667 protein-coding genes, 3 tRNA genes, 6 rRNA genes and 5 pseudogenes (1 of these 681 only partly in view) are annotated in these 788,028 nt (G+C 44.0%); 278 read left to right on the forward strand and 403 right to left on the reverse strand.

Annotated elements, in window-relative coordinates:
* Together AVL57_RS16385 and AVL57_RS16390 are read right to left on the reverse strand one after the other, a co-directional pair.
* On the reverse strand, nucleotides 1-1,049 hold the 5' portion of the coding sequence (locus AVL57_RS16385) for a polysaccharide lyase 6 family protein (protein ID WP_057789522.1). It extends 1,273 nt beyond the left edge of the window; the window shows 1,049 of its 2,322 coding nt (coding positions 1-1,049); it begins with the start codon at nucleotides 1,047-1,049; its stop codon lies off the left edge, out of view.
* A 414-nt stretch (nucleotides 1,050-1,463) separates the two neighbouring features.
* On the reverse strand, nucleotides 1,464-2,210 hold the full coding sequence (locus AVL57_RS16390) for an SDR family NAD(P)-dependent oxidoreductase (RefSeq protein ID WP_057789520.1): 747 nt from the start codon (nucleotides 2,208-2,210) through the stop codon (nucleotides 1,464-1,466).
* Between the two features lie 771 nt (nucleotides 2,211-2,981).
* Between AVL57_RS16390 and AVL57_RS16395 the strand changes: the two genes are divergently transcribed.
* The 5 genes from AVL57_RS16395 to AVL57_RS16415 all read left to right on the forward strand — a co-directional run bounded on the left by AVL57_RS16395 (nucleotide 2,982) and on the right by AVL57_RS16415 (nucleotide 10,245).
* Nucleotides 2,982-3,860 carry an NAD(P)-dependent oxidoreductase gene (locus tag AVL57_RS16395; protein ID WP_057789518.1) on the forward strand — a complete coding sequence of 293 codons (879 nt, stop codon included), beginning with the start codon at nucleotides 2,982-2,984 and terminating at the stop codon, nucleotides 3,858-3,860.
* A 420-nt stretch (nucleotides 3,861-4,280) separates the two neighbouring features.
* The gene (locus tag AVL57_RS16400; protein ID WP_057789516.1) at nucleotides 4,281-4,625 is read left to right on the forward strand and encodes a cupin domain-containing protein; all 345 of its coding nucleotides are present in this window, start codon (nucleotides 4,281-4,283) and stop codon (nucleotides 4,623-4,625) included.
* A gap of 4 nt (nucleotides 4,626-4,629) precedes the next feature.
* Complete coding sequence (locus AVL57_RS16405) at nucleotides 4,630-5,937, forward strand: MFS transporter (protein ID WP_057789514.1); 1,308 nt, start codon at nucleotides 4,630-4,632, stop codon at nucleotides 5,935-5,937.
* Nucleotides 5,938-6,234: 297 nt separating this feature from the next.
* A complete protein-coding gene (locus AVL57_RS16410; RefSeq protein ID WP_057789513.1) occupies nucleotides 6,235-6,798 on the forward strand; it encodes a DUF2780 domain-containing protein in 564 nt (187 codons plus the stop codon).
* A gap of 90 nt (nucleotides 6,799-6,888) precedes the next feature.
* A complete protein-coding gene (locus AVL57_RS16415) occupies nucleotides 6,889-10,245 on the forward strand; it encodes a DUF748 domain-containing protein (RefSeq protein WP_057789511.1) in 3,357 nt (1,118 codons plus the stop codon).
* An 85-nt stretch (nucleotides 10,246-10,330) separates the two neighbouring features.
* Here the strand turns inward: AVL57_RS16415 and AVL57_RS16420 are convergent, their stop codons facing one another.
* The 9 genes from AVL57_RS16420 to AVL57_RS16460 form a co-directional block, all read right to left on the reverse strand.
* Nucleotides 10,331-11,296 carry a vWA domain-containing protein gene (locus AVL57_RS16420; RefSeq protein WP_057789509.1) on the reverse strand — a complete coding sequence of 322 codons (966 nt, stop codon included), beginning with the start codon at nucleotides 11,294-11,296 and terminating at the stop codon, nucleotides 10,331-10,333.
* Nucleotides 11,297-11,318: 22 nt separating this feature from the next.
* On the reverse strand, nucleotides 11,319-12,830 hold the full coding sequence (locus tag AVL57_RS16425; protein WP_138118247.1) for an FHA domain-containing protein: 1,512 nt from the start codon (nucleotides 12,828-12,830) through the stop codon (nucleotides 11,319-11,321).
* 36 nt (nucleotides 12,831-12,866) lie between these two features.
* Entirely contained in the window at nucleotides 12,867-13,685 is an 819-nt protein-coding gene (locus AVL57_RS16430; protein ID WP_057789504.1) for a PP2C family protein-serine/threonine phosphatase, read from the reverse strand.
* A gap of 2 nt (nucleotides 13,686-13,687) precedes the next feature.
* Nucleotides 13,688-14,494 carry an FHA domain-containing protein gene (locus tag AVL57_RS21355; protein ID WP_197427684.1) on the reverse strand — a complete coding sequence of 269 codons (807 nt, stop codon included), beginning with the start codon at nucleotides 14,492-14,494 and terminating at the stop codon, nucleotides 13,688-13,690.
* 9 nt (nucleotides 14,495-14,503) lie between these two features.
* Complete coding sequence (locus AVL57_RS16440; protein ID WP_057789502.1) at nucleotides 14,504-15,313, reverse strand: MotA/TolQ/ExbB proton channel family protein; 810 nt, start codon at nucleotides 15,311-15,313, stop codon at nucleotides 14,504-14,506.
* A 33-nt stretch (nucleotides 15,314-15,346) separates the two neighbouring features.
* Entirely contained in the window at nucleotides 15,347-15,715 is a 369-nt protein-coding gene (locus tag AVL57_RS16445; RefSeq protein WP_057789500.1) for an FHA domain-containing protein, read from the reverse strand.
* Nucleotide 15,716: 1 nt separating this feature from the next.
* On the reverse strand, nucleotides 15,717-16,244 hold the full coding sequence (locus tag AVL57_RS16450) for a hypothetical protein (RefSeq protein ID WP_057789498.1): 528 nt from the start codon (nucleotides 16,242-16,244) through the stop codon (nucleotides 15,717-15,719).
* An 11-nt stretch (nucleotides 16,245-16,255) separates the two neighbouring features.
* Nucleotides 16,256-17,062, reverse strand: coding sequence for a hypothetical protein (locus AVL57_RS16455; protein WP_057789496.1), 807 nt, complete (start codon nucleotides 17,060-17,062; stop codon nucleotides 16,256-16,258).
* A 69-nt stretch (nucleotides 17,063-17,131) separates the two neighbouring features.
* Nucleotides 17,132-18,898, reverse strand: a complete 1,767-nt coding sequence (locus AVL57_RS16460; RefSeq protein WP_057789494.1) for a serine/threonine protein kinase — start codon at nucleotides 18,896-18,898, stop codon at nucleotides 17,132-17,134.
* 535 nt (nucleotides 18,899-19,433) lie between these two features.
* On the opposite strand from AVL57_RS16460, the gene AVL57_RS16465 reads away from it, so the two are divergent.
* From AVL57_RS16465 to AVL57_RS16475, 3 genes are read left to right on the forward strand one after another with little or no spacing between them, the layout of a single operon-like run.
* Nucleotides 19,434-21,266 carry a PP2C family protein-serine/threonine phosphatase gene (locus AVL57_RS16465; protein WP_057789492.1) on the forward strand — a complete coding sequence of 611 codons (1,833 nt, stop codon included), beginning with the start codon at nucleotides 19,434-19,436 and terminating at the stop codon, nucleotides 21,264-21,266.
* Nucleotides 21,253-23,616, forward strand: coding sequence for a M4 family metallopeptidase (locus AVL57_RS16470; RefSeq protein ID WP_158443223.1), 2,364 nt, complete (start codon nucleotides 21,253-21,255; stop codon nucleotides 23,614-23,616). Before AVL57_RS16465 ends, AVL57_RS16470 begins: the two co-directional genes overlap by 14 nt.
* 41 nt (nucleotides 23,617-23,657) lie before the next feature.
* Nucleotides 23,658-26,162 carry an ATP-binding cassette domain-containing protein gene (locus tag AVL57_RS16475; RefSeq protein WP_138118244.1) on the forward strand — a complete coding sequence of 835 codons (2,505 nt, stop codon included), beginning with the start codon at nucleotides 23,658-23,660 and terminating at the stop codon, nucleotides 26,160-26,162.
* A 139-nt stretch (nucleotides 26,163-26,301) separates the two neighbouring features.
* Here AVL57_RS16475 and AVL57_RS16480 read toward each other — a convergent pair whose 3' ends face one another.
* The 3 genes from AVL57_RS16480 to AVL57_RS16490 form a co-directional block, all read right to left on the reverse strand.
* Nucleotides 26,302-27,693: a DEAD/DEAH box helicase gene (locus AVL57_RS16480; RefSeq protein WP_057789485.1), complete on the reverse strand. Its 1,392-nt coding sequence runs from the start codon at nucleotides 27,691-27,693 to the stop codon at nucleotides 26,302-26,304.
* 510 nt (nucleotides 27,694-28,203) lie between these two features.
* Entirely contained in the window at nucleotides 28,204-28,818 is a 615-nt protein-coding gene (gene eda, locus AVL57_RS16485) for a bifunctional 4-hydroxy-2-oxoglutarate aldolase/2-dehydro-3-deoxy-phosphogluconate aldolase (RefSeq protein WP_013782684.1), read from the reverse strand.
* Nucleotides 28,819-28,847: 29 nt separating this feature from the next.
* On the reverse strand, nucleotides 28,848-29,750 hold the full coding sequence (locus AVL57_RS16490) for a sugar kinase (protein ID WP_231701231.1): 903 nt from the start codon (nucleotides 29,748-29,750) through the stop codon (nucleotides 28,848-28,850).
* A 520-nt stretch (nucleotides 29,751-30,270) separates the two neighbouring features.
* Between AVL57_RS16490 and AVL57_RS16495 the strand changes: the two genes are divergently transcribed.
* Nucleotides 30,271-31,002, forward strand: a complete 732-nt coding sequence (locus tag AVL57_RS16495; protein ID WP_057789480.1) for a FadR/GntR family transcriptional regulator — start codon at nucleotides 30,271-30,273, stop codon at nucleotides 31,000-31,002.
* 446 nt (nucleotides 31,003-31,448) lie between these two features.
* A complete protein-coding gene (locus AVL57_RS16505) occupies nucleotides 31,449-32,774 on the forward strand; it encodes a mechanosensitive ion channel family protein (protein ID WP_057789476.1) in 1,326 nt (441 codons plus the stop codon).
* Here the strand turns inward: AVL57_RS16505 and AVL57_RS16510 are convergent.
* Together AVL57_RS16510 and katG (AVL57_RS16515) are read right to left on the reverse strand one after the other, a co-directional pair.
* On the reverse strand, nucleotides 32,771-33,256 hold the full coding sequence (locus AVL57_RS16510; protein ID WP_057789474.1) for a hypothetical protein: 486 nt from the start codon (nucleotides 33,254-33,256) through the stop codon (nucleotides 32,771-32,773). The two genes, AVL57_RS16505 and AVL57_RS16510, sit on opposite strands and share 4 nt — an antisense overlap.
* A 388-nt stretch (nucleotides 33,257-33,644) precedes the next feature.
* Entirely contained in the window at nucleotides 33,645-35,945 is a 2,301-nt protein-coding gene (gene katG, locus AVL57_RS16515) for a catalase/peroxidase HPI (protein ID WP_061093601.1), read from the reverse strand.
* Nucleotides 35,946-36,452: 507 nt separating this feature from the next.
* Here katG (AVL57_RS16515) and AVL57_RS16520 point away from each other — a divergent pair.
* The 5 genes from AVL57_RS16520 (at nucleotide 36,453) to AVL57_RS16540 (ending at nucleotide 43,563) form a co-directional block, all read left to right on the forward strand.
* Nucleotides 36,453-37,031 (forward strand): porin family protein, encoded by a 579-nt coding sequence (locus tag AVL57_RS16520; protein WP_057789472.1) that lies wholly within the window; start codon nucleotides 36,453-36,455, stop codon nucleotides 37,029-37,031.
* A 173-nt stretch (nucleotides 37,032-37,204) separates the two neighbouring features.
* Complete coding sequence (locus AVL57_RS16525; RefSeq protein WP_057789470.1) at nucleotides 37,205-39,055, forward strand: monovalent cation:proton antiporter-2 (CPA2) family protein; 1,851 nt, start codon at nucleotides 37,205-37,207, stop codon at nucleotides 39,053-39,055.
* 188 nt (nucleotides 39,056-39,243) lie between these two features.
* Nucleotides 39,244-40,404, forward strand: a complete 1,161-nt coding sequence (locus tag AVL57_RS16530) for a GGDEF domain-containing protein (protein ID WP_061093602.1) — start codon at nucleotides 39,244-39,246, stop codon at nucleotides 40,402-40,404.
* Nucleotides 40,405-40,645: 241 nt separating this feature from the next.
* Nucleotides 40,646-42,847 (forward strand): VTT domain-containing protein, encoded by a 2,202-nt coding sequence (locus AVL57_RS16535; protein ID WP_057789466.1) that lies wholly within the window; start codon nucleotides 40,646-40,648, stop codon nucleotides 42,845-42,847.
* Nucleotides 42,835-43,563, forward strand: coding sequence for an endonuclease/exonuclease/phosphatase family protein (locus tag AVL57_RS16540; protein ID WP_057789464.1), 729 nt, complete (start codon nucleotides 42,835-42,837; stop codon nucleotides 43,561-43,563). Before AVL57_RS16535 ends, AVL57_RS16540 begins: the two co-directional genes overlap by 13 nt.
* Here AVL57_RS16540 and AVL57_RS16545 read toward each other — a convergent pair.
* Entirely contained in the window at nucleotides 43,512-44,516 is a 1,005-nt protein-coding gene (locus AVL57_RS16545) for a LysR family transcriptional regulator (protein WP_057789462.1), read from the reverse strand. The two genes, AVL57_RS16540 and AVL57_RS16545, sit on opposite strands and share 52 nt — an antisense overlap.
* A 422-nt stretch (nucleotides 44,517-44,938) precedes the next feature.
* On the opposite strand from AVL57_RS16545, the gene AVL57_RS16550 reads away from it, so the two are divergent.
* From AVL57_RS16550 to AVL57_RS16575, 6 genes are all read left to right on the forward strand, one after another.
* On the forward strand, nucleotides 44,939-47,539 hold the full coding sequence (locus AVL57_RS16550) for a TonB-dependent receptor plug domain-containing protein (RefSeq protein ID WP_057789460.1): 2,601 nt from the start codon (nucleotides 44,939-44,941) through the stop codon (nucleotides 47,537-47,539).
* Between the two features lie 118 nt (nucleotides 47,540-47,657).
* Nucleotides 47,658-48,479: a sulfite exporter TauE/SafE family protein gene (locus AVL57_RS16555; RefSeq protein WP_057789454.1), complete on the forward strand. Its 822-nt coding sequence runs from the start codon at nucleotides 47,658-47,660 to the stop codon at nucleotides 48,477-48,479.
* 32 nt (nucleotides 48,480-48,511) lie between these two features.
* On the forward strand, nucleotides 48,512-49,681 hold the full coding sequence (locus AVL57_RS16560) for a pyridoxal phosphate-dependent aminotransferase (protein ID WP_057789450.1): 1,170 nt from the start codon (nucleotides 48,512-48,514) through the stop codon (nucleotides 49,679-49,681).
* A gap of 249 nt (nucleotides 49,682-49,930) precedes the next feature.
* Entirely contained in the window at nucleotides 49,931-50,299 is a 369-nt protein-coding gene (locus AVL57_RS16565; protein WP_057789445.1) for a response regulator, read from the forward strand.
* Nucleotides 50,296-50,880: a chemotaxis protein CheX gene (locus AVL57_RS16570; RefSeq protein ID WP_057789440.1), complete on the forward strand. Its 585-nt coding sequence runs from the start codon at nucleotides 50,296-50,298 to the stop codon at nucleotides 50,878-50,880. Before AVL57_RS16565 ends, AVL57_RS16570 begins: the two co-directional genes overlap by 4 nt.
* Nucleotides 50,880-52,163: a sensor histidine kinase gene (locus AVL57_RS16575; protein ID WP_057789439.1), complete on the forward strand. Its 1,284-nt coding sequence runs from the start codon at nucleotides 50,880-50,882 to the stop codon at nucleotides 52,161-52,163. Before AVL57_RS16570 ends, AVL57_RS16575 begins: the two co-directional genes overlap by 1 nt.
* Before the next feature lie 3 nt (nucleotides 52,164-52,166).
* Here AVL57_RS16575 and AVL57_RS16580 read toward each other — a convergent pair whose 3' ends face one another.
* Nucleotides 52,167-53,177, reverse strand: coding sequence for an MBL fold metallo-hydrolase (locus AVL57_RS16580; RefSeq protein ID WP_057789437.1), 1,011 nt, complete (start codon nucleotides 53,175-53,177; stop codon nucleotides 52,167-52,169).
* Nucleotides 53,178-53,408: 231 nt separating this feature from the next.
* Between AVL57_RS16580 and AVL57_RS16585 the strand changes: the two genes are divergently transcribed.
* A complete protein-coding gene (locus AVL57_RS16585) occupies nucleotides 53,409-55,778 on the forward strand; it encodes a DNA polymerase II (RefSeq protein WP_082604814.1) in 2,370 nt (789 codons plus the stop codon).
* A gap of 241 nt (nucleotides 55,779-56,019) precedes the next feature.
* Nucleotides 56,020-56,619: an EF-hand domain-containing protein gene (locus AVL57_RS16590; protein WP_057789435.1), complete on the forward strand. Its 600-nt coding sequence runs from the start codon at nucleotides 56,020-56,022 to the stop codon at nucleotides 56,617-56,619.
* Between the two features lie 590 nt (nucleotides 56,620-57,209).
* Here the strand turns inward: AVL57_RS16590 and rrf (AVL57_RS16595) are convergent.
* The 5 genes from rrf (AVL57_RS16595) to AVL57_RS16615 form a co-directional block, all read right to left on the reverse strand.
* Nucleotides 57,210-57,325, reverse strand: a 5S ribosomal RNA gene (gene rrf / locus AVL57_RS16595).
* 169 nt (nucleotides 57,326-57,494) lie between these two features.
* Nucleotides 57,495-60,488, reverse strand: a 23S ribosomal RNA gene (locus AVL57_RS16600).
* Nucleotides 60,489-61,081: 593 nt separating this feature from the next.
* Nucleotides 61,082-61,158, reverse strand: a tRNA-Ile gene (locus AVL57_RS16605).
* 4 nt (nucleotides 61,159-61,162) lie between these two features.
* Nucleotides 61,163-61,238: transfer RNA gene (locus AVL57_RS16610), tRNA-Ala, on the reverse strand.
* A 97-nt stretch (nucleotides 61,239-61,335) separates the two neighbouring features.
* Nucleotides 61,336-62,868: ribosomal RNA gene (locus tag AVL57_RS16615) — 16S ribosomal RNA — on the reverse strand.
* The 16S, 23S and 5S rRNA genes sit together here with 2 tRNA genes alongside, the layout of an rRNA operon.
* Before the next feature lie 251 nt (nucleotides 62,869-63,119).
* On the opposite strand from AVL57_RS16615, the gene AVL57_RS16620 reads away from it, so the two are divergent.
* The gene (locus AVL57_RS16620) at nucleotides 63,120-63,584 is read left to right on the forward strand and encodes an RNA recognition motif domain-containing protein (RefSeq protein WP_057789431.1); all 465 of its coding nucleotides are present in this window, start codon (nucleotides 63,120-63,122) and stop codon (nucleotides 63,582-63,584) included.
* A gap of 37 nt (nucleotides 63,585-63,621) precedes the next feature.
* Here AVL57_RS16620 and AVL57_RS16625 read toward each other — a convergent pair whose 3' ends face one another.
* The gene (locus AVL57_RS16625; protein WP_057795900.1) at nucleotides 63,622-64,899 is read right to left on the reverse strand and encodes a DUF5610 domain-containing protein; all 1,278 of its coding nucleotides are present in this window, start codon (nucleotides 64,897-64,899) and stop codon (nucleotides 63,622-63,624) included.
* A 157-nt stretch (nucleotides 64,900-65,056) separates the two neighbouring features.
* Here AVL57_RS16625 and trmA point away from each other — a divergent pair, with 157 nt between their 5' ends.
* A complete protein-coding gene (gene trmA, locus AVL57_RS16630) occupies nucleotides 65,057-66,151 on the forward strand; it encodes a tRNA (uridine(54)-C5)-methyltransferase TrmA (protein WP_057789430.1) in 1,095 nt (364 codons plus the stop codon).
* A gap of 64 nt (nucleotides 66,152-66,215) precedes the next feature.
* On the opposite strand, the gene fabR is transcribed toward trmA, so the two are convergent.
* Nucleotides 66,216-66,836 (reverse strand): HTH-type transcriptional repressor FabR, encoded by a 621-nt coding sequence (fabR, locus tag AVL57_RS16635; RefSeq protein ID WP_057789428.1) that lies wholly within the window; start codon nucleotides 66,834-66,836, stop codon nucleotides 66,216-66,218.
* Between the two features lie 283 nt (nucleotides 66,837-67,119).
* On the opposite strand from fabR, the gene AVL57_RS16640 reads away from it, so the two are divergent.
* The 4 genes from AVL57_RS16640 to sthA all read left to right on the forward strand — a co-directional run bounded on the left by AVL57_RS16640 (nucleotide 67,120) and on the right by sthA (nucleotide 71,748).
* Entirely contained in the window at nucleotides 67,120-68,445 is a 1,326-nt protein-coding gene (locus tag AVL57_RS16640) for a DsbA family protein (RefSeq protein WP_057789426.1), read from the forward strand.
* 48 nt (nucleotides 68,446-68,493) lie between these two features.
* A complete protein-coding gene (locus AVL57_RS21210) occupies nucleotides 68,494-68,667 on the forward strand; it encodes a hypothetical protein (protein WP_156454646.1) in 174 nt (57 codons plus the stop codon).
* 356 nt (nucleotides 68,668-69,023) lie between these two features.
* Complete coding sequence (locus AVL57_RS16645) at nucleotides 69,024-70,151, forward strand: acyl-CoA desaturase (protein WP_057789424.1); 1,128 nt, start codon at nucleotides 69,024-69,026, stop codon at nucleotides 70,149-70,151.
* 169 nt (nucleotides 70,152-70,320) lie between these two features.
* On the forward strand, nucleotides 70,321-71,748 hold the full coding sequence (gene sthA / locus AVL57_RS16650; protein WP_057789422.1) for a Si-specific NAD(P)(+) transhydrogenase: 1,428 nt from the start codon (nucleotides 70,321-70,323) through the stop codon (nucleotides 71,746-71,748).
* Between the two features lie 52 nt (nucleotides 71,749-71,800).
* On the opposite strand, the gene AVL57_RS16655 is transcribed toward sthA, so the two are convergent.
* Nucleotides 71,801-72,115 carry a hypothetical protein gene (locus AVL57_RS16655; protein ID WP_057789421.1) on the reverse strand — a complete coding sequence of 105 codons (315 nt, stop codon included), beginning with the start codon at nucleotides 72,113-72,115 and terminating at the stop codon, nucleotides 71,801-71,803.
* Between the two features lie 115 nt (nucleotides 72,116-72,230).
* Between AVL57_RS16655 and AVL57_RS16660 the strand changes: the two genes are divergently transcribed.
* A complete protein-coding gene (locus AVL57_RS16660) occupies nucleotides 72,231-72,809 on the forward strand; it encodes a uracil-DNA glycosylase family protein (protein WP_057789419.1) in 579 nt (192 codons plus the stop codon).
* Between the two features lie 4 nt (nucleotides 72,810-72,813).
* Here the strand turns inward: AVL57_RS16660 and AVL57_RS16665 are convergent, their stop codons facing one another.
* Entirely contained in the window at nucleotides 72,814-75,048 is a 2,235-nt protein-coding gene (locus AVL57_RS16665; RefSeq protein ID WP_057789417.1) for a bifunctional diguanylate cyclase/phosphodiesterase, read from the reverse strand.
* 134 nt (nucleotides 75,049-75,182) lie between these two features.
* Here AVL57_RS16665 and AVL57_RS16670 point away from each other — a divergent pair, with 134 nt between their 5' ends.
* Nucleotides 75,183-76,094 carry a TIGR03899 family protein gene (locus tag AVL57_RS16670; protein WP_063456780.1) on the forward strand — a complete coding sequence of 304 codons (912 nt, stop codon included), beginning with the start codon at nucleotides 75,183-75,185 and terminating at the stop codon, nucleotides 76,092-76,094.
* A gap of 109 nt (nucleotides 76,095-76,203) precedes the next feature.
* Here the strand turns inward: AVL57_RS16670 and AVL57_RS16675 are convergent, their stop codons facing one another.
* From AVL57_RS16675 to AVL57_RS16685, 3 genes are read right to left on the reverse strand one after another with little or no spacing between them, the layout of a single operon-like run.
* On the reverse strand, nucleotides 76,204-76,950 hold the full coding sequence (locus AVL57_RS16675) for a phosphoadenylyl-sulfate reductase (RefSeq protein WP_057789415.1): 747 nt from the start codon (nucleotides 76,948-76,950) through the stop codon (nucleotides 76,204-76,206).
* A complete protein-coding gene (cysI, locus tag AVL57_RS16680) occupies nucleotides 76,943-78,661 on the reverse strand; it encodes an assimilatory sulfite reductase (NADPH) hemoprotein subunit (protein ID WP_013782651.1) in 1,719 nt (572 codons plus the stop codon). Before cysI ends, AVL57_RS16675 begins: the two co-directional genes overlap by 8 nt.
* Complete coding sequence (locus tag AVL57_RS16685) at nucleotides 78,661-80,487, reverse strand: assimilatory sulfite reductase (NADPH) flavoprotein subunit (RefSeq protein ID WP_057789412.1); 1,827 nt, start codon at nucleotides 80,485-80,487, stop codon at nucleotides 78,661-78,663. The genes cysI and AVL57_RS16685 overlap by 1 nt, the downstream gene beginning before the upstream one ends.
* Nucleotides 80,488-80,859: 372 nt before the next feature.
* Between AVL57_RS16685 and AVL57_RS16690 the strand changes: the two genes are divergently transcribed.
* Nucleotides 80,860-82,917, forward strand: coding sequence for a TonB-dependent receptor plug domain-containing protein (locus tag AVL57_RS16690; RefSeq protein ID WP_057789410.1), 2,058 nt, complete (start codon nucleotides 80,860-80,862; stop codon nucleotides 82,915-82,917).
* 71 nt (nucleotides 82,918-82,988) lie between these two features.
* On the opposite strand, the gene AVL57_RS16695 is transcribed toward AVL57_RS16690, so the two are convergent.
* From AVL57_RS16695 to dusA, 7 genes are all read right to left on the reverse strand, one after another.
* Complete coding sequence (locus tag AVL57_RS16695) at nucleotides 82,989-83,744, reverse strand: TIGR04219 family outer membrane beta-barrel protein (protein ID WP_057789408.1); 756 nt, start codon at nucleotides 83,742-83,744, stop codon at nucleotides 82,989-82,991.
* 3 nt (nucleotides 83,745-83,747) lie between these two features.
* Complete coding sequence (locus tag AVL57_RS16700) at nucleotides 83,748-84,740, reverse strand: DUF2333 family protein (protein ID WP_057789406.1); 993 nt, start codon at nucleotides 84,738-84,740, stop codon at nucleotides 83,748-83,750.
* Nucleotides 84,741-84,897: 157 nt separating this feature from the next.
* A complete protein-coding gene (locus AVL57_RS16705) occupies nucleotides 84,898-85,242 on the reverse strand; it encodes a hypothetical protein (RefSeq protein ID WP_057789404.1) in 345 nt (114 codons plus the stop codon).
* Entirely contained in the window at nucleotides 85,242-85,442 is a 201-nt protein-coding gene (locus tag AVL57_RS16710) for a PspC domain-containing protein (RefSeq protein WP_013782645.1), read from the reverse strand. Before AVL57_RS16710 ends, AVL57_RS16705 begins: the two co-directional genes overlap by 1 nt.
* Nucleotides 85,443-85,530: 88 nt before the next feature.
* Nucleotides 85,531-86,202 (reverse strand): phage shock protein PspA, encoded by a 672-nt coding sequence (pspA, locus tag AVL57_RS16715; RefSeq protein WP_057789403.1) that lies wholly within the window; start codon nucleotides 86,200-86,202, stop codon nucleotides 85,531-85,533.
* Between the two features lie 354 nt (nucleotides 86,203-86,556).
* On the reverse strand, nucleotides 86,557-86,838 hold the full coding sequence (locus AVL57_RS16720) for a hypothetical protein (protein ID WP_057789401.1): 282 nt from the start codon (nucleotides 86,836-86,838) through the stop codon (nucleotides 86,557-86,559).
* A gap of 228 nt (nucleotides 86,839-87,066) precedes the next feature.
* The gene (gene dusA, locus AVL57_RS16725; RefSeq protein ID WP_082604812.1) at nucleotides 87,067-88,110 is read right to left on the reverse strand and encodes a tRNA dihydrouridine(20/20a) synthase DusA; all 1,044 of its coding nucleotides are present in this window, start codon (nucleotides 88,108-88,110) and stop codon (nucleotides 87,067-87,069) included.
* Nucleotides 88,111-88,440: 330 nt separating this feature from the next.
* On the opposite strand from dusA, the gene AVL57_RS16730 reads away from it, so the two are divergent.
* The 4 genes from AVL57_RS16730 to AVL57_RS16745 are packed head-to-tail and all read left to right on the forward strand — an operon-like array spanning nucleotide 88,441 to nucleotide 93,353.
* Nucleotides 88,441-88,977, forward strand: coding sequence for a hypothetical protein (locus AVL57_RS16730; protein WP_057789400.1), 537 nt, complete (start codon nucleotides 88,441-88,443; stop codon nucleotides 88,975-88,977).
* Between the two features lie 6 nt (nucleotides 88,978-88,983).
* Entirely contained in the window at nucleotides 88,984-90,756 is a 1,773-nt protein-coding gene (locus AVL57_RS16735; RefSeq protein WP_057789399.1) for an OmpA family protein, read from the forward strand.
* The gene (locus AVL57_RS16740; protein WP_057789398.1) at nucleotides 90,753-91,238 is read left to right on the forward strand and encodes a Rab family GTPase; all 486 of its coding nucleotides are present in this window, start codon (nucleotides 90,753-90,755) and stop codon (nucleotides 91,236-91,238) included. Before AVL57_RS16735 ends, AVL57_RS16740 begins: the two co-directional genes overlap by 4 nt.
* A 9-nt stretch (nucleotides 91,239-91,247) precedes the next feature.
* Nucleotides 91,248-93,353: a sensor domain-containing protein gene (locus AVL57_RS16745; protein WP_057789397.1), complete on the forward strand. Its 2,106-nt coding sequence runs from the start codon at nucleotides 91,248-91,250 to the stop codon at nucleotides 93,351-93,353.
* Nucleotides 93,354-93,428: 75 nt separating this feature from the next.
* On the opposite strand, the gene fghA is transcribed toward AVL57_RS16745, so the two are convergent.
* Entirely contained in the window at nucleotides 93,429-94,271 is an 843-nt protein-coding gene (gene fghA / locus AVL57_RS16750) for an S-formylglutathione hydrolase (RefSeq protein ID WP_057789386.1), read from the reverse strand.
* A gap of 124 nt (nucleotides 94,272-94,395) precedes the next feature.
* Between fghA and yihG (AVL57_RS16755) the strand changes: the two genes are divergently transcribed.
* The 3 genes from yihG (AVL57_RS16755) to AVL57_RS16765 are packed head-to-tail and all read left to right on the forward strand — an operon-like array spanning nucleotide 94,396 to nucleotide 97,489.
* The gene (yihG, locus tag AVL57_RS16755) at nucleotides 94,396-95,310 is read left to right on the forward strand and encodes a 1-acylglycerol-3-phosphate O-acyltransferase, YihG family (protein ID WP_057789382.1); all 915 of its coding nucleotides are present in this window, start codon (nucleotides 94,396-94,398) and stop codon (nucleotides 95,308-95,310) included.
* Nucleotides 95,307-96,200, forward strand: a complete 894-nt coding sequence (yihG, locus tag AVL57_RS16760; protein ID WP_057789377.1) for a 1-acylglycerol-3-phosphate O-acyltransferase, YihG family — start codon at nucleotides 95,307-95,309, stop codon at nucleotides 96,198-96,200. The genes yihG (AVL57_RS16755) and yihG (AVL57_RS16760) overlap by 4 nt, the downstream gene beginning before the upstream one ends.
* Before the next feature lie 2 nt (nucleotides 96,201-96,202).
* Complete coding sequence (locus AVL57_RS16765) at nucleotides 96,203-97,489, forward strand: mechanosensitive ion channel family protein (RefSeq protein WP_057789375.1); 1,287 nt, start codon at nucleotides 96,203-96,205, stop codon at nucleotides 97,487-97,489.
* Between the two features lie 81 nt (nucleotides 97,490-97,570).
* Here the strand turns inward: AVL57_RS16765 and AVL57_RS16770 are convergent, their stop codons facing one another.
* Entirely contained in the window at nucleotides 97,571-97,762 is a 192-nt protein-coding gene (locus tag AVL57_RS16770) for a hypothetical protein (RefSeq protein WP_013782633.1), read from the reverse strand.
* 345 nt (nucleotides 97,763-98,107) lie between these two features.
* On the opposite strand from AVL57_RS16770, the gene AVL57_RS16775 reads away from it, so the two are divergent.
* The gene (locus tag AVL57_RS16775; protein ID WP_057789373.1) at nucleotides 98,108-98,908 is read left to right on the forward strand and encodes a DUF2884 family protein; all 801 of its coding nucleotides are present in this window, start codon (nucleotides 98,108-98,110) and stop codon (nucleotides 98,906-98,908) included.
* Nucleotides 98,909-99,157: 249 nt separating this feature from the next.
* The gene (locus tag AVL57_RS16780; RefSeq protein ID WP_057789371.1) at nucleotides 99,158-100,018 is read left to right on the forward strand and encodes an NAD-dependent epimerase/dehydratase family protein; all 861 of its coding nucleotides are present in this window, start codon (nucleotides 99,158-99,160) and stop codon (nucleotides 100,016-100,018) included.
* 133 nt (nucleotides 100,019-100,151) lie between these two features.
* Here the strand turns inward: AVL57_RS16780 and AVL57_RS16785 are convergent, their stop codons facing one another.
* From AVL57_RS16785 to AVL57_RS16795, 3 genes and pseudogenes are all read right to left on the reverse strand, one after another.
* Nucleotides 100,152-101,573 (reverse strand): sodium-dependent transporter, encoded by a 1,422-nt coding sequence (locus AVL57_RS16785; RefSeq protein WP_057789369.1) that lies wholly within the window; start codon nucleotides 101,571-101,573, stop codon nucleotides 100,152-100,154.
* Between the two features lie 207 nt (nucleotides 101,574-101,780).
* Entirely contained in the window at nucleotides 101,781-102,590 is an 810-nt protein-coding gene (locus AVL57_RS16790; RefSeq protein WP_057789367.1) for an SDR family NAD(P)-dependent oxidoreductase, read from the reverse strand.
* Between the two features lie 94 nt (nucleotides 102,591-102,684).
* A pseudogene (locus AVL57_RS16795) lies at nucleotides 102,685-103,077 on the reverse strand (thiol-disulfide oxidoreductase DCC family protein); the annotation flags it as partial.
* Between the two features lie 183 nt (nucleotides 103,078-103,260).
* Here AVL57_RS16795 and msrA point away from each other — a divergent pair.
* On the forward strand, nucleotides 103,261-103,806 hold the full coding sequence (gene msrA / locus AVL57_RS16800) for a peptide-methionine (S)-S-oxide reductase MsrA (RefSeq protein WP_057789365.1): 546 nt from the start codon (nucleotides 103,261-103,263) through the stop codon (nucleotides 103,804-103,806).
* 188 nt (nucleotides 103,807-103,994) lie between these two features.
* Here msrA and AVL57_RS16805 read toward each other — a convergent pair whose 3' ends face one another.
* Nucleotides 103,995-105,140: a YjiK family protein gene (locus AVL57_RS16805; RefSeq protein ID WP_057795892.1), complete on the reverse strand. Its 1,146-nt coding sequence runs from the start codon at nucleotides 105,138-105,140 to the stop codon at nucleotides 103,995-103,997.
* Between the two features lie 255 nt (nucleotides 105,141-105,395).
* Between AVL57_RS16805 and AVL57_RS16810 the strand changes: the two genes are divergently transcribed.
* The 5 genes from AVL57_RS16810 (at nucleotide 105,396) to AVL57_RS16830 (ending at nucleotide 110,690) form a co-directional block, all read left to right on the forward strand.
* On the forward strand, nucleotides 105,396-107,270 hold the full coding sequence (locus tag AVL57_RS16810; protein WP_231751135.1) for a metallophosphoesterase family protein: 1,875 nt from the start codon (nucleotides 105,396-105,398) through the stop codon (nucleotides 107,268-107,270).
* A gap of 20 nt (nucleotides 107,271-107,290) precedes the next feature.
* Nucleotides 107,291-107,830 carry a flavodoxin FldB gene (gene fldB, locus AVL57_RS16815; protein WP_057789361.1) on the forward strand — a complete coding sequence of 180 codons (540 nt, stop codon included), beginning with the start codon at nucleotides 107,291-107,293 and terminating at the stop codon, nucleotides 107,828-107,830.
* Nucleotides 107,831-107,832: 2 nt separating this feature from the next.
* On the forward strand, nucleotides 107,833-108,618 hold the full coding sequence (locus AVL57_RS16820) for a CLCA_X family protein (protein ID WP_057789359.1): 786 nt from the start codon (nucleotides 107,833-107,835) through the stop codon (nucleotides 108,616-108,618).
* Between the two features lie 140 nt (nucleotides 108,619-108,758).
* Nucleotides 108,759-109,166 carry an ExbD/TolR family protein gene (locus AVL57_RS16825; RefSeq protein ID WP_057789357.1) on the forward strand — a complete coding sequence of 136 codons (408 nt, stop codon included), beginning with the start codon at nucleotides 108,759-108,761 and terminating at the stop codon, nucleotides 109,164-109,166.
* 171 nt (nucleotides 109,167-109,337) lie between these two features.
* Nucleotides 109,338-110,690 (forward strand): choice-of-anchor A family protein, encoded by a 1,353-nt coding sequence (locus AVL57_RS16830; RefSeq protein WP_057789355.1) that lies wholly within the window; start codon nucleotides 109,338-109,340, stop codon nucleotides 110,688-110,690.
* Here AVL57_RS16830 and AVL57_RS16835 read toward each other — a convergent pair.
* From AVL57_RS16835 to AVL57_RS16870, 8 genes are all read right to left on the reverse strand, one after another.
* Nucleotides 110,673-113,243, reverse strand: coding sequence for a cellulose synthase subunit BcsC-related outer membrane protein (locus tag AVL57_RS16835; protein ID WP_057789353.1), 2,571 nt, complete (start codon nucleotides 113,241-113,243; stop codon nucleotides 110,673-110,675). The genes AVL57_RS16830 and AVL57_RS16835 overlap by 18 nt on opposite strands.
* Entirely contained in the window at nucleotides 113,243-114,280 is a 1,038-nt protein-coding gene (locus tag AVL57_RS16840; protein ID WP_063457261.1) for a family 8 glycosyl hydrolase, read from the reverse strand. The genes AVL57_RS16835 and AVL57_RS16840 overlap by 1 nt, the downstream gene beginning before the upstream one ends.
* Before the next feature lie 14 nt (nucleotides 114,281-114,294).
* Complete coding sequence (locus tag AVL57_RS16845) at nucleotides 114,295-116,568, reverse strand: cellulose biosynthesis cyclic di-GMP-binding regulatory protein BcsB (protein ID WP_057789349.1); 2,274 nt, start codon at nucleotides 116,566-116,568, stop codon at nucleotides 114,295-114,297.
* 2 nt (nucleotides 116,569-116,570) lie between these two features.
* Nucleotides 116,571-118,787 carry a UDP-forming cellulose synthase catalytic subunit gene (bcsA, locus tag AVL57_RS16850; RefSeq protein ID WP_057789346.1) on the reverse strand — a complete coding sequence of 739 codons (2,217 nt, stop codon included), beginning with the start codon at nucleotides 118,785-118,787 and terminating at the stop codon, nucleotides 116,571-116,573.
* Nucleotides 118,768-119,271, reverse strand: coding sequence for a hypothetical protein (locus tag AVL57_RS16855; protein WP_057789344.1), 504 nt, complete (start codon nucleotides 119,269-119,271; stop codon nucleotides 118,768-118,770). Before AVL57_RS16855 ends, bcsA begins: the two co-directional genes overlap by 20 nt.
* Nucleotides 119,272-119,472: 201 nt before the next feature.
* Nucleotides 119,473-119,979, reverse strand: coding sequence for a YgjV family protein (locus tag AVL57_RS16860; RefSeq protein WP_057789342.1), 507 nt, complete (start codon nucleotides 119,977-119,979; stop codon nucleotides 119,473-119,475).
* A 15-nt stretch (nucleotides 119,980-119,994) separates the two neighbouring features.
* Nucleotides 119,995-120,729 (reverse strand): tRNA1(Val) (adenine(37)-N6)-methyltransferase, encoded by a 735-nt coding sequence (locus tag AVL57_RS16865; protein WP_057789341.1) that lies wholly within the window; start codon nucleotides 120,727-120,729, stop codon nucleotides 119,995-119,997.
* A 72-nt stretch (nucleotides 120,730-120,801) separates the two neighbouring features.
* Nucleotides 120,802-121,422: an NAD(P)H-binding protein gene (locus AVL57_RS16870; RefSeq protein WP_057789339.1), complete on the reverse strand. Its 621-nt coding sequence runs from the start codon at nucleotides 121,420-121,422 to the stop codon at nucleotides 120,802-120,804.
* Between the two features lie 72 nt (nucleotides 121,423-121,494).
* Here AVL57_RS16870 and AVL57_RS16875 point away from each other — a divergent pair, with 72 nt between their 5' ends.
* Nucleotides 121,495-123,702 (forward strand): S9 family peptidase, encoded by a 2,208-nt coding sequence (locus AVL57_RS16875; protein WP_057789333.1) that lies wholly within the window; start codon nucleotides 121,495-121,497, stop codon nucleotides 123,700-123,702.
* Between the two features lie 142 nt (nucleotides 123,703-123,844).
* Here AVL57_RS16875 and AVL57_RS16880 read toward each other — a convergent pair whose 3' ends face one another.
* Together AVL57_RS16880 and AVL57_RS16885 are read right to left on the reverse strand one after the other, a co-directional pair.
* Nucleotides 123,845-124,219, reverse strand: a complete 375-nt coding sequence (locus AVL57_RS16880; RefSeq protein ID WP_013782610.1) for a PH domain-containing protein — start codon at nucleotides 124,217-124,219, stop codon at nucleotides 123,845-123,847.
* A 9-nt stretch (nucleotides 124,220-124,228) separates the two neighbouring features.
* Nucleotides 124,229-127,201: a putative bifunctional diguanylate cyclase/phosphodiesterase gene (locus tag AVL57_RS16885; protein WP_057789328.1), complete on the reverse strand. Its 2,973-nt coding sequence runs from the start codon at nucleotides 127,199-127,201 to the stop codon at nucleotides 124,229-124,231.
* Nucleotides 127,202-127,358: 157 nt separating this feature from the next.
* Here AVL57_RS16885 and AVL57_RS16890 point away from each other — a divergent pair, with 157 nt between their 5' ends.
* The 3 genes from AVL57_RS16890 to AVL57_RS16900 are packed head-to-tail and all read left to right on the forward strand — an operon-like array spanning nucleotide 127,359 to nucleotide 130,783.
* Entirely contained in the window at nucleotides 127,359-128,372 is a 1,014-nt protein-coding gene (locus AVL57_RS16890; protein WP_057789326.1) for a serine/threonine dehydratase, read from the forward strand.
* Between the two features lie 2 nt (nucleotides 128,373-128,374).
* Nucleotides 128,375-130,120, forward strand: coding sequence for an amidohydrolase (locus tag AVL57_RS16895; protein WP_082604809.1), 1,746 nt, complete (start codon nucleotides 128,375-128,377; stop codon nucleotides 130,118-130,120).
* A gap of 21 nt (nucleotides 130,121-130,141) precedes the next feature.
* The gene (locus AVL57_RS16900) at nucleotides 130,142-130,783 is read left to right on the forward strand and encodes an MBL fold metallo-hydrolase (RefSeq protein ID WP_057789324.1); all 642 of its coding nucleotides are present in this window, start codon (nucleotides 130,142-130,144) and stop codon (nucleotides 130,781-130,783) included.
* A 117-nt stretch (nucleotides 130,784-130,900) separates the two neighbouring features.
* On the opposite strand, the gene AVL57_RS16905 is transcribed toward AVL57_RS16900, so the two are convergent.
* Nucleotides 130,901-131,416 (reverse strand): lactoylglutathione lyase family protein, encoded by a 516-nt coding sequence (locus tag AVL57_RS16905; RefSeq protein WP_057789322.1) that lies wholly within the window; start codon nucleotides 131,414-131,416, stop codon nucleotides 130,901-130,903.
* Between the two features lie 99 nt (nucleotides 131,417-131,515).
* Here AVL57_RS16905 and AVL57_RS16910 point away from each other — a divergent pair, with 99 nt between their 5' ends.
* Entirely contained in the window at nucleotides 131,516-132,409 is an 894-nt protein-coding gene (locus tag AVL57_RS16910) for a LysR family transcriptional regulator (RefSeq protein WP_057789320.1), read from the forward strand.
* Nucleotides 132,410-132,440: 31 nt separating this feature from the next.
* Here AVL57_RS16910 and AVL57_RS16915 read toward each other — a convergent pair whose 3' ends face one another.
* The 3 genes from AVL57_RS16915 to AVL57_RS16925 form a co-directional block, all read right to left on the reverse strand.
* Nucleotides 132,441-133,286, reverse strand: a complete 846-nt coding sequence (locus tag AVL57_RS16915; RefSeq protein ID WP_057789318.1) for a class II glutamine amidotransferase — start codon at nucleotides 133,284-133,286, stop codon at nucleotides 132,441-132,443.
* A 91-nt stretch (nucleotides 133,287-133,377) separates the two neighbouring features.
* Nucleotides 133,378-134,493: an S-methyl thiohydantoin desulfurase family protein gene (locus AVL57_RS16920; protein WP_057789317.1), complete on the reverse strand. Its 1,116-nt coding sequence runs from the start codon at nucleotides 134,491-134,493 to the stop codon at nucleotides 133,378-133,380.
* On the reverse strand, nucleotides 134,490-135,854 hold the full coding sequence (locus tag AVL57_RS16925) for a cytosine permease (RefSeq protein WP_057789316.1): 1,365 nt from the start codon (nucleotides 135,852-135,854) through the stop codon (nucleotides 134,490-134,492). Before AVL57_RS16925 ends, AVL57_RS16920 begins: the two co-directional genes overlap by 4 nt.
* Before the next feature lie 481 nt (nucleotides 135,855-136,335).
* Between AVL57_RS16925 and AVL57_RS16930 the strand changes: the two genes are divergently transcribed.
* The gene (locus tag AVL57_RS16930) at nucleotides 136,336-136,869 is read left to right on the forward strand and encodes an Lrp/AsnC family transcriptional regulator (RefSeq protein WP_057789314.1); all 534 of its coding nucleotides are present in this window, start codon (nucleotides 136,336-136,338) and stop codon (nucleotides 136,867-136,869) included.
* On the opposite strand, the gene AVL57_RS16935 is transcribed toward AVL57_RS16930, so the two are convergent.
* Nucleotides 136,858-137,574 carry a Crp/Fnr family transcriptional regulator gene (locus tag AVL57_RS16935; protein WP_057789313.1) on the reverse strand — a complete coding sequence of 239 codons (717 nt, stop codon included), beginning with the start codon at nucleotides 137,572-137,574 and terminating at the stop codon, nucleotides 136,858-136,860. The genes AVL57_RS16930 and AVL57_RS16935 overlap by 12 nt on opposite strands.
* 78 nt (nucleotides 137,575-137,652) lie before the next feature.
* On the opposite strand from AVL57_RS16935, the gene AVL57_RS16940 reads away from it, so the two are divergent.
* Nucleotides 137,653-138,642: a sterol desaturase family protein gene (locus AVL57_RS16940; protein WP_082604807.1), complete on the forward strand. Its 990-nt coding sequence runs from the start codon at nucleotides 137,653-137,655 to the stop codon at nucleotides 138,640-138,642.
* Nucleotides 138,643-138,692: 50 nt separating this feature from the next.
* Here AVL57_RS16940 and AVL57_RS16945 read toward each other — a convergent pair whose 3' ends face one another.
* The 13 genes from AVL57_RS16945 to bamJ form a co-directional block, all read right to left on the reverse strand.
* Entirely contained in the window at nucleotides 138,693-139,544 is an 852-nt protein-coding gene (locus tag AVL57_RS16945; protein ID WP_376738722.1) for an MBL fold metallo-hydrolase, read from the reverse strand.
* Nucleotides 139,545-139,633: 89 nt separating this feature from the next.
* Nucleotides 139,634-139,897 (reverse strand): DUF1653 domain-containing protein, encoded by a 264-nt coding sequence (locus AVL57_RS16950; protein WP_057789310.1) that lies wholly within the window; start codon nucleotides 139,895-139,897, stop codon nucleotides 139,634-139,636.
* A gap of 114 nt (nucleotides 139,898-140,011) precedes the next feature.
* Nucleotides 140,012-141,085: a DNA polymerase IV gene (gene dinB / locus AVL57_RS16955; protein WP_057789309.1), complete on the reverse strand. Its 1,074-nt coding sequence runs from the start codon at nucleotides 141,083-141,085 to the stop codon at nucleotides 140,012-140,014.
* Between the two features lie 256 nt (nucleotides 141,086-141,341).
* Nucleotides 141,342-141,575 (reverse strand): (Na+)-NQR maturation NqrM, encoded by a 234-nt coding sequence (gene nqrM, locus AVL57_RS16960; protein WP_013782597.1) that lies wholly within the window; start codon nucleotides 141,573-141,575, stop codon nucleotides 141,342-141,344.
* Nucleotides 141,576-141,585: 10 nt separating this feature from the next.
* Nucleotides 141,586-142,617, reverse strand: coding sequence for an FAD:protein FMN transferase (locus AVL57_RS16965; RefSeq protein ID WP_082604806.1), 1,032 nt, complete (start codon nucleotides 142,615-142,617; stop codon nucleotides 141,586-141,588).
* Between the two features lie 66 nt (nucleotides 142,618-142,683).
* Nucleotides 142,684-143,916, reverse strand: coding sequence for an NADH:ubiquinone reductase (Na(+)-transporting) subunit F (nqrF, locus tag AVL57_RS16970; protein ID WP_057789307.1), 1,233 nt, complete (start codon nucleotides 143,914-143,916; stop codon nucleotides 142,684-142,686).
* A gap of 20 nt (nucleotides 143,917-143,936) precedes the next feature.
* Complete coding sequence (gene nqrE / locus AVL57_RS16975) at nucleotides 143,937-144,545, reverse strand: NADH:ubiquinone reductase (Na(+)-transporting) subunit E (RefSeq protein WP_013782594.1); 609 nt, start codon at nucleotides 144,543-144,545, stop codon at nucleotides 143,937-143,939.
* Nucleotides 144,546-144,548: 3 nt separating this feature from the next.
* Nucleotides 144,549-145,181 carry an NADH:ubiquinone reductase (Na(+)-transporting) subunit D gene (locus tag AVL57_RS16980; protein ID WP_057789306.1) on the reverse strand — a complete coding sequence of 211 codons (633 nt, stop codon included), beginning with the start codon at nucleotides 145,179-145,181 and terminating at the stop codon, nucleotides 144,549-144,551.
* 10 nt (nucleotides 145,182-145,191) lie between these two features.
* A complete protein-coding gene (locus tag AVL57_RS16985; RefSeq protein ID WP_057789305.1) occupies nucleotides 145,192-145,956 on the reverse strand; it encodes a Na(+)-translocating NADH-quinone reductase subunit C in 765 nt (254 codons plus the stop codon).
* On the reverse strand, nucleotides 145,946-147,148 hold the full coding sequence (locus tag AVL57_RS16990; protein WP_013782591.1) for an NADH:ubiquinone reductase (Na(+)-transporting) subunit B: 1,203 nt from the start codon (nucleotides 147,146-147,148) through the stop codon (nucleotides 145,946-145,948). The genes AVL57_RS16985 and AVL57_RS16990 overlap by 11 nt, the downstream gene beginning before the upstream one ends.
* A gap of 2 nt (nucleotides 147,149-147,150) precedes the next feature.
* A complete protein-coding gene (locus AVL57_RS16995) occupies nucleotides 147,151-148,491 on the reverse strand; it encodes a Na(+)-translocating NADH-quinone reductase subunit A (RefSeq protein ID WP_057795884.1) in 1,341 nt (446 codons plus the stop codon).
* 476 nt (nucleotides 148,492-148,967) lie between these two features.
* The gene (fabV, locus tag AVL57_RS17000; RefSeq protein WP_057789304.1) at nucleotides 148,968-150,146 is read right to left on the reverse strand and encodes an enoyl-ACP reductase FabV; all 1,179 of its coding nucleotides are present in this window, start codon (nucleotides 150,144-150,146) and stop codon (nucleotides 148,968-148,970) included.
* Nucleotides 150,147-150,533: 387 nt separating this feature from the next.
* On the reverse strand, nucleotides 150,534-151,154 hold the full coding sequence (gene bamJ / locus AVL57_RS17005) for a BamJ family beta-barrel-assembly machinery protein (RefSeq protein WP_057789303.1): 621 nt from the start codon (nucleotides 151,152-151,154) through the stop codon (nucleotides 150,534-150,536).
* Nucleotides 151,155-151,387: 233 nt separating this feature from the next.
* Here bamJ and ppc point away from each other — a divergent pair, with 233 nt between their 5' ends.
* Nucleotides 151,388-154,009, forward strand: a complete 2,622-nt coding sequence (gene ppc / locus AVL57_RS17010; protein WP_057789301.1) for a phosphoenolpyruvate carboxylase — start codon at nucleotides 151,388-151,390, stop codon at nucleotides 154,007-154,009.
* A gap of 105 nt (nucleotides 154,010-154,114) precedes the next feature.
* On the opposite strand, the gene katG (AVL57_RS17015) is transcribed toward ppc, so the two are convergent.
* A complete protein-coding gene (katG, locus tag AVL57_RS17015) occupies nucleotides 154,115-156,304 on the reverse strand; it encodes a catalase/peroxidase HPI (protein ID WP_057789299.1) in 2,190 nt (729 codons plus the stop codon).
* A gap of 612 nt (nucleotides 156,305-156,916) precedes the next feature.
* Nucleotides 156,917-157,855 carry a malate dehydrogenase gene (gene mdh, locus AVL57_RS17020; protein ID WP_057789297.1) on the reverse strand — a complete coding sequence of 313 codons (939 nt, stop codon included), beginning with the start codon at nucleotides 157,853-157,855 and terminating at the stop codon, nucleotides 156,917-156,919.
* A gap of 232 nt (nucleotides 157,856-158,087) precedes the next feature.
* On the opposite strand from mdh, the gene argR reads away from it, so the two are divergent.
* Together argR and AVL57_RS17030 are read left to right on the forward strand one after the other, a co-directional pair.
* Nucleotides 158,088-158,552: a transcriptional regulator ArgR gene (gene argR, locus AVL57_RS17025; RefSeq protein ID WP_013782583.1), complete on the forward strand. Its 465-nt coding sequence runs from the start codon at nucleotides 158,088-158,090 to the stop codon at nucleotides 158,550-158,552.
* Nucleotides 158,553-159,319: 767 nt separating this feature from the next.
* A complete protein-coding gene (locus tag AVL57_RS17030) occupies nucleotides 159,320-161,920 on the forward strand; it encodes a TonB-dependent receptor plug domain-containing protein (RefSeq protein ID WP_057789295.1) in 2,601 nt (866 codons plus the stop codon).
* Nucleotides 161,921-162,097: 177 nt separating this feature from the next.
* On the opposite strand, the gene AVL57_RS17035 is transcribed toward AVL57_RS17030, so the two are convergent.
* Both AVL57_RS17035 and AVL57_RS17040 read right to left on the reverse strand, forming a co-directional pair.
* Nucleotides 162,098-162,781, reverse strand: coding sequence for a type 1 glutamine amidotransferase domain-containing protein (locus tag AVL57_RS17035; RefSeq protein ID WP_057789293.1), 684 nt, complete (start codon nucleotides 162,779-162,781; stop codon nucleotides 162,098-162,100).
* 181 nt (nucleotides 162,782-162,962) lie between these two features.
* Nucleotides 162,963-165,983, reverse strand: a complete 3,021-nt coding sequence (locus tag AVL57_RS17040; protein ID WP_057789290.1) for a TonB-dependent receptor — start codon at nucleotides 165,981-165,983, stop codon at nucleotides 162,963-162,965.
* Between the two features lie 434 nt (nucleotides 165,984-166,417).
* Here AVL57_RS17040 and AVL57_RS17045 point away from each other — a divergent pair, with 434 nt between their 5' ends.
* From AVL57_RS17045 to AVL57_RS17065, 5 genes are all read left to right on the forward strand, one after another.
* On the forward strand, nucleotides 166,418-167,278 hold the full coding sequence (locus AVL57_RS17045; protein WP_231517765.1) for a PhnD/SsuA/transferrin family substrate-binding protein: 861 nt from the start codon (nucleotides 166,418-166,420) through the stop codon (nucleotides 167,276-167,278).
* 1 nt (nucleotide 167,279) lies between these two features.
* Nucleotides 167,280-168,218, forward strand: a complete 939-nt coding sequence (locus AVL57_RS17050) for a hypothetical protein (RefSeq protein ID WP_231517764.1) — start codon at nucleotides 167,280-167,282, stop codon at nucleotides 168,216-168,218.
* Nucleotides 168,219-168,406: 188 nt separating this feature from the next.
* On the forward strand, nucleotides 168,407-169,030 hold the full coding sequence (gene udk, locus AVL57_RS17055; RefSeq protein WP_057789284.1) for a uridine kinase: 624 nt from the start codon (nucleotides 168,407-168,409) through the stop codon (nucleotides 169,028-169,030).
* A 12-nt stretch (nucleotides 169,031-169,042) separates the two neighbouring features.
* Nucleotides 169,043-170,254 carry a NupC/NupG family nucleoside CNT transporter gene (locus AVL57_RS17060; RefSeq protein ID WP_057789282.1) on the forward strand — a complete coding sequence of 404 codons (1,212 nt, stop codon included), beginning with the start codon at nucleotides 169,043-169,045 and terminating at the stop codon, nucleotides 170,252-170,254.
* Nucleotides 170,255-170,439: 185 nt separating this feature from the next.
* The gene (locus tag AVL57_RS17065) at nucleotides 170,440-171,279 is read left to right on the forward strand and encodes an isopenicillin N synthase family dioxygenase (protein ID WP_057789280.1); all 840 of its coding nucleotides are present in this window, start codon (nucleotides 170,440-170,442) and stop codon (nucleotides 171,277-171,279) included.
* Between the two features lie 138 nt (nucleotides 171,280-171,417).
* Here the strand turns inward: AVL57_RS17065 and AVL57_RS17070 are convergent, their stop codons facing one another.
* Nucleotides 171,418-172,587: a tetratricopeptide repeat protein gene (locus AVL57_RS17070; protein ID WP_057789279.1), complete on the reverse strand. Its 1,170-nt coding sequence runs from the start codon at nucleotides 172,585-172,587 to the stop codon at nucleotides 171,418-171,420.
* 187 nt (nucleotides 172,588-172,774) lie between these two features.
* Here AVL57_RS17070 and AVL57_RS17075 point away from each other — a divergent pair, with 187 nt between their 5' ends.
* The 3 genes from AVL57_RS17075 (at nucleotide 172,775) to AVL57_RS17085 (ending at nucleotide 174,925) form a co-directional block, all read left to right on the forward strand.
* Nucleotides 172,775-173,281, forward strand: coding sequence for a fasciclin domain-containing protein (locus tag AVL57_RS17075; RefSeq protein ID WP_138118251.1), 507 nt, complete (start codon nucleotides 172,775-172,777; stop codon nucleotides 173,279-173,281).
* Between the two features lie 147 nt (nucleotides 173,282-173,428).
* Complete coding sequence (locus AVL57_RS17080) at nucleotides 173,429-173,845, forward strand: MAPEG family protein (RefSeq protein WP_057789275.1); 417 nt, start codon at nucleotides 173,429-173,431, stop codon at nucleotides 173,843-173,845.
* 120 nt (nucleotides 173,846-173,965) lie between these two features.
* Nucleotides 173,966-174,925 carry a GGDEF domain-containing response regulator gene (locus AVL57_RS17085; protein WP_057789273.1) on the forward strand — a complete coding sequence of 320 codons (960 nt, stop codon included), beginning with the start codon at nucleotides 173,966-173,968 and terminating at the stop codon, nucleotides 174,923-174,925.
* A 33-nt stretch (nucleotides 174,926-174,958) separates the two neighbouring features.
* On the opposite strand, the gene AVL57_RS17090 is transcribed toward AVL57_RS17085, so the two are convergent.
* The 4 genes from AVL57_RS17090 to AVL57_RS17105 form a co-directional block, all read right to left on the reverse strand.
* Nucleotides 174,959-175,642 (reverse strand): 3'-5' exonuclease, encoded by a 684-nt coding sequence (locus AVL57_RS17090; RefSeq protein ID WP_057789271.1) that lies wholly within the window; start codon nucleotides 175,640-175,642, stop codon nucleotides 174,959-174,961.
* Nucleotides 175,643-175,644: 2 nt separating this feature from the next.
* On the reverse strand, nucleotides 175,645-177,474 hold the full coding sequence (locus AVL57_RS17095; RefSeq protein WP_057789268.1) for a DUF294 nucleotidyltransferase-like domain-containing protein: 1,830 nt from the start codon (nucleotides 177,472-177,474) through the stop codon (nucleotides 175,645-175,647).
* A 129-nt stretch (nucleotides 177,475-177,603) separates the two neighbouring features.
* Nucleotides 177,604-179,310 carry a sodium:solute symporter family protein gene (locus AVL57_RS17100; protein WP_061093603.1) on the reverse strand — a complete coding sequence of 569 codons (1,707 nt, stop codon included), beginning with the start codon at nucleotides 179,308-179,310 and terminating at the stop codon, nucleotides 177,604-177,606.
* Nucleotides 179,311-179,314: 4 nt separating this feature from the next.
* Nucleotides 179,315-179,581, reverse strand: a complete 267-nt coding sequence (locus AVL57_RS17105) for a DUF4212 domain-containing protein (RefSeq protein ID WP_057789264.1) — start codon at nucleotides 179,579-179,581, stop codon at nucleotides 179,315-179,317.
* A 257-nt stretch (nucleotides 179,582-179,838) separates the two neighbouring features.
* Between AVL57_RS17105 and AVL57_RS17110 the strand changes: the two genes are divergently transcribed.
* Nucleotides 179,839-183,291 carry a PAS domain-containing hybrid sensor histidine kinase/response regulator gene (locus AVL57_RS17110; RefSeq protein ID WP_057789262.1) on the forward strand — a complete coding sequence of 1,151 codons (3,453 nt, stop codon included), beginning with the start codon at nucleotides 179,839-179,841 and terminating at the stop codon, nucleotides 183,289-183,291.
* Here the strand turns inward: AVL57_RS17110 and AVL57_RS17115 are convergent.
* On the reverse strand, nucleotides 183,288-183,926 hold the full coding sequence (locus tag AVL57_RS17115) for a mechanosensitive ion channel family protein (protein ID WP_057789261.1): 639 nt from the start codon (nucleotides 183,924-183,926) through the stop codon (nucleotides 183,288-183,290). The genes AVL57_RS17110 and AVL57_RS17115 overlap by 4 nt on opposite strands.
* A gap of 236 nt (nucleotides 183,927-184,162) precedes the next feature.
* On the opposite strand from AVL57_RS17115, the gene rimK reads away from it, so the two are divergent.
* The 4 genes from rimK to AVL57_RS17135 are packed head-to-tail and all read left to right on the forward strand — an operon-like array spanning nucleotide 184,163 to nucleotide 187,541.
* Nucleotides 184,163-185,068, forward strand: a complete 906-nt coding sequence (gene rimK, locus AVL57_RS17120) for a 30S ribosomal protein S6--L-glutamate ligase (protein ID WP_057789259.1) — start codon at nucleotides 184,163-184,165, stop codon at nucleotides 185,066-185,068.
* Nucleotides 185,069-186,097, forward strand: coding sequence for a succinylglutamate desuccinylase/aspartoacylase family protein (locus tag AVL57_RS17125; RefSeq protein WP_057789256.1), 1,029 nt, complete (start codon nucleotides 185,069-185,071; stop codon nucleotides 186,095-186,097).
* 14 nt (nucleotides 186,098-186,111) lie between these two features.
* The gene (locus AVL57_RS17130; protein ID WP_057795882.1) at nucleotides 186,112-186,546 is read left to right on the forward strand and encodes an ATP-dependent zinc protease family protein; all 435 of its coding nucleotides are present in this window, start codon (nucleotides 186,112-186,114) and stop codon (nucleotides 186,544-186,546) included.
* A gap of 23 nt (nucleotides 186,547-186,569) precedes the next feature.
* Complete coding sequence (locus tag AVL57_RS17135; protein WP_231701235.1) at nucleotides 186,570-187,541, forward strand: transporter substrate-binding domain-containing protein; 972 nt, start codon at nucleotides 186,570-186,572, stop codon at nucleotides 187,539-187,541.
* On the opposite strand, the gene AVL57_RS17140 is transcribed toward AVL57_RS17135, so the two are convergent.
* Nucleotides 187,525-188,178, reverse strand: coding sequence for a response regulator transcription factor (locus tag AVL57_RS17140; RefSeq protein ID WP_057789251.1), 654 nt, complete (start codon nucleotides 188,176-188,178; stop codon nucleotides 187,525-187,527). The two genes, AVL57_RS17135 and AVL57_RS17140, sit on opposite strands and share 17 nt — an antisense overlap.
* 11 nt (nucleotides 188,179-188,189) lie before the next feature.
* Nucleotides 188,190-190,139 (reverse strand): acetate--CoA ligase, encoded by a 1,950-nt coding sequence (acs, locus tag AVL57_RS17145; protein WP_057789249.1) that lies wholly within the window; start codon nucleotides 190,137-190,139, stop codon nucleotides 188,190-188,192.
* Nucleotides 190,140-190,392: 253 nt separating this feature from the next.
* On the opposite strand from acs, the gene AVL57_RS17150 reads away from it, so the two are divergent.
* Nucleotides 190,393-191,559, forward strand: a complete 1,167-nt coding sequence (locus AVL57_RS17150) for a DcaP family trimeric outer membrane transporter (protein WP_057789246.1) — start codon at nucleotides 190,393-190,395, stop codon at nucleotides 191,557-191,559.
* A 156-nt stretch (nucleotides 191,560-191,715) separates the two neighbouring features.
* Nucleotides 191,716-193,716 carry an alpha-amylase gene (locus AVL57_RS17155; RefSeq protein ID WP_057789244.1) on the forward strand — a complete coding sequence of 667 codons (2,001 nt, stop codon included), beginning with the start codon at nucleotides 191,716-191,718 and terminating at the stop codon, nucleotides 193,714-193,716.
* A gap of 97 nt (nucleotides 193,717-193,813) precedes the next feature.
* On the opposite strand, the gene AVL57_RS17160 is transcribed toward AVL57_RS17155, so the two are convergent.
* The 10 genes and pseudogenes from AVL57_RS17160 to AVL57_RS17200 form a co-directional block, all read right to left on the reverse strand.
* Complete coding sequence (locus AVL57_RS17160; protein WP_057789242.1) at nucleotides 193,814-194,965, reverse strand: Na/Pi symporter; 1,152 nt, start codon at nucleotides 194,963-194,965, stop codon at nucleotides 193,814-193,816.
* A 211-nt stretch (nucleotides 194,966-195,176) separates the two neighbouring features.
* Nucleotides 195,177-196,229: an aldo/keto reductase gene (locus AVL57_RS17165; RefSeq protein ID WP_057789240.1), complete on the reverse strand. Its 1,053-nt coding sequence runs from the start codon at nucleotides 196,227-196,229 to the stop codon at nucleotides 195,177-195,179.
* Nucleotides 196,230-196,247: 18 nt separating this feature from the next.
* Complete coding sequence (locus tag AVL57_RS17170) at nucleotides 196,248-197,291, reverse strand: chemotaxis protein (protein WP_231517753.1); 1,044 nt, start codon at nucleotides 197,289-197,291, stop codon at nucleotides 196,248-196,250.
* A 262-nt stretch (nucleotides 197,292-197,553) separates the two neighbouring features.
* Complete coding sequence (locus AVL57_RS17175) at nucleotides 197,554-198,120, reverse strand: ankyrin repeat domain-containing protein (RefSeq protein WP_057789236.1); 567 nt, start codon at nucleotides 198,118-198,120, stop codon at nucleotides 197,554-197,556.
* Nucleotides 198,121-198,272: 152 nt separating this feature from the next.
* Entirely contained in the window at nucleotides 198,273-199,835 is a 1,563-nt protein-coding gene (locus AVL57_RS17180; protein ID WP_232363294.1) for a catalase, read from the reverse strand.
* A gap of 589 nt (nucleotides 199,836-200,424) precedes the next feature.
* Complete coding sequence (locus AVL57_RS17185) at nucleotides 200,425-201,807, reverse strand: alkaline phosphatase PhoX (protein WP_057789232.1); 1,383 nt, start codon at nucleotides 201,805-201,807, stop codon at nucleotides 200,425-200,427.
* A gap of 518 nt (nucleotides 201,808-202,325) precedes the next feature.
* Nucleotides 202,326-202,403: pseudogene (locus AVL57_RS21330) on the reverse strand (EF-Tu C-terminal domain-related protein); the annotation flags it as partial.
* Between the two features lie 409 nt (nucleotides 202,404-202,812).
* A 5S ribosomal RNA gene (gene rrf / locus AVL57_RS17190) occupies nucleotides 202,813-202,928 on the reverse strand.
* A gap of 165 nt (nucleotides 202,929-203,093) precedes the next feature.
* Nucleotides 203,094-206,080 (reverse strand): 23S ribosomal RNA (locus AVL57_RS17195).
* 560 nt (nucleotides 206,081-206,640) lie between these two features.
* Nucleotides 206,641-208,173: ribosomal RNA gene (locus AVL57_RS17200) — 16S ribosomal RNA — on the reverse strand.
* A 1,219-nt stretch (nucleotides 208,174-209,392) separates the two neighbouring features.
* On the opposite strand from AVL57_RS17200, the gene AVL57_RS17205 reads away from it, so the two are divergent.
* On the forward strand, nucleotides 209,393-210,118 hold the full coding sequence (locus tag AVL57_RS17205) for a hypothetical protein (RefSeq protein WP_376738723.1): 726 nt from the start codon (nucleotides 209,393-209,395) through the stop codon (nucleotides 210,116-210,118).
* A gap of 118 nt (nucleotides 210,119-210,236) precedes the next feature.
* Nucleotides 210,237-211,112: a sulfotransferase gene (locus AVL57_RS17210; protein WP_082605024.1), complete on the forward strand. Its 876-nt coding sequence runs from the start codon at nucleotides 210,237-210,239 to the stop codon at nucleotides 211,110-211,112.
* 79 nt (nucleotides 211,113-211,191) lie between these two features.
* On the opposite strand, the gene AVL57_RS17215 is transcribed toward AVL57_RS17210, so the two are convergent.
* Genes AVL57_RS17215 through AVL57_RS17225 form a run of 3 tightly spaced genes read right to left on the reverse strand, consistent with a single transcriptional unit; the run spans nucleotide 211,192 to nucleotide 215,349 of the window.
* Nucleotides 211,192-212,598: a TolC family protein gene (locus AVL57_RS17215; RefSeq protein WP_057795874.1), complete on the reverse strand. Its 1,407-nt coding sequence runs from the start codon at nucleotides 212,596-212,598 to the stop codon at nucleotides 211,192-211,194.
* A gap of 8 nt (nucleotides 212,599-212,606) precedes the next feature.
* Nucleotides 212,607-213,650 carry an efflux RND transporter periplasmic adaptor subunit gene (locus AVL57_RS17220; RefSeq protein WP_057795872.1) on the reverse strand — a complete coding sequence of 348 codons (1,044 nt, stop codon included), beginning with the start codon at nucleotides 213,648-213,650 and terminating at the stop codon, nucleotides 212,607-212,609.
* Nucleotides 213,643-215,349: an ABC transporter transmembrane domain-containing protein gene (locus tag AVL57_RS17225; RefSeq protein WP_057795870.1), complete on the reverse strand. Its 1,707-nt coding sequence runs from the start codon at nucleotides 215,347-215,349 to the stop codon at nucleotides 213,643-213,645. Before AVL57_RS17225 ends, AVL57_RS17220 begins: the two co-directional genes overlap by 8 nt.
* 109 nt (nucleotides 215,350-215,458) lie before the next feature.
* Here AVL57_RS17225 and AVL57_RS17230 point away from each other — a divergent pair, with 109 nt between their 5' ends.
* Complete coding sequence (locus AVL57_RS17230; protein WP_061093604.1) at nucleotides 215,459-216,373, forward strand: LysR family transcriptional regulator; 915 nt, start codon at nucleotides 215,459-215,461, stop codon at nucleotides 216,371-216,373.
* 83 nt (nucleotides 216,374-216,456) lie between these two features.
* On the opposite strand, the gene AVL57_RS17235 is transcribed toward AVL57_RS17230, so the two are convergent.
* From AVL57_RS17235 to rfbA, 6 genes are all read right to left on the reverse strand, one after another.
* The gene (locus AVL57_RS17235) at nucleotides 216,457-218,838 is read right to left on the reverse strand and encodes an Ig-like domain-containing protein (protein ID WP_057795866.1); all 2,382 of its coding nucleotides are present in this window, start codon (nucleotides 218,836-218,838) and stop codon (nucleotides 216,457-216,459) included.
* Nucleotides 218,839-219,056: 218 nt separating this feature from the next.
* Nucleotides 219,057-220,244, reverse strand: coding sequence for a nucleotide sugar dehydrogenase (locus AVL57_RS17240; protein WP_057795864.1), 1,188 nt, complete (start codon nucleotides 220,242-220,244; stop codon nucleotides 219,057-219,059).
* A gap of 300 nt (nucleotides 220,245-220,544) precedes the next feature.
* Nucleotides 220,545-221,624: a dTDP-glucose 4,6-dehydratase gene (rfbB, locus tag AVL57_RS17245; protein WP_057795862.1), complete on the reverse strand. Its 1,080-nt coding sequence runs from the start codon at nucleotides 221,622-221,624 to the stop codon at nucleotides 220,545-220,547.
* Between the two features lie 18 nt (nucleotides 221,625-221,642).
* A complete protein-coding gene (gene rfbD, locus AVL57_RS17250; protein ID WP_057795860.1) occupies nucleotides 221,643-222,503 on the reverse strand; it encodes a dTDP-4-dehydrorhamnose reductase in 861 nt (286 codons plus the stop codon).
* Nucleotides 222,504-222,512: 9 nt separating this feature from the next.
* Nucleotides 222,513-223,058 (reverse strand): dTDP-4-dehydrorhamnose 3,5-epimerase, encoded by a 546-nt coding sequence (gene rfbC / locus AVL57_RS17255; RefSeq protein ID WP_057795858.1) that lies wholly within the window; start codon nucleotides 223,056-223,058, stop codon nucleotides 222,513-222,515.
* Nucleotides 223,059-223,133: 75 nt separating this feature from the next.
* Entirely contained in the window at nucleotides 223,134-224,015 is an 882-nt protein-coding gene (gene rfbA / locus AVL57_RS17260) for a glucose-1-phosphate thymidylyltransferase RfbA (protein WP_057795856.1), read from the reverse strand.
* A 161-nt stretch (nucleotides 224,016-224,176) separates the two neighbouring features.
* Here rfbA and AVL57_RS17265 point away from each other — a divergent pair, with 161 nt between their 5' ends.
* From AVL57_RS17265 to AVL57_RS17320, 12 genes are all read left to right on the forward strand, one after another.
* Complete coding sequence (locus tag AVL57_RS17265; protein WP_057795855.1) at nucleotides 224,177-226,894, forward strand: glycosyltransferase; 2,718 nt, start codon at nucleotides 224,177-224,179, stop codon at nucleotides 226,892-226,894.
* Nucleotides 226,895-226,906: 12 nt separating this feature from the next.
* Nucleotides 226,907-227,650: a sulfotransferase family 2 domain-containing protein gene (locus tag AVL57_RS17270; protein ID WP_057795853.1), complete on the forward strand. Its 744-nt coding sequence runs from the start codon at nucleotides 226,907-226,909 to the stop codon at nucleotides 227,648-227,650.
* Nucleotides 227,643-228,542 (forward strand): WcbI family polysaccharide biosynthesis putative acetyltransferase, encoded by a 900-nt coding sequence (locus AVL57_RS17275; RefSeq protein ID WP_057795852.1) that lies wholly within the window; start codon nucleotides 227,643-227,645, stop codon nucleotides 228,540-228,542. Before AVL57_RS17270 ends, AVL57_RS17275 begins: the two co-directional genes overlap by 8 nt.
* A gap of 2 nt (nucleotides 228,543-228,544) precedes the next feature.
* Nucleotides 228,545-229,783, forward strand: a complete 1,239-nt coding sequence (locus tag AVL57_RS17280) for a glycosyltransferase family 61 protein (RefSeq protein WP_057795851.1) — start codon at nucleotides 228,545-228,547, stop codon at nucleotides 229,781-229,783.
* Nucleotides 229,784-230,067: 284 nt separating this feature from the next.
* The gene (locus tag AVL57_RS17285) at nucleotides 230,068-230,865 is read left to right on the forward strand and encodes a sulfotransferase family 2 domain-containing protein (RefSeq protein ID WP_057795850.1); all 798 of its coding nucleotides are present in this window, start codon (nucleotides 230,068-230,070) and stop codon (nucleotides 230,863-230,865) included.
* A 224-nt stretch (nucleotides 230,866-231,089) separates the two neighbouring features.
* Nucleotides 231,090-232,826, forward strand: a complete 1,737-nt coding sequence (locus tag AVL57_RS17290; protein WP_167542089.1) for a glycosyltransferase family 2 protein — start codon at nucleotides 231,090-231,092, stop codon at nucleotides 232,824-232,826.
* Between the two features lie 18 nt (nucleotides 232,827-232,844).
* Nucleotides 232,845-234,092 (forward strand): glycosyltransferase family 4 protein, encoded by a 1,248-nt coding sequence (locus AVL57_RS17295; protein WP_057795846.1) that lies wholly within the window; start codon nucleotides 232,845-232,847, stop codon nucleotides 234,090-234,092.
* A 32-nt stretch (nucleotides 234,093-234,124) separates the two neighbouring features.
* Nucleotides 234,125-235,303 carry a polysaccharide pyruvyl transferase family protein gene (locus AVL57_RS17300; RefSeq protein WP_057795845.1) on the forward strand — a complete coding sequence of 393 codons (1,179 nt, stop codon included), beginning with the start codon at nucleotides 234,125-234,127 and terminating at the stop codon, nucleotides 235,301-235,303.
* A 9-nt stretch (nucleotides 235,304-235,312) separates the two neighbouring features.
* Nucleotides 235,313-236,626, forward strand: coding sequence for a hypothetical protein (locus AVL57_RS17305; RefSeq protein ID WP_138118241.1), 1,314 nt, complete (start codon nucleotides 235,313-235,315; stop codon nucleotides 236,624-236,626).
* A 16-nt stretch (nucleotides 236,627-236,642) separates the two neighbouring features.
* Nucleotides 236,643-238,238 (forward strand): aldolase catalytic domain-containing protein, encoded by a 1,596-nt coding sequence (locus AVL57_RS17310; protein ID WP_145974497.1) that lies wholly within the window; start codon nucleotides 236,643-236,645, stop codon nucleotides 238,236-238,238.
* Between the two features lies 1 nt (nucleotide 238,239).
* Complete coding sequence (locus tag AVL57_RS17315; protein ID WP_057795838.1) at nucleotides 238,240-239,001, forward strand: 3-deoxy-manno-octulosonate cytidylyltransferase; 762 nt, start codon at nucleotides 238,240-238,242, stop codon at nucleotides 238,999-239,001.
* Nucleotides 238,988-239,638 (forward strand): HAD family hydrolase, encoded by a 651-nt coding sequence (locus AVL57_RS17320; RefSeq protein ID WP_057795836.1) that lies wholly within the window; start codon nucleotides 238,988-238,990, stop codon nucleotides 239,636-239,638. The genes AVL57_RS17315 and AVL57_RS17320 overlap by 14 nt, the downstream gene beginning before the upstream one ends.
* A gap of 422 nt (nucleotides 239,639-240,060) precedes the next feature.
* Here AVL57_RS17320 and AVL57_RS21215 read toward each other — a convergent pair whose 3' ends face one another.
* The 28 genes from AVL57_RS21215 to rnr form a co-directional block, all read right to left on the reverse strand.
* Nucleotides 240,061-241,032 (reverse strand): hypothetical protein, encoded by a 972-nt coding sequence (locus AVL57_RS21215; RefSeq protein ID WP_057795834.1) that lies wholly within the window; start codon nucleotides 241,030-241,032, stop codon nucleotides 240,061-240,063.
* A gap of 186 nt (nucleotides 241,033-241,218) precedes the next feature.
* Nucleotides 241,219-242,736 (reverse strand): sulfatase-like hydrolase/transferase, encoded by a 1,518-nt coding sequence (locus tag AVL57_RS17330; RefSeq protein ID WP_232363265.1) that lies wholly within the window; start codon nucleotides 242,734-242,736, stop codon nucleotides 241,219-241,221.
* 348 nt (nucleotides 242,737-243,084) lie between these two features.
* Nucleotides 243,085-244,155, reverse strand: coding sequence for a glycosyltransferase family 2 protein (locus AVL57_RS17335; RefSeq protein WP_057795831.1), 1,071 nt, complete (start codon nucleotides 244,153-244,155; stop codon nucleotides 243,085-243,087).
* A 1-nt stretch (nucleotide 244,156) separates the two neighbouring features.
* A complete protein-coding gene (locus AVL57_RS17340) occupies nucleotides 244,157-245,119 on the reverse strand; it encodes a hypothetical protein (protein ID WP_057795830.1) in 963 nt (320 codons plus the stop codon).
* A 22-nt stretch (nucleotides 245,120-245,141) separates the two neighbouring features.
* Nucleotides 245,142-247,424: a glycosyltransferase family 2 protein gene (locus AVL57_RS17345; protein WP_057795828.1), complete on the reverse strand. Its 2,283-nt coding sequence runs from the start codon at nucleotides 247,422-247,424 to the stop codon at nucleotides 245,142-245,144.
* A gap of 212 nt (nucleotides 247,425-247,636) precedes the next feature.
* Nucleotides 247,637-249,043, reverse strand: coding sequence for a mannose-1-phosphate guanylyltransferase/mannose-6-phosphate isomerase (locus AVL57_RS17350; protein WP_057795826.1), 1,407 nt, complete (start codon nucleotides 249,041-249,043; stop codon nucleotides 247,637-247,639).
* 210 nt (nucleotides 249,044-249,253) lie between these two features.
* Nucleotides 249,254-249,655 carry a 50S ribosomal protein L17 gene (gene rplQ, locus AVL57_RS17355; protein WP_013786212.1) on the reverse strand — a complete coding sequence of 134 codons (402 nt, stop codon included), beginning with the start codon at nucleotides 249,653-249,655 and terminating at the stop codon, nucleotides 249,254-249,256.
* A gap of 41 nt (nucleotides 249,656-249,696) precedes the next feature.
* The gene (locus tag AVL57_RS17360; protein ID WP_041452624.1) at nucleotides 249,697-250,686 is read right to left on the reverse strand and encodes a DNA-directed RNA polymerase subunit alpha; all 990 of its coding nucleotides are present in this window, start codon (nucleotides 250,684-250,686) and stop codon (nucleotides 249,697-249,699) included.
* A gap of 19 nt (nucleotides 250,687-250,705) precedes the next feature.
* Nucleotides 250,706-251,326, reverse strand: a complete 621-nt coding sequence (gene rpsD, locus AVL57_RS17365; RefSeq protein ID WP_013786214.1) for a 30S ribosomal protein S4 — start codon at nucleotides 251,324-251,326, stop codon at nucleotides 250,706-250,708.
* A gap of 24 nt (nucleotides 251,327-251,350) precedes the next feature.
* Complete coding sequence (gene rpsK, locus AVL57_RS17370) at nucleotides 251,351-251,743, reverse strand: 30S ribosomal protein S11 (protein ID WP_013786215.1); 393 nt, start codon at nucleotides 251,741-251,743, stop codon at nucleotides 251,351-251,353.
* Between the two features lie 14 nt (nucleotides 251,744-251,757).
* Nucleotides 251,758-252,114, reverse strand: coding sequence for a 30S ribosomal protein S13 (rpsM, locus tag AVL57_RS17375; RefSeq protein ID WP_013786216.1), 357 nt, complete (start codon nucleotides 252,112-252,114; stop codon nucleotides 251,758-251,760).
* A 174-nt stretch (nucleotides 252,115-252,288) separates the two neighbouring features.
* On the reverse strand, nucleotides 252,289-252,402 hold the full coding sequence (gene rpmJ, locus AVL57_RS21090; RefSeq protein WP_013786217.1) for a 50S ribosomal protein L36: 114 nt from the start codon (nucleotides 252,400-252,402) through the stop codon (nucleotides 252,289-252,291).
* A gap of 37 nt (nucleotides 252,403-252,439) precedes the next feature.
* On the reverse strand, nucleotides 252,440-253,759 hold the full coding sequence (gene secY / locus AVL57_RS17380; RefSeq protein WP_013786218.1) for a preprotein translocase subunit SecY: 1,320 nt from the start codon (nucleotides 253,757-253,759) through the stop codon (nucleotides 252,440-252,442).
* Between the two features lie 5 nt (nucleotides 253,760-253,764).
* Nucleotides 253,765-254,199 (reverse strand): 50S ribosomal protein L15, encoded by a 435-nt coding sequence (rplO, locus tag AVL57_RS17385; RefSeq protein WP_013786219.1) that lies wholly within the window; start codon nucleotides 254,197-254,199, stop codon nucleotides 253,765-253,767.
* 3 nt (nucleotides 254,200-254,202) lie between these two features.
* Complete coding sequence (rpmD, locus tag AVL57_RS17390; protein ID WP_013786220.1) at nucleotides 254,203-254,382, reverse strand: 50S ribosomal protein L30; 180 nt, start codon at nucleotides 254,380-254,382, stop codon at nucleotides 254,203-254,205.
* A 6-nt stretch (nucleotides 254,383-254,388) separates the two neighbouring features.
* Entirely contained in the window at nucleotides 254,389-254,889 is a 501-nt protein-coding gene (gene rpsE, locus AVL57_RS17395; protein ID WP_013786221.1) for a 30S ribosomal protein S5, read from the reverse strand.
* Between the two features lie 9 nt (nucleotides 254,890-254,898).
* Nucleotides 254,899-255,252, reverse strand: coding sequence for a 50S ribosomal protein L18 (rplR, locus tag AVL57_RS17400; protein ID WP_041453128.1), 354 nt, complete (start codon nucleotides 255,250-255,252; stop codon nucleotides 254,899-254,901).
* A 12-nt stretch (nucleotides 255,253-255,264) separates the two neighbouring features.
* Entirely contained in the window at nucleotides 255,265-255,798 is a 534-nt protein-coding gene (gene rplF, locus AVL57_RS17405) for a 50S ribosomal protein L6 (RefSeq protein ID WP_057795824.1), read from the reverse strand.
* A gap of 13 nt (nucleotides 255,799-255,811) precedes the next feature.
* Nucleotides 255,812-256,204, reverse strand: a complete 393-nt coding sequence (rpsH, locus tag AVL57_RS17410; protein WP_013786224.1) for a 30S ribosomal protein S8 — start codon at nucleotides 256,202-256,204, stop codon at nucleotides 255,812-255,814.
* Between the two features lie 13 nt (nucleotides 256,205-256,217).
* A complete protein-coding gene (gene rpsN, locus AVL57_RS17415; RefSeq protein ID WP_013786225.1) occupies nucleotides 256,218-256,523 on the reverse strand; it encodes a 30S ribosomal protein S14 in 306 nt (101 codons plus the stop codon).
* 11 nt (nucleotides 256,524-256,534) lie between these two features.
* Nucleotides 256,535-257,074 carry a 50S ribosomal protein L5 gene (gene rplE, locus AVL57_RS17420; protein WP_013786226.1) on the reverse strand — a complete coding sequence of 180 codons (540 nt, stop codon included), beginning with the start codon at nucleotides 257,072-257,074 and terminating at the stop codon, nucleotides 256,535-256,537.
* Between the two features lie 17 nt (nucleotides 257,075-257,091).
* Nucleotides 257,092-257,406 carry a 50S ribosomal protein L24 gene (rplX, locus tag AVL57_RS17425; protein WP_013786227.1) on the reverse strand — a complete coding sequence of 105 codons (315 nt, stop codon included), beginning with the start codon at nucleotides 257,404-257,406 and terminating at the stop codon, nucleotides 257,092-257,094.
* Between the two features lie 12 nt (nucleotides 257,407-257,418).
* The gene (gene rplN / locus AVL57_RS17430) at nucleotides 257,419-257,787 is read right to left on the reverse strand and encodes a 50S ribosomal protein L14 (protein WP_013786228.1); all 369 of its coding nucleotides are present in this window, start codon (nucleotides 257,785-257,787) and stop codon (nucleotides 257,419-257,421) included.
* A gap of 346 nt (nucleotides 257,788-258,133) precedes the next feature.
* A complete protein-coding gene (locus AVL57_RS17435; RefSeq protein WP_057795822.1) occupies nucleotides 258,134-260,221 on the reverse strand; it encodes a GAF domain-containing hybrid sensor histidine kinase/response regulator in 2,088 nt (695 codons plus the stop codon).
* A gap of 142 nt (nucleotides 260,222-260,363) precedes the next feature.
* The gene (locus AVL57_RS17440) at nucleotides 260,364-261,740 is read right to left on the reverse strand and encodes a DUF4397 domain-containing protein (RefSeq protein WP_057795820.1); all 1,377 of its coding nucleotides are present in this window, start codon (nucleotides 261,738-261,740) and stop codon (nucleotides 260,364-260,366) included.
* Between the two features lie 232 nt (nucleotides 261,741-261,972).
* Nucleotides 261,973-263,661, reverse strand: a complete 1,689-nt coding sequence (locus AVL57_RS17445) for a S8 family serine peptidase (protein ID WP_057795818.1) — start codon at nucleotides 263,659-263,661, stop codon at nucleotides 261,973-261,975.
* A 532-nt stretch (nucleotides 263,662-264,193) separates the two neighbouring features.
* Complete coding sequence (rlmB, locus tag AVL57_RS17450; protein ID WP_013786232.1) at nucleotides 264,194-264,931, reverse strand: 23S rRNA (guanosine(2251)-2'-O)-methyltransferase RlmB; 738 nt, start codon at nucleotides 264,929-264,931, stop codon at nucleotides 264,194-264,196.
* The gene (gene rnr / locus AVL57_RS17455; protein WP_057795816.1) at nucleotides 264,931-267,243 is read right to left on the reverse strand and encodes a ribonuclease R; all 2,313 of its coding nucleotides are present in this window, start codon (nucleotides 267,241-267,243) and stop codon (nucleotides 264,931-264,933) included. The genes rlmB and rnr overlap by 1 nt, the downstream gene beginning before the upstream one ends.
* 212 nt (nucleotides 267,244-267,455) lie before the next feature.
* Here rnr and AVL57_RS17460 point away from each other — a divergent pair, with 212 nt between their 5' ends.
* Nucleotides 267,456-269,144 carry an alkaline phosphatase D family protein gene (locus AVL57_RS17460; protein ID WP_057795809.1) on the forward strand — a complete coding sequence of 563 codons (1,689 nt, stop codon included), beginning with the start codon at nucleotides 267,456-267,458 and terminating at the stop codon, nucleotides 269,142-269,144.
* A gap of 91 nt (nucleotides 269,145-269,235) precedes the next feature.
* Here the strand turns inward: AVL57_RS17460 and AVL57_RS17465 are convergent, their stop codons facing one another.
* From AVL57_RS17465 to AVL57_RS17475, 3 genes are all read right to left on the reverse strand, one after another.
* Entirely contained in the window at nucleotides 269,236-271,569 is a 2,334-nt protein-coding gene (locus AVL57_RS17465; RefSeq protein WP_057795807.1) for a TonB-dependent receptor, read from the reverse strand.
* A gap of 464 nt (nucleotides 271,570-272,033) precedes the next feature.
* The gene (locus AVL57_RS17470) at nucleotides 272,034-272,678 is read right to left on the reverse strand and encodes a tetratricopeptide repeat protein (RefSeq protein WP_057795805.1); all 645 of its coding nucleotides are present in this window, start codon (nucleotides 272,676-272,678) and stop codon (nucleotides 272,034-272,036) included.
* Nucleotides 272,679-272,954: 276 nt separating this feature from the next.
* Nucleotides 272,955-273,206, reverse strand: a complete 252-nt coding sequence (locus tag AVL57_RS17475) for a TIGR02647 family protein (RefSeq protein ID WP_057795803.1) — start codon at nucleotides 273,204-273,206, stop codon at nucleotides 272,955-272,957.
* 247 nt (nucleotides 273,207-273,453) lie between these two features.
* Between AVL57_RS17475 and ubiD the strand changes: the two genes are divergently transcribed.
* The 4 genes from ubiD (at nucleotide 273,454) to AVL57_RS17495 (ending at nucleotide 278,283) form a co-directional block, all read left to right on the forward strand.
* The gene (gene ubiD / locus AVL57_RS17480; protein WP_057795801.1) at nucleotides 273,454-274,941 is read left to right on the forward strand and encodes a 4-hydroxy-3-polyprenylbenzoate decarboxylase; all 1,488 of its coding nucleotides are present in this window, start codon (nucleotides 273,454-273,456) and stop codon (nucleotides 274,939-274,941) included.
* Nucleotides 274,942-274,964: 23 nt separating this feature from the next.
* The gene (gene fre / locus AVL57_RS17485; RefSeq protein WP_057795799.1) at nucleotides 274,965-275,660 is read left to right on the forward strand and encodes an NAD(P)H-flavin reductase; all 696 of its coding nucleotides are present in this window, start codon (nucleotides 274,965-274,967) and stop codon (nucleotides 275,658-275,660) included.
* Nucleotides 275,661-275,858: 198 nt separating this feature from the next.
* On the forward strand, nucleotides 275,859-277,241 hold the full coding sequence (locus AVL57_RS17490) for a M28 family metallopeptidase (protein ID WP_057795797.1): 1,383 nt from the start codon (nucleotides 275,859-275,861) through the stop codon (nucleotides 277,239-277,241).
* Nucleotides 277,242-277,299: 58 nt separating this feature from the next.
* Nucleotides 277,300-278,283 (forward strand): substrate-binding periplasmic protein, encoded by a 984-nt coding sequence (locus AVL57_RS17495; RefSeq protein ID WP_231701238.1) that lies wholly within the window; start codon nucleotides 277,300-277,302, stop codon nucleotides 278,281-278,283.
* 131 nt (nucleotides 278,284-278,414) lie between these two features.
* Here AVL57_RS17495 and AVL57_RS17500 read toward each other — a convergent pair whose 3' ends face one another.
* The gene (locus AVL57_RS17500) at nucleotides 278,415-279,443 is read right to left on the reverse strand and encodes an energy transducer TonB (protein WP_138118239.1); all 1,029 of its coding nucleotides are present in this window, start codon (nucleotides 279,441-279,443) and stop codon (nucleotides 278,415-278,417) included.
* Between the two features lie 372 nt (nucleotides 279,444-279,815).
* Between AVL57_RS17500 and AVL57_RS17505 the strand changes: the two genes are divergently transcribed.
* The 4 genes from AVL57_RS17505 to AVL57_RS21335 all read left to right on the forward strand — a co-directional run bounded on the left by AVL57_RS17505 (nucleotide 279,816) and on the right by AVL57_RS21335 (nucleotide 283,216).
* Nucleotides 279,816-280,373: a GbsR/MarR family transcriptional regulator gene (locus AVL57_RS17505; RefSeq protein ID WP_013786244.1), complete on the forward strand. Its 558-nt coding sequence runs from the start codon at nucleotides 279,816-279,818 to the stop codon at nucleotides 280,371-280,373.
* A gap of 11 nt (nucleotides 280,374-280,384) precedes the next feature.
* The gene (locus tag AVL57_RS17510) at nucleotides 280,385-281,746 is read left to right on the forward strand and encodes a cytochrome ubiquinol oxidase subunit I (RefSeq protein WP_057795791.1); all 1,362 of its coding nucleotides are present in this window, start codon (nucleotides 280,385-280,387) and stop codon (nucleotides 281,744-281,746) included.
* A gap of 9 nt (nucleotides 281,747-281,755) precedes the next feature.
* Nucleotides 281,756-282,766, forward strand: a complete 1,011-nt coding sequence (locus tag AVL57_RS17515; RefSeq protein WP_057795788.1) for a cytochrome d ubiquinol oxidase subunit II — start codon at nucleotides 281,756-281,758, stop codon at nucleotides 282,764-282,766.
* Between the two features lie 285 nt (nucleotides 282,767-283,051).
* Entirely contained in the window at nucleotides 283,052-283,216 is a 165-nt protein-coding gene (locus AVL57_RS21335; RefSeq protein ID WP_167347530.1) for a hypothetical protein, read from the forward strand.
* Between the two features lie 33 nt (nucleotides 283,217-283,249).
* On the opposite strand, the gene AVL57_RS17520 is transcribed toward AVL57_RS21335, so the two are convergent.
* Together AVL57_RS17520 and AVL57_RS17525 are read right to left on the reverse strand one after the other, a co-directional pair.
* Nucleotides 283,250-284,845 (reverse strand): methyl-accepting chemotaxis protein, encoded by a 1,596-nt coding sequence (locus AVL57_RS17520; RefSeq protein WP_057795786.1) that lies wholly within the window; start codon nucleotides 284,843-284,845, stop codon nucleotides 283,250-283,252.
* Nucleotides 284,846-285,019: 174 nt separating this feature from the next.
* Entirely contained in the window at nucleotides 285,020-285,493 is a 474-nt protein-coding gene (locus AVL57_RS17525; RefSeq protein ID WP_197483389.1) for an Lrp/AsnC family transcriptional regulator, read from the reverse strand.
* Between the two features lie 120 nt (nucleotides 285,494-285,613).
* On the opposite strand from AVL57_RS17525, the gene cysK reads away from it, so the two are divergent.
* Nucleotides 285,614-286,570, forward strand: coding sequence for a cysteine synthase A (gene cysK, locus AVL57_RS17530; RefSeq protein WP_057795784.1), 957 nt, complete (start codon nucleotides 285,614-285,616; stop codon nucleotides 286,568-286,570).
* Nucleotides 286,571-286,632: 62 nt separating this feature from the next.
* Here the strand turns inward: cysK and AVL57_RS17535 are convergent, their stop codons facing one another.
* The 7 genes from AVL57_RS17535 to prlC form a co-directional block, all read right to left on the reverse strand.
* Nucleotides 286,633-287,400: a hypothetical protein gene (locus AVL57_RS17535; protein WP_061093605.1), complete on the reverse strand. Its 768-nt coding sequence runs from the start codon at nucleotides 287,398-287,400 to the stop codon at nucleotides 286,633-286,635.
* A 136-nt stretch (nucleotides 287,401-287,536) separates the two neighbouring features.
* Nucleotides 287,537-287,746, reverse strand: coding sequence for a transcription antiterminator/RNA stability regulator CspE (gene cspE, locus AVL57_RS17540; RefSeq protein WP_013786252.1), 210 nt, complete (start codon nucleotides 287,744-287,746; stop codon nucleotides 287,537-287,539).
* Between the two features lie 281 nt (nucleotides 287,747-288,027).
* Nucleotides 288,028-289,656, reverse strand: coding sequence for a ubiquinone biosynthesis regulatory protein kinase UbiB (gene ubiB, locus AVL57_RS17545; protein ID WP_057795780.1), 1,629 nt, complete (start codon nucleotides 289,654-289,656; stop codon nucleotides 288,028-288,030).
* Nucleotides 289,657-289,665: 9 nt separating this feature from the next.
* Complete coding sequence (locus AVL57_RS17550) at nucleotides 289,666-290,301, reverse strand: ubiquinone biosynthesis accessory factor UbiJ (protein ID WP_057795778.1); 636 nt, start codon at nucleotides 290,299-290,301, stop codon at nucleotides 289,666-289,668.
* The gene (gene ubiE, locus AVL57_RS17555; protein WP_013786255.1) at nucleotides 290,301-291,086 is read right to left on the reverse strand and encodes a bifunctional demethylmenaquinone methyltransferase/2-methoxy-6-polyprenyl-1,4-benzoquinol methylase UbiE; all 786 of its coding nucleotides are present in this window, start codon (nucleotides 291,084-291,086) and stop codon (nucleotides 290,301-290,303) included. The genes AVL57_RS17550 and ubiE overlap by 1 nt, the downstream gene beginning before the upstream one ends.
* Before the next feature lie 74 nt (nucleotides 291,087-291,160).
* Nucleotides 291,161-291,853: a DNA-3-methyladenine glycosylase I gene (locus AVL57_RS17560; protein WP_057795776.1), complete on the reverse strand. Its 693-nt coding sequence runs from the start codon at nucleotides 291,851-291,853 to the stop codon at nucleotides 291,161-291,163.
* Between the two features lie 32 nt (nucleotides 291,854-291,885).
* The gene (gene prlC, locus AVL57_RS17565) at nucleotides 291,886-293,922 is read right to left on the reverse strand and encodes an oligopeptidase A (RefSeq protein ID WP_057795774.1); all 2,037 of its coding nucleotides are present in this window, start codon (nucleotides 293,920-293,922) and stop codon (nucleotides 291,886-291,888) included.
* A 319-nt stretch (nucleotides 293,923-294,241) separates the two neighbouring features.
* Between prlC and AVL57_RS17570 the strand changes: the two genes are divergently transcribed.
* The 5 genes from AVL57_RS17570 (at nucleotide 294,242) to gorA (ending at nucleotide 300,322) form a co-directional block, all read left to right on the forward strand.
* Nucleotides 294,242-294,802, forward strand: coding sequence for a response regulator (locus AVL57_RS17570; protein WP_057795773.1), 561 nt, complete (start codon nucleotides 294,242-294,244; stop codon nucleotides 294,800-294,802).
* A 110-nt stretch (nucleotides 294,803-294,912) separates the two neighbouring features.
* The gene (locus AVL57_RS17575; protein ID WP_057796572.1) at nucleotides 294,913-295,737 is read left to right on the forward strand and encodes a phosphate/phosphite/phosphonate ABC transporter substrate-binding protein; all 825 of its coding nucleotides are present in this window, start codon (nucleotides 294,913-294,915) and stop codon (nucleotides 295,735-295,737) included.
* A complete protein-coding gene (locus tag AVL57_RS17580; protein ID WP_057795770.1) occupies nucleotides 295,734-297,434 on the forward strand; it encodes an ATP-binding protein in 1,701 nt (566 codons plus the stop codon). The genes AVL57_RS17575 and AVL57_RS17580 overlap by 4 nt, the downstream gene beginning before the upstream one ends.
* The gene (nosR, locus tag AVL57_RS17585; RefSeq protein ID WP_057795768.1) at nucleotides 297,431-298,759 is read left to right on the forward strand and encodes a response regulator c-di-GMP phosphodiesterase, NosR family; all 1,329 of its coding nucleotides are present in this window, start codon (nucleotides 297,431-297,433) and stop codon (nucleotides 298,757-298,759) included. The genes AVL57_RS17580 and nosR overlap by 4 nt, the downstream gene beginning before the upstream one ends.
* A gap of 213 nt (nucleotides 298,760-298,972) precedes the next feature.
* Entirely contained in the window at nucleotides 298,973-300,322 is a 1,350-nt protein-coding gene (gene gorA, locus AVL57_RS17590; protein WP_057795766.1) for a glutathione-disulfide reductase, read from the forward strand.
* A 111-nt stretch (nucleotides 300,323-300,433) separates the two neighbouring features.
* Here the strand turns inward: gorA and AVL57_RS17595 are convergent, their stop codons facing one another.
* Nucleotides 300,434-302,623, reverse strand: coding sequence for a molybdopterin oxidoreductase family protein (locus AVL57_RS17595; RefSeq protein ID WP_057795765.1), 2,190 nt, complete (start codon nucleotides 302,621-302,623; stop codon nucleotides 300,434-300,436).
* 272 nt (nucleotides 302,624-302,895) lie between these two features.
* On the opposite strand from AVL57_RS17595, the gene AVL57_RS17600 reads away from it, so the two are divergent.
* A complete protein-coding gene (locus tag AVL57_RS17600) occupies nucleotides 302,896-306,231 on the forward strand; it encodes an amidohydrolase family protein (RefSeq protein ID WP_057795763.1) in 3,336 nt (1,111 codons plus the stop codon).
* Between the two features lie 287 nt (nucleotides 306,232-306,518).
* Complete coding sequence (locus AVL57_RS21220; RefSeq protein WP_156454872.1) at nucleotides 306,519-306,671, forward strand: hypothetical protein; 153 nt, start codon at nucleotides 306,519-306,521, stop codon at nucleotides 306,669-306,671.
* 247 nt (nucleotides 306,672-306,918) lie between these two features.
* On the opposite strand, the gene AVL57_RS17605 is transcribed toward AVL57_RS21220, so the two are convergent.
* Nucleotides 306,919-308,463, reverse strand: a complete 1,545-nt coding sequence (locus AVL57_RS17605; RefSeq protein WP_057795761.1) for a hydroxymethylglutaryl-CoA reductase — start codon at nucleotides 308,461-308,463, stop codon at nucleotides 306,919-306,921.
* Nucleotides 308,464-308,845: 382 nt separating this feature from the next.
* On the opposite strand from AVL57_RS17605, the gene AVL57_RS17610 reads away from it, so the two are divergent.
* From AVL57_RS17610 to AVL57_RS17630, 5 genes are read left to right on the forward strand one after another with little or no spacing between them, the layout of a single operon-like run.
* On the forward strand, nucleotides 308,846-310,096 hold the full coding sequence (locus AVL57_RS17610; RefSeq protein ID WP_232363264.1) for an HlyD family secretion protein: 1,251 nt from the start codon (nucleotides 308,846-308,848) through the stop codon (nucleotides 310,094-310,096).
* A gap of 2 nt (nucleotides 310,097-310,098) precedes the next feature.
* Nucleotides 310,099-312,312 carry a peptidase domain-containing ABC transporter gene (locus tag AVL57_RS17615; RefSeq protein ID WP_138118235.1) on the forward strand — a complete coding sequence of 738 codons (2,214 nt, stop codon included), beginning with the start codon at nucleotides 310,099-310,101 and terminating at the stop codon, nucleotides 312,310-312,312.
* The gene (locus AVL57_RS17620) at nucleotides 312,312-312,623 is read left to right on the forward strand and encodes a helix-turn-helix domain-containing protein (protein ID WP_057795759.1); all 312 of its coding nucleotides are present in this window, start codon (nucleotides 312,312-312,314) and stop codon (nucleotides 312,621-312,623) included. The genes AVL57_RS17615 and AVL57_RS17620 overlap by 1 nt, the downstream gene beginning before the upstream one ends.
* Before the next feature lie 48 nt (nucleotides 312,624-312,671).
* Nucleotides 312,672-312,896, forward strand: coding sequence for a hypothetical protein (locus tag AVL57_RS17625; protein WP_057795757.1), 225 nt, complete (start codon nucleotides 312,672-312,674; stop codon nucleotides 312,894-312,896).
* A 53-nt stretch (nucleotides 312,897-312,949) separates the two neighbouring features.
* Nucleotides 312,950-313,867, forward strand: coding sequence for an ATP-grasp domain-containing protein (locus AVL57_RS17630; RefSeq protein ID WP_057795755.1), 918 nt, complete (start codon nucleotides 312,950-312,952; stop codon nucleotides 313,865-313,867).
* A 54-nt stretch (nucleotides 313,868-313,921) separates the two neighbouring features.
* Here AVL57_RS17630 and hslU read toward each other — a convergent pair whose 3' ends face one another.
* The 4 genes from hslU to priA form a co-directional block, all read right to left on the reverse strand.
* The gene (hslU, locus tag AVL57_RS17635; RefSeq protein ID WP_057795753.1) at nucleotides 313,922-315,250 is read right to left on the reverse strand and encodes an ATP-dependent protease ATPase subunit HslU; all 1,329 of its coding nucleotides are present in this window, start codon (nucleotides 315,248-315,250) and stop codon (nucleotides 313,922-313,924) included.
* A gap of 79 nt (nucleotides 315,251-315,329) precedes the next feature.
* Entirely contained in the window at nucleotides 315,330-315,854 is a 525-nt protein-coding gene (hslV, locus tag AVL57_RS17640) for an ATP-dependent protease subunit HslV (protein ID WP_013786271.1), read from the reverse strand.
* 254 nt (nucleotides 315,855-316,108) lie between these two features.
* Nucleotides 316,109-316,678 carry an SPOR domain-containing protein gene (locus tag AVL57_RS17645; RefSeq protein ID WP_057795751.1) on the reverse strand — a complete coding sequence of 190 codons (570 nt, stop codon included), beginning with the start codon at nucleotides 316,676-316,678 and terminating at the stop codon, nucleotides 316,109-316,111.
* Between the two features lie 129 nt (nucleotides 316,679-316,807).
* Entirely contained in the window at nucleotides 316,808-319,012 is a 2,205-nt protein-coding gene (priA, locus tag AVL57_RS17650; RefSeq protein WP_057795749.1) for a primosomal protein N', read from the reverse strand.
* Nucleotides 319,013-319,324: 312 nt separating this feature from the next.
* On the opposite strand from priA, the gene rpmE reads away from it, so the two are divergent.
* Nucleotides 319,325-319,537: a 50S ribosomal protein L31 gene (gene rpmE / locus AVL57_RS17655; protein ID WP_013786275.1), complete on the forward strand. Its 213-nt coding sequence runs from the start codon at nucleotides 319,325-319,327 to the stop codon at nucleotides 319,535-319,537.
* Nucleotides 319,538-319,651: 114 nt separating this feature from the next.
* Here the strand turns inward: rpmE and AVL57_RS17660 are convergent, their stop codons facing one another.
* Nucleotides 319,652-319,966: a hypothetical protein gene (locus AVL57_RS17660; protein WP_057795747.1), complete on the reverse strand. Its 315-nt coding sequence runs from the start codon at nucleotides 319,964-319,966 to the stop codon at nucleotides 319,652-319,654.
* Nucleotides 319,967-320,338: 372 nt separating this feature from the next.
* Here AVL57_RS17660 and AVL57_RS17665 point away from each other — a divergent pair, with 372 nt between their 5' ends.
* On the forward strand, nucleotides 320,339-321,580 hold the full coding sequence (locus AVL57_RS17665; RefSeq protein ID WP_057795745.1) for a malic enzyme-like NAD(P)-binding protein: 1,242 nt from the start codon (nucleotides 320,339-320,341) through the stop codon (nucleotides 321,578-321,580).
* Between the two features lie 78 nt (nucleotides 321,581-321,658).
* Here the strand turns inward: AVL57_RS17665 and metJ are convergent, their stop codons facing one another.
* Nucleotides 321,659-321,985 carry a met regulon transcriptional regulator MetJ gene (gene metJ / locus AVL57_RS17670; protein ID WP_013786278.1) on the reverse strand — a complete coding sequence of 109 codons (327 nt, stop codon included), beginning with the start codon at nucleotides 321,983-321,985 and terminating at the stop codon, nucleotides 321,659-321,661.
* 151 nt (nucleotides 321,986-322,136) lie between these two features.
* Between metJ and metF the strand changes: the two genes are divergently transcribed.
* Together metF and AVL57_RS17680 are read left to right on the forward strand one after the other, a co-directional pair.
* Complete coding sequence (gene metF / locus AVL57_RS17675) at nucleotides 322,137-323,021, forward strand: methylenetetrahydrofolate reductase (RefSeq protein WP_013786279.1); 885 nt, start codon at nucleotides 322,137-322,139, stop codon at nucleotides 323,019-323,021.
* Between the two features lie 159 nt (nucleotides 323,022-323,180).
* Entirely contained in the window at nucleotides 323,181-324,065 is an 885-nt protein-coding gene (locus AVL57_RS17680; RefSeq protein WP_057795743.1) for a virulence factor BrkB family protein, read from the forward strand.
* A gap of 109 nt (nucleotides 324,066-324,174) precedes the next feature.
* On the opposite strand, the gene AVL57_RS17685 is transcribed toward AVL57_RS17680, so the two are convergent.
* Entirely contained in the window at nucleotides 324,175-324,813 is a 639-nt protein-coding gene (locus AVL57_RS17685; protein WP_013786281.1) for a DUF2959 domain-containing protein, read from the reverse strand.
* The gene (locus AVL57_RS17690) at nucleotides 324,810-325,052 is read right to left on the reverse strand and encodes a hypothetical protein (RefSeq protein ID WP_013786282.1); all 243 of its coding nucleotides are present in this window, start codon (nucleotides 325,050-325,052) and stop codon (nucleotides 324,810-324,812) included. The genes AVL57_RS17685 and AVL57_RS17690 overlap by 4 nt, the downstream gene beginning before the upstream one ends.
* A 98-nt stretch (nucleotides 325,053-325,150) precedes the next feature.
* Between AVL57_RS17690 and pip the strand changes: the two genes are divergently transcribed.
* From pip to AVL57_RS17705, 3 genes are all read left to right on the forward strand, one after another.
* Entirely contained in the window at nucleotides 325,151-326,125 is a 975-nt protein-coding gene (gene pip / locus AVL57_RS17695) for a prolyl aminopeptidase (RefSeq protein ID WP_057795741.1), read from the forward strand.
* Nucleotides 326,125-326,562, forward strand: coding sequence for a D-aminoacyl-tRNA deacylase (gene dtd / locus AVL57_RS17700; protein WP_057795739.1), 438 nt, complete (start codon nucleotides 326,125-326,127; stop codon nucleotides 326,560-326,562). The genes pip and dtd overlap by 1 nt, the downstream gene beginning before the upstream one ends.
* 83 nt (nucleotides 326,563-326,645) lie before the next feature.
* Nucleotides 326,646-327,554: a bifunctional GNAT family N-acetyltransferase/hotdog fold thioesterase gene (locus tag AVL57_RS17705; protein ID WP_057795737.1), complete on the forward strand. Its 909-nt coding sequence runs from the start codon at nucleotides 326,646-326,648 to the stop codon at nucleotides 327,552-327,554.
* A 119-nt stretch (nucleotides 327,555-327,673) separates the two neighbouring features.
* On the opposite strand, the gene rpoH is transcribed toward AVL57_RS17705, so the two are convergent.
* Entirely contained in the window at nucleotides 327,674-328,528 is an 855-nt protein-coding gene (rpoH, locus tag AVL57_RS17710; RefSeq protein ID WP_013786286.1) for an RNA polymerase sigma factor RpoH, read from the reverse strand.
* 594 nt (nucleotides 328,529-329,122) lie between these two features.
* Between rpoH and AVL57_RS17715 the strand changes: the two genes are divergently transcribed.
* Together AVL57_RS17715 and AVL57_RS17720 are read left to right on the forward strand one after the other, a co-directional pair.
* Nucleotides 329,123-330,352 carry an EAL and HDOD domain-containing protein gene (locus AVL57_RS17715; protein ID WP_057795735.1) on the forward strand — a complete coding sequence of 410 codons (1,230 nt, stop codon included), beginning with the start codon at nucleotides 329,123-329,125 and terminating at the stop codon, nucleotides 330,350-330,352.
* Nucleotides 330,353-330,491: 139 nt separating this feature from the next.
* Nucleotides 330,492-331,733 (forward strand): EAL and HDOD domain-containing protein, encoded by a 1,242-nt coding sequence (locus AVL57_RS17720; protein ID WP_057795733.1) that lies wholly within the window; start codon nucleotides 330,492-330,494, stop codon nucleotides 331,731-331,733.
* A gap of 30 nt (nucleotides 331,734-331,763) precedes the next feature.
* Here AVL57_RS17720 and ftsX read toward each other — a convergent pair whose 3' ends face one another.
* Genes ftsX through ftsY form a run of 3 tightly spaced genes read right to left on the reverse strand, consistent with a single transcriptional unit; the run spans nucleotide 331,764 to nucleotide 335,069 of the window.
* Nucleotides 331,764-332,744, reverse strand: coding sequence for a permease-like cell division protein FtsX (gene ftsX, locus AVL57_RS17725; RefSeq protein WP_013786289.1), 981 nt, complete (start codon nucleotides 332,742-332,744; stop codon nucleotides 331,764-331,766).
* Complete coding sequence (gene ftsE, locus AVL57_RS17730) at nucleotides 332,741-333,430, reverse strand: cell division ATP-binding protein FtsE (protein ID WP_013786290.1); 690 nt, start codon at nucleotides 333,428-333,430, stop codon at nucleotides 332,741-332,743. Before ftsE ends, ftsX begins: the two co-directional genes overlap by 4 nt.
* Nucleotides 333,431-333,476: 46 nt before the next feature.
* Nucleotides 333,477-335,069: a signal recognition particle-docking protein FtsY gene (ftsY, locus tag AVL57_RS17735; protein ID WP_061093606.1), complete on the reverse strand. Its 1,593-nt coding sequence runs from the start codon at nucleotides 335,067-335,069 to the stop codon at nucleotides 333,477-333,479.
* A gap of 66 nt (nucleotides 335,070-335,135) precedes the next feature.
* Here ftsY and rsmD point away from each other — a divergent pair, with 66 nt between their 5' ends.
* A complete protein-coding gene (gene rsmD, locus AVL57_RS17740) occupies nucleotides 335,136-335,795 on the forward strand; it encodes a 16S rRNA (guanine(966)-N(2))-methyltransferase RsmD (protein ID WP_082605023.1) in 660 nt (219 codons plus the stop codon).
* Between the two features lie 48 nt (nucleotides 335,796-335,843).
* Here the strand turns inward: rsmD and AVL57_RS17745 are convergent, their stop codons facing one another.
* Together AVL57_RS17745 and AVL57_RS17750 are read right to left on the reverse strand one after the other, a co-directional pair.
* The gene (locus AVL57_RS17745; protein WP_057795727.1) at nucleotides 335,844-336,425 is read right to left on the reverse strand and encodes a YjaG family protein; all 582 of its coding nucleotides are present in this window, start codon (nucleotides 336,423-336,425) and stop codon (nucleotides 335,844-335,846) included.
* Nucleotides 336,425-337,027, reverse strand: a complete 603-nt coding sequence (locus AVL57_RS17750; protein ID WP_057795725.1) for a YhgN family NAAT transporter — start codon at nucleotides 337,025-337,027, stop codon at nucleotides 336,425-336,427. The genes AVL57_RS17745 and AVL57_RS17750 overlap by 1 nt, the downstream gene beginning before the upstream one ends.
* A 321-nt stretch (nucleotides 337,028-337,348) precedes the next feature.
* Between AVL57_RS17750 and AVL57_RS17755 the strand changes: the two genes are divergently transcribed.
* Entirely contained in the window at nucleotides 337,349-337,531 is a 183-nt protein-coding gene (locus AVL57_RS17755) for a MerR family transcriptional regulator (protein WP_013786295.1), read from the forward strand.
* Between the two features lie 80 nt (nucleotides 337,532-337,611).
* On the opposite strand, the gene pepB is transcribed toward AVL57_RS17755, so the two are convergent.
* Entirely contained in the window at nucleotides 337,612-338,913 is a 1,302-nt protein-coding gene (gene pepB, locus AVL57_RS17760) for an aminopeptidase PepB (RefSeq protein WP_057795723.1), read from the reverse strand.
* A 102-nt stretch (nucleotides 338,914-339,015) separates the two neighbouring features.
* Between pepB and sfsA the strand changes: the two genes are divergently transcribed.
* The 7 genes from sfsA (at nucleotide 339,016) to panC (ending at nucleotide 345,155) form a co-directional block, all read left to right on the forward strand.
* Nucleotides 339,016-339,717 (forward strand): DNA/RNA nuclease SfsA, encoded by a 702-nt coding sequence (gene sfsA, locus AVL57_RS17765; protein WP_057795721.1) that lies wholly within the window; start codon nucleotides 339,016-339,018, stop codon nucleotides 339,715-339,717.
* 217 nt (nucleotides 339,718-339,934) lie between these two features.
* Nucleotides 339,935-340,384: an RNA polymerase-binding protein DksA gene (gene dksA, locus AVL57_RS17770; protein ID WP_013786299.1), complete on the forward strand. Its 450-nt coding sequence runs from the start codon at nucleotides 339,935-339,937 to the stop codon at nucleotides 340,382-340,384.
* Between the two features lie 68 nt (nucleotides 340,385-340,452).
* Complete coding sequence (locus AVL57_RS17775; protein ID WP_057795719.1) at nucleotides 340,453-341,544, forward strand: glutamate--tRNA ligase family protein; 1,092 nt, start codon at nucleotides 340,453-340,455, stop codon at nucleotides 341,542-341,544.
* 98 nt (nucleotides 341,545-341,642) lie between these two features.
* Nucleotides 341,643-342,959: a polynucleotide adenylyltransferase PcnB gene (pcnB, locus tag AVL57_RS17780; protein ID WP_057795717.1), complete on the forward strand. Its 1,317-nt coding sequence runs from the start codon at nucleotides 341,643-341,645 to the stop codon at nucleotides 342,957-342,959.
* Nucleotides 342,952-343,449, forward strand: a complete 498-nt coding sequence (folK, locus tag AVL57_RS17785) for a 2-amino-4-hydroxy-6-hydroxymethyldihydropteridine diphosphokinase (RefSeq protein WP_057795714.1) — start codon at nucleotides 342,952-342,954, stop codon at nucleotides 343,447-343,449. The genes pcnB and folK overlap by 8 nt, the downstream gene beginning before the upstream one ends.
* Nucleotides 343,450-343,499: 50 nt before the next feature.
* Nucleotides 343,500-344,294: a 3-methyl-2-oxobutanoate hydroxymethyltransferase gene (gene panB / locus AVL57_RS17790; RefSeq protein WP_057795712.1), complete on the forward strand. Its 795-nt coding sequence runs from the start codon at nucleotides 343,500-343,502 to the stop codon at nucleotides 344,292-344,294.
* Nucleotides 344,295-344,306: 12 nt separating this feature from the next.
* Entirely contained in the window at nucleotides 344,307-345,155 is an 849-nt protein-coding gene (gene panC / locus AVL57_RS17795) for a pantoate--beta-alanine ligase (protein WP_057795710.1), read from the forward strand.
* A 165-nt stretch (nucleotides 345,156-345,320) separates the two neighbouring features.
* Here panC and panP read toward each other — a convergent pair whose 3' ends face one another.
* On the reverse strand, nucleotides 345,321-346,943 hold the full coding sequence (panP, locus tag AVL57_RS17800) for a pyridoxal-dependent aspartate 1-decarboxylase PanP (RefSeq protein WP_057795708.1): 1,623 nt from the start codon (nucleotides 346,941-346,943) through the stop codon (nucleotides 345,321-345,323).
* A 276-nt stretch (nucleotides 346,944-347,219) separates the two neighbouring features.
* Here panP and AVL57_RS17805 point away from each other — a divergent pair, with 276 nt between their 5' ends.
* A complete protein-coding gene (locus AVL57_RS17805; protein ID WP_057795706.1) occupies nucleotides 347,220-347,939 on the forward strand; it encodes an EAL domain-containing protein in 720 nt (239 codons plus the stop codon).
* Nucleotides 347,940-347,966: 27 nt separating this feature from the next.
* On the opposite strand, the gene trmB is transcribed toward AVL57_RS17805, so the two are convergent.
* Genes trmB through AVL57_RS17820 form a run of 3 tightly spaced genes read right to left on the reverse strand, consistent with a single transcriptional unit; the run spans nucleotide 347,967 to nucleotide 350,382 of the window.
* Nucleotides 347,967-348,647, reverse strand: coding sequence for a tRNA (guanine(46)-N(7))-methyltransferase TrmB (gene trmB, locus AVL57_RS17810; RefSeq protein ID WP_057795704.1), 681 nt, complete (start codon nucleotides 348,645-348,647; stop codon nucleotides 347,967-347,969).
* Complete coding sequence (locus AVL57_RS17815; protein ID WP_057795702.1) at nucleotides 348,647-349,459, reverse strand: ABC transporter permease; 813 nt, start codon at nucleotides 349,457-349,459, stop codon at nucleotides 348,647-348,649. The genes trmB and AVL57_RS17815 overlap by 1 nt, the downstream gene beginning before the upstream one ends.
* A 2-nt stretch (nucleotides 349,460-349,461) precedes the next feature.
* Entirely contained in the window at nucleotides 349,462-350,382 is a 921-nt protein-coding gene (locus tag AVL57_RS17820) for an ABC transporter ATP-binding protein (RefSeq protein WP_013786309.1), read from the reverse strand.
* Between the two features lie 815 nt (nucleotides 350,383-351,197).
* Here AVL57_RS17820 and pdsR point away from each other — a divergent pair.
* From pdsR to AVL57_RS17850, 6 genes are all read left to right on the forward strand, one after another.
* Nucleotides 351,198-351,887, forward strand: a complete 690-nt coding sequence (pdsR, locus tag AVL57_RS17825) for a proteobacterial dedicated sortase system response regulator (RefSeq protein ID WP_057795700.1) — start codon at nucleotides 351,198-351,200, stop codon at nucleotides 351,885-351,887.
* A 12-nt stretch (nucleotides 351,888-351,899) separates the two neighbouring features.
* Nucleotides 351,900-354,179, forward strand: a complete 2,280-nt coding sequence (pdsS, locus tag AVL57_RS17830) for a proteobacterial dedicated sortase system histidine kinase (protein WP_057795698.1) — start codon at nucleotides 351,900-351,902, stop codon at nucleotides 354,177-354,179.
* Nucleotides 354,180-354,369: 190 nt separating this feature from the next.
* The gene (locus AVL57_RS17835) at nucleotides 354,370-356,664 is read left to right on the forward strand and encodes a TonB-dependent receptor (protein ID WP_057795696.1); all 2,295 of its coding nucleotides are present in this window, start codon (nucleotides 354,370-354,372) and stop codon (nucleotides 356,662-356,664) included.
* Nucleotides 356,665-356,690: 26 nt separating this feature from the next.
* Nucleotides 356,691-357,371, forward strand: coding sequence for a Fe2+-dependent dioxygenase (locus AVL57_RS17840; RefSeq protein WP_057795694.1), 681 nt, complete (start codon nucleotides 356,691-356,693; stop codon nucleotides 357,369-357,371).
* Between the two features lie 284 nt (nucleotides 357,372-357,655).
* A complete protein-coding gene (locus tag AVL57_RS17845; protein ID WP_057795692.1) occupies nucleotides 357,656-358,408 on the forward strand; it encodes a methylamine utilization protein in 753 nt (250 codons plus the stop codon).
* Nucleotides 358,408-359,631 carry a hypothetical protein gene (locus tag AVL57_RS17850; RefSeq protein ID WP_057795690.1) on the forward strand — a complete coding sequence of 408 codons (1,224 nt, stop codon included), beginning with the start codon at nucleotides 358,408-358,410 and terminating at the stop codon, nucleotides 359,629-359,631. The genes AVL57_RS17845 and AVL57_RS17850 overlap by 1 nt, the downstream gene beginning before the upstream one ends.
* 6 nt (nucleotides 359,632-359,637) lie before the next feature.
* Here AVL57_RS17850 and AVL57_RS17855 read toward each other — a convergent pair whose 3' ends face one another.
* The 3 genes from AVL57_RS17855 to AVL57_RS17865 form a co-directional block, all read right to left on the reverse strand.
* On the reverse strand, nucleotides 359,638-360,729 hold the full coding sequence (locus AVL57_RS17855; RefSeq protein ID WP_057795688.1) for a CNNM domain-containing protein: 1,092 nt from the start codon (nucleotides 360,727-360,729) through the stop codon (nucleotides 359,638-359,640).
* 157 nt (nucleotides 360,730-360,886) lie between these two features.
* Nucleotides 360,887-362,128, reverse strand: coding sequence for an SO_0444 family Cu/Zn efflux transporter (locus tag AVL57_RS17860; protein WP_057795686.1), 1,242 nt, complete (start codon nucleotides 362,126-362,128; stop codon nucleotides 360,887-360,889).
* 284 nt (nucleotides 362,129-362,412) lie between these two features.
* Nucleotides 362,413-364,101: a carbon starvation CstA family protein gene (locus AVL57_RS17865; protein WP_057795684.1), complete on the reverse strand. Its 1,689-nt coding sequence runs from the start codon at nucleotides 364,099-364,101 to the stop codon at nucleotides 362,413-362,415.
* 337 nt (nucleotides 364,102-364,438) lie between these two features.
* Between AVL57_RS17865 and AVL57_RS17870 the strand changes: the two genes are divergently transcribed.
* Together AVL57_RS17870 and AVL57_RS17875 are read left to right on the forward strand one after the other, a co-directional pair.
* A complete protein-coding gene (locus AVL57_RS17870; protein WP_057795682.1) occupies nucleotides 364,439-364,957 on the forward strand; it encodes a hypothetical protein in 519 nt (172 codons plus the stop codon).
* Nucleotides 364,958-365,225: 268 nt separating this feature from the next.
* Nucleotides 365,226-366,803: a sodium:solute symporter family protein gene (locus AVL57_RS17875; protein ID WP_057795680.1), complete on the forward strand. Its 1,578-nt coding sequence runs from the start codon at nucleotides 365,226-365,228 to the stop codon at nucleotides 366,801-366,803.
* A gap of 48 nt (nucleotides 366,804-366,851) precedes the next feature.
* Here AVL57_RS17875 and AVL57_RS17880 read toward each other — a convergent pair whose 3' ends face one another.
* The 22 genes and pseudogenes from AVL57_RS17880 to AVL57_RS17985 all read right to left on the reverse strand — a co-directional run bounded on the left by AVL57_RS17880 (nucleotide 366,852) and on the right by AVL57_RS17985 (nucleotide 393,509).
* The gene (locus tag AVL57_RS17880; protein WP_231751138.1) at nucleotides 366,852-367,913 is read right to left on the reverse strand and encodes an alpha/beta hydrolase fold domain-containing protein; all 1,062 of its coding nucleotides are present in this window, start codon (nucleotides 367,911-367,913) and stop codon (nucleotides 366,852-366,854) included.
* A gap of 172 nt (nucleotides 367,914-368,085) precedes the next feature.
* Complete coding sequence (locus AVL57_RS17885; protein WP_057795678.1) at nucleotides 368,086-369,285, reverse strand: hydroxymethylglutaryl-CoA reductase; 1,200 nt, start codon at nucleotides 369,283-369,285, stop codon at nucleotides 368,086-368,088.
* A 291-nt stretch (nucleotides 369,286-369,576) separates the two neighbouring features.
* Nucleotides 369,577-371,031 (reverse strand): NADPH cytochrome P450 oxidoreductase family protein, encoded by a 1,455-nt coding sequence (locus AVL57_RS17890; RefSeq protein WP_057795676.1) that lies wholly within the window; start codon nucleotides 371,029-371,031, stop codon nucleotides 369,577-369,579.
* Between the two features lie 39 nt (nucleotides 371,032-371,070).
* Nucleotides 371,071-371,904, reverse strand: coding sequence for a DUF4198 domain-containing protein (locus AVL57_RS17895; protein ID WP_057795674.1), 834 nt, complete (start codon nucleotides 371,902-371,904; stop codon nucleotides 371,071-371,073).
* A 19-nt stretch (nucleotides 371,905-371,923) separates the two neighbouring features.
* A complete protein-coding gene (locus AVL57_RS17900; protein ID WP_057795672.1) occupies nucleotides 371,924-372,454 on the reverse strand; it encodes a DUF2271 domain-containing protein in 531 nt (176 codons plus the stop codon).
* A 36-nt stretch (nucleotides 372,455-372,490) separates the two neighbouring features.
* Complete coding sequence (locus AVL57_RS17905) at nucleotides 372,491-373,090, reverse strand: PepSY-associated TM helix domain-containing protein (protein ID WP_057795670.1); 600 nt, start codon at nucleotides 373,088-373,090, stop codon at nucleotides 372,491-372,493.
* A gap of 762 nt (nucleotides 373,091-373,852) precedes the next feature.
* On the reverse strand, nucleotides 373,853-373,906 hold the full coding sequence (locus tag AVL57_RS21525; RefSeq protein ID WP_231701315.1) for a hypothetical protein: 54 nt from the start codon (nucleotides 373,904-373,906) through the stop codon (nucleotides 373,853-373,855).
* Nucleotides 373,888-374,271, reverse strand: a pseudogene (locus tag AVL57_RS17915) (GTP-binding protein); the annotation flags it as partial. The pseudogene AVL57_RS17915 and the gene AVL57_RS21525, both read right to left, overlap by 19 nt.
* A 63-nt stretch (nucleotides 374,272-374,334) precedes the next feature.
* Complete coding sequence (gene fusA, locus AVL57_RS17920) at nucleotides 374,335-376,440, reverse strand: elongation factor G (RefSeq protein WP_057795666.1); 2,106 nt, start codon at nucleotides 376,438-376,440, stop codon at nucleotides 374,335-374,337.
* A gap of 27 nt (nucleotides 376,441-376,467) precedes the next feature.
* Nucleotides 376,468-376,938, reverse strand: coding sequence for a 30S ribosomal protein S7 (rpsG, locus tag AVL57_RS17925; protein WP_013786325.1), 471 nt, complete (start codon nucleotides 376,936-376,938; stop codon nucleotides 376,468-376,470).
* Nucleotides 376,939-377,012: 74 nt separating this feature from the next.
* Nucleotides 377,013-377,387 (reverse strand): 30S ribosomal protein S12, encoded by a 375-nt coding sequence (rpsL, locus tag AVL57_RS17930; protein ID WP_013786326.1) that lies wholly within the window; start codon nucleotides 377,385-377,387, stop codon nucleotides 377,013-377,015.
* Between the two features lie 307 nt (nucleotides 377,388-377,694).
* Nucleotides 377,695-381,861, reverse strand: coding sequence for a DNA-directed RNA polymerase subunit beta' (gene rpoC, locus AVL57_RS17935; protein ID WP_057795664.1), 4,167 nt, complete (start codon nucleotides 381,859-381,861; stop codon nucleotides 377,695-377,697).
* Nucleotides 381,862-381,942: 81 nt separating this feature from the next.
* Nucleotides 381,943-385,971, reverse strand: a complete 4,029-nt coding sequence (gene rpoB / locus AVL57_RS17940) for a DNA-directed RNA polymerase subunit beta (RefSeq protein WP_061093608.1) — start codon at nucleotides 385,969-385,971, stop codon at nucleotides 381,943-381,945.
* Nucleotides 385,972-386,293: 322 nt separating this feature from the next.
* On the reverse strand, nucleotides 386,294-386,668 hold the full coding sequence (rplL, locus tag AVL57_RS17945) for a 50S ribosomal protein L7/L12 (RefSeq protein WP_013786329.1): 375 nt from the start codon (nucleotides 386,666-386,668) through the stop codon (nucleotides 386,294-386,296).
* Nucleotides 386,669-386,727: 59 nt separating this feature from the next.
* Nucleotides 386,728-387,246: a 50S ribosomal protein L10 gene (gene rplJ, locus AVL57_RS17950; RefSeq protein WP_013786330.1), complete on the reverse strand. Its 519-nt coding sequence runs from the start codon at nucleotides 387,244-387,246 to the stop codon at nucleotides 386,728-386,730.
* Nucleotides 387,247-387,548: 302 nt separating this feature from the next.
* Nucleotides 387,549-388,244 (reverse strand): 50S ribosomal protein L1, encoded by a 696-nt coding sequence (gene rplA / locus AVL57_RS17955; protein WP_013786331.1) that lies wholly within the window; start codon nucleotides 388,242-388,244, stop codon nucleotides 387,549-387,551.
* A 4-nt stretch (nucleotides 388,245-388,248) separates the two neighbouring features.
* Nucleotides 388,249-388,677 (reverse strand): 50S ribosomal protein L11, encoded by a 429-nt coding sequence (gene rplK / locus AVL57_RS17960; protein ID WP_013786332.1) that lies wholly within the window; start codon nucleotides 388,675-388,677, stop codon nucleotides 388,249-388,251.
* Nucleotides 388,678-389,693: 1,016 nt separating this feature from the next.
* Nucleotides 389,694-390,239 carry a transcription termination/antitermination protein NusG gene (gene nusG, locus AVL57_RS17965; protein WP_057795662.1) on the reverse strand — a complete coding sequence of 182 codons (546 nt, stop codon included), beginning with the start codon at nucleotides 390,237-390,239 and terminating at the stop codon, nucleotides 389,694-389,696.
* Between the two features lie 3 nt (nucleotides 390,240-390,242).
* Entirely contained in the window at nucleotides 390,243-390,620 is a 378-nt protein-coding gene (gene secE, locus AVL57_RS17970; protein WP_057795659.1) for a preprotein translocase subunit SecE, read from the reverse strand.
* A 58-nt stretch (nucleotides 390,621-390,678) separates the two neighbouring features.
* Nucleotides 390,679-390,755 (reverse strand) — tRNA-Trp (locus tag AVL57_RS17975).
* 209 nt (nucleotides 390,756-390,964) lie between these two features.
* A complete protein-coding gene (locus tag AVL57_RS17980; protein WP_057795657.1) occupies nucleotides 390,965-392,806 on the reverse strand; it encodes an ABC transporter ATP-binding protein in 1,842 nt (613 codons plus the stop codon).
* Between the two features lie 88 nt (nucleotides 392,807-392,894).
* Entirely contained in the window at nucleotides 392,895-393,509 is a 615-nt protein-coding gene (locus AVL57_RS17985) for an RraA family protein (protein WP_057795655.1), read from the reverse strand.
* A 352-nt stretch (nucleotides 393,510-393,861) separates the two neighbouring features.
* Between AVL57_RS17985 and AVL57_RS17990 the strand changes: the two genes are divergently transcribed.
* Nucleotides 393,862-395,922: a M13 family metallopeptidase gene (locus AVL57_RS17990; protein WP_082605021.1), complete on the forward strand. Its 2,061-nt coding sequence runs from the start codon at nucleotides 393,862-393,864 to the stop codon at nucleotides 395,920-395,922.
* 194 nt (nucleotides 395,923-396,116) lie between these two features.
* Here AVL57_RS17990 and AVL57_RS17995 read toward each other — a convergent pair whose 3' ends face one another.
* The 5 genes from AVL57_RS17995 to AVL57_RS18015 all read right to left on the reverse strand — a co-directional run bounded on the left by AVL57_RS17995 (nucleotide 396,117) and on the right by AVL57_RS18015 (nucleotide 400,251).
* Nucleotides 396,117-396,518 (reverse strand): ACT domain-containing protein, encoded by a 402-nt coding sequence (locus AVL57_RS17995; protein ID WP_057796560.1) that lies wholly within the window; start codon nucleotides 396,516-396,518, stop codon nucleotides 396,117-396,119.
* A gap of 91 nt (nucleotides 396,519-396,609) precedes the next feature.
* The gene (dbpA, locus tag AVL57_RS18000) at nucleotides 396,610-397,992 is read right to left on the reverse strand and encodes an ATP-dependent RNA helicase DbpA (protein ID WP_057795653.1); all 1,383 of its coding nucleotides are present in this window, start codon (nucleotides 397,990-397,992) and stop codon (nucleotides 396,610-396,612) included.
* Nucleotides 397,993-398,025: 33 nt separating this feature from the next.
* Complete coding sequence (pyrC, locus tag AVL57_RS18005) at nucleotides 398,026-399,084, reverse strand: dihydroorotase (protein ID WP_057795649.1); 1,059 nt, start codon at nucleotides 399,082-399,084, stop codon at nucleotides 398,026-398,028.
* A gap of 28 nt (nucleotides 399,085-399,112) precedes the next feature.
* A complete protein-coding gene (locus tag AVL57_RS18010; RefSeq protein WP_057795648.1) occupies nucleotides 399,113-399,670 on the reverse strand; it encodes a PhnA domain-containing protein in 558 nt (185 codons plus the stop codon).
* 83 nt (nucleotides 399,671-399,753) lie between these two features.
* On the reverse strand, nucleotides 399,754-400,251 hold the full coding sequence (locus AVL57_RS18015; protein WP_057796558.1) for a lipocalin family protein: 498 nt from the start codon (nucleotides 400,249-400,251) through the stop codon (nucleotides 399,754-399,756).
* A gap of 179 nt (nucleotides 400,252-400,430) precedes the next feature.
* Between AVL57_RS18015 and AVL57_RS18020 the strand changes: the two genes are divergently transcribed.
* The 4 genes from AVL57_RS18020 (at nucleotide 400,431) to AVL57_RS18035 (ending at nucleotide 404,537) form a co-directional block, all read left to right on the forward strand.
* Nucleotides 400,431-401,381: an aldo/keto reductase gene (locus AVL57_RS18020; protein ID WP_057795646.1), complete on the forward strand. Its 951-nt coding sequence runs from the start codon at nucleotides 400,431-400,433 to the stop codon at nucleotides 401,379-401,381.
* Nucleotides 401,382-401,430: 49 nt separating this feature from the next.
* Nucleotides 401,431-401,814: an SMU1112c/YaeR family gloxylase I-like metalloprotein gene (gene gloA2 / locus AVL57_RS18025; protein WP_057795644.1), complete on the forward strand. Its 384-nt coding sequence runs from the start codon at nucleotides 401,431-401,433 to the stop codon at nucleotides 401,812-401,814.
* 313 nt (nucleotides 401,815-402,127) lie between these two features.
* A complete protein-coding gene (locus tag AVL57_RS18030) occupies nucleotides 402,128-404,077 on the forward strand; it encodes an alpha-amylase family glycosyl hydrolase (RefSeq protein ID WP_057796556.1) in 1,950 nt (649 codons plus the stop codon).
* Nucleotides 404,078-404,327: 250 nt separating this feature from the next.
* Complete coding sequence (locus tag AVL57_RS18035) at nucleotides 404,328-404,537, forward strand: hypothetical protein (RefSeq protein ID WP_057795642.1); 210 nt, start codon at nucleotides 404,328-404,330, stop codon at nucleotides 404,535-404,537.
* Nucleotides 404,538-404,598: 61 nt separating this feature from the next.
* On the opposite strand, the gene folE is transcribed toward AVL57_RS18035, so the two are convergent.
* The 4 genes from folE to AVL57_RS18055 all read right to left on the reverse strand — a co-directional run bounded on the left by folE (nucleotide 404,599) and on the right by AVL57_RS18055 (nucleotide 407,426).
* Nucleotides 404,599-405,282 (reverse strand): GTP cyclohydrolase I FolE, encoded by a 684-nt coding sequence (gene folE, locus AVL57_RS18040; RefSeq protein WP_057795639.1) that lies wholly within the window; start codon nucleotides 405,280-405,282, stop codon nucleotides 404,599-404,601.
* A 420-nt stretch (nucleotides 405,283-405,702) separates the two neighbouring features.
* Nucleotides 405,703-406,380, reverse strand: a complete 678-nt coding sequence (locus tag AVL57_RS18045) for a DUF799 domain-containing protein (protein WP_057795638.1) — start codon at nucleotides 406,378-406,380, stop codon at nucleotides 405,703-405,705.
* A gap of 4 nt (nucleotides 406,381-406,384) precedes the next feature.
* The gene (locus AVL57_RS18050) at nucleotides 406,385-406,735 is read right to left on the reverse strand and encodes a DUF4810 domain-containing protein (protein WP_057795636.1); all 351 of its coding nucleotides are present in this window, start codon (nucleotides 406,733-406,735) and stop codon (nucleotides 406,385-406,387) included.
* Between the two features lie 28 nt (nucleotides 406,736-406,763).
* Nucleotides 406,764-407,426, reverse strand: coding sequence for a CsgG/HfaB family protein (locus AVL57_RS18055; protein WP_057796554.1), 663 nt, complete (start codon nucleotides 407,424-407,426; stop codon nucleotides 406,764-406,766).
* A gap of 404 nt (nucleotides 407,427-407,830) precedes the next feature.
* On the opposite strand from AVL57_RS18055, the gene AVL57_RS18060 reads away from it, so the two are divergent.
* Together AVL57_RS18060 and AVL57_RS18065 are read left to right on the forward strand one after the other, a co-directional pair.
* Complete coding sequence (locus AVL57_RS18060; protein WP_057795634.1) at nucleotides 407,831-408,895, forward strand: agmatine deiminase family protein; 1,065 nt, start codon at nucleotides 407,831-407,833, stop codon at nucleotides 408,893-408,895.
* Entirely contained in the window at nucleotides 408,882-409,775 is an 894-nt protein-coding gene (locus AVL57_RS18065; protein ID WP_057795632.1) for a carbon-nitrogen hydrolase, read from the forward strand. Before AVL57_RS18060 ends, AVL57_RS18065 begins: the two co-directional genes overlap by 14 nt.
* A gap of 83 nt (nucleotides 409,776-409,858) precedes the next feature.
* Here AVL57_RS18065 and AVL57_RS18070 read toward each other — a convergent pair whose 3' ends face one another.
* The 3 genes from AVL57_RS18070 to AVL57_RS18080 form a co-directional block, all read right to left on the reverse strand.
* Nucleotides 409,859-410,650 (reverse strand): metallophosphoesterase family protein, encoded by a 792-nt coding sequence (locus tag AVL57_RS18070; protein ID WP_057795630.1) that lies wholly within the window; start codon nucleotides 410,648-410,650, stop codon nucleotides 409,859-409,861.
* A gap of 370 nt (nucleotides 410,651-411,020) precedes the next feature.
* A complete protein-coding gene (locus AVL57_RS18075; protein ID WP_057795628.1) occupies nucleotides 411,021-411,728 on the reverse strand; it encodes a beta/gamma crystallin-related protein in 708 nt (235 codons plus the stop codon).
* Nucleotides 411,729-412,152: 424 nt separating this feature from the next.
* A complete protein-coding gene (locus AVL57_RS18080; protein ID WP_057795626.1) occupies nucleotides 412,153-412,872 on the reverse strand; it encodes a glycosyltransferase family 25 protein in 720 nt (239 codons plus the stop codon).
* A gap of 695 nt (nucleotides 412,873-413,567) precedes the next feature.
* Between AVL57_RS18080 and AVL57_RS21100 the strand changes: the two are divergent.
* A pseudogene (locus AVL57_RS21100) lies at nucleotides 413,568-413,924 on the forward strand (IS110 family transposase); the annotation flags it as partial.
* Between the two features lie 7 nt (nucleotides 413,925-413,931).
* Here AVL57_RS21100 and AVL57_RS18085 read toward each other — a convergent pair.
* Nucleotides 413,932-416,415: a ligase-associated DNA damage response DEXH box helicase gene (locus tag AVL57_RS18085; protein WP_057795623.1), complete on the reverse strand. Its 2,484-nt coding sequence runs from the start codon at nucleotides 416,413-416,415 to the stop codon at nucleotides 413,932-413,934.
* A 215-nt stretch (nucleotides 416,416-416,630) separates the two neighbouring features.
* Here AVL57_RS18085 and AVL57_RS18090 point away from each other — a divergent pair, with 215 nt between their 5' ends.
* The 3 genes from AVL57_RS18090 to AVL57_RS18100 all read left to right on the forward strand — a co-directional run bounded on the left by AVL57_RS18090 (nucleotide 416,631) and on the right by AVL57_RS18100 (nucleotide 420,263).
* Nucleotides 416,631-417,695 carry a ligase-associated DNA damage response exonuclease gene (locus AVL57_RS18090; protein WP_057796552.1) on the forward strand — a complete coding sequence of 355 codons (1,065 nt, stop codon included), beginning with the start codon at nucleotides 416,631-416,633 and terminating at the stop codon, nucleotides 417,693-417,695.
* A 2-nt stretch (nucleotides 417,696-417,697) separates the two neighbouring features.
* Nucleotides 417,698-419,314 (forward strand): cisplatin damage response ATP-dependent DNA ligase, encoded by a 1,617-nt coding sequence (locus tag AVL57_RS18095; protein ID WP_057795621.1) that lies wholly within the window; start codon nucleotides 417,698-417,700, stop codon nucleotides 419,312-419,314.
* 154 nt (nucleotides 419,315-419,468) lie between these two features.
* Nucleotides 419,469-420,263, forward strand: coding sequence for a hypothetical protein (locus AVL57_RS18100; protein WP_057795619.1), 795 nt, complete (start codon nucleotides 419,469-419,471; stop codon nucleotides 420,261-420,263).
* A gap of 108 nt (nucleotides 420,264-420,371) precedes the next feature.
* Here AVL57_RS18100 and AVL57_RS18105 read toward each other — a convergent pair whose 3' ends face one another.
* Complete coding sequence (locus AVL57_RS18105) at nucleotides 420,372-421,337, reverse strand: carbohydrate kinase family protein (protein WP_057795617.1); 966 nt, start codon at nucleotides 421,335-421,337, stop codon at nucleotides 420,372-420,374.
* Between the two features lie 340 nt (nucleotides 421,338-421,677).
* Between AVL57_RS18105 and AVL57_RS18110 the strand changes: the two genes are divergently transcribed.
* A complete protein-coding gene (locus AVL57_RS18110) occupies nucleotides 421,678-422,889 on the forward strand; it encodes an ROK family transcriptional regulator (RefSeq protein ID WP_057795615.1) in 1,212 nt (403 codons plus the stop codon).
* A gap of 277 nt (nucleotides 422,890-423,166) precedes the next feature.
* Entirely contained in the window at nucleotides 423,167-424,108 is a 942-nt protein-coding gene (locus tag AVL57_RS18115; protein WP_057795613.1) for a homocysteine S-methyltransferase family protein, read from the forward strand.
* 19 nt (nucleotides 424,109-424,127) lie between these two features.
* Here AVL57_RS18115 and AVL57_RS18120 read toward each other — a convergent pair whose 3' ends face one another.
* From AVL57_RS18120 to ubiG, 5 genes are all read right to left on the reverse strand, one after another.
* Nucleotides 424,128-424,787 carry a glutathione S-transferase family protein gene (locus AVL57_RS18120; protein WP_057795611.1) on the reverse strand — a complete coding sequence of 220 codons (660 nt, stop codon included), beginning with the start codon at nucleotides 424,785-424,787 and terminating at the stop codon, nucleotides 424,128-424,130.
* Nucleotides 424,787-425,404 (reverse strand): glutathione S-transferase family protein, encoded by a 618-nt coding sequence (locus tag AVL57_RS18125; protein WP_057795609.1) that lies wholly within the window; start codon nucleotides 425,402-425,404, stop codon nucleotides 424,787-424,789. The genes AVL57_RS18120 and AVL57_RS18125 overlap by 1 nt, the downstream gene beginning before the upstream one ends.
* Before the next feature lie 113 nt (nucleotides 425,405-425,517).
* Entirely contained in the window at nucleotides 425,518-426,483 is a 966-nt protein-coding gene (locus tag AVL57_RS18130; protein ID WP_158443239.1) for a lipase secretion chaperone, read from the reverse strand.
* Between the two features lie 44 nt (nucleotides 426,484-426,527).
* Nucleotides 426,528-427,469, reverse strand: a complete 942-nt coding sequence (locus AVL57_RS18135) for an esterase/lipase family protein (RefSeq protein WP_057795605.1) — start codon at nucleotides 427,467-427,469, stop codon at nucleotides 426,528-426,530.
* Nucleotides 427,470-427,858: 389 nt separating this feature from the next.
* Nucleotides 427,859-428,671, reverse strand: a complete 813-nt coding sequence (gene ubiG / locus AVL57_RS18140) for a bifunctional 2-polyprenyl-6-hydroxyphenol methylase/3-demethylubiquinol 3-O-methyltransferase UbiG (protein WP_057795603.1) — start codon at nucleotides 428,669-428,671, stop codon at nucleotides 427,859-427,861.
* Between the two features lie 168 nt (nucleotides 428,672-428,839).
* On the opposite strand from ubiG, the gene AVL57_RS18145 reads away from it, so the two are divergent.
* Nucleotides 428,840-429,199 carry a DUF2237 family protein gene (locus AVL57_RS18145; RefSeq protein WP_057795601.1) on the forward strand — a complete coding sequence of 120 codons (360 nt, stop codon included), beginning with the start codon at nucleotides 428,840-428,842 and terminating at the stop codon, nucleotides 429,197-429,199.
* A 117-nt stretch (nucleotides 429,200-429,316) separates the two neighbouring features.
* Here AVL57_RS18145 and AVL57_RS18150 read toward each other — a convergent pair whose 3' ends face one another.
* The 14 genes from AVL57_RS18150 to AVL57_RS18215 form a co-directional block, all read right to left on the reverse strand.
* Nucleotides 429,317-430,747: an aldehyde dehydrogenase family protein gene (locus AVL57_RS18150; protein ID WP_057795599.1), complete on the reverse strand. Its 1,431-nt coding sequence runs from the start codon at nucleotides 430,745-430,747 to the stop codon at nucleotides 429,317-429,319.
* A gap of 9 nt (nucleotides 430,748-430,756) precedes the next feature.
* Nucleotides 430,757-432,397, reverse strand: coding sequence for an acetolactate synthase large subunit (locus tag AVL57_RS18155; RefSeq protein ID WP_057795598.1), 1,641 nt, complete (start codon nucleotides 432,395-432,397; stop codon nucleotides 430,757-430,759).
* Nucleotides 432,398-432,528: 131 nt separating this feature from the next.
* Nucleotides 432,529-432,942, reverse strand: coding sequence for a DUF4112 domain-containing protein (locus AVL57_RS18160; RefSeq protein ID WP_057795596.1), 414 nt, complete (start codon nucleotides 432,940-432,942; stop codon nucleotides 432,529-432,531).
* Nucleotides 432,943-432,977: 35 nt separating this feature from the next.
* Complete coding sequence (gene hemH, locus AVL57_RS18165; protein WP_057795593.1) at nucleotides 432,978-434,057, reverse strand: ferrochelatase; 1,080 nt, start codon at nucleotides 434,055-434,057, stop codon at nucleotides 432,978-432,980.
* Nucleotides 434,058-434,214: 157 nt separating this feature from the next.
* The gene (locus AVL57_RS18170; RefSeq protein WP_257721358.1) at nucleotides 434,215-435,816 is read right to left on the reverse strand and encodes an AbgT family transporter; all 1,602 of its coding nucleotides are present in this window, start codon (nucleotides 435,814-435,816) and stop codon (nucleotides 434,215-434,217) included.
* Nucleotides 435,817-436,101: 285 nt separating this feature from the next.
* On the reverse strand, nucleotides 436,102-436,983 hold the full coding sequence (gene hflC, locus AVL57_RS18175) for a protease modulator HflC (protein ID WP_057796548.1): 882 nt from the start codon (nucleotides 436,981-436,983) through the stop codon (nucleotides 436,102-436,104).
* Nucleotides 436,984-436,988: 5 nt separating this feature from the next.
* A complete protein-coding gene (gene hflK / locus AVL57_RS18180; protein WP_057795591.1) occupies nucleotides 436,989-438,140 on the reverse strand; it encodes an FtsH protease activity modulator HflK in 1,152 nt (383 codons plus the stop codon).
* Between the two features lie 71 nt (nucleotides 438,141-438,211).
* Nucleotides 438,212-439,501 carry a ribosome rescue GTPase HflX gene (hflX, locus tag AVL57_RS18185; RefSeq protein WP_057795589.1) on the reverse strand — a complete coding sequence of 430 codons (1,290 nt, stop codon included), beginning with the start codon at nucleotides 439,499-439,501 and terminating at the stop codon, nucleotides 438,212-438,214.
* Nucleotides 439,502-439,518: 17 nt separating this feature from the next.
* Nucleotides 439,519-439,770, reverse strand: a complete 252-nt coding sequence (hfq, locus tag AVL57_RS18190; RefSeq protein WP_013786373.1) for an RNA chaperone Hfq — start codon at nucleotides 439,768-439,770, stop codon at nucleotides 439,519-439,521.
* Nucleotides 439,771-439,847: 77 nt separating this feature from the next.
* Nucleotides 439,848-440,741 carry a tRNA (adenosine(37)-N6)-dimethylallyltransferase MiaA gene (miaA, locus tag AVL57_RS18195; RefSeq protein WP_057796546.1) on the reverse strand — a complete coding sequence of 298 codons (894 nt, stop codon included), beginning with the start codon at nucleotides 440,739-440,741 and terminating at the stop codon, nucleotides 439,848-439,850.
* A gap of 82 nt (nucleotides 440,742-440,823) precedes the next feature.
* On the reverse strand, nucleotides 440,824-442,584 hold the full coding sequence (gene mutL, locus AVL57_RS18200; RefSeq protein ID WP_057795587.1) for a DNA mismatch repair endonuclease MutL: 1,761 nt from the start codon (nucleotides 442,582-442,584) through the stop codon (nucleotides 440,824-440,826).
* Between the two features lie 35 nt (nucleotides 442,585-442,619).
* A complete protein-coding gene (locus tag AVL57_RS18205; RefSeq protein WP_057795585.1) occupies nucleotides 442,620-443,990 on the reverse strand; it encodes an N-acetylmuramoyl-L-alanine amidase in 1,371 nt (456 codons plus the stop codon).
* A 65-nt stretch (nucleotides 443,991-444,055) separates the two neighbouring features.
* Nucleotides 444,056-444,538: a tRNA (adenosine(37)-N6)-threonylcarbamoyltransferase complex ATPase subunit type 1 TsaE gene (gene tsaE, locus AVL57_RS18210; RefSeq protein ID WP_057795583.1), complete on the reverse strand. Its 483-nt coding sequence runs from the start codon at nucleotides 444,536-444,538 to the stop codon at nucleotides 444,056-444,058.
* Nucleotides 444,539-444,612: 74 nt separating this feature from the next.
* Nucleotides 444,613-446,112: a bifunctional ADP-dependent NAD(P)H-hydrate dehydratase/NAD(P)H-hydrate epimerase gene (locus AVL57_RS18215; RefSeq protein ID WP_057795581.1), complete on the reverse strand. Its 1,500-nt coding sequence runs from the start codon at nucleotides 446,110-446,112 to the stop codon at nucleotides 444,613-444,615.
* Between the two features lie 6 nt (nucleotides 446,113-446,118).
* Here AVL57_RS18215 and queG point away from each other — a divergent pair, with 6 nt between their 5' ends.
* Entirely contained in the window at nucleotides 446,119-447,270 is a 1,152-nt protein-coding gene (gene queG, locus AVL57_RS18220; protein WP_057795579.1) for a tRNA epoxyqueuosine(34) reductase QueG, read from the forward strand.
* Nucleotides 447,271-447,383: 113 nt separating this feature from the next.
* Here queG and AVL57_RS18225 read toward each other — a convergent pair whose 3' ends face one another.
* From AVL57_RS18225 to nudC, 3 genes are all read right to left on the reverse strand, one after another.
* Nucleotides 447,384-447,914 carry a hypothetical protein gene (locus AVL57_RS18225; RefSeq protein WP_057795577.1) on the reverse strand — a complete coding sequence of 177 codons (531 nt, stop codon included), beginning with the start codon at nucleotides 447,912-447,914 and terminating at the stop codon, nucleotides 447,384-447,386.
* Between the two features lie 56 nt (nucleotides 447,915-447,970).
* Nucleotides 447,971-449,062: a uroporphyrinogen decarboxylase gene (gene hemE / locus AVL57_RS18230; protein ID WP_013786381.1), complete on the reverse strand. Its 1,092-nt coding sequence runs from the start codon at nucleotides 449,060-449,062 to the stop codon at nucleotides 447,971-447,973.
* 242 nt (nucleotides 449,063-449,304) lie between these two features.
* A complete protein-coding gene (nudC, locus tag AVL57_RS18235) occupies nucleotides 449,305-450,138 on the reverse strand; it encodes an NAD(+) diphosphatase (protein ID WP_082605018.1) in 834 nt (277 codons plus the stop codon).
* A 171-nt stretch (nucleotides 450,139-450,309) separates the two neighbouring features.
* Between nudC and rsd the strand changes: the two genes are divergently transcribed.
* The 5 genes from rsd (at nucleotide 450,310) to AVL57_RS18260 (ending at nucleotide 453,466) form a co-directional block, all read left to right on the forward strand.
* Entirely contained in the window at nucleotides 450,310-450,756 is a 447-nt protein-coding gene (gene rsd, locus AVL57_RS18240; RefSeq protein ID WP_057795575.1) for a sigma D regulator, read from the forward strand.
* 74 nt (nucleotides 450,757-450,830) lie between these two features.
* Nucleotides 450,831-451,304, forward strand: a complete 474-nt coding sequence (locus AVL57_RS18245; RefSeq protein ID WP_057795573.1) for a transcriptional repressor — start codon at nucleotides 450,831-450,833, stop codon at nucleotides 451,302-451,304.
* On the forward strand, nucleotides 451,294-451,758 hold the full coding sequence (locus AVL57_RS18250) for a chemotaxis protein CheX (RefSeq protein WP_013786385.1): 465 nt from the start codon (nucleotides 451,294-451,296) through the stop codon (nucleotides 451,756-451,758). Before AVL57_RS18245 ends, AVL57_RS18250 begins: the two co-directional genes overlap by 11 nt.
* Nucleotides 451,748-452,194: a secondary thiamine-phosphate synthase enzyme YjbQ gene (locus tag AVL57_RS18255; RefSeq protein WP_057795571.1), complete on the forward strand. Its 447-nt coding sequence runs from the start codon at nucleotides 451,748-451,750 to the stop codon at nucleotides 452,192-452,194. The genes AVL57_RS18250 and AVL57_RS18255 overlap by 11 nt, the downstream gene beginning before the upstream one ends.
* 90 nt (nucleotides 452,195-452,284) lie before the next feature.
* Nucleotides 452,285-453,466 carry an OmpA family protein gene (locus tag AVL57_RS18260; protein ID WP_057795569.1) on the forward strand — a complete coding sequence of 394 codons (1,182 nt, stop codon included), beginning with the start codon at nucleotides 452,285-452,287 and terminating at the stop codon, nucleotides 453,464-453,466.
* 114 nt (nucleotides 453,467-453,580) lie between these two features.
* Here the strand turns inward: AVL57_RS18260 and dnaB are convergent, their stop codons facing one another.
* From dnaB to AVL57_RS18285, 5 genes are all read right to left on the reverse strand, one after another.
* Nucleotides 453,581-454,966 (reverse strand): replicative DNA helicase, encoded by a 1,386-nt coding sequence (gene dnaB / locus AVL57_RS18265; protein WP_013786388.1) that lies wholly within the window; start codon nucleotides 454,964-454,966, stop codon nucleotides 453,581-453,583.
* 189 nt (nucleotides 454,967-455,155) lie between these two features.
* Nucleotides 455,156-455,626 carry a hypothetical protein gene (locus tag AVL57_RS18270; RefSeq protein WP_057795567.1) on the reverse strand — a complete coding sequence of 157 codons (471 nt, stop codon included), beginning with the start codon at nucleotides 455,624-455,626 and terminating at the stop codon, nucleotides 455,156-455,158.
* A gap of 292 nt (nucleotides 455,627-455,918) precedes the next feature.
* Entirely contained in the window at nucleotides 455,919-456,899 is a 981-nt protein-coding gene (locus AVL57_RS18275) for a DUF4097 family beta strand repeat-containing protein (RefSeq protein WP_231751139.1), read from the reverse strand.
* An 11-nt stretch (nucleotides 456,900-456,910) separates the two neighbouring features.
* Entirely contained in the window at nucleotides 456,911-457,471 is a 561-nt protein-coding gene (locus AVL57_RS18280; protein ID WP_057795563.1) for a hypothetical protein, read from the reverse strand.
* Nucleotides 457,464-458,039, reverse strand: coding sequence for an RNA polymerase sigma factor (locus AVL57_RS18285; RefSeq protein WP_057796542.1), 576 nt, complete (start codon nucleotides 458,037-458,039; stop codon nucleotides 457,464-457,466). The genes AVL57_RS18280 and AVL57_RS18285 overlap by 8 nt, the downstream gene beginning before the upstream one ends.
* Nucleotides 458,040-458,169: 130 nt before the next feature.
* Here AVL57_RS18285 and AVL57_RS18290 point away from each other — a divergent pair, with 130 nt between their 5' ends.
* Nucleotides 458,170-458,811: an MOSC domain-containing protein gene (locus AVL57_RS18290; RefSeq protein ID WP_057795561.1), complete on the forward strand. Its 642-nt coding sequence runs from the start codon at nucleotides 458,170-458,172 to the stop codon at nucleotides 458,809-458,811.
* On the opposite strand, the gene AVL57_RS18295 is transcribed toward AVL57_RS18290, so the two are convergent.
* The 6 genes from AVL57_RS18295 to AVL57_RS18320 all read right to left on the reverse strand — a co-directional run bounded on the left by AVL57_RS18295 (nucleotide 458,808) and on the right by AVL57_RS18320 (nucleotide 465,991).
* Nucleotides 458,808-459,884 (reverse strand): efflux RND transporter periplasmic adaptor subunit, encoded by a 1,077-nt coding sequence (locus tag AVL57_RS18295; protein ID WP_057795558.1) that lies wholly within the window; start codon nucleotides 459,882-459,884, stop codon nucleotides 458,808-458,810. The two genes, AVL57_RS18290 and AVL57_RS18295, sit on opposite strands and share 4 nt — an antisense overlap.
* Before the next feature lie 14 nt (nucleotides 459,885-459,898).
* Nucleotides 459,899-463,039, reverse strand: a complete 3,141-nt coding sequence (locus tag AVL57_RS18300; RefSeq protein ID WP_057795556.1) for an efflux RND transporter permease subunit — start codon at nucleotides 463,037-463,039, stop codon at nucleotides 459,899-459,901.
* A gap of 419 nt (nucleotides 463,040-463,458) precedes the next feature.
* Nucleotides 463,459-463,911, reverse strand: a complete 453-nt coding sequence (rplI, locus tag AVL57_RS18305) for a 50S ribosomal protein L9 (protein WP_013786396.1) — start codon at nucleotides 463,909-463,911, stop codon at nucleotides 463,459-463,461.
* A gap of 26 nt (nucleotides 463,912-463,937) precedes the next feature.
* The gene (gene rpsR, locus AVL57_RS18310; RefSeq protein WP_013786397.1) at nucleotides 463,938-464,165 is read right to left on the reverse strand and encodes a 30S ribosomal protein S18; all 228 of its coding nucleotides are present in this window, start codon (nucleotides 464,163-464,165) and stop codon (nucleotides 463,938-463,940) included.
* A gap of 11 nt (nucleotides 464,166-464,176) precedes the next feature.
* Entirely contained in the window at nucleotides 464,177-464,575 is a 399-nt protein-coding gene (gene rpsF, locus AVL57_RS18315) for a 30S ribosomal protein S6 (protein WP_013786398.1), read from the reverse strand.
* A 243-nt stretch (nucleotides 464,576-464,818) separates the two neighbouring features.
* Nucleotides 464,819-465,991 (reverse strand): GAF domain-containing sensor histidine kinase, encoded by a 1,173-nt coding sequence (locus AVL57_RS18320; RefSeq protein ID WP_057795554.1) that lies wholly within the window; start codon nucleotides 465,989-465,991, stop codon nucleotides 464,819-464,821.
* 345 nt (nucleotides 465,992-466,336) lie between these two features.
* Between AVL57_RS18320 and AVL57_RS18325 the strand changes: the two genes are divergently transcribed.
* A complete protein-coding gene (locus AVL57_RS18325) occupies nucleotides 466,337-466,624 on the forward strand; it encodes a YebG family protein (protein WP_013786400.1) in 288 nt (95 codons plus the stop codon).
* An 88-nt stretch (nucleotides 466,625-466,712) separates the two neighbouring features.
* On the opposite strand, the pseudogene AVL57_RS18330 reads toward AVL57_RS18325, so the two are convergent.
* The 12 genes and pseudogenes from AVL57_RS18330 to AVL57_RS18385 all read right to left on the reverse strand — a co-directional run bounded on the left by AVL57_RS18330 (nucleotide 466,713) and on the right by AVL57_RS18385 (nucleotide 482,444).
* Nucleotides 466,713-468,293 (reverse strand): annotated as a pseudogene (locus tag AVL57_RS18330) (methyl-accepting chemotaxis protein).
* A 149-nt stretch (nucleotides 468,294-468,442) separates the two neighbouring features.
* Nucleotides 468,443-469,948, reverse strand: a complete 1,506-nt coding sequence (locus AVL57_RS18335; protein ID WP_057795552.1) for a sensor histidine kinase — start codon at nucleotides 469,946-469,948, stop codon at nucleotides 468,443-468,445.
* 58 nt (nucleotides 469,949-470,006) lie between these two features.
* A complete protein-coding gene (locus tag AVL57_RS18340) occupies nucleotides 470,007-471,089 on the reverse strand; it encodes a methyl-accepting chemotaxis protein (RefSeq protein WP_057795550.1) in 1,083 nt (360 codons plus the stop codon).
* Between the two features lie 80 nt (nucleotides 471,090-471,169).
* On the reverse strand, nucleotides 471,170-472,171 hold the full coding sequence (locus AVL57_RS18345) for a LacI family DNA-binding transcriptional regulator (protein WP_057795548.1): 1,002 nt from the start codon (nucleotides 472,169-472,171) through the stop codon (nucleotides 471,170-471,172).
* 56 nt (nucleotides 472,172-472,227) lie between these two features.
* Nucleotides 472,228-473,574 (reverse strand): glycoside-pentoside-hexuronide (GPH):cation symporter, encoded by a 1,347-nt coding sequence (locus tag AVL57_RS18350; RefSeq protein WP_057795546.1) that lies wholly within the window; start codon nucleotides 473,572-473,574, stop codon nucleotides 472,228-472,230.
* Nucleotides 473,575-473,626: 52 nt separating this feature from the next.
* Nucleotides 473,627-474,982 carry a GH1 family beta-glucosidase gene (locus AVL57_RS18355; protein ID WP_057795544.1) on the reverse strand — a complete coding sequence of 452 codons (1,356 nt, stop codon included), beginning with the start codon at nucleotides 474,980-474,982 and terminating at the stop codon, nucleotides 473,627-473,629.
* A gap of 384 nt (nucleotides 474,983-475,366) precedes the next feature.
* Nucleotides 475,367-476,095 carry a HugZ family pyridoxamine 5'-phosphate oxidase gene (locus tag AVL57_RS18360; protein WP_057795542.1) on the reverse strand — a complete coding sequence of 243 codons (729 nt, stop codon included), beginning with the start codon at nucleotides 476,093-476,095 and terminating at the stop codon, nucleotides 475,367-475,369.
* Between the two features lie 21 nt (nucleotides 476,096-476,116).
* A complete protein-coding gene (locus AVL57_RS18365) occupies nucleotides 476,117-476,935 on the reverse strand; it encodes an ATP-binding cassette domain-containing protein (protein ID WP_057795540.1) in 819 nt (272 codons plus the stop codon).
* The gene (locus tag AVL57_RS18370; protein WP_057795538.1) at nucleotides 476,922-478,121 is read right to left on the reverse strand and encodes a FecCD family ABC transporter permease; all 1,200 of its coding nucleotides are present in this window, start codon (nucleotides 478,119-478,121) and stop codon (nucleotides 476,922-476,924) included. The genes AVL57_RS18365 and AVL57_RS18370 overlap by 14 nt, the downstream gene beginning before the upstream one ends.
* The gene (locus AVL57_RS18375; protein ID WP_057795536.1) at nucleotides 478,118-479,197 is read right to left on the reverse strand and encodes a heme/hemin ABC transporter substrate-binding protein; all 1,080 of its coding nucleotides are present in this window, start codon (nucleotides 479,195-479,197) and stop codon (nucleotides 478,118-478,120) included. Before AVL57_RS18375 ends, AVL57_RS18370 begins: the two co-directional genes overlap by 4 nt.
* Nucleotides 479,198-479,200: 3 nt before the next feature.
* Nucleotides 479,201-480,355, reverse strand: a complete 1,155-nt coding sequence (locus tag AVL57_RS18380; protein ID WP_057795534.1) for an HmuY family protein — start codon at nucleotides 480,353-480,355, stop codon at nucleotides 479,201-479,203.
* Between the two features lie 145 nt (nucleotides 480,356-480,500).
* Nucleotides 480,501-482,444, reverse strand: a complete 1,944-nt coding sequence (locus AVL57_RS18385) for a TonB-dependent receptor plug domain-containing protein (protein ID WP_057795532.1) — start codon at nucleotides 482,442-482,444, stop codon at nucleotides 480,501-480,503.
* A 338-nt stretch (nucleotides 482,445-482,782) separates the two neighbouring features.
* On the opposite strand from AVL57_RS18385, the gene AVL57_RS18390 reads away from it, so the two are divergent.
* Together AVL57_RS18390 and AVL57_RS18395 are read left to right on the forward strand one after the other, a co-directional pair.
* Nucleotides 482,783-484,027 carry a sugar MFS transporter gene (locus tag AVL57_RS18390; RefSeq protein WP_057795530.1) on the forward strand — a complete coding sequence of 415 codons (1,245 nt, stop codon included), beginning with the start codon at nucleotides 482,783-482,785 and terminating at the stop codon, nucleotides 484,025-484,027.
* Nucleotides 484,028-484,041: 14 nt separating this feature from the next.
* Nucleotides 484,042-486,606 (forward strand): glycoside hydrolase family 3 protein, encoded by a 2,565-nt coding sequence (locus tag AVL57_RS18395; RefSeq protein WP_082605017.1) that lies wholly within the window; start codon nucleotides 484,042-484,044, stop codon nucleotides 486,604-486,606.
* Nucleotides 486,607-486,781: 175 nt separating this feature from the next.
* Here the strand turns inward: AVL57_RS18395 and AVL57_RS18400 are convergent, their stop codons facing one another.
* The 6 genes from AVL57_RS18400 to AVL57_RS18425 form a co-directional block, all read right to left on the reverse strand.
* Entirely contained in the window at nucleotides 486,782-487,135 is a 354-nt protein-coding gene (locus tag AVL57_RS18400) for a hypothetical protein (RefSeq protein ID WP_057795526.1), read from the reverse strand.
* Nucleotides 487,136-487,138: 3 nt separating this feature from the next.
* Nucleotides 487,139-488,488, reverse strand: a complete 1,350-nt coding sequence (locus AVL57_RS18405; protein WP_057796540.1) for a sulfite oxidase — start codon at nucleotides 488,486-488,488, stop codon at nucleotides 487,139-487,141.
* A gap of 137 nt (nucleotides 488,489-488,625) precedes the next feature.
* A complete protein-coding gene (locus tag AVL57_RS18410; protein ID WP_057795524.1) occupies nucleotides 488,626-489,627 on the reverse strand; it encodes a YeiH family protein in 1,002 nt (333 codons plus the stop codon).
* Nucleotides 489,628-489,632: 5 nt separating this feature from the next.
* Entirely contained in the window at nucleotides 489,633-490,625 is a 993-nt protein-coding gene (locus tag AVL57_RS18415; protein WP_057795522.1) for a TauD/TfdA family dioxygenase, read from the reverse strand.
* Nucleotides 490,626-490,634: 9 nt separating this feature from the next.
* Nucleotides 490,635-491,597: an aldo/keto reductase gene (locus AVL57_RS18420; protein ID WP_057795520.1), complete on the reverse strand. Its 963-nt coding sequence runs from the start codon at nucleotides 491,595-491,597 to the stop codon at nucleotides 490,635-490,637.
* A gap of 356 nt (nucleotides 491,598-491,953) precedes the next feature.
* Nucleotides 491,954-492,703, reverse strand: coding sequence for a GntR family transcriptional regulator (locus tag AVL57_RS18425; protein WP_057795518.1), 750 nt, complete (start codon nucleotides 492,701-492,703; stop codon nucleotides 491,954-491,956).
* A 101-nt stretch (nucleotides 492,704-492,804) separates the two neighbouring features.
* On the opposite strand from AVL57_RS18425, the gene AVL57_RS18430 reads away from it, so the two are divergent.
* The 3 genes from AVL57_RS18430 to AVL57_RS18440 all read left to right on the forward strand — a co-directional run bounded on the left by AVL57_RS18430 (nucleotide 492,805) and on the right by AVL57_RS18440 (nucleotide 497,631).
* Nucleotides 492,805-493,566: a sulfite exporter TauE/SafE family protein gene (locus AVL57_RS18430; protein ID WP_057795516.1), complete on the forward strand. Its 762-nt coding sequence runs from the start codon at nucleotides 492,805-492,807 to the stop codon at nucleotides 493,564-493,566.
* Between the two features lie 224 nt (nucleotides 493,567-493,790).
* The gene (locus tag AVL57_RS18435) at nucleotides 493,791-495,893 is read left to right on the forward strand and encodes a glycoside hydrolase family 31 protein (protein WP_057795514.1); all 2,103 of its coding nucleotides are present in this window, start codon (nucleotides 493,791-493,793) and stop codon (nucleotides 495,891-495,893) included.
* A 16-nt stretch (nucleotides 495,894-495,909) separates the two neighbouring features.
* Nucleotides 495,910-497,631 carry a solute:sodium symporter family transporter gene (locus AVL57_RS18440; RefSeq protein WP_057795512.1) on the forward strand — a complete coding sequence of 574 codons (1,722 nt, stop codon included), beginning with the start codon at nucleotides 495,910-495,912 and terminating at the stop codon, nucleotides 497,629-497,631.
* 28 nt (nucleotides 497,632-497,659) lie between these two features.
* Here AVL57_RS18440 and AVL57_RS18445 read toward each other — a convergent pair whose 3' ends face one another.
* A complete protein-coding gene (locus AVL57_RS18445; RefSeq protein WP_057795510.1) occupies nucleotides 497,660-498,622 on the reverse strand; it encodes a cation diffusion facilitator family transporter in 963 nt (320 codons plus the stop codon).
* Nucleotides 498,623-499,117: 495 nt separating this feature from the next.
* Between AVL57_RS18445 and AVL57_RS18450 the strand changes: the two genes are divergently transcribed.
* The 5 genes from AVL57_RS18450 to AVL57_RS18470 all read left to right on the forward strand — a co-directional run bounded on the left by AVL57_RS18450 (nucleotide 499,118) and on the right by AVL57_RS18470 (nucleotide 509,945).
* Complete coding sequence (locus tag AVL57_RS18450) at nucleotides 499,118-499,627, forward strand: hypothetical protein (RefSeq protein ID WP_057795508.1); 510 nt, start codon at nucleotides 499,118-499,120, stop codon at nucleotides 499,625-499,627.
* 62 nt (nucleotides 499,628-499,689) lie between these two features.
* A complete protein-coding gene (locus AVL57_RS18455) occupies nucleotides 499,690-500,466 on the forward strand; it encodes a fimbrial biogenesis chaperone (RefSeq protein ID WP_057795506.1) in 777 nt (258 codons plus the stop codon).
* A 53-nt stretch (nucleotides 500,467-500,519) separates the two neighbouring features.
* On the forward strand, nucleotides 500,520-503,714 hold the full coding sequence (locus AVL57_RS18460) for a hypothetical protein (protein ID WP_138118169.1): 3,195 nt from the start codon (nucleotides 500,520-500,522) through the stop codon (nucleotides 503,712-503,714).
* Between the two features lie 510 nt (nucleotides 503,715-504,224).
* Entirely contained in the window at nucleotides 504,225-506,897 is a 2,673-nt protein-coding gene (locus tag AVL57_RS18465) for a glycoside hydrolase family 16 protein (RefSeq protein ID WP_057795502.1), read from the forward strand.
* Between the two features lie 66 nt (nucleotides 506,898-506,963).
* Nucleotides 506,964-509,945, forward strand: a complete 2,982-nt coding sequence (locus AVL57_RS18470) for a TonB-dependent receptor (protein WP_057795501.1) — start codon at nucleotides 506,964-506,966, stop codon at nucleotides 509,943-509,945.
* A 178-nt stretch (nucleotides 509,946-510,123) separates the two neighbouring features.
* Here the strand turns inward: AVL57_RS18470 and AVL57_RS18475 are convergent, their stop codons facing one another.
* The gene (locus AVL57_RS18475) at nucleotides 510,124-511,443 is read right to left on the reverse strand and encodes an alpha/beta hydrolase family protein (RefSeq protein ID WP_057795499.1); all 1,320 of its coding nucleotides are present in this window, start codon (nucleotides 511,441-511,443) and stop codon (nucleotides 510,124-510,126) included.
* Nucleotides 511,444-511,980: 537 nt separating this feature from the next.
* Between AVL57_RS18475 and AVL57_RS18480 the strand changes: the two genes are divergently transcribed.
* A complete protein-coding gene (locus tag AVL57_RS18480; RefSeq protein ID WP_057795497.1) occupies nucleotides 511,981-514,365 on the forward strand; it encodes a TonB-dependent receptor in 2,385 nt (794 codons plus the stop codon).
* A 110-nt stretch (nucleotides 514,366-514,475) separates the two neighbouring features.
* Here AVL57_RS18480 and AVL57_RS18485 read toward each other — a convergent pair whose 3' ends face one another.
* The 6 genes from AVL57_RS18485 to AVL57_RS18510 form a co-directional block, all read right to left on the reverse strand.
* On the reverse strand, nucleotides 514,476-516,323 hold the full coding sequence (locus AVL57_RS18485; protein WP_057795495.1) for an ATP-binding cassette domain-containing protein: 1,848 nt from the start codon (nucleotides 516,321-516,323) through the stop codon (nucleotides 514,476-514,478).
* A complete protein-coding gene (locus AVL57_RS18490; RefSeq protein WP_057795492.1) occupies nucleotides 516,320-517,960 on the reverse strand; it encodes an ABC transporter ATP-binding protein/permease in 1,641 nt (546 codons plus the stop codon). The genes AVL57_RS18485 and AVL57_RS18490 overlap by 4 nt, the downstream gene beginning before the upstream one ends.
* A gap of 145 nt (nucleotides 517,961-518,105) precedes the next feature.
* Nucleotides 518,106-518,219, reverse strand: coding sequence for a cytochrome bd-I oxidase subunit CydX (cydX, locus tag AVL57_RS18495; RefSeq protein WP_057795490.1), 114 nt, complete (start codon nucleotides 518,217-518,219; stop codon nucleotides 518,106-518,108).
* A gap of 10 nt (nucleotides 518,220-518,229) precedes the next feature.
* Nucleotides 518,230-519,366: a cytochrome d ubiquinol oxidase subunit II gene (cydB, locus tag AVL57_RS18500; RefSeq protein WP_057795488.1), complete on the reverse strand. Its 1,137-nt coding sequence runs from the start codon at nucleotides 519,364-519,366 to the stop codon at nucleotides 518,230-518,232.
* Nucleotides 519,363-520,943, reverse strand: a complete 1,581-nt coding sequence (locus tag AVL57_RS18505; protein WP_057795486.1) for a cytochrome ubiquinol oxidase subunit I — start codon at nucleotides 520,941-520,943, stop codon at nucleotides 519,363-519,365. The genes cydB and AVL57_RS18505 overlap by 4 nt, the downstream gene beginning before the upstream one ends.
* A gap of 478 nt (nucleotides 520,944-521,421) precedes the next feature.
* Complete coding sequence (locus tag AVL57_RS18510; RefSeq protein ID WP_232363262.1) at nucleotides 521,422-522,060, reverse strand: Tll0287-like domain-containing protein; 639 nt, start codon at nucleotides 522,058-522,060, stop codon at nucleotides 521,422-521,424.
* Nucleotides 522,061-522,212: 152 nt separating this feature from the next.
* On the opposite strand from AVL57_RS18510, the gene AVL57_RS18515 reads away from it, so the two are divergent.
* From AVL57_RS18515 to AVL57_RS18525, 3 genes are all read left to right on the forward strand, one after another.
* Nucleotides 522,213-523,499 carry a sigma-54 interaction domain-containing protein gene (locus AVL57_RS18515; protein ID WP_232363261.1) on the forward strand — a complete coding sequence of 429 codons (1,287 nt, stop codon included), beginning with the start codon at nucleotides 522,213-522,215 and terminating at the stop codon, nucleotides 523,497-523,499.
* Between the two features lie 77 nt (nucleotides 523,500-523,576).
* Complete coding sequence (locus AVL57_RS18520; RefSeq protein ID WP_057795484.1) at nucleotides 523,577-524,005, forward strand: hypothetical protein; 429 nt, start codon at nucleotides 523,577-523,579, stop codon at nucleotides 524,003-524,005.
* A gap of 78 nt (nucleotides 524,006-524,083) precedes the next feature.
* Nucleotides 524,084-526,177 (forward strand): TonB-dependent receptor, encoded by a 2,094-nt coding sequence (locus AVL57_RS18525; protein WP_057795482.1) that lies wholly within the window; start codon nucleotides 524,084-524,086, stop codon nucleotides 526,175-526,177.
* Between the two features lie 140 nt (nucleotides 526,178-526,317).
* Here AVL57_RS18525 and AVL57_RS18530 read toward each other — a convergent pair whose 3' ends face one another.
* Nucleotides 526,318-527,088, reverse strand: coding sequence for a sulfite exporter TauE/SafE family protein (locus AVL57_RS18530; protein WP_057795480.1), 771 nt, complete (start codon nucleotides 527,086-527,088; stop codon nucleotides 526,318-526,320).
* 251 nt (nucleotides 527,089-527,339) lie between these two features.
* On the opposite strand from AVL57_RS18530, the gene AVL57_RS18535 reads away from it, so the two are divergent.
* Together AVL57_RS18535 and AVL57_RS18540 are read left to right on the forward strand one after the other, a co-directional pair.
* Entirely contained in the window at nucleotides 527,340-529,169 is a 1,830-nt protein-coding gene (locus AVL57_RS18535; RefSeq protein WP_057795478.1) for an Lnb N-terminal periplasmic domain-containing protein, read from the forward strand.
* Nucleotides 529,170-529,191: 22 nt separating this feature from the next.
* Nucleotides 529,192-529,638: a DUF3015 family protein gene (locus AVL57_RS18540; protein WP_057795477.1), complete on the forward strand. Its 447-nt coding sequence runs from the start codon at nucleotides 529,192-529,194 to the stop codon at nucleotides 529,636-529,638.
* A gap of 93 nt (nucleotides 529,639-529,731) precedes the next feature.
* Here AVL57_RS18540 and AVL57_RS18545 read toward each other — a convergent pair whose 3' ends face one another.
* From AVL57_RS18545 to AVL57_RS18570, 6 genes are all read right to left on the reverse strand, one after another.
* Nucleotides 529,732-530,832 (reverse strand): M14 family metallopeptidase, encoded by a 1,101-nt coding sequence (locus AVL57_RS18545; protein ID WP_057795475.1) that lies wholly within the window; start codon nucleotides 530,830-530,832, stop codon nucleotides 529,732-529,734.
* 378 nt (nucleotides 530,833-531,210) lie between these two features.
* Complete coding sequence (gene efpL / locus AVL57_RS18550; protein WP_013786447.1) at nucleotides 531,211-531,777, reverse strand: elongation factor P-like protein EfpL; 567 nt, start codon at nucleotides 531,775-531,777, stop codon at nucleotides 531,211-531,213.
* Between the two features lie 99 nt (nucleotides 531,778-531,876).
* On the reverse strand, nucleotides 531,877-532,272 hold the full coding sequence (locus AVL57_RS18555) for an MmcQ/YjbR family DNA-binding protein (RefSeq protein WP_057795473.1): 396 nt from the start codon (nucleotides 532,270-532,272) through the stop codon (nucleotides 531,877-531,879).
* Nucleotides 532,269-532,775 (reverse strand): AAA family ATPase, encoded by a 507-nt coding sequence (locus AVL57_RS18560; protein ID WP_057795471.1) that lies wholly within the window; start codon nucleotides 532,773-532,775, stop codon nucleotides 532,269-532,271. Before AVL57_RS18560 ends, AVL57_RS18555 begins: the two co-directional genes overlap by 4 nt.
* A 24-nt stretch (nucleotides 532,776-532,799) precedes the next feature.
* Nucleotides 532,800-533,210, reverse strand: a complete 411-nt coding sequence (locus AVL57_RS18565; protein ID WP_057795469.1) for an MAPEG family protein — start codon at nucleotides 533,208-533,210, stop codon at nucleotides 532,800-532,802.
* Between the two features lie 108 nt (nucleotides 533,211-533,318).
* On the reverse strand, nucleotides 533,319-533,534 hold the full coding sequence (locus tag AVL57_RS18570) for a hypothetical protein (RefSeq protein WP_057795467.1): 216 nt from the start codon (nucleotides 533,532-533,534) through the stop codon (nucleotides 533,319-533,321).
* Nucleotides 533,535-533,872: 338 nt separating this feature from the next.
* Between AVL57_RS18570 and AVL57_RS18575 the strand changes: the two genes are divergently transcribed.
* Nucleotides 533,873-534,262 (forward strand): YybH family protein, encoded by a 390-nt coding sequence (locus AVL57_RS18575; protein WP_057795465.1) that lies wholly within the window; start codon nucleotides 533,873-533,875, stop codon nucleotides 534,260-534,262.
* Between the two features lie 183 nt (nucleotides 534,263-534,445).
* Entirely contained in the window at nucleotides 534,446-535,273 is an 828-nt protein-coding gene (locus AVL57_RS18580; RefSeq protein WP_057795463.1) for an HAD family acid phosphatase, read from the forward strand.
* Between the two features lie 54 nt (nucleotides 535,274-535,327).
* Here the strand turns inward: AVL57_RS18580 and AVL57_RS18585 are convergent, their stop codons facing one another.
* From AVL57_RS18585 to AVL57_RS18595, 3 genes are all read right to left on the reverse strand, one after another.
* Nucleotides 535,328-536,806 (reverse strand): DUF1302 domain-containing protein, encoded by a 1,479-nt coding sequence (locus AVL57_RS18585; protein ID WP_057796534.1) that lies wholly within the window; start codon nucleotides 536,804-536,806, stop codon nucleotides 535,328-535,330.
* 5 nt (nucleotides 536,807-536,811) lie between these two features.
* Nucleotides 536,812-537,594: an outer membrane lipoprotein-sorting protein gene (locus AVL57_RS18590; RefSeq protein WP_232363292.1), complete on the reverse strand. Its 783-nt coding sequence runs from the start codon at nucleotides 537,592-537,594 to the stop codon at nucleotides 536,812-536,814.
* A 97-nt stretch (nucleotides 537,595-537,691) separates the two neighbouring features.
* Nucleotides 537,692-540,307 carry an efflux RND transporter permease subunit gene (locus AVL57_RS18595; RefSeq protein ID WP_057795461.1) on the reverse strand — a complete coding sequence of 872 codons (2,616 nt, stop codon included), beginning with the start codon at nucleotides 540,305-540,307 and terminating at the stop codon, nucleotides 537,692-537,694.
* Between the two features lie 375 nt (nucleotides 540,308-540,682).
* On the opposite strand from AVL57_RS18595, the gene AVL57_RS18600 reads away from it, so the two are divergent.
* Nucleotides 540,683-540,946 (forward strand): hypothetical protein, encoded by a 264-nt coding sequence (locus tag AVL57_RS18600; protein ID WP_057795459.1) that lies wholly within the window; start codon nucleotides 540,683-540,685, stop codon nucleotides 540,944-540,946.
* Between the two features lie 38 nt (nucleotides 540,947-540,984).
* Here the strand turns inward: AVL57_RS18600 and AVL57_RS18605 are convergent, their stop codons facing one another.
* Nucleotides 540,985-541,161, reverse strand: a complete 177-nt coding sequence (locus tag AVL57_RS18605; protein WP_156454654.1) for a hypothetical protein — start codon at nucleotides 541,159-541,161, stop codon at nucleotides 540,985-540,987.
* Between the two features lie 477 nt (nucleotides 541,162-541,638).
* On the opposite strand from AVL57_RS18605, the gene AVL57_RS18610 reads away from it, so the two are divergent.
* Together AVL57_RS18610 and AVL57_RS18615 are read left to right on the forward strand one after the other, a co-directional pair.
* Complete coding sequence (locus AVL57_RS18610; RefSeq protein ID WP_057795455.1) at nucleotides 541,639-542,418, forward strand: siderophore-interacting protein; 780 nt, start codon at nucleotides 541,639-541,641, stop codon at nucleotides 542,416-542,418.
* Nucleotides 542,419-542,635: 217 nt separating this feature from the next.
* The gene (locus AVL57_RS18615) at nucleotides 542,636-542,827 is read left to right on the forward strand and encodes a CsbD family protein (protein WP_057795453.1); all 192 of its coding nucleotides are present in this window, start codon (nucleotides 542,636-542,638) and stop codon (nucleotides 542,825-542,827) included.
* A gap of 114 nt (nucleotides 542,828-542,941) precedes the next feature.
* Here AVL57_RS18615 and AVL57_RS18620 read toward each other — a convergent pair whose 3' ends face one another.
* The 3 genes from AVL57_RS18620 to AVL57_RS18630 are packed head-to-tail and all read right to left on the reverse strand — an operon-like array spanning nucleotide 542,942 to nucleotide 544,786.
* Complete coding sequence (locus AVL57_RS18620; protein WP_057795451.1) at nucleotides 542,942-543,463, reverse strand: CC0125/CC1285 family lipoprotein; 522 nt, start codon at nucleotides 543,461-543,463, stop codon at nucleotides 542,942-542,944.
* Nucleotides 543,453-544,301: an anti-sigma factor family protein gene (locus AVL57_RS18625; protein WP_057795449.1), complete on the reverse strand. Its 849-nt coding sequence runs from the start codon at nucleotides 544,299-544,301 to the stop codon at nucleotides 543,453-543,455. The genes AVL57_RS18620 and AVL57_RS18625 overlap by 11 nt, the downstream gene beginning before the upstream one ends.
* A complete protein-coding gene (locus tag AVL57_RS18630; RefSeq protein WP_057795447.1) occupies nucleotides 544,298-544,786 on the reverse strand; it encodes an RNA polymerase sigma factor in 489 nt (162 codons plus the stop codon). Before AVL57_RS18630 ends, AVL57_RS18625 begins: the two co-directional genes overlap by 4 nt.
* Before the next feature lie 244 nt (nucleotides 544,787-545,030).
* On the opposite strand from AVL57_RS18630, the gene AVL57_RS18635 reads away from it, so the two are divergent.
* The gene (locus tag AVL57_RS18635) at nucleotides 545,031-546,425 is read left to right on the forward strand and encodes a S8 family serine peptidase (RefSeq protein ID WP_232363260.1); all 1,395 of its coding nucleotides are present in this window, start codon (nucleotides 545,031-545,033) and stop codon (nucleotides 546,423-546,425) included.
* A 29-nt stretch (nucleotides 546,426-546,454) separates the two neighbouring features.
* Here the strand turns inward: AVL57_RS18635 and AVL57_RS18640 are convergent, their stop codons facing one another.
* From AVL57_RS18640 to arfB, 4 genes are all read right to left on the reverse strand, one after another.
* Nucleotides 546,455-547,450, reverse strand: a complete 996-nt coding sequence (locus tag AVL57_RS18640) for a hypothetical protein (protein ID WP_057795443.1) — start codon at nucleotides 547,448-547,450, stop codon at nucleotides 546,455-546,457.
* Nucleotides 547,451-547,625: 175 nt separating this feature from the next.
* Nucleotides 547,626-548,285: a hypothetical protein gene (locus tag AVL57_RS18645; protein ID WP_057795441.1), complete on the reverse strand. Its 660-nt coding sequence runs from the start codon at nucleotides 548,283-548,285 to the stop codon at nucleotides 547,626-547,628.
* Between the two features lie 173 nt (nucleotides 548,286-548,458).
* A complete protein-coding gene (locus AVL57_RS18650; RefSeq protein ID WP_057795439.1) occupies nucleotides 548,459-549,136 on the reverse strand; it encodes a hypothetical protein in 678 nt (225 codons plus the stop codon).
* 150 nt (nucleotides 549,137-549,286) lie between these two features.
* A complete protein-coding gene (gene arfB, locus AVL57_RS18655) occupies nucleotides 549,287-549,700 on the reverse strand; it encodes an alternative ribosome rescue aminoacyl-tRNA hydrolase ArfB (RefSeq protein WP_057795437.1) in 414 nt (137 codons plus the stop codon).
* 138 nt (nucleotides 549,701-549,838) lie between these two features.
* On the opposite strand from arfB, the gene AVL57_RS18660 reads away from it, so the two are divergent.
* Nucleotides 549,839-550,795, forward strand: coding sequence for an alpha/beta fold hydrolase (locus AVL57_RS18660; RefSeq protein ID WP_082605014.1), 957 nt, complete (start codon nucleotides 549,839-549,841; stop codon nucleotides 550,793-550,795).
* A gap of 41 nt (nucleotides 550,796-550,836) precedes the next feature.
* On the opposite strand, the gene AVL57_RS18665 is transcribed toward AVL57_RS18660, so the two are convergent.
* From AVL57_RS18665 to AVL57_RS18680, 4 genes are all read right to left on the reverse strand, one after another.
* Nucleotides 550,837-551,262 (reverse strand): hypothetical protein, encoded by a 426-nt coding sequence (locus AVL57_RS18665; RefSeq protein ID WP_057795435.1) that lies wholly within the window; start codon nucleotides 551,260-551,262, stop codon nucleotides 550,837-550,839.
* A gap of 86 nt (nucleotides 551,263-551,348) precedes the next feature.
* Nucleotides 551,349-551,798, reverse strand: coding sequence for a hypothetical protein (locus tag AVL57_RS18670; RefSeq protein ID WP_057795433.1), 450 nt, complete (start codon nucleotides 551,796-551,798; stop codon nucleotides 551,349-551,351).
* Nucleotides 551,799-551,982: 184 nt separating this feature from the next.
* Nucleotides 551,983-552,546, reverse strand: a complete 564-nt coding sequence (locus AVL57_RS18675) for a CBS domain-containing protein (RefSeq protein ID WP_057795431.1) — start codon at nucleotides 552,544-552,546, stop codon at nucleotides 551,983-551,985.
* A 52-nt stretch (nucleotides 552,547-552,598) separates the two neighbouring features.
* Nucleotides 552,599-552,892: a hypothetical protein gene (locus AVL57_RS18680; RefSeq protein ID WP_138118170.1), complete on the reverse strand. Its 294-nt coding sequence runs from the start codon at nucleotides 552,890-552,892 to the stop codon at nucleotides 552,599-552,601.
* Nucleotides 552,893-553,155: 263 nt separating this feature from the next.
* Between AVL57_RS18680 and AVL57_RS18685 the strand changes: the two genes are divergently transcribed.
* Nucleotides 553,156-553,683: a cytochrome b gene (locus tag AVL57_RS18685; RefSeq protein WP_057795427.1), complete on the forward strand. Its 528-nt coding sequence runs from the start codon at nucleotides 553,156-553,158 to the stop codon at nucleotides 553,681-553,683.
* 22 nt (nucleotides 553,684-553,705) lie between these two features.
* A complete protein-coding gene (locus AVL57_RS18690) occupies nucleotides 553,706-554,284 on the forward strand; it encodes a YceI family protein (protein WP_057795425.1) in 579 nt (192 codons plus the stop codon).
* 96 nt (nucleotides 554,285-554,380) lie between these two features.
* Here the strand turns inward: AVL57_RS18690 and AVL57_RS18695 are convergent, their stop codons facing one another.
* Together AVL57_RS18695 and AVL57_RS18700 are read right to left on the reverse strand one after the other, a co-directional pair.
* The gene (locus AVL57_RS18695; protein ID WP_057795423.1) at nucleotides 554,381-555,673 is read right to left on the reverse strand and encodes an NAD(P)/FAD-dependent oxidoreductase; all 1,293 of its coding nucleotides are present in this window, start codon (nucleotides 555,671-555,673) and stop codon (nucleotides 554,381-554,383) included.
* Nucleotides 555,674-555,918: 245 nt separating this feature from the next.
* The gene (locus AVL57_RS18700; RefSeq protein WP_082605013.1) at nucleotides 555,919-558,024 is read right to left on the reverse strand and encodes a TonB-dependent receptor; all 2,106 of its coding nucleotides are present in this window, start codon (nucleotides 558,022-558,024) and stop codon (nucleotides 555,919-555,921) included.
* 325 nt (nucleotides 558,025-558,349) lie between these two features.
* Between AVL57_RS18700 and AVL57_RS18705 the strand changes: the two genes are divergently transcribed.
* Nucleotides 558,350-558,793 carry a DUF2721 domain-containing protein gene (locus AVL57_RS18705; RefSeq protein ID WP_013786482.1) on the forward strand — a complete coding sequence of 148 codons (444 nt, stop codon included), beginning with the start codon at nucleotides 558,350-558,352 and terminating at the stop codon, nucleotides 558,791-558,793.
* Between the two features lie 129 nt (nucleotides 558,794-558,922).
* On the opposite strand, the gene AVL57_RS18710 is transcribed toward AVL57_RS18705, so the two are convergent.
* Nucleotides 558,923-559,930 (reverse strand): 5'-methylthioadenosine/S-adenosylhomocysteine nucleosidase, encoded by a 1,008-nt coding sequence (locus AVL57_RS18710; RefSeq protein ID WP_057795422.1) that lies wholly within the window; start codon nucleotides 559,928-559,930, stop codon nucleotides 558,923-558,925.
* A gap of 360 nt (nucleotides 559,931-560,290) precedes the next feature.
* Here AVL57_RS18710 and AVL57_RS18715 point away from each other — a divergent pair, with 360 nt between their 5' ends.
* On the forward strand, nucleotides 560,291-561,175 hold the full coding sequence (locus tag AVL57_RS18715) for a LysR family transcriptional regulator (RefSeq protein ID WP_057795420.1): 885 nt from the start codon (nucleotides 560,291-560,293) through the stop codon (nucleotides 561,173-561,175).
* A gap of 75 nt (nucleotides 561,176-561,250) precedes the next feature.
* On the opposite strand, the gene AVL57_RS18720 is transcribed toward AVL57_RS18715, so the two are convergent.
* On the reverse strand, nucleotides 561,251-562,573 hold the full coding sequence (locus AVL57_RS18720) for a porin (RefSeq protein ID WP_057795418.1): 1,323 nt from the start codon (nucleotides 562,571-562,573) through the stop codon (nucleotides 561,251-561,253).
* A 335-nt stretch (nucleotides 562,574-562,908) separates the two neighbouring features.
* Here AVL57_RS18720 and AVL57_RS18725 point away from each other — a divergent pair, with 335 nt between their 5' ends.
* Nucleotides 562,909-563,907: an NADP-dependent oxidoreductase gene (locus AVL57_RS18725; protein WP_057795416.1), complete on the forward strand. Its 999-nt coding sequence runs from the start codon at nucleotides 562,909-562,911 to the stop codon at nucleotides 563,905-563,907.
* 42 nt (nucleotides 563,908-563,949) lie between these two features.
* Here AVL57_RS18725 and AVL57_RS18730 read toward each other — a convergent pair whose 3' ends face one another.
* From AVL57_RS18730 to AVL57_RS18740, 3 genes are read right to left on the reverse strand one after another with little or no spacing between them, the layout of a single operon-like run.
* Nucleotides 563,950-565,020, reverse strand: coding sequence for a GGDEF domain-containing protein (locus AVL57_RS18730; RefSeq protein WP_057795414.1), 1,071 nt, complete (start codon nucleotides 565,018-565,020; stop codon nucleotides 563,950-563,952).
* A gap of 47 nt (nucleotides 565,021-565,067) precedes the next feature.
* The gene (locus tag AVL57_RS18735; RefSeq protein ID WP_057795412.1) at nucleotides 565,068-566,969 is read right to left on the reverse strand and encodes an ATP-binding protein; all 1,902 of its coding nucleotides are present in this window, start codon (nucleotides 566,967-566,969) and stop codon (nucleotides 565,068-565,070) included.
* A 38-nt stretch (nucleotides 566,970-567,007) separates the two neighbouring features.
* Entirely contained in the window at nucleotides 567,008-568,030 is a 1,023-nt protein-coding gene (locus tag AVL57_RS18740) for an ABC transporter substrate-binding protein (protein WP_057795410.1), read from the reverse strand.
* Nucleotides 568,031-568,450: 420 nt separating this feature from the next.
* On the opposite strand from AVL57_RS18740, the gene AVL57_RS18745 reads away from it, so the two are divergent.
* A complete protein-coding gene (locus AVL57_RS18745; RefSeq protein ID WP_082605012.1) occupies nucleotides 568,451-568,981 on the forward strand; it encodes a cupin domain-containing protein in 531 nt (176 codons plus the stop codon).
* 80 nt (nucleotides 568,982-569,061) lie between these two features.
* On the opposite strand, the gene AVL57_RS18750 is transcribed toward AVL57_RS18745, so the two are convergent.
* The 3 genes from AVL57_RS18750 to AVL57_RS18760 all read right to left on the reverse strand — a co-directional run bounded on the left by AVL57_RS18750 (nucleotide 569,062) and on the right by AVL57_RS18760 (nucleotide 572,216).
* Nucleotides 569,062-570,054 (reverse strand): LLM class flavin-dependent oxidoreductase, encoded by a 993-nt coding sequence (locus AVL57_RS18750; protein WP_057795408.1) that lies wholly within the window; start codon nucleotides 570,052-570,054, stop codon nucleotides 569,062-569,064.
* Between the two features lie 153 nt (nucleotides 570,055-570,207).
* Nucleotides 570,208-571,443: an ABC transporter permease gene (locus AVL57_RS18755; RefSeq protein ID WP_057795406.1), complete on the reverse strand. Its 1,236-nt coding sequence runs from the start codon at nucleotides 571,441-571,443 to the stop codon at nucleotides 570,208-570,210.
* The gene (locus tag AVL57_RS18760) at nucleotides 571,443-572,216 is read right to left on the reverse strand and encodes an ABC transporter ATP-binding protein (protein WP_082605011.1); all 774 of its coding nucleotides are present in this window, start codon (nucleotides 572,214-572,216) and stop codon (nucleotides 571,443-571,445) included. The genes AVL57_RS18755 and AVL57_RS18760 overlap by 1 nt, the downstream gene beginning before the upstream one ends.
* A gap of 204 nt (nucleotides 572,217-572,420) precedes the next feature.
* Between AVL57_RS18760 and AVL57_RS18765 the strand changes: the two genes are divergently transcribed.
* From AVL57_RS18765 to AVL57_RS18775, 3 genes are read left to right on the forward strand one after another with little or no spacing between them, the layout of a single operon-like run.
* Nucleotides 572,421-573,008, forward strand: coding sequence for a DUF3299 domain-containing protein (locus AVL57_RS18765; RefSeq protein ID WP_138118171.1), 588 nt, complete (start codon nucleotides 572,421-572,423; stop codon nucleotides 573,006-573,008).
* Entirely contained in the window at nucleotides 573,009-573,467 is a 459-nt protein-coding gene (locus tag AVL57_RS18770; protein WP_063456708.1) for a hypothetical protein, read from the forward strand.
* A 15-nt stretch (nucleotides 573,468-573,482) separates the two neighbouring features.
* Nucleotides 573,483-574,238 (forward strand): DUF3299 domain-containing protein, encoded by a 756-nt coding sequence (locus AVL57_RS18775; protein ID WP_057796521.1) that lies wholly within the window; start codon nucleotides 573,483-573,485, stop codon nucleotides 574,236-574,238.
* A gap of 113 nt (nucleotides 574,239-574,351) precedes the next feature.
* On the opposite strand, the gene AVL57_RS18780 is transcribed toward AVL57_RS18775, so the two are convergent.
* The 3 genes from AVL57_RS18780 to AVL57_RS18790 are packed head-to-tail and all read right to left on the reverse strand — an operon-like array spanning nucleotide 574,352 to nucleotide 576,557.
* Complete coding sequence (locus tag AVL57_RS18780; RefSeq protein WP_057795402.1) at nucleotides 574,352-575,479, reverse strand: CobW family GTP-binding protein; 1,128 nt, start codon at nucleotides 575,477-575,479, stop codon at nucleotides 574,352-574,354.
* Between the two features lie 21 nt (nucleotides 575,480-575,500).
* Nucleotides 575,501-575,920 (reverse strand): MerC domain-containing protein, encoded by a 420-nt coding sequence (locus AVL57_RS18785; RefSeq protein WP_057795394.1) that lies wholly within the window; start codon nucleotides 575,918-575,920, stop codon nucleotides 575,501-575,503.
* 40 nt (nucleotides 575,921-575,960) lie between these two features.
* The gene (locus AVL57_RS18790; protein WP_057795392.1) at nucleotides 575,961-576,557 is read right to left on the reverse strand and encodes a ZrgA family zinc uptake protein; all 597 of its coding nucleotides are present in this window, start codon (nucleotides 576,555-576,557) and stop codon (nucleotides 575,961-575,963) included.
* Between the two features lie 230 nt (nucleotides 576,558-576,787).
* Here AVL57_RS18790 and AVL57_RS18795 point away from each other — a divergent pair, with 230 nt between their 5' ends.
* The 3 genes from AVL57_RS18795 to AVL57_RS18805 all read left to right on the forward strand — a co-directional run bounded on the left by AVL57_RS18795 (nucleotide 576,788) and on the right by AVL57_RS18805 (nucleotide 581,944).
* Nucleotides 576,788-579,262, forward strand: coding sequence for a TonB-dependent receptor (locus AVL57_RS18795; RefSeq protein WP_057795390.1), 2,475 nt, complete (start codon nucleotides 576,788-576,790; stop codon nucleotides 579,260-579,262).
* A 256-nt stretch (nucleotides 579,263-579,518) separates the two neighbouring features.
* Nucleotides 579,519-581,060 carry a S10 family peptidase gene (locus AVL57_RS18800; protein ID WP_057795388.1) on the forward strand — a complete coding sequence of 514 codons (1,542 nt, stop codon included), beginning with the start codon at nucleotides 579,519-579,521 and terminating at the stop codon, nucleotides 581,058-581,060.
* Nucleotides 581,061-581,263: 203 nt separating this feature from the next.
* Nucleotides 581,264-581,944, forward strand: a complete 681-nt coding sequence (locus AVL57_RS18805) for a spermidine synthase (protein WP_057795386.1) — start codon at nucleotides 581,264-581,266, stop codon at nucleotides 581,942-581,944.
* 22 nt (nucleotides 581,945-581,966) lie between these two features.
* Here the strand turns inward: AVL57_RS18805 and AVL57_RS18810 are convergent, their stop codons facing one another.
* The 4 genes from AVL57_RS18810 to glmU form a co-directional block, all read right to left on the reverse strand.
* The gene (locus AVL57_RS18810) at nucleotides 581,967-582,626 is read right to left on the reverse strand and encodes a hypothetical protein (RefSeq protein WP_057795384.1); all 660 of its coding nucleotides are present in this window, start codon (nucleotides 582,624-582,626) and stop codon (nucleotides 581,967-581,969) included.
* A gap of 29 nt (nucleotides 582,627-582,655) precedes the next feature.
* On the reverse strand, nucleotides 582,656-584,488 hold the full coding sequence (glmS, locus tag AVL57_RS18815) for a glutamine--fructose-6-phosphate transaminase (isomerizing) (protein ID WP_057795382.1): 1,833 nt from the start codon (nucleotides 584,486-584,488) through the stop codon (nucleotides 582,656-582,658).
* Nucleotides 584,489-584,490: 2 nt separating this feature from the next.
* Nucleotides 584,491-585,270 carry a DeoR/GlpR family DNA-binding transcription regulator gene (locus AVL57_RS18820; protein ID WP_057796518.1) on the reverse strand — a complete coding sequence of 260 codons (780 nt, stop codon included), beginning with the start codon at nucleotides 585,268-585,270 and terminating at the stop codon, nucleotides 584,491-584,493.
* A 260-nt stretch (nucleotides 585,271-585,530) separates the two neighbouring features.
* Complete coding sequence (gene glmU / locus AVL57_RS18825) at nucleotides 585,531-586,889, reverse strand: bifunctional UDP-N-acetylglucosamine diphosphorylase/glucosamine-1-phosphate N-acetyltransferase GlmU (protein WP_057795380.1); 1,359 nt, start codon at nucleotides 586,887-586,889, stop codon at nucleotides 585,531-585,533.
* Nucleotides 586,890-587,087: 198 nt separating this feature from the next.
* Here glmU and AVL57_RS18830 point away from each other — a divergent pair, with 198 nt between their 5' ends.
* A complete protein-coding gene (locus AVL57_RS18830; protein WP_057795378.1) occupies nucleotides 587,088-588,509 on the forward strand; it encodes a sensor domain-containing diguanylate cyclase in 1,422 nt (473 codons plus the stop codon).
* Between the two features lie 154 nt (nucleotides 588,510-588,663).
* Here AVL57_RS18830 and AVL57_RS18835 read toward each other — a convergent pair whose 3' ends face one another.
* Genes AVL57_RS18835 through AVL57_RS18845 form a run of 3 tightly spaced genes read right to left on the reverse strand, consistent with a single transcriptional unit; the run spans nucleotide 588,664 to nucleotide 591,481 of the window.
* Nucleotides 588,664-589,554, reverse strand: coding sequence for a DMT family transporter (locus AVL57_RS18835; RefSeq protein ID WP_057795376.1), 891 nt, complete (start codon nucleotides 589,552-589,554; stop codon nucleotides 588,664-588,666).
* Nucleotides 589,545-590,030, reverse strand: coding sequence for a methylated-DNA--[protein]-cysteine S-methyltransferase (locus AVL57_RS18840; RefSeq protein WP_057795374.1), 486 nt, complete (start codon nucleotides 590,028-590,030; stop codon nucleotides 589,545-589,547). The genes AVL57_RS18835 and AVL57_RS18840 overlap by 10 nt, the downstream gene beginning before the upstream one ends.
* 38 nt (nucleotides 590,031-590,068) lie before the next feature.
* Nucleotides 590,069-591,481: a DNA-3-methyladenine glycosylase 2 family protein gene (locus AVL57_RS18845; protein WP_057795372.1), complete on the reverse strand. Its 1,413-nt coding sequence runs from the start codon at nucleotides 591,479-591,481 to the stop codon at nucleotides 590,069-590,071.
* A gap of 206 nt (nucleotides 591,482-591,687) precedes the next feature.
* Here AVL57_RS18845 and AVL57_RS18850 point away from each other — a divergent pair, with 206 nt between their 5' ends.
* Entirely contained in the window at nucleotides 591,688-592,836 is a 1,149-nt protein-coding gene (locus AVL57_RS18850; RefSeq protein ID WP_057795370.1) for a serine hydrolase domain-containing protein, read from the forward strand.
* A 76-nt stretch (nucleotides 592,837-592,912) separates the two neighbouring features.
* Here AVL57_RS18850 and speA read toward each other — a convergent pair whose 3' ends face one another.
* The 5 genes from speA to AVL57_RS18875 form a co-directional block, all read right to left on the reverse strand.
* Nucleotides 592,913-594,823 (reverse strand): biosynthetic arginine decarboxylase, encoded by a 1,911-nt coding sequence (gene speA, locus AVL57_RS18855; RefSeq protein ID WP_057795368.1) that lies wholly within the window; start codon nucleotides 594,821-594,823, stop codon nucleotides 592,913-592,915.
* Nucleotides 594,824-594,938: 115 nt separating this feature from the next.
* Nucleotides 594,939-595,373 carry a hypothetical protein gene (locus tag AVL57_RS18860; RefSeq protein WP_057795366.1) on the reverse strand — a complete coding sequence of 145 codons (435 nt, stop codon included), beginning with the start codon at nucleotides 595,371-595,373 and terminating at the stop codon, nucleotides 594,939-594,941.
* A gap of 246 nt (nucleotides 595,374-595,619) precedes the next feature.
* Nucleotides 595,620-597,008 carry an NAD(P)(+) transhydrogenase (Re/Si-specific) subunit beta gene (locus tag AVL57_RS18865; protein ID WP_082605075.1) on the reverse strand — a complete coding sequence of 463 codons (1,389 nt, stop codon included), beginning with the start codon at nucleotides 597,006-597,008 and terminating at the stop codon, nucleotides 595,620-595,622.
* 11 nt (nucleotides 597,009-597,019) lie between these two features.
* Nucleotides 597,020-597,304: an NAD(P) transhydrogenase subunit alpha part 2 gene (locus tag AVL57_RS18870; protein ID WP_013786518.1), complete on the reverse strand. Its 285-nt coding sequence runs from the start codon at nucleotides 597,302-597,304 to the stop codon at nucleotides 597,020-597,022.
* Nucleotides 597,305-597,306: 2 nt separating this feature from the next.
* A complete protein-coding gene (locus tag AVL57_RS18875; RefSeq protein ID WP_057795363.1) occupies nucleotides 597,307-598,464 on the reverse strand; it encodes an NAD(P) transhydrogenase subunit alpha in 1,158 nt (385 codons plus the stop codon).
* Between the two features lie 443 nt (nucleotides 598,465-598,907).
* On the opposite strand from AVL57_RS18875, the gene AVL57_RS21225 reads away from it, so the two are divergent.
* Entirely contained in the window at nucleotides 598,908-599,084 is a 177-nt protein-coding gene (locus AVL57_RS21225; protein ID WP_138118173.1) for a DUF6435 family protein, read from the forward strand.
* Nucleotides 599,085-599,193: 109 nt separating this feature from the next.
* Nucleotides 599,194-599,892 carry a hypothetical protein gene (locus tag AVL57_RS18880; RefSeq protein ID WP_057795361.1) on the forward strand — a complete coding sequence of 233 codons (699 nt, stop codon included), beginning with the start codon at nucleotides 599,194-599,196 and terminating at the stop codon, nucleotides 599,890-599,892.
* A 52-nt stretch (nucleotides 599,893-599,944) separates the two neighbouring features.
* On the opposite strand, the gene ppiC is transcribed toward AVL57_RS18880, so the two are convergent.
* A complete protein-coding gene (gene ppiC / locus AVL57_RS18885) occupies nucleotides 599,945-600,223 on the reverse strand; it encodes a peptidylprolyl isomerase PpiC (protein ID WP_013786522.1) in 279 nt (92 codons plus the stop codon).
* A gap of 370 nt (nucleotides 600,224-600,593) precedes the next feature.
* Here ppiC and AVL57_RS21230 point away from each other — a divergent pair, with 370 nt between their 5' ends.
* Nucleotides 600,594-600,782: a hypothetical protein gene (locus AVL57_RS21230; RefSeq protein WP_138118175.1), complete on the forward strand. Its 189-nt coding sequence runs from the start codon at nucleotides 600,594-600,596 to the stop codon at nucleotides 600,780-600,782.
* Nucleotides 600,783-600,856: 74 nt separating this feature from the next.
* Here the strand turns inward: AVL57_RS21230 and AVL57_RS18895 are convergent, their stop codons facing one another.
* From AVL57_RS18895 to AVL57_RS18910, 4 genes are all read right to left on the reverse strand, one after another.
* Nucleotides 600,857-602,626, reverse strand: coding sequence for a putative bifunctional diguanylate cyclase/phosphodiesterase (locus tag AVL57_RS18895; RefSeq protein ID WP_158443237.1), 1,770 nt, complete (start codon nucleotides 602,624-602,626; stop codon nucleotides 600,857-600,859).
* A gap of 568 nt (nucleotides 602,627-603,194) precedes the next feature.
* Nucleotides 603,195-604,835 (reverse strand): chaperonin GroEL, encoded by a 1,641-nt coding sequence (gene groL / locus AVL57_RS18900; protein WP_057795355.1) that lies wholly within the window; start codon nucleotides 604,833-604,835, stop codon nucleotides 603,195-603,197.
* Nucleotides 604,836-604,875: 40 nt separating this feature from the next.
* On the reverse strand, nucleotides 604,876-605,166 hold the full coding sequence (locus AVL57_RS18905) for a co-chaperone GroES (protein WP_013786601.1): 291 nt from the start codon (nucleotides 605,164-605,166) through the stop codon (nucleotides 604,876-604,878).
* A gap of 219 nt (nucleotides 605,167-605,385) precedes the next feature.
* Entirely contained in the window at nucleotides 605,386-605,916 is a 531-nt protein-coding gene (locus AVL57_RS18910; RefSeq protein ID WP_057795352.1) for an FxsA family protein, read from the reverse strand.
* Nucleotides 605,917-606,118: 202 nt separating this feature from the next.
* On the opposite strand from AVL57_RS18910, the gene AVL57_RS18915 reads away from it, so the two are divergent.
* From AVL57_RS18915 to AVL57_RS18945, 7 genes are all read left to right on the forward strand, one after another.
* Complete coding sequence (locus AVL57_RS18915) at nucleotides 606,119-607,990, forward strand: protein-disulfide reductase DsbD (protein WP_057795345.1); 1,872 nt, start codon at nucleotides 606,119-606,121, stop codon at nucleotides 607,988-607,990.
* A gap of 49 nt (nucleotides 607,991-608,039) precedes the next feature.
* A complete protein-coding gene (locus AVL57_RS18920; RefSeq protein WP_082605010.1) occupies nucleotides 608,040-608,891 on the forward strand; it encodes a M23 family metallopeptidase in 852 nt (283 codons plus the stop codon).
* Between the two features lie 275 nt (nucleotides 608,892-609,166).
* The gene (gene aroQ, locus AVL57_RS18925) at nucleotides 609,167-609,607 is read left to right on the forward strand and encodes a type II 3-dehydroquinate dehydratase (protein ID WP_057795342.1); all 441 of its coding nucleotides are present in this window, start codon (nucleotides 609,167-609,169) and stop codon (nucleotides 609,605-609,607) included.
* Nucleotides 609,608-609,621: 14 nt separating this feature from the next.
* Nucleotides 609,622-610,083 (forward strand): acetyl-CoA carboxylase biotin carboxyl carrier protein, encoded by a 462-nt coding sequence (gene accB, locus AVL57_RS18930; RefSeq protein WP_057795340.1) that lies wholly within the window; start codon nucleotides 609,622-609,624, stop codon nucleotides 610,081-610,083.
* Nucleotides 610,084-610,097: 14 nt separating this feature from the next.
* The gene (gene accC, locus AVL57_RS18935; protein ID WP_057795338.1) at nucleotides 610,098-611,441 is read left to right on the forward strand and encodes an acetyl-CoA carboxylase biotin carboxylase subunit; all 1,344 of its coding nucleotides are present in this window, start codon (nucleotides 610,098-610,100) and stop codon (nucleotides 611,439-611,441) included.
* Nucleotides 611,442-611,897: 456 nt separating this feature from the next.
* Nucleotides 611,898-612,836 (forward strand): hypothetical protein, encoded by a 939-nt coding sequence (locus AVL57_RS18940; protein WP_057795337.1) that lies wholly within the window; start codon nucleotides 611,898-611,900, stop codon nucleotides 612,834-612,836.
* Between the two features lie 254 nt (nucleotides 612,837-613,090).
* Complete coding sequence (locus tag AVL57_RS18945) at nucleotides 613,091-613,534, forward strand: hypothetical protein (protein ID WP_057795336.1); 444 nt, start codon at nucleotides 613,091-613,093, stop codon at nucleotides 613,532-613,534.
* 4 nt (nucleotides 613,535-613,538) lie between these two features.
* Here the strand turns inward: AVL57_RS18945 and AVL57_RS21450 are convergent, their stop codons facing one another.
* On the reverse strand, nucleotides 613,539-613,829 hold the full coding sequence (locus tag AVL57_RS21450) for a TIGR03643 family protein (protein WP_372619658.1): 291 nt from the start codon (nucleotides 613,827-613,829) through the stop codon (nucleotides 613,539-613,541).
* 169 nt (nucleotides 613,830-613,998) lie between these two features.
* The gene (locus AVL57_RS18955) at nucleotides 613,999-616,131 is read right to left on the reverse strand and encodes an exonuclease domain-containing protein (RefSeq protein WP_057795334.1); all 2,133 of its coding nucleotides are present in this window, start codon (nucleotides 616,129-616,131) and stop codon (nucleotides 613,999-614,001) included.
* 202 nt (nucleotides 616,132-616,333) lie between these two features.
* Here AVL57_RS18955 and AVL57_RS18960 point away from each other — a divergent pair, with 202 nt between their 5' ends.
* The 3 genes from AVL57_RS18960 to AVL57_RS18970 all read left to right on the forward strand — a co-directional run bounded on the left by AVL57_RS18960 (nucleotide 616,334) and on the right by AVL57_RS18970 (nucleotide 617,766).
* Nucleotides 616,334-616,525 (forward strand): zinc ribbon domain-containing protein, encoded by a 192-nt coding sequence (locus AVL57_RS18960; protein ID WP_057795332.1) that lies wholly within the window; start codon nucleotides 616,334-616,336, stop codon nucleotides 616,523-616,525.
* Nucleotides 616,518-617,216, forward strand: coding sequence for a flavin reductase family protein (locus AVL57_RS18965; RefSeq protein ID WP_057795330.1), 699 nt, complete (start codon nucleotides 616,518-616,520; stop codon nucleotides 617,214-617,216). The genes AVL57_RS18960 and AVL57_RS18965 overlap by 8 nt, the downstream gene beginning before the upstream one ends.
* Before the next feature lie 256 nt (nucleotides 617,217-617,472).
* Entirely contained in the window at nucleotides 617,473-617,766 is a 294-nt protein-coding gene (locus AVL57_RS18970; protein WP_013786614.1) for a high-potential iron-sulfur protein, read from the forward strand.
* Nucleotides 617,767-617,858: 92 nt separating this feature from the next.
* Here the strand turns inward: AVL57_RS18970 and AVL57_RS18975 are convergent, their stop codons facing one another.
* Both AVL57_RS18975 and AVL57_RS18980 read right to left on the reverse strand, forming a co-directional pair.
* Nucleotides 617,859-619,520: an amidase gene (locus tag AVL57_RS18975; RefSeq protein ID WP_057795327.1), complete on the reverse strand. Its 1,662-nt coding sequence runs from the start codon at nucleotides 619,518-619,520 to the stop codon at nucleotides 617,859-617,861.
* 270 nt (nucleotides 619,521-619,790) lie between these two features.
* Complete coding sequence (locus tag AVL57_RS18980) at nucleotides 619,791-620,549, reverse strand: substrate-binding periplasmic protein (protein ID WP_057795326.1); 759 nt, start codon at nucleotides 620,547-620,549, stop codon at nucleotides 619,791-619,793.
* A 276-nt stretch (nucleotides 620,550-620,825) separates the two neighbouring features.
* Here AVL57_RS18980 and prmA point away from each other — a divergent pair, with 276 nt between their 5' ends.
* The 6 genes from prmA to purD all read left to right on the forward strand — a co-directional run bounded on the left by prmA (nucleotide 620,826) and on the right by purD (nucleotide 627,810).
* Nucleotides 620,826-621,707 (forward strand): 50S ribosomal protein L11 methyltransferase, encoded by an 882-nt coding sequence (gene prmA / locus AVL57_RS18985; RefSeq protein ID WP_057795324.1) that lies wholly within the window; start codon nucleotides 620,826-620,828, stop codon nucleotides 621,705-621,707.
* Between the two features lie 235 nt (nucleotides 621,708-621,942).
* Nucleotides 621,943-622,941 carry a tRNA dihydrouridine synthase DusB gene (dusB, locus tag AVL57_RS18990; RefSeq protein WP_057795322.1) on the forward strand — a complete coding sequence of 333 codons (999 nt, stop codon included), beginning with the start codon at nucleotides 621,943-621,945 and terminating at the stop codon, nucleotides 622,939-622,941.
* Between the two features lie 30 nt (nucleotides 622,942-622,971).
* Nucleotides 622,972-623,265, forward strand: coding sequence for a DNA-binding transcriptional regulator Fis (gene fis / locus AVL57_RS18995; protein ID WP_012520109.1), 294 nt, complete (start codon nucleotides 622,972-622,974; stop codon nucleotides 623,263-623,265).
* Between the two features lie 81 nt (nucleotides 623,266-623,346).
* On the forward strand, nucleotides 623,347-624,945 hold the full coding sequence (gene purH / locus AVL57_RS19000; RefSeq protein ID WP_057795320.1) for a bifunctional phosphoribosylaminoimidazolecarboxamide formyltransferase/IMP cyclohydrolase: 1,599 nt from the start codon (nucleotides 623,347-623,349) through the stop codon (nucleotides 624,943-624,945).
* Between the two features lie 729 nt (nucleotides 624,946-625,674).
* Nucleotides 625,675-626,490: a class I SAM-dependent methyltransferase gene (locus AVL57_RS19005; RefSeq protein ID WP_057795319.1), complete on the forward strand. Its 816-nt coding sequence runs from the start codon at nucleotides 625,675-625,677 to the stop codon at nucleotides 626,488-626,490.
* Between the two features lie 27 nt (nucleotides 626,491-626,517).
* Nucleotides 626,518-627,810, forward strand: a complete 1,293-nt coding sequence (purD, locus tag AVL57_RS19010; protein ID WP_057795306.1) for a phosphoribosylamine--glycine ligase — start codon at nucleotides 626,518-626,520, stop codon at nucleotides 627,808-627,810.
* A 125-nt stretch (nucleotides 627,811-627,935) separates the two neighbouring features.
* Here purD and AVL57_RS19015 read toward each other — a convergent pair whose 3' ends face one another.
* On the reverse strand, nucleotides 627,936-628,688 hold the full coding sequence (locus tag AVL57_RS19015; RefSeq protein ID WP_057795304.1) for a sugar-binding protein: 753 nt from the start codon (nucleotides 628,686-628,688) through the stop codon (nucleotides 627,936-627,938).
* Nucleotides 628,689-628,777: 89 nt separating this feature from the next.
* Here AVL57_RS19015 and AVL57_RS19020 point away from each other — a divergent pair, with 89 nt between their 5' ends.
* Nucleotides 628,778-629,749, forward strand: coding sequence for an ion transporter (locus AVL57_RS19020; protein ID WP_057795302.1), 972 nt, complete (start codon nucleotides 628,778-628,780; stop codon nucleotides 629,747-629,749).
* 13 nt (nucleotides 629,750-629,762) lie between these two features.
* Here the strand turns inward: AVL57_RS19020 and AVL57_RS19025 are convergent, their stop codons facing one another.
* Entirely contained in the window at nucleotides 629,763-632,423 is a 2,661-nt protein-coding gene (locus AVL57_RS19025) for a DUF2339 domain-containing protein (protein WP_057795300.1), read from the reverse strand.
* A gap of 150 nt (nucleotides 632,424-632,573) precedes the next feature.
* Here AVL57_RS19025 and AVL57_RS19030 point away from each other — a divergent pair, with 150 nt between their 5' ends.
* The 6 genes from AVL57_RS19030 (at nucleotide 632,574) to envZ (ending at nucleotide 641,556) form a co-directional block, all read left to right on the forward strand.
* On the forward strand, nucleotides 632,574-633,482 hold the full coding sequence (locus tag AVL57_RS19030) for a phosphoribulokinase (RefSeq protein WP_057795297.1): 909 nt from the start codon (nucleotides 632,574-632,576) through the stop codon (nucleotides 633,480-633,482).
* Nucleotides 633,483-633,886: 404 nt separating this feature from the next.
* The gene (locus AVL57_RS19035) at nucleotides 633,887-635,284 is read left to right on the forward strand and encodes a nucleobase:cation symporter-2 family protein (RefSeq protein WP_057795290.1); all 1,398 of its coding nucleotides are present in this window, start codon (nucleotides 633,887-633,889) and stop codon (nucleotides 635,282-635,284) included.
* A 155-nt stretch (nucleotides 635,285-635,439) separates the two neighbouring features.
* Complete coding sequence (locus AVL57_RS19040; RefSeq protein WP_057795285.1) at nucleotides 635,440-637,989, forward strand: TonB-dependent siderophore receptor; 2,550 nt, start codon at nucleotides 635,440-635,442, stop codon at nucleotides 637,987-637,989.
* A gap of 237 nt (nucleotides 637,990-638,226) precedes the next feature.
* A complete protein-coding gene (locus tag AVL57_RS19045; RefSeq protein ID WP_057795283.1) occupies nucleotides 638,227-639,324 on the forward strand; it encodes a DUF2855 family protein in 1,098 nt (365 codons plus the stop codon).
* Nucleotides 639,325-639,472: 148 nt separating this feature from the next.
* On the forward strand, nucleotides 639,473-640,195 hold the full coding sequence (gene ompR / locus AVL57_RS19050; RefSeq protein WP_057795281.1) for an osmolarity response regulator transcription factor OmpR: 723 nt from the start codon (nucleotides 639,473-639,475) through the stop codon (nucleotides 640,193-640,195).
* Between the two features lie 44 nt (nucleotides 640,196-640,239).
* Nucleotides 640,240-641,556 carry a two-component system sensor histidine kinase EnvZ gene (gene envZ / locus AVL57_RS19055; RefSeq protein WP_057795279.1) on the forward strand — a complete coding sequence of 439 codons (1,317 nt, stop codon included), beginning with the start codon at nucleotides 640,240-640,242 and terminating at the stop codon, nucleotides 641,554-641,556.
* Here the strand turns inward: envZ and AVL57_RS19060 are convergent.
* From AVL57_RS19060 to hslR, 4 genes are all read right to left on the reverse strand, one after another.
* On the reverse strand, nucleotides 641,547-642,722 hold the full coding sequence (locus tag AVL57_RS19060; RefSeq protein WP_057795277.1) for an MFS transporter: 1,176 nt from the start codon (nucleotides 642,720-642,722) through the stop codon (nucleotides 641,547-641,549). The two genes, envZ and AVL57_RS19060, sit on opposite strands and share 10 nt — an antisense overlap.
* Nucleotides 642,723-643,037: 315 nt before the next feature.
* Nucleotides 643,038-644,600, reverse strand: coding sequence for a phosphoenolpyruvate carboxykinase (locus AVL57_RS19065; RefSeq protein WP_057795274.1), 1,563 nt, complete (start codon nucleotides 644,598-644,600; stop codon nucleotides 643,038-643,040).
* A gap of 275 nt (nucleotides 644,601-644,875) precedes the next feature.
* Nucleotides 644,876-645,775 (reverse strand): Hsp33 family molecular chaperone HslO, encoded by a 900-nt coding sequence (gene hslO / locus AVL57_RS19070; protein ID WP_057795272.1) that lies wholly within the window; start codon nucleotides 645,773-645,775, stop codon nucleotides 644,876-644,878.
* 28 nt (nucleotides 645,776-645,803) lie between these two features.
* Entirely contained in the window at nucleotides 645,804-646,199 is a 396-nt protein-coding gene (hslR, locus tag AVL57_RS19075) for a ribosome-associated heat shock protein Hsp15 (protein ID WP_013786664.1), read from the reverse strand.
* Nucleotides 646,200-646,336: 137 nt separating this feature from the next.
* On the opposite strand from hslR, the gene gspC reads away from it, so the two are divergent.
* Genes gspC through AVL57_RS19135 form a run of 12 tightly spaced genes read left to right on the forward strand, consistent with a single transcriptional unit; the run spans nucleotide 646,337 to nucleotide 657,697 of the window.
* Nucleotides 646,337-647,275, forward strand: coding sequence for a type II secretion system protein GspC (gene gspC, locus AVL57_RS19080; protein WP_057795270.1), 939 nt, complete (start codon nucleotides 646,337-646,339; stop codon nucleotides 647,273-647,275).
* Nucleotides 647,276-647,293: 18 nt separating this feature from the next.
* Nucleotides 647,294-649,336: a type II secretion system secretin GspD gene (gspD, locus tag AVL57_RS19085; protein ID WP_057795268.1), complete on the forward strand. Its 2,043-nt coding sequence runs from the start codon at nucleotides 647,294-647,296 to the stop codon at nucleotides 649,334-649,336.
* 1 nt (nucleotide 649,337) lies between these two features.
* The gene (gene gspE, locus AVL57_RS19090; protein ID WP_057795266.1) at nucleotides 649,338-650,903 is read left to right on the forward strand and encodes a type II secretion system ATPase GspE; all 1,566 of its coding nucleotides are present in this window, start codon (nucleotides 649,338-649,340) and stop codon (nucleotides 650,901-650,903) included.
* A 1-nt stretch (nucleotide 650,904) separates the two neighbouring features.
* On the forward strand, nucleotides 650,905-652,131 hold the full coding sequence (gspF, locus tag AVL57_RS19095) for a type II secretion system inner membrane protein GspF (RefSeq protein WP_057795264.1): 1,227 nt from the start codon (nucleotides 650,905-650,907) through the stop codon (nucleotides 652,129-652,131).
* Nucleotides 652,131-652,568 (forward strand): type II secretion system major pseudopilin GspG, encoded by a 438-nt coding sequence (gene gspG / locus AVL57_RS19100; RefSeq protein WP_013786669.1) that lies wholly within the window; start codon nucleotides 652,131-652,133, stop codon nucleotides 652,566-652,568. The genes gspF and gspG overlap by 1 nt, the downstream gene beginning before the upstream one ends.
* Nucleotides 652,569-652,576: 8 nt before the next feature.
* Nucleotides 652,577-653,206 (forward strand): type II secretion system minor pseudopilin GspH, encoded by a 630-nt coding sequence (gspH, locus tag AVL57_RS19105; protein WP_057795262.1) that lies wholly within the window; start codon nucleotides 652,577-652,579, stop codon nucleotides 653,204-653,206.
* Nucleotides 653,203-653,607: a type II secretion system minor pseudopilin GspI gene (gene gspI / locus AVL57_RS19110; protein WP_057795261.1), complete on the forward strand. Its 405-nt coding sequence runs from the start codon at nucleotides 653,203-653,205 to the stop codon at nucleotides 653,605-653,607. The genes gspH and gspI overlap by 4 nt, the downstream gene beginning before the upstream one ends.
* On the forward strand, nucleotides 653,607-654,224 hold the full coding sequence (gene gspJ, locus AVL57_RS19115; RefSeq protein ID WP_057795259.1) for a type II secretion system minor pseudopilin GspJ: 618 nt from the start codon (nucleotides 653,607-653,609) through the stop codon (nucleotides 654,222-654,224). Before gspI ends, gspJ begins: the two co-directional genes overlap by 1 nt.
* A gap of 11 nt (nucleotides 654,225-654,235) precedes the next feature.
* Nucleotides 654,236-655,267: a type II secretion system minor pseudopilin GspK gene (gene gspK / locus AVL57_RS19120; protein ID WP_057796512.1), complete on the forward strand. Its 1,032-nt coding sequence runs from the start codon at nucleotides 654,236-654,238 to the stop codon at nucleotides 655,265-655,267.
* Nucleotides 655,267-656,466 carry a type II secretion system protein GspL gene (gene gspL, locus AVL57_RS19125; protein WP_057795257.1) on the forward strand — a complete coding sequence of 400 codons (1,200 nt, stop codon included), beginning with the start codon at nucleotides 655,267-655,269 and terminating at the stop codon, nucleotides 656,464-656,466. Before gspK ends, gspL begins: the two co-directional genes overlap by 1 nt.
* A complete protein-coding gene (locus AVL57_RS19130; protein ID WP_057795255.1) occupies nucleotides 656,463-656,942 on the forward strand; it encodes a type II secretion system protein M in 480 nt (159 codons plus the stop codon). The genes gspL and AVL57_RS19130 overlap by 4 nt, the downstream gene beginning before the upstream one ends.
* Nucleotides 656,939-657,697 (forward strand): type II secretion system protein N, encoded by a 759-nt coding sequence (locus AVL57_RS19135; RefSeq protein WP_057795253.1) that lies wholly within the window; start codon nucleotides 656,939-656,941, stop codon nucleotides 657,695-657,697. Before AVL57_RS19130 ends, AVL57_RS19135 begins: the two co-directional genes overlap by 4 nt.
* A 71-nt stretch (nucleotides 657,698-657,768) precedes the next feature.
* On the opposite strand, the gene AVL57_RS19140 is transcribed toward AVL57_RS19135, so the two are convergent.
* The 4 genes from AVL57_RS19140 to yrfG form a co-directional block, all read right to left on the reverse strand.
* Nucleotides 657,769-658,890 carry an MBL fold metallo-hydrolase gene (locus AVL57_RS19140; RefSeq protein ID WP_057795251.1) on the reverse strand — a complete coding sequence of 374 codons (1,122 nt, stop codon included), beginning with the start codon at nucleotides 658,888-658,890 and terminating at the stop codon, nucleotides 657,769-657,771.
* A 69-nt stretch (nucleotides 658,891-658,959) separates the two neighbouring features.
* Complete coding sequence (locus AVL57_RS19145; protein WP_057795249.1) at nucleotides 658,960-660,348, reverse strand: NAD-dependent succinate-semialdehyde dehydrogenase; 1,389 nt, start codon at nucleotides 660,346-660,348, stop codon at nucleotides 658,960-658,962.
* A 254-nt stretch (nucleotides 660,349-660,602) separates the two neighbouring features.
* Nucleotides 660,603-661,145 carry an inosine/xanthosine triphosphatase gene (gene yjjX / locus AVL57_RS19150; protein WP_057795247.1) on the reverse strand — a complete coding sequence of 181 codons (543 nt, stop codon included), beginning with the start codon at nucleotides 661,143-661,145 and terminating at the stop codon, nucleotides 660,603-660,605.
* Nucleotides 661,135-661,842: a GMP/IMP nucleotidase gene (yrfG, locus tag AVL57_RS19155; RefSeq protein ID WP_057795245.1), complete on the reverse strand. Its 708-nt coding sequence runs from the start codon at nucleotides 661,840-661,842 to the stop codon at nucleotides 661,135-661,137. Before yrfG ends, yjjX begins: the two co-directional genes overlap by 11 nt.
* A gap of 66 nt (nucleotides 661,843-661,908) precedes the next feature.
* On the opposite strand from yrfG, the gene nudE reads away from it, so the two are divergent.
* The 3 genes from nudE to AVL57_RS19170 all read left to right on the forward strand — a co-directional run bounded on the left by nudE (nucleotide 661,909) and on the right by AVL57_RS19170 (nucleotide 663,985).
* Nucleotides 661,909-662,472, forward strand: a complete 564-nt coding sequence (gene nudE / locus AVL57_RS19160; RefSeq protein ID WP_057795243.1) for an ADP compounds hydrolase NudE — start codon at nucleotides 661,909-661,911, stop codon at nucleotides 662,470-662,472.
* Between the two features lie 3 nt (nucleotides 662,473-662,475).
* Nucleotides 662,476-663,324, forward strand: a complete 849-nt coding sequence (gene cysQ / locus AVL57_RS19165; RefSeq protein WP_057795241.1) for a 3'(2'),5'-bisphosphate nucleotidase CysQ — start codon at nucleotides 662,476-662,478, stop codon at nucleotides 663,322-663,324.
* Between the two features lie 76 nt (nucleotides 663,325-663,400).
* Nucleotides 663,401-663,985, forward strand: coding sequence for a YceI family protein (locus tag AVL57_RS19170; RefSeq protein WP_057795239.1), 585 nt, complete (start codon nucleotides 663,401-663,403; stop codon nucleotides 663,983-663,985).
* A gap of 128 nt (nucleotides 663,986-664,113) precedes the next feature.
* Here AVL57_RS19170 and mdoH read toward each other — a convergent pair whose 3' ends face one another.
* Nucleotides 664,114-666,066: a glucans biosynthesis glucosyltransferase MdoH gene (gene mdoH / locus AVL57_RS19175; protein WP_057795238.1), complete on the reverse strand. Its 1,953-nt coding sequence runs from the start codon at nucleotides 666,064-666,066 to the stop codon at nucleotides 664,114-664,116.
* Complete coding sequence (locus AVL57_RS19180; RefSeq protein WP_138118176.1) at nucleotides 666,047-667,756, reverse strand: OpgD/OpgG family glucan biosynthesis protein; 1,710 nt, start codon at nucleotides 667,754-667,756, stop codon at nucleotides 666,047-666,049. Before AVL57_RS19180 ends, mdoH begins: the two co-directional genes overlap by 20 nt.
* A gap of 608 nt (nucleotides 667,757-668,364) precedes the next feature.
* Between AVL57_RS19180 and AVL57_RS19185 the strand changes: the two genes are divergently transcribed.
* Nucleotides 668,365-668,925 (forward strand): outer membrane beta-barrel protein, encoded by a 561-nt coding sequence (locus AVL57_RS19185; protein ID WP_057795236.1) that lies wholly within the window; start codon nucleotides 668,365-668,367, stop codon nucleotides 668,923-668,925.
* A 170-nt stretch (nucleotides 668,926-669,095) separates the two neighbouring features.
* On the opposite strand, the gene AVL57_RS19190 is transcribed toward AVL57_RS19185, so the two are convergent.
* The 4 genes from AVL57_RS19190 to AVL57_RS19205 form a co-directional block, all read right to left on the reverse strand.
* Complete coding sequence (locus AVL57_RS19190; RefSeq protein ID WP_057795233.1) at nucleotides 669,096-669,338, reverse strand: YheU family protein; 243 nt, start codon at nucleotides 669,336-669,338, stop codon at nucleotides 669,096-669,098.
* A gap of 82 nt (nucleotides 669,339-669,420) precedes the next feature.
* Nucleotides 669,421-670,449 carry a hydrolase gene (locus tag AVL57_RS19195; RefSeq protein WP_057795231.1) on the reverse strand — a complete coding sequence of 343 codons (1,029 nt, stop codon included), beginning with the start codon at nucleotides 670,447-670,449 and terminating at the stop codon, nucleotides 669,421-669,423.
* Nucleotides 670,450-670,469: 20 nt separating this feature from the next.
* On the reverse strand, nucleotides 670,470-670,997 hold the full coding sequence (locus tag AVL57_RS19200; protein ID WP_057795228.1) for a TIGR02444 family protein: 528 nt from the start codon (nucleotides 670,995-670,997) through the stop codon (nucleotides 670,470-670,472).
* Nucleotides 670,984-672,921, reverse strand: a complete 1,938-nt coding sequence (locus tag AVL57_RS19205) for an ATP-binding cassette domain-containing protein (RefSeq protein WP_057795226.1) — start codon at nucleotides 672,919-672,921, stop codon at nucleotides 670,984-670,986. Before AVL57_RS19205 ends, AVL57_RS19200 begins: the two co-directional genes overlap by 14 nt.
* 117 nt (nucleotides 672,922-673,038) lie before the next feature.
* Here AVL57_RS19205 and AVL57_RS19210 point away from each other — a divergent pair, with 117 nt between their 5' ends.
* Nucleotides 673,039-673,245, forward strand: coding sequence for a YheV family putative zinc ribbon protein (locus AVL57_RS19210; RefSeq protein WP_057795224.1), 207 nt, complete (start codon nucleotides 673,039-673,041; stop codon nucleotides 673,243-673,245).
* Between the two features lie 275 nt (nucleotides 673,246-673,520).
* Complete coding sequence (locus AVL57_RS19215) at nucleotides 673,521-674,666, forward strand: DUF748 domain-containing protein (protein WP_057795222.1); 1,146 nt, start codon at nucleotides 673,521-673,523, stop codon at nucleotides 674,664-674,666.
* Nucleotides 674,667-674,687: 21 nt separating this feature from the next.
* Here the strand turns inward: AVL57_RS19215 and AVL57_RS19220 are convergent, their stop codons facing one another.
* Nucleotides 674,688-674,948, reverse strand: coding sequence for a SlyX family protein (locus AVL57_RS19220; RefSeq protein WP_057795220.1), 261 nt, complete (start codon nucleotides 674,946-674,948; stop codon nucleotides 674,688-674,690).
* 8 nt (nucleotides 674,949-674,956) lie between these two features.
* Nucleotides 674,957-675,934 carry a WD40 repeat domain-containing protein gene (locus AVL57_RS19225; protein ID WP_057795218.1) on the reverse strand — a complete coding sequence of 326 codons (978 nt, stop codon included), beginning with the start codon at nucleotides 675,932-675,934 and terminating at the stop codon, nucleotides 674,957-674,959.
* A gap of 151 nt (nucleotides 675,935-676,085) precedes the next feature.
* Between AVL57_RS19225 and fkpA the strand changes: the two genes are divergently transcribed.
* A complete protein-coding gene (fkpA, locus tag AVL57_RS19230; protein ID WP_057795216.1) occupies nucleotides 676,086-676,862 on the forward strand; it encodes an FKBP-type peptidyl-prolyl cis-trans isomerase in 777 nt (258 codons plus the stop codon).
* Nucleotides 676,863-677,130: 268 nt separating this feature from the next.
* Here fkpA and AVL57_RS19235 read toward each other — a convergent pair whose 3' ends face one another.
* Nucleotides 677,131-677,418: a hypothetical protein gene (locus AVL57_RS19235; protein WP_057795213.1), complete on the reverse strand. Its 288-nt coding sequence runs from the start codon at nucleotides 677,416-677,418 to the stop codon at nucleotides 677,131-677,133.
* Nucleotides 677,419-677,593: 175 nt separating this feature from the next.
* Between AVL57_RS19235 and greB the strand changes: the two genes are divergently transcribed.
* Both greB and AVL57_RS19245 read left to right on the forward strand, forming a co-directional pair.
* Entirely contained in the window at nucleotides 677,594-678,079 is a 486-nt protein-coding gene (gene greB / locus AVL57_RS19240) for a transcription elongation factor GreB (RefSeq protein ID WP_057795210.1), read from the forward strand.
* Nucleotides 678,080-678,241: 162 nt separating this feature from the next.
* Entirely contained in the window at nucleotides 678,242-680,617 is a 2,376-nt protein-coding gene (locus AVL57_RS19245; protein ID WP_057795208.1) for a Tex family protein, read from the forward strand.
* Between the two features lie 190 nt (nucleotides 680,618-680,807).
* Here the strand turns inward: AVL57_RS19245 and AVL57_RS19250 are convergent, their stop codons facing one another.
* The 3 genes from AVL57_RS19250 to bioH form a co-directional block, all read right to left on the reverse strand.
* Nucleotides 680,808-681,854: a putative metalloprotease CJM1_0395 family protein gene (locus AVL57_RS19250; protein WP_057795206.1), complete on the reverse strand. Its 1,047-nt coding sequence runs from the start codon at nucleotides 681,852-681,854 to the stop codon at nucleotides 680,808-680,810.
* A 17-nt stretch (nucleotides 681,855-681,871) separates the two neighbouring features.
* Nucleotides 681,872-682,204, reverse strand: a complete 333-nt coding sequence (locus tag AVL57_RS19255) for a hypothetical protein (protein ID WP_057795204.1) — start codon at nucleotides 682,202-682,204, stop codon at nucleotides 681,872-681,874.
* Nucleotides 682,205-682,402: 198 nt separating this feature from the next.
* Nucleotides 682,403-683,221, reverse strand: a complete 819-nt coding sequence (bioH, locus tag AVL57_RS19260; protein ID WP_057795202.1) for a pimeloyl-ACP methyl ester esterase BioH — start codon at nucleotides 683,219-683,221, stop codon at nucleotides 682,403-682,405.
* A gap of 161 nt (nucleotides 683,222-683,382) precedes the next feature.
* On the opposite strand from bioH, the gene AVL57_RS19265 reads away from it, so the two are divergent.
* A complete protein-coding gene (locus tag AVL57_RS19265) occupies nucleotides 683,383-684,114 on the forward strand; it encodes a ComF family protein (RefSeq protein WP_057795200.1) in 732 nt (243 codons plus the stop codon).
* 73 nt (nucleotides 684,115-684,187) lie between these two features.
* On the opposite strand, the gene AVL57_RS19270 is transcribed toward AVL57_RS19265, so the two are convergent.
* Nucleotides 684,188-686,812, reverse strand: a complete 2,625-nt coding sequence (locus tag AVL57_RS19270) for a M14 family metallopeptidase (protein ID WP_057795198.1) — start codon at nucleotides 686,810-686,812, stop codon at nucleotides 684,188-684,190.
* A gap of 113 nt (nucleotides 686,813-686,925) precedes the next feature.
* Between AVL57_RS19270 and nfuA the strand changes: the two genes are divergently transcribed.
* The 6 genes from nfuA (at nucleotide 686,926) to AVL57_RS19300 (ending at nucleotide 690,901) form a co-directional block, all read left to right on the forward strand.
* Complete coding sequence (nfuA, locus tag AVL57_RS19275) at nucleotides 686,926-687,504, forward strand: Fe-S biogenesis protein NfuA (RefSeq protein ID WP_057795196.1); 579 nt, start codon at nucleotides 686,926-686,928, stop codon at nucleotides 687,502-687,504.
* A 17-nt stretch (nucleotides 687,505-687,521) separates the two neighbouring features.
* Nucleotides 687,522-687,755, forward strand: a complete 234-nt coding sequence (locus tag AVL57_RS19280) for a hypothetical protein (protein ID WP_057795194.1) — start codon at nucleotides 687,522-687,524, stop codon at nucleotides 687,753-687,755.
* Nucleotides 687,756-687,946: 191 nt separating this feature from the next.
* Nucleotides 687,947-688,639 carry an aspartate/glutamate racemase family protein gene (locus tag AVL57_RS19285; RefSeq protein WP_057795192.1) on the forward strand — a complete coding sequence of 231 codons (693 nt, stop codon included), beginning with the start codon at nucleotides 687,947-687,949 and terminating at the stop codon, nucleotides 688,637-688,639.
* A 38-nt stretch (nucleotides 688,640-688,677) separates the two neighbouring features.
* Nucleotides 688,678-689,061: a VOC family protein gene (locus tag AVL57_RS19290; protein ID WP_057795190.1), complete on the forward strand. Its 384-nt coding sequence runs from the start codon at nucleotides 688,678-688,680 to the stop codon at nucleotides 689,059-689,061.
* Between the two features lie 115 nt (nucleotides 689,062-689,176).
* The gene (locus AVL57_RS19295; RefSeq protein WP_057795188.1) at nucleotides 689,177-689,830 is read left to right on the forward strand and encodes a class I SAM-dependent methyltransferase; all 654 of its coding nucleotides are present in this window, start codon (nucleotides 689,177-689,179) and stop codon (nucleotides 689,828-689,830) included.
* Nucleotides 689,831-689,890: 60 nt separating this feature from the next.
* Complete coding sequence (locus AVL57_RS19300) at nucleotides 689,891-690,901, forward strand: AraC family transcriptional regulator (protein WP_057795186.1); 1,011 nt, start codon at nucleotides 689,891-689,893, stop codon at nucleotides 690,899-690,901.
* Nucleotides 690,902-690,939: 38 nt separating this feature from the next.
* On the opposite strand, the gene AVL57_RS19305 is transcribed toward AVL57_RS19300, so the two are convergent.
* Nucleotides 690,940-692,208, reverse strand: coding sequence for an MATE family efflux transporter (locus tag AVL57_RS19305; protein ID WP_231751199.1), 1,269 nt, complete (start codon nucleotides 692,206-692,208; stop codon nucleotides 690,940-690,942).
* Between the two features lie 179 nt (nucleotides 692,209-692,387).
* Here AVL57_RS19305 and AVL57_RS19310 point away from each other — a divergent pair, with 179 nt between their 5' ends.
* Nucleotides 692,388-693,599 (forward strand): polysaccharide deacetylase family protein, encoded by a 1,212-nt coding sequence (locus AVL57_RS19310; RefSeq protein ID WP_057795182.1) that lies wholly within the window; start codon nucleotides 692,388-692,390, stop codon nucleotides 693,597-693,599.
* Here the strand turns inward: AVL57_RS19310 and AVL57_RS19315 are convergent, their stop codons facing one another.
* Genes AVL57_RS19315 through AVL57_RS19340 form a run of 6 tightly spaced genes read right to left on the reverse strand, consistent with a single transcriptional unit; the run spans nucleotide 693,600 to nucleotide 698,138 of the window.
* Nucleotides 693,600-694,193: a GNAT family N-acetyltransferase gene (locus AVL57_RS19315; RefSeq protein ID WP_057796508.1), complete on the reverse strand. Its 594-nt coding sequence runs from the start codon at nucleotides 694,191-694,193 to the stop codon at nucleotides 693,600-693,602.
* A gap of 15 nt (nucleotides 694,194-694,208) precedes the next feature.
* Entirely contained in the window at nucleotides 694,209-694,877 is a 669-nt protein-coding gene (locus AVL57_RS19320) for an SCO family protein (protein WP_057795180.1), read from the reverse strand.
* Nucleotides 694,874-695,824, reverse strand: coding sequence for a heme o synthase (gene cyoE, locus AVL57_RS19325; RefSeq protein WP_167542091.1), 951 nt, complete (start codon nucleotides 695,822-695,824; stop codon nucleotides 694,874-694,876). The genes AVL57_RS19320 and cyoE overlap by 4 nt, the downstream gene beginning before the upstream one ends.
* Complete coding sequence (locus AVL57_RS19330) at nucleotides 695,817-696,884, reverse strand: COX15/CtaA family protein (RefSeq protein ID WP_057795178.1); 1,068 nt, start codon at nucleotides 696,882-696,884, stop codon at nucleotides 695,817-695,819. Before AVL57_RS19330 ends, cyoE begins: the two co-directional genes overlap by 8 nt.
* A gap of 8 nt (nucleotides 696,885-696,892) precedes the next feature.
* Nucleotides 696,893-697,438: a redox-active disulfide-containing membrane protein gene (locus tag AVL57_RS19335; protein WP_057795176.1), complete on the reverse strand. Its 546-nt coding sequence runs from the start codon at nucleotides 697,436-697,438 to the stop codon at nucleotides 696,893-696,895.
* Nucleotides 697,431-698,138: an SURF1 family protein gene (locus AVL57_RS19340; protein WP_057795174.1), complete on the reverse strand. Its 708-nt coding sequence runs from the start codon at nucleotides 698,136-698,138 to the stop codon at nucleotides 697,431-697,433. Before AVL57_RS19340 ends, AVL57_RS19335 begins: the two co-directional genes overlap by 8 nt.
* Nucleotides 698,139-698,171: 33 nt before the next feature.
* Between AVL57_RS19340 and AVL57_RS19345 the strand changes: the two genes are divergently transcribed.
* Nucleotides 698,172-698,381, forward strand: a complete 210-nt coding sequence (locus tag AVL57_RS19345; protein ID WP_057795172.1) for a DUF2909 domain-containing protein — start codon at nucleotides 698,172-698,174, stop codon at nucleotides 698,379-698,381.
* Nucleotides 698,382-698,408: 27 nt separating this feature from the next.
* On the opposite strand, the gene AVL57_RS19350 is transcribed toward AVL57_RS19345, so the two are convergent.
* From AVL57_RS19350 to AVL57_RS19375, 6 genes are all read right to left on the reverse strand, one after another.
* The gene (locus tag AVL57_RS19350; protein WP_057795171.1) at nucleotides 698,409-699,287 is read right to left on the reverse strand and encodes a cytochrome c oxidase subunit 3; all 879 of its coding nucleotides are present in this window, start codon (nucleotides 699,285-699,287) and stop codon (nucleotides 698,409-698,411) included.
* Nucleotides 699,288-699,312: 25 nt separating this feature from the next.
* A complete protein-coding gene (locus AVL57_RS19355; protein WP_057795168.1) occupies nucleotides 699,313-699,900 on the reverse strand; it encodes a cytochrome c oxidase assembly protein in 588 nt (195 codons plus the stop codon).
* 81 nt (nucleotides 699,901-699,981) lie between these two features.
* Complete coding sequence (gene ctaD / locus AVL57_RS19360; RefSeq protein WP_057795166.1) at nucleotides 699,982-701,595, reverse strand: cytochrome c oxidase subunit I; 1,614 nt, start codon at nucleotides 701,593-701,595, stop codon at nucleotides 699,982-699,984.
* 9 nt (nucleotides 701,596-701,604) lie between these two features.
* Complete coding sequence (coxB, locus tag AVL57_RS19365) at nucleotides 701,605-702,780, reverse strand: cytochrome c oxidase subunit II (RefSeq protein WP_434800252.1); 1,176 nt, start codon at nucleotides 702,778-702,780, stop codon at nucleotides 701,605-701,607.
* A gap of 583 nt (nucleotides 702,781-703,363) precedes the next feature.
* The gene (lexA, locus tag AVL57_RS19370; protein WP_057795164.1) at nucleotides 703,364-703,990 is read right to left on the reverse strand and encodes a transcriptional repressor LexA; all 627 of its coding nucleotides are present in this window, start codon (nucleotides 703,988-703,990) and stop codon (nucleotides 703,364-703,366) included.
* A gap of 157 nt (nucleotides 703,991-704,147) precedes the next feature.
* Nucleotides 704,148-706,262 (reverse strand): TonB-dependent receptor, encoded by a 2,115-nt coding sequence (locus AVL57_RS19375; protein ID WP_057795162.1) that lies wholly within the window; start codon nucleotides 706,260-706,262, stop codon nucleotides 704,148-704,150.
* Between the two features lie 358 nt (nucleotides 706,263-706,620).
* On the opposite strand from AVL57_RS19375, the gene AVL57_RS19380 reads away from it, so the two are divergent.
* Nucleotides 706,621-707,028 carry a GNAT family N-acetyltransferase gene (locus tag AVL57_RS19380; RefSeq protein ID WP_082605008.1) on the forward strand — a complete coding sequence of 136 codons (408 nt, stop codon included), beginning with the start codon at nucleotides 706,621-706,623 and terminating at the stop codon, nucleotides 707,026-707,028.
* Between the two features lie 145 nt (nucleotides 707,029-707,173).
* Nucleotides 707,174-709,621, forward strand: coding sequence for a glycerol-3-phosphate 1-O-acyltransferase PlsB (plsB, locus tag AVL57_RS19385; protein ID WP_057795158.1), 2,448 nt, complete (start codon nucleotides 707,174-707,176; stop codon nucleotides 709,619-709,621).
* A 200-nt stretch (nucleotides 709,622-709,821) separates the two neighbouring features.
* Here the strand turns inward: plsB and ilvA are convergent, their stop codons facing one another.
* The 3 genes from ilvA to AVL57_RS19400 are packed head-to-tail and all read right to left on the reverse strand — an operon-like array spanning nucleotide 709,822 to nucleotide 714,177.
* Nucleotides 709,822-711,363 carry a threonine ammonia-lyase, biosynthetic gene (ilvA, locus tag AVL57_RS19390; RefSeq protein WP_057795156.1) on the reverse strand — a complete coding sequence of 514 codons (1,542 nt, stop codon included), beginning with the start codon at nucleotides 711,361-711,363 and terminating at the stop codon, nucleotides 709,822-709,824.
* The gene (ilvD, locus tag AVL57_RS19395) at nucleotides 711,360-713,210 is read right to left on the reverse strand and encodes a dihydroxy-acid dehydratase (protein WP_057795154.1); all 1,851 of its coding nucleotides are present in this window, start codon (nucleotides 713,208-713,210) and stop codon (nucleotides 711,360-711,362) included. The genes ilvA and ilvD overlap by 4 nt, the downstream gene beginning before the upstream one ends.
* 34 nt (nucleotides 713,211-713,244) lie before the next feature.
* Complete coding sequence (locus tag AVL57_RS19400; RefSeq protein ID WP_057795152.1) at nucleotides 713,245-714,177, reverse strand: branched-chain amino acid transaminase; 933 nt, start codon at nucleotides 714,175-714,177, stop codon at nucleotides 713,245-713,247.
* Between the two features lie 446 nt (nucleotides 714,178-714,623).
* On the opposite strand from AVL57_RS19400, the gene AVL57_RS19405 reads away from it, so the two are divergent.
* Nucleotides 714,624-715,238 (forward strand): trimeric intracellular cation channel family protein, encoded by a 615-nt coding sequence (locus AVL57_RS19405; RefSeq protein ID WP_057795149.1) that lies wholly within the window; start codon nucleotides 714,624-714,626, stop codon nucleotides 715,236-715,238.
* Between the two features lie 90 nt (nucleotides 715,239-715,328).
* On the forward strand, nucleotides 715,329-716,843 hold the full coding sequence (locus AVL57_RS19410) for a YifB family Mg chelatase-like AAA ATPase (protein ID WP_057795147.1): 1,515 nt from the start codon (nucleotides 715,329-715,331) through the stop codon (nucleotides 716,841-716,843).
* Nucleotides 716,844-716,943: 100 nt separating this feature from the next.
* On the opposite strand, the gene ilvY is transcribed toward AVL57_RS19410, so the two are convergent.
* A complete protein-coding gene (gene ilvY / locus AVL57_RS19415) occupies nucleotides 716,944-717,810 on the reverse strand; it encodes an HTH-type transcriptional activator IlvY (protein ID WP_057795145.1) in 867 nt (288 codons plus the stop codon).
* Between the two features lie 154 nt (nucleotides 717,811-717,964).
* Here ilvY and ilvC point away from each other — a divergent pair, with 154 nt between their 5' ends.
* Nucleotides 717,965-719,443, forward strand: coding sequence for a ketol-acid reductoisomerase (gene ilvC, locus AVL57_RS19420; RefSeq protein WP_013786748.1), 1,479 nt, complete (start codon nucleotides 717,965-717,967; stop codon nucleotides 719,441-719,443).
* Between the two features lie 84 nt (nucleotides 719,444-719,527).
* Here ilvC and AVL57_RS19425 read toward each other — a convergent pair whose 3' ends face one another.
* Nucleotides 719,528-720,775: a multidrug effflux MFS transporter gene (locus AVL57_RS19425; protein WP_057795143.1), complete on the reverse strand. Its 1,248-nt coding sequence runs from the start codon at nucleotides 720,773-720,775 to the stop codon at nucleotides 719,528-719,530.
* 196 nt (nucleotides 720,776-720,971) lie between these two features.
* Nucleotides 720,972-722,957 carry an alpha/beta hydrolase family protein gene (locus tag AVL57_RS19430; RefSeq protein ID WP_057795141.1) on the reverse strand — a complete coding sequence of 662 codons (1,986 nt, stop codon included), beginning with the start codon at nucleotides 722,955-722,957 and terminating at the stop codon, nucleotides 720,972-720,974.
* Between the two features lie 333 nt (nucleotides 722,958-723,290).
* Here AVL57_RS19430 and AVL57_RS19435 point away from each other — a divergent pair, with 333 nt between their 5' ends.
* Both AVL57_RS19435 and AVL57_RS19440 read left to right on the forward strand, forming a co-directional pair.
* A complete protein-coding gene (locus tag AVL57_RS19435; protein WP_057795140.1) occupies nucleotides 723,291-725,105 on the forward strand; it encodes an autotransporter assembly complex protein TamA in 1,815 nt (604 codons plus the stop codon).
* Nucleotides 725,102-728,962: a translocation/assembly module TamB domain-containing protein gene (locus AVL57_RS19440; protein WP_057795138.1), complete on the forward strand. Its 3,861-nt coding sequence runs from the start codon at nucleotides 725,102-725,104 to the stop codon at nucleotides 728,960-728,962. The genes AVL57_RS19435 and AVL57_RS19440 overlap by 4 nt, the downstream gene beginning before the upstream one ends.
* Before the next feature lie 39 nt (nucleotides 728,963-729,001).
* Here AVL57_RS19440 and AVL57_RS19445 read toward each other — a convergent pair whose 3' ends face one another.
* Together AVL57_RS19445 and AVL57_RS19450 are read right to left on the reverse strand one after the other, a co-directional pair.
* Nucleotides 729,002-729,601: a hypothetical protein gene (locus AVL57_RS19445; RefSeq protein ID WP_057795136.1), complete on the reverse strand. Its 600-nt coding sequence runs from the start codon at nucleotides 729,599-729,601 to the stop codon at nucleotides 729,002-729,004.
* Nucleotides 729,594-730,091: an RNA polymerase sigma factor gene (locus tag AVL57_RS19450; protein WP_057795135.1), complete on the reverse strand. Its 498-nt coding sequence runs from the start codon at nucleotides 730,089-730,091 to the stop codon at nucleotides 729,594-729,596. Before AVL57_RS19450 ends, AVL57_RS19445 begins: the two co-directional genes overlap by 8 nt.
* A gap of 260 nt (nucleotides 730,092-730,351) precedes the next feature.
* On the opposite strand from AVL57_RS19450, the gene AVL57_RS19455 reads away from it, so the two are divergent.
* Nucleotides 730,352-730,627 carry a hypothetical protein gene (locus AVL57_RS19455; protein WP_057795133.1) on the forward strand — a complete coding sequence of 92 codons (276 nt, stop codon included), beginning with the start codon at nucleotides 730,352-730,354 and terminating at the stop codon, nucleotides 730,625-730,627.
* Nucleotides 730,628-730,658: 31 nt separating this feature from the next.
* Here AVL57_RS19455 and AVL57_RS19460 read toward each other — a convergent pair whose 3' ends face one another.
* From AVL57_RS19460 to proB, 4 genes are read right to left on the reverse strand one after another with little or no spacing between them, the layout of a single operon-like run.
* Complete coding sequence (locus tag AVL57_RS19460; protein WP_057795131.1) at nucleotides 730,659-731,561, reverse strand: DMT family transporter; 903 nt, start codon at nucleotides 731,559-731,561, stop codon at nucleotides 730,659-730,661.
* Nucleotides 731,558-732,598, reverse strand: a complete 1,041-nt coding sequence (locus AVL57_RS19465; protein WP_232363257.1) for a D-2-hydroxyacid dehydrogenase — start codon at nucleotides 732,596-732,598, stop codon at nucleotides 731,558-731,560. Before AVL57_RS19465 ends, AVL57_RS19460 begins: the two co-directional genes overlap by 4 nt.
* Nucleotides 732,588-733,061, reverse strand: a complete 474-nt coding sequence (locus tag AVL57_RS19470; protein WP_057795127.1) for an acyl-CoA thioesterase — start codon at nucleotides 733,059-733,061, stop codon at nucleotides 732,588-732,590. Before AVL57_RS19470 ends, AVL57_RS19465 begins: the two co-directional genes overlap by 11 nt.
* 36 nt (nucleotides 733,062-733,097) lie before the next feature.
* On the reverse strand, nucleotides 733,098-734,195 hold the full coding sequence (proB, locus tag AVL57_RS19475) for a glutamate 5-kinase (protein WP_057795124.1): 1,098 nt from the start codon (nucleotides 734,193-734,195) through the stop codon (nucleotides 733,098-733,100).
* A gap of 227 nt (nucleotides 734,196-734,422) precedes the next feature.
* Here proB and AVL57_RS19480 point away from each other — a divergent pair, with 227 nt between their 5' ends.
* The 4 genes from AVL57_RS19480 to AVL57_RS19495 all read left to right on the forward strand — a co-directional run bounded on the left by AVL57_RS19480 (nucleotide 734,423) and on the right by AVL57_RS19495 (nucleotide 739,536).
* Entirely contained in the window at nucleotides 734,423-736,843 is a 2,421-nt protein-coding gene (locus AVL57_RS19480; protein WP_138118180.1) for a M1 family metallopeptidase, read from the forward strand.
* Nucleotides 736,833-737,396: a DUF6702 family protein gene (locus AVL57_RS19485; protein WP_171008976.1), complete on the forward strand. Its 564-nt coding sequence runs from the start codon at nucleotides 736,833-736,835 to the stop codon at nucleotides 737,394-737,396. Before AVL57_RS19480 ends, AVL57_RS19485 begins: the two co-directional genes overlap by 11 nt.
* Before the next feature lie 251 nt (nucleotides 737,397-737,647).
* Entirely contained in the window at nucleotides 737,648-737,920 is a 273-nt protein-coding gene (locus tag AVL57_RS19490) for a hypothetical protein (RefSeq protein ID WP_057795120.1), read from the forward strand.
* Between the two features lie 269 nt (nucleotides 737,921-738,189).
* Nucleotides 738,190-739,536, forward strand: coding sequence for an ABC1 kinase family protein (locus AVL57_RS19495; protein ID WP_057795118.1), 1,347 nt, complete (start codon nucleotides 738,190-738,192; stop codon nucleotides 739,534-739,536).
* A gap of 110 nt (nucleotides 739,537-739,646) precedes the next feature.
* Here the strand turns inward: AVL57_RS19495 and AVL57_RS19500 are convergent, their stop codons facing one another.
* Both AVL57_RS19500 and AVL57_RS19505 read right to left on the reverse strand, forming a co-directional pair.
* Nucleotides 739,647-739,955, reverse strand: a complete 309-nt coding sequence (locus AVL57_RS19500) for a DUF6482 family protein (protein ID WP_057795116.1) — start codon at nucleotides 739,953-739,955, stop codon at nucleotides 739,647-739,649.
* Nucleotides 739,956-740,043: 88 nt separating this feature from the next.
* A complete protein-coding gene (locus AVL57_RS19505) occupies nucleotides 740,044-741,306 on the reverse strand; it encodes a sterol desaturase family protein (protein WP_057796500.1) in 1,263 nt (420 codons plus the stop codon).
* Nucleotides 741,307-741,626: 320 nt separating this feature from the next.
* Here AVL57_RS19505 and AVL57_RS19510 point away from each other — a divergent pair, with 320 nt between their 5' ends.
* From AVL57_RS19510 to AVL57_RS19540, 8 genes are all read left to right on the forward strand, one after another.
* On the forward strand, nucleotides 741,627-742,487 hold the full coding sequence (locus AVL57_RS19510) for a DUF3014 domain-containing protein (RefSeq protein WP_057795114.1): 861 nt from the start codon (nucleotides 741,627-741,629) through the stop codon (nucleotides 742,485-742,487).
* Complete coding sequence (locus AVL57_RS19515) at nucleotides 742,474-743,043, forward strand: DUF1285 domain-containing protein (protein ID WP_057795112.1); 570 nt, start codon at nucleotides 742,474-742,476, stop codon at nucleotides 743,041-743,043. Before AVL57_RS19510 ends, AVL57_RS19515 begins: the two co-directional genes overlap by 14 nt.
* A gap of 20 nt (nucleotides 743,044-743,063) precedes the next feature.
* Nucleotides 743,064-743,240, forward strand: a complete 177-nt coding sequence (locus AVL57_RS21235; RefSeq protein WP_156454874.1) for a hypothetical protein — start codon at nucleotides 743,064-743,066, stop codon at nucleotides 743,238-743,240.
* A gap of 76 nt (nucleotides 743,241-743,316) precedes the next feature.
* Nucleotides 743,317-744,624, forward strand: a complete 1,308-nt coding sequence (locus tag AVL57_RS19520; RefSeq protein ID WP_057795110.1) for a metal-dependent hydrolase family protein — start codon at nucleotides 743,317-743,319, stop codon at nucleotides 744,622-744,624.
* A gap of 56 nt (nucleotides 744,625-744,680) precedes the next feature.
* Nucleotides 744,681-745,271, forward strand: coding sequence for a YqaA family protein (locus tag AVL57_RS19525; protein WP_057795108.1), 591 nt, complete (start codon nucleotides 744,681-744,683; stop codon nucleotides 745,269-745,271).
* Between the two features lie 215 nt (nucleotides 745,272-745,486).
* A complete protein-coding gene (locus AVL57_RS19530; RefSeq protein ID WP_231885025.1) occupies nucleotides 745,487-745,867 on the forward strand; it encodes a hypothetical protein in 381 nt (126 codons plus the stop codon).
* Between the two features lie 53 nt (nucleotides 745,868-745,920).
* Nucleotides 745,921-746,103, forward strand: coding sequence for a hypothetical protein (locus AVL57_RS19535; RefSeq protein WP_057795104.1), 183 nt, complete (start codon nucleotides 745,921-745,923; stop codon nucleotides 746,101-746,103).
* Between the two features lie 200 nt (nucleotides 746,104-746,303).
* Nucleotides 746,304-747,113, forward strand: coding sequence for a DUF1206 domain-containing protein (locus AVL57_RS19540; RefSeq protein ID WP_057795102.1), 810 nt, complete (start codon nucleotides 746,304-746,306; stop codon nucleotides 747,111-747,113).
* A gap of 15 nt (nucleotides 747,114-747,128) precedes the next feature.
* Here the strand turns inward: AVL57_RS19540 and tusA are convergent, their stop codons facing one another.
* The 3 genes from tusA to rph are packed head-to-tail and all read right to left on the reverse strand — an operon-like array spanning nucleotide 747,129 to nucleotide 748,753.
* Complete coding sequence (tusA, locus tag AVL57_RS19545; RefSeq protein ID WP_057795100.1) at nucleotides 747,129-747,386, reverse strand: sulfurtransferase TusA; 258 nt, start codon at nucleotides 747,384-747,386, stop codon at nucleotides 747,129-747,131.
* A 2-nt stretch (nucleotides 747,387-747,388) separates the two neighbouring features.
* A complete protein-coding gene (gene pyrE / locus AVL57_RS19550; RefSeq protein ID WP_057795098.1) occupies nucleotides 747,389-748,030 on the reverse strand; it encodes an orotate phosphoribosyltransferase in 642 nt (213 codons plus the stop codon).
* A gap of 9 nt (nucleotides 748,031-748,039) precedes the next feature.
* Nucleotides 748,040-748,753 carry a ribonuclease PH gene (gene rph / locus AVL57_RS19555; RefSeq protein WP_013786776.1) on the reverse strand — a complete coding sequence of 238 codons (714 nt, stop codon included), beginning with the start codon at nucleotides 748,751-748,753 and terminating at the stop codon, nucleotides 748,040-748,042.
* A gap of 287 nt (nucleotides 748,754-749,040) precedes the next feature.
* Between rph and AVL57_RS19560 the strand changes: the two genes are divergently transcribed.
* Both AVL57_RS19560 and AVL57_RS19565 read left to right on the forward strand, forming a co-directional pair.
* Nucleotides 749,041-749,904, forward strand: a complete 864-nt coding sequence (locus tag AVL57_RS19560; RefSeq protein WP_057795096.1) for a YicC/YloC family endoribonuclease — start codon at nucleotides 749,041-749,043, stop codon at nucleotides 749,902-749,904.
* Between the two features lie 217 nt (nucleotides 749,905-750,121).
* Nucleotides 750,122-750,565, forward strand: a complete 444-nt coding sequence (locus tag AVL57_RS19565; RefSeq protein WP_057795094.1) for an SRPBCC family protein — start codon at nucleotides 750,122-750,124, stop codon at nucleotides 750,563-750,565.
* A gap of 82 nt (nucleotides 750,566-750,647) precedes the next feature.
* Here the strand turns inward: AVL57_RS19565 and AVL57_RS19570 are convergent, their stop codons facing one another.
* From AVL57_RS19570 to AVL57_RS19585, 4 genes are all read right to left on the reverse strand, one after another.
* On the reverse strand, nucleotides 750,648-750,941 hold the full coding sequence (locus tag AVL57_RS19570; RefSeq protein WP_057795092.1) for a DUF1330 domain-containing protein: 294 nt from the start codon (nucleotides 750,939-750,941) through the stop codon (nucleotides 750,648-750,650).
* 245 nt (nucleotides 750,942-751,186) lie between these two features.
* Nucleotides 751,187-752,701 carry a tryptophan halogenase family protein gene (locus AVL57_RS19575; protein WP_057795090.1) on the reverse strand — a complete coding sequence of 505 codons (1,515 nt, stop codon included), beginning with the start codon at nucleotides 752,699-752,701 and terminating at the stop codon, nucleotides 751,187-751,189.
* On the reverse strand, nucleotides 752,679-754,322 hold the full coding sequence (locus AVL57_RS19580) for a tryptophan halogenase family protein (protein ID WP_057795088.1): 1,644 nt from the start codon (nucleotides 754,320-754,322) through the stop codon (nucleotides 752,679-752,681). Before AVL57_RS19580 ends, AVL57_RS19575 begins: the two co-directional genes overlap by 23 nt.
* A gap of 162 nt (nucleotides 754,323-754,484) precedes the next feature.
* Complete coding sequence (locus AVL57_RS19585; protein WP_376738710.1) at nucleotides 754,485-757,421, reverse strand: TonB-dependent receptor; 2,937 nt, start codon at nucleotides 757,419-757,421, stop codon at nucleotides 754,485-754,487.
* A gap of 516 nt (nucleotides 757,422-757,937) precedes the next feature.
* On the opposite strand from AVL57_RS19585, the gene AVL57_RS19590 reads away from it, so the two are divergent.
* The 4 genes from AVL57_RS19590 (at nucleotide 757,938) to AVL57_RS19605 (ending at nucleotide 762,653) form a co-directional block, all read left to right on the forward strand.
* The gene (locus AVL57_RS19590) at nucleotides 757,938-759,275 is read left to right on the forward strand and encodes a GH1 family beta-glucosidase (protein WP_057796498.1); all 1,338 of its coding nucleotides are present in this window, start codon (nucleotides 757,938-757,940) and stop codon (nucleotides 759,273-759,275) included.
* 21 nt (nucleotides 759,276-759,296) lie between these two features.
* Complete coding sequence (locus tag AVL57_RS19595) at nucleotides 759,297-760,829, forward strand: MFS transporter (protein WP_057795083.1); 1,533 nt, start codon at nucleotides 759,297-759,299, stop codon at nucleotides 760,827-760,829.
* 74 nt (nucleotides 760,830-760,903) lie between these two features.
* On the forward strand, nucleotides 760,904-761,905 hold the full coding sequence (locus AVL57_RS19600) for a LacI family DNA-binding transcriptional regulator (RefSeq protein ID WP_057795082.1): 1,002 nt from the start codon (nucleotides 760,904-760,906) through the stop codon (nucleotides 761,903-761,905).
* A 184-nt stretch (nucleotides 761,906-762,089) separates the two neighbouring features.
* Complete coding sequence (locus AVL57_RS19605; RefSeq protein ID WP_057795079.1) at nucleotides 762,090-762,653, forward strand: nuclear transport factor 2 family protein; 564 nt, start codon at nucleotides 762,090-762,092, stop codon at nucleotides 762,651-762,653.
* A gap of 30 nt (nucleotides 762,654-762,683) precedes the next feature.
* Here the strand turns inward: AVL57_RS19605 and AVL57_RS19610 are convergent, their stop codons facing one another.
* The 3 genes from AVL57_RS19610 to AVL57_RS19620 all read right to left on the reverse strand — a co-directional run bounded on the left by AVL57_RS19610 (nucleotide 762,684) and on the right by AVL57_RS19620 (nucleotide 765,444).
* Nucleotides 762,684-763,319, reverse strand: a complete 636-nt coding sequence (locus AVL57_RS19610; protein WP_057795078.1) for a YiaD family glycine zipper/OmpA-like lipoprotein — start codon at nucleotides 763,317-763,319, stop codon at nucleotides 762,684-762,686.
* A 518-nt stretch (nucleotides 763,320-763,837) separates the two neighbouring features.
* Entirely contained in the window at nucleotides 763,838-765,031 is a 1,194-nt protein-coding gene (locus AVL57_RS19615) for a cyclic di-GMP phosphodiesterase (RefSeq protein WP_057795076.1), read from the reverse strand.
* Nucleotides 765,032-765,105: 74 nt separating this feature from the next.
* Nucleotides 765,106-765,444 carry an MGMT family protein gene (locus AVL57_RS19620; protein WP_057795074.1) on the reverse strand — a complete coding sequence of 113 codons (339 nt, stop codon included), beginning with the start codon at nucleotides 765,442-765,444 and terminating at the stop codon, nucleotides 765,106-765,108.
* 66 nt (nucleotides 765,445-765,510) lie between these two features.
* Here AVL57_RS19620 and AVL57_RS19625 point away from each other — a divergent pair, with 66 nt between their 5' ends.
* Nucleotides 765,511-766,092, forward strand: coding sequence for a DTW domain-containing protein (locus AVL57_RS19625; protein ID WP_057795073.1), 582 nt, complete (start codon nucleotides 765,511-765,513; stop codon nucleotides 766,090-766,092).
* A gap of 3 nt (nucleotides 766,093-766,095) precedes the next feature.
* Here AVL57_RS19625 and AVL57_RS19630 read toward each other — a convergent pair whose 3' ends face one another.
* From AVL57_RS19630 to rpmH, 25 genes are all read right to left on the reverse strand, one after another.
* Nucleotides 766,096-766,695 carry a glutathione S-transferase family protein gene (locus tag AVL57_RS19630; RefSeq protein WP_057795071.1) on the reverse strand — a complete coding sequence of 200 codons (600 nt, stop codon included), beginning with the start codon at nucleotides 766,693-766,695 and terminating at the stop codon, nucleotides 766,096-766,098.
* 35 nt (nucleotides 766,696-766,730) lie between these two features.
* On the reverse strand, nucleotides 766,731-767,693 hold the full coding sequence (locus AVL57_RS19635) for a hypothetical protein (protein WP_057795069.1): 963 nt from the start codon (nucleotides 767,691-767,693) through the stop codon (nucleotides 766,731-766,733).
* A 152-nt stretch (nucleotides 767,694-767,845) separates the two neighbouring features.
* Nucleotides 767,846-768,760: a hypothetical protein gene (locus tag AVL57_RS19640; RefSeq protein ID WP_057795067.1), complete on the reverse strand. Its 915-nt coding sequence runs from the start codon at nucleotides 768,758-768,760 to the stop codon at nucleotides 767,846-767,848.
* 198 nt (nucleotides 768,761-768,958) lie between these two features.
* Entirely contained in the window at nucleotides 768,959-769,375 is a 417-nt protein-coding gene (locus AVL57_RS19645; RefSeq protein WP_057795065.1) for a F0F1 ATP synthase subunit epsilon, read from the reverse strand.
* A 58-nt stretch (nucleotides 769,376-769,433) separates the two neighbouring features.
* Nucleotides 769,434-770,819 (reverse strand): F0F1 ATP synthase subunit beta, encoded by a 1,386-nt coding sequence (gene atpD, locus AVL57_RS19650; RefSeq protein WP_013786810.1) that lies wholly within the window; start codon nucleotides 770,817-770,819, stop codon nucleotides 769,434-769,436.
* A gap of 33 nt (nucleotides 770,820-770,852) precedes the next feature.
* Nucleotides 770,853-771,713, reverse strand: coding sequence for a F0F1 ATP synthase subunit gamma (atpG, locus tag AVL57_RS19655; RefSeq protein ID WP_057795063.1), 861 nt, complete (start codon nucleotides 771,711-771,713; stop codon nucleotides 770,853-770,855).
* A gap of 62 nt (nucleotides 771,714-771,775) precedes the next feature.
* Entirely contained in the window at nucleotides 771,776-773,317 is a 1,542-nt protein-coding gene (gene atpA, locus AVL57_RS19660) for a F0F1 ATP synthase subunit alpha (protein WP_057795061.1), read from the reverse strand.
* A gap of 13 nt (nucleotides 773,318-773,330) precedes the next feature.
* Complete coding sequence (gene atpH / locus AVL57_RS19665; protein WP_057795059.1) at nucleotides 773,331-773,864, reverse strand: F0F1 ATP synthase subunit delta; 534 nt, start codon at nucleotides 773,862-773,864, stop codon at nucleotides 773,331-773,333.
* Between the two features lie 14 nt (nucleotides 773,865-773,878).
* Nucleotides 773,879-774,349: a F0F1 ATP synthase subunit B gene (atpF, locus tag AVL57_RS19670; RefSeq protein ID WP_057795057.1), complete on the reverse strand. Its 471-nt coding sequence runs from the start codon at nucleotides 774,347-774,349 to the stop codon at nucleotides 773,879-773,881.
* Between the two features lie 45 nt (nucleotides 774,350-774,394).
* Nucleotides 774,395-774,616 (reverse strand): F0F1 ATP synthase subunit C, encoded by a 222-nt coding sequence (gene atpE, locus AVL57_RS19675; protein WP_012520222.1) that lies wholly within the window; start codon nucleotides 774,614-774,616, stop codon nucleotides 774,395-774,397.
* Between the two features lie 104 nt (nucleotides 774,617-774,720).
* The gene (atpB, locus tag AVL57_RS19680; protein WP_057795055.1) at nucleotides 774,721-775,554 is read right to left on the reverse strand and encodes a F0F1 ATP synthase subunit A; all 834 of its coding nucleotides are present in this window, start codon (nucleotides 775,552-775,554) and stop codon (nucleotides 774,721-774,723) included.
* 99 nt (nucleotides 775,555-775,653) lie between these two features.
* Nucleotides 775,654-776,037, reverse strand: coding sequence for an ATP synthase subunit I (locus AVL57_RS19685; RefSeq protein WP_057795053.1), 384 nt, complete (start codon nucleotides 776,035-776,037; stop codon nucleotides 775,654-775,656).
* Nucleotides 776,038-776,242: 205 nt separating this feature from the next.
* Nucleotides 776,243-777,121 (reverse strand): ParB/RepB/Spo0J family partition protein, encoded by an 879-nt coding sequence (locus AVL57_RS19690; RefSeq protein WP_057795052.1) that lies wholly within the window; start codon nucleotides 777,119-777,121, stop codon nucleotides 776,243-776,245.
* A 49-nt stretch (nucleotides 777,122-777,170) separates the two neighbouring features.
* Entirely contained in the window at nucleotides 777,171-777,965 is a 795-nt protein-coding gene (locus AVL57_RS19695; protein WP_013786818.1) for a ParA family protein, read from the reverse strand.
* Between the two features lie 12 nt (nucleotides 777,966-777,977).
* A complete protein-coding gene (gene rsmG, locus AVL57_RS19700; RefSeq protein WP_057795050.1) occupies nucleotides 777,978-778,622 on the reverse strand; it encodes a 16S rRNA (guanine(527)-N(7))-methyltransferase RsmG in 645 nt (214 codons plus the stop codon).
* Nucleotides 778,623-778,636: 14 nt separating this feature from the next.
* Complete coding sequence (mnmG, locus tag AVL57_RS19705) at nucleotides 778,637-780,538, reverse strand: tRNA uridine-5-carboxymethylaminomethyl(34) synthesis enzyme MnmG (protein WP_057795049.1); 1,902 nt, start codon at nucleotides 780,536-780,538, stop codon at nucleotides 778,637-778,639.
* A gap of 711 nt (nucleotides 780,539-781,249) precedes the next feature.
* Entirely contained in the window at nucleotides 781,250-782,071 is an 822-nt protein-coding gene (locus AVL57_RS19710) for an ATP-binding protein (protein WP_057795048.1), read from the reverse strand.
* Nucleotides 782,072-782,075: 4 nt separating this feature from the next.
* On the reverse strand, nucleotides 782,076-782,747 hold the full coding sequence (locus tag AVL57_RS19715; protein WP_057795047.1) for a DnaT-like ssDNA-binding domain-containing protein: 672 nt from the start codon (nucleotides 782,745-782,747) through the stop codon (nucleotides 782,076-782,078).
* Nucleotides 782,744-783,181 (reverse strand): FMN-binding protein MioC, encoded by a 438-nt coding sequence (mioC, locus tag AVL57_RS19720; RefSeq protein WP_057795046.1) that lies wholly within the window; start codon nucleotides 783,179-783,181, stop codon nucleotides 782,744-782,746. Before mioC ends, AVL57_RS19715 begins: the two co-directional genes overlap by 4 nt.
* Nucleotides 783,182-783,184: 3 nt before the next feature.
* Entirely contained in the window at nucleotides 783,185-784,573 is a 1,389-nt protein-coding gene (gene mnmE, locus AVL57_RS19725) for a tRNA uridine-5-carboxymethylaminomethyl(34) synthesis GTPase MnmE (protein ID WP_057795045.1), read from the reverse strand.
* Nucleotides 784,574-784,576: 3 nt separating this feature from the next.
* Entirely contained in the window at nucleotides 784,577-785,059 is a 483-nt protein-coding gene (locus AVL57_RS19730) for a YajQ family cyclic di-GMP-binding protein (RefSeq protein WP_057795044.1), read from the reverse strand.
* 71 nt (nucleotides 785,060-785,130) lie between these two features.
* Nucleotides 785,131-786,783: a membrane protein insertase YidC gene (gene yidC, locus AVL57_RS19735; RefSeq protein ID WP_057795043.1), complete on the reverse strand. Its 1,653-nt coding sequence runs from the start codon at nucleotides 786,781-786,783 to the stop codon at nucleotides 785,131-785,133.
* A gap of 10 nt (nucleotides 786,784-786,793) precedes the next feature.
* Entirely contained in the window at nucleotides 786,794-787,042 is a 249-nt protein-coding gene (gene yidD, locus AVL57_RS21110) for a membrane protein insertion efficiency factor YidD (protein ID WP_082605073.1), read from the reverse strand.
* Nucleotides 787,027-787,386: a ribonuclease P protein component gene (gene rnpA, locus AVL57_RS19740; protein ID WP_057795042.1), complete on the reverse strand. Its 360-nt coding sequence runs from the start codon at nucleotides 787,384-787,386 to the stop codon at nucleotides 787,027-787,029. The genes yidD and rnpA overlap by 16 nt, the downstream gene beginning before the upstream one ends.
* A 22-nt stretch (nucleotides 787,387-787,408) precedes the next feature.
* A complete protein-coding gene (gene rpmH, locus AVL57_RS19745; protein ID WP_049791785.1) occupies nucleotides 787,409-787,543 on the reverse strand; it encodes a 50S ribosomal protein L34 in 135 nt (44 codons plus the stop codon).
* Between the last annotated feature and the right edge of the window lie 485 nt (nucleotides 787,544-788,028).

Consider the following 788,028-nt stretch of genomic DNA (forward strand, 5'->3'; position numbering starts at 1 on the left):
CGGTTAATAGATGAATTCGGCACACCATTCATAACGGTAAAACCACCACCAAATCTTATGCCTGTTAACCCTTCCATGTAGTTATTGCGAACCGTTTGGTCGGCATTGATAATGCGGATACCACCGGTGTGGTGTTTGCCATTACCAAAGAACACATTCCCTTCCACTAGGTTTCCATTGCCGTGGCGAAGGGTAAGCGTACCTCTGCTTTCAAAAAATACGTTATTTAAAAATTGGTTCTTGCCCGATTTATTCGAAATAATTTCTACTTCGCCATTACATCTGTCGAAATAGTTATTTTCAACAATCGTAAATGAGTCACTTAATGAGTATTTACTGGTACCAATGCGAAGGGTTTCACCACCATTAGAGCCCAAAATTGGACGAGGGCCAAAGTAGTTGTGATCGATACGATGATGATTTTGTTGGCTATCTTTCGTATTCAAGCGTACCGCCATCGTCACGCCCGCGTTACTTTTCCCTTCTAAATGACTGTGGTCAAAGCGGTTGTGTTTACCATACATAACAACCCATTTATCAGAGTTGAATTTGTCTGGATTACTGAACCCATCAATAACCACTTGAGTAACTCGGGAATGGTATGCAAGGTTATTGTCGTTCTCCTTAAACGATACCACTTCACCGGTAGGACTATATCCGTCTTTAAATACTAAGCCTTCTACGACAAGATACTCGCCCGCTAGTCGAAGGTTAGATAACCCTGATAATACGACACCACCGTTAGTCTGCGCTTTTAATGTAATGGGCTTTTCTGGTGTACCGACACCTTTGAATAAAATTTCAAAATCTTCCCAAACGCCATCAGCAAGTACAATGGTATCACCCGCTTTTAACGACTCAGCTTGTTTGAAAAATTGTTTCTTATTGGCAACTAAAATGCCATCCGAATGAGCTGCTTGTATCGAAGGGTTGGTGACGTCAGTGCCGGCATCATTTGCGCCAGCTTGTGGAGAAGTTGTATTACAGCCAGCAACAAATAGTAAGCTACAAGTGACTAAAACAGGAACAGAAAACACACTAGCATTCATGCAAACAACCTAAGTTATCTGAAAGACGACAATCGCCTTTATATGATTAAAGAAGGGGCTCTTCAAACACTTAACACTTGCATGAAACATAGCAGCGATATCAAATAAAGAGGTGCTGATTAGCGTCATGCCAAAAGTCAAAAATGTTTCAACTTGAGCCGAAAGATATTAGGTATCAATGTAACCAACCCCACAACACAATGTCAACCAGTTGTTAACTTTCTATATTACCAATTAATATACCTATTGATATTACCAAAGCTAAAAATAAATCTAAGGACATGATTTAATGAAATTATCTTAACTTCACAGTTGTAAACCAAGCAAAAATAAAAGCCTCTCAGAGGAGGCTTTTATTTAACTATCGGTAATAATTTATCAACATCTGAGTTGATAAAGTTTACTTGTCAACTGCTAGGAGAAAAGTAAACCACCATTAATATCCACATTATTGCCGGTCATATAAGACGCATCATCACACGCCAAGAATGCCACCAGCTTAGCGACTTCTTCAGATGTACCTTCTCGCTTAATACAGGTGGCTCCTGCTACATTTGAACGTACATTGTCTGGAGTGAAGGTGTCATGAAATCCGGTGGATATCATACCTGGGCAAACTGAATTCACGCGGATATCTGGCCCTAGCTCTTTCGCTAAGCCTCTTGTGAAAGTAGAGACAGCACCTTTAGATGTTGCGTATGGGATAGCGCCACCGCCACCGCCATCTCTTGCGGCTTGTGACGAGAAGGTAACAATTGAACTACCCGGTTTCATGTGGGGGATAACCCCTTGCACCATAAGGAACAAGGACGTTAAGTTTACGTCGAGTACTTTATGCCAATGTGCTAAGTCCATTTCTACTATCTTTTTACGTTCTACCAACCCCCCCGATACGTGGACTAGGCAGTCTATTGCCCCATAAGTCGACAATGTGGTTTCAACCGTATTATAAACATCAGCTTTTTGAGTGAGGTCGGCATGAATAGCAATGGCATTTCCTCCCGCAGCGACTATCCGCTCAACAGTGTCTTTCGCCCTGTCGGCACTTGCCTGATACGTAATAACAATATTAGCACCACGAGCAGCAAGCTCTACTGCACAAGCAGCACCAATATCTCTGCCACCACCCGCTACAATTGCAACTTTACCTGTCATCGACATTGTCTTATCTCCCGAAATTCATGTTTCTAAGTAAGTAGATATTCACGCGATAGGCTCGTTGATAGTAAACCAGTGAACTGGATGACTCGAATCTGTGGCGAAAACTGCTAGAATGAATATCTGAATCTGGTTTAACCCTCAACCTGTTCAAAGACTAACCAACCCAACCATAGTCGTCAACCCTCTACCAAGCCACTAGTTACCAATTAAAATTACCAAATAGATCAAGATATTCACGGTTATTAAACATTTCAAAAGCGTTATTATCGATTAATAAAAACCCATATATTTCAACTGGATGAATCAATTAAACTTTGTAATATGCAATTTTACGGCAAAGAAAACCGTTAACAAAAAATTCAAATTAAAATTAAAAAACAAACCAAATTAGTACCATTTTTTAATTATTGGTTGACAATATGGCATGATACTAATAATGTTTTTGATATGCTGATTGGTTCAAGAAGCAAAATGGACTGTCATCATACTAGTCGATAAGAGACACGAATTAAGTTTGGCATTGGTTAATGGTGAATATTTAATTGGTAAGTGGTCTTTTGATAGGAAGAATGTATTGCCCCTTCAATTTTAGCGGGTACATCTATCATCAGTCACTCTGTTCAATACAGAGCCCAGTTATTTAGCGAGACGTTAATCTTAAGCTCAAATTACTTATTAAATTAATTAGAAGCAAGATAGCGCACTCGGCTATGAAGTGAAGTTCACATCACTCTCATCACAGCCTGTGCCATGATATTTTAGGAGTTATACATGTCAAAACCTGTCATCGGTTTCATCGGTCTAGGCCTTATGGGCGGCAATATGGTCGAAAATTTACAAAAGAAAGGCTACGAGCTTAATGTAATGGACCTTAACAAAGATGCGGTAGCAGCATGTGTTGCAAGAGGTGCTAGTGCAGTTTCTTCAGCTAAGGAACTAGCTGAAGCATCAGATATCGTTATGCTTTGTTTAACTACTTCAGCCATTGTCGAAAAAGTAATGTATGCAGAAGACGGCATTCTTGCAGGCATGAAAGAAGGCTCTGTATTGGTAGACTTTGGTACTTCAATTCCTGCATCTACTCGCAAGATTGGTGCTGACCTAGCAGAGAAAGGCGTTGGTATGATTGATGCACCTCTTGGTCGTACACCAGCTCACGCTAAAGATGGTTTACTTAATATTATGGCTGCGGGCGATATCGAAACCTTCAACAAGGTTAAGCCTGTACTAGAAGACCAAGGCGAGAACGTTTTCCACCTTGGCGCATTAGGCGCTGGTCATACAACTAAGTTAATCAATAACTTCATGGGTATGACAACAGTATGTGCAATGTCTCAAGCATTTGCTGTAGCTGACTTAGCTGGTGTAGATCGCCAACAACTTTTCGATATTATGTCGACCGGCCCATCTAGCTCACCATTCATGCAGTTCTGTAAGAACTATGCGGTTGATGATGTAAGTGATCTAGGTTTCTCAATCGCAAATGCGAATAAAGATCTTGGCTATTTCTTACAAATGGTAGAAGACTTAGGAACACAGTCTAAAATTGCAGAAGGTTCATCTTCTAACTTGCAGGCTGCGTTTGACGCTGGCATGGGTAACGGAAACGTACCAGAGATTTTTGATTACTTTCTAAAATTAAAAAAGTAGATCCTGTCTGAACTACTTGGGTGCTTGATGCCAACCAATCGCTTTATTAATATTGGTTAGTATTAAGCACCCCGTTACACCTCAATTTACAAAGCAAATAACTAGACTACTGTGATTTTTGGGGTTACTAGGCTATAACGAAAGCACACACCTGTAGTTAACGTGCTGTGAAGTTAACCGAACTCTTACTGTGTTAGTAACTGAACTGTTTCATTAACAATAAAAAGGTGAGGTAACACCCTATGTGCTTCTTATCCTACATCACACAAACAATACCCCTTCCTTCTACCGAATTTGCTTCGTTTACTAACAACACATCTCTGAATGACACTCGTTTCAAATTCACATAAGAATTCAAACCCTATTTGTTAAATGGTAGACCGCCATTTAAGAGCTATTTAATTATTAGGAGCAAGTAAAATGCAAAAGCAAAGCGCACTTTTTTTATCAGGCAACGAAACTGAAATAGAAGATATCGGCGGCGGGCTAAAACGCCAAATGCTTGGGTATAACGAAGAATTAATGATGGTTAAAGTCTTTTTTGACAAAGGCGCAGAAGGGTACGTGCACGCACACAGACACTCTCAAGTTACTTACGTTATCGAAGGTGAATTCCATTTTAGTATTAACGGCGAAGTAAAAGTAATGAAGCCGGGTGATAGTTGTCTTATTCCACCGCATGCAGACCATGGCGCAGTTTGTCCTACTGGCGGCATATTAATTGACACCTTTAGTCCTCCTCGCGAAGACTTTTTAGAGGAATAAAACTGTGAAATTAAATGGCTTACGTTGGTGGGTAATCGCATTAATTGCGCTTGCCACCGTGATTAACTATATCGACCGTCAGGCGCTTAGCGTGTTATGGCCTGATATTGTTGAAGAGTTATTTCCGGATGAATCAGCGTTAGAACGCAAGCAAATTTACGCTAATATTTCCATTGTGTTTGTATTTGCTTACGCGTTTGGGCAAGCCATTTTTGGTAAAATTTTCGACTGGGTTGGTACCCGTTTAGGCTTTGTATTGTCTATCGGCGTATGGTCGTTAGCCACCATTGCTCATGCATTTGCACAGGGTCTATTAACCTTTAGCATCTTTCGCGCCATATTAGGTGTTGCTGAAGCTGGCAACTGGCCAGGTGCAGCAAAAGGAAATGCAGAATGGTTTCCCACCAAGGAACGTGCGCTTGCACAGGGTATATTCAATTCCGGCGCTGCCATTGGCGGTATTATTGCCATCCCCTTAATAGCATTTTTAACCGTTTATTTTAGTTGGCAAATGTTGTTTGTTGTTGTGGGTGCAGTTGGATTACTGTGGTTAATTCCTTGGTTAATTCTGGTGAAAGCACCACCTGGTGCACACCCTTGGATTACTGACGAAGAGCGTGAGTATATCCTTACTGGCCAACGTCAAACTACTATGTCAGCAGACTTAGTTGAGACAGAAGTAGAAGAATACAACCCTTCCACTGGTGAGCTACTTAAGCGCAAGCAAAGCTGGGGCGTAATCATAGCCTCTGCCGCTATCGACCCTATTTGGTGGCTGTTTGTATTTTGGATCCCTATTTACCTAAATGAAGTTTATTCAATGGATGTTAAATCTATTGGTATTTACGGATGGGTACCTTATGTGGGCGCAATGTTCGGTGCTTGGTTTGGTGGGCTTCTTGCCCAAAATAGACTTAAAGCCGGATGGGATACAGATAAAACCCGAAAGCTAACCATCACCCTTGGTTGCTTAATTATGCTTCCTTCGCTGTTGGCTATGTCGCAGCCTGGTTCCCCTACTATGGCGGTGATTATTATGGCCGTTATCTTGTTTGGTTTTCAAACCGCTATTGGTAATGTACAAACACTACCTAGCGATTTGTTAGGCAAAAAAGCCGTAGGCACCTTAGCGGGCTTTTCAGGCATGGCTGCAAAGTTAGGCGCGGTTGGTTTAACTGCATTGGTCCCATACCTTACCGCCGATGGTAACTATGCTCCTGCATTTATCATTGGTGCGACACTTGCCATTGTGGCAATGGCAGCAGTATGGGTATTAATCCCTAAAATTGAACCACTGAAAAAGCTAGACTAGGCTTAGACTAAGATAAGCACTGACGATGGCTACAACACATAGGTTGTAGCCATTTACATGCCTTATGAAGTAACAACCTCAAGCAGTACTTCCCCCATGTAAATGTAAAGCTGCTTTACATTTTATTTCAGGCAATAGCACTAAATTTACGTTAGGATAGCGCTTCAGAATACCGCCTAAATTTCACCTATTTCACTATCTTTAACACTATCGAGCTAGACTAGCGCTAACCTTGCTTCTTAGTTTGCTGAGATACTTGCTACAGCCCGGTAGATTTTTACTTCAAAGGAAAATCTTATGAAAATTTTATCTTTATTCGTTATCGCTACATTATCATTTTCGGCACACGCTTCTGCCAACGACACGCTTAACAAACTAAAAGGTATGTTGGGTGATGCCAGTACATCCACTTCACAAACCACAGAAGCGGCTGTGGCTAGCTCGTTGGATGTGTCTAGTTTGGTAAGTATGGTGTCAGAAAATTTAGGCGTAAGTGAAACGCAATCTGAAGGTGGTTTAGCATCTATTTTTGATTATGCTAAAGGCAACCTCACTACTGCTGATTATTCAGAACTTGCCAGTGCCATCCCTGGGCTAGACTCTTTGTTAGAAAACGTACCCTCTGTTGCGGCAGATTCTACCAATGGCGGTTCAACCATATCAGGCTTACTAAGCAAAGCCTCTGAATACAGCAGCTCTCTAGGTTCTATAAACGAATTGAAGCAACAATTCGATGCACTGGGTTTAGATGCAGATATGATAAGCAGCTTTATCACACAAATTAACACTTACCTGAACAGCAATGAAGAAACACAGACTTTACTTCAGTCTGGTTTAGGTAATTTAGCCTCAATGCTTTAATATTTATTTTAGCGGCTGTATGAGTGATTGATCTATGCCATCACTTATTCGCCGCTTTTTCCTCTTCTTTTTAATACGTCTAGAATAATTATGCCCATAAAAAACTTAACCACTTCATTTAAGCAGCAACCTAAATGGCGGCGTATTGCTACCTACTTTCTGTTGGCATACTTATTCTACGCGTTAATACTGGGCCTAATTGCCCCCTTGGTTCTTGAATCTAAAGCGCCCAAAATATTAAGTGAAAAGTTAGGGCGAAATGTCAGTATCGACAGTATTCGCATTAACCCTTTCTTATTGCGCGCCAGGGTGTCTGGGTTTTCTATTGAAGAAGCGAGTAGCAACGAAGCATTTATTGCGTTTACACTGCTTGAACTTGATGTGGGCTTTTGGCAAACCCTATTCAGCTTTACCCCTACCCTAGAGCACTTTTATTTAAATACGCCTTATGCGCATATTGCTAGGGTATCGGACGTTGATACTTCACCTACAGCTGGTCAAGAATCTACAGTATTTAATTTTTCTGACATTATCGACACGCTCGCTAAAGCAAACGAAAACAGCCCAGAGCCTGAAGCGCAAGAGCAAAGCGAAATACCTCATATTCGTTTGGGGGAATTTCGCCTGAGCAATGGTCATATTTCAGTGGCCGATCATGTCACCGACACACAACTTGATTATCCAGAACTGTCATTCACATTAACCAACCTTGATACCCTCGCCACCGGCTTAAACGCAAATGCAGACAATAGTGCAGGCAATAGCTCTACTAGTGCCGCTGATAATAGCAGCGAAAAAAAGTCTGCTAATCACTATGCGTTCACCTTAGCGACCAACGAAGGCGGAAGCGTTCAATTTGATGGGCAGTTTCAGCTGTCTCCTATAGATATAGCGGGTAGTTTTGAGGTTAGCCAAATTGCGCTAGCGCCGCTGTGGCCATTGTCTGATGACGTGATTGATGCAAAAATAACAGACGGCGTCCTAAGCTTCTCACTCAATTATCACCTATCAGAAGACAACAACGATTTTCGCTTTCAAGCCAACGATGCGAAGTTATCCCTATCTCATTTAGTTATCTCTGACAAAGAAAGTCCTAGAATTAAGCTAGCTGAATTACGTGTTAGTGACATAAACCTAGACACAAAAACACAGCAGGTTGATGTGGACAATTTTAGCCTACAGCAACCTTGGATAAGTGCTCAAATCGACAAATCGGGGGTAGATTTAGTCTCAATATTTACCCCAAAAGGGCTTAATGAAAAAGCGCCGCAAGCGGCCTCGCGTTCTCTTTCTACAACAGCCCCGTCTACAACAGCCCCGTCTTCTACAGCAGCCGCAGAAGCTTCGCCTACGCCATCAGATTCTAGCGCCAGCGCAGCGTCAAACACAGGGAACTCAGCTTCTGTTGACCCCACACAAAGTGATAAAGCGGCTTGGCGCGTAATATTGCAAGAGTTCGCGTTGAACGATGGCGATATAATTGTACAAGAAAGTATGGTTTCTGACGGGGTTAACTGGCGAATATTTCCGCTAAACGTAAGCACAGGCGTGATTGATTCTACCCTGACTACGCCTATCGATTACGCTATTGATATGAAGCTCGGTGGCAGCCTAGTGCAGTCTTCACCTTCAAGCCTATCAGACACTTCATCGATAGCCCCACCCGCTTCATCAATAGGCAGTAAAGGCACTATTTTAGCCAATGAGCAAGCCGTCTCGGGTACTATTGATGTCAGCCAGTTCGGCCTTTCACAACTTCAGCCTTATGTAGGACAGTACTTAAATCTTGCTCTTAAAGAAGGTAGTGCAGCCCTTTCAGGGAGTTTCGAAGCGGATAGTGACAGTAAAATAGTATTTAATGGTCAGGCGGATATAGCGTCACTCACAATTATCGATGGCTTAAAGCAAGAGCCTTTATTGCAATGGGCAGACTTTCAAGCAAAGGGTATTGAGTATAGTTCTACTGACAGCACCTTTTCCTTAGAAAAAATTACGCTGGATAAACCTTACGCGAAGCTTTTAATCGCTGAAGATAAGCAAACTAACTTTAGTAATATTGTGGTGGAGCAAACAACCTCGACAACTAATACGCCCGAAGGTGTCCAATCTGAATCTAATCAGGAAGCTCAACCCGCCTCTACTGAAGAAGCCTCTGAACTTGTTATTCGCATTCAAGAAATAGTCTTTAATGATGGTAGCGCCTACTTTGCAGATAATTCTTTGCGCCCACGCTTTGCGTCCGGTATTGAAAGCCTAAACGGCAGTATTACTAAGCTTTCATCCAATGCCGACACCGCCGCGGATGTAGACATAAAAGGCAAAATAGATGGTTACGCGCCAGTCGCTTTATACGGTTCTATTAACCCGCTAATAGAAGATATCTTTTTAGACCTCACGTTCACCGTAGAGGGCGCTGAATTAACTTCAGTAAACCCTTATTCTGGCACTTACATGGGCCACTTTATCGACAAGGGTTTATTGTCACTTGATATACAGTATTTGCTAGAAAACAATCAATTAGCGGGTAATAACCACGTGGTCATCGACCAGCTAACCTTGGGTAGAAAAACAGACTCTGACCAAGCGCTTAGCTTACCCCTTGGGCTCGCCATTGCATTATTAGAAGACTCGAACGGTGTTATCGATCTTGGTCTTGAAGTGTCTGGCGATTTAGATAGCCCAACCTTTGGTTTTGGCTCTATCATATTAAAAGCAATTGGTAACTTGATCACGAAAGCTGTGACTGCCCCCTTTTCGTTATTAGCGAACTTAGTCGGCAGCGACGACGATGAGCTTAACGAAATTGACTTTACGCATGGCTCATCACAGTTAACTGACACCGCTTCAAGCAAACTCGCTACCCTTGCCGATGCACTATCAAAACGCCCAGGGCTTCGCGTAAACATTGAGGGTACAGTAGATGAAGTGCCAGATACCTATGAACTGGCAGAACAGAAACTGCAACAACAGCTGTTAGCACTTTCTGGCCAAGAGACATTACCAGTAGACTTGTCGCCAAGTACCATGCCGGTGAGCGGCCCTCTAGCTGACGCATTAAGTGAGTTATTCATTAACACCACCGGCAAAACTGTGGAAGAAGAACGTGTAGTGGTCATCGCTAAGTTGCAGCAAAACGCGGACGGTGAAGGTTCACTTGGTGATACACGTGAAGATACTGGGAATAGCGAAACAACACCTACTCAAGTAACACCTGATGCATCACTAGTTGAACAAGCACTCTATATCGCCATGTACAACCAAGTTAGAAGTGGTATTGATATACCGAAGCGAGAACTTGCACACTTGGCCGATGCACGCGCCAAAACCGTAAAGAACGTTTTGGCAAATGACCTTCAGATTGACGCGAATCGTCTGTTTTTGCTGAATAGCAGGCAACACTTACAACTTAAAAAGAGCGGTGTAGCACTCACCCTTGAAGCTAACTAGTTCTTCAGGCAGATTTTCATACTTTTCAATGTTAGATGTTACAGACTACTTAAAACATGCCACTTATCACAGCTTAGCCGCTTCATTAAGATGCGGCTAACACTGCAATAAGCAGCATAGAGAGCATTTCAGAAGGCTCTTCAGAATAGTGCCCATTATCCGCACCACCTTTCTTGGACACAGCTTTAAAGAACGGGATACTATGCGGTTTAGTTAGCGCAATAATATTGTACGAACTGTCACCCCGCCGAGTCGCGTTCCCTGTGTACATGGCCATCACGCTTCGCAGTTTGTTGCCTGAGATAAAACTGCTTACGCTGTTTAATATTTCAGCCTCATAATTTTTGCTCACTTGTACTCCTCTACCTGAGTTAATCAATATATTGGCCTGGGCTTCAGATATTGCATAAATATCAAAACTTCTAGAGCCAATCATTTCATAAGGACCTACATCACCGATAAGTACGTAAGCTTTGCGCACTTTGTCATTGGGGGGCGAGAACATCGCCATGGCATTCGATACCGCTTCTGGTACATCGGTTTCACCTGGTAAAAGCTCAAGCGCATCTATCTGCTGAATGAAGCCTGCCCGAGATGCCTTTGTAATAACAACACTTGGCACAGTGATAAACTTGCCATCGCCACCATAGGCCACCACACCAATCTTAAACTCCCGAGTAACCTTCGGCACTTCAATAGTGAGCCGTTTAATGGCATCTTTTAATCGTTGTAAAGGCACTGCCATCGAGCCACTGATATCAATGGTGATCACCAACTCTATCGGGTATTTATTTATGCCTTCTGCAAGTTCTTGCTTGGCTTCTTCTAAGCTTTTTTGCGCAGAAGCTAACTCTTTTTTAGTTTGAGTAGACTCTGCTTTAGCCGCATCAAGTTCTTTTTTAATTTCACTTATAGATTCGGGAGAAGAGCCCGTGTTGGGGAAAAAAGGCAGTGCAATAATGGCTAAAAACATGAATGCTCCCATCGCTGAGGCAAAGAGATCAAGTGCAGACATGCTAAATACGTTGACTTCCCTGTTACGTAGTTTCATTTGCTTTCACCTGTTCTTTCACCTAAGACGGCAAAAAATGAACCGAAAAAGTTACCGTACCAATTCGAAGGGTATCGCCATTTTCTAGTTCGGCCTTCGTATTTGGCGCTAAGTTTCTATTATTTATTGCAGTTCCATTTACGCTTCCTAAATCTTCAATCATTACCTTATTGTCTATCAAAATAACGTTTAAATGCTCTCGTGAAACACCCGGCACATTAATAACGTAGTTTACTTTTTGTGCCGACCGTCCTATTAGTATGCCGCCTTCGGTTCTAGCCAAAGTAGACCCAATAACTTTAATGCGATGCTCACCACCTGCTTCATCTTTGCCATCGAGAACAATGTCGTCAAAGTTTGCAGACGCTTTGCTAAGCGCTTCTTGAGCCGATACGACTTTGGCTTTCTCTGCCGACAGTTGCTGCTTGTTTTCTGAGGCCTCTTGCTCCACTTCAAGCAGTTTTTTCCTACGGCGGCTTAAAACAATAAGCACCACAACCAGCACTAGAATGATTGGAATGGCATAGTAAATCATTTTTTGTTGTTCACTTTTCTTTTCTTCTTCAAATTCCAGCTCTTTTTGCTTACTCTTCGCTTCGGTTTCTTTTACTTTTTCTTCTTGTTCTTTAATCGCTTTTTCAGCATCTTCTAGCTTTTTCTGTTGCTCAATAGTCTGTTGCCTAGCTTCTTCTAGTGCCTCTTCGGCCTTTTGACGTTCCGCATCTTGGCGGGTCGTATCAGCTTTAGCTTCTTCTAGCGCTTTTTTCTTTTCTTCTGCTTCCTTCTTTAACTTTTCAAGCTCTTCTTCCACCGCCTTGCGTTCAGCTTCTTGCTTCTCAAGTGTTGCTTGCTGCTTTTTCTTTTCTTTTTCTAACGCGGCCAATTGATCTGCTTCAGATAGACAACTATTTTCTGACTCTTTGAAATCTATGTTTTGCTTAGTAAGAAACGTTTTTAAGGTGGTTAGGCTGGTCGCTGCTGAAAATGATGAAGACAGTTTAAGGCGCTTATCGAAAACCCCTTTGATATCGCTAACACTCACCCCCAATAGCTCTTGGCAATTGTTCACCAGCGGTGCACCAAACTCTCCTTCACTCAGCAATGCCGTGTGCTGCCACCGCTGTTCAGGGTGGTTTTTATCTGCCGGAAGTATAGAGTGAAGTGTGCCTGCCGTTGACAGATCATTTAGCTTCAACAAGTAGATTTTACTTCCAATGGAAGTATCCTCCTTAGCCACTACCGCAGGATTACCCGTTAACCCGTTCACATGTAGAATGGCTAAATCTAAGCCTTCATCATTTGCTGATAGGTCAGCAATCAACCTCGCCTTGCTGGTAGGGTCGGTAACAACATACTGATTTCCTTGTGCCAGCAGTTTTTGGTTGATAATGACGGTTTCGTTTGCGACCAGCGTAGCGATACCTGTTTGCTCAACTTTTCCATCATCAAGCACCTCTATAGTAACCGTAGTAAAGGCATAGGATGGCAAAGTAAAAAGTACCCAAAGTGCAATAAACATCCCTACTCTATACACAAGCGTATTCCTTAAATTATCTGTCAGTTAATTTTGTTAGTGGGTAGATGGCTCTTCTAATATTTCACCCGCTTCCGGCTGCACCGTAGCGGGCTCATTTACCACAGGTTCTTTTACCTGCATGACAATAAGTGTCGCGTTATCTTGTTTAAGCCGTTCTTGTGCTTTAACTGCGTTTAACAGTGCCATTGTTAGCTCATCAGTATCATTTGAAGACTGGTGACATACCTCAATGATGGTTTCATCACTACAACTTTCCACCCCATCGCTAGCCAAAATAAGTAAATCGTTTGGTTTGAGTTCTCTGGAGTGGTCTGGCGCATCAACTCTCTCAATATTTTCGCCCATTACGGCCTCAAGTAATTGAGAGCGAATCGGTGATGTCCTTGCGTCTTCACTAGAGATTTCGCCTAACTCAACCTTTCTAGCCAAGACTTCCGACATAGAATGGTTTTCGTTGAGTCGCACCAGCGTCTTATCACGTAGCAACCACATTGGGCTGTCTCCCACGCTTAGCCATTGCAGATATAGGCCATCAAAAACCGCCGCGATTAACGTGGTTCCCATACCTGATAACTCAGGCTTTTCCTTTACCTGATGATAAATCGCAAGGTTAGCCGCATCTAACGCGTTAATTAAACGCTGCTTAATATCCTGCTCATCACTTTCAATAAAGTGCTGTTTGAATGTATCGATAACCAAGTGACTGGCGATATCTCCTCCTACATGCCCTCCCATTCCATCAGCTAACAGCAACAATCGGAAACCATTAGGCCAAGTTACTACTGAGGCGCTGTCTTGCTGACTTTTACGAGCACCTATTATTTGAGACCACGCCACCTGTACCGAATACATGATTAATCCTCTTCCATGCTTTCCCAAGTAAAGTTTTCGCCACACAAAGGAACAAACCTCAATGTAGTTTCGCCAATGGAAATGTGACTAAAAGCGGGTAATATCATAGGCTGCAGCACCGGTGCGGGCTGGTTATCTAAGTAAGTCATATTGGTACCTGAACCCGGCTGAATATAGAACTGATTACCCCGAGGATCGTAAGAGATTGTGGCATGATTAACCCTAGATACTTGGCCATCCCCGAAATCAACACAAACCCTTTCTGATGCACTTCGACCGATACTATTTTGCCCAAATCCCAATTTTAAAAAGTGCCCTTTACCTGGCCCTTTTACCACCACTAGCCACCCAGAGATGGGGTCTTGCATAGGATCAGGCATCGAATGTGGTGACTGCGCGGCGGTTTCAGTCGTACTGACTGGCGGCGCGCTAGGTCTTCTATTTCCCCCTATCACAGTGGGTAATGCATCAATGTCATCGTGTTCTGATATTCCAGCGTTTTCTCGAATATCAACGAACTCGTCAGGTGTTGTCGATGGATGCCGGTTGGCCGGTGTTGTTGGAGGCTCATCAAATATTAAACCCGAGGTTGCAGACCTTGATGGGCTGGTGCTGGAGGGCACAGTATTAACGGGGGTAGCGTTAGAGGGTGTGGTCACTGTTGGCCCGTCATTAGCGGTATTGCTACCCATACCACTCGCACGAGTTTCAGGTTCGGTTGGAGCTGTATCTTTAGAAGCTGTATCTCCAGAAACTATGACTGACGGCATATCAACTGGAACGCCATCAGGGCCTCGTTTAATCGCCATGGTGCACCTCTATTTGTTTTCGTAAAGTCTATTAATTAAATTATCCATACAATATTGACCGGCATTATTAAGTGCCATTTCTTCTCTGGCCTGCACGATATGCAGTAAGAAAACCAATACCGCTGACATGATCAGCGCCACTAACGTGGTATTGAACGCTAAGCCTAAATCTGTGGTAAGTAGCCCTAGCCATTCTCTAATCGCGTCGGTGTCTGATACATCGGGCATATCTGCCGCCGACGATAAGGCTAATGCAATACCCACCACCGTGCCGATAAACCCCAGCGTAGGTATTAACCACACAAGGTATCGCAACATATTAAATTTGAGCTCTATTTCATGCTGCATTAACTCAAGGCTGGAATTCATTAAAGAGTTGGCTTGGTCAGCTGAATTACTGCCCTGGAATTGCAGGATCACCCGTTTGGTGAGCCGTTGAACAAAGAAGTGTTGAGCAACTTTACGCTCGCATATACCGGTATAAATAGGTACGAGATCTTTCGCCCTCAGCATAACGTCATCTTCTTCAGGCAATATATAAAGCTTAAGCTGCTCTAACTCTTTGGCGGAACGATTGTGCCTAACCCACATTTCGCCTAGCCCTATAAAGAACATGAGCCACATTAGGTTTTGTAAGGTAGCGGGAAACATACCACTACTGCGATCGAACAATACATCGCCCACGTTTATTTGACCGGTTTTGGCTTCGCTGACAGGAAGAATTAATGCAAATACGCCAACCACAAATATGGTGATAAATATAGCGACTAAAGCCACAATGACTCGATATTTCTGCTCGTCTGATTCCAATAAATTCATAACGTTTATCAATCCATGTTTCATGTTAGCTATTTACGAGGACGATTCAATTTCACCCGTAGCAGAGTTGCGAATAGGCTTGAATGACATAGGCTCGACATCTTCATTCACGTCTTTTTGCTTTGAAAAGCTAGCCACTGCAGGGGAATTTATAATGCTACTGAACTTAATTTTTTTCGTTCCCAATACGAGGGAATCGGCTCCGTCTATGTAGCCTTGCTTAAGCGGCTTCCACTCGCCGTTTTTATTAAAAAAAGTGCCGTGGGAAGACCCATGATCGGCACAAAAATAACGCCCACCACTGGTAATAGTGATTTCCATGTGAATGCGAGAAATACTTGGGTCGTTTACGCAAATGTCAGCTTGACTCGACCTGCCTACGGTATAGGTTACAAACGCCATATTATTCTTCCAATGAGTAGCGGGTTCGCATGGCCACAATGTCTTTTATACCTGTAGATACAATACCCACCTGCTTTTCCACGCTGTCTACTTGTGAGTCTAATTGCTTTAAATCTTTAACCAGTTCATCTTGGCTACCTTTTTTCTCGCGAAGCTGCGCATTTTTATTTTCAATGAGCTGAGCACTGTCTTTGTTCTGTTGATCAAGTGCGAGGGTTTGCTGTTCAACTTGCGCTATTTCCTGTTTTAAATCGGCAAGCTGCTGCTCGGTGAGTTCGTAGGTAGATAACTCTTTTTTAACTAAAAAAAGCTGACTTTTATAATAATCTACTTCTTCATCTACCCCTTTCACTCGGCTGTTTAAGGTATCCAGTTTTTCCTGCATACTCGCAATGGTTTTTTCATCGAGCCCGCTAACACTTGCCCAAATTCGATCCGCCGTGCTTTGTTCTCTAGGATCAGCAGATACTGCACAGCCCACCACCATTACACTTAACATTACCGCAGCGACTTTATTAAAAGGGTTCATTTCTAAGCTCCTTAGCCTGCAATTAGGCTAGTAAGTGCGGTACTTTGCTCATCGAGTTGTGACGACTGAGTTTGAATAGAGGCCAGCTGCATTGAAAGTTGATTACGCTTAGCCAGTAGCTCTTCATGCGCCTGTTGAGTCTTTGCCTTATCTTCTGTTAGCGACGCAATTTCTTCTTCGCTGTCTTCAAGTGCACTGTCTAAATACACAAGCGTTTCTTCGTACCGAGTTTCAAGCATTTTATTTTTTTCTCGCAGTGCTTTAACTTCAGTTAGAAGTGCTGTTGCCTCAGCAATTTCAGCTTTAGTTAACGATGCTTTACTTTTAAGTAATTCAACCCTATCTTCCATGGTGGTAATATTTAATTTGGTTTGTGCTAACTCGTCTTCACGTGTTTTAATCGCGTTTTCAGACGCTTCAATTTCTGACTCTAAGAACTCGTAATTACTGGCATAATTCATTCGTCTTATGGCTATCGCTTCACCTATGTATTTTCCCAATTTATCGCCTGCTATCCCTCCGATCGTGGCACATCCCGCCATAAGCAGCGTGTTGCCGTTAAATTTCTTATAGCACGCGAATCCTCCAACAATAGCGCCAATAACTTGGCCAACAGTCCGAGCAGTACTGATGTCCTCTTTGCCTAATTCTTCAACTGGCGAACTCACTTCAAATGAGCTGAAGTCCATACCACCTTCACTACTTCCCTGATTACTCTCTGGCGTTAAAGCCCCCATCAAACTTTCTGCTGTATTTGCGCATCCTGTTAAGAGTAAGCATGCAATGCTAGCTGGTACTACTTTGTTTAACGTATTCATCGTTTAAATCCCTATTAAATTGATAGACGTCTTTCAAGTTTGTATTTCGTATGTATCTCGTACGTAGTCTTAACTGCAATCTGTCGGGGTCACCGTGATGCGCTTTTCGAGTAACGCGGTGATTTTAGATTTCTCACTTAACAACGATGCTTCTTGAATAAGTGCTTTTAGCGACGTGAGATAATCAGCTTTATCGTATTTCCCGCGCTGTTGATTTGTACTAATCATGTCGTCAAAGACACTGTCAATTCGGCTTGACGAAGATTGATGACGAGTCACCAAATCGAAAGCTCGCTCTCTGGCTTTGGCTAAATTCTTTTCAATGTTTAAAGTCCGATTTTCAATACCTGAGCGAAGCAATTCTATATTTCGCTCCCCGGCTTCATCCATATCATCGATGTCTTGCATCGCGCATAACATTCTCTTTTCAATAGTATTACTGTCGTTATCCATCTCTGCCTTAGTGACCAAAGAATAGATAATATCTATCTCTTCGTTCACTAATACTTGCGTAGATGCGGTACTACTGTCAGTCGACTGCAAGCCATAAAAGACACCAAGCAACACCACCACAGCCAAGCAAAGTGCGCCAACCCATACTTTGAAACTATTATTTTTAGATGCTGGAGCCCGATGGTGAGGTTGATTTTGATAAGACTGTGGCTCAGCACCATTAGTAGTCGGCCCTGTCTGGTAGCCGGTATTACTGCTCACGGGAATAGGGGCGGAACTAATAGGCCCAGCACTAGAACTTACATTCGAAGTCGGCGGTGAAGTAGCATGTGAGGTTTGAATATGCGCCACATGAGGCGGATAACTTGTCGATGAACCAGGTGTCGAATGAGCCGACGAATCAGGTGAATCTATTCGCGTGGTTTGTTGCTCATCCAACCCAACGCCCGTGCCCTCATAAACATCTGATGAAACCGGTACACCTTGCAGCGCTGCGATAACCTCGTTAGCCGTTTGGAATCGCTCACTTACCCTTATCGCGATCGATTTTTTAATCGTATTAATAAAATTTTCAGAATACTGGCCTTTAACTTCATCAATACGTGTTAATGCAGGGTCTGCTTGCCCTTGAAGCACCCGAGCAGTGCGATCCTCCACACGTGGTGGGTTAGCGTTAAGAACGATACGCCACATCATGGCACCCACAGCATGAATGTCAGTCCATGGCCCTAGTTCACCTTCAGAGCCGACTTGCTCTAAAGGTGCATATCCATAAGTTTGCATCTGATTTTCAGACTTTTGAGTATGACCGAAGTTTTGCTTCGCCGCGCCAAAATCTATCAGTAGCGGGCGCTCATCTATTGAACGAACAAAAATATTAGCAGGCTTAATATCTCTGTGTAAAACACCTTGTTCGTGTATGTATTGCAACCCTTCTAACACTGGAATCATCAACTTTGTAATTTGCGCTTCAGTGAGTGGACTGCCTTGTGCGGTATGGGCTTTGAGTATTTGAGCGAGCTCTTTCCCTCGCTCCAAATTCATCACTAAATACGCCGTTCCATTGTGCTTAAAGAAATCCTTGCAGCGAATAATATTAGGATGGTCATCAAACTGAACAAGCTGCTTTGCTTCATCGAGAAATTTTTGAATGCCTGTTTCAAACTCTATTTCATCAGACTGGCTGAGGGGGTAAACCGTTTGACCTTCGCGGGTAGCACAGTGCTGTGGCATGAACTCTTTGATCGCCACCAAAGATTCAAGGTGTGTATGGCGGGCTTGATAAACAATACCGAAGCCTCCAACCCCAAGGACTGACTCAATTTGATATTGTTGAAGTTGCGTGCCAGCTGGCAACGCCAGTTTGTGTACCTTACTGCTCATTCGTCCCTCTGCAGTGGTAAAATACTTACCTGTATACTCACAATTCTTGTTTTAAATTTTTATCGTAAAATTTTGTTAGATTGTGTGGCGCCTTATAGCGCTAATTTTGGAAACTTTACAAAATACGAAAGCCCTTATCGATCATTTTTTAAACAACCCTAAAAGGTATACACCAAAGAAAATGACGGTGCAATAACTTCCCCGCCCATAATATGTTTATTTTTTAAACGCTAGCCACGGTACGAAAAATGATCAATACTCGTAGTTAGTAGTGAAAAGAATTTGCCTCTTTTCGTCGTTCTACGCAGTTATGAAATATATAAAAAATATATATAAATGCGACATTGACGACACCAAGGACAGGTAAAAATATGAAAACTACATCTCCCCTCGCACTACTCACTACTGTGTCTATCTATCCGATTTACCGGCAACAACCAAACCTAATGTCCTTATCTGCCATCGTGTGATGGATGTTTAGCGATGCATTATTAATAACGCCATTAATCGCTGTGTTGCTTTATGGGAGGGGAATATGCAAAACCAATATCGCGTTTTCTCAGCTAGTCATATCGGCCAGCGAAATGAAAACCAAGATGCATTTGCCGTTTTAACACACTCTAAGTGTGATGAGTTACTGTGTGTGGTGGCCGATGGTATGGGTGGGCATGAAGGGGGCGCGTTTGCCGCTAAGAAAGTTGTTGAAACGTGCAAGGTTAAATGGGAGGAATCTGAAAGTGTTATCGACCCCGACACTTTCCTTAACGAATTAGCCTTCTGTGCTCATGAGGCAGTAATAGATTCTGGAAATGCAAAATTCGACCAAGCGCAATCTCTGGTGAGTGTGCTGTATATTCATTTAGAAAAAAGCATCTACGTCTCTATGCATGTGGGTGATTGTCGAACTATTCAGTTTGCCAATAAAAACTTCATTAAGCGGACCATCGACCAATCTCTCGCGCAACTCCACGCTTTGAAAGGCGACATTTCAGATGATGAAATTGCCTCTCATCCAGATCAAAATAAAATTTATTCGAGTATTGGCGGTAGTGAACCTCCTTCTCCCATTATTGAGCATTATAGCCCTGACGGAGACACTTTTTTGATTTGCTCCGATGGGTTTTGGGAGCTTTTTAATCAACATGCGTTAGGCGTTGCAATAGAAAAAATTGAGAGTGCGGAAGCGTTAGAAGAACTGATAGAACAGCAGGTGTCAGGTAAGACGCACCACGATAATACCACCGCAATTATTGTGAAATTACCTCCGAGTGAAGATAGTTCTTCCATGTTCGTTCCCCCATCCCTTGCCGCGGGGCACCAAGAAAGTGAAGTTGAGGGATCTTTACGTACTGAAGGCGCTTTGCCAGCTGAAAGCTCTTTATCCGCTGAAAGCTCTAAACCCGCTGAAGGCGCTTTATCCGCTGAAGGCTCTAAACCCGCTGAAGGCGCTTTATCCGCTGAAGGCTCTACGTCATCGAATGACAAGAATACATCAACCAAATTAACCACTTACCACTATAAATTTTTGCTAGGTTTGGGAAGCATCATTTTTGTTATCGCTCTGACGTATTACTTTCTAAGTAGTACTGATAGCACGCATGATTTACCTGAGCCCTTGCCCACATCGGGGAAGACTTCTCCCTCTAAGCAGTCATCAGAGCAACCATCAGGACAGGCGCCCGACCAAAAACCTGAACAGACAAGTGAACAAAATAAAACCACGCCTTCTGAACCCCAAGGAAAATCATCAAAAGAGGCTATAGGCACTCAAGCTTCTACGGGCGAATCAGGGAATATAGAAACCCGTAGACAGACGCCTAATATCCCTATATTGAATATCGATGATGCTATCGAAAAAACCGAAGACGTCATAAGGCAAAAAGGAGGTTTAGGTGAAAACGACACGCTTAAAGTCACTACCCGAGGTAATGTTATAGGTAATAGTCAGGTTATTAAATTTCAACAATTTTATAAAGACTTACCTGTATATGGTGCCCAAACCATCACCTTAGTTCGAGATGGCAAAATAGCCAACATAGACAGTAAGACACTCAATGATATCGACATAGATATTTCTCCTACATTATCTGCAAAAGAAGCGGTCATATTGGCTGAAGATGAAATTGGCACTCGCTTAAATGTACTTGAAGCCCCTCAGCTAATTATCTTTAAAAAAGAAGATAGCTATTTACTCATATGGCGAGCAGAAGTCGAAAAAGCAAGTGGCGAACGAGTCATGTTATTTCTAGACAGTACTAATGCCCTGATTGTCGAAGAAATTAGCCTGCATATCTCTGGGGGCCAAGAAGAGATAAGCTTTGAGGATATTGCCTCTGAAGATGAAGCTTCAGAAAATGAAAAAGACTAATTTTTCATTTAGCAAGCGCCGAATAGCGGGCATGTTATGGCTTGGGCTTCTTTTCTCCTTTCAGCTAGAACCCACGCTTGCAGCAGAGAAAATAGGTGTAAATCGTGCACCAAAGCCACTAGAGAACCAATCTATACTTTCTTCGGCAGCTGAAAGAAAAGCCTGGGTAAAAAATGCTTTATCTGCACAATTTAATTTAGATGAACACAACACCCTAGATACAAAAGACCAAGAACAGCTTTTAAATAGCTTTCGTGTAGTGTCTGTTTTCCAAAAATACAACAAGGTTCCTGTGGTGAATGGGGAGTCCCGTTTGCTTTTGAATGAGAAGAATCAGCCGGCTTATGTTCTGGGTAAGCACGGTAATATTTCTTCAACAAGCACAACAGTTCCAATGCTTAGCGAGGCAGATGCACTCTCAAGATTGCAAAGTGCCAAAGAGACTGATGTTGCGTCTAGGTTAGTGTATTGGCCATCGCCAGAAGGTCACCACGTTCTGGCTTATGAATTCGAAGGTGAGTTTACAACTAAATTGGGGTTTGCCCCTTCACAGCGTGTTTTTATTGATGCATCTACCGGTGAAGAGTTAGACCGAATACCTTTATTTCACACTGCAATGCACCGGCAGGTAAATAACTTTGTAGCAGCGTGCAACGAATTTAAAGTTAAATTCCCTCTTATCCCCCCCCTCACCGATCGCGTTGAAGCGCGAGCTATGAAAATGCATGCGCGAACCGAAGGCAGCACCCCAAGTAATGATGCCTCTGTTGAAACTGCATTTACACTATTAGGTGATGCCTATGAATTTATAGATGCCGTACTGGGTATGGATAGCATTGACGGGAATGGTTTACGATTGAACATGTTTATCAATGTGCATTTTTTAAAGGGCATGCCCACTATTCAGTGTTACGGCGATGTGTTCAATGCCATGTGGATGTCGCGGAAACAGTCTTTATATGTGCCAGAGGAAGGCCTTCATTTTATTGAGATTACTATGCATGAACTGGCTCATGGCATAGTTTCAAATGGCAGTAATCTTGAATATTCATTTCAGTCAGGGGCGTTAAATGAATCGATTGCTGACTCCATCGGCATTGCATTTCGAATTTGGCTAGAGCATGCAAATAAACAAACCAATTCAATCAAAATTCCCAGGGAGTACTGGATATTACGGATGCCTTCTGGTCCAGAAAGGGATTTAGCCGACCCAAGTTCTCTTGATTTTGGACAAGGCAGTTACCCCGATCACATGGATGATTTTTTCAGTTGGCCAATTAAAAAAGATCGGGGGGGCGTGCATATAAACTCTTCCATAATGAATATGGCGTTCTATTTAATGGCCAATGGTGGGCCGCATCCACGCCATTCTGGGACGGATAAGGTAGTGGCTATTGGGCTATCCTCGGCAGTGCACATAGTTGCACAAGCAGCATCTAAACTTCTGGTGCAAAGTTCCAATTTTGAAGACGCTCGCTTTGCCTACGCATTGGCCGCAGAGGCATTACATGGGAAAGGCTCAAAAGAATGGATATCGGTGCACCAAGCAATGGATGCCGTAGGCGTATCCGGTGCGTGGAGTATGCCTCAAGAAATTCCAGAAATAGAGCCTGAACCTGAAACTACTCCTATACCTAAACCAGAGCCAGAGCCAGCTCCCCAGCCAGAACCAGAGCAAAAACAAACCGAAACGGTGCCTGCTCCTCCTGCACCTGAAAAAAGGCCTGAACAAACACCCGCCCCTAGTGAAACACAACACGACAATCAACTCATCATTATATTGGTGTTAGGCGGTGTAGGCCTTTGTATTGCATTGCTCGCGCTATTTAAATTGAAGCCTGCTTATAGCAAAAACGAAGGGCCTGTAGGGTATGGCGCTTATATTTCGGCAACTAGAGCTTCATCGACCAGTACTTCAGTGCATGCAAGCCGAGCGTCAAGTCGAACAGCTAATGAAACCACTAGCGGAACTGCCAGTTCAGCTTCTAAGCAACCTGAAAGGCAATCCTCCCCTTCTCTAACGTCGGTGTCACTCGCGTCGCCTTGTTACTTACAATCGCTTGCGGGCAGCCAAAAACTTGATATTTCTGTTGCTACCGCGGCTAAGGGTGAAGGCTTTGTGATTGGCCGAGCTTTGGAGTTAGTGCATTTGCAGCTTAGAGATGAACGAATATCCAGACGGCATTTAAGAATTAAATTAAAAGGCAGCAGTTTCACGGTTGAAGATTTAAATTCAACACACGGTACTTTGCTGGACGGTGAGCGACTCCAGGCTTTTACACCAGCACCCATTAGGCACGGACAGCTTCTTCGTATTGCTGACTTTAGTTATGTTTTCAAAGTAAATTGAGCGAAGCACTGCAAGCGCCAACCTATGTTAAAGAGAACAAAATGGCAGAGTTACAAGCAGTAAGCGTTACCATAACTTCCTTGAGTGGGGTTGAGTCGGAATTTGTCCTGTCGCAAAACGGTGAGTTCGATATTGGTCGTTCTGACACTTGCTATTCAAGCATTAATGCTGAGTTATTATCGCGGCGGCATTTAACGTTGCGCTACACAGATGGGCAGATTTTTGTTACCGATAATAACAGCTCTAATGGCAGCGCTATTGGCGACGTGAGATTGATTGGGGGGCAAACCTATGCAGTACAACTGCCCAGTACTATTTTATTGGCCAATGGCAGCATTCACGTTCAGCTTTCATCTGTTGCAGAGCAACTAGCTTCAAATTCACCACCCAATACACTAAAACCGACTACGTCATCGCCTTCATCGACTTCACATTTAACCGGACAGGGCTTGAATTTGGCGTCTAATTTGGATGCTGCACCGCAAGGGCCTATAACCCACAGCGGATCAGGAAATGACGAGCTTCATCAACTGTTGTTAACCCACGGGCAAGTATTAATTGGTCGTTCTTACGACTGCAATTACGTAATTGATTCGCTACAAGCTTCACGCAAACATGCGTTGCTTACGCTTTCTAATAATCGCATTACCCTTAAAGATCTTGATACAACCAATGGCACCTTTGTAAACGGCGAAAGAATAGCTGGCTCAGTAAACATCACCGCCACTGACGAAATTACTATTGGTACTACAACGTTTGCGATTCAAACCGGAACTGTAGAACTCAAATATGCCATTGTGGCAGATAATATTGAAAAGGTTTATGCCAAGGGGATAGTTGGCCTGAACACCATGAGTTTGAAAATACCCAGTCAGCAATTTATTGCCCTAATGGGCCCTTCTGGATGCGGTAAATCAACCCTTTTGAAAGGCTTAAATGGCGCCAATCCTATTACGTCAGGTGCGATTACTGTTCAAGGCTTAAAGCTTAATAATAGTAACTACAATACCCTTAAGAAATACATTGGCTACGTGCCCCAAGACGATATTGTGCACGGTGAATTAAGTGTGGAAAAGACCCTTTTTTACGCGGCCAAATTACGCATTTCAGACGACGTAACAAAGCAGGAAATCAAAAATAAAATTAGTACGGTATTGGCAAGTTTAAACTTAGATACCGACGCTATCAGAAAGAGTAAAGTGAGTGATTTATCCGGCGGGCAAAGAAAACGAGTATCTATTGCTGTAGAACTACTTAACGATCCTAAAATACTGTTTCTTGACGAACCCACCTCCCCTTTAGATCCCGAAACTATTGAAGATTTTTTATCGTGTATTAGGCGACTAGTGAGTAAAGGCCAAACGGTTATTATGGTAACGCATAAACCCTCGGATTTAGACTATGTTGATCAGGTTATCTTTTTGTCGAAGGGGGGATATCAGACCTACTACGGCGATAAAAACCAGCTGCTTAACCACTTCGAAAAAGACAATATCATTGAAGTGTATTCTATGATGAAAAATCCTAATCAAGGCAAGCGTTGGTACGATCACTGGGTGAGTCAAAACCCGGCTTCTGAACTTAGCGTTAAGCAGGAAGTACTTGCGAATAAGTCGAATACCGCGCTTTTAGGGCAATATTTCTGGCTATGTGTTCGCTATTTTAATATCAAACTTAACGACCACGCCAATTTGCTTCTACTGCTTGCTCAGCCTCTTATTATTGGGGGGTTATTGGTCTTCATATTTAGCAAGTTACAGGTCAGCGTAATGTTTATGATGGCGGTTTCCGCCGTGTGGTTTGGCGTAAGCAACGCTGCCAAGGAAATAGTATCAGAACTGCCCATTTATGAACGAGAACGCATGTATAACCTAAACATCTTTAATTATATTGCATCTAAATTAACGGTACTGTCGATTATTGCCTGCATTCAAGTTGCCATATTCATCGGGATTACTCATTTAGCTTACAGCGGCGGTAATAGCGTTAATGGCATTAGTGAAGAGACACAATTATGGAGTATAAGTAGCACCGCGCTCTTTATGCTGCTGTTATCGGTTTCTGCCACCCTATTCGGATTGTTTCTATCAGCAGTTTTCACTACAACCGAAAAAGTCATGACCTTTGTACCTATCGCCCTTATGCCTCAGATTATGCTTGCTGGTATTATTGCGCCATTAGATAACAATATAAAAATTCTACTTAGCTATTTAACGTTAGGTCGCTGGGGAACGGAAGGGTTTGCCCACATTCAAGATGAAGCCGCTAGAGAGCTAGGTAAATGGACAAATGAAAAAGCCGATATTCCTGCTTCGGTTATGCAACGCGTGTTAACTCCACCCACAACGGGAAACGAAAATAATGCCGCAGAATTCACCACACAAGGCGCAATGCAGCAACTCAATTTATATGACGATAAGTCAGGGATGGTGAGCTTATTTCCTGAAAGTTTTACAGGAGTAATTATTGCCATCACATTGATAAATATATTGGCTTTCTGTGGATTGTTACTTGCACTTCGAAGCAAAGATAAACGCTTTATTTAGCCTTAACTGTTGCAGTGAATTAGTAGCAGAGGATTAGCCGCGAGAAATTTTTGATAGTAAAGTTTGCACAAGAAAATGGCAGCGAGTAGTTTGCGGTTAGCCATTAGCGGCAGTAGTCTTACCTGCCGCTATGATAATCTTAAGCTTTACTCGTTGGCGCTCTACGCGAGCTAGGTTTGCCAGCGTTTGAACGACCTGAACCACTAGGTTTTCCAGAGCCGCCTGGCTTGCCAGAACCGCCCGGTCTGCCCTGCCCACGAGGTCCATTTCGGCTACCTGAACGACGTGCGGGCCTGTCACCTTGGCTATTACCGTTACCATTGCCACCTTGAGATTGGCGCGGACGCTTAGGCTTGTTTGGCTTTTTAGGCGCTGACAATGTAGTTTCTGGTACTTTAGCTTGAGGCTCGAAACCTTCAATAACGTGGCGCGGAAGCAGTTGTTGAATAAGGGTTTCGATATCTTTAAGTTGATCTAGTTCATCAATACTAACGAAAGACCATGCTTGACCACTCGCCCCTGCTCTACCAGTTCTGCCAATTCGGTGAACGTAATCAGCTGGCGTGTTTGGCAAGTCGATATTAATAACAATCGGTAGCTCGTTGATATCGATACCTCGGGCAGCGATATCAGTTGCTACTAGCACATCAATGTCACCACTTTTAAACTCAGACAGCGCCTTAGTACGTGCACCTTGGCTTTTATTGCCATGGATTGCTGCACTGGGAATACGCGCTCGACTCAGTTTGTCTGCAATACGGTTAGCGCCATGCTTAGTTCTACTAAACACTAACACCTGCTTCCAACCATTTTTCTTAATTAGACTAATTAAGGCTGCTGTTTTTTTAGACTTGTCGATAGGCACTAAATGCTGCAGAACGGTTTCAACAGTAGTATTAGCAGGTGCCGTAGACACTTTTTCAGGGTTGTTCGTAATAGTTTGCGCCAGCGTGGTTATTTCAGACGAGAACGTGGCTGAGAACAATAGAGTTTGTCGCTTAGTTGGCAACAATTTAAGAATACGCTTTATGTCATGGATGAAGCCCATGTCTAGCATTCTATCCGCTTCATCTAACACCAAAGTTTCTAGTTGGCTGAATTTCACCGCGTTTTGTTGGTAAAGGTCAAGCAAGCGGCCTGGGGTGGCGATAAGTACATCAACACCTGAGCGTAGCGCTTTCATTTGCGGGTTAATACCCACACCACCAAACACCACGGCGGTTTTAAGTGGCAAAAATTCACTAAACGATTTTACGTTTTCTTCCACCTGAGCCGCGAGTTCACGGGTTGGCGTTAAAATAAGTGCGCGAACACAATTAGATGCAGCGGGTCTGCCATCCAATAAACGGTGTAGCAAAGGTAAAGAAAAGCCCGCGGTTTTACCTGTACCTGTTTGTGCTGCTGCCAGTATGTCTTTGCCTTCAAGAATAATGGGAATAGCTTGCTGCTGAATTGGCGAAGGCGTTGTATAGCCCTGTTTTTCAATAGCTTGTAGTAGCGGGGCAGCTAGGCCCAACTCAGAAAAAGACATGGATAACTCCTGGAAATAAAAATTAGGTTACGCAACGTAACCGGTCTGCGCTGAAGGGTTATCAGTCTGAAGCAGGTGTAAAACGGTAAAGTTCGTAATGTGAAACGCGAGAGGGACTTGCAATAGTAATTATAAAAGCAGAAACAATTATCAAATTAAAATAGTACCTACAAAATGCGGGCGCATATTACCACTGTTTAGCCTCACTCGCTAGGTTAATTTTTAACCTTGATCGTTAAGCTCGTATGCATAGATACAAGAAATGGTATAACGGTGATTCTATATTTCCGTTTTCAATACGTAATTATCGAATTCGCTTGAAAGCGCTTATTCAAAGTTGCGTGCAAAACAGCCTATTATTGACTATCTCATTAGTGAAAACGCAGTGGTTTACACCATTTTGCCAGTAAGTTAAGAGAAAAATCATTTGCAGTAAAAAAGACGGGCTACCAGAAGTAAGGGTAAGCCCCTTACTCTGGCAGCAACTTGTAGAATTGACGGTTTTCTTGACTATTTAACGTCTAGGCACGCATCAGTAATAGCTTGCCAGTTTTTCGCTTCAACCCACTCAGGCTTTGCTACCCACGTTCCACCCACAGCAAAGATATTGCTCATGGATAGGTAGTCTTGGTAGTTACTTTCCGATACACCGCCAGTTGGACAGAAACGTGTATCTTTAAATAGACCACCAACGGCTTTTAAGAATGCAGCACCACCTGAAAGTGACGCTGGGAACAACTTCATTTCACGAAAGCCATGTTCTCTTGCTAATACAATATCAGCAACGGTGGAAACGCCTGGTAATACAGGTAATCCACAAGCTGTTAATGCTGTGAGTAAGCGCTCGGTGACGGCTGGCGTCACTATGAAATCAGCGCCCGCGTCTTTAGCAATTTTCAATGAAGCTTCATCGATAATCGTTCCCGCGCTTACAATCATTTCAGGTAGAGCTGCTTTTATCGCTGTAATGGCTTCGGCAGACTTTTCTGAGCGAAGTACCACTTCTACCGTGCGCAAGTTCGCTTCATACATCGCTTTAGCGATATCTACACCATCGTCTGCGTTATTGACTTGGATAATAGGTAAAAGCTTCTGCTCTCCCATAATTGAAGATATAGAATTCATAGTTTTCTCTGTGTAATTTTGCGTAAGGATCAGGTTAAATTTTTACTAAAGAGGCTATAAGCGGTGGCATCCACAATGGCGCCTTTGTGCTGGATAACAAATCCCGCGCTTTTGGAGGCTTTCTCGACCGCTTCTTTTTGTGACGAATCTTCTAGTCTTGCCCCAAGATAAACGCCGTTGAAGGCATCTCCTGCAGATGTTGTATCGACCACATTCTCAACGGGCGTAAGCGGGACTTGAGATATATCGCCCTGCTGGTTGATAACGGTAACAGCGTCACTGCCATTTTTTATAATCACTTCGTCGAAGGTGTAATCACTTAAAAATTTCAGTGTTTCGTCAATAGTGTCTATGCCATATAAGAAGTTGAAGTCTTCAATACCAGGAAGAATAATATCTGCTAGCTCATAAGCTTTAGCATAGAGACGCTTGGCGTCGTCTTTACTTTTCCACAACGAGGGGCGGTGATTGATATCAAAGACTAACTTAACGCCAGCCGACTTTAATCGGGTTAATAAAGAAAAATACGTCGAAAGGTCTTCTTCGTTTATTATCGCTAAGCTAATGCCACTAAACAACACCATGTCGAAGGCGGTCATTGCGGCAATATCGTTGCTGTCGAGGGTTTGCATCATGCTTTTTGCAGCAGAATCCGAACGCCAATAAACAAACGAGCGTTCACCAGTATCGTCAGTATAGATACGGTAAAGACCTAGGTGCTTCTCTTCATGTCTGCCAATAAATCGTGGATTTATTCCTTCATTGACAGCATGCATGACCATTTCATCACTTAACGCATCCTTGCCAACGGCACTGATGTAATAAACATCATGTTGAGGAAATGTACGTTTCATATAAACGGCTGAATTATACGTGTCACCTGCGAAACCTTGAGAGAGTAAGCCGTTTTCGGCTTCTCTAAGCTCTGACATACATTCGCCAATAAAACCAACTCTCATGCTACACAGACTCCAATTTAATATGCACTGTCTACTTAACGTAGTAGCCGTTCAATCCGAAGGCCAGCGAAAGGTTGATTACAGATAGACTTCGCTTACCTAATCGCCACTTTTATGGGACTATCGTCGATATCGTTCACTGCTATCCAGTATAACTAGATATGACAGCTGTCTCGCCTAATCGCACTGAACCTATACTGATTTCACTTTTTGCTCGCCAACCATGGCCATATAAGCCATTTACGATGTTCATTTTGTGTAAAAGAAATGTCACACGAAAAACACAATCTAACCAATTGGACGACCAAATACAACCAATTTATTTTACCAGAGCAATGACCAGTTATTACCAAGCATGAATATCTAGAAATTTAATCATGCTTTTATTTGTGATTAGCATTGCGATATTTGTCGCACTTTGCGAATAGACACACTTTCAGGCTACAATCTGTGTAACAGCGACGTTACCAATATATGTAAATAAGGTTAAAACATGAAATCTCGCCGGCTTTTCTGGAGTATTGTAGAAAAACTCGAAGACTTAATCGATCAAGGTATATGCCCAGCTGGGAGTCGACTGCCAGCGGAACGAGAGCTAGCACAGACCTACAACGTGAGCCGCCCTACTATTCGTGAAGCAATAATCGCACTAGAGGTTCGCGAACGAGTGGAAGTGAAAACTGGATCAGGTGTTTATGTAATAGCGCAAAAAAATCCCCAGCACACAGTAAAACCTATTAGTGCTTTCGAGCTTACTCAAGCCAGAGCATTGATTGAAGGAGAAGCTGCTGCGTTGGCCGCATCTACGATAAGCGACGACGAGGTGACTGCGCTTAAAAAAGCCTTGTCAGATATGGCCTCCCCCGCTCTTGCTGATGAAGCGGACCAACGTTTCCACCATATTATTTCCCAAGCCACACATAACCATGCAGTGCAGCTTTCGGTTGAAAATTTATGGGAGCTTCGTCGTTCAACACCTGAAATAGTGGCGGCCTATAACGATGTCTGCTCTCAAGGTATTGACCAACGAATAAAAGAGCACACGGAAATTTTCAACGCAATTGCTAGCAACGACACGGCAGCGGCTCGCAAAGCCATGCACAGCCATTTTAACCGTTTAATAAATGCATTATTTGATGCTAGTGAAGCAAGAGAGTTAGAAGAGGTTAAACGCAAGACGGATAAGACGAGGGGCTTATATTCAATTTCTCATCTAAGTAAATAAATCACCTGTCTCGCTTAAATGGTGAAAATCCTTTTGCGTTTAGCACAAACAAAACAGGCTTCTTTCGAAGCCTGTTACTTAGTAGGGTACTCAGAGTATTTTTATTTTTCTTGATATGAGTTTGTATTTGAGTAAATCTGTTTTTACTAATACGGATGTCTAAAAAGTAGCGCGTCAGCATTAGTCGCGTTAACTTCAGCTCAAAATATATAAACATCACGCCACTTTGTCAACCACAAACAAGAAAAGATATTACCAATAAGCATTACCAATAAATAATGAGCGCCTATAACGTTAGGTTCATCAACCAGGATAGTTTTGTATAAATACGTATTCTGTGTACGAAATTGCTTTACGGCATGCAAAAATCAGTTTAAAAAGCGCGCTATTGTTTAGTCTATAATTTCGAGTATTCTGCTCGTCATGGTTTTGCGAATTATAATCAAATGATCCTAAATACGTTTTTCGACTTCATACAAGAAAAATGGACCCTGATACAAGCATCGGTGTATACCTCGACGTTTCTCATTCAAGTTTTGCTCATTGCGGTGATATACGCGCTTGCCTTTATTCTAGCAAGGCAAGTTAGAAAGCCTTTTAAGTTTACACGGGAAGCGCCAAAAAGCGGGGCACATACATTACACAACATGCTATTCAAACTTGGCGGTACACTATTCCCCGTCATTACCATCAGCATACTAAAATTGACTACGGTGCTAGGTGAGCAATTTCAGTTCGATGCTTGGGTGCTTGAAGTAGCAGTTGTTGTGGCAGTCATGTTATTTGTTGCTTCCATGATTAGCGGTTTTATAGACAACCCCGTTTTCGCTGGTTTCATGCGATGGATAGGCTTACCTATTTTATTTCTACACCTAGTCGGTGTATTACCGGTTGTTACCGGTGCGTTAGAATCGATGTCGTTATCCATTGGTAATGTCGATATTTCAGCCTATGGAATAACAAGGGTATTCCTCTTCGGCGGCTTGTTGTTTTGGTTAGGCCGAGCATCGAATACCCTCGGAAAAGACATTATTCGCAGCCACACCACGCTAGATGTGTCTACGAAGGAAGTGTTCGCTAAACTCTTTGAAGTTGCCTTATTTTGCATTGTATTCCTGCTACTACTCAACGTAATGGGAATAAACCTAACTGCCCTGGCGGTTTTCGGTGGTGCACTGGGTGTGGGCTTAGGCTTGGGACTGCAATCTATCGCTTCAAACTTTATATCAGGCATTATTATATTGCTTGATAGATCGCTTACGGTAGGTGATTTCGTAGAACTTGAAGATGGCCAAAAAGGTATAGTGCGGGAATTCAAAATGCGCTACGCGGTGCTGGAAACTTTCGACGGTAAAGACATACTCGTACCTAACGAAAAGTTTATTAGCTCATTACTTATAAACTGGACCCACAAAGATCCGAAACAGCGCTACCGCATCGATTTTTCAGTTGCTTATAAAACTGATATTCGAGCAATGGTAGAAATTATAAAAGATGCAGTGGCCCAACATCCTCAAGTTATTAGCGGCGAAGGCATACCCTTTGAAGAACTGCCTGATTGCGAAATTGACAGTTTTGGTGACTCAGGCGTTAATATGTTCGTTGAGTTTTGGATGGATGGCGTTGATGATGGAAAAAACCGCGTTGGCGGCGACCTTTTATTAACCGTGTTCGAAACACTGCGAGAGCACCAGATTGAAATCCCCTTCCCTCAACGTGAAGTGCGTGTGGTCAACGAAAATGGTATTGGTATTCGAAATACCACGCCCTAGTAGCGAGAAAGTAACACATCCCACTGCCATTGGGCATCACGCAGATTTAGCAGGTCGATAAAGTTTTGATAATCGGCCTGCCCCATAGCATGGGCCACCGTTTTTAGTTGAGCCTTGGCTCTTATGGCTTTTACTTGTAGCAACTCTAAGCGTTTGTCGGCATTTTCACCAAAGTTACTGTCTAATATTAGATTGGCTTTTTGATTTGCATCCCAAAAGGTGAGCACGTAACCAATGAGTTTTAGATGTACACCTATCATCTGCTTACTTTCCAGAACGTGGGCTAACGTAGATGTCGCCAGCCTTTTTTTAAAACCACTTTCCGTTTCTGGTTTGGCACTATCTGATAAGTGGTCAAGGGCTTCTTTGTATTCTTCAATGAGCCTAATATGCTGCTCGCCCCCATACTGTTCACTTGAAAGTGAAGCCAAATCTTCGGCTAGTATTTCGAGGTTCACAAGCTGTCGCTGTATAGTTGCCATGATTATTTATTAAATACTTAGGTATGCTAGGTGGTTTTATGGGTTATTAGCTGATGCATCAGTATCAATCACTACCTTCTCATCACGACTTTGCAGATATTTTCTGCCTTCAACATATCGCTTTCACTACCTGACTTCACTGCTCTGACTGTCATGCCTTCATAGTCACTTCTATGCAGTTGCTTCTCTGGCAACGCAAGGAGGTAAATTACAACATTGCTAGCGCGTATTGTTTTTTATCTTAGCTATTCAGTGTATAGAAAGTTTGCGGCAGGTGCAGCGTTAATCTTTGGTATCTTTCTTACTTCTTTCACGTAGTGTTTAATTTCTTAGCAATAAAAAAACGCGGGCATGCCCGCGTTCTTAATAAGTAAGTTAATCTTTAACTTTAGCGCTTCAAAGGACTGCTTAAGTCATGACGTAAATCGAAGCGGTCTAGTGTCATCACTTTTGTCCACGCATCTACAAAATCCTCGACGAATTTAGTTTTTGCATTGTCATAAGCGTAAACTTCTGACACGGCGCGCAATTCACTATTTGAACCAAACACTAAATCAACAGGTGTAGCTGAGTAGAGCACTTTACCGGTTTTACGGTTTATGCCTTCATAAACCGCAGCGTCGTCTGTTTTTCTCCACTTAACATTCATATCAAGCAATGTAGTAAAGAAATCGTTGTTCAGCGTACCCACATTACTTGTGAACACACCATGAGTACTATTGCCATTATTTGCACCTAAGGAACGCATACCACCAATTAACACCGTCATTTCTGGAACGGTTAAGTTCAGTTGGTCGGCTTTATCTACCAACATTTCTGCAGGTGAGCGATAGCTAGTCTCTGCATTGTAGTAGTTTCGAAATGCATCAGCTGTTGGCTCTAACAGTGAGAACGAGTTCACATCAGTTTGCGCTTGCGTAGCGTCACCACGCCCTGGAACAAACGGTACCGAAACTTCAACGCCTGCATCGGCAGCCGCTTTTTCAATAGCGGCTCCACCTGCCAATACAATGAGGTCAGCCAACGAAATTTTAGGGCTTGATGCTTTACCGCCATTAAAGTCTTTTTGTATCTCTTTTAACGTAGATATAACAGCTTTAACGGTTTCAGGTTCATTTACCGACCAATCCATTTGTGGTGCAAGTGCGATACGCGCACCGTTTGCGCCCCCTCGGTAGTCTGATGCTCTAAAGCTTGCTGCAGAGCCCCACGCTGTTTTAACCAACTGTTGTACGCTAAGGCCCGAATCTAAAATAGCCGCTTTTAACTTTTTAGCATCGCCATCACTTACCAACTTGTGATCAGTGTTAGTAACCGGGTCTTGCCATACAAAATTTTCTTCAGGAATATCGTTTCCAAGATAACGAGCTTTAGGGCCCATATCGCGGTGAGTTAACTTGAACCAAGCTTTCGCAAAGGCGGTTTGATATTCTTTTGGATCAGCAAGAAAGCGTTCCGCTATCTTGCGATATTCAGGGTCGTACTTAAGGGCGAGGTCTGCTGTTGTCATCACTGGCGCGTGTCGCTTCCCTTCTACATGAGCGTCTGGCACTGCGGTTTGCGCCGACTCATCAGTAGGTATCCATTGAATAGCGCCTGCAGGGCTACGAGTTTGTTTCCACTCAAAACCTAATAGATTTTGTAGATATAAACTGGTCCATCGCGTTGGAAGCTGCGTCCACGCCCCTTCTAAACCACTCGTAACTGTATCTTCAGAATGCCCCTTGCCGCAGTTGTTTTTCCAACCTAAGCCTTGTTCTTCAAGACCTGCACCACCAGGCTCTGCTTCTAAACAGTCGGCAGGCTTGTGAGCGCCGTGCATCTTACCAAAGGTATGTCCACCTGCGATTAGCGCCACTGTTTCCTCATCGTTCATGGCCATACGATTAAATGCGGTACGAATATTCTTCGCTGATCCCATAGGATCAGGTACACCTTTAGGCCCTTCTGGATTAACGTAAATTAAACCCATGTGAGTCGCGCCTAGTGGGCGTTGAAGCTCACCGCCTTTTTCTTCGCGATCACTCGCCAACATTTCTACTTCTGGCCCCCAATAAACCATATCAGGTTCCCAGTCATCTGTTCGACCACCGGCATAACCATAGGTATCAAAACCCATGTTTTCCATACCTACCGTGCCGGCAAGTATCATGAGATCTCCCCACGATAATGCTTTACCGTACTTTTGCTTTATTGGCCAAAGTAATCGGCGTGCTTTATCTAAGCTTGCATTATCAGGCCAGCTATTAAGCGGGTCGAAGCGCATTTGACCACCGTCGCCCCCGCCTCGACCATCTAACGTACGGTATGTACCTGCACTGTGCCATGAAAGTCGAATAAAGAAAGGGCCATAGTTTCCATAATCTGCTGGCCACCAATCTTGCGAAGTGGTCAGTAATTCATTCACATCAGCTTTAACTTGGTCTAAATCAAGTGAGGAGAATGCTTTTGCATAGTCAAAGTCGTCACCAAGTGGGTTTGAGCGGCTATCGTGGTCTCTAAGTTGAGATAAGTTTAATTGTTCTGGCCACCAAAAATTATTCGTTCTTGCTTGAAAAGGTTGAACCATGCCAGTCCCTTTTGCGCCGGCTGGCTTGCTAATTTCATTGTCAGCAAATGAATGCGAAGTACCTAGCGCCAACGAAATCAGACCTGCTAATGTAGCTTTGCGTACCCTGGTAATTTTCATGTTGTTGTCCCATTTTAGTGTGTTTACCCGCCGCACGTGAATAGGTACGAAAAGTCACCTACCCATAACACTTCGCGGTTAACAATTATTTCACATAACTAAGATAGTTAGAGGTTAGCTTAAAAGACAGTTAATAAATTGAATGAACCCGATAGGAAATACTGATTAAGATATTTTGTGCTTAGACATCGCATCCCCAAAAAGTATTTTGTTCACATTAGTCTTGAAGGAAGATATTGCGTATTTAAGGCGCTATGTACTCTTTTCATACTGTAAGAAAGTTATGCCGTACAACTTTTAATCGGCGGCTAAAACTTGTTCAATACCAATCAAACATTAAGTTAGATCGTGAAACTCTTTCCCACTATTTCCCTCATTTAAGACAATTTTACGCTGGCACGCCGATTGAATAGTCAGTGTTATCAAACGTGAAGCATTTCATCTTCACGTGGATCTTCCTTTACTGGAAGCTAATGGAACGTTGGAAATTAAAACGAGGATGTCATTATGAAAAACACACTTACAGCACTTGCAGGTATTGCAGCACTTACATCATTCGGTAGTTACGCTCAGTCGAATGACTACTCCGTCGACGAAAGTGGCTTTTATGTCGGTGGTAACTACGGATACCTTCGCGTAGAAGGTGAAGACGATTTTGATGACGACAAAGATGTATGGCAGGGATTACTAGGCTATAAATTTAACGAGTGGGTTGCGGTAGAAGGTAGTTTCATCGATTTCGGTGACTATGGCAACGATATCGCTGGCGGGGATACCGATGGGTACACGGCAGCAATTAAGGGTATCCTTCCGGTAACAGACCGTTTCTCTTTGTACGCGAAAGTAGGTCAATTATGGTCAGAAACTGAATACAATTTAGGTGGTATTTCTAGCGACTACGATGACGAAAGTCTTTTCGTTGGCGCAGGTTTAAGCTACGCCATTACTAAAAACTTTTTGGTTAACGCCGAATACACAGTGTACGACGCAGAGCTAGATGCGGACGAAGCAGTAGATGATATCGACGACACTAATTTCGAGACAGACCTGAAGCAGGCAAGCATCGGTGTTGAGTACCGATTCTAAATACCAAAGTTAATTGAGTTATACCTAAATGCGGCGCTGCAAAGCGCCGCATTTTTATTTGCATCCCTTGCTATAAACAGTTACCTCAAAAACAGATAAATGATTATCAAGCTAACCACATGTTTTTGAGATAGCATAAATAATTCATATAACCGAATAACGGCAGAGACTCCATGCTAACACTTGCTCTTATCTACCTTGGTGCTGCGCTAATTGCTGTACCTATTGCTAAACGATTGGGTTTGGGCTCAGTGCTAGGCTATCTCATTGCCGGCATTCTTATAGGACCATTTGTTTTATCGCTAGTAGGCGACCAAACCGAAGTCATGCATTTCGCCGAGTTTGGAGTAGTAATGATGCTGTTTCTTATTGGGCTGGAGTTGCAACCTTCCCGCTTATGGACGTTACGCCATTCCATAGTAGGCCTAGGTGGGCTGCAAGTGCTACTTTCTACTGGGGCTATCTTTGCCATTACCTATTACGGATTAGGGCTTGCTTGGCAAAGCGCATTAGCAATTGGCTTGATGTTAGCCCTCTCATCAACCGCTATTGTTATTCAATCATTGGAAGAGAAAGGCTGGTTAAAATTAGACGCAGGGCAAAATAGTTTCTCGGTACTGTTATTTCAAGATATCGCCGTTATCCCTATTTTGGCACTTATGCCGTTACTCTCATTTCTTCCCGCCAGTGCCGTTGATGGTTCGAGCCACTCTCTAGTATCGGATTGGTCAGCCATGGGTAAAGTGGGTATTTCTATTGCCGTGATTGTTACCATTATCCTAGCGGGCAAATACATTTCCACCCCTATATTCAGGTACATATCCCAAACCCACATGCGAGAAATATTCACGGTTTTCGCGCTATTCTTAGTGATTGCAATAGCACTACTCATGCAGACCGTGGGCCTTTCTCCGGCTCTAGGCACTTTCTTGGCGGGCGTGGTGCTTGCAGAAAGTGAGTTTAGGCATGAACTAGAAGCTGATATTGAACCCTTCAAAGGGCTGCTACTAGGGCTATTTTTCGTTACCGTTGGCGCATCCATTGATTTCGGATTATTAGCTGAGAACAGTTTACTTATTTTGCTGCTGGTTGTTGGCCTTGTCGCTATTAAAGGCTTAGTACTTTATGGCTTAGCCCATCTGTTTTCGATAAATTCTCGTCAACGATTGTTATTCACGTTAGCCCTAGCACAAGGCGGGGAATTTGCCTTCGTGTTGCTTTCGCTATCTCGAGAATTAAGTATTTTAAGTTCTGAGGAAGCTAATATTGTCACCTTAGTAGTGGCGCTTTCCATGGTTATTACCCCATTACTGTTAATGATTTACGACCGCGCACAGAAATTTCAAAAGTCATCAGCACCTGCATTTGATAAACCTGAGGAAATAGAAGCTTCTCGACACGTGATTATTGCGGGCTACGGTAGATTCGGACAAGTTATTGGACGACTGTTGAAAGCCCAAGGTTATGAAGTAAGTGTGCTTGATCATAGCCCTAGTCAAATCGACTTGTTGAGACGATTTGGCAACAAAGTTTTCTACGGCGACGCCGCCAGAAAAGAATTATTAGAAGCAGCAGGGGCGAACACCGCCGATCTGCTTGTTATCGCCATTGATGATCCACACAAAACAATTGAAATTATCGACATTGCCCGTAAGCACTATCCAAACTTGAAGCTAGCGGTTCGTGCTAGAGACCGGCGACATGCTTATGAGCTTATCCGTATGAAGGTCGGCACGTTTAACCGAGAGACTTTCGACTCAGCATTGGTACTTGCGGTTGAATCGTTAAAATTATTAGGGAACGATGATATCGACGCCGAACGTGCAGGAAGATTATTTAGAGAACATGATGTTGAGTCTATGAATTTACTTGCTGAGTTGTGGGGCGACGACCACTCTTATGGCGTAGCAATTAAACAGCGGATGGATGACCTCACCCAAGTATTAGCACAAGATACTGAAGCAAAAGATAAGTTTAATACCTGCGACAGTACCGTTAATCCCAACCAGGCTAAAGAAGAGTAAGGTTAAAAAGGATGAGGCTAAACAAGGGTGATACTGAATAAGGGCAAAACTTCAACGAAAGATTAGCCATAATAAAGTATAGGATTTAATAACTTTATCTAATTTACAATACCAGCCTTAGGATGAGTGCCCTATTGCACTTTTTATACTTTGGTATAATTCTGCCTCGAATCAATCTTAAGGGCTGTGTGTTGTATTTTTTTCTAGCCACCTGCATTCTTGTTTCTATCTCGGTATGTGCGGCACTTTGCGGCTACTTCACGATAAAAACGGTATATCAGAAAAAGACAATATTCCGCTACTGGTCAATTGCCAGTGGCTTGCTTTGCGGTAGCTTAGTTACTCGCCTTTGCGACACCCTATTTGCACTCCCCTCTTCTTTTTTTATTTTAGGGCTGATTGCTCTTTTAGTAGGCTTCTATCAGATATTTTTGGGGTTAGAGTCGCTTCAAAAGCACAAAGACTACAAACTTAACCGCCATGCACTTCCTGTACTCGGGGTGGGTGTAAGTGGAATTTGCGTGTTATGGACAATGCCTGCACTGGCCGAATCTGTGGCCATGTTTTTTTGTGCTGCGCTTGTGCTGTTGAGCGAGGGCGTACTGTATAACGATAATAGAGTAAAAGAGGAAAGGCGCGCCTTACTCCGCCGTTTGCTGCTTATCTCCTCTTTTTCGCTTTTCTTACATGGCACGGTATCGGTGGTAAATTCTATTACCGGCGGTATGGATGATTTATCGTTGCTGTACCAATTCACTTCTATGCAAATGGTGATAAGTGCAGCATTAATTGTTTTATCGTTGATGCGATGCAGCACAGAGCCAGCTTCTCAATCACGTTATGCTCGTTCGCTTAGTCGCTCTGGTGCAGTGGTACTAACCCGTGACGATTTTATTCAACAAGCCATAAAGAAACTTCAACACACTGATAAAGATGAAAACGTGCTCTTGCTAGTTGAAATAGATGGCTATCAGGAAGTTATCGATAACTACGGTGCAAGTGCCGGTGAAAGCGCCAGTTATCAAGTGGGCCAGTCTCTCATTCATTTTACCCGCTCCAATGATATAGCAGGGCAAATAAGTGAGAGTAAATTTGCGATTATGCTAAGCGGTGTCACCATTGATTCGGTTCATGTAGTCGCAGATAGATTAGTGAAACAAGTGTTCTCTAAAAATGTCCAAACACTGGAAAGCGCCCCCATGTTTACTGCCAGTATTGGTATTGCGCCTTCATCTGATATCGTATTTTCGTGGCAACAAGGAGAGCCCTTCGATGTAGCCAGCATTAAACGGCAAGATGGAACCAGTTTGGTTTACATGCTGCCATCGCTTTTAACGGCTACGCTGTAAATTATATGCTTTAACACCCCATCTTTAGCTCATCCGTTCATTACGCCTCAATTACTCTATTTCTGTGAAAAAGTTACACTTTAAAATTTTAGCCAATTGAAAAATTTTCACTGAAAAATCCTTAAAACCAATAATATTAATAAGTTAGCGTTCAAACTTACCACTACAGTGATCCGGAACGTTTCCTGCAACTTCTCACGTATATTTACTTTATTACACGGAAGCGATTTCGGGAGACGACATGGTTGATAACAATAATATATTCAAACCAGGTGAAAACTGTTGGGTTAGCAGCAAAGCTAATTTTGTTGCACCACTGATAGACTGTGGAAACTATTACAAAGCGCTACACAGCGCTATTGTAAAAGCCAAGCACAGTATTTTTATCATTGGGTGGGACATTGATAGTCGCATACGCCTTTTAAGAGGTGATGATGAAGCAAACAGTGAAGCCCCAAGTGTTGTCAGCGATTTACTTGCGTGGAAGGCAGAAAATAACCCCGACTTAAATATTTACCTACTACGCTGGGATTCTTCTCTCGCGTTTTTTTCTAAACGAGAAATGTGGGCAAAAGAAGTGTGGGAAGAGAAGACGCCAGATAACGTGCAAACCGAGCTTGATGACACCATTCCTATGGGCGGCAGTCAGCACCAAAAAATTATCGTTATAGACGATGAACTGGTTTTCTCTGGCGGCATGGATATTTCAACGAACCGTTGGGACACCCGTGACCACCCTGTTGAGTCAGAAGAGCGAGATGGCCCAGACGGTGAGTATGCACCACTACACGATGTGCAAATGGTCTCTTCAGGCCCCGTAGTGGCCGATTTTTCTAAATTAGTGCGCTGGAGATGGCTGAGGGTTGCCGAAAGTGAACCAGTAGAGATTCGCGAGCAAGCGGATACGTCTTTAGATGGCCCTATTCCCGACACGTGGCCGGAGGGTTTCCCGCCTATATTTGAAGAAGTCGATTGTGCGCTAGCCAGAACCATTCCGTTTATGGACGAAGTTGAGCCCGCGCAAGAAGTACGCACTATGCTGCTTGATTTGATTGGTCAAGCCGAGTCGCTTATCTACATCGAGAACCAATTCACTACTCGTCAGGAAATTGCTGAAGCGCTGAACAAACGTATGAAGGCGCGCCCTGATTTACACGTTATCATTGTGAGTTCTTACGAGCCTAAAGGTAAGTTCGAATGTGAAGCCTTCTGGGCAAGCCGTATTGAATTTAAATCTATTCTTGAAAAAGACATCGACCCGAAAAGAGTAAAATTGACTTACTCGTCGTGCGAAGACTTACAAGGCAGGAAAGCCTACAAACGCATTCATTCTAAAGTTATGACCGTTGACGACAAATACTTAGTGATAGGTTCGTCTAACCTAAGTAACCGTTCTATGACGCTTGATACCGAAATTGACGTTGTACTTAGCGGCAATAGCGACTTAAACCGAGCGGCCATTTTGAACGTTCGTAATGACTTGCTTGCTGAGCATACGGGTAGAGACATCTCAGATATGCCTGCATTGTTCGCTGAAGAATATCCTGTTGAAGCATTAATCCATGGGCAAATTGCTCACGGGTATGTATTAACAGAGGTTCGTGATGAAGTATTCACTACGCAGTCAGTGAACAACGTATTTCGTTCTTTGTCAGATCCAGAGGAGCCATTGATTTCTATGCCTTCATTCGATGGCGGGGCACTACCCGCGCGTAACCCAAGACGTCGAACTATCATGATCATGCTGGGGGTGGCCGTTATTGCTCTGCTCGGTGGCCTGATGTTTTGGGCTAGCCAATCCATTTCATGGTTAAGTGGTGAAAGCATTAATGCGTTTCTTGAAAAGAGTCGAGGAACTTATTTTGCGCTGCCTACGGTACTATTAGTTTACGTAGTGGGAGGCATACTCTTCTTCCCGGTTACTGTATTGTCGTTAGCGGTTGCCGCTATTTTTGGACCCATTTGGGGGCCAATATACGGCATCATGGGTGCACTGCTAAGCTCTGCAATTTTATTTGCTATCGGTAAACTTTCTGGTGACGCTGGTCTTCGAAAAGTAGGTGGACCCAAAGTAGAAGCCTTGGATGAGAAGCTTAAACAAAGCGGGATAGTGGGTGTTGCTGCCATCAGAATGCTGCCTATTGCGCCGTTCAGCCTAGTGAACTTAGTCGCCGGTATTTCGTCTATTGGTTTACTACAGTTTCTAATCGGTACCTTCTTTGGCATGTTCCCTCCAATGATTGCGAAAGGACTGGTAGGCGACTCTATCACTCAAATCTTCCGCAACCCGTCGGTTGAAACCATTAGCTATTTAGTGGGTGGTATCGTGCTGTGGGGATTAATGATTTGGGGTTCTCAAAAGTTCGCTCGCTATTATCAGGAAAACCGTCAAAAGCGTGCATCAGATAATGAAGCGTCGGAAAGTAAAGAATGTGCCGCATAATTAGTTACAACATTCACAGTGGGCTGGGCAGAGACAAGTTACAAAACTATCAGCGAATTGGGCAATTCCTAGCTGAATCGGGTGCCGATATTGTACTGTTACAGGAGATGGACACACGTCCTTCAGAGCGTGCAATTGAGCGAGATATTGAAGATATTTGTGCTAAAAATGTCTACAACTTGGTGTCTTCTCCAGCGCTAAACGAGCCAAGCGGATGGTATGGCAATGCCATACTTTCCCGTTTCAAGGTTCTTGAACAAGAAACCTTCGACGTAAGTCAGCATGGGCGACAGCCCAGAAATGTACAAGTAGTGGTATTACAAACTGACAAGGGGCCACTTACCGTAGTTAACACCCACAAAGGGCTGAAACGATTAGAGCGCCGCTCGCAATTTGCCTTATTGCATGATTATCTTGAACAAAGGCTGCAAGCTAATCCAATGCCATTGGTATTGGCCGGAGACTTCAATGAGTGGCAATTCTTTTCTCGGGCTTTCACCTCGTTAAATCAGCTTTTGAATCAAAAAAAGGTAGGACCGACTTTTCCTAGTCAATTTCCTATTTTTTCTTTAGATCGTGTGTGGGTAAGTGATGACATCACTGTTTCACAGTGCAAAAAGCTCACATCTAAAAAGGCAAGGGTCTTTTCTGATCATCTGCCAGTTCAACTAGACATCAAACTTCCAGAAGCTAATACCCCTTTCATTTCTGACTGATCAGTAAATGCCAAGGAACCTCGCCAGTGTTGCAGCGCTTGCTCACTGGCGACAACCTGCTTTATCACTTTAAGCATTTTTAACACGGCCTCATTCAACGGACTCGTTTTGTTTGTGGCAGCCAGCACCAGACGCTGCATTTCTGGCTCAACTATTTTTAAGGTTGAAACCAAGCCCGATTCTTCAAGATGAAAAATGGCCGACGTCGGTAATATCATCACCCCCTCACCTTGCATAACTTGTCGCAAACCTGTCATTAACTGCCCCGAATAGGCTAGATTATGCTGCAAACATACCCCTGTGGCATTTTCATAATGTTCGATGAGTTTACCTAAAGCATCTTTATTTCCAGGCGATAGCAAAGGGAATTGGCTCAATGCCCAAAACGGAATACTTTCTCTGCCCGCTAGGTGGCTGTATTCACTGGACGTTGCTTGATTGGCCATCACTAAATGCAAATTCTCACGAATAAGCGGTGAAACCGTCATAAACCTTGGGTCAACGTCTTGCTCATAGGTTAATGCAATATCGACTTGCCGCCCTTCTAGCCACCCCTTTACTGAATACGAAGGGCCGGTACTTATTTCCAATTTCAGTTTCGGATGGTTTTGTTTTACTTCAGCAATAAGCGGCATGGAAAGTACATTGCCAATAGAAGGAAGCATACCCACTTTTACCGTGCCTGCAGTCTTACCCACTAACTCTCGCAGTTCAGATTTAGCCGTATTGATATCATCCATGAGCCTAGTGGCATGGCCGAGAAACAAGTCGCCTGCTGGTGTTAACGTTACTCCAGAGAAAGTTCGACTTAGCAATTGCGCTCCCATCTCTCTTTCTAGGCTTGCCAATTGCTGACTTATGGCTGGTTGAGCGATATCAAGCTCACGTGCTGCACCTGCAATACTGCCTTTGTGAACTGTGGTCAAAAAATACTGAAGTTGTTTAGAGTTCAATGTCTAGTTTCCCGAATATGACAGTTTTGTAACACATCGTCATAAAGCACAGGTCGCTTTATTGAGATTAAAATCAGCAAGTTACATGCCACAGACCAGTAAAGCCCAACTGACACTTGTTAATATAAAGTTAAGCTTGAAGCGGCGTTTATTTTTTTATCGTCACACTGAAACAATTAAGACCAATTAAATCAGCTAGTTAAATAGAGCCTCAATACTTTTCTTATACCCCTCAATATTCTTTTTTCTTTCGCGATTTTAAAAGAATTTTTAGCCTGAGCACTAATACAGGTAACCACACAAAACATTTATAAGATGCTGGATGCATCAAGGTGGTGCTTGTTATGCCAAACGTGGGCGGCATTAATCCCTGCTCCAAGTGAAGAATAACAACTCATAACGGCTCGTTTTAGGGAACACACATGAGAAAAAACAAAATACATAATTCAATTGCACTAGCGTTCACTGGAATCACTTTATCTTTGGCAGCACCACTCGCGCTAGCGCAAGAAGCTGAAGAAACCGCAGTAGATACTCAAAATGTTGAAAAAATTGCTGTTGTTGGTGCACGTGGTGCACCTCGGTCGGTAACTAGCTCGCCTGTACCTGTTGATGTATTAAGTGCTGAAGATATTGAAGCAGTAGCCTTCACCGACATGAACAACGTACTAATGACTTTGGTCCCATCTTATTCAGTAGCTCGACAGCCCATTTCTGATGGTGGTACTTTCATTCGTCCTGCAACTTTACGTGGTATGCCCACAGATAAAACGTTGGTGCTAGTTAACTCTAAGCGCCGTCACAGAGCAGCGTTGGTATCTATTGGGGGTTCTGGTACACAAGGCCCTGATATTGCCACTATCCCTACCGCTGCGATTGGCAGTGTAGAAGTATTGCGCGATGGTGCGGCAGCCCAGTATGGTTCTGATGCCATTGCTGGTGTTATCAACTTCCAGTTAAAAGAAAATACCGAAGGTGGATCGTTTACCGCCGATTATGGAAGCTACTTTGAAGGTGATGGCGACCAAATTACCATTACCGGAAACAAAGGTTTCGCACTTGGTGATGATGGTTTCTTAAGTATTTCAGCGGAATACTCAGACAGCGAAGCCACATATCGCGGCGAGCAGTACTGTGAATCTTGGTTTTGTGTAGATGACCAGTCAGAACAATACATCGCAGATGCCACTGCAATGGCTAATACGGTGCACGGGTCGGACGTAGTTCAGCCTTGGGGACAGCCAAACACTAGCGGCGCTCGTATCTTCTTTAATGCTGGCTATGCATTAACTGCTGAGATGGAGCTTTATGCATTTGGTAACTATTCAGAAAGTGAAGGTGATGGCTCATTCTATTATCGTTACCCAGGTAACGGCACTATAGAAGATATTCGCTTAGAAGATGGTTCTATATGGAGCCCTACTGAATTTTTCCCTGGTGGCTTTACACCGCGCTTTTCTGGCGATGTTACCGACTACTCTTTTGTTGGTGGTATTAAAGGGATGTCTGGCGACTTAGGCTATGACATAAGTGGTCGTTACGGCTACAACGATATTTCATATACGCTTGCTAACACCATTAACCCGTCTATGGGTAATGAGTCACCTACATCATTTCAACCTGGTGACTTAACCAACGAAGAAACACAAATTCAAGCCGATTTCACCTACGACTTTGACGAATATATTCTAGCGTTCGGTGCAAGCTACCTTGATGAATCTTATGAAATATCAGAAGGCGAAGTTGATTCTTACTTTGCAGGGCCTTACGCAACATCTGATCCTTGGGGCTTCTGTGACGGAGATACGGCTAGTGCAGCGGGTTTAGCCGTCATTGCTAACGGTTCTACGCTAGATTGTGCTGACAGTGATGATGCGGTTTATACCGTAGTGGGTGTAGGCTCAAACGGTTTCCCTGGTTATTCACCTGACTACTCAGGTACGTATAGCCGGGATTCTTACGCGGTATATGCCGATGTTTCTGGTGATATTACTGACGAACTGTTTGCACAAGCAGCTATCCGTTATGAAGACTACTCAGACTTTGGTTCTGAAGTGGTTTATAAGGTTGCGGGTATTTATCAAATAAACGATGAAGTTGCGGTAAGAAGTTCATACGGCACAGGCTTCAGAGCACCGACGCCAGGTCAACAAGGTACTACAAACGTATCGACCCGTTTACCTGATGGTTTCCCAGTAGCAACGGGCTTGTTCCCTGCTGGTGGCGATGTGGCCCAAGCGTTAGGTGCAGAAGAGCTTCTTCCTGAAAAATCGACTAACTTTACACTTGGTTTAACTGCTAGCTTTGGTGATTTAACCCTTACTGCCGATTACTACAACATTAAACTAGAAGACAGACTGTACTCAGTATCTACACGCGACGTTTCTACTACAGTAGTTACCGACCCAGACGCTGATGGTTATGCTGCATACCAAAATTACTTAGCACTATCGGGTGCTGGTGTATCAGGTGCAGAATCAATTGGTGGTGTGTTCTTCTTCCAAAATGCGTTTGATACGGTTACTGAAGGTGTTGATCTCGTTGCCACTTATAAGATGGAAACGACCTACGGTTCAACTATGATTACAGGGTCTATTAACTATAACGATACTTCGTTCGACTCAGATCCTAGCGAATACCTAGACCCCGAAGACATGTTCGATTTTGAAAATGGAACGCCAGAAATGCGCGGTGTGTTCTCTGTGACACATAGTTATGATGTGTGGTCTGCGGTGGCACGATTGAGTTACTACGGTGAATACGAAAATGTAGGCAGCGATGATGGTACCGTAATCGATGCCGAAACAATTCAAACCTACGGCTCTGAATTTATGTTTGATATTGAAGGGTCATACCTCATCAATGAAAACCTAACCTTATCAGTAGGTGTACGTAACCTATTTGATAGCTATCCAGACCCTACAATAAATGGTGATGCTTGCTGTGGCCAAGTCTATGACTCAGGTTCAGTCGTCGACTGGCAGGGTGGTTACTACTACACCCGCTTAGCGGCAAGATTCTAAAAGCAACTAATAATAAACACCGGCAAATGCCGGTGTTTATGTTTTTACCCCTCGTTTTGTAAGCAAAATTTAAAGGTCTGTTCATGTTATTAGAAGTATTTGCTGGAGATGTTATTTTATGGAAATAGAGCTTCTCTGGTTCGTTGTTACTCTTTGTATTACAGGTGCTATTGCCGGTATTACTGCTGGTCTTTTTGGTAATGGAGGTGGATTTGTTGTTGTTCCCGCTCTATTAGCTGTATTTCCATTTTTTACGCCCCCATCACAAGAGTTAGTCAAGGTTGCAATAGGCACTTCTTTAGCTTCAATTGTGGTATCTAGTACCCGCTCAGTAATGGCTCACCATAAAAAAGGCGCTGTTGATTTTGATATTCTAAAATCATGGAGCATCTGGATCGTAATGGGCGTAATTGGCGGTATTTATATTGCCAGTAGCACAAGTAGCGATGGTTTAACGGTCGTTTTTGCGGCAGGTGTTTTACTTTATTCTATTTACTTCTTGTTCCCAGAATTTGTCATTCGCCCTGGTGTAGCGTTATCTATGCCTGAAGGTATTGCTAAATCTGCACTTGCTTTTGTACTTGGAGGCTTTTCGGCTCTTCTGGGTATTGGCGGCGGCACACCCATGGTAATTACTATGGTTATCTGTCAACGCACCATCCAGCAAGCGGTAGCCACAGCCGCTGGCGTTGGTTTCCTAATTGGTCTGCCTGGCGCTATCGGATTTCTCTTTATGAAGCATCCTGAAGCCGCCATTCTGCCAGTTGGAACAATAGGCTATATCAATATCCCCGCGTTAGTCGCTATTAGTATAGGGGCCATTATTACGGCACCTATGGGAGCAAAAATGGCGCATAACTTCAGCGAGAAAAAATTAAAACGAATGTTTGGTATTTACTTAGTAATTGTTTCTAGCGCCATGTTTTACAAGGCCCTGTAAACACTTACGATGTTTGAGATAAGGAATTAACAATGTCACATAACGTTTCAAGACGCCTATTTTTGGGTGGTAGTGCTGCCGCTACTGCCATTGGTGCCTCAGGCTTGATTACCTCTGCAGGCCTTCAAGCTGCCACGCCCACTATGTCCAAGGTACTGTATGGTCCAAAGCCAGGTATCGCTAAATTAAATGCGAATGAAAATCCATTTGGACCAAGCTCAGCAGCATTAAAAGCGATTGCTACTGCCTCTGCCGAGGGGGGCGCATACTATGCCTACCCCGCCGCAATGACTTTGCTAGATATGATTGCAGAGCGCCATGGAATTACCCCTAAGAATATTTCGTTAAGTGCAGGTTCTAGCCCAATCCTTTCTTACGCCGCCCTTGCTGCGAGCAAGAAAGGAAAGATTTTAGGCCCCGATCTTTTTTGGGATACCACCTCTAAAGCACCAGAGAAACAAGGTGCACCTGAGATTGTTCGGGTACCTAACACAAAAGACTTAGCAATCGATTTGGATGCCATGTATGCAGCCATTGATGACGGCGTTGGCATGGTGCATATCACCAATCCTAACAACCCAACAGGACGCCTTTTAGACCCTGCAAAGCTTCGAGAATTCTGTATCAAAGCTTCTAAAAAGACGTTAGTACTTGTTGATGAAGCTTATAATGAACTTACAGATGATCCGCCTGCAAACTCAATGATTCCGTTAGTGAAAGCCGGGCACAATATTATTGTTGCGCGAACCTTTTCCAAAATTTACGGCTTAGCGGGTATGCGAGTTGGTTACATGATTGCTTCTGAAGAAAATACAGAATGGATCAATCGCTATGGCATGGGGGGTTACACATTAAACCAAGCTGGTTTAGCCGCAGCCATTGCTTCATATAATGATGAAGCCTTCCTTACGTTTGTTAAAGATAAGGTTGTAGAAGCAAAAGGCTTAGTGATGGACGGCCTCAAGGCTAATGGCCTAACTGCCCTCCCTTCTAGTACTAACTTTGTTTTTGTGGATCTTGGTAAAGGAGATGCTGAATTATTTAGGGCCGCCATGGCGGAGAAAGATATTCACATCCGCGGTATTTATCGCACCTATACTAATTGGTCAAGAGTCAGCATGGGCAAAATCGCAGATGTGCAGCGCTATGTCGATGCTATTCCGCAAGCACTTGAAACAATGACTAAAAAACAGAATTCTTAATTGAGTTTACACATCTTTATTTTATGCGTGCAGCCACTCTAGGCTGTACGCTTCTCTCGTTTTCCCTCATCCACAAGTATTTACACGTAAAGTATAATGCTCATAAATGCCCTCCTTGTCATATACTCTTAAAGTACCTTGTGCAAATACACCTACCTAGGTTTTAGAATCTTAGAATGTCTACTAAGCTTCTTTCAGGCACTGAGAAATTGCACACACTGTTCTAACAGACGTAAAAGGAGGCTGTTGATGGCACTATCTGTTTTAGTTGCTGACGACTCTAAATTGTCACGCCGTAGCGTAAAAAAATCGCTACCGCCGGAATTAGACTACGATATTTCAGAGGCAACGAATGGCCAAGAAGCGATAGATTTGTTAGCTGAAAACACCTTCGACCTTGTGCTGCTTGATTTAACCATGCCAGAGGTTGATGGTGTGGATGTGCTGGAATACTTATCCAAGCGTGAAGATGCCTTCCCTAATGTCATCGTGATCAGCGCAGATTTTCAGCCAGAAAAACAGCGCATCGTACTGTCCTTAGGGGCACAACGATTCATTAGAAAACCATTAGACAAAGAAGAGCTGGCAATGACTATGTTCGAATTGGGGTATCTATGAGCGCTGTAATACCATTAGACGAGGAACAACGCGATGCGCTGCAAGAATTGCTCAATATTTCAATGGGCCAAGCAGCAAATTCACTCGCGCAACTCATTGAAACTAAAATTGATATTTCAATTCCTAAAATAACGTCAGTGACCCCTACTCAGCTTTACACCTTGCTGTTTGGCTCTGCAGATACATTTCATACCCGCCAGTCTTTTCTAGGTGATATTCAAGGTGAAGTGATGTCAGTACTTTCCCGCTCTGGTCTGAACGAGATGGCCAAACTGATGGAATACAGTGAACCGCTGAGTAAAGAAGATGTAGAAGAAATTATACTCGAGCTTTCTAATATTTTAGCCGGCGCTTGTTTGGCAGGCTTATCGAGCCAATTGGAACTGACCACCAATTTGAATATGCCCACGTTGTTTACTCCTAACAAAGAGAACTTCGACGAGCTAAAGTGGCAACATAGCTTAGTCATGGAAGTGCAATTCACCGTAGCCGTTTCATCCTTTTCTATGCGTGTTGTTTTCTGCCTAGATGACGATTCACTGACAAGAATGAAAGATACTTTAGATGAACTTCTAGAATAATGTTTGAGCAACTGGTTGAAAAACTTCCGGTTGGAATTGGCATCGTTGATGAAGATTTTCTGGTTGTTTATTTAAACGACTTTTTTAGAGATCGTCTTCCTCACGAGAATCGCGATTCGTACAAAGACACCCCTGTTACCGATATTTTTAGCGGCCAAGGAAAATTTCTAAAGCGAAGGTTAAAATCGGTTTTTGTTCTCCAGCATCCTAGTTTCAGCTACTGGGAACAGCGCCCCCATATATTTCCGTTTAAAAGCAGTAGACCGATAACTGGCGAAGAAACACAAATGTATCAAAACATGGAGATATTGCCGGTAAAGGACAAAAGCACAGGAAAAAAATACGCCTGCATTTTCTTGCAAGACGTTACCGCGCAAGCCAGCTACTTCCGTACCCAACAAAAGCTATCTGCCGCACTTAAAGAAGAACACGAAGCACAACGCAAACTTATTCGTAAACTTGATACCGCTCAGTCTCAACTCATTCAAGCGGAAAAAATGGCATCAACGGGCCAATTAGCTGCGGGGATTGCCCATGAAATAAATAACCCTATTGGCTTTATCAATGCAAACTTAGACACCCTGTCGCAATACGCTAATAATTTAATATCTATTTGCGATGGGGTAGAAAATCACGTTACCGATTTTAACGATGAAGTAAAAGAACAAATAAAAAACCTTTTCGAAGCACAGCACTATGATTTGATAAAAGATGACATTGAAGAGTTGCTCGAAGAATCGAAAGCGGGCTTAAATCGAGTTAAGGATATTGTCGATAATCTAAAACAGTTTTCCCTCGACAGCACACAAGGTAGTCAGATTGTAGAGTTAAACGACGTCGCCTCACAAACTATCAAGCTTGTATCTACCCAATATGCTTCTCATCACTATAAGGTTGAATCAGCCGACGAAAAGATAGAGATAATGGCCAACCCAGGGATGATAAAACAAGCCTTGATGAACATATTACTCAACGCTGCCCAAGCTATTCCAGACAAAGGCTACGTTAAGTTATCCTTATTAAAAAATAGCGAGAGCATTACGATTAAGGTGCTAGACAGCGGTGAAGGTATAGAGCAAAAAAATATGAAAAGAGTCTTCGAACCCTTTTTTACTACCCGCCCTGAAGGTCAAGGCCAAGGGTTGGGATTATCCACTGCCTATACCATTATAGAAAAGCACAAAGGCAAAATTTCAATCAATAGCAAAGTGAGCAAAGGTACGGTGGTTACAATAGAACTACCTATCACTTCAGAAGACAATTCAGCTACAGCCCCTCAGTAACATCTATTGTTGCGCCCCATATAAATAAATTCCGTCATCAGATAAATGTCGCGTTATTTTTCCATGAGACAAGAGGTAGTTTAAGTGGGACACACACTCAGCTACGGCAAACACGACATTTCTACCACTCAGTTCCCGTTTAAATAAAACGGGCAACAACTCGACCACCGTCTGAGGTTTACTGCAAGCCTCCACAAGCGCATTTAAATGACCATGGTGATGTTCAATAAGCTCATTCACTCGGTCTTTTACACCAACAAAAGGTTGTCGGTGTGCGGGTAACACCAAGGTTTTTTCCGGTAAATCAGTGAAAGGCAGTAGCGTAGACAAATAATCTTGAAGCGTATTGCCCTCAGGCTCCGTTGAATATACGCCTATATTGGGTGTTATCTGCGGCAGTATATGGTCGCCAGCTAACAGTATTCCAAGTTCTTTAGAATATAGGCATACGTGTTCTGGTGAATGCCCTCTGCCGATCATCACTTCCCATGAGTTACCCTTAAGCGTAAGCACATCACTTTGCTTTAACCGTCTATAGCTGATAGGAATTGGCGATACAACATTGCTGTAACCTTTGTTGCCTGACATGAGCGAAGTTACGTCATCTGGCTGTAAACCGACACGATGATAATATTGCTCATCCCGCCATGCTGAGGTGTCGCTTTTCCCCCCTGTGAATGCGCGCGCAGTAAAATACTCAACCTGCGACATGTATAGAGGCACTTTGAATTGGTCGGCTATCCAACCGGCTAAACCCACGTGGTCAGGATGCAAATGCGTAACTAAAACCGCTGAAATGGGTTTATCCAATGCGGCAAAAATCTCATTCCACAATGTCTTTGTTGTGCTCGTACCGAGCCCAGTATCAATAACCACCCAGCCATCATCATCTTCAACAAGGTAGAGATTTATATGGTCGAGTTCGAAAGGCAGTGGCATACGAAGCCAAAGTACACCTTTCACTATCTCTGTCCATTCACCTGGAGACGGTTGCTCAATTGCTGGGTAATGCATACATCTTCACCTTTTCGCTGGTATACTTAGTTCTATAACGATAGGTAGGCAAAAACAAACGTATCTGTTTGATAATCAACTATAGCGTTAAGTAATATCACCGCTTTTCCTAGCGATAGCGAGAGTTAGCGAGCAATAGTGAACAATTTACCTCTCTCATCTTAAGTAAAGAATATCGACTGCTCTGTACCATGCGTCCTTCATTATTTCACCAACGAAAATTGACTTGCCGTGATTAGAAAAGGTTACATTCTAAGTAAACACACTCATGTTAAACATGCGAACAGTAAGCATAAAGGTGCTTGTGTTGAAGTGTGGGTGTCTACCGATGATGGTCCAGTATGTCTTCAAAGCGCTATGCAGAAACCCTCATGTTTTGTGGCTACCGAAAACACGAAAAATATATTGGAAAAGGCAAAGCGAGAAGGTATTGAGGTTGAAGTCTCCTCAGACAGTTTCTTTACCCTTGAGCAAGTGGAAGTAGACACCCTTAAAACCACGTCTGACTCCTACATGCACCAATTAAGACAGCTTGCCAAAAGTTTACACATCACTTTGTATGAAGCTGATATAAGACTTGCCGATAGGTATTTGATGGAGCGGTTTATATACGGTTCGTTGGAGTTTGTTGCTCCTGACGAAAACGCAACATTAATACCTGATGCGCGAATTAGGCCCGCAATCTACACGCCAAATCTTTACTCGATTAGCATCGATATTGAGTGCGATGAAAATGAAAACCTATTCAGTATAGCGCTAGCTTCTAGCGACGTTAACGAAGTGATGTTGGTTTCTGCGTCCACTCACCCCAAGACGCTAGATGTTCCAGACACATTTTCACTGAGCCTGTTTTCTACTGAATCAGCGCTACTTACTGCATTTGCAAAGCGTATACGCGATATTGATCCAGACGTTATCTTAGGCTGGAACGTCAAACAATTTGATATGGCCGTGCTTGCAAGGAGAGCAAAAAAACAAGGCGTCAAATTTACAATAGGCAGAGAAAAACGAGAAGCCTTCGTAAGGGATTGGGATGGCCAAACTATCGTGGATATACCCGGTCGCAGTATTGTAGATGGCATTGAAGCGCTAAAGACTATGACCTATCAATTTGACTCTTTCTCTTTAGACAATGTTGCACAGCAATTACTGGGTGATAAAAAGCTCATACAGAGTGAAGACAAGCTTGCAGCAATTAAAGCCTTGTATTACGAAGACCCCTCTTCGCTCGCCAGCTATAACCACAAAGACTGTGTATTGGTAAATGAGATTGCTGCAAAAACCCGATTTATCGAATTTCTCATTTTGAGAGGCACCTTAACAGGGCTCGATTTAGGAAGGCCCGGAGGGTCAGTCGCTGCATTTCTAAATGTGTATTTACCAAAGTTACACCGACAAGGTTACATAAGTGGTGTACGCCCGGAACACGGCGGGTTGGCTAGCCCAGGTGGCTATGTAATGAATTCACAGCCTGGCCTGTACTCTGATGTACTCGTACTCGACTTTAAGAGCCTATACCCATCAATTATTCGCACGTTTAAGATTGACCCTATGGGGCTTGCCGAAGGCCTTAAAGATCCAAGCAGTGCCATCGAGGGGTTCAAAGGAGCTATGTTCAGTCGTGACAATCATTTTTTGCCCGATATTATAGACAACCTATGGCGCCAAAGAGACGAAGCAAAAAAACAAAACGATGCGCCACGATCTCAGGCTATAAAAATCTTAATGAACTCCTTTTACGGTGTATTAGGCAGTGGCGGATGCCCCTTTTATGACCCAAGGTTAGCAAGCTCTATTACTCTGCGTGGGCATGAAATAATGCAAACTACTGCAAAATGGATAGAAGAAGCAGGGTTCTCAGTTATCTATGGCGATACAGACTCTACCTTTGTACACGTGAATAACAACACATCGTTAGGCACGCCTAATGAAACGGGACAGTCCCTAGCAAACACTATTAATCATAAGTGGCAACGCAAGCTTCGAGAAGACTATGATATAGACTGCCATTTGGACATTGAATTTGAGACCCATTTTGAAACCTTTTTTATGCCCACAATTAGAGGCTCTGCATTAGGTAGCAAGAAGCGATATGCAGGTTTAAAGCAAACTGGCGACAAAAAAGAGCTGGTTTTTAAAGGGTTGGAAAACGTACGTTCAGACTGGACCGAATTAGCTAAATACTTTCAGTATGAATTGTATCGACGGGTTTTCGAAAAAGCCCCTGTATCTGATTTTATTAAACAAACTGTAGATAATATTCGCCACGGGAAAGAAGACGCCAGACTCGTATATGCAAAACGATTAAGGAAGCCATTAAGTGACTACATCAAATCTTTGCCTCCTCATGTAAAAGCCGCGCGCCTCGCAGATGATATTAATCGTAAAACGGGCCAACGATTACGTTACCAACACAATACAACCATACGCTATGTTATGACGGTACAAGGCCCTCAAACTACCGAGCACCAGATGGCACCGCTTGATTACGACCATTACATTGAAAAGCAAATCATGCCCATAGCGGACAGTATACTTCCTCTCATCAACCTATCTTTTTCTGAACTAACTAACGAACAATTATCGTTATTTCCTAACTAAGGTACTGACGCCTGAGCATTCACATCATGAATACCCTTTTTTATGTGATTTGCCTGAATATATTTCAAAGCTTTGTTGCAAATTAACAAGAATGAAAAACACCCGCCACTAATATTTATCAATTAAATATATATAATTCAATTACTTACTGCAGCGGCACAATCAATGAATGAGTTAATGTGAGTATTTTGTTCCTTGCTCTAACCGAGCAAAGTGTTAATCACTACAAAAGGAGAATGTGATGAAAAAGCTTACACTATCACTTGTTATAGGCGCAGTAATGTCAACGACCGCAGTTGCTGGAGACATCCAAGGTGGTCATAACTCAAATATTAGCGCAGATTTTTCTACTCTCGATAATGATGGAAATGGACACATCACCAAAACAGAATTGAAAGAAGCAAACTCTAGTAAATTCTTCAAAAAAATGGATGCAGATGGTAATGATAAAGTGTCCCGGTCAGAGTTTGATAAATACGTAAAAAATAACCCTAGTATGTTTTCTGGAGATACTGTGACAAAGGTTAAATCAAGTGGCACTACCGATGCAGTGCTAACCCGGAAAATGACTACATCAACATCTCAGTCCATGAATGAGCCTATGATAACTGGTACCGGTACGACTATGGAAAAAGGTAAAGAGGCGTTGGGTAAAGAGATGTCTAGTGAAATGAAGGCTGAAGTTACTGCTAAATTTAAAAAAGCAGACCGTAATAATGACGGTAAGCTCTCAATGATGGAAGTTGAGAAGGCTGGCATTAATGGCGATTTTAGTGAAATGGATAAAGACGATAACCAACTACTAACCAAAATGGAATTTCGTCAGCATTTAGCACACTAACTGATAATAGTCGCCTAGTTTAAGCCCCGCCCCTGCGGGGCTTTTTATTGCCTGTTCACTTTCTTACAAGCATAAAAAAAGGCTATCCGTTAGGATAGGCTTCGTTGTGAAGCAATCGTTGTGAAGCAATCGTTGTGAAGCAATCGTTGTGAAGCAATCGTTGTGAAGCAATCGTTGTGAAGCAATCGTTGTGAAGCAATTTCTTCGAATGGGATTGCTTCACAACGAACTATGGCAGTGTGGAGGGCCACCCCGTGCTAACTCTGGCAACCATTTCATGGCTTGCACGTTGTCCCATGGGGCTGGGCCACACTAGCTGGGCCACACTGGCTGGGCCGGTCACCGGAACCCCGCACTATCCCCACGCCAGTTACTGGCCGCCGAGTCTCGGCATGCGCTAATACGTTTCACTTCAGAGTTCGGTGGCTCATATACCACTGGGTGCAGAATCATGATGCTTTTTTGGAATGAGCGCGCAAGGAGGACCTGCAGTACGCTCAGTTTTTTACTACGGCGTAACTGCTAATATTATTTTCTATTAGACATAAAAAAAGCCCTTATCATACGATAAGGGCTTTCTTCGAATGGGAGCTTGGCAGTGTGCTACTCTCACATGGGGAAACCCCACACTACCATCGCCGCTAATACGTTTCACTTCTGAGTTCGGAATGGGATCAGGTGGTACCGTATCGCTATGGCTGCCAAGCAAAAACTTTTGCAAACGTTAGTTTGCGTAATACCGACTTATTTAGTCCATATTACTTTAATAATTAACAATTTAGGAATTCTGATATTCACGTAATCAATCTTTTGAGCACTGAGTACTACTACTCTCGTTGCTTTAATCAGCTTTGTCTTACAACACTCAAGATATAAAGCCTCTGCCTCTCGGGCAATTAGTACAGGTTAGCTTAACGCCTTACAACGCTTCCACATCCTGCCTATCAACGTCATCGTCTATAACAACCCTTCCGGACTTTAAAAGTCAGGGATGACTCATCTTTGGGCCGGCTTCCCGCTTAGATGCTTTCAGCGGTTATCCGTTCCGAACGTAGCTACCGGGCAATGCCATTGGCATGACAACCCGAACACCAGCGGTTCGTCCACTCCGGTCCTCTCGTACTAGGAGCAGCTCCCATCAATCATCCAACGCCCACACCAGATAGGGACCGAACTGTCTCACGACGTTCTAAACCCAGCTCGCGTACCACTTTAAATGGCGAACAGCCATACCCTTGGGACCGACTTCAGCCCCAGGATGTGATGAGCCGACATCGAGGTGCCAAACACCGCCGTCGATATGAACTCTTGGGCGGTATCAGCCTGTTATCCCCGGAGTACCTTTTATCCGTTGAGCGATGGCCCTTCCATACAGAACCACCGGATCACTATGACCTACTTTCGTACCTGCTCGACGTGTCTGTCTCGCAGTTAAGCTAGCTTATGCCATTGCACTAACCTCACGATGTCCGACCGTGATTAGCTAACCTTCGTGCTCCTCCGTTACTATTTGGGAGGAGACCGCCCCAGTCAAACTACCCACCAGACACTGTCCATAATCCCGATAAGGGACCAATGTTAGAACATCAAACATACAAGGGTGGTATTTCAAGGACGGCTCCACACAATCTAGCGACTGTGCTTCGAAGCCTCCCACCTATCCTACACATGTAGGTTCAATGTTCAGTGCCAAGCTGTAGTAAAGGTTCACGGGGTCTTTCCGTCTAGGTGCGGGTACACAGCATCTTCACTGCGATTTCAATTTCACTGAGTCTCGGGTGGAGACAGCGTGGCCATGGTTACACCATTCGTGCAGGTCGGAACTTACCCGACAAGGAATTTCGCTACCTTAGGACCGTTATAGTTACGGCCGCCGTTTACCGGGGCTTCGATCAAGAGCTTCTCCGAAGATAACCCCATCAATTAACCTTCCGGCACCGGGCAGGTGTCACACCCTATACGTCCTCTTGCGAGTTAGCAGAGTGCTGTGTTTTTAATAAACAGTCCCAGCCACCTGGTCACTGCGGCCCTCATCTGCTCAAGGAGCAAGTCCTATCACAAACAAGGGCGTACCTTCTCCCGAAGTTACGGTACAATTTTGCCGAGTTCCTTCACCCGAGTTCTCTCAAGCGCCTTAGTATTCTCTACCTGACCACCTGTGTCGGTTTGGGGTACGGTTTATATAATCATAAGTTTAGAAGCTTTTCCTGGAAGCAGGGCATCAACAACTTCACTACCGTAGTAGCTCGTCTCGCATCTCAGCTTTAAGCGTCCGGATTTACCTAAACACTCGGCCTACTTGCTTTCACTTGGACAACCAACGCCAAGCTTGCTTAGCCTTCTCCGTCCCTCCATCACTGATTATATAAGTACGGAAATATTAATCCGTTTCCCATCGACTACGCATTTCTGCCTCGCCTTAGGGGCCGACTTACCCTGCCCTGATTAGCATGGGACAGGAAACCTTGGTCTTCCGGCGTGGGAGTTTTTCACTCCCATTATCGTTACTCATGTCAGCATTCGCACTTGTGATATGTCCAGCAGACTTCTCAATCCACCTTCATCCACTTACACAACGCTCCCCTACCATACGTGTAAACACGTATCCGCAGCTTCGGTATATTGCTTAGCCCCGTTACATCTTCCGCGCAGGCCGACTCGACTAGTGAGCTATTACGCTTTCTTTAAAGGGTGGCTGCTTCTAAGCCAACCTCCTAGCTGTCTATGCCTTCCCACATCGTTTCCCACTTAGCAATATTTTGGGACCTTAGCTGGCGGTCTGGGTTGTTTCCCTCTTCACGACGGACGTTAGCACCCGCCGTGTGTCTCCCGGATAGTTCTCATTGGTATTCGGAGTTTGCAAAGGGTTGGTAAGTCGGGATGACCCCCTAGCCTTAACAGTGCTCTACCCCCAATGGAATTCGTCCGAGGCTCTACCTAAATAGATTTCGGGGAGAACCAGCTATCTCCCGGTTTGATTGGCCTTTCACCCCCAGCCACAAGTCATCCCCTAACTTTTCAACGTTAGTGGGTTCGGTCCTCCAGTTGATGTTACTCAACCTTCAACCTGCCCATGGCTAGATCACCGGGTTTCGGGTCTATACCTAGCAACTAAACGCGCAGTTAACACTCGCTTTCGCTACGGCTCCGCTATTCGCTTAACCTTGCTACTAAATATAAGTCGCTGACCCATTATACAAAAGGTACGCAGTCACCCCATCACTAAGCACCCTGCTTGATTTTTGGCGGTTTACCGTTGGCTGCTTCGCAGGTCAACGTTACGCGCTTATCAAACGGTTGCACTTTGTGAGTCACATCACTAAAGGCACTTAGTGATGGGGCTCCCACTGCTTGTACGTATACGGTTTCAGGTTCTATTTCACTCCCCTCACAGGGGTTCTTTTCGCCTTTCCCTCACGGTACTGGTTCACTATCGGTCAGTTAGGAGTATTTAGCCTTGGAGGATGGTCCCCCCATATTCAGTCAAGATAACACGTGTCCCGACCTACTCGATTTCACAAAAACAAACACTTCGTGTACAGGGCTATCACCTTGTATCGCGCCACTTCCCAGAGGCTTCCACTACGTTCATAATTGCTTAAGGGCTAATCCCCGTTCGCTCGCCGCTACTAGGGGAATCTCGGTTGATTTCTTTTCCTAAGGGTACTTAGATGTTTCAGTTCCCCTCGTTCGCCTCGTTACACTATATATTCATGTAACGATACCTATAAATAGGTGGGTTTCCCCATTCGGACATCTGTGGCTCAAATGCATTTTGTCGGCTCACCACAGCTTTTCGCAGACTTACACGTCCTTCATCGCCTCTAACTGCCAAGGCATCCACCGTATACGCTTAGTCCCCAAATGGCCTTCGTTAACACTTCCTATTCTTCCTAAATTTTCCTCGTTCGCTCAGTTACATACTAAAAGTATGTGCCTTCGCTTACGCGTCGATTTAGTCGACTAGAAACTGTTACCTCGCCCATTGCGCTAATACACACCGAAGTGATATTAAAACAATGATTGAGCGAAGAGCTCTCCCGCCTTTTGAAATCAGGACTGGATGAGATCTAACTCAGTTGTATGCATGACAAGCTAATCGTGAAATTGCCTTGCTATCAAATTAAGATTGATAACAAGCAATTCAAGTCAAGTAGAGTAGTAAGTACGTCTTTCGTTTGATTGATTTACTAATTAAATATCAGCTTTCCAAATTGTTAAAGAACGTTGGATATTTCATGCTAAAAGCATTACTTTCTTCCTTAGAGTAAAAAACCCTAATCAATGCTTACTCATTCGAGTAAAAATTCATTAGGATTCATGGTCCAACATGACACAAAAACAAGCTTTCTAAGTTGATTCATAACTACCGCTAACTTTAGCGAGTAGAAAAACCGTCAGGAAGCTCCGCTTCCGGTTAAGCGGATTTTTTACGACCACTTGCAAAGCAAGTGAAGGTAAATGGTAGGCTTGGGCAGACTTGAACTGCCGACCTCACCCTTATCAGGGGTGCGCTCTAACCAGCTGAGCTACAAGCCTGTAGTGGTGGAGCTAAGCAGGATCGAACTGCTGACCTCCTGCGTGCAAGGCAGGCGCTCTCCCAGCTGAGCTATAGCCCCATTTTCTGTATAACTACAAAAAACTTCGTGTCGTTCTTCATTTAATAACAAAACAATCTGTGTAGGCACTACACTAACAATGTCACCATCGACATGGTAAGGAGGTGATCCAACCCCAGGTTCCCCTAGGGTTACCTTGTTACGACTTCACCCCAGTCATGAAACACAAAGTGGTAATCGTTCTCCCGAAGGTTAAACTAACTACTTCTTTTGCATCCCACTCCCATGGTGTGACGGGCGGTGTGTACAAGGCCCGGGAACGTATTCACCGCAGTATTCTGACCTGCGATTACTAGCGATTCCGACTTCATGGAGTCGAGTTGCAGACTCCAATCCGGACTACGACATACTTTAAGGGGTCCGCTCCACATCACTGTCTCGCATCCCTCTGTATATGCCATTGTAGCACGTGTGTAGCCCTACACGTAAGGGCCATGATGACTTGACGTCGTCCCCACCTTCCTCCGGTTTGTCACCGGCAGTCTCCTTAGAGTGCCCAACTAAATGCTGGCAACTAAGGACAAGGGTTGCGCTCGTTGCGGGACTTAACCCAACATCTCACGACACGAGCTGACGACAGCCATGCAGCACCTGTGTTTGAGTTCCCGAAGGCACGAAACCATCTCTGGTAACTTCTCAACATGTCAAGTGTAGGTAAGGTTCTTCGCGTTGCATCGAATTAAACCACATGCTCCACCGCTTGTGCGGGCCCCCGTCAATTCATTTGAGTTTTAACCTTGCGGCCGTACTCCCCAGGCGGTCTACTTATCGCGTTAGCTTCGCTACTCACGACTTAAAGTCACAAACAGCTAGTAGACAGCGTTTACGGTGTGGACTACCAGGGTATCTAATCCTGTTCGCTACCCACACTTTCGCACATGAGCGTCAGTCTTTGGCCAGGGAGTCGCCTTCGCCACTGATGTTCCTCCAGATATCTACGCATTTCACCGCTACACCTGGAATTCCACTCCCCTCTCCAAGACTCTAGTCTGCCAGTTCTAAATGACCGTCCCAGGTTGAGCCCGGGGCTTTCACATCTAGCTTAACAAACCGCCTGCGTGCGCTTTACGCCCAGTAATTCCGATTAACGCTCGCACCCTCCGTATTACCGCGGCTGCTGGCACGGAGTTAGCCGGTGCTTCTTCTGTTGTTAACGTCACGGCTAGCAGGTATTAACTACTAACTTTTCCTCACAACTGAAAGTGCTTTACAACCCGAAGGCCTTCTTCACACACGCGGCATGGCTGCATCAGGGTTTCCCCCATTGTGCAATATTCCCCACTGCTGCCTCCCGTAGGAGTCTGGGCCGTGTCTCAGTCCCAGTGTGGCTGATCTTCCTCTCAGAACAGCTAGAGATCGTTGCCTTGGTGAGCCTTTACCTCACCAACTAGCTAATCTCACTTGGGCCTCTCTTTGCGCCGGAGCCGAAGCCCCGTTTGGTCCGAAGACATTATGCGGTATTAGCAGTCGTTTCCAACTGTTATCCCCCTCGCAAAGGCAAGTTCCCAAGCATTACTCACCCGTCCGCCACTCGACATCATCTAGCAAGCTAGACATGTTTCCGTTCGACTTGCATGTGTTAGGCCTGCCGCCAGCGTTCAATCTGAGCCATGATCAAACTCTTCAATTAAATAAATATATCGAATATGAATCGTCGTTGTGTGACACTCTTAATGAGTGCCCACACAGATTGTCTTGTTATAAATTGTTAAAGAACTATCGTGCAAAAATCATAATGCGAAGCATTCTGTTTTTGCGCAAGGAGGACTAACACTACATATAGTTGCTTAGACTTCCTCACCTCACCCGAACGGCCGTTGCCTTTTCGATGAGCGCTTCTCTTCGAAGCGGATGCGCATTCTACGCGTTTCGTTTTCGTATATGAAAGTAGGCTTTATTCAATGCACTGTTATTAGTGCTATCTTTGCAATCGCAGGATATCTGTTGTTTTCATCAGCTAGTATAGAAGCGCACGTTCCGTTAACGGTTTCAGCGTCTTTATTAATAAGCGGTATTTTAACGCCGTGGCTAGCTTCACTCCTTAACAATTCACCCTCTGAAACAGCTGCGCCCTCCACCAGCAGCACAACCACTGAAACACTCTATGTGGGTAATCTACCGTATCGTGCAAACGAATCTGCGGTTAAAGAGTATTTTGGTAGTTTTGTCGAAGTGCAATCTGTCCGACTCATGAAGGATAGAAAAACTGGCAAGCGAAAAGGTTATGGCTTTATTGAAGTGATAACGAGCGACCTTGACCCAGTAATAGCGAAGACTAACGACTCAGTGTTCCAAGAGCGAACATTAAAAGTTAGGCCAGCTAAAGATAAAGTAGAACAAGCATAAATTAAAAAACCTGGGCATGACCCAGGTTTTTTTTACTTTATTCTGAAGCCACTTGCTGTGGCATCGCGTTCAATAAGTTTTGGTTAAACGTATGGAAGCGATTTATAGCCGATACTAAATCTGGTATTTGTACATCTTTCATTTCACTAATAATACCTGCAAGCAATGTGTTGTAATCATCGCCAGAGCCTAATGTATTCTCAGCATTTCCAAATGTAGACATCATCTTTTCTAGATACTGTGCTATTGGGCTTACAACATTACCGTATTGGTTTTCCGCTTCACCTTCTTCACTATAATGCTTAACGTTCTCATAAGCCTTTACCATTTCGGTTTGTGTAGTACGGTTTAACTGCAACGCATACCCAACTAACTCTTTATCATCGAAACCTAAATTCAATGCTTGTTCGAACGCCTTATCCATATCGCCGCTATAGAAGGTATCAGCTAAATCTTGTGCTTCACCCACAAGGTTTGCAATAGCTGTCATTTCATCTTCGTCTATTTCACCCTTTAACGAAAAGCTAATGCCACTTCGTTCAAAGTATTCATATTGAGATGACTGCTGCGCCACAACTGAACCTGTATTCGAACTAGATTCTTCAGTATCGTCATTTGCGGGTATATACAGCGAAGCCTGACTCGCAGCGCTAAATTGTCTGATACTTTCAAAGCTAAGGTTTACTTCATCCCCATCTTTGGTTCGAATAAGCAAACTACCTGATTTAGCATCAGATGCAGATACCGCGTTAAGCTCGCTCACACTCACTGGATTAGGATTGAAGATATTCTGTTCCAGATCATTGATGCCGCCGTCTATCATTTCGCGACTACGCGTAACACCTTCTTCAATCTCATCATTCATAAAGCCAGCGAGATCCTTTTCAGCCATAGCGAATCCACGACTTACCCCTTCACGGGCCTGACCAAACAACCCTTTCAGGGTATCGTCATCCGCACCTCCATCAGCCGCACCTTGAATGACACCGGTCACGAACCCAAGTACATTACGTGCGACTTTCTCGAAATCGAATAAACTTTTATTTTCTTCGCCGTCACCTGACTGTTTGCTTTCATTCGGGCGCTTGCCATCAACAACCACATTCTGACTTAAGCTACCACTGAAGACCTTTAAGCCAATACTGGTTTGCGTGCTATTCACGGTGACCGTCGCTGAATGCTGCTTGGTAAACTCGGCAGCTTGTTGTAAGCCTTCCTGTTGAAGCTGCTTCTTTATAGCTTCATTCGGGTGAACCGATGCCTTTTCATCCACTTTCTGGTCGCCCATGAAAGCCTTAATTTGACTCACGTTCATAATTTGATCCTCACTATCCTCAATCAAGTTATCGGCACCAATCACGTATTGTTTAATTTTAATACTAAATTTTTGCTTCTGTGAGTTTTATCCGTTGCACATATAATATAAGGCACTACAATTCGCAGCCTTATTTAAATGATGTTCGGAGAACCACATGACAACCACCACTGCAAAAGACTATCAAGCTCAACTCGATGAGAAAGTGGATCGGTTAGGTACTCTCCTTGCGCCGTTTAACGCCCCTACCCTGTCGGTGTATCCGTCTAAACCTGAAAACTACCGCATGCGAGCTGAATTTCGCGTATGGCATGACGGTGACGATCTTTATCACATCATGTTCGATCAGGGTTCTAAAGAGAAATACCGCGTAGATACATTTCCACCAGCAAGTGAAACCATCAACAATGCAATGCAGCAGTTAATAGAATATTTAAAGCCAAATGAACTGCTGCGCAAAAAACTTTTCCAAATTGATTATTTAACTGGGCTATCCGGCGAACTGGTTATTAGCCTTCTTTATCACAAGCCACTTGATGATGAATGGGAAGCGCAAGCTGAACTACTTCGCACCTTTTTAGCTACGCAATTTACCGCGGTAAGTATTATTGGGCGGGCTAGAAAGCAAAAACGCATTGTGGGTAACGATTTTATTATAGAACGTCTACCTATTAATGGCCGTGAATTTGAATTCAAACATATCGAAAATAGCTTTACTCAACCTAATGCAGAAGTGAATTGCAGCATGATTGAGTGGTCACTTGAATGCTCTGCTCCCCTAACCGGCGATTTACTCGAAATGTATTGTGGTGCAGGGAACTTCTCAATGCCATTGGCAGTTCATTTTGACAACGTGATAGGAACCGAAATAGCAAAGCCCTCGGTACAAGCAGCGCAATATAATATTGCGGCAAACCACTTAGATAACGTGAAAATTGTGAGACTATCGGCTGAAGAGTTTACTGAAGCAATGAACGGGGAAAGAAGCTTCTCTCGTTTAGAAGGTATCAACTTAACTGAATACAATTTTACTACTGTATTGGTCGACCCTCCTCGGGCAGGGTTAGACGTAGATTCATTAAAGATGATTCAAGGGTACGATAATATTATCTATATTTCTTGTAACCCTGAAACCTTAGCTGAAAACTTAGGCCTGCTTTGTGAAACTCACGAAGTAGCAAATGCGGCGCTGTTCGATCAATTCCCTTTCACCCACCATATAGAAGCAGGTGTGTTACTCACCAAAAAGTAATGCTCTGTATATTGTGAATGTCGCATATTGTCAATAAATCGGCAGCACACTTAGGCTTTAAAGCTTAAGATGCGTCGGAAGATATCTCTGATGAAAGCTTCGACATTGCGCCCAATTGCACGAAACGTAATTGGGCTTTAACCCTTTCGCCAATTTCCATCTTCAACTTAGTATCAGCTTCTAGTGCTTCTGCCCCTGCACTAAATACCAACCTAACCATAGCATCCGCTTGGAGCTGCGCAATGTTGTACTCTACGCTTTGCTGCTCGATGATGTAATCGGTTAGCTCTTCAATAAAATGCTGAATTTCGCGAAAGACCGCCATTCGGTATGCAGCTGATGTGCCTGTATGTTCCCGCAACAATAATCGAAATACATTTTTGTTTGCAGAAATGAACTCCATGAAGGTTTCAACTGACGTGTGGATTACCCCGCCACCTGAAGCAATTCGACGGCGAGCTTGGCGCATTAATTGACGAAGGGCTAACCCAGCTTCATCCACCAGTGTTAATCCTAATTCATCCATGTCTTTAAAGTGTCGGTAGAAAGACGTTGGTGCAATGCCAGCTTCTCGTGCTACTTCACGTAAGCTAATAGCAGACAAACTGCGGTTTTCATCCAGTAATAGGAATGCCGCATGAATGATATTTTGGCGGGTTTTAAGCTTTTGTTCCTGACGAGTCACAATAATACCAGTTTGTTAGTCTTTACTAGTCTATCGCATGAGTGCCTATAGGGAGAAGCTTAAATTCATTCTGCCCTAGGCCGAAAAACTATTAGCGCTTACTCAATACTATCTCCGTAGCGTTTTTTAGTAACTGTTGTTACTGTACAGCCTTATTTTAACAAGTTGTTAACCATATAGCCATTATCCCCCTAGCTCCAATTACTGTCGGAATATAAGGCTATGGCACTAAGCGTCTACATGGAGTTAACGACCTATATGAACAAAAATAGCTGACCTAATAATGAAAAAAAGTATTCAGCCTTACGTGCTACAGTTAATTTCGAGTAACACGCTACGAAGTATTAAACGTGCCTATTATACTTGTGCACGCCTTTTTACTCGTGATGTACCTAAATTAGAGGTTTTCATTAAAGTAGATGACCCTTACTCACTTTTACTTGTTCAAGCTTTACCTAAACTAGAAGAAAAGTATCGCGTCACGATAACAGCTCGCGTCATTATCAATTCAGATCCAGTGATGTTCCCCGAATTAGCTATGTGGAACCAACACTCAGTTAACGATGCGATGCATTTAGCAAACGTCTACCGCCTTCAGTTTCCGTGCTCGGCTACTGGGGTTACTCACCAAGCTCGCTCAGTTTTTACTGCGTCCTGTGCCGTTCAGCAAAAAATAGATGAAGGCACTTCATGGACAGGTATTACTGAATTACTACTTGCCTATTGGAAAGGTGATCAGATTGATGCCTTCTTGAGCGTTGATGAGGCGGCATTAGAGAAACGTTTTAAAGCACACCAACATCAACTTTTCTTGAAAGGTCACTACCTGCCCGCCACGACTTATTACGATGGCGAATGGTATTGGGGTGTAGATAGGCTCGATCACCTAGAACGTCGACTTATCGATGAAGGCTATGCAAATCAACCCAACACTCAAATTGAATTTAATAAAACCTACGCACCGCTTTTTCAGCCTTTCAATTTTACTGACGTGAAGGAAAAGTACAGCGAGCCCTTAACGCTGTTTTGGTCTGCCCGTAGCCCCTATTCTTATATTGCGTTGCTACAGGCGGTAAAACTAACTATACACTACGGCATTCCCCTTGAAGTAAAGCCAGTACTGCCGATGATGATGCGTGGGTTGTATGTCCCCCCTAAAAAAGCCATTTATATTTTTCTAGACACAAAACGCGAAGCGCAAAAACTGGGGATTGATTATGGGTTTCTCGCCGACCCGTTAGGTGAAGGTGTAGAGCGATGCTATGCACTATTAGCTTATGCTCGGGAAAACAACAAGTATCTAGACTATTTGTTATCGTTCGCCAAGGCGGTAAATGCCCATGGTGTTAGAGCAGATACTGATAGTGGAATGAAGAAAATAGTAGAAGGCGCAGGTTTGTCTTGGCAGGAAGCGAAGTTGCATCTAAACAATACTGACTACAAAGAAGAGGTTACTGCAAACCAAGCGGATATATACCAAAAAGGCAGTTGGGGTGTGCCCGTTTTCAGATATAAAGATATTCAGGTATGGGGCCAAGATAGATTATTTGTTATGGAAGATGCCATTCGACAAAACCTTAACTCTCATAACAGTGCTTCTAGTAATTAAGCACTACATAACACTTATACAGCAGTAGGTAATTTAAATGGCTTATGCATGAGTAAGAAAAGTATCACGCGCAGCATGTGCGATGTATTTGGTGAGCGCACCCTACCTAGCGAACAAGATTTAGAAGACTTTTGGCAATTAATAAATGGTCGAGGAGGAAGGCGGGTTTTCCATAAGCTAATTCGCTATATGAACGAGCGAATTACACACAGAGAAAGATAAGTTGATGCTCTTAAACATAGCCCCTGCCCGATTCAAATTGTCAATGGGAGTGCGGATGCTATCTCCGGTGAACATATGGCTCAACGATATGAAGAAATTATCACGAGGCAGCATATTGTAAGACTGTCTAATATTGGACACTACCCTCAGCTCGAAGCGCCTATAGATGTAAGTAACTCAATAATTTCCTTTATAAACAACATTAAAACGCCCTTAGCATAAAGTGTAGTAGGCAATTTTTTGAAGCTTACTATAATTAAAGTTTACACACGTAAGCAGAACTTCTGTCCATTCTGCTTGCCTGATGAGCAAGAAAACGATAAATTGGCGCACAGTTGTAAGCTGAGTTGTAGAAAATGAATAAACCACCTCTTATCCTGACGAATGTCTTAGTGTTCTTAATTACCGGCGCCATCGCCTTTATCGGCGTACCTGTATGGGTTATCAATCATGGAATTGATTGGGCGGAAATAGGCACTGCGATTTTCTTATTTTATTTCACTGGTATGTCAATTACTGCCGGTTACCATCGTCTGTGGTCACATAAAACCTATGATGCGAATATTGTCGTGCGCGTAATACTTGCTATCGGCGGCGCAATGGCACTGCAAAATAGTATCTTGCACTGGAGTTCAGATCACAGAATTCACCACCGTCATGTAGATGACAACGAAAAAGACCCTTATTCAGCAAAACGCGGTTTGTGGTTTGCACACATTGGTTGGATGCTCCGCGAGTATCAAGAAAAGCGATATGACGACTATAGAAACTGTAAAGACTTGCAGAAAGATAAAGTTGTTATGTGGCAACACAACTACTACCTGCCAATCGTTCTTGCTGCTAACTTTGGCGTTACTGGCTTTTTGGGCTGGTTAAATGGCGACATCCTAGGCATGATTTTAGTCGCTGGCGTATTACGTTTGGTGCTTGTTCATCACGTCACTTTCTTTATTAATTCCTTGGCACATTTCTGGGGAAACCAGCCGTACACTGATTCAAACACGGCCAGAGACAACGGCGTGCTTGCGTTTTTCACCTTTGGCGAGGGTTATCACAATTACCATCATATTTTTGAATATGACTATCGCAACGGTATTCGTTGGTATCAGTTTGATCCAACAAAATGGTTAATCCGCGGGCTTTCTTACATGGGTCTAACGTATAACCTACGTCGTGTGCCTGAAGAGCGTATTGAAAAAGCAAGAGCAGCAATGCAATTGCAACGCGCTAGCGAACAAGTATCTGTATTACCTAATGCAGAAGAGCTTATGCAAACTATTGAGCAAGAGTACGAGCTACTTATGCAACGTATGTCTGATTACTATGCGGCGAAAAAGCGTTTGATGAAAGTAAAACAAAAATCACTCAAACGCACCATAGAAGGCTTAGAGCTTACCTACAAGTACAAAGAGCTTAAGCATGCATTAGCCGTTCAAAAAGAAAAATGGCTTCAATTGCAGAGTCTTTCGCTTCAAGTCGCGTAGATTTATTGGCTCTACGCCACTTTATTTAAAAACCCACATGCGCTTTGCACATGTGGGTTTTGTTTATTTGGCGATTAGCACTAGAGTTAGTGTTACAAACCCAGTAACGTAGAATATTAGTAGTAGTTATTTTACGACAAACGCGGCCACTGAAAAATAGGATGTAGTTATGGCGACAAAGCAAAAAGACAAACCAGTAACCCCTTCTTACCAATATGATGCAATTGTTATTGGCACAGGACCTGGGGGTGAAGGCGTAGCCATGCAATTAGCTAAAGCTGGCAAGAAAGTCGCTGTAGTAGAAAGATACGAAGCGGTGGGAGGTGGATGTACGCATTGGGGTACTATTCCGTCGAAAGCTTTAAGGCACTCCGTTAGCCGCTTAATTGAATATAATAACTCCCCCCTTTTTGCTGACAATCATTTAAGCCGAAGCCTCACTTTTGCAGAAATTATGCATCACGCCAGTGGTGTGGTAAAAAGTCAAACTCGTCTTAGATCGTCATTTTATGACAGAAACCGCGTTAACTTGTATCACGGTGAAGCTAGCTTCCTTGATGCTAATACCTTACAGATTGTCCGTGATGATGGTTCGAAAGATATTTTAACAGCGGCACAAATTGCTATTGCCACTGGCTCGCGCCCTTACACGCCACCCGATATCGATTTTGATCATCCCAGAATTTATAACTCAGACACTATTTTGTCTCTTGATCACGATCCCAAATCCATCATTATTTACGGTGCAGGTGTTATCGGGTCAGAATACGCCAGTATCTTTCGCGGCATGGGCGTAAAAGTAGACCTCGTGAATATGCGAGACAGACTCCTTTCTTTCCTTGATACCGAAATTTCAGATGCGCTAAGTTACCACCTATGGAACAACGGCGTACTTATTAGGCATAACGAAACCTATAAGTCGGTGGAAGGTAAAGAAGACAGCGTAGTATTAAACCTAGAGTCAGGTAAACGAATGAAAGCTGATTGCTTATTGTTTGCCAACGGCCGTACCGGTAATACTGACATGCTAGGTTTAGAGGCCATTGGTCTAAAAGCAGATAATCGCGGGCAACTCAGTGTAAATGAAAAATACCAAACTCAAGTAGATAACATCTTCGCCGTAGGCGACGTTATCGGATACCCAAGCTTGGCCTCTGCTGCCTACAATCAGGGCAGATTTGCCGCTGAAGCTATGTTAGGGGCCACGACACACACCGCATTGGTGGCAGATATTCCCACTGGCATTTATACCATTCCAGAGATTAGTTCGGTGGGTAAAACCGAACAAGAGCTTACCGCCGCAAAAATACCTTACGAAGTGGGTAGAGCCCAGTTTAAGCATTTGGCTCGCGCTCAGATTGCGTCAACACAGGTTGGTAGTTTAAAAATTCTATTTCATAGAGAAACTAAGAAAGTCTTAGGTATTCATTGTTTTGGAGAGCGTGCATCTGAAATTGTGCACATTGGACAAGCGATTATGCAGCAAAAGGGCGAAGGAAATACCATCGACTACTTTGTGAATACGACCTTTAATTACCCAACCATGGCCGAAGCTTATCGCGTAGCAGCAATTAATGGGCTAAATAGAATATTTTAAGGAAATTTGGGCACAAAAAAACCGGCACCTAGTGCCGGTTTTTTTAGTGCGATTAATCTCGGTTTGCAGCCAGAGTATTTAGCGCTGAAAGCGCATCTCGATGTGCTACGATATCGATCTGCATCTTTTCTTGGTCGAATGTCATTGTTGCAGTTGCGTAGTCTCCAAGACTTTCGCTGGCAACATTTACCAATTCAGTTTGTGCATCACGGAAATGAATGTTGTTGTTGATGTTTTCAGCTATACATTCATTATTCAATTCGAACGATTTTGCGTCCATACAATCGAAAAGCTGGTTTTCGCCAGAGCCCGCATGCGCAATACCAAAGACGGACATTAAGGTTAATCCTAGTACTACTTTACGCATGGTTTATCTCCTGTTCTGCAGTTCATTACTGCGATGATCAAATAATAATGTATATACGTTTTAATGTCAAATCGGATCATGGGAATATGACAGCAATATTACAAAGTGAAATAATATGACTAATTCGGCGATTATTTTTGATAATTTAGTAAAAGAGGCGAAACAGTGTTCGTTGTGTATTGAACACCTTCCCTATGGCGTAAACCCAATTTTCTCAATTGGGCCACAGGCAAAAGTTGTGCTAATTGGTCAAGCGCCCGGCCTGATCGCACATCAAAACACGAAAGCCTTCAGTGATAAAAGTGGTGAAAGGCTGAGGCAGTGGCTAAAAATTGATACTACAACGTTTTACGATGAAAGCAAATTAGCCATTATGCCTATGGGATTTTGCTTTCCTGGCTACAAAAATGGGGCTGATGCACCACCTAGAAAAGAATGTGCCCCCACTTGGCACAATAGGATGTTAGACGCCATACGACCAGAATTAATCCTGCTTGTCGGTAGATATGCCCAGCAATATTACTTACCCGAGTACCGAACGTTAACAGACGCTATAAAGAACAATCGTGATGAGAGGTTTGCTGTGCTGCCCCACCCGTCTGGTAGAAACAACCGCTGGCTTGCACAGCACCCTTGGTTTGAAACTGAGTATCTACCTCACGTGGTAGAGCGTTTAACGCCACGACTAAAGTGAATCGTTAGTTCGCGTCTTTTTGCGATACAAGGTAATCCATCAATTCACTAAATGGCATGGGTTTAGCGTAGAAGAAACCCTGCGCTTCGTTACAACCCAATTCAATCATATACTCAGCTTGCTCTTTGGTTTCAATCCCTTCAGCAATAGTGAGCAGCCCTAATTTGTTTCCTAAAGTCACAATAGTCTCGGCAAGCACTGCACTTTTACCCGGTTCAATGTCTCGGATAAACGAGCGATCTACTTTTAAACGATCTAATGGGAGTTGCTGCAAGTAACTCATAGAAGAAAACCCCGTTCCGAAGTCGTCTATTGCTATGGCTACACCATGCTCTTTTAACGTTCTAAGGGCATCTATCACAATTTGCGGTTCATCCATCACCACACTTTCTGTTATTTCTAACTCGAGTAGACTTGGATCGCATTCAGATGCGCTAATAGTGCCAAGCACTTTACTAACAAATGACCTATCTCTAAATTGAGGCATTGATATATTTACCGCAACCCGTAAGTCGCCGAAATTCGCCTCTTTTAAATCTTTCAATCGGCGGCATGCTTCTTCAAGTACCCACTCACCAATATCTACAATAAGACCTGAATACTCAGCCATAGGCACAAACACAGCCGGCGAAATATAGCCATTATTGCCATCAGGCCAACGTAGCAAACCTTCCATACCTACCACTTTTTCACTGACTAAGTCTACTTGTGGTTGAAACCATAACTCCAGCTTACGTGCCATAAAGTCGCTACGCAGGCGACGGATCATTTCAAGGCGCCACGTCGTTTTATCTTCAATATCTTTCGCAAAATATTCGAAGTTATCGCTGATGTTCTTTTTCGCGCGGTTTAACGCAATATTAATGCGTTTCAAAATTTCTAAGCCAATATTTCGTTTGTCATCGAGCTGACATAGCCCAATTGTCACGTTCACCGGTAAGGTGTGGTCGCTAACTTTAAACGACGATTGAAACAATGAATTGATATTGTCTGGGTTAACCACATTTGAAGGGCCGATAAGCCCAAACACATCCGCGCCAATGCGCCCAATTTTCACCGAGTCATCGAAGCAAGCTTGAAACCTATCACTGATAGCACGCAATAACTCGTTTCCAGCCTCTTGGCCTAAACCATCGTTAATGTCTGAAAAGTGGTTTACATCAATAAGCGCGACTGAACAGTTTTCACAGGCAAAAATATGCGGTTTATCGAGCATATTGATAAATTCATTACGATTAGGAAGTCGTGTGAGCCAATCCCTGAAAGCAGCATTTCTTAATTGATGGAACAAGTTTACGTTTTCGTAGCCTACTGAAATACTGGATAAAAACACTTCTAACAAGCTTTTATCTAGGTTAGTAATTTCACTTACCATGTTCACATAAACGGCCGCTTCAAACCCAGAACGGTTTATATACAACACAGATGAATCAGATTCGAAAATATGACGTTTTAAGCGAAGACAACGACCTACTTGCTCTGAAATTTCACTGTTATTAATATTATCGATGGATTCATTAATAAAAGAAGCATATTCCCCAGCTGCCCCTAAGATATACACACCGTTGTCGTCTTTATCTAAAACCGAACCAGCCCTAGCGCAAACAAGCCCTTCAGCATCTAATCCAATCAACGAACTAATTTGAGTGACAACCCCTTCGCAAAACCCTTTTACAGAATGCTCTTCAAAAAGATTGGCCGACGAGGTAATGATTTTTTCTAAACCAATGCGGTTTTGATTGATTGTCATTATTTGCTGATAGGAGCGCAGAGAAGAGATAACCGTGGTCATCAGTTTAGCGCGGGTAAGCTCAGTCTTTGTTTTGTAATCGTTAATATCATAAAGCTTAATCACTTCTTCTTCTGGCGCATAACCAGGTTGCCCTGTTCTTAAGACAATACGAGGCTCGGTTAGCCCCATAGATTCGCGAATGTAACGCACAACATCGAAACCGGCGTCGTCAGTTTCCATCACTACATCCAGAAGAATAATCGCAATAGACTTACCGTAATCGTGCAAGAGTGTTTTGGCTTCTTTAGCCGAATAGGCATGTAAGAAATTAAGCTTTCTATCATTTACAATAAGGTCGGAGAGCGCGAGACGCGTAACGGTATGAATTTCCTCGTCGTCATCAACGATGAGAATGTTCCATTCCTTATAAATCGTAGTGTCGATATCAGAACTTCCATCGTCATCTAAGAAGATAAGTTCATCATTATCGTAATCCGTTGCCGACATAACTGCTTAAACCCTCGTCACTGATTCACACATACTTTTTCCCATATGATGTTTATCAGAATTGCTAATTCGATACTGCAATGCAATAGTGGTAACCTATTGTTTATGCTTTTAATGGCAATCTACATATTAAAATGAAGATAACCCCTGATCCTTATACTAGTTCACTTCCTAAGACCAAGCGCCCTACTGAACCATCGCCGGCTAGCCGTAACGACAATCCAAACCAAAGTGCGACTCAAAACGTGCAACAAGATACACCGACGCACTTTGTACGACAAAAGATACTCTCTTGGTTCTCTCGTGTCGGCATTTCTCCTTCAATGGCGAAAGATCCGAAAAGCCAACGAAACACGTTAGAACGAAGAAAGCAGATAATTGAATTACAAAAAGCTGTAAACCTCCAAGCTGTCTTAAATATAGCACTAAATGTAACTATAACCGAATCAGAAAGTGATGGACTTGATCCAGATTGGTTTTTTGCTTTTAGCAATATGGCAGAAGAGATCCACAGTCCAGGAATGCAGGAGCTTTGGGGCAAGATTTTTGCCGTTGAGGTAAGTAAACCCGGCAGCTTTTCTCTTCGCAGCTTACAAATGCTAAAATTGCTTACTCACAGAGATGCGAAAGTCTTTGCGAAGGCGGTTAGTATAGCCAGTAGACGGCAACATGATACCATCCCTCGTATATTAGTCGGTTTCCATAGGAAAAAAGGCATACTATCGTTTTTCAAACGTGCAGTACCGGAACAGTTAAATTTAGCCTCTGTGGGTCTTTCCTATCCTGATTTACTTGCCCTTCAAGATATGAAGCTACTTTATGCCAGTGAGATTGAAAGCGGTGAGTATGCAGAAGGTCAACAAACAAGTTGGCGCTGTGGTGCCGAGCAATTCACACTAGAAAGTAAGCAGCCAGGTGTCGCCTTGGTGTATTTTAAGTTTACCGCAGTAGGTAGTGAGCTTTATAAGCTCGTACCAAGAAAACAAAACCCAGCTTACCTATCGGCACTTAAGGGCGTATTAAGCGAAGTCTTTAATATTCATTAACCCGCAGTTTGAGCCCCACCTATTTTAGCACCGCCTTTTTTAGACCGGCTACTCAGACATGGTTCGCCAGCCCCACTGTTTCGGTGAGCTAGGCGAACGGGGTGACAGATTAAATTCCGTCACCAAACTCGTGCAACCCACATTCACGCTTAAGTCCGAAGAAACGAGTATCTTGTTCACTCATGCCTTCTTGCAATGATTGCGTAGTATGCCAATCGCCAATAGATACATAGCCTTCATCCCACAAAGGATGGTACGACAAACCATGCTCTTTCAAATAGTAGTGCAGATCTTTGTTGCTCCAATCAATAATAGGATAGAGCTTAAACTGATTGCCTACCTTTTGAAGCACAGGTAATTTGCCGCGGGTATCAGATTGGCTGCGGCGTAAACCGGCAAACCATGTACCTGCGTTAAGTTCTTTCAAAGCACGCTGCATAGGTTCAACCTTGTTCATTCGGTTGTACTGCTCAATGCCTTCAACACCTTGTTCCCATAATCGACCAAAGCGAGCTTCTTGCCACGCAGATGAAATATCTGCGTTATACACGTGCAAGTTTAGATTCAATGCGTCTTTCAGCTCGTCAATAAACTTGTAGGTTTCAGGAAACAAATAGCCAGTATCCGTTAATACTACGGGAATATCTGGCTTAGCTTGGGTAAGCATGTGTAGCATAACCGCAGATTGGGCACCAAAGCTTGATGACACAATGTGACTGTCAGGTAAGTTTTCAAGCGCCCACGCAACGCGGGCTTGAGCACTCATCTCTTCCAGTTCAACATTGATATCGGCAAGGGCTTCCTTGCTGATATCAAATGCTAACGGACTGCTATTAATTAGCGTCGAATTACTCATAAAAGTCTCTAGCTGAATCGACAACGGGCGCGACAATTTCAGCGCGAATAACATAATCACCGAACGATTCGTTACCGTTACGCTCTTTCGCCCACTTGCCAATTAATGAATCAAGTTCGGCCATAATTTCTTCTTCACTGATGTTTTCACGATACATCTTAGGAATACGGGTTCCTTCACGATCGCCACCTAAGTGGAAGTTATATTTACCAGGGCCTTTACCCACTAAACCAACTTCGGCCAACATGGCACGACCACACCCATTCGGGCAGCCCGTTACACGGAAAATAATACTGTCGTCCGCTAAACCATGCTTCGCTAGCAAACCTTCAAGTTCCGTTACCGCATCAGGCAAATAGCGTTCTGCTTCTGCCATTGCTAATGGGCAGGTTGGCAAGGCAACACAAGCCATAGAATCAAGACGTTGATTTGAAGTCTCTGGCGCAATAAGTCCGTGCTCACGGGCCAAGGCTTCAATCTTTTCTTTATCTTCTGCTGGTACACCCGCAACAATCAGGTTCTGATTCGCAGTTAAGCGGAAGTCGCCGGTATGAATTTTTGCAATCTCAGCACACCCTGTTTTTAAGGTTTTACCCGGATAATCTAAAATTCGGCCGTTTTCGATAAATAACGTTAAATGGTATTTGCCGTCTATACCTTCAACCCAACCGAAACTATCGCCGCGAGTCGTGAATTCATAAGGACGGGTTTCGCCAAAGGTAACGCCTGCACGCTTCTCTACTTCAGCTTTAAAATTGTCTACACCCACACGTTCTAGTGTGTATTTGGTTTTGGCGTTTTTACGATTAACACGGTTACCCCAATCGCGCTGGGTAGTCACTACTGCTGCAGCAACGGCTAATGTGTCATCCAAACCAATAAAACCGAAGTCACTGGCTTTACGTGGGAAGGTGCTCTTATCGCCATGCGTCATGGCTAGGCCGCCGCCCACTAATACGTTAAAACCAATCAGCTTACCGTTTTCAGCAATAGCCACAAAGTTAAGATCGTTCGCGTGAACATCTACATCGTTTTGTGGTGGAATAACTACTGTAGTTTTAAACTTACGAGGTAAGTAATTGTCACCTAAAATTGGTTCTACTGGCTTTTCAGTGGTTTCAACTCTTTCGCCATCTAGCCAAATTTCAGCATAAGCACGGGTTTTAGGAAGTAAGTGCTCGCTTATCTTTTTAGCCCACGCATATGCTTCAACGTGTAAGGCAGACTCAACCGGGTTAGAGGTACAAAGTACGTTTCGGTTTACGTCACCTGCAGTAGCAATAGAGTCGATACCGGCTTTATTAAGCATTTGGTGCATCGACTTAATTTTCGGCTTTAATACACCATGAAACTGGAACGTTTGACGGGTAGTAAGACGAATACTGCCGTACATAGTGTGGTCGGCGGCAAACTTGTCGATAGCTAACCATTGGTCAGGGGTAATAACCCCACCTGGTAAACGGGCACGTAGCATTACATTATGCAACGGCTCTAGTTTTTGCTTAGCACGCTCGGCGCGAATATCGCGGTCATCTTGCTGATACATACCGTGGAAGCGAATAAGTTGGAAATTATCCGCTGTAAACCCACCGGTTAAATCGTCTTTTAAATCTGTTTCGATAGTGCCGCGCAAGTTATTACTTTCACGCTTTAAACGCTCGTTGTCAGCCAGTTTGCCCTCAACGATAAATGGTGATTTTTCATTGCTCATTAATAGACATCCTTCTGGTAACGTTTCGCTTTGCGTAATTCAACTAAGTACGCTTTAGCATCGGCTTCTGACTTTTCGCCGTACTGTTGCACAATACTGATAAGTGCGTTTTCTACATCTTTCGCCATGTACATTGCATCGCCACACACATAAAAATGTGCGCCTTGCTGAAGCCATTCGTACACTTCTTTTCCATGCTCAAGCAAACGGTGCTGCACATACACTTTCTCTTCTTGGTCGCGAGAGAATGCCAAAGTAATTTTATCTAGTAGGCCGTCTTTCACGTAGCCTTGCCATTCCACTTGATACAAGAAGTCTTGCGTGAAATGTGGGTTCCCGAAGAACAACCAGTTTTTGCCTTGTGCATCTTGTGCATCACGCTCTTGCATGAAAGCTCTGAATGGCGCAATACCGGTACCTGGGCCTACCATAATGACTGGTGTATTAGCATCATCAGGTAAGCGGAAGTGATCGTTGTTTTCAACAAACACGTCTACTTCACCGTTTTCTTCTAAATACTCGCATAAGAAACCAGACGCCCCGCCTTGGTGACGATGACCAAAGGCTTCATAGTCTACGTGAGCTACCGTTAGATGAACTTCATCTTCAACTTCGGTTTGGCTAGACGCAATAGAGTACAAGCGTGGTGTTAGCGGTCGAAACGCTTCAACAAGTTGTTGCGCAGTTAAGCTGCCCGGATGATCGCGCACAATATCAATCAATTGACGCTCTGCCATATAAGTGCGCAGTTTAGCTTTATCTTCCATCATCGCGGCTAAGCTTTCAGAGCCTGTCGCTGCTTGATAGGCTTTAATGAAGTTAGGGTAGCTAAGCGTAAGCTCAAGCTTGCTACTTAGCGCTTCACGCAACGTGAGCGTTGCGTCAGCAACCTTCACTTCTGCATCGCCATCAAGAGAAAGTGTATCTATGAACGCATCAACAAGACTTGGCGCATTTTTAAACCACACACCTAATGCATCGCCTGCTTTATAGGTGATACCAGAATCTTCTAGGCTAATCTCAATATGACGAATGTCTTTTACTGAATCTCGGCCGGTAATTTTTTGAGCATCAAGCAAGGTCGCGGTGAAAGGCGCTTTTTTGGTATACGCTTGTTCGGGTGCACCTTGAACCGCCGAGCCGGTTTGTACCGCTTGGGCAGTAGGCGCTGCTGCACTAAAGTCATTCTTAAGGGATGCAATTAAATCGTTCAGCCAGCTTTCAGCTTGTGCTTCATAATCAACATCGCAATCGGCACGCGCAACCAACTCGGTTCCACCAAGTTTGCCTAGGCGTTCATCGAAGTCTTTGCCAGTTTGACAGAAGAATTCGTAACTACTATCACCTAACCCTAATACCGCGTACTTGGTGTTAGTTAATTTAGGTGCTTTCTTGCCGCTAACAAATTCATGTAACTCGATTGCATCATCTGGCGCATCGCCTTCACCATGGGTGCTAACAAATAGCGCCACATGGGTTTCAGCTTTAAGCGAACGAGGCTTGTAATCTGCCATGCTAACTAACTTAGAGTTAAAGCCCGCTTCTTCCGCTTTAGCCTGACACTGCTGTGCCACGCCTTTCGCATTACCGGTTTGCGAGCCGAATAAAATCGTAAGCGTAGGGGCATCAGTCTGCGCGGGTGCTACTGCACCGGTAGCAGTTGGCGCAACGGCGCCGCCTTGTGCAGCGGCCATACCGGCAGCATAGCCACTGATCCAAGTCAGTTGATCACGGTTTAACCCAGAAATTGCTTGGGTAATTGCATTGAACTGTTGTTCATTTAATACGGCACCAGTAGCCGATGGATTGTTCGATTGTTGTGACATAATTCTTTAGCCTTAATTCGATGGGCATAAGGCTAACGACTTTCTACAAGAAGAGAAAAGAATAAATGAAACTTTTTTATTACTGAAAGTGATTAAGAGTGAGTATTGAATTATAAACAGGGCTATTTTCTGCAGGCTTCACAACAGATTGACAGTATTTATCTGCTTTCCTACCCATAAATTGACAGAATATAAACCAAAAAAGTATTAAAAAAAGGTGTTTTAAGCAAACGTAAAAACGAATAGCACATTTTATTAGGCAAACGAAAAAACATCTAAACAATTAATAATTAAAGAGGTTTCAGGATAAAACCATAAAGACTAATAAGGCAAAATATGCTGTAATTACCCAAACTTTTCAATCGTTGCATTATGTCTCAATTTTCACTTTTTAGATCAACCACCGCGTTAATCATTCTGTTCTTTCTTAGCGCAATTTCATCTAGTCATGCCGACACATTTAAGCACTCGGATGTGCAATTGAACCAAGAGGGGCACAAAGATGAGCATGGTGAACAAAAACATGACCAACGTGAAGCTCATGATGACCATCACGACGAGGTTGAAAAGATTCTTATTCAAGCGACCCGTTCTGGCCGTATAGCCGATGAGCAACCCATTCGCGTTGAACTGATTAACCGCGAAGAAATTGAAGAAAAAGCGGCAATGCGTCCGGGAAATATCTCTATGCTGGTAGCAGAAACCGGCGGCGTAAGAATGCAAACCACCTCGCCCGCTTTAGGCAGTGCCAATATTAGACTGCAAGGTTTATATGGTCGATATACCCAATTGCTTGCAGACGGTTTACCGTTATATGGCAACCAAGCAGCTTCTATCGGGCTACTTCAAATACCACCTACCGATTTGGGTCGCATCGAAATTATAAAAGGGTCTGCCTCTTCCCTTTACGGTGGCTCTGCCTTAGGCGGTGTTATTAACTTAGTGTCTCGCCAGCCCGGCGATGAGTTTAGTGGCGAAACCTTACTTAATGCCACCACGCGAGACGGCCAAGATCTCACTACCTATTTCGAAGCTCCCATTAACGATTCAATAAAAACGTCGATTACCGCAGGCGCGCACTACCAGAATGAACAAGATATTGATGGTGACGGCTGGATTGATTTAGCAGGTTATGAACGCTACACCGCTCGCCCTCGTCTTTTTTGGGAAGGGGAAGATGGCGAAAACCTTTATGTCACTACTGGCTTCATGACAGAACAACGTGAAGGTGGCACGCTAGAGGGTGCAACCGTTGCCAATTCAGAGGCATTCGCGCAAACACAAGATTCAAAGCGCATTGACGGTGGGTTTGTATTTAACAAACCGGTATTCGATACACTTACCTTTAATGCTCGCGCCTCAGCGATGCTTCAAGAGCATGAGCACGCGTACGGGAACGACTTTGACGATGATGAACACGAGAGCTATTTAGCCGAAACCAGTCTAGCTGGCTACACGGATAAAAGTGATTGGGTGGTAGGCATTGCTTACCAGTCAGAGGTTTTCACTTCCCACACATACCCAGAATTTGATTACGATTATCAGGTTCCTGGTATTTTCACTCAAGTCGACTACGAGCTTACTGACATCCTTACCACATCGCTTAGCGCCCGGGTCGACGAGCATAACGAGTTCGGCACCCAGTTCAGCCCTCGGGTATCGTTACTTTATCGTCCAGGCGATATTACGGTAAGAGGATCTTATGGTCAGGGCTACTTTGCTCCTACTCCCTTTGTTGAAGAAATAGAGGCAGCCGGACTATCTCGCTTAGCCAGTATTGAAGATTTAGAAGAAGAAGATGCAGAAACTGCCTCGCTTGATGTGACTTATACGTTAGGCAATATTGAAACGAGCTTAACTTTGTTTGGTTCAAACGTTGATAATGTTACCGAGTTAGAGGCATTTTCGAGTAATGGAACGAGTGAACTAGACCGAGTCAGGTTAGTGAATGCTGAAGGTGAAAGTAAAATTCGTGGTTCCGAGTTTTTGGTGCGCTATTACTGGCGTGATGTAAAGCTAACCGCGAGTTACCTGTACGTTGATGCAACTGAAGTATCAGAAACGAATGAAGGCAGACAAGAAATTGCACTTACACCCCGCCATTCAGCAGGTTTTGTGGCCATGTGGGAACAGCATGGCAGTTTCAGAACCGGTTTTGAAGCCTATTACACCGGCGTACAGCGCTTGAACGACAACCCTTATTTAAATGAGTCTAAACCTTACTGGCATTTAGGTTTAATGGGAGAAATCACTCTGGGCCGCATTAGTTACTTCATTAACTTAGAAAACCTATTGAATGTACGCCAAACCGACGAACACCCATTGCTTTTGCCTAACCGCGCCGCCAGCGGACAATGGACTACTGATATATGGTCCCGTAACGATGGCTTTATTGCCAATGCAGGAATAAGAATTAAATTTGGCCACTAGCGCAACCGCGCTGACACAAAAAAACCGACACATGTCGGTTTTTTTGTTTATCAGGTAGATGTTAGCAAAAATTAGAAGTGAACTTCTAACCCTGCAAACGCGCCATCAAATTCCATGTCTGCATAGATATCGTCAAGATCTTCAATATCCATTGTCACTTTGCGATAGCCAACCTGTAGAGTCATATCAACCGCAATACTTTCTATAAATGAGTAGGTCACTGCCACTTGGTAATCGCTGAGTTCGTGATCGTCAAACGACAAATAGCTACCTTCTGCATAAGCCGCTAAGCCCGTAAACGGCAAGCCAACTTGTACTTTCGAATACACCATGGGTATCACACCAGAAAAATCACCCGACCCCTGTGTGTCACTAGCGGTATCGTAAACTGAGAACGCGCCATCGATATACTTAGCATTCAAGCCCACATCGAAACTAATTAAGTCGTTATCGAACAGCTCGTAATACAAGATAATGTCTGTAGCATCTAACTCAACAATAGTATCTATCTGGCTCTCTGCGGTATACAAGTCACCGTCGAAAGTGAAGTTAGTATTTAGCGTAGTGGTGCCAGAGTTATCTAAGGTGGTATGCCCTATCTTAACGTTTGGCACAAATGGCAACGGGTGTTCGAACGCCACATAAAGCGCGGTGTTTGTTTCATCATCAAAATTAAAGTCGGCAGTAGATGAATTGTCGGCAAACCCACCACTGGTATCGGTTTGCCAAACTTGTGCACCTGCGTACACCCCTGCAATTGTGTCTGCATGTGAAGATGCGGAGAAAAGAGCACAACCTACTAAGGTTGCCAATAGACACTTTTTCATTTGTTATCCTTGACTGAGAAGTTCTGAAAGTTCAATTAAAGCAGCGTTTGCGCGAGAAATATAGTTCGCCATCACTAAAGAATGGTTAGCCAGCATGCCAAAGCCACTGCCATTTAGAATAACAGGACTGAACACAGACTGCTGAGTTGCTTCAAGCTCACGAATTATCTGCTGTAAGCTAACCAATGCGTTTTTATCTTCTAATACATCGTAGAATTCAACTTCTACCGCTTTAAGAAAATGCAGTAGCGCCCACGTCGCACCGCGCGCTTCATGAAAATTATTATCTAACTTGAACCAGCTGGTTTTAACGGTGCGCTGCTGCGCTACCGACGTAGACTGCTTCGCTTTAGAATCGCCGGCTAAATCTGTATTAATTCTTGCAGAACCAACACTGGCACTTAAACGCTGAGAATAGCTGCCTAAACGCTTTTCAACTTGTTTTAACCACTCACGTAAATTATCAGCACGGGTATAAAATTGACTGTCGGAATTTTGCGGGTTCGCAAGCTGATCGCGATAAAGCTTTAGAAGCGCTATGCCGTCTCGGTAGCTAGACTCAGACGACGGAAACATCCAGCTTTTATGATCCATGTTAAATTTAGGATGCGCTTTAGTAAGATAAGGGTTTTCTAACGATTGAGATTGCGAACGGCTAAAGTCTTTACGCATAGAAAGCGCAAGGTCACGAATCATTTCCAGTGCGCCAAATTCAAAAGAAGGCATATTGTCTAAGAAAACACCCGGCGGCATCACATCGTTCGACAGGTAGCCACCAGGCTTATCTAGTAAGGTTTCAGAGACATCAATCATGGTTGCAGTAAGCGTATAGCCGGCCACGTCTTCTGGATTAATATTTTGTGCTTGTTGCGCCACCCGCTTTTTAACGTCATAGGCGTCTGGTGCCATGCTCCAATACAGACCTATTAACCAAAAAATTAGAAACAACACTGCAATGACAAGGGCTACTCGTTTTGTGCTAATTGATTTTCTCATATCAATGCCAACCTTCCTTTCAAATGACACAAAGCCGGACTTAACCGGCAATGTATAACTAATTATAAATACGCGAGAATTACTAAACCTTTATGACGGTTGCAGTTATATCACCATTTATCGGCCTAATAACACAACTTAAATAAACTTATAATCATCATACAGGACGATTTAGGTGTTGATCACGCTTGGATTTGTCCTTAAATGCATAGATAAGTATAGCAAGAACAACGATTGGCCAAAACGCGCCAATGCCTGCAGCTAGTAACGCCAAAAATACCGCGCCGACAGCCAGCAATAGTGTGCCAAGAACACTCACTGCTACTACAAAACCCACTACCGCTAACAGAATACCTATGACAGATAGCGCAGCAAGGTTTTCCCAAGGACTAAGTAATTCGTCTGACATCACGATATGCATGCCAAACCAGTCGTCGATGACACTGCCTAAACAATTAACCAGGATCACAGCTAACACAATCGCGATAAGAAAGTTTTTCATTACACTGCCCTTGGTAATAGCATGACTGCTGCAAAATAAGAGACCACTGCGATAGCTGGCATAAAGATAAGGGCCGTTGCTGCGCCAACTCGAACCCAAATTGGATCTACCTCTAAGTGCCGTGCAACGCCTGCGCAAACACCTGAAATAACCGCGCTGTCTAAATCTCTATAAATACGTTTTTGTGATGGCATTTTCATTTTCATTTCCTCAAATTCATTTCAGATTGCTTAGGGTTGTACGGTAAGAGCGCGCAGGTAATGACCTACCCCACGCTCTACGCGATATTTACGCTACCTTTTTTTTCTTAAGCGCAGCGAGTTCATTCTCTATCGTTTCATCTGCTTCAAGGGCATCGAACTCAGCGGCTAAAGAGGTAGCACTGCCGCTATCCTTTGTTAGGTCGTAGGCATCAACCTGCGCTTCTAGTGTGTCAATGCGCTGCTCGTAATGCTCAAAACGCACCATGGCATCATCGATTTTGTTGCTGTTATCCACGCTTTTTACTTTTAGGCGCGTTTCTAACGTTTGTTTGCGGCTAACAAGCGACTTTTGCTTTTGCTTCGCTTCATTTAGCTTGCTATTTAAACGCCCAGTATCAACTTGAATCTTTTCGATAATTTCAGCCAGCTGTACCTGCTGCTGTTCTAACTGGCTTAGCTTGGCAACATACTTCTGCTTTTCAACCAACGCGGCCTTAGCCAAACCTTCTTTGTCGTTATTCATGGCAAGCTGCGCTTTATCCTGCCAACCGTTGATATCCTTTTCTGCTGACGCCATATGGCGAGCTAAGGTTTTCTGGTCGGCGAGGTAACGTGCTGCATCAGTGCGCACCTCAACCAAGGTCTCTTCCATTTCTTGAATAATGAGGCGAATGATTTTTTCTGGATCTTCAGCCTTATCTAGCATGGCGTTTAAGTTTGATTGCACGATGTCATTTATTCTTGAAAACATACCCATTGTTATTGCTCCGTTTCAGTGTGATTAATAACGTAGACTAAGGCAGTGGCCATGCTACGGTTGGCGATTAACTGTGCTGACGCCAATCTTGTCGCTTACATCTCTTTGCTTATTAAATACATTACAATTGGCGTGCCAAATCAGTAAAACACTGTTTTTATTAATTAAAACTCAAAAATGAAAATGACTGGTGCTTCGTCACTTTCCTATAAACCAACTATTTAGTAAATTTAACCACTCACTGTTCGTCAATTTAACCAGTAACAAAATCAGCGCTACGTTTCAAAAAATTAAGGCAAAAAAAAACGACCTTATCAGGTCGCTTTTCATAAATAGGGTAGAGCCGCTGATGGCTTACTCAGCACGTGGAGATACTTCTTCAGTATCCGCAGATGATGTTGCTGCTATATCGGTAACTTGTACTTTACCCATTGTAGCTTCACCTTCTAACTCAAAGTGATATGCCGTATTCGCCACAGTCTGGTACACATTTGCTTTTACTTCGTTGGTAGTGATACTCACGGCGTGCTCAACCATATTCGTCAATATTGACTGAAGGATTGATTCTTGCGCATTTGCGCCAGCGCTAAATAAAGTGATAGAAACGATTGATGCTGCTAAAAGTGAAGTTTTCATAATTTCCCTTGATGGTAATCACTGCAACAGCCCTTCGCTATTGCTTTGATTAATAGATAGCCAAACTCGTGCCACCTAGGAAAATTACATTTAAACAATTGAAATTAAAGAAAATAGCAGAAAATATTGCGCTCACAACATTTCGAGTAAATTTCGTACAACGCCAAGGTTTAGTCAAATTCATTAAGTGGTTTAGTGTATTTGACCACTTGGCGCCTTATTATTGATTTAAGAAATATTATTCGCCGCTTTTTGCGCGTTGTAGTCATTGATTTCTTGCTGTGCTGACTCCACTGCGTGCAGTGCATTCATTAACAAATCCGGATCTGGCGATTTTCCTGTACCATTTTGACTTAAATAGCGACGCCAAATTCGGCCGCCAGCTTGTCCTTGATACAAGCCAAGCATATGTCTAGCAACGTGCCAAGGCTTGAAATAAGGGTCATCTTGGCGCGCAATACACGCTTCTATGTATTGCTGCATTTTAAGTACTACATCACGGCGACTAATAGGTTGAACTGATTCGTCACCAAAAATCTCAGCATCTACATTGGCCAGAATATAAGGGTTGGCATACACTTCCCTGCCCATCATTACACCATCAACATATTTCAACTGCTCTTGAGTATCGGCCAGTGTTTTAACACCGCCATTAATACTAATAGAAAGTCGGGGGTGAGCCTCTTTTAGCATATGGACTCTAGGGTAATTCAGCGGCGGAATATCTCTGTTCTCTTTTGGGCTCAACCCTTGCAGCCAAGCTTTGCGCGCGTGAACAATAAAAGTATCGCAACCAGCGTCGGCAACAATATCTACAAACCGCGCGAAGTCTTCATATTCATCCATATCGTCAATACCAATTCGGCATTTCACCGTAACCGGAATGTCCACTACCGCTTGCATAGCCCTAACGTTATCAGCCACAATTTCTGGCTGCGCCATCAAGCAAGCACCAAAACTGCCATTTTTCACCCTATCAGATGGGCAACCCACGTTAATATTCACTTCATCGTAGCCGCGTTCTTGAGCAAGTACCGCACATTTCGCCATGTGGTCTGGGTTACTGCCACCTAGTTGCAAGGCTACAGGATGCTCTTCTTGATTAAACCCAAGGTAGTCGCCTTTCCCATAAATAATCGCACCTGTGGTGACCATTTCGGTATAAAGCAAAGAATGCTTAGAGAGCAGCCGAAGAAAATAACGGCAATGACGATCGGTCCAATCCAGCATTGGAGCGATGGAGAATTTGCGATTTAGCGGAGCGATAGACAAAAAAGTCACCTCAAAATTAAATAGATAAGTAGCGTTTCCTTGTTTTAAAGACTAATACTTAAGTCTATAAACACTTCGCTGAATGGCCTTATTTTACTACTGTAAGTGTAAAGGTTAAAGCTGTTCGCTCATATTAGCGACGCGCTTTGGTGTGAAAGTAAAAAACACATTTAGAACTAATGTGTTATTTCCAATCTCGCCTTTACGCGCTATGGTAGAAAAAAGAATAATAAACATCCTATTTTTCAATTTAATGGGTTTATCTGATACGCCCATTTCAGAGGTTTGATGTGAACGCAGTTATGTTTATGCCTAAGGGAGATTTTTTGCATGGCAAATAAACCGTCTAAAAACGTGGAAGCCAAACCCGATGTTACACAAGCGGGTGACGAGCTCACTCAGTTAAGAGAAATACTTTTTGGTCAAACTAATCGAGCATTCAAGGCAGATTTAGCCAGCTTGGAATCTCGCATAAATGACAACTTCGCCACATTAAATAATCAGTTAGAAGTTCAGTTCAACGACATTAGAAAACTCATCGATAACCAGGTTCAAGATTTATCACATCGACTTGAAGGGGCGAATAGCTCAAACAGCAATGTTCAAAATCAGCTTCAAGCCACGACAGATAAATTGCAATCAGAACTTGAAATAGCCGAAACCTCTGCCAAAAACGATAACGATGCCTTAGAAGCACACGTGGTTAAAGAACTAGATTCTTTGGAAAGTGTATTTAGTAAACGTCATCAAGAACTACTTGAGCGTCTGCAGCAGGTGACAAGTGAACTATCAGAAACAAAAACTGATAGAAAAACGCTGGCTAACCTGCTTTCCACTATGGCTTCGAACTTAGCAACTGACCAGTAGCCATAAATGGAAGACAAAGGGCTTTCTCCTGAGTCAAAAGATAATTCTCTGCATCAAATCAGAGCGTTAATACTTGGCCGAGACGACAAATATGTTCAAGAAATATTAAAACGCGATGCCAAAGAAGTGGTAGGCGGTATTATTTCTGAAGCATTGCATGACAGAGAAAACAAAGATGGCTCGGTTAATAAAGTGCTGGTGCCCTTGGTCGAGAAGTCGCTGCATCGCTCTATTGAAGCAAATAGCGATAAAATCGTAGGTACACTCTACCCTCTTGTTGGCACCTTGGTTCGTAAAGCAGTATCGTCATTTTTAGTCGATTTCGTTGAAAGAACCAACGCACTTATCGAAAACAGTCTTAGCCCTAAAAGCGTATCGTGGCGTTTTAAAGCGTGGCAATCTGGTATTAGGTATTCTGATTACGTTGCTTCTCAAGTCTATCAATACCAAGTTCAACAGCTTTTTGTCATTCACCGAGAAACCGGTACGCTGCTACATACTATTTCTTCTGATCCTGAACGCAGCAAAGATGCCGATCTTATTTCTTCAATGCTGGTTGCCATTAATGATTTTGTTGCTGATGCATTTCAGTCGCAAGAGAATGAGGCCGAAAACGAATTAGGTGAAATTAAAACCGGTGATTTCACTCTGCTTATAAAAATAGGTCCGCAGGCCATCTTGGTTGCCGCGGTTGTTGGCAGTGTTCCTCCGGAAATTAGAAGCCGACTACAACAAGCACTAGAAGAATTCCATCAGTTTTATCAGGTTCCATTACAAGAGTATCAGGGCGACAGCGCGCCTTTTGCGGGTTGCGAAACCTTGTTGAACGACTGTTTAATTAGCGCGAAGAAAGATGAAGCAAAGGGTAAGAAAAAAAGGCTGTTCGGTGGTGTTGTTATCGCCATCGTACTACTGCTTTTAGCTTATCTTGCATTTTTACGAATAGATTTATCGATATTACAAAGCACGATAAGGGATTTACCTCCTCCAGCTGGTATTGTGCTTACTGACACCGCCGTAAAAGATGGTAAGGTGCAAGTGCGCTTGCTGCGCGATCCTCATATGCAATCATCTATTACATGGTTAGAAAACCAAGACATTAACACCAACAAAGTGATTATTCTCGAAGAACCCTTTGTGTCGCTACAAAAAAATGTCGTTATCGATAAAGTTTTATCCTTAGTAGCAACAACGAACAACGAACTGACAGCCATTTATGATGAAAATGATGCATTGTTTCTGAGCGGCGAGATGACGATTGATGCATTACGCGCATTCACAAGGGAACTTCGTGCAATACCCGGTATTTCTCAGTTGAAACCTGACCTGTCTGGTATTGATATTGTCGATGGGGGGCGTGCTAATACAGAAGAACTTAACACTGTGGTTATAAACGACCTTGTCGCGAGAATTTCTTCAACACATTTAGCGTTTGCAATTGCACAAGAGAACCTAGATTCTGAGCAATTGGAAGTACTAGAACGATTGGGCCAAGAGTTGCAGCAGTTGCAGGTGCTTGCGAAGCAGCTTAATCTGTCAGTTGCAGTCTTTATTTTGGGCGCAAGTGATAATTCAGGTAGTTCTACACGCAATCTTGCCTTAAGCAAATTAAGAGCTAACAACGTGAAAGAAGCGCTGATACCCATGAAGGTTGACCCTAGCATTCTTTTTCCAATAGGGCTTGGCCAGTTATCTTTAAGTGAGGGTTCAATGGGACGAACTGTATTTATAAATGTTTTGCTATCTGACTCGAAAACATCAGAGGTAAATACACAGTGATTCAAAAAAAGGTGTGCATCTTAGGCCCTACCGGTGTTGGGAAGACGAGCCTGGTTAAACAGTTTGTCGAAAGTATTTTCTCTGAAAAATATAAAACGACAATCGGTGTGAAAATCGATAAAAAACAAGTTAACAAAGATGGTCGAGGCGTGCAGTTGCTGCTTTGGGATCTTGAAGGTATCGACAGATACTGCGGATTCAATCCACGGTATTTACGTGGCGCAAGTGCCTATATCATTGTGGTCGATCAAACCCGCTCTCAGTCGTTATTAGAAGGTATCGAAATTCTTGAAATGGCGAGGGAACATTACCCTGATATTCCGGCTTTTTTCGTGGTCAATAAAACCGACCTTCCTTCAAGCTGGCACTGGAGTGAAGAAGAACTTGATTCCTATGCAAAAAAGTTTGAATCACTAACAAAAACCAGTGCAAAGACCGGCGAGAATGTCGAAAACCTCTTTAGTACAATTGCGTTTTGGTAGGAGCTACGTATGGATATACACCTTCTTAATGCGCTAGGAATAACAGACTGCGCTATCTTTAAAAGCACAACGAGCCTTCAATGCCTCACGCCTGATGTTTCGTGGCTTCATAAGATTGCCATCCTAGATGATGATAACAAGGTTAATCCAGACAATTTCTCCTCCATGTTTCTAGACGACTTTATGACAGATGCCAATGACATATGGCAGAATGACAACGTCTTTACCCTATCTTCAGGCTTCTGGACTGAAGAAAACGAGAATGAGGCGCTTCACTTAGAAGCCCTTGCGATTAATAGTGGTAAAGGTCAGCACTTCTTAGTTATAAAGAATGTAGAAACACAATACGAAGAAAAACAAAAAACCCTACAAGCTGCCAGAGAGCTACTTTTAAGTCATCACGAAATTGTTGGTCAGCACGAATACATCCGCCAGCGTCTAGATAAAACACTGCTTAAAAACAAAAATTACGAAAAGCTGGTTCCTCCCATAAAACAAGCTATCCACCACTTAGAAACTGGGGTGGTTATTTTAGATAAAGACCGTGAAACGGTATTAGATAATAAGTCCGCTAGGCAACTCCTTTCTTGCAGCCGTTCCAATGACAGTGCCAATAGGCTTGAACACTTACTCCAAGATGTGAGTGTGCCAGACACTTTCCTCCCAACGCTCATCGAAAAGCGTTCAGCATGGCAAGGTGAGCTCTATTGGCAGCCCACGCAAAATTATGAGGTATGGTTACAGGTAACCATTCACCCTGTTATTCACGATAATGAACTTACCCATTGGGTGTATCTTCTTACCGATATCAGTCACATTCGAAATAAAGAAGAAAGCGTACTATCTGCTACGGGCATGGACTCTTTGACTAAAATTGCCAACCGTAATTTTTTCAATAGCTATGTTCAGAAGTTGGTTCAAGAAGACGTTAAATTTGCTCTGTTTGTTATAGATATACGAGAGTTTAAGAAGATTAACGAAAAACTTGGTTACCATTCAGGTGATGAAATACTCAAGTCTTTTGCATCAAGATTACAAGGTTTTGTTGGCAATAGTGGGTTTATCGCCAGAATGGGGAGCAACGAATTTTCCATTGTAAAGCGCACCGATACCTTCAGTGGTGTTAACCCATTGGACTATGCGCAGGATATGAAGAAGAAGCTGGTAAATACCTATACTTCACTTCATGGCGCTGAATCGAACCTTGGGATCAATATTGGCATCGCGAGTTATCCCCAACACGGAGATCAAGGGAATATATTATTGCGTCATGCGGATATCGCCCTCCAGATTGCGAAGTTTCAAGGTAAAAACGTTATTCTTGAATACAGTGAAATGCTGCAACGCCAGCATCAGAGTATGTCTGAGCTGGAAAGCAAACTTCGCACCGCCATTGAAAACAATCAATTAGCGCTTTTCTTACAGCCTATCGTTGATTTACAAACCGGTAAAATTGTTAAGTGCGAAGCATTAGCGCGCTGGAAACAAGAAGACGGAAGCTACATTCCACCGGATGTTTTTATTCCGATTGCTGAACGTACTGAGTTGATATTTCCATTTGGTGAATGGTTAGTAGAAGAGGCGTGTAATGCTATTGATAAGCTTACAGAAGCTAATTTAGACATTCGCTTAGCGATTAATATCTCTGGCCGACAAGTTACCGATCTTGTGCTGCTTCACCAAATACAATCATCCCTAAAGCGAAGAGCCATCGACCCTAGGCATTTATCGATAGAGCTCACCGAAAGTGTGTTTATTGATAGTTTAGATACTGTGTCTGTGTTGCTGAACGAACTTAGAGCTATGGGTATTACCATATCAATTGATGATTTTGGAACGGGTTTCAGCTCTTTGGTTTACCTTAAAAAGCTTCCTATTGATGAACTAAAGATAGACCGTTCTTTTGTGAGCGATTTAGAAGCGAATACCGACGATCAAGCTATTATCCAAGCTATTTTAGGCTTGGCCAAAAATTTAAATATTAGCATTATTGCCGAGGGTGTTGAGACGCAAGATCAGCAGAGGTTTTTGGTAGATAATGCCTGTAGTTATGCCCAAGGTTACTACTTTGACAAACCAATGTCGATTGGGGACTTTGTAGAAAAGCTGCGCTAGAAAACCGCATCAGAAAGCTGCGATATAACGCTTGGTCACGCAGCTAACTAACGCACTTATACGGGATGCTGGCACTTAAATTAGGCCTAGATGTCCAGCGTGAAATTCTAAATGATCTTCAATAAACGACGCTATAAAGAAGTAACTATGATCGTAGCCTTCATGCATGTTTAGCGTTAATTGCGTATCTGATTGCTGAGCCGCTTGCACGAGAGCCAGTGGCTTTAATTGCTCAGACAGAAATTCATCACTATTGCCCTGCTCAACCAGCAATGGAATGGCGTGGTTCTTACTTGCAATAATCTTTGCTGCATCGTATTCACGCCATGCTGATTTATCATCACCTAAATACTGACCCAGCGCTTTTTGGCCCCATGGGCAATCAGAAGGGTTCGCCACTGGGCTGAACGCAGAAACAGATACATAGCGATTCGGATTACGTAAACCAGCAACAAGCGCACCATGGCCGCCCATTGAATGGCCGCTAATGGCACGCTCTTTTGTTACGGGGAAGTGTTGCTCTACAACGCTAGGCAGCTCTTCTGTGACATAGCTATACATCTGATAGTGCTCTTTCCACGGTGCTTGTGTTGCATCAACATAAAAACCAGCACCTAGCCCAAAATCATAAGCGCCGTTTTCGTCATCAGGAACACCTTCACCCCGAGGGCTAGTGTCTGGTGCAACAATGGCCATGCCGAGCTCTGCAGCTAATTTCATCGCCCCTGCTTTTTGCATGAAATTTTGGTCATTACAGGTAAGCCCTGATAACCAATATAAAACTGGTACAGGTTTCTCAGCGGAGGCAAACGGTGGTAGATAAATTGCAAATGTCATACTGCAATTGGTGCTCTTTGCATCGTGACGGTAGCGCAAATGCCTACCGCCAAACGCACGATTTTCACTAATAAGCTCCATAATGACTCCTGTACAATAATAAATTCGGAAAAATAACCACTTTGCTGTAGCAAACAGTAAAGGGTCTATCGGATTTTAAATCAAGTTCGTTTACACTAAGTGCCTAATTTTTGAGGTAAGTACGATGATAAGAAGCCTAATGCATCATCTGGTTGGCACCATTTCAGTAATTTTTTATTTTTTAAATACAGTTTTATGGGCAACGCCCATCATTATTTTATCTTTTTTCAAACTTATTCCGCTTGCGCCATGGAGACGATTTATATCGTACATTTTGGACGCTTGCGCAACCGCATGGATTACGATTAACAATCTTAATCAACGAGTGAGTAGTAGAACGAAATGGGATGTTACAGGCCTTGACCAACTTACCCGCAATGACTGGTACTTAGTTATTGCTAATCATCAATCTTGGGTCGATATCTTGGTTTTACAACGCGTATTCAACCGAAAAATCCCGTTTTTAAAATTTTTCCTTAAAAAAGAGCTTATCTATGTACCTATTTTAGGACTAGCTTGGTGGGCCCTCGACTTTCCGTTCATGCGTCGATACTCAAAATCTTTCTTGGCCAAGAACCCGCATTTAAAAGGGAAAGATATGGAAACTACCCGCAAAGCATGCGAGAAGTTTCAAACCAAGCCGGTAAGTATCATGAACTTTGTGGAAGGAACCCGGTTTACCCAAGAAAAACATGATAGACAAAACTCACCGTTCAGCCACCTGCTGAAGCCTAAAGCGGGCGGCGTGGCCTTTGTACTTTCTGCCATGGGCTCACAGTTACACAAGCTAATTGATGTAACGATTGATTACCCTGGTGGCGTTCCCTCATTTTGGGATTTCGTCAGCGGCAAGGTACGTGACATTCGTGTGAGTATTAAAGTTACTCCCATTAAGGATATTACCGAAAATGGCTATTTTAATGATAATTACTTTGACGACCCGAAAGTTAGAAGCCAATTTCAGCGTTGGTTAAATAGCCGCTGGCAAGATAAAAACGACCAATTAGAATCGATTAACGCAACTCAGAAGCCACTATGATCCGTACCTTGTTTTCCCCTGTAATTTTCGTGATCCACACCGCGCTTCAAATAACTAACCTTGCGCTGTGGGGAGGGCTGATCATCTTGTTCGGCGTGGTTAAACTGATACTCCCATCGGGTAAAATTACCGAGGCGTGGAATAGTGTTATGCACGCTTGCTTGTTTAGTTTCGGCCGCGTTAGTGTAGTGCTTATTCGCCTCTTTAATAATGTCAATATTGAGTGTGCGGTTCATGGCGAATTGTCGAAAGATAGATGGTATTTAATTATCGCCAATCATCTTAGTTACCTTGATATTGTGTTACTAATTGAATTCGCCACTCATCGCATACCTGCCCCTAAATTTTTTCTTAAAAAGGAATTAATTTGGCTTCCTTTTGTAGGGTTAGGGGCTTGGGCGTTAGATATGCCGTTTATGCACAGATACACCAAGGCCTATTTAGATAAGTACCCTGAGAAAAAGGGTAAAGATCTAGAGACAACACGAGCATCTTGTGAAAAGTTTCGTACGGTGCCCACCACTGTTATTAACTTTGTTGAAGGCACGCGATTTACCACTCAAAAACATCATCAGAAGCGAAGCCCTTATGAAACCTTACTTCCGCCTAAAGCGGGAGGCGTGTCTTTCACATTGGCTGCTATGGGTGAGTTGTTCACTAATGTGCTCGATATTTCATTGTTGTACCCAGAGAATAAACGCCACCCAATGATGGCTATGCTAAGTGGCACCATGACCAAAATCATAATCGATGTTAATGTGATGCCAGTGCCTGCACTTCAGCAACACTCCACATTGAGTGAATCTGAGTTTCGCACCACTTTTCAAGATTGGCTTAATGCCATGTGGAAAAATAAAGATAGCCGTATTAAACGTCTTTTGGAGTCGTAATTGTGGAAGTAAGTTCGACTGTACGCGATAACTTCATGCATTTAGTGAAGGATTTTTTTCCATCACTTACCATGCACGACCCGCTATATAATGCGCTAGCGTTGGGCACCATCTTAACGATAGCAATTGTTATTTATATCTTTGCAAGATTGATTGTTCGCCCTGAAATAGCAAGGTGGGTATCAAAAACCACCAACATTTGGGATAACGCATTGCAGGAACACGGCTTCTTCCGCCGTCTTATGCATTTATTCCCTGCCCTGTTTATATTCCTTGCTACACCAGTGCTTATTGAAGAAGCCTCTGTATTGTATGGCTTATTAATAAAAAGTGCTTTGTTGTACATGCTGTACAGTGGTCTGCTGGGTATTTATGCCATTTTGAGTACGGTGGAAGATGTTTACAACGCGTCAGCGTTATCTAAACGTGCGCCTATCACTGGTTTTATTCAAGTCACTAAGCTTGGCTTTGCCATTCTTACCATACTGTTCAGCATCTCGTTAATTGTTGATAAAAGCCCGCTTCTGCTGGTATCAGGGCTAACCGCCATTGCCGCTGTACTGCTATTAATTTTCCGCGATACCATATTAGGCTTTGTGGCAGGTATTCAAATTGCTGCTAACCGCATGTTTAATACCGGTGATTGGATCACCATGCAGAAATACGAAGTAGACGGTGAAATTAAAGAGATAGGTTTAACCAACGTAAAAGTACAGAACTGGGATAAAACCATTTCAACGCTGCCAACCTATAATTTGACTACCGAGGCAGTTAAAAACTGGCGTGGCATGCAAGAATCTGGTGGCCGCAGAATAAAGCGCTCTGTGTATATCGATGTTCATTCTATTAAATTGTGTGACAACGAAATGTTAGAACGCTTCTCTAAAATTCGTTATATCAGCGAGTATATCGAGAAGAAAACTAATGAACTGCGTGCTTACCACAGAGACTATTCTATTGATGAGTCTGATTTATTGAATAGTCGAAAGTTAACCAATATTGGCACCTTCAGAGCGTATTTAGAGTCTTATTTGCGTAAACACCCAAGTGTGAACCAAGAAATGACATTAATGGTGCGTCAACTGCCCCCTAATGAGATTGGACTGCCACTAGAGCTATATTGTTTTAGCATTGAAAAAGATTGGGTGAAATACGAAAAGGTTCAAGCGGATATATTTGACCATGTCATGGCCATGCTGTCTTTGTTTGACTTAGTTGCTTACCAACGTGACGGCCATTTGGGTTACTTATCCAATGCTATGGAAATAAGCCAGAGCGAACAAGACTAGCGCTTGCTAGTGTAGCAACGAAATTTAAACGCTAGACATAAAAAAACCGGCCTAAGCCGGTTTTTTTATGGAAATCATTACTTAAGCTAACGCATAACCCATTAGCAAGCAAACCACTAGCCCAGACACACCAAAGAAACCATACTCGATTTTTTCTTGCATGCCTTTAGCGCCAGTTTCAGCTGTCATGAAACCCATTACGATGCTGCTAAGCCCCAGAGTGAAGGCAATTAGCGCAACACCAAATACAATTGCGTTAATCCAATCAGTCATTCTCTAAACCCTTTAATTTTTCTGGCGTTATTATGCATGAAATCAATCTAGATGAACATGCCTCAAAAAGCATTAAATACGAGTAATGCGCTCTTTTTCTTACCTCTTTGATCTTAGTCAAAAATGCCAAATAGTTAAGCTAATTACTAATTTTTGGTAAATAGTGAATGCCACAGCTTACCTATAAAACTGTAAGGCATTGAAATATTGTAATTTATTAAAATGGCACTGAGGTTGCAATACTGAGATTAGAACTGGAGTTTTTATAACAGGTTATAAAAACCGCGTGAGTTCATCACGCTAGACAGTATTCCAGACAGCATCATGGTTTATAGGATTTCAAAAATGAAAATTAAACAATTTCTTCCACTCGCCTTAGTAACTACATCTTTACTTAGCGTGCCAGCGTTTGCGTTTGAGACTAGCTGCGACATCGAATTGGATGGCCACCTTAAATACCACCAAGGCCTCATTACAGTCGACATGCAAAATGGTTCTACCATGTCGATTGATGACACTTACCATTTAGTCATTAACGGTGACAGTGTTGCGCTGAACAACGAGCAACAACAATGGGTAAATACCTATTACGACCGTATCGATACTGCCATCCCCATGACCCTTAATATCGCAAGTGAAGGGTTAGAGATTGCGAGTGTTGCCGTTTCTGAAGTATTCGGTGAACTGCTTGGCGGCGATAATGAGCTTACTGAAGATTTCGATACCATGTTCACTTCGCTTAACGAAAAGTTAGCAACGTCTTTTTACGACGACAACGGCAATATCAAAGTGGATACAACTGAGTTTGACGAACCAGGCTTTTTCGACGAAAGCTGGGAAGACGAATTTGAAGCGCAATTCGAGTCGCTAGTTAGTGAATCAATTGGCCGCATTCTGATTGCTGTTGGTACGCAAATGCTATGGAATGGTGGCGACATGGAAGCGTTCGAGGCAAAAATGGAACGCTTTGGTGAATCTATTGAACACCGTGTTGAAACTCAAGCCGCAGCACTTGAAGAAAAAGGCGATGCCCTGTGTGAAGTGTTACAAGAAGCTAATTATGCAGAAAACAAAATGCAAGCCAGCATTCCTGGGTTAGGTGGCTTAGACTTAATCGATATGCGCAGTGGCGAAATGAAAATGTAACTGTGTTTTTGTTTGTGTAGTGACTTCCCCTCCACTGCATTCAAACTACGTTTAATAACCTTACAACGCTAGCTTTCCAGCTAGCGTTTTTGTTTTTTAACTTATGTCATTGTAATAGCTTTTCACCCTTATCAATTATGGGCTCTCGTTTTGCACCCCGCACTTCCCCCCTGAATCAATCCGTTTTGCACGTTACCGCGTATTTTTGATACTTTACTTTCACGCCCCATTTTCATCTAAGAAGACGTTATGAATAATAAGCTAGTTATATGCGGTTACGGTTGGCTTGGCCGCTACCTAGGCGAGGCCATGTCAGCTACCCATTCCATTATTGCCACCACGCGAAGCGAAGAAAAGGCGCAGCAAATACACAATAAGCACCTTAAAGGCTTAGTATTTAGTTTGGGGAACGACACCACCGCGCTGTGTGATGAACTTGTTGGTGCAACACTGGTGCTAAACATTCCACCTGGCCGTCGAAATACTCAGTTAGATGATTTTACAAATAGCATGCTTGCCCTTATTGATAGCGCAGTGGCGGCCAATGTAGCCCGAATTATCTTTATAAGCACCACCTCGGTATACGGCGACACTAGGAACGATGAGCTGAATGAACACGTCAGCACTCAACCTGAAACCGCGTCGGCGAAAGCCCATGTCGCGATAGAACAGCACCTATTAGATTTGAAAACGAATGCCAAGGTGGACGTTAAGATAGTTCGCCTTGCGGGGTTAACAGGACCAGATCGTCACCCAGTAAATTCGTTAAGTGGCAGAAGCTTGAATGCGGGCAATAAGAGAATTAACTTAGTGCATATTCGTGATGTGGTTGCCGCTTTAAAGACTCTTATTTTAGCCGCCAGTAGCAAGGCTGATAGTAGCAACAGTGAAACTAGCAAGACTGACAGCACAGACTTATATCACTTATGTAGCTTACAGCACCCGAAAAGAGGCGAATACTACACCCAAGCCGCAAACAAAAAAGGGATACCTGCACCCACGTTTAGTGAGTCAGACTTACCGCCTACGGGCAAAGTGATTGATGCAAAAGCAAGTTGGGATTTACTAGGAATAGTGCCTGACTATGCTAACCCTGATGACATGATTTAGTGAGATAGAATGTTGTGACATGATGACGTTACACGCATAGGGTTATAAATAAGGCGCTCACATTTGAGCGCCTTGTTATTGATATACGTTTTACATCAACTAGCCTAGTGCAACTACCAATCGAGAACAACGACTAGCCAAACAGGCTAACGCCGAAGTATTTAACCGCCACGGTATTGATGAAAATAACCAATAAGATGGCTGGGATAAAGGTCTTAAGCGATACATCAACATACTTTTCAAACCATCCGCCGCGATAGCCTGAACTTCCCTCTTCAAGGGATGCATTGAAATTTGCACTCTTCCAACGATAGATAACGAAGATACAAATCAAGAAGCCGTTTAATGGCAAAATGGTCTCGTAAAATACGTCAATAATAACGTCGAAAAGCGACTTATCGACACCCGCGTAGCTGGCAAACTGCGTAAGTGCTTCCACTTTGCCAAAAGACAAAGTACACAGTATCGCTAGCACAAGCATTACGCTGCCAAGTGATGCTAACGCCCACTTTCTGCTTACGCCCCTCTCATCCATTAAAGCCGCTACTGGCACTTCAAAGATAGACACTAAAGACGTAATGGCGGCAAAGAACACTAATAAGAAGAATAGGCTTGCCACGATAGACGCCCCAACATAGCCAATAGAGCTTTGCAGCGCTAAAAATATGTTAGGTAAATAAGTGAAAATCATGCTCACCGATGACTCACTCAGTTCATCAGGATTAATATCAGGATTGAATGAGAATATCGCCGGTAGAATCATCAAGCCGGCCGTGAAGGCCACCGCGGTGTCTGTTATGGCTACTAACTTTGCCGACGTAGGTACATCCGCTCTTTTGTCGATATAACTGCCGTAGGTAATCAATATCCCCATACCTAGCGATAGCGAGAAAAAGGCTTGTGCAAGCGCACCATTCACCACAGCTGCTGTGAGTTTTGAGAAGTCTGGAATGATATAAAACTTCACACCTGCCATGGCATTTTCGCGAGTAAGTACAAATACTACAAGACCAATTAGCATGACAAAAAGGGCTGGCATTAGCAGCTTAGCTGCTTTTTCAATTCCCTCTTTAACACCGCCTTGTAGAATGAGGTAAACCACACCGACAACCACGGCCATATAAGCAAAAATAGACGATGAATTGATAAATAGCCCAAAGGTATCTGGGTTAGCTAAGGTGTCTAAATTACCGCTGACAGTTTCAAAAAGATAACCGAAAATCCACACCGTGATCACCATGTAGAACACGGCAATCATAAATGGCGTAGCAATGGCTAACCAGCCAGCGATTTTCCACTTTCCAGAATTACCACTGATTGCACTGTATGCGCCTAATGGATCCTTTTTGGCATGACGCCCCACTGACATTTCCGCTAACATCACAGGTAAGCAAATAGCGAATACAAAAATGGCGTACATTAATAAGAATGCACCACCGCCATTTTTTGCTGCGCCCACAGGAAAACCCACTAGGTTACCAATACCTACTGCCGATCCTGCCGCTGCTAGAATAAAACCTATGCGCGATCCGAACTGTTCTCTGGCCCCGCTCATATCCCTTCCTCTTGTTGAGTTTATTTTTATGTTTTCTGGGATGGCGATAACTTATGATTATTTCATCGTGCTAATGGCGTCGACTACGTCGTATTGCTCGCCTTTTTTAAGCGAGTCAAAACACTGCACCATTCCCTGAAATGCATGGTAACAGCAGTGCAATAAAAAGTCTTGATATTGGGCTTACAGAAAGCGGCAATTGGCGTATCACCAAGTTACCACTTTACCGTCCCAGTCAATGAAGTAGCAGCTTTCGTTGTCGTTTAGATGGCGAGATTCACTCAGTTTTGACAAATGAGTAAGCAGTTGATTAGCCGTAAATTCAGGCGTAAACAGCTTTTTTGCTTTCACGTTTTTCTGAAACGGCGCTGATAAACCAGTATCTACAGTACCCGGGTGATAACACATTAAAAGTGGCTCTTTTAAACGCCGTGTGTACTCTACCGCTGCTGTTTTTACCAACATATTAAGCGCGGCTTTTGAAGCTCGATATCCATACCAGCCCCCTAGTTTATTATCAGAAATACTGCCCACCCGAGCACTGATACAAACGATAGATGGGTTTTCTCTCACCATCACAGTCACCAAGTACTTCATCCACAGAGCGGGCATCGTACTATTGACTGCAAAGTAAGTTGCTAGCGCTTCTTCACTAATATCTTCAAGCCGTTTTTCTGGGCGAAACCCCTGCGATTCGTTATGAAGTACACCGGTAGCGACGATTGCTAACTTCACTCGTGTACCTTGGGCTTGAAGGTCTTTAACAAACGCCGCTATACTGGCTTCATTGTGTTCAGGCAAACTAATTGCCGTTACATTACTTGGCCACGTAGGGTCTTTATAACCACTGCGGCTAAGCGCTATAACCTTTTTAGGGTACTCACCTTCACGGACGTCAGCGCTTGCCAATAAATAAACCAATGCCTTCCCTATTCCCCCCGACGCCCCAATGACAAGAGACACGGTATTAGCGCTTCGCTCAGCAGTATTTTGCTCAGCTTTGGGATTATCAGTCATTGTTGCCACCTGTGCCTTTTGTGCTTTCGATACTCGCAGTATTTTTTGCCCCAGCTGTGATTTTATTATGCACAGCATTCGCATCACTGGGTGATTCCTGTTGAATGTCGCCAGGTACGCAGCGGTCACAGGTACGTTTTTTACCGGTCAGTAAATACGAAATGGTATAGCGGTGTTTGGCGAATTTGAGGTAACACCAATCGGCAACAATTCGAATAACAGGCCAGCGCAAAGGGGCGTATAGCCACCCCACACCCACGGCTTTCCAAGCTTGGTGGGTTACATCTAGCCCGGTAATAAGTGTGCCATCGGGTAATAACCCGTGAATTCTGGCATTCAGCGCATGCCAATCTAACTCAGGGTATTGAGCAGCAAACTCTGGTGTTTGAATATCTACAAGGGTTAATGCGCCGTGTTTATCCCGTTTTCGTAAATGGCGCATTTCTGTTTTACACAAGGGGCAGTAGCCATCGTAAAAAATTATCAATGTAGTCACCTCTGACATGGCGGTAGCTTTCTAAGTTTTTGTACTTTCTATGTTTTGGGTTGTATATGGGTTGGGCTTTTTATTTATTATGCTTTTATACGCTAAAAAAATGCACTTGGATGACTTGAGTTTAACCTCGCTCACACCCACACTGATGTCATAAGTTTTTTCTGAGGTATCACAATGGCAAATTTAAAAGTAGCCACCCTAGCAGGCGGGTGTTTTTGGTGTATAGAGTCAGCATTTAATACTGTTGAAGGTGTTGAAAAGGCAGTATCTGGGTATGCAGGCGGCGAAGATGCCTCACCAACCTATGAATCGGTTTGTGGTGGCGGTACTGGTCACGCTGAAGTGGTTCAGGTGACTTATGATGCAGATAACATCAGTTATCGAGAAATATTAGAGATATTCTTTGCATTGCACGATCCTACTCAGTTGAACCGACAAGGCAATGATGTGGGTACCCAATACCGCAGTGCTATTTTCTATCATGACGACGCGCAAAAAGACGCTGCTGAAACTATTATTGCAGAGATCACGTCAGAAGAGATTTGGCCTAATCCGGTTGTCACCGAAGTTGTGCCAATTGATAACTACCATCAGGCTGAAGACTACCACCAAGATTACTTTAAAAATAATCCGCAGAACCAATACTGTTCAATGGTGGTTGCGCCTAAACTAGCGAAGTTTAAAAAGACATTTGCTTCACGTTTACGCACGCAAGCATAAGCTGTCACAATAGAATTAGCTTGGCTTGCTCGCCTTGAACAGCCAAACAAAAATGCGGTTACAGATTAAAACCTGTAACCGCATTTTTTATTTCTATTGATAGCCCCTGCATTGAAGCCCAGCGCTATTGCAACTCAGTGTTTTTGGAGTTCATGGCTACTGAAGCTAAGTATTACTGACGCTTATCGCTACTGAAACCATGCGTCATTTAAAGGTACCGAGAACAACAAAGGTGCCATGGCTTCGTAACGTGGTGTCTCTGCTTCACATTTGATGTTCTTCAAGTAGTTTACTTTCCAAGGATCGTTAATTAGCCACAAGGTATCTTCTACTACTGCCAGTCCTTCAATTGAGGCGTTATCCATTACATATTCGCCACACTCATTGTCCGCACTTACATTAAACTGCATAGAGATACGTTTTGTTTCAACCTTACCAGCAACATCAATAACCCAGACCTCGTTATCATTTCGGGCCGCGGCCAGTAAGAAGTTATTACCGCCCTCTGCACTATAAAGTGCTAAGCCATTAATAGGGTGGCTACCCGCATCAAAAATAGGAACAGATAAATCAGGTTCATCTACCACAGCGAAGTCCGCACTTTGCCAAAAGTCATCTGTAATGTTTAACGAGAAAATACGGGGCTGCCCCGCTTTGTCTTTCTCAAGACCTAAGTATAAGGTGCCATCTTTTGACATGGCCATGCCCTCAATACCGTCGTTGGGAAAGTTACCCACTTCAAATTCGGTAGGAAACTGCAAAGGACGAACATGGGTCATGGTGACGCTATCATTTTCATCCCGCTCTAATCGAACCAACAAGGTGGGATAATCGGTTGAGCCCGTGTTTTGATATTTCTTTTCGCAGCGGGTAGAGAGAGTCCCCGTGCGGGTGGCATCTTCGGTTACGGTATAAATCACATTCGAGTTACTTGGGTCGCTTGCTAGCGCTTCTAAATCTGGTGCATTGGTTAAATAGTCACTAAAACAACTTCGGCGCACTCTTGTGGCAAGTTTAAACGCATTACTTGAGGCAGTCAGTGTTGCCGTATCTTTATCAAGAAAATGCAGTTTTCTTTGCTGCTCGAACGCGGCACTACCATCTGCAATGGTGACTAACTGTCCATTAATTTCGATTAGCCCTGAGGTTTGAGGGTCTTGCATTACATCGCTAGTATCAGTGGATATCCAACGCCCAACAGAGGTTAAGACCGAGCTAGTTGTGGCACTAGGTGCGTCTTCGCTAAATGCGGCATCTTTGCTCTCGCTACAGCCTGCCATAACACTACTTAACGCTACGACAACACACGCGGCAACCGGCCAATTTTTCAACATGATATTCACTTCCTTTAACATTAAGACGCCCATTTATCACACGCCTAGCATAAGCCGTAAGCGCTAACTTATTATCAACATACCGCCTGGAGTTTTAGCCGTTGGGCAAAGGCAAATTTATGGGCGCAAACCGTCACGAGTTAAGCCCATCAGGGTAAAAAATGTAAGCGAGTATATCTACCATACCGTTTAAAGCCAAAAAAGAGTAAGGTACATTTTTCTTCTTATTGCTTTTGGTAGGAGCATATTATTTCTATGCAGTATATTCCTGCGGTGATTGCAGGCCCAATTGTTAGGCGAGTCACACAAAGTGCGTGTCATATCTGGCTAGTAACCTCTGAGGCTACAGCCCCTACATTTACGCTTACCCAACATGAGTTGCAGCTCACCGCAGAGGTGACGAGCACTTGTGTGCAAGTAGGTGAGCATGCATTCATTCATTTATTGTCTGCCACTGTAGATGAAAGCTTTACTGCCAATATACCTATTTACTACCAACTCAACTTTGCAGCGACTGAGTACCAAGAAAAGTGGCAACAAGAGCAAGCAGACTTACTTTATGCCAATCAAACTTCTTTAAGCTTTTGCTGGACCAACAAGCCAGAAACCATACTGCATGGCTCATGTCGAAAGCCTCATTTTGATAGTGATGACGCCCTCGCCCAAGTCGATAATTTGCTCGATAGCGCCATTGCTTCAAACAGCCCTCGCCCTGATGTGCTTATGATGACAGGAGATCAGGTTTACACCGATGATGTCGCCGGCCCTACTCTGCAAGCCATTCACCAAACTATTGCCTTACTTGGGCTTTTCGAAGAGCCTCTTGATGGCGCGGTATTAGATAACTCAGCAGAGTTGCCTACTCACCCCCATGGTTTTTATGAACGAGAGCAGTTACTGCCTCAAACAGAAACAAACACCGCCCTTTCATCACTCTTCTTTGGTGCCAAAAGAAAACCCATATTCACTTCGGTAAATGCGCAAAATCACTTAATAAGCTGCGCAGAAGTGATGGCTATGTATTTCTTGGTGTGGTCCCCTGCCCTATGGCGAAACGTGACATTTCATGTCAATGATATAGCCGCGCAACACAAAGACACCTTTGAGAAAGAACAAAGTGCCATTGAAGGGTTTGTAAGTAAGTTGCCAAAAGTTCGAAGGGCATTGGCGCATATTCCCGTTTATATGATTTTTGACGATCATGATGTGACCGACGACTGGAATCTTACACGAGGTTGGGAACAAGAAGTTTATGGAAATCCTTTTTCTAAACGTATGATTGGTAACGCCCTTACCGGTTATCTACTTTGCCAAGGATGGGGCAATGCGCCGCAAAAGTGCGCGCCTTTAATAGCTAAAGCCGGTGAAACCTTTACCGAAAGTGGCATGGTGAAACAAGATGAACTCATCGACCAATTGCTAGACTTTGAACATTGGAATTACCGATTAGACACTACGCCACCTATTGAGGTGTTAGATACCCGAACCCGTCGCTGGCGCTCTGAATCAAGTATGAAAAAGCCGTCGGGCTTGATGGACTGGGAAGCCTTATGCGACTTTCAGCACAATATTATTGGAAAGGATGCCGTAATAGTGGTGTCGGCGGCCCCTATTTATGGGGTTAAATTTATTGAAGCTATTCAAAAGATTTTCACCTTTTTTGGCAAAGCACTTACTGTGGATGCCGAGAACTGGATGGCGCACAAAGGCACGGCGAATGTCATGTTGAACATTTTTCGACATTACAAAACGCCCCCTGAATTTATAATCTTGTCCGGTGATGTTCACTACTCGTTTGTATACGATGTACGATTGCGCTTTCGTCGCAATAGCCCTCACATTACCCAGTTTACTTGTAGCGGATTAAAGAACGCCTTTCCCGATGGCTTAATTCGCTGGTTAGATAGGCTCAACCGCGTTTTCTACGGGCCAAAATCTGTGCTTAACGTGTTTACACGCCGCAGAAATATGTCGGTCACCGCCAGAGAACCCTCATCAGGATACGGTGAGCTTTATAACGGCTGCGCCATCGGTATATTACAAATTTCACAAAATAGTACAGTTGTTGGCTGCAAAGCTTTGTTGAGCAACGGTAAAGAGGTAGAATTCCCGCCCTTAAAAGATGATTAGTTTGTACGAAAGAGGTTTTCATGAGTGATAATGCGCTGTCGATTGGCTTGTTCTACGGTTCAACAACCTGTTATACGGAAATGGCAGCGGAAAAAATTCAGGCACAATTGAACAGCTTATTCGACGAAGACATTGTAGATGTTCACAACATTAAAGATGTGAGTTTGGCTAGAACCGCCGACTACGACGTTATTATCTTTGGTATTTCTACCTGGGACTTTGGTGAACTGCAAGAAGACTGGGAATCTCACTGGGAAGAAGCCCACCAGCTTAATTTGGAAGGTAAAACCGTGGCTTTGTATGGCATGGGCGACCAACTTGGTTATGCTGATTGGTTTCAAGACGCCTTGGGCATGCTGCACGATGCTATCGCCCCATCCAACTGCACTATCATTGGTTATTGGCCCAATGAGGGCTATGAGTTCACAGCATCCAAAGCATTGACTGAAGACAAGTCACAGTTTTTAGGGCTCTCGCTGGATGACGAAAACCAGTACGACAAATCAGATGAACGTATTGCTGCATGGTGTGAACAACTGCTTATATCGTTAGCGGGTTAGCTGTGACCCAAGGGCGCATACATCAAGACTTCTATCGTAATGGTCCTAGCCATAGAGATGGTGCCGATGTCACTTTCCAAGATATTCGCAAACTGTTTAATTTTTCGAGTATCACCATTGGAAAATGGGTAACTGCTGATGAACAGCAAATAGCGGCGAATCTATTCTTCGACGCCTTGTATGATCTAGCCACCATTTTAAACGTTAACGAACAAGTGCTGTCTTTAAACGGCACATTGTCGTTAGCTTTTGGCAGTGGCGGTCAAAAAGGCGCGAGTGCCCATTATAATAGTGCACGAAGACAACTTGCATTAGCCAAGAATGCCGGTGCAGGGGCATTAGCCCATGAGTGGTTTCATGCGTTTGATCATTATATCGCGCCCAAAATGTTTGCCGATGTAGGAGCTGGCAGCTTTGCCTCGCAAGCTTGGTTAGATAATGCTCAGCTTAACCCCCACCCACTCAATGAAAAACTGAGTAAATGCTTCTCTTCGTTGTTTTTAGACAACAATAATCGGCCTAACGATTATTTTGTACGATCTGTAGAGGCGGATCGCGCATTAAAAATCTATTATTACGCAATGCCACAAGAAATGGCCGCCAGAGCCTTTGAGGCCTGCATTCAAGACCATTTGATCAAAAACGCATTCTTGGTTCAAGGCACAAAAAGATCAACAGAGGCTAGACTTGGCATTTATCCTCATGGTAATTTGCGTATAGCGCTCAATGAGTCGTTGATGTTGTATTTTTACCAATTAGGCGTCGCCATTTCCCACAAACAATCTTAAGTTTGTTGTTTTACGATGGAAACTGAGCAATTTTTCAGCAACAAGTGTTAACGAGCACGCTGTTTTGTACAAAACCCTGTTTATTTTTGTTACAGGCAGTATACTAATGCGCTCGAACGTAACAGAAAAAAGAAGACGAGATGAAAAGAAAAAAGCATACCTCGGCCGAAGACGAGGCTCAGATTGATATGACCCCCATGTTGGACATCGTGTTCATCATGTTGATTTTCTTCATCGTAACGACCTCGTTCGTGAAAGAAAAAGGGTTAGATACAAACCGCCCAGAAGACAATCAGTCTAAAAATGATCAGCCTTCAAAAGCCCTATCTATTCGTATAGCTGCCGATGGCACTATCATGATGGGTGGCCGTGAAGTTGATATCCGCCGTGTTGTAGCAAACACGCAAACTTATTTAGCGGAAAACAACACTGATTCAGCAGCTATCCAAGCTGATGAAGATACTGAACACGGTACAGTGGTAGAAGTAATGAACCAAGTTAAAGTAGCTGGTATCGCTAAAGTTTCGGTACTGGTTAAGAAAGGCTAGTTCTTTCGAAAGTTTAAAAAAGCCGCCTGAAGGGCGGCTTTTTCGTATCTATACCTATACGAAAGTATCTCTTGTGGTGATGCGCACATTTTGTTCTGATCGTACCATTCGGTGTGCCTGGAAATCCATGTTGAAAATTGATTCCAGTTGCTGATTTCACTGGAGCAAAATATGTCAACTATACGTAAACACACAATTTCAACGAAACTCGCCAGTTCCTTTGGCGCGCTAACCTTGGCGGTTAGTGCACAAGGTATTGGTCATGCCGCTCAAATTACCTTGAGCGAAGCATTCGACTACAATGCATTCATCTTCGAAGACTATACCGGTTACTACTCCGACGTAGAGGGTAGCCTTGCTGTTGGTGGTAGCCTAGTCGTGAACGATTTTGATGTAGGCCTACAACTTTCCCCAGATTTAACCACAAGCTCATTGTTTGTGGGTGGCGATATCGTCTATACAAACGGAAAAATTCGTAACGGCCAAACCACCGTTAGTGGCAATATTGTGGCTAACAATGTTGAGTTTGAAGGCGCCGTTAATGCAGCTGACAATGCCACTATTACCGAAAGTACGGTTTTAAGCGGCGATGTTAATGTGGGGGGTGTTTTTACCTCAGCTAATGCACAAATCAGTAACGGCGATATCAATGCAGGCAGTGTACAGCTAACTAATACTAGCGTAGAAAACGGTGATATCAGTGCAGTTAATAGTGTTGCTCTAGTAAGCTCTGAAGTTACCAATGGCAGCATTACTGCTGGTGGCGCGGTTGTCCTAGATATGAACTCTACAGCCAGTGACGGCGTCATTGCAGACACTGTCACATCTTCGGCGATAGATAATATCGACTTTGAAGCTATAGAGTCTGAAATCAAAGCACAGTCGTTAGAATTCGCTGATATGACAGCAAACGGCAGTACTACCTTTTATTGCCAAGGCGATACAAGCTGCGCAGATAGCAGTGACGTAGATGGTATCGTGTTTTCTGGTGACGACAGTATCAATATTTACGACATCGATGCCGATTGGTTATCTGTGGCGAACAAGAGTATTACTTACGACTTCTCAACCACTAGCTACAACATCATCAACGTAACGGGTGATGCGGTTGACTTATTTAATACCGGTTTTTTCAATACTGCGTTTGCTGGGCAGTATAAAGATAACGACCAAAATGCAGATTACCGCCACGACGGCACCTACACCAACAATATCCTATTTAACTTTGTGGATGCTACCAGCGTGACTATTCAGTCAATTGGGGTTAAGGGAAGTATATTAGCGCCTTATGCCGATATTGCTTTCTACAACGGCCATATTGATGGGAACCTTATTGCGAGTAGCGTGTTTACCCCAGAAGTTTACCTAACCAGTGATAATGGCGTTGAATATTTAGCGCCCACTGGGCAAGTCAATAATTATAGTTTCGGCGTAACGCAAGTATCTGCGCCGGGCTCAATACTTCTTATGCTTCCTGCATTCGCGGTAGTGTTTATTCGTAATAAGCTAAAGCGCAAAGCCTGATAACCGCGGTGACGAGCGCATTAGCTCGTCACTGGTTACGCCTTCGCCTTTTCCTGGTCGCCAACGTATTTGTATCCCCGCCTCAAAGGCCTGATACTCCACCGCAAAGGCTTTACCAACGTAACCTGCTACTATCCATTTGTCAGATATTCTATATTGGCCTTCAAACATCATATTACCGCTTAATCCCGTGCTACGACTATAAGGCAGGTTTAAGCTTGATAACGAATTGCTCGTATCATTAGCCGTTAATAGAGGAAACCTAGGATCGCTAGGCTCTGCTAATCTAGACAGTCCTAATGAGGTACTTAATTTAAATTGCCAGCGGTGCGCTTCCATCGTCAGCAGTTCGGAATAACCGCCAATACTTAACATATAATTTGGGCTGAAATACCCACCATGCCCGTAAGTAAAACCGCTTAGATTTTCATCGTAGCCTAAATAACTGAAAAAAGGCCCTACGCGCCAATAATCCAACGTAGTCGATATTTTTGGTGCAAGGTTAAAGTTTATATCCGTACGAAGAGATAAGTATTTATTATCGGCAACCCCATCGCCACTTAAACTTGCCCATGTTAATGTGCCCGCAACCGACCACTGTGGTTTGAAGCTGTGTGCAGCTAACACCGAAATGCCGTCTGCAATAACATAGCCCCACCGTTCGGTTTGTTCGCTATTAAAGGTACCGGCCTGACTTAATAGGCTATCGGTTTTAGGTAAATGAAATAGTGTTGTCGCCAACGTGACTTCAGGTAAAAACCACGTTGCAGAAAGTTGGCCTGTTAGCTCTGCGTCCACAGGCTGGTCAAGTAATTCATACTCTAGGTTAGCGTAAAAATTGAAAGCGGATTGTTGATACGTGACTTCTGCACGCAGTCCTTTATCTTCAAAACCAGCAATACCTGCAAAGTCATCTGAAGCTTGCCCATCAGCAAACCAACTATTCGTTGCAGGCTTACCGCTATACAACTGTTGATAATCGAGTGCTACCTGCCATTGCCAACTGTCTATCATACCGCCAACACCAATATAACTCGTGAACACATCAAAATTACCCAGTCCCTCATCACCACTTCGAGACCGCGTAGTTAAGCCTGCAACCACAGTATGAGCATCTTTAGTTTGCGATGTTATCGCTCTAGCATCTTCAAGATTATAAGATAAGATAAATTGTTTTCTTGGCCATGCACTCGCCGCGTCTTGTTGCTGCAGTATATGTGCAACCGAAGGGTATTTTTCAGCTAATGCAGCACGCCCCTCGGCACTTTCTAACCCTATAAGCGCATTGGCGATATCGATGTTACTCGCCTCACCTGCTGTTCGTTGTGATGCAAGAGCAGCAGAAAAAGCATCTCTGGCAATTTGAGCATTTTCATCGGTAAGGCTAATACTTGCTTGTGACGCACTCCAGCCCAACAGCGCCTGCTCATCAGGGCTTAAACGCCGAATATCTCGCAATGCTAATCCAGCATCTACACTGCGCTGGAATTGCCCGTTGTTGTAATATTCGGCCTGCTCGGAAGCTAAAAAATCAGCGCAGTGGTTGAGAAATTTTTGCGAGTTTGCTTTTTCACACGCATAAGCCCCCGCCTTTGCATTCTCCCCTTGCCCCCGCAGACTCAGCCACACGCCTTCATGATTATCTAACAGTACAAATAAATCATAAGCCGCGTGATAGCGCTCGGCGTCATAATGTTTCCAGGCTTCGCCCAGTAGCGTTTCACTCACCTGCTGGCCATTAGCACCCAACAACATCGACTTGAGTTGCGCTGCGCTTTCTCTGGTAATGCTGGCTTTGGTAATACTGTCTTTGGTAATGCTGTCTTTTATGTTTGCATTGCTAGCGCTGTTGCCCAGAGCAATTTGAATACGTGCATTCACAATGGCACGCATGCCATCAACTACGCCTTTTTTCTGCACTACAGTTTCATGTAAGGCTTCAGCACGCTCAAAATGATACTGAGCATCGCTTAGCAGGCTTTTGTCTAGGGCAGTCCACCCCAATAACATGTGATAATCGTAACGGGCTAAGTTGTCAGCTAACGTTGATAGCTGCGTAAACTCACCTACGCTAATGAGTACACGTTGCGCGGAGGTTTTTTGCGCAAATATTTGCAGTGGTGCGTCTTTCGCCACCCTGTTTTGCGGTGGCGTTTTTGATGACCCCGAATTCGAAGCAGCCTGATTTAAAGCTTTCTGATTTGAAACAGTCTGATTTGTAACAACATCAGAGGGCTTGGAAGGATTGTTCAATTGATACAATGCCGTTTCAATGTCGCTAGGTACTATCCATTGCGGAAACGCGCTTTTAAGCCGGCCTAATTCTTGGTTTGCTAGTTGTGTCTGTTTTTGATTAATGTGATACCACAACCCCGTTACATCAGGTTTGCCATATTGCGTTAATTGTCCTTGCTTATCTTGTTGCTCTTTATACGTAGTTGAGACTTGGGCACTGACTTGGGAGCCGCCTAACATCGTTCCCACCATACTGGCCGACAACATGGCTAAAAAAAGTTTTGATGGGCGCTTTTCGCAATAAAGTAGTGAAGGCATTAAGACTTGGCATCCATAACAGCAACCATAGAAAGCAAGGTCAAACTCGCTGAATAATAATCCATATTTCTGTCAATCAATGGAAGTGACAGTGGGCTATCGTCAATAATATGTTTTACCGCAGACTCAACCGCTTTCATCCCTGGTGTCATCGAATATTCAGCCATGTCGTTCGTGACTAAATTGACGGTAGCGGGTGTGTTTTCTATATCCCACCAGCGTTTAAAATCAGAATAAAATGCCGCATCATCAATATCTGCCCATGCTAGGTGAAGCGGTATACGGCAGGCATTAAAGCCATATTCCTGAGACACCGTATTGGTTAAAGACAACTCTCCGTCGTTCACTCTTAACCAGTCAGGCGGCAGTTTGTGTTCAGAAAAGCGCGCCTTGTAAATAAACGCAGTACCACTACTGTGTAATGCTTTCCAGCGAAGCGCCTTAGACGAAATCTCAGCAATCGCATCAATGGCAGGAAACACCCAATAAGACAAATTGACTTGTATGCCCTCATCACTATTCTCATCACTCTTAAAACCGAATTCTCCTGGCAACAGCACTAGGTACTCTTCGGTTTCAATAAACAGCTTTTCTTCTATTGCCGTTATGATGGCTTGAGCATCACGCCGATAGCTTTTGTCTCCCCACTTATTAGCTGCACGCAATAGTGCCCAAGCAATAAGTATGTCGCCATCTGAGGCGTTGTTAGGGTCGTCTATACATTGCTTATTTTTACTTTCACAAGGGCGGTAGCGCCAATGAAATAGCTTATCGTCTCGCTGAAGTACAGTGTGAGTCCACGTCCAGATACCATCAAACGCAGTCCTATCGTTTGCAGCAACGGCGAACAACAGACCATAACCTTGCCCCTCACTATGCGACACATCGCCATTACCCGTATCGATGACACGACCATTGTCGATAAACAAGGCTTTATAAGCTTGAAATGCTTCTTGTATTTCACGCTCTTTAGGATTGCTACACGATACCAAAATACTTAGCAGCCCAAACAGGCCGACGAGTCGAATGAACCGCATGCCCCTGCTACCCTCTACCATGAATCTTGTGCTCTTTTATTGCGGCGTCGTAGCAACAAGTAAATAAATAAGCTAACGAAAAATACTAGTACCATGAAGGTGACCAACCAATACCAAGGATTATTAGACAACCACAAGCGAAGGGTAAGTAAAACATCATCTGGCTCACCCACTTCATATTTATCGTTAACCTGCATAACCAGCAATGGTGATTCGTTGTCGTTCCAAACGAAGAAGTCGCCAGCCATTTGTCCCCACAAAGACAAGCTAATTAGGTCATCCACTCTGGCGGCCAATTTTTCAGGTGTTTGTGCAACCAATAAAAACAGGGTGTCGGAATTTGTGCCACTGGGGTGACGCTGTGCCACAAACACCGCATTATCACCCAAATCACTTTCCTGTACTGTAGTGCCTTCGGTAAGCATTTGGCGATATGATTTATCGTTGCTGAAATCCCTCACACGGTTGTACAACATATTTTGTGCACGGTAGGGCCAACGCTTGGTATTTCCAATGGAAGTAACAAAACTATCTTGCTCAAGGCTGTTTAGTGTTTCTGGGCTTCCTAATACAATTAACGACCCCTCACCTTCACTTGCATCTTTAGTAATTGAAAGGTTCAACAAGGGAATTTTTGCAACTTGAGCAAGCTTACCAGCAAGGGTTAGCGCACTGTTTAAATAGTCGTTAGACGGTATGAATATTTGGCTTTTAGGTGCTGAATTAAAGCGTGCTAACGGATACCCCGTATCACCAAACAAACCTAAATCGGGCTGCACAGCAACATGACCTGCTTGGGGAAGTTGTATGCTAGAGCTGTTGTTAAACTGGAACAACAGATGAGAGCCTTGCACTTCGTTACATGCGAGTCCAGAAACAGGAGGCCGCATAGTAACAATAAAGCTGACGTTGTTGGTTCCACCTTTAAAAAAACGTGCTGGGATCTTCAGTTGATAATCTCTAAAAGATTCACCATTCACGTCGCCAAGATACAAGCCATGAACGAGTTCGCCATTCACATTAACGTTCATTGAAGAACCAGGGCCAACGCCAGCCCCATAACCAAAATCGAGAAGAAACTCTACGCTGGCATTTTCAGGTACAAAGAAATCAGCGGGTAGCTTCATTGTGACATTTTTCTCAAAGCGCCCCTCATCAACAAATTGATCGCTTGATACCCCTAAATCGCTGAAGGTGTAACTTTCACCTGGTTGTAATGCAGCAGTTTGCTGTAACCTAGTTGCGTCCATTTGCGTCTGAGAACGCACGATAGTGCGAGCTCCAGGGTTTAATACATCGTCCATTACTGACAAGGCTTTTGCTGCGTCTAAAACCTCATCATTATTATTTCCGCTGACAATAAGTCGATATGCTGCTGGCACCCAGGTTTTATCAACAGCGACAAACGCTTCGGTGCGTTGCACTTTTAGGAAAGGGCCGTTAATTTCATTTACCACCGCGTCAGATAGCACTGGCGACAATGCTTGTTTATTCCCTACCAGAACATGAATCTCTCGCGTCTTGGCTTCATCTAAATACCACGCTGTTTTTTCATATGCATCTATTCTATTTTCACTCCAAAATCCCTCTTCTTCTTGAGTCACTTTAGGTAAAACATATCCTTGGGGAATGTGCGTATGCATGACACCAAGAGGTTGATATTGGTTTCTGAGTGCCAGCCCTTGCGCTATTAGGGGCAACGCTTTTTCGACAGTTTCGCTATCGGCATCTTCAGCACTGAGTAACTGAACACTACGCTGCCCGCCAATGCCTGCACTGAAGAATCCGGATAAATCTTTAATGCCAAAATCATCCACATCTATATCGGCGTCTACTGTGAGCGAAGAAGTGTAAAGGTTCACCTCGCTCCATAGTTCCGGCGCATTACCATTGACGCATTGCATCGCGTAGTGCTGGCTGACCGCCAACGTTAAATTGTTAAAGCCTTCGCGCCAAAGCTGAGAAGGAATATCAATTGTAGAGATAATATTGGGTTGATTTGGGACATAGGCTATCTGCCCGATGGTGGCATTGTTAAATCGCACATACATTTGTGAACGTTTCTCTATTAGCGCTTGTGAACTCACAATTTCTAATTTGAGCGAGGCTTTCGATATGTCACTAATAGCACTTAGCGGTATTGCAATATCCACGCTACTAGACTTCCCTTCTAAGCGCGCAATACTGTCACCAGCATAAAAATCACTAAGTCGAAATGTTTGTGTTTCAGCCATAATGCTTGCAGAGAAAAACAAGCTAAACATCAGTAAGAAGTAAGGTTTTATCATTATTATTCCTTCAATACCCCAGTACGCAATTTTAATCGTAGAAGAAGTTTCTTTAGTAAAAAAAACAGATGAGCAAATATAGGACCTAGCCCTACATTTAAAACATGTCGCATACCAAACCAGTATGATATTGGACGAGTTCGGCGTCGTTGAAATGATTGCCAACGCCTACTGTCACATAAACAATAGGCCACAACGTTATTTCGTTCCACGTCGCTTTGTGGATTAAACGTTGCACGTAAGGTCTTCTTATTACTATCGAATTCAACCACTTTAAGATGTAAATCCACATTAGCTTTTAATGCCTCTGCCCAGGACGTTAATACCACATTAGAAGGAATCATCGGTAAATCCCCTCTAATCTGTATTTTTACCCCACTAGAAGACATGTCGTTTAACTCCCCTACCCAGGCTTGTCCTTCGTGCGTACTAATCACAACGTTATCAGTGGCGGGTAGTCGCGATTGGCTTCGAAGTTGTTTACGCTCAAGCAATACGCTCATAGCGCTGAACAACAGCAATAAATTAAAACCATTCCACAGTAATACAACGAGTGTAAGCTCTCGGGTAAGCGGCTCATTAATGAATTTATAAATGCCGATAATCATGGCAAACGAAAGTAATGCGGTTACCCAGTAAAACACGCTAGAAAGTGGCGAAACAAAGTTTTTATCTAAACTCTCCCCTTTGGGAGTAACCACAAATGAGGGCGCGCGAGGCTTTAAAAATACTTTGATGAGCGCCATCAGTGTAAACGCACATTGCAGTATTTCGTACAACTCAGAGACCAGCGGCCAGCGGGTTCGCCCAAACAGCATAGTGGAAATCATGTAGGTTGCGATAACGTGTGGCATGGTAAACGCCAAAATTTCCATCATTGAGGCATGGTAAACCTGTAGCCCAAACACCAGATAACCCAGCGGCATTAGCAGAAAGATAACCCGTGCGAAGGGAAACAGCCAAAACATAATAGAGCTCATGTAACCAACCCGTTGATACCAAGACAAGCCTTTCGCGTTGTAGGGTTTTTTCAGCAATAAAATTTGGGTCATACCCTGTGCCCAGCGCATACGTTGCTGGATAAAGGCATCAAAGGTTTCCGGCGCTAATCCGCTTACCATTGGTCGGTCAACATACACTGATTCATAGCCCATTTTATGTAAATCTAGCGCTGTTTCTGCGTCTTCAGTGATAGATTCTCCCGAAATGCCCCCTACCAATTCTAAATGTGCTCGGCGCATTAGCGCAGCCGACCCACAAAAAAACGAACTAGACCAGTAATCTAAGCCTTTTTGGATAGTGCCGTAAAACATGTCATTTTCAGAGGGCATGCGGGTAAACGCCGAGAAATAGTTTCGTTCGACGGGGTCTGGGTTAGCCATAAAGTGAGGGGTTTGTACCAAGAACACTTTTTCTTTTTTAACCATCCAAGGCACGGTTCGGCTTAAAAAGTCGCTAGTGGGGACGTGGTCCGCATCTAAGATAACAATGAGCTCACCAAAGGTATTATTAATGGCGCTGTTTACGTTGCCCGCTTTCGCGTAAAGGTTCTGCGCACGAGTATGGTAGGTTACCCCCAACCTTTCACAAAGCGCCTTTAATTCTGCACGTCGCTCCACTGCTACTTGCGCTTTTTGTGGGTCTGCTTGGTTAATTTTTTGGTCAGTACCGCCGTCATCTAACAGGTGAATACTGACCTTGTCAGCTGGATAATCCATCACTTTGGCTGCCCGAATAGTTATTTCTAGAATGTCTTGTGATTCGTTGTACGTGGGGATCATGACATCTACAGTGGGCAACTGTGTTCTATCTATATCGTCAAGAGAAAGCTGAGGTCGACTAAGTGGGAATACATTTACAATACACCCCAGTATCGAGGTAATTCCAGCATAAATTTCAGCTAGAAATAGAAGCCATATCGCAATAAATGAAAACACGTCAGTGGCTGAAAGCGTGTACAAGCCCCGCCAGAATAAATAGCGCAAAGTAATAGCGACGCCGAGTACCAGCGCGAGTGTTCTAAAGAAATATTGAAATCGTTGTGCGAAATTTGCTTCACGGCTACATATTGAAATGATAACCAGAATAACAGAAGAAGAGATTAGTTGGCCTGCTGCGTCCATAGGGGCAAGAAGCAGTAATCCTAGGAGCGTTGAGACAATAAATAGGGCAATTAGAAGATAACGAGTGTGATGCTTATTAGTTAACGAATTGCCCAAGGTTACTATCCAAAATATTAACGTGAGTCACGTTAGCATAGCTCGCTCTATTAATTAACGTAACCTTACCGTCTGCAATTTCGAGTTCGTGGTTACTCTGGTAAAACATTCGAGAAATGCTATCGCGAGTTTTCTGGCTACTACGGCCCAATAAAAACCAAGCAGGATACGTTGCCACGCCCAGTGCCATTACCACCACCATACTGAAAAATACGAAAGGAGTAAGAATAGGGGCCATGTACAAAGAGAAAAATAATGCTCCCATACAAGCTAAGGTAACAACTCCTGTTACTTTACGCAGTCGTTTAATTTTTAACAACTTTTTTTCTGCATTAACATATAAGTTAAGACGTTTTTTCCAAAGTTGTTCGGTCTCTTCTTTAGATTGACCACCAATCAGCTTCGCACAGGGCTCGGCTGCTTCATCAATATGACTATCGGCAAGCGATGTCACTCGATGAGCGTGCAAGTTCACTACATTCATAAAATACACCACTTCTCAGACTACGGAAGAGTTTACAAATACTCTTGCAAGGTAAAAATCTGAGGCCTGATACCCTCAGATGATTCTTTATACCCATTGAAGTGGTGTGATTAAATTCAACTTTGGCTTATTAGCATAAAGTAGAAAGCATAAAGCAATGTTTTAAAAGGTTTTTTAAAAACCTCGCGCAGCCACTTTAGACTAATGGTTTACCTTCTTTTTATCACTAATCATCTTTGTCACGATGCTGAATAAGTTACTGATATTAAAAACAGTACCAAAAATACTGCCTACTGATAGGGCGTACATGAGCCCTAATGTTTCTGCGAGCAAGAAATAACGCCTTATTTTATCTGCCTCTCTTAACACAATTGAGCCTATCGTAAAGATAAGCGATGAGGCATAGGCAATAAATATGTTCCAGTCATGGTGCAGAATAAACCACTCATACAGCATGAAGAGGATATTGGCGGCCACGAAAATAAACAGTACCCATCGGCTACGATTTTTAATAGCAATAAAGTTACGTAACCCCGCTAAGCAAGTACCCACGCCGGCAGCCATGGCATCAAGCATAAAAAAGTGCACGCTTAAGCTCAGCAAAGCAAAGGCAGATATAAACAAATAGCGCTCTACACTATTTTGCCTATAACCAATAAAATTAAGTACGACGGCAATGGCACCGAACGCTTCAGCTACAATCAACATGCCAAACTACCTTTGTTAAAAGCGTAAATAAAATTCGCGGCAAAGCGCTTTGAAATCACATGAATAGTCTCCGGCTTCATCTCTAATCGCCAGGTGTTCTATGTCTCTGTGTTTATGGTTCTGGTTTTGGTTCTGTTGCTTGCTCATACAAAATACCGTTACATAAGGGCCGCGCTGGTCATCGTGCTGTACTCTCAATATACGATTCGTGAATAAACCTAATTCAGCAGCCATGTCTATAATTTCGTTCTCTCTGGCAAAAGGATAAAGGCAATAGAATTCACCAGTACGGGTAAGTGTTTCAGCAACAAATGAAAGAAGATTTACTGGAGTGAGTGAAACAGTTTGCCTAGCATGTTCTCTTATTTCGCTTTGTGATTGGTAGGCGTGGCTATCGCCTTTAACCTGTTCGAAATAGGGCGGATTAGACACGATAAGATCGAAAGCGTTATCTGCGGCTAAGTCGGACAACTTGGTATGCTGCACTGTTATTTTTGTTGGCCAAGGCGAAGCAGCAACGTTAGCGCTTGCTTGTAATGCAGCTCCTTTATCAATATCGATAGCGGTAATTTTAGCCGATGGGATAGACTGTTGCGCCATCATTAGCGCGAGAATACCCGTGCCAGTGCCGATATCAAGAATATGGACACCTTGATTGGGCTTAGCCCAACTGCCTAAAATAATACTGTCAGTATTTACCTTCATGGCACAATTGGTTTGATTAACAACGAATTGCTTACAGCGAAACATGGTGGTTCTCTTTATATTTCTGATTTTTGGTTTTGGTTTTGGTTTTGGCTGTTTAAGGCGCTGCGCTCTGCCCTACCACTTTTGCCTTGTCATCATGTTTCTTGCTACATCGACAGCATGTACTGGGCGATATTTCTTTAACGGTCCTTGCATCAACATTTTCCAAACTGGTGCAGTTTTTTGTGCCACATCTTCTAGAGTGCGAGATTCGCTTCGCGTGCCTAACAGAAGTGAAGGACGAACTGCCGCCGCATGAGGAAGCTGAGGCATACGCATTATCGCGTTTTCTAACTCACCTTTCACCCGCAAATAAAAATTACTGCTTTTTGCATCTGCCCCTACCGATGAGATCCACACAAAGCTACCGGTTCGCTGGGCACGGGTTAGTTGCGCGGCAATATGCACGTATTCGAAGTCAACGCGTCTGAACGCCGATTTAGAGCCGGCTTGTTTAAGTGTGGTACCTAAACAGCAATACACGTGATCAACACCAAAATACCCTTGGTAGTCCTGCAGGTTATCAAAATCGATAACCACGGGTTTTAACCTATTATATGGATCGGAAAATTGACTAGACTGCAGCGGTTTTCTAACCAAACAGGTCACTTCGCTGTAGCGACGGTCCTGTAAAAGTATATTTACCAACGTTCGTCCCACTAATCCGGTCGCTCCTAGCACCATTGCGGTTTTCATACTTAGTACCTTGTATCCTAAGACAGTTTCTCTACAATCAACCATTCGACAGTTAAAAATATGCAGATAAAAATGAAAAAAGCCCTTTTAATAGGAGCCGCTATGCTCTCTACAGCTGTACAGGCCGAACCGCTCGATATTGAGCGTATTTTCGCTTCTCCTTCCCTTGATGGCAATGCGCCTCGCGCACTTAAAGTTTCTCCAGATGGAGAAAGAGTTACGTTCTTAAAAGGAAAACAGACCGATTATGAACGTCTCGATTTATGGGAATACCATATAGACAGTGGCGAAACCCGCCTATTGTTCGATTCAAATGACCTTCAAAGTGGCGAAGAAGTGTTAAGTGACGAAGAAAAAGCCCGTCGCGAACGTATGCGTCTGTCGGGTAGTGGTATTGTAAGCTATCAATGGTCTGCAGACGGTAAGGCCCTCCTTTTCCCGCTAGGTGGTGATGTTTATTACCACAAACTCGGTGAAAAAGGGGCAAAGCAACTTCTTGATACTGACGTATTCGAAACTGATATTAAGCTTTCTCCTAAAGGAAATTACATTTCTTTCATTCGCGACCAAAACTTGTTTGTAAAACATATTGAGTCGGGCAAAGAAACCGCCATCACAAAAGAAGGCGGCGGTAACATTAAATTTGGAATGGCCGAATTCGTTGCCCAAGAAGAAATGGGCAGAATGACAGGTTACTGGTGGTCGCCAGATGAAAGCTTTATTGCATTTACCAAAGTAGATGAAAGCCCTGTAGATGTTATTTCTCGTTCTGAAATTTATGCCGACGACATTAAAACCATTGAACAAAAATACCCGAAAGCAGGCACCAACAATGTACTTGTTGAACTGGCTATTCAAAACATCAATAACGGTGCACGTAGATGGGTAGATTTAGGCGAAGACAAAGACATTTACCTTGCCCGCGGTAAGTGGATGCCTAACAGTGAAACCTTCACGTATCAGTGGCAGACTCGCGATCAACAAACGCTTGAGCTTAGAGCGTATAACGTTCCAACAGAAAAGCAGGACGTGTTGTTAAGCGAAACCAGTAATACGTGGGTTAACTTGCATAACGATTTGTACTTTTTGTCTGACTCAGACCAGTTTATCTGGGCTTCTGAGCGAGATGGCTTCAAGCACCTTTACCTTTACGAGAACAGCGGTAAGTTAGTACGTCAGCTAACTCAAGGCGACTGGGTGGTTGATAACATTGAGGCGGTTGATGCTAAGAGCAACCGAATTTACTTCGCAGGTCGTAAAGACACACCGCTTGAAAGTCACGCCTATTCAGTGTCATTAGACGGTGGTGATATTTCACGTATTACCAATGAAGGCGCTTATCACAGTGTATCGTTCAGTAAAGATGCTTCTATCTTTATCGACCGCTTCTCTACCATTAATTCACCTGCCCAAGTGAATTTAAATGATGCTTCTGGCAAGCGTATTACATGGCTTGAAGAAAACAAAGTTGAAGAAGGCCACCCGCTACATCCCTATATGGACACGTGGACTAAACCTGAATTTGGTGACATTACCACCAAAGATGGCGCAACCTTAAAGTACCGTATTTACAAACCTGAAAACCTTGAAAAGAAACACCCTGTTATTGTGTATCTTTACGGTGGTCCACACGCGCAAGTTGTGACGAATAGCTGGGCAGGTAACCGTGGGTTACTGATGCAGCATTGGGTAGATAAGGGCTATGTGGTGTTTACCCTTGATAACCGTGGCTCTAACTACCGTGGTAAAGCATTTGAAGATCCTATCTACAAGAAAATGGGCTTTATTGAAGTTGACGACCAAGTAGCAGGTGTTGAGTTTTTACGTACCCTACCGTACGTAGATGCTAAGCGTATTGGTGTTCATGGCCACAGTTATGGTGGTTATATGACGCTAATGACCATGTTTAAAGCCGGTGATTACTTCCAAGCAGGTGTGTCTGGCGCACCAGTTACCGACTGGCGCTTATACGACACCCATTACACCGAACGCTATATGGGTAACCCTAAAACCGATGACGATGCGTACACCGCCTCTTCCGTATTCCCATACGCAAAAGACTTAAAGGGTGACTTGCTTATTTATCACGGAATGGCTGACGACAACGTGTTGTTCACCCACTCTACCATGCTATACAAACATCTTCAGGATTTGGCAATTCCATTTGAAACCATGGATTACCCTGGTAAGAAGCACAGTATTCGTGGTAAGCAAACGGGGATCCATTTGTACAAAACAATTACTAACTTCTTCGATAGAAATTTAACGCCTGAGCAATAAGGTTTTATATTTTTAAGCTTTGAAAAAAGGTTTTAACAAAAAAACGGCGGTGCTTTTAAAAGCACCGCCGTTTTTATTTATACTTCGCTTATTCTTTTTTAACCCGCCGTTAAACCTAGGCTGGCAATAACAAAATATGGCGTTAGGCGAACATCTGATTAGCTAAGTTCTTCTGCACATCTTGCGCCGACGCTTTACTTAACTCAATTTCGATAGCATCACTTTTACCTGATAACCATATTTTTAGTTCTGCATCGGTATCGAAGTGGCCCGCAGTTTCTACCACAAACTGCGTGATCGACTTATAAGGAATAGAGTGGTAGTTCACCTTTCTGCCTGTTAATCCTTGCTTATCAATAAGGATCAAACGCTTATTGGTAAATACACTTAAATCTCTTACTAGTTTAAATGCCGCGGTGACGGTTTCATTTTCAGCCAGTATGGGTGAGAGTTCTTCATTTACCGCTTCAGCGCTGGTTTCACTAGCGTTACCTAGCAAGGTGTCAAATAAGCCCATTTTATTCTCCTAAACAGACACGAGTTTTGTAAGCCACTGTACGCGATGAGCAAGGGGTTGGGGCTTATCTAAGGCAAAACCTTGACCGTAGTCTACCTGTAATACCTTTAGTACATTTGCCGTTGCGGTATCTACCACAAACTCCGCCACCGTTTGCTTACCCATACTGTGAGCAATATTATTTATCGCGGTAACTGTAGCATGATCGATTGGATCGTGAACAATATTTCGAACAAAGGAACCGTCAATTTTGACGTAGTCGACATCCAAGTTTTTAAGGTAGGTGAAAGACGACATCCCCGCACCAAAATCGTCGAGGGCAAAGCTACAGCCTATTGCTCGAAGCGTGGAGATAAAATGCTTTGCCGCACTTAAGTTGGTGACCGCGGTGGTTTCGGTGATTTCAAAGCAAATCTTTTCTAAAGGTACTGGGGTGCCTTGAAGCCGCTGGGTAATTTTCAACAAGGTGATTTCATCACCAAGGGTAATCCCTGACAAGTTAATGGCCACTTTAGCCACATTGTCTACGTGCAGCGGATTGGCCTCTAACATCTTTAACGTATTATCTACTACCCAATAGTCCACTTTGTTCATTAAGCCATGACGCTCGGCAAGAGGAATAAATAAACCTGGGCTAATTAGGCTACCGTCGCTTCCCGTCAGGCGAAGCAATATTTCATAGTGCTCAAGGGCGGTGGCAGTGTCTTCGCCTATGCTATTTAGCGGCATAATGGCTTGGCTATATAATTCAAAACCATCGAACTGAAGTGCTTTATGCAGGGTGTGTAGTACGTCATTTTCGCTGCTATCCATGCCTAGCTGAGCATCTTGAGCGTGATAGACAAAGTATCTGTTTCTTCCTAAATGCTTGGCCTTATAACAGGCATTGTCAGCTGCCTTTATAAGCTCTGCCGCATTATGTTCTTGAGGGGTTATTTCAATGACACCAATGCTTGCACCAACGAAAAATAGCTTATCTCCATACATAAACCGATAAGTAGAGATAGCCTTTAACAGTTTATCGAGCTTTATTTTTACCTTATCGAGGGGCTGTTGATGATAAATAATACAAAACTCATCCCCGCCGATGCGGGCAAGTAAGTCTTTGTCACTGATATGCCGCTTAAAGATGGTAGACACTTCCTGAAGTAACTTATCGCCAGCTGGGTGCCCACAACTGTCGTTCACTAACTTAAATCTGTCCATATCGATAAAGCACATCACGCCGGGGTTAGTTGTATCACCCGACGTGGATGCTGGGAATATGGAAGTGACGTTATCTCTTACAATTTCGACATTTTTATCAACAGTATTGACGGCATTAGACTCTAAAATTTCTCGTAGTTGCTTATCAAAAGCATAGCGGTTGAGTAGACCCGTCAATTGATCATGATTTGCTTGATACGCTACTTCAGCTTGTAATTCTTGCTCTTTTGTCACATCCCTGGCTATGCCCTCCACCGCAATTAGCGCGCCAGATTCATCTAATATAGGGGTATCTGAAAACTCTAGTACCAACTCGGTACCATCATAACTGGTGTAGTGAACCAGATAAGGGGCGGGTTTTACTCCCAGACCCGATTTCGCTCGTATTTCGAAAGTCTCATCTGGTATTCTTCTGACAAGTCGAGATTGTTTTTCGATAAAATTATCTGGAGTAAAACCTAAGATAGTACTAATTCCTGCACTCACATAAATAAACTTATGTTCAGCGGTTTTGGTATAAACGAAGTGCCTGTGCATGCCATCTACCAACCTGCGATAGCGCTCTTCGCTATGTTTAAGAGCTTGCTGAGCCTTAAATCTCTCTGTGACATCCCTTGCGGTCAAGGCAATATTGTCCCCGGCTTTAACTACTTGTACCTTCAACCATTCAGGTGCAATTTTATTCCCTTTGATAGCAACATACTCTTCAAAGGGCTTGTTGTTTATTGCCACCGCAACAACACTATCAAAGAGGTCAGCTTTGCCTAGAAGCGTTAACTGAGCTTTCAGTGTTTTAGTGCTTAACTCTGAACATGCCCCACGAAATAGAAATCGACTGTAGCGGTTTGCTTCAACTAACTCATAATCATTGCCTGCAGGGCGATAAATGACTAACGCATCTAACGATGCCTCACTGGCCGTAAGGTAACGCTTTTGACTGGCCGATAGATTCACCGCACCTTTCATTTGCTTATGAAAAATCCAACTGGCCAACGCCGACATGAAAAGCCCTATCACCACGACTAATACACCAGATCTATAACGCCCCACTTCGGTCTGCATAGACAGCGAAAACTGACGACCAATAAACGGAAACGGCTCAGTCGCAATCACGGTTCCGTCATCAACTAACTCACCATTGCTAAATAGGGTGCGACCAGCGTCTTGAAGCGCAAAATTAAACTGAGGACCTTCTAGCTCGCCAAGCATAACGCCCAAAATCGTTTGTGCATCAAAGCCCGCCAGTAAGAACCCGTGATTGAGTTCTTGAGGGCTAATGGTACGGCCAACAATAATATGATAATGCCCCGTTACCGACGAATGAACCAATGTACTGGTCAACGACTCAGCAGGTGTGGGAATAGTGAGCCCTACCGATGCGAGTGGCTTGCCGATAAGTTCGTTTGATAGGCGAGTTTTCATTCCATGGCTAGGGGTAGCTATCCATTGGATGACACCATTTTGATCAGCAAAGGTTAGCGAACTATACCCGCGCTGCATTCCCATCAACGACATCGCTTGCGCATTAAACCAATCCACCTGATTGGGCGCAAAGGTTGGCCAGTTTCGCATTAAATTATGAACGGCTTGCATACGTTCTGTAGAGAATACTTCTAAGCTAATCTTTACCTGTTCGGCAACGGATTGGGCTTTCGAAATTCGAACTCGCTTGTCTTCATTGTCTAGATAGACACCAGCTGCGACAAAAAGCAGGGATAGAAACACGAACAGCACTAGGGGCAGCCCGTATATTCGCTGGGTAACTCTTGATTGCATTACGATTACCTCTCATCGAGAGGGTAGGAATATAAACCGCGAAGATGAATTTTTTATGAATTAGCCTTTTAGCATTTAAATGATAGGGTATAACTTTACTTAAATATAAACTGCGTTTAAATAAACGTATTTCTAATGCAGATACAAGGCGTTACTCATGCACTCTAGTGAAACGGAACTCTCCTACTCGGCCATAACTCAAGCGTATGACAGAATTAAAGACCACGTTAAGCGCACACCTATTATGGAGTCGAGCCTGTTAAATAAGTGGATGGGGCATCGTATTTTATTTAAAGCTGAATGCCTTCAAACCATAGGAGCATTTAAGCTGCGCGGCGCACTAAATTTCTTGGCGCACTTAGATGAACGGGGTGAACTACCTAAAAAGGTGGTGGCCAATAGTTCAGGTAATCATGCCCAGGCTGTGGCTTATGCTGCTGCAAAATATGGCATTCCCGCCACTATTTTCGCTAGCGAAACCATTTCTCCTATTAAAGCAGCGGCCACCGAAAGCTATGGAGCAAAGTTGAAACTCTTTGCTACCCGCCAAGAAGCCGATATTGCCGTGGCCAATGCCGCTGAGGAAGCAGGTACGGTATGGATACCGCCGTTTAACCATCCAGATATTGTAGCTGGCCAAGGTACTGCTGCCGTTGAAGCCCTAGAAGATGCAGGTAAAGTAGATGCTATATTCGCCCCTTGTGGCGGTGGTGGTTTGTTATCGGGCACTTTGCTTACTGCTCGGGCGTTACAACCCGATGCGTTAGTTATTGGGGCTGAACCACTTGCCGCCAACGATGCCTCTCAGTCATTGCAGCAAGGTGAGATAGTTGCCCTTGATGCACCGCCGGTGACCCTTGCCGACGGCGCTGCAACGCCCTCAGTGGGCAATGTGACCTTTCCTCTATTACAAGAACTTGATGATTTTTACGAAGTGGACGAATTGCAAATAGCCTACTGGACACAGTGGCTGCAGCACCTATTGAAACTTCACATAGAACCCACTTGCGCCATGAGTATGGCAGCGGTTGCGGCATGGGCTGCTAACACACCACCTGGCCAAACTGCGTTGGTTATGCTGTCTGGCGGCAATATTAGCCAAGCCTCTATGGCTGCAATTTGGGAACGAGACTTTTTGCTTCAACCCCCTATTATTAACACGGAAGAATAAGCATGCTAAAAATGCACGTTAATACGACAGAAATAGTACGTGAAATTACCCTTAGTCAAAGTAACAACCGCCTCATAAAGCGCTCCATTCTTAAATTAGGTGGCGCGTTTGCTATTGCCTCACTATCCAGTATCGCTTGTGCAGCAACACTTTTTACCAACGTAAAAGGTTACACGCTGAATGATGATGCTGAGTTAGTGACCTTCTCAAACATCCTTATTGATGACGGTAAGGTGGTATCGCTAAACGTCAGTGCAAAAGACACTAAAGCCGGCATGACTGATGATGTGTCGATAACAGAAACCATTGATGGTGAAGGTCTCGTTATGTTGCCTGGCCTTATTGATGCTCACGGGCACTTATTGGGCTTGGGGGCTAACCTACTTGAAGTGGATTTACGTGAAAGCACCAGTGCTGCCAATGCCGCAGAAAGCGTGGCGGAATATGCACTGGCAAATAGCACGCAACCTTGGATTACTGGCCGAGGTTGGAACCAAGAATTATGGTCTGATAGAGCCTTTCCAACCAGTTCTGATTTAGACAAAAAAGTGTCTGACCGCCCTGTTTGGCTCACTCGTGTAGACGGCCATGCTGGCTGGGCAAATACCAAGACCCTCACCTTAGCGGGTATCACTAAAGACACGCCTACACCGGTTGGCGGTGAGATTGTTAAAGATGCGAATGGCGAGCCAACAGGGGTATTAATTGATAATGCCATGGCGTTAGTCGAACCCTATTTGCCAACGCAAAGCAATGCGGTATACAAACGCCAACTAGATGCAGCAGGTAAGCACTTACTATCAAATGGCATTACGTCAATGCATGATGCAGGTGTCGGCCGTGGTGTGTACGACTTTTATATTAAACAAGCAGTTCAAGCTGAACTGCCCATTCGAATATACGCCATGATAAGCGCCACTGACCCCGACTTAAGTAAACTATTAGGAAAAGGGCCCATTCGCGACGCTAACGATTATTTATATATTCGTTCAGTAAAAGCCTATGGCGATGGTGCGCTTGGCAGCAGAGGCGCAGCCTTATTAGCCCCCTACTCTGACGCACCCCACCAGCATGGTTTATTACTCACTCAGCCTGAAGATATGACGCCGTTGTTTACGTCGGTCATAGGCGCTGGGTTTCAATTGAATTACCACGCTATTGGCGATAAAGCGAATCATGTTGCGCTGAATGAGTTTGAAAAAACATTTACGGCTATCGGCGGTAGTGAATTACGTAACCGAATAGAACATGCGCAAGTTATCGCGCCTGAAGATCTCGCTCGTTTTGCCGAGTTAGATGTATTGCCATCCATGCAGCCCACTCACGCTACCAGCGATAAAAACATGGCTGAAGATCGTATTGGCAAAGACAGAATGGAAGGCGCTTATGCGTGGCAAACTTTACTTGAATCAGGTATTCCTTTGCCTCTTGGCTCAGATTTCCCAGTGGAGTTGGCTAACCCATTCTATGGTTTACACGCTGCGGTAACCCGCCAAGACAGAGAAAACCAGCCAGTTAAAGGCTGGTATGCCCACGAGGCGCTTACTATTAAGCAAGCCTTTAAAGGTTTTACCTTAGATGCTGCTTACGCGGGACATATGGAAGACACCCTTGGCACTCTTACGCCTGGCAAGTGGGCGGATTTCATACTGGTTGATCAAGATATCTTTACCATAGATAAAAAAGATATTTGGAAAACCCAAGTGCATGCTACCTACATAGCAGGTAAAAAAGTGTTTTCGAAATAGCCTTTGTTGGGAGGAAGCACATTGGAAATTATTATTATACCGGTGACGCCATTTGCTCAAAACTGTTCGCTTATTTGGGACGCAGGTAGCAAGCAAGGGGCATTTGTTGACCCTGGCGGAGATATACAGAAGCTCATCTGCGCGGCGTCAGATAATCAGGTAACTATTGAAAAAATCATTCTTACCCACGGTCATTTAGACCATGTAGGCGGCACTGTCGAACTTGCTAAATACTACGATGTGCCGATAGTAGGACCACACCTAGGTGACAAATTCTGGCTAGATGCTCTAATGCAGCAAAGCCAAATGTTTGGCTTTCCACCTGCCACGCCCTTTGTGCCGAACCAATGGTTAAGCGACAACGATACCATTTCAGTTGGAGAGCTAACGCTTGAGGTATTGCACTGCCCGGGGCATACCCCTGGCCATGTGGTTCTCGTGGAGCGAATAAGTAACAAGGTTATTGTGGGTGATGTGATTTTTGCTGGTTCAATTGGGCGCACTGATTTCCCTCAAGGAGATCATCAACAGCTACTCGATTCAATAAACGCAAAAATTTTAACACTACCTGACGATATGGTGATTTATCCTGGTCATGGCCCTACCACCACGGTAGCAAAAGAAAAAGCCAGTAACCCTTACGTTGCATCACAATGGGGTTAAGTGCCAGTAGGAATAGCAATAGAAGCGCCAATAGAATAGTTTTTCTGCCCATTAAAAAAGGCGAGTGATCCACTCGCCCTTTACTTATTGCGCTTCTTTACCTATTGCCTTCTTTACTTACTGGTAGGCACCGCTAGCATAATGAAGTTCATAGCTGTGGCTATAAATTTCAAGGATGTTACCAAACGGGTCTTCCATGTAAATCATGCGGTAAGGCTTTTCGCCTGGGTAGTAATAACGTGGTGCTTTCATGCGTTTCTTACCACCGGCTTCTACAATCTTTTCTGCCAAGCCTTCAACATCAGGGTCTTGAACACAGAAATGGAACACACCCGTTTTCCAGTATTCGAAGTTGTTCTCAGGGTTTTCCTGATTTTTAAATTCAAATATTTCAACACCTACGCGGTCGCCCGTTGAAAGGTGAGCAATGCGGAATTTATCCCAACCTGCACCAAATACATCAGTACACATTTCACCAATTGCTGAGTCATCTTCAACAATTTCAGTTGGCTTCATGATTAAGTACCAGCCTAGTACTTCAGTGTAAAACTTAACGGCGGCATCAAGGTCTGGAACCGAAATACCAATATGTGAAAACGTACGTGGATAAGGGGTCTTAACTGCTTCAGTCATCTTTATCTCCTCGATGTAAAGTATGCACGTATATTAACTAGACAAACCCACTACTGGAAATTATGATTATTTCTTAAATCCATAACATAAATTTATAGCATGCTGAATCCTTTGTGGCTCGACACCTTTAAGATGTTAGTTGAAACGGGTAATTTCACCCGCACCGCAGAACAGCGGTTTATGACCCAGCCAGGCGTGAGCCAGCATATTAAGAAGCTTGAAGATGCCTGTGGCTGTGCGCTACTTATTCGTTTGGGTAAAGGGGTTGAACTGACCGAACAAGGCCAACGAGTTTACGACTATGCGCTAAGCTTGAGTAAGCATGAGCAAGCGCTGATAGAGAGTTTAAAGTTTGATGCACCCTATGAAGGTAAGTGCGTAATTGGGTGTTCTGGTGCGTTAGCACAGCGTTTGTACCCTGTGTTAGTTGAGCTACAAGTCACCCATCCTCGCTTGAGCATACATTTAGAAGTTGCCCCAAACCGCACCATATTAAACAACATTCAAGCATCTAGCCTTGAACTAGGCATAGTTACCCAGCAGCCTGACGAGGAATTGTTTTCATCTGAAAAGATAGGCCATGAATCACTGGGGCTTATTTTACCCAAGGATACGCCTTATGAGGCCATTGACGATACATTGCTCGCCCTTGGATTGATAAATCACCCAGATGCCATGCATTACTTAAAGCTTTATTTTAGTCACAGCGGCGAGCAAGCCTTGATGCAGTTAGATCCTAGCCGGTTGCCACAGCGTGGTTATATAAACCAACTGTCTCAAATTTTATTGCCGGTTAGTAAAGGGCTAGGCTTTACCGTACTGCCTATTAAGGTGCTTGATAGCTTTGCTGACGCGGCAAACAGCTTAACCATTTACCCCGCAAGGCACGATGTGACTGAACCGCTGTATTTTGTGAAAACACCTCACCGCTCACTGCCACTTCGCTATCAAAAAATTCAGTCGTTGATTGTGGAAGCGCTCGAAAGCAGCTAAGTTAATAAAATCAGTTAAAAGCGATGCGAGCTCAACTTGCTTGTTGAGCACTCAAATCGGGATCGGGGCTGGTCATAGCGGCTTCAGATTTATGTATGGGTACATCTACTTTGCCGCTGGCAATCACTTCGCCTTGCTGCCATAGCTTCCATTCACCACGCTCGTATATATCCCACTGTTCGTCATGAGTAAGCGGCGCGGTTGCAATAATGCTCACCACATCATTGGGTGTAGTTTCAGCGGCAAAATCAATTTCTACTTCCACGTCACTTAAGCAAGCTGGGCCAAACGGCGCGCGGCGGGTAATACTGGCCATTTTAGTGCTGCAAAATGAAAACAACCATTCGCCATTGCTGAGCAAGCAATTAAATACACCTTGCTCTGCGTAGCCTTTGGCGATATTTACCAGCGTATCGGCCAATTGTTGCGGCATAGCATCTCGAGGCAGGTTTTCCCGCACTTGATTCATTAAATCGCAGAACATGGCTTCGCTGTCGGTATCTCCTACCGCTTCATACATGCCTTCACGAGGCACAAAGTTAGGTAGCTGCCCATTATGTGCGAACACCCAATACTTACCCCACATTTCTCGGGTAAAGGGGTGGGTGTTGGCGAGGTTAATATTGCCGACATTGGCTTGGCGAATATGACAAATAGCCGTTTCGCTCTCAATCGGCAGATGAGAAACAAACTCTGCAATTTGAGAGGTAGCACAGGGTTCGGGGTCGTGAAAAAGGCGGATGCCCTTGCCTTCATAAAATGCCATACCCCAGCCATCCTTGTGCGGGCCTGTTTCGCCACCGCGTCGGGTGAGGCCGGTAAAGCTAAAACACAAATCAGTTGGCGTATTGGCACTCATGCCAAGCAGTTCACACACGATATACCCTTTTTAGAACGTAAATATTAGCAGGCATTGAGCATAAACAAGCTTGGCGCGCTAAGCAACGCGCAATACGGCTAATTTATACCTATTTATTATGCCTATTTTGCAAGCTAGCAGGGCGGTAAGGCGCATCCACACCCACATAGGCTGGGCCAAAGGTGGCTAAACCTTTCTGGGTTAAAAACGCTTCAGGGGCAGGTAAGATAATAACCGCCAACGATTGCCCAATTTCGTAATGTGGATTAGTCACTGGCTCCCCCGTATTATCATCTATCACGCAAATAAGGTCTGGTATAGTTACGTCCACTTCACCGTCGTAATAACTAACTAAGTTTTCGTTCTTAACCCCTAGCTGATAGGTATGGCCTTCATCATCGCCTGCGCCAGCTAAATCAACGGTTCCGACAGAAAAGCCACCTATGGTATCAAATTCAAAGGCGGTCACTTTGCCTCTAAAGGCAACAAAACCATTACCGACGTCTGCAATCACTTTGGCAGCATCACCACCTTGCAGCTTGGCAGCCGACACCGCTTTACCTAGCGCCCATGCCTTTGAAATCGTTCCGCCTATTAGGGCGTGGCGAATGTCTTTTACAGGCATAGCATGGTCGATAGCCGCAATGTCGTTGGCGCTCACTTGGCAAAGTGCACGCATAACATGCTCGGCTCTTTGATCGTCACGCAAGCCTTCACACACAAAGGTTTCGCAAAAGTTATTAGCGGCAATAACAGGCGCGGCATTAAGGCCATTTAGATAATAGGTTGAATGGGTAATTTCTGGTACTGCCCGCCCAGCAGGGTCAGCGTCAATCACCACACCGTTATTCAACGCCGCGGTATAAAATGCCACTGCCGTATTAGAACCGCCCATTTCACAGCACACGGTGCCATAAAACTTCCTATCAAAATAAGATTCTATGCGGCTATACGCGCTGCAAATTGCTGGCTCGGTATTTCTAGGTAGCGCTTTGTATTCGTCGGCCTCTTTGGCACTTAAATCTAGCGCACCAAGTAAATAAGGCGTACAAATCCATGCATCATCAGGAGCTTCATCAAGCCCTACTAGGCGTATTGGCAAGCCTTTTTCGATTACCTCATCAATGAGTGCTAGGCCTTCACTCATTTCGCCACCGCCCCCTGTACCTAGCACAGTGCAGCCTAGCAAAATGTCTTTCATATCTTGAAAGCTTAACTCTTTCATGGGTTTTCTCTCTTAGTACTGTTCTTGATAGGGTTGTCAGTTCTGCTATCTGTATTGCTATCGATGCTGCTCCTAGTACTTATGTTAGTTCTGAAAGCGCGAGTTATATAAGATAAAATGAGGTAGCTGACTAGCGACACAATTAAAGCGTCTATCGCTTCAATAGGCGTGATAAAAAGCCCTGTTTCAACGCTTGTAAAGGTAAACAAGATGCCAGTTATCCACGCAGCTATGGCGCTAATATTAAAAGAGGGAATAAAGTCATCCGTTCGGTACACAGCTTGCTTTCTTAAAATAAAAAAATCAGCGCAGTAGATAGCGGCCACAGGGGTAAACATGATGGACAACGAGAATAAAAACTCAGAAAAACTATCAAGTAAATTAAGGGATGACGCTACAGCTCCCATCACACCCATGGCTATGATCAATACCTTTTGTTTACCGCCGTTAATGACTGCCGCAGCCCCCAATGAGGCGCTATATAGATTCAACACATTGGTGAGCCAACTTGAACAAATAAGCAGTACAAAGGCTGCTAGCCCTAGTCCAACTTTTACCATTAGCGCAAGAATATCGTCGCTACCGAATACATTTGCGGCTAAAGAGGCAGCAATGTATACGAACGTACTTAGTAGAAAGAAGGGAATGAAAGACGCTGACCATGCATCTCGTTTTGTTCGACAAAAGCGCGCTAAATCAGGCAGTAAAACAATAGATACAATAAAGCTTCCTACCACTGCCGATACCGCCGTACCAAAACTCATTGTAGGCTCGACCGCCGCCAAGCCGCCTGAAGACTCCATTGCCATGGCGCTTTTTATTAATAGGAATAATGTGACCACTCCCATTATGGGCACCAGCCAAGTGGATAATTTTTCCATGCGCTGAAAGCCGTACAAGGTAGTGATTACAATCACCGCACTAACGCCCCACTCAATAGCACTGGAGTTAAAGGTAATGCTCAAGTAATCAACTAACAAACCGTTGGTGGCCAGCGCGAACAAGTCTAAGTTAACGCCGTACCAGCCGAGTAACGACAGCACAAAACAAAATGACACCAGCTTTGCGCCCCACACGCCAAACACATGCCGTATGGTGACATACGATGTTAGCCGGTTGGCACGCCCTACCAGCGCAGTCACCGTGCCAAAGAAAGCTAAAATTAAGCCCCCTACCAGAAAAGCAGCAAGACTTTCCCAAAAGCCCAGCGCTTCGCCTATTTCTATACCCGTAATTAGTCCAGGTACCGCAAAAGCTAATGCCCCGTTAATCATACCTACCGCCACACCGCTTGTTTGTGCACTTTCAGGCACAGGCTCTAGGGCATAGTCGTTAGTATCTGCTGTACTTTCAGACGTCATCTTTTTGTTATCCCTGTTAGGTTGCGGCTTTCGATAAAGCGCTGGGCAATATAGCTCAACCATTTCAGTATTTATCGTATTAATTTATTCGGTTGATGTCAGATTGGCGCACATAAGGTGCCAAGCTTAAATTGACGCATCAAAAACACTCTGGGTTGGTGAGACAAAAATCACTATGGTTGCTTTGTCTCACATACTGTATTTCACAATTCCTATATCGCATGTCCTGTTTTAATTACTGGAACTATTGTGCAAACTTATCGCAAAATAATATTTTGTTTGTTAGTTAATTTTGATAATTTGACTAGCGAACTTCACGTTCACAAAGAACTTTTTCCCACTCACGAAAATTTTATTTCACATGAGCCGGATATCTTTGCTGCGGGTAATCTGTGATTAGCGGCGCCAATAAAGGCTTTTGGTACGTAAGATACGTCGTATATGTAGCAAACCGTGCGTTTAAGACAAAAGAAGCCACCTTATGAAAAAGATTATTCATTTAGACAGCTACAATCAAAAGATATTGGCCATATTACATTTGCAAGCAGACCTCACCAACGTGGAGTTAGCGGGACGCGTTAACCTTTCACCTAGTGCCTGCTTCCAGCGGGTTAAGGCACTTAAAGAGGCCGGCTACTTTCGTACCTTTCATGCAGACGTGAATATTGAAGCTATGTGCGAACATGTTTTTGCGTATGTTGAATTTACCTTGCATGACAATAGCGCCCCTTTCAAACGGCGCTTCATTGCCGCTATTCAAGAAATACCTGAGTTCATGGATTGCATGCAGATAACGGGGAAAGTGGATTATGTGTCGTTCAGTTGTTTTGCGAATATCGCTAAACTCAATGACGCCTGTACATTGCTAAGTGACAGAGAGGAGCTTGGTATTAAGCGCATTGAAAATAGAATTATTTTATCCAGAGAAAAGTTTTTTTTAGGCTATCCCCTCGCGCAATTGAAATGGTTGGATAAAGCGGAGGTTTCAATGAGTGATCACGCCTCAGACAGGTAACAAAGATACATTGTCATTTAGCCACTTCGACATTGCTTGCATATCAACAATCTCCACTTTCCCATATTGCTTTCGAATTAGTGAAAGGGATACCAACTTATTTAGCGCTTTGTGGGCGGTTAACACAGTTACCCCTAAACGCTCAGCATAGTCGCTTTGCCTAAGCGCTACTGCAGTGCTAGTTTGACTTAAGCTAGCTTGAACGGATTTAGTTTCAACTGAGCTTGCTTGCGCAACGCTGGTTTGGTAAATCAATTTTGCCAATTGTACATGAGTCGGTAAGCGTAAAATGTCATCTAGCCGCTCTAAGGTAGCGTGAAGCTTTATGGCAAGATTGCGCGTTAAAAATACGCCAACTTCAGGGTGCGCAGCTTCGAGTTGCCGAAAGCGACTTTCATTAATTTGCAGCACGGTGCAGTCGGACATTGCTTGCGCATGATGGGTTCTGGCTAACGATGCATATAAAGTGAATTCACCAAAAGTGTCGCCCCGTTCTAGCACTGTGGTAAGTTGATAATTACCGTCCACGCCATAATTGCCCACCTTCACCTGCCCAGCCTCCACGATAGAAAGCCCAGGTTTTAAATCCCCTCGATTGTGGATCATAGCGCCCTTGTCGTACTCAGTTGGCGTACCAAATTGCGTGCACAGCTCAAGTAATGATTCAGGCATGATAATTTGATTGAGCGCTTTTATATAAGACACTTTTTCACCAAATCTATAGTTCTATATATTTACTATGTTAATGGGGTGTTAATTTTACTGCAATACGTGGAGAGAACTATGAACTATCAAATTGCGATTATCGGTATTTTTTTGATATTTGCGTTACTGGAAGCAAAGCAAGGTAAGCTTTTTAAGAAATGCGCAGAAGTGAGCGATGATGGAAAAGTCGAACTCATTGGCACCTTAGTGCTTTTTGTAATTACCCAGCCTTTCGTGCTTTTTAGTGCCGGTGCGTTAATGTTACTTGTTGTGCCCCAATACCAAGGAGCACTAGATCAAGAAGCATTAGGCGACTCATCTATTTTTCTGCATATTGCATTGCTGCTGATATTCGATGACATGATGCAATATTGGTGGCACCGCCTGTCTCACTCCACCCGTTTCCTGTACAACTTGCATCGTGCACACCACAACGGCAAGTACATGAGCGTGCGCATTATCTATCGTAATAACGTGTTCTATTACCTGTTGATGCCGTCGCTGTGGTTTTCAGGCGCGCTTATCTATTTAGGGTTAGGCTGGACTTATGCGTTCTATCTTGTGGTAAAGCTAAGTGTCATTACCGGTGCGCATGCCGAATGGAAATGGGACAGATTTTTATACCAAACGCCAATGCTTAACAAGCTAGCGTGGATTGTGGAAAGGACAATATCGACACCCTCTACCCATAGCGCACACCACGGTCTAAAGGCTGACGATGGCATTACCAACTATAAAGGTAATTACGGAAATCTATTGTTTTTCTGGGACGTGTTATTTGGAACTGCCAAAATCACGCGAAAATACCCAGCTCAATATGGTATTGAAGGAATGTTTTACGCTAACTGGGTAGAGCAACTCGTTTGGCCGCTATATAAAACACCACGCAAACCTAAAATGGTTGCTCACTCGCCCACCAACAAAGCTGCTAAAGCGGCGTCCAATACGATAAACGAAGCGGAAAAGAAAAGCGCAATCGAAACCGCGTCTAGTCCTAACAATAGTACACATACTGATGGGGTATTAAATCCGGAGTCTGTGGTGAATAAAACTGACGCAGCTATATAGTTACGAGTCGGAGTAGGAGCAATGTTGAGCCTGCTCCTAAACCGGCTTGATTAGGCCTCTTCGTAAAGGGTAGCAATCCACTTCTCTTCCGATATGAAGCTCCACGCCCACTTATCCCACTGACTGTCTAGTCCTGCTTCTGTAATCGCTTCAAGGCTTTTACCCTGTGCTTTCTGCGCTTTCACAAAAGCAAAGGTTTCTTCAATCATTGCAAGAAAGCTGGTGTACTCGGCTTTGTTACTAAGTGCACCATGGCCTGGAATCAGAACCGTATCGTCATCTATTTTCGCCATCACTTGCTTAACTGATTCAATGTAGCCTTTAACGCTACCGCCGGACTTTAAGTCGATGTACGGGAATAATCCGTTGAAGAACAAGTCGCCAGTGTGCATGACATCCGGCTGTTCAAACCATACGATGCTGTCGCCGTCGGTATGCCCTGATTCAAGATGCATAATGTGAATGGTTTCACCGTTAAAATGTAGCTTGATACCGTTTTCATAGGTAATAGCCGGTAGCGCATCAGGAGAGACTTTTTCATCGTTGGCCAATCGAACACGCACGTTGTCATGGGCTAAAATAGTCGCGCCTTTGTGACTGTGAAAAAACGCATTCGACCCTGTATGGTCGCCATGATAATGGGTGTTAATCACATACTTTGGCTTGTCGCTACCAAGCTCGCCTAGCGCGGCAGCTATTTTTTCTGCAAGCGGAGCAAACTGATCATCAATAATAAGAATGCCATCATCACCTGCAGAAACGCCGATATTGCCGCCCATCCCCGTTAACATATGCACGGAACCTTTAAGTGCTGTTGCTTCTATTTCAACCTTTTCAAAACGGTCTTGCGAAAAAGCAGCTGGAATGAAAGTTGTCGATACTAAACTTGCAGCTAGTAGCATACTTCGGGTACGTGATTGCGCCATTGGGGTTTCCTTAGGAAGTGCTTATTATTTATTAGGTCTACATACACTATGACCTAGCTTCCGGTTCAGATCATTTTTTCATCAGTTGGGATGTCACCAATATAAGCAAACCGCGGAACAGGCTTGCCTTCTACTACCACCTCTTCTAAAAACATACTTAATGGGCGAACCCACAAGGCTTTTTCACCATAACATGGGCGATACACCACTAAGGAAGACTCATCTTCTGAATGTGTCGCCACTTCGTAAACATCGTAATCACTGCCTTTATAGTGGCGGTAGCGACCTGGGGTTCTAAGTTCGGGAGTTTTAGTTTCTGTGGCACTCATGATGGCTCCTGCTTTTCATTATTTTTCATTTAAATACTGTTAATTAGGGCTAAGTTTATAAGACGTCTGATAAGGTTGACGCCGTTTCAATTACTCACCTTTTTACTCACTATTTTATTCACCCTCTAGGGGCAAAGGAAGTTGATGTATGGTTTGTGCCTCACCAAGGCCAATGTGCAGCCCAACTAATCGTATACCGCGGCCTTTGGCGCGCTCGTAAGCTTCTTGCAATAGGGTATCAAAGTAATGAGCATTTAACGAAGGGCATCGATGCTCAACGGTAGTAAGTTGGAAATCTTGAAATTTCAGTTTCACCCCTTGAGTGCGAATACGAACAGGCTTTCCTGTGCGCTTTTCATGGGCATCCATACGCTCCTGAAGCTTTTGTAGTAAGTGAGGCATAAAGTCTCGACAGTCTTTTAATGAGTGAATATCGTTGCTTAGGGTGCGTTCTACGCCTATAGACTTGCGTTCTCTTGAAACCGATAGTTCTCTGTCATCAATACCGTGAGCTCGTTCCCACAGTACCGCGCCAAACTTACCTAATTCCTTTTGAATACGCTCGAAAGGGTAAACACGCACGTCGCTGCACGTCGCTAACCCTAATCTCTGTAACTTTTGCATTGTCACTTTGCCTACCCCTGGAATCTTTTTAAGGGGCATAGCGCTAACAAAACTGTCTAATTTGTCCGGTGTAATAACACAAATCCCATTAGGCTTGTTTTCATCGCTGGCCACTTTTGCTACAAACTTACAGGGGGCAACGCCCGCCGACGCGGTTAGCCCCAATTCTGCTTCAATACGGCTTCTAATTTCTTCGGCAATTAGGGTGGCGCTCCCTCCGCAGTATTGGCTATTGGTGACATCAAGGTAAGCTTCATCTAACGAAAGTGGCTCGATTAAATCGGTATAGTCGGCGAAGATTTCGCGAATTCGTTGAGACTCTTTTACATAAGCATCCATGCGCCCTTTTACTAAGGTGAGATTCGGGCAAAGCTTAAACGCGTATGCGGTGGCCATGGCGGAACGCACCCCATATTTACGGGCAGGATAATTACAGGTAGAGATAACGCCACGGTGCTGTGAGCTTCCACCAATGGCAATAGGGATATTACGTAACGCAGGGTTGTCACGCATTTCAACCGCAGCATAAAAGCAGTCCATATCTACATGGATGATTTTTCGCATGCCGTATTGCCCCCTAAACTGCCAAACGAATTGAACCGCTCTATAAAAAAACTGTATAGAAAGACAGTATTCTAGAGCATATTAATTCGCCTTACCAGTGAACGAGATGAATAGTGAGCAACTACTTACTCCACAAGTAATAAATGAAGCATACAAAAAAGCGCGGTAAGCTTTTAACTTACCGCGCATCTATATTTATACATTGTAACTCTTTTGCGTATTGTTTTTGTCTAAGCAAAAGAGCGATAAGATCAGATTAAAGGATCTGATTCTGTTTCCATTCATTCAATTTCTTTTCTCTCGCTTCTTCTTTTTCCATGCGAGATTTCTTTCTGTCACAAGGCTCTGGGCAATCACATGCTTTAGCGATACCCAATGCGCCTAGTCCACCGCAGCTACCTGAAATGGTTTTGCGCTGCACTAAGTAGCCTACCGCCATGGCAAGTACCATAGTGAGGAAGAAACCGAATGCTAGAATAAACGTAGACATAGCCTACTCCTTAATTATTTACTTTTACCAGTTTATCAAATTCTGGCGTGGCATACTCTTCAAATCCATCGGCTGTGCGACGAATGAGAAATACAGCAAGTTGTTCCTGCTCTGCAAGGTCGATAGCACGTTGCCATCCCATTACGTTGAAGGCAGTGGCTAAGCCATCAGCAATCATTGAAGATGGGTTTACCACCGTAACCGACACCAAATCATGAGTTATCGGCGAGCCAGTATTTGGGTCAATCAAATGAGAGTAGCGTTTCCCATCTTCTTCGTAATAGTTACGATAATCACCCGATGTCGCTATGGCATTAGTGCCTATAGACACCACTTTTTGTACGGCGCGTTCTGTCGTTACCGGCTTTTCAATTGCAATTAGCCATTCACTGCCATCACCACGTTCGCCTTTAACCCGCATTTCACCGCCAATCTCTACAAGGTAATGCTGCAGGTCATGGGCATCTAAAATAGCTGCCACTTCATCCACGCCATAACCTTTCGCAATAGTTGATAAATCAACATACAACATGGGGTTTGCTTTCATAAGACCGGTTGGCGTAGTAGATAATTTCTCATAACCTACATAATCCCGTACGGCATCAATATCGGCTTGGGTTGGCACTTTCTCTGGGCGTTTGTTAGGTCCAAACCCCCACAAATTCACCAAGGGCCCGACCGTAACATCTAGCACACCATCACTCAAACGGGCCAAACGAAGGGCTTCATTCACCACGGTAAGCGTCTCTTGAGACACCGCAAAGTTATCTGAATATCGATATTGGTTAAAACGAGACAACTCAGACGTTGTGTCGTAGGTCGACATCATCTTATTGATGTTAACTAACTTAGCGTCAATTTCTTCCTGCAAACCTTCTACTGCAGTTTCACCTTCACCAAGAACGTACTTAATATTATAAGTCGTGCCCATAGTTTGGCCTTGCAAATGCTCAACCGAAAGTGGCTTTTCACTGCAACTGGCAATAAAAAGGATGCTCATAGCAATAACCGCTAATGCTATTCTGGCAAAGAATCGAATCACGTTTTGGGTCCTTTAACTAAACAAAAAGGGGGCTCACGCCCCCTTTACTCACTTGTAGATTTCGGATTAACCACCGAAGTCATCAAGCATAATGTTTTCGTCTTCAACACCTAGGTCTTTCAACATGTTGATAACGGCTGCGTTCATCATAGGTGGTCCACACATGTAGAACTCACAATCTTCAGGCGCAGGGTGGTCTTTCAGGTAGTTCTCAAGAAGAACTTGGTGAATGAACCCAGTGTAACCTTCCCAGTTGTCCTCAGGCTGAGGATCTGAAAGGGCAACATGCCACTTGAAGTTATCGTTTTCTGCAGCTAACTCATCGAAGTCTTCTGTATAGAACATTTCGCGAAGTGAACGAGCACCGTACCAGAAACTCATCTTACGATCGGTATTTAAGCGACGAAGTTGGTCGAAGATATGCGAACGCATTGGCGCCATACCCGCACCACCGCCAACAAATACCATTTCGTTTTCGGTTTCTTTTGCGAAGAATTCCCCAAATGGACCAGAGATCGTTGCTTTGTCACCTTCTTTAAGGCTCCAAATATACGATGACATTTTACCAGCAGGTAGGCTTAGGTTATTAGGTGGCGGCGTAGCAATACGCACGTTCAACATAATAATGCCTTCTTCTTCTGGGTAGTTAGCCATTGAGTAAGCACGAATGGTTTCTTCATCTACTTTAGATTCGATATCGAAGAAGCCAAAACGTTCCCAATCACCGCGATACTCATCAGGGATTTCAAACTCTTTGTACTTAACGTGGTGTGCAGGGGCTTCAATTTGAATGTAACCACCAGCACGGAAAGGTACGCTTTCACCGTTAGGAATTTGAAGCTTAAGTTCTTTGATGAAAGTAGCTTTGTTATCGTTAGAGATAACTTCACAATCCCACTTCTTAACACCAAATACCGACTCTTCAAGCTCGATTTCCATGTCTTGCTTAATCGCAACCTGACATGATAAACGGCAGCCTTCACGAGCTTCACCTTTAGTGATGTGATCAAGTTCAGTTGGAAGGATTTCACCACCACCTGAATGAACGTCTACACGACACTGACCACAAGAACCACCACCACCACATGCTGAAGATACGAAATATCCTGCATCTGCTAGTGCGCCAAGAAGCTTGCCGCCTGGCTCAGTTTTAATTGCTTTGTCTGGGTCACCGTTGATAGTGATGGTTACATCACCGCTTGGTACCAGCTTCGACTTGGCAAACATGATGATAAATACTAGCGCCAATACAATGGCAATAAACATGCCGACGCCTAGGAAAATTTCTACTTGATTCATTTATATGCTCCCGAGCTCGATTACAGCTGAATACCAGTGAATGACTGGAAGCCAAGTGCCATAAGACCCGCAATCATGAACACAGAGCCCAGACCACGAATACCATCAGGCATATCGGCATATTTAAGCTTTTCACGTACAGCGGCCAATAACACAATAGCTATTGCCCAGCCCATACCACTTCCTACGCCGTAAACGACACTTTCGGTCAAGTTATATTCACGTTGTACCGCGAATGCCACACCACCGAAGATAGCGCAGTTAACCGTAATTAGCGGAAGGAAGATACCAAGCGCGTTATAAAGCGCAGGGAAAAACTTGTCTAAGCTCATTTCCAAAATTTGAACCAATGCCGCGATAACGCCGATAAAGGTTAGGAAGTTTAGGAAGCTTAAATCTGCATCAGGGAAACCAGCCCACGCTAGTGCACCTGGCGCAAGGATGTTCACATAAATGATTTGGTTAACCGGTACAGAAATACCTAGCACTACGATTACCGCAACACCAAGACCCATAGCAGTTTTAACTTTCTTCGATACCGCCAAGAAGGTACACATACCTAAGAAAAGTGATAACGCCATGTTCTCAACAAAAATTGAGCGAACAAATAACGACAAATAATGTTCCATGACTTACTCCTTAGGCTCTACTTGCTCGGGACGAAGGGTACGGATAACCCAAATCATACCGCCGATTAAGAAGAATGAGCTAAATGGTAGGATCAACAAACCATTACCCTGATACCAACCACCGTTTTGAACTAGCGGTAGAATTTCGAAACCTAAAATAGTACCGAAACCGAATAGTTCTTTAATTGTACCAATAACAACCAATACGAATGAGTAACCCAAACCGTTACCAATACCATCTAAAAAGCTCATCAGAGGTGGGCTCTTCATTGCATAGGCTTCAGCACGACCCATTACGATACAGTTAGTAATAATCAAACCAACGAATACTGACAGCTGCTTCGAAATTTCGTACGAGTAAGCTTTCAATATTTGGTCAACTACGATTACCAATGACGCAATAATAGTCATTTGGATGATGATACGAACGCTCGATGGAATCTGGTTACGAATCATCGAAATAAACAAGTTCGAGAACGCAACAACCGTCGTAAGCGCCAAAGACATTACCAAGGCTGTTTCCAGCTTAGTAGTAATAGCCAGTGCTGAACAAATACCTAGTACCTGTAAGGCAATTGGGTTGTTGTCCATAATTGGCCCAAAGAGGGCCTTTTTCATTTCTTTAGTATCTGCCATGAGACTCCCCTTATGAACGCCATGCCTGATTCTTCAGGAACTGGCCGAAGCCTTGCTCGCCTACCCAATAACGAATTGTGTTTTCAACACCGTTACTGGTTAGCGTAGCACCTGAAAGCGCATCAATAGTGTGTGGATTACTTGGGTTTGCGTTTTTAACTACACGGATAGCGACTTCGCCATTCTCGAATAATTCTTTACCGTCCCATTTGTCCTGCCACGCTGGGTTTTGCACTTCGCCACCTAATCCAGGTGTTTCTTTTTGTTGATAGTAAATCAACTCACGAACTGTTTCGCCGTCGGCGTCAAGTGCAAGAAAACCGTACATAAGATCCCATAGACCACTACCGTGCACAGGCAAGATAATGCGAGATACATCGCCAGCTTCGTCACGAACCAAATAAACACTGGCAACATTAGGGCGACGTTGGAAGCCAACGTTACTGTTAGTTACTTTTGTGCTGTATTCAGTTTGCTTCGCTGCTTTATACATATCGTAATCTGGCTCAGGCGCTTCTACAAACTCACCGCTTTCCAAATCAACATAGCGAGATTCAATCTTTTCGCTGTATGTACTTTCGATTGCTTTACCCGTCATACCGGTTTCGTAAAGCCCTGCTGCATTCAAAATGTTGCTCTTTTTATCAAGCGACGCATTGGTTTGCTGTAACGAGCGCAAACCTACTGCTGCGCCAGAAACGACAATTGAACACACAAGACAAACGGCAACTACAACGCCAATCGTTTTTCCTAAAGATTCTTTCTTAGCCGACACGAGCTACCCTCCGCTTGATATTACTTTGTGCGACGAAATAGTCGAACAGTGGCGCCCAAAGGTTGGCAAAAAGAATGGCCAACATTACACCTTCTGGGAAGGCTGGGTTTAGCACACGTACAAGTACTGTCATAAAGCCGATGAAAATACCGTATGCCCACTTACCTTGGTTGGTAAACGATGCAGACACAGGGTCTGTCGCCATAAAGAACATACCAAAGGCAAGACCACCAATAACGAAGTGCCAATAGGCAGGCATTGCAAACATGTAGTTGGTATCGCTACCAATCATGTTCAGCAAGGTGGCAAACACGGCTACACCGATTGCTACGCCAGCTACAATTCGCCAGCTTGCAATACGCATGTACATGATGAACAAGCCACCAATTAGGATAGCCAATGCAGATACTTCACCCGCAGAACCTGCGATAGTACCGAAGAAGCTGTCAAACCAAAGGTCCATGTTAGCGTAATCAAGCGCGCCTGAAGCTGCTTGGCTTAATGACGTTGCACCCGAGTAACCATCAGCAGCAACCCAAACTTGGTCGCCAGAGATTTGTGCAGGGTATGCGAAGTATAAGAACGCACGACCAGACAATGCGGGGTTAAGGAAGTTACGGCCAGTTCCACCGAAGACTTCTTTAGCGATAACCACACCAAAGGTAATACCTAATGCAACCTGCCAAAGCGGAATAGTTGCCGGTAGGGTTAATGCGAAAAGTACCGAGGTAACGAAGAAACCTTCGTTAACTTCGTGCTTACGTACCGAAGCAAATAATACTTCCCAGAAGCCACCAACAATAAAGGTAACTGCATAGATAGGTAACCAGAAGCAGGCACCGTAGAAGAACATGCCTAGTAAACCAGAATTCGCTAAGTCTCCACCTAAGGCGGTGAATAACCCTGCTTGCCATGTATCAGGAAGTGTACCGGCACCAGCAGCAATAGCTTCTTGCGCTTGGAAACCAATGTTGTACATACCGAAGAACATGGCTGGGAATGTTGCTAACCACACCAAAATCATGATGCGTTTAAGGTCAATGCTGTCACGCACGTGCGTGTTAGCTTTGTTTACTTTACCAGGAGTATAGAAAATAGTTGCCGCTGCTTCATACAGTGCATACCATTTTTCGTGCTTTCCACCTGGCTCAAAGTTCGGTTCAATCTTTTCTAAATACGCTTTTAAACCCATGACTAACCCTCTTTCTCAATCGTGGTCAAACAGTCGCGTAAAATCGGGCCGTAGTTGTATTTGCCTGGGCATACATAAGTACACAAAGACAAATCTTCTTCGTCCAACTCTAAACAACCCAATGTCTGAGCACTGTCACAATCACCAGAAATCAAGTCTCTAAGCAAAAGCGTAGGAATGATATCTAGGGGCATAACGCGTTCGTAATTACCAATTGGCACCATAGAGCGCTCAGAGCCATTGGTTGTTGTTGTCATATCAAACTTCTTGCTGCCACCTAAGTGACCAAGATAAGCGCGCGTGACGGAATGCTTGTCTGAACCAGGTGTGATCCAGCCAAGGAATTTCTTCTCGCGACCTTCTTTAAGCAGTGATACTTGGGTGTGAAAACGACCTAGGAAGCCGTGAACACCTTGTGCAGTTACGCCGTTTAACACGGAACCTGAAACGACACGTACGTCACCGTCTTGTTGTTCGTTTGCTAGCAACTCTTCTAAATCAGCACCGATAGAGGTACGAACAAGACGAGGATTTTTAGCAGATGGACCACCGATAGCAATAACACGGCGTGTGTCTAGCTCACCAGTAGTTAGCAATGCGCCAAAGGCCATTACGTCTTGGTAGCTAATGTGCCAAACCGTTTTGTTCAAACCTGCAGAATCCAAGTAATGGATATGTGTACCTGCTAAGCCTGCTGGGTGTGGTCCACCGAATTCTTCTACGTCTACTGCCGCATCGCCAGTTGCTACTGATGAGCCCGCTGCTTTACAAACGTAAACCTTGCCGCCACTTAACTGCGTTAACGCTTTTAAGCCGTTCACGAAGTCGTCGTTGCGCTCAGCAATAATCACCGCTGGATCCGCGGCTAGCGGATTGGTGTCCATTGCTGTAACAAAGATTGAATTTGGTACCGAGTCAAGGGCTGGAGATTTGCTAAATGGACGCGTACGTAACGCTGTCCACATTCCTGACTCAACAAGGATTGATTGGAGTTGCTCCCGCTCAGTACTCGCGATTTTGTCTGCAGCAATTTTATCAAAGCTAACTGCATCGCTGCCGCTAACTTTAACTACTACTGATTGCAAAACACGCTTTGCACCACGGTTTACCTCTACCACTTCACCCGCAGCTGGAGCAGTGAACTTAACGCCAGGATTCTTTTTGTCTTCAAAAAGCATCTGGCCTTTTTTCACTACATCGCCAACTTGGACGTGCATGGTAGGACGCATACCCACATATTCTTCTCCCAGAATGGCAACGCGTGAAACAGCAGACCCTTCAGCGATCTCCTGCTTCGGCGCTCCCTCTATTGGGAGGTCGAGACCTTTCTTGATTTTTATCATATGTAATCGCACTACTCTAATAGAAATACTCTTTTGCATGACCGCAGAAAATCCTGCTTATCAGCATGCAAAAGCGTACTATTTTTAAGGTGTAGAACACCTTTAATATTTAGATTGACGGAATTTACTTACTGTTACGGTCAGCCTGTTATGAAGCCGTAACTTACATTCCAAATGTACAAGCGACGTTATACGCCTTTTCTTTTATAGACCAACAGTGAAAATTCACACTTATTTTTGTTGTTGTATTACTGCAATAAACGCTGTTGTTGAGTAGGAGTAGAATAGACCCCTACTTAATTTCGGGATTTTAGCATTAACCGAGCGGTTTGTGCCACGCAAATCATAGATAAAGAGCAACTTTTCTATAATTTAATGTAAACCCCATTTACGTTTAAGTAGTAAGTAAACAACGAAAAAGCCGTCTGATTCGACGGCTCTACTCAATATTAGGCTTATTTAAGTATAGTAAACCTTTACCATTTCACGAGTGGGTCAATATCCTGTTCGTAATCAACACCTTCAATATCAAAACCAAACAGTTTTAAAAATTCGTGATGATAACCAGCATAATCGCTTAGCTCATGAAAGTTTTCTTGCGTCACTTTGTCCCATAAGGCTTGAATTTTAGCTTGCGTAACGTCATTGGTTTCAATGCCGTCCATGCGATAACGGTTTGCCTCATCTAATGTGGGTGTATCACCAAATAGGCAGGTAGTGAACAAACCATGTATTTGTTCAATACAGCCCTCATGGGTACCGTCACGCTTCATCACTTCTTGCATTAACGAGATATAAAGCGGCATAACAGGAATAGCAGAGCTGGCCTGCGTGACCAAGGCTTTCAACGAACTTACATTCGCTTCAACCAATAATTCGGTATTTTTGCCAATAATAGCAGCAGCGGCTCTGTCTAAGTCTTCTTTCGCTTTTCCAATGGTCGCCTGACCGTAAATAGGCCAAGTTAGGGCTTTACCAATATAAGTGTACGCGGTGGTTTTACAACCTTCGGCAAGTACACCCGCGTCGGCAAGCTTATCCATCCAACGCTCCCAATCTTCTCCGCCCATCACTTTAATGGTGTTTAAGATTTCGTCATCGTTTGCTGCCTCTAACGTGACATCATGTACTTTATCTTTGTCGGTATCGTAAGTTTTGGTGGTGTACTCACGCCCTACTGGTTTAAGGGTAGATTTGTATACCACGCCCGTATCTGGGTCTGTTCTGCGCGGTGACGCTAAACTATAAATAACAAGGTCGACCTTGCCCATATTAGCTTTAATCTTATCTATCGTTTGCACTTTAATTTCATCAGAAAACGCATCACCATTGATGGTGTCAGCATAAAGCCCTTTTTTAGACGCCTGCTGATGGAACGCAGCTGTATTGTACCAGCCCGCTGTACCTGTTTTGCGTTCTGTTGGCGCTTTTTCGAAGCAAACACCAAGGGTTTTTGCACCATAACCAAATGCAGAAGTAATACGCGATGCCAACCCATAACCGGTTGAGCTGCCAATGACTAGCACGTTTTTAGGGCCATCACCTAAGCTGCCTTTTTCTTCAATATAGGCAATTTGTTGTTCTACCGACGTTGCACAACCCACAGGATGTGCGTTTGTGCAGATAAAGCCTCTCACTTTAGGCTTGATAACCATAATCATTTTCCTTTTTTATGCGTGCGCCTATTGTAAACGTGCAAAGGCTTATAACAACTCGGAGCAGATGACATCAATATAAGCACCGAACACCTTATTCATCAAAAAGATACACATGTACAAACGGGTAGCGCAGTTCGAAAGCGTTTTTAAAGTCTATATCGAAAGAATATCTTGGAACGCTATGTAATGTATACGAAAACAAAAATGATTAGCGGCTATTGCGCTAGAAGCAAATGAATAAGCGAGGGGTGAAGCTATAATATGAACTGAAAAGTAAGTAAGGCAGGGACAGAAAAGTTAAGTGTGAAATATGGCGTTGAATGAATCATAACTAAACATGAATAAAAAGGTGAGCCCCCACAAGAGCTCACCTTTTTGTATGAATTAACCTAAGATATCAAGCAATTCAACATCAAAAATTAACGTGCTGTAAGGTGCGATTGCTGCACCAGCACCTTGCTCTCCGTACGCAAGGTCGTGTGGTACATATAAACGCAGTTTAGCACCAACTTTCATAAGCTGTAGTGCTTCAGTCCAGCCTCTGATCACGCCGCCAACTGGGAATTCAGCCGGTTGACCACGATCGTAAGAGCTGTCAAAAACGTCACCTGAGGTTAGTGTACCGTGGTAGTGAACGCGAACGGTGCTATCTGCAGTTGGCGTTTCGCCATCGCCTTCAGCCAATACTTCGTATTGTAGGCCAGACTCAGTCACCTGAACTTCTTCACGCTTTGCGTTTTCTTCAAGGAACTTAACGCCTTCTTCAATAACCGCTTTGCTGGCTTCTTCTTTCTCAGCTTGCATACGCTTATGGATTTCGCCGAATGCATCACGTAGTGCGTCGTTGTCAACCTGCGGAGCTTGACCCGCGAAAGCATCTTTTAAACCTGTCACTACTGCGTCAATCGCTAAACCTTCAAAAGGATTAGATTGCAATTGTTGACCCATTTGAAAACCAATGCCGTAACTTGCTTGGGTTTCTACTGTGTTGAATGTATCAGTCACAAGAACTCCTGAAATTAAATTACAAATGCAGTACAAATTTCAAACAAACCGCGTTTCACGAATATGTTTCTGCATTTTCCGGTGCAAGAGTGTAGCACACCAGAATTTATCTTGCCTTGAGCATTAAATAGATGGGTGCAAATGGAACAAAATATTGTAAATTATAACGCAAAGTGGTTTTACAACTTGTTAAGTACTTAGTATGGTGAAGGCCATATAATTGGGAGGATAGCATGCACACTCATTACGATGCTGAACTAAAAGATACAGTTAGATACCTTGGCAAAACGCTAGGTGAAACCATCAAAAACCAATTAGGCCAAGAGTGGCTTGATCGCATTGAGAAGATTCGAAAAGACGGCCGAGCGTCTTATCAGGGAGACACGAGTTGTAGTGACGAACTGAAAGAAACTTTCAAAACGATGACTGACAGCGATTTGTTGACGGTAGGTCGTGCTTTCGCACAGTTTCTAAATCTAGGTAATATTGCTGAGCAAGAATATAACAGTGCAATGAACGTTGACGCGTCTATTGATGCATTGTTTAAACATCTAGATAAGGCCGAACTCACGGCTGATAAAGTGCAAGAGGCAGTAGGCAAGTTAAATATCGACTTAGTGTTAACTGCACACCCTACCGAAGTAACACGTCGCACCCTTATTCATAAACACAAAGAGCTAGCAGACTGCTTACAAGAGGTTCATCAAGAATCACTCACTGGCGCAGACAGAAGCAAAGTTGAAACCCGTGTTGCTGATTTAATTAGTCAGGCTTGGCATACCGAAGAAATTCGCTCTGTGCGCCCTACCCCTGTAGATGAAGCTCGCTGGGGATTTTCAGTTATTGAAAATTCACTGTGGGAAGCCGTTCCTGATTTCTTGCGCGAGCTAGATGGCCGTTTGCATGAAGACTATAACGTGTCGCTTCCGCTAGATGCTTCACCAGTACAATTTAGTTCTTGGATGGGCGGTGACCGCGATGGCAACCCGTTCGTTACCTCTAAAGTTACCGAGCAAGTATTATTGTTGGCCCGTAAACGTGCCGCGAAACTTTTCGCTTTAGACTTAGACCGCTTGCAAGTTGAGTTGTCTATGTACGACTGTAATGACGCACTGCGTGAAAAAGTCGGCGATGCAAACGAACCTTATCGCGCCTTACTTCGCCCATTACTAGACCGCTTTATAGCTACCCGCGATGGTATTGCTAACTATTTGGCCGGTAATAACCCTGATACGTCGAACTGGATCGAAAGTAACGACGAGCTATTAGAAGCGCTACTACTTTGCCACCAGTCACTTATCGATTGCGGTATGGGTGTGGTAGCGAAAGGCTTATTGCTAGATACCATTCGCCGTGCTCATGTGTTCGGTATTCACTTACTTCGCTTAGATGTTCGTCAAGATTCAGAACGTCATGCTGATGTATTTAGCGAACTGACGCGTTACCTTGGACTTGGTGATTACTCACAATGGAGCGAAGAAGATAAACAAGCCTTCTTGCTACGTGAGCTTGGCTCGAAACGCCCGCTATTCCCAGCTCAATGGGGCGCATCAGAGGATGTGAAAGAAGTACTAGATACTTGTAAAGTAGTGGCTAAACACAGTAAGCACGGTTTTGGTATCTACATTATCTCGATGGCTAGTGAGCCATCAGACGTACTTGCAGTTCAATTACTATTAAAAGAAAGCGGTGTTGATTGGCCAATGCCAGTAGCGCCTTTGTTCGAAACGCTTGATGACTTAAATAACTCGCCAAGTGTTATGCGCAAATTGCTTTCTATTGACTGGTACCGTGGTTATGTGAAAGGCCGTCAGTTCGTGATGATTGGTTATTCAGATTCAGCCAAAGATGCTGGCGCACTAGCGGCAGGTTGGGCTCAGTATCAATCGCAAGAAGCGCTTGTAGCTATTGCTGAAGAGTTTAACTGCTCACTTACCTTATTCCACGGTCGTGGCGGTACAATTGGTCGTGGCGGTTTACCTGCACACGCGGCTATTTACTCGCAGCCTCCAGGTTCATTAGAAGGTGGATTCCGCGTTACTGAACAAGGCGAAACCATTCGTTATAAATTCGGTATGCCCAAACTGGCCAAACGAAGCTTAGGCATTTATGCCAGCGCGATAATTGAAGCCATGTTGTTCCCACCCCCAGCGCCAAAAGAAGAGTGGCGTGAACTTATTACCACTATGGCGGGACAAGGTCGTGATAACTATCGCGGCACAGTTCGCCATGATAAGGATTTTGTGCCTTATTTCCGCGTGGCTACGCCAGAGCAAGAACTAGGTAAGCTACCACTAGGCAGCCGACCTTCAAAGCGTAAACCACAAGGTGGTATCGAAAGTCTTCGTGCTATCCCTTGGATATTTGCATGGGCACAAACGCGCCTTGTATTACCGTCATGGTTGGGCGTAATGCGCGCTATCGATAGCGTGAAAAATGCCGAGAATGAAAAAGTCGTGAATGAAATGTTTGCCGAATGGCCATTCTATCGTTCACGCCTTTCAATGCTGGACATGGTATTCCATAAAGCGGATCCACGTATTAGTGAAGCCTACGATGAGCGTCTGGTTCCAGAAGAGCTTAAGCATTTTGGAGCAGCCCTTCGAGAGGAACTAAAAGAGAGTATCGCTTCATTGCTTGAACTCACTGGCGAAAACGACATCATGAAGGCTGACCCGCTGGGCAAAGAATCGATGGAAATTCGCGCCGCTTATTTGCAGCCACTTCATTATTTACAAATCGAGTTGCTAGATCGAATTCGTAAAGCAGGAGATGATGCACATAATCCTGATTTGGAGCGTGCCATGATGGTGACTATTACAGGTATCGCAACTGGTATGCGCAATACAGGTTAACACCTAAATTAATAGGTACATAGCCATGCTATTTAAACAAATAGTACAAATAAAAAAGCCCGCTTAAAGCGGGCTTTTTAGTGAGATTACATTACAAACTGAATGTTAAGCCTGTAATTCAAAGCGATCAGCATTCATCACTTTAGTCCAAGCACTAACAAAGTCTTTAACGAACTTCTCTTTGTTATCATCTTGCGCATAAACCTCAGCGTAAGAACGTAATATAGAGTTTGAACCGAAGACTAAGTCAACACGAGTAGCTGAATAAACTTGCTCACCAGACACTCTATCTACAATACCGTACGTGCTTTTACTTGTGGGCTTCCACGTGTATTGCATATCGGTAATAGTAGTGAAAAAGTCATTCGTTAGTGAGCCAGCACTTGCGGTAAACACGCCGTGTGCAGTGCCTTGGTAGTTCGTGCCCATTGCACGCATACCACCTACTAACACCGTCATTTCTGCAGCGGTTAACCCAAGCAATTGTGCTTTGTCTAACAACAGTTCTTCTGGTTTAACCACATAATCTTTTGGTAAGTAGTTTCTGAAACCGTCGGCTTGCGGCTCTAGAGGTGCAAAAGAATCAGCATCCGTCATATCATCAGTAGCATCACCACGACCTGCAGCGAAAGGAACATCAACACTGAACCCTGCCGCCTCGATTGCTTTCTCTACGCCTACGTTACCGGCCAACACTATGGTATCAGCTAGACTTGCACCGGCTGCCTCAGCAAGTGGTTTTAACACCGACAATACTTTAGCTAGTTTTTCCGGTTCGTTCGCTTCCCAGTCTTTTTGAGGTGCTAACTGAATGCGGGCACCATTAGCCCCACCACGTAAGTCTGAACCGCGGAAAGTTCTAGCACTGTCCCACGCCGTAGAGACCATTTCACTAATCGTTAAGCCCGAATCCGCAATGCTCGCTTTTAATGCATTCACATCATAAGACGTGCTGCCTGCGGGGACAGGATCTTGCCAAATAAGCGTTTCTTGTGGTACTTCAGGACCGATATAACGTACTTTTGGCCCTAAATCGCGGTGAGTCAGCTTAAACCAAGCGCGAGCAAATACTTCGCTGAAGTAGTCTGGGTTATTATAGAACTTCTCAGAAATTTCACGATAAATAGGGTCCATCTTCATCGCCATATCCGCATCGGTCATGATGGGGTTATAACGTTTTGAAGGGTCTTCAACATCAACAGGCTTGTCTTCCTCTTTAATGTCGATAGGCTCCCATTGCTCTGCACCCGCTGGTGATTTTTTCAATTCCCAATCGTAGTTAAGTAGCAATTCAAAGTAACCGTTATCCCACTGTGTTGGATTCGTCGTCCATGCACCTTCAATACCACTTGATACCGTATCGCGACCGATACTACGGGTCTCATGGTTCATCCAACCAAGGCCCTGCTCTGCAATATCAGCACCTTCTGGATCTGGTCCTAAACGGTCTGCACTTCCGTTACCATGACATTTACCCACCGTATGACCACCGGCTGTAAGTGCCACGGTTTCTTCATCGTTCATCGCCATACGGGCGAAAGTTTCACGAACGTGTAATGCGGTTTTAAGTGGATCAGGTTTACCGTTCACCCCTTCAGGGTTAACGTAAATTAGTCCCATTTGCACAGCCGCTAATGGATTTTCCATTGTTTCTGGGGTTTCAACATCGTCGTAACGCTCATCACTTGGCGCTAGCCATTCCTTCTCAGCGCCCCAGTAGGTGTCTTTTTCTGGGTGCCAAATATCGGCGCGACCGAATGCAAAACCATAAGTTTTAAGCCCCATGCTTTCATAAGCTACAGTACCAGCAAACACTAAAAGGTCGGCCCAGCTAAGCTTGTTGCCGTATTTCTTTTTAATTGGCCATAATAAACGGCGCGCTTTATCAAGGTTAACATTATCCGGCCAAGAGTTTAGCGGCGCAAAACGTTGGTTACCCGTAGACGCACCACCACGACCATCAGCAATACGATACGAACCGGCGGCGTGCCAAGACATTCTGATCATAAGGCCACCGTAGTGTCCCCAATCTGCTGGCCACCATGACTGAGAATCTGTCATTAGCGCAATCATGTCTTTTTTCAATTCATTAAAATCGAGAGATTTAACAGCTTCTCGATAATCGAAGTCATCACCCATTGGGTTTGTCTTCGTATCGTGCTGATGCAAAATGTCTAAGTTAAGCGCTTCTGGCCACCAATCCATATTCGTGCTGCCAGTAGCCGTAAGACCACCGTGCATGACGGGGCACTTTCTATCTGAATTATTAACATCGCCTAGCTTCGCGTTACTCATATTTGTTACCTCTTGCTGTCCGATAAGGGAAACCATCAATTCAATCTATCGATTGCTATAGTTTAATTCTAGTTTTTAGATTGTTTTTGTTACAGTGAGTTTTTTCGATGCTGATGAATAGGTTTAACGATTAGAACGAACTAAACCTAGTCACATTTAACCAATAAGCTTCAGCCGCTATTTGCAATGCTTACCATCTCAACCACTTAGAAATAGCGTAGACAATATCCACAAATTTTCTGTAACTTTTTTCTCATTTTTTATAGCGCTTTAAAAATAGCTTGATGCATTAGACAAAAAACTGGATTAGTAAGGTCGTAACAAACTGTCAGCAGCATGGATGCTGTCTTACAAAAAGGAAGTTTACTGAGTGGGGGAAATATGTAGCCACTCCCTTGCCAAGGGTGCGGCGGCGGAGCCTACATGGACGTATTTACGGCATGACGATTATGCAGATGCCACAAATAAAAAGGCAGGATTAGTAAGGTCGTAACAAACTGTCAGCAGCAAGGATGCTGCTGCCAAGCCTCCATGGATGGATACTCGGCGTGTTTGTGTAGAGCTTACTAATCCTGCCTTATACATGGGAGCAGCGCTCCCATATTCCTAGCCTTAGCCAGTTACGAAATCTACGCCTAGCTTGATATCGCCACGAAGGCCTTCAAGCATGTCGTTTTTCGCTTTTTCTTCAAATGCGCTTAGCTCGCCGTATGGCAAGATTTCTTCAACACCGTTTGCACCAAGGCGAACAGGGTGAGCGAAGAATGCTGCATCGTCGCTGTCGTCAGTTTGAACGTAAGTGTATTCAACTACGTTCTCACCTTGCATTGCTGCAACCAATGATAAGCAGAAACGTGCAGCTGCTTGACCCATAGATAGGGTTGCAGAACCGCCGCCAGCTTTAGCTTCAACAACTTCAGTACCCGCATTTTGGATACGAGTAGTTAGGCTTGAAACTTCATCATCAGAGAACTCAACACCTTCAACTTGCGAAAGCAAAGGAAGAATAGTTGTACCTGAGTGACCACCGATTACCGGTACGTGTACAGAAGCAACGTCTACGCCTTTAAGCTCAGCAACGAAAGTCTCTGCGCGAATTACGTCAAGGGTAGTAACACCGAACAATTTGTTCTTGTTATATACACCTTTTGCTTTAAGCGTTTCAGCAGCAATTGCCACTGTTGTGTTAACTGGGTTAGTAATAATACCAACACAAGCATCTGGACAGTTGTCAGCAACACCTTCAATAAGGTTCTTAACAATACCAGCGTTGATGTTGAACAAGTCTGAACGATCCATGCCCGGCTTACGCGGAACACCAGCAGGAATAAGAACAACGTCTGTACCTGTTAATGCACCAGCTAGGTCATCTTTACCGTGACCGGTTACTTTTACTGCAGTTGGGATGTGGCTCAAATCAACAGCTACACCAGGAACAACTGGCGCTACATCATAAAGCGCTAGTTCAGAACCAGCTGGCAATTGTGTTTTTAACAACAAAGACAGCGCTTGGCCAATACCACCGGCAGCACCTAACACGGCTACTTTCATACCATTTCTCCTATGGGATTACTCACGTATTTAAACGGAACGTCACACTAATGCAACGCGGGGGAAAACTCAATCATCTGATGGTCTTAATACGGCCATTTAAGGCATTTTTACGTCGATATTCACTATCATGCATGATTATGCAATTAAATTGCGCAAAGGTCACCTGTAAGGCACAATATAACATATATGATTATTTAACTTATTACCGCTAACTGATGTGCAGGATGCTATGGCCAACGCAAAACAAGAGCAACTGATTAAAGCCTTTAAAGAAATTTTGAAAGCGGAAAGCTATGGATCTCAAGGTGAAATAGTGGATGCCCTTAAAACTCAAGGTCATGACAATATTAGCCAGTCTAAAATTTCCCGCATGCTAAGTAAGTTTGGTGCGGTACGTACCCGCAATGCCCGTGGTGATATGGTGTACTGCCTTCCGCCTGAACTAGGCATGCCTACGGCTAAAAGCCCATTAAAGCAGCTGGTTCTCGATATTGTGCATAATAATGTGATGGTGATTATTCGCACCAGCCCAGGTGCAGCACAGCTTATTGCTCGTTTACTTGATTCATTAAGCAAAAAAGATGGTGTGCTTGGTACCATTGCGGGCGACGATACCATTTTTATCGCCCCAGCCGACGTGACACTTATTGAAGAGTTACGCCAACGGGTAGAAGACTTATTCGAGAACGTTTGAGGCTCTGCCTTGAGTTTTGAGCAAAAAAAACCGCCATCACAAGATGGCGGTAAAGAATTTGTACCAGGGAGATACAAAACAACTTGGTAGCTGTGCATTTAAATTATCACAGACTTAGAAAAGAGTAAGGAAAGAAAAGTAAAGAATTCGAAAAATAGAAATTAATTATAAATTTATAAAATCCAGCCTTTGATAAAAACAGGAAAATGTAAACTTAACTTTTAAAATTAAATAATATCACCATAATTAAAAAAACCTCAAGCATACCAACTTATGAATTCTAAAATCCACAACAATACCATTGTCATTAATTGTAATTACAGAAAATTCCTCTGACTTTTTCATCTGTACTGAAACGCCCCACCCACTTTTACTTAAACCAGACTTAACTACGCAGAATTTGCGCAAAGCCTACGTCAATCATGCACTAAACCTACACTATTCGCACACAAAAACTGCACACCACACACAGCCTCGCATTATTTTTGATTTCTCTTTTAACGAATATCCAGTGTTATCTTTAAATAAATATTAAGAGAGTAAAAGCAATAATTATTTTACCAATGTATAGAACCGTAAAGGTTTCATCACTCTGCGTATAATTAAAGTAAATTAGGTCTAAATAGAACAAATTATACACTTTGTAAATTGCCAAACAGCACGACGAAGTGCTTAATTCTCCCGACAGAAAACATCTGTTCAAAATAAAAACTAATAAACGTCTTTGTAATTACAACGTGTAATCACCTTCGACAAGGGGAATTAAAATGTTTAACACCAATAAACTCAGCAGTGCTGTTAGGCGAGGAATTTTACTGGCGAGTTCCGCTAGCATGTTTGCCGCGCCAATGGCCCTCGCACAATCAGATGACGAAAATTCAGCTGAACCTGTAGAAAAAATTCAAGTGACTGGCTCTCGAATTAAACGCGTGGATTTAGAGTCAGTTTCTCCGGTCACTGTTATTACAGCTGAATCTATCGCGTTATCTGGCGATACATCGGTAGCGCAAGTTTTACGTAACTCTTCAATTAACACCTTTGGTTCGTTTCGTGGCCAATCTGGTTACGGTAGCGGTGCTTCAGCTTCAAGCGAAGTAAACTTGCGTGGTCTGGGTGCGGGCGCAACACTCGTTCTTATGGACGGCCGTCGCCTTCCAGGTTTAGGGTACGATGGTGGTTCATCTTCTGATATGTCGATGATCCCGATGTCGATTGTTGAGCGCATTGAAATTCTTCGCGATGGCGCATCGGCCATATACGGTTCAGATGCTGTTGCAGGTGTAATTAACATTATTACCAAGAAACAGTTCGACGGCGTAAATGTAGGTTATAGCTTTGAAGATCCAGGTGCTGACGGTGGTAATTCCAGTAAGTACAATTTTTCTGCTGGTGTTACAAGCGACAAAGGCAGCATTGTATTCATTGCCGAGCATGAAAACACACAAGAAGTTAGCGATGTCGCGGTATCAGGTGACTATGCACTAAATAGCTATTCAACCTATAGCCCAGTGGCAAACTTCTACGATTCAGATGCAGGTGCATATCTTTATAACGAAGATTTGTGTGGCGATGTAGCAGACACATCTATTGAGTCAGACCGTTGTGGTTACTATTATGGCAATACCACGTGGCTTTACGGTGCGACTGAGAAAAACTCACTGATGACAAAAGTGGAATATGAGTTGGCAGAAAACTTACAACTCATCACTCGCTTCTCTGCAATGCAGACGTCTACAGATACTCGTTATGCTGCTACCCCAGTATCTACATCCTCGCTAACTATCGACGCCGATAATGCAATGAACCCATATGGCCAAGACGGTTCAGTCTATTTCCGTACCTCTAGCTTGGGTACGCGCGATACTAAAACTGAAAAAACCACCTTTGAAATGGTTTCAGGCCTTGAAGGCTATACCGAAATTGCTGGAAACGAGTGGGACTGGCAGGTTTATTACCAGCGCACATCAGCAAAAGAAGAAGTATTTGGCTACAACTTGGTTAATGATATCGTCGTACAAGATCTAATTGATACCGAGCAACTTGACTTATTCAACGTACAAGGCCTTAGCACCGATGATTGGTATGCTTATAACGCTGATCTTTTAACAAACGCTGATCATACTGGCACCTATCAAACTACCCAAATGCGCGACATTATCGATGGCAGTATTTCCGGTCAGCTTTTTTCAAATAACTTCATGACGGTTAGTGCTGTATTTGGTGCTGAGTACTCGTATCTTGATTTTGAACAGGTATCTGACCCTGAATCAGGTTTAGGCATTATCTCGGGCGGTTCGGGCGGTGACGACGTTTACGCAAGCCGTGAACGACAGTCATACTACACAGAGCTTGCCATTGAATTACCACATGAAGTAGAGGTCTCAGCCGCGCTTCGTTACGACGGCTATGAGCTTGAAGGTGATACGGGTGCTAGCATCTCAACCTCAGAGTTTTCAGATACGGTGCCCAAGCTCGGTATTAGCTGGCGCCCGACTGAATCACTTTTACTTCGCGCCAGCTGGGGAGAAGCTTTCCGTACCCCAACAATGAGTGAAATGTTCGCGACCATTTCTTACGGTTTCCCTGATGCCTACGACTCCTACTACTGCGATACCTTAGGAAACCCAGGTAGCGATGACAGTTACTGTTCATCGGGTCAACAGCATCTAACCTACTACGGTGGTAATCCAGACCTTAGTCCTGAAAACTCTGAGTCGCTTACTCTTGGTGTGGTTTATGATGTAACGGATGATTTGTCACTTGAAGTCTCTTATTACCAGTATGACTATGAGAACAAAATTGAAGATATCGATGTTGAAGACTTAATTGCCGCAGACTTAGATGGGACTTCTAGCAGTATCGTACGTGACAGCGATGGTAAGATTACATCTATTACATCGGGCTATACTAACTACTCAGAAGTAACAACAAACGGTTTTGATATTACTGCCAACTACGACTTAGCAACTGAGATTGGGAATTTTGGGGTTAACCTCGAATATTCGCATGTGTTTAGTTACGAAGAAGAAGGTACTGAGTGGGCTGGCGAATTATTCTATCCTGATAATCGCGCTAACCTAACGGTAGATTGGACAGACGGTGATAAATGGACAGCCTCGTGGAGGACACTATTCATTGGTGCCAACGGGGAAACCTTTTACTCTTCTTACGATTATGCTGATAATTACTTCAAGCATAATGTCACCGTTTCGTATCATGTGAACGATAACGTTAAGGTATCTGCAGGCATAGCTAACCTTACCGATGAACTTGAAGAATACTTGCCCGGCGAATGGCGCGGTTTCGACGATACACTTTACGATCCTTTAGGTCGCACCGTGAGCTTCAACGTTCAAGCTAGCTTCTAACGTTTAACTCACACAAAAACGCCGCTTGTACAATGGCCTATCTCTCGTACATTTGAGATAGGCCATGGTCAGCGGCGTTTTATTATTTCTGCCAGTATTAACGTTTTATAAAACTGGCACACCGGGTATCAGTGAGTCGGTGTAGACTTAGTAATGAGTTTAAGTGCGTGCAGTACGCTACGAAAGTACCTTAATAAGCGCTTGTGCTGCTGGCCCTGACGACGCAGGATTTTGACCCGTCACCAAAAGACCATCAACACACACTTTAACGCCAAAGTCCTCTGTACTCTCGTACTTACCGCCCTTACTAATAAGTGCGTCTTCCACTAAATAGGGCACAACCTCGGTCAATTTCATTGCCTCTTCTTCACTATTTGAAAAGCCAGTTACCGTTTTGCCATTAATGAAAAACTCGCCATCGGCACGTTTTACTTCTTTAAGCACGATAGGAGCATGGCATACAGCGCCTACAGGCTTCTGTGCTTTGATCATATCTTCAATTAGCATTGTGGAGTGGGTATTGTCAGATAAGTCCCACAGCGGGCCGTGGCCGCCTGGGTAGAACACAGCATCAAACTCATCAGCTCTTACATCTTCTAACACAATCGTTGAAGACATTGCGCTTCGTGCTACCTCATCTTTTGTATAACGGATAGCATCGTCGGTCATAGCATCATCTGCCAAGCTGTTTGGGTCAATTGGCACTTGGCCGCCCATAGGTGAAGCTAATGTGATGGTATACCCTTCATCCTTGAACGCATAATAGGGCGATGCGAACTCTTCCAGCCACATCCCTGTTTTATTGCCTGTATCACCTAACAATTCATGTGAGGTCATTACCATCAATATATGTTTCGACATAAGTTCTCCATGTGAACAATTCATTTAGTTATTCGTTCGTATGGCGACAATGGTTAGATCAGAAAAAGAAAGGGAATGCGATGAGAAACATAAAGAGAAGTTGATTTACAAGATAAAAAAAATGCCACTTCCAAAATTGGAAAGTGGCATTTAACACTACAACTGTTTTTTAAACTGTTGCTTAGAAGCGGTAGTCAATACCTACACGCATTTCCCAAAGTGATGCATCACCCTGACGACTTTCAGGAGATGATGTACCTAGCGCAGCAGTATTGAAGTTAACTTCTTCCAAAATACCCCATTCATCGTTGATGAAGTTGGTGAAGTTATTCATAACGAAATAAACCTGAGCAGAGTGATCTTCACGGAACGCAGGAATATTTTGTCTAACTGCGATATCCATTTTGAACCACCAAGGGCTAGTTTGGTCGTTACGCTCTGCACCAATCGGTAACACGTTGTTACCTTCAAGGTATGGTGTGTAGCCATATACAGAGTTACCACTGATGGTGTAACTAAACGGACGACCAGACTGCGCTACTGCATAAGCAGAGAAGATAGTGCTGTAACCGTCGATAAGTTCAGTAGTGTAACGAAGGTCAGCAGTAAAGCGGTGCTCGATATTCCAATCAGACAGTGAAGATACTTCTTCGTTAATGTCAGTAAATGCTCTGTACTGGAAGTTAGAGAACGCTACTGAACTCGTCATTGGTTGTACATCTTCAGCGTGGCTGTAGTTATAACCACCGGTGAAAGTAATACCGTTGTCCCAAGACTTGTTCATGGTCGCTGTTAGTGAGTAAGACACTGAATCTTCATCAGAGTTAGTCAGTTCAAGTGAACCGTAACCTACTGAGTCATAATCAGGGTAACCTTCGTCAGTTGTGCCTACACGCTCAAGACCCACATATTTAATCATGGCTTGTTTCTGCGTCACACTTAGAAGGAAATCTAAGTTGAATACGTAATCTTCGTCATTGATGTGAGTCATACCCGCAGAGATTTTCCATTCGCGAGGCATTACGAAGCCTGGATCTAGGTTGTTACTTTCAAAGTTACTACCTGCACCAGAAGACATCTCTTCGTCTAAATCAGAAGGTACTGAGTAGCCAGGTCCAGCAGTTACGCCGTCTTCTGTATTAACCCATACAACGCTTCCGTCGAATAAGTTAGCGTATTCACCTTCAACTTCACCACCAATAACGTTCGTGTTTTGATAGTTGTTTGTCATCCATACGTTCGGGTTACCGCCTGAGAACAAGCCAACACCACCACGTAGTTCAGTTGAATCACTCAACGTATAGTTAAGGCCAACACGTGGTTGTAGCAAGCTAAGTCCATCTAGGTTAGCCGTGTTGTCATAACCGTTCCCAGCTACGAAATCAGCATTTCCAACAGGCTCGTCTGATGTTGTAATCCAGTCATAACGTAAACCAGCAACTACTTTTAAATCGTCAGTAAGATAGAACTCATCTTGTGCGTAAGTAGAGTGTGACGTGTAACCCCACTCAGCAGCACGGTCTAATAGGTTGCCAGAATATGCATAACCGTATTCGATTTCTGCATTTGTTCCGTTAGTGAAATCTTCTAAGCTTTCAAAAGTAATAGAGGTTTCAGAGTGCTGAACGAAAAGGTTGTAGATATCTAGTTTGTCGCTCTCGTAACCGAAAGTTAACGCGTGGCCGTTGTCGAAGTAATAGTTACCACGGAACATTAGGCTTAACGCTTCCCAGTCTAAGTCGTTAGCTTGACGGCTGTCATCAGAACCTAAGAAAACCGTAAGGTCGTCTTCAGAAGTATCTGTATCATTACCTAGCTCAATTTTAATTTCGCCAAAGTCGTTACCGCCTGGAGTGCCGTCACCATACATAGAACGCTGTAGGTTATCTAGCTCTGTGCGAGAAACGCGGATTTCAGTCGAGAATTTGTCTGTCCAATCTGAGTAAAGTACACCAACAAATGATTGTAGCTCTGCGCCACGCTCGTAGATGTGGCTAGATAGTTCAAACTCATCTGCGTCGCCGTCAGATTCTGCGAAGTTGTTACCGTCGTTATAGTTATAGGTAAACGCAAAACGGTGGTTTTCGTTAATGTTCCAGTCTAACTTAACAAGAAGCTTTTCATCTTCGTTAGGCATGCTAAGTGGCGTTGTACCAGCATCAAAGTTATATAATGACTGAGATACAGACTGAATTTGTTCAAGTTGTGCTTGTGTAAGCGCAACTTCATTAATTGCGCCAGAACCGATAGCACCACGGTCAAATGTGTTTGCGCCTTCTAGTTTTTCGTAAGCAGCAAAAACAAATAGCTTATCTTTAATCAGCGGTGCACCCACTGTGAAGCCGTAACGTTTTTCAGTGTAACTACCAAGGTTGATATCATCACCTTCAAGTGAGTCACCACGTAGGCTGTCGCTACCATAGTCGTAGAACGCAGAACCATGAACTTCGTTAGTACCTGTTTTACTTACTGCACTGATGTTACACGCAGAGAAGCCGCCGTAAATTACATCAAAAGGAGCAATTTCTACTGACACACCTTCGATAGCGTCAAAAGAGAAAGGCATTCTTTCTGTAGGGTAACCGTTCGAGTTAAGACCGAAAAGGTCATTCATGCGAACGCCATCAACCGTCAAGCTGTTAAAACGAGGGCTTTTACCCACACACTGGATACCACCGCTACCGCCTTCATCTACATAGATACGAGGGTCAATACGAACGATATCAGTGATATCACGGTTGATCGCTGGCGCTTGTTGAAGTGTTGCCAAGTCAAAGTTTGCTGAAGGGCCAGTTTGACCGAAAGCCAAACTACCTACTTGAGAAGCGGTTACTACGATGTTTTCGTAGTTAGCTGCAGATTCAAGTGTTCTTTGGATAGTTGCCGCTTCACCAAGCTCTAGGTAAATATCGCTGATAGTTTGATCTGCGAATTCATCCGAGTCGATTTCAACAGTGTAAGGACCACCTACACGTAAACCACGAAGGTTAAATGTACCAGCACTGTTTACTGTCACTGTTTTAACCGCACCAGTTGGTACGTGAGTTACTTTAACTACGGTTCCAACAGCAGGGTTGCCGTTTGGACCGACTATCTGGCCATTCATATCTGAAGACGTTACTTGAGCCATTGCAGTCGTGGTTAGACCCACTGTTAGTGCAACTGCTGCAGCAACGCGGCTGAGCTTAGCTGATGAGTACATGTGTGTTTCCCTTTTTGTTTAAAATTCTTTTTTTTAGCGTAGAGGGAATTTATTCCCCTCTACGACCTCTGATATTGACTAAAAGACTTCTTTGAGTGGATGAAATTGTTATAGACCTTCGTGTCATATTTATTACAGTTTTGTATATTTCGTCAATTCCGTGACGTGATTTCATCGCGTTTTTCGCACCACACACCTGACCATTTGGTCAAGTTATTTTACTTATCAAAACCAAGGTCGTCTGACTTGTTCTTGTGGTTTCTATTGATGACATATCATGGACTAATAAACAGCGTTTAACAAAATTCAGTCTGATTTGTAAAAAACACTTACTTTTCATGATTATAACCAATTAAAATAAATTTACCTATTGCAATAAATAACCTTAGCTGATGAAATCAGCACATAAATCACTAACTCATTTGGTTATTTTTTTGCCAAAAGTCAGAATTATTGCTACCGGAAGGTGGATCATACTCCTTATTGCCGCACTTGTTTGCGGTAGTGCTGGCTATTTTTCACAAAAAATAGAATTTATTCCGGTACCCCCCCAAACTGGTCGAACTTTAACCTGCCAAACCGAGTTACAAAACAACCTAGATATCTTTTCAGTGTATGTCACAGATGGCTCTATCGCGAATATGGCCCTAGAACGTTTATGCGATAACAAAATCATCAAAAGGCAATTTGGCCAAGTCAGGGTCATCGTCGGGCAAAGCGACTACGATACCTTTCGATATATAAACCATGGCGTGGTCGATTTAGCCTTAATTAAACGTAATGTAGTAGATGCCTTCGGTGCAGATCAAATTTATGGTTTAACTTTGATAGCGTCGCACCCTAATTACAGCGCTTTCTTTATATCTCAACGTGAGAAGCCCCTGCTTGAAAAAGAGTACTTGCTTGGCAAACGAATTGGGCTGCTCGATTACCCTTCCAGCCGCTCAGGTCACATTGTTCCAAAAACCATACTTCAAGATCTTGGGTTAACTGAGAACAATGTAGACATTGTGTACTTCAATTCCCACAAAGATTTGCGTAGAGCATTGCTTGCGGGAGAAGTCGATATTATCTCATCGTATTGGGCCGAAGAAGATGAGCAAATTTTATCTAAGAACTATGCAACCCCTCTGTTAAAGAACGTTAGCGGCATGCAATGGTTTTTGAAAATGCAAATGCAAAACACTGATTTACTTTGCGCCATGCAGTCTGTAGTGAAAGACATCGCCGATTCTCACTCACGCCCCTATTACAAAACCCTAGTTCTCGTGAATGGATGTAGTAAAGATGAGTAGTATGATGTCAACTGTTCGCCCATTTACCCTAATCTGTGTGCTGATACTCTTTGCGGTACTTCAAATCATCAGTACGTTTGGTCAGATTATTGGTATTCAGTCTGCTCGCCACAATGCGAAAGACAACGTAGAAAGAAGAATCATATTAGACAGTGCGTTTCTTGATGTTGGGAATGCAACGCTAAATACCCCCGTCAATACGTATGCAGTGGGTCGCTATATTGAAACTATTAACGAAGATTTAGCCGCTGACAATTATCCAATTAGAGTCTCCTCAATTCAGGGGGTAAATGCTGATGTAACGTATACTGAATACAGCTTATCCCATACATTTGTATTCGAAAACGCAGAGCAAAAAATTACACTAACTATGCAATCGCTTCCTATGTATCAAAACCTGACGATTAGTTGGTGGGCGTTGATAGTATCGGTGCTGCTTGCACCAGCGTTTGCTATTCCTAGGCAGCGAAAAGCCAAGCATATTGTCAATGAAGAATTAATTGTCCCACCTACGCCCAAGCTTGCTATTAATTTGCGAGATAAAACGTTAGGCAACAGCGTAAATGACACTGTTGTTATATTGCAAAACAAGCCACTTTGCTTTTATACGGCACTCGTTAAATATTGCACAGAGAACCCAGAGCACCCACTTCCTCCGCATAAAGATGTGCCTATCGAGCTTATTGCACTGGCTAATAAAGCCTTTTCACGATTGATTGAACTAGGACATACAAAACGTAAAAGGCCAGACTTTAACGCCAACTTAGATAAAACCTTAAGCGAGATTCGCGCCTCATTAGATGAAGTGTTTGCCTTATACCCAGAGGAAAAAGAACGCTATTACCCACCAAGAGCTCAGGGGGAAGGCTCTCGTTCAAAACAACACTCTTATGCGCTTACCAGTTTATCCCCTGACGATGTAGAAATTATCGGAAACTAGCTATTTTTTAATCAATTATGACAGTGGTATGAAAATAAATTTAGGAATGAAAACGCGCTCAAAATAAGCGAATGTTATTGATTCATCTAGCAAATAGCGATCCATTTGACCAATTGGTATGAATATAACATTGATTCATAGAGGCTAAACGCGTATCTTTGCTCCAATAAAATCAGCTTTCTAGAATTATGCAATCGCCTTTAATTATTGCCATTTCTGGAGCTTCAGGCTCTGGAAAGTCACTGTTTACCGAAAATTTGTTTAACGGCTTCTCTGCTCAAGGAAGGCCTGTGCAAGTGCTTCGCGAAGATCATTACTATCGCGCTCAAGACCACTTGCTCATGGAAGCACGAGAAAAAAACAACTACGATCACCCCAATGCATTTGAGCATGAATTGCTGAAAGCGCATTTGCAGGCACTTAGAGATGGTCAACCTATTGATTATCCTCATTACTGTTTTAAAACACACACTCGACTGCCTGACACTGAACGTTTGAACCCAGCACCAGTTATAATTCTTGAAGGAATTATGCTGCTTGCCCGTGCAGATCTTCTGCCACTTTATGACGTGAAAATCTTTGTCGATACTCCACTGGATATCTGCCTTATGCGCCGCATGATACGAGATATCAAAGAACGTGGACGTACTATCGAGTCAGTTGCCAAACAGTACGAAGAAACTGTAAAACCGATGTATCACCAATTTATCGAGCCAAGCCGGTTCACTGCTGATGTAGTAGTTACACAAGGTGGTAAAAACCAAATTGCTCTAGATGTGATCAAATCTCACATTCAGCAAGCGCTTCTATAAAGGATTGATATTATGGTGAGTTTACTGGGCATTGCAGTCCTTTTAGGTATTGCATTCGCGCTCTCGTCGGCGAAACGCAGCATTAGTTTGCGTACTGTTGGTGGCGCCTTCGCTATGCAAGCTTTAATCGGTGCATTTGTTCTGTATTCTGAGCCTGGCAAAGAAGTTCTGTTAGCAGCAACAGGGTTTGTTGCTAACATCATTGCCTACAGTCAAGACGGTATCAACTTCCTATTTGGCCCTATCGGCGACAAATCTATTGCTTTTATTTTTGCTTTCAATGTTTTACCCGTTATCGTTTTCTTCTCATCACTTATTGCAGTGTTATATCACTTAAAAGTGATGGGCTTAATTATTAAAGTGATTGGTGGTTTCCTTCAAAAGGTATTGAGAACTAGCCGCCCTGAATCCATGTCAGCGGCAGCAAATATATTTGTAGGGCAGACAGAAGCCCCATTGGTAGTTCGCCCTTTCATACCTCATATGACGCGTTCTGAGCTATTTGCCGTGATGGTAGGTGGCCTTGCCTCTATTGCAGGTTCAGTAATGGCAGGTTATGCGGGTATGGGCGTTGATTTAAAATACTTACTCGCAGCGAGCTTTATGGCAGCCCCTGGCGGTATGTTAATGGCAAAGATTATTCTGCCAGAAACTGAAAAAACCAAAGACGGCTTAAGCGAAATAGATTCGGAAGACACAGGCTACGCCAACGTCTTCGATGCAGCAGCAAGCGGTGCTGCATCAGGGATGACACTCGCATTGAACGTGGGTGCTATGCTACTTGCATTCATCGCCCTCATTGCCATGTTCAACGGCCTAGTGGGTTGGACAGGTGGTTTATTAGGGTATGAAAATGTCACCTTTGAAGGGATCATGGGTTACATACTTCAACCGTTAGCATGGGCAATTGGCGTTCCATGGGAAGAAGCCCAGATTGCAGGAAGCTTTATAGGACAGAAAATGGTAGTGAACGAATTTGTGGCTTACCTTAACTACCTCGAGCACCAACCTAACCTGTCTGAATCAACACAAGCTATTGTCACTTTTGCACTTTGTGGTTTTGCAAACTTATCCTCTATCGCTATTTTGATGGGTGGTATTGGTGCTATGGCACCTACTCGCCGAAAAGAAATTGCTCAGTTGGGCCTAAAAGCAGTTATCGCTGCAACGCTATCAAATTTGATGAGCGCAGCGCTTGCAGGCTTCTACTTAACACTTGGCTAAACTGTCAGATTGAAGTACTAGATTAAGTTTTAGGCTAAGTTTTCGCCCAAATGTAGACTAAATGGTCTACATTGATTACATTAGGCATCTTAGATGACGTTGATTGATTTAAGTCAACTACCAAAGCTTTTTTGGCGGCCCGTCTACCCTTATAATGCCGCAATCAAATTAAACGGGATAAAGTTATGCAATTAGTTGCTGTTGATTACACGGCGGAAAACGCCCAAGAAGAATTCGTTAAGTCGCTACGAGAGACGGGCTTTGGGGTATTGAAAAACCACCCAATTCAACAGTCACTCGTGCAAGGCATTTATGATAGCTGGCAAGGCTTTTTCGATAGTGAAGAAAAAAATGACTACCTTTACAATAAGGGTAAGCAAGATGGATTCTTCCCTCAAAGCGTTTCTGAGGTAGCCAAAGGCTTCACGAAAAAAGATATTAAAGAGTACTTCCATTATTACCCTTGGGGTCAATGTCCTGACGAACTTCGTCCTTTGCTGTCACAGTACTATTCAGAAGCCAACACGCTTGCTTCTGAGCTTTTAGGCTGGATTGAGAAACACTCTCCAGAGGAAGTTAGCGACAAGTACAGCCAACCATTAGGCGACATGATCAAAGATTCAGATCAGACTCTATTACGTGTACTTCACTACCCACCACTAAGTGGTGAAGAAGAAGTAGATGCTATTCGTGCAGCGGCTCACGAAGATATTAATCTTATTACTATTCTTCCAGCTTCTAACGAACCAGGATTACAAGTAAAAGCGCAAGATGGCAGTTGGTTAGACGTACCTTGCGATTTTGGTAGCTTGATTGTGAATATCGGCGATATGCTTCAAGAAGCATCAGGTCACTACTTCCCATCTACGACTCACCGTGTTGTGAATCCAGATGGTGCAGACATGACCAAGTCACGTATTTCATTGCCACTGTTCTTGCACCCTCGTCCGGATGTGGAGCTTTCAGAACGCCATACTGCAGGCACATATCTGCAGGAACGTTTGAAAGAGCTAGGTGTTATCTAAAAGAGCGCTATTCTCTATAAAAAAAAGCCACGTTAAAACGTGGCTTTTTTGTTGGCCCGATTTATTGGTACGTTTGCTGCAAGATTCGCTGCAAGTAGGTACTCACTGCTTGTTTTGCAAGTCGTTAGTCGTTATTAATTAGTAGTTCAGAGCAATAGTAGAAAGCTTACTCATGTACCGGTTCTCATCTTGTGAATTGGGCGCAAGTTGAATAGCGCGTTTAATGTAACGCTCAGCGTTATTGATATCTCCTATCTCGTAATACACTTTAGCCAATCCAAAAAACACTTCGTGTCTTGTATTATCTAAGCGAAGCGCGCGCTGGAAATGTTCTAATGCGTCTGCAAACTCCCCATCATCCAGAGCTTGTTCCCCAAGAATGAAATGGTAAAAAGGGTTTTCTTTACGTTGCGCTTCAACTCTAGCTTTAATCTGCGCTGATTTATCAAATAAGCCTTGGTGGTAATACAAAATAGACAAGTTGTCCCACGCAGTTAGATTATTTTCATCCAAATTTAACGCAAACTGATAACTTTGCTCTGCTGCTTCAAATGCGTCAACCATACGGTACAGCACGCCTAAATTAACCCAGCTTTGCTGTAACTCTGGTGATAACACTGCAGCAGCCCTAAAGTAACTGTATGCTCGCGTATAACTGTTCGCAATTAGCGCGTCTGCACCTTTATTGTTGTAGAACATAGACAACACAAGGCGCTTGGTAACAGGCACCCGTGGAAAGTGCGTTCTAATCATTTGCGGATCAAAATCAACATCTGCGCTACTTGGTCCTATGTTAGTCACTAGCGGATCTTTAGGTACATTTATGGTTAAGTTAACGTGACCATTTAGAAAACTGAAGCCGTCACGCCTTGTCCAATACTCAGGTATGTCTACTTCATAGAATGTGGCATCGTAGCCTGCGTGCTGCGCCATGGCGTAAGTCATGATTGACAAAGAAAGGCAGTTTGCAGAACGATTATTAAACGTCTCATTGGCAACCGAATTCGCATTACTGCGGTATAACAACCCCATTTCAGAATGATCAAAGATTGAGGAAATTAGCCCTTTTACGTTGGTTGTCTTTCCTCCTGACTCATAAACAGCCTCATCCACAAATAACTGTGCATCTTCTTCTAGTGCAAAGACTTGCTCTTGTGTCTCAATCGGAAAAGACGCATAACTAGGAAACAAATGATCGTGTAATGCAGGATAAGGATTCTTGGCAACAACAGGCGCAGTGCTAGCACAACCTAGCATAGCTGAACTGAATAAAACGAGTAGTGCGGTAATAAGATGTCGAAGTAACATAATGCAGCCCTCCCCTATTAACACCTTGACGAAGTATAGCGCAATTCGCTAAATTTAACATTATATTTACATCCCATCTAATGCACTGCTTTCTATTACGTAAACTTAATCATCAATTTTGTTAGGAGAAACGTAACCATTCTCGCTACATCAATTTATGTTCTCCCAAAATTTAAGGAAGGTATTTATGGTTAAGTTAATCCCGTTGGTAATGATGAGCTTGATAAGTATATCGGCTTTTGCCGGACATCATATGGAATCAGAGAAGGCAGATATCGTTGATACTGCAGCAAGTAAAGAGATGTTTTCTACCTTAGTCGCGGCGGTTGAAGCTGCGGATTTAGTTGATACCCTAAAAGGTAAGGGCCCTTTCACAGTATTCGCCCCAACCAATAAGGCTTTCTCTAAACTGCCAGAAGGTACGGTAGAGATGCTGCTTAAGCCTGAAAATAAGGCATTACTATCACAGGTGCTTACTTATCATGTAGTATCGGGTAGCGTGATGGCTGAAGATGTGATGTCGCTAACCAGTGCCACTACCGTAGAAGGTACTGATATCACTGTGGTTACCGCCATGGGGAAAGTAATGATTAACGATGCCACCGTGATTAAAGCCGATGTAAAAACATCTAATGGTGTCATTCATGTTATTGATACCGTATTACTTCCCGCTGAAGTCAAAAAAGCGTTATAGCCCATTATTAGTAAGTAGCGGGTTTCCGCTACTTACTCCCCCCTTTTATACAAAACTACGTTTCAAAACCAATAACCCCGATGCTTTTTTAATCCATAACCTTCTTGTAATCCGTATACCAATTAATTAGCTTACAAGGATGAAGTCATGTTCACTGTTTACACCTACGCTATCGCAGGGCTTGCGGTAATCATTTTTACAGTATTAATTCAGAACATTGTTGCCGCTGTGGCGCACCGCAAACAATCATCTTATGTACCAGGCAAAGTTGCCGAACACCTAAGTCACGACAGCTTCGTATTTAGAAGCCATAGAACGTTTCACAATTCACTTGAGAACGTAAACCAATTTATTATTCCGGCGATACTTTGCATGTTTGTTGGCGTTACCCCTCTCTATCTGGCTATATTAGCTTGGGTGTATGGCTTATGTAGAATTGTTCATATGGCACTATATTATGCGATGGCGACTGAGCGTAATCCAAGCCCGAGGACCTATTTTTATATGATAGGGCTGGTAACTAACCTAATACTGTACGTGCTTCTTTTTATGTCGTTAATTTAAATACAAAAAAATGTTAAATATTAAACTTTTGTTTAATGCATTTTTTACACTTGCCGCGTTACTCTGGGTTTAACGTTTACAAATAGTTGGAAACGGTTGCGTTGTAGGTAAAGGACTAACATGTTTATTGAGCAAGTAAATAAACGAGCATTATCAGACTGCCATTTATTAATTGTAGATGACCAAGCAAGCTCTCGAATGATTTTAGAAGGGCTTCTTGAAGAGATGGTGAGTTGTACCTCTGTTTCCTCTGGAGAAGCTGCGCTTGCTTACTGTGAAAAAAACACACCCGACTTGATTCTGATGGATGTGAACATGCCTATCATGGATGGACACCAAGTTGCACAAGCCTTACGTGAAAATCCGAGTAAATCTGATATCCCCATTATTTTTGTTACCGCAACAACGACAGACGAAGCACAATCAAAATGCTGGGATTCTGGCTGTGTGGACTTTGTGACCAAACCTATTAATGCATGTACGTTACAAAATCGCGTGAAAGCGCACCTTAACCATAAGCTCAAAAACGACCTGTTAGAAAACCTTATTTATATTGATAGGCTGACGGGCGCTTACAATAGGCACTATTTAGAAGACTACCTTCCCCGCTTTATGAAAGATGGTAAGCGGAGTCATAACCCCCTTTCTCTTGTGCTATTCGATGTTGATTATTTCAAGCGCTACAACGACCGATATGGGCATATGGAAGGCGATAGCTGCTTATGGAAGCTTAGTAAAGCGATTAACGATAGCTTATTGCGCCCTATGGACAAATTGGTTCGCGTGGGCGGTGAAGAGTTTTTAGTTATTCTACCCAACACCAATGAGGAAGGCGCAAAATTAGTCGCAAATCGACTTTTAAGTACCGTGTTCAATTTAAATATTGCCCACGCTGATTCAAACCTTGCAAGGGTGACGATTAGCGCTGGTGTAGCAACGAAACACCCAGACGATAATAAAACTATCGACTTCACTATGCTTCAAGCTGATAAAAGCTTATATGCTGCAAAAGGGCTAGGTAGAAATTGTGTCGTGAGTAGCGTGGAAACGGCTCACAATGTAATGGAGTCAGAAGCTTAAAAGATATATTAAAGCCTAGTTTAGGGTAGTTTATTAAGTTTTAACCACGCCAAGTGTTTTCCTACCAAGGGCTTTAGTATGTGATAAGTCCGCCAAGCAACTTTGTTCCGTAAGCCCTAATGACGCTAGCTGTGCATAGCACAAGAGTAAAGCGGCCATGGCATCTTCTAATGCATTGTGTTGAGGCACCTCTGGTAAACCGGCTCTCAGTAAACAAGCGCCTAAAGATGCGCTATTTGATGGAACGACTTCATGCTCTTTTTTCAATTCATACAAAGCGAGTTGTAAGGTGTCGATGTAATAAACCTCTTGTGCCGGCAAGTTTAAGCGCCTAAATACCGCATCAAGTACTGCCAAATCTAAGTTGGCATTATGGATAACCAGAATCTTTGAAGGCAACTGTGCGATAAATCTCGTTAGCACATCTTCTACTTTTTCGCCCTTTGAAATATTGTCTTGAATGAGCCCATGGATAACTGGGCTTTGCCCTAAAGGCGCTTTGGTTTTAACAACACTATAAGTGCAGGTTTCTAAAGCAATGCTACTGTTGCGCCCACACACCCAGCCAAAAGATGTAATTTCCGACTCATTGGCGTTTAAGGATGTCAGCTCTAAATCAATAGACATCAAAGTAGTGTCTTGTAAAGTCGCGCTTTTAAACCTATCGAATGATGATGGTCCGCGCCCGAATAACCAGTCACTTAGCCATTGCAACATGATTACGCCATACCGCCTGAAAAATTCATGACAATTGCTTTTTGGGCTCTTTCGATAGCTTGAAAAGATGCCTTTAGCTGATGCCTTTCTATGGAAGATAAAGACGACACTGACACACTATTATCCGCCACATTATGCTGAAGCTGATGACGCCATCGTAATCGATTCAAAAATATCCAAATATCTCGTAAGTTCGCCGCATCCTTGGTTGAAAGCTCTGAATTTTCGGGCAATAAAGATAGCCTTGCAAGGGTGCCAGGTACAGATATTCCCCCTGCAAGGGCATAAATGCGCACAATATTATTAATTAGTGCCACCGCGCGTACTTTCAAATCAATCGTATCTTTAAGTTTTCCGCCTTTTTCATAAGTAAACTTCTGAAACATAGAAAGAGGCACAGAGACTTCATTTGTATGACGAGATAATGCCGCAAGAAATAAACTTTGTTTGAGCAAAGGCATTCGTTTGCGCTGTAGCGTTTTAAACAGCCCCACATCACCCGCAGCGCAGCGTGCATCAAGAAAAATGTTTAAGTGCATAATGGCATCTTTGGTGGGTGCATTTACCCACTGCCGCGCTTGCTCAACCGCTTGGTCTAGCGATAACCGAAGCTCGGGGTTACTTGCCATAATATTGCCACTGCATAGTTTAATACCGCACTTTCCTAACCCCTTGCAGACATACTCCGCCATGGCGGCAAAGTAGTCGGCTTGTACTTGCGTGGGCGATTCAGCTAACAGCAGCGCATTGTCTTGATCTGATCCCATTGTCTGATCTTCTCTGGCTTGGGAGCCATATACTAGCCACGAAAACATCATGCCGGCTTTACCGTGTTCTTGCTGAAAGAACCCAATGAGCTTTCGCGTCATAATATCAGTTGCTTGAGAAAGCACTTTACCCGCAATATCATAATCACCTGCGTGTTTAGCATGTGCAGAAAAGTAATGCGGAAGCTGCCACGCTAAACGTGTTAATTCGTACAAATTGCTCGCTTTCGACAGTTCTCCAATGATAAATAGTACGCTACCTCGTTGATGGCGAACAATATCACTGGCCGTCACCATACCTACGGGGCTATGACTGTCTTTATCTAATATAGGTAAATGATGAATGTTTTTTTCGGTCATTAACGCCATGGCGTCAAATAACGTTAGGTTACTGGCAACATTCGCCGGCGACGGGGTCATAACACTGCTAACAGGGGTCGTCAGATCAACCCCAGCGGCAACCACTCTAGAACGTAAATCTCTGTCGGTAACGATACCAACCAGCTGCCCTGCTTCAGTAATTAAAAGGGATGACACCCGGTTATCCGTCATCAATTGAGCGGCTTGTTGAATAGGCGTACTTACATCGGTGCCAATGGGTGCATTTTCAGTTAAATCATAAAGTGGCTTGTACAACCACATAGATTTTGATTCTGTAATGGCTTGATTTTGCAGCGCATCATGTCGCAGGCCATTGAAAAAAGTATTAATACTATCGTATTGAAGAAGGGCTTTGAATGGTGCTTCTTCAAAGCTATACACTAATCCAGGGCTCTCTACCATCACCGCCATGGCATAGTCGCTACCGTCCAAAACACGCTGAAAACCAAAATAGTCTCCTTCGCTAACATAACGGGGGGGTTCTTGCCCTGCACTTACAGAAAACTGACCACTTTGGATGAGATAAATTCGGCGAGATTGTCCCATCAAGGTTTTTAGGTTTTCTTTTGTTACGTAAAGCAATTCTGCCGAGGTAAGTAAATCAGTTAATGCATCCACATCAAGCGTATCGAAGGGCGCAGAAGCAGCAACAAAATCTGCGACTTGCTGGGCAATAGCGGTCATACGTAATGCTCCTGAAACGATAAAAACCAACCCGCCTTTTAGAGTTTCCTCCTTGAGCGAGTTGGTTTAACAAAGGCTCGGCCAATTACCGAGCGTCAGTGTCTTGTTTTGACAATTAGCTTCTAATCGTTAGTGCGCAGATGCCTCGCCCGCTCCTTTCGGATAACGAATGCTCTCTACTAACTCTTGGATTTCTTCCGGGGCTTCGTCGGTAGACTTAAAGACAACGAAAGCAACAAGGAAGTTAACCATCATACCCAAGGTACCTATGCCTTCTGGGGAAATACCAAACCACCAGTTTTCCGGTACATTTGCAGCAGGGTTCACAAACTTAAAGTAAATAATATAGGCGGCGGTGAACGCAATACCTGCAATCATGCCCGCAATCGCGCCTTTATCATTCATTCGTTTACTAAAGATACCCATAATAATGGCAGGGAAGAAACTGGATGCCGCCAGACCGAACGCGAAGGCGACCACCTGTGCTACAAAGCCCGGTGGATTTATCCCAAAGTAGCCTGCAATGACAATGGCTACCCCTGCCGCAAGCCGTGCATAAAACAGCTCGGACTTATCGGTGATATTGGGCATAAAGTTTCGTTTTAACAAATCATGGGAAACTGATGTTGAAATAACTAACAGCAAGCCAGCTGATGTAGACAATGCTGCGGCTACCCCACCAGCAGCCACCAATGCGATAACCCATGCAGGTAAGTTCGCAATTTCTGGGTTAGCCAATACCATGATGTCACGGTCAACTTTCATTTCGTTGCGTTCATCACCCGAGTAAAACATCACCCCATCACCGTTCTTATCGTTGAATTCAATAAGCCCAGTTTGCTCCCAGTTTTTGATCCACGACGGCGCTTCAGCGTAACTTGTTCCAGTTAGCTCAGGACCGTTAATGGTTTCAATCATATTCACTCGAGCAAATGCAGCAAGCGACGGCGCAGTGGTATACAAAATAGCGATAAACGCAAGTGCATAACCAGCCGACTTACGTGCATCATGCACTTTAGGTACGGTGAAGAAACGAACGATAACGTGAGGTAATCCAGCCGTACCCACCATCAATGCAAACGTAATAAAGAACACATCGATGGTACTTTTCGACCCGGAGGTATACTCGTGAAACCCGAGTTCCACCGATAGGCTGTCGAGTTTCTGTAATATATGCATCCCCGACCCATCTGCGAGCGTAGCGCCGAACCCCGTTTGCGGAAGTATATGGCCCGTCACCATGATAGAGATAAACACTGCTGGAACAATATACGCAAAAATCATTACGCAAAACTGCGCAACTTGGGTATAGGTAATCCCTTTCATGCCGCCTAATACCGTGTAGAAAAACACGATAACCATGCCAATCACCACACCAGTTACGATATCGACTTCTAAGAAACGACTAAATACTACGCCCACGCCTCGCATTTGCCCTGCCACATAGGTAAAGCAAACAAAGATGGCGCAGAAAACAGCAACGGTTCTTGCGGTTTGGGAATAGTAGCGGTCGCCAATAAAATCCGGTACAGTAAATTTACCGAATTTACGTAGGTAGGGTGCAAGACACAAGGCAAGTAATACATAGCCTCCAGTCCATCCCATTAGGTAAACTGCGCCGTCGTACCCCATAAAGGAAATAAGACCGGCCATTGAAATAAATGAAGCTGCCGACATCCAGTCTGCGGCGGTAGCCATACCGTTTAGCACCGGAGGTACACCGCCACCAGCAACGTAGAAGTCGTTAGTAGAACCCGCTCTAGCCCATACAGCTATGGCGATATATAGCGCAAATGTTGCGCCTACAATAATAAATGTTAGTAGTTGAACGTCCATGGTATTACTCCTCGTTTACGCCATAACGTTTATCCATCGCCTTCATCTTTGACATATAAACAAAAATTAGAGCGACGAACACATAAATGGAACCTTGTTGCGCAAACCAGAAGCCCAATTTAAATCCAAAAAAGTGGATGTTGTTTAGCACGTCGACAAACAAAATGCCGGCGCCAAACGACACCGCAAACCAAACGACCAAAAGCTTGGCAAGGAGAGACAAATTCTCCTTCCAATATGCTTTTTTGTCGTCATCATTTCTAAATGCCATTGTTCCGTCCTCATGTCAGGTTAATCAATTGTTTTATTTTTACATTTTCCTAACGCCCGGCTTTGCTAACATTATTGCCAAGCTTTTTTGTTTAGGCCGAACAGGCCTTAGAGTGGCAAAAGTCAAGCATTTAGGAGCACGACGTATACTCTAGACCTCACCATTCAAATTCCAAATGAGACCATGGTCGTAGGTAGACCATGGTCGAAATGATTATAATGCACACAGACTTGTTAACTTTAAGTTAAAGGAAATTCATGACGTTCGGTTGGGTTACGCTTGCGGTACTGTATCTATTTTTACTTTTTTCCTTGGCGAGTTGGGGCGATAAGAACTCGCCTCGAGCACGAGCGTTAACTTCGCACCCAGCCATCTACTCACTGGCACTCGCCATATATTGCACGGCGTGGACATTTTTTGGCATGGTAGGGCAAGCCAGCCGTGACACATGGATTTACCTGCCCATTATGTTAGGGCCAATTTTGGTATATGTGCTTGGGTATCGATTTATTTATAAGCTAACTCTAGTTAGCAAAAAGCAACATATCACCACAATTTCTGATTTTATTGCGTCTCGTTATGGCAAGCGCCAAACCGTCGCATTGTTAGTGACCGTTATCGCGCTGCTGGCTACCATTCCGTATATTGCGTTGCAATTAAAAGCGATTGGCTCCACTTTTCAGTTGTTAACTCAACAGCCTAATAGCAATTTCATCGTGATTGCCGCCACCACATTTATTGCCATATTTGCGATTTATTTTGGTACTAAGCATGCCGATGTAACCGAGTACCGCAGAGGATTAATGCTCGCTATCGCCTTTGAATCCACTATTAAGTTATTGGCGTTGGTGTTGGTTGCATTTGTGGGCTACAGCGCGTGGCGACAAACCGAAACAGGCCCTTTTCTAGAGACCTTTGTAAACACTGCCGCACTGTCTCAATTTAGCTCGTTCAACTTCATTGCTCAGACCATCATGGCCGCGGCTGCTATTGTGTGCCTGCCTCGCCAATTCCATGTGGCAGTCATTGATAACCTGAGCCTTTCACACTTAAAAACAGCCCGATGGTTGTTCCCGCTTTATCTCGCGATTATTTCTGCGGTTATTCCCATTATTGCTATTGCGGGTAAAGCCATTTTTGCTGGTGCCAGTGTTGAGCCCGACTCCTACGTACTATCCCTGGCTATGTTCTCTGGTTCAGCCTTGCTACAAGTTATTGTATTTGTTGGGGGGTTATCAGCTGCAACTGCAATGATTATTGTGGCAACCCTAACCCTAAGCACCATGTTAACCAATGACGTTATTTTACCTCGCTACTTAGCGTTTCGCGGCAATCACTCTGAAAAAAGAGATTTCTCTGCGCAAATACGCCTTATAAGACGCATTGTTATTGGCTTCATATTACTAATGGCATTTTTGTACCATCAACAGATGACCAGTAGCCGCTCGCTACATTCAATTGGGCTTATTGCGTTTTCACTAGTGATTCAATTAATGCCAGCGATCCTCGGTGGATTATATTGGAAGCGCGCACATGCCCATGGGGTTTACGCGGGCTTGTTGGTGGGAATAATACTTTGGGTATTGTGGTTAGTATTTCCGCTGGTAGGAAAGCAAACATCACAATTTGCCAATAACGAACTTATCAGCCAAGGCGCGATGATAAGCCTTGGTGCGAATGCCGTAATGTACATTATTTTCTCGTGGTTTGCCCCGCACCGGCTTATCGACAGAATTCAAGCCGAGGCTTTTGTGTCTCCTGCTGTGGTTAAAAACAGTGTCATTAAAGGGCCAAATAGCAATGTTACGGTATCTGACCTCATTACGTTACTATCGACTTTCATGGGTACAGGTCGATGCGAACAGCTTATTGAGCAATATCAACATCACAACAGCTGCACGTTGAACCACCAAGCTTCTCCCGATGAAGACTTTCTTACGTTTTGTGAGCGCGCGCTGGGCGGTGTTATAGGTGCATCCAGCGCCAAAGTATTGTTAGACAGCGCACTGCGTGGCAAGAAAATGGACTTCACGGAAGTCATTAACTTTTTCGACGACACCACACAAGCCATGCAATTTAATATGACCGCGCTTTTGACCTCGTTAGAAAACATGGATCAAGGCATTAGCGTAGTCGATAAACACTTAAATTTAGTGGCTTGGAATAAGCGATACGCAGCACTTTATACCTACCCTGAAGATTTTCTTGCAGTGGGCATACCCATAGAGAAACTTATCCGTTTCAACGCATCACAAGGGGAATTTGGCAAACTGGATGTAGAAGCGGAAGTAGAAAAGCGCTTAGAACATTTGCGCTCTGGTACCCCCCACCGATTCAAACGTCAGCGAAAAGATGGCCGTGTAATTGAAATGGTAGGCAACCCCCTACCAGGAGGCGGCTTTGTGACCAGTTTTAATGACATCACCGACCACATTGAGATTCAACAAGCCCTTGAAGAATCAAATATCGACTTAGAAGCTAGAATAAAAAGGCGTACCGAAGAGGTGCATACCATCAACGCCGAACTACGGCTTGAAATAGAGCGGCGCTCTGGAGCAGAAACTGAACTGATACGGGCTAGAAAGGCCGCCGAAGATGCGAATGCCAGTAAAACTCGCTTCCTAGCACTGGCCAGCCATGATGTACTTCAGCCTTTGAACGCCGCCAAGTTGTATATTTCGGCGTTAGAAGAACAAGAGCTATCGAATGGTGTACATGAAATCATTCAAAAGCTGCACCACTCGGTAACCTCAAGTGAGGCACTTATCGGTACGCTTTTAGATATATCACGCCTTGATCAGGGTGAAATGAAGCCAGACATTGAGCCCGTAGATGTACAAGCTCTGCTCAGCCCGCTTATTGACGATATAAGAATGCGAGCACAGGAAAAAGGTCTTTCGTTGCGGGTATGGGTGAAACCACTTTGGGTAATGGCCGACAAAACCTACTTGTATAGAATTATGCAGAATTTACTGTCAAATGCTGTGAAGTACACACAAAAAGGCAAAGTTCTACTTGTTATAAAGTCCACCAAATCATCAGTTTCTTTTCGTGTTTATGACACAGGAATTGGCATTTCGGAAGATAAAAAAGATAACATTTTTAGTGATTTCTATCGCATTAATCAAAGTGCAGAACATGGTATTGGCTTGGGGCTAGGTGTGGTACGTAGGTTAAGTCAGCAGTTGGGTAGCGATATAACCGTATCGTCCTCACTGCAAAAAGGCAGTTGCTTTACTTTTAGCCTGCCAAAAGCCCAGCCCGGTTCTTCAATAAGTACAACAACCAAGCCTAAAAACACAACTTTCACTGGATTACAGGTACTTTGTGTAGACGACCAACGGGAGAACTTAGATGCAATGCAAACGTTGCTTGCTCGCTGGGGCGTTAAGGTGATGTTAGCCGGGTCGTGGGATGAAGCCCTTGCCCTGATTGAGCAAACATCGCCTCAGATATTATTGATGGACTATCAATTAAGCCATGATGAAACGCAAAACGGCTTAGCCTTAATAGATAAGATTAGGTTCCAACTTGATGCCATACTACCCGCCGCGCTTATCACAGCTACGCCAGATGAAGATTTAGTGGCTAAATGTAAGGAGCAAGGGGTTAACTATCTATCTAAGCCGTTAAAGCCAGCAAAACTAAGAGCGCTACTTCAAAGTATGACTCGCCACATTCACGAGTCACATTATAGCGATAGCGATTAAACTAGGGGGTCGCTTTTCACCCTGCTCTTTTTCGTCGGCTTATCAGTTTTTTCTTCCATTTTACCCGCCGTCGTTGTTGGGGTTACTTTACCCATGGTGCCCCAAGCTGATTTGGGGTTAATAAGCACAGGACGAGTTAAAATGAGGTTGTTGGGGTACATAAGAGTTTCGCGTTCAGAAGTCACCAAGCGCGTGCTAAATGGCCCCAAGTCGGCAATATAACCCTCTATAAAATTATCACCATCAAGAATACGAATAAAATTCCCTCGGCGATATGCAACGTTCGTCAACAGTATGAAGTAAGCGGTAATATTGCTTATTAATGACCAACTGGCGAAAAGCGCTACCCCAGTTACCGTGATAATGGAGGTTGATAATACCAATAGGCCAGAAAAGTCTATTCCCCACGCAAGAAGCAATAAAGCTAACGATACCGTGGCAACTATAACCCTAGCGGCAAATAACCCCTTAATTGCACTGGTAGACTTTAATTTGGTTTTCTCGATATTGGTTTCAAGTTTGGGTAGGATTTTTCTTGAAGCTGCCAAATAAAACAGTAAAACCAACCCACTCCAAATAAGATTTGATTGGTAGGCCGTTAGCCATACCAATACCTCTTGCCACCACTGCATCATAGTAAAAAACTCATTATATCCTCATGTTACCCCATGCTATCGCGTTACGTTTTTGAGTTCATCCAGATATTACTGTCGCCACCACAATAATAATTCGTAAGACCATTAATAAAAGGTGCTTTATCATGCGCGCCAATTTGCTGCCATCCGACTAATCTGGCTATGTACCTAAAAAGGTGCTAATGATTAAGCAGCATTCATTTTTAAATACACTTTATAACCACAGGCAATTTACGATGCGCATAGCGATTTTATCCCGGAACCCTCGTCTCTATTCAACTTCTCGCTTAGTAGAGGCTGGACGTGCTCGCGGGCACGAAGTAGATGTTATCGATACCATGCATTGCTATATGGATATCACCAGTTCTCGTCCATCGGTGCGTTACAAAGGTAAGAGACTTCCTTATTACGATGCGGTTATTCCACGCATTGGGGCTTCTGTTACCTTTTACGGCACCTCGGTTGTACGACAATTCGAAATGATGGGCACCTACAGCGTTAATGAATCTGTAGCCATTAGCCGATCTAGGGATAAGCTGCGCTCTTTACAGTTGCTATCACGCAAGGGCATTGGCATGCCACGTACTGGCTTTGCCCACCACCCAGACAAAATAGAAGACGTGATAAAAACCGTGGGCGGTGCGCCTGTGGTCATTAAATTGCTTGAAGGCACACAAGGCATTGGCGTGGTATTAGCCGATACTCATAAAGCGGCAGAATCAATTATCGAAGCCTTTATGGGTTTAAATGCCAGCATCTTGGTACAAGAATTTATTAAAGAGGCTGGAGGCTGCGACATCCGCTGCTTTGTTGTAGGCGGTAAAGTTGTTGCTGCAATGAAACGTCAAGCTGCACCAGGGGAGTTTCGATCTAACCTTCATAGAGGCGGTCAAGCGAGCTTGGTAAGGTTGAGCCCTGCTGAACGCAAAACTGCTGTAGATGCAGCCAAGACTATGGGCTTAAATTGCTGTGGTGTAGATATTTTACGGTCAAACAACGGGCCTGTGGTTATGGAAGTAAATTCATCACCTGGTTTGGAAGGTATTGAAAAAGCCACCAATAAAGATGTTGCCGGTATGATCATTGAATTTATTGAAAAAAGTGCAGAGCCGCACAAAACAAAGACGCGAGGTAAAGGCTAAGTGGCAGTAGAAAATTTAGTCATTGGGGGGCAGAGTATTGCACCAGGCGAATCGGTTAAAATTGAGCTGGAGATGCCCCCTTTATACACCGCGACAAACATGAGCATTCCCGTTTATGTTACCCGAGGTAAACGCCCTGGCCCTACTATGTTTGTGAGTGCCGCTATTCACGGTGATGAGCTTAATGGCATTGAGATTGTCGGCAGGCTCATTCGCTCTCGGGCCATTCAACGGCTTAGAGGTACGCTTATCGCGGTGCCAATGGTGAACGTATATGGGGTGTTGAACCAGTCTCGCTATTTGCCCGACCGGCGCGATCTCAACCGCAGTTTTCCCGGTAGCAAGAAAGGCTCACTTGCAGGTCGATTGGCCAACCTGTTTTTGAAGGAAATTGTGCAAAAGTGTGATGTAGGAATAGATCTTCATACCGGTGCAATCCATCGTAGTAATTTGCCGCAAATTCGCGCTGACTTAGACGATCCCGAAGTCCTTGAGATGGCCAAAGCATTTGGTGTACCTGTGTTGCTAAATGCTGAGCTACGTGAAGGTTCATTACGTGAAACCGCCAGTGAAAGTGGTGTTAAAATTTTGCTTTACGAAGCAGGTCAGGCCTTAAGGTACGATGAATTCTCCATTCGCGCAGGGCTTCGCGGTATCATTAATACTATGCGCCATTTGGGCATGTTGAATAAGAGTCGTAGTAAGGGGCACAGTATTGAGCGATTTATTGCCCGTCAGAGTGGCTGGATACGCGCTACAGAAAGTGGCTTTGTTACCCATTTAGCCCAGTTGGGCGATCACGTGAACAAAGGGGATAAACTGGCGACCATTGCTGATCCGTTCGGTGGATATTTGGCCAGTATTGAAAGCCCAGCTGAGGGGGTAGTGGTAGGTAAACAAAACATACCTCTGACGCAAGAAGGAGAAGCGGTCTATCACATTGCCTATTTCTCACAACCCGATACAGTGGCAGAGCATGTAGAGTTATTGCAAGACAACCTGCTACCAGGTGAAACGGATAATACTTGATTGAAGGCGAACACATGAAAAATAAAAAAATAGTGGGTGCGGTGGAATTATGTGACCTTCCCGCATTTACCATCACTGATTTAAATGTTCGGGTTGATACCGGCGCAGCAACCTCTTCATTGCATGTAGATAATATTGAAGAGTTTGAGGTAGACGATGAATTATGGATTCGCTTCGACATTCATCCTGATATTCATAATGTTGATAGAGTGGTTAGAAGAGAAGTAAAAGTTGAAGCAAAAAAGCGTGTCAAAAGCTCAACGGCCACAAGAGAGAAGCGTTATGTGATAGTAACGCCTATAATAATGGATAGTGTGCAATGGGATATTCAATTGACCTTAACCGACCGCTCTGAAATGACGTATCTTATGTTGCTTGGCAGAGAGGCCATGAGCGGCCATTTTTTGGTTGATCCTGAGCACGACTTTTTACTTACAGGGAAGGATTGATAGTCGATACAATGATAGGACATATGACCAGTCGAATATTACTCTCGTCAGCTTATATACTACTAAGTGGCTTATTCACTCCACTGTGCTTTGCAGGCGAGAGCACTGACTCGCCTGCTCTAGAAAAGGACACTAAAGCGGCTTTGCCCCATCGTCGCCTTCGCCTTCCCAATATTCATCCTGGTAGAGATCCTGTTTACGCCTACGCCAAAACATTACTGTCCAAAGCATTGGCAGTAACTGAAGATAAATATGGCAGCTTTGAATTACAGGTTAGCGAACAGGAAGTCGCGCAAGAGCGCCAATTAAGAAGCTTAGAGCACGATATGTTAGACATAACGTGGAGCGTGTCTTCTATCGACAGAGAAAAGCAACATCGCGCAATACGCATTCCTATCATGGGTGGTTTTTTTGGTAAGCGCATTATGCTTATCCGCGCCAAGGATAATCGCTTCGATGCCCCGTTAACGCTTGAGAGCCTAAAATCTATGCGCGCGGTACAGGGCTACGACTGGCCTGACACCCGTATATTTCGTCACAATAACATTCCCGTACTTGAAACCACCTATCAAGCATCATTTCGGATCGTGGCTGAAGGCTTTGCTGATATGTTTCCGCGCAGCGTCATGGAAATACAATATGAATTGGACAAGCAACCTGACAGCACATTGAAAATTGAGCCACACCTGTTGGTGTCTTACGACAGTCCTTTGTTTTACTTTGTGGCATCAGATCAGGAAGCCTTAGCTAACCGAATTAGTGAAGGTCTGACTATTTTGCTTGCTTCTGGTGAATTTCAAAAGACCCTAAAGGCTCAGCCGGTTTATCAAGAGAGTATGGCACTCATGCGAGGCCGAAGTGTAATTGAAATCGAGAATCCTCTGCTAAGTGAACAGAGTAAGGCTGCGCTGGATCATTATCTTTCTTACTTTCAAATCAAGGCGTATAACGAGCAAACTAAGGCTCCACTAGAAAAGACTAGTGATCACTTGTAGCGGGCGGCTCTAACTCTAGTTGAGATGCGATCAATACCGCTTGTGTGCGGTTATTAATGCCAAGCTTCTTAAAAATAGCAGTAACGTGGGCTTTCACCGTGGCTTCAGCAATATCCAAATTATAACCAATCTGCTTGTTGAGCAATCCATCTCGCATAAAGCACAGTACTTTGTACTGTGAAGGTGTGAGGGAAGCCACATGATCCACAAGTTCTGAAAACGCTTCATCAATCTCATCAACACTGTCGCTTAAGTTAGGTGGTAGCCATACGTCACCATCCAAAATGGCTTGCACCGCATTAGCAATATCACCCGAGCTAGCAGTTTTAGGGATGAACCCCAATGCACCAGCACTCATGATTTTTGATATAAGTTGGGTATCTTCCGTTCCAGATACCACCGCTACGGGTACATCAGGAAACAATTTGCGAATATGAATTAATCCGAAAAGGTCATTGCTACCAGGCATGTGTAAATCAAGCAGCAACAAGTCGATATCCTCTCGATTGAGAATATCGACTGTCGATGTTAAATCACCAGCTTCTGATAACGTCAGCGCTGGTAAAGACAATGACAAAGCGCCTCTTAAGGCATCCCGATACAACGGATGATCATCGGCAATTAACAGGGTTGTCATTGCATTATCCTTTATGATTTGTTTAATCGCTCCTTAATGAGTGTATCAACAACTGACGGATCCGCCAACGTAGATATATCACCAAGTTGCTCATGTTCGTTCGCAGCAATTTTACGCAAAATGCGACGCATAATTTTACCAGAACGGGTTTTAGGTAGACCAGCCGACCACTGTATTTTATCTGGTGTCGCAATGGGGCTAAGCTCTTGTCTAACCCAGTTTTTAAGCTCTGTGGTTAGCGCATCATCAACGGCAACGCCGTCGATTGGGGTAACATAAACGTAAATACCCTGCCCTTTAATATCATGAGGGAAGCCTACCACGGCAGCTTCAGCAACTTTGGGATGCGCCACTAATGCGCTCTCAATTTCAGCAGTACCTAAACGGTGACCAGATACATTTAACACGTCATCAACACGCCCTGTAATCCAGTAGTAACCATCTTCATCACGTCTTGCACCATCACCGGTGAAGTATACACCTTTGTAAGCGCTAAAGTAGGTACTGATAAAGCGTTGATGATCGCCATACACGGTTCTAGCTTGGCTTGGCCAACTATCTTTAATTACCAGGTTACCTTCCGCTGCGCCCTCTAGTTCGTTGCCTTCAGCATCAAACAGTGCTGGCTGAATACCAAAGAATGGCCGCGTAGCAGACCCTGGCTTAAGTGCCGTCGCCCCTGGTAATGGCGTTATCATATGACCACCGGTTTCGGTCTGCCACCATGTATCCATAATAGGGCAACGGCTTTGGCCGATTACGCGGTGATACCATTCCCACGCTTCAGGATTAATGGGTTCACCTACTGTACCAAGTAATCGAAGCGATGATAGGTCACAGCCCTCGGCAGGTTTGTCCCCGTGAGCCATTAAGGCACGAATGGCGGTTGGTGCGGTATAAAGGCTATTTACTTTGTATTTTTCTACTACCTGCGCGATACGACGCACATCAGGATAGGTAGGAACACCTTCGAAAAACACTTGAGATGCACCGGTAATCATAGGTCCATACACCATATAACTGTGCCCAGTGATCCAACCTACATCGGCAGTACACCAGTAAATATCATTTTCTTGGTAATCAAAGGCGTATTTAAATGTCATGGCGGTATAAAGCAAATAACCGCCCGTAGTATGCACTACCCCCTTGGGTGTGCCCGTTGAGCCTGATGTATACAAGATAAAGAGTGGGTCTTCCGCGTTCATCACTTCAGGCTCACATTCAGTAGAGCAATCTGCAACAAGCTCATCCCACCATACATCGTGACTTTCGTTCCAAGCCACATCTTCGCCAGTGACTTTCTTTACAATAACGTGAGTAATTGATGGGCAGGCACCTTTCGCCAATGCCTTATCTACATTGGCTTTTAAAGGTACAGAACGACCCGCTCGGCGGCCTTCATCTGCGGTAATAATCACCTTAGCATCGCTATCGTTAATACGATCGGCAATCGCGTTCGGCGAAAAGCCACCAAAAATAACAGAGTGGATAGCACCAATGCGGGCGCACGCCAGCATAGCGTAAGCAGCGTCGGGGACCATTGGCATATAAATAGCGACCCTGTCACCTTTAGTCACACCAAGAGATTTAAGTGCGTTAGCTAATTTACAGACTTCATCATGCACTTCTTGAAACGTAATATCTTGGCTTTGGTCAGGAGAGTCACCTTCCCAGTGAATGGCCACTTTACCAGCGTTGTCTGCTAGGTGGCGGTCAATACAGTTGTAACTGGCATTTAACTCGCCGTCTTCAAACCATTTTATCGAAACATCATTGTCACCAAAATGGGTGTTCTTCACTTTGGTCGGCTTTTTAAACCATTCAAGTAAGTTTGCATGTTCAGCCCAAAATGCTTCAGGGTGTGCTACAGAATTAGCATACATCTCAGCGTACTGAGCATCCGTTAAATGGGTCGTACTTTTAATCGCGTCAGGAACAGAAAAAATCTTACTGGCAGTCATAAAAAATTGCCTCCAATATCAATAATGTGAAATGCTTTTATATACTAAACACTGTAATGATTAGACTATAAAGTAAAAATGCGACTTTGGTCTTACGGTTTATGGACTTTAGTCCTAGGAATTCGACTACTCACCAATTACGACTATAGTCGTATGCGACCATTAGCTTATTTCAATTTTTATCAAGGTCGGCAAATCTATAGAAGTTAACTTTGAATTTACATTTATTTAACCACACTTTAGGGCAAATATAATGAAAGCCATAATAAAAAACTCAGTGCTAGCCACATCGTTGGCACTTGCAGCGTCTAACGCCACTCTCGTTAGCGCCGCTGACTTAGGCGATACCAGCGTTAAATTTACCGGCTACATAAAAGCTGACGCTATGGTGAGCAACTACTCTGAGGGCACACTAGGTTCCGGTAGTATTGGTCGAGATTTTTACATACCCTCGCTGACTCCGGTTTCAGGCGGCGATGAAGGCACCCAGTTCGATGCACATATTCGTCAGTCCCGTTTTAGATTTAGCACCAACACACCAACAGCAGAAGGTGACGAAATCAAAGGCGTATTAGAATTAGACTTTATCGTCACTAGCGGTGGTGATGAACGTATTAGTAACTCTTACACACCCCGTGTTCGCCACGCTTACATTCAGTATAAAGAATGGTTAGTAGGTCAAACATGGACCACATTTATGGACGTGGGTTCCCTACCGGAATCTCTTGATTTCATTGGTACGACAGATGGTATTACATTCGGTAGGCAAGTCATGGTGCGATACACCAACGGCGGTTTACAATTAGCGTTAGAAAACCCTGAAACTACGGTTACACCTAACGGTGGTGGCGGGCGTATTGTGGCAGATGATAACGCCGTTCCAGATTTCGTTGCCGCTTACACCGCCAAGCAAGATTGGGGCTACGTAAAAATAGCAGGTTTAGTGCGTCAACTTTCATACGATGACGGCAGTGGTATTGACGCCGATGAAACTAGTTACGGCGTTGCCCTGTCAGGAAAATACAAACTGTCGAGCGGCGATGATATTCGCTTTATGGTGAATACAGGCCAAGGAATGGGTAGATACACCGCATTGAATGCCGCAAATGGCGCAGTCATTACAGCCGATGGCGATTTGGAAGCTATAGACTCAACGGGTTATGCTATCGCCTATCGTCACCTTTGGAACGACAAAATGCGAAGCAGCTTCATGTTTTCAGCATTGGATATTGATAACGACACTGCTCTCACCGGCCTTAGTGTGACCCAAAGCAGTTACAGCGCACGGGCTAACCTTCTTTACTCACCCACAAAAGCCCTAACTTTTGGCGCTGAGTATGCGTTTGCACATCGCGAAATTGAAGAAGGGTTAGAAGGTGACATGAACCGTCTACAGGTTTCTGCGAAATACGCTTTTTAATCTGATACTTAGCAGTAATGACTACGGGCGCCTTTTTCGGCGCCCTTTTTATTCTTATCTACCTGCATACGTATTCACATTGTTTACATTTAATTTACATCCTAGTGTCTAATAAGTTTTCTTCATGCCGTTAAATAACACCACTAGGACACTATAATGATTAAACGTAAATTGTTGGCTTCCAGTGCAGTCGCCACCCTACTAGGCTGTGGTATAGCCTCCCCCATTGCGCATTCGCAGCCCTCCACATTTGTGCACTTATTCGAATGGGATTGGCAGGATATAGCAACCGAATGTGAAACCTATTTAAGCCAAAATGGTTTTGCCGCCGTGCAGGTTTCTCCGCCGAATGAGCATATTACTGTTCCTCAGTGGTGGGCACGCTACCAGCCTGTTAGCTACGATTTAGAAAGTCGCGGTGGAACTCGCGCAGACTTTACCAATATGGTGCAGCGTTGCAACGCTGTGGGTGTAGATATCTACGTAGATGCAGTAATTAACCATATGGCCGCTGGGTCAGGCACGGGTACAAACGGCAATACTTTTGGGAATAAAAATTATCCAATATATTCGCCGCAAGATTTCCATGACACTTGCTCGGTTGATGATTATGGTGACCGATGGCAAGTTCAAAACTGTGAACTAGTCGGTTTAGCCGATTTGAAAACCGAGTCTAGTTACGTACAAAGTACCCTGGCAAACTACCTTAATGATCTGGTAAATATTGGGGTAGCAGGTTTTAGACTAGATGCCTCCAAACATATGCCAGCGGTAGATATATCCAGCATAATCAATCAGGTCAACGGCTCCCCACTTGTGTTTCAAGAAGTTATAGATCAGGGCGGTGAGGCCATTGGCGCTGATGAATATTTCTCAAATGGCCTAGTCACAGAATTTAAATACTCGGTGGAAATTGGCAACGTATTTCGTAATGGCTCACTTGCTTGGCTAAGTAACTTCGGTGAAGCGTGGGGCTTTATGCCAAGCTATAAAGCCGTGGTTTTCGTCGATAATCATGATAATCAACGAGGCCATGGTGGAGGCGGCAATGTAATCACCTTTGAAGATGGACGTTTGTACGACCTAGCGAATGTCTTCATGCTGGCATGGCCATATGGTTACCCCAAAGTTATGTCAAGTTACGACTTCCACGGCGACACCGATGCAGGCGCCCCTTCAGTGTCCGTGCACAACAACGGAACACTTGAATGTTTTGGTGATAACTGGAAATGTGAACATCGTTGGTCGTATATTTCAGGCGGCGTTGATTTTAGAGACCACACTTCAGATAATTTCGCTGTAACCGACTGGTGGAGCAATGGCGGCAACCAAATCGCCTTCGGTCGAGCTAACAGTGGGTTTGTAGCAATCAATAAAGAAAGCTATGTCATGAATACCACGCTAACCACCTCCATGGCACCAGGCCAATATTGCAATGTATTAACAGGTAACATTAATGCCGCCAAAACCCAATGTAGCGGAGATGTAGTTTCTATTGAGGCCAATGGATCTGTTGCCGTAAACATTGCTTCATGGGAAGCCATTGCCATTCATCAAGGGGCAATGCTAACTACATATGAAACCGATGCAGATTGGCAGCGCACTATTATTTTCGTCCAAGCCAGCACCGAAAGTGGGCAAGACATGTTTATTCGAGGCGGAATAGATCACGCTTATGCGGCATCTAATTTAGGACGCTCTTGTACAACGAGTAACTACGCGTGTGCCATTCCCATCATCCACAATAATATGCGCAATACCACAACGGCACCGTGGAAAGCCAACGACAATTACCTTGATTGGTACGGCGCTGAAGCCAGCCAGAGTAGTGAAGCACAAGGCAGCGCACTTGATTGGACTACAAATAATTGGCCCGCAACGTGGGGCGACTTGAAAACCGTGGCTAATGATGGCTTTGGAGAGACCCCGTTGAACGTGTGGGGAGACCATTATTGGATGCTAGATGTTCAAATGGATTGCAGTAAAACCGTAAACGGTTGGTTCGAACTAAAAGCGTATATTAAAAATGGACAAGGATGGGAAAGTGACGTAACACAGTCCGGTACGCCTTATGCCTCTAGCAACCATATGGCGCAATGTGGGAAGCGCAATATGTTTGTATTTGGGCAAAGTAGCGCCGACATAACAACGTTCTAGCACTCCACATTTTAAGGCTATAAACTTTAAAACGACATAAGGCAGGTGCAAAGTAAGTACCTGCCTTAGCTTACTGCTGTAACAGCGGTGGAAATACCTACACTGATATAAAAATAATACCTAGCGGCATACAGAAAAATAACCCGCCAATATAAGCGACCCCGTAAAACTTTTTCTCGGCCACAATGACCGACAGCTTGTAAGACAAATCTAACGGAATGTCGCGTAACATAGGCGTACCGTAAATTAGCGCCACACTAAAAACGTTATACAGTAGGTGTACCATGGCAATTTGTAACGCAACCCCTGCATTCACCCCCACCACACCAAGTGCTGCGATTAGCGCAGTAATACAAGTGCCAATATTCGCGCCAAGGGTAAACGGATAGATATCTTTTGCCTTTAAAATTCCACTACCTACTAAAGGAACCACCAGCGAGGTGGTGGTAGAGGAAGACTGCACTAACACTGTCATTAGCGCACCTGATGAAATTCCCGAAATAGGCCCCTTCCCGATACTTTTGTGCAAAATATCTTTTGCCTTACCCACCATGAGAGATTTCATAATTTTCCCCATGTAAGTAATTGAAGTAACAATAAGCCCAATACCAAGGATGATTTTGGCGATACCCGGATATACCGAAGGTAAACCGCTTACCATGCCTGTTACGACATTAAGCGCAGGTTGGGTTAGCGCCTTAATAGGGTTAAAACCATCAACCCCCATCGTGCCACCTGCATTTAGCATAGACACTACAAAGGCGCTGGTATGCTCTAGAATGCCAAACGCCATTTCAAGAGGCAGGAATATAAACACTGACATCACGTTAAAGAAATCGTGAATAGTGGCGGCGTTAAATGCTCGTTGAAATTCATCTTTTCTGGCGACATGCCCAAGGCTAACTAGTGTATTCGTGATACTGGTGCCAATGTTAGCTCCCATCATCATGGGCACGGCAATGGTGATAGGTAAACCACCCGCTACCATACCAACAATAATGGAAGTCACCGTACTTGAAGATTGAATGAGCGCGGTAGCTACCATGCCAATAATTAACCCCATAATGGGGTTACTAGCAAAAGTGAACAGCGTTTTAGCTTGATCGCCTGCGGCAAGTTTGAAGCCGCTTCCTATCATGCTAACGGCCAATAACATTAAATACACTAGGCCGATAAGCAGTAGCCAACGGCGCCAGTTACCATGCTGGGTTTCGGTTTCACAAACAAGAGGCGAATCTGATAGAGACATAGAAAATGACAGTCAATAAATAACAGTGAATTCATACTATGACGAAGTTGTGACAGATAAATGACCAAAGTCTAGAGTATAAAATCACCGCAATTTAAAACCTTACTGCAATTCTCGGGCAAGACAGTCTGTGTTTAAGGTTGGCACCAAGTCGTTATGACTTGACCCTCAACATCAAAAACTCTTGCTCTAACGTTTGCACCTTTTATAGCTAATATCCTAACGGGTGACGGCGAACCACCTCGCCTATTTGCTTCAGTGTGCTTTCATCAAGGTTAAGTGAAAACGCAGATAAGTTTTCAGCCAACTGATTGGTGGTAGTAGCGCCAATAATGGTAGAAGTAACACCTGGCACTTGTTTACACCATGCTAAAGCCAATTGCGACGGAGTAATCTTTGCTCGCTTGGCAATTTCAACATAACGAGCAGTGGCTTCACGAGCGGGCTCTTTGTCTCTGAATAACCCTTGGCGCTGAACCAGTGTCCATCTAGAACCTTTGGGTCTATCTCCGTTCATGTACTTACCACTTAGCATACCTGTAGCTAGCGGCGACCACGGTAGATAGGCAATGTTCTCAAGCGCGCACATTTCAATAAGGTACGGCCAATCTTTTAAATGCAGCAAACTGAATTCGTTTTGAATGGAGACCGGTAAAGGAATATTCATTTCTTTGCACAGCGTTAAAAACGTGTGGATACCCCAAGGGGTGTCATCAGATAGCCCCCAATGGCGAATTTTTCCAGTATCAAGTGCTTGTTTGATACCGGTTAAAATATCTCGCATGCCATCGATTTCTTGCTGTTTATCGATTTTTGTAGGGTTTGTGCGATCAGGCCAATGCTTTCCAAAATGCGGGGTAACGCGGTTTGGCCAATGTAACTGGTAGACATCAACGTAGTCGGTATTTAAACGGCTAAGCGAATCATTCAGTGCCGTCTCAACGGCGCTGGCGGTAATAGGCCCGCCTTCTCTTATATAACTCAAGCCACTTCCGGCAACTTTTGTCATTATAACAAGCGAGTCACGTGATGATTGATTTCTCGCTAGCCAGTTACCTAAAATCCGTTCGGTATCGCCATAAGTTTTATCGTTCGGCGGTACAGGGTACATTTCGGCGGTATCGATGAAGTTCACACCATGCTCAATTGCCATGGCGAGTTGCTCATCGGCGTCTTGCTGAGTATTTTGAATGCCCCATGTCATGGTGCCAAGGCAAATATCCGATACCGATAAGTCGCTACCGCCTAATTTGTTAAATTGCATATCTACGTTCACCTACCTTCAACTTGTCTCTGGTTTTCTCTGCTTTTGTGCTAATTCTGCTTCCACAACAGCGAGTCGTTCTTCAATTGCTTGACGAGACTCTACCATTTCATTGGCAAGTTCAGCCAACGATTTGAACTCAGCAAAACCGAGTTTCCTCGGATCCATTCGCTGATATTGGCGCTTACAGCGATAGAAGAACATAACGAAATTAGAAAAAGCGCGGTGAAATGTGGCGAAGCTCTTCACTAGAATTAAAATTAAAAGCACCGAGGTAAGCACCGCAATACTAATACTGTAAATTTTTACTTTTTGCTCTTGGTTTTCAATAATAGGCTGTAGAGCTTGGTCGATTAACATGAGCTGCTGCTCGACACTGTGTGCTTGACGCCGAAAGCGCCCTACCAAACCTTCATTATGAGTAAGGCCTAATGTTTGATGCGCAATAGCAAGTGCCCCAACAGCTTCTTTATATACATTAAGCAGTTCATCTACCTGTTCAGACTTAACCGTACTCCGCGCCTGTGCCAGCCGCTCTATATTTTGAACGGCAAGGGTTGCGTAATAATTATTATGGGTTAGCTGAAAATCGCGAATGGCCAACCTTGCGCCATCAAGTTGAATGAGCGCACTTGACCCAACATCAAAATACGACTGACTGAGCAATGCTCCCTCAGTCTCAATCATCCGTTCTAACAAACCAGACGCTGGCGTCAGCCCTATTTCGGTTTGTAACGTAACCACTTGTTGGAAAAGTTGTTGGTATTTATGTACTCCTTCGGCTAAGTTTCCTAATTGCGACGTAGGCATATCGTAATCGCTAATTAAGGGTGTAAGCAGATTAAGCCGAGTGCTAAAGCTCTCAGAGCGCTCAATAAATAGCTGAAAGTACTCGTGCTGATGGCGCATCAGAAAGTCTTTTTCGTGGCGTCGCATTTGCAGTAAATCTTGTCCCATGCGAAGCAACAAATTCCTTTGCTGATTCAATTCAATGAGCCGCTGCGTAAAATAATGCTGACTGACCACCAGCATTCCCATTCCAACAACACAAATTAGTGTCATTAAAACTAGCCTAGATTTTATAGAGTCAAACTTCATTCATGAGATCCCCTTAGGTATTTCATTTACACTGCGCGCTGGGAACTAGACATACTACTTGAAGATAGACCAATTCACTCTATCTAGCTCAATAGGCATAAGAGTAATTAAATAAAATGACAATCTATAGTGGAGACTCAATATTTTAGCTAAACGTTTTTGAGGTGTTAATGGAAAAAGGGGCAAGCGCCCCATTTCTATCATTGATAATGTAAACCGAGAGGTATCACCGATTAACGTTTGACTCGTTCAGCATTTTCGCCAAATTGTAATTGCCTTGCGACAATGCAATGTCGGCTACTGAGTTGCCTGCTAGGTCTTTATGTTGCGGGTTAGCGCCTTTTTCAATTAGCTCACTCACTAAAGACTGTCTGTCGAACAAGCTAGCAAACATTAGTGCGGTTTGCCCCTGAGAGTTAGTTTCATCAATATTGCACTCGGCAAACATGAGCTTTCTAGCTACACCTAAATGCCCTTTGAAGATAGCGCCCATTAACGCAGTATTACCCTTATTATCTTCTTGGCAGGCATTAATATTTTCTTTGCCAAGTAAATAAGAAACCGCATCATTATGACCATGATAAGCCGCTAAAATAAGGGCGGTATAACCTTTATCATCAGCTACGTTCCCATCAAGACCCGCCTGATAAAAGGCTTGAAGCAATGCAACATTTCCCTCGCGGGCTGCATCGAAATAGCGTGCTTTAAGGTCATCAACACTGGTTTGTGCATGGCATAGGCTCACACTCAGCAGTAAAGTAAAAACCAATAGTGTGCGTTTAACGATGTGCATTGTGGGTCTCCTATTGTTGGCGTTGGTAATGATAGATACGAGTAGTTGATATGAAAAAAGGCTACTAGGTAAATTGGGTTATTCAGATGAAGTCTTTAATAACTATAACTGCCCTACCTAAATAGGTAGGGCGAGTTGATAGTGGGTATTACTTATTGCATAAGGGCAGTTAAGCTTTCCGCTACTTTCTTAGCTTTAGCAGCACGGCCTGCTTGCTCGTCCATTAAAGCTTTTGCTTCTGCACGTACTTGCGAAATAGAAACCTTGGCTAGCTTAGCAACGCCAGTACCATATTCTTTATCTGCGTTGTACATGAAAGCACTGATGATAACGCGGATCTCTTCTTCAGGTACCGATGCTAATGCACCACCCATGTTGTTGATTAAGTTCTTACGACCTTGCTTATCAAGGTTGCGGTAGAACTCACCGGCTTGTTTAAAGTTCTGTTCCTTGTAGAAAGGAATTTGCTGTGTCATACCTGCAAGCGGCTTGCTTGAGTAACGGTATGCTGGATCTTCATTCAAGTCTAAGCGACGGCTAGGCTGGTAGTTAACATCACGGTTAGTTGATGTAGTACGAAGCTGGCCATGTTGCTCGTGGTTGTTAATCTCAACATTTTTAGGTGCATTTACCGGAATACGGTAAGCGTTAACACCTAAACGGTAGCGCTGTGTATCAGCATAAGAGAACAAACGACCTTGTAGCATTCTGTCTTCTGAAGGCTCGATACCAGGAATTAGGTTACTTGGAGCAAATGCAGCTTGTTCAGTTTCTTCAAAGAAGTTGTCAGGTACACGGTTTAACACCAAACGACCAATTTTACGTGAAGACACTAACTTCTCAGGCCAGATCTTAGTAGTATCTAACGGGTTGAAGTCAAAGTCGTCTAATTGCTCAGGCTCAAGTTCTTGCAAGTACAAATCCCATGAAGCTGTTTCGCCTTTCTCACCAATGCGAGTGTAAACGTCAGTGGTGTGTGGCTGGAAATCCATACCTTGTTGTTTCATTGCTTCTTCAGCAGTGAAGTTCTTGATAGGTTGGTTCGCTTTCCACGTAAATTTCACGTACTTCACATTGCCTTCATCATCAACAAATTTGAAAGCGTGAACACCTGAACCATCCATATTTAAGTAGCTTGCAGGCGTACCATAGTCAGAGAACAACATAGTTAGCGTGTGAGTAGATTCTGGAACATGCGAGAAGAAGTCGAATACACGCTTAGCATCTTGCTTGTTCGTTACCGGAGATGGTTTAAAAGCGTGAACCATATCTGGGAATTTAATTGCGTCACGGATAAAGAATACAGGGAAGTTGTTACCGACTAAATCCCAGTTGCCTTGTTCAGTGTAAAATTTAACGGCGAAACCACGAGGATCACGAAGCGTTTCAGGCGAAAGGTGGCCGTGTACTACTGATGAAAAGCGCACGAATACTTCAGTTTTTTTACCTTCACCTTGGAAAGGTGCAGCTACCGTATCGTCAGATAAATCTTCGTAGTTTTCATAGTAACCATGAACACCAACACCACGGGCGTGAACCACACGCTCTGGAATACGCTCACGGTCAAACGCCGCTAGCTTTTCAATTAGGTGAGAGTCTTGTAAAAGCACAGGGCCCCATGGGCCAGCAGTTTGAGAGTTTTGGTTGTCTCCAACTGGTGCGCCATTTTGACGAGTAAGGGTATCCGCTTGAGCACTTAAGCTCATGCTTAACATGCCTACGGTTACACAACTTATAATACTACGGGTAAACGATCGTTTCATTTATGCTGCTCCTGAAATACGAGTTTTAGTGGTCGGGTTTTTCTGAGCGACACAAACTTGGTCGCCATAATAGTTATTTGCATAGTTGCAAACCGATTGCGCTGGTTTAGCAACGAATTTGTGCGGTGTAAGTTTTCTTAGAATTGTGCTCACAACAGCTCTCCTTGTTAGATGCGAGGATTATTACTGTTCTGCGAAAACTATTAAAACGACATAAACTGATTAAGTTAATTGAATTTATAGATGTGACTAAAGATTAGAAAAATGATTGGGATTTTCGATTGATATTTTAGCCTGGCTGAACTGGGGAGAATTGGCGATTTATTTGGTCGCTAAACTAACAGGTAACTTTTAGCTTTATACTAGGAAGTTAGTATCTTTGAACCCAATTTAGAGTGAGCACCTTGGCAGGCAAGAAAAGGATAGAAAGGGACAGATAGGGAAAAGGAAAGGAAATAGAGTGTAAAAAGCAGAAGGGCAATGTACTTCACATAAGTATGAAGCACATTACCCATGATGACTTACTTAAACATTGTGCGAGTTAAAGCGCCATCCAAGGGCCTGTTATGGCCAAGGTTTTACTGGGGGAATACATATTTACGAACAACACACTACCGTCGTTAGTAAAACAAGCGCCTGCAAGTTCAGTTTGCGCATGAAGTTTAGCAACGTTATAAATATCCCCTTCTGGCGTCACGCCTCTTAGGTGATTATCTACCACCTCGGTGTACTGATCTTCACATACAATTAAATGACCGTTGGGGCTTACTGTTAGGTTATCGCCAAAGTTAAACAAGCTAGCGTCATCACTTTCAACAAATAATTGCAATCTGCCACCTGAAGTTTCAGATTTTGAAGTAGCGTCAGCTGTAGCGCCTTGTTGCTGAGAGCTTTGTGGCTGATAACGCATTATCTGACCTAATTGCTTAGCCCCGCCATTGGTACAGCAAAAATAAAGCTCATTGTTGCCCCAGTGCAGCCCTTCACCACGAGCAAATAGTGTAGCCCCTGCCTTATAACCTTGAACACGCAGGTCATCATTAGGGCTTTCTGGTGTATGTAAATCAACCCAATCCACATTTAACCATTCCCCAAGGTTCATACGCGCCTTGTCCCAGTTACGAGAATCGAACTGAGGCACATCTTGTATACGCAAAGCCTGTAACTTACCGCCTTTAGCCAGTTGGCCTTTCACATTGGGTATAAAGCGATAAAACAGACTGTCACCTCTGTCTTCCGTTAAATAAACAATACCGGTTTCAGGATCAACGCAAGCGGCTTCATGGTTAAACCGCCCCATTTCTTTTAGCGGTTTTGCCGCTACTAATTCGTCGGCATTAGCGGGCACTTCAAAGATATAACCATGCTCTTTAGCAATAACACCGTTAGGTTTATCAACAGATTCTTCGCAAGTTAACCACGTCCCCCAAGGCGTGGTGCCGCCAGCACAGTTTCGAATCGTGCCAACTAAGCTAACAAACTCTTTTTCAACAACCTTGGTATCAAGATTATAAACCAGCGTGGTGGTGCCCCCTGGTAGCGCAACACCATTTTCAAATTTATCGTAAGCTAAATCAGTAGAATGAGCTTGAATAGATTCCGGCTGAATAGATAAGTGAACGGCTTGTAATTCGTGATTACGTACTAAGGCAACTTTATTATCACCTAACGCGAAACATCCCATACCATCAGCACGATCGGGCACATGTAATCCATCACTCATGGCATCACCCAGTTCAGAGATAACCTGGTAACTAAACCCCTGAGGTAAATCGAGAAGTTTCTTAGGATCAGGCACAAGAGGCCCATAACCTTTGGTTGTTGGCGTCAACACACCCGCATTCGCCTTACCCAGCGCACTTGATGCCAACCCAGCAAATGCCAAGGTACCCGCCCCTTTAAAAAACTGCCTTCTATTAATCATTATTATCACTCATTTGTACTGTTACTTAAGCACTTGATTTACGTGTACCCGATTAAACCAAATACTGTCTACATCTATCATCACACACTATTGTTACATTATAACATTTGTAGATTTTTCTCTATGACAAATACCTTTGTTTTTATGTAAGCCACCGCCCCCTGCTAAATCGACGCAGTTAAACCAGAGCACTTGCTACGGTCTATGTAACTTGAAATAAATCACAGTAAACAAAAACTAAGCAGTAGACTTAGTAACAATAGATGGGTTCAGAATGATATGAGACAAAGCACCAATCCCTCATGAGTTCACCTTAAACTTGGTATTAGACTTATGATTATTGAATAGAGCTGTGTGCGCACCGGAAGCTTTCTACAGCATGGATGCTGTGGCAGAGGCCCCATGGATGGGTTCACGCCGTGTTTCTGATGGGGGCGACTCCCTCTCAAAACATAAACGCAAGACACAAAAAAGGCGCTCTAATGAGCGCCTTTCTTTAATGCTTTGGTTTGCTTAGATTAAAGAATCTTAGCTACAACACCAGCACCTACAGTACGGCCACCTTCACGGATAGCGAAGCGTAAACCTTCGTCCAGATGCTTCTGGTTTAGTGGGCTTTATGCCCACATATACTTTCATGTTCATATTTCACTTGGTGGGGCTTATGGGATTAACTAAATTACTTAAATTGAAAGCTTATGTTTTAAAGCAGACAGATAAGCTATGGCATGAAATATGTAGCTTAACCTACTAGCCTCACATGATTTTATTATTTTTTCTGTGTAACTTACTATAGGTACGTAATTAAGCGACTCACTTTAACCATAGTTTTCAGTAGTGGCGTATTAATATATTATTTTGAAGATCTGGATACGGCTGGAGTCAGTCGATCAGCATAAGTAAGCTACATGGTAACTTCTACCAACGGGCTTCGCGCTAACTCACACTTTTCTACAAGCATAAAAAAAGGGCTATCCGTTAGGATAGCCCTTTCTTCGAATGGGAGCTTGGCAGTGTGCTACTCTCACATGGGGAAACCCCACACTACCATCGCCGCTAATACGTTTCACTTCTGAGTTCGGAATGGGATCAGGTGGTACCGTATCGCTATGGCTGCCAAGCAAAAACTTTTGCAAACGTTAGTTTGCGTAATACCGACTTATTTAGTCCATATTACTTTAATAATTAACAATTTAGGAATTCTGATATTCACGTAATCAATCTTTGAGCACTGAGTACTACTACTCTAGTTGCTATTAGCTTTGTCTTACAACACTCAAGATATAAAGCCTCTGCCTCTCGGGCAATTAGTACAGGTTAGCTTAACGCCTTACAACGCTTCCACATCCTGCCTATCAACGTCATCGTCTATAACAACCCTTCCGGACTTTAAAAGTCAGGGATGACTCATCTTTGGGCCGGCTTCCCGCTTAGATGCTTTCAGCGGTTATCCGTTCCGAACGTAGCTACCGGGCAATGCCATTGGCATGACAACCCGAACACCAGCGGTTCGTCCACTCCGGTCCTCTCGTACTAGGAGCAGCTCCCATCAATCATCCAACGCCCACACCAGATAGGGACCGAACTGTCTCACGACGTTCTAAACCCAGCTCGCGTACCACTTTAAATGGCGAACAGCCATACCCTTGGGACCGACTTCAGCCCCAGGATGTGATGAGCCGACATCGAGGTGCCAAACACCGCCGTCGATATGAACTCTTGGGCGGTATCAGCCTGTTATCCCCGGAGTACCTTTTATCCGTTGAGCGATGGCCCTTCCATACAGAACCACCGGATCACTATGACCTACTTTCGTACCTGCTCGACGTGTCTGTCTCGCAGTTAAGCTAGCTTATGCCATTGCACTAACCTCACGATGTCCGACCGTGATTAGCTAACCTTCGTGCTCCTCCGTTACTATTTGGGAGGAGACCGCCCCAGTCAAACTACCCACCAGACACTGTCCATAATCCCGATAAGGGACCAATGTTAGAACATCAAACATACAAGGGTGGTATTTCAAGGACGGCTCCACACAATCTAGCGACTGTGCTTCGAAGCCTCCCACCTATCCTACACATGTAGGTTCAATGTTCAGTGCCAAGCTGTAGTAAAGGTTCACGGGGTCTTTCCGTCTAGGTGCGGGTACACAGCATCTTCACTGCGATTTCAATTTCACTGAGTCTCGGGTGGAGACAGCGTGGCCATGGTTACACCATTCGTGCAGGTCGGAACTTACCCGACAAGGAATTTCGCTACCTTAGGACCGTTATAGTTACGGCCGCCGTTTACCGGGGCTTCGATCAAGAGCTTCTCCGAAGATAACCCCATCAATTAACCTTCCGGCACCGGGCAGGTGTCACACCCTATACGTCCTCTTGCGAGTTAGCAGAGTGCTGTGTTTTTAATAAACAGTCCCAGCCACCTGGTCACTGCGGCCCTCATCTGCTCAAGGAGCAAGTCCTATCACAAACAAGGGCGTACCTTCTCCCGAAGTTACGGTACAATTTTGCCGAGTTCCTTCACCCGAGTTCTCTCAAGCGCCTTAGTATTCTCTACCTGACCACCTGTGTCGGTTTGGGGTACGGTTTATATAATCATAAGTTTAGAAGCTTTTCCTGGAAGCAGGGCATCAACAACTTCACTACCGTAGTAGCTCGTCTCGCATCTCAGCTTTAAGCGTCCGGATTTACCTAAACACTCGGCCTACTTGCTTTCACTTGGACAACCAACGCCAAGCTTGCTTAGCCTTCTCCGTCCCTCCATCACTGATTATATAAGTACGGAAATATTAATCCGTTTCCCATCGACTACGCATTTCTGCCTCGCCTTAGGGGCCGACTTACCCTGCCCTGATTAGCATGGGACAGGAAACCTTGGTCTTCCGGCGTGGGAGTTTTTCACTCCCATTATCGTTACTCATGTCAGCATTCGCACTTGTGATATGTCCAGCAGACTTCTCAATCCACCTTCATCCACTTACACAACGCTCCCCTACCATACGTGTAAACACGTATCCGCAGCTTCGGTATATTGCTTAGCCCCGTTACATCTTCCGCGCAGGCCGACTCGACTAGTGAGCTATTACGCTTTCTTTAAAGGGTGGCTGCTTCTAAGCCAACCTCCTAGCTGTCTATGCCTTCCCACATCGTTTCCCACTTAGCAATATTTTGGGACCTTAGCTGGCGGTCTGGGTTGTTTCCCTCTTCACGACGGACGTTAGCACCCGCCGTGTGTCTCCCGGATAGTTCTCATTGGTATTCGGAGTTTGCAAAGGGTTGGTAAGTCGGGATGACCCCCTAGCCTTAACAGTGCTCTACCCCCAATGGAATTCGTCCGAGGCTCTACCTAAATAGATTTCGGGGAGAACCAGCTATCTCCCGGTTTGATTGGCCTTTCACCCCCAGCCACAAGTCATCCCCTAACTTTTCAACGTTAGTGGGTTCGGTCCTCCAGTTGATGTTACTCAACCTTCAACCTGCCCATGGCTAGATCACCGGGTTTCGGGTCTATACCTAGCAACTAAACGCGCAGTTAACACTCGCTTTCGCTACGGCTCCGCTATTCGCTTAACCTTGCTACTAAATATAAGTCGCTGACCCATTATACAAAAGGTACGCAGTCACCCCATCACTAAGCACCCTGCTTGATTTTTGGCGGTTTACCGTTGGCTGCTTCGCAGGTCAACGTTACGCGCTTATCAAACGGTTGCACTTTGTGAGTCACATCACTAAAGGCACTTAGTGATGGGGCTCCCACTGCTTGTACGTATACGGTTTCAGGTTCTATTTCACTCCCCTCACAGGGGTTCTTTTCGCCTTTCCCTCACGGTACTGGTTCACTATCGGTCAGTTAGGAGTATTTAGCCTTGGAGGATGGTCCCCCCATATTCAGTCAAGATAACACGTGTCCCGACCTACTCGATTTCACAAAAACAAACACTTCGTGTACAGGGCTATCACCTTGTATCGCGCCACTTCCCAGAGGCTTCCACTACGTTCATAATTGCTTAAGGGCTAATCCCCGTTCGCTCGCCGCTACTAGGGGAATCTCGGTTGATTTCTTTTCCTAAGGGTACTTAGATGTTTCAGTTCCCCTCGTTCGCCTCGTTACACTATATATTCATGTAACGATACCTATAAATAGGTGGGTTTCCCCATTCGGACATCTGTGGCTCAAATGCATTTTGTCGGCTCACCACAGCTTTTCGCAGACTTACACGTCCTTCATCGCCTCTAACTGCCAAGGCATCCACCGTATACGCTTAGTCAACCCCAAATGGCCTTCGTTAACACTTCCTATTCTTCCTAAATTTTCCTCGTTCGCTCAGTTACATACTAAAAGTATGTGTCTTCGCTTACTCGTCGATTTAGTCGACTAGAAACTGTTACCTCGACCATTGCACTAATAATCTTATAAATAAGAATATTAAAACAATGATTGAGCGAAGCGCTCTCCCGCCTTTTGAAATCAGGACTGGATGAGATCTAACTCAGTTGTATGCATGACAAGCTAATCGTGAAATTGCCTTGCTATCTTCTTGCTAATCGGACTTGCCGATTGGCACGCTTTTCAACGCTTTTTCGATAACAAGCAATTCAAGTCAAGTAGAGTAGTAAGTACGTCTTTCGACTTCTCAATTACTCAAATTTTGATTGATTTACTAATTAAATATCAGCTTTCCAAATTGTTAAAGAACATAATGCTTTCAAAGAAAGCACTTAAGTTTGATTTCACAATCAAACTTAAGCGCTCTAAGGCACATCTTTAAACTATTAAACAAAACAATCTGTGTAGGCACTACACTAACAATGTCACCATCGACATTTTTGGTAAGGAGGTGATCCAACCCCAGGTTCCCCTAGGGTTACCTTGTTACGACTTCACCCCAGTCATGAAACACAAAGTGGTAATCGTTCTCCCGAAGGTTAAACTAACTACTTCTTTTGCATCCCACTCCCATGGTGTGACGGGCGGTGTGTACAAGGCCCGGGAACGTATTCACCGCAGTATTCTGACCTGCGATTACTAGCGATTCCGACTTCATGGAGTCGAGTTGCAGACTCCAATCCGGACTACGACATACTTTAAGGGGTCCGCTCCACATCACTGTCTCGCATCCCTCTGTATATGCCATTGTAGCACGTGTGTAGCCCTACACGTAAGGGCCATGATGACTTGACGTCGTCCCCACCTTCCTCCGGTTTGTCACCGGCAGTCTCCTTAGAGTGCCCAACTAAATGCTGGCAACTAAGGACAAGGGTTGCGCTCGTTGCGGGACTTAACCCAACATCTCACGACACGAGCTGACGACAGCCATGCAGCACCTGTGTTTGAGTTCCCGAAGGCACGAAACCATCTCTGGTAACTTCTCAACATGTCAAGTGTAGGTAAGGTTCTTCGCGTTGCATCGAATTAAACCACATGCTCCACCGCTTGTGCGGGCCCCCGTCAATTCATTTGAGTTTTAACCTTGCGGCCGTACTCCCCAGGCGGTCTACTTATCGCGTTAGCTTCGCTACTCACGACTTAAAGTCACAAACAGCTAGTAGACAGCGTTTACGGTGTGGACTACCAGGGTATCTAATCCTGTTCGCTACCCACACTTTCGCACATGAGCGTCAGTCTTTGGCCAGGGAGTCGCCTTCGCCACTGATGTTCCTCCAGATATCTACGCATTTCACCGCTACACCTGGAATTCCACTCCCCTCTCCAAGACTCTAGTCTGCCAGTTCTAAATGACCGTCCCAGGTTGAGCCCGGGGCTTTCACATCTAGCTTAACAAACCGCCTGCGTGCGCTTTACGCCCAGTAATTCCGATTAACGCTCGCACCCTCCGTATTACCGCGGCTGCTGGCACGGAGTTAGCCGGTGCTTCTTCTGTTGTTAACGTCACGGCTAGCAGGTATTAACTACTAACTTTTCCTCACAACTGAAAGTGCTTTACAACCCGAAGGCCTTCTTCACACACGCGGCATGGCTGCATCAGGGTTTCCCCCATTGTGCAATATTCCCCACTGCTGCCTCCCGTAGGAGTCTGGGCCGTGTCTCAGTCCCAGTGTGGCTGATCTTCCTCTCAGAACAGCTAGAGATCGTTGCCTTGGTGAGCCTTTACCTCACCAACTAGCTAATCTCACTTGGGCCTCTCTTTGCGCCGGAGCCGAAGCCCCGTTTGGTCCGAAGACATTATGCGGTATTAGCAGTCGTTTCCAACTGTTATCCCCCTCGCAAAGGCAAGTTCCCAAGCATTACTCACCCGTCCGCCACTCGACATCATCTAGCAAGCTAGACATGTTTCCGTTCGACTTGCATGTGTTAGGCCTGCCGCCAGCGTTCAATCTGAGCCATGATCAAACTCTTCAATTAAATAAATATATCGAATATGAATCGTCGTTGTGTGACACTCTTAATGAGTGCCCACACAGATTGTCTTGTTATAAATTGTTAAAGAACATAGTGCAGAATCTCGACGCTTTTTTGTCGTGACTTCTGCGCAAGAAGGACCAACATTACTCTCAGTTGATTCATTTTCCTTGCTAGCGGACAACCTTGGTTGTCGCAATTCACTATAAGCCTTGGCTTGTTAGTGACTCACCCTGTTCGAGTGAGGTGCGCATTATACGCTTGAAGCTTTCAGTGTCAACACTTTTTGAAAATTTATTTTCTGAAGCGTTTTCTTTAAAACCCCGTCACACTTGGCCTTAAAGGTAAGTAGTGACTTGCTTTGTCAGTGTAAGTTATTTCACTTTCCTGTCGAAGCGGATGCGCATTCTAGAGATTTCTGAGCCTGCGTCAACCCTTGTTTTAAGAAAAGTGTAATAAACTGAACCATTCGGTTAATTTTCACTCAGATGAGATAATAAGTAGACAATATGGACTAATTACTAATAGGATGGGACTATAATTCCTATAAAGTAGTAGTCCGTTAGTGGTAATAGACTACGCAATAAATATAATCTTAATGAGTGCCCACACAGATTGTCTTGTTATAAATTGTTAAAGAACATAGTGCAGAATCGCGACGCTGTTTGTCGTGACTTCTGCGCAAGGAGGACCAACATTACTCTCAGTTGATTCGTTTCCCTTGCTAGCGAACAACCTTGGTCGTCGCAATTCACTAAAAGCTATTGCTTCTTCGTGACTCACCCTGTTCGAGTGAGGTGCGCATTATACGCTTGAAGTTTTCAGTGTCAACACTTTTTGAATTTTTATTTTCTGAAGTGTTTTCTTTAAAACCCCGTCACACTTGACCTTGAAGGTAAGTAGTGGCTTGCTTTGTCAGTGTAAGTTATTTCACTTTCCTGTCGAAGCGGATGCGCATTCTAGAGATTTCTGAGCCTGCGTCAACCCCTGTTTCAAGAAAAGTGTAATATAGTGAACCATTCGGTTAATTTTCACTCAGATGAGATAATAAGTAGACAATATGGACTAATTACTAATAGGATGGGTTAATAATTCCTATAAAGTAGTAGTCCGTTAGTGGTAATAGACTACGCAATAAATATAAGGTGGATATATGTTTCGTATTACTTCATTGCTTTCATCGGCAGTGCTGGTACTCGCAGTAAGTACACCAGCGATAGGTATGAGTGCAAAGGATGGAACAGTTTCACCGGAAGAAGCTACCTCTAATCAATCTAATCACTTCCAAACCTCGTTCCTAAAACGTCAGGTTGATCAAAACATGTCTGTTGGACGTGCTATTAGTTCTATAGCAGGTCATTACCCTCAGGATGTGGTTTCAATTGTTGATATTGCATTGGACACTTACCCTGATCAGTATCGTGAGATTATCTTTGCTGCTATTTCATCTCAGCCTTCATCTACAGAAGAAATAGTACAGTTGGCTATAGAGAAAGAAGTAAGCTCATGCCCTAATATCGTTCAGTTAGCGATAATGGCAGAACCCACTTATGTAGATTTCGTAGTTCAAGCGGCTGCTGTTGCAACTCCTGAAGAACTAAACGAGATTGTTCGTGTTGCCGTGCTTACGCAGCCTGATGCAGCAGACAGTATTGTTCAGACTTTGTCTCAGGAACATCCAAACAAGATTGTCGATATCATGACAAGCGCACTTAATGCAGTGCCTTTTGTTGGTGAATACGTAGTAGATGCATTGTTAGCTGTATTCCCGAACGATGCAAAAACGGTTGTAGAAACTGCGGTAAGAGAATCTTCTCAGCAACGTGAGCAAGTTATTCGTATATTAGCCACTGCACAACATGCAGGTGTTAAAGACGACAAGTTAAAAGAATATGCGCTAGCCGCAGGGTTATCTGAAGAAGACTTTGATTCAGCAATCAACAACTAATTCAGCAACGCTAAATAAACCTTCAAGCTTACGTAAATAATACGTAAAGATAAGACCCTTCGTCACTTTTGTAAGTCAGAGTAGGTAATCCTTTATTTACTCTGACTATCGATAAGCTATGATGCCGAACAATGACGACCTCTCCCCTTTTAAACAACCTATTATTTGTTTAACCAGCCTATCTCATTCTGGGTCAACGGTGTTCTCTATGGCATTAGCGTGCCACGAAAACCTTATCTCGCTTGGAGAGATATACCAGGTCTTAAGAATGGGCCCGACTTATTGGCTAAATAAACAAGAACATCGTTGTAGTTGTGGCGCACCTGCCGAACAGTGTGATTTCTGGCGTCCCGTATTAACAACAATGCGCAGTTTAGACATTATAAACCCTACTTTACCAAGCTATTACCTAGATGCTTACGCTACTGTGCTCGCTCAGTTTTCTAAATTGTACGGTAAAGACTACCAACCAATAGATACCTCAAAGGGAATAAAACATCTAAAGTTACTGGCGGCCTCTGAGACTATTGATGCCAAAGCGCTATTTTTGATTAGAGATGTTCGCTCTTACGCGAGCTCTCAAGCTAGGTTAGCTCGTTCACAACCTCGCAAAGGGTTAAAGAAGGTAAAAGGCCACTATTGGTACCAGATGATGCGCTGGCTAAGTGACAATAAGAAAAGGGAATCTTTATTAACCGATCTTGCTTTACCCTTCGAAACAGTAGGTTATGAACCCTTTTGTTTCAACCCCACCCAAACTCTCGACAGCGTTTACAACTTTTTAGCGTTACCGAAAACACTAAGTAACGAGAGCTTAGGGAAATCGACGCATCATGTACTGTTCGGCAACCCCATGCGAAATTGTGAGACACGTAAAACTGAGATTCGTTATGACGACAGGTGGTTTAGTGAAACCAACTACATGCTAGCGGCCGCACTTATACCCACCTTAATGCAATATAATCAAGCGCGAGTCTATGCTTCCGGTCAATAAAAGCCCTCTGCTAATTGAAAGCAAACTTTGAAGCCGAAGTAGAAGTGTCTAATTGAACACGCAGTGGTTACCTACTGAACTAGGGATTAACCGTGTGCAGTTTAGCAACGACACGATATAGCATAAGCTCAGCATTCAACAAATCGACATTTGTTTCTATCGCTTTCATTTGCGCCTTGATTTCATTGGATGCTCTAGCGTTCAACGTAAACATATCACTGTCACCTGCATCAAAACGTTGAAGCTCCATACTTGATAGTAGCTTGGCGAGCTCTGCATTTTGCTGCTGTAAACTGGCAATTTCTTTTGCTTTCACCCAGTATTCGTAGGCTTTTTCGAATGCTTGCTCGATGGATTGCTTACTAGATAGATACTTATGCTCAAGCTCTCGTCCCTTCGATACTAGTTTAACTTGCTCGGCTTTTGCCTTTCTGTTGCCTAGTGGATAGGAAAAGGCCAAGGCCACTTTGCTTTCTGTGCCGTCTAGTGAATTGGGTCCGCTACCAATATCTCGAGCTAAAGAGGCTTTCAGGTCTAGTTTAGGTAGCAGCGCATTCTTAGCTAAGACTTGCTTGTTCTGAACCACCGTTTTACTCATGCGCAATAAAGCTAACTGAGGGTGCTGAGTTATTTGTTTACGTAGCTGAGATATTTGCGTAGTGCTGATACTAAAAGGCCAATGAATATCTGGCGATAACATAGTTTCTGTTATCGGTATCATTTCACCTTGTGTATCGCGCCAGTAGTACGACAAGGTTCGAGCATGCGCATTACGTTTTTGCTTTAGCTTAGCTACTAATAATCTCTGTTCTAAAATATTCGCTTTGAACTCGGTAAGGGTAGCTCGCGCTAAATCGCCTTTTTCAACCCGAGTAGATAAGGCACGTTCACGCTCAGCGGCACGGCTTAATAAAGATTCAACCGATACCACCTGCAACGCGCTTTCATACCATAGTAAATACTCGGTTAACCCTTTATATAGAAAGCTATTCAGTAAATCTTGTGCTTCAGCCTCCCATTGCTGGGCTGCCAACCTCGCATTTCTAACCCCTACTCTGCGTTTATCTACATCACGGTTTTTCAATAATGATAGGGCTATTCCTACACTGGCTTCCCCGCCAGAGAGGGTTTCGTATTCTTGCTCGTAAACAGGAAAGTCGCCATCAGACACACGGTACTCTGTATAAACTGACGCGTTCAACGACTGAAGTGGCTTTATTGCCCGTTGTTGTAGTGCCAAGCCATCGTAATAACCGCTTACTCTGCTAGATGTTTGTTGTTCTATAAAGGGGTCGAACTCACTAAGCGCAATGTCGATATCTGCGCCACTTTGAATTTCACCCTCAGCAATAGCTTGAGTATAAGGATGGTGATACCGCATTGACTCAATCAGCTCGGTTGCCGTAGGTAAAGACGACGCAAATGTAGACCCCGTCATAGAAACACTAAATACCAAGGCAAGTGTAACAACATGTAGTTTTCTCATGTTAACCCTCACCAACTCGACGTTTTAGTTTCAGATGGTTCCGGCTCAGCAGTTTGCTGGGGAGGGAAGTTATTCAGTTGCCGCCACAATTCATAGCCCAACTTCACTTCTTCTAACAATACCCAGGCTTTAACGCGGCTTCCTAAGCGCGTAGCACTTTCCTTAGGCCACGGCACATCATTCACGTCAGGCACTATCCACACCTGAAACGTACCAGCGGTACTTGCTACCGGTTCAACGTAAACCACCTCACCACCAAATGTACCTATGGAACTGCCCGGCCACCCGCTAAATTGAAACACAGGCCAGCCTTCAAACTGTAAACGCGCCTTGGCGCCTTTTTTAACTAGCGGCGCATCTAGCCCAGTTACCGTTATACGTATGCTACGTTTAGCGTTCAAAGGAATGAACTGACCTAGTACGGCCCCTGCTTTTACAAACGTTGAAACCCCGCCAGAGTAAAGCCTAATAATAGTGCCATCTACAGGTGCCACTTTTGTTTGAATCGACTGGCGAGATAAGCTCATGCTTACATCGTTAATGGCAGACAGAGAACTTGCCGCTTTCGCCTTTAACTCCTGCACCTTTATTTGCGCGGCTTCTACATCTTTGCGAGACACTAACCCCTGTTCTTGCAACCCGATTTGTCGTGCTAGGTTATTTTCAGCGTTAGCCACAGCTGTTTCGTTAGCTTGATGCCCGGCTTTTGCCGCCGTTAGCTGAGATTGAAGCTTATCTAAACGACCAGCGTCGGTATCTATTAAAGTAACGATGGGGTCGCCTGCTTTTACTTGCATACCTTCGCGTACATGCCATTGCTTTATTTGCCCGTCGACTAAGGCACTAATCGCTTGCGTTCTGTCGACCGGATCTAAAGAGTCTACCATTCCCGTGCCGTAGGCCGTTTGCATCCAAGGTGTAAACCACAAAATCAGCGATGCACACACCACCATCGCTAACACTAATCCACACACCACTTTGTGAAGTTTAGGAATATGTAGTGACGATAAAGAACTGACATTATCTAAAAATCGCTTTTCTGCACTATTCATCACTTGCTCCTTCCTGCGCCACTTCTTGGTCAATAATGCTATCTTTTGCAGGTTTAGCAGCCACTACCTTGGCACTGTCTTTTAGATAAATAACACCGTCCAAGCAGTGAGGTTCGGGTGTATTAGTAAAATAGAGCACCGTACAATTAAGTTCAGATAAGCGATTTAATAAACGTAATCGCAATGCTAGCGGAATGGCGTCGAAATGTTGATTTATGATAAGTACTTTAGGCTCTTCAATGATAACTGCTGCTAGTTTTAAAAGTAAGAATTCTAGCGGTTGCAATGGTGCTCCTAGCACCGATACCTTAGAGTCAACTCCTTTAGGCAACGCGTCGATAACCGTATCTAATTCAACTACGGCCAAGGCTGCTCTAATTTCAGCAAAGCTCGCTCGAGGGTTTGCTAACCGTAAGTACTCTTCAATAGAGCATTCAACAATAAGAGAGCGGTCTAGCGTATTAATGGCTTGGCGTAATTCATAGGTGTCGAAGTCGTATAGGCTTAAATCGCCAAGCAGTAACTCTCCTTTTTGCGGCTTTTCATAGCGCTTCATTAACCCTATGAGTTGTTTTTGAACCCAGCTCTTGTTGGTAGTAATAAAGTACTTACCACCCGCTTCAATTTGCAAATCAATTAAGCAGGTATCGCTGCCATGGGTAAGGTGTAACTTATTAAAAATGAGCTGTGAAGAGGTTGGCACCCGATCGGCTTTCTCATTAACGTCTTCTTGCGGAATAACCAGTGCAGAACCAATCTTTTCAGCCGCACCATACAATTCATAATAAAGCTTTAAATATTGGGTAAAGCGTGACAACCCAAAGAATACTGCAGACATTATTAATTCTGCCGCAACCAACTGGCCAATGGATAACTGGCCTTGTACCACCAGCACACCACCAATACCTAATAGTGCCGCACTAGCAAATGCATAAAGCAGTAAGAACATAACGACTTGCGCGAAGGTATAATGGAAGTGATTTTTATGTTTAGTTAGGTAGTTGTTGATAAAGGTATCGGTGCTTCTACCTGCATATTCAACATGGTCAGCCGACTTGAAAAACTCATGAGCCGCTGCAATGTCGTTTAGCCATTTCGCCGAATCGTACTTCGCATGTGATAGCTCAATAGCAGAGCGTTTAGCCCCCGTACCCCAAATTTTCCATATGGTGTACATGACTAAAACCAGCACAAGATTAAACGCAAATAACATGGGATGGTAAAAAGAGACCAAAGTAAAACCCACTAACATTTGCAGTACTAAGGCAAAACCATCAACCATTAGCGAAGGCACATTCTTCTGCAGGGTCATAATGTCGAAGTAACGTTGGGTAATATTGGTGTTTTGCCGGCCTTCAAAAAAACGGTGCTCCGCCATAATGGTTTTTAAACTGATCATAGCGGTTAGGCGCGCATAAATTTTTCGTTCGTAATATTCCATAATGCGCATTCGAAGCGCACTGAAAATACCCGATACGAAAAGCGTTGAAAACAATACAATGGCAAGAATGATAACCGACCGTGTAGAACCAATATTCGCAATGCTGTTAATCAAGGTTTGCACCGCAATAGGCACCGCTAGTGTCATTAAACTAATAGCAACGCCATAGGCAATAGCAACCCAGAAAAAACCTGACTCTGGTTTCAAAATGGCAAACAAGGTTTTCCTTGTTGCGTGTAAATTAATGACTTTTCCCATAATTCCTTCGATAGCGCCGAGTGATACTTCGCATTTTATCTAGTGTAATTCAAATAAAAGAATACTAAACCTGTTATATTCTTATTAGTTCATCGTAAAAATCTTACTTATGCATCACCTCAACTATCATCATCTTTATTACTTCTATTTAGTGGCTCGCGAAGGCAGTATTGCGCAAGCCGCTAAGTTACTTCACGTTACTCCTCAAACTGTCAGTGGGCAACTAAGTACCTTTGAAAATCAGATTGGCTATCCTCTTTTCGATAGAGTGAATAAGCGCCTATATTTGAATGACAAAGGAAAGGTTAGCTTTCAATATGCCAGTGAGATATTTCATAAAGGCCATCAGCTAGCAGAAATACTAAACGCAGGTGATGAAATAAATACTAAGGAATTTGTGATTGGTATTACTAATGGCATTCCTAAAGTACTTTTTTATGACTTTGTTCATGACACTATGCGCAACTTCGCTAACGTCAAATATGTTATTAAAGAAGATAGCTTCGATGGATTACTCAAAGAACTAGCAATTAATGCGATAGACTTCATTGTGGCCGATAGGGGTATTGCGCCAGGTTCTCAAGTGAGTGCCAATAGCCATTTTCTTGGGGAAAGTGCTTTAAGCTTTTTTGCCAAAGCCCCCCTTTCAAGTAACCAGACTTTTCCTGATTGCTTAAATAATATGCCTTTGCTAATTCAGGGAAATACGTCAGGCATACATCACGCGTTAATAAGTTGGCTAGAAACAGAGCAGCTCTACCCAAAGATAGTAGCAGAATTTGATGATACCGCACTGCTTAAACTTTTTGGTAGTGAGGACTTTGGAGTATTTTGCGCACCAGCGGCCATATCAGATCATGTTGAAGTACAATATGGTGTTTGCTGTATTGGGCAGGCTCATTCACTGAATGAAAGGTATTATGCTATTACGGGAAAAAGTCGCGTAGATTTTACTATTACTGAATCTATTATTGGGGCTGCGCGCATTATTTTAGGTTACTCACAAAAGCCTATAGGTGCTTAGTTGGAGTGGACCTCAAGGTTTTGAAAACAAAAAAAGCCGAGCATGTGCTCGGCTTAAGTCATAGTCCAAATACCAACACAGTTCTATTGATCAAGCTTAAGTGATGAAACTGAACTGTTGCTTTGTGAGTCTGAGGTGTTCAGTCCATTAATTTCCGTATTTGCCCAAATCTCTGGATAAGCTTCCTCTAGGTTCAATGGCATGTAGAAGTTAAGCCTTGGAACCGTACCAAATGGTTCGTCGCTAAACCCATCGCTATAGTTAATGGTACCTACTTGATATTCAATGGTAGCCATTAAGCCCGAGTCTGTCACACCCAGTAAGTCCCACTTAAAACGGCGCTGAAAGACAAACGAACTATTTTCTCTAAGACCATCTAGCGTTAAAAGGTCACCCTCTTTCTGCCACTGAAAGTTATAGAGCGCACGGTCATCCACAAAACGAGATACAGGTAAGTCTGGATCAAAATAATCTATCTCGGCAAAAACCCTACCGGCAGTACCATCGCTATCAAAGTAGTAACTCCACAAATCTTCCGCTAGTGGTAAATCATCAACAAAAAGCGAAGCGCTCAAAGTAGAAGCCCAAACCATTGGTGGCGTAGACGTTACATCAAAATTTTCAGGTAAGCTGAAGTCGATACTATGCATATCAGCCGCATACTTTATTACGTTTCCGGCCTCTTCATATTCGTACACAGCAATTAAGTAGTCATTCTGCTTTTTAAACGGCGTCACTTTAAATGACTTTCCATTTACAGATAAACTAATTGTACCGCTGTCGAAAGACCAACTGCCCTGAGTACCAAACAAACGAGAATTGACAGTGTTGTCATCGTTAAAAGTAAGGTAATCGCTTATCATTCCCTCCAGAGAAACCGGATTGCCTTCTTGGTCGTTTAAGCTGTATTCAAACTCACTGTTATAAGCGACTACCCAAGGAGATGCCAACACGTCTTCACGAGAAAGCGAAATGGCTTCAGAAGTGTCACTGTAAATGGAGGTATAAGTTTGAGGATATTCTGTGACAAACTCTGGCGCTCCATAACTCTCATCAACTGCTGGCGTTATCGTTAGTTCTATAACTTGTGACACGTGGGCAATCGCATTACCGCCATTTTCGTACACTAATTCGAAACTCTCAGAAACTGGTTTTTTTTCTATTCTCCATTGCGCAGAGTAACCTTCTTCATCTGTAGCAAGAATTTGCAACACTGTTTCTTCATCAAAATATTCAAGATAGTTCGAAGGACTTGGAGGAAATTCAAGGCTTGGGGTGGCATCGGTATTCGCCACGACAAGCACACCATCATCTACCGACCAACTAACACTATCTGAAAAAGTATTGTAGTAATTTTCGGCTGACGACTTGCTTCCTGTTCCATCGTCATTAAATGTATAAACAGCCGAACCCTTAGTCGCTAGGTAGGCTCCAGCGCTATAAGTTGCAAAGGTTTTGCCGGCTATCGATGATTCACTGTAGCTTTGTTGAAGCGTGTCATCTTCTAATGTTTGTACACGGGCTGTGTTAAGCGCATCAACGAAGGTATCAGCATAGGTCCCGTCTTCATTTATCAGGCCTAGATCATTCAAATAGGCTCGAATAGTAGTGAGAATATTTTCATCACTGTTGGCAAAGAATGAAACCGTATCTGTACCATCAGGTAACGAAAAGTCATCATTATCAGCAACTACTTTTATAAAGCTTGCAAGGCCTAACACTTTCTCAAAATCGGCTTCAGCGACGTATACGTTAAAGCTTGCTTCCCCACCGTCGTTTACATACTCAGTGTACATAATAGAAAGCGCGGTGCTTACATGGGTAATTTTACTTTCTAAGAGCAGTGCATCCGAAAGCTCAGTCGTATCGTTTTCACTTGCAAGCGCTCTCAAATCTAAGAAATCACCCACCCGCGATAGTAAACTTACATGTGCCTGATCGTCCACCCCGTTTGCGTTAAGCACCAAGTAGCCGGGGTCTTCACTTACCAGAATTGGGAGAGAGTATGTACCGTTGCTATCAGTAGTTGCACTCGCTACAACATCACCATTATCGTTAGTAGCAGTAATCTCACCGTTATTTATAGGAGCATCAGTGGCAATACCAGTAATCGTGACAGACTGTTGGTTTGTGATGGTAACCGTTGAACTTGTTGATAATTCACCATCGGTTACTTCATATGAAAAACTTACATCGCCCATGGCTTGAGCTGATGGCGTGTAAACCAATGTGTTGTTCGTTATAACGACGTCACCAATATCAGGCGTACCGACAGCAGAAATGGTAAGCGCATCACCATCTGGGTCACTATCATTTGCTAATACATCAACAGTAATCACTGAGTCGTTCAGTGTGGTTGCAGCATCAGCAGTGAGAATGGGCGCTTGGTTTTTTTCGTCAGAACCTCCGCAGGCAGAAAGAAGTGCTGCACTTACAACAAGCGCAATAAGACTCTTTTTCATCATCTAATGTCCTTATCAATTTTTATAGTTTTTTAACAATACCATTTAATTTCCAAAGCATAATAGCCTAAGAAAATTCGAAATGCATTGCTAAAAGTATCGTGCTTAAAAACCGTAACGACAGATAAAAGAATGGTAAGAGTAAGATAATGCGAATATTGAAAACAAAAATACCAGCATTAACGCTGGCTTTTTTGAACTATCAATTTTTCATAAAGGTATTAGTCAGCGCCAAATAAATCACGGCTGTATACTTTCTCTAATACGTCTTCAATGTCATCAGTTACTCGGTTTGCCACAATAACGTCAGAAATAGATTTAAATTCTTCTAAATCTTTAATTACCCGTGAGTGGAAGAAGCTATCTTCGGTAATTACAGGCTCGTACACCACAACCTCGATACCTTTCGCTTTAATACGCTTCATGATGCCTTGAATTGCACTTGCTCTGAAGTTATCAGACCCAGACTTCATAATTAAGCGGAAGATACCCACAACCTTAGGCTGACGACTCACAATAGAATCGGCGATAAAGTCTTTACGAGTGCGGTTAGCATCTACAATAGCCTGAATCATGTTGTTAGGCACTTCACTGTAGTTAGCTAGCAACTGTTTGGTGTCTTTCGGCAAGCAGTAACCACCATAACCAAAGCTTGGGTTGTTGTAGTGATCGCCAATGCGCGGGTCTAATCCAACACCTTCAATGATTTGTTTAGAATTCAAACCGCTACGCTCTGCATAGCTGTCTAGTTCGTTGAAGTAAGCGACACGCATTGCTAGGTAAGTATTAGCGAAAAGCTTAATGGCTTCAGCTTCGGTACTGTGAGTGAAAAGAATATTAATATCTTCTTTAATAGCACCCTGTTCTAGCAAACCAGCAAACACCTTCGCACGGTCACTTTGCTCGCCAACAATAATACGGCTTGGGTACAAGTTGTCGTAAAGGGCTTTACCTTCACGTAAGAACTCTGGCGAGAAGATGATATTTTCAGTGCCGTGGCGCTCTTTTGCTTCAACAGTGAAACCTACTGGCACGGTAGACTTAACCACCATTACCGCATTAGGGTTAACGCGCATAACTTCTTTTATTACCGCATCCACTGAGCTGGTATTGAAGTAATTGGTTTGCGCATCGTAATCGGTAGGCGTGGCAATAATAACAAACTCGGCGTCTTTATAAGCAAGTTCAGTATCTAACGTGGCTTTAAGATTAAGCTGCTTGTTCGTTAAGTATTCTGTAATTTCTTTATCTTCAATAGGAGACTTTTTGTCGTTTAGAAGATCCACTTTCGCAGGAACTACATCTACCGCAATCACTTCATTGTGCTGTGCGAGTAATACTGCATTAGATAAACCTACATAGCCTGTGCCTGCAACGGCTATCTTTAAACTTTTCGACGTATTATCCATTTACTTTATCTCCAATTCTTTTAGGTATAACAATACAAATAAGATTCAATCTGAACATTGTGCATGAGTTTTTTGAAATAATCATGAAATTGCATCATAAAGGTGCCTAATGACCTCGAATGCCAAATTTCTGCAGAGCTTAAGCACGCATTTTTCAAAAAAATCGTAATTTAGCGTTAACAAAGCAATATACGCGCCTAATATTAAATTTGTATTTTTTAGTGCTTAATAACCACAAAACCCTACTATCATTTCATAGCAGGGTTCCTAAAGCACTTTCATTAAGGGGAGTACTAACCTTTAATCGCCAGCACCTAGGCGTTCGCCTTGATAGCTACCATCTAGTACCGCTTTCCACCAACCTTCGTTGTTTAAGTACCATTCAACGGTTTTGCGAATACCGCTTTCAAAGGTTTCTTGTGGTGACCAACCTAACTCGCGTTCAATTTTAGATGCATCAATCGCATAACGCATATCGTGACCAGGGCGGTCTGCCACATAAGTGATTTGCTCTGAATACTTGCTGCCTTTTGGCTGAACATCATCCAAGATGTCGCAAATTGTATTCACTACTTCAATATTTTGCTTTTCGTTATGGCCGCCAATGTTATAGGTTTCGCCAATTTTTCCTTCAAGAGCAACTAGCACCAATGCACGGGCATGGTCTTCCACATACAACCAATCGCGAATTTGATTACCCTTACCGTATACAGGCAATGGCTTACCGGCCAAGGCGTTCAAAATAACTAATGGGATTAGCTTTTCTGGAAAGTGATACGGGCCATAATTATTCGAACAGTTGGTTACCAAAGTAGGTAGCTTATATGTACGTAACCATGAGCGTACTAATTGATCTGACGACGCTTTGCTTGCTGAATATGGAGAGCTTGGCGCATAAGGGGTAGTTTCAGTGAATAGAGGTAATTCTGTACCCTCTTCTACTTCATCTGGATGTGGAAGGTCGCCATATACTTCATCAGTTGAAATATGGTGGAACTTAAAGCCTTCCTTTTTCCCATCATCAAGCGTTGACCAATAAACACGAGCTTGCTCAAGCAAGGTGTAAGTACCTACTACGTTTGTTTGAATGAACTCACCTGGGCCGTCAATTGAACGGTCTACGTGAGATTCAGCCGCTAGGTGCATAATGATGTCGGGTTGGTGGGCATTAAGAACGGCTTTTACGCCGTCGGCATCACAAATATCCACTTGTTCAAACGCATAACGCTCGTTATCTGCCACAGATAAAAGCGACTCTAAGTTACCCGCGTAAGTAAGCTTATCTAAGTTTACGACTTTGTGTTCTGTATCATTAATAAGATGGCGAACAACTGCCGAGCCAATAAACCCTGCGCCACCTGTTACTAAAATTGTTTTCATACGTGTATTACTCAATAATTATGCTTTCAATTCATCCATCATGGCAGACAATTGAGTACGCCAATGTGTAAGATTAAGTGATGAAAAAGTATCTCGTGTGCTGGTTTTATCTAGCACGCTATAGTGCGGACGTGAAGCCGGTGTAGGGTACTGAGAAGAAGGAATAGGCAATACTGGAATAGCCGAAGACAACAAACCTTTTTCAATGCCAAGTTCTTGAATGGCTAGCGCAAAATCGTACCAACTAGCAACGCCTTCATCGGTCCAGTGATATACACCTTGGGTTTTATTCTGCGCAGCACTTACGCACACTTCCGCCAACCCTTTAGCCCACGTAGGCGTGCCAATTTGATCGTCAATCACCGACAATTGAGGCTTATCTGCCATTAAACGAAGCATGGTTTTAACAAAGTTATTGCCGTGAGACGAATACACCCACGCGGTACGAATTAAGCAACTTGAGTTAGGCAGTAATTCCAGCAGGACTTTTTCACCATCAGCCTTAGTTTTACCGTAAACCCCTTGAGGCTCGATAGTATCGTCAGTGAGATAAGGCGAACCTTTATGACCGTTAAACACGTAATCGGTAGACACATGCACTAAAAATGCACCCGACTGCTTACAATATTTTGCTAAGTTTTCAACGGCTGTCGCGTTTATGGCGTGGCATAAATCGAAATCTTCTTCTGCTTTATCTACCGCAGTATACGCCGCTGCGTTAATAATAACGCTTGGCGCTAGTTTGCTTAGCGTTTCAGATAGCACAGATTCGTTGGTAATATCAGTATCTTCAGGGCCTAAGCAAATAGTGTCTTCACCTAGAATACGCACTAATTCAAACGACAATTGGCCAGCATTGCCAATAACTACAATACTCATGTTTAATCCTTAAAACGTAGGGGCATCAACGAAAGCGACGCCATTTTCATCTTTTCCAGATAAAGACGGCTTTTCACCATTAACTAATGGCCAATCGATGTTTAAAGTAGAGTCGTCAAATTTAACCGACACTTCTGATTCTGGGTGATAGTAGTCGGTACACTTATACACGAATTCAGCAGATTCACTGGTTACATAAAAACCGTGAGCAAAACCGGCGGGTACCCATAATTGACGCTTATTTTCAGCCGACAGTAAAACCCCTACCCACTTTCCATAAGTCGATGAGCTTTTACGCATGTCTACTGCAACATCATATACTTCGCCGCTGACTACGCGAACCAATTTCCCTTGGGTCTGCTCTAACTGGTAATGCAGACCACGAAGAATTCCTTGGCTAGATTTTGAATGGTTGTCTTGCACAAATTCAACATCGGCACATTCTTTTTTGAACCAGTCGGTGCGGAAGGTTTCTAGAAAGAAACCGCGTTCGTCGCCAAATACTTTTGGCTCGATAATTTTAACGTCTGGGATGTCTGTTTTGATTACTTGCATATACTTTCCGTACAAACTGGCAAATTAAATTAAGAAGAAAGGTGGCATTGCCACCTTTGAAAAGTTGAAGTGATGTTAAATTTTAACTCTGTCGTTGATGACTTTAAGCAGATAATCGCCGTAACCACTTTTCTTAAGTGGAGCTGCTAGCTTTTCGAGTTGTTCAGCGTTTATATAGCCCATTCTAAAAGCGACTTCTTCAGGGCAACAAACCTTTAAGCCCTGGCGCTTTTCAATAGCGGCAACAAAGTTTGCTGCATCAAGTAATGAATCCAACGTTCCCGTATCAAGCCAAGCAGAACCTCGGCCCATCAGCTCAACCTTTAAGCTGCCATCTTGCAGATAAAGATTATTAAGGTCGGTTATCTCTAGTTCACCACGATGTGAGGGCTTAACCTCTTTTGCGAAATCGACAACGCGATTATCATAATAATATAGGCCAGTAACCGCATAGTTAGATTTAGCAACAGCAGGCTTTTCTTCAATTGAAAGCGCGTTCCAGTTATCGTCAAATTCCACTACACCGTAACGCTCAGGGTCGTTTACGTGGTAGCCAAATACGGTAGCGCCATGCTCTTGCTTATATGCATTTTGAAGCGAAAGTTTTAAATCGTGACCGTAATAAATGTTGTCACCAAGAACAAGTGAGCAACTATCATTACCAATGAACTCTTCGCCTATAAGGAATGCTTGTGCTAAACCGTCTGGCGAAGGCTGAACCGCGTATTGGATATTCATGCCTAGAGCTGAACCATCACCAATAAGCTCGATAAAACGTTGCTGCTCTTCAGGCGTGGTGATAATGAGTACATCACGAATACCCGACATCATTAACGTAGTTAACGGATAAAAAATCATAGGCTTGTCGTAAACAGGCATAAGCTGCTTACTAACAACCTTAGTTAACGGATGTAAACGTGTGCCAGATCCGCCAGCTAGTATTATTCCTTTTCTCATTGATAGTGCTCCTAACAAACTATACAAACAATAGTAGCGTTTTATTCTACTTATTTAAATAAGCAAAATCGCCCTGAGGTTCTTGACCATGGTACGTCAAACTTACACAATGGCTGATAATAAGAATTACAAACTCCATTTTTTCAAAGGAATAATGCTTAATGGATGCAAGTAGCACGAAGTTAGTAGGCGGCATAGACGCCTTAAGTGGTGGAATCCTAAGTGGATGGGCTGCCGATCTCAACTCCGAAAAAAGCATTTCAATTGCTATTTATTGCAACAACAAGCTTGTTGGCTCAGGAGTTGCTGAAACATTAAGGCCAGATTTAAAACAAGCGAATATTAATGCAGGTCTACACGGTTTCAAATTAGAAATAGACACTACAGCGCTTGAAGACAATTCTACTTTGGAACTTAGGGAGTTAGAGAGTGATATCCCGCTAGAAACCAATGAATTTGAAGTTGGAATTTTAGCACCTTCATTTTGGGCAGAAGCACAGAGTGTTAATGGCAATCAATTCCTTTTCTCTGTCTCATCTAACGCTCCGATCCAAGAGAAAACGCTTGAAATATCTTGCGATGGAGAAGTTGTATGTGAGCACACCATAAACTCACAAAACAAAAGTGTGCAAGACCATGTTTGGCTACCCGCAAAAGTGTTAGATAATCAAAATCACTTACTGGAAATTTCTATTAAAGGAGTAGCTCGAAAACTTGGTGGGGCGTACTTTACGCTCAAGCCAGTGTTGACTCCATGGATGTATTTGAAAGACAGTCACAAAAAACCTGGTTTTATGAGTTTGCCCAAGCAAGCTGACAGACGCTATGAGGCACTGCACTATCAGTTGGAAAGTAGCGTGAAAGGCAACTCACCAATTGACATGAAGTCAATAGTGACCGCTCATGGAATATTAGTTGAAGGCTATGAGGACAGAAAGAAATTCCCAGCCTTTTCGTTACCTAAATTCGACAAGCCTAAAGTGTCTATTATTGTACCGGCTTACAACAAGTTTGAGCTTACCTACCACTGCATCGCCTCTGTTTTGCTCGCTTATAATAAAACAAGTTACGAAGTGATTTTGGCTGACGATTGCTCTACAGATGAAACAAGTGAAGCTGAGTCGATAATAGAAAACCTAGTTGTCTCAAGAAATCCAGAAAACTTACGTTTTTTGAGAAGTTGTAACCGAGCAACTGAACTAGCCACGGGCGACTATATTATCTTCTTAAACAACGACACTGAAGTGTCTTCGTTTTGGATTGACGAGCTTATTGAAAAGCACAAAGAAGACGAAACGATTGGACTAACAGGGTCTAAACTTCTTAACCTAGACGGCTCTATGCAAGAAGCTGGCGGTATTGTATGGGGCAATGGGCAACCTTGGAACGTAGGGCGTGACGCGAACCCCCTACAGCCAGAATTTAATTATGCCCGTGAAGTAGACTATGTTTCTGGCGCCGCTATGTGTATTTCCAAATCAGTATGGGAAGAAGTTGGCCATTTTAGTGAAGAACTTGTGCCGTGCTACTACGAAGATACAGATTTAGCATTTAAAGTGCGAGATGCCGGCTATAAAACCGTATATGTACCAACCTCTGAAGTCGTTCATTTTGAGGGCCAGAGTCATGGCACAGACGTTACTAAAGGCTTAAAACGTTACCAAGTTGTGAACGAGAAGACGTTCCGAAATAAATGGTTCAAAGCATTTAAACACAATGGCAAAGCAAGCCTAGAAAACTTAAAAATAGAAAAAGACCGAAATATCGATCAGCGAATTCTTGTAATTGATTATGCAAGCCCACAGCCAAACAAAGATGCTGGGAGCTATGCTGCTATTCAAGAAATCAAACTGATGCTGTCGCTAGGTTTTAAAGTAACCTTCGTACCAGAAAATTTAGCACACTTCGGTAAGTACACTACAGCACTTCAAAAAATGGGCGTTGAAGTACTTTATGCACCATTCTACACCTCTATGGATGATGTATTAGCGCGCCGTTTAGATGAAATGGATGCTGTGTACATTACACGGTATTACGTTGCAGAAGCTTACCTTCAAACTATTAAAGCTAAGGGTAAAAAGGTTATCTTTAACAACGCGGATCTTCATTTCTTGCGTGAAGTACGCGCAGCCCTTCAGAACGGTAAAGATAACGGAAAACTCACCGACGCGCTTGAAACGCGTGTAAGGGAATTACGCGTTTGCAACAGTGTAGATGCCATTCTTACCTATAATGCTACTGAACACGCCGTTATAACTAGCCACATTTTGGATGCAGAAAAACTTCATATTACACCCTGGGTATTAGAAGAGAAGCAACCGGGCCCTTCATTTGATGAGCGCGAAGGTATTGTTTTCTTAGGCGGATTCAACCATACGCCTAACGTAGAATGCGTAGAGTTTTTGGCAAAAGATATAATGCCGCTACTTGCCAAACAACGTCCAGATATAACACTTTACGTTTACGGCAGTAACATGCCAGATGGAATGAAAGAGTTTGAATGTGACAATATCAAAATGGTTGGTTTTGCCGAACATTTGGATGATGTTTTCCATAATCACAGAGTATTTGTCGCGCCTTTGCTTTCTGGTGCAGGCATTAAGGGTAAAGTACTAGAATCCATGGCTTATGGGTTACCCACCGTGCTGACCGATGTTGCAGCGGAAGGAACAGGTCTTACTCATGGGATAAGCACATTAATTGCCGAGAAAGCAGATAGTTGGGTAGACGCTATTATTCAACTTTATGATGATCAGAAACTTTGGCAAAAATTTTCTGAAAACCAAAAAACAATGGTTGAATCTAACTTCTCATTTGAAGGTGGAAAAGCCGAGTTTAAAGAAATCTTTGCCTCTGTTGGTCTATTCACTACTCGCTAAAAGGAACATATTTTGAGAAAAGTTATACTACATTACCACTTGTTTAAGAACGCTGGAACATCCCTGGACGCGGCATTCAAAGAAAATTTCAGTGAAGAAAAAGGTGAGTGGGTTACTAGAGAGTTCCCAGCTCAACCAGCTAAGAACCGCGAACAAGTTAAGCAATGGATTCTGGATAATCCCAATGCGAAATGTTTCTCTAGTCACACTGCAATTTTCCCAGTACCAACATTTGATGATATTGAAGTTATACCTGTAATATTCTTCCGCCACCCATTGGATAGAATTGCTTCAGCATACTCTTTCGAAAAAAAGCAAGGGGGGGAAAGTTTTGGAGCAGTCCTAGCAAGAAATACAACATTAGCAGGCTATATTGAGACCCGCTTATCTCTTAATTACGACAGACAATGTCGAGACTTCCACAGTAGTCGATTTTCAACCATGTTTACTCCAGAAAAAGGCTGTGAATCTCAAAGATCGATATTAGCCTGTAAAGAACTGCCGTTTATTGGCCTAGTTGAGGAATATGATACTTCTTTAAAGCTTCTCAACGAATATTTAAGCACACGAACTACGTATGAAATAAATTTAGAAGTTAAGAAGATTAACGTATCAAATAGAGAGCCTTTGTGTCTAACCGAAAAATTAATTAAAATAAACTCGAACATAGGTAATGAATTATATCAAAAACTTATTGAAGCAAATGATATTGATATCATGCTGTATAGCTTAATTAAGGAACGATTTGATGTCTAAATTAAACGTTTTAGTGATAGGAAATTGCCAAGCTAGACCCATCGGGCATTGCTTATCCCAATTGAATTCAAATATCACAATATTGGAGCCTTTAATTGTCCATCTTCTCCAACAATGTGATATCGAGGTTATTCAGCAAAAATTAGCTCTTGCTGATGTAGTAATATCACAACAGTTAAACGATTCTTACCACATTGAAATTTTAAAAACAAAAAATCTACGACAACAAATGGGTAGCAAACTCGTAGTAATTCCAAACATATTTTTAACTAAATTCTGCCCAGATCTCGTCTATATATCTAGCCCAGAAATTGGCCGAATCACTTCAATGTTAGACATTTATCATAGTAGAACAGTATTCAATTCTTGGACATCTAAAGAGAGTATTGAGAATGTTGTTAATAAATTAAATGACAAGTATTTTTGGCTAGAGCAGTACGAGAACGAAGTCATTAAGTCTGTAGACGAACTACAAAAAAGAGATACTAATTCTGACTTGACAGTTTACGATGTAATTGAACAGGTCGCAGAAAAAAGTAAGCCTTTTTATACTTTCAATCATCCAAGCAATGAAGTGTTGAGTCTATTATCGAAAAAAATCTTAAGTTATATTAATGAATCTTGCACTGGCCGAATAAAGTTAATCAAGGAGCCATTGGCAGTTATTGTAGCTCCTACATTTACAGGGGCAGCGAGCGCCTTCGATTACAGATATGAGGCAACAAATTATTGTGTCGGATTCCAGCCTAAAGTAAGTGATGGTAAGATAATATCCAAGGGTATTAGAAAGGTTTTATCTAATTTAGAATTTGTCAAATATAGTTTTGAGCTTTACGATAAAACCCTTTCTGGTAGTACTCTACTCAACCTACGATTTACACCAAGTTACTAATCATGTCTGTTTACAAAAACTATATACGTTATCCAAGAAATGAAAATAAGCCTAAGCCAGATTCGAGTGACTTTACTTGGGGGCCCTTAACGCTAACTAATATCGAAAAATCACCTCGCACCGGAAGTGTTCTGCTTAATAGTGTTGAGTCTTATAAGATTGATAATCTTTACGATATGGGACGTGTACCTCCTTTACAAGGATGCAGATCTTTTATGGATAATCATTTATCTATAGAACACTTCGTATTTAGCACAAAGAATGTTAAAGCAATTATGCCGTCAGGGGTCCTCATTCAAGAAAGTAACGATGAGTCTCCCGATGCTGTATTAGAAGCATCTTGTTATATGTCGTTAGGTTTTTTCCACCCAGATTTAATGAATGATAGAACAACTAAATGGCAGTGGCTCTTAAGAGAGGGAACAGATTTTGAACAATCCCCCGGAAGAATCGCGTGGTGTTATCACCGATTTTACAATCAATACTTTCATTGGTTCATAGATTGCCTCCCTCGAATATGGTTGCTAAAAAAGTTTGATTTTGATTATGATAAAGTATTCGTTGGAGACATCGCTAACATTGATTTTGCTCTAAAGTCTCTAGACGCTTTTGGTATCGATGAAACATCGATTGTGTACTTCGATGAGGGAAAAAACTTATTTTTTGATGACTTAATTCTTCCAGTCACGAAAGTTACTGAACAAAGAAAAATAAGACCATCTTTGGGTGATGGAATACATTTTAAAGGTGGCTGGTCAAAGTCATATATAGTTGAACTAAATAACAGAATAGTCCAAAAATTTGCAAAAAACGATGCTAAACACCTCGGTTTTGACAAGATCTTTGTAGGACGGAATGATGCGTCTCACAGAAGGGTTGAGAATATTGATGAAGTAGAAACACTTTTAGCTAAATACGGATTTGTTTTTATTGATCCAGGAACATTATCATTCGAAGATCAAGTAACTATATTCCATTGCGCCAGAAAAATTGTCGGTATACATGGTGCTGGCATGACCAACATACTTTGGACTAATATAGATTCTACTGTAGATATAATCGAAATTGCTGTCGATGGATTGGACGATCCAGGATATCGAATGATCTCGGAAGCACTTTCCTTAAACTATCGAGCTATTGCAGGTTCACCAGTTGGAAACCATAGAGCGGGAATGGCATTTGATGATCTTCGTGTAAATATTATTGAATTAGAAGCAGAATTAAAAAATATAAACAGTTAATGGAAAATTAGCTGTTTTCTCAAAAGTTTTCGAACAACTGTCTGACTAATTAACCACATTGTTCGAAAACGATTTTATTTTCATTCTGTTAGCAAGTGTTCAAAATACGATAAAGCTTAATGCAATTTGTAGCAAAAAATTTTATATATTAAGGCAGGTTTTCACTTCTTTCAATCAATAAAAAACAGTTTAATATCGTTTTATCATTGAATATCAGAAGCTTACGCAATAATTACTATGCACATCATGAAACTTTAATCTTCTTAAAGCCTAGGCGAATTTAATTGAATCAGTTTAACTTTAGCTCCCAAACTAATATTAACTTAAATAAAAATCCTTCACATTGTTTTGCAATGAACCACAGTATGATGATTTATAAAGTCGATACTCTTTATACCTTCATTCCTAAAAACGCATGTTCTACGATGAGGCTGACTGTTGCGCACGAAAATGGCTGCATAAGTGGCATTGAAAACGGCCATTGGATCCATGGCAACAATCAAACTTTTGTGCCATCGATCAGTGAAGCTATTAAAGCCAAGTATAGCTTCGTTGTACTGCGATGTCCTTTCAGGAGACTTGCATCGGTTTATTTGGACAAATTTGTATCTAAGGAACCGGAGGCTTGGCAGTATAGAAATGCCACGAATAGGAATTTGAGCCTTGACAACCTGAGTTTTAAGCAATTTGTTTTATCTCTTGATAAACCTTTCAAAATTAATATGGATATACACTGGCGACCTCAGTCGTCATTTCTTCTTTTCAAAAACTATAATAATTACTTTTCTCTTGAGGACTTTGCGGATTGTACACGCACTTTGAAGGAAAAGATAAATTTAGATGTTCTGGATGCTAGACCTTTAACTAATCACGGAACAAGTGGCTATGACTTAATATCAGATGATAATTTCTCTAATATGCCAGCTTTTGATATTGCTGTTATGAAAAGAGAAGGAAAATGTCCATCTCACGCAGCACTCTATGACAGTAGCCTAATCAAATGGGTTCGCGAAATTTATTCGTCCGATATAGCGTTATATTCCAACAAAGTTGGAAGTAAGAATTTACTGTTTGAATCGTGAAGTTTTTCAAATTTTCAAGGAAGTGTGATTCCCCCATTGACGAGCAACTACAATCGGCTTTTCTAATTTAAAGCTATATGGAGAAAGTAGTTAACTAGACCCAAATATCTACACTTTCCCAGATATTTTGTTAAAGTTACTCAAAGATAATATGTAGTTCCAACATGGAGAGCTAAGTGCTAAACGTTTTCAAGAAAAACAAAGGGGAGATCACCCCTGCCCTAATGAAAAATACAATAGAAAGCGAATTTAACGCTGAATTCTACGCTGAAAAATATACTTTTCTAGAGACCAACGACCACCTTTCCCATTTCGTGACAGAAGGTTGGAAAGAAGGACTCGACCCTTGTGAGTGGTTCTCTACTAGTAAATATATACAGGCATATCCTGATGTAGCGGCGTCTGGCATTAATCCATTTTTTCATTATCTGTACTACGGAAAAGCAGAAGGAAGAAACGAGGGGTTAGTTGGCATCAGTGGCGATGCTAGTTTACGATCGCTAGTTAAAACATCAAATCAAGCCGACGAAGACTACCATAGCTCTAAGTACTTTAAAGAAGCTAGCAACATCCTTGGAACTGAACTCGAATTTACCACTGAACAGTTTGAACGCTTTGCCAATTGGACTAAAGTTGTTCCAAAGGCAACTGGCCCTCACCCTAACGTTAAAGCATTTTTAGATTCTGCATCAGCTACAGGAAGTGGTTGTGAAGCGATAACATCAGGATGGATTATCCGAAAAAAAGACTCCTTTGTTTGGTTTGAAACTAATCAAGGCCAAATACTTCCAATGCGTTCAGCGTTCTTTCAATATCGCCAAGATGTTTACGATGCATTTGAAGACGAGATGACTGAAGCTCTCCCGCTTACAGGGTTTGTTCAAGCATTAACAGCTTGTAATCCTGGAACCCTATTAAGAATTTACGCACTTTCCTCTGAGGGTGCCCACGAGGTCGCGCAGTGTAACGTCGAACGTATTGATTCCGCCCCTAAAAAACTCGCAGAATTTTTAGCCTCTATTAATACTCCGTTATCCGAACTCCCAAAACGTATAACCAAAATAGATGAGCCTTTAATTACTAGTGCCATTGCTCAGAAAAACAAAGCAATAGCCGCTATGCCCCACGAGGTTTATAGTTTTGGTGAAACTACTGCCCCTGGAGCAAGCATAATAATACCTTTGTATGGCCGAGTAGACTTTGTTGAAGCGCAGATGCAGTGTTTCTCACAAGACATTTTCGTACAAAATCATTGTGAATTAATCTACGTAATCGACGACCCTTCATTAGTTGAGCCTTTCAAGAAACTATCTAGCGATATTTATGCCCTTTATGGAATTCCATTCAAAGTTGTTTGGGGTGGCTTAAACAGAGGCTTTTCCGGCGCCAATAATTTAGGCGTGGAATACGCGACAGCTCACTACCTACTTTTCCTAAATAGTGATGCATTCCCAACAAACCCTGGCTGGGTTGAACAACTCACTGATGTGTTAAATAGCAATTCAGATTACGGTGTGGTTTCGCCAAGGCTCTTATTTGCTGATGGTTCCATTCAACATGCAGGTATGGAATTCGTGTATCGGAATGAACTGTCGATATGGGTTAACCATCACCCTAATATGGGCATTGACCCAACTTTAGACCCGCATTCTGAACCAACCATTGTTCCGGCGGTAACTGGCGCATGTATGTTAATGACGCGTTCGCTTTTCGATTCTATTGGAGGGTGGGATAACGGATATTTGATTGGTGATTTCGAAGATTCTGATCTGTGCTTTAAAATCAGAGAAAAAGGCAAACACTGCATATATGTTCCGACCGTTGACCTGACTCATTTGGAACGCCAATCATTCAACTTAACCGGCGCTCCCGATTTTAGAACCAAAGTGGTAATATATAACGCTACCCGTCATCAGAACAAATGGTCTTCATTACTTAAGCAAAGCGTTAGTAACGGTTAAAAGGAAGCAACTAAGCACATGAAACAAAGAATTTTAGTCGTATCTCATGGTCATCCCGATTTTAGTTTGGGTGGTGCTGAAATTGCAGCTTATAACTTGTTTGAAGCATTTAAGAAAAATGAAAATGTGGAAGACACATGGTTTTTGGCTCGCGCTGATCGCGGTCGCGGCATTACTGGGCAAATTCACAAACGTCGTGACAATGAGTATTTGTGGGAACAAGGCGTTGCTGACTGGCATTTAATGAAATCTGCGCATCAAGAGTCGGTAACTACATGGTTTGTGGATTTGCTTAAGTCACTTAAACCCACTGTCGTACACATTCACCATTATGCGCACATTGGCCTTGAGTTCATTCGGGCTATTAAAAAGTATGATAGCAGCATTAAAGTTTATCTAACCCTTCACGAATACATGGCTATTTGTAAACACAATGGTCAAATGGTGAAAACGGGTAAAGAAATGAAATTGTGCAGTAGCGAAAGTTACGATGAATGCAGAGGCTGCTTTCCAGAAAATACAGCTGAAGACTTTTGGCTTCGTAAGCACCATTTTAAGTCTGCGTTTGATCTTGCAGATGGCTTTATTTCCCCTTCTGAGTTCTTGCGCCAACGATACTTAAATTGGGGTATTAAGCAGGACGATATAGTGGTCATCGAAAATGGTCAAAGTGACTTGCCACCGATAGCCCCTCGCCCAATCGCAGAGAACGAAACTAGAAATAGATTTGGCTACTTCGGGCAAGTTAATCCGTATAAAGGGATAGATATTCTTTTAGAAGCGCTTCGGAGCATGACAAAAGAAGAAAGAAAACTAGTTCTTGTCGAAATACACGGTTCAAATTTAGAAACTCAATCTGGTGATTTTCAAATTAAAATTAAGAAGTTAGCTAAAAAATTAATTGCTGAAGGGTGCCTACGTTGGGTTGGTCCATACAGACCGGATGAGCAGCGAACAAGGTTGAAAGAAATAGACTGGGTGATAGTACCATCGATATGGTGGGAAAACTCCCCAATGGTTATTCAAGAAGCTTTTACTGCCGGTAGGCCTTTGATTGTCTCGAACATCGGAGGTATGGCAGAAAAAGTACAAGACGGAGTTGACGGTCTACATTTTAGTGCCAGAAACCCTTTAGAGTTGGCAAACAAGTTAAAATACGCGGTATCTAACATAACACTGTGGAATGATTTACATCAAAACATAGCCTCTCCCCTTAGTTACACCGAATGTGCTGAAGAGCACATGGCTTTTTTTGAGACGCGATAAAATTTTAACTTTACAAACAAAGCGGAACACGTATGAAAATTGGAATAATCACAAACCTAATTCACATCGACAGGTTTGTGAAATCGGAAATGGCATTTGCTGACTCTAAACGATGGATGTCAGCTACAGGCGGAAATACAGGCAATACGGCTTTTGTTGAAGGCGTAAAAAAAATAATTAAAGCGGACGTTGTTAGAGAAGTTCATTGGGGAGATAACCCTGAACAGGTGAAAAATGCTTATGACATGCTGGTCATTTGTTGCGCAAATCAAATAGGTGCACATGTCGATCTGGGAACTTGGGCAGATAGACTTAAAGCTTTCGATTTGCCTACCATGTTTATTGGTTTGGGCGCACAAAGTAACAATGTAGGAACCCATCCTGAAATACCTGAGGGCACTAAACGCCTTTTAGCATTAACAAAAGAGCTTAGGGTCGACAGTTCGGTATCAAATATTATCACTAGAGGCTCTTTCACATCTGAGGTAATTGAAACTTGTGGTGTAGATTCAAATCCTTTTGGTTGTCCATCTCAATTCATTTCAACAGAACTGAATGTAGGTCAAAAGTGCCTAGAACACCAAGCATCTACTAAACACTTTAGAGTACTGACGGCTGCAGGTAATCCTTGGCACCCGTCCTATGTACTTGAAAAAACGCTAGTTGAACTTGTGAATCAGTATCAGGGCGACTATGTGATACAACACCCTGAAAGCCTCATCAAACTCTGTTTAAACGAAGGCTCTACTATTGATAGTAAGCAGCAAGAGAGACTAAAAACTGTATACAACTCTTTAGGAGACTGGGAAACAATTACAAGTTGGTTTAAAAGCCATGGTGTACTTTTCGCGGATGCTCAAAATTGGATGCACTACTCTAAACGGTTCAGTTTGGCTGTAGGTCCTCGTTACCATGGTGTAGCCCTTCCAATTCAAGCTGGCGTTCCAGGTAAAGTGATTGCTATTGACTCTCGTACTGAAGAGCTTTCAAGTACAACAGGTATCCCATTTGTACGTTATAAGGATGTAGAAAACTCTACTTCTGAAGAGTTAATCAACTGGTGTAAATGGACTAGCGAAGATGCTGAGTATTACGATAGTGTCCGGGCTAGAAACGCGGGTCACTACGTTCAATTCTTATCTAAAAACAAATTAGAATATGCATCGTCACTTGATGCATTGGCTACCCAATCTTCAATTACACCTGAGTAGTCCGACGCAATGTTTTACGCAGATATACAAAGCTATTCATCTATAAAAGGAGCTCCCCAAAGCTCTTCATTGATAGCCATATTGTCACAGGCGGTATTCCAGAAAAATGTAGACACTGCTATTTTCGTCATAGAATCAATATTTAGGGACGAGCATGTCAAATTTGAACACCCCTCATTACTAGGGGTATCCACTTACCCACGAGGTCAGATAACACAAGGAATGTGGAATGCGATAATTTTTTCAGATGAAAATTTTGAAAGCGCCTGGGCTATGATTCAATCTACGAGTTTCGTAGACTTTATTATAACTGGCTCGAATATCTACTATATTGGAAAAAATAAAACTGACTATGTTGATAGTCAGCTAACAAAGCTAATTGCTACTATCAATGAAGGGCTATTGTGGAAAGATAGTGCTAAGAAGATTGCTTTTGAAATTGGGCAAACTACTCCATACCATTTTTTCTACGATCAATTTAAGTATTTACGATACCTCTGTACTTCGAAAATAGTGTACACGAATAGTAAACCTATTTTCTATGACCCTAAAGTATTCGACATAAAACTTTCTTATAGTAAGCCCGATGACACCGTTACTTTTTTTCCTGCTGTTGTAACTCAAAACTCGTGTAATGCATTGGGTTATGGTGGTGGGGATAGGACTCAGAAAGTACGAGTGCCATCAAAGCTGTCCAATAATGAAGTAACCGCAGCGCGTGTTAGAGAGTGCATGGAATCAATGGAACTTGCACTTCTAAATGATGGAAAAAAAGGAAGCACTCTTTCCGACCCATCAAAAAAACTCACTTTAGAATTGTGGATTGGTATTACATCAGCTAAGCGCGCCTGGTTAGAACAGCTAGAAGGTTATACCAACATACTAGAAAACTTGGCCAAAACATTCAACACAGTTAATGTCTACGTTGATGGAATGACATCAGCAATCAATTCATCGAATCCGACATCAAAAGATATCGAAATTTACAATCTATTAGTTTCGAATCTGATGTCAGTTGAAAATATTAAATTGATTTCATTAATAGGGTTTGATTACAAATCAAAAATCCAAAAATGTTTGAATATTGACGCGTTTATTACCAATGGAGGCACAAGTTCATTTGTACCGTTGAGGGTTTTGAAAAAACCAGGAGTTATTCATACAAACTCTAAACTGATGACTTTTCCTGACACTTACACAGATGTTACGTTAATCACCGGTAAAGATGAAAATTCTACTAGCAATGAAGATCAAGCTGGCACTTTGTCATACAGTTTGAATTGGCAAGAAATATTAAAGGCTCTAAAGAGTCATTTGAAATAGAAAGGAAATTAATATAGTGATAGTTCTTGATTGCACACTACGTGATGGCGGTTATTATAATAGTTGGAATTTCCCTCAGCACGTGGTGGAACAATATCTACAGGCAATGGAAGCAGCTAACGTTAATATTGTCGAACTTGGTATGCGCTCTTTAAAAAACGAAGGTTTCAAAGGCGCTGCTGGCTTTACTACCGAGGATTATCTAGATACGTTGCCCATACCAACCTCACTAAAAGTTGGCGTGATGGTTAATGCATCTGAATTAGCTAGCGCACCCTCTCTAGAAGAAGCACTTGACTCACTTTTCCCTAAAGATGCTGACAAATCAAAAGTCGATTTAGTAAGAATTGCTTGTCATGTCCATGAATTTGAGCAAGCTTTGCCAGCGTGCGTGTGGCTAAAAGAAAGAGGGTTCTTAGTCGGGTTTAATTTAATGCAGGTTGCTGAACGCTCTCAAACTGAGGTTGAAGCGCTAGCATTGGCAGCTTCGAAATATGATATCGACGCTTTATACTTTGCCGATTCAATGGGGAGCATGGGACCTGAACAATGCAAAACTATCATCACATGGTTTAAAAAGCATTGGAATGGCGCTATTGGTATTCATACGCACGACAATATGGGTAAAGCACTACAAAACACCCTTACGGCTATTGAAGAAGGCGTGACTTGGCTAGATGCTACAGTTACGGGCATGGGACGCGGGCCTGGTAACGCAAGAACAGAAGAGCTTGTTATTGAGGTAGCTGCTTTACAGGGAAAAAATGTTAACTTAGTCCCGTTAATGGCTATTATTCGTTCATATTTCCAACCACTCAAAAACAAATGTGGCTGGGGCTCGAACCCATTTTATTTCCTCTCTGGAAAATATGGTATTCATCCGACTTTTATTCAAGAAATGCTTAGCGATCCTCGGTACAGTGAAGAAGATATATTGGCCGCTATTGAGCATCTTAGGGTTGAGGGCGGCTCAAAGTTTAGTTTCAATACACTCGATGCCACTAGAAACTTCTTTAAAGAAAAAGGTAAAGGTGCGTGGTCTCCCAAAAGCCAAATCCTTGGAAAATCAGTTCTAATTCTTGGAGCGGGTCCAGGATTAAAGCAGCACACGTCGGCAATTCAATCATTTATTGAAAAGCACTCCCCTGTTGTTATTGCTATGAATGCTCAAAGCACGCTACCAGAAGAGTTGGTCGATTTGAGAATCGCTAGCCACCCAGTTCGCTTACTTGCTGATTGTCAGCATCACTTAGTGTTACCACAACCACTGATAACGCCTGCTTCGGCTTTACCTGATGATGTTACCGACTCACTCCAAGACAAAACTCTTTATGATTTTGCTTTGGAAGTTAGCGAAAACACTTTCACTATAGGTGAAACTTCAGCATCAATACCAAACTCTCTAGCTATAAGCTATGCACTAGCTGTTGCTGCTGCAGGATCTGCTAAACATGTTTATTTAGCTGGGTTTGATGGTTTCGGCTCAGGCGATAACAGAACGCAAGAAATGCAAAAAGTGTTAAATGCATTTATTGAACAGGTAAAGTTACCCATAACTTCAATTACCTATACCGAATACGATATTCCATCGATCTCAGTTTATGGTGTCTAATATGTCGCAGAGTGAAAGAGCTGTTGTGGTAATACCTGCTAGATTCGCTTCTAGCAGGTATCCTGGAAAGCCACTCGTGAAGCTTCTAGGCAAGCCAATGATATTGTGGGTCGCGGAACTCGCAGAAAAAGCTATTGGTCAAGAAAATGTGTACATCGCAACTGATGACGAGCGCATTAAGAATGTTGTCGAAGATGCGGGGTTTAATATAGTAATGACTGGTCCAGCGCTAACTGGAACAGATAGATTAGCCCAAGCTGCCGAACAAATTGACGCAGACATTTTTATTAATGTTCAAGGCGATGAGCCTCTAGCTGATCCTTCTGATATTATAAAAGTGTTAGACCAAAAACAAAGTTACCCTGAATTTGTTATCAATGGCTTTAGCTATCTAAACGATGATGAAGACCCTTCTAATATTAACATCCCCAAAGTTATTACTACTGAAGACGATAGATTAGTGTATATGTCTCGCGCGCCCATACCAGGTTTTAAAGACCAAGAAAACGCGCCTAAGAGGTATAAAAAGCAGGTTTGTATCTACGCTTTTAGTAAACACGAGTTAAGTGCTTTTGGGAGTTTTAGTAGGAAAAGTCTTTTAGAACAATCAGAAGATATAGAGATACTGAGGTTTCTTGAGTTCGGTAAAACCATAAAAATGATTGAGACCAAACCAGGAAGTTATGCAGTTGACGCACCTTCTGACGTTGAAATTGTTGAAGAAGCTATGAAATCTAGAGGGTTTAAAAATGAAACTCTCTGATTATTCAACTATCGCGTTTGATTGCGATGGTGTGATATTGAACTCAAATAAGGTAAAAACAAATGCTTTTTATGACGCTGCATTACCTTATGGTGAGAATAATGCTGAAAAGCTAAAAAAATATCATACACAAAATGGCGGAATCTCTCGATTTAAAAAATTTCGTTGGTTTGTAGACTTTTTTTTAGAGAGGTCTATTCGAAATGAAGCCTACGAGCAACTATTGACGCGTTATGCCGACATCGTTGAGAAAGGACTACTAAACTGCGAATTTAATGAAGACCTTTACGAATTAAAGAAACAGACACAAAACGCAAATTGGTTGATAGTGTCTGGAGGCTCCCAGTCTGAATTGCGAGCATTATTCAAAAAACGTAATTTAGCTGATCTTTTTGAGGGTGGAATATACGGAAGCCCTGATTCAAAAGAAGAAATTTTTGATAGAGAACTAGAGAAAAATAACATCAGCGTTCCTGCTTTATTTATAGGCGATAGTAAGTATGACTACTTTTCTTCAAGTAAATACGGACTAGACTTTGTCTTTCTTAGTCAATGGACAGAAGTGGATGACTGGAAATCATTTTGTGAAGAGAACGGCATAAGCTATGTTGATTCTCTAAAATCGTTTAACCAGTAGATATCTAATTAGAACAAGCCTCATTTTAAGGTGCTATACATTCAATATGGAATGATTAAAAACTTAGGAGTAAAACGAGGCGTAGTAGTGTGACTGCCAAGGGATAAGGGATACTGACGGTAGAAGTGTTTCCGTCCGGTAATGCCCAAATTCAATTTGGAAGTTAGCTGCGGCATGGGGTTCTCTTTTTGCTAAGGAGAACAACCATGCAGCAACATTAACGAAGAGAAATGCAAGACTGGCTTAATTTATTTGAGCAACAAAGACAAAGCGGACTCACCGCTGTTGAATTTTGTCCAGCAGTAAATTAATGTTCATACGTATTGCACGACGCGACATCAGGCTTCACGAACAAATAGCTAGCTTTTCCAGTGAAGCGCGAAGTGATGAAAGTTGAGTCGTACACTGAGGTAATTGAAGTACTAGCGCTTAACAACGTCACCAAACAAAACTTCCCCCGTCCCTTTAACTACGAAATCTACTTGAGTACCATCTTTAAGCTTTTTAGGGTAGACAAAACTAAACCCGATAAAGCCACTTCGATGGATATTTCTCTCGTTCGCGGTGCTTCTGTACTCACTTGCTAGAAGGTCAGCGATTTTCTTCTTACCTACACGTGCTTCTAACGCTACCGCAGACTGACTATCGTAATTGGCAGCCCAACCTTTCATCATTTTCCCTTCATCACTTTTAGCCATGTTTGTTTTGCCGTAACGGATGAAAGAGCTATCAGACTCTACGGCTAATTTTTGACGTTCAAAACGAGTAAGTGCAAACTCATAGAGTTTAAAATCGTGCTCGTTATGCTTTTTAACTAAAGCGACTTCTTCTTCTGACAACTCATATCGAGATGACTTTTTTTCAGTATTCTTATTGATATCAAGCCCCTGAATATCAATAGAGTACATTTTATTAATGAGTGCCAATGATTCACTGTAACGTTCGGTTAGACCTATAAAGCCAATAGCATCAGGCCAAGTACCCTGAAAAGCCTTGTATTGAACATTTTTAAATCGTGGTTCATTTACAAATTCACTAAATGACTTCTTATAACGGTGATGCCGCGTAAAGTGCTCGTAATGAGAACGGACTTGCTGGAGAGGGTCTCGAACGAAGGTAACAGCATTTTTTGCAGGAATAAATGGAGCATACTTGGGATGATTCACATGCCCTGTAACAAACTTTGCTTTCTCCACTATGTTCATTCCAGACGCATACCTGTCACGCTTATCATACTCTAACGCTCTGATTTCTGGATTAGTTTCCTTCGCCTTGGGCCCATAATCATAAAAGACATGCTCTTTGCCAAAATACTGTTCGGCTGCAACGCGAAAACTAGAACCAGCTGTCTTGGATATATGAATAAAGAATAATGGGTAATTAATTGCTTCCATTTTGTCCTATCTAATAGAAAAATTTCATGGGAAATTGAGGGTTAGCATTATACGCTGGGTTTCAGCGTTAACACGCGACTTCAATTCTTATTCATGAATTAACTTTGCACTAAATTTTTACGCTTAAAATTCGTGAATGCTATCAAGCATCAAGAAGCTATCTGACTCAACAGCGCATGTAAAGTATCAAGGTGTTAAATAAAAAGACAACCAGTCACGTTCTTGAGAATTTAGACTATCTTGTTGGGGTTGCCGTAGCATTTCTGCGTTCCATTTTTCATATAAACCTCTGAGTTCTTGTGCTTTCTCAGGCATATCTGAAATTAAGTTGTTCGTACTTGACTCTTCAGAAGATAGCTCGAATAAAAACTCATAATCTGAGCCCATTCTAAGATATTTATAATTCCCGAGCCGAACAGCGGACTGATTCCAAAATCTCCAGAAAAGAGGTCTCTCTGAAAGATAGTTTTTATTAAAGCCTTCTGTAGGGAAGATATCGACACCATCTAATTCAGATAATATATCTTCAGTCGCCCCCGCAACTTTTATTGCTGAGTAAAGAACATCCAAACTAATAACTGGCTCTTCAATAACAGTATTGTTTTGCAATTTGTCTGGCCAATGTACGATAAAGGGTACTTTTATACCGCCGTCTGTCAGCATGCCTTTTTCGCCTAACAAAGGGGTATTAAGCGACCCATTCCACGCCTCTTTTTTCTCACTGATAGGTGCATCGGTAAAATCAAGTCCGATTGGCGCGCCGTTATCACTAATAAATGCGATAATCGTATTATCTAAAATTCCGTGTTCTTCAAGCTTTGAGACTATTTTGCCTACACCCGAGTCTACAGCGTACATCATTGCTAACGCATACCTGCGTCTATTCGATGTTTGCTGAGGGAATAAGGATAAGTAATCTTCTGTTGCCTCTAAAGGCACATGAGGGGCGTAGTGAGCTACGTGAAGATAAAACGGCTCATTGTGGTTAATGTCAATAAATTGGGATGCCGCATCTGAAATAACATCCAGCCTGTAGTCTGAATTGTTCACCCACCCTAGCTCTGTTGTATTTCCATGCAAATCGTAATTGGCCCAATAGCGATTTGCATAACCGAAATAGTTATATCTATAGCCCAAAGATGAAGGGTAATATTGCTCTTTCAATGAAGAGGGTAATTTTCCTGGATTAAAATCTTCAATAGGAGTATCTGGAAAATTCTCCCTAAACCAAGGTTTTGAATTTTGGTCGATCTCAAGGTGCCATTTTCCGACTAACCCAGTGGTATAACCCAAATCTGAAAATCGATCACCCATTGTCACCACGTCTTTAGGTATTGGCGTGTACCTATTGTCATCTACCCCAAATCTTTGCTGATACATGCCAGTAATCATTCCCGCGCGTGAGGGAGTGCACTGCGGAGCGGTAATATAGCCATTTGAAAATAGTACGCCGTTAGCAGCTAGCTTATCTATATTCGGAGTTTCTATATCGTTAACTATATTATGAGCCCCTACGTCGGCATACCCCTGATCATCGGTGAAGATAACAATGAAATTTGGTTTAGATGGAATAATTAAAGACTGCGCACTGACACTAAATTTACTGCCAGATTCGTCCACTAGTCTTGCTGTAATTGTAAAAGGAGTGCGTTTGCGTACTTGTGGAGCAATAAAACTAAATGTCTTGTCGCTTGTCTTTGACACATCTAGGGGAGCCCCAAGTGACGAACTCCACGATTCAAGTGTCACACTCTGATCGCTGCTCGTTTGGGAGGAGTTTAATGTTACAAATACTTTTACATCAGATGTAAATTCTTTGGGCAAGGCTATTGAATAAATGTTGCCTGTTTGATTTTTTCCCGAGGATGCACTCTGCGAAGACGAATGTGAATCGCCTCCACAGGAACATACACATAATAATGCTAAGAAAGACAAGCCCCACAGTTTTATCGCATCCATACTTTTATTCCAGATAAGGCTTAATCGCTATAAAGAAAAGTTAGACCATTATTGAACTGGCTCGAAACCATTGTCAATAAGGTAAAAAGTTTGCTACTTAGCTCTTACACCTCTATTAACAAGCGCTTTTTGAATTTCTGACAGCGTCACTCTTTGAGTAACTCTTTTAATTAGCTCAAGATCTTCAGATGACGCATTTTCTATTATTTGCAAAACGAGCTCGAAGTTACTAGACACATAGTGCCTTCCTTTTTCGATAGCCCGCCGTAGAGCAGGTCGCTCTAGATTTTTATTCATGTAACTTTCGTATTTCTTAAGTGAAGAGCTCGAAAAATTTACACTTTGAAGGTGCGGAAATGGGCCATATCCATTTCGGTTACTTTTCAAAGAAGAAACTCCGTCACTTTTATGTATGATGTTTGGCCTTCCTCTAGCAAGTAGTGCTACATACTCTCGTTGGCTGCGGAACATCCGATGCATCACAAACCAAGAATCTATAGGCCTATTAAGAAAATCATGCGACAAGAGCGCCCCAGTTTTTCCGTCTGATATAAATTTGTCTCCATTAGGCAAGACTCTTCTATACTTATCATCTCGAGGACCATGGGGAGTCAGGAATGGCTTATTGACAGAAGTTGATATGAGGCTCTTAACATGGCGGGAGCGCGATACGTCAATCTGTTGATCTATCGCCCGAGTAAATGTTTCAGCCGATTCACATTTATTTCCCCATTGGAAACTGATGACTTCTGGCCCATCTAGTGACTGAACCAAGCTTTTAATTTTCATACCTAAATCAGTTGGCACTAAAAATTCGTCTATGTCCAAAAATAAACAATGTGTGAATCCCTGACCTCTACTAGTCGCTAAAGCGTCTTGGTAAACTTTAGTTTGCGGGTTACCTTTGTAATTTTCAAATAGATCATCTGCATTGACGAAATTAACTCGACTGTCTTTTTCAAATATTTTGATATAGTCGGGCGTATTGTCGCTACAGCGATTAAAGTGTATTTCGATCGCATCGACACCCAAATATAAGTGATGAAAAATCCATTCAGCTAAATATGCGGCTTCGTTTTTTGCTATTGCAACCAGCTTGATTTTTGAATCAGGAGAGCGTTTTAAAAGCGCATCTTTAATGTTATGTAATAGGTTAAAAAGCATATCAGCTAACTACATCTTTAAACATTATTAACTGTGTTTGCTTTTCTCTGACTTTTACTACTTGTCCTTTTTCAAAGGTCGCTGGGTATTTATAAACTTTACCCACAAAGCCACTACGGTGAATATTCCGTTCCGCTCCCTGAGCTCTGTAATCTGATAATTTCAGCTCGTCTACGACTTCGTCGTCTAACAAGATATCTGCTTCTAGAGCCTCTTCTTGCTCATAGCAACAGCCCCACATATTAAGCTGCTTTCCTTTATCTTTAAGTGCCAAGTTCATTTCACCGAACCTAACCAATGGAAGGCCTTTGCTTAAAAGATCTTTATGCAAGTCAAATCGCTTCAATGCATAGTCATAAAGTGCAAAATCTTGAGGGTTCATTTTACGAATCAATGAAATTTCATCTTCACTGAACATATAGGCACCAGAGGGTTTTGCGGTGTTTTTATTTATATCTAATACTTTAATGTCAGTACTATAGTATTGATTAAACAGCGTAATTGATTCACTGTACCTTTCAGTTATACCAATAAACCCTATCGCATCGTTCCACACTCCATTAAGTGCTTTGGATTGCATATTAGCAAATCGGTTTTCTTTAATGAAATCTTTGAAACTGCCTTTATACCCGTGAAGTCTAGAGAAATGCTCAAAATGAGAGCGTATTTGTTGGGCAGGTTCTCGAACAAAAGTTACTACGCTCTTCGGCTGAAAAAATGGCGCATACTTGGGGTATATGACATGTCCAGACAAAAACTTAGCATTGTTCTTAATACACTTTGCAGCTAGATATCTATCCTTCAACTCATATTCATATTTTAATATATCGGGATGCGTTTCTTTTGACCCTTGTCCGTAGTCAAAATAAGTGGCGTCAGAGCCAAAATATTGCTCAGCTGCAACTCGAAAGCTAGAACCGGCGGTTTTAGGGATGTGTATAAAAAATAGGGGGAAATTGTTCATAATACTTCTAATTGTTCAGTGCCTAACGCAGTGAAAAGTTCTCATGGGTATTGGACAAATTAGGGTTATAAGCGGTGTCATTGGACAACAGCTTTTTCCACTTTTCCTTCATGTACTCACTTTCTTTATTAAATCTGGCTATTTTTTCTGGCGTATCTTCTTCACCGCGACTTATCGACTCATGGTGGTAAAGCTCGGCCCACGGTGTAAACAGGTTACGATAGCCCGCAGTGTGCACTTTTAAACAAAAATCTACATCGTTGAAAGCGATGGTTAGATCTTCTTCATTTAGCCCGCCTACTTCTTCAAAAACGGACTTTCGCACTAGTAAACAGGCTGCAGTTACAGCAGACATATTCTGAACAAGGTGCAATCGCGTGAAATAACCGGGTTCACTCTTGTGGAAGTACTTATGTGAGTGTCCAGCAACGCCTCCTATTCCTAATACAACACCGGCATGCTGAATAGTATCATTCGGATAGTAGAGCTTGGCTCCTACACAGCCTATTTCAGGTCTTAACGCATGGGAGACCATTTCTGTTAACCAGTGCTCGCTGATAACCTCGATATCGTTATTTATTAAGCCAACGACTTCTCCGCTTGCTTGTGACACCGCAAAGTTATTAATTGCCGAATAGTTAAAAGGCTTATCCCACTTCAACACACTGAAGTTCATTTTCGCTTCAGAATATTCATTAAAGAGGCCTAATGTTTTCTCACACGTCGTTTGATTATCTACAACAATAATTTCAAAGTTATCGTATGTTGTTTTGTCATAAATAGACTCTAAGCACTGCTTTAAAATATCGTAGCCATCTCTTGTCGGTATAACCAAGCTGACTAAGGGCTGCTCAGTTGGCAACGACCAATTGACCTTATACGTATTAGGGTATTTGCCTTTTTCAACAGATGCACTTTGCTTTGACTGAGAAAGATAATGTTTTATAGACTCAATTCCTGCATCGGTTGTATATGATTTAGCTGATGCATTCGATGCTGTCGAGTTCTCAATAACTCGCCAATGGTAAAGAATGAAGGGTAAATGCACCACTTCTTCACGACTAAGATTAGCTGTAGCTCTTAATAGCAAATCGTGATCTTGTGAACCTTCAACACCAACTCTAAAGCCACCAATTTTTTTAAGTAAGCTGGCTTTATAAACTACCGGATGACAAATGTAATTTTGACTTAGCAGCAAGTCTGGATTCCAGTCCGGTTTGAAATGGGGTTGATGCCGATTTCCTTGCTCGTCTATTTTATCTTCGTCGGCATAGAGAACTTGCGCTGATGCATTCTCGGTAATGGCCTTTGCGAAGAAGGATAACGTATGTGCTGGTAAAGTATCATCGTGATCAAGTAAGAGTACGTAATCATTAGCCACTAAGCCTAATGCTTCGTTGCTTGCTTTAGAAATATGTCCATTTTCATTAAGCAACTTAACGTTTATATTAGAATACTGCTGTTCATATGCCTTCAATACTTCGATGGTTTGGGAGTCAGTTGAAGCATCATCTGCAATACAGAGTTCCCAGTTTTTATGAGTTTGTTGTACCACAGAGTCGATACATGCTTTTAAGTAAACAGGGTCGGTATTGTACGTCGGCAATATGATAGAAAACTTCACTTGAGACTGATTTGCAGTGAAAGCTTGTTTCATCCTCTCTATGGCGCGCGGCTCGTCAAACTCTACCCAAAACGGATAGCTTTTCTCCATTGCACCATGAGTAAACGTATTATTGTATTCTTTGTAAACTGTATCTATTAACCGTCCACCATTGAGTTTGCAGTTGGCGGCCAGGTATTCTTCAATGTTATCGACATGATTAAGTAACTTGTACAAGCGCTGTTTCATGTGCCTCATTGCAATGAAGGATGGCACTTTTGAAATCATGAAAGTATTTATTGTGAACTCTGTTTCTGCTTCACAAGGGTCAAACCTGAGCATAGCGTTTGCACTTTCAAGGTAAAAAAGTCTATTCACGAACTTAGTGCTATGCCAAGGAACATCAATAGACACCAATTCACCTTGTTGAAGATTAGAATAGAGCTTGCCTACGTGCGACTGATGATTTGCCTCGTTAATCTTTATACGTAGCAAATACCACCCTTTACTAAAGCTACGAGTAGGGACGCGACGTGCAGGATGGATAATGAATTGCGGGTCTTCACCACTAGATAACCAACTAGAACCGCGATTGCCTTCCGGGACAGGCTCTAACTCATGATGGGGGACGATAATTAACTTTTTGGCTAGCCGATACGCTAATCGCTTTAAAGCTACAGGCTTGAGAATTTTAGATAACAAAACGAGTGAACACCTTTTCCTATATAAAGCTTAGAATGCTTTCCTTAAACTTCACGTGTTACGTAGAAGGTTTACTACATACTTTTACGGCGCTAATCATACCGCATTTAATAAAATGGAAACACACGAGAATGATGATATTGGGTGAAGATATAAATCCAAAAAAAGAAAAAGGCACCAAAGGTGCCTTTCTAATTAATTAACTGCCTAATTTACTTAGCTACACGTCCATATCTATCAGAAAAGCGCACTATGTCATCTTCGCCTAAATAGGCGCCTGACTGCACTTCAATAAGCTCCAGTTGGATCTTACCCGGATTTTCTAGGGCATGAACAGCCCCTATAGGAATGTAAACCGATTGGTTCTCGGTGACTAATGTAGTTTTATCATCTATGGTTACATTGGCACTGCCCGATACCACGATCCAGTGTTCAGCGCGGTGATGGTGCATTTGAACCGACAGTTTTTCGCCAGGCTTAACAGTAATTCTCTTAACTTGGAAACGAGCCCCATTATCAATTGAATCGTAACTGCCCCAAGGGCGAAATACTTCACGATGGAACTGAAATTCAGGGCGTTTTTCAGCTTTAAGTTTGTTTACCACGTTCTTGATGCTCTGTGCATCGTCTTTATGAGCGACCATCACCGCATCTTTAGTTTCTACGACTATAACGTCTTCCAAACCAATGACAGATACAAGGCGTTGCTCTGCGTTCACATAGCTATTTTTAGTATTTTCTAAAATAGTATCACCAACAGAAACATTGCCATTTTCGTCTTTTTCCGCTGTTTCCCATAACGAAGTCCAGCTACCTACATCACTCCACTGGGCATCAAGTGGAACCATGGCAGCACTATCAGTTTTTTCCATTACAGCATAATCGATAGAGTCATCTGGGCAGGTAGCAAAAATATCGTGATCGACGCGAATAAAATCTAGGTCTGGGGTTTCAGTGTCGATAGCGCGTTTACAGACATCTAGCATTTCAGGGCTGTATTTCTCAAGCTCTTCTAAGTATCTGCTAGCTTTAAACATAAACATGCCACTATTCCAATAATAGTCACCAGAATCGACATACCCTTTTGCAGTTTCAAGCGCAGGTTTCTCAACAAACTCAGCAACTTCAAATCCGTCTGCTAATCCACTCCCTGCTTTAATGTAGCCATAGCCTGTGTGTGGTTGATCTGGCACTATACCAAATGTCACCAATTTACCCTGCTCTGCTAATTTTTCTGCTTTTTCAATTGCAGCATGAAATGCGGGTTCGTCTTTAATTAAATGGTCGGCTGCTAGTACGAGCAAAACAGGGTCTTCACCATTCATCGTTGCATGCAACGCTGCTAGTGCAATAGCCGGTGCAGTATTTCGGCCAACAGGCTCAAGTAAAATACCGCCATGGTGAATGTCTTTTTGACGTAGTTGCTCTGCAACTAGAAATCGGTGTGCATCATTACATATAAAAATGGGGCTTTGGGCTTTAGTACCATTCAACCGAACAATAGTGTCTTGCAACATGGTGTTATCGGATGTGAGTGACAAAAACTGTTTAGGTAACGCCGCTCTTGATTTTGGCCATAAGCGGCTTCCAGTGCCGCCTGCAAGTACTACTGGTTTCATATTAACTTCCCTAATGAGTGAGAGAACTCTCACTTCCTGATTCTTTATTATGCTTTAAGTATACAAATATTTGTTTGGGGATGAAACGACACTTCCAGTAATTAATTATATTAATTCTTAGTTAATACGAATATCGAATTTCAAAAACAAAAAACCCGGCCTAAGCCGGGTTTTTTAATAATTCTGATAACTCAGAATTGAGAGTATTTATTACTCTTCAGTTGCTTCTACTGCTTCTTCTTCAGCTTCAACAACTGGACGGTCTACTAGTTCAACGTATGCCATAGGGGCATTGTCGCCAGCACGGAGTCCGCATTTAAGAATGCGAGTGTATCCGCCTGGGCGAGCTTCGTAACGAGGACCAAGCTCGTTGAATAGTTTACCAACAACTTCTTTATCACCAGTGCGGGCGAAAGCTAAACGGCGGTTTGCAACGCTGTCTTGCTTAGCCATAGTGATAAGAGGCTCAATAACGCGACGTAATTCTTTCGCTTTTGGTAACGTCGTTTTGATCACTTCGTGCTTGACCAAAGAGCCGGCCATGTTCTTGAACATAGCTTGACGATGGCTGCTGTTGCGATTCAACTGACGACCACTCTTACGATGGCGCATAGTTTTATCCTTCTCTACAAATCAGTTTATTAAAAACCTGATTAATCTTTTTCAGCGATGCTCTCAGGCGGCCAGTTTTCTAGGCGCATACCTAGAGAAAGTCCACGAGATGCTAGAACATCTTTGATTTCAGTTAGCGATTTTTTACCAAGGTTAGGCGTTTTAAGTAGCTCAACCTCAGTACGCTGAACCAGGTCACCAATGTACTGGATAGCTTCTGCTTTTAAACAGTTAGCAGAACGTACAGTTAGCTCTAGGTCATCAACTGGGCGAAGTAGAATCGGATCAAATTCCGGCTTCTCTTCTTTCGCTTCTGGCTCAGACACATCACGTAAATCTACGAATGCATCAAGCTGTTCAGCTAGGATAGTCGCAGAACGGCGGATCGCTTCTTCAGGATCTAAAGTACCGTTCGTTTCCATATCGATAATCAATTTGTCTAGGTCTGTGCGTTGTTCAACACGGGCAGACTCTACACTGTAAGCTATACGCTCTACTGGGCTGTATGAAGCATCAACTAACAAACGACCAATTGGACGATCATCTTCTTCAGAGGAGCGACGGGTAGAAGCTGGTACATAACCACGACCCATTTCTACTTTAATACGCATGCTGATTTCAGCTTCGCCAGTTAAAGTACAAACTAAGTGGTCAGGGTTAACAATTTCTACGTCGCCATCATGCTGAATGTCACCAGCAACAACAGGGCCAGCGCCAGATTTCACTAGAGTTAGGGTTGCCTCAGTTTTACCTTCAAGGCGAACCGCTAAACCTTTAAGATTTAGCAAGATTTCAATTACGTCTTCTTGCACACCTTCTTTGGTGCTGTACTCGTGAAGAACGCCATCAATTTCTACTTCAGTAACTGCGCATCCTGGCATGGATGACAACAAGATACGACGTAGGGCGTTACCTAGAGTGTGGCCAAAGCCGCGCTCTAGTGGTTCCAAAGTTACTTTGGCACGAGTAGGAGAAACGTTTTCGATCTCAACTAGTCTCGGTTTAAGGAATTCAGTCACAGAACCCACAATGCTTCCTCTTTAGTTAGCTTTACTTAGAGTAAAGTTCAACGATCAACTGTTCGTTAATTTCCGCAGACAAATCAGTTCTTTCTGGTAGGCGCTTAAAAGTACCTTCCATTTTCGTGCTGTCTACTTCAATCCAAGTTGGCTTCTCGCGTTGGTCAGCCAGTTCCAAAGCAGCTACGATACGAGCTTGCTTCTTAGCTTTTTCACGAACAGAAACCACGTCTTCGGCAGAAACGTTGAATGATGGAATGTTCACAACTTGACCATTTACCATGATCGCCTTGTGGCTAACTAGCTGACGCGCTTCAGCACGTGTGCTAGCAAATCCCATACGGTAAACTACGTTATCAAGACGCTTTTCTAAAAGTTGTAACAAGTTTTCACCTGTGTTCCCTTTTAGACGTGCAGCTTCTTTATAGTAGTTGCGGAATTGCTTTTCAAGAACGCCATACATACGACGAACTTTTTGTTTTTCACGCAGCTGAACACCGTAGTCAGACAAACGGCCACGACGGGCTCCATGCTGACCAGGCGCTGTATCGATTTTACATTTAGAATCGATTGCGCGAACGCCGCTTTTAAGGAACAAATCAGTTCCTTCGCGACGGCTAAGTTTGAGTTTTGGACCCAAATATCTTGCCATGATCTTTCTCCAACTGTCCGTCGATTAAACGCGACGTTTTTTCGGTGGACGACAACCGTTGTGAGGAATTGGTGTCACATCGGTAATATTTGTGATCTTATAACCAGTAGCGTTAAGAGCACGGATCGCAGACTCACGGCCTGGACCTGGACCTTTTACAAACACTTCTAGGTTTTTAAGACCGTATTCTTGTGCAGCAACACCTGCACGCTCTGCAGCAACCTGTGCAGCAAATGGGGTAGATTTACGTGAACCACGGAAACCTGAACCACCAGATGTCGCCCATGCTAATGCATTGCCTTGACGGTCTGTAATAGTCACAATTGTGTTGTTGAAAGACGCATGGATATGAGCCATACCGTCTGCAACCTGACGTTTAGCGCGCTTACGCGTACTACGAGCTGGTGCTTTAGCCATAACTTATTCCCCGTTTACTTCTTAATTGGCTTACGAGGACCTTTACGGGTACGCGCATTAGTTTTAGTGCGCTGACCACGTAGAGGCAAGCTACGACGGTGGCGAATACCACGGAAGCAACCCAGGTCCATCAAACGTTTGATGCTCATAGAGACTTCACGGCGTAAATCACCTTCAACGGTAAATTTAGCCACTTCGTCACGAAGCTTATCAATAGTCGCTTCGTCTAGCTCTTTGATCTTTGTATCTTCTGCAACACCAGCACCTACACAAATGCTTTTAGCACGTGTAGGACCAACGCCATAGATCGCTTGGATAGCGATTACAGCATGCTTGTGCTCAGGAATGTTAATGCCAGCGATACGGGCCATTAACAGCACTCCTCTAATTTATTGTTGACGACCTAAAAAGCCCGATAGGATACTTACCCGTCAACTAAATTGCAAATATTTAGGTTCTAAATACTTTAAACAAAACCAGCAGAACCTGATAAGTATAAGTCAGGCCCTGCTTATTGGCTTTGCGAGTATTCAGTACCGCGTAGATTAACCTTGCCTTTGCTTATGCTTCGGCTCTGTACAAATTACGCGCACAACACCGTTGCGTTTGATAACTTTACAGTTACGGCAAATCTTTTTAACTGATGCACGAACTTTCATTACATCACTCCCCTATCTTATATATTAAGGGGCTAACTTAACGGCCGTAGCCTTTAAGATTAGCTTTCTTCAGAACAGACTCATATTGACTACTCATCAAATGCGTCTGCACCTGTGCCATAAAGTCCATGATAACCACCACGATAATTAGAAGCGACGTACCACCGAAGTAGAACGGCACATTCCAGGCAATCAGCATGAATTCAGGCACCAAACAAATAAAGGTTATGTACAGTGCGCCTGCCAGAGTCAGACGAGTCATTACCTTATCGATATAACGCGATGTTTGTTCACCAGGACGAATACCTGGTACAAACGCACCAGACTTCTTCAAGTTATCCGCTGTTTCACGCGGGTTGAAAACCAACGCCGTGTAGAAGAAGCAGAAGAAGATTATCGCTGTTGCATATAACATCACATACAGAGGCTGACCTGGAGATAGCATAAGTGCTACGTCCTGCAACCACGCTGTAGATTCATTCTGTCCGAACCATCCTGCGATAGTACCCGGAAACAAAATGATGCTGGAAGCAAAGATGGGTGGAATAACACCAGCCATGTTGACTTTCAGTGGTAAATGCGTGCTTTGCGCGGCAAAAACCTGACGGCCTTGCTGACGCTTTGCATAGTTTACCACAATTCTGCGCTGTCCGCGCTCTACAAATACCACAAGGTATGTAAGCGCAATAACAATCACAGCCATCAACAACAAGAACAACAAGTTAATGTCGCCTTGTCTTGCTTGTTCTGCCGTCTGACCTATCGCTGTTGGTAGACCGGCAACAATACCAGCAAATATCAATATAGAAATACCGTTACCGATACCTCGTTCAGTAATTTGCTCACCTAACCACATTAGGAACATAGTTCCTGTGACCAAGCTCACTACTGCCGTAAAGTAGAATCCGAAGCCAGGGTTCAATACCAGTCCATTAATTAGGTTAGGCAGACCCGTCGAAATTCCAATAGATTGGAAGATAGCCAACACCAACGTTAAATAACGTGTGTACTGGCTAATTTTACGACGACCTGCTTCACCTTCTTTTTTAAGCTCTATCATCGGTGGATGAACCACCGAGAGCAACTGCATAATAATTGATGCAGTAATGTATGGCATGATGCCCAAAGCCAGAACGGATGCACGCTCAAGCGCACCACCGGAGAACATGTTAAACATTTCTACAATGGTACCTTTCTGTTGCTCGAACAAGTCAGCAAGTACAGCTGGATCGATGCCCGGAATAGGAACGTATGAACCTAATCTGAATACAACAATCGCACCGAGTACGAACAACAATCTTGCTTTAAGCTCACTCAAGCCGCTTTTCGCGCCTGAATCCAATCCTGGTTTAGCCATCTAGCTTATTCCTCTACTTTACCGCCAGCAGCTTCAATCGCTTCTTTAGCGCCTTTAGTAACCTTTAAACCGCTTACTGTAACAGCGCGAGATACTTCACCGCTCTTGATAACTTTAACGAACTGAATCTCTTTTTTCACAAGACCAGCTGCTTTTAAAGTTTCTAGAGATGCTGTATCACCATCAACCTTTGCGATTTCTGCAAGCGTTACTTCATCAGTAACGAAGCTCTTGCGTGAAGTGAAACCGAATTTAGGAAGACGACGCTGAAGTGGCATCTGACCACCTTCAAATCCTGGCTTAACACGGCCACCTGAACGGCTTTTTTGACCTTTGTGACCTGCGCCACCTGTTTTACCTAGACCTGAACCGATACCACGACCAGTACGCTTACCAGAATGTTTAGCTCCTGGAGCAGGAGCAATAGTATTTAAACGCATAACTTACTCCTCGACTATTTCGACCATGTAATTAACACGGTGAATCATGCCGCGTACACTTGGCGTATCTTCCAGTTCACGAACATGGTTGATTTTACGAAGGCCTAAACCTTTAAGCGTAGCTCTGTGCTTTGGCAAACGGCCAATCGCACTTTTAGTTTGCTTTACTTTAATCGTTGCCATGTCTGATTACCCCAAAATTTCTGATACAGACAATCCACGCTTCGCAGCAACTTTCGCTGGAGAATTCATCTCTGTCAGCGCGTTGATTGTTGCACGAACAACGTTGATTGGGTTCGTAGAACCGTAACATTTTGAAAGTACGTTCTGTACACCAGCTACTTCAAGTACTGCACGCATTGCACCGCCGGCAATAATACCGGTACCTTCTGATGCAGGCTGCATGTAGACTTTAGAGCCAGAGTGACGACCTTTAATTGGGTGCTGTAACGTGTGGCCATTAAGGTCAACGTCAACCATGTTGCGACGTGCCTTTTCCATAGCTTTCTGGATTGCAGCAGGCACTTCACGTGCTTTACCGTAACCGAAACCTACGCGACCATTACCGTCACCCACTACTGTCAATGCAGTGAAACTAAAGATACGACCACCTTTAACCACTTTAGATACGCGGTTTACAGCAATCAATTTCTCTAATAGTTCACCGTTCTGAACTTCTTGTTTAGCCATTATAAACTCCTAGAACTGAAGGCCAGCTTCGCGAGCTGCATCAGCTAATGCCTTAACGCGACCGTGGTATTTAAAACCACTACGATCGAAAGCCACTTTCTCAATGCCTTTCTCTTTAGCGCGTTCTGCAATTGCTTTACCGACTATCGCCGCTGCTTCAGCGTTACCTGTTGACTTAAGATCTTTTGCAAGTTCTTTATCTACAGTAGAAGCCGCTGCTAATACTTCAGAACCGCTAGGAGCGATTAACTGAGCATAGATGTGGCGAGGTGTACGGTTAATTACCAAGCGATGCGCGGCCAGTTCACGAATTTTTGCTCGTGCGCGTGTAGCGCGACGAATGCGAGCTGTTTTCTTATCCATCGTATCACCCACCTACTTTTTCTTAGCTTCTTTACGACGTACATGTTCGTCAGCGTAACGTACACCTTTACCTTTATAAGGCTCTGGTGGACGGTAAGCGCGAATGTTCGCCGCAACCTGTCCTACAACCTGCTTATCGGCGCCTTTCACGACGATTTCAGTTTGCGTAGGCGTTTCAACGGTAATGCCTTCAGGCATCTCGTATACTACTGGGTGAGAGAAACCAAGCGTCAGGTTTAGTTTGCTACCTTGTGCTTGCGCACGGTAACCAACACCATTTAACTGAAGCTTTTTCTCAAAACCTTGTGAAACACCTTGAACCATTGCGTTAAGAAGAGAGCGAGCAGTACCTGCTTGCGCCCAGCTGTCAGCGAAACCTTCACGAGGAAGTGCTTTCAGTTGGTTTTCTTCTTGTACAACTTCTACAGCGTCGTTAAAAACGCGGGTCAAAGTGCCTTTACTACCTTTTGCGGTAATTTCTTGGCCAGCGATAGAAATATCTACACCTGAAACCAAGTCTACTGGGGCTTTTGCTACTCGTGACATTTCAACTCCTCCGTTATGCTACATAACCGATGATCTCACCGCCCATGCCAGCGTTACGCGCTGCACGGTCAGTCATCACACCTTTAGAAGTCGACACGATCGCGACACCCAATCCACCCATTACTTTAGGAAGCTCATCTTTTTTCTTATAGATGCGCAGACCTGGGCGGCTTACACGCTCAATAGTGTCAATTACTTGCTTGCCTTCGAAGTACTTAAGCGTAACTTCTAAAACAGGCTTAACGTCACCAGATGCAGCGAAGTCAGTAATATAACCTTCAGACTTTAATACTTCACAAATTGCTACGCGAAGTTTAGAAGAAGGCATAACTACAGAAACTTTCTCTGCCATTTGGCCGTTACGGATGCGGGTAAACATATCCGCGATAGGATCTTGCATGCTCATTATCAGCTACTCCTTACCAGCTGGCTTTTTTAAGGCCAGGGACTTCGCCGCGCATCGCTGCTTCACGCAGTTTGATACGGCTAAGACCGAATTTGCGAAGGTAACCATGTGGACGACCAGTTACGCGGCAGCGGTTACGCTGACGTGAAGAACTTGAGTCACGTGGCAGTTGTTGTAGCTTAAGAACAGCGTCCCAACGCTCTTCTTCAGATACGTTAACATCGCTGATAGTCGCTTTAAGTGCGGCACGTTTTTCTGCGTACTTAGCTACTAGCTTAGCGCGCTTTACTTCACGGGCCTTCATTGATTCTTTTGCCATAACCCTACACCCTACTTTTTAAATGGGAAGTTGAACGCGTCCAGCAGAGCACGTGCTTCTTCATTTGAGTCCGCACTGGTAGTGATAGTAATATCCATACCACGAACTTTATCCACTTTATCGAAATCGATTTCAGGGAAAATGATTTGCTCACGCACGCCCATGCTGTAGTTACCACGACCGTCGAATGACTTAGGGTTCAAACCACGGAAGTCGCGAACTCGTGGGATAGCGATTGAAATCAAACGCTCAAGGAATTCCCACATACGCTCGCCGCGTAAGGTTACTTTACAGCCAATCGGATAACCTTCACGGATTTTAAAGCCCGCTACTGATCTTCTAGCAACTGTAACAATCGGCTTCTGACCGGCGATAGCCGCCATGTCAGCTTGAGCATTCTCAAGCACCTTCTTGTCAGCAATTGCTTCACCTAAACCCATGTTTAGAGTGATTTTTTCAATCCGAGGGACTTGCATGACGCTTTTGTACCCGAACTGCTTAGCAAGTTCAGCTACTACTGTTTCTTTATAGAAATCATGCAGTTTCGCCATCGTACTCTCCAATATAATTAAACAAGTTCGCCGTTAGATTTGAAGAAACGAACTTTCTTCTCATCTTCGAAACGGAAACCAACGCGATCTGCTTTGCCCGTTGCCGGGTTAACAATCGCAACATTAGAAACGTGAATAGAAGCTTCTTTCTCAACAATCCCACCAGCTACACCCAATTGAGGGTTTGGCTTAGTGTGCTTCTTGATAAGATTAACACCTTCTATAATTACACGGTTATCAGCAATAAGCACTTTAAGGACTTTGCCTTGTTTGCCTTTGTCTTTACCCGCTAATACGACTACTTCATCATCACGACGAATTTTATTAGCCATTATCGTGACTCCTTATAGTACCTCTGGGGCCAATGAGATGATTTTCATGAAGTTTTCACTTCTCAACTCACGGGTTACCGGTCCAAAGATACGCGTACCAATTGGTTGCTTGTTTGCGTTAAGCAAAACAGCTGCGTTGCCGTCAAAACGAATGGATGAACCATCTGCACGACGAACGCCTTTTCTAGTACGCACCACCACTGCATTCAGTACGTCACCTTTTTTAACTTTACCGCGAGGAATTGCTTCCTTCACAGTAACTTTGATGATGTCACCGATACCTGCATAACGGCGATGCGAGCCACCAAGAACCTTAATACACTGAACCCTGCGAGCGCCGCTGTTGTCTGCAACGTCCAGGTTAGTTTGCATTTGGATCATGTTAGTGCTCCGCTCTATTATGAGACTCTGCCGAGTCGTTATTGCTGCTAAACCCAACAAACATTGTTGAATTTATATACATACCCCCATAAAAAGGGCGCGAAACTATAACAGAAATTTTGGGATAGAGATAGCGTTAAATTGGATTATTTTTAATCGATGGGGAAATTAAGTAAATCGCTTCTGAAATGCGGGGGGGTCGCATGACACATGACATGAATAGTGCCAGAAACTGATGTTAATCATACGCAAGATTTTACCATTTGTCTTGTGATTTAATGTACATGCATAACACAACAATAAAAAAGCCCCAGCATAGCCGGGGCAGATAACCAAATGTTGGTTATCAAGCAGGATCTTTAAACCTCTCCTGTTTATAAGACAAGTGATAGTTAATACAGTCACCTAACCGCGAAACGCCTACAGGTTTTGATATAAAGTCATCCATTCCTGCTCGTAAACACTTTTCCTTTTCTCCACTCAGCGCGTTTGCAGTGAGTGCAATGATAGGTATTTTTTCGCCTAGCGCCCTAATTTCTTTTGTGGCCGTTAACCCATCCATCACCGGCATGTGGCAATCCATGAAGATGAGATCGTATGGCTTTTTCCTTGCAATAGCACTTTTCACCTTGGCTAGGCCTAAAGCACCATTGTTGGCTAATTCTACCGACACGCCAATTTCTTTTAGTTGCTCTTTAATGACTATCTGATTTATTTCGTTATCTTCAACCACCAACACCCGTGATTCAGACAACACTCTTTTGCAAAGTGGCGCAGTGTTGTTATCCGCGATAATTTTTTCTTTCAAAGTTCCGGCATTTGCACAATCTAATGTCATGGTAACAATAAATCGCGCGCCTTCTCCAACCGCGCTTGATACCTCTACATTACCATCATAATGCTCAACAATATTACTCACTATGGCCAAGCCCAAACCAGTGCCCCCAAATCGGCGCTGAGTAGACTCCTCGGCCTGAAGAAATGGTGAAAAGATAACTTTTTGCTGCTCTTCACTAATCCCAATACCTGTATCCGTTATTATTAACTTAACCCTATAGCGACCCGCACCATATTTTGTACATCGCGTACTAATTTTAATGGAACCTTCTTCGGTGAACTTCACCGCGTTATTGATAAGGTTCATTAGAATCTGGCTTAGCCTTAACGAATCAGCAAGGAACAACGTATCTGAAACGGCCGCCGTTTCGGTGATAAATTCAATTCCCTTTTTATCGGCCAAACGTCTAAACATTGGCACTTGTTGCTCAATCAACTCTTTCAAATTTACCGGCTCAACATCATAGGTCATATGCCCTGAATCGATTTTTGAGAAATCTAAAATATCATTCACTATGTTGAGCAACGATTCTGAGCTGCGCATAGCAACATGGGTATACTCTTTCTGCTTTTCGTTAAGCGATGTACTGCAAAGGGTTTCGAGCATGCCTTGTACACCATGAATGGGAGTTCGTATTTCATGGCTCATGTTCGCAAGAAACTCACTACGCGCTTTTAGGGCTTGCTCTGCAATAGCGGTTTTTTGTTTCAATGATTGGGTCGTGTTGAATCTCTCGGTTATATCCCGTGTTGCACCGATGATTTTTTGGCAAGTTCCATTTTTCATAATGGGGTGTGCACGACTTTCTAACCACCGTTTTTCTCCCCCATCGGTAATTACCTCGAACTCATAAGCCCAATCATTACCGGTTGTGGTAATTTCTTCCAATTTAGATTCGTATACATTTCGCACTTTCTTATTAGCCATAAACTGAAGTGCACGGGATGGGGTGATCTCTTGCTTTTCGTTTATCTGTAGCATGCGCTTTAAAGATGCAGACCACTTTAGCGAGTTCATCTCTAAATCGAGCTCCCACGTGCCGACGCCGGCCAATTCAGTAATCTGGTTTAACAGTGCGTTTTGTTCTTCTAAAGCATTTTTCTGAGAAATGATCTCATTCATCGCTTGTTCACGCGCCACTTCAGCACCTATCCAATCGGCTAACAGCAACAAATAATCATAATCTAACGCAGAGAAGTCTTCGTATTTCGAGCTAGTGGAAGAAAAATTTAAGGTGCCATATAGCGATGCATTAACGTAAATAGGTGTAGCGAGATAGCTCTTCAGCGTGTATCGGGCGTAGCAAGGGTGCGAGTTCCCAGGCATTACATCCACGTTGTTGTAGGCGACAATGCCCTTAGCGTGAAGAGTATCGGCACAATAAGTATCGGATAACGGAAATTCAGCACCAACTTCAATTTCATTTAGCGGTGAAACCACCTGTACGACGGTATAATTCTCATTATGGACATAACTGACAATTCCCGTTTCAAGGCCTAGTACTTTGGTGCCAATTTCTAACAATCGATCTATCTTTTCACTGAAGGACAACGCGCCATCGGTGGTAATTTGGTGAAGATCTTTAATTATACTCATGAGGATTTAAGCCCTCCCTTTAATAGCCATAAAGGCAAAAAAGACCATTACAGGAAAGTAATAGTCTTTTTAAAGGTAACTCAAACTGCCGGTATATAAAGCTTTCCAGCATTAACAATTAGTATAGTTTCAACGTAAGTGTTTAATACAAAATGTTAATTTCATAACCAGTAGCAGTATCTGCTGGTTCTACCGTGACAATATAGTTTTCTTCTTCGGTAAATCCGAACAAAGCGGTGCGATCTAACAGAATTTGTTCTTCGTTATCATCTTCGTAAACGGCAATGATTTCGTAGTAATCAGACGGTAATACTTCACTATCTGTCTCGCCAAATTCAAGGTTTTGAAGATCGTATTCTGCGGTATCGATAGTTTCATCGTTACGCACAAGATAGAAATCCACATCATCAAAGTCTTCAACCAAGTTAATGAAGTTCACTGTTTTATCGTACGCTTGAGGCAGCCCACTTTCTACAAATGTCACTGCGCCAAGAGCGCCCGCTTTTTCGTAGATTAGAATGGCTTTACTTTCACCTTGGTTTAAGGTGATAAGCTTATTGCTAAGCGTAGTAGCTTCACCAGATGTATCGGTTACAGTTACGCGGTAATCACCATATCCAATTTCAGTGAATTCAGATAACTCACCCGCATCCAAAGAAAAAGCAACATCTTCTTCATCTGTATTACCACCAAAAGTCACATCAAGTGCCGTAGTAATATTGGTCGAGTTATAGATACGGTACTGAGAGTCTGCTTCAACGTCAGTTAACGCTGTAACTGATGATGAATTCAAAATAGTATCTACAACTAAGCCAGATTGGATTGCACCACTTACATCACGCATGGTTAGTAGGTATTCAGTTTCGTATGCAAAGTCTATAGTTTGCGATTCAAAAATCACCTCTGTGCTTCCAGGCTCTGTAAGGTAGATTGTATACTCATCTTCGTCAAAGTAGTCGCTGTCGTCATCTGGATCCCAGTAATCAAACTCAATCATTTCAGACGCAGTTACTGTGCCTAAAAAGTTTGCAGCTTCAAATGGGTCGCCTGATTCAGCTAAATAGAAGTCGTAAGAACCTTCATCAATAGTTACCGACAATGCGAATAACCTGAAATGGTCTTCTAGCGTTTCACGTGTATAGCTGTAATCGCTAATAATAGGTGATGCAAAATCGCCACTCATTACGATAAGACGCTTGTCACCATTTTTTAGATTAACGGTGTAAGTATCGATAAGCACTTCTTGGTCATCGGAGTCGGTACGAATGAACTCGAGTTCAATTTCGCCGTTGTCCATTGAGTACATCGCGGTAGTATCACCGAATTGCGCAGAGCCAAAGCTATCTCCATCGACTTCTCGCATTTCTACATTCGCACCGTTTGGTGAAGCATTATAGAATTGTATATAAGCATACGAGTAATCGGAGCTGCTGTCAGAGCCGCCACAAGCAGCTAACCCTGATATTGCCACCAGACCGATAGCTACGTTTCGTAACCAAGCCGGAAATTGAAATTGCATATACTGAACGTCCTTACTAAATTCGTGATTGTTTGAAGGGAGTTACACTGCCCAGAAAGGCGTGAACTATACTGCCGTATGGCACTACAAAGCTTGTTATAGTTCACACCTTTACGCTGCCTTTACAAAGCTGACAATTCACTACAAAAGTATTTTATCTTTCTATACAAAAAAGCCCCTATTCCTGCTCATCAGGTAATAGGGGCGAGCATTATATTTGTGGGCTAACTATCTATTCATACGAATACGATAACGTTACGCCACTGTAAGTCGTGTAAGCACGAATTCCGATATGCCACGTGCCCGCAGCAGGTGCTTGGAACGTACACACTTCATTGTTACCATTCTCGTAAGGACGGCAGTCAAAGTCATTGGTTTCTGGCTGAGAACCAAACTTCATGTACAAATCTGCATCACCGCTGCCGCCAGATGTTTGCACTGTCATGGTAGTCACGCCTTCAGGAATGGTCCATGTATAGCGATTCCAATTACTTTGTGATGCAGATAACCCAGTCAACTGACCAGAGACAGGCTCAACGGTTGGGTCGGTGCCTGGATCTGAACCGCCACTTCCGTCGCATCCATTAGTATTGAGGTAACTGTAGGCATCCTCAAGTTGCATAAGACCAAAACCGTACAAGTTATCGCGTCCACTTGCTCCTTTATCTTCAGCCGCTGATGTTAGGGCATTACGTATCTGGGTGTTTGAACATTGAGGGAAGTAACTCCACACTAAGGCCGCGCCACCCGCAACATGTGGCGTAGCCATCGACGTTCCGCTTAAAGACGCATACGTGTCTGTAGGATATGTTGAATATACCGCACTACCAGGTGCAGCTATTTCAACTTGGTCGTTGTACTGACTGTAGCTTGCTCTATTTTCATTTGAATCCACAGCGGCAACCGACATTACTGCGTCGTAGGAAGCAGGATATGACTTCGCGCTAGTACCGGCGTTACCTGCCGCAGCAACTAGTAACAAGCCATCGTCAGTGAAGCTTTGCATTGCGTTTTGTTCTGTTGTAGAAGCGCTGCCGCCACCTAAGCTCATGTTTACCACATTGGCTCCGGCACTTTGACATTGCGAAATAGCATCAATAAGATCAGAGGCATAGGTCCAATCGCCATTGTCATTGAATATTTTAACAATATGCAGATTCACGCCTGGGTAAACACCAACAACCCCTTCACTATTGTCATAGGCGGCAATAGTTCCAGCTACATGGGTACCATGGCCGTTGCCATCGTTATACCAATTCCCCACGGCACTATTATTCGCCTGACCGGTAACACCATCATTGGTGCCAGGTAAATCCGGATGCCCTAGGTTATATCCTGTGTCGATAACACATACACGTCGAGCGGTAGTATCTGCTTGCGAAAGCTGATTGGCTTGTACCATGGTGTAACCGTAAGGGGTCGTTTGCGCCATAGGTGTACGTTTCACATCTACTTCAATACTTTCTACATTTTCATTGTTACGCAATTTATTAAGAGCACTTCGGCTTAAAGACGCCGCCATCATGCGATGTTTTCCAAGCTCTTTACGAACATCTCCTCCTACCTTCTGTATTTCACTGCGGGCAGATTGCACTTCAAAAGGTCGCTTTACGCGAGATTTAGTAGCTTGGACTAGCTCTGAGGAGTCAGACTTACTGCTACTGGCATTGCTAATAACATCTGTAGTTAATGTTTCTTTGAATTTAATAATATAGCGCTGTTCTTCTTGTGCAGACTCGTCCTTCAGAACAAGTCGCTTACCGAGTAAAGATTGAAGCGACGCTTTTTTCTCTTCAACTTTGACTGGTGCATTGGTTGTGTTTGTCGCTGTCGTATTTTTCGTTATTGCTGCCGTTGCAGCATGACTTACCAAACCTACAGATACTGCAAGGGCGATGGCTGATATACTTGTGTGTTTCATATTCACTTTTATTTCCTGTTATCTGTCTTGTCGTGTTTCAACGCTTTACAGCGTTTTTGAAACTTCGTTGTTATTAATAGACATTCAGGGCAAACGCTACTTCTTGCGACAGCACTCCATGCTTAAACTCGCAAACGGCCCACATGCCTTTTCTTGTGGCATTCAGTAAATCATCAAATGCGCACCGTTTAACTATTAAGCATAGAATCAACGAGTTAAGTATTAATAAATGTTCCTCGCGTTCAAAATATATACGTAAGTTGTAAATGGGATTGTGCTTAAGTAGTGTTGGAGTTTTGGCAAATGCAGGCGTGGCGTGTAGTTTGACTGTAAAGCTTCAATTTGTAAGAAAATATTAATTGAGAAATTAAAAACGCTTAAATATTAATTGATTAAATTTACTCTCTGCTTAGCGTTTTTTAGAAACGAAAAAGCCGCTAACGAATACGTTAACGGCTTCAGTGTTTTGCGAATAAGTCTGTAGCTAATAATTGTATAGCAACTAACTGCATAACAACTAAATAAAAGCTAGTTAGCCACGTTGTCGCACTATCTCGTACAAGCAAACACCAGTGGCTACCGATACATTAAGGCTACTTACACTACCTGCCATAGGTAGCTTCACTAACTCATCGCAGGTTTCTTTAGTTAACCTGCGCATGCCTTTACCTTCAGCGCCCATTACTAATGCGGTTGGGCCATCTAGTTTTATATCGTAAAGGGTTTTGTCGGTTTCGCCCGCCGTGCCCACAATCCATAAACCTTTGTCTTGCAGATGCTTTAATGTACGCGCCAAGTTAGTCACTTGAATAAGTGGAATCACTTCCGCTGCGCCGCACGCTACTTTGCGCACAGTGCCATTAAGGCTTGCCGATTTATCTTTAGGTACAACAACCGCATGCACACCTGCACCATCAGCTGTACGCAAACAAGCGCCTAGGTTATGCGGGTCGGTTATACCGTCAAGTACTAACAATAAAGGCTTACTTTCTTTATCTAGAATTCTATCTAGGTCAGCTTCATCCATAACACGAGCGGGTTTCGCTCTGGCTACTACACCTTGGTGCTGTTCACCGTTAACTTTATCATCTAGTGCTTTGCGCTGACAAAACTGTACTGATATACCGAATCGACGTGCTTGATTAACAATGTTAGTCAAACGCTCATCATTACGGCCTTTTAATACCATTACTTCCATTACACGCTCTGGTTCTTGCTCTAGAACCGACTGCATTGCATGTAAACCATATAACCATTCTTGCTGAGCCATTAACGTTTACCCCCTTTCTTCGAACGCGATGGTGCCCCCTTGCCTTTGGGCGCAGCTTTTTTAGGGCCTCGCTTGGCATTTCTAGGCGGCTTCTTCGCACTGGCTACTTTAACCTTCTTGCCGCCGGGGCCGCGCAGCATAGACTTATCCAGCAATAAATCAATCTTTCTTTCATCTAGGTTAACCGCAGCCACTTTCACTTCTACGGTATCGCCTAATCTAAACTGACGATGTCCCGACTCACCCGCCAGTATTTGTTTAACTTGATCGTAGTGATAGAAATCGTCATCGAGCGAGGTAATGTGTACTAGGCCGTCAATGTGATATTCGGTTAAGCGAACAAACAAGCCAAAGTTTGTCACTGAACTGACTACGCCTTCAAAAGTGTCACCTACATGGTCAAGCATGAATTCACACTTAAGCCAGTCTGCAACATCACGGGTAGCATCGTCGGCACGACGCTCAGTCATCGAGCACTGTTCGCCTAGCTGTTCAATTTCTTCAACGGTGTAATTCTTTGCACCTGAAACCGTATTTTTGCCCTTTTGCTTGGCAATAATCCCTTTCAGTGCACGGTGAACTACCAAATCAGGGTATCGACGAATAGGCGACGTAAAGTGCGCATAAGCTTCAAGGGCTAAGCCGAAGTGGCCTAGATTGTCACCATCATAAATAGCCTGCTTCATTGAACGAAGCAACATGGTTTGAATAAGCTCTTCGTCAGGGCGACCACGGGTTTTTAATACCACGTCGGTGAAATCTGCCGGTAAGGCTTCATCGGTAATCTTATGCGGTACACCTATTTCAGCTAAGTAGCTGGTGAAGGCCGTCAGCCTATCGGCGTCTGGTTTGTCGTGTACTCGATAAAGCGTAGGTGCTTCATTTTCCGATAGTGTAAGTGCAGCACTGACGTTCGCTAAAATCATGCACTCTTCAATAAGCTTATGAGCATCGTTACGGATAAGCGGCACGATGTTTTCAATTTTACGCTGTGCGTTAAATACAAACTTACTTTCTTGGGTTTCAAACTCAATAGCACCGCGGTGCTGACGGGCTTTTTTCAACGAACGATACAAATCGTGAAGATGACGCAAATGCGGCACTTGTGCTTCATAACGTTGATGCAAGTCTTTGTCGCCTTGCAATATTTGCCATACTTTGGTGTAAGTTAGGCGAGCATGTGAATTCATCACGGCTTCATAGAATTGGTAGGTCTCTAACTTACCTTGCGCAGTAATGGTCATCTCGCACACCATACACAAGCGATCAACTTCAGGGTTCAGTGAACACAATCCGTTGGAAAGCACTTCCGGTAGCATAGGAATAACTTGCTCGGGGAAATACACCGAGTTGCCTCGCTGCTGAGCTTCATCATCTAGTGCTGTGCCATTTCGTACGTAGTAACTGACATCGGCAATGGCTACCCAAAGCTGCCAGCCACCATCGTCTAGCGGTTCACAATATACGGCATCATCAAAATCCCGCGCATCTTCACCATCAATGGTAACAAGGGGAAGCTGACGTAAATCGATTCGCCCTTCTTTTGCTTCATCGGGCACTTGTTCGGTAAGGCTTTTAACTTGCTTGGTAACGCCTTTTGGCCACTGATGCGGAATATCAAAGGTGCGAAGCGCCATTTCTATTTCCATACCAGGTGCCATATGTTCACCTAGTACTTCGACAATTTTACCCACTGGGCTCATTTTACGGCGAGGACGCTGCGTTAGCTCAACCACCACAATTTGCCCCATGCGGGCGCCATGTACATGTTCAGGCGGAATAACAATTTCATACTGCAAACGACTGTCGTCTGGCACAACCATGCCAAACCCTTGCTCTACAAAGTAGCGGCCAACAATCGGCTCTGAACGAGGCTCTACCACCTGTGTAATAAAGGCTTCTTTGCGGCCACGGCGGTCAGTACCGCTTACTCGCGCTTCTACAATATCGTCATGCAAAAACAGTTTCATTTGGCCTGCGCTAATGAACAGGTCACCGCTTTTATCTTCGGGGCGTAAAAAGCCGAAGCCATCTCGGTGGCCAATGACTTTACCGCGGAACAACTCATCTTGATCTTGAAGAATGTACTTCTTTTGACGGGTGAACTGCACTTGCCCCTCTCGCTCCATGGCGCGAAGGCGGCGCTGAATGCCAATGCGGGCATCTTCTTCTTCGGCATTTACTGCCGTACATATTTCAAGAAAAGACAGTGGTTTGTCTTCTTCTTTCAATAGACTCATCAAAAACTCCCGGCTTGCTACCGGGTTTTCGTACTTTTCTTTCTCGCGCTGATAATGCGGATCATCACTCATAGAGTTGTTCTGTCGCCTCGTTAGTTTATTCATTTTTCAAACACTATTGCCCATGTTCTACGCATAGCAATTTTAAAGCGTTCGATTTACGCACAGTATAACAGCAATCTACACAAAACATTACGTTATAAAACTGCCATGCCACTGTCATACATTTTCGATATATCTTTAGTTCTCAATCACTAAAAAAATATCTCTTACGGACATGCTTTATGGACAGACGTTCTTTTATTAAATTAGGTTCAATCGCTGGTGCCAGTGTTGCCATTACAAAAGGTTTAGCTGGCTGTGTTTCCACCAAAAAACCGCAAGATAATGCTAGCTTTACTCATGGTGTTGCCAGCGGAGATCCACTTCATAATAGCGTAATTCTTTGGACCCGTGCTTTGCCCGAAACAAGTACCCCAAGTGCTTATATTTTGTGGGAAGTATCCACCTCAAAAGATTTTAATACCCTTGTTGCCAGTGATATTGCCGAGGCTAAGCAATCCCGAGACTTTACGGTTAAAATCGATGTTACCGGTTTAGCCCCTGCCACCCGCTATTATTATCGCTTTAAAAGTGCAAACAACGTAAGCCAAGTTGGTACAACATTAACCTTGCCAAAAGAGAACGTAAGCCAGGTCACGTTTGGGGTGTTTTCTTGCTCAAATTACCCTGCAGGCTTTTTTACGCCTTATGCTGATGCCGCAACGCAACAAGATATCGATTTTGTACTGCACTTAGGCGACTACATTTACGAATACAACGGTGAAGGCTATGCCACCGAGCATGCCAAAGAATTAGGCCGCACTTTTGCTGACGATAACGACACTGAGCTTTATACCTTAGAAGATTACCGAAAACGCTATGCGCTTTATCGCACCGACCAAGGCTTATTAGATTTACACCAAGCTAAGCCCTTTATTGTGGTGTGGGACGATCATGAAATCACTAACGACACCTACAAAGATGGCGCTGAAAACCATCAAGAGGATGAAGGGGATTTTTACGCCCGTAGAGCCGCGGCGGTGCAAGCTTATTATGAATGGCTACCCATTAGACCTACCTTCGGTGAAAGCAGATTAGAAATATATCGCCAGTTTACGTTCGGCAATTTAGTCGACCTATACATGCTAGATACACGTGTACTAGCGCGAGATAAGCAATTAGCCTATAGCGACTTTCGCGACCCAGATGCTACTAATTCCAAGGCTTTTGATTTAGCCGGTTTCACCAAAGCGATTAGTGCGCCAGAACGAGGTTTACTGGGGCATGCTCAACGAACATGGCTTAATACGGCCATGAACGATAGCAAAGCGAAATGGCAAGTGTTAGGGCAGCAGCTTTTAGTTGGCCGCATGATGTTTCCTGCATCTATCTTCAATGGTCTGCCTTTCGAGCAAATTCCTGCGCATGTACACGTGCTTGCCAATAGCAAACGCAGAAAGCTGGCGGGAGAAAAAATCTCGGCAGAAGAAGAACAATTGCTAGCCGCTGCTATGCCCTACAATCTTGATGCATGGGATGGCTACCCTGTTGAACGGGAACAATTGCTGACCGCAATACAACAACTAAATAAACCCGTGATCGCGCTGGCGGGTGACACCCACAATGCGTGGCATAACACGCTAACCTTGCAAGATGGCACAGCGGTGGCAACAGAACTTGCTACATCCAGCGTGTCTTCACCTGGTATGGAACACTATTTAAAAATGGATGCTGCCACTGCAAAAGTCATGGCTGAGGATCTTTCTGTTCTTATCGACGATTTAGAATACTGCAACTTACATCAGCGGGGCTATTTAACCGTCTCATTTACTGAAAAGCAGGCAGTTGCCACGTGGCGCTATGTCGATACGATTAAATCCACATCGGCCAGCACAGTGACCAGCCACGAGTTTGTCGTTAACGGCGCATAAAGAACTGATAGAGAGTCAGCGCCTAGCATTAAAACAAAAAATCCCGTTATCGCTCAAAAACGAAACGGGATTTTTTTAGCACTAAAAGATATTAGTAGCTGTAATAGAAGCGAACGCCTGCAATGCGCGGCATACCACGAACATAAGTAGGAATACCTAAACCACCACCAGTATTCCCTGCATCAATCACATACTCTTTATCGAAGGCATTTTCTAAATACACTTCATACGCAAAGCTGCTCGCTTCTTGTGAGAACTGTACAGAGATATCTGTTAACGAATGAGTATCTTGCGATAAACCCGGGTAGTTACTGCTTTCAAAGAATACTTCAGACTGGAAGCTGGTTAACCAATTCACATTTACTAACCAATTCTGAACTTCAAATTCCTTGTTGATGTTTATCGCACCGCTCACTTCTGGGGCTAAGCGGAATTTATTGCCAGCATATTGAAATGGGCTACCATCGGCCGTTTCATCAGCAAATTCTGCGTCTAAGAAACCAATGCTACCGGTAATCGATAAGGTATCGCTGTAATGGTAGGTTCCCATGCCTTCAATACCCGACATAGTTGAATCGCCAACGGTTACGGTAATAGATTGCAGTGTTTCAGGATCAGTATAAGACTGTTGATAATCGCTATATTCATACGTAAAAATCGCGCCTGAGAAGGTGAAATTGTTACTTTGGTATTTAACGCCCAAATCATAGCTATCGACAATTTCCGCTTTGGTTGTCGATACACCAGAGAAATCAGCATTAACCACAGGTGAGCGACGGCCGCGCGCGTAGTTGGCGTAAAAATTCCAACTATCGTTCATGTCGTAGCTAACGGCAAAACGAGGTAGCGTATCGTCAAAGTCACCCTCTGCTTCAAACGCAAAGGTACCTGAATCTAACGTGTAGGTATTTTTGGTATAGCGAGTTTCATCAATGTAGCGCACGCCGGCGGTCACATTCACTTTATCAGTCACAAAGTAAGAAACTTCTGCCACATAAGAAGTAATGTCTAACTCAGCTTCAAAGATGTACGGGCCTTGAATTATAGTAGAGGGGAAGTCTGCACTTGAAATTGGCGTGCCATCGGCATTGAACAATGAAGACACCAGCATGGCTCGCAGCGCTTCAATTTCTTCAAGCGATGCGTCTGTAGCAATATTTTGATTTAATGGAATATTTGAAGAGGCTTCTAACTGCTCTTTTACTGCGTCGAACGTACCACGAACAAACGGGTCTACCATCACATAATAAGGCAATATTGAATCATCTTGGCTTACTGATGCGCCCACAAAGGCGACCAGTTTATCACCTGAATCGTATACTAAACGCATAGAGCCACCGCTTAGCGTTGCATCATTGTCAAAGTAAGCATCTTGAATTCTGAGGGCTGATCCATCGGCATCAAACCCTTCACTCACTTCTACATCTTTGTAATACGCATCACCGTGGAACATTAGGCTGTTGCTGATATCGTAATCTAGTGAAATATCGTAGGCCTGCAGTGTACGCTCAATCCCAAGTTCGCTACCCATACTGAATTCAGCAGCCGTAAACGGGCTAGTGTCGCCGCCATTAGGAGCAATTGAACCTGATTTAAACGCAATACCTGGTTGGTCGTTATATTCCATTGAAGCACGGGCTATTACTTCGAAGTTGTCGTAGCTGGCTTTCCATGTACCACGCAGTGCTTGCACGGAAATGCCTTGTAAGTCTTCGCTGTTACAGGGCACGGTATTGCCTAAATGATCAATCATGTCGGCGTTGCCATAGTAGCTGTCTTCAGAGCAGGCATTGTTTTCTACAATACCGTCCATCTGACGATATAAGCCGGCAATACGCACGCTATGATTATCATTAAGAGGCGTATTGAACATGAACTCGGCTTCTTTGCCCGACTCAGTGTCGTAACCTAGCTGAACCCTTGCTTCTTTTTCATTGGTAGGCAAGTGAGAGTGAATACTGATTGCACCGTTTGCTGCTGCAACACCAAATAGGGTGGGCTGCGGGCCTTTTAATACTTCAACGCGGGCAATGTCGTAAAGCGCTACACTTGATACGGTTTTCTTACTAATGTCGAAGCCATCTTGATATACAGAGATACGTGGGGTAGCTGAAACAGACGAGCCGTCGTCTGTCACGCCACGAATATTAAACGAAGGCAGACTTACCGCTTGTTCTTGAATTTGAACGTTTGGCAAAACGCGAGAAAGCTCATCAAGTTCCATAATGTTAGTGCGCTCTAAGAAGTCGCCTGAAATAACATCCATGGTTACCGGAACATCCATTATCGATTGCTCACGCATTTGTGCAGTAACGGTAATTTCTTCAATGTAGTCTTTCTCATCTGCTGGTGAATCTGTGTTAGCAAATGTTGGAGCGGCCAATGCGCTAAAAATAGCGGTGGCTAATAGGGTTTTTGAAAACATTTGTCTGTCCCTTAGCGGATATCTCGTTAGTGTGTTGTGCGCTTAATTGTGTGTTTTTTTCATAGTTTATTGCAGTAGTGGTCAGAGCTCTGCAAAGCAGATGAATCTAGTCTTGTTATAAGACGAAATGATGAAGCGAAGGTGACAGATAAGAGGCAGTTTTATGACAACATGTTTCAAAACCCAATAATTATCATAGACGTATATGAATACACAATTAACGTGTTGGGCTGGAGGAAGGTGCTAATTATCGCTGCTTGGTGCTTTTTTGCAGTCGTTATCTATGCCAGTCATTGTTTACTGAGGCGTTAGTATACTGAGGTGCTAGTTTATTGCGGTCGTAGTTGAATACAATCTAGCTTTGTTGCGGTGGGAGAAATTTTTGCAAGCGCGCCCTATAAGATTGAGCGAACGAAGTAACGGTAATAGCTAACCTATGGAACTAGCCTGTCTTATGCATGAAACTAGCTGTCTAATGGGCGTTTCGCTGCGCGTACTGCTTTAGGGTGCATTAGCTTTTCAAGCTTGGTTAAGTAACTGGCTATTTTTTGATGTTGCGCTTTGTCGTTAGTGACTGAGTTATGTAGCCAATGATATGCATCTTGATAGTCGTAGGGGCTACCGTACCCATCGAGAAATAGCTCAACTAACTGCAATTGCGCCTTTAAACTTTTAAGCGCTGCGGCTTCTCGTAAATACACCACCGCCCTTTCTTTGTTCTCTTGCACTAATGTACCGTTCGCATAATAACGGCCCAACTGTTCCAACGCGGCGGGAAAACCTTGGTTCGCGGCATCTTCAATATGGGTCATACCCCTAGCCGGTTCAGCATCTACGCATACCCCCCAAGCTAACATATCACCCCATAAAAACTGATAAGCGGGCACTTTCAATATATCGGCACGAGCTTCTATGTCTTGTACTAGCTGACATCGGTCGGCGACAACTTTATCTAAATGGGTATTGGCGTTAATCATATCGATAAGCGCGTTTTGATCGTACAACTGTACCGCACGAATTTCATCAATGGTTTCCCCTTCAGCCAACACCGCGGTGTTGAAAAGTGTAGAAAGCAATAAACAAATTGTGGGCAGTGAATACAGTTTCATATCAATGGCTTCTTTACTTAGACGTTAATGTCTGGAGGTTATGCTTTAAGCTAATATCTAAAGTTAATGCCTAAAAATCGTGCTTCTAAAGCGTTTAGGCATAAAGGCAGGGAAACAAATAACGGTATATATATGACTATATTTGCCTCTAAGCCTTATTGGCTATGTTTAATTATCGGCCATTATCACGAATACTTAATGGGATTTTAGCGGGGCTTATTTAACGAAGTTTATTCAACTAGGTTCAATAGTAGCCCCGCTGCAGGCGCGTATTCGTTAGTGACTGCTTTTCCGATTACACAGCGCTGATTGTAGATGACGGGAATGATCGGCCAAATCTATTCCTAAATCGGTAAGGTAACCGCCATCGGGCTGAGTAATGAGGCCCTTTTTGTAAAGTCTTGATGCGGCATTCACCATTGATTGGCTAGCATCGTGATGAATCTTTAGGCCTTGTAATAAACTGTCTGTAGGAAACTTAACTAATAAGTTAAGTTCATCGAGCATGTCCTGGTCAAATATTGTCATACACTCACCTTAGGCAAAAAAGGGTATTATTGTTATTCACTCTTTTGTATAGACAGTTCAACTACTTGAAGTTCAACCGCACTAACGCTATCAGACTACCATTTACGTAGGGTGTCCAGATTATTTTATCAACATACGCCGCTAAAACCTGATAAGCCACCCTTTTAGCCCACTGAACTGATCGGACTTTGTGTCGAAATAGTATATTCTTGTTCCTAACTTTAGTCTGCGGATACCCCCTGTTCAAATGAAGTACAAAGATTTACGTGACTTTATTCACCAGTTGGAAGCCAAAGGTGAATTGGTTCGCATTAGCCAGCCAATCGATACCGATTTAGAAATGACAGAAATAGCCGACCGTACACTTCGTGCCGGTGGCCCTGCGCTATTATTTGAAAACCCTAAAAACCATAGCATGCCGGTATTGGCCAACTTATTTGGCACACCAGAACGTGTGGCAATGGGAATGGGGCAAACCTCAGTAGCGGCACTTCGTGAAGTGGGCGAATTGCTGGCCTATTTAAAAGAACCCGAACCACCTAAAGGGCTAAAGGATTTATGGCAAAAATTGCCTGTTTTTAAACAGGTACTGAATATGCCAGCCAAGGTGGTTAAAAAAGCGCCATGCCAAGAAGTCGTGCTAACCGGTGATGATGTCGATTTAGGTAAACTGCCTATTCAGCGCTGCTGGCCGGGCGATGCTGCACCACTTATTACTTGGGGTTTAAGTGTTACTAAGGGGCCGCATAAAAACCGTCAAAATCTAGGTATTTATCGCCAGCAGGTTATCGGCAAAAATAAACTTATCATGCGTTGGTTGTCTCACCGCGGTGGCGCCCTCGATTTTCGTGAGTGGTGCCAAACTCACCCAGGTAAACCGTACCCGGTAAGCGTTGCTCTAGGTGCCGACCCGGCAACCATTTTAGGTGCCGTTACGCCTGTTCCAGATACCCTTTCCGAATATGCCTTTGCAGGGTTGTTACGAGGCGATAAAACCGAAGTGGTTAAATCGATAAGTAACGATCTACAAGTGCCCGCGAGTGCTGAAATTGTACTGGAAGGCTATATTGCGCAAGACGAAGTTGCACCTGAAGGGCCTTATGGCGACCATACCGGTTACTACAATGAAGTAGATGACTTCCCCGTGTTTACGGTAACGCATATTACTCACCGTAAAGACCCCATCTACCATTCTACCTATACCGGTCGCCCACCTGACGAGCCGGCTATTTTAGGAGTAGCATTAAACGAAGTTTTCGTGCCTATTTTGCAGAAACAGTTTCCAGAAATTGTAGACTTTTATCTACCGCCAGAAGGGTGTTCTTACCGCATGGCTGTAGTTACGATGAAAAAGCAATATCCCGGTCATGCTAAGCGCGTAATGATGGGTGTATGGTCGTTTTTACGACAGTTCATGTACACCAAGTTTGTGATAGTGTGCGATGACGACGTAAACGCCCGCGACTGGAACGACGTGATTTGGGCTATTACCACACGTATGGATCCAGCCCGCGATACGGTTATGATTGAAAATACCCCTATCGACTATTTGGATTTTGCTTCGCCAGTATCTGGCCTAGGATCGAAAATGGGGATGGATGCCACCAATAAAATGCCCGGCGAAACCGACCGTGAATGGGGCGAGCCCATTGTGATGGACGAAGACGTGAAAAAACGGGTGGATGATATCTGGGATGAACTTGGTATCATGGATTTACCAACGGCGAAACGCTAACAACAAACGTAAGAAGAGATTACATGTCAGAAATTAAATGTAAGGTTGCCAGCATCACGCCGTTAACCGACGTAGTATACAAAATTGAATTAACGCCTCCCGCGCCAGTTACCTTCCAAGCAGGTCAGTATGCGCTTATCGATATGGGCGAAAAAGACAAGCGCCCCTTTTCTATCGCCAATGCCGCTTTTGATAGTTCACGCATTGAACTTCACATTGGCGCAGAGCCTGGCAACACCTTTGCCGGTGAAGTGTTGAGTCGTATGAAAGAAGAAGGCGAAATTAGCCTTAGCGTAAATAACGGTCAAGCCTTTTTGCAATCAAATGGCTTGCCGATGGTATTAATCGCTGGAGGCACAGGCTTTTCCTACACCTATTCTATATTACAGCAGCACCTGCACAGTGGCGATAAAACGCCTATTACCCTTTATTGGGGAGGCCGTCATGCCGGTGATTTATATCTATCAGAAGCGTTAAATGCACTCGCGGCCAAGCACGATAACTTTACGTTTGTTCCTGTGGTTGAATTTGCCGAAGACGACTGGAAAGGTAGAACAGGATGGGTTCACCATGCTGTATTGGCCGACCATACGGATTTCGAACACATGCAAGTGTATGTCGCTGGACGTTTTGAAATGGCCAAGACTGTGCGTGAAGACTTTACCGTTCGCGGCCTAAAAGTAGAAAACCTATTTGGCGATGCTTTCGCGTTTATTTAGGTAAGTTATGTGCTTATTTCATAGTTAGCATAAACAGCACCTAGTTTTGATACACTCGATACATACAAAAAGGGCACGCTATCAAGCATGCCCTTTCTATTATAGGCTGTTATCGACCATTAACCTCTCCATACGTTAACCCCATTTGTTGCTTTCTCTCGTATCCAGTATGGTGGTAAAAAAGAAATGGAGAAAACAATGATAAAAAGCATTCCTACATTCGTAAAAATTTCAGCGTTAGTTGCACTACCCTTTACTTTTGCATTTACCGCGCAGGCGCAAAGTGCGCAGCAGCAATCCTTGTATAAAATTGCCGAAGACATTTCCCCAAAGCGTATTGAAAACGATATCACCACACTTGTGAATTTTGGTACGCGACATACCTTATCTGAAACCGAATCAGACACCCGCGGCATTGGGGCAGCAAGGCGCTGGATTAAGGCTGAGTTTGAAAAAATATCAGCTGAATGTGGCGGTTGCTTAGAAGTGTACTTTCAGTCTGAAACCATTAGCGGTGAAAAGCGCATTCCTGACCCTGTCGACGTTGTAAGCGTTATTGCTATTCAACGCGGCAGTACCGATCCAGAACGTTACGTCATGATGTCGGGTGATATAGATTCTCGCGTATCTGATGTGATGGATTTCACATCAGACTCACCTGGCGCAAACGACAATGCGTCTGGTGTAGCTGGCACACTGGAAGCCGCACGCATATTATCGAAACATACATTTAACGGCAGCATTGTGTACGCCGCACTGGCAGGTGAAGAACAAGGCTTGTTTGGTGGGCGTATTATGGCTAACCAAGCACAAAAAGACGGCTGGCGGTTAAAAGCGGTATTGAACAACGACATGATAGGCAACATTGAAGGCGTTAACGGGGTTATCAACAACACCACTGCTCGTATATTTGCTGAAGGCACCCGAGTAACCGAAACTACAGGTGAAGCTCGCACCCGCCGCTTCACCGGTGGCGAAGTAGATTCACCAAGCAGAAACTTAGCAAGATACATCGATAACATTGCCGACCAATACATTGAGAATCTAGACACCATGGTCATTTATCGACTAGATCGCTTTGGTCGTGGTGGACATCATCGCCCTTTCAACGATTTAGGTTTTCCCGGTATTCGTATTATGGAAACCAATGAAAATTACACTCGCCAGCATCAAGACCTTAGAGAAGAAGACGGTATCAAATATGGCGATACCTTAGATGGTGTGAATTTTGACTACGCAGCCAAGCTTACTGGCTTAAACGCAGTATCGCTAGCGGCTATGGCTTGGGCACCGAATCCGCCTGCCAAAGTCACCATTAAAGGCGCCGTTCAGCCCTCTACCACATTAATGTGGGAAGCGGCAGATACAGCACAAAACCCTCAGCTGTCGGGCTACAAAGTTTACTGGCGTCATACCGATGCACCGCAATGGGAATTCAGTAAGTTTGTTGGTAAGGTGAACGAAGCTACACTAGAAAACGTAGTGATTGATAACTACTTTTTCGGGGTTGCCAGCGTGAACAACGATGGTATTGAAAGCCCAGTTGTATTCCCAGGCGCTGCAGGCAGTTTTGGCCAGTAACAGCTATACTTGTTAAAAAGTAATAGCGCCAATAGATAATAATAACGTTGTTTAGGAGATGTCGCCCGTGTTGGTGAGAGTCATCGCTTTATTAAGTTTTATCATAGTTGTGGCGCCGTTAAAGGCAAATAGTGTCACACTTGCCGCAGCACCATTTGAAACTTACGTAAGCGATGAGGGCGAACCTTCAAGACTAACGTCTATTGTTGAAGCGGCGTTCTCGCGAATGCAAACCAATCTAGAGCTTCAGGTTATGCGCGATGCCTTCTTGGGTAGTGCGGTGCGCTCCGGTAAAGTAGATGGCGAGTTCGCCTATATAGATTTAGGTGAAAGAAAAGACGCCGTTACCCTTTCAGCCCCCTACTTACCCATCTATTTATATGCTACCGCTAAAAAATACGATGTTGAAGAAGTCATGCTGGTACCGCATTTAAAAAACAGTCGTGTGGCAATAGAAAACCGTTTTGCTAATACGCCGAAGTTTCGTTTGCTCAAAGAGGTAAAGTGGTCGCGTAATCCCAGCACGTACGACGCCTTTAAGCAGTTAGCTGATGACAGAGCCCCGTACCTTATTACTACCCGATTACTTATTGAAGAATTTAACTTGCTGCTTGAAAAAGACGGCGAAGAACTTTTACACGTGTCTTCAGCAGCATTAATGAACGCAGGTTTTTCATTGGCGCTTGGTGACAATACACCGAATGCTAAGGCCACTATTGACGCGTTTGAACAAACGATTCAAGTTATGCAGCAGGATGGCAGTTACAATAAAATTCTAGGGCTACCGTGGCTTTCCAAAGATATAAATAACGATGGTATCGCTGACTATATTGGTGAAACTAGCGTGAGCCTTGTGGCATTGGATACACCTATCGCCTACCCATTAGATAAAGCATTACCTGGCGATAACAGTGTTTACGTCATTGATGGCATCACGTATGAGTCTAAAGCTGAAGCAATGGCTATGCTTGATGGCGTAAAAAGCCAGCGAGAAAGCCTACTCGACCCTGATGTTTATAAAACCATGATTAGACGTTGGTAGCTCTTTCGCTGCTCTATTTAGCTGCTCTTTTTAGCCGCTCTCATTGGCCGCTTTGACAGCGCCTTGTACTCGCACTTGAGAAGAGCGGCATTGTAATCAATGTGCTTATCAGCGCTCGCTTTCGAGATTATTCAACTCGTAATTTCAAGAATATCAAATGTTGAACCCGCGTCCCCTCTGATTAACAAAATACAATCAGAAGTTTGCGCCGGAAAATCTATTTGGTTCTCCCAACCTTCTACATATTTTTGTTGATAGTCATTACATCTAAGTTCCACTGAATCAACACTCCCTTGAGACACGTCAACTTTGAATGTTGAAAATTCATATGCTTGAGACCACGCGCCTAAACTACTGAGCTGACCTTTAGTAACATTTGATGATTCAGTCGCCTTAGAAGCCTTAAGCGCGTCGGCAAATTGTTGATGGGTTTGTTGAGATAAATTGAGGCCATCAACGCTTCCCATACGCGCAAGGGTTTCAGAGGCACCTTTGAAATTACCGTAGTAAAGCTGTGACTGAAAAAGATTAACCGTAGACTTAGCCAATATCGCTATAGGTAGGTATTCGTATAAATCTACCGTAATTTGAGATTGGCGCATATATTCTAAAAAATCTTCATTTTTATAATAATAGATAGATTTTAACCATGCCGCTAAAGCATGTTCGTTTAAATTTTTAGTATGATCTTCTACCAATTCGTCTATGGATATTTTTATGCTAGGCATATTAGCGGAAGGGCTAGTAAGTGCGTCTATTATAGCTTGGTATTCTTTTGCAAAGGCAGGTGTGACGCTGCCTTCACTATGACCAGCCTCTGAGTATGTGTGTTTAACAAACAAAATTTGAGCACTTGTTACTGGTTTATCGTTAATTAATGCAGGGGAATATTGTAGGTTTTTAACTAGTTTAGTGGCTTTTGTTACATACCTGTCTTTACCTGAATAATCAAAAACAACGATATCTTTCGTTGTTCCGTCTTTATCTATTATATATGAAACTCTTGTCCAACCTTCCATGCCACCGCGAGAAGTGAAGGCATCTTCCACTTTATTAGCATTTTTTATTATCTTGGCGGCTTTAACTTCTTTGCTGTTGCCAAAAGAGGAAGCGCTTAACATTATCAATGACACGCATAATAACGCAGAAAATATCTTCAAAATTAATCCCTAATTTTTAGCGTGTAAAAGCAATAGGCCTCAACATCGCGTTTTCTATTCCATTTAAGGTTTTTTATAGCATCTATTTATTAAATTTAACAACATATCGAAGCATAAATTTAAGACTTAATTCTTGCTGAATTTTACGCTTATTAAGATAGTGTCGCCACGCTCTCTTGCGTTGCACTTTTTGCCGTAAGCAATTAACCCGATAAAAAACCACTGAGCTCTCATATCACATATATAAGATTCGACTGCTCATTTAAATGTTTTCGTACTCCTCCTAACATAATTTTCATCTGATATTTGTTGATCTCAATCAAACTTCAGCATAAACTTTCAGTAATTTCTGAAAGTTCAGCAGGTATAGATATGAAAATGACACCACTTATTACTTCTGCGGTTATGCACTTCGGTGAAATGGGCAGTCGTTGGGGCTTTAATCGCACTGTGGGCCAAATTTTGGCACTTATTGTACTTGCTGATGAGCCCATCTCAGCGCAAGAAATTGCCGACGCGCTAAATATATCTCGCGGTAACACCAGCATGGGGTTGAAGGAGTTACAGTCGTGGCGCTTGGTAAAACAGCATCTTGTTCCTGGTGAACGAAAAGAGTTCTTTATTGCAGGCGGAGACATTTGGACCCTTGCAAACCGCGTATTCGAAGAGCGCCGCAAGCGCGAAATAGACCCCACCATGAGTTTATTGCGGGATTTATTACTAGATACTCCCGCCAACAAAACTGAAGCCAATGCGCAAGATAAGCTGAATGAAATTCACGATTTATTAGAGTCGGTAACCGCGTGGTCACAAGAGCTTCAAAACCTAGGGCCAGATAAACTTAACACCTTGATGAAACTCGGCTCGGGTGTTGGCCGTATGTTAGAACTGAAAGACAAAATTCTACCGGGAAAAAATTCCGTTAATTAAGGAGACTATCTGTGGATGCGTTTTTGCTGTCTCGTTTACAATTTGCATTAAATATTAGTTTTCATATTCTGTTTCCGACTATCACCATGGCAATGGGATGGTTTCTTTTCTACTTCAAGTTTCGCTCAAATGTAACCGGTCACCCAGTATGGATGCGGATGTACCGCTTCTGGGTGCGCGTATTCGCACTTAGCTTTGCACTTGGTGTGGTAAGTGGCGTGACCATGTCTTTCCAATTTGGTACTAACTGGCCCGGCTTTATGGAGCGGGTGGGTAATGTGGCGGGCCCACTACTAGGTTACGAAGTTCTTACTGCGTTTTTCTTAGAAGCCACGTTCCTAGGTATTATGTTGTTTGGTATTCGTCGGGTACCTAATTGGTTGCACACCCTTTCAACATTGATTGTGGCGGTGGGCACTACCATGTCAGCCTTTTGGATTCTGGCGCTTAACAGCTGGATGCAAACGCCGCAAGGGCATGAAATTATCGACGGCGTTGTGTATGCCGTAGATTGGAGCGAAATTATATTTAATCCTTCGTTTCCTTATCGCTTTGTGCACATGATGTTAGCCTCGGGACTGACGGCCAGCTTTTTAATAGCCGGCTTATCGGCCTACCGTATGCTGAAAGGCGATGACAAGCTTGCGCCAAAGCTTGCCCTTAAAACCGCCACCTATACCGCTGCAGTGCTTATTCCTTTGCAGATTTTTGCAGGCGATATGCATGGGTTAAATACCCTCGAGCATCAACCGCAGAAAGTTGCCGCAATGGAAGGCCTTTGGGATACCACTGAAGGCGCGCCCTTACTGCTGTTTGCCATTCCGGATGAAGAAAGCAGAGAAAATCACTTTGAAATACCAGTACCCAACGGCGCCAGTCTAATTTTAACCCATAAAATGGATGGCAAAATTCAAGGCCTGAACGACTTTAAAGGCGAACATCCCCCAGTAGCACCTGTGTTCTTCGGGTTTCGGGTGATGGTAGGCATGGGCTTTTTAATGTTGGCGGTTTCATGGCTAGGTAGTAGCTACTTGCTTAGAGGGAAGTCTTTCCCGCTTTGGCTTAAGCGTGTATTCGCTGGCATGGCATTCAGCGGCTGGATTGCAACCTTAGCCGGCTGGTATGTGACTGAAATTGGAAGGCAACCTTATCTGGTTAGTGGTGTTTTACGTACACAAGAAGCGGTAACAACACTGCCTCCTGCGAATATCGCTTTCTCGTTCACTATGTACGCCACGATTTATACTATTTTGCTGTTCGCTTATATGGGAACGCTAATGCTGATGTGTCGCCGCGCTGTTGAAATTGAAGAAATTTCTACAGAAGAGCGTGAAATGGCCAAAGCCAGCAAAATGTCGCCGGCGAACACTTAAGGAGCCGCTATGTTATTTGAAAATGTATCAGCAGAAACCTTGGGGAATATCTATGTTGGCCTGCTTGGGCTGGCAGTATTACTCTACGCCATATTAGATGGCTACGACTTAGGGGTGGGTGTTTTAATACCGCCCCGCGAGGAAAAGTTTCGTGATGATATGATTGCCTCCATTGGGCCCTACTGGGATGCCAATGAAACCTGGTTAGTATTGGCCGTGGGACTATTACTTATTGCCTTTCCAGAAGCACACAGTGAAGTACTTCAAAGCCTATATATCCCTGCAACTATCATGTTATTGGGGCTTATTTTACGTGGCGTTTCCTTTGATTTTCGGGCTAAAGTAGTACAAGTTCATAAACGTAAGTGGGATCTTACCTTTAAGTACGGTTCATTACTTACCACGCTGGCACAAGGTTATATGCTAGGCATCTATGTTACCGGCCTACGTACCGACTTGTGGGCACAAGGGTTTGCCTTACTGTCGGCTATCGGGGTAACGGCTGCTTATGCTTTTATTGGCTCGTGCTGGCTAATATTAAAAGCTGAGAACGACTTACAAGCCAAAGCCTATTATTGGGCACGCAGAGGGTTGTTTGCCCTTTCAATAGGCATAGTGGCGGTAAGCCTCGCAAACTTAACCTTGCATGATGATGTGCGTGACTTATGGTTATCATCCACGATTGGTTATGTGTTAATGGCTATTCCAGTTGCCTGCTTTTTATTACTTAGCTTGTGTGGCGTGTTATTGAAAAAGCTGCCTGATGCAGGTGGGAAAGGTGAATGGATGCCCTTTGCTATAGCATTAACCGTATTTGTACTTTGCTTTACGGCCTTCGGGGTAAGTTACTATCCGTTTGTCATCCCAGGGCACCTTACGGTACAAGATGCACTAAGCGACGCCAACTCATTGCGCTTCTTATTAGTGGGTGTGGTTATTGTAGTGCCTTGCATTCTTGCTTACACCGCGATGGTATACAAAATATTCTCAGGTAAGTCGGAAAAGCTTAGCTACTATTAGCTTCGTTATTGGCACCTATGCGCCAGTTAGCTAGAGAGAAAGATAATGGGCTCCTAACCACTTGGTTACGGGGCCTTTTTATCGCCCCGCTCAAATTCACTTCATATCAACTTCATAACTTATTCACTAGATCACTTACTTTCTAAATGAGATCATGCAAAAACGTAAACAAATAATTACAGACAAAATCATACTAATTTCTTATAAGTTTCTTTTGTGACAGTGTTGACATAATTATTAAATATACGTATGCTTATTTTGGGCAGAATTAAAAGGAGTGCCATTATGAATAATGTAGTTAAATCATTTTCAAGGTTCTTCAGGCGTGCTCACCCCTATACAGTGGCTTACTATATAGGTCGGAAAAATGCTCAAAATATTTTAGGATGTAAGATCCAAAAGAAATCCAAGATTTTTGCTAGCAAGCAAACTGAAGAACAACAGCATTAGTAACGAAGGGCCCCTAACAGGGCCCTTCTTGCATTAGCCTATTTTAAATTGGTTCACATTAGCACTTAATCCATTCGCAAGTGCAGACAAATCTTCAGCGGCATCGTTAACTTGCCTGTTGTTCTGAGACAACCTATCTCCCAAGCTTTTGAATTGATTAACGCCATTTTTTGCTTCGTTGGCCTGCGACTGTGAATGTTTCGCCAATACGGCCGCCTCTTCACTAACGCTTACTAACGCCAAAATACTTTGCGTTCCTGCTTCAAGCGTTGATACCAAATCATTAGCTAAGCCAACAGAGTCATGTGCTTTATTTTGATTTGAACTCATGGTGGATACCGCAGAGGTAATAGAAACCACAATCTTTTCAAGCATAGTATTTATTTCAACCGTAGACTGGTGGGTTCTTACCGCCAATGTTCTCACTTCATCAGCGACTACGGCGAAACCTCTACCAGAATCTCCTGCCCTTGCCGCTTCAATAGCAGCATTTAATGCCAGTAAGTTTGTCTGATCTGCAATCTCTGCAATGGTTTTAACTACGCTTGAAACATTATTCCCTTCGGCTTGAAGGGTTTCTAACATACTCGCAGTTTGCTCAATATCATTGGCCAAGTCAGAAATCGCCTCAGCGGTCTCTTTCACTTGAACACGACCTGCATCTACCTGCTTGGCACTATCTTGCGCAGCATTTGCGGCAGTTTGTGAACGCTGAAGGCTTTCAACCATATCAGACTCTAACGAGTCCATAATATTCACAAGCCCAGTAATATCGGTAAGTAAACTATCAACCGACGAGCTCGACTGCTCTGTAGTCATAGATAAAGAATTCACCGCTCCTTCTATACCAGAAACGGCTCCTTTCACTTCTTTCATGCCCACCTGAAACACAGATACCAAACCATGAATACTGTTGGTCATTCTGCAAAGCTCATGGGTGCTTTGTTCTGGAAGGCGCGCCACTAAATTTCTGCTTTTCGCTAAACTATCTAGCTTCTCAGCCATGCCTTCTATAGGCTGCGCAATTTGTTTTTTAGCGCTATAGAAGCCTGCCATGGCAACAGCAGCTAGAATGAGTACTAGAAGGTAAATAGTGAATTGGCTGGTTTGTAACTGGCTTCCTATTGCCTGAGAACGCTCACCCGCTTTACTTGCCACCTGGTTTCTTACTTCTATTAACGCATTATCAAAAACAGAGGCTAATTCATTCAATAACTGCAAATCATCACGGGCACGATCCCAATCTACTCGCGAGGCAGACATCGTTGCCTGAAGTGAATCCATACTTGAAACCAGCGAATTGAACTGGGATTTAAGGGTATCACCAGCCATGTAACCTAGTGCGTTGAATCCAGCATCAATGTTTTGCACTAATACTTGTTTTTGTTCTTCAAAGGCATTACTCGATAACGTTGTGCCATAAAGTGAATAACCAATTAGCACAAGTTGCTTACTATTACTTTGCACACTATCAAGGGTACTTAAGGCAGGTAAGGTTTCACTCACGAAGGTATCGACCTGGTGCGTCACCTGCTTGTTGTTCAATGTTAATACCACGGCAGCAATCAAGGTTGCGAGTAATATTCCCGCATAACCCGTTAAAATCCGTACTTTTATAGTGTTTAACATTGCTTACTGCCTTAGGGAAAAAAATTAACGTAAAGTATTACTGTAGACACTTTGAAGCATAAGCCAATAAAATACTTATAATAGTGTCTTTAGTAACCCATAAATAGTCTAGACCCGAGTTCTGCCTTTTTACTTTCGCACGCCTTAGATAATTAGCGAACTATTTGTTTTTTACTAAAGGTGAGTAAGTGGTAGCGCCGTTGTGTATTTGAGTTGTTCCATGGCAAAACTAGAGGTGACATCGTTGAGATCAATTCCATTAACGAGTCTTTTATAGAAATGATCGAAAGCAGCCATATCAGTTACCACAACTTTAAGCAGGTAATCATATTCTCCAGACATACGATAAAATTCAACCACTTCTTCAAACGATGACGCATGCTTAGCAAAGTCTGTTAACCACTTCCCATCGTGACGAGCGGCTTTGATTTGCACAAACACCGTCATTGCCAAGCCTAATTTATGTGCCTGCAATAATGCTACGCGACGGGAAATGACGCCTTGCGCTTCTAGTCGCTGTATACGTCGCCAACACGGCGTAGCCGTAAGGCCCACTTTCTCCGCTATATCAGCAACCGGCACATTGGCATCTTGCTGAAGAAGCAACAATATAGCCTTATCCACACCATCCAGAGCAATATTTTTCATATTAAACCGCATAAATAGAATTTTTAACTACACCTAACCTATCAAATAGGGCGTAATGAGTAAATTTCTCTTTTTCTAGCTGTCACTATTGAGTAAGACTGACTTGTAGAGATTTTTGAAATGCTTGATTACGCGATAAATACCCTGCCTGGGGTCGTTGACGATATAACGCAAACCATAGGAAACACACCACTAATACGCTTGACTAAATTTGCGGCAAGCCATCACGTGGAGGCGACCCTGTTAGCCAAGGTGGAATTTTTCAATCCTGCAGGTTCAATAAAAGACAGACCGGCAATGGCCATGCTTAGCGCGCTAATGGCGAGCTCTGCTTTTAATGAGAAAACTGAAATAATTGAAGCGTCGTCAGGAAACAACGGTGTGGCCTGTGCTTGGCTCTGCGCTATTTATGGCATTAAACTGACAGTATGCATACCAGAACATATGTCAATAGAGCGCCAAAAGCTGATACGCCACTATGGCGCGCAGGTAGTCACTACGTCGAAAGAGCTTGGAACGAAAGGGGCAATCGAGCGGGCAGCAGCACTTATCGAGCAAAATCCAAATGCTGTGGGTCTATCCCAATTTTCAAACCAAGCTAACCCTAATGCGCATGCCCAATCTACCGCCCAAGAAATACTGCGTGATACTAATGGTAATGTCGATATCGTGGTTGCAGGTGTGGGCACTGGCGGCACGCTAACGGGCTTAGCCACAAGCATGCGAGCTCACATTCCCCTTTTAGAAATAGTGGCTGTAGAGCCAGCACGTTGTCCAGTGTTAAGCAAAGGGCATGGTGGCGTGCACAATATTCAGGGGTTGAGTTCAGGCCACATTCCTGACGTGCTTGATGTCAGCCAAATAAATCAGATAATTACGGTAGAAGACAACGAAGCCATAGCTTACGCCCAGCAGATTGCGAGAGTAGAAGGTTTAGCGGTAGGAATTTCTTCAGGAGCCGCACTGTTTGCTGCCGCTCAATTAGCCCAACAACCTTCTAATAAGGGCAAAAACATCGTTGTCATTCTTGCCGACGGCGCCGAGCGTTATTTTTCTACTCCACTATTTGCAGACTAACGTCAAATAGCGGCCAATAACCACGTGGCTATTGGCAACCTACAAAGGTTGCCAATTATGCATTAACGCCACCAAGGTTGGTTAAAGTTCACGTCCTCGGGCGCTATTACAAATTCATATGGTGGTTCGAAAGCCTCCCAAAAGCGTTCAGCTAACGCTTCATCTAACACTTTGAACTTACCTTTGTTCGCGTATTCTTTCATCAGAGCTAAGTATGCTTCTACCGGCATTGAAGGGTTAGACTGCTCGAAAATCACTGCCCCGCCATAGGTTTTATACAGGTGTTTTTCTATTTGCCAACGCTCTACTTGCGTTAATGCAATCTCGTCAATACTAGTAATGTCTTCAGCGCTAACGCTTTCCTTTAATTCATTATTCTCTTGCTGAGCATCTTTCTTAGCAGCTACTTTCTGGTTGTTCTTTTCATATTCTGACCCAAATTTTTGCTTAAAAGCTTCCACTAAGTCCGAGTCTACCTCGATATTGTGTGTACTCGCATAGTCGCTAAGCACGCCTTCTATAATCTGGTTCGCCAGATTAATAGCTCGCATCTGAGTAACAAGCTGCGTGACGTTATCGGGCGCTTGCTTTCGAATTTTCGACATTGTGTCTTGATCGGGAGTAATGTCAGCTAGGGTAATTGGTTCACCGAAAAGCATGGCAATAGCATTATTTTGATTACTACCCGTTTGTTTGCTAACGGCGCTGCTGGCATTTTGGGTGTCTTGGGAGGTATTTTGTATTTTACTGGATGATTGCGCGAACGATGAAGAAAATATAAAAGTGGAAAGTAGAACAAAAGCGAAAAAAACACTATTCATCCTTAACATTAGCAAATCCTTTCATTAAGTTTAATACTAAAATAGTAAAGCACTTAATAGCGGGAAAACCAACTATATTAACGAATGTAGTGTTTATAAAAGAAAGAAAAACGGCGGTCTTTACAGACCGCCGTTTTTGAATTTCTTAGATGGCGTGCACGTTAGCAGCTTGAAGACCTTTTTGACCTTCTTCTACTTCAAATTCCACGCGCTGACCTTCTGGAAGAGTTTTGTAACCGTCAGAAACGATAGCACGGAAATGAACGAATACGTCCTTACCGCCGTTATCTTGAGTTAGAAAACCATAACCTTTATCAGCGTTAAACCACTTAACGGTGCCTGTAACTTTAGACATGTCGTATAGACCTCAAATATCATATTAAATTGCGCAATAAGCGCGTATAGCGAGTGTCTTTAATAGGCGGAGTTGGTCTTACTTACGAATGGGCAACAACTTACTACAAATCACAAGGTAACTTGAGCGGTTTTACATATAGCAAATAATTTCATATCTCGTCTATTCAAAGACATTTGGCTTAAAGCCAAAGCAACTATAACACTCTTCGAACTGATTAATATACAATTTATTCACTAATTAATGCATTTCATAAAAATTTCACCCCAGCGTAACAGTACCTATCGGTTCTTACGCCATGCCAATACCCAACAGAGGGATCCTGCACCAGCAGAAAGCGCTGGTAAGCACCAATTTAAATCGTACATCGGTAAAATAGCAGACAATAAGATAAAGGTAGCACCCGTTACACCCCATTGAATGGATTGCGCGCTCTTTTTCTGCTGTTCAAGTAAAGCAACCTGTGCGCGTTGTTGTTGCAAAGGAAGCCGCTTAACTTGCTGTAAGCTGTCATAAAGTAAATCCGGCATTTCAGGAAGCTTTTCAGACCAAAACGGCAAGTTTGCTTTTACTTTGCCCAGCATGGCTTTCACGCCAATTTGCTCGCGCATCCAATTTTCTAAAAAGGGTTTCGCGGTTTTCCACAAATCTAATTGCGGGTAAAGCTGACGGCCTAGCCCTTCTACATAAAGTAGCGTTTTTTGTAGCAGAACTAACTGGGGTTGCACCACCATATTAAACCGACGAGCAGTATTAAATAATTGCAGTAGCACGTTGCCGAACGATATTTCAGCGAGGGGCTTTTGAAAGATGGGTTCGCATACGGTGCGTATCGCCATTTCGAACTCATCAATATTGGTGTCGTTTGGCACCCAACCAGAGTCGGCGTGCAGCTGCGCTACCTTGCGATAATCGCGGTTAAAAAACGCAATAAAGTTTTCCGCCAAATAACGCTTATCTTCTCTGTTCAACGTGCCCACTATGCCAAAATCGATAGCGATATATTTGGGGTTTTCTGGGTGCTCGGTAGAAACAAAGATATTGCCTGGGTGCATATCAGCATGAAAGAAGCTGTCGCGGAACACTTGAGTAAAGAAAACCTCAACGCCTCGCTCTGCCAGCTTTTTCATATTGGTATTTTGTGCAAGCAAAGCATCAATATTTGAAATAGGCAGCCCGTATATGCGCTCCATTACCATCACATTACTGTGACAATAATCGCTGTATATTTTAGGTATGTATAGTGAATCTGAACCTTCAAAGTTTCGACCCAACTGAATACCACTTGCCGATTCACGCAGAAGATCGAGTTCATCTACAATAGTTTTGCGGTATTCCACTACCACTTCAACAGGGCGAAGACGCTTGCCATCTGGCAGCCATTTTTGCAGAACTGAGGCCAAACTAAATAGCAGCTCCATGTCAGCCACAATAGTTTCACGAATATCTGGCCGCAGCACTTTAACTACCACATCTTCGTTATTCGCTTTTAGTTTTGCAGCATGCACTTGCGCAATAGACGCAGATGCCAAAGGCGCTTCGTCAAACTCGCTAAACAATTCTGATAAATGCGTTAAACCAAGGGAAGTTTTAATAATCTGTTGTGCCGCCTCTGACGAAAACGGAGGCACTTTGTCTTGCAAACGGGCAAGTTCATTAGCAATCGCAGGGTGAAGCAAGTCTCGGCGTGTCGAGAGCATTTGGCCGAACTTGATAAAAACCGGGCCAAGGCTTTGCAGAGCAAGCGTAATACGCTCACCGGCAAGTTTGTCTTTGTGTTTGTTTCGAATCCAAAAGATGCTGTGGCGCATAAGGCGTGCGTACCATGGTAGCCATTTCGCAGGGATAAGATCGTCTAACCCATGCTCTAACAACACCTTATTTATCTTATACAACCTAACAATGCGCATGCTTGTCTCTTAAATTAATTTTTGTTCTAGCTGAAGTAAGCGGGCATCTAATCGCGCTACGTCATCACGTAGTGCGTTCACTTCATCACTAAAATGTAATACCGCTAATTTGGGCGCTGCTATTTGCTTTTCTTCTATCAAAGCATTGCTAGCCACTTTATTAAACTCCGACAGGGCGCCTGTGGCTTTGCGCTTAAAAGTACTAAGCCAGCTCATTGTTTGGTGGGCAACCACATCGTTGGTTTTCGCTGCCAGTAGTTCTTCTACATCAATATCTAACTGCTGAAATAAACCGCTAACTTGCTGAGCCACAGCGAGTTCGCCTTCAACCTGTAATTTGTTTTGTTGAATGAGGCGGGTTAGCTGATTGGTATGCTTTAATTCAGGCAGGGTATCTAGCGATGTTTTAATACAGCAGTCTTTAGCGTTAAGCGTTGCTACTGTGTCTTGAAACGGCTCATGTAGGGTTAGCACATCTACCTGATCAGAAAATACAAGCACAATGGCAAAGGGCAAAGGGTCTACATAAGCAATAAGCCGCGCGCCTTTCAGCGAAGCCATTCTGGCACCGCTGTCTGGATCTAACGCTAAAATTTTATTCGCTGCCGTTTCAATAACGGCGCTTACCAATGCTGACGTTGGCATTAAAACTTATAGCCTCGGTGCAGTGCCACAATTCCACCGGTTAAATTTTGGTAGTCACACTGGTCAAACCCAGCGGTTTCGAACATACCTTTTAAAGTTTCTTGATCAGGATGCATACGAATACTTTCTGCCAAGTATTGATAACTCTCGGCATCGTTGGCCACTAGCTGCCCCATTTTTGGCAATATATGGAACGAATACGTATCGTAAAGTTTGCTTAATTGCTCTGACGTCGGCTTCGAGAATTCCAACACCAAAAGGCGACCGCCTGGTTTTAGTACACGGTAAATTGAATTAAGTGCGTTTTGCTTTTCGGTTACGTTTCTAAGGCCAAAAGCCATGGTAACTACGTCGAAGTGGTTATCAGGGAAAGGTAACGCCTCAGCATCTGCTTGAACGTAATCGATGTTGCTGACTAATCCGCGATCTCTTAGTTTATCGCGGCCAACTTTTAGCATCGACAGGTTAATGTCGGCCAACGTTACGTTCCCCGTGGGGCCAACAAGACGAGAGAATTTTGCGGTTAAATCGCCAGTACCACCAGCGATATCAAGCACTTTTTGCCCTGCACGTACCCCCGAACAATCAATGGCAAAGCGCTTCCATAAACGGTGCACACCCATCGACATTAAATCGTTCATGACATCGTATTTAGCGGCAACAGAATCGAATACATTGGCTACTAACGACGCTTTTTGGTTTTTCTCTACCTGCTTAAAGCCAAAATGAGTAGTAGGTGCATCCGATGCCTCAGTGGGCGATGTGTTGTTATGGTTGTCGCTCATGGCATTCCTGCATTAGTGATTCATAGTAAAGGCTGAAGTGTATCGGATTGTCGCGCCCAGCAACAGTATTTACCTTACGCAAAATACTGGTTTGTGCCCCAACTGAACGCAATAATAACGCTTATTTCTTGCAACGTGCGGCCACTTTCTTGATGCCACTGGGTAAACGCCGCATTTGCAGCCGTTAAGCTTTTCTTACTAGTGAGGCCGCCATCGATAATATCGTTCTTTCTCAGGTAGTCCTCAACATCTCGTGAAAACAAGAAGGTATCTACGCCTAACGCCCGCAGCATGTAAGGACCTGTGTTACCCCCAAGACGAGCGCCACGTTTTTTCATCGTAGTCCATAAATCGGTAATATTACTGGCGTCGAATTTAGCCACAAACTGGCCAAAGCTGCCGTGCTCACGGGCAATATCTTTAATGAACATGGCATTGTCGCGAACGGTCATTACTTTTTTGTAATTACGCACAATGCGCTTATCAGACGCTTTTTGCTCTAGCATTTCATCCGGCATAAGCAGCACTTTTTCGATATTAAAACCAAAAAACACGGTTTCGAACTCAGGCCATTTTTTTTCGATAACGCGCCAAACAAAGCCAGACTGAAATACTTGTTTCGTCATGGCTGCCAAAAACCGATCATCAGTTATTTTAGCGACTTGCTCAGAGGAAAGTGGCGCCGAAAGCATGCTTTCAAGCGCCTTTTCACCACCTTTTCGCTTACATGCCCGCTGATAAATGGTGGAGAAAGATTCTATTCCCATGGTTATCTACCCTAATATTACCCTAATACTAATTAGCCACGAATGCCGCTATGGCGAAGTAAGGCATCTACGTTTGGCTCCCTGCCTCTAAAGGCAACGAATAAATCCATGGGCGCGCGGCTTCCACCCATCTCAAGTATATTTTCCAAAAACGCTTTACCGGTCTCTTGATTAAAAATACCGTCTTCTTCAAATTTGCTGTAAGCATCAGCAGATAACACTTCTGCCCATTTATAACTGTAATATCCTGCTGCATAACCACCAGCAAAGATATGCCCAAAGCTATGCTGAAAACGGTTAAATGCGGGAGGCGTATTAACCGCTACTTCAGCGCGCACACTGTTAAGAATAGCTTGTACATCAACATTGTCTCCAGACTCACTATGCAGTAAGAAATCAAACAAACTGAATTCCAACTGACGCACCATTTGCATAGCAGCTTGGTAATCTCTGGCAGCTAACATTCTATCAAGTAAATCTGCCGGCAAGGGCTCATCCGTCTCAAAGTGACCCGAAATAAAGTTAAGCGCGTCTTCTTCCCAGCACCAGTTTTCTAAAAACTGACTTGGCAGTTCTACGGCATCCCATGGCACACCATTAATTCCAGATACACCCGCCACCGACATTTTGGTTAGCATGTGGTGTATACCGTGTCCGAATTCATGGAAAAGGGTAACCACTTCATCGTGCGTGAATAAGGCAGGCTTATCCCCTACTGGGGCATTAAAGTTACAAGTTAGATACGCGACAGGTAGCTGCAATTCACCGTCTAATTTTTCGCGGCGAACACGGCACTCATCCATCCACGCGCCACCTCGTTTTTTAGCGCGGGCGTACAAGTCTAAGTAAAAGCTGCCACGCAGGGCATCTGCACTATCAGTAATAGTGAAATAGCGCACATCTTTGTGCCATGTATCAATACCTGGCTGCTCGATAATTTTAAGACCGTATAATCTATGCACTACTTCGAACAAGCCCGACAATACTTTGTCTTCTGGAAAGTACGGGCGCAGCATTTCATCTGAAATGGTGTACTTTTCTTGTTTCAGCTTTTCGCTGTAATAAGGTAGGTCCCACGCATTAAGCTCAGTTACCCCGTGGGTATCTTTCGCATACGCACGTACTTCTTCTAACTCTCTTTCAGCCTGAGGCTTCGATTTAGCGGCTAAGTCACGTAAAAATCCGGTAACTTGATCTGTCGATTCTGCCATCTTGGTAGCGAGAGAGCGCTCAGAATAACTACCAAAACCGAGCAACTGCGCAATTTCACTGCGAAGGGCCAGTGTTTGTTGGATAATATCGGTATTATCCCACTTACCCGCATTAGGGCCTTGATCTGACGCCTTAGTCGCATAAGCGCGATACATTTCTTCACGTAACTCTGCATTGTCTGCATAAAGCATAACGGGTAGGTAAGAAGGAATATCTAATGTGAACAACCAGCCTTGTAAGTCTTTTTGATGCGCGGCTTGTGCTGCTGCATCGCGGGCTGATTCAGGCATACCAGATAAGGTAGCTTCGTCAGTGACATGCTTGCTCCACCCCATGGTGGCGTCCATTACATTATTTGAAAATGTGGATGACAGTTCGCTTAACTTCGCTTGAATATCTGCATAGCGTTTCTTTTCCTCGCTAGGCAGTGCCACCCCACTTAAGGTGAAATCGCGAATAGCATTATCAATCACTTTTTGACGCTGTTCATCAAGGTCAGCGTATTCGTTTGAGTCTTTTATCGCCACGTAAGCATTATACAATCCTTCGTGCTGACCTACCCAGGTGCCATATTCTGATAGTAAAGGTAGGCAGGCATCATGGGCTTCTCGCAACTCGTCACTACTCACCACTGAATTCATGTGAGAAACCGGTGACCACATCTTACTTAAATTGTCGTCTACTTCTTCTAAGCGCAATACTAAGTTCGCATAAGAGTAATCTTTAGATGCAACCACTTCATCAATTTCAAGCTTACATTTTGCTATCGCTTTCTCGATGGCTGGCTTTATCTGCGCGGGCTTAATAGATGAAAATAAAGGCAAACCATCTACCAATTCAATTGCTGGGGTCGTCATAATCCGTCTACTCTTTTCAGTTCGTATAGCAAGTTATGTTGGGGTTGTTTGCAATAAAAACAAGCGCTGTAATTGCGCAAGGCAACAGTGATATTTTTGGGTTCTATACTAGGATTACTGTAAACGGTAAGCGTGCAGATCAAATTTTGAATAATTCTTTCTTTTTAAGCGCTTCGTTAATAGTTAAGTAACTCACTCATTCAGCAGCTAAAAACCCTAAAGAAGAGTGTCACAAATGTCACATTCACTACTTTTGTCTAAATTGTGAACAACCCTATTCAGTGCTATAACGTTATAAGTTGGCATTAGGAATTGAGCAATGAAGACATTAACATCAGGTGAAATCGCAACTTACTGCGATGTAAACCTTCGTACCGTGATCCGGTGGATAGAAAGCGGCAAACTCAAAGGGTTTAAGCTGCCAGGTCGTGGCAATAATCGCGTGTTAGTCTCGGACTTTGTTTCCTTTCTTGAACATCACAACATCCCTATTCCCGACGACCTCCAAAGTGAGATATCACCTTCAATTCTTATCGTTGATGATGAGATGCCGGTGGCGAAATCAATTCAACGAGTGGCACGCCGTGGTGGTTATGAAAGTTATATTGCTACGGGTGGGTTTCAAGCCGGCATTATGTTGAGCCAGTATAACTCCAAGTTAATGACCCTAGATTTAAGTATGCCTGGCATGGATGGTTACAGCGTTATCCAGTTTGTTAGAGAACAGCCTAAGTATAAAAATTTAAAAATTTTAGTCATTTCCGCACTTGACGATATCAGTCTTGACCGAGCTATCGAACTCGGCGCAAATGCAGCACTTTCAAAACCATTTGCCAATGGCGAACTTATCGAAACCATCGAGAAGTTCATGCTTGAGTAAGTTCATAGTAAGTAAACTTGGCCAGTTTTTGCTATGGCCTTTTTAATTGGGTCGTTTGAAATGCGTCTTTTAAATGAGTGAGTTTGGGGTGAATCATGGTCAAAAAATCAATGTTTCAAGCTGCACATCGTATTTTTGCTTTTTTAGCACTCACGTTGTTCGCCACTTATGGTGCATGCAATACGTTGACGCTTGGGATAGTGCCACAACAGTCAGCGAAAAAGCTTGCCGAAACTTGGCAACCGCTTATCAACTATATTTCGGAACATGCCAACATTGATGTTGTATTTAAAACGGCGAAAGATATTCCTACCTTCGAACAACGACTGGCCGAGGGAGAATACGACATTGCCTACATGAACCCCTACCACTTTGTGGTATTTCATGACTCAGTTGGCTATCGCGCACTGGCTCGCCAAATAGACAAGCGAATTAAAGGTATTATTGTTGTGGATGCGAACAGCGATATTGTGTCGCTTGACGATCTTAATGGCAAAGAAATCGCCTTTCCTTCTCCTGCCGCATTTGCTGCCACTATTATCCCCAGTGCATATTTGAAACAGCAGGGCATTCTTTTTACGCCACGCTATGTGCATTCTCATGATTCGGTGTACCTGAATGTACAACGAGGTTTTTTTAACGCTGGCGGCGGCATAATAAGAACCTTCAATGGTGTTGATGACAATATACGAAGTGCCCTTCGTATTTTATGGGAAAGTGATGGGTATACCCCCCATGCAATAGCTACCCACCCTCGGATTACCGACACGCAAAGAGATGCACTATTGACTGCGTTGCTTACTCTGTCAGAGGACGAAGACAACAAACAATTATTAAAAAACGTTGGCTTTAAAGGTTTTATATCATCAGTAGATGAAGATTGGGACGACGTACGAGCCCTAGGCATCACCTCATTAGCAAGGCCGCAATTGTGAAAAGAGACGCGTCGCTCACACTATCGCTAAGAACCAAGACTATTGTTGGGGTAGCACTTATTGCTGCCATTCTGTTTTTAATTCTTATCACCACCGTATTTAAATTATTAAATGACTTAGTTGACACCAGTGTTGAAACCTCTGCCCAAACCACCACAACCTTGTTTGTCTCTACCGCGAAAAATGCCTTTTTAAGCTACGACCTCGCTTCGCTAGAGGCAGATGCATCAGAAATGCTTTCAAACCCCAATATCAGCTATGTTCGGGTTCTCGATAACAACAACAATGTGTATGTCGAAAAAGGTGAACATAGCGTACTTAACCGTCCTTTTAAGCAAGATAGAGATGTAATGAGTGCGGTAGACGGTATATACGATACCTCCGCTGACATTAAGGTTGGCGAGACACTCTATGGGCGTGTAGAGATAGGGCTGGAAGTTGATTCTATTAACAAGTCAGTAAAGCGAGTTCGAACATGGACACTCACTCTTGCATCCATAGAGCTCGCCCTTATCGCATTGTGTTCATTCTTGCTTGGGTCATACTTAATGTCGCAGTTAAAGCAACTAAGAGCGGGCGCTAGGCATTTAGGCGCGGCGGTTAAAGATAAAAACTATCAGGATATCTCTGTCAAAGTGCGTGGCAAAGATGAACTCAGTGAGTTGGCTGATGCGTTTAACCAATTAGTTGAACTTTTGAAAGACGAGAATATTCATCGTGAGCGTGTTGAAGATGAACTCAAAGAGCTCAACAGCTTATTGGAAGTGAAAGTAAGAGAACGCACCTCGTTGCTAAATCAGAAAAACTTTCAGCTTGAAGAAGCAAATAAAGATTTAAAAGAAGCACAGGTTCAATTGTTACAAGCAGAGAAAATGGCATCAGTTGGCCAATTGGCCGCGGGGGTAGCGCACGAAATCAATAACCCGATTGGATTTGTGAATAGCAATATGCATACTCTCAGCGAATACGTATCGACCTACCAAATGATATTCCAACAGCTGAACGATGTGCTTTCAAAAGATACCGCCACCCAACAAGATGAAGCGATAAAACAGTTGCGTAACATTATACAGCAGCAAGATATGGAATTTATCAACAGCGATATCTCTGAACTCATCACCGATTCGAAAGACGGCCTGATTCGGGTTGCCGAAATAGTCAAAGGGCTAAAGCTTTTCTCTCGTGTAGACAGTGATGAAATGCAGTCTTACAACTTAAATGACTGTGTTCGCACCACCCTAGCGATGGTGAACAACCAGCTAAAGTACATATGTAGCGTAGAAACGCATTTAGGGTCGATTCCCCATATCATGATGAACATGGGGAAAATTTCACAAGTTGTAACTAACCTTCTTATTAATGCAGGGCAAGCCATCGAAAGTACTGGTATACATGGCACCATTACCATTACAACGCGGGAAATAGATGGCAACATTGAACTTACGGTGCAAGACACTGGCTGCGGTATTAAATCGAGTCACCTAGATAAATTATTTAACCCCTTCTTCACTACCAAACCAGAAGGGCAAGGTACCGGACTTGGGCTTTCTATTTCTTTTGGCATTGCTCAAGAACACGGCGGCACCCTTCATGCTTCAAGTAACGATGGGGAAGGAAGCTGTTTTACGCTAAGCCTACCAATACATAATCCGTTAGACGACAACGCCGAAGATTCTTTTCAGGACGATTCACTATGAATGATACCACTGACCAAAACGCAGACGTGTACACTGTTTTATTTGTCGACGATGAACCTAATATTCTTCGTGCCATTAAGCGCGCGCTCTTTTCTTTAAAAGTTAATTTATTGCTGGCTGACAGTGGCGCAAAAGCGTTAGAGATCATGAAGGAAAATGAAGTTCACGTGATCATTTCCGATATGAAAATGCCACAAATGTCTGGTGCTGAATTACTTCAACAAGTCGCAGAATTGTACCCTGAAAGTTATCGGCTAGTGCTAACCGGTTATGCCGATATAGAATCGACTATCAAAGCGGTTAACGAAGGAAAGATTCATCGTTATTTGCAAAAACCGTGGGACAACAAAGAGCTTATATCTGCCATTGAAGATGGGCTAGAACGAGTAAAGTTAAAAAACGAAAATGCCCGCCTGCAGAAATTAACTCGACTACAAAATCGCAAGTTAAAAGAAGTGAATACGTCACTTGAACAAATGGTGCATAAGCGTACTCGCCAAATTAAAGCCGCGTTGAACAAGATTGAAAAGCATAATCTTGCAATGGAACAAGTACTGTTTAACGTTATTAGTATTAACCCCAATATAGACGGCAAGTTTGCCATTGAAGTGAGCGAGCTTGCCACTAAGTTAGCAAAATACCTTCAACTGAGCCCTGAAGACGTTAAACGGGTGCGCTATGCCGGGCTTATTTGTGAACTTGGTTTACTAGGGCTAAATACAGACGATTTTCTAGCCCCGTTTTCGAAACTAAAGTACCAGCAGCAACAGAACTACTTAGATCAAACCAAACAAGCAGCGCTTATGCTGGCACCTGCAACAGAGCTACAGCCAGTATCAGACATGATTGAATTCCAATTCGAGCATTACAATGGTGCGGGACCACGTAATGTGGTGGCAAAAGAAATTCCAATTGGTGCTCGCATCGTGTCAATCGCAAGAGATTACTGGCGTTTAGTCACCGGCCGAATGAGCGGTGAAGAGATGACTCCCCGTGATGCAAAAGCAGAAATGAAAAAGCATACCAACACACGGTATGACGGTGAAATTCTGTCATTCTTGTTGGAAGATGATGATGTGAGCACGTCAAAATACATTTACAACACTATGAAAGCCTCTCAGCTAAAAGCGGGCATGGTGTTAGCCAAAAATTTATACAACGACAGCCATATTCTTATTCTGCCTGAAGGGCATATTTTCACCGACGCGACTATTCAAAAGCTAAGACAATTTGAGGAAGAACGTCGCCGTGAATTCAGTATTTTGATTGAGCCCGATACGCCGTTAGATGACCCCGAAGAAGGTGCTGCGGCTCAAGACGCGTGATCTTAAGCGTATCTGTAGTAGTACCCATAAAACTGGAATAGAGAAGCACTAAGGTAATTAGTGCTTCTTTGTTTTTTTGTAACTGATGCCTACGATAATGAAATCTTCTACCTTGAGCCTCGGTCTCTTAAACGCGTATACAGTGTGTATTCCTTCAATTTCGTGTCACAATAAATGACAATTTTAGGCCTAACGGATAATAAGGCGGTTAACATGAAACATTTTGATTATATCTGCATAGGCGGCGGTAGTGGCGGCATTGCGTCTGCAAACCGTGCCGCCAAGCATGGTAAAAAAGCAGCCATTATTGAAGCAAAAGATATTGGCGGCACATGCGTTAACGTAGGCTGTGTGCCTAAAAAAGCCATGTGGTACGGCGCACAAGTTGCCGAAGCTATCCATCGCTATGCACCAGAATACGGTTTTGATGTGTCGGTGAACCATTTCAGTTGGGATAGTTTAGTGGCTAGCCGTCAAGCTTATATCGAACGTATTCATGCTTCATACGACCGCTCGTTAACCGCTAACGACGTAACCCTTATTCGTGGCTTCGCGAAATTTGTCGATAACAACACTATTGAAGTCGATGGCGAAACCTATACCGCTGACCATATTACTATTGCCACTGGTGGCCGCCCTGTTATTCCTGATATTCCAGGAGCACAGCACGGTATTAACTCTGATGGCTTCTTTGCACTTAAAGAACAACCTAAAAAAGCTGTTGTAGTAGGTGCAGGTTACATTGGCGTTGAGCTTGCTGGCGTATTGCATAGCTTAGGTACAGAAACTCACTTGGTTGTTCGTAAACAAGCACCGCTTCGCCACTTCGACCCGATTATTCATGAAACCTTGGTTGATATGATTCATGCTGAAGGCTGCACATTGCACAACCACACCAGCGTTGAAAAAGTAGAACGCGGTGAAGGTAATGTGCTGTCTATTCACCTTACCAACGGTGAAGTACTTGAAGCAGACTGCCTCATTTGGGCTATTGGCCGCGAACCATCAACTGATGTGATAGCGATTGAAAATACCGATGTTGAGCTTGCCGAAAATGGCACGGTGAAGGTGGATAAATATCAAAATACTACCGCCAAGAACATCTATGCTGTAGGTGATATTACGGGTGAAGCCGAATTGACGCCTGTAGCAGTAAAAGCAGGTCGCTTGCTTAGCGAACGCTTATTCAACGGCCAAGAAGACGCGCACATGGATTACACCATGATCCCTACTGTGGTGTTTAGCCACCCGCCTATTGGCACAATTGGCTTAACCGAACCAGAAGCGGTTGAACAATACGGCGAAGACAATATTAAAGTGTACTCGTCGAGCTTTGCTTCTATGTACACAGCAGTAACCCGTCACCGCCAAATGACCAAAATGAAATTGGTGTGTGCAGGTGAAGATGAAAAAGTAGTTGGCCTTCACGGTATAGGCCACGGTATGGATGAAATTCTACAAGGCTTTGCTGTAGCCATTAAAATGGGCGCGACCAAAGCCGATTTCGATGCATGTGTAGCTATCCACCCTACTAGTGCAGAAGAATACGTTACTATGACCTAGGTGGTTTTACATAGCTTAGTTTAGAATAAATTAGCTTTGCTAAGATTAGTAAAACCCTAGTGTACTTATAAAATGTAAGGCGATAATCATTTGTTGATTATCGCCTTTCTTTTACATCCTCTCTAATGAAACGGGCACACCGTTTAATACACCATTTCCCGACAAGGTATCCACCTGCATTTCGTCTGTCAGAATATTGGTATTAACGCCAGGGTATTGGCTAGCGACACCCAGTTTTATCCCCTTTTTATTATGACCCCAGCCATGCGGAATAGAGACTACGCCTGGCATAATAGAATCGGTAATTTCAGCTTCCACTTGAACATGACCCACTCTTGAAGTGACTTTAACCCTATCACCCTCTTGAACTTGATATTTAGCAGCATCCACAGGGTGTAATTGCAAGGTACAGCGATTGTTTCCCTTCACCATTCTAGGGCTATTGTGTAACCACGAGTTGTTCGTTTTAATATGACGCCTGCCAATTAATACCATTTGATTTTCGTTACGCATTCGGTCGAAGAAGTGCGTCTTTACTCGAGCTATATCTGGCATAAAGTAATCGAAATCTAAATCGATTTTTTTATTCTCGTGAAAAATAGCGTTAGGTAATGCACTCTGCAACGGCCCAAGATCAATGCCATGCGGATGCGCTTTAAGCTTGTCTAGCGACAAGTTATAGCCTTCCTTGCCACTGCTAGCATGCGCCCCATATTGGCCACTTTTTAATAACTCGTCTATCAGACCTTGTGGCTGCTTTTGCCATAGTGCTTGATAGTGTGCGGTGCTTTTTCCATTTAATTTATCTAGGCGCTCTGCCAATGATAAGTATATCTGCCAATCGGTTAATTGGTTGTCATCTATGTTTACCACTGCCTCAGAATAGGTGGCGTAGTTTCTTACAGCAAAGTTGTGAAAAACCACATCATAGTGGTCACGCTCTAACGGGGTAACGGGCGGTAATATAATATCTGCATGGCGAGAGGTTTCTGAAATGTAGAAGTCCACAGACACGACAAAATCAAGTTGCGAAAAGGCACGTTCCAGCTGCTCGGTATTCGGCGTTGTTACCACCGGATTACCAGCACCGATGACCATGGCCTTAATTTGGCCTTCACCCGGTGTTAATATTTCTTCTGCTAAACATGCTACTGGGTATTCACCTGCAAAAGCCGGTAAACCTCTCACCCTTGAACTATAGCCTCCTATGCTGCCCCTGCTTGATACGGGAAGAATATCGGCGGCAGGTTGGGTAAACATCATTCCCCCTTGCCTATCTAAGTTTCCAGTCAGCATGTTAAACAGCATGATGAGATATTGCGTGAGTGTGCCAAATGCTTGCACACTCGCGCCCATACGCCCGTAGCAAACTGCGGATTCAGCTTCGCAAAAGTCGGTGACCAATTTGGTTATTTGTGAAGCTTTAATACCTGTTAGTTCGCTAACGGTTTCGGGCGGAAAGTCTTTTACATAGCCTTCAACATCAAGTAAATCTTCGGCGTAAGGTAAAAGCGCTTCTGCACTATGCAATTGCTTTTCAAATACTGCATGTAACATAGCAAGTAATAGCAATACGTCGCTGCCGGGGCGAATAAAATGATGCTCGCAGCTTAAATCAGCAGTGTCTGTCCGTTTAGGGTCGATAACCACTACTTTACCGCCGCGTTTTTGCACGCCTTTTAAGCGTTTTTTAACGTTGGGCACTGTCATGATGCTGCCGTTTGAAGCCAGTGGGTTTCCACCGATAATCACAAAGTGTTGGGTACGATCGATATCTGGAATAGGAATTTGCGACATATGCCCAAACAGTCTGCGACTCACGATATGATGAGGGAGTTGATCGACTGAGGTGGCAGAGTATCTATTGTGTGACTCAAGGGCGCGATAAAAATAAGGGCCGAACAAGATAGCCCCCATGTTGTGGGCATTCGGATTACCTAAATACACGCCAACCGCATCTTTCCCATGTGTAGACTGGATATGGTGAAGTTTTTCAGCAACGTAGTCAAAGGCCTCACTCCACGGTATTTCTTGCCACTCATCGCCCACCTTTTTTATCGGCCGTTTTAGTCTATCAGGATCGTCATACAAATCTTTCAACGCACTGGCTTTTGGGCATACGTGTCCTTCACTAAAAGGATTATCTTTGTCTCCCTTAATGGAGAGTATGCGGTTGCCCTGTGTTGCCACTTCAATGCCGCACATGGCTTCGCACAGCGTACAGGTTGAGTAATGGAGCTTTTGTTCTGGGCTGACCCCGCTCTGCTCTGAATTGCCCACGTTTTGCTCTGAATTGACCATGTACAGCACCTACATCAAATTTTGTTAACAGCTTGTTGCAAATTAGCGCTTATCAATCTAATAGACAAGCATCATCGTGAGTGATGGATAAATAGGCGGGTGGGTGGTAAAACTGTAGTTTGGTCGTTAGATTTATACGTGAAATCTCATAAGTAAGGTGGCGTCCCACCGTTTCAGGTTAAAGTTAACGATAAATTTACAATTAGATGAGACGCTCAGAGGCATACTCATCACTAGACAGAAAACGCACTTCAAGTAATTGGAAATAGATTATGATAAAAACAACAAAAAGCTTATTAGCCGTCGCACTTGTGAGCGCGCTAGGCTTAAGTACGGCGTACTCCGCGTATGCCGCTGACGACATAAAAAAAGAAACATCCATCAATGAAGAAAAATGGGATGTAAGTAACCCGCCATTTGCGCTTAACGAAGTCACTATCAATACTACCGAAACCACTTGGTCTAGCTTAGATATCGCACCTAACGGCAAGTACATGGTATTTGATATGTTAGGCGATATTTATAAAGTGAATATTGATGGCGGCGATGCCACACCCATCACGCAAGATTTCGCATGGAACATACACCCAAGCATTTCACCGGATGGCTCAAAGATTGCGTTTATTTCTGACCGAGATGGTATTAACAATCTTTGGATAATGGATAGTAATGGCGAAAACCTACGCCAAGTAACCAAAGAAAAAAACAACCTTATCCACTCTCCTAAATGGAGCCCCGATGGGGAATACCTGTTGGTATCGAAAGGTATTATGTCTAGCCGCAGTATTCCAGCGGGTGAAATTTGGATGTACCACAATACCGGCGGTGACGGCTTGCAAATTAAAGCTCGTAATCATGGTAAGAAAGACCAACAAAATATAGCTGACCCTGTTTTTTCCCACGACGGTAAATATATTTATTTCACAGAGAACACCGTGCCCGGAAGTCGTTTCGACTATAACCGTGATCCTTTAGGTGGCATATTCGCTATTACCCGATTCGACCGTGAAAATGGTGATGAAAGCCGTTACATCAGTGGCACTGGCGGTGCGGTGGTACCCACTCCTTCACCCGATGGTAAATACGTCGCGTTTGTTCGCCGCGTAAAAGAAAAAACAGCGCTGTTTCTAAAAGACATTAAAACCGGTGTTGAAACACCGCTTACCACAGAACTTGAACGTGATATGCAAGAAGGTTTTGGTTCTGAAGGTTACTTCGCTTATTTTGATTGGATGCCCGATTCCTCGGCCATTGTGTATTGGACGGGCGGTACTTTTCATAGCATCAATATTAACGATAAAACTATTTCAGATATTAACATTAGTGTAGAAGCTACCCTTCACTATGCTGATGCGCTGCGTTTTGATGTAGATGTTGCACCGGATGAATTTGATGTAAACATGATTCGCTGGTCGCAAATGTCGCCTGATGGCAAAACCCTCTTGTTTCAAGCATTGGGCAAACTTTACGTAAAAGACATTAAATCTGGCAAGATGAAACGCCTGACAAAGCAAAATGAACATGGTGAATATTACCCGCGTTTTTCTAACGACGGCAAAGCTATTGTTTACACCACATGGAATGATGATGAGCTAGGCTCAGTACGCATTGTTTCTGCCCGTGGCGGTAAAGGTAAAATCATCACTCAGCAACCTGGGCATTATATAGAACCATCGTTCTCAAGTGATCGAGAAAAAGTAGTGTACCGCAAGTTTACCGGCGGCTATTTGCTAGACCCTAAATACTCGGTGGACCCTGGTATTTATGTAGCAGACCTTGATAGAAAAACCGAAAAGAAAGTATCTGATGGGGGCATTAACCCACACTTTGCTGGTGACAATTCACGTGTATTTTTCACCGAATCTGTAGGCGGCACGCCGTATCGAGAGACACAACTTTCAAGCGTCAACCTACAAGGAAACGATAAGCGAACGCACTTATATGGCGCTGATGATGTAAGTGAGTACAAACTTTCGCATGATAAAAAATGGGTAGCATTCGTTTATCAGTTTAAAACCTTCGTGACCCCATTTGTTGAAAACGGCAAGAAAGTAACCATTGGCCCTAAAATGACATCACTGCCAGTTACTCAGCTTTCATCTAAAGCCGGAGAGTACTTAACATGGTCGCCGGATAACACGACGGTAAGCTGGTTTAATGGCCCAACCTTCTACAGTCGCTCGCTTAAAGAAGCCTTTGCGTTTGTAGATGGTTCGCCAGAAACATTGCCTGACCCTGTGGCTGACGGTATTAATTTATCGTTCACTACAGAAGCAGATAAACCTCGTGGTTATAAAGCCTTAATAGGCGGAAAAATCGTGACTATGCGCGATGCCGACAACACCCAAGAAGTCATTGAAGATGGCGTTATTATTATTAAAGATAACCGCATTGAAGCTGTGGGTAAGCGCGGTGATATTGCTATTCCTGAAGGTGCTATGCAAATAGACGCCAGTGGCAAAACCATTATTCCAGGATTAGTTGATACCCATGCTCATGGCGCGCAAGGCAGAAACGAGATTATTCCAGATAAAAACTGGAGCCAATACTCGAATGTTGCCTTTGGAGTGACCACCATTCACGACCCATCAAATGATACCACTGAGATTTTTGCGGCCTCTGAGCTTCAACGTAAAGGCGACATAGTTGCACCACGTATATACTCTACCGGTACTATTTTGTACGGCGCAGAAGGCCTAGGCTATAAAGCCATTATCAATAATTACGAAGATGCGTACTTTCACGTAGAGCGCTTGAAAGAAAGTGGCGCGATTTCGGTTAAAAGCTACAACCAGCCACGTCGTGACCAACGCCAACAAGTGTTATGGGCGTCGAAAAATCAAGACATGATGGTAGTGCCAGAAGGCGGCGGTAAGCTTCAACAAAACCTGACCATGTTAGTAGATGGCCATACCGGGTTAGAACACAGCTTACCTATTGAGCGCGGTTATAGCGATGTCACCCAGCTATGGAAAGCCACCGAGTTCGGTTACACACCTACATTTGTAGTTTCTTACGGCGGTATGATGGGTGAAGAGTATTGGTACGACCGTACTGAAGTATGGAAAAACCCACGCTTACTCCGCTACACACCAGCCACTATGTTACATGGCCGCTCGATAAGACGCCCGACCGCGCCCGATAACCAGTACAACCACCAAAACGTTGCCAGCTACGCCAAAGAGCTTCGAGATAATGGGGTCAGTGTACATATTGGTGCTCATGGCCAACGTGAAGGCTTAGCCGCGCACTGGGAGCTGTGGATAATGCAACAAGGCGGTTTCACCGCGTGGGAAGCATTACGCGGCGGGACTATCGATGGCGCAAAACACCTAGGTATGGGTAAAGACATCGGCAGTATTGAAAAAGGTAAACTGGCCGACTTAGTCGTTATTGACGGCGACGTATTAGCAGACCTACGCCGCAGCGAATATGTGGAATTCACCGTACTTAACGGCCGCGTATACGAAGCCGCCACCATGAACGAAGTGGGCAGTAAAACCAAGCGCTCCCCTTTCTTCTTCGAAGAAAACAACGCCACCTTTATGCCAAGAGCCACCGCTGAAGCGATTGACGCTAAAGCCCATCACTTCCACTGGAAACACTAATTACCGAATAAAGTATTAGCATTTATCAAGCCGGCGTAAATCGCCGGCTTTTTTATGCCTAACGATTTCCCCGACTTCCCACATAAATTAGCTTTCGGAACTACCTCCCTCACGCCAACTCACTCCAACTACCAATTTAGTTCAGAGGGTGGAAAGCACCATGACAGACCTTCCACCGCATGGATGCGGTGGCAGAGCCCCCATGGATGGGTTTATTGGGAGCTAGGGTTGCATTAGAAGTGTGGGGCACACAATAAGTAAGCCCTCCCCCTTCTAAAAAGTCTCCGATGACCGATGATGAGTATGGCTGGTGGGGCGATAGACTTACTCTCCCCAAAGTCAGCCACGGATTTAGCTCAGAGGGTAGGAAGCACCATGATAGACCTTCCACCGCATGGATGCGGTGGCAGAACGCCATGGCAGGGCTTATTGGGAGCTAGGGTTGCATTAAAAGTGCGGGGCACACAATAAGCAGGCCCTCCACCTTCTAAAAAGTCTCCGATGGCCGATGATGAGTATGGCTGGTGGGGCGATAGACTTACTCTCCCCAAGCCAGCCATGGATTTAGCTCAGAGGGTAGGAAGCACCATGATAGACCTTCCACCGCATGGATGCGGTGGCAGAGCCCCCATGGATGGATTTACGGCGTGCCTGTGCTTGTGTGCCCCAAACTTCGTATTGTCTCCGTCAACGGTTACGTCCATATTGTTCGTGAGACGACACCCAATCAGATGAGCTAATGGCTGACGCTAACGAGATTTCCCCCGCTAAGGCCACCGCTGCAACAATTTCGGCAAATTTATACACCTTGTTTTTGCCATAGCAATCGATGAGCTCTAAACACTCGCGCTGAGTGCCCATTCCGGTGCCACCACCATAGGTGGCTACGATTAACGAAGGAATGGTAATAGACACATACAAGTCGCCATCATCGGTAAGCTCTGAATACATAATAGCTGCCGATGATTCCGCTACGTTTGCCACATCTTGCCCCGTGGCAATGAACATGGCAGTAATGCCATTCGGCGAATGTAAACCCGTATTGTTCACACCTGATAGGAATGACCCAACACCCGCTACCCTGCCGTGATAATCAATTTGCTTAGGCTCTACACGCATAATTTGCAGTAAATGCTCACGCTTTATCGTGGCCTCCGCGGTTACTCGTTTACCACGCGTACGCATAATATTTATTTGTGAGGCTTTCTTATCGGTGGCAAAGTTAGATTCTAAGTAGAAGTTCTCTATCCCTTCATAATTATCTAAAATCCACCCGCACGCAGCGAAAGTAGCTCGCCCCACCATGTTCTGCCCAGCCGCATCGCCGGTTAAATAATTAAAACGTAAAAAGGCAAATTTGTTTGATAGAAAGTGGTCGATATAAGTGAGTTTGGCAATGCTGGAAGTTGATTCAGCCTCTTCTCGAATTTTGCTGATGTTTTGGTTTACCCAAGTCACAAAATCCCTTGCGCCACGGGCATCGCTAAATATAAAAACAGGGGCACGCTGCATAGCATCATCAACAACGGTGGCCTTTACTCCACCGCTCATATTGAGTAGCTTCATACCACGATTATATGACGCCACTAAGGTGCCTTCTGTTGTAGCCAGTGGCACAACAAATTCACCTTTCGCATGTTCACCATCAATTACCAATGGCCCTGCAATACCAATGGGCACTTGAGCTACCCCAATGAAATGCTCAATATTGCCTTTTAATTTATCTGGGTCTATCGAGTATTTACCCACGTGATTGAGTTTGCCATCAGTGAAACTTTCAAAATACGACTGGCGCTTTTTGATAATGTCATCGCCATAATCGTCGTGGTCGTCACGGGGTATATGCAACTTGCGATTCGCTGGTGAGGTCACATTATCTTCTACTTCGAACTTAAGCTTTCCAAAAGGCGACGCTGAAAAACAGATGCCTATTTTGCGCTTTTCAGGACTTACTTCTTCATTGAGTTCTAGGTGTACCGTGATGACTTGCCGTAATGAAAACGGCATACCACCGGTGTCATTCAGTGCATCGACACTAATGTCACTGTCGTTGCTGCTTTGAATAGAGATTTTATGGCTTGGAACTTTCTCACCATCAAATGAAATCCATTTAAGCTCTTTTAATGTGGCATCTTTTAAACGGTTTTTAAGTGCGAAGGAAACGCCGTTGTCAGTTTTGGTTAGGCTTCCGTGAGTGTATAGCTGCTTGAGTAAAATACTTGGTACAAACATGTGAGTTCCTATTCCGTTTTGGTTAAGCCACTGCGTGAATTAAGTACACTACTTTTTATAGTACAACCTTTGTACAGTATCACTAACCTTTTGCATTTCCATCAATTTTTAACCACATTTAAATTTGAGCCATTTCATTAAAAATTCATCAAGTTTTGCGCCAACACCCTATGAATAAAGGGCGGCGAATGCCCTGACTTCTTTTTATTCGATATTCCGAGCCCGCCTCTTCTAACGTTAACAGCGTCAAGGCTTTTCCCAAGACCACTTGTCGGTATTCAGGTTTTCGCTGCTTAAAAAGTGTCGATTACTGATTAAGCGCTATGTCCACAGGGAAATGGCAACTGAATACCATTTTTTTAATTTCATGGGATGAACTGTTATGAGAAAAGGACTATTCCGTCATCAGGCAATGCAGCCTACTTCGTCATTTCAAGGTGAATTGCTGATGACGCCTCGACCGTCCCATATGGGAATAACCGCGATACTACTTTTATGGATAGTGTGTTTGGGGGTATACCTCACTACGGGTAGTTATGCCCGAAAAGCCACAGTTGAAGGTTGGTTAGAGCCCTCTCATGGCGTACTAAGGTTGTACGCCGACTCCCGTAAAGGCCGCATTTCCCAAGTGTATGTCAGCGAGGGGCAAAAAGTTTTGAAAGGCGAACCATTACTATCGATTGAATACGGGGTTCAGCAGCCACAAGGTGAAACCGTAGAGCTAAAACTGCAACAAGAGCTTCTAGCTAAAAAGCAGCGAATAACCGACTCTTTGACGCGTACCATTACTATTCATAAAAACAGCCACGTGCAGCTAGTAAAGCAACTTGAGCACGCACAAACAGACGCCGATTCAATACGCCATATTTTAGCGATTTCTCATCAACAGTGGCAGTTAGCGCACAATCATTTTACCTCACTTGAAGTGCTGCGCGATGCCGGCCATGTAAGTAACGCAGATTTCGATAGTTATAAATTGGAGCTTTTGAGTAGCCAGCAACAATGGAAACAAGCTGAGCGGAACAACCTAAAAAGCGAAGCTGAAGTAAGCCGACTGACATATGAAATTGCCGGCTTACCCGAGATACAAGCCAATGAGCGCACTGCACACGAAAACCAACTGAGTGATATCAACCAACAGTTACTAACGTTAAATCGCGATCGGCAGCGCATTCTATATGCAACGCAAAATGGTGTGGTTTCAAGTCTGCAAGCAAGTACTGGATTAATGGTCGATCAGAACAGGCCGCTACTTAGCTTACTTCCAGAGAATTCACCAATAGAAGCACGATTGTTGGTGCCCGTGCGCGCCGCCGGATTTATTGCTAGCGGGCAACAACTCGCGATTCGTTACGATGCCTTTCCCTATCAGAAATTTGGTTTGCAAGAGGGGCAGATAACGAGCATTTCTGAAACTATTTTACTGCCTGGTGAATGGGCGAACGCGCCTTTAACCGTAAGCGAACCCGCCTATTTGGTTACCGCTAGAGTAAGCAGCGACGCCATTATTGCCTATGGAAATCCGGTAATGCTTAAGGCTGGAATGACATTTTCAGCAGACGTTGCGCTTAGCCAGCGTAGCTTACTGGAATGGATCTTAGAGCCGCTTCTAAGCGTCACTAAAAGGTTGTGATTATGAATATTACTCACGGTTTTGCTTCACCTGTACTCAGCGCTTTATCACCTAAAAACAAAGTACCAGTTGTGCTTCAAACTGAAGCCGCTGAATGTGGCTTAGCCTGTGTCAGCATGGTGGCACAATATTATGGTGACAAACGGGATATGACCCACCTTCGCCAGCGCATTAGCGTTTCACTTCGTGGTATTACACTTAAAGATATTATGGATATCGCGCAGCAAATGGCATTTCAATGTCGTGCGCTAAAAATTGAGCCACAGGATTTATCTCAACTAACCCTGCCAGCAATACTACATTGGGACATGCGTCATTTCGTTGTTTTGACTAACGTAGGGCGTGAACGATTTACCATACACGATCCGAGTATTGGCAAACGCACCTTCACCTTCGACGAGGCAAGTAAACATCTAACAGGAATAGCGTTAGAAATTACGCCTAAAGACAATTTTTCGCCGCCTCCGGTAAAGCCTTTACTAAAACTAAGAGACTTTTTTACCCGCACCATAGGGTTCAAACGTAACTTAGCGACCTTGCTTGCGCTGTCTGCCTTGCTGCAACTTTTTGCATTGGCATCTCCCTATTACGTACAAACCGTTGTTGATGATGTGTTGTTGCAAGGAAACCAAGCGCTGCTAACCGCACTTGCCATTGGGTTTACTTTCTTACTACTGATAAGCATCTTCACCAGAGTGTTGCGACGCTTTCTGATCCTTGCTGTATCAAGCCGACTTCAACTTCAAATGTCCGCCTCGGTCTTTCAACATTTGCTTTCGCTACCGCTGGATTTTTTTGCTAAAAGGCACGTGGGCGATGTGGTGTCTCGTTTTGGCTCCCTCGCGCATATTCGTGAGTTTCTCACCACTGGACTTGTCACAGCCTTGCTCGACGGTGTCATGGCTATTATTACCCTTGTCGTGATGGCACTTTACTCTGTAAAACTCACGCTATGTGTGGTGCTAGTAGTGGCGATATATCTACTTTTCCGCATTGCATTAATACCTATCACTAAGCGGCTCACAACAGAAAAAATTGCGTTAGGCGCCACCGAGCAAAGCCACTTTATGGAAAGCGTTCGAGGCATGTTGCCTATTCGTGTATACCGCCAAGAATCGCAGCGCCATAGCCAGTGGCAAAACAAGTTAGTCGCCACTTTAAATAAAGATATTAGTTTAGGAAAACTCAATATTGGCAGCGACGCGGTAAACCAAGTGTTATTTGGTCTTGAGAACATCGCTGTAATCTTTATAGCGGCCTCTTTGGTGATGGATAATATGCTGACCGTAGGAATGATGCTTGCCTTCATTGCTTACAAAACCAAATTTACTGCTGCGGTAGACGGGCTAGTGTCTAAATTTATCGAATTACGAATGCTGGCCGTTCACTTTTCTCGCCTGAGCGATATTGTACTAACAGAGCCTGCTGAAACCACCTTGTTGTCACAACAACCTAGCGCTTATTCAAACGCAACCCCAGTACCTGCAGCCGCCACTTCTAATGCTATTGCCTCTAGTACTCCTGCTATTCATTTAAAAGCTCACAATCTTAGTTATCGGTATGGGGAGGGGTGTAACTGTATTTTTGAAAACCTTAATTTATCGGTTAAAGCAGGGGAAATCATTGCCATCGTTGGAGCAAGCGGAAGTGGAAAAAGCACCTTACTTAAATGTCTGATGGGGCTATATGCTCCCTCTGAGGGAACGGTTAGTCACAATATGATTTCATCATCAAATCACGCGCCAACCATCGCTTCTGTGCTGCAAGAAGACATGTGCTTATCCGGCTCTATGGCTGAAAACATCAGTTGTTTTGATGAAATACCTAATCAAGAAAAGATCGTCCGGGCCGCCCAGTTAGCCTGTATCCATGACGAAATTTGTGCCATGCCTATGCAATATCACTCGTTAGTCGGTGATATGGGAAGCAGCTTAAGTGGTGGTCAGAAGCAACGGCTTTTATTAGCTAGAGCACTCTACCGCTCTCCCGATATTCTTTTTCTTGATGAAGCAAGCAGCCATTTAGATATTCAAAATGAGCACATCATCAATACTCATCTAAAGGCACTGAATATTACCCGCATTATGGTTGCCCATCGGCCTCAAACAATTGCCCTTGCGGATACTGTCTATCAGTTAGTAGACGGCACTCTGCAGCGATACCCAGCTTCTGAAATAGTAGAAGAAAATGATAATACCCCACTAGGAGATTCATAATGATAACCCCCGAAGTTAGAGAATCTACACCCTTACTCACCGATATTGAGCGTCAACAAATCGTTGAGCATGTAGAGAACTTAAATAGTACTGCCCTTCCTATCGACACCTTGTCTAAACGCGAGCTTCAGGTTGCGCGAAAGATCATGGAAGGGCTATCGAATAAAGCGATAGCGACAGAGCTATTTATTAGCGAGCGAACGGTTAAGTTCCACTGTGCCAATATTTACAAAAAATTAAAAATAAGCAGCCGCACCGCGCTTATCGCGAGTTGCTTTCGATCGATTTACCACCCCTTAAGGTTGGCTTAACCGCTAGCTTTTTAAATCACACTAAAACGCTTTTATAAGGAGCGAAAAATGCAACATAACACGCAAAACCATACACACAAAAATACACAAAAACATGTACAAACTGCTACTGAATTTCACCTTGCAACCCAAGAACTACTGCAAGTGACTGGCGGCAAGTCTGGCGTATCAACAGGTGCAGATAAAGCGCCAATCCGTCTTATTAAACCACCTGTCTATATCACCCTAGCGATTGGTGAGGACGGCGGACAATTACCCGATTTATTGTCATAGCAGATTAAGGAGGTTAAGCAGTCCTCCTTTTACCATTTAGAAAGGATATTTCAATGCAGATTGCATTAATAGGGAGCGAGAATGACCCACAAATTCTTCATGTGGCTGAAGCCTTAATAGCCGATAAAAACGAGCCCTGTATTATCAACACCAACTACTTTGGTAAGCACTGGCAGCTCAGTTACGATCCGGATTATAATGATGGTCTTTTGCATTTTAACCAGCCTACGCGCAACGGGCTTTTTCGAATTCCGCTATCAGACATCACATCTGCCTATTGGCACCAATATATTCCTCCCTCGGTGAGCGCCTCTGACAATGTGTCTTCGCAATGGTTAGATCAAGAATATGCCAGCACCTTGTTATGTTGGTTTTTATTCAGTGAAACTAAGTGGGTTAATGGTATTGACGCCATTCGCGCTCATCACTGCAAACCCATTCAGCTGCGAATGGCAAAAAAGCTAGGGGCTAAGGTGCCATATACCTATATAGGCAACGCTAGTGATGTTGCTCTACAGTTTTGTGCGAATATAGACGAGGTGGTTTACAAGCCCGTGAAAGGCGGCGAAACAGCGAAATTCATGCAACAGGGCTATGATACTCGCGGTTTAGTACAGGCTTTGTTAAAAGAGCGCCCTGTGACGTTTCAAGCATTTATTGAAGGGACAAACATTCGCAGTTACGTACTGGGTGATGAAGTCGTCAGTGTACAAATAGACTCTCACGATCTCGATTTCAGGGACGATATAAACGCACGCCCTTTGCTGACCCCCCTTCCTAAACCAATGCAGGATTTATCACGAAAGATATGTTCCGGCTTAGGAATGCATTGGTGTGCTATTGATTGGCGTAAAAATACCAAGGGTGAATATTACTTTTTGGAAGCTAACCCTTGCCCTTTCTTCTTGTTTGTTGAAAACGAGACTGGCGTTGATATTACTGGGCGTTTAGTGAAATTATTAACCACATAAAAAAAGAGCGCATTTAAATAAATGCGCTCTTTTGTGTATTACTCGTCCAGGGCTTTATAGAATAAAGCGAGACAGATCTTCGTTTTCTACTAGCGACTCTAAGTGGCTGTTTACGTAGTCTTCGTCAATCACAAAAGACTCACCGCTTTTTTCAGACGCATCAAATGAAATATCTTCCATTAAACGCTCAAGCACTGTGTGTAAACGGCGCGCGCCGATATTCTCAGTACGCTCATTCACTCGCCATGCTGCTTCAGCAATACGCTGAATGCCCGATTCCACGAAATCGATGTTCACACCCTCAGTAAGCATTAGCGCTTTGTACTGTGCGGTAAGCGATGCGTTAGGCTCGGTAAGAATACGCTTGAAATCACCCACTTCTAATGCTGACAACTCAACGCGAATTGGCAAACGGCCTTGAAGCTCAGGAATAAGGTCTGACGGCTTACTCATTTGGAAAGCACCAGAGGCGATAAACAAAATATGGTCTGTTTTTACCATACCGTGTTTAGTCGATACCGTTGAACCTTCTACCAAGGGTAGCAAGTCACGCTGCACACCTTCACGCGATACATCGCCTGACGTATTGCCTTCACGCTTACAGATTTTGTCAATTTCATCCACGAACACAATGCCGTGTTGCTCAACCGACTCAATCGCTTTTTCTTTTAAGTCTTCTTGATTCACCAAACGTGCGGCTTCTTCTTCCACCAGCATTTTCAGTGCATCTTTAATTTTTAGCTTCTTCTTTTTCTTTTGCGAACCTGACAAGTTTTGAAACATGCCTTGAAGCTGATTAGTCATTTCTTCCATTCCAGGAGGCGCCATAATTTCTACGCCTACTTGTGGAAGTGCCACATCAATTTCAATTTCTTTGTCGTCTAAATCGCCTTGGCGAAGCTTTTTACGGAACGCTTGGCGTGTGCCTCTATCTTCAACGTCTTCTTTCTTACCCCATGCATCTTCAGGAGGCGGAATAAGTACGTCAAGAATGCGCTCTTCCGCCGCTTCTTCAGCGCGGAATTTCACCTTTTTCATTTCAGTTTCTTTGGTCATCTTCACGGCAATGTCAGCAAGGTCGCGAATGATGGTTTCTACTTCTTTACCCACATAGCCCACTTCGGTGAACTTAGTGGCTTCAACTTTAATGAACGGCGCATGCGCTAATTTTGCCAAGCGGCGCGCAATTTCGGTTTTACCCACACCTGTTGGGCCAATCATAAGAATATTTTTAGGCGTTACTTCTTGACGCAACTCTGGTTCAAGCTGCATACGGCGCCAGCGGTTTCGAAGTGCAATCGATACCGCACGTTTAGCATCTTGCTGACCAATAATGTGTCGGTCTAGCTCATGAACAATTTCTCTAGGTGTCATTTCAGACATGCATAAACCCTTTTCTGTTTTGGTGCTACTGCATCGATAGCAGGCACAAGTCGCTGTTTATTTTTAGTTAAACAGCCACTTAGTAATCGAGTACGTCTACCGTTTGACTATGGTTAGTGAATACGCAGATATCACCGGCTATGGTCAAACTTTTCTCCGCAATTTCTTTTGCAGTCAGTTCGGTGTTTTCCAGCAAAGCAATAGCAGAAGCTTGGGCATAGTTGCCGCCTGAACCAATAGCAATCAGGTCATTTTCTGGCTGAACTACGTCGCCGTTACCGGTAATGATGAAAGACGCGGTTTCATCGGCTACGGCTAATAAGGCTTCTAGCTTGCGCAGCATGCGATCGGTTCGCCAATCTTTGGCAAGTTCGACCGCCGCCTTGGTCAAATGACCTTGGTGGGCTTCAAGTTTTGCTTCAAAGCGTTCAAAAAGGGTGAAGGCATCGGCGGTGCCGCCTGCAAAGCCAGCTAATACTTTATCGTGGTACAAGCGGCGCACTTTACGTGCATTACCTTTCATTACGGTATTGCCGAGTGACACCTGACCATCGCCAGCCATCACAACTTGATTTCCACGTCTTACAGATACAATCGTTGTCACGTTTAATCCCCGTTTAAGGTGGGCGCTATCGCAGACTCGGGCGATAACTGAAAAAAGACTTTGTTATGAAATGGGGGAAGGGTTTTCGTTTTCAAGGGGGGAGAGATTAAAGGGTATATCGATTAGCGCGTTAATTGCCGTAGGTTAACTTCCACCACAAATAATGGTGGAAGTGTTATTGGCTAAGTGACACTGAAGATTTAAAGCGTACCTTTACTCGTCGTAGGCTTGCTACCTTGATAATCTTGTACGATTTATAAGTTCCAGTACCAGATTTGGCAGGTCGCGATATTCACTTTACGAAGGCTGTGCTTGGCTTTCTCGGCATCACGTTTCGATTCAAATGGCCCTAGAATAACCCTGAACCACTCGCCGTTGCTGCCAGAGCTTTGGCGAATAAGGGCTTCTAAACCTTGGAAGGCGATTTTGGCTTTCATCTCTTCTGCTTGGGCACGGGTTCTGAACGACGCACACTGCATAAGGTATCGTTTGTCAGACTTTTCCTGTTCAGCCACGTCTACTTCTACTTCATACCCAGGCAGAGTACGAATATATTCCCACTCTTCTTTCGGTAATTCGGGCAAGGCTTCTTGTATAGGCGCCACAGGGCGTACAACTTCGGTATCTACCTCAGAACTCGCGTTGTCTTTAATAGACCATAAGAAAACCGCAAAGCCGATTAGTAATATCACCACGATGGCCAAACGAACAATAGGGAATGCGGCCGTGGGCGCACCTTTCACCTGAGATTTACCGCGCTTTTTATTATCCGGCTTCTTTTTTTGTGGTGCTTTACCACGAGATACATAATCGCGTTGAGCCATATTCGGCAGTTTTCCTACTACTTATCGTTATTTTAAACGGGGGATGCCATTGTACGAAGACATAGTGCACAACCCTGAAACACTTGTATACATCAGTGTTGAGATTTTACCGTAATCAGAACCCGTGTGCTAACTGAAATCGGTAGGATCGATATCTACCGACCACCGTACCTTTGCTGCCTGAGGTAGCCCTTGTAAATAAGGTAGTGCTAAGCGTAAAGCGTTATGTAACGGCGCACGTTTTTCATGGCTGCACACCAGCATAAAGCGAAAACGCCCCTGGCGCTTTTCAATCAAGCAAGGAAACGGCCCCGTCATTTGCGGTACTAAGCCGCTCAGACTTGTGTTTGCAGCATTTGAGTTTAACAGCACACCTCTAGCCTGTTGCAGGAAAGCATAGGCCGATGAGCTCTCTGTTGCCTCAGCTCTGATCACAAATTGGCTAATATAAGGAGGCAATGCAGACGCTTTTCGCTCCATCAAGGCATGGCGAGCAAAATGGGCGTAGCCGTTGTTCACCAAATCTTGTAGCAAAGGATGGTGAGGGTTGTGGGTTTGCAGCCACATTTCTCCTGGTTTACTGGCACGCCCTGCTCGCCCAGCAAGCTGTGTGACTAGCTGCGCTAGCTTTTCTGGCGCCCGAAAATCAGCACTAAATAGCGCGCCATCACAATCTAAAACCACCACGAGTGTAACGTGGGGAAAGTGATGCCCTTTTGATAAAATTTGCGTGCCCACCAGTATTTGGTGCTCTTGACGGTTAATCGCATCAAGGGTTTGATGTAGTTTGTCTTTGCCTCTTACTGTATCGCTGTCTATACGCACGTGTTTGGCATCAGGGAAGAGCTTCATTAACCCTTCCTCTACCTGCTCGGTGCCCGTCCCTGCCGTCACCATTTCATGGCTGTGGCAAGCTTCACACTCTTTGGGCATAGATCGGGTTGCACCACAGTGGTGGCATTGCAGTCTGTTTTGCCCTTTATGCACGGTATAAGGTCTGTCACACCGCTTACACATCGCCGTGGTGCCACAGTGATGACATAAAAGAGCTGGGGCATAGCCCCGTCTATTTACAAAAACCAGAATCTGATTTCCAGCATTCACATGCTGGCGCATAATCGTCAGCAAGCCTTCTGAAATACCGTAATGAATAGGCTGGTCTCGGGCATCTAGCAAGTACTGCTTAGTACTTTGTGCCCCTGCGGCGCGGCGAGTTAGCTGTAAATGCGCAAAGCGACCAGTCAATGCGTTGTTTAATGTCTCAAGCGCAGGTGTCGCACTGCCGAGTAGTAAAGGGATGCTGTGCTCCTTAGCACGCATGGCCGCTAAGTCTCGCGCATTATACCTAAGCCCGTCTTGTTGCTTGAACGACTCATCATGCTCTTCATCTACGATAATCATGCCAGGGTTTTTAAGCGGCGTAAAAATAGCTGAGCGCGTACCAATAATAATACCTAACTCACCTGCTCTAGCTCGCTGCCAAACAGACAATCGCGCTGCATCCGTCAATTGAGAATGCAATACGCCTACAGGAATATTAAAACGCTTTTCGAACCGTGAAACAGTCTGCGGCGTTAAACCAATTTCAGGCACTAAAATAAGCACTTGTTTACCGGCTTTAAGCAAAGGTTCGATTGATTGCAGATACACTTCAGTTTTACCGCTACCTGTCACCCCTTCAAGCAAGCTTATGGCAAAGGTACCATGCTGCTGGTTTAGTGCCGCAATCGCTACCCCTTGCTCTTTATCAGGCACCGGCTTTTCGCCAATGTCGAAGGTATCTAACCAGGCTTGCGCCGTGAGTTCAGGCGTAATGTCCACCCGCTCAATAAGAGCTTTATCTATTAACGCTTTCACTACTGCGGGTGAAAAGGTTTTGCGCGCTTCACTTGCAATTAGCGGCGAAGCGACGACAGCCTCTAAACAGGCCATTTGTTTTGGCGCACGGCTTAGACTATCACTATCGGTAGTTCGACCTTCTGGGGTCACTTGAATGTATTGTGCGGGTGATGGCGTGGCTGGCTCGCCTTTTCGTAAAGGCACAGGAAGCATAGCATGTATCACTTCCCCCGGCGCATGGTGGTAATACTGCCATAACCAATGCGCCATTTTTCTTAGCGATTCATCAATAACCGGCACGCTATCTATAACCTCATTAATGGCTTTTATTTTACTGGTGTCATCTATGTCTATACCGGATTCAATCACAATGCCGACCAATTGACGTGGGCCGAATGACACTTTCACCCGCACGCCTGATTGTAAGGTGTCGGTATGAGAATAGGTAAATAGCTGGCGAAGCGGCACAGGTACAGCCACCTGAATGAATACCATTAAATCTGATGCCCCAAAAATTGATAAACGTAAAGTGAGTAGACGTAAATTCAGAACCGCTAATGATCTGGCATTTAAACATAATGTCAAATAAGGGAAGGGAATTTATTCTCGCCAGTGAGTATAGTTAACGCCGCCTCTGTTTACTTCGCATACAAAAAATGCTTGATCACTTACGATGCTTCCTTTATTATGCGCCGCTCTTTTGCGGCTGACTGCAATTTCTGCGGTCGGTCATTGAATTTAAAGTTGCGTATGGTGTTTGGCTTCGGGCCAGATAGCGATACGGCCTCATATTGAAGGTAATCCAAAATGAAAGATGGTATCCACCCAGAATACGCTGAAATGACAGCAACATGTTCTTGCGGCAACGTAATGAAAATCCGTTCTACTCTAGGTAAAGATATTAACCTAGACGTATGTTCTGCATGTCACCCATTCTACACTGGTAAGCAACGTAACGTTGATACCGGTGGTCGTGTTGACCGCTTCAAGAAACGTTTCGGTGCTTTGGGCGCTAAATAAGCTCAGTACTCAGAAACACTATGTTTCTTTAAAAAAAGCGCCTATCGGCGCTTTTTTTGTGTCTGCGCTCCATAGTAAGCTCTACCAATACAGTGCTCGGCGAGTGGAGTGCTCTTAGTGAAAAGCTCGGCGTTTTAAGTGCCGCTCCCAATTGCCGTTACTTTGCGAAGTGCACGCTTGCTCGCTGTCGTAGCGAACACTTTTAATCTGTACCTTCAACGTATCACACACATAAACGAGTTCATCTTCAAATGCTTGGTTCCAATTCGCTGTTAGCGCTTCGCTTTTCTGCTTTTCGGTTTCAAACACCGCAATAATTTCTGGTCTGCGCCAATGCCCCATATGCGTAAGCCATTCAAAGCCAACCGACTCAGATTTTGCCCACTCACACGCCGCCGTTAACGCTTCAATCAGTTTCTTTTCCGACATATTAAGTTACGCTTTCCTTCATCATGTTTTCATTATACCTATTACGTGAATCAGCACCTAAAACGGCCGGTTTAATGCCTATTTTTACAACGCTATCCGATTATCAGTTATGCCTTCATTAATATTCACTTCTATAAAATAGAAATAATGTATTAATTATTAAAGTGTCATTAATATGATGAATGGCAGATATTCGACGATGTCACTGGTCATACAAGCAAGTCTGTCCTAGATTAGAAGGTATAAAAGGCAGATCAGATATGTACTCAAATGACCCTGTGATAGAGTCGAAGACATTCTACTGCGGCAACGCAGATTGCCCTTACGGTAACGAAGATTGCCTAACCCCTACATCGAAGGATATGTTTACTAATGTCAGATTTCAGACAACGTGCACTAGATTATCATGCCAAACCCACGCCAGGTAAAATCAGCGTGGAGCTATCAAAACCAGCCGATAGTGTGGATGATCTTGCTCTGGCTTACAGTCCAGGGGTAGCTGAACCAGTACGAGAAATTGCTGAAGATCCTGATAATGCTTACAAATATACTGCGAAAGGCAACATGGTAGCGGTCATCAGTAATGGTACTGCTATTCTAGGCTTGGGTAATTTGGGGCCGTTAGCTTCTAAGCCGGTGATGGAAGGTAAAGCACTGCTGTTTAAACGCTTTGCTGGGCTTGATGCTATCGATATTGAAGTAAAGCACCGCACCACAGAAGAATTCATTAATACCGTCGCCAATATTGCAGATACGTTTGGTGGTATTAACCTAGAAGATATTAAAGCCCCAGAGTGCTTTGAAATAGAACAAGAACTCATTAAGCGCTGCAATATTCCGGTATTCCATGACGATCAACATGGTACTGCCATTGTAACGGCTGCCGGCATGTTGAACGCCATTGAAATTCAGGGCAAAAATATCGAAAGCGCCAAAATAGTTTGTATGGGTGCGGGTGCAGCAGCGGTAGCCTGTATGGAATTGCTCATTAAATGTGGCGCGCAACGAGAGCGCATTTACATGTTAGATAGAAAAGGGGTTATTCATACGCGCCGTGAAGACCTTACGGAACACAAACGCTTGTTTGCCAACAATACCGATAAACGCACACTTGAAGATGTGATGGAAGGCGCTGATATTTTTGTAGGCGTATCTGGCCCTGATGTATTACCTCCAGAAACGTTGGCGTTAATGGGGCCTAACCCGATTGTTTTTGCCTGCTCTAACCCCGATCCTGAAATTAAGCCTGAATTGGCGCATGAAGTTCGAAATGATTTAATTATGGCTACGGGGCGTTCTGATTACCCTAATCAGGTAAACAATGTGCTGTGTTTCCCGTTCATTTTCCGTGGTGCGCTGGATGTACGCGCAACGGCCATTAACGACGAAATGAAAGTGGCCGCGGTAGAAGCACTTCGTGCTATTACCAAAGAGCCCGTACCAGAATCTGTGTTAGCGGCTAGCAACAGCAAAAGCTTAACCTTTGGCAAAGAATACATTATTCCTAAACCAATGGACCCCCGCCTCTGTGAACGCATAGCCTCTGCAGTGTCAAAAGCGGCGATTGAATCTGGCGTTGCACGACTTCCAGAAGTGCCTAACCGCGCCGAATGAAGGCAATATAAGCGCATATACTGGCGTGTAATTCAGTGTAAAGATTATAAAAAAACGGCAATTTTCATTGCCGTTTTTTTAATCTTCTTGTTCGTTCTCAATAGAAACGTCTATACCCATATCTTCCATTATGCGCCTTGCCTCAGCAGGTACACGATTAGGGTTATCTTTTCTCAAATCTTCGTCATCCGGTAACGGCTGACCTGTAAATGCATGAAGAAACGCTTCACATAACAATTCTGAATTCGTCGCATGACGTAAATTGTTTATCTGCCTACGCGTACGTTCATCGGTTAATGCTTTTAGCACATTAATAGGAATAGAAACGGTGACTTTCTTTACCTGTTCACTCTTTTTACCGTGCTCTGCGTAGGGATGAATATACTTACCGTTCCACTCTGCCATGATGCTAACTCTGTCTGATCTTATTTATGTTATGAAGAGAAATTCTAAACAAGTTGACGAAAAGGTCAATTGAGCAGTGTAAACCTCTTGACGTCTAGACGTAAATTCTTTAATTTAGACGTCTAAACGTCTATAAAAGAGTAATTTTACCATGGTTTCTTACGCACAAGGTGTCGATGCACTCAATCAGTCCCTTTCGGAACTGCGTGATATTGATGTGTCATTCGAGTTTTTTCCACCAAAATCAGAGAAAATGGAACAAACCTTGTGGAAGTCAGTTGAGCGCTTAGCACCGCTAAAACCGAGCTATATGTCGGTAACTTATGGCGCGAATAGTGGTGAGCGCGACCGTACTCATGACGTGGTAAAACGCATTCAGCAGCAAACTGGCGTTGCAGCCGTGCCTCACCTTACTTGTGTTGATGCGAGCAGAGACGAGCTTAGACAGATTGCCCAAGACTACTGGGATTCTGGCATTCGTCGTATTGTTGCTCTTCGTGGTGATTTACCGCCAGGTGTGAAAGATACCGAAATGTATGCCTCTGATTTAGTGGCGCTACTAAAAGATGTAGCCGATTTCGATATCTCAGTGGCCGCTTACCCTGAAAAACACCCTGAAGCGCCTAATGCCCAATTCGACTTACTGAACCTTAAACGCAAAGCAGAAGCCGGTGCGAGCGAAGCAATTTCACAGTTTTTCTTTGACACCAGTGTATTTTTACGTTTTCGTGACCGAGCAGCAGCTGCAGGTATCGACCTAGACTTGGTGCCAGGCATACTGCCGGTAACCAATTATCAGACCTTGGTAAAGTTCGCCGGTTTCACCAACGTACATGTACCTGGGTTCTTACACAAAATGTTTGATGGGCTTGACGATGACGATCAAGCTACTCGGAACCTCATTGGTGCTAACATCGCGATGGATCAGGTTAAGGTACTTGCCAAAGAAGGCGTGAAGCATTTTCATTTTTACACCCTTAACCGTAGTGAGTTGAGCTACGCTATTTGCCACATGCTAGGTGTGCGAGCAGGTTAATTTCGATTAAACCTTTGCTCCTATAGGGCAGACCAGTATACCATTTGCCTATTATCAGGTATTTGAACGACTCGTTTGCCTTGCTGTCACTTTCCTTCGCTGTAAAAAGGTCAAGGTAAGCGGCGAATGGCCAAGGCGAGTAATAACTAGGAGTAAAGTGTGAATTGGGATCGGGTAAAAGCCATCTATCATAAGCTCGCACCACAAGTTGTCGATCTTTTCACTATCTTCATCAAGCGTTGCCGTGAAGACAATATTACCATTTCCGCAGGCCACCTAGCCTACGTTACGCTACTTTCTCTTGTTCCTTTCATCATGGTGACTTTCACCATCATGTCGGCGTTTCCTGCGTTTGCTTCCGTAAGAGGTAAATTAGAATACTTTATCTTTAATAATTTTGTACCTACCGCTAGCGATACAGTTCATGAGTATATGTCTGACTTTGTTGGCAACGCTTCAGAAATGGGCGCTATTGGTATTCTATCGCTACTTGTTGTGGCGCTAATGCTGATATCCAACGTTGATAAAACCCTTAACCGTATTTGGCGTACACAAAGCGATCGTCCTATCGTGTATACCTTTGCCATTTACTGGATGGTGATTACCTTAGGGCCCTTGCTTATCGGCTCTAGCGTGATAATTAGTTCTTATTTAGCAGGTCTAGCTGCTTTCGCCGAAGAATATACCCCTGGGTTAGGCACGTTTTTACTTACTCTTGTACCTAGCTTTGCTGCCATGCTGGCTTTCTTTATTTTGTACATGATAGTACCTAACCGACGTGTTTTTGCCCGTCACGCTATTTCAGGTGCCATATTGGCGACGGTTGCGTTCGAATTAACGAAGTCTGGCTTTGCCCTTTATATTACTAATTTCCCCTCCTATGAGTTGATATACGGTGCGCTAGCCGTAGTACCTATCTTATTTTTGTGGGTCTATATCTCATGGATTTTAGTGCTATTAGGCGCTGAGTTTACGTGTAGCCTGGGCCAAGCGTTTGAAAATAGAAAAGCCGAAGACGAGCCAAGGCAAATTCCAGAGGAATAAAAAAAGGCGTTGTAGGAAACTACAACGCCTTTTTAGTATCGTATTAGCTTGTTAATAGTAGAAACAAGCTAACGACTGATAAGCGACACACTTATTAGTTAGGCACTCATTAATTAGACATGGCAGCAATGAAGGCATCAGATTCAGCTATAGCTGAATTCATTTGCTCAATGAGTTGATCAACATCATTTTGAATAGTTGAAAGCTCACCTTGCAACGCGCCAATCGCGCTAGCGTTCAAGTTATGCTTTAAATATAAAACATTGTCTTGAAATGCACTTAATACAGGTGCCATTCTGCTTTCTGCTTTACGCATGGTTTTAATCAGTGCGCTGTATCTGCGCTCTGTATCACGCAATTTCGCAGTACTTTCTCGTTTTAATGATGCATTTTGATACTTTTCTAACTCGTCTTCCCATTCATCAAATAACGCTTCAGCTACGCTTTCTACTTTATCGATACGATCAGTTACATCATTGGCCGCAGAAAGGCTGTTTTCATACTCGCTGTTAAGCTTGTTATAAACATCTTCTAGCTCGCCACCTTCAAAAGCAACCACGGCACTAAAAGCTTCCAGCGCAGAGCTAAACTCTTCCTGTGCGTCTTCTTGCGACTCTTTTGCGTTTTCAACACGGTCTACAAGAATATCGCGCTTTTCAACGCCTACTTTCTCCCACGCTGCGTAATACGCAGACTGACAGCCAGTTAATACCAACATAGCAATAATAGCGGTTGCTATTAGCCTCATAACATCTCTCTCCCTCGATAGCGGGCCGCGCTAATAATACAAATAATGTGCAAAATAACGCCAAGTGGCCAAAATACAATTGCTAGTACTACGGTTGCGGCAAGCGCATAGCTCACTCCAACCACAATAAAATAAAACAGTGCGCCAAGTATTCGCCCTTGTACTAAATGCCCTAACCCTGGAATAAAAAAGTTACAGATTGCAGCAATCACATTGCCGCCAGATCCTTGCCCTGACATATAAACTTCCTCGCAATTGTTATCAGAATATGATTATGTAGTATTTCATAAGAATAAACTAAACTAAAACAGGCACCCGCACAACGCGCGGAAATAAAATGAAACGACTTTACCCAGATGTTACCTGCTATCAAAATGGATTTATCGAGGTGGGATGTGGGCACTCTCTATATTACGAGCAGAGCGGCAACCCTGAGGGTATTCCAGTACTTTTTATACATGGTGGTCCAGGTGCTGGCTTACCGCCGAATTATAAATGTTTCTTCGACAGTAACCGGTACCGTATTATCGGATTCGAGCAAAGAGGATGTGGACGTTCAACGCCATTAGCCAGCATCAAAGACAACGATACATGGCTAAATGTAGAAGATATTGAAATGCTCAGGCGACAGCTCAACGTATCGAGTTGGTTAGTGTTTGGAGGCTCATGGGGGTCAACCTTAGCGCTCCTTTATGCCTTTAGGTATGCTGATCATGTTAGCGGCCTTATTCTTCGTGGCGTATTTTTAGCGCGCCAGCAAGACAGAGACTGGTTTTTGTCACCACAAGGTGGTGCCGCTCAACTTTTTCCAGAATATTATCGCCAGTTTGTTAAAGGAATAAACGCCCCGCTAAGTACTTCGGCTATTTGTGCACATTATCTCAATATATTGAAAACCGATAACGAAATACAACGACATGCGGCATTGAAGCGCTGGTATCAGTGGGAAGAGCGACTTTCTCGCGTATCTTTACCTCCTGGTACTGGCGATTCCACCAGCCAATATCCCCTATCGCTTGTCACCAGCTTAGCCACTCTTGAATGTCATTTTTTAACTAACAAATGCTTTATTGATGAGGGCTATATACTTGATAATATAAATAAAATAAGCGATATTCCTGGCACTATCATTCATGGTCGATATGACATGATATGTAAAACTGAAGCGGCAGAATCATTACATAAGTCGTGGCCGGGAAGCCAACTTCAAATCATTCCTGATGCTGGCCATAGCACGTCTGAACCGGGCATTGCTTATGCGTTGTGCCGCGCAACCAGAGATATGGCAAGATTTTTAAAGGAGCAAAAGTAATGATTGGGTTGGTTCAACGAGTGTCTGAAGCTAGCGTGTCAGTGAACAATGAAATCATCGGTGAAATTGAACAAGGTATGCTAGTGCTGCTTGGCGTTGAAAAAGACGATGGCCCAGAACAAATCGAAAAGCTTGCTAACAAATTATGCCGCTACCGTATTTTTTCCGACAACGATGGAAAAATGAACCTAAATGTTGAGCAAATCGGGGGGAAAGTATTAGTGGTGTCCCAATTCACTCTTGTGGCCGACACGCAAAAAGGTAATCGTCCTGGCTTTTCTAGAGGGGCAACACCTGAACATGGCAATGCTATTTATCTGCAATTTATAGAATCCCTTAGACAAAAGGGCATTGTGGTGGAAACTGGGCAATTCGGTGCTGAAATGAAAGTCGCTTTAGTAAATGACGGACCCGCCACATTCCAGTTTCAGGTATAATGAACATGCTAGAATTAATCTTGTGCAGTTGAAAAGCGTAAGGTTAAATAGATTTTCATTCTTTCATACGAGGCCTCTCTATTGTGTATAAGGTTGTAACCCCTAAAAGCGATACTGAATTCGAAGCCTATTTTCATTTTCGCTGGGCTCACCTTCGCCAGCCATGGAACTTTCCTCCTGGTTCAGAGAAAGATGAATATGAACAAGTGGCAGAGCACCGCACCATAGTGAACGGTAAAGGCGAAATTGTTGCCTGTGGACGAGTACATTTAAATACCGCTGAAGAAGCACAAATTCGACATATTGCCGTACACCCTGATCATCTGCGCAAAGGGCTTGGGCAGATGATAATGGACGCTTTAGAGAACGTGGCCAAAGAATTGGGTGCTATACGCGCGGTGACCAACAGCCGAGAAGTTTCTATCGACTTTTTTAGTTCATGCGGCTTCGTTGTTGAACGTGAAGCGCCTAACGAATTAGGCATGCTAAGACGCCAGCAAATGGTAAAAAAGCTAACTGAAAATAACACCTTAGTGCTGCATCCCAAATGGTGTAAATCATTACAGCAAACCTGGACTGATACCATTCCCATTACAGAACATATGGGTATTAAATTATACCAATACACAGGCAGAACATTAGAAACCCGAGCGTCACTTAATAAAAATATTAATGTTCATGGCACTATGTTTGCCGGCAGTATTTTTTCGTTAGCCACATTAACTGGTTGGGGAATGATTTACTTACAACTAAAAGAGCGCGGGCTAACAGGCGATATTGTATTGGGCGACGGCGATATTCACTATCATAAGCCCATTACTATGAAGCCTCGTGCAATCTGTAATATAGAAACCTTATCGGGCAAATTTAAGCCTTTAGAAAAAGGTGAGAAAGCACGATTTGCTTTGAACGTAGATATCTTGGATGGCGATAATGCCGTGGCAGAGTTTGAAGGGGTGTTTTGGGTGCTTCCAGAGCAAACCGAGGCCTAACGAGCAAAGGTATATTATTCGCTGTTTTTTACTTTCGTAAATGACACATACAAAAAAAGCGCCAGTGGGCGCTTTTTTCAATTATATTTGTTTAGCTTAGAAGCTTGGGCGGCGCTTGCTTACGCAACCATGGCAGCTTGAAGCTTTTTCATCGCGTTCTTTTCAATTTGACGAACACGTTCAGCAGATACTTCGTACTTATCAGCAAGATCTTGAAGTGTAATTTTGCTGTCGGCCAACCAACGAGTCTCGATAATATCTTGGCTTCTGTCATCTAGCGTCTTAATGGCTGAGTACAAACGCTTGCTCGCATTAGTATCCCAATCGTTGTTAATAACGTCCATCTCAACATCAGTTGATTTATCTTCAAGAAATTGAACCGGTGCAAAGTTGCCCGTTTCGTCCTCGTCAGCAGAAAGATCGAATGCTTGATCTTGGCTGCTCATTCGCGCTTCCATTTGAAGCACTTCTTTCGTACTCACACCCAGCTCGCTGGCTACCGTTTGCACTTCTTCGTGGGTAAACCAACCAAGACGTTTTTTCGCTTTGCGTAAGTTGAAGAACAATTTACGTTGCGCTTTTGTGGTAGCAACTTTAACAATTCGCCAGTTCTTGAGTACGAACTCATGAATTTCAGCTTTGATCCAATGTACAGCAAAAGAAACCAAACGAACGCCCACTGTTGGGTCGAAACGCTTAACTGCCTTCATTAGACCAATATTACCTTCTTGGATAAGGTCAGCTTGTGGCAAACCATATCCTGAATAAGATTTTGCAATATGCACAACAAAGCGTAGATGAGACATAACCAGCTTGCGTGCTGCTTCTAAATCTTCATCTTCACGAAGACGCACCGCTAATGCGCGCTCTTCTTCTGCAGTTAGCATATCAATACGACTCACAGCTTGTACGTAGCCTTCAATGCTACCGCTGTGAGGAACTGATAGTGCTAGGGATTGCAATTTATTGCTCATTATTCACCTCATTCTTTGCAACTTGATATTAGCAAAGTAACATCAGCCGCGCGAGACTTAATTGCGATGAGAAACTAAACCAGTTATTGGTATGTAGTACCCATCTTCTAAAGATCAAGACCACAATTGCAAAAAACAGTTCAATTAGTGTCTATCTCTTTCCAAATTTCTCAAACATTGCAAAACGAATTTATCATTACGCTACAACGCTCAATAAATATCACCGGAAGCTTCAAAGAAAAATAAGTGCTAACCCAGAGGAAACAGCTTATCGAAGCAGATATTCACGGTATATGCCCATTATACATTCAAAATGTATATAAAACATGCCATTCATCTTTCAAAAAGTTATATCAAACTTAAATTCGGTCGTATTTTTGTTATATATCAACAAAACTATTTTACCCGCTCTTGAATACGCAGACTATTACAATTTTTCGATTGCTAGCATCGCTTTTTTACTTACAATGAGATATAAAATTTATGCCTTAAAAGCGCTCGGCACTATAATAAATAACAAAATAATAATAAAAACTTTCATTTTTTTACCGACTTCAATCGCGTTTTTACGCGGCGAGAGCAAAGAGGCACTCGATGTTCGCATACGTAGCAAGACAACCCATATTCGACGTAAATAGGAACGTTTACGCTTACGAATTACTTTTCCGAATAGGGGAAGACAATTGCTTTCCAGATATTCCGCCCGATGAGGCGACCTCAAAAATTTTAACGTCTACGCATTTAAGCTTAGGTATTGAAGAAATAACAGGTGATAAAAAAGCATTCATTAATTTCCATCGCGATACCTTGATGTACCGATTTCCTACCTCATTAGACGCAAGTAAAGTGGTTATTGAGATTGTTGAAACCGTTGAGGTAGATGACGCGCTTATTGCCGCATGCAAGCACATACGAGGGTTAGGTTACCCCATTGCACTTGATGACTATGATATGGAAGATAAGTGGGACGCTTTCGTTCCTTTTACCAGTATTGTTAAAATAGACATTACTGAAATTGCTCACGAAACTATTCCCTCATTAGTTAAACGCTTCAAATCGCACAACATCGAACTTGTGGCCGAAAAAATCGAAACCTACGAAGAATTTCACAAGTTCAAGGAAATGGGTTTCGACTATTTTCAAGGTTACTTCCTAGCTAAACCAGAAATTGTACGTCATCGCAAATTAGGCCCTAGCGCGCTTACCATGATGGAACTACTCACGTTAAGTAGCCAACCCAAGCTAAATTTTGATGAAGTAAATCGAATTATTGAGCGCGATCCTTCCCTCACCTATTTGCTATTACGCTTCATCAATAATCCACTTATTAATAAGCGAAATAAAATTACATCCCTCAAGCATGCGCTTAACTTTATGGGCGAAGTTGAAGTTAAGAAGTTTATCGCGTTACTTGCATTGGCTAACTTAAATGACGGTCAGCCTCAAGAATTGATGCAGATGGCCCTTGTACGGGCAAAATTTTGTGAGCTTGTGTTTATCTCTTTTAAAGAAAGCGAAAATCCACTTACCGGCTTTTTAACCGGTCTTTTATCTATGCTTGATGCCATGATGGAACAACACATCGACGAATTGGTTAGTAAGGTACCTATTAGCGATAATGTAAAAGACGCGCTTTGTGGTGAGCCTGGCGTGTTGAAAGACTGTCTTACCTTGGCGAAGTATTTTGAAAGGGCGAACTGGGCAGGTATTAAGAAGTTTTCTGGTAAATACAAAATTCAGCAAACTCTGCTTCATGGATACTATAATGAAGCGATGAAATGGGCTCACCACGTACATGTTTCAGCGCAGGTAGAGAAAAAGTAATTCAGGAATGTACGTTCACTAATATGAGTTGCATAATGTAATGCGCAAATTAACGCGATTTTCGTAAATGCATGTTATGGTGGTGCAAATTACAGTAATATTCGTTGATAATTGTTCAACGTGCCAGTAGGGAACTTGTATGTTCGCATTTATCGCTCGCCAACCGATTTTGGATAAAACAAAGGATGTATTTGCTTACGAACTTTTGTTTCGAGATGGCAAGGCTGGCGCGTACCCCGAGCACTCTCCTGAAAAAGCGCAATATATTTCTGAACACTTTCATCCATTAGGGCTAGATGACATTAGCGGTGAAAAGACCTCTTTTATTAACTTTTCCTCTGAAACCATTATTTCTCGCTTCCCTACCACACTGAACCCAGAATCGGTTGTGGTTGAATTGGCTGACAACCCTTTTGCTCAAACGGGCTTGTTAGAAGCTTGTCAGCACATAAAGCGCCTTGGCTTTCGTATTGCTATTGACGACCCTATGATGCTTAGTGCTAAGCATGAAATTCTACCCCTTGTTGATATCGTAAAAGTAGATCTCTCGCAAATTCGTTTCGAAAACATAGAGAAAAATATTCCAAGATTCCTAGATGCCAACGTTAAACTCATAGCTGAACAAGTAGATACGCAAGACCAATTTGCGACCAGCATGGATCTTGGGTTTGATTTCTTCCAAGGCTATTTCTTTGCCCAGCCAGAAGCACGCATATTGCGCCAATTACCTGCGTCAAAAATGAATATTGTCGACCTTATTGGCGAGTGTTCAAACGATAGTTTTGATATTGATAGAGTTAGCCAAATTGTTGAACGCGACGCCGCGCTAAGCTATCTGCTACTTAAATTTATCAATAACCCACTGATTAATAAGCGCCATAAGATAACGTCACTCAAGCATGCCCTAAATTATATGGGTGAAGTAGAGGTAAAGAAGTTTATCGCGCTGCTCAGCCTAACTAATTTAGGTGATGATAAGCCATTAGAGATTATTCATATGTCTTTGGTTAGGGCCAAGTTTTTCGATTTGCTAGCGGCAAAACGAGGCTTAAAAGCGAACCCGCCTATCGGCTTTTTAGTGGGGTTATTTTCATTGTTGGATGCGTTATTAGACCAGTCTATAGATGATGTGCTTAAACAACTCCCGCTATCAGAAGAAATAAATGACGCCATCTTAGGAAAGACAGCAGAATTCAATAGCTACATGGGCCTAGTACGCGCTTTTGAAGGAGCGCTGTGGATGAATGTGATTAAACAAGCAAAAGTACTGGATATCGATCAAAAGCAACTTCATATCCTTTACAATCAAGCCATTGTGTGGGGTAACGGTGTGAGAAGCGCTATTTCTACGCACTTCCCTCGCGCCCCTGTTCAAAGCTAAGCCTATCAAAGCTAAACAGTAAGATAACGCTTATTTGGGTTCTATTTGTCGTACATGACGCTGTACTGAAATAAGCGACCCAAGCAACCCTAATGTAATAGATAGCCCCAACATCGTTAATAACGCCGTTCCCGTTAGGCCCGTAATATTAAAGTCTTTTTGATACATAGCAGCAAAGGTTTGAATACTGCTATCCATCCACCATAGAATTATTATAACGGCAAACCAAGCCATAAGCCCACCTAGTAAGCCGTACCAAAAACCGGTATATAGAAATGGACGATGAATAAAGGCATCGGTTGCCCCTACTAGCTTCATCACTACTATTTCATCATGCTTATTAAGAATGTTCAGTCGAATAGTGTTACCTATAATCAGCACCACAGCGAAGAACAATAAAATGCCAATAAAGGTGACAAGGTCGCTGGCAATATCAATAACCGCATACAAGCGCTCCAACCATTCTATATCTAACTTACCTATATCAACCTCACGCTGCTGCTTTAGCTTATCGAGCAGTGTTTTAGCGGCATTCGGTGTGGCATGCTTATCAATGGGAGTCACTAAGACAACATCGGGTAGCGGGTTACTTTGCAAATACGCAATAGCATCGCCTAACCCTGATAAATGCTGAAACTCTTTTAACGCATCATCTGCAGGTATAAACACCACAGAATCAATTTCTTCCCAAGTATTTAACCTGGCAACCAATTGCTGTGAACTGGCGGCTGATATATCAGGTTTCAAAAATAAAGAAATCTCTGAGGCTTGTTCCCACCCGGCGGTAATTTTCTCGGTATTTTTAACCATAATATAAAGCGTGCTAGGAAGGGTAATACTTAAGCCCAACACACCAATAGTCATCAGTGAAGCCGCGGGCTGACGCCATAATTCGCCTAAGCTTGAAAGGGCTTGCCTTATATGGCTTACGAAGAACATCACAATAGATTGTACAAACCCTATTTTCCTAGACGACGCGCCTTGGCTTCTACCTTTAAATAGAATACTCATTGCCAGTTCCCATTTAAGTCATCAGTTAGCCCGTCGGTAATCATTTGGCCGTCTTTTAAAGTGAGTGTGCGATATTTCATTCGGGCAATTAGCCCTAAATCATGGGTAGCGATGAACACAGATACACCGGCTTGGTTGAAATCTTCAAACAAGCGAATAATTTCCATAGAAAGTTTCGGGTCAAGGTTTCCGGTAGGCTCGTCGGCAAGAAGTAAGGGAGGCTTGTTAACAACAGCGCGTGCTATACCAACCCGTTGTTGTTCGCCGCCTGATAACATAATGGGTAAGTTGCGGCTTTTATCTCGTAACCCTACCATTTCTAGTGCGGCATCGACACGCTTACCAATTTCCTTGTGGGTGTACCCTTCTATCACAAGTGGAAGCGCCACATTGTCGAAAACCGACTTGTCCATCAACAATTGATGGCTCTGGAAAATCATGCCTATATCGCGACGAATGTAGGCAATATCTCTTCGGCTAATAGCATTGAGGTCATGACCGTTTATCAGTACACGACCTACTGTAGGGCGTTCCATAATACTGATAAGTTTAAGCAGCGTGCTTTTCCCTGCGCCAGAGTGGCCGGTAAGAAAAGCCATTTCTCCAGGGGCGATGTGAAAATCGACTTTACTCAACGCCCGTTGTCCACCGGGGTAGGTTTTGCTTACTTGCTCAAACTTTATCATGCATGTTCCCTACTACCCTATTCCCGTAATTAGCTATTAATGCTGTCTACTCGCCGCTATCAATTTCACTAAATAGCGCATCAATAAATTCTTGACCGTCGAACTGGCGTAAGTCATCAATACCTTCACCAACCCCTATATATCTGATAGGTATACCAAATTTATCCGCAATTGAGAAGATAACACCACCTTTTGCGGTACCGTCTAGTTTGGTAAGGGTAATACCAGTTAAGCCAACCGCTTGATTGAATAACTTCGCTTGGCTAATAGCATTTTGCCCTGTACCCGCATCAAGGGTAAGCATGACTTCGTGAGGGGCATTAGGGTTCAGCTTTTTCATTACGCGAACCACTTTCTTAAGCTCTTCCATCAAGTTGTCTTTGTTCTGCAAGCGACCTGCGGTATCGGCGATAAGAATATCTGTTTTGCGGGATTTTGCAGCTTCTAGCGCATCGTAAAGTACTGACGCACTATCTGCGCCCGTATGCTGTGCAATAACTGGAATACTGTTTCGCTCACCCCATACCTGCAATTGCTCTACAGCAGCAGCCCTAAAGGTATCACCCGCTGCCAGCATTACTTTTTTGCCCTGCTGCTGGAACTGCTTAGCTAATTTACCGATGGTGGTAGTTTTACCTACCCCATTTACACCAACCATGAGAATAACGAAGGGGCCTTCATCGCTATTGTGGGCGTTAATGGCATCGCTCAGCGGTTCGTTAACCTTCGAGAGCATGCCCGCCATTTGCTGTTTCAGGATATCAAGCAAGGCTTCTGCGTCTTTAAGATCTTTACGGCTTGCACTATCCGTTAAGTGGGTAATGATTTTTTGCGTGGTATCCATTCCCACATCAGCAACCAATAATTGGGTTTCTAAATCTTCGTATAATTCATCATCAATTGCCTTGCCTTTGAAAAGGCTAACTAGGCCGCTACCTAAGTTTGCTTTAGTGCGAGACAAGCTTTCTTTAAGGCGCGAGAATAGTGATTTTTTCTCTTTTGGAGCTGGTGCTGCCTCAACTACAGGTGCAGTTTCCACAACGGGCTCGTTAGCAATGTCGGCTGCTTCTGCTTCTGCTTCTGCTTCTGCTTCTGCTTCTGCTTCTGCTTCTGCTTCTGCTTCTGCTTCTGCTTCTGCTTCTGCTTCTGCTTCTAAAACGCTAGCTGTTTGAATTGGAAATTCAACAGCAGGCGCTTCACTTTCTTGCTTTGATTCAAGTTCTTGAAATGGCGTTTCAAGCGATTTCTCGGCATTTTCACCATCATTTACTGACGCTGGCGAACTAGCTTCATCGGCTATTTCAACTGCATCTAACTTGTCAGGTACCACGCCCACTGGCGCAGCGTCTTCTTTCTCGACAGGTACTGACACCGGCTCATTTGCTACTGGTGCTGCGCTTTCAGCTAAATCGCTCTGGGCAGGGTCTATTGAAGCGCTATTGGCATCTTCCGATAGGTCACTACCGGCAGTGTCTTTGACCACTGGCGCGGCAGTGCTAGGTGGCTGCTCGGCGTCTGAAGTTTGTGATTCATCAGGTAAAACTGCGCTTTGATCAACTGACTTTTGATCTTGGTTTTCCTGTGCTTTTTGCTTATTTGCTTTTTTGTTCTTACCGAACCAGCCAAAAAGTTTCGACATTGTTAAGACAAATCCTTATAAATACTGGGCAATTTCGGCTACACTTGCCGAATATTGAATAACCCCATGATACCATTGTCAGCGACTATGAAGCGAGTTTCTCGCCCACTCAGGGCATCTTCAACTGCAAAAAAATCCTATTCTACCCACGCAAAAGCGAAAGGCGGACATATTCGCATTATCAGCGGTCAATGGCGGGGAAGAAAGCTACCGGTTCTCGACGCAGAAGGTTTACGCCCCACCACCGACCGAAATAAAGAAACCTTATTCAATTGGCTTATGCCTTATTTGAATGAAGCAAAGTGCTTAGATGTATTTGCAGGCTCGGGGGGCTTGGGATTAGAAGCGCTGTCACGCTATGCCCTTTCTTGTGATTTTATTGAATTAGATAAATCGGCAAGTGCACAGTTAAAAAAGAATTTGGCGTTATTGACGGCTAATAATGCACAAACTGCTAGCGTCCATCAGGGCGATGCCTTAGCAATACTCCCTACCTTTTCAGGTAAAAGCTTCGATATAATGTTTGTCGATCCGCCTTTTCACAAAGGGTTGGTAGCACCAACGTTATCGGCTATTGCCACTAATAACTTATTGTCAAACGACGGTGTGTTATACGTAGAGCACGAAGCGAACCTTGCGCCTATTTCCCTGCCGGACCACTGGCAAATTATAAAAGAAAAGCGCACATCGGCGCTTTGCTATTATTTGATAAAGGCTGTGTGGTAAAACTGCATTGTCTCACGATAAACGCGTTAAGCCCTTACTACGAGAACATTAAGCCAAATCGAGACCGATATTCGAAATACCTTCTTCTAACGCAATCGCTTTTAGCGCATCAGCCGTGCTAGCAGGTGACTTTCCAGCTTCAACACAGTCAAGCAATGCTTCTTGCACTTCTACTTCAAACACCATAAGTGGGTGCTCTTTTACGGTTTCATCATCGGCTTCGCCGCTTTCTAACAAGTAAGCTTCTACGCTACCTTGAGAAAGCTTACTAACAACTACCGCACCTTGTGGGTCGTCGCCGGCAATAAGATTAAGCACAGCGGCCAACCCAATTGCGGCATCAATCGCGGGATACACACCATAGGTATCAAAATCGCTAGTATCGGGCGTCGCCACTTCCACTTTTTCAAGCTGTACTGCAAGATTGAACTTACTTTTAGGTGCTTTTACCGACTCCCATACAAGATTGAGACAGTTACGAATACCTTCTTTATCACCAAATTCGGTGACATCACAGAATAGCTCGTAGTTAGGAATCATTCGCTCAAGCAAAGCTGCACTAAAGGCAACCGCTCTGAATCCTTCGAGCGCGCGCACACGCCCAAATGTATTAAGTTTTTGCTTTGCCATTAATCAGCTCCGGTGGCATGCATAAAGTATTGAGTAGCACCATCAAGAAGCATTTGAATGGCTATCATGACGAGGATCATCCCCATTAGTCGTTCCATTGCAATAAGACCACGTTCGCCTAATAGCTTATGAAACACATTTGAAAACATCAAAATTACTGCACTTATTAACCATGAGGCGCCAAGCGCAAGTGCCCAGTCAGACATACGATCTGGGTTTTGGTTTGCCAGAAGAATGAGCGCCGCTAATGTTGAGGGCCCCGCAATCATTGGTATAGCCAGCGGCACCAAGAATGGCTCTTCGCCAACAGCGAGCCCACTAGGGTTACCTGCTGACGGAAAAATCATTTTAAGCGCAATCAAAAATAAGATAATACCCCCAGCAATGCTGACTGTTTCTTGTTCAACATTGAGGAAATTTAACACCGACTGACCGCTAAATAGGAATAAAAACAAAATTCCTAATGCAAACAGTAATTCTCTGATGAGAATCATTTGCCGTCTTCGAGGTTCTATCGACTTTAAAACCGACATGAACACAGGCAAATTGCCAAGAGGATCCATGATCAAGAATAACATGACGGCTGCTGACCAAGTATCCATTTTTTCTTATTCTCCAATAGCTTGCTAGTTATAACTGACAGCAAGAATATTTTTTATAATACCATTTTCTGCATTGTACAAAAAAGCATTCGTAATTTGTCAATTTTAGGCTTAAATATTAACTATAACGCTTTGAAACCGTTACGGACAAAAATACATCTAGTGCAAAGCTGTAAAATTAAGCTATTCTCATATTTCTGTATTGAGTCATTTTATTAATAATATGTACTTCAATAATTGAGCGCACCGAGGTATTGCAGCGGTAGCTGCGCTTACAACGATAGTAAATTTAAAAACAAAATAACGTTGGGAACCAGCAGAATGAGTTTGATGACTGTAAAAGAAGTAGCGGCCTATTTGGGTGTTCAGGAAGTTAGAGTAGAACGCTTGGAAAGAGAAAGCCTCTTGGTGGCAAAAGAAAAAGACACTGACGGCAATGCCTTGTTTGATAGCGCAGATGTAGAGCGTTACAAAGTGCTTGCTGAGCGCTTAGGCGGTATTTAATTACCCGCAAACATTTATCTGTAAAGATAGACTGAATTAAGTGATGTCGCCACCTTAGAGTGGCGACATCCGTTTATGACTTATTTAAAGTCTTGAAGCATTCTTGCAATGCTTCGAATTCCCTTGGCTGTTGCACCTACTGGCATTTCTGCCGTTGCGCCGCCATGATAAGCCGCCGCTAAATCTAAGTGCACCCATCCTTTTCCTTCAGGGTTTACAAAGCGTGATAAGAAGCCTGCCGCATTAGATGCACCGCCACCACCACCGCCTTTCATAGGTCGGCTGTTAGCGGTATCTGCAAAGGCAGACGGGCAACGTTCTGCATGAAAAGGTTCAATAGGCAATGGCCAAAAACGCTCATTTTCAGCGCTTGCTGCCGCAAGCATTTGTGAACGAGCATTGTCATCCATTGAAAATACGGCGTGATAGTCAGAACCTAGCGCTACCACTGCTGCCCCCGTCAAAGTGGCCGCATCGATAATGAGTGGAGCGCCAGTTTCTGTTGCCGCCATTAGGCCATCAGCCAATACTAAGCGACCTTCCGCATCGGTATTGACGACTTCAACGGTCACGCCGTTTTTATAAGTAAGTACATCACCCAATTTATAAGCATGGCCACTAATTAAGTTTTCTGCACAGCATAAAATGAGCTTTAAACGCTTACTAATACCTTGGCTAATGGCAAGGCCTAGTGCGCCGGTTACGGTAGCTGCTCCGCCCATATCACATTTCATATCAAGCATACCTTCACTTGATTTAATGCTGTAACCACCACTGTCGAAAGTTATTCCTTTCCCTACTAGAACCGCTTCAACGGGCGCATCAGGATCACCTGTCGGGTTGTAATCAAGCTCTAACATCACAGGGGGGCGTTCACTGCCTCTGCCCACGTTGTAAATACCTGTCCAACCCGCGTCTTTTAATTCTTCACCCACTGTCATGGTATAAGACACATGCTCTTTACCTAATTCAGACAACCAAACTGCTGCACGCTGCGCTAAGGTTTCAGGGCTTAAATCTTCTGGTGTGTCGTTCACTAACTGACGGGTAAATAGTAAAGCTGCGTAGTTCTGCTCTAGCCACTGTTTATCGTCGTTATCGGCCCACTTGATAGTTGAAGGGTTGCGAGCTCGGGTAAAACTTAACGCGAAAGCCCATTGTTGTTCTTTGGTCCACTTGCCCGTTAAGGCCACTTCGGGAATGTTTAATCCATCAAGTTTTCGCGCGACTTGTTGAATTGTGCGCTCAAGCGCGCCACTGTCGCTATTATCGCCAATTGGCAAGTGGATTACTGCGCCATTTTCACTAAAAGAGAGCTTGGTATTTTCTCCCCACGCACTATTGGCTTTATCTGAGGATAAGCTTACGGTAAATTCTGCCATTACGTTTTAATCCTTATATATTTTTGCGTTTCATTGCTGGGGTAGATGTTTAGTTCTAGCAACGCAATGCATGTAAATTTATGTCGTTATAGGCCAATTGTTATGTTTTTTTCGCCATCACTACTACGTGGCACCTTAATTAAACGCTATAAACGGTTTCTTGCCGACGTAAAACTTGAAGACGGCTCAATAGTCACTGCGCATTGCCCTAATACGGGGGCGATGACAGGGTGCGCCGAACCTGGCTACACCGTCTATTTGAGCGAATCTGACAATCCTAAGCGAAAGTTAAAATATACCTGGGAGCTTGCCCAAACCTTTGACGGCGATTTCATTGGCATTAACACTCACAATGCTAATAAATTGGTGGCAGAGGCACTAAATAACAAGGTCTTGTCTGCATTTTCTGATATTAATCATTGGAAAGCTGAAGTAACACCGCCTGGCGGTAATAGTCGTTTCGACTTTGCCTGCGGTCAAGGTGACACCCTTGAGTATATTGAGGTGAAATCTGTCACACTGGCGCGGGGAAACCAAGGATTCTTTCCTGATGCAGTAACCGCTAGAGGTGCAAAACATTGTTTAGAACTTGCAGAACTCTCTCAACAAGGTATAAGTACCTGCTTATTATTTTGTGTTCAGCATACGGGCGTGCATTCTGTACAAGTAGCGCGAGATATTGATCCTGTTTACGCCGACGCCGTACACACCGCGGTCACATCAGGAGTCAAGTTCCTCGCAGCAAGCTGTTCAATTGATGAACAAAAAATAGTTATAAATCAAACACTACCAGTAAACGTGTGAAAAATAGGTTGATTTTTTTCATTTCGCCTTCATATTTGCGCCTTGTTTTACTGGAAGTACGTGAAATACGTAAACTAGTAGCAGTGCTGACTTATAATCAATATCCTCAGCATAATAATTACATAGACACGAGCAATTGCTTGTAATGAACGACTTTGATTTAGTTAATCGATTCATTCAGGACAAGATGGATGTCGTAGTGTAGGAGATGTGGCAGATGCCAACAGGAAAAGAAACAAAATCCCTAGGGCTATTAGCACTAGCAGGATTGCAGCCGTACCAGGCTACCGCTGACGAAGAGTACATGGGCGAGCCGCAAATGGAGCACTTCCGTTTACTGCTTAAAGCATGGCGCAACCAACTTCGTGAAGAAGTTGACCGCACCGTTACGCACATGAAAGACGAAGCAGCAAACTTTCCAGACCCGGTAGACCGCGCTGCGCAAGAAGAAGAGTTCAGCCTTGAATTACGTACTCGCGACCGCGAACGTAAATTGATCAAGAAGATTGAGAAGACTCTTAAGCGTATTGAAGAAGATGACTTTGGTTTTTGTGACCAATGTGGCATTGAAATCGGTATTCGTCGCTTAGAGGCTCGTCCTACGGCCGATCTGTGTATCGACTGTAAGACCATGGCAGAAATCAAAGAAAAGCAACTACAAGGTTAATAAACCTTCGTAGTAAGTTACACGCCTCATAGTATTTACTATAGAGGTGTGTAACAGTATTTCTATTAATGCCATCTAAAATCGACTCCTCACCTCAATATGTCGGCCGCTTCGCGCCTTCGCCGTCCGGGCAACTTCATTTCGGCTCTTTAGTTACCGCGCTCGCTAGCTACCTAGATGCACGCCATCACAATGGGCAATGGTTAGTTCGAATGGAAGACATTGACGCACCGCGATGTTTACCTGGTGTCGACAGCGACATTTTGCTTACCCTTGAATGCCATGGCCTTCACTGGGATGGTAGCGTTTTATATCAACAACAGCAGCATACACGGTATCAGGCAAAACTTGATAGCCTACTAGCAGACAAATCAGCCTATTTTTGTGCCTGTACTCGCAAGCAAATAAAAGCAAACGGCGGGCACGACAACCACTATTGTCGAGACCTAGGCCTAACCGCTCAGTCAGAAACCGAATCAGCATCTGATACCCGTAGCTTAGCAATACGATTAAAACTTGATTGCCAATTAGATGCCTTCGATGACGGTATTATGGGCGGTGTTGATAAAACAGGGGCACTATCAGTAGTGAATTCTGTAGCCCATTCAACATCATCTGGTTTAGTCGAAGCGGAACGCCACACAGTCAAACGCAGTAACAATAGTAATAGCAACGATGACTCAATAAGCGCAAGCAGAGTAACACCGTTAAGCACAGCACCAGAAGATGTAGTGATTAAGCGCAGCGATGGCCTTTTCGCCTACAATTTTGTTGTAGCGTTAGACGATGAATATCAGGGTGTAACAGACATTATTCGAGGCAGCGACCTCTTAAATATCACCCCGCTTCAACGCGCTATTTATCGTTCATTGGGCTGCTATGTGCCAAAATATGGGCATATTCCAGTTGCTGCAGTGTCACCAGGGCGAAAGCTGAGTAAACAAAACCATGCAGCGCCTATTAACAACAAAAATGTGCTGGAAAATATCGTTAATGGCCTGTCTTTTTTAGGCCAAGGTGACTACCACGCTAACGAATTTGAAGACGCCACACAACTGCTTACTATGGCAATATCGCGCTGGGATAGGAAATTAGTACCTAAAATAGCCGAAATTATTGTGGGCAAGCACGAATCCACTTATTATAGCCATCCTTTATAACCTTCGGAGACTTCACCATCATTCATCGTGTTTTCAATTCTGTTAAGCGAGCCTTTACTAAGGAACATACCGCTGACAATGTACTAGAGCCTCGTGTTATGACTCGTGGGGAGCACGGCATCTCTCGCGAAGACGTGAGCCCTAATGCGTTGAAGGTCATGTATCGCCTTAACGGAGCAGGCTTCGAGTCTTATTTGGTCGGAGGTTGTGTTCGCGATATTTTGATGGGGCATGAGCCCAAGGACTTTGATGTGGCCACCAATGCCACACCGGAACAAATTAAAGGGCTGTTTAGAAACTGCCGTTTGATTGGCCGTCGTTTCAGACTAGCCCACGTTGTTTTTGGTCGTGAAGTGATAGAAGTAGCAACCTTCCGTGGCCATCACACCGAAGAGCCTGAAGCGAAAGAAGTACCGAAGAACAAAGCAGTGTCAAAGCGAGATGCCCACGGGCAACTGGTTAGAGATAATGTTTTTGGTAGCATTGAAGAAGATGCCGAACGCCGAGATTTCACATTCAATGCCATGTACTACAGTGTGGCAGACTTCACCGTAAAAGATTTTGCAAATGGTCTAGAAGCGATTGAAAAACGTGAAGTACGTTTAATAGGCGACCCAGAAGTTCGTTATCGTGAAGATCCTGTTCGCATGCTTCGTGCTGTGCGTTTCGCAACCAAGCTTTCAATGCGTATAAGCAATGACACCGCCGCTCCTATCAAGCAGCTAGCGAGCTTGCTAAACAATATCCCGGCCGCTCGATTGTTCGAAGAAACCTTAAAGCTGTTCTTATCTGGTCAAGGTGAGAAAACCTTTATGATGCTTCGTGAGTACGGCTTGATTGCACCGTTATTTCCACAACTTGCACCGTTTATCGAAGACGAAAATAGTCGTGAAATGCAGTTTGTACGAAAAGTGCTGCAAAATACCGATGAAAGAATTAATAATGATCAACGAGTTACACCTGCATTCTTATATGCTGCATTGCTCTGGTATCCGCTAGAAGAGCGCGCACAAATAATGCAGGCAGAGTCTGGGTTAAGCGCGCATGATGCATTCAACCTTGCGTCAACTGAAGTGATTGCGAAACAGACTCAACGCATTATGATCCCCAAGCGCTTTTCCACGGTTATTCGCGACATTTGGATTTTACAGCAACGCCTTCCTAAGCGTTTTGGCCGTCGTGCCTTTCAGCTGTTAACTCATCCTAAATTTCGTGCCGGTTATGATTTTCTACTCGTTCGCGGGCAAGTTGAGGGCGGAGCCCTATTGGAACTTGCCCAGTGGTGGACGCATTTTCAGCACGGCGAACCTGGCAAGCAAAAGAAAATGTTAAACGACTTGCGTCGCCAAGAGGGTGATGGCCCCAAACCAAGGAAGCGTAAACGCCGCCCAGCATCGAGAAATACCGATGCATAAAGAGCACGTTTATATTGGTATTGGCAGCAACCTTGGCGACCCCGTTCAACACGTTGAAGACGCCTTTATTGCGCTGGGCTTGCTTGAAGGAACTCGGGTGCTTACGTGCTCATCGTTGTATTCTAGTAAGCCTATGGGTCCGCAAGACCAACCGGATTACATTAACGCGGTATCCCTGATTGAAACGACCTTAGAGCCGCATAAACTACTCGGTGAGTTACAGCGTACTGAGCACGACTTTGGCCGAGAACGTAAAGGGCAACGCTGGGGCGCAAGAACTCTCGATTTGGACATATTACTTTACGGTAGCCAAACTATTTCTACGCCTGAACTTACCGTGCCACATATTGGCATGTCTGAACGGGAATTTGTGTTAGTTCCTCTGTTTGAAATAGCCCAATCTATGGTTATGCCCGACGGAAAACCTATTTCACACTGGGTTGCTAAGTGCTCGCTTGATGGTCTTAAACGCCTGCGCGCTTCCATTTAGCTTCAAAATCCGTATAGTTCGCCCCATTATTCTTTCCCTGGAAGGTTGCTATGAAGAAAATTACCGTTTCTGGCTTGCTTAAAATGAAGCAAGCTGGCGAAAAAATTACCTCACTAACAGCTTACGATGCCAGCTTTGCAAAAATGTTTGATGAGCAAGGTATTGATGCACTGCTGATTGGCGATTCGCTAGGCATGGTACTTCAGGGAGAAAGCGACACCTTACCGGTTACCATTGAAGATATCGAATATCACACTCGTAGCGTAAGACGAGGCACCGAACGAGCCTTCGTATTAGCTGATATGCCGTTTATGTCCTACGCCACCCCAGAACAAACTTATGCGAACGCAGGCAAGCTAATGGCTGCTGGTGCAAGCATGATTAAAATGGAAGGTGGAAGCTGGTTATGCGAAACCATTCAGGGTTTGAATTTGCGCGGCGTGCCTGTATGTGGTCATTTAGGGCTCACGCCACAGTCGGTTCACGTTTTTGGTGGATTTAAAATACAGGGCCGTGAAGCAGACAAAGCAGAAAAATTGCTAGCAGAAGCTAAAGCACTTGAAGCGGCAGGTATTCAACTACTAGTGCTAGAGTGCGTACCGTCCTCACTAGGTAAGGCCGTCAGCGAAGCGCTAACCATACCGGTAATTGGTATTGGTGCCGGAAATGATACTGATGGGCAGATATTGGTGATGCATGACATGTTTGGTATTAGCGCCAACTACATGCCGAAGTTTTCTAAAAACTACCTTGCCGAGACGGGCGATATGCGCAAGGCAGTTCAGCAGTATATTGCAGAAGTACAAAGTGGTGCATTCCCGTCCCCCGAGCACAGCTTTGAGTAACGAGGTTTAAATATGAAGGTTGTTGACGACATTGCGTCATTACGAAAACTAACTACTGAATGGAAATTCAGTGGCAGCACCGTTGGGTTTGTTCCTACAATGGGAAACCTGCACAATGGGCACTTAAAACTCGTTAAACGCGCCAAGGCGAACAATTCCCGTGTAGTGGTAAGTATTTTTGTTAACCCTATGCAATTTGGTGCTAATGAAGATTTAGATGCATACCCGCGTACGATCAAAGAAGATAAAGCCAAGCTCATTGAAGCAGGTGTTGATGCCGTATTTTTACCCAGCGTTAGCGATATGTATCCCGGCGGTGTTGAGCACCAAACGGTAGTAGAAGTACCCGACATTTCGGATATTCTATGTGGTGCAAGTCGTCCAGGGCATTTTCGCGGTGTAGCGACGGTAGTGAGTAAACTGTTTAATATGGTTCACCCTCACGATGCTTTTTTCGGTGAAAAAGACTTTCAGCAATTACAGGTTATTCGCACCATGGTGCGCGACCTCTCTATGGGCGTGACCATTCATGGCATTCCTACTGAGCGTGATGTATCTGGTTTAGCTTTAAGTTCTCGTAATGGTTATTTGACTGACGAGCAGCGTCATACTGCGGCTACCATTTACAGTGAAATGACATCACTAAAAGCACGCATAGAGGCGGGTGAGCGAAATTATGTAGCGTTAGCGGCGGACCTTGCAGATATCCTAACCGATTCAGGCTTTAATAATGACTATGTGCATATAGTTAATGCCGAAAGCCTAAAACCTGCGAAACAAACCGATAAGCACTTGGTTATTTTGGTGGCCGCTTTTCTGGGTAATACCCGTCTTATCGATAACCTCCAAATACAATTGTAGCGTCAGCTATAGCTAACAAGCTCTAACGCATACCCAATAAAAAAGCCCTCGCATTCATGCGGGGGCTCTTAATGTAAAGCGTTCAAAATAAAGATTTCTATCTTCTGTTTTTCATATTCTGACGATATCATCATCGCAAGTATAATTTACGCCAATGGTATTGACTCAATCATATTCACCAACCACCTTTACCAACTCTTTGTACAGCTTAGTTCCGGTAGCTATTTTATGCTGCTCATCAAGAATGTTACGCAAGTCTTGGGTGCTAGTAAGAGGATTCGCTAACACCACCCTAAACACAGTAATACAGTTGGTAGGGTATTCTGGCGCCTCTAAGCGTGTACGAGAGACAAAAGACTTCCCAGCCTCCCGTTGCTGCTTCTGTACAATTACAGTCAGCCTATCAAGCTTCTCGTTAATCTTATCTTTAGTGGCTTCATCTGCATGTTTAAGCTTTTCTTGCAGGCCAGCTGGGCAAACGCGGTAAGTCAGCAATGATAGTGTAGGCGAAGTGGTCAGTTCAAAGTCTGGGTGATTTGCAATCATATCGGCAAAAGTGCCCGCTTTTTCGATGCTTCTATCGATTAACAGCTCATAGCCCCTACGCCCAAATATATGCATGGCAGAATACACCATCATGGCCATGCCGTTACGCGAGCCTTCAAGGGTAGTCGCCCCTAAATCTTTAGAGCCCGCACGTAATATGTATTGTGCGTGATGGCGCACTGCATTGGCATCTTCAGGGTTTTTAAATAACGCCATACCTGCGCCCATTGGCACATACATTTGTTTATGGGCATCAATTGTGACCGAGTCGGCACGCTCAATACCTTTTAAGCGATGTTTATATTGCGATGAGAACAAAGTTGCCCCGCCCCATGCAGCATCCACATGGAACCAGCAACCTAGCTCTTTAGCTACGTCAGCCAATTCATGAAGCGGATCGACATGCCCAGTTTCAGTAGTACCACCAACGCCAACAATAGCCAGTAATTTGTTGCCTTCTTCCTGATAGCGTTTACCAGCGGCCAGCGCTTTTTCAGGGTCAAGGGTTTGATTCGGAGCAGGTAATGATAATAATTGATCGCGGCCTAAGCCTAAGGCATCAACCGCTTTTGATAAGGAGTAATGCCCACGTTTGCTACACATCACACCAAGATGATTGATATCGTGGAAGCGATAAGCCGCAGCCAGCCCTGCTTTTGCTACACCAGCAAACCCCTCTTGCGGGCCCAAAATTTTATTTCTCGCTACCCACAAGGCGGTAATATTGGCAATAGTACCACCGGAACAGAAGGCACCTAAAGAACGCTTTGCACTGTGTAAGTGACTATCGTAGAAGTCTTTCGATTCGTCATAAACAAGGTTATGCATCATGCCTAGCACTTGACGCTCAAGAGGCGTGAAGGCCTTAGAGGTTTCAATTTTCACCAGGTTCTGATTAAGCCCCACCATCAATTTAGACAGAGGCAAATGAAAATAGGGTAGTGCAGAGGTCATATGACCGATAAACGTAGGCGAATAGGTATTTACCGAATGGGCAACTAGTTTATCTAGCAAGCTTTCAGCATGGGTTGACACAAACTCTGGTGATTCAGGTACTTTAGAATCAGAGAAGTCTTTCTCAATTTCTTCTAGCGAGGTTTTTTTGGTAACAACGTGCTGCGACAAAAAATCTAAGATATTGTCAGATAAATGCTGTTCAATTTGAGCCATCTTTGAGTCTTTGTGTTCAGGCTTGGTAAAGACCCTAAACAAGTGCTCTAGACTAACTTGCGCTTCACCCACTCAACCGACCTCACTTTAAAATGACTCTTTTTCAAGAAAACACAACCCAACTTCGTTGCCTACGCTGAAAGCGATCATAATACTTTCAGGGTCACGAACTTTACCTCAGATTGCCCACTACGCCAAGCGTATCCCGATGATTTGACCGTGTATCAACACAAGATATCCTGTAGTGATAATTCGCTATCAATACTGTGAAGTCGGCTAAACTTCTCAAATGATGATGGGTAGTGCTATATTTTGCTTATACATAAGAATAAAAATAAAGGCTGCAATGTGCCAATAAGAGCCGTAAGTGAAACCGTTTCTATCAATAATATCGTTCCCTACTTTCAACCCATAATGGATTTAAGGTCGAACCGTGTGTGGCGTTACGAGTGCCTGGCTCGTTTAATAACTGCCGAAGACAAAACCTTTTTGCCTAGCGAGTTTCTCTACCTGATTGAACGGGAACAACACGTTAAAGCACTTACCGAAGCGATGTTCTCCCAAAGTGCCCGTTACTTTCGCCATGTACAAGTGCCGTGGAGCATTAATATTAGTGCGCGAGATTTACTCAACGAAAACCTGACCACCACGCTTCTTTCCCATTTAATAGACTACCCAAACCCAAAAAGAGTCAGCATTGAGATAAGTGCCGCCAGTGCATTAACCCACCCAGAACTAATGCAAGCGTTTGTTGAGAGATGCGCAGAAGCAGGGCTTGGGGTTTTCTTAGATAACGTGGGTGAAAACCCAGGCAATATTAATGCAATATTGAATATGCAGATTAAGGGCATCAAATTAGCCGGTGGTTTGATAAGCCACTATGAACAAGATGACGCAGTGCAAGATTACGTCGACAATTTGCTCGCACTTTGCAAAGCGCGAGCGATTAGTGTGGTAGCAGAACATATTGAAACAGATTTACTGCTTGAAAGCGTGAACAAACTGCCCATTCAGTATGCACAAGGCTATGTCTTTAGCCCTCCACAACCGACTACCCCCCATCACTAGGCGTCGGTAGCTGTGCTCGCCCTTATTCTACGTGCCGCCTTCGGCCTCTTCTGAATTGCACTTGAGCGACCAGCAGTGTTGCCCGCTAGCGCGATATTTGCGTTCAAAAGGGGTCATGGCGTCATCAGACGTAATTTCAGTCAAATCAGATACCAAACCGTATTGAGAAGCAGCTTTAGCAAATTCCATTAAATAAACCAACCAATTACTACGCACTTCAATATTGGGGGTAATGGCCATTAAGTCTGTCATTGCTGCACTACCGTGCCAGCGTTTTTGCACCTGGGTTTTCTTCGGATACGGGTTCGGATAGAACAAGCAATGCTGGCTCACCTTCCAATTGGCCCTGTGAACCAATCGCCAAAAGTCATTCACATCGGCGCGGATAACCCGATAGTTATCTTGCCCAGCGGAATAATGCTGATGCTTATCCACCCGCTGCGCCGATTTGTCTAAACCAATAACACGGCACTCAGGGTTCGCCTTAGCAATATTTGATGTGCTTTCACCCACGCCGCAGCAAGAGTCCAAAATAATATCGCCGGTAAACCCATCAAGCCATTCGGTTGCTTCATCGAAGGCGAGTTGCGTATGCTCGCCAATAGGGCGCTGGTTTTCTGATGACTTATACCGCTTTACCAAGTCATCGAGTTTTTCGTGCACACCTTCTTGATTCGTAGTGATGCTTCTAGAATTTCCACTTGCCATTAACTACGTATTCCTTTGCCCGTTTTAAGCAGGTAATAAGCAACAGCAAACAGCACAACATTGAAGCCCACCAATAATACTAACGATAAAGTAACGTCAACATCTGAAACACCTAAGAACCCGTAGCGGAAACCATTCACCATATACACAACAGGGTTGGCCTTACTGACCCACTGCCAAAACTCTGGTAGTAAGCTGAGAGAATAGAATACGCCGCCAAGGTAGGTTAACGGTGTTAGTACGAAGGTGGGTACCACACTAATATCATCGAACGTTTTAGCAAAAATGGCGTTGATTAACCCTGCCGTTGAAAACAGTGATGAGGTAAGTAGCACCGTAAGAATAATGATACCAATGTGGTGTATTTGCACATCAACGAAGAACAGCGATACCAAGGTAACAATAATACCAATTAGCACTGCCCTTGCTACACCGCCCCCTACAAAGCCTAGAATGATCACCGACGTGGGCACAGGAGAAACCAGTAACTCTTCAATATTTCGCTGAAATTTCGCACTGAAAAAAGACGACGAAACATTTGCGTATGAGTTGGTGATAACCGACATCATGATCAAACCTGGAACAATAAACTCCATGTAAGAAAAGCCGCCCATTTCGCCTATTCGGTTACCGATAAGGCTACCGAAAATAACGAAATACAAGCTCATGGTAATAGCGGGTGGCACTAAGGTTTGGATCCAAATGCGTAAAAAGCGAGTGCACTCTTTTATCCAAATGGTGGTTAGTGCCACATAGTTTTGTTTGAACCAGCCAATCTTTTCGTCAGACTGTGTGTTTGCCTGTGAATTCATGTTTAACCCTCTGCCTTTGCCGTTTCAACCAAACGTACAAACAGCTCTTCTAATCGGTTTGATTTATTACGCATACTCAGAACTTGAATACCTTGCTCGGTTAATTGAGCAAAAACAGGGTTTAACCCTTCTGCCTTTTCTACATCAACTTCCAAGGTATGGTCGTCAAGTAAACGACTTTCGTAACCTGTAAGAAGCGGCTTTTGCTGACCAAGATTGATATCCAACACAAACGTTTCTGTATTTAATTTCGACAACAAGGCCTTCATACTGGTGTTTTCCACAATGGTGCCTTTGTTGATAATGGCAATATTGCGGCACAGCATTTCTGCTTCTTCCAGATAATGCGTCGTTAAGATAATGGTAATACCTTGGCGGTTAATCTCTTCTAAGAAGCCCCACATTGAACGGCGGATTTCTATATCTACGCCAGCGGTAGGCTCATCAAGTATTAATAAACGAGGCTCGTGCATAAGAGCACGGGCAATCATTAGCCTGCGTTTCATTCCGCCTGATAACTCTCGGGCTCTGGCATCACGTTTTTCCCATAAATCGAGCTGGGCTAAATACTTCTGTGCGCGCTCTTTCGCTATGCTTCTGGGAACCCCGTAATAACCCGCTTGGTTGAGCACTATTTGCATCACGGTTTCAAACTGATTGAAGTTGAATTCCTGTGGCACTAGGCCAATACACGCTTTGGCTTGCTCTTTTTGGGTATGAAGGTCGTAACCAAAAATCGATACCTTTCCATCGGTTTGATTAACCAAAGAGCTAATAATACCGATGGTGGTAGATTTACCCGCACCATTGGGTCCAAGTAGGGCGAAAAAATCCCCTTTGTCGACAGTGAGATCGACGCCTTTAAGCGCCTGTACGCCACCTTTATAGGTTTTGGTTAAGCCTGATATATCCAACGCTTTCATGTGCTGCCCGTAAGTTGCTCGTAAGTTGCTCGTCATTTAAGGCCTCCATAAATGAAGTCCCTGTTAATCGAAAAGCTCTATAGATCGAGAGCTATGTAAATCAAGTGTGCTTTAAATTCGGTTGAGGTGATTACCAGTTAGTCATGATACACCGACAACAGTGATAACGTGACGGCATACCCACCGCCAGAATGTTTAAAGCACAGTGCTGGTAAATGCGATTAATTCAACCTTTGCCGCGACAGAGGTATTTAATGCCTATTCCGCCAATGCTATCACCAATTTAAAGACGTCATAAAAAAGGGGGTAATTATGTCACATTTATTGTCCTTTCGGTCTGCCACTCCCCTGTACTTGCCGATTATTTTGCTGTTCTTATCGATTTGTTTATCGAAGTCTTAACATAGGGCTTTTTATATACTGCGGGCACAGCGCGTTTTGTGCCTGATAGTTAGCTGACAACAGACTAATTAGCGCAAGAGGAGCGTGACCAGAACGAGAGCGTGCTGACCGAGATAAAAGTGGCTTAACTAGAGATAGATGTATAAAAAAGCACTGCACCTAATTGGGGGCTAGGCACAGTGCAAGGGGTTGGCGTACCAAAGTGAGTCATACTTGAGTCAATCTGTCTTCCCAAGCACAGATATAGTTAACCAAGCAGACAAGGCAATATCAGGGCACAATAATGGAAAAGCTATTTTGTTTAATGGCAAATATGGCGAAAAGCGGGCGACTTTATGGAATTTGCGCCGAACTCAGGCACGGGCGCTTTTGCCAAGGTATAGTAGAGACAAGAATGATTGAGAGAAGAATTCATGCCTAAAACCATTGCACTAGTAGAAGATGATGCTGCTATAAGAGAAAACTACCTTGTTGCCTTGAGATCACAAGGGTACAAAGTTAATGCATTTGAAGATCGCCCCTCGGCAACTCAGGCGTTTAACGAGGCACTGCCAGATTTAGCTATTATTGATATTGGTTTAAAAGAAGAAATGGAGGGTGGCTTCTTGTTATGCCAGCAATTGCGAGGTTTGTCGCCCACCTTGCCTATAATCTTCTTTACCGCCAGAGATAATGATGTAGATACCATTAGTGGGCTTCGCATGGGTGCTGACGACTACTTAACTAAAGATATCAGCATGGCACACTTACTAGCCCGTATCGCCGCGCTTTTCAGACGAAGCGATTTAATGTCAGCCCCTGTTGAACAAAAAGACGAGCTTCGTATAGGTGAATTAAAAGTAGATGCCTCACGCATGACGGTAAGTTGGGGCACTGAGCCCGTCGCCTTAACCGTAACCGAGTTTTGGATGTTGCACGCATTGATTAAACACCCAGGCCACGTAAAAAGCAGACAACAGTTAATGGATGAGTCTCGCATGGTGGTAGACGACACCACCATTACTTCTCATATAAAACGAATGCGCAAAAAATTCATTCAGTTAGACCCCCAATTCGACCACATAGATACCGTTTACGGTATGGGGTATCGATGGCAGTTGTAAGGTATTGCTAACATGCGATTAAGGTTCTCCATACGCTTACAGTTACTCGTGTTGTCACTGTTCTTTTTTGCCATTCCTTACCTTGGCTATAATTACGTATGGGAGCTAGAGCAATACCTTCGCACCGGTCAAGAGCAAACCATGATAGGTACAGCACGGGCTGTTGCAACCGCCTTACATGAGCGTCCTGCGTTATTCGACAGCGAATCGGCTTATTTAAAAGACGTTCGTCCAGGCACTGATTTATACGCGCCACCTATTCCCTATCCTATTCAACTTGATGGTGAACTAAATGATTGGCAACAAGTTGACGACTTGCTTACCCACTATGGCGCTAACGAAATTGTTGAACGCTTTACTAGCGTGCAAACTAACGACGGAACCAAAAGCGCCGCTAGCGAAAATAAGGACGCCGCTAGCGAGGGCAAACAAACAAGCCTTTCATTCGAACATATGGTGGGCCGATATGATCAGTTCCTGTATGCCATGTTCAACGTTACCGACGATACCTTGTTGTGGCGACAGGAAAATAGTTTAAGTGTTGAACGAGGCGACCATTTACTCATTGGTATGCAAACCCCAGCAGGTGATTTAGCACGATATGTGGTTGCCCCCTATGAGAGTGGCTGGGTAAATGCGTTTAAATTAGCAGAGTCTGGCGCGACTAATCGTGCGGTGGAAAATGCGTTAAGTATTCAAGGGCGCTGGCAAGAAACCGCTGCTGGCTACAACATTGAACTTCGCTTTCCCCTCTCCATGACCTCGGGTGCACTCGCCTTTGCCATTGTTGACGTAGACGACCCGGTAACAAGGCAGAAGCGCTATGCTATTGGTACCGCCAACACGAATAACATTGATGAACTAGGCACGGTAGTAACACCGTCACCAGAAATTGAGCGCATATTAGCAGGACTAAAATATGCCGACTCCCGCGTATGGGTAATAGACAATCATAAGCGGGTATTGGCGCGAGCAGGTGATATACAAACGGCTTCAGGGCTAAATACTGCCAAGCGAGAAGCAAGCGAAAACCTGATATGGCGCTGGGTAGAAACCCATTGGTTACTGCCCTTGTATTACCATATTCTCACTAAGCCACCCGCTGATTTTGTAGATGAACTAGAGGATGCCTATGCATTGGCGGGCCGAGACATTGGTTTAGCCCTTAACGGTCAACCAGATTCATTATGGCGCTTAACGCCAGATAACAAAGCCGTGGTTGTGTCTGCCGCTTACCCTATTTTTATTGAGGGTGCGGTAATGGGTGCAGTGGTTGTAGAGCAAACCACTAACGGTATACGCACATTAAGAAACCGCGCTTTAGAGCAGCTTTTTCATGTTATTTTGGCGGTAATGATACTAGGTACCCTAGGCTTATTGCTTTTCGCCAGCAGAATATCCAACCGTATCAGGCGACTTCGAGATAACACCGAAGCCATTATTGATGCCAATGGGAAGATTGTCGGTAAATTACCTGTTGCCAAAGAGGGTGATGAAATTGGCGATTTGTCGCGGGCGTTTTCCGATGTTTTATTGCGATTGCAGCAATACAACTCCTATTTAGAAAACATGGCTTCTCGGCTTTCTCATGAACTTAGAACCCCTATCGCCGTGGTAAAGTCATCACTTGACGCCTTGTCTCAAGTGAGTGCTCAAGCCCATACCAGCGCTAGTCTAGAAGAGCAAGCAAACACGGTGGCGCAAAACAGTGCTCAGCAAGAAGTTTTCGTTCAACGTGCCCAGTCTGGTATCAGCCGTCTAAGTTCCATTTTAAATGCCATGAGTGAAGCCACCCGCTTAGAGCAAGCCATTGCGCAGGAAGATGTGACCACCTTCAACATGATTGACGTGATTAAAGGCTGTGTGGGTGGGTATCAGCATGCTTATACCGACAGACAGTTTGCACTATCTTATTCACCAGACGTAGCGATGCTAAAGGGCGCCCCCGATCTTATTGCGCAAATGTTCGATAAAATCATTTCTAACGCAGTAGATTTTAGTCAACCCGACAACATCATAGATGTAGCCGTTTATGCCAAAGATAAAAGAATCATTCTCACCGTAAGCAACCCCGGCCCCCTATTGCCCGAAGGAATGAAACAACAACTCGTACAATCGATGGTATCAGTTCGCCCTGAGTCTGAGACGGCGCAATCAGCAGGCTCACCTCATCTAGGTTTGGGACTTTATATCGCTGACATCATTGTCGCCTTTCATCAAGGTACGCTCACCTTGGCCAATCGAGATGACAAATCCGGAGTGATTGTTTCCGTTAACCTGCCAAAAATCTGATGTGCTAAGTTTTTTGAGGTGGCTTACAAACCGCCTTCTCCTTGCATTGATACCCCTCTAACGCAGACCTTTAAGTTTTCCTAAAAAATCCCTACAAAATTCGTGCATGAGAATTATTCTCATTAGTATTTACATTCATTTGCTGTTTCAATACACTTCGTCGCTTACACACACAGGAAAAACACACACTATGAAAAATAAAACGTTAACAATAGGCGCACAAACTATTGCTGCGGCATTAGCTTTCGGACACGGCGGCGCACTTGCACAAACCCAAGAAACTGAAATCTGCAAGGATAAAACAGAAGCTGAATGTAAAGCGCAACAAGACGAAATTGAACTGATCCGTATCCACGGTGTTCAACAGTCTATCTATCGCTATGACAAATCTGGCGATCCTCGTCGTTTAGCTGACCTTGTTGATACACCACAAACCATTAGTGTTCTTACACAAGACCAAATTCAAGAAAGTGGTAAAACTGACCTTAAAGATATTCTTGCTGCTCAAGCCGGTGTAACTCTTGGTACAGGTGAGAATGGTAATGCTTTTGGTGACCGCTATGTAATACGTGGCCACGAAGCACGCAGCGACGTGTTTGTTGATGGTTTGCGTGACCCAGGTATGACTACCCGTGAAAGTTTTGCCACTGAGCGCGTTGAAATTACTAAAGGCCCTAGTTCAACATTTGCAGGCCGTGGTTCTTCAGGTGGTGCGGTAAACAGCATTACGAAAAAAGCCTCTACTAGCTATAACTTTGGTCGTGTTGATGCTGCCATTGGTACCGACGAGCACACCCGCTTAACTGTAGATTTGAATAAAACGCTAACGGAAAACAGTGCAATTCGTGTTAACGCACTAACGTCTCAAGAAGACAAGCCGGGTCGTGAAGGCATTGAACGTGGCCGTGATGGTGTTCAACTTTCTTACGTACTAAACCCAAACGACAGACTGTCTTTCATTGGTGATGTTTATTACCTTAATGCAGAAGATAAGCCTGATTTAGGTAGCTACTACGACCGTGATGCGGGTTATCCGTTAGAAGATATTCCTGTTTATGCACAAGATGATGACTTCCAAAACTCAGAAGTCACTACCTTTACCTTCCGTACCGAATACGAAATTAGCGACAATGTTCGTTTCTACAACGCGACTCGTGCAGGTAACACTGAAAACGAATACGTAACAACCGGTATGAGTGCGACAACCCGTGATGATTCTGATGAAACAGCACCAGGTGCAGATACGCTTCGACTTAGCACGCACCAAGGCTGGCAAGAAGTAGATTACTTCACGACTCAATTTAACCTTTTCTGGGACACTTCATTTGCAGGCTTAGATCACCGTTTAGTATTTGGTTTTGAGTACAGCGATGAGTCGGTTGATAACGGTGTTTTCAATATTGAAAACCTAAATACCAACTGTGCAATTGGTGGTCGTCGTGGCGTATCACAAAGCTACTGTATTGTTGATGGTGATGGAAACCTTATCGATAACATCGGTTCACTGATGGACAGAACCATTGAACGTGGTGATGAAGATGCCCTTTTCGATATTGAAACCTATGCAATTTACGCCATGGATACCTTTGCGTTAACTGATAAGTTAGACGTGTTCTTCGGCCTACGTATGGACAGCTACGATTACAGCAACCAAACAAGTAACGACCTTTATGAGTTCTCTGATGAGTTGTTTAACGGTCATTTAGGTTTAGTATATGACATTACTGAACACGGTAATGTATACGCGTCTTACAGCACAGCTACGAACATCAATGGCGGCGAGTCTGACCTTGGTGCAAACTGTGGTTACGGTGGCCTATGTGGCACACCTGAACAAGCTGCACAAGCCGATCCAGAGCATGTTGAAAACATCGAAATTGGTACAAAATGGATGCTATTTGATGAGAATTTGATGGCAAATGCGTCAATTTTCCGTATTACGAAAAGCGATGTTCATGAAAGTATCGGTGAAGATGACTACTCAACTATTGGTACATTGAACACGGGTGAAAACCGTGTTGAAGGTGTTGAATTTGGTGTTAGCGGTGATATTACTGAGAAGTTCAGTGTTCAAGCATCTGCCGCCTTCATGGACTCAGAAGTACTAGACTCTTTCACCGAATCTAACATTGGCCTTGCGTTAAGTAACTTTGCAGACGAAAGCTTCTACCTACAACTGCGTTATCAACCAAATGAGAAGTTCGCTTTCGGTGGTGACTACACGTATAAGTCTGAAATGTTTGGTGGTCAGCCTGACACAGCAGCGGGTTACGATGCTGATACTGGCGAATACTCAATAGTTGTTCCTGATTATCAAGTATTCAACTTGTTTGCTAACTACTATGCATCTGAAAAACTAACGTTCCGTGTTAACATCGGTAACTTGTTTGATGAAGAATACTGGACTGCAGCTTATCGCTCTGGTGCCTTCATGTACATCGGTGACGGCCGTAATGTGACCGGTACGGTAAACTACGAGTTCTAAGTTAGTTTTAAGAGAAACGCTAAAAAATGATCATTATTGATAACCTACTAGACGCCGACCAAGTGAAGCAATATCGGGCTGCATTAGCCGATGTACCATTTAACGATGGAAAAGCGACCGCAATGGGCATGGCAGCAGGGGTTAAAAATAATGGTCAAGCTGATGCGCAGCACGCTACGGTTCAAGCGCTTGCCAACAACTTGTTGGCAAGCCTAGGTAACCATCCACAAGTAGTTTCTGCTGCGCTACCTCAGCGTATTTTCCCCCCTTGCTTCAACCGTTACAGTGAATCGCAGACATACGGCTATCATGTAGATGCCGCCATTATGCGTATTCCGAATACCCCTGATGTTTTGCGTAGTGATATGTCGATGACGGTGTTTCTGTCTAGTCCAAGCGATTATGAAGGCGGAGAGCTAGTTATTCAGACTGGTTTCGGCGAGCAAAAAGTCAAAGGTAACTTAGGTAGCGCGGTACTCTACCCTTCTTCAAGTTTACATAAGGTTACACCGGTAACTCGCGGCGAAAGAGTTGCGGCTATTACATGGATGCAGAGCATGATTAGCGATCAAGCTATTCGTGAAAGCTTGTATGAGCTAGACCAAAGTATTCAGTCTTTGGCACAAGGCGGCAAAGCCGACCGGGACGAGTTAGATAAACTTCATCACGTATACCACAACCTTATTAGAAAATTCTCCATCGTTTAAACTGGACAAAACCTTACCTGTCACGCAAGGTTATTCTGGTAGGTATGTTTTGGCTGTGTTGCTTTTACCCACTATATCTTGTTAGTCGCTTTCGTAATTTTGTTGTGGGTGACGATTGAGGGTTAGTCTGACATCGCCTTTTTGAGCTCGGCAGTTTAAAGGAAGGTCTTGATTCAATGCTTTTGTATAAACGCTTTAATAAAAAGTGAAATATACCTGCATTACCAACGGTCTCTATATAACTGAAAAAAAAGCTTTTAGAGAAAGAATAAGGTTTCTGTTAGATGAACAAACTGATGTGTGGATCATACTTTTTTATACCTAGCATTTGCTGGTTTAACCGCGTAACGCAAAACGCCAATAAGCTTGCTGTGCTAGTCGTTCTAGCCTCTCTAGGTTTCGTTGCAATGCTGGCTCCAATTAATGCCCGTGCTGATACTGTTACCGCCTCCATCACGTTACTAGATGCCGAACAATCTCCGGTTAAAGACGGCGTGGTTATCTTCACTCCCTTGTTTGATTTATCAAGCACAGAATCCAAAAATTCAGAAGCAGAATCAACACCTAAAACTGCGATTATGAATCAAATCAATAAGCAGTTTGCGCCCCATGTACTGGTGGTACAAAAGAACACAGAAGTCACCTTCCCTAATGCAGATAACGTGTTCCATCATGTTTATTCATTTTCACCCACCAAGCAGTTTGAGCTAAAGCTCTATAAAGAATTTACTGCAGAGCCACTGTTCTTTGAGCAAGCTGGCATTGTGGATATTGGCTGTAATATTCACGATTGGATGCTAGGTTACATCGTTATTGCCGATAGCCCTTATTTTGTAAAAACCGCAGATGACGGTAATGCTGGCATCTCACTACCCGCGGGTAAATATAGTGTTGAGTTTTGGCATCCGAACGCGCCAAACGAACAACCTTTTATAGAAACTGAAGTTGAATTAACCCGCGATAAAAACTTCACGCTAACCTTATCGAAAGTGATAGCAAGCGATGATGATTTTGATGACGGTTTTGGTGATTATTAATGCTGAGCCGTTGTATTTTCATTGTCTCTTTTTGCTGCATCAGTTTTCACGCTTTTTCAGATACAAGGTTGTTGCTTAGAGGTAGTGTTATTTCTGCAGATAACGCTGACACATTTCAAACGAATGGCGTTTCCCACCAGCGCTTTGAAAATAATGCAGTTGCCTTATCTCAAGCGGTACTAGCGTACGATAAAGTACTCAGCGATGATTGGCAGTTTCATGTTGTCGCCAACGGGTATAGTGATGGAGAACAAAAGCTCGGGGTCAGCCAACTCTATACTCAATACCGCCCCCTTACTGCATCCACCATTAAACCAGAAATTAAACTTGGCTTTTTTTACCCAGCAATTTCTGCCGAAAACACCGACATGGGCTGGCTGTCACCTCACTTTTTATCTAACTCAGCCATTAACAGTTGGATTGGGGAAGAGCTTCGAACCTTTGGTGTAGAGGCAAGCTTAAGACAAAACGGTAGGCAAGTTAGACGTGACTGGTCATGGAAAGTGGTAGGAAGTTTATTTAAGGGGAACGACACCACTGGCACCTTGCTATCTTGGCGTGGTTTTGCACTACATGACAGGCAATCGCTGAATGATGATAGAGTGAAATTCACTCCCATTCCTGGCGTGGTTTCTGAAGAAGGAATAGGCGCCCCAGCATATTCCGAGCCCTTTCGTGAAATTGATACGAAAACAGGTTATTACGGGGGGCTTCATTTAGCTCATAAGCGCCGTTCAGAGCTACGTTACTATTATTACGACAACCGTGCCAACCCACTCATTTTCGACCCTGACAGAATATACGCATGGCGCACGCGATTTCACGCGTTAACCCTTCGCCATATGCGTAACCGCAATGTAACCCTGTTCGGGCAAGCGCTGATAGGTGATACATTGATGGGGGAAAATATTGTAAATAACGACTTTTACGCGGCCTATATTGCTGCATCGTATACTCATGAAGCACATCAATTCTCGACCCGTTTAGACTGGTATCAAGTGATAGATAACGACAACACCACAGACGATCCGAATAACAGCAGAGGGGAAGCCATTACCGTTAATTACACCTATGCAATGAGCTCGCAAATAGCATTATCTGCAGAATGGCAAGTGAATCGAGGCCGCCAAGAAAATCTACGATTTTTAAATGCGTCATCGGTATCTAGTGAAAATTTTCACGAAAACTTATTTCAGCTAGCGATTACCTATCGAATCGACTGAACAAAACTAATCAGCTTTACCATTAGATTTAGACTTATCGAGTGACACATCAGGTACATTTTTGACCATCATTCTCTCTTTGCGGCGCGTCATCATTTTTGCCAACCTACGCATACTTACCGTTGTGTCTTTCTCATCAATAATATCTACGCCTAGCAAGCGCTCCAGCAAATCTTCAAGGGTAATTACCCCTTCCAATCCGCCATACTCATCTACCACTAAAAGCATATGAACATGTTTATCGATAAAATGATCGAAGGTTATCGACAGTGGCATAGAGCCTAGTATGGTCACCATATTTTTTGCATACTCAGATAGCGGTTTATCGGTATTCCCACGAGCTTGTGCTACCAATAAATCTGAACGCATGACATAACCGGTGATGTTTTCAGAGTCTTTGTCTTCATAAACAGGAATTCGGGAATACTCAATATGCGCGTGCTTATGGAAAAACACTTCTACGGTCATCGATTCTGCCACTGAAAACAACACCGTTCGGTGGGTTATGGCATCTTTTACCTTCAATTCGTGCAAGCTCAGCAAGCTTTGTAAGAATACTGCTTCGTGGTTAGCTAGCTGCCCTTCTTGCCCTGATAGTTCGGCCATGGCGTGCAGCTCACCGCGACTTAAACCACGAAGTGGGCTGTCATCTTTAAACCCTCGCGTGAGTAATTCAGACATCACCACAAAGGGTTTAAGAATAGTAATCAGATACTTAAGGAAATAGGCTGTCACTGGCGCCAATCCACGCCAATAGGTTGCACCTACGGTTTTAGGAATAATTTCAGAAAAAACCAAGATAAGAAGCGTTAATACCGCTGAAATCACGCCCAAGTATGCTTCGCCAAATACACTAGCAGCCTGCGCACCCGCACCTGCAGCTCCCATTGTGTGAGCAATAGTATTTAATGTTAAAATTGCCGATAGCGGCGTGTTGATATTATCGGTCTGCTTTCTTAACAAGATACCGCTAGGCCGGTTCTCTTTTTCTAAAACAGAAATGTAGGCTGAGGACACACTTAATATGACTGCCTCAGCAATTGAGCATAAAAAAGAGAAGCCCAAGGCAATCAATACATAAACGATGAGTAAAAACATGAGTCCTTTCCGATAATCGGAGTATGAAGCAAACGACCATTATGCAAGCCTTAACCGGACTTACAAGAGCGCAGATGAATTAAATACGAATACCGCGTAATTTACTCATAAAAATAGGAATACATATACTGTATTCCTATTAATTTTTACCTTTGTGTTAACCACAACAGTCTTGGTGGTTTTCTTCACGCTGTGCCAACCTAGCATTGACTTTTTTAACGCCCAATCGAGCCATTAGTGCAGCAAGAAGAATAGCGCACGCTGCATAGAGCGCTTGAATGTTAGCACCATGACTGTGTAGTTGGCTTTCCATATGAATTAAGCCTTCTAATGATAATGCTGACACCGCGTAATTAAGCAAATAGCCAAACCCAATACTGGCCGTAATTACACTAAACAAATACAAACACAGGGTTCTAAAACCCATTTCTTGTTTGATCATGCCCATGGTAGAGACATTAGTAGCCGGCCCTGCCATGAGAAATACCAGCACCGCGCCAGGTGATAACCCAGCAGCTAAAAAACCCACTGCAAGCGGCGTAGATGCCGTGGCGCAAATATACATAGGAATGCCAATGATGGCCATGACCAACATAGCGATAACCCCATCACCCCATTGAGTGAGAAAGTCTGTTGGTACCCAAGTTTTGATGGCTGCGGCTAAGGCTAGACCAATAAGTAGCCATACCACAATATCTTCCAGCAACTTACCTGAGGCATAACGAAACACTTGGGTCAATTTGTTACTTTGTTTTGCCAGCTCCGCCGAAGTAGCTGGCGTGTCGTCGCAACAACTTGTGGTTGGCTGCTTGCTGGCGCAACAACTGGTTTGCTCTTGATTCAGCGAGGTAGCTTCCACTTGCTTTGAAGCTGCAGAGGCCTCACTTGAACAGCAAGATGCTTTGTCAGAGTGATTGTCAGAGTGCTTATGAGCATTAGCATGTGAATGGTTATTAGCGTGCTCGTGTTCTGCTTTGTGAGGCTTGTCACCATCAAACCATCTCACCATTAGACCGGCATAAATTGCGCTAACGATAGCGGCGATTGGTCTTACAATGGCGTACAGAGGGCCCAATAATGCGTAGGAAACAGAGACACTGTCTACGCCTGTTTCAGGAGTAGAAACTAAAAATGAAATCGTCGATGGTTTAGATGCACCGCTTCTACGCAGCCCTATGGCCGCTGGAATAACCCCGCAAGAACATAAAGGCAATGGAGCGCCTATTACCGCCGCCTTTGTGATAGAGGCTATTGAGCTGCTTCCCATATGGCGCTCTAAAAAGCTAACCGGCACCAGCTCGTGCATGATACCCGCCACCAGCAGGCCCAGTAACAGCCACGGAGCAGACTCCATAAATAGGCTGATAAAATTTTGCACTAAGAGCATTAGGTCAGTCATACCACTCCAAACGAACCGCGTTGAATACTTTATTTTTTACTTACTGATTTACTGCGCCAACTTACTAAGATTGTTTAATGTACAGCAAACCTACCAAATTCGGTGAAAACGTATAATAGCAAATTTACGCTCCTACCGTGAATGAACTAGAAGTAATCCACCTCATCGAATAACCCGATTGCCTACAAAAAAGCCGACGCCTAGAATAACTCTCTGCGTCGGCTTTGTATAAAACTAGCGCTCACCCAACTAAAGATAGCGGCTCGCTATCTTTAGTGCTGTGGCTATTCCTTCTCGCCCACTTCGTCTTGATGTCCGCTGCGAAGTTTAGCCACAACAGACCAAGCTTCAAGCATCACTAACACAGACACCACCAGCACCACAGCATCTAAGAAAACTAATAAGTAGTTTTCAGCAAGATAGTACTCTTTAAGCTTTATTAGCCCAGCAAAGAAAGCCATTACCAAAACGAATACCATGGGTATTAATGTGTAACGGGCTGGTCGTCCCATCTTGATTAGCATGACGGAAATAACTAACAAGGTAAGACTCGCCAGTATTTGGTTGGTAGAACCAAACAACGGCCAAATGATCATACCGCCACCGCCTGAAGAACCACCTGCACCAAAGGCTAGTAGTAAGCAACAAGCAACCGCTAAGAAGGTCGCAACTACCCCATTTTTAAGTGCTGACAATTTATAAATATCGCCCCACTCTTGAATAATGTACCGCTGAAGACGAACACCGGAGTCCATGGTTGTGCCTGCGAACAGCACTACCATTACCGCTAATATCGTCGATGAGAAAGCTTCGGGTAGCCCCCACCCTTGGTGAATAAGCGCCGCTCCGCCGCTAATAAACGCACCCACGCTACCTGCACCTAAGTGACTGTAGACTTCATGCCACTCTTCTGGAGAGGCCGCAAACGCCACACCACTAACCGCAACAATAGTAATCAGCGCTAAGGAACCTTCACCAATCGCCCCTAAATAACCCACAAAGCGTACATCAGTTTCCTTATCTAACTGTTTAGAGCTGGTGCCTGAGGCCACAATACCGTGGAAACCAGACACTGCACCGCAAGCAATAGTCACGAACAACAATGGAATTAAGCTAGGAGAGTCCATGGCCGTCTGTGTATTGAAGGCTGGCGCGGTAATATCTGGCATAGCAAAGAAGACCGCACCATACAGTAGGAATAGGCCAACCAATAACTGCATACCGTTAATAAAATCGCGGGGCTGAAGTAACATCCACACCGGCAACAACGAAGCAATAGCAGCGTAAATAAATAAGATAATAATCCAGTTCGCTTTGTCAGCTAAACCAAACATGGTTTCAGGCAAACTAATAGGAATGTAGCTACCTGCATAAACCGAAGCATAAAGCACAACAATACCAACAAGACAAAGAGGGATTAAACCAAAGTTACGTTTTAATAACTGTCCAATAACCAATGCAACGGCAATGGCTGTCCAAGCAGGGAATACCGCATTTGGCTGAGAGACAAAGGAGTTTGCTATCACCACACCAAAAACGGCATTAACCATTAACAGTACTAGAAAGATAACAATCATAAACAATGAACGAGAACGCTTGCCTATTACGCTTTCAGACAATGCCCCCATAGATTTACCTTTGTGACGTGCACTGGCCCACAAGGCGCCCATGTCGTGCACACCAGCAAACAATATGGTACCGAAAATCACCCAAAGTACGGCAGGCACCCAGCCCCAGTATACGGCGATCGCAGGCCCTACAATTGGCGCCGCCCCCGCTACTGAAGTAAAGTGATGCCCCCAGAGCACGACTTTATTGGTAGGTACAAAGTCTTTACCGTCCTGCAGCTCGTGAGCTGGCGTGGTGAAGTTGTCGTCTAATTTAAATATTCTCGTGGCAATAAATTTCGAATAAACGAACCACCCGAGGAGCATGCCCACGATCCCGAGTAATACTATGGCTATTGACTGCATATTATTGTCCTGTGTCGATGTTGCACCGCATCATTCAATTTTGTTCTTGAACACATATACAACGCTTTTCTGTCGTTAAAAAACGCTTATTTAAGCATTAAAACATTATTTACTTTTTCACGTCGCCATATTAGACCAAAGTCTATTGTGGTAGCAGCTTTTTTACACTGCTCGTACCATGCGAGCTTCATAATTTTTACCCATCATTTACAACAAAAATAGCAGGCAAAACGAAAATAGCAGGTAAATATAGTTTTAATCTTACCTTCACCCTTCAAATACCCCTCAGTCTCGTTTATAAAGGCTCATCTATAAATAAATCTATTAGTAAGTAGTTATGGCATCACCAAAATTTCACATGGCCGTCCGTAAATATCACCGATGGTTAGGCTTTTTCTTAGCAGGCATAATGGCAATTTATGCTGTCAGTGGCGTGTTACTCATTTTTCGCCCCACCGATTTCCTGAAATTCGATCAAACTGAGGTCCGTCAGTTGTCTCAAGACTTGAACGGCAAACAGGTAGCATCGAAAATTAAGGTGAAAGGTTTGAAGGTGGTTGAAGAGAATGACAACCAAGTTGTGTTAAATATGGGAACATATGACAAGGCAGATGGTGTCGCCACCATTACCCGTAAAGACTACCCTCTTGTTCTGGCAAAAATGGTGAAGCTTCACAAAGCGACTAATAACAGCCCCTTATTTTGGTTGAACATTAGCTTTGGCGTTGCCCTTTTGTTTTTTGTCATATCTGCATTTTTGATGTTTATGCCGAAACTGCCTATGTATAAAAATGGGCTTAAAATAGCGGGATTAGGTGCCGTAGTGGCTGTACTTGTTGTGATGTTCGGATCATAATTTCACATGTTCGAATCACCTTGGTGTGGTTCGAACACTTTTTAGCACATGCTTGAACCCTGTGGTAACGTATCTGAATAGTAACGAATTCGTACGCTCACTATCAGGGAAGATTCATGCCGCGCCACTACAGACCGCACCATTTATTCACTATAAGCACGCTCGCTATAAGCCTTCGCGCCAACCACACGTTGGTTTTAAACACGCTTACGACACTCACACTTAATACCCCCTTAAACGCAGCAACACATATGCACAGTGAGCGACTATGAATTTTGTCGATTTCACGGTAGTGGCTATATACCTTGTGGGTTTGTTAGTCATGGGTTTTGTGTTTCGAAAACAAGTGAGTAAGAAAGATTACTTTCTTGCTAATCGACAGCTGGGCTGGAAGCCACTTTCCCTCTCCATTATGGCCACGCAGTTATCTGCAGTAAGCTTTATCTCGGCTCCTGCTTTTGTTGGGCTAAGAGAAGGTGGTGGCCTTATTTGGTTATCATACGAGCTCGCCCTCCCTCTTGCCATGCTGGCCTTGCTCTATTTTATTTTACCCACCTTGTACCGCTCTGGCGTCGTCAGTGTTTATGACTTTTTAGAGCAACGTTTTGGCCGCTCATCACGAGTATTGATTAGCGTGGTGTTTCAAATAAGCCGTTCTTTTGCCACCGCCATTATGATTTACGCCATTTCTATTATATTGCAAAGCACGATGGGCTTAGCGTTCTGGCAAAGCGTGTTGTTGATTGGTGTTATTACCCTTATTTACTCTTTGCAAGGTGGCATGAAAGCCGTTGTGTATGGTGATGCTGTGCAAATGATATTGATAGTTGCAGGCGCCTTGGTGTGTTTAGGTTTCGGGCTATATCATATAGGCGGGTGGACAAGCTTTCTTGAGCAAGTACAGCCTGAACGACTCTCTACACTAAACACATCATCTTATGGATTTGATGGCGAAGGTTTCGGCCTGCTGCCCATGGTTTTTGGTGGCATCGTGCTATACGCTTCATATTATGGCTGCGACCAATCCGAAGCCCAGCGTTCGCTGTCGGCAAGGAGCCTAGGCGATTTAAAGAAAATCATTATGACTGCCAGCTTCTTACGTTTCCCTATAACCCTTATTTACTGCTTCGCAGGGTTAATCATCGGGACATTAGCACTGACCACCCCAGAATTCCTTGCTCAAATTCCTGACGATCAACCCGATTGGCTGATGCCTATCTTTATAGTCAACTACCTTCCGAACGGTATTTTAGGTTTGTTATTAGTGGCCATTTTAGCCGCGGCCATGTCATCTTTAAGTTCTGCGATTAATAGCTTGGCTGCGGTATCAGTTGAAGATTATTGTCGGGTAGTGGGTAAAACACTGTCGCCAGAAAGTACCCTTCAAGTGGCTAAGTACACTGGCATGTTCTGGGGCTTGCTCACATTGGGTTTGTCATTTGTGGTAGATGATATTGCGCCCACCATTATTGAGGCCATTAACAAGATTGGCTCGGTTTGCTTTGGTCCTATTTTGGCTACATTTTTCTTAGGCGTGTGCACAAAACACCTTTCGGCAAAGCAGGTTAATACTGGGCTTATCGCTGGTGTATTGGTCAATATATATTTGTGGCTAAACCAGCCGGATGTATTTTGGTTTTGGTGGAACGTGACTGGCTTTTTAACCGCACTTAGTGTTTCACTCGGAGTGTATTGGCTAAGCCCAGGCCTGAATCAACAAAAGGTTAAACAGCCCTTTATCAACATCCGCCAAGATGTACTCACTAAAGCCAATATGGCGGCCCTAATTACTTGGTGTGTTGTGCTTATAGGTATTTGTATCGCCTTACCTATGATGCTTATTTAATAACCGGCTATGTCGTACATTTGGGATGCTAACCGTCATTATCGACGGTTAGTCGAAACTATTAGTACTAACACTTAGCAGAAACTGCTTGAGCTCTTGGTATACAGAAAGAGACTCTGGGGTTTCATAAGCTACAACGTAGTCGGCATGGGATAACCCTTCGAAAACTTCTAATTGCGTACGCACGTTCGCATTACGCAACTTACGATTCACTCGTACCGTATCACTTAAAAACATATCCCGCGTGCCCGATACGAGCAACGTAGGCGGAAAGCCATCAAAATTGCCATAAAGAGAGGAAATAGACGGGTGGGTTAAGCTCTCACTCCCTGCATACAACTTAGCTGAAGCGGCTAGAAAACCTTGGTATGTCAACAATATGCGATCAATACCTTCATTGGTATAAAGGGTATCGCCGGTTTTCGTCAAATCAGCCCAAGGGGTGCCAGCATACACCGCCAACGGCAACGATTGTTTTGTTTCAATAAGCGTTTGCACGGCAGAAAGTACCAATCCTGCTCCTGCAGATGTGCCACCTATAAAAAGGTTATGTGCGCCATGCTCTGCAGCCAAGCTGCTATAAACCGACACTACATCGTTAAGCGCAGCGGGAAATGGCGCATGAGGTGGCATTCTATAGTCGATACTAATCACTGTAATACCGACTCTATGGGCGATTAATAAGCTTTCTTCTATACTGGGAAGCCCAGCAAAAAACACGTAGGCTCCCCCGTGTACATCAATAAACACCTTGTTTTTAAATTCAGGTGCAATTGTCTTAGGCGTAAGTCGCCTGACCGTTACGCCATTAATTTTTTCCAAAGACACATCAACATCAAACTGCTTTCGCATTTTTTTGATTTTCTTTTTCTGATCGCCGTTTCTTTTTTGAATCAATTCACGCCACTGCTCTACAGATTGAGGCGTGTTGTTAATGACTTCATCAACTGACGGCATGGGGTATTCAGAGATAGCGCTTTTAAGTTCATCGCTCGCAGCGCGAGGTAGCGGTACCATTTTAGTCGGCACTGTTAACAAAGATTCAGTAGTCGATTTGGCTGTATCAGTGTTGTGGGCAGAAGCTTCAGATGTAGAAGACGAAAATGTCATTGATACCACCAAAATGAAAAAGGAGAAGATGAAGGACAAGGTAAGTAGATTCATGCGCAAAACGCTTTTATATTTTTGAGGTTGTTATAACCCATAGACTCACCCGTATCCTGTTACTTTTCAACAGTAATCGCCATTCAATTCAGCTGCGCTCATTACTTTCATATAAAACTTAGGGGCGATTACGACCAAACTGGTCATGACTCGAAACCCATTCATCTGCCACCACTGCCGCGCCCAAAGATAACTCGCCGCACAACACGGTTGCAGCAATAATTTCGGCTAACTTATTCACGCCGCCTTTACCATAACACCCTAGCGTTTCTAAACACTCTCGCTGGGTTGCTAACCCAGTACCACCACCATAGGATGCCACTACAAGTGAAGGAATAGTAATAGAGAAATAGTAATCGCCATTCGGAGTGATTTCGCTGTAGGTATACCCTGCTGATGATTCGGCTACATTCGCAACATCTTGGCCGCAAGCGATAAATAAAGCGGTAATACCATTGGCAAAGTGGGCTCCATTGCTGACGCTACCCGCAATGAATGCCCCCATGTTAGACAACTGGCGTTGCTTGAATAATGCTTCCGGCGAGCAATGCATTAATGACTTCATTAAATCTGCAGGAATAGTAGCTTCGGCCACCACCCGCTTGCCTCTGGTGTGCAGCGAATTTAAAAAAGAGTGTTTTTTGTCGGTATCTAAATTACCCGATAGGGCAAAGTGTTCAAGCCCAGCTATATGCTGCGACTGCATCCATTGACAAGCATGCCGGGTGGCCTTGCTAACCATGTTCTGCCCTGCCGCATCGCCGCAGGTAAAGTTAAAGCGTAACCACCGCATTTTAGATACGGCATACTGCTCAATATCACGCAACTTGCCAACCGAAGTCGTTTCTTCTGCTTTAGCTTTAATTAATTCGAAGTTGTCAGTTACCCACTTCCCGAATGCTAGTGCCGCGCGAGCGTCTTCAAACACAAATACTGGTGCCCGCTGCATAGCATCATCAATAACGGTAGTTTTAACCCCTCCCGACTCTGCGGTTAAGCGCATGCCGCGGTTATAGCTTGCAACTAACGTCCCTTCCGTGGTTGCCATTGGTACATAGAATTCGCCTTTTGCGGCTACTCCGTCTATAACAAGCGGCCCGGCCAATCCGATAGGTACTTGAGCAACACCGGTAAAGTGCTCAATGTTACCTGGCAAGGTATCTGGCTCAATTGAAAACGTACCGACATGTTTCATTTCAGCGCCGGTTTTATTCTTCACAAACTGACGCCGTGTTTCCGCCATTTCTGCGCTGTAGTCGTTGGAGGCACTATCTTTTGAGCTTTTGCCATTGGAGCTGCCGCGTGGGATCTTAGCCATAACACTTACTTGTTAATTTAATGTTAACCCATTATGTTATGCCTAGTGCTCCTGCGCAAATCAACCCTATGTATTACTAGTCATAGTTAGCTGCAATAGTTCGTAGCGCTAGTTCGTGGCAATAGCTCGTAGCACTAGCTCTTAGCGCGAGTTCTTAACCTTAGTCTGTAACACATAGGCACGGGGACTGATATGGGTATTATTGATAGATCACTTTAGTTGCGGGCGCTTATGAAAAGGCAGGCGTATAAATAGTGGTGAAGAGTAAAAGGTGTAAATAGCATTAAGCGTTTAATAGAGATCTCTATGATACCGACGTTTTTCGATAAGCGTGGAGTACTGCTCTTCACCCAACACATCTCGTAGGGCAGCATCGACGCCTTTACCCATTCCTTCAAAATTACCACAAACATAAATCTGCCCATCACGGTCAGTGTATGGACTAGCATCGCTGCTAATGCATTTACCGGAGTTAGAGGCTTTACCAGAACTAGCACCTAGGAACGCTTTTAAAGCGTCGGCCTGTTCTACTATCATATGCTGAACATACTTTTTAGACGCAGTGGTAGAATCTAAAGAAGACTTCGAAAAAATAATAGAGGTTTTATGAATGCACCGTGCATTGTGAAAGGGTGATAGCGCCTTACTTAAAACGTTATCAAGTTCTGAGTCTCGTTCACCATAAAAAATCCATACTGGACCACTTTCTTTAAGTATGGCTCGTTTAGCAAGTTGAGCCCTAACACCAGCAATTCCACTTCCAGCAGCTATAAGCACTAAGGGGCATTGGGTATCGGTGATCACCGCATTAGTATTTTTGCGTATTTGTGCATAGGCAGCTTGGTTCTGAAGTAATTTGTGCGTTAAAAAGCCCGAACCATAGCCAAGTTCTCCTTTCGCATTTCTTACCTCTCTCACTACCAGTTTTAAGTCATCTTCTTGGGGTGCTGAGGCTATGGTATATGAACGTCCGACTAGCTTTCTTAAGGGCTTTGTCAAGGACTCGCTTGAGGGGCGCTTCTTATGCGCTATATCAGGGTAGATATCTATAATATCTCCCGCTTCCCAAGTTGTTGGTGCTGTGCCCGTCTCATCCGCTGATGGAGGCGGCTTTAAGGTGATTGCATACAAGCCACGGGTATTGTCTTGGTTCAGCTGTTTGCGGTGTTCTAATACCCAAGGTTGAATTTGTTCAGATGAATCATTCGCTAAGGAATTAAGATGTACTAGATGTTCACCCTTTCCACTATCTAATGTAGTAAGCGAGTTTAATGGCGTGGCACCTAGTAAGCTCATGTTCTCATAAAGAGAGACTGCAAAGCGGCAAAACTGTTTGTATTCCCGACTTCCCAACCCGATAACTTCGAATGACAAGTTTGATAAAGGTGTAGCTCCACTCTTTTTTGCTCGCTGTAAAGTGTGATAAAAGCGAGTGCCTGCATCTGGTGGCTCTCCCTCACCGTAAGTGCTAACGACAAACAATGCCTTTGATACATTGCCAAGCATTGCAAGATTTAAAGAAGCCATGGAAACCAAGGAAATCGCTTCGTTTTCGGCCAATTCTGCTGCTTTAGCCCGTGCAATTTTTTCGGCGGTGCCGGTTTGGCTAGCATAAACAATCAAGGTTTGATTTTTACTATCACTACTATCAACGTTAGTCTTACTTTTAAAAAAAATCACCGCTACCCACAACACATAAAGCGTGACGCTAGATAGTGCAATGAGTAAACGGTGAGTTTCAGTCATGGTACTTTTAAAATATCTTAGTAAATGCTTAAGTTGAGCTTACAGTGGTAGCACTTCAAAGGTACCTGAGTAACTTCCGGTTCTTACCGTTGCTGGCAGTTCAGCTTTATCATCTTTGTAACTAATTTCGACAAAGTACATACCTGCTTGTGGCCAGGTAATGTTAATTTGTCCTTCGTTATTTGATGTTACCGAAATCATTTCTTGGGTGTTTCTATAACGCATACCGCCACGCACCACTTCAACTTCTGCACCTACTGCTGGCTTACCATCAATAAGTAAAGTAAAGGTAGCGGTTTCGGTAGCAAACAAATCATTAGGGTGGGTTACTGGAATAAGTTCTAAGCCCTCGTTGCTTGGGGTAAATACTTTTTCTGAAGGCGCACCAAGAGTAACAAAGGTTTCAACACGGCGTGAACCTTGAGTCACACTTAAATCGGTCGCTTTTTTAGGTACTGATGTAGCAAACTCTTCTGCTACATAAGGCTTACCGCGACCAGGCCACATTTTACGGTTACCCTCTTCATCTTTCCAAAAAGCGCGTATACCAGAGCTGAAAGACGTGATCTTAAACGTCCCTTCCTCTTCCAATTTTACATCGAAAGTAGTGCGATACTTTCCACGTGCGCTATTTTCAGTTTCTATTGTTTCACCACTAGGCGCAGTCACCACTAAATCATCAGTATTCATTGCAAAATGATCAGGGTGAAAAATAGTGTTTGAGATAGCGGCATCAAACGTTACGTAAGCTTCTTCACCCGACAGAACTGTTGAGCTTGGCAATAGCCATGCTCTGTGAGCGCTGGCAGAAAATGAGACTGCTAATGTTGCGGCTAACGCGACCAGTGATGTAGTTACCGATAATTTTTTCATAATGTCCTCTGAGAGTTTATTAATCTTCCAGACGCAATGAAACGCGTCCAATTTCTGATTTACCTTCCAAAGTAACTGGAAGTGATTCTGCCGAGATTGGGAGACTAAATGGAATTGATAGTACTTCTCTGCCCCCTACTTCACGAGACGCTTCTACACGAAGGGTATAATCGCCGTCACTTAACTTCGAAAGCGCGCTATTAAGTTGAGTATCGATAACGTGCGCCCCCGGGCCTTTCGTTGCACTGGTTAAACCGTCGTAAGGTAAATCTAAACTTCTACCACCACGACGCCACCACTGCCTAAGATCCTTAAGCCATTCTTTACCTTCGTGTTCACGCATATCAACGTCATACCACACCGCGACCTGAGTAGATTTACGCTTGCTGTTTTCTATCCACACAGCCACATACGGTTTGTGATACTCAGCAACATCTAGCTGAGGCAAAGCTATATCAAGCGTTACTGACTGCGCAGCCATAGAGACTGATGAGGCTAACATAAGCCCTAGCGCTCCAGACGCTATCGCAAGTCTATTTCGCACTTTCATTGTTTCACTCCTTTTCAAGTTCACATCCCCAAACCGCTAATGCACAAATAACAGCAAAATGACAAATGGGATTAATACGCCCAGAACAGTTACAGGCCAGGTGGATGCTCTACTTGGTGCATGACGCATAAGTAACTGCAAACCTGTGACACTAAAAATAATGCAGGCAACAGCAAACACATCAATAAACCACGGCCACACTGTTCCGGTATTTCTACCTTTGTGGAGATCGTTGAAATACGAAATCCATCCTCTATCCACGCTTTCATAGGTAACCATTTCAAGTTCGCTATCCACAGCAACCCAACTGTCAGTACCCGGCCCAGGCCAGGCAGCATAAAATTCAATACCGTCCCATTCCCCCACCACCGAAGCGGGGATAGCAACATCATATTTATCAGATACGAAATCCACCAAGACATCAGGAATAACAGCTTCCCCTTCTGGCAAAGCCACAAATTCATCTATTACTGATGCAGGCAACGAGGCATCTATTTCAGTTATTTTTTTGTTGGCAGGAATATCAGCAGCGTGATTAAGCGTTATACCCGTTAGGGAAAACAGTAAGATGCCAACAAGACACCACGCCCCGCTTATCCAATGCCATTGCCTAATGCTGCCTAATGAGAAGCGCATAGATATTTTGCTATTCCTTATTCAAGGCTATTTCATCGTTCGAGGTGATAGATAATACAGATTTTGTGCCTCGACTCAATGCAAATGAGATTTATTCTCGCATTTATAGTTACTTCGCGATTATAGTCATTTAACAAAGGTATAAAGGTATAGATGCTGTAGCAAAGGCCCCATGGATGGGTTTACGCCCCACTACCTCAATGTACTGGTCTGCGTTTATATGTGAGGGAGTCGCGCCCATCAGAAACCTTCCACAGCATGGATGCTGTGGCAGAGGCCCCATGGATGGATTCACACCGTGTTTATATCGGTGACTATCTTGAGCTTCATCAGCGACCTTCTGAAGTTACAAGAGAGGTAGTAGTGCCCCATCAGGAACCTTCCACAGCATGGATGCTGTGGCAGAGGCCCCATGGATGGGTTCACGCCGTTCCTTCTACTCTACCGATAAACAGTCTGGGTTGTTGAAAGAGGCGGTAGTAGAAGCCCATGTGAGACCCTCAGCAGCATGGATGCTGTGGCAGAGGCCCCATGGATGGATTCACGCCGCTCCTTCTACTCTACCGATAAACAGTCTGGGTAGTTGAAAGAGGCGGCAGTAGAAGCCCATGTGAAACCCTCAGCAGCATGGATGCTGCTGCGGAGGCTCCATGGATGGATTCACGCCGCGTTTCACATGGGCTTCTACTGCCGACTAAACCTACAGACACAAAAAAGGCGCTCCAATGAGCGCCTTTTTCTTAATGCTTTGGTTTGCTTAGATTAAAGAATCTTAGCTACAACACCAGCACCTACAGTACGGCCACCTTCACGGATAGCGAAGCGTAAACCTTCGTCCAAGGCATAGGGCCATCAGTCGCAGCTACTACTAGGATCGCGCCGTCCATCTGAGCAGCACCGGTGATCATGTTTTTAACGTAATCAGCGTGTCCTGGGCAATCTACGTGAGCGTAGTGACGAGTAGGAGTGTCATACTCTACGTGTGAAGTAGAGATGGTGATACCACGAGCTTTTTCTTCAGGCGCGTTATCGATTTGATCGAAAGCCTGAGCTGAACCACCGTATGTCTTTGAAAGAACAGTAGTGATAGCTGCAGTAAGGGTAGTTTTTCCGTGGTCAACGTGGCCGATTGTACCCACGTTTACATGGGGTTTCGTACGTTCAAACTTTTCTTTTGCCATTTTTCTCGTTTCCTAAGTTAAAAGTCCGACCCAATACGGGACCGGACCGAACCTTCATTTAGATTAAATTCTAGATTCAATAATAGCCTGCGCCACATTTTTCGGCGCCTCAGAATAATTGAAGAACTCCATAGAGTATGATGCGCGACCCTGCGTTTGTGAACGCAAGTCAGTAGCATACCCGAACATTTCTGAAAGCGGCACCTTAGCACGTACTATTTTAATACCTGCTACGCCTTCTTCCATACCTTCGATCATGCCGCGACGACGATTTAGGTCACCAACCACATCACCCATCCAGTCTTCTGGAGTAGTTACTTCAACTTTCATCATGGGTTCAAGCAACACCGGATTTGCTTCTGCGGCGCCTTTTTTGAAACCCATAGAGCCGGCGATCTTAAACGCCATTTCAGAAGAGTCAACATCGTGGTACGAACCGTCGAACAAAGTTACCTTTACATCTAGTACCGGATACCCTGCTACAACACCACTTTGCAACTGCTCCTGAATTCCTTTATCAACCGCTGGTATGAACTCTTTTGGTACCACACCACCGGTGATGTCATTAACAAATTCGTAGCCTGCGCCTTCTTCAGCTTGTGGCTCAATACGAAGCCATACATGACCAAATTGGCCACGGCCGCCAGACTGACGTACGAATTTACCTTCAACTTCTACTTTCTTACGAATAGTTTCACGATAAGCAACCTGAGGTTTACCTACGTTACATTCAACCTTAAATTCGCGTTTCATACGATCAACAATGATATCAAGGTGAAGCTCACCCATACCAGAGATAATCGTCTGGCCAGACTCTTCATCAGTCTTAACCTTAAATGACGGGTCTTCAGCGGCTAGCTTACCTAACGCGAGTCCCATCTTTTCTTGGTCAGCTTGAGAGCGAGGCTCAACAGCGATAGAAATTACCGGATCAGGAAATTCCATACGCTCTAGCGTAATGACATTATTCGGATCGCAAAGCGTATCACCTGTGGTCACATCTTTAAGACCAATGGCTGCGGCGATATCGCCTGCACGAACTTCTTTAATTTCTTCACGGTCTTTAGCGTGCATTTGAACTATACGCCCAAAACGCTCGCGTTTACCTTTCACTGGGTTGTATACCGTATCACCAGTATTAACAACGCCAGAGTAACAACGGAAGAAAGTCAGCGTTCCTACGAATGGGTCAGTAGCGATTTTAAATGCAAGGGCCGAGAATGGCTCGCTGTCGTCTGCATGACGCTCAGCTTCAGTTTCATCTTTATCGTCTAAAACACCCGTAATAGCTTTCACTTCACTTGGTGATGGTAAGTATTCTACTACCGCGTCTAGTACTGCCTGAACACCTTTGTTTTTGAAGGCACTGCCACAGGTGGCAAGAACAATTTCGTTGTTCAGTGTACGGGTACGTAAACCAAGTCGGATTTCAGCTTCAGTTAGCTCTTCGCCTTCTAAATACTTATCCATTAGTTCGTCAGAGGCTTCAGCTGCTGCTTCAATCATCTCTGTGCGATACTTTTGTGCGTTGTCTAAATATTGCGCTGGAATATCTTCATAGGTAAAAGTCATACCCATGTCTTCGGCATTCCAGTTTATGGCTTTCATCTTAATAAGATCGATAACGCCATGGAATTCTTCTTCAGCGCCCATGTTCAATTGAATCGGAACACAGTTTGCGCCTAAGCGTTTACGGATTTGACCCACAACACGCTCAAAATCGGCGCCAGCTCGGTCCATCTTATTGATGAACACGAGACGTGGCACCTCATATTTGTCAGCCTGTCGCCAGACTGTCTCTGATTGAGGTTCAACCCCAGAAGACCCGCAAAAAACCACTACAGCCCCATCCAGAACTCGTAATGAACGTTCTACCTCAATGGTAAAGTCCACGTGTCCTGGCGTGTCTATAATGTTTATACGATGCTGATCGAACTGCTTTTCCATGCCTGACCAGAAACAAGTCGTTGCAGCAGACGTGATAGTGATACCACGCTCCTGCTCTTGTTCCATCCAGTCCATGGTTGCAGCACCATCATGCACTTCACCGATTTTATGAGACAACCCTGTATAAAACAGGACTCTCTCTGTGGTCGTGGTTTTACCCGCGTCCACATGAGCCACAATACCAATATTGCGGTAACGCTCAATCGAGGTCTTACGAGGCATACATCTCTCTCAGTTATATTACGTTTATTACCAACGGTAATGAGCAAACGCTTTGTTTGCTTCGGCCATACGGTGAACGTCTTCACGTTTCTTAACCGCAGAACCTTTGTTTTCTGATGCATCAATCATTTCAGCAGCTAGGCGTTGAGCCATAGACTTTTCGCCACGTTTACGAGCAGCATCTACCAACCAACGCATACCTAGGGCATTACGACGAACTGGACGAACTTCTACTGGTACTTGATAAGTTGAACCACCTACACGACGAGATTTAACCTCTACAGTAGGACGGATGTTATCAAGTGCTTCTTCGAATACATCTAGGTGAGCTTTGCTGGTTTTTTCAGCAACAATATCGAGCGCACCGTAAACGATTTTTTCAGCGACTGACTTCTTGCCGTCAAGCATTACGACATTCATGAATTTTGCAAGCAGTTGTGAGCTAAATTTTGGCTCTGGTAGGATTTTACGTTGACCTACGACTCTTCTTCTTGGCATTTCTATTCTCCGTATGAATTCAGGAATTACCCAAAACTCTTAAACTTCAGTTTGGCCTTACTAACGGAGAACCGTTAAGACTTAGGCTTCTTCGCACCGTACTTAGAACGGGCTTGCTTACGATCGTTTACACCTGCGCAGTCTAATGTACCGCGAACTGTGTGATAACGAACACCTGGTAGATCTTTAACACGACCACCACGGATAAGTACTACACTGTGCTCTTGTAGGTTGTGACCTTCACCACCGATGTATGAAGAAACTTCAAAACCGTTAGTTAGACGTACACGACATACTTTACGTAGTGCAGAGTTTGGTTTCTTAGGCGTAGTAGTATATACACGAGTACATACACCGCGTCTTTGAGGACAAGCTTGCAATGCAGCTACGTTGCTTTTTTCAACGGGCTTTTTGCGCGGCTTGCGGACTAACTGGTTAACTGTTGCCATTAACTAGCTCCTGATTAAAAACTACAAAAACCCAATCACTCTGATTGGGTCCATTAAAGCGACTTTTCTAGCGTCGCTCATTCAATGTTAATACTGTGCTTGTCAGCATTAACTGAGCTCTGATACAAAAAACCGCGCCCATTTTCTTCTGCCTTTTAGAGGTCATCCAAAATCGGGTCGCGGAATATTAATGATCATAGCTCGGCGTGTCAAGCTGTACAAAGGTTAAGCAGCCATTTAACTGCAATCTGTCAGCTTAACATGCCAATTTGTTAGGAGTACGTTAACGTACTCCTACGATCATGCCTTATTCGGCTGAGTCGTCACCGGCGTTAAGCGCTTCGGTTAGTGCCTGTTCTGCATCAGCAGCAGAAACTGACATTTCTTCGATTTCTTCTTTACGACGTTGTGCACGACGTTCATGGTAAGCGAAACCTGTACCCGCTGGAATCAATCGACCCACGATTACGTTTTCTTTCAGACCGCGAAGGTCATCTTCTTTACCTTGAACTGCAGCTTCGGTAAGAACACGTGTTGTTTCTTGGAACGATGCAGCTGAGATGAATGACTCAGTAGATAGCGACGCCTTAGTGATACCAAGCAGTTGTGTTTCATACTGCGCTGGGATCTTACCGTGTTTTTCAACTTCACGGTTGGTCACTTTCACGTTAGACACTTCAACTTGTTCGCCTTCAAGGAACTGAGTATCACCTGAATGGGTAATAACGCACTTACGCAACATCTGACGAATAACAACTTCGATGTGCTTATCGTTAATTTTTACACCCTGTAGACGGTAAACTTCCTGAACTTCGTTCACGATGTAGTTTGCTACAGCAGAAATACCACGTAGACGCAAGATGTCATGCGGTGACTCAGGGCCATCTGCAATAACTTCACCACGTTCTACTTTCTCACCTTCAAACACGTTAAGTTGACGCCATTTTGGAATCATCTCTTCGTATGCATCACCCTCTGGCGGCGTGATAACCAAACGTTTCTTACCTTTGGTTTCTTTACCGAAACCAATAGTACCTGAAACTTCAGCAAGGATAGCTGGCTCTTTAGGCTTACGTGCTTCAAACAAGTCGGCTACGCGAGGTAGACCACCCGTGATATCACGTGTCTTCGAGCTTTCTTGAGGTATACGTGCTAACACGTCACCTTCATTAGCAACCTTACCTTCTTTCGCTTCGATAGTAGTAAAGCTTGGTAAGCGAATCTCTTGAAGACCGAACTCATCACTTTCTAGGATAAGTTTAGGTTCTTTAGAGTTACTCTTCGCAAGATCTTTAACTACGATACGCGTAAGACCAGTTAGTTCGTCTTGTTGCATCTCAGTGTTAGAGTCGTCGATGTCGGCGAAGCTAATCTTAGCTGCACGTTCAGTAACGATTGGGTGACTATGCGGATCCCAGTTAGCAACAACGTCGCCTGCTGCAATAGTTGCACCGTCATCCACGCTAAGTACAGCACCGTAAGGTACTTTATAGCGCTCTTTCTCACGACCTTGTTCATCGATAACAGTAAGTTCTGTTGAACGAGAAACAATAACCACTTTGCCGTCTGAGTTACGTACTGATTTTTCATTGTGTAGCTTAAGGCTACCCGCAGTTTTAACCTGAACGCTGTTCTCAGCAGAAGCTCGTGATGCCGCACCACCGATGTGGAACGTACGCATGGTAAGCTGTGTACCTGGTTCACCGATTGACTGTGCGGCAATAACACCCACAGACTCACCGCTTCCAACCATATGTCCGCGAGCAAGGTCACGACCATAACAGTTTGCACACACACCGAAGTCGTTATCACAAGTGATAACTGAGCGCACTTGAATTTGGTCAACAGAGTTAGTTTCAAGCATGTCTACTAGCGCTTCGTCTAGTAACACATTACGCTCAACCAATACTTCTGTAGTACCTGGTTTAACTACATCTTCTGCAACTACACGACCTAGTACACGCTCGCGAAGTGGTTCTACAACGTCACCACCTTCAATTAGCGGTGTCATCGTAACACCACCGAAGGTGCCACAGTCGTCGTTAGTAATAACCAAATCTTGTGCAACATCTACTAGACGACGAGTTAGGTAACCCGAGTTCGCTGTCTTAAGTGCTGTATCGGCTAGACCTTTACGCGCACCGTGAGTAGAGATGAAGTACTGAAGTACGTTAAGACCTTCACGGAAGTTAGCGGTAATTGGCGTTTCGATGATTGAGCCATCTGGCTTAGCCATCAGACCACGCATACCAGCTAGCTGACGAATCTGAGCGGCACTACCACGAGCACCAGAGTCGGCCATCATATAAACAGAGTTAAATGAGGTTTGCTCTTCTTCTTCGCCATCGCGGTTAATTACGATGTCAGTCTTAAGGTTATCCATCATGGCCTTAGCAACTTTTTCGTTGGCATTTGACCAGATATCGATAACTTTGTTGTAGCGCTCACCGGCTGTTACAAGACCGTTTTGGAACTGTTCCTGGATCTCGATAACTTCCGCTTCTGCAGCGTCGATAATATCTTTCTTCGCAGCTGGGATTACCATGTCATCAATACCAACAGATGCACCCGCAATCATTGCGTAGTGGAAACCGGTATACATGATTTGGTCAGCAGCGATTACTGTGTCTTTAAGACCCAGTGTACGATAACAAGCGTTTAGCAAACGTGAAATCTGCTTTTTGCCCATTGCCTGGTTGATAATTTCAAACGGCAAACCTTTAGGAAGCATCAATGAGAAAATTGCACGACCAACAGTAGTATCTGTTAGCGTTACTTTCTCAGTCTTCACGCCATCTTCGTCAATATCGTATTCAGTGATACGTACTTTAACGCGAGAGTGAAGTTCTGCATTACCTGTACGGTATGCTTTTTCTGCTTCATTCGGGCTGGTAAATACCATTGCCTCGCCTAAGCCGTTCACTTTGTCACGGGTTAGGTAATAAAGACCCAATACAACGTCCTGTGAAGGAACGATGATAGGCTCACCATTTGCAGGTGACAGAATGTTGTTGGTCGACATCATCAACGCACGTGCTTCAAGCTGAGCTTCGATAGTCAGCGGCACGTGTACAGCCATTTGGTCACCATCGAAATCGGCGTTGTACGCCGCACATACTAGTGGGTGAAGCTGAATCGCTTTACCTTCGATAAGGGTTGGTTCAAATGCCTGGATACCCAAACGGTGAAGTGTTGGTGCACGGTTAAGCATAACAGGGTGTTCACGGATAACGTCGTCTAATACGTCCCATACCTCTGGTGCTTCACGTTCAACAAGCTTCTTCGCTGCTTTGATAGTTGTCGCTAAACCACGGCCTTCAAGTTTTCCATAGATAAACGGCTTGAATAACTCAAGTGCCATTTTCTTAGGAAGACCACATTGGTGAAGACGTAATGTAGGACCAACGGTAATTACAGAACGACCAGAGTAGTCAACACGCTTACCAAGTAAGTTCTGACGGAAACGACCTTGCTTACCTTTAATCATATCGGCAAGTGATTTAAGAGGACGTTTGTTAGAACCTGTGATAGCGCGGCCACGACGACCGTTATCTAGTAGTGCATCTACCGCTTCCTGAAGCATACGTTTTTCGTTACGTACAATAATGTCAGGCGCCGCAAGGTCTAAAAGACGCTTAAGACGGTTGTTACGGTTGATAACACGACGGTATAAATCGTTCAGGTCAGACGTTGCAAATCGACCACCGTCCAGTGGTACCAACGGACGAAGATCCGGCGGAAGTACTGGAAGTACAGTCAAGATCATCCACTCTGGCTTGTTGCCAGACTGTTGGAATGATTCAAGCAACTTAAGACGCTTGGTGATTTTCTTACGCTTAGTTTCAGAGTTGATTGAAGGCAACTCTTCACGCATAGCAGCTACATCAGCATCTACATCTAACACTTTTAAAAGGTCAAATACGGCTTCAGCACCCATTTTAGCGTCAAATTCGTCACCGTGCTCTTCAAGTGCATCCAAGTAATCTTCTTCGTTAAGAAGTTGGCTACGCTCAAGGGTAGTCATACCCGGCTCGGTTACTACGTAAGATTCAAAATATAGTACACGTTCAATATCACGAAGTGTCATATCAAGCATTAAGCCGATACGAGACGGAAGTGATTTAAGGAACCAAATGTGTGCAACTGGGCTTGCCAGTTCAATGTGACCCATACGCTCACGACGTACTTTAGTTAGGGTTACTTCAACACCACATTTTTCACAGATAACACCACGGTGCTTCAGACGCTTATACTTACCACAAAGACATTCGTAGTCTTTAACTGGTCCGAAAATACGCGCACAAAACAAGCCGTCACGTTCTGGTTTGAACGTACGGTAGTTAATTGTTTCTGGCTTCTTAACTTCACCAAAAGACCATGAACGAATCATGTCAGGTGAAGCAAGACCGATTCGAATATTATCGAATTCTTCGGTCTTGTTTTGTTGCTTTAGAAACTTTAATAAGTCTTTCACATTACTCTCCCAGCGGAGTCAGTCTCTAGAACCCGGCGCAAGCGCCGGGCCATCTCTTGTCATAACGTGGCGATTGCCGTGTTACTTCTCTTCCAACTCGATGTTAATACCCAACGAGCGGATTTCTTTAAGTAATACGTTGAATGATTCTGGCATGCCAGGTTCCATTCTGTGGTCACCATCGACGATGTTCTTGTACATCTTAGTACGGCCGTTAACATCATCCGACTTAACAGTAAGCATTTCCTGAAGGGTATATGCTGCACCGTAAGCTTCAAGGGCCCACACTTCCATCTCTCCGAAGCGCTGACCACCGAACTGAGCTTTACCACCCAGCGGTTGTTGTGTAACAAGGCTGTACGAACCAGTTGAACGAGCGTGCATTTTGTCGTCAACCAAGTGGTTCAGTTTCAGCATGTACATGTAACCAACCGTTACCGGACGCTCAAACTCGCGACCAGTACGACCGTCGAACAACGAAATCTGACCGCTTTCAGGAATGTCAGCTAACTTCAACATTTCCTTAATTTCAGATTCACGTGCACCGTCGAATACAGGTGTTGCAATTGGAACACCCTTACGTAGGTTGTTTGCAAGACGTGTAATTTCGTGGTCGGTGAAGTTATCGATGTCCACTTCTTGGTGATTTTCGCCAAGCTCATAAATTTCTTTTAAGAAGTTACGAAGCTTCTGCATCTCTTCATGCTCTTTAAGCATGCGATCGATTTTCACACCAAGACCGTGAGCAGCCATACCCATATGTGTTTCTAGGATCTGACCGATGTTCATCCGCGATGGTACACCTAGTGGGTTCAATACGATGTCTACCGGCGTACCGTTAGCATCATATGGCATATCTTCCACAGGCTGAATCGTTGAAATTACACCTTTGTTACCGTGACGACCGGCCATCTTATCACCAGGCTGGATATGACGTTTAACAGCTAGGTAAACCTTAACAATTTTAAGGACACCTGGTGCTAGGTCATCGCCTTGTGTGATCTTGCGACGCTTAGTTTCAAACTTCTTATCGAAGTCTTCTTTGATTTCTGCGTGCTGATCAGCAATTTGGTCGATCTCAAGCTGTACGTCTTCGTCGTTTAATGCAATTTCAAACCACTTCTCACGCGGCAGGCTGTCAAGCTTAGCTTGTTCAACACCAGAGCGTAGTAATGCGTTTTGTGCACGAGCAAAGATGCCGTCTGCAAGAATTTCAAATTCGTCAGTAAGGTCTTTCTTAACCTGACGAAGTTGCATGTCTTCAATTTCAAGCGCACGTTTGTCTTTCTCTACGCCGTCACGGGTAAAGACTTGAACGTCGATAACCGTACCGTGAACAGAGTTAGGCACACGTAGTGACGTATCTTTTACGTCAGACGCTTTTTCACCGAAGATTGCTCTTAATAGTTTTTCTTCTGGCGTAAGCTGAGTTTCACCTTTAGGTGTTACTTTACCTACCAGAATGTCGCCGCCTTTCACTTCCGCACCAATGTAAACAACACCTGATTCATCAAGTTTGCTTAGTGCAGATTCGCCAACATTCGGAATATCAGAAGAAATTTCTTCTGGCCCAAGCTTAGTATCACGAGCAATACAGCTTAGTTCTTGAATGTGGATAGTGGTGAAACGGTCTTCCTGAGCTACACGCTCAGAGATAAGGATTGAATCCTCGAAGTTATAACCGTTCCAAGGCATGAACGCGATACGCATGTTCTGACCAAGAGCAAGGTCGCCCAAGTCAGTAGATGGACCGTCAGCCAATACATCGCCAGCAACAATCGGGTCGCCTACACTACAAGTAGGACGCTGATTGATACAGGTGTTCTGGTTAGAACGTGTGTATTTAGTCAGGTTGTAGATGTCGATACCTGCTTCACCAGGAAGCATTTCATCTTCTTCTACTTTAATAACGATACGGCTAGCGTCAACATAGTCAACTCTACCACCACGCTTAGCAACTACAGTAACACCTGAGTCAACAGCAATGGTTCTTTCCATACCGGTACCAACAAGCGGCTTATCAGCACGTAATGTAGGTACAGCCTGACGTTGCATGTTCGCACCCATCAATGCGCGGTTAGCATCATCGTGTTCTAGGAACGGAATGATACTCGCAGCGATTGAAACGATTTGCTGTGGAGAAACGTCCATGTACTTGATGTCTTCTTTCGGCATCAAGGTGGTTTCACCACGGTGACGACATGGAATAAGGTCGTCTACTAGCTCACCGTTTGCGGTTAAAACAATGTTTGCCTGTGCAATTGCGAATTGACCTTCTTCAATTGCAGACAAGTAATCGATTTCTTCACTTACCACGCCATCAACAATGCGACGGAACGGCGTTTCAAGGAAACCAAAATCATTGGTGCGTGCGAAACTCGCCAATGAGTTGATCAAACCGATGTTTGGACCTTCAGGAGTCTCGATAGGACACAGACGACCGTAGTGCGTAGGGTGTACGTCACGCACTTCGAAGCCTGCACGCTCACGCGTAAGACCACCCGGGCCTAATGCAGAAATACGACGCTTATGCGTTACTTCTGATAACGGGTTGTTTTGGTCCATGAACTGAGAAAGCTGTGATGAACCGAAGAACTCTTTAACCGCAGCCGAGATAGGCTTAGCGTTAATTAGGTCTTGCGGCATAATGCTATCAAGGTCGCCTAAGCTTAGACGTTCTTTAACAGCACGCTCAACACGTACTAAACCAACACGGAATTGGTTTTCAGCCATTTCACCCACAGAACGAATACGGCGGTTACCCAAGTGGTCGATATCGTCCACTTCGTCTTTGCCGTCACGAATCTCGATAAGTTGCTTCATTACTGAAACAATATCGTCTTTATCTAGGGTGCCTGAACCAATCAATTCTTCACGGCCTAAACGGCGGTTGAACTTCATACGACCTACAGAAGATAGATCATAACGCTCATCAGAGAAGAAAAGGTTTTGGAATAAGGTTTCTGCTGCGTCTTTTGTTGGTGGCTCACCAGGACGCATCATGCGGTAAATTTCAACAAGCGCTTCTAGGCGGTTTGTTGAAGAGTCGATACGCAATGTGTCAGAAATGTATGAACCGTGGTCCAATTCATTAATGTACAGCGTTTCGAACTCTTTAATACCAGCTTGGCTAAGTGCCGCTAAGTTCTCAAGCGTTAACTCTTCGTTAGCGCTAACGATAACTTCGCCAGTATCTTCATTTACGTACGTTGCCGCGAATACGCGACCGATTAGGTAATCTGCTGGAACTTCAAGTTCAGTTAAACCCGCTTTTTCAAGCGCACGGGTATGACGTGCAGATACACGACGACCGGTTTCAACAACAACATTACCTTCACCGTCAATGATATCAAATGCCGCTGTTTCGCCACGAAGACGATCTGGCACCACTTCCATCATTAACTTGTCTTTATCGATACGTACACTGACTTTCTCGAAGAACGTATCCAAGATTTCTTCTGATGTCATTTCAAGCGCGCGTAAGATGATTGTTGCTGGCAACTTACGACGACGGTCAATACGAACAAACAGGTTATCTTTTGGATCGAACTCGAAATCAAGCCAAGAACCACGGTAAGGAATTACACGTGCATTATAAAGCACTTTTCCTGACGAGTGAGTTTTGCCTTTATCGTGATCGAAGAACACACCAGGTGAACGGTGTAGTTGTGACACGATAACACGCTCTGTACCATTGATAACGAACGTACCGTTCTGAGTCATCAATGGGATTTCGCCCATGTACACTTCTTGTTCTTTAATGTCTTTTACGGTACCTGGCGCAGCGTCTTTATCAAACAATACTAACCGTAGTTTTACTCTTAATGGAGCAGAGAATGTGACGCCACGAATTTGACATTCTTTAACGTCGAATACTGGCTCTCCCAAACGGTAGCTAACATATTGAAGCTCCGAGTTACCTGAGTAGCTTTTTATCGGAAAAACGGAACGAAATGCTGCTTCCAAGCCGTATTGAGCATCGGCGTCGATCTCAATAAACTTTTTGAAAGAATCAAGCTGAATTGAAAGAAGGTATGGAATTTCCAATACCTGTGGGCGTTTGCCAAAATCCTTACGGATACGTTTCTTTTCGCTATAAGAGTAAACCATGGGTTCCTCAGCCTGCTGATTTATGACCCAACCTGCTGCATTATGCATCGCTACGAGTGCTTCAAGCTATGAGCTTCGTGTTGAATTGCGCATAAGCAACAAACTTCCACAACCCTTTTTCGGGGCAATTCCACAGCATACAACAAAATTTAACCAATTATTAGTTAACTTGTTGGTTTTATGCTTTTATGTGAAATTTCCGAAGTGCGCATTTAGTAGTGTAGTCAAGGGTTAGAATCTACACACTGTACAGCGCAAAAAGGCTGGTGGTTTAAAAAACCACCAGCCTTGCCGTCTCAGGCAAATAATCTAAACAAATAGATTACTTAACTTCAACTTCAGCACCAGCTTCAGTTAGCTGTGCTTTAAGTTCTTCAGCTTCTTCTTTGCTTACGCCTTCTTTGATAGCTTTAGGAGCAGATTCAACTACTTCTTTAGCTTCTTTAAGACCTAGGCCAGTCGCTGCGCGAACTGCTTTGATTACTGCAACTTTGTTTGCGCCGAATGAAGTCATTACAACGTCAAACTCAGTCTTTTCTTCAACTGCTGCTGCTTCGCCCGCTGCTGGACCAGCTACAGCTACTGCTGCAGATGCGTCAACACCGAATTTTTCTTCAGCTGCTTCGATTAGCTCAACCAATTCCATAACTGGCATTTCAGCAATCGCGTTTAAGATATCTTCTTTAGTTAGAGCCATGTGGTCTAAACTCCTGGGTTTTTAAAATGTTAAAAAAATCAATATGCCAAAAACGGGAATTACTTCTCGTCTTTGATCGCCGCCAATACGCGCACAAACTTGGTAGGTACTTCGTTGATAGTACGAACGAATTTCCCAACCGGTGCTTTGAAGGTTGCAAGAAGTTTTGCAAGCGCTTCGTCGCGAGTAGGAAGTGAAGCAACTGCGTCCAATTTATCTGGACCAAGAAGACCACTACCAATAGATAGAGCTGTTACGTTCAACTTATCGTTTTGCTTCGCAAAGTCTTTAAAAAGACGTGCTGCACCACCAGGTGCCTCAACTGAGAAGCCGTAGATAAGAGGACCAGTAAGGGCGCTATCTAAGTCTGCAAATTTACTGTCTGCCAATGCACGCTTAGCTAGAGTGTTACGTATAACCTTAAGGTATACGCCTTGCTCACGAGCTTTTACGCGAAGGTCAGTCAGTTCTGCAACTTCCATCCCACGGTATTCAGCGACGGCAACGGATAGAGCGCGAGACGCAACTTCAGAAACTTCTGCTACGATCTCTTTTTTTGCTGCTAAACCTAGTGCCACTGAGTTCACCTCTTTGTATCTGACTTTGTATACAGTCACCTGTTTACGCCATCAGGGTTCACAGATTGATATCAACATAATTGATGATACCGCTCTACGGTGTTTGTTACCCCAGAGAGTCTGAGTCAAACCACCGTCTGCGCAGGTTGTTGTATTAAGCGATATGTTTAATGTGATAGTTCTCTTACCTCTATCACCACATCGCACCTGCGGTCTTGGACGGGAGTTGCCAATCAGCACTGCTGTTTTGACGACTCCAACCCATTACCTTTACAGAGAAACCGAGTTGCCCCGGCAGGCTATTAAAGACCTACTGAAGCTTTATCTAGAGATACGCCAGCGCCCATAGTGGTGCTTAGGCTGATCTTCTGGATATAAGTACCTTTAGCAGAAGAAGGCTTAGCTTTCTTCAATGCTTCTAGTAATGCTTCAAGGTTCTCTTGAATTTGGTTTGTTTCGAACGCAATCTTACCAATGCTAGCATGGATGATACCGTTCTTATCGTTACGGTAGCGAACCTGACCAGCTTTAGCGTTCTTAACAGCAGTAGCAACGTCTGGCGTTACTGTACCCGTTTTAGGGTTAGGCATTAGGCCACGTGGACCTAAGATTTGACCTAGTTGACCAACAACACGCATAGCGTCTGGGCTGGCAACAACAACGTCAAAGTTCATTTCGCCTTTCTTCACTTGCTCAGCAAGGTCTTCCATACCAACGATGTCAGCACCAGCTTCTTTAGCTGCTTCAGCGTTAGCACCTTGAGTAAATACTGCAACGCGAACGTCTTTACCAGTACCGTTAGGTAGTACAGTTGCACCACGAACGTTTTGGTCAGATTTCTTAGCGTCAATACCAAGGTTTACTGCAACATCAACGCTTTCAGCGAATTTAGCTGTCGCTAATTCTTTAAGCAAAGCAACTGCTTCGTTGATTTCGTATTCTTTAGTCGCGTCTGTTTTTTCGCGGATAATGCGAGCGCGTTTAGATAATTTAGCCATTCGATTAGTCCTCTACGTTCAAGCCCATTGAGCGAGCAGAACCCGCGATAGTGCGAACCGCTGCATCTAGGTCAGCTGCAGTTAAGTCTGGTTCTTTAGTTTTGGCAATTTCTTCCAACTGAGCGCGAGTAACAGTACCCACTTTTTCAGTGTTAGGACGGCCAGAACCGCTCTTGATGCCCGCTGCTTTCTTAAGCAGGTAAGACGCAGGAGGAGTCTTAGTTTCGAATGTGAAAGAACGATCTTCATAAACCGTAATTTCTACAGGTACCGGAGCACCTTTCTCAAGGCTATCTGTTTTTGCGTTGAACGCTTTACAGAATTCCATGATGTTCACACCGTGTTGACCTAGTGCAGGACCAACTGGTGGACTTGGGTTAGCAGCGCCTGCTGCAACCTGAAGCTTAATAATACCGCTTACTTTTTTAGCCATTTTAAATGCTCTCTTGTTTGGGTATAGCGCCTTGCAAGTACAGAGATTACCTGCTCAATCGGCTTCCCGTTTCCGTTTAAAAGGGCGCGCATTATATAAGGTGTGCAAATGGTATGCAAGTATAAATGTGACTAAAAAACGATCTCATGGCCAGTATTTTTTCTTTTTCGAATAGCGGAATATTTTTAACGCGCTGTTGCGTAATTTTAAATTAACTATTTGGAGAACGTTATATGGAGTTACTTACACAAGAAGACATCAACTGCGTATCAGGTGGGGATGGATGGGATGTCGCCTCAGGCGCACTTACAGGGGGGAGGTATAGGAGCTGCTGATGCAATATCAGACTATGACGATACAATGGATGAATAAGTGAATTTATCACCTATTCTAAGGCTTTATTTGGCTTGTACCATATTGAGCCTCTTCTCATTGAGTGCGTTTATTGCAAATAATAGTTTTATACTACTATTTAATCATTTGGGCGTAGCTGTAATTCTGTGGGTTCGATTAATTCGCCTCAATTGCCTATGAGCAAACTCGAATATTTTAACGTTGGCCGCATACTCGTACCAACGAGCTTATTTATCACAACGCTATCTTTTGGGTTATTGTTTCTCTATGAATATAAATGGTGTCTGATAGCGGCCGCAACGGGTACGTTTATTATAAACTACCGATTCCCTTTTTATCTAAAAACCAAACGGTAAGAATGTTCATTACAGACCTTACGATTCCAAAGTATGAATTGAACATCTAGATTGAAATTTAAAGCTCAAATTTTGGCAAGCCATTCGTGATGCGGCAAACATTAAGCCTTGGGTAGCAGATCTTATACTGTTTATTTTCATATTCCTGGCAACCTTCTCAGGCCATTTCATCTTATAGCCTCAAAATGCCTATGCCTACATCTTCATCCACTGTTGAAACAAGGGCCCGAGCGAGTCTTTCACTCTTGAATTTCAGACATAAAAAAAGACGGTAACCCGTCTTTTTTCTATGGTAAGTAGCTAGGATTAACCCTTTTCTACCTGACCAAATTCTAAATCTACCGGTGTAGAACGACCGAAGATAAGTACCGACACTTTTACGCGGCTCTTTTCGTAGTCTACTTCTTCTACCACACCGTTGAAGTCGGCAAATGGACCGTCTGTAACGCGAACCACTTCGCCTGGCTCGAACAATGTCTTCGGCTTAGGCTTATCAACTGACTCTTCAAGACGGTTAAGAATTGCGTCTGCTTCTTTTTGGGTAATTGGCATTGGGCGATCAGAAGTACCACCGATGAAACCAAGTACACGAGGAACGCTTTTCACTAAGTGCCAAGATTCTTCGTTCATTGCCATTTCTACCAAAACGTAACCTGGGTAAAACTTACGCTCAGATTTGCGCTTTTGGCCAGCGCGCATTTCTACAACTTCTTCAGTCGGAACTAGAATCTGACCAAAGTGCTCTTCCATGCCATGCATCTTAATATATTCAAGTAGCGTTTTTTGAACGCGACCTTCGTACTGAGAATATGCTTGTACTACGTACCATCTTTTTTTAATTTCTTCAGACATACGTTATGCTCCTATTCCAGTAATGTATCCAACAACACGAACGATAATGCCGTCTAATCCCCAAAGGATTAATGCCATTACCAACGTTGCCGCAAGTACGATGATAGTAGTTTGGTTTGCTTCTTGACGGGTCGGCCATACTACTTTGCGAACTTCAGTGCGCGACTCTTTAGCAAAGCTAAGGAAAGTGCTGCCTTTAACCGTTGATGCTGCAATAAAACCAGCAATAACCACTACCACTACTGCGGTAACTGCACGGTATAATACTGAAATTTCACCGAACACTGTGTTGGCCGTAACCAATCCAGCAAGTAGGGCAAATACCACTACCCATTTAAACATGTCCAATGCATTGGACTGATTTTCCGTCTTTTCGCTCATGTCACGATCCTAGCACTACAGCGTCGTTTTGCTCGCGCTAACACGCGAACTTGTAATTTGGCAGGGGTGGAGGGACTCGAACCCCCAACCATCGGTTTTGGAGACCGCTGTTCTACCAATTCGAACTACACCCCTGTGGTGTTTAACTCACAAATTTTACTTACACTACCCTTGGGAATTCAGCGTCATTTCAATGGAAAGTGCGGTATCGCAAGGGAGGGACGCGTATTATACTCAAGATAACAAGCGGCACAAGGTTTTTGTTAACCATGTTAGTGGTAATACCCCAGTGCAAGTTGTCCTGCAACTTACTGTGCCGTTTAACTCGTTATCTCAATGAAAGGCTATTCCACGCCAATAAAGCCGCCTGTTTGATGCGTCCATAACTTGGCGTAAATACCATTGCGTGCAATTAATTCGGCATGTGTCCCCTGCTCTACTATCTGTCCTTTTTCTAACACTAATAATCGGTCCATTTGCGCAATCGTTGAGAGCCTGTGTGCAATAGCTAATACGGTTTTTCCTTCCATAACTTTATCTAGGCTTGCTTGAATAGCAGCTTCAGCTTCTGAGTCTAACGCAGAAGTGGCTTCATCTAAGATTAATACAGGTGCGTCTTTCAATAGCACGCGGGCGATGGCAATACGTTGACGTTGACCGCCGGATAGCTTCACACCACGTTCGCCCACATGGGCGTCGTAGCCTGTTCTTCCTTGGCTATCTGTAAGGGTAAGAATAAACTCATGAGCTTCTGCTAACGTGGCTGCGTTTATCATTTCTTCTTCACTGGCGTTGGTACGCCCATAAAGAATGTTGTCACGCACCGATCTATGCATTAGCGAGGTATCTTGGGTAACCATGCTAATTTTAGCCCGTAAGGTTTCTTGGCCAACTTGCGTTATATCTTGCCCATCAATAACAATACGCCCCGATTGGGTATCGTAAAATCGCATCAGCAAATTAACCAATGTCGATTTACCCGAACCTGAACGCCCTACCAAGCCCACTTTTTCACCAGGATGAATGGCGAGCTCTAAATTAGAAAATACATCAATGGGTTGGTTATCGGCACCTGCGTAGGCAAAGTCTACGTTATCAAACTTAATGCCACCGCCCTGCACGCTAAGCGCTGTCGCTTTAGGCTTATCTTTCACTGCGATAGGTTGGGCTAAGGTATTCATGCCGTCTTGCACCGTTCCTAGATTTTCAAACAGTCCGGATACTTCCCACATGATCCAATGCGACATACCGTTTAGACGAAGAGACAAACTAATCGCAATGGCAATATCGCCAGGTGTGGCTAAGTTTTCCATCCATAAATACACAGACAGTGCGCCAATCGTAAAGACCAATATGGCATTCGACATTTCTACACAAAATTCTAATATCGTCACTAAACGCATTTGTGGGTATACGGTTTTTAAAAAGCCATCCATGCTTTCTCTGGCGTAGTCAGCTTCGCGGCGACTATGGGAAAATAATTTGACGGTTGTGATGTTGGTGTAGCTGTCGACTATTCGCCCCGTCATCATAGAGCGGGCATCGGCTTGCTTTTGAGACACTTCTTTAAGCTTGGGTACCAGCATGCGCAAGATGAACATATACACAAAGAACCACACTACAAGTGGAACCGCTAAGCGCCAATCGGTACTGAACACCAGTACCACCATAGAGATAAAGTAAACGCTGATGTACACCAGTAAATCGAGCACTTTTGTTACAGTTTCACGCACCGATAGCGCTGTTTGCATTACTTTAGTGGCTACGCGCCCTGCAAACTCATCGTGAAAAAAGGTTAAGCTTTGGCCTAATAAATAACGGTGGGCTTGCCAGCGAATACGCATAGGGAAATTCCCCATCAGCGATTGGCGTGAAAATAACGAACGCAACAATATAAAGCCTGGAATAAGCACCAGCACAGTGACTGCCATGCCGATTAAGGTCCATTTTTGCTCGGCGAGAAAGGTTTCTCGATTCTGTTCTGAAAACCAATCTACCAATTGGCCCAAAAAACCGAACAGCGCGACTTCAAGCACTGCAACAATAGCACTTAAGATAGAGACGGTCGCGATAACGCCCCACATACCTTGCGTGTAGTACTTACAAAAGGCAACAATACCTGTTGGAGGTTGCCCTGGCTGGGCTTTAGGGAAAGGCTGTGTTAATCGTTCAAAAAATGAAAACATGCAACAAAACTCGTGTCGTTCTACATCAACTGCGTTTAATTACGTCATTCTACACGATATGTTCAATACTCGGGTTTAAAACATCGGCTTACTCATCTCTGTAGCCTAAGTTTGTCAAAATGCGCTCTACCTTTTCGCTATGCTGCGCTTGCCACTGCTGAAGATTCATCGCTGCATCTTTCTCGCCTCGGGCAAGGGCTATATCGAAGGCTTCTTGGGCCTGCGCTTGCGGTATTACCGCAATACCTTCTTCGTCAGCCACAATAATGTCACCCGCATTCACCGTCACCCCGCCACATTGAATGGGCTGATTAAGGGGCGATATACACTTTTTAGCGCCTGGCTTAGGCACTACCCCACGGGCAAAGACCGGAAACTGATTTTCTCTCGTTTCTGCCAAGTCTCTAATGACACCGTCGATAACAAACCCTTTGATACCTCTAGACTGTGCAATTGCACACACGTTACCACCGGCCACTGCGAATTTATCATCGGCCTCAACCACGATGATATCGCCCGCTTTTGCGCGATAAATAGCTGCGTGAAGCATAAGGTGATCGCCCGCCTCGCATTTCACTGTAAAGGCTGGCCCAGCAATACGTGGAACAGGTTGCCACAACGGCTTAATGGTATAATCCATAAACTGCTCACGTGGCAATGCGTCGGCGTACTCGCAAGGTGACACAGTATCGAATTGAATCATGTTAATTCCTTCAGCGTTAAATGAAGTGCAAAGGTGATTTTGTCTGCCCAATGTGGTCAATATATCGAAATTACACACAGAAGTTGTTACAAGCTATGTATTTTCACTATAAGTGCTTTTTCTAATGGAAGGGGCGTGATAAATATTACGGTAAGAGAATACTGTCTTTCTTGCCTTATTTTTTTAAAGGCTTTGTTTTAGAGAGCATACACTCGCCTGCGCGAGCTAGTGCATCACCAAAAGGCGATAGAGGCAACAAGTCAGTATTCGGCCAACGAGATATGAACTTAACGACATAAATTAATAACGACTTGGTTCACAAACAAGCTTATAAAAATAGGAATAATAATCCATGTTGAAAAGCGTAGCTAGCTTAAGCGTTGCATTAGCACTTAGTGCATGTAGTCCGCAAAATACACAACCAGAAAACCAAGCGCCAACCGCTGTATCGCAACAGCAAGAGTTAAAGTCGGGCGTGAATAAAGAAAACATGGATTTGACTGTCGATCCAGGTAACGACTTTTTTCAATATGTAAATGGTACATGGGTTGATAACCTTGAGATCCCAGCCGACAAATCAAGTTACGGCGCTTTCACGATTTTGCGTGACGAATCTCAAGACCATGTAATGAAAATTATCAAAAGCTCTGCCGAAGGCGACTTTGCAGATGGTACCGATGAGCAAAAAGTGGGCGACTTCTACCGTGCTTACATGGATACCGACAAGCTTAATGAATTGGGTATAAGCCCCATTAATGCCGACATTGAAAAAATTCAAGCTATCACTAATTACGATGAATTAGCTGCATACTTTGCCTATGCCATCCGTTACGGCTATGCGAGTCCCTTCAATGTTGGTCAAAATGCAGATTTTAAATCGCCTGAATCTTATATGATTTATACATGGCAGTCTGGCCTTGGTCTGCCCGAGCGCGACTACTATTTTAAAGACGACACCAAATCACAAGAAATTCGCGATGCTTATGTTAAACATATTGAAACCATGTTTACGCTCGCGGAATTTGACGCGCCGTCAGATAACGCTCAACTGTTGTTTGATATGGAAAGCCGTATTGCAGAACTTCATATGAAGAAAGAAGAAGTGCGCAATTGGGCGGCTAACTATAACAAAGTGCCGGTATCAGAACTAAGCACTCATATGCCTAACTTCCCGTGGGAATTATTCCTTAAAGAAATGGAATTAGACGATTTAGATAGCATTGTATTCCTGCAAACTGATTTCATGAAGCAAATGGATACGTTCATTACTGAAACCTCTCTAGAAGATTGGAAGGTATTTTTAAAATGGGGCTTACTTAATGCCTCAGCCAGTCGTTTAAGTGAAGATTTCGACACCGCTAATTTCAACTTTTACAGCAAAACATTGCGTGGTGTTGAAGAGCCTGAGCCGCGCTGGCGTAGAGCTGTTAGCCTTTCTAATGCTCATGTAGGCGAAGTTATCGGTAAAGTATACGTGAAACAATACTTCCCACCTGAAGCGAAAGAGCGCATGACCGAAATGGTGAGCAATCTTTTATTAGCCTACAAAGACAGTATTGAAAAGCTTGATTGGATGACAGATGAAACACGTGAGCAGGCGTTAGATAAGCTCTCTAAATTTACTGTTAAAATTGGCTACCCCGATACTTGGAAAGACTATTCTCAGCTGGTAGTGAAAGGCAGCGATTTATTTGGCAACTTAAAGCGTTCGTCCGATGTTGCCTACGAAGAAATGCTTAAGAAACAAGGCGGCCCAGTATGGAAGCATGAGTGGGGTATGACGCCTCAAACCGTTAATGCCTACTACAACCCAACGGCGAACGAAATTGTTTTCCCCGCAGCTATTCTACAGCCCCCATTTTTCGATATGAATGCGGAAGACGCGGTTAACTATGGTGGTATTGGTGCGGTTATAGGGCATGAAATTGGTCACGGATTTGATGATGCAGGTTCAACGTTTGATGGCGATGGCGCCTTACGAAACTGGTGGACTGATACAGACCGTCAGGAATTTGAAGCGAGAACGGCGAAGCTTGTCGAGCAATTCAACGAATTTGAAGCCCTGCCAGAGCTATTCGTTAACGGTGAATACACCCTTGGGGAAAACATCGGCGACTTGGGCGGCATTAGTATTGCGCTTAAAGCCTATCACTTAACCTTAGAGGGTGAAGAAGCCCCTGTTATTGATGGTTACACTGGCGATCAGCGCGTATTTATTGGTTACGGCCAAGTATGGGCAAGCAAGTACCGTGATGAAGCCCTACGCAGCCAAATTCAAACCGACACTCACTCACCAACAAAATTCCGTACTAACGGCGCATTGCGCAACGTGCCTGAATTTTACGAGGCGTTTGATGTGACCGAGGAAAATGATTTGTATTTACCGCCAGAAGAGCGCGTAAAAATTTGGTAATAGGCATTAATTAATATCATTAACGAGGCGGCAATTCATTGTCGCCTTTTTTTATATCTGCACTAAAAGTGTGAATTGTGGCTAAATTGTACGAAATCTATAGCCTTAATTCGCTAGCCACGTAACCCTGATATGTTCCCTAGGAGCAATGCGCGAGGCCTATGGCTTATGGCTTATGGCTTATGGCTTATGGCTTATGAAGGGTTGGCCAATTCAAGCAATACTGCAATGGCTTCGTCTGCTCGGCTAGCAGGAACGAAAATGTGGTCATGATAAAAGCCCGCTACCACATTAGCGCTAATGTTAGCCCGAGTAAGCCCAGCCGACATCGCAGCGGTCATACCCACCGCATCTAAACTTGAATGGACATTACACGTTATGCGCTTATAGGTACTATCTACTGCAAAGCCTTCATTACGTGCAAAGGATGATTCAAGAATAAGGGTTATCCCTTCATCTTCTTTATACACCATTAACGCATTAGCCAAATGAGTTGGCGAAACAGCATAGGGAACACTTACAAATACAAACGATTCAGGGCTTAGAGCCGGCTGAAGTGTTTTTAGCAATGTATTTAAATCTGTTTCGCCTGACATAAAACCGCCTTTGCTCTGCGTATCCAACACGTTAAATATATTTGCCCAAGCCGTGTGTTCCATACACTTGTGATGTTCGATGCTAAATCACCTACAGCTTACGCGCTCTTATGCGCTTGCCTTTAATCTTACCTTCGCGGAAATGATTCATAGCGCGCTTTACGCTTCGCAATTTAACCGCAATAAAGCTTTGGCTATTTTGCACCGCAATTTTGCCTACATCATCGCCTGGTATGCCTGCATCTTTAGTAAGCGCACCCACTAAGTCACCAGGACGAAGCTTTTGCTTTTTACCGGCACTTAACGAAATGCAGCTAAACTCAGGTTGTATGATACGGTTTTTATGAAAACGTAAGCCTTGTGCGCCTTTTAGCGGAATATCGGTGCCTTGCAACACTTCAATTTTACGCAAGAAATGCTCTTCTTCATCGCTCACTAGTGTTATTGCTGTACCCTCAGCACCCGCACGAGCGGTACGTCCAATACGGTGAATATGTGTTTCCGGCTCTTCACTCACGGTGTAGTTAATGACACAAGGAATATCATCAATATCGAGCCCACGTGCCGCCACATCAGTAGCAACCAGCACTTGTAGTGCGTCGCTAGCGAATTGGTTGAGTACTGCAGTACGCTCGTACTGCTCCATTTCGCCTTGCAAACCTGCTGCGCTAAAGCCATCTTCAAGTAATGATGCGACCACTTCGGTTACTTGTACTCTGCGGTTACAAAACACGATAGCAGTTTTAGGCTGAGAATCGGTCAGAATGGCTTTGAGCGTTTGTATTCGAGTGTGTGGAAGTACGTTGTAGCCAATTTGAGTAATCGACGGCTTGCTCGACTCATCACTTTCAACCTTACAAATTACTGGCTCGGTTAAATACTGATCGGCAATACGCTCAATTTCTTCCGTATAAGTCGCAGAAAACAGTAAAGTTTGCACACCTTTCTTCATTGGCGAAAAAATGACTTTTAAGTCATCTTCAAAGCCCATATCTAGCATGCGGTCGGCTTCATCAAGCACGCGTAAACGCACATTTTTTAGCATAAGCCTGCGTTTCTCTACATGTTCCATCACACGTCCGGGTGTACCCACTACAACATGAGCGCCGTGTTTGAGCGATTGAATTTGAGGGCCCATAGGTTGGCCGCCACAGATGGTCATGACTTTAATATTGCCAATTTGCTTTGCGGCATTTCTATACTGCACGGCAACTTGATCTGCCAACTCTCGCGTTGGGCACAGAACCAATACTTGAGTAGCAAATAATGTCGGGTCAATCTTTTCAAGCGCCGGTATTACAAAGCAAAGTGTTTTACCACTGCCTGTTTGCGCTTGTCCAATAATGTCGCTACCTGCTAATGCATGAGGTAAAGACTGTGCTTGAATGGGCGATAAGGCAAAAATACCCTGTGCATCTAACGCTTTTGTGATAGCTGGATTTATTTCCAACTGCTTTACAGTTTCAATTGTCATTTCTGTTTTTTCCAAAGATGCATATACGTAGCGTTAGTCTGCCGAGCGTGTTTGGAAAGTATCTTGAAGTTTCCATTGAAGCGTCTGCCCTGCATAGAAAGGGACCATATCGGTACCATCAGCTAACGTAACCTGTTCAGGTACTGTCCACGCTTCTTTCACTAACGTCATTGTTGTGTTGTTTTTAGGTAATCCGTAGAAGTCGGCACCATAGTTACTGGCGAACCCTTCTAGCTTATCTAATGCGCCCAACTGCTCGAACACTTCAGCATAAAGCTCAATCGCAGACCATGCGCTGTAGCAACCTGCACAACCACACGCATTTTCTTTTTTATGTTTTGCATGAGGCGCTGAATCGGTACCTAAGAAGAATTTGCTATTACCGCTAGCTACCACATCTTGCAGTGCTTTTTGATGTGTATTTCGCTTTAAAACGGGCAAGCAGTAGTTGTGTGGGCGCACTCCACCAACCAACAAGTCATTACGATTTAACAATAAATGCTGCGGTGTGATTGTCGCGCCCACGTTGGCGCTAGCATCAACCACAAAGGCTGCAGCGTCTGCGGTAGTAATATGCTCAAACACTACTTTTAAGTTCGGAAAAGCCGCCACAATTGGTGCTAAATGCGTATCGATGAATACTTTTTCACGGTCGAAAATATCTATGTGTGCTTCGGTGACTTCACCATGGATAAGTAGCAATAACCCGTGAGCCTCCATAGCTTCAAACACTGGGTATAAAGCTTCAATGCCTTTTACCGCAGCATCTGAATTGGTGGTGGCGCCAGCGGGGTATAATTTACACGCTGTTACGCCAGCTGCCTTCGCATCAGCAATATCTTGTACTGATGTGGTGTTTGTCAAAAAGAGAGTCATTAGTGGTTCAAAGTTGCTGCCTGTAGGGCGAGCCGCTTCGATACGCTGCTTGTAAGCAACCGCCATACTTGCATTTACCACAGGTGGAACCAAGTTAGGCATAACAATGGCACGCTGGAAACAACGGGCTGTAGCTGGGACAGTTTCTGCCAACATGTCGTTGTCACGAAAATGTAAGTGCCAATCATCGGGGGTTCTAATCGTTAGCGTTTGCATAACCGAAAGCTCTCTTCTTTAAGACCAATTAAGATTTTTTTGTATAAGCCGCAATAATGACAATGCGGGTACCATTCACTTTACCTTCAATATGCAAAGGATTATCGCTTAGGCTGATGCCTCTTACCGGCGTACCGCGTTTAGCCGTAAAGTTAGCTCCCTTAACGGTAAGGTCTTTAACAAGGTGTACATTATCGCCAGCTTGCAGAGCAGTACCGTTACAATCAAGCGTCGCTTCTCGCTCGATAAGCCCCGCTTCAGCCCATTGTTTTACATCGTCTTCTAAATAAGCCATGTCTAACAAATCTTGTGCCCAGCTTTCGCCGCTTATTTTGTTAAGCATACGGTAAGCAACCACTTGAACTGCGGGTGTAGGTGACCACATGGCGTCATTAAGACAACGCCAGTGGTTGGTGTCTATATCGGCTTCACTGTTAAGTTGCATGCGGCAGGTTTGGCAGGTAAGTACCGCGCAGCCAGCAGTTTCATCTGGCGACTCGGGTACCATATAAACGTCTAAATTTTCGGTGTTCTTACACAACTCGCAAGCGTTATCCGCTCGATTGAAAACAGCTTCTTGAAGCACAGCAAATGTCCCTACAATATTTTGCCGCAAAGTATACCACAATTCGGCTCAATAGGGGCTGGCAAAACGCCTGCTAATCACTGTCAAGGCGTGTCGTGAGAGACCCAAATCAATTTACTGGTATCGTAGCCGCTCTGTGTCGCTTGGGCTAAAAGGGCGTCAATAGTGTCTTGAGGTAACGTTTTTTCTCTGGCTAGAATCCACAGGTACTCTCTATCAGGCCCTGTTATCATGGCATATTGATAATCTTCTTTATCTAATGCCATCACGACATAACTGGCATAAAAAGGGCCAAAAAATGATACTTTTAAGTGCGCGGTATCGTCACTCGATACAAAATAGGCTTTCCCTTCGGCTTCATCCCACTTTGCCTCTTCTTGAGAATAACCTCGGTTGATAACCTTTACGCCCCCATCGTCGCGCATAGAGTAAGTGGCCGTAACATTAGATAACCCCTCTTCAAAACTGTGATCGTAGCGCGCTACTTCGTACCACTGACCTAAATAGCGGTCTAGCTCAAACCCTTCCACCGGCGTAACGCCATCTGGCACTGATGTACATCCAACTAAGGTAAATAACATGGTTGCACAAAACCATTTTTTACTATGCTGGCTAAACAATCGGTGGAAAATACCTTCATACGTATTCAATGTGTTAAACATCGACTAATCCCCTAGCTTCATCTATATATGGCTTACTTTAACAAAATAGCACGTTATTGTGGCTGCCAACGCAGTTGCATATTTATTTGGAGTATAAGATGCAAAACTATTTCCCAGACGCAAGCAGACTTGTTTATGGCTGCATGGGCCTTGGTGGTGGCTGGAACAACGAACCAGCAGCAAAAGAACATGTGTTACAAGCACACCAGTTAATAGAACAAGCATTGGCTCTTGATATTAATGTGTTCGATCATGCAGACATCTATACCTTTGGCAAAGCTGAAACCGTATTTGGCAAGGTTTTAAAAGAAAACCCTTCTTTAAAAGAACGTATGATTCTGCAGTCTAAATGTGCGATACGGTTCGAAGATGATTTAGGACCAAAGCGCTACGATTTCTCAGCAAAATGGATTGAATCTTCGGTAGAAGGGATCTTGCAGCGTTTGAACATAGAGCAACTTGATATTTTACTGCTTCATCGCCCCGATCCATTAATGGAACTGGATGAAGTTGCTACCACGCTCTCTTCCTTACAACAACAAGGGAAGATAAAGCACGTTGGCGTATCAAACATGCATGGGCATCAAATGGCGTACCTACAATCGGCGCTTTCAAGCCCAATTGTAGCGAACCAATTGGAAATGAGCTTAGCGTTTCGAGACTGGCTAGAAGACGGCGTTACCACTAATAGCCCAGCAAACCGTAACTCTGGCTATGCACCAGGCACCCTTGAATATTGCATGATGAACAAGGTGCAACTGCAGGCTTGGGCTAGCTTGGCACAAGGTAAATATACTGGCGCCAGTACCCACAACGAAGCGGATGCCGCCACTGCGGCGCTAGTGAATTCTCTGGCCGCTGAATACGAGACTAGCCCTGAAGCTATCGTATTAGCGTGGTTAATGCGCCATCCTGCCAATATTCAGCCGGTACTAGGTACAACCAATATCGAGCGTATAAAAGCTTGCCATAAATCGATGGATGTCCAACTGACTCGCGAACATTGGTACTTATTATTAGAAACTGCTCGTGGCCAGGAAATGCCATAAGGCAGGGTGTGTGTCACACTCTGGTTTCATGTTTTAACGGAGCTTATTTATGCTAAAAGGAATTCATCACGTTGCATTAATTTGTAGCGACTACCCTGTTTCTAAACGCTTTTATACTGAGATTCTTGGCCTTAGCGTTATTGCAGAAAATTACCGCGAAGCAAGAGAGTCATACAAGTGTGATTTAGCATTACCTGATGGCGGACAACTCGAACTATTTTCGTTTCCGGGTGCGCCAGCTAGGCCTTCAAGGCCAGAGGCTCAAGGCTTGCGCCACTTGGCGTTTAGAGTAGATGATATTAATGAGGTGATTGCACATTTAACCATAAATAAAGTGGAGTGCGAGCCCATTCGTGTAGATGAATACACGGGCAAACGGTTTACCTTTTTCGCCGACCCTGACGGGTTGCCGCTTGAACTCTATGAAATGTAACCTTGAATAAACCGCTTGTATGAGCAGTCTTGATAAAAAGTACTTGTTGACTCTTCTGATAAACAAGCAGGCTTGGCCTGCTTTTTTTCCAACTATATGCAGCTAATATCTAAGGGGTTTCAGTGCGCCCCAAACCATAAACGCAGAACGACTAAATAGATAAGTAGATTCCTTAACAAACCTAAACTACAATACAACTTAATCGATTAAGTTTGCCGTGATAAATTTCGCTTAAGCCACCGAAAACCATATTGAGTTTACGTTGCCACGCTTTTTTTTCAGGTAGTTTAAAGGTAATAAAATGGAACAAGCTATGAACTATGCCGCTGATAGTAACGTTTGCCTAGACCGAATTATGGCAAACACTGATTTATCCATGCTAACTAAAAAAGATGCCGCCCTATTTACTCGCCGAGTTAACGCGCATTTTGGCGACTTATTCGATAAATACACCACTATTTATGGCCACCAGTTCGACTGTTACTTTCATCTTCAACAGCTTATCAATGTGCTGCGCGATGGCGTTAAAAACCGTAAACCTGCGCTGAAAAAATTAGATAATCTTCGACTTAAATCTCCTAACTGGTACAAAGATGAAAACCAAGTAGGTATGGCGCTGTACGTAGACCTCGCTGGCCCAACCCTCAAAGATTTGCACACGCGTATTCCTTATTACAAAGCGCTGGGGATAACTTATCTACACCTAATGCCACTTTATGATTCACCTAAAGGAGACAGCGACGGCGGTTATGCTGTATCTGATTATCGCAAAGTAAACCCCAGCTTAGGCACCATGTCAGAGCTTGAATCGTTAGCGACCGCACTACAAAAAGAGGGCATAAACCTCGTTCTCGATTTTGTGTTTAACCATACATCAGACGAGCATCACTGGGCGAAAGAAGCATTAGCGGGAAACAAACAATTTCAAAACTACTATTACTTGTTCAACGATCGCACGGTGCCAGATCAGTTCGAGCATACGCTTCGAGAAATATTTCCTCAGGTAAGGCGCGGAAGCTTTACTTTTAATGAACACATGCAGAAGTGGGTATGGACAACATTCAATAGCTTTCAGTGGGATTTAAATTACAGCAACCCCGAGGTATTCAATGCCATTACCGGTGAAATGCTGTTTCTCGCCAATATTGGTTGTGCAGCACTGCGACTGGATGCCCTAGCCTTCATCTGGAAAGAAATGGGAACCGACTGTGAGAACCAAGAGAAAGCCCATCTACTTATTCAAGCCTTTAATACCTGCTTACAGATTGTTGCGCCAGCGGTGGTTTTTAAGTCTGAGGCGATTGTTCACCCTGACGAGGTGATTAAGTACATTGGTAAAAACGAATGCCAGCTTTCCTATAACCCGCTATTAATGGCCTTATTGTGGAACAGCTTGGCTACCCGTAAAACACGTCTGTTAACGCGCTCAATGCAAAAAAGTTTTTCGATTAGCGATGAGTGCACTTGGGTTAACTATGTGCGTTGTCATGATGATATTGGATGGACGTTTGACGATAATATTGCCAACGAGCTTGGGATTAATCCCCAAGATCACCGTTTTTTCTTAAATCAATTTTTTACGGGCAGATTTGAAGGCAGCTTTGCTAATGGTGTGCCATTCGCTGAAAACCCATCGAACGGCGATTGCCGTGTATGTGGCTCACTGGCTTCACTTTGCGGCTTAGAAGGTGCGCTTGATACCAATGACCAGCAAGGCATTGAAGATGCTATTAACCGCATGCTGCTTATGTACGGTATTACCTTTAGTATCGGCGGCATTCCTTTGCTGTATTCAAGTGATGAACTCGCTAAATTAAATGACTATGATTATTTGAATGACCCATCGAAGCGCCACGATGACAGATGGGTTAATAGGATTGCTGTTACCCAAGAAGATACTGAACTTGCGCTTTCTGAGCCAAGCAGTCAGCTAACGGCTGAACAAGATGCTAGCTTGCAAGTATTTCGAGGCTTGCAAAACATGTTAGCGATAAGACGCAATAACCCTATATTTGGGGCATCACGTACCACCATTTTAGACACCGACAATCAACATTGCTTCGCTTATGTAAGAGAAAACGATTCGGGTGAAAAGCTGTTGGCGATTTGTAATTTCAGCGAAGAAACCCAGCAAATTAACGGTAACTTACTCGGCGCGCTTGGACACACCCCCTCTATCGACTTACTTACCGGTAACACACTGAACGACAACAACACAGCAATCTTGCTTGCTCCCTTTCAGCAGTATTGGCTGAAGCAATAACATTGCTTTTATCCCCTATTCTTTTCGGCGGTAAGTTATAGGGCGATTATTTTTTGTTACTCCGCCGCAACTTAGCGGGATTTTAGCGTATTCCACAGGTAATCCATCAATTTGCGACTATACTTCAGTCAGATTAATCGATTTGCCAAAACTCATCGTATTAATTCGTGATGAGACTCAGTCTTTCACCACCGAAGCTTAAAATACGCAGTCACCATATGGATATGGGTGAAGCTTAAAAGGACAATACATGAAGACCGAAACAACCTTAGAATACATGTGCCCATACTGCGGCGCTTTCAACGAATTTTCTGAACACACCATTCGCGATATGTATCAAGAGCAGGTTGAAACTTGCGGATGTTGCAAAAAGAATTTAAGCCTTACCGCAGCTAATGGTGTCGAAGGTCGTATCAACCTCATCATCAGCGAATTAGAAACCGAATTCCATTCAAAATAAAAAAACCGCTTCAAAAGCGGTTTTTAGTGTTTGCCACAGTCGTTAGCATTTTTAGACACAACTAACTAAAAAATGCTCTTCGTAATTCTACATCGGACAAAAATTTGCCCCCTAAGGCAGACGTTTTGGTGTACGAGTTGGTATCCCGTATTCCCCTGGCTTTCACACAATAATGGGTAGCATTAATGCTTACTGCAACGTCATCAGTAGAGGCTAGTGTCTGGATGGCGACAAGCACTTGCTGCGTTAATCGCTCTTGTACTTGAGGGCGCTGTGCAAAGAAACTAACCAATCGATTTAATTTCGATAAACCGATAATAGTATCTTTGGGAATGTAAGACACGGTAGCGAGTCCGTCGATAGTCACAAAGTGATGCTCGCATGTGCTCGTTAAACTAATATCGGACACTTGAACAGGCTGATCAAGACGCATCTTATTTTCAATTTGGGTTATTTTGGGGAAGTTTCGGTAATCTAAACCACCAAACACTTCGTTCACGTACATCTTTGCAATACGGGTAGGCGTGTCGTGCAAACTATCATCGGTAAGATCGAGCCCAAGCGTATTCATCACATCACGCATTGCGATTTCAATCTTCTGACGCTTTTGTTCATCAGACAAACCATTCGCCACCATCGGTGTCTCCAGCCCTTTTTCTTCAAGCGCTGCTCTAACACGTTGTGCCGATTCAGAAATTGATGGCTCTAGTGCATCACGCACAATTACCGCTTCTTTTGCTAACATTAACCCTATCCGTAAATACTTCTTTACCCTTAAACGCAATCAACACGACTAAGGCTAACTTGATACCAAGATGCAAATGACAATACCGCCTGAAAGCCAACGCAAGACTATTGAATAGCATGATTACGGCCAAGGCATACAACCACGCTTTGGCAAAGGTTTGGCGACGTCTAACGGTCACATTTTAGCATTCTAGCGGCTATTGATCGAGCAAATGCTGAGATTAGCCTAATCTGAAAATGCTATTAAAGGCGTGTTTTATTGTTATTGAGATAAAACGGCGTTTAAACGGGAATGAGATCAAAAAACAAACGACTAAAATTAGCCACTAGCAATGGTAGCGCAGCTCAAGTCACTCAAATAGCGCTTCGCTTAGTAAAAACAAAGCGCTATGAAAAGCAAATTACGTATTAGTAAATATTAGTTGGCGCTTTCACTTGGGGTAGGTTGCCCATACTTCGGCGAGCGAGGACCGTACAATAACCCGTTATGACTTTCTGCCGACAACAAGCGGTTTGATGTTAAAGCTGCGATATCAAAACCTCTATCCGTTACTGTTTCGAATATTTGACTAACCGCGGCTTGCACTAACATCCCAACTAGCCCTCCAGCATTGCTGTTCTGGGTTTCTGCCGATGAAGCAGTTGCCATACCTTCCCACAGCACAGTATTGCCTTTCAAATCCACTAACGACGCAGAGACTGTCACTCTTGTTTCGCTCGAAATAACAACATAGCTAGTACCATAGTCTGTGATCGTGACATAAAGTGCGGTATCAGCACCAAATATTTCATGCAATTTAGTGGTAGGAACTGCGTGAATATCCTCTGCTACCGTAAGCCCATTATTTTTAAATGTCTGATCTACTACAGCCACAGGGAAAACATAAAAGCCAGACTCTGCGATTGGTCGACCGAGTTGAGACATTACGCTGTAAGGTGCAATAATTTCTGGTGTATTGTTAATGGGAGGTAATACCACCACTGACGCTGGGGACGCATTCTTAAATGCCGTGTAATCGTATGCGGGTGGGGCGCTGACACAGGCTGATAATAAACCTATCGCCATCAATGAAGCCGCTAATTTAAATATATTCATCTTACTAGGCTCCTTTAGCGTTAGCGGCATTTAACAAAAAGTCGATATATTGCGCCGACTCTGGAAATAACGCCTTTTCTTGTTCAAAATGCAGTGTTCCTCTATCCCCATTACCGCTTTCAAAATACAACATCCCCAAATGTGCATGAATACCTGGAGCAATGGCTTTATCTTGCGCAGCCGCCTGCTCAATAGCTTGTTGTAGCACCGTAATCTGCGCTTCTAACGAAACATCTTCAGATTTAAAGTAACTATAAACTGCGCTGTTATATTCGCCATAATAATAAAGCGGTTCGGTGGTTTTACAGCCGACTATCCCTAGAACAAGTAAGGTTGTTAGTATTATTTTTTTCATTATTTTTACTCACGACTTTTCGATTGTTTTAAATTGCCCAAGCACCAGACTCTAAGCCTTCAACTAAATTGTTCACTACTTCACGAATGGCTAAATCAAGCACCTTTCCATTAAGTGTTGCATCGTAGCTAGCGGTACTACCAAACCCAATAACTTCACGCTCAGACAAGCTATATTCGCCAGCTCCTGCTACTGAATAAACCACTTCAGATGTAGTGACATCTACTACATTAAGAGTGACTTTTGCATAAGCAATTTGAGATTTCCCTTTACCTAGAAGACCAAATAATTGCTTATCACCGATGGCTTTACGTCCAAATTCGGTAACATCACCTGTTACGACGAATCGTGCGCCAGCTATCGATTGCGTAGTACCTGAGCGAGATGCTTCTGTCGCGAGCAAATCCATATTGTCGCGATCGAGTACACTAAACCGATTTGTTTGCTGCAAATGGCCCATTAGGGTGGTTTTTGCTTGATTACCTAGGCGATCTTGACCGTTTGAAAAAATGCCATTCTGAAAGCTAGAGCGGTTTACAAATTGCCCCACAACCAGCTTACTTTTTGTGCCCGTATACTGAGAGTTGAAGCTTTCCACTTTTGGGGTTTCAACCACTTTTGAAGAAGTACTAGCGCAACCAGAAACTGCGGTAATAGCGACAACGGCTAAGGTAAGAGACTTAATACTCATTAATTTTTGAAATTGCATATCACATCCTTTTTTATTAATTTCACATTGGTGGAATTCACATTTCCTGAAAGCCAAACACACCCAACGCGTTATCGCGCATTTATAGCAGCCTCTGATAAAAGTGCCAATTAAAATAGGAGGCCTAATTCGTCACCGATTAAAGTCACAAACCTAATTGTCGAATTAGAGGCTAGAGTTACTAGGAAGCTCGCCTTTTAAAGTGAGCAAATCTAGGCTTCCAATAGGCAGCAAAAGAATTGTCACAAAATGTGTCCGTAGAACAAGTCGCTCTTCTAATTGTGACACTGGTCGTGACAAGAAAAGAATTTCATCAAGTTTGCTATTGGTAGGCATGAGTAGGATAGTTATAATCGTCGCTTTATTTATTTCTATCGAGAATATACATGCAAGGTAGTCGTAAGCTGGTTCCTGAATGGGAAACCGTTGATGCTGTGATGCTGGCGTGGCCGCATGCAGAAACCGACTGGTCGCCATGGCTAGAAGAAGCCCGTGAAACGTACTTGAACGTCATTGCTGCGGTCAACCGTTATCACGCGGGTGTGATATTGCTGTGCGCCCCTGACGATGTTGATGATGTGATATCACGCTTAGGCGATCACGCACGTGTGCTTATCATGCCTGCGTCATATAACGACACTTGGGTGCGTGACTACGGGTTTTTAACCTGTCGAGATACCGAAGGCTCTGGCGCGCCAGTAGAGTTTCGTTTCAATGGTTGGGGCGAAAAGTTTGACGCCAGTGAAGACAATATGGCTAACCAACGCTACCTTGCCTCGTTATGTAAATTACCCCTTCGAAGTAGCCCAGTCGTTGCTGAAGGCGGCGCGTTAGAAATTGACGACTTTGGCCACTTGCTTAGCACCTCTCAATGTTTGTTAAACCCTAAGCGCAACGGTGATATGACCATCGAAGATTACGCTGAAACCTTTAATGACATGTTAGGCTGTAATACGTTTACGGTGTTAGAACATGGTCATCTTGAAGGTGACGACACTGACGGACATATTGATACGCTTGTGCGTTTCACGCCCAATAAAGGCCTAGTCATTCAAGCGGCTGATAATCGAAAAGACGACAGTCATTATGCAGGGCTAAGTGCGCTGTGTGAAGAGTGCGCCACGGCAATGCCTGAGCATGAACAATATCGATTGCCACTGCCACACATTGTTAACAACGAGGGCGAGTGTTTACCCGCATCTTATGCCAATTTTTTGATCTGTAACCGTGCGGTGCTCTTACCTATTTATGGGCAACCTGAAGATGAAGCGGCAATTACCCAAATGCAGCAAGCTTACCCCGACCATATTATCGAACCTATTGATTGCTCGGTGTTGGTAAAGCAATTTGGCAGTTTGCATTGTATTTCAATGCAGGTACCCACAAATACGTTGAAAGAATCTGTTATTTCCACCTTTTCAAAAGGAGTGTCTGTACATGCAACGAACTAAGCTAAAGATAGGCTTGGTACAACAGTCTGTTGCTGATAACGACAAAGCGACTAACTGGAACAAAAGTGCTGAGCAAGTTGCAAAACTCGCAGCAGAAGGCTGTGAGTGTATTTTGCTACAAGAACTTCATAGCACCCTCTACTTTTGCCAGCAGGAAGATACCGACGCCTTTGATTTAGCAGAACCTATTCCAGGTGCTGCAACAGATTTCTTTGGTGCACTTGCTGAAAAACACAATATTGTATTAGTGACATCCTTATTTGAAAAGCGCGGTTCAGGCCTTTATCACAATACCGCTGTGGTATTTGATAGAAGCAAAGAGATTGCCGGCAAATACCGTAAAATGCATATTCCTGACGACCCAGGATTTTACGAGAAGTTTTACTTCACGCCGGGTGACATGGGCTTTACGCCAATTGAAACCAGCGTGGGTAAATTGGGTGTACTGGTATGTTGGGATCAATGGTATCCAGAAGCCGCACGCTTAATGGCAATGGCTGGCGCTGATTTATTGTTTTACCCAACGGCAATTGGCTGGGATACTACCGATACCGAAGAAGAGCAGAGCCGCCAGCATGGCGCATGGGAAACCATTCAGCGTTCACATGCAGTGGCAAACTCTGTGCCGGTTATCGTAGCAAACCGCACAGGGTTTGAAGCATCGCCAGTGGCGGGCGACCCAGGTATTCAGTTTTGGGGGCAAAGCTTTATAACAGGCCCGCAGGGTGAAATTTTAGCGAAAGCAGAAGCGGATGGCGAAACCACACTATCGGTAGAGCTAGATTTAACCCGCACGGAAAAAGTAAAACGCATTTGGCCTTATTTCCGTGACCGTCGCATAGATGCTTACGAAGACCTAACTAAGCGCTGGCGCGATTAGGCTAGTTTGATAGTAGATTCATAAAAAACGGGCAACTTTGTTGCCCGTTTTTTATTGCGCTCAGCATTATGATAATTTGACGATTAAGCTTTAAAAATCGTACCGTCATACAACATATAACACGCGCGTTTATTTTTAGATGCTAACGCTAGCATAACCTTTTCATCCACATCTAAGCCCCCCGTAAATTGCCCGAAAGCTGGCATGATAAACAAGTCTTCAGTCACCACGAAGCACTTACCGGAAAATCGTCGACGGGAAATGGTTTTGCGTATTTTAGGATGGTAGTGACCAATAACTTGATGCTTAGCTTGGGGTTTAGTTTTACCTACACCCTTCGTACTTGGCTCTTGTTCATGTGACTCTTTTTCATGCGGCTCTGGTTCACGTGATTCTGGCTCACAGATTTCTGGCTCATGGCGAAATACCACATTACTATGCACTATTTCATGGCAAGGGTTGCCAGGAATACCCTTAGGTAAGTCGGGGTCATGATTTCCTTCTACCCAATCCCAATTGGGAACGCTATTTATGATATCGCATAAGAGGCTTCTGTCTTCAGCAGTCATACGAGACATACTGTGTTTATCGTGGAAACTGTCACCTAAGCTAATCACCCGAGCAGGGTTGTAATCGCGAATAATCTGCTGCAAACGTTTAAGCGTGGCAACGGAATCTACACTTGGCAGCGGATTACCATAACTACGTAAATAACTGCCTTTTTCAAGGTGTAAATCGGATACCACCAGCCAATCAAGCGCAGGCAAATACGCCACACCTCTGGCATCTAACAACCAAAGCATCTCTGCAAATTTCACAATACTAATACTACGCAACGCCACCTGTACCGATAGCCACTGCTCACTGATTGCCACTTACTGACCTCTTTGAAAATGCTTTACTCAGTGCATTATACGCATTCCCACCCGATTATCCTTAAGCGGGTGAGTGGGGTTAATTCTTAAACATTGTGCAACCATGAATTGCAGTTGCTGACATGTGGCCTGCTATTTTACGTCGCTGGATTTCGACCTACTGGGGAAACTGTTATAGACCTTGAGTTTAAAGGGTGATAGTTAAAGAATATGAAATATTAAGTCAAAGCCTCTATGTTGGACTTGGTTTAATATGGTGAAAGACTATTTTAAAATAATGGACTCTAACAGTTAGAGTCCATTTATTAAACTTTGTGCGCAGTACATTTTTACAACATCTAATAGCAATAACGTAGAGCGTTAATCCATTTTAAAATTGATTAAGCATATTGCCACCTGAACCACCTGAACCACCTGAACCACCTGAACTACTATCTGAGGGGGCTGTAGGATCGCAAAGTCCCGCACTAGTAACCATAAATGTAGATGCTTCATCATTGAAGTCATAATCACTAAGCGTGCTCACATCATCATCAAATTCTACTTTAGTTCCACCAAAGTTTGCATGTTTTGTTAAAACCGCACACAAGCCAGAAGGTACTTTTATACTTGTTATTTCGTCGTTTAAACGATGAATCCCATCAGAAGTATCTGCTGGAGCAGCTAAATGACTACCTCCGAAATTACTATCTCTATAAAAATAAACTAAATCTGAAGAGTTGCAGGAGTTTGTTCTAGATAGTCCCTGAATCGGGTATACCCATAGTGATGAAATTGTATCATTGAAATTGTAGGCTCCAAGGCTCGAATACTCACCTTCGGAAAAAAATATATGATCACCTCTGTAGTCTGAATCTTTAAATACTACTAAACATGTCCCTGTGCTTACAATAACAGATGAAAATGAATCATTATCCACACCGACAACTCTGTACGAGTTATCGTATGACGACGCAAACAACGAACCGGCATTAATATTAAAGTTAGTGTCTTTATATAAGATGGCATAATTTGCCCAAGAAGTTGCGGAAGCTATCATTAATACAAATATAGCAACAAATTTAAAATACTTTTTCATATTAGTTCCTTTAACTATGTTAGTAGATATTTAACGGCATGCCAAAATAAATTAGGCATACAAAAAATAAACTAATTTCATTATGGATTTATGTAAAATAATTTACAGTTTTAGGGACTTATTATTACACTATTTTTTAATAAAGAGCTCTGTAGCAAGGGTCTAATAAATAACACCATTTAGAAAACAGACCTAAGAAAATCAACAGACGAGCAGATTTCTCAAGCGCAACTTTCTCTGAAATTAAGAACAAGGAAGTGCATTGATTACAAATAACCTGAAGTCGTCTATAGTGAATACGCGGAGCGGCCTAATTTAGTGAGTAGCGCTGTTCATTTCGGACTTTAATTCGCGACAATGTATTAATAACTGATTAATTTTTGAGGAATAATAACATGGGTTAGATATAGCCTATCTATTATTTTTAGCTTCTTGTAATTTCATTTATTAAAAGGTGAAACTTAAATTTCAGTAGATTTAAAAACTTTATAAGAGGATTTCCACGAACAGCACCTCTCTTACCAAGCCGGTCAATTTCGCTTTGTACCTTTCTTGTTTTAAACGGGTAAGGCTTTATACCAAAAGCCTTTATTTTATCTACTGACAACCATTGAAGTTCAACATCAACAGGTCTAGAAAAAGACTCTGTATATTTTAGTAATTTTACTGCACCGTTATAGGAGACTAATTGTGCAGAAGCGCCAATAGGTAATTTTTTATATTTTACTACCTCCCCCCCCTTAGCCGTGAACATAGTTTTCGTGGCCCGCTTCTCATGCACCTCATTAAGCTTAATATAATCCCAAGACTCGTTAAATTTATCTATCACTTCACCTAAATGGCGAAAGCTAGCCTCAAACATCACATCGTCTTCTAACACAATGGCGAATGGTAATCTCTGCTCGACAATAATAGACCAGGCTTTTCTGTGACTAAGAAAGCAGCCAATCTCCCCCTTAGTTAATTTTTTGTAGTAATCGAACTTGTTAGCGCGCTCTGAATACTCTTGACACATTGCTCTATCGGACAAGCTAATATTGATTCCGGTTGTTATCGAATAATCAGCTGAATAGCGCTTAGCACTTTCCGAAAAAAGTTTGAGTCTATCGACAGATTCAGGCAAATTAATTAGCAGAATTTTCATGCACTTACTACATTAAATTAATTTTCATTTATCTTACTAGTCCTCTATTACAAAAATATTTCAGCTTAGATTTTTAAGTACACATGTATTCATCATTACAGACACGTATTACTAACCTATTGGGTATGTTGATGCCTAGATACATAAAAACACAATGATTGCAATAATATTTCACTGAGGTCAAAGTTTAAAGAGGAATGGAGCTAGGGACGATATCGACAGGTAAATCAGCGTGCTGTTTTTACTATTTCTAAAAATGACACTGAGTTATGGACTAGCTAACAATTTCACGCATGATAATTACACTCATCATGCGTGAAAACATAATTTTCTTGAAAAATATTATTAATTAGAATTTGATATTAATTTATAATGTAGAATTTTACCTTTTAATTACTAGGCTTGTATTAAATATTGCAAACAGTATTAGTTACGTTAATAGTCAGCTAGAGACAAGGTATAGTCACTCGCATCCTATAAACGATAATTTAGGTTTTAGGATATGTGCTCGGTTCATACGCATCTCAGACAACAACATTTGATGTTTAGCGCTTTTGTTTCGATGTTTTGAGTACGCTTACTCTAAAACGAACACTCAGGGATTGCTTCTAGAATAGCCGCTATATTTTCTTCGAAAGACTGAACTGACATATCCAACACGATAACTATTGGGAGAGTAACTATTTCTAGAACAAATGATTTTAGCGTTCTTATTAGATTGGGCTTCATCCAAGCATGATGTCTGCATCCATTATGCTGATGGTACAAGGGAGTTAGCCGTTGTAAAACTTTCAGCTGAAGCTATCGAACAGTGGATTACAAAGCTACATCAACTGCACCCAGGGCAAATTGCTATTGCGCTTGAGCTGTCAAAAGGGCCAATCGTCTATGCCTTGCAAAAGTATCCTTTTGTCACCTTATTCCCAATTAAACCGACGATGCTGTGCCTATATCGTAGAGCGTTATCACCGAGTGGGGCCAAAGATGATCCAACCGACGCGTCAATCGCACTTGAGCTATTAGTTCGCTATCCAGATAAAATCACGCCGCTTTTAGCTTTTAGGACAACAAAGCTCGTACTTCGTCTAGCATATTTTCTGCTTCGGCATATAAATCGGCTTGCTCGATGATCGCCTGAGCACCTGCCCCTTTTATTTGCTCACTGCGCATATTCAGCACAATCGGTATGGCCATGGGCGATACTTTTTCTAAGTTTACTAACGTGGTTTTATCTACAAAGCGAATAAGCAAATTCGCTAAGCGCTGTAAATCTAACAACTCCCGTTCAGCATCGGCCCGCGCGACCGCTAAAAGAATGTGATCAGGGTCGTGCTCACGCAGCGTGTCGTAAATTAAGTCAGTTGAAAACGTTACCTGCTTCATGGTTTTCTGGCTGGCATGATAACGCTGTTCGGTTAAGCCGCTTACTACTGCCACCTGCCTAAAAGAGCGTTTTAACATGGGCGCCTGTAACATCCAGTCTTCTAGCTCATCGCCTAATATATCTGGCTGAAACAGTTGCTGTAGTTGAGTGTCGGTAATCTGCTTCACTGCACTTATCGACAACCCATAATCAGTCACACTAAAGCTAAGCGGCTTAATCTCCATTTTTTCCATTCTACGGGTAACCAGCATGCCCAAGGTTTGGTTCGCTTTCCTACCTTCGAATGTGTAATACAGCGTATGGTTCACGTTGCGAAAAGGAAACTGCTCCACCAACACCTTTTCAGGTTCAGGAAGCTGTGAAAACTGCTGTTGTAACTTTAACCACTCTTGCACTTGTGCAGGTAAATTGCGCCAACTTTTTGGGTTAGCGAGTATGGCTCTAACCCCATCAGCCAAGTATGTCGACAGTGGCATTTGGCCACCGGAATAACTGGGGATTTTAGGCTCTTTGGCTTTAGCAGGGCGTGCATGTAATTGCATATCCCGAATGGCTTCGTACTTAAGCACTTCACCAGCAAAGTAAAACGTATCGCCTGGGGTAAGTTGCTGGGCAAAGTACTCTTCTACCTCACCAATAATTTTGCCCTGATTACCACGGCGAATCCGTTTTACTTTTAATCTACCCGCCTCAACAATTGTGCCTATGTTCTGACGATGACGTTGAATCACCCGCCTATTGGCCGGTGAAAAAGTGCCATCCTCGTTTTGCATTAGGCGCTGATATCGCTCGTATGCGTTAAGCGCACTCCCGCCATCTAACGCAAACTGCCATAATTTTTCAAAATCTTGTTTATCTAGCCCTTGATAGGGCGAGGCCATGAGTATTTGCTCGTAAAGGGTGCCTGGGCTGTCAGCATTGCTGCATAGGCAATTCACAATAAACTGGGGGATGATATCCAATGCCCCCGGCTGCGGGGCATCGCCATCTAGCTCGCCCTTATTAATTGCATCAATAGCCGCTTGGCATTCCAGCGCTTCAAATCGGTTAGCTGGTACAAGCAACGCTTCACTGGGTTCATCTAACCGATGGTTTGCTCGGCCAATACGTTGCAGCAACCGGCTAACACCTTTGGGCGCACCTACCTGAATGACCTTATCTACATCGCCCCAATCAATACCTAGCTCAAGCGCCGAAGTACATACTACTGCCCGTAACAAGCCGCTAGACATCATGGCTTCTGTTTTGCGCCGCTGCTCTTTACTCAAGCTTCCGTGGTATAAGGCTATAGGTAAGGCAGCGGTATTGTGTTCCCACAGCATTTGAAAAATCAGTTCAGATTGCGCCCGAGTATTAACGAACACCAAGGTCGTTTTTGCGTCTTCAATGGCCTTGTAGATATCGGTGATGGCATAACGCGCCATAAAACCACCGAAGGGCATGCGGTTTTCAGATTGCAGCATCTCTACTTTGGGTTTTTCACCCGCTTTCACGCTGATGATATTAGCAACGCCTTCTGTGCCAGCAAGCCATGCACCTAGCGTTTCTGGGTAAGCTACCGTGGCCGACAAGCCTACCCGTTTCATTTTAGGTGACAATACTGAAAGCCGCGCTAGCGCTAAAGACAGGAAGTCTCCCCGTTTGTTTGCCACCAAGCTATGGGTTTCATCAATAATGACTCGCTTAAGTTTGCCAAATAGTTTGTCAGCATCGGCATAGCTCAGCATCAACATTAAAGATTCTGGGGTGGTAAGTAGCAGATTGGGCGGTTTTTTTCGTTGGCGCTGTCGTTTATACGACGGTGTATCGCCAGTGCGGGTTTCTGCCGTTATCGGCAATTCCATCTCTTCAATAGGTTGTAATAAGTTACGATGAATATCTTGAGTTAACGCTTTAAGCGGGGAAATGTATAAGGTGTGCAAGCCTGGCTGTGGCGATTGAGCTAACTCGACTAAGCTAGGTAGAAAGCCTGATAAGGTTTTTCCAGCTCCGGTTGGGGCAATGAGCAAAGTAGTGTTATGGGAGTCTTGCTCTAGCATTTGCCTTTGATAATCTCGAAGCGCCCAGCCTTTATTTTTAAACCACTGGCTAAACGCCGGTGGCAAAATGTCACTACCGGTTTTAATTGCTTTGTTAAGTGGTGCTTTGGTCTTAGACATAAAAACTTCGCACGACTTTATGCCCTTGCCCGAACTTCTCCTGCGCCATGATTTTTCGTTACTCTGCTGTTCTATGATAAGCAATAGTAGATATACGTTAATTCACCAGAAGGGTTTAATTTTCCTCTACGCTCAACCAATTGCGTAAAACCACCGTAGTCATATGAAACGCTAACCAAGAGCATATGGGTTTTAATATGACGGCCAAAAATACAATGCACCCTTCAAAGTGGATGAAAACGGACGACGCTGGTTTGTATTGTGTGCCGGGCGATTTTCATATCGACCCTATGCAGCCTGTAGCAACCGCACTGGTTACCCACGGTCATGCCGACCATGCTAGAGCCGGCCACAAGCGAGTATTTGCCCACCCGCAAACCATGGCAATTATGACCACCCGTTATGGCGACGATATGGCTGAAGTACAAATACCAGTGCCCTATCGCGAGAGCGTAGAGTTTGATGAGGTAATCACTACTGATAGTAACAGTGCCTCAACTGAACAGGAGCAACGCAAGATAAAAGTCACTTTTTACCCTGCTGGCCATATACTAGGTTCGTCACAATTGCTTATTGAGTATGCGGGTTATCGGCTAGTGATATCTGGCGATTACAAACGTAGGCACGATCCCACTTGCCCGCCGTTTGAGGTAGTACCCTGCGATGTGCTCATTACCGAAGCCACCTTCGGTTTACCGGTATTTGCCCACCCACCAATTGAACAAGAAATCCAAAAGCTTCTTCACTCCCTTAATGTATTTCCGACACGTTGTCATTTAGTAGGAACCTACGCATTAGGCAAATGCCAGCGGGTTATTTTAGCGCTTCGAGAAGCTGGCTATACCAAACCTATCTATTTACACGGTGCACTACTAAAACTGTGTGATTTGTACGAACGAGAAGGCATAGCTTTAGGCGATATTATTCCAGTTAGCGAGGTAGAAGATAAAGCATTATTAGCCGGTGAAATCGTGTTGGCTCCCCCCTCTGCATTAGCCGACAGGTGGTCGAGAAGCTTGCCACATGTTCGCGCTGTGTTGGCGTCTGGTTGGATGCAAATTCGCGCGCGAGCTAAGCAGCGCAACGCTGAGCTACCACTTATTATTTCAGATCACTGCGATTGGCCAGAGTTATTGCAAACCCTTACTGAAGTGAACCCTAGCGAGGTATGGGTGACCCATGGCCGTGAAGATGCCCTTATGTATCAAGCACAAAAGATGGGGTTTAAAGCGCGAGCATTATCGCTGGTAGGTTACGATGAAGCGGCGCAGGAGGAATAGCAATGCAGGCATTTAGTGACTTACTTGAACAGCTTTACTATACCGCTGGTACTAAAGCCAAATCTCAGCTCATTCTGCATTACCTTGCTACTACGCCAGACCCCGATCGCGGCTGGGCTATTGCCGCGATGGCAGGTACTCTTCGATTTGATTTCTTCAAACGCAATACCGTTAAAAAGCTGATAACTGAACGGGTAGACCCAGAACTGTTTGCAATGAGCTACGACTATGTAGGCGAAGTCAGCGAAACGGTAGCCCACTTATGGCCCGAATTTACACTAGGTGAAGCACTGCCCAGTTTGTCTGAAGTGGTTGATACATTTGCGAATGTGAGTAAACAAAAAGTCGCTTCAACGTTGGCGAATTATCTCACCATAATGACCCCATCACAGCGCTGGGCTCTATTAAAGCTTGGTACACGGGGGTTGAGAATTGGCGTATCGGCTCGCTCTATCAAACAAATTTTGGCGGAATACGGTAACCAAGACATCACTGAAGTAGAAAAGCTGTGGCATGGGGTTACACCGCCTTATACCGACCTTCTCGCATGGCTTGAAGGTAACGGCCCTAAACCGGATATTAGCAATGCTGTCACCTTTCATCCTGTTATGTTATCCCACCCCATTGCGCAAGATGATATTGATGACTTTAGCCCCGAGCAGTGGCAAATAGAACACAAGTTTGACGGCATTCGAGTACAGCTGGTGTGTAATACCACCAAAGAAGAGCCAGAAAAGGCGCTGTTTTCCCGCACCGGTGATGACATCAGTCATGCTTTCCCCGACCTACTCGATAGCGTTGATGGCAATATGGTGATAGATAATATGGTGCTAGACGGCGAACTGTTGGTGATGCATAACGACGAAGTCGATACGTTTAATGCCCTGCAACAACGACTCAATAAGAAAAAGCCTACTGCTGCGTTAATGAAAACCAACCCCGCAGGGCTTATTGTTTATGATGCACTGATGTTAGACGGCAAACACTTAACCGAATCCCCTCTTACTACCCGACGTAGAGCGCTAGAAGCGTGGTTTGACAAAAATGGTATTCAGGGACACGACAATAAATCACGACTGCACTTATCTGAGTGCTTATCTGCCGATTCACCAACAGATCTTCGAGCATTACATAAAAAGGTATGTGAAAATCGCGCGGTAGAAGGGTTAATGATAAAGCGTTCAATCAGCCACTATGTACCAGGCAGACCTAAAGGCCAATGGTACAAGTGGAAACGCGACCCGCTGGTGGTAGATGCGGTGATGATGTATGCCCAGCGTGGTCACGGCAAGCGTTCTAGCTTTTATTCCGATTACACCTTTGGCGCATGGCAAGATGAGCAATTGCTGCCTATTGGAAAAGCTTACTCGGGCTTTACTGATGAAGAGCTTAAGAAGCTGGATAACTGGGTAAGACGAAACGCCATAGGCCGTTTCGGGCCGGTGCGAGAAGTTAAAAAAGAGCTAGTACTAGAAGTGGCTTTCGATGCGGTTCACCCGTCTAAACGGCATAAATCAGGCGTAGCGCTACGATTTCCTCGTATACACCGTATCCGCTGGGATAAGCCAGCTAACGAGGCAGATACACTTATCAACGTGAAGGCACTTATCGAATCATAATCTTAATGAAACATTTTTTTTACAAACCCTGTTTTTAGCTTACACTTAAAGTATATTAGCTTTTTCTTTTCCATCTAACCTACTGTTAGAAAAGAAATTACAGAAAAATTTTTATGTGCGCCTGCATGAGTTAATGCTGCGCCAAGGACAAAAAATGTTGTTTTCGCGATCGTTCAAACATTGCCTTATTGGTTTCCTTCTCCTTTTTTCCACAGCGAGCAACGCTGGGCTAATTACTAATATTGCGACTGAAACGGTCAGATATAGTATTTTATCTCAAAATCCTTGGGGTAACTTCCGGTGGACAGCTAGTTACGATATTGGCTTTGTTAATCAAGATTTACTTATTGATGTCGATGTTTATTTAGACGGTTATGAACCCGGCAGTGCACTTCGAGACATTTGGGAAGATGGTATTGAATCCATATGGAGTAATGCCTTTGACTTATCTGACGGCACCTATTTTTACGACACTGTGTTTAATGTAGATTGGCTGAGCACGGATGTGGGCGCTGACCATACTGTTATTGTCTATGAAGGTGACGGGAATGTGAACTTAGTACAATGGTATACGGGTAAACCATCTGGTTACGCATATTCTCGACAGGGAGTGGTAGCTGCTCATGAATTTGGCCACATGATTGGCTTATTTGATGAATACAATGGCGGTGCACTCAATCCAGACGGGCTTATTAGAAATAACAGCATAATGGGCAGGAATCTATCCTCACCTCGCACCGATCACTTCGATGCTTTTTTAGAGTGGGCGCAAGTTAATTCGGGCGTCGCTTCTCTAGCGCTAGTTGCCGACAGTGGTGTAGATAACTACTTTGTTTCCGAGCCTAGTTCGTTAGTCATTTTGCTACTTTCGATCTGTATAGTTCTTTTCATCAAAACTGAGTCTAGACGAAACCATATAGAGGTAAGTGGACGTAGTCTCTTCGCATAAATCGTATCGCTATTTTTCGCGACAATAAAAAAGCAAGGCATACTCGCCTTGCTTTTTGAATTATGTATCTAGACTCATATCAATACACTATGTGCACCAATACACTACCTATTTCGCGATATTTTCCATAGTTGGCAGCGCACTGAAGGCACCATATTGCGTTACCGTATATGCACCGCAGCGAATAGCAAACTCGGTGGCTTCGCTTACGTTTTCAAAGCTACTTGCCCACTTATCGAATTCTGCGCTATTAGCCACTTTGGTAGATAAGAAATACAGGAAACCACCAATGAATGAGTCGCCAGCGGCAGTCGTATCTTTCACGTCCATTTTTGGCGAGGCCAAAGTGCCACTAAATTCTTTTGTAATGTACTGAATAGGTTCGCCGCCATCGGTCACTAATACCACTTTAACGCCGCTATCTAGCCACTGCTGTACGTGAGTCTGCGCATTTTCTTCACCGTAAAGCTCAGCCAGCTCTTCGCGACTTGCTTTTAAAATGCTTACTTTTTTAGCTACTTCATCAATTCGGCCTGGCGCATTAGCCGTGTCGTCCCAAAACGCTGGGCGATAGTTAATATCTAAACATACCAGCATATTTTCTTGCTTAGCTTTGTTTAGAATATAGTCGGTGCCGGGAAGCAATTCGGGGCCTGAAATTGAGCCAGAACAAAAGTGCAGCACGCTAGTATCGTCGCATGCAACCGTGGCCAAGTCGTCTTCACCAATGTGCTTATGTGCAGCATTATCAACATAGAAATCGAAAGAACGTTCACCGTCTTTATCTAAGTTAACAAAAGCCAATGCTGTATTCGCTTCTTTCGTACTCCAAACATAATCAGTGTTTACGTTGTGGTAGCTAAGCATGTCTTGAAGAAAACGACCAAAAGTATCGTCACCTACTTTAGACACCATAGCGCCTTGACCACCAAGTTTAGCAACAGCAACCGCGACGTTAGCAGGCGCACCACCAGCATAAGGCTGGAATGAATTCATTGCTGGCATTTCGCTTTGGTCCGCTGCACCCGCACTTAACATATCGATAAGCACTTCGCCTAAACATAAAATTTTCATAAACACCTCTGGCTGAAGCTTACAGCGATAACATTAGTCTTTAAACCGCTGCAGTCATGGATAATAAGCGTAGCCGAGGGACTTTCCGACGGGCACGTTAAATTATAGTTAATTAATTGGGGCATAGTATTAACTAGCTTCAAATATAAATCAACCTTGTTGATTTATTATTTTATCACTTTGACATTCCCGATGATGAATGCGTAATCTATCGGCTTGATTGGTAGAGAAAAACTCGCCTCGGTGAATTGTGTTAAAGATATTGAATTAGTATCTATCCATGACTTATTGATGCTGTTTGTTATAACATTCATTTCATAATGACTCAGGTACACTGTAAATGACAAAACCCCACGAGCACACAGATTCATCAGAAAGATATACAAACCATTCTGCATCTGGGCGACTAGACAACCGCACACAAAATGAACGGGATATACTCACCCTTATTCGTCACGATGGCGCTATTCCAAAAGCAGACATCGCTCAACGTACGGGCTTATCGGCACAGTCTGCAACGGTCATTATCAAAAAACTAGAATCTGACGAGCTCGTTAAGCGACTACCGCCGGTTCGCGGTGGTGTTGGGCAACCTAAAGTGCCTTTTGGATTAAATGCAGATGGCGCCTTTGGATTGGGTTTGAAAATTGGTCGGCGCAGTTTTGATATGACCTTGCTAGATTTGGCTGGTAATGTAAAAGCTTCGCTTCACGAAAAAGTCGCCTACCCCACCGTCGATCATTTACTTTCATTTACCCAGCGCGGTGTGTCGGTATTAACGCAACAACTCAGTAACGAACAACGAACGCGTATTCGCGGACTAGGCATTGCTATGCCATTTGAAATTTGGAGTTGGGCAGAAGAAGCGGGCGCACCTGCTGATGCGTTAGAGGCATGGAAAAGCCTTGATATTCAGGCTGCGTTATTTGAACTTCTAGACTTACCCATCTATGTGAGTAACGATGCGACGGCGGCTTGCAGCGCAGAAATGGCCTTTGGTAATCCACATCGATTTAACCACTTCCTCTATGTTTTTGTTGGCACTTTTCTTGGCGGTGGCTTGGTCATTAACAATCAGCTATTTACAGGAAAATCGGGGAATGCTGGCGCAATTGGCTCCTTACCTTTTTTATCTAACGCCCAAAGCCAACAGCAACAACTCATCACCCAATCATCGCTATACTTATTAGAAAAGCAGCTAAATGAAGCGGGACTTGATGGTAATAAATTGTATGAGGCACCGGAACACTGGTCTGGTTTAAAAACCAATCCAGAATTTATGCGCATCGTTCAAGTGTGGATGGAACAAGCCGCCCAAGGGATTGCCTTTGCCACACACTGTGCATTTAGCATGCTCGACCTCGATGGCATTATCATCGATGGAGCCATGCCACAGAATATAAAACAAGAATTGGTTACCTGCGTGAAAAGTGCGTTAAAAGACGCTGATCTTCGGGGCGTATATCAAGGTAGTATTAGTGCAGGTAACGTAGGGAGTAAAGCGCAGTCTATCGGTAGCGCAAACTTGTCGCTTATCGCGAACTACTATTAGCTTATACCAGTCCGCATAGATAATTACCCTCTCAGCGAGACTTAAAATGTTCGTAATCGCGGCGTGTTACCACAGGTATACACAACAAAGAGTACGGACATTTTAAACTCGCCCTTCGGGAAGGTCTGGCAAGCTTCCTAGCTTCATTCTGGAAATTTGAAAGGGAACAGCCATTCCTGCATTCCCACGCTTTGCTAGGAAACTTGCCAGCGCCTTCTGAGTGGGCGATTATCTATGCGGATTGGTATTACATATATTAAACAAAAGCAGGGGTAACGTGGTTACAACTTTACGCACAGCAAAGATCACAGACACTTCGTCAACAAATCCATCGTCAAACGTTTTAATTCTTGATGGGGGATTAGGCCGCGAATTAGAAAGAGTTGGGGCTCCCTTTAGGCAACCCGAATGGTCTGCTCTTTCTTTAATGAAAGCCCCTGATTTAGTAGCCCAAGTACATCAAAACTTTGTGGATGCGGGTGCAAAAATCATTACCACCAACACTTACGCGTTAGTGCCTTTTCATATAGGACAAAAACAGTTTGATGAGCAAGCATTCTTGCTTGCCGAGCGCGCGGCCGGTATTGCCAGAACTGTTGCTGAAAAGTGTGATGTGTTAGTTGCAGGTTGCATTCCTCCTGCGTTTGGCTCTTATAAACCTGAACTATTTTGTGCAGAGCAACTCTCTTCAATTTTACTACCATTGATTGAAGCACAAGCGTCCTACATCGACTTTTGGCTTGTAGAAACCGTATCTTCGGTAGAAGAAGCCATCGCGGTAACGTCTTTATTAAAACAGCACTCATCTAAACCAATTTGGCTTTCCTACTCGCTCAGTAATCGTCATGACTTTGCAACCCCTGTGACCTTGCGTTCTAGTGAGCCACTGAATGCAATACTGCCCACTCTAGATAACCTGGATGCCGTGTTGTTTAACTGCTCGCAGCCTGAAGAGATGGAAGCTGCCATTGCGTTTACACACTCGCACAATGCCCATATTCCTATTGGCGTTTATGCTAATAGTTTTTCAGAGCATGTTAGAAAGCATGATGCTAATGAAATGCTCTCTACGTTGCGTGAAGATGTCACCCCTGAAAAATACTTAACGTACGCACAAACTTGGGTGAACGCTGGCGCTTCAATTGTAGGCGGGTGTTGCGGTATAGGTCCTGCGCACATACAAGCATTGGCGCAGGGATTAGTTAACGCATTAGAGTAACGTGTTATCGGGTGACGTATTATCGAGTAACCACGTTTTTAGCGCCTTTTATTAACGCTTCTTTATCGATTTTATTCGGTACTTCAACACCACGGCGCGCCGCAGGGCGTGCCTCGATACTGTTTTTCCAGCGAGTTAAGTTATCTAGCCCTTCAATACTTACGCCCGACCATTCATAGGTACGCACCCAGCACCAGTTCGCCATGTCGGCAATGCTGTAATCACCGGCTAAATATTCGTTGTCTTCTAATCGCCCATCTAGCACCGTAAACAATCGGCGTACTTCATTTTGATAACGGTCGATAGCAATGGGGATCTTTTCTTCTAAATAGCGATGGAACACATTCGCCTGCCCCATCATTGGCCCAATACCCCCCATTTGAAACATAACCCATTGCATCACTTGGCTTCTGCCTTTGGCGTCTGCGGGTAAAAACTTACCTGTCTTTTCAGCTAAATAAAGCATGATGGCGCCAGATTCGAAAACCACATGGTCGCCTTCGCTTTTGTCCACAATAACGGGAATTCTGCCATTTGGGTTCATGGCGAGGAACTCAGTAGTTTTTTGCTCGCCTTTCATTAAGTTTACTGCGTGCACGGTATAGTCGAGTTCCATTTCTTCTAATGCTACTGACGCTTTCCAACCATTGGGTGTTGCTGCGCTGTATAAATCTATCATTAGGCTTTTGCACTCGCTCTGCTACTAACGTTGTCATACCAACGCTGAAGGTTGGTTTGTTCGTCTTTAATTCGAATATCCACCACCCGTGCAAAATCAATGGCACACAGCGCAGTAATATCCGCAATAGAGAAGGTATCTCCCGCTATAAACTCGTGTAATTCGAGTCGGCGTTCGAGGATATTAAAATACTTTGATGCATTGATACCGGCTTCTTTACCGTATTCCGGCACAGGTACCATTCTGTCTTTAAAGTACCCTGTGGTGTGTTGAAAACACATGCCTACTTGTAACATTAGCGCCATTTCTACTTGCCGCTGCCACATAGCGATGGTGGCTTTTTCAATAGGCGTAGAGCCTAATAACGAAGGCTCAGGATGAATGGCTTCAAAATACGTGCAAATGGCGTCAGTTTCAGCAATACAGGTACCGTCATCCAATTCTAAAATAGGAATCTTACCTAGTGGGTTTTTAGCGCGCATTTCTGCGCTTAAATTTTCACCCTTTTGAATATCTACTTGTACATACTCTATTTGTGATTTATCAATCCCTTTCTCAGCAAGGAACATGCGAACACGGCGAGGATTAGGCGCAGTTTTGGTCTCGTAAATTTTCATAGCCAATATCGTATCGTTAGAATGTTAACAGTCAGACTAGTGCTGCTTGCCCATGGGTTCAAATCATATTCGGTTGGGGTATAACTATTAAAAGGTTGAATGGTTATACCTGTTCACAGATTTACATCTACAATCACTCTCAGGCGCTTTTGTTCGGTATTCGAAAAGTGGGTTTGTTTGTAAGTTGCTAAGGCGTCTTGCTGTGCTTGCGCTTTCATTGCACTAGCGCTCACGTATTCTTGATAGTCTCGGTAGGCATCAACTCGTTGTTGCCATAGTGCTTGCGTCTCCCATAATGCAGAGAATCGCTCAGCTACCTGATGGCCAAATTCAGCGGCAATAGCGTGGTAACGAGACTCTGAATCTGCATGTTTTTGCTTAATTTGGTTAATTTTTTCCATGTCTAAGGTAGGTTCAAACGCCGCTTTTTCCTGCCCACCTAGTGCATTTAATTGATCAAATATCTCATTGCGTTTTTGCTCCCTTGAGAGGTCGCGATCTTGAGCAATAGCAAGACGAGCAAGTGCTCTTGCGTCAATCGCCGCATCAAGTGAAAACAAGTATTCATACTCTTGTTGGGAAAAGTAACTAAGACGCAACGTGTCTCTCATTGCTAGTTTTTGTTCAACTTCACTTAACGAAATACCTGCATACGTGACATCGGTAACGGTGTTCTCGATTGGTACTGTGAGCACTTTCTCGATTTCGGTATCAGTATCTGCCAATGCCACTTTATATACTACGTATCGAGTGAATACATCAGCAGCGTACGTAGCCGATCTTGGCTCATACATATTAGTAGCATTCACAGTAAACAGAGCCTTAACCTCATCTTCTGAAGCGCCTTCATTGGCAAAAATAAAGCGATCGAAACTGTCTTTTACGCCAAAATATAAGGTAAATACTGGTAGAGCTGACGCGTGGGAATTTACCTTTTTTACTGGCTGAATTGCCTTTTTAATTTCAGTTGCAGTCGCATCTTTGCTGGTTATTGCCGCTGCGGTAGCTTGAGGTTTTCCAAGGTGCTCACCATCAGAAGTATCACTATTTCCGCTTATTGAGATGCTAATTACGAGCACAAGAAAGAGGGCAGCGCCCCCTCCTATGAACAACCACCGGTGCATTATAAGCCCAGATTTTTCAAACGGTTTGCTTGGTCAACAAACACATCTACCGGATTGGTTTCAAACCAATGGGTAATACCAAAGCTTTGATTAACTTCATCGAGGTGATTCATCTTGTAGTTATCTTTAAGTACTTTACCTAAATGCGAACTACACGAAGACACTAACCCATCATTGGTTTCACCAAATGCCAAGCCTGTAATGGCAAGAAAAGGGTCGACCACGTCCAGCGCATTTGTGTAAGTTCTACCACCGCTCCAGGAGTAGTAGTACACGCCATTCTCGCCTAATTTTTTACCGTCATTTCGACAGTAGGCCGAGGGCATGCCTTCGGGGTAGCGAGCGTTAAACGCAATTGAACCAGCGGTTGATAGCGAGGTTAACGCAGCTACAGAATCTGTGGGTTTATCTCGGGGATCTGAGCCCGATGCTAGTTCGATAAGATTAGCAAAAGCGTCGGTGATCAAACCCACTGTACCTTCTTGCACAGACCCTTCAGTAAGACCACTTTTTAATACATCTGCCACAGCGCTCCCCCAGTTAACTCCGGCTACGGAGGTAACCGAAGCCACTTTACTGGGCGCTACACTTGCGGCATACCTTGCCGTAGGTCCGCCATGGCTATGGCCAATAAGGTTAACTTTTTCGGCACCAGAAAGTGCTAGTACCTCATCAATATAGTTAAGTAACTGCTCTCCCCTCACTTCGGTAGAATTAGAAGGAGACACTTCTGCGATATAAACCACCGCGCCGTTTCGAGATAGTTTTTGAGGCACTTTGTAAAAGTAATCTACAAACAAAATGTCATCAAAACCGAAGAGACCGTGAACCAGTACAATTGGGTATTGTGTTTTAGCGTAATTACCCGCCCAAGATTGAGAAGGTAATACTGCGGCAAGCAAAAACAGCATGAGTGTTGTTATTTTCGTTCTTAGTTTCATTGCATGTTCCTTGAGTGATAGACATTAGTGGTCTGAGGCCAGACCTGTGTTATTTTTATGTTAATTTAATGTGAATAACAAGGAGGAGAGCAGAAGTTTGTTGATAGACTTACGGTAAGGTTCCAGTAGTTAGAACGGTTTTCGCGAAAAATAAAATGTAAAACACTTTAGATTCAGCCGACTAGGTTGTTCTGAGAGTATACTCAACCATACCATTCAGAGTGGAAATAAAGAGAATATCGAACACTTATAATATCGATTATTGTCCACTGTCGTTCAGGAACATGAGTAAGCGGGAATGAACGGGAATGTGAGTTTAACAAAAGCGAACCGTCAGTATCGGCAACACTTAAAATAATCCTGAAAGGGGGACGTGCCTACCAACAGCTTTATAGTGAACGATGGTAAACCTGAAGATAATTCACACTCGGATTGGGTGTAAGCTTCCATACTTTGGTGAATGGATTTAATGCCATTCCGGTCTCGTGCTTAAGCGTAAACCCTTCACCTACCCATTGATTTAGCTCAGTGGGTTTAACGAACTTTTTCCAATCGTGAGTACCAACGGGTAAATACCGCATTACATATTCAGCGCCGACAATCGCGATGATAAAACTTTTGATGGTTCTATTTAATGTCGCAAGCACCAATAAGCCGCCTGGCTTCACTAAGCTTGCACACTCCTTTATTAACTGCACTTGATCAGGTACGTGCTCAACAACTTCTGCATTAATGACTATGTCAAATTGGCGGCCTTGGCTTACTAGGTCAGATGAAAGGCCGTGTATGTAGTCAACCTCCACATTGCTTTTCTTGGCATGCCGCTTCGCCACTTCGATACTCATGGCGCTTGCATCTATGCCAGTCACATCTGCCCCCTTTAACGCAAGCGGCTCACTAATAAGCCCACCACCACAACCAATATCTACAATTGAGAGCCCCGTAAAAGGCTTGGTTTTATGAGTGGCATTCGTCAGGGAATTTGCCGTAGGCGCATTTTGAGGAGAGCTCTGGGCTTGCTCACTTTTCAAAAAGTGACTGATTATTTGAGACTCAATCACAGATAACCGTGCACGATTAAAATCTAACGCGGTTTTATAATTACCATTGGGATCCCACCAGCTTTCTGCTAGCGCATCAAAGCGGTCAATTTCCTGCTGAGAAAAATTAATGGGCGCTGACTTTTGGCTTTTATCTAACATGCACTAACACCAGTTTAGAAAATGGGTAATTCATTCAAATCTATCTACGCTAGGTTCCCGTAATTAAAACACCTAGGATATTGTGCAGCCAACGGCTAGCAGATGCCTGAGTTTTATGAGAAATAGGTATACAATCAATGCTTATACGCGCAAAAAGAGGTATTCGTTTTGGCCAATGCTAAAAATGTCTATGGAAGACCATTACAACTGTGTTGTGGTAACACAGGTTTCACGAGAGAAGGCTTTTGCTATGTGCCCGATGCAGATGTGGGCAACCACAGTGTTTGTGCAGTAGTCTCCGATGAGTTTCTACAATTCTCCTTACGCCAAGGTAATGACTTAATCACGCCCTGGCCCAGTATGGATTTTGCAGGCTTACTTGCCGGCGATAGATGGTGCTTGTGCGCCGCCAGATGGTTACAGGCTTACGAAGCGGGTGTTGCACCCAAAGTGCGATTAGAAGCAACCCACGAACGAGCCCTTGATATTATTCCCTTGGCTACCCTTGAAGCTTTTGCGGCAGATTAAAAAAAGCGGGTGACTTCTGTTAGAAGCACCCGCTTTATTGTGGTTGATTATGTCTTGTTTGGCTTTTAAGGTTTTATTATCGTTGCCACCTTATAAGCGTGTCAGCTGCTCTAATTCCTAAGGCGTTCGAATAACCATAAGCCGTGTTTCTGTCATGTCTTCTATGGCATAACGAATACCTTCACGGCCAAGCCCTGAGTCTTTTACACCGCCATAAGGCATATTATCTACACGCCAGCTAGGTACATCACCTATGACTACTCCGCCCACTTCAAGCACATTCCATGCTTTATGTGCTTTGTAGATATCACGGGTAAAAATGCCCGCCTGTAGCCCATAACGACTGTTGTTTACTTCATCTAAGGCACTATCGTAATCATCGAACGGCTGCAAAACAGATAGCGGCCCAAAGGCCTCTTCAGCACTTGCGTCGCAGTCTTTTGGTACGTTTTCCATCACAGTAGCCTGCAACATGGCACCATCTCTTTCACCGCCGCATAGCACGCTAGCGCCAGCTTCTTTAGCGTCTTTAATCCAGCCTTCTAACCGCTTAGCCTCGCCCTCAGAAATCATGGGGCCAATGAAAGTATCTTCATCACTTGGGTCGCCAGACACCAAAGCCTTGACCCGTTCTACATAGCGAGATTTAAAATCATCGTAAATGGAAGAATGCACTAATAAGCGTTGCACTGAAATACAGCTTTGGCCCGACTGATAATATGCGCCAACAATAATACGGTCGATGGCATCACTAATATCTGCATCTTCATCCACCACACAAGCAGCATTGCCGCCAAGCTCTAATACCACAGGCTTTTTGCCCGCTTTAGCTTTTAGCGCCCAGCCCACATCAGGTGAACCGGTAAAGCTAAGCAGCTTTAATCGCTCGTCGGTAGTAAATAAATCAGCGCCGTCTCGGCTACAAGGAAGAATGGAAAATGCGCCTTTGGGCATTAATTCGCATTCCGCTAACACTTCGCCAATAATCAACGCACCAATAGGCGTGCGAGAAGCAGGTTTAAGCACAAACGTGCAACCAGCGGCGATGGCTGGAGCTACTTTGTGCGCAGCTAGGTTTAACGGAAAGTTAAACGGAGAGATAAACGAACAAGGGCCAATAGGCACTTTTTTCGTCATGCCCTGATAGCCTTTGGCACGGGCAGAAATTTCTAAGTTAACCACTTCACCATTAATTCTTACCGATTCTTCAGCCGCAATTTTAAATGTATCGATTAACCGGGCTACTTCGCCTTTGGCATCTTTAATGGGCTTACCCGCTTCAATACAAAGGGCTTTACCTAGCTCTTCCTCGCGTTCAGTAAAGCGCTTAACGCAATACTCTAGAATCGCTTGGCGCTCGTAAGGTGCCAGCGCTGTCATTGCAGGCTGTGCTTTCTCGGCAGCGGCTATGGCTTTATCAATAACTCCAGCGTCGGCTAGCGCCACTTTTGTAGCCACTTCGCCTGTGTATTTATTGGTTACGTCTAAATCGGTATTAGCAAAACAAGGTTCGCTTGCAAGGTAATAGGGATAGCTGTCTTTTAACATGATCACTCCTTATAATTTCGCGCTTAATTCGGCAATCGTATGGTTCAGCGTTTTGTCATTCATGCTGTAGTCAACCGGGCAATCAATCACATGCACACCCGGTGTGTTTAAACAGCTTTCCACCATAGGAATTAGCAACTCGGTACTGTCTACGCGCCAGCCGTGGGCACCGTAGCTTTTTGCGTATTTCACAAAATCCGGATTACCGTAGTCCAAGCCGAACTCATCAAACTGCATATTGGCTTGTTTCCACTTAATCATTCCGTACGCATCATCCCGCAGTATGATCACAATAAGGTCGAGTTTAAGACGAACCGCTGTTTCTATTTCTTGGCTGTTCATCATGAAGCCGCCATCGCCACACACGCTCATAACAGGCACATCAGGCTTCACTAACTTTGCGGCTATCGCCGAAGGTAATCCTGCGCCCATTGATGCTAACGCATTGTCTAACAACAAGGTGTTGGGGTGATAGGCGGGGTAATTACGAGCAAACCAAATTTTGTATACCCCATTATCTAAGGTCACTATGCCATCATCTGGCATGACCTTCCTGATGTCACGCACAAAGCGCTCAGGCAGAATGGGGAATCGATTATCGTTTTCTGCTTCCGCCCTATGTTTTTCATAGGCATCGTGTACATCCTTATAAAAATCAAGCTTCCAGTCAGTTTGAGGCGTAATCCCCTCTTTTATTTGCCAAACACTATTCGCAATATCCCCTACCACCTCAAGCTGTGGAAAATACACTGGGTCGACAGCGGCTGACTCAAAGTTCATATGAATGACTTTTTTACCATTGTCATGCATGAAGAAAGGCGGCTTCTCTACGACATCGTGCCCAACATTAATTATAAGGTCGGCCCTTTCTATCGCTCTATGGACAAAGTCGTTATCTGATAATGCAGTATTGCCTGCAAACCTAGGATCGCTTTCGTTTAGCACCCCTTTACCCATCTGTGTAGTCACAAAGGGGATACAGGTTTTATCAACGAACTCACGCAGCATTTTTGCGGTCAGCTTCCTGTTTGCCCCCGCTCCGATTAATAACAAGGGTGATGTAGCTTCTTCAATCATTGAAATGGCTGATGAAATGGCTTTGTATTCAGCAATAGGTCGCCTTGACGTACTAGGCGTTAATAAGGGGACTGAGGTGTGCTCATCGGCAATATCTTCAGGAAGTTCTATATGGACGGCACCGGGCCGTTCTTCAGAGGCTAATCTAAATGCTTCGCGCACTACAGAGGGAATACGGTCGCCGCTCACCACTTGCGTGGTAAATTTAGTAATGGGACGCATCATATCGACAATATCGATAACCTGAAACCGGCCCTGTTTACTGGTTTTAATGGGCTTTTGCCCTGTGACCATTAACATGGGCATCGCGCCAAGCTGTGCATACGCGGCAGGAGTAACAAGGTTGGTCGCACCTGGACCAAGGGTAGATAAGCACACCCCCACTTTACCGGTTAATCTACCGTAAGTTGCAGCCATAAAGCCCGCGCCTTGTTCATGGCGGGTAAGTACGAGTTTAATTGAGGAGGTTCTTAACGACTCAAGCAAGTCGAGGTTTTCTTCGCCAGGTATGCCAAAGATGTATTCTACACCTTCAGCTTCCAACGCTTTTACGAAAAGGTCAGACGCTTTCATTAATCCTACGCTCCATTTTACGTTGGTATTTACGCGGCAAACGCGTATTAGTAAAGGTTGCTACGCAAAGAGTATAGATTACGATTAATGTGGTTTTGTGAAACTACCAAACAACACCTAAATGTGAACGCTTACTGGCGCTCTAGTTTCTCTTCCCATTCCGTTAGCTTTTTCTGAGTTTGGGCATCTACATCGGCTTTATTTTCGCTGATCCACCACTTTTCCATTAAGCGCACGTTCTTTAGATTCGCTTTATAGAATACATCAACGATGTCGCCAATGAAGGGAACAAAGCCTAAGCCAAAATCGATAGCGGAGTTCTTTACCATTTGAGCTACCAATGCACTGGGCATTCCCAATGATTTCCCCAACCACACGATACGTAGAGAAACGAGCAGCATTAGCGCATCACCCGCACCTGGAATAAGGCCAACAATTGAGTCGAGGCCTATCCGAATAGGAATAATCGGTAACTTCACAGCAGTATCAAGTAAATTTGCTAACTTTTGCGCCTTTAACAGAGCCTTTGGGGCTTTACTATCCATGTTTAGCTACCTTATTAACGTAATAACATTACTGGCTATTTGTCAGCGCCTAACGCGCGCGCTAAGCCAGCTCGTAGTGCAGTATCTTTGCTTACTGTCCAGCCGTGTAAATTCTCTTTAACCAAACCAAACAACATATCAATGTGTTCTTCGTCGCTGTTTAATGCGGGAATGTATTCGTACTTTTCACCACCGGCTTCCATGAAGTATTCACGATTCTCTTCGCCAATCTCTTCGATAGTTTCTAGGCAATCGGCAGAAAAACCGGGGCACATAACTTGTATTGATTTCACCCCTTGCCCCGGCAACGACTTCATTGTTGCGTCAGTGTAAGGTTTTAACCACTCTGCTTTACCAAAACGAGACTGGAAGGTGGTCATGTACTCTTCGTGAGTTAGCCCAAGTTCTTCGGCCAACAAACGCGATGTTTTATGACATTCACAGTGATAAGGGTCGCCATTTAATAAGTAGCGCTTTGGAATACCATGGTAAGAAAGGATAAGCTTATCGGCTTTACCGTGTTCTTCCCAGTATGCCCGTACTTTATTTGCCAACGCCTTAATGTAGTCAGGCCTGTCGTTATAATGATTCACGAAGCGAAGTTCTGGTAACCAGCGGCGTTTAGTAAAGTCTTTCGCAATAGCATCAAAAGTAGACGCCGTAGTAGAGGCGCTATATTGAGGGTACAAAGGCAAGACCACTAACTTTCTTACGCCTTGCGATAACATACGTTCAATAGCGTCGCTAATAGCAGGGTTACCGTAACGCATAGCAAAATCAACCACGACATCGTCGCCATATTCTGCTTTGCAACGCGCCTCTATTGACGTTGCTTGGGCTTTGGTAATAGTAAGCAACGGTGATCCTTCATCCGTCCAAACGGTTTTATATGCTTCAGCCGAACGCTTAGGGCGAGTATTTAATATAATGAGGTTTAAAATGAACCACCAAAGCGCACGAGGTATTTCTACTACCCGCGGGTCTGAAAGAAACTCTTTTAGATAAGGGCGCAGGGCCGCCGCAGTTGGGCTTTCTGGTGTACCTAAATTGGTAACTAACACGCCTATTTTGTCTGACTGACTGTGAGTAAAACCCTGATTGCTTTTGAACTTCATCAAATATTCCGCACTGAACAAACAATATAACTAGTATACTGAATTTACGGCGATTTTGGGTGAATAGACCACAAATTTACCACGATTGATGCAATTAAATTTAGCGATTAAAAAAGGCGGCCTTAGCCACCTTTTTAGTCTTAATATTTTCAATCAGTTAAGGCTGATAGTAGGTTGCTGCACCTGGACCTACAGGCATGCCTAATACAAAGACCCATAGATAAAACAGTATGGTCCAACCCACGATAAATACCATGGAGTATGGCAACATCATCGCAATTAGGGTGCCCATTCCTAGGTCTTTCTTATACCGTGCAGCCATAGCCAAAATAAGACCGAAGTAGCTCATCATAGGCGCAATAACATTCGTTACTGAATCACCAATACGGTACGCCGCCTGAATAACCTCTGGTGAATAACCAATCAGCATTAGCATGGGCACAAAAATAGGCGCGGTTACCGCCCACTGCGCTGAGGCACTGCCTAACGATAAGTTAACCACACCACACATTAAGATGAATAAGATAAACACCGATGGGCCATCTAGGCCAGCCGCTTGTAGAAGCGCAGCGCCTTTAACGGCTAATACTGTGCCTAAATTCGTCCATTTAAAGAAAGCCACAAACTGTGCAGCAAAGAAGACCAATGTAATATAAAGCCCCATTGCGCCCATGCTTTTTGCCATAGCATCAATCACATCACGGTCATTTTTCATCGACCCTGTAACACGGCCATAAACAAAACCAGGCACAGCAAAAGAAACAAAGATAAAGGCAACAATACCTTTTAAGAAAGGCGAACCAGCTACCGCACCGGTCTCTGGGTGACGCAAAATACCGTTTTCAGGCACAATGGTGAGCGCTAAAATACCGCATACTACAACAAAAGCGATGCCTGCCCAACGAAGCCCTTTCTTTTCGATTTCCGAAGGCGTGTCCATTGATTGCTTACTTAAATCTACAGAAGCTTCTGATTCATCGAACTTGCCTAATCGTGGCTCTACCACCTTTTCAGTCACCAGAGCACCCATAGTGGCTACTACAAAGGTACTGATAAACATGAAATACCAGTTAACTTCTGGGCCTACCACATAATCAGGGTCAATCATGTGAGCGGCGGCCTCGGTAATACCCGAAAGCAAGGGGTCCACCGTACCAAGCAACAAATTTGCACTGTAGCCTGCTGATACACCGGCAAAGGCGGCTGCGAGACCAGCGAGAGGGTGGCGACCTAACGAATGAAATATCATAGCGGCTAGTGGTATTAACACTACATAGCCAAGCTCTGAGGCGGTATTTGAGATAATACCCGCAAACACTACGGCAAAAGTAACCGTACGCTTTGAAGCATTCATCACTAATGAGCGCATAGTGGCCGACAACAAGCCTGAATGCTCAGCAACTGATACACCAAGCAATGCAACTAATACGGTACCAAGAGGAGCAAAGCCGGTAAAGTTAGTCACCAGACCAGTAACAATACGTTGTAAGCCTTCTGCGCTCATTAGCGAAATGACTTCTATCATGCCATCAGCTTCGCGACCTTTTGCACCTTCTGGGCGAGGGTCGACTACTGCTAAATCGAAATAGCCAAGAATACCGCTTAACACCACAATAAAGCAGGCCAGCATGGCGAATAAAGTAACGGGGTGTGGCAATAAGTCCCCAAGAAATTCCACAGTAGCGAGAAATCGGGAGAATAAACCACCTTGTCCGCCCTGATTTTGGGCAGATTTATTTTTTGTATTTTCCGGAATCAAAACATTCCCTCTGTCGTTTTATTACCCAGTCACTACCAACTAAGCAGCAGGGATATCTGCCGTGCAGTTTAATAATGCTGCGTTTTATAATAATAAATGCTCGTCTATTTTAACGTATTTTGAGCAATTTTGGCAGTAGGTGGGCAAATTGGACAATTTAAAGTGTTCGTAAAGCGCGGCAAATATTCAGTAAAGCTTTTCACTTTCAGCTAATTACACAGTTTACAGCAGGCACAAAAAAGCCAGTCTAAAGACTGGCTTTTTAACAAAAAACGATGTTAGGTATTAATTACCTTTAGATGCGTTCATGTAGCGGAAAAAGTCGCTATCTGGTGCAATCACCATCACATCTTGCTTATTATTAAAGCTGGCTTTATATGCATCCATACTTCTTAAAAAGCTGTAAAAATCAGCATTTTTAGAATAAACATCTGCATAGATTTCAGCTGCTAACGCATCCCCTTCACCACGAAGTTGACGGGTGTTACGTTCAGCATCAGCAAGCATTACCGTTACTTTGGCGTCTATATCAGCGCGGATAACTTCAGCTTGCTCTTGGCCTTCTGAACGGTGCTCTCTCGCTACACCCGCTCGCTCTGCACGCATGCGTTGAAAGATTGAATTACTGACTTCCGTAGGTAAGTTAATCTGCTTAACACGTACATCAACAATTTCGATACCAAGCTCATCAGAAGAGGTTGAAGCCTGTTCCATAGCTTGGTTCATTAGTGCTGAACGCTCACCAGATACAATCTGGGCAATGGTACGAGTACCAAATTCAGAACGTAAACCGTTATTCACTTTTTGTTTCAATAGCGCTTCGGCTTGCAGCTTGTTACCACCTGTTGAGAGGTAATAGCGAGCGAAGTCATCTATGCGCCATTTTACATATGAATCAACGATCAAATCTTTCTTTTCACTAGTAACGAAACGGTCAGGTGTATCATCCAACGTTTGTACACGTGCGTCTAAGTGACGAACAGAGTCAATGAATGGCAATTTGAAGTGAAGACCAGGTTCGAATACTTTCGTATCGCCAGTGGCATCATCTCGTTGGATCTTACCAAATTGAATAACAATGGCACGTTCACCTTCAGTCACTACAAATAGAGAGCCTGAAGCAAGAACCGCAAGAAGTACTAATACTGCAATCGCTAAATTCTTCATCATAATTATCTCCCCTCTCTGTAGCTGTCACCACGTACACCAGAGGTGGACGATGAATTACGGCTATTTTGACCTTCGTCAGTCACCGGCATTTGTAACCCTTCTAAGGTACTGCGTGAGCGCGGTGTTGAACTGCCTTGTTGGCGTTCCATGATTTTATCTAAAGGAAGATACATCATGTTGTTTCCACCTTTACTGTCCACAAGGATTTTACTGGTATTGCTCAATACCTCTTCCATTGTTTCTATGTAAATACGTTCACGTGTCACTTCAGGTGCTCTCTCGTATTGAGGTAGCAACTCTTCAAAGCGAGCAACTTCACCTTGCGCTTCAAGTGTTACACGCTCTTTATAAGCCTGAGCTTCTTCGTTCATACGGTTAACTTGACCACGTGCACGAGGTTCAATTTCACGTGCGTAAGCTTCAGCTTCGCGAATGAAACGCTGTTCATCTTCCTGGGCTGAAATGGCATCATCAAATGCATCTTTCACTTGCTCAGGTGGGCGTGCATCACGGAAGTTCATGTCGATAATCGACACTCCCATGTTGTACGGTTCAATAATAGCTTGAAGCTCTTCCCAAACGCGTTGGCGAGCCACTTCACGACCATCAGTAAGAACATCATCCATGGTTGAATGACCTACTACGTAGCGGATTGCACTGTCTAAAGACTGGCTTAAGCTCGTTTCTGGGCTTTCAACAGCAAACGTCCAGCGGTATGGGTCTACAACGCGGAATTGCATTTCCATCTGTACGCTAACCACGTTCTCGTCTTCCGTTAGCATAGAGCCTGACGAAGATTGGTCGCGTATAGATTGCACATCCACAGGAATAACTCTGTCGATAAATGTTGGTGCCCAACGTAATCCAGGTTCAACTTGCTTAGCATACTCACCGAAACGTAATACTACGCCTCGCTCAGCTTCACGAATGGTGTAAAAACCGCTTACAGCCCAAATGATCACAACTAAGCCAATTAAAATACCAGCACCGATACCGCCCAAACTCTTACCTGAGCCACCGCTACCGCCGCCAGACTTTCCGAACTTACCGAATAAGTTCTTGAATACATCATCTAAATCGGGGGGACCTTGATCACGTCCGCCGCGATTTTTCCACGGGTCGTTATTATTGCCACCCGGCTCATTCCAAGCCATGCTGATACTCCATAGATTACAGTTTTATTTTTGAAATTCGCATGCATTGCCGTGCTAAAAATTAGCAGCGGTTAATGTCGCACAACATACTCTGATATTCCGTTCTCTAAACGCTTTTCAAGTCTGTTCCAATCTGCCATTGGCATTCGAACATCTACCACCCAATCACCTTGATTGTCGTATTCTTCACTGGATATACAATTCAATTCAAATAGTACACCACGAAGACTACTTTGCGCTGGGGGTATTTTAAGCGTGTAGTTAACCATACTTTTGCTTAAACACTCAGTTAATGCTTGCCCAAGCAACTCGGTGCCTTCACCGGTTTGAGCTGAAAGCCAAACTCGGGTTGGAACACCTTCCTCGTTTCTTTCAATACGAGGGTTTATGTCATCTAGTTTATCAATCTTATTACATATTAGTAATTGTTGAATCTCACTGGCGTCTATTTCTTCCAACACAGCGTTCACTTCATCAATGGTTTCACGATATTTCGCATCCGCAATATCCACCACATGAAGCAAGAGATCAGCTTCTTGGGTTTCTTGAAGCGTGGCTTTAAATGCCGCCACTAGGTCGTGTGGAAGATGCCTTATAAAGCCTACCGTATCGGCTAAAATGGCAGGCCCTACGTCTTTCAAATCTATTTTTCTAAGCGTAGGGTCTAACGTAGCAAACAATTGGTCTGCCGCATACACGTGCGCGTCGGTAATAGTATTGAAAAGGGTAGACTTACCAGCATTGGTATAGCCCACTAAGGATACTGTGGGAATTTCAGCACGCTTTCTAGACCTGCGTCCTTGCTCGCGCTGCTTTTGTACTTTCTCTAAACGGCGAAGAATAGCTTTTATGCGCCCACGGAGTAATCGACGGTCAGTTTCAAGCTGGGTTTCACCCGGCCCACGCAAACCTATACCACCTTTTTGGCGCTCTAAGTGAGTCCAACCTCGAATAAGACGCGTAGAGATGTGACGCAATTGAGCGAGTTCAACCTGAAGCTTACCTTCATGCGTTCTTGCTCTTTGCGCAAATATATCGAGGATAAGCCCGGTTCTATCTAGCACTCTACATTGACAAACCGCTTCTAAGTTTCGCTCTTGAGAGGGCGACAAACTATGGTTAAAGATAACGACATTAGCGTCGTGCGCTTTAACTGCTGCTGCGATTTCTTCCGCTTTACCCGAACCCACAAAGAATTTAGCTTGGGGTGCACTTCGCGAAGTTGTGATAACTTCTACCGCGTTTACACCCGCAGAAGACACAAGCAATTCGAGCTCGGCTAAATCTTCTTTGCTGTTTTCATCAGTAAAATTAACATGAACTAGTACAGCCTGTTCACCGGCTTCATAACGGTCAAACAAGCGCGTTACCTTTTAATTTATTCAGCTTTAGTATTTTCAGATTCTCCTGTAGCACTCGGCATAGTGATAGCGCGAGCTGGAACAACGGTGGAAATAGCGTGCTTATACACCATTTGGCTGACTGTATTTTTAAGTAGAATCACGAACTGATCAAATGATTCAACTTGTCCCTGTAATTTAATGCCGTTTACCAGATAAATAGATACTGGAATACGCTCCTTGCGTAATGCATTTAAGAATGGGTCTTGTAAAGATTGCCCTTTAGCCATTTGATATCCTTAGTTTTTATTATTCGTAGCCCTTACTCTCGGCCACTGCACGTCTAATGTATACCACACTCAACTTATTAGAGTGTGACTTTCGCTGTAATTTTAGTCAAATTATCTTTACAAAATGTGTCTAGCCAAGTGAGGTTTTCCCACCCCCTAAGCCACGTAAGCTGTCGCTTAGCGAGTTGCCTAGTTGCGATAATGCCCCTTTCGCGCATTTGCTCGTAGGACAATTGGCCTTCTAAGTATTGCCACATTTGTCTATAGCCAACCGAACGGATTGACGGTAAATCTTCGTGAAGATCGCCCCGTTCAAACAGTCGCTTAACTTCTTGTTCAAATCCATCATCTAGCATCATGTCGAATCGCTGGGCAATTCGCTCATGTAAGACGCTTCTCTCTTTTGGAGCAATAGCAAATTGGCTAATATCGTAGGGGCAAGGACTGCCTTTCTCGTTTTGCCAGTCTGTTAGCGTTTTGCCCGTTCCACGAAATACTTCTAATGCTCTGGTCAATCTTTGAGGGTCGTTAGGGTGAATTCTGTCACCGCTAATAGGATCCACTCGGCAAAGCTCGTCGTGCAATTTTTGCCAACCGTAAGCTTCTGCTTCACTGGCTATTTCACTGCGTATCTTTTCATCTGACTTAGGTAGTGGCGAAATTCCATTTATCAAGGCATTAAAGTACATCATTGTACCCCCAGCCAATATTGGTACCCTATTTCGACTATGAATTTCTTCTATAAGCCTAATAGCATCGTTACAAAACTGTGAAACAGAGTAACTTTCTGCTGGGTCAATAATATCAATAAGATGATGAGGAACTAACGATTTCTCGGCAGCCGTAGGTTTCGCCGTACCTATATCCATATTAGTGTAGACCAAAGCTGAATCAACGCTGATAATTTCACAGTCCATTGTTTCAGCTAGCGACAGTGACAAACCTGTCTTACCTGACGCCGTTGGGCCCATAATGGAAATAACAGGTAATTGAGACTGATACTTGTCCGATGTATTCGATATATTCGATATATTCGATGCAGATTTTATGCCATCAACCATGGTTATTTCCCCATATTGAAAGCAGGCCATCTAACGAGCGCACTTTACCAAATCGCTCTATACATTCCCATTGTTTCACGTCGTTTTTCTCATCCAACCAGTGCCACAATTGTTCGCATAATATTTCATCTAAATCTTGGTCGTCAGTTAACACTAATTGATAGCGCTTATCATCATTTGCAACGTCGCTCTCTAACAGCCTTTCAAACCAACGTATCCAAGGGAAGTGCCTTGTGCCTGCGGGTACTTGCTGCAATCTATACTTGCCCGCCACTTGGTTAATTTCAAAGTTAAGCGCATTAAGTGCTGCAATTTTATCAGGCTCAACATGGGCAACTTCAAGCGCCACTGGCATCAACAAAGGTTGTGAATGTTCAGCCGCCTCAAATACCTGTTGTAAGTACACATTTGCGAAAGATTTTACATCCAACAGGTAAACATTTTCACTGTGTACGTAAATTCTACAATATGAGTTTAGTGCAACGTGCTGACTTTGCTCACGCTCTGATGATGGCGGCGTGTCGCTATTTGGCGTCATTAAACGATTAAAATTAGATTGATAAGCCGCGGTTGGCGCTTTCGATTGTCTATGCCCAGATAAAGAAGCGCCACCTGAGCCGCCTAAACCTGATTGAGATGACGAGGCCGGAGAATGGCTTAAAGGTCGTATATAGTCATGACTTTGCTGCGGTGGATTAAAACTCACTGGTTCATCAAAGCTCTCAGCTTCGCCATGTTGTTGAGTTTCACTCTCATTGGTAATTGAGTGCAGTGCATCACACACTGTCTTACAAATGAAATCATGTACTAAACGCCCTTGCTGAAAACGAACTTCATGCTTTGCCGGGTGTACGTTCACATCCACATCTTTAGGGTCTAACGTAAGATATACAACAAAAGAGGGCTGTTCTAATACACCCCACACACTTTCGTATGCTTGCCTAATAGCATGCATGATTAACTTATCGCGCATGCCGCGCCCGTTTACAAAACTAAACTGGCAATCGTTACTGCTACGCAGCATTACTTCGCTACCTAGCCATGCATTCATGGTAATTCCTTCGTATTCCACATTGATGTGTACAGCGTTATCAATGAACTTTTGCCCTACTACAGCGGCAATACGAGAGGCAAGTGAGCCATGTTTATCGGCAATATAGCGCTTAGTCGTCTTGCCGTTATGTTTCAGAATAAAACTAGCATGAGGGTAACTAAGGGCAATCCGTTTCACCACATCTTCAATGTGTTGAAACTCTGTTTTTTCGGCGCGCAGAAACTTGCGCCTTGCTGGCGTGTTGTAAAAAAGGTCCGCCACATCAATGGTGGTCCCTTTGGGGTGAGCGGCTGGCTGAATATTAACTGCCATTTCCCGGCCTTCGCAGTAGGCCTGCCAGGCTTCACTTTGTGATTCGGTTTTAGAGGTTAACGTTAAACGGCTAACCGAACTTATACTCGCCAAGGCTTCGCCACGAAAGCCTAACGATAAGATTCGCTCTAAATCATCTAATGTTGAAATTTTACTGGTAGCGTGGCGACTCAGCGCAAGCTGTAATTCATCTTTAGCAATGCCTGCGCCGTTATCTTTTAAACGAATACGTTTATGGCCGCCTTTCTCAATATCTATTTCTATTCTATCGGCGCCTGCATCTAGGCTATTTTCTAGTAACTCTTTAACCACAGACGCAGGGCGTTCAACCACTTCCCCTGCGGCAATCTGGTTGGCCAATTGTGGCGATAATAATTGTATAGACAAAAGAAACTCGTAGGTAGAAATTGATTAACGTGATGTTAGGTTCTTGGAATAGTAAGTACTTGCCCTATTCTCACCACATCACTATTTAAATTATTGGCAGCTTTTAAGCGGCTAACGTTCACATTGTAGCGCTGGGCAAGAAGCGAAAGCGACTCTCCACTTCTTACAGTATGGGTTCGACTATCTGCACGTTCAAGTGCCCATAATGTACCATCTGGGGGGACTTGCTTAAAATAGCGTTTTGCTGCGGTAAACATGGCTTTCGCCAGTTTTTCTCTATGTTTACCCCAGTTGAGATTTTTCTCTTCTTGCGGGTTAGAAATAAACCCTACTTCAACCAAAATGGATGGAATATCCGGCGCAGTGAGTACAGCAAAGCTGGCTGCTTGAGGCGCGCGCTTGTGCAAGGAAGTCACCTGCTTCATTTCCTCAATCACTTTGTTACCCAAGTCATGACTGGTGGCCATACTATGATCCATCGATAAACCAAGGATGGTTTCCGCTAAATAACGCTCACTCGATTTATCGCTGATAACTTCTGCCGCACCACCAAGTAATTCAGAGTGTCGTTCTGATTTTTCTAGCCAGCGACCTAGTTCTGTATCGGCACGGCGCATCGACAGTACCCACACAGATCCCCCTTTGGGCTGTGGTTGGCTAAACGCGTCAGCGTGAATCGATATTAATAAGTCCGCTTTTTGCTTGCGTGCCAGTTCTGGCCGTTTGTTTGGCGATACATAGTAATCACCACTGCGCGTCATAATGGCCCGCATACCACGTTCACCATTAATCATGGCTTCTAGTTTTTTGGCAATGCTTAATGTAATGTGCTTTTCATACGTACCGGCTGGCCCAATGGAACCTGGGTCTTCGCCACCGTGACCTGCATCAATAGCAACAATAATATCTCGGTTTCTGTGGCTGCTCGAGCCATCCATGACAACCGAAGACGATGAAGCATTTGACGGTGGAGTACTTGATGCTGAATTATTACTACCAGCAGCTGGGGCTGCGCTATCTTTTAAATCAACTACTAACCGATGCCCATAGGGTTTAGTCGGCGTCATTGCAAATAAAGAAGGTGAAGCTGCACGGTTTAACTCAATAACCACTCGGGCTGATTGTTTATTTTTAGGTGTGGAATAGCGTACCTTTCGCACTAAATCGCCAGACTCAGATTGAAGAGATAATATCTTACTATCACTCGTATTCGATAAATCGATAACCAAGCGATGTGGATTTTTAAGGGGGAAGTAGGTGAATTCCGGCGCAGATGACATATCGAAAACTATTCGAGTATTATCTGGCGAGGGCCAAATCCTTAGTCCATCAATTTGATTTTGTGCAGCATGGACAGTTTGCACTACAACCCAAATGCACATAACCGATAAAATTTTACGTACCATGCTTCGCCTTTATTTTGCTTGTTGCCACAAGCTTATAGTCGTTATTGTTTATCAAAGCTTACTATTTATAGCGTTTTACAACCTTGCAATATCTTTGCGCCTTTCACGCTTGTCGCTTCAACACTGAACTGACGACCAGTTGGCACAATATTTATACTAATCACAATGTCTGGTGATGCCAAGTATTCAGCCCCATTTTCTGACCATTCTATAAGGGCAATGTTTCCTGTGCCGAAATAATCTCGAATACCCATGAACTCAAGTTCTTCTGGGTCGGCTAAACGATACAAGTCGAAATGATAAATTGAGACATTTTCTAGCTCGTAAGGTTCCACCAAGGTATAGGTCGGGCTTTTTACATTCCCATCATGCCCTAATGCTTGAATGAAATACCGGCTGAACGTGGTCTTTCCTGCGCCTAAGTCACCGTTTAAAAATATCACGGCATCTATTGGCTGCTGGGCCGCTACGGCATTCGCCAAATCCTTTGCCATTGCTGACGTATCTTCAGGTGTTGCAGCAAAAAATGAAGAGTGCGGGTAAGACATCTTTTTAAGGTTCCACATGACTAAACTAAAAGGCTGATATTGGCATTAAGCCTACACAGCCCATGCCAATAGATTTACTGATTAATTAACGCACGTACGGCATAAAATAGATCACTGGCTATCATACCACGTTGTCCGTACAGCTGGGCAATATCATCGCCCGCTTTAGCATGTAGCACCACGCCGTACTTAGCGGCAATATCAACACTAAGGCCTTGTGCCATAAGCGCGCCTAATATACCGCTTAGTACATCACCGCTACCTGCGGTTGCCATACCAGGGTTACCATGGCGACAAACCCACGTTTTCTTTTCATTGTCGATAAGCGTGCCGGCCCCTTTTAAAACACATACCGCATGGTAGCGCTGCGAACATTGTCTGGCGTAATTGAATCGGTCGCTTTCTACATCGTCAACAGACACACCTAGGAGTCGCCCCGCCTCTCCCGCATGAGGAGTCAGCACGCAGTGTTCCAGTGTATATGCGGTTGACTGTTTGCATAAAAGATTGAGTGCGTCAGCATCGATGACGATAGGTTTATTTTCACTTTGACAGTGTTTGAGTACGCTAGCGAACACACTTTGTGACCATTCATCTTGACCAAGTCCTGGACCAATGACTACGCATGACGCCCATGCTAAGGCATCATCTAAGTGGCTTGATGTCACCATCAACTCAGGTCGACCTGCGCTAACTTGAATAGTAGACGCCTCGTGGGTGTAGACCCGCACCATACCAGCACCACTTCGAAGAGCCGCTTCCCCAGCTAGCCTAATAGCACCGGCCGTTCCGCGATTTCCGCCCACACACAGCAACCTGCCATAGGTTCCTTTATGGCTGTGAACATCCCGAGGCCCCATGCCTTTGAAGTGCTCGATATTTAATAAGGTTGCGCTGGCTTTTGCTAAGGTCTGAAACGCTTTACCTATTTCTAAATCAGCGTACACCAACTTTCCACAAGATTGCTTACCTGCCCCTGTGACCAAACCAGGTTTGATACCTACAAAGGTAACAGTGACATCGGCTTGAACGCAGCGCCCTAAACTTTGGCCTGTGTTCGCATCTAATCCTGAAGGTACGTCGATACTGACCACGGGGGTTGTTGAATCGTTGATAGCGTCGATAACGTCGGCGAATTCATTGCGAATGTAGCTGTTAATTCCCGTACCTAATAGTGCATCGATGACTACGTCTGCTTTTTCAATCAGGGCAACATCGAAAGGTTTAATACTGCCGCCAGCATCTAGCCATTGCTTTTGTGCAGTGCCTGCATCACCGTCTAACACGCGGTCAGGTTCAATTGCGCAAACATACACTTTTTTACCCGCTTTTTTCGCATTTAATGCTGTAATATAACCATCGCCAGCATTGTTACCTTGGCCTAGTAAAATTAAATACACATCAGAATTAGCGAACAAACTTTGGCACTGTTCAAATACAGCACCACCGGCGCGTTGCATTAACGTGAACATATCACAGCCAGACTGAGCAGCCGCTTCGGCTTCATTTTCTCTGACCTGATCGGCCCGAAACAGTTTGTATGATAAACTTGAGGTGAGTTGAGTATCTAGCATAAGTACATGTCCACTATTAATTCTATCGACCTAATTCAATTGACCCAAGATATCAAGGCTTGGGGCCGCACGCTAGGCTTTCAGCAAGTTGGTATTAGCGACATTGATTTACATCAGCATGAAGCTCATTTAACTAAATGGTTAGAGAACGGCTATCACGGCGACATGGCCTTTATGGCTAACCATGGGATGAAGCGGGCCCGGCCCGACGAACTTGTGCCAGGCACACTGCGGGTTATTAGTGTGCGGATGAACTACCTTCCACCCGATGCCTCGTTCGCAAAACATTTAAGCCAACCAGATACAGGTTATATAAGCCGATATGCCCTTGGTAGGGATTATCACAAGGTATTGCGCAAGCGTTTGAAGCAACTGGGTGAGAAAATTACCACCGCGCTGAGTGACACCCAGTACCGCCCGTTTGTAGATTCAGCGCCGGTATTGGAACACGCCATTGCAGAAAAAGCGGGAATAGGTTGGACAGGAAAACACAGCTTAACCATTAATAAAGAAGCTGGTTCTTGGTTCTTTTTAGGTGAACTTTTTATTAATGTTCCCTTGCCCATCGATGCCCCCATCGAAGAAGGCTGTGGTACATGTACAGCATGCCTAACTATCTGCCCTACTAACGCAATAGTAGCGCCTTATAAAGTAGACGCTAGGCGTTGTATTTCCTATCTTACTATTGAATCAGATAAAGATATTCCCGAGGAACTTCGCCCGTTAATGGGTAATCGAATTTATGGTTGTGACGATTGTCAGCTTATTTGCCCATGGAATCGTTATGCCGATATTACTGAAGAAGAAGACTTTCACCCCAGAAAGGTATTGCATGGGCAAAGCTTAACAACCCTTTTTTCATGGGACGAAGCTACCTTTTTGACCAATACAGAAGGGTCGCCTATTCGCCGGATTGGGTTTGAAAAATGGCAACGTAATATTGCCGTCGCATTGGGAAATGCCAACTATAGCGAACTAACTGTGAACGCCCTTCAGGTAAACCTTGGAAAGGTGAGCGATAAAGTGGATCGACACATTACGTGGGCATTAGCACAACAAGAAAATAAAAAAGCGGGTTTAGCGTTAGAAGAGAAGGCAAATAGACAACAAAAAAGATTAACTAGAGCGGTAGAGAAAGGGTTACCCAGAGACGCGTAACAAGACAAAAGTACTCGTTAAATAAAGTAGGTTGGCTAGGGGCTGAGTAAATGGGGGGCTGGATAAATTAGCGCCTAGATTAAACTAACGCTTGGGCTAAATCAGCGCTTGTACTAAGTAGTTGCATCACTGATAAGCACGGGTCTAGATGAAAACTTAACACCAATTTGTGTGTTTCCCTCTTCAATATTGCTCACTTCAAGCATTTCACCAAATTGCCACCACGACTGAGCTTTCAAATCGTTAAGCATTCGCTCGAACCCCGCATGACTGCCAGAGTATTCCCCTGTAAATTCACATTCTGATTGCGTGCATTGAAACGTATTTAAGGTGAGTTTTTGCCCACTGGGATGAAACGCTAAAAATTCCGTTATTTCGTTTTGGACCTGAAATTCAGAGAGGTCTTCATTGGTAGCGAGTGTGTGCGCGCTTTTCGGGGTCTGGGCGTATGCTTCGCCAGACATTTGAGGGGTAGCTTTAATCACCCTAAGATTGCTACTTGCTGTGGTGCGCGAACGCTCCAGCACAGTATTCAAACGCTCTTTTTCCACGTTGGAATTAGCCAACTTACCGTGGTAAAAGCCGAACTGATAACCTGTCACGGCAATAAAGAGAATGAGTACAATAACAACCCAGGGTTTCATGATTTCCTTACCAGCTTGTTGGCGAATCGTAGCTAAACATTTAGCTACGAATATAACTACTTATGATAAGGCGCACTGAGTTCGTGAACTGAATTCACAAACACACCTGCATTTTCTGGTGGCACATCTAAGTGAATACCGTGACCTAAATTGAATACATGGCCAGAACCTTCGCCATAACCCGATAGGATAGTGCCAACTTCTTCACGAATTCTTTCTGGCGAAGCATAAAGCATGGAAGGGTCCATATTACCTTGTAATGCTACCTTGTCACCAATACGTGCACGGGCTTCAGCAATATCAATAGTCCAATCAAGACCTACTGCATCACATCCAGTCGCAGCAATTGACTCTAACCACATGCCGCCGTTTTTGGTAAACAAAGTCACCGGTACTTTTCTTCCATCGGCTTCACGGGTAAGTCCATCAACAATACGCGCCATATATTGCAATGAAAAGTCTTTATAATCACGTGGTGACAACACACCGCCCCACGTATCGAATATCATGACTGATTGTGCACCTGCTGCTATTTGAGCATTGAGGTATTCCGTTACGGAATCGGCCAGCTTCTCTAGCAAGGCATGCAAAATAGCCGGTTCAGCAAACGCCATTTTTTTGATTTTAGTGAAAGCCTTACTTGAGCCACCTTCCACCATATAAGTAGCAAGCGTCCAAGGGCTACCGGAAAAACCAATTAAAGGCACGTCGCCATTTAGTTCACGGCGGATGGTGCGCACTGCATTCATTACATACTGCAGTTCACCTTCTGGGTCTGGCAAACCAATTTTATCGACGTCGGCTTTACAGGTAATTGGCTTTTTAAAACGCGGGCCTTCGCCAGTTTCAAAGTAAAGCTCTAAGCCCATCGCATCAGGAATCGTTAGAATGTCTGAGAATAAAATAGCGGCATCTAATGGAAAACGACGAAGTGGCTGTAAAGTCACCTCACAGGCAAGCTCCGCATTTTTGCACAACGACATAAAGTCACCAGCGACTGCTCGCGTTGCTTTGTATTCAGGTAAATAGCGGCCAGCTTGTCGCATCATCCATACAGGCGTGACATCGACAGGTTGCTTTGATAACGCCCGTAGGTAACGATCATTCTTTAAAGCGGGTTTAGCAGCACTGGTAGCTTTTTGCGACATATATTCACCTGAAATTAGAAAAATAAAACGGCGAAATTATACCAGCATTCATTTCATTTTGTGCTAAAAAGCTGTCTTAATTTGGCAACTTGCGATACTTACCCTTTATAATGCGACGAACAATACTTGAAAAGGGGCTTGCACTACTAGTAAGTGTTTGCTACTAATATATACAGCAACGACAAAGAAGCCCGCAAAGGGACCGTGCTAAACTCATTGAAACCCTGCTTCGGCAGGGTTTTTTATTTGTCTTCTAATTGCGACAGTGTTTTGGCAATGAGTTGGCCTGCAATCGAGAATGGCGGTGGAATGGTTGGTAATGCATCAATACTAAACCACTGTGCATCATCAATTTCATTTTCCTGACACCGAATTTCACCACTTTCATACTCAGCAATAAATCCAACCATTATAGAATGCGGGAATGGCCATGGCTGGCTTTCGATGTAACGTAAGTTCTTAACTTTTACCCCCACCTCTTCGAATACTTCCCTGTGAACGGCTTCTTCTAAACTTTCGCCGCTTTCTACAAAACCAGCAAGGGTTGAATACATATTCGCTTCTTTGTGCCTAACGCCTTTTGCTAATAGCAATTTTTCATTATTGTGTATTGAAACAATGATGCATGGTGATACACGGGGGTAACTTCTGTGATGGCAGCGATGGCAATGCACGGCCATTTCCCAATTCACTCTTTCGGTATGTGAACCACATTGACCACAAAACTGATGAGTTCTTAAAAAATGGACATACTGCCACGCCCGACCTATGACTGAAAAACCGATTTCTTGTTGCTCAAACAACAATTGGCGTAATGACACCGACTCCCATTGTTCGTCTTCTATGGTTTCAGCACCAAGGTCAACAACAAAGACAGGTTCATTTTTCTGAGCTGACTCATGTAATGGAGGGAGTTGATGAATCTCTTCGCGATAATTTTCGAGAAAGGTAAATTCATTGATATGCGCTAAAGGAACGTTTATTTCGCCTTTACGAATGACAATGCGACCCTTGGAAAAAATGATCCATTGCCCAATCTCAGTCTCGATTTCACTATCGCTGCGCTTTATCATCATAAAACTGTCATCCAACCATTAAAGATATACAAGGTAAGATAACATATATTTAATTACGACAACGAAGTGGGTTCAATTTGTGTCGTATAGGCTGAGTGTTATACTAGGTTAAAATGCTGGTAAATAGCAGGTGCTGAATTAATAAAAAGCGCTGATTGAAAGGATCATGAAATGTTACAGCAGTTAGAGAAGGTAAAAGTAAAATGGGGCGGCAAAAGTGACACTGTCGATAATTGGCTGTTAGCCAGACAGTCACTGCTTGTGTCCTATTGCCATTTAGCCGGTTTAGACCAGCAAGGCGAGTCACTGCCTGAAGCAAATGACATCGCTAATTTTTGTGAAAACCTAATGGATTACCTTTCCGCTGGGCACTTTGAGGTCTTTGATATGTTGGTTGACGATGAAGCAGAAGGAAAAGCGTTAAAACAGCGTCTTTACCCAAAACTTACGCAAACCACTGACTCAGCCCTACAATTTAATGATAAATTCGCAGAGGCACTTACTATTGAACAAGCGGCTGTTTTTGACAGTGAGCTTGCGAATATTGGTGAAACTCTTGAAGAGCGCTTTGCTTTAGAGGACCAATTAATTGCACATATGTACGCCAGCGTAGAGTAAATAAAGCGGGTAAACATCTGTCATTAATGACGTCATTACCAATATAATTAGTAAAATAGCCACGGTAGCAATAAATGAATAAAGCCACGCTTATCCACAAGGCTCGCGCATACTGCGAGCAAAGAGGTGCGAGATTTACCCCTCTTAGAGAGAAAGTGTACGAAATATTAGTCGCAAAGCACGGTCCAATGGGGGCCTACGATTTGCTAGATGCGCTAAAAGAGACTGAGTCCGGTGCAAAACCTGCCACCGTTTACCGAGCCCTCGATTTTTTACTCGATTTCGGTTTTATTCATCGTCTCGAGTCGACCAATGCATTCGTAGCCTGTTATCATTTTGGTTGTAACCACCCTGTTCAGTTTCTTATTTGCGACAGTTGTGGTGACGTTGCAGAGATACAGTCTGAAGGTTTGAAAGAAACATTAGATAGTCAGGCAGAGGCCAACGGCTTCAAAGTGTCTAAACAAACAATAGAAGCGCATGGTCTTTGTGCTGATTGTCAACAAACGGAAAATACCGTTGCAAAGGAGCACTCCCATGAATGCTGAATTCGTTAATCCGTTTATCTCTGGTTTACTTAATGTATTAGAAACCATGGCGCAAACTAAACTTACTCCGGGTAAACCTAAACGTAAGCAAGGCGATGTAGCTAAAGGCGATGTATCTGGGTTAATTGGTATGGTAGGCCCTAGTGTGCGTGGCTCAATGTCTATTACCTTTGAAGAATCTCTTGCCCTTACCATTATGGAACGCATGGTTGGAGAACGCCCTGAAAAACTTGATGCAGAAGTTGGGGATATGGTTGGCGAAGTCACTAATATGATATGTGGAGCGGCAAAACGCGACCTTGCAGATCGTGGGTTTGAATTTGGAATGGCGACACCTATTGTTGTGTCTGGTAAGCAGCACACCATCAGCCATCAGGTCAGCGGCGCGAAAATCATTCTTCCGTTTATGTGTGATGAAGGATTGGCGCACTTAGAGATCTGCTTTGACAAATAATTCCTGGTACTCTGAAAAAATTACACTACCTGAATTTCCTCGTGGCTTTCATCTAGTAACAGAGTATATAATTAGCGCTTTACCCATGCTGCAAAATATTGAGGTAGGTCTTCTTCATTTATGGCTTAAACACACCAGTGCCAGCCTTACAATAAATGAAAATGCAGATCCGACGGTTAGGTCGGATATGGAGGCCTTCTTTAACTATAGTGTAAAAGAAAACTTGCCCTTTTTCCGGCATACTTACGAAGGTAGTGATGATATGCCGGCTCACTTGAAATCAAGTCTGCTGGGGTGTCAGGTTTCAATACCGGTGGAGAAAGGGAGGCTACAACTTGGTACTTGGCAGGGCATCATGCTAGGCGAGCACCGAGATATTGGCGGCCAACGAACGATTATTGCCACATTACAAGGGCTAGCGACATCGCCTATATAACAAAATGGCATATTAATTGCTTAGAACAACTAAGCACAAGCTAGAATTATCATAAATCGATAATCACTCAACGTTTAACAGGATGTGACTATGAAAAAACACTTTAAATTAGCGGCACTTTCGCTTGCCGTACTTTCATCAACTGCCTTTGCACAAGATTCTTCTGAGCCAGAGTATAAAAACTGGTTTGGTATTTCTGGTCTTTATTATAACACTGACGTTGAACGTCCTACTTCTGAAGTACTAGATGACGGCCAAGGCGTATCATTCGAGTACGGATTCCGCTTTACTCAAAGCTGGGCAGCACGTGTTGAATTTACTGCTCTAGAACTAGACTACGTTGGTGGTTCTAGTGATGACGGCGAAATGGTAGGTGTTGATGCACTTTACTTCATGCCTAACGATGCATGGTACTTATTCGGTGGTGTTAAACGTCAATCAGTTGGCGAATCAACTACTTTAGGTAACATTGGTATTGGTAAACACTGGGATATCTCTGAAGCTGTTAAAATTGTTACAGAGATTGCTACTTATCACGACTTTGGTGAAGATTATAACGACTACAGTGTGAAAGTTGGTTTAGCGATTCCTTTCGGTAAATCTACACCTTCTGCGCCTAAAGATGCTGATAACGATGGCGTAATCGACAGTCGCGACCAGTGCCCTATGACACCAGCTGGTGTTCGTGTTGATGCAACTGGTTGTAACGTTGATAACGACAACGATGGCGTGCTTAATAGTGTAGACCAGTGCCCTAACACACCAGCAGGTACTGCTGTTGACGCAATGGGTTGTGCACTAAAAGATGCTGACAACGACGGCGTTGTAGATGCGAAAGACATGTGCCCAGACACAGCTGCTGGCGTTAAAGTTGATGCTAAAGGTTGTACCGTATTTGACGAAGAAACAGTAGAAATTACACTACGCGTTCTTTTCGACAATGAAAGCTCTGTTGTTAAAGCACCTCGTGATCCAGAAATATCTGAATTTGCTGAATTCATGAAGCAATACACTAACACTACTGCGGTAATTGAAGGTCACACTTCTGCACCAGGTTCTGAAGCATACAACATGGATCTTTCAGAAGACCGTGCTGCATCTTTCAAAGAAGTAATGGTAGACATGTACGGTATCGACGCTAGCCGTTTAGAAACTGTTGGTTACGGTGAGACTCGTTTACTAGATACAGCTAAAAATGCCGAAGCACATCGTGTTAACCGTCGCATCTCAGTGACTGTTAAAGATACTGTTAAGGTTCCTGAAGAGAAGTAAGCTTCCCTCAGACACAAAAAAGGCGCCTAATTGGCGCCTTTTTTATTGCTCATTTGTGTTCATTCCAATAATTAACCTTATTGCCATGCATCGGTAGTAAACGTCTCTACTTGGTTAATATTCGTCAGGCATTGCTGGACCAGCATAATTGTCAAAACGAGAGAACTGGCCTTGGAAGGTAAGACGGCTGGTTCCAATAGGACCATTACGCTGCTTACCTATAATAATCTCTGCTACGCCCTTCTCTTCACTGTTCTCATGATAAACCTCATCACGATAGATGAACATAATAAGGTCGGCATCCTGCTCGATAGAGCCTGATTCACGCAAGTCTGAGTTTACTGGGCGTTTATCGGCCCGTTGCTCTAGGCTTCGGTTGAGTTGCGATAGGGCAACCACTGGTACTTCCAGCTCTTTTGCTAATGCTTTAAGTGAGCGGGAAATTTCAGCAATTTCTAAGGTTCTGTTATCACTGAGTGAGGGCACACGCATAAGTTGGAGGTAATCAATCATGATCAAGCTTATCCCCCCACGTTCACGAGCAAGTTTACGCGCTCGGCTTCTCACATCCATGGGGGTAAGGCCAGATGAATCATCAACAAATAATCTGTCTTTATCTTTCAACATCGCCATGGTGTTAGAAATGCGTGCCCAATCTTCGTCATCCAACTGAGCGGTACGAATTTTGGTTTGATCCACTCGGCTGAGTGATGCCAACATACGCATCATGATTTGTTCAGAAGGCATCTCTAAACTGAAGACTAATACCGGCTTTTCCTCGGACATCATGGCATTTTCAACCAAGTTCATCGCAAAGGTGGTTTTACCCATTGAAGGACGTGCAGCAACAATAATTAAGTCTGAAGGCTGTAGACCACTGGTCTTTTTATCTAAATCGGTGAAGCCGGTAGTGACACCCGTCACTTCTTTGTTGGTTTTAACCAAAACTTCAAGACGGTCGATGGTTTTACCCAGTACCGCTTCTACATCGCGGGGACCTTCATTTTCACCGGTGCGGCGCTCTGCAATTTCAAACACTTTGCTTTCGGCTAAGTCGAGAATGTCAGCGCTGTCACGACCTTCGGGATTATATCCGACTTCCGCGATTTCATGGGCCACACCAATAAGCTCACGTGTAATTGCACGTTCACTGATAATTTGCGCATATGACACCACGTTCGCAGAACTTGGTGTATTTTTAGCTAGTTCACCAAGATAGGCAAAGCCACCTGCATTTTCAAGTTCATCGTGCTTTTCAAGCTCTTCCGATACAGTGATAAGGTCGACCGGTGCGCTTCTATTTAACAAACGAGTAATGGCGCTATAAATGGTTTGATGCGAGCGGTTATAAAAGTCGGTATCAGTAACGAGCTCCGCTACTTTATCCCAACTTTCTGGATCTATAAGCATACTGCCAAGAACAGACTGTTCGGCCTCAATACTATGAGGAGGAACTTTCAACTTCTCTACATTATTATCGCCTTTTGGAGGGGATACCACTTACACTACCTACTCTGTTTACTTGAAGCACGGCTGACTATTATGCGCTTTTGCGCTTCGTTGAACAATGGAGTAAGAGATCATAAATGAAGGTTAACAAAAATTATTAACGGCTAATATGCCCCTACCATTTGTGAAGCGCTTGTCTAACAAGGGCTCTTCAAATAACACAACCCAAAGAACCTTTGCTTAGAGCGTTTTTTCAATGCGGAAAAAAGTGCCATCAAAAACGGTATAAGCAACATTGTGCTCTTGAAACAACAGCACTGAACCTAACGCCTGCGGGCCATTAGCACAAGAAAGCTCGACCTGCGTAATTTTACCATCATCGAAACCTAACGCGTTGCCCTCTATTTTGAAGCTAGCGGCTATTTGGTCGGAATCAATTTTTTCCTCGGCATACGTAGGAGACTCACATGCCTGCTGATTCAATTGTGCGCCGTCTGCATGGTAAACTAACGAACTACCTAACACATCGTTAGCTTCTGTAGCGCTGTGTGCTGAGATACCTGGCTGGTAAGCTTGGGTTACCACCCATGTGCCTTCAAAAAAAGCAGGATCTTGTACTGCGCATCCTAATGTTAATACGCTGATGCTTATCGCGCCGGCTATAAGGCCGTGAAAACGCCAAAAGCGTTTTAAATGGCTAAGAATATTCAAAGCTCTCTTCCTAATTATTGATTATTTAGCGCTATTTGCGGATATCAACTTTGCTATTTTGACGTGGGGAGAAACGTTACGTTCACTAGCGTGGGGTAAATAGACACAAAACTGCGGCGGACAGATTAATTGCGCGTGAATTATGCGAAATATGGTGTAGCACCGTGTAGCAATCGAGCGCTAACCAAATAGCAACCTGATAGCAATCTGCCCTAACTTAATCAATATGTGGGGGCGTTAGTGCTTTTTTCAAGCAGAAACGCCCATGTTTTAACTACCTCAACCCTTGTCGCTACTGCGTATCCAAGGTGATACGCCCATTCACCGTTGAAATATCAACATTTGCAGAACCGCCATTGTTGATAAACCGTAGCCAACTGCTAGGGCCATATTTTGGCTTTTTAACTGCGTCACTACTTACGTTATTAATAATCTTGCCACCTGCATGCGTCTCAATATCAAATTGTGCCGATACTTCAGGTTGAAGGTTAAAACGTAATTCTCCACCTACGGAACTGGCTTTCAGTCGTCCGTTTTCGTTTAAGTGCAAGCGCGCATTCGTGGCGCCATTCACAGTGGTCACACTAAGAGAATCTATTTTCTCTAAGGTTAAATCAATGCCCCCATTGACGGTTTCCACAGCTACGTCAGGGCTGGTGGTACTTAACCTTAGGTCACCATTAACGGCAACAAACGTCACATTTTCCTTGCCTGAATGAACGGCTTCTACATCGCCATTCACAGTTTCAATATCAAGTTTACCTTTAACATTGTTCAACGCAATGTCACCGTTTACCGACTCTACTTTAACGCGGTTTCCAATGTCGGTTAGTTCAACATCTCCGTTCACCACTTCAACATTAACACTATGAATTATATCGTTTATTTTCACATCAGCATTAACCGCGGTGTAGTTAACGTCGCTGGATTTAGGCACAAAAATAACGAGGTCATCACCTTCATCTTTGTTTTTCCACCAGTGCTTGCCGCTACGCTCCACTTCAACATGAATCACGATAACATTGCCACGTTGCTCGAAGATAAATTCATCAGTGTTGTCTCCCAGTTCACCGGTTACGTGTACTTGCGGTTTATCCCAACCTCTAATTTCAGCGTCACCGTTAACGTGCTCTATATCAATTTTTACATTATTGGGGGCATCAAGTACGCGGTCTATTTTCTCACCTGCATGCGCAGTCAACGTCAACATTGTGCTACTTAAAAGCGCACCCTGAAAAAGTACACTAGCTAAGGTTTTGCGAATGATAGTCATAATAAAACTCCTTAAATTTGTTGCCATTTGGGCGCGTGCACTCGCTCAATTAATGTGATTTGCTGTTGATATACATGCTTCAACATCTTTAATAGTGCTCGATTGTTTGGATCATCTTTCAATGCTGCTTTTATCACGCCAGCAGCATCGTCTAATTCTTTTAATTGCGCCTGCCAGTTTTCACTTAATTCTGGCGCACTGTCGTAACTTGCTAGCAAAGTGCTCATCTGATCATCTTGCTGCTCACTTAGTGCATCAACTAACGCATAACCTGAAAGCTTAGGTTGCTCATCGCTCGTTTCACCGGTAGTAAAAGCAGGTGAGAAAAACCAAATAACACTGACCAGCATGGCACTTGCCGCCATAGCTAACCATGGTTTGGTAGATAAGCGGGCAACACGGCTAGGCTTATGATGGCTTAGGGGCGCATTATGTGGCCCATTATTATCGGCACCGCCGCTTACTTGGCTGTGTAGTGACAATTCAATACCACGCCATAAGTCTCTTTCAGGCTCACGGGTTTTAGGTAGGCGTTGAATCTCAGCATCTAAGGCTTTATCAAACTTATTCATCTTCACACCCCATCCAGGTTTTTAGCAGCTGTTTAGCGCGATGAAACTGCGCTTTGCTGGTTCCAACTGCCATATCTAACATTTGTGCAATATCTTCATGCCGATAGCCTTCAATGGCGTGCAGTACGAAAACCATTCGTGCTCTTTGTGGCAATCTAACCACTAATGCCTCTAAATCGACTTGACTACTGTCTGCCTCTGCTGGCATCTCCATCGCTGGACTGGTTTCAATATTAAACATACGTTGCACCCAATTGCGCTGCTTACGTAAATACGACACGGTCACATTGGCTGATACACTATGTAGCCAAGTTGAAAACTGGCTTTGTCCATCGAATCTGTCTAACTTTGACCATAACTGAATAAACACTTCCTGCGTGGCGTCTTCGGCGAGACCACGGTCGCCTGTTAAACGGAAACACAGTGCGTACACTCGCCCGACATGATTATGGTACAAGGTTTTATAGGCCACTTTATCACCCTGTTTAGCCGCGAGAATAACCGCGGCTTCGCGCTGGCTTTCATCGTCACTAGTCAGGTTGGTAACCTTTGCTAAAGTGCGCTCCATGACAATCTCATTTTTTTTCGTAAACCGATTTTTTCGACATTTTTGGCTTACCATCTTGTTATTCTTAAAAGGTTAGTCGTACCCTATGCGATAAAGGTTTAAATTAGCAAAACTTATTTTTGGAGTTTATATGTCCTCATCCGTGAAAGTAGATGCTTTATTCGCCGGTCAGCCCCAACCCCTTGGCCCGCGAGGTGCCCCAAGCAGTATTGTAAAAAGTGCGGTGTCACAGCTAACCGTCCACCTTGATTGTACCGACGAAGATCAACAATCAAACAAGAAGCTTCATGGCGGACCTGAAAAGGTTTTGCATCAATTTAGCCCCCTTCATTACTTCACGTTACGTAAGCATTTTCCAGACGGTAAGTTCGAGCCTGGTAGTATTGGGGAAAACATCAGCGTGGATGGTATGGACGATGCCACGGTTTATATCGGCGACGTATGGAAGTTCGGTGAGGTTGTACTGCAAGTCAGTGCACCGAGAGCACCATGCAGTAAAATATCCCAGCGTTTCAATATTCAAAACCTAGATAGATTTGTTGGCGAGCGAGGGATAACGGGCTGGTACTATCGCGTGCTAGAGACCGGTGTCATTAACGTAGGCGACTCGGTAACCTTGGTTAGCAGAGAGGACGACACCGTTAATGTGCAAACACTTATGCGCTGTGCACACACTAAAACCGATGTCGAATTAGCAACCAAACTGGCAAACTTAGCCATTATTGATGATGAATGGCGGAATAAGTGCGCGCGTATAAGCCGAAAAGGCTAGTTGCGCGCTGTCAGGCTATCGCCTTCCCACTCATGACGCACCTTTTGACCTTGTTTTAAACGCTCGGCCCCACGAATAACAACCAGTTGCGTGGGGTCTACTTCACCAAATACTTCAATTCTACTCCCCATACCTACCCCCGTTTCTACTTTAACTTGCTGGGCCTCATTATCTTGATTGAGTTGATAAATATACGTACCGGATTTTCTTAAAACCAGCGCATCTCTAGGAATGGTTACACCACCATGCTCTTCACTGCTAGGCACAGCCACCCTTACTGCACTTCCAATGGGGAAGTCTCCAGGTTTAAGGGCAATACGCATTTCCATCATGCGAGAGTTTTCATTACCCACAGGAACAATAGCCCGCACCGACTCCATTACCCTGTGGGTTTTACTTAGCACATTAACCTGCATTCCACTCTCGATGAAAGGCAATACGGAAAGCGGCGCCTTTACCTGTACCTCTATATTGTTAGGGTTAACTACTCTAATCAGGGTTTGGCCAATACTGGTGTATTCTCCAGGGGCTTGTATGCGGTCGACCACCAAGGCGGTAAAGGGGGCTTTTACACTACTTTGGCGAATGTGATATTCGGTTAAATTTTTTGCCAACGTGGCTTGCTCTAGCTCCTGACGCGCGTTCTCTAAATCAGCCACTACGGTTTCCAGCTCGCCCCGCGACGTATTTCTACTAGCTTCCAAGTTTTCATAACGTGCTAAGCGCTTTTCAAATAAAGTCACCTGAGCATGCCACCGTGCAATGTTGGATTGATTTTGACTCAGCGTAATTTGCAATCGGGTATCATCAATTTTGGCTAAAACCTCGCCCGCCGCAACACTGTCACCTACATTCGCCATCCACGTGATTCGGCCATCAACTTCAGAGGCGACATCCGAATCAGTTTGACTCATTACGGTACCGGGCACCCAAGTCAATGCTGTTATCGCCTCTTCTCTGGCTTCATCAACTTGAACCAAGATGGGAGGAGGCGTTTTATCCGATTCTTGTGCAACAAGATTCAGCGACAAACAACACACGCTTATGCCTACTAGGCCTATTTTTATATTCATGGTGGTTGCATCCTTTAATTTAAGTCTGAAAATTTGCTCAGCTTTACGGTTTTTGTTGGCATGCCACCTGGCGTACCAACTACAGGGACTTTCGCTTTATCTTTGAAACCAAAATCGGCTCTTGTCATTCTAAGCAAAGTGGGAAGTAACACTAAGGTGAACACTGTGCTGATGCACATCCCTCCCACAATTACCGCTGCCAAACCGCGATAGATTACGCTGCCAGCGCCAGGAAGTAATAAAAGAGGGAGCATGCCGAAAATAGAGGTGAGCGTGCTCATAAAGATAGGGCGAAGACGCAATTGAATGGCTTGCTCTACGGCATCGTTACGATTAAGCCCATGAGCTTGCCCCAATCGGGTTTGGTGCACTAACAAAATAGCATTGTTCACCACAAGCCCAAGCAAGATAATGAAACCAATCATGGTCAGTAAATCCATCGGTTGGAAGGTAAAGCTATTCATGATTTTAATGGCCGCCACCCCGCCCACTGTAGCCAGCGGAATAGACAGCACCACTAAGACGCTGTCTTTAAGCGATTTAAATAGCCCCGCCATCAACAGAAGAAGCAACAACATGGCAAACAAGAAGTTATCTGCCATTGAGGCAATTGCCCCTTTTAAGCTATCCGCACTGCCGCCATAGTGAATTGCGCCGTCAGTTGGCATCATTGCCATAATAGCCGGTTCAACATCGGCTTTTATCACCGTCATGGCATCTTCTAAACTCATACCGTCAGGCGGGTTAAAATTGAGTGTAAGGGTGCGTTTACCATCAATACGCTGAATGCGACTAGGCCCTACCGCTCGTTTCATCTCGACAAGTTCACCTAGTTGCACCACTTCCCCCATAGGAGTCATTATGGGCGTAGTACTTAACTCTTCTGGGGTTGACCATGGTTCTGAGCGAAAAATAATATTCATCCGCTTTGTACCATTAAAGTACTCGCCCACATACATTCCATCGCCCATTGCGCGCACTAGGCCCGCCATACTCCCGCGACTTAACCCTACTTCGACTAATCGGCTGTCGTTGGGATAAAATTGCAGTTCAGGCTCAGACTGTTCTAACGGAGGATTTGCCCGCGCATTGGCGGTGGGGAAAATATCTCTTAATTTATCAATGCCCGCTTGCGCCGCTACGCTCAGCATGGCTTGGTTAGTACCCTGTAAATGAATATCAATAGAGCGTCCGTTACCAAAGCCACCAAACAAGTTACCTTGTTGCGCGAAGGCTTGAGTATCGGGTAAATCTTTAAGTACCTCATCGCGAACAATAGCTTCTAATGCTTTTACTTGAGACTGATCTTTCGCCCTTACCCCTAAGGTGCCGCCGTTGGGCCATGTGATGATGTAGTAGTTTTTAAGCGCAGGGAATTTTTCGCCCTCCATGTAGGGTTTTAATCGCTTAACAATAACTGGCAATACCTCTTCAGCGACAAAATTTTCACTCGCACCTGCGGGTAGCATTAAGAAAGCATCTACCGCATCTCGTTTAACAGGTGGTAAATAATCCATAGATGGCATAAGCAAATAACTGCCTGTGATGGGCACACCCATCAAAGCCACCATCACTATAATTCGACGCATACCTGTTGATGATAAGGTCATAATTTTATCTGTGATGGCTTTCCACACTGGCAATAATTTGTCTTCGGGTACATCTTCTGTAAGCCAACGGCTAGCCACAACAGGTAAAACCGTTACCGCCACCACTAATGACATACATACAGCAATAGCGATGGTTAAGGCTAAATCTGCAAAAAGCTGCCCTTCAACATCATTTAAAAACATCACAGGAATAAAAATAGCAACCGTGGTGGCTGTCGATGCCATTAAGGCCCCGAAGACTTCTTTAGTAGCTATATAAGCACTTTCCTGCCTACACATAGCCTTTTTGTTCAAGCGAACGATATTCTCTAGCACCACAATGGCGGCATCCAATACCATTCCTACAGCAAAGGCTAAGCCCGCAAGAGAAATAATGTTCAGCGAACGCCCCGTGATTTGAAGTACAACAAACGTGCTAAGTAAAGAAATAGGAATAGCAAGGGCCACAATGAGCGTGGCTTTAAGTTGGCGCATAAACAACCACAAGATGCCGATAGCTAGCATAACCCCGATGAACAGATTACTGGTCACCAATTGCACCGCGCGCTTAATGAATATAGAAGCATCAAAGGACTGAACCATTATCAGTTGCTCTGCTTCAAGGTGGGTTTTGTTTATCTCGGCGACTTTTTTCTTTACCGCATCTAAGGTGGCGAGAACATTGGCGTCGTTACGTCTATCAACGCGAATAGAAATAGCAGGGTTGCCGTTTTGCACGCTAAAATTAGCCCCATCTGCGCGGGTAATTGTAATCTCTGCAATATCACTTAGGGTAATGGGGCTGCCATCTCGCCACTCTAAAATCATTTCGCCCATTTTTTGCGGCTCGTAACGCCCCTCAAAACGCAGCGTATATCGGCGGCGCCCCACATCCACAAACCCGCCAGAAACATCGTTAGCTTGCCCCAATGCGGTAGTGATTGCAGTTAAATCAATACCAAGTTGAGCGGCCTTAAAAGGGTCGAAAACAATTTGGAATTCCTCTTCGCCACCTACTCCACTTTCCATCCTTGCTCGGGCGACGCCGGGGATAGACTCAAGCTGAGGTTTTATTACATCTGAGAAGTAAGTAACGTAGGTGTTTATTTCGTTGGGATTGCCAGGCAGACGCTGCATGAAAAAGTAAGTTAGCGCAGGGGCATCACCCCCACTGCCTGCCAGCATAATATTGGGCGACAGTGCATCCCTAGGTAATGGCGGCACTCTGTTCATGCGGCTTATCACTTCAATAAGGGTTTTCTGCATGTCTGTACCCAAACTAAATTCGAGATTTATCCATGCATTCCCTTGATTCGACCACGCATTCATCGAGACCAACCCAGGTATTCCCTGAAGCACTTCTTCTTGTGGCTCTATTATTTCCGACTCAATTTCTTGTGGAGACGCTGCTCGCCAAGAGGTTTGAATATTGATATTAGGGCGCTCGATGTCTGGGAAAAGCTGAACTGGCAAATTAAATAAGCTATATAGCCCAAGAAAAACCAATATTGCGATGCCAATTCCTACCCCTGACGCATTTTTTATTGCTGCACGTGTAATGTCCATAATGAAGCACTATGCTTTTTGTAGTTTGGATTACTATAGGTCGCAAGGATGACAGGAAAAGTTTAAAGCTATATTAAGAACAATTTATGGGTTAACCGACATTTTCGCTGAATGCTGAAAAAAACAGCAGCTTGTCGACGACCAACGGTCGTGATTTATCATTAATTTAACGAAATAATTAATAAATCGTTACATGTTGGCAGCGGATTGAGTGAAGATCATATTGGTGTAAGAGATAAAATGTAGAAGACGTATCAAACCTTGAAAACGACAAATACGGCAAATACGGCAAATAAGAAATGTAAGGTGATTTTTATAAAGGAAGCAGCGAAGTGTATAGCGTTGAGGTGCATGCAGATATAAAGCGTGCAGACATAAAAAAACCGCTCATAAGAGCGGTTTTTCGTATACGTCAGCGCTTATGCTTCAGCAATGATGATCACTTTAATAGAAGTGGTTACATCAGAATGAAGTTGTAAGTCGATGTCATATTCGCCAGTATCGCGAAGTGTGCCAGTAGGAAGTTTAACTTCCGCTTTAGCTACTTCAACACCAGCTGCAGTGATTGCATCAGCAATGTCACGCGTACCGATAGAACCGAAAAGTTTACCTTCGTCGCCAGCTGGCGCCGCAAGAGTTACTTCAGCTAGTTCATTTAGTTTTTCAGCACGTGCATTAGCAGCATCAAGCTGCTCAGCGATTTTCGCTTCAAGTTCAGCACGACGTGCTTCGAACTTTTCAACGTTCGCTTTAGTTGCAGGAACTGCTTTACCCTGTGGAAACAGGAAATTACGAGCGTAACCAGCTTTAACAGCTACTTGGTCGCCCAGACCGCCAAGATTGGCGACTTTATCTAGTAGGATGATGTTCATCTTAACTACCCCTTAATTACGCCAAATTACTTGTGTGAATCAGTGTACGGAAGCAACGCAAGAAAACGTGCGCGCTTAATCGCAGAAGACAGCTGACGCTGATATTTTGCGCTTGTACCAGTGATACGGCTAGGGACAATCTTACCGCTCTCTGTGATATAATTCTTAAGAGTAGCGATATCTTTATAATCGATTTCAGTCACACCATCTGCAGTGAAACGGCAGAATTTACGACGTCTGAAAAAACGAGCCATGGGTGATCTCCTTAAGCGTTATCTTCAGTGGATTCAGGTCTTCTTTCTGCGCGCTCTGTACGAGGTGCAGAATCGTCACGACGCTCACGACGCTCTTCTTTAGTCATAGGAGAAGGCTCGGTTACAGCGTTTTTAGTGCGCATTACCATGTTACGTAAGATAACGTCGTTGTAGCGGAAAGCATTTTCCAGCTCGTCAACAGCTTCAGCAGTCGCTTCAGCATTGATCAATACATAGTGGGCTTTGTGCAGCTTTTCAATTGGGTATGCCAATTGACGACGGCCCCAATCTTCTAAACGATGAATCTGACCATCGTTTTGCTTAAGAATAGTGGTATAACGTTCGATCATACCAGGTACTTGTTCACTCTGATCAGGGTGAACCATAAATACGATTTCGTAATGACGCATTATTGCTCCTTACGGTTGTAGCCTCGACAGTACAGCCAGACTGTATAGAGACAAGGAACCTAGTTAGGGTGGCTGTAAGGGCGCGGATTATACGCACATACCCGCTTTTGTACAAGCATTAATCACCAGCAAATTTTACATTTGTACGTGTTTTGATGAAATTTAGCTAGATACGCTAAATGATGGGGGGTAGCGGGGTTCGTAGACGTTAAAAAGGCTAAGCGCGAGGCTTAACCTTAATGCTTACAATGCTGCCTTAAATGAAAACACGGTTTCATTTTCATCTGAATGCACCATCAGACTCCCCTTATGGGCTTCCGCAATTTGCGAGGCGATAAACAATCCTAGACCTAATCCACCGGTTTGTTTATTGTTTTCATTTCGCCAAAATGGGTGAAATAGCTTATCTATGACATCCGCACTTATTGGAGTGCCTCCGTTAGATACGCTTAATGTCAGTGTTTCTTCTTCGATATTCGCCATGACTTTGATAGGTTGCGCTGCATCGCCATGCACTATCGCATTAATCAGCAAGTTAGACAGCAACTGGCTGATACGCTCTGGGTCACATGAAAATGTGCCGTCTATGATAATATCCGCAAGTATCTCTCGGTCTGGATGCAGGCCCGAAAGTTCACTTACGGTGTGTACTAGTACACTTTTTAAATCACTTGCTGGCTTAACGTTTAATTGAATACCTTTGCCCATTTGACCATGCGTAAAGTCCATCACGTCACTAATGAGCCGCGTCATACGTTTAGCGCTATTATCCATTCGGGCCAGTACTTTTTGGGAAGTCGCATCGCTGGCGTGCTCAACAAGAAAGTCGACCCCCATTTTAAGTGCCGACAAAGGTGTTCTTAAATCGTGGCCTAGAATGGCGATATATTGCTCTCGCAATTTAGCGGCAGCTTGCTCGCTGATGAGATCGGTTTCAACCGCAGCTAAACGATCGTCAACTTCCATTTGCCTCGATATTAACTCAGCAAACGACTTAATTTGACTTTCAATCCTATCTGTTTTTAAAACTGCAGGACGTGGATCTAAGCCGCATAATGTTCCAAAAAAATCGCCGTTTTTGTTGTAAATGGGAAATGAAAAGTAACTTTCAAAGCCATACATCTTAGGAATTTCACTTTGGCGATAAACATCATCTTTCTTTGCGTGTTCAATGACGATGGCTTTTGTAGATTTTCTGACTTGGCTACAAAACGTTGTTTTGATATCGAGTTGATCGCCCGGAATTAAATTGAAGTTCACTTGGTCATATACTGCGCACATTGTCCAGTTATCTTCTGTCACTCTGGCTACGCAAATAAAGCGAAGACCAGTGACATCTGATAACATTTTCATTATATGTGGTACAGCTTCTATCGATTGAATAGTGCGAATATCACGCTCAATTGAAGAACTCATTACTTCCTCTTTGTATCTAAGTCACCCATATCACGCCGACTGTCGGCACTCGATTTCACGCTCTAGCAAGAAAGACTCTTGTGCCTAGTGATAAATTTACTGTTCTTCGTGGTTGTATAACAAGCTAAAGGCTGTAACCAATGTGAATGAAACCGGTATATTTTTGAATATAGACATGACGATGTGAAAGCTGTTTTCCAACGTACGTTTTAAAATACATCCAAGCGTACTTGGTCACTATACTTAAGTTGTAAAAAAAATAATATCAAAAAACTTTAAATACTGTTTATTTATCCAGTTAAATATTGTACAGTTTTATTGTCTATTCATTTAAGGGGACCTACCATGGCCATTACCACACAGTATGTTGTCACGCACAAAGGGGTAGAAAAATTGGTAACTACCGATAAAAAAGAAGCAGATCAGTACGATAAGATGCTCGACGCTGCCGACAACCTTGCTGAATACATTCAAGCAAAGGGCTTAGGCATTGACGATAGCATTGTTGAAGAACTCACAATTATGTTGTCTAAAAATAAAGACAAGGTGAGCAAGATTTTTAAAGGCGCGACAGCACAGAGTGTACTAGAAGATGAGAGTGCCGACGTAGTAAAGCTTAAAGCCAACGGATAGGCATAGCAAAAAAGCTCGGCGTGCTTTTAAGTGGAACGAACGTAAATAGAAAATGGTTAAAAGCACGCCAAAAAATAAACAGCACAGATTACCCTGTGCGCTTATCCGTGTTAAAACGAGCAATTAACCCGTTAACTTGATTTACGGTGTCACGAAGATCTCGACCCACTTTGAGCGAGGCTTCTGAAGACTTCTGCGTTTCTTCTGCACTATCAGCAACATCGACCAGCTGCTGATTAATATGCTCAGCCACGGTACTTTGTTCTTCTACAGCAGAAGACATTTCTACGGTAGCTGAGGCAATACCACTTACCGCGTTATTGATTTCTTGTAGCGCGCCTCGGGTTTCTTCAACAATGGCACTACCGTGTTCAGCAGATACCAACCCTTCTGAAGATACCTTTACGGCCCGTTCTGTTCTATCAACAAGCTCTTGAATGATATTGTGAATTTTATCGGTGGACACCCGGGTTTTAGAGGCCAAGGTACGAACTTCATCGGCAACAACAGCAAAACCGCGTCCCTGCTCGCCAGCGCGGGCGGCTTCTATAGCGGCATTAAGTGCTAGCAGGTTTGTTTGATCAGCGATGCTAGAAATGATGCTAGCGGCTTAGCCTATATCACTGGTGGATTGGGCAAGCTCGGTAACCGTATCGGAAATCGACTCCACCGCACCTTTTAATGACAGTATAGCCTGCATCGCTTCTTCAGCTTTGTGGTTACCCATTTGTACGTTAGTTGCGGCAGTTTTGGCACTAACAGCATTGCTCTCTACTCGCTCAGCCACTTCTTGAATAGCCTGACTCATTTGAGTTACCGCTGTGGCAATTTGCTGGGTGGCAAGATTTTGCTGAATAATCGTTTTGCTGGTTAGCTCGGCTTGGCTGTGAGTTGAAACCGCAATATCTTCCAACCCCACAGATGCATCTTTGATGCGGGTCAACGCCGTGCGCGTACGCGCGAGTTCACAGCCTAACGCCAACTTAGCCTGAGCAATATAATCAACATCGGCATAATACGTTTGTGCCACGAGTTCATTACTATAACTAGCAGGGCTTAACGAAAGAAATTCCCGCCAATAGCTCCGACTTTTTGCCGATTGCCACGCCATCATAATCAGTAGCGCAATGAAAGTAACACCTAGGGGTACCAGACCCGCGGTAAAACCAATTGCTACCAATAATAATAAACTTACCACTATCATGGGTAACATAGGTGAGAGTGTCTGACCCAATTTTGCAGCAAAGGGAATTGGCGATTTTCCTGCCGATAACCTGGCATAAATGGCGGATGCTCGTGTTATTTCTTCATCGGCGGCATGAACCCTAACTGACTCATAACCCACCGCTTGCCCGTTTTCGTATACGGGAGTTACGAATGCTGACACCCAATAGTGGTCACCGTTTTCTCTTCTATTTTTAACGAGTCCAGCCCAACTTTGACCCGACTCTAAAGTTCGCCACATTTCTTTAAACACACTTGAGGGCATATCCGGATGACGGATAATGTTGTGGTTTTTTCCTATCAGGTCTTCTCGATTGTACCCACTTGCCTCTACAAATTCGTCATTGCAGTGTTGTATGACACCCCGTTTGTCAGTGGAAGAGATAAGGCGGTAGTGAGAAGGGAATTTGTATTCGCGTTGGGTAACAGACTGATTTTTCTTCACTAATAAAATCCATTGCTATAGTGGTATCAAAGTAAATAGGAGAGCCCTATTCCTCGGTAATTGATTAAAAGGGTAGACGATGATGGAGACAATTAATACTAAAGTAGAAAAAGAATTCGGTAATAATGAAGATTATACGAATAAAAAGATTACGCCAGTGGCAGGCGTACCTTAATTGTGGTGCCCTTATCGATTTCACTGGTCACTTCAAACTGACCGCCGTGTTCTTCAATAATAGTCAGTGAAATAGACATACCAAGGCCGGTGCCATCACCAGGTGGTTTAGTGGTGAAAAAGGGGGTAAACATTTTGCCAATGACTTCCTCTGACATACCTTTGCCTTCGTCTTGCAACGTAATGACCGCCTCGCCTTCTAGGGATTCAACATCAAACTTAATGCATTTTCCTTCATCTGTGGCATAGATGGCGTTAGTAAGTAAGTTGACGAGTACTTGCTGTATTTGCCCAGCGTTGCCTAGTACTTCGATATCGGTTTCAGGAGGCGTGAATATGACCTTATTTTTATACTTGTGCAGGTTATTCGTGATTCGTAAGGCTGAGCTTATCGCTTCGGCAACATTAATGGCTACGCGCTTACCACCGCTAGGATAGGAAAACCCTCTTAGCGCTTTTACGATATCGATAATTCTTTCAATACCTTCTGAGGACTCTTCAAACATTTCAGAGATAGCCTCGGCACTATCTTTTAATGAATACGTGTTTTCAAGCGCTAAATAGCGGGCTTCTATTTCTCCCCCCGCATCCTCACAAAGTACCTTTATTTCAGACAAAGCACTCTGGTAATCTTTAAAGATATCGCCAGCCACCGAGGTGTTGCTACGTACATAACCAATCGGATTATTAATTTCGTGGGCAATACCGGCCGCCAACTGACCTAACATGGCCATTTTATCTGCGGTTATTAGCTTTTCTTGCAGATAGCGTTGGTCTTTTTCCATCGAGGATAGGGCGGCTTTGTGATGCTTAATTTCGTGTTTAGAACTTCGGTAGCCTATGCCAAATTGTAAATAGTGCTTATTTGCATCAAGCACATACAACATTTCTTCGTCTAGTTCGCTGTTTTGGGTCAATAGTGCTAGCCATGCCTGCTCGCCATTGCCCAAGTTCTGCATGAAATGTAATACGTAAGCCTCTTCACGATTATCTGGCCTTTCAACGATATTTACACACCATTGGCTATAATCTTCGGTTACAGACAGTGGCAGCTCATCTAACATAACCTTGGCAAAATCGCTGGCTTCAACCCAACCATTTTCTACTTGCCAAATTTTGTTGTCATCTCCTTGAACCACTTTCCCGGCTTTGGTAATGAAGGCTAAACCACAAAAGGCATCGCTGAACTCTACTGCTGACTCAATGGCGGAGAAAATGAAACTCGCCCCGCTATCGGAAGTTTTAAGGTGGGAAGCAGAGCGATTCAAAAAGATTAATTCTCGCTCTCTTTTTTTTGATTCATGCAATGCTTTACGCAAGGCTTGCGTTGCCGAATAGGCATCGCTTGAGTAGCTTTCTAAAAACCACTCAGCATTTGCCCGCGCTATCTTTTGGCGCTTAAGCTGTCGCTCAAGTAATTTTACTTGAGCTTTTAAGTCAGCAACCTCATTGGGGCTAGGGGGTATTGAAGCATCGCTCAATATATAAGCCTTTTAGTCTATACCTCTTCAAACGCATTTAGGTATATGAGAAAACAAGTTAGCTCACTATCTTGTCTAATAGCAGCATTACTTTCTCGCTAGAGCGTTCCATTTCAATCACTTTAGCTTCTAGTGTTGAAGTATCACCCTCTGCTTTTGCATTAATAGCAGCTACACCAGCACGGTGAACCGCTGCATGAGGTGTTTCTAAATCTCTGAATGGTGACGACTTGCCAATAGCCGCACCCTGATTTTCGCTATACCACTTTCCTAAACGACAACTCGCGTGGTCAGCAAGATCACTTGATTTTTTATCGCTGTAACCAAATAAAACCGCATATACATCTGACTTCCATACTACGTGGTCTAGCTTAACCGTTTGTATAAAGGAGCTTAACGTCCCCTCATTAATGGTCGTTTTCATGCTATCGCAATGAGAAACCATGGTTTCATAACTGCTATTAAGGGTACTAATCCCTTCTTCTAGCTCTTCGTTATTGCCTCTTAATTCGTTAACACCTGAAACTGCTTTTGCCGTAGATTGAATAATATCATTTACTAGTTCAGACACTTCTGTCGCTGATTTATTGGTTTCAGTAGCTAGTGCACGCACCTCATCGGCGACAACACTGAATCCACGACCAGCATCACCCGCACGGGCGGCTTCAATAGCAGCATTCAATGCCAGTAGGTTGGTTTGATCCGATATACTGGTAATAGTAGATACAAACTTGTTGATGTTATCCGCTGTACTTGATAACCCAGAAATGCGCTCGCTCATACTCACCATTTGGGTATTCAAACCACTCATGTCTTTAACAATTTTGGTAAGTACTTGAGAGGACTGCTCAAACAATTCATTAATGTCTGATATTGATTGATTTTCGGTGTTTATTTTTTGATAAGACCCTAATACGGTTTCTCGAATACCTTCAACTTGGTTAAAAGAGTTAACCAAACACCGTGTTACCACATCGTATTTACTTTTCTTTGAAGCATCGCTTAACTCGGTAACTTGCCGATGAAGTTCTGTATTTTCAGACTCTAAGGCTGATATTTTATCTAGGGCAACTTGATAGCGATTTTCAAGTTGCGTGGCCTGAGACTCTTTTTCTAAGTATTTGCTTCGAGAAACGAACATAGGGTGACCAAATTTTAATATGTGTGAAAATTCAGCATAACAGAAAAAAGCGTAACTTCACCATTCGTCGTTGGTTGAAGTTACTCGAATTTTCTGGTGGTTCCTCTAATAATCAATTTGGGCGACAAAATATGTTCCATTGTCAGTTTTCCATCGCCATAAGCCTGATTTAAAATCCAGCGAGATGCCATAGCACCAATTTCGCGCACTGGGTAGTTCACGGTAGTCAGTTTAGGGGTTAGGTAACTAGCAAAGTCAACGTTATCAAATCCGATGACAGAGATATCTTCCGGTACGCGTTTACCATGTTTTCTGAGTGAGTTAATAGCGCCTGATGCCATTTCATCATTTGCACAGGCGATGGCACTAAAACTTACGTTGCGACTAAACAGTTCATCCACACATTTTTCACCCGAGAAGGCTTGGAAATTACCTTCAGCCACGGACTCTTCATCAAAATAAAAATTGGCTTCTTCTAATGCTTTTTTGTGCCCAAGTAAACGATTAAAACCATCCGCTTTAAACAATGCGCCTGCGGCGTATGCAATTTGAGTATGGCCCAAATCGATAAGGTGCTTGGTGGCTAGATATGCGCCAAGCACATTGTCTAGACTAATACACTTTTCACCAATAGCTTCTATGTAGCGGTTAACCACAACTATAGGAACATCTTGGCTAGCAAGGTCGATTAGGTACTCATCGCTGACCGCCTCAACATGCAAAATAAGCGCATCGCAGCGGCGACTCAGCAAGGCTTCTATTTCTTTTTTCTCTAAGGCTTCGTCACTGTGCCCTGTTACCACAAACATATGTTTGTTGGCTTGCCTAAGTACTTTTTCAGAACCGGCCATCATGGCGCCAAAGAATGAGCCGTGTAATTCGGGAACCACATACCCAACGGTATGGGTTTTATTTGAGGCAAGGGAAGCCGCAATTACATTGTGTCGATAGCCAAGCTTCTCCATCGCATCAAGCACTTGCTGACGCGTTTTCTCTTTAACGGTATCTGTGTTGTTGATAACCCGAGATACTGTAGCTGACGACACGCCGGCTAATTCACTTACTTGTTTAATCGTTACCATATAGCATTAACAGTGCATACGTGCGCTGTGTATATCCTTGCTTTGCGTAATTATTGTTACGATGCGCGATGCGCATCGTCTGTGGTCAATCCAAGGCGCTGCTGAATTGCCATCATTTTTTGGTTATCTAATGTATACCAGCGCATAATAATCGCAACACCTATCGATGCAATTGCCGGCCCGATACAAAATAACGCCACAATTCCTTTTGCCACATCAGGTGAAAATGCGTCCGGTTGATAGTTAACTGATGCGAGTAACCACCCCGCAAGTGCGCCGCCCAAAGCTAGTCCAACCTTAATAAAAAAGACTACGGTTGAGTAAGTTAACCCTGTCATACGAAGCCCCGTTTTATCTTCGCCATAGTCCACCACATCAGCAATTTTTGCCCACAGTAGTGGCGTAGCCATTTGCAATATAAGGCCCCAAAGGAAATGCAGTGCAATGGCCGTAAACCACGCCTGATAAGGCACAAAATAATTTACGATACACACTGCTGCACTGGCTAACTGAAGCCAAGTGTAGACTTTGATTTTGCAAAATCGTTTAGCAATTGGGTTCGCCAACGCACAGCCTATAATGCTTCCTACCATACCTGCGGTAACAAACAATGTGGCCGATTCAGGCCGCTGCAACACGTACTTCACATAGTAAAGCGCTAGCGTGTTTCGCATCACCATGCCGGTAAGTAACACAATCGCAACCATACAAAGAACACGACACTGGTCATTTTGCCAAATGGCCGCTAGCTGAGTTTTATAGGGTGCAGGCGTTTCATTGGCAGGTTTTACCCGCTCTTTAGTACCAGCAAAGCAAAGTAAAAAAAGTACCATCCCCACTATACTCATCACTATCATAGCGCGCTGATACCCAAGCGCTTCGTTGCCGTTCCCTAAGTAATCAACCAATGGCAACATAAATGATGTCACCAACAGCCCACCACCCATGGCAAATACAAAGCGATAAGATTGGATAGATACGCGTTCTGAGGCATCGGCACTTAACACGCCGCCCAATGCAGAATAAGGAATATTAATGGCCGTATACATTATCATTAGCAGAGCGTAGGTGATAAATGCGTAGTACAACTTACCTTCTTCAGTAAGCCATTCAGGCGAGGTAAACGCCAGCACGCTACATAGCGCAAAAGGCAAAGCCAACCATAATAGATAGGGCCGGTATGCGCCCCACCGCGTTCTTGTTCTATCTGCTAAAGAGCCCATTAAAGGGTCGGTAACGGCATCAAATACGCGAACGAGTAAGAACATGCTCCCTACTGCTGCAGCCGGTATGCCGACAACGTCGGTATAATAAAATGTCAAAAACAGCATGACGGTTTGAAAAATGAAATTACTTGCCGTATCGCCTAACCCGTAGGCAATTTTTTCCTTTGCACTTACCATTGGCTTCACCGTTATCTTTATTATTTTATGCTTTTAATAAATTTCGCATCTATCAGGCTGCGTTTAACGCTTTTCGTCTTTCTTCTAGCAGTTGTTGTAGTCTTATTGCACTGGCTTTTAACGTTCGTTTTTGGGTGTCGTAATCAACGTAAATAATACCGAAGCGTTTCTCATAACCCAGCGCCCATTCAAAATTATCTAACAAGCTCCAAACAAAATAGCCTGTTATATTGACCCCTGCTTCAATTGCATCGGCTACCGCCTGCAAATGGGTGGTTAGATATCGAATACGCTGCTCATCGTTCACGTCACCATCCATTGTTAACGTATCATCACTGGCCAAGCCATTTTCAGTGATAATAAGCGGTGGCAGTTGGTAATCATTATGCAACTGTAGCAGCAAATCAGTTAACCCTTGCGGGTAAACTTCCCAGCCCATTGCGGTAGTTTCACTTCCCTCTGGGGCTGGCAACTGACAAGGGTCTTCAGAGCCATCATCTGTGACTTTAGCGCGAGTGTAATAATTCACACCTAAGTAATCTATTTTCTCAGCAATAATATCCATATCGCCATCGTGAATATCTGGTCGGTGAGCTGCTGGAATCTTATCGATAAGGGCAGGATAACAACCATGTATTAATGGTTTAATGTACCAATCGTTATGATGATCGTGCGCTAATTGTGTGGCACGAATATCTTTTTCATCATTGGTGTTTGGGTAAAACGGCGTAAAATTAAGTACCACGCCGGCCTCAATATTAGGTGCATTTTTGCGTAATACGCGCATGCCTAAACCATGAGCCAGCAACAAATGGTGTATGGCCTTTTTACCAAACTCTTTGCCCACTTTACCCGGAGCATGAATGCCCACTTCATAACCTAAATAAGCACTACAAAAGGGTTCGTTTAATGTGGCATAAGAGAAAACCTTATCACCAAATGCTTTACTCACCACATCTACATACTCAGCAAACGCATAGGCCGTTTTTCTATTTAACCAGCCTCCATCATCTTCTAGATACTGAGGTAAATCCCAGTGATATAGCGTGACATAAGGCTTTATGTTGTTTTGCTTTAGCTTGGCTAGCAAGGCAAGGTAGAAATCGAGCCCTTGCTGATTAATCGAACCATCTTTTTTAATAATTCGTGGCCAGCTAATGGAAAATCGATAAGCGTCTACATTTAACGAATCGATAATACTTAGGTCTTCTTCCAAACGGTTCACATGGTCGCACGCCACCAGCCCATGACTTCCATCGGCAATTTTTCCAGGTGTATTGCAAAACGTATCCCAAATACTTGGCTCCCTGTTTTTTGCATCGCCCTCAATTTGAAATGACGATGTCGCAACCCCCATAGTGAAATTTGAATGCATAAAGGGAGAGCCAGCTTGGGCTAAAATTTCCATGTGTACAAAACCTTATTAGAATATATGTATCAGCGCCTGTAGATAACAGGCGATAAAAAAGTAAATACCACAGGCACTAACAATATTTAGATTGTGTAAAGCCAAGGTTTATTAGCACTTTATATAAGGTGCGCTATCGGCAACTTACGGACAGAGCCAAATATATGAGGCTGCTCTATTAGGCACCTATATGAGACAAAGTGTAGCATTATATGTAAGCGCTTTCATACAATAGCAAACATAGTACAAGCATTGCCAAGAAAAACTTTTACATTTTATTCACAGAAGACAACCCAGCGACGTATTTCACTGGGTTGATATAAAGGTAGGGTGTCTAGTACTCGCCACTATCATGGAAGACAAGGTTCCAATAGTGCTAGCCTCTTAGCTCGCTTTGGGTATGTTCAATGCCGTGCGTGCATCATTAGTCAGTTTAACGAGTGCTTTTCGAACATCGGTGGAGGTTGCACAAAGGGTTTCAAAAGGAATAAACCATGTCGCTTTTTCGCTACCACAATGCATGCCTTCGGGGAATGCGCTATGCATAACAGGGTGCTCTATATTCACGCCTACTTTATGTTGTAAAATTAGCTGCATGGCATCAACATGATCTTCATTCATGTGAGTAATCATGCCTTCTGGTGAACCATGCCACTCTTGCTCTTCAACCTGCCAGTACGCTTTATCTATCCAATGGATTTTCCCAAACCCGCCAATAAAGCGTACCCGCTCGGCGCGGATAACATAAAAGTTAAAGTCGTGAGTTTTTTCATACCCTTTGGCTTGTGGGAACAGCCGTAAATATTGCGCTTTAACATCCTCTTTATTAGCAAGTTCTGCATTACCCATAATAGTCACTCGACCATTTGCTTGAGAGTCATCTTCAGCAGCATCGAATATGGTTAAACTGACTTTATCGTTCGCTTTAATATTACGAGTATGCAGCGCAATATCACTAATATAGATAATGGCATCACCGGCGGGGGTAAGATAAAAAGGAACGACTGAACCAAAGGGATAACCCGGCATTGAGGTGGAATGAGTGCCTAACACACCACTGTGGTGAGTTCGGCTTAGTTGTTTTGCTGAAAATGCAATATCTTGCATGCTCATAAGAAACTCCGTTTTTTCAAATTAATGCGTAACAAAAACATCGTTATCTAAGTTACGAATAAGGTTTAATTGAGTGTGATAGCAGCGTGCCAATGTATCTATAGTTAATGCATTTTCCGGCTTATCATCGGCTATACACCCCTGCTCTGCCAGTAAAATCATCCTGCTACAATAAGGCGAAATTAAGTTAAGGTCGTGACTCACACAAACAATACAGAGCCCTTGTTGGCTCAGGCTGACCAACTGCTGCATCACCAACTTTTGATGGCGTAAGTCTAGCGCAGAGGTTGGCTCGTCAAGCAGCAACAGCTTTCCTTCTAGGCTGTCGTGTGAGCTTATCGGGAGTAATTGCAATATTGCTTTGCTTAAAAATACCCTTTGCCGCTCTCCCCCTGACAAAGTTTGAATATTTCGCGATAACAAATGCGTTATATCAAACTGCTCGGCAATCTCGCCGATAATATGATGTCGATTGGCAGGCGACTCTACAATATGGTGGCGAGCCAACTGTAATATTTCATCGACCAAAAAGCCAAAAGGGGTAGAAGCGCTTTGCGCCATAACTGCCCGATAATCTGCAAGCCTTTGCAGACTAATCTCACTTAACGGCTGACCATTAAATGAAAGCGTGCCTTTCTCTAGCGGTGCTAAGCCGCCTAATACAGTAAGAAGCGATGATTTCCCGCAACCGTTTTCACCCGCAAGGGCGATAAACTCACCTGCGTTAAATGCAAGGTTAAGATTACACAATAGCTGTCGCTTCCCTCTAGTGATGTCTACGTCCACGAGGTCGAGCAGTGGTTCTAGTGGCTGGGCTTGAGCAGGGTTAAAGTGAGCCATTGAATACCCCTTTTTGCTTCCACAATAAATACAAGAAAAAAGGAGCACCTATTGCGGATGTTACGATACCAATGGGGATTTCCATGGGAGTGAATAATGTGCGAGCCAGCGTATCGGCAACGGTTAACAACAATGCCCCCATTAACGCACAGGCAGGAATAAGCACATTGTGATTAACGCCAAATAGCGTGCGGCACATATGCGGCACGACTAACCCCACAAATCCGATAATGCCACACAAAGCCGTGGCCAAAGCGACAGCAAAGGCGACCAGCCATAATATGGCTTGTTTATAGCGCGCAACATTCAAGCCCATATAAGCAGCTTCACTTTCGCCCAAAGCAAGCAAATTAAGCGCATTGCGAGATACCATTAAGCCTGAAATAGCGATAATGCCCGCCGCTGCCACCAGCGCACATAACGTCCAGCTAGCACCCGCTAAACTGCCCATTGTCCAATAGGTAATTTGGCGAAGTGCATCGTCACTTGCTACATAGCTAATGGCACCAATAATAGTTCCGGTGAAGGCATTTATTGCCACCCCGGCGAGTATCAAGGTAGCCACCGATACACCCTGCGCACTATTGGCAAAGCGTAATACTGTCCACACGGCCAATAACGCGCCGCCAAACGCCCAAAGTGCTACCCAAACAGAGGCTAGTGCAGGTACGAGTGGCGGCACAATAGCCATGCTAACGGCTGCTGCTGCGGCGGCACCACCGGCAATACCGATTAAACCAGGGTCGGCCAATGGGTTTCTCACCAAGCCCTGCATGGCACAACCTGACACCGCCAGTAGCGCGCCAATAAATAAGGTCATGATAACCCGTGGTAAACGCAGCTCAGTAAGTACGTACCAGTGCGTGCTATTAAATGTACCCTCTCGATTAGCCCCGCCTTCCTCAATTAACGCGCCTTGAGAAAAAAGTGGCCTTGTTAATTGCGACAGTTCATGCCACAACAACTCGCTCACGTTAATAGATAAGCTGCCACTCACAACCCCCACGTAGGCGCTTACCAGCAATAAAGCCCCAAGTAAGGCTAAACCATAACGCTTACGCTTTGCTCTCGTTGCAACTAGATTTACCATCAATGCTGATGCGTTGTTGCCCGAGACATCTTTTCTAAGCACCTTATTGTTCGGCGTATGACTCGGGGCGTCGGGGCTCGAGGAAAACGCTGTCACTCGAACCTTCCCATATCATGACTATTATTGTCTGTATTTGTGTTTTTATCTAAACCTGTTCTCTGTGCAATATGCACTTGGCTAGCTGACTCTTGCATTACCGTGTTGGCGGCTTTAAGGGATAAAGCACGCAGCCCATGTTCAGCAACGGCTTTTAGCGCAATCGCAAAACGGGGGGACAAGCCCAGCCCAATACTGCTATCCATCGCCTTTACTAAACAATGTTGGCCTGCAAATGTTGCTGCAATCGCATGGTGGGAACACAGTGAATTAAGCGCATTTTCGCCATGCAACATGTGCCCTGCGGCAAACACGACATCAGGGTTTCGGGCGAGCACTGACTCGGCATCCATTAACTTGTAACCGACAAGATCGCCTGCAATATTGGTCATGCCTAAGGTATCAAACAATGCTTGCGGTACAGTATCATTCCCAGCCACAGTAAGGCCTCTGTCGTTATTCGCAACCACAAAAAGCGCATTTACGGTGTTGGGATATTCAGTACTCTCGAAAGTTGCTAATGCTTCCGAATATTCTTTTTGCTGTGCTTCAACTTGGCGTTGTAAGTCGGTAACAAGCTCTTTGGCGTTGTCCTCAGCCGATACTCTATGACCAATATCAAGAATCATCTCACTCAAGCCATGTATATCTCTTGAGACATGATAAACGTGAACATCAACTCCTGCATTTGCTACCTGCTCTAACATCGGGGCAGGCCCTGTTGCACTTGCCCCCAATAACATTGAGGGCTGCTGAGCAAGCACACCTTCTGTACTAAGTTGGCGGAAATAACCTAGTTTTGTCACCTCAGTCGCCGCGGCGGGAAACATACTGGTGCTGTCAGTCGCCACCACCCAATCACCCCGACCTAGCGCGTAAATTATTTCGGTAACACTGCCACCCGCGGCAATAATTCGGGGCGTTTCAGATTGCTTTTGGTTGTGAGCTGTGGGTGTTATAGGCGTAGCGGCAGCATATACGCCGCCACTACATAAACACCAAAGTACACTCATTAGACTTAGCACTTGTAGCAAAGTTCTCGCGCTGGCTAAGCGTGGTAATTTGGTTTTCGCCATTAATTACTCCTCGGTAACGGGGTCGGCGCGGAAGCTATAAGCGCCTGACGTTCCGTCTTCATCGTAGTAGCTAGTAATTTGGAATTTAAATACGCTATCACCCGCTGAAATAAGGTATACCCCGAACTGTGAGTACAACAAGTGACTTGTGCTGTCATAGTAGTACCAGTTGTTGGCTGTAAACGCATAGTCACTAACAGTTTCAGCACTGAAACCATAAAATGCAGCGGCTTCGGTATCTATGCCTGCATAGGTGTCAGCATCAGTGCGAAGTACGGTTGCATCATCGGCAATAGATAGAACAAACTCGCCAGCTTCATCCGCACAAGGTATTGTGATGTCCCATGCATCGGTTTCTGTTACTTCTTGTTGCAAATCGAAATCGATGTAGATTGACGACGTACACCCTACTGCGTTAACACTTAGCGATACTTCTTCTGCAAACGTGGTTTGCCCATCAAGTACACTTTGATGCATAACACCCAACGTGATTTCCCCAATACCACGCCCTTCAGTCACAATGTCAGTCACATGAAATTTGGTGTAGTTTTCATCTGATGAAACCACGTAGTAAGTATCGCTAGCTGCGGTAACGACATGAGTTGTGGTGTCATAATTATAAAAAGTATCGCCAATAACAGCAGACTCGGTATCGGTAGAAAATGCCTCTGTATCTGGCACATCGCTCGTGGTTACCGCGAGATAATCATCAAGTTCGCTATCTGCAGTCGCATTTAGAAATAAATCTGCCACAGCTGCGCCATTATCGTCGTAGAAATCACTGTTGTTGGCAGTGAAGTACACACTTACTGGCGTCTCTTGTGCTGTATTTAAGAATACCGAAGTGCGTTTAAAGCCGATATCCCATGTGGTGTCGCTTGCTGCTTCTTCTTCGGTTAGAGTAACTTGCGTTTGTGTATCTAAATCAAAATAAACGGCAACGGGTTCCGACGTACTCCCTGTGCCATACGGTCCATAAATGGTAGCCACTTCGTTGCTGTTTCCGCCTTCATCACCCGCACTATCATCTGATCCATCGCCGCTGTCTTCACCGCTTTGGTCAGGCGTTTCAACGATTGGATCACTGCTATCAGAGCCACCGCATGCAACAAGCCCCAAAGTCATCGCAAGTAGTAATGCTAAGTATGTTTTATTCATATGTATGTTCCTTTTTGAGTTGTGTGTTTAGCCGTTGTTATCAATAGATAAAACGGCGCCTATGCTTACTTCTCTTATTTGCTTTTTTGTTAGATTTTTCTGTCTTTAGGTAGTTGTTCTTAATTGCTCGGTTTCTGCAGACGAATTAGTACTGGTAACTCACGCCTAGATAAACTCGTCGAGCTGAAATAGGGCGAGCATCAAAAGCCCCCGCCGAAAGTGAATCGGGTGAGCGATGTTCATCGGTAAGGTTTTCAACCCCCAAGCGGGTTTGCCAATGGCTAGAAAAGTCATGCTGCACCACGGCATTTAAGGTGGTGTAGCTGTCTTTCGCGGTAACGGTGTAACCAGAGGTGGGAGAAACGTCGTTTTCATGCACGCCATACAGTTGAACGCTGGTATCCGTTTTATCAAATTGGTAGGTCACTGAGGCTTTCACTAAATGCGTGGGTCGTTCGGGCAAGCGCTCAGAATCACCATCTTCTGTATGTAAGTAGCTATAGTTAAGTTGCCACTGCCAGTTATCGTTTTGCGCGCTCACGCTCAAATCCGCACCATACAGCGTGGCTTCATCGAGGTTTTCGTACACAGAGATATCAAGTCCGGCTTCTTGCGAAGCTTCTACATCTACCGCGGTGGTTATAAAATCTTCTGCTTCGGTGTAGTGGAAATCGATATCGGCCTGATACCACCATCGACTTTGTTTCGGGGCTAGTCGCGCGTTCAACCCAATATTGGCACTTAGCGCCGTTTCTGGCACAAGGTCTTCATTTCCCAATACCATGTAACCTAAGTTACTGTGATCGAACACGTAGTAACGTTCTTTTAAATTAGGGACTCGATAACTAGATCCACCGCCACCACGTACTTGTAGTGTGGTCTCATCAAGTTTCCAGCTTTGACTACCACTGAGCTTGGCCGCCGTATGCCAACCAAAATCTGAATCATTTTGTACTCGAAGGCCAAGCAGGGCTTGGGTGTCATTTTGCTGCCAATTGGCTTGCACATACGCTTCGGTGCTTTCTCGGCTAACATCGTCAACTTCTACCGTACCCGTTGCCACATTTTGCTGATCTAAGTTATCGGCATGGGCAACCAATCCCCCTACCCACTCAACATCGCCCAAGGATAAAATTTTCTGCGCTTCAATTTCCGCTAATTGAATATCGGTTTGGCGAAGGCCATTGGTATTCCCGCTTTGTTCATCATGAGACAAATAGCGCCCATTTATATGCCAGCTCTGTTGTTGAGCAAGTTTTACATCATGCTGCCATTGGGTAACGCTAGACACGTAACTGATAATGCTAGATTGCCCTGGAATAGAAGATTGAGGCTTGTCTTTCTGTTCATCCAGCCACTGGCCTTTATAACTAAAATCCAACCCGCTTAAGCGGGTAGATAGTGAAAACTGAACAAAGGATTTATCCACTGCCCCACCATCTTGAGAAACAGTGTCAGTGTCGTAGTCGAAACCCGGGTTAGTAATGTGCTGTGCGGTTAACCCTAGTTGCCAATCTTTTACTGCTTTTGCTGCGCTAACCTTGGCAGTATGTCCTAAGGTATCGCCGTCCAACCCATCATCACTGTAATGCGAAAGCTCATAATCGGCCGATAACTGAGAACCTTCCGGCACATCGGTTATTATATTGATAACCCCACCCATAGCAGAGCTGCCATAAAGAACCGATGCGGCACCGCGTACAATTTCAATCTGCCGAATATTGGCAACGCTAATTTGATCTAAATCGACTGAAGAGCCTGTTGGAGAAATAACTGGCTGACCGTTAATTAACACCAATACATGGTCGCCATTAAAGCCATTTAACTGTACGTTATACCCGTCTTTTTGACTGCGCCTAACCACAACCCCAGGCATAACTTCCAGCACTTGCCGAAGCGTTCCCTTGCTGAGCCTTGAAATTTCCGCTTTATCTATCACATCGACTTTGACCGGAGATGCACCTAGAAGCTTGGGTGTACGTGTTCCCGTTACCACTACGCGTTCAACTGGCGCCTCGGCTTCGGCTAATACATATGCTGGCAGTAGCGCGCTCGCTAATAGCAAAGTAACAGAGTAAGGATGAGTCATTTAATTTACTTTCTAATCAATAATACAAATGATAACAATTTGCATTTGATCTTATTTATTTAAGGAGAAAAAGCAAGCGCTATTGGAAAATAATATTAACCTAGCGACGTCAAACTATTAAAAACGCGAGAGAACACAGCAGGTATTTGTAATATTTCAATAAAAATGTAAACGCATACAATCAAACAATGTAAGCGCTTGCATTTTCATTTTCGCACCCTATACTGACCAACAAAGTGTTAACAAATACCGAACCAATTCGTTAACGCAAAGTAACCAACAAGCTAAATGCGAACACGACATTTCGTTTACTAACAAGTGAATTCAGGGCGTTACCTATGAATCAAACTATAAAAACCACGGCTGGCTCTACAACCACCAGTCAACTTGCACTCGCTACGCTAACGTCGTTATTTTTCATGTGGGGCTTCATTACCGCACTTAACGACATTCTCATCCCCCATTTGAAAGCCTTATTCTCGCTTTCTTATACCCAAGCCATGCTGGTGCAATCGTGCTTCTTTGGCGCCTATTTTCTTATATCTATTCCAGCCGGAAAATTAGTGAGTGCCACTGGGTATCAAAAAGGTATTGGTGTGGGATTAATCACGGCTGCAGTGGGCTGCGTGTTGTTTATTCCCTCGGCGCTATTCACTCAGTACTGGATGTTCTTAGGTGCGTTGTTTGTATTGGCTTCAGGCATCACTATTTTGCAAGTTGCCGCAAACCCTTTGGTGACCATTATGGGGAATCCAGATACCGCTTCTAGCCGGCTTACCATGACCCAAGGGTTTAACTCATTGGGTACAACTGTTGCGCCCATCATTGGCGGTATAGTCTTATTCGGCGCACATGAAGGCATGGAAAACGCAGCAGTAGATGCAAATGCGGTAGTACTTCCCTATTTAACATTAGCCGCTGTACTGGTGGCAATGGCGGTGGTTATGGTGAAAGTAAAACTGCCCTCACCCACGCACAGTGAAATGGATGTTGCCACTACGACAGATACAGGTTTATTAAAACATCGCCACCTATCATTAGGCGCACTAGGTTTATTTTTGTACGTAGGTGCTGAAGTCGCCATTGGCAGCTTCTTGGTAAACTATTTTGGGCTTGAAAGCATTAAAGGCATGAGTGAAAGCCAAGCGTCAAAATACATCGCCTATTACTGGGGTGGCGCTATGGTAGGGCGTTTCATTGGCGCTGCGGTCATGCAAAAAGTGGCCGCGGGTAAACTACTCGCCGTTAATTCATTTGCCTCATGTACACTCATTATTGTTTCGGTATGCAGCAGCGGCAATATCGCTATGTGGACAATTTTAGCAGTAGGACTTTGTAACTCTATCATGTTCCCAACCATTTTCAGTCTTGCACTTAAAGGGCTAGGCCAAAAAACAGCACAAGCCTCTGGCATGTTGTGTTTAGCCATAGTGGGCGGTGCTATTGTGCCACTACTACAGGGTGTTATTGCTGACAACGCGGGTGTACAACTTTCTTTCCTATTGCCGGTTATTTGCTACTTATATATTGCTTATTACGGGCTTCGTGGTGCCACCGTTAACTTGGCTGCTAGCCACAAATAAACAAGGAATTTACTATGAAACTAAGTTCATATTCATTAATTGCCGCAGCATTAGTTATGGCAGGTTGTCAGCCAGCGAAAGACGAGGCTAGCACGCCGAAAACTGCGCAGACTGAGCAAGCAGCACAAAAATCAGTACCCGATTTTTGGCCTGAAATTACTTTTAGCACTGCCAATAGCGAAGCGGTAGAAGAAAAAGTAGACGCTATTTTAGCCACCATGACCCTTGAGCAAAAAGTAGCGCAAACAATTCAGCCAGAAATTCGCGATGTTACCCTTGAAGACATGCGTACTTACGGATTTGGCTCATACTTAAATGGCGGCGGTGCTTTCCCAAATAACGATAAACACGCCACTCCACAAGATTGGATTGCCATTGCTGACGCCATGTATCAAGCATCAATAGACGATTCTGTCGATGGCAGCACCATCCCTACCATGTGGGGAACCGATGCAGTACATGGTCACAACAACGTAATTGGCGCTACCTTATTTCCGCATAATATTGGTTTGGGTGCTATGAACGACCCTGCCATTATTACTCAAATTGCCGAAGCGACTGCCAAGGAAGTGCGTGCGACTGGCATTGATTGGATATTCGCGCCAACGGTTGCGGTAGCCCGTGATGATCGCTGGGGTAGAACTTATGAAAGCTATTCAGAAGACCCGGCCATTGTAGGCGCTTATGCCAAAGCCATTGTATCTGGTATGCAAGGCGATATTGCCAGTGGCAGCATTGATGATAGCCATGTTATCTCAACGGTAAAACACTTTATTGGTGATGGCGGTACACAAGGCGGGGACGACCAAGGCAATAACATTGCCGACGAAGAAAGCTTGTTTCGCATTCACGCACAAGGCTACGTTGAGGGCTTAAATGCTGGCTCACAGTCTGTAATGGCGTCATTCAACAGCTGGCATGGTAAGAAAATTCACGGCAGCAAATACCTACTTACTGATGTGCTAAAAGATAAAATGGGATTCGACGGTTTTATCGTAGGTGACTGGAACGGTCATGGCCAAATTGAAGGCTGTACTAACGAAAGCTGTCCTCAAGCTATGAATGCGGGTCTTGATGTTTTTATGGTGCCTACCAGTGCTTGGAAACCTTTGTATGAGAACACCATTGCACAGGTTAAATCTGGGATTATTCCTCAGTCTCGTCTAGACGATGCGGTACGCCGGGTATTGCGGGTTAAAGTACGTATGGGTTTGTTTGAGCAACCTTCTCCGGCTAACCGCGCGTTATCGGGCAATAGCGAGATTATTGGTGCGCAAGCCCATCGCGATATTGCCCGCGCTGCGGTTCGCAAATCTTTAGTAATGCTTAAGAACCAAGATGCATTACTACCACTAGCACCAAATATGAACGTGGTGGTAGCGGGTGATGCTGCCCATAATATTGGCAAGCAATCAGGAGGCTGGACTATTACGTGGCAAGGAACAGGCAACCAAAATAGCGACTTCCCAGGCGCAACCTCTATTTTTGAAGGTATTCAGCAAACCGTTAGTGAAGCTGGCGGAACGGCTACTTTATTTGAAGGAATGACATTTGATGCACAAGGTTCAACAGACAATAAACCTGATGTAGCCATTATCGTGTTTGGTGAAAACCCTTACGCTGAAGGCAATGGCGATATTTCAAATGTTGAATATCAACGTGGCGACAAGACAGATCTTGCCTTGTTGAAATCTTTCCAAGCCAAAGGTATTCCTGTGGTGTCTGTTTTCATTACCGGCCGCCCGTTGTGGGTAAACCCAGAAATTAACGCCAGTGATGCCTTTGTAGTAGCCTGGTTACCTGGCTCTGAAGGCCAAGGTGTTGCCGATGTTTTATTCACCAAAAAAGACGGTGAAATTAACTATCCAATGCACGGAAAACTTTCGTTCTCGTGGCCAGCTACCCCTACGCAAATCGTGAACAAAGATGACGGTAACACCGCACAATTTGCTTACGGTTATGGGTTAACATTTGGTGATACCGATCCTATCGAAGCGCCGCTGTCTGAGTCGACTGGCGTTGATGCTAACGCGCCGTTACCTGCCCATGATGTTTACGTACTTTCTACACAAAAACCATGGCAGCTAATAATTAAAGACGCTTCGGGTGATACGACTGTAACAAGCAATACAGTGGAATCTGAAGGCGCTAGCGTGCGTACCACCGACCGCATGGTGCAAGAAGATAGCTTGTCACTCACATTTACCGACCAAGCTACTGTCGGCTTCTATTCACCTTTCCCTGAAGATATGCGTGATTACAGCGACGATGAGTCGGCACTTGTGCTAGATGTAAAATTGGCACAAGGCCTAGATAACCTTAGTGTGTCTATTGGTTGTAGTAGCAGTGATTGCGGTGTGTCGTTACCGTTGAATTCCTTCGCAGCTAATTCAACCGAGTGGCAAACGGTTGTTATTCCTTCACGCTGTTTCGTAGAAGCAGGCGCATCATTTGCTGAGCTTTTCTCACCATTTGCGCTTAACGCTAACGCGTCGGCATCGTTATTGGTATCTAATGTACGCTTTGAAGCAAATGCCTCTAGTGATGATGGAGCAATGTCAGACATTGCGTGCCCATAGCGAGTGATTGCTGGGCTAGCGAGTTAATGTTTAGTTTAGCTGGGCTTAACTTCGCCTATCTGGGCTTAAGTTAACCTTACCTAGCATCTAGATTACAAACATCAAAAACGGGAGCTTACGCTCCCGTTTTTTTATATTTATAAACTAGATGTTTTAGTTTTTAGCCGCGATAAAACTAGTCTGATCCTTGTGGCATTAGATGAGTTGGAATAGGTGCACGTCGACTTTGGATTTTGGGCCCATACCACGTCGTAAGGTAATCTAAGATGACAGGTTCAGCCTCACCTAAGGGCCAAAGCTTTTGCGTGCTCTGCATCCAGCGAATAGTTTCAAGCCAACGTTCGCGGCTCATTTGATTTTGCGAAATAAGCTTAGCGGAATGACAGGCAGTACAGTGTGCAGCCACCATATTATGCCCCGTAGCATCAACAAGCCCTGTCGCGGGGTTGAGCTTATGTTCGTTAGCTAGCGTTACTAGTGATGTAGCACATAACACCGATAGCATTAGCGCGCTTGTCAGCCTGCTCATTGGCTACACTACCTTTACTGCAATGCGATGACACGCATTGTTTAAGTAACCTTTAGGGTTCCAACCAGGTAGCACCATTGGCTGAGAACGACCATTTGCATCTTCAGCTCGCGCCCAAATTTCATAGTAGCCAGCCTGCTTGAAGTTAATTTCTGAATTAAAGTGCTGCCAAGCATGCCTATTAACGGGCTTCGACAAGGTACTTTGTTGCCAAGTTTGCCCAAAATCAATTGAGGTAAACACCTTGGCTATTGAAGCTTCGCCGCTCCATGCATGCCCGCGTACTGCCAACGCTTTGCCCTTGTTGTGATCGGCACCGGACTTGGGGTGGGTAATCAAGGATTTCACCGGCATGGCTTCAATAATACACATTTCGTCTTCTGGCACACTCGTGCCTGGTGCGACTGGTTTGCACGGCACACGATAGGCATTGCCGCCCATTTTCGCGCCATCGTGTACCCGATCGCGAATAACAATTTTCGACAACCACTTGCCCGAGGTAGAAGCTGGCCAGCCGCCAAACATTAACCGCATGGGGAAACCGTTCATTAGCGGTAGCGGTTCGCCATTCATTTCAAAGGCAATTAACGATTCATCTTCTAATGCTTTACCTATAGGCACGCCACGGGAAATAGCCGCTTTACCTGGCGTGCGGCTTAAATGTAAATCTTCACCGTAATAACCTATGTAGACTGCATCGTCTTTAATACCGACGGCGTTCAGTACGTCTTTTAAACGAACGCCTGTCCATGACGGGCAGCCTACCGCGCCGGTAGTCCATTGATTACCGCTGGCCGCAGGGGAAAATTCAGCACGACCATTACCACCACACTCAAGGGTGAGTTGGTAGGTGTAATGTTTAAAGTTCGCTTTAAGCTCGCTTAAGGTGAAGGTGCGAGATGCAGCTGCCGACTCACCTTCAATAGTGAGTGTCCACGCGTTTTCATCAAAATCAGTGGGGGTTATTTCAGGCACAATACCGTTGTTACGCACAAATAATTTAGACGCTGGCGTAACCTTATCGTCAAGTAAATGCGCGGGTGTCTCGGCGTTAATAGGCCTGTCGTTTAGTACCACTAACCCATCTTTACCTTCAATACTAAAAGGCGTTTCAGTTTGCGCTAATGCAGCCGGAATAAGCCCTGCTGGCATAAACCGGCCATAAACTATTTCTGCACCTAATAACAAAGAGAGGGTTTTGAATCCCGATAGAAAACCACGTCGTGTTAGCCCATCGGTTTTACGCCCGAATACTTGCTCGTCTGCGGCAATAGGGTTTTCGGCGTACAAGGCATGAATACCGGTTTCGTTCGCCAAAGTCTGCTGCTTTGATGATTCAGAATGCGTGCTCACACCCTGTTTAGATTTATTTGAGATAGGCACGCATTGCCTCCTTTACGAGTGCATTTCTGTCGACAACTAATTCAAGAAAAACTGATTTAACAAAGTTAGCTTAAAATGACTTACTCAAGTTGACTAGCTTAAGTAGACTAACTTAAAAACAAGTACCCCAATATGAGCAGGGCTATCCAAAGAGTTTCCGTCACAATAAGCACAATAGGTAACATGCCTACTTCAGCCAGCTTACCTAAGTTTGATTTCATACCAATGGCGGTGATTGATACTACAAGAAAAAATCGAGATATCTGTGAGCCTGATTCGATAACCACTTCAGGTAAGGTAACAAAACTATTTAATAGCATTAGCGCCACAAAACCCACAAGAAACAGTGGTAGCTTGGGCATTTCGCTATCCACATCCTGCGTGCTGCTATGTGCACGTTTTATAACAACCATCATGATCATGACCACAGGCAATAGCATGGCAACCCGAACCAGTTTGGTTAGCGTAGCCATATCGCCCGCGTCTTCAGACACTGAATAACCAGCACCTACTACTTGCGCCACATCGTGAATGGTACCACCTAGAAAAATGCCCGCCTCGGTATCGTTCATACCCAATTGCCCAGCAATAATAGGGTAAACAATCATGGCAATGGTAGACATAGCAGTTACGCCAATTACCGTTAGCAGCGTATCCCGCTCATGGTTTTTGCCAGCAGGTAAAATAGTAGAAATTGCTAATGCCGCAGAAGCCCCGCAAATAGCTACCGAGCCACCGGTTAATGCGCCAAAACGTTTTTGCATACCCACGCTTTTTGCCATCACTACACCCAACACTATGGTTGAGAAAATGGCAAAAGCCAGCATGGCTGCGGTTTGCCAACCAAGAACAACTAAGTCTCCCAAGGCAATACGCAACCCCAGTAATACAACACCAGCACGTAATAGCGTACTGGCGGTAAAATCAATACCGCATTTGCACACCCCATCGGCCTGATACAAAAATGAAATTGCCATACCCAGTAACAGCGCGAACAACATGGCTGGTGCGCCATAATGTTCACTTAAAAACAGCGCTGCCATACCGGTTATTGTGGCAATACCAAACCCAGGCCAAATCGATTTACACTTTGCGGCAAACTCGGTCATAACAATTAACGCTCAGCAGCGACAAGAGCGACTAATACTTGGCGTTTTCTTTCACCAGAATATGGGCGACGGCCATGCATAGCACGATAGTTATCAACTAACGCCACATCACCATCTTGCCATTCAAGGTCGAAAGTAAATTGTTGCGATAGCTCAGCAATACGCTCTAAACCCTCTTTAGGAATGGCAGAACCGTCACCAAACGTAATGGCTGAAGAGGGGTTTTCACGCACCCCTTTCCATCCCATATAAGCAGCAATAAGCTGGTTATAGAAAGACTGTGATCCATCACCTAATTCAATTACTGCCGGTAATACTGGTGTAATAGCGCGTAAGCTGCCATCGTCCATCCACTCCCAACTGTAGCCAAGCTCTTTTAGCTTTGCCTCGCCTTCGGCGGTGCTTTCTACGCTTAAGGTGCTTTTCCAACTTCGGCCTTGCCCAGAATTAGCATCATCTGCTGCGGGCATAGTGGTAGTGTACTTCAAGCCTTTTTCAGCAAACTCGTTAGCTAACGCTGGATTTTCCGCTTTTAGTGCTTCAAATAATTTATCTGAGCGACATAGTGGCGTAGCACCCCCATTATCAGCCGCTGACTGGCAGTAAAAGAACAACTTACTGGGTGAAATTGGCGTTTGTGCCATTTCGTGATGCAAGAAAATCTCTACATCTTTAGGGGCTTCGTTAGCGGTAAATACTCGCTCGGTAAAGTTAATGCGTACCGCGTTAGACAGCGATTCTTTGTAGGTAAAGTTTGCATACCCGAAACCGGCCGAAAAGATATCAAAGGTTTCCGCTGAATTTAAGGGAAAGCCTCTAAACAGCAACGCCCCCGAAATGGCGAGTTGCGCTTCTAACTCAGCCTGGTTCTGTTGAATAAACGTCACTGTTTCTTCTACGGTTTTACAGCCATCGTTATTTACCACAATTTGCGGAAAAACTTGACCGTTGTAGCTGTGTTGAGTTGGCACATTGGCATATTCGATTGCGTTGCTCATAGTACTCTCCTAGTCGTAAATAGGGTGAAAACGATTAAAGGCAGCTTCACAGAAATGACCTGGATCGTTAAAGCGTCGGTTCATGTTAAGCGCTGAAATAGCCTGCATTTCTTCATCAGTAAGTTCAAAATCGAACAACGCTAAGTTTTCGCGCATTCTTTCAGGCTTCGACGTTTTAGGAATAATCGCATTACCACGTTGTACACCCCAGCGAAGCACTACTTGTGCAGGTGTTCTACCATGGGCAGCGGCGGCTTTTTTCACTACGTCTTGCTCAAGTACCGATTCCGTTTTATCCGCCATTTCTAGCTCTAGATAAGACAGAGCACCTAATGGTGAGAACGCGGTAACTTTCATGTCGTAGTCTTTCGCTAAACGAATCAAACGCTCTTGTGTAAGGTAAGGGTGAGATTCAATCTGCAACATGGCAGGCTTGATACGGGCGTAGCTCATTAGATCGTGCAGTAGCCCAGTGTTGTAGTTACACACACCAATACGACTAACCTTCTTGCTATCTACCAAACCTTCCATGGCTTCCCATGTTTTATAAAGTGGCACAGGCGCAAGTTCCATAGTGGGGTTCTCTTGCGTAGTGTCGTAAAACCACTCAGGCGGATAACGGGTTTCTATCGGCACAAATTTTTGCGCTATAGGGAAATGAATTAAATACAAATCGAGATAATCGAGTTGTAAATCACTTAATGTTTTTTCAAGTGCTAGCGGCACATGCTCTGGTGCGTGAAAGGTATTCCACAATTTGGACGTGATCCAAAGCTCTTCACGGGTACAAAGGCCATCTTTGATAGCACGCTGAATGCCTTCGCCAACCTCTTTCTCATTGCCATAATCAGAAGCGCAGTCTAAATGGCGATAGCCCGCTTTAATCGCTTCGTATGCAGTATCAGCACAGATAGCCGTATCTACTTTCCAGAAACCAAACCCAACTTCAGGGATATTTTCCAACGCGTTCATATCTTTAATCCTGTTTAATAAAAAAGACTTTAGTCTTGTATAAGACATAAGTTATTATAGGAGGAATGCCATGTCAACAAAGTGTTAACAAAATTAATTTGGCCCCCACTTTTTGATACTCGCGAAGTTGTTTTTGTGTTTATTTCGAAGTGACATTGTTGAATGACGGTGTACCGAACCCCTTATTTCAGAGGCCAAGTGTTAAATGGCATAGTCTTAGAGGGAGCTGTTCCAAAGGATATAGCTTTAAAGAGTAGCGCCTTGATGGAGCAGCGTTAAAAAGAAGCGATACGAACAAAGCATAGCGATATTAAACGGCCATGCACTAAGCTAGCAGAGGGATTGCTAGCGCTAATTTAATCAAGCTCTACTTGGTAATGATAGTGATCGCTTCTACATTTGCTTTCACGATATTCAATCAGTTTTCCGTCAATAGATTCTGTCACGCGTGTTACCAGCAACAGCGGCTCGCCGGCTTTTATTTGTAAAAGCTTGGCATCGTTATCTGAGGCTAGTACCGCTTTAATACCGTCTCGGGTTTTAAATACAGTTTGATTAAAGTCGGTTTGATAAAAATGGTACAAGGTATGGGGAATATCTTTGCGTTCATGTATGCCAGCAAAGTATTTAGCCGGCAGAAAAATCGTTTCCAGCATACAAAACTCGTTGTCTAAAATACGGCGACGCTCGAGTTTTGTCACTCGCTCTTTGCCGGATAGATTTAACGCGGCTTGTACGTTTTTATCGGGGGATATGAGTTCTATGCCAAGTAACTCGGCTTTGGGTAGGTCTGCCCCCTTGCCGTCGGCTTGAAGCGGGAAGAAGCGAAACAGGGCATCTTGTGCAGTATGCTCGGAAACGAAGGTACCTACACCTTGGCGGCGTGTTACAATTTTAGTGTCGGTAAGCAAGGTTAACGCTTTACGAACCGTGCCTTGGCTAACATTAAATTCATCAGCCAGTTTGAACTCGCTTGGCAACATTTCACCAGGCTGCCACCGACGTTCCACAATGAGCTGCTTTATATATTCGGCAACTTGCTGATAGAGCGGTTGGAACGCAAGACTGGGACCACTTAATTTGTGGTCGAACTGAGATGAAGACATGAAACCCTAACCTAATGCTTAATTTTTGTTGTTATATCATACACAAGAGTTATAGCGCATTTTTGAAGTAAATCACATACAACTACAGGTGTAGATGCAAAATGTTACTTGAAACCCTAGTACCTATGTTCATTCTATTGGGCTTTGCTACTGTACTACAAACCTTGAGCGGGTTTGGCTTTGGGTTAATGGTGGTATCTAGTTTTACCTTGTTTAATTTACTTCCTCTTACCGCCACCACTTTTTTAATTAGCGTTTTAGGACTAGTGAATTCAACCAGTATTGTGTTGAAAAATGTTCACCTGATACACCGCAAAGCCTTCACGCTTGTGTTGATTGGCGGTATCCCTTTTATTGCCGTGGGCTACGCCTTGCTTGAATATCTGTCCGCGGGACTGTCGGTTTGGTTAAATATTTTGCTTGGATTGGCAATATTAACCTGCTGTTTGCTACTCATTGTGAAAAGAAGCCAATCTGCTGCCTCTGGCAAAGGCTGGGGCTTTATAGTATCAGGCGCATTGGGTGGCGTACTAGGCGGGTTATTTTCTACTTTCGGGCCACCCGTGGTATTTCAGTGTTATCGTCAGAATTGGTCTGTGCACGAAGTGCGATATACTCTGCTGGCTATCTTTAGTGTTACCGCGCTTATTCGTTTAGCCATGGTGCCTTTTGGCACGTTACCCGATCATACTACGGTTATATCTACCCTCTTTGCTATCCCCCTGATCTTAATATTTACGCGTATTGGTAGGCTGCTAGCTGCGCGGATTGAACCAAGCGTGGTAAGATTATTGGCCATTAGTACATTAGCGCTTAGTGGGATAACGTTAATTCTTCAAAATGTGCCCCACTTGTTAAACTAAGCACTGTATTGACTAATCACTACGTTAACTAACTGCTGCGTTTACTAAGGCAGCATGTAGATAGCCGCAACTGTCAGTCGCTACCAATAGTATAAACGCCATTCCCCATTTGTAATACAATGCGCACTTGTAATAATTTGCACTGAAAACTGTAATTGCTCGTTGACAGCCAAGTTACATTTCATTAACTTATGTCTTATATAAGACACGAAGAGTGAAGTGATATGAGTAATGCATTTTCGGTAACCGAGCCAGACTGGAACAGCATAAAGGCGGCGGACATTACCGCGAGCCCTTATCTAGTAGACGATCACCACCTAGCGGTGCCTACTCAATACGGCAGCTTACTATTTTCTATCAGCCAATTCGGCTTACGTATTCAGTCGAGCGGTGATAGTGCGACCCTAGTTGATGGTTTTGACTATGGCATGCTGGTTACCACACCGAATGCTGAGCAACTCGTGTTTTCTGGAGACGATAAGCACTGCACCATTAATGCCGGTGAATACCGTTTAGAACTGTTTTCTGCCCCGCTTCATTTCAAGCTTTATCGAAACGATATTTTGGTACAAGAATCGGCTACCGATGGGCACTTTGTGCGTCAACATCGCCTTCCTCCATTCGCCAAAACTGATGCCGGTTGGGTAATTTGTTTAGAACTTGGTGACGATGAATCAATCTACGGCTTAGGTGAAAAATGGGGCAAGCTTGATAAACGCGGTCAGTTGGTTCGTTCATATAATCACGATGCACTTGGCGTAAACACTGAAAAGTCTTATAAAAACACCCCTTACGCGTGGAGCCCTGAAGGCTGGAACCTTTTTGTCCACACGCCAACGCCAGTGACTCATGGTGTAGGCTATGCACCTTGGTCGCAACGCGCGTACATTTGCGTGGTAGAAGACTACTTATTAGATATGTTTTTGTATCACTGCGATAGTCCAGCGCAAAGTATTCATACTTACAGCCGCCTTACAGGATTCGCGCCTGTTCCACCTAAATGGAGCCTAGGTGTTATTCTTTCTAAGGCCTACTACAAAGATTCCCAAGAGCTATTAGCCGTGGCCCGAGAAGTGCGTGAAAAGAACATGCCTTGCGATGTCATCACGCTAGATGGCCGCGCATGGCAAGATACCGATACTCGCTTTGCCTTTGAATGGGACCCTACTCGCTACGCCGATCCTAAGCCGATTCTTGATGAACTAAAAGCCATGGACTTTAAAATTTGCGTATGGGAATACCCCATGATTTCAGTGAAAAACCCGCTGTACGCAAAGGCAGCTGAAAAAGGCTGGTTAATTAAGGACAAGCGCACTGGTGAAGCTTATCGTTATGAGTGGGATTTAAGCCCGTTCGGTGAAGTGCTTACTCCACTACCCGATTCAGGTATTTTAGATTTCACCCACCCAGACGCTTACGAATTTTGGAAAGAATCACACAAGCCCTTGTTCGAATTGGGTGTTGATATGATTAAAGCCGACTTTGGTGAGCAGTTAGAAGATGACAATATGCTCTCATACAGCGGCGATTCTGGCGACCGCCTGCATAACGTATACAGCATGCTGTATAACCGCTGCGTATACGAAGCGGCTGAGAAATATTGTAAAACGGGGCCATTTCTGTTCAGCCGTTCAGCATGGACAGGTAGCCAACGCTTTCCAGCCCAGTGGGGTGGAGACCCTCAAGCAGACTGGCATGGTCTAGCTGCTAGTATTCGCGGTAGCCTTTCTTGGGGCATGTCGGGCGGTCCATTTTTTGCCACCGACATCGGCGGCTTCTATAAAGATACTCGTGACGCAGAATTATACGTTCGCTGGGCACAAGCATCAGTATTTTCTGCTCATATGCGTCTGCATGGCATTGGCCCTCGCGAACCTTGGTCATACGGCGAGGCAGCATCTGATGCCGTATTCGATGCGCTAAAACTGCGATATCGTTTACTGCCCTATTTAGAAAGAGCCACACAACAAGCCAGCGAAACCGGCTTACCTGTGCAGCGCTCTATGGCCCTCGCGTTCCCTAACGACCCACTAGCCCGTCAGTTTGAACAACAATTTATGTGCGGTGAAAGTTTGTTGGTGGTGCCTTGCATTGTGCCTGGCGGAAAAGTGAAATTCTATTTACCAGAAGGTGATTGGGTTCGTTTTAATGCCGATAGCGCTTCACCGACAAACGATGACACTTACCAAGGCGGTAAGTACTACGAGCAAATTTTAAGTTTAAATGAGCTGGCGGTATTTGTTCGCAAAGGTGAGCAAGTGGTTTTAGGGCCTGAGGTACAACATACCGAAATGGATATGTCTGCTACCACTATGTGGCCGCAATAGCCGCCGGAGTATTAGCATGAATGTGACGCTTACCTTACTGACCTGTATGGCCTTTATGGCCGTGGTCGCCATTATTTCGTACATGAAAACGAAAGGCGAAGTAAATACACAAGACGGCTATTTCTTAGCAGGTCGGGGGTTAACCGGCACCTTCATTGCAGGCTCTATGATCCTGACTAACCTCTCTGCAGAGCAGCTCATTGGCCTTAACGGCTCTGCCTTTGGGTACAATTTAAGTGCGATGGCATGGGAAGTTACCGCGGGTATTTCCACCATTATCATGGCGCTGATATTTTTGCCCCGCTACTTAGCGGGTGCTTTCTCTACCCTACCCGAGTTTTTACGTGACCGTTTCGATGACAACGTAAGAAGAATGACGGTAGTACTATTTATGGTCGGTTACACATTAATTACTATTCCTTCAGTGCTCTATTCAGGCTCTATTGCGGTACTTCGGTTATTCGATGTGCCCGGGTTATTGAATTTAAGTTATGAAGCCAGCCTTATTGTTACCATTATAATGGTAGGCAGTATAGGTGCCTTGTACGCCATATTTGGCGGTTTAAAAGCGGTAGCAGTTTCAGATACCATCAACGGTGTAGGCCTTCTTATTGTTGGGTTACTAGTACCTATCTTAGGCTTAATCGCATTAGGTGATGGCAGCTTCGCGGCCGGTCTAACTACTATTGCCACAACCGAAACTGAAAAGCTTAACGCCATAGGTGGCGCTGATGATCCCGTGCCCTTTGGGACTATTTTCACCGGTATGATATTGGCCAACCTGTTTTATTGGGGTACCAACCAATACGTTATTCAACGTACATTAGGTGCTAAGAACTTAATTGAAGGGCAAAAGGGTGTGTTGTTTTCGGGGTACTTTAAAGTACTCGTGCCCTTTATGATGATGTTACCAGGAGTGATTGCGTATCACCTTTATCAAAATGAAAACCTGCAAACTATCGACTTAGCCTATCCACACTTAGTGAAAGAGGTATTACCGCAATACTTGTCTGGTTTCTTCTTAGCGGTGTTGTTAGGTGCGGTATTTAGCTCGTTCAACTCGTTATTAAATAGTGCAGCCACACTGTTTTGTTTAGATGTGTACAAACCTTTTAAGAAAGATAAAGTGAGTGATTCTCAGCTAATTCGCGTAGCCAAAATTACCAGTTTAGTTATTGCGGTGGTGTCTTTCATTACTGCGCCGTTATTAATGCTGGCACCGGAAGGGCTGTGGCAGATTATTCGTATCTTTACCGGTTTTTATAACATTCCTGTTATTACCATTGTATTGGTCGGTTTATTTACTAAAAACGTGCCTGCCCTTGCTGCAAAGGTCGCCATTATCTTTCACGTCATAGCGTATGCCTTGCTGAAGTTTGTATGGCAAGTAGAGATTAACTTTATCCATATCTACGCCATTTTGTTTGCCATTGAACTTGGCATTATGCTGGCTATTGGTCACTTTTACCCTATGGCACAGCCATGGCGCTTTGTACCTAAAGCAGAGGTGGATATGACTCCATGGCGTTATGCCATTCCTTGCGCGATTGTACTGGTTGGTTTAATTGTGACTCTGTACTTAATGTTCTCACCGGTGGGTTTCGTGGGCGGTATCAGTAACGCCTTTATCCCTTCTTTAGTTGGCCTGTGGAGCACCTGCTTTGTCGCCATCGGCATAAGCCTTAAATGGTGGCGTGCCAGATACGAATTAGGGTTAAAGCGCCTAGCGCATCAATAATACTAACAGGCGGCCTTGGCCGCCTTTTTTATTTAATATGAACATGTTCATGGTGATGCGGGTGAACATGCAAGTTGTCACTGTCATCTCGACAAGGCTCACCAGGCAATTCAAATTCAATGGTAGTGTGGGCCAAATTAAACGGCGCTAGTCGGTCTGATACATCTTGCTTTAACGTTCTAAGTTTAGTGTTATCAATACTGCAATTAATTACCACGTGCGCTGTTAACACATGCTGTTCGCCATCAAGAGACCAAAAGTGAACATGATGCAGTTCTTCAACGTGTTCCATACTTAATAAAACATCAGAAATAGCCTGCTTTTGGGTATCATCTGGCGAGCCTTGTAAAAACAACTTCATGGTTTGCACTACGTATCGCAAAACGTTAAACAAGATAAATAGCGTAAACAGAATAGATAAGATTGGATCGAGAATAGGCCAATGTACAAAATGTAAAACAATAGCCACAATAAGTACCGCTACCCAGCCCATGGTGTCTTCAATGAGGTGCCAGTTAAGCACCTTTTCATTCATTGAATGGCCGCCACTTAGCTTATAAGCCGCAAAGCCGTTTACGATAATGCCCATTACTGCCAAGCCCATCATGCCCTCTGTCATCGGCATTTCAGGGTTTGCCAACCGAGGGATCGCCTCAGATAATATCCAAGCCGAACCAGCAACAAGAATAAGCCCATTGATCATAGCGCCCAAGAGACTTAATCGCTTAAAGCCATAAGAATATTTATCGGTAGCCGATTTCTGACCAAGCTTACTTAAGTACCACGCAAGGCCAATTGATAGGGTATCGCCCAAATCGTGAACCGCATCAGCCATAATAGCGACACTGTTAGTTAGCACCCCCCCGATAAATTCAATAATGGTGAAGCAGAAGTTTAACCAGAATGCCCAACCTATGCGGCTACTGTCGGTTTCTGCATGGCTATGTTCGTGCCCATGACCATGAGAATGCCCGTGAGAATGGTGGTGCATGATGTGTCACTCCTTTAATTGCATGTCCACTGCATACTGAAATTATAAACCGCTTCCATGAAAACACGATGTTAGTAAAAACACTTGGTTTAAAGTCAACTTAGTGGCGCGATAATAGATTTTTATAAACATTCAAGACAGTAATAAAATGCAAAAAAACGCCTATCTACCCCACCCAAGCAATATTTTTTTAAAAAAAATTGAAAATTATAAAATTTATGCTTGTATACAAAAGTATAACTTTAAAAAGTGACTTAAAAAAAACTTAAATATAATCAACACGTTGAAAATATAATTTTTTTCCTCTCTATAATAGTTATTAAATTCAATAAGTAAGCATAAGGTTTAACGCCTTTTAAAAGGGTAAAGACTGTGGTTATATATTTTCGCTGTCAATTGAGTACTGATAAAAGCTTCCCAGCAACTCACTGATTTTAGAACAATTGTAAAATAATTCGTTAGGCAGCCCCGACTAAAGGTATGAGAGGAAACAAAATGAAAAAAAGAATAATGACAATAGCGCTACTTTCTACTATCTCTGCGTCAACACTTGCAGCAAGTGAAACATTTCAAGCGAATGTAGACGCGATGTCCGATGCTACTATTGCAGAGACAGCAACACTTCACTTCGGTGCAATGCAGCCAACAGTAGGCTCTGTGTGTACCATGGATAATGCGGGCGCGGTAACGGGCGATTGCGATGTTTCTAATGCAAACATTGCTATTGGTCTAATTACGGTTTCAGGCTTAGCTTCAAATGTTCCTGTGAATGTCACAGTGACAGGTGCATCTGGTACTAATGTTACTTTTGAAGCGAACTACGACATCAATGCAGCTGTGGCAACACACGACAATATCGCAGACGGCACATTGACTGCGGTTACTACAGACGCATCAGGTACAGATCTTACTATCGATGTATATGGTGACATGACGGTTGATTCGGCGTTAACGCCAGGCGACTCTTATACCGCTAACTATGTGGTTGACGTTACGTTCCAGTAATCGTTTGAGGCGAGCGAACTGCGTTCGCCTATTCTTTTCTATACTCGAAATCAAAAGTAAATATGATACTGATACGGCTGTTAACACCTATTCGTCTTTCTGTTTTTCTTGTTATCTCTGCTGCGCTATTTTTTTCCAATGTTGCCAATGCAGATGTTTCGTTATCTAAATTTCGCATTTATTTTGATTCTAAATCCCGCTCAGACTCTATCCAAATACGTAACACAAGCTCAACGCCAATGTCTTATCAGGCAGAGTTATCCATTAATGCGATGACTGAAGAGGGGTTAGTGTACGCGGTAACAGAAGACCCGCTCACGGCATCGACTTTTATTAGATATTCACCGAAACGTGGCAATATTCTACCCGGAGAGCGTCAAGCGCTACGCTTCGCATTAAGAAAGCCTGCTGGACTTGTTGACGGTGAGTATCGAGCTAACCTTCGTTTAGTCACAGAAATAGCGCCTAGTACGAACGGGAATGTAAACCTTGCCAGCAAACTTGCATACAATATTCCGATTATAGTGCGTCATGGACGCATTACTGCTGAAGCTTCAATGGTGAATCCATCCACCATCATTTACAACGGAAAGCCACACTTACAAATTTGGTTAAAACGTTCAGGCAATCGTTCATTATTTGGAAACTTCATCATTGAAGATGCTGAAGGGGAAGAAGTTGGTGTACTGAATAACGTAGCAGTCTATCGCCCTCTGGAACGTCGAAAAGTACTGATCCCACTGCAAAACGCCAAAAAAGGGCCTGTTGTTATTCGGTTTACTGAAATTGATAAATTTGGTGGCGACATAGCGCTATCTATTGACCACGTTATAAAATAGCAACCCGCTAACGTGTCATGAGGATACTATCCTTAATCTTCTTGTGTCTTACTGTGTTCGTCTCATGGGCTGAGCCCTGTCCTCCCCTTTCCTCAACGGCGCGGGTGGCGTTAGATGAAGATCAGTTATTGATTAGTGTGTTACGAGTTAACGGCCGCCCCCTATGGGACGGATTTGACGTTTACCCTGTTGGTGAACGATACCTCGTCCCTGCGTCTTTGTTTGCCGATGCACTCTCCCTAGATTGGGAAATATCAATGGCTAAAGGGACTATACAATCACAAGGTAGTATTGATTTCTGCAGCTTCAATTATGCATTTAATCAAACCTTGCCCATGCTGGATAATACACCACCTGATGCGTTTCTTTGGGCAGCCGATGAATTCGATATTTATATCGATACACGCATGATTGCGACCTTATTGCAGATTAAACAACAATTTAACTATACGTTGCTTCAGCTTAACCTCACTGGCCAGCTTCCCTTAAATTCATCTTCAAACACAAGCGCTGATAATCCGCCTCTTCATTTTAAGCCTAACGTAGTGCCTGTAAGTAAAGTTGTTGAAGATCAATATCAATTTTTCACATCGCCACTGGTGACTTACCGTTTATCACAACAAGATAGCGCCACCAGCGATAGTCGCTTTTCCGCTAATATAAATGCAGGGTTCGATTTCTTATATCATTCAGCAAACCTTCGCGTGAGTAGAGTTGATGACACGAGTATCCATTACCTGCGGTTTGGCAAAACCTTAAACGAAATCGACCAAGACACTAACAACCCCTTAAACAGTTTTGCCTATGAATTTGGCGATATACAGCTGCAAAGAGATGAACTTGTTACACGCTCTGGGCAGTCACTCGGCTTGATTGTACATAATGGGGATACGAGGCAGCGGCGCAGTTTTTCAAGCACTAGCATTGAAGAATTCGTATTACCTGGCTGGCGAGTGCAGCTCTTCAGAAATGGGCAATTTATCGATGAGCAATTTAGTAACGAGGAGAACAAGGTACTTTTCGAAGATATAGAAACCTTCTATGGGGCAAACTTATTTGAGTTGAAATTATATGGGCCTGAAGGTCAGCAAGAGGTTAGAACTAAAACCGTCAATGTGGGTAATAATCAGCTAAGACAGGGCAAGTTCGATTTTTTATTTGGGCTTACCGATAATCAATTTCGCTTACTTGATGGTCAAGTATCTACAACGGGGATTGGAAAAGCCACTGTCGCTAGGCTCGGCTACGGTCTTACCGATAGCGCTACCTTATCTGCTAGCGTTCAACGCCTTTGGCTGGAAGATGAAATTGCCTCGTATGTCACTGCCGGTATCAATACCCAACTTTTCGGCTCGGCGCTCAAATTTGAGGTATCAGATCAGGATACTGGCGGTTATGGTATGTTTTTAGGCTGGAACGGTCGGTTCAGCAATAACCTCAATATGAACTTTGCTACCCGTTACTTCAACAACTTTTATAGTGATGCATACTCACAAGATGATGATATTAAGCACATTTCCTCGTTACGTTTGAACGGAAAAACTGAATGGCTGGGCCGCTTCGGCTGGAACGCCAGTATGACCCACAGAGCCTATGAATTCGATGACCCCCAAAGTGCGCTAAGCGTAAATGTAAATGACAACTTTCTGGGTGGGACGTTTGCTTCAGGGTTCAGCGTCTCTAACAACAGTAATGCTGCGGTCACTGGCCGATTGTATTACGCCAAAGACGTTAATGGGTGGAACCTTTCTAGTGCGTGGAACTTTATTCCTTCAGACCGCTTTTCAACTGATAATTTCTATGTGTCGATGCGATGGCCGCAATCGCTTTCCCAACATCGCGAAACTCGCTTACGTTATAGAAACGACACTGACAATGCCTTAGAAATTAGACACCAACACAACTGGCGCTTTGAGTCCTTGAATATTGGATTGGCAGCTAGCGTCATGGAGGGGGGGGACTGGTCAGTAAACCTTTCTTTAACCGGCAATACCAATGTTAACCCTTATACACAGAGTTTGAATTTTGAACGTTCGGCGGGTGCCACTGCTGGGCGTATAGATGCTTTTGCCTTCCTTGACGATAATCGAAATTTACGCAAAGACCCTAACGAAATGCCTATCGAAGGCGTCACGTTTACTGGAAGCTCACTATGGCGTGATAAAAGTACCGACACAAATGGAATGGTCAGGCTCAATACGGGAGCCAGAACACAAAACCTCACCTTAAAACCTGATTCGCTTCCTGACCCCTATATGTTGCCAGCCTCTGGCAAAGTACAAGTACTGACCCACGCAGGCGGGGTTAATGAAACTCAATTCCCAGTACATACCTTTAATGATGTTGAAGGAACCATTTATCTAGTAGGTGATTCGTCTAGCCGCGGCGCGGGTTATGTCGACATAGCGCTTATCGACAATACTGAACAAATAGTGGTTAAAACGCGAACAGAGAGTGATGGCTATTTCTATGTTAATGCTGTTCCTCCAGGGGAGTACCGCATTGAAATAGATGAGGACTACCTCATTCAGCAAGGCTTAACTATTCAATCCAGCACCCTTGCTTTTACAGCCCCAGCACAAGGCGATTCCGTTTTTATAGATGATATTTTGCTTGCGCGAGAAACCTCTTCTTCCAACGGAAACCTTGCGGCCAACGCTGCAACCATTGAGCCTTTATCAAGCCCCGACTCCGCCCACAAATATGAAATACAAATTGGTATATTCAGGCATTCTCGCTCCATTTTTGAAGTGATGAAGCATTTACCCATCGCCCCTGAGTCAATTCAATTTCATCGCAATCATAGCGCCGCATTAACTTATGTAACAGTAGGAAGATTTGACCTATTTAGTGAAGCAAAAATGATATTACAAAAACTCAATCAACACCCCGCCTTTAGTCACGCATTCATAAGTCCATCAGCGCGATATACAGGCGCGCATTGGCGTTTAGAATCAATACTAGAGGATATACAAGAACTCATCAGGCACTCACTTCATCAAGTAGAATCAAGTTCCGCCGAACGCCTTTGTCAGCTTGCCGCCTATCAAGCACTTAGCTCAATTAATCCAACCATTTTTATTAAGCATCCTGAACTAATGCTTTTGCCTAATAACAACGAGTCTCCTTCGTTCTACCGCCTTATTGCTCCCGCTGCTACTTCAGTTTGTGATGATGATTATTACGATGCTAAATACCGTAGCGGCCCGTTTTCTGTCACCCGTGAAAGCTTACTAACAAAACAATAGAGGTTATTATTAAAGCAGCTGCCTTGCACGCATTCCACCTTCTATTAGAAAGACGAAAACGCATTTCAACACCTAATGCTTCTTAAAGTATCAAAGGCGCGTTAAGCACTGGCATGGACTACCTTCGCATTATGGTTTCATGGCGCAATATAGGTAATAAATTTCTGCCATTAACCTTCCGACTAATCAATTAACATTTTATTTTTATTCGCCAGAATACAAGGTTAATTTTTTGTACTAATTACAGCAATTTTGCTTTTATAAAAATAAAAACTATATTTTACAGTTAGTTGAAATAACACGTTGCATAGCCACACCCGCACCAAGTAAATCAAATGTTAAAAATATCAAAGAGTGTTGTTGATCTTTCAATTAACGTGCATTAATCTTATGTAAGCGCTTTCAAATAGAAAAATAACAAGCTCAAATGGAAGCGCTTACAAAACATAACTCGACGTGGCCAACGCGGCGTTTTAGATAACCATTTACTTAGCATTAGGGCTGAAGATAATGACTAAAAATGTAACTCAACTTTCTCGGATTGCTGCCGCGTTAACGGTCACAACTTTGGTTGGCTGTGGCGGTGGAGCAACCACTTCTACAGATATAGACGCCGTTGACACTAGCGCCCCTACCACAGGATGGGAACTAGTATGGAGCGACGAATTCGAAGACGCGACCATTAACGATAATAACTGGACTCACGAGGTTAACTGCGATGGCGGTGGCAACAACGAGGCTCAGTGCTATACCGATAGCGACGAAAACGCATTCATTAGTGATGGTGCATTAAGCATTGTTGCATTGCCCGCTGAAGAGGGTGCACAAAAGCCTTATACCTCAGCCCGCTTAATTACTCGTTACAAAGCAGACTTTAAATATGGCCGCATTGAAATGCGCGCTAAAATGCCTTCGGGTCAAGGCAGTTGGCCAGCATTTTGGATGATGCCTACCGACGAAGTGTATGGTGGCTGGCCCCGTTCTGGTGAAATTGATATTTTTGAAGCGGTTAACCTTAAAGCTGCCGATGCAGATGGCAATCCTGAAGCGCATATCTACGGCACCTTGCATTATGGTCAGGAATGGCCAAACAACGATAGCTCAGGCCAAGCCTATTCGCTGCCTGATGGCGCTAACCCCGCAGATGACTTTCATACCTACGCGATAGAATGGCAAGAAGGTGAAATTCGTTGGTATATGGACGATTACTTGTATGCCACTCAGCGTCGCTCTGAAGTACGTTATAACAGTAATGGCGAAGCTACAGGCTTGTCACATCGTGGTTGGTACACCGAGTACTTCGAACAAGGTACTGGTGAGCTAGTTACCCACTGGGATAACGCACCATACGATCAAGAGTTCTACCTCATTCTAAACCTAGCAGTAGGTGGAAACTGGCCTGAAGCGGTAAACGAAACGGGCATTGATGCCAGTGCATTTGAAAATGGCCAAAGCTTTGATATCGACTATGTTCGGGTTTACGAATGTGCCTCAAACCCAGATACAGGCGCAGGATGTGAAACCGTTCGCCCGGGCTACGACTCGCTAGACGATGCATTGGTAGAAGGAGCTGCCCCTATTCCTTCGCCGCCTTCAACAGGCATTGCAGAAAATCTTACTATTTTTGACGGCACCACTAACCCTAATTGGCCGGCATGGGATTGCTGCGGTGGTTCAACTCCTGCACTAGTGGAAGATAGTGCTGAAGGTCAGGTATATGAATTCAGCTTTGGTGCAGAACCTACTGTGATGGGCTTTATTAGCCGCGAGCTATTTATTACCGACCCCGCAGGTCAAGCATCCCCTTTCGATGCCTCACCTATGGAAGAAAACGGTAGCGTAAAATTCGACCTGAAGATGATGTCAGCGCCTAACGATACAGCCGCGAATTGGTCGTTTAAAATAGAAAGTAGCGAAGGCACTACTGCAGCTACATTGCCGCTAGCGGATGGCTATGTAGGTCCTAATGACACGGCTGGCGATACCCCTGAGCAAGGTGTATGGGAGTCATATGAGTTTCCATTAAGTGCACTAGCAGATGCGGGACTAGATACCAGCGCTATTGACGTAATTATGGTATTCCCCGATTGGGGTGCAGGCGATGGCGCCGTTTATCGTTTAGCAAATGTTGAAATTTCGCAAGAGTCTGCCTATCCAGAATTGGTGATATTCGAAGATGAAATGAACCCTGATTGGCCAATGTGGGATTGCTGTGGCGGTTCAACTCCTACCGAAGAAATCGACAATGAAGAACATGGTTTAACCGCCGAGTTCCGTATTGGCGCAGAACCTACTGTTATGGGCTTTATTACCCGTTCAGCTTCAGGCGGTGGCGACACGCCATTTGACGCATCTGCTTTAGCAGATGGCGGATTGCTACAATTCGATATGCGCGTTGTTAGCATGCCGAACAATGCAAGTGCCGATTGGTTATTTAAGATTGAGTCTAGCGACGGTGCCACTGCGGTTGAGTTACCTATCTCTGACAGCGTTGAAGGACAAGTGCCCGCTGCCGGTGAATGGCAAACTTACACCTTCCCTATTGCTGATTTACAAGCTGCTGGCCTAGACCTAAGCGCCATTGATGTAATTATGGTGTTCCCTGCGTGGGGCACAGGTGAAGGTGCAGTTTATCGCCTAGATAACGTGAAATTTTACCACCCAGATGGCGACACACCTGCGGCAACCGAGCTAACTCTGTTTGCCGATACAGCGGCTGATCAATGGTCTATTTGGGATTGCTGTGGCGGCTCTACGCCCACCGAAGAAGTCGATGATGCCGACCACGGCACAGTGGCTGAATTCCGTATTGGCGCAACACCTACTGTCATGGGCTTCCTTGCCGACGACGATGTTTACTTTGATGCCTCTTCGTTACTTTCAACAGGCGTAGTGCGCTTTGAAATGAAAGTAAGCTCGGCGCCTAACGATGCTTCCGCCCCTTGGTTATTTAAAATTGAGTCTGGCGATACATCAAGTGCTGTGGAGCTTCCAATTTCAGATAGCCTTGAAGGTACTGATCCAGTCACTGGCGAATGGCAAACCTATACCTTCCCACTTCAAACATTGTATGACGCTGGCTTAGACATCAGCGCTATCGATGTTGTGATGGTATTCCCAGCATGGGGTGTTGGTGAAGGTGCGGTATATCGTATAGATAATGCTGAAATTGCAGCGCAATAGCAAAGCTTCTGCCGCTTGCACACTCAAGCGGCAGCAATAAATTGATAAAGATTTAGTAGGTCAATTATGAAAAATACAACATTTAAAAAGACCCAGCTCGCCACATCAATGGCTTTGTTGTTGGGTTCAACTTTGGCATTTTCCACTTCTGCACAAGAAGTAGAAAGACCAGAAACTCAAACGTCAGAAACGGCTGCCGCAGACAACAGTGTACCGAGTGAAGTTGAAGTTATTCAAGTTAGCGGTATTCGTGGCAGTATGATTCGTTCAATGGACTTAAAGCGCAGTTCAAGCGGTGTTGTTGATGCTATATCGGCAGAGGAGCTAGGGAAATTTCCTGACACCAACTTAGCAGAGTCGTTACAGCGTATTACCGGTGTGACTATCAGCCGTTCTAACGGTGAAGGTAGCCAAATTACCGTACGTGGTTTTGGCCCAGAATTTAACTTGGTGACACTTAACGGTCGTCAAATGCCAGGTACAGGTTTCACCCGCTCATTTAACTTAGAGAACTTGTCTTCTGAAGGGGTTAGTACCCTCGAGCTACACAAAACAGCCCGTGCTGAAAACCCAAGTGGTGGGTTAGGTGCGACGGTAAATATCATTACCATGAAGCCGCTTTCTCGTCCTGGTCAACAAGCCTCGTTTTCAGCGAAGGGCATTTACGATACCTCTAATGTTGAAGGCGATGATGTAACACCAGAAATTGCTGGTGTTTACAGCAATACCTTCGTTGACGATATGTTTGGTTTTGGGGTGTCTTTCTCTCATCAAGAACGCGATTTCCAGCAACAAGCCGCCAGCGTACAAGGTTGGGTTTTGCAAGAAAACGCAGACCTACCAGATTTAGATGCTGCTAACGTTGTAGATAACCGAACCAATATCACTGATGCTGCATTCTTTGCAAAAGACATGAATTACAGTATTAACGATGTACAGCGCGAACGCTCAAATGGTCAAGTTACTTTTCAATTCCGCCCTGTCGATAATTTCACTGCAACCGTTGATTACACCGCTACCCGTGCCACTACTGGTACAAATACGGTTGGCTGGGGTATTTGGAATAACTTTGGCTCTAACATAAATGCCTATGAGTTAGATGCTAATGGTACCGCGATTTATGCTGATATTAGCGGCGACGATGCATCCTTTACTGCAAGCAGAAATACAACACGGGTTGATGCTCGCTCTTTGGGTATAAATTTAGATTGGGAATTAAATGACGACTGGTTTTTCACCCTTGATTACCACGACTCGTACAACGAAACAGACAATGGTTATGATGAAGGGCTAGGTAGTGCAGGCCAAGTTATTTTGGGTTCTGATCAGCTTATTTCTAAGGTATATGATTACCGTGAGGGCGAAATTCCACAGGTTTACGTTAACTGGAATAACGGCACCAACGAAATTAACCCAGGTGAAATTGATTCTAACTTCAGCCAGTTCATCTATTCTCCAGGCCGCTCTGACATTGAGCAGCTTCAATTAGATGGAACATGGTTCAACTCAGCCTTTGATATTCCATTGGTAAAAATTGATTTCGGTATTGCACGTACCGAGCAAACCCTAACAGGGTTTACGGCATGGAGTGGCTTGCGTGGCGGACCGGGCTTTAACCCTTCTTTCACCGAAATTTTTCCAGACGACATGTTTGTTAGAAACGATACTAGTGGCTTCCTAGATGCTTTCTCTGGTGGCGGCGCTAGCATGAACCCTGGCTATTATTACACCTTCGACCTTGATGAAGCTATTGCTCGTCAGCTCGCTTACCTTACCGCTGACGTGGTAGGTGAAAGCAATACTTACTCGATTGACCCTTATTTTAGTGGCGACCCGTCAGTGAGTAATGTTGAAGAGACTACCGACTCTATTTATGTACAATCAGAGTGGGAATTCGAAGTTAGCGATTATTATGTTCAAGTGAACGCTGGCCTGCGCTATGAAGAAACGGAAGTACCTAGTGCTGCCGAAGTTCGCGTGCCAACACAGGTCAATTGGGTAGCGGCATCTGAGTGGATAACCCAATTTGAGGCTGACTTACAGCTTCAAGACTTCACGGGTGAGTACGATGTACTGTTACCGATGTTAGATATTAAAGTAGACGTGACCGACGACGTAGTCGCCCGTTTCTCTTGGGGTAAATCGATTACCCGTGCACCTATCGGTCTACTACAAGGCGGCCGTTCGTTCAGTGGAAGTCCTAAAATAGGTTCTCGTACGGCAACAGAAGGCAATACAAGCTTGAAGCCTTACGAATCAACTAACTTAGACCTTTCGTTTGAATGGTATTACGACGAAGCGAGTTACGCGTCTCTTGGTTTATTCAGAAAGTCAGTTAAGAACTATATTTCGTACTCAGCGTCGGAAGAAACCTTTGAAGGCTTGAATGATATTTACCAAGGCCCTCGTTGGAACGAAGCTGTATCGGCACTTGAAGCGGCAGGCGTGCAAGCCACTGACAGTGCTATCTATGGATACTTTGTAGATAACGGCTATGCTGATGCTGATGGGGTAGTTACTCCTAACGCCGATGACCCTTTAATTACTTGGCGTGTAACCAAACCTCGTAACCTAAGCGATACGCGCACAGTTGAAGGTATTGAGTTGGCAGTTCAACATACCTTCGGTGATACTGGCTTTGGTGTAGGTGCCAACGCGACGTTTGTAGATGGCGATGTGAAGTATGACCCTTACGATTTAAGCTCTGAGCAAAACCCGCTTGTGGGTATTAGTGATTCGGCTAACTTCCAAGTCTTTTATGAAAAAGAAGGCTTATCTGTGAAGGTGACTTATGCATGGCGTTCTGACTACGTAGTGGGAATTGGTCAAGCGCAAGGGTCTGCAGATAACCCAGCCACCCAGTTCGATACTTATGGGCAGGTTGATGCCAGCGTGAACTACGATGTGAACGAAAACCTCACCGTGTTCCTTGAAGGCGTGAACATTAACGATGAAACTGAACAAGGTTACGGACGTTTTGAAGAACAGTTCTTATTTGCTCGTCAATATGGTCCTCGCTACACCTTTGGTGCGCGCTACACCTTCTAATGTTGTAGGCCCTAAAACAGTAGTTAAGAGCCGACGTTAAAAGCTGTACTTAGAAGCTAAAATTAAAACACTAGCTAGAAAAAATAAAAGCGGCGTAGAATTAACCTCTACGCCGCTTTTTTGTAACTGCTTTTTCACGCTAGCGACTTCAGAGCCGACGTATAAAACCTCTAAAGTGCTATTGCGCTGCTGGCAGTTGCTCTAACCTCAATCCTTTGGCAGTACGATGTGGGAAACCTTCCCAATACGTATGTTCTACCTTCGGTTTTCCGTCGTCACCCATAGCCCACACGCCGTCATTTGATACCGCTACTAGGTCTAAATAAGCTTGCATATCACTATCATTTTTAAGGTATTTACCTAACCATGCGGTAACAAAGTGCTGTGCAATGTTATTCATACGAGCGTTATCCCACACCGCGTCGATATAGTGTGAGCTGACATCAAAACCTAGTGCTTCATCAAATACGAAAGACTCTTCAGGCGCTGGCATAACTGCACCTGCATTGTGGTTTGCGTTGTCGTAGGTTAGCAAGGTGCGATCTACGTTTTTTGCACCTTCCCAAATAGCGCGCACGCCGTTTTTATACCCTGACACATCATCTTGTGAGCCTGCAACAAGCATCATAGGAATAGCCACGCTGTCTAAATTAAACATGCGATAGTTCATGCCCCAAGGCGCAAAGCCAATGATGGTTTTAACACGAGAGTCGACCTTGTCTCTAATGCCAGTTTGATGGCGAGCTAAAGTACCAAATGGCGCACTCAGTTTACTATTTACCGCTTGTTCGGTAATGCCGGCTCCCGCGTTGATTACCGCACCGTAGCCACCCATAGAATAACCAATAATACCTGTGTTACTCGCATCGGCTAATTGATACAAAAATGAACCTTCATCTTTCGCCATGGTTTCAATTTGTGATAGCACGAAAAGCTGATCGACAGAGCGGTTCACTAACGTAGATGCAAAGGCCGCTTGTGTACGATAGGTAGAGTCGGTGTGGTCAATCGATACCACTACATAGCCTTTAGAAGCGATATTTTCCGCTAAATGCGCTAATAAAAAACGGTTACCGGGATATCCATGAGATACCAATACTAATGGAAAGGCTTTTTTCGTTTCTAAAGGCGCAGCATCTCTTACCGCTTTACCATGCAATTCAACCTGCTGTTTGCCATCGCGAATAAATGCGTTTAACACTGTATTGCCAGTACTACCCTGCTCTGCCGGATACCAAACCTCTAGAGTTAGTGGGCGGTCATAAGTAGGAAGTGGGTTTGGCTTAGCCTTAGTAGCATCAAGAGCAAGAATATCAATCTGCTTAGGGTTGACCACCTCAAGCTTGCGAACCCCAATAGCATACTCGCCATAGGCTGAAAGTGCTGGTGCATCAGAGCGTTGAGTATCAATTCTATTCTCTGCATAACTGCCTGTCGCACTACCTATGCATAACACAATACATAGGCCTTTAAACAAAATACTTTTACTAACACCCATACCTAACTTCCTTCCATACATTTTGATATTCCTAGTTAAATCAATAATTATGCTCACATAACTGTGACACTTTAGGGATAGCATTAAAAGCACATTAACCAAATTACCTATTAAATTTGGCCCACCCTACTTTCATGCCTCTACAACCCCTAAATTTACCGGTCTAATGCAAGACAAACCAGCAGCCTTATTGTTATAAACTTGTATAAATAAAACATATAACGACTATTCACGAACTAACAAAATCCACCACCAACAAACTTAAACCCATAAATAACATACACTTAACCAAAAAAAATTAAATTCAAACTGACTTTGCAGCCACTAAAGACTTAATTAACAAAAAGATTGCAATTGATTTACTTTTTGGTTAAATTTTGACTATCTTCTGTCTTATATAAGACAAATGAGCAAGACAAAAAGATAAACAGGCATTACGCGTTAACTACAACGTAAGCGAAATTGAAGAGAAGACCGTCGGACACACGGCAAATATAACTGGACTAAACCCATAAAAAAGAATTCGTGGAGAACACCATGTTACTAAGACCTAGCACACTACATTCAAGTATTACTCGGGCATTAGCCATTGGTACTTGTATGACCATTGGCTTTGCTGCCAGCGCACAAGAAGCAGAACCTGCTGAGCCTAAAGGGCTCGAAAAAATAACCGTTACCTCACAAAAGCGTGTAGAAAGCTTAAATGAAGTGCCGGTTGCGGTTTCTGTTTTACGCGAAGACCAAATTAACGCTGCATTTTCTAACAACATTGAAGGTCTACAAGCATTAGTACCATCGGTCAGTTTCCGAAAAGGTAACACCACTCGGAACTCCGCCATTACCGTTCGTGGTATTGGGACTATTTCATTTAGTGTGGCTGCTGAGCCGAGTGTCTCTACAGTAGTAGACGGCGTTGTGTTAGGTCGTTCAGGCCAAGCATTCGTAGATTTATACGACCTTGAACGCATTGAAGTATTACGTGGCCCGCAGGGTACCTTGTTTGGTAAAAATGCGTCTGCCGGTGTGGTTAACATTACTACTAAACGCCCTTCTGATGAATTTGAAGGCACTGCGGAAGTATCCTTGTTTCAAGACAATGAATACCGTTTAAAAACCAGTGTATCTGGTGCGTTAAACGATAATGTAAACGGTAGCCTAACCGTACTTAAATCACAGTTCGACGGCTATATTAAAAACGTTTATAACAATGAAATGACCAACGGCTACGATAAAGAAGGCGTTCGTGCCATGCTTGATATCGAAGCGGGTAACGACACTGATGTTCTTTTCATCTTTGAAAACGTGAAATCTGATGACAGCTGTTGTGCCGATTTAGAACTTACACCAAGTAACCGTCACCCTGATTCTGAAGCACTACCTAACAGTACTGGTAATGGTGACTTAGATTTAGAACAGCGCCTTATTGATCATGACTTTGAAACTCGCACATTAGATGAAACCACAGGTTTCTCTGTTCAAGTTGACACCATGTTTGGTGACCATCAGTTCACTTCAATTACGGCTTACCGCGATTGGGACAATACAGAATTCCGTGAAGGTGACTTCACATCAACAGCAGGCACACGTCCTTTCCCTGTGTTTGGCGAACCGTTCCAGTTACATGATATTGGCGCACAAAACTGGAAACAAACCTCACAAGAATTCCGCATTGCATCGCCTGTGGGTGAGGCATTCGATTATCAAGTGGGGGCTTTCTGGTGGACCCAAAAATCTGAGCGTAACTTTACCCGTGATGCAAGTTGTCAAAATAACGATACCCAATTCCCTAAGGCTATCAGCGCATACTTAACCGACACCTTCGGCATTGCAGACCCAACTGACGATCAAGTGAATCAGTACATTGCTGATGAAGGCCTAAGCTGTAACTCAAACGATATTGTAAGCGCAACGGCTTACATGGAAACGCAGTTTGATAACTGGGCGTTATTCGCTGATGGTAAATACCATATTAATGACGATTTACGTCTACTATTCGGTATTCGTTATACTGATGACGAAGTAAGCTACTCACATAACCGCAGCAGTAATGACCAATACAGTCGTACTGGTGTAGGTGTACGTAGCTTCGATACAGACTACAGCGGTAAGACTGATGAAACAAATGTATCGGGCAAGTTGGGCGCGCAGTATGACTTAACCGACAACAGCATGACGTATTTTACCTTCTCACAAGGTTATAAAGGCCCTGCGTTTAACGTGTTCTACAACATGTCAGACAAAGATACCTTACCTATTGGTGAAGAAACATCAGATGCCTATGAGTTGGGGTATAAATACGCAGGCCGTAGCGTAATCTTTAACGCCGCTATCTTTAGGACTGATATTGACGGTTTCCAAGCAAATAACTCAGAGTTACTTGACTCAGTTACTATCACTCGCTTAACCAACGCAGGGTCGGTAACCACCCAAGGTTTCGAGTTTGACTTCATGTGGCAAGCAACAGATAACCTATCGTTAACTGGTGGTTTATCGAAAGTAGATGCTGAAGTAGATGAGTTCTTATGCCCAGTAACCGATACCGATACCGAGTGTACTGGTAGTTCAGGCGCTGATTTACCTTTCTCTCCAGACCTAAAATACTCTGTAACCGGTGAGTACATTTGGGAAATGGACAACATGGACATCATTTTAAACGGCTCGTACGTTTACACTGATGAAATGTTCGTGGGTGCACCTGGTGCATTTGCCGAAGAAAACGACCCGGCAGTATTACCTGACTACGCTATTGTGAATGCAAGCTTAGCGTTTTCGTTCCAAGATGATGACTACCGCATCAGCCTTATCGGTAAGAACTTAACTGACGAAAGCTATGTAACCACCTACAGCGGCGATAACTTCCGTTATCAAATCCCTCGTGATGCAGACCGTTACTTCGGTGTGCAGCTACGCGCTAAGTTCTAAAAACAAGTTATACATGTGTGTTTAAGGCGCCTATACGGCGCCTTTTTTTTGTTCGCTTTTCACCCTTTGGGCCCAGTTATTAAGAGTGTGCATACCTTTCAACTGGGGTCTTATTTCCTTCGCGGCTTAAAACCAAAAGCCGTGTTGCGCTCGTGGTGTTGCAGCTCTGCCAAAGCCTGTTGCTGCTGTTCACTAGGCGTTAGCGTTGTGCAATTCGGCGACGTTACCTGCCATCCACCTTCGCCAACCGTGTTTTGGTGGGCATGATCTATTTGGTTAAGGCTTAGTTGGTTGTGTCTTGGTTGGCTATAACTTAGCTGGGTGCCATTTGGTTGAGTATGAAGACTGGGGTGAGATTTATTCTGATAACCTTTTTCATCAAGCGAGAAGGTTGTATTAGGTTGAAGGGCCGCAGGAACAACATGGGTAGCAACAATGACTAACCGCGAATGCGCACTTTCATTAATGACCTCGGCGACGCGCTGCTGTGCTTCGTAGTCTAGCCCTTCAAAAGGTTCATCAATTAACAACACATCGGGCATCGCTAATAAGGCTCTGGCCAATGCTAAACGCTTACCTTCACCGCCAGATAACGCCCTTCCTCCTTTACCAACCCATTCAGCCAAGGTAGTAAGGTGCTGCAAACCAACCCGGGCTAAAACATTGTGCATAGCATCTTCGCTTATTCCAGACGCTGCCGGATCTAAATTGAGTTTAATAGTACCGGCCAAAATGATGGGGTGCTGTTCAACATAAAGCCATTTTTCTAGCATGCCTTGCGGGGTGGCAACATTGTCTATAGAGCGTCGACCGTCAAAAGGAAGGAGCCCGCATATTGCTTGTAGTACGCTCGACTTACCGCACCCCGAATAGCCTTTAATCACATTCAGCCCTAATGCCTCAAACTGCATATTGACCGCTGGTAGGTTTCTTTCTTTAGCGATAAAACCCGTTAAAGAAAGTGACATGCTGGGTTTATGGGCATTTAGTAAGGGCAAAGACTGGGTGTGCATTGCGTGTAGCTCTGCCTTGCTATGTCGCCACTTAGCGAACTTCACGACACTGCTGAAAGTGGCGCTCGCCCAGTCCGGTGCAGCCAATAGCACCATTGGCGTAATGAGTGCTAGCGGAACAAAATAGGCTGCCGTATTGGCAGTAAAAACAACCAGCGCCACTAAAGTGAACACGCCACCTTGGAACAGCCACATAGCTTTAGACACTAGTGCCTGCTCTTTTAGTTGTGCATCTTGTACGCGATGAGTAGAGGGTGCATTAAACAAGCCCTTTACCGTTTTTGACTTAAGGTGCCATAAACTACTTGCTTGAAAAAACGTCGCGCTTTGTTGCCGAAATTCAAGCTCTGCCTCAGCCGAACCAGCCACGGCTTTCAGTCCGTAAACCGCAGTAACAACACTAATTACCAACCACACTATGGCTAGGGCTATGAAAAAACCATAACCTGGCATATTCATGAAATACCCCGTGAGCAACAAGCCTGTCATTAGCAGCATAACCGAGGCTAATGGAGAAACCCACGCAATAAAAGCTGAGGCAAGTTGCTCAGTGTGGTTCGCGAGCGCTTCAACTGTCCATGCTTTGCTTTCAAGGCGTTTTGCCGCTAATTGCTCAAACACAGCTAACCGTGCTTTGGCAATTCGGGTTAATAAATCCTTGTGTCCTAGCCACATGGTGGTGTAACCAGAAGCGATACGAAGTAGTGCGAGCCCACGAATCACCACCGCAGGGATCACGTAGTTAAACCCTAAAGGGGCTATTGCGCTAATGGCAATAAACCAAGATGAAATGATAAGAATACTCAAACCCGCTATACCATGAAGCAAGGCTAAGCCCAGCGCGCCATACGCTGCTATTGACGTCTGCTCGGTGAGTGACGAAGACGCTTTTGATGCAGCTATACCTTGCGCAGATACAGCAGGCTGTAACGGTTTGGATTTCATTTCACTGTTACCTCGCCTTCTGCAATATGCCAATGCGCATCAAACCAGTGCGCTGGCAGCAACTTATGCGACGCCCAAACAACCGTTTTGCCTTGTGTAACGCGCGCAATAAGTTGTGAAAGACGATGGTGTTGTTCATCGGGAATATGCGCGGTGGGCTCATCTAGCAACCAAATATCAGGGTCTCTTAGTAGACCGCGCGCCAACGCAAGCCGCTGCGCTTCGCCACCGGAGAGGCTAGGGTACTCGGTCATCAAGGTATCTAGACCATCAGGCAGTGACGAAAGCCAATCGGCTAGCTCAACTGAACTTAGCACCTCGCACAACGCACTATCGCTATAGTGGGCATCAAGTAAAAGGTTGTCTCTCACGCTGCCAGGTAAAACAACTGGAGTTTGACTCACCCATACGCAGTTTCCGTCAAAGCTGTGAGAAGCGTTGCGATGACCCGCTAAGGCCTCTAGCAATACTGTTTTACCACTACCAGAAACGCCGTTTAAGCGAATGTGGTCTCCTGCTGCAATTTTAAGGTGGTTGGCACTAAGCAGGTTAGAGACACGAAAATCTTGCGCATCAAACCCCGAAAACGGTTTGTTCTTCACTCCCCTCTTTTTTACTTCCCCTTTCTTTGCCGTCTCATCGTCATTCAATGTATTAAACAACGAAAATAAACACTCGCTGGCCGCCTCAGCTTCGGCTTTTTGGTGATAAACCTGCCCAAGCTTTTTCATTTCGCTTAAAATTAACGGTACCGTTAATAACACCCACAGCCCTTGCTGCAAGGAAATATCCGGGCCCAAGCTAAGTTCGCCTAATAATGAAAACCCGATGAATACCGCGACTAAGGCTACCGATAAGGTGGCAAAAAAATCCAATACTGACGATGACAAAAAGGCGACACCCACCACCCGCATGGTGCGTTGATTGAGTTGTTCGCTGGCATTATTAAGTAGCCGCATCTGAGTATTATGCGCACGATAGCTCGCCATTAAAGGCAGTGCGTTGAGCCTATCGGTAAAAAGCCCGCCTAGTCGCTCAAGCGCTACGAAGTGCTTACGATGTAAGCTGGCGGCTCCTTTCCCCACAACGATCATAAATAAAGGAACAACAGGGAGTGCGATAGCTAACCCCACACCTATTACGGGGTTAACGTAAAAAATAACCACTAACGCCATCAAAGGGACAAGTACAGCAACATATTGCTGTACGCGATAATCGAAAGCCCAATTGGCGATAGAGCGAATGTGCTTCACCCAAAGTGTTTGCCAGTAAAAAAGCGAATGCTGACGAATGAGGGCATGCTGTTGCTCGGCGAAAATAAGTTGTAACTTTTGCTCCATAGCCTGCACCAACTGGCTCTTACATGACAATGTAAGCGTATTTACCAACCCTTGCGCTAACCAACTTATAAACAGCGCAACGGATAAACCTATAATATGGAATTGGCTTGCTTTATGGGTATCTACTACCCATTCATGAATAGCATGAGCGAAAAAATAGAACGCGAAAATAAGAGAAAAAAGAGACACACACTTCACTAAAGTGATTATCAAAACCTGTCTTCGCACGCCAAGCTTATGCGTGTTATCAAGGTGATTAAACCCAGCTTGCAATGTCTGTCTGTTTAACTTTTTCATTTACTCTATCGCACTGTCTTTCGGTCACAAATACGGTTCAAAAAAATCGGTTTAAATGGCGGGTCAAATCAGGCAACGAGCATTAAAAGCGTTAGCTCGTTGCCATTTGCGTTTTAACTACGCCATAAATATTGCTATTACTTAGCTATTCGGCGTCTTCAGGGCGGTCCATGTCTTCGGTAGACTCAAGCCACATAGCGTTTAAAATACCCAAAGAACACGCCAGCAATACGCCGAGGATCCAAGTGAAATACCACATATGCTACTCCTTAATAAATAGTGTGAGACTGGTCTAAATCGCTATTTTTAACTCGCCCACGCATCACATAGTAGCCATACGCGGTATAGCACAAGATGATAGGCACAAAGATGCAAGCCACAATGAACATGATATTTAGGGTTAAGTGACTAGAAGTGGCATCCCATACCGTTAGGCTAGCTTCTGGCATAGTGATACTGGGCATTAAGAACGGAAACATTGAAAAGCCCGCGGTTAGAATAACGCCAGTAATCAGTAGTGCACTTGAAACAAATGCCATTCCTGCATTCCCTTTACGGGAAAACATCGCACATGCAAGCCCTGCTACTACGCCTAAAACAGGCGCAAAAACCATCCAAGGATATCGCGAGTAATTAGACATCCATGCACCGGCTTCAATAGCGACTTCTTTTTTCATTGGGTTCGAGGTGGCTAAGGTATCTACGGTAGAGGTAATGACGAAACCGTCTAATCCAAATGCTACCCACGCACCGGCAATGAGAAACAAGGCTACTGCCACTAAACTCAATATGAAAGATGTGACACGAGCTCTGGCTTCAATGAAGCCATCTGTTTTCATTTGTAACCAGGTAGCTCCGTGGTTAAGCAAGATAGCCACTGACAACAACCCAGAAACAAGTGCGAACGGTGTAAGCAGACCAAAGAAAGAGCCTGTGTAAGTTGATTTAAGCGTGTTGTCGAATTCAAACGGTACACCTAGTAACAAATTACCAAACGCCACGCCAAAAATAAGCGCAGGAATGAAACCACCAGCAAACAAAGCCCAATCCCATGCTTTTCGCCACTGCGAATTCGGCAACTTACTGCGATAATCAAACCCAATTGGGCGCATCCACAGTGCAATTAGCGTTAGCGCTAGGGCTAAATAGAAGCCAGAGAAGGCGGTAGCATAGATCATCGGCCACGCGGCAAAAATGGCACCACCTGCCGTGATGAACCACACTTGGTTTCCATCCCAATGCGGCCCAATAGTATTAATCATTACGCGACGTTCTTTGTCTGTTTTACCAATTATGGTCAGTAGTGAACCTACGCCTAAATCGAACCCATCCGTTACCGCGAAACCAATGAGCAGAACACCGATAAGGCACCACCAGGCTACGCGAAGAAATTCATAATCAATCATGCGTTTGCTCCTTTAGCATCAAAGTCGATAAGGTCATCGTCTTCATTCGTCGTGTGATCTTCAGGAGGCACTGGCCCTTTTTTGGCGAATTTTTTCATTAAGTAAAAGGCCACAATGAACATCACTGTGTAAAACGCTGAATACGCAACTAACGTGGTGACAATGTCTGAGATAGACAGATTAGATGTTGATGCATGCACTGGCAGAATCTCTGCAATAGACCAAGGCTGGCGACCAAATTCAGCCACAAACCAACCGGCTTCACACGCAACCCAAGGTAGCGGCAAGCTATACAATGACGCTTTCAACAACCAGCGAGGCTGGGTTATTTTATGTCTAGTACTGTAATAGAAGGCAGCTAAGAACACGGCTAACATAATAAAGCCTGATGCCACCATTAAGCGGAAACTCCAAAATAAAGGGGCAACTTTAGGAATACTGTAATCTACCGCTTTTTGTAAGGCCGCTTCCGAAGGCTGTGTAACATCATCCGTAAATGGCTCTAACAGCATGGCATAGCCCATATTATCTTTGTGTGCTTCAAACAGCGCGCGTTCGTCTGATGAAGCGGTTCCATCTCGAACACTATCTAGCAACGCGTACGCTTTGATACCATCAAGGATACGTAAACGATTCTCAGCTTTGATATCTTTTAAGCCTTTAACTTCCTCGGTAAGTGAACGAGTAGCAATAATGCCCATCGCCCAAGGAATTTGAAGTGCGTATTCGGTTTCTTCTTTTTCATCGTTGGGAATACCGAATACGGTAAAAGGCGCAGGTGCTGGATGAGTGTCATACTCCGCTTCAACAGCAGCCAATTTTACTTTTTGCACTTCACCTAATTCGTAACCACTTTCATCACCAAGCACAATAACTGACAAGGTAGCGGCTAGGCCGAAGCTAGCAGCAATAGCGAAAGACCGACGGGCAAATGCGATATGCTTGTGGTTAAGTAGGTAATAACTAGAAATAGCCAATACAAACATAGCACCGGTTACATAGCCGGCTGAAACGGTATGCACAAACTTAACTTGCGCTACAGGGTTAAATATAACCTCAGCAAAGCTTGTCATTTCCATGCGCATGGCTTCAAAGTTAAATTCTGCGCCTACGGGATATTGCATCCAACCATTCGCAATGAGTATCCATAGTGCTGAGAAATTAGAACCAATAGCCACTAACCATGTGGTCATTAAATGTCTTCCCTTCGACATTTTGTCCCAGCCAAAGAAAAATAACCCAACGAAGGTTGATTCTAGGAAGAACGCCATCAAACCTTCAATAGCCAGCGGCGCCCCAAAAATGTCCCCAACATAGTGAGAATAGTACGACCAATTCATCCCGAACTGGAACTCCATAGTGAGGCCGGTAGCCACACCAATGGCGAAATTAATACCAAACAACTTTCCCCAAAACTGAGTCATCTGTTTGTAAATTTCTTTGCCTGTCATCACATAAACGGATTCCATAATGGCAAGCATGAAACTCAACCCTAAGGTTAAGGGCACAAATATAAAGTGGAACATTGCAGTTAGCGCAAATTGCCACCGCGATAGTTCGACTAACGTATCGCTCATGGGTTTTCTCCCTAGTTAAAAACAGTACGGCAAGCCGCTAAAAATTCTATTTAAATCAACAACCTTAATTAAAAGTCCGCACCGTAAGACTTATACTTCTGTATGAGGTTTAGCAAGCTTTGCGCCACCTAAGGCACCACTACACCTAACCTCTGATTTTCCCTACTGTGCGGCGCAATTATTCCATTAAGTCGAATCAGCCGCGTTGATCCATCTCAAACAAGATGAGAGGAAAATATGCCAAAAATGACAATTAGCGCCATTTTTGACATAAAAGTTAAATTAAATGATAGGTGGAGAACAGAGCGTGGGCCTTTGTAAAAAACACTGCTAAAAAACAAGAGAGGAAAGACAATAGAAGAAAGTGAAAATGATAGGAGTTAGGGAATAAGCGGTAGGAAATAGGGGATAGGGAACAGGAGATAAAAAGATACAACGGATGGCGATAGAGACCCGTTGCACCTTCTTAAAATAAAAGCTATTCGGCTGAATAGGTAAGCGTGAAAGCACCTCTTAAACTGCCAGGAGTAAAGCCCGTTGCGGTATCTTCTGGGTATTTTTCTTTAATGATATCAATGACAGCAGGTGCCACATTGTTACCATGGCACGCCGTACACACTTGCCCTGTAACAATCGCTGACATATAGCGAAATTCGCCCGTTTCCTCATTCCACTGCGATGCTTCTAGCGGCATAGACAATTGCTTAGATAAGGCGTTTGCAAACTCATGCAATTGGGTTTCCTCCCACGCATCAGGTTTGTTGCCTTGATTACGTACACGAAGTGCTGTGCGCCCTACCGTCCAACCATCCTTCTTGAGCGCTTCTGCAATAGGCCCAGCAGCCACATAGCACTCCTCTACCCCGGCTTCTAAACCACCTTTTGAAATGGCTTGTTTAAGCCTAGCTTTTAGCGCACCACCTAATGCTTTGGCGTTACTACGTGCTTGGTTTAGCTTATCTTCGGGGCCTGCCAGGGTGGTTTCAGTTGCGTGTTGTGTCGCTATGCTGTCTTGCGGCTGCGGCATTTCAGCCGCTAGCGCGGTTGATAGTACGATTAATAGTGAAGCCGATAAAAAGAATCCACTTATTACAACAGCCGTTAATCTCATTTTCATATTCTTTTCCTCAATGGGGAGCATTACCTACCAACATACGTACAAGGCGCGTGCCAATGTGATACCTTAAACCTAGATTAGTTATCTTTCGGGTATAGACTATGCGCATACGTTATTCATACCCAACCCGTATCGCTAGGTGAAGCTGTTACATGAATATCTCGATTGTTCAGGCAATGATAGATGCCATCGATAAACCCGCTATTTTCATTAATCATCAATATGTAATAGAAGCGGTTAATCAGCCTTATCGTAATACCTATCCTGTGGACATTTTTCCGGGGAAAAGCCAGTGCTTTAAAGTGTCCCACGGGAATACCAAACCTTGTGATCAATGCGGCGAGAGTTGCCCTATACAGCAATGCAAAGACACCGGCCGAGCAGCAAGCGTAGTACATATTCATACCACCAATAGCGGCCAAAGCTACTGTGATATTCTCATGCGCCCGGTGCACGATGCTAACGGCGACCTGCTTGGCTACTTAGAAATATTGGATAAACTCGCGTTTGCCTCTAATTACCCTACCAAGGGAAAAATGATAGGTGAATCTGCCGCCTTCAAAGCCATGCTGAATAAAATTAACCGAGCTGCAAAATCCGATATAGCCGTGTTACTTCAAGGAGAAACAGGTACAGGTAAAGAGCTGGTTTCTCATGCCCTACACACCAGCAGCCACCGCGCCGAAAAGCCTTTTGTTGTAATAGAGTGTACGGGGTTAGCTGATTCACTTTTTGAGTCTGAATTATTCGGCTATGAGAAAGGCGCTTTTACCGGCGCGCAGTCAAACAAGAAAGGGTTGGTTGATGCCGCCCAAGGCGGAACGCTATTTTTTGACGAAATTGGCGACGTGCCCCTTACCATGCAGGTTAAGTTACTGCGGCTGCTTGAAACTCAAACCTACCGCCCAGTAGGAAGCGTTCAAGTTAAAAAGGCCGATTTTCGTTTAGTGTGCGCGACGCATAAAGACTTAAAGTCCTTAGTGGAAAAAGGCGAATTTAGACAAGATCTCTACTACCGAATTGCGGGCTTCCCTATACATCTTCCGCCGCTTCGCGAGCGCCAAAGCGATATTGCTATGCTGTGCAGCCATATGTTGCACGAACTGCCCTCGAAAAAGCGCTTACACAAATCCACTATTGAAGTGCTAAGCCATTACACCTACCCAGGTAACATTCGGGAGCTTAAAAATATTGTAGAGCAAGCGTATTTGTTGGCAGATGAAAATGTTATTTATCCAACCGACTTACCCGAGTTAATCAGCGAGCCCACGACTCATAGTAACGCGAGCATTGTTACTCTGGAAGCTGCTGAAGCTAAGTACCTTGAAGAGGTGGTAGCAAAGCACGAAGGCAGTATAGATTCCCTTGCAGTAGCTCTGGGTGTCAGCCAACGGACCTTATACCGTAAACTTCAAGCGCTAGGGTTAAAGGTTAAATAGCTCGCAGCAAAAAGCCCTTTCAACATCCTATATTTAACGTATTATTAAATAAGTTCCGGTAGAAAAAGAATACTGCTTTGCCATTGAAGTCATTATTTACACTGCTAGTATGCTTAACCCTGCTATTGCAAAACGCAATGGCTTTGGGGCTTGCGGCCGTTTCAATGGAAAAGGCGCAGCGATTTACTACCGAGTTTAATGACAGCAGCAACGATATAGAACTGATTTGTACCGGCAATACCATGCGCTGGATATCATTAAGCGCGACTGAACATGCTGGTGAGTTTGTTTATGTTAGTGTAGATATCAGCAAGATACCGGTAGTACACATCGACTGTACCAATAGCCTGCTTTCTGACTTACCCAACGCCGTCACGGCGCCTGATTTTTCACTTCCTTTAATCACCCTTGTTCGTTTTAACAACCTTGCTACTGCAATTGCACAGCGCCCCTACACGGCATACGCCTACGCAACTGGGCTCTCCCGCGCTCCACCTCTTTCATAGTTTCACCATTACACTTTATTTATAACGCGCTTTTATCAGCTTTATCGCTGACGTTGTTTAATTAAAAATGGACTAATTATGAAAAAAACAGCCATTGCACTAGCAGTATGTACTGCTGGTTTTTCCCCTTTTTTGTATGCTCAAGACACCGCTTCAACCGAAGTTATTACCGTTATTGGCGAGCCACTAACCCTTACCAATAATGCACGAGTTTCTGCCTCTACCAATACCGAAGCTGACTATGGCGACCAACTTGCTACGCTACCCGGCGTGACTATTTCTCGAAATGGTCCGGTGACAGGGTTAATACAATATCGCGGCCTATACGGTGACAGAGTAGGCGTGACTATTGATGGGGTTGATATCGCGGGCGCTGGCCCTAATGCCATGGATTCCCCGCTTTCGCATGTATTACCTGAACCTGGCCTTCAGGCCGTATTGTATCGCGGAATAGTGCCGATAAGCGCAGGAGTTGAAACCTTAGGCGGTAAACTAGACATTCGTGCTGACGCTCAGCACTTATTTTCTCAAGCCAATGGCCTGCAGTTTAATGCTAGCGCCAGTGCGTATTCTCCCGGCAATGCACAACAGTACCAAGCCAATGCTTTTTACGGCGCGGCCAATGGTTTTATCAGCGGCGCATTCACCCACCAACAGCGTGACGAGCGCGAGGCTGGTTCTAACGATGCAGGCTCAAGCATTGCCATCCCTAATTCTCAGTATCAAAGAAACGGCGGAAAGCTTCGCGCGGGTTATAGTTGGGGCAAGCATAGCCTAGATGTCAGCTATCAAGCGCTGAATACTAACGACAGTGGCACTGCGGCGCTTGCGATGGATATCGCCTTCATAGATGCTGCCTGGTATCGCTTAGGTTATCGATATCAAGCCGATGACGAGCGCATGTTGAAGGTAAGTGTGTTTGGGAATAGTAATCAGCACGCCATGGATAATTTTTCACAGCGCGCGGTTTCAATGGCTAGTATGGCCAGGCAAAACGACGCCGACTCTGTCGGTCAGGGTGTAGAGGCGACCTATGTTACCCCTGCCCTTGATGGTGAGCTTGAAGTAGGTTTTAGCCATTTACACAGCCGAAATAATTCGGTTATTACCAACCCAAATAACAGCGCTTTTTACATTAACAACTACACCGATATTACCCGCGATACCTTCAGTGGCTTTACCGAGTGGCATCGTGTGACCAATAGCGCTGACTATTTAATTGGCCTTCGCTATACCCAAATTGACATGGATGCCGATGCGATAGGCTCTAACATGGTTATGATGAACGATGCGGTAGCCACGCTCGCGTCAAACTTCAACAATGCCGAACGTAGTGAAACCTACAATATGCTAGATGCAACGGCCACCATCCAAATACCCGTTAGCGACACGGTGACGGTATTTACGGGTGTATCGCAAAAGAACCGTGCGCCCAACTATTACGAACGTTACACCTGGTTACCATTAGGCATTACAGGTGGCATGGCTGACGGGTTCAATTATATTGGTAATCTGGAACTTGATAATGAAACCGCTCGCCAGATTGAATTTGGTATCAGCTACAGCGAAAATGATTGGACCGTTTCACCCCGGCTTTATTACCAAGACATAGAAAACTACATTGCTGGCACACCGAGCAGTAATGCGGCTGCTATTATGTTCTCGACTATGATGGGATCAGATACGCCGTTTCAATGGATCAATACAGACGCTGTTATTAAAGGACTAGACGTGACGATTAACGGTAAGCTAGCTGACAACCTGCTTCTAACGTCTACAGCAAGTTTGAGCCATGGTAATAGAGACGACATAGACGATGCGCTATTTCGTATTGCACCTGAGCAATTGACGACGCGTATAGAGTGGCAAAGCGAGTTTATGCAATCCCCACTTATGTTGTCGGTCACCTCGCATTTAGTGGGCGCACAAAATCATACCTCTGCCTTACAAAACGAAAGTAGTACAGCAGGTTACGGGCTTATACATTTGGGGGCACGCTGGCAGTTTACTCAAACCTTTAGCGTGTCGGCACAGCTTCAAAATGCGCTTGATAAGTACTACACCGCTCATACAGCGGGGGTTAACCGCGTATCAGGTGCCGATATTGCGGTAGGGGATAAATTACCGGGTACAGGTAGGGAATGGCAGGTATCAGCGAGCTACCGCTTTTAAATTCCGCTACGCGCTAGCCCTCACAATTAGCGGGTTAGCGTGAAAAATAGAATAACAAGCATAAAGAGAAAAAGGCGCGAGCATGTGCCTTTTTCTCTCACCCGGCGAATTCATACAGAAAAACTAACGAATAAGTTGGCCTACACTAAATCAGACATTGCCTGCACAATTAAGCGGATTGCTAATAAGGTAACGATAACTTTAAACAGCACGAGAAATTTATCGGCTGGAATTTTCTTGAGTACTTTTAGCCCCACGTAAGTCCCCACGGCACCACTTATAATCATGGCAAAAATTAATCCTAACCATTGAAAAAAGGAGAACCCTACAAAGGTAAACACAAACGCTTTTAAACCATGTTGAAAGGTAAGGCACGAGGCCATGGTGGCGGTTATCTGCATTTTATTGTAATTGTTCCGATGCACAAATGCGGCAACTAGCGGCCCAGTAGCGCCAACAAACATGGAGATTAACGTGGTAACTAACCCTGCTAAACTTCGCCCTACAGGTTGCATTTCTTGCGCCTTCGGTTTGCTGCCCCACACCAAAAATAAGATAAAACCCGCCACAGCAAATTGAATAACCACTAAAGGCAATTGCACCACAATAAACGTCGCCACCACAGCCCCTAACAGCGCCCCAAATGAAAAGAACTTCACCATGGACCAGTCAATATACCGAAAGGTCATTAACGCTCGGTTGCCGTTAGAACCTAGCTGTACTAAGCCATGCACAGGAATAAGTGCAGAAACTGGCAAGCTTCCCGCCATTACCGCAATAAGCAAAACACCGCCGCCAATCCCAAAGGTGGCAGTTATTAAGGACGTGATGGTAGAGGTGGTAATCAACACGGCTGCGGTAGTTAATGAAATAGCACCATCAGCGGTTAGCCAATAAGTAATGAGATCCAAGCACAGCCCCTTTTCGGTTTATTCATTTGTATTGGCCCCAGCGTAAACAAGTTGAAGACAGCGTATTACAGCTTGTCTTTTCTGAAGACAAATTTAAGGCACCTAGTAGCAATTCGTAACAAATTATCTGTTATTTGAACTTGTATATGCACTTTAGCGCAGGCATATTCTGCAATCTTCACTGCGCAACGAAACGGTATGTCTCTACATCGTTGATGCGAATTTACATGGATTTAGTTTAGGAAGTGACGTTGTATTCCTTTTTCACCCGTTGTTGCATTATATTTTTTTGTACCGTAACGCTAGCTTACGCTAACAATGCGCCTCAAAATATAAATAACCTTGCATCGCACAGCGTGTGGAAACAGTTATTACATACTGAACAAACAGCGGTAACACTTAACCACAATAACAGTAACTTCTATTTAGCCGAAAATGGCTTTGAAGATCCACTTTCAGAACTTGAAGCAACTATTCGCGCCTTTTCGCAAACCCCAAAACGCCAATGCCAATTTCCCGCACGTAAGCGTTTTATCGAAAAACATATACCCTCAATTAGCTTCCCTGACGTGGCATGCCCAAAGTATCAAGAATACTTAAATACGTTCTCTACTCACAGCGCCAGCCTAATTTTTGCTTCCGGTTACTTAGGTAACCCAGCGTCGATGTTTGGCCATGTATTTTTAAAGTTTAATGGTGAGTCGGCAGATGGATTACTCGATAACACCTTCTCTTACGGGGCCAAAGTGCCCGATAATGAAAACAAGTTGGTTTACATTACCAAAGGCATCTTAGGCGGCTATCAAGGCAAGTTCTCTAACCAGCAATACCATCATCATCATTTAACCTACAGCGAAACCGAGCTTCGCGATATGTGGGAATATAAACTTGCCCTATCGCAACACGATATTCAATTTCTGCTCGCCCATTTATGGGAGCTAGAAAATGCCACCATGACCTATTACTTCTTTGAGCAGAACTGTGCCTATCAATTGGCAAAGTTACTCAGCTTAGTTTTTGATGAACCCCTGATTGCCCCTAACAAGGTATGGGTAATGCCGTTTGATTTAGTGGTAATGATGCAGCGTCATCAGAGCAGCCGGCCCATGTTTAATGAAGTCATCTACCATGGTTCGCGTCAGCAAACACTTTACGATCGCTGGCAGCAACTCACGGACAAAGAACAGCAAACTTTATTGCAAATATTAAAAAGTGAACCTGAAGACACACAAGCTAAGCTTACTGCTTTAGGTGGCGCATCGGCAATACGGGTTATTGATACCCTCTACGACTATTTTGCTTTTATAGAACAAAAAGAAGACGACCTCACCACTATACAACAAGCACAAAAGCGGCAAGCCATGATAAAACGGTTTGCTATGGCACCCGTTAAACCAAACTGGAAAAGCGTAGATAGACGCCCTCCTCATGAAGCACAAGATACCACGCGTATTGGTCTTGGTTTATACGACACACCATCAGGCGACGTGGCGGGAGAGTTGAACTTTAGGGCCAATTATTACGATCTGCTCACGCTGAATGCGGGGCGAATTCCTTACTCTGAGCTAACCACCTTTAATCTTCGTCTTCGTTACCTAGAGGGTGAAGGGTTGGCAGTAAAAGAGTTTACGCCGGTACGAATTATTAACCTTAATGCGTCTGAATCTGGATTGCCACTTGATAGCAATTGGGCTTGGAAACTGGCCTTTGGCTACAGAGAACAGGCTAACAACTGTACCCACTGCGGCGCAGGTTATATCGATAGTTTTATTGGGAAGTCTTGGGCCTTTCATCACAACCTTGTAGGTTATGCCGCGCTCAGCACTTCTATTACCAGCTCTAATCTGAATGGCGGCTTTATCGCTGTGGGTTCAGAAGTGGGAGGCGTAGCACATGTTACGTCTGAAATAGCAATGTCATTGGCAGTAGGACAACAATGGTTTGTGAACCAGCCATCGAAGGATCAACATTACCTCTCTATTACCGCGCGATATTCAATTAATCAGCGCTGGGATGTGAGAGCCAATATTGATAACAAGCATGGTACTGACTTCGGCTTGCTCATTTCACATTATTACTAATAACAATCAGAGGAATATAACAATGTTTAAAAAACTAACGCTTGCTGCACTTCTTACGACTACTGCCATTGCTGGAAACGTATCGGCTGACGACAACATCAACCCGTGGAAACACTGTGGTATTGGCGCGGCTATTTTTGATGACAATGGCACAGCTGCTGCCATTTCAAACATCATTTGGGATTTAGGTACGACTGCGGTTTCTTCAAAAGTATCATCTGCTGATTCTTGTGAAGGTAAAATGGCTACTGCGGCGGTATTCATTCAAAATAACTTTAACAACGTTATTGAAGAAACTAGCCAAGGTTCTGGCGCGCATCTAACGGCAATGCTTGATATTTTAGACGTAAACGAAGCGGCACGTGCTGATGTTGTTACTGCTGTTCGTGCTGAAATGGCGCTATCAGTTGCAGCAAATGAAGCAACTAGCCCAGAAGCTTTCTACAACGCAGTTGTAGCAAACATCTAATTGAATGGGCAGTGGCTAAATTGCCGCTTGCGGGAATTCCACTGCCTTATGTCGTTGTACTATTTCATTAAGCTAAGCACAGATCTAAGCTTCTTATTTTACTTCTTTAGCAATGGTCATAATACTTTGCCCTTGTTTGACTGAAGGCCCTGATAACCCATATAGCGCAAAGCCGCTTTCAGGTGCAATCACGGTTTCAACCGTATTGCCGAAATAGTCTTTTACTACCCCTAACGTATCGCCCTTTTTCAGAAATTGCCCAGTGGTAATTTCAGGAAACCATAAACCCGAAAAGTTAACCGGCACCGAAAAAGTCCCTTCAAAGTAGCGACTGACAGACGCGCTCTGCGAGGTAAGCGCAGCTTTACTGTTGTTAATAGTTGAAGGTGAAGTAATTCCCAAAATACGAGTGGCTTCTTCAAGCCCTTTTACCATCGCATTTACGTGTTCTTCTTTTTTCGAACCGTTTTCACCAATTTCGACCAAAATGGTTGGGGCACCATGAGCTACCGCTTGGCGATTTAGCGAACGGCGGGTATCTACTTGTTTTTGTGTATTCATTTTGTAAGTCACGATATTTGGGAAGTTAAACCCTTCTGCTACTAACATGGCTTGGTTGTAATTACTTGAAAGCGGCCCACCATACACCCCCACAAAACCAGCCAGCCATTCAGCTCCATCACCACTATGAAGGTCGATAACAAAGTCGGCTTTTGCAATAACGTGGTTCGATAGATTCCATGCTATTTGCTCAGTCTGCGTTCCATCTTCCTTGCCAGGAAAACTTCTATTAAGGTTTTTCCTATCATGAGGGTTTACGTAAATACTTTTTTCTTCAAACGCAGGAATGTGCGCCACACGCACCGCAATAATAGTGCCGGTTAATGTACTAGGGTCGATATTCGCCAGCCATTTTTCAGTGGCTAAAATTGAATTATATTCATAGCCATGAACGCCAGCGATGGTCGCAAGTACAGGTCCTGATTTAACCCCATTAATAACGGTTACAGGAATAAAGGTTTCTAGTTCTGCGCTGTTATTTCCACCAGCACCCACAGGAATGATTATGTCTTCTCGGCTACCTTCGGCTACTAAAGTGCCTGCAACGTCTATGTCTTTTGCGCTTGCCCCGTGACCAGCTAATAAAATGCAAATGGAGACAATACTGACCCAAGGATACGTTTTAAAATTCATATTTTTACCTAGCTTTTAATATAAAACGGATTGTTTTTGTAACGCTATAACATTGCTATTTAATCAATTATACACTGCCCTGTGCTGGCTTAAATGACTAATTTACTAAGGGGTAATTGCGTAAGTGAAAACAACTTATGGGATGAATGTGTTTTTGTATTTTGCGTTCTGACAGCGCGTAGCTTTGACTTGCGTTGCTTTGGTTTACGGAGCTTTGGTCTATGGAGCGATGGCTTCTATTGAGAGGGAATAACTTGAAAGGCAATAAAGTATAGTTTTGGTACGCGTTTGATTTTTAAGCTAAAGCGAGGAGCTCACAAAAGTACGAGATAGTTGCGCCTTAATATTCTCAACAAGGCGCAACTAATAATCGTGAACTTACGCGCGACTTTGGAATTTACGCTCTTCGGTATTTACCTTTATCCACTCACCAGTACTGATGTACTCAGGCACTTGAACCACTAGGCCAGTCGATAAAGTAGCAGGCTTGGTACGCGAAGTTGCAGAGGCACCTTTAATTGAAGGATCGGTTTCAGTCACTTCAAGCTCTACACTCATCGGTAAATCTAGCGCCACTGGCACGTCGCTTACAATTAACACCTGAATAGACTCGGTCTTTTCATTAATAAACAAAGCTTCATCAGCAATGCTTTCTTTGTTTAAATGGTACGGCGTGTAATCTTCGTTATCGAGGAATACATACTCGTCGCCATCAATGTAAGAAAACATCACAGGGCGACGAACCAAATCAGCCATTTCTAGCATGTCTGAATCTTTAAATGTTTCATCAAACTTAGCGCCGCTAACCACGTCGTACATACGCATGCGATAAATACTACCACCCGCACGGCCCTGAGGTACTGAACGTTCGATATCTCTAACAATACATGTTTTTCCACCATAAACGATGGTGTGATTCTTTTTAATTTCACTTGCCTTTGGCATGGTCTTACCCTGTTATTAATGGCCTTTAACGATTGGCAGGCCATGTTAAATTATCGCCCTATCTTCCGGTAATTGAGTGTTATAGTCAAAGCTATAAGCTTAGCTCAACCCTAGTTCTTTCTGTTTTTTCTTAGTTAGGCCTAGCGATACTATTTTGTAAGACTCGTGTAAGTAGTAGCTAAGCTCTTCGTCGAGATCTTCTGTACTTTGTTTACCGGCCATTTTAGTTTGCGCTTCAGCGCCACCAAATTGCTGGATCCATTTCATGCCCCGAGACGCAAAATAAGGCGCGGGGCGATACCCGGGTTTCTCACTCAAAAAGTGGTAGTTAAGATCTGAGGTTTTAAAGATATACGCGGGCTCACCAGTCTTACTCAAGCCACCTATGGCAAATACTTTACCCCCCACCTTCCACACATGGGAGTTATTCCATTGCATTACATAAGTTGTAGCCTTTAAGCCACCACAAAAATGATTAAACACATCGTAGGTCATGGTGCTTCGCTGTGGTTGTTTGAGGTGTACATGGTTTTGGCTCCCCCAAAACTATCGTACAGGGCTTGATGACTTTGCTTGGAAAAGGTATCCGTTCTATTTTCATATTCCTTTATCCAGTCTATCAACATGTCTAAATTCGCATCTTGCGCTTGCTTAGATTCATATTTATGAGGCTCCCAAGGGCGCGCCTTAGCGTTTTCAACACAAAGCTTCATGGGTAGATTTAAGAATATAAGTTCATCGGCACGAGGCAGTACTTCAGCGAGTAAATCGGAATAACACCCTTCAATAACCCACGATGTATTGTCAGTTAAAAAACGTTCAATAAGCACTGTCGATTCGCTGATAGGCATACGACTAGGTGGGCTTGTGATCGAATTTGAGGGCGCCCAGGCCACCGAGTCTAAATCTAAATGCGCGATGTGGTGAACCTTTACCAAGTTCTTGGCCAAGGTCGACTTTCCTGAACCTGAATTACCGAACACGACTATTTTTGTCATAAGAATCCTTGTTGTGACTTTACGCTAGCTTTGTGCAACCACAGTTTCAGCAACGAACAAGCCCCACATTGCCAAAACAGCCAAGAAATTAAGCATGAAAACAATGCCTCGTAATTTTATGTTCGACGTCATTATTTGCACCATGCTATGTACTATTCGCCCTACAACAAAGACCCAAGCAAGAGCTATATAAATAGGCTGTAACTCAAGCCCTTTAACTATTAATACAACGCAAATGACATGAAAAAATAGCGACCACTCGAATTGGTTACTTAAATTAGCGCTGGTTTTAGATTGAATAGCATCGAATGGATTGGAGCCATCGTCATTGCGGCCTATCCCCCACACCTTCGGCGCTCTCACGAAAGTTAAAAGCATATACAGAAAGGTACACAATAAAACGTGGGCAAACATAGGTACTACTAGGTTATCCATTAGCTAATACTCTCGTTATTTTTTTCGCTCTTTTCGCCACGCCATGAAAATACGCAGGGCCACCAGGCATTGATGGTTATCTTGAAGTTGCGCTGAATAATTCTACATCTACAACTCAATAACACTAACATACACAGCAGCCCGTTTGCTGTCACCATCCCCAATGACAAAATCACTTTTACCATCTTGTTTTATACCACCCATGGCGTTTTGTTTAGCACCAGCTAAAGGTATACGTTGATACACACTGTCCCAGCGTGTGACGCTTTGACGGTTCACACCGCAAAGTAAAGTTTCCGAGTGAGAGTGAAGAATATGCTTCATGACCCTCTGCCGCAGGGATGCGGCAGCGGAGCATGCGCTTAAACAAAATTCCTGAGGGCGGGTGAAGAGCCTGCTTCATGACCCTCACTAACCAGTGTAGTAAAACAAAGTCGTTGACTTTTTATTCGGCAAATTAAATACTGCGGGTATGACATTACGCACATTGCAGTTTTTTGCACCGCGCCAAGGTTTGGCGTTAAACACTATTATTCTCCTCGCTATTATTATTAATAATTGGCGGGAAAGTTAGTGCGTACGTAAAACATCACTAAAACCCGCCGCCAAGGCGGGTTTTTCTTAAGTCTGTCTTCGCGGTAAAAACAAACGAGACGACAGCCATGAACAACATCACACAGTTATTAGCCCGTTTGCACAACGCGGTAAACGATAACGATCCTGATTCGGTTAGCGCATGCTATGGCGATAACGCCAAGGTAATATCAACACCATTAAAGGGCACAGCCCAGCACGATTGTGTTAGCGCACTACAAACCTTCCAACACAAATATATGCCAGAGCATATCGTTACCACCGGCGATGAAATTGTGATTGAAGCGGGCGATGTGGCGTTAGTCATCGCTAAGCTTTACTTAGTGCCAAAAGCCGCTCCTCATGCATTACCTTGTGACGGAAAGCGAGCCGTCTATGTGATGCAGCGAAACGACAGCGGTGAATGGCGATGCATTATCGATAACTTCTTTGGTACAGACTTACTCGACTTTGCCTAAGGTGTTTAGCGCTTAGCCTCATATACCATGTTGTAAAATATGGCGAATTTTGTCAGCAATACGACAAAACGATGCTCGGGCAGGTTACCTTTATTTTGAAGCCGGAAGGTTTTGTGTCAAAGTAACGCATCAAAATTTTCATTGGCGAATACAGACTGTTAACGCTAAGCAAGGACTATAAACATGTTTACCACTGCTTCTACTTCTCTTAAGACCGCACTGCGACCTATTGCCGTGTCTTGTTTGGCGCTAAGTGCGCTATCGGCATGTGTCACCACAAAACAGGCTGATACCGCCGCGGCCGCCGCACCAGAAGCGTCGTTTTCTCTATCAAACTCAGTGAAATACCAACGTCAGAGCAAAGAGTATCCTCTTCTTAGCGCCTATGTTTATAAACAGGCTACTGCCGCACTGCCTGCGACCTTTGAAAATCAGCAAACGCCGGCCGTAATTGTGCTAGATGTAGATGAAACCGTGCTTGATAACAGCCTTTATCAAGAAGAGCGTGAGTCAAAAGGCTTGGGTTATTCAAGCGAAAGCTGGAATGCATGGATAAAAAGAGAAGAAGCCACTTTGGTTCCCGGTGTAGATAAGTTTCTAGCAACGGTGATTGAAAGAGGTGGAAAGATTGCACTTATTACTAACCGCGATAAAACCTTAGACAGCCACACGTGGAACAACCTATTGGCTGTAGGCTTACCGCTTACACCGAGCAACACCTGTATTATGGGCAGACTACCTGCAGACAAAGATGCCGTTGATCATAAGTACATTGTGAACGATAAAGACCGTCGTCGTAATGCCGTAAAACAAGGCTCGCCAGCTTGCTCAATAACTAATGACACTGCAATTAAAGGCTGGAACAAACCACATAATATTATTATGCAAATTGGCGATAACATTGAAGATTTTCAAGGCGTAACGCAAGAAGATGCTTATCTTCCAGCAATACTGCCTGAAGTCGGTACTAGCTTGTTTATTTTACCTAACCCTATGTATGGTTCTTGGTAACTCGCGTTTTGTCACTGCTACCGCATTCCGGCTGTAGCAGTGCTTTTCCACTCCTTAATAAAAATACCTAAACGCAAAATAGACGTTACTGGCGTCTTCGAATTGCGCAAAGAAAGTATGCGGTTCATCACCACTAAATAGGTTTACTCCGCCTCGAACCTGCCACTTATCAGTAGGTGAATAACTTGCGCTAGCTTTCAAGTAACCATCGCTGTCGGTGGGGGAGTAAAACAAAAAGCTATTAAGGGTAAGGGTTTGTCGCCACGCCTGCCATGTAAGGCGAGTAGTTACCCAATGGCGATACGCTTCTTGCTCAAATTCTGGGTAGGCTGAATGGGTCAATAACGCATCATGATGTTGAATGGCTTCGGTATACCACTGCACACCGCCGGTTACGTTCACCATCACTTCTTGGCTGTACCCAAGTAAGAAGCGGCTCTGCGAATTACTCACTGATGGTGACGTACCTTCGCTGTCTTCCACACTCCGGTAATATGCATACTCTGCATTTGCAATCCCTTTGCCCAAGGGCATAACTACGCTGGCGCCAATGGCATTTAAGCGGCTATAGCGCGGCGCACCCAATTCATCAACGGCCGTGGGTTGCTTGGTATAGCCTCGATAGCCATATAACGCAGCCTCAACACTCCCAAACGAACTGCTAAACGTGCGATGCGCCCGCAACGCCACTTCACTACCGCTTGGCGTATTAGCATGAGTTACTGAATACGCTGGCGCTACATTTCCATTTACTTCGGGGCTAAAAAAAGAAAACACCTCTCCTGTAATACCAATATCGGGTTCAAAGTCAGGCGTCACCACAACATCTATATTTAAGGCCTCCCAATAACCCGATAACTTAATAGAGGCACTGGGCGCTTTTAAATACTCATCATCACGGCCTGAGAAAAATGACTGATAATCTTTTGGGAAAAGGTCGTTAAGAAACACATAGTCGCCTGTTCCCCAAGTAAGTACTTGCTGCCCGACTTTTAAGTCAAAAGCATTGCCCCATTGGCCCAAAGCAGCTAGGTTGCCTTGCCATGCTAGCTCACGTATCTGAAATTCTCGTTGATGTTTAACACCGTCATACCACGCATCGCCACGAAAACTGAGTTTCGATGCTGCTAGCGTATAATCGGCGCGCAGTTGCACTCTTGCATCTCGTAAGGTGCTGCTAGAAGCAATGGTAGTATCATTCGCCACTCGGTTTCCTGCCGCTAGCTCGACAAATCCACTAAAGGTATAAGCGGTGGCGTTATTGTCCTGCTCGCCCCAGTCTTCGTTGTCCCAATTATCGTCACTCCAGCTGTCATCGTCCCAGCCTTCATTTTCCAAATTATCGTCGCTCCAACCTTCGTCTTCCCAATCGTCCTCGCTAATAGCCTCTGGGTTATCAACTTGTTCAGTTTTGACGGGTACGTCTTTCGCAATTTCATTCTTGAGTTCTTGTGAATACACTGGAAGTGAAACACTTGTTTCCAACAACGCTGCTGCCAGTAGCGCTAGTCCACGTAATTTCTTTCCCCGCATCACAATTACTCCACAAACTCTCGTGGTGGCACGCGTAAACTACGCTCACTAAATACGCTGTCTGGCAACGCAATATCGTATTGAATACCGCGAAATTCCAGTAGGGTATAGCCGCCTGATGCTAAATCAGACACCTTGCTTCGCACTACCGTCGGGTAGCCTTGAACTGTTTCTACTGACACGGCTTCGACTCGGCGGTAATTATCATCCCCTTTGAAAAAGTTGATCAGCGTGGGCAAATAGGTTTGCTTATCTATCTCTACTATATAATGGGAAAACTCTACGCTACCTACATTTTTAGGCGTTGCGCGCAACACATAGTGAGTGTCGGTAGTGTTTTGCATTGTGAAGTTGTCTTCTGACACTGCCCGACCCGACACATCTTCATAGAAAAAATGAGAGCCGACAAACGAGGTGCGTTTATCACCCGCGGCTATTCGCTTCACCAAATCAAGGGCGGGTAAATACAACCAACGATCGTCATCAGTATTAATGTTGGTGCGCTTTTCAACTCTAAACACCGTACCTTTTACTTCGGTTGGACGGCTGAAAAACACCAGCATTTTTTGATCGCCCGTTTCAGTGCCTTCATTGTCTAGCACGTCTTTGCGCAGAATCGTGAATTGGCGCATTTGCTTGCGGCCCTGGCTGTCTACGATAATCATTCGAGCCATCGATTTACCGTCACCACCAGCGTAATAGGCGGCCTTTTCTGACTTTGCAATAATACTGGCGATATCCTCTTCAACGGCAGATGCACTAGCACTTCCAAAAATACCTAACACCATCATAGTAGCGGCGAGTATACGAACTGCCGTCTTGCTCGCCGTTATGTGAGAAGAAACATAACTAACTTTAGCGATTTGAAGCATTGAATTACGCATATTAAGCTCCTTTGAAAACCCAACGTTTTAGAAATACCATGGCCGAGGGTAAGACCAACAAAGTCACCAAGGCAGATACCGCCATGATGCTCGCTAAGAAAACACCCACCGTTATGTAAGGCACTAACGGCGCTAGCAATAAAGGCGTGAAGCCCAGTGCTATTACCAACGCATTGCGCGTTATCGCACTAGCTGGCTCATCGAACATAGCGTCTAATGTGTCTGACACACTGCCCGTTTCTTTATAAATTTCCCGCGCCCTAGCAAGGAAGTGAATAGCAAAATCGACAGATAAGCCTAAGGTGAGCGCCGATAGCACGGCAATAGGCATGTCGTAGTCCTTGCCTACAATGCCAATAAGGCCATAAATAAAGGTAATAGTGATGGTAAGGGGGAGCATCGCAAGCACACCAAAAACAAAAGAACGAAACAGCAGTACCATCATCACAAACACAATGACAAAAGCGCTAAGCAAACTTTCCAACATGCCTGTTACCATGCTTTCCTGCCACACCACATTTAAGTAAGCTTTACCTGCCCAGTCGTAGCTTAGCCCTTGTGGTAATGGATTCTTCGCAAAGTAATCTTCTACAAGCGAAATTACATTCGTCATATCTTGATTATCACCACTGGTTAGCTGCAACCAAATCAGCGTTTGGCGATAATCCGGCGTAACAAAATGCCACAAGTCTTGCGGACGATGGGAAGACTGATATTGCATTAAGGTTTGTGCCACGCCTCGGTTGTTGGCGGGTAATGCATAGTCTGTTTCGTTGCCTGAGCGTAACTCACGGTTCACCACTTTGACGACATCAACCAAAGACTGGGTTTTACCAATTAAAGGTTGGGTAGCCAAGTACGACTGCAACCCTTCAATATGCTTAAGCACCTTGGGCTGTTGGAAGGTATTGGCATGCCCATTTGCGGTATCAACGACCTGCAATAAACTTTCTAACGCCGTTTGTTCATCATCGTTGAGGTTGCTAAACAGCGCATCATCAATACGCATGGCAAGTTCCGACATTTTGTTAGCATCGTCGCTCTGATTTATCGTGGCTTGGGTTTGCTCAACCCACTCATCTAAACTAGCAGGTAATTTTGCCTCGTTTAAGATCTTGCTTGCATCAGTGCTTTCATTGGTGTCTGTAATCACCAAATAGGCGTTATATGTGCCCGCAAACTCTGCATTTAAGGCCCTGTCTGCCACTCTTATTTCATGGTCTTGCTTAAACCAACGCACAGGGTTGTCGTTGATATTAATTTGCGTAATACCCCACGCTGATACAAGGGTGATAGCACCAAATACAGCAATAATTAGCGCTCGGTGGTTCAGCGCAATATAGCGCAGTTTATTCACGGTACGCTTTAGTAAAGTACTACTACCCTCACTATTGCCTACTTCTTCACTTTGATGCAGCGCTACTTGAAGCTTGTTTAATGCTGCGGGCGACATTCGAGATATATAAGCAGGAATAAAAGTAAGGGTAATCAAAAATGCCAGCAAAATACCAAACCCAATATAAGCGCCAAAGATTTGCACAGGAGGAATGGGCGTTAGCATTAAGGAGAAGAAACCTGCTGACGAGGTGAGCGACGTAAACAGCATGGGCTTAAATAAGTGCTCAACTACTTGAGTGATCACTTTGCCCGCGTTTTCACCAGGTTTATAACGGTCGGAAAATTCAGACAATATGTGTACTGAGTCGACTACCGCGATAGGCATTAGAAAAATGGCGATCATGGAAGACATGATGTGCACGGTGAACCCCATACCAATGAGAGCCCCCATGGTAATGATAACCGTGCCCATCGCCACTATCATGGGTGCCGTAACAAGAGACCAATTTCTAAAAAATAGGAACAGAAGAATAAAAATCATAGCACCAGCTGCAGGCGCAGCAATGGCCATTTGCACAAACATTTCCACCCCAAATTGATCTTCAGCCACAGGTAACCCTGTGATGTGCCATTGGCCAGCCGTGTCAACATTCGCTAAATAAGCGCGAATATCTTGGGCAATGCGATAACTTTCATTTTTATCGGCAATGGGAATATAGATAGCAGCAGCGTTGCCTGAAGAGGCAGCAAGTGTATCGTACAATAAAGGCAGCTTTTCGATAGAATCTCGTAGTTGTGCACTTGCACTTGCGGTTTCAGGTGGGCTGGCCATTAGCCATGAGAATTCCAGGCTACCGTCACTACCTTGCTTAATATTGTCTACCGTTGAAAACGCCATGACGTCTTGGCTAATAACACCCTCTAAGGCGAGCACATGGTTGGTCACTTGGTGAATGGCCGCCAAGTTTTCTGGCGTGTATATGCCATCTTTGACCTGATCGTCTTTAGCCTCGTCGTCTTTGGCCCCGTCGCCTTTTGCAAGATCATCCGCTACCACCAGACCAACCACTATCGCATCGTGCATGGCGAAGGTTTGTTTTACCTCATTGTGAAAGGTGCGAGCACTATGAGATTCGGCCAACATGTTTTCGGGGTCGGTATCAATCTGAATCAGGCGCATTTGAAAAGCGGCAAATGCCGTTAAAACGGCGAGAAAAAAATAAACCCATCGCCCTTTGTGCGTGCTTACATGCAAAAGCACATCAATTGCTAATTTCATATCAAAGACCTCAATATATTAGATTTTTATTATATTAATGGTTTGTTCAGTAAACAAGCACATATTTAGGCAAAGTAACCTTAGGTGTAATTTTGCGTGTACATGTCGGTAAGAAACGACATAGCGGTAGGAAAAATTTTCCCACCCATTTTCTTAAACATACGCTTATAAAGTGCCAACATGTAGAAATAAAGCAAAAAATAAATATATATCAATTATTTACAAATTAATTGAATTGCTTTTGATGATTGGCACGAGTTTAGCATTAATTAGACTAACGGATAACAACAGATGTAAACATGATGCTAGGAAGGCATACCGTTACCACGAAGGTAACCATGGCATTACAGACTTTATCTGCGCAGGCTGACAACATTGGACGTAAAAGGAAATTCGTCGGCCAAGGATGCAAGGATTGATAGCAAGGTTAAAGTCGCTCTGTTGTTTATCGGAAAGTTAAATACGTTTAACACCAACACGGATGTTGAAAAAGGATACGTCTCAATGACGCGCAAGGTTGACATTGATGTCGACAAAGCAATCACCACGGAGTGGGTTGATTCGCTTAAGGAAGTTGTTGACGTGAATGACCGATTATCTGTTTTTGCGCCAGTTGAGTGTGATGGTGACTTGGATTAAGTCACAAAGGCCTGCAGGATGCAGAGTTGCAAACGCTATTATCGCGATTGCTGCTGGATACCCACATCACTGGCACAGACATTGATGTCCATGTGCAACAAAGGATTGTAACCTATTTGGCTCTGTTGACCCGGCATTATGCCTTCAGCAATGGCCATATTGAGGAACACTAGTAATGTCATCGATATTATTAGTGTGCTGTCACCCGACAGCATGCCTCTCCCCTCTAAGGCCCTTCCCGGCCTTTTATATACCTCTGATTTTGGCCCGCCTTTGGCGGGCATTTTTTTGCGTGTAGCTTTATTTACTTACTTATTTTTTATTCCTTGCCCTTCTTTTGAAAACAATGAGATATAAGGTTAAAGAAGCCCTAAAAATCATTGTTTCAAAGTTTTTTTATTTATTTTTCTATTTTGCTGAACTTTTCTTTAATTCCCCGCTCTTACTAATACATGGAGTCATTTAGTGTGTTGGCTTTGTGAAGTGTAAATGTGTTTTCCAAGTTATGTTGTGTTTTTCTTAAGGGGCTCTTTAGCCCCTTTCTTTTTGCCTGTAATAAAATCCTCTCTTGCGTATTACTGCCTACTTTTCTAAAAACCAGAATTATTAGCTAGGTTTCATCCCAATCTTAGAAATGGAAATGAGAACTATTATCAAATAGAATCTTGCCACTGTCCTATTTGGAGAAAATCATGTCTAAACCCGCACCTCGAGTTGTTGAAGTTATCGATTCCTTCCGCGTAACACCCAACATGCAACGTATTGTCCTTGGCGGCCCTACATTAGAAGACTTTCCAGAAACTCGTCCTGGCGCCTACGTTAAATTACTTTTTGATTTAAATGGCAACCCTATAGTAAAGCCTGCGAAAGATAGCCCCGTTGCGATGCGAACCTACACAATAAATAGCTTCGATAGACAAAAAGCTCAAATGACCATCGATATGGTAGTGCATGTTAAAGATGGGGTGACTGGCCCCGCGGCAGCATGGGCGCTAAGTGCAAAAGAAGGCGATAAGCTAACGATTGCAGGCCCCGGCAGCAGTAAAGCGTTAGCTGAAGACTACGAGTGGGTGCTCTTCGCAGGCGATATGACTGCACTGCCTAGTATTCGCAACTATTTACAAGCGCTTCCCAGCCATACTAAAGGCATTGCCGTTATTGCTATTGAACATGAATTGGATGCCACGGTGCTAGAAAAACCTGAAGGCGTATCGATTCAGTGGGTATCTAAAGAAGAAGCAACCTTGTCTGACGCCTTGCAGCGCACTAACTGGCCACAGGGAACGCCCGCGGTATGGGTTGCGTGTGAATTTTCACAGATGAGAAAAATTCGTTCGTGGCTAAAAGACGAAAAACAGGTACCTCACAGCCAAGTTTATATCAGTAGTTATTGGCGTGAAGGCCGCAGTGAAGATCAACATAAGATAGATAAACGCCAAGATGTTGAAGCCTTTGCGAAACAGCTTGCCTAATTAGCATTAAAGCAACGATTTTGCTGTGCCGCGTAAGCATAAAACCCTGTACGACTTTCAGCGCCCTGTAAATAATGCAGGGCGCTGGCAATAGCTCCTTTATAGAAATCAACGAAAGTCCATATTGATCAAGACGTTAATCTTTGGAACGAGGATTGCTACTTATTAAGTGCAGTTCACAATAACCACTCGGTTATTCTTTTTAAAGGAGCAACATATGAACAATGATCGTATCGAAGGCAACTGGAAAGAAATGAAAGGTAAGGTACAACAGCAATGGGGTAAACTTACCGATGATGACCTAGACGTAATTGACGGTCGTCGTGAAGAGCTAGTAGGCAAGATTCAACAAGCGTACGGCAAAAGCCGTGAAGAAGCCGAAAAAGAAGTGGACAGCCATTTCAATTAGGCACTTCACCTAAGCCCCAATGGCTTGTAATACAAGAAAAGCCCCATTTGGGGCTTTTCTTATGTATAAAAGAACCTAGCCTTCAGGGTTAAAATCCTTTGTCAGGACTTAGCATCAAGATTCCGTATCAGGCTTTAAGTTGTTGCTGATTTCTCTCGCATCAAAGCTGGTAGCCGAGGTGGGTCGAGTACCCTTTCCCATCTCAATATTCAAAATACTTTCGATTTCGCTTTTTTGTGAGCCGCCCACAAAGATACCAGATTCAAACAGGGTTGTAGGATGGTAAGACGTTCTACAAGTAATAACGCCACACTCAGTTACCCTTGCATAACGTTGGCTAAAGCCAACCTGAGGTGATGTTTGAACACGCTCTTTATCTACCATGGTTTCCCGGTCGGTTACTACAAACCAATCGTAACCTTTTAGTAAGGTCAATTCCGCCGAGCGGTACATGGCATAATCCATGGCTTTACTCTTATCCGACCCTCTGCCTTTGAAGTGAACACGGTATTGGGTTTCGCTTAATTTGCTTTCGGTATACCCAAAACCGCCGTTAGACGCCTGTCGGTAATCGGGTTGGCTCGCACACCCTGTCATTACTATCACTGCTAGAAACGCTATAAATTTAGTTTTCATTAACTACTCCTTCGGCAGCCTTAGACTGCCATCCATGATTAATAGCTTGCTTCTCTTGCTCTCTATTTAATGGTGTGGACACCATTAACAAATCTATCTCTTCATCAAGTACTTTGTTGGCACTTGCTGTTTGATACTCACCTTTATCACGACCCGCTGTTATCAGCTTACTGGCGTGAAGTTGCCAAATGCCCTGACCATTTTTACATGCAATCATGATATTCAGTTCATCTTCACCTTGTATCTGCGCCTGCCTACACAACTGAGATTGATTATTCATAAACGACAATTGTGGCACTATTTCCATACCCGCATCGGTCACCATCATCTCGCCCGTTAAATTATTATCGAGGGCTTTAGATACATTCGCCCAATGGCTATTCGTTGACGAAGTGCTTGCTGGGTCAAGGGGGGCTGTCTGCTCCGATTGCATCAAGGTTAGTCCTGCCACTAACGCCACACCTGCCGCTAACGATAAAGGTACTTTCCACTTCCCACTACGTCTAGATTCTTTGGGCTTGCGATTAAGCGAGGTTACGTTGCGTGGTATGCGCTCACCTGCATGACTTGAACTTACATGATCTGAGTCGAAGTCCGCTTGCTCAAGATAGGCTTCTGAAGAAACATCGTCTGCAAGCATAGCCACTACGCTATTAGGCAAAGGTTTTTGCGTTGCCGCATCAGCTGCCGCTTTCACCATCATGTCTACCTGTGCCAAAGACGCTAAACGGTCTGACAAAGCAAGATCACTGGCAATCGACGCTCTCACGTATTCCATGTCCTCATCGCTAAGTTCTGCATCTAAAAATGCTGAAAGCATTTCGTCAGATATAATCATAGCACCACCTCCTGTTGTGGATTTAGCACATTACTGAGTTTGCTTCGTGCCCTAGCAAGCCTGCTCATAATCGTCCCCGCCGGTACCTCAAGGACCTCTGAAGCATCTGAGTAGCTCATGCCTTGAATCGCAATAAGTGACAAGGTCTCTCTTTGCTCTGGGGGTAATTCCCCCATAGCTTTACTCACTTGCTTTAACGTAATGCCGCCTGAAAGCGCTTCATCCAAGTGCGCCTCATCCTGCGCCTGCAATTCAGGGTTAACCGCCGCACTTGCTCTTACTTTTTGCGCTCGATATTCATCTATCCATAAATTGCGGCAAACTCGAAATGCCCATGCCATTAACGTGGCATCTTGTGGCAGAGGTTTAGTCAGTAGTTTCTCAATTGTATTTTGCAGTAAATCGTCAGCATCATGTATATTGCCCGTAAGTGAAAACGCAAACTTTCTTAATGATGGAACGAGTTCAGACACTTCTTCTTTCATACATTTTCCTATGAAATTACGCTTTATACATGGTTAACGTTTGGCGCCGTGATTTATTCCCAACGGTAGGGAATTTTTTTTACCAACAAACGTTAACTAAGTACTAGAAAAGGGTTATCCATCGATAAGGGCACGTTTTATGCCAGCTTTATTTATCGATTATGTGAGTCACGCGTGGTGAGCAATACGCATGCAAGGCTGTGAGTTGCCTGTATAGACTCAGCCGCAAAGCAAGTGAGGTAAAATGATGATGTGCAGATCGCTTTGTCAGTTAATAGTAAGTGGCTTAATACTTTCATTAAGTAGCATGGTAAGCTCGGATGCCTGCGCCCAGTTAACTATTGGTCGTCAAATAATCGAGCCTGTTAATCCTATTATTGACAAAGTACCCGTTGATGTTGGCACCGTGCGAGATGTGCTTGAAAACCAGGTAGAACAAGGTGTTGGCAATACTTTTGAAACCTTAGCCAACATACCTGCCCCGCAATTTACTGTTCCATCTCCCCTTAGTCTTACTTCGCCTGCGGGCAATCTTGTACTAAAAGAAGTAAAAGCCCCTGACGGATTTTTAGCGGTAAAAAGCGAGTGGTTGGTTGTGGGTAGCGAGGCTGACAAAACTCACTTTTCTCACCCCGACATCACGATTGAATCATCTCACTATCTAACCGCCATAGACCAGTGGGTTTACCGTTTAAAGGTTAGTACTAACCTTGATGAACTGTCTCAAATAAGAAACAGCTTACCAACATCACTAAAAGAACAAGTAGGCCGAAATCACATCTATTTAGCGCAAAACATGGGCGAACTACAGAGCCCAGAGACTTACGAAATCCATGAAAATCCTGCTCCCCTTGAAAACCAGAAAAACAGCCAAGACAAGCAAACTAGTATTGCAACTACTGGTAAGCCAAAAGTTTGCCAAGTACCTGTTCGAATTGGAATGATAGATACCAACATTGCGCACAACCACCAGGCACTAAAACACCTTGTTATTGAACAGCAGTCTTTTCTTCCACAAGCGTTGCCGACTACCCAGTTACACGGTACATCAGTGGCCAGCTTATTAGCAGATAACATGCTCACAGGTAGTCATCTTTATAACGCCAGCGTTTTTTATACGCGTAACAGTATTAGTCAGGGCGCGACCTTATTATCATTAATTGATGGTCTTAATTATTTAGTCGCCAAGCATGTTGATACTATTAATATGAGCTTAGCGGGGCCAGAAAACCCTGTACTTGCTAACGTTATAAAAAAAATTAGCGAACAAGGGATACAAATTATTGCAGCCGTTGGAAACGAAGGACCAGCCTCACCACCTTTGTTTCCGGCAGCATACCCGTCAACTATTGCGGTAACAGCGGTAGACAGTAAACAGGCTATCTATCGATGGGCCAATCAAGGTAACTATGTTGATTTTGCGGCCAGCGGCGTTTCCGTCGAAGTCGCACATCCAGATGGTACGATTAGCCGTGAGACCGGCACATCGATGGCAACGCCTTTCGTTTCAGCCCGCTATGCCTGCCTATTTCGTGCGAGCTCAAATCAGGCCCAAGCGTTGGCCACATTACGCGACCAAGCCATAGATGCTGGAGCACCGGGACGGGACCCGGTGTTTGGAGTAGGTATTCTCCAGTAATGAAACCAAAAGTGAGTGCCAATGCGCGATTAGAAGTGAAACCTAACACCAAGTTCAGCTAGTGTTTCTTGATAGTCTGCTGACACTAGGGTTGATCCATAGTCTTTGTATTGCGTGCTTACGATAAAATCTACGTTTTCCATAGCCGCATATTCTATGCTCGCTTTGAAGACATGCCTATTGTCCTCTCGTCGCCCATCTTCTTGTTGTTCAAACTCACTAAAAGGTGCGCCTGAAGCGGCAGGTTCACTGCTCTGGCTACCTTTACTATAATGCCTACTCTCCATTTCATAGCCGAGCTTGATGTCGAGCGCTTTACCCCACAAATTGGCCGGGTAGGTATAGCTGGCGTCAATACCATGGCTGGTATAGTCGAACGCTTGAGCCAACGCATCTTCATGTTGATATTTCGCGCCTACTTGGATAAAGCTTTGGTTTTTAAAAAACCAAAAACCATCAAAGCGGCTAGATAGCGCCTCAGCGTCGCGCTCTGGCACCGATTCAAACGACTTATCAATGGTATCTACACTTAGACGCCAATAACCTTGGATATACGCACTGTTGGCCAATGAAATACCGCTTTGTTGATAAGTAAGAAAGGCATTGTTATTAAGTTCGGCGTTTGCATAATAGTGATGAACACCAATTTTAGCCCAGGGCGATTGATAGCTCGCCTCACCCGACAAGGTCGTAATAGCTAGGTCAAAATCCGGCAGCTCGTTGTAGCGAGTTTCACTATGCTGTGCAGACGCAGTGATTTGCCATTTATCGGTAGGCGTTATGGCTACCTTCAGCTTCGCATTTCCTTTTATTGCTGAGTCTGATGTGTCGGTATTCGTATCAAGTTCACTAACGTTAACGTTTGAGTCGTGATGAGCACCAATATAGGCTTCTCCATTCACTATTATCATCTTGTGCTCGACAGTTTCTGTGCTGTTTTCTGACTGACTCGCCATGGCAATTTTGCCAATCAAGCTCAAGGCAATAGATACACTTAATAATGGTATGGGGGTTTTAAGGCTCATGCAGGTTTCCTACTAAATCGAATAATCGCGGAATTAACGCACGGAATTAACGCATGGAATTAAAGGTGGGGCTGGGAATAGCGCCACCCTCCTACTTTTATAACCTTCATAGTGGTAGGAATAACGAGGATGGCGGCTGTTCACGGTGCGTCGAACACGTTAATCTGCGTGATTGTTACTGGTTTAGAATGCCAGCAATGTTTCCGCTTACTGTGTTTTCAACAGTGGTTGAAACCGTATTTTCGATTTGCCCACTTACTTGACCAGATACTTGGTTAGCCACACTATCTTCAACCTGTGATTGCGCTACCGCTTCAACCGACTGGGTTAATATTGAAGACACCATGCCATTGACATCAGCCGCTTGCGATACACTGCTATCAACTACCCCTGATACCACGTCAGTGGCGGCAGAAGTAGCGACATTTAAGGCTCCTGAAGCATTTGTAGCAATGCTCTGTGTTGCCGCAACACTACCTTCAAGAGCACTTTGCGTACTGGTGAGCTGAGTGAGGATTTCACCGCTTGTTTCATCAGATGCTTCTGATGTGTCGTTAGTAGTGGCAATAGCATCAGCTTGGTCTGCGTTTTGCGTTTCGTTGCCAGTTTCAGGGCTAGCCTTAGTGTCGGTAACCGCATTTGACTGTGCGTCTACATTTGCCAAAGCGGAAGTTTGTGAAGACATTGACTGGGTAAAACTTGCTTGCTCACCAGACCCATTGGTTGAAGCTCCGGTGCTATTAGACACTGAAACAGATGCAGCTACAGTCTGAGCCAACGCCACGTTTGAAGTAACACCTAATGCAACAATTAAAGCAGTATGTAGTTTGTTCATTCGTTTATTTCCTGTTTTCATCAAAGACACTTAAATAACGAATGAACCTCATCGTTTATTCCAAAAAACAATTAAAAAATTTTTCACAAACAAAAACACCCCGCTTTAAGCGGGGTGTTTTATTCAATTCATTATATTTTAATCATTATATAAAACGACGCTATAAGGGGTTTTTAGTCACCAGAAGCATTTAATCCAGCTTCCCACCAAGGCGATGAATAATCGATATTTTCTTGTGGCAGCACATTAGAGTAACGCATTCTTACCGACTCCCAAAAAGCCGCTTTGAATACAGGATCGTAAATAACAAACTCGCCTTGTGAGCGATATTGCTCAAACAAATCCTTATAAGCACCAACGGGGGTAAGCGGGTTACTTTGCTGGAATACAACATCTCCACCAAAGGTTTCATACAGTGACTTAGACACTTTCCAACTTTTAGCCATGCCTTCTGCCATGGCTAGACGGTAACGTTCAACTTCTTCATCTGAGTATTCAGCATTGTGGCTTAAATCGACTGTCCAAGTTTTAATAACCGCATAAGCGGATTCAACTTCGCTTTCTGAAGGCTCAATGTTGTTTTCGTCGGCAAAGTCAGCAATAACAGATTCACTAATTTTTGTGCCTAACGCACGCTGAGCTAAAAGTTTTCGGATCTCAACTTCAGATTTGTCACTAAGAATAGACTGGAAGCGATCTACATCACTTTGGCTAGGTTGTAGTTCGCTATTTGAAATAGATTTACCGAAGAGTTTCGCTATTATTTCGTTAGCCGCTTGTGGCGTATTTATCCCAAGCGAGACAACGATGGCAGCGAAAAGTACCATAGGTATAATGTCAGACCGTGTCATTGAAGAAATTCCCTTATATCCATAACAGCTTGAGCGTAAAACGTATTCTTTAATCGTATATTTTTCGTATTTAACTCATTAATACGTAGAATGTTCCATTCATTTTACGAAACGACGTCGCTGAAGACCTATACTTTAGGCTAAAGTAGGTTAAATATCCACTTTTTTCCGCATAGATTTTCTCACGCTTTGTTGCTTTTTGGCCTCGCCACGCCTCGCTTTTACTGCTCGACTCATGCGGGTTGCCTTCCTTGGTTTTTGTTTTTTAGTGGCACTGACTATCCATGCTTTTAGACGCACAATGGCATCTTCCCGATTCTGTTCTTGAGTTCGAGAATTTTGCGCTTTCAGAACAAACACACCCTCGTTAGAGATGCGGCTGTCTTTTGTATTAAGCAGCGTATCTTTTACCTCTTGAGGCAAAGACGAGGCAGGTATATCAAGGCGCAGATGGATAGCACTGCTCACTTTATTTACATTTTGCCCGCCAGCACCTTGTGCTCTGATGGCTTGCATTTCAATGTCGCTATCTTCTAGCGTGATAGTAGGGGTAATCGTAATCATAACTTAACGGTTATATTCTTCACTTGTGAGTTATTTGACAGTTTATAAATTGTACTTAGCGCCATAGAAAAAGGCTTACATTGACTGTCTATTCATTTCTTATTAGTTTACTAATAACGCTAATAAAGGGAACACATTGTGGTGGTCATTTACATTGTTGTCGCACTTATCTTCTGCCTTTTGGTGGCGTCGTGGTTTTTCACTCAGCATATCGATAAGAAAATCGAAAAAAACTTCCGTCCACCAGGCCAATTTTCAAACGTACAGCAAGAAAAAATTCATTACACAAAACAAGGACAAGGCCCCGCCCTTATTCTTATTCATGGACTTGCGGGTAATGCACTTAACTTTACTGCTTTAGCGAATCAGTTAGCCAAGCACTATACTGTGTACAGTATTGACCGCCCTGGAAGCGGCTTTTCTACGCGTCATCGTAACACATCGGCAGATTTTAGCGTTCAAAGCGCCACCATTTTAGCCTGGATGTCACAGTTAAATTTAGGCGAAGCATTTGTTGCAGGGCACTCTATGGGGGGCGCAATTGCTTTGCGCATGGCACTAGATGCACCAGATAAAATAAAGTCTGTCTCGCTGCTTTGCCCGTTAACGGTTCCCTTAACAAAAGGGCCTGGTCCTTTATCTGTACTGTACATTCCCTATCAAAGGTTGCGCAGTTTAATCAGTAAAACGTTGGCCGCGCCGCTGCGTATAGTTTTTGGTAAGAAACAGGTTGCTCAAGTCTTTTTTCCAGAACGTGTACCCTCAAATTTTGGAAGTGAGAGCGGTGGTGCACTTGCGCTGCATTCAGAGAGCTTTTATCAAGCTAGCTGTGACATGGTAGCTTCAACAGAAAGTTTGTATAAACAGTTTGAGCACTACAAGACTATTTCGTGCCCGGTAGGTATTTTATATGGTGAACAAGACGCCATCTTATCACCCGATGCGCATATGTCTTATATTGCTACGTCGCTTCCTAGTAGCATGGCTGAAATTATTCCTAACGCTGGCCATATGATTATAAATACTCAGCCTGAAGCTTGTTTTAACTTCATAAACAAAGTGAACAAAGTAGGCGTTCAGCTAGGGCTCGCTTAACAATGTTATGCATTTTGTCTATTTATGCACCGAGTCATTCCTTAATGCGTAACCACTCTGGTAGCAGAGCTTGCCTTAGTATTTCGTAAATGCGATAGACTTGGTCTTAGTTCAACAGTTTGCTTTAGTTCTCGTAAGTAATCAGTGACCTTTTCAATACCATCTGAAGTAAAACACAGGTTTTTAGGCGAGGTTTTTATTTCACTTTGATATTGCTGAAACCATGTTTGCATGGCCTCACTGTCCCCTTCTGACAACGCAATGAGTAAATGATACATACGTATGAAAGAAAGCTGTCTACGGTACTCGGTCGTGCCATGCTCGAACCCAAGTAGGGTGGTTTGCGATAGGGATGTTTCAGAAACGCCAAGTAAATCAGCAGCCTCTGCTTGATTCAAGCCAACTTCTTGGTAGGCCCAAGTGAAAGCTTTTATAACAACACTGGGTGGATAGGTGCTATGGATCATAGTTTGGCCTCGATTTCAGTTGTTTAAAACATCTTACTTATCGAGAATATTGCGAGAATCATTCCAACTTGCTGAGCTTCACGCAACTACTGGCAATGTTGTTTAGTTTTCACAAAATGGGCGCGCTCTGCGTCTTCATCAAGAACATAACCAAGGTGAGTTAACCACGCCCTTGCTTCTTCGTAGGTATCAAAGAAAGAAAAGTCTACACCGGTTTGACGATATACCGCTTCAAGTTGATTTTGGGTGGTTGATTTTACTAATGACGATTCAAGTACTAACGCTAAATGACTTAACCCAAGATGACGAACTGCAGATATACGCTCAGTCAGAAGACTCTCAGCATCGGGAATAAGCAGGGACTCCCCTTCAAGAACCACAATATCACCCCAGTTACTGCCATGCATATCGATAGACTTATCCCGATAATCAAGCACTAAACCATCAACACACTCACAATTCCAGGGGCCGTAAGCTTGGGTAAGCATAACGTTACCGCACCGAGTAACTACAAATGAGCCATGTACTGGTTTCATAAATCTCTGTTCTTCAATACTCCATAATCAAACTATAGACAATGATTTCGAAATTCGAAATGTAGTAGGCCATCGCGCCCTCAATGCTGTTGAGGGCGCGATGGTAACGCGGAGCTATTTCAAGTGTGATACTGGCAAAGTTAACCCCCTCTACCGTGGCATTGGCAGCGGTAAATAGAGTAAGCTATGCAGCTAACACCCGAATTAATTGTGAAAACGTAGGTTTATCTTGAACATCAAGAGGGGCTCTTAATTCACGAGCAATATCACTCACGCTAATAACACCGCGTACCTCGTGGGAATCTCTGTCGAGCACCAAGCAATGATGCTGCCCATAATCTTTCAGGGTTTCTACCACATCCCCTACCGACGATTTTGTCAATTCAGTGAAATCAAATGACATTAATGATGTTTTCGCCTGCATGAAGTCACGTACCACTAACCCATCTCTAGGCACTTTTAATTCAGCAATTCTTTGTACAATATGCTGTTCACTCACGTCTTGTGACGTAATTATGCCGGTGAATGCATTATTGGCATCTACCACCAACATCATACGAACATGAGATTGGCGCATAATTTTTTCGACTCGTGTCGCTGGTGCATTTTCGTCAATTACATGTGGCATGTATTGTTTGAAGTCTGTAAATACCGCCATCGCTGACGATGTGACAGACACTTTATTTTCAACAACAGGCCAAGCTAGACGATCGGCGGCATCGGTTTTATGAAGTTGTAAGGTATGCATTACCTTCCCCTTAAATTAGTTAACAAATTAAATAGATAAATGAATATTTTGTTTAACTAAGGTGGGGTGGAGCGCGAATGGGATGTGCTGCATTGTCTGCATCGCTGGGCAGGGTGTAAGTAAAAAAGCGAGTATTGGGAACAATGCTACTCGCGAAGAAAGCACTTAAAAAGTAGGCGCCATCATCAAGCTCGTCTTTATCACTGGCTTGCTCTAGATTTGATGAGGCTAAATATTGAATGCTAATGTCATTCGATACTTGTGAAATCTCTTTGCTCAATACATTACCAGCACCATTTTCAGGTACTAGGAATGACATTGTGAGTAGCAACAGCAAAAGATTCAAAAGAAGAACTCCAGCGACATTTAAAAAACGGGTTAACTCACCCTTACTTAATACTATATGGCTTTTTTATTCACTATCACTTAAACCCGCCTCAATTTTTAGACGATTTATCGCTTATTTTCTAATTACTAAATTTAAGTACCGTTTCAACTTGCATATTCATTCTAATAAATAGAACGCACTGTAATAAGCTTTGAAATATTCACTTTTTAATTGTTCCAGTAGACTCGTTTTAAAATTTGGTTCTATTGCTTAGTTCACTTATGAAAAAACGCTGGCCTCTTTGGCTGATCTTAATCCACTGGCTCACCTTACTGGTAGTAATAGGTATGTTTGCCTCTGGGCTATGGATGGTAGATTTGACCTACTATAGCGATTGGTACAAAACCGCACCCCACTGGCATAAAAGTGTAGGGCTACTGTTGTTCGCAGTGACTTTACTTAGGCTGATTTCGCGCGCATTTACCCAGAGACCACCGACTTTTGGCAGCAAATTTGAGAAGTTAGCGAGTAAGTTAGGACACAGTGCTATTTATCTTGTCCTTTTAGCGCTTTTTACCTCAGGCTACCTTATTTCAACCGCCGATGGCAGAGCCATAGAGGTATTCAATTGGTTTGCTGTTCCTGGGTTAGGTGAGTTTATTGAAAACCAGGAAGACCTGGCCGGCGAGGTGCACTTTTACCTAGCTTGGACACTAATCGTGCTGACTTCTTTACACGGGTTGGCGGCATTGAAACACCATTTTATTGATAAAGACGACACACTGAAGCAGATGTTAAGGCTTCGCTAAATACTTATATTAAGGAGATTTTATGAAGAAGTTAACTCTTGCAATCGTGACGGCTATAGCACTAAATTCTGCGCTAAGTTCAGCTCACGCGGCTGATTATATTATTGACTCAAAAGGTGCTCATGCATCAGTTAATTTCAAAATTCAGCATTTAGGTTACTCATGGCTGACAGGGCGCTTTAACGACTTCAAAGGTACCTTTAGCTACGATGAAAATAACCCTGCTGCTGCGTCTGTTTCGGTGACTATCGAAACCGATAGCGTAGATTCAAACCATTCAGAACGCGATAAGCATTTAAGAGGCGACGACTTTTTGAATGCAGATGATTTTCCAGAAGCCAAATTCGTTAGCACTAACGTGGCTGACAAAGGCAACGGCTTGTTAGACATTATGGGCAACCTTACGCTGCATGGTGTGACTAAACCCGTGACTATTGAAGCTAAAAAGATTGGTGAAGGTAGCGACCCGTGGGGCGGTTACCGTGCTGGCTTTTCAGGCACCACCACTATTGCATTAAAAGACTATGGTATCGACTACGACCTAGGCCCAGCATCACAAACTGTTGAGCTTTCGCTTCATGTTGAAGGCGTTAAACAGTAACCCTGTAAGCTTAATAAATAACAAAGCCCGCTGATGCGGGCTTTTTACGTTAATAGGTTGAATATACTTACCTAAGCATGACTCATACCTTATAAATTAATGTAGCTTTAACTTAGGGCTAATGGCATAACTCAGCTTCTTGAGTAGCAGCTTTAGTGCGCCCCTTAGTTTTCCGTGCACAGCAAATTGGTGCATGTTGTACAAGGAGATATAAACTATCTTCGCTAAACGCCCTTCAATAAACATGCTTGAATTGGATAACGAGCCCATCAAGCTGCCCACCGTGCTGTAGTTACTTAAATGCACGAGTGAACCATAATCTTTATAGACATAGCCTTTTAATTCTTTACCCCGACGCAATGCAATAATATTGTCTGCCGCCGTGTTTGCCATTTGATGCGCAGACTGCGCTCTTGGTGGTACCCACTTACCATTTTCTTGCTTGAATCCACAGCAATCGCCAATGACCCAAATGCTACCGTCGCCAGTGCTTTGCAAGTGTTCATTAACAAGAATTTGGTTTGCGCGATTCGTCTCAAAAATGCCCATTTCGGTGACAAAATCCGGCGCTTTAACACCTGCCGCCCACACCATCAAATCAGCATCTACGCGGCTGCCGTCTTTGGTAATAAGGCCATTTTCGTCAGCCTCAGCTACCATGGTGCGTTCTTTAATATCTACTCCAAGCTTATGCAGCGCCTTACGGGCTGAGTTGGCGATACGCTCTGGCAATGCGGGCAGTATTCGCTCACCGGCTTCTACAATAGTGATTTTTAAACGAGACGCTGACATGCCTGGCATGCCGTAGGTTTTCGATAAGTTAGCAACATGATGAAGCTGAGCGGCTAATTCAGTGCCCGTTGCACCCGCGCCCACAATAGCAACTCTAATAAAGCTATTCTCATCTTCTTGCTGATTAATACGAATAAGCTGATTTAACAAACCACGATGAAATCGCTCGGCTTGCACCAGTGAATCTAGAAAATAGCAATGCTGTGCAACACCTGGCGTACCAAAGTCGTTACTGACACTACCAATTGCCAATATCAGTTGATCGTAGGGTATTTTACGTTCGGGTAATATCGCCACGCCCTCATCATCGAATAATGGCGCGAGAGTGATAGTTTTGGCCTCTGCGTCAATGGCACACATGCTCCCTAACTGAAAGCGATAGTGATGTGCAGCTGCGTGAATAGCGTAATCAACGCCATCTGAGTGCTTGTCTATAACGCCTGCAGCCACTTCATGAAGCAGGGGCTTCCAAATGTGAGTGCGACTTCTATCAACTAGGGTTATTTCTGCTTCGTTCTTTCTCCCGAGGGTGCGGCTTAAGCGGCTTACAAGTTCAAGACCTCCAGCGCCACCACCGACAACAACTATTTTTTGCATGGGTTTACCTATAATTTAATCATTCCACGTATCTCATCTTTCATAATCCACGATTATTGAAATGATATACCTGGCGCGACTAAAGGTATTCGCTGCATATATGGGGTTAACAGTACGCCTGAACGCATTTTCTCGCAAGCCTGACAGGTTGGTTCTAGCAGGGCATACGATAAAAAAGGCAAAAAAAACGGTAACCGTGAAATACACGCTACCGCTTTTTGTACCAGAGTAGATAATGCTTTTAACTAATACTGATAATCAACGCTAAACATTACGTTTCTTGGCCGCCCTGGAAAGTACCTATCTGCGGTAAAGGTTGTGTAATCGGCCCGTTCAGCATAGGCGGTATCGAGCAAGTTATTCACTCTTGCGTACACTGATACTTCTGGCGAAATTGCCCAAGAGGCTCGTAGATTCAATAAATCATGACCTTCGTACTCGTTAAGGTTTTCAGCATCGGTATAGTATTCATCAACATGCTGCCACTCAATTTCAGCCTGGGTGTTTTGCGTAAAGCTGTATCCTAGGCGAGCGTTGAAGGTGAGGTTTGGCGCAGTATCAATATCGTTACCCTTAATATCGACTTCACCCAAAAGCTCACTGTGCTCATACGTATGTTTGGCATAGCTGCCTGCAAACGCAAAATTCAGACCTTGGCTGATTTGATAGTTAAAGGTTAGCTCTACCCCTCTGTGCCAAGTTTCTCCATTGCTTACATTGAAAAAATCACTATCACGATAAATCACATTGTCTTTAGTTAAGCTATAAGCAGATACCACATAGCTAAAGACTTTGTGCTGCCCTTTAACACCTACTTCTACGTTGGTGGCGGTGACAGAGTCTAAGTCGGCAATTTGTTGACTGCGCTGAAGTCTGTAAAGCTCAGTTGCTTGCGGGGCACGATAGCCTCGAGATAAGCCCGCATACCATAACGTTGTTTCACTGCATTGAAAACTCACCGAGAGTTTAGGGCTAAAATTACTGTAGTCGTTAGTACCACTTTCAGGTCTTGCGTATCGACAGCCACCAAAGCCACATTCAGTGCCATCATCACGAGTACGACCCGATATCATGTTGTTGGTGTAATCGTAATCCATAAACTCATACCGCCCACCCAGTGAAACCGCCCACGCTGCTTGTTGCCAATTAAGCGCAATAAATGGCGCATAAAGGGTAGCGTCTACTTGGTAGTCGTAATGAAGCCCTACAGGCACGGTTTCCACTAGGAAAGCAGAGCCCACAGTTTCGCTATCTTGGGATTGTACCAAGCTTCCTCGGGTATACTCAGCATCTAACCCAGCATCAATACTTAACGTATTGTTCACCACATGATGATATTGGGAAAGTACACCAAAGCCTTCTTGGTCGTTTTGTTCAAGAGGTGTACCGGGTAAAAAATGCATGCGAAATTCCATGCTTTGGTCGCGGAAGTATGGCGTAACTGACAGTGCATTGGCGCCGCTTAATGCTACATCTACTTTACTCCACACTCGCAAACTTTTCGCTTTTCGAAAGGCTTCAGGGTTGTCGTTACCTTGGGCGATATCTTCATCTTTATAGCTTTCAAACCCAGTAATGTAACCAGCGGTTTCTTGATCTAAGTGGGTGTACGTCAGCCCACTGGTTACCTTCAGGTTATCAACTTCGTAGCGGTGGCGAAGGTTAACCTTTTCTTGATCCACACTTTCTTCGTCTCGATACCCGCCGTCGCGGGTAATGCTCGCGTTTATACCTACACCCGAATTACCAAAGTCTTTACCTTGCCTTAGCTTCAGTCTGCTATAGCCGTAAGAACCATAATCAATTCCGTATAAAGCGGTGTCTTGGGTAACATCGGGGGTAATAACATTTATCACGCCGTGAATAGCGTTAGAGCCATAAAGGGGTGAAGCAGGGCCTTTTAAGACCTCGATGCGTTCAGCCATTTCGCCATGGGCTTCGAACAACTCGTTAATATTACAAAAACCGGCTGCGCGTAAAGGAATGTTATCTTCAGCAGCCAGTATACCGCCACAAGCCCCAGCGCCTGTAAGCACTGGCGAGCGTAGTGCAGGCAAATATTCCTGCCCATTTCCTCGCTGAACACCCGCGCCTGCAATAAAGTTTAACACTTCTTGTATATGGCTTGGTGATACAAAGCTTATGTCATCGCTTGAAACACTAGATACCACATATCCTGAATTTGAGGTGGAATTAGCAATTCGGCTTCCTGTTGTCACTACACGTTCTATTGATTCTATGCTTTTGGCAGTGTTTGCGCCTTCTGGGATTTGCGCGGCAGCATGAGAAGAAAACGACACGACAGTCACGGTGCTAAGGCTATGTAAAAATAACCTGAATGTGGAGCTCATTGCTTGTCCTTTCTATAGATTTGGCGAGATTAACATACGTATAATATGTGTCATTTGACCACAATATTAGTGCTTGCTATAACGCCAATTGTATCGCTAACTATTTAGCGATTAATAGTGAAAATAATAACTTACCCAGCAAAAGCGTGCATTGCTTAAGTATGGATACGGGTTAGAAGCCTTAACTCACCGCCGGCACTTATACACGACACTTATAACCAATACTTATAAACAACACCCGCGTTACGCAAGTGGGCTAAGCTGTATATAAATTACGTATAAGCTTCGTAAAGGCGATAGCACAGCAGTAATACCGGAGGAATTTTTGGATACCTTAATACCTAGCCTATCTCAACTTATTGAATTTGCGGTGGCCCCTGTTTTTTTACTTACGGGTATAGCAGGTTTTTTGAATGTTATGTCGTCTCGGCTTGGCAGAATATCAGACAGAGTAAGGGTAGCAGAAAGGCAAATTCATACCCTCTCAGACCCTCATATTGTTGACCGTTCAAAACGAGAAATAAAAGTACTTTGGCGCAGAGTGAAGGTCATCAACTGGGCCATTGGCTTGTGCGTGGCCTCGGGACTAATGGTGTGTACCGTCATTGTGGCTTTATTTGCGGGCTCTCTGTGGTTTGTTGATTTAAAAACACCCGTTATTTCACTGTTTATATTGGCAATGATGTTTCTAATTTGTGCCCTTGTTGTCTTTTTAGTGGAAGTAAAACTGGCTACTACCACCATCAATATGGTGCGTACTATTCGCTAAAAAGGTATTGAGAAAAAAGCGAGGCAAACGCTACAACTTAATAGATTTGCCTCATTTTTTGTAGGTTGGGCGATGTTATTCATCCGCAGCTACCAACCTGTGTAGCCTTCTGATTAGATCAGAACCTATCTATTCAGCCAACTCATCAAGCACAGCAAATAATACGTTAGCGCCTACTCGCGAGACTTCTTTATCGTACATGTTTTCTGTATTCACACCCTCCTGGCCACCCGCTAAATCACTGATAGCACGAATGATTACCCAGTCTACATCGTTAATCGTGCATACTTGGCCAATCGCCGTAGATTCCATTTCGGTGACTTCAGCCGTGAAAACATCCCGTACCCATTTTCTGTATTCTCGGTTATCCATAAACACCGAACCGGTAACACCATTTCCGCCAACATGCAGCTTGGCATTACGTTCATTCAAAATACGTTGGGCAGGCATTTCTGCCATTGCTGTTTTTGCCGCATTCAACAACCTGGGTGATGCGGTGAAATAAGGCGTATCTTCTGGTTTATCCATACCATCTTTTACAATAAGCACTTCATCTGGGTGGATAAACTGGAACGGCTTATATTTAGGATAATGTGGGTCTTCTGCTATTCGCGCTGGCTGCTCTTCCATAAACTTAGCGTAGTACTCAGGTAGCACGTACTCACCTGGGTTTTCAGCGTCTTCATTGGTATAAACACTTTCATCATGGTAGTACCAACGCTCTGGCACTATAACATCACCTGGTTGCCACTTGGGATTTACCGCGCCAGCAATGCCCATATAAACCACCTGTTTAACAGGGAAATAATCTAGCGCCATTTGTGTCGACATGGCCGCATTGGCAATACTCATACCGGTAGCGAAAACAAGAATAGGTTCATCGTGATAGGTCCCAATACGATAAGTAATACCTTTGATTGTGGTGGTGGTGTGTATTTGTGCATCAGGATCAGAATCGATTTTGCCCAAAATACCTTCCATTTCTGGAGCGTAAGCAACCATCACAGCGGTAAATTTATCGCCAGTAAAAGACGCCGGACCATATTGAGGCTGAGTGACAGGTGAAGTGTTGGCACACCCCGTTATCACCACAACAAATGACATGCACAACAGAAACGAGATAACACGAAGTTTCATAATCACCATTCTTATTCAGTTTTTATTGGGAGGAGCAGAGGCAAAAGCCTGTGCGCTCTGCGTTGTTTAATTCTTAACGTACCAGCTTTCGGAATGAAAGAAAGTGTTATATCGGCATTTTACAAATATTAAAAACACTGGATACACCCCCCTAACAAATGACATTCAGCGAAGGTTATCTTATTTTGCTTTTTAAACTAATTCTTTCTCCTCTATAGAATAAAACGCGCTTAGTTGCAGTTTCATAAGCTGAACACGGATGTGCGGCTACCCTTATTGGATTACATTTATAGGAGATAAAAGCGCTTAAAAAAGCAACGCGAGACCAACTGACTCGTATCGATGAGGATACAATTACCAATGAACATGAAACTACTTCGCTCTCTGCAAATTTTTGTTGAGGTCGCTGAAAGCGGTAGCATGAGTATTGCAGCCCGAAACCTGCATATGACCGTTTCGGCAATTAGCCAACAACTAAGAAAACTTGAACAAGACATTGGGCTGAGTTTATTTAACCGTAATACCCGAAACTTGAGCCTTACCGAGGCTGGAAGGATCTATTACGACACCAGCAAGAAGATGTTAGACACCGCTGTTGAAGCACAGGAACGTATTGAAACGCTTCAAGACGCGCCTTCAGGTAAAGTAAATATTATTGCTCCAGAAGGTTTTGGTGGTGGCTTATTGAGTCAGCCCTTGCAGAAGTTATGTGAGGATTTCCCGAAAATAAATGTATCGCTGACGCTAACCGACCAACCTACAGACATTATTGTTTCAGGTGCCGACTTACTGCTTGGCTTTACTCCAGTGTCTGATACTAATTTCAGCAGTTTAGAGTTGGCCACATGGCGACGAATTCTGTGTGTATCGGCTGAGCATCCTTTGGCAAAATCGCCTCTAGAGTCGCCCGACATTCTTCAAGAGTATTCCTATATTTCTCACCGCCATATAGAAGAATACGTCATGAAGCACGACAAGCTTGATAAAGTCCCGCTGACGTCTAGCCGTATTGAGCTTGATTCAATGCAAACCTTAATCCAGCTTACGCGTGATGGACTTGGGTATGCAGTGCTGCCTGAACCAGAGGTGCGCCACTTACTTAGTGAAGGCTCAATGAAGCAGCTATTCACTGACTGGTCGTTACCTGATTACACCGTATATGCGGTTACCCCTAAACGTGAATTGGTGCCTGCTAAAATCAGTGCGGCTATTACATGTTTGCAAGACTGGTTCTCTGAAATCTAAGTTATCCGAATTAGTCGCTTTTTGAAGCATAAAAAAAGGGCATCATGATGATGCCCTTTTTCTTGTCAAACTTGCTTAGAAGCTTGTATTAACCTGCAAACTAAATACGTTCGCTTTAGCATGCTCAGTAGCCGTAAGGTCACTTACGATAGTACCAATAGAGCGCTGCTGGCTAACTGCCGCTTCACGACCTTTAATATAGGCATAAGCCATATCAATGCTGGTGCTTTCAGTTAATGCGTATGTTGCACCTACCGTGTACCAATGACGATCGGTATCTGGAATACTCAATGAACGGTGCTCGTAGCTCACTGCGCCATCGTCGTACGCATAGCCAGCACGAAGCGTAATCTTGTCGCTATAAAGGTAAGTTCCACCCACGCTTAAGCGTAATGAATCTTCAAAATCTTCTTCTTTAAGTAGTAAATCATCACCACTATCAAGCTCTGCATTCAACTTATCAAATGCGCTCCATTCAGTGAATACAACACTGGCTTGCACTGACCATTCATCGTTAAGCTGTTGGTTAATCGCCACTTCAGTGATTGCAGCTAAATCTAAATCTAGTGAACCGCCTTGGTTGTATAGCTCTGCCACTGCAGGAATGATAGCGCCTAGGTCTGATTCAATTTCACCTTCAAGATTTAGCTCTGTTTCTGCACGGTAGCTAAACGCCAACTTAGTGGTCTCTGTGGCTTGCCATAACGCGCCAACATTCCAACCAAAGGCAACATCGTCACCAGACATTTTAACAATAGTTGCATTACCTAGTGCATCGCTACCAAGTAGCGCACCAAATGCTTGAGGAATAGCAGTACCAATTTCGGCTTCTGCGTAAGTCACGTTAAGACCAAAACCTAAGCTTAATGTATCGTTTACTTTGTAAGCCACAACAGGGTTTAGCGTAAATGAGGTTACTTCGGCGTCATCAGCAAAGTGCAAACCGTTATAGCTATCGCTGTAGTCGGTAGCAAGGCCGTAGTTAGAGAATGCGCCAATACCCCAAGATACTTTGTCATTCACAGGTGCAGTGTAGAAAAAAGAAGGCACAGCTGCCGAGGTAGCAATATCTTCTTCACTGGCGTCATATGTATTTGCAAACAGCACTTCACCGCTTTCGTTGTACACAGCAACATCCATATCACCACGAATATCAACCTGTGGATTGATGTAGCTTACCTGCGCACTGAACTGAGCCGTTTTAAACTCAGTAATTGCAGCAGGGTTAGTAGCAAGAATTGATGCATTTTCAGGCGTTGCCGCTTGGCCCGCCATCGCGCGACCAAAACCATTTGCGCTATGCTCGTTTACTTGGAAACCAGCAGCTAGCACAGAAGAAGATGCCATCGAGGCTAGTGCTAAGCATACAGAGGCACGTAAAGAAAAATATTGCTTCATAAAAATACTCTTATAGAACAGGAAATATGCAGTGGCGCATTCTACGGATACGGTAAGTTTTGTTCAATGCAAGTTAACGCCATTTACGCTGATTTATCGCATTTTTTACAACTTTAGCGGCATAATTAAAGAAGATGTAAACATTTTGCAAATAATAGATTGCAAATATTGGCGCTATTTGTAAATTCTGACATTTGCCATTCACCATAAATAAATGAGGAAGGCTTGATAAAACACGCTATTTTTGACCTTTCTAGTGATTATGCTTGTATAAGCAGTTTCTAGCCCCACAACTGTAGTACAAGATAATTTCAACAGCCTAAGGAGAGATTCACATGTCTAGCAATAAAGAAATTCTATTGGTCAATCGCCCAAACGATAGAAAAATAGGCTCCCATTTGTTTGAAACTCGTGAGCAATCCATTCCTTCTCCGGGTGAAGGTGAAATACTGATTAAACAAACTTACATGTCACTCGACCCTGCAATGCTAGGGTGGATGAGTGAAGATCGTGAAAGTTATATTCCGCCTGTCGAGCTTGGTGAAGTCATGCGCTCAAGCGGTGTAGGTGAAGTAATAGAGTCGAACAACCCTGATTTCTCTGTTGGCGACAAAGTCATGGGGATGACTGGCTGGCGAGAATACTTGGTAAGTAATGGTGAAGGCTTCAATAAGCTGCAGCCAGGTGTTACCGAAGAAATGGCGCTTTGCGTATTCGCCCTGCCCGGTTTAACTGCAACCACAGGCTTATATAACTTTGGTGAGCCTAAAGAAGGTGAAACCTTGGTTGTCACTGGCGCTGCTGGTTCAGTAGGCTCAATCGTAGGTCAGCTCGCAAAAGCAGACGGCCTTCGCGTTATTGGCGTAGTGGGCAGTGACGAAAAAGCAGATTGGATTGTTAACGAGCTCGGCTTTGACGGTGCAGTAAACTATAAAACTGACGATTTAGAAGCGAAATTAACGGAGCTCACCCCTGACAAAATTGACGTGTTCTTCGAAAACACCGGCGGCCCAATTCAACAGCATATCTTCAATCGTATGAATACACATGGACGTATTGTGGTTTGCGGTATGATTGCCGACTATCAATCAGAAAACCCGGCTCCTGGCCCAAATTGGATACCGTTAATTAAAAAGCGCATTAATGTTCGTGGGTTTGCAATGCCTGATCATTGGGGAGAAGTACCTCAGCTTATTGCAAAGCTGTCGCCCTACGTACAACAAGGTAAGATTCAATATCGTTCTCACATGGTTGAGGGTATAGAGTCAGCGGTAGAGGGTTTACAGATGTTATTTTCTGGCGACAATAAAGGGAAAATGATCGTTAAACTTTAAGCCTAAGGCTTATATTTTTTTACGCTAACTATCGACGCTGATTTAACTTAGCGTCGATAGTAAATAAGTGCCCTTCCCCGCAGCCTTTGCTTGATAAAGTTCATTATCAGCTTGGTTAATTAAGCCTTCTAATGTTTGCCCTTTAATATTGGTTACTACCACGGCACCAATAGAGCAGGAGACGGTTTTTGCTGATGCATTTGATGCATGAGGTAAGGCTTTTTTATCCCAAATATCGAGTATTTGCTGGCAACTTTGTTCTACTTGCCTTGCTGAAACCCCACTGACAATAACCATAAACTCTTCGCCACCATAACGACCCAGAATATCGGTTTGTCGTTGAAACACGGCGCGCATCACATCAGCCTGCGCCACAATGGCATCATCCCCTTGTTGGTGACCAAAGGCATCGTTGTATTTCTTAAAGTCATCTAAATCGAGCATAAATACTGCGAAAGATAGGTTCTGCCTTTTGCTGAGCGACAGTAATCTCTCGCCTTCTTTCATCAGTGCACGTCTATTAAGGAGATTGGTTAGCGGGTCTTCCCGACTTAAGGTGTTTAGCTTTTTGTTCGTTGATTTTAAGAGGATCACTATTCTGTCTAAACGGTATTTTGCATAAGCGCATATAAATAACGACCCCACCACAAATGACGTTGAAATCATGACGCGATCGCCATACACAGGCGCGATTACCATCAAACCAATAAAACCAGCAATGCTTATTATCGATGCCACCAACGCCAGCTTATAGGTAACACCTAACGCAAATACACAATAGAATGCATATAAAATGGTACCCTCGTAAGGAAAGGCAAATTCGTATAGCACCCAACTTTGGTAAATGAGCACAAAATTGGCAAAGGTTAACATCACCATAAGCCCTGCAAAAATCCAGCTTCTGGCAGCATAAAAGAATCGAGAAAACGAAAGGGCGATAACCAAAAAGATAACTGGAATTTGGTATATAAGGCGGTTTTGAAGATAAAACTCGTACAAGGGGGAAGGTAACAACGCCATATCTGCCAAGATGAAAGAGGCGAGCAACAAAGCACCGATAAGAAGAGCAACACGAAGTCTTAAAATCTCTCTATGCTTTCCTACCACTTCCACCTTCTTCTCCCGACATGGGTAACATCTTTCAGTAAGTATAGACGCTTCTATAAGGCTAGCTTAAGTAGACTACCTTTTAATGCTTCAATGGTGATAGGTTTGGTGACCACGTCGTTCATACCGTCCTGTTTAAAGGCATCATGGCGCTCTTTAAAGGCTTCTGCTGTAAGCCCAATAATAGGAATTTGGCTTACGTCACTTGGTAAATTTCGAATACGCTTAGTGGCTTCAACACCATCCATCACTGGCATATGAATATCCATAAAGATAACGTCGAACGCCTCTTCTTCAACTTTAACAGCCGCTTTTAAACCGTTGTCGACATGAGTAACAGTACACCCAAGCTGCTCTAATAGTGCCTGAGCAACCACGGCATTTATCGCATTATCTTCTGCCAGTAATACGCTAATACCCGGTTTGAGGATTGTATTTTTATTTAGGTTACTTTGCGCTTCTTGCAGTGACGCACTGTCGATAACACGGGCGCTTACAATGGCAGACATCGTAAAACACGACCCTTCACCCACTCGGCTCGTGACTTTGACATCACCACCTAATATCTGCGAAAGCTCTTTGGCAATGGATAAACCTAAACCTGTACCACCATAACGACGTGAAATTGAAGAATCAGATTGCGTAAACTTATCAAAAATATGTTCAAGCCTATCCGGCTCTATACCAATTCCAGTATCTTTCACAGAAATGACCAAGCGATTTTCTTCTACCAACTTCCCAGCGACTTTTTTCAGACTCGCAGTAACCGTCACCGTGCCTTTGTGTGTGAACTTGATGGCATTACTGGCAAGGTTAATCACTATTTGGCGCAATTTAGTTACGTCACTGGTGACCAATACCGAGTCTAAATTCTTACTTTTATATTCTAACCGGGTATGGTTTGCACTCGCATTGATACCTAGCAAGGTAATAAGATCGTTCAGCATGTTATCTAAATTAAATTCAGTAACATCAACTTCTGACATACCAGATTCAATCTTAGATAAATCGAGTACATCATTGATTACATTGGCAAGAATAGTAGCTGAAGAACGTAAATCTGACGCATATTGCTTTTGCTTGTCGTCTAACGGCGTATCTAGCAGTAAAGTAGCAAGGCCTTGAATACCATTTAACGGCGTGCGAATTTCATGGCTCATAACGGCAAGAAAGTCCGTTTTGGCTTTATTAGCAGCTTGTGCCCGTTCCACATAATTTTCGATGTCTGCAGACATGGCTTCTACATCTTGGGCTAAGTCACTTAGTTCATCTTTCCCGCTAACATCGATGCTTACCCGTTTATGATTACCGGCGATACTGCTCGTTGCATCTTTAATTTTTCCAATAGGGGATATCACAAAATACTGAGTGATTTTCCCTATGAATAAACTCACTAAAATGACCGTAAACAGGGTAATAGCAATGGTTAGCCACGCTATTTTTGATAATGACGATTCTAGTTCATCGGTAGATTGGCTAACTGTAAGTTTCCAGTTCCATGGGTCGAACTTGCTACAGGCAAAGAGGACATATTGATCTCTCCACTCAGATTCACCAAATGCAATATCGGTAGCATTAATGGTGGTGATAGTGGCGTTGGCGGTATTGATGGGCGCCCACGCTTCATAGGTGCTAAATAGCTCAGCGCCAGTAGACTTATCACTTACCGCAAAATGCTTACCGGTGGACTCATGAAGCTCTGCTAGCTCGTCAAATACCTCTTTTTGATAGGCATCTCGAAATACCGGCACATTCTCTAAACCCGAATCCACCAGCAGTTCGTGCCGCTCTCGCACAAACTCAATAAAAGTGAGTGACAAGGTTTGGGTAAGTAACTGATACTCTCGCTCTCTCACTGAGTCATAAGCCGTCAAATAGGCCCAATAGCCCGTTAGCGCCATCCCTGTAAACAGAATGGGGATATATATAGCTAAAAGCTTCGACTTAATTCGCATAGATATCTGGTACTACTCTTTGTTGGTAAATTAGGTCTTTATTGATAAACGTGATTTTTCGATAACTTTAAATACGATGACGGAATAGGAATATGCATCTTTATGGCGGTAGATACATTCACCCCTATGGTGTATTTATCCATTCTAGTGACAGGCATGCTATTGGCCTTCTCGCCACTTAAAATTCTTTTGGCCCGTAAGGCACCTGATTTCCCAATACTTTTTTCATCTGCTACAACGCCAAGTAACGCACCTTGCTGCACTGACTCTATACTTTCGGCAAAAACCGGCAATAGTTTAGTTTCTTTGTAAATAACATTGATGAGATCGTTGGCTTGAAGCAAGGGGCCAGTGGAAAGCCAATAGGTATCAACGCCGGATGTTTCTACTTTTTCTTTGAGCGCTTCCACAACACCATCACGCATAGTGTCTAACCCTGAGGTACCTTCAACGTAGGCGGTCCTTACAGCCACGAACTTCACGTTATCATACTGGCTCTCGAGTGCTAATAGGCTTTCTACAGAACTTTTTGAAGACGGGTAGTCAGAATGCACTAACCCAATAGTAATCGGCTCTTCCAGTGCCGAGGCTTTTAGTAAGCCATCAAGCATATCCAACTTTACTTTGGCATCTAATACGTGAGACTCACCGGTTATGTTTGATACGCTACGTTCGCCAAACGCAGTGACTATGCCCTCTTTAACTGGGTCTGCCACTGTCATGAATAAAGTAGGGAGCTCAGAAGCCGCTGAAAAGTTGTAAACCGCTCTTGTGGCAAGCGTTGCGATTGGCACTAGCAGGTCCGGCGCACCGTTTTCCGTAACAGTTTGCACTATGGTTCTCGCTTGCTCTTCTAATCCCTGAGCGTTATATATTTCTATGTCTATTTCATGTTCAGGCATAATCAATGTAAGTTCATCGATAAATGCATCTCTTGTATTTGTCACTATGGGCAAGGGGCTTGTTTCAATGATCGCCACCCGTAATGGTTGAGCTTCTACTTGAGCGTGAAACATAAAACAAAGGAGTATACTCGTGATGAGTAGTGACATTTTTTTCATCTTTAATTAGCCCAACTGTTAAGCTAGTGAGTAGGTGATTAGTTTGAAATATCATAGTGTTAATCGACTCCGCTGCATAGCCGAAGTTCGTATAATATAGGCTTAAAATACCCATAAGTTTGTTTTAGATAGTTTATGCTAGGTAAGCGTTAAAAATTGCCCTCGCTGACTAAGCTTTCTATGATTCAGACTCACTATGATTAAAGGGCCATGCAACATGGCTAATCCGTTACGGCCAAGTCTATTAAGGATAATAACCATATTATGAGGCGAATAAAATCTCTTATGCCTAGTACTATACAAAATACATGCAGTAGCAATAAAATGACAACGTTAGGTCTATGTTTAAGCCTGTATCTGGCAAGCTTTTCGCCTTTAGCTAGCAACGAAATTATGAACGAAACATTAAAGGACGGGAGAATGACAGACCAGACAGTGACGAACAAAAAAATGAAGACCTTAACGAAAGAACAAGTCATTGAACAGCTCAACCTCTCTCATCACTTTGAAGGTGGTTATTTTCGCCAAAGCTTTAAAGCAGATCACAGAGACAAAGTAACAACGTCGCGTGGTGAACGCACCACCATGACCGCTATTTATTACATGCTTACCAACGACAACAGTATTGACCACTTTCATACTAAGTATTCCGATGGTATTGAGTTTTACCACATGGGCGCGCCCATTACTTACCATATGATTTACCCAGATGGTCATTACGAAAAAGTGGTAGTAGGGCCTGATATTGCCAACGGCCAGCAGTTGCAGCTTGCTGTACCTGGAGGCACTTTTAAAGCGGCCGAGTTAACTGATGGCGACTATGGGTTGGTGAGCGAAGCTGTATCCCCTGGGTGGGAGCCTGAAGATATGATTGAAGTTTTTCAGCATGAATTGTTAGAAAAATTTCCGCAGCACAAGGTGCTTATCGAACGCCTTGCGAATAAGAAATAGAAACGCCAATTCAAATAAATAAGCCTGTTAGAAACAGGCTTATTTATTGTTACTCAGGTTTGCTTTAATCCCTATTTCAGCTAGATGTTTATTTCAGCCAAAAGTGCCACGCTTTTCAGCCTAGCTTCTAGGTTATGAATTGGCATTGAAACAATCACCTCATCCACTTCAGTTGCCTCTACAAATTTAGCTAACTGTGCGGCAACCGTGGCTTTTGAACCCACCAATGCATAACGCAATACATGAGACAACATGGCGTAATCTGCTTCGCTGCAAATTGCCGATAAATCGTCTACGGGTTTAGCAAACGGCTTGTTAAGCCCTCGGCGCATATTCATAAACTGCTGTTGTACCGAGGTGAAAAGATACTGTGCCTCTTCATCGGTATCGGCCACTACCGCCATTACCCCTGCCATCACATAGGGTGATTCTTGGGTATCTGATGGTGTAAACATAGAACGATACACATGCAAGGCATCGAACAGCTGGTCTGGCGCAAAGTGTGACGCAAAAGAATAAGGCAAGCTTACCGATGCAGCCAATTGCGCACTGTATAAACTTGAACCTAACAACCATAACGGAATATGTGTGTTAGCACCCGGCACGGCGATAATTTTCTGCCCAGGCTCTGGCGTACCTAAATAGTGTTGAAGCTCTTTTATGTCATCGGGGTAAGTGTCGACATGGGCGTTACCATTAAGATTGCGCCGTAATGCTTTTGCGGTAGCCATGTCGGTACCTGGCGCTCGGCCAAGCCCTAAATCAATACGCCCAGGATATAAAGTTTCAAGCGTACCGAATTGCTCGGCAATCACTAAAGGCGCATGATTAGGCAACATGACACCACCTGCACCTACACGAATATGATTGGTAGCGCCGGCAATATTGCCTAACATAATGGCGGTAGCAGAACTTGCCACGCCATGCATGCCGTGATGTTCAGCCAACCACACACGATGATACCCACTACGCTCAGCTTGCTTCGCTAACTCCCTAGAGTTACTTAATGCATTGCTAATGCTCTGCCCTTCACAAATAGGGGCAAGATCGAGTAGTGATAGGGGTAATGACATGGCTAACCTCATAAACGTTTTTTGCAGTGTATCGCAAACTCAATATACGCCGAAGTGCTTTGCCATGGTTCACCCCAGATTCGCGATATCAGGCATTACTTAGCAAATTTTCAGACCCAGTACTTTGCACACCCAGTTACTTTGCCAACCCAATTACCTTGCTGAAAGTGAACTGTGAAGTGCATTTTTATACGCTTCAAATGCCGGTATCGCCGAGGTAACAATAGCTGCTAAGGTGATCACACTTACCACTTTCAGCGTTTCTACCGTCAGCAAATTAGCACTTAAAAATAGACCATATTGCGACGCCAGCCAATCGCTCGATAAGGTTAACGTTACGCTAAGTAAAACTATTGCTGCCACAATAGCTAACAACACTAAAATGAGCGCTTCTACTAATACCAAGGTAAAGATAACCCTAGGGCCTGCACCTAATACACGCAAAACAGCAATCTCGTTTTTCCGTTGCTGCATAGACGCTAGCAACATGGTCGATAAGCCAAACAATGAAGATATGAGCACCAAGATACTGATAACGCGCAGTAGGTTTTCTACCGTGCCCATCATTTGCCAAAGCTCGGTCAGTGCCACACCAGGAAGAATAGCCATAAGCCTGTCGGTTTTATAGTTGTTGATATCGCGCTGAAGTTTAAACGTAGCAAATTTTGAGGTGAGCCCAAGCATGACCGCCGTTACACTGTCTGGCGTGGTATTTACCGAGGCTGCATCGTTGAGTAATTGGTTTTGCTTTGATGCCGACAAATGAATAGCTTCAATTGCGTTTAAGCTTACGTGCACGGTTTTATCCACCGGTGTGCCAGTGGCTGCAAGTATGCCGGTAATAGTGAAAGGGGTGTTATCATGATTGGTAAAACTGGTGTTACCAATACCATGAGATATCACCACACTATCTCCCACTTTATAACCCAGCACTTTGGCCACATCGGCGCCTATCACAGCTTCAAATAAGCTCGCGAAGGCCTGACCGTTTTGAAAACTGAGCGCTTGCTTGTTACCAAACTTAAAATGCTGAAAATAGTTATCGTTTGTTCCCATTACCCGAAAGCCGCGATGAGAATCCCCTAACGAGATAGGAATTGCCCAGTCCACTAATTGACCTTCTTGCAGTGCTTCATAGCTTTCATATTTGATGTTACTGGTGGGACTTCCCATCCTGAACACTGAATACAATAAAAGATTTAGCTGACCGCTTGGGGCGCCAACGATAAGGTCAACATCTGAAATAGTTCGGTTAAAGCTCTCTTTTGCCTGCTGGCGAATGTGCTCAACGCTTAGCAATACGCTAATACTAATGAGCAGCGAAAGAAACGTTAATACCACTGATTTTCTGCGACTACCTAAGCTACTCCACGCTAACGACACTAACATTACTTGGTCTCCGCTGGCTGTATTAGTGAAGACTGTTTTAGCGAAGACCCTTTTAGCGAAGACATCTCTACACTAGTTTCAAAAAACTTTTTCAAATACATATCGTGACTTACAAATATTAGTGTTGTGTTGTGCTGCTTACACATGTCGATGAGAATGGTCATAAAGGCGTCTCGTGCGGCAGCATCCAAAGCAGATGTAGGTTCATCAACAAGCAATATTTCGGGCTTGTTGATTAACGCTCGGGCAATGGCTACACGCTGCTGTTGACCTACACTCAACGCATTAGCAGGCTGCTGCAAAATAGTAGCGGGCAAATTAAGCCCGGTCAGTAGCGCTTCGGCTGCATCGGTTATATTGGTTTTGCCCGCTTTTGCAAAGTAAGTGGCCAATTCAATATTTTTAAGCACGCTTAGGTAAGGAATTAGATTGAATTGCTGAAATACCACGCCAATATGCTGCGCGCGAAACTTATCTCTTTGCCTAGCTGATAAAGCTGAAAAGGGCTTGCCAAGTAATGATAATTCGCCGCTTTGTGGCGTTAGCACCCCCGCTAGCAAGTTAAGCAAGGTAGTTTTGCCAGAGCCTGAATGACCATGTAAGAAAACACGATCACCGTAATTCACCTTCCACGTGGGTATATGCAACCCACTGCTGTTTGCATCTGCATAATGATAATTAACGTCATTTAGCGCAATAGCATTGCCTTGGTTAGGCGCTGCTTTATTGGAGTCTGCTTCATTTTTCAAAGGTTGCTCTGGTGCTGCTGACAATGTGAATCATCTCCTTTTTGCATTACGCCATGTTTGCGTAAAAGTGGATATAGCGGCCTCTCATTCTATTAGGCCGCCATTTAAGCCGAAACTAAGCCTAACTTGGCGTAAGAGTATGCTTAGCTAGACTTCAAATGTACAATCTAAAACCGTTATGTTATAACGTTTTACACTAACTGTTATAATAATTCTTGGCTAAATAAAATGATGAAGTTCTTCTTAAGCGCCCGCATTGGTATTTTTGTCGCGATAGCAGGCATGCTTTTTTATCCTACAACATATGCAGAAGATATCGAAGCGCCTGACTATCAAGAGGTAGAATGGACACAGCTAATGCCTGAGGAAGATTTGGCAGCACTGCTCAATCCGCCAGATTATTTAGCCGGTATTGAAGATGGTTCTCAAGAAGATTCAGTGGAAGCCTTTGGTAACCAGGAATTTGACAACGAAACCACTAACCGTTTTCAACAGGCACTGACATCTACGCAAGTTGTTAAAACCTTTGAGAATAAGCCTATCCGTATTCCTGGTTTTATTGTTCCGCTTGAAAGTAGCGAGTCGAAAATGGTCACAGAGTTTTTTATCGTACCTTACTTCGGTGCGTGCATTCATATGCCGCCACCACCGCCCAATCAAATTATTTACGTAAGTGTTGAGGAAGGTGTTGAGCTAGAAAGCTTATACGATCCATTCTGGTTTGAAGGTACCTTGGCTATCGACACTACTGAAAATGCAATGGGCACCGCAGCGTACCGTTTAGAGCACGTTAATGTGCAACCTTACGAGGGATAAATGATGACACGATTTAATAAACTATTATCTACCCTGCTTGCCTCTTTAACGGTTGTTTCTGCCGCGCATGCGTGCGACCTGCATGGTGGTGGTAATATGGGTTTTGGCTTTAACCGATTACACCCCCTTGCTCAGCAACATTATCAGGCGTCAGCTTTCAAAACCCTGTCGGTTAAACACGCTAAACAGGTGGATGTTGTTGTTGATGAAGCCGCCACAGCCAAAATATCTTACGTAATACCGCTACGCTATCGTGATGTAAATGTGAGTTTTATAGGTAGCGATGACGTAGAAATAGTGGGCGAAAGCGCGGTATTGCTGGAACAAGATTCTGGCGTTTACAACTTAACATTTACGGTAAAGCGCCCAGGCTCGTCGCACATTTCAATTCAAATAAATGGATTGAGTGACGGTAAGCCTTTTTCACTAAATCAGAAAATTGAACTGCGCTCAGCATAAAAAGTGGATAAAGGTGTGAGTAAAGTCACGGCTAAAGATAAGAGGCAAGCTGCAATTAACGCTAAGCGCAAGCCACTTAAGACCGTACTACTCCTTTTACTTTTCTTAGTGGCTGGCAGTGTGTTCGCTAGGCTAGTTCAACTTTATTGGCCCAGCATAAAACACCAATTTACCACAAGCGAAGCGCTGTACCAGACCAGCACCCCTAAGTTACAGGCCTTATTCAGCCAAGAAGTTGAACAAAAAAGTGTGCTACGTTTAGGTTGGCAAGACTTACTGCCTGAACAAGAAGAAGCTACGTTACGTCAATATCAATCGGGTAATGCTGCAAGTGAATTATCGCCGGCTCAAATCGGCACCGTTCAGTCTATAACGAATCAGCTGCTGTTATCTATTCAAGCCAGTAGTGATGAAAATTACAAATCAGCCCTTCACTCAACCAACATAGTACAAACCGTTTTAGGCAAAGTAATTTCTATTTCTGGCTTTATTGTTCCGATAGAAGTGAATGAAGATCGCACATTGCAGAGCTTTTTCGTAGTGCCTTACTACGGCGCCTGTATTCATTTTCCACCTCCCCCACCCAATCAAATTATTTTTGTACAACTGCCCGATGGATTTGCTCATCACAATTTGGCCGATGCATTTACCTTAACGGGTATTTTAGAACAAGGCATGTTTGAAGACCCTCTTGGAACCTCAGCTTATACCCTAAACGTATACGACATAAAGGCTTACCACGGTCAGCCCGATGACTTTCGTGCTCACTAGGCTTATTCAGAGAATAGGCGTTATTTTTCCAAAAACGCTGATAAATATTTGTTAGCTATGTTCATGGGTGTTTATAGCGTCTAAAGGGCATTTAGTAGGTGTTTTGCGAGCTTCTAGTTTTCATCTAGCTGGCAAGCAACTAATTGTTGCTCCCACATACCACTAATGTCATCAGCGCCCGCCTTAGAAGCAACCTGTTCATTAATAATCACTTCTATACGGCTTTCTAAACAATCATCCAATTCTTTTTCTGATATTGCATCATCTACAATGTTGTAGCTGAAAATACCTTCATTAGTGATCATAATTGCTTTAAGCCTTTCCACTTTTAGTTTGTCTAGACGGAGCTTGTCTAACCAACCATGCAGCGCGCTTCGGTTAAATACAATGTAAGGCGAAAAACGCCACCCCATACTTTGAAAGCCTTCTCCGCTATTTTCAATTTTAACAAAGCCGCTTTGTGGTAGGGGCATATCGTTAATATTGCGCGCTTGATTGTGCTTATGGTGGTGATGATCATGATGCTCGCTATCAGTGTTTTCATGAGTATGATGTTCGTCATCATAAGAATGGTGAGGTATAGGTTGCTTCATTGCTTTAACCACATCAGAAGCACCGTCTAGCAACGATGGCGCTAACTTTCCATGTTGTGCAAAAACAATATCAGGCATGGGATTGCGGCGGTTAGCAACATAATCAATGAGCAGCTGCTTAGATTCCTCTTGGTACAAATCTTCTTTATTACCTACGACAATATCCGCAACATCAATTTGCTGATTAAACGTCTCATGCAGGGTGTAGCGTATATCTGTAAGCTTTCTGGCATCAACCAAAGTGATATTCTTTTGAATATTGAGCACCTCTTGATAATGCTCGGCAGATAACACTTCTAATACTTCTCTTGGGTGCCCTAGCCCCGTAGGCTCTATTAATAAACGATGGGGTCGAGATCGCGCAAGCAACTGATTAAGCGCAATTTGCATAGACAATCCTGATGCACAGCACATACAACCGCCGGGTACTTCACGCACAAACACACCGCTTTGTTCGGTATGAGCGCCCTCAAAAAAGCCGCCATCTATACCAATTTCGCCAAACTCATTGACTAAAACAGCCCACCGCTCATTCTTTGGCTTAGCTTCTAGTAAGGATAAAATGGCGCTTGTTTTTCCTACACCCAAAAAACCACTAATAATATTAGTTGGAATAGCACTTAATTTTTCAGGCTTACCTGTTGTCATACACACCCTTCCTGTACGCCGTTATTTATGTGTAATGATGTGCGGATAATCGGTTTCATTATCTGTTTGGCTGCGTAGCCTAAGATTTCGAATATGACTAAATGCGATGAAGCTAGAGCCTATTACCGTTAACACCACTTCGCCGTATTCGCCTAACACGTCATGTCCTAATACGACGGCTAGAATAAGCAAAGAGAGTCCCATACCACCGATTAACAGCATGGTATGATTTCGGTGATAAAAGTACCCCATCATGAGTGCAATGACACTAATGGGCACAACAAAGAATAACAACGTTTTATGAAATAACTCATCATCAAAAGCTAAAGCCCCTGCTAACGGGGGAAGCAGAATTAATAAAACAGGCAACAATAAGCAATGCACCACGCATAACATAGACAGGGCTATGGCAGCTTTATCGCTTATTTTTTGAAAATTCATTCAGTATGGTTCCTTATCTTTAACCTACCCGATTTTTAGCTTACCAGCTTAACGTTGGCTTACCGGCAGATAACTCTGAAAGACCTTGTCCACGCTCGGTGATCCACTGAGCTTGAATAGCGCTTAGCGATGGCATGGATTCAAATAGGGCAACAGTAATGCCCGACACCGCATCATCACAATGAAATTGATATTCAACTTCTATATTTTGATGATTTTCTTCTTCGTGTTCTTCATGATCTTCGTGCTCGTCATGTTCTTTATGCGAAACGTGTTCTTTATGCGAAGCATGTTCGCCCTCGTGAGCTTCGTCGTGGCCGCTTTCATGATCATCATCATGCGTTTCTAATGTGTGCTCAACATTCACTAATTCGCATTTACCCTCTACATCAATCACATTGGTATTTAATGTGAAACGTTCGGCAAGCAAATTTTGACTATTAAGTTGTTCAGTGGTTTCAGGCTCGTGCTCAAAACCAAGGGCGTCTGCTGCAGGTAATACAAGCTGAAGGTGAAGCATGTTTCCCTCTTGAGAAACCAAAAGCTCGCCTTGTCCGTGTACATGCTGCTGCGCATTTACTGTAAATCCTAAACTAGAAAATAAGAGTAAAGAGACCGCTATATGGGGCTTTTTCATGAATCTACCTTCTTATATATTTTTCAATGATGAGCGACGACTTTTGACCGAAGTAGTATGTATACACGCTAGTCCAGTATTGTGAATCCCTGCATAGAATAAGTCAGTTAACATACGTGAAATTTTCACGCTTCTTGAACTATTTCTGAATTATCTATTGATTTCATTTTGATACATTATAACATAACACAAAATAAGATTGAAATTATAACTTAGTATCGGGGTTAGGAATGATTAGGGTCACCAAGGTAGCAGCATTAGTAAGCGCGTTGTTATCAACAAGCGCGTTAGCACAAATTATAGAAGGCACTGTGCTCAATAAAAATGGCAATGCCGTAGCAGGAGCAAAGGTTGAAGTAGAAGGAACTAATCAAAGCACGGTAACCAACAGTGATGGAAAATTCTCGCTACGTGATGTGAGTAACGGCAAAGCCGAGTTGCATATTTCGGCACCCAACTTTGCACACCTTCATCAAGATATTACGCTGGTAGAAGGCGAGCCGCTGCAACTTTCATTTACGCTAAATCGTTCTCCAATTGAAGTGGTGGACGTACTTGCTACGCCCATTCATTTGTCAGTGATGGAATCTGCATCACCGGTTAGTGTGTTGGCAGGCGATACGCTTCGCCGCCAACAAACATCTACCCTAGGCGATAGTTTAGAAAAAGTGGCCGGTGTACATACTAGCTTTCACGCAAAGGTAGCCAGTACACCTGTTATTCGTGGGTTAAGTGGCCCAAGAGTACTTATTGCGCAAAATGGTTTAGATGTGAGCGATGTTTCACGAGTAGGCCCTGATCATTCGGTGGCATCAGAGGCATCAACGGCCCAGCAAATTGAAGTTCTTCGTGGCCCAGCAACCTTGTTCTACGGTAGTGGCGCAGTTGGCGGTGTTGTGAATGTAGTAGATGGTCGCATACCTACCGATAGCACAACGCGAGGCGAATGGTTACTTGAAACCAACTCGGTTGATGACCAGCAGCTTGGCTCTTTCAATGTAACCACGGGGAATGAGTCTTTCGCCTTTTATGCCGATGGGTATTGGCGCGAATCTAATGACTACGATGTTCCTGTTTCACCTGAAGCAGAGCACGACGATCATGACGAAGAAGAGCATGATGAAGATCAGGCGAGAGTAGTAGAGAACAGCAACGAAGCGTCGAGTGGCTTCACCGTTGGCACCAGTTACTTGTTTGATAAAGGCTATGTAGGGCTTTCAGTTGAGCAATTTAATCGTGAATACGGTATTCCTGGTCACACCCATGGCGAAGAAGAACATGATGACGACCATGAAGAAGGCTTAGAAGAAGAGCACCATGAAGAAGAATCCGTTTTTGCAGACCTAGAGCAAACCCGAGTTCAACTTCAAGGTGAGTACAATGTTGAAGGCAGTTGGGTAAAACAAATTCAGTTACGGGGTGGGTTTACCGACTATGAACACGCTGAAATTGAGCACGGTGAAACGGGCACCTTGTTTGAAAATGAGACCCATGAATTAAAACTCGATGTTTTACACGCGCCAATGAATGACTGGAACGGCGCGGTAAGCTTTCATTACAAAAACAGCGATGCATCAGCCCAAGGTGAAGAAGCCTTTACTCCCCCTTCGGTTACTGAAACCTTTGCGATGGCCATCATGGAAGAAAAGCGCTTTGATGATGTACTTGTTCAACTCGGTGCCCGTATAGAACATGTATCGCTAGAAGCTGATAACGTTTTATTGCCTTCTTTGGATACACATGATCATGACGAAGAGCATGATGATGATGGCCACAATGAAGATGCCCACGACGACGAGAATGACGACGAGCATGAAGACACTCTAGTATTTCCTATCGATGAATCCTTTACTGCATTAAGCATCTCGGCGGGTTTGGTATGGGACTTTGCACCAGGCTACAACGTGGGTATCTCAGTATCTCTTTCAGAGCGTGCGCCATCAGCCTCTGAGCTACTGTCATTTGGCCCACATATTGGCACCAGTACTTATGAAGTCGGGGCTTTATTCGCCTTTCATGAAGAAGAAGGCGAAGCGCATATAGAGCTTGGTGAAGGCAGTATTGAACTTGAAACTGCTAATAATATCGACCTTACCTTACGTAAAACCGAAGGTAACTTAGGGTTTGTATTAAATGCGTTTTATAACCAAATCGACAACTATTACTACCAAACCAATACAGGCCTTTTCGCTGAAAGCGGACATGACCATGATGAAGAAGAAGGTGGTGATGATCACGACGAACACACTGATGAACTGCCAGTTTATATTTTCAAAACTGACGATGTAATATTGCATGGTTTTGAAGCACAAGTTGCATGGCAAACCACAGATGAATTCAAAACCACGGTATTTGCCGACTACGTGAGAGCACGTTTACAAGATGGCGGCGATTTGCCTCGCACTCCACCGCTTCGGGTTGGTACGCAGTTTAGCTACCAAACTGAACGATTAAGTGCCCACCTCGATATTACACGTTACGAAGAGCAAGACCGTATTGGTGAAGGTGAAACAGCTACCGATGGCTACACCCTAGTAGATGCCAGTGTGTCTTACGACTTAGATGTACTTAATCAAGATATTTCAGTGTATTTGAAAGGCACAAACCTGACCGATACCGAAGCCAGAGTACATACTTCATTCTTAAAAGATATTGCGCCACGACCTGGCCGCAGCTTTGCACTTGGTGTGAGGGGGTATTTCTAAAAGTCGTTTTTAAAAGCAGCTGTTAAAATTTGACGTGTAGAATGGCAGTATAAACACTGCCATTCTTGTTTTTGCTAACGTGTTTAATCGCTTTTTCTTCTAAACGCTAGTTACCTTTGCTCTCGTTGAAAATGTAATACAGACATAAGTCGGAAATATTGGCTATTCTGTCGTGCAAGCTAAACTATACCTACACGGCAAGGTATAGTGATTAACGTGGTATTTATTCAATTAATAACAATGAAAAGAAAACGCGATGAACTCAATAAATTCAACAATTAAAAGCAAGGCATTGTGGTTTGTTTTAGTGACATTGTTCGCTATTACCGCGAATGCAGCAGAAGACACACATGAACGTACTATCGATATCGATAGCCATGTAGTGACCGAACATGAAACCAAAATATTAGGTAAGCGCGTGAAATACAGTGCCACAACAGGCACACAACCGGTGTGGAATAACAAAGATGACGCAGTCGCTACATTGTTTTACACCTATTACCAGCGCACCGATATAAAAGACAATGGGTCTCGCCCACTTGTTATTTCTTTTAACGGCGGCCCTGGTTCAGCATCAGTATGGATGCACGTAGCGTATACGGGCCCTCGAATTTTAAATATTGATGATGAAGGCTACCCCGTACAGCCTTATGGCGTGCAAACCAACCCGTATTCAATACTAGATGTGGCAGACATCGTATTTGTTAACCCCGTCAATACTGGGTACAGCCGCATACTGGAGAATGAAGATGGTGAAATGCCGTCAAAAGAAGCACAGAAGAGCATGTTTTTTGGCGTCAACGCTGACATCAGCTACCTTGCAGATTGGGTCAATACCTTTGTGACTCGCCATAACCGCTGGCGTTCACCGAAATACCTTATTGGTGAAAGCTATGGTACTACTCGGGTATCGGGCTTAGCCCTTGAATTACAAAACCGCCAGTGGATGTATTTAAATGGTGTAATATTAGTATCGCCTACCGATATTGGTATTGAACGCAATGGGCCAGTAAAAGCCGCAAATCGACTACCGTATTTTGCCGCCACCGCGTGGTATCACAACAAGTTAGCCCCTGAACTTCAAAACAAAGACTTAACCGAACTGCTTCCTGAAGTAGAAGATTTCACCATCAACACGCTTATTCCAGCGCTGGCGAAAGGTGGCTTTATTGGTACTGAGGAAAAACGTAGCGTGCTTGCAAAAATGGCGCGTTATTCAGGGTTATCGGAAGACGCAATTTCACAAAACAATCTTGATGTAAGCACCGCCTATTTCTGGAAATCGTTACTTCGTGATGAAGGTAAAACTTTAGGCCGATTAGATAGCCGCTATTTGGGTATCGATGCTAAGCAAGCGGGTGATAGACCCGATTACTGGGCCGAACTAACGTCGTGGCTACACTCGTTTACCCCCGCGATTAACTACTACTTGCGAGAAGAGTTAAATTACAAAACTGACACCAAATATAATATGTTTGGCGATGTTCACCCATGGGACAGAAGTGGCAATAAATCTGGTGAAAATTTGCGCCTTGCCATGGCACAAAACCCCTATTTAAATGTGATGATTCAAGCAGGTTACTACGATGGCGCCACCAACTATTTTGATGCCAAATATACCATGTGGCAGCTTGATCAAAGCGGCATTATGCAAGACCGCCTAAGCTTTAAAGGCTATAGAAGCGGGCATATGATGTACTTGCGACGAGACGACCTAAAGCAGTCTAACCAAGACTTACGCGATTTCATCAAAAACAGTACACCTGAAAAGGGTGAACCCGCGATGTATCGCCGTTAAAAGGCGATAAAAAAATGGGGTCAGTGTACTTTTAGCCTTAATTAACACTGCCCCTATTTACACTCTTCTCCTATTAACATCTTGGCCTATTCACATTTGGCCCCTATTAAGTCGCTAACCCCATCAATGCTCGGCAAATGTGCTATTCTGCGCGCCTAGAATCAGTTCAAGCAAAATATTCTGTTAAAAGGACAAACCTTCCGATGGTTCCATGGGTTAAATTGGGCACAGCTCAAATTCCAAATAATGGTGGTGAACTAACGTTCTCTCAACGAGACGAAGAGTTCAGTATTCGACTTTCCGGTATTCGTGGCGAGTTGATGAATAGCCGTGTGTACAACTCAGAAAAAGAGCTGTCACAAATGGGCTGCGAACACCTTAAATCCACACCTAACGCACACGTTTTAGTGGGCGGTTTAGGGATGGGATACACCCTTGCAGCAGCGCTAAAAGCAGTGACGCCTAGCTCACAAGTCACCGTGGCAGAGTTAATTCCTGAGGTTGTGGAATGGAACAAAGGCCCACTGGGTAACTGCGCTAAGAACCCACTTCAAGACCCTAGAACGAATGTTAAAGTAGGTGATGTAAAACATCTTCTGAATACTAAAACGCCAACCTACGACGCCATATTATTGGATGTAGACAATGGCCCTGAAGGCTTAACCCATTCTGACAATAATTGGATCTATTCAATCGAAGGTTTAGAAGATATCTACGAGGTGCTTAAGCCCAATGGCATGTTAGCCATTTGGTCTGCGGGGCCTGATTACTTGTTTTCCGTTCGCCTAAAAAATGCAGGCTACGTAGTAAGTACTCGTATTGCCAGAGCACGGAAGGGTAAAGGAAGTAAGCACACCATTTTCTTGGCTAGAAAACCCGGTTAACTCACACATTTAATTAGCCCCTTTAACTCACACTGGCCCCATAATTTTTGATTTTATTCATTTGAATCAGCAAGCCTCCACGGGTAATTACGCTGGCCCCATTAAGTAAAATAAGGGGCCAAGCTACTGCAAACGGCATGGTAAACGCGAACGCGAGTGTTGTGACATCTTTAATTAGAATACTGCGGAATAAGGCTGGCGATAGCGCGCCTATAATCCGACTGCGCCTTAGCAACATTATTTGATGTAACGTACCTTGCACTAATAGCACGGTTACTGCCAACATTAAGCTGTTTGCTCCAATCTTGGCAAGATTAGGGTAAGGCCGAAAGCCTATAGAGCATAGTCCTATTACCAAAGCACCAGCACACAAGCTAACTACAAAACTCGTTGATATTGACCGCCTGTCTCGCCAAATTTGATAAAGGATGGCCAATATCAGAAGAAGCGCACCGAAACGAGTCCACACTAAATAATGACTAAGCGGCTCTATCGCAATACCGAAAATAAAATTGGCATAAAACGCAAAAAAGCTTGAGGCAAACTGGTTTACCGACAAGCTTTGAGTTGCGCTCTGATGACTTTTGCGAAGCGCCTCTATATTAGAAATTTGCTTCGCAAGTCCATACCAGGTCAGCAAAAAAGCGACTGCGCTCACGGTACCTAAAATATGGTACAACACCACAATTCCTCAGCCGCTTTATCTAAACCCTACTCTACCGTAACCGACTTCGCCAAGTTACGAGGCTGATCCACATCGGTACCTTTAATTAACGCTACATAGTAAGACAGTAGCTGTAACGGCAAGGTATAAATGATAGGGGCAATAGGTGCTTCGCAGTGCGGTACATTGATTACGCGCATGGTGTCGTCACCTTTGAACGCGGCGTCTTTATCGGCGAACACATACATAATGCCACCACGAGCGCGTACTTCTTCTACATTCGATTTAAGCTTTTCTAGCAATTCATTATTAGGCGCAACTACGATTACCGGCATTTCATCATCGATAAGTGCCAGTGGGCCATGCTTTAATTCGCCTGAAGCATAGGCTTCTGCGTGAATATAAGAAATCTCTTTTAGCTTAAGCGCCCCTTCCATAGCAATAGGATATTGGTCACCACGGCCTAAAAACAGGCTGTGCTGTTTATCGGCAAATTCTTCGGCTAAATCTTCAATACCTTGGGTAATGGTAAGGGTTTCTTCTAATTTCGCTGGCAAGCTTTGAAGAGCACTGATGATATCTTGCTTGTCACTCTCAGCCATACCGTTTTTCTCGCCCAATGCTAGGGTTAGCATTAAGAATGCAGCTAGCTGCGTTGTAAATGCTTTGGTAGATGCCACGCCTATTTCAGCGCCAGCCCGTGTCATAAAGGCTAAATCTGATTCGCGCACTAGCGATGAGCCCGGTACGTTACAAATAGCTAAACTTGCGCTATACCCAATTTCTTTTGCTAAGCGTAATGCCGCTAAAGTATCGGCTGTTTCGCCCGACTGTGAAATGGTAATAAGTAGGCTATTTGGGTGCACTACCGACTTGCGGTAACGGAACTCAGAGGCAATTTCGATATTGCACGACACATTGGCGTATTGCTCTAACCAATAGCGGGCGGTCATACCTGAATGATAACTGGTACCACAGGCTACAATTTGAACGTGTTTAATTTTACTGAAAATATCATCGGCACCGTTTCCAAAAACATCTGCCGCTAATCCATTTTCGGTTAGTCTGTCTTTTAGTGTGTTACGCACTACTACCGGCTGCTCGTGAATTTCTTTCAGCATATAGTGGCGATAAGCGCCTTTGTCGCCGGCGTCGTGTTCAACGTTCGACTCTATAATTTCACGTTCAACGGCATTACCGTCTTTGTCATAAATAGCAATGGTGCGGCGAGTAATGTCGGCAACATCGCCCTCTTCCAAAAAGATAAAGCGGCGTGTTACAGGCAATAACGCCATTTGGTCTGATGCAACAAAGTTTTCACCCAACCCTAAACCGATGACTAACGGGCTGCCAGAGCGCGCTACAACCATACGGCCCACATCTTCTTTGTCGATAACAACAGTACCGTACGCGCCATGGAAGGTTTTTACTGACGCTTGAACCGCTTCTAACAAGTCTTTACCAGCATCTAAAGCTTCATGCACGGTGTGGGCAATGGTTTCGGTATCGGTGTCGCTACTGAACACGTAGCCTTTTGCTGAAAGCTGTTCACGTAGGGCTTGGTAGTTTTCAATAATGCCGTTGTGCACAACAGCAACACGATCGCTAGAAAAATGTGGGTGAGCATTGGCTACCGTTACGCCACCATGAGTGGCCCAGCGCGTATGCGCAATACCGGTAGTCCCTAGCGCTTCGTCGTTGGCAATAATATCTACCAGCTCTTGTACCTTTCCGGTACTTCTTATGCGATTTAGTGTGCCATCTTGTTGCAACAGAGCTACACCTGAAGAGTCGTAACCACGGTATTCAAGCCGCTTTAGCCCTTCTAATAAAATTTCGACAACATTACGTTCACCAACAGCACCGACAATTCCACACATAATTACTCTCCGTTTTGCGCAGCGACCAGCACCGTTACGCCTTGTTGTTCAATTAGATATTTATCCTCGTCACTGATGCCATTATCAGTCACAAGAGTAGAGATATTTTCCCAGCCCAACTCTAAATTGGGCATTTTGTTCGACAGCTTATTCGACGTTGCCATTACAACAACTTCATGAGCAGCTCGTGCCATGGCGCGAGTAAGCCCTGTTAATTCATTAAAGGTCGTAGTTCCGCGATTCACATCAATACCCGCTGCACCAATAAACGCCATATCAAAACTATATGCCGATACCAATTGTTCGGCCATTGCACCTTGGAATGAACGAGATGCGGGATCCCAGGTGCCACCTGTCATCAAAATAGTGGGTTCGTTATTGCTTTTGGTCAGCTGACTCGCTGCATCTAAGGCATTGGTCATTACTACCAAGTTGGGTATATCACGAAGGCAGGGTAAAAGCGCAGCGATGGTACTGCCGCAATCCAACACTATTTTTGAGCCTTGTTGAATGCGACTAGCAGCAAGCTTACCTATATTCTGTTTTATTGATGAAGGTAAGTTCACTACATTGGTTTCGCCTTGAGAAGCAGATAGGGGTGCGGCACCGCCAAATTGGCGAATAAGCTTTTTTTGGTCTGCCAAGGCGGCTAGATCTTTTCGAATAGTCACTTCAGATGTGCTGAACTGGGCCGCGAGCAATTCAACTTGCGCGTAGCCGTGAGTATTTACCCATTTAATAATGCCAGCGCGGCGCTGATCTACAGAACGACTCGTTTTCAAACTCAATTCAACCCCAGCATGACGGAAACTACAGTGCTTCCTCTAAATCATTTCTACACTATTCCTAAATCATAACTTTCAAAACGAAAGTTATGATTTACAAAGTGAAAGAAATGTAAGCTATTCGCGGCTATTTCGCAAGTTTTTCGTACAATTTTTACTAGTAAGCTATCAACGTATAAACCGGTAGGCACAAAAAAGGACAACCTTGGTTGTCCTTTCATTTAGCACTAAACCGCGCTAAAGCTATTACATGCTAGTTATTTTTTTGTCGGGCGAGGCCAGTTCGCAATATTGCGCTGCTTCCCTCGTGCTACTGCTAATGCGGCGCTTTCTACTTCGGTGGTAATGACCGAGCCAGCACCTACCGTAGCATTGTCACCAATGATCACAGGGGCCACTAATGAAGAATTCGAACCTACGAAGGCATTCTGACCTATTACGGTTTTAGATTTATTCACGCCGTCATAGTTACAAGTAATGGTGCCAGCACCAATATTAGCATTAGCGCCCACTTCAGCATCACCGAGGTAAGTAAGGTGATTAACCTTAGCGCCTTCGCCTAGCACGGTTTTCTTCATTTCCACGAAGTTACCCACTTTAGATTTTGCGTGCATAACCGCGCCAGGGCGCAAGCGACCAAATGGCCCTACAGTGCAGCTTTCACCCACTATGGCTTCTTCGATAATAGAATTTGCTTCAATAACCGCGTTATCGGCAATTTCACAATTTTTCAAAACGCAGTTTGGCCCAATAGTCACGTTATTACCTAAAATAACGTTACCTTCTACCACCGCGTTAATATCAATGGTGACGTCTTGCCCCGTGGTTAATGTGCCTCTAAGGTCAAAACGTTGAGGGTCGGCCAGTGCCACACCATTGGTCATTAGTTCGTTTGCTTGGCGAAGCTGCAGTGCGCGCTCAAGATGTGCTAATTGAATGCGGTTATTTACCCCTTCAACCTCAACCACCTCTTGTGGTTGTGCCGATTGAATACGCTTGCCTTCTTTAGCAGCCATTTCAATCACATCAGTAAGATAATACTCACCTTGTGCATTGCTATTACTTAACGCACCCAACCAACGCTTTAAATCGCTTCCGGACATCATCATCATGCCGGTATTGATTTCACAAATTTGCTTTTGTGCATCGGTAGCATCTTTGTGCTCAACAATGGCGGTGATGTTGTCGTCTTTACGAATAATTCGGCCCATTCCTGTAGGGTCGTCTAATTCAACGGTAAGCAAGGCTAAATCACACTCGGCTTTTACTGCTTTTAGTTTCGCCAAGGTTTCTTCGCGAATAAGGGGGGCATCGCCAACTAATACAAGTACATCTTCATCATCGTTAATGTGCGGCGCGGCTTGCTGCACCGCATGACCCGTGCCTAATTGTTCTTCTTGCAAACACCAATTTAAGTTTTCGCCAGTTATTGTGGCCTTTAGCTTGTCGCCTCCATGACCATAAACTAAATGAATACTATCAGCCTCTAAGGCTTGAACGGTGTTGATAATACGCTGCACCATGGGCACTCCGCCCACTTTGTGAAGTACTTTTGGTAACGAAGACTTCATGCGCGTGCCTTTACCTGCGGCTAAAACTACCACTGAAAATGCCATGCTATTCCTTTACGAAAATCGATAATACGAACTTTTGCCTAGTGTATCTAAGGCGTGGTTATATGTCAGCGATTGATTTTTGAGGGCTCATTCTTAAGTCTATATCTGAGTTAAACAGCCTAGTAGTTCATTAAATCAACGGGTATACTTTGTTTTCAACTGAATTGGATTGGAGCAGCAAAGGAGCTTGCGTAGTCAGTGAATACTTTTCGAACACTTCACCGAAGTATATTGGTGCTGTTTGCCGTCGTGGTTTTGGCTATTGTTACCCTGGTACATTTTAGTATTTCTAAAATTGTAGCGGAGCAAAGCAGAGCACAGCAACAGTCATTGTCGCCAGCGGTGTCTCTTATTGTCGAGCAGTTATTAAAGCCTCTTCACACATCTGAAGCGTTAGGCCATTCCACTGAATTAGTTACCTTGATGGAAGGCGACGAGGTTGACGAAGCCGCAATATTTAACACCCTAAACCGACTTGAAAGAGAATTCGGTTTATCTTTTTTTATTGCCAGCGAAAATGCCAAACGCCAATTTAATTCTGATGGTACTACCATCGATTTAATTGAAGGCGAAGTCAGTTGGTATTTTAAATACCGTGACGGACCACAAGATGCGGTGGCAGATATTGGTAAATGGGAAGACACTCATTTTTATATCGACCTGAAGGTTTTTGATGACGATGGCCGATTTTTAGGTTTCTTCGGCGTAGGAAAAAGCTTACGCAGCTTCATTAATGTCTTCGATTCTTATAAAGAGCAGTACGGCTACGATTTTCTTTTTGTCGATGAAAAGGGAGACATCATGCTGTCTTCCGATCCTTCTCTTGTGGCGTCGTATTCTGATTTTACCAATCTTTCAGAGCTACCTTGGTATGCCAGCCTCCCGATTACGGTACAAGACGAGCAAGCCCTTAATAACAAGTTGGTGACTATCGATCAAAAAGACTTTTTGATTGCGGAAGTTAAATTAAACCAGTTTGGATGGACGGTGTTTTTGCTAAGTCCTTTAGAAGACCGGCAAACCGAAATATCGCAAGCCTTTATCTTCAGTGTAGTAACTTTATTGGTAGTGGTTTTCTCGCTCTTTTTGCTTATTTACAACTTACTTTACTATTTCAGACGAGACATGCAGCCCGACTTAATTGTGCGTCATGCTAATCGTTTGCCCGACCGCACTAACCTAGAACTTATCTATCAATCGTTATTAAAAGAACAGCGTTCTATTAGCGTTATTTTAATCAGCGTAGACGACTTTGGGCATATTATTGATGCCCATGGCCGAAATGCAGGCGATGACGTGTTAGATAAAGTGGTGGCGTACCTTTCTGATCACTTACGTGAGCAAGATGTGCTTGGTCGCTGGAGCAGTGAAGAGTTTATTATATTGCTGCCTCAAACAGGGCCGCACGAGGCCTTCGATACTGCACAAAACTTGCGTCATGGTATTGCCACATTAACGCCCTTAAGTGAGTCGCCGCAGCTTCAATTGACTGCCTCTTTTGGGGTATCATTTACTGCTACCACTCGTAGCATGAACGAAGTTACCGCCCATGCAGAAGATGCGCTATATCAGGCGAAAAGAGATGGGCATAATTTAGTGCGTATGCAGCTTATTGAATAATAAGCTGCTGAGCTTTTATTTTTCTATTTGAAATTTAACGGACAGATTTCTATATAACGCTTAGCATCACCACTGTATCAGTCGCTCTTAGCTATTTTTAGCTAAACGGTGGGCGGTGATGCTAACGTCCTTTCGAACCGAGCAAACAAACTTCTTACGCCGTTTTGGCTGCCCGGCTACGTTTTATCATACCTATCACACCGGTAGTGAGTGCCACACCTGTTAATATCATTACCCCACCAATAATGGTTTGTAACGACAAGTGTTCTTGCAAAAACAATACGCCCCAAATAATGCCAAATAATGGCACCATGTAGGCCACTGATATCGCTTTTGCTGGGCCCACATTCGCTATTAGTTTGAAATACAAAATGTAAGCAATAGCAGTACCTAAAATGGCTAGCGCCACGGCATTTAACCATGCGTTAGTACTTGGCATAGTGGCTGGTAATGTACTTAGCGCGAAAGGCGCTAACATAATAGATGCCATTGCTTGGCTTCCAGTAGCCACCACTAAAGGCCGCACGCCTTGCAGCCACCGTTTCATCATGCTGGCCGCAATGCCATAGCAGGTAGTGGCAAGTAAAGCGGTTAGAATAGGCACAAAGCTAATATCACCTTCCCCTAACTTTTGCTGGCTTATAACCGTTACCCCTAAAAACCCAAGCGCTAATCCGGCGATAGCAGTGGGAGTAAGCTTGTCACCCAGCCATAGCCACGCCACTAACGCGCCGAACATTGGTGCAGTCGCGTTTAAAATGGCATTAACCCCAGCTTCTAAATGCAAACTGCTGTAGTTAAATAATACGAAGGGCACAGCAGTATTCGCTAGCCCTACTAATGCAATGGGGAACCAATACCTAAAAATTTGGTTCACGCCACCGGTCAGCATTAAAATAGGTAATAGCACACAGGTAGCAAGCACGGTACGAATGGCTACCAGTACATAAATACCAAACTCTGGTGCCGCCACCCGCATAAAAATAAATGAGCCGCCCCAAATAGACGCTAATAATAATAGTGCAGCAATATCTCTTAAGCCCATAGTACGCCTTGCGCCCCTTCTAATTTCAATAAATATTGCTTACGTTCAAGCCCACCTGCGTATCCCGTTAGGGTTTTATTGCTTCCAATAACTCGGTGACATGGTACCACTATCGCAATAGGGTTGCGCCCATTGGCCATACCCACGGCACGGACCGCTTTAGGATTATTTAGCTTATTGGCAATATCGGCATAACTGGCGGTTTCGCCATAAGGGATATCGCATAAAGCCTTCCATACCGCCTGCTGAAATGCAGTGCCTTTGGTATCAAAAGGTAAGTCGAATTGGGTGAGGCTACCATTAAAATAAGCCGCTAACTGTGCTTTCGCTGTTTCAGTAAGGTCATTACTGTGAACGCCGCCATCAACGTCAGCATTAACGCTATCAACAAAAGTAATGGCACTAATTCCTTTGCTAGTAGCTGCTATTTCAATAAGCCCTTGTGGTGACTCAAGGTAGCTTTTGCATACTGTCATGACTTATTCCTACTGATAAATGTATACCCAAAAACACGTTAACTATTACTCAACTGCCACAATTGTAGTGTTAAGTAGCTTTGCCATGGCGCCGCCTCTTGCGGCAACACCGGATACTTCTCGGCCATTTTTCTTATAATAAGATCGCCAGCCAAATACACATCAGGATCACGTTCACCTCGCATCTTAAGGTAATCTAGTGTCCATTGACCAACGCCTTTGATTGACAATATTTCATCATAAGTAGGCTGGTTACCGTTACAAAATAGCACCGCAAAATTACGAAGTGCATGCCTACGAGCATTTGGCATGCGCAAAAAAGCTAAATCACTGTTTGCCACCGCTTCGGGTTCAGGAAAGCAATAATGTTGGTTTGGCTCAACAGGCTCCTCAGTGACTACCGCCCCTAAATGCTGTGCAAGCAGCCCCGCTTGATTGATTGCCGCTTTTACACTGACTTGTTGCCCTACAATAGCTCTGCATCCACTTTCAAATACGGTCCAGGTACCAGGAAGGCGCAGCCCTTTAGTCAATAGATTTTCAGGCAAGCCCGCTGCTAATAGCGATTTTTCAATTAACTCTGGGGCGGCATGTAAATCGAGCAGCTGCTTTATTTGTTCAACCGTTTTGTACACGTAAGCTAAATTTGGCAAACGCATTTTTACATCGAAGCCATTTGCGCGCTCGTTGAAAGTCGCACTGATAAATCCCGATTCGCCTTTAACACTGATATATCGGCTATAGGTATTTTCGAACACCATTTCTACGCCCCGAATAGCCCGCAGGGCAAGAAAATCTCTGACTTGCGGCCAATGGTAAGGGGGCCTGAAGTGTAACCTAAGGGATATTTCAGGTAGTGCAGAATGGCGTTTACTTCGTAATTCGGTAGGCGTTTTTTTACAATAAGTTTGCACTGCCCGCTGAAGCTGCCTTGTAGAGGCGTACCCCGCGCTAAAAGCAATATCAGTAAGCGTCATGGTGGACTGCTGGAGCAGCTGCTTTGCAAATAACACCCGTTGCAAATCTTGATATTGTTTAGGAGACAACCCCGTATGCGACACCATGAGTTTATTTAAGTAACGCTCACTTATACCCAATCGGCTTGAAATGGTGGATATAGACTGCACGGGTATATCACTTAATAGCGTTAGCGCTCTTGTCACTGTTGTGCCTACACCTAACCATGCAAAAGAAGACGGGGCGCTATCTGGCCTGCATCGTAAACAGGGACGAAAGCCATCACTCATGGCTTTAGCAGCATGGTTATAGTAGGCCACGTTCTTTTCATCAGGCAATTTGGCAGGGCAAATTGGCCGGCAAAATATACCCGTGGTTTTCACCGCCACAAAAAAGCGGCCATCAAAACGGGCATCTCTACTTACCCTAGCTTTAGCGTAAGTATCGCGGTGCTCATTGTCTACATGCGCTGAATCTTTTATGTCCATGTTCATACTATCGCTCGGGTTGATGTGCGGGTTTAAACCGTCACTGCGCTATTACGATTCAATTGTATCCTGTTCCCCTGGTAAGGGTGCGACAAAATCGGAACTGACAGTAAAATATCAGTAGAGTTGATAATCGCCACTAGCAACCGCATAATGGCTTAAAAATAATAGTGCCTGCCACCTTTGGGGTGCGCCCTTACTGAGCCCAATTCATGTTGCAAACCACGCGCAATTTAGTACCGCGCCTGATTAGAATTAGCCTATTCTTTTTCACGCTTATCGTGACATTTCCCGCATTAAGCGCCGATTGGCTTTCTGATTACGCCAACTATGTGCAGCGCGAAGCCGCAAAATATAATGTGCCCGGCTATACCTTTGTTTATTACGAGCAAGGCAAGACACCACAAGTATATGTTTATGGCAGAACTCACAAAGGTGGAAAGCGCATTACTGAAGACACGGTCTTTCGCCTAGCCTCGGTATCAAAAACTTTCACCGCCCTACTTTCTGCCAAACTGGTTGAGCAACAGCGCTTACATTGGGATACCCCCATTTCTACCCTATTACCTGACATACCTTTCAATGTAGAAGGTATGGAAACATTGCAGCTTCAGCATATTGTGGGGCAATCTAGCGGCTTTATGCCCAATGCCTACGACAACTTAATTGAAGCTGATTATTCATTGCAGCGGGTGTTAACCTCATTGAGTGAGCTCGACCCATTATGCATACCTGGCGAGTGCTACACCTACCAAAATGCGCTGTTTGGGGCGCTCGAGTATTATCTAACGAACAACTACTCATCTTATTCTCGGGAAGTACAAACACAGCTCTTTACTCCGCTGGGCATGAATACAGCAAGCGTAGGAAAAGGCGGATTGCTTGCGTCTGCTTCATGGGCGCGCCCACATATTGCTATTGCCAGAGACAGATGGCGTGAAGGCGCAGTTGAAAGCAACTACTACCGTTTTTCACCCGCTGCGGGTGTAAACGCCAGCATAACTGATATGACTATTTACTTGCAGGCTTTGCTCGGCGAATTCCCTACGGTGATCTCACCTGACATGATTGATGAAGTCACTACACCACGAGTTAAAACCCAGCGGGAAACGAGACGCAGGGGTTGGCGTGGCATGCTAAAAGACGCCCATTATGGACTAGGCTGGCGAGTTTATAATTTTGACGGCAAGCGTATTAACTATCATGGTGGTTGGGTAAAAGGGTATCGTGCCGATGTGGCATTTGCGCCGGATTATAAAACCGGATATGTGATGCTAATGAATGCCGAGTCGAACATGATTAATTCCACTACGGCTGAGTTTTGGAAGCGGTATTTTAAGCAGGCTGAAGCTAAAGATTAGAATGACGCTTAAAACCCATTTTCTATTACGGGTTAAAAGCGCCATCATGCGTAAGGTTTACGTTAAAGCGCCTAAGTTACGGCTTTAAATAGGTATAGCCGCTTAAACAATTTTCGTAAAAATCAGTCCAGCGCACACCTTCTTTCGGGTTAATTTTTCCACCTGACACTTGTCTGTCGATAAGACGTTTCACATCAGATGCCATCGCACGTGGGTTGTATTGCATAATATTTAGCACGTCTTCCACTGAAGAACCTTTTACCACTTCTTCAATGTAAAAGTCTTCTGGATCGTCATCGTAACTAAAGATATGAACTTCATTCAAACGACCAAACAAGTTGTGCATGTCGCCCATTACATCCTGATACGCGCCAGTTAAAAACAAACCGATGTAATAAGGCTCATCTTTCTTAAGTGGGTGCATCGGCAATACATCGGTAATTTCACGGCCAATCGAAAACTGGTCAATCTTACCGTCACTGTCACAAGTAATATCTACCAATGAGCAGTTTACCGTAGGCTTTTCGTTCATTCGCGTAAGTGGCACTACTGGAAGTAATTGGTCGATAGCCCATGTATCAGCGGCAGACTGAAATACCGAGAAGTTACACAAGTATTGCGACGACAAGCTGTAATCTAATTCTTGCAGTTCTTCCGGTACATATTCTTCTTTGCGATACCATACTTGCAAACGCGCCATGATATCCCAGTAAAGGGTTTCAATTTTTGCCAATTCTTCCAATGACAATACGCGCAACTTAAAAGCACCGAGCGCCTGTTCTTTATATTGCGATGCATCGTTATACACTTCGTGCATATTGGTTTGATTTTCGAAATCGTCTGACAACTCACGCATATTTTTTAGAAATACATGTTCGTTTTCATTTTCAGATGTATCGATTTGTGCCGCATTCGACTTAATTTCGCCTACAATTTCTGTCACTACACAACTGTGGTGTGCGGTAATAGCTCGGCCACTTTCACTCACTAAATTAGGATGCGGAACGCCTTCTAGGTCGCACATCTCTTTCATGCCGTAAACCACGTCGGCGACGTATTCTTGCATGCTGTAGTTGCGTGAAGACTCGTTAGTAGAATTGCTACCATCGTAATCAATACCTAAGCCGCCACCTACATCAACATAATCTAGCGGGAAGCCCATTTTATGTAAATCGGCATAAATACGCGCGCCTTCGGTCATCGCTTCTTTTACCGCACGAATATCGGTTAGCTGACTACCAATGTGGAAATGCAGTAGCTTAAGGCAATGAGACATGCCTTGTTCTTCAAGATAACGGGCAGTTTTAATAATTTCCGTAATGGTGAGCCCAAATTTGGCTCGTTCGCCACCAGAGCTTTCCCATTTACCACGGCCTTTTACCGTCATTTTAGCGCGCACGCCGATAATAGGGTCTATTTTCAGTTCTTTAGACACTTTTACCAACAGCAGTAGCTCACTGTACTTTTCAACCACCACTACTATTTTGCGACCAAGCTTTCGACCTAATAATGCTAGGCGCATAAACTCGTCGTCTTTATAACCGTTTAGGATGGTCAGAGAATCTTCGTTGGTGTTCATGGCCAGTACGGTAAGCAGTTCAGCTTTTGAGCCCGCTTCTAAACCATAGTTAAAAGGTGCACCTGCCTCTACAATTTCTTCTACCACTTCACGCATCTGGTTTACTTTTACCGGATACACACCTTGGTAAAGGCCTTTGTATTCAGCTTCTTCAATAGAGCTGCGAAATGCTTTGTTCAAACTAGCGACTTGAGAGCGCAGAATATCGTGAAAACGAACCACTACAGGGAATTGAACCCCTTCTTTTCGAATCTCTTCGACAACCGATTTAAAATCGATACGAATACTGGGATCATCAGGAACTGGAGTCACATGCACGTTACCATTTTCACCAACTTGAAAATAGCCGCCACCCCATTGAGACACGCCATAGACGCGCTCTGCTTCTTCAATGCTCCAATCTGACAATGTAGTCACCTTTTTAAAACTATGCTGAACGCTGTGGTTCAGAAATTAATGCGAAATAGGGCGGTATTATAGACAACGTATAGTGTGGCGCTACGTAAAATATCGATTGTCTCGACTAATTTTGTTTATCGACAGCACTCGCCGCAACCCAATCCTGAACATAGGCCTTAGTTTCAATATCAAACACCAAGTCTACCCGTGACATAAACGAATCATGGTCTTTGGTACGGTGCAATGTGAAGTTTTGCTCATTAAAGAATTTTGCGGCTATGTGGTCGGCTACCGTTTCGCCATCTTCAAGCCATGTTTCACTAAGTTGATTGCGCCTATCTAATTGTATGGGTGCTTTCATTTTCGCAAAAGACACTGAATTAGGCACTTCCCACGTACGCATATCTACGATGATATGAAAGGCTTTTCCTCGCCTCGCTTTAAGTGTGTCACCAAAAGCTGCTAGATATTGAATGTTGGTATTCATATCCCAACGCCCGCGCAGTGTTACCAAAATAAGATCTTGAAACACTTCAATGTGATAATGCTGTTTTGACATCTGACTAACTGCAATCCCTTTCAATAGCTCGACTAAAGTAGCATGTGCAATGGTAAAGGTGATTATTGTCGTTGTACAAGAAATGTCTCATCTTTTTCGCTGAAAAAAATGGTGCTTACTGGCAGGTAAATTTAGTGGAAAAAAATAAACTAAATAAAAAAGAAACAAAAGCTTATATGTAGCATCTATCACTGAGAGCATAAACAGTAGCAGGCATTTTCATACCTGCCACTGATATTTTATACCTTAATCGTCACCAAACTCTCTCACGATGCTGTTAATGGTTTCTTTTGCATCGCCCAATACCATACGGGTATTATCTTTAAAGAAGAGCGGGTTATCTACACCAGCAAAACCAGCATTTGCAGAACGCTTAAGCACAAACACGGTTTTAGCCCGATACGCTTCAATAACCGGCATACCGTAAATGGGGCTACCTTTCATTTCTTTCGCGGCAGGGTTAACCACATCGTTAGCCCCAATAACAATAACCACGTCGTAGTTTTCCATACGCGGATTAACGTCATCCATTTCGTACAATTGGTCATACGGAACATCGGCTTCGGCGAGTAGAACATTCATGTGGCCCGGCATACGCCCTGCTACCGCGTGAATGGCGTAATCTACCGTGCATCCGTTCTCTTCCAATAATGACTGCATTTCACGAACTGCATGCTGTGCTTGCGCTACCGCCATACCGTAACCTGGAACAACCAATACTGACTGTGCCGCTTCTAATACATAAAATGCATCTTGGGCAGACAAAATCTTAATTTCGCCTTCAATTTTTTCACCCGCTTCTACAGGCTTCGAAAACCCAGATAACAACACGTTCATTAACGAGCGGTTCATCGCCTTACACATTATGTTAGTGAGAATAAGGCCTGATGCGCCCACCAATAGACCAGTAACAATCAAAATCGTGTTGCCGGTTGCTAAGCCTGCCGCCGTAGCTGCTACCCCTGAATAACTATTCAATAAGGCAATAACCACTGGCATGTCAGCGCCACCAATAGAGATAGTTGCCCACAGGCCGAAGCTTAGCGCCAGCGCAATAGCGCAATACAGCCACAGGGTATTTTGAGGTTCTGTGGTAAAAAAGTACCCTACAACCAGCATAGCAATAAGATGCAGTACGCTAAGCTCGCGAAGACCGGTGAAAATAACGGCTTTAGATGACATTTTGCCTGACAACTTACCCCACGCTACCACGGAGCCAGAGAAAGTAACGCCCCCCACTAAAATAGTGAAGAACAAGGTAATGTACGTAAAAGCAGTAGCGGTTTGAAGTGCAACCATGCTCATGCCAGACAACGTAGCCCAACCAAGCAATAATGAGGCTGCACCACCAAATCCGTTAAACAACGAGACCATTTCTGGCATGGCTGTCATTTCAACCGACTTGGCCTTCCAAGCACCAAAGGCACCACCAATCACAACGCCTAATATAATCCATTGGTAAGTGATAATTTGCTGGTCGAGCAATGTCACTACCACGGCAATCAACATACCTACAGCAGAAACAAAGTTACCTCGTTTTGCTGTATCTGGATGGCTAAGTAATTTTAGACCTAAAATAAATAACGCTGCGGCTACAACGTACGCAAGATTGATTATGGTTTGGATATCATTCACTTGCATACTCCTTATTTTTTATCTTTCTTTTTGAACATGCTAAGCATGCGATCGGTTACCAAGTAACCACCTACAACGTTTATGCTGGCAAGCGCCACAGCTGCGGTGCCTAATACTGTGGTCAACACATTGTTGTCGCCACCAGACGCGGCCAATGCGCCCACTAACGTAATACCTGAAATAGCATTAGAGCCCGACATTAATGGCGTGTGTAAAGTCGCTGGTACTTTGCGAATTAACTCAAACCCTAGAAAACCAGCAAGCAGCACAATAAACAGTAAATAGATAATCTCCATGATTACGCTCCTTTGTAGGCGTTGGTTAACATTTCGTTGGTAATTGCGCCGTCATGAGCAATAACACAGCCTTTTAAAATATCGTCTTCTAAATTCAAACCAAAAGTGTTGCTTTCGGTGTTGTAAAATTCATCTACTAAGTTATAAATATTGTTCGCGTACATATCGGTGGCTGCGCGGGCAACCGCTTGGCTCCAGTTACCTGTGCCTATCACTGTTACGCCATTCACTTTTGCTACTTCACCCGCCACCGAACCTTCAACGTTACCGCCAGATTGGGCCGCCATATCAACTACCACACTACCTGGCTTCATTAGTGCCAAGGTATCTTTGCTAATTAACACCGGTGGTTTACGACCAAATAGCTGTGCCGTGGTAATAACAATATCTGAATCAGCAATAGCATCACGCTGCGCGTCTTGCTGCTTGGCTTTTTGTTCATCGGTGAGTTCTTTGGCGTAGCCGTCTTTAGTTTGACCGGTTTCACCAATATCAATTTTAAGAAACTTGCCGCCCAAAGATTCCACTTGTTCTGCTACCACTGGGCGAGTGTCGTAAGCCAACACATTTGCGCCTAAGCGTTTTGCAGTCGCTATGGCTTGCAAGCCAGCCACACCGGCACCAATAATAAACACCTTAGCGGGCTTTATTGTGCCCGACGGCGTCATCATCATAGGTAATATAGAAGGTAGGTAGTTCGCCGCTTGCATCACCATCACATAACCAGCAAGGCTCGCTTGTGAACTTAGCGCGTCCATTTTTTGGGCTCGAGATGAGCGAGGGATCATTTCAACTGAAATAGCCGTTAAGCCTTTGTTTGCTATTGACTCAACCAGCGGTTGCTCAAAGAAAGGGTCAAGATGGCCAACCACAATGGCCCCTTTTTTCATCACCGACAGTTGGGATCCAGCCGGCTTGTTTACGCTTACAAGCATATCGGCTGTTGATAATGCACTATTCACATCATCAATAATAATTCCACCTACATCCACATATTCTTTATCGGCATATCCCGATAATAAACCCGCCCCACTTTCTATGTGAAGCTCAGCCCCTTTTTTAACCAAGCGTTGCACGCTTGATGGGGTTACTGCACAGCGCTTCTCCACATTTGATAGTGGCATCGGTATTTTCGATTCGTTTAATACTATGATTTTCACACGCTTCTCCTCACGTCCAGGCTCCACGAGAATGACATCCTTTATAGATGAACAAGCCATTTTATTCACTTATGCTTAACATGCCTTTTGGAAATCAAAACTATTTTCATCCCTCATTTACGCTAAAACATTATTCTAAAAAGCCATAAATGTTGCATCAATCGATGGCCACTTTTATGACTCAGCAAAGGAACTTACGGCATTTGCACATACTCAACTAGTATTATTTAGCTACGAGTCATAACTAGAATTTATATAGGATTGGCATAGCGGGAATTAATACAGTTTGGCTAGAGTATTAATTTTATGAATTAACAAGTATTGAATTTAGTATTAGTAGGCAGTGGAGCTAGATTTTCATTACAAATATTTAAAACATGCCACGTGATCGCGCTACACTCAGCTAATGTAACAACCCTATTCGTTTATAAAGAGAAGCTCCTATGTTCGGCATGTTTAAATCGAGTCCAACTAAGAAGATGCGAAAGCAGTACGATACTTTACTAGAAAAAGCCATGCTGGCACAACGCAACGGTGATATGAAAAGCTACGCTAAAATAACCGAAGAGTCGGAAACCTTATGGAGTGAAATACAAGCTATAGAGAAAGGCGCCAAATAAAAATAGGTTCGCTATCGACCGTGCTCTCTTACAGGTTACAATAGCCACATTATTTTACGGTATTGCATAGTGCGATTTGTGTGATGCCTAGCTGTTGCGGATTTGTGTTATGAGTAAGTGTTTTCTTTTTTGTTTAGCAACTATGGTTAGCCTAGCAATGTTCCAGCCTTCTGCGCATGCAATGAATGCTGGACGTTACTACTATTTCATTTCTGATAGTTGCATACCTAAAGGCCCACAAACCCCGGAAGAGCGCGGTGTTGCTACCCCTGATGTAATGCTTTTTGAGGTGCTACCCGCCGGCATCAGCGATTACATGATAAACATGAATACCGCAGCCTTGATTAACTACAATGAAGAAGGCCAAGACTACCTGACAGGGCTAGAAGAAGAGCAGGTATACACCGCAGGCCAAGTAGCGCAAAACACAAAGTATACTCAACACGATTTTATGTTGCAGCGCGAAGCCATTGGACTAAAAACGCTAATTAACATTCTTAATGCGTTTTCTCAGCATCAAGCTGACAAAGGCTATTTTTATAAAAAACTGCTCTCAATTACCGACCCCAGTACTCGATTTAAAGCCGTTACCCGAGTGCGCCTTACCGACGTAGCTCAAAATAATAAGATGCAATTAACAGAGTATGCCTCACGCTACTACGTATTAGATAACCAAGGTACAGCGTCTAGCACTCCATTTATTGAAGTAGACCACGGCAAAGCGTTACGTGAAGATATTCATAGCACTAACAGCCCTTACCGTATATATACCAAACATGGCGTTTGCGGCGAGCGCTGGGTGCCGTAACGTAGGATGTGAGTAGTTGGGTTTAGTTGCGATACTCCTGATTGCTATAAGCCTAGTTTCGATAAAGGGTTTTTATTAAATGGTAGCCAAAGCGGGTTTTAACTGGCCCGTGTACCTTTAACACTTCTTTTTTAAACACCACATCATCGAATGCTTTTACCATTTGGCCACGGCGGAACTCACCTAAATCGCCGCCTTTCTTCCCCGAAGGACAAGTAGAATGGCGCTTTGCTAAGGTACTAAAATCTTTACCTTTTTTAAGCTGCTCTAATATCGCAAAAGCTTCTTTTTCAGTTTTAACCAGAATATGTAACGCGGATGCAGATGCCATGAAGATGCCTATTATTTAATTGCTATACGGCGCAAGTATACCGCATTCGCTACCTTGCGTTTGCACGAGCTAAAAAGATACTTCTATAGATTAATAATCGCGCTTCACGCTGCCATGTAACCTCATTGGGCAAGCAAACTGCCAATACCACGCTAAAATTGTATTAAGGGTATTACTTACGTTAAGGCAAGAGAGGCATTGTGGGCCAACAAATTGTATTGCGATATACCTGTATATGCGCCTAATTGTTTTCCTATTATTTTTCGCTTTGTTTTTTGCGCCTTTAATCGTGCAAGCTGACAAGTGCGGCGCAACAAGCTGCTTAATCACACGCCCCAACCCCAACGGCATTGAAATAAGAATACGCCCCGTGAACCCAGGTTCACATGCCTGTTTCATTCGCTGGGAAAACTACCAATATATCGAGACCATTAACCTAGAATCTAAGCCTTACCTTTTAAAAGATAAATATGATTTAAGCGGCGTGAGATGGCGCTGCGACGATGCCAACACCTGCCCAAATTGGATGAAATACGCCGGTTTGTGTCTTAGTAAATAAGCAGCCTCTTGTTCAGCGATGCTTAGACGATAACTTTTTAGCTAAACCAACTAACTAAAAACACTTAATTCGCGTTATTCAACTGCTTCAGGATCGCTGCATTTATAATGCTTGTAGATATCAAACTCACTAGCAGGCACTGGCTTTTGGAACAAATATCCCTGCCCATATTGGCAGTTTAGCTTCTGTAGCATTGCGTAACATATATCAGTTTCGATACCTTCGGCTACCACCTCCATATCAAGCTCATGTCCCATTGCAATAATGGTGGTGGCAATCGTGTTATTCGCGGGCATAAAGCTTTTGTCTATTTTTAACACATCAAAAGGTAAATTTTTAAGATAGCTTAAGCACGAGTAGCCCGTACCAAAATCATCGAGTAGTAGCTGAACACCAAGCTCAGATAGCCTGTACAGCGATGTTACGCAGGCTTGCTCTTCCATAATGGCGATATTCTCGGTTACCTCTACATGTATACACTCTGCTGGCAACGATAAGCGGGCCAGAATATCTTCGAGTCTTTGCGCGAAATGCTGATCTTTAAGCTGATGTGAAGACACATTTATTGCCATGGCATGATGCGTAGCACCTGCTTCGTGCCACGCTTTGCATTGTTCACAGGCTTGTTGTAATACCCAATTCCCAATATCGATAATTTGCCCAGAATGCTCGGCAATAGGAATAAACTCATCGGGACCAATGGCTTCATTATCTGGGTTTGTCCATCTTAATAGCGCTTCACTCCCTACAGTAACCCCGTCGACAAGCCTAACAATGGGCTGGTAAACCAAGCTGAACTCATTGTTGGCAATGGCATGATGCAGCTGATTAACCAGTTTTAGTTTGCGGTTTTGCTTAATGGCCGATAATTTATCAAATGCTTGATATTGGTTTTTGCCCGCATTTTTAGCTTGGTACATTGCAGTGTCAGCATGTTTTAGCAGCAATGAAGAATTAGAACCGTTTTGAGGGTAACAGGCTACACCTATACTGGCAGTGATATAGCAGTCGTTATTCGCAAGCTTCACCGGCTTACTGATAGCATCTAATATTCTATGAGCAATGAAATCAATGGTTTCAATTGATTCAAAACAATCAGTAACTGCCACAAATTCATCACCGCCGAACCGAACTACCACATCGGTAGCGCGAATTGCATCAGAAATTCGCTGCGCCATAGTGACTAGAAGCTTGTCGCCTAACGCGTGACCTAAGCTATCGTTTATATCTTTAAAGCGGTCGAGATCGATAAACATAACTGCGAAGGGCAAGTTACTACGCTCCGACATATTAATGGCTTTATCGATGGTGTGTTCAAGTAAGTTTCTATTCGGCAACCCCGTTAAGGTATCGGTATGCGCCAACGCTTTATTACGCTTTTCGCTTTGCGCCAGAGCATCCATTGCCTCTTCCCGGCTGGTTAAACCTGCAGATACAGCGCGGGAAATAAATGCAGCGAATAACAACACCACTATTGATGATAAAATAATAATTGAAAGGGTAATGTTGGCTACAAAATTTACGGTTTTTTCGACAGGCATCTCAAAATCAGAAGAGTTTGTTCTAAACTCCCTAAGCGATTTTACTATCTGATCTTGTAATGTTTTTCGACTAATATCACCCGCTTCATAACCAGCCAACGCAGCCAATGAGTTGTTAGCACTTTGAACGTCGCGAGTACAAATATCAATAACCGACTCAGTACCGATGATATTCATGATAAAACGTTCGGTATTTCCAATCATCGACAAGCAATTTAAAGGTTGCTGACGAATGTTGAGAATGGTTTGACGAATATTATCTAACTCAACAGAGTCTGGCTCTGAGAAGAGTTCTGCGGGCACAGAAATTTGATCACTTAATTCAGACGTATATTTGAAATGCCGAACATTTAATTGATGAAAGAAATTGCTGTGATTGAGTGTAAAAAAACACCAGACGAGTATTAGCGCAAAAACAAAAAACGTAAACGTCAATACAGGTAACGCCTTCCTTATGCCACTGTTTTTCACATCCATTGTTCAAACTGCTCTTTTTATACGTGCTCGCTGCAAGCAAGTCACTGTTCCATATATGTACGCTAACGGCGAACGATTATTTTTCAGAGTTATACTACCGAATTTATAGCAGGTAATCGTGCTTAAGCAAACGTACAGTAAGTTTTAAGATTTTTGTTATAAAGCATATATTAAATATTAGATACGCAGTGCATGTAAACAAAGACCAGTATCAGCTATGGAAGTTATGATAGAGAGCAGCAAGAAGAGACGTAGTAGAGTTATCGATAGAGTGAGTGGGTAAGTAATTAACTCGCTTTTTTTACGTATAAACAAGAAACCCTCCGAAATGGAGGGTTTCTTTTATATCTAGGTGCTTAAACAAACACCCTTCAAGCGATTAAGCTTGGGACGATTACATCATGCCGCCCATGCCGCCCATTCCGCCCATATCAGGCATTGCAGGTGCTGCTTCATCTTGAGGTACATCTGCAATCATGGCTTCAGTCGTGATCATAAGTGAAGCGATTGATGCTGCGAACTGTAGTGCAGAGCGCGTTACTTTAGTTGGGTCAAGAATACCCATCTCTAGCATGTCGCCATACGTGTCGTTACCCGCATTGTAACCGTAGTTACCGTCGCCATTTTTCACTTCGTTAACCACAACAGATGCTTCTGCACCGGCGTTGCTAGCGATTTGACGTAGAGGCGCTTCCATTGCACGTAGTGCAAGCTTAATACCTACTGTTTGGTCTTCGTTTTCGCCAGTTAGGCTAGCAAGCTTAGCTGCTGCTCGAACTAGCGCAACACCACCACCAGGTACTACGCCTTCTTCAACCGCGGCGCGAGTTGCATGAAGTGCATCTTCAACACGGTCTTTCTTCTCTTTCATTTCTACTTCGGTAGCTGCACCAACTTTAATTACTGCAACACCACCAGAAAGCTTAGCTAAACGCTCTTGAAGTTTTTCTTTGTCGTAGTCTGAAGAAGAGTCTTCAATCTGACCTTTAATTTGAGCACAACGGCCTTCAATTGCTTCTTCGTCGCCGTTACCATCAACAATAGTGGTATTGTCTTTGTTGATAACTACGCGCTTAGCAGTACCAAGGTCTTCTAGCTCTACTTTTTCTAGGTCTAGACCAATTTCTTCAGAGATAACCGTACCACCCGTTAGGATAGCGATGTCTTGAAGCATTGCTTTACGACGGTCGCCAAAGCCTGGTGCTTTAACAGCAGCTACTTTAACAATACCGCGCATGTTGTTTACTACTAATGTAGCTAGGGCTTCGCCTTCAACATCTTCAGCAATAATCATCAGTGGCTTACCTGCTTTCGCTACGCCTTCAAGGGTAGGAAGCAACTCACGGATGTTAGAAATTTTCTTATCAACCAATAGGATGAAAGGGCTGTCTAGTTCAACAGTACCGTTCTCTTGGTTGTTAATGAAGTAAGGAGATAGGTAACCGCGGTCAAACTGCATACCTTCAACAACGTCTAGTTCGTTTTGAAGTGCTTGACCTTCTTCAACGGTAATGACGCCTTCTTTACCTACTTTTTCCATTGCTTGAGCAATGATGTCGCCAACTTCTGAATCAGAGTTAGCAGAGATAGTACCAACCTGAGCAATTGACTTGCTGTCAGCACAATCAGTAGAAAGCGCTTTAAGTTCTTCAACCGCTGCAATAACAGCTTTGTCGATACCGCGCTTAAGATCCATTGGGTTCATGCCTGCTGCTACAGACTTGTGACCTTCTGTGATAATAGCTTGTGCTAAAACAGTTGCAGTAGTTGTACCGTCACCCGCTTCATCGTTCGCTTTAGACGCCACTTCTTTAACCATCTGCGCGCCCATGTTCTCAAACTTGTCTTCAAGTTCGATTTCTTTAGCTACAGATACACCATCTTTAGTGATGGTAGGAGCGCCGAAAGACTTATCTAGTACTACGTTACGGCCTTTAGGACCTAGTGTAACTTTCACTGCGTTTGCGAGCGTGTTTACGCCTTTAAGCATTTTTGTACGAGCGTCGTTACCAAAACGTACTTCTTTAGCTGCCATGATTAAATTCCTCTCTTAATTCGTTTAACGTTAGTTGTAATTACTCAACAATCGCAAGAATGTCGCTTTCGCTTAGGATCAGAACTTCTTCACCATCCAGCTTTTCAGTTTTAACGCCGTAGCCTTCGCTAAAAATAACGGTGTCGCCAACTTTAACGTCTAGCGCTTTAACATCGCCATTTTCTAGGATGCGGCCGTTACCTACAGCGATGATCTCGCCACGTGTAGATTTTTCTGCTGCTGAACCAGTCAGAACGATACCGCCTGCAGATTTGCTTTCTTGCTCTGCGCGTTTAAGGATTACGCGGTCGTGTAAAGGACGAATTGCCATTTTCAAGTCTCCTGAAAATTTCACTATTCAAGTTAATGATTGTCGACACACAATGATTTGTATGTCGTATGCTTGGGTTGCTCGTTACCGAGCAGTTAAAATCGTGTCTGCGAGGATAAATGGGGGAGTAGCCATGCAAGTTCAAGGGTTTTTGAGCAAAAAAATGTAAAAAAATTGATTTTAATGCTCAAAGCTTGCACTCAAGGCCAAAAGCACACATTACTTAAGGCGTTTATCTGCATCATTTTGGGTTTTGTCTGAGAATTCACCTTCAAACACATCGCCATTGTCTGAACTACCTGGTTGACCAGACTGTTGCTGATTAAATGGGTTTTCGAACGGGTTGTACTGTGCGCCGCCAGCCTGTTGATTAAAGCCGCCAGCTTGGGTAACCACACGCAGTTTCATATGCTTACTCAGCTGCGAAGCAATAAGGTGGCGTGAACCTGGCAAGGCAAACATAAATCCAAGAACATCAGTGATTAGGCCTGGGGTAACCAATAAAATACCCGCCACTACCAGCATTAGGCCTTCTACCATCTCTTTGCCTGGCAATTCGTTACGCTGCATTTTGGCCTGTGCGGTTTGTAACGTTGCTATACCTTCGCGCTTAACAAAGTAAGCACCAATGAATGCCGTTAATATCACTAGCCCAATGGTATTCCAGCCACCAATTATCCCGCCCACTTGAACTAATAGGGCAATTTCTACTATGGGTAATATGGCAAACAATAAAAATAAAAACCGCACAACATTTCCTCTTTCATCTAGTCATAGAATAGTATTGGGGTAAAGACCACAATAACAAGCGAAGGTGCAACGCTTTGGGTTAAGTCGCAAACTCAAGCGACCGACGGTAGCTGTGTTAAACTGGGTTTGTGAAAGAATAGCGTATACATCTCGGTCTTGTTTTTTTACCGGCCAACAGCTTTAGGATAAAGAAAGTCGTTATATGAAGTACATCACCCGTTTGTTCTCTTTTGTCGCATGTTGCCTACTTTTAGCCTCGCTTGCGCTGCCTAGCTATGCGCAAACTACAGCACAGTCGTCACCTCAGACTTCAACTCAACCTTCAAGTCAGAACTTGGGTGGGTTTGATGATGTGTTCAGTAACCAAGAAGAATTTTTAAACGTAGACCAAGCCTTTGCCTTCGACTTTAATCAAGCTGACGACACTCTAAGCCTTACCTTTACCATTGCCGAGGGCTATTACCTTTATAAAAAGCAATTCAAGTTAGTGGCTAAGCAAGCCGCCATCGGCGAACCGCATTATCCAGAAGGTGTTATCATTGAAGATGAATACTTTGGTGAGTCGGAAGTATTTTATGATGAAGTCACGTTAACCGTTCCTATTACTCAGGCCACCGACGACGGTATTGTAAAAATACGCTATCAAGGCTGCGCCGATGCGGGGCTTTGTTATGCTCCGAATATTAAAACGGTGTATTTAACCGCCATTGCAGATGCTTCTATCGGCAGCACTAACTCAACCACGTTGGATATTGAAAGCCGCTCTCAGGACGTACAGAACACTCCACAAGCCTCTCAATATTCGCTAGCCGATAAGCTTATTAACAAAGAAAACCTAGCCCTTACCTTAGTACTATTTTTTGTATTAGGTATTGGCCTTGCCTTTACGCCCTGCGTATTTCCGATGTACCCCATCGTGTCTGGTATTGTGATTGGCCAGGGTAAAAAAGCCAAAACCAGTAACGCATTTTGGCTTACGTTTATTTATGTTCAAGGTATGGCCATTACCTATTCTATATTAGGCTTAGTTGTGGCGTCGGCGGGTATGCAGTTTCAGGCAGCTCTTCAACATCCGCTTATTTTGGGTATTTTTATTGGCATTTTTGTTCTGCTGGCGTTAGCCATGTTTGGCCGATACGAGCTTCAACTTCCTGCAAAATGGCAAACCCGCTTAACTAATTTAAGTAACAACCAAACGCCTGGCAGCATGGCGGGTGTATTCGCTATGGGTGCGTTATCGGGGCTAATTGCCTCGCCATGCACTACGGCGCCATTAACCGGCATTTTATTGTTTATTGCACAAAGCGGCGACTTAACTCTTGGCTTCATATCGCTTTATGTGTTGAGTATTGGCATGGGTGTTCCTCTTGTTATATTTGGGATCACCGGTTCTAAATTACTACCAAGAGCGGGTCAATGGATGAACGTGGTAAAAGTATCATTTGGATTTATGATGCTGTCGGTGGCCATCGTATTTGTAGAGCGTTTGTGGCCCAAAGCATGGTCTAGCGAATACATTAACTTGCTGTGGGCAGCCCTAGGTTTAGGGGCATTTGGTTATTATTTTGTGGTAAACGAAGCGAGCCAAAAAGGCATTTTGAAGTACGTGCGAACGTTGGTTATTGCGGCAGGTTTGTTCGCCAGTGCGCTGCTAGCCTATAACACCCTTACTTCATCTGAAGACACTGCCACGCAGCACAGCCAGCAGGCTCATCCAACATTTATTGTCGTTGAGAATTTAGATGATTTACGCCAACAAATTGCGACAGCCAATTCACAAGGCAAAACGGTGATGGTGGACTTGTACGCCGATTGGTGTGCGGCCTGTAAAGAGTTTGAAAAATACACATTCCCTGATCCTAATGTTATTAATGCGCTTAATAATACCGTGTGGATGCAGATAGATTTAACCGATACCTCTGCCAATAATACGGCCTTTCAGGAAGAATTTTCTATTCTTGGGCTGCCAACTATTTTATTTTTCGATGAAAGCGGTAATGAGCTAACGCAGTCTCGGGTAACCGGATTTATGAAAGCGCCAGCCTTTGCTGAACATGTTGAAAATACGTTTTAACATTATGATTGGTGAGTGATTACACTTCGCCGTAATTCAAGGGTGAGCTATGCCCCAAATGCCTCAGTTTTCACTCGCGCTTTTGTTCATTCTTACCTTGTGCGTGCCATCTAAAACGCTATTGGCGCAAGAGACCGTGAAGCAAAACCTGACAACCCAGGCGCTTGGTTGCTACGATGCTAATCGATTTTGTATTAGTATTTCGCCGCCCACAAATGGCAACTATGAAGTTTATGCCCAGCGAAAGATACCGCTGCCTCTTGTGCTTACGTTATCAGCCAGTGGGCTTGCGTCTACTTTACCAACCAGTGAGCTTACGCCCGGGTCGACATCCAGCGTATTTTTAAACGACGATGACCCTATTTTAATGGGGGTAGTAAAAAGCCCGCGACGGTTTTGGCACTCAATGAAAGTAAGCTGGACTTCAGGAGTGCTGAATGCTGTGCACAATGATGAAGTGATTTATTTGCCGCCGCTGCGCCCAGCTAGTAATTACCCCGTAGTACAAGGTTTTGGTGGGGGCTATAGCCATACAGGCGCTTCTCGCTATGCATTAGATTTTGCGGCGCCGGTTGGCACTCCCGTGTTCGCCGCTCGTAATGGTGTAGTCATAGATACAAAAGATGATGGTCAATTGGGTGGCGCTTCCAAGCGGTTTGCTAAGCACGCAAATTTTGTTGCCATACTGCACAGCGATGGCACCACAGGCGAATATTATCATTTGAAATATAAAGGTGTGGTGGTAACAAGAGAGCAAAAGGTGAAAGCTGGAGAGCTCATTGGTTATTCTGGTAATACGGGGTTTTCATCACTGCCCCATTTGCACTTCGCCGTGTATAAGGCGAAGTACGAAGGAAGGTATATGTCGGTGCCTTTTACGTTAAAAAATGAACTCGAATGAGCTCCACTATTCATATTAGCATCACATAAAATTTACATACGCACTTTCTTATACACCGCCTCACACCTGTGATCACGCATATATTGGAAAGAGAACTTTGCGTCGAAAACACCTGATTAGACCAGTATTTTGCTGCGAAATCTTTCACTATCTCTATAATCAACGTCTAAATGAATAAACGACCGGATTAATTGTCTTTTTTTCGTGCAACTGTCATAAAATTTTGTTGAAATGGCAAATACACTGACTTTTTCCCGAAGATAGCAGCAACTTTAATGAATATTTTGTTACTGAACGGCCCTAACCTAAATATGTTAGGACAACGTGAACCCGATAAGTATGGCACACAAACGTTACAGAACATCGTTGATGATCTGAGCGCGCAGGCAAAATCGTCTGATGCCACCCTTACCCATTTTCAGTCGAACGCAGAACATGCGCTTATCGACCGTATTCATCAGTCTATGGGTAATATCGACGCAATTATTATTAACCCCGCTGCTTTCACTCATACCAGCGTTGCGCTTCGCGACGCGTTGTTAAGTGTCAATATCCCGTTTATTGAAGTACACCTGTCGAATGTTCATGCCCGTGAATCATTTCGACATCACTCATATTTCTCAGATGTTGCGGCAGGCGTCATTGTTGGCCTTGGTGCCATTGGCTATTCACTAGCCCTGACCGCCGCCATCAATTTACCGCAATCAAAAAATTAACGTAGAGACTGAACATGGATATTAGAAAAATCAAAAAACTCATCGAATTAGTGGAAGAGTCTGGCATCGCCGAACTTGAGATCACTGAAGGCGAAGAGTCTGTTCGAATTCATCGCGGCCCAACTGGCGTTCAAGCGCCAATGAACTATAGCTTTGCTGCACCAGCTCATGCGGCGCCAGCTCCTGCTCCAGCACCTGTTGCGGCGGCTGAACCTGCTCAAGCAGCACCTGCAGCGCCAGAAGGCCATGTGGTTAAGTCGCCAATGGTAGGAACTTTCTATCGCGCATCTTCACCTACAGCAAAACCGTTTGCTGAAGTGGGTCAAACAGTTAATGCTGGCGACACGCTTTGTATTATTGAAGCAATGAAGATGATGAACCAAATTGAATCAGACAAATCTGGTGTGGTTAAAGCAATACTGGTAGATAACCAAGACCCAGTAGAGTTTGATCAACCCATGTTCATCATTGAATAAGCAGGCTTCGTACTATGCTAGATAAAGTACTCATTGCAAACCGTGGTGAAATTGCCCTTCGTATTTTGCGTGCCTGTAAAGAGCTTGGCATCAAAACCGTTGCGGTACACTCCACGGCAGACAAAAACTTAAAGCACGTGTTGCTGGCAGACGAGTCGATTTGTATCGGTAAAGCCTCAGCAACCGAAAGCTATTTGAATATCCCTCGCATTATTGCGGCAGCTGAAGTCACAAATTCTATTGCTATTCACCCAGGGTACGGCTTTTTAGCAGAAAACGCCGACTTTGCTGAGGCAGTTGAAAAAAGTGGCTTTATCTTCATTGGTCCAACAGCAGACACCATCAACCTAATGGGTGATAAAGTGTCGGCAATTAGTGCCATGAAGAAAGCTGGCGTACCCTGTGTACCTGGCTCAGACGGCCCGCTTACTGGCGATAATGATAAAAATAAAACGATTGCTAAACGCATCGGTTACCCAATTATTGTTAAAGCAGCTGGCGGCGGCGGTGGTCGTGGTATGCGTGTGGTTCGCAGTGAAGCGGAACTTATTAGTGCCATTGAAACCACGCAAGCTGAAGCGGGCGCGGCATTTGGTAACGCTACCGTGTACATGGAAAAATTCTTAGAAAATCCACGTCATGTGGAAATTCAGATTTTAGCCGATGGCCAAGGCAATGCGATTCACTTAGGTGAACGTGACTGTTCTATGCAGCGTCGCCACCAAAAAGTGGTAGAAGAAGCACCAGCACCTGGTATTTCTGAGCAAATGCGTAATAAGATTGGCGATCGTTGTCGTCGTGCTTGTGTAGAAATTGGTTATCGCGGTGCAGGTACGTTTGAATTCTTGTATGAAAACGGCGAGTTCTATTTCATTGAAATGAACACCCGTATTCAGGTTGAGCACCCAGTATCAGAAATGATTACCGGCGTTGACTTAATTAAAGAACAACTGCGTATTGCAGCTGGTCAACCTCTGTCTATCGACCAATCGCAAATTCAAATTCGTGGCCACGCTATTGAATGTCGAATTAATGCTGAAGATCCTAAAACCTTTATCCCAAGCCCAGGCACTATTGATATTTTCCACTCGCCAGGCGGTTTAGGTATTCGTTGGGAATCTCATATTTATGCTGGCTACACGGTGCCGCCTTTCTACGACTCCATGATTGGTAAGTTGATTACCTTTGGTGAAAGTCGCGACGAAGCGATTGCCAGAATGCGTCACGCATTAGATGAGCTAGTCATTGAAGGGATAAAAACCAACATTCCTTTACAACGCTCGATTATGGCTGACGAAAACTTCTTTGCTGGTGGAACAAATATTCACTACCTTGAAAAGAAACTAGGCATAGCCTAACAGCATCAAAAATCAGTGCCGTGCTTTGCATAGCACTGATTTTATCTCCCCCCATTCACTTCTGCTCCTCACTTTTTCTACAATATATTCCCAAGCTACTTAAAGTATTCGCTAGTAGCTGTACAGTTTTGCCGTGCGGTTTACTGCCTTCGCTTAAGCTATCAAATTTCACATAGTTCATTCTGTTTTTACGATTAGAACAATCAAGTTTTAAGGTTTTTCAAATGAGGAGTGCGGGCATATACTGAACTCAGTTTCCTAGCCCTCCCTGCTATTGAAACTTTAGTTGTGTTTTATGTGTTTACCCTCATTGGAGTCCACCTCCAGTCTTTAGCCGGCGCCTTTCGCCGGCTTTTTTTTCAGTTTTTTCATCACAAATAGTTACCCTAGTTCCCCTTTATTTCGTATAAGCTGCTTAGGATTAATTTACATATAGATGAATTGGACGCTACTGAAATGAAATGGGTTGATAACGCGGCGGTACTTGTTGTTCTCTTATTTTCCATATCCACCAATGCCTTTGGGGAACGCTTAAGCTTTTCACAAAAGCTTGATATGCAAGTTCGTTTTGACGAGCGCTCAGACCGAGATCATAGAAGCCAGTATAGAATGCGTTATTACCCTTCTCTTTCCCTCTCCTCCGACGATGCGTGGTCGTTAAACAGCTTTGTAGTCACTGGGCAGTCTTTTGCGTCAAGCCACAATACCTTTGGCAGCGACACGTCAGACTACCTTTACGCTAGGCGTTTATATTTACGCTATGAATTTTCCGATGGAAAAATGGAGGCAGGAATAATACCCACTTATAAAGGCCGCGTTTCTTCGTCAGGGCTGTCTAAAGACGGCTGGATCAAAGGCATGCGCAGTGTTTATGCCCTGCAAAAGGACAGCGAAATAGAACTGGTTATTGGCGAGCTTGATAATACCAATGCAAATAGTGCGTTTGATAGCTTCCACCAGCTCAACTATGTTGAATTAGAATACTCAGCAAAAATGGGGCAGACCCACAGCTACGAACTAAGTGTAGAGCGTATGACTGACAGCAACTTCATTCGAGGTGAATATCGCTGGCAATACACGCCATCTCACACCTTGTTCGTTGAGTCTGTGCAACAGCTGTCATCTTCAAGTTCAAAGTTTGTTATTGGTTTAAGCGGAAAAACCAGCATGGGTAACTATCCTTTATCCTACTTTTCTCACTACTCTTATGTGAGTGAAGGATTTGGTCCTAGGGCTGAGTTAACTGAAGATTTTTTAGGAACGGGGCATGGCGCTTCAGCTGAAATAAGCGGTGACATTACGCTTATTGATGACACAGAGTGGTTTATTCGTGCAGATGTGGTAGACAGCGTTAGTAGGCTACTTGCGGGCATAAAGGTGTCATTTGAGCAATAAAAAGGGCCCATCAAAATGATGGGCCAAACAGCAAGAACGCGTACGCACTTTGACAGTGCACTATTTAATACGTTTGTGCCACACACTTAAGTTCAGCAACATCGCATTACGTTTTTTTAATTCGCATAACCGCTTGTTAGCGCGGTCATTTACTGTAGCAGCTTACTGAAGTATGGTAGTGTTTACTAACAGTAAGCGCTATCGATTACCGCTCATTTTTCAATATTTACCACTTAGGTAAAAAGGTTAACAAGGTGCCCAAACGCTACGAAGAACTAAAATCCCAACTTCCTGTTTCACGCCTGTCTATCGACGTATTGCTTGCTTTGCGTGTGCTTTACGACAAGCCCGAAAACGAAGTGAAGTTACAACAAGAAATGGCAGAGCTTTCCCACGACCCTAGCAAGCTAGAACGAGAATACCGAGCTGAATGGGAAGCCTATGTTCTGCGTGAACTGGTATTAGATTTAAAGCAGAACACCCAACGTAGTCCTGCTACTTTTATCGACTCGGTGTTAAGTCGTATTGAAAGCCTTAAAGAAAGCTGCCCTTACTATAAAGCCTATAAACGGCAAATTTCAGAAGCTAAGTCTGCGGAAGACGGCTCTACGGCGTTGTTCCCCGTTCCTTGGCGTCAGCAACTCATGATGCTGCTACTGCCAGTCACAGCCGTGAAGCCGTTGAAGCCAGCGGAATAGTAGGTTACTTATTCGCACTCTTAGGTTTGTATTGAGAAGGGCAATACCCTCTTTCTACGCCAGCTGGACGTAAAATTTTGTGTTTGGTTTTGCGTCCAGACACCCTTGCTCGCCAATTTTTAAATGTCTTATGCTTTAAATTCTGGCGCATCAGTTTGATAACCTCTTTTTCAGACAAGCCATATAAGGTTTCGATTGCCTCAAAAGGGGTTCTATCTTCCCACGCCATTTCAATAACGCGAGATTGCTCAACCTCGGTAAGCCGCCCTTTTGTCTGACGTTCTAAGGGATAAATCTCTGTTGGATGCTCTTTTGACGGGCGCTCTTTTGGAGCACGCTCTTCTGTATGTTGCTCTTCGATATATCGCATGCTGCTGGCTCTTGTTATTTAACACTACTTCTACGCTAATATAGAAAAAATGTTCACCTTCCTTAGCCTTACTTAGCCTTACTTAACCTTACATTTATTTAATCTTCCCAGCAGACATCGTCAGAATGATATCAAGTAAAGCAGCGGCCGCTTTTGCGTCAGAAAGCGCGCGGTGATGCTGCTCCATTTTAATATCGAAATGCCGCGTAAGGTTTGCCAATGAATATGAAGGTAGCCCTGGGTTTACCTTTCGCATTTCTCTTACCGTACACAGCTTAGGCCGTTTGAAAGGAAGCTCTAACCGTGCAAATTCCTGTTTAATGAAGCCATAATCAAAATTAACGTTGTGCGCCACAAATACCGCCTCGTCGGTAAAGCTAGCAATACTTTCAGCGACTTCTACAAATAATGGGGCATCAGCCACCATATCATCAGAAATACCGGTAAGACGTGTGATGGTAGCCGGAATTCTTCGCTGCGGGTTAATCAAGGTTTGATAAGTATCTACCACTTCGCCCGCAACAATTTTCACCATGCCAATTTCAGTAATTCGATTGTAGCTGTTGTTGCCGCCTGTGGTTTCAATATCAACCACCACATAGGGCTGGTTAGGATCGCGATGCCAATTTACTGTAGTAACCGCAACCTCAAACCCAGCACGTTGCAACCCCTGAATAGACACCAATTGATTGCGTCTTAACTGATCACCCGGCGCTTTCACTTCTTCAAAGCGCAGCTTTTCATCAAACACCATAATGTCAGGGAAGCCGTCGCTTAAAGAGGCAAAATCTTCACTCATCATTCGAAGCAGGTTAACGATGGCGCTAAGCTCGCCGTGCTTGATAAGAGCATCGATAGGTTCAAGCAAGTGGCTGCTCCACATGAATAAGCTATTCACTTTGCCATAGTGGGCTGTCGCCATTTTGTGAACGTGATGACGAAATTTCTCTTTGCCATCTAACCGTTCAAATAAAGCTTCTATACTGCTACCAAAACGCGCATAAAAGTTGTTTTGTTTAAGCGACAGTGGCCGCCTGTCAAACTCAGTGACTAACGTATCTTCTTCATATAACTGTGCCCAAAAGGTTAGCCCAAACAAGCTGCGCCATAATCGGTTTTCTGTACGCCACCCCGCAATTCCCAAGCGTTTATAGTGAGCTAAAACGCCGCGCTCTACCTGTTGATTCTGACTAACATCAATATCAATAGTACGGCTGGCATTTCTAAGCATATCGGTCACCGCACTGGTGCGCTTTTTATGGTACTTTCTAGCGTAAAAATCTTCAGCGAACGCAAGCAATGTATCTGATGGCGGTGAGTCGATAATAAGTTCTAGCGCTTCTTTAACGCTGTCCACATTGCCATCTTTATAGCTCTCTCTAATCCATTTTTCTTTCGCTTTGTCGCTATCGGCGCTAGACAATAAAAGAAGGGCCTGCTCTCGATACTCTCCTAATAGCTTCAACGCTAACGCATAGAGAAATTGATCGCGATAGAACATGGCCGATACGCCATCGCTGTTGGGGAAGGTTTCTTGGGCTAATGCACTTGCTTGCGAATTAGAAAGGAAGGGAAGCTTTTCCAAATGATTAGCAAAGAACCACGCCGCTTCAGCATCGGCTTTGCTGTCAAAACGGGTAATGTCTGACACCGAATCGCCCCGCGTACGCATGACGCCTAAGTCGCGCATAGAGAATTGATTTAGCCTACCTTTGGTATTGCCAAAATAAAGGAATAATAAAAATTTTAGCGGTGCATCAAACAAACACACTAAGTAGGTATGCTCATTTAGCCCTTCAGGCCAGCCATGCTGATTGATGCAGGCTTCTAAGCGCGATACAAGTACAGGTTTGGTTAATGAAGCCAAACCTTGGGTAGCGCCATATTCACTTAGCAGTTTTAGAATAGCTTCTTTGGTGAGAACCCCTGCAATATCTTGCAATGAAGCATGCTGCAAGTCGCCAAACCAGTTAGCATCCATCAACTCATCAATTTGATACTGAGGGTTGGCTATTTCGACGTAGCTAAATTGCGACCTATCAATAACCGCATACTTGCGATTGGCCGCACGCACGATGATGCATTGCTTATCAGCATCTAACTGGTTAAAGCTTTCTATAAAATCACGCGCATTATCGCTTAACAACGCAGCATTCGCCCCTTTAAAGAACGCTAAGAATTCAAAAAAGTGGGCTAAGTAATATCGTGGTGGCAAATCTTTTCGCATTATAAAACCAAACTATTGCATACTTAATTAGTGTATATTTATACAGCCCTATTGTTCAACCTTTTCCCTTTTTATTTCATGCGTGGGGGCACGGGCTTTTGCGTAGTGGCTTGGTAAGTCACAATGCTTAAGTTGGCAGTCAATCCAGTTTTCTACTTTACTCGTAATAACTATCACAACTTAATTCACCTACGAGGAAATCATGAGCTTAACGAGATCGATGGAATTCTCTTGCCCATATTGCATGGCAGCCAATGATGTAGAAATTGACGAGGTTAATGACGTTGATCAGGTGCAGGTACTTGATTGCCAAGTATGTTGCCAACCTATTGAACTTGGCGTCTATCAACAAGGCGAATACTTAAATATTATTGCGGAGCAGGAAAATGCCTGATAGCGGTACCCACTTTTCGTTGCAAGACATCAATGCACTGCCACAACGATATCGCGCCAACTTTATAAATAGCTTATCAGGTTTTAAATCTTCCTCTTTGCTTGGTACTACCGATGGCCGAGTCAACAACTTAGCGATTATTAGCTCAGTGGTCCATGTGGGAGCTAACCCACCATTGCTGGGCATTATTATGCGTCCGCACACTGTACAAAGAGATTCTCTGTCTAATATTAAGCAGCAAGGTATGTTCACGTTGAATCATGTCCACACGAGCTGGACTGACAAAGCACATCAAACCTCTGCGCGGTACGATAATGGTGTGAGTGAGTTTGAAGAGGTTGGACTAACGCCCTGGTTTAGTGACACATTCAGCGCGCCTTACGTTAAAGAAAGCGCAGTAAAAATGGGGTTGAAAGTAGAACAGCATTTTACACTGTGTAATCAAACCGAAATGATTATAGGTGAAATTCAAGAGGTCTTTATTACTGACCGAAGCAATGCCCCGAGTGCTGACTCTGAAAATACCAATCCAAAAAATGCTATCGCCGAAGATGGTTATGTTGATATTGAATCATTGCAAACCTCGTGCATTTCGGGGCTAGACACTTATCATAGTACGCATAAGATAGCCCAATATGCTTATGCTAAACCCAACGAGCCTTTAACAAAGGCGAGCATAACTAAAAAATAATTCATGTTTAGCAACTGGCGCATAGATTAACAGTACGTATATGCCATATAACATTGATTTTGTTAGCTGTTCAGGCGTTGTTCAGGTGGCAACAGTTAATCTATATCAACAAATCTTTATTGCTTTGTGTTAGATCCAAACGCCACGGGTTATAGTATAATTAGAATATTCAAAACCTGCCTTGCGGCAGGTTTTTGCGTTTTAGGCGCTGAGTAAAAAAGAATCATTATCGTTATTATCTCAATTGGAGAGAATTATGAAGTCTGTAAACCGTCGTGACTTTCTGAAATTGTCAGGTACATCTTTGATAGGCCTAACGTTAGGAAGCGTTGCGTTACGTGCTAATGCGCAAGAACAATTACAAGCAGATGATCCAAGCGCAAAAGCATTAAACTACACTGCGGCGTCTACTGTGGACGGTGCTAAATGTAATAACTGCATGTACATTCAAGGTGCCGACGGCGAACAACACCGCCCTTGTGCCATATTCCCTAACAAATTGGTCAACGCCAATGGTTGGTGTAGTGCGTGGGTTAAACGCCCAGGCTAATAACGTGAATTATTGAAAAAGCCCCGGTATCGCTCATGTGTGAAGCGACACCGGGGCTTTTTTTTGCCATTAAATTAAGCTATTTAAACTAACTACAACCCTTTCACAGCCTCTAACAACTCGGGGTTATGTAAGCGGCTTGGTAATAAACCAGGCTTTATATATGCCCCATGCTTCGCTTGAAATATACTGCCAATGCGTAATACTTTTTCGTCGTCCCATTGCTTGCCAATAAAGCTGATCCCCACCGGAAGATTTTTAACCTCACCCGCTGGCACAGTAAGATGCGGATAACCTGCAATAGCCGCCAAATACCCAATACCAATGAAGCCCATTGGGGAGTGATCGCCATACACGCCATCAATCAGAAAAGCGGGGCTATTTGAAGGTGCCACGAGCACATCAACCTTATGCTCTGCCATTAAGGCATCAATACCATTCTGTCTGGCGGTTTTCCTCACTAGCGCTAGGGCTGAGGCGTATTTTTGGCTTTTGGTATCGTCGGTGTTCACGGCTTTTTCGAATATATCTTGATTAAATAGCGCGAGCTCTCGAGTGATTGCTTGATTGTAAGTGATAAGCTCCGACAAGCTGCGAACGGGAATATCAGCGGGGCTACTTTCAAGGTATTCGTTTAACGTGTAATGAAACTCGCTGAGTAACACTTGATAAGAGTCTGCCCAAAAGCTTTCAGGTTGTTTGAAATCGCTAATTTCCACCAGTTCAGCACCTGCGGCGGTTAAGCTACTTAAGGCTTTTTCATAAGTAGAAAGCACATGAGGGTTATCACCTTGACGATATCGCACAACGCCAACGCGCACGCCTTTCAAATCGGTTGCTAACATACTTTGCTGCGGCGCACTAAGCATATGCGTGGTTGCGTCTTTCGTTGCGCTGTCTTTGGGATCTACACCTGCCATCACTGAAGCCATTAACCATGCATCGTTAACGTTTGCGGTCATGGGCCCTGCGGTATCTTGGGTATACGAGATGGGTACAATGTGCGTACGCGACAATAGCCCAACGGTGGGTTTAAAACCTACAATACCGTTCATTGAAGAAGGGCAAATAATAGAACCGTTGGTTTCAGTGCCCACCGCTAAAGATGCTAAACGCAATGCCATAGCAGCACCAGAGCCAGAAGAAGACCCGCACGCACTACGAGATAACATATGCGGGTTTCGGGTTAGCCCGCCTACGGCGCTCCAACCACTAATAGAAGATTCAGACCGAAAATTAGCCCATTCAGATAGATTAGTTTTGCCTAACACAATGGCGCCCGCAGCTTTTAGGCGAGCCACAATAGGGGCATCTCGCTTTGTATCATTATTAACAAGCGCCATCGCGCCTGCGGTAGTGGGTAGCTCGCTGGTTTCAATATTGTCTTTCAGTAAGACAGGCAGACCAAACAGCGGCCCTTTTCGCATTCTATTTTTACGTGCCAAATCAGCCGCTTTTGCCTCTTCAATAGCATTGGGGTTAAGTGCCAAAATACTATTCACATCACCATCAAGCTTTTCGATGCGAGCAAGATAGCCCCGCACTAGTGCCTCAGACGACAACTCACCTTCTGCGATAGCTTGTGCCTGCTCTAACGCAGATTTATCTAACCAAGACGCAATAGATGCAGAAACAGCACCTTTGTCTGAATTTTCAACTGAACTATCAACAGACACATCTTTTGTGGTCGGCTGCGATGGTGCACATGCTGTGCAAAGTAATATAGCGGCGGCGTAAAAAAGCGTAACCCTCATGTGGTTCATCCCCAGGTTCTTAAGATATCTGCATTTTGGTTTTGAATATCTTAGTAGTGCATAGAAACGATTACTACGCAATACGTTGCTAACTAGGTTCAACCCTTCATTTTATTCGTCAAACGCGACATATGAAGACATAACAGATAGAAATACGAGCCTTGGGGCTGTGATTTATGGGCATGGGTTATGGGTTATGGGATTATTTATGAGGCGGGGAGCTTGAAGGTGTTGAGTAGAAAACCGCGAGGAACAAGTATTCAATGTAGCTTAATTCAGATTTTTAGCCGGCTGTTCTTCAATAAAATTAAATAGACCAAATTCATCAAGTAAAGATTGGTAGCGCCCGTCTTTTATAAATTGAGCCAATACGCTATTAAACTCGTTTCTTAATTGCTCGTCAGGAATGGCCGCACTGTAGGAGGAAACAGGAAATAATTCATGTATTTTTGTGTCGTGTTGCTTTTCGAAAGGCAACTGATGCTTAGCGTATTGAAAAATATTTCTATCAAGCACCGCAACATCCACACTGCCAAGCAATAGCAAATTAACCTGCCTTTCTTGTTGAGCAAGCTCCATATAGTTTTTTTGATGGGCTAACGTATTTTTAAACTCTTCACCTAATACCGATATTGCCGTTTGAAAAGCAATCACGCTATGGCCGAGTAAGTCTTCTATTTCGTTAATTTCCAAGTTTCTGTCAGTACGGCTTACCGCAACATTTTGATAATACACGTAGGCATCAGTCAGTATAGCTGGGTCAATATCGTGGCCAGAGTTTAAGGTTAGCCCTATATCCACCCCGCCTTTTTTCACTAGGCTGGCGGTACGGCCAAAGGGAACGTAAATAGGCGACATTTCATGCCCCATTTCTAGCAATATTGCCCGCACTAGTTCTAACTCAAAGCCTGAATCTTGTTCTGAGATAACATAGGGAGGTTTTGTCCAACCCACGACCACATCAATTTGCTTTGCAAATGCGGCGTGTGAAGAGAACAAAATAATTAAAAGTACAACAATATAATGCATAAGGCGAAATGGTAATGGAACACGTATTAACTATAAACACTTGCCAATAAATAACCATTCGCCAAAAGACTTAATGATTTTAAAAACCCATTAAAAACAATAACTAACAAACATGCGATTTATACTTAAGTTTGATGAAAAAAGACGCTTTCACGTAGAAATATTGAATAAAACGTTAAAACGAACGGCTAATTCAAGCGTTACTACCAGCATTATGATTTCGCTTTAATTAGCCAAGCGGTACAATACAGTCAAACTCTTTGAACATGTGTGAATATGGCCTGGCTACAGTTACGAATAAATACCTCCTCAGAATATGCTGAATCGATTGGCGATATGCTTAGTGCTAACGGTTCGCAAGCTGTAACCTACGTAGATGCGAAAGACACACCTATGTACGAGCCAAAGCCCGGCGAAATTATGCTGTGGCCAGACACGCAAGTCGTCGGTCTATTTGAGGCCACTGATGACATGAAAGCCATCATCAAACGATTAGGCAAAGCGCGCATTCTAGGTTCAGATTTTAAATACAAACTAGAACCCCTTGAAGACAAAGACTGGGAGCGTGAGTGGATGGATAACTTCCACCCCATGCAATTTGGCACTCGTTTATGGATTTGCCCGAGCTGGCGTGATGTGCCAGACCCTAATGCTGTTAACGTTATGCTAGACCCGGGTCTTGCCTTTGGAACGGGTACTCACCCTACTACTGCCCTTTGCTTGCGTTGGTTAGACGGTATAGACGTTGCCGATAAAGTGGTTGTGGATTTTGGTTGTGGTTCAGGCATTTTAGCTCTAGCGGCACTTAAATTAGGTGCTAAACGGGTAGTTGCTATTGATATCGACCCACAAGCCCTTCAAGCCACACAAGAAAATGCACGCCGTAACGGTGTTGAAGATAGACTGGATGTATTCTTGCCCGCTGATCAGCCCACACTAGAGGCCGATGTAGTGATGGCGAATATATTGTCTGGGCCACTTCTAGAACTTCAAGATGTTATTTCATCTTACTGCAAACCGTCGGGGTTACTCGTCCTTTCGGGCATTCTTGCTGAACAAGTAACCAAAATTGAAGCGGCCTACTCCCGCGATTTCACTCTTGACGAGAGTGCGATTGATGGAGAATGGGCACGAGTGTCTGGCAAAAAGCCCGCTTAAATGTAAATTTTTTGTCTTTCAATGCCTTTCAATTCGCGGCCTTTAAGAGAATTGCACAAAATTCACTCTGCAAAACAGTGATAGATAGCTAATGTTACAGTTTTTTTTCACTGTCAAGCCCATAGAGTGAAATTTTGTGTGATTTTTAGCCTTTTCAAGTATTGCGAAAACACGTACACTTAGCGCCCCGTTTTAGCCGGGTGTATAAATTCTGTGCAGTTCTAGATGGCGAAATATGCGAATTGGTCCCTACACGTTAGACAACAATTTGATGCTAGCACCAATGGCTGGCGTGACTGACCGTCCATTTCGTCAACTATGTAAACGTATGGGTGCGGGGCTTGTGGTATCGGAAATGCTTTCTAGCAATCCAAAGGTATGGAATACCGCAAAATCACAAGCACGAATGAATCATGAGGGCGAAGAAGGTATTCGTTCTGTACAGATTGCAGGCGCTGATCCAGAGCTTATGGCCCAAGCGGCACAATTTAATGTTGAGAATGGTGCGCAAATCATCGACATCAACATGGGTTGTCCAGCCAAAAAGGTGAATAAGAAACTGGCAGGTTCCGCGTTGCTTCAGTACCCGAGTACGGTGGAATCAATCATTAAAGCGGTAGTTAACGCTGTTGATGTTCCTGTAACACTTAAAATTCGTACCGGCTGGAATACCGATAACCGCAATGGGGTTGAGATAGCCCGCATTGCTGAGCAAAACGGCATACAGTCACTGGCTGTTCATGGTAGAACGCGAGCTTGTATGTACAAAGGAGAGGCGGAGTACGACACTATTCGTCGTATCAAGGCGGCAATTTCAATACCCGTAATTGCCAACGGAGACATTACCTCTCCTGAAAAAGCACAACAGGTACTGAATTGTACCGGTGCAGATGGTGTGATGATAGGTCGCGGTGCTCAAGGAAATCCTTGGATCTTCAAAGAGATCCTGCATTACCTAGAAACTGGCGAGAACCTAACGCCACCACCATTGTCTGAACAGTATGAGATTTTGCACGAGCACGTCGCTAATGTACAAAGCTTCTACGGTGAAGTCGCCGGTGTAAGAATTGCTCGCAAACATGTGGGCTGGTATCTCTCGGAACACGATACGGATCGTCAATTTCGTAAATCGTTCAACGCTATCGAGGATGCGTCAGCGCAACTTGAAGCACTAAACGCTTATTTTGAAGCGCTGCAGAATCGAGAAACCCGACAGATTTCTCCTGCAGCATAGTAATGACTAACTTAAGAGCAAGACAGTATTATGTTCGATCAAAACGTGACTTCACCTTTTACTACTACAGTAACTACGCCTTCTCAGACGCAAGCACAAAAGCCACTTCGTGACTCAGTAAAGCAAGCGGTTAATAAATACTTGAAGCAACTGGACAACGCCAACATCGATAATTTATACGAAATGGTACTGGCCGAAGTTGAGGCCCCGCTGCTGGAAGAAGTTATGACTTACACCCGCGGCAACCAAACCCGCGCTGCCATTATGATGGGAATCAACCGTGGCACGCTTCGCAAAAAGCTGAAGCAGTACGGCATGAACTAAAATCACCGGGCCTAGCCCACCGAAGAGCACCTACAGGTGCTCTTTTTGTTTCACCACTCTTAACTTTGAAGCTTATATTTTATGCAAACACCAAAACCCATTAAACGTGCTCTATTAAGTGTCTCTGATAAAACCGGTATCCTCGATTTCGCCACCGCGCTGCATAACGCTGGGGTAGAACTTCTGTCGACGGGCGGTACTGCTAAACTCATCGCTGAAGCTGGCTTACCAGTAACAGAGGTGTCTGATCACACAGGCCACCCAGAAATTATGGCTGGCCGCGTTAAAACCCTTCACCCTAAAATTCATGGCGGCATTTTGGCTCGTCGTGGTATTGATGAAGCGGTAATGGACGAAAACAACATTGCTCCAATCGATTTGGTGGTAGTGAACCTTTACCCATTTGCTGCAACAGTGGCTAACGACGATTGCACGTTAGAAGACGCTATTGAAAATATCGATATTGGCGGCCCTACCATGGTTCGCGCTGCGGCTAAAAACCATAAAGATGTAACCATTGTTGTTAAAGCTGCCGACTACGGCCGCGTTCTTGCTGAAATGGAAGCAAACGAAGGTTCATTGACTTACAAAACCCGTTTCGACCTAGCCATTAAAGCGTTTGAGCATACTGCTGAATACGACGGCATGATTGCTAACTACTTTGGCGCGCGTATCGATACTGCTGATTGCGAAGATGACTGTGGCCATGAGCACAGCGAATTCCCGCGCACGTTCAACGTTCAAGTTAGCAAAAAACAAGATTTACGTTACGGTGAAAACAGCCACCAAAGTGCCGCTTTCTACGTTGAAAACAACATTCAAGAAGCATCAGTGTCTACTGCTACTCAGCTTCAAGGTAAAGAATTGTCGTTCAATAACATTGCCGACACCGACTCTGCCCTAGAATGTGTTAAAGAATTTGAAGAGCCAGCTTGCGTTATTGTTAAGCACGCTAACCCCTGTGGTGTCGCTATTGGCGAAGACATTTTGTCTGCCTACGACCGCGCGTTTAAAACCGACCCAACCTCTGCGTTTGGCGGCATTATTGCGTTTAACCGCGAGTTAGATGCGAAAACGGCACAAGCGATTGTGGATCGTCAGTTTGTAGAAGTGATTATTGCACCTACCGTTAGCGACGAAGCAAAAGACATTGTCAGCACAAAGAAAAACGTACGCTTATTAGCGTGTGGTGATTGGGCTGGTCAACTAACAGACGGTTACGACTTCAAACGTGTTAACGGCGGGCTGCTAGTGCAAGAGCGCGACTTTGGCATGGTTGAAATGGAAGACCTTCAGGTAGTCACCAAACTTAAGCCTTCAGATGACGAACTTCGCGATTTGATGTTCTGCTGGAAAGTCGCGAAATACGTGAAATCAAACGCCATTGTTTACTGTAAAGACGGTATGACAGTGGGTGTGGGCGCAGGTCAAATGAGCCGCGTATATTCTGCAAAAATTGCAGGTATTAAAGCCGCTGATGAAAACCTAGAAGTAGCAGGCTCTGTAATGGCATCCGACGCTTTCTTCCCATTCCGCGATGGCATTGATGCTGCCGCAGAAGCTGGTATTAAAGCAGTCATTCAGCCTGGTGGCTCAATGCGCGACCAAGAAGTGATTGATGCAGCCGATGAACACGGTATCGCCATGGTGTTCACCGGAATGCGCCACTTCCGCCATTAAGAAAATATGATGTATTAGCTGCGTAAGAAGCTAAATGATGCAGTAAGCGAGTACGAGTTTGGAGCACGCCGTAAACCCGTCCATGGGGGCTCCGCCACGGCATCCTTGCCGTGGAGGGCTCCACCCTCGTACTCACTACTACACCTTGCTAGCTTATTGCGTGCTGTGCTTTGGAAACAGATAGCTGGTTAGAGATAGGTGAAGGCCTCCGCTGTGGTATCCATGCCATCGAGGGTTTAGTACTGGCATTCACTTCCCCCTCTTTTAATAGCTAGGCTCTACAGTTGCAGTTGAATAAAAGTGCGGTAAACGCTAAAAACTCATACTATAGAAGGCATTCGAAACCCTCCACAGCATGAATGCTGTAACAAAGTGCCAAAGTCGTGGTGTACTGCGCTTGCAAATAATTTTGATCTCGAATTTAAAAAGCATGACGCCGGTTGATAGGAGTGAGAGCAGAAGGCATTCGAAACCTTCCACAGCATGGATGCTGTGGCAGAGCGTCCATGGATGGGTTTACCGCGTGTTTTGAATGCCTTCTGCTCTCGCTCTTAGCTTAGAGCTCTTAACTCTGAGCAATAAAAAGCAAAACGGCAGAGTACAGATTTAGCATGTTGGGTGTCGGGTAGGTGTCATAGTTTGTTGTTAAGCTTAATCTGAAACTGGTGTTTATCAGTATTAGCAGTTAACGTAATCGCCGTTACCCTCGATGATAATAAGGAAATAACAATGAAGAAGTTAGCCAATTTAGTACTCGCAGCCACCCTTGGCATGTCAGCAACCTATGCTAGCGCCGATGCTATATCAGATGCAGCCATGAGCGAACACCGCTCAGCACAAGCCAAAGTACGTGATGAATTCCGTAATCCTCAGCAAACATTACGATTCTTTGGCGTTAAGCCAGATATGACAGTAGTTGAAATTTCACCAGGTGGCGGCTGGTATGCCGACATTATTGCGCCTTTGGTTCAAAAAGAAGGTCAGTACATTGCTGCTCACTTCTTCGTTGACGAATCAACTAACGATTATTACCGTAAGTCGCTAGAAAAATTCAATCAAAAAGTAAAAGACAGCGCCCCATACCAAGGCGTGAAAGTTACCGCTTTCCACCCAACCAAAGCGCTTGATATTGCAGAAGCTGGCAGCGCCGATGTGGTACTTACCTTCCGTAATATTCATAACTGGTACATGAGTCAAGGAAACGAAGGTATCGACAATGCATTTGGTGCTTTCTTTAAGGCGCTTAAGCCTGGTGGTGTGCTAGGTGTGGTTGAACATGAACTGCCAGAATCTGCTGACGATTCAGCAATGGAAAAAAGTGGCTACATGAAGCGTTCTTTCGTTGTTGCTGCCGCTGAAAAAGCAGGCTTTGAGCTTGAAGAAGCAAGCGATATTAATGCGAACGCTAAAGATACTGCCGACCATCCGCGCGGTGTATGGACGCTTCCTCCTAGCCTAAGATTAAAAGATCAAGATCGCGAGAAGTACCTTGCCATTGGCGAGAGTAATCGTATGACGCTTAAGTTTAAAAAGCCCAGTTTGTAAAAACAAAACCTTAAAACGGAATAGTTAATGAACGTACTTGTAATTGGCGGCGGTGGCCGCGAGCATGCGCTAGCTTATAAAGCGGCGCAATCTTCTGATGTTTCAACTGTGTTTGTTGCCCCTGGTAATGCAGGAACGGCAATAGAGCCTAAACTAGAAAACGTAGCAATTGATGTAAACGATATTCTTGGTTTACTGTCTTTTGCTAAAGGTAACGATGTTGAATTAACCATTGTTGGCCCAGAAGCGCCGTTGGTTGCAGGTGTGGTAGATGCGTTTACTAACGAAGGCTTAATGATCTTTGGCCCTACTCAAGCTGCAGCGCAGCTTGAAGGGTCTAAAGCCTTTACTAAAGATTTTCTTGCTCGCCATAATATTCCTACCGCTGAATATCAGAACTTTACTGAGATTGACCCTGCCATCGCCTATGTGCGTGAAAAAGGCGCGCCTATTGTGATTAAGGCAGACGGCTTAGCAGCAGGTAAAGGCGTGATTGTAGCCATGACGCTACAAGAAGCAGAAGACGCTATTCGCGACATGCTAGCAGGTAATGCTTTTGGTGAAGCCGGCAGCCGTGTAGTAGTAGAAGAATTCCTAGATGGTGAAGAAGCCTCGTTTATCGTTATGGTAGACGGAAAAAGCGTACTTCCTTTTGCCACCAGTCAAGACCATAAACGCGCAGCTAATGGCGACAAAGGTCCTAATACAGGCGGCATGGGTGCATACTCTCCTGCCCCAGTAGTAACACAAGAAATTCACGACCGCGTGATGAAAGAAGTGATTATGCCAACGGTTGAAGGCATGGCGTCAGAAGGTAACCCTTACATGGGTTTCTTGTACGCGGGGCTTATGATCATGGCTGATGGAACGCCCAAAGTGATTGAATATAACTGCCGCTTTGGCGACCCAGAAACCCAGCCTATTATGCTGCGTTTACAATCAGACATCGTCGCTTTGTGCCAAGCGGCCTGTAAAGGCGAGCTTGATAGCCAAACTATTGAGTTTGATACACGTGCCGCCATTGGTGTTGTTCTAGCAGCAGGTGGTTACCCTGGTAGCTACGACAAGGGTGATGAAATTACCGGCTTTGAAAGCGCCGCCGAATTAGACGGCAAAGTTTTTCATGCTGGTACGTCACTAGAAGACGGCAAAGTGGTGACTAACGGTGGCCGTGTTCTGTGCGCCACTGCCATGGGCAATAACGTAACTGAAGCTCAACAGAAAGCGTATGAATTGGTAAATACAATTCAGTTCAAAGACGCGTATTTTCGTACCGACATTGGCTACCGTGCCATTGCTCGTGAGTCTAGTGCCGACTAGGCGCTTACAGATTTCTTATTTAGCCCCTTATTTCATTTTTTGTGAGAAAAACGCTGAGTAAAAGCACTTTTAAATGCCGCCCAAGCTAACACTTAGGCGGCGTTTTTGTTTGTATCAACCCGTGTTTACTTTAGCTCAAGCACATCAAATACAGATGCATCTTTGTATCCTTGGTTTTTATCCCCGTCAATTGGGGTTATCGGGTGCGACCCCATAAAATGCTCTCTATCGCCTCCGTCGGCATCACAATAAGCCAGCATAAAACCTAGCTTCATGCCCTTTTTAAGCGTTACAGGCGTGTTGGATTCACCATGAACATAATCATCAGCATACACTTTTATTGCGGTTTCCCAGTGCACCACAAACGGGGCGTCTGACTGGCGCTGCCACGCACTATCAACATGGTCGTTATAAAGCTGAGGCACAGCTTCACCCTTATTTTCCGCTGCCATGCTAGGGCCGATATCCGCCACTTGGTTGTCTAACGCTAAATGGTATGCAAAGGCGTTGTAGTTGTTAAAGTGATCGCCACCGGAGCCATCAGCATCAATGAAAATCTCTAAACAGTCATCATCCCAATAGCGCTCTAATGGCGAAGCGTAAGTGTCAGATAAATGATCGTCTCGAATTTCGGCCAATAAGTACAAGGCACCTTCGTTCCAGCGAAGCTTATACTTGCCTGTAAAATCACTGGCATCGGGTGTATCACCAATGATCACTTCATTCATAGGATACCAATCATTCCCTTCCCAAAGTGCCTCGTTCGCTACCCCATCAATCGTGGGTGCAGCTTTAATATGCAGTGCTTCATCTGCATTAGCACCTGTTGTAGCTGCGGCTGTACACATAATTGCCGCCAGCCAATGACTTGCCTTCATAGTTAATCCTTATTTTATTGCGGTGTATTTTTGCTTACCTGCCGATTCTTGGTAGAGTATTAAACTGCACCGGTAACTCAAAGGCATTTATGTCACTTCAGACCACTTGCTACAATATTTTAGCTTCTTATAAAGATGCCCAATCACATCACAAAGCAAGTAAGTACTTTGATGTGATACTTGTGACTGTCATTGTGATTAATATCGCCACCATGATGCTATCGACCGTACCGGGTACCTCTTCACAATACATTACAGAGTTACACATTATCGAAGTGGTTTCTGTTGCGCTTTTTAGCCTTGAGTACGTACTTCGCATTTGGAGCAGTGGCGTCGCACCGTCTTCAGCATTAACGTCATCAAAAGACATTCAATTCCATACTCCTTGGCAAAAGCGCTGGTACTATCTAAAAAGCCCCATGGCATTGATTGATTTGCTTGCCATATTACCTTTCTACCTAAGCATGTTTGTTACCCTAGATTTACGGATATTACGAGTATTCAGAGTGCTGAGAATTTTAAAGCTTGGCCGTTACTCACGCTCAATGCAAACGCTAATCACGGTCATTAGAAACGAGTCTCATTCACTCGTTGCCGCACTCAGCGTGTTGATGTTGTTCACCGTTATTGCAGCCACCTGCATCTATTACATTGAACATACCGCGCAGCCCGACGCTTTTAGTAGTATACCCGCTTCACTGTGGTGGGCACTGGTGACACTCACAACGGTAGGCTATGGTGACATTGTTCCCATCACGGCAGGGGGAAAGGTGTTTGGTGGGATAATCACCATTTTGGGCATATGCTTTTACGCCCTGCCAGCAGGTATATTGTCATCGAGTTTTACTGCCCAAATGCAACTTAAACGAGACCGGTTTAAGGAAACAGTACGCACAGTATTAGAAGACGGAAAATTTAGCGAACACGATAAGGGGCACATTGAACGTGTTCGCGATTTGTTAGACCTAGATGAAGAAGAAGCTCAGCTCATAGTGCGGCTTCTTCAGCACCACCATAGCACGTCTCAAAAACCTAGCGTCGACAAGAAGCCACATACATAGAAGCCATTCTCAACTACATCTCTGGGCTTGCTTGATCACGAGGCCTGTCGGATTCCATGTTAAATTTCTGAAATAGCCACCCTATTCCCACCAAGCTTAACCCTAAGCCAATGAAGGATAGGGCACGATATAAACCGTCAAGGCTAGACATGTCGATAATAAAGGCTTTCAGCAGTACAACCGTTAACAGGCCAAAGCCAAACTTCACCGCTATGTCTTTATGCATGTATTGACCAAGGAAAATCGTTAAGGTTGCCAAAACAAGCCATACCACCGAGTAGGTGTATTGCTCAGCTTGACCGAACCCTAAACGAAACTCAACGTGTCCATGATGGAAAAGACTACGAATGATGCTATTGATGTAAAACACCAAAAATAGACCGATAATCACCACTATACCTTTTAAGCATGCCCCTGAAATTAGCGCCTTTATCTGTGAAGCGCTGCTCGGCAATACTCTAAACCAAGGTGGCAACCACAAGGTACTAAGCAGTAACGCTGGGACTAACCATTGTAAAGCCATATAATTTAGCACTGCATTGCCCCCAGTGTTTTGTGGGAACACGAAGGGGTTATTCACCACTGATATATCTAAGTGAAGCCAAAAAGCCCCTACCATTAAGATAAAGCCCGCCACACGATAGAGTTTAGCCAACCGTTGAGCAACACAAGCACGGTGCCAATAGGTTACTGCGAGAGCGACCCACCCCAAGGCTAAAAAGACTTTTTCCGTGTATGAAGCAAGGAATAGCTCTGGGTAGGCCCCCGTTAACCAATAACTAGGCTCGGTAGTAATAAACAGCGCAACAACATGTAATAACGCGCCTTCCAACCACACCTTTAACGTTGGCGAAGGGTTGTATTTCCTTGCTAACCATAAGCTTAAAAACACCGCAGGATAGACAACAGCCGTCCAATGCATGCTGAAAATATGTTCGTCAGAGTAATCCGCTAACCATGGCGCGCCAGTGAGTCTTACCAACACGGCTATCAATAAGGCTTTAAATAACCAGTCGGGTAGCGCTACGCGATACTTTGCACTTTGTATACTTACCATAGCCACTTGAATAGCCAACGCCAGTGATAGTATTGCTGCGTCGAGTACCATGGTGAAACATAGTGTTAAACACGCATTGGCAAGCACGGAAAAAGAGAGCTTTTCTATTTGAGGGTTAACTTTCAATGTGACTAAAGCACTCATTAGTGCAATTAACGCAAGTTCAAGCGCCCAAATACCATAGAGTACGTCGGTGACCTTGCTAGGTGCTAGCGCATAACTAACCCCATACAACGCCACTGGGCTTACCACCATATAGAGCCAAAACGCCGGTCTCGCAGTGTCTTGCGTATTGTGTTTTCTCGCTAAAATCCCCCCGTACACGCAAAGCCCTACCGCGAGCAGCTGAGAAAATAGATACTTCCCACTAAGAATAAAACTAAGATCTATTGGGCCTTCAGCTGGCCTTAACATAGTAAAATGCGTCAAACCAGTAACCAACATAAGTGCCGGCCACATATCAAAGGCACTGTGTCGACTAGGCGCTACAAGCAGTAAAGCGGACAATGTGAAGGCGCTAATCCATATTTTTTCATTGCTGCCGTATTGAATCAGAAACCCATGAATGACAATTAAAACCAGTGAAATCGCCGCGAGTTGTTGTCGTTGAGAAAATAAGTTTCTCAGCGACATCCCCTGATCTTGCGTAGCCATTAATGACCACCCCAAAGTACGAACCAACGCAAACAAGTATGTTGAAAATACGCTAAAACATAACCAAGCAACGAAGTGGCTCGCCTCTGTACTTAATAGCCCCACTAGCGCCCATAAAAAATGCCCTAAAAAGCTCACTCGCCACAACCAAACCGCGGCGACCTTTTGTGCCACCCACACGCCAGATAAAGAAACAAGACTAATAAACGCCAAAAGCAAAGGAATATTATTCGACCCCGTGTTAACAAGCGCTGGAATGACAAATGCCCCCAATATCCCAATAAACGCTAGCAGCGGGCCAAATCGGAGCGACAGCGAAACAGATCCTAAAGCAATAATCGCTAGTGTTGCAAAAGCAACGAAAGGCGATAAAAAGCCATAATAATTAAAGGCCACCAGCGTAATAGCGTAGCACGTGACTACACCGCCTGAGGCAAGTGCCGCACATACCGCCGGTGAATAAATAGAAAAGCGAATGCGATGACGTGCTAAAAATTCTGAGGCCACCACCAGAGAAACACCAAACACGCCACCGAGTATCACGCGAAGTTCGGCTGAAACGAAACCCGCCTCAATGGCATAGTTTGCGAGAAATATGCCCCCCACTGCTAAAACTAAGCCGCCAAGCCATAATAACCCGTTACCCTTAATGGCGTTAACTAGCCCCTGTTGGTGCTTTTCTAAATAGGAAATAAGCGTAGGAGGGCTTGACGGGTTGCTCGATGCTCGGGGTTTAGAGACGCCCCCTAAATCGTTAGCCGAGGTTTCGCGTTTAGGAGCGGTTATGCTTTCAACGCGAGGAGAGGGCTTTGAAGACGCAGATTTTTGCTCAAATGCCCTTAAGCGCCTTTCCAATTGCTCAATATGGGTTTGCATGCGTGATAGCTTGCCCACATGTTGAAAAGATAGCACGGCACCAGCTACGGTTACTAAAACCAGTATACCCAGTAGAAAAGATTCCATCGCCACTTCCTCATTGTGCTTTTTGTTATTTATTTTCGCCACGTTAGCGCTAATTCGTGCTTGCAGTCAATTCATCAGTAAGAGAGTAGTCTTGATTCTTAACCCACATCAGCTTATAACTAGTACCCGTCATTTCTCAAACGAATTTCTATGTCTGTAAAACATCCAATTATTGCCATTACTGGTTCGTCAGGGGCAGGAACAACCACGACAACCAATGCTATACGCCACATTTTCAGGAACCTGAATTTGAACGCAGCTGTGGTTGGCGGTGACAGCTTTCATCGTTTTACGCGCCCAGAAATGGAAGTGGAAATCCGTAAAGCCCAAGAACAGGGCCGACATATTAGTTACTTTGGGCCAAAGGCCAACGATTTCGAACTCCTCGAAACCCTATTTAGAGAGTACGGAAGCTCGGGTTCAGGTCAGTTTCGTCAGTACCTTCATACTTTTGATGAAGCCGTGCCTTTCAACCAAATGCCGGGCACCTTTACGCCATGGCAAGATTTACCACAAAATACCGACTTATTATTTTATGAAGGCTTACATGGCGGCGTAAAAACCGAAGAGAATGATGTCGCCAAACATGTCGACTTATTGGTTGGCATGGTACCTATTGTAAACCTAGAGTGGATTCAAAAAATTGTGCGCGATACCACCGACCGAGGCCATTCCCGTGAAGCGGTAATGAGTAGCATCGTGCGTGGGCTAGATGATTATTTCCAGTACATCACGCCTCAGTTTTCCCAAACCCATGTTAACTTTCAGCGTGTGCCTACGGTAGATACCTCAAACCCTTTCAGTGCTCGTGAAATACCTACGCAAGATGAAAGCTTTGTTGTGGTTCGCTTTAGGCGCGAAATGAAGCATGTTGACTACCCTTATCTACTGCAAATGATTGATGGCGCGTTTATGTCGCGTATTAATACACTCGTAGTTCCGGGCGGTAAAATGGGGTTAGCGATGGAGCTTATTCTTACTCCACTTCTTGAAGATATTTTGAATCGAAAGCGTCGTGCTGGCCATCAAATGGATTGGCTTAACACCCAAGACGAGTAATATTTCTAGTACGATATAATCTTTGCTGAATTTAAAAAAAGGGCTTTCATAACAAGCCCTTTTTTAATGTTTGGGCCAACCAAAAAACTAGACTAAAGTATAAAATTTTCAATTTGTCTTGCTCAAATTTAATTCTTCGAATGCACTAAAATGATCACTAATCTCGCCCTTAACTAATGTTAAGTTACCTCTTAAATACCGTTTAACACTCTGCATTATCCTTATTACTTAAAAAAATAAAGTAATAAAAAACTTAATTTTCATACCCTTGATAGCATTTCAATAAAAATAACCTTTCTGAATGAGTTAAAAATCATAAAAGGTTGATTTCTTGCATAGCAATATTGTGCATGTAAATCCGTAATCAAAACCTTGAAGCGATAATTGGTTTATAAAGGGACTTAATGAAACCAAATACCGATGTCTTATTTGCATTAAATGATATTCCAACAGTAAACCAATCTATTACTGCCGCACTACAACATATATTGGCGTGCTTCGTAGGTATTATTACCCCGTCGCTGATTATTGGTACTGCTCTAGGGCTTGAACCAGAAATACCTTATCTTATTAGTATGTCGCTTTTTGTTTCAGGCGTGGCGACTTTTATTCAAGCAAAAACCTTCGGACCGGTCGGCTGCGGCTTAATTGCGGTACAAGGCACCAGCTTTGCGTTCATTAGCGCGTTATTAATAGCCGGGCTGTCTATTAAAGCTAACGGAGGCAGCAAAGAAGAAATACTATCTACCCTGCTGGGAGTTTGTTTTATCGGTGCTTTCATCGAAATTATCGTCAGTTTATTTATCAATAAAATTAAGCGGGTAATAACGCCATTAACCACGGGTATCGTCATTACTACTATTGGCATTAGCCTTATAAAGGTAGGCATCACTGATTTAGCTGGCGGGTTTGGCAGCGCCAACTTTGGCAGTATTGAGAACCTTACTCTTGGGCTATTTGTACTCGTCACTATTATTGCGCTTAACGTATCTAGTAACCCTTGGGTAAGGCTTTCCGGCATCATGATAGGCATGATTTTAGGCACTATCGTTGCCTCAGACTTAGGCTGGGTCTCATTTGCAAGCTTGGCTGAACAACCTATTGTCAGTATTCCCGTTCCTTTTAAGTATGGAATTAATTTTGACCTCGATATATTCATTCCCATCGCGCTTATTTATTTTCTTACCGCACTAGAAACCTCCGGCGACCTTACTGCTAATAGCTTGTTTTGTGGCTTACCGATAAAGGGCCCTAAATATCTAAAAAGAATTAAAGGCGGTATTTTGGCCGACGGCGTTAATTCGGCCATTGCAGCCATATTTAATACCTTTCCGAATACCACATTCGGGCAGAACAATGCCGTCATTCAATTAACCGGTGTAGCAAGCAGGCATGTGGGCTTTTACGTGGCGGCCATGTTAGTCATTTTAGGCTTGTTTCCCATTATCGGCGGCGCACTTCAATTAATGCCTAAACCCGTACTTGGCGGTGCAACACTGGTTATGTTCGCCACCATTGCCGTAGGCGGTATTAAGATATTGGCTAGCGAGCCTATCGATCGTCGAAAGTCACTTATTATCGCGACCTCGCTAGGTACCGGATTAGGTGTGCTGATGGTACCCGATGCTATACAAGGCTTACCTGTAGCCTTTAAAAACGTGCTGTCCTCCTCGGTCACATCTGCGGGCTTTACCGCCATTATTATGAGTATTTTAATTCCAGAGAATAAAGTTACGAAACAAGAAAACACTGATGCTTCGCTGTCACCGTCAGTAGAAAAAATCAAACAACAGTCGAAATAAAAGTTCGACTAACACAACTAGAAAAATTGCCTTGTTGAGCCGTGTATTACAACAACCAAACTGTCTACGCCTACCATTTAAAGCAATAAAGGCGTGAACACTTAAATACAACACTAAAAAAGCGCGTTGCGCGACAACACACACTAGGCTGCTCAATGAAAACATTTACGCATAAAACCCTCTATTTAACGATGCTTTCGCTCTTTGCTTCATACTCTGGTGCTACCTTGGCACAAGAACCACCGAGTGATGAAGACATGGAAACCATTTCAATTACCGGTGTAAAAGACCTCAACTCTCTCATTCCAATAGAATCAAAAAGTGCGTTTGGCTTAGACAAGTCTTTGGTAGAAACACCCCGATCTGTTACTGATATCAGTTCTGACTTAATAGAAGCGTACGGATTGCGCTCTGTAGATGATCTTGTACGAATAACACCTGGAGCCTTTACTAGTTCGTTTTTTGGTATTCAAGGTGCCATGGATATTCGTGGTGAATCGGCCGATAACTACTTTCGTGGCTTTAGGCGAATTGCCAACCCAGGTGCGTTTAAAACTAATATTCGTGGGGCAAAAGGGTTGGAAGTGATGCGCGGGCCGGTTAGCCCTTTATATGGAAATGGTAGTGTAGGCGGGCAGTTAAATTACTCTCCAAAATCGGCCAAATCAGATGCCACTAAATACTTTGATGAAGCCACCGGCGAAATTCATTTAACCTTGGGCACATACGATCAAAAAATTCTAGCTGTAGAGGGCGGTACGCCTTTCATGCTTGGCGATAAACAAGCAGGCGTGTACATTTTTGCTGAAGCAGAAGATTCTGGCTCTTATTACGATAACTACGAACCAACGAATGAAATTGTACAGGTGGCGCTAGATGTCGATTTAACCGACAAAACATTGATGGAATTTGGGTTTCAATACCAAACCTCTGACGCCATTCAAGTGCCAGGCTGGAACCGGGTAACCCAAGACTTAATTGACAATGGCACCTACATTACCGGCGCACCGGTGGCGAAGAATTCAGATGACCCTATTGGCGCAGATAGGCTACTGCCTCAAGAATCGGGTTTTATCTCGCCATTTGCGCCTTACTTTATTAACTCGTCGTTTTCAGGCGTAGGCACCTTTTGTAGCCCAGGCACGGCAGATAACAGTAACTACACCTACAACGCTATGCTGCTTTCTTGCCCGGGAGTGGCTGACGGTATCGAAAATGCTTATGCGCTCAGTAACCCTGGCACCGCTCAAATCGATCATAAAACAACCTTTATAGACGACATTGATTTTGCCGACTCAACAGCATTCACTGCGTACTTAGACTTTACGACCTATTTGTCTGACGACATGACGTGGAAAAACCAGTTTTATTACGATTACATGGATCACACCAAGTTCCAGAGCTGGGGCTTTACTGCTGATTATCCTGGGGCCGAAGCCATGGAGTTCAGATCTAGCCTAAACTTCGAAACTTTCCACGATAATGCCACTATTCAGCATATTACCGGCATTAGTATTCGTAACGAAGACCTTGACTACAACCATGCGTACTACGACGAAACTTTCGATTTTCGAGATATTATCGTAGGGCCAACCCCTGACGATAGAATTGATTGGGCGGTAGATGACCCCTATGAAGATGCCACCATTATTTACGATGAAGACGGTAACCCTACCGGCATTGATGGCACAGTAAGAAGAAACTATAACGAAGAGCAAGTTTCTACCATGCTTAACGCGGGCTTGTTTTATATTGCCGATATTACGCTAGAGTCTTGGAGTATATTGCTTGGTGCCCGGTACGACTATTTCGATGTTGAATCGGAAGACCAAGCCATATCTTTGCTTGGCATACCCTTTGGCGATGGTGAAGTGCATACCGATACCGAATCAGCGTTTAGTTACAACGTGAGCGTGTCGTACAAGATGGAATCAGGTTTTGTGCCTTACGCCACTTACGCCGAATCTAGTTCGCTAAGCACTAATCAACTTGGCGGAATTATTCCAAGCAGTGTTGATAATGGTGAGTATTTGGCCGAATCAACCTTAGCCGAGCTAGGAATTAAATACAGCAGCGACGATGAATCACTCTATGCCGCCCTCGCCGTATTTGATCAAGAAAAAACCGATCGAATTGGTCAAACTTCTGCGTTAGTAGCCGTATACAGTGAAGGGGTTGAATTTGAAGCCCGCGCTATCTTAAATGAAAGTTTCTCGCTTACTGCTACCGCCACCCACATTGAAACCACCGAGGTAAGTGATGGAGCGTTAGCGGTGATCAACGGCGCTGACTTTGCGGCCCAAAATGGCCTTGAAGCATATCAAGTGTACGGAGGCCGAATTGCAGGTAACCGTTCTACCTTTGTGGGTGAAGGTGTAGAGCTTGACCGAGGTGGTTTACCTGACAACACCATGAGCTTATTTTTGAATTACAACAAGCCATTAGAGAGAGGCAGAGTAACGGCTAGTCTTGGCTTTGGGTGGGCCGATGAAACCTACACCGATGTACTGGAAACCATATTACTGCCTAGTTACATGGTATGGACCGGCTCAGTGGGCTATGTTGCCGAGAATTACCGCATACTACTTAGCGTAAATAACTTGTTCGAAGAGGAATATTACACGTCTGCCGACCTGTTCGACTCGGTCGTGGTTAAACCTTCTGAAGGCCGAACGGGTTCAGTCATGTTTAGTTATTCTTTCTAGCGCAAACATCGACCACCACCTTACATAAAAAGTGGTGGTCGTTTTTACCTACCTGCGTTCACTTTGAATTCTAATCAAAAGCAGAAAATTAGTACTACTGCCGCAGCTTTATGAAGAAAATATGCCAGCGATTTAGTGTATTCGTCACTCCTATAACAATCTATTTACAACCTAAAGTCGAAAACCCATTGAAAGTGCGTCATCTTAGTCTATTGAAATCAGATTTAAGGTGACGCCATGACAACCGTAACCAGTACGCAGATATGGGTGAAAAAAGACAAAATTGATGACACCCAAGTGGTAGACAAAACATTGTCTATCGATGATTTAGCTCAAGATGAAGTTTTACTTGAAACCGATAGCTTTGGTTTTTCAGCTAACAACATTACTTATGCCGCGCTGGGGTTTAGTATGGGCTACTGGGGATTTTTCCCTGCCGATGGAGGTTACGGCATTGTGCCTGTATGGGGCTTTGCTACGGTTGTCGCCTCCAATCATGCTGATGTTAAAGCAGGCGAAAAAGTGTTTGGTTACTTGCCCATGGCAAGTCACTGGGTAATTAAGGCAGGAAAAGTAGCACCCCACGGATTTTCTGATATACACGAAAACCGCAAAAGTATTAGCCCAGTGTACGACCAATACCTACGCTGTGCCGTCGACCCTGGTTATGATGCAAGCCGCGAAGCTTGGCAGTTAAATTTCCGGCCGTTATACATGACCTCGTTTGTGTTGGATGACTTTGTGGATGAATTTAGCCATGGTGAGTCGTTATTGCTCTCTAGTGCTTCTAGCAAAACCGCATTGGGCACCGCTCAACTGCTTAAAGATCAAAAAAGTCACAGACATGCTAATTATCAAGTTATAGGGTTAACCTCTGCATCAAATATAGACATGGTAAAAGCATCGGGATGCTACGATCATGTATTGAGCTATGACGATGTAGAAACTTTATCTAAAGATCATCAATACTGGCTACTCGATTTTGCCGCCAACGGTGCTCTGATCACGTCACTCGGCGATGCCCTTGGTGATAAGCTTTCAAAAGTAACGCTAATTGGTGCGACTGATTGGAAAGCTGAGCAAAAGCCGAACAAGAAAGCGTTAGACGCTGAGATATTCTTTGCCCCTGCGCGAGTAAAACAACGCCAGCAAGAGTGGGGCCACGATGGCTTTTTAGCCAAGTATGCAAAGGCCTGGCAGGGTTTTACTGGTAAAGTTCAAGATACCTTTTTCGAGCAAGAACACACGGGTTCTCAGCAAATTATTGCCTTGTATTTAGATACCCTAAATGGCACTGCCGATACCAAAGCACTTAACGTGGTTCGCTTTGACTAGTTAGCGTTGTTTGCCTGACTCGTTTGTACCTATCTAGGCTTCACCTGACACTATTTGTAACAAAGAGAGGAAGCCTTTCATGCATTCCTCTCTTTTGTATTTGGTGACGAGTCGTTATAGTGAGGAAAACTATTACTAAAGGCATATCATGGGTCAGGAAACGTCTAAAATTCTCGTTGTCGATGATGACATGCGCCTTCGTAGCCTACTTGAACGCTATTTAGTGGAGCAAGGCTACCAAGTGCGAAGCGCTGGAAATGCAGAGCAAATGGACAGGTTGCTTGAACGCGAGAACTTCCACCTTATGGTGTTAGACCTAATGCTTCCTGGCGAAGATGGCTTGTCTATTTGTCGTCGCTTACGTCAAGCCGGTAGCGAACTTCCTATTATCATGCTTACCGCAAAAGGCGATGAAGTAGACAGAATTATTGGCCTTGAAATGGGTGCCGATGACTACTTGCCTAAGCCATTCAATCCTCGAGAGTTACTTGCACGGGCGAAGGCGGTATTACGTCGTCGCAGTAGTGAAGCCCCTGGTGCCCCATCTAAAGACGTGCAAGTTATTGAATTTGGTGAGTACAAACTGAATTTGGCTACCCGAGAAATGACGGCAGGCACTACCCCCCTTACCCTCACCAGCGGCGAGTTTGCGGTATTGAAGTCTTTAGTTACGCATCCTAGAGAGCCGCTGTCACGCGATAAGCTTATGAACCTTGCTCGCGGGCGAGACTACAGTGCGCTTGAGCGTAGTATTGATGTTCAGGTATCTCGACTGCGTAGAATGCTAGAGAAAGACCCCGCTAACCCAAGGTATATTCAGACCGTTTGGGGTTTAGGCTATGTATTCGTACCCGATGGTGAGCAGGCATAAATAACCATGGGAAAAATGGGTTGTTTAGATAGGCTGGTGAAGTAGTGCGTCTGGTTCCTCAAAGTGCATTTGGCCAAACCGTAATGCTAATTGGCGTACTTTTGCTTATTAACCAAGTCGTTTCTTATCTGTCTGTTACGTACTATTTTATTCAACCTAGTTACCAGCAAATCAACAGCTTACTTGCCACGCAAGTAAAATCGGTATTAGCGGAAGACTTATTAGTCAGTAATGACGACAGCAGAGCCCGCTATTACGACAAAACCGACATTCAAATACTCGACGCCAGCAAAGCAAGAACCAAAGGTTTAGAAAGCGCGGTTTATTATGGGTTTATGTCGTCCCAGGTAAGCAAACAAATTGAGCAACTTGCCGATGTACGCATTAGCACCGTTTCGCAGAAAACCGACGCCAGCGCACCCTATACGGTATGGATCTCCTTGTCTCGCTACCCCGACACCTGGATTGCTATTCCCATAACCGGCTTAAACGAAGCGAATATTTCACCGTTAACTATGTATTTGATGGTTATAGGCATATTGAGTGTGGCAGGTGGTTGGCTATTTGTACGGCGCATGACCATGCCACTTTCTTCTTTGCAAAAAGCTGCATTAGCGGTAGGTAAAGGCGAACACCCCGCGCCGCTTAAAGAACAAGGCAGCACGGAAATGATTCAAGTTACCCGCGCCTTCAACCGAATGAATCAAGGCATAAAGCAGCTAGAGCATGACAGAACCTTGATGACGGCAGGTATATCCCATGATTTACGCACCCCGCTGACACGCATTCGCCTTGCATCTGAGATGCTGCCTGAGTCCCAAAACTGGATAAAAGATGGCATTGTTAACGATATTGAAGATATGAATGCCATTATCGATCAATTCATCGACTATGCGCGCTACGATACTGAAGAGATAAAAGAAAACACCGACCTAAACAGCCTTATTATTGAACTGGCTCAAGCGCGGCATATTGAAGAGAAGCATCACATCGCGCTGAAGCTTAACGATATTCCCTTACTTGATTTACGTCGCGTGGCCATGAAGCGAGTTATTGATAATATTATCGAGAACGCCTTCCGTTACGGCTCTGACAATATTGTTATCTCCACTTTTTATAACCGGAACGAAAAGCGGGTTTACTGTAAAATTCGCGACTTTGGCCCTGGCATTCCCGCAGCAGAATTAGAGCATGTATTTATGCCCTTTGCGCAAGGCGACAAAGCCCGAAGTACATCGGGCTCTGGTTTAGGTTTATCAATTATAAGGCGTATTGTGGAAGCCCATGGTGGCGGTGTGGAGCTGCGCAATCACCCGCAGAAAGGCTTGATTGCAGAGTTCTATTTACCCCTTCATGCGTAACCGTGCTGTTTTACCATTCGACTATACGCCCATGCCGCAGCCCACAATATACAACCGCCCATAGGTATTACCCAAAACGCGGTAGTAAGGGGCACATAGTTGGCCCACAACCCTGTTGAAAATGAGGCTACTTGTACGCCAGTAGAGTTTCCGATAATACAAATACCCGATAATACCGGGCCGTTGTCACTATCAATATTCATGGCTGCCGATAACATAAGTGGAAATAACCCACCTAAGCCAAGCCCTAACAGTAAATTACCTGCCCCCATACTGTACAGGTCAGTCATAAGCTTGATGGAAAATACACCGCACAACGACGCTGTCGCCAAAATAACGATAAGACGATGTACCGACATAAACCGCAATAAAAAAGGAAAAACCAAACGGCTTATTACCATCCCCGCCGTAAAACACGCCAGTAGGTTTCGAGATTGTTCACCGGTAAAGCCGATACCGTTTTGGGCATAGCTTACAAACCAATTAGCGTTGCCAAACTCTACCGCGCCGTAGCCAAAACTAAGCAGCGCCATAAAAATAAAGATAGGTTGTCTAATTACCGCACCAAAATTAAGGGTTTTACGCTGCGCTTTTGGTTGCCCTCGAAGTAATTTAGCTTGAGAGTGCGCTGCCATAAAGGTATACGCCGACAGGGCTAGCATAAATAATGCGAGTACCTGAATAGGCCTACGCCAATTTTCTTCCTGAAGATAAAGCAAGGTAACAAAAAACGAAGCGGCAAAAGTGCCTAGGCTGAACATAAAGTCCATCAGCCCCATCATGGTAAAGCGCTTTTCTTCGTACAGGCGTGCAATTAGGGTATGCCCAATAGTAAAAATTGAGGAGCTGACTATGCCTATCACTACGGCCACCACCAATACCCATTGCCACCCTTGCAGTGACGATATGATCAGCAGTAAAACAGCGTTTATACCTAGCAGCGATGCTAACAATGGCATGTAATCAAAGCGACTTACGTACTTTCCGCCTACTACGGCGCCCACCATCATACCCAATGAGAAAAGCGAGAAGAACAAACCACTTACCAACTCTGACATACGTAGGTCGGCAGCAATATCTGGAAGTAAAATACCCCACAATATAAACAACATACCCAGTAAGAAAAAACCGGAAAATATAACAACAGTAATAGGACGACGGCTCATCCATGCTCCTTTACAAACAGGGTTCTAAACGAAATAGCGCAATATTTTGGTGTAGCAGGGCATGATTTGTAGTTAAGAGACTTACTACAACGTTTTTTGATTTTTTTGTTTGGAGCACATTTTTAACGTGGAAACGTTATCGACTACCAAGGACGCTACAGTACGCCTTTAGTATAAGTCGTGCAAGATAGGAGGCGAAAAAAGCCCGCGGCTAAGCGCGGGCAAAACATCAATCACGTTGAGTGTGATGAAGGTTGGGAAGGGAAGGGTTGCCTTCCCTAACATCTAACTGCGCCCCTAAAAACGCAGCGAGAATTAGTTGCCAGGACCCGCCTTAACAATGGCGTCACTAACATCGTATTTTTCAAAATTCTGCTTGAAGCTATCTACTAGGTTCTGCGCATATTCTTCGTATTTTTCTGCATCATCCCACGTTTGCTTAGGCACCAATAAGTTATCGTCAACGCCCGATACTACAACAGGTACATCAAGGTTTAGGCCTTCAATATGTTGGGTTTCAACATCGGCTAAATCACCAGATACAATGGCATCGATAATGGCGCGGGTAGTAGGAATATCAAAACGCTGACCTGTACCATAAGGCCCACCAGTCCACCCGGTATTCACCAAGTACACTTTGGCATTAAACGCTTTCACACGTTTAATTAATAACTCAGCATACACGCCAGCTGGGCGTGGGAAGAAGGGTGCGCCAAAGCAAGTAGAGAAGGTCGATTCAATGTCAGAGGTTGAACCAATCTCTGTAGAGCCTACCTTCGCGGTGTAACCACTTAAGAAATGATAGGCCGCAGCTTCTTCACTTAGCACTGACACTGGCGGTAACACACCACTTACGTCACAGGTTAAAAACACGACAGAGCGTGGCTCGCCGCCACGGTTTGCTTCAACGCGTTTTTCGATATGGCTTAACGGATAAGCAGCTCTTGAATTTTGTGTTAGCGAAGTATCTTTGTAATCTGGGGTGCGGCTATCATCTAACACAACGTTTTCTAAAATAGTGCCAAACTTAATGGCGTCCCAAATAACCGGCTCGTTCTTTTGCGAAAGGTCGATACATTTTGCGTAGCAACCGCCCTCAATATTAAACACACTACCTTCTCCCCAACCGTGTTCATCATCACCAATTAAAAAGCGCTTAGGATCGGCAGATAACGTGGTTTTACCTGTACCCGACAAACCAAAGAACAAGGTAACATCGCCTTGCTCGCCTACATTGGCAGAGCAGTGCATGGGTAATATGTCTTTCGCGGGAAGTAAGAAATTCTGAACCGAGAACATGGCTTTTTTCATTTCACCGGCGTATCTCATGCCAGCAATGAGCACACGTTTTTTTGCAAAATTAATGACTACAACACCATCACTGTTGGTGCCGTCACGCTCTGGCTCACAAACGAAGCCAGGCACGTTGAGTACCTGCCATGGCGTTTCGTTATTGGCATTCCAGTTTTCAGGTACGATGAAAAGATTACGAGCAAATACGTGCTGCCATGCGGTTTGCGTTCTTACTTCTAAGGGAAGTGCGTGCGCAGGATCTGAACCTACTTGAAGGTGTGATAAAAAGTGCTCTTGAGTAGTTAGGTAGGCCTCTACTTTGTTCCACAAGGCATCGAATTTATTGGCATCAAATGGCTTATTAACCTTGCCCCAATCAATTTCATTTTCAGTAGAAGACTCTTTAACGATAAACCTATCATTTGGTGAGCGACCAGTTCTTTCGCCGGTTTCAACCACCAAAGCCCCGTTAGTGTCTAACACACCCTCGCCCCGCTTAATCGCGCGTTCGATTAATTCGGCGCTAGGCAAATCAACCAATGGAGAGATTTTTAAATCCGTTTTCAAAGACGCTGCTGCACTCATAACCGTAACCCTCAATGTAATCTTTCAATAGCACTTTCAAAAAGTATCATTTAACTGAGTCTAAAGTAAATAAAGGCATAGCGTTATTTCTATAAAGAATACTGATTATTAATCTGGATCAACTTTCTAAAAAAACGTAATAAAATTACATTTTTATTTGGAGGAGGGACACAATGTTAGATTAGTGGTGTTTAGATCAACTCCCCCTTACAACAAGTGCTGTAAAGGGAAGTGAATTAAGAGGTTTTCTTTTTTAAGAGTCGGGGCGCCCGCCCTTATTGATTAGTATCAGGTGAGGGTGCATTACCACTGTGAATCGCCTCAATATCGATACTATCGAAACGATATTCTGCATGGCAATACTGACAATTCATCTTAATGTCGCCATCTTCTTTTACTATGGATAAAAGCTCAGCTTTATCGATGTTACGAAGCGCTTCTGCACTGCGTTCCTTAGAGCAAGTACACGCAAAGCTAACCACTTTCGCTGGGTACACTTCCACTTCTTCTTGGTGATACAAACGATAAAGAATGTCTTCTACCGACAACGAGAACATTTCTTTTTCTGTTAAGGTTTCGGTTAACGTAGCAATATGATCAAACCCTGTTGCTTGGGTTATGTCAGTCGCGCTAGCGTCTGTTGGCAATACTTGCAGAAGCATACCCGCCGCTCTGGCGTTGTTCTCATCTTGCAAATCAGTCATTAGATGCACGCGGGTGGCTAACTGTTCAGACTGGGCGAAGTATTCTTCTAAACACTCTGCTAATGTTGGTTTGTCTAGTGCCACAATACCTTGATAACGCTCGCCTTCATCAGGGGTAATGGTCATCACCAATACCGCTTCTGTAAGTAACTCATCAAACGCTTCTGGAAGCGTTTCAAGGCTTTCATCCCAGCGGGCAACACCACGAAACGTTTGTTCATGAGTGGCATTTATTACCGCGTAACTCACTGGCCCTTTACTTTGAATTTGCAGGGCAATTTCGCCTTTAAACTTAAGGGTAGCCGTCAGTAAAGATGTGGCCGCTGCCAACTGCCCCAACAATCGCTGAATTTGTACGGGGTATTCATAGCTATGAACAATGTGCTTTAAGCTTTCATCTAAGCGAACCAATTCGCCACGAACATTTGCTTGGGTAAATAAAAATCGATGTAATTTGTCGAAATCACTCATAAACTTGTCCTGTTAGGCAGCGTACTTTTTACTGCTGCTTAAATTTAATAATTTGTCTGCGCTGTTTTTTATCTGGCCGATGTTCCGGCTTAGGACTATGAAAAGCGTTCAATTTTCGTGCAACTTGGTTTTCTTCACGTTTTGTTACACTTGTCTCAGTTTCTTCATATAAGTCTTGAGCAAGTGCTGCACTAAGTCGTTTATCACTGAGTCCTCGAACAATAACGTCACGGTTATCCCAACCTGAGGGAACTTTTATCACTGCACCAAGCTCTACATTCTTGCCGGGCTTAGTGCGCTGTCCGTTGTAGTGAACTTTTCCTGACTGAACCATGTCTCTGGCAATGGCGCGGGTTTTGAAAAACCTTGCTGCCCATAGCCACTTGTCTAGCCTCACATTTTGTGATGTATTGTTCGTTTCCATAAGACCTTTGTAATAATTTCGTAACGGTGCGGCTTTAGTGTTGTGAGCCCCACCTCGACTAGGCTATGATGGGTCGGACAAAGCGCGGTTAACCAAATTTTCACTTTTTATAATAAGCAGTACCATCAAGTGGCGACATGACATTCGATAAACTCAATCCACAGTCTCTGGTTGTTTTTGTAAACCAGAACCAAAAACAACTTCACACGTTAATTGTGGTGCTGCTGAGCCTATATTTAATAGCCTTTGCCGCCAAGCTAATATGGCGAATTATACCTGAACCTCAATTATCTGCGACTCCCGCAGTGAGTTTTGCGCCTATACCTTCTACGGCTTCAGGGCAAAGTGGGGTCAACATACGCAAAATACAACAATTAAATTTATTTGGTAATGCAGCAGCGGTGCCTGCAAAGGTAGAAGAAGCCCCCGTTACTGATGCGCCTGAAACGCGTCTTAACCTTACCCTTACCGGTGTGGTGGCAAGTTCGGATGAAGATTCTAGCACTGCGGTTATCGAAAATCGCAATAGCCAAGCGGTGTATGGTTTGGGTGAAAAGATTGAAGGCACTAACGCCACCCTGAAGCAAGTTTTCCGAGACCGAGTTATTATTAAAAATGGGGTTAGAAACGAAACCTTGATGTTAGATGGCATTGATTACGACGAAGCGAACAAACGTCGCCAACAACAAGCTAAACGTCGTCCACAGCCAGTTCCAGATGAGCGAGACGAGCCCGATTCAAGACAGTTAAGTGAAGAAGCCATTGAAGCAACCGCTTCACTGCGAGAACGCCCAGCAAGCTTTACCGACTTCATCTCTATTTCGCCAAAAACGGAAGAAGGACAGCTAATCGGCTATCAAGTTAGCCCAGGTAAAGAACCCGCATTATTTAAATCAGCAGGGCTTCAAGCCGGCGATGTTATTGCACAAATTAACGGATTGGATCTGACAGACATGCAGCAATCCCAAGAAGCACTATCTGAACTTCGCAATGCTCAGAATATTGAACTTACAATCATTCGTGATGGCAGTTTTACTACGCTCTATCTCGATTTACCTGAGCCATCAGCAGAATAAGAATTAAAGGAAGACAGAATGAAAAGGCGCACTAGCCAAAAATTGTTATCTCGCCTGAGCACAGCCCTGTGCACGGCCCTTCTTTGTTTCTCGGTAACCGCCGCTGAATATATGCCTAATTTTAAAGACACTGATATTAGTGAGTTCATTAATATTGTGGGCAAAAACTTAGAGCGCACCATTATTGTCGACCCCAATGTTCGCGGTAAAATCAGTGTTCGAAGCTACGATATGCTGACTGAAGATCAGTATTATCAGTTCTTTTTAAATGTGCTTCAGGTTTACGACTTTGCTGTGGTTGAAATGCCGAGCGGTATTTTAAAAGTAGTACGCTCTAAAGATGCTAAAACATCAAACATTCCTGTAGTAGAAGGTTCAGCGAAAGACGGTGATGAAATGATCACCCGCGTCGTGCCTGTTTATAACGTACCGGTAAGAGAATTAGCGCCTATTCTGCGTCAACTTAACGACCAAGCAGGCGGTGGTAATGTAGTAAGCCACGACCCTTCAAACGTAATGATGATTACTGGCCGCGCAGCTGTGGTAAACCGCTTAGTTGAAATTATTGAGCGTGTTGACCGTGCAGGTGATGAAGAAGTTGAGATTGTGAAGCTACGTTTCGCCTCAGCCTCTGAAATGGTGCGTATTATCGACAGCATTAATAAATCACAAGGTAAAGCTAATACCGGTGCTAAGTCAGACCCGCGCGTAGTAGCCGACGACCGTACTAACTCTGTGATTGTAAGCGGCGACATTAAAGCCCGCCAACGTTTAATTAATCTTATTGAGCGTATGGATCAGGAGTTAGAAACCAGCGGTAATACTCGCGTAATGTTTCTTAACTATGCCAAAGCCGACGATCTAGTAAAAGTACTACAAGGGGTTTCTGCCAGTATTCAAGCAGAAGAGAAAAGTGGCAGCACCAACAGCCGTGGCTCATCTAACCGTGACGTCAGCATTGATGCCCATGAAGATTCTAATGCGTTAGTAATCACTGCGGAACCTGACATGATGCGCTCACTAGAAGAAGTGGTCCGTCAGCTTGATATTCGCCGCGCACAGGTACAGGTTGAAGCCATTATTGTAGAAGTATTCGAAGGTGACGGCACTACCTTAGGTGTACAGTGGGTGTCTGAAAGTGGCGGTGGTACTCAGTTTAGCAATGGTGTCATCCCAGTAGGATCGTTGGCGGTAGCGGTTAAAGAAGCGGAAGACGATACCGATACAGAAGCCTATGTGACCGATGAGGGTGCTGTAGTTGAGGTCACCACTACTGATGAAGGTGATTATACTTCTCTTGCCAGCTTATTGGGCAGCGCGAATGGCTTAATAGCCGGTATTATTGATAATGGCTGGGGCGCAGTAGTACAAGCTGTAAGTACCGATACTAATTCAAACGTATTGGCCACGCCGCACCTTACTACCATGGATAACGAAGAAGCCTACTTCATTGTAGGTCAAGAAATTCCTATTATTACGGGTACTACTACTGGGTCGAACAACTCTAATCCTTTCCAAACCGTAGATCGCCAAGAAGTGGGTATTAAACTTAAAGTGACACCGCAAATTAACGAAGGTGACGCAGTTCAGTTATTAATCGAACAAGAAGTATCAAGCGTTAGTGGTGCTACTTCGGTAGATATCTCTATCAACAAACGTGAAATTAAAACTACGGTTATCGTAGATGATGGAGGCACGATTGTATTGGGCGGCTTGATAGATGAAGACGTTCAAGAAAGCGTATCTAAAGTGCCTTTATTAGGCGACATTCCTATTCTAGGTAACTTGTTTAAGTCAACATCTACCAGCAAACGTAAGCGTAACCTGATGGTATTTTTGAAGCCGACTATCGTACGTGACGGCGCTACCATGAATTCTATCAGTCATCGTAAGTACAACTACATTCGTGCGCTACAACTTAAGCGCCAGCAAGAAGGTATTTCGTTAATGCCTAATGCTGAAACGCCAAGCATGCCGAATTGGGATGATGAACTTTCATTACCGCCTTCATTTGAAGAGTACCTGACTGAAAAAGACAACCTTGAAGAAGGTAACGACTAAGATGGCAGGTCAAGACGAGCAACTCACCCTTGCGGTAGAGGCACAGGAAGAAGCGCTCGAAGCAATGGCAGACGAAGACGGCTTACCAGACGCCGTGGCTGGCCCTCGCCAGCTTTCGTTCAGCTTTGCAAAGCGTAATCAGGTTTTGCTTGAAACCAATGTCACTCCTGCTGTGCTGTATTTCACGGAAAACACGCCTTTTGAAGTGTTTGCCGAAGTCCGCCGCTTTTATGGCGAGCCTTTTGTACCTAAAACCATTGCTGCTGATGAGTTCGAAAGCTTTCTAACTACAGCATTCCAGCGTGATAGTTCTGCGGCAAAGCAGTTAATGGAAGATTTAGGTAACGAAAGCGATTTGTTTGCCCTTGCTGAAGAGTTACCTGATACCGAAGATTTATTAGATAACGAAGACGATGCCCCTATCATCAAGCTGATTAATGCCATGCTAGGTGAAGCGATTAAAGAAGGCGCGTCAGATATTCATATTGAAACCTTTGAAAACCAATTAGTGGTTCGGTTTCGTGTAGACGGTGTATTGCGAGAGATTTTACGCCCAAATCGTAAACTCTCTTCCATGCTGGTTTCTCGTATTAAGGTAATGGCAAAACTTGATATTGCTGAAAAACGAGTACCGCAGGATGGCCGTATTACCCTTCGTATTGCAGGCCGTGCGGTAGATGTTCGTGTGTCTACTATGCCATCGAGTCACGGCGAACGCGTAGTTCTTCGTTTATTAGATAAAAACAACGCGCGGTTAAACCTAAAAGACTTAGGCATGACCCAGCAAAACCGTGACCATTTCTCTTCGTTAATTAGAAAGCCCCACGGTATTATTTTGGTTACCGGCCCAACAGGTTCTGGTAAAAGTACCACCTTGTATGCAGGCCTAAGCGAGATAAACTCTCGCGACCGCAACATTTTAACCGTAGAAGATCCTATTGAATTCGACTTACCCGGTATTGGTCAAACACAGGTAAACCCCCGTGTAGATATGACTTTCGCCCGCGGCCTTCGAGCGATTTTGCGTCAAGATCCCGATGTGGTGATGGTAGGGGAAATTCGAGATGTTGAGACCGCACAAATTGCGGTTCAAGCCAGTTTAACCGGTCACTTAGTATTATCGACCCTTCACACCAATACCGCTGCTGGCGCTATTACCCGTTTAGAAGATATGGGTATTGAGCCCTTTTTGCTTTCATCAAGCTTACTGGCAGTATTATCGCAGCGCTTAGTGCGTACACTGTGTAAAGAGTGTAAGACCCCTCACACGCCCGATCCTCAAGAGTGTGAAGCCCTTAATATTGATGCCGATAGCAACTTTACCATTTACCAACCTAACGGCTGCGCTGCCTGTAACCAAACCGGTTACAGAGGACGTACGGGTATTCACGAGTTATTACTGGTGAATGAGAAAGTGCGCGAAATGATGCATGAAGGCGTGGGTGAACAGGCCATTGAAAAATATATCAGGCACACAACCCCCAGTATTCGGGATGATGGGTGTCGTAAGGTACTTGCAGGTGTTACCTCTTTAGAAGAAGTCCTGCGTGTAACCAAGGAGGATTAGTATGGCCGCCTTCGCTTATAAAGCGGTAAACAACCGTGGCCGTAACGCAAATGGTGTACTGGAAGGTGATAACGCTCGCCAAGTGCGCCAGCAACTGCGTGAAAAAGGCCTTATTCCTTTAGAAGTAGAACAAGTTACCGAGCGCGGAAAAAGTGACGGTAAAAGTGGAGGTTTCTCGTTTTTTAAACCGAGAATTTCAGCCTCAGATCTCGCCCTGTTAACGCGCCAAATGGCCACCTTGGTAGAATCTGCCTTACCGGTAGAAGAAGCCTTACTGGCGGTTGCCGAGCAGTGTGAAAAGCCTCGTCAAAAGAACATGATGATGGCCGTTCGAAGCAAAGTGGTTGAAGGTCATGGTTTAGCCGATGCGCTGTCTGAATTCCCCAGTGTGTTTGACGACTTATACCGCGCCATGGTGGCGGCAGGTGAAAAATCCGGTCACTTAGATACAGTGCTTAATCGCCTTGCCGATTACACAGAACGACGCCAGCAAACTCGTAGTCAAATTACCCAAGCACTTATCTACCCATCACTTATGCTGTTTTTCGCCTTCGGCATTGTGATGCTACTGCTTACGGTGGTTGTGCCCAAAATTGTGGGTCAGTTTGATCACATGGGTCAAGACCTTCCGGGTATTACCCAAGTACTTATTTCGGTGAGTACCTGGTTACAGAACTACGGTCTAATTTTACTGGTTGTCGTGGCTATATTGGCGGTAATTGTTCAACGCGTACTTCAACAAAAAAAGATGAAGTTAAGATTTCACAAAGTGATTTTGAAACTTCCGCTTATTGGTAAAGTGTCCCGCGGGCTTAATACCGCCCGGTTTGCACGTACTTTAAGTATATTAAGTGCCAGTGCCGTGCCGTTGCTTGAATCTATGCGCATTTCAGGCGATGTACTTGAGAACCAGCATATCAAGAATCAGGTGGCCGATGCTGCTGTTAATGTAAAAGAAGGGAGCAGCTTGCGCGCTGCCCTCGATAACACAAAAATTTTCCCGCCAATGATGATGCACATGATTGCATCCGGTGAAAAATCTGGCGAATTACAGCAAATGCTTGGCCGTGCCGCCGATAACCAAGATAGGGAATTTGAAGCCCTTATTGGTGTCTCACTAAAAGTATTTGAACCTCTACTTATCGTGTCGATGGCTGGCATAGTGCTGTTTATCGTAATGGCAATTTTGCAGCCTATTTTGGCCTTAAACAATATGGTGAATATCTGATGAAAACCTTAAAACGTAGTTCTGGATTTAGTTTGATTGAAGTAATGGTGGTGCTGCTTATCATCGGTATTATGGCATCAATGGTAGCGCCGCAAATCTTGGGTAACCAAGAAGTGGCTCAACTTAAAAAAGCCGCTGTTGATATTCAACAAATGGAAAGCGCACTTGAGATGTATAAGCTTCGCAACAACAAGTTCCCAACTACCGAACAGGGGCTAGAAGCTTTAGTCACGGCGCCAACCCTTGATCCTATTCCAAGAAACTACCCCGAAGGTGGTTTCATTAAGCGCTTACCTGAAGATCCTTGGGGCAACCCTTATGCGCTAATTAGCCCAGGAGAATTAGGCGTAGTAGACATTTTTTCAAATGGCCCAGACGGTGAACCAGGTACCGATGACGATATTGGTAACTGGAACATTAACGAATACTTAAACTAAGTCATTTTATGCTTGGCCGCTTTCACCCTCACAATAAGCAAACTGGCTTCACGCTGTTAGAAGTGATGCTGGTACTGTTGCTTATGGGCTTGGCGGCCGGCTACGTAATGTTTAATGCCTTTGGCGCCAGTAAAGCAGATTTGTTAAAAAGCCAAGCACAAAGGCTACAAGTATTGGTCGATATGGCAAGCGACTATGCTGTGCTAAATCAGCAGCAACTTGGTATTCGTGTTGAGCAAAAAGACAACGAATACTACTTTGTTTTTTTAGATGAGAATGATGAGTGGCAACGTATTGAGGGCGAGAAGTATTACGAAGCCCACACACTACCTGAAGATTTCTCATTTACGCTGAATTTAGACGACTTACCCTGGACCAAAGAAGACCAACTTTTCGATAGAGGCATATTCGACGAAACCTTAAGCGTGTCTGAAGATGGTGTTGAGATAGGTAGCGAAGAAGAAAAGAAACTGCCACCTCCGCAAATATTAATAATGTCTAGCGGCGATATTACCCCCTTCAGCCTTACTTTTGCGTATGAAGGCGACTTTAACGACGAGCCCGTTTATTTTGCGCTTAACAATGAAGAATTCCCGCCACTCGAATTGGCTGGCCCTTTTGAGAGCCCCGAGCAATGAAACGCCCGTCTTCGCATTCACCCAACAGTCAAAAAGGCATGACACTGCTTGAAGTCATGGTGGCGCTGCTTATTTTTGCCTTAACCGGCACGGCTATTTTAAAAGCTGCGGGCGATCACTTAAATAACGTAGGGCAAATTGAAGCGGTAACCTTTGCCAGTTATGTTGCCAGCAACCGGCTAAATCAATTACAACTTGATGATACTTGGCCACCTAAGAACAATTTGAAAGGCAGCATGGAAATGGCTGACCGTACTTGGTACTGGCAGCAAACCGTCACTAAAACCAATGACGATGATCTGCGCTCAGTAAGTATCAGCGTAGGTCTAGATTCTGACTATTCTGGCAGCGTCACTTCGGTAACGACCTTTGTGGCTAAGCCCACCGGCGCAGGCATTTAATGAAGCAGCGCGGATTTACTCTCATTGAAATATTGATTGCCATGGCTATTTTTACACTCATTGGTTTGGCATCTACGGGCCTGCTAACCACGGTAATTGATAGCAACGATTTATCTAGCGAGCGCTTTGAGAAGTTACAGCAACTGCAGCGTGCCATGGTGATTATAGAACGTGATATCCAGCAAGCGGTGCCTCGTCCAGTTCGCGCTGAAGGGGAAACCCAAAAAGTGGTGATGGCTGGCGGCGAGGTAGATGATAGCGACGGCGATGGTATTGGATTTGTGCGCGGGGGATGGCATAACCCTCAGCTCATGTTGCCCAGAAGCACCCTACAATACGTGGCCTATCGCCTTGATGAAGACCGACTAGAACGCGTTTATAGCAACTACGTAGATAATGTAATTGGCTATGAACCTAAGACACGTACCCTACTTGAAAATATAGAAAGCTTTACCGTTGAATTCATTAGCGCTGAAAGTAGTAGCGATGACGACGATTTAAGCTGGAGTGAAAGTTACCAAGGTGAAGTGTTACCCATGGCTGTGGCCATTGAATTTGTGAGTAAAGATTTCGGTTTAATACGCCGCGAGTTTGCCTTAACAGCAGGTTCTGCGTAATGGGCATTCTTATGAAAACGTCTATCAAAGCTCCTATTAAAACACCTAGCGCACTGCCTTCTCGCCAACGAGGCGTGGCGTTAATGATAGTGCTGATGATAGTGGCGCTGGTATCTGTATTGGCCACTGAAATGGGTACCCGCTTGCAGTTGCAAGTACAGCGCACCATGAATATTAAAGACAGCAACCAAGCATACTGGTATGCCTTGGGCGCCGAGGCTTTTGCTCGAAAATCAATTCAAACCTTGATGGAAGAAACCGGCGACAAAATCTCGCTAGACCAGCCTTGGGCACAGGAGTTTATGTACCCATTAGAGAATGGCGGTTTACAAGCGAACCTGACCGACCTTCAAGCATGCTTTAACTTAAACGCTATTCTACAAGGCAGCGCTAGCGCAAACGTGAATAGTGGTGATGGTGCTACCGAAGCGATGGATGCCTTTCATACTATGCTTTTGGCTCTTGAAATTGATGATATCAACAGTTTTACCGCTGATACCGTGCGAGACAGTTTAGCCGATTGGGTAGATGAAGATGACAATATGCGCCCCTATGGCGCAGAAGATAGCGAGTATGAGTCGAGAGAGTTTCCTTACTTAGGAGCAAACGGACTACTGGCATCGACAAGTGAATTGCGTATTATAAATGGTGTCTCTGAGGTTTGGTTGAATGACATTCTCCCTTTGGTTTGCGTCATTCCCGACAACGACACCCTAGCCATTAATGTGAATACCATTGATGAAGAACATGCTGCTCTATTGGCCGGTTTAACAGGGCTAGATTTACAACAAGCCACTAGCTTGCTGGGTAACCGCCCACAAGATGGCTGGGGAGACGTAAGCGAATTTCTGGCTGAACCGAGTGTTGAAGCACTAAGTTTATCTGACAGCCGAAAAGAATGGTTTACGGTAACGACTGAGTATTTTATTTTGCACACTAAGACCCGTTACAATAAAGCAACGTTTCAACTTTCTACCGTATTTAACGCAAGTAGTGACGCGGGCGTAAAAATAATAAAGCGCGAGTTTGGAGGCGTAAAATAATGGAACAACTCCTGATTAGGTTAGGTGCCACCGAGGCCGACCCAATTAGCTGGCTGGTATGGTCTACCGCGGAAGAAGAGATTATTGCTTCTGGTGAGCTAGCCAATGCCGACGCCCTTTCTACCTTAGCCGAACGCGCTGGCCACCGTGCGGTAATCGCATTAGCACCTAGCAGCGAAATATTGCTTAAATGGGTAGCTTTACCACCAAGAGCCGGGAGAAAGGTACTTTCTGCTTTGCCTTTCATGCTTGAAGACGAATTAGCCACTGATATTGGCGAACAGTTTTTTGCTATAGGCCCTAAAGTGGGCGATAGCCAAGCAGTCGCCGTGGTAAGTCATGCAAAACTTCAAATGTGGCAACAATGGTTAGCTGATGCAGGCTTGTTCTGTAACCATCTAATTCCTGATGTACTCGCCGTACCGGTAACTGAAAACGGTTGGTCTGTACTTACCTTAGGCGAACAAATGTTAGTTCGCCAAGATACCTTTAAAGGTATACAAGGTGAGCAAGCGTGGTTGTTACCCACTCTAGGTCACTTCACCAGCCAACAAGAAGCCCCTGTTGTAATCACCAACTACGCGGGTATTGATTTAAGCGCTATGCCGAACATTACGGTTAGTGACGCCCCTCTTGAGCTGCCTATGCATGTGCTAGCCAAAGAGGCGATGTCGAGCAGCTTTAACTTGCTTCAGGGCGAGTACAAAGTAAAACGCACTCGTAATAATGCATGGACACAATGGCGTGTTGCGGCAGTATTAGCCGTACTGGTGTTATGTACCAGCCTTGTTGATAAAACCGTTACCCTGTACCATTTAAAGTCTGAGAATGCGGCTCTCACTAGTGAAATTGATCAAGCGGTAAAATCTGGGTTCCCCAATATTGGCGTTTATCGTAACGTGAAGCTTAAGTTGCAATATGAGCTTAATAAATTATCAAAAAGTGGCGGCGATGCCTCTATGTTAGTAATGTTAGATCAGCTCTCAGAAGCCTTTGCCAGCACACAAGTAAAACCACAAACCTTACGATTTGACGCCACCCGCACTGAAATACGCATTCAAGCGCAAGGTAAAAGCTTTGAGGCGTTAGAGCAATTTCGCCGTCAAGCGGAAGGCGCAGGATTTACCGTGGAGCAAGGTGCTATCAATAACCGTGATGATAATGTGATTGGCACGGTATCAATTAGGAGTGTGTTGTGAACGCACTAATCAGCAAATTTAAAGCGCTTACCGAGCGCGAGCAAATACTGGTTATGATCTCTGCTGTGGTAGTGGTCATTGGCTTATTTTATTTTTTGATTTGGTCGCCCCTTAATGCGTCTTTGCATCAGCAAAAGCAATTGTTAGATAACCAACAAAGCTTGCTCGTGTGGGTGAAAGACAGTGCCGTTCGCGCCCAACAGCTTAGAAAAAGCAGTAACCGCTCTGCACCATTTAAAGGTTCACTACCTCAAGCTGTCAACCGTACTACATCACGTCACAGCATCGCTATTTCGCGCATGCAGCCGCAAGATGATGAGTTACAAGTTTGGATCGACCAAGCACCGTTTAATGACGTACTTGAGTGGTTAAAAACCTTAGAAGGTATGGGTATTGTTATTATTCAGGCCGATATTGCCGAAGCAGATGATCCAGGTTACATCAAAGTTCGCCGTTTACAGTTAGGAAAAGCATGAAGTCTAAGTTTGGTTGGCTAGTGGGTGGCATTGTTGCCTTTCTAATTTTTGCAATTCCTTACATGCCTGCTATTCAGGTAATTGGCAGAGTAGACTTGCCAAAAAATGTATCGATTAGCGGTGTTAGTGGCACGTTATGGACGGGTAAGGCGCAAACCATCGTGGTGAATGGACTACCTATTAATAACGTTAATTGGGAGCTTAGCCCCCTTGCGTTGCTGATTGGAAATGTCAGTGCGCATGTAAAAGCAGGCAATATTCGCGATGTAAACGACATTGCGTTTGAAGGGCCATTTAAAACTAGTTTGTTTAATACAAACAAAGTAGAAACCACCAATTTCTCGGTTTATTTACCCGTAGACCGCGTACTTGCGCAAGTGAACTTGCCCCTGCCCGTTAATGCCAGTGGCCGGTTTAAAGTGAAGCTCGACGAACTTGCTTTTGGCCCACAGTGCGAAGCACTACGAGGCACCGGTGATTGGTTAAATGCAGCAGTTGCAGGTACTCAAGGTCCTATCGACTTTGGTACGTATTCTGCCAAACTTCGCTGCGAGGGTGATGACATTGGTATTGTGGTTAGCGAGCCAAACCTACTTGGTCTGTCTATTGATGCTGTGGTCAGCCCAGACATGAAAAAAGTGAAGGTAGACGGGAAATTTAAGCCAGATGATAGCCTTCCTCAAGAGGTACATCAGGCGTCTAAATTCTTCGGACAGCCTGATGCGAATGGCTATATCGCGATTAAATTACAATAGTCGCCAGCAAGTCACATAACCCGTCTGGCGCATAACCAATAAGTTACCATAAGACATTATACACTTTTAGGTTAGCGGCCTTCTTCACTTGAGAGGTCGCTCACCAATGGAATATTCATTAAATCCTGCGCTGCGAATACACGTCCGGGGGCAATAACCGCAATAGCCTCAGTAAGTCCGTCTAGGCCAGCTTCGCTACGCTTCATTATATGAGAAAGCACGATACGCTTTGCTTCAGACTCTTTAGCAATTTCAATAATCTGCTTAGGCGTCATATGTAAGTTGGTGGCTGCGCTACCCGCCCCTTTCTCAATATCTTCAATCGCATTATGCAACACGAGCACATCAGCATGTTTAGCAAAGCTTGCTAATGTTCCGTCGGCATTGTTGGTATCGCCTGAGAACACGGCAACACATTCATCAATAGTGACTTTCCATGCCAGCGCAGGTATAGGTCCGTGGTGTACCGATATCGCATCAATATCGATATCATCATTAATGGAAGTTGAGAACGCTTTATCTGCAACCGTGTGTGCAGACACTGTGTAATCATCTTCACCTTCTTGGGTGTAAGAAGACAAATATTTAAAAGCCCCTTCTTTACCTATCAGCGCATCAAGATACGCTTGGGTAGTTGGCATCAGGTCGTTACCCGCAGGGCCATATACGGATAAATCTGTATCTCGACGGGTAAAGTAGCTTCCCTTAATAAAACTGGGTAGATCGGCGGCATGATCGGTATGTAAATGAGATAATAAAATGGTGTCTATGTCGGTAAAATCAGCACCCGACGCGCCAAATTGAACACTACTGCCGCTTCCAGCGTCGATTAGCACTTTGGCCTTTTCATCTTTCCAGAGAAGATAAGAGGTTGAAGCACGGCCATCATCAAGTTCTGGGCCGCCAGAGCCAAGCACCTGCAATGAAATTCCTTCGCACACCGTAGTGGCGCTACTATCCATTGATGCATGCTGCGCAGACGTTTGATAAACGGAATTACCAGCCGTTGCCCGAGGGGTAGAGGCGGGCTCAGCACAAACTAAAAAGGCCGAGGTAAGTAACCCCAGCCCAATACTTAATTTACTACTCAGTCCAAGTTTAAACGCTTCGCCTGAGCCGAAAATTGAACCTGCTTTTGAACCGTGCGGCTTCGCAACGCGGGCTGAACTAGATTTCATGGATGTGACTAACATACTACTTACTCCTATTCAGCGCTTTGTTGCGGGTTAGCCCAGCACTATGGGCTAGCCGCATTGGTACGCTTAGCTGTTTTGTTGCTCTGCAATCATGATGGTTTTGATATTAACGAATTCACGCATACCGTAGCCACCATGTTCACGACCGTATCCACTGTCTTTAACACCGCCAAATGGTAAGTTAGGTTGAGCTAACGAATAACCGTTGATATTCACCATGCCCGTATCAAACTCGTTTTTAGCAAGGGCAATTGCGTTGTCGGTATCGGTACTAAAGATACCACCACCGAGCCCGTAGCGTGAATCATTTGCCACTGTCATGGCTTCCTTGTCGTCACGAACACGAATTAGCGAAGCCACGGGGCCAAACAATTCATCATCGTATGCTGGCATACCAGGAGTAACGTTTTCTAGCACTGTAATAGGATAGAAATAACCACTGTTATCTGGTACTTCACCGCCGAGTGATAAAGTTGCCCCTGCGTCCAATGACGTTTTCACTTGCTCGTGTAATTCATCGCGTAAATCTTCACGGGCCATAGGGCCTAAGTCGGTATTTTCATCCGCTGGGTCGCCTACTTTAAGTTTCTTACACTGGGCAACAAACTTATCTCTGAACTCATCATAAATACTATCGACGATAACAAAGCGCTTGGCTGCTACACAGGTTTCACCATTGTTGATAACACGACCTTTAATACAGGTTTCAACCGCTTGGTCGATGTCAGCATCTGCTAGCACGATGAACGCATCGTTACTGCCTAGCTCCATCACTGTCTTTTTCGACAAACTTGCTGCTTCTTTAGCAACCTGCTTGCCCACTTCGTCACTACCTGTGAAGGTTACGCCGCGAACATGCTTATGTTTAATTAAGTCACTCGCTGTACCGCCATCAATCAATAGCGACTGATAAACGTTTTTAGGGAAACCAGCATCTTCATACATTTGTTGGATAGCCACGGCCATACCAAATACATTTTTAGCATGTTTTAGTACCGTAGTATTGCCCGCCATAATGTTTGATACGCTGTAGCGTATAACCTGATAAAGGGGGAAGTTCCAAGGTTGTATACCTAAGATCACGCCGATAGGCTGGTAACTAATAATGGCTCGACCGCCTTCAAAAATGCGATGTTCATCTTCTAAAATTTCGGCACCATGTTCTGCGGTATATCGGCAGATATTCGCACATAGCTGCACTTCTTGCTTACCTTGCTCGGTTACTTTACCCATTTCTCGGGTCATCAGGCTGGATAAATCGTCAATACGCTTTTCCATTAAATCAGCAAGGTTATTAAATAATTGGGCACGGGCTTCGAAAGACGTTCTACGCCAGTTTAAGTAGGCTTCTTGCGAGCGGGTTACCGCTTGCTCTGCATCATCCGCTGACATCAAATGATAATGATCTAGCTTCTCACCCGTTGCAGGGTTATACGTGTTGATTGTCTCGCTCATTGTCACACTCCTTAATCCGTATGTGATGGTAAGTAGTGCAACTACAACGCCAGATCAGCCAGCCTTGTATTTCCAGCCAGATATCAACAACATAGACTAAAGTATAAACATTATGAGCGAAACTCAATAGAAGCCCGATAAGAAATTATTACGGAAATCCGCTGTCATTTCGGTAGGGCTTACAGAGTATTTTGAAGCCAAACACTGCTATTTATGTTGTCATGTTAAGGCAAGTAGCAGTGGTGTTTTGTCTATTAATCGGTATATAAGTCGGGAAAATGAAACTTTGCCATGGCAAGTGTGAGCGCCACCTCATAAACACTTTGTCTAGAAGCATGGTTAAGGGTGAGCAAGCCAATCGCTCCCCCTTTTTGCTTCACATTAGTGGTATTGAATAGTTTATCCATAACAGGCCCCAGCTCTTCGCCTCGCTGTAATGCTTGATATACACTAACGGGTAACGGTAAGTTGGCACTTCGGCCTATCGACATACGCCCACCATTATAAATCGCAACATAAGCAAAGGTAGCAGGGCCGTCTTCGAAAACATCGACACCACCTTCAATAGCCACATACCATGAATCATTTGTGTCGTCTTTGTGCATATCAATAAGTGCTTTTACGCGGTTTACCGCGCCTAGCCGCGTTTCTTCTTCACTCATTGGCTGCTCAGATACCCCACTGGGCACGCCAACTTCGTATACATCGAAATCCTGCTCTAAGGTAATAGATAAAGTGATGTGCGCCGCATTCACCTTTACGGGGTTTTTCGATCCTACAAATAGTTTACTTAGCATGTTTACCTCCTTCGTCGCTAGAGACAGGGTTTGCCAAAATATCATCTAACATTAGGCGATAGTCGGTAACAGCAGGAAATTCGGTAATGTTACGGTGAGGTAACGTATGGTCTGGGTTATCAACTGCAAGAAGATGCTGTATGCCGAATTCCTTGGCTGCCTCTAAAATTCGGATTGTATCGTCTACAAATAAGGTTCGCGCTGGATTAAAGTTTAAGCGTGCATGCAGCTTTTGCCACAGCAACTGCGACTCCTTAGTGACACCAAACTCATGGGTTGAGATTAAGTTATCGATATGCGCGTCTAACTGAGTACGCTCTATTTTTAACGATAAGCTACCTGGGTGCGCATTAGTAACTAACACTACCTCGCGACCAGACTGATGCAGCGCCTCTAAAAAAGGGACGGTGTCGGGGCGAATTTCAATAAGGTGCGCCAACTCACGCTTTATCGGCATAATATCGATATCCAGTGTTTCTGCCCAATAGTCGAGGCAATACCACTGAATTTGACCGTGCACTTTTTCATAATGCGAGGCCATCATGTCACGACATTCTTGTTCCGGAATACCTTTGATTTCAGCCAAACGCGTTGGCAAATGGTCTAGCCAAAACCGGTTGTCGTAGTGCAAATCCAGTAGGGTGCCGTCCATATCCAGCAACACCGTATCAATTTCATTCCAGGGCAGAAAGGGCAAGCGATTTTCCTTATAATGAAGTAAGCTAGTTACAGTAGGTATGATAACAAAGTTGTAGCAAGAGACATGCGAAAAATTGACCCGAACAAGCCGTTACCGCAAATTCACAATCGGGAAATTGTTGCCCAAAGTAAGCTTTTTCGCGTAGAGCGCCTAGACTTAGAGTTTTCTAATGGTGCAACGCGAGAGTTTGAACGGATGGCAGGAGGCAATCGTGGCGCCGTCATGATTGTTCCCATGATTGATAAAGATACCATGGTATTGATTCGTGAATATGCCGCAGGTACTCACTCCTATCAACTTGGCTTTCCAAAAGGCCTTATCGATCCTGGCGAGTCCGCCCTTGAAGCCGCCGATAGAGAATTGAAAGAAGAAGCAGGTTTTGGTGCGAATGACCTGATTGAATTACACAAAGTTAGCATGGCACCTACCTTTTTTAATGCCAACATGACCATTGTAATAGCAAGAGATTTATACCCTGAGCAACTAGAGGGTGATGAACCAGAGCCATTAGAAGTCATTCACTGGCCCCTTGCTGAGGCAGACGCGTTACTGGCGCGTGAAGATTTTATAGAAGCCCGCTGTATCGCTGCGCTGTTACTTGCTCAAAAATGGTTGAAGGACCAATAGATTATGCCCGATGAACACCCCCACAGCGAACTATTAGAGCTCGCAAAAACCGTTGCCGTTGAAGCCGGCGAAGCTGTGCTTAAAGTGTATGATAAAGGCGATTTTGACGCTTACCAAAAAGAAGACGATTCTCCAGTTACTAGCGCCGACTACCTTGCCAACGATATTATTGTTAAACGCTTAAGCGACGCCACCCCCGACATTCCTATTCTGTCTGAAGAAAATAAGCATGCTAGCTTAGAAGAGCGAAAGGACTGGCCACGTTATTGGCTTATTGACCCTATCGACGGTACGCAAGAATTCATTGCCCGAAGCGGTGACTTTGCGGTGAACATCGCGCTTATTGAAAACAATCAGCCCAAAATTGGGGTTATCTTTTGGCCCCCAGGCCAATCGCTGTACTTTGCTGAAAAAGGTAAAGGGGCATTTAAATCGTCACCCGACGGTGAAGAGAAGATTGCCGTACGTAAGCTCGACGACCCTAAAAACAGCGTGGTTATGATTGCCATTAGTCGTAGGCAAAGCCGTGAAAAAGTATTAGGCCGTATGTGTGCAAAGCGGGTTTATCAAACCCTTCCATTAGGCAGCTGTTCACTGAAAGCCTGCTTTATTGCAGAAGGTAAGGCCGATGTATTTATGCGAATTGGCGTAACCGGCGAGTGGGATACCGGCGCGTCGCAGTGCATCGTATCTGAAGCCGGAGGCAGTATTGCTGCCGCGAACTTCGAACCGCTTACGTATAATCAACGTCATTCGTTAGAGAACCCAGATTTTGTAGTAATGGGCGATCAAAGAGTGCCATGGAAAGATGTTGTCCAGTATAATGATTTTGTAAACCCTCATCGTAATTAACACGTTAGGTTATTTGGTCTATGCCATCTTCGAGTAGTCTCGAGTGGACATTATTATTATTTAAAGGAGTAATATTATGGTGACGACACGTATTCGTAGGGTAACAACTGCCTTGCTTGCATGCGGTCTTGCGTTTCCTGCACTTGCTGACTGGAACCTAGATGGCGACACCAGTGTTTTGCATTTCCTTTCTACCAAGAATTCACAAATTACCGAAGTACATAAATTCGATAGTTTTGAAGGCAGTTTATCTAATGCTGGAAAATTGCGTGTTACGGTTAATTTGGCGTCGGTAAATACGTCAATTGATATTCGTAATACTCGTATGCAAGACATGCTATTCAATGTGGCTGAATTTGCAGAAGCTACTTTCGATGCAACCTTACCTGAGTCAATGCTAAATTTAGCCGATGGCGAAGTGGCCAGCGGCAAAGTTGATGGCATTTTAACGCTGCATGGTATGGCGGTTCCTACTAGCTTTTCAGTAATGGCGAGCAAGGTAGACGCCGACACGTTAACGGTTTCAACTACCGCGCCTACGCTAATTAAAGCGGAGTCTTTCGGATTAACAGCAGGTATTGAAGCATTGCAAAAAATTGCAGGGCTTAAAAGTATTACTACCACGGTGCCGGTTTCTTTCTCCGTCACTTTCACGCAGTAAGCACACCTTTTTCAAAAGAGCCGGGGCTTTACCTTTAAAGTAAAGCAGCCCGGCTTTTTTGTGCCTACCTATTTATGTTCCGCGCTTTTAGCTGTTAGTCCTAGCTACGCGCTTACGCACATAAGATACTAGGCGTTATTAACCAATGCTGGACGCATAGGAAGTGGCTTTTCGCTTAACACTTGCTCAGGCATGGTTACCCATAAGCTTTCAGGGAGCGCAGGCTCTTGCGCCTTGTACTGAGACAACGCGAAGTAATTCATAGCGACACGTAAACGTTTAAGGGCGATGCATTCATCCACTTCTTGGTCGATAACAAACACGCCCCATTTGCGCATTTGTATACCTAAATTGTCACTGCTCGTAATACGAATAACCGGCGCAGCCAGTACCATTCCAATTAACACAGGTAGCAACCACATAAATAGCGACGGCGTGAAGTAGAAGGTTGTTACGCCCCACATCACTGCTAGGCAACTCATAAGCTGCGTATGTTTGAAGGCAACACTCCAGGGTACTTTTTTACCTTCACGCTCTTGTGCTTCCCATTTAACCGAGTGCCCAACAAACACGCTTATTACGAAGAAGCTATGATAAAACATCATGAGCGGCGCAATAAGAATGGCCATGGTAATTTCTGCCACTGCGCTTTTCAGCAACGACATAGCACCACCAAACTCTTCTCTACGTTTAATTAAGGCAAGCACGATACCTAACACCTTCGGTAAGAAGAGTAGTGCTGCAGTACCCCACATAGTCACCATCATCATATCTTGACGAGCTACCTGCCAACTTGGGAATAACTGATATTCAGATACAAAGAAGTCAGGTACTGACGTGGCACGAATAAGAGCATCGGCTGTACCTAGCGCAAGCATGCAAAATAATACCAGCGATGAAATATAAGCAAACGCACCAAACAAAAAGTGAAGACGGTTAGCCGCTTTTAGGCCTTTCACATTTAGCAATCCTAAATGCTGGATATTACCTTGCACCCAACGACGGTCACGAATAGCGTAATCCACAATGTTGCTAGGTACCTCTTCATAGCTGCCCGTAGTATCGGTCAGTAAATAGGCCTGCCAACCTGCACGGCGAAGCAGCGCGGCTTCAACAAAGTCATGACTTAGAATTTCACCACCAAACGGGGCACTGCCTTCTAATTTCGGTAAGCCACAATGCTGCATAAAGGGCGCAATTCGAATAATCGCGTTATGACCCCAATAGTTGGCGCTGTCTGTTTGCCAAAATGACAAACCTGTTGCCAACATTGGGCTGTAGAGGTGCGCAGCAAACTGCACAAAACGGCCAAAGAAGGTATTTTGACGTACTGGCATAGGGATAGTTTGAACTAATGCAGTATCTGGGTTTTGTTCAATACGGCGGGCTAAATCTAACATTCGCTCACCAGTCATTATGCTATCGGCATCCAGCACAATCATAGATTCGTAATTCGCGCCCCAGCGTTCGCAAAATTCTTTTAAGTTACCCACTTTGCGATGAAGATTCTTTTCCCGGCGACGATAAAATACCTGCGATGCGTAGTTACCTAAACGCTTGGTCATACGTTGCCATGCGCGAAGCTCGGCATCCGCTTTGTTTTGGTCGCGGGTGTCACTTAACATGTAAAAGTCGAAATGATCAGCCTGTGGCGTATTCATTAACTCACGTACACAAGCTTCGAAGCCCACCATAATTCGGCGCGTATCTTCATTGTATACTGGCATTACCACCGCATGGCGCTGGCTTAATTGTGCGGCTTCATCAGGCTTGCTTTGCTTTTTACGCAAGCTTAAAGGGTCAATATTAAACAGTTGAAGAACAAACCCGATAATACCGGTCCAAAAGGCCATACAAAGCCACGAGAACAGCATTAAGCCTAAACCAAGTTGAGCCATTTCAAGTTTAGTTAACCCATTAGGAAGAAAAATTTCATAAAGGCTCCAACCGGCCAAAGCCGTACTCGGAAGCACTAAAATTGCCATTATAAATAAGCGCATGTGCACTCCTGTCGTGATGAATCGATCACGCTTTGTTGAGGATTTAGGGGAAATGGAAGCATTACTTGGGTTGATAGACATAATTCCAAACCTCACTGATACGTTTGCCATCTAGCTCGATATAAGCACGCATATCTACCGTGCTCTTGTCTTTAGGCTTAAGAAGAAAAGTGGCGCGCCACTCTTTACCTTCATTAACGGGGTAAAGGCGCTGCTGAGAAATTGCACCATTGCTACCTTGCACAATAAGCTTGGTAGTGTCTGGGTCGAAGCTTGTAACCGTGTTTTCATTGGCTGACGTGTCTGGTGTTGTCAGTTCAGGTGCTGCCAGTTCAGGTGAAGAGAAGTCGGGAGAAGAAAAATCAACAATAAAGCGGCGCTGAGTCTGCTTCGCTTCATCTTTTACTTTCTCGCCAGGTAACGACGGCTGGCCTTGGCGTGTGCGAATAACGGTTGCCAACTCGCTAACAAATGCGTTTCGCTCTACCGTTTTTAACGTATAAGCAAAATAACGAGATTCACCACTAAGTAACGGCGCTTCAGGCACCCAATACGCGACAATATTATCGTGCGTTTCAGAGTTAGTCGGTATTTCTACCACCTCTAATCGGCCTTTCTCAAATCCCTCGGTTGGGGTTACCCAAAGGCCTGGGCGAATATGGTAGTTTGCTTCAGCATCCAAATAATTGCCCCATTCACCGTCGCGCTGCAACATACCAAAACCTTTCGGCGCACTGTCACTTAACGAGGTGATTTGTAGCCTTGCAGGGTTAGTTAGTGGGCGCCAAATCTCTTCATCGGCATGGGTTACCATCAACACACCGTCACTGTCATGTACTTCAGGGCGGTAGTCGTCGGGGCGTTTTTCACTGTTTTCGCCATAAAGAAACATGCTGGTAAACGGGGCGACTCCTAGCTTTTCTACGTCTTCACGGGCAAACAACCAGCTTTGCACATCAACTTCAGTATCAATGCCTGGCTCAATAACAAACTTGTACGCACCGGCCACTGACGGACTTTCTAAACGCGCATAAATTGTAATAGGCTGCCCTTCTTTAGGCTCAATTAGCCAAAATTCGGTAAAGTGAGGAAACTCTTCCCCTTTCGTTAAGGCAGTATCAATGGCAAGCCCGCGAGCAGAAATACCATATACTTGGTTCTTACCCACTAAACGAAAATAAGAGGCCCCTAAAAATACGGCAAACTCATCTTTATATGTTTCGTTCTTCAACGGGTAATGCACGCGAAAGCCTGCAAACCCTGTTTTATCGTTAGTTAGCCCGGCTAGCGACGCTGCTTTGTCATCATAGCGAAACATGTCGCTTGTAAAGGGAATACGCTGCGCGCTATTAGATTCATCGATAGTATGAACTGTTACAGGCAACTCATAGAGAAATCCGGGGTGGAAAAACTGTACTTCGTAGTCATTCTCGCCATTCCACAAGCTTTTATCAGGATTAAAGCGGATAGCTCGATAAGTTTGATAATCAATTGATTTTAACCCGTCATCGAGACCATGATCGTTTTGCTCATAGCCTTGCTCGGCAGACGCTTTTGCGGCATTGATAACAGATTGAAGAATAGGGGATGCATCATGAGGTTCATTGCTATCACTTACTCCTTCAGCATTGATCACAGGTGCAACTAATAATGACAGCACACTGGCAATCACAACCGCAACGCGAGAGAAAAGTGACATAGGGCCTCGCTTAGTATCTTTACTGACGCTCGTCACGCCATCAAAGCGGTCTTGTTTAAACTCTTGGTGCATGTCGTTATCTCCATGAATTAGGGCTATGCCAAAACACGTTCAAAAAAGCCACCAGCTAACTCCGTAGATGAATGCCCAAAGGTACTTTTTTGATAGGAACCTCGCTGACCCGTAAAGGAAGAAGAACTGGGTAGCGAATTAACCGCGCTTGAACTCACTAGAGCAATTGCAAAGAATGATCCAACTTATCCAAAAGGGGTTAAATAACCATCAATCGCCATCTTTTCAAACATTTACAAACGGTATTATTGAAATGAAGGGCGCTCTTATACTGTGTAAAAAAGGACTAAACATTAGACGAAAGGATATAGTGTTGTTTTTTAGATACACATTTCCCGCATTTTATTGTTCAGATAATCAGCGCTATTTCATAAATCTAGTTCGGTGATAAAAAGCGGTCGTAGGTAAAAATCACTATCTTTCTGTTAGTTAAAGAAAAATCGTATATTTAAACATCAGGCAATAACGTAATTGGCAAACCCTTTGCAAAACTAACTTCAGATTTAACAATGGAATTCGCGATACTTGTTTGCACAGCACGATGCACAGGTACGCAAAATTTGAAGCGCAGGTATTTTTTCTTTCTGCGATAAATAGGAGTTTTTTCAATGCGTAAAGCAATCACTTTACTTACAGCACTTACCGCTACCGCAGCCTCTGTTGCTTCTTTTGCAACGTTAGCTGAGTCTCCAGACTGGCGTTATGTAGAAGGTGGCTATAGCAAGATGGATTTTGACGATAACGAATCATTCGAACCAGATGGTTTCGTACTAAGCAGCAAATATCTACTAAACAGCAATATTTATTTAAACGGTGAATACAGCAACTTTGAAGAAGGCAATTTCGATTTCGATATGCTAACGCTAGGTGCTGGTTACAGAATGCCGCTTAACGCGACTACCGACGCATACTTCGGTGCCAACTTTGAGCGTATCGATGGCGATTTCGATGATGAGACAGGCTACAGCGTAAATGCGGGCGTTCGTTCTATGGTGACTGAGCAGGTAGAGCTTCTGGGCGAAGTAGGTTACTACGACGTTGAAGATGGCGATGCGACGTTTAAAGTAGGTGCAAACTATTACGTCACTCCTCAGTGGGCCGTAGGTGCCAGCTACAAGCTAATGGATGACTTAGACATCATGCAGGTAACTGCACGCTACAGTTTCTAAACCTTTCTCGTTTTTGGGATGCTCTCCTAAAGAAAGGTAGCCGGGTCACTCGCCCGGCTTTTTTTGGTCTTCAATTTGAGCTTATGCGATTTTAGGCACTTTTTTATTGAACAATTTCTTATTAAAATTGGTTAGTGAGCAGTTTGTTATTGAAATAACCTAAGGCACTTCTACTCTTCTTGAGCAGACTCACTTTCGGATGTCACATCGCCTTTTGGCCTGATATCCACACTCTCGTGAAGCTCTGAATACACTAGCACCGCCTCGTTGCTCTTAAGCGCATCTAACACCTGTGTCACTTTGGTTTCCATACTGACGTCTTCAGCGCCGTACTCTGTGCCTTCTCGCAGCACAAATGCTTCCACTAAACTGTGTAAGGTCTCAGTATCAACCGCATCGATTGGAATTATCATCTTTGCCTCCAGAAAAAAATGAGTTCACGCTAACTATTATGCGTGAATTAAAGCCAGCTAACGTGCTAATAAATTAGAAAACTTACACGTAGGGCGTGTTGGGGTTAATGGGTAATACATCGCTAACGTATCTTTTTACCCTTTCATGCAGCCACACTTTGGGGCTAAACACTGAACCCTGCATAAAACCAACATGGCCACCACGCTCACTAAGTTCAAGGGTAACATTGCGCGCTAATTCTTCTTCTTTAGGCACCACTAAATGGTTCATAAAGGGGTCGTCAATACTGTGCAACACAAGCGTAGGGCAGTGAATAGCACTTAAGAAATGGTACGCACTGCATTTCTCGTAATAGTCATTTGCATCTTCGAAACCATGCAAGGGCGCAGTGACTTTTTCGTCAAATTGCGCAAAGCTGGTAATGCTATCAACATCATCACCCGTTAATTGGATAAGTTTACGATAGTCGATAAACGACATTTTTTTGCGCAGTGTGGTTTTTATGCTGTTTAAAAGGTATTTCTGATATACCCGCGAGAAACCGTGGTTAATTGATTTAGCACATTCCGACAGCTTCAACGGTGATGATATAGCAATAGCCGCATTCAACCATTTTTGTGCTGGGTTCTCGCCAAGCAGCTTTAACAGCATGTTCCCGCCAAGAGAAAAACCCACAGCGACTTTAGGGATCTGGGGGAATTTTTGGTTTAGCCAATCAAGAAAAAAGCTTGGATCGCCGGTCTCGCCAGAATGGTAACCTCTTGGCTTTAAATTCGGTACACCGCTACAGCCACGATAATGCATCATCACTACTTGCCAGCCATTCACCGATAAATTGGCCATCATATCGTTGGCATAATGTGAGCGAATGCTGCCTTCAAGGCCATGGAACATCACAATAATGCCTGAGGGCTCTTCGGGCTTTGGCCCCCACGCAACGTCGACAAAATCGTCATCAGGCAGTGTTAAGCGTTCCATGCTGTATTTTAGCGGTAAACGTTTTTGAATGAAGCGCGGCCATATAGTTTGAACATGACGGTTCTTTGCCCAGCTTGGCACCCGAAAACTGCTTTTTATAATCTTTCCATGCGATAACGCGATTTTGCTCATGATGTTTTCTTATTGTTATTTTACGACAACTGCTTCAGTAGCTGGCTGATTAACTCGCGGGCTTCCTGTTTTTCTCGTAGCCCATACGCATTAATGAGTGCAGCGATAGAGGCATTAAACACACCTGACATACTAGAGGCGCCTGAAGGTAAAGATGCCAAACCAAGGCTATTTACCGTTTCTACGATAATAGCTTGTTGCGCTTTTTCTAAAACTAACTCGTCATCTTTTAGCTGATTGTATTTCGCCAAGGCCTGCGGGTAGTTTGCATCTTGCTTGTCTTCTGGCTTCGCTTGCTTTCGCTCAAGCCGATGCTGCTTAAGGGTGTGTTCTGATGCTTCAACGGCGTTTATCACCGCGTTTAACTGAGGTAAATTGATAATGTAACCGTGCTCAATACACCAGCATATCAACAAAAGTATATTTACGTTAACACCATGGCGGTCTTGCAACAAAATGGCCAGTGGCGCTACATCGCCTTTGCCGTAGCGACTGCCCGCGTACTGCCAAAAGTCCTCTGCATTTACAATAGCATTATTGTGCTTCATAGCTTGCGCGCTGCGCCTCCATTTGCTCTTGTGCATCAAGCCATTGCATCTCTTCTTCTTCAAGCTGCTGAGTAAGCTTTGCTTGCTTATCTAGCAACTGCATTAGCTCGGCTTTCTTATCATCGTTATACAAGCTTGTGTCTGACAACGATGTTTCAAGGGTTTTCAGCTCGCTTGAACATTTGTCCATGGCCTTTTCATGTTTCTCTAAGGCTTTTTTCAGCGGAGCAACTTGCTTCCTAAACTCTGCTTCTCGGCGCTTTTCTTCTTTGCGATCGATTTTACGCTCGCTTACAGCGCTTGCACCTTCATTTAACGCTTTCGCATCGCTATTGGCTTTGGCTTTTTCTGCGGCTTGTTGCTTTAAAATCCAGTCGCGATAATCGTCTAAGTCGCCTGTGAAAGCCGCTACTTCGCCGCTATCTACTAAGTAAAAGTCTTCGCATACCGATGAGAGTAAGAACCTATCGTGCGATACCAACACCATGGCACCTTCAAAGCCTTGCAACGCAATGTTCAACGCATGACGCATTTCTAAATCAAGGTGGTTGGTAGGCTCATCAAGTAGTAACAAGTTTGGCTTTTGATACACAATAAGTGCTAACACTAACCGGGCTTTTTCGCCACCAGACATAGGCGCTACGGCTGAAAGCGCTTCATCACCGTTGAAGCCAAAACCACCTAAATAATCTCGCAATTGTTGTTCGGTAGCTTTTTCGTCTATACGCTGTAAGTGCAAAATAGGCGTAGCGTTAGGATCGAGAGTTTCTAGTTGATGCTGAGCAAAGTAACCAATTTTAAGGCCCTTGGCAGTATCAAACACACCTTGTTTGGGGGCATGTACACCGGCTAATAACTTGATAAGAGTAGATTTACCTTGCCCGTTTCGTCCTAGCAAACCAATACGACTTCCTGGCACCAAGTTCAGCTTCACTTGCTGCAAAACAATATGATCATCATAACCTAACTGTACATGTTCCATTTGTACAAGAGGGTTAGGCAGTGCAGCAGGTGGAACGAACTCAAAACTAAATGGGCTAGCCGCATGCGCAGGTAACAAGGTTTCCATTTTTTCGAGTTGTTTAATACGACTTTGTGCTTGCTTTGCTTTACTCGCTTTAGCTTTAAATCGAGTAATAAAAGAGGTTAAATGCGCCACTTTTTGCTGCTGCTTTTCAAACTCTATATTCTGCAAACGAAGTCGCTCGGCGCGCTGCCTTTCAAAGGCAGAATAGTTACCGGTATAGGTAATCAGCTGTTGCTGCTCAACACTGATAATTTGCGCGACTGTGTTATCAATAAACGCCTTATCGTGAGAAATAAGTAACAAGGTACCTTCGTAGCGCTGTAACCACTTTTCTAGCCAAATGACGGCATCTAAATCTAAGTGGTTCGTGGGCTCATCAAGCAATAATAAATCAGAAGGACATAGCAATGCTTGCGCCAAGTTAAGGCGCATACGCCAACCACCAGAGAAATCGGTAACCGGTGCGGTAAGCTGAACATTAGTAAAGCCAAGCCCTGATAGAATAGTCGCGGCTCTTGCTTCAACATCGTAAGCGCCGGCTTGCTCTAGTTGACCATGAATTTTACCAATCAGTACGCCGTCTTCGTCTTGCTCAGCTTGCTGAAGCTGCGCTTGTAAACGGCGAAGATTTTTATCACCATCAATAACGTATTCTATTGCACGCCTATCGGTAGCAGGGGTTTCTTGTGCAACACTCACTATACGCCAATCAGCAGGTACTACACAGTCGCCTGCATCTACTGACATTTCATTGCGCAGTAGGGCAAACAAGGTCGATTTACCGCAGCCATTGCTCCCTATAAGGGCGACTTTATGGCCTGGAAATACCTGCGCTGATGCACTTTCTAGCAGTATTTTTCTGCCACGCATTAGCGATACGTTGGTAAGCTTTATCATTCATAACCTTCGCGGGAACAATTTAGGTCGCGTATAATAGCAAATTCCTATCAAAATCTGATCAGGAAATGGCTTTTCACGGTATAATACTGAGTAAATTACGTTAAGAGAGCTGCAATGCAAAAATCGATTAAACGCCGCTTTGTTGCAGGCGCTACCTGTCCCAAATGCCAAGAGTTAGATACTATCTCGCTATATTACGAAAATAACGTAGAAAAGCTAGAGTGCGTAGCCTGTGGTTACAATGAAGCGCAAACCGAAGAACAAGTGAGTGCGGCTACCCGAGAAAACGAAAACGTTATTGGCATTTTCAAACCTCACTAACGTTACCGCAATAGCGCTCATTTCTATTTTTGCGCTAGGTACTACATGATAGCCACTAGCTTCTCACTCACGGTATTCGCTAGCAGTAACTATTACGCATAATGTGAAGATACCGCCCATGTTAGCCTTATCTTTACATTATCTGAAACAGTAAATTTTATGCTTAAAACCTCACCAACCTACTGATTTTAATGCACCTGCCGTATCAAACAACTCGCATCTTCTATTTATATTCGACGGCATAAATCTTGAAATACTTCTCTAAAGGAGTATTTATGAAAACCGCAAATCGTTACCTATTTATTTCACTCGCCACCATACTTGGGCTACTCATTATTATTCGTATGAGCATGCCTTATGCAGCGCAGTGGTATATCAATAAAACACTCAGTCAGCCGGGGGAATACAGCGGCCGAGTAGGTGACGTAGATTTAATGTTATGGCGCGGTGCTTATAGTTTAGAACACGTATTGTTGTACAAGTCGAACGGACAAGTAGACAAGCCATTGTTTCGCGCCGAAAAGGTTGAGTTCACATTAAACTGGAGCCAGCTGATTAAAGGTGCGGCAAGCGGAACGGTGAATCTTACTCGCCCTGAAATTAACTTTGTCGATGGTGCCACCAGCGACAACAGCCAAGCGGGTAAAAACGAAGATTGGCTTAACATTGCAAATCAACTGTTTCCATTAAGTATTGATAAACTTAGTGTGACTGACGGAAAAATTGGGTTTTATAACCCAGATACTTCGCCTGTGATTGATATCTCGCTGCACGATATTCAAGGTGAAGTAACAAATTTGGTAAACAGCGATGCGCTATCTGACAATCGGGTGGCTAACGCTTTAGTGACTGCGCAAACCGCTCAGCAAGGTACATTGAAGCTTGAAGCTAAGCTCAACCCTGCCACACAAAAACCCACTTTCGATCTCAATCTACAAGCCGATAACGTGGCACTCGTTAACTTTAAAAACCTGCTGGATACCTACGCGCCATTTGACCTAGAGGCTGGTTCACTTACGCTGGCTGCCGAAGTAGCTGCCGACGATGGTAAAGTAAAGGGTTACATAAAACCAATACTGCACCATGTAGAAGTATTTTCATGGAAGGGCGATATTGAGCAAGATGGTGATGGCCTACTTGAAGGTACCGTAGAGTTACTGTCAGCGTTTGTCACTGAGATATTTGAAAACCAGAGTGAAGATCAAGTAGCTACTCGTATTCCTATAGAAGGGGATTTGAGTAGCCCAGACACTGATGTGTTTAGTGCGCTAAGCGCCATTATTAAAAACGCCTTTATTCAAGCTATTAACGGCGACATTGAAGAGTCGGTAGAGCTACAGACTTTGTCTGAACCCGCACTGCCGGATTCAACAAAAACCGCAGACTCAAATAGCCAAAGCGCTAAACCCGATACTCGCTAGCTTTGTATGTTCTCGGGTGTATCAATAATGAGGAGGTGGTGTTTCTTCCGAGTCTTTGGCCATATTTGAAGGCTCAATTGACTTAACCTTGTCGATAACGTGACGTAACTTATAGGTAAGCTCATCGAGTTGCTGCTGCTGCGAAGACAACGCTTCGTTTAACGCCTCAATAGTGTGCTCTTGAAACGCTATTTTCGTTTGGAGCTCTTCAATACTATTGTTCGTACTATCGAGTTCTACTCGAAATGCGACGCTGTCAGTACTGCTGTTTTTATCTGTCATAATTTACTCTATTTACTGCGTTGCCATACTTCGGCAAGACCACTGCTGCTTTCTGTCACAATATTACCATCGGACATAAAGCCAACGCCATAAACAACTGCAGTTGGGGGTGAAACAGTATCTCGTGATGCAACCTGCCAAGCATCCACTTCTTTTCCACTCTTTAAATCCCATAAATACACTTGACGTGATGGTGAACCTGTTAGTAAATACTTACCATCATCAGAAAATACAGCATCAGTGAAGATTTTCTGCCTCGCAATAAAACTCAGCCCGCTAATTGCCTCGCCTGTTTGTACGTTCCACACTTGTGACTTATCTTGGCTATCGGCAGTAAAGGCAAAGCGGCCTTTGTCATCTAGCGCCACTTTGGTTACCCGAGAAGGATGCGTAAAGGTGTGAATTATTTGCCCTGTATCGGTGCTCCATAAATACGCGATATAGTCGTTTCCACCGGTGAGGGCAAACTTGCCATTTGGAGAAATATCGATAGAGTTCACTTTTTCTTGATGGCCCAAAAACTCTAACCTGCGCTGGGTTTTAGGCTCGAAAAACATGACTTTACCGTTAGAGCGAGCCACCAAGATACCATTGCCATTATTCGAAATGGCCACATCCCGAATAGATGCTTCGTCAATACGCCAAAAGCCAATAGGGTCGCCAGTTTCAATACTCCAAAGCGCAAACGCTTCTCTATCAGCAGTAACCACATGGGTATTGTCGGCGGATATATGTAACGAAATGACTAAATTATTACCTTCACCTTGATGACTCCATTGATACAGGGGCGTTTCCTCGCCTATACGCCATACGTTGATACCATTGTTAATGCCTGATACAACAGAAATAGTGCCATCAGCCGATATGTCAGCTGCATAGGCTCCCTCTTCAACGTGCCGCCATTGCTTAATTGGCGTGGTCTCAGGGAAGCTACATCCTATAGATCCACTTATTAATAAGGTGAGTAACAATAATCTGGGGAACATTTGAGCCCTAAACATAATCAAATAGGTTTCGCTTTGTGAATGCTAGGTTTAACATAGCATGGATCACGCATCTTTCACTATCGTGCAGACTGCCTTGGATGCAGCAGTTTAAACATAGACGCATGATGATAAAAATTTATGGAGACGTTTTATGCAGAAGTCGCTTGTTGCCTTATCTACTATTGCTGCCCTAGGCCTTTTTGCCTGTCAGCCAAATACCTCTGATGAGGCCGCTACTACCGGCACTGACATCGCTGAAACCGCCGATGTTTCAACTGAATCAATGACAGACGTGCAAAAACAAGCATACGCTATGGGTGCGAGCATGGGCTTGTTCGTGAGCAACCGCGCACAACAGCAAGAGCAACTGGGCTTTCCGCTAGATGAAGCTGCGTTAAAAGAAGGCTTTGAAGATGGCCTTAACGACACATTGAAATTTACCCCGCAAGAAATTCAGCAAATTGCTCAGCAAGGTGAAGAAGTACTTCGTGCTAAGCAACAAGAAATGGCGCAAAAAGCCGCACAAGATAATATTGAAGCCGGCGCGGCGTATCTAGAAGAGAACGCGAAGAAAGATGGCGTAACCACCACAGAGTCTGGCCTTCAGTATGAAGTGTTAGAAGAAGGTGAAGGCGCAAGCCCAGCAGCTGAAGACATCGTTAAAGTTCACTACCGTGGTACATTGCTAGACGGTACTGAGTTCGATTCTTCTTACAAGCGTGATGAGCCAGCTCAATTCCCACTTAACCAAGTTATTCCTGGTTGGACTGAAGGCGTTCAGCTTATGAAAGAAGGCGCGAAGTACCGCTTCCATATCCCTTCTGATTTAGCTTATGGCGAACGTGCTACCGGTTCAATTACGCCTAATTCAACGCTAATTTTTGACGTTGAATTGCTAGAAATCATTAAAGAAGAAGCTGCTGAGTAATATCACGCAGCGCTTCAATCCCGCGTAGCGGCTACGTTTTGCGTTCGCCACTGCTAATAAAAGCCGATACTTTTTAAAGTGTCGGCTTTTTTAATGCGTTAACTGATGGTAGTACTTAAATGAGTGGATGCGCTGCACCATAGCCATTGCTACAAATACAGCAAATGCACACCTTGCGTGGAAGGTGTATTAGACGGTTAGCCATTCGATAACTCGCTATTTATGCAAAAAATCGTGCAAAGTATCGTGCAATATACTGACCACCAATTTAAGTATGACGTGGTGGTGCACGTCGCCGTTCACGCTGTACTTTAAATACCGCAAAGTGATTTAATAGATATTGTCCAATCTTATACATCAACAAGCCTATCACGAGATATCCCGCTGTTATCAGGCTGTCCATCCGAACGACAATATCAAGCAAGCCATACAGCACCATTAACGCGCCCGTTAAAAACAGCATGAAGCCAGCAATAGTACCGCCCATTGAACTGTTAGTTGCAGCTTGGCGCCTGTCTACAGGCTTTTTTTCCACCTTTCGTGCATCATCTTCCATTCGAGTTTCCCGCTCATTAGCCGGTTGTTATATATACTGCGACAACAACCTAAAGGTTTATGTTCAATATTTGCACAAAGTGGTTTAAATGGGAGATTTCGACGCATTTGTTTATTGCGTTCTATTAATTCACCCACATACACTAGCCATAAGATTTCAATTTAGCTAAATAATTGTGAAAACACCACTGATAACACGAAAAGGATATTTGAAGCTAAAACAGGAGCTTGACCATTTGTGGCGGGAAGAAAGGCCCGAAATCACACGAAAGGTCACGTGGGCTGCTAGCTTAGGCGATCGTAGTGAAAACGCAGATTACCAATATAATAAGAAAAAACTACGTGAAATCGATAGGCGAGTACGTTACTTACGTAAGTGTTTGGAAAACCTAAAAGTCGTGGATTATAGCTCCCAGCAGGAGAATAAAGTTTATTTTGGTGCTTGGGTAGAAATTGAAAATGAACAAGGGCAAGTGCTAGAACTTCGCCTTGTAGGTTACGATGAAATCTTTGGCCGTCGAGATTACATTTCTATCGACTCTCCTATGGCCCGCGCTTTAGTGGGGAAAGAAGAAGATGATGACGTTACGGTAAAAACTGAAACTGACGTAAAAGAATGGTGGATAAACCGTATTTGGTACGATCCAACCGATAAACTGTAATAAAGTTAAAACGTTTTCCATGAATACTGACCATACAATCAGGCTGCTCCTGACCCGTCGCGGTGGTATAATTGCCGCCAGTTATTCCAACTAGAATGAAAGCGGTGTAAAAAGGCTAATGCTAGCCACTACATCCTTATTTGCTATTGCCTAGAGCGTATTATGATTATTAACAAAATTGCCGAAGAACTTGCCGTACAAACTTCTCAAGTCAGTGCTGCGGTGAAGCTTCTTGATGAAGGTTCAACGGTGCCGTTTATTGCACGTTACCGTAAAGAAGTAACACAAGGGCTAGACGACACTCAGTTACGTACGCTTCAGCAACGTCTTACTTACCTTCGTGAACTAGAAGACAGACGCCAAGTCATCTTAAAATCTATTGATGAACAAGGAAAACTGTCTGATGAGTTAAAGCGCAATATTACCGGCGCCGACAGTAAGACCACCTTGGAAGACTTATACTTACCCTTCAAGCCTCGTAGACGCACCAAAGGTCAGATAGCCATTGAAGCAGGCCTTGAAGGCTTGGCAGATACCTTATTTTCCAACCCTGACCAATCTATCGACGAATTAGCCGCTGAATATGTTAATGCCGAAAAAGGGGTTGCAGATACCAAAGCAGCTCTGGAAGGCGCTCGCTTTATTTTAATGGAACGGTTTGCTGAAGATGCAGCACTGTTAGGTAAAATTCGTAGCTACCTTGTTGAAAACGCGCATATTAAAAGCACAGTAGCAAACGGTAAAGCGCAAGAAGCCGTTAAGTATAAAGACTATTTTGAACACAGTGAAAAGTACAAAAATGCACCTTCACATCGCGCCCTTGCTATGTTTCGTGGCCGTAACGAAGGCATGTTGAACATTCAACTTGATGCCGACCCACAGCAAGATGATGCCAGTGCGCCTTCTCACTGTGAACACCTTATTGCTAGCCACTATAATATTATGCACCGCAACCGTCCTGCAGATGATTTCTTAGCCCAAGTAGTGCAGTGGACGTGGAAGATTAAAATCGCCTTACACATGGAAACTGAGCTATTCAGTGGTCTTCGTGAGCGCGCTGAAGAAGAAGCGATTGAGGTGTTTGCTAAGAACCTTAATGACTTACTAATGGCCGCTCCTGCTGGCGCTAAGACCACCATGGGCCTTGATCCTGGCCTTCGTACGGGTGTGAAAGTAGCCATCGTAGATAAAACCGGCAAAGTTGTCGCTAAAAATACCATTTTCCCCCATGCGCCTCAGAATCAGTGGGATAAGTCACTGCGTACGCTTACCACCGTGTGCAAGCAATATAAAGTTGAGCTTATCAGTATAGGTAATGGTACAGGTTCTCGTGAAACCGATAAGCTTGTAGGGGAAATGCTTAAAGCTAACCCAGAGCTAGGTGCACAAAAAATCATGGTAAGCGAAGCCGGTGCATCGGTTTATTCTGCGTCTGAATTAGCGTCAAACGAACTACCTGATTTAGATGTGTCTATACGTGGGGCAGTTTCCATTGCTCGTCGTCTACAAGACCCGCTAGCCGAGCTTGTAAAAATTGAACCTAAAGCTATTGGTGTAGGCCAATATCAGCATGACGTGAGCCAAAGCCAGTTAGGTAAATCTCTCGATCGCGTTATTGAAGACTGTGTGAACGCGGTAGGTGTAGATTTAAATACGGCTTCACCCGCGCTACTTAGCTATGTATCTGGGTTAAACAAGACCCTTGCAAATAACATTGTGCAATTTAGAGATACCAATGGTGCTTTCGGCGATAGAAAAGCGCTAATGAAAGTGGAGCGTTTGGGGCCAAAAGCCTTTGAACAAGCCGCTGGGTTCTTACGTATCGTAAATGGCAGTAACCCGCTAGATGCATCTGCGGTTCACCCCGAAGCTTATCCAGTGGTAGATAAAATTGTGAATACGGCCGCGGTTGCCGTAAACGACCTTATCGGTAACACAGAGCTACTGAAAACCTTATCACCTGATACCTTTACCAGTGACGCTTTCGGTTTACCCACGGTAAAAGATATTTTGAGCGAGCTAGATAAGCCAGGACGAGATCCTCGACCTGAGTTTAAAACAGCGACCTTTAAAGAAGGGGTGGAGACTATCAAAGATCTTACCCCAGGTATGATTTTAGAAGGCGTTGTGAGCAACGTTGCGAACTTTGGTGCTTTTGTTGATGTAGGTGTCCATCAAGATGGTTTAGTGCATATTTCAGCGCTAACCAACAAGTTCATTTCAGACCCGCGGGATGTAGTAAAAGCAGGGGACATTGTTAAGGTTAAGGTGCTTGAGGTAGACGTAGCACGTAAGCGTATATCCTTTACTATGCGACTAGAAGATACACCGACCTCATCAAACCAATCAGGTAAAAGCAATAACAGCAATGGCGCAGCTAACGCAAAGTCTAGTGGGTACCCTCGTGCTAATAATGGGTCTCAGCGTGGGAACCCTCGCGCAGATAAGTCAAACAAGCGTGGAGGCGGACAAAACCAGCAGCAAAACAGTGCTATGGGTAACGCCTTTGCCGATGCGTTCGCTAAAGCAAAGAAATAACGTCTAACGTTATTGTTTACACCCGCGATCGTCGTTTTAAAGTCAGCGTTTTAAAGCCAGCATGCATGCTGGCTTTTTTGCATTTGCACAGTGGAGGTTAGTATTTCTGAAAATAGTAGTGTTGAGAACGGGTTATTGGCAGTGAGCAGTAATCGAGATTAGATAAGCATTGAACGTTTATCATTAAGCGCTATGCGCTAGCGGAAAAACCTTCACGTACTGGTGTATAGGCTTGGGTGTAGAAGTTTTGAATGCGGCCAATACGGGCTGAGTTAGCTTGATTTTCCTGAACTTCATTACCAAAGGCTAATGAGCGCGTATCAAAACCACCACCAATCTCATTTGAAGCTTCACTGGTAGGGCTTTGTATTCCTTGGCTTACGGCGCTTTGCTCAACCGTTTGCGCTTGTAAAACGGCTTCATCTAATGCCCGAGTAGGGCGTTCGACACCCGCATTATCGGTAATTTCATCAATATCAGGTGGCGTAATCTCTGATGCGCTTGGCGCTACCGATGTAGCAGCGTTGTCTTCAGCAATTTCGCTGCGAGCTTCAAAAGATTTTTGCGTCGCTTCTGCAGCCACTTTTAAATCTTGCGCCGAAGGCTCAGCAGGGGCGAGTGCCGCGGCACGTACTTGCTGCATTTTGCGAAGGGTTTCTTCAGGGCTATTTAGCTCAGAAATATCAATAGACACTTCACCATCGGTAACATAACGTTTGTTATCTGGCCCCGTGGTATATTCATATTGCGGCGTCCCAGCGTATTGCCCACCCGCAGCGGCGTGCGCCTGCTCGTGGGTACGGACTTCTTGATCACGCGCCTCTAAGTTGCTTATCTCTTGCTGTTCTTCTTCTGTCTGCTGTTCAGGCTGTAAAGCTTGCTCACCAGAAGCTTGCTGATTTGATTCCTGTTGGCCTGATTCCTGTTGATCATGGGCATTTTGTTTGCCGGCGCTTTCATCAGAGCCATTGTCTTTTTGTTCGCCAAACACGCTTTCAAACGCGCTTTGCAGTTCAGTTTGGATTTGGGGGCGATCGTAGGTAACAGGCGCAGGCGTTTGTCCCGGATTACGAGCTTTGTCAGTGTCCGAACCTAGGCCTTTTTGCGATGCCCCTTTCTCTGCATCCCCCGACTGAGGAATGGTTTCACGTAATGCGTTGTCTCGTCTTGCAGACTCAGTATTAACGTTTGCAGTAGGGTACGCTATGGCCGTAAGGATAGGGGTAACAATGTTCACATTACACTCCTACACGACTACGCTAACGTATCAATAATGGTGCCTATGGTGTCATTAGCCACATCAAGTACCTTGGCGGAAGCCTGAGCATTAATACTGTTGATTTTCAATGACAACAGGTTTGTGGTGACATCATCCTGTGGAGTGGGAAGTATGTTGCGTATATTCTGTAAACTCTGGGTGGCAGAATTGGCTAAAACAGCCTGCGGATCACGCTCTGCGCTTGTGGTTTGCTGGGCAATATTAGACGCAGCCTGCGTTATACCATTACTGGCATTCTGCAAGCCGAATTGCCCCGACAAAATTGCCGAATTTATATTGTTGCTATTTACACCCGATATACCAGACATACACTACCTCTACACTCTCATGTGCAATTATTAACCAAATTGTACAAAATGAAAAGGTCTGTACCGCTCATTCACCTTAACTGGCTGTGAAAACGAGCAATATTTATTTCCCCGCGTCTAGTTTTTGGCTAGCAAGAAACTAAGGCGTATCCACTGACGTTCGCTACCCATCACATAACGCAGCTTAAAAGCACCGGGTCACGATGCTTTTTGTTGGTAAACGCTTGATGCAAAACTAAACAAAATATCGGCGCTTTGTTGGGGGTGAGAAATAAAGGGCGCATGCGCTGCATGGGGCAACACCACGGTATCGGCTTGAGGGTGCAACTCGCAGATACGATCTATACCACTGGTAGGCACTAAACTGTCTAAACGGCCATAAAGTCGAAGGGTTGGCACCGTTATGCGGCCAATGTCTTGACGTAAATCTTCTGTGGAAAGAATTCTTAAACCTTGTTTCAGCGCATGCTGGTCAGGTTCTGGGTATTCACTGATATGCCCACGAATGGCTTTGATATCTTGGCGGGCCGTATCACTTCCCATCGCTTGAATGGCTAAAAAGCGCTCTAGCGTTCTATTGTAGTTACTCTCTAACTGACTTTCGAACATAGCCAGTAAATCACCTGCAATGCCAGGCCAGCAGTGGCCAGCGATGAATCGAGGTGTAGAGGCTATTGTCACTAAACCTTTAAGAGCTAACCCTTTATTGCCGCTAAGTAAGGCTAGTCGTTGCGCCACCAAACCACCTAAAGACCATCCTACAACAATGCTTTCTGGTGGAATATAAGGCGCTATCATTTGTGCTAAAGACTCAGCGTTATAAGGGGAAGGCACATGCTGAGCGTTTTCGCCGAAACCGGGGAGATCAATAGTGGTAACTCGAAAGCTATTAGTTAAATAGGGAATAAACGAGGTAAAAGCGCCGCTATTCATACCCCAACCGTGAAGGAAAACCAGATCGTTTCCTGTACCTTGAGTTCGGGTGACAAGCGGTGTGTTTGTATGCAAATCTTTCACTGTATACATCCTTTGGCTGTTGCATGAAGAAGCAAACCTAATAGGCTGCCATGTATGCATGATTACCCATTATCTCAAAAAATGCTTAAAGACACGTTATCGTACTGAAGCTGCATGCGAGAAAAAGCGACTTAACATAAGAATTCAAAAATCCACGTATTATGAATCTTTCATGCTTACTATGTTATCAGGCAAGTCCTGCGCCAGTATGTCATTGGTGTGAACATGATATATTTTTTTTCTCGGCCAAAGAACACGGTCATAACTTACTGTCCTTTGGGCCAGTGGGTCGGCACGTCAAGCATAGTAGCTACAACGGGCTATCTGTACTGGCTTTACATACTTACCCAATAACCACCTTAATTCATGGCTTTAAGTTTCAACACTCACTGACTTCAGGGAAGGTATTAGCCAAGTGGTTTGTCGGTAAACAGCAACACTTAGCGCATCATACACCGCAGGTATCACACAACGCTGCGCAACTTCTCTTACCAGTGCCGTTAAGCTCCTGGCGGCTAGCAACGCGTCATTATAATCAGGCCGCAGTGCTCGCTAAATCCATTGGCGGTGCACTGAATATTCCCATTTGCACCAATTGGGCGATTCGACAAGGTATGTCTGCCCAGCATCATTTAGGAAAAGCACAACGGCTACAACATGCTAAGCAGGTGTTTTCATTAACGCCGCAGTGTATTGATAAATTAGTCGCTTCTAACCCTGCTCTTAAATGCATCGCCATTGTGGATGATGTTATCACTACCGGTGTCACAGTAAACGCCTTGGCAAGCCTATTAAAAGCGCGCTACCCGCAACTTAGCATTATAGTGTGGGCAATGACCTTTACACCGCCCCCAAAAAGCTCACTGTTGACGGCAAGAATGGCGGCAAGGTAGCCGAAACCAATACCGTTACCTTTTATTGTCTAATCAAAGTTAGCTATTTAAGCATTAGCTAAATAAAAATTAGCTACTTAAGAAAGCCAGACTGATAAATAGCATTACTCAACATTTTGTTCGTGCCATACCAATACCCTCGAAATTGCGTATTGTCGGTAAACCCAATCACCACACCTTTACCTTGCTTTGTGGTTATCACAGCAGGGGTTTCGGCAATAAGTTTCACCAATTTTTCATCACTGAAACCAGCCAGTAATGGCGCTGAGGTATAACGCGCTGGCGTAGTGAATGGCGTGTAGTAATTGTTCACCACCATATTGCTGGTTTTGAACATTGGCAATGTGGTGTCGGTATAACCGTAAAAAAGTGGATGGGTAATATCAATCTCAGCTTCATAAACCGCGCCTGCCACTAACTTTCTTGCATATAACGCCGATTTATCGCCAAATGTCAGTTTATCTTCATCAAACTCACTGTCTATTTCTTCTTGTTTTAAAATATCGGCGTTTAACCATTCGTTGGCGGCAAAATAACGAAGCGCAGATTTTTGTCCAATTAACACACCGCCATTTTCAACCCAAGTAGACAGTGCATCTCTCGTATCATTCGACAGCGAATAGCGGCCGCTGGCAAACACAATATGGGTATAGCCTGACTGTAGCGCATTACCTAGCTTTTGTTGCTCCACAATACTAACCGGCAGCCCCACTCGGGTATCAAAATAGTGCCACATTTCACCCACTTCATACTGGCTTGTGCCCTCGCCTCCCACTAACAGTACTTTAGGGGCTGAAATAGGCTGTATTGAACGGCTTCCAATGTCACTGCCCGTTGGCGTTAACCCACTGGCCAGTGCGTAAACCGGAATATTTAATGCACTCGCGTGTTCCGTCAACAAGCTAAGTAAGTTATCAGGCTGTGCTAATCCCGTAGGAATAACAATGCTTCCGGAGGTAAATGTATGACGCTGATTATTAACAAGCTTAGCTTCAAACGCATTTTCGCTACTTCTTACACTTACCCCTGCTTCTAATAACGATTGAAGCAAGGCTGGCGCGTAGTAGTCTTCCCATGAAAAAGCGTACGCATAGGCATTAGCAGGTAACGAATCGCTAAGCACTGGCATTGCTAATTGTGCATTGGCAGCCGTTTTAACGCTTCGCGCATCACGCTTTTCAACTGCTTCAAACGGCAAATTAAATGCCATCGCCATGTTCCACGATGACACATCGTAGAAGGTGTTATTTTCAAACGAGGTTTGGGTTGAGAATATGGACGTAATAAGTCGATACTGCGCTTGGGCGGCAGGAATATAGATAGCACGATTGGCGCTAAAGGTTTGTTTGCCTATTTCGGAATCTTTGCTGACAACTTCGAACTTAATGTTGTGTTGATTAAGCAGCGACAACATAGCGTTAAATCTACCGCTATCATTCGATTCTCCCACAATGTAACCGCTTATATCACCGTCTTGTGCTAGTGCTTGCGTGTCTTTAACAAAAGCAGACTGATAATCTAAAATAGCTGGCTTATTGGCAAGGGCACCTTCAAAGGTACTCAACGACGTTGTAATTTGATTCGATATGGTAGTAGAAAATGCCAATGGGCCATTGATAGATTCTTGCAAGTGTCCGCGAGAACTCGCTTGTTCGAATAAGATACCTATGCTGCCATGTAAATCAGGGTAGGTACTGCCCTTACCGGCATAAAAGTCGTCGAATGCCTCTTCCGAGAAATACAGCTTCCCTTGTTTATCAAATGCTTTGGCATGATAAGCCGCTAACGCTTCCGTTAAAGTTACGTTTTCATCCGGCGTGATCGGGTTTTTACGCGAGCGTACACCTGGTTGAAAAAAGTAGGTGCTATCGGTGCCCATTTCATGAAAGTCGGTAAGAATATGCGGGCGCCAGCGGTGAAATTGCTTTATACGCGCTTGCGACTCAGGGTGAGCCAACAACAACCAGTCACGATTTAAGTCAAACCAATAGTGGTTCGTGCGCCCTGATGGCCATCCTTCATCATGTTCACGGTTATTACTGTCTGTAACAAGTTGCTTTCCTTTGTGCATATTGGCCCACTGTGCGAAACGAGATAACCCATCGGGGTTGAAAGATGGGTCTAACAGCACAATATTGTTGTTCAGTAACGCATCGATGGGTGCACCTTGCCCAGCGGCTAAGTAGTAAGCTAGGGCTAACGCAGCATTAGAGCCTGAAGGCTCATTACCGTGAATGCTGTAGCCCATATAGAAAATAAGTGGGGCATCGGCTGTTACTTTAATGCCTGAATTCATGGCATTAATATGCGCAGTTCGCATGCTTTCTATGTTAGGGCGATTCGATGGCGCAGTAATGGTAAGTAGCAACAACTCACGATTTTCATGGGTTCTTCCGGTGACTTCTAATGAAATGCGGTCGGAATGGTCAGCCAGTACACGCATGTAGTGCGTGAGTTGATCATGACGCACATGCCATTGACCAATGTTCGCACCCAGTACTGATTCTGGCGTAGGAATATCTGGATTATAGGTCACATCGGTTGGTAAATAGGCCTGAACCGGTTTTCCGCCCTTATCGAGGGCGACCATATTGGCATTTACCGAATCTGATACGCACAAGGCGGTTAACACTACAAATGGCGCAAGCCATTTTGGGAAATTCGAGATTGTGGCGGTGCGAACCAAAGTTGCGAGCATAGTGATTTCCGTCTTGTCGTTATGCGGTTACATCGAAACTAGTCAATACTTGACTGTTTTAGTCAGGTAAATTTGTTATCATAAACCAAATTTTTAATTAATAGGACTTACTGATGATTACTATATCAGAAGAAGCCCAGGCTCACTTCGTAAAACTGTTGGATAAACAAGAGACTGGCACAAATATTCGTGTATTCGTCGTAAATCCGGGCACATCGAGCGCCGAGTGTGGCGTGTCCTATTGTCCGCCAGATGCTGTTGAAGAAACGGATACTCGCCTAGAGTTCAATGGCTTCAATGCAGTGGTAGATGAAGAAAGTGTTCCATTTTTACATGAAGCAGAAATTGATTATGTTACTGATCAAATGGGTTCACAGCTTACGCTTAAGGCACCAAATGCTAAAGCACGCAAAGTCGCTGATGACGCGCCATTGGTTGAACGCATAAAATACATGATTGAAGCTGAAATCAATCCTCAACTTGCTAGCCATGGCGGCCAGGTAATGTTGGCTGAACTTACCGAAGATGGCTTTGCTATTCTTCAGTTTGGCGGCGGCTGTAACGGTTGCTCAATGGTTGATGTTACGTTGAAAGACGGCATTGAAAAGCAAATGCTTGAACAGTTTGCTGGAGAACTAAACGGTGTTCGTGATGCCACTGAACATGAAGCCGGTGAGCATTCTTACTACTAAGATGTTGTATCTCACTTATGTTTGATGTGCACAAAAGCTGGCGACGATTTAAATTAGGCCTTGCCTTGTTCGTTGCTGGCGTTGTGCAGCTTTTCGCGATAAGTCATCTTAGTACATTCCTTTACTATTATTCTCTTACCACTTTGCTTGTAGGCTTCGTTATTGCCATGTCTGGTTATGTAGGCATCTTCATGCAGCGTTTCGCTTTTCTAAAAGACAAAAAAATCCCCCCTAGTTTTAAAGACGATTAGTCGTATATCTCTCGCTTTTTGCACTCACCTTTTACCTTACACGCATTTGTTAACACTCTCGTCCAATGACCTTGTATTAGGTTGCTGATTACACGTAATCTAGTATTTAAAATCTGATATTGCTTATTTTTAACGATATGTTTATGACGGTTTTTGATCCGTGTTTGCCGTGCTTTTTATAGGGGCTTAAAATGAAAACCATTGGGCTAATTGGTGGTATGAGTTGGGAGTCGACAGTGAGCTATTATCAAGCCATTAATCGGCTGGTAAATAGCCAACTCGGTGGGCTACACAGTGCAAAAATATGCCTGTACTCGGTTGATTTTGCCGAGATAGAAGCTTTTCAGCGCAGCGGCGAGTGGGATAAAGCCGCCGATGCGCTAAAGCACGCCGCACAGTCATTAGAAGATGCTGGGGCCGATTTTCTGCTCATATGTACTAACACCATGCACAAGGTTGCTGCGCAGGTAGCAAGCGCAGTCGCCATTCCTTTACTGCATATTGCCGATGCCACCGGCGTGGCTCTGTGTGAAAACAAGGTTAAAAAGGTGGGCTTGTTAGGCACTCAATTCACCATGGAGCAAGCTTTTTATAGCGAACGATTAGCGCAACAGTTTGATTTAGATGTAGTCGTACCAAGCAGTGAAGACAGATTAGTTGTGCATAAGATTATTTATGAGGAATTATGCAAAGGGGTTATTTGTGAAAAATCCCGTGACGCGTATATTGATATTATCAACAAATTAAAAGCACAAGGTGCGCAAGCCGTTATTTTAGGGTGCACCGAAATTGCCTTGTTGGTGAAGCAGTCAGACACTGATATGCCTCTTTACGATACAACAGCACTTCACGCTGCTGAGGCTGTGAAAATGGCGCTAGAATAATCAGATAACAATATTTTGCCTATGAAAAAGGAAATGCTATGTTTAGTCATATAATGATTGGCGCGAACGACATTGAAGCGTCGAAGAAATTTTACGATGCCTCTCTTGCGGTATTTGGATACGATGAAGGCGTTTACGATGAACACGGTCGTGTTTTCTACTTCACCCCAAAAGGTGTATTAGCCCTTACCAAACCAATTAATGGCGAAGCCGCTACCCACGGTAACGGCTCTACGATTGGTCTTGCTGCTGCAAACCCTGGGCTTGTTGATGAATGGCATAAAGTGGGCGCAGCCAATGGCGGCGTTCCGGTTGAAGATCCTCCCGGCATTCGCGGTACCGAAGAGCGCCAGTTGTACTTAGCGTACTTACGTGACCCTTCCGGCAACAAACTATGTGCGACGCACTTTGTCAAAAAATAGCCGAGAGTTTGTATACAGCCTTGAGCGTATAGACAGCCTTGAGCTGTTATAAACATCTACGATAAGCTCGTCAGTACACCACTGGCGGGCGACTACTCAGAATAGGTAAGCAACCATGACACCTACAGAAACTGGCCTTGCTTACGATCAAATTACCCAGCGCTGGACTCGCCCAGAGTTTAATCGTAACAATGGCATTGCTCAGCATAAAACTGCCCTATCATTTCTAGACGTTTTTGCATCAAAAACTGACGCGCCCCCGGCAACGTCGAGTCTTTCGTCCTTAGCCCTTGATGTGGGGTGTGGATGCACAGGTAGATTTATTGATTTGCTGCATGACAACAAGCTTGTGGTAGAAGGCATTGATATTTCGAAGAAAATGCTGGCATTAGCCAGAGAAAAGCACCCCAACAACACGTTTTATTTTGGTGATATTTGTACCTTCGATTTGCCCCATCAGTACCGTTTCATTAGCGCATGGGACTGCCTGTGGCATGTACCACTGCAAAGCCAAGCTGCATTAATTACTAAACTGTGTAATGCGCTGCAGCCAGGTGGCGTATTTATATTTAGCTGCGGCGGTGTGGACGAACCGGGCGAACACACCAATACCACAATGGGGCCTGAAATCTATTACGCTTCACTCGGTATCAACGGCTATGTGCGCCATATTATCGAAGCCGACTGCTTTATCCGGCACATTGAATACGAGCAGCTACCCGAGTTTCATACCTATTTTGTAGTGCAAAAGGCAATACCGCAAAAATAGTCGGGTATTTTTTGATTCAAATTTGTATTGTTTGCTTAATCTAGATAACGCTAGTAACGAATGAACCCTTTATATCTACGTCTTGATAAGGTTGCCGAGGCCATATTAAAAGCGCCCGAGCTTGCCAGTGATCTTAGTCGACTTGCCTCCCTTGCGTGTACCTCTGAGTACCATCTTCATCGCGCATTTAACGCCAAGTTCGGTATTAACATTGGCGCCTACGCTAGGCAGCTTCGACTGCACGAAAGTGCCTATAAATTAGCGTTTCGGCCTCAAAAACGCATACTGGATATTGCAATAGAAGCAGGGTTTGGTTCACATGAAAGCTATGCCAAAGCCTTTAAAAAGCATTACAACCAGTCGCCTTCAAGCTTTAGAAAAACACCCAAGGTTGAAGCACTACATCAAAGCCCGCAAATTACCTCGCTAGTAATATCTAGCGAAAAAGGATCTTCGGTACTTATGAACACCTCACATGACAACGTAAATAGCGCGCCTGAAAGTGGCGCCTCTGAAAATCATCAACTTGATGTATCAGTCATTCAATTTCCGGCTGTAGACATTGCGCTGATGATGCATGTTGGGCCGCCAAGCCAAGTTATGAGCACGGTAAGTGAATTCATTACATGGAGAAGAGAAAACAAGCTACCACCTTCTACCAGCCGCACTTTCAACGTGCTGTACGATGACCCTGACAACACGCCGCCTGAATCGTACCGGTTTGGTGTGGCGTGCCAAATTCTTATGCCAAGTAGCACGCTAATTGTTACGCCAAGTAGTACGCCCGTGAAAACAAGCGACGCTATAGAAACATGTCCGTCTACAGATACAAATCATTCTAGCGTTACCACCACTACCATACCTGAAGGATACTGCGCTAAAGTCCGCCATATTGGCACCGATGCAGAATTAGGGGCGGTAGTACACGCCTTATATCACCAGTGGTTGCCAGATACGCAATTTGAACTTAGAGACTTTCCCATTTTTTTAGAGCGTATTCGCTTTTTTCCCAACGTAGCTGCCCATGAAGCTATCACCGATGTATTTCTGCCTATCGAGGCTGCTAAGTAATGTAGCTGCTTAGCTTAGTCGGGGTTGCATGGCTTAGGTTAGCTGTCACACAATGCATTGTGCTTACTTAACCGTTCAAAGCTCCATCCAAGCGTAATACCACGGGCAAGTAGGAACGCGAGCAATGCGTACCACAAGCTGACATTACCGAGGGACTGGGTAAAAAACCACACGGGGAAATATACCGCAATAGCACTAATAATCATGGTATCGCGCATAGAAGATGACTTCGTAAGGCCAACAAATACTCCGTCGTACAAAAAACACCAATGTGCTAGTAGCGGCAAAATAACCATTAATGGAAGGTAGGTTACCGCTGCACTCACAATATTTTGATGCTCAGTGAGCAGACTTATTATGCCGTGCCCGCCAAAAAAGAAGATAGCACTATAGCCTATTGCAAACAGCGATGACCAAAACAAACCTTGGTATGTTCTGCGCTTTATTTCTGCGGCATTGTTTGCTCCTTTCGCTTCGCCCACCAGCGCTTCTACTGCATAGGCGACCCCGTCTAATCCTAGCGCTATTAATACGAAAAACTGCAGTAGAATTGCATTCACCGCCGCTGGCATTTCGCCAAACCGTACACCTTGTATAGTCAAAAACGCTAAGCAGGCTTGTAATGCTAAGTTACGCAGCAGCATGTCAGTATTGAGTTTCATTAATATTTTTCGTGCTGCTCGATTAAACCAGCTCGCTTCTGGGGTAATACCCCGCACCTGTTTTAGTGCAACATACAAAGCCATAAATGCCATGGCGTACTCAGCAATAATACTGGCTAAGGCAACGCCTGCCACCGACATCGACAGCCCGAAAACAAAGGTGATATCTAGCCCAGCATTTACGAGATTACCCACTATCTGGATGACCATCACCGTTCTCGTTTTTTGCTGGCCCACCAAATAGCCGATAAGGGCTAAGTTCAGCATAGCCGCTGGCGCGCCCCACACCCTAACCTGGTAGTACTCAGTTAAATGCACCGCCACTGCATCTGATGGGCTAGCCAATGCTAGCCCAGCTGTGAGTACAGGCTCTTGTAATACGAGTAAACACAGCCCTAAAATTGAGGCGACAGCAAGGGTTTGCCAAAGCACTTTGGCAGAGGAAAGTGTGGCATCTTTATGCCCTCTTGCCTGTGCGCTTAAACCCGTTGAAGACATACGCAGAAAACCACACACCCAGTAAATTTGGGTAAGAATAAGCGCACCAACTGCCGCACCGGCTAACATAGCAGGTGCAGACATATGCCCCAAAACAGCCGTATCCACCAAACCTAACAAAGGGGTGGTAATATTGGCCAAAATCATGGGCAGCGCTAGTGTGAGTAAGCGTGTATGATCGCGCCAGAACGACTCAGGTTGGCGTAGAGATTGCTTGTCTGTTTGCACTCGCTTTTGCATTAATTATAGTCTCTGCATTATTAGAACGCCGTGCTGACGCGCAGTAAAAAGCACCGCTATTAAATCAACTTCAACTCGGAGAAAACATGAAGTTTATCATGCCTTTCAATATCATTTCGTGGATTAAATGTGACGCTGCTTTGGCGCAAATGAAAGGCAACCGACAACGCTGGTTAGCACTCTGCTCTCTTATTTGCTTTTCTGGCTATAGTCTGGCTGCTACTGATACCACTACGCAGCCTACCCGTGAAATTCTTACTCAAAACGGTGTTATTTTGCTTTACCATCATGTGTCTGACAACACGCCGAAAAGCACCAGTATATCGCCTGATATGTTCAAGCAACACATGACGTATTTAAAACAACACCACACTGTTTTACCTTTAGCAAAAGTGGTTAACGCTATTTTAGATAGCACACCGCTGCCTTCCAATACCGTGGTCGTTACCTTCGACGATGGCTATGAAAATATTCTCAAAAATGCCCACCCCATCATGGTTGATATGGGATTCCCTTACACAATATTTATTAACCCAGGGGAAATTGGCAGCAATAGAAGCCAGCTTACTTGGGAACAAGTTAAGGCGATGCATAACGATGGTGTAACCTTTGCTAACCATACACTTGATCACTTGCATATGCTTGATGGAAGAACGTCTAACAATGGTGCTGATAGCGAAACTAGCGATGAAGCTTGGCTTGAAAGGGTATGGCAGAATGTTGCTGACGCAGAAGCCATTATTGATAGCAAAATTGGGGAGTCGCTTAAATATTTGGCCTATCCTTTTGGTGAGTTCAACCAAAAGCTAGCAGATAAGCTTGCCCAAGAAGGCTACATTGCGTTCGGGCAACACTCAGGCGCTATAGGCCCTCACAGTCACTTTCAAGCTTTACCTCGCTTTCCCGCAGCAGGTCCTTATGCCAACTTAAAAACACTAAAAACCAAACTAAACAGTATTGCTATGCCGGTATTATCGACCAGCTTTGAAGGTGAGCATATTCCCGAGGTAAATCGAGATAGGGTGCAAGGTTCTAGTGACGACTCGATACTCCCTTCTATAACGCTAACTATTAAGGGCGATGATGTACGCTTAAGCCAAGTAAATTGTTTCTTTTCAGGCTCACCCGTTGAAACGAGCGTTGAAGGCAACGCTATTACCTTCAGTATTACTCAAGTACTTCCTGTAGGCCGTTCGCGAGTAAATTGTACCGCGCCCTCAAATTCTCAATCAGGCAGGTACTATTGGTATTCTCAGCCATTTTTTGTTGCAGATAAGAACGGAAATTACCCAGATTAGTTAACCTGAAAGTGCATGAACAAAACGCACAAAAGTGCCGTTCACTGACTGCTCTTTAAAATTAACGTTTTGATAAAACCGAATGGCAGCAATATTACTAATTTGCACGTCTAGCACCAATGCCTGCTTGTTAAGTTCTATGGCATAATCACGCATGTGGTCAATCATAGCCCTGCCGATTCCGCCGCGCCGAGCAATGCTATCTACCGCTACGTGACCTAGCATAAGCTCTGTCGCACTTGGAGGGGTTAAGCCTACAGCAACAGCTTGATTGCGCATTAGTACTGCCATCGCATCATCTAGGCTGTAGAAGGTGGTAATGCTATCTAACGAAGCACGGTCAAATACTGGCCCCAACTTGGTATGCCACGCCGTAATGACACCTACAACAGCGTCATCGACTACCGCAACCCAGTGATTATTGCAGCCATATTGCCCATACTTACCTTTCCATGCATGGGTTAAAAAATCGAGAGTATGCCTTGTATCACCATTGCCAAAAACGGAAACCAATAGATCTTCAGCGGCACTTAATAACAAGGGCACCGCTTGGCTAGCATCAGACACAAGACCTTGTCGGATTTTTATATCCATGCCTCCCATACCCACCTATAGTGCCGAGTTTAAATTAAATGATGATGTAATCCCTGGCATATCATTGAGAATTTGCTGTGCGTCACTAATCGACAACTTTCCAGGTTCACGTTTTGGTTTAAAACGCCCTATCACCTGTGCTTTAGGATTAATAAGTATTACAGATGCACTATGATCGACAAGATAATTAGGGTTGTCTGTACTTTCAGCAATGGCGTACATCATGCCCAAGTTTCTAGCGAAGGGAAATAAGGCTTTATGTTCTCCAGTCGCGGCAATGAAATTAGGGTTAAAGTAGCTAATGTACTCGTCTAGTCGTGCTATTGAGTCACGGTTAGGATCGATAGAAATAAACACCACTTTAATTGGAAATTCAGACTCAATAGCCTGCATTTGTGGGTAGATGCTGTTCAGTTCGGCCATCGTAGTCGGGCAGATATCGGGGCAAAACGTGTAGCCAAGAAATAACAAACTCCACTGATTCTCTAGCGAAGCTTGGTTAAATTCATTCCCTTTACTGTCTGTCAGCGAGAAAGGAGCAATGGCGCGAGGCTCAGGATAAGCCTGAAAATATTCGGGAGAGCTGCCATTAGACTGCCCCGTTGGCGACAAATAAATTGCCCCAAACACCCCAGTCAATAATGCTAATAATGCAACAACGCCTACAAAAATCCGTCGGTTCATAAACTCAGTGGTACGTAGTGATCAAGCAACAATACTACAAACAATACCATGAGATGAACAATTGAGAACTTAAAAGTTTTCATCGCCGTTTGACTAGTGGCGGCAAATTTTAGTTTTACCGCATAATACATAAACCCAATATTTAAAAGCGAAGAGCCAATAAGGTAAATTAAATCACTCATGCCCACCAAGTAAGGCAATAGGCATACCAAGCTAAGTAACACGGTATAAAGTAGCACCGAGGTTTTAGTAAATTCTACCCCATGGGTAACCGGTAGCATGGGCACTTTCGCTTTCGCATAATCTTTTTCACGATGAATAGCTAATGCCCAAAAATGTGGTGGGGTCCACGTAAACACAATGAGTACTAACAACAACGCATGCGCATGAATTTCACCGGTGACAGCGGTCCAGCCAAGAAGCGGCGGTGCGGCACCTGCAATACCACCAATCACAATGTTTTGCGGCGTGGCCCGTTTTAGAAACATGGTATACACCACGGCATAGCCCACTAAGCTAGCAAGGGTAAGCCAAGCGGTAAGCATGTTCACCCATAAACTCAATACAACAAAGCCCATTACGCCAAGGCCCGCAGCAAACCATGATGCTTTAGCGATACTCACTTTGCCTTTCGCCACAGGACGATTAAAAGTACGTGCCATTTGGCTATCGATTTTGTGGTCGACCACATGATTAATCACTGCGGCTGACGCCGACAACATACCAATACCGAGTAATCCACACACCAACGCTGTGACATCTACCCAGCCCGGCGAGGCTAGGCACATCCCCACTAACGCCGTGAGTAAAAGTAGCATCACCACATTGGGCTTTGTCATTTCGTAATAGTCACGCCAGGTGATTTTTGCGTGCGAGTTGCTCTTTGTTTGCGAGATTGGCGAGTGCTTAGCTGCAACAGCGTTATTTAAAGGGATAGATTTAGCCATGATGACCTCCAGTAGAGTAGGAGAAAGAAGAGGTTGAAGGAGCAACTGACCACGTCAGCCATATCAATGTGAGTAATAGCATGGCGGCAACTGCATTGTGCGACACTGCGATAAACAAAGGTAAACTAAACAAAACGTTACTTAGACCAAGCGCGACCTGCACACATAGCACCCCAATCATAAGTACACATCCCCTCTTTACAGAAGGTGGCAACCTGCTGCTTCGTAGCCACATGAAAGCCAATACCGTAAGGTAAATAAAGGTAATGGCAGCGCCGAACCGATGCACGATATGCATGGTGGCTCGCTCACCATAATTGTGTGCGCCAAACTCATAGTTTTGTGCTTCAGGCACACTGTATGCGCCTTGGAAATCCAACCGCTGCTGCCAGCCAGGCTCACAAATTGGCATATCGGTACAGGCGAGGGCTGCATAGTTGGCCGATGTCCAGCCACCTAACGCTATTTGACCGACTAAAATGACCATACCTATAAATGCCGTTGTAGTCAGCGTGTTACTTTGACGAGGATAATAGCCGTCATCACTTACCGATTGAGCAGCATGGCTTTTATGTAGTTGCAAGCTAACTGCGCTGTGCTTTCTAAGGCGTAAGTAAAGTACAAATAAGCAACTAAGTACGGTAAAGCCACCTAATAAATGCCCCATTACCACCACTGGCAATAAATTAAGGGTGACTGTCCACATCCCTAATGCCGCTTGAAAAATCACAAGCCCAAGCAACAATAAAGGAAGTTTAACGGGCGTGCCCTTGTGGCGCTGCCTTATCGCGATAATAGCAATGGCCAAAATACATAGCCCTAATGCCCCTGCAAAATAGCGGTGAATCATTTCGTTCCATGCTTTGTGCGCCTCCACAGGGCGCTCTGGAAACGCCGTATTGGCCGCAGCAACTTTCGCATCGCTTAATGGCACGGTAAGGTTACCGTAGCATCCCGGCCAATCAGGGCAGCCTAAGCCAGCGTCGGTAAGGCGAGTATAGGCCCCTAAAATGATGACTACTGCGGCAAGAAAAAGACTAAACAACACCAGCTTTTTCATGGCATCTCCTACCCAATCCGGGACAGTTTCAGAAGCTTTTTAATGTCAGCCAGCATGCTTCGGCTTTCCATTACAGCAGTGCTTCTGTCACTGTCTATTTGGTAATACAACATGGCATTATTTAAGGTATCGACGATGTACACGCTTTGCTGTTTAAGGTTGGTGATAGGCGCATCGCTGACGCTCAAGGTATGCACGTTGGCGTACTCAGATAGTTGCTCTAGTGCTGTTACATCACTTTTTCCAGTGAACAAAACTAAAGCTTGTGCCCTGTCAGACTCTTTGCCTAACGCCAGCCATACTTGGTTAATGCTAAACAATGCATTTTCACAAATCGCATCACAGTTTTCTGGCAATACATACAACAAGCGCCATTTCGGCTCAGTGCCTTCTAAATGCGATGAAACATCAATGGTAGGCTGCAGCAACGCTCCTTTATTTGTAGCACCTTGGTTGAACCAGTCATTTTCTAACGCAAGCTTAGCTAGAATCACTGGTAGCACGAACACGGCGACCATGATAATTAAGGTTTTCTTCGAGGCCGGATTACTCATATTGACGTCCTTTTTTCATAATTGCGAAACCGCCAATCAAGGCGGCTGCGATAGCAAGACCAAACCATTGAATGGCATAACCCAAATGCTTTTCAGGCGGCATGACAACACTGTTATAACGCCTAACAAAAAGGTCATTCTTTGAAGTAAGTACTACTACATAAGGTAATAAGTTAAGTGATAGCAATTCACTGGCGGTACTGATTGAAATTTGCTGAATACGTGCCGGAAAGCGTGATGCTGATGTAAGCGTTTCTTTTACTAACGGGTTATGACTGGGCTGACTCACCACCCCTTCAAATTGTTGTGAGTGGTGACTAATTTTGACAGCCGGTAGCGAGCGCGATAAATCTGGTGCAGGCAACCAACCATAGTTAACCAAAACCCACCCTGCGTTGGTCTGCACTGGCGCCAATACATCGTAACCTACCCGTTGTTCATGTATTTGGTTATCGAGCAATAACACCTTGTCGCCGTTTGGCGTACCTTCAAAAGAAACGATTCGATCTTCGGGCGCTTTCATTGAAAGGGCATCGATGAGCGACAAGCTTTCTTTCCCCTGTTTTTCGGTTATGCTAGCTATGCGTTGTTGCTTTTGTGCCATTCGGTCTAGTTGCCAGAACCCCAAGCTACACATCGCCATTACACATAAACTGGTAATGACGATAGCGATTAATTTGGATGCTCTCACCTGATTCATTTGGCCAACCTGCACACTACTATTGAGGTTTATATGTTGATAAAAATAATCTTGGTTGCGTTGGTACTTTTCATGATCGTTAACCTTTTTATGGCCATGCGAGTCATGATGAAAAACGATCCCAAAGACGGTCCAATGAGTAAATACATCGGTCGCAGGGTGCTCACTTCTGCCATCATTGTGATTTTAATTTTAGTGGCAATCGGCACCGGTTTAATTACGCCAAACCCTCGACCTTACTAGGGTTTGACGGCATTTTTTAATCGGCATTTATAAAACGTAAACAAAGATATAAAGCATCACCCACACCACATCAACAAAGTGCCAATACCAACTTCCGGCTTGAAAGGCAAAGTGGTTATGCGGAGTAAAATGCCCTTTTAGCACTCTAAAAAACATAACAATCAGAATGATGGTGCCAAGCGTCACGTGCATACCGTGAAAGCCCGTCAGCATGAAAAAGGTATTACCGTAAATGCCTGACTGTAGCGTTAGCCCTAGGTCGCGGTAGGCGTGAACGTACTCTTCAACTTGTAAAAATAAAAATCCAATTCCCAACAAGATAGTAACGCCTAACATGACGGTGAGTTGCTTGCGTTTGTTCTGCTCTAAACCAACATGAGCAAAGTGCAATGTGACCGATGATATAAGTAAAATAACTGTATTAATCGTGGGTAAACCAACAGCACTCATTTCTTGCGTAGTGATGCCCCCAGGGGTAGAGACTAGTGGCCACATGGCTTCAAACGTGGGCCATAACACCTCGTTAGTCATTGCGTTATTTGATGCACCGCCTAACCAAGGCACTGAAATGAATCGGGCGTAATAGAGTGCGCCAAAGAAGGCGGCAAAAAACATAACTTCAGAGAAGATAAACCAACTCATTCCCTGTCGGTATGAGCGCCCTAATTGGTCGCTATAAAGCCCAGACATAGACTCATCAATTTGGTTTTTAAACCAGCCAACCAACATCACCATTAATACGACAAACCCAGCGAGAAGTGTATAACCTCCATAGCCTGATTCACCTTTAGTGGCTTCAATTACAAAGTTGCCCGCGCCAACGGCAATTAAAAATAGCGCCACCGCACCTACAATTGGCCATGGGCTTTGGGCTGGTACATAGTATTTCTGATATTCTTGCTGCATTACTCTCTCCTTATCCCAATACCTGTTATTTACCACTTTCAGGTTGAGGGACCATGTAGGGATTCGGTTTTGTTTTCATATCACTCGCGCGCGCGGTCACATCAAACAAGGTGTATTGCACAGTAAAATAACTAATTTCTTCAGGAAGCTGTGGGTCGACATAAAACTGCATGGGCATATACGCCTCAGCCCCCGCACTTAAAGGTTGCTGATTAAAGCAAAAGCATTCCGTTTTATTTAAATATAGCGCTGCCATACCTGGTGAAACAGACGGAATAGCTTGCGCCATCATGTTGTTAGATGCAGGGTTTCTAACGTAAAACGACACCGTATTAAGCTCTCCTGGATGCACTTTCATACGGGTAGTTTGTGCGCGAAACTCCCAAGGCATACCGGTATTCGTGCGGGTGATAAACTCCACCGTCACCTCACGGCTTTCATCTATTTCAATAAACTCATATACCGCTGCAGTATTTTCGGTTTTGCCGTTTATCCCGGTTACATCGCAAAACACATCGTATAGTGGCACTAGGGCGAAACCAAAACCAAACATGCCAAACACAATAACGACGAGTCTTATCACCATTTTGTTGTTTGCATTTATTTGTGTCATGGTTATCTCCCGTGCCTACTTTTTGTGCTGATACATCACCACAATTTAGCGACTATTTTGCCTGTATTGCTTATCTCACTTTCACTTAACAACAGGCGGCGTTTCAAAGGTGTGATAGGGTGCAGGAGAAGGAATTTCCCACTCTAGTCCCTCAGCACCTTCCCACACTTGAGCAGATACTGGCTCACCTTGCTTCTTACAGGCCTTAATCAACAACGCTAAGAAGATAAGCTGCGACAACCCAAAGGCAAATCCACCTAGGCTTATCCATTTGTTAAAATCAGCAAATTGCAAGGCGTAGTCAGGAATACGACGTGGCATTCCTGCCAGACCCACAAAGTGCATAGGGAAGAACAGCACATTCACCGACACTAGTGAGCACCAGAAATGCCATTTTGCTAGCCCCGTGTGGTACATTTTTCCTGTCCACTTGGGTAACCAGTAATACACCGCAGCCATGATCGAGAAGATGGCACCGGTTACCAGCACGTAATGGAAGTGTGCGACCACGAAATAGGTGTCGTGGTATTGGAAATCGACGGGTACGATAGCCAGCATTAACCCTGACAGGCCCCCAATGGTAAACAATACGATAAACGCAATGGCAAACATCATGGGCATTTCAAAGGTAAGGGAGCCCCGCCACATAGTCGCCACCCAGTTGAAGACCTTCACGCCCGTTGGCACCGAAATAAGCATGGTGGCAAACATGAAGAACATTTCCATATACACCGGCATACCGGTAGTAAACATATGGTGAGCCCACACCACAAAAGACAGCAGCGCAATAGAGCCTGTGGCGTATACCATAGAGGCATAGCCAAACAGTTTCTTGCGGGAAAACGTAGGGACAATTTGAGAGATAATGCCAAAGGCTGGCAATATCATTATGTATACCTCGGGATGCCCAAAGAACCAGAATATATGCTGGAACATAACGGGGTCGCCGCCACCTGCTGCATCAAAAAAGCTGGTGCCAAAAAACTTATCCGTCAGCACCATGGTGACCGCCCCCGCCAACACCGGCATTACTGCAATAAGTAAGAAAGCAGTAATAAGCCAAGTCCAGACGAATAAAGGCATTTTCATCCATGTCATGCCAGGGGCACGCATGTTGAAAATGGTCACTATTACGTTAATCGCCCCCATGATGGATGAAATACCCATGATATGTACCGAGAACACAAACAAAGCCGTAGAGTCGCCACTGTAAGTGGTGGAAAGCGGTGCATAGAAGGTCCACCCAAATGCTGGGCCGCCGCCCTCTAAAAAGAGCGAACTAAGTAGGATCAGGAAGGCTCCGGGTAATATCCAGAAACTCCAGTTATTCATTCGCGGCAGGGCCATATCTGGTGCCCCTATCATCATTGGAATCAGCCAATTTGCTAGCCCTGTGAAGGCTGGCATTACTGCACCAAACACCATGATAAGACCATGTACAGTCGTCATTTGATTAAAGAAATTTGGCTCAACAATTTGTAATCCAGGCTGAAAAAGCTCAGCACGGATCACCATTGCCATGGCGCCGCCAATTAAAAACATGATAAAGGCGAACCATAAATACAAGGTGCCTATATCTTTATGGTTAGTGGTAAACAACCATCGAGTTATTCCTTTTGGAATATGGCTATGATGGTCATGATCTTCGTGATGCGCCGCGGTATCCGGCGCAATGACATCAGTTGCTTTACTCATTACGCACTCCTAGTTTCCATTTACGACAGCATTAACATCTTTGGCCTGCACCATATCGCCCGTATTATTGCCCCACGCATTTCGTTCGTAGGTCACCACAGCCGCAATGTCTTTTAGGCTTAACATTTTTCCGAACGCCTGCATCGCCGTGCCGGTTTTACCGTTCAACACAATATCGATATGTGCAGTTTGGTCTTCAAGTACCATTTCACTGCCCTTAAGCGCAGGAAATACACCGGGCAACCCTTCCCCATTAGGCATATGGCAAGCTGCACAGGTGGCGTTATAAACTCGCTTACCTTCCTTCATTAGTTCATCCATCGACATATTCATCGACAGTAAACGTTGCTCTTCTTCTTTCGCTTGGCGAGCGGCTTCTTCTTGCTCGTTCATCCACGCATCAAATTCGGCAGGTTCTTTTGCGATAACCACTACCGGCATAAAGCCATGATCTTTTCCGCAAAGCTCGGCGCACTGCCCGCGATAAATACCAGGCTCGTTCACCTTTGCCCAAGATTCATTAATAAACCCTGGATTAGCATCTTTTTTCACCGCAAAATCTGGAACCCACCAAGAGTGAATAACGTCATCTGAAGTAATAAGAAAGCGCACTTTTTGCCCTGTGGGGATCACCAGTGGACGGTCGACCTCAAGCAAATAATTCGTGCCTTTCTCGAATTTGTTTTCAATTTGTTCTCGCTGAGTCGCCATTAACGAATAGAACTCAACATCTCTGTCCATGTATCGGTAATGCCACTTCCACTGAGAACCTGTAACGACAACAGTAAGATCGGGCTCACTGGTATCTTCCATCGCAATAAGGGTTTTAGCGGCGGGAATAGCCATAAGAATAAGAATGATGAAAGGTACTACTGTCCACGCAATTTCAACTTTTACATTTTCATGGAAGTGAGCAGGCTTCGCTCCTCTGGATTTACGGTGTAAGTACATTGAGGTAAACATAACCCCAAAAACCACAACGGCAATGGCGATACAGATAAAGAACATCAACATATGAAGGTCGTACACTTGACCACTTATGTCGGTTGCGCCTCGACGTAAATTCATGGATGAGCCTTCACCTGTTGCTACATCCGCAAACAGCAGTGGTGAGGTAAGCAAAAGTGGCAGCCCGTAAAGCCACTTTGTCGCTTGTGTCGCCGCTTGTGTCGTTACTCGTTTCACTCAACACCTCCGTTATAACAGAAGCATTACCGCAATAAATGCGCTGCGCTTCTGGCAACTGATACCCGAAATCCAACTTTTAACTTAATTGCCCAGCTTTAGTTGTAAAGCAAAGTTGCAGCTATTGTTATTATTTTGTTAAATACAGTATAAGAATTGCTCAATAAAACGCACAAGTCTAGTCTTTTCTAAGAAAAAACAATTCCAGCGTTTAATTTTTAATCAAAAGTTGTAAGTAAGAGGAATGAATCACGCCACAGCGTATGGGCGTTATAAGGATAATTAATGTGGCCGTTTGAAACGCTCATTTTGAACGAAATCGACGAATATAAAGTGTAATAAGTTTCTTATAATCAAAAGGTAGTTACGTAATATTGAATGCTTTTCAAACAGAATAGATAACAGACATAGCGGTAGTTAGTACTATAAAAGATGACATAAATAGAAGATAAAATGTGGGAACCGGATCAACTGGCCTCTAAGGTATTTCTGAGGCTTAAACAAGATTATTGTGCAAGCAAGGTATGGTAAACATACAAAAAAGCGGCCTATAAGCCGCTTTCTTTACTAAATAGCTAAAAAGTTACATCCAATCGGCATTTCGAATAACACCAACGGCAATACCTTCAATAGAAAAAGGCTCTGAAGCTAAGTCGACCTTAATAGGAGAAAATTCATCATTTTCAGCATGAAGTAGCACTTCACGGCCACGCTTTTCAAGGCGTTTAACGGTAACGTCTTCATCGACACGTGCCACTACCACCTGCCCATTATGGACATCCGTAGTGCGGTGCACGGCTAACAAGTCACCATCAAGTATACCTATGTCTTTCATACTCATACCGCTTACACGAAGCAAGAAGTCGGCGTGAGGCTGAAATAGGGCAGGGTCGACCTTATAATGAGATTCTATATGCTCTTGCGCTAGAATAGGTTCGCCCGCAGCCACTCGGCCAATAAGAGGTAGCCCTTCTTCTTCAGGAGCTTCATCTTCAAGTGGGATATTCAATTTAATACCACGGGAAGTACCTGGAAGAATCTCGATGACACCTTTTCGGGCCAACGCTTTTAAATGTTCTTCAGCGGCATTCGCAGAGCGAAAACCTAAATGACGGGCAATTTCTGCACGGGTAGGCGGCATGCCAGTTTCGAGCATGGTTGTTTTTATCAGCTCGAGAACTTCTGTTTGTCTTGCTGTGAGTGGGCGCATAAAAGACCTGTCTGTCTATACAGTTCCTGTAAGTATATACACCTAAAAGGAAATGACAAGCACAAAGCTTTGCAAAGCATGTTTTTTATACTGACCTAACCACAACGCAAAAAGCGGCCATGAAGGCCGCTTTGTATATCACTACTATTTAGCGTGACTAAAACTTATATTGCAAACTCAAACGCGCATTAAGCGGCTCGCCGGTGGCAATATTGTTGTCGTTATGTGCTGACGGAAAATAATCTTCGTCGAATAGGTTTTCAACGTTTAGCTGAATTTTAACGTCTTCGCTATAGTCGTAATAAAGTGCAGCGTCTACGCGAACAAAGTCAGGTAGCTCAACCGTATTATTTAATGAAGCATACTGCTCAGATTGATAAATCACGCCTAATGCAACACGCCATTCATCATTTACTTCATACTGATTCCATAACGTCAGCATATGTTCTGGTAGCTGCGCTAAGTCGCGGTTCGCCAATGTGCCATCTACAATTCGACCCATTTCTTCGCCATCAAGGTTGCTGTAACCAGCATTGATTACCCAACGTTCTGAAAGTTTACCCACCACCTGCACTTCAAAACCTTTGGTTTCGGTACCGGTTAAAATAGACGCTTCCGGGTTGTTAGGATCTTGCGCTGTGCCGTTTTCACGTTCAACTTCAAATGCCGCTGCTGTCACGCTAAGCGAGTCAGATAAATTCCACTTCACGCCAATTTCTTTATTTTCAAACTCTTCAGCTTCTAGCGCTTGGCTTGTCAGCGACAGTGAAAGGAATTGATCACCTGAACGAGGTAAAAACGATTTGCTGTAACTTGCGTAAATCGATACTGATTCCGCTGGCTTGTAAATTAAGCCTGCACGCGGAGACACTTGTGAATCAGAACTTGATAGAAAACCGTTGTTGCCATCATCTGCACCGTCAGCCACTTCAATACTATCTACGACATCGATATCGAAGTTGTCGTAGCGAAGACCCGCTACCACGATCCAATTATCGTTAAGTTTAATTTCATCTTGAACAAACGCTGAGGTAAAGGTGACATCAGATGCACGATCTCTTACTGGGTCGGTCAGCGTCATTGAAGGAATTACTAGTGGGTCACTAAACACGAAGGATACTTGATCGTCTTGACTGTCTGCAAAAAACGCATCACGGCGAGCATTTTCTGTATCTTGGCTACCGTATTCCATTCCCGTCAACAAGGTATGGTTAATATCACCCGTGGCAAACTGCCCAATAAGGTTCAATTGAACCAACGTGTTCTCACGGGTTGTAGTATCACGATATCCGTCTAACGTGACTGTGCCTGCATCAGCATCAAAATTAACGGGGTACAAGTTTTGATAAGCTTTGTCATAGTCAGCAAACTGAACCGTACCGTTCAAGTTCCAATTTTGCGATAGTGAATGATCAACACGAATGCGGGCAATATGTGCTTCAAGGGTAGTATTGTTGAAGTCTGGATCACCAAAGTAGGTATCGTCATAGCCTTCCAGCGGCGCACCATCTAATGAAGGAATCCCCCTATCGACTAAACGGTCATCGTTTACGTATTCGTAAGATGCCACCACCGTAGTGTCGTCGTTAGCCATCCATGTATAGGTAGGGTTTAATGCGTAACGTTCACCATCTTTAAAATCACGGTGGTTATCAATGCTGTCGAACACACCATTAAAACGAAACGCATTGTTGGCATCTATGGCTTTATTGGTATCTACGCTAATAGAGCCAGCGCCAAAGGTATCAATACCTGCTGACAATGTGGTGAAGTCTTCCGCAGTACTGGCTACTTTAGTCACACGGTTAACCACGCCACCGCCGCCACCGCGTCCAAATAAAAGTGCGTTCGCACCACGTAATATTTCAACGCGTTCTAAATTATATAATGGGCGGAAGTACTGAACGTCGTCGCGAAGCCCATCAACAAAGAAATCGGCAGTAGTGTTCTGTCCACGAATAGTCACCTGATCGCGATGATCTTCACCCAGCCCAATGCTCACACCTGGCGTGTATTGCATAACATCGGCAATACTAAACAGTGCTTGTTCTGAAATTTGCTGTGCACTTACTACCGATACAGATTGTGGCACGTTAACCAATAGTGTTGGGGTTTTTACCGCTGTGGCGACTTGTTGACCAAAGAATGCGCCGCGTACTGTAATACGTTCAACGCTTTCATCTGATTCAGCTACAGTGTCTTGAGCCAAAACAGATGTGCCATAAAGTGCCAATAGAACAGCAGTAGAAATAGTTGCTTTACCAAGTTTCAAGCAAGTCTCCTCGAGTGATAATTCAAACAGTATTGAAAATGATAGATATTCTTATTTAGAGCGGATTCTAGTCATAATTGTTAATAATTAAAAGGTGTATTAATAAAAATTAAACTTTTGTTATAAATGAAAGCGTCAGTTTAACTAGACAGCCTGTTTAGACAGGAAATAGTGAATAGGCGCCTTACCTTTAATTGGGTTTACGCCGAGGTGACAAGTTTGGCATTAAGGCATAAAGTAACCTTTCTTTTATCTATCTTTAATCAGTGTATTTAATTCCGTCATGTTGCATTACCTCGACTATACCCCCGAGCTAGCCCCCCACTTTGACCGCATAAATAGAGAGTGGATCACCAAGATGTTTCGTTTAGAGAGCGTTGATGAGGCCGTTATTGGCAACCCTCAGCGTAATATTATCGATAAGGGTGGATACATTTGGTTTGCTGAACATCCCGATTTTGGCATTGTAGGCACATGCGCATTAATGAAAAAAGGGGAAGGGGTATTCGAACTTACTAAGATGGGTGTGGTCAGTGAAGCAAGAGGATTAAAAGTAGGCGAAGGCTTGTTGCAATATGTATTGAATAACGCCCCTGCCATTGCTTTTAATACATTATTTCTTTTAACGAATAAGAAGTGTGAGGCCGCTATTCATCTTTATAAGAAAAATGGCTTTGTTCATTGTGAAGAAATCATGCAAAAATTTGGTTGTTCTTATGAACGCTGTGACGTGGCTATGCATTACAAAGGCAATGCCACTAATTGATATGTAGGTAAAAACACGCTCAATCAATATGCTATGGCGACAATTTATACTAATGACTCTTTCAAACAGCCCCACGGCCTCTGCATGACATTGCACGAGATGTGGTACACTTCTCCCGTTTTAATTTCATAGGATTACAGAATTCATGTCGTGGATGCGAAAAGCCCTTTTGTCGCTATTTCATTATCCTGTTAAGTTGCTGGTTAAAGCCCACAGCATTCCCGTAAACGTAGAGACTGAGCTTGGCATTGATAAGTCGAAGCCCATCGTTTACTTGCTTCCAGCAAACTCGGTAACCGATCAATTAGCACTTAGAATGTCAACAGAAGCACTAGGTCTACCGAGCCCGACTGATACGCTTACGTTAGCGGGCAGAGAATACCCATCTACGCTGTTTCTGCGTAAAACCCAACCGATTTTTCGTTCACAAGCTGACGATACCGGTATTGAAGATGTATTTACTGACTTGTTTCATTTGCACAGAGACCATCATCAATTAGATCTTCAAGTGGTTCCGGTATTTGTAACTTGGGGCCGAGCGCCTGGGCGAGGTACGCCTGGATTAGCTGACCTTATTGCCGATAATGCCGCGCCAAGTTGGCTGAGAAAACTCTTTATCGTGATGTTTTTAGGCCGCGATAATTTTATCAATTACTCAAAAGCCGTTTCGGCTCGTGCCATGTCAAACCAACATGGTAGTGATAAAAGCATTGCGCACAAACTGGTGCGTGTAGCAAGCACTCACTTCCAGCGTAAGCGCCAGAGCATGACTGGCCCTACATTGTTAGAGCGCCAAGAGTTGAACAACAGTGTACTCGGTTCTGATGCCGTGCGCCGTGCTATGGCAGAAGAGTCTCGCAGTAAAAAAATTACCCATGAAGCGTCAAAAGACAGAGCACAATCGTACGTTACCGAAATAGCAGCTGATTATCGCGAAGGGTTAATTCGTTTTGGCGATCGACTGCTTACCCGTATTTGGAACAAAATTTACAATGGTATTAGTGTTGGCCACTCTGAACGTATTCGCGAATTAGCCGCTAACGGCCATGAGATTGTTTACGTGCCTTGTCATCGCAGTCACATGGATTACCTGTTGCTCACTTACGTGATTTATCATGAAGGCATGGTAACTCCCCATATTGCCGCGGGTATTAACTTAAATTTCTGGCCGGTTGGTAAAATTTTTCGTCGCGGCGGAGCCTTCTTCTTACGCCGTAGCTTTGCCGGGAACAAGTTGTATACCGCGGTATTCCGCGAGTACTTAGAGCTACTTTTCAACAAAGGCTATTCGGTAAAGTATTACCCTGAAGGTGGCCGTAGTCGCACTGGTCGACTTATCCCACCGAAAACAGGCATGCTTGCCATGACCATTCAAGCCATGCTGAAAGGTGTGAATAGACCCGTTAGCCTAGTACCAGTCTATATTGGTTACGAAAACGTGATGGAAGTGAAAAGCTACCTGAACGAGTTAAAGGGGACTAAGAAGCAAAAAGAATCTAACTGGCAAGTGTTCTCGGCCATCCGCAAGCTTAAAAACTACGGTCATGGCTATGTGAATTTTGGTGAGCCTATTCAGCTGAACCAATTTTTAGAAACCCATGTGCCAAACTGGCGCGACTGCCGTGATGCTGAGCCAGAGAAAAAGCCTGCATGGCTAACGCCGGCCGTAAACGAGTTGGCCAACAATGTCATGACACGTATTAATCGCGCAGCAGCGGTTAATGGCATGGCGTTAACATCGCTGTGTTTACTGTCGTCAAAAACACAAACTATGAGTGAGTCTGAGCTTAAACAAGCGATGGGCGACTTTATCAGTTTGTTCAAAAACGTGCCATTCAGTGCCGATGCCACCATTCCGGATGCCAGCGCGAAGGAATTGTTCGACGATACCTTAAAGCTTGGCAAGTTTGTGGTTGAGGAAGACGATTATGGTCGGTTAATCAGCCCCAAACCTAAGTCGGCGGTTTATCTCACCTACTATCGCAACAATATCTTGCACTTATTCGCATTGCCGGGATTAATTATGGCCTGTGTATTTGCTCATAAAGGCACAAGTAAAGCCACAGTATTCCAGTTAATTGCTGCGTTATACCCACTGCTTCAGCGCGAACTATTTTTACACTTATCTCAAGATGAAGCCCTTACACATACGGATGCGCTTATTGATGCATTAGTAGACCAAGGCCTTCTACGTATTAAAGATGGCGATTTACTTCCTCCTGATGCTCAGCAAAAACAGTTTCATTCAGCATGGTTGTTAAGCCGTTGTATGCAAGAAACCTTGCAGCGTTATGCGGTAGTACTGACTATTTTAGACAAAGAGAAAGTGATTAGTCGCGGTGCACTTGAACGCACCAGCCGCCAAGTGGCAGAACGCTTATCTACCCTTTATGGGCTAAGCTCACCTGAGTTTTACGATAAGAACGTGCTGTCTAGCTTTATTAGTGCGTTAAAAGATAACCATTGGTTAGACTCTACAGAAGATGGCAGTCTGAAATACTCTGAAGAGTGTGAAGCACTTCGGGAAGACGTGATGGCGCTAGTATGGCCTGAAATGACCCAGCATCTAGAGAACGTGGTATTGCATAACTAGCCTATACTTCGTCAGTGTGTTTGCAACTAGTTAGTAGTTACAGTGCTGCACACTGAAGAGACGGTTATCGATGCCACAAAAAAGCCGAAACGTTGAAATACAACGCTTCGGCTTTTTTATTAATTTGGAATACGCCTTACCTCGCCCCAAGGTAAGCCATGCTTAACTTGAAGCGAGGTAAAGCGAAAACGGTTTGCTCTTTACTTAGATGGTTGTGATAAAAAGAACTTATAGGCAGGATCTTGTGTTACTTCATCTACTTTGTAGCCAAGTTCAATAACATGCTCATTGAAAGCTTCTCTGCTTTCTGGCGCAATATCAAACCCAACCAACACTAAGCCTTCTGCCGCACCGTGGTTGCGGTAATGAAACAAGGTAATGTTCCAAGATTCACCCAAGGTATTTAAGAAGGTTAGCAATGCGCCAGGGCGCTCTGGGAATTCAAAACTGAACACTTGCTCGTTTAGAATGGCCGGTGGCCTTCCCCCTACCATGTGACGAACGTGCAGTTTGGCTAATTCGTTATTGGTTAAATTAAAGCACTGATAGCCTTTATCTTCTAAGTCGCTTTGCAGGCTTAAGAATTCTTGCTGACCGCCTTTTAATTTAACCCCTACAAAAATATGGGCTTCGTCGTCATTAGCATAACGATAGTTAAATTCAGTAATCGCCTTTGCGCCAACACATTCACAGAACTGCTTAAATGCCCCTTTGCGCTCAGGAATTTTCACCGCGAATACGGCTTCTTTTTGCTCGCCCAGTTCACAGCGTTCAGACACATAACGCAAAGTATGAAAGTTAATATTCGCGCCGCATAAAATGCCGCCTAGCTTCTTGCCGGTAAGGTCGTGCTGCTTGGCATACTTTCGAATGGCCGCCACAGACAAGGCCCCAGCAGGTTCAGCAATAACACGAGTGTCATCAAAAATATCTTTAATGGCACCGCATATTTCATCGTTGGTTACCGTCATGGTTTCATCAATTAGGCGATTACACAGCCTAAAGGTTTCCTGACCCATGACCTTAACGGCAACGCCATCGGCAAAAATGCCTACGTTATCAAGTGCAGCAGGTGCACCTTCTTTTTGCGCCAAGGCAAAACAGGCAGACTCTTCTGATTCAACGGCAACAATTTTAATCTCAGGCTTTAATTGCTTTAAGTAGACCGCAATACCAGCCGCTAAACCGCCACCGCCTACCGCAACAAATAAAATATCCAAGTTAGGGTTTTGTTCTAATAATTCACGCGCAACTGTACCTTGACCCGCAATAACGTCAGGATCATCAAACGGTGGCACAAAGGTATATCCATGCTCTTCGCACAGTGCTTTAGCGTGACCACTGGCTTGATCGAAGCTGGTGCCATGAAGAACAACGTTTACATGGTCGCCGCCAAAGCGGCGTACTGCATCCACTTTGATGTCAGGGGTGGTTTCAGGCATAACAATAGTTGCCTGAATACCCTTGCGCCTAGCACTGTACGCTAAACCTTGTGCGTGATTACCAGCTGAAGCACCGATAACGCCTGCTTTAAGCTGTGCTTCGCTTAACGAACTTATACGGTTGTAAGCGCCGCGTAACTTAAATGACTTAACGGGTTGCTGGTCTTCACGCTTTAAGAATATTTCATTGCCTAATTCGGCAGACAACAACGACATGTAAGAAAGCTCACTGCTTACGGCTACGTCGTAAACAGGGGCTAATAGAATTTTCTTTAAATAGTCGTGATCGCTAACGGTCATAGATTTTCCAGTTTCGATACATCACGTACTGCGCCTTTATCCGCACTGGTGGCCAATGCAGCAAAGGTTTTCAATGATGTTGATACTTCACGAACGCGATCTTTCGGGCGCCAAGGCTTTTCGCTGGCTTCCATTTTCGCGCGGCGCTCTGCTAGCTCTTCATCGCTAATAGCGATGTTGATGCTACGATTTGGAATATCAATTTCAATCTTATCGCCGTGCTCAACTAAACCAATACCACCGCCACTGGCAGCTTCTGGCGAGCAGTGACCAATCGACAGGCCACTAGTACCACCAGAGAAACGGCCATCAGTAACGAGCGCACAAGATTTACCTAAGCCTTTCGACTTCAAGTATGAAGTGGGGTATAGCATTTCTTGCATACCCGGTCCGCCGCGTGGGCCTTCGTAACGAATAAATACCACATCGCCTGCTTTAACATCGTCAGCCAAAATACCGGCTACGGCATCATCTTGGCTTTCGTAAATACGTGCAGTACCGGTGAACTTCAAAATCGAGTCGTCAACACCAGCGGTTTTAACAATACAGCCATCTTCTGCCACATTACCGTATAACACGGCTAGGCCACCTTCTTGGCTAAAGGCGTTTTCAACCGAGCGAATACAACCGTTTTCACGATCTGCATCTGCTTCATCCCAACGACAGCTTTGGCTGAACGCTTGGGTAGTACGAATACCAGCAGGGCCAGCGCGGAAAAATTTAATCGCATCGGTATTGTCTGGGTTAGTGATATCCCAATCGGCAATCACTTCTGTAAGCGACTTACCTAACACATGGTTTGCATCACCATGCAGTAAGCCACCTTTATTTAATTCATTCAAAATACCTAATACCCCACCAGCTCGGTGTACATCTTCCATATGGTATTTCGGGGTAGACGGTGCCACTTTACATAAGTGCGGAACCTTACGTGACAGTCTATCTATGTCGTTCATAGTGAAAGGTATTTCACCTTCCATTGCTGCTGCTAACAAATGCAAAATCGTGTTAGTTGAACCGCCCATGGCAATATCTAAGCTCATGGCATTTTCAAAGGCATTAAAGTTAGCAATGTTACGTGGCAATACGCTTTCATCATCGTCGCCATAGTAACGTTTACACAGCTCTACAATTTGTGAACCTGCTTTTTTGAACAAGTTTTCACGGTCTGCGTGTGTCGCTAGCATTGAACCATTACCCGGAAGCGATAAACCTAGCGCTTCGGTTAAGCAGTTCATTGAGTTTGCAGTAAACATACCTGAGCATGAACCACAGGTAGGGCATGCAGAACGTTCAATTTCGTCGGTATCAGAATCACTTACTTTATCGTCAGCAGCGGCCACCATGGCATCTACTAAGTCGAGTTTGATGATTTGATCAGAAAGCTTGGTTTTACCCGCCTCCATCGGACCGCCTGATACAAACACAACAGGTACATTTAAGCGCAATGACGCCATTAACATTCCTGGGGTGATTTTGTCGCAGTTTGAAATACATACAATGGCGTCGGCGCAGTGCGCGTTCACCATGTATTCTACTGCATCAGCAATAATTTCACGGGAAGGTAAGCTATAAAGCATGCCGCTGTGGCCCATAGCAATACCATCATCTACTGCGATAGTATTAAATTCTTTTGCTACACCACCCGCGGCTTCAACGCTTCGTGCGACTAATTGACCCATGTCTTTTAGATGCACATGCCCCGGCACAAACTGCGTGAAAGAGTTAGCAATAGCAATAATAGGTTTACCGAAATCAGAATCCTTCATTCCCGTAGCACGCCATAAAGCGCGTGCGCCGGCCATATTTCTACCTTGCGTAGTCGTTGCAGATCGTAACTTGGGCATAAAATCCTTCCCGTTTAATAAATAGCTAAATTAATTACTTGTAAACCGGTGTTAACCAGTTCCATTTGTCTTCAGTAGTACCGTTGAAAAGACCGAAGAACATATCTTGTACTTCTTTGGTGATTGGGCCACGGCCGCCCGCACCTACTTCAATGCCATCTACACTGCGTACTGGCGTTACTTCTGCCGCTGTACCACACATGAAGACTTCATCTGCTAAGTACATAGCTTCACGAGGAATATTTTCTTCGCGAACTTCGTAACCTTTATCTCTAAGTAGCGTCATACACGTATCACGAGTGATACCAGGAAGAATGGCTGCAGTTTTAGGCGTGGTAATCACAATGCCGTCACGAATAACAAAAATGTTTTCGCCCGCACCTTCGCTGATATAACCGTTAGTATCAAGGGCAATACCTTCTCCGTAGCCATGACGACGCGCTTCCATCGAAATAAGTTGTGAAGATAAGTAGTTACCACCGGCTTTAGCGCCAGTAGGCATAGTGTTAGCGGCTAAGCGGTTCCAAGAAGAAATACCAGCATCTACACCATTTTTAAGGGCTTCTTCACCTAAGTAAGCGCCCCATTCAAATGCAGCAATGGCAACTTCAGCTTCCGTACCAAAAGGCACTTGAAGTCCCATACCAATATCACCGTAAAACGCGATAGGGCGAATGTACGCTGATTTCAATTTGTTCTCACGAATGATATCAAGGGTAGCTTGGTTTATTTGATCTAACGTGTATGGAATGGTCATACGATAAATTTTCGCTGAATCGAACAAGCGACGGTTGTGATCGTTTAAACGAAAAACACAAGTACCTTGATCCGGCGTGTCGTATGCACGCACACCTTCAAATACAGACGAACCATAATGAATAGCATGCGTCATTACGTGAACAGTAGCGTCTTTCCAATGTTTCAATTCGCCATTAAACCAAATATGTTCGGCAGGTTGCTTAGCCATGAGTAATCCTTCAAAAATTGAGCGTAAAGCCCGAACCGCGTTTTGCGGAAATATTAATACCGAGACGAATGATACATGACAGTGCGCGAGCGCCCAATACGCTGGATGCAATACGCGACGCGCGGACACATAAATTTACGCATCTGTGCTTTATCACTGACATTGAAACACTGTCGTTTGTCGTGAAAACAAAGGACATCAGATAAAAACAATAAGCTTATGCTATTGAATTTACAGATTTAATTGACGAGCAACACCCAGTTCCTTGGATGAATGCTAAAATGAATGGTTGTACGATAGGGCTATGGCTTTTTCACCCCAATTAAACGTGAATTGGCCGTTACACGATTAATATGCGCAAAGAAATAGCATGAAACCGCCGCCGAAATCAAGTATTTTGCGGTTCAAACGCTATTTTCGTCAGATAAAAAGGGTATCGCAATACAATGGTAGACTGGTTTCACTGGTTAAATTTAGCAGGGGTAGCCGTGTGTGCTATTTCTGGCACCCTGATGGCGTACCAAAAACGGATGGACGGGTTTGGCGTTATTGTATTGGCAAGTGCCACTGCTATAGGAGGTGGAACACTGCGCGACATGATGCTGGATGTCCCTGTATTCTGGATTGCCGACAACGATTATCTTTACACTACCTTGATTGCTGCCTTCATTCCTATTATCTGGTTACGATTGAGCCCACGCTTTCCTTATCATTATCTTCTTATTGCTGACGCCTTTGGATTAGCACTGTTTAATGTAGTAGGTATTGAAAAAGCCTTAGCCAATGACACAGGTATTGCAGTAGCCATTGCCATGGGCACCATTACAGGGGTTTTTGGTGGTCTATTACGTGATGTTATATGTAGAGAAGTGCCGTTGGTATTAGGCGGGGAACTCTACGCGACGACCTGCATTGTTGGCGGGATGGCCTATGGCTTAGCCATGTACTTAGGCTTTGAGGCTCAGTGGTGCGGTGCAGTTGCACTTGTATCCACGGTATTACTGCGCCTAGGAGCCTTACGCTGGCACTGGGAAATGCCGGTCTTTTATAACGAAAATTAGTCCTTCTTCTTGTCCTAAGTACAGTTTCAGCTATTACCATGCTCACTTAAAGTATTCATCCCAAAGTACTTTCTTCTAGAGCGACATTATATGAGCATGGCAGTAGTTAAAACCTTTGCGGGGCAGGGCGTAGCAGCCCCCGAGGTGTCGGTAGAAATTCACTTGGCTAATGGCCTGCCGGCGTTTCAGCTGGTTGGTATGGCGGAAACCAGTGTAAAAGAAGCTCGAGAGCGGGTGCGTAGTGCACTCATTAATAGTGGTTTCGATTTTCCGGCAAAGCGTATTACCGTTAATTTGGCCCCTGCTGATATTCCTAAATACGGCGGCCGCTTCGATTTGCCCATTGCGGTAGGTATTTTGGTAGCGTCAGGCTACCTTCCCGACACCAGCGTCCTCAACATTGCCTTTGTGGGCGAACTTGGCTTAAACGGTGAAATTAAGCCAGTAAGCGGGCTTGTTCCTGTTTTAATTGCAGCTGCTGACGATGACACACCACTTGTTTTTCCGGGTGTTAACGATGTTGAGGCCTCGTTAGTCTCTTATGCTACGCGCTACCCAGCGTTTGATCTTCTGTCTGTTTACGAGCATTTGGCGAATAATAAAAAACTCAATAAAGGCCAACCCTTTACCCCTTGTGCCTCCTCATCTAGCAGTATGGGCTGGGATGATATTATTGGCCAAACCCAAGCTAAACGTGCACTAACCATTGCCGCAGCAGGTAGCCATAACCTGCTAATGGTAGGCCCACAAGGTACAGGCAAAAGCTTACTGGCCAGTAGGTTACTTGCACTATTACCCCCCATGACTGAACAGGAGGCGCTGGAAGTTGCCTCCATCCATTCTGTAAAAGGGGAAAATTTAAATGTGGAGCGATTTTTAAAGCGCCATATGCGCAGCCCACACCATACTAGCTCTGCTGTAGCGCTTACCGGCGGTGGCTCGCAACCCGTACCTGGCGAAATATCGTTAGCTCACAATGGCGTATTATTTTTAGACGAATTACCCGAGTTTGGCCGCCGCGCATTAGATGTACTTAGAGAGCCTTTAGAAACGGGAGATGTACATATATCACGCGCAATGGCGAGCGCTACCTACCCTGCTAATTTTCAATTAATAGCGGCTATGAACCCCAGTCCAACTGGTGATATAGACGACAACCGCTTAACCCCACAACAGCAGTTAAGTTACCTAAATCGGTTGTCGGGCCCCCTACTAGACAGAATAGACATACAAGTAGAGGTGCCAAGGCTAGCCAGTTACGACTTATCGCCACCGGTAAACTCTGCGTCTGATTCCATGTTAGAGGCTAGGGATAGGGTATTACGGGCAAGGGAAGTTCAGCTTCTTCGACAGGGTAAGCCAAATTCACAGTTAAATGCAGGTGAGCTTGCTGATTTATGCCAATTAACCGATACAGATTTACACTTTTTACAAGCGGCCGCTAAGCAATTGAATTTATCGATGCGGGTGTTCCACCGCACCCTTAAAGTTGCAAGAACGTTAGCAGATTTATCTGAAGCGCCTACGGTTACTCGCGCTCATTTAGCCGAAGCCCTAGGATATCGCGCATTGGATACCTTAATTAAGCAACTTAGTAGTCAGTAATGTCATGAGTGATAATCGGTTAACAACAAGCCTGAAAGCTTAAGCCACAATGCTTGGCATGATTGCAGTCTAAATGGCTTTAGGCCTTATCATTAATAGGTTAGGGCGCCATTTCTAACTGTAAAAATGCGTTTATAAGTGGCTCGTTTTGCTTATCCTGCAAACAGCATAAGCCCAATCCATAGGGCTCAATGTCATCTACCGGAATTTGGGTAACCAAACTTGCCATACTGGAATGATCGAGCACCACTTTGGGCACAAAGCCAACACCACACTCTAACGCTACCATGCTAACGATAGCTTCATTTCCTCCTACCGATGCATACACGTTCGGCCGAATACCATGCTCTGCAAACCAGTGGTAGGCAATGCGTCTGGTGGGACCATGCTCTGGCATGATCACATGATGTTTAGTCCAATCTACCTGCGTCAATTGGGTCAATCGCCAGTCTCGTGGTGCAATCAGTACCAATGGCACGTTGTCTAATGGAGAGAAGTGCAAATCCGTAGGTAAATCAGGTGTATAAATCGCTATCGATAAGTCGCATTCTTTCTGCTTTACTTTATCTATGGCTAATGCGGGATCGCCAGTAATTAAACGAATATCCACGCCTGGGTGCTGGGCCCTAAACTGACGTAATATGGCGGGTAAATGGCTTTGACTTGCCGTTACAGAGCAAAACAAACTTATCTCGCCTTGCAAAGAATTACTGTCTTCTCGTAAGTCTACCTTCAATTGTTGCCAGTCTTTTAAGGCTTGAGTAGAGAAAGACAACAATTTATGCCCGCTATGGGTGAGTGCCACTTTCCGATTATCGCGCTTAAACAAAGTACAACCCAATTCATCCTCTAGCCTTTGTATAACGCGGCTTAGGGTAGAAGGCGATACGTACATAGCTTGCGCAGTATCACCAAAATGTAGGCTTGTGGCGAGATGCGTAAACAGTTGAAGGCTACGAAAATCCATAGTGTTTCACTTATTGCAATATTATCTTGCAAATATATCATTTTCCAAAACAAAAGAAATCCCTTAATCTGCGTAGCAAGTCGTCATAGACGAGGTCGTCAACGCCACGGTTGGTTGTTGATAATGACGAAAATGAATGTTGTTCGGAATTTTTATGGCTAATTATTTCAATACCCTATCGCTACGCCAGCAGCTAGATCAGCTTGGCCGCTGCCGCTTCATGGCACGCGAAGAATTCGCTGACGGTTGTCAGTTCTTAAAAGGCAAAAAGATTGTCATTGTAGGCTGCGGTGCTCAAGGTCTTAACCAAGGCTTGAACATGCGTGACTCTGGGTTAGATGTTTCTTATGCGCTGCGTCAAGCAGCCATTGAAGAGCAACGTGACTCTTACAAACGTGCTACTAGCAATGGTTTTACCGTTGGCACATATCAGGAACTAATTCCTAGTGCTGACTTGGTGTACAACCTAACACCTGACAAGCAGCATGCAAGCGTTGTAGAAGCGGTTATGCCGTTAATGCAAAAAGGCGCAACACTTGGATACTCACATGGTTTCAACATTGTTGAAGAAGGCCAGCAAATCCGTAGCGATATTACGGTAGTGATGTGTGCACCTAAGTGCCCAGGTACAGAAGTACGTGAAGAATATAAGCGTGGTTTCGGTGTACCAACATTGATTGCTGTTCACCCTGAGAACGACCCTGAAAACAAGGGTTGGGATACCGCTAAAGCATTAGCGAGTGCAACAGGTGGCGATCGTGCCGGTGTACTTGAGTCTTCGTTTGTAGCTGAAGTTAAATCTGACCTTATGGGCGAGCAAACCATTTTATGTGGTATGCAACAAGTTGCTGCAGTACTTGCCTTTGAGAAAATGACCGCTGACGGCATTGACGCAGCGTATGCTGGTGCACTTATTCAGTTTGGCTTAGAAGCAGTCACTGAAGCACTTAAAATTGGTGGCGTAACCAACATGATGGACCGCCTATCAAACCCAGCTAAAGTGAAAGCGTACGATTTGTCAGAGCAACTAACTGACCTGCTTCGCCCACTGTTTGAAAAGCATCAAGACGACATCATTAGCGGTGAGTTCTCTCGCACTATGATGGAAGATTGGGCAAACGGCGATGCGAACCTACTTAGATGGCGCGAAGAAACTGGTGAAACTGGTTTTGAAAACGCACCTGTCTATGAAGGTGAAATCAGCGAGCAAGAATTCTTTGACCACGGCATCCTTTTAGTTGCCATGATCAAGTGCGGTGTAGAAGTGGCCTTCGACGTAATGGTTGAAGCGGGTATCTTGCCTGAGTCGGCTTACTACGAATCACTGCATGAAACACCACTTATCTCGAATACCATCGCTCGTAAGCGTTTGTATGAAATGAATGTGGTAATTTCAGACACAGCAGAATATGGAAACTACTTGTTTGCGAATGCAGCAATTCCAATTTTGCGTGAGAAATTTATGCCTACTATCGATACTTCAGTTATTGGTAAGGGATTGTCAGAAACCTCTAATCAGGTTGAAAACAAGCGCCTTGTTGATATTAACGAAGCTATCCGCACTCACGGTGTTGAGCAAGTAGGTAAAACCCTGCGTGGCTACATGACTGACATGAAAGCCATCATCGGTTAGGACAGTTTCTGTCGTTAGGTGCTTTATATAAGCCCTCTTGCCCGACCAATTTGGTCGGGCTTTTTTATGCCTACTCGTTTTTACCTATTCCCCACATTCGCGAACCCGCTCTGCATATCTCACCGCAAAGTAAGCCAACACAAAGAAGACAAAAAAGCCCACGCCTATGGGGTATAAATTGCCATCTAAAAAGCTATCTACGAACAGCGCAATAGGCACAGAAAATAGGCTGGAAAGGGAGCCAATAATCGCGGCTCCAAGCCCTGCCATGTCGCCTAATGGCTGCATAGCAAGTGCGTTCAAATTACCAAATAAAATTCCCACAAAAAAGAAACCGACGAACATGGTAATAACGGTAAGCACAAGTGGCGGCAACCCATCGTAAGCGAACAATAAAGCAAGATAGACAACAGCAAATCCGTTAACGCCTTTAAGCGCAAAGCGACATAAACGGCGCATGCCGAATTTCATCACCATGGTGCCATTGAAGTAAGACGCTAAACCAATAGAGAAAGCCAAAACAGCAAATATGTAAGGAAACAAATCGCCCACACCGTAGTACACCTGGAAAATGGTTTGTGAAGCACTTAAATACGCGAGAAACGAACCAAAAATTCCGGCCATTGCAAAGGTGTATCCCATCACTGTTGCATGAGTGAGGATGAATTTTGATGACAAGTAAAACTGCTTAAATGAAAACGGCCTGCGTTTATGCCTAGGTAAGGTTTCCCCTTGCCTGCTGAAAAACCATGTACCCGCTAATGTTGCCACAATTAAAAATAGGGTGAATATATGAAACCACCCGAAAAAGGTCATTACAGCCTGTCCCACCATGGGCGCTATCATCGGCACAAGGATGAACACCATCATGATAAATGACATCACTCGAGCCATCGCATCACCCACGTAAAGGTCACGAATAATCGCCATAGCAGCAATGCGAGGCCCCGACACCCCAAAAGCTTGTATCACACGCCCAACCAACATAGTTTCTAAATTAGTGGCCGACATGCATACAAACGTACCAATCGCGAATACAAACAAGCCAATTAAAATAGTGAGCCGTCTTCCACGACTATCCGCAAATGGACCAAAAAACATCTGCCCGAAGGCCATTCCCATAAAGAATACGGTCACAATAAGATGAGTGTGATGGGGTTCGTCAACGTTCAACGTATCGCCTATTTGCAACAGTGCAGGCAGCATAGCGTCAATGCTTAACGCCACCAACGATGTCATGGTAGCCATCAGTGCGACAAATTCAATTAACCCTAAAGGGGGCTTTCCTTGAGGCTGGCCAGCATTAGGCGCGGTCTCGCTTGAATGGGACATAATTTCTCTATTTAACGAAGAAGGGGATAGTACTTGTGTTGCTCAGTGTGATGATTGACGCGTTAGTGCATCAAAATTGCACGCTGAATGGGCAGAAGTGTAACGTAAAGATGAACAAAAAGCCGCCAGTTTCACGCTATTTGGTCGTGGAACTTGGCGGCTCTGGCTGTTTTTGAAAAACCGCAAAAAGCCCGGCTTACTCTGTTTTCAAATACTTATTTAAAAATGCATCCATTTCAGCAAAGAAGCGATGACGGTTACCTTGGATTGACAAGTAGTGATCACCCGACTCTAACTCAACATATTTAAAGGTCTTATCTAAATCTTCAAGTTCATCAGCCATGTAGCGACTTTGTAACGGTCTAACTATGCGATCTTCTTCACCATGCACCAGTAGAATCGGCGTTTTTATCCCTTCTGCATTGTAATAAGGAGAACGCGATTCTAAGTCATCGAAGTCGTCACCAATTTGATCTTTTACCAAGTCTGAATTTACGAAGCGTCTGGCGTGGATAACGATATGCTTTAATGAACTCACACCGGCAAAGCTTATTGCACATTGAAACAAATCAGGCGTTTTCACCGCCGCCATTAACGCAGCGTAGCCGCCGTAACTCGCGCCAACAATACACATATTGTCTTTGGTGGCATAACCTTGCTCAACCATCCAGTTTGCTGCATCTGTGATGTCATCTTGCATCGACAGCCCCCAGCTTTTCATCTGGCTTTGCGCGAAGTCGAAACCATAACCTTCCGAGCCTCTAAAGTTGGGGCGAAGCACCGCGTAGCCCTTATTGGTAAAGTACGAGGTCCAGTAATCGAAACCACTAAAATCTCGCGCACCGGGCCCACCATGAGGGTGAATAATCGTAGGGAACGGCCCTTCTCCTTTCGGCAAGGTTAAGTAAGCTTCAATTTCAATATCATCACGGGCAGTGTAAGTGATTAGGTTATGCTCAGTCAGCATGCCTTCTTCAATTTTAGGATACTGCTGAAACAAGAAATCTAATGAACCTTTTTCACGGTCACCAATGAAATAGGCGCCAGGCATAGTGTCTGACTCAGAATAAACAATATATTTTTTCTCATCACGGCTAAAGCTAACGAGTGTATTGGAATAGTCGACCAACGCTTCGTCTAAGCCATTTTGAAGTGCGACATAACGCTCGTCCCAGTAATGTCTACCAAGGTGACGAATACCAATAGCATCGTTGGTAACAGGAGAGTAGATCAAACTGCCATTTACGTCATAACCTTCATCAGAGAAAATTTCTGTATGCTCGTTGGTCTCAAGGTTTAACGTAAACAAGGCTTTGTAGTCTCCCTTATAACCTTGATAGTAGAGAATGTTGGGATCGAGACCGAACCCTAGAGGCATTTGTCCTTTTTCAGTCATGGCATTGTAACTAAACAGGGTTCGCCAACTGTCACCTTCTTTAAGTAATACGTGACGCTCACCGCTGTCATAGTCAAGTGTGATACCTACTCGAACATTGTGCTGTCTATCAACGACCCAATCTCTAATACTACGCTTCCCACGCTCTAACCTCGAAGTGCTGCCAGTATAGACATTCACTTTAAATACAGAAGGAAGGGCAAAAACTTCCACATCGATGGCCATTAAGATGTGTTCAGGATCGTCCGGTAGCCAATCAATCACATTATCTTGAAATTGGGGAACACGATTAGGGTCAGCGGCTCTTCGCTTAAGTCTTCGCCAATCTAGAAGGTGTTTAGGCTTTTCACCTTGCGCATCAAAATTCATAGCAAGTAGACGGGTGTCATAGACCCGCGTATTGCCGCGACGGCTTTCATAACGAGCGCTAACCACTATTCGCTCATCGTTAACCCACCGGTACCAATTAATTTTAACCTTCTCGTTGTCTGAGTGAAGAAGGTAATGAATTTTACCTGTAGTCAGGTCAAACGTGGCCAAAACCGATAGTTCATCTGGCTCGTTAACGTTCTTCACAAACGCTATTTTATCGCCTTTAGGCGATAAGGCGGGCATTCGATAAGCCGGTAGGGCACTAAATACGGTATAAGGCAGGGGCGCTGAGACATTTTCTACAGGCTCTGCGGTATTTTCGTCACTTAGCGCACAAACGCTTACTAAGCTGAAGAAAAATAGGACAACTAAAGAAGTAACTGAATGGATACACGAGAAAAAACGACAGCGCATATATTTTCCTTTGCTTATTAACAACCCTTATTGAACTATTCATCCTGTGATTAGCTCGAAGTTTGTACCACTATACAACGATTTATAATTCAAAAAGAAAGTTTAATTGTAATAATTAGTTACATTTAGACCAAACACTACACTAAAACGAATTTAAGATTAACCTGTACTTTAGTTGTGCTTTTTTACTAAATACACAGTATATAAAGGGGTATGGTATTATCAGCATCGTCGATGCAGTGTTACTTATTTCGTATCATATTAGCGCCCCTTTTTTGTAAAGGCTGAAACCGCGCCGTCTCTTTTTTTTGCTACAAGGAATCGCATTTTTCAATGCCACCGTGCTTTCTCTCTTCTCTAAAAGCGCCGTTAGCGTGTATTAAAACCCGGCGCCACCAAGGTTACGCTCTTCGGTTTTTATCGCTGTGCCTATTTGTCATTTTTATCTCCTCTGCTCACGCAGTTACCTACAAAATCAATGGGGTAAAGCAAGATAAGCTTAAAGATAATGTTCGGCTGCACTTGAACAATTTAGATGTAGAAACTGAGCTATTAAATGACCCATTCTGGCAGGACGAAGTTATCGCTACGGTAGCCACCGCCGTGCAGCCCTTTGGCTATTACAATAGTGATGCAACAGTGGAAGTCACTGAGGACGATGAGGTCGTTGTGACAGTTTCACTTAACGACCCACTTCTTGTATCAAAGGTCACCCGAGAAATTATTGGTGTAGGCCGAGAAGATAACGACTTTAGAAGCCGCTTTAATGGGTTTTCACTCAAAGAGGGGGATGTGCTTAATCAACCCGTTTATGAGTCTTTTAAGTCATCGATGTTCAATTATGCCTTATCTCACGGCTACTTTGATTTTTATTGGCAAGCCACGCGGTTAGATTTGGTTAGAGAAGAAAAAGAAGCCAACATTTTGCTTATTGCCCAAAGCGGCTCTCGTTATAACTTTGGTAAATTGAAATTTATTGGGGAAGACAAAGCAAAAGCGATTATTGAACGACTCACTCCGTTTGAAGAAGGTGAACCTTATTCCTCAGCAAAATTGTCTGACTTCAACCGTTCGTTAAATCAATCAGGGTACTTCAACCGCGTTATTGCAAGGCCTGTAGTAAGTGACGCTGAAGGGCTAAATGTACCTATCGAGGTTTCGCTAGCACATCGCCCTCGTGATGCTTTTGATGTTTCTATCGGTGCTGCTACCGACACTGGCCCACGTGTAACATTAGGCTGGGAGCGCCCTTGGGTAAATGATCGCGGTCATTCAATATCGTCCGATATTTTTATCTCTCAACCCGAGCAATCGGTTACGGCTGACTATCGCATTCCGATGCAGAATATCACCAAAGATTACGTTAGCTTTGAAGCAGGTTATCAGTTCATTGAGTACAGCAATACTTCGATTGAAAGTGAAACCTTATCACTTGCTGCCCACCGCTACTTTCAAGAAGATAATTCTCCTTGGCAACACGATGGCTCTATCACCTATTTACGAGAAACCTACGATCAAGGCGACACTGACAACACCACAACGTCGCTAATACTGCCAGGCTACTCGATAACTTACATTACCAAAGATAACGACCTTAATATTAACAATGGCAATTACTTTCAGTTCTTAGCCCAAGCAGGGCGAGATAATCTTGGCTCTGACATCAATATTGTGAAATCCGTATTGGAAGGCATGGTCATTCGTACCTTTTCTGATGTGCATCGAGTTTCTATTCGAGGCGAGCTCGGCGCTATTAAAACCAATGACTTTTCACAAGTGCCTACATCACTGCGGTTTTATGCCGGTGGCGATCAAAGTGTTCGTGGGTTCGATTATCGAGAAATTTCCCCTACGGACGATGTTATCGACCCTGAAACCGGTGACACTGTTACCGATGCCATTGGTGGAAAATACTTGGCAACTGCCAGCGTGGAATATGCTTACCGCATTGCACAAAATTGGCGTATTGCCGCCTTTACCGATGCGGGCACGGCAACCAATGATTTAGATACTACATTAACTTACAGCGTGGGTTCGGGCTTTCATTGGCTATCTCCTATAGGCCCAGTTCGCGTTTACGTAGCTCGGGGCTTTGCACCAGATGAAAAGACATGGCAGCTGCATCTAATGCTGGGGCCAGAGTTATGAGAAAGCGCACAATTTCAACCATTCTATTAACGCCTGTGCTTATCGTGGTGTTTGTTTACGGATTATTAATTAGCCCTTTGGGTGGACCAACTATTCGCCTTATTGCCAATAATCTAGTGAGCGGGCTAAGTATTGAAAGCATTGAGGGCGGCCTGGCTGACAACCTTACTATTTCAAACGTTAAGTGGGAAAATGCGCAGTGGCGGGTACACGCTGAGTATGCGTACCTTGATGTTACGTGGCGCTGTATCTTTGAGCCTAGAGTCTGCGTTAACGAAATAAATGCCAACGATATACTTGTGGAGCAATTAAGCGCGGCCCCAGAAACAGAATCCACTGAAGAAACAGGCAGTTTTGCGCTGCCTTTACCTATAGAAGTAAGCCAAGCCAAGGTTGAGCGTTTTACCCTTAACATGCCGAGCCAGACGGTTGAACTAGGGAAGTTAAACTTAGATGAGTTCTTGGGCAATGATAAGCTGACGATATCATCGGTGTCGCTTGAAGATTTAGCCGTTACCCTTCATCAAGTTGAAGCATCCACTCAAACAACAGCCTCTTCGGCTAACGCGAACAAGGATGATGCTCCCTCTGAAAGTAGTGCTGACAATAGTGCCACGAACAAATCACTACCAAAATCTTATTCGCTTTCATACACCGCCCCAGAACTGCCCACGGTTTCATCGCCTATTCCAATAAGAATCGGGGAGTTTTCACTGACCAATGGCACCTTAAACCAAGAAGAATCTGCCCAAACCTTATCAGCATTTACCTTTGAGGATTTTGAATTCGCTAATGCCAGTGTGTCCTTGGCCAATTTAAATATGGTACACCCTCAAGGAACACTTAATGGAGACATTGCCATCACCTTAGATGGTGCTTATCCGTTGTCAGTCTCACTAAACGGTAGCGGCCTTATAAGTGACAACCAGCAGCAAGTAGACTTTCAAGCATCAGGGTCGCTAGCAGCACTTGAAGCTGATCTTAAAACTGAAGGGGCGATGAATGCTAAAGTGAATTTGTCAGCCGACGTACTTAGCGACAACTTGCCCATTTCATTTAGCGCAACGTGGAAGGAACAACCCTTACCCACTTTGGAGTCTGGCACTTTACACGATGGCGCGTTAACCCTTAATGGCACCATGGGCGACTACCTATTAGATGGCGGGGCAGCCGCCACCTTGCCAGATGTAGGCAAGGTGCCTGTAGCGCTAAATGTGGTGCTAAAAGAACACAACATCTTCGTGAACGAAGCCAAAATTGAAGCGTTGGAAGGCAGTATTAGCAATACCGGTACCTTGTACTTAGATGAGGCGATTTCTTGGGAAGGAAACACCACCTTTACCAATGTCTCTGGGGTTCAGTTTTCTGAGTACGCGCCTGAGCAGTTAGAAGGTGGCTTTACCAGCGTGATGCAATATACGGAAAAAGGCCCGCAAGTCAGTATTCGAGATTTAGACTTAAAAGGCGTTTTGCAAAACAAACCCTTTTCGGTAGCGGGCGCTTTCGTTTATTCCGGCCCCAGCGACTTACTGGTTGCCTCGCTCGCTGTAGAGCAAGCCGAAAATAAAATTGATGTGGTAGGGCAACTGTTAAACAAACGCTATATCAACGCTGATATTGATCTTAATGTAGCGGCAATTGCCGACCTTTACCCTGAAGTAGCTGGGGCGATATCTGGCAACATAAAAGCCACAGGCCCATGGACTAACCCCGTTGCCAAAGGCGCACTTAATTTTTCAAATATTGCGGTGTCGCCTGGGCTTTCAAACGCGGCAGCCCAACAAGGCGAAATCAATGGCAAGCTTGTCATTGATGGCTCATACACAAACCATAAGGTCGACCTTGATGTAACCCTACCGGAACATAGTGTTGCATTAAGCCTTGCGGGCAAATGGCAAGACAACACATGGGCAGGACAAATTGAGCAGAGTAAATTAAAACTCGCTAATATGCAGTGGGCGTTGTCATCACCATTTTCTCTAAATGTCGGCACGGCCCCTTTTAGCGCCAATGTGGGCGAACACTGCTGGCACTCGAGGGAAGAGGGAGAGCTTTGCATCACCAGCTTGAACTACCAAGAAAATAAAGCGAAGTGGAATGTATGGGCTAAGGCATTGCCTGTTGGCTTGTGGGCGCACGAGCTTGCGCCGGATATAATAGCGGCAGCAGCACCGGCAACCTTATCGGTGAAAACCCAAGGCCAATATTCCCAAGCCGATCCTATCGATGCGACTTTTACGGCGTCTTTATCACCTGCCACATGGCAGTTGGGAAAAGAACGACCACTCGCTATAACCGTTAATTCTGTGGAAACCACCGGTACTTTTAAGCAGGGAGAGCTTAAAGCTAAGTCGCTTATTGCCAGTGAAGATTTAGGCAATGCCACACTCAATGTGAATACGTCTCCCTTTGAAACGCGCAAACCCATAAGCGGTAATTTGGAACTACTTAACATTGATGTCGCGCCACTGAAGCCTTTATCCCCAGCTATTCGCACCCTTACGGGTGTGATGAATGGCACAATCACGCTGGCGGGATTTGTCGACTCACCGGACCTCACAGGTGAACTACGAATAGAAAACGGCGCCATTGATATTCAAGACACGCCCGTGTCACTAGAAAACTGGACTCAATCAATTACGTTAAACGGCCAACAAGCCAACTTCGACGGCACGTTTTTGCTGGGCGGTGGTAAAGGGTCGCTAAACGGCGATCTCAGTTGGTCTGATGTACCAAGCGCGAACATTAATTTGAAAGGCGATAAATTTGAGGTACGCCAACCAAACATGCGTTTGCGGGTATCGCCAGATTTGAAAGTAGCGGCTACCGCCGACAAGGTTGATGTATCAGGCAGTGTCAACATACCTTGGGCGCGTATTGAAGTTGAATCATTGCCTGAAAGCGCGGTGTCACCGTCCAAAGATGTTCACCTTCGCGGCGAACCGCCTAAAGAAGAACCCCTTGATATTGTGCATGCGTCTGTGATGGTCAATATCGATAAAGCCAAAACAGGTGAAGTGAAGCTGGAAGCATTTGGTTTAACCGCAAGTTTGCACGGCGGCGTAAAAGTGAATAACCAACCTGCTTTGGTGGGCTTTGGTGATTTACAAATACTCAACGGTCGCTACAACGCCTACGGCCAGCAACTTGTTATACAAACGGGCGAAGTGCAGTTTAATGGCCCTATCGATCAACCCATGCTGCTGATTGAAGCCATTCGCGACCCAGACAAAACTGACGATGATGTAATTGCTGGCATTAGAATAGACGGCGCCGCCGATTCCCCAAGCATTAACTTATTCTCCGAGCCTGCAATGGATCAGCAAAATGTACTCTCGTACTTGCTAACAGGGTCTGGCCCAGACGCTGAAAGCGAAGATCCTAACTACACTGCATTGTTACTGGGCTTTGGCCTTTCAAATACCAAAACGTTAACCGGCCAAGTAGGTAATGCATTAGGCATTGATGATTTCAGCTTAAGCACTAATGAGAACAAACTGTCAGTAACCGGTCAGATTAATGACAGGTTAACGGCTGAATATAACGTAGATGTGGGGTTGAGTAACAATGATTCAAGCAGCACACTTCGGCGTAGGCAAGACCCGCCCGATTTAGCATTGCGATACCGCTTGTTGCCTCGTTTATTTTTAGAAGCGGTACAAACCACCATTGAAGATCAGTCTGAATTCGCCTTAGATTTATACTATGAATTCTTCTTAGGAGAAGAAAAAGACGATGATGATAGTGAAGGTCGTGTTGAAGATGGTGATGGTGATGGTGATGGAAAAAATCATGAAAGCAGCGATACCAGTAACGGTGAAGCTGCTATCCCAAAGGCCGAAAAAGCGACAAATTAGTTAACTAACTTTGACGGGGCGGCAGGTCTTCACAAATGGCTAGCCGCCGTCACTCATATTATTTAATGCCGTTAATTTTTTTTCAAATTGCTTTTGCCTGCGATGCGCCCAAACATACCACACTGCCATAATGCCAGCGGTGATTGCTGTTACCATCAGCACCAGCCCATACTCCCTTTCCTCTGCTGCCTTAGCCAAGGTAAAGATGGTATTAAATGCAATAACAATAGGCACGGCTATCCAGGCAGAATGTTTATTAATAAAGGCAATACGTGCATTGTTTTTAAACTGCTTTTTCAATTGTTGTACATGATTATTAGTTTGCGCATTACTGCCAAACGCAGCCACTCTTCTAAGCCAAAGCTGATAACCAAGCAAAGGGATAACGAAAAACATTAGGCCAAAATATAAGACGCGAGCAGTAACCGGAAGCTCGCCCCAGTAATGTATAAAAATCCAAACTCCTGGTACTAACGACAAGCAATCGATTAGAAAATAAAGACGCTGCTTTCTTGTTTGGCTTTTAAACGTTTTTTTCACCTCTTCCAAATCTACATTCGACACGGGTTGGGCTTGCCATAACGCGCTGAGGTCGTTGTCGATGCCATTATCATCAGCGCTTTTATTAAAATCATTCATCGGCGTCTCCTTCTAATACACTTGCTTTAGCCCGCTTTAAAATAACCCCTACATGAGATTTGGTTAGGCCGCATATATCAGCAATTTCATCATAAGATAAGCCTTCTAAGGAAAGGGTAAGTACTTGTCGCGGCTGTACTGCTAGTGCACGTACTTTAACGAGTAATCGTGTTAGTGATTGTTGTTGGCTGGTGGCCGTTTCAGGGGAAACTTGTGACATTTGCTCAATAACCACGTCATCATTGTACTCATCGGTATCGATGCGCTTCACCTGATTTGCCACGTGAGTAACAGCGCGGTTATGGGCAATTTTTAGAATATAAGTTTTTACACTGCTATCGCCTTTAAAGCGCACTAACCCCTGCCACACAGCAATAGCTATTTCTTGTAGCAATTCCTGCTGTAACGCGTGGTTAGCCTCGTAACTGTTCGCCACACGACTTAATAGACTACCGTACTGTGCAAACACATCTTCAAATCCTTGCCCCAATCTCTCGTCCTCAGTATTTCTTATTATTCACTGCGCTGCATTGTCGACTATTACGGCAAAAGCCACCCATTTACTGTGCTTACTTGCATGTGATGACAGAAATCATCAGTGCTTATTTTGTGTAGTCTAGGGTTAGCGAAAAAAATTACATCTCTTTGTAATTTTTTTTGAAACCTAAAGACTAGTAAGCATGAAGGGTGTTATCGAGACACCACTATTGGGTACAAAATCGGGCACAAACTTTTACCTTGGAGCACACTATGTCTACCTTAAGCATTTTTTTACTTATTGGCTTTATCACCGTCATCGCTCTAGGCGCAAGTTACTTAGATGCTAAGTTTCAATGGCGTCTTAACGACTGGATGAGTGGCACGTGTAGCAATCCATTCATTGCTAGCAAAGCCACACAGCAACAACAGCTTATTGAGAAAAAAGATAAGCAAATTGCCGCCTTAGTTGAACGAGTCGAAACACTGGAAGCCATAGTGACTCAGCCGGCTTATGAACTGAATCAAAAAATTAATGCACTTAGGTAATGCGCTTAAATCATGCCTAGCTAGTTCATACTTAGCCACTTAAGGGTGGGCGTCGCATAAACATGGGCACTTTTCCCATAGCAATGGCGTTGCCCACCAGTACCACGACTACGCCAAGTACAGACAGCCAACTCCACGTATAACCTTCAAAAAAGGTGGAGATAACCAGCGCTACAATGGGGTAAACCAGTACCACATAAGCAGCTTTGTCGGCGCCTATTTGCTTTAGCAACTTCATATAAGAACCAAACGCCAACACCGAGCCGAAAAGCGCCAGATAAAGCAGCGAAATATAAAACTCGGGCGCCGTTGGAACAACCAAAGTTTCGTTTGTGACCCACGCGGTAATATAAAGCATCACCATGGCATAGCTCATGGCGTAAAAATTCATTTGAATAACTGGCGTACCTGAAGTGAGGATCCGCTCTGAAATAACGTTACCAATTGATGCACTGAAAAAAGAAACAAACGCGATAGAAACGCCCGCAGCCAATGCTGCATCCATGGATACTTTAGAGAACTCAGGTACAAACATACACACGATGCCAGCCAGCCCCAAAGTAGCCCCCACCACAACTTCTAAGCGAATAGGCTGCTTTAACCACCACCTGCGAAGCACCACATTAAAATAAATAATACTCGAGCTCATAAGAGCGAGTAACGCACTAATAATATGTGCTTGCGCCATGTAGAGCAGAGTATAGTTAAGGCAATATAGGAAGAAGCCAACTCCTGCCATTTTAATGTGAATGTGTAACGGTAGCTTAAACGGCAAACCACGTACCGCGCAAAATAGCCCTAAACACAGCGCCGCTAAAGTATATCGCCACGCAACGGCTAAGGTCTCAGCGGTATGCCCTATTTGATAAGTAATCGCTATCCACGTTGACCCCCAAATAAGCGTACAAATGGCAAAGAGCACACCATTATTCATGTCTGATCATCTATAAACTGCATTAAATGGTTTATTGCCTTATTGAATAAGCGCTGACGAGACTCATTCGCCATCCACGCCGTATGAGGGGTAACAATAAGATTGGGGACAGAGCCCGTTAGCAAAGGATGATCGGTGGGAGGAGGCTCTTGAGATATAACATCAACCGCCGCGCCGCCTATTTGCCCGCTTTTAAGCGCAGCCACCAGCGCATCTTCATCAACTAACCCACCTCTGGCAGTATTAATAAGAAAGCTGGTACGTTTCATCAACGACAACCGAGCTTCGTTGAAAAGGTGATAATTATCATCAGTGAGTGGGCAATGCAGGCTGACTACATCGGCGCTAGGTAACAATGATTCCAGTGAAGGTCGTGGGTCGCGCTTATTATCGACCCGTTCCTCTGAGGAAAGCCCGCCAGGCCGCGCCGCGATACTCACCTTCATACCCATTGCGATAAATAGCGCTTCAACTCGCTTGCCCAACTCTCCATAACCAACGATAACCGCATGTTTGCCGGCAAGCTCCACAATAGGGTGTTCGGTTAAGCAAAAGTGCGGCGATGTGGCCCATTTACCTTGTTCAACATCGTTATGATACTGAGGAAATGCGGTGGCTAAATTAAGCAGCAACATTAAGGTATGTTGGGCAACGCTGTCGGTGCCATAACCTTCCACATTCTGCACGTAAATATTGTGAGACTGGCAGTAACCCTTATCTACGTTATTAGTACCTGTGGCCATGACGCCCACATACTTTAACGCTTTGGCGTGTTCTAGCGCCTCGCTATTTAATACTACTTTGTTGGTCAACACGATATCGGCATTCGCTATTCTGCCAACCACCTCTTCTGGAAGGGTGTTGTCATAGCAAGTTAATTCAACATTTAGGCTACTGAGCAATGACGTATCTATTGTGTCTGAATTTAGTAAATCTGCACTAAAGGTTTCAGCATCAAGAAAAACCCCTTTTAGCTTTTTCTGTGGATGTTTCTGAATGCTTTTTTCGCCCGCTTGAGTGGATTGACTATTGACCACCGGCATTTCCTTGATTGTCTGCCTCGCCTATAGACTCACAAATAGACTCAAGTGCCGTTTTAATATTTGAAGGAATAGGTACGGCTTTGTCAGAGAGCCTGTCCACAAATACATGCACAAATTGGCCGTGCGCCACCCGGCGTTTAGCCTCACCGGTATAAACTGATAAACCGTAAGTAACCGAACTTCGGCCTAACTTTATCACCCGTAACCCAACGTAAATTGTTTCTGGATAAGCTGCTGGCGTAATATATTGGCACTGGCTACTGACAACGTAAGCCACGGCGCTACTTTCTTGAATATTAAGGCCGCCCTCGTCAATTAAAAAGCGATTTACGGCGGTATCAAAAAAGCTGTAATACATCACATTATTAATGTGACCGTAGGCGTCGTTATCTTGCCAGCGAGTGGCAATTTCAAGGTGATAAGGGTAATCGTTGAGCGATGGTGTAATGTCTGTCATGCGTGGCGTTATCCCAAAAAGTTAAAAGTGTGGAAACTATAGCAATACCAAGTCGTCGCGATGTACAACTACGTCGGTCGTTTCATAACCTAACACATCCGCAATATGCTGCGACTTTTTCCCTTTTATCAGCATTAAGTCTCGCGCGTTATAAAGGGCCAAGCCTTTTGCAACAACTTGGTTTTCATAGCAAATTTCTACCGCTTCCCCTTGGTTAAAATTACCTTCTATGTTCGTCATGCCTGAAGGTAACAAAGACGCACCGCGATCCACCAAGGCGACTTTTGCACCTTCATCTACATGAATACGACCACAGGTTTTAAGCGTATGCGTCAGCCATAGTCGGCGGGCTTTTTTAGGCGAGTTACTAGCGTGAAACAAGGTGCCTGGAATAGAACCATTCAACATGGCATCGAAAGACGCCCCTTTCCGGCCATTAACAATAATAGTTTGAATACCGCTACTGGTGCACTTATCCGCCGCTTCAATTTTCGTTCGCATCCCGCCTGTACCCACCGAGGTACCCGCACCACCTGCTAGTTTGTAAATCGATTCATCGATATTGTGCACTTCACTGATTAATGAGGCGTCTGGATCTTTACGCGGGTCGGCAGTGTACAACCCATCAATATCGGAACAAATAATAAGAGTATCGGCTTGAGCCACCAGCGCGGTATACGCGCCAAGATTGTCGTTATCGCCCACTTTTAGCTCGTTCACTGCCACGGTATCGTTTTCGTTAACGATGGGAAGCGCATCATGATTCAGCAATTCTCTTAAGGTATTTTTGATATTCACATAACGAGTACGATCGCGAAGATCGTCAGCGGTAAGCAAAACCTGCGCACAAGGAAAGTCGAAAAACCGTTGCCAATTTGCCATCATTTGGGTTTGACCAATGGCGGCCATCGCCTGTTTTTCAGCAATAGAGGCATTGTGTCGAATTTTCACTTTGCTTCGACCCGCAGCCACGCTGCCCGAGGAAACCAAAATAATTTCTTTGCCAGATTCGCGGCTTATCGTGATAAAGCGCGCCAGTGCTAATAGAAATCGGGCGCTACACGCATCGCCATTTGGCGCAATAAGGGCGCTACCTACTTTAATTACGGCACGCTGCCAATTGAGACGGTTCATAAGAAGATGATGCAAGAAAACAGGGGTTTAAGAATACGACACTTCGCTTTTTAAACAAACGTTATGTTACAGTTTTTTGCGTTAAAACAGGGTGAGTTTACGGTCAAAAACTGGGATAAAAGCAAAATGGCTTATATACTAGTTCGCTTATTTTATTATAAAAATAACCGGGAAACTCCATGAATAAGCACCAACGACATCTTTTCTGGCTTGCGCCAGTGTTGTCTATGCTGATTTATCTTCCATTCGCCAACGCAGCAATAAATCAAACAAAAGGCGATTTTGAAGATAAGTTCCGTCAGCTAGATGAATCTCTTCCTACCCCAAATGTATATCGAAATGCAGCGGGTGAGCCAGGTCATCAATACTGGCAGCAGCAAGTAGACTACAAAATTGACGTTAAACTGATTGAAGATACACGCCGTATTGAAGCCAGTGAAACCATTACCTATCACAACAATGCACCAGATACGTTGAAGTATTTATGGATCCAATTGGATCAGAATAAATTCCGCGACGATTCTATGTCTGCCCTTACCACTACGTTTGGTGGCATTGGTAATCGTGGGCCAGCAACACAATCTGCAAGTGGTGGTAAACCTGCACAGTTGAGCATGGCAGCACTTCGCCGCCAACAGTTTGTTGACGATAACGAATTGGGTTACACCATTTCACGGGTGCAAGACAGTGCAGGTAACGATTTACACCACGTTATCGTTGGTACGCTAATGCGTGTAGATTTAGCGCAACCGCTTCAACCTAAAAATAACGTCACCTTCGATATCGATTTTGCATTTAATATTGTTGAAGAAGACGCGGTTTCTGCTCGTGCGGGTTACGAACATTTCCCAGATGATGAACGTGAAGGCGGTAACGATATTTTCTTGCTGGCCCAATGGTTCCCTCGTCTAGCGGCTTACACCGATTACGAAGCATGGACAAACAAAGAATTTATTGGCCGTGGTGAGTTCACTTTAGAATTCGGTAACTACGAAGTGGATATTACGGTTCCGGCCGACCATATCGTTTCTTCTACCGGTGAGTTACAAAACGCTGATGACGTACTAACGAAAACCCAGCGTAACCGTTTGAAAGAAGCGGAAGATGCTGACCGTATTGTATTCGTTGTTACCGCTGAAGAAGCGCTAGAGAACGAAAAAGCAGGCACCAACAAGCAAAAAACATGGCGTTTTAAAGCTGACAACGTGCGTGATTTCGCATGGGCTTCGTCACGTAAATTCATGTGGGATGCCCGTGGTTACCATCAAGGCGGCGACGTTCAGCCGTTAGTCATGGCGATGTCTTTCTACCCGAAAGAAGGTGGCGAGCTTTGGGAGAAGTACTCTACTGAATCTATCATCCACACTATGGATGTTTATAGCCGCTTTAGCTTTGATTATCCGTACCCTGTTGCCCAGTCAGTCAATGGCCCTGTTGGCGGTATGGAATACCCAATGATCACCTTTAACGGTCCACGCACCGAGCTACGTGACGATGGTTCTCGTACTTACTCTTTATCTGAAAAACGCTTCCTTATTGGCGTGGTTATTCATGAAGTGGGTCATATTTACTTCCCTATGACCGTAAACTCTGATGAGCGTCAGTGGACATGGATGGATGAAGGCTTAAACAGCTTCTTAGACGGTGTTGCTGGACGTGAATGGGATCCTACTATTCCATGGGGCGTTGAACCACGTGACATTGTTAGCTACATGAAGTCTGAAACCCAAGTACCTATTATGACCCAGTCTGATTCGGTACTTAAACTAGGCCCTAATGCTTACACTAAGCCAGCCGTAGCGCTGAACATTCTTCGTGAAACCATTCTTGGCCGTGATTTGTTCGACTTCGCCTTTAAAGAATATGCACAGCGTTGGATGTTTAAACGTCCTACACCTTCTGATTTTTTCCGCACCATGGAAGAAGCCTCTGGTGTTGATTTAGATTGGTTCTGGCGCGGTTGGTTTTACACTACTGACCACGTTGATATCAGCCTAGATAGCGTTTACAAACTTCGTTTGAACACTGAAGATCCTGATATTGATTTCGCCCGTGAGCGTGAAGCCGAACTTGATAAGCCTAAATCACTTACCGACATTCGTAACAAAGAAGAAGGGAAAGAACTTTGGGTAGACCGCTTCGATGACATTAAAGACTTTTACGACGAAAACGACCGTTACACAGTAACCAACAAAGAACGCAACAAGTACCGTAGTTTCTTGAAGAAACTTGAGCCTTGGGAACGTAAAGCGTTTGAACGTGCAGTTCGTGAAGACAAAAACTACTATGTACTCGACTTTAGCAACAAGGGCGGCTTAGTTATGCCGATTATTCTTGAGCTAGCATTTGAAGACGGCACAACTGAAGAAATGCGTATTCCTGCTGAAATTTGGCGCCGTACACCGAAAGCGGTAAGCAAGCTTATTGTCACTGAAAAGGGCAAAGAGCTAGTAAGCGTAACGGTTGACCCACATTGGGAAACGGCTGACGTAGATGTTGAAAACAACCACTATCCGCGTCAAATTATTCCTTCACGTATTGAAGCGTACAAGTCTAAGCCTCGTAACACTTACGAGTATCGCGATCTAATGAACGATGTAAAAACCGAGCTAAAGACCGACGATGACGAAGACGAAGATGACAATTAAGGTTATGCCTTTTCAGTTGTCTGCTAAAAACCACAAGCAGGGCCTAACGGCGCTGCTTGTGGCCGTTTTTTTATGTACCGGCTTATTCAGTACTTGGGCTAACGCGCACCAAGTTAAAGCTGCTATCACTACGGTGTTGTTCAACCCTCGAACGCAAAACATTGAAGTAATGCATCGCTTTAACCTGCACGATGCTGAGCACGCCGTAAAAGTACTGTTTGATAAGCACGCCGACATTATGGAAGAAGAGAAAACCCAGCAAGCGTTCGCTGATTACGTAAGCAACCATTTTGCGCTGTTAAACGGTGAGGAAAAATCATTAGATTTAGGTTTGGTAGGTTTTGAGTTAGATGGTAATCACTTTTGGGTGTACCAAGAAACCGCTCAACCGCCAGCGTTAGATGGTTTGATGATTCGTCACGATGCTTTACGTGATTTGTGGCCAACACAAGTTAACACGTTAAATGTAGAAGGGAATGGGCCTTTAAAGACCCTTACTTTCACCGACAACGTGACCTTGCTGGAAGTGGAGTTTAGCGGTGACCATCATTAATGCACTAACCGCATGATGAACGTGTTACTTAATCTTTATTCAACTTTCTGTTACTGATTTAAAGCACTGCCACTTCGCAGTGCTTTTTTGTATCCCCCTGAAGTCTTATTCCCATTTGCGTAAATCTCGCCTAAGTTAACCTAGTACCGTGCTTTTATATCAATCGGTTTGTATCAATCAATGAATTGTCGATTTTTATAAAAAGGGCACGAATATGGGCATGCTTTTAACTTACACCATGGGGACTTTCCATGAGCGACAATACCACCACCAATGCGTTTTCCAACAACAAGAATATTATGTGGGTGCTGCTTAGCGGCGCCATGGCGCTTACCTTCATTGTGATGATGTTTTTACCTAACAGCGGCACAGGTGAGGGCATGATAGCGGTTTACTCTGCCATGCTATGGTGTGGCATCTTTGGCGCGGCGTTATTTCGTTATATGACAAAAAATGGCTGGGTAGGGTTTGCAATAGGCAGCGTAGTTGGCCTTATACTACAAATGGTAGCTCAGATAGTCTAAACGCCTATATTGAGCACAGGTAGTTTTATCCCCTGTCGAGTAGCTAGCGCTTCGTAACACCTTACTGCGGCGCCATATAACTAAGCAATTTACAAAAATTTAAGAAGTAATCGACCAGCGACTCTTTGGCGTATAAATAGTATTAACAGTCAGGTCTCACAGGTTGAGCCTCACAGGTTGGTCCTCAAAGACTGAACTTCAAACGTTGGGCTTCATTGAATGAAGCTGCCTGCGTTTCAAAAAAGATTAAAGGCTTCCAAGGTTACTTCATGGCAAAAAATACCAATGAACGCAAAGCGCGAGCAGTACCATCTTCACGTATTGGGAGAGTAGGGCGCTTAGGTGCCTTGGCAGGCAAAATTGCGGGAAATGTTGTTACCAATGGTGCCAGCCAATGGATAAAAGGCGAACGCCCCGCGCTTAGCGCATTGCTGTTGACCCCTAAAAACATTACCAATATTGCCAACCAACTCGCCACCATGCGTGGTGCAGCCATGAAGCTAGGCCAGCTTATCTCTATGGACACTGGCGACTTTTTACCGCCAGAACTCGCTACTATATTAGCCCGGCTGAGGGAAGATGCCGATCCTATGCCAAAAGCACAATTAAATGCCACGCTAAACGCCCAATGGGGCGAAAGTTGGCATGATGATTTACTGTATTTTTCTTATGCGCCCGTTGCCGCAGCGTCTATTGGTCAGGTACACAAAGTGATTACAATGGACGGGAAAATGCTGGCAGCGAAGGTGCAGTATCCTGGTGTACGTAAAAGTATCAGTAGCGATGTTGATAACGTAGCAACACTCATTAAACTCACAGGTTTAGTACCGAAATCGTTAGATATTGGCCCGCTGTTAGAAGAAGCAAAAATTCAACTTCATCAAGAGGCCGACTATCACCGTGAAGCCAGCATGCTAACGCGGTATAAAGACGCGGTAGCGCAGCATAATGATACTGAGCTCTCCCACCAATTTGTTATTCCCAGTGTTCATCCACAGTTAACAACCGATTCTGTGCTGGCAATGGACTTCATCGAAGCGAGCCCCCTTGACGCGGCGATGAACGCCCCCCAAGAAACTCGCAACCGGTTAATGACATCTTTATTCAAATTATTTTTTAATGAGATATTTGGCTTTAGGCTGCTTCAAAGCGACCCGAACTTAGCCAACTATCGATATAAAGAAGATACTCAGCAATGGGTATTGCTGGATTTCGGGGCAACGCGAGAAGTACCCGATGATATTGCGCTGGGCTACCAAGCACTGCTTCAAAGTGCGGCCAGCGGCAGTCAACAAGACATGCAACACGCAGCCCTACAGATTGGCTTAATAAATCAAGAGCATAGTGATGCACAGCGAGACCTTGTTATAGCATTAGGAATGGAAGCGTGTGAAGCCATTAGAGAAGACGGCCCCTACGATTTTGGCAATAGTGACTTGTTACCAAGGCTACACGACAAAGGTGTGGCGTTAACCATGCAGCATGATTTTTGGCATACACCACCGGTTGATGCCTTGTTTATTCATCGCAAGTTAGGGGGGCTTTACATGTTGGCTAAGCGATTAGACACACAGGTTAATATGCGCGCTGCCGCAAAGCCATGGCTAACGCCTTGATATTACAGCCCTGAGGTTAAGCCATTGAGATTAGGCAACTGAGATTAAGAGCCTCGCCTTTGCAGCCGCCCAAGTATTACGGGGCAGCTATAACGCTAGCAACATAAAGATTAATAAGGTAACGCCATGCTAAATGGCAGCGCCATTTGCTCTGCACTTTTGGGTGGGTTACCAATCATTTCGTCGTAAGGGGAGTCATGTTTCATAACGGCTTGCTGCACGCTGCAGTGGGAAAACACTTCTCGTATCTGGCCGGTACTGAAAAAACGCATAGGTCGGTCCTGCTTGTCGTATACCATGCCGCTTTTGTCTCCCACGGTTAGGTACACTAAATAAACGTTCATTTCATACGACTGAACTTCAAGATAATCGATGCTTAAAGACTTACCTTCAATCTGGGTAAAAAGAAACTTGTGCATAAATGCCCCTCAGCGCACGTAAATTAGCCGGTAATTTTTTTGATAATTTATACGCTAACTTTTACGTTACTGGGGACAAACAGGTTCATTACGATGATATTGATACTTGGGTATCGGTATTCTCTGAAGATACGCTTTCAGCCATATTGCTGAGTGTTACGCTAGAGCGCACAGCTCTAACGAGCATGATCATACTGACCAAACACGCGCCACCGAATATGGCCGCAGGAATAATAAGCCCACTTCCTAGCCACATCAGTGGAAATATCAGTAGTCGAGGCCCCTCTAGCGCTAATGCTAACTTTGAGCCGGCTAAGATAAACCCATTTTGGATGCTCATTGCGACTATTGTCGCCACCAATATTAATTGGTGGGCTCCACTTAATGCTTGAATAAATAGTAATAAATAAACGGTGATACACAGCAAAATAACGTGTTGTGCCACACTGTAATAAGTAACCGGGGCAGCCAATTTAGGGTGAAATTTTTTAAAGGAGGCTAGTGGCGCTTTTTCGAAAGGAAAGCGTTCGGCCACATCGGAAGGTCGCCACCCTGTGCGGCCAAACCATACACGAAATTTATCTTGCCAACGTGAGGTGTAAAAACTGTCTTTGGCTAATTGACTATATAGCTGTGCATTTGCCCAAAAAGGATTAAAACTTTTCAATGCACCGCGAATGCCGAATATCGGTTTGTCACTTTCTAGCTCTGGAATAAAGGTATTAAATAAACGATCCCAGATGATGAAAACGCCACCATAGTTTTTATCGATATAAACGCGGTTTTGGGCGTGATGAACACGATGATTCGAAGGCGTAACAAACCATTTTTCCATCCAACCTAATTTATCAATATGCTGTGTATGAACCCAAAATTGATATACTAAGTTAAGCGCACCAATCGTAATTATCATCTCTGGGGGAAAACCTATAAGCGCTAAAGGCAAATAGAAAACCCAGCTGAAAATAGCACCGCTCGTTTGCCGCAATGCGGTAGTAAGATTATAGTCTTCACTGGAGTGATGCACCACATGGGCGGCCCATAAAATGCTCATTTCATGGCCCATACGGTGATTCCAATAATAGAAAAAATCGTACAATATGAATGCGGCTATCCATACCCAAGGTGAATAACTCAGCTCGGTAAACGCAAAAGCGTTAAACACCAATACGTAAAAAGTAAGCGGTATAAGTTGATGCCCAATTGCCATTATTCGCGATAATACGCCCATGCTTAAACTGGTAATCGCATCGTTGGCACGATAGTGACCTGTTTTTTTCCGTTTATCGACAAGTATCTCAATGGCGATAAGAAGAATGAATAAAGGAATAGCAAAAAGGATAACAGTCATAATATCTACGCTTTTTAAATTCACTCAAATTGTTAATAAAATGTATAAAATAAGCAAGTTATTTTACATTTCACAGCAAAATTAAAGAATATATTGAACAATGACACCAAAGTTTTCCTTTTCTAGCGTTTCATAGCACGTGATGCTCTCGCTAAGAAATTGCTACAAATTGCGATCGAATTGCGAACCAATTACGTTAAAAAGTGTTCTAAATAAGGAAATTACCTTCATCAGAGAACAATTCTCTTGCGTGATATCCAAATATTGGGTGTTATCTCTGATAGTATTATTATTAGATCAGTTATTGCAGCGGAGATATTATGAGCGAATCGTCAGAAAAGCGTACGTTAGGTCCCCATTTTCTTATTATCGGGGTAATAATTGTAGTCATCTTGGCTCTCGTGTTTTGGCCTTCGAAAGAAGATGAGCCCGTCGCCCCCGAACCTGAGGTTGTTCAACCAGACGTAGAAGCGCCTGTTGAAGAAGTACCCGACGTTTTTGAAACTAAGCCAGCTCCGCCACCATTAGAACTTGAAGAGCCTGATGAAGTCCCGCCAATGCCGGAGCCGGTCGAGCCAGACCCTGAGCCGTTAGATGTGAGCGACCCAGCCATAAAATCATCGCTAGTGGATATTTCTACCGCCACTGACGACAGCGTTAACCGCATGATTGTGAATGAAGGTTTATTGCAGCGTTTCGTGGTCTCGGTCACCAACTTAGCGAATGATGAAATGGCGCCCAATCATCAGTTGCTAGCGCCGCCTGAACAAACCTTCCGTGTTTACTCTCAGGCTGGTAAGCAATGGATTGATGCCGCTAGTTATAAGCGCTATACGCCTTATGTAAACATGCTCGAGTCTTTTGAAAGCGAAGCTTTGCTTGGTATGTACGATATTTACAAAGGCGATATTCAAGATAAATACGCTGAAATTGGCGAGTCGAATAAAAACTTCAATGAAGTTGTACTCGATGCTATCGATCAATTACTCGATACACCTGAAGTGCCAGTACCGGTTGAAGTTTACACCGATTCAGTTACCTATAAATACACTGACCCTCGCTTAGAAAATCTAAACGAGCCACAAAAGCAGTTGCTTCGTACAGGCCCAGATAATATGCGCCGTATAAAAGCGAAGTTGCGTGAAATTAAACTATTGCTTGAAGAAAATGGATCTAACTAGATTTCAACAGCAATTGAAGGGCACGTCTGACAAGGCGCGCCCCCTTCCGCCAGTGGAAAAGTGGAACCCTCCTTTTTGCGGCGATATCAATTTAACTATCGCGCTAGATGGCCGTTGGTTTTATGAAGGTAGCCCTATCGGCCGAGCAAGTTTAGTGAAGCTATTTGCTTCCGTGCTTAAAAAAGAAGAGGACAGTTACTTTTTGGTTACCCCTGTTGAGAAGGTGGGAATTACCGTAGAAGACGTGCCTTTTTTGGTTACCGAGTGGCGTTTTGATAACGATAACTTGGAGCTCACCACGCAAACGGGCGACATCGTTACACTGACCTCGGCGGAACAACTTAGCTTGCGAAAGCCCCCCGCCGACTTGCAAGATACTGACGCAACACCCATTCCCTATGTTTTAGTTAGACGCAACTTGTGGGCGCGTTTACATCAGAACGTTTATTACCAACTGCTTGAGCACGCTACCGAACAACAAACTGATCAAGAAATGCAATTCGTGGTTACCTCGAATACGATTCCTTTCGTTATTGGCGCTTTGCCCACCAAGTAGTAGTCAAAGGCTTCGGAGTTATGCTTCATAGTCAGGATTTAGAGTCAGGCTTCGCTGAAAATCTTTGGTTAAAAGTCTCTGGTCAAATGCCGAGGCAGAATCCCATGCTGGCGAAGGGATGCCGCTCAGTTGTACTGAGCATTTATAAAAGCTCGGTAAGTAAAATGGCTTCCGATAAAATAGCATTGGTAAAATAACGCAAAGTTTTGCGTTAGCCTTACTGGTGTTCTACATTGGTTCTTCGTCTATTCACACATCATAAGAAGAACCACCATGAAAAAGACACTGACTTCATTAGCTATTTCCTTAGGATTAGCAACGCTAGGCACAGTAGCCCTTTCAGCGCCTGCACTTTGTGCCACCTTAGTGCATGCGGGTAAAGCATTCACCGGTACGTCAGATAAACTCAAAAGCGAAGTGACCATTGTTATCGACGGCAATAAAATTACATCGGTAGAGTCTGGCTATAAAGCGCCTTCAGAATCAGACACGGTTATCGATTTAAAGCACGCCACAGTAATGCCTGGTTTAATGGATATGCATGTTCATCTATCTTCACAGCATGGCGGCCCTCAAACCTATTTAGAGCGCTTTTCATTGAATGAAGCTGACTATGCGCTTAAAGCTGCTAACTATGCTGAAATTACGCTAGATGCCGGATTTACGACGGTGCGAAATTTAGGGGACGGCTATCATGAAACCGTATCTCTTCGAAATGCGATAAGTAAAGGTTATGCCACTGGCCCGCGTATATTCACGGTAGGAAAATCAATAGCTACCACTGGCGGGCATGCCGACCCTAGCAACGGATTATCTCACTTACTGCGTCCAGACGTTGGCCCTGAACAAGGCGTGGTTAACGGCGAAGTAGAAGCTCGGGAAGCCGTTCGGTCTCGTTATCAAGACGGTGCAGATTTAATTAAAATCACTGCCACCGGCGGGGTATTAAGCGTAGCGAAAAGCGGCCAGAACCCTCAGTTTATGACCGATGAACTAGAAGCTATTGTTCAAACCGCAAAAGATTACGGTATGACGGTAGCGGTTCATGCTCACGGCAAAGAAGGCATGAAACGCGCCATTATCGCGGGTGTAGATTCTATTGAACACGGCACCTATATGGATGACGAAGTGCGTGATCTAATGAAACAAAAAGGGACTTACTATGTGCCAACGATTTTGGCAGGTAAATTTGTTGCCGATAAAGCCAAGATAGACGGCTACTTTCCTGAGCTAGTGCGCCCTAAAGCGGCGGCAATTGGCCCGCTTATTCAAAATACCTTTGAAAAAGCCCATAAAGCAGGCGTAAAAATTGCTTTTGGTACAGACAGCGGGGTTTCTGCACATGGCGACAACGCGCAAGAATTCGCCTTAATGGTTGAGGCTGGCATGTCTGAAGCAGACGCAATTTTAAGCGCCACCGCTAACAGCGCAGCATTACTGGGTGTTAGCGATACCTTAGGCACCCTAGAGGCGGGAAAACTGGCTGACTTAGTGGCCGTAGTAGGTAACCCGTTAGAAAACATATCGCTATTAGAAAGTGTGTCGTTTGTGATGAAAGACGGCAAGATTTACAAACAATAATGGAAAGGCCTTGAGTATCAGGGCCACATTAATTTCAGGGTAGTACAAAACAAAAGATGGCACTGAGTAAAAAGGTAAAGAAAAAGACGAAGCAACTCGTAGACTCCAAACACATGCTCACCGGCATTACGTTAGCGTCTTTTTTAGAGTCGACCATTGTGCCAGTGCCACTTGAAGCGGTTATGGTGCCATTGATGCAAGCGCGCCGCGATAAGCTATGGTTAATAGCCTTTATGGCAACCTTAGGCTGTGTGGTAGGCGCATTATTCGGCTATGCGATGGGATACTATTTATTCGACTTAGTGGGCCAGTGGGCAATAGATACCTTTTTCAGCCAACAACAATTCGACAATGTTAAACAACAAATGCAAAACCAAGGGTTTTGGTTTGTTATGACATTAGGTATTGCTCCCATTCCCTTTCAAGTGGCAATGCTGGCAGCAGGAGCCACCAAATTCTCCCTCGGCCTTTTTCTGTTAGCTACTGTAATTGCGCGAGCCATCCGGTATTTTGGCTTGGCTGCCGTGGTGTATTTTGCCGGAAACAAAGCCGAACAGATTATTAAGAAATATAAATTTGCCGCCATCGCAGTACTCACCGTATTGGTCATTGGCACATGGTTTACGGTTAATATGTTGAAAGGCTAGTTGTTTTTCTGGCGCGACTTAACGCGTATTTGAATCGCTAATCTGCTTTGTACATTACACAGATAAATTTTTTCAATTTTACATTTGATAATAATTCTCATTTGCACTAATGTAGTTTTTAGGAGGTGCAAATTATGAATTTACAACGGTTATGCCCGGTCTACAGGAAATGGTTGCAGCTAAACCCTTCACATGCCCGCGAGCACAGAATAGCTATGCAGGTACAAACGCAACAAGCTCATCAAGCAGGCAAGTATAACGAGGCGAGGAGCCTTGGTTATCAAACCTTCGAAGCCGCTAAAGTTGTCCTTACCGCATTGCAGCCGGTAAACGATACAATAGATAAATCTATTCACGAAGATGTCTTGGCCTTTGGCACTATGGCCATGTATCTATCCTCGTTGTTACACAAAGAAGATAAAAAGCTCGAAGCGCATCAAATTTTGCAAGAGTGCCACCAGCAACTTATCGCCATACTTCCTTTGCATGCCAGTAAGCCCTCGGTATGTAAGCTTATTTACGCTATACAGGTTGCGCTTGAACAAGGTAGTGGCGCTATGCCAGCCGAACATCAGCAGGCGCTCATGTTGCATTAGCGATATAAGCTATCAACGGTAAAACAAACTCCATGAATGCGAGGGACATCAGCATGACAGTAGAAAACTTTCACGACAATAATGATTTTATTTCACTTAACGTTAAAGCATCGGTGCTTCGAAAAATGTTAAGCGGCCAAAACTTGCATGTGTCTGATATTCATTGCAACTGCTCTCGCAGCAAACAGCAATTGCAGCAACTACTGTTACAAGCCGTAAGTGGTAACGACGAATAGGTACTTGCAGCTAGATGCATGTAGTATTCATGTAGATGACAGCAAGCATGGCGCGCTGTTGTCCCCATACTGATTTACTTCTTACGGTTGATTTTTCACGGTTGGATTCTCTACGCTTAGTCTCTTCACGCTTTTATTAATGGTTCGATTCTTGAAAGTCTCACAAGACAATTTTCAATTATACGAACGAGGAGCGCACCGTGCGCGATACATCAAACTGGCTTTCAGCCGTTGCTAGCGCAGGTTACAGCGCAAAGACCATCATGTACTCCATGCTGGGGCTCTTTATTCTTTCCTCGGTAATTACTGCCGCTGACCGTGAAAAAGCGACACAAGAACAAGTATTTGTCACGCTCAAGTCACAGCCATTTGGGCAAGTGCTTCTAGGCATTTTAATTGCGGGATTAGTCAGCTACGCACTGTGGCGGTGGCTTCAGAGTATTTTGAACACTGAATCGTTAGATATGACAAAAGCCAAAGACATCATTATGCGGGTATTTTTGTTCGTATCTGGCTTATTTTATATTGGTGCCGCGTTCTTGGGTGCAAAAGTACTTATTGGTGGTCACACGGGTGGCAGTTCTAGTGGTGGCGATTCAAAAGGCGAGCAGGTAAGCCAGCAGCTTATGCAATATCAGTGGGGTATCTACTTAGTCGCGGCTATTGGCGTTGGCATTTTAGTATTTGCTTTTATGCAGTTTAAGCACGCTTACAAAGCCGATTTTTTGAAGAAGTTTGAACAAGATAAGCTCACCGGCCAGAAGAGAAAAACTACCACTGTTGTGGGCAGAATAGGTTATTTCGCCAGAGGAATAGTGTATTTATTAGTAGGTAGCTTTTTTGTGGTATCAGCGATACAAAGCGACCCGTCTGAAGCGGGTGGATTACAGCAAGCGCTACAAACCCTGACTCAGCAAACATTCGGACTCTACATGCTAGCTGCCGTGGGAGTTGGGTTTATTATGTTCGGTATCTATTGTGGGTTTGAAGCTAGGTATCGACGAACCTAGCCGAGGCCTGTAAGCCTACAAACCCTTTTTGATCACATACTGATAAGGCATGGCATCGGTTTGTGATGCCACCAAGGTGTGCTCCATAAATCGACAAAAGCTGGGCACATCACGTGCCGTTGAAGGGTCATCTGCCGTTACCGACAAGGTTTGACCGTCTTCCAGCTTACGTATTTGTAAACGCACCATCATTACAGGTTCTGGACAACGAAGCCCCAACGCGTCTAAATGCGTTGTGGCTTCATCAAAGGCTTGTTGAAATTCAGACGCCATACTTAAATACCGTAGGTTTCACGGTAAGTATTTATCGCCTTAATTTCATCCGCCATGTTGTCTTGCTCGGTTAAGTAAGTCACAACGTCGGCTAACGTGACAATAGCAATCACGGTAGTACCAAAATCGCGCTCTACTTCTTGAATAGCAGACAGTTTGCCTTTACCGCGCTCTTGCCTATCTAGGGCAATAAGCACACCTGATAAGCTCGCTTTGTGCTGCTCTATCAATGTCATAGATTCACGAATAGCCGTACCAGCAGTAATCACGTCATCAACTAACATAATGCGACCTTCCAGCGGGCTACCTACTAAGTTGCCGCCTTCACCGTGGGTTTTCGCCTCTTTGCGATTAAAGCAGTAAGGCACATCACGATGGTGGCTGTCGGCTAAGGCTACCGCAGTCGTTGTAGCAATAGGAATGCCTTTGTAGGCAGGGCCGAAAAGTACGTCGAATTCAACCCCAGCATCCACTAATGCATCGGCATAAAAGCGCCCCAACTTTGCTAAGTCGCCGCCAGAGTTAAATAACCCCGCGTTAAAAAAGTATGGGCTTACACGGCCAGACTTTAAGGTGAACTCACCAAATTTAAGTACACCACGTTCAATGGCAAATTCAATAAAACTGCGCTGAAACGCTTTCATGATAACTCCTTACGCCAGTGCTGCTTTTTGAATGTCGAACAATTCACGCAAGCCGTGCTTAGCAATAGTTAGCATTTCATCAAGCTCTTCAAACGCAAACGGTTCGCCTTCTGCAGTACCTTGTACTTCAATAAGCTTACCTGTTTCTGTCATGACGATATTCATGTCAGTTTCAGCAACTGAATCTTCGGTATACTCAAGGTCAGCGATAGGCGTACCTTTGTAAATACCTACCGACAATGCCGCAATCATGTGCTTCAGTGGATTCGCTTTCAAAATACCTTTACTGCGCATATACGTTAACGCATCAACCAAGGCCACACATGCACCTGTAATAGAGGCAGTACGTGTTCCGCCGTCAGCTTGAATAACATCACAATCAAGCGTAATGGTGTTCTCGCCCAATAGTTTTAAATCTACTGCGGCACGAAGCGAGCGAGCAATAAGACGTTGAATTTCTAGCGTACGGCCACCTTGCTTACCACGTGCAGCTTCACGACCACTACGAGTATGAGTAGCGCGAGGTAGCATGCTGTATTCCGCCGTGATCCAGCCTTTACCTTGGCCCTTCATGAAACGAGGCACACCTTCTTCAACCGTAGCGTTACACAACACCTTAGTGTTGCCGAACTCCACCAGCACTGAGCCTTCAGCGTGACAAGTGTACTGACGAGTAATAGTAACTGGGCGAATTTGATTGGCGGTTCTGCCGCTTGGACGCATAGAGTTCTCCACGAGATGAATGCTTATAAAAGAAATAGTTTCAGCAAGTAGCGCACTTAATATTGGGTAAGTGTGCAGACAAGCCTGAGTTTGGGGCGTAAGTATAACGCACTAATACCAGCTGTTAAAAACGAACTTTCGCCCTTTTAACATATCGAACTCTTATCAATGTAGGCTACTATAGTGAATACAAGAAAACCTGCCTTAAGATTATGATGACACAATGCGCGAAAGCGGGTTGTTTTTGCAGGCTTTCATTTGCAAAAAATGCAATAAAAGGACCATTTATGATTTACAGCATGACCGCATTTGCGCGGGTAGAAACTAAAAAAGACTGGGGATCGGCCGTATGGGAAATACGCTCAGTTAACCAACGTTTCCTAGAAACCTACTTCCGCTTACCCGAGCAATTCCGCTCTTTAGAGCCGGTGCTTCGTGAACGTTTCAGAAAGAAACTAGCGCGCGGTAAAGTAGAGTGCGCTTTACGTTTCACCGCCAACGATGCTGCTGTAACCAAACTTAGCCTTAACGAAGCACTAGCTAAACAAGTGCTTCACGCCGCCGACTGGGTGCAAGCCCACGGGCAATCAACCGGAGTTAACCCGCTAGACGTACTGCGCTGGCCTGGCGTTATTGCTGCCGAAGAAGCCGACATGGACACCATTCATGGCGACGTAATGGCCGCGTTCGACCAAGCACTTACCGACTTTATAAGCGCCCGTGCCACCGAAGGCGAAGCGTTAAAAGGCATGATCACTCAGCGCTTAGACGCCATTGAAGTAGAAGCCGAGAAAGTGACCGCCCGTATGCCTGAAATTATGGTGTGGCAGCGAGAAAAAGTACAAGCACGCTTCGAAGAAGCCAAAATTGAGCTAGATGCCGGCCGCTTCGAACAAGAAATGATTATGCTAGCGCAAAAGGTCGATGTTGCCGAAGAGCTAGACCGCTTAAACGCTCACGTAGTAGAAACACGCAACATTCTTAAAAAGGGCGGGGCAGTCGGCCGTCGTTTAGATTTTATGATGCAGGAATTTAACCGTGAGTCGAACACACTAGGGTCAAAATCAATTAATACCGACATTACCCAATCAGCCGTTGAACTTAAGGTATTGATTGAGCAAATGCGCGAGCAGATCCAGAATATTGAATAGAGCTCACTAACGCTTAGTGAATCGAACAATAAACGTAGAAACCTCGCTATACCGCGAGGTTTTTTGCTTTAGCCATAAGTGCATATTTAGACTTCCTCCAACCTATAGTTACAAATCAAAAGTGATTATTTGAGCTATATGTCCGTTGCTTTATATTTAACTAACAAGTGAGTAAATCAGTCGTACTCAATAGCAGTAATTTCAATAGGGGCAGTGGATGTTTTCAATTTGTGTAGAGCGCGTTATCGACAAACCGATAGACTTTGTTTTTGCCAAGTTAAGTGATCATGCAAACTATGCGCAATTTAAGGGCGTGGAAGCATCTAACCTTATTTTTAAAGGTAAGCTGGAACAAAATGGTCTTGGTGCTGTGCGTGAGATTATTGCGGGTGGGGCCAACTTGCATGAAGAAATAGTTGCTTACGATCCTCCCTATAAGCTCGGTTATAAAGTGGTGAAATCGAAGCCGCTTCCTTACGACCACCAGTTAGGCGAGATTACGTTAAAAGAAATAGATGGCAAAACCCATGCTACATGGCGCTCGGTAGGCCACATCACCATTTTTGTGTTAGGTAGTTTATATTTCGATAAACAAATTCAAAAAAATGGGGGCAAAGCCTTCGGCAGTATTCTTAAGCAGATTGGGAATATGCCTAGCTAAACGATAACCCTCGCATTCGCACTATGGGCGAGCTTAAGCAGAAAGTACTTTCACAAACTTCGCCCCTAGCGCTAATTCAATATCAGGCTTTGCCTTCAATCAAAAAGTGATTACTGATTGTACCGGCCTGGCGTCCTTTTAAATGTGGAAGATAAGCTGGGTCTGACATAAACGCTTTACCAGCATCGACAGATGGCCATTCAATAATAACCCGTGCAGCTTCTTGATTACCGCTACCTTCTAGAAATTCGTAGTTGGTGCTATTGGCTAAATATACCCCACCATGTTTCGACACTATGTCACCTACGCTTTCCATATATGCAGGAACCCAACTGTCATCTTTAACGATTACATCCAATACTGAATAAGCTTTCATCTGGCTACTTTCCTATATAAAAAATACTTGTGCACCACGCTAGGGGGCAAACTATGCAAACGCTGTTAATAAAGGCTACTGGTAAAAAATGATTAGCAGTATCTTCTACTCATTTAGGCGCTAGTGCGTAATGTTGGCTGTAGCATAGCAGTTCACCAAAAATTGATAATTAGCCTAATCATTGAATGAGTTTATGGTGAAACAGGATAATCATGGCCATTTTTTGATTACAGATAGCTTCTTGATTACAAATACTTCTCAAGAAAATCGTGATGAGAAGGCAGCGCCGATACTTGATTATCTACCTGCTGCTTCAAGCCTGCTAGAAAACGCTCAAGTTCGGTTTCAGACATTTCATCGGCTACCCGATGATACTGCTGTGGCAACAAGCCTTGCCCCATCATAACTTGTGTCCATGAATCGACACGGAAGATATCCCCATCATCTAGAAACACTCTTCCGGTTTGTTTAAATAGGTTTATTTTGTGGGTGAGAGAAGGGGGGATTTCCATGCTTTTGCAGTGATCCCAGAACGGACTGTCTTCTCGGTTAGTCACCTTATAGTGCATCACAATAAAATCGAGAATGGCTGCCATTTCACTGTCGTACTTATTGTTGTATTCATCTACCGTCGATTGGGTTATTCCATCAAATGGAAACAAGCGCATTAGGCGAACAATACCCGTCATGATCAAGTGAATGCTGGTTGACTCCAATGGTTCGATAAAACCGCTGGCTAACCCTAATGCTACACAGTTTTTATTCCACCCCAATCGACGCTTACCTGGCGTGAACCTTATGATTCTTGGTTCGTTTAGGGTATCGCCTTCTATAGCATCTAATAAGGTGTTTTTGGCTTCGTCATCGCTCATATAATTGCTGCAATAAACCAATCCATTACCCACCCGATTTTGAAGCGGAATTTTCCAGCGCCAACCCGCAGTATGTGCCACACTTTTTGTGTAGGGGATGGGTGCACCCGTCGACGCGGTTTGCACTGCTAAAGCGCTGTCGCAGGGAAGCCAATGGCTCCAGTTTTCATACCCCGTATGAAGCGCCTTTTCTATCAATAGTCCCTTAAATCCCGTGCAATCGATAAATAAGTCGCCAGCAATTTCTTTATCATCCGATAACTTTATACTTGTTATACACCCCGTTTGTGAGCATTTACTTACATGCTGAATATCACCTTCAATATGGGTCACTCCCGCCTCTACTGCCAGCCCTTTTAAAAAGCGACCGTAGGCCACGGCGTCAAAGTGATAGGCGAAGTTCATTGGCATGCGTTCGCCGTAGGCAAACTTCCCCTCTTTCGCGGCTTTTAATTCGGTGCAGTAATCACCGAAGTCACCACCAAAACCCAGGTTTTTTGCTCGTAACCAAAAGTGATGAAATTCGCCTGCCCAGCACTCTCGACCTGTTACCCCAAATGAATGGATGTAACTGTGATTTTGCTCTCGCCAGTTTTCGAATTCTATGCCCAATTTGAAGGTGGCATTGGTGGCACGCATGAAGGCTTTTTCGTCTATACCGAGGAGCTTGTGGAACGTACGAATAGGGGGGATGGTCGCCTCGCCAACACCAACAATGCCGATATCTTTTGATTCTACCAGCGTAATGGAAAGGGATTTGCCGAGTAATTTTGAAAGCGCTGTCGCCGCCATCCAGCCAGCGGTGCCACCACCTGCAATCACGACACGCTTTACTGGGCTAGTTTTCGCTCCCGAAGTGTTTGAATTATCGGAATCCGATGACATCATGGCGAGGTCCTTCTTTCTTGTCGTTATCATTTGTTGTGGTTTCTTTCTCTGCATGATGAGAAATGGCGGTGAGTAAATCGCGGTTAGTTGGCAATCCAGCAAGCAATTGGCGTTTGCCTTGTTGTAAGCTCTGTTTTACCGCGAAGGCTTTATTCACCATGTCGCTGTTTTTATCAAGCTGCCTGCCATTGGTGTGAAAACCCATTCCATACAAAATGTACTGATAGCTTGCTGAGGGAAAGATCTCTTCGTTTTCAATAAGGTCGTAACGAGAGGGGGCTTGGTACTGCCATAAATCGAGTAAGGCGTTTAGCGAGTCTGGAATGCTGTTTTCGCTTCGCTGCGCCTTCCAATATGGCTCTGTTCTCTCGCTTAATACATAGTGTAGTTTTAAAAAGTCGATAACTCTTTCCCAGCGATAGGTAAAACGCTGATTGTAACGCGTGGCCACGTGGCTCATGTGTTTTCGGTTCTGCGGAAACTGATCGCACAGCATGCGAATACCCAATTCAACCATCGCAATTGCCGAGGCCTCTAACGGCTCGATAAAGCCTGATGACATACCCATACCAATACAGTTATTTACCCAAAACTGCTTTCGGTAGCCTGGGTCGAACTGTAAATGTCTATAGTTGAGGTTCTCTATCTCAGTTTTAGGCAACTGCTTCGCTAAGTGTTCGCGCAGTATAGATTCTGCATCTTCCTCACTCGCATACTCACTGGCATAAACTAGCCCCACACCACGGCGGTGTTGCAAGCCAATATCCCACGTCCATCCGCAGGTTTGGGCTGTGGCGATTGTCGTTGAGGATATGCTGTCGGCTGAGCCCTCTATATCGCTGCTGCCATAAGGTACTTGTGCGGCCACAGCGCGGTTATTTAGCAGCACCGATGACACTGAGTGCCAAGGTACATGGTAATGTTTATCGATTAACAGCCCTTGTTGACCACTACAATCAATAAACAAGTCACCCTTAATTGTATCGCCGCGTTCAGTCACCAGCGCCTCAATATCGCCATTATCTTGTGTAACCACGTTCGCAATATGCGCTTGCGTGTGCTTTACACCTAAGCTGGTTTTACAATGGTTTGTAAGCAGGGTCGCTAATGCGGAGGCGTCAAAATGATAGCCGTAATTCAGTACGTAAGCATATTCAGGCGTGGAGTTTTGCTTTGGTGCTAGTCCAGCATGACAAATATCGGGTTGTAAGCAAAAGCTTTGCTCAAACGATTCGTTACTGAAAAACTGTTGCCAGCAACGGTGAATATCAAGTTCAGTATAGCCTGTGGGTGTAGTGAAAGGGTGTTGATAATTATCATTTTGTTGACCGTTTCGCCAGCCAGCAAAGGTAGAACCTTGTTTGAAGGATGCATTACAGCAAGTAAGAAATTCTGCTTCCTTGATACCTATTTCTTGAAGTGTATCGCGTAATGAAGGCCAAGAACCTTCCCCCACGCCAATACTTGGCACATTAGGCGACTCCACCAGCGTTATATTAATTGCGCTTTCGTCACTGTTGCCGCTGCGATTACCCAGCCTAGCGGCTAATACTCCAGCGCACAGCCAACCAGCGGTTCCACCGCCCACAATGACTACATGCTTAATAGGTTGGTTCGACACTGTTTATCCCTTTTTCATTAAGTGTAGAGGGCTTGTTTCTTTATTGCTAAGCGTTGTGTTTACTTTACTGTTTTATTCAGTCTCCACTATGACAAAAAAGCCCATTGAGGTGCAACGCATTCCACCCCAATAGGCCATATATCATCTAAGCGTACGCTTTATTTAAAAGGTGTAACGCGCACCCAATGCATAACGCGCTCCTAATTCATCTAGTTGCCACAGCATAGCGCTGGTTCTTCCGTGTCGACGAATATTTTCATCGGTAATGTTTATTCCTTCAAACGATACGGTCAATGCTTCAGACACTTCATACGACATACTAAAATCAATTTGCGAGTATGCTTCTGTATAGCCTGGCTCATTCACATATTGAGACGTGGTATCTAAGAACTTATCACGCCAGTTATAGGCAATACGTGCTTGAAGTGCATCCATTTCATACATGAATATCAAGTTGGCGGTATCACTCAAGCCGACTAACGCAAACTGGGTAATACTTGGGTTTGCATTATTATCAAACCCGATGTCACCGGTAACCGTTGTATAGTTCGCTTGAATACCAAAACCGGTATCGCCGAAGAAGTGTTGTGCAGCCAGCTCAAATCCGTAAATATTGGCATTTTTGTTATTTACAGGCTTCGAATTGATGAAAGTCATCAATGGATCGTCACCATTTGGAATAATGTCGTATTCTGCTTCGAACTGTTCATCGGTCATAGAGTCGTAATCGACGCCATTTTCCATTGCAGCAACCATGTTAAATAACGAGGTATCGCTGATAGGAATACCGCGCGCTTCAAGCTCGTCCATAGCAGCTTGTGCACGAGGGCCTGCGGTAGCATCAGTTAGGCCAAAAATATTCTCTTCAACCTGCTCGTTACCAATAAAGTTTTTAACGCGTTTATCGTAAAAACCTACCGATACGTAACTGGTTTCATCAAAGTAGTATTCCAGTGACAAGTCTACGTTGTCAGATTCAAGAGGTATAAGGGCCGGGTTACCAGAACTTGCCGTTGCCGTTGGGCCATCGCTAAGAAGGGTGGGGCTACTTGGCGTACCAACGGTAGAAGCTGCACTTAAGTTGTTATAAGTCGGTCTGGCGATGGTTTTGCTATATGAGAAACGTGCAATCACATTTTCCATTACTTCAATATCGAAATCTAACGCAGGAAGGAAGTGATCATAACTTGAATCAACTTCCACATCTTCCATGTCGCTACCGAAACGAACGTTAAAGTCGTTGTTACCTTCCCATGCAATCCCGCTAGGCAAACTGATATTCGCAATAGAAGTAACATCTGTATTTTCGTAACGAATACCGGTCAATAGGTTGTATTCCATACCATTGAGCTCACCGGATAAATCGAGCTCGAAATAAACCGACGTAATATCTTCTTCAATGGTACGGTTAGTTGCAAATGGGTTATTGGCAAGTAAATCGAAACCATACTCGTCAGCGGCGAAAGCACCAATTTCAGCCACGCTTCCGGTGAAACCTTGTGAAAACATACCTGTGGTGTTGAAATCGCTAAACTCACTGGCTAAATCGAGCGGCGTTAGTGAACCTGCTGGTAATTCGCCTGGATTTTCAATACCCCAATTGCCCATGGTATGACGAGTAAGTGATTGTAGTGAAGTACTTTCCATGGCGCGAGATTCAATACCGAAGTTAATACTTCCGGTATCCATAGCGTAACTACCGTCAATGCGAGCTTGAGTAATTTCGGTTTCTTGTGAAGCAAAGTTCATATCAAGAATTGATGTTCCCACATCGTCTTGATCCAGTACGCCATTTCCGTTTAAATTTGTACGAGAAACATCGTCGAAATCGACAATCATGATGGGAAAATCACCGGAGAAATCGACACCTTGTCCGCGGACAACATTCGCACCAAGACCAAGGTTTGTCCATGTACCATAAGGCGAGTCTGGTCGACCTTCTGCTGTAGAGTTATGCAAGTCGAAATGCAGCGTTAAATCATCAGTAGCAAAATATTTGACGTTAAAACCTACCGATTTATTTTCGTTAACCTGATTAAGCTCTTGTAACGCTAGGCCTAAATCTCGAGGCAATAAATCTCTGCGCTCTTGGGTGATAAGTACGGGGGTTTTAACCGTATTGTCATCGAAAGTTAAGTTTGTAAAGTAACGGTCGTCCATCCAAATTGACTGTTCCGCACGAGCTTCATATAAGTCTTGCTTTGAATACGTATAGTCTAAGGTAGCCACTAGGTCATCACTAGGCGCATACTGAAAAGTAAGCTGGGCGTTGGTACGCTCTCGCTCTCTATCTGCCATGTAATAACGTAAATCTGAAGGGATACCAAATAGCTGCCCCATAGCTGGGGCATTATTTAAAACGATAGGGTCGCCACTATCGGGATTTGCTGGATCGGGTGATTGTGGCACAGTGCCGTCAAATGGGTTTACGCGCCATTCGTTTACGAATGCGCCCTGAGCTGCACTGTCACGCTGTTGATAAGAGCCAGTAAAGGTCACGCCGAATTTTCTATCGTCGTCTAAGTAATTAATAAAACCAGACAACTCTGGAGTGACATCGTCACCTACGCGGTTTGTGGTGTCATGCAATGCTTTTGCGCCGACACTGGCCATGATGCCAGTTTCAGAGGCATCAAATGGTCTTGCGGTACGAATATTTACCGAGGCACCAATACCACCAGTCGCTATACTTGCACGCCCAGTTTTATAAACCTCAACAGCGCGGACACTTTCAGAGGCTAAATCAGAAAAGTTAAATGCACGGGAATTACCAACGCTACCACCATTAGGTAATGCTGCGCCTGGCATCGTTCTGCCATTTAGCGTCACCATGTTGAAATCTGGCCCGAAACCACGTGCTGTAATTTGGCTACCTTCACCATTATTTCGGCTTATCGATATACCGGTAATACGTTGAAGGGATTCTGCCAAGTTTGTATCAGGAAACTTGCCAATGTCTTCAGCGGAAATAGCATCAACAACACCCGCTGAATCACGCTTAATGCCCATCGATTCTTGAACACTGCTTCGAATTCCAGATACTTGAATGACTTCTATATTGTCATTTTCGCTAGCTTCCTGTGCTTGTACTGGGAACATCAGGCCTGTTCCCAATATTAAAGACAGACTAGTAGCGATTTTAGATTTGTATAGCTTGTTATGTGTCACTGTCTTTCTCTCTTATGTTGTGCTGAGTGATGAGCGCTTCCCAAGAAAGGGCTTTCTCAGGTTTATCAACGAAACACCCGCAAGAGAAAGCGCTTTCTCAAAGCTAAGTCATCCTAGACTAAAGATCAACATTTTTTTCACACAAAGTTCACAACGAAAAGCCAGCTTTAAATCGAACACCTAGTTACATTAATATTTATTATTTAAAATCATAATCTTGAGTTATCCCCTAGAATATTATTAATTGACTAATCTAGGCCAAATGTAAACGGGCACTTTCTAACGTAAAGATAAAATATAACAACTTTACAAAGAAAGCGCTTTCTCAAAATGTTGAGTTCATGCTATAAACAAAATAGGTGAAGTCATCCATCGCGCTTATTTCTCACGCTTTCCAACCTTCACCTCGCTACATTATTGAGAATTGTAATAGGATCCTAAGAAATGATGAAAGACATAGAGCTACCCAAAACAAGCCCCATGCTAGATAAACAATTTACGTTTGGAACAGCGACTTCTTCTTTTCAAATAGAGGGGGATGCTGAAAACCGAATGGAGAGTATTTGGGATGTTTTTTGTCGTACCCCTGGGGCAGTAGCCGATAATTCTGATGGCGTGGTAGCGTGTGAACACATCCTTAGATGGCGTGATGATGTCGAAATGCTTAAACAGCTTGGCGTAGATGCGTATCGCTTTTCTATATCTTGGCCACGAGTAATGAATCAGGATGGAGAACTGAACAGAAAGGGCGTTTCTTTTTATATTCAATTACTTGATGTGTTAATTGAAGCGAACATAAAGCCTTTTGTTACCCTTTATCATTGGGACTTACCACAGTATTTAGAAGATAAAGGCGGGTGGCTATATCGTCAAACCGCGTACGATTTTGCAAACTATGCAGACAAAATTACCGCTGCCTTTGGTGAGCGAGTTTATTCCTATGCCACCTTTAATGAACCCTTTTGCTCTGCATATTTAGGCTACGAAATTGGTGTTCATGCCCCTGGACGAAAAGGAAGAAAGCGGGGTAGAGCGGCCGCACATCACATTTTACTTGCCCACGGATTAGGCATGCAAGTTCTAAGAAAGAATGCTCCTCATGCTTTGAACGGCATCGTTTTAAATTTTACACCATGCTACAGCGCATCAGATTCAGAGGCCGACAAACTTGCTACAGAAATGGCAGATCAATATATTAATCAATGGTATATGCAACCTGTAATGGAAGGTAGTTACCCCTATGTTATTGATGCATTAGCAGATAATGATAAACCTCCTATTGAATCAGGCGATATGGAAATTATCTGTCAGCCTTTAGATTTTCTTGGTATTAATTTCTACACCCGACTTCACTACTCTGCCCCCATTAAAGCTGAAAACCTATTCCACGAGCACGCCCATCAAGCACCCATGACAGATATCGGTTGGGAAATTTACCCTGAAGCCTTACGCGAACTACTCGTTTCTTTGAATAAGCGCTATAAACTACCTCCTGTGTACATTACTGAAAACGGGGCTGCCATGGCAGATGTCGTTGAAGATGGTATGGTAGATGATGAGGGTAGAATCGACTATTACACGGGTCACTTAAACGCGGTTAACGAGGCAATGGAATCTGGCGTCGAAGTGAGTGGTTACTTCGCGTGGAGCCTCATGGATAACTTCGAATGGGCTGAGGGCTATGAAAAACGATTCGGGCTTGTATATGTTGATTTTGATACACAAGAACGTACTTTTAAGAATAGCGCGAAGGCTTACCAACGTTTATTAGCTAGTCGTAAATAACAAAAATAAAAGGAATACGCTGTGGATCATTCGTTAAGTGTAAGGGAAAAGATTGGTTATGGGTTGGGTGATGCAGCGGCTAATCTAGTTTGGCGTGGTGCCCTTGCATACTTAGCGGTGTTCTACACCGATACCTTTGGGTTAACGGCGGCTGCGGCCGCTATGCTTTTTTTGGTGGTACGCCTTACTGATGGTGTCACCGACATTATCATGGGAATGATTGCTGATAGAACACAAACTAAACTGGGTAAATTTCGGCCTTGGATATTAGGTTCTACCCCATTTCTAGGCTTATTTATGGTGCTGTGTTTCACCACCCCTGATTTTTCTTACTCAAATAAGCTTATCTATGCCTACCTAACCTATATAGGCCTAACGCTAGCTTACACGGTGAATAACGTACCTTATTCCGCATTAATGGGCGTGATGACAAGTGATGATAGGGAACGCACCAGTTTATCTGGCTTTCGATTTGCTGGGGCGTTTATGGGCGGCCTGCTAGTTATGGGTTGTTTACCGATGCTGGTTGAATTTTTCGGAGAAGGCAATACCGCAAAGGGGTATCAATATGCCATGTATCTTTTTGCTACTCTGTTGGTCGCACTCATGTTCACAACGGTAGCGACCACTAAAGAAAGGGTGCCAGTCGTGCAAAACGACGGAGCAAGCTTACTTCAAGAGCTAAAGGATTTGTCTCGTCAATTACCACTCATTCTATTTCCACTGTCAGCCATAACGGCCTTTTTCTATTATCGAAATTGGCCAAGTGGTATCGCTTTCGTTGTCGTTATTTCTGTAACCTCTTTCTTCATTAAGCGCCTTGTTAACCGACCTGAAACGCAAAATAGCCGTTCACAACAAGACATCATTGATTTGCTTACCAATAAGCCATGGGTCATTTTGTTAGGTATGGGCTTCCTTACTATGATGTTTAACGGCATTAAGTACGGTGTCATTGCCTATTACTTCAAGTATTACGTTGGAGATGAATTGCTCACTGGATACTATTTTATCGCCTTATTGGTGGTCTCGATATTGGGCGCATTGGCGACGCCATCGCTGTCGCGTTATATGGGCCGGAAAAAGCTATTTGTTATCTCGTTATTGGCCAGCAGCGCTCTGACATGTGCGATTTACTTTGTGCCACAAGGATCTGTGACGGGCATATTTGTATTAGGCTGTGGTGCGGAATTTTTCGCTGCGATAATGCCAACCTTATTCTTTTCCATGTTGGGCGACTCTGCAGACTATAACGAATGGCGCACAGGCCGACGAGCAACAGGCTTAATATACTCGGCAGGGTCTTTCGTACAGAAAACTGGTGGGGGCTTTGCGGGCGCATTAGTACTGTTAGTGCTAGGCAGTTATGGCTATGACGGCATGCAAGTTGACTCTATTACGCAAACCCTTCCAGGTATGCAAGCATTGATGAGCTGGATACCTGCCTGTTTCGGTATAGCCGGCGCACTCCTTATTATGTTTTATCCGCTTACCGATGCGCGCCAGCAAGAAGTGACAGAGACTTTACTCAAGCGTCGTAGCGCAACTGCCTGAATAACGGCATAATGCTTTATGTAATGCGAACACTGCATTAATGAGCATCAAAACTAAGTTGGGGGAAGTGATACGTGGCAACAATCTATGAAGTAGCTGATAAGGCAGGGGTCTCGTTGTCGACGGTATCTCGGGTATTGAACGGTAAAACTACTGTAAATCCCACCTTAAAAGCCAAGGTAGAAGAAGCCATGCTAGCGCTAAACTACCGCCCCAACTCTATCGCCCGTTCACTGGCCACCAGCCGCTCAGATAGTGTTGGCATTCTAGTTTCAGAACTAAACTCGCCATTTTTTGGTGACTTGATGCAAGCTGTAGAGCTAACGCTAAGGGCCGCTGATAAGCACGTTATTATTACGGTAGGACACAATAATTTAGAAACCGAACAAGATGCCGTCGAGTTTTTAATTGGCCGTAATTGCGATGCTATCATCATGCACGCTGAAGCCATGAGTGATGAGTATTTAAAAACACTTAATGCTTCTCGCCTCCCAATTTCTTTAGTTAACCGCCAAGTTAATGGCGTGGGTGAAGGGTGTATTGTGTTAGACAATGAAAAAGGCGGCTATTTAGCTACTCAACACCTAATTAGCCTAGGCCATAAAAGTATTGCCTATATATCGGGGCCTTCTGATAAATGCGACGCCAATCAACGATTAGCCGGTCATAAACGCGCGCTCAAAGAAGCAGGTATAGCCTTTACACCGAACTTAGTGTTTGAAGGGGATTACACTGAAGAAGATGGTAAAGCTGGTCTATTGGAGCTGCTGTCAGGAGATTCGCCTTTTTCAGCGCTGGTATGTGCTAATGATTGGATGGCTTCAGGTGCAATGAGCTGCGCTAGAGATTTAGGAATGAACCTGCCACAAGATTTGTCTATTGTAGGTTTTGATGATGCTGTTTTTGCTCACCATGTATTCCCACGCCTCACCACGGTTAGCAACCCTATCTCCGACATGGCTGCAATGTCAGCACGTCATATTTTAAATGTGGTTTATGGCTACAAAGATGAAGTGCAAACATTGTTTCAACCTTCGTTGATTGTACGAGAGTCAACTATGGCGTATGAGGCCTAGGTTTTTCTTCTAAGCTCTCTCTATTATGAGATCCCTATAAAGGGCTCGGAATAGGTGTCTTTTTAAGCGCGCATAAGCACACATGAACAAAGCGAAACTGCGCTATTGCACTGTTTCTATTTACGATAAACTGCTTTGCACATGTTTCATGTGAAACCTCTAGTGTTCTTTCGGAGCGACTTATATGCGTTTAACTATTACCCTTTATTTCTTTCTAAGTTGTTTAAATGCTGTTGCTGCTGAGGCATTAACCTCAACGGTACAACCGCATATCTTTGTCAAAGCTCAGAGTAACAAATCTCATAATAGCAAAGCTCAGCCCTTGCTAGAAGCTGAAGAAAAGGTAAATAGGGTGCTTGATTCACTACACCAATTTGCTTCCGATGCAAACTTCGATGATTATTTTTCACTGTATAGCGACAATGCCGTTTTCATTGGAACAGATGCGAATGAGATATGGACCATTAATGCCTTTAAAGCATACGCACAACCTCATTTTTCAAAAGGGCGGGGTTGGACATATACACCCCATTCAAGGCATATATATTTTTCTAATAATCGCGACGTAGCGTGGTTCGATGAACTTCTAGACAATGATAGTTTAGGGGTAACACGTGGAACTGGAGTATTGGTACTTGTGAACAACGAGTGGAAAGTAAGCCAATACCACTTAACCATTCCCATTCCGAATGCGCTAGCCGATAGCGTCGCAGAGCAAATTAAATCACACAGAAAAAAGGGCCAATAAAGGCCCTTTTTTTTTGGTTAACAGCTAACGCTATGACTGAGTTAGCGGCTGAATCTCGAGTTCTACGCGGCGGTTCATCGACCTATTAGCAGCAGTATCGTTTGGCACTTTAGGTTGATACTCACCCATACCTACTGTAGTGATACGTGTAGAGTTAACGCTGTAGTTCAATAGTACGTTTCTAACCGCACCTGCACGGCGCTCAGACAACCCTTGGTTATATTGTTCCGAGCCTGTGTCATCAGTGTGACCTTTTATCATCAGCACTGTTTTTTCGTAGTTGTTTACTACTTTCGCAACATCTTGAAGGACTGGATTAAAGTTGGGGCTGATAGAAGAACTGTCTGTAGCAAAAGTTATATCGCCAGGCATGATCAAACGTAAGTTATCACCTTCTCGAACCACTTGAACGCCGGTATCAGATAATTCACTTCGAAGCGCTTCTTCTTGCTTGTCCATGTAACCGCCAATCGCGCCACCTGCAATTGCACCTACTGCCGCACCCCAAGCGTAACGACTTTTGTCATTATCTCCCGTTGCCTTACCTAACAATGCGCCTACAACAGCTCCAATGGCTGCGCCTTTTTGAGAGTTTGAAGGATCATTAGCACAGCCGGCAACGGCTAAAGATGCCGCAATTAAAGTAATTCCTATTTTCTTTTTCATAACATCCTCGGTACGTCGTTATTAATTATTACGGTGAAGGCGAGCTTACGCTTACTTTTAAGCTTTCCACTTGCACACTCGCGTCACTTCTATCTTTACTGCTATTAAATTATCGCCTCATTACATTATGCAATAATTGTTGAGCAATATTTATTAAACACTGTTAAGCAGGAAGTGCAGCAATATGTATTCCACATTCATCAATTGGCTTGAGTGTAACCAATAAACAAAAAACGTTAAGGGCATTATAGAGGAAGTAAACTGAACGTAAGCTAAACGGCTGCCTGTAGTGCTAGCCGTGGGATGCCTTACTTCGACAAGTAATATTTTGATAAACGCGTAAATACGAGCTGTCTGCGCCCGCCGTTTAATTAATGTTGAGATATATAACGCGAAAATCTTTGTAAAGGGTACAGACCAACGCAACGTTCTTACTTAGTCGCATTTCTACGACGGTGTGTGCCTATCCCAATGCTGAACTTATACCGAATATATACACTGTATTGTATTTAACGCGCTTACCCAATAGACACCGAGCGTTCGAAAAAGGCGTTCACATCAATTTTATAATCAGAAGCAATAGCCGCTTTTGAAACCTTAACGGTTTTTTCCGACGCTAAGTCGATATCTTTTGGTTCCAAGAAATGTGCATTTCTTACAGAATAAAATACCTTAACTTTAGGCGCTAATGGGGAATCTGTTTGCTCTAAAACCATGGCAAGTCGTTCGTTCGACAGGAGTACTAGGCTTCCTACCGGATAGATCCCCATACATTTAATAAATTGTTGAACCAATGGTAAATCTAATCGAGACGGCGCATCACTGAGTAAAATAGAAAACGCTTTTTGGCTCGACATGCCAGATTTGTAAACTCTATCTGCAGTTAGGGCATCGTACATATCCGCAATAGCCAACATGCGGCCTTCACGGCTTATATTTTCACCTTTAGTGCCCATAGGGTACCCTAAACCATCTAAGCGCTCATGATGCTCGCTGATAGTTCTAATTAAGGCCTTGTCTAAGTCGGTTTCATTCAAATAATCGACACCATGTTTAACATGCCCTTTCATAATGTCCATTTCATCATCGGTTAAACGGCCAGGTTTGTGCAGAATCTCATCTGGTATTTGAATTTTACCCAGATCATGAAGAAAGCCTGAATAGGAGAGATCTTGAACTTCACTTTCAGACATCCCTAAATGACGCCCAAAGTTAGCCAGTAAAATGGCCACATTCAAAGAGTGTTCGAGTAGGTAATCGTCCTTTTCACGAATTTTCGTCAGGCACAATAACGCATCGGGGTTGCGGTCTACTGAAGAAACCAACTTTGCTGAAAATTCTTTCGGAATACTGCTATCAAAAGGCTGTGCTTTTTTAACACTGTTAAGCAGCTGCTTTTGGATGCGCTTACCTTGCACGTGCAACTTAGTTGCGCGGGTCAATTCGTTTTCAAGGCTTACCTTAGGCACTTTCTCTTCTATTTTTTTGCTTACCGGCGCTTCTTTTTTAGGTGCAGGTTCACCTGAAGATACACTAAATGCTTTATCAGTATCGACAACAAGGGTTAGCACGCCTTTCTTTTTAAGAGCATCAGCAATAGCCTGCGAGGTAACTCGTCCTTGGCTTTTAACTGAAAGTTGACCCTTTTGCTCCAGGATCTGATGAACAAACATCCCTGGCTTCAAGTCCTTTATTGTAATTTTTTTGAGCATTATGAGTGAAATACCACTTTAAAAAACGCCACACCTACTGTGTGATAATTTATGCCAAACATAAGTTCATATAATTACTTCTCTAGCTCTGCCAATAAAGTATATAAACTTGGTTTCCAACCATAAACTTTCATGTTCACTCTATGGTTTTTAACTACAATCCCTTCCGATACAAGCAATGATCGCTGCTCTTCTGCTAGCTCAGATCCTGCCGGAAACGCTATTTTTCCATCGGACCTTATAACTCGATGCCATCGAGTAGTCGCATCAGAGTCTTTTAAGCACTTTCCTACAAGTCTAGCCTTACCGGGCAAGCCTGCAAGGTCAGCTAACTGCCCATAGCTGACTACGTAACCACTTGGTACAATTGAAAGCGTTTTTAGTATTTTGGATTGTATCGCTACATTAACCATAATGCATATTATCCATTCTAACTATTTTTAACGGTTTAAAAACAGGGATTTTTTCGAAATACGACTATGAGAGCTAAATGTAAACAGTGCAATTACCCTATAAACACCTGTATTTGTGATGCGGTATCTTTGGTTATAATACCAATCAAGATTATTGTAATTCAACACGTTAAAGAGTCTGCCAATGCTAAAAATACGGCGAGACTAATAAAGCTTTGCGCTAATGATGTGGAAATAATTACCACCGATAGTATTAGCGAAATGGAATTATTAGCTTCAAGATGCAGTGTTCAATCGAAAGCACTTTTATACCCTAGTGAACGCAGTATTGCACTTGAGTCACAACGAGAGCACATTGCTTCAGCGCTTCAAACTCTATTAGTCATAGACGGTAGCTGGAAGCAAGCTTATGCTGTGTTACAACAATTTCCATGGTTATCGTCTATACCGAGCTTTCATTTCGAGCACGCCCCCTCTACACAATATAGAATAAGGCATACTCGAATTCGTGAAGGGTTATCAACTCTTGAAGCAACGGCCTATTCATTAAACACACTATATAATATTGATACTCAGCCTTTCATAAAGTTACAAGAGGCCATGCAAGATAATTGGAGAGGGCCAAAATCCCACCAGCGAGAGACCTAACCCCTAGGCATCCATTGGAATAAACCCTTTTTGGTCCTTAATCAGTGTTATCCAGTTTCTTATCGCGGGGTAAGCAGCAAGATCGAAGCCTCCCTCGTGTGCAACATGGGTATAGGCAAATAGTGAGATATCTGCCAGCGAAACATGATTACCTAGCAAAAACGGGGTTTGGCTAAGTTGTTTGTCCATTACTTCAAGCGCTCTGTAGCCGCCAGCTTGCTTCGCCTCATATTCTGCTTTTTTATCTTCAGGTAATCCAAGGTAAAGGTTGATATAGCGCGCGACCGCAATATAGGGTTCGTGACTGTATTGCTCGAAGAATTGCCATTGTAATAAAGTGGCAAAAGTAAAGGGTGAGGTGGGGATGAACGTAGAGCCCGATGCTAAATAATGCATTATGGCGTTAGACTCAGACAACACACGTCCATCATCTAGCTCTAGAATAGGAATTTTACCGTTAGGGGACTTAGCTAGGAAGGCATCTGTTCGGCACTCTCCTTTAAGAATATCGACATCAATCCACTCACATGCCTTCCCAAGTAATGCCAGCAAAAGCTGCAATTTATAGCAATTACCAGATCGCTTATCACCGTAAATTAGCATGTCACTCTCCTTTTGAAATTTACTTACCCTATAAGCTACCCGTAGTAGAAGTATTCTACAAATAGAAAGACAAACCAAGAAGTTGGTAAAGGCATCATGCACATAAGCAATCTAAGCTTTTGGGATTTGCTCAAAATTTTACGTAACGTTTCTTTATTGGTTTCTATCGACTCTATTTTCTTACTTAGCGTTGACGTTTCGCCGCTATTTGCCTGCTGACGAATTAACTGAGTAATTTCGCTTTCATGCTCTGTCATCATGATGTTTGACACGGTACGCATTCGTTTAGCCACTATTATCATGGGTAAAAACAAATACGCTGAAATTAAACCGGCGTAAACGGTGAGAATCACAATGTCGAAGAAAGGGACAGGTTTGTTGATCCAAAAAATCGGTGTTAACGCAAATCCACTAACCGCAATTAAGGTATTCGACAGGGCCATGTTGAATATTTCACGCAGCGAATTCAGCTCTTTTATAGAATCAGAATGTTCTGTTGATGCCAGCTTCTGCAAATAATGAGTGTTGCTAAATACCTGTAAAATAAAGAGCGTTAACAATAACCAAAAAGGGATGGATGTGAGTGCGATAACAAGCACTTCTGGCTCATCTATCCGTGTCACAAGCCCTTCTGATAATAAATAAGCCACGGGCATGATCACCCCAACCGAGGTTGACCACATGAGGTGTTTAGCGAACTGCCTACTTAACACACCGCGATGATGATTATACTGACTTAATTTTTCTAAGCTTACTAACGCTGCAATTAACGTACTTGCCGCATTCTTATGCACATTTCTAATCGTAAGCCAAAAAAATCCAGAAAGCAGCGTAGTGCCTAGCGCCGTATTAAAATCTCGTTGATGGTCATCATCGAGAACAGGCCATGTTAATGCACCGGTCCAATTATGTATAAGTAGCAAAATTAATACTAAGAAGAGTGGGTACGCCCATACACTTACTACATTGCGGTTACTCTCGTAAGCACTGAACTTCATCGTATTTTTAATCGCTAATTTTAATCAATAGGAAAGGGGACGTTTGCGTTTACTGAACGCTGAACTTTGAATTATACGGGTATAGGAAGAGCAAACCAAATTTAAAAAGTACTTAAATATCGTCATCTAAGACTGGCTGTAAAGCTGACGAACTAAATCAACGTTTCAACCATTGACACCAGTCCCCACGACACGGGAACTAATACCACCGCAGCTATTGTTTTTAGTTTATCACTGCTGTTGCATACTTCACTGGGTGCACGAACCACTTTTGGCTGCCTATCATCGCGGTTGTGATTGTTCGTAACACTTTGACCTTGGTTTAAGGTACGAGTTTTCTGCTGCTTTAAAATCAATTTTAATTTCAACAAGGGCGTGAATGTATATGCCACAATTAACAGTGACATACTTACCACCGCTATCACTTCCAAAGGTGACACTACAACGTTAAACCAAAATATTGGCAGAACGGTTAATAGGCCTAAGGCAAATAGGGCATTAGTCAGAGAAAGCTTGGTAATTACGCTAAAAGACGCCCAATAGTCAGAGGACTTATTGGTTCCTGGAAGTACCTGTCTTAGCAGGTAGGTCACATTCGATCTTACTTGAAACAAAAATAAGGAAGTGAGAAGGCTAAAAGTAACAAATGATGCAATGTATGAAATGCCTTTGATGTTATAGCTTTCATTACTAACATCGCCTAGAAATGCTAATACAGCCATGAACATAGATGAAATTATCAATGAGTTTACAATTTGGTGATGAAACGCTTTCGTTAGCTTTTGCCTGTGTACTGAAAACTGACCGAGCTGATTTTTTTTTACCAATAAAGAAATTAAACTGCTGGCTACGTTTTGATGAATGTAACGAAAGCTAAACCAAAAATACCCAATAAATAACGAAATACTTACCGCAGAATTAAAGCTTCGCTGTGCAACCATATCGCCTGAATCCGGCCAGTAAAAGGCACCCGAGTACATATTCAATAGCGGTATCGCTAATAAAACTAATAAAGGAAATAATCCAATAAACTGTTGCGGTTTACTAGTTGGGGGAGCTATTTTCATAAAACCATCGTATCTACTAACGAAAGGATACGGACAGACTGCTTTTATATTACTACTAATTAGTCACAATCTGCGTAGACAATCATTATATTCAGCAATCCTTATGTTAATCGATTGGCGTTTTTATTTACACTGTTTATCCATCTATTTAAATAAAAAAACCCGCCAAAAGGCGGGTTTTTATGAACAGCTATTAGATTACTTGCGTAACTTCTGAATAAGGCGAAGTTGTGCGATAGCTTCAGACAGCTCTTGAGCTGCTTCTGCGTAATCAAAGTCTGCGCCTGGGTTGGCGATGTGCTCTTCAGCACGTCGTTTGGCTTCTTCTGCTGCTTGCTCGTCAAGATCTTCTGCACGAACCGCAGTATCAGCCAGTACGGTGACATTACCAGGCTGTACTTCTAGTACACCACCAGCAACGTAAATAATTTCTTCTTCACCGAACTGCTTAACCAAACGCACCATACCAGGTTTAATAGCAGAGATAAGTGGCGCGTGACCTGGGTGTATACCTAGTTCACCTTCGCTACCTGTCACTTGGATCGTTTCGACAAGACCAGAAAAAATTTCTTTTTCTGCGCTTACTACGTCCAAATGTACTGTCATTGCTGCCATAGAACCTCCTGATTAGGTACGTTAGCACATTAATAGGCTGACAGAGTCAGCCACATAATTATGCTTTATTGGCTTTCTCTTGCGCTTCTTCGATAGAACCAACCATGTAGAAGGCTTGTTCTGGTAGAGAGTCATATTCACCTTCCAGGATACCTTTAAAGCCACTGATAGTGTCTTTAAGCGATACATATTTACCTGGAGAGCCAGTGAATACTTCTGCTACGAAGAAAGGCTGAGAAAGGAAGCGCTGAATTTTACGAGCACGTGATACCACTTGCTTGTCTTCTTCAGACAACTCGTCCATACCTAGGATGGCAATGATGTCTTTCAACTCTTTGTAACGCTGAAGTACAGTTTGTACGCCACGTGCTACGTCGTAGTGCTCTTGACCGATAACTAATGGGTCAAGCTGACGTGAAGTTGAATCTAGTGGGTCTACCGCAGGGTAGATACCAAGAGACGCGATATCACGAGAAAGTACAACTGTTGCGTCTAAGTGAGCAAAGGTGGTTGCCGGAGATGGATCCGTCAAGTCATCCGCAGGTACGTATACCGCTTGGATTGACGTGATTGAACCTGTCTTCGTTGACGTAATACGTTCTTGAAGTACACCCATCTCTTCTGCAAGTGTAGGCTGGTAACCTACCGCAGACGGCATACGACCTAGAAGAGCAGATACTTCTGTTCCAGCTAGGGTATAACGGTAGATGTTATCTACGAAGAAAAGTACGTCACGACCTTCGTCACGGAACTTCTCAGCCATAGTAAGACCTGTCAAAGCAACACGTAAACGGTTACCAGGAGGCTCATTCATTTGGCCGTAAACCAACGATACTTTATCAAGTACGTTAGAGTCGTTCATTTCATGGTAGAAATCGTTACCTTCACGAGTACGCTCACCAACACCAGCGAATACAGAGAAACCACTGTGTTCGATTGCGATGTTACGGATAAGCTCCATCATGTTTACAGTTTTACCTACACCAGCACCACCGAATAGACCAACTTTACCACCCTTAGCGAATGGGCAAACCAAGTCGATTACTTTGATACCAGTTTCTAGTAATTCTACTGAGCTAGACTGATCTTCGTAGCTAGGCGCTGCACGGTGAATAGACATACGGTCTTCTTCGCCAATTGGGCCTGCTTCGTCGATTGGGTTACCCAATACGTCCATGATACGGCCAAGTGTAGCTGTACCCACTGGAACCATAATAGGGTTTTCAGTGTTCTCTACAGCCAAACCGCGCTGTAAGCCATCAGTAGAACCTAGGGCGATAGAGCGAACTACACCGCCACCTAATTGTTGTTGCACTTCTAGGGTTAACCCAGACAAGCCACCTTCGGTAACTCGTAGTGCGTCATAAACTCTTGGTACCGCAGTTTGTGGAAACTCAATGTCCACAACGGCGCCAATGATTTGGACGACCTTACCTTGACTCATAATTTGTCCTCGTTATCTTTTAGAAACCTTTGCCTACACCGCTGCGGCACCGCTCACAATCTCACTAATTTCTTGTGTGATTGCAGCTTGACGCGCTTTGTTATATATCAGTTGTAACTCATCAATTAAGTCACCAGCATTGTCGGTTGCTGCCTTCATGGCAACCATTCGCGCAGCTTGTTCTGACGCCGCGTTTTCTACAACACCCTGATAAACCTGAGACTCAATGTAACGCACCATTAATGCTTCCAAAATTTCTTTTGGATCTGGTTCGTATATGTAGTCCCAACGATGCTTATATTCTTCGTCTTCAGACTTTGGCAAAGGCAATAACTGATTGATCACAGGCTTCTGTGTCATGGTGTTTACGAAGTCATTAAATACCAAGAAAACTCGGTCTAATTTGCCTTCGTCGTAAGCTTTAAGCATTACGCGTACAACACCTACTACATCGCTCACAGACGGCTTATCACCCAATCCAGATTCAGCGGCAAGCAAAGTGCCACCAAAACGGTTGAAGAATGAGCACGCTTTAGAACCTAATGCAGCGAAGTCCACTTCTACACCTTGGTCACGCCATTTTTTGACGTCCTGAGTGACAAGCTTAAATTCATTACTGTTTAAGCCACCACACAAGCCTCGGTCAGTAGAAATCACAATGTAGCCGACGCGCTTAACTTCACGCTCTTCCAAATAAGGATGGCGGAACTCAAGGTTACCGTTAGCAATGTGACCAATCACTTTTAGCATGTTTTGCGCATATGGACGGCCAGAGGCCATACGTTCTTGCGCCCGTTTCATTTTGGACGCAGCAACCATTTCCATTGCACTGGTAATCTTTTGAGTATTTTTAATACTCCCAATCTTACCTTTTATTTCTTTACCGCTGGCCATGACTATCTCTCCGATTACTCAACGTGAAGCCGATGGTGTTTACACATCATCGGCTGCATTGATTACCAAGTTTGTGTCGCTTTAAATTGTGTTAAAGCGTCAGCTAACTTAGCGGCGATTTCGTCGTTGAAGTTACCAGTTTCGTTGATAGTCTTCATAAGGTCAGCGTTTTCGCTGTTCATGTAAGAATGAAGAGCCGCTTCAAAATCTAAGATTTTGCCAAGCTCAACGTCCTTAAGGAAACCTTTTTCAACCGCGAACAATGATACGCCCATATCTGCAATAGACAGTGGTGCATATTGTTTCTGTTTCATTAGCTCTGTTACGCGCTCACCGTGCTCAAGTTGCTCACGGGTTGCATCATCAAGGTCAGATGCGAACTGCGAGAATGCCGCCAATTCACGATACTGAGCAAGTGCAAGACGAATACCACCGCCCAGCTTCTTGATGATTTTAGTTTGCGCAGCACCACCAACACGAGATACTGATACACCAGCGTTAACCGCTGGACGGATACCTGCGTTAAACAAGTCAGTTTCTAAGAAGATCTGACCATCTGTAATCGAGATTACGTTGGTAGGTACGAAAGCAGATACGTCACCAGCTTGCGTTTCGATAATTGGAAGCGCAGTTAATGAACCGGTTTTGCCTTTTACTTCACCGTTTGTGTAACGCTCAACGTATTGTTCGTTTACACGAGCAGCACGTTCTAGCAAACGAGAGTGAAGATAGAAAACGTCACCAGGGTAAGCTTCACGACCAGGAGGACGCTTAAGTAGCAATGAAATTTGACGGTAAGCAACAGCTTGCTTAGACAAATCATCATATACGATTAGCGCATCTTCACCGCGGTCACGGAAGTATTCACCCATAGTACAACCAGAGTATGGTGCAAGGTATTGCAATGCAGCAGACTCAGACGCAGAAGCAGCAACGATAATGGTGTGACCCAATGCGTCGTGCTCTTCAAGCTTACGTACCACGTTAGCGATAGTAGAAGCTTTTTGACCAACCGCCACGTACACACATTTAATGCCTGTACCTTTTTGGTTGATGATAGCGTCGATTGCCATTGCGGTTTTACCACACTGACGGTCGCCGATGATAAGTTCACGTTGACCACGACCAACTGGGATCATGGCATCAACTGACTTATAACCAGTTTGGATTGGCTGATCTACCGATTGACGCTCGATTACACCAGGTGCAATCTTTTCTACTGGCTCAAAGCCAGCTGCATCAATGGCGCCTTTACCGTCGATAGGCTCACCAAGTGTGTTTACAACACGACCTAGTAGGGCATTACCAACAGGTACTTCAAGAATACGGCCAGTAGATTGTACTTTTACGCCTTCCTGTAAGTCCGCATATGGACCCATTACAACCGCACCTACAGAGTCTCGCTCAAGGTTTAGTGCAATAGCGTAGCGGCTTCCAGGAAGCTCAATCATTTCACCTTGCATTACATCGGCAAGGCCATGAATGCGGATAATACCGTCAGTTACTGCGACGATAGTACCTTCATTGCGTGCTTCACTGCTTACATTGAACTGTTCAATTCTTTTCTTGATCAGTTCAGCAATTTCAGTGGAATTAAGTTGCATGCTCTTATCCCCGTTATGCTTGCAACGCGTCTGCTAGACGGTTCAATTTCGATTTTACGGAACCATCTATTACTGTATCGCCGGCTTTAATAACCATGCCAGCGATCAGGTCAGGATTCACGTTACAATTAAGCTTCACTTTACGTGCCAAACGTTTTTCCAACGATGCAACCAAATCGGTTTTTTGTGCATCGTTCAGCGCAGAGGCTGAAGTTACGTCTACTTCAATTTCTTTGTCGTAATCAGCTTTAAACGCATCAAACACATTTGAAATTTCAGGCAACGCGGCTAAACGTTTATTTTCAGCCAAAATCTTTACTAGATTTTGACCATGATCATCGAGTTGCTCACCACAAACATTGATGAAAATGCCAGCCAGCGTATCTGCAGCTACTGCTCCAGATAACAACTGATGCATATCATCGTTTTGTGCTACTGCACCTGCAAAGGTCAGCATTTCTTGCCACTTCGCAATGGCATTCTTCTCGACGGCGAAATCGAAAGCTGCTTTAGCGTAAGGACGAGCAACGGTTGTCAATTCAGACATGGCTCATCTCCCTCTTAAAGCTCAGCGACAAGTTTTTCAACAATGTCGTTTTGTGCGTTAGCATCAATTTCACGTTGTAAGATTTGCTGTGCGCCAGCTACTGCTAATGCAGACACTTGCTTGCGCAAATCTTCTTTGGCACGATTGCGTTCAGCTTCAATTTCGGTGTAGCCAGAAGCAATAATCTTCTCGCGTTCTGCATGGCCCTTCTGCGTTTCTTCGTCAACCAATTGGTTGGCGCGCTTTTTGGCTTGCTCGATAATGTCGGCTGCTTGCGCTTTCGCATCTTTCATTTGCTCAGTGGCTTTCGCTTGAGCAAGTTCTAAGTCTTTCTCTGCCCGTTCAGAAGCTTCAAGCCCATCGGCTATCTTCTTTTGACGTTCTTCAATCGCTGCCATCAGCGGTGGCCACACATATTTCATGCAGAACACCACGAACACAGCGAAGGCGATTAATTGACCAATAAAAGTGGCGTTAAAATTCACAATCGCCCCTCCTCTAAAAGTTCGCTAAAAAAGTGTGTAGTAAAATTAAGCACCAACAGCGAACAATAGGTATAGAGCGATACCAACACCGATCATCGCGATAGCGTCGATAAGACCTGCTACGATGAACATCTTCACTTGAAGTTGAGGTGCTAGTTCAGGTTGGCGAGCAGCAGATTCTAGGAATTTACCACCCAGCAGACCGAAACCAATAGCGGTACCAAGGGCACCAAGACCGATCAGTAGTGCAACTGCGATGTATAACATGTACGTCTCCGATTTAAGTTAAATTTAAAGTTAATGTTAAAAGTAGAACTCGGTTATTAACCGCGCCGGTCAATCCAGGTATTACCAACGCGGGTCAATGCTTACTAGTGGTCTTCACACGCCAAGCTTAAGTACACGATGGTGAGCATCATGAAAATAAACGCTTGTAGAGGGAGAACCAAAATATGGAATACGGCCCACATAAAGTGCAAAGGTAACTGGAAGTAACCAATAGTGGCTATCAAGATAAAGATTAGCTCACTGGCGTATAAGTTACCGAATAAACGCAGAGCTAATGAAAGCGGGCGTGCAAGTAAGGTAACTGATTCCAGAATAAAGTTTACTGGGATGAATACAGGGTGACCGAACGGTTGCATAGTAAGTTCTTTTGCAAAACCGCTGATGCCCTTCATTTTAATAGAGTAGAAAAGAATTAGGATGAACACACCAGACGCTAAAGCAAACGTCAGGTTAAGGTCGGTAGTAGGGACAGCCTTCATATAAACATCATGAGGGTCCATACCGAACGCGTGCTGACCAACAAGGCCTGCAACCCAAGGAATAAGGTCAACTGGCACTAAATCCATCAGGTTCATCAATAAAACCCAAACAAAAATAGTTAGTGCAAGTGGTGCAATTAGCGCACTTCTTCCATGGAAGGTACTTTTTACGTTGTCGTCAACGAACTCAATAACCAATTCCACAAACGCCTGCATTTTACCAGGAACGCCTGTAGTGGCTTTTGAAGCTACGCTTCTAAAAACAACAAGAAATAGTATGCCAAGGCCAATTGACCAGGCTAGTGTGTCGACATGCCACGCCCAAAAACCTGCATCAGAGCATGCTTTGTTAAAAGCAATTCCGTTGTCGGTTGAGCACATGGTGGCATTGGTCAAGTGGTGCTTGATATATTCTGAGGTAGTGTATTCAGATGCCATTGTTTAACCTAAGTTGTAAAGTGTAAAAATTGGTGACTGGTTCCAGTACATATTCGTAAGCAAGTATTCAGTAGCTATTTATTAATCGTTATTGTTTGACTACTTCGTACCATAACGGAACATGGCCAGTGCGTGACTGGCGGTTGTAACGACATAAGCCACAAAAACTTCTAGTGGCGAGGCATTTAGGCCTGCAAATGTCACTACAAATAAAATGATTGTCAGTGCCAGTTTCAATTTTGAACCTTGGCTAAAACTTTGGGCAACAAGTTCGTTTTTACTCGCACCAGCATATTTAAATGCAAACCCCGAAAAAATGGCTGTTGGCAGTATACTTATTACTGCGCCAGCGGCGGTTGATATTGCAGAATGTTGACCTGCGATAATACCCGCCAAAAGGGTTATTATTAGTGCCGTGACTAACTGAAACAGAATGCCTTTTTTGGCAATAAATAATCCGTGTTCAGCTAACTTGTTTTTCACGTTGCCCTACTGCTTGTTCATGTCTAACGAAAAGCGTCAGAAGTATACTGTTTTACCGACATTTTTCAACAGTACATCGCATTTTGAAAGCTATTCTGAAAATATTCTAACGCTATAACCGGAAAGGAGGCTGTCCACAGCCCAAGTATTAGGAATGAATGGCCTCACTATTAATGCCTACTACCTTTCAGCATATAAATATAACTTATTGAATTTTAGTTATTATTCCGTCTAATTGTTGTAAATCGTCAAAGCTAATGACTAATTTACCTTTCCCTTTTGCATTATGGTCTATTGTTACCGGTGCCCCTAAATTTTCTGAAAGTCGGGTCATAAGGTTTTGCACATCAGGATCAATTTGCTTCTCTAGCTTCGGTTTTTCTGGTTCAAGCAGCTTTTTGACCAGCTTTTCTGTATCACGAACCGTTAAACCTTTACCTGAAACAACATTTGCCGCTTCTGATTGCTTATCACCATCAAGGGCAAGCAATGCGCGAGCATGGCCCATTTCAATATCACCATGCTCCACTAACAATTTAACGTCATCATTAAGATTGTTAAGGCGAAGCAAGTTCGTCACGGTTGTGCGAGATTTACCTACGGCTTCAGCGACTTCTTGATGAGTTAGGGAGAATTCGTTCATTAGACGGTCTAATGCTTGTGCTTCTTCCATCGCGTTTAAATCTTCACGCTGAATATTTTCGATTAGCGCAATGGCAACGGCAGCCTCATCAGGTACATCTTTAACAAGACAAGGAACTTCATCAAGTTGTGCAAGTTGCGATGCGCGCCAACGGCGTTCACCCGCAATAATTTCGTACTTGTTGTCTTCAACCTTACGAACAACAATGGGTTGAATAACACCTTGAGCACGAATAGAGGAAGCAAGGTCTTCAAGGGCATCAGGTGACATGTCTTTGCGAGGCTGATATTTGCCAGGCACAAGAAATTCTATCGGTAATTTACTAAGTTCGCTTTGTGTAGCTTCTGTCGCCGCAGCATCTGTTTCTCTTTGCGACGTCGATTGACTGGTTGCTAATAGCGCATCCAAACCGCGACCTAGCCCTCTTTTTCTTGCTGACATATTACCCTCAATGGCCTATTTGCTGATATGCATTACGCTTTATTTATATTTAACTGGCTTTCGCCTGACTTGGCGCAGATTTATCACGGCGACGAAGAATTTCACCCGCCAATGCTAAATATGCTTTAGCCCCTGTAGAAGACTTATCGTAGTACATCGCCGGGGTACCGAAACTTGGCGCTTCAGCTAGGCGCACGTTGCGCGGGATCACAGTACGATATACTTGCTCACCAAAATGACGCTTAAGCTGTTCCGAAACGTCGTTTGCAAGGCGGTTACGAGGGTCGTACATAGTACGCAATACCCCTTCAATCTTCAATTCAGGATTTACTACTGACGCGAGTTTTTGAATGGTATCCATTAACGCCGTTAACCCTTCAAGCGCGTAATATTCACATTGCATTGGCACCATGACTGAATCAGCCGCGGCTAATGCATTCACCGTAAGTTGGTTTAGTGAAGGAGGGCAGTCAATAAAGATAAAATCGTAGTAATCAAGAACAGGTTTTAGCGCATTTCTAAGGCGTACTTCACGGGCAAACATTTCCATTAACTTAATTTCAGCTGCTGTCACGTCGCCATTGGCAGCCACTAAATCAAATTTACCCGCCGTATTTTTAACAATAACGTCGTTGATAGGTTGTTCTTCGATAAGCAACTCAAACGCGGTAGCGTGAACATCGTATTTGTCGACGCCGCTTCCCATGGTTGCATTACCTTGTGGATCAAGATCAATCAGTAGCACTTTACGTTTTGTGGCAGCCATTGATGCTGCAACATTCACTGCAGTAGTGGTTTTACCCACACCACCTTTTTGATTCGCGATCGCGATTACCTTTGCCACAAATAAGTCCTGTTATGCCTTTTTAATCCAAACGAGGTGTCGTTCGCCCACCAGATTCGGTACAGTGAGACTTTCCGTTTTGATCACCTGATAGTGATCACTCACTTCTTTTAGTTCGTCTTCTGGAAACTGCCCTTTGAGTGCAAGGAACTGCCCGTTTGAATTTACCAGATGTTGGCACCAGTGCAACATATCTTTTAATGAAGCGAACGCTCGGCTAAGTACTATATCATACGGTTGCGCTGGGGTATGTGCTTCAACACGACTTTGAACAGGTGTCACATTCGATAGTTTAAGGGCGTGGACACTTTGGGTCATAAAACGAACGCGCTTACCTAAACTATCTAGCAAGGTAAACGCCGTGTCAGGAAACGCTATTGCAAGGGGCATACCTGGCAATCCAGGCCCAGTGCCTACGTCAATGATATGTTTGGCTTCATGTTTAGCTAAATATGGGTATATCGCTAATGAGTCCAAAATATGTTTTACCATCATCTGCTTCGGATCGCGCACCGATGTTAGGTTGTAGGCTTTGTTCCATTTATCAATCAATAATACAAAGCCCACGAGCTTTGCTTGCTGATCATCACTTAATTGAAGTGATTGTGCCGCAAGGCCCGAGGCCAGTATTTCGTGTAATTCTTGCTCTAAACTCATAAATTGAAATCTGCTTAAGCGCTTAATTTATCGTGTTTTCTTAACATGCCGTGCTTTTTCAAATACACTAAAAGCAACGAAATAGCAGCCGGCGTAATTCCGGAAATACGCGACGCTTTACCAATAGTTTCAGGTCTCGCTTCGGTAAGTTTCGCTACCACTTCGTTTGATAAACCTGAGATTTTAGTAAAATCGAGATCAACCGGTAACAGTGAATTCTCGTGACGCTGTGTTTTGGCTATTTCGTCCATCTGGCGCGCAATATAACCTGCGTACTTAATTTGGATCTCAACTTGTTCTGCCGCAATAGGATCGGCTAAACCAGGTCCAATACTTTCAATCTCCATCAATTGACGATAGGTCATTTCAGGTCGACGAATAAGTTCTTCTAGTGAATGCTCTTTGCTTACGGGTGTTTTAAGCAGGGTATTCAACGCTGGCGTAGCACTATGATCTTTGTGGACCCAGTTTCCACGCATGCGTTGCAACTCTCCTTCAACCGCTTCTTGCTTCGTATTGAACGCGGCCCAGCGAGCATCATCCACTAAGCCTATTTCACGACCTAACGCAGTTAAGCGACTATCGGCGTTATCTTCACGCAGCAATAATCGATATTCAGCACGGCTGGTGAACATACGATAGGGTTCTTTCGTTCCCATGGTAGCCAGATCGTCAATCAGTACGCCCATGTAGGCTTGATCGCGTCGTAAAATAAGGGGATCTTTTTCTTGTGCTTGCAGCGACGCATTTGCGCCAGCAATGAGGCCTTGTGCACCTGCTTCTTCATAACCGGTTGTGCCGTTAATTTGGCCAGCAAAGAACAAACCTTTGATAAATTTGTTTTCGAGTGTTTGTTTCAGATCTCTCGGATCGAAGAAATCATATTCAATGGCATAGCCAGGGCGCACAATATGCGCGTTCTCGAACCCTTTAATTGAGCGAACAAGATTCATCTGAACATCAAAAGGCAAACTTGTTGAAATACCATTTGGATAAACTTCAATGCTGTTTAAGCCTTCTGGCTCCACAAAAATTTGATGGGAATCTTTGTCTGCAAAACGGGTGATCTTATCTTCAATGCTTGGGCAGTAACGGGGGCCAATGCCTTCAATGACGCCAGTGAACATAGGAGAGCGATCAAGTCCACCTCGAATAATATCGTGTGTTTTTTCGTTAGTGTGCGTGATGTAGCATGGGATCTGTTGTGGATGCATTTCACGATTGCCCATGAATGAAAATACCGGTGTTGGATTATCACCTGGTTGTGCTTGCATCACACTAAAATCTAACGAACGGGCATCTAAACGTGCAGGCGTTCCGGTTTTTAAGCGGTCTACACGAAACGGTAAGGCACGTAAACGATCAGCGAGGGCTATCGAAGGGGGATCGCCTGCGCGTCCACCACGATAGTTCTCAAGGCCTATGTGAATAGTGCCGCCTAAGAATGTTCCTACTGTGAGTACCACGGTTTTGGCTTTAAATTTAAGCCCCATTTGAGTAACCACACCAGTTACCTGATCGTTTTCAACCACAAGATCGTCAACACTTTGTTGAAACAACGTGAGGTTTTCTTGGCTTTCTACAATTTTACGAATGGCTTGGCGGTAAAGGGTTCTATCAGCCTGAGCACGCGTTGCACGAACAGCTGGTCCCTTGCTTGAATTTAGAGTTCTAAACTGAATACCACCGTGATCGGCAGCCAATCCCATAGCACCACCAAGTGCATCAATTTCTTTTACCAAATGACCTTTGCCGATCCCACCGATCGCTGGGTTACAAGACATCTGTCCAATGGTTTCAATGTTATGGGTTAACAGTAAGGTGTTTGAACCCATGCGAGCAGCAGCTAGCGCAGCTTCTGTTCCAGCATGACCACCACCGACTACGATGACATCAAATGCTTGGGTGTAATACATATCGAACCTCACTATTAACGTAAATGGAGTAACTTTTTTCTTTTCTGAACAAGCTGAAAAAAGGGCGCGTATTTTAGCTGACTTATTGCATAAAGAAAACGGTTAAATTTTCTTCAATGCTGTTGTTCATTTCTTTTCGCTTTGGCTTTATTGATCTTAAGATCTCTTATAGATCTGTTTATTTTTATTATTATTAGGATCAGCAAGATCTGTTAGTAACCCTTTAAAGCAGTTTCAGATCATGAAGTTACACGATCTAAAAGGTTGTGCAATACAGATCGATAACCCCCTCATGATCTTGTGTATAAACCCCTTAGTTATCCACATGGGCAATTGTGAATAAAGTTACTCATTCTTCAGTAAGAGCTTATACACAGTGGTTTGTAGGATCCTATCCACAGCACTGATCAAGATGTGATCGCATTGGGGATAAAATGTTGGTTATTACTGTTGTTAGATCACTAACTAAGCATAGGATATGGCTTTCAGAGCGATCTTGTTGTGGATGAGATCTTTCCACAATTTTTAAATGGATCGTGTGATCACTCATTATCTTTTATTTTGTGATCGGAAAAATAATTAAAAAATTATGGAGGAATCAAAAAAATTAGCGCCGCAGAGGAGCAACGATCATTATTAATGACACCCTTTTAAAGAAATACGAGGGTTATTTTACTGAACGTTGAGCGTGCTTTCTCTGCGGTTTTTAGTCTAGCGAACCTGGTTAGGTTGATATCTCGGCGTGATATTTTGTGCTTCGGCTTCATCTTGGGTTAAGCCTTCACGTCTACTTGGGCCTTGAAAGCGTACTTTATAAGTATCGTACTCTTTGACTGACTCAAAGCAATAACGGCCCATAGCGTGCTCTAGCTCGCCTAAACTATGGTTGGTAATTAAGATGCAGTTCTTTTTATTTACCAAACGTTGGCGCAATAAATTGCCTAACCAGCTTTGGGTATTCTTTTTAAGCACGGTTTCATTCACACATACTTCATCAAGAATGAGCAAATCGACTTCAAGTAGTTCTTGGTTTGCTTCTCTGAACTTCTGACCTACGTTGTCTGTGGCGCTAAAATCATAAGAGAAATAACGCATTTCCAATAGGGTTGAAAGCTGCCTGTATAAAACTGAGATCTCGTATTGTTCTATAAGTTGATGGGCGATCGCGCCAGCAATATGAGACTTACCTCTGCCATAATCACCGTAGAATAACATCATATGAGAACCACTTTGACGCCAAGCGGGATCGTCATGAGCAGCAATAAATGACTGTGCAATAGATACCGCTTCAATAACATCATCGCTGTCTTCTACCAAGTTAGCGAACGTCCACTTGGGGTTTAGATCAGAACGCCCATGAATGGCTTCTACACGCGCTTTTTTAGAGCGTTGTTGTAGTTGACCAATTTCTTGATTTGCTTGGTTTTCGTATTGCTTTCTAAGTGTTGCGTAATCGATGTATTCATCGTTAGGCTCGGAAGGCTTGTTAAGGGCCTTTGCAAGATTCGCAATTTTGTCTGTAATTCGATCCATAGCGTTAGTTCTTCTTTGTCGATGTGGCGTATTTTTCCACCAGCTTTCTTGCATTATCATCCGCTTCGATACCGGCTGCAACTTTCACTTGCTGATTTCCCACTTTTCTTACAGGAGAATAACCCGCGGCTACGCGCTTATGTTTAATATTGTGAGCGAATTTTTGTGTCCATTGGAATTCACTCAGTATTGTGCCTGGCCTACCTAGCCAGTAAGAGATGAATTCGCCCACTTCATTATCATCATACTCAGTATCAATAATACCGAGCAGAGAGGCCATCTCTAAGAATAACGCTTTGTTTGGCTTCCAAGAGGCTGAAATAGCAAAATGAGACTTATGCAGCGCATCAAAGTTTGATTGTGCGTTGTTTATCAAAGGAAGAAGTAGGGCTTTGCCGTTAATAGAATGCTCTAAATCCAACGTTTCTGGAAAAACCACCAGCCCCACAAGTTCAAGCTGTTTTAATAGGCTATTGATTTGCCGGCCACGTTGATAGGGGGTGTCTTTTTGTTCGCCGTTTAATAGCGACAGTAAGAACTTATAATCGATAGCAGCACTTGCCGTAGAAGCTGTGTTGGCTGTTGGGCGTAAGCCAAGCAAGTAAAGTACGCGGCAATCGTTTGATATTGGCGATTGTAGTACCGCGAGTTCAGCTTGCGTTAGCGTTGTACTCATGCAGTTTCCAAGGAGCGTTGGAACAGTGCTACCGCTTCATCTTCTGGAATAGGATGTTCTAACACATCAATATGTATGGGTTCGGCAAGAAGGGTAGCACCAGTATTTTTCATAGCGGTTTCTATATCTTTTGCGCCATGGCAGAAGGTATCGTAACTCGTGTCACCCAAACCAATTACATAGAAATTCACACCCGTTAAATCAGTGTCTTTTAATGATTTCGCAAAAGGTTGGATATTATCAGGTAGTTCACCCGCACCATGGGTTGATGTACACACTATCCATGTCGAGTCTTTATTAATGCCACTTAGTGTTGGTTCAAGATGAATAGTGAATGTATTGCCTAGCTGCTCAAGTGTTTTGGCAATAGCTTCGGCCACATATTCTGAAGCTCCAAGCATGGTACCCACAATTATTTCATAGTGCGTTGTCATTAATTATTTACCAATACAGAAAGATGAAAATATCTTACCAAGTAAGTCGTCTGAGGTGAATTCACCAGTGATTTCACACAATGACTGATGGGCTAACCGCAGTTCTTCTGCAAGTAGTTCACCGGCCATAGCATCGTGAAGTTGTTGTTCGCCTATCACCACAAATTGATATGCCTTTTCCAACGCATCAAGGTGGCGTCTTCGGGCGATGAATTGCCCTTCAGTGGTAGTGTCGAACCCCATGGTGTTGGCCAAATGATCTCGCAGGGTATCGATACCGTCGCTTTCTTTTGCTGAAATATTAATAACCGGCATATCGCCATGTTCGGTTTTTACGTTATTCAGGCCTACTTCTAACTCGCTTAGATCCGCTTTATTTTTGATTACCGTGGTTGGGATACCCTCTGGTAAGCGCGCCATAAATTCAGGCCAAATTTTATAAGGATCTGCCACATCAGTAGTGGTTGAATCAGTAACAAAAAGTACGTGATCCGCTTCGCTAATGGCTTGCCACGCTCGCTCAATCCCAATTTGTTCTACTTTGTCCGGGCTATCACGAAGACCTGCGGTATCAATGATGTGTACCGGCATGCCGTTAATATTAATATGCTCTTTTAATACATCACGAGTAGTGCCTGCAATCTCGGTGACTATGGCGCTATCTCGGCCTGCTAATGCATTTAGTAAACTTGATTTACCCGCATTAGGGCGCCCGGCGATAACCACCTGCATGCCTTCTCTGAGTAGACTTCCTTGCTTAGCTTGCTCTCGTACAACTTGAAGGTGCGCAAGTATGGCGGCTAGATCGCCAGACACTTTGCCGTCAGATAAGAAATCAATTTCTTCTTCAGGAAAGTCGATAGCGGCTTCAACGTACATACGTAAATGAACAATTTGATCAGACAACGTTTGTATTTGGGTTGAAAACTCGCCCTGTAACGAACGTAGCGCGCTTCTTGCCGCTTGTTTAGAGCTAGCATCTATTAAATCAGCGATAGCCTCAGCTTGCGCTAAATCGAGCTTGTCGTTGATAAAGGCTTGTTCACTAAACTCACCTGGGTTGGCTAATCGCGCTTTGCCAGTCGATAACACAGCGTCAATAAGCATATCCATCACAACCTGACCGCCATGACCTTGCAGCTCTAATACATCTTCGCCCGTAAATGAATTAGGCCCTTTGAAGAATAGCGCGATACCTTGGTCGATAACATTTTGTTGGCTATCGACAAACGGGGTATAGGTGGCCAATCTAGGTGTTAGGGCTGTGGGTACCAGAGTGGCTGCTATAGTTTTAGCATGTGGGCCTGATACTCGTACAATTCCTACTCCACCGCGCCCAGGGGCAGTAGCTTGGGCGGTAATGGTATCGGTTGTGATGATATGTGAATCCATATTTTAGTCGCGAAAGTTCTTAAATTGAAAAGGCTGACCTAAGTCTGATGATTTCACCAAGGCCATGGCTTGTTGTAAATCATCACGCTTTTTACCGGTTACTCGCAGTTCTTCACCTTGAATAGCCGTTTGTACTTTGATTTTTGCGTCTTTAATAATTTTTACAATTTTCTTCGCAATAGGCTGTTCTATGCCTTCTTTGAAAGCAATCGTTTGACGATAGGTTTTGCCGTTAGCATCAAAGGGCTTCATATCAATAAACGAAGTATCTAGGTTTCGCTTAGAGCATGCAGTTCTAAACATACTTTCCATTTGTTGTAATTGGAATTCGGCTTCCGCTTTCATTACCACGGTTTTCTCTTTGTATTCAAAGCTCGCTTCAATGCCGCGAAAATCGAAACGTGTGGCAAGTTCTCGGTGTGCGTTCTCAGTGGCGTTGCGCACTTCTTCCATGTTGATTTCTGACACAATATCAAATGATGGCATAGTTAATTTATCCTCGTAGACAAAACAGCCCGCAATTGGCGGGCTGTTTATTATAAAAGAAATAGACGTTGCTATTTAATTCCCCGCTTCTCCATAGAAGCATATATCATTTTGGCTTGTACTAATGTAATGATGTTACTTACTAACCAGTATAATACTAGACCTGCAGGGAACCATAAGAAGAACACACTCATTGCCACAGGCATGAACTGCATTATCTTCTGCTGCATAGGATCAGTAATCGTTGTAGGTTGTAGTTTCTGCAATAAGTACATACTTGCGCCCGTTAATATAGGCAATACAAAGTACGGGTCTTTCACTGACAAGTCAGTGATCCACAATGCGAAATCTGCATGGCGTAATTCAACACTTTCCATCAACACCCAATAGAGCGCTAAGAAGATAGGCATTTGAAGTACTAGTGGTAAACAACCACCCATAGGGTTAACTTTTTCTTTCTTATAAAGCTCCATCATCGACTGAGACATTTTTTGTCTGTCATCGCCAAAACGGTCTTTAAGTTGCTGCATTTTAGGTGCTAAGTTACGCATGCGAGCCATTGACTCGTATTGTTTCTTAGTCAGCCAGTACATAGCTCCTTTCACTACGATAGTAATCAAGATGATGGCTACACCCCAGTTATTCACTAAGCTATGTAAGAACGTAAGTAGTGAAAACAGTGGTTGAGATATCCACCATAAAATGCCGTAATCAACGGTTAAATCTAGGCCACGAGCAATTTGAACAAGCTTTTCTTGATCTTTAGGACCCATATAAAGGGTGCTAGATAATGTTTTTGTTTCACCACTGTTTATTGCCGCCGCAGGCATTAGTACACCAATAACCGCATATTGATTTGAAATATTGCGCGAGTAAATGGTGTTAACTTGATCCTGTGGTGGTACCCAAGCAGAGACAAAGTAATGCTCAAGCATACCTGCCCAACCCGCTTTAGTGGTTTCACGCAACTTGTCATCTTCAATATCGTCGAAGGTATATTTCTGATAACGATCATCTTCGGTCGAATATGCTGCGCCGCGATAGGTAGGCATAAACATGTTGCCGTCATCTTCCGCGTCAATAACTTGTTTCAGTTGTGCATATTGCTGCACATTAGCCACTGCGCCAGAGTTATTCTGAACCGTGTAATTTACCGCAACTTCATAATGGTCTTTCTTGAAGATGAACGTTTTGGTAACAGTAAGTCCTTGGTCGTTTTTCCATACTAACGGCACTTCTAGGGTATCTCCGGTCATCTCGTAGAAATTGCTTTCAGTACGATAAACAGGGCGACCACTGCTGCTAGCATCTGGGCCATTAGCACCAATAAGACCACTTTGTGCTACATATAAGCCATTACCTGAACGTAATAGACTGTAAGGTTCTTCTGAACCTTGAGTTACTGGAAACTTTAATAAGTCTGCAGTAATGACATCGCCACCCAATAAGTCGATGCGAAGGTCTAAGCCATCAGTTTTAACTTCGATAATGCGATTAGCATTTGATGCGCTAGCCATCGGTTTAGCAGCTGGCATGCTATCACCGGTAGGTACATCTTCAGATTGCGCATCATCAAATGATGGCACACCTTGTGATACCTGTTCGGCTTGCTCTGTTTGTACTTGCTGTACAGGTTGAGGTCCGTATTCTTTTTGCCATTGTTGCCAAAGCAAAAAGCTGACCAGCGCCAGGCCAATTATCAGAAAACTACGTTGCGATTCCATATAGGTCTCTTTATTTTGAGTGTTTATCTTGTTGTTTTTCCGGTACTGGGTCGTAACCACCGGCATGCAAAGGATGGCATCTTAATATGCGTTTGATTGATAGCCAACCGCCTTTTACTAATCCATGTGTTTTTAGTGCTTCAATAGCATACCAAGAACATGATGGATGAAAACGACAGCGTTGTCCTAAAATAGGAGATATAAACCATTGATACAGTTTTATGAGTACCAGTGGTATCGCGATTAAGACGCGTTGCAACGTTTGGCTAATTTTTTCCATAGCTTATCCATCGTTGCGAAAATCTCTTGATTGCTAAGTTTATCAGCACCAGATTTACCAATTACGATAATATCCACATTTGGGAGATCATGTTGCTTATGGCGAAAACTTTCACGAATTAAGCGTTTTAAACGATTTCGGTCGTGAGCTTTACGAATGCGCTTTTTGGCAAGTGTAATGCCTAAACGTGGGGATGGTAGAGTATTGATTCTTGCTAGGATGGTAAACGAGGGAGATACAGCTGGAATTGCATTATCAAACACATAGGTAAAGTGGGTGGGAGTTAACAGACGTAACTCCCGTGAAAAATGATTTTCGCCCACTTTAGGTGCTTTCTACTTAAGCTTAAGCAGAAAGACGAGCGCGGCCTTTTGCACGGCGAGCTGCTAGTATTTTACGACCATTTTTAGTCGCCATACGAGCACGAAAACCGTGAGAACGCTTACGCTTCAAATTGCTCGGTTGAAATGTTCTTTTCATGACCAAAGTCTCACTTATATTTAATTAAACATAGGCGTTTTTGGTAAACACTTTATTCTGTTACCAGAGTAAGTTGTGCTTATCACCAGAAAAGCCCATCGAAAAAGGACGCTGAATTCTAGAGATCTCGGGGCCCGCTGTCAATCAATAATCCACTATTTCGGTAGAAAATGTGAACAAAGTTTACTGTAAAGGCTTAAATGCTAATCAGCCGCTATAATTTTAACTGTGAATAAGCTGGTTATAATCGTCATTTTATCCACAGATTTTCAAATTTCAAACCGCTGTGTATGGCATTTAGACGGTGATCTCATCCGATTATCAGTATTTTAATTCTTAATTTAGCTAAATTAAGCACATTTTCGAATAAGAACTCTTTGTTTAATTATCAATGGTTTACAGTTTTGATCCTGATGATCTCCAAAGATCGTCATTTACTTTTTGTTGATAAAGTAAGATAATCCACAGCTATTAAAATGATAAAA

The organism is Alteromonas stellipolaris (genome assembly GCF_001562115.1).
Taxonomy (GTDB): domain Bacteria; phylum Pseudomonadota; class Gammaproteobacteria; order Enterobacterales; family Alteromonadaceae; genus Alteromonas; species Alteromonas stellipolaris.

What these genes read in the sequence shown, in the direction of transcription:
- priA (WP_057795749.1), bottom strand. Translation starts at nt 319,012, where the DNA reads ATGGTATTCATTCAGGTGGCTGTACCTGTGCCGCTTCGCCAGCTATTT.
- AVL57_RS21355 (WP_197427684.1), bottom strand. Translation starts at nt 14,494, where the DNA reads ATGGCGATTAAACGAGGCCCTGATGGCGTTCCAGTTGATATGCCGTCA.
- AVL57_RS19710 (WP_057795048.1), bottom strand. Translation starts at nt 782,071, where the DNA reads ATGGATCGAATTACAGACAAAATTGCGAATCTTGCAAAGGCCCTTAAC.
- fis (WP_012520109.1), top strand. Translation starts at nt 622,972, where the DNA reads ATGTTCGATCAAAACGTGACTTCACCTTTTACTACTACAGTAACTACG.
- gspG (WP_013786669.1), top strand. Translation starts at nt 652,131, where the DNA reads ATGAAAACCTTAAAACGTAGTTCTGGATTTAGTTTGATTGAAGTAATG.
- AVL57_RS16640 (WP_057789426.1), top strand. Translation starts at nt 67,120, where the DNA reads ATGAAAAAAAGTATTCAGCCTTACGTGCTACAGTTAATTTCGAGTAAC.
- AVL57_RS19505 (WP_057796500.1), bottom strand. Translation starts at nt 741,306, where the DNA reads ATGACTGTTATCCTTTTTGCTATTCCTTTATTCATTCTTCTTATCGCC.
- AVL57_RS16865 (WP_057789341.1), bottom strand. Translation starts at nt 120,729, where the DNA reads ATGTTTCGCTGTAAGCAATTCGTTGTTAATCAAACCAATTGTGCCATG.
- AVL57_RS18955 (WP_057795334.1), bottom strand. Translation starts at nt 616,131, where the DNA reads ATGCGAAAAGATTTGCCACCACGATATTACTTAGCCCACTTTTTTGAA.
- rfbC (WP_057795858.1), bottom strand. Translation starts at nt 223,058, where the DNA reads ATGCAAGTAATCAAAACAGACATCCCAGACGTTAAAATTATCGAGCCA.
- AVL57_RS18260 (WP_057795569.1), top strand. Translation starts at nt 452,285, where the DNA reads ATGAAAAAACACTTTAAATTAGCGGCACTTTCGCTTGCCGTACTTTCA.
- cysI (WP_013782651.1), bottom strand. Translation starts at nt 78,661, where the DNA reads ATGAGCAATGAAAAATCACCATTTATCGTTGAGGGCAAACTGGCTGAC.
- AVL57_RS18850 (WP_057795370.1), top strand. Translation starts at nt 591,688, where the DNA reads ATGTTGCAAACCACGCGCAATTTAGTACCGCGCCTGATTAGAATTAGC.
- AVL57_RS19495 (WP_057795118.1), top strand. Translation starts at nt 738,190, where the DNA reads ATGGCAAAAAATACCAATGAACGCAAAGCGCGAGCAGTACCATCTTCA.
- AVL57_RS18160 (WP_057795596.1), bottom strand. Translation starts at nt 432,942, where the DNA reads ATGGATAGTAAAGCCCCAAAGGCTCTGTTAAAGGCGCAAAAGTTAGCA.
- AVL57_RS18225 (WP_057795577.1), bottom strand. Translation starts at nt 447,914, where the DNA reads ATGAAACCCTGGGTTGTTATTGTACTCATTCTCTTTATTGCCGTGACA.
- AVL57_RS16875 (WP_057789333.1), top strand. Translation starts at nt 121,495, where the DNA reads ATGAAAAAAGCCCTTTTAATAGGAGCCGCTATGCTCTCTACAGCTGTA.
- nqrE (WP_013782594.1), bottom strand. Translation starts at nt 144,545, where the DNA reads ATGGAACATTATTTGTCGTTATTTGTTCGCTCAATTTTTGTTGAGAAC.
- AVL57_RS17090 (WP_057789271.1), bottom strand. Translation starts at nt 175,642, where the DNA reads ATGTTGCAATGGCTAAGTGACTGGTTATTCGGGCGCGGACCATCATCA.
- AVL57_RS18090 (WP_057796552.1), top strand. Translation starts at nt 416,631, where the DNA reads ATGCACCCTTCAAAGTGGATGAAAACGGACGACGCTGGTTTGTATTGT.
- AVL57_RS18110 (WP_057795615.1), top strand. Translation starts at nt 421,678, where the DNA reads ATGACAAAACCCCACGAGCACACAGATTCATCAGAAAGATATACAAAC.
- AVL57_RS16885 (WP_057789328.1), bottom strand. Translation starts at nt 127,201, where the DNA reads ATGCAATCAAGAGTTACCCAGCGAATATACGGGCTGCCCCTAGTGCTG.
- AVL57_RS19200 (WP_057795228.1), bottom strand. Translation starts at nt 670,997, where the DNA reads ATGAAGCACAATAATGCTATTGTAAATGCAGAGGACTTTTGGCAGTAC.
- AVL57_RS17075 (WP_138118251.1), top strand. Translation starts at nt 172,775, where the DNA reads ATGGTTAAGTTAATCCCGTTGGTAATGATGAGCTTGATAAGTATATCG.
- AVL57_RS19640 (WP_057795067.1), bottom strand. Translation starts at nt 768,760, where the DNA reads ATGAAAATAGCTCCCCCAACTAGTAAACCGCAACAGTTTATTGGATTA.
- AVL57_RS17050 (WP_231517764.1), top strand. Translation starts at nt 167,280, where the DNA reads ATGATGTCAACTGTTCGCCCATTTACCCTAATCTGTGTGCTGATACTC.
- AVL57_RS18710 (WP_057795422.1), bottom strand. Translation starts at nt 559,930, where the DNA reads ATGAAACTTCGTGTTATCTCGTTTCTGTTGTGCATGTCATTTGTTGTG.
- AVL57_RS16575 (WP_057789439.1), top strand. Translation starts at nt 50,880, where the DNA reads ATGTTTGAGCAACTGGTTGAAAAACTTCCGGTTGGAATTGGCATCGTT.
- glmS (WP_057795382.1), bottom strand. Translation starts at nt 584,488, where the DNA reads ATGTGTGGAATTGTCGGTGCTGTTGGTGAACGTAATGTTGTCGAAATT.
- AVL57_RS18045 (WP_057795638.1), bottom strand. Translation starts at nt 406,380, where the DNA reads ATGAATATATTTAAATTAGCGGCTTCATTGATGGCGATAGGTTTATTA.
- AVL57_RS17515 (WP_057795788.1), top strand. Translation starts at nt 281,756, where the DNA reads ATGTTATTTGAAAATGTATCAGCAGAAACCTTGGGGAATATCTATGTT.
- AVL57_RS18290 (WP_057795561.1), top strand. Translation starts at nt 458,170, where the DNA reads ATGTCCTCATCCGTGAAAGTAGATGCTTTATTCGCCGGTCAGCCCCAA.
- AVL57_RS17435 (WP_057795822.1), bottom strand. Translation starts at nt 260,221, where the DNA reads ATGAGTATAATTAAAGATCTTCACCAAATTACCACCGATGGCGCGTTG.
- metF (WP_013786279.1), top strand. Translation starts at nt 322,137, where the DNA reads ATGGTTTCTTACGCACAAGGTGTCGATGCACTCAATCAGTCCCTTTCG.
- cydB (WP_057795488.1), bottom strand. Translation starts at nt 519,366, where the DNA reads ATGATTGATTATGAATTTCTTCGCGTAGCCTGGTGGTGCCTTATCGGT.
- AVL57_RS18470 (WP_057795501.1), top strand. Translation starts at nt 506,964, where the DNA reads ATGAAAAATACAACATTTAAAAAGACCCAGCTCGCCACATCAATGGCT.
- AVL57_RS17880 (WP_231751138.1), bottom strand. Translation starts at nt 367,913, where the DNA reads ATGACATTTTCGTCTTCTACATCTGAAGCTTCTGCCCACAACACTGAT.
- AVL57_RS17505 (WP_013786244.1), top strand. Translation starts at nt 279,816, where the DNA reads ATGAAAATGACACCACTTATTACTTCTGCGGTTATGCACTTCGGTGAA.
- AVL57_RS19030 (WP_057795297.1), top strand. Translation starts at nt 632,574, where the DNA reads ATGTCTGTAAAACATCCAATTATTGCCATTACTGGTTCGTCAGGGGCA.
- gspK (WP_057796512.1), top strand. Translation starts at nt 654,236, where the DNA reads ATGAAAACGTCTATCAAAGCTCCTATTAAAACACCTAGCGCACTGCCT.
- AVL57_RS16840 (WP_063457261.1), bottom strand. Translation starts at nt 114,280, where the DNA reads ATGCGGTTCATTCGACTCGTCGGCCTGTTTGGGCTGCTAAGTATTTTG.
- AVL57_RS19510 (WP_057795114.1), top strand. Translation starts at nt 741,627, where the DNA reads ATGAGCGAATCGTCAGAAAAGCGTACGTTAGGTCCCCATTTTCTTATT.
- accB (WP_057795340.1), top strand. Translation starts at nt 609,622, where the DNA reads ATGGATATTAGAAAAATCAAAAAACTCATCGAATTAGTGGAAGAGTCT.
- AVL57_RS16470 (WP_158443223.1), top strand. Translation starts at nt 21,253, where the DNA reads ATGAAAAAGACTAATTTTTCATTTAGCAAGCGCCGAATAGCGGGCATG.
- prlC (WP_057795774.1), bottom strand. Translation starts at nt 293,922, where the DNA reads ATGACGACCCCAGCAATTGAATTGGTAGATGGTTTGCCTTTATTTTCA.
- AVL57_RS18615 (WP_057795453.1), top strand. Translation starts at nt 542,636, where the DNA reads ATGAACAATGATCGTATCGAAGGCAACTGGAAAGAAATGAAAGGTAAG.
- rplE (WP_013786226.1), bottom strand. Translation starts at nt 257,074, where the DNA reads ATGGCGAAACTGCATGATTTCTATAAAGAAACAGTAGTAGCTGAACTT.
- AVL57_RS19690 (WP_057795052.1), bottom strand. Translation starts at nt 777,121, where the DNA reads ATGTCAGCAAGAAAAAGAGGGCTAGGTCGCGGTTTGGATGCGCTATTA.
- AVL57_RS18020 (WP_057795646.1), top strand. Translation starts at nt 400,431, where the DNA reads ATGCAAAACTATTTCCCAGACGCAAGCAGACTTGTTTATGGCTGCATG.
- AVL57_RS18360 (WP_057795542.1), bottom strand. Translation starts at nt 476,095, where the DNA reads ATGAGCATGCAAGATATTGCATTTTCAGCAAAACAACTAAGCCGAACT.
- AVL57_RS19295 (WP_057795188.1), top strand. Translation starts at nt 689,177, where the DNA reads ATGACACCTACAGAAACTGGCCTTGCTTACGATCAAATTACCCAGCGC.
- AVL57_RS19455 (WP_057795133.1), top strand. Translation starts at nt 730,352, where the DNA reads ATGTCTACCTTAAGCATTTTTTTACTTATTGGCTTTATCACCGTCATC.
- mdoH (WP_057795238.1), bottom strand. Translation starts at nt 666,066, where the DNA reads ATGTCTATCAACCCAAGTAATGCTTCCATTTCCCCTAAATCCTCAACA.
- AVL57_RS16675 (WP_057789415.1), bottom strand. Translation starts at nt 76,950, where the DNA reads ATGAGTAATTCGACGCTAATTAATAGCAGTCCGTTAGCATTTGATATC.
- AVL57_RS18365 (WP_057795540.1), bottom strand. Translation starts at nt 476,935, where the DNA reads ATGGCTCACTTTAACCCTGCTCAAGCCCAGCCACTAGAACCACTGCTC.
- AVL57_RS19025 (WP_057795300.1), bottom strand. Translation starts at nt 632,423, where the DNA reads ATGGAATCTTTTCTACTGGGTATACTGGTTTTAGTAACCGTAGCTGGT.
- AVL57_RS18800 (WP_057795388.1), top strand. Translation starts at nt 579,519, where the DNA reads ATGAACTCAATAAATTCAACAATTAAAAGCAAGGCATTGTGGTTTGTT.
- AVL57_RS18355 (WP_057795544.1), bottom strand. Translation starts at nt 474,982, where the DNA reads ATGGAAATTTTAGCCCAAGCTGGCTCTCCCTTTATGCATTCAAATTTC.
- trmB (WP_057795704.1), bottom strand. Translation starts at nt 348,647, where the DNA reads ATGGCAAGTGGAAATTCTAGAAGCATCACTACGAATCAAGAAGGTGTG.
- rsmD (WP_082605023.1), top strand. Translation starts at nt 335,136, where the DNA reads ATGATACCATTGTCAGCGACTATGAAGCGAGTTTCTCGCCCACTCAGG.
- AVL57_RS19405 (WP_057795149.1), top strand. Translation starts at nt 714,624, where the DNA reads ATGGTAGACTGGTTTCACTGGTTAAATTTAGCAGGGGTAGCCGTGTGT.
- AVL57_RS17335 (WP_057795831.1), bottom strand. Translation starts at nt 244,155, where the DNA reads ATGCTTTTTAACCTATTACATAACATTAAAGATGCGCTTTTAAAACGC.
- AVL57_RS19185 (WP_057795236.1), top strand. Translation starts at nt 668,365, where the DNA reads ATGCGTAAAGCAATCACTTTACTTACAGCACTTACCGCTACCGCAGCC.
- secE (WP_057795659.1), bottom strand. Translation starts at nt 390,620, where the DNA reads ATGAGCGAAAAGACGGAAAATCAGTCCAATGCATTGGACATGTTTAAA.
- AVL57_RS18410 (WP_057795524.1), bottom strand. Translation starts at nt 489,627, where the DNA reads ATGACCGAGTTTGCCGCAAAGTGTAAATCGATTTGGCCTGGGTTTGGT.
- yjjX (WP_057795247.1), bottom strand. Translation starts at nt 661,145, where the DNA reads ATGCTAAGTAAACTATTTGTAGGATCGAAAAACCCCGTAAAGGTGAAT.
- AVL57_RS19525 (WP_057795108.1), top strand. Translation starts at nt 744,681, where the DNA reads ATGGCACTGAGTAAAAAGGTAAAGAAAAAGACGAAGCAACTCGTAGAC.
- fkpA (WP_057795216.1), top strand. Translation starts at nt 676,086, where the DNA reads ATGCAGAAGTCGCTTGTTGCCTTATCTACTATTGCTGCCCTAGGCCTT.
- AVL57_RS17295 (WP_057795846.1), top strand. Translation starts at nt 232,845, where the DNA reads ATGAAACAAAGAATTTTAGTCGTATCTCATGGTCATCCCGATTTTAGT.
- AVL57_RS16790 (WP_057789367.1), bottom strand. Translation starts at nt 102,590, where the DNA reads ATGACTGATAATCCCAAAGCTGAGCAAAATACTGCTGAGCGAAGCGCT.
- AVL57_RS16440 (WP_057789502.1), bottom strand. Translation starts at nt 15,313, where the DNA reads ATGAATTTATTGGAATCAGACGAGCAGAAATATCGAGTCATTGTGGCT.
- atpH (WP_057795059.1), bottom strand. Translation starts at nt 773,864, where the DNA reads ATGTCTGAATTGACAACCGTTGCTCGTCCTTACGCTAAAGCAGCTTTC.
- AVL57_RS18515 (WP_232363261.1), top strand. Translation starts at nt 522,213, where the DNA reads ATGAATATCTCGATTGTTCAGGCAATGATAGATGCCATCGATAAACCC.
- rpsH (WP_013786224.1), bottom strand. Translation starts at nt 256,204, where the DNA reads ATGAGCATGCAAGATCCTATCGCGGATATGTTTACCCGCATCCGTAAC.
- AVL57_RS17300 (WP_057795845.1), top strand. Translation starts at nt 234,125, where the DNA reads ATGAAAATTGGAATAATCACAAACCTAATTCACATCGACAGGTTTGTG.
- AVL57_RS19015 (WP_057795304.1), bottom strand. Translation starts at nt 628,688, where the DNA reads ATGAAGGCAAGTCATTGGCTGGCGGCAATTATGTGTACAGCCGCAGCT.
- AVL57_RS19255 (WP_057795204.1), bottom strand. Translation starts at nt 682,204, where the DNA reads ATGTCTGGTATATCGGGTGTAAATAGCAACAATATAAATTCGGCAATT.
- AVL57_RS16660 (WP_057789419.1), top strand. Translation starts at nt 72,231, where the DNA reads ATGACTAATTCGGCGATTATTTTTGATAATTTAGTAAAAGAGGCGAAA.
- AVL57_RS18765 (WP_138118171.1), top strand. Translation starts at nt 572,421, where the DNA reads ATGATGAAGTTCTTCTTAAGCGCCCGCATTGGTATTTTTGTCGCGATA.
- AVL57_RS17985 (WP_057795655.1), bottom strand. Translation starts at nt 393,509, where the DNA reads ATGATTCAATTCGATACTGTGTCACCTTGCGAGTACGCCGACGCATTG.
- AVL57_RS18785 (WP_057795394.1), bottom strand. Translation starts at nt 575,920, where the DNA reads ATGAATTTTCAAAAAATAAGCGATAAAGCTGCCATAGCCCTGTCTATG.
- AVL57_RS18435 (WP_057795514.1), top strand. Translation starts at nt 493,791, where the DNA reads ATGAGTAATGCATTTTCGGTAACCGAGCCAGACTGGAACAGCATAAAG.
- groL (WP_057795355.1), bottom strand. Translation starts at nt 604,835, where the DNA reads ATGGCAGCTAAAGAAGTACGTTTTGGTAACGACGCTCGTACAAAAATG.
- AVL57_RS17470 (WP_057795805.1), bottom strand. Translation starts at nt 272,678, where the DNA reads ATGAAACTGTATTCACTGCCCACAATTTGTTTATTGCTTTCTACACTT.
- AVL57_RS17440 (WP_057795820.1), bottom strand. Translation starts at nt 261,740, where the DNA reads ATGCAATTTCAATTTCCGGCTTGGTTACGAAACGTAGCTATCGGTCTG.
- AVL57_RS18280 (WP_057795563.1), bottom strand. Translation starts at nt 457,471, where the DNA reads ATGAATAAGTTTGATAAAGCCTTAGATGCTGAGATTCAACGCCTACCT.
- metJ (WP_013786278.1), bottom strand. Translation starts at nt 321,985, where the DNA reads ATGGCAGAGTGGAACGGTAAGTATATTCATCCCTACGCAGAGCACGGT.
- atpE (WP_012520222.1), bottom strand. Translation starts at nt 774,616, where the DNA reads ATGTTATACATCGCAGTTGCACTACTGATCGGTCTTGGTGCCCTTGGT.
- miaA (WP_057796546.1), bottom strand. Translation starts at nt 440,741, where the DNA reads ATGGGCCCAACGGCGTCAGGTAAGACAGGTTTGTCACTGTCGCTAGCT.
- atpA (WP_057795061.1), bottom strand. Translation starts at nt 773,317, where the DNA reads ATGCAACTTAATTCCACTGAAATTGCTGAACTGATCAAGAAAAGAATT.
- AVL57_RS16480 (WP_057789485.1), bottom strand. Translation starts at nt 27,693, where the DNA reads ATGTCTTTTTCTGAGTTGGGCCTAGCTGCCCCGCTACTACAAGCTATT.
- udk (WP_057789284.1), top strand. Translation starts at nt 168,407, where the DNA reads ATGCAATCGCCTTTAATTATTGCCATTTCTGGAGCTTCAGGCTCTGGA.
- AVL57_RS16460 (WP_057789494.1), bottom strand. Translation starts at nt 18,898, where the DNA reads ATGAGCAGTAAGGTACACAAACTGGCGTTGCCAGCTGGCACGCAACTT.
- AVL57_RS19645 (WP_057795065.1), bottom strand. Translation starts at nt 769,375, where the DNA reads ATGGCAGCAATGACAGTACATTTGGACGTAGTAAGCGCAGAAAAAGAA.
- pdsR (WP_057795700.1), top strand. Translation starts at nt 351,198, where the DNA reads ATGCCTAAAACCATTGCACTAGTAGAAGATGATGCTGCTATAAGAGAA.
- AVL57_RS16430 (WP_057789504.1), bottom strand. Translation starts at nt 13,685, where the DNA reads ATGTATTCGGTACAGGTGGCGTGGTCTCAAATAATAGGTGCTCGTAAA.
- AVL57_RS19045 (WP_057795283.1), top strand. Translation starts at nt 638,227, where the DNA reads ATGACAACCGTAACCAGTACGCAGATATGGGTGAAAAAAGACAAAATT.
- ilvC (WP_013786748.1), top strand. Translation starts at nt 717,965, where the DNA reads ATGGCTAATTATTTCAATACCCTATCGCTACGCCAGCAGCTAGATCAG.
- AVL57_RS19470 (WP_057795127.1), bottom strand. Translation starts at nt 733,061, where the DNA reads ATGACAGACATTACACCATCGCTCAACGATTACCCTTATCACCTTGAA.
- AVL57_RS16655 (WP_057789421.1), bottom strand. Translation starts at nt 72,115, where the DNA reads ATGCGTAAAGTAGTACTAGGATTAACCTTAATGTCCGTCTTTGGTATT.
- cyoE (WP_167542091.1), bottom strand. Translation starts at nt 695,824, where the DNA reads ATGGCTAAATCTATCCCTTTAAATAACGCTGTTGCAGCTAAGCACTCG.
- rpoH (WP_013786286.1), bottom strand. Translation starts at nt 328,528, where the DNA reads ATGAGCAATAAATTGCAATCCCTAGCACTATCAGTTCCTCACAGCGGT.
- AVL57_RS17170 (WP_231517753.1), bottom strand. Translation starts at nt 197,291, where the DNA reads ATGACACTAATTTGTGTTGTTGGAATGGGAATGCTGGTGGTCAGTCAG.
- AVL57_RS19565 (WP_057795094.1), top strand. Translation starts at nt 750,122, where the DNA reads ATGTTTTCAATTTGTGTAGAGCGCGTTATCGACAAACCGATAGACTTT.
- AVL57_RS16420 (WP_057789509.1), bottom strand. Translation starts at nt 11,296, where the DNA reads ATGAAACTACGTAACAGGGAAGTCAACGTATTTAGCATGTCTGCACTT.
- AVL57_RS18250 (WP_013786385.1), top strand. Translation starts at nt 451,294, where the DNA reads ATGAATGCTGAATTCGTTAATCCGTTTATCTCTGGTTTACTTAATGTA.
- AVL57_RS19170 (WP_057795239.1), top strand. Translation starts at nt 663,401, where the DNA reads ATGGTGACGACACGTATTCGTAGGGTAACAACTGCCTTGCTTGCATGC.
- AVL57_RS16620 (WP_057789431.1), top strand. Translation starts at nt 63,120, where the DNA reads ATGAAAGTAGGCTTTATTCAATGCACTGTTATTAGTGCTATCTTTGCA.
- AVL57_RS19460 (WP_057795131.1), bottom strand. Translation starts at nt 731,561, where the DNA reads ATGAATAATGGTGTGCTCTTTGCCATTTGTACGCTTATTTGGGGGTCA.
- rpmD (WP_013786220.1), bottom strand. Translation starts at nt 254,382, where the DNA reads ATGGCAACGATTAAAGTAAAGCAAACTAAAAGTGCGATTGGCCGTTTG.
- AVL57_RS21235 (WP_156454874.1), top strand. Translation starts at nt 743,064, where the DNA reads ATGCTTCATAGTCAGGATTTAGAGTCAGGCTTCGCTGAAAATCTTTGG.
- AVL57_RS18725 (WP_057795416.1), top strand. Translation starts at nt 562,909, where the DNA reads ATGTCTAGCAATAAAGAAATTCTATTGGTCAATCGCCCAAACGATAGA.
- fabV (WP_057789304.1), bottom strand. Translation starts at nt 150,146, where the DNA reads ATGGTTATCAAGCCTAAAGTGAGAGGCTTTATCTGCACAAACGCACAT.
- AVL57_RS17895 (WP_057795674.1), bottom strand. Translation starts at nt 371,904, where the DNA reads ATGAAAAAATTATCGGTAACTACATCACTGGTCGCGTTAGCCGCAACA.
- AVL57_RS18665 (WP_057795435.1), bottom strand. Translation starts at nt 551,262, where the DNA reads ATGATCCATAGCACCTATCCACCCAGTGTTGTTATAAAAGCTTTCACT.
- mioC (WP_057795046.1), bottom strand. Translation starts at nt 783,181, where the DNA reads ATGACAACGCACTATGAAATAATTGTGGGTACCATGCTTGGAGCTTCA.
- AVL57_RS17240 (WP_057795864.1), bottom strand. Translation starts at nt 220,244, where the DNA reads ATGGATAATACGTCGAAAAGTTTAAAGATAGCCGTTGCAGGCACAGGC.
- cysK (WP_057795784.1), top strand. Translation starts at nt 285,614, where the DNA reads ATGCTTGATTACGCGATAAATACCCTGCCTGGGGTCGTTGACGATATA.
- AVL57_RS16745 (WP_057789397.1), top strand. Translation starts at nt 91,248, where the DNA reads ATGGATATACACCTTCTTAATGCGCTAGGAATAACAGACTGCGCTATC.
- AVL57_RS17280 (WP_057795851.1), top strand. Translation starts at nt 228,545, where the DNA reads ATGTCTGTTTACAAAAACTATATACGTTATCCAAGAAATGAAAATAAG.
- AVL57_RS17110 (WP_057789262.1), top strand. Translation starts at nt 179,839, where the DNA reads ATGACGTTCGGTTGGGTTACGCTTGCGGTACTGTATCTATTTTTACTT.
- trmA (WP_057789430.1), top strand. Translation starts at nt 65,057, where the DNA reads ATGACAACCACCACTGCAAAAGACTATCAAGCTCAACTCGATGAGAAA.
- AVL57_RS17465 (WP_057795807.1), bottom strand. Translation starts at nt 271,569, where the DNA reads ATGTTTTCAAAAACCCTATTAGCCACCGCTATTTTTAGCGCATTGGCC.
- AVL57_RS18455 (WP_057795506.1), top strand. Translation starts at nt 499,690, where the DNA reads ATGATACTGATACGGCTGTTAACACCTATTCGTCTTTCTGTTTTTCTT.
- AVL57_RS17855 (WP_057795688.1), bottom strand. Translation starts at nt 360,729, where the DNA reads ATGTTTTTACTCATCGTTTATGTATTGATTGCCTTGGGCTTCTCTTTT.
- AVL57_RS17340 (WP_057795830.1), bottom strand. Translation starts at nt 245,119, where the DNA reads ATGAACAATTTCCCCCTATTTTTTATACACATCCCTAAAACCGCCGGT.
- AVL57_RS18095 (WP_057795621.1), top strand. Translation starts at nt 417,698, where the DNA reads ATGCAGGCATTTAGTGACTTACTTGAACAGCTTTACTATACCGCTGGT.
- AVL57_RS18285 (WP_057796542.1), bottom strand. Translation starts at nt 458,039, where the DNA reads ATGGAGCGCACTTTAGCAAAGGTTACCAACCTGACTAGTGACGATGAA.
- AVL57_RS19300 (WP_057795186.1), top strand. Translation starts at nt 689,891, where the DNA reads ATGAACCCTTTATATCTACGTCTTGATAAGGTTGCCGAGGCCATATTA.
- AVL57_RS17645 (WP_057795751.1), bottom strand. Translation starts at nt 316,678, where the DNA reads ATGGCTCAACGCGATTATGTATCTCGTGGTAAAGCACCACAAAAAAAG.
- AVL57_RS19035 (WP_057795290.1), top strand. Translation starts at nt 633,887, where the DNA reads ATGAAACCAAATACCGATGTCTTATTTGCATTAAATGATATTCCAACA.
- AVL57_RS17150 (WP_057789246.1), top strand. Translation starts at nt 190,393, where the DNA reads ATGAAAGCCATAATAAAAAACTCAGTGCTAGCCACATCGTTGGCACTT.
- nfuA (WP_057795196.1), top strand. Translation starts at nt 686,926, where the DNA reads ATGATTACTATATCAGAAGAAGCCCAGGCTCACTTCGTAAAACTGTTG.
- AVL57_RS19210 (WP_057795224.1), top strand. Translation starts at nt 673,039, where the DNA reads ATGCAAAAATCGATTAAACGCCGCTTTGTTGCAGGCGCTACCTGTCCC.
- AVL57_RS17490 (WP_057795797.1), top strand. Translation starts at nt 275,859, where the DNA reads ATGATAAAAAGCATTCCTACATTCGTAAAAATTTCAGCGTTAGTTGCA.
- yidC (WP_057795043.1), bottom strand. Translation starts at nt 786,783, where the DNA reads ATGGAATCGCAACGTAGTTTTCTGATAATTGGCCTGGCGCTGGTCAGC.
- AVL57_RS16520 (WP_057789472.1), top strand. Translation starts at nt 36,453, where the DNA reads ATGAAAAACACACTTACAGCACTTGCAGGTATTGCAGCACTTACATCA.
- AVL57_RS17460 (WP_057795809.1), top strand. Translation starts at nt 267,456, where the DNA reads ATGGACAGACGTTCTTTTATTAAATTAGGTTCAATCGCTGGTGCCAGT.
- AVL57_RS19180 (WP_138118176.1), bottom strand. Translation starts at nt 667,756, where the DNA reads ATGCACCAAGAGTTTAAACAAGACCGCTTTGATGGCGTGACGAGCGTC.
- fusA (WP_057795666.1), bottom strand. Translation starts at nt 376,440, where the DNA reads ATGCCTCGTAAGACCTCGATTGAGCGTTACCGCAATATTGGTATTGTG.
- AVL57_RS17100 (WP_061093603.1), bottom strand. Translation starts at nt 179,310, where the DNA reads ATGGACGTTCAACTACTAACATTTATTATTGTAGGCGCAACATTTGCG.
- AVL57_RS18640 (WP_057795443.1), bottom strand. Translation starts at nt 547,450, where the DNA reads ATGAGCCTTAAAACCCCCATACCATTATTAAGTGTATCTATTGCCTTG.
- AVL57_RS18485 (WP_057795495.1), bottom strand. Translation starts at nt 516,323, where the DNA reads ATGAAATCCAAACCGTTACAGCCTGCTGTATCTGCGCAAGGTATAGCT.
- rpsG (WP_013786325.1), bottom strand. Translation starts at nt 376,938, where the DNA reads ATGCCAAGAAGAAGAGTCGTAGGTCAACGTAAAATCCTACCAGAGCCA.
- AVL57_RS18375 (WP_057795536.1), bottom strand. Translation starts at nt 479,197, where the DNA reads ATGGCGAAAACCAAATTACCACGCTTAGCCAGCGCGAGAACTTTGCTA.
- AVL57_RS16450 (WP_057789498.1), bottom strand. Translation starts at nt 16,244, where the DNA reads ATGAACCCTTTTAATAAAGTCGCTGCGGTAATGTTAAGTGTAATGGTG.
- AVL57_RS16860 (WP_057789342.1), bottom strand. Translation starts at nt 119,979, where the DNA reads ATGTTGATTGTAGCTGAAGCGTTCGGTGCCATTGCCGTCGTACTTAAT.
- AVL57_RS17560 (WP_057795776.1), bottom strand. Translation starts at nt 291,853, where the DNA reads ATGGGAATAGAATCTTTCTCCACCATTTATCAGCGGGCATGTAAGCGA.
- AVL57_RS17160 (WP_057789242.1), bottom strand. Translation starts at nt 194,965, where the DNA reads ATGTCTCTATCAGATTCGCCTCTTGTTTGTGAAACCGAAACCCAGCAT.
- AVL57_RS16880 (WP_013782610.1), bottom strand. Translation starts at nt 124,219, where the DNA reads ATGGGCTTATTTGACACCTTGCTAGGTAACGCTAGTGAAACCAGCGCT.
- rfbB (WP_057795862.1), bottom strand. Translation starts at nt 221,624, where the DNA reads ATGAAAACAATTTTAGTAACAGGTGGCGCAGGGTTTATTGGCTCGGCA.
- AVL57_RS17040 (WP_057789290.1), bottom strand. Translation starts at nt 165,983, where the DNA reads ATGTACTCATCAGCTAAGCTCAGCCGCGTTGCTGCAGCAGTTGCACTA.
- AVL57_RS18965 (WP_057795330.1), top strand. Translation starts at nt 616,518, where the DNA reads ATGCCTGATAGCGGTACCCACTTTTCGTTGCAAGACATCAATGCACTG.
- rsmG (WP_057795050.1), bottom strand. Translation starts at nt 778,622, where the DNA reads ATGAGTTTAGAGCAAGAATTACACGAAATACTGGCCTCGGGCCTTGCG.
- AVL57_RS17865 (WP_057795684.1), bottom strand. Translation starts at nt 364,101, where the DNA reads ATGCAGTCAATAGCCATAGTATTACTCGGGATCGTGGGCATGCTCCTC.
- katG (WP_057789299.1), bottom strand. Translation starts at nt 156,304, where the DNA reads ATGAGTAACGCGAAGCTAGGCGATGTTAATAATTCAGATAGAAAGTGC.
- tsaE (WP_057795583.1), bottom strand. Translation starts at nt 444,538, where the DNA reads ATGTCTTACCCGCACTCTTCATTTTTTGCTGCAACACCTGAAGATACG.
- rpmE (WP_013786275.1), top strand. Translation starts at nt 319,325, where the DNA reads ATGAAAGATGGTATCCACCCAGAATACGCTGAAATGACAGCAACATGT.
- rpsL (WP_013786326.1), bottom strand. Translation starts at nt 377,387, where the DNA reads ATGGCAACAGTTAACCAGTTAGTCCGCAAGCCGCGCAAAAAGCCCGTT.
- AVL57_RS18050 (WP_057795636.1), bottom strand. Translation starts at nt 406,735, where the DNA reads ATGAAAAAAATAATACTAACAACCTTACTTGTTCTAGGGATAGTCGGC.
- AVL57_RS18080 (WP_057795626.1), bottom strand. Translation starts at nt 412,872, where the DNA reads ATGAAAATTCTGCTAATTAATTTGCCTGAATCTGTCGATAGACTCAAA.
- AVL57_RS17210 (WP_082605024.1), top strand. Translation starts at nt 210,237, where the DNA reads ATGATGCCGAACAATGACGACCTCTCCCCTTTTAAACAACCTATTATT.
- hslO (WP_057795272.1), bottom strand. Translation starts at nt 645,775, where the DNA reads ATGAGTGATTTCGACAAATTACATCGATTTTTATTTACCCAAGCAAAT.
- proB (WP_057795124.1), bottom strand. Translation starts at nt 734,195, where the DNA reads ATGAACCGTCTCAATTGGCAGCGTGCCGTAATTAAAGTAGGTAGCGCC.
- AVL57_RS17220 (WP_057795872.1), bottom strand. Translation starts at nt 213,650, where the DNA reads ATGAATAGTGCAGAAAAGCGATTTTTAGATAATGTCAGTTCTTTATCG.
- AVL57_RS17820 (WP_013786309.1), bottom strand. Translation starts at nt 350,382, where the DNA reads ATGAAAGCGTTGGATATATCAGGCTTAACCAAAACCTATAAAGGTGGC.
- AVL57_RS19570 (WP_057795092.1), bottom strand. Translation starts at nt 750,941, where the DNA reads ATGAAAGCTTATTCAGTATTGGATGTAATCGTTAAAGATGACAGTTGG.
- AVL57_RS16700 (WP_057789406.1), bottom strand. Translation starts at nt 84,740, where the DNA reads ATGAGAAAATCAATTAGCACAAAACGAGTAGCCCTTGTCATTGCAGTG.
- AVL57_RS17755 (WP_013786295.1), top strand. Translation starts at nt 337,349, where the DNA reads ATGAGTTTGATGACTGTAAAAGAAGTAGCGGCCTATTTGGGTGTTCAG.
- AVL57_RS19340 (WP_057795174.1), bottom strand. Translation starts at nt 698,138, where the DNA reads ATGAATCAGGTGAGAGCATCCAAATTAATCGCTATCGTCATTACCAGT.
- pyrC (WP_057795649.1), bottom strand. Translation starts at nt 399,084, where the DNA reads ATGCAAACGCTAACGATTAGAACCCCCGATGATTGGCACTTACATTTT.
- rpsE (WP_013786221.1), bottom strand. Translation starts at nt 254,889, where the DNA reads ATGGCTAAACAAGAAGTTCAGAACGGTGAACTATTAGAGAAATTGATT.
- AVL57_RS19270 (WP_057795198.1), bottom strand. Translation starts at nt 686,812, where the DNA reads ATGCTCGCAACTTTGGTTCGCACCGCCACAATCTCGAATTTCCCAAAA.
- AVL57_RS19140 (WP_057795251.1), bottom strand. Translation starts at nt 658,890, where the DNA reads ATGTTAGTCACATCCATGAAATCTAGTTCAGCCCGCGTTGCGAAGCCG.
- ppiC (WP_013786522.1), bottom strand. Translation starts at nt 600,223, where the DNA reads ATGGCATCTGCATCCGCGTTACATATTCTGGTTAAAACTGAAAAAGAA.
- AVL57_RS17130 (WP_057795882.1), top strand. Translation starts at nt 186,112, where the DNA reads ATGAAAAATAAAAAAATAGTGGGTGCGGTGGAATTATGTGACCTTCCC.
- AVL57_RS18555 (WP_057795473.1), bottom strand. Translation starts at nt 532,272, where the DNA reads ATGACCTACGATGTGTTTAATCATTTTTGTGGTGGCTTAAAGGCTACA.
- AVL57_RS17600 (WP_057795763.1), top strand. Translation starts at nt 302,896, where the DNA reads ATGATAAAAACAACAAAAAGCTTATTAGCCGTCGCACTTGTGAGCGCG.
- AVL57_RS18295 (WP_057795558.1), bottom strand. Translation starts at nt 459,884, where the DNA reads ATGAATATAAAAATAGGCCTAGTAGGCATAAGCGTGTGTTGTTTGTCG.
- katG (WP_061093601.1), bottom strand. Translation starts at nt 35,945, where the DNA reads ATGAAAATTACCAGGGTACGCAAAGCTACATTAGCAGGTCTGATTTCG.
- AVL57_RS18275 (WP_231751139.1), bottom strand. Translation starts at nt 456,899, where the DNA reads ATGACTATCATTCGCAAAACCTTAGCTAGTGTACTTTTTCAGGGTGCG.
- AVL57_RS17185 (WP_057789232.1), bottom strand. Translation starts at nt 201,807, where the DNA reads ATGATTAATAGAAGGCAGTTTTTTAAAGGGGCGGGTACCTTGGCATTT.
- AVL57_RS18610 (WP_057795455.1), top strand. Translation starts at nt 541,639, where the DNA reads ATGTCTAAACCCGCACCTCGAGTTGTTGAAGTTATCGATTCCTTCCGC.
- AVL57_RS18205 (WP_057795585.1), bottom strand. Translation starts at nt 443,990, where the DNA reads ATGGTACGTAAAATTTTATCGGTTATGTGCATTTGGGTTGTAGTGCAA.
- AVL57_RS16510 (WP_057789474.1), bottom strand. Translation starts at nt 33,256, where the DNA reads ATGGCAACTATACAGCGACAGCTTGTGAACCTCGAAATACTAGCCGAA.
- AVL57_RS19350 (WP_057795171.1), bottom strand. Translation starts at nt 699,287, where the DNA reads ATGCAGCAAGAATATCAGAAATACTATGTACCAGCCCAAAGCCCATGG.
- AVL57_RS19410 (WP_057795147.1), top strand. Translation starts at nt 715,329, where the DNA reads ATGAGCATGGCAGTAGTTAAAACCTTTGCGGGGCAGGGCGTAGCAGCC.
- AVL57_RS16805 (WP_057795892.1), bottom strand. Translation starts at nt 105,140, where the DNA reads ATGTTGAAAAATTGGCCGGTTGCCGCGTGTGTTGTCGTAGCGTTAAGT.
- cydX (WP_057795490.1), bottom strand. Translation starts at nt 518,219, where the DNA reads ATGTGGTATTTCACTTGGATCCTCGGCGTATTGCTGGCGTGTTCTTTG.
- AVL57_RS19020 (WP_057795302.1), top strand. Translation starts at nt 628,778, where the DNA reads ATGTCACTTCAGACCACTTGCTACAATATTTTAGCTTCTTATAAAGAT.
- AVL57_RS17085 (WP_057789273.1), top strand. Translation starts at nt 173,966, where the DNA reads ATGTTTATTGAGCAAGTAAATAAACGAGCATTATCAGACTGCCATTTA.
- AVL57_RS18425 (WP_057795518.1), bottom strand. Translation starts at nt 492,703, where the DNA reads ATGTCTTCATCTCAGTTCGACCACAAATTAAGTGGTCCCAGTCTTGCG.
- rplL (WP_013786329.1), bottom strand. Translation starts at nt 386,668, where the DNA reads ATGGCTCTAACTAAAGAAGATATCTTAAACGCGATTGCTGAAATGCCA.
- AVL57_RS17745 (WP_057795727.1), bottom strand. Translation starts at nt 336,425, where the DNA reads ATGGCAAAGCAAAAACTTAATACATTTGGGCGTGTGCGCGCGCTCGAA.
- AVL57_RS17175 (WP_057789236.1), bottom strand. Translation starts at nt 198,120, where the DNA reads ATGCACATCGTTAAACGCACACTATTGGTTTTTACTTTACTGCTGAGT.
- AVL57_RS16555 (WP_057789454.1), top strand. Translation starts at nt 47,658, where the DNA reads ATGGAAATAGAGCTTCTCTGGTTCGTTGTTACTCTTTGTATTACAGGT.
- AVL57_RS17890 (WP_057795676.1), bottom strand. Translation starts at nt 371,031, where the DNA reads ATGACTGAAACTCACCGTTTACTCATTGCACTATCTAGCGTCACGCTT.
- hflC (WP_057796548.1), bottom strand. Translation starts at nt 436,983, where the DNA reads ATGAAGAATTTAGCGATTGCAGTATTAGTACTTCTTGCGGTTCTTGCT.
- AVL57_RS17615 (WP_138118235.1), top strand. Translation starts at nt 310,099, where the DNA reads ATGAATATTACTCACGGTTTTGCTTCACCTGTACTCAGCGCTTTATCA.
- AVL57_RS18430 (WP_057795516.1), top strand. Translation starts at nt 492,805, where the DNA reads ATGTTACTTGAAACCCTAGTACCTATGTTCATTCTATTGGGCTTTGCT.
- AVL57_RS19620 (WP_057795074.1), bottom strand. Translation starts at nt 765,444, where the DNA reads ATGGTTAATGTAGCGATACAATCCAAAATACTAAAAACGCTTTCAATT.
- AVL57_RS18505 (WP_057795486.1), bottom strand. Translation starts at nt 520,943, where the DNA reads ATGAGCGATACGTTAGTCGAACTATCGCGGTGGCAATTTGCGCTAACT.
- AVL57_RS18065 (WP_057795632.1), top strand. Translation starts at nt 408,882, where the DNA reads ATGCAACGAACTAAGCTAAAGATAGGCTTGGTACAACAGTCTGTTGCT.
- AVL57_RS18750 (WP_057795408.1), bottom strand. Translation starts at nt 570,054, where the DNA reads ATGTCATTACCCCTATCACTACTCGATCTTGCCCCTATTTGTGAAGGG.
- hfq (WP_013786373.1), bottom strand. Translation starts at nt 439,770, where the DNA reads ATGGCTAAAGGGCAATCTTTACAAGACCCATTCTTAAATGCATTACGC.
- AVL57_RS17815 (WP_057795702.1), bottom strand. Translation starts at nt 349,459, where the DNA reads ATGAATTCACAGGCAAACACACAGTCTGACGAAAAGATTGGCTGGTTC.
- AVL57_RS18215 (WP_057795581.1), bottom strand. Translation starts at nt 446,112, where the DNA reads ATGCTAGATACTCAACTCACCTCAAGTTTATCATACAAACTGTTTCGG.
- pcnB (WP_057795717.1), top strand. Translation starts at nt 341,643, where the DNA reads ATGACTCGTGGGGAGCACGGCATCTCTCGCGAAGACGTGAGCCCTAAT.
- AVL57_RS18135 (WP_057795605.1), bottom strand. Translation starts at nt 427,469, where the DNA reads ATGAAACTAAGAACGAAAATAACAACACTCATGCTGTTTTTGCTTGCC.
- ilvA (WP_057795156.1), bottom strand. Translation starts at nt 711,363, where the DNA reads ATGACCGTTAGCGATCACGACTATTTAAAGAAAATTCTATTAGCCCCT.
- AVL57_RS17060 (WP_057789282.1), top strand. Translation starts at nt 169,043, where the DNA reads ATGGTGAGTTTACTGGGCATTGCAGTCCTTTTAGGTATTGCATTCGCG.
- AVL57_RS19195 (WP_057795231.1), bottom strand. Translation starts at nt 670,449, where the DNA reads ATGAGCAAAATCGCGTTATCGCATGGAAAGATTATAAAAAGCAGTTTT.
- AVL57_RS16905 (WP_057789322.1), bottom strand. Translation starts at nt 131,416, where the DNA reads ATGACTGAAGCAGTTAAGACCCCTTATCCACGTACGTTTTCACATATT.
- arfB (WP_057795437.1), bottom strand. Translation starts at nt 549,700, where the DNA reads ATGATTACGATTACCCCTACTATCACGCTAGAAGATAGCGACATTGAA.
- AVL57_RS21220 (WP_156454872.1), top strand. Translation starts at nt 306,519, where the DNA reads ATGACCGATGATGAGTATGGCTGGTGGGGCGATAGACTTACTCTCCCC.
- AVL57_RS19485 (WP_171008976.1), top strand. Translation starts at nt 736,833, where the DNA reads ATGACAATTAAGGTTATGCCTTTTCAGTTGTCTGCTAAAAACCACAAG.
- fghA (WP_057789386.1), bottom strand. Translation starts at nt 94,271, where the DNA reads ATGGAGCTTATTAGTGAAAATCGTGCGTTTGGCGGTAGGCATTTGCGC.
- AVL57_RS19040 (WP_057795285.1), top strand. Translation starts at nt 635,440, where the DNA reads ATGAAAACATTTACGCATAAAACCCTCTATTTAACGATGCTTTCGCTC.
- AVL57_RS18690 (WP_057795425.1), top strand. Translation starts at nt 553,706, where the DNA reads ATGAAGAAGTTAACTCTTGCAATCGTGACGGCTATAGCACTAAATTCT.
- gspD (WP_057795268.1), top strand. Translation starts at nt 647,294, where the DNA reads ATGAAAAGGCGCACTAGCCAAAAATTGTTATCTCGCCTGAGCACAGCC.
- AVL57_RS18915 (WP_057795345.1), top strand. Translation starts at nt 606,119, where the DNA reads ATGAAGTACATCACCCGTTTGTTCTCTTTTGTCGCATGTTGCCTACTT.
- AVL57_RS18325 (WP_013786400.1), top strand. Translation starts at nt 466,337, where the DNA reads ATGGCCATTACCACACAGTATGTTGTCACGCACAAAGGGGTAGAAAAA.
- dusB (WP_057795322.1), top strand. Translation starts at nt 621,943, where the DNA reads ATGCGAATTGGTCCCTACACGTTAGACAACAATTTGATGCTAGCACCA.
- AVL57_RS16395 (WP_057789518.1), top strand. Translation starts at nt 2,982, where the DNA reads ATGTCAAAACCTGTCATCGGTTTCATCGGTCTAGGCCTTATGGGCGGC.
- AVL57_RS18755 (WP_057795406.1), bottom strand. Translation starts at nt 571,443, where the DNA reads ATGTTAGTGTCGTTAGCGTGGAGTAGCTTAGGTAGTCGCAGAAAATCA.
- AVL57_RS18720 (WP_057795418.1), bottom strand. Translation starts at nt 562,573, where the DNA reads ATGAAGCAATATTTTTCTTTACGTGCCTCTGTATGCTTAGCACTAGCC.
- AVL57_RS19430 (WP_057795141.1), bottom strand. Translation starts at nt 722,957, where the DNA reads ATGCGCTGTCGTTTTTTCTCGTGTATCCATTCAGTTACTTCTTTAGTT.
- AVL57_RS17870 (WP_057795682.1), top strand. Translation starts at nt 364,439, where the DNA reads ATGGCATCACCAAAATTTCACATGGCCGTCCGTAAATATCACCGATGG.
- plsB (WP_057795158.1), top strand. Translation starts at nt 707,174, where the DNA reads ATGTCGTGGATGCGAAAAGCCCTTTTGTCGCTATTTCATTATCCTGTT.
- AVL57_RS17550 (WP_057795778.1), bottom strand. Translation starts at nt 290,301, where the DNA reads ATGCCAACGTCAGCATTGGTAAGCGCCGTTATTGAAACGGCAGCGAAT.
- rpsR (WP_013786397.1), bottom strand. Translation starts at nt 464,165, where the DNA reads ATGGCTCGTTTTTTCAGACGTCGTAAATTCTGCCGTTTCACTGCAGAT.
- AVL57_RS17905 (WP_057795670.1), bottom strand. Translation starts at nt 373,090, where the DNA reads ATGCGCTTCTCATTAGGCAGCATTAGGCAATGGCATTGGATAAGCGGG.
- AVL57_RS18580 (WP_057795463.1), top strand. Translation starts at nt 534,446, where the DNA reads ATGTTTACCACTGCTTCTACTTCTCTTAAGACCGCACTGCGACCTATT.
- AVL57_RS16930 (WP_057789314.1), top strand. Translation starts at nt 136,336, where the DNA reads ATGAAAAAGATTATTCATTTAGACAGCTACAATCAAAAGATATTGGCC.
- AVL57_RS18920 (WP_082605010.1), top strand. Translation starts at nt 608,040, where the DNA reads ATGCCCCAAATGCCTCAGTTTTCACTCGCGCTTTTGTTCATTCTTACC.
- dinB (WP_057789309.1), bottom strand. Translation starts at nt 141,085, where the DNA reads ATGCGAAAAATCATCCATGTAGATATGGACTGCTTTTATGCTGCGGTT.
- AVL57_RS18445 (WP_057795510.1), bottom strand. Translation starts at nt 498,622, where the DNA reads ATGCACCACCATTCTCACGGGCATTCTCATGGTCATGGGCACGAACAT.
- pdsS (WP_057795698.1), top strand. Translation starts at nt 351,900, where the DNA reads ATGCGATTAAGGTTCTCCATACGCTTACAGTTACTCGTGTTGTCACTG.
- AVL57_RS18700 (WP_082605013.1), bottom strand. Translation starts at nt 558,024, where the DNA reads ATGAGCTCCACATTCAGGTTATTTTTACATAGCCTTAGCACCGTGACT.
- AVL57_RS19440 (WP_057795138.1), top strand. Translation starts at nt 725,102, where the DNA reads ATGAGAAAGCGCACAATTTCAACCATTCTATTAACGCCTGTGCTTATC.
- AVL57_RS19310 (WP_057795182.1), top strand. Translation starts at nt 692,388, where the DNA reads ATGAAGTTTATCATGCCTTTCAATATCATTTCGTGGATTAAATGTGAC.
- AVL57_RS18350 (WP_057795546.1), bottom strand. Translation starts at nt 473,574, where the DNA reads ATGGTAAGTGCAAAGGAAAAAATTGCCTACGGGTTAGGCGATACGGCA.
- AVL57_RS16665 (WP_057789417.1), bottom strand. Translation starts at nt 75,048, where the DNA reads ATGTCGGCAACGGATTACGATAATGATGAACTTATCTTCTTAGATGAC.
- pspA (WP_057789403.1), bottom strand. Translation starts at nt 86,202, where the DNA reads ATGGGTATGTTTTCAAGAATAAATGACATCGTGCAATCAAACTTAAAC.
- ctaD (WP_057795166.1), bottom strand. Translation starts at nt 701,595, where the DNA reads ATGAGTAAAGCAACTGATGTCATTGCGCCGGATACCGCGGCGCATCAC.
- AVL57_RS19145 (WP_057795249.1), bottom strand. Translation starts at nt 660,348, where the DNA reads ATGAGCGAGACAATCAACACGTATAACCCTGCAACGGGTGAGAAGCTA.
- atpD (WP_013786810.1), bottom strand. Translation starts at nt 770,819, where the DNA reads ATGAGTCAAGGTAAGGTCGTCCAAATCATTGGCGCCGTTGTGGACATT.
- AVL57_RS16770 (WP_013782633.1), bottom strand. Translation starts at nt 97,762, where the DNA reads ATGACTGATTGGATTAACGCAATTGTATTTGGTGTTGCGCTAATTGCC.
- AVL57_RS18630 (WP_057795447.1), bottom strand. Translation starts at nt 544,786, where the DNA reads ATGAAAGAAGAAGTGTCTGAACTCGTTCCATCATTAAGAAAGTTTGCG.
- AVL57_RS18745 (WP_082605012.1), top strand. Translation starts at nt 568,451, where the DNA reads ATGACAGACCAGACAGTGACGAACAAAAAAATGAAGACCTTAACGAAA.
- cysQ (WP_057795241.1), top strand. Translation starts at nt 662,476, where the DNA reads ATGCCCGATGAACACCCCCACAGCGAACTATTAGAGCTCGCAAAAACC.
- secY (WP_013786218.1), bottom strand. Translation starts at nt 253,759, where the DNA reads ATGGCTAAACCAGGATTGGATTCAGGCGCGAAAAGCGGCTTGAGTGAG.
- AVL57_RS16565 (WP_057789445.1), top strand. Translation starts at nt 49,931, where the DNA reads ATGGCACTATCTGTTTTAGTTGCTGACGACTCTAAATTGTCACGCCGT.
- AVL57_RS18400 (WP_057795526.1), bottom strand. Translation starts at nt 487,135, where the DNA reads ATGAGCAGGCTGACAAGCGCGCTAATGCTATCGGTGTTATGTGCTACA.
- AVL57_RS16690 (WP_057789410.1), top strand. Translation starts at nt 80,860, where the DNA reads ATGTCTCAATTTTCACTTTTTAGATCAACCACCGCGTTAATCATTCTG.
- AVL57_RS16455 (WP_057789496.1), bottom strand. Translation starts at nt 17,062, where the DNA reads ATGAATACGTTAAACAAAGTAGTACCAGCTAGCATTGCATGCTTACTC.
- AVL57_RS17290 (WP_167542089.1), top strand. Translation starts at nt 231,090, where the DNA reads ATGAAAAATACAATAGAAAGCGAATTTAACGCTGAATTCTACGCTGAA.
- AVL57_RS18245 (WP_057795573.1), top strand. Translation starts at nt 450,831, where the DNA reads ATGAATAAAGCCACGCTTATCCACAAGGCTCGCGCATACTGCGAGCAA.
- AVL57_RS17750 (WP_057795725.1), bottom strand. Translation starts at nt 337,027, where the DNA reads ATGGATACTTGGTCAGCAGCCGTCATGTTATTCTTGATCATGGATCCT.
- AVL57_RS18340 (WP_057795550.1), bottom strand. Translation starts at nt 471,089, where the DNA reads ATGTTCGTTTCTCGAAGCAAATACTTAGAAAAAGAGTCTCAGGCCACG.
- purD (WP_057795306.1), top strand. Translation starts at nt 626,518, where the DNA reads ATGAACGTACTTGTAATTGGCGGCGGTGGCCGCGAGCATGCGCTAGCT.
- AVL57_RS17035 (WP_057789293.1), bottom strand. Translation starts at nt 162,781, where the DNA reads ATGTCGAAACATATATTGATGGTAATGACCTCACATGAATTGTTAGGT.
- AVL57_RS18635 (WP_232363260.1), top strand. Translation starts at nt 545,031, where the DNA reads ATGATGATGTGCAGATCGCTTTGTCAGTTAATAGTAAGTGGCTTAATA.
- rplI (WP_013786396.1), bottom strand. Translation starts at nt 463,911, where the DNA reads ATGAACATCATCCTACTAGATAAAGTCGCCAATCTTGGCGGTCTGGGC.
- AVL57_RS18490 (WP_057795492.1), bottom strand. Translation starts at nt 517,960, where the DNA reads ATGAAAAAGTTAAACAGACAGACATTGCAAGCTGGGTTTAATCACCTT.
- AVL57_RS18595 (WP_057795461.1), bottom strand. Translation starts at nt 540,307, where the DNA reads ATGAAATTAGCAATTGATGTGCTTTTGCATGTAAGCACGCACAAAGGG.
- AVL57_RS18345 (WP_057795548.1), bottom strand. Translation starts at nt 472,171, where the DNA reads ATGGTAACGATTAAACAAGTAAGTGAATTAGCCGGCGTGTCGTCAGCT.
- cspE (WP_013786252.1), bottom strand. Translation starts at nt 287,746, where the DNA reads ATGTCTAAAGTTACAGGCACCGTTAAGTGGTTTAACGCTGATAAAGGT.
- argR (WP_013782583.1), top strand. Translation starts at nt 158,088, where the DNA reads ATGGCCAACGCAAAACAAGAGCAACTGATTAAAGCCTTTAAAGAAATT.
- AVL57_RS19065 (WP_057795274.1), bottom strand. Translation starts at nt 644,600, where the DNA reads ATGAGTGCAGCAGCGTCTTTGAAAACGGATTTAAAAATCTCTCCATTG.
- AVL57_RS18840 (WP_057795374.1), bottom strand. Translation starts at nt 590,030, where the DNA reads ATGACAGTATGCAAAAGCTACCTTGAGTCACCACAAGGGCTTATTGAA.
- AVL57_RS17775 (WP_057795719.1), top strand. Translation starts at nt 340,453, where the DNA reads ATGCCATCTAAAATCGACTCCTCACCTCAATATGTCGGCCGCTTCGCG.
- AVL57_RS19480 (WP_138118180.1), top strand. Translation starts at nt 734,423, where the DNA reads ATGCTGATTTATCTTCCATTCGCCAACGCAGCAATAAATCAAACAAAA.
- AVL57_RS19610 (WP_057795078.1), bottom strand. Translation starts at nt 763,319, where the DNA reads ATGAAAAAGAAAATAGGAATTACTTTAATTGCGGCATCTTTAGCCGTT.
- gorA (WP_057795766.1), top strand. Translation starts at nt 298,973, where the DNA reads ATGAAACATTTTGATTATATCTGCATAGGCGGCGGTAGTGGCGGCATT.
- AVL57_RS16410 (WP_057789513.1), top strand. Translation starts at nt 6,235, where the DNA reads ATGAAAATTTTATCTTTATTCGTTATCGCTACATTATCATTTTCGGCA.
- AVL57_RS17595 (WP_057795765.1), bottom strand. Translation starts at nt 302,623, where the DNA reads ATGGTCAATTCAGAGCAAAACGTGGGCAATTCAGAGCAGAGCGGGGTC.
- acs (WP_057789249.1), bottom strand. Translation starts at nt 190,139, where the DNA reads ATGACTGCCAGTAAGATTTTTTCTGTTCCTGACGCGATTAAAAGTACG.
- rph (WP_013786776.1), bottom strand. Translation starts at nt 748,753, where the DNA reads ATGCGTCCAAGCGGCAGAACCGCCAATCAAATTCGCCCAGTTACTATT.
- AVL57_RS16550 (WP_057789460.1), top strand. Translation starts at nt 44,939, where the DNA reads ATGAGAAAAAACAAAATACATAATTCAATTGCACTAGCGTTCACTGGA.
- AVL57_RS17205 (WP_376738723.1), top strand. Translation starts at nt 209,393, where the DNA reads ATGAGTGCAAAGGATGGAACAGTTTCACCGGAAGAAGCTACCTCTAAT.
- AVL57_RS19225 (WP_057795218.1), bottom strand. Translation starts at nt 675,934, where the DNA reads ATGTTCCCCAGATTATTGTTACTCACCTTATTAATAAGTGGATCTATA.
- ubiB (WP_057795780.1), bottom strand. Translation starts at nt 289,656, where the DNA reads ATGCGCATTGTTAGGTTGTATAAGATAAATAAGGTGTTGTTAGAGCAT.
- AVL57_RS18790 (WP_057795392.1), bottom strand. Translation starts at nt 576,557, where the DNA reads ATGAAAAAGCCCCATATAGCGGTCTCTTTACTCTTATTTTCTAGTTTA.
- AVL57_RS19220 (WP_057795220.1), bottom strand. Translation starts at nt 674,948, where the DNA reads ATGACAGATAAAAACAGCAGTACTGACAGCGTCGCATTTCGAGTAGAA.
- AVL57_RS21210 (WP_156454646.1), top strand. Translation starts at nt 68,494, where the DNA reads ATGAGTAAGAAAAGTATCACGCGCAGCATGTGCGATGTATTTGGTGAG.
- AVL57_RS17065 (WP_057789280.1), top strand. Translation starts at nt 170,440, where the DNA reads ATGCAATTAGTTGCTGTTGATTACACGGCGGAAAACGCCCAAGAAGAA.
- atpG (WP_057795063.1), bottom strand. Translation starts at nt 771,713, where the DNA reads ATGGCCAGCGGTAAAGAAATAAAAGGTAAGATTGGGAGTATTAAAAAT.
- rplO (WP_013786219.1), bottom strand. Translation starts at nt 254,199, where the DNA reads ATGCGTTTAAATACTATTGCTCCTGCTCCAGGAGCTAAACATTCTGGT.
- hslU (WP_057795753.1), bottom strand. Translation starts at nt 315,250, where the DNA reads ATGTCTGAAATGACACCTAGAGAAATTGTTCATGAGCTAGACCGACAC.
- AVL57_RS18860 (WP_057795366.1), bottom strand. Translation starts at nt 595,373, where the DNA reads ATGTCAAAACAGCATTATCACATTGAAGTGTTTCAAGATCTTATTTTG.
- AVL57_RS16580 (WP_057789437.1), bottom strand. Translation starts at nt 53,177, where the DNA reads ATGCATTACCCAGCAATTGAGCAACCGTCTCCAGGTGAATGGACAGAG.
- AVL57_RS17080 (WP_057789275.1), top strand. Translation starts at nt 173,429, where the DNA reads ATGTTCACTGTTTACACCTACGCTATCGCAGGGCTTGCGGTAATCATT.
- pyrE (WP_057795098.1), bottom strand. Translation starts at nt 748,030, where the DNA reads ATGAAAGCGTTTCAGCGCAGTTTTATTGAATTTGCCATTGAACGTGGT.
- nusG (WP_057795662.1), bottom strand. Translation starts at nt 390,239, where the DNA reads ATGTCTGAAGAAATTAAAAAAAGATGGTACGTAGTACAAGCATATTCT.
- hemE (WP_013786381.1), bottom strand. Translation starts at nt 449,062, where the DNA reads ATGTCGCAAAAAGCTACCAGTGCTGCTAAACCCGCTTTAAAGAATGAT.
- AVL57_RS19290 (WP_057795190.1), top strand. Translation starts at nt 688,678, where the DNA reads ATGTTTAGTCATATAATGATTGGCGCGAACGACATTGAAGCGTCGAAG.
- AVL57_RS18055 (WP_057796554.1), bottom strand. Translation starts at nt 407,426, where the DNA reads ATGAGTATTAAGTCTCTTACCTTAGCCGTTGTCGCTATTACCGCAGTT.
- rplF (WP_057795824.1), bottom strand. Translation starts at nt 255,798, where the DNA reads ATGTCACGAGTAGCAAAAGCCCCAGTAGACTTGGTTTCAGGTGTAGAT.
- AVL57_RS18385 (WP_057795532.1), bottom strand. Translation starts at nt 482,444, where the DNA reads ATGACTCATCCTTACTCTGTTACTTTGCTATTAGCGAGCGCGCTACTG.
- AVL57_RS18960 (WP_057795332.1), top strand. Translation starts at nt 616,334, where the DNA reads ATGAGCTTAACGAGATCGATGGAATTCTCTTGCCCATATTGCATGGCA.
- panC (WP_057795710.1), top strand. Translation starts at nt 344,307, where the DNA reads ATGAAGGTTGTTGACGACATTGCGTCATTACGAAAACTAACTACTGAA.
- AVL57_RS18650 (WP_057795439.1), bottom strand. Translation starts at nt 549,136, where the DNA reads ATGACACGGTCTGACATTATACCTATGGTACTTTTCGCTGCCATCGTT.
- AVL57_RS18670 (WP_057795433.1), bottom strand. Translation starts at nt 551,798, where the DNA reads ATGAAACCAGTACATGGCTCATTTGTAGTTACTCGGTGCGGTAACGTT.
- AVL57_RS16625 (WP_057795900.1), bottom strand. Translation starts at nt 64,899, where the DNA reads ATGAACGTGAGTCAAATTAAGGCTTTCATGGGCGACCAGAAAGTGGAT.
- AVL57_RS17265 (WP_057795855.1), top strand. Translation starts at nt 224,177, where the DNA reads ATGGATGCAAGTAGCACGAAGTTAGTAGGCGGCATAGACGCCTTAAGT.
- AVL57_RS18795 (WP_057795390.1), top strand. Translation starts at nt 576,788, where the DNA reads ATGATTAGGGTCACCAAGGTAGCAGCATTAGTAAGCGCGTTGTTATCA.
- rplK (WP_013786332.1), bottom strand. Translation starts at nt 388,677, where the DNA reads ATGGCTAAAAAAGTAAGCGGTATTATTAAGCTTCAGGTTGCAGCAGGC.
- AVL57_RS16695 (WP_057789408.1), bottom strand. Translation starts at nt 83,744, where the DNA reads ATGAAAAAGTGTCTATTGGCAACCTTAGTAGGTTGTGCTCTTTTCTCC.
- hemH (WP_057795593.1), bottom strand. Translation starts at nt 434,057, where the DNA reads ATGAAGTTCAAAAGCAATCAGGGTTTTACTCACAGTCAGTCAGACAAA.
- AVL57_RS19500 (WP_057795116.1), bottom strand. Translation starts at nt 739,955, where the DNA reads ATGCACAAGTTTCTTTTTACCCAGATTGAAGGTAAGTCTTTAAGCATC.
- AVL57_RS19435 (WP_057795140.1), top strand. Translation starts at nt 723,291, where the DNA reads ATGCCACCGTGCTTTCTCTCTTCTCTAAAAGCGCCGTTAGCGTGTATT.
- dtd (WP_057795739.1), top strand. Translation starts at nt 326,125, where the DNA reads ATGATTGGGTTGGTTCAACGAGTGTCTGAAGCTAGCGTGTCAGTGAAC.
- AVL57_RS17720 (WP_057795733.1), top strand. Translation starts at nt 330,492, where the DNA reads ATGTTCGCATTTATCGCTCGCCAACCGATTTTGGATAAAACAAAGGAT.
- AVL57_RS21225 (WP_138118173.1), top strand. Translation starts at nt 598,908, where the DNA reads ATGTTCGGCATGTTTAAATCGAGTCCAACTAAGAAGATGCGAAAGCAG.
- AVL57_RS18380 (WP_057795534.1), bottom strand. Translation starts at nt 480,355, where the DNA reads ATGAATAAAACATACTTAGCATTACTACTTGCGATGACTTTGGGGCTT.
- AVL57_RS18060 (WP_057795634.1), top strand. Translation starts at nt 407,831, where the DNA reads ATGCAAGGTAGTCGTAAGCTGGTTCCTGAATGGGAAACCGTTGATGCT.
- AVL57_RS18575 (WP_057795465.1), top strand. Translation starts at nt 533,873, where the DNA reads ATGAACAACATCACACAGTTATTAGCCCGTTTGCACAACGCGGTAAAC.
- AVL57_RS16415 (WP_057789511.1), top strand. Translation starts at nt 6,889, where the DNA reads ATGCCCATAAAAAACTTAACCACTTCATTTAAGCAGCAACCTAAATGG.
- AVL57_RS16735 (WP_057789399.1), top strand. Translation starts at nt 88,984, where the DNA reads ATGGAAGACAAAGGGCTTTCTCCTGAGTCAAAAGATAATTCTCTGCAT.
- glmU (WP_057795380.1), bottom strand. Translation starts at nt 586,889, where the DNA reads ATGGCATTTTCAGTGGTAGTTTTAGCCGCAGGTAAAGGCACGCGCATG.
- AVL57_RS17155 (WP_057789244.1), top strand. Translation starts at nt 191,716, where the DNA reads ATGATTAAACGTAAATTGTTGGCTTCCAGTGCAGTCGCCACCCTACTA.
- folE (WP_057795639.1), bottom strand. Translation starts at nt 405,282, where the DNA reads ATGTTAGCAAAAGAAGCGGTAATTGTGCGTGATGCACTAGAGCCATCA.
- rfbD (WP_057795860.1), bottom strand. Translation starts at nt 222,503, where the DNA reads ATGAGTATTGTAGTTATTGGCAATGCTGGCCAATTGTCGTTTGAATTA.
- AVL57_RS18525 (WP_057795482.1), top strand. Translation starts at nt 524,084, where the DNA reads ATGAAAAAAACAGCCATTGCACTAGCAGTATGTACTGCTGGTTTTTCC.
- AVL57_RS18465 (WP_057795502.1), top strand. Translation starts at nt 504,225, where the DNA reads ATGACTAAAAATGTAACTCAACTTTCTCGGATTGCTGCCGCGTTAACG.
- AVL57_RS16730 (WP_057789400.1), top strand. Translation starts at nt 88,441, where the DNA reads ATGGCAAATAAACCGTCTAAAAACGTGGAAGCCAAACCCGATGTTACA.
- AVL57_RS16990 (WP_013782591.1), bottom strand. Translation starts at nt 147,148, where the DNA reads ATGGGTTTAAAAGCGTATTTAGAAAAGATTGAACCGAACTTTGAGCCA.
- AVL57_RS16535 (WP_057789466.1), top strand. Translation starts at nt 40,646, where the DNA reads ATGGTTGATAACAATAATATATTCAAACCAGGTGAAAACTGTTGGGTT.
- AVL57_RS18605 (WP_156454654.1), bottom strand. Translation starts at nt 541,161, where the DNA reads ATGCTGTCGGGTGACAGCACACTAATAATATCGATGACATTACTAGTG.
- AVL57_RS17115 (WP_057789261.1), bottom strand. Translation starts at nt 183,926, where the DNA reads ATGATGCAGTGGTGGCAAGAGGTATTGGTATGGCTAACGGCCTACCAA.
- rpsK (WP_013786215.1), bottom strand. Translation starts at nt 251,743, where the DNA reads ATGGCTAAAGCACCAGCTCGTAGTACGCGTAAGCGCGCTAAACGTCAG.
- AVL57_RS17995 (WP_057796560.1), bottom strand. Translation starts at nt 396,518, where the DNA reads ATGTCAGGCGAAACAGATTTAAATACATTGCTAAAAACACTTCAGCCG.
- rplA (WP_013786331.1), bottom strand. Translation starts at nt 388,244, where the DNA reads ATGGCTAAATTATCTAAACGCGCTCGCATTATCCGCGAAAAAACAGAC.
- AVL57_RS17835 (WP_057795696.1), top strand. Translation starts at nt 354,370, where the DNA reads ATGAAAAATAAAACGTTAACAATAGGCGCACAAACTATTGCTGCGGCA.
- AVL57_RS18475 (WP_057795499.1), bottom strand. Translation starts at nt 511,443, where the DNA reads ATGGGTGTTAGTAAAAGTATTTTGTTTAAAGGCCTATGTATTGTGTTA.
- AVL57_RS18780 (WP_057795402.1), bottom strand. Translation starts at nt 575,479, where the DNA reads ATGACAACAGGTAAGCCTGAAAAATTAAGTGCTATTCCAACTAATATT.
- ftsY (WP_061093606.1), bottom strand. Translation starts at nt 335,069, where the DNA reads ATGTCGAAACTTTTTGGCTGGTTCGGTAAGAACAAAAAAGCAAATAAG.
- AVL57_RS17575 (WP_057796572.1), top strand. Translation starts at nt 294,913, where the DNA reads ATGTTTCAAGCTGCACATCGTATTTTTGCTTTTTTAGCACTCACGTTG.
- AVL57_RS19205 (WP_057795226.1), bottom strand. Translation starts at nt 672,921, where the DNA reads ATGATAAAGCTTACCAACGTATCGCTAATGCGTGGCAGAAAAATACTG.
- fre (WP_057795799.1), top strand. Translation starts at nt 274,965, where the DNA reads ATGTCAGAAATTAAATGTAAGGTTGCCAGCATCACGCCGTTAACCGAC.
- AVL57_RS19060 (WP_057795277.1), bottom strand. Translation starts at nt 642,722, where the DNA reads ATGAGCCGTCGTCCTATTACTGTTGTTATATTTTCCGGTTTTTTCTTA.
- AVL57_RS19280 (WP_057795194.1), top strand. Translation starts at nt 687,522, where the DNA reads ATGTTTGATGTGCACAAAAGCTGGCGACGATTTAAATTAGGCCTTGCC.
- efpL (WP_013786447.1), bottom strand. Translation starts at nt 531,777, where the DNA reads ATGCCAAAGGCAAGTGAAATTAAAAAGAATCACACCATCGTTTATGGT.
- AVL57_RS18015 (WP_057796558.1), bottom strand. Translation starts at nt 400,251, where the DNA reads ATGTTATTTACCTTAGTTGGATGTACATCAGTGCCAGATGGCGTTACG.
- AVL57_RS16780 (WP_057789371.1), top strand. Translation starts at nt 99,158, where the DNA reads ATGAATAATAAGCTAGTTATATGCGGTTACGGTTGGCTTGGCCGCTAC.
- AVL57_RS16720 (WP_057789401.1), bottom strand. Translation starts at nt 86,838, where the DNA reads ATGAAAACTTCACTTTTAGCAGCATCAATCGTTTCTATCACTTTATTT.
- AVL57_RS17105 (WP_057789264.1), bottom strand. Translation starts at nt 179,581, where the DNA reads ATGGCATTTAGAAATGATGACGACAAAAAAGCATATTGGAAGGAGAAT.
- AVL57_RS17715 (WP_057795735.1), top strand. Translation starts at nt 329,123, where the DNA reads ATGTTCGCATACGTAGCAAGACAACCCATATTCGACGTAAATAGGAAC.
- AVL57_RS18415 (WP_057795522.1), bottom strand. Translation starts at nt 490,625, where the DNA reads ATGAGCAACGCAATCGAATATGCCAATGTGCCAACTCAACACAGCTAC.
- AVL57_RS16540 (WP_057789464.1), top strand. Translation starts at nt 42,835, where the DNA reads ATGTGCCGCATAATTAGTTACAACATTCACAGTGGGCTGGGCAGAGAC.
- AVL57_RS16830 (WP_057789355.1), top strand. Translation starts at nt 109,338, where the DNA reads ATGTCAACTATACGTAAACACACAATTTCAACGAAACTCGCCAGTTCC.
- AVL57_RS18085 (WP_057795623.1), bottom strand. Translation starts at nt 416,415, where the DNA reads ATGTCTAAGACCAAAGCACCACTTAACAAAGCAATTAAAACCGGTAGT.
- AVL57_RS17630 (WP_057795755.1), top strand. Translation starts at nt 312,950, where the DNA reads ATGCAGATTGCATTAATAGGGAGCGAGAATGACCCACAAATTCTTCAT.
- dksA (WP_013786299.1), top strand. Translation starts at nt 339,935, where the DNA reads ATGCCAACAGGAAAAGAAACAAAATCCCTAGGGCTATTAGCACTAGCA.
- AVL57_RS17900 (WP_057795672.1), bottom strand. Translation starts at nt 372,454, where the DNA reads ATGAAAGTGCGAAATAGACTTGCGATAGCGTCTGGAGCGCTAGGGCTT.
- AVL57_RS17215 (WP_057795874.1), bottom strand. Translation starts at nt 212,598, where the DNA reads ATGAGAAAACTACATGTTGTTACACTTGCCTTGGTATTTAGTGTTTCT.
- AVL57_RS19330 (WP_057795178.1), bottom strand. Translation starts at nt 696,884, where the DNA reads ATGAAAAAGCTGGTGTTGTTTAGTCTTTTTCTTGCCGCAGTAGTCATC.
- rpsM (WP_013786216.1), bottom strand. Translation starts at nt 252,114, where the DNA reads ATGGCCCGTATCGCTGGCATTAACATTCCTGAGCACAAGCATGCTGTA.
- AVL57_RS18585 (WP_057796534.1), bottom strand. Translation starts at nt 536,806, where the DNA reads ATGCGGGGAAAGAAATTACGTGGACTAGCGCTACTGGCAGCAGCGTTG.
- AVL57_RS17875 (WP_057795680.1), top strand. Translation starts at nt 365,226, where the DNA reads ATGAATTTTGTCGATTTCACGGTAGTGGCTATATACCTTGTGGGTTTG.
- AVL57_RS16475 (WP_138118244.1), top strand. Translation starts at nt 23,658, where the DNA reads ATGGCAGAGTTACAAGCAGTAAGCGTTACCATAACTTCCTTGAGTGGG.
- AVL57_RS18645 (WP_057795441.1), bottom strand. Translation starts at nt 548,285, where the DNA reads ATGAACAAACTACATACTGCTTTAATTGTTGCATTAGGTGTTACTTCA.
- AVL57_RS18835 (WP_057795376.1), bottom strand. Translation starts at nt 589,554, where the DNA reads ATGGGCTTAAGAGATATTGCTGCACTATTATTATTAGCGTCTATTTGG.
- AVL57_RS17660 (WP_057795747.1), bottom strand. Translation starts at nt 319,966, where the DNA reads ATGTCGGAAAAGAAACTGATTGAAGCGTTAACGGCGGCGTGTGAGTGG.
- rplR (WP_041453128.1), bottom strand. Translation starts at nt 255,252, where the DNA reads ATGGATAAGAAAACAGCTCGCATTCGTCGCGCTACACGCGCACGAGCA.
- AVL57_RS18590 (WP_232363292.1), bottom strand. Translation starts at nt 537,594, where the DNA reads ATGGTGTTAGGTATTTTTGGAAGTGCTAGTGCATCTGCCGTTGAAGAG.
- AVL57_RS19560 (WP_057795096.1), top strand. Translation starts at nt 749,041, where the DNA reads ATGATTTACAGCATGACCGCATTTGCGCGGGTAGAAACTAAAAAAGAC.
- hslR (WP_013786664.1), bottom strand. Translation starts at nt 646,199, where the DNA reads ATGGAAACGAACAATACATCACAAAATGTGAGGCTAGACAAGTGGCTA.
- AVL57_RS17165 (WP_057789240.1), bottom strand. Translation starts at nt 196,229, where the DNA reads ATGCAATTTAACAAATTAGGCGGTAGCGACTTATCGGTATCGGATATT.
- AVL57_RS17135 (WP_231701235.1), top strand. Translation starts at nt 186,570, where the DNA reads ATGACCAGTCGAATATTACTCTCGTCAGCTTATATACTACTAAGTGGC.
- AVL57_RS19380 (WP_082605008.1), top strand. Translation starts at nt 706,621, where the DNA reads ATGTTTCGTTTAGAGAGCGTTGATGAGGCCGTTATTGGCAACCCTCAG.
- tusA (WP_057795100.1), bottom strand. Translation starts at nt 747,386, where the DNA reads ATGGCGTCTGAATTTCAACAAGCCTTTGATGAAGCCACAACGCATTTA.
- AVL57_RS16560 (WP_057789450.1), top strand. Translation starts at nt 48,512, where the DNA reads ATGTCACATAACGTTTCAAGACGCCTATTTTTGGGTGGTAGTGCTGCC.
- gloA2 (WP_057795644.1), top strand. Translation starts at nt 401,431, where the DNA reads ATGCTAAAAGGAATTCATCACGTTGCATTAATTTGTAGCGACTACCCT.
- AVL57_RS18740 (WP_057795410.1), bottom strand. Translation starts at nt 568,030, where the DNA reads ATGAAAAAAATGTCACTACTCATCACGAGTATACTCCTTTGTTTTATG.
- AVL57_RS18975 (WP_057795327.1), bottom strand. Translation starts at nt 619,520, where the DNA reads ATGAGGGTTACGCTTTTTTACGCCGCCGCTATATTACTTTGCACAGCA.
- rpsF (WP_013786398.1), bottom strand. Translation starts at nt 464,575, where the DNA reads ATGCGTCATTACGAAATCGTATTTATGGTTCACCCTGATCAGAGTGAA.
- rsd (WP_057795575.1), top strand. Translation starts at nt 450,310, where the DNA reads ATGTTACAGCAGTTAGAGAAGGTAAAAGTAAAATGGGGCGGCAAAAGT.
- AVL57_RS17525 (WP_197483389.1), bottom strand. Translation starts at nt 285,493, where the DNA reads ATGAAAAATATTGCTCTGGATGGTGTGGATAAGGCTATATTGTTGCTT.
- AVL57_RS18560 (WP_057795471.1), bottom strand. Translation starts at nt 532,775, where the DNA reads ATGACAAAAATAGTCGTGTTCGGTAATTCAGGTTCAGGAAAGTCGACC.
- AVL57_RS18695 (WP_057795423.1), bottom strand. Translation starts at nt 555,673, where the DNA reads ATGCAAAAAATAGTTGTTGTCGGTGGTGGCGCTGGAGGTCTTGAACTT.
- AVL57_RS16445 (WP_057789500.1), bottom strand. Translation starts at nt 15,715, where the DNA reads ATGGCGTTTGTAACCTATACCGTAGGCAGGTCGAGTCAAGCTGACATT.
- sfsA (WP_057795721.1), top strand. Translation starts at nt 339,016, where the DNA reads ATGTTTTTTTCGCCATCACTACTACGTGGCACCTTAATTAAACGCTAT.
- AVL57_RS19575 (WP_057795090.1), bottom strand. Translation starts at nt 752,701, where the DNA reads ATGATGTCATCGGATTCCGATAATTCAAACACTTCGGGAGCGAAAACT.
- AVL57_RS18450 (WP_057795508.1), top strand. Translation starts at nt 499,118, where the DNA reads ATGAAAAAAAGAATAATGACAATAGCGCTACTTTCTACTATCTCTGCG.
- eda (WP_013782684.1), bottom strand. Translation starts at nt 28,818, where the DNA reads ATGAATTCTATATCTTCAATTATGGGAGAGCAGAAGCTTTTACCTATT.
- AVL57_RS18675 (WP_057795431.1), bottom strand. Translation starts at nt 552,546, where the DNA reads ATGCATACCTTACAACTTCATAAAACCGATGCCGCCGATCGTCTAGCT.
- AVL57_RS18970 (WP_013786614.1), top strand. Translation starts at nt 617,473, where the DNA reads ATGAAGTCTGTAAACCGTCGTGACTTTCTGAAATTGTCAGGTACATCT.
- AVL57_RS21335 (WP_167347530.1), top strand. Translation starts at nt 283,052, where the DNA reads ATGAATAATGTAGTTAAATCATTTTCAAGGTTCTTCAGGCGTGCTCAC.
- nqrF (WP_057789307.1), bottom strand. Translation starts at nt 143,916, where the DNA reads ATGAATCAAGTAGAAATTTTCCTAGGCGTCGGCATGTTTATTGCCATT.
- AVL57_RS17535 (WP_061093605.1), bottom strand. Translation starts at nt 287,400, where the DNA reads ATGTTAAGGATGAATAGTGTTTTTTTCGCTTTTGTTCTACTTTCCACT.
- AVL57_RS17980 (WP_057795657.1), bottom strand. Translation starts at nt 392,806, where the DNA reads ATGTTTTCATTTTTTGAACGATTAACACAGCCTTTCCCTAAAGCCCAG.
- AVL57_RS16570 (WP_057789440.1), top strand. Translation starts at nt 50,296, where the DNA reads ATGAGCGCTGTAATACCATTAGACGAGGAACAACGCGATGCGCTGCAA.
- AVL57_RS19190 (WP_057795233.1), bottom strand. Translation starts at nt 669,338, where the DNA reads ATGATAATTCCAATCGATGCGGTTGATACTGAGACCTTACACAGTTTA.
- AVL57_RS16995 (WP_057795884.1), bottom strand. Translation starts at nt 148,491, where the DNA reads ATGATAAAAATCAAGAAAGGTCTCGACCTCCCAATAGAGGGAGCGCCG.
- AVL57_RS19305 (WP_231751199.1), bottom strand. Translation starts at nt 692,208, where the DNA reads ATGATTTTGGCCAATATTACCACCCCTTTGTTAGGTTTGGTGGATACG.
- AVL57_RS19630 (WP_057795071.1), bottom strand. Translation starts at nt 766,695, where the DNA reads ATGCTAATTTACGGTGATAAGCGATCTGGTAATTGCTATAAATTGCAG.
- AVL57_RS19635 (WP_057795069.1), bottom strand. Translation starts at nt 767,693, where the DNA reads ATGAAGTTCAGTGCTTACGAGAGTAACCGCAATGTAGTAAGTGTATGG.
- AVL57_RS16945 (WP_376738722.1), bottom strand. Translation starts at nt 139,544, where the DNA reads ATGCTACTAGCTGCAAGTTTAGTATCGACAACTTTCATTCCAGCTGCT.
- AVL57_RS18940 (WP_057795337.1), top strand. Translation starts at nt 611,898, where the DNA reads ATGAAATGGGTTGATAACGCGGCGGTACTTGTTGTTCTCTTATTTTCC.
- purH (WP_057795320.1), top strand. Translation starts at nt 623,347, where the DNA reads ATGCAAACACCAAAACCCATTAAACGTGCTCTATTAAGTGTCTCTGAT.
- msrA (WP_057789365.1), top strand. Translation starts at nt 103,261, where the DNA reads ATGGCAAATTTAAAAGTAGCCACCCTAGCAGGCGGGTGTTTTTGGTGT.
- AVL57_RS16940 (WP_082604807.1), top strand. Translation starts at nt 137,653, where the DNA reads ATGAACTATCAAATTGCGATTATCGGTATTTTTTTGATATTTGCGTTA.
- AVL57_RS18570 (WP_057795467.1), bottom strand. Translation starts at nt 533,534, where the DNA reads ATGAAGCATATTCTTCACTCTCACTCGGAAACTTTACTTTGCGGTGTG.
- AVL57_RS18120 (WP_057795611.1), bottom strand. Translation starts at nt 424,787, where the DNA reads ATGATAGATTTATACAGCGCAGCAACACCCAATGGTTGGAAAGCGTCA.
- ilvD (WP_057795154.1), bottom strand. Translation starts at nt 713,210, where the DNA reads ATGCCCAAGTTACGATCTGCAACGACTACGCAAGGTAGAAATATGGCC.
- AVL57_RS17320 (WP_057795836.1), top strand. Translation starts at nt 238,988, where the DNA reads ATGAAACTCTCTGATTATTCAACTATCGCGTTTGATTGCGATGGTGTG.
- AVL57_RS18805 (WP_057795386.1), top strand. Translation starts at nt 581,264, where the DNA reads ATGGTTCCATGGGTTAAATTGGGCACAGCTCAAATTCCAAATAATGGT.
- nudE (WP_057795243.1), top strand. Translation starts at nt 661,909, where the DNA reads ATGCGAAAAATTGACCCGAACAAGCCGTTACCGCAAATTCACAATCGG.
- AVL57_RS16910 (WP_057789320.1), top strand. Translation starts at nt 131,516, where the DNA reads ATGCTGAATCCTTTGTGGCTCGACACCTTTAAGATGTTAGTTGAAACG.
- AVL57_RS17625 (WP_057795757.1), top strand. Translation starts at nt 312,672, where the DNA reads ATGCAACATAACACGCAAAACCATACACACAAAAATACACAAAAACAT.
- AVL57_RS16495 (WP_057789480.1), top strand. Translation starts at nt 30,271, where the DNA reads ATGAAATCTCGCCGGCTTTTCTGGAGTATTGTAGAAAAACTCGAAGAC.
- AVL57_RS16825 (WP_057789357.1), top strand. Translation starts at nt 108,759, where the DNA reads ATGAAAAGAAAAAAGCATACCTCGGCCGAAGACGAGGCTCAGATTGAT.
- AVL57_RS16670 (WP_063456780.1), top strand. Translation starts at nt 75,183, where the DNA reads ATGAAGATAACCCCTGATCCTTATACTAGTTCACTTCCTAAGACCAAG.
- AVL57_RS19585 (WP_376738710.1), bottom strand. Translation starts at nt 757,421, where the DNA reads ATGTTCCCAGTACAAGCACAGGAAGCTAGCGAAAATGACAATATAGAA.
- AVL57_RS18300 (WP_057795556.1), bottom strand. Translation starts at nt 463,039, where the DNA reads ATGGACATTACACGTGCAGCAATAAAAAATGCGTCAGGGGTAGGAATT.
- pip (WP_057795741.1), top strand. Translation starts at nt 325,151, where the DNA reads ATGAAACGACTTTACCCAGATGTTACCTGCTATCAAAATGGATTTATC.
- ubiE (WP_013786255.1), bottom strand. Translation starts at nt 291,086, where the DNA reads ATGAGCGACAACCATAACAACACATCGCCCACTGAGGCATCGGATGCA.
- AVL57_RS19425 (WP_057795143.1), bottom strand. Translation starts at nt 720,775, where the DNA reads ATGTCCCATTCAAGCGAGACCGCGCCTAATGCTGGCCAGCCTCAAGGA.
- AVL57_RS18155 (WP_057795598.1), bottom strand. Translation starts at nt 432,397, where the DNA reads ATGAAAGCGTCTGACCTTTTCGTAAAAGCGTTGGAAGCTGAAGGTGTA.
- AVL57_RS17030 (WP_057789295.1), top strand. Translation starts at nt 159,320, where the DNA reads ATGTTTAACACCAATAAACTCAGCAGTGCTGTTAGGCGAGGAATTTTA.
- AVL57_RS19005 (WP_057795319.1), top strand. Translation starts at nt 625,675, where the DNA reads ATGAAGAAGTTAGCCAATTTAGTACTCGCAGCCACCCTTGGCATGTCA.
- ppc (WP_057789301.1), top strand. Translation starts at nt 151,388, where the DNA reads ATGCACACTCATTACGATGCTGAACTAAAAGATACAGTTAGATACCTT.
- AVL57_RS19530 (WP_231885025.1), top strand. Translation starts at nt 745,487, where the DNA reads ATGCAGGTACAAACGCAACAAGCTCATCAAGCAGGCAAGTATAACGAG.
- AVL57_RS18100 (WP_057795619.1), top strand. Translation starts at nt 419,469, where the DNA reads ATGTTGTTTTCGCGATCGTTCAAACATTGCCTTATTGGTTTCCTTCTC.
- AVL57_RS16685 (WP_057789412.1), bottom strand. Translation starts at nt 80,487, where the DNA reads ATGTCACAACAATCGAACAATCCATCGGCTACTGGTGCCGTATTAAAT.
- rnr (WP_057795816.1), bottom strand. Translation starts at nt 267,243, where the DNA reads ATGAGTGATGATCCGCATTATCAGCGCGAGAAAGAAAAGTACGAAAAC.
- prmA (WP_057795324.1), top strand. Translation starts at nt 620,826, where the DNA reads ATGGCCTGGCTACAGTTACGAATAAATACCTCCTCAGAATATGCTGAA.
- AVL57_RS17230 (WP_061093604.1), top strand. Translation starts at nt 215,459, where the DNA reads ATGCATCACCTCAACTATCATCATCTTTATTACTTCTATTTAGTGGCT.
- mdh (WP_057789297.1), bottom strand. Translation starts at nt 157,855, where the DNA reads ATGAAAGTAGCCGTGTTAGGTGCTGCCGGTGGTATTGGCCAAGCGCTG.
- mnmE (WP_057795045.1), bottom strand. Translation starts at nt 784,573, where the DNA reads ATGGATTCACATATCATCACAACCGATACCATTACCGCCCAAGCTACT.
- lexA (WP_057795164.1), bottom strand. Translation starts at nt 703,990, where the DNA reads ATGCGCCCACTCACAGCAAGACAAACAGAAGTTCTCGAGCTGATAAAA.
- AVL57_RS18510 (WP_232363262.1), bottom strand. Translation starts at nt 522,060, where the DNA reads ATGAAAATGAGATTAACGGCTGTTGTAATAAGTGGATTCTTTTTATCG.
- AVL57_RS17620 (WP_057795759.1), top strand. Translation starts at nt 312,312, where the DNA reads ATGATAACCCCCGAAGTTAGAGAATCTACACCCTTACTCACCGATATT.
- AVL57_RS19245 (WP_057795208.1), top strand. Translation starts at nt 678,242, where the DNA reads ATGATTATTAACAAAATTGCCGAAGAACTTGCCGTACAAACTTCTCAA.
- AVL57_RS17610 (WP_232363264.1), top strand. Translation starts at nt 308,846, where the DNA reads ATGAGAAAAGGACTATTCCGTCATCAGGCAATGCAGCCTACTTCGTCA.
- AVL57_RS17845 (WP_057795692.1), top strand. Translation starts at nt 357,656, where the DNA reads ATGAACAAACTGATGTGTGGATCATACTTTTTTATACCTAGCATTTGC.
- AVL57_RS16855 (WP_057789344.1), bottom strand. Translation starts at nt 119,271, where the DNA reads ATGAATGTAGTGAACTTGCACGCTCATCGAGTGACATCGCTTGCCGAT.
- gspI (WP_057795261.1), top strand. Translation starts at nt 653,203, where the DNA reads ATGAAACGCCCGTCTTCGCATTCACCCAACAGTCAAAAAGGCATGACA.
- sthA (WP_057789422.1), top strand. Translation starts at nt 70,321, where the DNA reads ATGGCGACAAAGCAAAAAGACAAACCAGTAACCCCTTCTTACCAATAT.
- nudC (WP_082605018.1), bottom strand. Translation starts at nt 450,138, where the DNA reads ATGATGATAAAGCGCAGCGATAGTGAAATCGAGACTGAGATTGGGCAA.
- AVL57_RS16400 (WP_057789516.1), top strand. Translation starts at nt 4,281, where the DNA reads ATGCAAAAGCAAAGCGCACTTTTTTTATCAGGCAACGAAACTGAAATA.
- AVL57_RS19615 (WP_057795076.1), bottom strand. Translation starts at nt 765,031, where the DNA reads ATGCTCAAAAAAATTACAATAAAGGACTTGAAGCCAGGGATGTTTGTT.
- hflK (WP_057795591.1), bottom strand. Translation starts at nt 438,140, where the DNA reads ATGGCTTGGAATGAGCCGGGTGGCAATAATAACGACCCGTGGAAAAAT.
- AVL57_RS18075 (WP_057795628.1), bottom strand. Translation starts at nt 411,728, where the DNA reads ATGAAAAAGTATTTTAAATTTGTTGCTATATTTGTATTAATGATAGCT.
- ftsE (WP_013786290.1), bottom strand. Translation starts at nt 333,430, where the DNA reads ATGATAAAGTTTGAGCAAGTAAGCAAAACCTACCCCGGTGGACAACGG.
- AVL57_RS18420 (WP_057795520.1), bottom strand. Translation starts at nt 491,597, where the DNA reads ATGAACGCGTTGGAAAATATCCCTGAAGTTGGGTTTGGTTTCTGGAAA.
- AVL57_RS18545 (WP_057795475.1), bottom strand. Translation starts at nt 530,832, where the DNA reads ATGAATTTTAAAACGTATCCTTGGGTCAGTATTGTCTCCATTTGCATT.
- AVL57_RS18880 (WP_057795361.1), top strand. Translation starts at nt 599,194, where the DNA reads ATGAGTAAGTGTTTTCTTTTTTGTTTAGCAACTATGGTTAGCCTAGCA.
- ubiD (WP_057795801.1), top strand. Translation starts at nt 273,454, where the DNA reads ATGAAGTACAAAGATTTACGTGACTTTATTCACCAGTTGGAAGCCAAA.
- AVL57_RS19730 (WP_057795044.1), bottom strand. Translation starts at nt 785,059, where the DNA reads ATGCCATCATTTGATATTGTGTCAGAAATCAACATGGAAGAAGTGCGC.
- rpsN (WP_013786225.1), bottom strand. Translation starts at nt 256,523, where the DNA reads ATGGCAAAAGAATCAATGAAGGCCCGTGAAGTAAAGCGCGCTAAGCTA.
- yihG (WP_057789377.1), top strand. Translation starts at nt 95,307, where the DNA reads ATGATCCGTACCTTGTTTTCCCCTGTAATTTTCGTGATCCACACCGCG.
- AVL57_RS17685 (WP_013786281.1), bottom strand. Translation starts at nt 324,813, where the DNA reads ATGAGGCTAATAGCAACCGCTATTATTGCTATGTTGGTATTAACTGGC.
- AVL57_RS17860 (WP_057795686.1), bottom strand. Translation starts at nt 362,128, where the DNA reads ATGACTGACCTAATGCTCTTAGTGCAAAATTTTATCAGCCTATTTATG.
- AVL57_RS18845 (WP_057795372.1), bottom strand. Translation starts at nt 591,481, where the DNA reads ATGAACATGGACATAAAAGATTCAGCGCATGTAGACAATGAGCACCGC.
- ubiG (WP_057795603.1), bottom strand. Translation starts at nt 428,671, where the DNA reads ATGTTAGATAAAAGCCAAAAGTCAGCGCCCATTAATTTTTCTCAGCAG.
- AVL57_RS16525 (WP_057789470.1), top strand. Translation starts at nt 37,205, where the DNA reads ATGCTAACACTTGCTCTTATCTACCTTGGTGCTGCGCTAATTGCTGTA.
- AVL57_RS19625 (WP_057795073.1), top strand. Translation starts at nt 765,511, where the DNA reads ATGAGAGCTAAATGTAAACAGTGCAATTACCCTATAAACACCTGTATT.
- AVL57_RS19590 (WP_057796498.1), top strand. Translation starts at nt 757,938, where the DNA reads ATGAAAGACATAGAGCTACCCAAAACAAGCCCCATGCTAGATAAACAA.
- rpsD (WP_013786214.1), bottom strand. Translation starts at nt 251,326, where the DNA reads ATGGCAAGATATTTGGGTCCAAAACTCAAACTTAGCCGTCGCGAAGGA.
- AVL57_RS18480 (WP_057795497.1), top strand. Translation starts at nt 511,981, where the DNA reads ATGTTACTAAGACCTAGCACACTACATTCAAGTATTACTCGGGCATTA.
- AVL57_RS19515 (WP_057795112.1), top strand. Translation starts at nt 742,474, where the DNA reads ATGGATCTAACTAGATTTCAACAGCAATTGAAGGGCACGTCTGACAAG.
- AVL57_RS16645 (WP_057789424.1), top strand. Translation starts at nt 69,024, where the DNA reads ATGAATAAACCACCTCTTATCCTGACGAATGTCTTAGTGTTCTTAATT.
- AVL57_RS16980 (WP_057789306.1), bottom strand. Translation starts at nt 145,181, where the DNA reads ATGGCAGATACTAAAGAAATGAAAAAGGCCCTCTTTGGGCCAATTATG.
- AVL57_RS19605 (WP_057795079.1), top strand. Translation starts at nt 762,090, where the DNA reads ATGCGTTTAACTATTACCCTTTATTTCTTTCTAAGTTGTTTAAATGCT.
- AVL57_RS16785 (WP_057789369.1), bottom strand. Translation starts at nt 101,573, where the DNA reads ATGAGCGGGGCCAGAGAACAGTTCGGATCGCGCATAGGTTTTATTCTA.
- AVL57_RS16835 (WP_057789353.1), bottom strand. Translation starts at nt 113,243, where the DNA reads ATGCCTTCACTACTTTATTGCGAAAAGCGCCCATCAAAACTTTTTTTA.
- AVL57_RS18620 (WP_057795451.1), bottom strand. Translation starts at nt 543,463, where the DNA reads ATGAAAACTAAATTTATAGCGTTTCTAGCAGTGATAGTAATGACAGGG.
- AVL57_RS18030 (WP_057796556.1), top strand. Translation starts at nt 402,128, where the DNA reads ATGAACTATGCCGCTGATAGTAACGTTTGCCTAGACCGAATTATGGCA.
- AVL57_RS16710 (WP_013782645.1), bottom strand. Translation starts at nt 85,442, where the DNA reads ATGAAAATGCCATCACAAAAACGTATTTATAGAGATTTAGACAGCGCG.
- rpmJ (WP_013786217.1), bottom strand. Translation starts at nt 252,402, where the DNA reads ATGAAAGTTCGTGCATCAGTTAAAAAGATTTGCCGTAACTGTAAAGTT.
- aroQ (WP_057795342.1), top strand. Translation starts at nt 609,167, where the DNA reads ATGAATATTTTGTTACTGAACGGCCCTAACCTAAATATGTTAGGACAA.
- rlmB (WP_013786232.1), bottom strand. Translation starts at nt 264,931, where the DNA reads ATGGCTCAGCAAGAATGGTTATATGGTTTACATGCAATGCAGTCGGTT.
- AVL57_RS16775 (WP_057789373.1), top strand. Translation starts at nt 98,108, where the DNA reads ATGAAAATTAAACAATTTCTTCCACTCGCCTTAGTAACTACATCTTTA.
- AVL57_RS19520 (WP_057795110.1), top strand. Translation starts at nt 743,317, where the DNA reads ATGAAAAAGACACTGACTTCATTAGCTATTTCCTTAGGATTAGCAACG.
- AVL57_RS17070 (WP_057789279.1), bottom strand. Translation starts at nt 172,587, where the DNA reads ATGTTACTTCGACATCTTATTACCGCACTACTCGTTTTATTCAGTTCA.
- AVL57_RS18905 (WP_013786601.1), bottom strand. Translation starts at nt 605,166, where the DNA reads ATGGCAATTCGTCCTTTACACGACCGCGTAATCCTTAAACGCGCAGAG.
- AVL57_RS16390 (WP_057789520.1), bottom strand. Translation starts at nt 2,210, where the DNA reads ATGTCGATGACAGGTAAAGTTGCAATTGTAGCGGGTGGTGGCAGAGAT.
- AVL57_RS16845 (WP_057789349.1), bottom strand. Translation starts at nt 116,568, where the DNA reads ATGATAAAACCTTACTTCTTACTGATGTTTAGCTTGTTTTTCTCTGCA.
- AVL57_RS19345 (WP_057795172.1), top strand. Translation starts at nt 698,172, where the DNA reads ATGTTGATAAAAATAATCTTGGTTGCGTTGGTACTTTTCATGATCGTT.
- queG (WP_057795579.1), top strand. Translation starts at nt 446,119, where the DNA reads ATGTCCACTATTAATTCTATCGACCTAATTCAATTGACCCAAGATATC.
- AVL57_RS17225 (WP_057795870.1), bottom strand. Translation starts at nt 215,349, where the DNA reads ATGGGAAAAGTCATTAATTTACACGCAACAAGGAAAACCTTGTTTGCC.
- AVL57_RS18390 (WP_057795530.1), top strand. Translation starts at nt 482,783, where the DNA reads ATGAATCAAACTATAAAAACCACGGCTGGCTCTACAACCACCAGTCAA.
- AVL57_RS17850 (WP_057795690.1), top strand. Translation starts at nt 358,408, where the DNA reads ATGCTGAGCCGTTGTATTTTCATTGTCTCTTTTTGCTGCATCAGTTTT.
- ftsX (WP_013786289.1), bottom strand. Translation starts at nt 332,744, where the DNA reads ATGAGTATTCTATTTAAAGGTAGAAGCCAAGGCGCGTCGTCTAGGAAA.
- AVL57_RS16925 (WP_057789316.1), bottom strand. Translation starts at nt 135,854, where the DNA reads ATGACGTCTGAAAGTACAGCAGATACTAACGACTATGCCCTAGAGCCT.
- AVL57_RS19715 (WP_057795047.1), bottom strand. Translation starts at nt 782,747, where the DNA reads ATGAGTACAACGCTAACGCAAGCTGAACTCGCGGTACTACAATCGCCA.
- rpoB (WP_061093608.1), bottom strand. Translation starts at nt 385,971, where the DNA reads ATGGTTTACTCTTATAGCGAAAAGAAACGTATCCGTAAGGATTTTGGC.
- AVL57_RS16950 (WP_057789310.1), bottom strand. Translation starts at nt 139,897, where the DNA reads ATGAGTGCCACAGAAACTAAAACTCCCGAACTTAGAACCCCAGGTCGC.
- rfbA (WP_057795856.1), bottom strand. Translation starts at nt 224,015, where the DNA reads ATGAGAAAAGGAATAATACTAGCTGGCGGATCTGGCACACGTTTACAT.
- AVL57_RS19235 (WP_057795213.1), bottom strand. Translation starts at nt 677,418, where the DNA reads ATGGAAGATGATGCACGAAAGGTGGAAAAAAAGCCTGTAGACAGGCGC.
- AVL57_RS17445 (WP_057795818.1), bottom strand. Translation starts at nt 263,661, where the DNA reads ATGAAACACACAAGTATATCAGCCATCGCCCTTGCAGTATCTGTAGGT.
- AVL57_RS16890 (WP_057789326.1), top strand. Translation starts at nt 127,359, where the DNA reads ATGCACTCTAGTGAAACGGAACTCTCCTACTCGGCCATAACTCAAGCG.
- AVL57_RS16705 (WP_057789404.1), bottom strand. Translation starts at nt 85,242, where the DNA reads ATGAAAAACTTTCTTATCGCGATTGTGTTAGCTGTGATCCTGGTTAAT.
- AVL57_RS18565 (WP_057795469.1), bottom strand. Translation starts at nt 533,210, where the DNA reads ATGGATAACCTAGTAGTACCTATGTTTGCCCACGTTTTATTGTGTACC.
- atpB (WP_057795055.1), bottom strand. Translation starts at nt 775,554, where the DNA reads ATGGCATCTGAATACACTACCTCAGAATATATCAAGCACCACTTGACC.
- AVL57_RS19215 (WP_057795222.1), top strand. Translation starts at nt 673,521, where the DNA reads ATGAAAACCGCAAATCGTTACCTATTTATTTCACTCGCCACCATACTT.
- AVL57_RS17095 (WP_057789268.1), bottom strand. Translation starts at nt 177,474, where the DNA reads ATGACCGCTATTGCCCAGCAAGTCGCAGATTTTGTTGCTGCTTCTGCG.
- yihG (WP_057789382.1), top strand. Translation starts at nt 94,396, where the DNA reads ATGATAAGAAGCCTAATGCATCATCTGGTTGGCACCATTTCAGTAATT.
- AVL57_RS17315 (WP_057795838.1), top strand. Translation starts at nt 238,240, where the DNA reads ATGTCGCAGAGTGAAAGAGCTGTTGTGGTAATACCTGCTAGATTCGCT.
- AVL57_RS16895 (WP_082604809.1), top strand. Translation starts at nt 128,375, where the DNA reads ATGCTAAAAATGCACGTTAATACGACAGAAATAGTACGTGAAATTACC.
- rplX (WP_013786227.1), bottom strand. Translation starts at nt 257,406, where the DNA reads ATGGCTAATAAAATTCGTCGTGATGATGAAGTAGTCGTATTAGCGGGT.
- accC (WP_057795338.1), top strand. Translation starts at nt 610,098, where the DNA reads ATGCTAGATAAAGTACTCATTGCAAACCGTGGTGAAATTGCCCTTCGT.
- AVL57_RS18980 (WP_057795326.1), bottom strand. Translation starts at nt 620,549, where the DNA reads ATGCATTATATTGTTGTACTTTTAATTATTTTGTTCTCTTCACACGCC.
- AVL57_RS16505 (WP_057789476.1), top strand. Translation starts at nt 31,449, where the DNA reads ATGATCCTAAATACGTTTTTCGACTTCATACAAGAAAAATGGACCCTG.
- nosR (WP_057795768.1), top strand. Translation starts at nt 297,431, where the DNA reads ATGAATGATACCACTGACCAAAACGCAGACGTGTACACTGTTTTATTT.
- AVL57_RS18440 (WP_057795512.1), top strand. Translation starts at nt 495,910, where the DNA reads ATGAATGTGACGCTTACCTTACTGACCTGTATGGCCTTTATGGCCGTG.
- AVL57_RS17235 (WP_057795866.1), bottom strand. Translation starts at nt 218,838, where the DNA reads ATGATGAAAAAGAGTCTTATTGCGCTTGTTGTAAGTGCAGCACTTCTT.
- AVL57_RS19335 (WP_057795176.1), bottom strand. Translation starts at nt 697,438, where the DNA reads ATGAGTAATCCGGCCTCGAAGAAAACCTTAATTATCATGGTCGCCGTG.
- AVL57_RS17140 (WP_057789251.1), bottom strand. Translation starts at nt 188,178, where the DNA reads ATGACAACCCTGTTAATTGCCGATGATCATCCGTTGTATCGGGATGCC.
- rplN (WP_013786228.1), bottom strand. Translation starts at nt 257,787, where the DNA reads ATGATCCAAATGCAAACTAACCTGGACGTTGCAGACAACAGCGGCGCT.
- gspC (WP_057795270.1), top strand. Translation starts at nt 646,337, where the DNA reads ATGACATTCGATAAACTCAATCCACAGTCTCTGGTTGTTTTTGTAAAC.
- AVL57_RS17180 (WP_232363294.1), bottom strand. Translation starts at nt 199,835, where the DNA reads ATGTTAAGCATGAGCTTAAGTGCTCAAGCGGATACCCTTACTCGTCAA.
- AVL57_RS16490 (WP_231701231.1), bottom strand. Translation starts at nt 29,750, where the DNA reads ATGTCAGAGCTTAGAGAAGCCGAAAACGGCTTACTCTCTCAAGGTTTC.
- AVL57_RS17665 (WP_057795745.1), top strand. Translation starts at nt 320,339, where the DNA reads ATGTCAGATTTCAGACAACGTGCACTAGATTATCATGCCAAACCCACG.
- AVL57_RS18105 (WP_057795617.1), bottom strand. Translation starts at nt 421,337, where the DNA reads ATGAAAATTTTATGTTTAGGCGAAGTGCTTATCGATATGTTAAGTGCG.
- AVL57_RS18320 (WP_057795554.1), bottom strand. Translation starts at nt 465,991, where the DNA reads ATGAGTTCTTCAATTGAGCGTGATATTCGCACTATTCAATCGATAGAA.
- gspF (WP_057795264.1), top strand. Translation starts at nt 650,905, where the DNA reads ATGGCCGCCTTCGCTTATAAAGCGGTAAACAACCGTGGCCGTAACGCA.
- pepB (WP_057795723.1), bottom strand. Translation starts at nt 338,913, where the DNA reads ATGGCAGAATTTACCGTAAGCTTATCCTCAGATAAAGCCAATAGTGCG.
- AVL57_RS16810 (WP_231751135.1), top strand. Translation starts at nt 105,396, where the DNA reads ATGCAGTATATTCCTGCGGTGATTGCAGGCCCAATTGTTAGGCGAGTC.
- gspE (WP_057795266.1), top strand. Translation starts at nt 649,338, where the DNA reads ATGGCAGGTCAAGACGAGCAACTCACCCTTGCGGTAGAGGCACAGGAA.
- AVL57_RS18395 (WP_082605017.1), top strand. Translation starts at nt 484,042, where the DNA reads ATGAAACTAAGTTCATATTCATTAATTGCCGCAGCATTAGTTATGGCA.
- AVL57_RS19445 (WP_057795136.1), bottom strand. Translation starts at nt 729,601, where the DNA reads ATGAATGATTTTAATAAAAGCGCTGATGATAATGGCATCGACAACGAC.
- AVL57_RS18150 (WP_057795599.1), bottom strand. Translation starts at nt 430,747, where the DNA reads ATGTTAAAAGACAGCTATCCCTATTACCTTGCAAGCGAACCTTGTTTT.
- AVL57_RS17275 (WP_057795852.1), top strand. Translation starts at nt 227,643, where the DNA reads ATGTCTAAATTAAACGTTTTAGTGATAGGAAATTGCCAAGCTAGACCC.
- AVL57_RS16465 (WP_057789492.1), top strand. Translation starts at nt 19,434, where the DNA reads ATGCAAAACCAATATCGCGTTTTCTCAGCTAGTCATATCGGCCAGCGA.
- AVL57_RS17570 (WP_057795773.1), top strand. Translation starts at nt 294,242, where the DNA reads ATGAAGACATTAACATCAGGTGAAATCGCAACTTACTGCGATGTAAAC.
- AVL57_RS18715 (WP_057795420.1), top strand. Translation starts at nt 560,291, where the DNA reads ATGAACATGAAACTACTTCGCTCTCTGCAAATTTTTGTTGAGGTCGCT.
- AVL57_RS18685 (WP_057795427.1), top strand. Translation starts at nt 553,156, where the DNA reads ATGAAAAAACGCTGGCCTCTTTGGCTGATCTTAATCCACTGGCTCACC.
- AVL57_RS19315 (WP_057796508.1), bottom strand. Translation starts at nt 694,193, where the DNA reads ATGGATATAAAAATCCGACAAGGTCTTGTGTCTGATGCTAGCCAAGCG.
- gspH (WP_057795262.1), top strand. Translation starts at nt 652,577, where the DNA reads ATGCTTGGCCGCTTTCACCCTCACAATAAGCAAACTGGCTTCACGCTG.
- AVL57_RS18540 (WP_057795477.1), top strand. Translation starts at nt 529,192, where the DNA reads ATGTTTAAAAAACTAACGCTTGCTGCACTTCTTACGACTACTGCCATT.
- panB (WP_057795712.1), top strand. Translation starts at nt 343,500, where the DNA reads ATGAAGAAAATTACCGTTTCTGGCTTGCTTAAAATGAAGCAAGCTGGC.
- dbpA (WP_057795653.1), bottom strand. Translation starts at nt 397,992, where the DNA reads ATGACAATTGAAACTGTAAAGCAGTTGGAAATAAATCCAGCTATCACA.
- nqrM (WP_013782597.1), bottom strand. Translation starts at nt 141,575, where the DNA reads ATGTCTACGTTTATTCTAGCATTCGGTTTCTTCCTCACTATGGTACTT.
- AVL57_RS18870 (WP_013786518.1), bottom strand. Translation starts at nt 597,304, where the DNA reads ATGGAGATTATCTATTTACTGTTTATTGTGCTGCTTGCTGGTTTTCTA.
- AVL57_RS18735 (WP_057795412.1), bottom strand. Translation starts at nt 566,969, where the DNA reads ATGCGAATTAAGTCGAAGCTTTTAGCTATATATATCCCCATTCTGTTT.
- AVL57_RS19400 (WP_057795152.1), bottom strand. Translation starts at nt 714,177, where the DNA reads ATGGCTAAGCAACCTGCCGAACATATTTGGTTTAATGGCGAATTGAAA.
- folK (WP_057795714.1), top strand. Translation starts at nt 342,952, where the DNA reads ATGCATAAAGAGCACGTTTATATTGGTATTGGCAGCAACCTTGGCGAC.
- AVL57_RS18125 (WP_057795609.1), bottom strand. Translation starts at nt 425,404, where the DNA reads ATGAAAATTTACGAGACCAAAACTGCGCCTAATCCTCGCCGTGTTCGC.
- AVL57_RS17840 (WP_057795694.1), top strand. Translation starts at nt 356,691, where the DNA reads ATGATCATTATTGATAACCTACTAGACGCCGACCAAGTGAAGCAATAT.
- ilvY (WP_057795145.1), bottom strand. Translation starts at nt 717,810, where the DNA reads ATGGATTTTCGTAGCCTTCAACTGTTTACGCATCTCGCCACAAGCCTA.
- AVL57_RS16870 (WP_057789339.1), bottom strand. Translation starts at nt 121,422, where the DNA reads ATGAAAACCGCAATGGTGCTAGGAGCGACCGGATTAGTGGGACGAACG.
- AVL57_RS17475 (WP_057795803.1), bottom strand. Translation starts at nt 273,206, where the DNA reads ATGACAATATTTGACCAGGACATGCTCGATGAACTTAACTTATTAGTT.
- mnmG (WP_057795049.1), bottom strand. Translation starts at nt 780,538, where the DNA reads ATGTATTACACCCAAGCATTTGATGTCATCGTAGTCGGTGGTGGTCAT.
- AVL57_RS17605 (WP_057795761.1), bottom strand. Translation starts at nt 308,463, where the DNA reads ATGTTTGTACCAAGTATTTTACTCAAGCAGCTATACACTCACGGAAGC.
- AVL57_RS19285 (WP_057795192.1), top strand. Translation starts at nt 687,947, where the DNA reads ATGAAAACCATTGGGCTAATTGGTGGTATGAGTTGGGAGTCGACAGTG.
- AVL57_RS17690 (WP_013786282.1), bottom strand. Translation starts at nt 325,052, where the DNA reads ATGTCAGGGCAAGGATCTGGCGGCAATGTGATTGCTGCAATCTGTAAC.
- AVL57_RS17350 (WP_057795826.1), bottom strand. Translation starts at nt 249,043, where the DNA reads ATGAAACCAGTAGTACTTGCAGGCGGCACTGGAAGCCGCTTATGGCCA.
- AVL57_RS19355 (WP_057795168.1), bottom strand. Translation starts at nt 699,900, where the DNA reads ATGACACAAATAAATGCAAACAACAAAATGGTGATAAGACTCGTCGTT.
- AVL57_RS18770 (WP_063456708.1), top strand. Translation starts at nt 573,009, where the DNA reads ATGATGACACGATTTAATAAACTATTATCTACCCTGCTTGCCTCTTTA.
- fldB (WP_057789361.1), top strand. Translation starts at nt 107,291, where the DNA reads ATGAGTGATAATGCGCTGTCGATTGGCTTGTTCTACGGTTCAACAACC.
- AVL57_RS18035 (WP_057795642.1), top strand. Translation starts at nt 404,328, where the DNA reads ATGAAGACCGAAACAACCTTAGAATACATGTGCCCATACTGCGGCGCT.
- rpmH (WP_049791785.1), bottom strand. Translation starts at nt 787,543, where the DNA reads ATGAAAAGAACATTTCAACCGAGCAATTTGAAGCGTAAGCGTTCTCAC.
- AVL57_RS16920 (WP_057789317.1), bottom strand. Translation starts at nt 134,493, where the DNA reads ATGAAAGAGTTAAGCTTTCAAGATATGAAAGACATTTTGCTAGGCTGC.
- AVL57_RS17520 (WP_057795786.1), bottom strand. Translation starts at nt 284,845, where the DNA reads ATGTTAAACACTATAAAAGTACGGATTTTAACGGGTTATGCGGGAATA.
- ompR (WP_057795281.1), top strand. Translation starts at nt 639,473, where the DNA reads ATGGGTCAGGAAACGTCTAAAATTCTCGTTGTCGATGATGACATGCGC.
- AVL57_RS19490 (WP_057795120.1), top strand. Translation starts at nt 737,648, where the DNA reads ATGAGCGACAATACCACCACCAATGCGTTTTCCAACAACAAGAATATT.
- AVL57_RS17990 (WP_082605021.1), top strand. Translation starts at nt 393,862, where the DNA reads ATGTTGAAAAGCGTAGCTAGCTTAAGCGTTGCATTAGCACTTAGTGCA.
- rplQ (WP_013786212.1), bottom strand. Translation starts at nt 249,655, where the DNA reads ATGCGCCATCGTAAGAGTGGTCGTCAGTTGAATCGCAACAGCAGCCAT.
- AVL57_RS19320 (WP_057795180.1), bottom strand. Translation starts at nt 694,877, where the DNA reads ATGAACCGACGGATTTTTGTAGGCGTTGTTGCATTATTAGCATTATTG.
- AVL57_RS17305 (WP_138118241.1), top strand. Translation starts at nt 235,313, where the DNA reads ATGTTTTACGCAGATATACAAAGCTATTCATCTATAAAAGGAGCTCCC.
- AVL57_RS16590 (WP_057789435.1), top strand. Translation starts at nt 56,020, where the DNA reads ATGAAAAAGCTTACACTATCACTTGTTATAGGCGCAGTAATGTCAACG.
- gspL (WP_057795257.1), top strand. Translation starts at nt 655,267, where the DNA reads ATGGAACAACTCCTGATTAGGTTAGGTGCCACCGAGGCCGACCCAATT.
- AVL57_RS18625 (WP_057795449.1), bottom strand. Translation starts at nt 544,301, where the DNA reads ATGATTATATCTGACGAAATGCTTTCAGCATTTTTAGATGCAGAACTT.
- AVL57_RS17885 (WP_057795678.1), bottom strand. Translation starts at nt 369,285, where the DNA reads ATGGCTAAGATCCCACGCGGCAGCTCCAATGGCAAAAGCTCAAAAGAT.
- AVL57_RS19135 (WP_057795253.1), top strand. Translation starts at nt 656,939, where the DNA reads ATGAAGTCTAAGTTTGGTTGGCTAGTGGGTGGCATTGTTGCCTTTCTA.
- AVL57_RS21215 (WP_057795834.1), bottom strand. Translation starts at nt 241,032, where the DNA reads ATGGAAGCAATTAATTACCCATTATTCTTTATTCATATATCCAAGACA.
- AVL57_RS19265 (WP_057795200.1), top strand. Translation starts at nt 683,383, where the DNA reads ATGAATCTTTCATGCTTACTATGTTATCAGGCAAGTCCTGCGCCAGTA.
- AVL57_RS17495 (WP_231701238.1), top strand. Translation starts at nt 277,300, where the DNA reads ATGTCGCCCGTGTTGGTGAGAGTCATCGCTTTATTAAGTTTTATCATA.
- rimK (WP_057789259.1), top strand. Translation starts at nt 184,163, where the DNA reads ATGCGCATAGCGATTTTATCCCGGAACCCTCGTCTCTATTCAACTTCT.
- gspJ (WP_057795259.1), top strand. Translation starts at nt 653,607, where the DNA reads ATGAAGCAGCGCGGATTTACTCTCATTGAAATATTGATTGCCATGGCT.
- AVL57_RS19535 (WP_057795104.1), top strand. Translation starts at nt 745,921, where the DNA reads ATGACAGTAGAAAACTTTCACGACAATAATGATTTTATTTCACTTAAC.